General features: G+C 56.3%; 658 protein-coding genes, 24 tRNA genes, 12 rRNA genes, 2 other RNA genes, 25 pseudogenes and 4 riboswitches. Of the genes and pseudogenes, 299 read left to right on the top strand and 422 right to left on the bottom strand.

The genetic code is table 11. The features are described from left to right. The 3 genes from ACLHDD_RS18070 to rbsK (ACLHDD_RS18060) form a co-directional block, all read right to left on the bottom strand. Positions 1-832, bottom strand: an 832-nt coding sequence (locus tag ACLHDD_RS18070) for a DUF4432 domain-containing protein (RefSeq protein WP_427105143.1), incomplete at its 3' end; no start/stop codon positions are given. Continuing rightward, positions 829-2,154 carry an L-fucose:H+ symporter permease gene (gene fucP, locus ACLHDD_RS18065; protein ID WP_427105142.1) on the bottom strand — a complete coding sequence of 442 codons (1,326 nt, stop codon included), beginning with the start codon at positions 2,152-2,154 and terminating at the stop codon, positions 829-831. The genes fucP and ACLHDD_RS18070, both read right to left, overlap by 4 nt. 9 nt (positions 2,155-2,163) lie before the next feature. Continuing rightward, the gene (gene rbsK, locus ACLHDD_RS18060; RefSeq protein WP_427105141.1) at positions 2,164-3,081 is read right to left on the bottom strand and encodes a ribokinase; all 918 of its coding nucleotides are present in this window, start codon (positions 3,079-3,081) and stop codon (positions 2,164-2,166) included. 391 nt (positions 3,082-3,472) lie between these two features. Here rbsK (ACLHDD_RS18060) and deoR point away from each other — a divergent pair, with 391 nt between their 5' ends. From deoR to ACLHDD_RS18040, 4 genes are all read left to right on the top strand, one after another. Continuing rightward, positions 3,473-4,237 carry a DNA-binding transcriptional repressor DeoR gene (deoR, locus tag ACLHDD_RS18055; RefSeq protein WP_427105236.1) on the top strand — a complete coding sequence of 255 codons (765 nt, stop codon included), beginning with the start codon at positions 3,473-3,475 and terminating at the stop codon, positions 4,235-4,237. Positions 4,238-4,415: 178 nt separating this feature from the next. Further along, positions 4,416-6,083, top strand: a complete 1,668-nt coding sequence (ettA, locus tag ACLHDD_RS18050) for an energy-dependent translational throttle protein EttA (RefSeq protein WP_293774673.1) — start codon at positions 4,416-4,418, stop codon at positions 6,081-6,083. A 70-nt stretch (positions 6,084-6,153) separates the two neighbouring features. Continuing rightward, entirely contained in the window at positions 6,154-6,318 is a 165-nt protein-coding gene (locus ACLHDD_RS18045; RefSeq protein WP_427105140.1) for a YhfG family protein, read from the top strand. A 12-nt stretch (positions 6,319-6,330) separates the two neighbouring features. Continuing rightward, positions 6,331-6,933, top strand: a complete 603-nt coding sequence (locus tag ACLHDD_RS18040; RefSeq protein WP_427105139.1) for a Fic/DOC family protein — start codon at positions 6,331-6,333, stop codon at positions 6,931-6,933. Here ACLHDD_RS18040 and ACLHDD_RS18035 read toward each other — a convergent pair. Continuing rightward, positions 6,914-7,810 (bottom strand): LysR family transcriptional regulator, encoded by an 897-nt coding sequence (locus ACLHDD_RS18035; protein ID WP_427105138.1) that lies wholly within the window; start codon positions 7,808-7,810, stop codon positions 6,914-6,916. The genes ACLHDD_RS18040 and ACLHDD_RS18035 overlap by 20 nt on opposite strands. Before the next feature lie 202 nt (positions 7,811-8,012). On the opposite strand from ACLHDD_RS18035, the gene ACLHDD_RS18030 reads away from it, so the two are divergent. After that, positions 8,013-9,014 (top strand): zinc-binding alcohol dehydrogenase family protein, encoded by a 1,002-nt coding sequence (locus ACLHDD_RS18030; protein ID WP_427105137.1) that lies wholly within the window; start codon positions 8,013-8,015, stop codon positions 9,012-9,014. A 45-nt stretch (positions 9,015-9,059) separates the two neighbouring features. On the opposite strand, the gene nadR is transcribed toward ACLHDD_RS18030, so the two are convergent. The 3 genes and pseudogenes from nadR to serB form a co-directional block, all read right to left on the bottom strand. Further along, positions 9,060-10,301, bottom strand: a complete 1,242-nt coding sequence (gene nadR / locus ACLHDD_RS18025; RefSeq protein WP_293774668.1) for a multifunctional transcriptional regulator/nicotinamide-nucleotide adenylyltransferase/ribosylnicotinamide kinase NadR — start codon at positions 10,299-10,301, stop codon at positions 9,060-9,062. Between the two features lie 76 nt (positions 10,302-10,377). Next, the gene (gene radA / locus ACLHDD_RS18020; protein WP_427105136.1) at positions 10,378-11,760 is read right to left on the bottom strand and encodes a DNA repair protein RadA; all 1,383 of its coding nucleotides are present in this window, start codon (positions 11,758-11,760) and stop codon (positions 10,378-10,380) included. A 13-nt stretch (positions 11,761-11,773) separates the two neighbouring features. Continuing rightward, positions 11,774-12,750 (bottom strand): annotated as a pseudogene (serB, locus tag ACLHDD_RS18015) (phosphoserine phosphatase). Between the two features lie 107 nt (positions 12,751-12,857). Between serB and ACLHDD_RS18010 the strand changes: the two are divergent. Then, complete coding sequence (locus tag ACLHDD_RS18010) at positions 12,858-13,505, top strand: YtjB family periplasmic protein (protein WP_427105135.1); 648 nt, start codon at positions 12,858-12,860, stop codon at positions 13,503-13,505. Between the two features lie 79 nt (positions 13,506-13,584). Here ACLHDD_RS18010 and yjjG read toward each other — a convergent pair whose 3' ends face one another. Genes yjjG through ACLHDD_RS17995 form a run of 3 tightly spaced genes read right to left on the bottom strand, consistent with a single transcriptional unit; the run spans position 13,585 to position 15,106 of the window. Beyond that, a complete protein-coding gene (yjjG, locus tag ACLHDD_RS18005) occupies positions 13,585-14,265 on the bottom strand; it encodes a pyrimidine 5'-nucleotidase (RefSeq protein ID WP_427105134.1) in 681 nt (226 codons plus the stop codon). Between the two features lie 18 nt (positions 14,266-14,283). After that, on the bottom strand, positions 14,284-14,724 hold the full coding sequence (gene rimI, locus ACLHDD_RS18000; protein ID WP_427105133.1) for a ribosomal protein S18-alanine N-acetyltransferase: 441 nt from the start codon (positions 14,722-14,724) through the stop codon (positions 14,284-14,286). After that, positions 14,696-15,106: a DNA polymerase III subunit psi gene (locus ACLHDD_RS17995; protein WP_427105132.1), complete on the bottom strand. Its 411-nt coding sequence runs from the start codon at positions 15,104-15,106 to the stop codon at positions 14,696-14,698. The genes rimI and ACLHDD_RS17995 overlap by 29 nt, the downstream gene beginning before the upstream one ends. 106 nt (positions 15,107-15,212) lie before the next feature. On the opposite strand from ACLHDD_RS17995, the gene rsmC reads away from it, so the two are divergent. The 4 genes from rsmC (at position 15,213) to ACLHDD_RS17975 (ending at position 16,715) form a co-directional block, all read left to right on the top strand. Beyond that, a complete protein-coding gene (rsmC, locus tag ACLHDD_RS17990) occupies positions 15,213-16,244 on the top strand; it encodes a 16S rRNA (guanine(1207)-N(2))-methyltransferase RsmC (RefSeq protein WP_427105131.1) in 1,032 nt (343 codons plus the stop codon). A gap of 152 nt (positions 16,245-16,396) precedes the next feature. Beyond that, a tRNA-Leu gene (locus ACLHDD_RS17985) sits at positions 16,397-16,483 on the top strand. A gap of 30 nt (positions 16,484-16,513) precedes the next feature. Continuing rightward, a tRNA-Leu gene (locus ACLHDD_RS17980) sits at positions 16,514-16,600 on the top strand. A gap of 28 nt (positions 16,601-16,628) precedes the next feature. Beyond that, a tRNA-Leu gene (locus tag ACLHDD_RS17975) sits at positions 16,629-16,715 on the top strand. Between the two features lie 122 nt (positions 16,716-16,837). On the opposite strand, the gene ACLHDD_RS17970 is transcribed toward ACLHDD_RS17975, so the two are convergent. Continuing rightward, the gene (locus tag ACLHDD_RS17970) at positions 16,838-17,122 is read right to left on the bottom strand and encodes a DUF1435 domain-containing protein (RefSeq protein WP_313652986.1); all 285 of its coding nucleotides are present in this window, start codon (positions 17,120-17,122) and stop codon (positions 16,838-16,840) included. 220 nt (positions 17,123-17,342) lie between these two features. On the opposite strand from ACLHDD_RS17970, the gene ACLHDD_RS17965 reads away from it, so the two are divergent. From ACLHDD_RS17965 to ACLHDD_RS17955, 3 genes are all read left to right on the top strand, one after another. Then, the gene (locus ACLHDD_RS17965; protein WP_427105130.1) at positions 17,343-18,440 is read left to right on the top strand and encodes a GGDEF domain-containing protein; all 1,098 of its coding nucleotides are present in this window, start codon (positions 17,343-17,345) and stop codon (positions 18,438-18,440) included. Between the two features lie 181 nt (positions 18,441-18,621). Further along, on the top strand, positions 18,622-19,416 hold the full coding sequence (gene fhuF / locus ACLHDD_RS17960; RefSeq protein WP_427105129.1) for a siderophore-iron reductase FhuF: 795 nt from the start codon (positions 18,622-18,624) through the stop codon (positions 19,414-19,416). 94 nt (positions 19,417-19,510) lie between these two features. Continuing rightward, positions 19,511-19,975, top strand: coding sequence for a YbaK/EbsC family protein (locus ACLHDD_RS17955; protein WP_313652982.1), 465 nt, complete (start codon positions 19,511-19,513; stop codon positions 19,973-19,975). A 140-nt stretch (positions 19,976-20,115) separates the two neighbouring features. On the opposite strand, the gene ACLHDD_RS17950 is transcribed toward ACLHDD_RS17955, so the two are convergent. The 3 genes from ACLHDD_RS17950 to ACLHDD_RS17940 form a co-directional block, all read right to left on the bottom strand. Beyond that, positions 20,116-21,102: a nucleoside hydrolase gene (locus ACLHDD_RS17950; protein ID WP_427105128.1), complete on the bottom strand. Its 987-nt coding sequence runs from the start codon at positions 21,100-21,102 to the stop codon at positions 20,116-20,118. 11 nt (positions 21,103-21,113) lie between these two features. Next, positions 21,114-22,136: a LacI family DNA-binding transcriptional regulator gene (locus ACLHDD_RS17945; protein ID WP_427105127.1), complete on the bottom strand. Its 1,023-nt coding sequence runs from the start codon at positions 22,134-22,136 to the stop codon at positions 21,114-21,116. Between the two features lie 86 nt (positions 22,137-22,222). Next, positions 22,223-23,611 carry an MFS transporter gene (locus ACLHDD_RS17940; RefSeq protein WP_427105126.1) on the bottom strand — a complete coding sequence of 463 codons (1,389 nt, stop codon included), beginning with the start codon at positions 23,609-23,611 and terminating at the stop codon, positions 22,223-22,225. Positions 23,612-24,195: 584 nt separating this feature from the next. On the opposite strand from ACLHDD_RS17940, the gene ACLHDD_RS17935 reads away from it, so the two are divergent. Continuing rightward, a complete protein-coding gene (locus ACLHDD_RS17935; protein WP_427105125.1) occupies positions 24,196-24,750 on the top strand; it encodes a histidine phosphatase family protein in 555 nt (184 codons plus the stop codon). On the opposite strand, the gene ACLHDD_RS17930 is transcribed toward ACLHDD_RS17935, so the two are convergent. After that, positions 24,732-25,697 (bottom strand): WD40 repeat domain-containing protein, encoded by a 966-nt coding sequence (locus ACLHDD_RS17930; RefSeq protein ID WP_427105124.1) that lies wholly within the window; start codon positions 25,695-25,697, stop codon positions 24,732-24,734. The genes ACLHDD_RS17935 and ACLHDD_RS17930 overlap by 19 nt on opposite strands. A gap of 504 nt (positions 25,698-26,201) precedes the next feature. On the opposite strand from ACLHDD_RS17930, the gene ACLHDD_RS17925 reads away from it, so the two are divergent. Next, positions 26,202-27,215 (top strand): glycosyltransferase family 32 protein, encoded by a 1,014-nt coding sequence (locus ACLHDD_RS17925; protein ID WP_427105123.1) that lies wholly within the window; start codon positions 26,202-26,204, stop codon positions 27,213-27,215. On the opposite strand, the gene ACLHDD_RS17920 is transcribed toward ACLHDD_RS17925, so the two are convergent. Then, the gene (locus tag ACLHDD_RS17920) at positions 27,192-28,109 is read right to left on the bottom strand and encodes a LysR substrate-binding domain-containing protein (RefSeq protein WP_427105122.1); all 918 of its coding nucleotides are present in this window, start codon (positions 28,107-28,109) and stop codon (positions 27,192-27,194) included. The two genes, ACLHDD_RS17925 and ACLHDD_RS17920, sit on opposite strands and share 24 nt — an antisense overlap. A gap of 99 nt (positions 28,110-28,208) precedes the next feature. On the opposite strand from ACLHDD_RS17920, the gene ACLHDD_RS17915 reads away from it, so the two are divergent. Together ACLHDD_RS17915 and opgB are read left to right on the top strand one after the other, a co-directional pair. Further along, positions 28,209-28,598, top strand: a complete 390-nt coding sequence (locus ACLHDD_RS17915; protein WP_427105121.1) for a tautomerase family protein — start codon at positions 28,209-28,211, stop codon at positions 28,596-28,598. A 222-nt stretch (positions 28,599-28,820) separates the two neighbouring features. After that, complete coding sequence (gene opgB, locus ACLHDD_RS17910) at positions 28,821-31,112, top strand: phosphatidylglycerol--membrane-oligosaccharide glycerophosphotransferase (protein ID WP_427105120.1); 2,292 nt, start codon at positions 28,821-28,823, stop codon at positions 31,110-31,112. A 178-nt stretch (positions 31,113-31,290) separates the two neighbouring features. Here the strand turns inward: opgB and ACLHDD_RS17905 are convergent, their stop codons facing one another. Continuing rightward, a complete protein-coding gene (locus tag ACLHDD_RS17905; RefSeq protein WP_427105119.1) occupies positions 31,291-32,004 on the bottom strand; it encodes a GNAT family N-acetyltransferase in 714 nt (237 codons plus the stop codon). A 100-nt stretch (positions 32,005-32,104) separates the two neighbouring features. Between ACLHDD_RS17905 and ACLHDD_RS17900 the strand changes: the two genes are divergently transcribed. Further along, a complete protein-coding gene (locus ACLHDD_RS17900; protein WP_427105118.1) occupies positions 32,105-33,553 on the top strand; it encodes a PLP-dependent aminotransferase family protein in 1,449 nt (482 codons plus the stop codon). A 114-nt stretch (positions 33,554-33,667) separates the two neighbouring features. On the opposite strand, the gene ACLHDD_RS17895 is transcribed toward ACLHDD_RS17900, so the two are convergent. Further along, positions 33,668-34,165, bottom strand: a complete 498-nt coding sequence (locus ACLHDD_RS17895) for an RcnB family protein (protein ID WP_427105117.1) — start codon at positions 34,163-34,165, stop codon at positions 33,668-33,670. A 131-nt stretch (positions 34,166-34,296) separates the two neighbouring features. Then, positions 34,297-35,550 carry a serine hydrolase domain-containing protein gene (locus tag ACLHDD_RS17890; RefSeq protein ID WP_427105116.1) on the bottom strand — a complete coding sequence of 418 codons (1,254 nt, stop codon included), beginning with the start codon at positions 35,548-35,550 and terminating at the stop codon, positions 34,297-34,299. Positions 35,551-35,789: 239 nt separating this feature from the next. Between ACLHDD_RS17890 and ACLHDD_RS17885 the strand changes: the two genes are divergently transcribed. After that, positions 35,790-36,458 (top strand): YecA family protein, encoded by a 669-nt coding sequence (locus tag ACLHDD_RS17885; protein ID WP_427105115.1) that lies wholly within the window; start codon positions 35,790-35,792, stop codon positions 36,456-36,458. Between the two features lie 299 nt (positions 36,459-36,757). Further along, complete coding sequence (locus tag ACLHDD_RS17880; RefSeq protein WP_427105114.1) at positions 36,758-36,886, top strand: hypothetical protein; 129 nt, start codon at positions 36,758-36,760, stop codon at positions 36,884-36,886. A 10-nt stretch (positions 36,887-36,896) separates the two neighbouring features. Here the strand turns inward: ACLHDD_RS17880 and ACLHDD_RS17875 are convergent, their stop codons facing one another. Genes ACLHDD_RS17875 through ACLHDD_RS17865 form a run of 3 tightly spaced genes read right to left on the bottom strand, consistent with a single transcriptional unit; the run spans position 36,897 to position 38,817 of the window. Further along, entirely contained in the window at positions 36,897-37,676 is a 780-nt protein-coding gene (locus tag ACLHDD_RS17875) for a CDP-diacylglycerol diphosphatase (protein WP_427105113.1), read from the bottom strand. 17 nt (positions 37,677-37,693) lie between these two features. Beyond that, the gene (locus ACLHDD_RS17870; RefSeq protein WP_427105112.1) at positions 37,694-38,119 is read right to left on the bottom strand and encodes a hypothetical protein; all 426 of its coding nucleotides are present in this window, start codon (positions 38,117-38,119) and stop codon (positions 37,694-37,696) included. Continuing rightward, the gene (locus ACLHDD_RS17865) at positions 38,116-38,817 is read right to left on the bottom strand and encodes a hypothetical protein (RefSeq protein WP_427105111.1); all 702 of its coding nucleotides are present in this window, start codon (positions 38,815-38,817) and stop codon (positions 38,116-38,118) included. Before ACLHDD_RS17865 ends, ACLHDD_RS17870 begins: the two co-directional genes overlap by 4 nt. A 252-nt stretch (positions 38,818-39,069) precedes the next feature. On the opposite strand from ACLHDD_RS17865, the gene ACLHDD_RS17860 reads away from it, so the two are divergent. Further along, positions 39,070-39,942: a phosphorothioated DNA-binding restriction endonuclease gene (locus ACLHDD_RS17860; RefSeq protein WP_427105235.1), complete on the top strand. Its 873-nt coding sequence runs from the start codon at positions 39,070-39,072 to the stop codon at positions 39,940-39,942. A gap of 190 nt (positions 39,943-40,132) precedes the next feature. Here the strand turns inward: ACLHDD_RS17860 and symE are convergent, their stop codons facing one another. Then, positions 40,133-40,462: an endoribonuclease SymE gene (gene symE, locus ACLHDD_RS17855; protein WP_427105110.1), complete on the bottom strand. Its 330-nt coding sequence runs from the start codon at positions 40,460-40,462 to the stop codon at positions 40,133-40,135. A gap of 241 nt (positions 40,463-40,703) precedes the next feature. Beyond that, positions 40,704-40,880, bottom strand: a pseudogene (locus ACLHDD_RS17850) (restriction endonuclease subunit S); the annotation flags it as partial. Positions 40,881-40,943: 63 nt separating this feature from the next. Here ACLHDD_RS17850 and ACLHDD_RS17845 point away from each other — a divergent pair. From ACLHDD_RS17845 to ACLHDD_RS17830, 4 genes are all read left to right on the top strand, one after another. Then, a protein-coding gene (locus ACLHDD_RS17845) for an IS3 family transposase (RefSeq protein WP_427105109.1) occupies positions 40,944-42,064 on the top strand; the annotation gives its coding sequence in 2 pieces (ribosomal slippage) (positions 40,944-41,202 and positions 41,202-42,064; 1,122 coding nt in all). Positions 42,065-42,152: 88 nt separating this feature from the next. Further along, positions 42,153-42,389 carry a hypothetical protein gene (locus ACLHDD_RS17840; RefSeq protein ID WP_427105108.1) on the top strand — a complete coding sequence of 79 codons (237 nt, stop codon included), beginning with the start codon at positions 42,153-42,155 and terminating at the stop codon, positions 42,387-42,389. A gap of 419 nt (positions 42,390-42,808) precedes the next feature. Continuing rightward, positions 42,809-44,884: an McrB family protein gene (locus ACLHDD_RS17835; RefSeq protein ID WP_427105107.1), complete on the top strand. Its 2,076-nt coding sequence runs from the start codon at positions 42,809-42,811 to the stop codon at positions 44,882-44,884. Then, positions 44,877-46,163 carry an McrC family protein gene (locus ACLHDD_RS17830; protein WP_165061407.1) on the top strand — a complete coding sequence of 429 codons (1,287 nt, stop codon included), beginning with the start codon at positions 44,877-44,879 and terminating at the stop codon, positions 46,161-46,163. The genes ACLHDD_RS17835 and ACLHDD_RS17830 overlap by 8 nt, the downstream gene beginning before the upstream one ends. Before the next feature lie 139 nt (positions 46,164-46,302). Here the strand turns inward: ACLHDD_RS17830 and ACLHDD_RS17825 are convergent, their stop codons facing one another. From ACLHDD_RS17825 to ACLHDD_RS17810, 4 genes are read right to left on the bottom strand one after another with little or no spacing between them, the layout of a single operon-like run. Beyond that, on the bottom strand, positions 46,303-49,590 hold the full coding sequence (locus tag ACLHDD_RS17825) for a type I restriction endonuclease subunit R (RefSeq protein WP_427105234.1): 3,288 nt from the start codon (positions 49,588-49,590) through the stop codon (positions 46,303-46,305). After that, positions 49,583-50,263, bottom strand: coding sequence for an abortive infection family protein (locus ACLHDD_RS17820; RefSeq protein ID WP_020885372.1), 681 nt, complete (start codon positions 50,261-50,263; stop codon positions 49,583-49,585). The genes ACLHDD_RS17825 and ACLHDD_RS17820 overlap by 8 nt, the downstream gene beginning before the upstream one ends. Then, positions 50,260-51,669 carry a restriction endonuclease subunit S gene (locus ACLHDD_RS17815; protein WP_427105106.1) on the bottom strand — a complete coding sequence of 470 codons (1,410 nt, stop codon included), beginning with the start codon at positions 51,667-51,669 and terminating at the stop codon, positions 50,260-50,262. The genes ACLHDD_RS17820 and ACLHDD_RS17815 overlap by 4 nt, the downstream gene beginning before the upstream one ends. After that, entirely contained in the window at positions 51,659-53,263 is a 1,605-nt protein-coding gene (locus tag ACLHDD_RS17810; RefSeq protein WP_427105105.1) for a type I restriction-modification system subunit M, read from the bottom strand. The genes ACLHDD_RS17815 and ACLHDD_RS17810 overlap by 11 nt, the downstream gene beginning before the upstream one ends. Positions 53,264-53,886: 623 nt before the next feature. Between ACLHDD_RS17810 and ACLHDD_RS17805 the strand changes: the two genes are divergently transcribed. Genes ACLHDD_RS17805 through ACLHDD_RS17795 form a run of 3 tightly spaced genes read left to right on the top strand, consistent with a single transcriptional unit; the run spans position 53,887 to position 57,183 of the window. Continuing rightward, on the top strand, positions 53,887-55,149 hold the full coding sequence (locus tag ACLHDD_RS17805; RefSeq protein ID WP_427105104.1) for an SIR2 family NAD-dependent protein deacylase: 1,263 nt from the start codon (positions 53,887-53,889) through the stop codon (positions 55,147-55,149). Continuing rightward, a complete protein-coding gene (locus tag ACLHDD_RS17800; protein WP_020885376.1) occupies positions 55,139-56,971 on the top strand; it encodes an ATP-binding protein in 1,833 nt (610 codons plus the stop codon). The genes ACLHDD_RS17805 and ACLHDD_RS17800 overlap by 11 nt, the downstream gene beginning before the upstream one ends. Before the next feature lie 2 nt (positions 56,972-56,973). Next, positions 56,974-57,183 (top strand): KTSC domain-containing protein, encoded by a 210-nt coding sequence (locus ACLHDD_RS17795; RefSeq protein ID WP_020885377.1) that lies wholly within the window; start codon positions 56,974-56,976, stop codon positions 57,181-57,183. Between the two features lie 180 nt (positions 57,184-57,363). On the opposite strand, the gene ACLHDD_RS17790 is transcribed toward ACLHDD_RS17795, so the two are convergent. The 3 genes from ACLHDD_RS17790 to ACLHDD_RS17780 form a co-directional block, all read right to left on the bottom strand. Further along, on the bottom strand, positions 57,364-58,482 hold the full coding sequence (locus tag ACLHDD_RS17790) for a hypothetical protein (RefSeq protein ID WP_020885378.1): 1,119 nt from the start codon (positions 58,480-58,482) through the stop codon (positions 57,364-57,366). A gap of 187 nt (positions 58,483-58,669) precedes the next feature. Then, positions 58,670-59,929 carry a tyrosine-type recombinase/integrase gene (locus tag ACLHDD_RS17785; RefSeq protein ID WP_427105103.1) on the bottom strand — a complete coding sequence of 420 codons (1,260 nt, stop codon included), beginning with the start codon at positions 59,927-59,929 and terminating at the stop codon, positions 58,670-58,672. A gap of 197 nt (positions 59,930-60,126) precedes the next feature. Beyond that, positions 60,127-60,211, bottom strand: a tRNA-Leu gene (locus ACLHDD_RS17780). Between the two features lie 23 nt (positions 60,212-60,234). Between ACLHDD_RS17780 and ACLHDD_RS17775 the strand changes: the two genes are divergently transcribed. Next, positions 60,235-60,375 (top strand): hypothetical protein, encoded by a 141-nt coding sequence (locus tag ACLHDD_RS17775; RefSeq protein WP_427105102.1) that lies wholly within the window; start codon positions 60,235-60,237, stop codon positions 60,373-60,375. A gap of 118 nt (positions 60,376-60,493) precedes the next feature. On the opposite strand, the gene ACLHDD_RS17770 is transcribed toward ACLHDD_RS17775, so the two are convergent. Then, entirely contained in the window at positions 60,494-61,525 is a 1,032-nt protein-coding gene (locus ACLHDD_RS17770; protein WP_427105233.1) for a DUF1176 domain-containing protein, read from the bottom strand. Between the two features lie 236 nt (positions 61,526-61,761). On the opposite strand from ACLHDD_RS17770, the gene ACLHDD_RS17765 reads away from it, so the two are divergent. Further along, complete coding sequence (locus tag ACLHDD_RS17765; protein ID WP_427105101.1) at positions 61,762-62,403, top strand: hypothetical protein; 642 nt, start codon at positions 61,762-61,764, stop codon at positions 62,401-62,403. Continuing rightward, positions 62,384-62,593 (top strand): hypothetical protein, encoded by a 210-nt coding sequence (locus ACLHDD_RS17760; RefSeq protein ID WP_427105100.1) that lies wholly within the window; start codon positions 62,384-62,386, stop codon positions 62,591-62,593. The genes ACLHDD_RS17765 and ACLHDD_RS17760 overlap by 20 nt, the downstream gene beginning before the upstream one ends. 911 nt (positions 62,594-63,504) lie before the next feature. Here ACLHDD_RS17760 and ACLHDD_RS17755 read toward each other — a convergent pair. The 3 genes and pseudogenes from ACLHDD_RS17755 to ACLHDD_RS17745 all read right to left on the bottom strand — a co-directional run. Beyond that, positions 63,505-63,825: pseudogene (locus tag ACLHDD_RS17755) on the bottom strand (DNA polymerase beta superfamily protein); the annotation flags it as partial. 305 nt (positions 63,826-64,130) lie between these two features. Next, positions 64,131-65,126 carry a YsnF/AvaK domain-containing protein gene (locus ACLHDD_RS17750; RefSeq protein WP_427105099.1) on the bottom strand — a complete coding sequence of 332 codons (996 nt, stop codon included), beginning with the start codon at positions 65,124-65,126 and terminating at the stop codon, positions 64,131-64,133. A 16-nt stretch (positions 65,127-65,142) separates the two neighbouring features. Continuing rightward, positions 65,143-65,544 (bottom strand): DUF2382 domain-containing protein, encoded by a 402-nt coding sequence (locus ACLHDD_RS17745; RefSeq protein ID WP_427105098.1) that lies wholly within the window; start codon positions 65,542-65,544, stop codon positions 65,143-65,145. Between the two features lie 532 nt (positions 65,545-66,076). On the opposite strand from ACLHDD_RS17745, the gene ACLHDD_RS17740 reads away from it, so the two are divergent. The 3 genes from ACLHDD_RS17740 to ACLHDD_RS17730 all read left to right on the top strand — a co-directional run bounded on the left by ACLHDD_RS17740 (position 66,077) and on the right by ACLHDD_RS17730 (position 68,038). Further along, complete coding sequence (locus ACLHDD_RS17740; RefSeq protein WP_427105097.1) at positions 66,077-66,589, top strand: DUF2501 domain-containing protein; 513 nt, start codon at positions 66,077-66,079, stop codon at positions 66,587-66,589. 129 nt (positions 66,590-66,718) lie between these two features. Further along, the gene (locus ACLHDD_RS17735; protein ID WP_313652941.1) at positions 66,719-67,354 is read left to right on the top strand and encodes a hypothetical protein; all 636 of its coding nucleotides are present in this window, start codon (positions 66,719-66,721) and stop codon (positions 67,352-67,354) included. A gap of 15 nt (positions 67,355-67,369) precedes the next feature. Then, a complete protein-coding gene (locus ACLHDD_RS17730; RefSeq protein WP_313652940.1) occupies positions 67,370-68,038 on the top strand; it encodes a MarC family NAAT transporter in 669 nt (222 codons plus the stop codon). A gap of 42 nt (positions 68,039-68,080) precedes the next feature. Here ACLHDD_RS17730 and ACLHDD_RS17725 read toward each other — a convergent pair whose 3' ends face one another. From ACLHDD_RS17725 to ACLHDD_RS17715, 3 genes are read right to left on the bottom strand one after another with little or no spacing between them, the layout of a single operon-like run. After that, complete coding sequence (locus ACLHDD_RS17725; protein ID WP_427105096.1) at positions 68,081-69,343, bottom strand: c-type cytochrome; 1,263 nt, start codon at positions 69,341-69,343, stop codon at positions 68,081-68,083. Between the two features lie 4 nt (positions 69,344-69,347). Continuing rightward, positions 69,348-71,117 carry a GMC family oxidoreductase gene (locus ACLHDD_RS17720; RefSeq protein ID WP_427105095.1) on the bottom strand — a complete coding sequence of 590 codons (1,770 nt, stop codon included), beginning with the start codon at positions 71,115-71,117 and terminating at the stop codon, positions 69,348-69,350. A 31-nt stretch (positions 71,118-71,148) separates the two neighbouring features. Further along, complete coding sequence (locus ACLHDD_RS17715; RefSeq protein WP_427105094.1) at positions 71,149-71,877, bottom strand: gluconate 2-dehydrogenase subunit 3 family protein; 729 nt, start codon at positions 71,875-71,877, stop codon at positions 71,149-71,151. Positions 71,878-72,562: 685 nt separating this feature from the next. Here ACLHDD_RS17715 and ACLHDD_RS17710 point away from each other — a divergent pair. From ACLHDD_RS17710 to ACLHDD_RS17700, 3 genes are all read left to right on the top strand, one after another. Further along, a complete protein-coding gene (locus ACLHDD_RS17710; protein ID WP_427105093.1) occupies positions 72,563-74,134 on the top strand; it encodes an ABC transporter substrate-binding protein in 1,572 nt (523 codons plus the stop codon). A 117-nt stretch (positions 74,135-74,251) separates the two neighbouring features. Then, the gene (locus ACLHDD_RS17705) at positions 74,252-75,754 is read left to right on the top strand and encodes a helicase HerA-like C-terminal domain-containing protein (protein WP_427105092.1); all 1,503 of its coding nucleotides are present in this window, start codon (positions 74,252-74,254) and stop codon (positions 75,752-75,754) included. 26 nt (positions 75,755-75,780) lie between these two features. Next, positions 75,781-77,079 (top strand): DUF445 domain-containing protein, encoded by a 1,299-nt coding sequence (locus tag ACLHDD_RS17700; RefSeq protein WP_427105091.1) that lies wholly within the window; start codon positions 75,781-75,783, stop codon positions 77,077-77,079. Positions 77,080-77,448: 369 nt separating this feature from the next. Here ACLHDD_RS17700 and lptG read toward each other — a convergent pair whose 3' ends face one another. Together lptG and lptF are read right to left on the bottom strand one after the other, a co-directional pair. Then, positions 77,449-78,525 carry an LPS export ABC transporter permease LptG gene (lptG, locus tag ACLHDD_RS17695; RefSeq protein ID WP_313652929.1) on the bottom strand — a complete coding sequence of 359 codons (1,077 nt, stop codon included), beginning with the start codon at positions 78,523-78,525 and terminating at the stop codon, positions 77,449-77,451. Beyond that, positions 78,525-79,625, bottom strand: a complete 1,101-nt coding sequence (gene lptF, locus ACLHDD_RS17690; protein WP_427105090.1) for an LPS export ABC transporter permease LptF — start codon at positions 79,623-79,625, stop codon at positions 78,525-78,527. The genes lptG and lptF overlap by 1 nt, the downstream gene beginning before the upstream one ends. Positions 79,626-79,893: 268 nt before the next feature. Between lptF and pepA the strand changes: the two genes are divergently transcribed. From pepA to ACLHDD_RS17670, 4 genes are all read left to right on the top strand, one after another. Beyond that, positions 79,894-81,405, top strand: a complete 1,512-nt coding sequence (gene pepA / locus ACLHDD_RS17685) for a leucyl aminopeptidase (RefSeq protein ID WP_427105089.1) — start codon at positions 79,894-79,896, stop codon at positions 81,403-81,405. 65 nt (positions 81,406-81,470) lie between these two features. Next, positions 81,471-81,929, top strand: coding sequence for a DNA polymerase III subunit chi (locus tag ACLHDD_RS17680; protein WP_427105088.1), 459 nt, complete (start codon positions 81,471-81,473; stop codon positions 81,927-81,929). A gap of 5 nt (positions 81,930-81,934) precedes the next feature. Next, a complete protein-coding gene (locus ACLHDD_RS17675; RefSeq protein WP_427105087.1) occupies positions 81,935-84,790 on the top strand; it encodes a valine--tRNA ligase in 2,856 nt (951 codons plus the stop codon). A 79-nt stretch (positions 84,791-84,869) separates the two neighbouring features. Beyond that, positions 84,870-85,379 (top strand): GNAT family N-acetyltransferase, encoded by a 510-nt coding sequence (locus ACLHDD_RS17670; protein ID WP_427105232.1) that lies wholly within the window; start codon positions 84,870-84,872, stop codon positions 85,377-85,379. Positions 85,380-85,392: 13 nt separating this feature from the next. On the opposite strand, the gene miaE (ACLHDD_RS17665) is transcribed toward ACLHDD_RS17670, so the two are convergent. Beyond that, complete coding sequence (miaE, locus tag ACLHDD_RS17665) at positions 85,393-85,677, bottom strand: tRNA isopentenyl-2-thiomethyl-A-37 hydroxylase MiaE (protein WP_427105231.1); 285 nt, start codon at positions 85,675-85,677, stop codon at positions 85,393-85,395. A gap of 961 nt (positions 85,678-86,638) precedes the next feature. Between miaE (ACLHDD_RS17665) and ACLHDD_RS17660 the strand changes: the two genes are divergently transcribed. After that, positions 86,639-87,793, top strand: coding sequence for a hypothetical protein (locus tag ACLHDD_RS17660; protein ID WP_427105086.1), 1,155 nt, complete (start codon positions 86,639-86,641; stop codon positions 87,791-87,793). Between the two features lie 20 nt (positions 87,794-87,813). Here ACLHDD_RS17660 and ACLHDD_RS17655 read toward each other — a convergent pair whose 3' ends face one another. The 3 genes and pseudogenes from ACLHDD_RS17655 to rraB all read right to left on the bottom strand — a co-directional run bounded on the left by ACLHDD_RS17655 (position 87,814) and on the right by rraB (position 90,567). Beyond that, on the bottom strand, positions 87,814-89,412 hold the full coding sequence (locus ACLHDD_RS17655; protein ID WP_427105085.1) for a DNA methyltransferase: 1,599 nt from the start codon (positions 89,410-89,412) through the stop codon (positions 87,814-87,816). A 540-nt stretch (positions 89,413-89,952) separates the two neighbouring features. After that, a pseudogene (gene miaE, locus ACLHDD_RS17650) lies at positions 89,953-90,090 on the bottom strand (tRNA isopentenyl-2-thiomethyl-A-37 hydroxylase MiaE); the annotation flags it as partial. Positions 90,091-90,144: 54 nt separating this feature from the next. Next, positions 90,145-90,567, bottom strand: coding sequence for a ribonuclease E inhibitor RraB (gene rraB / locus ACLHDD_RS17645; protein ID WP_111138543.1), 423 nt, complete (start codon positions 90,565-90,567; stop codon positions 90,145-90,147). Positions 90,568-90,727: 160 nt separating this feature from the next. On the opposite strand from rraB, the gene argF reads away from it, so the two are divergent. The 4 genes from argF (at position 90,728) to ridA (ending at position 93,913) form a co-directional block, all read left to right on the top strand. Further along, a complete protein-coding gene (gene argF, locus ACLHDD_RS17640; protein WP_427105084.1) occupies positions 90,728-91,735 on the top strand; it encodes an ornithine carbamoyltransferase in 1,008 nt (335 codons plus the stop codon). Between the two features lie 307 nt (positions 91,736-92,042). Further along, on the top strand, positions 92,043-92,978 hold the full coding sequence (gene pyrB / locus ACLHDD_RS17635; protein WP_427105083.1) for an aspartate carbamoyltransferase: 936 nt from the start codon (positions 92,043-92,045) through the stop codon (positions 92,976-92,978). An 11-nt stretch (positions 92,979-92,989) separates the two neighbouring features. Then, positions 92,990-93,454 (top strand): aspartate carbamoyltransferase regulatory subunit, encoded by a 465-nt coding sequence (gene pyrI, locus ACLHDD_RS17630; RefSeq protein ID WP_010251684.1) that lies wholly within the window; start codon positions 92,990-92,992, stop codon positions 93,452-93,454. 72 nt (positions 93,455-93,526) lie between these two features. Continuing rightward, complete coding sequence (gene ridA, locus ACLHDD_RS17625; protein WP_427105082.1) at positions 93,527-93,913, top strand: 2-iminobutanoate/2-iminopropanoate deaminase; 387 nt, start codon at positions 93,527-93,529, stop codon at positions 93,911-93,913. Between the two features lie 50 nt (positions 93,914-93,963). Here the strand turns inward: ridA and lplT are convergent, their stop codons facing one another. The 4 genes from lplT to ACLHDD_RS17605 form a co-directional block, all read right to left on the bottom strand. Next, the gene (gene lplT, locus ACLHDD_RS17620; protein ID WP_427105081.1) at positions 93,964-95,154 is read right to left on the bottom strand and encodes a lysophospholipid transporter LplT; all 1,191 of its coding nucleotides are present in this window, start codon (positions 95,152-95,154) and stop codon (positions 93,964-93,966) included. Then, positions 95,151-97,301 carry a bifunctional acyl-ACP--phospholipid O-acyltransferase/long-chain-fatty-acid--ACP ligase gene (aas, locus tag ACLHDD_RS17615; protein WP_427105080.1) on the bottom strand — a complete coding sequence of 717 codons (2,151 nt, stop codon included), beginning with the start codon at positions 97,299-97,301 and terminating at the stop codon, positions 95,151-95,153. The genes lplT and aas overlap by 4 nt, the downstream gene beginning before the upstream one ends. Positions 97,302-97,782: 481 nt before the next feature. Then, on the bottom strand, positions 97,783-99,522 hold the full coding sequence (locus tag ACLHDD_RS17610; protein WP_427105079.1) for a penicillin-binding transpeptidase domain-containing protein: 1,740 nt from the start codon (positions 99,520-99,522) through the stop codon (positions 97,783-97,785). Between the two features lie 278 nt (positions 99,523-99,800). Then, positions 99,801-102,074, bottom strand: a complete 2,274-nt coding sequence (locus tag ACLHDD_RS17605; RefSeq protein WP_427105078.1) for a molybdopterin guanine dinucleotide-containing S/N-oxide reductase — start codon at positions 102,072-102,074, stop codon at positions 99,801-99,803. A 190-nt stretch (positions 102,075-102,264) separates the two neighbouring features. Between ACLHDD_RS17605 and galR the strand changes: the two genes are divergently transcribed. From galR to nrdG, 3 genes are all read left to right on the top strand, one after another. Continuing rightward, positions 102,265-103,266, top strand: coding sequence for an HTH-type transcriptional regulator GalR (gene galR / locus ACLHDD_RS17600; RefSeq protein ID WP_111138561.1), 1,002 nt, complete (start codon positions 102,265-102,267; stop codon positions 103,264-103,266). A 255-nt stretch (positions 103,267-103,521) separates the two neighbouring features. Next, positions 103,522-105,660, top strand: coding sequence for an anaerobic ribonucleoside-triphosphate reductase (gene nrdD / locus ACLHDD_RS17595; protein ID WP_427105077.1), 2,139 nt, complete (start codon positions 103,522-103,524; stop codon positions 105,658-105,660). Beyond that, positions 105,657-106,124: an anaerobic ribonucleoside-triphosphate reductase-activating protein gene (nrdG, locus tag ACLHDD_RS17590; RefSeq protein WP_427105076.1), complete on the top strand. Its 468-nt coding sequence runs from the start codon at positions 105,657-105,659 to the stop codon at positions 106,122-106,124. The genes nrdD and nrdG overlap by 4 nt, the downstream gene beginning before the upstream one ends. On the opposite strand, the gene ACLHDD_RS17585 is transcribed toward nrdG, so the two are convergent. Beyond that, complete coding sequence (locus tag ACLHDD_RS17585; RefSeq protein ID WP_427105075.1) at positions 106,116-106,751, bottom strand: NAD-dependent epimerase/dehydratase family protein; 636 nt, start codon at positions 106,749-106,751, stop codon at positions 106,116-106,118. The two genes, nrdG and ACLHDD_RS17585, sit on opposite strands and share 9 nt — an antisense overlap. Positions 106,752-106,895: 144 nt before the next feature. On the opposite strand from ACLHDD_RS17585, the gene ACLHDD_RS17580 reads away from it, so the two are divergent. Further along, positions 106,896-107,417 (top strand): type 1 glutamine amidotransferase domain-containing protein, encoded by a 522-nt coding sequence (locus ACLHDD_RS17580; RefSeq protein WP_111139567.1) that lies wholly within the window; start codon positions 106,896-106,898, stop codon positions 107,415-107,417. 34 nt (positions 107,418-107,451) lie between these two features. Here the strand turns inward: ACLHDD_RS17580 and ACLHDD_RS17575 are convergent, their stop codons facing one another. Next, the gene (locus tag ACLHDD_RS17575; RefSeq protein ID WP_427105074.1) at positions 107,452-107,880 is read right to left on the bottom strand and encodes a YhbP family protein; all 429 of its coding nucleotides are present in this window, start codon (positions 107,878-107,880) and stop codon (positions 107,452-107,454) included. Positions 107,881-107,954: 74 nt separating this feature from the next. Here ACLHDD_RS17575 and ACLHDD_RS17570 point away from each other — a divergent pair, with 74 nt between their 5' ends. Further along, positions 107,955-108,248 carry a GIY-YIG nuclease family protein gene (locus ACLHDD_RS17570; RefSeq protein WP_427105073.1) on the top strand — a complete coding sequence of 98 codons (294 nt, stop codon included), beginning with the start codon at positions 107,955-107,957 and terminating at the stop codon, positions 108,246-108,248. Here ACLHDD_RS17570 and ACLHDD_RS17565 read toward each other — a convergent pair. Both ACLHDD_RS17565 and ubiT read right to left on the bottom strand, forming a co-directional pair. Further along, positions 108,232-108,738, bottom strand: a complete 507-nt coding sequence (locus ACLHDD_RS17565; RefSeq protein ID WP_427105072.1) for a GNAT family N-acetyltransferase — start codon at positions 108,736-108,738, stop codon at positions 108,232-108,234. The two genes, ACLHDD_RS17570 and ACLHDD_RS17565, sit on opposite strands and share 17 nt — an antisense overlap. Then, positions 108,732-109,256 (bottom strand): ubiquinone anaerobic biosynthesis accessory factor UbiT, encoded by a 525-nt coding sequence (ubiT, locus tag ACLHDD_RS17560; protein ID WP_427105230.1) that lies wholly within the window; start codon positions 109,254-109,256, stop codon positions 108,732-108,734. Before ubiT ends, ACLHDD_RS17565 begins: the two co-directional genes overlap by 7 nt. 204 nt (positions 109,257-109,460) lie before the next feature. On the opposite strand from ubiT, the gene ubiU reads away from it, so the two are divergent. The 3 genes from ubiU to ACLHDD_RS17545 all read left to right on the top strand — a co-directional run bounded on the left by ubiU (position 109,461) and on the right by ACLHDD_RS17545 (position 112,471). Further along, complete coding sequence (ubiU, locus tag ACLHDD_RS17555) at positions 109,461-110,456, top strand: ubiquinone anaerobic biosynthesis protein UbiU (RefSeq protein WP_427105071.1); 996 nt, start codon at positions 109,461-109,463, stop codon at positions 110,454-110,456. Positions 110,457-110,465: 9 nt separating this feature from the next. Continuing rightward, positions 110,466-111,344 carry a U32 family peptidase gene (locus ACLHDD_RS17550; RefSeq protein ID WP_427105070.1) on the top strand — a complete coding sequence of 293 codons (879 nt, stop codon included), beginning with the start codon at positions 110,466-110,468 and terminating at the stop codon, positions 111,342-111,344. A gap of 116 nt (positions 111,345-111,460) precedes the next feature. Beyond that, positions 111,461-112,471 carry a luciferase-like monooxygenase gene (locus ACLHDD_RS17545; protein WP_427105069.1) on the top strand — a complete coding sequence of 337 codons (1,011 nt, stop codon included), beginning with the start codon at positions 111,461-111,463 and terminating at the stop codon, positions 112,469-112,471. Here the strand turns inward: ACLHDD_RS17545 and ACLHDD_RS17540 are convergent, their stop codons facing one another. Continuing rightward, positions 112,472-113,392, bottom strand: a complete 921-nt coding sequence (locus ACLHDD_RS17540) for an AraC family transcriptional regulator N-terminal domain-containing protein (protein ID WP_427105068.1) — start codon at positions 113,390-113,392, stop codon at positions 112,472-112,474. 174 nt (positions 113,393-113,566) lie between these two features. Here ACLHDD_RS17540 and ACLHDD_RS17535 point away from each other — a divergent pair, with 174 nt between their 5' ends. Next, positions 113,567-114,313 carry an SDR family NAD(P)-dependent oxidoreductase gene (locus ACLHDD_RS17535; protein WP_427105067.1) on the top strand — a complete coding sequence of 249 codons (747 nt, stop codon included), beginning with the start codon at positions 113,567-113,569 and terminating at the stop codon, positions 114,311-114,313. A gap of 54 nt (positions 114,314-114,367) precedes the next feature. On the opposite strand, the gene ACLHDD_RS17530 is transcribed toward ACLHDD_RS17535, so the two are convergent. The 17 genes from ACLHDD_RS17530 to rlmE form a co-directional block, all read right to left on the bottom strand. After that, positions 114,368-116,257, bottom strand: a complete 1,890-nt coding sequence (locus tag ACLHDD_RS17530) for a DEAD/DEAH family ATP-dependent RNA helicase (protein WP_427105066.1) — start codon at positions 116,255-116,257, stop codon at positions 114,368-114,370. Positions 116,258-116,273: 16 nt separating this feature from the next. Next, on the bottom strand, positions 116,274-116,330 hold the full coding sequence (gene yrbN, locus ACLHDD_RS17525) for a protein YrbN (RefSeq protein ID WP_098053093.1): 57 nt from the start codon (positions 116,328-116,330) through the stop codon (positions 116,274-116,276). Positions 116,331-116,435: 105 nt separating this feature from the next. Continuing rightward, a complete protein-coding gene (gene nlpI, locus ACLHDD_RS17520; protein WP_427105065.1) occupies positions 116,436-117,320 on the bottom strand; it encodes a lipoprotein NlpI in 885 nt (294 codons plus the stop codon). Between the two features lie 129 nt (positions 117,321-117,449). Continuing rightward, positions 117,450-119,585 carry a polyribonucleotide nucleotidyltransferase gene (gene pnp, locus ACLHDD_RS17515; RefSeq protein WP_427105064.1) on the bottom strand — a complete coding sequence of 712 codons (2,136 nt, stop codon included), beginning with the start codon at positions 119,583-119,585 and terminating at the stop codon, positions 117,450-117,452. A 311-nt stretch (positions 119,586-119,896) separates the two neighbouring features. Further along, positions 119,897-120,166, bottom strand: coding sequence for a 30S ribosomal protein S15 (rpsO, locus tag ACLHDD_RS17510; protein ID WP_003851063.1), 270 nt, complete (start codon positions 120,164-120,166; stop codon positions 119,897-119,899). Positions 120,167-120,297: 131 nt separating this feature from the next. Beyond that, complete coding sequence (gene truB, locus ACLHDD_RS17505) at positions 120,298-121,242, bottom strand: tRNA pseudouridine(55) synthase TruB (RefSeq protein WP_427105063.1); 945 nt, start codon at positions 121,240-121,242, stop codon at positions 120,298-120,300. Continuing rightward, positions 121,242-121,649, bottom strand: coding sequence for a 30S ribosome-binding factor RbfA (gene rbfA / locus ACLHDD_RS17500; protein WP_313653199.1), 408 nt, complete (start codon positions 121,647-121,649; stop codon positions 121,242-121,244). Before rbfA ends, truB begins: the two co-directional genes overlap by 1 nt. A gap of 65 nt (positions 121,650-121,714) precedes the next feature. Next, the gene (gene infB / locus ACLHDD_RS17495) at positions 121,715-124,408 is read right to left on the bottom strand and encodes a translation initiation factor IF-2 (RefSeq protein WP_427105062.1); all 2,694 of its coding nucleotides are present in this window, start codon (positions 124,406-124,408) and stop codon (positions 121,715-121,717) included. 17 nt (positions 124,409-124,425) lie between these two features. After that, on the bottom strand, positions 124,426-125,913 hold the full coding sequence (nusA, locus tag ACLHDD_RS17490; protein WP_313652890.1) for a transcription termination factor NusA: 1,488 nt from the start codon (positions 125,911-125,913) through the stop codon (positions 124,426-124,428). A gap of 24 nt (positions 125,914-125,937) precedes the next feature. Further along, on the bottom strand, positions 125,938-126,390 hold the full coding sequence (rimP, locus tag ACLHDD_RS17485) for a ribosome maturation factor RimP (protein WP_139805862.1): 453 nt from the start codon (positions 126,388-126,390) through the stop codon (positions 125,938-125,940). Between the two features lie 211 nt (positions 126,391-126,601). Next, positions 126,602-126,678, bottom strand: a tRNA-Met gene (locus tag ACLHDD_RS17480). A gap of 59 nt (positions 126,679-126,737) precedes the next feature. Continuing rightward, positions 126,738-126,824 (bottom strand) — tRNA-Leu (locus tag ACLHDD_RS17475). A gap of 37 nt (positions 126,825-126,861) precedes the next feature. Beyond that, on the bottom strand, positions 126,862-127,200 hold the full coding sequence (gene secG / locus ACLHDD_RS17470; RefSeq protein WP_111139583.1) for a preprotein translocase subunit SecG: 339 nt from the start codon (positions 127,198-127,200) through the stop codon (positions 126,862-126,864). 217 nt (positions 127,201-127,417) lie between these two features. Continuing rightward, a complete protein-coding gene (gene glmM / locus ACLHDD_RS17465) occupies positions 127,418-128,752 on the bottom strand; it encodes a phosphoglucosamine mutase (protein WP_427105061.1) in 1,335 nt (444 codons plus the stop codon). Positions 128,753-128,754: 2 nt separating this feature from the next. Then, positions 128,755-129,588, bottom strand: a complete 834-nt coding sequence (folP, locus tag ACLHDD_RS17460) for a dihydropteroate synthase (protein WP_427105060.1) — start codon at positions 129,586-129,588, stop codon at positions 128,755-128,757. Between the two features lie 79 nt (positions 129,589-129,667). Beyond that, positions 129,668-131,593, bottom strand: coding sequence for an ATP-dependent zinc metalloprotease FtsH (ftsH, locus tag ACLHDD_RS17455; RefSeq protein WP_427105059.1), 1,926 nt, complete (start codon positions 131,591-131,593; stop codon positions 129,668-129,670). A gap of 113 nt (positions 131,594-131,706) precedes the next feature. Beyond that, complete coding sequence (gene rlmE, locus ACLHDD_RS17450; RefSeq protein WP_128084012.1) at positions 131,707-132,336, bottom strand: 23S rRNA (uridine(2552)-2'-O)-methyltransferase RlmE; 630 nt, start codon at positions 132,334-132,336, stop codon at positions 131,707-131,709. Positions 132,337-132,463: 127 nt separating this feature from the next. On the opposite strand from rlmE, the gene yhbY reads away from it, so the two are divergent. Then, positions 132,464-132,757 carry a ribosome assembly RNA-binding protein YhbY gene (yhbY, locus tag ACLHDD_RS17445; protein WP_010251809.1) on the top strand — a complete coding sequence of 98 codons (294 nt, stop codon included), beginning with the start codon at positions 132,464-132,466 and terminating at the stop codon, positions 132,755-132,757. Between the two features lie 106 nt (positions 132,758-132,863). On the opposite strand, the gene greA is transcribed toward yhbY, so the two are convergent. Next, positions 132,864-133,340: a transcription elongation factor GreA gene (greA, locus tag ACLHDD_RS17440; protein WP_111139587.1), complete on the bottom strand. Its 477-nt coding sequence runs from the start codon at positions 133,338-133,340 to the stop codon at positions 132,864-132,866. A 247-nt stretch (positions 133,341-133,587) separates the two neighbouring features. Between greA and dacB the strand changes: the two genes are divergently transcribed. After that, on the top strand, positions 133,588-135,021 hold the full coding sequence (gene dacB / locus ACLHDD_RS17435) for a serine-type D-Ala-D-Ala carboxypeptidase (protein ID WP_427105058.1): 1,434 nt from the start codon (positions 133,588-133,590) through the stop codon (positions 135,019-135,021). 163 nt (positions 135,022-135,184) lie between these two features. On the opposite strand, the gene cgtA is transcribed toward dacB, so the two are convergent. The 3 genes from cgtA to rplU form a co-directional block, all read right to left on the bottom strand. Next, entirely contained in the window at positions 135,185-136,357 is a 1,173-nt protein-coding gene (gene cgtA, locus ACLHDD_RS17430) for an Obg family GTPase CgtA (protein ID WP_427105057.1), read from the bottom strand. 241 nt (positions 136,358-136,598) lie between these two features. Beyond that, positions 136,599-136,856 carry a 50S ribosomal protein L27 gene (gene rpmA, locus ACLHDD_RS17425; protein WP_063878150.1) on the bottom strand — a complete coding sequence of 86 codons (258 nt, stop codon included), beginning with the start codon at positions 136,854-136,856 and terminating at the stop codon, positions 136,599-136,601. A gap of 15 nt (positions 136,857-136,871) precedes the next feature. Then, positions 136,872-137,183, bottom strand: a complete 312-nt coding sequence (gene rplU, locus ACLHDD_RS17420; RefSeq protein ID WP_008925416.1) for a 50S ribosomal protein L21 — start codon at positions 137,181-137,183, stop codon at positions 136,872-136,874. Between the two features lie 258 nt (positions 137,184-137,441). On the opposite strand from rplU, the gene ispB reads away from it, so the two are divergent. Next, positions 137,442-138,413: an octaprenyl diphosphate synthase gene (gene ispB, locus ACLHDD_RS17415; RefSeq protein WP_427105056.1), complete on the top strand. Its 972-nt coding sequence runs from the start codon at positions 137,442-137,444 to the stop codon at positions 138,411-138,413. Positions 138,414-138,646: 233 nt separating this feature from the next. Further along, complete coding sequence (locus tag ACLHDD_RS17410; RefSeq protein WP_427105055.1) at positions 138,647-138,931, top strand: helix-turn-helix domain-containing protein; 285 nt, start codon at positions 138,647-138,649, stop codon at positions 138,929-138,931. 66 nt (positions 138,932-138,997) lie between these two features. Here the strand turns inward: ACLHDD_RS17410 and murA are convergent, their stop codons facing one another. From murA to mlaF, 7 genes are all read right to left on the bottom strand, one after another. Next, positions 138,998-140,257: a UDP-N-acetylglucosamine 1-carboxyvinyltransferase gene (gene murA / locus ACLHDD_RS17405; protein WP_427105054.1), complete on the bottom strand. Its 1,260-nt coding sequence runs from the start codon at positions 140,255-140,257 to the stop codon at positions 138,998-139,000. A gap of 66 nt (positions 140,258-140,323) precedes the next feature. Next, positions 140,324-140,581, bottom strand: a complete 258-nt coding sequence (gene ibaG, locus ACLHDD_RS17400; protein ID WP_003851098.1) for a BolA family iron metabolism protein IbaG — start codon at positions 140,579-140,581, stop codon at positions 140,324-140,326. Between the two features lie 113 nt (positions 140,582-140,694). Then, positions 140,695-141,000 carry a lipid asymmetry maintenance protein MlaB gene (gene mlaB / locus ACLHDD_RS17395; RefSeq protein ID WP_427105053.1) on the bottom strand — a complete coding sequence of 102 codons (306 nt, stop codon included), beginning with the start codon at positions 140,998-141,000 and terminating at the stop codon, positions 140,695-140,697. Then, positions 141,000-141,635 (bottom strand): phospholipid-binding protein MlaC, encoded by a 636-nt coding sequence (mlaC, locus tag ACLHDD_RS17390; RefSeq protein ID WP_313652875.1) that lies wholly within the window; start codon positions 141,633-141,635, stop codon positions 141,000-141,002. Before mlaC ends, mlaB begins: the two co-directional genes overlap by 1 nt. A gap of 15 nt (positions 141,636-141,650) precedes the next feature. Further along, the gene (gene mlaD, locus ACLHDD_RS17385) at positions 141,651-142,196 is read right to left on the bottom strand and encodes an outer membrane lipid asymmetry maintenance protein MlaD (RefSeq protein ID WP_427105052.1); all 546 of its coding nucleotides are present in this window, start codon (positions 142,194-142,196) and stop codon (positions 141,651-141,653) included. A gap of 4 nt (positions 142,197-142,200) precedes the next feature. Beyond that, positions 142,201-142,983 carry a lipid asymmetry maintenance ABC transporter permease subunit MlaE gene (gene mlaE, locus ACLHDD_RS17380; RefSeq protein WP_427105051.1) on the bottom strand — a complete coding sequence of 261 codons (783 nt, stop codon included), beginning with the start codon at positions 142,981-142,983 and terminating at the stop codon, positions 142,201-142,203. Between the two features lie 4 nt (positions 142,984-142,987). Beyond that, positions 142,988-143,803: a phospholipid ABC transporter ATP-binding protein MlaF gene (gene mlaF, locus ACLHDD_RS17375; RefSeq protein WP_427105050.1), complete on the bottom strand. Its 816-nt coding sequence runs from the start codon at positions 143,801-143,803 to the stop codon at positions 142,988-142,990. A 227-nt stretch (positions 143,804-144,030) separates the two neighbouring features. Here mlaF and ACLHDD_RS17370 point away from each other — a divergent pair, with 227 nt between their 5' ends. The 11 genes from ACLHDD_RS17370 (at position 144,031) to npr (ending at position 152,013) form a co-directional block, all read left to right on the top strand. Next, positions 144,031-145,011, top strand: coding sequence for a calcium/sodium antiporter (locus tag ACLHDD_RS17370; protein ID WP_427105049.1), 981 nt, complete (start codon positions 144,031-144,033; stop codon positions 145,009-145,011). 16 nt (positions 145,012-145,027) lie between these two features. Then, complete coding sequence (gene kdsD, locus ACLHDD_RS17365) at positions 145,028-146,011, top strand: arabinose-5-phosphate isomerase KdsD (protein WP_427105048.1); 984 nt, start codon at positions 145,028-145,030, stop codon at positions 146,009-146,011. A 13-nt stretch (positions 146,012-146,024) separates the two neighbouring features. Then, complete coding sequence (gene kdsC / locus ACLHDD_RS17360) at positions 146,025-146,591, top strand: 3-deoxy-manno-octulosonate-8-phosphatase KdsC (protein WP_427105047.1); 567 nt, start codon at positions 146,025-146,027, stop codon at positions 146,589-146,591. Then, the gene (gene lptC, locus ACLHDD_RS17355) at positions 146,588-147,160 is read left to right on the top strand and encodes an LPS export ABC transporter periplasmic protein LptC (protein WP_427105046.1); all 573 of its coding nucleotides are present in this window, start codon (positions 146,588-146,590) and stop codon (positions 147,158-147,160) included. Before kdsC ends, lptC begins: the two co-directional genes overlap by 4 nt. After that, positions 147,135-147,686 carry a lipopolysaccharide ABC transporter substrate-binding protein LptA gene (gene lptA / locus ACLHDD_RS17350; protein ID WP_427105045.1) on the top strand — a complete coding sequence of 184 codons (552 nt, stop codon included), beginning with the start codon at positions 147,135-147,137 and terminating at the stop codon, positions 147,684-147,686. Before lptC ends, lptA begins: the two co-directional genes overlap by 26 nt. A 5-nt stretch (positions 147,687-147,691) precedes the next feature. Next, a complete protein-coding gene (lptB, locus tag ACLHDD_RS17345; RefSeq protein ID WP_009092467.1) occupies positions 147,692-148,417 on the top strand; it encodes an LPS export ABC transporter ATP-binding protein in 726 nt (241 codons plus the stop codon). Positions 148,418-148,465: 48 nt separating this feature from the next. Then, positions 148,466-149,899 carry an RNA polymerase factor sigma-54 gene (rpoN, locus tag ACLHDD_RS17340; RefSeq protein WP_427105044.1) on the top strand — a complete coding sequence of 478 codons (1,434 nt, stop codon included), beginning with the start codon at positions 148,466-148,468 and terminating at the stop codon, positions 149,897-149,899. Between the two features lie 21 nt (positions 149,900-149,920). Then, a complete protein-coding gene (gene hpf, locus ACLHDD_RS17335) occupies positions 149,921-150,208 on the top strand; it encodes a ribosome hibernation promoting factor (protein ID WP_313652864.1) in 288 nt (95 codons plus the stop codon). Positions 150,209-150,362: 154 nt separating this feature from the next. Continuing rightward, a complete protein-coding gene (gene ptsN / locus ACLHDD_RS17330) occupies positions 150,363-150,842 on the top strand; it encodes a PTS IIA-like nitrogen regulatory protein PtsN (RefSeq protein WP_008925405.1) in 480 nt (159 codons plus the stop codon). A 47-nt stretch (positions 150,843-150,889) separates the two neighbouring features. Continuing rightward, positions 150,890-151,744, top strand: coding sequence for an RNase adapter RapZ (gene rapZ, locus ACLHDD_RS17325; RefSeq protein ID WP_003851114.1), 855 nt, complete (start codon positions 150,890-150,892; stop codon positions 151,742-151,744). Next, positions 151,741-152,013, top strand: coding sequence for a PTS phosphocarrier protein NPr (npr, locus tag ACLHDD_RS17320; RefSeq protein WP_003851116.1), 273 nt, complete (start codon positions 151,741-151,743; stop codon positions 152,011-152,013). The genes rapZ and npr overlap by 4 nt, the downstream gene beginning before the upstream one ends. A gap of 3 nt (positions 152,014-152,016) precedes the next feature. Here the strand turns inward: npr and mtgA are convergent, their stop codons facing one another. Together mtgA and arcB are read right to left on the bottom strand one after the other, a co-directional pair. Further along, positions 152,017-152,736, bottom strand: coding sequence for a monofunctional biosynthetic peptidoglycan transglycosylase (mtgA, locus tag ACLHDD_RS17315; protein WP_427105043.1), 720 nt, complete (start codon positions 152,734-152,736; stop codon positions 152,017-152,019). An 887-nt stretch (positions 152,737-153,623) separates the two neighbouring features. Further along, positions 153,624-155,957: an aerobic respiration two-component sensor histidine kinase ArcB gene (arcB, locus tag ACLHDD_RS17310; RefSeq protein ID WP_427105042.1), complete on the bottom strand. Its 2,334-nt coding sequence runs from the start codon at positions 155,955-155,957 to the stop codon at positions 153,624-153,626. An 889-nt stretch (positions 155,958-156,846) separates the two neighbouring features. Between arcB and ACLHDD_RS17305 the strand changes: the two genes are divergently transcribed. Continuing rightward, positions 156,847-162,378, top strand: a complete 5,532-nt coding sequence (locus tag ACLHDD_RS17305; protein WP_427105041.1) for a glutamate synthase-related protein — start codon at positions 156,847-156,849, stop codon at positions 162,376-162,378. A 174-nt stretch (positions 162,379-162,552) separates the two neighbouring features. Beyond that, positions 162,553-164,310, top strand: a complete 1,758-nt coding sequence (locus ACLHDD_RS17300; RefSeq protein ID WP_427105040.1) for a sulfite reductase subunit alpha — start codon at positions 162,553-162,555, stop codon at positions 164,308-164,310. Between the two features lie 111 nt (positions 164,311-164,421). Here the strand turns inward: ACLHDD_RS17300 and sspB are convergent, their stop codons facing one another. The 5 genes from sspB to zapE form a co-directional block, all read right to left on the bottom strand. Further along, positions 164,422-164,907 carry a ClpXP protease specificity-enhancing factor gene (gene sspB, locus ACLHDD_RS17295; RefSeq protein WP_313652857.1) on the bottom strand — a complete coding sequence of 162 codons (486 nt, stop codon included), beginning with the start codon at positions 164,905-164,907 and terminating at the stop codon, positions 164,422-164,424. A 3-nt stretch (positions 164,908-164,910) separates the two neighbouring features. After that, entirely contained in the window at positions 164,911-165,552 is a 642-nt protein-coding gene (gene sspA / locus ACLHDD_RS17290) for a stringent starvation protein SspA (protein ID WP_313652856.1), read from the bottom strand. A gap of 331 nt (positions 165,553-165,883) precedes the next feature. Next, positions 165,884-166,276 (bottom strand): 30S ribosomal protein S9, encoded by a 393-nt coding sequence (gene rpsI / locus ACLHDD_RS17285; RefSeq protein WP_008925401.1) that lies wholly within the window; start codon positions 166,274-166,276, stop codon positions 165,884-165,886. Between the two features lie 15 nt (positions 166,277-166,291). Beyond that, entirely contained in the window at positions 166,292-166,720 is a 429-nt protein-coding gene (rplM, locus tag ACLHDD_RS17280) for a 50S ribosomal protein L13 (protein ID WP_111142167.1), read from the bottom strand. Between the two features lie 227 nt (positions 166,721-166,947). Next, a complete protein-coding gene (zapE, locus tag ACLHDD_RS17275; RefSeq protein WP_427105039.1) occupies positions 166,948-168,075 on the bottom strand; it encodes a cell division protein ZapE in 1,128 nt (375 codons plus the stop codon). 178 nt (positions 168,076-168,253) lie between these two features. On the opposite strand from zapE, the gene zapG reads away from it, so the two are divergent. The 3 genes and pseudogenes from zapG to degS all read left to right on the top strand — a co-directional run bounded on the left by zapG (position 168,254) and on the right by degS (position 171,289). Further along, entirely contained in the window at positions 168,254-168,655 is a 402-nt protein-coding gene (zapG, locus tag ACLHDD_RS17270) for a Z-ring associated protein ZapG (RefSeq protein ID WP_128083975.1), read from the top strand. A 110-nt stretch (positions 168,656-168,765) separates the two neighbouring features. Continuing rightward, on the top strand, positions 168,766-170,139 hold the full coding sequence (gene degQ / locus ACLHDD_RS17265) for a serine endoprotease DegQ (RefSeq protein WP_427105038.1): 1,374 nt from the start codon (positions 168,766-168,768) through the stop codon (positions 170,137-170,139). A gap of 89 nt (positions 170,140-170,228) precedes the next feature. Next, positions 170,229-171,289: pseudogene (gene degS / locus ACLHDD_RS17260) on the top strand (outer membrane-stress sensor serine endopeptidase DegS). A 152-nt stretch (positions 171,290-171,441) separates the two neighbouring features. Here degS and epmA read toward each other — a convergent pair. Then, positions 171,442-172,419: an elongation factor P--(R)-beta-lysine ligase gene (gene epmA, locus ACLHDD_RS17255; RefSeq protein WP_427105037.1), complete on the bottom strand. Its 978-nt coding sequence runs from the start codon at positions 172,417-172,419 to the stop codon at positions 171,442-171,444. A 135-nt stretch (positions 172,420-172,554) separates the two neighbouring features. Between epmA and ACLHDD_RS17250 the strand changes: the two genes are divergently transcribed. Further along, positions 172,555-173,091: a lipocalin family protein gene (locus ACLHDD_RS17250; protein ID WP_427105036.1), complete on the top strand. Its 537-nt coding sequence runs from the start codon at positions 172,555-172,557 to the stop codon at positions 173,089-173,091. Positions 173,092-173,134: 43 nt separating this feature from the next. Here ACLHDD_RS17250 and ACLHDD_RS17245 read toward each other — a convergent pair whose 3' ends face one another. The 3 genes from ACLHDD_RS17245 to efp all read right to left on the bottom strand — a co-directional run bounded on the left by ACLHDD_RS17245 (position 173,135) and on the right by efp (position 174,120). Further along, on the bottom strand, positions 173,135-173,269 hold the full coding sequence (locus ACLHDD_RS17245) for an entericidin A/B family lipoprotein (RefSeq protein ID WP_003848302.1): 135 nt from the start codon (positions 173,267-173,269) through the stop codon (positions 173,135-173,137). A gap of 102 nt (positions 173,270-173,371) precedes the next feature. Then, complete coding sequence (locus ACLHDD_RS17240; protein WP_111142262.1) at positions 173,372-173,503, bottom strand: entericidin A/B family lipoprotein; 132 nt, start codon at positions 173,501-173,503, stop codon at positions 173,372-173,374. 50 nt (positions 173,504-173,553) lie between these two features. Beyond that, positions 173,554-174,120 carry an elongation factor P gene (gene efp / locus ACLHDD_RS17235; protein WP_111142263.1) on the bottom strand — a complete coding sequence of 189 codons (567 nt, stop codon included), beginning with the start codon at positions 174,118-174,120 and terminating at the stop codon, positions 173,554-173,556. 43 nt (positions 174,121-174,163) lie between these two features. Between efp and epmB the strand changes: the two genes are divergently transcribed. After that, on the top strand, positions 174,164-175,192 hold the full coding sequence (gene epmB / locus ACLHDD_RS17230) for an EF-P beta-lysylation protein EpmB (RefSeq protein ID WP_427105035.1): 1,029 nt from the start codon (positions 174,164-174,166) through the stop codon (positions 175,190-175,192). A 48-nt stretch (positions 175,193-175,240) separates the two neighbouring features. Here the strand turns inward: epmB and ACLHDD_RS17225 are convergent, their stop codons facing one another. The 5 genes from ACLHDD_RS17225 to ACLHDD_RS17205 all read right to left on the bottom strand — a co-directional run bounded on the left by ACLHDD_RS17225 (position 175,241) and on the right by ACLHDD_RS17205 (position 178,945). Beyond that, positions 175,241-175,588, bottom strand: coding sequence for a DUF4156 domain-containing protein (locus tag ACLHDD_RS17225; protein WP_128083969.1), 348 nt, complete (start codon positions 175,586-175,588; stop codon positions 175,241-175,243). A gap of 314 nt (positions 175,589-175,902) precedes the next feature. Beyond that, positions 175,903-176,058 carry a YegP family protein gene (locus ACLHDD_RS17220; RefSeq protein WP_128083968.1) on the bottom strand — a complete coding sequence of 52 codons (156 nt, stop codon included), beginning with the start codon at positions 176,056-176,058 and terminating at the stop codon, positions 175,903-175,905. 204 nt (positions 176,059-176,262) lie between these two features. Then, positions 176,263-177,912, bottom strand: coding sequence for a chaperonin GroEL (gene groL / locus ACLHDD_RS17215; RefSeq protein ID WP_427105034.1), 1,650 nt, complete (start codon positions 177,910-177,912; stop codon positions 176,263-176,265). Between the two features lie 48 nt (positions 177,913-177,960). Further along, on the bottom strand, positions 177,961-178,254 hold the full coding sequence (locus ACLHDD_RS17210; protein ID WP_003848316.1) for a co-chaperone GroES: 294 nt from the start codon (positions 178,252-178,254) through the stop codon (positions 177,961-177,963). A 229-nt stretch (positions 178,255-178,483) separates the two neighbouring features. Then, positions 178,484-178,945 carry an FxsA family protein gene (locus tag ACLHDD_RS17205; RefSeq protein WP_427105033.1) on the bottom strand — a complete coding sequence of 154 codons (462 nt, stop codon included), beginning with the start codon at positions 178,943-178,945 and terminating at the stop codon, positions 178,484-178,486. 328 nt (positions 178,946-179,273) lie between these two features. Between ACLHDD_RS17205 and aspA the strand changes: the two genes are divergently transcribed. From aspA to ACLHDD_RS17150, 11 genes are all read left to right on the top strand, one after another. Beyond that, a complete protein-coding gene (aspA, locus tag ACLHDD_RS17200) occupies positions 179,274-180,710 on the top strand; it encodes an aspartate ammonia-lyase (RefSeq protein WP_427105032.1) in 1,437 nt (478 codons plus the stop codon). Positions 180,711-180,819: 109 nt separating this feature from the next. Then, positions 180,820-182,121: an anaerobic C4-dicarboxylate transporter gene (locus tag ACLHDD_RS17195; RefSeq protein ID WP_427105031.1), complete on the top strand. Its 1,302-nt coding sequence runs from the start codon at positions 180,820-180,822 to the stop codon at positions 182,119-182,121. Positions 182,122-182,184: 63 nt separating this feature from the next. Continuing rightward, positions 182,185-182,499, top strand: coding sequence for a divalent cation tolerance protein CutA (gene cutA / locus ACLHDD_RS17190; protein WP_427105030.1), 315 nt, complete (start codon positions 182,185-182,187; stop codon positions 182,497-182,499). Further along, positions 182,475-184,196 (top strand): protein-disulfide reductase DsbD, encoded by a 1,722-nt coding sequence (locus tag ACLHDD_RS17185; protein WP_427105029.1) that lies wholly within the window; start codon positions 182,475-182,477, stop codon positions 184,194-184,196. Before cutA ends, ACLHDD_RS17185 begins: the two co-directional genes overlap by 25 nt. Positions 184,197-184,260: 64 nt before the next feature. Further along, the gene (gene dicD / locus ACLHDD_RS17180) at positions 184,261-184,836 is read left to right on the top strand and encodes a division control transcriptional repressor DicD (RefSeq protein ID WP_427105028.1); all 576 of its coding nucleotides are present in this window, start codon (positions 184,261-184,263) and stop codon (positions 184,834-184,836) included. Positions 184,837-184,943: 107 nt separating this feature from the next. Next, positions 184,944-185,019, top strand: a tRNA-Phe gene (locus tag ACLHDD_RS17175). Positions 185,020-186,120: 1,101 nt separating this feature from the next. After that, on the top strand, positions 186,121-186,699 hold the full coding sequence (locus ACLHDD_RS17170; protein WP_427105229.1) for a fimbrial protein: 579 nt from the start codon (positions 186,121-186,123) through the stop codon (positions 186,697-186,699). A gap of 51 nt (positions 186,700-186,750) precedes the next feature. Next, positions 186,751-187,440 carry a fimbrial biogenesis chaperone gene (locus ACLHDD_RS17165; RefSeq protein WP_427105027.1) on the top strand — a complete coding sequence of 230 codons (690 nt, stop codon included), beginning with the start codon at positions 186,751-186,753 and terminating at the stop codon, positions 187,438-187,440. Between the two features lie 11 nt (positions 187,441-187,451). Continuing rightward, on the top strand, positions 187,452-189,980 hold the full coding sequence (locus ACLHDD_RS17160; RefSeq protein WP_427105026.1) for a fimbria/pilus outer membrane usher protein: 2,529 nt from the start codon (positions 187,452-187,454) through the stop codon (positions 189,978-189,980). Beyond that, entirely contained in the window at positions 189,971-190,486 is a 516-nt protein-coding gene (locus ACLHDD_RS17155) for a fimbrial protein (RefSeq protein ID WP_427105025.1), read from the top strand. Before ACLHDD_RS17160 ends, ACLHDD_RS17155 begins: the two co-directional genes overlap by 10 nt. Next, entirely contained in the window at positions 190,483-191,502 is a 1,020-nt protein-coding gene (locus tag ACLHDD_RS17150; protein WP_427105024.1) for a fimbrial protein, read from the top strand. Before ACLHDD_RS17155 ends, ACLHDD_RS17150 begins: the two co-directional genes overlap by 4 nt. 126 nt (positions 191,503-191,628) lie before the next feature. Here ACLHDD_RS17150 and ACLHDD_RS17145 read toward each other — a convergent pair. The 3 genes and pseudogenes from ACLHDD_RS17145 to ACLHDD_RS17135 form a co-directional block, all read right to left on the bottom strand. Next, positions 191,629-192,797 (bottom strand): annotated as a pseudogene (locus ACLHDD_RS17145) (Gfo/Idh/MocA family protein). Between the two features lie 10 nt (positions 192,798-192,807). Beyond that, positions 192,808-193,725, bottom strand: coding sequence for a TIM barrel protein (locus tag ACLHDD_RS17140; protein ID WP_427105023.1), 918 nt, complete (start codon positions 193,723-193,725; stop codon positions 192,808-192,810). A gap of 150 nt (positions 193,726-193,875) precedes the next feature. Continuing rightward, positions 193,876-194,901 (bottom strand): LacI family DNA-binding transcriptional regulator, encoded by a 1,026-nt coding sequence (locus tag ACLHDD_RS17135; RefSeq protein ID WP_427105022.1) that lies wholly within the window; start codon positions 194,899-194,901, stop codon positions 193,876-193,878. A gap of 260 nt (positions 194,902-195,161) precedes the next feature. Here ACLHDD_RS17135 and ACLHDD_RS17130 point away from each other — a divergent pair, with 260 nt between their 5' ends. The 3 genes from ACLHDD_RS17130 to ACLHDD_RS17120 all read left to right on the top strand — a co-directional run bounded on the left by ACLHDD_RS17130 (position 195,162) and on the right by ACLHDD_RS17120 (position 197,427). Further along, positions 195,162-196,040 (top strand): sugar phosphate isomerase/epimerase family protein, encoded by an 879-nt coding sequence (locus ACLHDD_RS17130; RefSeq protein ID WP_427105021.1) that lies wholly within the window; start codon positions 195,162-195,164, stop codon positions 196,038-196,040. 219 nt (positions 196,041-196,259) lie between these two features. Further along, complete coding sequence (yghU, locus tag ACLHDD_RS17125) at positions 196,260-197,123, top strand: glutathione-dependent disulfide-bond oxidoreductase (protein WP_427105020.1); 864 nt, start codon at positions 196,260-196,262, stop codon at positions 197,121-197,123. Positions 197,124-197,133: 10 nt separating this feature from the next. Next, positions 197,134-197,427 carry a DUF1330 domain-containing protein gene (locus tag ACLHDD_RS17120; RefSeq protein WP_427105019.1) on the top strand — a complete coding sequence of 98 codons (294 nt, stop codon included), beginning with the start codon at positions 197,134-197,136 and terminating at the stop codon, positions 197,425-197,427. Between the two features lie 37 nt (positions 197,428-197,464). On the opposite strand, the gene ACLHDD_RS17115 is transcribed toward ACLHDD_RS17120, so the two are convergent. Next, on the bottom strand, positions 197,465-198,550 hold the full coding sequence (locus ACLHDD_RS17115; protein WP_427105018.1) for a YncE family protein: 1,086 nt from the start codon (positions 198,548-198,550) through the stop codon (positions 197,465-197,467). Positions 198,551-198,740: 190 nt separating this feature from the next. Beyond that, positions 198,741-199,679: a LysR family transcriptional regulator gene (locus ACLHDD_RS17110; RefSeq protein ID WP_427105017.1), complete on the bottom strand. Its 939-nt coding sequence runs from the start codon at positions 199,677-199,679 to the stop codon at positions 198,741-198,743. A 64-nt stretch (positions 199,680-199,743) separates the two neighbouring features. Between ACLHDD_RS17110 and ACLHDD_RS17105 the strand changes: the two genes are divergently transcribed. Beyond that, on the top strand, positions 199,744-200,814 hold the full coding sequence (locus ACLHDD_RS17105; protein WP_427105016.1) for a tartrate dehydrogenase: 1,071 nt from the start codon (positions 199,744-199,746) through the stop codon (positions 200,812-200,814). 1 nt (position 200,815) lies between these two features. Here ACLHDD_RS17105 and ACLHDD_RS17100 read toward each other — a convergent pair whose 3' ends face one another. The 4 genes from ACLHDD_RS17100 to ACLHDD_RS17085 all read right to left on the bottom strand — a co-directional run bounded on the left by ACLHDD_RS17100 (position 200,816) and on the right by ACLHDD_RS17085 (position 205,323). Next, complete coding sequence (locus tag ACLHDD_RS17100; RefSeq protein WP_427105228.1) at positions 200,816-202,147, bottom strand: glycoside hydrolase family 28 protein; 1,332 nt, start codon at positions 202,145-202,147, stop codon at positions 200,816-200,818. A 99-nt stretch (positions 202,148-202,246) separates the two neighbouring features. Next, on the bottom strand, positions 202,247-203,062 hold the full coding sequence (locus ACLHDD_RS17095; protein WP_427105015.1) for a carbohydrate ABC transporter permease: 816 nt from the start codon (positions 203,060-203,062) through the stop codon (positions 202,247-202,249). Then, positions 203,062-203,934: a carbohydrate ABC transporter permease gene (locus ACLHDD_RS17090; protein ID WP_427105014.1), complete on the bottom strand. Its 873-nt coding sequence runs from the start codon at positions 203,932-203,934 to the stop codon at positions 203,062-203,064. The genes ACLHDD_RS17095 and ACLHDD_RS17090 overlap by 1 nt, the downstream gene beginning before the upstream one ends. A 57-nt stretch (positions 203,935-203,991) precedes the next feature. Continuing rightward, a complete protein-coding gene (locus ACLHDD_RS17085; protein ID WP_427105013.1) occupies positions 203,992-205,323 on the bottom strand; it encodes an extracellular solute-binding protein in 1,332 nt (443 codons plus the stop codon). A 550-nt stretch (positions 205,324-205,873) separates the two neighbouring features. On the opposite strand from ACLHDD_RS17085, the gene ACLHDD_RS17080 reads away from it, so the two are divergent. Then, positions 205,874-206,473 (top strand): N-acetyltransferase family protein, encoded by a 600-nt coding sequence (locus tag ACLHDD_RS17080; protein ID WP_427105012.1) that lies wholly within the window; start codon positions 205,874-205,876, stop codon positions 206,471-206,473. A gap of 12 nt (positions 206,474-206,485) precedes the next feature. Continuing rightward, the gene (locus ACLHDD_RS17075; protein WP_427105011.1) at positions 206,486-207,577 is read left to right on the top strand and encodes an ABC transporter ATP-binding protein; all 1,092 of its coding nucleotides are present in this window, start codon (positions 206,486-206,488) and stop codon (positions 207,575-207,577) included. 59 nt (positions 207,578-207,636) lie between these two features. Here ACLHDD_RS17075 and ACLHDD_RS17070 read toward each other — a convergent pair whose 3' ends face one another. Together ACLHDD_RS17070 and ACLHDD_RS17065 are read right to left on the bottom strand one after the other, a co-directional pair. Then, positions 207,637-208,755 carry an ROK family transcriptional regulator gene (locus tag ACLHDD_RS17070; protein ID WP_427105010.1) on the bottom strand — a complete coding sequence of 373 codons (1,119 nt, stop codon included), beginning with the start codon at positions 208,753-208,755 and terminating at the stop codon, positions 207,637-207,639. 40 nt (positions 208,756-208,795) lie between these two features. Then, positions 208,796-209,680: a BadF/BadG/BcrA/BcrD ATPase family protein gene (locus ACLHDD_RS17065; protein ID WP_427105009.1), complete on the bottom strand. Its 885-nt coding sequence runs from the start codon at positions 209,678-209,680 to the stop codon at positions 208,796-208,798. Between the two features lie 270 nt (positions 209,681-209,950). Here ACLHDD_RS17065 and ACLHDD_RS17060 point away from each other — a divergent pair, with 270 nt between their 5' ends. Next, positions 209,951-211,108, top strand: a complete 1,158-nt coding sequence (locus tag ACLHDD_RS17060) for a Gfo/Idh/MocA family protein (RefSeq protein ID WP_427105008.1) — start codon at positions 209,951-209,953, stop codon at positions 211,106-211,108. A 173-nt stretch (positions 211,109-211,281) separates the two neighbouring features. Here the strand turns inward: ACLHDD_RS17060 and ACLHDD_RS17055 are convergent, their stop codons facing one another. Then, positions 211,282-212,523, bottom strand: coding sequence for an MFS transporter (locus ACLHDD_RS17055; RefSeq protein ID WP_427105007.1), 1,242 nt, complete (start codon positions 212,521-212,523; stop codon positions 211,282-211,284). A 399-nt stretch (positions 212,524-212,922) separates the two neighbouring features. Between ACLHDD_RS17055 and ACLHDD_RS17050 the strand changes: the two genes are divergently transcribed. Next, complete coding sequence (locus ACLHDD_RS17050) at positions 212,923-213,522, top strand: hypothetical protein (RefSeq protein ID WP_427105006.1); 600 nt, start codon at positions 212,923-212,925, stop codon at positions 213,520-213,522. Between the two features lie 276 nt (positions 213,523-213,798). Beyond that, positions 213,799-216,189: a glucose/quinate/shikimate family membrane-bound PQQ-dependent dehydrogenase gene (locus tag ACLHDD_RS17045; RefSeq protein WP_427105005.1), complete on the top strand. Its 2,391-nt coding sequence runs from the start codon at positions 213,799-213,801 to the stop codon at positions 216,187-216,189. Between the two features lie 55 nt (positions 216,190-216,244). Here ACLHDD_RS17045 and ACLHDD_RS17040 read toward each other — a convergent pair whose 3' ends face one another. From ACLHDD_RS17040 to ACLHDD_RS17030, 3 genes are all read right to left on the bottom strand, one after another. Then, positions 216,245-217,450, bottom strand: a complete 1,206-nt coding sequence (locus ACLHDD_RS17040) for an MFS transporter (RefSeq protein ID WP_427105004.1) — start codon at positions 217,448-217,450, stop codon at positions 216,245-216,247. Positions 217,451-217,560: 110 nt separating this feature from the next. Next, positions 217,561-218,457 (bottom strand): LysR family transcriptional regulator, encoded by an 897-nt coding sequence (locus tag ACLHDD_RS17035; RefSeq protein WP_427105003.1) that lies wholly within the window; start codon positions 218,455-218,457, stop codon positions 217,561-217,563. Between the two features lie 158 nt (positions 218,458-218,615). After that, positions 218,616-218,984, bottom strand: coding sequence for a helix-turn-helix domain-containing protein (locus ACLHDD_RS17030; RefSeq protein WP_427105002.1), 369 nt, complete (start codon positions 218,982-218,984; stop codon positions 218,616-218,618). Positions 218,985-219,253: 269 nt separating this feature from the next. Between ACLHDD_RS17030 and ACLHDD_RS17025 the strand changes: the two genes are divergently transcribed. The 3 genes from ACLHDD_RS17025 (at position 219,254) to ACLHDD_RS17015 (ending at position 222,407) form a co-directional block, all read left to right on the top strand. Next, on the top strand, positions 219,254-219,913 hold the full coding sequence (locus ACLHDD_RS17025; RefSeq protein WP_427105001.1) for a response regulator: 660 nt from the start codon (positions 219,254-219,256) through the stop codon (positions 219,911-219,913). Further along, positions 219,910-221,265, top strand: a complete 1,356-nt coding sequence (locus tag ACLHDD_RS17020; RefSeq protein WP_427105000.1) for a sensor histidine kinase — start codon at positions 219,910-219,912, stop codon at positions 221,263-221,265. The genes ACLHDD_RS17025 and ACLHDD_RS17020 overlap by 4 nt, the downstream gene beginning before the upstream one ends. Before the next feature lie 275 nt (positions 221,266-221,540). Further along, positions 221,541-222,407, top strand: coding sequence for a nucleoside-specific channel-forming protein Tsx (locus ACLHDD_RS17015; protein ID WP_427104999.1), 867 nt, complete (start codon positions 221,541-221,543; stop codon positions 222,405-222,407). 118 nt (positions 222,408-222,525) lie between these two features. On the opposite strand, the gene yjdN is transcribed toward ACLHDD_RS17015, so the two are convergent. Continuing rightward, positions 222,526-222,963, bottom strand: coding sequence for a VOC family metalloprotein YjdN (gene yjdN / locus ACLHDD_RS17010; protein WP_427104998.1), 438 nt, complete (start codon positions 222,961-222,963; stop codon positions 222,526-222,528). Positions 222,964-223,035: 72 nt separating this feature from the next. After that, positions 223,036-223,932, bottom strand: coding sequence for a LysR family transcriptional regulator (locus ACLHDD_RS17005; protein WP_427104997.1), 897 nt, complete (start codon positions 223,930-223,932; stop codon positions 223,036-223,038). A gap of 114 nt (positions 223,933-224,046) precedes the next feature. Here ACLHDD_RS17005 and ACLHDD_RS17000 point away from each other — a divergent pair, with 114 nt between their 5' ends. The 4 genes from ACLHDD_RS17000 to ACLHDD_RS16985 all read left to right on the top strand — a co-directional run bounded on the left by ACLHDD_RS17000 (position 224,047) and on the right by ACLHDD_RS16985 (position 230,068). Further along, positions 224,047-225,360, top strand: a complete 1,314-nt coding sequence (locus tag ACLHDD_RS17000) for an amidohydrolase (protein WP_427104996.1) — start codon at positions 224,047-224,049, stop codon at positions 225,358-225,360. Next, the gene (locus tag ACLHDD_RS16995; RefSeq protein ID WP_427104995.1) at positions 225,357-226,799 is read left to right on the top strand and encodes a M20 family metallopeptidase; all 1,443 of its coding nucleotides are present in this window, start codon (positions 225,357-225,359) and stop codon (positions 226,797-226,799) included. The genes ACLHDD_RS17000 and ACLHDD_RS16995 overlap by 4 nt, the downstream gene beginning before the upstream one ends. A gap of 159 nt (positions 226,800-226,958) precedes the next feature. Further along, positions 226,959-228,476 (top strand): p-aminobenzoyl-glutamate transporter, encoded by a 1,518-nt coding sequence (gene abgT / locus ACLHDD_RS16990; protein ID WP_427104994.1) that lies wholly within the window; start codon positions 226,959-226,961, stop codon positions 228,474-228,476. A 182-nt stretch (positions 228,477-228,658) separates the two neighbouring features. Then, positions 228,659-230,068 (top strand): MFS transporter, encoded by a 1,410-nt coding sequence (locus ACLHDD_RS16985; protein ID WP_427104993.1) that lies wholly within the window; start codon positions 228,659-228,661, stop codon positions 230,066-230,068. Between the two features lie 45 nt (positions 230,069-230,113). Here ACLHDD_RS16985 and ACLHDD_RS16980 read toward each other — a convergent pair whose 3' ends face one another. Genes ACLHDD_RS16980 through ACLHDD_RS16970 form a run of 3 tightly spaced genes read right to left on the bottom strand, consistent with a single transcriptional unit; the run spans position 230,114 to position 233,956 of the window. Further along, on the bottom strand, positions 230,114-231,424 hold the full coding sequence (locus tag ACLHDD_RS16980; RefSeq protein ID WP_427104992.1) for a c-type cytochrome: 1,311 nt from the start codon (positions 231,422-231,424) through the stop codon (positions 230,114-230,116). Between the two features lie 10 nt (positions 231,425-231,434). Beyond that, positions 231,435-233,219: a GMC family oxidoreductase gene (locus ACLHDD_RS16975; protein WP_427104991.1), complete on the bottom strand. Its 1,785-nt coding sequence runs from the start codon at positions 233,217-233,219 to the stop codon at positions 231,435-231,437. Positions 233,220-233,221: 2 nt separating this feature from the next. Next, positions 233,222-233,956, bottom strand: a complete 735-nt coding sequence (locus tag ACLHDD_RS16970) for a gluconate 2-dehydrogenase subunit 3 family protein (RefSeq protein WP_427104990.1) — start codon at positions 233,954-233,956, stop codon at positions 233,222-233,224. Between the two features lie 277 nt (positions 233,957-234,233). Here ACLHDD_RS16970 and sbmA point away from each other — a divergent pair, with 277 nt between their 5' ends. Further along, positions 234,234-235,475 carry a peptide antibiotic transporter SbmA gene (gene sbmA, locus ACLHDD_RS16965; RefSeq protein ID WP_427104989.1) on the top strand — a complete coding sequence of 414 codons (1,242 nt, stop codon included), beginning with the start codon at positions 234,234-234,236 and terminating at the stop codon, positions 235,473-235,475. 352 nt (positions 235,476-235,827) lie between these two features. Here the strand turns inward: sbmA and ACLHDD_RS16960 are convergent, their stop codons facing one another. Then, positions 235,828-236,037, bottom strand: coding sequence for a DUF1471 domain-containing protein (locus tag ACLHDD_RS16960; protein ID WP_003855705.1), 210 nt, complete (start codon positions 236,035-236,037; stop codon positions 235,828-235,830). Between the two features lie 212 nt (positions 236,038-236,249). Continuing rightward, complete coding sequence (locus ACLHDD_RS16955) at positions 236,250-237,437, bottom strand: MFS transporter (RefSeq protein WP_427104988.1); 1,188 nt, start codon at positions 237,435-237,437, stop codon at positions 236,250-236,252. Positions 237,438-237,541: 104 nt separating this feature from the next. On the opposite strand from ACLHDD_RS16955, the gene ACLHDD_RS16950 reads away from it, so the two are divergent. After that, positions 237,542-238,507, top strand: coding sequence for a cupin domain-containing protein (locus ACLHDD_RS16950; RefSeq protein WP_427104987.1), 966 nt, complete (start codon positions 237,542-237,544; stop codon positions 238,505-238,507). A gap of 15 nt (positions 238,508-238,522) precedes the next feature. Here the strand turns inward: ACLHDD_RS16950 and ACLHDD_RS16945 are convergent, their stop codons facing one another. The 3 genes from ACLHDD_RS16945 to murQ form a co-directional block, all read right to left on the bottom strand. Further along, entirely contained in the window at positions 238,523-240,067 is a 1,545-nt protein-coding gene (locus ACLHDD_RS16945; RefSeq protein WP_427104986.1) for a methyl-accepting chemotaxis protein, read from the bottom strand. A 226-nt stretch (positions 240,068-240,293) separates the two neighbouring features. Beyond that, entirely contained in the window at positions 240,294-241,748 is a 1,455-nt protein-coding gene (murP, locus tag ACLHDD_RS16940) for a PTS N-acetylmuramic acid transporter subunit IIBC (RefSeq protein ID WP_427104985.1), read from the bottom strand. Further along, a complete protein-coding gene (gene murQ, locus ACLHDD_RS16935) occupies positions 241,748-242,659 on the bottom strand; it encodes an N-acetylmuramic acid 6-phosphate etherase (RefSeq protein WP_427104984.1) in 912 nt (303 codons plus the stop codon). The genes murP and murQ overlap by 1 nt, the downstream gene beginning before the upstream one ends. A gap of 400 nt (positions 242,660-243,059) precedes the next feature. On the opposite strand from murQ, the gene ACLHDD_RS16930 reads away from it, so the two are divergent. Both ACLHDD_RS16930 and ACLHDD_RS16925 read left to right on the top strand, forming a co-directional pair. Next, positions 243,060-243,764 carry a hypothetical protein gene (locus ACLHDD_RS16930; RefSeq protein ID WP_427104983.1) on the top strand — a complete coding sequence of 235 codons (705 nt, stop codon included), beginning with the start codon at positions 243,060-243,062 and terminating at the stop codon, positions 243,762-243,764. Next, the gene (locus ACLHDD_RS16925; RefSeq protein ID WP_427104982.1) at positions 243,761-244,183 is read left to right on the top strand and encodes a hypothetical protein; all 423 of its coding nucleotides are present in this window, start codon (positions 243,761-243,763) and stop codon (positions 244,181-244,183) included. Before ACLHDD_RS16930 ends, ACLHDD_RS16925 begins: the two co-directional genes overlap by 4 nt. Positions 244,184-244,281: 98 nt before the next feature. On the opposite strand, the gene gltP is transcribed toward ACLHDD_RS16925, so the two are convergent. Further along, positions 244,282-245,583 (bottom strand): glutamate/aspartate:proton symporter GltP, encoded by a 1,302-nt coding sequence (gltP, locus tag ACLHDD_RS16920; RefSeq protein ID WP_427104981.1) that lies wholly within the window; start codon positions 245,581-245,583, stop codon positions 244,282-244,284. A gap of 584 nt (positions 245,584-246,167) precedes the next feature. On the opposite strand from gltP, the pseudogene acs reads away from it, so the two are divergent. The 3 genes and pseudogenes from acs (at position 246,168) to ACLHDD_RS16905 (ending at position 250,244) form a co-directional block, all read left to right on the top strand. After that, a pseudogene (gene acs / locus ACLHDD_RS16915) lies at positions 246,168-248,122 on the top strand (acetate--CoA ligase). 140 nt (positions 248,123-248,262) lie between these two features. Beyond that, positions 248,263-248,592, top strand: coding sequence for a DUF485 domain-containing protein (locus ACLHDD_RS16910; RefSeq protein ID WP_111140226.1), 330 nt, complete (start codon positions 248,263-248,265; stop codon positions 248,590-248,592). Then, a complete protein-coding gene (locus ACLHDD_RS16905) occupies positions 248,589-250,244 on the top strand; it encodes a cation acetate symporter (RefSeq protein WP_427104980.1) in 1,656 nt (551 codons plus the stop codon). The genes ACLHDD_RS16910 and ACLHDD_RS16905 overlap by 4 nt, the downstream gene beginning before the upstream one ends. Before the next feature lie 66 nt (positions 250,245-250,310). On the opposite strand, the gene ACLHDD_RS16900 is transcribed toward ACLHDD_RS16905, so the two are convergent. The 3 genes from ACLHDD_RS16900 to ACLHDD_RS16890 all read right to left on the bottom strand — a co-directional run bounded on the left by ACLHDD_RS16900 (position 250,311) and on the right by ACLHDD_RS16890 (position 252,103). Beyond that, positions 250,311-250,856, bottom strand: coding sequence for a YfaZ family outer membrane protein (locus ACLHDD_RS16900; protein WP_427104979.1), 546 nt, complete (start codon positions 250,854-250,856; stop codon positions 250,311-250,313). 133 nt (positions 250,857-250,989) lie between these two features. Next, positions 250,990-251,685 carry an LrgB family protein gene (locus ACLHDD_RS16895; RefSeq protein ID WP_427104978.1) on the bottom strand — a complete coding sequence of 232 codons (696 nt, stop codon included), beginning with the start codon at positions 251,683-251,685 and terminating at the stop codon, positions 250,990-250,992. Next, complete coding sequence (locus ACLHDD_RS16890) at positions 251,678-252,103, bottom strand: CidA/LrgA family protein (protein WP_427104977.1); 426 nt, start codon at positions 252,101-252,103, stop codon at positions 251,678-251,680. The genes ACLHDD_RS16895 and ACLHDD_RS16890 overlap by 8 nt, the downstream gene beginning before the upstream one ends. Before the next feature lie 104 nt (positions 252,104-252,207). Here ACLHDD_RS16890 and ACLHDD_RS16885 point away from each other — a divergent pair, with 104 nt between their 5' ends. After that, complete coding sequence (locus tag ACLHDD_RS16885; protein ID WP_427104976.1) at positions 252,208-253,110, top strand: LysR family transcriptional regulator; 903 nt, start codon at positions 252,208-252,210, stop codon at positions 253,108-253,110. A 42-nt stretch (positions 253,111-253,152) separates the two neighbouring features. Here ACLHDD_RS16885 and ACLHDD_RS16880 read toward each other — a convergent pair whose 3' ends face one another. The 4 genes and pseudogenes from ACLHDD_RS16880 to soxR all read right to left on the bottom strand — a co-directional run bounded on the left by ACLHDD_RS16880 (position 253,153) and on the right by soxR (position 257,823). Then, positions 253,153-254,802: a Na+/H+ antiporter gene (locus ACLHDD_RS16880; protein ID WP_427104975.1), complete on the bottom strand. Its 1,650-nt coding sequence runs from the start codon at positions 254,800-254,802 to the stop codon at positions 253,153-253,155. 145 nt (positions 254,803-254,947) lie between these two features. Further along, positions 254,948-256,296: pseudogene (locus ACLHDD_RS16875) on the bottom strand (NCS2 family permease). Between the two features lie 336 nt (positions 256,297-256,632). Next, positions 256,633-257,298 (bottom strand): glutathione S-transferase family protein, encoded by a 666-nt coding sequence (locus ACLHDD_RS16870; RefSeq protein ID WP_427104974.1) that lies wholly within the window; start codon positions 257,296-257,298, stop codon positions 256,633-256,635. A 39-nt stretch (positions 257,299-257,337) separates the two neighbouring features. After that, positions 257,338-257,823, bottom strand: coding sequence for a redox-sensitive transcriptional activator SoxR (gene soxR / locus ACLHDD_RS16865; protein ID WP_427104973.1), 486 nt, complete (start codon positions 257,821-257,823; stop codon positions 257,338-257,340). A 101-nt stretch (positions 257,824-257,924) separates the two neighbouring features. Here soxR and soxS point away from each other — a divergent pair, with 101 nt between their 5' ends. Further along, positions 257,925-258,350, top strand: coding sequence for a superoxide response transcriptional regulator SoxS (gene soxS / locus ACLHDD_RS16860; protein ID WP_427105227.1), 426 nt, complete (start codon positions 257,925-257,927; stop codon positions 258,348-258,350). A gap of 242 nt (positions 258,351-258,592) precedes the next feature. Next, positions 258,593-258,874, top strand: coding sequence for a YjcB family protein (locus ACLHDD_RS16855; RefSeq protein WP_111140215.1), 282 nt, complete (start codon positions 258,593-258,595; stop codon positions 258,872-258,874). A gap of 54 nt (positions 258,875-258,928) precedes the next feature. Here the strand turns inward: ACLHDD_RS16855 and ACLHDD_RS16850 are convergent, their stop codons facing one another. Both ACLHDD_RS16850 and ACLHDD_RS16845 read right to left on the bottom strand, forming a co-directional pair. Beyond that, the gene (locus tag ACLHDD_RS16850) at positions 258,929-259,879 is read right to left on the bottom strand and encodes an ATP-grasp fold amidoligase family protein (protein ID WP_427104972.1); all 951 of its coding nucleotides are present in this window, start codon (positions 259,877-259,879) and stop codon (positions 258,929-258,931) included. 8 nt (positions 259,880-259,887) lie between these two features. Beyond that, positions 259,888-261,144, bottom strand: coding sequence for an oligosaccharide flippase family protein (locus tag ACLHDD_RS16845; RefSeq protein WP_427104971.1), 1,257 nt, complete (start codon positions 261,142-261,144; stop codon positions 259,888-259,890). 525 nt (positions 261,145-261,669) lie between these two features. Between ACLHDD_RS16845 and ACLHDD_RS16840 the strand changes: the two genes are divergently transcribed. Next, entirely contained in the window at positions 261,670-262,065 is a 396-nt protein-coding gene (locus ACLHDD_RS16840) for a transposase (RefSeq protein WP_427104970.1), read from the top strand. 923 nt (positions 262,066-262,988) lie between these two features. On the opposite strand, the gene ACLHDD_RS16835 is transcribed toward ACLHDD_RS16840, so the two are convergent. Further along, positions 262,989-263,948 (bottom strand): DMT family transporter, encoded by a 960-nt coding sequence (locus tag ACLHDD_RS16835; protein WP_427104969.1) that lies wholly within the window; start codon positions 263,946-263,948, stop codon positions 262,989-262,991. Positions 263,949-264,024: 76 nt separating this feature from the next. After that, entirely contained in the window at positions 264,025-264,852 is an 828-nt protein-coding gene (locus ACLHDD_RS16830) for an AraC family ligand binding domain-containing protein (RefSeq protein ID WP_427104968.1), read from the bottom strand. 121 nt (positions 264,853-264,973) lie between these two features. Here ACLHDD_RS16830 and ACLHDD_RS16825 point away from each other — a divergent pair. Beyond that, positions 264,974-265,520: pseudogene (locus ACLHDD_RS16825) on the top strand (isochorismatase family protein). A gap of 44 nt (positions 265,521-265,564) precedes the next feature. Here the strand turns inward: ACLHDD_RS16825 and ACLHDD_RS16820 are convergent. Further along, positions 265,565-266,110 carry a single-stranded DNA-binding protein gene (locus ACLHDD_RS16820; RefSeq protein WP_427104967.1) on the bottom strand — a complete coding sequence of 182 codons (546 nt, stop codon included), beginning with the start codon at positions 266,108-266,110 and terminating at the stop codon, positions 265,565-265,567. Positions 266,111-266,333: 223 nt separating this feature from the next. Here ACLHDD_RS16820 and uvrA point away from each other — a divergent pair, with 223 nt between their 5' ends. After that, complete coding sequence (gene uvrA / locus ACLHDD_RS16815) at positions 266,334-269,162, top strand: excinuclease ABC subunit UvrA (protein ID WP_427104966.1); 2,829 nt, start codon at positions 266,334-266,336, stop codon at positions 269,160-269,162. 232 nt (positions 269,163-269,394) lie between these two features. Continuing rightward, positions 269,395-270,459, top strand: a complete 1,065-nt coding sequence (locus tag ACLHDD_RS16810) for an NAD(P)-dependent alcohol dehydrogenase (RefSeq protein ID WP_427104965.1) — start codon at positions 269,395-269,397, stop codon at positions 270,457-270,459. A 48-nt stretch (positions 270,460-270,507) separates the two neighbouring features. On the opposite strand, the gene ACLHDD_RS16805 is transcribed toward ACLHDD_RS16810, so the two are convergent. The 6 genes from ACLHDD_RS16805 to dnaB all read right to left on the bottom strand — a co-directional run bounded on the left by ACLHDD_RS16805 (position 270,508) and on the right by dnaB (position 275,476). Next, positions 270,508-270,831, bottom strand: a complete 324-nt coding sequence (locus ACLHDD_RS16805) for an MmcQ/YjbR family DNA-binding protein (RefSeq protein ID WP_427104964.1) — start codon at positions 270,829-270,831, stop codon at positions 270,508-270,510. Next, positions 270,831-271,250 (bottom strand): secondary thiamine-phosphate synthase enzyme YjbQ, encoded by a 420-nt coding sequence (locus ACLHDD_RS16800; RefSeq protein WP_427104963.1) that lies wholly within the window; start codon positions 271,248-271,250, stop codon positions 270,831-270,833. The genes ACLHDD_RS16805 and ACLHDD_RS16800 overlap by 1 nt, the downstream gene beginning before the upstream one ends. A 120-nt stretch (positions 271,251-271,370) precedes the next feature. Next, positions 271,371-272,564 carry an aromatic amino acid transaminase gene (locus ACLHDD_RS16795; RefSeq protein ID WP_427105226.1) on the bottom strand — a complete coding sequence of 398 codons (1,194 nt, stop codon included), beginning with the start codon at positions 272,562-272,564 and terminating at the stop codon, positions 271,371-271,373. A 40-nt stretch (positions 272,565-272,604) separates the two neighbouring features. After that, entirely contained in the window at positions 272,605-273,219 is a 615-nt protein-coding gene (locus ACLHDD_RS16790; protein WP_111140204.1) for a YitT family protein, read from the bottom strand. Positions 273,220-273,460: 241 nt separating this feature from the next. Continuing rightward, the gene (locus tag ACLHDD_RS16785; protein ID WP_128084961.1) at positions 273,461-273,940 is read right to left on the bottom strand and encodes an Lrp/AsnC family transcriptional regulator; all 480 of its coding nucleotides are present in this window, start codon (positions 273,938-273,940) and stop codon (positions 273,461-273,463) included. 129 nt (positions 273,941-274,069) lie between these two features. Next, a complete protein-coding gene (gene dnaB / locus ACLHDD_RS16780; protein WP_427104962.1) occupies positions 274,070-275,476 on the bottom strand; it encodes a replicative DNA helicase in 1,407 nt (468 codons plus the stop codon). Between the two features lie 96 nt (positions 275,477-275,572). On the opposite strand from dnaB, the gene ACLHDD_RS16775 reads away from it, so the two are divergent. Next, a complete protein-coding gene (locus ACLHDD_RS16775; protein WP_427104961.1) occupies positions 275,573-276,556 on the top strand; it encodes a quinone oxidoreductase in 984 nt (327 codons plus the stop codon). Positions 276,557-276,765: 209 nt separating this feature from the next. Here the strand turns inward: ACLHDD_RS16775 and pspG are convergent, their stop codons facing one another. The 3 genes from pspG to ACLHDD_RS16760 form a co-directional block, all read right to left on the bottom strand. Next, on the bottom strand, positions 276,766-277,032 hold the full coding sequence (gene pspG, locus ACLHDD_RS16770; protein WP_427104960.1) for an envelope stress response protein PspG: 267 nt from the start codon (positions 277,030-277,032) through the stop codon (positions 276,766-276,768). Positions 277,033-277,211: 179 nt separating this feature from the next. Beyond that, positions 277,212-278,204 carry a tRNA dihydrouridine(20/20a) synthase DusA gene (dusA, locus tag ACLHDD_RS16765; RefSeq protein WP_427104959.1) on the bottom strand — a complete coding sequence of 331 codons (993 nt, stop codon included), beginning with the start codon at positions 278,202-278,204 and terminating at the stop codon, positions 277,212-277,214. A gap of 105 nt (positions 278,205-278,309) precedes the next feature. After that, complete coding sequence (locus ACLHDD_RS16760; RefSeq protein WP_427104958.1) at positions 278,310-279,560, bottom strand: conjugal transfer protein TraF; 1,251 nt, start codon at positions 279,558-279,560, stop codon at positions 278,310-278,312. Between the two features lie 448 nt (positions 279,561-280,008). On the opposite strand from ACLHDD_RS16760, the gene zur reads away from it, so the two are divergent. Further along, the gene (zur, locus tag ACLHDD_RS16755) at positions 280,009-280,530 is read left to right on the top strand and encodes a zinc uptake transcriptional repressor Zur (protein WP_427104957.1); all 522 of its coding nucleotides are present in this window, start codon (positions 280,009-280,011) and stop codon (positions 280,528-280,530) included. Positions 280,531-280,583: 53 nt separating this feature from the next. Here the strand turns inward: zur and ACLHDD_RS16750 are convergent, their stop codons facing one another. The 4 genes from ACLHDD_RS16750 to ACLHDD_RS16735 all read right to left on the bottom strand — a co-directional run bounded on the left by ACLHDD_RS16750 (position 280,584) and on the right by ACLHDD_RS16735 (position 283,468). After that, positions 280,584-280,796 carry a CsbD family protein gene (locus ACLHDD_RS16750; RefSeq protein ID WP_427104956.1) on the bottom strand — a complete coding sequence of 71 codons (213 nt, stop codon included), beginning with the start codon at positions 280,794-280,796 and terminating at the stop codon, positions 280,584-280,586. 160 nt (positions 280,797-280,956) lie between these two features. After that, positions 280,957-282,279: an MATE family efflux transporter DinF gene (dinF, locus tag ACLHDD_RS16745; protein WP_427104955.1), complete on the bottom strand. Its 1,323-nt coding sequence runs from the start codon at positions 282,277-282,279 to the stop codon at positions 280,957-280,959. Positions 282,280-282,379: 100 nt separating this feature from the next. Continuing rightward, on the bottom strand, positions 282,380-282,994 hold the full coding sequence (gene lexA, locus ACLHDD_RS16740) for a transcriptional repressor LexA (protein WP_111140194.1): 615 nt from the start codon (positions 282,992-282,994) through the stop codon (positions 282,380-282,382). Positions 282,995-283,099: 105 nt separating this feature from the next. Beyond that, complete coding sequence (locus ACLHDD_RS16735; RefSeq protein ID WP_427104954.1) at positions 283,100-283,468, bottom strand: diacylglycerol kinase; 369 nt, start codon at positions 283,466-283,468, stop codon at positions 283,100-283,102. A gap of 128 nt (positions 283,469-283,596) precedes the next feature. On the opposite strand from ACLHDD_RS16735, the gene plsB reads away from it, so the two are divergent. Next, on the top strand, positions 283,597-286,020 hold the full coding sequence (gene plsB, locus ACLHDD_RS16730) for a glycerol-3-phosphate 1-O-acyltransferase PlsB (protein ID WP_427105225.1): 2,424 nt from the start codon (positions 283,597-283,599) through the stop codon (positions 286,018-286,020). A gap of 254 nt (positions 286,021-286,274) precedes the next feature. Here plsB and ubiA read toward each other — a convergent pair whose 3' ends face one another. The 4 genes from ubiA to ACLHDD_RS16710 all read right to left on the bottom strand — a co-directional run bounded on the left by ubiA (position 286,275) and on the right by ACLHDD_RS16710 (position 288,955). Then, positions 286,275-287,156 (bottom strand): 4-hydroxybenzoate octaprenyltransferase, encoded by an 882-nt coding sequence (ubiA, locus tag ACLHDD_RS16725; RefSeq protein ID WP_427104953.1) that lies wholly within the window; start codon positions 287,154-287,156, stop codon positions 286,275-286,277. A gap of 10 nt (positions 287,157-287,166) precedes the next feature. Continuing rightward, entirely contained in the window at positions 287,167-287,679 is a 513-nt protein-coding gene (ubiC, locus tag ACLHDD_RS16720; RefSeq protein ID WP_427104952.1) for a chorismate lyase, read from the bottom strand. A gap of 86 nt (positions 287,680-287,765) precedes the next feature. Next, positions 287,766-288,176 (bottom strand): phosphate-starvation-inducible protein PsiE, encoded by a 411-nt coding sequence (psiE, locus tag ACLHDD_RS16715; RefSeq protein WP_427104951.1) that lies wholly within the window; start codon positions 288,174-288,176, stop codon positions 287,766-287,768. Between the two features lie 71 nt (positions 288,177-288,247). After that, the gene (locus ACLHDD_RS16710) at positions 288,248-288,955 is read right to left on the bottom strand and encodes a UTRA domain-containing protein (RefSeq protein WP_427104950.1); all 708 of its coding nucleotides are present in this window, start codon (positions 288,953-288,955) and stop codon (positions 288,248-288,250) included. A 206-nt stretch (positions 288,956-289,161) separates the two neighbouring features. Between ACLHDD_RS16710 and ACLHDD_RS16705 the strand changes: the two genes are divergently transcribed. From ACLHDD_RS16705 to ACLHDD_RS16680, 6 genes are all read left to right on the top strand, one after another. Continuing rightward, positions 289,162-290,223: an ABC transporter substrate-binding protein gene (locus ACLHDD_RS16705; protein WP_427104949.1), complete on the top strand. Its 1,062-nt coding sequence runs from the start codon at positions 289,162-289,164 to the stop codon at positions 290,221-290,223. Between the two features lie 20 nt (positions 290,224-290,243). Further along, a complete protein-coding gene (locus ACLHDD_RS16700) occupies positions 290,244-291,056 on the top strand; it encodes an alkaline phosphatase family protein (RefSeq protein WP_427104948.1) in 813 nt (270 codons plus the stop codon). Further along, entirely contained in the window at positions 291,053-291,898 is an 846-nt protein-coding gene (locus ACLHDD_RS16695) for an ABC transporter permease (RefSeq protein ID WP_427104947.1), read from the top strand. Before ACLHDD_RS16700 ends, ACLHDD_RS16695 begins: the two co-directional genes overlap by 4 nt. Positions 291,899-291,909: 11 nt before the next feature. Further along, positions 291,910-292,695: an ABC transporter permease gene (locus tag ACLHDD_RS16690; protein WP_427104946.1), complete on the top strand. Its 786-nt coding sequence runs from the start codon at positions 291,910-291,912 to the stop codon at positions 292,693-292,695. 2 nt (positions 292,696-292,697) lie between these two features. After that, on the top strand, positions 292,698-293,690 hold the full coding sequence (locus tag ACLHDD_RS16685) for an ABC transporter ATP-binding protein (RefSeq protein WP_427104945.1): 993 nt from the start codon (positions 292,698-292,700) through the stop codon (positions 293,688-293,690). Positions 293,691-293,797: 107 nt separating this feature from the next. Further along, complete coding sequence (locus ACLHDD_RS16680) at positions 293,798-295,423, top strand: Na/Pi cotransporter family protein (RefSeq protein ID WP_427104944.1); 1,626 nt, start codon at positions 293,798-293,800, stop codon at positions 295,421-295,423. A 63-nt stretch (positions 295,424-295,486) separates the two neighbouring features. On the opposite strand, the gene panS is transcribed toward ACLHDD_RS16680, so the two are convergent. Next, on the bottom strand, positions 295,487-296,410 hold the full coding sequence (gene panS / locus ACLHDD_RS16675; RefSeq protein WP_427104943.1) for a ketopantoate/pantoate/pantothenate transporter PanS: 924 nt from the start codon (positions 296,408-296,410) through the stop codon (positions 295,487-295,489). Positions 296,411-296,961: 551 nt separating this feature from the next. Next, positions 296,962-298,314 (bottom strand): lysine-sensitive aspartokinase 3, encoded by a 1,353-nt coding sequence (lysC, locus tag ACLHDD_RS16670; RefSeq protein ID WP_427104942.1) that lies wholly within the window; start codon positions 298,312-298,314, stop codon positions 296,962-296,964. Positions 298,315-298,427: 113 nt separating this feature from the next. After that, positions 298,428-298,620: riboswitch (Lysine riboswitch) on the bottom strand. A 392-nt stretch (positions 298,621-299,012) separates the two neighbouring features. Here lysC and pgi point away from each other — a divergent pair. The 5 genes from pgi (at position 299,013) to ACLHDD_RS16645 (ending at position 305,147) form a co-directional block, all read left to right on the top strand. Further along, positions 299,013-300,659, top strand: a complete 1,647-nt coding sequence (gene pgi / locus ACLHDD_RS16665; protein ID WP_427104941.1) for a glucose-6-phosphate isomerase — start codon at positions 299,013-299,015, stop codon at positions 300,657-300,659. Between the two features lie 565 nt (positions 300,660-301,224). Further along, on the top strand, positions 301,225-301,482 hold the full coding sequence (yjbE, locus tag ACLHDD_RS16660; protein ID WP_427104940.1) for an exopolysaccharide production protein YjbE: 258 nt from the start codon (positions 301,225-301,227) through the stop codon (positions 301,480-301,482). A 187-nt stretch (positions 301,483-301,669) separates the two neighbouring features. Continuing rightward, on the top strand, positions 301,670-302,317 hold the full coding sequence (locus tag ACLHDD_RS16655) for a YjbF family lipoprotein (RefSeq protein ID WP_427104939.1): 648 nt from the start codon (positions 301,670-301,672) through the stop codon (positions 302,315-302,317). Continuing rightward, positions 302,314-303,057 carry a capsule biosynthesis GfcC family protein gene (locus ACLHDD_RS16650; RefSeq protein ID WP_427104938.1) on the top strand — a complete coding sequence of 248 codons (744 nt, stop codon included), beginning with the start codon at positions 302,314-302,316 and terminating at the stop codon, positions 303,055-303,057. Before ACLHDD_RS16655 ends, ACLHDD_RS16650 begins: the two co-directional genes overlap by 4 nt. Next, the gene (locus tag ACLHDD_RS16645) at positions 303,057-305,147 is read left to right on the top strand and encodes a YjbH domain-containing protein (RefSeq protein ID WP_427104937.1); all 2,091 of its coding nucleotides are present in this window, start codon (positions 303,057-303,059) and stop codon (positions 305,145-305,147) included. The genes ACLHDD_RS16650 and ACLHDD_RS16645 overlap by 1 nt, the downstream gene beginning before the upstream one ends. Before the next feature lie 134 nt (positions 305,148-305,281). On the opposite strand, the gene metH is transcribed toward ACLHDD_RS16645, so the two are convergent. Then, the gene (gene metH / locus ACLHDD_RS16640; RefSeq protein WP_427104936.1) at positions 305,282-308,965 is read right to left on the bottom strand and encodes a methionine synthase; all 3,684 of its coding nucleotides are present in this window, start codon (positions 308,963-308,965) and stop codon (positions 305,282-305,284) included. Positions 308,966-309,155: 190 nt separating this feature from the next. On the opposite strand from metH, the gene iclR reads away from it, so the two are divergent. Next, positions 309,156-309,983, top strand: coding sequence for a glyoxylate bypass operon transcriptional repressor IclR (gene iclR / locus ACLHDD_RS16635; RefSeq protein WP_427104935.1), 828 nt, complete (start codon positions 309,156-309,158; stop codon positions 309,981-309,983). Here the strand turns inward: iclR and aceK are convergent. The 9 genes from aceK to ACLHDD_RS16590 form a co-directional block, all read right to left on the bottom strand. Then, complete coding sequence (gene aceK, locus ACLHDD_RS16630) at positions 309,958-311,706, bottom strand: bifunctional isocitrate dehydrogenase kinase/phosphatase (RefSeq protein ID WP_427104934.1); 1,749 nt, start codon at positions 311,704-311,706, stop codon at positions 309,958-309,960. The genes iclR and aceK overlap by 26 nt on opposite strands. 61 nt (positions 311,707-311,767) lie before the next feature. Continuing rightward, on the bottom strand, positions 311,768-313,069 hold the full coding sequence (gene aceA / locus ACLHDD_RS16625; protein ID WP_427104933.1) for an isocitrate lyase: 1,302 nt from the start codon (positions 313,067-313,069) through the stop codon (positions 311,768-311,770). Positions 313,070-313,085: 16 nt separating this feature from the next. Then, positions 313,086-314,684: a malate synthase A gene (gene aceB / locus ACLHDD_RS16620; protein WP_427104932.1), complete on the bottom strand. Its 1,599-nt coding sequence runs from the start codon at positions 314,682-314,684 to the stop codon at positions 313,086-313,088. A 262-nt stretch (positions 314,685-314,946) separates the two neighbouring features. Further along, on the bottom strand, positions 314,947-315,876 hold the full coding sequence (metA, locus tag ACLHDD_RS16615) for a homoserine O-succinyltransferase MetA (RefSeq protein ID WP_427104931.1): 930 nt from the start codon (positions 315,874-315,876) through the stop codon (positions 314,947-314,949). Between the two features lie 180 nt (positions 315,877-316,056). After that, a 5S ribosomal RNA gene (gene rrf / locus ACLHDD_RS16610) occupies positions 316,057-316,172 on the bottom strand. Between the two features lie 89 nt (positions 316,173-316,261). Next, a 23S ribosomal RNA gene (locus tag ACLHDD_RS16605) occupies positions 316,262-319,165 on the bottom strand. Positions 319,166-319,373: 208 nt separating this feature from the next. Continuing rightward, positions 319,374-319,449 (bottom strand) — tRNA-Ala (locus tag ACLHDD_RS16600). Between the two features lie 138 nt (positions 319,450-319,587). After that, positions 319,588-319,664, bottom strand: a tRNA-Ile gene (locus ACLHDD_RS16595). Between the two features lie 73 nt (positions 319,665-319,737). Further along, positions 319,738-321,279 (bottom strand): 16S ribosomal RNA (locus tag ACLHDD_RS16590). Positions 321,280-321,911: 632 nt separating this feature from the next. Between ACLHDD_RS16590 and purH the strand changes: the two genes are divergently transcribed. Then, positions 321,912-323,501: a bifunctional phosphoribosylaminoimidazolecarboxamide formyltransferase/IMP cyclohydrolase gene (gene purH / locus ACLHDD_RS16585; RefSeq protein ID WP_427104930.1), complete on the top strand. Its 1,590-nt coding sequence runs from the start codon at positions 321,912-321,914 to the stop codon at positions 323,499-323,501. Between the two features lie 19 nt (positions 323,502-323,520). After that, entirely contained in the window at positions 323,521-324,801 is a 1,281-nt protein-coding gene (purD, locus tag ACLHDD_RS16580) for a phosphoribosylamine--glycine ligase (protein WP_427104929.1), read from the top strand. A gap of 32 nt (positions 324,802-324,833) precedes the next feature. On the opposite strand, the gene ACLHDD_RS16575 is transcribed toward purD, so the two are convergent. From ACLHDD_RS16575 to nudC, 6 genes are all read right to left on the bottom strand, one after another. After that, the gene (locus ACLHDD_RS16575) at positions 324,834-325,496 is read right to left on the bottom strand and encodes a DUF1481 domain-containing protein (RefSeq protein ID WP_427104928.1); all 663 of its coding nucleotides are present in this window, start codon (positions 325,494-325,496) and stop codon (positions 324,834-324,836) included. A 69-nt stretch (positions 325,497-325,565) separates the two neighbouring features. Then, entirely contained in the window at positions 325,566-325,838 is a 273-nt protein-coding gene (gene hupA, locus ACLHDD_RS16570) for a nucleoid-associated protein HU-alpha (protein WP_003850136.1), read from the bottom strand. Positions 325,839-326,026: 188 nt separating this feature from the next. Then, entirely contained in the window at positions 326,027-326,617 is a 591-nt protein-coding gene (locus tag ACLHDD_RS16565) for a YjaG family protein (protein WP_111141241.1), read from the bottom strand. A 63-nt stretch (positions 326,618-326,680) separates the two neighbouring features. After that, on the bottom strand, positions 326,681-327,349 hold the full coding sequence (gene nfi, locus ACLHDD_RS16560; protein ID WP_427104927.1) for a deoxyribonuclease V: 669 nt from the start codon (positions 327,347-327,349) through the stop codon (positions 326,681-326,683). 2 nt (positions 327,350-327,351) lie between these two features. Next, complete coding sequence (hemE, locus tag ACLHDD_RS16555; protein WP_427104926.1) at positions 327,352-328,419, bottom strand: uroporphyrinogen decarboxylase; 1,068 nt, start codon at positions 328,417-328,419, stop codon at positions 327,352-327,354. Between the two features lie 40 nt (positions 328,420-328,459). After that, complete coding sequence (gene nudC / locus ACLHDD_RS16550) at positions 328,460-329,230, bottom strand: NAD(+) diphosphatase (RefSeq protein ID WP_427104925.1); 771 nt, start codon at positions 329,228-329,230, stop codon at positions 328,460-328,462. An 89-nt stretch (positions 329,231-329,319) separates the two neighbouring features. Here nudC and rsd point away from each other — a divergent pair, with 89 nt between their 5' ends. The 3 genes from rsd to thiE all read left to right on the top strand — a co-directional run bounded on the left by rsd (position 329,320) and on the right by thiE (position 332,716). Continuing rightward, complete coding sequence (rsd, locus tag ACLHDD_RS16545) at positions 329,320-329,826, top strand: sigma D regulator (RefSeq protein ID WP_427104924.1); 507 nt, start codon at positions 329,320-329,322, stop codon at positions 329,824-329,826. 150 nt (positions 329,827-329,976) lie between these two features. Further along, positions 329,977-330,077: riboswitch (TPP riboswitch) on the top strand. 87 nt (positions 330,078-330,164) lie between these two features. After that, positions 330,165-332,087: a phosphomethylpyrimidine synthase ThiC gene (gene thiC, locus ACLHDD_RS16540; protein ID WP_427104923.1), complete on the top strand. Its 1,923-nt coding sequence runs from the start codon at positions 330,165-330,167 to the stop codon at positions 332,085-332,087. Positions 332,088-332,089: 2 nt separating this feature from the next. Beyond that, positions 332,090-332,716, top strand: a complete 627-nt coding sequence (thiE, locus tag ACLHDD_RS16535) for a thiamine phosphate synthase (protein WP_427104922.1) — start codon at positions 332,090-332,092, stop codon at positions 332,714-332,716. 189 nt (positions 332,717-332,905) lie between these two features. Here the strand turns inward: thiE and ACLHDD_RS16530 are convergent, their stop codons facing one another. Beyond that, the gene (locus tag ACLHDD_RS16530; protein WP_427104921.1) at positions 332,906-334,363 is read right to left on the bottom strand and encodes a PLP-dependent aminotransferase family protein; all 1,458 of its coding nucleotides are present in this window, start codon (positions 334,361-334,363) and stop codon (positions 332,906-332,908) included. A 171-nt stretch (positions 334,364-334,534) separates the two neighbouring features. On the opposite strand from ACLHDD_RS16530, the gene ACLHDD_RS16525 reads away from it, so the two are divergent. Beyond that, on the top strand, positions 334,535-334,717 hold the full coding sequence (locus tag ACLHDD_RS16525; protein ID WP_427104920.1) for a DUF1127 domain-containing protein: 183 nt from the start codon (positions 334,535-334,537) through the stop codon (positions 334,715-334,717). A 54-nt stretch (positions 334,718-334,771) separates the two neighbouring features. Here the strand turns inward: ACLHDD_RS16525 and rpoC are convergent, their stop codons facing one another. The 13 genes from rpoC to ACLHDD_RS16460 all read right to left on the bottom strand — a co-directional run bounded on the left by rpoC (position 334,772) and on the right by ACLHDD_RS16460 (position 349,027). Then, positions 334,772-338,995, bottom strand: coding sequence for a DNA-directed RNA polymerase subunit beta' (gene rpoC / locus ACLHDD_RS16520; RefSeq protein ID WP_128085723.1), 4,224 nt, complete (start codon positions 338,993-338,995; stop codon positions 334,772-334,774). A gap of 129 nt (positions 338,996-339,124) precedes the next feature. After that, a complete protein-coding gene (rpoB, locus tag ACLHDD_RS16515) occupies positions 339,125-343,153 on the bottom strand; it encodes a DNA-directed RNA polymerase subunit beta (RefSeq protein ID WP_313656388.1) in 4,029 nt (1,342 codons plus the stop codon). Between the two features lie 329 nt (positions 343,154-343,482). Next, on the bottom strand, positions 343,483-343,845 hold the full coding sequence (gene rplL / locus ACLHDD_RS16510; protein WP_009092660.1) for a 50S ribosomal protein L7/L12: 363 nt from the start codon (positions 343,843-343,845) through the stop codon (positions 343,483-343,485). Between the two features lie 66 nt (positions 343,846-343,911). Next, positions 343,912-344,409 (bottom strand): 50S ribosomal protein L10, encoded by a 498-nt coding sequence (gene rplJ / locus ACLHDD_RS16505; RefSeq protein WP_003848098.1) that lies wholly within the window; start codon positions 344,407-344,409, stop codon positions 343,912-343,914. A 364-nt stretch (positions 344,410-344,773) separates the two neighbouring features. Next, complete coding sequence (rplA, locus tag ACLHDD_RS16500; protein ID WP_313656387.1) at positions 344,774-345,478, bottom strand: 50S ribosomal protein L1; 705 nt, start codon at positions 345,476-345,478, stop codon at positions 344,774-344,776. A gap of 3 nt (positions 345,479-345,481) precedes the next feature. Then, positions 345,482-345,910, bottom strand: coding sequence for a 50S ribosomal protein L11 (rplK, locus tag ACLHDD_RS16495; RefSeq protein WP_006121495.1), 429 nt, complete (start codon positions 345,908-345,910; stop codon positions 345,482-345,484). Between the two features lie 148 nt (positions 345,911-346,058). After that, positions 346,059-346,604, bottom strand: coding sequence for a transcription termination/antitermination protein NusG (nusG, locus tag ACLHDD_RS16490; RefSeq protein ID WP_003848088.1), 546 nt, complete (start codon positions 346,602-346,604; stop codon positions 346,059-346,061). Position 346,605: 1 nt separating this feature from the next. Further along, the gene (gene secE, locus ACLHDD_RS16485; protein WP_111142233.1) at positions 346,606-346,989 is read right to left on the bottom strand and encodes a preprotein translocase subunit SecE; all 384 of its coding nucleotides are present in this window, start codon (positions 346,987-346,989) and stop codon (positions 346,606-346,608) included. A gap of 231 nt (positions 346,990-347,220) precedes the next feature. Then, positions 347,221-348,405: an elongation factor Tu gene (gene tuf, locus ACLHDD_RS16480; RefSeq protein ID WP_167429651.1), complete on the bottom strand. Its 1,185-nt coding sequence runs from the start codon at positions 348,403-348,405 to the stop codon at positions 347,221-347,223. A gap of 108 nt (positions 348,406-348,513) precedes the next feature. Continuing rightward, positions 348,514-348,589: transfer RNA gene (locus ACLHDD_RS16475), tRNA-Thr, on the bottom strand. Between the two features lie 5 nt (positions 348,590-348,594). Next, positions 348,595-348,669: transfer RNA gene (locus ACLHDD_RS16470), tRNA-Gly, on the bottom strand. A gap of 190 nt (positions 348,670-348,859) precedes the next feature. Continuing rightward, a tRNA-Tyr gene (locus ACLHDD_RS16465) sits at positions 348,860-348,944 on the bottom strand. 7 nt (positions 348,945-348,951) lie between these two features. Further along, positions 348,952-349,027, bottom strand: a tRNA-Thr gene (locus tag ACLHDD_RS16460). Between the two features lie 767 nt (positions 349,028-349,794). Between ACLHDD_RS16460 and coaA the strand changes: the two genes are divergently transcribed. Further along, the gene (coaA, locus tag ACLHDD_RS16455) at positions 349,795-350,742 is read left to right on the top strand and encodes a type I pantothenate kinase (RefSeq protein ID WP_427104919.1); all 948 of its coding nucleotides are present in this window, start codon (positions 349,795-349,797) and stop codon (positions 350,740-350,742) included. Positions 350,743-350,784: 42 nt separating this feature from the next. Here the strand turns inward: coaA and birA are convergent, their stop codons facing one another. The 10 genes from birA to pepQ all read right to left on the bottom strand — a co-directional run bounded on the left by birA (position 350,785) and on the right by pepQ (position 362,347). Then, positions 350,785-351,744: a bifunctional biotin--[acetyl-CoA-carboxylase] ligase/biotin operon repressor BirA gene (gene birA, locus ACLHDD_RS16450; RefSeq protein ID WP_427104918.1), complete on the bottom strand. Its 960-nt coding sequence runs from the start codon at positions 351,742-351,744 to the stop codon at positions 350,785-350,787. Next, positions 351,741-352,778 (bottom strand): UDP-N-acetylmuramate dehydrogenase, encoded by a 1,038-nt coding sequence (gene murB, locus ACLHDD_RS16445; protein ID WP_427104917.1) that lies wholly within the window; start codon positions 352,776-352,778, stop codon positions 351,741-351,743. The genes birA and murB overlap by 4 nt, the downstream gene beginning before the upstream one ends. A 150-nt stretch (positions 352,779-352,928) precedes the next feature. Then, positions 352,929-353,044 (bottom strand): 5S ribosomal RNA (gene rrf / locus ACLHDD_RS16440). Positions 353,045-353,133: 89 nt separating this feature from the next. After that, positions 353,134-356,037 (bottom strand): 23S ribosomal RNA (locus ACLHDD_RS16435). Positions 356,038-356,247: 210 nt separating this feature from the next. After that, positions 356,248-356,323 (bottom strand) — tRNA-Glu (locus ACLHDD_RS16430). 86 nt (positions 356,324-356,409) lie between these two features. Then, positions 356,410-357,951: ribosomal RNA gene (locus ACLHDD_RS16425) — 16S ribosomal RNA — on the bottom strand. Between the two features lie 410 nt (positions 357,952-358,361). After that, positions 358,362-358,895 carry a menaquinone-dependent protoporphyrinogen IX dehydrogenase gene (gene hemG, locus ACLHDD_RS16420; RefSeq protein WP_427104916.1) on the bottom strand — a complete coding sequence of 178 codons (534 nt, stop codon included), beginning with the start codon at positions 358,893-358,895 and terminating at the stop codon, positions 358,362-358,364. A gap of 17 nt (positions 358,896-358,912) precedes the next feature. After that, positions 358,913-360,364 (bottom strand): Trk system potassium transporter TrkH, encoded by a 1,452-nt coding sequence (gene trkH, locus ACLHDD_RS16415; RefSeq protein ID WP_427104915.1) that lies wholly within the window; start codon positions 360,362-360,364, stop codon positions 358,913-358,915. A gap of 32 nt (positions 360,365-360,396) precedes the next feature. Beyond that, positions 360,397-361,014 (bottom strand): IMPACT family protein, encoded by a 618-nt coding sequence (locus ACLHDD_RS16410; protein WP_427104914.1) that lies wholly within the window; start codon positions 361,012-361,014, stop codon positions 360,397-360,399. A gap of 1 nt (position 361,015) precedes the next feature. Continuing rightward, entirely contained in the window at positions 361,016-362,347 is a 1,332-nt protein-coding gene (gene pepQ, locus ACLHDD_RS16405) for a Xaa-Pro dipeptidase (protein WP_427104913.1), read from the bottom strand. Positions 362,348-362,533: 186 nt separating this feature from the next. On the opposite strand from pepQ, the gene fadB reads away from it, so the two are divergent. Both fadB and fadA read left to right on the top strand, forming a co-directional pair. Then, positions 362,534-364,717, top strand: coding sequence for a fatty acid oxidation complex subunit alpha FadB (gene fadB, locus ACLHDD_RS16400; protein WP_427104912.1), 2,184 nt, complete (start codon positions 362,534-362,536; stop codon positions 364,715-364,717). Positions 364,718-364,727: 10 nt separating this feature from the next. Beyond that, positions 364,728-365,891: an acetyl-CoA C-acyltransferase FadA gene (fadA, locus tag ACLHDD_RS16395; protein WP_427104911.1), complete on the top strand. Its 1,164-nt coding sequence runs from the start codon at positions 364,728-364,730 to the stop codon at positions 365,889-365,891. Between the two features lie 79 nt (positions 365,892-365,970). Here the strand turns inward: fadA and fre are convergent, their stop codons facing one another. Next, positions 365,971-366,672 carry an NAD(P)H-flavin reductase gene (gene fre, locus ACLHDD_RS16390; protein ID WP_427104910.1) on the bottom strand — a complete coding sequence of 234 codons (702 nt, stop codon included), beginning with the start codon at positions 366,670-366,672 and terminating at the stop codon, positions 365,971-365,973. Positions 366,673-366,713: 41 nt separating this feature from the next. Next, the gene (ubiD, locus tag ACLHDD_RS16385) at positions 366,714-368,198 is read right to left on the bottom strand and encodes a 4-hydroxy-3-polyprenylbenzoate decarboxylase (protein ID WP_427104909.1); all 1,485 of its coding nucleotides are present in this window, start codon (positions 368,196-368,198) and stop codon (positions 366,714-366,716) included. Between the two features lie 269 nt (positions 368,199-368,467). Here ubiD and rfaH point away from each other — a divergent pair, with 269 nt between their 5' ends. Continuing rightward, a complete protein-coding gene (gene rfaH, locus ACLHDD_RS16380; protein WP_427104908.1) occupies positions 368,468-368,956 on the top strand; it encodes a transcription/translation regulatory transformer protein RfaH in 489 nt (162 codons plus the stop codon). On the opposite strand, the gene tatD is transcribed toward rfaH, so the two are convergent. The 10 genes and pseudogenes from tatD to udp form a co-directional block, all read right to left on the bottom strand. After that, the gene (gene tatD / locus ACLHDD_RS16375) at positions 368,953-369,735 is read right to left on the bottom strand and encodes a 3'-5' ssDNA/RNA exonuclease TatD (RefSeq protein WP_427104907.1); all 783 of its coding nucleotides are present in this window, start codon (positions 369,733-369,735) and stop codon (positions 368,953-368,955) included. The genes rfaH and tatD overlap by 4 nt on opposite strands. Positions 369,736-369,825: 90 nt before the next feature. Beyond that, positions 369,826-370,584 carry a Sec-independent protein translocase subunit TatC gene (gene tatC / locus ACLHDD_RS16370; protein WP_427104906.1) on the bottom strand — a complete coding sequence of 253 codons (759 nt, stop codon included), beginning with the start codon at positions 370,582-370,584 and terminating at the stop codon, positions 369,826-369,828. A 299-nt stretch (positions 370,585-370,883) separates the two neighbouring features. Further along, positions 370,884-371,378, bottom strand: a pseudogene (gene tatB, locus ACLHDD_RS16365) (Sec-independent protein translocase protein TatB); the annotation flags it as partial. Between the two features lie 3 nt (positions 371,379-371,381). Further along, positions 371,382-371,636: a twin-arginine translocase TatA/TatE family subunit gene (gene tatA / locus ACLHDD_RS16360; RefSeq protein ID WP_427104905.1), complete on the bottom strand. Its 255-nt coding sequence runs from the start codon at positions 371,634-371,636 to the stop codon at positions 371,382-371,384. Between the two features lie 109 nt (positions 371,637-371,745). Beyond that, positions 371,746-373,383 (bottom strand): ubiquinone biosynthesis regulatory protein kinase UbiB, encoded by a 1,638-nt coding sequence (gene ubiB / locus ACLHDD_RS16355; RefSeq protein WP_427104904.1) that lies wholly within the window; start codon positions 373,381-373,383, stop codon positions 371,746-371,748. Further along, positions 373,380-373,985: a ubiquinone biosynthesis protein UbiJ gene (gene ubiJ, locus ACLHDD_RS16350; protein ID WP_427104903.1), complete on the bottom strand. Its 606-nt coding sequence runs from the start codon at positions 373,983-373,985 to the stop codon at positions 373,380-373,382. The genes ubiB and ubiJ overlap by 4 nt, the downstream gene beginning before the upstream one ends. An 11-nt stretch (positions 373,986-373,996) precedes the next feature. Then, entirely contained in the window at positions 373,997-374,755 is a 759-nt protein-coding gene (gene ubiE / locus ACLHDD_RS16345) for a bifunctional demethylmenaquinone methyltransferase/2-methoxy-6-polyprenyl-1,4-benzoquinol methylase UbiE (protein ID WP_008926452.1), read from the bottom strand. A gap of 75 nt (positions 374,756-374,830) precedes the next feature. Continuing rightward, positions 374,831-376,330, bottom strand: a complete 1,500-nt coding sequence (rmuC, locus tag ACLHDD_RS16340; protein WP_427104902.1) for a DNA recombination protein RmuC — start codon at positions 376,328-376,330, stop codon at positions 374,831-374,833. An 84-nt stretch (positions 376,331-376,414) separates the two neighbouring features. After that, entirely contained in the window at positions 376,415-377,683 is a 1,269-nt protein-coding gene (locus ACLHDD_RS16335; RefSeq protein ID WP_427104901.1) for a tetratricopeptide repeat protein, read from the bottom strand. Positions 377,684-377,773: 90 nt separating this feature from the next. After that, positions 377,774-378,535, bottom strand: coding sequence for a uridine phosphorylase (udp, locus tag ACLHDD_RS16330; RefSeq protein WP_313655935.1), 762 nt, complete (start codon positions 378,533-378,535; stop codon positions 377,774-377,776). 302 nt (positions 378,536-378,837) lie between these two features. On the opposite strand from udp, the gene ACLHDD_RS16325 reads away from it, so the two are divergent. Continuing rightward, complete coding sequence (locus ACLHDD_RS16325; protein WP_427104900.1) at positions 378,838-379,671, top strand: dienelactone hydrolase family protein; 834 nt, start codon at positions 378,838-378,840, stop codon at positions 379,669-379,671. A gap of 49 nt (positions 379,672-379,720) precedes the next feature. Here ACLHDD_RS16325 and metE read toward each other — a convergent pair whose 3' ends face one another. Continuing rightward, complete coding sequence (metE, locus tag ACLHDD_RS16320) at positions 379,721-381,991, bottom strand: 5-methyltetrahydropteroyltriglutamate--homocysteine S-methyltransferase (RefSeq protein WP_427104899.1); 2,271 nt, start codon at positions 381,989-381,991, stop codon at positions 379,721-379,723. Between the two features lie 144 nt (positions 381,992-382,135). Between metE and metR the strand changes: the two genes are divergently transcribed. Both metR and ACLHDD_RS16310 read left to right on the top strand, forming a co-directional pair. Next, the gene (gene metR / locus ACLHDD_RS16315) at positions 382,136-383,062 is read left to right on the top strand and encodes an HTH-type transcriptional regulator MetR (protein ID WP_427104898.1); all 927 of its coding nucleotides are present in this window, start codon (positions 382,136-382,138) and stop codon (positions 383,060-383,062) included. Between the two features lie 83 nt (positions 383,063-383,145). Continuing rightward, the gene (locus ACLHDD_RS16310) at positions 383,146-383,625 is read left to right on the top strand and encodes a DUF1456 family protein (protein ID WP_427104897.1); all 480 of its coding nucleotides are present in this window, start codon (positions 383,146-383,148) and stop codon (positions 383,623-383,625) included. Between the two features lie 220 nt (positions 383,626-383,845). Here ACLHDD_RS16310 and ACLHDD_RS16305 read toward each other — a convergent pair whose 3' ends face one another. After that, complete coding sequence (locus ACLHDD_RS16305) at positions 383,846-384,709, bottom strand: carboxylate/amino acid/amine transporter (protein ID WP_427104896.1); 864 nt, start codon at positions 384,707-384,709, stop codon at positions 383,846-383,848. 374 nt (positions 384,710-385,083) lie between these two features. Here ACLHDD_RS16305 and glpT point away from each other — a divergent pair, with 374 nt between their 5' ends. Next, complete coding sequence (glpT, locus tag ACLHDD_RS16300; protein ID WP_427104895.1) at positions 385,084-386,424, top strand: glycerol-3-phosphate transporter; 1,341 nt, start codon at positions 385,084-385,086, stop codon at positions 386,422-386,424. 48 nt (positions 386,425-386,472) lie between these two features. On the opposite strand, the gene yigL is transcribed toward glpT, so the two are convergent. Together yigL and pldB are read right to left on the bottom strand one after the other, a co-directional pair. Beyond that, the gene (gene yigL / locus ACLHDD_RS16295) at positions 386,473-387,273 is read right to left on the bottom strand and encodes a sugar/pyridoxal phosphate phosphatase YigL (RefSeq protein ID WP_427104894.1); all 801 of its coding nucleotides are present in this window, start codon (positions 387,271-387,273) and stop codon (positions 386,473-386,475) included. Positions 387,274-387,325: 52 nt separating this feature from the next. Next, entirely contained in the window at positions 387,326-388,318 is a 993-nt protein-coding gene (gene pldB / locus ACLHDD_RS16290; RefSeq protein WP_427104893.1) for a lysophospholipase L2, read from the bottom strand. 112 nt (positions 388,319-388,430) lie between these two features. Here pldB and rhtB point away from each other — a divergent pair, with 112 nt between their 5' ends. Further along, on the top strand, positions 388,431-389,054 hold the full coding sequence (rhtB, locus tag ACLHDD_RS16285; RefSeq protein ID WP_111139759.1) for a homoserine/homoserine lactone efflux protein: 624 nt from the start codon (positions 388,431-388,433) through the stop codon (positions 389,052-389,054). Positions 389,055-389,111: 57 nt separating this feature from the next. Here the strand turns inward: rhtB and ACLHDD_RS16280 are convergent, their stop codons facing one another. The 4 genes from ACLHDD_RS16280 to pldA all read right to left on the bottom strand — a co-directional run bounded on the left by ACLHDD_RS16280 (position 389,112) and on the right by pldA (position 393,482). Then, positions 389,112-389,918: a DUF1460 domain-containing protein gene (locus ACLHDD_RS16280; RefSeq protein ID WP_427105224.1), complete on the bottom strand. Its 807-nt coding sequence runs from the start codon at positions 389,916-389,918 to the stop codon at positions 389,112-389,114. A 198-nt stretch (positions 389,919-390,116) separates the two neighbouring features. After that, entirely contained in the window at positions 390,117-390,740 is a 624-nt protein-coding gene (gene rhtC / locus ACLHDD_RS16275) for a threonine export protein RhtC (protein ID WP_111139761.1), read from the bottom strand. 12 nt (positions 390,741-390,752) lie between these two features. Continuing rightward, positions 390,753-392,579 (bottom strand): ATP-dependent DNA helicase RecQ, encoded by a 1,827-nt coding sequence (gene recQ / locus ACLHDD_RS16270; protein ID WP_427104892.1) that lies wholly within the window; start codon positions 392,577-392,579, stop codon positions 390,753-390,755. 24 nt (positions 392,580-392,603) lie between these two features. Continuing rightward, positions 392,604-393,482: a phospholipase A gene (gene pldA / locus ACLHDD_RS16265; protein ID WP_427104891.1), complete on the bottom strand. Its 879-nt coding sequence runs from the start codon at positions 393,480-393,482 to the stop codon at positions 392,604-392,606. Positions 393,483-393,675: 193 nt separating this feature from the next. Here pldA and ACLHDD_RS16260 point away from each other — a divergent pair, with 193 nt between their 5' ends. Next, entirely contained in the window at positions 393,676-394,146 is a 471-nt protein-coding gene (locus tag ACLHDD_RS16260; RefSeq protein WP_427104890.1) for a thioesterase family protein, read from the top strand. Positions 394,147-394,163: 17 nt separating this feature from the next. Then, entirely contained in the window at positions 394,164-395,063 is a 900-nt protein-coding gene (rarD, locus tag ACLHDD_RS16255; RefSeq protein ID WP_427104889.1) for an EamA family transporter RarD, read from the top strand. On the opposite strand, the gene ACLHDD_RS16250 is transcribed toward rarD, so the two are convergent. The 10 genes from ACLHDD_RS16250 to ACLHDD_RS16205 form a co-directional block, all read right to left on the bottom strand. Next, a complete protein-coding gene (locus ACLHDD_RS16250) occupies positions 395,034-396,086 on the bottom strand; it encodes an AbrB family transcriptional regulator (RefSeq protein ID WP_427104888.1) in 1,053 nt (350 codons plus the stop codon). The genes rarD and ACLHDD_RS16250 overlap by 30 nt on opposite strands. 97 nt (positions 396,087-396,183) lie before the next feature. Continuing rightward, positions 396,184-397,137: a magnesium/cobalt transporter CorA gene (gene corA, locus ACLHDD_RS16245; protein WP_427104887.1), complete on the bottom strand. Its 954-nt coding sequence runs from the start codon at positions 397,135-397,137 to the stop codon at positions 396,184-396,186. A 176-nt stretch (positions 397,138-397,313) separates the two neighbouring features. Beyond that, a complete protein-coding gene (gene ysgD / locus ACLHDD_RS16240; RefSeq protein WP_353887304.1) occupies positions 397,314-397,370 on the bottom strand; it encodes a YsgD/CorL family protein in 57 nt (18 codons plus the stop codon). Between the two features lie 67 nt (positions 397,371-397,437). Then, positions 397,438-399,600, bottom strand: a complete 2,163-nt coding sequence (gene uvrD, locus ACLHDD_RS16235) for a DNA helicase II (protein ID WP_313655918.1) — start codon at positions 399,598-399,600, stop codon at positions 397,438-397,440. A 152-nt stretch (positions 399,601-399,752) separates the two neighbouring features. Next, positions 399,753-400,469: a 5-amino-6-(5-phospho-D-ribitylamino)uracil phosphatase YigB gene (gene yigB / locus ACLHDD_RS16230; protein WP_427104886.1), complete on the bottom strand. Its 717-nt coding sequence runs from the start codon at positions 400,467-400,469 to the stop codon at positions 399,753-399,755. Next, positions 400,466-401,371, bottom strand: a complete 906-nt coding sequence (gene xerC, locus ACLHDD_RS16225) for a tyrosine recombinase XerC (protein ID WP_427104885.1) — start codon at positions 401,369-401,371, stop codon at positions 400,466-400,468. The genes yigB and xerC overlap by 4 nt, the downstream gene beginning before the upstream one ends. Beyond that, positions 401,368-402,072 (bottom strand): DUF484 domain-containing protein, encoded by a 705-nt coding sequence (locus ACLHDD_RS16220; protein WP_427104884.1) that lies wholly within the window; start codon positions 402,070-402,072, stop codon positions 401,368-401,370. Before ACLHDD_RS16220 ends, xerC begins: the two co-directional genes overlap by 4 nt. Beyond that, positions 402,069-402,893, bottom strand: a complete 825-nt coding sequence (gene dapF, locus ACLHDD_RS16215; protein WP_427104883.1) for a diaminopimelate epimerase — start codon at positions 402,891-402,893, stop codon at positions 402,069-402,071. The genes ACLHDD_RS16220 and dapF overlap by 4 nt, the downstream gene beginning before the upstream one ends. A gap of 28 nt (positions 402,894-402,921) precedes the next feature. Next, positions 402,922-403,122 carry an LPS translocon maturation chaperone LptM gene (lptM, locus tag ACLHDD_RS16210; protein ID WP_427104882.1) on the bottom strand — a complete coding sequence of 67 codons (201 nt, stop codon included), beginning with the start codon at positions 403,120-403,122 and terminating at the stop codon, positions 402,922-402,924. 147 nt (positions 403,123-403,269) lie between these two features. Continuing rightward, positions 403,270-405,828 (bottom strand): class I adenylate cyclase, encoded by a 2,559-nt coding sequence (locus ACLHDD_RS16205; protein ID WP_427104881.1) that lies wholly within the window; start codon positions 405,826-405,828, stop codon positions 403,270-403,272. A gap of 317 nt (positions 405,829-406,145) precedes the next feature. Between ACLHDD_RS16205 and hemC the strand changes: the two genes are divergently transcribed. Genes hemC through hemY form a run of 4 tightly spaced genes read left to right on the top strand, consistent with a single transcriptional unit; the run spans position 406,146 to position 410,170 of the window. After that, entirely contained in the window at positions 406,146-407,087 is a 942-nt protein-coding gene (hemC, locus tag ACLHDD_RS16200; RefSeq protein WP_427104880.1) for a hydroxymethylbilane synthase, read from the top strand. Further along, complete coding sequence (hemD, locus tag ACLHDD_RS16195) at positions 407,084-407,812, top strand: uroporphyrinogen-III synthase (protein WP_427104879.1); 729 nt, start codon at positions 407,084-407,086, stop codon at positions 407,810-407,812. The genes hemC and hemD overlap by 4 nt, the downstream gene beginning before the upstream one ends. 25 nt (positions 407,813-407,837) lie before the next feature. Further along, complete coding sequence (gene hemX, locus ACLHDD_RS16190) at positions 407,838-408,971, top strand: uroporphyrinogen-III C-methyltransferase (RefSeq protein WP_427104878.1); 1,134 nt, start codon at positions 407,838-407,840, stop codon at positions 408,969-408,971. 2 nt (positions 408,972-408,973) lie between these two features. After that, positions 408,974-410,170: a protoheme IX biogenesis protein HemY gene (hemY, locus tag ACLHDD_RS16185; protein ID WP_427104877.1), complete on the top strand. Its 1,197-nt coding sequence runs from the start codon at positions 408,974-408,976 to the stop codon at positions 410,168-410,170. Positions 410,171-411,203: 1,033 nt separating this feature from the next. Here the strand turns inward: hemY and ACLHDD_RS16180 are convergent. The 18 genes and pseudogenes from ACLHDD_RS16180 to trxA all read right to left on the bottom strand — a co-directional run bounded on the left by ACLHDD_RS16180 (position 411,204) and on the right by trxA (position 425,173). Beyond that, positions 411,204-411,319: non-coding RNA, RtT sRNA (locus ACLHDD_RS16180), on the bottom strand. Positions 411,320-411,351: 32 nt separating this feature from the next. Then, a tRNA-Pro gene (locus ACLHDD_RS16175) sits at positions 411,352-411,428 on the bottom strand. A 20-nt stretch (positions 411,429-411,448) separates the two neighbouring features. Next, positions 411,449-411,535: transfer RNA gene (locus tag ACLHDD_RS16170), tRNA-Leu, on the bottom strand. A gap of 16 nt (positions 411,536-411,551) precedes the next feature. Beyond that, positions 411,552-411,627, bottom strand: a tRNA-His gene (locus ACLHDD_RS16165). A gap of 98 nt (positions 411,628-411,725) precedes the next feature. Further along, positions 411,726-411,802, bottom strand: a tRNA-Arg gene (locus tag ACLHDD_RS16160). A 158-nt stretch (positions 411,803-411,960) separates the two neighbouring features. Continuing rightward, positions 411,961-412,701: a lipopolysaccharide N-acetylmannosaminouronosyltransferase gene (wecG, locus tag ACLHDD_RS16155; protein WP_427104876.1), complete on the bottom strand. Its 741-nt coding sequence runs from the start codon at positions 412,699-412,701 to the stop codon at positions 411,961-411,963. A 25-nt stretch (positions 412,702-412,726) separates the two neighbouring features. After that, positions 412,727-414,070 carry an ECA oligosaccharide polymerase gene (gene wzyE, locus ACLHDD_RS16150; protein ID WP_427104875.1) on the bottom strand — a complete coding sequence of 448 codons (1,344 nt, stop codon included), beginning with the start codon at positions 414,068-414,070 and terminating at the stop codon, positions 412,727-412,729. Then, the gene (locus ACLHDD_RS16145; protein ID WP_427104874.1) at positions 414,067-415,134 is read right to left on the bottom strand and encodes a TDP-N-acetylfucosamine:lipid II N-acetylfucosaminyltransferase; all 1,068 of its coding nucleotides are present in this window, start codon (positions 415,132-415,134) and stop codon (positions 414,067-414,069) included. The genes wzyE and ACLHDD_RS16145 overlap by 4 nt, the downstream gene beginning before the upstream one ends. Next, complete coding sequence (gene wzxE / locus ACLHDD_RS16140; RefSeq protein ID WP_427104873.1) at positions 415,131-416,381, bottom strand: lipid III flippase WzxE; 1,251 nt, start codon at positions 416,379-416,381, stop codon at positions 415,131-415,133. Before wzxE ends, ACLHDD_RS16145 begins: the two co-directional genes overlap by 4 nt. Then, the gene (gene rffA / locus ACLHDD_RS16135; protein ID WP_427104872.1) at positions 416,381-417,511 is read right to left on the bottom strand and encodes a dTDP-4-amino-4,6-dideoxygalactose transaminase; all 1,131 of its coding nucleotides are present in this window, start codon (positions 417,509-417,511) and stop codon (positions 416,381-416,383) included. The genes wzxE and rffA overlap by 1 nt, the downstream gene beginning before the upstream one ends. Continuing rightward, the gene (gene rffC / locus ACLHDD_RS16130; protein WP_427104871.1) at positions 417,498-418,205 is read right to left on the bottom strand and encodes a dTDP-4-amino-4,6-dideoxy-D-galactose acyltransferase; all 708 of its coding nucleotides are present in this window, start codon (positions 418,203-418,205) and stop codon (positions 417,498-417,500) included. The genes rffA and rffC overlap by 14 nt, the downstream gene beginning before the upstream one ends. Further along, positions 418,174-418,314 (bottom strand): annotated as a pseudogene (locus ACLHDD_RS16125) (glucose-1-phosphate thymidylyltransferase); the annotation flags it as partial. The pseudogene ACLHDD_RS16125 and the gene rffC, both read right to left, overlap by 32 nt. 72 nt (positions 418,315-418,386) lie before the next feature. After that, positions 418,387-419,646, bottom strand: a complete 1,260-nt coding sequence (wecC, locus tag ACLHDD_RS16120; RefSeq protein WP_427104870.1) for a UDP-N-acetyl-D-mannosamine dehydrogenase — start codon at positions 419,644-419,646, stop codon at positions 418,387-418,389. Beyond that, positions 419,643-420,773, bottom strand: a complete 1,131-nt coding sequence (gene wecB, locus ACLHDD_RS16115; RefSeq protein WP_427104869.1) for a non-hydrolyzing UDP-N-acetylglucosamine 2-epimerase — start codon at positions 420,771-420,773, stop codon at positions 419,643-419,645. Before wecB ends, wecC begins: the two co-directional genes overlap by 4 nt. Before the next feature lie 10 nt (positions 420,774-420,783). Next, the gene (gene wzzE, locus ACLHDD_RS16110; RefSeq protein ID WP_427104868.1) at positions 420,784-421,839 is read right to left on the bottom strand and encodes an ECA polysaccharide chain length modulation protein; all 1,056 of its coding nucleotides are present in this window, start codon (positions 421,837-421,839) and stop codon (positions 420,784-420,786) included. A 29-nt stretch (positions 421,840-421,868) separates the two neighbouring features. Further along, positions 421,869-422,948, bottom strand: coding sequence for a UDP-N-acetylglucosamine--undecaprenyl-phosphate N-acetylglucosaminephosphotransferase (gene wecA / locus ACLHDD_RS16105; RefSeq protein WP_427104867.1), 1,080 nt, complete (start codon positions 422,946-422,948; stop codon positions 421,869-421,871). A gap of 280 nt (positions 422,949-423,228) precedes the next feature. Continuing rightward, positions 423,229-424,488 carry a transcription termination factor Rho gene (gene rho, locus ACLHDD_RS16100; RefSeq protein WP_003851960.1) on the bottom strand — a complete coding sequence of 420 codons (1,260 nt, stop codon included), beginning with the start codon at positions 424,486-424,488 and terminating at the stop codon, positions 423,229-423,231. A 352-nt stretch (positions 424,489-424,840) separates the two neighbouring features. Further along, a complete protein-coding gene (gene trxA, locus ACLHDD_RS16095) occupies positions 424,841-425,173 on the bottom strand; it encodes a thioredoxin TrxA (protein ID WP_003851963.1) in 333 nt (110 codons plus the stop codon). Between the two features lie 117 nt (positions 425,174-425,290). Between trxA and rhlB the strand changes: the two genes are divergently transcribed. Both rhlB and ppx read left to right on the top strand, forming a co-directional pair. Beyond that, the gene (rhlB, locus tag ACLHDD_RS16090; RefSeq protein ID WP_313655887.1) at positions 425,291-426,583 is read left to right on the top strand and encodes an ATP-dependent RNA helicase RhlB; all 1,293 of its coding nucleotides are present in this window, start codon (positions 425,291-425,293) and stop codon (positions 426,581-426,583) included. A gap of 6 nt (positions 426,584-426,589) precedes the next feature. After that, the gene (ppx, locus tag ACLHDD_RS16085) at positions 426,590-428,074 is read left to right on the top strand and encodes an exopolyphosphatase (RefSeq protein ID WP_427104866.1); all 1,485 of its coding nucleotides are present in this window, start codon (positions 426,590-426,592) and stop codon (positions 428,072-428,074) included. A gap of 47 nt (positions 428,075-428,121) precedes the next feature. Here ppx and rep read toward each other — a convergent pair whose 3' ends face one another. After that, the gene (gene rep, locus ACLHDD_RS16080) at positions 428,122-430,143 is read right to left on the bottom strand and encodes a DNA helicase Rep (protein WP_427104865.1); all 2,022 of its coding nucleotides are present in this window, start codon (positions 430,141-430,143) and stop codon (positions 428,122-428,124) included. 75 nt (positions 430,144-430,218) lie between these two features. On the opposite strand from rep, the gene ppiC reads away from it, so the two are divergent. Continuing rightward, a complete protein-coding gene (ppiC, locus tag ACLHDD_RS16075) occupies positions 430,219-430,500 on the top strand; it encodes a peptidylprolyl isomerase PpiC (protein ID WP_111139451.1) in 282 nt (93 codons plus the stop codon). Here the strand turns inward: ppiC and ACLHDD_RS16070 are convergent, their stop codons facing one another. Both ACLHDD_RS16070 and pdeH read right to left on the bottom strand, forming a co-directional pair. Next, positions 430,501-432,561 carry an AsmA family protein gene (locus ACLHDD_RS16070; protein WP_427104864.1) on the bottom strand — a complete coding sequence of 687 codons (2,061 nt, stop codon included), beginning with the start codon at positions 432,559-432,561 and terminating at the stop codon, positions 430,501-430,503. It abuts the gene before it with no gap. A 63-nt stretch (positions 432,562-432,624) separates the two neighbouring features. Further along, positions 432,625-433,398 (bottom strand): cyclic-guanylate-specific phosphodiesterase, encoded by a 774-nt coding sequence (gene pdeH / locus ACLHDD_RS16065; RefSeq protein WP_427104863.1) that lies wholly within the window; start codon positions 433,396-433,398, stop codon positions 432,625-432,627. Positions 433,399-433,680: 282 nt separating this feature from the next. On the opposite strand from pdeH, the gene ACLHDD_RS16060 reads away from it, so the two are divergent. Continuing rightward, the gene (locus ACLHDD_RS16060) at positions 433,681-434,613 is read left to right on the top strand and encodes a sugar kinase (RefSeq protein ID WP_427104862.1); all 933 of its coding nucleotides are present in this window, start codon (positions 433,681-433,683) and stop codon (positions 434,611-434,613) included. 628 nt (positions 434,614-435,241) lie between these two features. Next, a complete protein-coding gene (locus tag ACLHDD_RS16055) occupies positions 435,242-436,114 on the top strand; it encodes an alpha/beta hydrolase (RefSeq protein ID WP_111139446.1) in 873 nt (290 codons plus the stop codon). Positions 436,115-436,116: 2 nt separating this feature from the next. Here ACLHDD_RS16055 and ACLHDD_RS16050 read toward each other — a convergent pair whose 3' ends face one another. The 8 genes and pseudogenes from ACLHDD_RS16050 to bcsR all read right to left on the bottom strand — a co-directional run bounded on the left by ACLHDD_RS16050 (position 436,117) and on the right by bcsR (position 450,775). Next, a complete protein-coding gene (locus ACLHDD_RS16050; protein ID WP_427104861.1) occupies positions 436,117-437,616 on the bottom strand; it encodes a M16 family metallopeptidase in 1,500 nt (499 codons plus the stop codon). Positions 437,617-437,861: 245 nt separating this feature from the next. Beyond that, positions 437,862-439,151: a dicarboxylate/amino acid:cation symporter gene (locus ACLHDD_RS16045; protein WP_427104860.1), complete on the bottom strand. Its 1,290-nt coding sequence runs from the start codon at positions 439,149-439,151 to the stop codon at positions 437,862-437,864. Positions 439,152-439,376: 225 nt separating this feature from the next. Next, entirely contained in the window at positions 439,377-441,383 is a 2,007-nt protein-coding gene (hmsP, locus tag ACLHDD_RS16040; protein WP_427104859.1) for a biofilm formation regulator HmsP, read from the bottom strand. Positions 441,384-441,498: 115 nt separating this feature from the next. Then, a pseudogene (gene bcsC, locus ACLHDD_RS16035) lies at positions 441,499-444,971 on the bottom strand (cellulose synthase complex outer membrane protein BcsC). Further along, positions 444,964-447,255 carry a cellulose biosynthesis cyclic di-GMP-binding regulatory protein BcsB gene (bcsB, locus tag ACLHDD_RS16030; protein WP_427104858.1) on the bottom strand — a complete coding sequence of 764 codons (2,292 nt, stop codon included), beginning with the start codon at positions 447,253-447,255 and terminating at the stop codon, positions 444,964-444,966. The pseudogene bcsC and the gene bcsB (ACLHDD_RS16030) overlap by 8 nt, the downstream one beginning before the upstream one ends. A gap of 24 nt (positions 447,256-447,279) precedes the next feature. Continuing rightward, on the bottom strand, positions 447,280-449,862 hold the full coding sequence (bcsA, locus tag ACLHDD_RS16025) for a UDP-forming cellulose synthase catalytic subunit (protein ID WP_427104857.1): 2,583 nt from the start codon (positions 449,860-449,862) through the stop codon (positions 447,280-447,282). Next, positions 449,859-450,578: a cellulose biosynthesis protein BcsQ gene (gene bcsQ, locus ACLHDD_RS16020; protein ID WP_427104856.1), complete on the bottom strand. Its 720-nt coding sequence runs from the start codon at positions 450,576-450,578 to the stop codon at positions 449,859-449,861. Before bcsQ (ACLHDD_RS16020) ends, bcsA (ACLHDD_RS16025) begins: the two co-directional genes overlap by 4 nt. Then, on the bottom strand, positions 450,578-450,775 hold the full coding sequence (gene bcsR / locus ACLHDD_RS16015; RefSeq protein WP_427104855.1) for a cellulose biosynthesis protein BcsR: 198 nt from the start codon (positions 450,773-450,775) through the stop codon (positions 450,578-450,580). The genes bcsQ (ACLHDD_RS16020) and bcsR overlap by 1 nt, the downstream gene beginning before the upstream one ends. A 192-nt stretch (positions 450,776-450,967) precedes the next feature. Between bcsR and bcsE the strand changes: the two genes are divergently transcribed. Genes bcsE through bcsG form a run of 3 tightly spaced genes read left to right on the top strand, consistent with a single transcriptional unit; the run spans position 450,968 to position 454,351 of the window. Continuing rightward, complete coding sequence (bcsE, locus tag ACLHDD_RS16010) at positions 450,968-452,503, top strand: cellulose biosynthesis protein BcsE (RefSeq protein ID WP_427104854.1); 1,536 nt, start codon at positions 450,968-450,970, stop codon at positions 452,501-452,503. After that, on the top strand, positions 452,503-452,700 hold the full coding sequence (locus tag ACLHDD_RS16005; RefSeq protein ID WP_427104853.1) for a cellulose biosynthesis protein BcsF: 198 nt from the start codon (positions 452,503-452,505) through the stop codon (positions 452,698-452,700). The genes bcsE and ACLHDD_RS16005 overlap by 1 nt, the downstream gene beginning before the upstream one ends. Continuing rightward, positions 452,690-454,351, top strand: a complete 1,662-nt coding sequence (gene bcsG, locus ACLHDD_RS16000; RefSeq protein WP_427104852.1) for a cellulose biosynthesis protein BcsG — start codon at positions 452,690-452,692, stop codon at positions 454,349-454,351. The genes ACLHDD_RS16005 and bcsG overlap by 11 nt, the downstream gene beginning before the upstream one ends. A 47-nt stretch (positions 454,352-454,398) precedes the next feature. On the opposite strand, the gene ACLHDD_RS15995 is transcribed toward bcsG, so the two are convergent. The 17 genes and pseudogenes from ACLHDD_RS15995 to ACLHDD_RS15915 form a co-directional block, all read right to left on the bottom strand. Next, positions 454,399-455,406 (bottom strand): glycosyl hydrolase family 8, encoded by a 1,008-nt coding sequence (locus ACLHDD_RS15995; protein WP_427104851.1) that lies wholly within the window; start codon positions 455,404-455,406, stop codon positions 454,399-454,401. Between the two features lie 8 nt (positions 455,407-455,414). Beyond that, positions 455,415-455,858, bottom strand: a complete 444-nt coding sequence (bcsD, locus tag ACLHDD_RS15990) for a cellulose biosynthesis protein BcsD (protein WP_128086872.1) — start codon at positions 455,856-455,858, stop codon at positions 455,415-455,417. Next, positions 455,858-459,660 (bottom strand): annotated as a pseudogene (locus ACLHDD_RS15985) (cellulose synthase subunit BcsC-related outer membrane protein). The gene bcsD and the pseudogene ACLHDD_RS15985 overlap by 1 nt, the downstream one beginning before the upstream one ends. 11 nt (positions 459,661-459,671) lie before the next feature. Further along, positions 459,672-462,662, bottom strand: a complete 2,991-nt coding sequence (bcsB, locus tag ACLHDD_RS15980) for a cellulose biosynthesis cyclic di-GMP-binding regulatory protein BcsB (protein ID WP_427104850.1) — start codon at positions 462,660-462,662, stop codon at positions 459,672-459,674. Then, complete coding sequence (gene bcsA / locus ACLHDD_RS15975; RefSeq protein WP_427104849.1) at positions 462,659-464,770, bottom strand: UDP-forming cellulose synthase catalytic subunit; 2,112 nt, start codon at positions 464,768-464,770, stop codon at positions 462,659-462,661. The genes bcsB (ACLHDD_RS15980) and bcsA (ACLHDD_RS15975) overlap by 4 nt, the downstream gene beginning before the upstream one ends. 49 nt (positions 464,771-464,819) lie before the next feature. Continuing rightward, a complete protein-coding gene (gene bcsQ, locus ACLHDD_RS15970; protein ID WP_427104848.1) occupies positions 464,820-465,623 on the bottom strand; it encodes a cellulose biosynthesis protein BcsQ in 804 nt (267 codons plus the stop codon). Then, positions 465,614-466,195 (bottom strand): cellulose biosynthesis protein BcsO, encoded by a 582-nt coding sequence (gene bcsO, locus ACLHDD_RS15965; RefSeq protein WP_427104847.1) that lies wholly within the window; start codon positions 466,193-466,195, stop codon positions 465,614-465,616. The genes bcsQ (ACLHDD_RS15970) and bcsO overlap by 10 nt, the downstream gene beginning before the upstream one ends. A gap of 578 nt (positions 466,196-466,773) precedes the next feature. Then, a complete protein-coding gene (gene dppF, locus ACLHDD_RS15960; protein WP_111142069.1) occupies positions 466,774-467,796 on the bottom strand; it encodes a dipeptide ABC transporter ATP-binding subunit DppF in 1,023 nt (340 codons plus the stop codon). After that, positions 467,786-468,772: a dipeptide ABC transporter ATP-binding protein gene (gene dppD / locus ACLHDD_RS15955; RefSeq protein ID WP_111142070.1), complete on the bottom strand. Its 987-nt coding sequence runs from the start codon at positions 468,770-468,772 to the stop codon at positions 467,786-467,788. The genes dppF and dppD overlap by 11 nt, the downstream gene beginning before the upstream one ends. A 12-nt stretch (positions 468,773-468,784) precedes the next feature. Then, entirely contained in the window at positions 468,785-469,687 is a 903-nt protein-coding gene (gene dppC, locus ACLHDD_RS15950; RefSeq protein ID WP_128085905.1) for a dipeptide ABC transporter permease DppC, read from the bottom strand. A gap of 9 nt (positions 469,688-469,696) precedes the next feature. Continuing rightward, on the bottom strand, positions 469,697-470,716 hold the full coding sequence (dppB, locus tag ACLHDD_RS15945; RefSeq protein WP_427104846.1) for a dipeptide ABC transporter permease DppB: 1,020 nt from the start codon (positions 470,714-470,716) through the stop codon (positions 469,697-469,699). A 170-nt stretch (positions 470,717-470,886) separates the two neighbouring features. Next, complete coding sequence (gene dppA, locus ACLHDD_RS15940) at positions 470,887-472,497, bottom strand: dipeptide ABC transporter periplasmic-binding protein DppA (protein WP_128085906.1); 1,611 nt, start codon at positions 472,495-472,497, stop codon at positions 470,887-470,889. Positions 472,498-473,492: 995 nt separating this feature from the next. Then, a non-coding RNA gene (locus ACLHDD_RS15935) (RtT sRNA) lies at positions 473,493-473,620 on the bottom strand. A 33-nt stretch (positions 473,621-473,653) separates the two neighbouring features. Then, a tRNA-Pro gene (locus tag ACLHDD_RS15930) sits at positions 473,654-473,730 on the bottom strand. Between the two features lie 125 nt (positions 473,731-473,855). Continuing rightward, positions 473,856-475,547, bottom strand: coding sequence for a kdo(2)-lipid A phosphoethanolamine 7''-transferase (eptB, locus tag ACLHDD_RS15925; RefSeq protein ID WP_427104845.1), 1,692 nt, complete (start codon positions 475,545-475,547; stop codon positions 473,856-473,858). A gap of 296 nt (positions 475,548-475,843) precedes the next feature. After that, positions 475,844-476,272 carry an organic hydroperoxide resistance protein gene (locus tag ACLHDD_RS15920; RefSeq protein WP_427104844.1) on the bottom strand — a complete coding sequence of 143 codons (429 nt, stop codon included), beginning with the start codon at positions 476,270-476,272 and terminating at the stop codon, positions 475,844-475,846. Between the two features lie 95 nt (positions 476,273-476,367). Beyond that, positions 476,368-476,832, bottom strand: coding sequence for a MarR family winged helix-turn-helix transcriptional regulator (locus ACLHDD_RS15915; RefSeq protein WP_427104843.1), 465 nt, complete (start codon positions 476,830-476,832; stop codon positions 476,368-476,370). 63 nt (positions 476,833-476,895) lie between these two features. Between ACLHDD_RS15915 and ACLHDD_RS15910 the strand changes: the two genes are divergently transcribed. Beyond that, positions 476,896-477,483, top strand: coding sequence for an HD domain-containing protein (locus ACLHDD_RS15910; RefSeq protein ID WP_288477216.1), 588 nt, complete (start codon positions 476,896-476,898; stop codon positions 477,481-477,483). Between the two features lie 47 nt (positions 477,484-477,530). Here the strand turns inward: ACLHDD_RS15910 and ACLHDD_RS15905 are convergent, their stop codons facing one another. After that, positions 477,531-477,827, bottom strand: coding sequence for an HTH-type transcriptional regulator (locus tag ACLHDD_RS15905; protein WP_427104842.1), 297 nt, complete (start codon positions 477,825-477,827; stop codon positions 477,531-477,533). Positions 477,828-478,556: 729 nt separating this feature from the next. Here ACLHDD_RS15905 and ACLHDD_RS15900 point away from each other — a divergent pair. The 6 genes and pseudogenes from ACLHDD_RS15900 (at position 478,557) to ACLHDD_RS15875 (ending at position 485,771) form a co-directional block, all read left to right on the top strand. Further along, positions 478,557-480,155 (top strand): gamma-glutamyltransferase family protein, encoded by a 1,599-nt coding sequence (locus tag ACLHDD_RS15900; protein ID WP_427104841.1) that lies wholly within the window; start codon positions 478,557-478,559, stop codon positions 480,153-480,155. Positions 480,156-480,367: 212 nt separating this feature from the next. Next, positions 480,368-481,087 (top strand): DUF3053 domain-containing protein, encoded by a 720-nt coding sequence (locus tag ACLHDD_RS15895; protein WP_427104840.1) that lies wholly within the window; start codon positions 480,368-480,370, stop codon positions 481,085-481,087. Positions 481,088-481,518: 431 nt separating this feature from the next. Next, positions 481,519-483,453 (top strand): PTS mannitol transporter subunit IICBA, encoded by a 1,935-nt coding sequence (locus tag ACLHDD_RS15890; RefSeq protein ID WP_427104839.1) that lies wholly within the window; start codon positions 481,519-481,521, stop codon positions 483,451-483,453. Between the two features lie 93 nt (positions 483,454-483,546). Beyond that, entirely contained in the window at positions 483,547-484,695 is a 1,149-nt protein-coding gene (mtlD, locus tag ACLHDD_RS15885) for a mannitol-1-phosphate 5-dehydrogenase (RefSeq protein WP_427104838.1), read from the top strand. 64 nt (positions 484,696-484,759) lie between these two features. Then, the gene (mtlR, locus tag ACLHDD_RS15880) at positions 484,760-485,305 is read left to right on the top strand and encodes a mannitol operon repressor MtlR (RefSeq protein ID WP_427105223.1); all 546 of its coding nucleotides are present in this window, start codon (positions 484,760-484,762) and stop codon (positions 485,303-485,305) included. A 104-nt stretch (positions 485,306-485,409) separates the two neighbouring features. After that, a pseudogene (locus tag ACLHDD_RS15875) lies at positions 485,410-485,771 on the top strand (YibL family ribosome-associated protein). Positions 485,772-485,779: 8 nt separating this feature from the next. Here ACLHDD_RS15875 and ACLHDD_RS15870 read toward each other — a convergent pair. From ACLHDD_RS15870 to ACLHDD_RS15860, 3 genes are all read right to left on the bottom strand, one after another. After that, positions 485,780-486,748 carry a VirK/YbjX family protein gene (locus tag ACLHDD_RS15870; protein ID WP_427104837.1) on the bottom strand — a complete coding sequence of 323 codons (969 nt, stop codon included), beginning with the start codon at positions 486,746-486,748 and terminating at the stop codon, positions 485,780-485,782. A 194-nt stretch (positions 486,749-486,942) separates the two neighbouring features. After that, positions 486,943-487,560, bottom strand: a complete 618-nt coding sequence (gene sodA / locus ACLHDD_RS15865) for a superoxide dismutase [Mn] (RefSeq protein ID WP_111141313.1) — start codon at positions 487,558-487,560, stop codon at positions 486,943-486,945. 260 nt (positions 487,561-487,820) lie between these two features. Next, positions 487,821-489,161 (bottom strand): aspartate aminotransferase family protein, encoded by a 1,341-nt coding sequence (locus tag ACLHDD_RS15860; protein WP_427104836.1) that lies wholly within the window; start codon positions 489,159-489,161, stop codon positions 487,821-487,823. 206 nt (positions 489,162-489,367) lie between these two features. On the opposite strand from ACLHDD_RS15860, the gene ACLHDD_RS15855 reads away from it, so the two are divergent. Continuing rightward, complete coding sequence (locus ACLHDD_RS15855) at positions 489,368-490,144, top strand: DeoR/GlpR family DNA-binding transcription regulator (RefSeq protein ID WP_427104835.1); 777 nt, start codon at positions 489,368-489,370, stop codon at positions 490,142-490,144. Here the strand turns inward: ACLHDD_RS15855 and fdhD are convergent. Together fdhD and ACLHDD_RS15845 are read right to left on the bottom strand one after the other, a co-directional pair. Next, a complete protein-coding gene (gene fdhD, locus ACLHDD_RS15850) occupies positions 490,141-490,965 on the bottom strand; it encodes a formate dehydrogenase accessory sulfurtransferase FdhD (RefSeq protein WP_427104834.1) in 825 nt (274 codons plus the stop codon). The genes ACLHDD_RS15855 and fdhD overlap by 4 nt on opposite strands. Next, positions 490,962-491,159, bottom strand: a complete 198-nt coding sequence (locus tag ACLHDD_RS15845; RefSeq protein ID WP_427104833.1) for a hypothetical protein — start codon at positions 491,157-491,159, stop codon at positions 490,962-490,964. Before ACLHDD_RS15845 ends, fdhD begins: the two co-directional genes overlap by 4 nt. 187 nt (positions 491,160-491,346) lie before the next feature. Between ACLHDD_RS15845 and fdnG the strand changes: the two genes are divergently transcribed. From fdnG to ACLHDD_RS15820, 5 genes are read left to right on the top strand one after another with little or no spacing between them, the layout of a single operon-like run. Beyond that, on the top strand, positions 491,347-494,397 hold the full coding sequence (gene fdnG, locus ACLHDD_RS15840) for a formate dehydrogenase-N subunit alpha (RefSeq protein ID WP_427104832.1): 3,051 nt from the start codon (positions 491,347-491,349) through the stop codon (positions 494,395-494,397). A 12-nt stretch (positions 494,398-494,409) separates the two neighbouring features. Then, a complete protein-coding gene (fdxH, locus tag ACLHDD_RS15835) occupies positions 494,410-495,306 on the top strand; it encodes a formate dehydrogenase subunit beta (RefSeq protein ID WP_427104831.1) in 897 nt (298 codons plus the stop codon). Then, the gene (fdoI, locus tag ACLHDD_RS15830) at positions 495,306-495,947 is read left to right on the top strand and encodes a formate dehydrogenase cytochrome b556 subunit (protein ID WP_427104830.1); all 642 of its coding nucleotides are present in this window, start codon (positions 495,306-495,308) and stop codon (positions 495,945-495,947) included. Before fdxH ends, fdoI begins: the two co-directional genes overlap by 1 nt. After that, positions 495,947-496,870: a formate dehydrogenase accessory protein FdhE gene (fdhE, locus tag ACLHDD_RS15825; RefSeq protein ID WP_427104829.1), complete on the top strand. Its 924-nt coding sequence runs from the start codon at positions 495,947-495,949 to the stop codon at positions 496,868-496,870. Before fdoI ends, fdhE begins: the two co-directional genes overlap by 1 nt. A gap of 21 nt (positions 496,871-496,891) precedes the next feature. Beyond that, a complete protein-coding gene (locus ACLHDD_RS15820) occupies positions 496,892-497,503 on the top strand; it encodes a glutathione S-transferase (RefSeq protein ID WP_313656380.1) in 612 nt (203 codons plus the stop codon). A gap of 155 nt (positions 497,504-497,658) precedes the next feature. Here the strand turns inward: ACLHDD_RS15820 and glyS are convergent, their stop codons facing one another. Together glyS and glyQ are read right to left on the bottom strand one after the other, a co-directional pair. After that, positions 497,659-499,728 carry a glycine--tRNA ligase subunit beta gene (gene glyS / locus ACLHDD_RS15815; protein ID WP_427104828.1) on the bottom strand — a complete coding sequence of 690 codons (2,070 nt, stop codon included), beginning with the start codon at positions 499,726-499,728 and terminating at the stop codon, positions 497,659-497,661. 9 nt (positions 499,729-499,737) lie between these two features. Beyond that, positions 499,738-500,570 (bottom strand): annotated as a pseudogene (glyQ, locus tag ACLHDD_RS15810) (glycine--tRNA ligase subunit alpha). Positions 500,571-500,866: 296 nt separating this feature from the next. Here glyQ and ACLHDD_RS15805 point away from each other — a divergent pair. Further along, entirely contained in the window at positions 500,867-501,862 is a 996-nt protein-coding gene (locus ACLHDD_RS15805) for an acyltransferase (protein WP_427105222.1), read from the top strand. Between the two features lie 44 nt (positions 501,863-501,906). Here ACLHDD_RS15805 and yieH read toward each other — a convergent pair whose 3' ends face one another. After that, the gene (gene yieH / locus ACLHDD_RS15800; protein ID WP_427104827.1) at positions 501,907-502,566 is read right to left on the bottom strand and encodes a 6-phosphogluconate phosphatase; all 660 of its coding nucleotides are present in this window, start codon (positions 502,564-502,566) and stop codon (positions 501,907-501,909) included. 152 nt (positions 502,567-502,718) lie between these two features. Between yieH and ACLHDD_RS15795 the strand changes: the two genes are divergently transcribed. Continuing rightward, a complete protein-coding gene (locus ACLHDD_RS15795; protein ID WP_427104826.1) occupies positions 502,719-504,032 on the top strand; it encodes an NCS2 family permease in 1,314 nt (437 codons plus the stop codon). A 37-nt stretch (positions 504,033-504,069) separates the two neighbouring features. Here ACLHDD_RS15795 and ACLHDD_RS15790 read toward each other — a convergent pair. Further along, positions 504,070-504,818: pseudogene (locus tag ACLHDD_RS15790) on the bottom strand (4'-phosphopantetheinyl transferase family protein). Between the two features lie 310 nt (positions 504,819-505,128). On the opposite strand from ACLHDD_RS15790, the pseudogene ACLHDD_RS15785 reads away from it, so the two are divergent. Then, positions 505,129-505,596: pseudogene (locus ACLHDD_RS15785) on the top strand (helix-turn-helix domain-containing protein). Between the two features lie 60 nt (positions 505,597-505,656). Here ACLHDD_RS15785 and ACLHDD_RS15780 read toward each other — a convergent pair. The 6 genes from ACLHDD_RS15780 to rpmH form a co-directional block, all read right to left on the bottom strand. Continuing rightward, entirely contained in the window at positions 505,657-506,247 is a 591-nt protein-coding gene (locus ACLHDD_RS15780; RefSeq protein WP_427104825.1) for a malonic semialdehyde reductase, read from the bottom strand. Between the two features lie 241 nt (positions 506,248-506,488). Further along, positions 506,489-507,853, bottom strand: a complete 1,365-nt coding sequence (gene mnmE, locus ACLHDD_RS15775; RefSeq protein WP_427104824.1) for a tRNA uridine-5-carboxymethylaminomethyl(34) synthesis GTPase MnmE — start codon at positions 507,851-507,853, stop codon at positions 506,489-506,491. A gap of 88 nt (positions 507,854-507,941) precedes the next feature. Then, a complete protein-coding gene (gene yidC, locus ACLHDD_RS15770) occupies positions 507,942-509,588 on the bottom strand; it encodes a membrane protein insertase YidC (RefSeq protein ID WP_427104823.1) in 1,647 nt (548 codons plus the stop codon). Positions 509,589-509,590: 2 nt separating this feature from the next. After that, positions 509,591-509,848, bottom strand: coding sequence for a membrane protein insertion efficiency factor YidD (gene yidD, locus ACLHDD_RS15765; RefSeq protein WP_008926397.1), 258 nt, complete (start codon positions 509,846-509,848; stop codon positions 509,591-509,593). Continuing rightward, entirely contained in the window at positions 509,812-510,171 is a 360-nt protein-coding gene (gene rnpA / locus ACLHDD_RS15760) for a ribonuclease P protein component (protein WP_008926396.1), read from the bottom strand. Before rnpA ends, yidD begins: the two co-directional genes overlap by 37 nt. A 14-nt stretch (positions 510,172-510,185) precedes the next feature. Beyond that, positions 510,186-510,326: a 50S ribosomal protein L34 gene (gene rpmH / locus ACLHDD_RS15755; protein ID WP_003849659.1), complete on the bottom strand. Its 141-nt coding sequence runs from the start codon at positions 510,324-510,326 to the stop codon at positions 510,186-510,188. Positions 510,327-510,923: 597 nt separating this feature from the next. Here rpmH and dnaA point away from each other — a divergent pair. From dnaA to ACLHDD_RS15720, 7 genes are all read left to right on the top strand, one after another. Next, positions 510,924-512,339, top strand: a complete 1,416-nt coding sequence (dnaA, locus tag ACLHDD_RS15750; RefSeq protein ID WP_313656133.1) for a chromosomal replication initiator protein DnaA — start codon at positions 510,924-510,926, stop codon at positions 512,337-512,339. Positions 512,340-512,343: 4 nt separating this feature from the next. Next, on the top strand, positions 512,344-513,444 hold the full coding sequence (gene dnaN / locus ACLHDD_RS15745) for a DNA polymerase III subunit beta (RefSeq protein ID WP_313656132.1): 1,101 nt from the start codon (positions 512,344-512,346) through the stop codon (positions 513,442-513,444). Between the two features lie 232 nt (positions 513,445-513,676). Further along, a complete protein-coding gene (gene recF / locus ACLHDD_RS15740; protein ID WP_427104822.1) occupies positions 513,677-514,762 on the top strand; it encodes a DNA replication/repair protein RecF in 1,086 nt (361 codons plus the stop codon). An 18-nt stretch (positions 514,763-514,780) separates the two neighbouring features. After that, positions 514,781-517,189, top strand: coding sequence for a DNA topoisomerase (ATP-hydrolyzing) subunit B (gyrB, locus tag ACLHDD_RS15735; RefSeq protein ID WP_427104821.1), 2,409 nt, complete (start codon positions 514,781-514,783; stop codon positions 517,187-517,189). Between the two features lie 192 nt (positions 517,190-517,381). After that, on the top strand, positions 517,382-517,861 hold the full coding sequence (locus ACLHDD_RS15730) for a YhcH/YjgK/YiaL family protein (protein ID WP_427104820.1): 480 nt from the start codon (positions 517,382-517,384) through the stop codon (positions 517,859-517,861). 99 nt (positions 517,862-517,960) lie between these two features. Further along, the gene (gene yidA, locus ACLHDD_RS15725) at positions 517,961-518,770 is read left to right on the top strand and encodes a sugar-phosphatase (protein ID WP_367395952.1); all 810 of its coding nucleotides are present in this window, start codon (positions 517,961-517,963) and stop codon (positions 518,768-518,770) included. A gap of 116 nt (positions 518,771-518,886) precedes the next feature. Continuing rightward, positions 518,887-520,146, top strand: a complete 1,260-nt coding sequence (locus ACLHDD_RS15720; RefSeq protein WP_427104819.1) for a DUF3748 domain-containing protein — start codon at positions 518,887-518,889, stop codon at positions 520,144-520,146. Here ACLHDD_RS15720 and ACLHDD_RS15715 read toward each other — a convergent pair. Then, on the bottom strand, positions 520,121-520,489 hold the full coding sequence (locus ACLHDD_RS15715; RefSeq protein WP_427104818.1) for a YceK/YidQ family lipoprotein: 369 nt from the start codon (positions 520,487-520,489) through the stop codon (positions 520,121-520,123). The genes ACLHDD_RS15720 and ACLHDD_RS15715 overlap by 26 nt on opposite strands. Before the next feature lie 290 nt (positions 520,490-520,779). Between ACLHDD_RS15715 and ibpA the strand changes: the two genes are divergently transcribed. After that, complete coding sequence (ibpA, locus tag ACLHDD_RS15710) at positions 520,780-521,196, top strand: small heat shock chaperone IbpA (RefSeq protein ID WP_009088277.1); 417 nt, start codon at positions 520,780-520,782, stop codon at positions 521,194-521,196. Between the two features lie 121 nt (positions 521,197-521,317). Here the strand turns inward: ibpA and ACLHDD_RS15705 are convergent, their stop codons facing one another. From ACLHDD_RS15705 to ACLHDD_RS15680, 6 genes are read right to left on the bottom strand one after another with little or no spacing between them, the layout of a single operon-like run. Further along, positions 521,318-522,226 carry an EamA family transporter gene (locus tag ACLHDD_RS15705; RefSeq protein WP_427104817.1) on the bottom strand — a complete coding sequence of 303 codons (909 nt, stop codon included), beginning with the start codon at positions 522,224-522,226 and terminating at the stop codon, positions 521,318-521,320. Between the two features lie 21 nt (positions 522,227-522,247). Continuing rightward, on the bottom strand, positions 522,248-522,748 hold the full coding sequence (locus ACLHDD_RS15700; RefSeq protein ID WP_427104816.1) for a YbaK/EbsC family protein: 501 nt from the start codon (positions 522,746-522,748) through the stop codon (positions 522,248-522,250). Between the two features lie 29 nt (positions 522,749-522,777). Beyond that, positions 522,778-523,578, bottom strand: coding sequence for a hypothetical protein (locus ACLHDD_RS15695; RefSeq protein ID WP_427104815.1), 801 nt, complete (start codon positions 523,576-523,578; stop codon positions 522,778-522,780). A 5-nt stretch (positions 523,579-523,583) separates the two neighbouring features. Continuing rightward, positions 523,584-524,291, bottom strand: coding sequence for a class II glutamine amidotransferase (locus ACLHDD_RS15690; protein WP_427104814.1), 708 nt, complete (start codon positions 524,289-524,291; stop codon positions 523,584-523,586). Next, positions 524,279-525,553: an ATP-grasp domain-containing protein gene (locus ACLHDD_RS15685; protein WP_427104813.1), complete on the bottom strand. Its 1,275-nt coding sequence runs from the start codon at positions 525,551-525,553 to the stop codon at positions 524,279-524,281. The genes ACLHDD_RS15690 and ACLHDD_RS15685 overlap by 13 nt, the downstream gene beginning before the upstream one ends. Before the next feature lie 17 nt (positions 525,554-525,570). After that, on the bottom strand, positions 525,571-527,037 hold the full coding sequence (locus tag ACLHDD_RS15680) for a hypothetical protein (protein ID WP_427104812.1): 1,467 nt from the start codon (positions 527,035-527,037) through the stop codon (positions 525,571-525,573). 167 nt (positions 527,038-527,204) lie between these two features. On the opposite strand from ACLHDD_RS15680, the gene ACLHDD_RS15675 reads away from it, so the two are divergent. Continuing rightward, on the top strand, positions 527,205-528,656 hold the full coding sequence (locus ACLHDD_RS15675; protein ID WP_427104811.1) for a PLP-dependent aminotransferase family protein: 1,452 nt from the start codon (positions 527,205-527,207) through the stop codon (positions 528,654-528,656). On the opposite strand, the gene ACLHDD_RS15670 is transcribed toward ACLHDD_RS15675, so the two are convergent. The 8 genes from ACLHDD_RS15670 to ACLHDD_RS15635 all read right to left on the bottom strand — a co-directional run bounded on the left by ACLHDD_RS15670 (position 528,653) and on the right by ACLHDD_RS15635 (position 536,972). Beyond that, positions 528,653-529,903: a valine--pyruvate transaminase gene (locus ACLHDD_RS15670; protein WP_427104810.1), complete on the bottom strand. Its 1,251-nt coding sequence runs from the start codon at positions 529,901-529,903 to the stop codon at positions 528,653-528,655. The two genes, ACLHDD_RS15675 and ACLHDD_RS15670, sit on opposite strands and share 4 nt — an antisense overlap. Before the next feature lie 81 nt (positions 529,904-529,984). After that, the gene (ghrB, locus tag ACLHDD_RS15665) at positions 529,985-530,959 is read right to left on the bottom strand and encodes a glyoxylate/hydroxypyruvate reductase GhrB (RefSeq protein ID WP_427104809.1); all 975 of its coding nucleotides are present in this window, start codon (positions 530,957-530,959) and stop codon (positions 529,985-529,987) included. A gap of 113 nt (positions 530,960-531,072) precedes the next feature. Then, positions 531,073-532,353: an MFS transporter gene (locus ACLHDD_RS15660; protein ID WP_427104808.1), complete on the bottom strand. Its 1,281-nt coding sequence runs from the start codon at positions 532,351-532,353 to the stop codon at positions 531,073-531,075. Positions 532,354-532,385: 32 nt separating this feature from the next. After that, positions 532,386-533,351, bottom strand: coding sequence for a sugar kinase (locus ACLHDD_RS15655; RefSeq protein WP_427104807.1), 966 nt, complete (start codon positions 533,349-533,351; stop codon positions 532,386-532,388). A 9-nt stretch (positions 533,352-533,360) separates the two neighbouring features. After that, positions 533,361-534,110, bottom strand: coding sequence for a sugar phosphate isomerase/epimerase (locus ACLHDD_RS15650; RefSeq protein ID WP_427104806.1), 750 nt, complete (start codon positions 534,108-534,110; stop codon positions 533,361-533,363). A gap of 139 nt (positions 534,111-534,249) precedes the next feature. Beyond that, complete coding sequence (locus tag ACLHDD_RS15645) at positions 534,250-535,275, bottom strand: LacI family DNA-binding transcriptional regulator (protein WP_427104805.1); 1,026 nt, start codon at positions 535,273-535,275, stop codon at positions 534,250-534,252. 357 nt (positions 535,276-535,632) lie between these two features. After that, positions 535,633-536,295, bottom strand: coding sequence for an OmpA family lipoprotein (locus ACLHDD_RS15640; RefSeq protein ID WP_427104804.1), 663 nt, complete (start codon positions 536,293-536,295; stop codon positions 535,633-535,635). 110 nt (positions 536,296-536,405) lie between these two features. Continuing rightward, the gene (locus tag ACLHDD_RS15635) at positions 536,406-536,972 is read right to left on the bottom strand and encodes a DNA-3-methyladenine glycosylase I (RefSeq protein ID WP_427104803.1); all 567 of its coding nucleotides are present in this window, start codon (positions 536,970-536,972) and stop codon (positions 536,406-536,408) included. Between the two features lie 156 nt (positions 536,973-537,128). On the opposite strand from ACLHDD_RS15635, the gene ACLHDD_RS15630 reads away from it, so the two are divergent. From ACLHDD_RS15630 to dnaC, 4 genes are all read left to right on the top strand, one after another. Next, positions 537,129-537,812 (top strand): autotransporter, encoded by a 684-nt coding sequence (locus ACLHDD_RS15630; RefSeq protein WP_427104802.1) that lies wholly within the window; start codon positions 537,129-537,131, stop codon positions 537,810-537,812. Between the two features lie 75 nt (positions 537,813-537,887). Beyond that, entirely contained in the window at positions 537,888-538,568 is a 681-nt protein-coding gene (locus ACLHDD_RS15625) for a hypothetical protein (RefSeq protein WP_128084238.1), read from the top strand. A gap of 107 nt (positions 538,569-538,675) precedes the next feature. After that, positions 538,676-539,212 (top strand): primosomal protein DnaT, encoded by a 537-nt coding sequence (gene dnaT / locus ACLHDD_RS15620; RefSeq protein WP_313656102.1) that lies wholly within the window; start codon positions 538,676-538,678, stop codon positions 539,210-539,212. Continuing rightward, positions 539,212-539,952: a DNA replication protein DnaC gene (gene dnaC / locus ACLHDD_RS15615; RefSeq protein WP_427104801.1), complete on the top strand. Its 741-nt coding sequence runs from the start codon at positions 539,212-539,214 to the stop codon at positions 539,950-539,952. Before dnaT ends, dnaC begins: the two co-directional genes overlap by 1 nt. A 24-nt stretch (positions 539,953-539,976) precedes the next feature. On the opposite strand, the gene ACLHDD_RS15610 is transcribed toward dnaC, so the two are convergent. After that, positions 539,977-540,114, bottom strand: a complete 138-nt coding sequence (locus ACLHDD_RS15610; RefSeq protein ID WP_427104800.1) for a hypothetical protein — start codon at positions 540,112-540,114, stop codon at positions 539,977-539,979. A 112-nt stretch (positions 540,115-540,226) separates the two neighbouring features. Here ACLHDD_RS15610 and ACLHDD_RS15605 point away from each other — a divergent pair, with 112 nt between their 5' ends. Continuing rightward, positions 540,227-541,360, top strand: coding sequence for an ROK family protein (locus ACLHDD_RS15605; protein WP_427105221.1), 1,134 nt, complete (start codon positions 540,227-540,229; stop codon positions 541,358-541,360). Between the two features lie 36 nt (positions 541,361-541,396). Here the strand turns inward: ACLHDD_RS15605 and xylR are convergent, their stop codons facing one another. From xylR to xylF, 4 genes are all read right to left on the bottom strand, one after another. Further along, complete coding sequence (gene xylR / locus ACLHDD_RS15600) at positions 541,397-542,575, bottom strand: D-xylose utilization transcriptional activator XylR (RefSeq protein WP_427104799.1); 1,179 nt, start codon at positions 542,573-542,575, stop codon at positions 541,397-541,399. Positions 542,576-542,668: 93 nt separating this feature from the next. Next, complete coding sequence (gene xylH, locus ACLHDD_RS15595; protein ID WP_427104798.1) at positions 542,669-543,853, bottom strand: xylose ABC transporter permease XylH; 1,185 nt, start codon at positions 543,851-543,853, stop codon at positions 542,669-542,671. Beyond that, the gene (locus ACLHDD_RS15590; protein ID WP_427104797.1) at positions 543,846-545,366 is read right to left on the bottom strand and encodes a xylose ABC transporter ATP-binding protein; all 1,521 of its coding nucleotides are present in this window, start codon (positions 545,364-545,366) and stop codon (positions 543,846-543,848) included. The genes xylH and ACLHDD_RS15590 overlap by 8 nt, the downstream gene beginning before the upstream one ends. Before the next feature lie 28 nt (positions 545,367-545,394). Beyond that, on the bottom strand, positions 545,395-546,387 hold the full coding sequence (gene xylF / locus ACLHDD_RS15585) for a D-xylose ABC transporter substrate-binding protein (RefSeq protein ID WP_427104796.1): 993 nt from the start codon (positions 546,385-546,387) through the stop codon (positions 545,395-545,397). A gap of 334 nt (positions 546,388-546,721) precedes the next feature. Here xylF and xylA point away from each other — a divergent pair, with 334 nt between their 5' ends. Both xylA and xylB read left to right on the top strand, forming a co-directional pair. Next, on the top strand, positions 546,722-548,044 hold the full coding sequence (gene xylA / locus ACLHDD_RS15580) for a xylose isomerase (protein ID WP_427104795.1): 1,323 nt from the start codon (positions 546,722-546,724) through the stop codon (positions 548,042-548,044). Between the two features lie 17 nt (positions 548,045-548,061). Further along, the gene (gene xylB / locus ACLHDD_RS15575; RefSeq protein ID WP_427104794.1) at positions 548,062-549,504 is read left to right on the top strand and encodes a xylulokinase; all 1,443 of its coding nucleotides are present in this window, start codon (positions 548,062-548,064) and stop codon (positions 549,502-549,504) included. A gap of 94 nt (positions 549,505-549,598) precedes the next feature. Here the strand turns inward: xylB and ACLHDD_RS15570 are convergent, their stop codons facing one another. The 24 genes and pseudogenes from ACLHDD_RS15570 to ravA form a co-directional block, all read right to left on the bottom strand. Next, entirely contained in the window at positions 549,599-550,840 is a 1,242-nt protein-coding gene (locus tag ACLHDD_RS15570) for an MFS transporter (RefSeq protein WP_427104793.1), read from the bottom strand. A 104-nt stretch (positions 550,841-550,944) separates the two neighbouring features. Next, complete coding sequence (phoU, locus tag ACLHDD_RS15565; RefSeq protein ID WP_009088225.1) at positions 550,945-551,679, bottom strand: phosphate signaling complex protein PhoU; 735 nt, start codon at positions 551,677-551,679, stop codon at positions 550,945-550,947. 17 nt (positions 551,680-551,696) lie between these two features. Continuing rightward, the gene (gene pstB, locus ACLHDD_RS15560) at positions 551,697-552,470 is read right to left on the bottom strand and encodes a phosphate ABC transporter ATP-binding protein PstB (protein WP_313656090.1); all 774 of its coding nucleotides are present in this window, start codon (positions 552,468-552,470) and stop codon (positions 551,697-551,699) included. 44 nt (positions 552,471-552,514) lie between these two features. Then, the gene (gene pstA / locus ACLHDD_RS15555; protein WP_427104792.1) at positions 552,515-553,405 is read right to left on the bottom strand and encodes a phosphate ABC transporter permease PstA; all 891 of its coding nucleotides are present in this window, start codon (positions 553,403-553,405) and stop codon (positions 552,515-552,517) included. Further along, a complete protein-coding gene (pstC, locus tag ACLHDD_RS15550) occupies positions 553,402-554,364 on the bottom strand; it encodes a phosphate ABC transporter permease PstC (RefSeq protein WP_427104791.1) in 963 nt (320 codons plus the stop codon). The genes pstA and pstC overlap by 4 nt, the downstream gene beginning before the upstream one ends. A gap of 86 nt (positions 554,365-554,450) precedes the next feature. Further along, positions 554,451-555,494: a phosphate ABC transporter substrate-binding protein PstS gene (pstS, locus tag ACLHDD_RS15545; protein ID WP_427104790.1), complete on the bottom strand. Its 1,044-nt coding sequence runs from the start codon at positions 555,492-555,494 to the stop codon at positions 554,451-554,453. A 165-nt stretch (positions 555,495-555,659) separates the two neighbouring features. Then, complete coding sequence (gene glmS, locus ACLHDD_RS15540; RefSeq protein WP_427104789.1) at positions 555,660-557,489, bottom strand: glutamine--fructose-6-phosphate transaminase (isomerizing); 1,830 nt, start codon at positions 557,487-557,489, stop codon at positions 555,660-555,662. 153 nt (positions 557,490-557,642) lie between these two features. After that, a complete protein-coding gene (gene glmU / locus ACLHDD_RS15535) occupies positions 557,643-559,013 on the bottom strand; it encodes a bifunctional UDP-N-acetylglucosamine diphosphorylase/glucosamine-1-phosphate N-acetyltransferase GlmU (protein ID WP_427104788.1) in 1,371 nt (456 codons plus the stop codon). 160 nt (positions 559,014-559,173) lie between these two features. Continuing rightward, complete coding sequence (locus ACLHDD_RS15530; RefSeq protein WP_008926374.1) at positions 559,174-559,593, bottom strand: F0F1 ATP synthase subunit epsilon; 420 nt, start codon at positions 559,591-559,593, stop codon at positions 559,174-559,176. Positions 559,594-559,617: 24 nt separating this feature from the next. After that, positions 559,618-561,015, bottom strand: a complete 1,398-nt coding sequence (atpD, locus tag ACLHDD_RS15525; RefSeq protein WP_111141395.1) for a F0F1 ATP synthase subunit beta — start codon at positions 561,013-561,015, stop codon at positions 559,618-559,620. A 30-nt stretch (positions 561,016-561,045) separates the two neighbouring features. Continuing rightward, a complete protein-coding gene (atpG, locus tag ACLHDD_RS15520; protein ID WP_128084224.1) occupies positions 561,046-561,912 on the bottom strand; it encodes a F0F1 ATP synthase subunit gamma in 867 nt (288 codons plus the stop codon). Positions 561,913-561,964: 52 nt separating this feature from the next. Next, the gene (atpA, locus tag ACLHDD_RS15515) at positions 561,965-563,506 is read right to left on the bottom strand and encodes a F0F1 ATP synthase subunit alpha (RefSeq protein WP_003849532.1); all 1,542 of its coding nucleotides are present in this window, start codon (positions 563,504-563,506) and stop codon (positions 561,965-561,967) included. A gap of 14 nt (positions 563,507-563,520) precedes the next feature. Next, positions 563,521-564,054, bottom strand: coding sequence for a F0F1 ATP synthase subunit delta (gene atpH, locus ACLHDD_RS15510; protein WP_111140951.1), 534 nt, complete (start codon positions 564,052-564,054; stop codon positions 563,521-563,523). Positions 564,055-564,068: 14 nt separating this feature from the next. Continuing rightward, on the bottom strand, positions 564,069-564,539 hold the full coding sequence (atpF, locus tag ACLHDD_RS15505) for a F0F1 ATP synthase subunit B (protein WP_111140950.1): 471 nt from the start codon (positions 564,537-564,539) through the stop codon (positions 564,069-564,071). Positions 564,540-564,647: 108 nt separating this feature from the next. Then, positions 564,648-564,887: a F0F1 ATP synthase subunit C gene (atpE, locus tag ACLHDD_RS15500; RefSeq protein ID WP_003849523.1), complete on the bottom strand. Its 240-nt coding sequence runs from the start codon at positions 564,885-564,887 to the stop codon at positions 564,648-564,650. 105 nt (positions 564,888-564,992) lie between these two features. Next, positions 564,993-565,811, bottom strand: coding sequence for a F0F1 ATP synthase subunit A (gene atpB, locus ACLHDD_RS15495; protein WP_111140949.1), 819 nt, complete (start codon positions 565,809-565,811; stop codon positions 564,993-564,995). Between the two features lie 8 nt (positions 565,812-565,819). Next, positions 565,820-566,200, bottom strand: coding sequence for a F0F1 ATP synthase subunit I (gene atpI / locus ACLHDD_RS15490; protein ID WP_427104787.1), 381 nt, complete (start codon positions 566,198-566,200; stop codon positions 565,820-565,822). Positions 566,201-566,909: 709 nt separating this feature from the next. Continuing rightward, positions 566,910-567,527, bottom strand: coding sequence for a 16S rRNA (guanine(527)-N(7))-methyltransferase RsmG (rsmG, locus tag ACLHDD_RS15485; protein WP_427104786.1), 618 nt, complete (start codon positions 567,525-567,527; stop codon positions 566,910-566,912). A gap of 47 nt (positions 567,528-567,574) precedes the next feature. Then, positions 567,575-569,465 (bottom strand): annotated as a pseudogene (gene mnmG / locus ACLHDD_RS15480) (tRNA uridine-5-carboxymethylaminomethyl(34) synthesis enzyme MnmG). 432 nt (positions 569,466-569,897) lie between these two features. After that, a complete protein-coding gene (gene mioC / locus ACLHDD_RS15475; protein ID WP_427104785.1) occupies positions 569,898-570,338 on the bottom strand; it encodes an FMN-binding protein MioC in 441 nt (146 codons plus the stop codon). A 153-nt stretch (positions 570,339-570,491) separates the two neighbouring features. Further along, on the bottom strand, positions 570,492-570,953 hold the full coding sequence (gene asnC / locus ACLHDD_RS15470; protein WP_313656080.1) for a transcriptional regulator AsnC: 462 nt from the start codon (positions 570,951-570,953) through the stop codon (positions 570,492-570,494). Positions 570,954-571,056: 103 nt separating this feature from the next. After that, positions 571,057-573,195, bottom strand: a complete 2,139-nt coding sequence (gene ovoA, locus ACLHDD_RS15465) for a 5-histidylcysteine sulfoxide synthase (protein ID WP_427104784.1) — start codon at positions 573,193-573,195, stop codon at positions 571,057-571,059. Between the two features lie 280 nt (positions 573,196-573,475). After that, entirely contained in the window at positions 573,476-574,936 is a 1,461-nt protein-coding gene (gene viaA / locus ACLHDD_RS15460) for an ATPase RavA stimulator ViaA (protein WP_427104783.1), read from the bottom strand. Further along, complete coding sequence (gene ravA / locus ACLHDD_RS15455; protein WP_427104782.1) at positions 574,933-576,429, bottom strand: ATPase RavA; 1,497 nt, start codon at positions 576,427-576,429, stop codon at positions 574,933-574,935. The genes viaA and ravA overlap by 4 nt, the downstream gene beginning before the upstream one ends. Before the next feature lie 289 nt (positions 576,430-576,718). On the opposite strand from ravA, the gene kup reads away from it, so the two are divergent. Continuing rightward, complete coding sequence (kup, locus tag ACLHDD_RS15450) at positions 576,719-578,587, top strand: low affinity potassium transporter Kup (RefSeq protein ID WP_427104781.1); 1,869 nt, start codon at positions 576,719-576,721, stop codon at positions 578,585-578,587. 30 nt (positions 578,588-578,617) lie between these two features. Here the strand turns inward: kup and qseC are convergent, their stop codons facing one another. Continuing rightward, positions 578,618-579,958 carry a quorum sensing histidine kinase QseC gene (gene qseC, locus ACLHDD_RS15445; RefSeq protein ID WP_427104780.1) on the bottom strand — a complete coding sequence of 447 codons (1,341 nt, stop codon included), beginning with the start codon at positions 579,956-579,958 and terminating at the stop codon, positions 578,618-578,620. Continuing rightward, a complete protein-coding gene (qseB, locus tag ACLHDD_RS15440; protein WP_427104779.1) occupies positions 579,946-580,617 on the bottom strand; it encodes a quorum sensing response regulator transcription factor QseB in 672 nt (223 codons plus the stop codon). The genes qseC and qseB overlap by 13 nt, the downstream gene beginning before the upstream one ends. A 162-nt stretch (positions 580,618-580,779) precedes the next feature. Between qseB and ACLHDD_RS15435 the strand changes: the two genes are divergently transcribed. The 7 genes from ACLHDD_RS15435 (at position 580,780) to rbsR (ending at position 587,205) form a co-directional block, all read left to right on the top strand. Beyond that, positions 580,780-581,187, top strand: coding sequence for a YgiW/YdeI family stress tolerance OB fold protein (locus ACLHDD_RS15435; RefSeq protein ID WP_427104778.1), 408 nt, complete (start codon positions 580,780-580,782; stop codon positions 581,185-581,187). Positions 581,188-581,412: 225 nt separating this feature from the next. Next, positions 581,413-581,832, top strand: coding sequence for a D-ribose pyranase (gene rbsD / locus ACLHDD_RS15430; protein WP_427104777.1), 420 nt, complete (start codon positions 581,413-581,415; stop codon positions 581,830-581,832). A 7-nt stretch (positions 581,833-581,839) separates the two neighbouring features. Beyond that, positions 581,840-583,348, top strand: a complete 1,509-nt coding sequence (rbsA, locus tag ACLHDD_RS15425) for a ribose ABC transporter ATP-binding protein RbsA (RefSeq protein WP_427104776.1) — start codon at positions 581,840-581,842, stop codon at positions 583,346-583,348. Beyond that, positions 583,345-584,316, top strand: a complete 972-nt coding sequence (gene rbsC / locus ACLHDD_RS15420; RefSeq protein ID WP_128084213.1) for a ribose ABC transporter permease — start codon at positions 583,345-583,347, stop codon at positions 584,314-584,316. Before rbsA ends, rbsC begins: the two co-directional genes overlap by 4 nt. A gap of 25 nt (positions 584,317-584,341) precedes the next feature. Continuing rightward, positions 584,342-585,217, top strand: a complete 876-nt coding sequence (rbsB, locus tag ACLHDD_RS15415; RefSeq protein WP_427104775.1) for a ribose ABC transporter substrate-binding protein RbsB — start codon at positions 584,342-584,344, stop codon at positions 585,215-585,217. Between the two features lie 61 nt (positions 585,218-585,278). Then, positions 585,279-586,208 (top strand): ribokinase, encoded by a 930-nt coding sequence (rbsK, locus tag ACLHDD_RS15410; RefSeq protein ID WP_427104774.1) that lies wholly within the window; start codon positions 585,279-585,281, stop codon positions 586,206-586,208. A 13-nt stretch (positions 586,209-586,221) separates the two neighbouring features. Continuing rightward, complete coding sequence (gene rbsR / locus ACLHDD_RS15405; RefSeq protein WP_427105220.1) at positions 586,222-587,205, top strand: ribose operon transcriptional repressor RbsR; 984 nt, start codon at positions 586,222-586,224, stop codon at positions 587,203-587,205. Here the strand turns inward: rbsR and mdtD are convergent. Beyond that, positions 587,202-588,602 (bottom strand): multidrug transporter subunit MdtD, encoded by a 1,401-nt coding sequence (gene mdtD / locus ACLHDD_RS15400; protein WP_427104773.1) that lies wholly within the window; start codon positions 588,600-588,602, stop codon positions 587,202-587,204. The two genes, rbsR and mdtD, sit on opposite strands and share 4 nt — an antisense overlap. Before the next feature lie 532 nt (positions 588,603-589,134). On the opposite strand from mdtD, the gene ACLHDD_RS15395 reads away from it, so the two are divergent. The 4 genes from ACLHDD_RS15395 to rrf (ACLHDD_RS15380) all read left to right on the top strand — a co-directional run bounded on the left by ACLHDD_RS15395 (position 589,135) and on the right by rrf (ACLHDD_RS15380) (position 594,173). Beyond that, positions 589,135-590,676, top strand: a 16S ribosomal RNA gene (locus tag ACLHDD_RS15395). Between the two features lie 88 nt (positions 590,677-590,764). Beyond that, a tRNA-Glu gene (locus ACLHDD_RS15390) sits at positions 590,765-590,839 on the top strand. 226 nt (positions 590,840-591,065) lie between these two features. Next, positions 591,066-593,968 (top strand): 23S ribosomal RNA (locus ACLHDD_RS15385). An 89-nt stretch (positions 593,969-594,057) separates the two neighbouring features. After that, positions 594,058-594,173 (top strand): 5S ribosomal RNA (rrf, locus tag ACLHDD_RS15380). A gap of 85 nt (positions 594,174-594,258) precedes the next feature. Here rrf (ACLHDD_RS15380) and mobB read toward each other — a convergent pair. Continuing rightward, entirely contained in the window at positions 594,259-594,765 is a 507-nt protein-coding gene (mobB, locus tag ACLHDD_RS15375) for a molybdopterin-guanine dinucleotide biosynthesis protein MobB (protein ID WP_427104772.1), read from the bottom strand. Position 594,766: 1 nt separating this feature from the next. Next, positions 594,767-595,333 carry a molybdenum cofactor guanylyltransferase MobA gene (gene mobA, locus ACLHDD_RS15370; protein WP_427104771.1) on the bottom strand — a complete coding sequence of 189 codons (567 nt, stop codon included), beginning with the start codon at positions 595,331-595,333 and terminating at the stop codon, positions 594,767-594,769. Positions 595,334-595,377: 44 nt separating this feature from the next. Between mobA and ACLHDD_RS15365 the strand changes: the two genes are divergently transcribed. From ACLHDD_RS15365 to polA, 4 genes and pseudogenes are all read left to right on the top strand, one after another. After that, entirely contained in the window at positions 595,378-595,653 is a 276-nt protein-coding gene (locus ACLHDD_RS15365) for a YihD family protein (RefSeq protein ID WP_427104770.1), read from the top strand. A 45-nt stretch (positions 595,654-595,698) separates the two neighbouring features. Continuing rightward, complete coding sequence (locus tag ACLHDD_RS15360) at positions 595,699-596,685, top strand: serine/threonine protein kinase (RefSeq protein ID WP_427104769.1); 987 nt, start codon at positions 595,699-595,701, stop codon at positions 596,683-596,685. Positions 596,686-596,711: 26 nt separating this feature from the next. Continuing rightward, entirely contained in the window at positions 596,712-597,341 is a 630-nt protein-coding gene (gene dsbA, locus ACLHDD_RS15355; RefSeq protein ID WP_427104768.1) for a thiol:disulfide interchange protein DsbA, read from the top strand. 378 nt (positions 597,342-597,719) lie between these two features. After that, positions 597,720-600,505, top strand: a pseudogene (gene polA / locus ACLHDD_RS15350) (DNA polymerase I). A 413-nt stretch (positions 600,506-600,918) separates the two neighbouring features. On the opposite strand, the gene yihA reads toward polA, so the two are convergent. After that, positions 600,919-601,554 (bottom strand): ribosome biogenesis GTP-binding protein YihA/YsxC, encoded by a 636-nt coding sequence (gene yihA, locus ACLHDD_RS15345; RefSeq protein ID WP_427104767.1) that lies wholly within the window; start codon positions 601,552-601,554, stop codon positions 600,919-600,921. Positions 601,555-602,104: 550 nt separating this feature from the next. Here yihA and yihI point away from each other — a divergent pair. Both yihI and hemN read left to right on the top strand, forming a co-directional pair. Further along, positions 602,105-602,626 carry a Der GTPase-activating protein YihI gene (yihI, locus tag ACLHDD_RS15340; protein ID WP_427104766.1) on the top strand — a complete coding sequence of 174 codons (522 nt, stop codon included), beginning with the start codon at positions 602,105-602,107 and terminating at the stop codon, positions 602,624-602,626. 233 nt (positions 602,627-602,859) lie between these two features. Continuing rightward, positions 602,860-604,233 carry an oxygen-independent coproporphyrinogen III oxidase gene (gene hemN / locus ACLHDD_RS15335; protein WP_427104765.1) on the top strand — a complete coding sequence of 458 codons (1,374 nt, stop codon included), beginning with the start codon at positions 602,860-602,862 and terminating at the stop codon, positions 604,231-604,233. A 40-nt stretch (positions 604,234-604,273) separates the two neighbouring features. Here hemN and glnG read toward each other — a convergent pair whose 3' ends face one another. From glnG to glnA, 3 genes are all read right to left on the bottom strand, one after another. Continuing rightward, complete coding sequence (gene glnG, locus ACLHDD_RS15330) at positions 604,274-605,683, bottom strand: nitrogen regulation protein NR(I) (RefSeq protein ID WP_128085010.1); 1,410 nt, start codon at positions 605,681-605,683, stop codon at positions 604,274-604,276. A gap of 7 nt (positions 605,684-605,690) precedes the next feature. Further along, complete coding sequence (gene glnL / locus ACLHDD_RS15325; protein ID WP_111142116.1) at positions 605,691-606,740, bottom strand: nitrogen regulation protein NR(II); 1,050 nt, start codon at positions 606,738-606,740, stop codon at positions 605,691-605,693. A 138-nt stretch (positions 606,741-606,878) separates the two neighbouring features. Next, a complete protein-coding gene (gene glnA, locus ACLHDD_RS15320) occupies positions 606,879-608,288 on the bottom strand; it encodes a glutamate--ammonia ligase (RefSeq protein WP_009088151.1) in 1,410 nt (469 codons plus the stop codon). Positions 608,289-608,725: 437 nt separating this feature from the next. Between glnA and typA the strand changes: the two genes are divergently transcribed. From typA to fabY, 5 genes and pseudogenes are all read left to right on the top strand, one after another. Beyond that, positions 608,726-610,549 carry a ribosome-dependent GTPase TypA gene (gene typA, locus ACLHDD_RS15315; protein WP_128085009.1) on the top strand — a complete coding sequence of 608 codons (1,824 nt, stop codon included), beginning with the start codon at positions 608,726-608,728 and terminating at the stop codon, positions 610,547-610,549. 208 nt (positions 610,550-610,757) lie between these two features. Then, a complete protein-coding gene (gene yihX, locus ACLHDD_RS15310) occupies positions 610,758-611,348 on the top strand; it encodes a glucose-1-phosphatase (protein ID WP_427104764.1) in 591 nt (196 codons plus the stop codon). A 9-nt stretch (positions 611,349-611,357) separates the two neighbouring features. Further along, positions 611,358-612,227, top strand: coding sequence for a virulence factor BrkB family protein (locus ACLHDD_RS15305; protein WP_427104763.1), 870 nt, complete (start codon positions 611,358-611,360; stop codon positions 612,225-612,227). Next, positions 612,224-612,660 (top strand): annotated as a pseudogene (gene dtd / locus ACLHDD_RS15300) (D-aminoacyl-tRNA deacylase). Before ACLHDD_RS15305 ends, dtd begins: the two are co-directional and overlap by 4 nt. A gap of 59 nt (positions 612,661-612,719) precedes the next feature. Then, the gene (gene fabY, locus ACLHDD_RS15295) at positions 612,720-613,667 is read left to right on the top strand and encodes a fatty acid biosynthesis protein FabY (RefSeq protein ID WP_427104762.1); all 948 of its coding nucleotides are present in this window, start codon (positions 612,720-612,722) and stop codon (positions 613,665-613,667) included. A gap of 31 nt (positions 613,668-613,698) precedes the next feature. Here the strand turns inward: fabY and ACLHDD_RS15290 are convergent, their stop codons facing one another. The 7 genes from ACLHDD_RS15290 to gmk form a co-directional block, all read right to left on the bottom strand. After that, positions 613,699-615,378 (bottom strand): AsmA family protein, encoded by a 1,680-nt coding sequence (locus ACLHDD_RS15290; RefSeq protein ID WP_427104761.1) that lies wholly within the window; start codon positions 615,376-615,378, stop codon positions 613,699-613,701. Positions 615,379-615,496: 118 nt separating this feature from the next. Then, positions 615,497-616,870, bottom strand: coding sequence for a nucleobase:cation symporter-2 family protein (locus tag ACLHDD_RS15285; protein ID WP_427104760.1), 1,374 nt, complete (start codon positions 616,868-616,870; stop codon positions 615,497-615,499). 103 nt (positions 616,871-616,973) lie between these two features. Then, positions 616,974-619,052, bottom strand: coding sequence for an ATP-dependent DNA helicase RecG (gene recG, locus ACLHDD_RS15280; RefSeq protein WP_427104759.1), 2,079 nt, complete (start codon positions 619,050-619,052; stop codon positions 616,974-616,976). Next, positions 619,049-619,747: a tRNA (guanosine(18)-2'-O)-methyltransferase TrmH gene (gene trmH / locus ACLHDD_RS15275; RefSeq protein WP_427104758.1), complete on the bottom strand. Its 699-nt coding sequence runs from the start codon at positions 619,745-619,747 to the stop codon at positions 619,049-619,051. The genes recG and trmH overlap by 4 nt, the downstream gene beginning before the upstream one ends. Before the next feature lie 3 nt (positions 619,748-619,750). After that, entirely contained in the window at positions 619,751-621,856 is a 2,106-nt protein-coding gene (spoT, locus tag ACLHDD_RS15270; RefSeq protein WP_427104757.1) for a bifunctional GTP diphosphokinase/guanosine-3',5'-bis pyrophosphate 3'-pyrophosphohydrolase, read from the bottom strand. Positions 621,857-621,876: 20 nt separating this feature from the next. Further along, positions 621,877-622,152 (bottom strand): DNA-directed RNA polymerase subunit omega, encoded by a 276-nt coding sequence (gene rpoZ / locus ACLHDD_RS15265; RefSeq protein WP_003851346.1) that lies wholly within the window; start codon positions 622,150-622,152, stop codon positions 621,877-621,879. A 54-nt stretch (positions 622,153-622,206) separates the two neighbouring features. Continuing rightward, positions 622,207-622,830, bottom strand: coding sequence for a guanylate kinase (gmk, locus tag ACLHDD_RS15260; RefSeq protein ID WP_111141262.1), 624 nt, complete (start codon positions 622,828-622,830; stop codon positions 622,207-622,209). 239 nt (positions 622,831-623,069) lie between these two features. Between gmk and ligB the strand changes: the two genes are divergently transcribed. Continuing rightward, positions 623,070-624,821: an NAD-dependent DNA ligase LigB gene (gene ligB, locus ACLHDD_RS15255; protein WP_427104756.1), complete on the top strand. Its 1,752-nt coding sequence runs from the start codon at positions 623,070-623,072 to the stop codon at positions 624,819-624,821. Here the strand turns inward: ligB and ACLHDD_RS15250 are convergent. The 10 genes from ACLHDD_RS15250 to ACLHDD_RS15205 all read right to left on the bottom strand — a co-directional run bounded on the left by ACLHDD_RS15250 (position 624,759) and on the right by ACLHDD_RS15205 (position 634,501). Continuing rightward, complete coding sequence (locus tag ACLHDD_RS15250) at positions 624,759-625,376, bottom strand: trimeric intracellular cation channel family protein (RefSeq protein ID WP_313655822.1); 618 nt, start codon at positions 625,374-625,376, stop codon at positions 624,759-624,761. The two genes, ligB and ACLHDD_RS15250, sit on opposite strands and share 63 nt — an antisense overlap. Before the next feature lie 420 nt (positions 625,377-625,796). Next, positions 625,797-626,441 carry an oligosaccharide flippase family protein gene (locus tag ACLHDD_RS15245; RefSeq protein ID WP_427104755.1) on the bottom strand — a complete coding sequence of 215 codons (645 nt, stop codon included), beginning with the start codon at positions 626,439-626,441 and terminating at the stop codon, positions 625,797-625,799. Positions 626,442-627,213: 772 nt separating this feature from the next. After that, entirely contained in the window at positions 627,214-627,609 is a 396-nt protein-coding gene (locus tag ACLHDD_RS15240; protein WP_427104754.1) for a polyketide cyclase, read from the bottom strand. Positions 627,610-627,746: 137 nt separating this feature from the next. Continuing rightward, complete coding sequence (locus ACLHDD_RS15235) at positions 627,747-628,889, bottom strand: alanine racemase (protein WP_427104753.1); 1,143 nt, start codon at positions 628,887-628,889, stop codon at positions 627,747-627,749. Positions 628,890-629,078: 189 nt separating this feature from the next. Then, positions 629,079-630,002, bottom strand: a complete 924-nt coding sequence (gene lpxP / locus ACLHDD_RS15230; RefSeq protein WP_427104752.1) for a kdo(2)-lipid IV(A) palmitoleoyltransferase — start codon at positions 630,000-630,002, stop codon at positions 629,079-629,081. A 663-nt stretch (positions 630,003-630,665) separates the two neighbouring features. Further along, complete coding sequence (locus ACLHDD_RS15225) at positions 630,666-631,097, bottom strand: DUF3289 family protein (protein WP_427104751.1); 432 nt, start codon at positions 631,095-631,097, stop codon at positions 630,666-630,668. A gap of 143 nt (positions 631,098-631,240) precedes the next feature. Further along, positions 631,241-631,705, bottom strand: coding sequence for a DUF943 family protein (locus ACLHDD_RS15220; protein ID WP_427104750.1), 465 nt, complete (start codon positions 631,703-631,705; stop codon positions 631,241-631,243). Then, on the bottom strand, positions 631,695-632,540 hold the full coding sequence (locus ACLHDD_RS15215) for a YPO3983 family protein (RefSeq protein WP_427104749.1): 846 nt from the start codon (positions 632,538-632,540) through the stop codon (positions 631,695-631,697). Before ACLHDD_RS15215 ends, ACLHDD_RS15220 begins: the two co-directional genes overlap by 11 nt. Before the next feature lie 660 nt (positions 632,541-633,200). Then, positions 633,201-633,689 (bottom strand): DUF943 family protein, encoded by a 489-nt coding sequence (locus ACLHDD_RS15210; protein WP_427104748.1) that lies wholly within the window; start codon positions 633,687-633,689, stop codon positions 633,201-633,203. Between the two features lie 20 nt (positions 633,690-633,709). Next, positions 633,710-634,501 carry a DUF3289 family protein gene (locus ACLHDD_RS15205; RefSeq protein WP_427104747.1) on the bottom strand — a complete coding sequence of 264 codons (792 nt, stop codon included), beginning with the start codon at positions 634,499-634,501 and terminating at the stop codon, positions 633,710-633,712. 367 nt (positions 634,502-634,868) lie between these two features. Between ACLHDD_RS15205 and ACLHDD_RS15200 the strand changes: the two are divergent. Further along, positions 634,869-634,979 (top strand): annotated as a pseudogene (locus ACLHDD_RS15200) (transcriptional regulator); the annotation flags it as partial. A gap of 82 nt (positions 634,980-635,061) precedes the next feature. On the opposite strand, the gene ACLHDD_RS15195 reads toward ACLHDD_RS15200, so the two are convergent. Then, positions 635,062-635,925, bottom strand: coding sequence for a YicC/YloC family endoribonuclease (locus tag ACLHDD_RS15195; RefSeq protein ID WP_427104746.1), 864 nt, complete (start codon positions 635,923-635,925; stop codon positions 635,062-635,064). Between the two features lie 155 nt (positions 635,926-636,080). On the opposite strand from ACLHDD_RS15195, the gene ACLHDD_RS15190 reads away from it, so the two are divergent. Continuing rightward, positions 636,081-636,509 (top strand): DUF3574 domain-containing protein, encoded by a 429-nt coding sequence (locus ACLHDD_RS15190; RefSeq protein ID WP_427104745.1) that lies wholly within the window; start codon positions 636,081-636,083, stop codon positions 636,507-636,509. Positions 636,510-636,546: 37 nt separating this feature from the next. Here the strand turns inward: ACLHDD_RS15190 and ACLHDD_RS15185 are convergent, their stop codons facing one another. Beyond that, positions 636,547-637,731 carry a NupC/NupG family nucleoside CNT transporter gene (locus ACLHDD_RS15185; protein ID WP_427104744.1) on the bottom strand — a complete coding sequence of 395 codons (1,185 nt, stop codon included), beginning with the start codon at positions 637,729-637,731 and terminating at the stop codon, positions 636,547-636,549. A gap of 150 nt (positions 637,732-637,881) precedes the next feature. Here ACLHDD_RS15185 and rph point away from each other — a divergent pair, with 150 nt between their 5' ends. Both rph and pyrE read left to right on the top strand, forming a co-directional pair. Beyond that, the gene (gene rph, locus ACLHDD_RS15180; protein ID WP_427104743.1) at positions 637,882-638,598 is read left to right on the top strand and encodes a ribonuclease PH; all 717 of its coding nucleotides are present in this window, start codon (positions 637,882-637,884) and stop codon (positions 638,596-638,598) included. 49 nt (positions 638,599-638,647) lie between these two features. Then, a complete protein-coding gene (gene pyrE / locus ACLHDD_RS15175) occupies positions 638,648-639,289 on the top strand; it encodes an orotate phosphoribosyltransferase (RefSeq protein WP_111141473.1) in 642 nt (213 codons plus the stop codon). 34 nt (positions 639,290-639,323) lie between these two features. Here pyrE and slmA read toward each other — a convergent pair whose 3' ends face one another. From slmA to coaBC, 3 genes are all read right to left on the bottom strand, one after another. Beyond that, complete coding sequence (gene slmA / locus ACLHDD_RS15170) at positions 639,324-639,920, bottom strand: nucleoid occlusion factor SlmA (protein WP_128084994.1); 597 nt, start codon at positions 639,918-639,920, stop codon at positions 639,324-639,326. 119 nt (positions 639,921-640,039) lie between these two features. Beyond that, a complete protein-coding gene (gene dut, locus ACLHDD_RS15165) occupies positions 640,040-640,498 on the bottom strand; it encodes a dUTP diphosphatase (RefSeq protein ID WP_427104742.1) in 459 nt (152 codons plus the stop codon). Beyond that, positions 640,476-641,696 (bottom strand): bifunctional phosphopantothenoylcysteine decarboxylase/phosphopantothenate--cysteine ligase CoaBC, encoded by a 1,221-nt coding sequence (gene coaBC, locus ACLHDD_RS15160; protein WP_427104741.1) that lies wholly within the window; start codon positions 641,694-641,696, stop codon positions 640,476-640,478. Before coaBC ends, dut begins: the two co-directional genes overlap by 23 nt. Positions 641,697-641,876: 180 nt before the next feature. Between coaBC and radC the strand changes: the two genes are divergently transcribed. The 4 genes from radC to mutM all read left to right on the top strand — a co-directional run bounded on the left by radC (position 641,877) and on the right by mutM (position 644,068). Continuing rightward, a complete protein-coding gene (gene radC / locus ACLHDD_RS15155) occupies positions 641,877-642,533 on the top strand; it encodes a RadC family protein (protein WP_427104740.1) in 657 nt (218 codons plus the stop codon). Positions 642,534-642,773: 240 nt separating this feature from the next. After that, positions 642,774-643,010, top strand: coding sequence for a 50S ribosomal protein L28 (gene rpmB / locus ACLHDD_RS15150; RefSeq protein ID WP_111141478.1), 237 nt, complete (start codon positions 642,774-642,776; stop codon positions 643,008-643,010). An 11-nt stretch (positions 643,011-643,021) separates the two neighbouring features. Further along, the gene (gene rpmG, locus ACLHDD_RS15145; protein ID WP_001051798.1) at positions 643,022-643,189 is read left to right on the top strand and encodes a 50S ribosomal protein L33; all 168 of its coding nucleotides are present in this window, start codon (positions 643,022-643,024) and stop codon (positions 643,187-643,189) included. Between the two features lie 69 nt (positions 643,190-643,258). Beyond that, positions 643,259-644,068, top strand: a complete 810-nt coding sequence (gene mutM / locus ACLHDD_RS15140) for a bifunctional DNA-formamidopyrimidine glycosylase/DNA-(apurinic or apyrimidinic site) lyase (RefSeq protein WP_427104739.1) — start codon at positions 643,259-643,261, stop codon at positions 644,066-644,068. Here mutM and coaD read toward each other — a convergent pair. From coaD to rfaD, 12 genes and pseudogenes are all read right to left on the bottom strand, one after another. Beyond that, on the bottom strand, positions 644,065-644,544 hold the full coding sequence (gene coaD, locus ACLHDD_RS15135) for a pantetheine-phosphate adenylyltransferase (protein ID WP_111142159.1): 480 nt from the start codon (positions 644,542-644,544) through the stop codon (positions 644,065-644,067). The genes mutM and coaD overlap by 4 nt on opposite strands. Continuing rightward, positions 644,541-645,317, bottom strand: a complete 777-nt coding sequence (locus ACLHDD_RS15130; protein ID WP_427104738.1) for a glycosyltransferase family 2 protein — start codon at positions 645,315-645,317, stop codon at positions 644,541-644,543. The genes coaD and ACLHDD_RS15130 overlap by 4 nt, the downstream gene beginning before the upstream one ends. Beyond that, a complete protein-coding gene (gene waaA, locus ACLHDD_RS15125; RefSeq protein WP_427104737.1) occupies positions 645,317-646,591 on the bottom strand; it encodes a lipid IV(A) 3-deoxy-D-manno-octulosonic acid transferase in 1,275 nt (424 codons plus the stop codon). The genes ACLHDD_RS15130 and waaA overlap by 1 nt, the downstream gene beginning before the upstream one ends. A 92-nt stretch (positions 646,592-646,683) precedes the next feature. After that, entirely contained in the window at positions 646,684-647,817 is a 1,134-nt protein-coding gene (locus ACLHDD_RS15120) for a glycosyltransferase family 4 protein (protein WP_427104736.1), read from the bottom strand. Continuing rightward, positions 647,810-648,886, bottom strand: a complete 1,077-nt coding sequence (gene rfaQ, locus ACLHDD_RS15115; RefSeq protein ID WP_427104735.1) for a putative lipopolysaccharide heptosyltransferase III — start codon at positions 648,884-648,886, stop codon at positions 647,810-647,812. The genes ACLHDD_RS15120 and rfaQ overlap by 8 nt, the downstream gene beginning before the upstream one ends. 73 nt (positions 648,887-648,959) lie before the next feature. Beyond that, positions 648,960-649,946 carry a glycosyltransferase gene (locus ACLHDD_RS15110; protein ID WP_427104734.1) on the bottom strand — a complete coding sequence of 329 codons (987 nt, stop codon included), beginning with the start codon at positions 649,944-649,946 and terminating at the stop codon, positions 648,960-648,962. Between the two features lie 241 nt (positions 649,947-650,187). Beyond that, positions 650,188-650,409 carry a glycosyltransferase family 8 C-terminal domain-containing protein gene (locus ACLHDD_RS15105; RefSeq protein WP_427104733.1) on the bottom strand — a complete coding sequence of 74 codons (222 nt, stop codon included), beginning with the start codon at positions 650,407-650,409 and terminating at the stop codon, positions 650,188-650,190. Between the two features lie 38 nt (positions 650,410-650,447). After that, positions 650,448-651,125, bottom strand: a pseudogene (locus ACLHDD_RS15100) (glycosyltransferase family 8 protein); the annotation flags it as partial. Between the two features lie 75 nt (positions 651,126-651,200). Beyond that, on the bottom strand, positions 651,201-652,277 hold the full coding sequence (locus ACLHDD_RS15095) for a glycosyltransferase family 9 protein (RefSeq protein ID WP_427104732.1): 1,077 nt from the start codon (positions 652,275-652,277) through the stop codon (positions 651,201-651,203). Next, positions 652,274-653,251, bottom strand: coding sequence for a lipopolysaccharide heptosyltransferase RfaC (gene rfaC / locus ACLHDD_RS15090; protein ID WP_427104731.1), 978 nt, complete (start codon positions 653,249-653,251; stop codon positions 652,274-652,276). The genes ACLHDD_RS15095 and rfaC overlap by 4 nt, the downstream gene beginning before the upstream one ends. After that, on the bottom strand, positions 653,239-654,294 hold the full coding sequence (rfaF, locus tag ACLHDD_RS15085; RefSeq protein WP_427104730.1) for an ADP-heptose--LPS heptosyltransferase RfaF: 1,056 nt from the start codon (positions 654,292-654,294) through the stop codon (positions 653,239-653,241). The genes rfaC and rfaF overlap by 13 nt, the downstream gene beginning before the upstream one ends. A gap of 17 nt (positions 654,295-654,311) precedes the next feature. Continuing rightward, the gene (rfaD, locus tag ACLHDD_RS15080; protein ID WP_427104729.1) at positions 654,312-655,244 is read right to left on the bottom strand and encodes an ADP-glyceromanno-heptose 6-epimerase; all 933 of its coding nucleotides are present in this window, start codon (positions 655,242-655,244) and stop codon (positions 654,312-654,314) included. 230 nt (positions 655,245-655,474) lie between these two features. Here rfaD and ACLHDD_RS15075 point away from each other — a divergent pair, with 230 nt between their 5' ends. Together ACLHDD_RS15075 and tdh are read left to right on the top strand one after the other, a co-directional pair. Then, positions 655,475-656,671, top strand: coding sequence for a glycine C-acetyltransferase (locus tag ACLHDD_RS15075; protein WP_427104728.1), 1,197 nt, complete (start codon positions 655,475-655,477; stop codon positions 656,669-656,671). Between the two features lie 10 nt (positions 656,672-656,681). After that, positions 656,682-657,710, top strand: a complete 1,029-nt coding sequence (tdh, locus tag ACLHDD_RS15070; protein ID WP_427104727.1) for an L-threonine 3-dehydrogenase — start codon at positions 656,682-656,684, stop codon at positions 657,708-657,710. A gap of 28 nt (positions 657,711-657,738) precedes the next feature. On the opposite strand, the gene ACLHDD_RS15065 is transcribed toward tdh, so the two are convergent. The 4 genes from ACLHDD_RS15065 to envC all read right to left on the bottom strand — a co-directional run bounded on the left by ACLHDD_RS15065 (position 657,739) and on the right by envC (position 662,184). Further along, the gene (locus ACLHDD_RS15065) at positions 657,739-658,650 is read right to left on the bottom strand and encodes a hypothetical protein (RefSeq protein WP_427104726.1); all 912 of its coding nucleotides are present in this window, start codon (positions 658,648-658,650) and stop codon (positions 657,739-657,741) included. Further along, positions 658,643-659,872, bottom strand: a complete 1,230-nt coding sequence (locus ACLHDD_RS15060; RefSeq protein WP_427104725.1) for a glycosyltransferase — start codon at positions 659,870-659,872, stop codon at positions 658,643-658,645. The genes ACLHDD_RS15065 and ACLHDD_RS15060 overlap by 8 nt, the downstream gene beginning before the upstream one ends. Positions 659,873-659,976: 104 nt before the next feature. Beyond that, the gene (locus ACLHDD_RS15055) at positions 659,977-660,879 is read right to left on the bottom strand and encodes a divergent polysaccharide deacetylase family protein (protein WP_427104724.1); all 903 of its coding nucleotides are present in this window, start codon (positions 660,877-660,879) and stop codon (positions 659,977-659,979) included. A 3-nt stretch (positions 660,880-660,882) separates the two neighbouring features. Then, positions 660,883-662,184: a murein hydrolase activator EnvC gene (gene envC / locus ACLHDD_RS15050; protein ID WP_427104723.1), complete on the bottom strand. Its 1,302-nt coding sequence runs from the start codon at positions 662,182-662,184 to the stop codon at positions 660,883-660,885. 252 nt (positions 662,185-662,436) lie between these two features. On the opposite strand from envC, the gene ACLHDD_RS15045 reads away from it, so the two are divergent. The 5 genes from ACLHDD_RS15045 to cysE all read left to right on the top strand — a co-directional run bounded on the left by ACLHDD_RS15045 (position 662,437) and on the right by cysE (position 665,556). Next, the gene (locus tag ACLHDD_RS15045) at positions 662,437-662,868 is read left to right on the top strand and encodes a rhodanese-like domain-containing protein (protein ID WP_111140716.1); all 432 of its coding nucleotides are present in this window, start codon (positions 662,437-662,439) and stop codon (positions 662,866-662,868) included. A gap of 19 nt (positions 662,869-662,887) precedes the next feature. Then, positions 662,888-663,142: a glutaredoxin 3 gene (grxC, locus tag ACLHDD_RS15040; protein ID WP_313655782.1), complete on the top strand. Its 255-nt coding sequence runs from the start codon at positions 662,888-662,890 to the stop codon at positions 663,140-663,142. Positions 663,143-663,180: 38 nt separating this feature from the next. Next, positions 663,181-663,651, top strand: a complete 471-nt coding sequence (gene secB, locus ACLHDD_RS15035; RefSeq protein ID WP_427104722.1) for a protein-export chaperone SecB — start codon at positions 663,181-663,183, stop codon at positions 663,649-663,651. Beyond that, positions 663,651-664,667 carry an NAD(P)H-dependent glycerol-3-phosphate dehydrogenase gene (gene gpsA / locus ACLHDD_RS15030; protein WP_427104721.1) on the top strand — a complete coding sequence of 339 codons (1,017 nt, stop codon included), beginning with the start codon at positions 663,651-663,653 and terminating at the stop codon, positions 664,665-664,667. Before secB ends, gpsA begins: the two co-directional genes overlap by 1 nt. 67 nt (positions 664,668-664,734) lie before the next feature. Next, complete coding sequence (gene cysE / locus ACLHDD_RS15025; protein WP_427104720.1) at positions 664,735-665,556, top strand: serine O-acetyltransferase; 822 nt, start codon at positions 664,735-664,737, stop codon at positions 665,554-665,556. Here the strand turns inward: cysE and trmL are convergent. From trmL to cpxR, 3 genes are read right to left on the bottom strand one after another with little or no spacing between them, the layout of a single operon-like run. Then, positions 665,553-666,026, bottom strand: a complete 474-nt coding sequence (gene trmL / locus ACLHDD_RS15020; RefSeq protein ID WP_427104719.1) for a tRNA (uridine(34)/cytosine(34)/5-carboxymethylaminomethyluridine(34)-2'-O)-methyltransferase TrmL — start codon at positions 666,024-666,026, stop codon at positions 665,553-665,555. The two genes, cysE and trmL, sit on opposite strands and share 4 nt — an antisense overlap. Positions 666,027-666,061: 35 nt before the next feature. Next, complete coding sequence (gene cpxA, locus ACLHDD_RS15015) at positions 666,062-667,441, bottom strand: envelope stress sensor histidine kinase CpxA (protein ID WP_427104718.1); 1,380 nt, start codon at positions 667,439-667,441, stop codon at positions 666,062-666,064. Then, positions 667,438-668,136, bottom strand: coding sequence for an envelope stress response regulator transcription factor CpxR (cpxR, locus tag ACLHDD_RS15010; RefSeq protein ID WP_128084476.1), 699 nt, complete (start codon positions 668,134-668,136; stop codon positions 667,438-667,440). The genes cpxA and cpxR overlap by 4 nt, the downstream gene beginning before the upstream one ends. A 148-nt stretch (positions 668,137-668,284) precedes the next feature. Between cpxR and cpxP the strand changes: the two genes are divergently transcribed. The 6 genes from cpxP to ACLHDD_RS14980 all read left to right on the top strand — a co-directional run bounded on the left by cpxP (position 668,285) and on the right by ACLHDD_RS14980 (position 673,785). Continuing rightward, a complete protein-coding gene (gene cpxP / locus ACLHDD_RS15005) occupies positions 668,285-668,794 on the top strand; it encodes a cell-envelope stress modulator CpxP (protein ID WP_427104717.1) in 510 nt (169 codons plus the stop codon). A gap of 462 nt (positions 668,795-669,256) precedes the next feature. Then, complete coding sequence (locus ACLHDD_RS15000; RefSeq protein ID WP_427104716.1) at positions 669,257-669,412, top strand: general stress protein; 156 nt, start codon at positions 669,257-669,259, stop codon at positions 669,410-669,412. Positions 669,413-669,645: 233 nt separating this feature from the next. Next, positions 669,646-670,548, top strand: coding sequence for a CDF family cation-efflux transporter FieF (gene fieF, locus ACLHDD_RS14995; protein WP_427104715.1), 903 nt, complete (start codon positions 669,646-669,648; stop codon positions 670,546-670,548). A 206-nt stretch (positions 670,549-670,754) separates the two neighbouring features. Further along, the gene (pfkA, locus tag ACLHDD_RS14990) at positions 670,755-671,717 is read left to right on the top strand and encodes a 6-phosphofructokinase (protein ID WP_111140706.1); all 963 of its coding nucleotides are present in this window, start codon (positions 670,755-670,757) and stop codon (positions 671,715-671,717) included. Positions 671,718-671,860: 143 nt separating this feature from the next. Beyond that, on the top strand, positions 671,861-672,850 hold the full coding sequence (locus ACLHDD_RS14985; RefSeq protein ID WP_427104714.1) for a sulfate ABC transporter substrate-binding protein: 990 nt from the start codon (positions 671,861-671,863) through the stop codon (positions 672,848-672,850). Positions 672,851-673,011: 161 nt separating this feature from the next. Beyond that, complete coding sequence (locus ACLHDD_RS14980) at positions 673,012-673,785, top strand: CDP-diacylglycerol diphosphatase (RefSeq protein WP_427104713.1); 774 nt, start codon at positions 673,012-673,014, stop codon at positions 673,783-673,785. A 26-nt stretch (positions 673,786-673,811) separates the two neighbouring features. Here ACLHDD_RS14980 and tpiA read toward each other — a convergent pair whose 3' ends face one another. Then, complete coding sequence (tpiA, locus tag ACLHDD_RS14975; protein ID WP_427104712.1) at positions 673,812-674,579, bottom strand: triose-phosphate isomerase; 768 nt, start codon at positions 674,577-674,579, stop codon at positions 673,812-673,814. A gap of 120 nt (positions 674,580-674,699) precedes the next feature. Then, positions 674,700-675,289, bottom strand: a pseudogene (locus ACLHDD_RS14970) (DUF1454 family protein). Between the two features lie 96 nt (positions 675,290-675,385). Here ACLHDD_RS14970 and ACLHDD_RS14965 point away from each other — a divergent pair. After that, positions 675,386-675,820, top strand: coding sequence for a DUF805 domain-containing protein (locus ACLHDD_RS14965; protein ID WP_427104711.1), 435 nt, complete (start codon positions 675,386-675,388; stop codon positions 675,818-675,820). Here the strand turns inward: ACLHDD_RS14965 and fpr are convergent. Further along, the gene (fpr, locus tag ACLHDD_RS14960; protein WP_427104710.1) at positions 675,811-676,557 is read right to left on the bottom strand and encodes a ferredoxin--NADP(+) reductase; all 747 of its coding nucleotides are present in this window, start codon (positions 676,555-676,557) and stop codon (positions 675,811-675,813) included. The two genes, ACLHDD_RS14965 and fpr, sit on opposite strands and share 10 nt — an antisense overlap. Positions 676,558-676,830: 273 nt before the next feature. Between fpr and emrD the strand changes: the two genes are divergently transcribed. Beyond that, positions 676,831-678,024 (top strand): multidrug efflux MFS transporter EmrD, encoded by a 1,194-nt coding sequence (gene emrD / locus ACLHDD_RS14955; RefSeq protein ID WP_427104709.1) that lies wholly within the window; start codon positions 676,831-676,833, stop codon positions 678,022-678,024. Here emrD and glpX read toward each other — a convergent pair. From glpX to ACLHDD_RS14940, 3 genes are all read right to left on the bottom strand, one after another. Continuing rightward, positions 678,014-679,024: a class II fructose-bisphosphatase gene (glpX, locus tag ACLHDD_RS14950; protein WP_427104708.1), complete on the bottom strand. Its 1,011-nt coding sequence runs from the start codon at positions 679,022-679,024 to the stop codon at positions 678,014-678,016. The two genes, emrD and glpX, sit on opposite strands and share 11 nt — an antisense overlap. Before the next feature lie 95 nt (positions 679,025-679,119). Then, a complete protein-coding gene (gene glpK, locus ACLHDD_RS14945; RefSeq protein ID WP_313655761.1) occupies positions 679,120-680,634 on the bottom strand; it encodes a glycerol kinase GlpK in 1,515 nt (504 codons plus the stop codon). A gap of 30 nt (positions 680,635-680,664) precedes the next feature. Next, positions 680,665-681,516 (bottom strand): MIP/aquaporin family protein, encoded by an 852-nt coding sequence (locus ACLHDD_RS14940; protein WP_427104707.1) that lies wholly within the window; start codon positions 681,514-681,516, stop codon positions 680,665-680,667. 405 nt (positions 681,517-681,921) lie between these two features. On the opposite strand from ACLHDD_RS14940, the gene zapB reads away from it, so the two are divergent. After that, positions 681,922-682,161: a cell division protein ZapB gene (gene zapB, locus ACLHDD_RS14935; RefSeq protein ID WP_003851242.1), complete on the top strand. Its 240-nt coding sequence runs from the start codon at positions 681,922-681,924 to the stop codon at positions 682,159-682,161. Positions 682,162-682,214: 53 nt separating this feature from the next. Here zapB and rraA read toward each other — a convergent pair whose 3' ends face one another. The 6 genes from rraA to priA all read right to left on the bottom strand — a co-directional run bounded on the left by rraA (position 682,215) and on the right by priA (position 689,373). Further along, positions 682,215-682,700 carry a ribonuclease E activity regulator RraA gene (gene rraA / locus ACLHDD_RS14930; RefSeq protein WP_128084487.1) on the bottom strand — a complete coding sequence of 162 codons (486 nt, stop codon included), beginning with the start codon at positions 682,698-682,700 and terminating at the stop codon, positions 682,215-682,217. A 157-nt stretch (positions 682,701-682,857) separates the two neighbouring features. After that, the gene (gene hslU, locus ACLHDD_RS14925) at positions 682,858-684,195 is read right to left on the bottom strand and encodes an HslU--HslV peptidase ATPase subunit (RefSeq protein ID WP_111140415.1); all 1,338 of its coding nucleotides are present in this window, start codon (positions 684,193-684,195) and stop codon (positions 682,858-682,860) included. 10 nt (positions 684,196-684,205) lie between these two features. Continuing rightward, positions 684,206-684,736, bottom strand: coding sequence for an ATP-dependent protease subunit HslV (hslV, locus tag ACLHDD_RS14920; RefSeq protein WP_111140416.1), 531 nt, complete (start codon positions 684,734-684,736; stop codon positions 684,206-684,208). A gap of 88 nt (positions 684,737-684,824) precedes the next feature. Continuing rightward, positions 684,825-685,823, bottom strand: a complete 999-nt coding sequence (ftsN, locus tag ACLHDD_RS14915; protein ID WP_427104706.1) for a cell division protein FtsN — start codon at positions 685,821-685,823, stop codon at positions 684,825-684,827. A gap of 152 nt (positions 685,824-685,975) precedes the next feature. After that, positions 685,976-687,013 (bottom strand): DNA-binding transcriptional regulator CytR, encoded by a 1,038-nt coding sequence (cytR, locus tag ACLHDD_RS14910; protein ID WP_427104705.1) that lies wholly within the window; start codon positions 687,011-687,013, stop codon positions 685,976-685,978. A 164-nt stretch (positions 687,014-687,177) separates the two neighbouring features. Then, the gene (priA, locus tag ACLHDD_RS14905; protein WP_427104704.1) at positions 687,178-689,373 is read right to left on the bottom strand and encodes a primosomal protein N'; all 2,196 of its coding nucleotides are present in this window, start codon (positions 689,371-689,373) and stop codon (positions 687,178-687,180) included. A 226-nt stretch (positions 689,374-689,599) separates the two neighbouring features. Here priA and rpmE point away from each other — a divergent pair, with 226 nt between their 5' ends. Further along, the gene (gene rpmE / locus ACLHDD_RS14900; protein WP_313655743.1) at positions 689,600-689,815 is read left to right on the top strand and encodes a 50S ribosomal protein L31; all 216 of its coding nucleotides are present in this window, start codon (positions 689,600-689,602) and stop codon (positions 689,813-689,815) included. Between the two features lie 272 nt (positions 689,816-690,087). Here the strand turns inward: rpmE and metJ are convergent, their stop codons facing one another. Beyond that, the gene (gene metJ / locus ACLHDD_RS14895; RefSeq protein WP_009088019.1) at positions 690,088-690,405 is read right to left on the bottom strand and encodes a met regulon transcriptional regulator MetJ; all 318 of its coding nucleotides are present in this window, start codon (positions 690,403-690,405) and stop codon (positions 690,088-690,090) included. A 274-nt stretch (positions 690,406-690,679) separates the two neighbouring features. Here metJ and metB point away from each other — a divergent pair, with 274 nt between their 5' ends. From metB to metF, 3 genes are all read left to right on the top strand, one after another. After that, positions 690,680-691,840 carry a cystathionine gamma-synthase gene (gene metB / locus ACLHDD_RS14890; protein ID WP_427104703.1) on the top strand — a complete coding sequence of 387 codons (1,161 nt, stop codon included), beginning with the start codon at positions 690,680-690,682 and terminating at the stop codon, positions 691,838-691,840. A 2-nt stretch (positions 691,841-691,842) separates the two neighbouring features. Next, positions 691,843-694,278 (top strand): bifunctional aspartate kinase/homoserine dehydrogenase II, encoded by a 2,436-nt coding sequence (locus ACLHDD_RS14885; RefSeq protein WP_427104702.1) that lies wholly within the window; start codon positions 691,843-691,845, stop codon positions 694,276-694,278. A 199-nt stretch (positions 694,279-694,477) separates the two neighbouring features. Beyond that, positions 694,478-695,377, top strand: a complete 900-nt coding sequence (metF, locus tag ACLHDD_RS14880) for a methylenetetrahydrofolate reductase (RefSeq protein WP_427104701.1) — start codon at positions 694,478-694,480, stop codon at positions 695,375-695,377. A gap of 81 nt (positions 695,378-695,458) precedes the next feature. Here the strand turns inward: metF and ppc are convergent, their stop codons facing one another. Then, a complete protein-coding gene (ppc, locus tag ACLHDD_RS14875; RefSeq protein ID WP_427104700.1) occupies positions 695,459-698,110 on the bottom strand; it encodes a phosphoenolpyruvate carboxylase in 2,652 nt (883 codons plus the stop codon). A 353-nt stretch (positions 698,111-698,463) separates the two neighbouring features. Then, positions 698,464-699,612: an acetylornithine deacetylase gene (gene argE / locus ACLHDD_RS14870; RefSeq protein ID WP_427104699.1), complete on the bottom strand. Its 1,149-nt coding sequence runs from the start codon at positions 699,610-699,612 to the stop codon at positions 698,464-698,466. A 167-nt stretch (positions 699,613-699,779) separates the two neighbouring features. Here argE and argC point away from each other — a divergent pair, with 167 nt between their 5' ends. The 4 genes from argC (at position 699,780) to argH (ending at position 704,281) form a co-directional block, all read left to right on the top strand. Next, positions 699,780-700,784 carry an N-acetyl-gamma-glutamyl-phosphate reductase gene (argC, locus tag ACLHDD_RS14865; RefSeq protein ID WP_427104698.1) on the top strand — a complete coding sequence of 335 codons (1,005 nt, stop codon included), beginning with the start codon at positions 699,780-699,782 and terminating at the stop codon, positions 700,782-700,784. Positions 700,785-700,798: 14 nt separating this feature from the next. After that, positions 700,799-701,575, top strand: a complete 777-nt coding sequence (argB, locus tag ACLHDD_RS14860) for an acetylglutamate kinase (RefSeq protein WP_427104697.1) — start codon at positions 700,799-700,801, stop codon at positions 701,573-701,575. A gap of 24 nt (positions 701,576-701,599) precedes the next feature. Next, positions 701,600-702,817, top strand: coding sequence for an argininosuccinate synthase (locus ACLHDD_RS14855; RefSeq protein ID WP_427104696.1), 1,218 nt, complete (start codon positions 701,600-701,602; stop codon positions 702,815-702,817). 90 nt (positions 702,818-702,907) lie between these two features. After that, positions 702,908-704,281 (top strand): argininosuccinate lyase, encoded by a 1,374-nt coding sequence (gene argH / locus ACLHDD_RS14850; RefSeq protein ID WP_427104695.1) that lies wholly within the window; start codon positions 702,908-702,910, stop codon positions 704,279-704,281. Positions 704,282-704,399: 118 nt separating this feature from the next. Here the strand turns inward: argH and ACLHDD_RS14845 are convergent, their stop codons facing one another. Next, positions 704,400-705,134, bottom strand: a complete 735-nt coding sequence (locus ACLHDD_RS14845; RefSeq protein WP_427104694.1) for a glutathione peroxidase — start codon at positions 705,132-705,134, stop codon at positions 704,400-704,402. Between the two features lie 124 nt (positions 705,135-705,258). Between ACLHDD_RS14845 and oxyR the strand changes: the two genes are divergently transcribed. After that, complete coding sequence (gene oxyR / locus ACLHDD_RS14840; protein ID WP_128086089.1) at positions 705,259-706,176, top strand: DNA-binding transcriptional regulator OxyR; 918 nt, start codon at positions 705,259-705,261, stop codon at positions 706,174-706,176. On the opposite strand, the gene sthA is transcribed toward oxyR, so the two are convergent. Continuing rightward, entirely contained in the window at positions 706,159-707,559 is a 1,401-nt protein-coding gene (gene sthA, locus ACLHDD_RS14835; protein ID WP_013359450.1) for a Si-specific NAD(P)(+) transhydrogenase, read from the bottom strand. The two genes, oxyR and sthA, sit on opposite strands and share 18 nt — an antisense overlap. A 192-nt stretch (positions 707,560-707,751) precedes the next feature. Here sthA and fabR point away from each other — a divergent pair, with 192 nt between their 5' ends. Further along, positions 707,752-708,399 (top strand): HTH-type transcriptional repressor FabR, encoded by a 648-nt coding sequence (gene fabR, locus ACLHDD_RS14830; RefSeq protein ID WP_111140431.1) that lies wholly within the window; start codon positions 707,752-707,754, stop codon positions 708,397-708,399. A gap of 14 nt (positions 708,400-708,413) precedes the next feature. Further along, positions 708,414-708,764 carry a YijD family membrane protein gene (locus ACLHDD_RS14825; RefSeq protein WP_313655727.1) on the top strand — a complete coding sequence of 117 codons (351 nt, stop codon included), beginning with the start codon at positions 708,414-708,416 and terminating at the stop codon, positions 708,762-708,764. A 42-nt stretch (positions 708,765-708,806) separates the two neighbouring features. On the opposite strand, the gene trmA is transcribed toward ACLHDD_RS14825, so the two are convergent. Beyond that, positions 708,807-709,910, bottom strand: a complete 1,104-nt coding sequence (trmA, locus tag ACLHDD_RS14820; protein ID WP_427104693.1) for a tRNA (uridine(54)-C5)-methyltransferase TrmA — start codon at positions 709,908-709,910, stop codon at positions 708,807-708,809. A 110-nt stretch (positions 709,911-710,020) separates the two neighbouring features. After that, positions 710,021-710,203, top strand: a riboswitch (cobalamin riboswitch). A 70-nt stretch (positions 710,204-710,273) separates the two neighbouring features. Between trmA and btuB the strand changes: the two genes are divergently transcribed. From btuB to ACLHDD_RS14775, 9 genes are all read left to right on the top strand, one after another. Further along, positions 710,274-712,154 carry a TonB-dependent vitamin B12 receptor BtuB gene (gene btuB, locus ACLHDD_RS14815; protein ID WP_427104692.1) on the top strand — a complete coding sequence of 627 codons (1,881 nt, stop codon included), beginning with the start codon at positions 710,274-710,276 and terminating at the stop codon, positions 712,152-712,154. Continuing rightward, positions 712,099-712,950, top strand: coding sequence for a glutamate racemase (gene murI, locus ACLHDD_RS14810; protein ID WP_427104691.1), 852 nt, complete (start codon positions 712,099-712,101; stop codon positions 712,948-712,950). Before btuB ends, murI begins: the two co-directional genes overlap by 56 nt. Before the next feature lie 394 nt (positions 712,951-713,344). Then, a 16S ribosomal RNA gene (locus tag ACLHDD_RS14805) occupies positions 713,345-714,884 on the top strand. Positions 714,885-714,957: 73 nt separating this feature from the next. Continuing rightward, positions 714,958-715,034: transfer RNA gene (locus tag ACLHDD_RS14800), tRNA-Ile, on the top strand. Between the two features lie 138 nt (positions 715,035-715,172). Further along, a tRNA-Ala gene (locus ACLHDD_RS14795) sits at positions 715,173-715,248 on the top strand. Between the two features lie 208 nt (positions 715,249-715,456). Next, positions 715,457-718,360 (top strand): 23S ribosomal RNA (locus tag ACLHDD_RS14790). Positions 718,361-718,560: 200 nt separating this feature from the next. Beyond that, positions 718,561-718,676 (top strand): 5S ribosomal RNA (gene rrf / locus ACLHDD_RS14785). An 89-nt stretch (positions 718,677-718,765) separates the two neighbouring features. After that, positions 718,766-718,842, top strand: a tRNA-Asp gene (locus ACLHDD_RS14780). 7 nt (positions 718,843-718,849) lie between these two features. Continuing rightward, positions 718,850-718,925: transfer RNA gene (locus ACLHDD_RS14775), tRNA-Trp, on the top strand. 109 nt (positions 718,926-719,034) lie between these two features. Here ACLHDD_RS14775 and hdfR read toward each other — a convergent pair. After that, the gene (hdfR, locus tag ACLHDD_RS14770) at positions 719,035-719,868 is read right to left on the bottom strand and encodes an HTH-type transcriptional regulator HdfR (protein ID WP_427104690.1); all 834 of its coding nucleotides are present in this window, start codon (positions 719,866-719,868) and stop codon (positions 719,035-719,037) included. A gap of 120 nt (positions 719,869-719,988) precedes the next feature. Here hdfR and ACLHDD_RS14765 point away from each other — a divergent pair, with 120 nt between their 5' ends. Further along, on the top strand, positions 719,989-720,327 hold the full coding sequence (locus tag ACLHDD_RS14765) for a DUF413 domain-containing protein (RefSeq protein ID WP_111141094.1): 339 nt from the start codon (positions 719,989-719,991) through the stop codon (positions 720,325-720,327). Between the two features lie 25 nt (positions 720,328-720,352). On the opposite strand, the gene ACLHDD_RS14760 is transcribed toward ACLHDD_RS14765, so the two are convergent. After that, positions 720,353-721,873, bottom strand: coding sequence for a YifB family Mg chelatase-like AAA ATPase (locus ACLHDD_RS14760; RefSeq protein ID WP_427104689.1), 1,521 nt, complete (start codon positions 721,871-721,873; stop codon positions 720,353-720,355). 329 nt (positions 721,874-722,202) lie between these two features. Here ACLHDD_RS14760 and ilvL point away from each other — a divergent pair, with 329 nt between their 5' ends. The 6 genes from ilvL to ilvA all read left to right on the top strand — a co-directional run bounded on the left by ilvL (position 722,203) and on the right by ilvA (position 728,759). Next, positions 722,203-722,301 carry an ilv operon leader peptide gene (ilvL, locus tag ACLHDD_RS14755; protein ID WP_072101316.1) on the top strand — a complete coding sequence of 33 codons (99 nt, stop codon included), beginning with the start codon at positions 722,203-722,205 and terminating at the stop codon, positions 722,299-722,301. A gap of 148 nt (positions 722,302-722,449) precedes the next feature. Further along, a complete protein-coding gene (gene ilvG / locus ACLHDD_RS14750; RefSeq protein ID WP_427104688.1) occupies positions 722,450-724,096 on the top strand; it encodes an acetolactate synthase 2 catalytic subunit in 1,647 nt (548 codons plus the stop codon). Then, entirely contained in the window at positions 724,093-724,350 is a 258-nt protein-coding gene (ilvM, locus tag ACLHDD_RS14745; protein ID WP_313654905.1) for an acetolactate synthase 2 small subunit, read from the top strand. Before ilvG ends, ilvM begins: the two co-directional genes overlap by 4 nt. An 18-nt stretch (positions 724,351-724,368) precedes the next feature. Then, positions 724,369-725,298 carry a branched-chain amino acid transaminase gene (locus tag ACLHDD_RS14740; RefSeq protein ID WP_111141100.1) on the top strand — a complete coding sequence of 310 codons (930 nt, stop codon included), beginning with the start codon at positions 724,369-724,371 and terminating at the stop codon, positions 725,296-725,298. A gap of 60 nt (positions 725,299-725,358) precedes the next feature. Further along, entirely contained in the window at positions 725,359-727,209 is a 1,851-nt protein-coding gene (gene ilvD, locus ACLHDD_RS14735) for a dihydroxy-acid dehydratase (protein WP_427104687.1), read from the top strand. A 2-nt stretch (positions 727,210-727,211) separates the two neighbouring features. Then, on the top strand, positions 727,212-728,759 hold the full coding sequence (ilvA, locus tag ACLHDD_RS14730; protein ID WP_427104686.1) for a threonine ammonia-lyase, biosynthetic: 1,548 nt from the start codon (positions 727,212-727,214) through the stop codon (positions 728,757-728,759). On the opposite strand, the gene ilvY is transcribed toward ilvA, so the two are convergent. Then, positions 728,760-729,641 carry an HTH-type transcriptional activator IlvY gene (gene ilvY / locus ACLHDD_RS14725; protein WP_427104685.1) on the bottom strand — a complete coding sequence of 294 codons (882 nt, stop codon included), beginning with the start codon at positions 729,639-729,641 and terminating at the stop codon, positions 728,760-728,762. A 162-nt stretch (positions 729,642-729,803) separates the two neighbouring features. Here ilvY and ilvC point away from each other — a divergent pair, with 162 nt between their 5' ends. After that, positions 729,804-731,279 (top strand): ketol-acid reductoisomerase, encoded by a 1,476-nt coding sequence (gene ilvC, locus ACLHDD_RS14720; RefSeq protein WP_427104684.1) that lies wholly within the window; start codon positions 729,804-729,806, stop codon positions 731,277-731,279. Between the two features lie 585 nt (positions 731,280-731,864). On the opposite strand, the gene ACLHDD_RS14715 is transcribed toward ilvC, so the two are convergent. From ACLHDD_RS14715 to ACLHDD_RS14705, 3 genes are all read right to left on the bottom strand, one after another. After that, positions 731,865-733,196 carry an MFS transporter gene (locus ACLHDD_RS14715; protein WP_427104683.1) on the bottom strand — a complete coding sequence of 444 codons (1,332 nt, stop codon included), beginning with the start codon at positions 733,194-733,196 and terminating at the stop codon, positions 731,865-731,867. A gap of 272 nt (positions 733,197-733,468) precedes the next feature. Continuing rightward, positions 733,469-734,482, bottom strand: coding sequence for an inner membrane protein YhjD (gene yhjD / locus ACLHDD_RS14710; protein WP_427104682.1), 1,014 nt, complete (start codon positions 734,480-734,482; stop codon positions 733,469-733,471). Positions 734,483-734,527: 45 nt separating this feature from the next. Beyond that, a complete protein-coding gene (locus tag ACLHDD_RS14705; RefSeq protein WP_427104681.1) occupies positions 734,528-735,427 on the bottom strand; it encodes a LysR family transcriptional regulator in 900 nt (299 codons plus the stop codon). Positions 735,428-735,542: 115 nt separating this feature from the next. Between ACLHDD_RS14705 and ACLHDD_RS14700 the strand changes: the two genes are divergently transcribed. Next, entirely contained in the window at positions 735,543-736,301 is a 759-nt protein-coding gene (locus tag ACLHDD_RS14700) for an SDR family NAD(P)-dependent oxidoreductase (protein ID WP_427104680.1), read from the top strand. 45 nt (positions 736,302-736,346) lie between these two features. Here the strand turns inward: ACLHDD_RS14700 and ACLHDD_RS14695 are convergent, their stop codons facing one another. After that, positions 736,347-737,195 carry a PhzF family phenazine biosynthesis protein gene (locus ACLHDD_RS14695; RefSeq protein WP_427104679.1) on the bottom strand — a complete coding sequence of 283 codons (849 nt, stop codon included), beginning with the start codon at positions 737,193-737,195 and terminating at the stop codon, positions 736,347-736,349. A 106-nt stretch (positions 737,196-737,301) separates the two neighbouring features. Between ACLHDD_RS14695 and ACLHDD_RS14690 the strand changes: the two genes are divergently transcribed. Further along, positions 737,302-737,925, top strand: a complete 624-nt coding sequence (locus tag ACLHDD_RS14690; RefSeq protein WP_427104678.1) for a glutathione S-transferase family protein — start codon at positions 737,302-737,304, stop codon at positions 737,923-737,925. On the opposite strand, the gene ACLHDD_RS14685 is transcribed toward ACLHDD_RS14690, so the two are convergent. Then, complete coding sequence (locus ACLHDD_RS14685) at positions 737,892-739,379, bottom strand: PLP-dependent aminotransferase family protein (protein ID WP_427104677.1); 1,488 nt, start codon at positions 739,377-739,379, stop codon at positions 737,892-737,894. The genes ACLHDD_RS14690 and ACLHDD_RS14685 overlap by 34 nt on opposite strands. A gap of 135 nt (positions 739,380-739,514) precedes the next feature. On the opposite strand from ACLHDD_RS14685, the gene ACLHDD_RS14680 reads away from it, so the two are divergent. Beyond that, positions 739,515-740,102: a LysE family translocator gene (locus tag ACLHDD_RS14680; protein ID WP_427104676.1), complete on the top strand. Its 588-nt coding sequence runs from the start codon at positions 739,515-739,517 to the stop codon at positions 740,100-740,102. On the opposite strand, the gene ACLHDD_RS14675 is transcribed toward ACLHDD_RS14680, so the two are convergent. From ACLHDD_RS14675 to ACLHDD_RS14665, 3 genes are all read right to left on the bottom strand, one after another. Then, positions 740,099-742,483 (bottom strand): phosphoketolase family protein, encoded by a 2,385-nt coding sequence (locus tag ACLHDD_RS14675; RefSeq protein ID WP_427104675.1) that lies wholly within the window; start codon positions 742,481-742,483, stop codon positions 740,099-740,101. The two genes, ACLHDD_RS14680 and ACLHDD_RS14675, sit on opposite strands and share 4 nt — an antisense overlap. Before the next feature lie 126 nt (positions 742,484-742,609). Then, positions 742,610-744,223, bottom strand: coding sequence for a malate dehydrogenase (quinone) (mqo, locus tag ACLHDD_RS14670; protein ID WP_427104674.1), 1,614 nt, complete (start codon positions 744,221-744,223; stop codon positions 742,610-742,612). 510 nt (positions 744,224-744,733) lie between these two features. Then, positions 744,734-745,189, bottom strand: coding sequence for a carboxymuconolactone decarboxylase family protein (locus tag ACLHDD_RS14665; protein WP_427104673.1), 456 nt, complete (start codon positions 745,187-745,189; stop codon positions 744,734-744,736). A 59-nt stretch (positions 745,190-745,248) separates the two neighbouring features. Here ACLHDD_RS14665 and ACLHDD_RS14660 point away from each other — a divergent pair, with 59 nt between their 5' ends. Then, positions 745,249-746,694 carry a PLP-dependent aminotransferase family protein gene (locus tag ACLHDD_RS14660; RefSeq protein ID WP_427104672.1) on the top strand — a complete coding sequence of 482 codons (1,446 nt, stop codon included), beginning with the start codon at positions 745,249-745,251 and terminating at the stop codon, positions 746,692-746,694. On the opposite strand, the gene ACLHDD_RS14655 is transcribed toward ACLHDD_RS14660, so the two are convergent. After that, the gene (locus ACLHDD_RS14655; RefSeq protein WP_427104671.1) at positions 746,684-746,926 is read right to left on the bottom strand and encodes a DUF1158 domain-containing protein; all 243 of its coding nucleotides are present in this window, start codon (positions 746,924-746,926) and stop codon (positions 746,684-746,686) included. The two genes, ACLHDD_RS14660 and ACLHDD_RS14655, sit on opposite strands and share 11 nt — an antisense overlap. A 315-nt stretch (positions 746,927-747,241) precedes the next feature. Between ACLHDD_RS14655 and mntP the strand changes: the two genes are divergently transcribed. The 5 genes from mntP (at position 747,242) to ACLHDD_RS14630 (ending at position 752,711) form a co-directional block, all read left to right on the top strand. Then, positions 747,242-747,817 (top strand): manganese efflux pump MntP, encoded by a 576-nt coding sequence (mntP, locus tag ACLHDD_RS14650; protein WP_427104670.1) that lies wholly within the window; start codon positions 747,242-747,244, stop codon positions 747,815-747,817. A 115-nt stretch (positions 747,818-747,932) separates the two neighbouring features. Further along, positions 747,933-748,010 (top strand): stress response protein AzuC, encoded by a 78-nt coding sequence (gene azuC, locus ACLHDD_RS14645; RefSeq protein ID WP_367396309.1) that lies wholly within the window; start codon positions 747,933-747,935, stop codon positions 748,008-748,010. 461 nt (positions 748,011-748,471) lie between these two features. After that, the gene (locus ACLHDD_RS14640; protein WP_427104669.1) at positions 748,472-750,121 is read left to right on the top strand and encodes a methyl-accepting chemotaxis protein; all 1,650 of its coding nucleotides are present in this window, start codon (positions 748,472-748,474) and stop codon (positions 750,119-750,121) included. Between the two features lie 294 nt (positions 750,122-750,415). Then, on the top strand, positions 750,416-751,327 hold the full coding sequence (locus ACLHDD_RS14635) for an alpha/beta fold hydrolase (protein ID WP_427104668.1): 912 nt from the start codon (positions 750,416-750,418) through the stop codon (positions 751,325-751,327). Then, on the top strand, positions 751,320-752,711 hold the full coding sequence (locus ACLHDD_RS14630; RefSeq protein WP_427104667.1) for a hypothetical protein: 1,392 nt from the start codon (positions 751,320-751,322) through the stop codon (positions 752,709-752,711). Before ACLHDD_RS14635 ends, ACLHDD_RS14630 begins: the two co-directional genes overlap by 8 nt. Positions 752,712-752,732: 21 nt before the next feature. Here the strand turns inward: ACLHDD_RS14630 and ACLHDD_RS14625 are convergent, their stop codons facing one another. Together ACLHDD_RS14625 and ACLHDD_RS14620 are read right to left on the bottom strand one after the other, a co-directional pair. After that, a complete protein-coding gene (locus tag ACLHDD_RS14625; RefSeq protein WP_427104666.1) occupies positions 752,733-754,085 on the bottom strand; it encodes an MFS transporter in 1,353 nt (450 codons plus the stop codon). A 170-nt stretch (positions 754,086-754,255) separates the two neighbouring features. Next, positions 754,256-755,158 (bottom strand): FCD domain-containing protein, encoded by a 903-nt coding sequence (locus ACLHDD_RS14620; RefSeq protein WP_427104665.1) that lies wholly within the window; start codon positions 755,156-755,158, stop codon positions 754,256-754,258. Positions 755,159-755,295: 137 nt separating this feature from the next. On the opposite strand from ACLHDD_RS14620, the gene ACLHDD_RS14615 reads away from it, so the two are divergent. Then, entirely contained in the window at positions 755,296-756,324 is a 1,029-nt protein-coding gene (locus ACLHDD_RS14615) for a zinc-binding alcohol dehydrogenase family protein (RefSeq protein ID WP_427104664.1), read from the top strand. 6 nt (positions 756,325-756,330) lie between these two features. On the opposite strand, the gene ACLHDD_RS14610 is transcribed toward ACLHDD_RS14615, so the two are convergent. Next, positions 756,331-757,254 carry a nucleoside hydrolase gene (locus tag ACLHDD_RS14610; RefSeq protein ID WP_427104663.1) on the bottom strand — a complete coding sequence of 308 codons (924 nt, stop codon included), beginning with the start codon at positions 757,252-757,254 and terminating at the stop codon, positions 756,331-756,333. Between the two features lie 117 nt (positions 757,255-757,371). After that, positions 757,372-757,447, top strand: a riboswitch (Fluoride riboswitch). An 88-nt stretch (positions 757,448-757,535) separates the two neighbouring features. On the opposite strand from ACLHDD_RS14610, the gene crcB reads away from it, so the two are divergent. After that, entirely contained in the window at positions 757,536-757,913 is a 378-nt protein-coding gene (gene crcB / locus ACLHDD_RS14605) for a fluoride efflux transporter CrcB (protein ID WP_111142119.1), read from the top strand. A 108-nt stretch (positions 757,914-758,021) separates the two neighbouring features. Continuing rightward, positions 758,022-758,837 carry a sugar phosphate isomerase/epimerase family protein gene (locus tag ACLHDD_RS14600; protein ID WP_427104662.1) on the top strand — a complete coding sequence of 272 codons (816 nt, stop codon included), beginning with the start codon at positions 758,022-758,024 and terminating at the stop codon, positions 758,835-758,837. Here the strand turns inward: ACLHDD_RS14600 and ACLHDD_RS14595 are convergent. The 3 genes from ACLHDD_RS14595 to ACLHDD_RS14585 all read right to left on the bottom strand — a co-directional run bounded on the left by ACLHDD_RS14595 (position 758,834) and on the right by ACLHDD_RS14585 (position 761,395). Further along, the gene (locus tag ACLHDD_RS14595) at positions 758,834-759,439 is read right to left on the bottom strand and encodes an alpha/beta hydrolase (protein WP_427104661.1); all 606 of its coding nucleotides are present in this window, start codon (positions 759,437-759,439) and stop codon (positions 758,834-758,836) included. The genes ACLHDD_RS14600 and ACLHDD_RS14595 overlap by 4 nt on opposite strands. A 10-nt stretch (positions 759,440-759,449) precedes the next feature. Then, positions 759,450-760,391: a glutathione S-transferase family protein gene (locus tag ACLHDD_RS14590; RefSeq protein WP_427104660.1), complete on the bottom strand. Its 942-nt coding sequence runs from the start codon at positions 760,389-760,391 to the stop codon at positions 759,450-759,452. 98 nt (positions 760,392-760,489) lie between these two features. Continuing rightward, a complete protein-coding gene (locus ACLHDD_RS14585) occupies positions 760,490-761,395 on the bottom strand; it encodes a LysR family transcriptional regulator (protein ID WP_427104659.1) in 906 nt (301 codons plus the stop codon). A gap of 141 nt (positions 761,396-761,536) precedes the next feature. On the opposite strand from ACLHDD_RS14585, the gene ACLHDD_RS14580 reads away from it, so the two are divergent. After that, complete coding sequence (locus ACLHDD_RS14580; protein WP_427104658.1) at positions 761,537-762,661, top strand: GNAT family N-acetyltransferase; 1,125 nt, start codon at positions 761,537-761,539, stop codon at positions 762,659-762,661. Here the strand turns inward: ACLHDD_RS14580 and ACLHDD_RS14575 are convergent. Continuing rightward, on the bottom strand, positions 762,658-764,490 hold the full coding sequence (locus ACLHDD_RS14575) for an ABC transporter ATP-binding protein (RefSeq protein WP_427104657.1): 1,833 nt from the start codon (positions 764,488-764,490) through the stop codon (positions 762,658-762,660). The two genes, ACLHDD_RS14580 and ACLHDD_RS14575, sit on opposite strands and share 4 nt — an antisense overlap. A gap of 72 nt (positions 764,491-764,562) precedes the next feature. Here ACLHDD_RS14575 and ACLHDD_RS14570 point away from each other — a divergent pair, with 72 nt between their 5' ends. Next, a complete protein-coding gene (locus tag ACLHDD_RS14570) occupies positions 764,563-765,063 on the top strand; it encodes a GNAT family N-acetyltransferase (RefSeq protein WP_427104656.1) in 501 nt (166 codons plus the stop codon). A gap of 35 nt (positions 765,064-765,098) precedes the next feature. Here the strand turns inward: ACLHDD_RS14570 and ACLHDD_RS14565 are convergent, their stop codons facing one another. Next, on the bottom strand, positions 765,099-766,016 hold the full coding sequence (locus ACLHDD_RS14565; RefSeq protein ID WP_427104655.1) for a sugar ABC transporter substrate-binding protein: 918 nt from the start codon (positions 766,014-766,016) through the stop codon (positions 765,099-765,101). A gap of 417 nt (positions 766,017-766,433) precedes the next feature. Between ACLHDD_RS14565 and ACLHDD_RS14560 the strand changes: the two genes are divergently transcribed. The 8 genes and pseudogenes from ACLHDD_RS14560 to ACLHDD_RS14525 all read left to right on the top strand — a co-directional run bounded on the left by ACLHDD_RS14560 (position 766,434) and on the right by ACLHDD_RS14525 (position 777,006). Further along, a complete protein-coding gene (locus tag ACLHDD_RS14560) occupies positions 766,434-767,825 on the top strand; it encodes an MFS transporter (RefSeq protein ID WP_427104654.1) in 1,392 nt (463 codons plus the stop codon). Positions 767,826-768,089: 264 nt separating this feature from the next. Beyond that, positions 768,090-769,256, top strand: a complete 1,167-nt coding sequence (locus ACLHDD_RS14555) for an HD-GYP domain-containing protein (RefSeq protein ID WP_427104653.1) — start codon at positions 768,090-768,092, stop codon at positions 769,254-769,256. Positions 769,257-769,364: 108 nt separating this feature from the next. Further along, on the top strand, positions 769,365-769,454 hold the full coding sequence (gene kdpF / locus ACLHDD_RS14550) for a K(+)-transporting ATPase subunit F (RefSeq protein WP_010253443.1): 90 nt from the start codon (positions 769,365-769,367) through the stop codon (positions 769,452-769,454). Then, positions 769,454-771,142, top strand: a complete 1,689-nt coding sequence (gene kdpA / locus ACLHDD_RS14545; protein WP_427104652.1) for a potassium-transporting ATPase subunit KdpA — start codon at positions 769,454-769,456, stop codon at positions 771,140-771,142. Before kdpF ends, kdpA begins: the two co-directional genes overlap by 1 nt. Further along, on the top strand, positions 771,139-773,187 hold the full coding sequence (kdpB, locus tag ACLHDD_RS14540) for a potassium-transporting ATPase subunit KdpB (RefSeq protein ID WP_427104651.1): 2,049 nt from the start codon (positions 771,139-771,141) through the stop codon (positions 773,185-773,187). The genes kdpA and kdpB overlap by 4 nt, the downstream gene beginning before the upstream one ends. 10 nt (positions 773,188-773,197) lie before the next feature. Then, the gene (gene kdpC / locus ACLHDD_RS14535) at positions 773,198-773,764 is read left to right on the top strand and encodes a potassium-transporting ATPase subunit KdpC (RefSeq protein ID WP_427104650.1); all 567 of its coding nucleotides are present in this window, start codon (positions 773,198-773,200) and stop codon (positions 773,762-773,764) included. Positions 773,765-773,780: 16 nt separating this feature from the next. Next, a pseudogene (gene kdpD, locus ACLHDD_RS14530) lies at positions 773,781-776,454 on the top strand (two-component system sensor histidine kinase KdpD). Positions 776,455-776,508: 54 nt separating this feature from the next. Beyond that, complete coding sequence (locus ACLHDD_RS14525) at positions 776,509-777,006, top strand: TIGR00645 family protein (protein WP_427104649.1); 498 nt, start codon at positions 776,509-776,511, stop codon at positions 777,004-777,006. Between the two features lie 61 nt (positions 777,007-777,067). Here the strand turns inward: ACLHDD_RS14525 and ACLHDD_RS14520 are convergent. After that, a pseudogene (locus tag ACLHDD_RS14520) lies at positions 777,068-778,017 on the bottom strand (LysR family transcriptional regulator). Between the two features lie 94 nt (positions 778,018-778,111). Between ACLHDD_RS14520 and ACLHDD_RS14515 the strand changes: the two are divergent. From ACLHDD_RS14515 to ACLHDD_RS14500, 4 genes are all read left to right on the top strand, one after another. After that, positions 778,112-779,314, top strand: a complete 1,203-nt coding sequence (locus ACLHDD_RS14515) for an MFS transporter (protein ID WP_427104648.1) — start codon at positions 778,112-778,114, stop codon at positions 779,312-779,314. Positions 779,315-779,376: 62 nt separating this feature from the next. Beyond that, positions 779,377-780,723 (top strand): cation:proton antiporter, encoded by a 1,347-nt coding sequence (locus ACLHDD_RS14510; RefSeq protein ID WP_427104647.1) that lies wholly within the window; start codon positions 779,377-779,379, stop codon positions 780,721-780,723. A gap of 24 nt (positions 780,724-780,747) precedes the next feature. Continuing rightward, positions 780,748-781,092, top strand: coding sequence for a hypothetical protein (locus ACLHDD_RS14505; protein ID WP_427104646.1), 345 nt, complete (start codon positions 780,748-780,750; stop codon positions 781,090-781,092). A gap of 170 nt (positions 781,093-781,262) precedes the next feature. Beyond that, positions 781,263-782,159, top strand: a complete 897-nt coding sequence (locus tag ACLHDD_RS14500) for an alpha/beta hydrolase (RefSeq protein ID WP_427104645.1) — start codon at positions 781,263-781,265, stop codon at positions 782,157-782,159. 109 nt (positions 782,160-782,268) lie between these two features. Here ACLHDD_RS14500 and gorA read toward each other — a convergent pair whose 3' ends face one another. Then, a complete protein-coding gene (gene gorA / locus ACLHDD_RS14495; RefSeq protein WP_427104644.1) occupies positions 782,269-783,621 on the bottom strand; it encodes a glutathione-disulfide reductase in 1,353 nt (450 codons plus the stop codon). Between the two features lie 127 nt (positions 783,622-783,748). Here gorA and rnz point away from each other — a divergent pair, with 127 nt between their 5' ends. Further along, positions 783,749-784,660: a ribonuclease Z gene (gene rnz, locus ACLHDD_RS14490; RefSeq protein WP_427104643.1), complete on the top strand. Its 912-nt coding sequence runs from the start codon at positions 783,749-783,751 to the stop codon at positions 784,658-784,660. Here the strand turns inward: rnz and ACLHDD_RS14485 are convergent. Together ACLHDD_RS14485 and ACLHDD_RS14480 are read right to left on the bottom strand one after the other, a co-directional pair. Next, the gene (locus ACLHDD_RS14485; protein ID WP_427104642.1) at positions 784,657-785,475 is read right to left on the bottom strand and encodes a CPBP family intramembrane glutamic endopeptidase; all 819 of its coding nucleotides are present in this window, start codon (positions 785,473-785,475) and stop codon (positions 784,657-784,659) included. The two genes, rnz and ACLHDD_RS14485, sit on opposite strands and share 4 nt — an antisense overlap. Before the next feature lie 7 nt (positions 785,476-785,482). Beyond that, on the bottom strand, positions 785,483-786,325 hold the full coding sequence (locus tag ACLHDD_RS14480; protein WP_427104641.1) for a 23S rRNA (adenine(2030)-N(6))-methyltransferase RlmJ: 843 nt from the start codon (positions 786,323-786,325) through the stop codon (positions 785,483-785,485). A 431-nt stretch (positions 786,326-786,756) separates the two neighbouring features. Between ACLHDD_RS14480 and prlC the strand changes: the two genes are divergently transcribed. Continuing rightward, the gene (gene prlC, locus ACLHDD_RS14475) at positions 786,757-788,799 is read left to right on the top strand and encodes an oligopeptidase A (RefSeq protein ID WP_427104640.1); all 2,043 of its coding nucleotides are present in this window, start codon (positions 786,757-786,759) and stop codon (positions 788,797-788,799) included. An 8-nt stretch (positions 788,800-788,807) separates the two neighbouring features. After that, a complete protein-coding gene (gene rsmJ, locus ACLHDD_RS14470) occupies positions 788,808-789,578 on the top strand; it encodes a 16S rRNA (guanine(1516)-N(2))-methyltransferase RsmJ (RefSeq protein ID WP_427104639.1) in 771 nt (256 codons plus the stop codon). The last annotated feature ends 251 nt before the right edge of the window (positions 789,579-789,829 follow it).

Genomic DNA, 789,829 nt, shown 5'->3' with positions numbered 1-789,829 from the left:
TGGAGAAGCGCGTCATCAGCGCATAGCCCTGCGGCGCGTGTAGCTCAAACTGCACCTCATCACCATACTGCGGCAGATCGTCCGCGAAAAAGACGATCTCCGGATCGCAGAGCTGCGGCTGATCAAGTTGCTGCAGAGCCAGTGGATCGCGAGCCAGCCGATCCGTGTAGTCGCGCCAGGCGGGCGTCGGCCGCAAATGGGCCGGGATCGACTGCCGCAGCTGAAAGGCGCGGTCGGGGATCGACTGCCGGAACCGTCCCTGATCGATCCACGCGCTGTTGATATGACACATGTACTGCAACGGCATCGGCGCACCGGCCAGATTGGTGACCGTCATCTCAATCGTCAGCCGCGGGCGATCGGCCTGAAGACGGACGGCCGGTGCTGCCAGGTAGTGATGACCAAAGCCTTTGACATAGTCATACTCCCCTTCCAGCGACAGCGTCTGATCCTCCAGTACCAGCCAGGCGCTGTCCATACGGGCGCAGGCCATCTCGCCGTGCAGCGGATGATCGTCCTCTGGCGCAGGACAGCCGTTAGCCAGCAGTCCCGAGTGAAACGCGAAACAGCCATAGGTATCAATGATCGAACGGGCTGGCAGCGGTTGTCTGAAACTGTGGCCCATCGTCAGGTTATGGTCGTCGAACTGCACCTCCCAGATCATCTGCCCGAGAAATGGCAGCACGGTTACGCTGCCGCGACGGTTATGGAGGCGCACTGCCTCAATGCCTGACGGGTAGCGAAACAGCTCAACCCGGAACGCCTCACTCTCCAGCAGCATCGACGGCGTGGAGTGAAACTGGTCACGCGCCAGGGGTAAACGGGTTTTCATGGCAACTCCTCCACCAGACGGCCGCTCGCAACCGGCTGCTTTTTATGACGCAGCTCGCCATAGAAATAGAAGCCGACCCAGGCGAAGCAGAGCAGCGAAACGCCAAACGCCAGCTGCATCGATCCCAGGGTGTCCGAAACCAGCCCCTGCAGTGCCGGAACGAAGGCGGCGCCGACAATCGCCATCACGATAAACGCGCCCGCGACTTCGGTATATTTATTGTCTACCGTCGCCAGCGTGCCTGCGTAGATGGTGGCCCAGCAGGGGCCAAACAGCACGCTGACAAATACGGCGGCGTACACGGCGGTGAAGTCCGGCACCAGCATCACATAGGCCAGCGTCAGCACGCCCAGCACAGAGTAGGCGATCAGTACCTTCTCGGCCCGGAAGCGGGTCATCAGGAAGTTCGCCACAAACTTGCCAATAAAGAAGCAGATAAAACTGTAGATCATAAAGTTAGAGGCGTGACGTTCATTGGCCGCGCCCAGCGTCAGCGCCAGACGAATCGTAAATGACCAGACCGCCACCTGCATGCCGACATACAGGAACTGCGTCACGATTCCGCGTTTGAAATGGCGGTTGGTGGCCAGATAGCGGAAGGTTTCACCCAGTGACGGCCACGATGTCGCATGGCTCTCCGGTTTACAGCGTGGATAGCGGGTGAACATAAACAGCAGCATCACGACCACCAGCACCATCACCAGATATTTGTAGGGCTCCAGCGTGTGTTCCAGCATGGTCAGACGGAAAGCATGCACCTGCTCCGCCGTCATGCCCGCCATCTGGCTCTCCAGGCTGCCCCCGTCCTGAAACACCAGATATTTACCCAGCACAATCCCCATCAGCGCCCCAATCGGGTAGAAAGTCTGGCTGACGTTGAGGCGCAGCGTGGCGTGGTCACGATGGCCAATCATCGAACTGTAGGTATTGGCCGCGGTTTCCAGAAAACTCAGGCCAATGGCAATGGCAAAAATCGCCGCCAGGAACATGGTGTAGGTTGCCATGTGCGATGCCGGATAAAAGGCAATACAGCCCGCGATGTAGAGTGCCAGACCGATCATGATTGCCATCTTGTAGCTGGTTCTGCGAATCACCAGTGAGGCCGGGATCGCAATCAGAAAATAGCCGCCATAGAAGGCGCTCTGTACCAGTGCGCTGGCGAAGTCGCTGAGGGCAAAGACGCTTTTAAACTGGGTGATCAGAATATCGTTGAGACTCGCCGCACAGCCCCATAGCGGAAAGAGGCATGACAGCAGAATGAACTGAAACAGCGGCGTTTTATTCAGATAGCCATCAGATTGCTGAACTATTTTCTGTTGCATAGCAGAACCTCAGTTACGGTTGAGAAAACGCTGAAAAGCCGCTGCGTCGGGGTATGCACGCTGGGTGCCGCGCCCGGTGACGCTGCAGGCAGCATAAGCAGATGCCTGCGTCATGGCGGCGGCCACATCGCCGGTTTCGGTCAGCAGGTAAGCAAAGCAGCCGATAAAGGCATCGCCCGCGCCGCTGGTGTCTACCGCCTGCACCGGCGTGGCGGCCACACGATGTACACGATCGCCGCTCATCCAGACCGATCCCCGGCTGCCCAGAGTAATAATCAGATTTTTAAGGCCGCGCGCCAGCAACGACTGGCCGGCAAGTATCACCTCTTCATCGCTGCTGACCGGCAGACCAGTGAGGATCTCCAGCTCGGTTTCATTGGGCATAAAGAAGTCACATTTGCAGGCATAGTCGATGTTCAGCGTGGCGACGGCCGGGGCCGGATTGAGGATCACCCGGATCTGATGCTGGCGGGCAAAATCAATGGCGTAATAGACCGTTTCCAGCGGGATCTCCAACTGCAGGATGATCAGTTTGCAGGCTTTCAGGGCTTCTGCCGCGTCGTCAATGTCCGCCGGCTTCAGCTGCTGGTTAGCCCCTTTGATAATCAGAATGCGGTTCTGCGACTGGTCATCGACAAAAATCGGTGCCACGCCACTGGAGGTGCCCGCGGCGGTGGTGACAAAGCGCGTGTCGACCCCCTGCTGTTGCAGATTCGCCACGGTGTTGGGCGCGAAGAGATCGTCCCCGACCTTGCTGACCATCATCACATGGCCCCCCATTTTCGCCGCCGCCACCGCCTGGTTTGCGCCTTTGCCGCCGCAGCCGATGGCAAAGTCGGGGGCTTCGAGGGTTTCGCCCGCTTTCGGCAGGCTGTTGGTATAAGTAATCAGATCGACCATGTTTGAGCCGATCACCGCGATTGTCATAACGGTTTCTCCCGGGTGTGGTACCAGTTTAAATGTTAATAAATTAACAATAACCTTTCTTTAAGGTTAAATATGTGACAAAAACCACATCCTGAAGCGGCGGGCGTTGCGTAAGAGCGGTGATGAACGGGGATAGGAGTGTTACTATTATAACAAGATAACATCACCCACCACGCGTAAGACGCAGGCCTCCTTGCCCGCCTGCCGGGCCAGTATGACGCGGCGCAGACTGCGCAGCGGAGGTTTGCGGCCCTTACGGATTGCGGGTAAGATTGATTGCCAGCCTGGCCGATGAGACGCAACTCATTAAAATCTGTGAGGTTTGTCGCGTATTGATGCCGGTTCCGGCGTCCTTGTTCCGCACTGAAGGATAGGTAACAGAGAGATGACCATGGAAACCCGGCGCGACGAACGCATTCACAAGCTGACGCAGGCGCTGAAACGCACCGATAAACTGCATCTGAAAGATGCCGCTCAACTGCTGGGCGTCTCAGAGATGACGGTGCGTCGCGACTTATCCGAACCCGCTTCCAGCATCGTTCTGCTGGGCGGCTACATCGTCAGCGATCCCAAAAGCCACGCCAGCCACTATTTTGTCAGCGATCAGCATGGGCAGAATGCCGCCCGAAAACAGCGACTGGCCCAGGCCGCAGCCAGCCTGATCGCAGAAAACGATACGGTTTTTTTTGACTGTGGCACCACCCTGCCCTATATCGTGGATGCGATCCCGGATACGCTGGCGTTTACTGCCATCTGCTGCGCCATGAACACCTTTCTGACGCTGAAAGAGAAACCCGCCTGCAACGTGATACTGAGCGGCGGTGAATTTCACGCTGACAATGCCCTGTTTACCCCGATCGGCGTGCACACTCTCCTGGACGATCTCTGTCCGACGCTGGCCTTTATCTCTGCCGCCGGCATCGATAAAGATCAGGGTGCGACCTGCTACAACACCAATGAGCTGATGATGAAACATCATGCTATGCTGCGCGCCCGAAAGTCGGTGCTGGTGGCCGACAGCAGCAAATATGGCAAAGTGCTGCCCGCCCGTATCGCTGAGCTGCAGCGTTTTGATCTGCTGGTCAGTGACAGCGCGCCCGATCAGGCGTTGCAACAGTGGCTGGCCCAGCAGGGGATACCGCTGCGCCTGCCCTGATCCCCGCTTTTGCCGCCTGGCCGCCAGGCGACGATCAAATCAGACGCTGACGCGCTGCGCCGTCTGCTATTCCCCGTCCCGGGTAATATTCGCCGCCCCCCGGCTGGGATTAGACGGTGAAAAAGGCTAAACTTCGACATCATTCAAACGACCAACAGACCCAGAGGCTCAAACCAACGTGGCTCAATTCGTCTATAGCATGCATCGCGTCGGCAAAGTGGTTCCGCCGAAGCGACATATCCTGAAAAACATCTCGCTCAGCTTCTTCCCGGGCGCAAAAATCGGCGTACTCGGTCTGAACGGCGCGGGTAAATCAACCCTGCTGCGCATCATGGCCGGCATCGATAAAGATATCGAAGGGGAAGCGCGTCCACAGCCCGGCATCAAGATTGGCTACCTGCCGCAGGAGCCGCAGCTGAACCTTGAACACACCGTGCGTGAATCGGTTGAAGAGGCGATGTCCGAAGTGGTTGGCGCCCTGAAACGTCTCGACGAAGTGTACGCCCTGTACGCCGAAGAGGATGCAGACTTCGACAAGCTGGCTGCTGAACAGGGTCGTCTGGAAGAGATTATCCAGGCGCACGACGGTCACAACCTGAATACGCAGCTGGAACGTGCGGCCGATGCGCTGCGCCTGCCAGACTGGGATGCAAAAATCGCGAACCTGTCCGGTGGTGAACGCCGCCGCGTCGCCCTCTGTCGCCTGCTGCTGGAAAAACCAGACATGCTGCTGCTGGACGAACCAACCAACCACCTGGACGCCGAATCTGTCGCCTGGCTGGAGCGTTTCCTGCATGACTTCGAAGGCACCGTCGTGGCGATTACGCACGACCGTTACTTCCTGGATAACGTGGCAGGCTGGATTCTGGAGCTGGACCGCGGTGAAGGCATTCCGTGGGAAGGTAACTACTCCTCCTGGCTGGAGCAGAAAGATGCGCGTCTGGCACAGGAAGCCTCTACCGAAGCCGCTCGTCGTAAGTCGATCGAGAAAGAGCTGGAGTGGGTGCGTCAGGGTACCAAAGGCCGTCAGTCCAAAGGCAAAGCCCGTCTGGCACGCTTTGAAGAGCTGAACAACACGGACTACCAGAAGCGCAACGAAACCAACGAACTGTTCATTCCGCCAGGTGCCCGTCTGGGTGACAAAGTGCTGGAAGTCAGCAACCTGCGCAAATCGTACGGCGATCGTGTACTGATTGATGACCTCTCCTTCTCTGTGCCGAAGGGTGCGATTGTCGGGATCATCGGTCCGAACGGCGCGGGTAAATCGACGCTGTTCCGCATGATGTCCGGTCAGGAACAGCCGGATTCCGGCAGCATCGTGCTGGGTGAAACCGTGAAGCTGGCCTCCGTCGATCAGTTCCGTGACAGCATGGATAATTCCAAAACCGTCTGGGAAGAAGTTTCCGGCGGCCAGGACATCATGCGTATCGGTAACACCGAGATGCCAAGCCGCGCCTATGTCGGCCGCTTTAACTTCAAAGGCGTCGATCAGGGTAAACGCGTTGGCGAACTGTCGGGCGGTGAACGCGGTCGTCTGCATCTGGCGAAGCTGCTGCAGGTTGGCGGCAACATGCTGCTGCTCGATGAGCCTACCAACGACCTGGACATCGAAACCCTTCGCGCGCTGGAAAACGCCCTGCTGGAGTTCCCGGGCTGTGCCATGGTCATCTCGCATGACCGCTGGTTCCTGGACCGTATCGCCACCCACATTCTGGATTATCAGGACGAAGGCAAAATCGAATTCTTCGAAGGTAACTTTACCGAATATGAAGAGTACAAGAAGCGTACCCTCGGCGCAGATGCGCTGGAGCCGAAGCGCATCAAGTACAAGCGTATGACTAAGTAAGCGTATCAGGGGGAGACTCCGGTCTCCTTCTTCCGCTTTTCATTCAGTTCGCTACAGAGGTCTGAATCTGATGAAAAAAACAGCCAGGGCATCACCATCGAAAAAAGCAGAAGCGATTTTTGAGGCGACGAAAGTGGCTAACTTTGTCGCCAGTTCGCGCCTCGAGGGAATCTATATCTCTGCTGACAGCAAATTATTAACGCTGGAAGAGATCCGACGCCGCTATAAACAGTAACAGGGGACGAAGGTGAATCGTTATCAGGTCTGGCGGGATCACTACTGTTACCCCGATTCAGATGTGCTGATCAATCGTTATAATATCCGCGATCAGATCCTGCTTGATCAGGCTGAACGTGATATCACCGCACTAACTATTCATACGATTACGCTTTCACATCCTCCCTTTTCCCTCCGGACCTTGTGCCATATTCATTATTGCCTGTTTAACGAACTTTATAGCTGGGCAGGAAAAATACGCGATATCTCCATCAGCAAAGGCCAGACGCGATTTTGCCAGCCCGCTTTTATTGCGCGGGAAGCAGACCGTTTATTTACGAAAATGGCGCATGAGAAATGCTTCTCCCAGCCTGATCATGCGGCTTTCTGTTTTCAGGTTGCCTGGTACTATTGCGAGTTAAATATTCTGCATCCCTTTCGCGAAGGTAATGGCCGTGCACTGCGCATCCTGTTCGAACATATTATTTTGCATGCAGGCTATCAGGTCAGCTGGGAAGGTCTGAGCGCCAGCGACTGGTTAGCCGCTAATATTGCCGGTTATCAATCCGGCCCTGAAAAAATGGCAGCCTTATTTCTCCGGCATATCCAGCCGCTCAGCGATAAAACGCCCTGAATACCTCTGACTGCAGCGCGAACTCAATAAAACGCGCCAGCGCAGGCGACTGCAGTTTGCGGCCCGGATAGACCAGCCACAGCTCATTGCCTTCGACCTCCCATTCCGGTAACACCGGCACCAGCCGGGGATCGGCCATCGGCCCGTCGATCAGGAAGTGCGGCAGCAGCGTGATGCCCGCATCGCCCAGCGCCGATTCGCGCGCGTAGAGCAGATTGTCCGTGAGATGGCCTGGCGGCAGCAGCCAGCGATAGAACTCTTCATCGCGCTGCAGCACCCATTCATTCCAGGCGCGGTGCGCAATACAGCGATGGGCCGACAGCTGCTGGGGATGGACCAGCGGGGGATGCTCGTCGAGATAGTGCTGCGAAGCGACCAGCCGTCGCGGGCAGTTGCCTATCCGGCGACCAATCAGCGACGACTCCTGCGGCTGACCGGTGCGCAGCGCCACATCAAACCCCTCCTGCACCAGGTCGCGCATCTCATCCGATATCGACACATCCAGCGTTACATCCGGGTAAAGGCGTAAAAACGCCGCGTTGCAGCGCGCCAGCAGCGTGGCGCCGATGCCCGCCGGACTGGTGATGCGCAGGCGGCCACTGGGGTTGTCACGCAGGCTGGCAATCGCCTGATCGGCGCGTTCACTGGCCTGCATCATCTCCTGGCAGTGCAGCAGATAGCGCTCACCGGCAAAGGTCAGATTGAGCTGGCGGGTGGTGCGATTCAGCAGCCGGATCCCCAGCCGCTGCTCCAGCTGGCTGATGCGCTGGCTGACGCTTGATTTCGGCAGCCCGGCCCGTTCTGCCGCAGCGGTAAAGCTGCCGCACTCTGCCACTAGCGCGAAAAGCGCCATATCCTGCCACTGCCGAAAGGCCATTGTTCACCTCAGACGAACACTCTATGAAAGATTGTCCATCTTATCACCGCTAAAACCAGGTTCTACACTTAAAGCCGGTTCTGAAAGAGTCGCCATTCGGCCATGTGAAGCGTGGCGCAGCCCGACAGCGGGTTTGCCGCGCCACGGTCAGCATGGCAGAGACACGTTCCAGGCTGAGAGCCTGATTAAACAGGAAAATGCTATGTCTATTCGCGCTATCGCAGTTAATCCGGAAAGTCCTGAAAACTTCACTGAGATTTTCCCTGAATCCCTGACGCCCGGTGAGTATGACCTGCGTGTCGAAGTGAAAGCGGCGTCGGTCAACCCGGTCGACACCAAAGTACACAAAGGGGCGATGAAAAATGGCCTTGAGCAGCCGCGCATTCTCGGCTGGGACGCCAGCGGCGTGGTGCTGGAAGTCGGCAGCAAAGTCAGCAACTTTAAGCCTGGCGACGAAGTCTTCTATGCCGGCGACCTGACCCGTCCGGGCAGCAACAGCACCGAGCAGCTGGTGGATTCACGTATCACCGGCCACAAGCCGGAGAGCCTGGACTGGGCGCAGTCGGCAGCGATCCCGCTGACCGCCCTGACCGCCTGGGAAGGATTGTTTGAGCGACTGAACCTGGAGCACGCCACGGCCGATCAGACGCTGCTGATCGTCGGCGGCGCGGGCGGCGTCGGATCGCTGGCGATCCCGCTAGCAAAGCTGCGCAGCAAGGTGCAGGTCATCGCGACCGCCTCGCGTGAAGATTCCGCGCAGTGGTGCCGCGATCGCGGAGCCGATCGGGTGATCAACTATAAAGATATGGTTGGCGAGCTGGAGAAACAGGGGATTAAGCAGGTTGATTACATCTTCTGCCTGAATGACACCGACGGTCACTGGGAAACCATGGCTAAACTGATCGCCCCGCAGGGCCATATCTGCACCATCGTCGAAAACGAACATCCGCTGTCGATGGATCAGCTGAAACTGAAGAGCGCCGCGCTGCACTTCGAGCTGATGTATACCCGCAGCATGTTCAACACGCCGGACATGGCGCGCCAGGGCGAGATTCTGGATGCGGTGTCGGCGCTGCTGGATGAGGGGAAACTGCAGACGACGCTGAGCGAGACGCTGCACGGCCTGAGCGTAGAGACGCTGAAAGCCGCTCATCAGCGGGTGCTGGAAGGCCACATGCGCGGTAAAGTGGTGATGGTCTATTAATGACCCGATCCGGCTGCCAGGCGGCAGACCGGATCGTCGCAGGCGTTATGGCTGGGCGTTTTTCTCGCCCAGCATCGCCTTCACCAGCTCAATGCAGCGCAGGAAGCGAGTATCATAATCATCTTCCTGAACGTGCAGAAAATCGATGTTATTTTCCCGCAGCATCGTCACCAGCATCGACTGAAACTCCCGACGATCGACCGAACTGCCCAGACTGCGCAATCCATCGGCAACCCAGGGCACGTTGTTTTCCAGCAGGATCACCAGATCAAAACGATATTCGTCGATCAGCGCCTGCACAAAGGGATGTTCACGCCCCTCATACTTCAGACAGAACGCCTGCGTGGTCACGAAATCGGTGTCGATAAACGCCACTTTATTGGCATATTTTACGGCGAAATCGATGTACTGCGCCTGCCCCAGCGCGATCTTGTCGTAATCGGAATATTGCAGCGCCATCTCGTCGCCGCCCAGATGGGAGAAGACGTAGTCGCGGCCATACTCCCAGGCGCTGGTAGTGTTGAAGATGTTGGCGAGTTTGTTGACCAGCGTCGATTTGCCGCTGGATTCTCCGCCGAGGATCGCCACGGTGCGGACAAAGAACGGTTTTACTTCGGTGGGAATGTAGTCCCAGAAGCGGAACGGATCCTGACGGATCTGCGCGCCGCTGATGCTCATAAAAGATCGGCTGGGATCGACCAGTACGGTCTGAATTCCCAGATGCTGCTGATACATCTCGGCATCGGGCGCTTCGCTGGTGTAGATACAGTCCGCCGTAATCCCCTGTTCGCTGAGGAACGCACTGACGCCGCGGCTCCAGACGTCCCAGCCGTGCGGATAGGGTTCAATGCCCTCTTCATTGAAGGCGTGGATGCGAATATTTTTCTGATACTTAAAGGTCTGCAGCAGCCAGCGCAGACGATCGCTGACCGTCGGCTGCTGAGACATCGCGCTATTCTCAAACAGTTCGCGGTCGCGCGGCTCGTCGTAGCCCATGATGATATGCAGCTCATCCACCTGGCTGCAGGCGCGCTGAATCAGATAGATATGGCCGGTGTGCAGCGGATAGAACTTACCAAATATGACCCCTATCCGTTTATCGCGGCGCGGAAACTCCAGGCCCAGAAAGCGGTGCAGTGCCTCCAGCTTCTGGGCGCTGGGGCTTTTGATTTTGGCATTGAGCAACTGGCTCAGATAACCTTTCGTCATGCCGCTGGCATCAGCGACCTGTTGCAGCGTATGACCCTGCTGGCGGATGGCCGTTTTAAGATATTCAAACGACGACATGTCGTGCCTCCTGCATCAGTGCGGTTAAGGTGGGATCGGGCCTGTCACGTCTACAGCGTGACAGGCCGCAGGCGCATTACAGATCGTCCAGAATAGCCAGCGCATCGGCCAGCTTCTTCACGCTAAATACCTGCATTCCGGCAATCGGTTTTTTCGGTGCGTTACCGGCGGGCACAATGGCGCGTCTGAAGCCATGCTTCGCCGCTTCGGAGATACGTTCCTGACCGCTGGGCACCGGGCGGATTTCACCAGCCAGCCCGACTTCGCCGAAGATCACCAGATCCTGCGGCAGCGGACGGTCGCGCAGACTCGATACCATCGACAGCATCAGCGCCAGGTCCGCACCGGTTTCAGTGACTTTGACGCCGCCGACGACGTTGACGAACACATCCTGGTCCGCCATCTGCAGTCCACCGTGTCGATGCAGCACCGCCAGCAGAATCGCCAGCCGGTTCTGTTCCAGCCCCACCGCCACACGGCGTGGATTGCCCATCATCGAGTGATCGACGAGCGCCTGAATCTCCACCAGCAGCGGCCGCGTTCCCTCCCACAGCACCATTACGGAGCTGCCGGAAGTCACCTCTTCGCCGCGCGACAGAAAGATCGCGGACGGGTTGCTGACTTCACGCATACCCTGTTCAGTCATGGCAAACACGCCCAGTTCGTTGACTGCGCCAAAACGGTTTTTATGACTGCGCAGGGTGCGGAAGCGGGAATCGGCATCGCCATCCAGCAGAACCGAACAGTCGATGCAGTGCTCCAGCACTTTCGGGCCTGCCAGCGAGCCATCTTTAGTGACATGGCCGACCATGATGATGGCGACACCGCGCGTTTTGGCAAAGCGCGTCAGATAGGCGGCGGTTTCACGCACCTGGGCGACGCTGCCGGGTGACGACTGGATCTCCGCCATGTGCATCACCTGGATCGAGTCGATCACCATCAGTTGCGGCTGCTCCTGCTCGGCGATCAGGCAGATCTGCTCAATGCTGGTTTCCGACAGCATATTCACGTTTTCGGTGGGCAATCCCAGACGATGGGCGCGCATCGCCACCTGTTGCAGTGACTCTTCACCGGTCACATAGAGGGTTTTCATTCCCTCCGACAACCGGCACATCACCTGCAGCAGCAGCGTCGATTTCCCGGCGCCAGGGTTGCCGCCAATCAGGATGGCGCTGCCCGGTACCACCCCGCCGCCCAGCACCCGGTCAAACTCTTTAAAGGTGGAGGAGAAACGCGGCAGCGCCTCCAGGCTGATTTCAGAGAGTTTCTGCACCCGACTGGTGCCGGCGCTGCCAGCGTAACCGCTCAGGCGCTCGTTGCGCGCAGCCGCAGGTGAGGCGGCGATGCGCACCTCGGTGATGGTGTTCCAGGCGTGACAGGCGCTGCATTGCCCCTGCCAGCGTGGGTAATCTGCGCCACATTCGTTACAGACAAATGCGCGTTTTGCCGCTTTGGCCAAATCAATACCTCAGTTAACGCTCTTCGTGGATCAGGCTGCCGGTCAGGATGCAGAACACCCCCATAAGATCGGCATGGCGAATGGTGACCGCAGTCTGCTCATTCACCTTAGGTTTAGCATGGAACGCAATACCCAGTGCGGCGGCTTTGATCATCAGCAGGTCATTGGCCCCATCGCCGATCGCCACCGTCTGTTCCGGCGCGATGTTAAAACGCTGCGCCAGCTTCTTCAGGGTATCGGCTTTATATTGTGCGTCGACAATCGGCCCCAGCACCTTGCCGGTCAGCTTGCCGTCGCGAATCTCAAGCTCATTAGCCGCCACCGCCGACAGATGCAGCCTGTCACGCAGATAGTCAGCGTAGTAAGTAAAACCACCGGATGCGATGGCGACCTGCCAGCCCAGTGCCTGCAGTTTCTGCGTCAGGGTTGTCAGTCCCGGCATCAGCGGCAGGGTATCACGCACCTGCTTCAGAATATTGGCGTCTGCGCCCTGCAGGGCTGCGACACGCTGTCGCAGGCTGGCGGCGAAGTCGAGTTCCCCGCGCATCGCGCGCTCCGTGACCTCCGCCACCTGCTCGCCGCAGCCCGCCAGTTTAGCGATCTCGTCGATGCACTCGATTTGAATCGCAGTAGAGTCCATATCCATTACCAGCAGGCCCGGCGCTTTGAGCCATGGGATTTTACCCAGCGGTGCCACGTCCAGCCCGGCATCGTGCGCCAGCTTGCTGGCAAACGGCGTCAGCGATCCCGCCAGGCGAATGACCTGATACTCATCGACGTTCCAGGCGCTGACGATCACCATCGCGGCACCCAGCTGATGCTGATAATCGGTCAGACGCTGCTTATCCAGCCCGCGGCCATACAGCAGCCAGCCGGTGCGGCCAGCGCGATAATCCAGCGGCATCACTTCATCACCGCTAAGAGAGAGGGCAAACCCGGCCAGAGAGAGACATCGGCGGGAAGATCGCACCAGGTTAAACGATTTGGCATCACAGCTCCTGTAGGGACAACAAAACCACGCAAGAGGCTACCTTGTCTGCGCCGCTTCTGGCAACATAATCTCCAGGCTTTCTGTTGTGATATGACCCGGATGATTAATGGCTAAAACCGCACTGAAATTTCGCTTGCATCGAACCGTGATCGTGCTCATCTCAATGGCGCTGCTGGTCGTCCTGATGCAGGGCGCCTCCTGGTTCAGTCTGGGTCATCAGATGGCGCGGTCTGAACAGGTCGAGGAGCTGGCGCATACCCTCACCAGTCAGGTAGCGTTCAGCCTTAAGCCGTTGATGGACAACAGCGAAAATAACCGTAATCAGATCGAAGCGATCCTGAACCAGATGACGGCGAACAGCCGTATTCTGGATGCGTCGGTCTATGACGGTGACGGCAGCCTGGTGGCGCACAGCGGCGAGAATATCAACGTCCGCGACCGGCTGGCGCTTGACGGTCAGCGCGCGGGCAGCTATTTCAATCATCAGATTGTGCAGCCGCTGGCCGGAAACGAGGGTCCACTGGGCTTTCTGCGCGTGACGCTCGATACCCATGTGCTGGTCACCGATTCACATCAGGTCGATAACACCACCAATATTCTGCGCCTGATGATGCTGCTGGCGCTGGCCATTGGCATTATCCTCTCCCGTACCCTGCTGCGCCATCGCCGTACCCGCTGGCAGCAGTCGCCGTTTCTGCTGACCGCCAGCACGCCGGTGAAAGAGGATCGTGACGACGACGAGAAGAAAGCGTAGCGCGCTGGCGCGGTGATCACGATAAATAAAAAGGCCCGCTCTGCGGGCCTTTTTGATCGCAATGCGCGGGCGGCGTCGGTCAGCCGATCAGCAACGCTTCCAGCTCCGCCAGCGATTTCACCTGCCAGGTCGGTTTAATCTGTTCCGGCAGCGGCCGGGTGCCATGATCGAGCCAGCAGGTTTTCAGTCCCGCATTCATGCCACCCAGAATGTCCGATTCCGGCGTATCGCCCACCATCAGCACCCGCTGACGATCCGGATTACCCATCTGTTCCAGCGCGTAATCAAAAATCGCTGCCGCCGGTTTGGGCACCCCGACCTGCTCAGAGATCACCAGCGCCGAGAAGTAATCGCGGAAGCCGGTGCGCTCCAGCCGGGTCTGCTGCAGCGCGGTGAAACCATTAGTGATAATGCCCATTTTCACCCGCCCGTGCAGCTGGTTCATCAGGCTGACGGCGCCCGGCAGCGGCGTGCAGATCTCGCCCATTGCGCTGAGGAAGCCGCTGTTGAGGATCTCGGGGGCGACGCTGAGCTTTTCACTCCAGTGATTAAAACGTTGCGTCTGCAACTGTAACGCCGAAATGATACCGTTCTGATAATCGACCCAGAGCGGCTTGTTTATCGCCTGATAATCGCTGTAATCCTGGTCGGTGAACTGCACATCGTAACCCGCGAACAGGCGCTGCAGACCGGCAAACGCATCGAAATGAAAAAGGGTATCGTCTGCATCAAACAGGATGCAATCCCAGTGTTCTGACATGAAAACTCCTTTATGCGGCTACAGCGTCAGCGCCATCAGAATGGCATCTTCACGGCCGCTGGCAGTGGGATAATAGTTGGGACGACGACTCACCTGATTGAAGCCAAGCTGCTCATAGAGCGCAATAGCGGGCAGGTTTGAGGCCCGCACTTCCAGCCACAGCGTCAGCACATTACGTTCGGCCAACGCCTCAATCAGATGCTGCAACAGCTGGCGGCCTAAGCCCCGACGCTGAAAGGCAGGATCGACCGCAATATTGAACAGGGAGGCTTCGTCGAGGACGACCTGGGCAATGGCGAAGGCGGCCATTTTATCGCCAACATCAAGTCGCAGATTGAGGAAACGTTCGCCCTGATTGCTGGCAAAGGTCTGCTCACGCCAGGGAAATGCGTGGCTGCGGCACTCAATGGCATAGGCTTGCGCCAGATCGTCAGGGGTGAGGAAAGAGATGGCTGTCATGTTTACACATCTGTTGCCAGAGCGCGCGTCTGGCGACGCCGCTGCTGATCAGTTCATTAAAAGAGGCGCTGCTCAGTGCCACGCCATTGAAGGTCTGTTCGCTTTCAACACCCAGCAGCCAGCCCGCACAGTTCAGCGTTTCCGGCAGCATCTGCAGCTGATCCGGCGTGACGGTCATGACCTCGGCAGGCTGCAGATGGAGGGCATGCAGCACGTCGCGCATCAGCGGCTCTTCCAGAACCGGTGGCACCTCAGCGACAATGATTAACTGTGTGCCCGGAGTGAGCGTGACGGCAATTTCGCCCTGAAGCACGCGCGGGCGGCGCAGTTGATACTGCGTAATTCCCATTTGCTGTAAAAGCCAGTCGCGCCTGGACGTCATGGAGTTACCTGTTCTGCTGCCTGATTGCGACGCTATGCTAGCAAACCCATCGAACATGCGCCAACAAAGCACTATAATCCCCGCTCAGATCTTACAGGAGCCCTACATGTCTGCTTTTTCCCCGGCCAGCGAAGTTATTCTGCGCCACAGTGATGAATTTACCGCCCGCCATGTCTTATTTGCTGGCGATCTGCAGGATGACCTGCCCGCTCAGCTGGAAACCGCCTCATCGCGCGTGCACACCCAGCAGTATCATCACTGGCAAAACCTGAGCCGCCGTATGGGCGAGCAGGCCCGTTACGGCATGGTGGCGCAGGCGGAAGATGTGCAGGGCTGCGATACGCTGATCTACTTCTGGACAAAAAATAAGCCAGAAGTGCAGTTCCAGCTCCAGAACCTGCTGTCACTGCTGCCGGTGGGCTGCGATGTGTTCGTGGTCGGTGAAAACCGCAGTGGCGTGCGCAGTGCCGAAGGCATGGTAGCATCGTGGGTGAAACTGGAGAAAATCGACAGCGCGCGTCGCTGTGGTCTCTATCATGGTCGCCTCGACAAACAGCCTGAGTTTGATGCCAGCAGCTTTGGTCATCAGTATCAGCTGGATGATCTGACGATTCATACCCTGCCTGGCGTTTTCAGCCGTGACGGCCTGGACAGCGGCAGTGCCCTGCTGCTCTCGACCTTTGCCCCGCACACCAAAGGCAAGGTGCTGGATATGGGCTGTGGCGCGGGCGTGATGGCCGCTTCACTGTCTGCCGTTTCGCCGAAAGTCCGTCTGTGGTTGTGCGACGTGCACGCGGCAGCGATTGAAGCGAGTAAAGCGACACTGGCGGCCAACGGCATTGAGGGCGAGGTTTTTGCCAGCAACGTTTTCTCTGATGTCACCGGTCGTTTCGACATGATTATCTCGAATCCGCCTTTCCATGAAGGGACACAGACCAGCCTCGATGCGGCGCAGGCGCTGATCCGGGGTGCAGTCAAACATCTGAATACCGGTGGTGAACTGCGTATCGTGGCCAATACCTTCCTGCCCTATCCTCAGGTGCTGGATGAAACCTTTGGCAGCCACGAAGTCATCGCCCAGACCGGTCGCTTCAAAGTCTATCGTGCCGTCTATGGACGTGGCGCGAAGGCGCGCTAAGCGCGTTTTTTCGCCATTCACCGCACGGCTGGGCTGAAAACGTTGTTTTTTGCAGCGATCGTTTCAGCCCGATGAAATAGTTGTTGACGCAAAGAGTAAAATCTCTAGAATGCGCCTCCGTGGTTGTAACATTCTCAGGGTGTTACGGGTATGCGAAGGTGGCGGAATTGGTAGACGCGCTAGCTTCAGGTGTTAGTGTCTTAACGGACGTGAGGGTTCAAGTCCCTCTCTTCGCACCAAAATCACATATTTCATATCGCGAGCACTGCGCGAAGGTGGCGGAATTGGTAGACGCGCTAGCTTCAGGTGTTAGTGTCTTAACGGACGTGAGGGTTCAAGTCCCTCTCTTCGCACCAATGCGGTGATATGAAAAGACAACCCGATGCGAAGGTGGCGGAATTGGTAGACGCGCTAGCTTCAGGTGTTAGTGTCTTAACGGACGTGAGGGTTCAAGTCCCTCTCTTCGCACCAGCGTTGTCATCCTCAGGTCGTTTCTGGCCGCACTTCTCTTCCCCTGCTGTTCCGTTTTACTCTTTTACTCCACTTCGTTTTTAATTTATCGCCCGGTTCCGTTCTGCAGCTGCTCTGCAGTGCTAGTTGAGCTGAAAGTTCACAGAGACGGCCGCCAGTCCGCCCGCTAACGCCAGACATGATGGCAACAGCAGGTAATGGCGCAGACGATGATTAAACAGCATGACGACGGTCAGCAGCAGCGCCACGGTCATCACCATCCGCCACTGACTGAAGCTCGGTTCCCATAAGGCGAACAGCGGCAGCGCGATGCAGGGCAGCAGGACGCCCCAGGCACTGTCCAGTTTCTTCCCCAGCATCCAGCTGACACCCCACAGGCCGCAGGCCGCAACAATCGCAATTCCCATGACAGAAACCCCAAATGATAAGCATTCCCATTATCATATAGTAGTTTTGCGCAGGCTGCAGCGTGTTTTTGTCAGTCCTGGCACCAAAGATGACAGACCAGTTGGAAAATGCTAGATTGCGGCCGATAAGACTTTTAATAACAGCAATAATTATCTGACTGGCAGAAGCTATTCTGCCGGCTTGCGCTTTGGTATTTCAGGGTCGCCGCGAGTATTTACAATGAAATTACAATCTTATGAAGAGCTTAAACAGAGCAAATACCGGCTGTCGGTGATGCTTTTTCTTTTTCTTAATATCGCTATTTCACTCTTTTTTCTTCTGCCAATAATTAACGTTGAAAAGAGTGATACTACCCTGCCGCTCGTAAGTATCATGGCCTTTAGCGGTATCGTATTAATAACCTATTTAATCTGGCCTAAAGCAAGACTTCCCCTGTTAAATCCCGTGGCGCTGCTGCTCGGTATGCTCTGGGCATGGCACATTAATTATCGCTTTCATCAGATATTCTATTTTGATGGAGGCTTTCTTATTATCAGCTTAATCAGTCTGTTATTTGTCAGTGCGATCGCCCTCAGCGATTATCTGGCGGCTTTCTGGCTGCATGTGACACCCCCGGTACTGACCGTGGTGCTGCTCGATAATGCACAGCATCTGCCGCTGATTCTGCTGACCATTGCCCTGCCGCTCATAGGCTTTTCGCTTCAGCATCTCATGCGCCGACGCGCCGACAATTTTACGCTGCGCCTGATGCATCAGCTTTATGAAGAGAAAGAGAGTTTCAGCGATCTCAGCATGCTCGACCCACTGACCGGGCTTTATAACCGCCGTGGCCTGAAGAACCGACTCGACAATATTCTGAAAAACCACGCGGGCAGCCATTATGTGCTGCTGCTGGATATCGATCACTTCAAAGCCTACAACGATAACTACGGCCATGCGATGGGCGACCAGGCGCTGGCGCGCGTCTCTGTTGCCATTCGTGACGCGGTGCGTTCACGTGATGTCGTTACCCGCTATGGTGGCGAAGAGTTTCTGGTGCTGATGACGAATGTGAACAGCTCAATTGCTCTGAAACTGGCTGAACGCATCCGTCAGTATGTGGTGGATTTAGAAATCCCCCACCTTTTTAACGAAACCGTGTCGACCCACGTCACCATCAGCGCCGGCATCGCGCCTATTTATGATGACGAGTTTGATCAGGCTATCGCCAATGCTGACAGTGCCCTCTATGTAGCCAAAAATCAGGGAAGGAACACGATCCTTGCCTGGGAAGATCTGCCACGGAAACCGCAACAGACCGCCAGCGAACCGACCTGAATAATCACATTCTGCCCGTTATCAGGAAATTCAGTCGTGACAGGCCCTGCCCTGTCTGCGCTGATTTCCCCGGTTATCGCCTGCGCATCCCCCTGCCAGCAGAAGATTTTTTGCGCGACTTGTAGAGTTAATCAATAACGATTATCATTTGCTTTCTTATCTACACTTTTCGCGAGTCGTCATGGCAACCGCTTCAGTTCAGGAACAGCGTTTTAGCGCTCAGTCGATGATCTTCCGGCAGAACGACCGCCCGCTGGCGGAAAGTCTGCATGAGCAACTGCAGCAACAGCGCAGCTATCTGCTTGAATCAACAAAGTTCAGTCAGCCTGCGCCCCATGACACGCAGACACTCGCTGCATGGTCACAGGCCGGCAACTTTACGCCGCTTATTCAGCGCTACAGCGATTATCTCTACCGCGACCATCCTGATGCCGTTCGGGAAGCGAAGCCGGTGCTCTCACTCTGGGCGCAATGGTATTTTGGCCTGCTGCTGCCGCCACTGATCATGGCTTTGCTGCAGGAGTCGCGCGCGCTGGACTGCTCGCCTGAGCATATCCGCGTCGGCTTTCATCAGCATGGTCATCCGGCGACGTTCTGGATCGAGGTGCAGGAGGATGAGGAGGCGCGCTATCTGAATCCCCGGCAGCGTATTGATCGTCTGATTCAGCAGCATCTTATTCCGGTCGTGAACGGTATTACGCAGCATGGTGATATCAACGCCCGCCTGATCTGGAACAACATGGGCTACTCATTCCAGTGGTTTCTGGGCGAGCTGAAAAGCCAGATTGATGAGGCACAGGTGCTGCAACTGGAACAGGCACTGTTCTTCAGCCAGCGGCTGCTGGATGGCAGCGAAAATCCGTTTTACCGCACCATGATCCCACGCAACGGCGAACTGGTCCGTCGCAGCTGTTGCCAGCGTTATCGCATCCCGGATGTAGAACAATGCGGCAACTGCACCCTGAGCGGCAGCTGAACAGGGTTAATTCCCGCGAATTCTCCGTTTATCTCGTTTACAGGCACTGAGGCTTGTGGCAATTTTTACGCCTTCGATCAGCCTGGAGAGAAAGATGAGTCTGGAGTCCGTGCGCCAGTTCTTCGCCGAACACGCCCCTGAAATTGAAATTATTGAACTGGCCGGGAGTACCGCAACGGTCGCCATGGCGGCCCGCGCCCACGGCGTGACGCCGGGAGAGATTGCGAAAACGCTGTCACTGAAAGTAAAAAACGATGTGGTGCTGATTGTGACACGCGGTGATGCCCGACTGGATAACCGCAAACTGAAAGCGGCACTCGGTGCGAAGGCGCGGATGCTCAGCGTCGATGAAGTGATTAACTGGACCGGCCATCCGGTGGGTGGCGTCTGTCCTTTTGGTCTGGAAAATCCGCTGACCGTTTACTGTGATGTTTCCCTGCGCAGTTTTGACGAAGTCCTGCCTGCTGCGGGTGCAATCCACAGCGCCGTTCGCATTTCGCCACAGCAGATGGCTGAACTGACAAACGCCCGCTGGATCGACGTCTGTGAGGCGATCTGAACAGGGCCTTCCCTGCCCTTTCTGCCTGCACAGCCACGCCGCTGATCGCCAGATCTCTGGCTCAGACATACGGAGCCGCGCGGTGGGCTGAAGCCCGATTCGGCACAGCCCGCTATCAGGTTTATATGCCCGGCGAGGCGTTACATTTTCAGGCGCTTAAACGCCTCTTCGATGATCGACAGCAGCAGTGCGTTATCAACCTGATGCAGCACATGGACCGATGCGCCGCACGCTTCGGGTACGCCTACCGTCAGCCGGAGCGGCCGCCGGTAACGCCAGCTTTTGCCGCGCGTTGCACCCGGTCGTAATTCGATATCCACCTGGTAATCAATGCCTGATGCAACCCGCTGATTCAGCAGCCAGGCGACCACCAGCGCATCATGGATCCAGCATCCTGTAAGCTGCCGGGTCGCGACTGAATAGTCGATCCAGGGCCGCAGCGTATCACGCACAAACGTGGTCAGCGGATGGTTCACTGCGGTCAGGCGGGTCAAATCCTGCTGAGTGAGCAGCGTCTGCGTCGTCACATCCATTGGCACCAGCGTGACGGCGGCTCCGCTGTGCAACACCTGATGCGCCGCCTCCGGGTCCAGGCCGAAGTTGGTATCTTTGATGTAATCGTCCAGCGCAAACACGCCGCCCATAATCACAATCTCGGCGACCGATTCGGCCATCGCAGGATAACGCTGCATTGCCAGCGCCACGTTAGTCAGCGGACCAATCGCGACCAGGGTAATCTCCCCCGGATTATCGCAAATCAGTCTGCCGATAGCGTCGGCGGCATCAAAGGCATCGGCTGTGAGCGCCGCTGGCGATGGCACATCCTGCCAGAGTGAATCGAGCGCAAGCTGACTGACCCGGTTATCCAGCGTTTCGCGCCATGGCGCCGGATCCTCCTGAAGCGCCCGCGTCTCGCCCTGAACGACCGGGATGGTTAATCCCAGCCGGACAATCAGATCTTTCGCAACGCGCGCACCCACGTCGCTGGGGGTATTACCGGCTACGGTGGTGATTAATTCCAGTGACAGTCCGGGTGAAGCTAAGGCCAGCGCAATCGCCAGCCCATCGTCGGTGTTGGCACCTGCGATCCCATTACCGGGATCGCAATCAATAATGATTCTTTTCATGTTCTTATAATCTAACTCTGGCTTTGCGGCTGACAGCCGCAGGATTCACCGATTTCAAGATAGTGTGGAAACTCCTTCAGCTGGGCTTCACTCTGCCCCTCTTTGAGCATTTGAATGGCGGAGCGGGCCATCTCACGCAGTGGCTGGCGCACGGTCGTTAATGTCGGAACGTGAAATGACGAGTGATTGGTGCCGTTGAAACAGACCAGCGCCACATCCTGAGGCACCCGGATCTGATGTTCGGAAAAGGCGCGCAGCGCACCAATCGCCTGTCCCTCATTGCTGGCAAACAGCGCACGGGGCACGCAGCGACGGGCAATCATGGCCTGAGCCGCGGCATATCCGCCCTGCGGGGTATAGCTGGCCGGAAACATCAGCGACTCATCAATCGGCAGACTGCGCTCCTGCATGGCATCGCGCCAGCCCTGAATACGATCCTGCGCGTTGAGCATCTCCAGCGGGCCACTGATGATGCCGACCTGCTGATAGCCATGGCTCAACAGATGCGCCGTCACCTGCCAGGCCGCCTGACGCTCATTGACCCGCAGCATATTCACACCAGGTTGCGGTTCAACCCGCTCCAGCATGACCAGTGGCGTTCCGCTGGCTTTAATCAGATCGATATAAGGATGGCGGTCCACGCTATTGTAAAACAGGCCGTCGACCTGCCGGTTCAGCAGTCCCTGAATCAATTCCAGCTCACGCCTGCGATCGTCCCCTGCATCACCCAGCAGCATGACGTGACCGTGGTTCATGGACTCCTGTAACAGCACGTGAGCCATGGAGGCCACAAAAGGATTACCGATGTTAGGTACCACCAGCCCAAAGGTTTTCGTGTTGCCGGAGGCCAGCGCGCGGGCAGCCGCATTAGGCCGGTAGCCGGTTGCTTTTATCGCTTCCAGTACGCGCTGACGGGTCGCTTCGGCCACCGGACGCGGCCCGTTATTAATGACATAACTGACGACTGCCACTGACGTGCCTGCCGCTTTCGCCACTTCACTGCGGGTCACTTTTCCCGTTAACGACTTAGGCACATCGTGTTCCTCCATAAAAAAACAGGCCGCGTTACACGGCCTGCTGCTTTTCATCCAATCCTGACAGATAGCCTGCACAGACGAATTTAAATGGCATCTTCAGGCAAATTGAGATTTCGCCCTCGTGTCTCGGGCGCAACAAAGGTGGTGAAGAATCCAATCGCGGCCATCCCCGAAAAATAGACCGCGATAGGCCACCAGTGGCCGGTATAAGAGAGCATAGCAGCGGCAATCAGCGGCGCTGTTCCGCCGGATAAAATTGAGCCCAGCTCCTTGGCCACTGCCATTTTGGTATAGCGATGATGCACGCCGAACATCTCGACGCCCCATGCCGCCTGCACACCAAAAATGCCCAGCGACGCCAGCGCCATGCCGGCCACAATGACCGGGATCACCAGCATCGGCTCACGCGTGTCCAGCAGCGTAAAGGCGGGCCAGGCGTAGATCATCAGTAACAGACAGAACACCCGATAGACCACCCGGCGACCAAAACGATCCGACAGCCAGCCTGCAAAAGGAATGATCAGAAAACCGAGCAGGGACGCCAGAAACACCGCTGTGGTCGGCACAGATTTGTCGACCAGCAGCACCTTCGCGACGTAACCCACCATAAAGCCCTGAGCCAGATAAGAGGGGCCATTTTCACCAATACGCAGGCCCACCATGGTCCAGAATGCCCGGGTGCGCTGAAAGAAAGGCCGCTCATCGGTCAGCGGCGCGGCCAGTACGTCCGCCCGTTCTGCTTCCATCTCCGCTTTTCTGCGTTCAAATACCGGCGTTTCGCGCAGGTGGCGCCGAATCCACAGCGCAGCCAGCGCAATCAGGGCACTGCTGAGGAAAGGAATACGCCAGCCCCACGCCAGCAGACTCTGCTGGTCCATCTGTACCACCAGCAGCCAGACCAGTGAGGCCAGCAGCGTGCCGCTGTTGGAGCCCAGCGCAATCACGGAAGAGACCAGCCCGCGACGCGCGGTCGGGGCATACTCGCCCAGCATCACCGTACCGCCCGAGAGCTCTGCGCCCGCGCCAAATCCCTGCGTAAAACGCAGCAGTACCAGACAGGCAGGTGCCCAGACGCCGATGGTGGCATAGGCCGGGATCAAACCGATAAAGGTGGTGGAGGCTCCCATCAGAATAATGGTGGTGATCATCACCACCCTGCGGCCCTTGCGGTCGCCGAGCCAGCCGAAAAAGAGCGCGCCAATGGGCCGGGCGATAAAGCCCACTGACCAGGTGGCAAAGCTCGAGAGCAGCGCCATCGCGGGTGTCGATTCCGGAAAGAAAACATCGCCAAAGATGATACCGGCAGCCAGACCATAGAGCGCGAAATCCGCGTACTCCATTGCTGTGCCCAGCCAGCATGAGAAGGTGGCGCGCCAGAAATCTTTGCGGCCAGAAGAGGTATTAAACCGCTCATCGGCGGCTGAAGTTGAAGAAAGTGATGCCTGCTGCTTAACGGAGTTGTGTGCCGTCATAATCCTGTCCCTGAATGCTTGTGCAGATCGATAAACGCCCCTCCATGGGTCGATTCCCTAATCAAAGCGGAATTCCCACAATGATGACGTTCAGTTGACTAACCATGATGAAAGGTTAAAGGATTCCCTGGTGTTGGAATCATATTCATCGCCCCGTCTCGCCGATGTTTTTTTCATCGGTCGCTTAAACTGAACAAATGTAACTTAACCATCAATGGAGCCGACTGTGCATCAGGCACCGTGAGCAATCACTGGGGACTTAGTGTATCTACGCGCGTAGATAAATCAAGAGATCCTGACGAAAATTGTTAGGAAAACTTCACTATCACTCTACATCATCACACATTTTTAGCGCAAATTCAGGCAGTTAACTGCTTTTTGTCGCGCAAAAAAAGATCACCCATGAGAGTAAATTACCATTTTCTCTAATCATTAAGCGGAAGAAGACTGGGCTATGTCCCTTTCATCACAGCCGGTTATCGCACAGCGCCGTGACCGTCTGATGACATACCCTGTTCATGCTGAAAAATGGCTGCGAGAAGAGACAATGCGTTACTCTGGGCAAAAAGCCGGACAGAGATGCGATGACAATTATTCTGATGCGACACGGTAAACCTGACCACCGGGCTACGGGCCGCCACAACGTGCAGACGCTGGCAGAGTGGTGTGAAGCCTATGATCAGTCACAGGCCAATGACGGTCCGCCACCACGCAGCGTGGCGATTGCACGCCAGGCAACGGTGGTGGTCTGTAGTCCTCTGCCCCGCGCGCAGTCTTCCCTGAGCCAGCTCGGTCTGCAGCCGCATGAGATTGATGCGCTGTTCAGCGAAGTCGCTGTGCCCCTGCTGCGGCGCGGCGTGATAGAGCTGCCCACCGTGTGCTGGCTGGCCCTGCTGCGCCTGTTATGGTTCTGCGGATATGCGGGTGAAACGGAGTCACTGCACCATGCCCGCAGCCGTGCTTCGGCAGCGGCGGAAAAGCTGATCGCGCACTCAGAACACGGCACGGTACTGCTGCTCGGGCATGGCATTATGAACAAAATGATTGCGCGCGAATTACGCAAGCGCGGCTGGCAGGCGGAAAAGCATGCCAGCAGTCGTCACTGGAGCTCCGCTATCTATCACCGGCCATTTATCTGATCGCGTGGAAAATAGCCCAGGACCTCACAACCCGTGCCGACATGCGGCGTGGCAATGACTTTTCGCTGTGTCAGGTCAATCACACTCAGTGTGCCGTCACCCTGATTGGCAATCAGCAGTTGTTGCCTGTCGGGTGTGAAGCACCCGTCCATCGGCATCCGGCCTGTGCCGATATCACCGAGCGGATTCAGCAGATCGTCAAACAGCGTGACCAGCGGCTCCTGGTTACCTATTGCCACCAGTTGTTCCCCGTCTGCGCTGAAACGCACCACCTGACAGGGCTGCTGATGGCCCGGCAGCGTCAGGCGCTGACGGATACGGTGGCTCTGTCGATCGATTACATAGAGCAGCGGTGCATCGGCGGCGCTGGCGACCAGATAAGGGTGTTTTGGCGAGGCGGCAATACCCGCGATAGAGCCGGGCAGCAGGATCGTATCGATGACCCGCCCTTCTGCCTCACAGAGGTCTACCACGGTAATGGTCGCATCTTCTTCGTTATCGGTGAACAGTTTGCGCCCGCTGGGTGACAGCGTCAGACGATGAGCATTATGCGAAGGGATCGGAATCACTTTTTCCACGCTGTCGGTCAGCGGATCGATCACTGCGACGGCGGCACTCTGCTCACAGCAGAGATAGACCTTGCCATCCCGCCCCAGCTGCCCGCTGTGCGGGGCCCGCAGCGGCGACAGATCGATAAAGCCGCTGATCGCCCGACGCTGTAAATCGATAATCGCGACTTTGTGACCCGGATGCGGATTATCACCGTGAACGCCGTCCCCATAGATCGGTACGTACGCTTTTCCCCACGGCGCCAGCATCAGAAGTTCATGCGGGCGCGGCGGAAAGGCGTTCAGTTCCCGCTCGACGGCGAACGTCTCCGGATTCAGGAAAAGGACGCGATTGCCCTGCTTATCAACCGCCAGTAAACCATAGGATTCACTCTGCATGCGTGCTCCTTTCTCAGTAAGTTCTTCTTAAGCGTAGACAATGCTCTCTGATGCTGTCCGGTTCTGCGCACTGATGAGCCATGCTTACGCCACATTTTAAGGCCAACGGTAACCTGAGACACGCGCCTGCCCGCCATTCATCCCACTCGCTTCAGATTATCTTCAGATATTCCTTAAACCAGGCGGTTGCCGCATTTAAATAAATGATTAACGCTGTCGGCATTATTATTCTCAGAAGGTGACCGGATTATTTCCGTATTATCCTAAAGTCAAAAAAAGAGATAGCTAATGCGTAAATAATGTTTTATTAAAAAGATGCAGTGCAATTAATCCGCCGTGAGGAAACTATCGCGCACTTTCGCACTGCGTCGCCATCAGGGAAAACTCTTCAACACGTCCCGTAATCATGGGCTTGCAGCCGGTCTGCAACCCCGCACGTTTACGCCTCTGGCGGAACGGACAGAGCCTGCACGATAACGGGAAAATAAAAATAACAGGTGTACCATGACTTCACTTCGTCAGCGTCCGGCACATAAAATCTGGCGCAACTGGAAAAGAATCTCGTTCAGTAGCCAGATGTTATGGAATAAAAAACAGCAGAGCCGTCTTCAGGCGCCGGAATATGATCCGGGGCAGGAAAGTAACGTGGTTTTAGTCGCACAACAGAAAGCATTACCGGCTATTCCCAAAATTGTCTGGATGGTATGGCATCACGACCGCCTGCCCGCCTCAATGGCACTGAACATCCGTAATATCCGGCGGGATAACCCGGACCACCAGGTCTATCTGGTGACTCAGCGCACGCTGCCGCAATGGCTGCCCGACTTCAGCCTGACCTCTTCCGATCTGACACTGGCCCATAAAAGTGAGATCATCCGGCTTGAGCTGATTCATCGCTACGGCGGCATCGGTATTGATTGCAGCACCCTGCTGTTTGAAAATCTCGCGTGGGTACATCGCGCACATGAAGCGCGTCCGATGGATCTGATTGGCTATTACCGTGAGCAAGCCACGATGAACCTGCTGGCACCCGTTATCGAGAGCTGGTTTATTGCCGCACCCGCGCAAAACCCGTTTATTCGTGAATGGCTGAAGCAGCTGGCACCGGTTAAAAACCTCGGTATCCGCAACTATTTCCACGAGCTGAAGAAACGCGACGATTTTCCACTGATTGTGCAGAGTATGGAGAATCCCTCCCGCCATCTGCTGGCGATAGCGCAGCAGGTCGCGATGCGGGAATACCGGCGGGCCAACCTCTATCTGCGAAAAGGTGAAGCCAGCGCCTGGTATTATCAGCGTCTCCATGCCGACAGCAGCAGCGCCTTTGCGCAGTCGGTGATGTTTCACCAGCGGCCGCAGACGCCGCCACCCATTATCAAATTAACCGGCAACGAGCGGCTGCATCTCGACTTCAATCTGCGGCTCGGCCTCTATAATCGCAGCAGCCTGATTGGGGCGATGATGCACACTGCGCCTTCTGCGCTGGCCCTGCCCTCAATGGCCAAAGCGCGCGCGTAGCCAGTGTGTAAAGGTGGTGACTGCACGCGGCACCTGGGCCGCCCAGGGTCGCACGATCCACAGGCGGGTCGCGAAAGCCTCCACCGGCTGCCACTCGGGCAGCACCCGCCGCAATGTCCCCGCCGCCAGCGCCTCACGGGCGCTGAAATCGGGCAGCATGGCGATTCCCAGCCCCTGAAGAGCCGCATCGCGGATCGACTCGCTGTTATTGGTGGCGAAGCTGCCCGCAATCTGTACCTGCATTGATTCACTCTCTGCAGGCGTGACAAAGCGCCAGCGCGGTGACTCCACGCCACGCGGATAGTAAAGGCAGTTATGCTGCGCCAGATCCTGCGGGCACTGCGGAACGCCCTGCGCCCTGAGATAAGCGGGGGAGGCGACCAGCAACGTCTGCGTTTCACACAGCGGCAGCGCCACATGTGTTTCCGGCAGCGTGTCGCTGTGCCGGATCGCCAGGTCATAGCCCTCATGACTCAGCGAGACAAGACGATCGGTGACATCCAGCTGCAGACGAACCTGAGGATAGTCACGCAAAAACTCCCCAATCAGCGGCACCAGTTGCTGACGGGCAAAGGCCACTGGCGCAGTGATGCGCACCAGACCACGTACCGGCCCTGCCCTGTCGCGCACGCTGAAAAAGCTCTGTTCGATGCGGGTAAAGGGATCGCGCAGCTCTTCCACCAGCTTTTCGCCCGCCGAGGTTAGCCGGACGCTGCGCGTGGTGCGCTGCACCAGCAGCACACCAGCCTGCGCCTCCAGCTCTTTAATTTTCTGGCTCATTGCTGCTTTACTGACGCCGAGCCGCTCAGCCGCACGGGTAAAGCTGCCCTGATCGGCCAGCACGGTCAGCCAGTGCAGATGCTCCCACAGCGTATCGGTTTTCATCTCTGCCATCATTGTTCACTATAATGAATAATCAATTCAGGCTACGCGCTTTTTCCCGCCGGATAAAGTGGTCACCATAGGGTGCTTACCCCCAATGAGGACTCTGCTATGCCGCTGCTGCAATTTGATGTGATTGAAGGCCGTTCAGAATCAGAAGTGCGTACTCTGCTGGATGCGGCGCACCGTGCCGTGCTTACCGCCTTTAAGGTGCCGGAACGCGACCGCTACCAGATTGTTCAGGAAAACAAGCGTTATCAGATGGTCTTCCAGGATACCGGGCTGGGATTCAGCCGCAGTGACAATCTGGTGATGGTCCGGGTCTATACCAGCCCGCGCAGCACTGAGCAGAAACAGCATTTTATGGCCGAACTGGCGCGGGAGCTGCGTGAGCATTGTGGCGTTCAGGGCAATGACCTGATGATCAGCTTTATTACTAACGATAAAGGTGACTGGAGCTTTGCCGATGGCGAAGCGCAGTATCTCACCGGCAAACTCTGAAAAGCGGCCTGATCCCTGCGCGATTGACGGTGCGCGTCAGCCACCGTCACGCCTGATAACCTCTCTTCTTAAATGACCCTCAGCCAATCTGTTCATCACTGCACAAATCGGACCGGATATGTTGCAGCCTGATGACAGCCCATATAGATTGTCGAAAAACCATCCCACGAAGGTGGCCGGTTGCGCGACGCCTCGCGTAGCCTGTAGAGAGAGGATTTTCCGTTGTCCGAATTGGTGTCCGTCGCGTTATTTCTGGCCGCTATTGCAATCTATTCCTGTAAAGCCGGGCGTAATAAATTCTGGTTCATACTTGTTCTTCTTCTGCTGGTGCTATTCGTTGTTCTGAATGCCACCCTGTATGCCAGCAACTATTTTACCGGTGACGGCATTAATGATGCGGTGCTTTATACCCTCACCAACAGTCTGACCGGCGCGGGCGTCAGTAAATATGTGGTGCCGGCGATTGGCCTGATTATCGTGCTGTTTTTGCTGTTCTGTCTGCTGTCGTGGATCCTGCGGCGGCGTAAGCGTCCGCATCATCTGGGCTGGTCGCTGCTGGCAGCGGTCTGTGCGCTGGGTTCGGTTCAGACGACACCCGCCTTTCGGCAGGTCGCCACACTGGTGGTGTCACACACCCAGCTGGCCGATTCTGACTTCGATAACTTTTATAAAGTGCCGCGCAACCACATTGAGAAGCCGCACCTCAACGTGGTTTACATTTATGGTGAGAGCCTGGAGCGCACCTATTTCGACGCCACCGCTTTCCCGGGTTTAGCGCCGGAACTGAACCGTCAGAAAGCGCAGAGCATTGACTTCAGCCAGACCGAACAGCTGCCGGGCACCGATTACACCATTGCGGGCATGGTCGCCTCACAATGCGGTATTCCGCTCTTTGCGCCGTTTGACGGCAATGCATCGGCCTCGCTCTCCAGCTTCTATCCGCAGAATGTCTGTCTGGGCGACATCCTGAAAAACTCAGGTTACGAAAACTGGTTTATTCAGGGTGCCGATCTGCGCTTTGCCGGTAAGGATATTTTCCTGAAATCCCACGGTTTTGATCCCAAAAACCTCTATGGCTCGCAGGAGCTGAAAAGCCGTGTCGCCGATCCGGCGTACCGCAATAACTGGGGCTATTACGACGATACGGTACTGGACGAAGTCTTTGAGAAGTATCAGGAACTCTCAAAAGCCGGTAAGCCCTTTGCGCTGTTTACGCTGACCGTTGATACCCATCATCCCGACGGATTTATTTCGCGCAGCTGTGCGCGCAGAAGCTACAGCATGGAGGGCAAACCCAATCAGTCCTTTAGCGCCGTCGCCTGTTCGCAGGAGCACGTTGCGCGTCTGATTGATCGTATCAAAGCATCGCCGTGGTTCCGGAACACCGTGATTGTGGTGAGTTCGGATCATCTGGCCATGAACAATACGGCGCACCCCTGGCTGATTAAGCAGCCACGCCGCAATCTGTTCATGGTAATCCGGGGTGACAAGCCGCAGGCGGAACTGATGGAGGCAAAGCGCAGCACGCTGGATAACGGCGCTACCCTGCTGGATATTCTGGGCGGCGACAATGCGATTGGCCTGGGCCGCAGCAGCCTCTCCTCGCTTTCGCTCTCGACCCAGTTCGACGATATGAAGAGCAAGGTGTCGAGCTGGAAGCCCGATATTATTCAGCTGTGGAACTTCCCGAAGAAGATGGACACCTTCACGATAGATAAGGCAAAGAATACCTTCAGCTTCTCCGGCACCACCTTTAAGCTGCCGATCCTGTTCCGCATCAGCGACAAACATGTTGAGCCGATGCCAGAGGGCGAATACTCCGCCCCGCTGCGTTATCAGCTCGCCGATTTTGCCCTCGATGATAAATTCGTCTGGGTGGATCGCTGCTTTAAAATGGCGCGACTCTGGCAGCCTTCACTGGCGCTCTCCGGCGATCTCTGTGTGGCGATGGGGCAGCCCGGCGGCACGCCATCGGTTACGCTTGTCGATAAACCGCAGTGGAAAGGAAAAGTGCAGTTCCCGGAAGGCCCCGTCACAGAAGCGCGCTACCAGCAGAATCTGGCGCTAATCCGGGTGGAAGATAACAACATTCGTTACAGCGCCGACAGCTTCAGGCTCGACGTGCCGGGCGCACCGGAGAGCGTGAAAAGCTTCAGCGGCATCTCCCGGCCTGAGAGCTGGGGACGCTGGTCCAACGCCAATCTCGCGCCCGAGGTACGGATCGACTATGTCGATGCGCTGCCGGCGAAGTTTGATCTGGTGATCACCGCACGCGCCTACGGCGCTAACGCACACCGGGCGATTCCGGTCCGGGTTGGCGATCAGGAGCAACTGCTGTCGCTGGGCGAGGAGCTATCCACCCATACCCTGCATTTTGACAATCCCGGTGCCAGTCATCAGCTGGTGATTGCCCCGCCTGAACCGCAACTGAGCAACACCGGCAATATTACGGGTCAGGATCCCCGCAGACTCGGCATTGGCATGGTGGAAATTAAAATCGTACCGCAGTCTTAACGCCTTTTCCGTCTCACGCCCCTGCGGACGATCGCAGAGGCGTGAGGCCCTGCCTGCCACAAACCATTGCGACGCGCACCGCACGCCGCTGCGCATTACCGGTTGTCATCGATATTTTTCAGCAAGGCGCGCCCCCCCATCCTATTGGCAGCTGTCCTGACAGATAGCCTGCGGCCGATCAGCCCCGATTGCGCAGCGCCTCCAGCTTTTCGCGCTGCTGACCGTCAGCCGTAAAGTTATCTTCCGCCAGCCAGCGCTGCAGTCCCCTTTTCACCTGCGGCCATTCACTGTCGATAATGGAGAACCAGCTGGTGTCACGCGAACGCCCTTTATAAACAATGGTCTGACGGAAATCCCCTTCATAGCGGAAACCGAGACGTGTTGCCGCTTTGCGGGAGGGGGCATTGCAGCTGTCACATTTCCACTCATAGCGCCGGTAGCCCAGCGTCTCAAATGCATAACGCATCAGCAGAAAGTGGGCTTCCGTTGCCATCCGGGTCTGTTTCAGCCTCGGTGAAAAGGCGACATGGCCGACCTCCATCACGCCATGTTCAGGCTGAATGCGCATTAATGACAGCGTGCCAATCGCCTGCTCCGTAGCCAGATCGATAACGGCGAAATGCAGCGGATCGCGGCTGGTTTCGAGCTGACGCGCATACTCCAGCCACGCCTGTTGATCGTTAAACGGCCCCATAAACATATATGTCCAGTCGCGGCCATCTTCCGCCAGGGACCAGCATGCAAACAGTTCGTCGCCATGCCGTGCCAGACTGAACGGTTCCAGCCGGCAGCTCTCGCCGGTAAAAACCTGATGTTCCGGTACAGGACGAGGTTGCCAGTCAGGTAAAGACGCCCCCACTGGCTGTCCATATTCATTGATCTGCTGTGACATATCGCCTCCCGGCTGCGGATGATGTCAGCAGATTGCCACTACCCTGGCAGGTTAAAAAGTACCACAATCAGTAGAATTCATAGATCCACGTGAGCAGACCATGACGTCAGAGATCTCCACCCTGCTGCTGGCGCCCTTAACGACGGCGGCCGGAACGACGCTGCAGCAGCAGCTTTATCAGCGCATAAAACAGGCTGTTTTACAGGGACAGCTGGCGGCCGGTTCACGGTTGCCAGCCACCCGGCAGCTGGCCCTGGAGCTGGGTGTGTCGCGCAATACCGTGCTTAACGTCTGGACACAGTTGCAGGCAGAGGGCTATCTCACCAGCGACAGACAGGGCAGCCGCGTCAGCCCGCTGGCGCTGCCTGTCAGAGAGGCGGAGGAGACGATGCCCGACAGCTGGCCCCTGGCAAACCGGATTGACGCCTTTCAACACAGTCCATGGATCGACAGCGGCGCACTGCCTCTGCGACCTGGCATCCCGGCCCTTAACCACTTTCCGATGGCGGCCTGGCGACGGGCGATGAGTCAGGTCATGAGCCAGACGTCACCGCAGCGGCTCGGTTATGGCGATCCGTCCGGCGAGCCCGAACTGCGGGCCGTGCTGGCGCAGCAGCTGCGTATCACACGCGGGGTGCGTTGTGATGCCGCACAGATTGTCATTACCGAAGGAACGCAGCAGGCGCTGATGCTGTGCGTCGCCCTGCTGACCAATCCGGGCGACTATGGCTGGCTCGAAGAGCCAGGCTATCGGGGTGCCAGAGCGGCGTTCCGGACGGGTGAACTGAACATGGTGCCGATTCCGACCGATCATCAGGGTATGGCCCCCCGGCCAGCCGACTGGGCGCTGACGCCACCCCGTCTCATCTACACCACGCCCACGCACCAGTACCCTACCGGTGCAGTCATGAGCGCCGCCCGACGTCTGGCACTGATTGCGGCGGCGCGCCAGCAGCAGGCCTGGATTATTGAAGATGATTACGATGGTGACTTCCATTATCACGGTGAACCCATCACGGCGATGCAGGGCATGAGCGGCAATGCACCGGTTATCTATCTCGGCTCTTTCAGTAAGACACTGTTTCCTGCGCTGCGGATTGGTTTCATGGTGCTGCCCACGTCACTCGTCAGCCGTCTGCGTCCGGCACTCAATCAGCTGCTGCGGGGCGGAAACCGGCTGGAACAGCTGGCGCTGACACGCTTTATTCTGAATGGGGATTATCGCCGTCACCTCAGCAAGATGCGTCGTCTCTACCGTCAGCGTCAGACATGGCTGCGCAGTGAACTGCAGCGTGCGGCGGGGCGGGCCGTGCCGTTGCTGGGCGGTGAAAGCGGTATGCATCTGGTGCTGCCGCTCGATTCGCAGCGGGATGACGAGGCCATCGCCCGCAGACTGCTTCAGTCGGGTTTCGCGCCTTCGGCACTCTCGGCCTTTTATCTGTCTGAACCGGCGCGAACCGGGCTGGTGATGGGCTATGGCAACAGCAGCGACACGCAAATCACGGCGGCCACGCGCCTGCTGGGCCGGTTACTGGACTGGCCGGGTTAACCCGATGTGGAATCTGCGGCGTGGATTAACAGGTATAGCACAGCCCGCCGGGTGACGCCGCAAAACCAGAGGGTGGCGCTAAAAAAAGCCGGTCATCACGACCGGCTTTTTCACTCAGCCACGGAAGAAGATATCACCTGATTTACCCATGACGATCTTGCCGGTGTCATTGGTAATCAGAATGTAGTTGGCGTTGATGTACGCCCAGTGGGTATTTTCCTGTGGCGCAGGCAGGTTACGCTTCTGCCACTCACCGATGGTGTAGGTTTTGCCGGTGTACTTCTCTGGCACGGTATCACCGATTTTATACTCTTTGTAATCGATGATGATGGTGCTCAGTTCGTAATTCGGACGCGCGCCGTTAGACGGTGCAGGTGTGGTTGGCGTGATGCCATCATTGGATTGTGAGCTGGCTGGCGCCTGGCTTTGCGCAGCACCGGCATCCGGCTGAGCGGTGCCCGCAGCAGGCTGTGTGCCCGGATTCGCGGGCTGAACCTGTGGCGGTGGCGGAACGTTATCCGTTGCTTCGCCAGCGGCCTGAACCGCGGGGATCAGGCTCAGCGAGCCAACCAGTAATCCCATTGATAAAAGTACACGTTGAGTCCTGCGCATAATGATTTCCACGTTAAATTTTGACAGTCAGGCTAAAGACAATTTTTATCGCACTTCAGTTCCGGTGCGCTGACGCACTTTGCAGAGAAAACAGCGCGGCTCACTTCACTGCACACAGGCCAGCTGACCGGTTACTGCGAGACCACTTTATCCTGAGTTGCCAGATCGACCAACAGCGCAATGCCCAAATAGTTGCTCCAGTTAAAACCGTTCTGCAGTACCAATATCGCATTACCGTTTTGTTTATCGTAGCCGATAAAGCTGGCGTAACCGCCGATATAACCTACCTGATAGGTGATCTGCTGCCCGCCGACCCTGTCAGTCACCCAGGCAATATTCTGCGTCTGCGAGCCCTGCTGATACCACGCCTGCCCGACTGCGGCGAACGCACGATCCCGCGACCTGTCGCCGGTCGCACGCAGATGCGCGCGCAGATAGGTACTTAAGTCGCGCGCATTACTGTAGAGGCTGGCTGCGGCCACCATGTTACCGTGAAAATGCCAGTCGGGCGTCAGCGCACCGCGACGGATAAATTTCGGCTGATCGCCGGCATGCCCCAGCGCGCGCAGCGGGTAGCCCGCGAGCGTTTCCGGCACAAAACTGCTCTGATTCATCTTCAGCGGCGCGAAGATCAGCGCTGATGCCTGCGTCTGGATGTCCTGATGAAAACGGGTGCGCAGGATATAACCGAGCAGCGCATAGCCCAGGTTTGAGTAGTGCGGCACGCGCACGGCGGGCGCGGTGAAATCGGCCAGATAACTCAGCAGCGTGTCGCTGTCGAGATTGCCATAGAAGTTCTCGCCCGTACCCAGATAACCGATAAACTGCGCCAGCATCGGCAGATCCATATCCTGACGCGGCAGACCGGAGGTATGGGTCACCAGCTGCAGCAAGGTGATGCGCCGCGCATCCGCGCTCAGCGTGACCTTTTCAGGCAACAAATCGGCCAGGGTATCGCTCCAGCGCAGCCTGCCCTGCTCCACCAGCTGGATAATCACCTCTGCCGTTACGCCTTTACTCAGCGATCCCAGCGCAAACAGGGTATCCGGCGTGATCGGATGGCGATGCACGCGGTCGGTGACGCCAAAGGGATAAAAGCGGGTCGGCCCATTATGATGGATGACCGCAATACTGATGCCGGGAACCTGCTTCTGCTGCATGTAATGCTGCACGATGTCATCGACGTTTTCGTCAAAGGTGGCATGCGTAAGATAAACACGATCGCTTACCGGCGCGGAGGTCTGCGACAGGGTGCCGCAGCCTGCCAGCAGGAAAAGGATAACTGGCGTGAACAGCCTGAGCACTCTGCTGGCCCACGGGTGAAGAGAGACAGACCTCACGCGTAACCCGGCATCCGCCTGGCAGAGAGTAAGTCCATTTTTCATTTTTTAATCATTAACTTAACGCTTTAAAGCATGTATCAGGCGGGCGGTAGCGCAAAAATGTACCATAAAGTGCAGCCCGCTATCGCCTGCTTAACGACCGGAAACAGCGGCTAAATGCAGTTTAACCGCCCGCGACGCCGCAACGGGGTTAGCTGTCTTGTGGCCCGCAAGGGTGTACACTGCTGCGGTTTTAAGGCTTAACGCCACGCTGAAATCTGATACGCCCGGGAGGCAACCGCATGAAAGAAGGCCCACTGTCTGAAAAAGAGCTGCAATGGCTGGAAGATATGCTGGAAAAATATGGCAGCGAAGCGTCAATTATTGATGTCTCCGAGCTGGATGGTCTGCTGACTGCCGTGCTCTCTGGCCCCGTGACCATCGAACCCAGCCAGTGGCTGGTCGCGCTGTGGGGTGGCGAGAAGCATATTCCCAAATGGAGCAATGAGCGCGAAATGACCCGCTTTATGTCGCTGTGCTTCCAGCACATGAATGACGTGGCTGACCGCTTATCGGAATTCCCGGAGCAGTTCGAACCGCTGTTTGGCATCCGCGAGATGGAAGGTCTGGAGTTTACCGTGGTGGAAGAGTGGTGCTTTGGCTACATGCGCGGTGTCTCGCTGAGCGACTGGTCTGGTCTGCCGCCAGAGCTGCAGCCTGCGCTGGACGCCATCGCCCTGCACGGCACGGAAGAGAACCTCGACAAAATCGACGCCCTGACACCGGAAGAGATGGAAGCCAGCATTGAGGCGATTCGTCCGGCGGCCCTGGCGCTGCACGACCACTGGATTTCTCAGCCTGAAGCCATTCCGGTTCCGCAGAAGCCCGTGTCGGCAGAGAAAATGCCAGGCCGCAACGATCCCTGCCCGTGCGGCAGCGGTAAAAAATATAAGCAGTGCTGCCTGCACTGATTGTTTTAAGGGCTGCGATAAGCAGCCCTTTGATTTGCAATCCAGCCCCTTGTCAATGCAAAGGATCTGTTCAGGTGAGGATGTTTATGAAGGGTGTGGCCTGTCCACATTGCTGAAGATCCAGTACGCCGGGCAAGGCTGTCTGATTTCCCGATTCATAAAGGCCAGGATGATGTCCGGGCTATCCGGCGTGAGCTTAGCCCATGCGTTACAGAGGCACATCCCCCAAAAGAAGCTGACGCGGGTCTGTACCTGTGATGCGGTAGGCTCTTTCGTGGCGATCTCCTGAAGGACTGGCCTTGCGTTACGGCATGTGCCATGTGCTGATCTTTTCTGCGCTGGCGATCGTTATTGTCACTCTCGCCATCAGCCTGATTCCGGCGATCAGAGGATTGGGTGAGGGTCAGCCTGCTGAAAGTTCGGGGTAATGGTGTCTGGCTAATCGCTGGCTGAAACCTCTGCTGGCGGCGTTGACAGGATCGCGCAGCGCTTATCCAGTAGCGACTCAACGGAGGCCCGATTGCCCTTATCCAGACCGCGTCGGGTAGCCAGCAGAATAAACCCTTTTTCGCCTGAGAACGTCGCCGGGATGAGCGCTACACCCCATTCCGCCAGCTGCGGCGGCGACAGCCGGAGATGACGCGCCACAGAGCTGACAGGATAGATCCCCATCGCCGTCGGCTGCATAACGCGACGGGCATAGTAAGTATGTTTCAGCAGGCGGTCAGGCAAGGGTCGCCACTCATCCTGAATGTAAGGACGCTCGGCCTGAAGCTGCCGATAAACATCCGTCCGCAGACAGGTCAGATGAATATGTAGCTGATTCTGGCTACGGCCATAAGCGGAATTCAGCGCCATGCCGAGTCGATCCTCTGGCACCCTGGCCCCATAGGCCGCCATCAGCTGATAACGCATAAGCCAGGCGTAACCAAAATAGTCGGGACGTCCGGGGCGCGATAGCGTGATGCTCTCAATGCCAGAGATCGCTATATTGGGGACCAGAAGAAAATGCAGCCTGTAACGAGGATTCTGGATGATGCTGAAGCCCTGGCTACTGTCCTGCGGCTGGTAGACCTGCTGGCAGGGAGCCGGATCGCGCCGGTAGTGATAGTTAGTCATGCAGAGGTCATGCGTGACCGTCCACAGCGCGTCAGAGCGGGCGCATCCTGTCAGCAGCAGCGCGATGACCAGCGGCAGCGAGCGGCATAGCCTTAACAATCTCGGGTTCAGGCGACTCAATTGTTCATAACCTTAGTAAGCTCAACCTGATGGGTTATGAGATCAAGATACAGAAAGAACAGATCCCCATCTGACTTATCAGGCTTTGCCCATATCTCCTTCTCACCCAGACTGCGCGTTTGCTTCACGTATCCCAGCTTTTCGAGATAAGCGCGCAGCGGTGCCGTCTCTGTTGCCCCCTTAAATACGATGCTATTTGAAGGAGAATAACCGTCGCCAGGGTGCGATTCGAAGTAGTAGTTGTCCGTTATACGCGGGGCATTTTCAATATCGGGGTCTGTCAGTATATGGTATTTAAAAAAATCGCGTTGTGTGTAAACGATAACGTCATTCGAACCTGACGCGATAAACCCGGTAAACAGACCGCCACAGGTCAGCACGGTGGCAGCCAGAGCCACACACCACTTAATCAGGTTCTTCATTGCGTATTGCCCATTAATGAGAGGGATGTCCCATCATGGGTAACGACTCTAACGGTTCCGGATGTGAAATCGTTCCATGGCCTGAGCCAGGTCATAAAATGTGGAAGAGTGGCGAGATATGGCTGGTGCCGCACGCATGGTTCATCCGGGTCAGGAAAAAGGATCGGACGGAATCCATGGTTTTTATGGGAACCGATAGCACCGTAGTAATCCCAGCGGCGAATCGCTGAACCATCGCTGACTGGCCTGAGCTGATAGCCATACCGGCCAGGTATGATAGCCCGATAAAACCCGAACAGATCAGACACCAAATCTTCACCACTAAAACCACTATCGGTATACCATGAGAATGACCGCAAGCTTTGCAGGCCTTCGAATCTGGACGCGGTGTTCATCATCATCGCCAGCATCATTCTGTTGATCTCATCGCTACTCCGGCCTCGCTTTATCTCCCATCGAGAGAATTTGCCGACCCCAAACCGCGATTTGAACTTCAGTATGCCCATATCCTGCCGGTACATGACTGAATACGATGGCTGGCCGCTACGCTCGCCTTCCGCGAACTGACGCCTCAGCGCAGCGACATCATTGCCACGGGCATGGCCCATATCAATCCAGCCCAGAACCTCGGTATACACCAGGCCTCTGTCGAGTACGTCAAAGAGTGCCCCATCCTTAATTTCCCTTCTGGTGCTCATATTTGCATCTCCCTATGCAGTTTGCCCGGGAATGTTATCGATTATTTTTCAGGCGATCGAGGCTGGAGGGCAGTTTCTTAGGTTTGCTTTGCATGGATCAATTTTTTGAGTGTGCCGTACACCCTTTCGGATAACAGAGACTCTGGAGTCGGGGAACGGAAGCAGCTCGCCATGTGCCATTAAAAGCATGCATTGAATCTCAGTATTTTTAAGAGCATGATCGCAAAAGTTATTCATTATTCAGACCCGATCATGACTCCAGCCGAATCACTAAAGACTGCCATTTCTGATGTCACGATCTGGCGCCAGGGCGATCAATGTGCCCCTCATAAACCTCTTCTGCTGCTGTATGTATTATCTCAGTACAAAAAAGGACACTTGCGGCTGTTTAATTATGGAAACGAGATTGACGAACCGCTGACCAGGCTGCTGACAGAGTTTGGTCCGAAGCGGCGAGAGTACTATCCGAATATGCCGTTCTGGCGATTGAGGACCGATGGGTTCTGGATGCTGGAAAACACAGAGAATTGCCGACCTCGCAAAGGCAACACTCAGCCTACTAAGCGCGAGCTGATTGAAAACCAGGTTCGTGGCGGATTTGATGAAGAGAGTTATCAGACTCTGCAAAAAAATTCAGAGCTGATCGACAGACTGGCGCAGCAGATTCTGACTGAGCGCTTTCCGGAAAGTCTCCAGATAAAGCTGGCCGAACTGCTGGACTTCGATTTTGTTGCGCTGATGAGAGCCCGCGACCCTCGTTTTCGCGACATGATTTTACGGGCTTATCACTCACAGTGCGCTATCTGCGGATATGACCTGCGACTCGATGGCGCGCTGGTGGGACTTGAGGCCGCGCATATCCGCTGGAAGCAATATGGTGGCCCCTGTGAAGTCAGTAACGGACTGGCCCTCTGTTCCGTACACCATTCTGCTTTCGACAGGGGCGCTATCGGCGTTGATGAAGATTTCAGGATTCAGATATCAGGTGGAATCAATCGCAGTCCGATTGTGGACCAGCTTTTCTGGGCATTTGAAGGACACAGGCTTCATCTGCCAAAAGATAAAATGCTGTGGCCTGCTGAGCGGTTTGTTGAGTGGCATCAGACGCAGGTATTTAAAGCCTGAAGTCTGTAAAGGCATACTCTTTATTTATTCGACTGAAAATTGTCAGCAGCGGCTGAATATTCGTTTTTATCCGCGATGGCATACGGGCGCATTGATATTGTATGAAAGGAATGCAACGGATGTGCTGTCGAAAGTAATTGCGTCCTGACAGTTAACCGCTCCCGATATAATATCGGGAGCGGCTGCTTATTCAGGCTACTTTCTGTTTACCGGATATCACCTGAATAAATTCCTGCACCTGCTTTTGTTTCCGCGCCGACAGTTTGCAGACCTGGCGCAGCGACTGCATTAGTTCGCTCTCCTGCCGGGCCGTGAGAACAATACAACCTTCAATGACCTTTACCTCTACTTTTGTGCCTGTGGCAAAACCGGCAGCTTCCAGCCATTGTCCTTTCAAAGTAATAGCAGGTATCCGGCTATAATCCGGATAACGACTCGCGTAGCTGACCGTTAACTGGCGGTTATTTGAAGACGAGACTTCTGGTTCAGAGCGTTGTGCAATAGAATGGGCGTCAGTCATGATTACTATTCCTTCTAAATAGTGATTGTGATTAGCGGCGCGGGTGTGTTGCAGCACATCCGCGCCGCGCCAAATACCTGTATATATCATCAGGAAAGAGAACTAAAGTCCAGCCTGGAACAGCGTGAAATACGCTATTTATAAAATCATTTGAATATAAATATTAAGGTTTAGCTGGTAAATAAAATAATAAAAATCGCACCAGAAAGAAAGGTGCGAAAAAAAAATAAGAATCAGGATCTTTGCGTATGGCTTTTTTACCTGTACTGGCTGCACGTTCGGCTTTGATTTTTTCCAGCAATGCTGCGGCGCTGTTTTCTTCACTGATTAATTCCGGGTTTTCTGCACACCACGGAGCAATGAGTTCACCCCGGAAGGCTTTTGCCGGGTTCGGCTGCGTCAGGTTGTTGTGACCTGCTCCCCGTTGATTAACACACCCCGATGTTAGTAATGTCTTCATAAGCCACATGAGGACATCCCCATGAAGAAGCGTTTTTCCGACGAACAGATCATCAGTATTCTTCGCGAAGCGGAAGCCGGGGTTTCTGTCCGTGAGCTCTGCCGTAAGCACGCCATTTCCGATGCCACTTTCTACACCTGGCGCAAGAAGTTTGGTGGCATGGAAGTCCCTGAGGTGAAGCGGCTTAAATCTCTTGAAGAGGAGAACGCCCGCCTCAAGAAGCTACTTGCCGAAGCCATGCTGGATAAGGAGGCGCTTCAGGTGGCTCTGGGGCGAAAGTACTGACGACAGGCCAGAAGCGGGAAGCCGTTGAGTTTATGTGTGATGCGACCGGTCTGTCGCAACGTCGTGCCTGCAGGCTTACAGGTTTGTCCCTGTCGACCTGCCGTTATGACGCTCAGTGTCCATCTGCTGATGCACATTTATCAGGGCGTATCACTGAACTGGCGCTTGAACGCAGACGTTTTGGTTACCGGCGCATCTGGCAGCTACTGCGTCGGGAGGGCCTTCACGTCAATCACAAGCGGGTATACCGTATTTACCACCTTAATGGACTGAGCGTAAAACGCAGACGACGCCGTAAAGGGCTGGCGACCGAACGGTTTCCGCTTCTACGTCCGGATGCGCCGAACCTGACATGGTCGATGGATTTCGTTATGGACGCACTGGCCAACGGTCGCAGGCTCAAGTGCCTGACCTGTGTTAATGATTTCACGAAGGAGTGTCTGACGATCACCGCTGCTTTCGGTATTTCAGGCGTTCAGGTCACGCGTATTCTGGACAGTATCGCGTTGTTTCGCGGTTATCCGGCTACGATAAGAACCGATCAGGGCCCGGAATTTACCTGCCGCGCGCTCGATCAATGGGCTTTTGAGCATGGTGTGGAACTACGGCTTATCCAGCCGGGCAAGCCGACACAGAACGGATTTATTGAGAGCTTTAACGGCCAATTCAGAGATGAATGCCTGAACGAGCACTGGTTCAGCGATATCGTTCACGCCAGGAAAATCATTAACGACTGGCGGCAGGATTATAACGAGTGCCGTCCACATTCATCGCTGGATTACCAGACGCCAGCTGAATTTGCAGCGGACTGGCGAAACGGGAAATATGAAGAAAAACCAACCGACATTACTAACTGAAGGTTGTATCTAATCTTGGGGGCAGGTCAAGACCTCTATCACACACCGACCGGATTACTATGATGTTCGTGCTATAAGCTATGTTGAAGTGATCGCGGAAATCATCCAGTTAGCGGAACAAAACAAAAAAATAAAGGTATTTTTGTACCGGCATGCGCTGGTGGAGGCTCGTCACTTTTTGGGGCTTTACCGCAATCGTGTTGGGGATAAATCGGGCATGAAGGACTACTTCAAAGCGAACATATTCGCAGCCCATTTATTCAGAGGTATCAGCAGTTTTAGCGATGTATTTTTCTTTATTAAGCTGCTGGGCAAGCTATTCTGATAAGTTGTGCGTTGCTACACGACACCTGCGCACAGCGTAATTTCACGCTTTCTGACTAAATTGTTCAGGCCTTTTCTTAGGTGCGAACACAACTCCCCGTACTTTCCTCTTCCAACTCAAAATCATCGCACCTTGCTGACCCAAGAAGGGAGCATGTCCTGCATTAGTATCCGCACAGCTCATACTCTATTGATACCAACAGCGCTTCAGCACAACAAAGTAACTTGATAATCGCGACTTAAGGTGAAGATGCCAAAAACTCGTTTGAGAGCAATCAATTCAATGACATGTCAAAACTGTACTTTCCATTGAAAATCTTACTCATGGCACTTGGCTGCAAACTCATGCTTGGTAAGATAGATCATAAAACAGCTCATTGGCTACCTTGTAAGAAATGTGGCATCAAAGGAAAAACTACGATGGATCTTGTTGATAGTATTGAAGCAGGCAAGCTGACGATCAGTGAATTGATTGATGTCCTGGCGAAAGATAAAAATTACTCAGCTTCCAAGTGGGATCAGCGATACCGTGAATTTACGACCTTGCTACAACAAACCTCAACTTTTTCTGCGCCTGAAACGGATGATTTAGTCAAGAGGCTCTGGTATGAACGCGATAACGGTATTGCCAGTATTCGTCAGGGCGTTCCATCATTAGCAGAATATCAGCAAAGCCTCCCATTGCTTAGAGAACTCACCGAACGGATTCGTCAGCAACCGAATGAAGCAACCTACCAATACGTAGGCAATGCGCTACAGCAGGCTAAAGAGACCGGACAGCTTAAGCGCATGTATTGGAGTTTAAGAAATCGTGTCTTTGCCGCGTTCTCGCCAGATAACTTCACCAGTACTGTGGATGAGAATGCTTTTAATAAAGCAGCAGAATTCCTAAATCAACACTTCCATCTCGGTTTGGTACTGACCGGAAATTGGTTACGGAAAAACTATGATTTGAAACAAGCCATACACGCCAAATCTCCTAACAAAGATCCTTATTACGTGAATATGGCCATCTGGCATCTCTATGAATTGCTCCGTGAACGCGATAATGAACAAAAGCAGGAGAAAGTAGCTAGCACGACATCCATAACCAGCAGTGAGCCCGTCGAGAACAAGACCATTCCACATTCACCAACTAACGTGATCTTCTTTGGCCCCCCAGGCACTGGCAAGACTTTCAGGTTGCAGCAAAAAATGAAAGAGTACACTTCTCATGCTGTCCCCGCTGATCGTGATGCATGGCTGGATTCTCACCTTGAATCGTTGAATTGGATGCAGGTTATAACGCTGGTGCTGCTCGATCTTGGGAAACGAGCCAAAGTTCGCCAAATTATTGAACATATGTGGTTTCAACGTAAGGCATTATTAAACGGTCGTAATGGCAATCTATCGAATACTGCCTGGGCGGCTTTGCAAGCCTATACAGTTCCGGAGTCGCTAACTGTTGATTATAAGAATCGGCGTGAGCCTGCCGTATTTAACAAAACAGATAACAGCGAATGGTTGCTAGTTGATTCACAGCTCGAGCAAGTGGAGGATTTGGTAGAGCTCTACGCCGAACTTAAACGCGGTCCTAAATCTGCCGAAGCCATCCAGCGTTTTGCAGTGGTTACGTTCCACCAATCTTACGGCTATGAAGAATTTATTGAGGGTATCCGCGCTCGCTCTGACGAAAGTGGCAACATCTCTTACCCTATTGAGCCGGGTATCTTTATGCGGCTGTGTCAGCGTGCCAATGCCGATCCAGCACATCGCTACGCCATTTTCATTGATGAGATCAATCGCGGAAACATATCCAAGATCTTTGGTGAACTAATCTCACTCATTGAAGTAGACAAGCGTACGGGTATGTCCAATGCAATGAGCCTGCAACTGTCTTATAGCGGTGATCACTTCAGCGTACCCGCCAATGTCGACATCATCGGAGCCATGAATACCGCAGACCGTTCTTTAGCTCTGATGGACACGGCTTTACGCCGCCGCTTTGACTTTGTCGAAATGATGCCAGATCTCTCTTTACTGAGTGGAGCTAAGGTGAAAGGCATAGAGCTCGAACCGTTGTTAGAGAAACTCAATAGCCGCATAGAAGCGCTTTACGATCGTGAGCATACTCTGGGACATGCGTTCTTTATGCCAGTAAAAAATGCACTCGATGCCGGTGATGAAGAAGCTGCGTTTAAACAATTGAAGATCGCATTCCAGAAAAAGATCATTCCGCTTTTACAGGAATACTTTTTCGATGACTGGAACAAGATCAGGTTGGTGCTGGCTGACAACCAAAAGCAAGACGACAGCCTGCAATTCGTGATTGAGAAAACAGACGATTTCGATACGCTTTTTGGTAATAACCATGGTTTACAACGCCATAAGCAGCAATCGACAGCTTACGAGCTCGAAGATTTCGATCAAGAGATCTGGAATATGCCACAGGCTTATCGTTCAATTTATCAGCCCCAGCAGGCCCCCCTCGATGAGCAGGCTGTAAATCATGGGTGAAGTTATCTCAGTTTTTGAATATGACCTGCTAGGGAGTGGAAAAGCGGCTTCCGTTGGCGTGAAGCTGGTGCCTCAACATGTCTTCAATTATTTAGAAGCACTTAGCCTGGCAAGCATTCAAGGAAGCCAGTTTCTCAAACTCACCTCTCGCTCAGGCTTCAAATTGCTTCAGGTGCAAAACTACGCGGGGATGCTTTCAACACCTCACGGTTTCCAGCTTGAGATACTGCCCAAGGTTGGTAAAAACCTCACAGCTGCGAATGCACGTGCAACATTGCTGACAATGCTAAGCCATCTGCCTGGGTTTCGACATATTCAAACCCAACAGGCCACTCTTCAGGCTCAGCGTATGCCTTTGCTTGAGATTTTTATCAGTCAGTTCTTGCTTAGCGTCAGCCAATTGCTTAAACAAGGTTTACGCTCCGACTATGTGAGTGAGCAAGGTAATCTGGCTTTTATGAAGGGCAAGCTGATGCTTTCTGCACAGCTGAGACATAACTCGGTGAATCGCCATAAGTTTTGTGTCAATTATGATGACTATATGCCTGATTGTGCAGCCAATCGTCTCTTACACTCTGCACTGGATAAGTTACTTAGTCTGCAGCTGTCATCAGAGAATCAACGCTGGCTTTACGAACTGCGCTTTGCGTTTGACGGTATTCCACTTAGCCGGGATATTGACGGTGATATAAACAGCTTACGCCTCGATCGTGGTATGTCTCATTACAACGAGCCAATGGCGTGGGCGCAATTGATCCTGAGAGGAATGAGCCCAAGTGCCTTGCAGGGAAATACTAATGCGATATCGCTCTTGTTCCCTATGGAAGCGGTGTTTGAGTCTTTTGTTGCACAAACCCTCCCCCACGAGCTTCCCCCTCACTTTAAAGTTCAACCACAGGTTTCCACTTATTCTCTTGTGAAACATGGATTTCACGACTGCTTTAAGCTTCGCCCAGACTTGTTAATTCAATCACGCCTACCAGTTCAAACCAAAATGGTGATGGATACGAAATGGAAGCTGGTGAATGGCAGCAAGCACACAAAATCACTATATGGACTGGCACAAGCTGACTTCTATCAAATGTTTGCCTACGGCCAAAAATATCTTGATGGGAGTGGCGAAATGTATCTGATTTACCCTGCGCATGATGACTTTAGCCAACCGATACCGCAGCACTTTGCTTTTTCTAACACCTTAAAATTATGGGTTGTGCCATACCAAATAACAGGAAAGCCCGGGGAGAGGATGATGTGGGTAAGTGATATACCTAGCGTATAGGTACCTTTCCAACTGTTTTAACCATTGGGGTTGGACACTTTTAAAATGACTCTAAAGTACCTATAAAATGAGAGTCAGTTCAGCTTGAGGTGGCAATCAGTTACACATGAAACGTCATGCCAAACCTCAATCTGATAAATCAGCTATGAAGATACTTCTTAAAGTTTTCCGCCTGCTCCAGAACGCTCCTGTAGACTTCATCATTGGCAACCGGAGGGAAGCCATAGCGGTGTAGCAGCAGGATAAGGTCTACCTTGAGTTTGGCCTTAATGTCATCGCGGTTGCTCCAGTCGGGGTACTGGGCACTGTCATCGACAATCACCTTCATATCCTTGGCTAATTCCAACATCTTATCTTTGTCATAGGTGAAATCGTACTTCTCGCACATATGCGCGAGGATATCGAGAAAGGCCTTCTCTTCCATGTCGATGCCGATATCAGCAAACGACATCATCTCGGACTTAATATCGTAGATCATGTCGGCCATCTGCTGAGTGAACGTGTCGAACTCTTCACCGTTTAGCACGTCGTTCTCTTTGCGCTGGTTGTACTGTTCAACCAATGCCTGGAAACGCTTGGAGAAATTAATGCCTTGCAGCTGGTTCACCTTTTGAAAATCGCTGATGGCTTTTGCCAACATTTTTTGCAGTAGTTGCATCCGGGTGTTGGGCAACTTGATCTTGCCGATACGAGCCATGTACTCGTCATCAAATATGTCGATAGTCTCGGCTTTATCTTCGCCTAAGGTGAAGATCTCTTCTACCCCTTCAGCCTTGAGCGCCTCGGCAATCATCTCACGCACTTTCTGATTCATCTGCGCGGTGTCTGGCGCATCGCCCTTAGTAAGCTTGTAGACGATAGAGCGTACGGCCAGATAGAAATGAATTCGCTCACGCTCGTCCTGAGTGATCTCTTCACTACCCACGCAAACGTCATAGGCGGCTTTCAGGCGTTTCACCAATCCCATAAAGCGCAGCTCAATCTTCTTGGTCTGCAAAGCAAACTCGGCGGCCCGGTTAAGGCATTCCAGCTGTAGCGCCGGTGTGCCTGAGAAGTAACCGCGGCTATCGAAATTATGAAACACCTGAGCAAGAAGGTGTAGGTGATTACGCACCTCAATCAGCGACTGTTGGATATCTTCAAAGTTGGATTTATCAGCCTTCGAGTACATCGCTAACGCCATATTCATTCGACTTTTGATGCCAATGTAATCGACTACCAAGCCCTTCTCTTTGCCCTCAAAGCGGCGGTTTACTCGCGAGATAGTTTGGATCAAATTGTGCTTTTGCAGCGGCTTATCGATGTAAATGGTATCAAGTTCGGGCACGTCAAAACCGGTTAGCCACATGTCCACCACGATGGCAATTTTGAAGTTGGACTTAGGGTTCTTGAACTGTTTGTCTAGCTCACGGCGGTACTCCTTAGTACCGAGCAAGTTATACATGGCCTCATCATCATCTTGGCCTCGGGTCATGACCATGTTGACCAGAGGAAGACTCATCAATTCTTTCTTCTCTTGCTCGGTAAGAGTGGCACCATCGATAGCCTGTTTCGCCTCGAACCAATCGGGGCGCTGTAGCTTCAGACTCTTATAGAAATCGTAGGCAATCTCGCGGCTGGCACAGACAAACATCGCCTTGCCTTTAATAGTCGAACCTTCCGTCACCCGTTTTTCGTAATGCTGGGCGAAATCCTTAGCCAATGCCTCGATGCGATCAGGATCGCCCAGGATGGAATTCATATTGGCCGTGGTTTTCTTGCTCTCTTCAATCTGGTGTTCACTGGCACCCAGTTTTTCGCATTCTTGATAATACTGCTCGATCTCTTCCAGCTTACTGTTATCAAGCACCACTTTGGCTGCTCGCCCTTCGTAGACAATCCGGACCGTGATTTCATCGTTAACCGACTCGGTCATGGTGTAACTGTCGATGGTAGGGCCGAACACATCCAGTGTGGCGTCGATAGGGGTGCCGGTAAAGCCAACATAGGTAGCGTTAGGCAGCGAGTCATGTAGATACTTAGCAAAGCCGTAGGTCTTTTTGACCGTTCCGCTTTCAGCATCGATGCTGATCTTTAGGTCGAGGTTGATCTGGCTTCGGTGGGCTTCGTCTGAAATACAGATGATATTGCTGCGATTGGAGAGCAGTTGAATATCTTCAGTAAACTTGTGAATGGTGGTCAGGAAAACCCCGCCGCTAGCACATCCGGCCAGCTTGTCCCGCAGATCCTGACGGCTGGCGACCGGTTCTATCACCGCATCGCCGATAAAAGCGGTAGCATTGCAGAATTGCTTTGCGAGCTGTTCATCGAGATCGGTGCGGTCGGTTATGAGAACAATGGTCGGGCTGGCAAAATCGATGCTCTTCATCAGTAGCCTGGCAAGAAACTGCATGGTATAGCTCTTGCCGCAGCCCGTAGCACCAAAGTAGGTTCCCCCTTTACCGGTGCCACCGATATTCTCGCCGTTAGCCGTTATCTGCTTGCGCTCTTTTTTAATGTTGTAGTAAAGCTTGCGAGCGGCGTAATACTGCGGGTAGCGGCAGCAAATCTTCACCTCATGTTTGCTGGTGTCTGGAAAAAAGACGAAGTTCTTCAGCACGTCCAGCAGACGGACCGGATGAAATAGCCCTTGGATCAGAGTGTAAAGACCATTGATGCCATCTTGCTCGGTGGACTCGTTACCGTTCACCTTGCGCCAAGCGTAGTAGAACTCGTAAGGGGCAAACAGGTTTCCCAGCTTATTGTTCACCCCGTCGCTCAGAATACAAAGCGCGTTATAGACAAACAGCTTAGGAATATCACGCTTGTAACGCACACAAAGTTGGCGCCATGCGTCATAGGTGGTGGCCTCTTCTTCACGTACCGCCGATTTAAACTCGAAGACTACCAGCGGCAAGCCGTTCACATACAAGATGCCATCGGGGATGCGCAGTTGCAGCCCGCCGTCACGGGTCTGGCCTTCTATCTCCAGTTGATTAACTAACCGATAGATATTATTGCCCACCTCAACCATCTCTTCGCCATGCCCTGTAAATAAGCTGGCTAACTGCTCTGACAAGGTGCTGGTATCCATCAGCTCGATATAGAGGTCTTTCTTATCACGATCTTCACGTTTAAGTAAAAAGCCGTTGCTGAGCCAGTGGCAGAAGGTTTTATTGCTCTGGTAGAGATCGCTGGCAGGCAGCGTCTGCAACTGGTGGAGGATATGAGAAATCTCCCCTTCCGTGATCCCCTCAACCTGATATTGGTTGGCCAGATACTGGCGCAGGTCATCGGTAATCAGCACCTCACTTTTCTCTTTGCGCGGCACATTGCTACCGACAAAATGAGGGTAACAGGGTTGGCCTTCCGTATTGGAGTGCTGCCCCAGTAGGGAGATAATGGACTGTTCCAGCTTTGATTCTGTGAAGTATAAGGGACTAGTCATCTTCATCCTCCGATTCTTCTGTAGAGGTATATTGAAGTAACATCTCCCTATAAGTGGCAGGATCTTGCTCAAATAGCATTTGACTTGCGAGGTATTCTATAGCTATTTTCTCGGATAAACGCATTGAAAAACCATCAAATTGACCGTCAAGCCAGTCATTGAAATCAGGGTAATCCTCATATCGAATACGATAATGGTTATCAGGCTCAAGTGTTTCACGATGTTTTTTATAAAGAAATGCTGCCAGGCCATCAACTGAAGAAGCTATAAATTCCACATCGCCCATGCGCAGAGCGCTTTGGTGATAACCATCACTTCCATGGGAAGCTGCCCCATGTCTATTACGTAGCTCATTAGTTACACTTACGATTGATCCTGCGAGCCGAGAAATTTTTTCAGCAATATCCTCATCGTCACTGAATGGCAACCGATCCTTTACATCCCTAAAAAGAGGAAAAAATTCTTTACGTAAGTCTGGTTCTTCCAATCGGTCTGAAATTATGGTTTTAAAAATTGACTCAAGGAAAGCCTTTGACAGGTCGATCGACAGAGCAGAATCTTGAGCTTGGATAGCTGCCTCTAATCTCTCTTTCTGCTCAATAAGATGAATAGCAGAATCTGTCCCCGCTATCGCTTTTGTACTCAGGCTGAGGCGAAATGCATTTTGTGTCATGAATTCACCTCGAATTCGCCATTAATTAACTTTGGCAATAAATAATCTCTGAGGTCTTCTAACGTGCTGCATTCTTCAGAATTTTTAGTGATTTTGGATAAGTACGAACCGACTATCGTCGAAAAAAAACTTACAACATCAATTTTTGGAATGACTAGTTGTATTCCACGAAACGTCTTTTTGCTAATCTCTGCAAAAGTGGTACCTCCGGACATGCTTTTAATTATGTCCATGTTTGAATCAAGCCAATACAACGTAAACTCCGGCGACAGGAATTTTGTATCAGTTATTGCGATATAACCCTGATTTATTGCTGTAGGAATTTTGGTCAAAGCTAGGTAGCCGACAGGTGCGCGAGAGGACATTAGTACCGTTTCCGTAGGTAATAATCCTGATGAGATTTTCTGCAATCCTGCTGAAGTGATTTTACGCTCAGTTGTCAGCAAGATTTTGTCGTTATTACCCGAGAGGTCTTTGGGTGAGGTCCAGTGGATGTCACCCCCCTCCCAAAAATCAGGGTTTGTAGTGCTCGGCGTAGAGCCGCCTTTCACAATAAATACATCACCAACTGTAGTTACTGCCCATGTCTGGGGCACCCACCCCCTCAATCCCAGGGAAGGTTCAGAGCATAACTCAAAGGCTGCAGGGAATAGTTGGCGGATATCCTCCGGTAAGGGTTTGAAGTCGGCATTTTCGCGCGCAGCTTTACGGGCCTCAGCACGGCGCAGCAAGTCATCAGGGAACTCTAAACCCTGATCAAAAAAGCCCGCATCCAGCGCATTATCGATCACGGGATCAAAGTCCACAAACCATGATTTAAATAGTGCTTGCGCCATCTGTTCTAGGGTCTGGTTGATTTGGCGATTGAGCATAATTTTGTTGTCGAGGCTATTGTGTAATAGTAATATTTTTTTTTGTATATTTATATCAGGAAGGTTAACTATAAGTTTCTTTAAATCTCTTACTGGCAACTGTGGTTGAGCAGAACCTGATTTCAACATTTCAATTTGTTTTTTTCCATCCGTTGAGTTGAGTAACAGATACAAATACTCAGGAATAAGTCGCTCATCTTTTACACGAATAATAAGAAGTTGAGCATTTATTAGCGGCTGGCTCCAGCTATGGTCACTGTAGAATGCAACTTTACCTAATTGGCTCCCTCTGGTTGAGATGATGATATCATTCGGATTTACTCTTCCTTTTTTAATTTCAGAAAATTTCTGATCCGATAGAAAGTTAATTTCACTTAAATCCAACCTTCCATCAACAATATTTTTTGTGTTTAAAAATGGATGATTACCATACTCTAAGAATTCATTCGCTTTAGGGTAACGACTAGATCTATCTCCATCTTCAAAAGTAATATCCAGCTCATAAAGAGCCCAACTAGACCACTTACTCCCCATAACCCAATGCCTCCATATTCGCACGAATCGCCTGATCCAGCGTTGCCGCTTCATCCAACTGTTGATAAAGAGTTTGGGTCAGCTCCTGCATCTTAGTTTCAAAAGCAATCCCATCATCCTCAATATCAGCAGCCCCGACATAGCGTCCAGGAGTGAGAACAAAGTCGTTCGCTTTGATCTCATCAAGAGTCGCGACTTTACAGAAACCCGCCTGATCCTGATATTGCTCGACACCGATCTCGTTGGATTCGATACGACGCTTGAGTTCACTCTCGCTACTGCGCCAGGCGTGGAAGGTATCAGCGATGGTGGCGATATCCTCTTTAGTCAGCTCTTTTTGGGTACGGCTCACCATAGTGCCAAGATTGCGGGCGTCGATAAAAAGAGTCTCTTCGCGACGGCCGCGGTAACCATATTGAGGATTGGCTTGTTTGTTTTTACTGATAAACCACAGACAAACCGGGATCTGGGTGGTGAAGAACAGCTGCCCCGGCAGGGCAATCATGCATTCGATACGGTCATCTTCAATCAGCTTTTGGCGGATCTCTCCCTCACCGCTGGTATTCGAGCTCATGGAGCCATTAGCCAGCACAAAGCCTGCAGTACCGTCTTCACTCAGCTTGGAGAGCATGTGCAGGATCCAAGCATAGTTAGCATTGCCGGTAGGAGGAGTGCGAAAACCTGCAAAACGTGGATCGTTGGTGAGCTCCGCTTCGTTGCGCCAGTCCTTCAAGTTAAACGGTGGATTGGCCATGATAAAATCGGCCTTGAGGTCCGGGTGCTGATCGGCAAAAAAGGTATCAGCCGGACGCTCTCCCAGATTACCGGAGAGGCCGCGCACTGCCAGGTTCATCTTGGCCAGCTTGTAGGTGGTACTGGTCAATTCCTGGCCGTAGATGGCTATATCCTTGCTTTTACCCTGATGACTTTCAACAAATTTTAGGGACTGCACGAACATACCGCCTGAGCCACAACAGGGATCATAGATCTTACCTTGATAGGGTTCGAGCATTTCAGCAAGCAAAGTCACCACTGCTTTAGGGGTATAGAACTCTCCACCACCTTTACCTTCGCTGGCAGCAAACTTGCCAAGGAAATACTCGTAGACGCGGCCCACGAGATCCTCTTCGGTCAGATCGCATTCGTTGGCGAGGGTGTCTATGTTCTCAATGGTATCAATGAGAGAAGCGAGCCTTTTCACCTCCAACCCCTGACGAGAGAAGTAGTTATCAGGTAAGGCACCCGTCAGCGACGCATTGCGTTTCTCTATAGTAGAAAGGGCCGTATCGATAATCACCGCGATGTCATCTTGCTTCGCTCGGGCTTTGACATAAGACCAACGGGCTTCTGGCGGTAGGAAGAAGACGTTATCCTGCTGATAGAAAACATCCATATCGACAAAGGCTTCCTGTCCGTTATCAATTAACTGCTTACGCTTGGCTTCGAATTTGTCACTGATAAATTTCAGGAATACCAAGCTCAACACTACGTGCTTGTACTCGGAGGATTCCACGCTGCCACGCAGTTGATTGGCAGTATCCCAAAGAGTCTCTTCGAAGCCTTTGCTAGCTTTCTTGGTTGGTAATTTGGCCATGTAATGCATTCTCTTTTTCTTATGAAAAACAATCTAAGTCCATCGCCTTAATGGCCAGGACTGACAAGTGGAAACCCCATAATAGTTAGTCTTTAAGCGGGCATCCGACACTGTATGCAAAGTCACATTGACCAAGATTATCTCATAAATTCAGCCTGATTTAATTACACTTTGCCAAAACGGGTACAAGTTTGATGCAACTACCGTAGAGCAAGGAAGCAGACGAAGCTCAACCAGAGTTTTCATAAACAAAAAATGGCAGTTTTCCCAAAGTCGGGCATGAAACGTTCTTGCCACAAGGTTGTGGAACTAAACAGCATCTATCCACTTCATCTAAATTAGATTCAATCGTAACTAAGCGGCTTCAATGTGTGACCTCCATCACGCCAATATTGACAACCATGAAGCAAGTCAAATAAATCCAAGATGAACATATTGTCCGAAGTGCTTAATCTGCTACTAATACTCTCTCAACGGTTAAGAAAATTTTTCTGGTCCCAAGAATGTTAAAGTTTAGAATTTTGGATTAGATAGATTGTTGGGGTAACTGCTATGCAGGAGGCTATCAACTTTTAGGGCTACACGGAGTGCGTTCGTTAGCCACATCTAGTAAGGGGAGAACCATGGAAACGTTCCACAATCCAGATCGGTTTATGTCTGATCTGCGACAGGTACTGTCGCAGGGTAGGAAGCGTATTGGGATTCTTGTCGGTGCAGGAGCACCACTCGCAATCCGCGTAAACGATAACAATGAAATTGACTCGGATGGTAAATCGCTTATTCCGGGCGTAGAAGAACTGACACTCCAAGCAACCTCCGGGTTAACTGAGATTCAAACGAAAGCGGTCGAAGCAATAAAAACAAATTTAGGAAGTACCGCTAATATTGAGTCAGTTCTTTCACGTATCCGTTTATTAGAACAAGCGTTGGGGAAAACAAAAGTAGAGGGACTAGACTCTGAGGAGTATAAACAACTAGGCAAAAATATTTGTAAAAAAATTTCTGAAATAGTCGGTGTTTATTTACCAAAAGAACGTAATGCATATTCTGATTTAGTCGCATGGATTACTGGTACCGTTCGTTCTAATTCTGTAGAAATATTCACCACGAACTATGATTTTCTTTTCGAAGAAGCATTTGAAAGAGTTCGTTCTCCTTATTTTGACGGATTTTCTGGAGGGAGTAAGCCTTTCTTTGACCCTGTCTCAGTAGCAGGCGACGACTTACCAGCTCGATGGACAAAGCTGTGGAAGATGCATGGTTCTCTAGGTTGGGCCTTGGAAGACGGAGCTGTTGTCCGAGGGCATGGGAGAGAGGCCGCCGAATTAGTATATCCAGACCATTTAAAATATGACCTAACTCAAAAACAACCTTATTCGGCTCTCTTTGAGAGACTTAAAAGGTTTTTACTTACCCCCGACTCTTTGTTGCTCACGGTTGGATTTTCATTTAGGGATGCACATATTTGTGCCGTTCTTGATGAAAGTTTGGCTATGAACGCCAATACGGCAGTATTAGCGTTTCAATATCAAGATCTTGCAAAGGAAGAGCCTGCAGTAAAATTAGCAAGTGACAGACCTAATCTGAGCGTCTACGCAGCAGATGGGGCCGTCATCGGGGGAGTTCCAGGAAAATGGCGTCCAGGGGAATTACCTAAAAACTGGGGAAGTATTCGTGAAAGTTTCTGGGCAGCACGATGGCCGAAAGAGCCAAATCAATTTTTGTTAGGGGACTTTGCAGCTTTTGCTCGCTTCTGTGCATTAGCTCAAGCAAATGACTTGATAGCACAATCTTTGAAAAGGGATGAACCAGATAGATCTGAGGATGAAACTAATGGAAGCGGCAGAAATGCGGTTAAGCTAGAGGAAGGCCCAAATGAGTGGTAATGATCCGACATATTTAGGTGTCGTTAGTGCTGTTTCAGGTGCCACCCTCACTATAAAACTTGCAGAGTCCTTAGACTCTGGTTTTGCCGTCATTAAAGGACATACATATCGAGTTGGCCAAGTAGGCAGTTTTGTCAGAATTCCTCAAGGCTATCAGGACCTATTTGGTATCGTTTCTGAGATCGGAGCCACTGCCGCACCATCACAATCTGATATTTCTGAAATCGACTCAGGTAGATGGATGACAGTCCAGCTTGCCGGTGAAACAGTCGGTGGTCAATTTGAAAGAGGCTTAAGCCAGCATCCTAATATAAATGACTCAGTACACTTGGTTACTGAAGCTGATCTAAGAAGAATTTACGGTTCAATCGGTGACGACCAAGTGAGCATAGGGCATCTTGCGAGCGCGGAAAACATTGACGTACGTCTTTCCTTAGATGCTCTTGTAACACGCCATTCAGCAATACTAGGGTCAACTGGGGCAGGTAAATCCACAACTGTCGCTAGCCTCCTGAGATCAATTATTCGGAAAGATGAAATCCAGGGATCACCTGGCGCTCGTATCCTTATGCTCGACATCCATGGCGAGTACACTAAAGCTTTGGAAGACGTATCGACTGTTTTCAGTGCAACCCCTAACCAGGATCAAAAACCGTTATTTGTTCCCTTTTGGGCTTTAGAGGCTGGTGAACTTTTAGATTTCATAACTGGAGGGCTTTCTGAAGCTCACGAAATTGCCTTTACTGATAAAATTGTAGAGTTAAAGGACAAGGGCATTAAAATAAATCCAAGAGCAGGCATTGATTCCAGAACTCTTACTGTAGATAGCCCGGTACCGTTTAGCTTAAAACAACTTTGGTATGAATTAGTTGATTTTGAAACAACCACCTATATCGGTGCAAATCGGGATGAGCCTGCACTTGAAGAATCTGGGGATGCAGAAAACTTGGTCGCACCAAAGTATCAACCTCATGCAATGGGCGCCAAAGGGCCATTCACCAACACAGCTGCTAGAGGTATTCGAAGACCATTAAATTTACTTCGTTCTCGCCTACTAGATCGCCGCTATGATTTTCTTCTTCACCCTGGCGATTGGGAGCCAGACCTAAAGGGGACAGTTAAATCAGATCTCGACAAACTGTTAGAAGGTTGGCTCGGCCATGATAAACAAATCACTATATTGGATTTGTCCGGAGTTCCTAGCGGAGTTTTGACTCGACTCATCGGTTCTATTTTACGTATTGTTTATGAAGCACTTTTTTGGAGTCGGGAAAAATCAGAGGGAGGTGTAGAGCGTCCTCTTTTAGTGGTCATGGAAGAGGCTCACCGTTATCTAGGACCTGATGCTGGAACAGTCGCCTCTGAAGTGGTAAAACGCATAGCAAAAGAAGGCCGTAAATATGGTGTAGGTGCTATGATTGTATCCCAGCGACCAGCAGAAGTAGATGAGACCGTTTTATCTCAATGTGGCACGATCATCGCGCTTCGGTTATCAAATCCTGTAGATCGTGCGCGCGTGAAAGGAACTTTGCCGGATAACTTAGCCGGGCTGATGGACCTTTTGCCCGTGTTGAGAACCGGTGAAGCAATCATCACCGGTGAAGCTGCTCGACTCCCTGTCCGCTGTCGCATTACCTTGCCCTGCCAAAAGCACTTACCCCGTAGTAACGATCCCAAGGTCACCCAAGCTTGGGCTAGCAGGCGTTCAGCCGAAGGCTATGACCGTGTGGTTGCCTCTTGGCGTAGTCAGCAGACTAACGCAGTTGTCCAAAAACTTGAAATCACCCGTTCACCAATCGAAGATGAACCTGAGGAGAGCTAAATATGCACCGCGACGCCGTATCATCGTCAAACATTATGTCTGCTGGTTATGATTCCGCCAGTGAAACCATGGAAATCGAATTTAAGGATGGAGCTGTTTACCAATACTATAATGTTAATGAACATCTTTACGAGCAATTCAAATCAGCCCCTTCTAAGGGACAATTTTTTAATATGTATATAAAGCATGCTGTTCCATTTTCGAGAGTTTAATCTATTCAATCGGGTTGTTTCACATACAACCCGTTCTCTTCTATAATTATTGTCATCTGGTTAGATGCATCTTATGCAATTATATACCAAGCCTAACAAATATAATATTTTATTAGATCCTTCTATAAAAAAACTTCTTGATAACGCAGGGCCTCACCTTTGGATTCAGTTTGAATTAGCTTAAGTACCGAATGGAATCTCACTATTATCCATGAATATAGTTCCATGCAAAAATGTATTTCTTTCACATGTGCTTGTTAAAGGAAATGAGGCACAATGACTATGGCTCTGGATATACAACTCGGATTGCCATTGTTTACGTATGTCTGCATCCTTAATATTTTTCCCTTCTAAAGCATCAGGTGTATACAAATCCGCGAGATTCTTTGGTATAGCATGTTCGGTTCCAATTCTAGAACGAATATTTGCACTACCAATCTCTATTATCAGACCGGTAATACCACTGTTCAAAAGGCGGTTAAGGATTTTCATGCGTGATCTTGATGCAAAATCAGAATGCTTGATCAAAACGTTATATTCGGGTTTAAAATAGTTTATTAATCCCGCCTCAGCTAAAGAAACTATATCAGCACGAGTCAATTTAACACTACTTAGTCTGTTGAAATGAAGAGAATCTTCTGCTATTGAAGAAAGCGGCTCTACATTCATATTGCCACCATTGCTTATAATGGTTCGTCCATGCTCAAACCGATAAAGTAGCAGCAATACTTCGGATGCTGGGAAATGAGTACTCATTTCTGCAAGAATACGTTGTAAAGTTGAATGAGCTCGCAATCTGTCAACAGCAGTACGCGTCCCCTTCCGCCCAATACCCTGGCCAACATACATAACTTTTAAATCAGTATCGGTGGGAAGCAAATTTGAACGGGCTTCTGCGATCAAGTTACTAACAGATACAATCTGTTTGATATTGGCAGTTATTACAACAAGTTTGGTTCCGTTTAAATCAACCGCAATATCAATGATTCTATCTTCTTCTGGCACCATTTCTTTAGAGATGTAATACTCAAACGGTACCTCAGTGAATCCAGTCACTCTGTTAACAAGAAATGAGCCAATAACAGTTCTACCATTCAGTGAAAAGTTTTCAGGCTTTATAAATATGCGTTCACGGCAAGTAATAAGATAAATATTACAGCCCTCTAATGCCTTCAGATAGGCAGGGTTGCGATTGACTTGGTAAAGATCAGCCGTAGTCAGTAAGGCAGGTTCGCTTGAATACAGATGCGTTGCGCCTTCCATAGTGTATAAACGTGTTACATCGGAGTAGTCGTTCATTATACCATCCTAAGATGTTGATCATTAGTCTGTTAAGTATTCATTTTTACATAATACAGCTTTATTGTATCAACCTAAATGTTTAGGCATTTTCTCATGGATACTCAAAAATACATATTTGAAATTTATATTCTCAAATATCCACACCCTTGGTATACGGTATTGTCCAATGGGTACTTAGAAACATTTAGATCTTGAAATGCTTCCCAAAATCGAACGGGTTTACCCCCCTCTCCCGATTAGCATCCAGAAAATCAGCCCACCACTGCAACATCAACCTTCTCTCTCCTAAATGCTCCGCCTTATGGATGTAAGCCGCCCTTACAGAGCTGCATTCCTGATGGCTCATTTGCCTCTCTACAGCATCTCTCGACCACAAGCCCGATTCAATCAGTGAGCTACAAGCCATTGTCCTGAAACCATGCCCACATACTTCCGTTTTTGTATCATAACCCATCACTCGCAGAGCCTTGTTCACCGTGTTCTCACTCATTGGTTTACGTGGATCATGATCGCCCACAAAAACCAGCTCTCGATTCCCATTCAAGCTTTTGATCTTTTCCAGAATGGTTAAGGCTTGCCGCGATAAAGGAACAAGATGAGGTGTCCGCATCTTTGAACCACGCTGAGAATGTTTAACACCTTCCAGCGACTCACGCTCTCCTGGAATTGTCCACATGGCATTTTCAAAATCTACTTCTGACCAGCGGGCAAAACGAAGTTCGCTTGAACGAATGAAAACTAACAAGGTGAGTTCAATCGCTAGGCGGGTTAACGGCCTGCCGGAGTAGTGATCAATGCGATGAAGTAATTCAGGAATACGGTTAAGTTCCAGAGCAGCACGGTGCTGTCTTTTCGCCGTGGCAACCGCACCGGCAATCTCTTGCGCGGGGTTATAGTCGATTAAACCACTCTGCACAGCAAAGCGCATGATCGCGGTAGTACGCTGCTGTAAACGGGCGGCAACTTCGAGCCGCCCGGATGACTCGACGGCTTTGATGGGTACAAGCAGATCCCGTGTCTTCAATTCAGCAATGTTCCGCTTACCAATGGCAGCAAAGAGATTATCTTCGAGGCTTTTCAATACACGAGCGCTATGCGATGTCGACCATTTCTGATTACTGGCGTGCCAGTCTCTGGCAACCACTTCAAACGTTATCGCCTCTTGTTCCTGCTCTACTTTAACGGCTTTCTTGTTCTCACTTGGATCGACACCATTAGCTAACAGCTTACGGGCTTCATCCCGGCGTGCCCGGGCATCCGCCAACGACACTTCAGGGTATTTCCCCAGCGCTAGCATCTTCTCTTTACCTCCGAAGCGATAACGAAGACGCCAATATTTGAAACCGTTAGGGTGAACCAGCAAACCCATGCCGTCACCATCCGTCAGCTTATAGGCTTTTGCTTCAGGCTTAGCCGAATGAACCTTCACATCACTCAGAGCCATGATGAGTGTCCTTTCAAGGCTTCTGTGTGGGTACAAACATTATCGAACCAGGATATACCAGCAGTTGTGCCCGCATCAGTAAGTTGATGTAGATTGAATCAGGTTGACTTAGGTTGAGTGAAAAAGCGAGGAAAGCCTTGCGGATACTGGATTTCAGGCACAAAAAAGACGTCCGTTGACGTCTATTGATGTTCCGATGGTGCCGAAGGCCGGACTCGAACCGGCACACCTTTCGATGGTTGATTTTGAATCAACTGCGTCTACCGATTTCGCCACTTCGGCACTGAAGGGATGCGGAAAACGTTGTGGATTATACCGTTGCCCCCTGTTTCCGCAACCCTTATCCGCAGACGCCGATGCAACTGCTGAAAAAAACGTCTGCCGGGTTCTCATCCACGCCGCGTGGCCTCTCTGGCTGGAATCCTGCCATTCCCTGCCCGCGCTGAACAGTCACGTCAGCATGCCGGTTTCACCGGCACAGTGTGACGAAACAGCCTGTGCGCAGTGAAACGGATAACCTTACAGCCGTTCAGGCAAACGTCATGATCGCCTTAACCAGCCGATCTACTCCGCAACAGGCTTCACGTCCGTGACCAGCGTCGGCAGATCCCAGGTGCCGCCCGCATGGATATAGCGGCACATGCCGGTTCCACCGACATAACTTTTACGGAAAGCCTGACCATCCCAGACCCAGCTTTCCTGGCTCATGCAGTCCCCGATGCCCCGGCCTTTCTGCACACTGGTAATCTCGCCCTTGTCGTAATCTGATCCGGAAACGGTCACCAGTATCGGCGTACCTTTGAGCTGCTTATCGATGACCCAGTAGCCATAGCCTTCGTTATAAGCAGCTCGCCAGCAGAGCGCAGACAGCAAAGCGTGGTTGTCATCCAGCGGCGTCAGAGAGAGTCCATCCGTCTCCGGATCGCTGTTCTCTGCCGGTGAAAACAGGCTGTCGCAGGTGTCATCGTCATTATGATTAACTGAGGCCAGTAACCGGTTTTTCAGCGCATCGGCTTCTTGTGCGGTCAGCAAGCGAGGTTCGCCGCTAAGCGTTTTTGCTGCCTGAATGACCGGTGCGGGCACGGCCTTAACCACGCTGCTTTCGGGTTTATTGCCCTTTCTGGTGAGCGCGCCTGGCGTACCGATACGGCCCTGCACGTCGTCAGCTTTCAGCAGCACAGCAGATGCACCTTCGCCGGAAAGCTGGAACGGCTTTGAGCCGCCCTTAAATTCGACCTTACCATTGCCTTTGACGGCGCTGATTATCGCAGCGGTCTGGCTGGCCGACAGCCGCCAGTTGTCATCGGCCGCCGTCAGATCGCCCGCTGACTTGCCGTCGATCCACAGCGTCAGCTTCTCCGCGGGTTCGCTGTCATCTTCGGTGTCACCCAGCGTGACTTCTCCCACCGTCTCCGTTGCGGGGCCAGCGGCACGGGTGAGCAGGATGGAGCCAGAGGGATCCTCTTCTTTGCCATAACCGGCCATGCGGCAGGTCAGCGTATTATCACAGACGACTTCCCAGTCTTTATGCTGAAGCGTTGTTCCGCTCTGGGCGGCCTGAGCCGACAGAGAGAACGCCGCCAGCACGAAAAGCATCGGTTTACAGTTCACTTTATTCCCTCAGGTTTTATGTCTGCCTGGTTAGCGCGGATATTTTGTGATTATATCGAAGAAAATGTGCCACTGTTACCCGTTGTAACTTTGCGGAATTTTTTACATAAAATCTTTAACAGGTGTCATTCTGGTGCGACCTGGATCGTCAAAAGATTGCCACAACAGTTACGATATTTTAATGTTAAGTCATCAAAGGATGCGACTTTCGGGAAAAAGCAATGGACGCAACAATGCTCGCCAGTTCAGTCTTATCGGGCGTGGTTTCAGTACCGATGGATTTTTATCTGGGGCTGGAGCGAACCTTTCAGGATTTAAATTTTTCTGATGGCGGCAGACGCATCCAGTCACGTAATATGCATGACGACGTGCGTGTTGGACGGGCTGTCTATCAGGCCTTCAGGGATAGAAATAAGATAGCGAAAATCGTTAATATCATCATTTATGATTCGCTGCAGTACCTTCCCGAACCTGCATTGCGTAAGGTTTATGACAAGCTGACAGGCAACGCAACGTCAATGACCAGCCGGACGGCTACGCAACTAACATTGTCTTCTTACCTGGGATCAAAGGTCGTCAGTGGAGTCATGCTGTCATTCATTTCACGCATAGCCCTCAGGGGGCTGACTGGTGGCCTGACTGGCGGCATCATCGCTCAGGGCGTGATTTCCCGCGCCTGTGAAGCCTCCAGACGACTTCAGATGCAAAACCCTCAACTGTGGCGAAAACTGCGGATTAACGACTATGACATGCTCTATTTCATGTTCGAGGCCCCCCTGCAGAACTTCATCAAAATGGGTGAAATGTTACGTAAAAATCCCTCAGCCTCCAGAGAATTTATTAATGCTATCGAAACTTATTAGACTTCTTCGTAAGCTCATCGCTGAAGTGTCCGGTGGTCTGGTATTAATGGCTATGGTGGTGGGTATTTTTTTGGCAGCCACGCTGAATGAGGGTGCCATGCGCATCATTGCTCCGCTGCTCATTCTTGTTGTGGGGCTGGTTATTTACGGCCTGACCTGGCTGATAGCTGAAAAGCCAGACCGCCGTTAACCCTGCGCTGACTCAAGCCCGGACAACAAATGTAAGTCGTCATGCGTTCAGACCAGATATCTGACGAACACGCTGTACCTGACTCCTGCGAAATATAGCAGGCAGGACATAAATACGGCGACTTTCGACAAGGCGGGATAATAAAAATCCTTCAATCTAAGTTTAATTATGGCATTAAATTCATCGCACCAGTAATTGCCGAGAATATAAAAGAAAAAAGACAACCTGGTAAATATAACCTCAAAGATAACTATTACCTAACCCGATCACTCTTTTATAAAATTCGCCACAAGCAAAGTTGAAAATTTAATTTAACTCACCCCCCTTATAAAACCAGCAAGGATATTAAATGATATTTAAGCGAAAGGTGCTCATTATTAATTCCATGAAATTACTTCAAAGCATATTAACCCCCGCAACCCTCTGAATATTTAAACTTTTATTGCAGGAGATTCCCAAATCGCTGTTTAATAAAGTCAGGAATTTTCTGCTCCTCACCCTTCTTCGGGAAACTGAATAAGCACATACCGTGGCTGAGATGAAACAGGCACAACGCAGTACGTGGGGATGGGGACTGGCGGCGCTTCTGGTGGCAGGCAATGCATTAGCGGCAAGCTGGCAGGAGCAGCTGAGCATCGCAGCTCAGTCAGCAAAGTAACAGCAGCACTGTCACCACGCAGCAGGTTGGCGGCATCTCGCTCTCTTCTATTACCAGCATGCAGCCCGGCCTCGATCAGCGCAGGCTACTCTGGTAAAGCACGGATATTCCCGCACAGCGCTATCAACCGTTCATTCTCCGACTCGCTGGCAAACGCTTCTTCGCGCGCCAGCCTGTCGTGCGCTTTGACAGCGCCAGCCACGCCAGCGCAGACTCCTCCGGCGGCAGGATAGCCCGCTTCGCCTGCACGCTACTTGCGCGCAAGCAGCTGTTCGATTTCGGCCAGCAGAGAGGGATCCGTTACCGTCCCTGCCAGCAGATCTTCAAAACGCATAGGCGGCACACCTTTTCCGGCCTCTGTCCACTGCACTGCCAGCAGTGGGCGCAAAACGCAGAAGTACTTTTTCAGCTGCACGCTGTCGCCCTGCAAATATCCCCGAAAGTTCTTTTTCGCCATTGAGAGATAGTGCCAGCGCGCCCGTAATGGTGAAAACCAGTCCGGTATTCTTTCCCGTAAATCAGCGACGATAGCCGCTTCCTGCTGATAGACCACAGGCGAATCCAGCCATTCGACCGCCTGAGTCTGGCACGGTTCGGGCTGAACTGGGAAGAGGTTAAGGGATAAGGCACCCACTGGCCTTCGAAGTTGTAATACTGAATCGGCAACGCGGGTCATTGATTTCAGTGTCGCATCAGGACTTTGTAGCCATTTCTGTTATGTCCCAATCAATAGCCTTATCCAAATCTTGCTGGCAACGCGACGTTTCCGGTAGCCACAACGCAAAAGAGCCAGCCTCACGGCTGGCTCTTTCTGCATGTCGCATCTTCAGCATCGGCTATCAGTGATACCCGTCAGCACCGGTTGTCAGGATCGGTGCCTCAGTGCGAATGGTTATACTCACGGTGATGCAGTTTGTTCTCCACCTTATCCTTCACTTCGCTGGCTTTCTCGCTCACCTTCTCCGTCATACTCTCTTTATGGTCACGGTTATGCGTCGCGGGTGACGGTGAACCTGTGGCGGGTTTCGCTGCGGCCGTCGTTCCGGGCAATTCGCGCTCCAGTCCGCTGCCCGGCTGGTCGATATCCACTTCCTGACGACGCACCGTGTCGTTAATGGTTTCAGTACGGTCGCTGCCGTCTGTGCGCACCACCACTTCTTCTTTCACCTGCGCCGTTTTGTTAATCACAGGCTGTTCATGGGTCTCAGCGACCTCGACGGTTTTCTCCGACCAGTCGACTTCTCCGGCCAGCGCAGGTTCATTCACCGGACGACGGAAGATGTCAGCATGCTGCTCATGCAGCGAAATATCTTCAGAAACGGTATCGGTCACGGTATAGCGTCGTACGCGGGTGGAGCCTTCGCTGACCAGACGTTTACCCACTTCTACGTGTTCTTCGGCCAGACGCAGAATATCGGCTTCTCTCTCGTCACCGGTCAGCGAAGTGCGTCGTGGCTCAATCTGAAGGTCATTGGTTTCGCCAGCAAACTGTTTGCCCGCCGTCGGATTGATGCCCGGCGCGCTTGTGCCGCTATCCAGGGTGCTCTGTATCCGTGACGGCACATCTACCGAGTCATGTGAATGGAGAATCGTCATAGCGCGTGCCAGCTTCTCCTCTTCGGTCCGCAGCGCCAGAACCACGCCGCCTTTATCCATCGCCCGGGTATAGACAACCGCCTGATCTTTATCAACGGTATGGCCAAACAGACGCTGCCAGAGGCTCGGATGGCGAACTGACTGCCCTTCCTGCTCTAAACGCTCTCCACTGATAAGACTGATGTCCCGATCGGAAAAGCCTGCTTTCACGAGATTTCTTTTCGCGGCCTCTGCCTGATGTGCAGAATCGAACAGTGTTACGATTTTTTCCTGTGCCATGATAGGTTCCTCTCTGTTAGCGGTTTTGATCGTCATCTCTCTCAATCTCTACCTGCTGCTCACGTCGGGTCACCACTTCCTGAAAAGGAACATTTTCCTGCACTTTTCGGATGTGGATCTCCTCTTTAAGCACCAGTTTTCTGACAATCCGGATTTCTTCTTCAACTACCGGGACAATCAGCACACCGTTCTCTTCCCTGATGTCGGGCATCGTCTCTACGGGTTGTGATTTTGCTACATGCTCAACCTCAACCTTATCCCGGTTAAGCAGTGTACTGATGACCTCGTCATGCTCGGTTGTGGAACGGGTGACCCGGACATATCCATCCACAATCTTTTGCTTCGTCAGGGCTATTTCCTCTTCAGCGAGTTTAAGCGCGACCTCTGCAGAATTATTGTGTTCTGGCTGCCCAGCCATATTGATTCTCCCGTTAAGATTAAATACCTGCCACAACTGTCTGACACAGTGATTAAGCATGAACACTCTCGCTGATTTCGCAAGCCGGAATAATAAAAAACCCCTGCGGATAAAATGTATATTTAGCCCTTAATTCACATCAGGAAAAATAAAAACACCAGTTATTACCGTTGAGGAAATAAATTAAAACCGCATAAAAACAATAGCATAAATATAACTGATTTCACTGCTGAATAGTTACATTCCGGTACGCAGCGTTATGCACCCTGCCGATAAAAACGTCAAAAAATTAGCATTAACCAGGAATATTCCTGTCATAGCGAGCGAGAATATTAAATAATATTTCAGCGACAGATTTTTATTTACACAGCCATCCCGCTGCGCAGAGAAATAAACAATATTGCGCGGAACTTCATTATTCATCACTATTTTTACAGAAGAGTCTTAAAAGGAAATAAACTAAAAAAGTTCAGGAACTTTCTGCGCCTTTGCTTCTCTTAGGAAAACTGAATAAGCAGATACTGAGGTAAAGATGAAACAGGTACAGCGCAGTGCATGGGCATGGGGCGTGGCGGCGCTTCTGGTGGCAGGCAGTGCTTCGGCGGCAAGCTGGCAGGATCAGCTAAGCAGTGCGGCGTCGCAGCTCAGTCAGCAGAACAATGCTAACACCACCAGCAGCGCCACCCAGCAGAACGGCGGACTGTCGCTCTCTTCGATTACCAGCCTGCTGGGCGGCGGCGACAAAGCGGTCAGCGCCAACAGCATGACCAACGCCGCTGGTGTAATGCAGTACTGCGTCGAACACAACGTAGTGAAAAACAATGTGCAGTCGGTGAAAGATCAGGTACTGAGCAAACTCGGCCTGAACACCACTACCGCGCAGGAGCAGAAAACCGATTACACCCAGGGCGTGGCAGGCCTGCTGAATACCGGCAACGGCCAGCAGCTTAACCTGCAGAGCCTGAGCAACTCGCCAATGGGTGAGAAGCTGAAAACCAAAGCCTGTGACGTCGTCCTGAAGCAGGGCAAAAACTTCATCTCCTGATCCCCTTCTCTCTGCTCCTCTCTCTGCCGCGAGGGGAGTATCAAACGCCCCGATGCTGTGACGCCTGACATTCCCTTAACCTGGGGTTGGGCGCTATAGTGTTGTTTTGGTTTCTACAGGACAGCACGCATGAAAGGCATCAACATCGCACTTTACTTCGACCCCGATCAGATTCAGGCCTGCGTTCACCAACAGGATGGCAGCTATCTCAGTAAAAAATTCGAGTATGACGATGGCGTGATTGAAGAAATCTACCAGTGGCTGGAACAGTACGAACCCAACCGTACTCATATCTGCCTGATTGAGAACGAAACCGCCGAGCTGCTGGCCGACGAACTGGTCGACAGCGGATATCGCGTCCATCAGGTCACTATGCACCAGCTACTGAGCTGGTTCGCCGCAGAGCCGCCGTCGACGCCCGATGGCACGCCCATGCGTGCGATGCTGCGCTTCCTGGAAGATGAACATCCGCGTGAATATGAGTCGCGTACCCCGCAGACCGAAGCGCTGATGGAGATGTTCGACGAACTCGATGCGCTGGAGATGGTGGAAGATGACACCGATGAAGACACGCTGTCTGCCGATCTGCTGCGCGCCATGAAGAAGCACCGGATCACCGCCAGCGCCGCCGCCCAGCGTCTGCTGCCGGAGGTAAACGAACGTATCCGCGAACATCTGATGCAGTACCCCGAACTGATGACGCCTGAAATCCTGCAGGACTTCTTCCCGGAACTGCTAGAGGCGCTGGAGCGGCCGAAACACTAACCGGGGAGATCGCTGATGCTGGAACTGATTAAAGCGGTCAGTCTGGGGCTGGTCGTTATCCTGCCGCTGGCTAACCCGCTCACCACCGTAGCCCTGTTTTTAGGGCTGGCGGGCGAGATGAACTTCCAGGAACGAAACCGCCAGGCGCGCCAGGCGTCCCTCTATGTCTTCGCCATCATGATGGTGGCCTGGTACGCAGGCAACGCGGTGCTGCATACCTTTGGCATTTCCATTCCGGGCCTGCGCATTGCGGGCGGCCTGATCGTCGCCTTTATCGGTTTCCGGATGCTGTTCCCGGCGAAGCCGGCGGGACATTCGGTGGAGGCGAAGCAGAAGCTGGATGAGCTGGATGAGGCCAAAGAGCCGGTAAATATTGCGTTTGTGCCGCTGGCGATGCCGAGCACCGCCGGGCCGGGTACGATCGCGATGATCATCTCTTCTGCCTCTACGGTCAAAAGCGGCGTCGATTTTCCCGCCTGGGTGATCAGCGTTGCGCCGGTGCTGACCTTCCTGCTGGTCAGCCTGATCCTCTGGATATCGCTGCGCAGTTCAGGGGCCATCATGAAGCTGGTCGGGAAAAGCGGCATTGAGGCTATCTCGCGCCTGATGGGATTTTTGCTGGTCTGTATGGGCGTGCAGTTTGTCATTAATGGCGTGCTGGAAGTGGCGCACACCTTTCACTGAGAGACAGCCCCCTCTCACCTTAACAGAGGGGGCCATCTGACCTTACTTCAGCGTTTTACGCACGTCTGCAACCTGATCGCGACTCACCGCAGGCGCGGTGTTACTCCAGCCCTGACGAATAAAGGTCGCCAGCTGTGCGACTTCATCATCACTCAGCCGTCCGGCAAAGCCCGGCATCGCCAGTTTTGACGGGGCTTTCTCCGTCGAGGGCTGCTGCGCCCCGGCCAGAATGGTGTGGATCAGCCCGGTGGGATCCTTAGCGTTCACGATGGTCGCCTGATCCAGCTCCGGGAAGACGCCAGGCGCGCCTTTGCCGGTGACGAAGTGACAGGCACCACAGTTATCCAGATAGAGACGCTCGCCTTCGCTGAGGTTCTTCGCGGCAGTGAGTTTCGCTTCCGTCGCCTGCTGCGCCTGCACGTTGACTGCCTGTAGCGGCGGGTTACCGCCCAGGAACTTCAGGTACGCCGCAATGGCGTTGAGATCGGCGTCGGTCATGTGTGAGCTGCTGTGCTCCACCACCGAGGTCATCTCTCCGCCAACCGCCGCTTTATCGTTGCGCCCGGTCTGCAGGTAATCCACCACCTCCTGCTGGCTCCAGTGCGGTATCCCGCGCAGTGACGGCACTTCCCAGTGGTTCAGGCTGCCGCCTGCCAGGAATTGATCGTCACCGCTGTCCGGTGCTTTCTCGTTCATGCCCAGCCCGCGCGGCGTATGGCAACTGCCGCAGTGACCCAGGCTCTCAACGATATAGGCGCCGCGATTAATCTCGGCGGACGCGCCGCCAATCGGCTGGAACGGCTTATCGGAAGTGAACGCCCAGTTCCAGAACCGCATCCCCCAGCGCTGACTGAACGGGAAACTCAGATCGGTTTCCGGCGGCTGCGCCGCGCTCGGCTGCACGCCTTTCATAAAGTAGACATAGAGCGCGTGGATATCGGCATCGCTGATTTTCGCGTAGTCCGGGTACGGCATCGCCGGATAGAGGCGTGAGCCGTCCGGCAGGATACCTTTGCGCACCGCATCAGAGAACTGCTGCTCGCTGTAGTTACCGATGCCGTGCTGTTTATCCGGTGTGATGTTGGTCGAGAAGATGGTGCCGAGGTTCGACTCAATCGCCAGTCCACCGGAATAGGCAGGCTTGCCGGGCAGCGAGTGGCACGCCATGCAGTCACCCAGCCGGGAGAGATATTCGCCCTGCCTGATCAGTTGCGCCTCATCTTCGGCGTGAGCCGGCAGCGCAAAACCGCTGGCCAGCAGCACCGCGTTGGCGAACATAATAGATTTCAGTTTCAGCTTATTCATGCGCTTATGCCTGTACCAGTGGACCGGGATTTTTCAGGTAGTGATCTTTGATTGCCTGTGCCGCCATCAGGGTAATCGCACCGATGGTATCGGTCGGGTTCGCCTGGAAGTTCTGCGGGAAGGCGTTGCCGCCCGGCACAAAGACGTTATGCACATCCCAGCTCTGCAGGTACTTGTTGAGCGCCGAGGTTTTCGGGTTATCGCCCATCACCGCGCCGCCCACGTTGTGGGTGGAGACATATTTGGTGATATCGAAATCTGCGCCCATCGGCAGGAAGCTCATGCTCATGCTGTCCGGGTTCAGCTCTTTGGCGATGTTGCCGACGATACCCTTCAGATGCTGCTGCAGCTTCAGCTCATTCTCTTTCCAGTTAAAGGTCATGCGCAGCAGCGGCAGTCCGCGGTGATCGTTGTAGTTCGGATCGAGATCCAGATAGATATCGCGGTAAGACTGGCAGGTGGTGGTGATGCTGATCTTCATCGAATGCCCATACCACTCCTCCAGCCCCTCTTTGTAGCCCATGCCCCAGGATGGCGTGCCTTTTGGCAGCGCGGTACTGATCGGCGTTCCGGTCGCCTGCGAACTGTGGATCTTCGCGCCGCCGAGGAAGCCCAGCGACGGACCGTCAAAATTGCCTGGCGAGATATCGTTAAACATCTGGCCGGTCGCGCCCGCGGTGGCATAAGGATTGAAGTGCTTATCTTTGAAGAACAGGGTCGCGCCGCCGTTCGACAGGAACGCATAGTTGCGGCCGACCACGCCCTCTTCGGTGATCGGGTTATAAGGCTTACCGATACCGGAGAGCAGCATCAGCCGCACGTTGTAGAGCTGGAAGCTGCTCAGCACCACAATTTTCGCGGGCTGGAAGCACTCGTTGCCCTGCGCATCAATATAGATCACCCCTTTCGCGGTTTTCTTATCACCGTTCAGCACGACCTTGATCACTTCCGCGTTCACTTCATAGGAGAAGTTCGGCATACGCTTCAGCGAATCCATCACCGCAGTCTGCGGCGAGGCTTTGGAGTAGTTCAGGCAGGGGTATTTGCTGCAGTAGCCGCAGTAGTTACACGGGGCGATCTGGTTGCCGTAGGGGTTTTTCCACGCGCGCGACACACAGGCCGACGGGTTCGGGAACGGATGATAACCCAGCTTCGTGGCCGCCTCTTTAAACATCACGTTGTTCAGCGTGTCATCCAGCGCAGGCAGCGGATAAGGCTCAGAACGCGGACCTTCAAAGGGATCGCCGCCTTCCAGAATTTTGCCGCGCAGGTTGCCGGTGTTGCCCGACTGACCGCAGATCAGTTCGAATTTATAGTAGTAAGGCTCAATCTCTTCCCAGCTGAACGGGAAGTCCATCACCCGCATATCTTCCTGCAGGATGCCCGGCTTGTATGCCTGATCCACGTAGGTCTTGAGTTTGATATCGGTCGGGGTCGGACGGATCAAAACCGCCGTCCAGTGCATCCCGGCGCCGCCCACGCCCGTGCCCGGCGCAAACGCGCCCCACTTACGGGTTGGCAGGGCCGTCTGGCTGCTGTTGTAGCGCACGGTGACCGCCACTTCGGCGGGGGTCGCAAACACCTTGTTGCGCACCGCATAAGCATATTCATCCGCCGGTTTCGGGTAGGCGAATTCGTCATAATCGCGATCGCCGCCGCGCTCCAGCGCGCGCACTTCCAGACCTGCCAGCGCCAGCTCGATGCTCATCAGTGAGCCTGCCCAGCCGAGGCCGCAGACCACGACGTCGACTTCTTTCTTAGTAACCTGTGCCATGATAATCCTGTTTACCTGATGTGGAAGCGCCTTATGCGCGTTCGCCCCTGATGCTGACCGGGCCCAGCGGATAAGGCACGTTGTGCTGTTTCACCCATTCGGTGAAGCTGGCACGCGCGCCAGGGAAGCCGATGGCGATCCAGGCTTTCATGCCTTTATTACCGCCGTACATCGGGTCGGCCAGGTAGCCATGTTTGGTATCGGAGAGCAGCTGGCTGAAGAAGTGAGCCGGTTTGAGATCGGCCTCGCCCAGCGCGGCAAAATCAATCTGGTTTTTGTTCACCTGGGTCAGCACCGCATCTTTCTCCTCCAGCGTCAGCGCATGGAACGCTTTCTGGTGGGTGTTCTGCGACCACTGATCGATCAGCCGGATCCCGGTCTTGTAGATCTGCTGAGGACGAAACGGGATCTGATAGCCCAGCGTCGCCGGTGCCTGGGTATTGAATGGACCCTGCAGATAGATTTCGCTGCCAAAGGCTTCGCTGTGCAGCTGCTGGTCGATGAAGATCGGCACGTTGGTTTCCAGCGCGCCTGGCGCTTTGCCTTTGCCGCCCGCCGGAATCAGACGGTCGGTTGCGGCCAGAATAAACTGCCACTCATCGGCACTGAAAAAGATCGGTTTGTAATCGGCTAACTCGGGAGCGGCCATCTCCGCAGCCTGCGCCGCGGTAAGGCCTTTGAAGACCAGTTCACTGAGCGGCAGCGCCAGCAGTGAACCGAGCAAAAATTTACGCCTGGTGGTGGGTTTTTCTAACAGCATATCCGCACGACTCTCATCTGCTGAATACCTGGCTTATCTGTTCCGGCGCGAAAAAAATGCGTGCAGGCGGAAAATGCTCCGCAGAGATGAACACACAAGACAGACGACGGCAGAACAGGGAAAGGCAGGTAAAATTATGGTTCGGTGACTAACGGAACATATCGGTTAATAACCTGGCAATCTTAGGGATATAACTATTTCTGAATGTAAAAATTGAATTTAAAATATTTCAGAGTGAAAGTTTATCATGCTGTTGCGGAGGGGTAACAAAGAGGAAAGAGAGTTACAGCGGGAAAATTACTGATAAATCCATATAAAAATCGGGTATTTAGCCATTTCAACGCAGAAATAAGGGTTATTATTTTACCGCTGTTATCATCACGCTAAATAACCAGTAAATAAATATCATATTTTCCTGCAGGCTTATCTTCTCAGACGCTTATCCTGACGTAATAATCGTGGCGAGGCTATCAGACAATGCGCAATCTGTGATGGTTTGCGGTCACTCTTTTTATTTTTTCTGTTCTTTTCGCTGCGAGATAATAACGCAAAGATACTATTCTGTTTTCTCTTTTTGCAGATCCCTCGACGCAAAATATTGTGCAAAGCATAGAACAAACCGGCATTTTGAGATTATCCGCCGCCCGGTAGTGTAGAGCACATCGACGACTCAGGATCCTTTCCGATGCGCAAAACGCTCTTATCACTCTTTACCGCTCTGGCGCTGTCTCACGCCGCCCACGCCGCGACGCCTGCCGATACGCTGGTGGTCGCCGTTCCGCTGGATGGCATTATCAGTTTTGACCCGGCCGAAAGTTTTGAAACGATTAGCAACAGCAGCCTGCGCAATATCTATCAGATGCTGCTGGCGCCGGATCATCAAAATCCGCAGCAGCTATCACCGCTGGCGGCCACGCGCTGGCAGCCGGGAAAAACGCCTCACAGCCTGGTGTTTGACCTTAACCCGCAGGCCCGCTTCGCCAGCGGCAATCCGCTGACCGCGCAGGATGTGGTCTTCTCCTTAACCCGTGCGGTAAAGCTCAACAAGGCACCTTCTTTTATCCTGGGCGAGTTTGGCTGGACGCCGGAAAACATCGACCAGCAGTTCACAGTACTAAATGACCACCAGCTTGAGCTGCGCTGGCCTGCGGAGATCGGCAGCGATCTGGCGCTGCGCCTGCTGACCGCGCCGGTCGCCTCAATTGTCGACAGCAAAGTGGCGCAGGCACACGGCAGCAATAATGACTACGGCAACGGCTGGCTGAAGACGCACTCCGCTGGCAGCGCCGCGTATGCCATCAGACAGTTTGTGCCGCTGCAGGCACTGGTGCTCGAGGCGAACCCCCACAGCACGCAGAAGCCGCACCTGAAACGAGTGCTGCTGAAAGGGGTCGCCGATCCCGGCAGCCGCCGCCTGCTGCTTCAGCAGGGCGACGTGGATGTCGCCTATCAGCTTGGCCCGGACCAGATTGCGGCACTGAAAAGCGTGCCGGATGTGCGCGTCGACGCCTTCCCGTCCAGCCTGATCTACTACGTCGGCTTTAACACCCAAAGCCCGCAGCAACCGGCACTGGGCAATCCGGCCCTGTGGCAGGCGGCCCGCTGGCTGGTCGACTATGACAGCCTGGCAAACCAGCTGCTGAAAGGTCAGTACCGCATTCATCAGAGTTTCCTGCCGGACGGATTCGACGGCGCGCTGAACGGTACGCCGTTTCACTACGATCTGAAAAAGGCGCAGGCGATCCTGCAGAAAGGCGGCATTAAACCGGGCACCCGCATCGCGCTGACGGTGGTGAACCAGCCCCCTTACATTGATGTAGCGCAGGCGCTGCAGGCGAGCTTTGCCAAAGCGGATGTGCAGCTCGATCTCCAGCCGGTGGCGGAATCAGAGCTGTGGAGCAAAATGCGCAGCCGTGACTTCCAGGCGATCTTCACTTACTGGGGCGCGGACTACATCGATCCCAATACCAACGCCAGCACCTTTGCCTTTAACGTGCCGGGCGGCGGCAAAACCCTGGCGTGGCGTGTCGGCTGGTCCATCCCGGAATTAAGCGCGCAGACCCGCGCCGCCGCCGGAGAAAGCGACGCAGTGAAGCGCCGCAGCCTCTACACCGGGCTGCAGACCCGCATCCAGCAGGATTCGCCGTTTGTCGTGCTGTTACAGGGCGCGGTTCAGGTGGCGGTGCGCAGTAATCTCAGCCATCTGCAGCAGGGCATCGGCGTCAGCCTGCTTAACTTCGAAGAGGTACAGAAGTAAACCCGCTTCAGGCCGCTGCGTGGCAGGCAGCGGCGCCTTTTCTGGCAGATTGTTCTCCCCCTGCCGACGTCCGGCTTGCTATCCTTCAGGCATACCCTTTAGCCAGGAGTGAAAAGCATGACTGCCCCGCTACTGATTGCGCGTACCCCCGAAACCGAACTTCACCTGTTACCGCAGATGGCCAACCGTCACGGCCTGATCACGGGTGCGACCGGCACCGGTAAAACCGTCACGCTGCAGAAGCTGGCCGAAGCGTTCTCCGCCAGCGGCGTGCCGGTCTTTATGGCCGACGTGAAAGGCGATCTGACCGGCGTGGCAATGGCGGGTCAGTCCGGTGAAAAGCTGCAGGCGCGACTGGCAAAAATCGGCGTGACCGACTGGCAGCCGCAGAGCAATCCGGTGGTGCTGTGGGATATCTTCGGCGAGAAAGGCCATCCGGTGCGCGCCACCGTCTCCGATCTCGGGCCGCTGCTGCTGGCGCGCCTGCTGAACCTCAATGAGGTGCAGAGTGGCGTGCTGCAGATTATTTTCCGCATCGCTGATGACCAGGGCCTGTTGCTGCTGGACTTCAAAGATCTGCGGGCCATGACGCAGTACATCGGTGACAACGCGAAAAGCTTTCAGAGTCACTACGGCAACATTAACAGCGCCTCTGTCGGTGCCATTCAGCGCGGACTGCTGACGCTGGAGCAGCAGGGTGCGGAACACTTCTTTGGTGAACCGATGCTGGATATCGCCGACTGGATGCGCGTCGACAGCAACGGCAAAGGAGTCATCAACATCCTCGCTGCTGAAAAGCTCTGCCAGATGCCAAAACTCTACGCCACCAGTCTGCTGTGGCTGCTGTCGGAACTGTATGAACACCTGCCGGAAACGGGCGATCTGGATAAGCCAAAGCTGGTCTTCTTCTTTGATGAGGCGCATCTGCTGTTCACCGACGCGCCGCCGGTGCTGCTGGAAAAGATTGAACAGGTGATGCGGCTGATCCGCTCGAAAGGTGTCGGCGTCTGGTTTGTCACGCAGAATCCGGCCGACATCCCCGATCGGGTGCTGGGCCAGCTCGGCAACCGCGTCCAGCACGCCCTGCGCGCCTTTACGCCGCGGGATCAGAAAGCGGTCAGAACCGCGGCCGAGACCCTGCGCACCAATCCGGCCTTTGACAGCGTGGAAGCGATTCAGGCGCTGGGCACCGGCGAAGCGCTAATCTCCTTCCTGGATGAGAAAGGCAGCCCGTCAGTCGTGGAGCGCGCGATGGTAATTGCGCCCGGTTCGCGCATGGGGCCGGTCACCGGTGATGAACGCAACGGTCTGATCAATCACTCCCCGCTGTATGGTAAATATGATACTGAAGTCGACCGCGAATCGGCGTTTGAAAAGCTGCAGCAGGGGGTTCAGGCCGCCAGCGATAAGGCCAGCGCGCCGCCGGCCAAAGGCGGCGATGTTGCCGTCGACAACGGCATCCTCGGCGGACTGAAAGATATTCTTTTTGGTCATACCGGCCCGCGCGGCGGCAGGCATGATGGGGTAGTGCAGACGATGGCGAAAAGCGCCACCCGCCAGATCACCAGTCAGATCATCCGTGGCGTACTCGGCAGCCTGCTGGGTGGCCGTCGTCGGTAAACCCGGCTCTCTGCTAAGATCAGGTTATGGATAAACAACACGAACTGAAACGGATGAAGCACCTGGCCCTGCTGCTGTTGCTGCTGGCCGCCGCCACCTTTATTGTCACCCTTTTTCTGCCACCCGGCTTCTGGGTCAGCGGGGTTAAAGCGATTGCCGAAGCCGCGATGGTCGGTGCACTGGCGGACTGGTTCGCCGTTGTGGCGCTGTTTCGGCGGGTGCCGGTGCCCTTTGTCTCACGCCACACCGCGATTATTCCGCGCAACAAAGATCGCATCGGTGAAAACCTGGGGCGCTTCGTCCAGGAGAAGTTTCTGGATACCGATTCGCTGCTCAGTCTGATCCGCCGTCACGATCCCTCCCGGCTGCTGGCACAGTGGCTGAATACGCCTGGAAATGCCGACCGTATCGGTCGTCATCTGCTGCAGGTGATGCGCGGCTTCCTGGATCTCACCGACGACGCGCGCATCCAGACCTTTATGCGCCGCGCCGTGCATCGCGCTATCGACAAGGTGGATCTCAGCCAGACCAGCGCCATGGTGCTGGAAAGCCTGACCCGGAATAACCGCCATCAGGCGCTGCTGGACGCGGCCATCGATCAGCTGCTGAAGCTGCTGCACAAACCCGCGACCCGCGAGTTTATCGCCCTGCAGCTGGTGCGCTGGCTGAAGCGCGAACATCCGATCAAAGCCAAAATGTTGCCGACCGAATGGCTGGGTGAACACAGCGCCGAACTGGTTGCGAATGCGGTCGACTCCCTGCTGGATGATGTGGCAATGGATCAGGGGCATGAGCTGCGCCTCGGTTTTAACCGGGCGGTAGAGAAACTGATTGTCAGACTGCAGAACGACCCTGAAATGGCCGCGCGCGCCGAAGAGATCAAAGGCTGGCTGAAAGAGGATGCCACCTTCAATCGCTACATCGGTGAGCTGTGGAATGATATGCGCAACTGGCTCAAGGCCGATCTGAGCAGCGAGGATTCGCGGGTGCAGGAGAAAGTGCGTGGTGCCGCCCTGTGGCTGGGAGAAATGCTGGCGGCCGATCCGGCGCTGCGCGACTCTATGAACCAGCATCTGGAGCAGGCGGCGCGCAGCGTGGCGCCGGAGTTCGCCAGCTTCCTGACGCGTCACATCAGCGACACCGTAAAGAGCTGGGACGCGCGCGACATGTCGCAGCAGATTGAACTCAATATCGGCAAAGACCTGCAGTTTATCCGTATCAACGGCACGCTGGTGGGCGGCACCATCGGCCTGATCCTCTATCTGCTGTCGCAGCTGCCCGCGGCGCTGCCGGTGGTCTCAGGCTGGATAAGCCGCATCGCCTGAAACCACTTACCGCCGCTGTCACCCTTACGCCCGGATGACTGCCAGACATCAAGCGAGAGATACAGACCTGCAGCCCCCTGGCGGGCCACGGATGGCCAGGCGTTCAGCCGCAGTAAGCATGACGCCCCGATGGCACCCGGACGTAAAGCGAGGAAAACCTGCACCTGCTGCACAGCATCGCGAGCCAGAGGTTTTGTGTCCTGGCGGAAGACCAGGCGCCCCGAGCCTGCTTCCCCGTCACAAACCGGCCGTCCGTGAAGACGAAAGCCGCTGAGTCTGTCATGCTCAGACTTAAAATTGCGGGAGCCTGCAGGCCAGTCACAAAAAAGGCCGCTGTCGCGGCCTTTTCTTTTACTGCGTTTACTGCGCTTAGCGCCGCTTAATCAGCATAAACATACTGATTGCGAAGAACGCGAAACTGGGCAGAATCGCCCCCAGAACCGGCGGCAGACCATAAACCAGGCTCAGCGGGCCAAAAATCTGATCCAGCACGTAGAACAGGAAGCCAAAACTGATACCGGTGACCACCCGCACGCCCATCGACACGCTACGCAGCGGACCAAAGATAAACGACAGCGCCATCAGCATCATCACCGCCACCGACAGTGGCTGGAAAATCTTGCTCCACATATTGAGCTGATAACGTCCCGCTTCCTGACCGCTCTGCTTCAGATACTTGCTGTAGCTGTGCAGGCCGCGAATCGACAACGCATCCGGATCCAGCGCCACCACACCCAGCTTGTCTGGCGTCAGGTTGGTTTTCCATTCGCCGCTCAGGCTTTGGGAGCCGGTGATCTGCTTTGGATCGGTCAGGTCTGACTCATCCACCTGCGACAGCAGCCAGCGCTTCTTAGCCGCATCCCATGTTGCTGTCGCCGCGTAACGTACGCTCTGCAGACGACGCTGATCGTTGAAGTTATAGATGCTGACGCCATCAATCTGATTGTCGCCTTTAATGCGCTCAATGTAGATGAAGTTGTTACCATCTTTAGCCCACAGACCGTTCTGCGTCGAAACCAGTGCGCCGCCGTAAAGCTGCTGAGCCCGGTAGTTACGCGCCATCTGCTCGCCCGACGGTGCCACAAACTCACCAATCGCCATTGTCAGCAGCACCAGCGGAATCGCTGTTTTCATTACGGAGAGCGCCACCTGCATGCGGGTAAAGCCCGCCGCCTGCATTACCACCAGCTCGCTGCGCTGCGCCAGCGCGCCCAGTCCCAGCAGCGCACCCAGCAGGGCTGCCATCGGGAAGAATATCTCAATATCTTTGGGCACGCTGAGCAGAGTGTAATAGCCGGCGCTCAGGGCGCTGTAGCTGCCCTGGCCGGTCTTGCGCAGCTGATCGACGAACTTGATGATGCCGGAGAGCGACACCAGCATGAACAGCGTCAACATGATGGTATTAAAGATGGTTTTACCGATATAGCGGTCAAGAACGCGAAACATCAGACTGACCCTCCGCGGGTGAAGCGGGCGCGAATCCGACGCATCGGCACCGTATCCCACAGGTTAAGAAGCACCGCCAGCACCAGATAGCTGATGTTCACCACCCACATCCAGATGCCCGGATCCAGTCGCCCTTTCGCCCCGCTCGACTTCAGGGAGCTTTGCAGCAGGAAGAAGATCAGATAGAGCAGCATAGCAGGCAGCATCGACAGCACGCGGCCCTGGCGCGGGTTCACCACGCTGAGCGGCACCACCATCAGCGCCATCACCAGCACCGAGAAGACCAGCGTCAGGCGCCAGTGCAGTTCGGCCCTGAAATCAGGCGTTTTATTCGCGAACAGGTCGGTCATACTCGCCTGCTCGGAATCGTTGGGATCGAGCGTCGCCGCTTTATACCCAATCACCGCCTGATAATCGTGGAAGTCGGTGATGCGGAAATCGCGCAGCAGCGCCGTGCCCTCAAAGCGCGTGCCTTTATCCAGCGTCACGACCTGAGAACCGTCTTTGTGTTGCTCCAGATGACCGCTGTCGGCCAGCACCACGGAAGGCCGCGCATTGCCTTTTGGCCGCAGCTGCGCCAGGAAGACGTTACCAAACTGGTTACCCTTCACATCCTCGACAAACAGCACGGCGCTGCCGTCGCTGGAGGTCTGGAACTGTCCGGCAGCCATCGCCGCCGCGCCCGGATTCGCCTTGGCGTTCTGCGTCACCTCATCCTGATAGCGGGATGACCAGGGTCCCAGCCAGATAACGTTGACGGCCGCCACCAGGGAGGTAAACAGCATCAGCACCATCGCAGCTTTGACCAGCACGGCCTTGCTCAGGCCGCAGGCGTGCATCACGGTAATTTCACTTTCCGTGTAGAGTCGTCCCAGCGTCATCAGAATCGCCAGAAACAGACTTAAGGGCAGTATAAGTTGTGCCATTTGAGGCACACCCAGTCCTAACAAGGTCAGAACGAGATTTGTCGGCACTTCGCCATCCACCGCGGCACCCAGGATCCTGACTAACTTCTGACAAAAGAAGATGAGCAGCAGGATAAACAGGATAGCCAGCTGGCTTTTGAGCGTTTCCCGAACCAGATATCTAATGATGATCACGCTTAGTACGCCTGTGAAAACTTGTCTTTTTGCAGGAAAATCGCTAGTTTCAACGCTTATCAGCCATTTTTCTTCATCAATGGCCGTCGTCGTAGCTAAAATTGTATGAAAAACGCGTCCGGGTGGTGAAAAAACAACATCTTGTCACCCTGATTCATTATGACCTCCAGCGGCAGAATGTCATGCTGCGACAATGAATAAATGGGTCATGAGCGCGCTACATTCTAGCGGCAGCAGCGGCCGTTGTCTTTAAGATTCAGGAGAGTGCATGGAGTTCAGTGTAAAAAGCGGAAGCCCGGAAAAACAGCGCAGTGCCTGCATTGTCGTTGGCGTTTTCGAACCGCGTCGTCTGTCACCGATTGCCGAGCAGCTGGATAAAATCAGCGACGGCTATATCAGCGCCCTGCTGCGCCGTGGCGAGCTGGAAGGAAAAGTGGGCCAGACACTGCTGCTGCATCATGTGCCAAATATCCTGTCTGAGCGTATTCTGCTGATTGGCTGCGGTAAAGAGCGTGAGCTGGATGAGCGTCAGTACAAGCAGGTGATTCAGAAAACTATTAATACGCTCAACGACACCGGTTCAATGGAAGCGGTCTGCTTCCTGACCGAGCTGCACGTCAAAGGCCGTAATACGTACTGGAAAGTGCGTCAGGCGGTGGAGACCTCAAAAGAGGCGCTCTACAATTTTGATCAGCTTAAGAGTAATAAAGCAGAGCCGCGTCGTCCGCTGCGCAAGCTGGTCTTTAACGTGCCAACCCGCCGTGAACTCACCAGCGGCGAACGGGCGATTCAGCACGGCTTAGCCGTTGCAGCCGGTACGAAAGCCGCGAAAGATCTGGGCAACATGCCGCCTAATATCTGCAACGCGGCTTATCTGGCGTCGCAGGCGCGTCAGCTGGCCGATGCCTTCAGCAAAAATGTCACGACCCGGGTGATTGGCGAACAGCAGATGAAAGAGCTGGGCATGAACGCTTACCTTGCCGTCGGTGCCGGTTCGCAAAACGAATCGCTGATGTCAGTGATCGAATACAAAGGCAATCCGGATGCCGATGCGCGTCCGATTGTGCTGGTGGGTAAAGGGCTGACCTTTGACTCCGGCGGCATCTCCATCAAGCCAGCCGACAGCATGGACGAAATGAAGTATGACATGTGCGGCGCAGCGGCCGTCTATGGCGTGATGCGGATGGTGGCGGAGCTGAACCTGCCGCTGAACGTGGTGGGCGTGCTGGCCGGATGTGAAAACATGCCGGATGGCCGCTCAATGCGTCCGGGCGATGTCCTGACCACCATGTCGGGCCAGACGGTTGAAGTGCTGAACACCGATGCCGAAGGTCGTCTGGTGCTGTGTGACGCGCTGACCTATGTCGAACGTTTCGATCCGGACGTGGTGATCGACGTGGCAACGCTGACCGGTGCCTGCGTGATCGCACTGGGCCACCACATCAGCGGCCTGCTGTCGAACCACAATCCGCTGGCGCATGAGCTGATCAGCGCCTCAGAGCAGTCGGGCGACCGCGCCTGGCGTCTGCCGATGGCGGATGAGTTCCAGGAGCAGCTGGAGTCCAACTTTGCCGATATGGGTAACATTGGCGGCCGTCCTGGCGGCGCGATTACCGCAGCCTGCTTCCTGGCCCGCTTTGCCCGCAAATATAACTGGGCGCACCTGGATATCGCCGGCACCGCCTGGCGATCCGGCAAGGCTAAAGGCGCGACCGGACGCCCGGTTCCGATGCTGTCGCAGTTCCTGTTGAATCGGGCAGGATTGAACGGCGACGACTAAGCGCCCTCTTTTCTGGCAGCTGGGGCGGATCTGATTCCGCCCCTGATCTTCTGATGAGCTAACCGATGAAAAACGCAACCTTCTACGTGCTGGAAACCGATGTCCCCAGTGATGGCCTGAGCGCCGTTGAAGCGCTGGTGTGCGATCTGGCAGAAACACGCTGGCGGGCCGGGAAGCGGGTGTTGATCGCCTGTGAAGATGAACAGCAGGCCATTCGTCTGGATGAAGCGCTGTGGCAACGACCGGCGAACGCCTTTGTGCCACACAATCTGGCGGGTGAAGGCCCGCGCTATGGTGCGCCCGTCGAGCTGGCATGGCCACAGCGTCGCGGCAGTTCACCGCGTGACCTGCTGATTAGCCTGCTGCCCCACTTCGCAGATTTTGCTACTGCTTTCCATGAAGTGATAGACTTCGTTCCTCACGAGGACGCTCTCAAACAACTGGCGCGCGACCGCTATAAAGCGTATCGCAGCGTTGGATTCCAATTGAATACGGCAGCGCCACCACAGCCGCAAACGACATAGCAGAAATGGAAAAGACATATAACCCGCAAGATATCGAGCAGCCGCTTTACGAGCATTGGGAAAAGCAGGGCTACTTCAAACCGAATGGCGATACCCGCCAGGAAAGCTTTTGCATCATGATTCCGCCGCCGAATGTCACCGGTAGCTTGCACATGGGTCACGCCTTCCAGCAAACCATCATGGACACCATGATCCGTTACCAGCGCATGCAGGGAAAAAACACCCTGTGGCAGGCGGGTACCGACCACGCGGGCATCGCCACGCAGATGGTGGTTGAGCGCAAAATTGCGGCTGAAGAGGGCAAAACGCGCCAGGATTATGGCCGCGACGCCTTCATCGACAAAATCTGGCAGTGGAAGGCCGAGTCTGGCGGCACCATCACCCGTCAGATGCGCCGTCTGGGTAACTCCGTCGACTGGGAGCGCGAACGCTTCACGATGGACGAAGGGCTCTCCAACGCCGTTAAAGAGGTGTTTGTTCGTCTCTATAAAGAGAACCTGATCTACCGTGGCAAACGCCTGGTGAACTGGGACCCGAAACTGCGCACCGCGATCTCCGATCTGGAAGTGGAAAACCGCGAGAGCAAAGGCTCGATGTGGCACATCCGCTATCCGCTGGCTGAAGGCGCAAAAACGGCCGACGGCAAAGATTATCTGGTGGTAGCGACCACCCGTCCGGAAACCCTGCTGGGCGATACCGGCGTGGCCGTTAACCCGGAAGATCCGCGCTACAAGGATCTGATCGGCAAATTTGTGATGCTGCCGCTGGTGGGCCGTCTGATCCCAATCGTCGGTGATGAACACGCCGACATGGAAAAAGGCACCGGCTGCGTCAAGATCACCCCGGCGCATGACTTCAACGACTACGAAGTCGGTCGCCGTCATCGGTTACCGATGATCAACATCCTGACCTTTGACGGTGATATCCGCGAACGCGCGCAGGTTTACGACACCAACGGTGAAGCGAGCGACGCCTGCTCAGACGAGATCCCGGCCGCTTTCCAGAAAATGGAACGCTTCGCTGCGCGTAAAGCGATTGTCGCCGCCGTCGATGCGCTGGGTCTGCTGGATGAGATCAAACCTCACGACCTGACCGTGCCTTACGGCGACCGTGGCGGTGTGGTCATCGAACCGATGCTGACCGACCAGTGGTACGTGCGTACGGCTCCGCTGGCGAAAGTCGCGGTTGAAGCGGTGGAGAACGGCGACATTCAGTTCGTGCCGAAGCAGTATGAAAACATGTACTTCTCCTGGATGCGTGATATTCAGGACTGGTGTATTTCCCGTCAGCTCTGGTGGGGTCACCGCATCCCGGCGTGGTATGACGAGAACGGCAACGTCTATGTTGGCCGCACCGAAGACGAGGTACGCGCAGAGAACAACCTGGCCGCCGATGTGGCGCTGCGTCAGGATGATGACGTGCTGGATACCTGGTTCTCCTCGGGCCTGTGGACCTTCTCTACCCTGGGCTGGCCGGAAAACACCGAAGCGCTGCGCACCTTCCACCCGACCAGCGTGCTGGTCAGCGGCTTCGACATCATCTTCTTCTGGATTGCCCGCATGATCATGCTGACCATGCACTTCATCAAAGATGAAAACGGCAAACCGCAGGTGCCGTTTAAAACCGTCTACATGACCGGCCTGATCCGTGATGAAGAGGGTCAGAAGATGTCGAAATCCAAGGGCAACGTGATTGACCCGCTGGATATGGTCGACGGCATCTCGCTGGAGGCGCTGCTGGAAAAACGTACCGGCAACATGATGCAGCCGCAGCTGGCAGAGAAGATCCGCAAACGTACCGAGAAGCAGTTCCCGGACGGCATCGAGCCATCAGGCACCGATGCGCTGCGTTTCACCCTGGCGGCGCTGGCCTCTACCGGCCGCGACATCAACTGGGACATGAAGCGCCTGGAAGGGTATCGCAACTTCTGTAACAAGCTGTGGAACGCCAGCCGCTTTGTGCTGATGAACACCGAAGATCAGGATTGCGGACAGAACGGCGGCGACATGACGCTGTCGCTTGCCGATCGCTGGATCCTGACCGAGTTCAACAACACGGTGAAAGCGTACCGCGAAGCGCTGGACAGCTATCGCTTCGATATCGCCGCCAACATCCTGTATGACTTCACCTGGAACCAGTTCTGTGACTGGTATCTGGAGCTGACTAAGCCGGTGATGAACAGCGGCAGCGAAGCGGAACTGCGTGGCACCCGTCATACGCTGGTGCATGTGCTGGAAGCGCTGCTGCGCCTGGCGCACCCGATCATTCCGTTTATTACCGAAACCATCTGGCAGCGTGTGAAAGTGCTGAAAAACATCAGCGACGACACCATCATGCTGCAGCCGTTCCCGCAGTACGATGCGGCGAAAGAAGATGCCGAAGCGAAAGCGGACATTGAGTGGATGAAACAGGCGATCGTGGCGGTGCGTAATATCCGTGCCGAAATGAACATCGCTCTGAGTAAGCCGCTGGATGTGCTGCTGCGTGACTGCTCCCCTGCCGCGCTGCGTCGCGTCGAGGCGAACCGCAACTTCCTGTCGCGCCTGGCGCGTCTGGAAAGCCTGACCATTCTGCCTGCGGGCGAGAAAGGCCCGGTATCGGTAACCAAGCTGGTTGAAGGCGCAGAGCTGCTGATCCCGATGGCGGATCTGGTGGATAAAACCGCCGAGCTGGAGCGTCTGGCGAAAGAGCTGGTTAAGCTGGATGTGGAGATCGAGAAGATCGAAACCAAGCTGGCGAACGAAGGCTTCGTTTCGCGCGCCCCGGAAGCGGTGGTGGCGAAAGAGCGCGAGCGCGTCGCTGAACTGCAACAGTCAAAAGCAAAACTGATTGAACAGCAGGCGGTCATTGCGGCATTGTAAGCGTCTTAGCTGACAGCTTATTCTTAAAGCCGGGCTTGCCCGGCTTTTTTATTGACCTCGTACAAATCCGGAAGAGATGATGACGACCAGCGCCAACCCGCGTTCTGACCTCCAGGTGCGGCCGATTACTGCCGCCGATAATCCACATATTGCCCAGGTGATCCGCGATGTCTCCGCCGAGTTCGGCCTGACCGCGGATAAAGGTTATACCGTTTCCGATCCCCAGCTCGACCAGCTGTTTGAGCTCTACAGTGCTGAACAGAGTGCCTACTGGATCATTGAGTATCAGGGTAAGGTCGTCGGCGGAGGCGGTGTCGCCCCCCTCGCCTGCAGCGCACCCGATATCTGCGAACTGCAGAAGATGTATTTCCTGCCAGCTATACGCGGTCAGGGGCTGGCACGCGAGCTGGCGCTACGGGCGATGGAACATGCACGCCGTCACGGCTTCCGCCGCTGCTATCTGGAAACCACCGCCAGCCTGACGCGGGCGATCAAACTGTACGAATCGCTGGGCTTTGCACATATCGACGGCGCGATGGGCTGCACCGGCCATGTCGACTGCGAAGTGCGGATGCTGAAAGCGCTGTAACAGCGGGTCAGGTTCAGAACGCCGGTACGCCGCTGTGAAAACGGAGTTCGGTGTCCGGCTCGCTGATTAACCGCCCTTCTGTAACGCCAATCGCCTGCACCCGTGGCGTGATATCTTTCGCCGCAATCTGCGCCGCCAGGGTCAGATAGTCCTGATAGTGCCGCGCCTCGGAGCGCAACAGCGACAGATAGAACTTCGCCAGCTCATCATCAAGATAAGGTGCCAGACTGGCGAACCGTTCGCATGAGCGCGCCTCGATGTACGCGCCACAAAAAGTACTCCAGGTTAATTTCGAAATTCAGATAATTTAGCTCTTGTGAATATTGCGCTCTGAACTGGTATAATGCTTTTATTATGATTGAACAAAAAATCTCACTGACCTGAGCATAGGCTTGTTGGTTTTTCTTTTATTGCCAATGCTGCTAAAAACTGCCAAGCTTAAGTGAAAATTATTTCGATGATTGGTTAAAAAAGTAACTATCCGTTACAGTTAAACCATTATACTCGGATCATTTCATTTGATATGGTCTATTACAATATATTGCCCGCGAAAACCCGCTGACACATGGCAGTCAAACCAATTTCTGTCCAGCCAGCCAATTCTGTAAAAATGATCATAAATCTGGTAGCGCAGGGAAAAGCGTTTCGCTCCAAAAGCAGAATATTAGCACAAAAGCGGAACGACTGAAGCAGGAGAAAATAATTAAGAAATCCATCCGTTTCTTCAGTCAGAGGGGGAAAGATTGAGATGCAATATCCTTTGACAAAAAATGAACATAGCTGTACTGTTTCCACCTGTGCGCCAGAAAAAAAGCATATTAGATTACCTCCTGACTTAAAACCTCTTTTCAAAAATGAGCTAAACCACGTAAAAAACCAGATACCCGATATAAAAATTTATACCGCACCATAAATTCCGCGTTAAATGGAAAATAATTAAATTTAATCTATCCAACAAAAACATTATAAGCACCGCCCTGCTCACTTCGACATTAAATTATTATTAGTGTAATATTTCGCGCAAGATTGATTTTCGAAATCCTTAATGTTTTTTATTTTCATCTTTCAGGCTAACTTTCAGAAAATTTTCAATTAGATAATACAGGATAATATTGCACCAACGGAGAGATGTAAACCTCAACACCGGTTACTTCAGGGCCTCGCCAACAGTATAAGTTGACCGGCTTAACAAAGAGGCTTCAGTTTATTTAAAGCATCATATTAGTTTTTGTGGTTTAACTTTAAGAAGGCAAGATACTATGCAATTCAATGAAATACATAAACTTTTTGGAAAAAATGATACGGATTTATACGTACTCCAAAAGGAAGAAAACTTTAGCAGATATTTGCTCGTACGTTCTTTAGATAGCCATCATTTAATGGAGCTACTGGAAAAAAACAGCATTCAGAATTCAGGAAGTAATAAAATCGATTTTTTATATGAAAGGCTTTTCAATTCCGATATTTCCGAAGAAGACTTAATAGATTATATCAAGTGTAAATATCCTGAAGTTCGTGACGAAAGGCTTGAGCAAGAGGTTCATCTTCCAGGTATCATCAAGGAATATGGTGAAGTTAAATGTGGGGTCAGAAATGACAATCTTAATGACACAGCTAAACAGCTTGTTCGCGATAAAAGTATTAAAACCAAGGAAGACCTGGAGATTAAAGTAGAGAAATTACTCCAGGGGACTATCAAAGGATATATTCTTTGGCAGTACTATAATCAGGTGACAAATGATCTGGTAGAACATATATTCAACAACCATGCCAATGTAATCCCTACACTCCGTAAGATAAAATACGTAGATTTTATGGTAAAAATTGATGACAAAATCATTCCTTTTGATCTGAAAATCACTCATATATCGGATGACTTTTTTGACTTATTTACAAAAGGAATTACAGAAACCTCTGATGGTGACGACTCATTCGCAATCGGTGAAAACCCCTCAGAAATAGAGGAAATAAAAAACCATTACAAAAAATATAAGAAATCATATAGCCTACCAAACTTTGGAGGACTTAAAAAAGATGAACTCATTGAAATATTAATGGAAAGATCGCCCGATGTTAGCAAGGATTTCATCAACGATTTCTTTAAAAAAAGACGGGATTTAGTTAATAAATTATCTGGACATTTAAAAAAAATTGAATGGTGGAATTACAAATTCCAGGGTGAGCGTCTTTTCAAAAATAATAATAGATTTTTTGTGTTTTTGGCTTATAAGGATTCACTCGAAGATGCAAGGCCACTGAAAGGTAATTTAGAAGAAATTTCCAAACGTGTTACTGAAAAATTAAATGATATCTCCAGTGGCAATTTAAATGAAATAAAATACTATTATACTAAAGACAAAGGGCTTGAAGGCGCCTATATAGTCAATTCGGTATCGGTGCTGGTAACAGATTAATGCGAAAAATGACAGTGGCTTTACGCCGCTGTCATTTTTGATGCCCACAATCCATGTTCAGAAATAGCAAAATTATCTAAAAGTATTGACATAAAATTAACATTGTGGAAAAGAATGTGATTACTAAAGATATGGACGAGAAGATGTACAAAAATTTCATTAGTTGTTGCGGGCCGCTTTTCTAAAAGCTCCTGTGTTTTCCACTTTACTAATTTTATCGTTTCATCAAAACCTAACTCAGTAAGAGTCGGCCTTTTTTTGGTTTTTTGAAACGTAATTAAAATATCGCCTTTGATAGTCATTTTTCTGTTCAACTGACGCGGTGAAAACGTTTTTTGTGTCAAGAGCTTTAGCTCATGCAAAGTGAAACCAGCCTCAAGACAAGCACGGGTTACAGCATACCATTCACCACCTGATATAGAGTGAAATGTAATGCTGAAATATTTTTCAGGGTTAAGAACCCGATATATTTCTTTTATGCACTTATTAATATCATCGGTAAATTCTTCGATTCTCTTATTTCTTACTTTAGCGTCAGTCACAACAACTTCATTACTGTAATCAACTTCCTTTTGCAGCCAGGTGTTCCATATTACACTTTGTTCAAAATAAGGGACGGAGTCTCCGTATGGCGGATCTGTAAATATATAATCGATTGAATTATCCTGAAACGGTAGTTTTTTTGTATCACTTTGAGTAATCAAATAACCACGAGTAGTATTTTTAAATTTTTTTGTATCAGCAACTTTTCCTAAATCTGTTATACAGCTTACATGGTTATTTTTTTGGTAAAAATCAAGCTTACCAGCTATCGCCTTTGCAACTCTGTTTTTAAAGTAGTGGAATACATTGTTTTCAAGATAAGTATTGCCAATATAGAACCCCGTCATCCAGGCTCCCGGAGCCATAGGCCCACGTGAATTTATTGGCGGTACAAGTTTAGAGCAGTTAGCTAAATTAGAGGTAAAAACAAGCATCGCAAAGTCACGGACTAATTTGTTCTCAATACTATTTATTCTATCGAATAATGAAATGTGGCAAATCAGCGTTCTCTTAGTGAATAATGAATCAGTTGTCATATTATCTAACGCGCTAATCCGGCCATTCCGGATGAGTTCTGTACACGGATGAGGTGGCATCACAATATTATCTTCTGACTCTTTTAGTTTTAAGACCTCACTCTTTTCGAGTTTGTACTCAATCGCCGCTTTTGAACAAGTGCAACTAACTTTGTTCATTAGCGGTGAATCGTCTTTTCCTCTAAGCGTAGCTATAACATCAGCTTTTTTCCCACATGATGGGCAAATCCCAGTGAACCATTGCTCATTTAAATAATTTAGATCTTTAATTATTTCATTAATTTCATTTTTGAATTTATCAATATCGATGTTTTTTTCAAGCAATTGCTCTTGTATAAAGACTGACGCAGGGTTCAGATCATTACCTATAGCATTACGTCCATTTATGTATGCTTCGCACACAAAAACACCATAACCAGCAAAGGGATCAAAAACTAAATCACCTTTATTTGAGTATTTTTCGATTAAATGTAGCAAATCACCTGAAGGTTTTTTTCCCCAATATTTATGCATCTCATAACGTGCAAATTTTTGCTTCATTAAGTACCTCGTAAGGAATTTTATTATTATCAGGTATACTGCAGATAGATCTGTTAGCTAACACTACCGTATACGTTAAACGAATACAAGGCATGATGCAGAATTCCAATCTTATTTTGTAACCTGCTGTTATTTTCGGATCAATTCTTTATGCCTTAAGGTTAAAGAGGGGGCTCATTCAGAGAGCAATGGCTAAAATTTTGAAATAACTCAGGCCACTGGTCAAGAATAGAAGACGGCCATGCTGTACCTAATCTAAATAAAATAATTACAAACTGTCTATGTCTGGATTTTGAACTCGTTTTTGTTATACAACTATATTCTGATTTAGCCTTCGGCTGGCGCAAAATGGCATTATTATTGATACAACAGCTAATATAGCGGATTGCAATGATACTAAAATCTTGGTCAGGGAAATCATCTGCGTTCTTATAATTTAACGAAAATTTAAAGCGTCATTAACCAGCCTTAGTTTTAAAGCATTATTCAAAGAATAAATTATTCCGGAATACTATTATCTGCGTTAAATACTCCCATCGTTGCTTTCAGCTCGCAGACCAGATGGTCGGTTAACAGCAGGGTCAGATTTTCCGGCTTGCGTGCCTCACCAATCCAGGCCTGGGGCGTGCGGCAGTGCAGAAACTGATAAATCGGTTCAAGTAAAGGTGCGTAGTTCATGATGTCAAAGGGCGTGGCGAGGGTGACAGGCGGAGAGCTCTCCGCCCCGGCTACTTAGTGGCGAACACCATTATCGTCTTCATCTTCAATGGCGTCGTCTTCGTCATCTTCATCTTCGGCGTCGGGATCTTCGAAATAGGTGCCCCAGCCGTCGTAATCAACGTTGTACTTACCGATGAGATTCACCAGCTGCTCAACCTGCGCATCGATCAGCTCCGGATTCAGCGCGGATTCACTGATGATGTCGACGCACATCACCGTGGTGCCATCTTCCAGCTCCAGCTCTTCCGGTTCGGTCACTTCATAACCCAGCTTGAACGCGTCAACAGCGGCTTTTTCCAGTGAGTCAAAGTTATTGCAGGAGAGATGGTGCTCGATGGTATAGAGCGCATCAGGATCGCTGCCATCCTCCAGCAGCTCTTCGATGATCTGCCGTGTCTCTTCCTGCTGCTCTTCCAGTAATGCTTCATATGCCATAACGATGTCCTCTCTGAGTTCGGCAATAAACAATTATTTTCCCACACTGCCTGTCGCGCCACTACACAAAACCGAAAGTTTATTCGTCCCAGACTTGAAAATGAATATTCATACGGTTAGATTGAATTTTAATTCACTTTAATGCTTACCGGAGCGTTGTATGAGTCAGTTGTATCAGCGTCATTTTCTCAGACTTCTGGATTTTACCCCCGCCGAAATCGATTACCTGCTCTCCCTTTCCGCTGAATTAAAAAAGGCGAAAAAAAGCGCCAGCGAAGTGCAGTATCTGAAAGGCAAAAACATCGCGCTCATCTTCGAAAAAGACTCGACCCGTACCCGATGCTCTTTCGAAGTTGCCGCTTACGATCAGGGTGCAAACGTCACTTATCTCGGCCCGAGTGGCAGTCAGATCGGCCATAAAGAGTCAATGCGCGACACCGCGCGCGTGCTGGGCCGCATGTACGATGGCATTCAGTATCGCGGTTACGGTCAGGAGCTGGTGGAGACGCTGGCAGAACATGCCGGTGTGCCGGTGTGGAACGGCCTGACTACCGAGTTTCATCCGACCCAGTTGCTGGCCGACCTGCTGACGATGCAGGAACATCTGCCAGATAAAAAACTCAGCGAGATGACGCTGGTCTATGTCGGTGATGCGCGCAACAACATGGGCAACACCATGCTGGAAGCCGCCGCCCAGGTCGGTCTGGATCTGCGTCTGGTGGCGCCGAAGAGCTGCTGGCCGGAGGACGAACTGGTCGCGCAGTGCCGCGAAGTGGCACAGCAGACTGGCGGAAAGATTACCCTCACCGAGGATATTGCCAGTGGTGTGAAAGATGCGGATTTCATCTACACCGATGTTTGGGTGTCGATGGGCGAAGCCAAAGCGGTCTGGGCCGAGCGTATTGCCCTGCTGCGTGACTATCAGGTCAACCGGGCGATGCTGGATCTGACCGGCAACCCGCAGGTGAAATTCCTGCACTGCCTGCCCGCTTTCCATGACGATCAGACCACGCTGGGCCAGCAGATGGCGGAACAGTACAATCTGCCCAACGGCATGGAAGTCAGCGATGAGGTCTTTGAGTCGCCGCACAGCATCGTTTTCGATCAGGCCGAGAACCGTATGCACACCATCAAAGCGGTTATGGTGGCGACGCTGGGCCAGCGCTGAGAGGCCGCGGCCACCGGACGCGGTTCTCATCCGACAGCGTCCGCCGCAGTTGCCCTGTTTCGCTGCCGGGCGCGCACCGGCGGCCGGCCCGCAAACGTTTTCCTCTTGCTGCTCTGCGGCGAACGGGTATAATGCGGCCCAATTTGCCGGAGGAAACATGCGACAGCACAGCGGACAATTTGATGCTCAATCACGCCTGACCGCAGGCGGTGCTGCTGTTTCTTTCGGTCATCGACCCGATCTTAAAAAAGCCCCTTAAGCAGGGGCTTTTTTTTGCCCGCAATCCGGCCGCGCAGAGGAGAAAGCTATGGCTAACCCGCTATATCGCAAGCACATTATTTCAATCAACGACCTCAGTCGCGAAGAGCTGGAACTGACGCTGCAGACCGCGGCACAGCTTAAAGCCAACCCGCAGCCGGAACTGCTGAAGCACAAGGTCATCGCCAGCTGCTTCTTTGAGGCGTCAACCCGAACGCGCCTGTCGTTTGAAACCGCGATCCATCGTCTGGGCGCGTCAGCGGTCGGCTTTGCTGACGGCAGCAATACCTCGCTGGGCAAGAAGGGAGAAACCCTGGCCGACACCATTTCAGTTATCAGCACCTATGTTGATGCGATTGTGATGCGTCATCCGCAGGAAGGCGCGGCCCGGCTGGCGACCGAGTTCTCCAATGGCATCCCGATCCTCAACGCGGGTGATGGGGCAAACCAGCATCCGACCCAGACGCTGCTGGACCTCTTCACCATTCAGGAAACCCAGGGTCGTCTGAATCAGCTGAATGTGGCGATGGTCGGTGACCTGAAGTATGGCCGCACCGTCCACTCGCTGACCCAGGCGCTGGCGAAGTTTGAAGGCAACCGCTTCTACTTTATTGCGCCCGATGCGCTGGCGATGCCCGCCTACATCACCGATATGCTGGATGAGAAGCAGATCCCCTGGTCACGACACGACAGCTTCGAGGCGGTGATGCCGCAGCTCGATATTCTCTACATGACACGGGTCCAGAAAGAGCGGCTCGACCCGTCCGAGTATGCCAACGTCAAAGCGCAGTTCATTCTGCGCGCGGCCGATCTCGGTACAGCGCGCGACAACATGAAAGTGCTGCACCCGCTGCCGCGTATCGATGAAATCACTACCGATGTCGACAAGACCCCGTACGCCTGGTATTTCCAGCAGGCGGGTAACGGCATCTATGCGCGCCAGGCTCTGCTGGCACTGGTTTTAAACAGCGAACTCGCCCTGTAAGGAGAAACCTCATGACACAGGACAACAAATTGCAGGTCGAAGCGATTAAACGCGGCACGGTTATCGACCATATTCCGGCGCAGATTGGCTTTAAACTGCTCTCTCTGTTTCGGCTGACCGAAACCGACCAGCGCATTACCATCGGCCTGAACCTGCCATCCGGTGAGATGGGCCGCAAGGATCTGATCAAGATTGAGAACACCTTTCTCACTGACGATCAGGTGAATCAGCTGGCGGTCTATGCGCCTCACGCTACGGTCAACCGCATCGATGACTACGAAGTGGTGGCCAAGATCGCCCCGACGCTGCCGGACCACGTTGAGCGGGTACTGACCTGCCCTAACAGCAACTGCATCAGCCGCAGCGAGCCGGTCTTCTCCAGCTTTGCCGTCAAGCAGCGCGCCGATGATGTGCACCTGAAGTGCAAATATTGCGAGAAAGAGTTCGCCCGCCATGTGGTGCTGGGTCACTGGTAATCGCTCTGCCCGACCTTATAATGGGCCTGAGCGGCGGCATCGCCGCCTGACGACATAATCAAAGGAGCCAGGATGTCTCGTGAAATCAGTACTGAAAAAGCCCCTGCCGCTATCGGTCCCTATGTTCAGGGCGTCGATCTGGGCAGCATGATCATGACCTCAGGTCAGATCCCGGTAGATCCGGCGACCGGCCAGGTAGCCGATGACATCGCCGCCCAGGCGCGCCAGTCGCTGGAAAACGTGAAGGCGATTGTAGAAGCGGCGGGTCTGAAGGTGGGCGATATCGTGAAGACCACGGTGTTCGTCAAAGATTTAAATGACTTTGCTACGGTCAATGCGACCTATGAAGCGTTTTTCACCGAACATCAGGCTCACTTCCCGGCGCGTTCCTGCGTCGAAGTGGCGCGTCTGCCAAAAGATGTGAAGATCGAAATCGAAGCGATTGCCATCCGTCGCTAAGATTGTACGCCGCCGCCTGCTGTGAACGCTGGCAGGCGGCGGCGCCGTGTTTACCGCTTAGCCGGTCGCCACAGCCACAGCAGCGCTATCGCCAGCGCAAACAGCACACCGAAGCCGATGCCCGTCGCCACCGCAGGCGCCCCCGCTCTGATCGCCAGCGTATAGAGTCCCAGCATGATCAGCATGGCGCTGTTCTCACCCAGATTCTGCACCGCAATGGCATTACCGGAGCCGACGCTCTCTTTGCCGCGTGCCTGCAGCAGCGCATTCAGCGGCACCACAAAGAATCCGCCCAGCGCGCCAGTCAGCATCAGGATCAGATAAGCATTCAGCAGCGAGTGCTGCAGCGAGAAGACCACAACCATGACGCCAATCAGCACCCCGGCTGGCATACAGCGACGCACGGTTTCCAGCGTCACCAGCTTCGCCGCCGCCGCCGCACCAATCACAATCCCGACCGCCACCATCGCATTCAGGGTTGTTGGCGTTGTGTTGTCATTGATGCCCAGCGCCACCGGCACCCAGAGCACCAGCAGAAAACGCAGCGTCACGCCTGCGCCCCAGAACAGGCTGGTCCCCAGCAGCGAGAAGCGCGTCTCTGCACCCCGCCACAGCAGCATAACGGCACCCGAGAAGCGGCGCACCATCATGCCCGGCTGCCAGCTCTGACCAGGACGTGCCGCCGCAAGCTTCGGGATAAACAGGTTGGCAATGACAGCAATGCCGTAGGTCAGCGCACAGATCCCCAGCGCCGCCAGAATATGCCAGTCGGCCAGCATCCCGCCCGCCACTGAGCCGAGCAGGATGGCGGCGATGGTTGACGCCTCCATCAGCCCGTTGGCTTTCACCAGTTTGTCGCCGTGCGTGATCTCCCCCAGGATGCCATATTTGGCCGGTGAGTAGGCCGCCGCCCCCGCGCCCACCAGGGTATAGCCGACGAAGGGATTGAAGCCGAAGCAGATCACCAGCGCACCCAGCAGCTTCAGGCTGTTGGCGAGCATCATCACCCGCCCTTTTGCCATACTGTCCGCCACCTGGCCGACAAACGGCGCCAGCAGAATGTAGGCGGCGACAAACAGCATCTGCAATACCGGCTGGCTCCAGTCGGGATAGAACTGGCTTTTCAGCACCGCCAGGGTGGCAAACAGCAGCGCGTTGTCGCCAAAGGCGGAAAAGAACTGGGCGATAATCACGGCGATCATACCGCGCGACATCAGCGGCGCATGACGATCCAGACTCATCCTTTCTCCTCTTCTGCCATTTTCTTCAGCGTTACATAATCGGGTTTGCCGCTGCCGAGCACCGGCAGCTGTTTCACCACCCGGATATCGCGTGGCAACGCCAGCTCCGGCGCGCCCAGTTCGCGGGCCGCTTTCTGCAGGCTGTCGCGCGCCAGCTCAGCATCAGTAGTAAACAGCACCAGTGCCTCGCCGCGCTGGCCATCCGGACGCAGCGAGGCGGCATGCTGCCTGTCTGGCGACGCTTTCAGGGCGATCTGTTCAACAATCTCCAGCGACACCATCTCCCCGGCGATCTTGGCAAAGCGTTTAGCCCGCCCCTGAATCTGGCAGAAACCGCCCTCGTCAAAGCTGACGATATCGCCGGTGTCATACCAGCCCGCTTCCATATTGCCTTCGCCATCGTCAGCGACCGGCGTTTCCAGCACGCCCGGATTTTCAACCCGCAGATAGCCCTTCATCACGTTCGGGCCGCGCAGTTGCAGCCGTCCGCCCTGCTCAATGCCGGGCACCGACATCAGTCGGGAATCCATGCCCGGCAGAATCCGTCCCACGGTCTGCGCCTTTGTGGCCATCGGCACGTTGATCGCTACCACGGGCGCGCACTCGGTGACGCCGTAGCCTTCAAGGATGCGGATACCATACTTCTCCATGTAAGTCTGGCGGGTCTGCTCCTGCAGTTTCTCCGCCCCCGCAACCACGTAGCGCAGACGGGCAAAATCATAAGGCGCGGCAAAGCGTGCATAGTTACCCAGGAAGGTAGAGGTGCCAAACAGCACGGTACAGTTACGGTCATAGACCAGCTCCGGCACGATGCGATAATGCAGCGGGCTGGGATAGAGGAAGACCTGCGCACCGGTCATCAGCGGCGTGAACAGCCCGACCGTCAGGCCAAACGCATGGAACAGCGGCAGCGCCGACATAAAACGGTCACGCGGGGTGAAGTCTGCCACCGTGCGAATTTGCTCGACGTTGGCCAGCAGGCTTTTATGCGAGTGCACCACCCCTTTGGGATTGCCTTCCGAGCCGGAGGTGAAGAGTACCATGGCCGCATCTTCCGGCTGCTGAGGCAGCTGCGCACGACGCGGCATCAGCAGATGAGCGAGGATCCACAGCTTGTCCCGGCCGGTAACGGTCTCTTTCAGATCTTCCAGATAGATCCACTGCACCTCGCCTAGTCCCTGCGGCAGGTGCCACAGGTTGCCCTTCTCAAGAAACTGGCGCGAGGTGAAGACCGTCTTGATCTGCGCGGCGGTCAGCGCCGCCCGCATGCCGTTAACGCCCGCAGTGTAATTGAGCATCGCCGGTACACGCCCGCGCAGCGTGGCACCGAAAATCGCGGCTGCCGTGACGGTGGTATTGGGCAACAGCAGCCCCACGACTTCACGCGGCTGGCTGTAGCGTTCCAGAATACGGCCCACGCCCAGTGACTTCTTCAGCAGGCCGTTATAGCTGTCGGGTGTGAAATTCACATCTTCGATGCAGGGCTTAAACGCGCCATAACGTGTTCGCGCCGCCAGAAACGCCTCAAACAGGGTTTCACGCGGACGCACCGCCATGCGCGCTTCCATCATTATATGGTGCAGGTGCTCACCGGCCAGCACGCGCCGATCGCGCGCCCGTTTCGCCTCCGGCATCGGAATGCGGGTGGCGGGCAGAATGCTCAGGGTGATACGCGGGAACAGACGACGTTTAAACACGCCCGCCAGACGACCAAACGGCGTGAACTCTGCGCCTTCAATGCGCACCGGCACCACACTGGCACCGGAACGCGCGGCGACAAAACCTGCGCCGCTGTAAATCTTCATCAGCGATCCGGTAACCGTAATCCGTCCTTCCGGGAAAATCACCACCGGACGGCCACTGTCAATCAGCCGGACCAGTTGCTTCAGCGCCATCGGGCGGGTTGGATCCAGCGGGACAAAGTCGATAAAAGGTTTCACCAGACGCATAAACCAGCCTTCGCTGATGGTCGTATAGATGGCGAAGACCGGTTTGATCGGCAAAAATAGCGCCAGCAATATGCCGTCGAGAAACGACACATGGTTCGGCGTGATCAATACCTTCTGTTTATTCAGTTCGGTGACATCGCCACGCAGTTCGACCCGCCACAACAGGCGAAATATCAGGCGCAAAAGTGTGAAAACCATGCCGGCTCCTTAGCATCATGAAAATAGCTCCTCACGATGCAGGATTTAACACGGTTCGACAACAGAATTATCGGCGATCAGAGGCCTCCTCAGGGGGCCTGCCCGTCAGCGCAATCGGGGGCCCTCCCCCCGCAGCAAATGCTCTCCAGCACCGGCCATCGCGACGAGGCGGGAATTCAAAACCTGAAGAGACAGGATGACGTAATGGCAGTAAAAGTGCAGCGGGGATGTGATCCCAGCGCGACAAAGGTATGGCGTTCAGCCTGCTGACAGGCAAAAAAAACCCACGCTTCTGCGTGGGTTGGTGTAATAACAGGGTTCTCACTGCCGAAGCGGTGTTGTTTTCACACCCATCAATACCTCTGGGACCTCTATCCTCGCACTGATTGACCGCGTGGAGACAGCAGGAAAACGCAACCGAATTCGGGTAAGTGCAACGAGGTGTGTATATCTCTCACACCTTGCTTACACTCTGATTTAACTAGGATTTATCTGAAGGGCTAGCCGCCGGTCGTGTATAGATAGCGTCCGGCGCAATGTTCATGTGTTTCAGTACCGGCCCCATGATATTGCCGAATACCGGGGCGGCAACCGAACCACCAAAGTGGTCGCCTGCGGTCGGATGGTTAATCATGACCACCAGCGCCACTTCCGGGTGGCTGGCTGGCGCAAGACCCGCGGTGTAGTTGACGTAGCCGCCATCATATTTGCCGCTGGCGCCCATCTTTTCGGCCGTACCGGTTTTGGTCGCCAGACGATAGCCCGGCACGGCGGCTTTCAGCCCGGTTCCGCCTGGCAGGACGTCGCTCTCCAGCATGTGCACCACCTCTTTTACCGTTTCCGGGTTAGCGACCTGCTTGCCCAGCACCGGTGGCGTCACGCGGGTGATCGATAGCGGACGGTAGATGCCGTAGGAACCGAGCGTGGCATATTCGCGGGCAATCTGCAGCGGCGTGACGCGCAGACCATAGCCAAACGAGAAGGTCGCCCGTTCGATATCCGCCCAGCGGGCGCGATGCAGCGGAAAGTAACCGACGCTTTCACCGGTCAATCCCAGGCCGGTCGGCTTGCCCAGCCCGAAGGCGTGATAGGTATTCACCAGCGCTTCAGCCGGCATCGCCAGTGCCATGTGTGAAACACCGATGTCACTCGATTTCTGCAGAATGCCGGTCATGGTCAGGCGCGGCCAGTGGCCGACGTCGCGGATCAGGTGGCCATTGACGCTATAGGGCGTGGTGTCGATCACCGAATCCGGCCGCACCAGATGACGCTCCAGCGCCTCCATGACCACCAGCGGCTTAACGGTCGAACCCGGTTCATAGCTGTCGTTGATAGCGGCGTTACGCATCTGCGCCGGGGTCGCACCTTCATAGTTGTTGGGGTTGAACGATGGATAGGAGGCCATTGCCAGAATTTCACCGGTGTCGATTTTCACCAGCACCGCGGCACCGGAGTCCGCCTTGTTGAGCAGCACGCCGTCGCGCAGTTTGCTGTAGAGCGTGTACTGGTCATATTTATCGATGCTGAGCTGGACAGTCGGCGGCTGCGTCGGCGGCTGATAGTTGATCATCGCGATGATGTTGCCTGCCGCATCCTGACGGTAAACCTCCTTGCCCGGCTCACCCTGCAGCACTTTATCGAACCCTTTTTCCAGTCCGTTCAGACCCACGTTATCTGCGCCAACAATCCCGATCAGCGGCGCAGAGGCTTCGCTCATCGGATAGAAACGGCTGTCGTCATAAACTTCGCTGATGCCTTTGAGCTTCAGCTCTTTAATATCTTTGGCGATGCCCAGTTCGACTTTGCGTCCCAGATAGAGAAAGCGCCGCTTCGGGTTAGCCGTGATCTGTGCCGCCAGCTCTTCGGGACGGGTGTTGAGCGCAGCAGCCAGATAGGCCCATTTGGCACTGGTAAAGTCGGGATTGCTCTCCAGTACGCGCTGCGGATCGGCGATGACATCGCGCGATGGCACGCTGAGCGCCAGCGCTTCGCCATTGCGATCCAGCAGAGTGCCGCGGCTGGTAGGCAGCGTTACGGTTCGCAGCGAACGCTGATCCGCCTCATGCTCCAGCATCGGCTGATTCAGAAACTGCAGGTCCGCAACGCGCGCCAGTAGCACGACCAGACAGGTCGTGACGCCGAGACAGATCAGCCGAAAACGAAAAGGGTTGAATGGCGCTTTTATCTGGTCTTTTCCCAGTAGTTTTTTAATCCGGGGCATGGCATTCCGCTGCGCAAAATAAAGAGAAAGGGGCTGGTGCCAGCAGTTATAAAGAAAGCGCTGGCCGTATAACAGGAAAACTGTGTATCAGTTCGTTATCGACCGCAGATGGCGGGCAAAAAAAACCTGCGCATCTGCGCAGGTTGGTGTAATCAAGAAAATCTATTGATGTTCACCCATCAATACCTCTGGGACCCTGAATGTAGCAAGGGGGATTGATCGGCTGCCATCACTCAAACGCAACAGTTACCCGCAAAATGTAACCAGCCATGAGATCCTTACGCTAATCTGCAATCCTGATGTTTTTTGATTTCCACCAGGCAGCTCATGGCATTGGGACCCTGCGTCAGCGACGAGGTGCCGATGTCGAGCGTCAGCACGTTCGGGTTACCCGCGCGATCCCAGGGCTGCCAGGCTTTGCCAAATCCCGGATCGAACCAGGCCCCGGTGGCAATGATCACCACGCCCTGCGTCACGCCGTCGGTGATCCGCACACCTGCCAGCATCACGCCACGGGCGTTACTCACCTCAATCTCATCGCCGTCTGCCAGCCCGCGCGCCGCTGCATCCTGTGGATGCATATAAAGCGTTTCGTGCCCGGCGGTTTTGTTGCCCTGCACGGTGTCGGTGGCATCCAGCTGGCTGTGCAGCCGGTCGGCGGGCTGAATCGAAATCATGTGCAGCGGATAGTCGCGGCTGACCGGCGAACCCAGCCACTCCTGCGGCTCACGCCACTCCGGATGCCCGGCAAAGTCGTCAAGCTGATAGTCCGCGATGGTCTGGCTGAACAGCTCAATTTTACCGCTGGCGGTTTTGATCGGATGCGCCTGGGGATCGGCCCGGAACGCTTCCATAAACTGATAAGGTTTACCGCCCTCCGGAATTTCCACAAAGCCGCGCTGCCAGAACGCATCAAACTCAGGGAAATCGATGCCCTTGCGCTGATGCGCGGTGGCACACTGCTGATAGAGATGTTCAATCCACTGCATCTCGTTGCGCCCTTCTGTGAAGGTGTCGCGATAGCCGAGGCGTTCGGCCAGATCGGCAAAAATATCGAAGTCGTTGCGCGCCTGATGCTGCGGTTTGATCGCCTGATGCATCGCCAGCACAAAGCGATCCCGGGAGGAGCCGCCGATATCGTTGCGCTCCAGCGTGGTCGTGGCTGGCAGCACAATGTCAGCCATCTGCGCGGCAGGTGTCCAGACGATATCCTGCACTACCACCGTGTCGGGCCGCTGCCAGCCCTCCACCAGCCGGTTCAGCTGCTGGTGATGATGGAACGGATTGCCGCCTGCCCAGTGGACCAGATGAATGTCGGGATAGTGCAGCGTTTCGCCCTGGAAGCGGTAAGGCTGGCCGGGATTGAGCAGCATGTCGCTGATGCGCGCGACCGGAATCGACAATCCACAGGGATTCGGGCCGGTGCTCATCATCGGCGCAGGCCCTTCCTGACGCGGGTTGCCGACGCTGTTCATCGAGCCGTGCCCAAAGGAGAATCCCGCACCTGGCAGGCCAGGCTGACCGAGCATTGACGACAGCGCGATCATCATCCAGTAAGGCTGTTCGCCGCGATGGGCACGCTGAACCGAATAGGAGCAGGTGATAAAGCTGCGCTTGCCGGTCAGCTGCTGCGCCAGCCGGACAATGCGGTCAGCCGGAATGCCGGTGATGCGGCTGGCCCAGCCTGCGGTTTTTGCTACGCCATCGGTTTCACCCAGCAGATAGGCGCGCAGCTGCGGCCAGCCGGTGCAGTGGCTGGCGAGAAACGCCTCGTCCACCGCGCCGCGCTGGGTGATCTCATGCCCCAGCGCCAGCATCAGCGCCACATCGGTATTCGGGCGAATCGGGATCCACTCGGCGTTAACAAATTCCGGGCAGTCATCGCGCATCGGGCTGATGTTGATCACCGGCGTGCCTTTGGCGGCCAGCTGCATCAGCGCCGGTTTCAGGCTGTGCTGCCCGGCGCCACCCGACGCAACCTGGGCATTTTTCAGCGCCAGCCCGCCAAAGGCGACAAATATTTCGGCATGCTCCACCACCTGCGGCCATTCGGTGACGCGCCCGGTCAGCGGCATATAGGTGCCGATCACATAGGGCAGGAAGAACTGCGCGGCACCCCAGCTGTAGTTACCCTGCTGGTCAACGCCGCCGCCGCCCTGGAAGTAGAAGCGACGCACCAGGGTACGGGCGTGGTTGACGCGACCGGCCGACGACCAGCCGTAGGAGCCGTTGAAGATGCCCGATGCGCCGTAGCGATCGCGCACGCGGCGATTCTCGTCCGCCACCAGATCCAGCGCGGTTTCCCAGTCAACGGCGACAAAATCTTCCCGGCCACGCAGCGTGCGGTCACTCTTCTCGCGTGACTTCAGCCACGAGCGCCGCACCATCGGCTGGCGGATACGGCGGTCGGAATAGACCAGTTCAGGAATGGTGTGGATCATCGGTGACGGGTCGGCATCAGCGAAGAAAGGTTCGCAGCCCGTCAGGCGATCGTTTTCAGTGACGGCGGTAAACGCCCCCCAGTGCGCCAGGTGTGGCACTTTGGTTTTCATTGTGATTTTTCACGGTTGCCAGGTGAGAGATTGAGCATAACATGGCGCGGCGCCTCAACAGAAGATGCGCGGACGCGGCCGTTTTTACCCCTTTTTGCGACGACGCTGGCATTCTGTCGGGTTGATGTGTCCGCCCTTTTCCGTAACACTGATGCGATGTGTAAACGTTTTCCCCAAAGCAGGTCAACGCATGGCTACCATAAAGGATGTTGCGCGACTGGCTGGCGTTTCTGTCGCCACAGTCTCCCGTGTAATCAATAACTCTCCCAAAGCCAGCGACAGCTCCCGACAGGCCGTAGGTGAGGCGATGGAGCAGCTTCAGTACCACCCGAATGCCAACGCACGCGCGCTGGCGCAGCAATCGACCGAAACACTCGGCCTGATTGTCGGTGACGTTTCCGATCCCTTTTTTGGCGCCATGGTGAAAGCGGTCGATGAGGTTGCCGGCGACACCGGTAATTTTTTACTGATTGGTAACGGTTACCATAATGAGCAAAAAGAGCGGCAGGCGATTGAACAGCTGATGCGGCATCGCTGCGCGGCGCTGGTGGTTCACGCTAAGAAAATTCCCGACGCCGAACTGGAAGTGCTGATGAAGCAGGTGCCCGGTATGGTGCTGCTGAACCGGCTGATCAAAGGCTTCGAGAAACGCTGCATTGCACTCGACGACCGCTACGGTGCCTGGCTGGCGACCCGCCACCTGATCCAGCTCGGCCATCAGAATATCGCCTTTATCTGCTCGACCCACACTATCTCCGATGCCGAAGATCGTCTGCAGGGCTATTACGACGCGCTGAAAGAGCACGGTCTGCCGTGCAGCGATCGACTGGTCACCTGGGGTGAACCGGATGAAGTGGGCGGTGAGCAGGCGATGACCGAGCTGCTGGGGCGCGGCAGGAATTTTACCGCCGTCGCCTGTTACAACGACTCAATGGCAGCGGGTGCGCTGGCGGTACTGAGTGATAACGGCGTCCGTGTACCGGAAGAGATGTCGCTGATCGGTTTCGATGATGTGCTGGTCTCCCGCTATGTACGACCACGCCTGACCACCGTCCGCTACCCTATCGTCACGATGGCGCAGCAGGCGGCGCAGCTGGCACTGGCGCTTGCCAACGACCTGCCGCTGCCGGAAGTGACCCACATGTTCAGCCCGACACTGGTGCGCCGCCACTCCGTCAGCGGGCCAGCCTGACGCCGCCGTGGCCGGTTCCGCCGGCCGCCGCGTGAGCCTGTCTTCCCCTTTTCTTTGCGGCCGCCTCACCTGTCGCTGGCATCTATCGGCCGCCCACCACCAGAACCGGAGGCCGGTTCTGTCCTCGTCCGCCCTTTTTCTGCCGGGTTGCGGCTTCCTTGCTTCAGGTCAAACCAGCGCGTATTAATTCGCAGAAATCACTACATATAGATAATAGAATCCATCCCAGCCCTACATATAGTTAAAGGAGAGGACATGGCAACGGTGGTAATCAAACGGGATGGATGCCGGACGGCCTTTGATGCGCAGCGTATCGAGCAGGCCGTCGCGGCTGCGGCGCGGGCAGCAGACATCAGGGACAAAGCCTGGTGCGCGCAGGTCGCGGAGCAGGTGGCCGGACAGCTGGCCGACCGTCCGGAAGTGGCCATTCATGAGATTCAGTGCGCGGTCGAAGAGACACTGATGGCAGGCCCGTATCCGCAGCTGGCCCGCGCCTACATTGAATACCGCCACGATCGCGATGTCGCCCGCGATCGTCAGAGCCGGTTGCATCACGCTATTCGCGGCCTGGTCGATCAGACCAACGCTGCGCTGCTTAATGAGAATGCCAACAAAGACAGCAAAGTCATCCCGACCCAGCGCGATCTGCTGGCCGGGATCGTCGCGAAGCACTACGCGCAGCAGCAGATGCTGCCCCGCGACGTGGTGCTGGCGCACGAGCGCGGCGAAATCCACTATCACGATCTCGACTACGCTCCCTTCTTCCCGATGTTCAACTGCATGTTGATCGATCTGAAAGGCATGCTGACCCACGGTTTTAAAATGGGCAACGCCGGGATCGAGCCGCCGAAATCAATCGCCACCGCCACCGCCGTGACGGCGCAGATCATCGCCCAGGTCGCCAGCCACATTTATGGCGGCACCACTATCAACCGCATTGATGAGGTGCTGGCACCGTTTGTTGAGCTGAGCTATGCCCGCCATCTGGCGATCGCCGAAGAGTGGCAGATCCCGCAGGCTGAACAATATGCGCGCCAGCGGACAGAGAAAGAGTGCTACGACGCTTTTCAGTCGCTGGAGTACGAGGTGAATACCCTGCACACCGCCAACGGGCAGACGCCGTTTGTCACCTTTGGGTTCGGCCTGGGCACCCGCTGGGCCGCCCGGCTGATTCAGCAGTCCATTCTGCGTAACCGGCTGGCAGGCCTGGGCAGAAATCATAAAACCGCCGTGTTCCCGAAACTGGTGTTCACGATTCGTGAAGGCGTTAACCGCCGGGCCGGTGACGTGAATTACGACATCAAGCAGCTGGCACTGGCGTGCGCCAGCAAGCGGATGTATCCCGACATCCTCAATTACGATCAGGTCGTGAAAGTTACCGGCTCCTTTAAAACGCCGATGGGCTGCCGCAGCTTCCTGGGCGTCTATGAGGAGAACGGCGAGCAGATTCATGAGGGCCGCAACAATATTGGCGTGATCAGCGTGAACCTGCCGCGTATCGCGCTGGAAGCGGGCGGTGATGAAGCGCGCTTCCGGACACTGCTCGATGCGCGACTGCTGCTGGCTAAACGGGCGCTGATGGCGCGGGTGGCGCGGCTGGAGAAAACGAAAGCACGTGTCGCACCCATCCTCTATATCGAGGGTGCCTGTGGCGTCCGGCTGAACGCCGATGATGAGGTCGGTCCGATCTTCCGCAATGGCCGCGCATCGCTGTCGCTGGGCTTTATTGGCCTGCATGAAACCCTGAATGCGCTTAGCGGCGGTCAGCGGCATCCTTACGATGACGCGGCTTTGCGTGCCAAAGGAGTGGAAATCATTGCCCGTATGCGCGAAGCGACCGACCGCTGGAAAGCGGAGACCGGCTACGGCTTCAGCCTCTACAGTACGCCGAGCGAAAACCTGTGCGACCGTTTCTGCCGCCTTGATGCCGCGCAGTTCGGTGTGGTGCCGGGCGTTACCGACAAAGGCTACTATACCAACAGCTTTCATCTCGACGTTGAAAAGAAGGTCAATCCGTACGACAAAATTGACTTTGAAGCGCCCTATCCGCCGCTGGCGAACGGCGGGTTCATCTGTTACGGCGAATACCCGAACGTGCAGCATAACCTCAGGGCGCTGGAGGATGTCTGGGATTACAGTTACGACCGGGTGCCCTACTACGGCACCAATACGCCCATTGATGAGTGCTACGACTGCGGCTTCAGCGGCGAATTCACCTGTACCAGCCGTGGCTTTAGCTGTCCGAACTGTGGCAATCACGATCCGGCGCGCGCCTCTGTTACACGGCGGGTCTGCGGCTATCTGGGCAGTCCCGATGCGCGACCTTTCAATGCCGGTAAGCAGCAGGAAGTGCAGCGCCGCGTTAAGCATCTGGCTCAGGGACCGCTGGGATGATGCATATTCATCGTTACTACGATGTGGATATCGTGAATGGTCCCGGCACCCGCTGCACGCTGTTTGTTGCCGGTTGCGAACATCAGTGTCGCGGCTGCTACAACCAGAGCACCTGGCGTATTGATTCCGGCGTACCCTTTACGCTGGCGATGGAGGAGCAGCTGCTGGCCGACCTGCAGGACACGCGCATTCCGCGCCAGGGTCTGTCACTGAGCGGGGGCGATCCGCTGCATCCGCAGAACGTGCCGCACATTCGCCGCCTGGTGAAACGGGTGCGACAGGCCTGTCCGGGTAAAGATATCTGGCTCTGGAGCGGCTATCGGCTGCAGGAGCTGAATGCGGCTCAGCGTGCCGTGCTGGACTATCTCGATGTGCTGATCGATGGCCGCTTTGTCGAAGAGGAGAAGGATGCCACGCTGCAATGGCGCGGCAGCCGTAATCAGGTTATCTGGCAGCTACGCTGAATGGCGCGGGATCGCGCCCGATTCAACGATCGTGACCCGCTCGCCGCCTGGCGTGAAAGCCTGCTGATGAAGACAGCGTGCCACGTCACGCGCCTGTACCGCTCGCCAGTTGCCCGGCAGCAGTGAAAAGATCGGTGCCATCAGGCTCTCCCCTCCGCGCTTCTGTGCGCGATCGCCCAGCAGCAGAGAGGGCCGTATCAGCGTCAGTCGCGGCCAGCCCTGATGACGCAACGCATTCTCCATCTCGCCTTTGACGCGATTATATAAAAACGGTGAGTGGCGGTTAGCGCCGTGTGCGCTGACCACCAGCATCTGCTTCGCCCCCAGACGTATGCCACTCAAGCCGGTGTCCACCACCAGCGTGTAATCGACGTGAATAAAAGCCTGTCTGCTGCCCGCCGCTTTGCGGGTGGTGCCGAGACAGCAGAACACGGTATCCAGCGCACCCTGCAGCGGCCCCAGCACATCGGTAAGATCAGCCTCAACCAGATTCACCACTTTGCGCATCGCGGGCAGTGGCCGGCAGGTGGGGGCAATGATCTCGTCAACACGCGGGTCCTCAATCAGTAAGCGCAGCAGGTGCGACCCGACCAGACCGGTCGCCCCAGTCAGTAAGACGCGATTCATCTCAGATTCATCCTTATTTCGCTGCTGACAGGTTAAAAGATAGCTGATCTTAACGGGCTGGCTTGCGTTCTCACGCTTAGCGACCAGGCTTAGAGCGTTAACGGAAAGCGCGCCCTGCGCTCTGCATGTCTTAGGAGGAAAAAAATGAGCAAGAAAGTTGCGGTTTTGATTACCGATGAATTTGAAGACTCAGAGTTTACCTCACCCGCTGAGGTCTACAAACGCGCGGGTTTCGACGTGGTCACCATTGAGAAACAAGCCGGTAATGTGGTTAAGGGCAAAAAAGGCGAAGCGGAAGTGACTATCGATCGCAGCATTGATGATGTCAGCCCGGCTGAATTTGACGCCCTGTTACTGCCTGGTGGACACTCGCCTGATGCCCTGCGCGGTGACGATCGTTTCGTCGCCTTTACCAAAGAGTTTGTCGCCAGCGGCAAGCCTATCTTTGCCATCTGCCACGGCCCGCAGCTGCTGATCAGCGCCAACGGTGTACGTGGTCGCAAGATGACGACGGTTAAAGCCGTGGCTATCGACCTGATCAACGCGGGCGCTGACTTCCACGACAAAGAAGTGGTCGTCGACGGCGATAAGCTGGTCACCAGCCGTACTCCGGCCGATCTGCCAGCCTTTAACCGCGAATCTCTGCGGATCCTCGAAGCGCTGTAAATCTGCGACGCCCTTTTCCGCTGAAAAGGGCGTGTTACGCTTCTCTCTGCCAGCCGATCTTACTGCCAAAACCCAGCGCATTATCCGTCATCTTCACCTCATCCAGCGAAATCTCCCATAGCGGCGCCGACACTTTCCGCGAAACCGGAAAACGTTTCTGGTATGCGGCTCGGGCAGCGTATTCTGTCTCCTCTTCCAGCCTTCTGATGTGACCACGATACTGCACACCTTTGATGAGCAGCACGCTTCGGGGCTGGCCGTTGACAGTGCCTGCAACCTGCGGATTCTGCGCTATTAACGCACCGTGGCGGGTATCAGGTTCGGTCATGATCCAGAAGACCATGCGTGTTTCATCAAAGACGTAGTAGCAGTTCGCGCACCATAGCTGATCATCGGCGGTGCAGCAGAGCGACAGCACATGCTGCTTTTTGAGGTAGCGAACCAGATGGGCATGATCGGACAAGGTGAACTCCTGGCTGGGCACGGCAGCGTGAAGCGCGTTACACTGGCGGCCTCTTTTCTGGGAACATAAATGCGATGAATCAGCGGTGGCAACTCTACATCGTCCGGACGGCGAAAGGGAGTCTCTATACCGGCATCACCACCGATGTCGCGCGTCGGGTTGCTCAGCATCAGAGCGGGCGCGGCGCCCGTGCGCTGCGCGGCAAAGGTCCGCTGGAGCTGATGTTTCACTGCGAAGCGGGCGATCGCGCCAGCGCCTCCAGGCTGGAATATCAGGTTAAGCAGCTGACCCGGCAGCAGAAATTACTGCTGCTTGCGGGTCAGCCTGTCCACCTGGCGCGCTGGCTGGGGATTACTTCAGACGAGTAAAAGGGTCGGCGTAGTCGATCCGCCCTTCGGCCCCATCAAAGGCGTTATCTGCCAGACGGTAAACCTGGAACGTCGTCTCCGAGCCTGGCCAGCGGCTTTGCAGACCGTGACGGGCCGCCGCGTCAAAGCCAAAACGGCCGAACAGCGCCGGGTCGCCCAGCACCACGACGGCGCTGTAGCCAAACTCATTCAGCGTATCCAGTCCCTCATAAATGAGCTTACTGGCGATACCCTGGCCGCGCAGCGTCTCATCGACGGCCAGCGGAGCCAGTCCGACCCAGCCGCGATCTTCACCCTGAACGCTGACCGGGCTGAATGCGGCGTAGCCCAGTACCTGCCCTTCATCATCCGTGGCGACCACGCCCAGGGTCAGCAGGCCATCTTCGCGCAGCGCCTGCGTCAGTTCCGCCTCCGCGGAAGTGGGAAAGCAGCGCTTCAGCAACGCATCGATACCCGCCGCATCAACACCAATTTCGCTACGGATCAACATGCGGCACCTGCGCGTGCCTGTACGGCCTTCGCGTCCTGTTTCATTCCGGCTTCGACAAACGCAGCCATCTGCTGAATGGCCGTGCGCAACGCGGCGGGCATAGCCTCGGGTTCAATAGCATCCATTACGTTTTTCACCTCAAGTCCCAGTTCAGTGTCCCCTTCAATCACCAGCCGGCGTTGAAAGAACAGCATGTCGGGATCTGCTTTACGTGCTGCCACAAGCAACAGATCATTGGCATTGCCCCGAAACCAGACATCCGCTTCGGACTGTTGCAATACCGCCAGTCGGCCATCCTCCAGCGTGGTTATCCATTGCAGATTAAGATCGGCAATCCCGATACCCAGCCGGCGACCGTTCAGAAAGTCTAACTCACCTTCGGCTAAAGCATGACGAAATTGCCAGTTTAAGAGTTGTTGCAGAAGCTGCTTCCTGAGCGGGAACGGGGTAATCGCTGCGGGTAACCGTAGGATTTCAGGAGCTTTTTTCACAAAATGGGCATGTAACCGCTTTAACACTTTCATTACTCCCTTCAGAAAATTTTACGTATATTGCCATATCCTTTTTGGCGCGACGCATCCGGGATCAATAAAAACCGCCGTCACAGGCGGAAAAAAATGCCACCCGCGCAGAGGAACTGGCATTTCACTGCCCCAAATCAACATACCCGTCGGACCAGATGCCTAGACTCGATGCCCGTCTGCAAGTTGAGAGGAAAATCTATGGAACTGCTCTGTCCGGCAGGAAACTTACCCGCAGTGCGCTCCGCCACAGAGAATGGGGCGGATGCAGTGTATGTGGGGCTGAAAGATGACACCAACGCCCGCCATTTTGCGGGCCTGAATTTTACCGACAAAAAGCTGGCAGAAGCGGCGCGCTATCTGCATCAGCATCGCCGCAAACTGCACGTTGCAATTAACACGTTTGCCCATCCGGAGGGTATGGGACGCTGGCAGCGGGCGATTGATGTCGCCGCGCAGAATGGGGCCGATGCGCTGATCCTGGCGGATATCGCCACGCTGGAGTACGCCGCGACGCACTATCCGCAGGTTGAACGCCATCTGTCAGTGCAGGCGTCCGCCACCAATCCGGAGGCAATCCGCTTTTATCATCGCCACTTTAATCTGCAGCGCGTGGTGCTGCCGCGCGTACTGTCGATTCATCAGGTCAGACAGCTGGCGCGCAGTACGCCGGTGCCGCTGGAAGTGTTCGCCTTCGGCAGCCTGTGCATTATGGCGGAAGGCCGCTGCTACCTCTCCTCCTGGCTCACCGGCGAATCCCCTAATAGCGCAGGCGCCTGCTCGCCAGCGAAGTTTGTGCGCTGGCAGCAGACCCCGCAGGGTATGGAATCGCGTCTGAATGAGGTCTTAATTGACCGCTACGCCCCGGATGAAAGCGCCGGATATCCGACGCTGTGCAAAGGACGATATGAGGTTAACGATCAGTGCTATCACGTGCTGGAGGAGCCCACCAGCCTGAACACCCTGGCGCTGCTGCCGGCGCTGCTGCAGGCGGGCATTGCTTCAGTGAAAATTGAAGGCCGCCAGCGCAGCCCCGCCTACGTTGCTGATGTGGCGCGCGTCTGGCGTCAGGCTATCGATCGCTGCAAGGCGCAGCCGGAACAGTTTACGATCGCGCCGCAGTGGCGGCAGACGCTGGGCGATCTCGCCGAAGGCACGCAAACCACGCTGGGTGCTTATCACCGTGAATGGCAATAAGGAATGATGATGCAATATGCTCTTGGGCCGGTGCTCTGGTACTGGCCAACCGATACGCTGGACGATTTTTACCAGCAGGCCGCCCGCAGCAGCGCGGATATTATCTATCTCGGCGAAGCGGTGTGCAGTAAACGCCGCGCCACGCCTTATGCACGCTGGCTGGAACTGGCCCGCGCGGTCGCGGCCAGCGGAAAACAGGTGGTGCTGAGCACGCTGGCGCTGCTGCAGTCGCCTTCTGAACTGAAAGAGCTGCAACGTTACGTCGACAACGGTGAGTTTCTGATCGAGGCCAATGATATCGGCACGGTCAACATGGCCGCTGAACGCCATCTGCCATTTGTCGCGGGGCCGACGCTGAATGTCTATAACGCCGATACGCTGCAACTGCTGCTCAAAGAGGGAATGACGCGCTGGTGCATGCCGGTTGAAATGTCGCGTGACTGGCTGCTGCAACTGCTGTCGCAGTGCGAGGCGCGGGGGATTCGCCAGCAGTTTGACGTCGAGGTGCTGGGCTACGGTCATCTGCCTCTGGCACTTTCCGCGCGCTGCTTCACCGCCCGCTCGGAAAACCGCGCCAAAGATGATTGCGAAACCTGCTGCATCCACTATCCCACGGGTCGTCGCGTCAACTCTCAGGAGGGACAGCAGGTGTTTGTCCTCAACGGTATCCAGACCATGAGTGGCTACTGCTATAACCTGGGCAACGACCTGACCGGTATGCGCAACCATGTCGATTGCGTGCGGCTCTCTCCGCAGTCTGCGTCGACGCTGGCCGAAATCGATCGTTTCCGCGCCAACGAAAACGGCGAGGCACCGCTAATGGTCGCGAAAGGCAGCGATTGTAACGGTTACTGGCGTAAACTGGCTGGTATGACGCTGGTATCCTGAATAAAAGCACATACCGGCTATATTCCTGCTGAGGTTAGCAGTTTTAATATAAGACATGATGCGTAATACTAAATGGTGCAGGTTTTTTACGCCTGTGCCATCCAACGGGAGTAGTCATGTCTGATAAAAAACCTCTTCGCCTGTCCGTGCTGGACCTTGCGCCAATTCCTCAGGGCGCGACCGCACGTGATGCGTTCCACAATTCGCTGGCGCTGGCGCGTCAGGCCGAAAAACTGGGCTACCAACGCTACTGGCTGGCTGAACATCACAACATGACGGGGATTGCCAGCGCCGCAACGGCGGTGCTGATTGGCTATCTGGCGGCCAACACCAAGACGCTGAAGCTCGGGTCGGGCGGCATCATGCTGCCTAACCACGCACCGCTGGTGATCGCCGAACAGTTTGGCACGCTGGCTTCGCTCTATCCTGGCCGTATTGATCTCGGTCTGGGCAGAGCGCCAGGCTCCGACCAGCGTACGATGATGGCGCTGCGTCGTCATCAGGCTAATCTGCACGCCGACACTTTTCCCGACGATGTCGCTGAACTGATCAGCTGGTTTGATGCCGGGACGGATGCGCAGCTCCCCGTTCAGCCGGTGCCCGGTCTGGGTCTGAAGATCCCGGTCTGGCTGCTCGGCTCCAGCCTCTACAGCGCGCAGCTATCGGCAAAAATGGGCCTGCCGTTTGCGTTTGCCTCCCACTTTGCGCCCGACCAGCTGTTCCAGGCTCTGCACGTCTACCGCGAGAATTTCCAGCCTTCGGCGCGCCTCGACAAGCCTTATGCGACCGTCTGCATCAACGTGATCGCGGCTGACAGTGAGCATGATGCGCGCTTCCTGTTTACCTCGCAGCAGCAGCAATTTATTAACCTGCGCCGTGGCAAACCGGGTCCGCTACCGGCTCCTGTGGAAAATATGGATAACCTCTGGTCGCCGTCAGAACAGTATGGCGTGCAGCAGGCGCTGAGCATGTCGCTGGTCGGTGATATCGACAAGGTGCGTCACGGTCTGGCTTCGCTGATGCGCGAAACCCAGGCGGATGAAATTATGATTAATGGCCAGATTTTTGACTCTGAAGCCCGCCTGCGCTCCTTTGCGATTGCGATGGAAGCGGCGAACAGCCTGTAACTAGTTTTGTGGTGAGTGCAGGTTATCCTGACTCATCACCCGCTGACGGCTGTCTCTGGCCGGGGATTGCCCATACAGGCGGCGATACTCCCGGCTGAACTGTGACGCGCTCTGATACCCCACCCGATACCCTGCCGTACCCGCATCCAGCTTTTCCACCAGCATCAGACGCCGCGCCTCATTCAGCCGCAGCTGTTTCTGATATTGCATGGGCGTCATCGCCGTGACCGCTTTGAAGTGATGATGCAGCGAAGAGATACTCATGCCGACGCTGCTGGCGAGCCGGTCGATTTTCAGCGGCTGATGAAAATTTTCCCGCAGCCAGCGCGCCGCCTGCGCCACCCGGTTGCCGGGCCTTTCGGCCAGCGCCATGTTCAGTATCCGCGATCCTTCCGGTCCGGTCAGCAGCCGGTAAAAGATCTCCTGCTCGATAAGCGGGGCCAGCGCCCTGATATCACCGGGCTGATCCAGCAGGCGGACCAGCCTGATAACCGCATCAACCAGTAAAGATGACACTTTATGCACGGTGATACCTCGCTCGTTGTCTGTGGTCGCCAGCGGCAGCGTCGGCGGAAACTGTTCGAGGTAGCGCATCAGCCGCGACTCATTAATCGCGATGCCAATCCCCAGATTCGGCTTTTCCGGCGTGGCCTGAGTGACGCAGGCGCGCACCGGCATATCCAGCGTCACCAGCAGCAGATCCCCCGGACCATAGTGCAGCACCTCGTCCCCGATATGCAGTGCCTTGCGGCCCTGTGCCACCAGTGCAAAACTGGCCCATTGGGCAAAGTGCATCGGTTGCGTCGGTGCGGAAACCCGGCCAAAAAACAGGCAGTCTATCGCACTGCCGTGCCGCCCATCTTCCGGTGCATGACGGGCGATTAGCTCTGCCAGCACCTGCCATTTGTCACTCTCGCTCATTCTGCTCTCTCCTGCTGTGTCCTCCGCTGATAGTACCTGACGTAAAGCGCAATGCCTGTTCTGTTGCCTCAGATTTGCAGGATCGTGCAAAAAGCTTGCAGGATTGCACTACCCGCTTTTCTGCGCCAGCACGCATAGTCTGTCGACGCAATCATTACGGTGGAGAACAACATAATGAAGGCACTGCAGAATAAAGTGGCACTGGTGACCGGTGCATCGAAAGGCATTGGTGCCGCAATTGCTATCGCCTTTGCCACAGCGGGGGCCCGGGTCGTGGTGAACTTTCGTCAGGATGAGGTGGGTGCCGCCGATGTGGTCAGCGATATCATTGAACTGGGTAGTGACGCAGTGGCAGTTCAGGCGGATGTCGCGTCGCATCAGGAGGTTGAACGGCTCTTCGCCAGGACACTCTCCTGTTTTGGTGCACCTGATATTGTGGTGAATAATGCGGGTAGCTTTCACCATGGCGAGTTTGAGACGCTGACGCCGGAGGAGATGCAGCAGCAGATTAACGTTAACCTGTCAGGCACGCTGCTGGTCTGCCAGCAGGCGATCCGTCATTTTCCTGCCCATGGCGGCAGCATTATTAACCTCAGTGCCCTGAACAGCCAGAACAGCACGCCCGGATCCGTCCTCTGGGCCGCGACAAAAGGTGCGATAGACAGCCTGACCCAGGGGCTGGCGCGCGAACTGGGCCCAAAGCATATCCGGGTTAACGCGCTGGCACCGGGCATGATTCTGACAGAGGGGCTACTGGCTGCGAAGAGAATGAGTCCGCAGCTCAGGGCACAGCTGCTGGCGGCAACGCCGCTGGGGCGATTTGGTCTGCCGGAGGATGTGGCGCAGGTTGCGCTATTTCTGGCGTCAGAAGAGTCCGCCTGGGTCAGCGGCGAGCGCGTAATCATCAGCGGCGGCGCCTGAAAGACATAAAAAAAGGGAAGCCATGGCTTCCCTTTTTATTACGACATGATGTCGTTAAGCATCACGACGACGTGGAGCGGCTGCGCCATCTTCACGACGTGGACCGCGACCACCTTCACGGTTGAAGCTGCGTCCGCCTTCGCGACCGCCTTCACGGCGATCGGAGAAGCGACGGCCACCTTCACGGTTGCCCGCACCAGGACCGTTGCGACGATCACCGCCCGCAGGACGGCGATCACCACGACCTTCGTGTGGCTGTGCATCACCCAGCAGCTGCATATTCATCGGCTTGTTCAGAATACGTGTACGGGTGAAGTGCTGCAGCACATCGCCTGGCATGCCTTTTGGCAGCTCGATAGTCGAGTGGTTGCCGAACAGCTTGATGTTACCGATGTAACGGCTGCTGATGTCGCCTTCGTTAGCGATAGCGCCAACGATATGACGAACTTCAACACCATCATCACGACCCACTTCGATGCGGTAGAGCTGCATTTCACCAACGTCACGACGTTCGCGACGTGGACGGTCGCCATCACGGCTGTCACGTGGGCCACGCGCGTCACGGCTGTCACGACGGCCATCACGGTCGTCACGATCGCGGTATTCGCGACGTGGCGGACGTGGTGCTTCTGGTGGCAGAATCAGAGGACGTTCGCCTTGTGCCATCTTCAGCAGTGCGGCTGCCAGCGTTTCCAGATCCAGCTCATCTTCTGGCTGCATCTTGGACAGCAGAGCACGGTACTGATCCAGATCGCTGCTCTCCAGCTGCTGCTGGACTTTAGCGGCGAACTTGGCCAGACGACGCTGACCCAGCAGTTCTGCGTTAGGCAGTTCTACTTCAGGGATTGTCAGCTTCATCGTACGTTCGATGTTGCGCAGCAGACGACGCTCGCGGTTCTCAACGAACAGCAGCGCACGACCGGCACGACCGGCACGGCCGGTACGGCCGATACGGTGAACGTAAGACTCCGCATCCATCGGGATGTCGTAGTTCACAACCAGGCTGATGCGCTCAACGTCCAGGCCACGGGCCGCAACGTCGGTTGCAATCAGGATGTCCAGACGACCATCTTTCAGGCGCTCCAGCGTCTGCTCACGCAGTGCCTGGTTCATGTCACCGTTCAGTGCCGCGCTGTTGTAACCGCTACGCTCCAGGGCTTCAGCCACTTCCAGCGTGGCGTTTTTAGTGCGCACAAAGATGATGGCAGCATCGAAATCTTCCGCTTCCAGGAAGCGAACCAGTGCATCCGTTTTACGACCGTAAGCGGTCCAGTAGCTCTGGCTGATGTCAGGACGCGTGGTCAGGCTTGACTGAATACGCACTTCCTGTGGATCTTTCATGAAGCGTTTGGTGATGCGACGAATCGCTTCCGGCATAGTTGCAGAGAACAGTGCAGTCTGATGACCTTCCGGAATCTGCGCCATGATGGTTTCAACGTCTTCGATGAAGCCCATACGCAGCATCTCATCTGCTTCATCCAGCACCAGGCCGCGCAGGTTAGAGAGATCTAACGTGCCGCGTTTCAGGTGATCAAGCAGACGGCCAGGGGTACCCACAACAACCTGTGGTCCCTGACGCAGTGCGCGCAACTGCACGTCATAACGCTGGCCGCCATACAGGGCAACTACGTTCAGGCCGCGCATGTGTTTAGAGAATTCAGTCACTGCTTCAGCAACCTGTACCGCCAGTTCGCGGGTCGGTGCCAGCACCAGAATCTGAGGTGCTTTAACAGCAGGGTCAATGTTGTTTAACAGCGGCAGTGAGAACGCCGCAGTTTTACCACTCCCGGTCTGCGCCATGCCCAACACGTCACGGCCCGCCAGCAGGTGAGGAATACACTCAGCCTGGATCGGGGAAGGCTTTACGTAGCCCATGCCATTCAGTGATTCAAGGATGTCGGCGTTCAGGCCAAGGTCAGCAAAAGTGGTTTGAATATCAGTCATGTAGTACACGTGCCTCTTAGATTGCGGCGGCCAGTCTACATAACTCGTCGTGAAAACTTTCAGTCATTTTCATCAAAAAGTGTGAACCGGCTCAAATTAGAAGTTTTGACGAACAGAAAAGCCCTCATCTTAGTAGATGATGACTTTACAGGTGTTACAGGCAAATTAAGTTCGTCAGCTATTGCTGGTCAGATTCTGATAAATCGTCTTGTGCCTGGCCGAGTTGCGCCAGTTCCAACAATGCGTATCGGTGTTCAACAAAATTGTTAACATTGTTAGACACCGCCAGTTTGAACAACGCTTTCGCGTCGTCCTTCTCCCCCAGACTTAGGTAGTACTTACCTAAATAGAAGTTGGTTTCACTGAGATGTTCAGCGAGCGAGGTGTTATCCGTTGCGTCCGCCTTGAGACTCTCCATCAGCGCTTTCTCGCTGATATCTCCAAGGTAGAACCCGACAATATTCCATCCCCATTGATCTCTGACCGCTTTATCGTGGCGCTGTTGAAGCGCAACTTTTGCCTTGTCGGCATCCATCTCTCGTTCAACGAGGTAGAGCCACAGACTGCGGAAAGGATCGTTAGGATCGTCTTGATAAAACGCCAGCAGATCATCTTGCGCTAACTTGTATCGACCACCGTAATAGAGGGCGATACCACGATTTAAATGCGCATAGTTGTAAGTTGGTTCAAGCTCAAGTACAGAATCGAACGCTTCATAGGCGGCATCAAAGTTGCCCGCCTGCGTTAAATATATGCCTAAGTAGTTAAACACTTCAGGCATATCTGGTCTTATAGACAGCGCTTGCGAAAAATCGTTCCGCGCTAATGCCCGCAGACCTAAACTATCATACAACACTCCGCGCTCATATAACAGCTGTGCGCGTTCATCATCGGTGAGGGCGCGACTGGCAAGTATTTGTTCCATGCGCGCCAGTATCACTTCCTGTTGCAGTGTGGGCTGTAAAGGCACTGCAAGAACTTCGTTCTTACGCCAATTGGAGTTGCTGCATCCTGCCAGCGTCAGAGCTGTCGCAACAAAACACCAGCGCAGAAAAGGCTTCATTTCCCACTCCCGAATACAAACATTGGGACAACCATCCTGTCATCCGCATGCCCTGCACAAGGATTCCCGCCCTCGCGATGATACAAATGCCCTTCTCCGCCAGGCAAAGAAGGGCAAATCAGCAACGATTTATTCCGCGTCAGGCGTAGTCACCGCTGCAGCTTCTTCAGTCTGCGGCTTAGATTCTGTCGCTTCTTTGATGCTCAGACGTACGCGGCCCTGACGGTCAACTTCCATCACCTTAACCGGTACTTCCTGACCCATCTGCAGATAGTCAGTCACTTTCTCAACGCGCTTATCTGCGATTTGTGAGATATGAACCAGACCTTCTTTACCGCCGCCGATAGCCACGAAGGCGCCGAAGTCAACGATACGGGTTACTTTACCACTGTAAATGCGGCCAACTTCGATCTCAGCAGTAATCTCTTCGATACGACGAATCGCTTCTTTCGCCTTCAGACCGTCGGTCGCAGCGATCTTCACGGTACCGTCATCTTCGATTTCGATCGTTGTGCCGGTTTCTTCGGTCAGCGCACGAATCACTGAGCCGCCTTTACCAATCACATCTTTGATCTTGTCGGAGCTGATCTTAATGGTATAGATGCGAGGCGCAAATTCAGAAATCTCAGTACGTGGCGTGCTGATAGCCTGCTCCATCACACCCAGAATGTGCAGACGCGCACCCTTGGCCTGGTTCAGCGCTTCCTGCATGATCTCACGCGTAATGCCTTCGATTTTGATGTCCATCTGCAGCGCGGTGATACCTTCACGGCTACCGGCTACTTTGAAGTCCATATCACCCAGGTGGTCTTCGTCGCCCAGAATGTCAGACAGAACAACAAACTTCTCATCTTCTTTCACCAGGCCCATTGCGATACCTGCAACGGCGGCTTTAATTGGTACACCCGCATCCATCAGTGCCAGAGAAGCACCACAGACTGAGGCCATTGAAGAAGAGCCGTTAGATTCGGTGATTTCAGATACGACACGCACGGTGTAAGGGAACTCTTCCACTTTAGGCATAACGGCTAACACGCCGCGCTTCGCCAGACGACCGTGACCAATTTCACGACGCTTCGGCGAGCCTACCATGCCGGTTTCGCCGACAGAGTAAGGAGGGAAGTTGTAATGGAACAGGAAGCTGTCGGTACGTTCGCCCATCAGCTCATCCAGGTTCTGTGCATCGCGGGTTGTACCCAGCGTTGCCGTAACCAGTGCCTGCGTTTCACCACGGGTAAACAGTGATGAACCATGAGTACGTGGCAGCACGCCAGTGCGAACGTCCAGACCGCGGATCATATCTTTTTCGCGGCCATCAATACGTGGCTCGCCATTCAGGATACGGGTACGAACGACGTTTTTCTCAAGGCTGTGTACGATATCGCCAATCTCAGCGCTATCCAGCGTTTCGTCTTCAGCCAGCAGCGCCGCAATGGTTTCGTCTTTAATGACGCCAACCTGGGTGTAACGCTCCTGCTTATCCGTGATGCGATAAGCATCGCTGATGCGCGCTTCAGCCAGTGCGGCAACACGCGAGATCAGTGGCGTGTTAGCAGCTTCCGGCTGCCAGTCCCAGCGTGGTTTGCCCGCTTCTGCGACCAGCGCGTTGATGTTTTCAATAACAATCTGCTGCTGCTCGTGACCAAAGACCACGGCGCCCAGCATCTGCTCTTCTGACAGGATCTCTGCTTCAGATTCCACCATCAGAACGGCATTCTGCGTACCCGCAACAACCAGATCCAGACGGGACTGTTTCAGCTCATCGGCCGTCGGGTTCAGAACGTACTGGTCGTTGATGTAACCCACGCGTGCAGAACCGATTGGGCCGTTGAATGGCAGGCCCGACAGAGACAGCGCAGCGGAAGCACCGATCATGGCAACGATGTCCGGATGAACCTGTGGGTTTACAGACACAACGGTCGCAATGATCTGGACTTCGTTGATGAAACCTTCCGGGAACAGCGGGCGAATCGGGCGGTCAATCAGACGCGCAATCAACGTTTCGCCTTCGCTTGGGCGGCCTTCGCGACGGAAGAAGCTACCCGGGATACGACCAGCCGCGTAGGTACGCTCCTGATAGTTGACAGTCAGTGGGAAGAAATCCTGACCTGGTTTGGTTTTTTTCTGGCCAACTACAGTGACGAACACAGCAGTATCGTCCATGCTCACCATGACTGCGGCAGTCGCCTGGCGAGCCATCATGCCGGTTTCCAGCGTGACAGTATGTTGACCATATTGGAATTTGCGTACGATCGGATTCAGCAAAATCAAAGTCCTTAACTTCGGGGCAAGGCTATCTGTAGCCCGCCATTGATTACCAATCTTCAGTTGCATCCTCGCGACTAATGACAACCCTCGACCGCCCCTGCGGTAAAGCCTCTCATTAGCCGCGCGAAATTCTGCAAACTCAAGATCACACAAAGCAACAATACATCAGTTTGGCCCGGATTGCTGCCGCTTGCTCGAAAAAAGGGGCCATAAAGGCCCCCTCTTCACGAAACTCGCACAAATCTGATCGTAAGCTGCACACCGTGCAAATGCCCGCGTGACACCCCTGACGACCAGATTTTTCAGACTTAGCGACGCAGACCGAGGCTCTCGATCAGGCTGCTGTAGCGTGCAACGTCTTTACGCTTCAGGTAGTCCAGCAGCTTACGACGCTGAGATACCATGCGCAGCAGGCCGCGGCGGCTGTGGTGGTCTTTTTTGTGCTCAGAGAAGTGCCCCTGCAGATGGGTGATCTGCGCGGTCAGCAGGGCAACCTGTACTTCGGTTGAACCGCTGTCGTTAGCACCACGACCATATTTAGCAACGATCTCTGCTTTAGCTTCTACGCTTAGAGACATAATAAACTCCGGTAATAAATGAATGTATGGGTGCCGATCTCTAATTCAGCATCCCGCTTTAAAGCCGCGCTATTCTACTCTGCGCCTGATAGCAACGCAAATGCCCTATCAGCGAAAAGCGAAGGCGCCGCTTAATCCTGATATTCGACCACTAAACGACGGGGTGCCAGCCGGCCATCGGCTGCAATTTCAGCCATGCCGATAAACTTGCGTGCTTCGCCTTCTGATACCCTGACCAGCCCTTGCGCAGGCGCGTGACTGGCCTGCACCGGCTGCCCCATACGGAAGAAGTCTGCTACCGCTGGCGGAATATTCACTTCCGGGAAATCAGATGCAGGACTGTCCATCGGCAGCAGCAACGGATCAAGCTGCGTCTCCAGCGGGATACCGGCTTCGGTGGCTTCTGTCAGCAGCGCATTGAGCTGCTCCAGCGTCACCATCCGTTCAAAGGGGTAACGCGCAACCTGTACGCGACGCAGCATAATCACGTGTGCGCCACATCCCAGCTTTTCACCCAGGTCATCGATGATGGTACGAATATAGGTGCCTTTGGAGCAGTGAATCTCCAGCTCCAGCTCATTATCCTGCCAGCGAATAAACTGCAACTCGTAGACCGTAATCGGACGGGGCTCACGCGTAATTTCAATGCCCTGACGCGCATATTCATACAGCGGACGCCCCTGATGCTTCAGTGCCGAAAACATGGAAGGTATCTGCAGCGTGTCGCCGCGGAAGCTCTCCAGTGCGCTGTCCAGATCGGCCTGCGTAAAGCTGACCGGACGCGTCTGCACAATATTGCCATCGGCATCGGAGGTGTCGGTCCGCTCACCCAGTCGGGCGATCACACGGTAGCGTTTGTCGGAGTCCAGCAGGTACTGCGAAAACTTGGTCGCTTCACCCAGGCAAATCGGCAGCATGCCGGTCGCCAGCGGATCCAGCGCGCCGGTATGTCCTGCGCGATTCGCATTGAAGATGCGCTTTACTTTCTGCAGGACATCATTCGACGAGACGCCTTGTGGCTTATCCAGCAACAACACGCCATGGACGTCGCGGCCGCGACGACGCGGACGACTCATTACGCCTCCTCGTCATCGCCAGTGGCATCCGGGCCACGACGCTCTGCATCGTTTTTCACAACGCTGGTCACGAGATTGGACATGCGCATCCCTTCGACCAATGAGTTGTCGTAGAAGAACGTCAGTTCAGGCACGATACGCAGACGCATCGCTTTGCCCAGCAGAATGCGGATATAGCCGGACGCCTCTTTCAGGGCTTTCAGACCCTGCTTAACCGCGTCTTCATCCTGATCGTTGAGGAAAGTGACAAAGACTTTTGCATAGGCGAGGTCGCGTGACACTTCTACGCCTGACACGGTGACCATCATGCCCAGACGGGGATCTTTGATCTCACGCTGCAGGATTATCGCAATCTCTTTCTGCAGCTCTTGTGACACGCGCTGCGGGCGACCAAATTCTTTCGCCATCATTATTTCTCCCAAATAATTCGGGAGGCCAGAGGCCTCCCAAATTGCAACACATCAGCAGTCTATTACTCGATGGTGCGTTTAATTTCGATGATTTCAAACACTTCGATCATATCGCCAACGCGAACGTCGTTGTAGTTCTTCACGCCGATACCGCACTCCATGCCGTTACGCACTTCGTTGACGTCATCTTTAAAGCGACGCAGAGATTCCAGCTCGCCTTCGTAAATTACAACGTTGTCACGCAGAACGCGGATTGGATTGTTACGCTTGATGTTACCTTCCGTCACCATACAACCCGCAATGGCGCCAAACTTCGGAGATTTGAACACGTCGCGCACCGCAGCCAGACCGATAATCTGCTGTTTGTACTCAGGTGCCAGCATACCGCTCATTGCCGCTTTCACTTCATCAATCAGGTTATAGATGATGGAGTAGTAGCGCAGATCCAGGCTTTCTGAGTCAATGACGCGACGCGCAGAGGCATCGGCACGAACGTTGAAGCCAATCAGGATAGCGTTGGATGCCGCTGCCAGAGTCGCGTCGGTTTCGGTGATCCCGCCCACGCCTGAACCCACAATCTTTACCTTCACTTCGTCGGTAGAGAGTTTCAGCAGGGAGTCAGAGATCGCTTCCACAGAGCCCTGAACGTCCGCTTTCAGGACGATGTTCAGTTCAGACACTTCGCCTTCGGTCATGTTAGCAAACATGTTCTCAAGCTTCGATTTCTGCTGGCGAGCCAGTTTCACTTCACGGAATTTGCCCTGACGATAGAGTGCCACTTCACGCGCTTTCTTCTCGTCGCGGACTACCGTTGCTTCATCACCCGCAGCCGGCACGCCGGACAGGCCAAGAATCTCAACCGGAATAGACGGACCCGCTTCCATGACTTCGCGACCCAGTTCGTCACGCATTGCACGAACGCGGCCATATTCAAAGCCACAAAGAACGATGTCGCCTTTGTTCAGTGTACCTTCGCGTACCAGTACGGTAGCAACCGGACCACGACCTTTGTCGAGGAACGATTCGATAACCACACCGCTCGCCATACCTGCACGAATAGCGGTCAGTTCCAGAACTTCCGCCTGCAGCAGGATAGCATTCAACAGGTCATCAATACCGGTACCTGCTTTCGCAGAGACGTTGACGAACATGTTTTCGCCGCCCCACTCTTCCGGAATGATGCCGTACTGAGTCAGTTCGTTCTTAACACGATCCGGATCCGCTTCTGGCTTGTCGCACTTGTTCACCGCAACCACAACCGGCACTTTAGCCGCTTTAGCGTGCTGAATAGCTTCGATGGTCTGTGGCATCACGCCATCATCCGCAGCAACCACCAGAATAACGATATCCGTCGCCTGTGCACCACGTGCACGCATCGCGGTAAACGCGGCGTGACCCGGGGTATCCAGGAAGGTGACCATGCCGTTGTCGGTTTCAACGTGGTAAGCACCGATGTGCTGTGTAATGCCGCCCGCTTCGCCAGAGGCGATTTTGGTGGAGCGGATATAGTCCAGCAGAGACGTTTTACCATGGTCGACGTGGCCCATAATGGTCACCACTGGCGCGCGTGATTCCTGCGCTGCATCAGTGTCACGATCGTCCATTACCGCCTCTTCCAGCTCGTTTTCACGGCGCAGGGTCACTTTGTGGCCCATCTCTTCGGCGACGAGCTGTGCGGTTTCCTGATCGATGACCTGGTTGATGGTCGCCATTGCGCCCATCTTCATCATCGCTTTAATGACCAGAGAACCTTTCACGGCCATTTTGTTTGCCAGTTCAGCAACGGTGATGGTTTCGCCAATCACCACATCGCGGTTCACGGCCTGCGCTGGCTTGTTAAAGCCCTGCTGCAGTGCGCTTGGTTTGCGATGCTTGCCGCCTTTACCGCCACGAACCTGCGCACGCGCTTCTTCACGGTCAGTTTTGGCTTCAGAATGCTTGTTGCCTTTTTTTGCCGGACGCGTGGCTTTAGCGGTCGTGCGCGCACGTGCGCGGCCCGCTTCTACCTGACGATCGTTTTCATCTTCTGCCTGACGGGCGTGAGTCGAGGTAGTGACGTGATAGTCGCCTTTATCCTCTTCTTCCGGTTTTTCCCACTCTGCTGATTTCTCTTCAGCCAGACGGCGGGCTTCTTCTGCTACAAGGCGGGCAGCCTCTTCGAGCTTACGGCGGGCTTCTTCTTCAGCTTTACGCTTCAGTTCAGCGGCTTCAGCTTCGCGACGGGCTTTATCTGACTGCGCAGCCCTGGTCACTTCGTCGGTAGGTTGATTTGTCACTTTGTCATTTTCCGCTGCTGCACGTTTGGCCTTATCAGCGGCTTCGCGCCTGGCTTTGTCTTCGGCTTCACGTTGCGCTTTCTGTTCAGCTTCGCGACGGGCTTTTTCTTCAGCCTCGCGTTGCGCCTGCTCTTCCGCTTCACGCTGCGCCTCGGCTTCAGCTTCTGCCTGAGCTTGCTCAGCCTCTGCATCACCCTTCACATAGGTACGCTTTTTGCGGACTTCGATTTGCACCGACTTACTTTTACCCCCGGTGCCTGGAATATTCAAGGTGCTGCGCGTTTTACGCTGCAGCGTCAGCTTAGCTGAACCGACCTGACCGTGTTCACGGTTCAGGTGAGATAGTAAGGTTTCTTTCTCTTGCTGGGTCACGGCGTCATTTTCAGACTTCGGAATCCCCGCATCAGCAAATTGCTGTACCAGGCGATCGACCGGAGTCTGAATTTCTGCGGCCAGCGATTTTACGGTTACATCTGTCATGCTGTTCCTTCCTGTTATTACGCGTCATCGCCGAACCAGCAGATATTACGCGCGGCCATAATCAGCGCGCCGGCTTGTTCATCAGACAGGCCTTCAATATCCGTCAGATCGTCAACACCTTGCTCAGCGAGATCTTCCAGCGTGCAGACGCCTTTTGACGCCAGGCGGAACGCCAGTGCACGATCGAGGCCTTCAAGATTCAGAAGATCCGGAGCGGGCTCCTGATTTCCAAAACTCTCTTCTTTCGCCAGTGCCAGGGTGGTTAACGCATTTTTTGCTCGTTCACGCAGGGCTTCAATGGTCTCTTCGTCGAGGCCGTCAACTTCCAGCAGCTCGTTGATTGGCACGTATGCCAGCTCTTCAAGCGAGGAGAAGCCCTCTTCCACCAGAACGGTGGCGAACTCTTCATCGATGTCGAGATGTTTAGTAAACATATCGATCGCCGCATGCGCTTCAGCCTGATGCTTCGCCTGCAGATCATCGACGGTCATCACGTTCAGCTCCCAGCCGCTGAGCTGCGAAGCGAGACGCACGTTTTGGCCGTTACGGCCGATCGCCTGAGCCAGATTGCCAGCTTCGACGGCGATATCCATCGTGTGATTATCTTCATCAACCACGATTGACGCCACATCAGCCGGCGCCATGGCATTAATAACAAACTGCGCCGGGTTATCGTCCCACAGCACGATATCGATACGCTCACCGCCCAGTTCGCTGGAAACAGCCTGAACGCGTGCACCGCGCATGCCCACACAGGCACCCACCGGATCGATACGTTTGTCATTGGTTTTGACTGCAATTTTAGCGCGCGAACCTGGATCACGGGCAGCGGCTTTAATTTCAATCAGTTCTTCACCGATTTCCGGCACCTCAATGCGGAACAGTTCAACCAGCATTTCGGGTTTAGAGCGCGTCACAAACAGCTGTGCGCCACGGGCTTCCGGGCGGACAGAGTAAAGAACGCCGCGAATGCGGTCACCCGGGCGGAAGTTTTCGCGCGGCAGCATATCTTCGCGCAGAATGACCGCTTCAGCGTTATTGCCTAAGTCGAGGGAAATGTTGTCGCGGTTAACTTTCTTCACTACGCCCGTGATAATTTCGCCTTCCTGTTCACGGAACTGGTCAACCACCATCGCGCGCTCGGCTTCGCGCACCTTCTGCACGATAACCTGCTTAGCGGTCTGAGTCGTGATACGGTCAAAGGTGACCGATTCAATCTGATCTTCAACAAAGTCGCCCAGATTGAATGCTTCATCTTCGAAGCGGGCCGCATCCAGCGTGATCTCGCGCGTCGGCTGAGTTACCTCTTCAACGATTTCCCAGCGGCGGAAAGTATCGAAGTCGCCACTGCGGCGATCAATGCTGACGCGTACTTCAATTTCCTGCTCGTACTTTTTCTTGGTCGCAGTCGCCAGCGCGCTCTCCAGCGCTTCGAAGATTTTCTCACGCGGCAGGGCTTTTTCGTTAGAAACGGCTTCTACAACAGCTAAGATCTCTTTGTTCATCCTGGTTAGCCTCAATCCGGACTTTTAAAAGTGGGGGACCAGGTTCGCTTTCTGAATATTACTCAGCGCGAACACTTCATCGTTACCCTCTACGTGCACCGTGATCATCTCGCCATCAACTGACTTAATGATCCCCTGCCATTTACGGCGGTTCTGAACGGCCATACGCAACACCAGGCTCACTTCATCACCCATAAAACGGGTGTAGTGTTCTGCGGTGAACAGAGGACGATCGAGTCCCGGTGAAGAGACTTCAAGGTTGTAAGGCACAGTAATAGGATCTTCTACATCCATTACCGCGCTTACCTGGTGGCTGACATCGGCGCAATCATCGACATTGATGCCATCTTCACTATCAATATAGATGCGCAGGATAGATGTGCGACTACGAACGAATTCAATTCCAACCAGTTCGTAACCCAGCGCTTCTACGGGAGCCGATACCAACTCTGTCAATTTTTGCTCTAATGTGGACAAGCCCACCCCCAAGACATAAAAAAAGGGCCTATAGCCCAGTATTACGATTCGCTAATAACAAAAAACCCCGAATAGTCGGGGCTTTTAATCACTGGACCCTGTATGCCGCTAAGCGGCCCGGACTCCATCCAAAGAATTTTCTTTCAAAAAATAGCCGTGAATGCGTCCGTCGATGCATACAGTATATTTGAAAAAGAACTCAAAGGGAAAGTGGTTGCGGGGGCCGGATTTGAACCGACGACCTTCGGGTTATGAGCCCGACGAGCTACCAGGCTGCTCCACCCCGCGTCCGAAAACGTGGCGAATAATACGCCAGACCTGCATAAAATGCAAGGGATACTACGATTTGGTACCGAGGACGGGACTTGAACCCGTAAGCCCAATCGGGCACTACCACCTCAAGGTAGCGTGTCTACCAATTCCACCACCACGGCACTGCACTGACCACAACGATACGTTGTGCTGACGACTTTACTTAGGAATATCGCTGCCCGGTGTTGCCGGTTGAGCTGGCTTTTCAGTCTGTTGAGAAGACTGTGCCGGCGCAGAAAGATTTTCCCACTCGCTTCCTTTCGAAGACTTATTACTGTTCAGATTACCGAGAACCAGGCTGATGATGAAGAACAGTGCCGCTAAAATGCCGGTCGTACGTGTCAGGAAATTACCTGAACCCGAAGAACCAAACACTGTACCGGATGCGCCTGCACCAAATGAGGCTCCCATATCAGCGCCTTTGCCTTGCTGCAGCATGATCATAGCCACGAGGGCAATCGCTACAATAAGGAAAACAACTAAAAGAGCTTCGTACATATTCAACCTGTTCCTTGCACGATAATCGTACAGTTAAAGCTTCAACCAGTATTGATGGGGAGTCTCGTCATCACCCATCAGAAGCGGGTGTGAATACTAACCAAAGGCGCATATCTCTGCAAGTGCAATTTTCACCGCCCGAACTGATTGCAGAAAAAAGCGCCATCACGGTGATTTTACAGGCAGTTCTGTGCGATCAGAACTGCCCGTTACCGTATTAAACCGCTTTAACCTGATCGGCGATACGGTTGGCCAGTTCAGTCACCAGCGCCTCATTTTCGCCCTCTACCATCACGCGAATCAACGGTTCCGTACCCGATTTGCGCAGCAAGACGCGTCCGCGTCCCGCCAGCACTTTTTCGACGTCGGCAGTGACACTTTTTACGGCCTCACTCTGCAGGGGATCATGTTCACCAGCAAAGCGGACATTGACCAGCACCTGAGGCAGCATCTTCATACCGCTGCAGAGGTCGTGCAGACTCATGTGGTTACGGACCATGGCGGTCAGCACCTGCAGACTTGCAACGATGCCGTCACCCGTGGTGGTTTTATCCAGCAGGATGACATGGCCGGAGTTCTCGGCACCGAGACGCCAGCCCTTCTCCTGCATCTTCTCCAGCACATAGCGATCGCCCACTTTGGCGCGGGTGAACGGAATGCCGAGCTGTTTCAGCGCGAGCTCCAGACCCATGTTGCTCATCAGCGTCCCGACCACTCCGCCACGTAGCTGCCCCTGACGCAGAGCCTCGCGAGCAATGATGTAAAGGATCTGGTCGCCATCCACTTTTTCGCCCAGATGGTCAATCATCATGATACGGTCGCCGTCGCCATCATAGGCCAGCCCGATATCGGCCTTCTCCGCCAGAACACGCTGCTGAAGCAGTTCCAGATCGGTGGCACCGCACGCCTTATTGATGTTCATACCGTCCGGTTGAACGCCGATAGCAATCACGGTGGCACCCAGTTCACGCAGGACATTCGGGGCGATGTGATAAGTGGCGCCATTGGCGCAGTCGACCACAATCTTCAGACCATTCAGGCTCAGTTCGCTGGGGAAAGTGCCTTTGCAGAATTCAATATAGCGTCCCGCGGCATCCACGATGCGGCTGGCACGACCAAGCTGCGCAGATTCAACGCAGGTAATCGGCTTCTCCATCTCCAGCTCAATCGCTTCTTCGACGTCATCGGGCAGTTTCGTTCCCTCGGATGAGAAGAACTTAATACCATTATCATCGAACGGGTTGTGCGAGGCTGAGATGACAATTCCCGCCTCTGCGCGGAAAGTGCGGGTCAGATAGGCGATGGCGGGCGTCGGCATCGGGCCGGTAAACGCGGCCGTCAGGCCAGCGGCGGCGAGACCCGCTTCCAGCGCAGACTCCAGCATATAACCAGAGATGCGTGTATCTTTGCCGATGATGATCTTTTTCGAACCGTGACGCGCCAGTACCTTACCGGCGGCCCAGCCCAGCTTCAGGACGAAATCGGGTGTGATCGGCGCTTCACCGACCTTGCCGCGGATGCCGTCTGTACCAAAATATTTACGATTACTCATATTTATCCTTTTGCTCTTCGGGTCGCTTCGACCACGCGCATTGCTTCGGCTGTCTCTTTTACATCATGCACGCGAATAATCTGCGCGCCCTGCATGGCAGCGATCACCGCGCAACTCAGGCTACCGGTTAAACGCTGCGACGGACCGACATTTAACAGCTGGCCAATCATTGATTTACGCGACATTCCCACCAGAAGTGGCAGGCCGAAGTGATGAAAATTACTGAGATGCGCCAGCAGTTCATAGTTGTGGCTGAGATTTTTACCGAAACCGAAGCCCGGGTCGAGTATCAGTCGCGCTTTTTTAATCCCTGCCGCCTCGCAGCGCGCGATCTGCTGAGAGAAGTAAGTGTCCACTTCGCTCAGGATATTTTCATAGTGGGGAGCCTGCTGCATGGTGCGCGGTTCACCCTGCATGTGCATCAGACAGACAGGCAGGTCGGTTGCAGCTGCGGCTTCCAGCGCACCCGGTTCAGACAGCGACCGGACGTCATTAATGATGTGAGCGCCCACTCGCGCCGCTTCCCGGATCACCGCCGCCTTAGAGGTGTCGACTGAAATCCAGACTTCAAAACGCTGGGCGATGGCCTCGATCACCGGGATGACCCGCTCCAGCTCCTCTTCCTCGCTTACCTCATCTGCACCAGGACGAGTCGATTCACCGCCCACGTCGATAATCGTCGCGCCGGCATTGACCATCTCGTTGGTATGCGTCAGTGCATCGACCAGCGCGTTATGCCTGCCGCCATCTGAGAAGGAGTCCGGCGTGACATTCAGAATGCCCATCACATGCGGAAACGATAAATCGAGATGGGAATCACGGGCGAACAACTTCATGGCAAAAACTCCTTACTGGTCACTATCCGGATGTAAAAAACCCCGGACCAGCCGGGGTTTTGTCTGACGAGGTTTCGTCTTATTTGTTGTACTGCTCAGACATGGTGTTGCCTGGATTCGGCGTACGCGGTTCATCAACCGGACGTGGTGCCTTAGGCGTGCCGTTGTTGTCTGAGTTGCTGCCTGGGTCTTCCCAGCCTGCTGGCGGACGCACTTCGCGGCGGGCCATCAGGTCATCGATCTGCGGAGCATCGATGGTTTCATACTTCATCAGCGCGTCTTTCATCGCGTGAAGGATGTCCATGTTCTCTCCCAGAATGCGACGTGCGCGCTGGTAGTTGCTGTCGATCAAGTGTTTCACTTCCTGGTCGATGATGCGAGCCGTTTCATCAGACATGTGCTTCGCTTTCGCAACGGAACGGCCAAGGAAGACTTCGCCATCTTCTTCTGCATACAGTAACGGACCCAGCTTTTCAGAGAAGCCCCACTGCGTCACCATGTTACGCGCCAGGTTTGTCGCAACTTTAATGTCGTTCGACGCACCGGTTGAAACGTGTTCGACACCGTAGATAATTTCTTCGGCCAGACGACCGCCGTAAAGCGTAGAGATCTGGCTTTCCAGCTTCTGACGGCTGGCGCTGATCGCGTCGCCTTCAGGCAGGAAGAAAGTCACACCCAGTGCACGACCGCGCGGAATAATAGTCACTTTATGCACCGGATCATGCTCGGGTACCAGACGACCAATGATGGCGTGGCCTGCTTCATGATAGGCGGTTGACTCTTTCTGCGACTCCGTCATCACCATGGAGCGACGTTCCGCACCCATCATGATTTTGTCTTTCGCTTTCTCAAACTCCACCATAGAAACCACACGCTTGTTGGAGCGGGCGGCAAACAGTGCAGCTTCGTTGACCAGGTTAGCCAGGTCAGCACCGGAGAAGCCAGGCGTACCGCGTGCAATGATAGCAGCATCGATATCGGTGGCCAGTGGCACACGGCGCATGTGGACTTTCAGGATCTGCTCACGACCGCGGACATCTGGCAGGCCAACCACGACCTGACGGTCAAAACGGCCTGGACGCAGCAGCGCAGGGTCCAGCACGTCAGGACGGTTTGTTGCGGCGATAACGATGATACCTTCGTTACCTTCGAAACCATCCATCTCAACCAGCATCTGGTTCAGGGTCTGCTCACGCTCATCGTGGCCACCGCCTAAACCGGCACCACGCTGACGACCGACGGCGTCGATCTCGTCGATAAAGATGATGCAGGGCGCAGCTTTTTTGGCCTGTTCGAACATGTCGCGCACACGGGATGCACCGACACCGACAAACATTTCCACGAAGTCAGAACCGGAGATGGTGAAGAACGGCACCTTCGCTTCACCGGCAATCGCTTTTGCCAGCAGGGTTTTACCGGTACCCGGTGGCCCCACCATCAGCACGCCTTTTGGAATCTTGCCACCCAGCTTCTGGAAACGGCTTGGCTCACGAAGATATTCGACCAGCTCACCCACTTCTTCTTTCGCTTCATCACAGCCCGCGACGTCAGCAAACGTGGTTTTGATCTGATCTTCCGTCAGCATGCGGGCTTTGCTCTTGCCGAAGGACATCGCGCCCTTTCCGCCGCCGCCCTGCATCTGACGCATAAAGAAGATCCACACGCCGATCAGCAGCAGCATCGGGAACCACGAAATGAAGATGGAGGCCAGCAGGCTTGGCTCTTCAGGCGGTTCGCCCACCACTTTGACGTTTTTGGTCAAGAGGTTATCGAGCAACTTAGGATCGTTGACAGGAATATAGGTCGTGTATTTATTGCTGTCTTTTTTAATAACGTTAATTTCACGCCCGTTAATACGTGCCTCGCGGACCTGATCCTGGTTCACTTCCGACAGGAAGGTTGAATAATCAACCCGACGGCCATTCGACTCGCTGGGCCCAAAGCTCTGGAATACTGACATCAGCACGACCGCGATGACTAACCAGAGAATCAGGTTTTTCGCCATGTCACTCAAGGGATTAACCTCATATTACAACGGTGTTAACAGATAGCGTAGGGTACTATAGATCCTGCATACATGGAATCGCAGCAACGCTGCGGACCTCTCCAGCAATTTGGTTATAGTTTGCGCCCAGTCGCCACAATGTACACTTCACGTGAACGTGAACGTGAAGCGTCCGGCTTACGAATTTTCACTTTCGTAAACAGGGAGCGAATTTCCCGCAGGTATTCATCGAAGCCATCTCCCTGAAACACTTTCACTACAAAACTGCCGCCAGGTGCCAGAATATCCCGACACATTTCCAGCGCCAGTTCAACTAAATACATCGACCGGGGAATATCTACGGCAGGTGTACCACTCATGTTCGGCGCCATATCAGACATGACGACCTGAACCTGTTGATCACCAACACGCTCAAGCAGCGCATTGATCACCGATTCTTCACGAAAATCGCCCTGAAGGAAATCGACACCGACAATCGGATCCATTGGCAGGATATCGCAGGCAATGACTCGCCCTTTATTTCCGATTTGCTGCACCACATATTGCGACCAGCCACCCGGTGCAGCCCCCAGATCTACCACGGTCATACCGGGTTTGAAAAGCTTGTCACCCTGTTGTATTTCATCAAGTTTAAACCAGGCGCGCGAACGCAACCCTTTTTTCTGCGCCTGAAGCACATATTTATCGCTAAAGTGTTCCTGAAGCCAGCGGCTGGAGCTGGCCGAACGCTTTTTACCCGTCATAATATTTCCAACTAAATCGTCATCGTAGCGATAAACCTGCACGCAATGGGTTGCGTCGATTTGGTGATATACCCGAGATGGCGGTAGAATGAACCGTTTTCAATCCCTGAGTAAGTAAAAAACTACGATGAATCTAAGTACCAAACAAAAACAGCACCTCAAGGGCCTCGCCCATCCGCTCAAACCTGTCGTTATGCTGGGCGGTAATGGCCTGACTGAAGGCGTGCTGGCCGAAATCGAGCAGGCTCTGTCACATCACGAACTGATCAAGGTAAAAATCGCCTCAGAAGATCGTGAAACGAAGCAGCTGATCGTTGAGGCTATCGTGCGTGAGACCGGTGCCAGCAACGTACAGGTGATCGGCAAAACGCTGGTGCTGTATCGCCCGTCTAAAGAGAGCAAGATTTCTCTGCCACGCTAGGCGGGCAAAGAAAGTGACATGCTCTTACCTCAGATAAAAGGCCGCAATGCGGCCTTTTTCCTTTCTTTACATTGTGCTTTAACGCTTTTCAAAGCGTAGCAACATCTTAAATGTATTCCACCTTCAGGATCTCATACTCTACATCGCCACCCGGGGTTTTTACGACGGTCACATCATCGACCTCTTTGCCCACCAGGCCTCGCGCCATTGGCGAATTGACCGAAATCAGATTTTGCTTAAAGTCCGCTTCGTCATCGCCCACAATGCGGTAGGTTGCTTCTTCGTCGGTTTCAACGTTTAGTACGGTCACGGTGGCACCAAAGATCACCCGGCCAGTTTTCGGCATCTGCGTTACGTCAATGACCTGCGCATTGGAGAGTTTGGCTTCAATCTCCTGAATACGGCCTTCACAGAAGCCCTGCTCTTCACGCGCTGCGTGATACTCCGCATTCTCTTTCAAATCGCCATGTTCGCGTGCTTCAGCGATAGAGGCGATAATGCGCGGACGCTTCACGGTTTTCAGCTCGTTCAGCTCTTCGCGCAATCTTTCAGCGCCTCTTAACGTCATCGGAATCTGATTCATTTAAGCTCCTCGCCATCTTTCCTGTTTTACGATGTCATCCTGACCGGTGGCTACAGAAAAAGCTTTCTGCAGCGCATTAGCCCGTTTTGCAAATAAAAGAAACCTGACCCGGAGATGCTTCCAGGCCAGAAAAGAGTTTTGCAATTTGATACGTATTTTACCCCAGAGTTCCCTGCGGGTCATCGTTTACTTTGACCCATCCAGCGACGTAGTATTGACGCCCTCACCTGCCAGTTACCGCGAGATTATGCGATTTTCACGACTTGTTACCGGATTAAGCTGCGCATTTATGCTGCAGGCGCACGCAGCGCCAGTTGATGAATACATGCAGTACCTGCCAGACGGCGCCAATCTGGCGTTAATGGTGCAGAAAGTGGGGGCGTCTGCCCCGATCATTGATTACCACGGAAAACAGATGGCCCTGCCCGCCAGTACCATGAAAGTGGTGACAGCACTGGCGGCGCTGCTGGAACTGGGTGGCGATTACCGTTTTCAGACCACGTTTGAAACCCGCGGTGCCATTATAGATGGCACCCTGAATGGTGACCTGGTGGCGCGTTTCGGCGGCGATCCCACCTTAAGCCGTCAGGATCTGCGCAACATGGTGGCTGCACTGAAAAAACAGGGCATCAGCCATATCAAAGGCAATCTGGTTATCGATACCTCGGTCTTTGCCAGTCACGACATGGCGCCGGGCTGGCCGTGGAACGACATGACTCAATGCTTCAGCGCCCCGCCAGGCGCGGCTATCGTGGATAAGAACTGCTTCTCGGTGTCGCTCTACAGTGCGAATACCCCGGGTGAGAACGCCTTCGTGCGCATCGCCTCCTATTATCCGGCCCACATGTACAGCCAGGTGCGCACTATCGGGCGCAACAGCGGCGAAGGACAATATTGTGAGTTGGATGTTGTGCCAGGCGAGCTGAACCGCTACACCCTGACTGGCTGTATGCGCCAGCGTGCCGAACCGCTGCCGCTGGCCTTTGCTGTGCAGGATGGCGCCGCCTGGGCGGGGGAGATACTCAAAGCGGAACTGCGCGCATCTGAGATCGATTACAGCGGCCACCTGGTGCGCCAGACTCAGGTGACTGAACCGGGTACCGTACTGGCCTCGACGCAGTCCGCACCGCTGCATACGCTGCTGCATACCATGCTGAAGAAGTCAGACAACATGATTGCCGACACCGTGTTTCGCACCATCGGCCATCACTACTTTAATGTACCTGGCACATTTCGCGCCGGACAGGATGCTGTTCGTCGCATCCTGAAAACTAAAGCCGGTATCGACATGGGCAACAGCATTCAGGTAGATGGATCCGGGCTGTCACGTCACGATCTGATTTCGCCACAGACCATGATGCAGGTTTTGCAGTTTATTGCGAAAAATGACAATACGCTGGATTACATTTCGATGCTGCCGCTGGCGGGCTATGATGGCACGCTGCAGTATCGTGGCGGACTGCATGAGGCGGGACTCGATGGCAAGGTCTCGGCAAAAACCGGTTCGCTGCAGGGCGTCTACAACCTGGCGGGGTTCATTACGACCTCCAGTGGAGCCCGGGTCGCCTTTGTCCAGTTCCTCTCCGGCTATGCGGTTCCGCCGGAAGATCAACGAACCCGTCGCATTCCGCTGGTACGATTTGAAAGCCGGCTCTATCGCGATATCAATCAGAACAACTGATTGGTAACGCTGATGCATGCAGCAGGCCACTGCCCTGCTGCGTTTTTTCGCGCACTCTGGCCGCTGATGAACCTGTACGTGGCGGTGACGGGCTCCGAAAACAACGATGCCCCCTTTCAGGCTGAAAGGGGGCATCGGATATCACGTTATCGCCGGGGTCAGATTAACGCTGATAGATGATTTCAACGCCTTCGTCGTCTTCATCGTCCCACTCGTCGTCCCACTCGTCGTCTTCGGCTTCCACCGCATTTTCAAGGGTTTCCTTGTGGTAATCATCCCACATGAATTCCACTTTCTCCGGCTGCTTCTCTTCAGGCTCCGCTTCTTTCGGGTTAGCGTTGATGAAGCTCATCACGTCCCAGCAGAGTTCTTTGACGCCGATCTGACTTGCGGCAGAGATCAGGTAATACTTATCTTCCCAGCCCAGTGCTTCCGCTACCGCCTTCGCCCGCGCCTGCGCCTCTTCTTCACCGATCAGGTCCACCTTATTGAAGACCAGCCAGCGTGGCTTGTTGAACAGCTTATCGCTGTACTTTTCCAGCTCACTCAGAATGATGCGCGCATTTTCAACCGGATCGCTTTCATCGATAGGATCGATGTCAATCAGGTGCAGTAGCACACGGCAGCGTTCAAGGTGCTTCAGGAAGCGAATACCCAGGCCCGCCCCCTCGGCCGCGCCTTCGATCAGACCCGGGATATCCGCCACAACAAAGCTCTGCTCGCTGTCCATACGCACCACACCGAGGCTGGGCACCAGCGTTGTAAACGGATAATCCGCCACTTTGGGTTTAGCGGCTGAGACGGCACGGATAAAGGTCGATTTACCGGCATTTGGCAGACCCAGCATACCGACGTCCGCCAGCAGCATCAGCTCCAGCTGCAGATCGCGTTTCTCGCCCGGCGTACCCATGGTCTTCTGACGCGGGCTGCGGTTTACCGACGATTTGAAACGGGTGTTGCCCAGGCCATGCCAGCCGCCTTTGCCGACCATCAGTTTCTGGCCGTGACGCGTCATGTCGCCCAGTGTCTCGCCGGTTCCCTGGTCGATAACACGGGTGCCGACCGGCACTTTGATTTCGATATCTTTACCGCGTTTGCCGGTACAGTCGCGGCTCTGGCCGTTCTGTCCACGCTCGGCGCGGAAAGATTTTTCGAAACGATAATCGATAAGGGTATTGAGGTTTTCGTCGGCGATCAGATAAACGTCACCGCCGTCCCCGCCATCACCCCCGTCAGGGCCGCCTTTCGGAATATATTTTTCGCGGCGGAAGCTGACGCAACCATTACCGCCATCACCGGCGACGACCAGAATTGTCGCTTCATCAACAAACTTCATTTTAACTCTCCGTCACACAATCGCCTGCAGCACTCTGCAGACGGGTCCGCCAGGGTCTTCTGCGCTGACCAGCGGCGGATAAATCAGAACTGGCTTTCGCCACTGCGTACATAAAGTGTACAGCAATCTTTTGTGATGCGTTGCGTAACCGCAACAGAGCGCAGAATGTAAAAAGCCCCGCAGGAGCTGCGGGGCCTTCAATTCGTGCGTTCAGACGTTAACCGTCTGCGTCACGACAACCTTACTCAGCAACGATGCTGATGTATTTACGGTTGTTCGGACCTTTAACTTCGAATTTAACTTTGCCGTCTGTGGTAGCAAACAGAGTGTGGTCACGACCACAACCTACGTTGTTACCTGCGTGGAATTTGGTGCCACGCTGACGAACGATGATGCTACCTGCCAGAACAGATTCGCCACCGAAACGCTTAACACCCAGACGTTTTGCATTGGAGTCACGACCATTTCGAGTCGAACCACCAGCCTTTTTATGTGCCATTTGTCAGATCTCCTCTTAAGCCGTGATGCCAGTGATTTTCACATCAGTGAACCACTGGCGATGGCCAGCTTGCTTACGGTAGTGCTTACGGCGACGAAACTTAACGATCTTAATTTTCTCGCCACGACCGTGAGCAACAACTTCTGCCTTGATCATACCGCCTGAAACCAGTGGCGCGCCGATTTTCACGTCTTCGCCATTAGCAATCATCAGAACCTGGTCGAACTCGATGGTTTCACCGGTTGCGATGTCCAGCTTTTCCAGGCGAACGGTCTGACCTTCGCTTACTCGGTGTTGTTTACCACCACTTTGGAAAACCGCGTACATATAAAACTCCGCTTCTGCGCTTGCCTTTTTTAGTTCATCAGGCGGCGCGCTAAATATTCACAATAGGGCGCGAATTCTACGCAAAACTCCAGAAGAAGACAAGAGCACTTTGCACACTCTTGCAGAAAAAAAACACAGGGCAAATGCAACCGTTTCTCAGCCACAAAATTCAAGTACAATCAGTAACAGATTACCTGAACGCTGGCTGGGTAAACCACTTACCATGGCAGAGATAACGAGTCATAGCTGAAAAGACGAATGAACTTAGAACAGATTAATGAATTAACCGCACAGGATATGGCTGCCGTTAACCAGACCATCCTCGACCAGCTGAATTCAGATGTCTCGCTCATCAACCAGTTGGGCTACTACATCATCAGCGGTGGAGGTAAGCGTATCCGTCCCATGATTGCCGTGCTTTCCGCACGCGCCATGGGCTACAAGGGCGATCTGCACGTGACCAATGCGGCGCTGATCGAATTTATCCACACCGCCACGCTGCTGCATGACGATGTCGTGGATGAATCCGATATGCGTCGTGGCAAAGCGACCGCGAACGCGGCGTTCGGCAATGCGGCAAGCGTGCTGGTCGGTGACTTTATTTATACCCGCGCCTTTCAGATGATGACCAGCATGGGCTCGCTGCGTATCCTGGCGCTGATGTCAGAAGCGGTAAACGTGATCGCGGAGGGCGAAGTCCTTCAGCTGATGAACGTGAACGACCCCGACATTACTGAAGAGAGCTATATGCGCGTCATCTACAGCAAGACGGCGCGCCTGTTTGAAGCCGCTTCCCAGGCCTCTGCGATACTGGCTGATGCCACCCAGGCAGAAGAAAAAGCACTGCAGGATTATGGGCGCTATCTGGGTACGGCTTTCCAGTTAATTGACGATTTACTGGATTACAGCGCAGACGGTGAAACGCTGGGTAAAAATACCGGCGATGACCTGAGCGAAGGCAAACCGACACTGCCTCTGCTGCACGCGATGCAGCACGGTACGCCAGAGCAGGCGAAGATGATTCGGGAAGCCATTGAACAGGGCAACGGTCGTCATCTGCTGGAGCCGGTCCTGGAAGCAATGCATCAGTGCGGTTCGCTGGAATGGACGCGCAGCCGCGCGGAACAGGAAGCGGATAAAGCGATTGAGGCGTTGCGCATTCTGCCTGAATCCCCCTGGCGCAGCGCGCTGGAGTCGCTGGCGCACATGTCCGTTCAGCGCGATTTCTGATCCCTCACGGAGCCACCCGGCTCCGTTCTTACATTCTTCCTCTCACTTCTTTTTGTTACCGCCGTGCGGTTGCATCGCTTTTGCGTTCTGTCACACGGAGCGGACATCAGAGACAAATTTTACTGGAAATTACCGGAAACTATTTGCTATAAAAAGTCACCTTTTCAGGTAATAAAAAAGGGAACCCGGCGTTTTGCTGGATGGTGCAACAACAAGGAAAAGGAGAACAGGTTATGCATGAAAAGAGGGAAGACTGGCACACAGCTGACATTATCGCTGCCCTGCATAAGCGCGGTATGACGCTGGCGGCGCTTTCGCGTGCGGCTGGTCTGAGTTCGTCTACGCTGGCCAACGCACTGACCCGTCCATGGCCTAAAGGAGAATGGTTGATCGCGGATGCACTCAAGGTTCATCCCTGTGAAATCTGGCCCAGTCGCTATTTTGATCCTGAAACCCACTGCCTGCTGGAGCGTAAAACCCGTATCCGTGCACCAGCCGATCATTCCGGTAAAGCCTGAGATCACGCACGCTCTCCAGACGAAAAAAACCAGCCCCGGGGGCTGGCTATTGGCGTTCCGGCGGGATTACTCTTCGCTGACACGCTCAATGTTCGCGCCCATCGCTTTCAGTTTATCTTCGATGTGCTCATAGCCACGATCGATATGATAAATTCGGTCAACGAACGTCGTGCCTTCTGCAATACAGCCTGCCAGAACCAGGCTGGCTGACGCACGCAGATCGGTCGCCATCACCTGCGCGCCCGAAAGGGTTTCAACGCCATGACAGATAGCCGTGTTGCTTTCGATCTCAGCATGACCGCCCATACGAATCAGTTCCGGAATATGCATGAAACGGTTTTCGAAGATGGTTTCGGTAATCACGCCTGTGCCTTCCGCCACCATGTTCAGCAGCGTGAACTGCGCCTGCATATCGGTCGGGAACCCCGGGTGCGGAGCAGTACGCACGTTGACCGCTTTTGGCCGCTTACCGTGCATATCCAGGCTGATCCAGTCTTCACCGGTTTCAATGTCGGCACCTGCATCACGCAGCTTAGCCAGTACCGCATCCAGCGTATCAGGCTGGGTGTTGCGACACATTACTTTGCCACCCGAGATGGCCGCCGCAATCAGGAAGGTGCCGGTTTCGATACGGTCGGGCAGTACGCGATAGACACCGCCACCCAGACGATCTACGCCTTCAATAGTGATTTTGTCGCTGCCTGCACCGCTGATTTTAGCACCCAGGGTATTCAGGAAGTTCGCGGTATCGACAATTTCTGGCTCGCGCGCTGCGTTCTCAATAACCGTCGTGCCGGTTGCCAGTGTTGCCGCACTCATAATTGTGACAGTTGCACCCACACTGATTTTATCCATGACAATCAGCGCGCCTTTCAGACGACCATTGACAGAGGCTTTAACGTAACCCTCTTCCAGTTTGATCTCTGCACCCAGTTGTTCAAGACCGGTAATGTGCAGGTCAACCGGACGCGCGCCGATAGCGCAGCCACCCGGCAGGGAAACCTGACCCTGACCAAAACGTGCCACCAGCGGCCCCAGCGCCCAGATAGAAGCACGCATTGTTTTAACCAGGTCGTAAGGCGCACAGAAAACGTCTACTGCGCTGGCATCAACGTGCACTGAACCGTTGCGTTCCACCTTCGCACCCAGCTGGCTCAGCAGCTTCATCGTGGTATCGATATCACGCAGTTTTGGCACATTCTGTATCTCTACCGGCTCTTCGGCCAGCAGGGCCGCAAACAGAATAGGCAGCGCGGCGTTCTTCGCCCCGGAAATGGTCACTTCACCACTTAAGCGGGTGGGGCCTTGCACACGAAATTTGTCCATTAACACGGCTCTCAATTAACTAGCTAAAAATTGGACTCGCTCACGGCGAGTTCACCACGCCGGGGATCAGAAACCGTTGAGTTTACGGTCACGCGCCCATTCAGCGGGAGTGTAGGTTTTGATAGAGACAGCATGCATGCGGTTGTCTGCAATGAACTCCATCAGCGGCGCATAGACAGCCTGCTGCTTTTTCACACGGCTCAGCTCACCAAACAGTTCGCCAACGGCGATAACCTGAAAGTGGCTGCCGTCATTGCTCATGACATGCACTTCGTCCAAAGGCAGTGCTGCCATCAGCACGGCCTGAATTTCACTGTTTTCCATTGGTCTTAACTTCGCTTAATAATAATAAGGCTGACATAGTAGAGGAAAGCGGCTGACTCTTAAATACGCAAAAGCCCCTGTCAAAAACAGGGGCTTAGCGTAACAGAAAGAAATCAGGCGCTTTTATCCGCAGAAACAATAATCTGTTGCAGATTGTAAAGCGTAATCAGCGACTGCAGTTTGTTGCTGATGCCTGTAAAGCGTGGGGTATTCCCCTGTGCACGCGCAATTTCCCGCAGGTGCACCAGCAGAGCAAGCCCGGAAGAGTCAACACGCTCCAGCGCCGCGACATCGATGGTGTCGACATCCCGGATAACCGTCTCACGTTGCTGCCAGAGACTCATCAGCGTATCGCGATCCAGTTCGCCTTTCAGCAGTAGCGTGCTGGCTTGCCGCTCCCAGCGTAACGATTCATGCATTATTGTTGTTTATCCAGCGTGATGGGCTGAGCGGCTGAGGATTTCAGCTGCGCTGTCAGGCCATCGATACCTTTGGTGCGTAATAGGTCGCTCCACTCATTCTGCTTGGTCGTAATCATGCTGACACCTTCAGCGATCATGTCATAAGCCTGCCAGTTACCGCTCTGGCTATTTTTACGCCACTGGAAGTCGAGACGAACCGGCGGACGGCCATTAGGATCAATAATAGAAACACGAATGGCAACAATGTTGGCATCGCCCAACGGCTGTTCAGGCTGCACCTGATAGCTCTGCCCATTGTAAAGCGCCAGGGCCTGACCATAAGCCTGCGCCAGATAGTCAGCGAAGGCGCTGAAGTAGGCTTCACGCTGAGCAGGTGTTGAATCGCGATAGTAGCGGCCCAGCACTAACGCACCGGCATATTTGATCTGTACATAGGGCAGCAGTTCCTGACGCACAATCTCACGCAGATAGTTAGGATTCTGCTTAATTTTTGGCTGCTCATTTTTCAGACGGGTAAAAGTTTTCTCCGCCGCCTGATTCATCAGTTTGTAAGGATTGCTCTGATCGGCGGCCGTTGCTGTCAGCGGCACGGTCACGGCCAGCATGGCAATCATCAGTAAACGTTTAAACATGGTATACCCTCTTCTTTAAGGTTGAGCCGGTGCCGCAGGCGCAGCACTGCTGCCGTCCTGCGCATCCTTGTTGTCGCTGTTCTGCTTGCTGTCGCCGCTTTTATAAAGGAACTGGCCGATCAGATCTTCAAGCACCATGGCTGATTTCGTATCGCGCAGCGTATCGCCATCTTTCAGCATCGCTGAACCCAGTTCAGGATCGTCAAATCCTAAGTTAAGTGACAGGAACTGCTCACCCAGCAGGCCCTGCGTGCGGATCGCCAGCGAACTGGTATCCGAAATCTTATCAGCATAGCGATCGCTGATATCCATCGTCACCCGTGGCAGCAGCGTTTTCGGCTCGAGTTCGATGTCCGTCACCCGGCCAATGACGACGCCACCGATTTTAACCGGCGAACTGATTTTCAGACCGCCGATATTGTCGAAGGTGGCGTAGAGTTTCCACGTCGGCTCGGTGCCCATCGATTTGAGATCGGCGACGCGAAGACAGAGAAAGAGTGCGGCGAGCAACGCCATGATCATAAAAATGCCAACCCAGATTTCGCTTTTTTTGCTTTGCATTGCATCAATTCCCAAACATCAGTGCTGTCAGCACAAAATCCAACCCGAGCACCGCCAGTGAAGCATGTACTACGGTACGCGTCGTCGCGCGACTGATCCCTTCAGAAGTGGGAATCGCGTCATAGCCATTAAAGAGAGCAATCCAGGTCACCGTGACGGCAAATACGGCGCTTTTAATAATGCAGTTAACCACATCAGCCCGAAAATCGACCGCGTTCTGCATGGCTGACCAGAAGAAGCCAGGATCAATCCCCTTCCAGCTCACGCCAACCAGCGCGCCACCCGCGATGCCGACGGCGGTAAAGATCAGTGCCAGCAGCGGCATGCTGATAAATCCCGCCCAGAAACGTGGCGAAACCACGCGGCGTAGCGGATCCACTGCCATCATTTCCATACTGGAGAGCTGTTCAGTGGCTTTCATCAGGCCGATTTCGGCGGTCAGTGCCGATCCCGCCCGTCCGGCAAACAGCAGCGCAGTTACCACCGGCCCCAGTTCACGCAGCAGCGACAGCGCCACCAGCATACCCAGACTGGTTTCAGCCCCGTAAGTGGTCAGTACCAGATACCCCTGCAGGCCCAGCACCATGCCAATAAACAGGCCCGACACGACAATAATCAGTAACGACAACACGCCCACGCTATAAAGCTGTTTAACCAGCAGCGGCGCATGTTTGCGGAACGCCGGTTTTCCCACCAGCGCATGAAACAGCATTAAGCCCGCGCGTCCAAAACTGGCACACGTTTCAATTCCCTGACGACCAAACGACGCCAGCGCCTTCAAGACCATCTGATTAATTACTCCCTGAGCCGGTTAAATCTGCGAGATAGTCGCCAGCAGGAAAACGGAAGGGAACCGGACCATCCGCATCACCATCAATAAACTGGCGAACACGCGGGTCGTTATTCTCTCGCAGTCCGGGCGTGGTGCCCTGTGCAATAATTTTTTGTCCGGCCACGATATAGGCGTAGTCCGCAATACTCAGTACTTCCGGTACGTCGTGCGAAACCACAATGCAGGTCAGCCCCAGCGCATGGTTCAGTTCGTCGATGAGCTTCACCAGTACCCCCATGGTGATGGGATCCTGACCCACAAACGGCTCGTCGAACATGATCAGTTCCGGTTCAAGCGCGATAGCACGCGCCAGAGCCACACGACGCGCCATGCCGCCCGACAGCTCAGCGGGTTTCAGCTGCGCGGCGCCACGCAGACCCACCGCCTCCAGCTTCATCAGCACGGTGCTATGCAGCAGCGGCGCAGGCAGCTGTGTATGCTCACGCAGTGGCCAGGCCACATTTTCATAGACCGTTAAGTCAGTGAAGAGTGCGCCGGACTGGAACAGCATGCTCATTTTTTTACGTGCTTCATACAATTTAGCGCGGGATAATGACGGAATGTTTTCGCCACGAAACAGAATTTCACCCCGGGTCGGCTGAAGCTGTCCCCCAATCAAGCGTAGCAGAGTGGTTTTTCCTATCCCCGAGGGGCCCATTATCGCCGTCACTTTGCCTTTCGGCACGGTCAGCGAAATGTCATCGAAGATTGTGCGATCTCCGCGCGAAAAACTCACGCCACGAACCTCAACCAGATTCGTTTGCTGCTGGATCATTGTCACCTCTTGTCAGGATCGGGCGTAAACATGGGATACGATGGTAGCCTGTCCGGTCGTGATTCACGATAGCTTTACAGAAACTTACCGCTAAGATTTGCCGAAAATGGTCATTAAATTTACTTTTGCCGCTCAGACGGTCAAAATCAGCGCCTGTCTCGCCAAACAGAACGTTAAACCGGTCGGGAAAAGCATTGCCGGCCCGGTTTTTTATGCAAGGATTCTTCATGTTTGTAGCTTCTGCACTGCTGATTATCGGTTTGCTTTTACTGGCTTATGGTGCCGATCGTCTGGTGTTTAGCGCCTCTATATTGTGTCGTTCACTGGGCATTCCGCCATTAATTATCGGCATGACCGTTGTCAGCATTGGCACCTCGCTGCCAGAAATGATCCTCTCTTTTTCTGCGGCGCAGCATGGCCAGATGGATCTGGCCGTCGGCACCGCGCTTGGCTCGAACATTACCAACATTCTACTGATTCTGGGTGCCGCTGCGCTAATACATCCGCTGACTGTTCATTCCAATCTGATACGCCGTGAGCTGCCATTGATGTTACTGGTTACGCTGCTCAGCGGTTGTATGCTGTTTGACAATCAGCTTAGCCGACTTGATGGAATTGGCCTGATTACGATAGCCGCTATTTATCTGATGGTGGTCATTCGCATCGCGCGTAAAGCGGAACAGGATAACAACGACACCCTGACACGCGAGCAGCTGGCTGAACTGCCGCGTGAAGAAAGCGGAAACACCGTGGCCTTTCTCTGGCTGGCCGTCGCGCTGATTATTCTGCCCATGTCGACACGCATGGTGATCGACAATGCCACCGCCTTTGCCGACTATTTTGGCGTCAGCGAGCTGGTGATGGGCCTGACGCTGATTGCTGTAGGCACCAGCCTGCCTGAGCTGGCAACGGTACTTGCTGGCGCGCTGAAAGGCGAAGATGATATTGCGATTGGCAATCTGATTGGTGCCAACATTTATAATATTGCCATCGTGCTGGGACTTCCGGCACTGATTCATCCGGGCAGCGTCGATTATCATGCCTTTGCCCGTGATTACTGGGTCATGCTGGGCGTCAGCGTGCTGTTTGCCCTGCTCTGCCTGCTTCGTCGCCGACGTGTTGGCCGTACGGCGGGCCTGATTTTACTCTGTGGTTTCTTCGTCTGGGTAATGCTGCTGTGGATACAGCCGGCATTCATGAACGGTTAACAAGGACAGACGCACTATGTCATATCAGCAACCAACTGCCTTTGATTTCCAGCAAGCGGGCAAGACCGTGCTCCGCATTGAGCGTGAAGGACTGGAACAGCTCGATCAATATATCAACGACGACTTCGCCCGCGCCTGCGCCCTGATTTATGGCTGTCAGGGTAAAGTGGTGGTGATGGGCATGGGCAAGTCCGGACATATCGGTAAAAAAATGGCGGCGACTTTCGCCAGCACCGGTACGCCCGCCTTCTTTGTTCATCCGGCTGAAGCCAGTCATGGCGACCTGGGCATGGTGAGCAGAAATGACGTGGTGATCGCCATCTCCAACAGCGGAGAATCAAACGAGATCCTTGCGCTGATTCCGGTGTTGAAACGTCAGCACATTGCGCTGATCTGCATAACCGGACGGCCGGAAAGCGCCATGGGTCGGGTAGCGGATGTGCATCTGTGCGTTCACGTCCCGCAGGAAGCCTGTCCGCTGGGTCTGGCACCGACCACCAGCACCACCGCGACCCTGGTCATGGGTGACGCGCTGGCGGTTTCACTGCTGGAAGCGCGGGGATTTACAGCAGAGGATTTCGCCCTCTCCCACCCCGGCGGTGCGCTGGGCCGCAAGCTGCTGCTGCATGTGGCGGATATCATGCACAGCGGCGATGAACTGCCACACGTCACCCGTGACGCCTCGCTGCGTGATGCGCTGCTGGAGATCACCCGTAAGAATCTGGGATTGACGGTTATCGTCGACGACCTGATGAAAATAGAGGGGATCTTTACTGATGGTGACCTGCGCCGCATCTTTGACATGGGCATCGATTTTCAGCGTGCCACGATCGGCGAAGTAATGACGCGGGGCGGCATCCGCGTCCGGCCGAATATGCTGGCGGTTGAAGCCCTGAATCTGATGCAGACGAAAAACATTACCTCGATTCTGGTGGCCGATGACGACCATCTGCTGGGCGTGGTACATATGCATGACATGCTGCGCGCTGGCGTAGTCTGAACAGGAAAAGAAAATGCAACAGGCAACTCCCCCGATCGACACCTGCTACGGCCCGGTCAGCGTCGACATTATGGCGCGCGCCAGCCGGATCCGTCTGCTGATCTGCGACGTCGATGGCGTGATGTCCGATGGCGTGATCTACATGGGGAACAATGGCGAAGAGCTCAAGGCATTCAACGTGCGGGATGGCTACGGTATCCGCTGCCTGCTGACCTCTGATGTGGAAGTGGCTATCATTACCGGCCGCAATGCGCGACTGATGGAAGATCGCTGCAAAACGCTCGGCATCCGCCATCTTTATCAGGGACAATCAGATAAGCTTTTGGCCTATCGTGAACTTCTGGATAAACTGTCTCTTTCCGACGACCAGGTCGCCTATATCGGTGACGATTTGATCGACTGGCCGGTAATGGCGAAAGTCGGATTAAGCGTGGCGGTGGCGGATGCACATCCGATTCTTCTGCCGCGCACGCACTATGTCACGCGGATTGCCGGCGGACGCGGCGCGGTACGTGAAGTGTGTGATCTGATCTTAATGGCGCAGAACAAATTTGAGGATGCCAAAGGGCAATCAGTATGAGTAAAAGCAGGCGTTGGATAACGCTGATTCTGACCTTGATTGCACTGGTTTTGATCGGCTGGAATCTTACTAACCAGGATGATGATGGCTCGCCAGTCGTCAATGGCGCGCAGTCGCCGACCTATACCAGTGCCGATTCACACACTGTGGTTTATAACCCGCAGGGCGCGCTGTCCTATAAACTGACTTCTGACAAAGTGACCTACTTCTCTGACGACGAAATCAGCTGGTTCGACAATCCGGTGATGACCACTTTTGATGAGAATAAAATTCCGACCTGGTCGCTAAAGGCAGATAAAGCAAAGCTCACCAAAGATCGTATGCTTTATCTTTATGGCCATGTTGAGCTGAATACCCTGACGCAGGATTCTCAACTTGAGCGCATCAAAACAGATAATGCGCAAATCAATCTTGTCACTCAGGACGTTACCTCTGATGATCAGGTGACATTGTATGGCCGCAGCTTTAACTCCACTGGCATGAAAATGCGCGGCAATTTACGGACGAAAAACGCCGAGTTAATCGAGAAGGTCAAAACCTCTTATGAAATTCAAAATGAACAAAAATAGCCTGAAGCTCCTGCTGGCCTCGATTCTGCTGGCAACCAGTGTTCCTGCGCTGGCCCTGACCGGTGACTCGGACAAGCCCGTAAATATTGACTCACAGAATCAGGCGCTGGACCTGCAGGGCAACGTTGCGACCTTTACCGGCAATGTCATCGTGACCCAGGGCTCAATCAAAATTACGGCTGATAAAGTCGTGGTAACCCGTCCGGGCGGCGACAGTAAGAAAACCATCGTCGACGCCTACGGCAATCCTGCCACCTTCTATCAGATGCAGGACAGCGGTAAGCCGGTAAAGGGTCATGCCGCAAAACTGCATTACGAACTGGCGAATGACTTCGTTGAACTGACCGGCAATGCGTTTATTGAGCAGCAGGACAGCAACATCAAAGGCGACCGGATAACCTATCTGGTGAAAGAGCAGAAAATGCAGGCTTACAGTCAGGGCCAGAACAAGCGCGTCACCACCGTCCTGGTACCATCGCAACTTCAGGACAAAGGTTCGTCCACCAGCGGAAAAAAGAGTAACTGATAGCTATGGCCACATTAATCGCAGAAAACCTGGCGAAGGCGTATAAAGGCCGTCGCGTGGTAGAAGATGTCAGTCTGCAGGTAAAGTCCGGCGAGATTGTCGGCCTGCTGGGCCCGAACGGTGCCGGTAAGACCACCACGTTTTATATGGTGGTCGGTATCGTGCCCCGCGATGCGGGTCGCATTGTCATCGATGATGAAGATATCAGCATCCTGCCGCTGCATGCACGCGCGCGTCGCGGTATCGGCTATCTGCCGCAGGAAGCGTCTATTTTCCGTCGCCTGAGCGTCTACGATAACCTGATGGCAGTATTGCAGATCCGCGACGATCTGACGGAAGAGCAGCGCCAGGATCGTGCCCGCGAACTGATGGAAGAGTTCCATATTGAGCACCTGCGTGACAGTATGGGCCAGGCGCTGTCAGGCGGGGAACGCCGTCGCGTCGAGATCGCGCGTGCGCTGGCAGCAAATCCTAAATTTATCCTGCTGGATGAGCCCTTTGCCGGTGTTGACCCTATCTCTGTTATCGACATCAAAAAGATTATCGAGCATCTGCGTGACAGTGGCCTGGGCGTGCTGATTACCGACCACAACGTGCGTGAAACCTTAGCGGTCTGTGAGCGCGCTTATATCGTCAGCCAGGGTCACCTTATCGCGCACGGCACTCCGAACGAGATCCTGGCCGATGAGCAAGTGAAGCGGGTTTATTTGGGTGAAGAGTTCAGACTCTGATAAGGTGTCGTTAATACTGATGTTTACCTGGGAACTACCATCCTGTCTATGAAGCAAGGTTTACAACTCAGGTTTAGCCAACAGCTGGCAATGACGCCACAACTGCAGCAGGCCATACGTCTGCTGCAACTCTCTACGCTTGAACTCCAGCAGGAGTTACAGCTTGCACTGGAAAGCAACCCGCTGCTTGAGCAGACCGAACTGCACGAAGAGATTGACGCCCGGGAATCGTCTGAGGCCGAGGCGCTGGATACGCGTGAAGCCCTTGAGCAGAAAGAGATGCCCGATGAACTGCCGCTGGATGCGACCTGGGATGAGATTTACACAGCGGGTACGCCGTCAGGCACCGGTACCGATTATCAGGATGATGAGTTACCAGTTTATCAGGGCGAAACCACCCAGTCTCTGCAGGATTATCTGATGTGGCAGGTCGGGCTGACGCCGTTCAGTGACACCGATCGCGCGATTGCGACCTCTATTGTCGACGCTATTGATAACACCGGGTATCTTACCGTTTCGCTTGATGAGATCCTTGACAGCATTGGCAACGATGAGCTGGAAGTGGATGAAGTGGAAGCGGTGCTGAAACGCATCCAGCGTTTTGATCCGATCGGCGTCGGCGCACGCGATCTGCGTGACTGCCTGCTGGTACAGCTTTCGCAGTATGCGCCTGAAACGCCGATGCTGTCAGAAGCGCGCCTGATTGTCAGTGAACATCTGGATTTGCTGGCTAACCACGATTTTCGCAGTCTGATGCGGGTCACGCGCCTTAAAGAAGAGGTGCTGAAAGAGGCGATGCTGCTGATACAGTCGCTGGACCCGCGTCCGGGTCAGTCGATTAACACCAGTGAACCGGAATATGTCATTCCCGATGTGCTGGTACGCAAGGCGGGCAGCCGCTGGACGGTTGAACTTAATGCCGACAGCGTGCCGCGCCTCAAAATCAATCAGCACTATGCCGCAATGGGTGGCGCTACGCGAAATGAAAGCGACAATCAGTTCATTCGCAGTAATCTGCAGGAAGCGCGCTGGCTGATTAAGAGTCTGGAAAGCCGTAACGATACGCTGCTGAAAGTGACACGCTGTATTGTTGAACAGCAGCAGGCCTTTTTCGAGCAGGGCGAAGAGTTTATGCGCCCGATGGTGCTGGCCGATATCGCCCAGGCCGTTGAGATGCATGAGTCGACCATTTCCCGTGTGACGACGCAGAAGTACCTGCACAGCCCGCGGGGCATTTTCGAACTGAAGTACTTTTTCTCCAGCCACGTCAATACAGAGGGCGGCGGTGAAGCGTCTTCCACAGCGATTCGTGCACTGGTGAAAAAATTAATTTCGGCGGAAAATCCAGCCAAACCCTTGAGCGACAGTAAGCTGACCTCCATGTTATCTGATCAGGGCATTATGGTGGCACGGCGAACCGTCGCCAAATATCGCGAGTCTTTATCCATCCCGCCATCGAACCAGCGTAAACAGCTGGTTTGACAGAAATGAGAAGGAAGACCTATGCAGCTGAACCTGACCGGGCAACACGTTGAAATCACGGAACCATTGCGTGAATTTGTCAGCGGTAAATTTGCCAAACTGGAACACTATTTTGAACATATCAATCAGGTCTATATTGTCCTGAAAGTTGAAAAAGTCACGCAGGTGGCTGACGCAACACTTCACGTGAATGGTGGCGAGCTGCACGCCACATCGGAAGCGGAAGATATGTATGCGGCCGTTGACGGACTGATCGATAAGCTCGCCCGTCAGCTGACCAAACACAAAGACAAACTGAAAAAACACTAACCTTTACGCCAGCTACGTGCGCCTGCCGCGCAGAGCCGACTGGATGGGGCGGGTAATCCGCCCCGTTTTGTCATCTGAGGAGAGGCGCCATTTGTCTCCCGCGTCATGTCGCGCTGGCGGTGAAGGGTCTGGTGAACTCGCAAGTGAAACGATGATGAACAACGATCTTACACTGGAATTGAGCACGGTGCTTTCGCCAGACTGCACCCGCAGCGGCGTACACTGCCAGAGCAAAAAACGTGCGCTGGAAATTATCAGCGAACTGGCCGCTAAGCAGCTCAACCTGCCGCACCAGACGCTTTTCGAAGCGATTCTGACCCGTGAACGTATGGGCAGTACCGGTATCGGCAACGGCATTGCCATTCCTCACGGCAAACTGGAAGAGGATACGCTGCGGGCGGTCGGGGTTTTTATCAGCCTTGAACAGCCCATTGCGTTCGATGCCGTCGACAATCAGCCGGTCGATCTGCTGTTTGCCTTGCTGGTGCCGGCTGACCAGTGCAAAACGCATCTGCATACCCTTTCACTGGTGGCAAAACGTCTGGCAGACAAAACGGTATGCCGCCGTCTGCGTGCAGCGCAGAGTGATGAAGAGCTCTATGCCATTATTACGGAAATCCAGACAGAGCAGTAACGCGTCTTTACTGGCCGGGTGCCGGTTTTAAAACGGGAGAAAAGGTCATGGTGCTGATGATCGTCAGCGGTCGTTCAGGCTCGGGAAAGTCGGTGGCGCTCCGTGCGCTGGAAGATATGGGATTCTACTGCGTCGACAACCTGCCGGTCGTGTTGCTGCCTGAGTTAGCGAATTCGCTGGCTGAGCGCAATATTTCCGCGGCAGTCAGTATTGATGTCCGGAACATGCCCGAATCGCCTGAAATCTTTGAGACCGCGCTGAATAACCTGCCTGACTCCTTTTCACCGCAGCTGCTTTTTCTGGATGCGGACCGCAATACTCTGATTCGGCGTTACAGTGATACGCGCCGTCTGCACCCTCTCTCCAGCAAAAATCTGTCGCTTGAGAGCGCAATTGATGAAGAAAGCGATCTGCTGGAACCGCTGCGCTCCCGCGCCGACCTGATCATCGACACCTCTGAGATGTCGGTGCATGAGCTGGCCGAGATGCTGCGTACCCGCCTGCTGGGCAAGCGGGAGCGGGAACTGACCATGGTGTTTGAATCTTTCGGCTTCAAACATGGCATCCCTATTGATGCGGACTATGTGTTTGACGTGCGCTTTCTGCCCAATCCACACTGGGATCCCAAGCTGCGACCAATGACAGGTCTTGATCGTCCGGTAGCGGCCTTCCTTGATCGTCACACTGAAGTGCATAATTTTATCTACCAGACGCGCAGCTATTTAGAACTCTGGCTGCCGATGCTGGAGACCAACAACCGCAGCTATCTTACCGTAGCGATTGGCTGTACGGGCGGTAAACATCGCTCAGTCTATATCGCCGAACAACTGGCCGATTACTTTCGTTCGCGCGGCAAGAATGTACAGTCACGCCATCGTACGCTGGAAAAGCGCAAATCATGACCGTCAGACAAACTGTAGAAATCAAAAATAAGCTGGGCATGCATGCCCGCCCGGCAATGAAGCTCTTTGAGCTGGTGCAGAGCTTTGACGCTGAAGTGCTGCTGCGCAACGAAGCGGGCACTGAAGCCGAAGCCAGCAGCGTGATCGCGCTGCTGATGCTCGATTCGGCAAAAGGCGGACACATCGAGATTGAAGCCAGCGGCCCGGAAGAAGTGCCGGCGCTGGCAGCGGTCATCGAATTGTTCGAAGCGGGCTTCGATGAGGACTAAGGTCTAGTCGAGCTGATTACGCTGTAAAAAGCCTTCTCCGCCCAGCTGGCGCATCTGGCGCAGGATCCACTGCTGCCGCTCTCTGACATAGCCGGAGGGCGCCGCCGCACGATAGCGAATCGGATTAGGCAGCACGGCCGCCAGCAACGCCGCGTCTGCGGCCGTCAGCCGGCTGGCAGGTTTGTGGAAATAGCGCTGTGACGCCGCCTCTGCGCCGAAGACCCCTGGCCCGAACTCGGCAATATTGAGATAGACGGTCAGAATGCGTCTTTTCGTCCAGACCGTTTCCATTCCTACCGTCAGGCCCGCTTCCAGACCTTTCCGTAACCAGCTGCGTCCGTCCCAGAGAAAGAGATTTTTCGCCGTCTGTTGTGACAGCGTGGAGGCGCCACGCATCTGGCTATCCCTCTTATCCAGTACCGACTCAATCGCCGCCACATCAAAACCCCAGTGGGTGGGAAACTTCTGGTCTTCTGAGGCGATGACCGCCAGCCCCATCCAGGGTGAAATCTCGTCATGCCCGACCCAGTCTGAATGAGCAACATAGCCAAAATCGCCCCGCAGCCAGGCTCCAATCTGTCGTTCCGCCATCACTGCGGAGAACGGAACCGGCAGGAAAGAGAAAAGTAAAATGCCCGCCAGCCAGAGTCCCAGCCATACCAGCACAATACGGCCTGCCATCCGTCTGATACGCTGCCCCACGCTTCCTTTATGCTTGTTCATGCAATCTTCCCATACCTGTTTCAGACGTTAATCAATCACACATGTAATCACTGCCCGAAAAGCAGGCGTTTTTCAATTTTCGATGAAATTCAATCGACAGTTTCCAGACTTTATTCAAACATTTTGCATCAACATGCCGCAACAGTTCGAAATAGTTCAAGGACTTCCGGCAAAAAGGAATCGGTTCCATTCATTATGGCCCCCTGCCTTCTTTCCAGATAAACACTTAATAATGGATAATAAGCGCTGGATAAAAACATTCACATTACTAAAGATTAACTTTTTTCTGATTCTTTCGCTGTCTATATATTAATCAGAATTATCGTTATAACGTTTAAATAATCAGCAGATGTTAACGTCAGTCATCCCTGTGCTGGCCCTGTTTTTGCTCAGCAAATGTACTTACGCCATCGGACTGAAAAGAGAAAGCGTCAGATTCATTTTTATCATTCCGGATCGTTTTGGATTATTCGTGTCATTTTGGGGTGCTTGCTTGCAATATCAGCGTCTTAGCGATGCGGCTGACACTGATGTTAACCGCAGCGTCACTCGCTTCCTCTGCGCCTCGTTCTCCTTCCACTGCCGCGTTAAAACTACACGAAAAAGGGCAAATCTGGCTAAATTTACAGCAATGCAGCACGTAAATTGATTCCTTACTTGACTGTGTTGCCAAATTAATGTTTTCTGTATTTAAACGCTGCTCAATATCACAATTTTTAATGAATCTTGTCGCATGTGAAGATGGATTTGCTAAGGTGATGACAGTGTTAACCAATACCCTGCGGCTGCATTAATTATTCAGATCATAGCGGCCGCAATGTTTTCCCTGGTGTTGGCGCAGTATTCGCGCACCCCGGCTTCGGCTGGGGTCATTTTTTTCTGGCGTATCAGGTTTTCTGTTCTGCTACCCAGTCGCGTAATACCTGCACATCATGTCGCCATTCGTGCTTCAGTTCATCGATCCACTCTGTCACGTTGTCCCACCATGCCGGCAGCTCCGGACTCTGGATCTGTTTCGCCAGCATCTGTAAACGCTGTAAACCGACTGACCCCGCCGCGCCTTTGATCTTATGACCCTCTTCAGCAATCCCCTTTTGATCGCGCGCCATCAGGTTTGATTCCAGCACGGCCAGATAATCCGGCATCATTTTTTCAAACATTGTCAGGCTTTGGGTGATCAGGCCGGGTCCAACCAGCTCGATGTACTGTTCAAGCATAGCGACATCCAGCAGCATCAGGTTTTTGTCGTCGCGCGCGGCGGGTGCCTCTTCTGCCGGTTCAGACTGATAATCCCAGTACTTTTTGATCATCGCCGTCAGTGCCGGTACCGCCAGAGGCTTGCTGAGAACATCATCCATTCCCGCGTCGAAATACTCTTTTTTGTCTTTGAGGACATTGGCGGTGAGCGCCACCAGCGGCGGGAGATCGGAACCCTGATACTGCTGGCGGATGGCGCGTGAGACATCCAGCCCGGTCATATCCGGCAGCTGAATATCCAGCAGCACCAGATCAAACTCCAGCGGGTCAAACATCGCCAGCGCCTCATGGCCGGTCATGGCAACCTCTACGCTGCAGCCCAGCTTTTCCAGAACCGAGCGCGCCACGATCACATTCAGCTCAATATCTTCAACCAGTAATACGTGCAGAGCGGGCAGAGGCAGACTGTCTTCCACGCCTTCGTTTTCCACCTCTTCCGCAATGCGTGGCGCATGGACCTCAACGGTAAAGCAGGAGCCCTGACCTGGCGCACTGTGAACGCGGATATCGCCGCCCATCGCCTGCGCCAGACGGCGTGACACCGCCAGGCCGATACCGGTACCGGTCGCCGGCTTACCGCCGTGCTGATCTTTGACCTGATAGTACATCGCAAAGATCTTATCCTGCTCATCCTGCGGGATCCCCATGCCGGAGTCCTGCACTTCGAAGCGCAGCGTCTCTTCCTGCTCATAGGTCACCCGCACCAGGATTTCCCCCTGCTGCGTAAACTTCACCGCGTTGCCAATCAGGTTCCACAGAATCTGACGCAGACGCGTGCCATCGGTGGAGATCATGTGTGGCAGTGGCAGCTGCGGCGCGAGCACAAACTTCAGCCCTTTAGGCTGTGCCAGCAGACCGGAGAGATTTTCTAAATCGGCGAGGAAGCCAGTAAAGTCGAGCGGCTGATTATCGAGCTGTACTTTACGGCGCTCGATCTTGTCCACCTCAATCACATCGTTAAAGATGTTGCCCAGTGTGATGGCCGAGACGTGGATAGTTTTCAGATATTTCAGCTGTTCCTGATTCAGATCGGTATCCAGCAGAATCCGGCTCAGGCCGACAATGCCATTAAGCGGCGTACGCAGCTCGTGGCTGATCGTTGAGATAAAGGTGGTCTTTTCCCGGCTGGCGTTCTCTAACGCGTCCTGATAGCGCTTACGCTCGGTTATATCGCGGCCGAAGCCCATCAGTCCGCTACGCTTTCCGACGCGATCGTAGTAAGGCACTTTACGGATCTCAAAACAGGCTTTCCGACCGTCGGGGTATTGCAGCCACTGTTCATAGGTCAGCGAGACATTATGGCGGAACACCTTCTCATCCGTTTCCAGCACCTTGGTCGCCGCTTCATCATCGTAAATATCGCGTGGTGTCAGGCCAATCAGCTGTTTTTCGCTTTTGCCGGTCAGCAGCTCCATCGCCCGGTTGCAGCCGGAAAACTGTTTGTCGATATTGCGGTAGAACACCAGATCAGGTGAGGCATCCAGGAAGGAGCGCAGGAAAGAGGATTGCTGTTCCAGCTCGATCTGCGCCTGTTCGCGGCGCGTCACCTCTTCACGCAGCTTATCCATCACCTGTTCGCGCGCCAGTTCCGCCTTTTTACGGTCGCTGATCTCCTGATTCAGCTGCGTGATGGTCTCTTTCATCTGCTGGTTAAGTTCCAGATCGCGGGTGCGCATCTCCTCCAGTTTATCCACCAGCCGGGCCAGCCGCTGCCGCGACTCCTCCAGCTGATCGACCACCACCGAGAGGAAATAGACCGCCCAGGGCGTGATCAGCAGCCCGAAGAAGACCGAACGTACCACGTCGATACTCTCAACGTGACCCCGCAGTACCATCGTGACCGCCATCTGGACGATCATCGCCAGTACCACCAGCGCCGACGCCAGCAACAGCGAGAACCGCACCAGTCCCAGCTTGACCATTAAATCAACGTAGTACTGCGCCAGCAGACGAATTTGCTTCATACCCACTCCCTGAAAGAGAAACCGCCCCACTATAACGCAGATAGCCCTGTGACGTCGCAGCGCGTCACGCGAAGATCCGGACGCAGATGCGCTATTATGGTGCATCCGCGCAGCCGTTCGGCGACGTTAAGGACAAAACGGTTAAAACCCTTGACTGATTGTGCCAAATGAATAATCTGTAAGGCCGCCAGTGAATCTCAGATTTCTCTGTATGGCCTTTTTTCAATATCCTGGCAGCGTTCAGTTGCGCAGGCTCATCCCGTTTATATGAATATCCATTCATCTTTAGTGATGTTTTAAGCACGCCTGTGCCGATTAATTTTTCTTATAACCACGCCTGATTTCATTCAAAAAACCGGACATAAGAAAAACAGATACATACGATGTATCATCTGTGCCTGACAGCATTTAATGCTGTTTATCCCCTTCCCGCCAGCATGGTGCAGAGATCCGATGCCTGCCCTACAGTGAGTCAGTTCACATTTATCAGCCGATCGCCGGGCGCCAGAGCGGGACATTTTAAAGCTTAATATCGTTATTAATCATTTGCTTAAACCAATAAAACGTCAGATTACCTTGCCTGACCGCCCTATTTGACCTGATTACGCTTTCCCGATAAGTTGGAAATCCGCTGAAAGCTTTCCAGACGGGTCATTGTCTCGGCATATCTATGCAACAAGAAGACTCCCGCGTGGTTTAAGTCATCTCCTTTATGAGACCGGAAATCAGAGCAGCTCAATAAAAGACGTTTTACCGATGTCTGGAGAGAAATGCTCAGGGCTATGACGCGTGCCCGACAAATCATGGCGGGAAAATGAAGCTGCGCCCTGGTTGCGCTCAGACCCTGAAACAGTGCAGGTAATGTCAAAGCAGTTTAAGGAGACCCTCAATGTCCACTAAAAAACCTCAATCCTATGGCTTGTATGATCCGACAGCAGGCAGTGATAGCTGTGGTGTAGGTTTCATTACGCGTAAGGACGGCGAGCAGACCCACGAGATTCTGCAGATGGCGCACAGCGCCCTGTGTACGGTCCCTCACCGCGGCGGTATGTCAGCAGAAGGCGTGGGTGACGGCGCAGGGGTCAACGTCGACCTGTCGCTGCACTTCTTCCGCAAGGTTACCGGCGAGCCGCTGGAAGCGGGTCGCTTTGGCGTCGGCAACTTCTTTGTGCCGAAAGATGCAGAGCTGCGGGCAAACGCCGAGCGCCTGGTGGATGAGACACTGAGCAGCTTTGGTCTGCCAGTCATCATGAAGCGTGATATGCCGCTGGACAGCAGCGTAACACGCCCGGCCGCCGTGCAGTTCCAGTTACCCATTCTGCAGTGGATTTTCACTGCCCCGCAGGACGTGGTCGATCAAAACGACTTCGAAAAACGCATCTATCGCGCCCTGTTAACGATTGAAGCCCATGCGTTTACCGACAGCGAATTTGGCGGGCTCTATCCGCTGTCGCTCTCTTCGCGTACGCAGGTGTTTAAAGCCCGCCTGAACTCCAATGAAGTCATCCCTTACTTCAAAGATCTGACCGATCCCGATCATCAGGTGCGCGGGCTGTTTTTCCATACCCGCTTCTCAACCAACACCGATCCTCATACCACAATGGCGCAGCCGTTCCGGCTGATGGCGCACAACGGCGAGCTGAACACGGACCGTAAAAACCGCATCGCGGAAGCCGCACTGGCACTGGCTCGTGGCAAAAAAATTGTGCGGCCCAAAGGCCAGTCCGACAGCTCGCGGCTGGATCAAAGCATCCACAGCCGCCTGATGGAGGACAACCTCGATCTGATTACCGCCGTGGTTTCCATGATGCCGCCTGCCTGGGAAAATGACAGCGAGCTGTCGCCAGAGGTGCGCGCCATGCTGGAATATTTCTCTCTGTACGAAGAGAAGAACGACGGCCCTGCCGCGTTAATCTTCGGCAACGGTGAAGTGATCGGTGCGCGTCTTGACCGCCTTGGCCTGCGCCCGCTGCGTTCCGTCGAAACCGCGGAATATATCGGTGCGATGTCGGAAGCGGGCCAGATCGCCTTCCCACCGGAAAGCGTGCTGCGTCGTGGCCGAATTGAAGCGGGCGGGATGCTCTATTTTGATCATCGTGAAAAACGCAGCTACACCACGCTGCAGGCGCTGGAAAAACTGGCTGCGGAGAAAGATTATCTGGCGCTGTTGCGTGAAGCCCGCGTCGGCCTGGATGATTTGCCTGAAATCCCGGCAGAACAGCAGGGTTCACCGCTGCGCTATCGTGGCGATCTGAAAACCTATCAGCGCTTTGTTGCCTACTACTACAACCAGGAAAGCTTCAAGTTCATGATGGACCCGATGCTGAATACCGGCGCAGAGAAGATCTCTGCGATGGGTTACGGCAACGCCATCAATGGCTTATCCGATCACGAAGGCGGCATGGCGCACTACTTCTCTCAGCGCTTTGCACAGGTCACAAACCCGCCGCTGGACTCCATTCGTGAAGCGGATGGCATGACCCTGCGGGTGGCGCTGGGTGCGAAACCGCATCTGGGTCGCAGCAAAGGCCGCCAGATTGTGGTGCCTACGCCAATCCTCAGCCACCTGGATATGTTGCGTTTACGCGAGCAGACCATTGCGCCTTATGCCCGCTTTGAAATGCTCTATGAGCCGGTGGTCGGCAAAGATCTGCTGAGCATGACGGCAAACGCCAATGCGCTGGAAAAAGCCATTGATGACCTGGCGCAGCAGGTGGTGGATTTTGCCCGCTCTCAGGGCGGCATCGCCGTACTGACCGATCGCCACATCTCCTCGAAACACGCCGCGATTCCGATGCTGCTGGTGGTTTCTGCCATCAACCAGCGCCTGGTTCAGGAAGGGCTACGTCTGGATGTCTCGCTGGTAGTGGAAAGCGGCCAGAGCATCTCTTCGCACCACATCGCCGCGACCCTTGGCTTCGGGGCCTCCGCGATTTATCCGCTGGGCGTTCAGATGCGCGCAGAGGAGAAATATGGCGAAGGCGAAGAAGGCAATAAAGCCTTTAAGCGCTATGCCAAAGCCGCTGAAAAAGCCCTGATGAAAACCATGGGCAAAGTGGGCCTCTGCACCGTGGAAAGCTATAGCTGTGGCGAATTCTTTGAGCCTAACTTCCTCAACACCGATGACCCGGTGCTGAAAAAGTATTTCCCGAACATTAAAACACCGGTGGGCGGCGCAGGCTTCGCCACCATCGCCCAGATGGCCGTTGACTGGCACCAGAGCGCGCTCAGAATTCAGGGTGAATCTGACGTGCCGCTGCTGGGCCTGTTTAAAGAGCGCGCGGAAGGGGCCGGTCACTCCTACGGCACCATCGCCGTGCGCACCTTTATCGACATGACCGAAGAGCCGATTCGCTTTGCCGACAAAGCCCGCGAAGAGGATAACTTCATCCGTCTGATGACGCTGGCCAAACTTGATAACGCTTTCGGCATCAAGCCAGAAACATTTAAAGACAGCAGCTTCGAGCGCATCCCGGATGAGGTCATTAACAATTTTGCCATCACGGCCGACTACCGTCAGTTCTCAAGCCTGATGTATGAAGAGCGCAAACGTCGTCCGGCGGCGCTGCGCGACATCCTGACTTTCCCGGCTGACCTGACCCACATTGACAGCGAAGCGGAGTTCCGTCGCAAGCTGGGCCGCTACTCACTGACTAATAACGGCTTTGCCATTCGTGGCATGGTGTGTGAGGCGGTGGACGGTAGCCTGAACCACTTTATGCTGCGCCTGACCGATGCGATTGAAGGGCTGAAGCCTGAAAGCGAACGCCTGCAGAACCTCTCCCGCGCCCTGGCCTCGCGCTTCGGCGACGACATCGAGAGCAGCGAAGTGGTCACGGGTGGCCTGAAGGTGACCGCATACGGCAAAGCGGCAGATTATCTGTCCCGTATTTTCACAACCCTGCCTTCACTGCCGTTGAGTGAAGTGCAGCCAGCCTGTGAAATAACCCGTACCTTTGCCTCCGGGGCGATGAGCCACGGTGCGCTGGTCGCGCCCGCCCATGAAGCGGTAGCCCACGGCACCAATATGGTTGGCGGCATGAGTAACTGCGGTGAAGGCGGCGAACACTATTCGCGTCACGGCACCATCCGCGCCTCACGGATTAAGCAGCTGGCATCAGGCCGCTTCGGCGTCTGGGCCGCTTACCTGGCCGATCCGATGCTGGAAGAGCTGGAGATTAAAATTGGCCAGGGCGCGAAGCCCGGCGAAGGTGGTCAGTTACCGGCCGCCAAAGTCACCGTCGAGATTGCGGCGGCGCGTGGCGGTACGCCTGGCGTCGAGCTGGTTTCGCCACCACCGCATCACGATACTTATTCAATCGAAGATCTGGCGCAGCTGATCCATGATTGTAAAGCCGCGCGGGTACGCGTGATTGTTAAGCTGGTTTCGTCAGAAGGGATCGGCACCATTGCGGTCGGCGTGGCGAAAGCGGGTGCTGACGTGATCAACGTCGCGGGTAACACCGGCGGCACCGGGGCAGCCTCGGTGACCAGCCTGAAATATACCGGGCGCGTGGCGGAGATCGGCATCGCCGAAGTTCACCAGGCGCTCTGCGCGAACGGCCTGCGCGAGAAAGTGCAGTTGCGCTGCTCAGGCGCGCAACAGACCGGCAGCGACGTAGTGAAATCGGCATTGCTGGGCGGTGACAGCTTTGAATTCGGCACCACGGCGCTGATGATGCTGAAATGCGTAATGGCAAAGAACTGTAACGTGAAGTGCCCGGCCGGGCTAACCACCAATGCCGAAGCCTTTGATGGCGATCCACGTCAGCTGGCGCAATATTTCCTCAACGTCGCGCATGAAGTGCGTGAGATTCTGGCACGTATGGGTCTGCATTCTCTGCGCGAAGCACGCGGCCGCGCTGACCTGCTGCACCTGATGGATCACCCGCTGGAAGTGGGCAAACTCGACTTACGCGCCATGCTCACCGTGGTGCCAGAGCTGAAAATCGATAAACCGGTCTATCTGGAAAAAGATTTTGAGCTGGATGATGGCTGGGTTGAGCAGCTGAAGCTGTCGCTGGTGGATCAGGGGAGTTCTGACGTCACCCTGGGCGACCACATCGTGCTGAATAACCGCCATAAAAGCGTTGGCGGCCAGCTGGCGATCGACATCGAGCGCATGCTTAACCATCAGCTGACGGCGGAGCAGTTGCAGGCGATGCCTGCCGTACTGACCGACGATCGCGGCCGCCGCTATCTGGCACCGGAAAGCGTGAAGATCGCCACCACCGGATCCGCCGGGCAGTCATTTGGTGCATTCTGCAATGACGGTATGCAGTTGACCCACTACGGCACCTGCAACGATGGTGTTGGCAAAGGCCAGTGCGGCGGTGAACTGATCGTGATGTCGCCTGGCGGCGGCGCGCAGGATAGCGATGGCAACGTGCTGATCGGTAACTTTGCACTGTTCGGCGCAACCGGCGGACGGCTGTTCGTACAGGGTCAGGCGGGCGATCGTTTCGCGGTGCGTAACTCTGGCGCAACGGCAGTCGTTGAGGGCGTCGGTGACTTCTGCTGCGAATATATGACCAACGGTGCCATTCTCAACCTGGGAACCTTTGGTAAAGGCTTTGGCAATGGCATGAGCGGTGGCTTTGCCTATCAGTACGACCCGTACGGCGCACTGGCCAGCCATGCAGCTGGTGATTCCGTGCGGTTCGGCTCGATTGCCGATCAGGACGAAATGGCGCAGGTGCATAAACAGGCGGTGCTGACCATGCTGCACTGGCATCTGGCAGCGACACAGTCGCCACGCGCCGCATGGCTGCTGGAAAACTGGGAAACTGAGTGTCACCACTTTGTTTACGTGATGCCACGTTCGTTGCTGCTTTACCAGGATGGCGGCGAGATCCTGAAAGCCAAAAGCCGTAAAGACCTGCTCGAAGAGCTGTCGACGGCGCTGGCGGCGCATCAGGTTGCGAAATTTAAAGCGGCCTGGCGTCAGGGTAAAACCATCGCCAACGGCGCGGTTCCGGCTTATGGTGCAACCGACACGCTGGAGATGTTCGTCCTGCTGAACAACTACACCGTGCTGAGCTTTGCCCAGCAGCTGGCTCTGGCAAAACTGCCAAAAGGCACGCCGGTCGAAGATCCGGCGGTGGAAAAAGCCGTTCGTAATCTGCTGATGACTGAAGATTTTGCGCTGGTCAGCAAACTGCAACGCCATGCCCGCTCCGCCATCGAAAGTTACAGTGATGATGAGCTGGCCAGTCTGATCGGCTCCAAACGCATGTCAGATTACAAAGCAGCCCTGACGCAGCGTAATATCCGCTCAATGGACAGCCTGGCAACCTATGGCTGGATCATGTATCAGGATGCCTGTAACCGGGAGGTGCTGGGCCACCTGCCAGACTTTGAAGAGCTGTTTGCACGTGCGGCACTGCCGGAAATCGCAGCGGCAGTGGGTAAACTCTCCTGACCGTGATACGGGCCAGGCGGAACTGAATATTATTAATGATCATTGCCCGGGTTAAGCGTTGTACCGGACAGAAGCCGAACCGCTCTCCCCCGCTGCACACGGGAAAGCGGAACCGCTTTCACACCGGACAACGCCACTGATGCCGGGCGAGAACGGGATTGAGTAAAAGTACCCATGAAAATTCCATATATTCCAGAAGATGCACCTTTTAACGGCGATCAAAAGTACTGGCTGGCGGGCTTTCTTGCCGGTCTTCACTCCCGACTGCTGGTGTTAGAAGACAAACAGCAACCTGCCGCAGGCACCGGCGCTGCCGCCACCACACAGCTGCATATCCTTTACGGTTCACAGACCGGTAACGCTGAGGCACTGGCGCAGACCGCAGCGAAATCTGCCCGTGCGAAAGGTCTGGTGCCGGTGGTTCAGGCAATGGGCGATGTCGATCTCGATGTGTTTGCCACCATGCGTCATGTGCTCATCGTTACCTCGACCTATGGTGAAGGCGAAATGCCGGACAACGCGCAGCTGTTCTGGGATGCCATCTCGGCCAGCACCGCTCCGCGTCTTGAGCAGATGCACTTCGCCGTACTGGCGATTGGTGATACCGGCTACGACGGCTTCTGTCAGGCGGGTAAATTTATTGATATGCGTCTGGAGCAGTTGGGTGCAAAACGCGTGGTGGATCGTATTGATTGCGATATCGATTTTGAGGAGCCTTCCAGTGAGTGGCTGAGCAGCTCCATGCCACAGTTTGCCGCCAGCGCAGGCAGCAGTGGCACCGTGCTGGAGAGCGCGCCAGAAGCGCCGGTGATCCCGGGCAGCAATAAATCTAATCCGTACGCCGCCGCGCTGATCACCAACAAACGCCTCTCAGGTGACCAGTCGGCCAAAGATATTCGTCATTTCGAGTTTGATCTCGCTGGCAGCGGTCTGAAATATGAAGCGGGCGATGCGCTGGGTGTCATCCCGGTCAACGAGCCATCGCTGGTCAGCCTGCTGCTGACTCAGCTCAACGCGGACTACCAGACGCCAGTACCGGGCTTTGACCGCAGTCTGGGCGACCTGCTGACCTACCAGTTCGAGATCTCCGAGCCATCGCGCAAGTTAATCGAATGGGTCGGTCAGAACACGACTAACCAGGAGCTGCGTCATGTGTTGCAGCATGACGATAAAGATGCGCTGGGCGTCTGGCTGTGGGGAAAAGATACCCTCGACCTGCTGCAGCTCGAGCTGACACGCTCGCTGGCGGTGCCTGAATTTGTTGCCCTGCTGCGTCCGCTACAGCATCGCGCCTACTCAATTTCCTCCAGCTCGAAAGCGCATCCGGACCAGGTTCATCTGACCGTGGCGTCGGTACGATACCACAGCGGTGGCCGCAATCGCGGTGGTGTCTGTTCGACCTATCTGGCCGAGCGCGTACGTCGCGGCGAGAAGCCCGCTATTTTTATCTCACCTAACAAGGCGTTCCGTGTACCGGCTAACAATAGCGCGCCACTGATCATGGTGGGACCGGGCACCGGCATCGCGCCATTCCGTGCCTTCCTGCAGGAGCGCCAGGCAACCGGCGCACAGGGTAAAAACTGGCTGTTCTTCGGCGATCAGCATCAGGAACATGACTTTATCTATCAGGATGAGTTGCTGACCTGGCGCGATAGCGGCCTCCTGACCCGTCTGGATCTGGCGTTCTCACGCGATCAGGAAAAGAAAATCTACGTGCAGAGCCGGATGCTTGAGCAGGGTGCCGAACTCTACGCCTGGCTGCAGGAAGGGGCTTACTTCTATGTCTGTGGCGATGCCTCGCGCATGGCGAAGGATGTGGATAACGCGCTGTATGAAGTCGTCCGGCAGTTTGGCGGGCTCTCTACCGAGCGCGCGGCAGACTACATCGACCAGCTGAAAAAGGAAAAACGCTACCTGCGCGACGTCTATTGATCGCGACGGTCTGCTGAGAAAATCCGGCTTGCGCAGGCAGCCGGATTTTTTTCTGGCTGACAGGCAAAAAAATACCCGCCGGTCAGACGGGTATTTACGATGAGATGACGACTATTTCACTACGCGCAGTGAAGGTCGTCCGCCACGCGGCGGCGGATCGTCGTCAGGGGGTGTCTCGTCATCGCTGGCATCGTCAGGACGATCGCCATCAATCACGGACATCATGGTCTCTTCCTGCCCTTCTGACATCTCCTGCGTACCCAGCTCGTAAGCCGGTTCCGGTTCGAACATCGTTCCGGCACCGTTTTCACGCGCATAAATAGCCAGAATCGCCGCCATCGGCACATTCACCTGGCGTGGCACGCCGCCAAAGCGGGCATTAAACGACACCTGATCGTTGGCCAGATCCAGATTGCCTACGGCGCGTGGCGCGATGTTCAGAACGATCTGCCCATCACGCGCATACTCCAGCGGCACCTGCACACCTGGCAGATTAATATCGACCACCAGATGCGGCGTCAGCTGGTTATCGAGCAACCAGTCATAAAAGGCGCGCAGCAGATAGGGACGACGTGCAGTCAGTTGCGACATTTCCATACGTTAAGCCCGGGCTTGCAGGCGCATTTCACGTTCAGCTTCAGTCAATGAAGCAAGGAAAGAGTCACGCTCAAATACGCGGTTCATATAACCTTTCAGCTCTTTTGAACCAGAGCCAATCAGATCGATGCCCATAGAAGGCAGACGCCATAACAATGGTGCCAGGTAGCAATCCACCAGGCTGAACTCTTCGCTCATGAAGTAAGGCGTACGACTAAACAGGGGGGCGATGGCCAGCAGCTCTTCACGCAGTTGCTTGCGCGCAGCTTCCGCTTCCTGACCGCTGCTGTTCTCGACTTTACGCATCAGGCTGTACCAGTCCTGCTCGATGCGGTGCATCATCAGACGACTGTCACCGCGGGCAACCGGATAAACCGGCATCAGAGGTGGATGCGGGAAACGCTCATCAAGATATTCCATAATGATGCGTGATTCATACAGCGTCAGCTCACGATCTACCAGCGTCGGTACCGTGCGATACGGATTGAGGTCAATCAGATCCTGCGGCAGGTTATCCATTTCGACCTGCTCGATCTCTACGCTGACACCCTTTTCCGCCAGGACGATACGAACCTGGTGGCTGAAAATGTCAGTAGGACCAGAAAACAGCGTCATTACCGAACGTTTGTTGGCAGCGACAGCCATGAAAACCTCCAAGTTTGTTCACAAAAAGATACTGCGAATGGCCAACCACACGGCGACTCACTTGCTCATCGAACTCGCACGCAACCTGGTTAGCTGCCCCACAGATACTGACGCCCCGACAGTGGGGAGGCGCACAACGCACCGGCCTGCGGGCGCAAAGTGACACAGAGTTTACCAGATTTTAGGCTGCTTGTGGGCGTGGAATGTATCTTTGCAGTTAAATTGAGCGCGTAGTTGCGATTTTTGCGCGGCATCCGGCGGAAAGCAGAAAATAAAAAACCCGCCGAAGCGGGTTTTTTGTGCCAACTGATGCAGCCGGAGCTGCAAACAATTAACGCTTGGAGAACTGAGGACGACGACGTGCTTTACGCAGGCCGACTTTCTTACGTTCAACCTGACGCGCATCACGCGTTACGAAGCCAGCTTTACGCAGCTCGCCACGCAGTGATTCGTCGTATTCCATCAGAGCGCGGGTGATACCGTGACGGATCGCACCAGCCTGACCAGAAATACCGCCACCTTTAACAGTGACATACAGATCGAATTTACCAACCAGGTCCAGCAGTTCAAGCGGCTGACGAACGACCATGCGGGCAGTTTCGCGACCGAAGTACTGTTCCAGAGAACGTTGGTTAATTACGATGTTACCGCTACCCGGCTTAATGAATACGCGAGCGGTAGAGCTTTTGCGGCGACCAGTGCCGTAGTTTTGAGTTTCAGCCATTGCCTTTAATCCCGATTAAATGTCAAGAACTTGCGGTTGCTGTGCCGCATGGTTGTGCTCGTTGCCTGCGTAAACTTTCAGTTTACGGTACATAGCACGACCCAGCGGGCCCTTCGGCAGCATGCCTTTAACCGCGATCTCAATCACACGCTCAGGACGGCGAGCAATCATCTCTTCAAAGGTCGCCTGTTTGATACCACCGATGTGGCCGGTGTGGTGATAGTAGATCTTGTCAGTACGCTTGTTGCCGGTAACAGCAACTTTGTCTGCGTTCAGGACGATGATGTAATCACCGGTATCAACATGCGGAGTGTATTCCGCTTTATGCTTACCACGCAGACGGCGCGCCAGTTCAGTCGCCAGGCGACCCAAAGTTTTGCCTGTTGCGTCAACTACAAACCAGTCACGTTGGACGGTTTCTGGTTTAGCTGTAAAAGTTTTCATCGAAAAGCTTACCCAAATTAAGTTACACGTTGGTGAAATCCCAAACGCTTAAGTAAACGAATGAGGCTCACACGACCATTTTGACCAGCAAGCCACCCCTTCGGATAGAGTTACTGGAACACAGAGGATTTGGGAAAAAAATCCTTTGCTGTAACGTGGGGTCGCAAGATTATAGAGAAGTCGATAACAAAAATCGAACCCTATTTCGGTATTTATCCTGATTATTCTCACGGCAGGTGCGGTAAACGCAGATACTCTTCGCTCTGCATCTCCTGAAGCCGGGATAAGCAGCGCTGATACTCAAACTTCAGCCGCGTACCCTGATAGATCTCGGTCAGGGAGGTTTCTGCGGCCACGACCAGCTTCACATGGCGCTCATAGAATTCATCAACCAGCGCCAGAAAACGGCGCGCCTGATCCTCTGTTTTGTAAATCATCACCGGAACATCATAGAGCAGCACGCTGTGAAAACGGCGTGACAGCGCAATGTAGTCATGCTGGCTGCGCCCCTCTCCGCACAGTGTGGTGAAATTAATGGCCAGCACGCCATCGCTGACGCCCAGGGTTGCCATCTGGCGATGATTAATTTCCAGCACTGGCGCCGCGTCAGGCTTACTGCCGGACAGCGCACTGAACATCCGTGTCATTTCAGCATGGGTTTCGCTGTTCAGCGGATAGTTCCAGAGGTGCGCGGAGGTCAGCGTACGCAGCCGGTAGTCAATTCCGGCATCGACATTCATGACATCGCAGTGACGTTTGATCTGTTCAATCGCTGGCAGGAAGCGCGCGCGCTGCAGACCATTGCGATAGAGATCGTCCGGCGGAATGTTCGACGTCGCGACCAGGGCAATACCCCGCTCGAACAGGGCTTCCATCAGCGTACCAAGCAGCATCGCATCGGTAATGTCCGAGACAAAAAACTCATCAAAACAGAGAATGTCCGTTTCGGCTTTAAACCTGTCCGCGATGATCAGTAACGGGTCACTCTGCCCCTGAAGCTGCGTCAGCTCCTCATGCACCCGCAGCATAAAGCGGTGGAAGTGCAGACGCAGTTTGCGATCGCCAGGAATCGACTGAAAAAAGAGATCCATGACCCAGGTTTTTCCGCGGCCGACCCCGCCCCACATATAGAGCCCACGCACCGGCTCTGGTGTCGCATTTTTCTCTTTGCCAATCAATTTTGACAGGCGCCCCAGCAGGCCAGAGGCAGCTGGCATAGCAGATTGCTGTCGGGCGATCAGCGCCTGTTGCAGCGCGTCTAAACGGGTAATGGCTTCGCGTTGTACGTCATCGGGCCTGAATTCGCCCTGCGACAGCGCCTGCTCATAGCGTGCAAGCGGAGTTGAGGTTTGCATTGTTGTTTCAAAGTCCCTGAATGGTGTCAGATTCATACCACGGTTGCTGAAAAAAAGGCCGTTCTACACTAAGCCATGCTGCTCCGGAGTTCCACAACCATAAGATTAACGGGTATAGTGACTATTATTGAAATGGTGCAATGCCCTACGGAACAATGGAAATAACACGGGAGTCATTATGACCTGGGAATACGGGCTAATTGGTTTAGTGGTAGGTATTATTGTCGGCGCAGTCGCCATGCGTTTTGGCAACAGAAAGCTGCGCGAGCAGCGCAGCATGCAGTATGAGCTGGAAAAATCGAAGGCGGAGCTGGCCGATTATCGCGAAGAGCTGACCAACCACTTTGCGCAGAGCGCAGAGCTGCTGGATAACATGGCGCGCGACTATCGTCAGCTTTATCAGCACATGGCAAAAGGCTCGAATGATCTGCTGCCAAATCTGCCTGGCCAGAAAAATCCGTTTGCCTATCAGCTGACTGAGGCCGAAGCAGACAACGATCAGGCACCGGTGCAGATGCCGCGTGACTATTCTGAAGGCGCGTCCGGTTTACTGCGTGGCGAACGCCCTGCCCGCGACTAATCTTTTTGGGGCGCAGCCTGTCTGCGCCCGCTGTTTTTGCGAACCCTGACCACAAACGACTGTCACACTCATTACTTCCTCCCACATTTTGCAGCGAGAGCGTTGTAGCAATGAAAAAACAAACACGCCTGTTTAGCGCATTAGCCTTGAGTATCGGGATGAGCCTTGCCGCCGCACCAGGCGCGATGGCCACGCTGCCTGCACAGGTTGCGGATCAGCCGCTGCCGAGTCTGGCCCCGATGCTGGAAAAAGTGTTACCTGCCGTGGTCAGTGTTCATGTTGAAGGCACCGATACCAATGCGCAGGCGCAGGATATTCCTGAGCCGCTGAAACGCTTTTTCGGTCAGATGCCTGGCGGAAACAGCCAGCCGCAGCCTTTCGAGGGGCTGGGTTCTGGCGTGATTATTGATGCCGCCAAAGGCTATGTGCTGACCAATAATCATGTGGTCAATGGCGCAGACAAAATTAATGTTCAGCTGGGCGACGGCAGCGAATATGAAGCCAGACTGATCGGCCATGATGAGCAGACCGATATCGCGCTGATCCAGATTCAGGGCGCGAAAAACCTCACACAGGTTAAAGTCGCGGACTCTGACCAGCTGAAAGTGGGTGATTTCGCGGTGGCGATCGGTAACCCGTTTGGTCTGGGTCAGACGGCGACCTCAGGGATTATCTCAGCACTGGGTCGCAGTGGCCTGAACCTGGAAGGGCTGGAAAACTTTATCCAGACCGATGCCGCGATTAACCGCGGTAACTCAGGCGGTGCGCTGGTGAACCTCAACGGTGAAATGATCGGCATCAACACGGCCATTCTCGCCTCCAGCGGCGGCAATATCGGCATCGGCTTTGCTATTCCGAGCGATATGGCAATGAACCTCGCGCAGCAGCTGATCAAATTTGGTGAAGTGAAGCGTGGTCAGCTGGGCATTAAAGGCACTGAAATGACGGCGGACATGGCTAAAGCCTTCAATGTCGATGCACAGCGTGGCGCATTCGTTTCAGAAGTGTTACCGCAGTCTGCCGCACAGAAAGCGGGCGTGAAGTCTGGCGATATCATTACGTCAATTAACGATAAGCCAATTACCAGCTTTGCTGAGCTGCGCGTAAAAGTCGGCACCACACCGCCAGGCGAACAGGTTAAGCTCGGTCTGCTACGTGACGGCAAGCCGTTAACCGTAACCGTGACGCTGGAGCAAAGCGCACAGTCCACCGCCAGCGCACAGCTGATGTCACCCGCCCTTCAGGGTGCCACACTGAGTGACGGACAGACGAAAACCGGCGACAAAGGCGTGAAGGTCGACACCATCGAAAAAGGCACGCCAGCTGAACAGGTTGGTCTGCAGAAAGATGATGTAATTATCGGCGTTAACCGCAACCGGGTTCAGACCCTTGCAGAAATGCGCAAAATTCTGGAAGGCAAACCGCCGGTTCTGGCACTGAATGTGGTGCGCGGCGATGAAAGTATCTATCTGTTGTTGAGATAAGCCTCGCATTACGGCGGACACAAGCGCGTGTGTGTCCGCCGCTCTCATGCTATTCTCCCCTGCGATCTCCCCTGGCGTGATTTAACACCATGTTTCTTAAACTTTTGCGTTCCGTGGTGCTGGGCCTGATTGTAGCGGGTATTTTACTCGCAGCACTGCCTGCACTGCGTATGGGCAGCGACGCCCTCTATAACCACGAAGACAGCAACGACGAAACGCCCTTTAGCTTCAATCAGGGGGTGCGCCGCGCCGTGCCCGCCGTTGTTAACGTGTACAATCGCAGCGCCCACGGCAACAACAATCGCGGCATCACCACTCTGGGTTCCGGGGTGATCATGAATGCAAAAGGCTACATCCTGACCAATAAGCACGTCATCAATAATGCCGACCAGATTATTGTGGCGCTGCAGGATGGCCGCTTCTTTGAGGCAACGCTGGTGGGGTCCGACGGCATGACCGATCTGGCGGTGCTGAAGATCACGGCTTCCGGTCTGCCCGTGATTCCGATCAATCCAAACCGTCAGGCGCATATCGGCGATGTGGTCATGGCGATTGGCAATCCCTACAACCTGGGTCAGACGGTGACGCAGGGTATTATCAGTGCAACAGGCCGGGTGGGGCTGAGCTCTTCAGGCCGGCAGAACTTCCTGCAGACGGATGCGTCAATCAATCAGGGTAACTCCGGCGGTGCGCTGATCAACTCGCTGGGTGAACTGATGGGCATCAATACCCTGACCTTCGATAAAAGTAATGACGGCGAAACGCCGGAAGGAATCGGTTTCGCCATTCCTACCGTTCTTGCCTCGAAAATTATGGATAAGCTGATTCGCGATGGCCGGGTCATCCGTGGCTATATCGGTATTACCGGGCGTGAAATCCCCCCCTGCATGGCCAGGGCAGCAATCTGGATCGGGTTCAGGGCATTATTGTCAGTGGGATTACGCCAGACGGACCTGCGGATAAAGCCGGGATTCAGACCAATGACGTTCTGCTTAGCGTGAACGGCAAACCGGCCATCTCCGCGCAGGAGACGATGGATCAGGTGGCGGAGATTCGTCCGGGTTCAGTGATTGATGTACAGGTGCTGCGCAACGATCAGACGCTGACGCTGCCGGTGACCATTCAGGAGTTTCCGGACAGCAGCAGCTAACTGAACATCCGTGCAAGGTCAGGGATGGCCCGGCTAATCGCAAAGAAAGCCGCCATCCCTGGCAATCGGCCTCGCTATCCTGGCTCGGACGCTTTGCTCTTCAGCCGGGCCATCCCTTCCGCCGTAATCCGTCATCGTTTGCAGATAACTGATTAGCAACGATCCACCGGAAACGCGATCACCTCACTCAATGACTCCGCTTTCAGCGCCAGCATAATCAGGCGGTCAACGCCCAGTGCCACGCCAGAACAGGCAGGCATTCCATGCGCCAGCGCATCCAGCAGATAGGTATCAATAGGATGGACGGGCAGACCCCGCGCCGCACGGCGACGGTTATCCTGCTCAAAGCGCTGCCGCTGCTCACGGCTATCGGTCAGTTCACGGAATCCGTTGGCCAGCTCGATGCCTTTGTAATAGACCTCAAAGCGTTCAGCCACGCGGTGATCCTCAGTGCTGATCTCTGCCAGAGCAGCCTGACTGGCCGGGAAATGGTACACAAAGCAGGGCTTGTCCTGACCAATCTTCGGTTCGACACCCAGCATAAACAGCAGCATCAGCAGCGTATCGCGATCGTCTTCAGCTCGCGCCAGCTCACCTTCACCCAGCTTCTCTGCCGCTTCGCGCAACTGCGCTTTATCCGCAGAAAGCGGATCCAGTTCCAGATGACGGATAAAGGCCTGCTGATAGGAAAGCGACTCTGCGCTGTCGCACTCCAGCACCTGCTGCAGCAGATCGTCGACTTCATTCATCAGACGGTACATATCGTAGTGCGGCCGATACCACTCCAGCATGGTGAATTCCGGATTATGATGTCGTCCCGCCTCTTCATTACGGAAGCTGCGCCCCATCTGATAGATTGGGCCACTGCCCGCCGCCAGCAGCCGCTTCATGTGGTATTCCGGGCTGGTCATCAGCCAGAGATCGCGTCCCTGCGCCGCGCCAGGGCCGACAAATCGCGTCTGGAAAGGCACCAGATGGATATCGGTAATAGTGGCCTGGCTCATCGCCGGCGTATCCACTTCCAGCACGCCGCGATCGGCAAAGAAACGACGCACTTCTGCTAAAATAGCGGCGCGTTTTAACAAATTGGCGATGGATGCGCTTGGTTGCCAGCTTGCCGTTTCGCTCATGGTGATGACTCCTGATGCAAATGAGGGGAGGCAGTCTACCTGCAATGTCTGTGGCAAACAATCTCGCGCCTGCGCCGCCAAAAAACGCGTTTCGGCTTCTATACTTAAGCGGTTAAATCACAAAGGAATCCTGCTATGTCTCCATGGAAAACCGTTATTGCCAGCCTGAGTGCTTTTCTCTCTGTCGCCTGTAGCACCACGCCACCCAAAAACGTTACGGTCGTGGAAAACTTTGACAGCCAGCGTTACCTCGGTCAGTGGTATGAGATTGCCCGCCTCAATCACCCCTTTGAGCGCGGCCTGGAACAGGTCACGGCAAACTACAGCCCGCGCGAGGATGGCGGCCTGAAAGTGATCAATCGCGGCTATAACGCCAAAAAGCAGCGCTGGCAGGAGAGCGTCGGTAAAGCGTACTTTACTGGTGATCCACAGCGCGCCTCGCTGAAAGTCTCTTTCTTCGGCCCCTTCTACGGCGGCTACAACGTTATCGCCCTCGATCCCGACTACCGCTATGCAATGGTGTGTGGCCCGAATCGTCACTATCTCTGGATACTGTCACGCACACCCCAACTGGAACCGGGCGTAAAAGAGAAGCTGATTGAGCAGGCGCGTCGGGATGGCTTCCCGGTGGAAGAGTTAATCTGGGTAAAACAGAAAGAGGCGGCGGGCTGACAAGCCGGTACGAAAAGCCTTTCGTACCGGTTGGGATAACAGGTTACTTCGTGCTGTTCTGAATTGCCTGGCCACCCGCTTCGACATCTTCACCGACGCCACGTGTGGTGTTACACGCCGTCAGCAGAGAAGAGAGCACCAGTACAGAGAAGATCGCGGCAATACTTTTCTTTAACATGACAATGTCCTTTTTGATGGATGTAAAGTACAGCGTTATAAGCATAGCCGGATTTCTGCCGGTTGCTGTCGTCAGAACAGTAAAAAGGACTATCCGTTAAGGTCATTTTGCCGCGCGCGAAATGGCACCGCCCAGGTGGGAGACATCTTCGCCAAATCCGTGGAATGTGTTGCAGGCACTTAATGCAGAGGAGACCAGCAACGCGAACGCGATTAATTTTGCCAGCTTGAACATTTTTTCTCTCAGACAAGAAAAAGGCGCATCCGAAGATGCGCCTGCGAAACTTATTTTACGCGTGACACGTATTCGCCAGAGCGGGTGTCAACTTTCACCACTTCGCCCTCTTGTACGAACAGTGGCACTTTCACTACCGCGCCGGTAGAGAGTTTAGCGGGCTTGCCACCAGTACCTGCGGTGTCGCCTTTCAGGCCTGGATCGGTTTCAACGACTTCAGCTTCGATAAAGTTCGGCGGCTGAACAGCGATTGGACGACCGTTCCACAGCGTAACGATACACTCCGCATTATCCTGCAGCCATTTTGCTGCATCGCTCACGGTCTTCTCTTCAACCGGGAACTGCTCAAAGCTTTCCGGATGCATGAAGTGGTAGAACTCACCGTCGTTGTACAGGTAGTTCAGGTTGGTATCAACCACGTCTGCGCCTTCGGCAGAGTCGGTCGATTTAAAGGTTTTCTCAACGCGAGAACCTGTCAGCAGGCGACGCATTTTAACGCGTGCGAAGGCCTGGCCTTTACCCGGTTTAACGAACTCACTGGATTCGATGGCATAAGGTTCGCCTTCGAACATGATTTTAAGACCGGGACGGAAATCGTTGCTAGAATAAGTCGCCATGAAGGCCCTCTACGAAAATTGACACTGGTACTAAGCCAAAAAAATGGCACACATTGTAACCCTAAAAACACCTTCCAGAGAAGATTGGTTGCAGCAACTTGCAGATGTTGTCACCGAACCTGATGAATTACTGCGAATTTTAGCCCTTGATCAGCACACAGAGCTGGCTGAAGGTGCAGATGCGCGACGTCTTTTCGCCCTGCGTGTTCCGCATGCCTTCATCCGCCGGATGAAAAAGGGCGATGCGCACGACCCGCTGCTGCTTCAGGTGTTAACCCGTCGCCAGGAATTCATCGATGCGCCCGGTTATAGCACCGATCCGCTCGATGAACAAAGCAACGTTGTGCCCGGACTGCTACATAAATACCGGAACCGGGCGCTGTTGCTGGTAAAAGGCGGCTGCGCCGTCAACTGCCGCTACTGCTTCCGCCGTCATTTCCCCTATCAGGATAACCCCGGCAATAAGCGCAGCTGGCAGGCGGCGCTGGACTATATTGCCGCCCATCCGGAGCTGGATGAGATCATCTTTTCCGGTGGCGATCCGCTGATGGCAAAAGATCATGAGCTGGCCTGGCTGATCGCCGCGCTGGCGCAGATCCCGCATCTGAAACGGCTGCGTATACACAGCCGCCTGCCGGTGGTGATACCAGCGCGCATCACCGACCCGCTTTGTCAGATGCTTAGCGAGACGCGTCTTCAGGTTGTGATGGTGACGCACATCAACCACGCACAGGAAATCGATGAGGAATTGCGTGCGGCGATGCGCAGCCTGAAACGGGCCGGTGTGACGCTGCTGAATCAGAGCGTGTTGCTGCGCGGCATCAACGATAATGCGCAGACGCTGGCCACCCTTAGCAACGCTCTGTTTGATGCCGGCATTCTGCCCTACTATCTGCACGTACTGGATAAGGTGCAGGGCGCCGCGCACTTTTTTGTTTCTGATGACGAGGCTCGTCAGCTGGTGCGGACACTTCTGGCTCAGGTTTCCGGCTATCTGGTGCCGAAGCTGGCGCGTGAGATTGGCGGCGAGCCCAGCAAAACGCCGTTAGATCTGCAGCTACGGCAGGAATAAAAACGGCCAGCAACTGGCTGGCCGATGGGACAGAATGCCTGCTTCAGATTACGGGCACTTATAGACCTGACCGCTCATTTTGCTGTCGAGTGGCGCAAACGCGGACAGCAGATTCTGCGTCGGGCTGGTCGCACCATAAATCACGTTGCCGCCCATTTCCGCTGCGCGGTTACGCAGGTCATTGGCCGCACCGCGCAGTGCGCTGGTTTCGCCGCCCGCACCGCTCAGCCAGTTGCTCTGTGAGCCGGTGATGTTACCCAGAAGCTGACAGGTGCTGGCAGGCTGCTGATCGGTAAAAGTCACGCGCTGTCCGGCTGAAGAGAGTTGCGTAGAGCTGCTGCAGCCCGCCAGCAATACCGCGCCAGCGATCAGGCCGGGCAAGAGGTTAATCCGCATTGTAATCCCCATTTATTATCATCAGAGTCGGGTGGCAGCGTAGCAGAAAAATTTCGTTTTTTTCTGAACATTCATTGCCTTAATCCCGTTATATCGCCTTAATATTTCATACTGTGTTCAGACTGGCAGGTTTGCGCGTGCCGATGAACTTACCGCAGCAGGTCATCCGGTGAGGCGGCAACAGCCAGCGTGCAGACAGCGGGAGATATCAAGAGAAAAGACGAACGATTGCGCCACTACTTATACTATTTTCCTGCCCAAAAGAAAAACCCCCGACCGTTTCCGACCGGGGGCGGGATTACCAGATCAGGCGATCAGCCCGTGTAGCCATTACGTCGTGCATTGTCGATGCAGTCAGCCTTGTTGACATAGCCCTGGCTGGATGCCCCGGTAATATTGCCGTTAGAGGCAGTTCTTCTCCAGCGCCACTTACCGGCTTCATCTTTGTAAAACGTCCATTTATCGTTCATTTTTCAGTTTCCCTTTGTCTTTGATTTGTCCGTTCCAGAGGGAGGTGTCAGTCACCTCAGGGCAACGTTATGCCATCCCGGCGGCTTCAGACCATGATGCAGAACATAAATGAATGGTTTTGGTAAGTGACGGGGGTAACAGAAGAAAAAACCCCCGACCGTTTCCGGTCGGGGGCTCTGAGCTGACTAAGGCGTCAACGGCGATTACATCATGCCGCCCATACCGCCCATGCCACCCATGCCGCCAGCGCCTGCGCCTAAATCAGGTGCGTCGCTTTTTGGCAGGTCAGTGACCATACATTCGGTGGTGATCATCAGACCGGCAACAGAGGCCGCGTACTGCAGTGCAGAACGGGTCACTTTGGTTGGGTCCAGGATACCGAAGTCGATCATGTTGCCGTACTCTTCAGTCTGTGCGTTGTAACCGTAGTTACCGTCGCCCGCTTTCACGTTGTTAGCAACAACAGATGGCTCTTCACCGGCGTTAGAGACGATCTGACGCAGTGGTGCTTCCATTGCGCGCAGCGCAACTTTGATACCCACGTTCTGATCTTCGTTCTGACCACGCAGTTCAGACAGCTGAGCGGCAACGCGAACCAGCGCCACACCACCACCGGCAACCACGCCTTCTTCGACAGCAGCACGGGTTGCGTGCAGCGCATCTTCAACGCGGGCTTTCTTCTCTTTCATTTCAACTTCAGTTGCTGCGCCCACTTTCAGAACGGCCACGCCGCCTGCCAGTTTCGCTACGCGCTCCTGCAGTTTTTCTTTGTCGTAATCAGAGGTGGCTTCTTCGATCTGCTGACGAATCTGGGTCACACGGCCCTGAATTGTCGCCTCTTCACCCACACCGTCGATGATGGTGGTGGTGTCTTTGTTGATGACAACGCGTTTTGCCTGGCCCAGATCTTCCAGCGCGGCTTTTTCCAGCTCCATACCGATCTCTTCAGAGATCACGGTACCACCGGTCAGGATAGCGATATCCTGCAGCATCGCTTTACGACGGTCGCCGAAGCCTGGTGCTTTAACCGCAGCCACTTTGACGATGCCGCGCATGGTGTTAACGACCAGCGTCGCCAGCGCTTCGCCTTCCACATCTTCGGCAATGATCAGCAGTGGTTTGCCTGCTTTCGCAACGGCTTCCAGCACTGGCAGCATTTCGCGGATGTTAGAGATTTTCTTGTCAGCCAGCAGGATGAACGGCGATTCCAGTTCAACGGCGCCAGTTTCTGGCTTGTTGATGAAGTAAGGTGACAGGTAACCGCGATCGAACTGCATACCTTCAACCACATCCAGCTCGTCCTGCAGGCCGGTGCCTTCTTCAACGGTGATCACGCCTTCTTTGCCCACTTTCTCCATCGCCTGAGCAATCAGCTGGCCCACGGTTTCGTCGGAGTTAGCAGAGATAGTCCCCACCTGCGCGATCGCTTTAGAGTCTGAGCATGGCACAGACAGCGCTTTCAGTTTCTCAACTGCAGAAAGAACGGCCTGGTCGATACCGCGCTTCAGGTCCATCGGGTTCATACCCGCTGCAACCGCTTTCAGGCCTTCGGTGATGATAGATTGTGCCAGGACAGTTGCAGTGGTAGTACCGTCGCCTGCTGCATCATTCGCTTTAGAGGCCACTTCTTTAACCATCTGCGCGCCCATGTTCTCGAACTTGTCTTCCAGTTCGATTTCACGTGCGACTGAAACACCATCTTTAGTGATGGTCGGTGCACCAAAAGATTTATCCAGAACCACATTACGGCCTTTCGGGCCCAGGGTAACTTTTACTGCATCTGCCAGTACGTTCACGCCACGCAGCATTTTTACGCGTGCGTCATTACCGAATTTTACGTCTTTAGCTGCCATTTTAAATATCCCTTAAATTCGTTTCGTTCAGTGAATTACGCGAAAAAATTACGCTTCAACAACCGCCAGAATGTCGCTCTCAGAGATGATCAGCACCTCTTCGTTATCGATTTTCTCGGTTTTCGCGCCGTAACCTTCGTTGAAGATCACAACATCGCCAACCTTTACGTCCAGCGGCTTAACGTCACCACTCTCAAGGATGCGGCCGTTGCCAACAGCCAGTACTTCACCACGGGTGGATTTACCGGCTGCGGAACCGGTCAGCACGATGCCGCCAGCTGATTTAGCTTCAACTTCTTTACGCTTGACGATAACGCGATCGTGCAATGGACGAATTTTCATTTGATAGCTCTCCTTTGAGAAGTCCAATCATTCAGTTTTGGGGTTGAACACCGGGCTGCATGGCTTCCGGCCTCGTGACCTGAGAGATAGGGCCACACCCATCCACTTTCAAGGGGGCGGACAACAAATTTTTTTATCCGGACAGGACAGGTGGCGCTTTTTCAAACAGCCAGTGGGGCAAATAAAAACGCAACCCGAAGGTTGCGCTTTTCACAGGCCGGAATGGTCGTTAACGATCCTGCTGATCGTCGTGGTGCTCAAGGCGATCGCTGTTTTTACGTTCGAACTCACCATCTACCGTATAACCACTGTCCGGACCGGCCCCCGGGCCGCGCCACACCCGCAGATGCGGCATCAGTTTCAGCGTCAGATGCTTCTGAACCGGCGGCAGCAGCAACAGCAGGCCGAGCAGGTCGGTAAAAAAGCCCGGCAGCAGCAGCAGGAAACCGGCGATGATCAGCGACACGCTTTTGATCATCTCACTGGCCGGGCTTTCGTTACGCGCCAGCTTCTCCTGCATCAGCATAAAGTTTTTCATGCCCTGGTTTTTCACCAGCGACACCCCGATGCAGGAGGTGAAGATCACCAGCAGCATGGTCAGCAGCACGCCCATGACGTGTGCCACCTGAATGAAGAGGGAAATCTCAATCCAGGCCAGAACAAAAAAGACGACTAACGGTATCCAGCGCACCGAACTCTCCTGTATTTAGGGGCTGAACGGCAGCATGCCGGTCAGCAGAAAGCGTTCATCCCACAGATGATAAGAAAAGAGATGGGCACCCGCGCCGACATTTTCAACCGATTCTGTCAAATTTATCCTGCGGGGTTAATTTTGTAACCCACTTCACATATCGTTAACCAGGCTGCAGCATTAAGTGATCTGCATGCATGATTTTCACTGGTATCAGAATATGATCGCTCACGCCTCTGTGAAGATGGATAATATGTCGGCACGGGTGCACCACGACAAAATAAACACATCCTCTGTGATGGTTAGCGGCAACAACAAGAAGGTTATCATGGCGAACAACATTCGTATCGAAGAAGACCTGTTAGGCATGCGCGAAGTTCCGGCCGATGCCTATTATGGCGTTCATACTCTGCGTGCGATTGAGAATTTCTATATCAGCAACAGTAAAATCAGCGACATACCTGAGTTTGTCCGCGGTATGGTGATGGTGAAAAAAGCGGCTGCGATGGCCAACAAAGAGCTGCAGACCATCCCGCGCAACATTGCCGATACCATTATTAAGGCCTGCGATGAAGTGCTGAACAACGGCCGCTGTATGGACCAGTTCCCCGTCGATGTCTATCAGGGCGGAGCGGGAACCTCTGTCAACATGAACACTAATGAGGTGCTGGCGAATATTGGCCTGGAACTGATGGGCCACCAGAAAGGGGAGTATCAGTATCTTAATCCCAACGATCATGTGAACAAATGCCAGTCGACCAACGACGCCTACCCGACTGGTTTCCGCATCGCGGTCTACAGCTCACTGCTGAAACTGCTGGATGGCATCAGCCAGCTCTCTGAAGGCTTCCAGCATAAAGCCGATGAGTTCCAGACCATCCTGAAAATGGGCCGTACCCAGCTGCAGGATGCGGTGCCGATGACGCTTGGCCAGGAATTTCATGCCTTCAGCGTGCTGCTGAATGAAGAGACGAAAAGCATTCTGCGCACCGCGGAACTGCTGCTGGAAGTCAACCTGGGCGCGACCGCTATCGGTACCCGTCTTAATACACCCGATGGCTATCAGCATCTGGCAGTTCAGCGTCTGGCGGAAGTCAGTAACCTGCCGGTGGTGCCTGCGGAAGATCTGATTGAAGCGACTTCTGACTGCGGCGCCTATGTCATGGTTCACTCTTCGCTGAAACGCCTGGCGGTGAAGCTCTCCAAAATCTGTAACGATCTGCGCCTCCTCTCTTCCGGTCCGCGCGCGGGTCTGAACGAAATCAACCTGCCAGAACTGCAGGCAGGTTCTTCCATCATGCCTGCCAAGGTGAACCCGGTGGTGCCGGAGGTGGTTAACCAGGTCTGCTTCAAGGTGATCGGCAATGACACTACAGTCACCATGGCGTCTGAAGCCGGTCAGTTGCAGCTTAACGTAATGGAGCCGGTCATTGGCCAGGCACTGTTTGAGTCAATCAGCATTCTCACCAACGCCTGCTACAACCTGCTGGAGAAGTGCGTCAACGGCATTACTGCCAACCGCGCAGTGTGCGAAGCCTACGTCTTCAATTCCATTGGTATCGTAACGTACCTTAACCCCTACATCGGCCATCACAACGGCGACATCGTCGGCAAAATCTGTGCTGAAACCGGCAAAAGCGTACGCGAGGTGGTGCTGGAGCGCGGCCTGCTGACGGAAAGTGAACTGGACGATATCTTCTCGGTGCAGAACCTGATGTATCCCGTCTATAAAGCGAAACGTTATACCGATGAAAACGAGCAGTAAGGTCTGACCTGCGCTGGTTAACAAAAGGCACACCGCGATCAACACGGTGTGCCTTTTTTTTGATACACAACGCCTCAGAAATTACCGGTTTACTTTTCAGGAGTGATTCATGTTTGTGGTTGAGCTGCTGGTCGTCCTGATGGCGATCTGGTTAGGGGCCCGCCTTGGCGGTATAGGCATCGGATTTGCTGGCGGCATGGGTGTGCTGGTCCTGACGCTGGGCTTTGGCATGACACCCGGTGCAATTCCCTTTGATGTGATCGAAATTATCATGGCGGTCATTGCGGCAATAGCAGCGATGCAGGTGGCGGGTGGGATGGATTATCTGGTCAGTCTGGCGGAACGCCTGCTGCGTCGCCATCCGCGTCACGTTACCCTGCTGGCCCCGCTGGTCACCTATCTGATGACGCTGCTGGCCGGCACCGGACATACCGCATTTTCGACGTTGCCGGTGATTGCTGAAGTGGCAAAAGAGCAAGGGGTACGCCCCTCCCGGCCGCTGTCGATTGCAGTCGTAGCGTCACAGATTGCGATTACCGCCTCACCGATTTCGGCGGCAGTGGTCTTCTTCGCGACGCTGCTTGAACCGCGCGGCGTCAGCTACATCACCCTGCTGGCGATTACTATCCCCGCCACGATGGTGGGTCTGTTCCTGGCGGCGCTGGTGACAAACTTCCTCGGCAAAGAGTTAAAAGATGATGAGGTCTATCAGGCCCGGCTTGCCAAAGGGGAAACCACCCTGCGTGGTGCCACACGCTACCAGGCAAAACCGGGTGCAAAGCGCTCGGTGCTGCTGTTCCTGACGGGCATTGTGGCCGTGGTGCTCTATGCCACCGCGACCAGCGCCAGCGTCGGCCTGATCGTCAATCCGCCCCTGCCGCGCAATGAAGCTATCGTGGTGTTTATGCTGACCATTGCCACGCTGATCAGCCTGACCTGCCGACTCGACACCAGCGAAATTCTCAGCGCGAGTACCTTTAAGTCAGGCATGAGCGCCTGTATCTGCGTGATGGGCGTCGCCTGGCTGGGCGATACCTTTGTGAAGGCGCATCTGGCCGATATTCAGACCCTGGCGGGCGACACGCTGAAAACCTACCCATGGATGCTGGCGCTGATTCTGTTTTTCGCCTCCATGCTGCTCTACTCCCAGGCCGCCACCACCAAAGCGTTAATGCCCGCCGCCCTGCTGCTGGGCGTCAGCCCGCTGACGGCGATTGCCTCTTTCGCGGCGGTGTCGGCACTTTTTGTCCTGCCCACCTATCCGACCCTGCTGGCCGCGGTAGAGATGGATGACACTGGCTCCACCCGGATTGGCAGGTTTGTCTTTAACCACGCCTTTATCATTCCGGGCGTGATCGCTATTGCGCTGACGGTGCTGGCGGGCTTTCTATTCGGCGGGCTGCTACTGTAGCGCCGCATCGTGTTACCGGAGGAGCGTGCTATCATCGGCGCTCTTTCCAACAGGAGTTTTCGGATGAACGCTGTCGTTATTCTCTGTACGACGCCCGATCAGGCTACGGCGCAGCGGCTCGCGACGCTGGCGCTGGATGCCAGACTGGCGGCCTGCGTGACCCTGCTGCCAGGGGCGATCTCCTGGTATCGCTGGCAGGGAAAGATTGAGCAGAGCAGCGAGATTCAGATGCTGCTGAAATGCGATAGCGATCATCAGCAGGCTTTGTGTGACCTGCTCAAAGCGGCTCATCCTTACGACGTACCCGAACTGCTGGCTCTGCCAGTTCAATATGGAGACAGGGAATACTTGTCATGGCTGCACGCATCTCTCGCTTAATTATGCTCCTGCTGGCGCTGTTTATCTGCCTGCAGGCGCACGCTTCCCTCTTCTCTGACCCGTCGACCCGCCGTTTCGTGCCGGTTGACCAGGCGTTTACGTTTGACTTTGACCAGCAGGGCGCGCAACTCAACCTGCACTGGAAGGTCAAATCAGGGTATTACCTCTATCGCCAGCAGATCCACATCACGCCGCAGAACGCGACGATTACGCCGCCGATGCTGCCCGCCGGTCAGCCGCATGAAGATGAGTTCTTTGGCAAAAGCGAGATCTATCCTGCGGATCTGACGCTGCCGGTGACGCTGCAGCAGGCCGCCAGCGGCGCCTCGCTCAGCGTCACCTATCAGGGCTGTGCTGCTGCCGGGTTCTGCTATCCGCCGGAAACCCGCACCGTTCCGCTGAACGCGGTGGCTGCCAGTAGCGCGCCCGCACAGGCGGCGACGGCCATCGATAAACCTGATGCTCAACCCTCGCCCGCCAGCCCGCTGCCCTTTTCCCCGCTCTGGGCGCTGCTGATTGGCATCGGTGTGGCGTTTACGCCCTGCGTGCTGCCAATGTATCCGCTAATCTCCGGCATTATTCTTGGCGGACAGCGCCACTATTCGCTGGGCCGGCTGTTTGCACTGGCAATGATATATGTGCAGGGGATGGCGCTGACCTACACGCTGCTGGGGCTGATCGTGGCGGCCGCCGGTCTGCGTTTCCAGGCCGCGCTGCAACACCCTTATGTGCTGGTGACGCTCTCCGTGCTGTTTATCGTGCTGGCCCTGTCGATGTTTGGCCTGTTTACGCTGCAGCTGCCCGCCAGCCTGCAAACCCGCCTGACCCTGTGGAGTAATCGCCAGCAGGGAGGATCGCTGCCCGGCGTCTTCCTGATGGGGGCGCTGGCCGGATTGATCTGCTCGCCCTGCACCACGGCCCCGCTCAGCGCCATCCTGCTTTATATCGCGCAGAGCGGCAATCTGTGGGCCGGTGCCGGTACGCTGTGGCTTTATGCGCTCGGGATGGGGTTACCCCTGATCGCCGTGACCCTCTTTGGTAACCGCCTGCTGCCGAAAAGCGGCCCATGGATGCAGACCGTCAAAGAAGGGTTTGGGTTTGTCATCCTGGCGCTGCCGGTATTTTTGCTGGAGCGGATACTCGGCGATATCTGGGGATTACGCCTCTGGAGCCTGCTGGGCGTGGCCTTCTTCGGCTGGGCGTTCAGCGTCAGCCTGCATATCCGCAGCCGTGGCTGGCGGGTGGTACAAATCGTCATGCTGGCCGCCGCACTCATCAGTGCCCGCCCGCTACAGGACTGGGCCTTTGGCAATTCTGCCGCGCAGCCAGTCGCAGTCGCGCTGCCATTTCAGCCTGTTCAGACGACGCATCAGCTCGACAGCGCGCTGCAAAAGGCCGGGGGCCGTCTCACCATGGTCGATCTCTATGCTGACTGGTGTGTGGCCTGCAAAGAGTTCGAGAAATATACCTTCAGCGATAGCGCCGTACGCGCCAGCCTGAGTCAGGTTCAGTTGCTGCAGGCGAATGTTACGGCCAACAGCGCCAGCGACAATGCACTATTGCAGCATCTTCAGGTGCTGGGATTACCGACCATTTTGTTCTTTGATGCGCAGGGCCGCGAAATCCCCGGATCGCGTCTCACCGGGTTTCTCAATGCCGCCGACTTCCGGGCGCATTTGCAGAAACTTACCCCATAAACAACACTGGAGTCAGATGATTGCCCGGTAATATAGCCGGGCCAGCAGACCAGAGGAGAGCCACTTGCAGCGTGAACAGATACTCGAGCATGCCTTAAATGTGCTTGAACAGAACGGCCTCGCCGCCACCCTCTCACTGGAGACCCTGGCGGGTTCCGGATTACCCTCAGAACAGCTGCAGCTCTTCTGGCCCGACCGTGATGCTCTGCTCTACGATGCGCTGCGCTATCACGGGCAACAGATTGAGACCTGGCGACGGCAGATCCTGCTGGATGCGTCGCTGACGGCGGAGCAGAAGCTGATGGCACGCTATAAAGTCCTGGCTGAGCAGGTCAGCAAAGGCCGTTTCCCGGGCTGCCTGTTTATCGCCGCCTGCAGCTTCTATCCGCAACCCGACCAGCCCATTCATCAACTGGCCGAACAGCAGAAGCGTGGTTCCTGGCAGTTTACGCATGACATCCTTCTGGATCAGGCGCTGGATAATCCTGCCATGGTGGCCGATCAGATGGAGTTAATTCTGGAAGGCTGCCTGAGCAAGTTGCTGGTAAAGCGTAATGTCCAGGATGTCGCCACCGCCCAGCGCCTGGCGGAAGATGTTTACAGCATCGCGCTATGCCGTAAACAGGGCGCGCTGGCCTGAAGTTTTATCGGTCCTGACTGAAAATCAGGCAATCAGTCACGTTTTCAGGGGTTTTTTCGTGAAAGCCGTTGACGACCTGCGGCCTTTACGGTTTAATGCGCCCCGTTGCCCGAATAGCTCAGTCGGTAGAGCAGGGGATTGAAAATCCCCGTGTCCCTGGTTCGATTCCGGGTTCGGGCACCAAAATTTGAAACCCTCGCCTCGGCGGGGGTTTTTTCATTTTGGGATAAGGCCGTCATCAACGATTCGATATCACATCCCCTATTTACCTTCCTGATCGCGCTGACGCACGGTGCAAACAGGAACCCGGCATTTTCAGGTCCGGCCTCCGGAAGGTGAAAACCCGCTTCGCTGAGAAGTTTTACTTTTCTGCCGCCACGCCTTTTTAAACCGTCCGGCAGATGCGCCCAGTGACATCACACAATACGTTACTGCATGATACAGCGTGCTCTTTCTGACAAGCCGGACTGACGGCATCCGGGAACAGGTTTTCCAGAGATTTATTTGCAGTCTTGCCGTTCCTCCGTTCCCGGCAGCGCTATGCCACTCCTCTTTTCAGCCCCCTATTCAGTCCGCCCTGGCCGGTCAGCCTGCCTGTCAGGCATAACAATCGTTTGATCCCTGGCGTTTCATTTCGCTTTCTCTCTTTTCATTTTTCCTCTTCCCTCTGTCAGCATCCCTTGCTGCACAAATCCGGTGATAATGCACTCCGTTATAAAAAAGGATTCTGCTGTTTGCGCGCACTGTGGTCCGGACCTTTTATCCACAAATTCTGAAGGTTACGCAGAGACAATTAAAATGATAATTCCTGATCATTATCAGAACAGGTTTGCAAGGCGACAGATAATCTTCTTCTTTTCGGTAGGAAATTAACAAGAAACTAAAACCCTTCAGAGAGACCACAGAGTTCCAATTTGATAATTGATATTAATAAAATGCTTATTTATCTACGCCCCGCCATTAAAAAAATAAATACTTTTTAACACTGAATTCAAATATAGAATAATTATTTACTCCCACCCTGAATACATAATTAATCCTGCGGGTGATTTTTTTATTAAATAAATTATAATACCTCCACCTTGTTCATTAACAGGAGAGCGCTAATCTGCACACATCATCCCTTAATGTTCGACAAGACAAAATAATCACTGTCAAAAAGAAATACACGCATATTTCAGCTTCGCTATCTCACGTATTTAGAGTAAAAATAACCTCTCTGTTTGCTGTCAATTGCCGTTTAAAAAATAAAGCAAACCCAACAATAAAGGTAATCTCATGAAAATGAAGTTTAATAAAAAACACCTCCTGGCATTAGGTATTTCAGCGCTTCTTCCAATGGGCTCAGCCCTGGCGGCAACCACCAGCGGTGGTTCTGTTAATTTTAACGGAAGCGTCGTGACATCAGCCTGTGCCATCAGTGCTAACAGCGCAAACATTGATGTTGATATGGGTGAAGTCCGCACGGCTACGCTGGCCGCTGCAGGCAGTGAAGCAAAGGTTGGTAAAACATTCTCTATCGCGCTTGAAGATTGCGCCATTGCTGATACGTCAACTTCTACCAGCACAAATCCTGTTGCCGCGACAACAGTTGCAGTGACCTTCTCAGGAACACCAGACAGCCACGACTCCAACAGCCTGGCAGCCGGGGTAAACGGCAGCGCAACATCCGCGCAGAACGTGGCAATTCGTCTTTATGATGAGCAGGGCAATGTCGTAAAACTGGGTGAAACAGCGACTGCAATCCCTCTGCGAAAAGGCTCTAACACACTGAACTTTAGCGCTAAATACTACTCACCAACCGGTGGTGCAACAGCCGGTAATGCCAGTGCTGTTGCCACTTATACCGTAACCTACTCGTAATCGTTATGCCCGGCTTAACAACCGGGCATAAACAGAACCTCCGGAGAAAAAATGCGTTCTTTTATCTGGTTTTTTCTGACTGCCACACTGTTTTCATCAGCGGCACAGGCGGGTGGCGTAGGATTAGGTGCGACACGAATGGTCTACGCCTCGGATTCAAAGCAATCCACCCTCCAGGTCAGAAATACCCATACGACCGCCTCATTTTTAATTCAGTCCTGGATGGAAACAGCCAGCGGTGCGCGTACACAGGATTTTGTTATTACCCCTCCGCTTTATGTTCTGAAGCCCTCCACTGAAAGCGTAGTAAAAATTATTTTCAACGGTAAGTCTCTGCCGCAGGATCGTGAATCTCTCTACTGGATGACGGTTAAAGCGATTCCGCAACAAATGGAAAATAGTGCAGGGAATTCTTTGCAATTCGCCTCTGCAAATCGCATTAAAGTATTTTATCGTCCGGCTTCATTGCGAGGAGATGCTAACGAAGCATGGAAAAAAGTCACTGGCGAATACAGGGCAGGAAATATCGCCCTCCGCAATCCAACGCCCTATTTCATCACCACTATAAATATAAAAGTGGATGGCAAGGCAGTTAAACCTGTGATGTTGCCGCCAGAATCCACGCTCACGCTGGCGGAAAAATTCAGCCAGCCTGCCTCACTGACCTTTCAGACCATTAATGACTACGGTGCATGGACACCTGAAACCCGCGCGCCATTGAACCATAACCAGACTCATTAAGGGAGAAATGCGTGAAAATGAAAATCGTTTGTGCGGTGGTGGCTTGTCATGCCATCGGATATACCGCCGCCGCGGAGAGCGATTTGCACTTTAATCCCGCCTTTCTTAATGGCGAGAATGCTTCAGCGGCTGACTTATCCTGGGTCAACACAGGCAGCGATTTACCGCCAGGCAAATATAACATCAACGTTTACATCAATAAGAATTATGCCTTCACTGGTAACGTCACTTTTGCAGTGGATAAATTCAATGGGGAAGAGGTTACGGCTCCCTGTCTGACAGCCAGCCAGCTTGATGCACTGGGTGTAGATATGTCACAAGCAAAGGGGGTCACTCTGCCGCTGGCTAAGCAGTGCTATTTCCTTAAGACACTGTTTCCTGACAGCAGCGCAGACTACAGGACGCAAACACTTACCCTTGATATCACTCTGCCTCAGAGCAGGATGCATAATCTGCCACGCGGCTATGTCAGCCCGGAGAGCTGGGAATATGGCATTCGCGCCGGATGGCTGAACTATGTCATCAATGGCTCAGATAACACTTTCAGAGGCAAGACTGAAACCCGCGATCAGCAGCTGTTTGCCAGCCTGAACAGCGGTATCAATCTTGGCGCATGGCGGCTGCGCGATTACACCACATGGACCAAAGATACGCATAAACTTAACCATGTTCAGACCTGGCTGCAGCGCGATGTTCCGGCGCTGGGCGCGCAGTTTTATGCCGGGGAAACCTATACTTCATCACAGGTGTTTGATCCTGTAGGGGTTCGCGGACTGGCACTGAAAACTGATGACAATATGCTGCCTGCCAGTCTGAGCGGTTACGCACCGGAAGTCCGGGGAATTGCGCGTAGCAGTGCCGTCGTCACCGTACGGCAGAATGGCAATGTTATCTATCAGACCAGCGTGTCACCTGGCCCCTTTGTTCTCAGTGACCTCTATCCCACCTCTTCAGGTGGCGATCTCTCGGTTACAGTCAAAGAGAGTGACGGCTACGAAAGCCGGTTTACCGTACCCTTCGCCAGCGTTCCGAATCTGATCCGAACCGGTCAGACCAAATATGCCCTCAGTGCCGGAAAATTCCAGCCGGTGAATAATCAGGACGCGCCGGCCTTTGCCCAGGGTGAACTGTTTTATGGCTGGAAATATGGACTCACCTTTTATGGTGGTGCGCAGTTATCTGAACGCTATCGCGGTGTTGCAGCGGGTATCGGTCAGAACCTGGGGCATCTGGGGGCCTATTCGCTGGATGTGACCCATGCCCTGAGTCAGCTTGCTGATGCGAGACGCTATAGCGGGGACTCTCTGCGTCTGCGCTACAGCAAATTGCTCAATGATATCGGAACACGCATTAACTTCTATTCGCTGCGTTACTCCACCCAGGGTTTCTATAGCCTCAGCGATACGGCATATAAAAGAATGTATGGCGGCAGACCCGAGCAGGTCGTGGCAGCGGATGGTACGATCACGACCCGCTATGAAAAAGTCTATGACCTCCGGCTGTCACGCAAAACCAGAAATCAGCTACAGCTCACCCAGCCGATGGATGAATATGGCTCGCTGTCTCTGTCGTGGAATCAGCAAACCTACTGGCGCACCCCGCAAACAACCCAGAGCATCCAGTTCGCATGGAATACAACTTTCCGCATGGCTTCGCTGGGCGTCAGTTTCCAGCGCAGTACCACGCTGTATGATGACCATAAAGATAACATTGTGGCGTTGTCGCTCTCGATACCTTTTGGTGATACCAGAAATTCGACACGTGCGCATTTTTCTACCACGCAGGGAAAATCAGCAGGCACCACCTACAGCGGTGGCGTCAGCGGCTATGTGCCCGGCACTGATGAGCTCTACTACAGCGTCAGTCAGCGCTACAACGCACAGCAACGGTATGGCGGCGATGCTGCATTGCAATATAAAAACCAGCGCGGCCAGTACAATCTGGGATACAGCTATGGACGTGACGCCCGTAACCTGAGTTACGGCATCAGCGGAGGGGCAGTACTGCACGAAGATGGCCTGACGCTGAGCCAGCCGCTGGGCAACACCAATATTCTGATCAAAGCACCAGGCGCCAGCGACGTTTCAGTTCTCAACCATCGAAGTATTAAAACCGACAGCAGAGGTTATGCCGTGATTCCTTACGCTACAGCCTATCGCATGAACCGGGTCGGACTCGATGCCACAACCGCAGGCAGTGATGTGGAACTTGATAACGCCATGATCAGCACCACGCCAACTGACGGCGCTCTGGTCAGAGCGACTATCGCCACTCAGCGCGGTGCAAAAGCGATGTTTATCCTGCGACAGCATGGTATCGATTTACCGTTTGGTAGCGTCGTTGCATTAGCGGACAGCGAGATTAGCAGCATTGTGGGTGATGGCGGCAGCGTCTATTTATCGGGTCTGCCCTTGAAAGGCACCCTTAACGCGGTCTGGGGTAAAGATAACGCAGCACGTTGTACTGTGCACTATCAGCTCGATAAGCAGGATTTTAATGCCCGTACAGGCCTCTATACCCTGGAGGGAACATGTCAGTAATCCGCCTTGTGTGCCTTATCCTGCTGTTGGCCTGCACAATGCCGGTCCGGGGCTACGATGTGTTGGTTTCCGTTACAGGCAATCTGATCGCCAATACCTGTGTGGTCGCTGCGGATTCGCTGGAGAAAAATGTTCCGCTTGGCGCTATCGGTACCAGACAGTTAAGCAAAGCGGGCGCGGTAAGCAACATTAAGACACCTTTTACCCTGACGCTGGAAGCGTGCGGGCCGACGTTTTCCGGGGTGAAGATCCGCTTCAGCGGCACACCGGATGATATCGATCCGCGACTGCTTAAAACGGCAAAGGGCGGCGCGACCGGCGTGGCCGTGCAAATTCTGAATAAAGAGGGGGCACTTGTCCCGCTGGGCACACAGACGACAACGTATGGTGCCGCAGGGAGTGACAGCGTCCAGCTAAATTTCTATGCCCGACTCGCCGCTACAGGCCCGGACGTTACCGCTGGCGATGTTTCTGCTATCGCCACCTGGACCACGGAGTATCAATGATGCGTGTTTTACTGCTGCTTGCCTGCTTTTTCATTTCAGCCAGTGTGATGGCGCTGGAGTTGAAATCAGATATCACCCTCTCCCCCAGACCCATGCAGTATTCCGGGCCAGCAGACTCCGTAATACCGGGTGAGATCATTGGCTCGGCCTGGAGCGCGTCAGCCGATGTTAATCAGGTTTTCTGGTGCGGATATTTATGGCAGGCCTGCTCAAAGGGAACGCTTGAGCCTTCTCCATCGGCAATCATGAGCGGCGCGACGGTGGTTGTCGATGGCGTTAACTACACCATTTTTGAAACAGGTGTACCCGGCGTAGGCTACATTATTGGCCTGAAAGATTTTAATGGCTCGAAATATGTGCCATTGCAATCGGGCATCACCCAGAGTTATCCCGTGCAGGGAGGAACGGGCGTTACGCAGGATCTGGGCTGGTCAGCAAAAATAACCTTCATTAAAACGGGAACGGCGCTGAAATCAGGTGTGTATACCACACCGACCATCCATGCCGCCGTTCTGACCGCTTACAGTAATGAAACCAAAACGGCACAGGTAATTATTAATCCTGCCACTATTACGGTGGCTGCCAGCGGTTGTACGGTCAATACCAAAAGTGCCAATGTCAATCTGGGTACGCTCGACATTCGCACACTGTCCACGGTGGGCAGCACCTCACCTTCCGGGGCATTCAATGTCACACTGACCTGTGACCAGCAGATTGCAGTCAGTGCGGTGATGACCGATCAGACGACGCCCGCTAACCGTTCATCGGTGGTCACACTGACGGGTGACTCAACGGCCTCAGGCGTGGGGGTCCGGTTCTTCTACAACGGTATCGGCCCGCTGAACATGGGCCCCGATAGCTCGGCTATGGGTACGCTTAACCAGTTCTTTATTCAGACCACGTCGTCAGCAAAACAGGTATTATCACTGCCTTTCCAGACGCAGTATATCCGCACGGGCGACCTGATTCCTGGCACCGCAAATGCTCTGGCGAGCATTACTTTTTCCTATCAGTAAAGAGAGTCGACTGACCGGACACTGCGGGCTTCTGAAACTGAAGCCCGCACTTTCATGACGGATCATGGGTAAACGCCGGGGTCCTGCCCGGCAGGCATACTACTCTCCACGCTGGCTTAAGCGGCTTCAGCATGCGACCCACGTCGCGCCGGCATCCGCCGATTTCACACATTGGGCGACCCAGCGCACGCCCATTAACCCTGCATGAACATCGGGATACCAGAAATCCTGCAGAAAAGCGATGTCGCGTCGATCGGTGGCGTCCATTGCCAGCGCGAAACGGCGATAGAGATTCGACCAGGCTTCAAACAAACTTCAGCATGTCCGCCGCCGATACGATCCTCTGCCAGCGCATTCGGACTGAGATAGGGCATACCGCGTTCCAGAATCCGCACCGGCTCGCCCTGCACTTCATAACGCAGCTGATTAGGCTGCTCATCCCACCACTCCAGACTGGCTTTCGCGCCAACGACGCGAATCTTCTGCCCGTGCATGGAACCGGCATTGACCGCCGATGCCCAGAGCGTGCCGACCGCACCGTTGTCATACTCCATCATCACAAAAGCGTTATCCTCCAGCGGCGCGCGCGAGGCAACAAAGCTCTGGCGCGCGCAGAGCAGCCTCGTCATCTTCAGCTGCGGCAGCATGGTTTCGGCGATAAACAGCGGATGCGTGGCCAGATCGCCTAATACATAGCTCGGCCCGACAAAACGCGGGTCTACCCGCCAGCGGGTACTTTCACTCTGCAGCTCCACCGCCTCATTATGGAAACCGTGAGCAAACTGCATGTTCACAATGCGAATCTCGCCCAGCGCCCCTGCGGCGATCATCTCTCTGGCCTGATGGATCAGCTGATGTCCGGCGTAGCCGTAGGTGACGCCCACGATCTTCTGCTTCTCCCGGCTGAGCTGCTCCAGCTCATCGGCCTCTTCGAGCGTAAAACAGAGCGGCTTCTCGCATACCACATGCAATCCGGCATTAAGCGCCGCCCGGCAGATGGCAAAATGTGTATTGTTCGGCGTGGCGATCGAAACCGCCTCGACCCCATCATCGCGTAGGGCTTCTCCGGCGAACAGGCTGGCATAATCGGGGTAACAGCGTTCAGGTTCCACACCCAGCGCCTGACCAAACTCACGTCCGCGCCTGGCATCAATATCAAAGGCACCCGCCAGCAGCGTGAAGTTACCGTCACGCTGCGCCGCCGAACGGTGGATGTAGCCTATCTGACTGGTACCGCCGCCGCCGATCATTCCCCAGCGCAGTGAGCGATTAGCCGCTTTTTTTCCGTTAATCATGCTGTTGCCCTCAGAATCCAGTTGTTCGGAGATAGTCCAGGCTGGCTTTCACATCGCGCAGGCTGGTGTCGGCAAGGCGCGGATCGCGCTCCTGTTCAATGGTGATCCAGCCCCGGTAATGGCGTTCTGTCAGCAGCGCGTGCACGGCCGGATAGTCGATTGCGCCCTGGCCCAGCGGGCACATGACGCCCTCCGCGCAGGCGGTGAAGAAGTCGACTCCGCGCGTGATGGCGTCCTGCCAGACCCGCAGATTCACATCTTTGAAATGGAGATAGTCGATGCGCGTCCAGTACTTTTTCAGCGCCGCCACCGGGTCTATCCCGGCGTAACAGAGGTGGCCGGTATCCAGGCACAGCCCTGCGACCTGATGCGGAATATCCCTGACCAGCTGCGCCAGTTCGTCGGCAAACTCAATACAGCCTCCCGCATGCGGATGGATCACCGGCCGCACGCCATACTCCCGCCAGGCGATCTCGCTCAGCTGGGTGATGTGCCGCATCATGCGCTGCCACGCATCCGCGGAAAGCCGGGGCGCATTACCGGACTGACCGGCATATTTCGCCCGTTCCGGATTGCCGAAGTCGATAATCACCAGACAGGGCGCGCTGGCCCCGGGCGTTTTCGCCGCCGTCGGGACAGAGGCGAGGGTGCGACAAAGGTTGTGGGTCAGCGTCACCAGCGAGGGAAAATGGGCCTCACTGACCAGATCGTCAAAGATCGTACCCGCCACCAGCGAAAGCTGATGCGCATCGAGCTGCCGGGTCAGCTCAGCCGGATCGGTGGGCAGGTAGCCCCACGGCCCCAGTTCGATGGCCGGATAGCCCGCCTGCGCGGCCTCGGTCAGGACCTTCTGCCAGGGTGGCAGCCAGGGATTGGCGGGATCGTCCACGCCCCAGCTACAGGGCGCATTAGCAATGTGAAAGGTCATCGTGTCTGCCTCTGCAGTAAGAACTGCCGGCAGTATCAAACAAAAATTTCATCTCAGACAACGATGAAAGTTTCACTTTTTGATAGAGATCGCTTTTAAAAGCTGCATTAAATGATAGATTCCTATCATTAAAAGGCTAACACCTTCTTTCTACAGGTTTTCCCGCGTCACAATTTCAAAGGGCACAATAACCTGTGCAAAGCGATCCCGCGGCCCCATCCGCCCGTTCAGACAGGTTGCGACCACCGCTTCGGCCATCGCCTCAATACGGTGGCGCAGCATCAGCGTGATGGTACCGTCAATCAACGCCAGTTCGTCGCCAGGTAGCGGGCCGTGGCACACCAGGTCGATCTGCGTGCGTCCGCTCTCACGCAGCGCCTGTACCACGCCCTCAATGCCGCCACAGGGGGCATAAATCATGACCAGATCGTCATGGCTCTCCAGCAGCGCCCGGGTGGCCTGGTAACCCCCTTCTGCCGTCTCGTTCGTTTTCAGTGGCTCCAGCACGCGCTGGCTGATGCCCGACTCACGCAGGGAGGAACGAAAACTGATTTCGCTGCTCTCCTGGCAGGTAAAGCGATGGTCGCCGATCAGCACGCCGACGCACCCTGGCTGGCGCAGCAGGTGGCGGGCCATCCAGGCGGCAGTGCGTCCCGCTTTCTGACTGTCAATGCCGATAAACCCCGCATGTTCACAGGCCGAAAAGTCGGAGAACAGGGCGTAAACCCGCACACCGAGCCGCGAAACATCCTGAATCGCGTGACGAATCAGCGGATGATCCAGCGCCACCAGCGCGATCGCGTCGCAGCACTGCGCCAGCTGCCGCACTGAACGGGCTACCGCCTCCACGTCATGAATATCATGCCAGCAGAAGACCGGTTCACTGCCTGCAGGCTGCTGCTGTTTCGCCTGCTGTTTCAGCGCCTCGCCCAGTTGCTGATAGAGCGAATAGCGCGAGGGCAACAGGATAAAGCCAAAGCGTAACGCCTGCGCGGCGGGCGGCGCGACATGCTGGCTGTGTGCCTGTGTCAGCTGATAGCCCAGCGATCTGGCGGCCGCCATCACCTTCTGCTCTGTGGCGCTGCGCACCGGTGCGCGACGGTTCAGCACCCGATCCACCGTAGCCACTCCCACGCCCGCCGCCTGCGCAACGGCGGCCATCGTTATTTTTGGCATATCCCTTCTCCCTCTTTACGCTCTGTTATAGTGGGTGGCGATAACACTTTATCGCGGCACGACCTTTTTCTCTCATTTATTTGATAGAAAATATCACATAAAGTTGATCGCTTTTGCAAAAATGAAACATAAATTTCTTTCTGCATTCTCTTTAAAACAGTCATTTGCTAAAACCGGTGAAAGATCCCTGCAAAAGTGGCACCCAGACAGGCGTCCTCTTCAGTCAGGAACCGTTCCTTCAACCTTGCCGGAGCAGACAGATGAAAATCGCTTTTGATGTGGATGTGATTAAAGATTTGGGCATCACCCGAATGGTTCATCAGGTCGCGGAGTGGGGATACAGCTATATCGAACAGTCACCGCATCCGCAGATCAACCCCTTTTATAAGCACCCCAAAGCCAGCCGTGAAATCATCACCGAGTACAAAAATGCCCTGCGTGCCACCGGCCTGGCGATCTCCTCATTTATCGTCGTCTATCGCTGGTCCGGCCCGGATGAGCTGCGTCGTCAGGCGGCGGTGAAAAACTGGAAGCGGATGATTGAGATCGCGGTTGAGATGGGGGTGCCAGTGATCAACACCGAACTCTCCGGCACGCCAAACGAGCCGGAAATCTGCGAAGAGATGTTCTATCGCTCAATGGAGGAGCTGCTGCCGCTCCTCGAACGTGAAGGGATTCGCGTCGAAAGTCAGGCGCATCCATGGGATTTCTGCGAAGATAGTAACGAAACTGTGGATATTGTGAAGTCGTTCCGCAGCGACAACGTGAAGTATATCTACAGTGCGCCACACACTTTTTTCTATGACAAAGGCAAAGGCGATGTGAAACCGATGCTGGAGTATGCCGGAGACGACCTGTCCCACGTCCTGATCGCCGACACCATGAATCACACCAGACACTGTCGCTACATCGTTAACCCGCCGGGAGTGGATGCCACCATTCATCAGCACGTTGGCGTCGGCGAAGGCGAAGTAGATTTCGACACCCTCTTTAAAACGCTGCGCGACACCGATTTTGCCACCCGCACACATAAAGTGGGCGGTGAATCGATTATCGCCACCTCTCTGTTTGGCTACCCGGAAAAAATGAAGGTACAGGCTATCGAAACCCGTGAACGGATTGAGCGGGAACTGCTGTAAACCTGCCTGCCGTGCAGTAGTCGCCTGCTGCACGGTATCGCCTGATCAGAACCCTCACCCCTCCGCCTGACACACTTTTATGCACTTTTCTCCGACGCCGCAGCCCGCCTGACCTCCACGCGGGGCAGCACGCCTTCACGCAGCCAGCAGAGTTAAACCGTCTTCGCAGCACCTGCTACACTCCAGACCAACCCTCACATCACAAGGCGAACTTTCATTATGTCGGAAAATGCATATCAGCCCGCAAAAGTCTGGACCTGGGATCCTGAAGCTAAAGGCAACGGTGCGAAGACGAATCGTCCGTTCGCAGGGCCTACCCATGAAAAAGCGTTGCCGGTCGGTAAACATCCCCTGCAGCTCTATTCACTGGGCACGCCAAACGGCCAGAAAGTGACTATCCTGCTGGAAGAGCTGCTGGCGCTGAACGTTAACGATGCAGAATATGATGCCTGGCTGATTCGTATCGGCGACGGCGATCAGTTCTCCAGTGGTTTTGTCGACGTAAACCCGAACTCAAAAATCCCGGCGCTGAGCGACCACTCGGCTACGCCGCCTATCCGGGTATTTGAGTCGGGCAATATCCTGCTTTATCTGGCAGAAAAATATGGCTACTTCCTGCCAAAAGATACCGCCTCCCGTACCGAAACCCTGAACTGGCTGTTCTGGCTACAGGGCTCCGCACCTTATCTGGGCGGTGGTTTCGGTCATTTCTATCATTACGCGCCGGAAAAAATTGAGTACGCCATCAATCGCTTCACGCTGGAAGCGAAGCGTCAACTTGACGTACTGGATCGTCAGCTGGCAGACAACCGCTATCTGGCCGGTGAGGATTACACCATCGCCGACATCGCCACCTGGCCGTGGTACGGCAACATGGTGCTCAACGATCAATATGGCGCTGCCGAATTCCTGGATGTGCAGTCCTATAAAAATGTGGTGCGCTGGGCGAATGAGATCGCGCAGCGCCCTGCCGTAATACGTGGCCGCAAGGTCAACCGTGTGATGGGTGATCCGGCCGATCAGCTGCATGAGCGTCATGATGCCGCCGACTTTGATACCCAGACTCAGGATAAAAAAGCCTAAGGAGAAACCTGTGAGTGCATACGTTGTTTTTATTCGTGATAACACCCTGAACCAGGATGAAATGGCGATCTACGCTGAAAAAGCGGGCCAGGCACGGGGCGATCATCAGATCAATCCACTCGCTTTTTATGGCGAGCTGGAAACACTGGAAGGTCAGGAAGCGGAAGGTGTGGTCATTCTGGAGTTTGCGAGCCGCGAAGCGGCTCACGCCTGGTACGACAGCCCGGAATATCAGGCGGCCAAAGCGCATCGTCTGAAAGGTGCCAACTACCGCGTCGTGCTGGTTGAGGGTGTCAATAAGTAGGTAACAGCTAACAGGGCGGCCGTCGCGCCGCCTTTCTTTACTGCAGATTAATTCGCACCACGCCATCCTGCGCCTGGCCGCCATTATCCTCATTTATCGCCTGTTTCAGGGTGACAAAGAGCGTCTGCCCATCCGGTGCGACCAGCAGATTTTCAGGATGCCCCTCGAAGGACCAGCTGTTTTTAATCTCATAAGTCGTACCATCCAGCTGCAGCACCTTTTTCGACGCACGCTGGCTGATGTAGATTTCATTGCGCTTGCCGTTAAATTTAATCCCCCATGCATTGCCCGGTATCAGACTCTGGATCACCCGGCCACTCCGCTCATCAAACACCCGCGCCTGTCCGGCCGGAGAATGCGCCGTGACAAACAGCCGGCCCGTTGCCGGATCTTCCGCCATGTTAAGGAACGGATCGGCCTGTCCGTCACCCGCCGTCAGACGCTGCTCAATCCTGTGATTACGCGGATTGATAATCAGGATTTCTCCGCTGCCATTCGTCGCGTAAATCCGGTCGCTGACCGGGGAAAACAGGAGGCCGCCGATTGCGCTTCCGGCTGCGGTAATCCGGGCTTTCAGCTTCAGGGTTTTCGCCTGAACGACCCAGATCACCCCCGAATCACCCACATAGAGCAGGCCGTCATGCAGTAAAATTTCATGTGGATGGCAGGGCTGACCATCCTGAGCTTTCTCATTCAGAATCAGGCGTTTCAGCACCCTGCCGTTTGCCGGATCGATCGCGGTGATCGCGCCATCAACGGCGTTGGTGGCATAAAGCGCACTGCCGTCCGGTTCACCGATCAGACCCACATTTTTCAGATCGAAGTGCCCTGCTCCGCGACTCTGCAGCGTGGTCGCATCAAGCTGATGGATCATACCGCCGCTAATCGTCTCTGCCGCCTGCGCGCTGGCGATGTAAAGCGTATTGGTTGCGGGCAGATAGACGATCTGCTGCACGCCCTCTTCCAGCTCACGCTGGATCAGATTGTCCGGGCTGGAGGGCTGCATCACCACCGCGCCGCTGCCATCCACTTTTTTCGTTGTGGTCTGACATCCGGTCAGGCTAAAGACGCTGACCACCGCCAGGGTAAGGGCCAGCTTATGCGGGCTGAACAACGCTTTCATGCTTAACTCCTCTGTCGAACTGCTGCTCCGGGCGGGACCCAGCAGACCCGGCAGGCTGGAATAAAAAGAATGAGAATCATACGCATCAGCGAAAATTGTGTAAACGCATCAGCCTGCCCGAACGCGCAAATCAGCATTATGCGGTATATAACGTGCTCAGCACCGCTGAAAGAGGAGCAGGCATAACTGACTACGCAATTGATTGAAGATGCTGTTGCAGAAAGGCGACAAAGGCGGAAATCCGTGCCGGAAGCTGACGCTGCGCCTGCCAGACAGCAAAAATATCCCCATCCGGCGCCTGCCAGTCGGGTAACACCGGCAGCAGTTCGCCCGATGCCAGACTGTGCTGCGCATCCCACCAGGAACGCAGCAGAATGCCATGTCCGTCCATCGCCAGGCGCATCGCTACTTCGCCATCGTTAGTGATCAGGCTACCGCGCACTTTCTGCGTGATGCTCTGATCGCCGCAGTTCAGCCGCCACAGGGTAAAATCGCTGTCGTGCTGGCGCAGTAAAATGCAGTTGTGCTGCGCAAGATCGCGCACGGTGGCAGGCAGACCGTGCCGGGCAGCATAGGCAGGCGAGCAGCAGAGAATACGCGGATTGGTTCGCAGTCTGCGCGCCACCAGCCGTGAATCGGGCGGTTCGCCGACGCGAATATCAATATCCATATTCGCATCCGGAAAGTTCAGTGACTGACTGCTGAGCTGCAGTGACAGCGAGAGCTGCGGATGCAGTGCGGCAAAAGCCGATACACAGGGCGCAATATGGCGACGGCCAAAGCCGAATGAGGCGTTGATGTTCAGTGTGCCGCGTAACTGAGCGGTTTCTCCGCTGACGGCTTCCTCCAGCGCAGCCAGCTGCTCCAGCAGCGGTCGGGCGCCCGCCAGATAACGGCGGCCTTCCGCCGTCAGTTCCAGCCGTCGCGTGGTGCGGCGCAGCAGCTGCACGCCGAGGCGCTGCTCCAGCTGGCTCAGACGTTTACTGACCGCCGCCAGCGACAGGCCCAGTTCGTGCGCCGCCGCCGTCAGACTATCCAGCGCGGCCAGCCGGACAAAGAAGGCGAGATCATCTGACGAGGTGCGGGATTCTCTACTTTTATTCAACACTGGGTTGCGTTCCAGACTCATTATCTCCCCGGAAGCAACAGTTATACTGCGTACACAATTCGAACATCAACCGGAAAGGTGCCCTGTGACTGACAAAATACACCGTATTGCCGTAATCCCTGGCGACGGCATCGGCAAAGAGGTGATGCCGGAAGGCGTGCGCGTGATGAATGCGGCAGCAGAAAAATTTAACATCCCTCTGCGCTGGGAGTGGTTCGATTATGCCAGCGCCGACTACTGGCAGCAGCACGGTAAAATGCTGCCTGACGACTGGTTTCCGCAGCTAAAAGCCTTTGATGCGATCTATTTTGGTGCCGTCGGCTGGCCTGAGGTGGTGCCCGATCATGTGTCGCTGTGGGGTTCGTTGCTGCAGTTCAGGCGTGAGTTTGATCAGTATGTCAATCTGCGTCCGGTCCGGCTGATGCCTGGCGTAAAAGCCCCCCTGGCGAACCGCCAGCCTGGCGATATTGACTTCTACGTGGTGCGCGAAAATACCGAAGGCGAATACTCCAGTGTCGGCGGGACGATGTTCCCTGGTACCGATCGTGAAGTGGTTATTCAGGAGACGGTCATGACGCGCACCGGCGTCGACCGCATCCTGAAGTTTGCTTATCAGCTGGCGCAGAGTCGGCCAAAAAAGCACCTGACCTCCGCCACCAAGTCCAACGGTATCGCCATCACCATGCCTTACTGGGACAGCCGCGTTGAGGCGATGGCCAGCCAGTTCCCGGCGGTGCGCGTCGATAAGTATCACATCGATATTCTTACCGCTAACTTCGTGCTGCACCCGGACTGGTTCGATGTGGTGGTCGCCAGCAACCTGTTCGGCGATATCCTCTCCGATCTCGGCCCGGCCTGCACCGGCACTATCGGCATCGCGCCTTCGGCCAATATCAACCCGGAAGGTCTGTTCCCCAGCCTGTTTGAACCCGTGCACGGTTCCGCGCCCGACATCGCCGGAAAAGGTATCGCCAATCCTGTCGGGCAGATCTGGTGCGGGGCGATGATGCTGGAACACCTTGGTTACAAAGCGGCGGGCGATGCCGTGCTGAACGCGATTGAACGCACGCTGGCGGCAGGTCAGCATCTCACACGCGATCTCGGTGGCAGCGCCACCACAGAAGCGCTGGGGGCCGCCATCGCCGCGGCACTGTGAGTCACACGGGGAGCTGCACGACCGAATCAGGATGCCAGCCAGCCGGTAACGGCGCGGGTCGGTGGATTGTCAGGTGGTGCAGTTGCAGATTCACCACGCCACGCGCGAACAGACCGGGCAACCCGCCGGGATAGGGCTCCACACCGAAGGCTTCGCCGGTTGTCGGATCCAGTTTGTAGGCGTTGTCCAGGCCCATGCCGGTCGGGGCGTCCGGATTACAGGGCGGCCGAATGTCATACTGGCCCTGGGCCATCGGCGACAGCGTCTGCCGCATCTGAAGCTGGCTGATCGCCACATCGCGTATCCAGCCCGGCTTTGCCGCATGCAGATTAATTGCGCCTTCCGCCACGCCGGTCAGGTTACTGAACTGCACCAGCTCGACGATGCCGGGCGGGATTGCCGGATCGCGGCTGCGAACAGAAATGTGCAGCGGATCGGCTTTGCCCCAGTGACAGGGCGGTGCATGGTGGCAGGTAAAGGTCAGATTGCTGAACTGCAGACGCCGTATCGCTCCGCCGTCGCGTGACAGGATGCCGATTCCACGGTTGGAATCGAACAGCGTGCAGCCGGTCACCGTGACATCTTCGATATCGTTCCAGGTCTCCGTGCCGATTTTAAACGCGCAGCTGTAGCTGCGCAGCAGGCAGTTAGTGATCATAATCTGCCGGGCCGGACGCCGCAGTGCCGTGGGCTTGCAGGTGGTTTTAATACAAATCGCATCATCGGCGGCGCTGAAGTAGCTGTTACTCACAAACACCGCTTCACAGCTGTCGATATCCAGCGCATCGGTGTTGGGCATCGTCATGCTGTTGTCGATCGTGAGATGGTCGATATGCACATGGCGACAGCTCACCAGATGCACCGTCCACATCGGCGCCTGTACGAGGGTAAACGCCTTTAGTGTCACCTGTTCGCAATCTTCAAACACAATCATTCGGGGCCGATCGACGCGCGGCAGGCGGTAGCCCTGCTCATCACGCTCAGCGGCAAACCAGGCTTCACCCTTGCCATCAATGCGCCCGCTGCCGCTGATGGTGATATTGCGCTGGCCCAGCGCATAGAGCAGGACGTTATGCGACTTCTCCGCACAGCTCAGCGTCTGCACGGCCTGATAGTCCGTCAGCCGGTGACTGGCGATCAGCTCCGCGCCTGCTTCCAGGTGCAGCTCAAAATCAGAGGGCAGGGTCAGGCAGCCAGAGCAATAGCGCCCGGCTGGCAGGGTCAGACGCCCGCCTCCCGCCGCAGCAATCTGATCCAGAGCGCGTTGCAGCACCCCGGTATCGGCGGTTTCGCCATCGGCGACTGGATGAAAATCAGCAAGGGAAAGGTGCATCATGCGTCTCCCACAGGTTGAGGAGGAATAACAGCACGCTGCGGCGCGGCAAACCTTCGTCTGGCCGCCAGTGCGCCGTTTTGTGCGGGCTATCGACGATTACTTCACGGCACCTTCGGTGACACCGCTGATAAATTTGCGCTGGAAAATCAGGAACACCACGATCAGCGGCATAATCACAATCATTGCACCGGCCATCAGCACCGGAATGTCGATGGTGTTTTTGTTCTGGAAAAACATCATGCCAATTGGCAGCGTGCGCAGTTCATCTTTGTTGACCAGAATCAGCGGGATCAGGAACTCGTTCCAGGTCCAGATAAACAGCAGCAGCCCGAGTGTCGACAGGGTCGGCCAGATGGCTGGCACCAGAATGCCCCACAGGATTCTGACCCGCGACGCCCCATCCATAACGGCCGCTTCCACCAGCTCTTTGGGCACCTGCTGAAATGCACTGGCGATCATCAGCGTGGTAAAGGGCAGTGACAGCGCAATCTGCGGCAGAATCAGCGCCAGATAGGTGTTGGTCAGCCCCATCCAGCGCAGTTCGTGATAGAGCGGAATGATAAAGGCTTCACTCGGCAGCACCATGCCCAGCGCCAGCATGGCGGCAATCACTTTTTTGCCCGGAATCTTCAGCCAGGCAAAACCAAATCCGGCCAGGATCCCCAGCAGCACGCTGAACAGCACCACCGGGATCACCACCAGCACCGAGTTAAGAAAGTAAACGTTGAAATGTCCCTGCTGCCATGCGGTCAGATAGTTTTTAAAATTCAGCGAGGCGGGCAGCGTGAAGACTCCCTGAAACAGCTCCATCTGGGTTTTGAACGAGGTCATCAGCGCCATCAGAAACGGCAGAATCGTCATCAGCGCCACAATCCAGATCAGCGCGCGTGAAATGACCGGCGTGCTTCGCATCAGTAACGCTCCTTTAAGGCCAGATGGATCAGATAGTTAATGCCTAAAACAATGACCATGCTGAATACTGCTACCGACGAGGCGTAGCCAAAATAGTGCAGGTCAAAACCCTGCTTGTACATAAAGATGTTGGTCACCATGGTCGAGGTGCCTGGCCCACCCTGCGTCATCACATAGACCAGATCGAAGGCTTTCAGGCTGGCGATCACCGTCAGCAGCAGCGCAATCCTCAGCTCAGGCCGCAGGCCGGGCAGCGTAATCCGCATAAACTTCTGGCGACGCGATGAGCCATCCAGGTCGGCGGCTTCCAGCAGCGAGGGATCCATGCGCTGCAGGCCCGCCATAAACAACACCAGACAGAAGCCGAAGAAGTACCAGGTGGCGACCAGACCCACGGCAGGCAGTGCCCAGGTAAAATCTCCCAGCCAGGAGAGCGCCAGCTGCGGCAGCCCTATCGCGCGGAGGATCTGATCGATCGGCCCAAACGCCGGGTTGTAGAGCCAGCGCCATACCACGCCCAGCACCGCCATTGGCATGATGTAGGGCAGGAAAAAAAGAATGCGCAGTACGCTGCGTTCGCTGTTGTTACGCGTTTCATACAGAAAGCTGCAGAGCAGCAGGCCAACGCCAATCGGCAGCAGGGTATAAAACAGCATCAGGATGGCGTTGTTACCCAGTGCGATCCAGAATACCGGGTCGCTGAACATCCGCAGATAGTTGCTGATGCCGCTGAACACCGGCAGCGAGGTGCCATCCCACTCGGTGAAACTGATGCCGAGCGACGCCAGCAGCGGGAACAGCAGAAACACCGCATAAACCAGCACCGCAGGCAGAACATAGAGAAAATTACGCCAGCCGCTTAAATTCAACATAACCTTACCCGTGGTTCAGAACGATGCTCAGGCCCGGCGGTTCGCCGGGCCACCGGCTTAGTGCTTCAGGGTTTTGAGGTAACGCTGATAGTTGTTATCAAAGTTGACCACCATCTGATCGGCGGTCTGACGGCCCGCCAGCAGCAGCTGGACGTTCTGGTTCAGTTCGGCGTTCATGGTCGGCGTCGCCCAGTCGACGTAGTGGCCCAGACCGTCGTAGTCGTTGAGCGTCAGCCAGACCTGATAGGCCTCCGCCAGCAGCGGGTTATCCGCTGGCATTTTAGCCGCTTTGTTGGTGCTGGCCGGCAGGAAGCCCACTTTCAGCCAGCGATCCGCCATCGCATCGGAAACCATATAGTTGATGAACTTCGCCGCGCCATCCTGCTGATCTTTGCCTTTAGCGGTGCTGGTGATGGAGAACGCCAGATCGGTTCCGCCCACCATCAGTGGCTGTTTCACGCCCTCACCGGCAGGCATCGCGGCGAAGTGAATATCTTTATTGTCTTTAAACTGGCCGAGATACCAGGTGCCACTGACCAGGAAGGCCGCCTGGCCGTTCTGGAACAGGGTCGCTGCATCGTCATGCCCGATGCCCTGGAAACCCGGGAAGAAATAACCTTTGTCGGTCCAGCTCTTCATCATGGTTGCCGCATTCACCAGCTTGCTGTCTTTGAAGGTGCCGCCCACATCGTAAATCAGGTTATCCAGCATCTTGCGGTCGTGGCTCTCAATCTGCGCCTGCCACAGCGTACTGAGCAGCTGCTGGCCCATATTGCCATCCAGCAGCCCCAGCATCATCGGGGCAGTGCCCTGCTGTTTCAGCTTCGCCATCGCGCTCTCCAGCTCGGCCAGCGTTTTCGGCACCGCGATACCCGCCTTGTCCAGCAATGCTTTGTTGTAATAGAGCCCCACCATTTCGCCCAGACTGGCGATGCCGTAGAGCTTACCGCTGCCGAACTCGCCGCTGTCTGACCAGCGGTTTCGTTTCAGAATCGAGTCCGGGAAGCGGGTGGTCCAGCCGTTGCTGGTGGCGTAACTGTCGAGCGGCAGCAGCAGCTTATCTTTTACCAGCGAGCCCATATCGCCACCGCCCTGGTTCACCTGGGCGATCTGCGGGCCATCACCGGCGGTCAGCGCCAGCTTGAGCGGAATGCGGGTATCTTCGAAGGAGTGTACCGAGCGGTTAATCACGATGCCGGGATTCTGCTGCGAAAATTCTTTAATCCCTTCATCTACCGCGGCCGTCTGCTGCGGATAGTTATAGATATCCCACTCATTCAGGGTGACTGCGGCGTGGGCAACATGCGAGACGCTGCCCGCCAGCAGGCTTGCGGCCAGCAGCCGACCCACATTGCGAATTCGGAACGAACGAACGGAGGAAACAGACATTATGCTCACCTTCTTCAGACCAGGGTCGGCATCCCTTCATCTCACCGCCTGACATCCTGCAGGCTGCAGCCGCACACAAACGCACTCACTCATACTTACTTTAATGAAAAAATAAAGTCAAACAGCCCGCCCGGGGAATTGCAACGCTGTGAGCACGCGCAAATAAACAACAAAAGCCTGGAAAATTCAGCAGGGTGCACTGCGTCTGCGCCCATCACCTGGCGCAGCGTCCCGCCTGCTTCCGGTTATCCGGCAGAAGATACGTGGACGATAATCGCAAAATAACGTTCTGATAAAACATACGAAAATCCTATCACGCTCACACTTTTCTCTTTTCTCTGGTCGTGCAACTGCTGCCAGCCGCCCTGTAGCGGGCGTGCTGACGATCACAGTTGTGCATCCCGCTGCCGGTAAATATTGCCGAACCGGCCGGGTTAGTGCGATAAGGTAATTATTCTATCTTGAAAACTAAGTCCGCTTTTATTAACGTAACTTTCATCTGCGAAGCGGTTGACGCGCTGACCGGTTCACTCACTCACGAGAATTCACCATGGCGAATCAAGGTGTCATCCGTCCGGCCACACCAGCGGACTTTCCGGCGCTCTACCGCATCTGCCTGGAAACAGCCGATGCGGGCGGCGATGCCCGTGCGCTCTACTCCGATCCCGATTATCCCGGCCAGCGTTTTGCCGTGCCCTACGCGCGATTTGCGCCGGATTTTGCCTTTGTGCTGGAGCAGGAGGGCGAGGTGCAGGGCTATGTGGTCGCGGCACCCGATACCCGCGCATTTGAAGCGCGGCTGGCGACCGAATGGTGGCCTGAGCTGCAGACAAAATATCGCGACCGCGACGCCAGCGCCCCGCTCGACAGCAAAATTCTCGATGCCATCCGCCATCCCGACCAGGCCGCAGAAAACCTGGTCACGCAGTGGCCCGCGCATCTGCATATCAACCTGCTGCCCGCGGCCCAGAAAGGGGGCTGGGGGCGACGGATGATTGAGCATGAGCTGGCGGCCCTGCGTGCTGCCGGCGTAACCGGTGTTCATCTGGGGGTCAGCCTGCAGAATGAGCAGGTCTGTGCCTTTTATCAGCGCATGGGGTTTACCCCAATCCTGCGCAGCAATGCCATCTACATGGGCCAGTTACTCTGAGTGAGGTAGCCGATGACCAGCCTGCGCCTGCAGAATGTGAAGAAATCCTATGAACATGTGAACGTCATTCATGGCATCGATCTGACGATAAACAGCGGTGAATTTGTGGTGTTTGTCGGGCCATCCGGCTGTGGCAAATCCACGCTGCTGCGGATGATCGCCGGGCTGGAGGAGATCAGCAGCGGTCAGTTACTGATTGATGAACAGGATATGACGCAGCAGCCCGCCACTGAACGCGGTATTGCCATGGTGTTTCAGTCGTATGCGCTCTACCCCAACATGACGGTGCGCGGTAATCTGGCTTACCCGCTGGAGGTCATGAAAAAGTCAAAAGCTGAAATTAACCAGGCGATTGCACAGACAGCCGCCCGCCTGCACCTCACTGAACTGCTTGACCGCCTGCCGCGCGCGCTGTCAGGCGGACAGCGACAGCGTGTCGCCATTGGCCGGGCGATTATCCGTCATCCCCGGATTTTCCTGTTCGATGAGCCGCTCTCTAACCTGGATGCTGAACTGCGTTTGCAGATGCGGATTGAGATCGCCCGCCTGCACGCCTCGCTCGGCAACACCATGATTTATGTGACTCACGATCAGCTGGAAGCTATGACGCTGGCTGACCGGATTGTGGTGCTGCGTCAGGGCCGCATTGAGCAGGCTGGCGCGCCGCTGACGCTCTATCACGATCCGGATAATCTGTTTGTTGCCGGTTTTATCGGCTCGCCTAAGATGAACTTTCTGCAGGCGGAAATCAGCGCCACGGGCGCGGGTAAGGTGCAGCTGCGGGTGCCGGCGCTGAAGATCGAGGCACTGACCCTGAATATCGCCGCTGACTGTCGCGAAGGACAGACCGTGACGCTGGGCATTCGTCCCGAGCACTTCCAGCCTGCCGCCCGGACGCCGGACACCGTGCATTTTAGTGGTGAGCTGGCCTATGGTGAGATGCTGGGCCACACCAACTATCTCTACCTGGATATCGGACGTGAGCAGATGCTGGTGGTAGAGGAGCGTGACGCGACACCGCGCGATCTGGGCACGCAGGTTGAACTGGGCTTTTCCGCCGCGCATTGTCTGCTGTTTGATGAGCAGGGCATGCGTCTGCGCTAAAGGAAGCGCAGAAACAAAAAAACGGGCGCCGCGGCGCCCGTTTTTTATTGCGGGGTTACTCAGGTAACCGGTTCTTCATCGGCCTGCGCCGCCAGCAGATCCAGCAGCCGGTTAACCGCAAAGCCAGCCGCGCCCAGCGCCCACATCCGGTTCGATTCTGTCAGGAACTGCAACGGCGTCATGTGCGGTGTCAGTTTCAGCCGGTAGGCCTGGAAACTCTGGGTAATGTGGTCGAGCAGGATGCGCGACGCCATGTGCGGCTCCATCGCCAGATATACGACATCCGGATCGTAGGCCACCGACAGGTTCGCCAGCGAAATACCCAGCTCGCGACCGGCCTCTTCCAGCACCGCCAGCACGTCGGGTGTGGGCCGCTGATCCAGCGCCTGTAGCGTGACGCCCTCATCCGGCTCCGGCTCCGCCAGCCGTTGCAGAATGGCGCGCGATGAGGCGACATCCTCCAGCAGCCGCAGCGAACCGTCTGCCACCCGCCCATTGCCAATCTCGCCGGCCTTGCCGTGACGCCCGCGGTAGAGCTGACGGTTAAGAATGATCCCTGCCCCGATCCCTTTACCGTAGGTGGCGATCACCGCTGACTGCGCATTACCGAGCTGACCAAAAACCATCGCCGCCATCGCCATCGCATTGGCATCATTTTCAATAAACACCGGCAGAGAAAAACGCGTTTCCAGCAGCTGCGCAATCGGCACGTTGTCCCAGTCGAGCACCTTGGAACGGATGCAGTAGCCATTTTCGGCATCGACCAGACCCGACAGGGCAAGGCCGATCGCACCGACCCGCTTTTCCTCCACACCGCGCAGGAACTTTGCCAGCGCATCGCCGAGCTGACGCGGCGTCAGTGGGCCTTTTGGCATCTGCTGCTCGCCAAGCAGGTTGCCGCTGAGATCGGTCATTACGATCAGGTTGCGTTCGGCATTGAGCTGAATGCCAATCACACTGGCGCGATCGGCATTCAGTCCCAGCAGCGTTTTTGGTCGTCCCATTGAGACGCGGCGCAACCCCAGCTCCTGTACAATCTCCTGTGCCAGCAGGCGATTCGTTGCCTGTGACACGGTGGACATGCTCAGCCCGCTGCGAACTTTCAGGTCCGACTGGCTAATCGGCGCATTTTCAACAATCAACCGCAGTATGCGTGCGGTTACGTTGGGAGCGGTCATAAATTCCTCGGGTTAGCGGGCTGAAAGTGATGAGCCAGCGTCAGATCGGTAATCGGACAGGCGTCAGCTGCCGGGCCAGTATCAGCGCGCCACTCAGGGCATCACCCTGCGGCGTCACCAGCTGCGCCTGAGTCGCCTCATCCAGCCAGGGCTGGATCGGGGTGGCGATTCCGCCCATCAGTGCCACCGGTCCGCTGCTCAGGGCAGTCAGACGGCGGACCATCAGGCCGATATCGGCGGCGGTCTGCCGCAGCAGATCCTGTGCATGACGATCGCCCGCGTTGGCTGCTGCAAAGATCTGCGGCACCACGCGGGCCCAGTCCGCTGGGGTGGCGGAGCGCGTCCAGAGCAGCATGGTTTCCGGGCTGTCGCTGAACTGCGCCATCAGCTGACGGGTGAGTGGGCCGGGCGGAATGATCGACTCATGCGCCAGCAGTGCCATACGCAATGCACGACGGCCCAGCTCTGCCCCTGCCCCCTGATCCGACAGGGCAAACCCCCAGCCGCCAAGCAGCGTAAAGCGTTCGCCATCCCAGGCGGCACCCTGACTGCCAGTGCCGATGATAAAGACGGCACCAGGCGCGCCCGCGTGGGCACCCGCACAGGCAATCTCCACATCGCTGACCACCTGTAACGCTGCGCAGGCGGGCTGCCAGCTGACAAGCCGTTTTTGCACTGAGGCGACGTTGGCACCGGCTAAGCCAGCGACCAGCGCGGTCTGTGCCAGCGCGCCTGGGGTCAATCCTGCCTGTAAAAAAACGAGGCCGATCAGCTGGTCGACGCTGGCCAGGGCTGCGTCATAGGCTGACCAGACGTTGGCAGGACCGCCCGTGGCTTCGGCCAGCAGATGCCCCTGCAGATCGGTTAACCGCGCGCGACACTGTGTACCGCCGCCATCAATGCCAAGAAGATAGTGTGGTTGCACGCGATTCCTTCCCTGAGTAAGGGTTATAGCCATAATGAGCGAACGATAGGATAAAAAAACTTAAATCGCAATCACAAATAAATATGGCAAAAATATATTGTGACATTTGCCTTATCTTACATATATTTAACAAAAAAGCCCTTCACAAAATGCACAGCATGTTATTGACATTAGTTTTTCCGCCGTAATAAGTTGATGGTCAGATTATCAACAGCCACGCCGTTTACTGGCAGGCCAGGTATCATCCGATTTCAGAAGCAGGGGTTTAACATGAAAGTAGGCATTATCGGTCTCGGCTTTCGTCTGTCCCACGTGATTAAAGAGTTCAGCAAGGCCGACGACACCTTTTCGGTTGTGGGCTATTACGATCCGGCCCCCGCCGGACTGCCTAATCTGCACAGTTTTGGCATTGCACCGGGTCAGGCCTTTGACTCCATCAATGCCCTGCTGGAACAGGGTGGAATGGATGTGGTGCTGGTGGGTTCACCCAACTTTCTGCATCTGGAGCATGTCGGTCAGGCGCTGGCAGCCGGTTATACGGTTTTTACCGAAAAGCCGGTGGTGATCAATGAAGAGCAGACCATGGCGATGGCGAAGCTGGTGCGCGAGTATGGTGAGGCACGTATCCTGGTCGGTCTGGTGCTGCGCTATTCACCGCTTTATCACGATCTGCTGGCGGCACGCGACGCCGGACAGCTGGGCGAGATCACCTCTATTGAGGCAACAGAGCACATCAAGCCTTATCACGGTGCTTTCTTCCAGCGCGACTGGCGACGGCTGGAAAAGTATGCCGGCCCCTATATTCTGGAAAAGTGCTGTCACGACATCGATCTTTATCAGGGCCTGCTGCAGCAGCGCCCGAGCCGTGTCGCCAGCTTCGGTGGCCGCAAATCCTTCACACCCGCGCATGCTCCTCAGGGCGCTGTCACGCCTGATTCCGCCATCTATCATGAGAAACCCAGCGGCTGGTCCAGTACTGATGCGGTGTTCAACAGCGATGCCGATATTGTGGATTACCAGACCGCTCTGATCGAATACGAAGGCGGCGCGACGCTCGCCTTCCACGCCAACCTGAACGTGCCGGATGAGTTCCGCCGTTTCTGCGTGATGGGCACCGATGGCATGGCGGAGGGCGATTTCGTTCGCAACTACTTCCGCGTACACAATGCCCGTAGCGGCGCAAAAGAGGTCGATACGGCTTACAGCGGCAACGCCTATGATGGCCATTACGGCGCAGATGCGCTGATGGCCGCAGAAATTGTTAAACATATTAAACAGGGAACACCGCTGAAAGTGTCAGTGGTGGACGCGCTGGAAGCGGGCCTCACTGCCATCAAAATCGATGAAGCCCGTAAAACCCGCAGCGTAGTGGATATGCGTGAAAGCTGGCAGACATTTGACGCCAACCTGGGAAAAACCGGGGCCTGATGGCCCCTGCTTGTGGGTCAGACTCCCCTCTGACCCCGGCATGAACTGGCAGTATCACTGGCTCTCTGCTCAACTGGTCTCCGGACCAGTTACTTTTGTGCTGTACGCCCCGGAACCTGCGCCTGTACCGGGTCAGCACTCGTATTGATCCCTGCCAGCCCCCACCTGCCCTGCTAAACCTGCTCCGCCTCATTCTCCAGCGTCTGACGCCGCCGCAGATGGGGAAATAGCTTCATCCAGAGCACCACCACAATCAGTGTTCCGATGCCGCCCAGCGCCGCCGCCGGGGCCGCCCCCATCCAGGCCGCCAGCAAGCCTGATTCGAACTCACCCAGCTGATTCGACGTATTGATGAAGATGGCGTTAACCGCATTGACCCGTCCGCGCATCGTATCCGGCGTATCCAGCTGCACCAGCGCCCCCCGGATCACCATACTCACCATATCAAACCCGCCCAGCGCACAGAGCGCCAGCAGCGATAACCACAGCTGTGTGGAGAGCGCGAACACCAGCGTGGCAAGACCAAACCCCGCCACCGATCCGAACATGATCATCCCGACATGCTTTTCCAGCTTATGGCGGCTCAGCCAGATGCCGACCAGCAGCGCGCCTACCGATGGCGCGCCGCGTAACATCCCCAGCCCCCACGGTCCGGTATGCAGTATATCTTTGGCAAAAATCGGCAGCAGCGCCGTCGCGCCACCCAGTAATACCGCAAACAGATCGAGCGAAATGACCCCGAGCACATCTTTGCGCTCACGGATGAAGTGAATCCCGGCGAACAGGTTCTTCATATTCATCGGCAGGCGACTCTGCGCCGGGCGCTCGTAACGCAACAGACTCACCAGAATCAGTGAAATCAGATAAAACAGTCCGGAAACGCCATAGACCACCTGGGGTCCGGCGACGTAGAGCAAACCGCCAATCGTCGGTCCGACGATGACCGCAGCCTGCCCGCCCACGGAATTCATCGCCATCGCACGCGCCAGAATCGAAGGCGGCACCAGCGACGGCAGCATTGAAGACATCGCAGGCCACTCCAGCGCCTTTGCCACCGCGATCATAAATACCAGTCCCCATAAGGCGGTTCTGTCAGCGGTCTGGAATAAGGTAAGCAACACTAATGCCAGCAGTGCAGCAAATTCCACCAGTTGTCCCAGCAGGACGATACGACGACGGTCATACTGGTCTGCCAGATGGCCTGCAGGCAACGCCAGCAACACGGACGGCAGAAACTGCATTAAACCAATCATCCCCAGCGCCATCGCACTGTTGGTCAGCGCATAGATCTGCCAGCTGATGGCGACTGAAAACATCTGGAATCCAAAGGAGGAGCAGGTTCGTGCTATCCAGAAAGCGACAAATGCCCGATGTTGCCACAGCGACTCTTCCGTCGCCGATGCCATAAATTTCATCTCTCATTCCAAATCAGGTGAGTAAAGCCGCCATCTCATGCGGTATTACGGGCGTGGTAAGTGAGGGCGGTAATCTCAGACACACTGCAGCCAGCGGGCACGCCCTGACCGCGTGAGCCTGCGGCGCCATCAGCGGCGCCGTTCACGAAGCAGACTATTCAGCCCGCCGCTGATTATTATCAGCCTACTGGTCCCGAACCATGAATATATTCCAGCACATCATCAGATGCCAAAGGAATAATCGTTACCGGATTAATGAATTAATTCAGATTTTCACGCAATAAGGAGGTGATTTGGTTTAAGGAGTTGATCTATATTTATTCACGCGCTTAAAACAGTGCGACTTTTTTAAAAGATTGATTATTAACACCCCTTTTTTTATTGCATTTCATAGAGATAATGAGAAACAGTTTATATAACCCTTATGTTACTGAACCTATTCACCATGTTAAGCGTAATGTCACCGGCATTTGCTATAGCGTGCCTTATCTTCAGCATAACCAGGACAGCCGTAATATACTTAATACAAGCAACATTATTTCACTGCACAATCAAATTGCCACTGAAGCAGCCTTAATGATTATTCCGGTCGACGATTTTCGGCTGCGGGGAATTATTGCGGTGCCGGATGCCTGGTCACATTTACAGAACCCGCGCGTCCGTATTGGCATTAATTATTCCAGCTTAGTCGCACACAGTGCGTCACTGCTTGAATTAACTGATGAATTTGATTTCTGGCTTTATGATTTCGCGCCGCCAGGCGCAGACTGGCGACTGCTGGAATCCTTTCCTTTTTCAGGGATTGTTTTAACCGAAGCGTTCTTTAAAGACAATTATGAAAAATTTACCTTTCCCTTTTTCATGGCGACATTCCGGGATAAAGGTGCAGACGTCATTGTGCGCAGCCAGACGCCTCCATTAACGGCTGAGCAGTTTACTGAGATAAATATCAGCGGCTGGCAACAGCAACGTTCGGATGGCGATCTTATTAGCAGCTGATTCACAAATTCTGCCTTCCGGCGTTAAGGGCACACGGCGGTGCGCTTAACGTCCTTCAATCCCTCATAAAATGTCGTATTACTTCATTTGTTAAGCGCTTTGAGCTAAAAAAATCAAACCTCGATCTGATTTTGCTATAACATTTAACACAAAGGGATCAGTTGTCTTAACGGAAGAGACACTCAAGAACACCTTTAATCATTTGTACTTGATAACTGAAAACAGCCTATCTGGTTGTTTTCGCGTGTTTTATGGCAACAAAACGAGGTCGATATTATGGGGACAAACTCCTCATCTTTTGGCGTAGTGCGTTTCCTGACCGTACTGTTCGCAGTGCTGACAGGTGCGTTTATGCTGATTGGCGGTGGCTGGTTAGCCGCCATTGGTGGTTCCTGGTATTACGTTTTCGGCGGTGTGGTTATGCTTATCACCGCTTATCTGCTTTCCCGTCGTAAAAGTACCGCACTGGTTCTCTATGCGCTGCTGCTGATCGGTACCCTGATCTGGGGTGTCTGGGAAGTGGGAACTGACTTCTGGGCACTGGCACCGCGCACCGATGTGCTGGTGATCTTCGGTATCTGGCTGATCCTGCCGTTTGTTTACCGCAGCTTTAACGCTGGCAGCAAAGCCGCACTGGGCACCATGGCCGTCGCGCTGATTGCCAGCGTCCTTGTCCTGGCTTATGCCGTCTTCAACGATCCACAGGTCATTAATGGTTCCGTGCCGGAAACGGCCGATAATGCCCCGCAGGCTGCGCCACTGAGCACCATTCCGGATGCTGACTGGCCTGCTTATGCGCGTGACCAGCAGGGAACCCGTTTCTCGCCGCTGAAGCAGATTAATCACGAGAATGTGAAAGAGTTGCAGGTTGCCTGGCAGTTCCAGACCGGCGACCTGAAAACCCCTAACGACCCGGGTGAAATCACCGACGAAGTGACGCCGATTAAAATCCGCGACACACTTTACCTCTGCTCGCCACACCAGATCCTGTTTGCTCTGGATGCGGCAACGGGTAAACAGAAGTGGAAATTCGATCCCGGCATGAAGGTTAACCCTACCTTCCAGCACGTGACCTGCCGTGGTGTCTCTTATCACGAAGTGCCGGCTGCCGCTGATGCTGCAAACAGCCAGCCTGCGCTCTGCTCGCGTCGTATTTACCTGCCTGTCAACGATGGCCGTCTGTTTGCGCTGGACGCAGAAACCGGCGAACGCTGCCCGGCATTTGGTGTCAATGGCGAGCTGGATCTGCAGCACAAACAGCCTGTGACCACTGCCGGTATGTATGAACCGACCTCACCGCCGGTGATTACCAACACCACTATCGTGATGGCGGGTGCAGTTACCGATAACTTCTCAACCCGCGAGCCGTCAGGCGTCATCCGTGGCTTTGACGTGAACACCGGTAAACTGCTGTGGGTGTTTGATCCGGGTGCGAAAGATCCAAACGCGATTCCGGCGGATGAACATACCTTCACCATGAATTCCCCGAACTCATGGGCGCCAGCGGTTTACGATCCGAAACTGGATACCGTTTATCTGCCAATGGGCGTGACCACACCGGATATCTGGGGCGGTAACCGTACACCAGAGCAGGAGCGTTATGCGAGCAGCGTGCTGGCACTCAACGCTACTACCGGCAAGCTGGTCTGGTCTTATCAGACCGTCCATCACGACCTGTGGGATATGGACCTGCCGTCGCAGCCGACCCTGGCCGATATTACAGACAAAGATGGCAACACCGTGCCGGTGGTTTATGCTCCTGCGAAAACCGGTAACATCTTCGTTCTGGACCGTCGTACCGGTAAGCCGGTTGTCCCTGCGCCAGAAACGCCAGTACCACAGGGTGCTGCGAAAGGCGATCACGTTGCCGCCACTCAGCCCTACTCTGAGCTGACCTTCCGTCCGAAACAGAACCTGACGGACAAGGATATGTGGGGCGCAACGATGTTTGACCAGCTGGTGTGCCGCGTGATCTTCAAGCGCCTGCGCTATGAAGGTCCGTTCACCCCACCTTCTGAGCAGGGCACCCTGGTCTTCCCGGGTAACCTTGGTATGTTCGAATGGGGCGGCATCGCTGTCGATCCTAATCGTCAGATCGCAATTGCTAACCCGATGGCGCTGCCGTTTGTCTCTAAACTGGTGCCACGCGGTCCGGGCAACCCGATTGAGCCGCCGAAAGGCGCGGAAGGCGGTTCAGGCACTGAAACCGGTATTCAGCCGCAGTATGGCGTGCCTTATGGCGTCGAGCTGAATCCGTTCCTGTCTCCGTTTGGTCTGCCGTGTAAACAGCCTTCGTGGGGTTACATCTCTGCGGTGGATTTGAAGACCAACGACGTGGTGTGGAAACAGCGTATTGGTACCGTTCGCGACAGCGCACCGGTTCCGCTGCCGTTCAAAATGGGGATGCCAATGCTGGGTGGTCCTATCACCACGGCAGGTAAGGTCTTCTTCATCGGTGCCACCGCGGATAACTACCTGCGTGCGTTCAGCACCGATACCGGCGAACTGTTATGGCAGGCACGTCTGCCAGCAGGCGGCCAGGCGACACCAATGACCTATGAAGCGAATGGCAAGCAGTACGTTGTTATCGCAGCAGGCGGCCACGGTTCGTTCGGCACGAAGCTGGGCGACTATGTGATTGCCTACGCCCTGCCAGACCAGAAGTAATTCACATCATTGTGATGACATTCAGGCGGACTCCGGTCCGCCTTTTTTGATCGCGCTAGCGACGCATTGCGCGCCAGTTGAGCCAGCCACAGAACAGCATCACCACGCAGGTGGCCAGAAACACTGGCCGCATCCCGAATGCCCCGCCCACCAGCCCGCCGAACAGCGGACCGCTGACCTGACCGATATACTGCGCCGATGTTGAATAGCCCAGCATTCGTCCGACCTGCGAAGCCGGCACGTTGTGACGGATGATCGCGGTGATGCAGGGCATCAGCCCGCCCAGCGCCATCCCCATCAGAAAACGCAGCAGTACCAGTTGCCAGGCCGCAGTAATAAACGCCTGCGGAATCAGCAGCAGTCCGCTCACCAGCAGCCCGCCAGTCAGCACCTGCCAGTGGCCCACGCGATCGGCCAGCCGTCCCAGCCGGGGAGCCGCCAGCACCGTACCCAGCGCCGCAGCGGACATCACCAGTCCGGCGGTCAGCGTAATCTGATGGTCACCCTGAACGAATTCACCCACGTAGAGTGTAATGATCGGCTCAATCGACATGCTGGCAAAGATCAGTAACATACCGGAGAGCCACATCAGCCGGACCAGCTGACGATTTACCGGCAGCGCATCGGGCGATTCTGGCTTATCGGCGTGCGCAGCCGCAGCAGACCGTGGCAGCTCTTTAAGTAAAAAAGTGGTGGCGAGGAAAGCCAGAAAAATCACTGCACCGGTCAGCCAGAACGTCTGACGGATACCGACCAGCGGCGGTAATACGCCACCCAGCAGCGGCCCGACCACGTTGCCAGCCATAATGCCGGAGGCGAGTATCCCCAGCGCCCAGCCGGTATGTGCTTTTGGCGTCTGTGCCGCCACCAGAATGGTCGATCCCGACGCGTAGCCACCCAGTAATCCTGCCAGCAGGCGCAGCGCCACCAGCTGCCACGGCGCCGTCGCCATACCTATCAGCGACATGGCAATCGCCATGCCGAGACTGGCCCGTATCAGCATCAGCTTACGCCCATAACGATCGGCCAGCCTGCCCCACAGCGGCGCAGTCAGAGCCGCGCTGAAAAAGGTTGCACCGTAGGCCAGACCGGACCAGCGGGCGATGGCGGCAGGCTGCTCCACCCCCAGTTGCTGCACATAGAGCGGCAGAAAAGGCAGCAGCAGCGTCATCGCTACGATGGTGGTAAAGGAGCCGGCGACGCAGACCGCGAGGTTACGTCTCCAGTGCTGAAATTCAGCCGTATCGGGTAACTGTTGCATAGTAATATCCGTTGAATGATCAGGGAGACAGGCTAACCAAGCGCAACGGATAACAACAGTCCTGGCGCGATAGTTACTCTCTGGCGCTGATTGTTGTCAGCATGCAACAATCAGCGCGGATTCAGCGCCGCAACCAGGGCATCGCAGAGCAGCGTGACCGGCGATGCCGGTTCATAAGCGTCGTGCAGCAGCAGATAGCTCTGCAGCCGGTCCATCTGCCACTCCGGCAGCAGTTGCTGGATCTCTCCATGCGTGACCGCCTCCTGCGCCATGTAGGAAGGCAGATAGGCGATACCGCTGCCTGCCAGCGCCGCATTCAGCAGCGCCATGCTGTTGTTGGCGCGAAACCGGCTACGCACATCCAGCGCCAGCCGCTGCTTATCGCGGCGGAACGGCAACGCGGCGGTGTGCGCCGGGCCATGGAACAGCAGCAGATCGTGGCGCGGCAGCATGTCCGGATGTGTGATGGCGGGTCGCTGCGACAGGTACGCAGGCGCCGCATAGAGTCCCCACTCGATCTCACTCAATATCCTGAAATGGCCCTGCTGCGGCGATCGGGATCGGATCACAATCGCCAGATCGGTCTGATCGTCGAGCCGATCGTGATTGCGATCGGTCAGATCGAGATCAACGTTAATATGCAGATGCCGTTGCAGAAAACGATTCAGCACCGGGACCACACACTGACAGCCGAACGTAACGGGTGCCTGCAGCCGGAGATGACCCGCAGGCTGCTGATGCAGCTGCTGTACAAACGCCTCGGCGCGCTGAGCTTCAGCCAGCATTCGCACACAGTAGGGATAGTACGCCTGGCCCAGCTCGGTCAGCGCCAGCCGACGGGTCGTGCGCTGCAGCAGCCGGATACCGAGCCGTAGTTCCAGCCGGGCAATCTCCCGGCTGACATGAGATTTGGACCAGCCCAGCGCGCGGGCCGCTTCACTGAAACTCTGTAATTCCACAACACGCGCAAAGACCAGCATGGCGGTTAAATTCGCGCCGTTTTCCATGTTTCCTGACTCCAGGCAGAAAGAGAGGCTGGCAACACGCTAACACGTCCGGAGGGTGTCACGGTGGATCAAAGGTAAAAAATGGCAGGACGAAGAGGCGGAGGTACGTGGGTCGGCCTTCCCGTCTGCAAGGGGTGACGGGAAGGTCTGAATGAACTTCAACTGGCCATCGCCGGGGGGAACAACAGCCGGTCTGGTTCAACGCGGCGCTGACGGCGCAACTGACCTGGTGTCATCATAAAGTAATTTTTAAAGGTGCGGGTGTAGGCCTGTTGCGTATCAAAGCCGTAGTTCATCGCCACCTGCAGTATCGCTTCATTGCTGCTCAGCAGCGTGAGCGCAGACTCCGTCAGACGGCGCTGACGAATATATTCTGCCAGTGAAAAGCCGGTATGCTGCCGAAACAGGCGTTGCAGATGCCAGCGCGAATAGCCTGAGCGGCGCGCCACCTCATCAAGATGCAGATCGTGTCCTAAGTTATTCTCAATCCAGTCCAGCAGACTTCGGATAAACTCGCGCTGATTCATGGTTCCTCCCGTTGATACTGATATGCAGTGGAATCACTTTACCCCCTTAAATTTATCCCTTAATTAGCGGAAAATTAGCGCAGAATTAGCAACGAGGACATTCGCAGCGGCCAGGCAGGACGGGAAACAGTCGGCAGGATGATAAGACACACAGGGACAGATAATCAGAAAGCGACCCACGCCACCGCAGCGCGAAGCAGGACGGCAGATAATTCTGACCTAACAATTGATGAGTACACTCTTTCTCATCTTTGCAGAGGAGATCAGCCATGCGCGTGTTACTGGTTGAAGATGATGAAATGATCGGCGCGAACCTTCAGCAGGCGCTGGAGGGCGCGGGCTGGTCGGTGGACTGGGTTCGCGATGGCGTCTATGCCCGGAATGCCTGGAGTGAAGGCGGCTACAGCTGTGTCCTGCTGGATCTTGGCTTGCCCCGCGATGATGGTTTGCAGGTACTGCGCCGGGCGCGCGAGCGCGGCGATGCCACGCCGGTGCTGATTCTGACCGCACGCGACACGGTGGCGCAGCGCATACAGGGGCTCGACAGCGGCGCAGATGACTATCTGCTTAAGCCCTTTGATTTACAGGAAGTCATGGCCCGGATGCGCGCCATCACCCGACGCAGCCACGGTGCAGCAGACTCGGTGCTGGGCAGCGGCGATGTCCAGCTGGATATGATGACCCGCGAAGTGCTCTATAAAGGTCAGCGCGAACAGCTCACCGCGCGGGAATATGCCCTGCTCTACGCGCTGCTGGAACGGCCTGGCGCGATTCTGTCGCGAGAGCAGCTGGAAAACCGTATCTACGGCTGGGGCGATGAGGTCAGCAGCAACGCCGTGGATGTGCTGATCCACGGCATGCGGCGCAAGCTCGACAACGATGTAATTCGTAACGTGCGTGGGCTGGGCTGGCGGGTGCCGGCAATATGAAACCCTTCACGTTTATGCGCTCATTACGCAATAAATTACTCTCTACGCTGCTGATTATTCATCTGCTGATGATTGGCGGCGTGACATGGTATTTCTTCAGCTGCTACGGCGACATGGTCGGCACCATGAAGGACGATCAGCTGGCGAAAATCGCCGATGCCTGGTCCACCAATAAACAGATGCCCGCCCTGATGCCAATGCTTATCGCGCCGGATAAGGCGAAAAGCGCCTTCGTGGTGCAGCTATGGGACGAAAAGGACCAGCTGCGGGCCAGCTCATGGCCGGAACTGGCGGCGCCGCTGCAAAACCAGCGCGGCTATCGTGATGTCTATGTGGGACACTGCGGCGACTGCGAATGGCGTATTTATACCCGGCCGGGCATGCCTGGCAGTGAAATTAAGACCATTCAGGTCATGCACAATCTCAGCTATATGAAAGCCTCAATGGTCAAGCGGGCGCTGTCGGCGATCGTCCCGATGATCCTGATGATGCCGCTTTCGCTGCTGGTGATCTGGCTGGTGGTCCGGAAGATCACGCGGGATCTGCAGGTCGCGTCGCGGCAGATTGCGGCGCAGGAAACCCATCATCCGCATATCGTCTCACCGGAAGGGTTACCGGATGAGATCCTGCCGCTGGTGGCGGCTTATAACTCGCTGCTGAGCAAGCTGCGTGAGGCCTGGTCATCCCAGCGTCAGTTCCTGGAGGATGCCGCCCATGAGCTGCGTACACCCGTGACCGCCGTAACGCTACAGCTGGAAAACCTGCGCCAGCATATTCAGCCCGGTGAGGCGAGCCGGCAGTTCAGCCAGCTGGAAGCGGGCGTCACGCGCACCCGTCATCTGGTTACACAGTTGCTCAACGTCTCGCGCCAGGATGACCAGAGTGTGGTCGCCAGCGTTGAGCATATTGAACTGGAAGATCTGCTGAAGGAGAGCATCGAGCAGCTGATGGTGGTGGCAGATAAACGCGGCATCGATATCGGCTTTAACGGCACCACGCAGTACCGCCTGCAGGCCAGCCGCTCTGAACTGCGTAGCCTGTTCGACAACCTGATTGGCAACGCCATGCTGCACACGCCGGAAGGCAGCCTGGTAGATGTTCTGCTGCATCGGGTTGCGGGCAGGACAGTGGTCGATATTGTTGATAACGGCACGGGCATGCCGGACGCTTTCATTGACCGCGCATTCGATCGTTTTACCCGTTCGCCCGACGCCAAAGCGCAGGGCAGCGGCCTCGGATTATCGATCGTGCGCAACGTCGCACAGAAATATCAGATGCAGGTCGCCCTTTCCAACTGCCTGACGCCACAGGGTTCCGTTTGTGGTTTGCAGGTTCGCGTCACTCTTCCCTGATCCCGCCCGTTTGATCACGAACCAGACAACGTAAACGGTTGCCTGGTTCCGTTCGATCCTGGTCATTATTGTGAAGCAAATCACAATTTCGCTGAATTGTAATGCAACACTTTTTGACAAACGTGAGCAAAATCTATTTTCTATCGGACTGTTACAGGCACGCTACGCGGGCTGAAAACGGCTGTTTTTGCTGAACCTCTTATTCCCCTCCAGGGGACCGATATCTCTCTGACTGCCTCTGCTGGGTGGCGGTCAAAAGCATGTGGCTGATGATAATGAAATATAAAACGTTGATAGCAGGTGCCGCGCTGGCATGTTCACTGACCGGTGCTGCGCAGGCCGCAGAAAGCGATCCGCAGTATGTTTCAGACTGGTGGCATCAGAGCGTTAACGTGGTAGGCAGTTACCACACCCGCTTCGGACCGCAGTTCAATAACGACGTTTATCTGGAATATGAAGCGTTTGCGAAGAAAGAGTGGTTCGATTTTTACGGCTACCTCGACGTGCCTAACTTCTTTGGCGTGGGCAACAGCAACGCTAACGGCGTGTTCGATCACGGTTCACCGATGTTCATGGAAATTGAGCCGCGCTTTTCCATCGATAAGCTGACCGGCACCAGCCTGGCCTTTGGTCCGTTCAAAGAGTGGTACTTCGCGAACAACTACATCTACGACATGGGCCGTAACAGCGGCAATCGCCAGAATACCTGGTATATGGGTCTGGGCACCGATATCGATACGCATAGCGATGTCGGGCTGTCGCTGAACGTTTATGCGAAATACCAGTGGGAAAACTACGGTGCGGCGAACGAAAACAGCTGGGATGGCTATCGCTTCAAGGTGAAATACTTCGTGCCCATCACCACGCTCTGGGGCGGTAATCTGGGCTATGTCGGCTTCACCAACTTCGACTGGGGTTCCGATCTCCGCGATAAAGCCGGCCCATCACGCACCAGCAACTCCATCGCCTCCAGCCACATTCTGTCACTGGGTTACGATCACTGGCATATCTCTGCGGTGGCACGTTATTTCCACAACGGCGGCCAGTGGGCAGATGGTGAGGACGTGAACTTCGGCACAGGACCATTTGAGTTGAAATCAACCGGCTGGGGTTACTACCTGGTGGCGGGTTATAACTTCTGATAACAACAGGCGGCGCAGCGTGCCGCCTGTTGTGCTGCCGCGCTGGCAGGAAATCAACCTTCCTGGCCAGCGCATCTGTTTACAGACCTTGCAGTTAAGCACGACCCGTTCACGGCAATCACTCCTGCGACTTCTCAACGTTGATACGCCATGGAATGTTGAATTTATCGATAAACATCGCAAAGCCATTTGACCAGAAGGTCTCCTGCCACGGCGTCGTCACCTTGCCGCCTGCTGACAGTTTTTCAAACCAGGCTTTACCCTCTTCGACATCATTGGTGGAAAGGCTGACCGCATAACCGGCATGCTCAGACGCTGGCGGCTTCGCGGTATCGCCATCGCTCAGCATCAGTTCGCCATCACCAATGCGCAGCTGCGCATGCATGATCTTTTCTGGCGGCTGCGGCGCGGCAGACTGGTCACCAACCTGCTCACCCTGATCCGGCATATCGCCGAACGTCATTTTGCCGAGCAGCTCGCCCCCGGTTGCCTGCAGGTAAAAGTCGATAGCCTCTTCACAACGGCCATAGAGAAACAGATAAGGACTGACTTGCATCTTCACCTCTATTTGTCGGTTGGATTTTTACAGTACCTTAAGAGTGTAGACGATCGCTTTTACGCACTGATTTTACTGACAATACCGGCGGAAGAGTTGAGCCATATAACGGCTCATCGGAGTCAGCGTCGTCTCTTTCCGCTGAATCAGATAGAAAGTCGCTTTCGGCAAAGGATCATCGAGCGTCAGCGCCACCAGCGACTTGCCCAGAATCGGATCGTCGATGACGTCGACCGAGAGAATGCTGATGAAATCGCTCTGCGCGACCAGGCTGGTGCAGGCCATAAAGGTTTCGCAGGTCACCACGATTTTGGGTGCCATGCCGCGCTCGCCGAACAGGTCGTGCAGCAGGCGGTAATAACTGCCTTTCGGGGTTGGCATCGTCCAGTCCGCCTGCTGTAACGCCGCCAGTGAACGGGCCTTTTCCAGCGGATGACCTTTGCGGACCACCACTTTGTATTCGCGTTCCATCATCCGCTCATACGTCAGTTCCTGGTCGAGATGGCTCTGATCATAAGTATTAATCGTGAAATCAAGCGCGCCCTGACGCAGTTCATGCACCATCGACACCAGCTGGCCTTCAACGATGCGCACCTTCACCAGCGGATACTCACGATGAAACTGGTTTATCACCTGCGGCATAATGGTGCGGGCCACGCTGCCGCCGACACCGATATTCACCTGTCCGCCACCCAGCCCCAGCCGCTGCTGAATATCCTCTTCGGCGACCCGCAGCTCTGCCAGTACCAGGCTGGCATGACGAAAAAAGTTATCACCGATATCGGTTAACACGACGCCCTGCTGGCGCCGGTTAAACAGCTTTGCCCCCAGCTCTCGCTCCAGTTCCTGAATCGCTTTGGTTAACGCCGGTTGCGACAGCCCGGAAAGACGGCTCGCGGCCCGGATACTGCCCTGTCGCGCCACGTCAACGAAGGCGCGCAGCTGATGAAGTTTGAGATTGGCAGACATAGTTTCTCGATAACCATTGTTTATCAGTCACAAGATATTCGCATCTTATGCCCGCCCGCACCATTGTGTAGATTCGACGCAGTGCATAAAAAACCAACAGCGAGGAAAAAGCCCATGAAACCCCTTTCAGAGCACGTCAGCGCCCTGCTGCCGAGGCTGCAACAGTGGCGACGCGACTTCCATCACTATGCCGAATCAGGCTGGCTGGAGTTCCGCACGGCCAGCTTAGTGGCGGAAGAGCTGCATAAGCTCGGTTATCAGCTGAAGCTGGGGCGTGATGTCATCGACGCCGATGCGCGAATGGGCTTGCCCGACGACGCGGTGCTGAAACAGCAGGAAGCACGCGCGTTGCAGCAGGGCGCGCTGCCCCAGTGGATCAGTCACTTTTCCGGCGGATTCTGCGGCATTGTGGCGACGCTGGACACCGGTCGTCCCGGCCCGGTGATGGGTTTCCGCGTCGATATGGACGCACTGGATCTCAATGAAAGCCAGGCCGGTGATCACCTGCCGCAGCGCGAAGGGTTCGCCTCCTGCAACGCCGGCATGATGCACGCCTGCGCGCATGACGGCCACACCACCATCGGACTGGGGCTCGCCACGGTGCTGATGGCGATGAAAGATCAGCTTAGCGGCACGATTAAACTGATCTTCCAGCCTGCTGAAGAGGGGGTGCGCGGGGCAAAAGCGATGGTAGCAGCGGGCGTGGTCGATGACGTTGAGCGCTTTACGGCGATTCACATCGGCACCGGCGTGCCGGCAGGCGAACTGGTGTGCGGCAGCGACAGCTTCCTCGCCACCACCAAGCTGGATGTCCACTTTACCGGCGTCGGTGCGCATGCTGGCGGCCGCCCTGAAGAGGGTCGCAATGCCCTGCTGGCCGCGGCTCAGGCGACGCTGGCGCTGCACGGTTTAACCCAGCACAGCGGCGGCGTGGCACGGGTTAACGTGGGCGTGCTGCAGGCGGGAACCGGTCGTAACGTGGTGGCCGACTGCGCCCTGCTGAAAGTTGAAACCCGCGGTGTCACTAATCAGGTCAACGACGATGTTTATCAGCAGGCGCTGCGGGTGATTGCCGGTGCAGCGGCAATGTATGGCGTTGAACAACAGGTTTCGCTGGTGGGGGCGGCACGCAGCTGTACCCCGACCCAGCCGTGGGTCGATTTCATCCACCAGCAGGCGGAGGCACTCGGTCTCTTCGACTCGGTGGTCGACCGTAAAGCGCAGGCGGCGGGCTCAGAAGATGCGACTTATATGATGGAGCGTGTCATAGCGCACGGCGGCCAGGCCTCTTATGTTATTTTCGGCTGTGCGCTGGCGGCGGGTCACCATAATGCGAAATTCGACTTTGACGAGCGGGTGATGCCAGATGCCATCACGCTGCTGGCCACCCTCGTCCTGAATCAGACCCTGTTCGGGGAGGCGCGATGATGGAAGCCTTTGTTGCCGACTATATCGATCGCCATCAGCTCCGCTTCAGCACGCTCAGCGACGCGATCTGGGACACGCCTGAAACCCGCTTTGCCGAAACCCGCTCTTCCGCGCTGCTGGCCGATGCACTGGAAAAAGAGGGGTTTGCTGTGGAACGGGGCGTGGGCGGTATCGACACCGCCTTTATTGCCAGTGCGGGCAGCGGCAAGCCGGTGATTGCCATTCTGGGCGAATTCGATGCGCTGGCCGGGCTTAGCCAGCAGTCGGGCTGCGCCCGGCCACAGCCGCTGGAGGCGAACGGAAACGGACATGGCTGCGGTCACAACCTGCTCGGCACGGCGGGTGTCGCGGCGGCCTGCGCCGTCAAAGCGTGGATGGCGCAGCATCACTCCGGCGGCACGGTACGCTTTTATGGCTGCCCCGGCGAAGAAGGGGGATCGGGTAAAACCTTTATGGTGCGTGAAGGGCTGTTTGATGACGTGGATGCCGCCGTCACCTGGCATCCCGAAGGGTTCAGCGGCATGTTAAATCTGCGCACCCTGGCCAATATTCAGGCGGCGTTCAGCTTCAAAGGCGTTGCCGCCCATGCCGCCAACTCCCCCCATCTGGGCCGCAGCGCACTGGATGCCGTCACGCTGATGAACACCGGTGCCAACTTTCTGCGCGAGCACATCGTTCAGGAGGCGCGTGTGCACTATGCCATCACCAACAGCGGCGGCGTGTCACCGAATGTCGTGCAGGCCGATGCGGAAGTGCTCTATCTGATCCGCGCCCCGGAACTGCCGCAGGCCCAGGCGATTTACGAACGGGTGATCAATATCGCCAGAGGTGCCGCACTGATGACGGACACCACCCTGACGGTGCGCTTCGACAAAGCCTGTTCAGACTACGTGCCTAATCGTGCGCTTGAAGCCGTCATGGAGCGCTATTTGCATGCGTTTGGTTTGCCCGACTACAGCGACGAAGAGCGCGCGTTTGCGGCCGAACTGCGTGCCACTCTGACCGATGACGATCTGCGCAATGCGCGGCTCAACGCTGCCCGTACTGGCGGTGAAGCCGGTTACGCCTGGGCTGAACAACTGGGCGATAAGCTGTTTATGGACGAGGTGGCGCCTTATAGGGTCACGCGTGAGCTGCTTTATGGCTCCACCGATGTCGGCGATGTCAGCTGGGTGACACCTACCGCACAGTGCTTTGCACCCTGCTTTACATTCGGCACGCCGCTGCACACCTGGCAACTGGTGGCGCAGGGGCGCACCACTATCGGGCACAAAGGGATGTTTCTGGCAGGCAAAGTGATGGCGGCCACGGTGCTGACCCTGCTGACCGATCCGCAGGCGCTGGCTGCGTGCCGGGCCGAATTTGAGCGTATACGCGCCGCGCAGCCTTATCAGTGTCCAATCCCGGCAGGCATTACTCCAACAAAACTGGCCGGATGAGCCGATAGCCGTGTCTCTGACGCGGCACACAATAAAAATATTGCAAACACTTCCCTGACTCAGCGAAGCCGTTTCTGAACTCACCGCCTGTCGCGAACCCGGACCGGCGCCAGAGCGGGCCTTTGCGGACAAAGGGAACACAAGACGAGAATCAATACCATGGAAGCAACCTCCAGGAACCGCAGTCCAGGCCGCCTCTTCAACTGTATAGAGCGTATAGGTAACAAAGTTCCCAACCCGTTTTTACTGTTTGTCTATCTGATCGGGGTGCTGATGGTCGCCACTGCCATCATCAGCGCGCTGGGCCTGGCGGTAAAGAATCCCGCTAATGGCGAAATCGTGCGGGTAAACAATCTGCTGAGCGTGGCAGGTATCCAGTGGATTCTGCCCAACATCATTAAGAACTTCAGCAGCTTTACCCCGCTGGGATCGATTCTGGCATTGGTGATTGGCGCGGGACTGGCAGAAAAAGTCGGTCTGCTGCAGTCGCTGATGGTGAAAATGGCGTCACGCGTCAGTCGTCGTTATGCCAGCTATATGGTGCTGTTTATCGCCTTTTTCAGCCATATCTCTTCGGATGCCGCACTGGTCGTCATGCCCCCGCTGGGCGCGCTGATTTTCCTGGCGGTGGGGCGGCATCCGGTGGCTGGCCTGCTGGCTGCGATTGCCGGTGTCGCCTCAGGCTTCACCGCTAACCTGCTGATTGTCACCACCGATGTGCTGCTCTCTGGCATCAGCACCGAAGCGGCTAAAGCGGTCAGCGATACCGTACACGTCAGCGTCATCGATAACTGGTTTTTTATGGCCACGTCGGTGATTGTACTGACGATTGTTGGTGCGCTGCTGACCGACAAATTTGTCGAGCCGCGCCTGCCAGCGTGGCAGGGCAACGGTGAGAAGCTGGCAGCCCTGACGCCGCTGGAGAACCGCGGTCTGCGCGCTGCCGGCATCGCCGCCCTGCTGTTTATCGCCGTGATGGCGCTGCTGGTCGTGCCGGAACATGCACCGCTTCGCAATCCCGCCACCGGAGCCATCATTCCCTCACCTTTTATTCAGGGTATCGTGCCGATCATCATCCTGTTCTTCTTTGTCGTCGCGATTGCTTACGGCGTCGTCACCCGGCAGATCTGTCGGCCGGATGATATCCCGCAGCTGCTGGTTGATCCCATGAAAGGCATGGCGGGGTTTATTGTGATGGTGTTTCCGCTGTCGCAGTTCGTGGCGTTCTTTAACTGGAGCAACATGGGCAAATTCATGGCGATCGGGCTGACCGACATACTGGAAAGTGCAGGCGTCAGTGGCGCGCCCGCCTTTCTCGGACTGATGTTCCTGTCCGCGTTTCTCTGCATGTTTATCGCCAGCGGCTCCGCGATCTGGTCGATTCTGGCCCCGGTCTTCGTGCCCATGTTTATGCTGCTCGGCTTTCATCCCGCCTTTGCCCAGATGATTTTCCGTATCGCTGACTCGGCCGTCCTGCCCCTGGCCCCGATGTCGCCTTTCCTGCCGCTGTTCCTGGCCTTTTTACAGCGTTACCAGAAGGATGCGCAGCTCGGCACCTACTACGTGCTGATCTTCCCCTATCCGCTGGTGTTCTTTATCAGCTGGATAGCCCTGCTACTGGTGTGGTATCTGCTGGGTCTGCCGATCGGACCGGGCGTCTGGCCACATCTGCCGTAATGCACAGTGCCATGGATGGCAGAACCTGCAACGTACATTGCTAAATCGTCAGCAACGTCCCGCTCGGCAACCGTAGCCGAATTGATTATTCTGCTATTTCTTCGCTTGCTAACGGTTAACTCTTTTAATCAACCTCTGACCCGCTGCAAGTCATATCCACACTGCCTGAGGTTCACGCTGATATGACCACGCTTTCAACCAGGATATCGCCTGAGCATGTTTCACCGGCGCCCCGTAACCGCTTAGCGGCGCGCATCGATGCGCTGCCCTCCTCCGCCGGGTTATGGCGTTTTATAACCCTGCTGTCACTGGGCGGCTTTTTTGAGCTTTATGACCTCTTCGAAACCGGCTATATCAGTACCGGATTACTGTCGGCGGGCGTGTTTCACACCGGCAATGCAGGCGTGCTCGGCTTCTCCGATCAGGCGGCTTTCGCGTCGGCGACCTTTCTCGGTCTGTTTTTCGGGGCCAGTCTGCTTGCCCCCTGGGCTGACCGCTTTGGTCGCCGCCTGACCTTTATGTGCGCCCTGCTGTGGTATGGACTGTTTTCGCTGCTGATGGCCTTTCAGCAGAGTGCAGAGATGATTATCCTGTTTCGCTTCCTGGTCGGTATCGGGCTGGGCGTCGAGCTGGTAACGATTGATACTTACCTGTCCGAATGGGTGCCAAGTCATCTGCGCAGTCGCGCCTTTGCCTTCGCCTTTTTCGTGCAGTTTTTGTCCGTGCCTGCGGTTGCCCTGATGTCGTGGTGGCTAATCCCGCAGACGCTGTTCAGCCTGGAGGGCTGGCGCTGGGTGGTCATTGCGGGCGCGGTCTGCTCACTGGTGATCTGGCTGGTGCGCCGGAACCTGCCGGAATCGGCGCGCTGGCTGGCGCAGCAGGGACGTCATCAGGCGGCACATGAGGTGCTGTGCACAATGGAGCAGCGCTGTGGTATCCCGGCCGGTCCTGCGTTTCTGCCCGACGATGCCGTTGCACACCTCCCGGCACGGGGCCGTTTCCGCGAGATCTGGTCACCGGCCTGGCGCCAGCGCACGCTGATGCTGGTCGTCATGAACTTTTTCCAGGCGATCGGCTTTTTCGGTTTTGGTAACTGGCTGCCTGCGCTGCTGTCGGGCCGCGGCGCCACAGTTACGCACAGCCTGCTGTACGCCGTTTTCATCACGCTAGCCTATCCGCTGGGCTCGCTAATCTGCAGCCGCTACGCCGACAGGCTGGAGAATAAGTGGCAGATCGTTCTGTCCTCGCTGATGACGGTCGTGTTCGGGACGCTGTTCGCCTTTCAGACGCAGCCGGTGCTGCTGATCCTCTGCGGCTTCCTGATCACCTGGTCCAACGCCTGGCTGACCTTCAGCTTCCATGCCTATCAGACAGAGATTTTCCCGACCCACATCCGGGCGCGGGCAGTCGGCTTCTGCTACTCCTTCAGCCGCCTGTCGACGGTTTTCAGCAGTATTCTGATCGGGGTGATATTGCAGTACGCCGGCACGCCGGGCGTGATCACGTTTATCGTGCTGAGCATGGTGATGGTGATGCTGTCGGTGGGGATTTACGGGCCGAAGACGCGGGGACGCGATCTGGAAAGCATCTGAAAAAAAGGCCGTCACCCTGAGGGTGACGGCCTTAAACATGGCCGTTTACTTACCTTCCAGCACCCGGATATCGGCACTGCCCAGCCGGTCTTTCTCATCTTTCCGCAGCGCGGCTACCTGCTTCGCGCTGACGGGCTCAGACGCCGTATTGCCCCAGCTGTTGCGCACGAAGTTCACCACGTCCGCCACCTGCTGGTCGTTAAGACGCCAGCCAAATGCCGGCATGGTGATGGTCGACGGGGCGCCATTGACGCCAGGCAACTGACCGCCCACCAGCACGATATGGATCAGCGAGGTCGGATCGTCCGCCAGCACCACCGGATTGCCACGCAGCGCCGGATAGAAGCGCTTATAGCCGCTGCCGTCGGTTTTGTGACAGGCGGCGCAGCTATCGACATAGGTTGCGGCCCCTGTCTGGCTGTCGTTGCCCTTCCACAGCGCTTTTGCGGTCGCATCATCCACGCTGAACGCCGCCTGATGCGGATCTTTCGCGCCCAGGGATTTCAGGTAGCGCGCAATTGCCGTGATATCCTCGTCGCTCAGGTGCTGCAGGCTGTGCTCCACCACATCGGTCATGCCACCGAATGCGGCGGTCTGATCGTTGCGGCCGTAACGCAGGAACTGACGCAGATCCTCTTCGCTCCAGCGTCCCAGTCCGTCACGGTTGTCGCCGCGCAGATTGCTGGCAGTCCAGCCATCAATGGGTGCGCTGCTGCCTGACAGGTAGTCGCTTCCCTCTTCGTTGGTCAGCGCCTTCTCCTGCATGGTGATGCTGCGGGGCGTGTGGCAGGCGCCGCAGTGGCCCAGCCCTTCAACCAGATAGCGACCACGCGCCAGCACCGGATCTTCCTGCGGCGCTGGCTGGAAGGCTTTCACATCGGGCGCAAAGATTCCGCGCCAGATCGCCAGCGGCCAGCGCATCGACAGCGGCCACGGAATATCGCTTTCCCGATTCGCCTGCTTAACCGGGGCGACGCCCTGCATAAACCAGGCGTAAAGTGCTTTCATATCCTCGTCACTGACCACTGCGTAAGAGGGGAAAGGCATCGCCGGATAGAGCGTGTCGCCATTTTTTGCCACGCCGTGACGCACGGCTTTCTGGAAGTCGTCATAGCTGTAGTCACCGATACCGGTTTCGGGATCGGGCGTAATGTTAGTGGAGTAGATAGTGCCAATCGGCGTAGCCATCGGCAGCCCACCGGCAAAGGGTGCGCCGCCTTTACTGGTGTGGCAGGCCACGCAGTCGCCAGCACGCGCCAGATACTCACCCCGTTTCAGCAGATCGTCCTGACTGCTTTCCGCCAGTGCTGCGAACGACAGCGCGCCCAGAATCAGCGCCAGAATGCCATTTTTCATCGCCATCTCCTTATGCCTGAACCAGCGGGCCGGGGTTTTTCAGGTACTGTTCACGAATTGCTTTGGCTGACCAGTAGGTCAGCGCCGCTACCATGCCGGTCGGGTTATAGCCCAGACCCTGCGGGAAGGCGGACGCGCCCGGTACAAATACATTCGGGACATCCCAGCTCTGCAGATAACGGTTAACCGCGCTGGTTTTCGGATCGTCGCCCATGATCGCCCCGCCACTGATGTGGGTGGTCTGATAGACCGTGGAGTCAAAATGCGCGCCTGGCTTTTTCGCCCCACCGATAATCATCTTCGGATTCATCGCTTCCGCGATTTTGTGCATCTTACCGACCATGAACTGCGCCATTTTGATGTCGTTCTCCTGCCAGTCAAAGGTCATACGCAGCAGAGGCTGTCCATAGGCATCTTTGTAGTTGGGGTCGAGATCGAGATAGTTAGCCCGGTAAGACTGATGCGCACCGTGCGCGTCCATCGACAGATGGTGGGTGTAAGTATCCGCGACCGCCGCTTTCCATTTGCTGCCCCAGTTGGGCGTGCCCGCCGGCACCGGCAGGCCGGAGATCGGTTTGGTACCCGCCTGGTTGACCCAGAATGGTGAACCGCCGACAAAGCCCAGCGGACCGTGGTCAAAGTTATCCGCGTTGAAATCATCCACGCCAACGCCTGCACCACCCGCCCCGATAAACGGGTTAGTGGTGGTGTTTTTGTCGAACAGCGCTTTCAGCGTCGAGAGGTTCTGGTAGGCGAAGTTGCGCCCGACCGTACCTTCATTGGTGATAGGGTTGTAAGGCTTACCGATGCCGGACAGCAGCATCAGATGGACGTTGTGGAACTGGAAAGCGGAGAGGATCACCAGATCGGCGGGCTGAACCTGCTCACGTCCCTGGCCATCCACATAGGTCACGCCGGTCGCGCGTTTTTTATCATCGCTGAGATTCACCCGCAGCACATAAGCGTTATTACGCAGCTCAAACTTCGGCTCCTGACGCAGGGCGGGCAGGATATTGACGTTTGGCGAAGCCTTGGAATACATATAGCAGGCATAGCCGCTGCAGTAGCCACAGAAGTTACACGGCCCCATCTGCGCGCCATAGGTATTCGTATAGGGCCCCGAGGTGTTGGCAGAGGGCAGATCGTAAGGGTGATAGCCGACTGATTCGGCAGCCTGGGCAAAAAGCTGCGCCGAATAGGTGCGCTTCTGCGCAGGCAGCGGGAAGTTATCTGAACGATCGGGCGCAAACGGGTTGCCGCCCTTCTCTTTGCCGACCACTTTGCCTTTGATGCTCCAGGCGCTGCCGGAGGTGCCAAAAACTTTTTCCGCCTTGTCGAAGAATGGCTCCAGCTCATCATAGGTCACGCCGAAGTCCTGAATCGTCATGCCTTCCGGGATGAAGTGCTTGCCGTAGCGCTCTTCATAATGGCTGCGCATCCGCAGCTCAATCGGATCGACGCGGAAATGAACGCCAGACCAGTGCAGGCCCGCACCACCGGTGCCGGTGCCGGGTAAAAAGGCGGCCAGCTGGCGATAAGGCACCGCCGTCTGTGATGCATCGTGACGAATAGTGACGGTGCTTTTGGAGAGATCCTGGAACAGTTTTTTGCGGACGTTGTAGGTCAGCTCATCAATCGACTGCGGATAGGCCCCATCAGGATAAGTATCGCGGTGCGGGCCACGTTCCAGCGCCACAACGTTCAGGCCCGCTTCGGTCAGCTCTTTCGCCATAATGGCGCCCGCCCAGCCAAAACCGACAATGACCGCATCCACTTTTTTCATTTCGTTTGCCATGCTTAGCTTCTCTCTCCACGAATCGACACTGACGGGAACGGATAATGTTCGCCGCGCTCTACCCAGTCCATAAAGTCGGCGCGTGCGCCAGGGAAGTTAATGAGCCGCCAGCCCACCATGCCCTGATTCCCGCCGTGGATGGGATCGCTGAAGAAGCCTTCGCGGGTATTCTGCAGCAGGAAACTAAAGAAGACTTTTGCCGGCAACTGGCTGAATTCAGCGCTGCCGCTCTCCATCGCCTGCAGTAAGGCATCCTGCTGCTCGCCGCTGAGCTGCGCGAATACCTTACCGTGCTGTTGTTTGCTGAAGCGATCGGCGTCGGCCAGACCCAGACGGTAGATCTGCTGCGGCACCAGCGGTAGCTGGTAACCCAGCTCTTTCGGCAGGTCAGGATTAAACGGCCCCTGCATATACCAGTTCGATCCCGTAGCGTATGGCGTGTTCATCTGACGATCGATAAATTCAGGCACTCCCGCTTCCAGCGCACCAGGGCCACGTTCGTCGCTGGGAATAAGCCGTGCGACGGCGGCGGTGATAAAGGCATATTCTTCCGCTGTAAACCAGGCTGGCTGGTAATCACGCGCCTGCTGGGGTGCTGCAGGCGTCTCTGCCGCCTGTGCGGCCAGCGGCAGGGAGAGTGCCCCCATCGCGGTGGATCCTACCGCCATTGCTGGCGCCAGGGTAATTGTCTTCAGCAAAAAATCCCTGCGTGAATGACCCTTTTTTTGTTCTGACATGACATTGCCTCATTCCCGCGCTGACTGGCGGTATGAAAAAAGTGGTGGTTGCGTTGTAATGATTTTAATCTGCAGATACTGGCCCGAAGTCGGGCTGTTACCGGTAACAAAGGCGCCATATTGTAACACTTACATTCACAAAGATTTAGTTCCAGGAAACAAAATCGCACAATTTCATTAACATCTTTCTCCGGCCTGTCATGAGCAGAAACAACAGACTACAGACAGCGACAGGTTAAAAACGTTATAACAGGCAACACACAACAGCGGAGTGCCTATGTTTAAATCTTTTTTTCCGCGGCCAGCGCTGTTTTTCAGCTCTGCGGCTGTCTGGAGCTTACTGGCGATTTTTGCCTGGTTTGGTTTTGCCAGCGATTTGCCGGGTATCTGGCCCACATTTGAAGCCGCGATCAAAGCGCCGCTGCCCACCACGGCCGCACGTTTTATCGCCGCCAGCCAGCTCTGGTTCTATCTCTATTACTGGATCATGGTCACGCTATTCGCCGTGGCCTGGCGGATTATCGATTCCCACCCGTGGCAGCGCTGGTCAGTGTGGGGTTCCGCGCTGATTATCTTTGTCACCTGGTTTGGTGTGCAGGTGGGTGTCGCGATTAACGCCTGGTATGGTCCGTTCTACGATTTAATTCAGAAGGCGCTGACCAAAGCGGGATCGGTGGAGATTGCGGCGTTTTACCGTGAAATTTTCGCCTTTCTTGGCATCGCATTAATTGCGGTGGTCATTGGCGTACTCAACTCCTTCTTTATCAGTCACTGGGTTTTCCGCTGGCGTAGCGCCATGAACAGCTACTACATGCACAACTGGCAGCGTCTGCGTCATGTGGAAGGGGCCGCGCAGCGTGTGCAGGAAGACACCATGCGGTTTGCGACCACGCTGGAAAACTGGGGTGTCAGTTTTATCCAGGCGATTATGACGCTGGTAGCATTTTTACCGGTGCTGGTGGCGCTTTCTCATCACGTTAAAGATATTCCGGTTCTGGGCAACATTCCTTATGCGCTGGTGATTGCGGCGGTGCTCTGGTCAGTGTTTGGCACCGGGTTGCTGGCGCTGGTCGGGATCAAGCTGCCGGGACTGGAGTTCCGCAATCAGCGAGTGGAAGCAGCTTATCGTAAAGAGCTGGTCTACGGCGAAGATCATGCCGATCGTGCCAGGCCGCAGACGGTACAGGAGCTGTTCAGTCAGGTACGGGTAAATTATTTCCGCCTCTACTTCCACTACCTCTATTTCAACATTACCCGCATTCTCTATCTGCAGGTTGATAACATATTTGGCCTGTTCCTGCTGTTCCCGTCGATTGTGGCCGGCACCATCACGCTGGGCCTGCTCAACCAGATCATCAACGTGTTTGATCAGGTTCGCGGCGCGTTCCAGTATCTGATCACATCCTGGTCGACGCTGATTGAACTGATGTCGATCTACAAGCGTCTGCGCAGCTTTGAGCAGATCCTGGATGATGTACCGCATGATGAGATGATGCGCGAAGTCTCGAAAGAGGTGTAGCCACGGAAAGAAGATGGCCGGGTCGCTGTCTGTTGTGCCCCGTCCTGATGCAGGACAGTTTCAATGCCGATCATTCCGGCAGAAAAACCGCGATATTCAGGCCCGCGAAAGCGGGCTTTTTTGTTGCCAGCGGCCAGGAGCACGGTCGTTGTCTGCCCTGAGCTTACCGGCTGCAGCTGATAATCTTTTGCACCGGGTGTAAAAGAGGCAGGAAAAAGAAGAAATAAATGACAATGCCGGATGAATGAATGACGGGCCATTCACCTGCGCATCAGGTGCGTGAAGAGAGATCTACAGAAACGCAGCCAGGACGCCCGGAGGCGTCCTGTCAGCATAGCGGGTTAAGCGCAACTTATTTCAGCAGCTCAGCGGTCATGTGAACGCCGTTGTTGGTGTAAGCTTCGGTAATTTTATATGAAGCACCAGCATCCTGAGCCTGGGCAGCGATTTTCGCTTCTGCACCGTCCAGTGTAGAGTCGACGGCGGTCACAGATTGTGCAAAGCTGGCGAATGGCAGAACAGAGAGCGCGATAACAGCTGCAAAAGTTTTGATAGATTTCATGGTTAATTCCTCGGTTGATTTTTATCAGGTAAGGCGTACTGCCTTGTTGAAAGATATATTAGCCCCGAAGAAGGTCAGTAAAAAGCGGAGTGATTTGCTTAACTCATTCAGTAAAATTGAACGTTAAAAGCACATTTCGCACAGTTTTCGCTCAAAAGGTTAATAATCCAGACGCAATAAAAAAGGCAGCATATCACGCTGCCTCTTTGCAATTAGCCGTGGTGTCTGACCCGGCTGAAGATGGTCAGCGCGGCCAGCAGCATCAGCACCCCGCTGGCGACAAAAACGCCGCCCGCACCGCGCAGGTCGAACATCCAGCCGCCCGCTGCCGCTCCCACGGTAATCGCCAGCTGAATAGTGGCGACCAGCAACCCGCCGCCCGATTCCGCATCATCCGGCACCGCACGCGAAATCCAGGTTGACCAGCCGGTCGGCATCGAACCAAACGCCATTCCCCAGATCGCCACGCCCGCGCCGACCATCCAGCCGACACCGCCAGACGTGACCAGCAGCAGCGCAGTGACACTCATCAGCAGCGCCATCCCGCTCAGCGTCAGCGACACGCTGCGGGTGACCAGGAAACCGGCCAGCGAGGTGCCAAAGAAATTCGCCACGCCAAAGGCCAGCAGCGCCAGCGACAGCTGATTGAGGCTGAACTGCGCAACCCCTTCAAGGAAGGGACGCAGATAGGTAAAGAAGGCGAAGTGACCGGTAAACATCATGATGACCGCCAGCATACCCCAGCGCATGACGCCTGTCCGAAGCAGCGCCAGCACCCCGCCGTTACGATCTTTATTTTCTGCAGGCATGTCGGGCAGCGTAAAGAACTGCCACAGCAGCGCCACGCTGCCCAGGCCGGCGGTCAGCATAAAGATGTTGCGCCAGCCCACCAGCCCGCCCAGATAGCTGCCCAGCGGCGTGGCGATAATCGTCGCCAGCGAGATACCGCTAAAAACAATCGAAAGCGCACGTGGCACCTGGTCGGTGGGCACCAGACGCATGGTGATGGCGGTAGAGAGCGTCCAGAATCCCCCGATGGCCATCCCCAGCAGCACGCGCGCCAGCAGGATTACCGTCAGGTCAGCCGCAAAGGCCACCATCAGCGCCGAGGCGATCAGCAGCAGCGAGAAGGCCAGCATCACGATGCGGCGATCGATACGCCGTGTGACGCTGCCGGTGACCAGGCTGGTAAACAGTGCCACCAGCGCAGTGACGGTCACTGTCTGTCCCGCCTGCCCTTCTGAGACGCCCAGGCTCTGGGCCATCGGCGTCAGCAGGCTGACGGGTAAAAATTCGGCGGTAATCAGGCTGAACACCCCAAACGCCATAGCAAAGACCGCGCCCCACGCGGGACGGGCGGGCGAGGAAACCTCATCAGCCACGTCGGTTGTCAGACTCATGCTGCTTCTCCGGAAGATAAAAAAGTGAGTGTGAGCATAGAGTGTCGCATCAGGACGATCTATGATGCTTACACCTTCATTTTTGATAATTCGTCTGGAATGCTATGAGCCACTATGGAGATCTGACCAGCGAGCTGCTGATGGGCATGCGCCTGTATGGCGTCAACTACCAGCGTATCGCGGTAAGTGCGCCGTTCGGGCTGCATTACGACTCTGCGCCAGGCCGGGCGCAGTTTCACTTTGTCGGACGCGGCTCGCTGCTGGTGCGCAGTGCCTCCGGCGAACTGATTCAGCTCAACAGTGGCGATGCGCTGCTGGTGCCGCACGGTAAGCCGCACAGCCTGATTTCAGGCGAAGAGGCCGCCTGCCAGTGTATTAAAAACATGGCGAGCAAGCCGCTCTGCGACAGCGTATGCACCATCGCCGCGCCGGAAGGTGCCTGCGATGACGAGCACAGCGTGCTGCTGTTCAGCGCCTGCATGGCGTTTGAGCTGGGCGGAATGCAGCCGCTAATAAACACCATGCCGGATGTGATGCTGGTGAGCACTCTGCTGTCGCAGTATCCGGAAATACAGCCGATTCTGGCGGCGATGGAGCGGGAGTCCCGCACCCGTCAGGCCGGATTCGCCGGTATTCTGTCGCGTCTGGCCGATGTCGTCGCCGCCCTGATCGTGCGCGGCTGGGTGGAGAACGGTTGCGGAGAGTCCAGCGGGCTGGTGCAGGCGATGCGCGATCCCCGGCTCAGCCAGGCGATAGCCGCCATGCATCGCGATCCGGGTGAAAACTGGACGGTTGCGCGACTGGCCAGCGTGGCGGGCTGTTCGCGCTCGGTGTTTGCCGGACGGTTTCTCAATGCCACCGGCATGACGCCGTTACGTTATCTGACGGAATTGCGGATGCGGCTGGCGGTCCAGCGAATTGTGAACCAGGGTGAAGCCATGGAGGCCGTCGCGTTTCATCTCGGCTACGGCTCCATTGCGGCGTTCAGCCGCGCCTTTAAGCGGATTGTCGGCCAGTCACCAGGGGCGCTGCGGGCCGGACGCGAAGGCCCGCAGGCGCTGGCGTCTTAACCCGGCAGCTTAAGGTTACCGGAAGACGCTGATCGCCTCCACCAGACGGTTAGCCTGATGCGTCATACGATCGGACGCCTCGGCGCTTTCGGTGACGCGGGCGGCGTTCTGATGAGTAATGTCATCCAGATCTTCCACCGCGGTGCTGACCTCGCTGAGCGCCGTCGCCTGTTCCGCTGTCGCGGCGCTGATCTGGGCGATCAGCGCGGTCACGTTCTGCACCTGCGAGACAATGTCCTGCATCGTCACGCCCGCCGCACTGGCGTGATCATTGCCCGACTGAACGCGGCTGGCGCTGGTTTCCACCAGCGTTTTAATTTCGCTGGCGGCTTTGGCGCTGCGCTGCGCAAGGCTGCGTACTTCTCCCGCCACGACAGCAAAACCTTTGCCCTGCTCGCCTGCGCGCGCTGCCTCCACGGCGGCGTTTAGCGCCAGAATATTGGTCTGGAAAGCAATACCGTCGATCACGCTGGTAATATTGGCGATCCGCTTTGAACTGTCGGCAATTTCGCCCATGATGCCCATCATCTCATGCATTACGTTACCGCCTTTAATGGCCGCGTTACTGGTGTCAGCTGAGAGCAGATTCACTTCGCTGGCCGTTTCGGTATTGCTCTTTACCGTGGCGGTCATTTCATTCATGGTGGCGGCCGTCTGCTGCACATTGGCGGCGGCCTGCTCGGTCCGGCGACTCAGCTCGCTGTTGCTGCGGGCGATGGCGTCGCTGGCGCTTAACACAGTAATCGCCTGGCCGCTGACATCATCCACCAGCCAGCGGAACATCAGGCCGAGCTGACCGATTGCCCGCAACGTGACACCAATCTCGTCCACCCGATCCATCTGTTCGACTTTGTGATTCGCCCCGGTCGCGACGCCTAGCGCCTGCTGGCACATCCGTTCGACGGGGCGAGAAATCTGCTGCTCCAGCCACAGGCTGCTGAGCAGAAGCAGGCCCGCCATGCCCGCGCTGAACCCGGCCAGCGCCGCGGGCGTCATCCCCAGTGCCCAGACGCCAGCGATGGAGAGTGGCAGCAGCATCAGCAGGGTGCTGCGGATTCGCCAGCGCAGGGGCAGCGTCTTCAGAATGGAGAAGGGACGACGCCAGCCGCTGCGGATCAACAGGCCTTTGTGAAAACACCGCCCTCTGACACGTCCCTCGCGGAAATCCTGATAGAGCGCTTCGCTCTGCCGCACCTCTTCTGCCGTCGGTTTGGTTCGCACCGACATATAGCCCTGTACTTTGCCGTTACGTACTACCGGGATGGCGTTTGCTCTTACCCAGTAGTGATCGCCGTTCTTACGGCGGTTTTTGACCAGCGCCGTCCAGGGTTCGCCCTGCTTCAGCGTGGCCCACATGTCAGCAAAGGCTTCTGGCGGCATATCGGGATGACGAACAATGTTATGCGGCTGGCCATTAATCTCGTCGGCAGTAAATCCACTCACCTCAATAAAGGCATCATTCGCATAGGTGATATGGCTGTTGAGATCGGTGGTCGACATCAGGGTCGCATGATCGTCGAACAGATACTCATGCTGGGAGACAGGTTGATTGTTACGCATTACGGGTCCTTAAAAACCCGGCTTTTGCACGCGATAGCCGGAGAGCCTGCGTGTAAACGGCGGGCTGAGAGATAACGATTACCATTTTTTATGTTTTCGGCATCATTTGGGGCTCTCTTTAGTGTATTTGTTAAATTTCTGCCGCGAAAAAAGCCACTCTGCAGCGGCTTTCACATTTTTGCCGATATGTTATCTGTTAGCCCGGCTGGAGGATTCGGGCCGTCCGTCAGCGCAGATCGACTCCCCTGGTGCCAAACCACCAGGTCAGCAGAAATCCGCCTGTCCACGCTACGATCAGTCCGGCCAGGTAAACCGCCATACCGGCGAAGATCCCCTGGCCGGAGGTCATCAGCGGCAGCGTGACCAGCCCGGACGGCCCGAAGACGGTGTTCATTCCCACCGGCAGGCCCAGCCACGCCACCAGACCGATGAAGAAACCGCCCAGCGCCCCGCCGCCACAGGCAGTGATAAAGGGTTTGAGGCGCGGCAGCGTCACCCCATAAATCAGCGGTTCACCCACGCCGAGCAGACCCGGCACAATCGCCCCTTTAATCTGCGCCCGCAGCAGCGCGCCCTTTTCGGCTTTGCACCACAGGGCCAGCGAGGCGCCGACCTGCCCTGCGCCAGCCATCGCCAGAATCGGGAACAGTGAGTTAAAGCCCTGCGTCTCCATCAGCGCAAAGTAGACCGGAATAAAGCCCTGATGGATACCGAACATCACCGCGATCAGGAACAGCCCGGCCAGCACTGCACAGCCAAAGGGATTGTTGTTGAGATGGATAAACAGCCACGACATCCCTTTAAACAGTTCGCCGCCCAGCGGCATGATCAGCAGATAAGTGATGGCCCCTGTGATCAGCAGGGTAAACAGCGAGGTAAGGATCATATCGAGGTTGTCAGGAATGATCCTGCGCAACTGTCTCTCAATGCCTGCACCGATTATCGCCGCTATCAGCACGCCGATAATGTTGCCGCGCGGGTCAATCGCCAGGCCGAAAAAGCTCTCCATACCGCTGTAGTAGCCGGTTGTTGCGGTCGGTACATAACCAAGCACAAACAGCGAGGCGATAATGGCACCGTTGACGCCACTGCCGCCAAACGCTTTCTGTGCATTGTAGCCAATCAGGATACTGAGAAAGGTGAACAGCCCTTTGCCAAAGACTTTCATGTAGGCCACGGTGTGCAGCAGCCAGGGCGCATGGTCGCCGGGCGCATTGAGGTGGAGACTTTGTTCAATCAGCGTGGCAAAACCCAGCAGCAGCCCGGCACCAATAAAGCCGGGGATCAGCGGCGTAAAGATGGTCGCAAAGCGCGACAGAAACTGATGTACACCGCCGGTCTGTTTTGCCTTCAGTTGCTGTTTTTTCTGTGCCGCCAGCTGGCTGAGTGCCATTGTGCCATCCTGTGGTAGCCGGGCAGTATCATCCTGTACCAGCAGACGCTGCATCCCTTCAGCGGCGGTCTGCGCTTTACCGGGGCCGACAACGATCTGTACCTGGGCATCGCTGTCGATAACGCCCAGCACGCCGGGCAGGCTCTTTAACCGCTTCACATCCGCCTGTTCCGGCTGATTGAGTGTGAGCCGGAGCCGTGTCATGCAGTGACCACAGGCCATGATATTCTGCGCGCCGCCGACCGCCTGCAGGATCTCACGCAACAGTGCTTCGGTGATGCTGGCCATCAGCGTGCCCCCGCCGCCTGCAGCGCCTGGCGGATAAAGCCCTGGTGCTGGCTCAGCAGCGTTTTCGCAGTATCGGCGTCCAGCCCGGCCAGCACCATCAGGATGGCGGTTTTGCAGTGACCGCCGCAGGCAGAGAGCGCGGCGCGGGCGGTGGTGTCATCGCAGTCCGTCGCCTGCATGACGATGTTAACCTGCCGCTGTACCAGTTTCTGGTTGGTCGCCTCCACATCCACCATCAGGTTGCCATACACTTTGCCGCTGCGGATCATCGATCCGGTGGTGAGCATATTGAGCACCAGTTTCTGCGCCGTGCCTGCTTTCATACGTGAAGAGCCGGTGACCACTTCCGGGCCGACCACCGGCGTTAGCGCAATCGCGGCAACCTGTGACATCGCGCTGCCCGGATTGCAGGTGAGCGCCACGGTCGTTGCGCCAATTTCGTTCGCGTATGCCAGCGCCCCCAGTACATAAGGGGTACGGCCGCTGGCGGCGATCCCCACCAGCACATCGTGGCGGCTAAAATGAATCGCTTGCAGATCCTGCGCGCCCTGCTCCGGGTTATCCTCGGCATTTTCGACCGCCTGCAGGATGGCGGTGTGGCCGCCCGCAATCAGACCGACCACCTGCTCGCGCGGAGTGCCAAAGGTGGGCGGGCATTCGCTGGCATCCAGTATGCCCAGTCGTCCGGAGGTGCCCGCACCGGCGTAGATCAGTCGTCCCCCGGCCTGAAACGCCGCGCAGATGGCGTCAACGGCTTCCGCGATCTGCGGCACAATCGCCTCAACCGCCAGCGCCACTTTTTTGTCTTCGTCATTAATGACGCGCAGCATCGCTTCTGTAGAGAGTTCATCAATGTTCTGGCTGGCCGGGTTGCGGCCTTCGGTGATCATCTGGCTGAGATCAAGTTTCATGGCGGGCTCCGCTAAGGAATAAATTATTCAATCAAAAAACCATCATAACGAATGATTAATTCACTGGGTGAGATCTTTTTTTAATGGGTGTGGAGTAAGTCATGTTGTGGATCAAGGCGGGTGGCTTTAACCCCCTGCAAAGTGAATGGTCTTTAAGGCTCTGCAACCCGGTATTACAACAGGTGCCAAAGGCGCTTTACTCTTCGGGTGAACTTTTCCTTTTTGAAATTTTTTAGTGCTGTCTGAGTTGAGCTTGCCGTTTCAGAAAAAAGCGTGAAGACCAGATAAACAGAGTAAAGGAGAAGAGGCGTGTCAGTGTGCAGTCTGACGCGGCCTGAAAGGGTAATGATGAAAATAAGGACATAGTCACTCTACACAGGACGAAACAGGAATATTCGGTATGAGTAAGCGAAAGGAGATTATCGATGGCAGAGATGCCAGCTCAGCGAAGTTCGGACTGGTTTACACGGAAGTGCTCGGTTGGGTGGACCTGGGACACGCTCAGGGGACAGATATTCGGGCGCTTTTGAGATTAATGGCTCAGGGTGAATCATCAGGTAAAGAATTTTATGATGTCAGATATTCACAGGGCATGACATCACCCTTTGGATTACTCCGCTCAGGTAAGATGATGACCTGGCGAATCCGGCGCGGGCGGCCTTATTGGGAGCAGAAAAGTATTGCCCTGGCGATGATGATGGACATGGCTCACAGGTTCGAGGCATTTCAGGGCTCATTTCCCAACAACCTGATGACTGACAGCGGTTTTAGTGGTGAAGATTTGGTTTCAGACCTATTGGGCTTTTACCGCGCAGTATTGGTTCAGAACGCCTTCGGGATGCTCCGCCCGGTAAGTAAAGAAGAAGCACTGAAACGCTGGGACTATTACGGTAAAATTGGCAACTGGAAGAATAAGACGTTTCAGCCTCTGCTCTTTCCCGACCCGGAAAGATTTCCGCACTTACGACTCCACAAAGGTTCATTACCGCAGTTCATGCGGACGGTCTTTCCCTATAATGATTTTCTTTCCGGAAACGTTATCCTGCCGAAGCATAATAAGACTTTTGTGGTAGTTGGTACCCGCAACGCCAGGAAGGAATTATGAGGAAAACAGTCTTCGTTCTGACGGGTATCGCTTTTATCGCGGCTCTTGCACGAGAACCTGGCTGGCCATATTTGAGAATGGCGTTTGCCAGCAGCGCCTGTTATACCGAACATGATAAGCAGTCGTATGACTATTACACGCCTGAGCTGTTAAAAAAAACACCAAGAATATCAGAACACTATCATTTTGAATTTGGCAGAATAACAGGCACGGAGGCTGAAGTATTTACCGTAAAATTTTATGGTGTTGCCGAAACCCAGCGTATCAGGAATTACCTGAAATCACAGGGCTATGAATCCCAGACCTCCTGCGATGTTGAAGCCGAGTGCTGGGAAAGCCTGGCGTCTGACGATAAAGTCACGGTAGGAAACATTCATTCTCAAAAAGGCGTATTTGTGCAGATATATCGGCCTTTATAAATCGCAGAGTCTGCTTTCCCTGTTATGACTGGCCGCATTGCAGCCCGAAAAAAAAGGGCCCAACGTTCGTTGAGCCCTTTTTTGCGCAAAAACAGCGGTTAGCCTGCGGTCTGTGTCCGCAGCTGCAGCTCATACTGTTTTGCCTGTTCGGCGTCGAACTGGTTTTCCCAGCGGGCAATCACCAGCACCGCCAGCGCGTTACCAATCACGTTCAGCGCCGTACGCGCCATATCCATGATACGGTCAACACCTGCGATAAACGCCAGACCTTCCAGCGGAATGCCGACGCTGCCCAGCGTAGCCAGCAGCACCACGAACGAGACGCCCGGCACACCCGCGATCCCTTTTGAGGTCACCATCAGTGTCAGTACCAGCACGATTTCATCGGTCAGCGACAGGTCGATGCCATAGAGCTGCGCGATAAAGATCGCCGCGATACTCTGATAGAGTGTCGACCCATCCAGATTGAACGAATAACCGGTCGGCACCACAAAGCTGGTAATCGCTTTTGGCGCACCGTAGGCTTCCATCTTCTCCATGATACGCGGCAGCACGGTTTCTGAGCTGGACGTTGAATATGCGAGGATAAGCTCATCTTTGAGAATACGCATCAGCGTGGTGATTCGCAGTTTACAGAAGCGCGCAACCCCGCCCAGCACCACAAAGGCGAAGAAGAGGATCGCCGCGTAAACCAGCAGCACCAGCTTTGCCAGCGGCCACAGCGAGGCGAAGCCGAAGTTCGCAATGGTCACCGCAATCAGCGCAAATACCCCTACCGGCGCGTAACGCATGATCATGTGGGTCACTTTAAACATCGCTTCAGAAACGCCACGGAACAGATTCACCAGCGGATCGCGCTGCGCTGACGGCAGTGACGACAGGCCTAAGCCAAACAGCACCGAGAAAAAGATAATCGGCAGCATGTCGCCCTTCGCCATAGAGGCGAAGATGTTCTGCGGGATCAGCGACAGAATCGTGGTCACCAGGCTGTGCGGGCCACCCTGGACTTCTGCCGTTGTCGCTTCATATTTAGAGATGTCCACCGTTGCCAGCGTTGACATATCGATGCCGGTGCCGGGTTGAAATACATTGGCCAGCGTAATACCGACCACAATGGCAATGGTGGTGATCACTTCAAAGTAGAGAATCGTTTTGACGCCGATGCGTCCCAGCTTCTTTGCATCACCGACGCCAGCGATGCCGACAATCAGGGATGAAATCACAATCGGTACCACAATCATCTTGATAAGATGAATAAAGATATCGCCTGCAGGACTGAGAATGTTGGTGACTAACCATTCACGATTGTCTGGCTGATTATGCAACACAGCGCCGACGATGATGCCAAGCACCAGAGCTGTCAGAATCTGCCAGGCCAGGCTGATTTTAAAACCTTTCATAACGCGTAATTTCCTCAGTCAAAACCCGTTTTTCTCTACTGCGAAGGTGCAGAAGACAATACACACAGGGAGTGAGCAAAAAGCCCGGTAAATTAGAGGGTGTCTTGAAACAGCGCCCCGTATGAAAATCTGATGATTCTCATACCCATATTCAGACGCTGTCTGAGTTGATACCTGCAGAACAGGGGCGAGATAAGTACCATTTTCACTGTGGTAAATGCAACCCCTGGCGGATCCGATTAAAAGTTAGCCATCTGAGTAGCATAAAGTGCTGCCTGAAGTAAAAATCCCTAACCTGCTGTTATGAAAAGTAATACTTAGATGAATTTACGCATAGCTATGCAGGGTTGGTTAAAAACGCGGCCAACGCGTTTGCCTGCTTTTTATCCAGCTCACGCCCGTCTGACACCCTTTATTTATTCCCGCTCAACGCCAGAGCGTAAACCGAAATATCAGAATGGCTTCACACTTCCCGGCGAGCGGTTTATCCCGTGATCTGTGGCGCAAAAAAGAAACAAAGCTTATGGGCAGGCTTTAATTAACCATTGATTGACATATCATTAACATCTTCAAGGAGATCCGCCATGAGCCAAAATCACATTCATCCCGTTCCAGAGAACATTGCAGCAAACACCCTGATTACCGCAGATCAGTATCAGGCGATGTATCAGCAATCTGTCGACGATCCAGAAAGTTTCTGGGGGAACAGGGAAAAATCCTCGACTGGATTAAGCCCTATAGCAAAGTCAAAAATTGCTCGTTTGCACCCGGAAACATTGCTATTCGCTGGTACGAAGATGGCACGCTCAACCTGGCGGCAAACTGCCTTGACCGTCATCTCGCGACACGCGGCGATCACCCGGCCATTATCTGGGAAGGTGACGATGCCAGTGAAAGCAAGACTTTGACTTTCCGCCAGTTACATGCCGAAGTCTGTCGCTTTGCCAATGTGCTGGAGTTGCTGGAGGTGAAAAAAGGCGATGTCGTGGCGATCTACATGCCAATGGTACCCGAAGCCGCTGTGGCCATGCTGGCCTGTGCGCGTATCGGTGCCGTTCACTCTGTGATCTTTGGCGGCTTTTCACCTGAAGCGGTCGCCGGGCGGATTGTCGACTCCAGCGCGTCGCTGGTCATCACTGCCGACGAAGGGATCCGCGCCGGTCGCCCCATTCCACTGAAGAAAAATGTCGATGACGCCTTAAAGAATCCTCACGTGACCAGCGTGAAAAACGTGGTGGTATTTCAGCGCACCGGTAAAGACATCGGCTGGGTGGAAGGCCGCGATCGCTGGTGGCACGACCTGATGCAGGACGCCAGCACCAACCATTCCGCCGCCGAAGTCGGTGCGGAAGATCCGCTGTTTATCCTTTATACCTCAGGTTCTACCGGCAAGCCTAAAGGGGTGCTGCACACTACGGGTGGCTACCTGGTCTACGCCGCGACTACGTTTAAATTCGTCTTTGACTACCATCAGGATGATATCTACTGGTGTACTGCCGACGTCGGCTGGGTCACGGGTCACAGCTATCTGGTCTATGGACCGCTGGCCTGCGGGGCGACCACGCTGATGTTTGAAGGGGTGCCGAACTGGCCAGCGCCGAGCCGCATGGCGGAGGTAGTCGATAAGCATAAAGTCACCCTGCTCTACACCGCACCGACGGCTATCCGTGCGCTAATGGCGGAGGGCGATAAGGCGATTGAAGGCACCGACCGCAGTAGTCTGCGCATTATGGGGTCGGTCGGTGAGCCGATTAACCCGGAAGCCTGGGAGTGGTACTACAAAAAAATCGGTAACAGCCGCTGCCCGATTGTCGATACGTGGTGGCAGACCGAAACCGGCGGCTTCATGATCACGCCGCTGCCGGGGGCGACGGCGCTGAAAGCCGGTTCCGCTACCCGTCCTTTCTTTGGTGTTCAACCGGCGCTGGTGGACAACGAAGGTCAGCCGCAGGAAGGAGCCTGCGAAGGCAACCTGGTCATCACGGAGTCCTGGCCCGGTCAGGCGCGTACGCTGTATGGCGACCACGACCGCTTCGAGCAGACCTACTTCTCCACCTTTAAAAATGTCTACTTCAGTGGTGACGGTGCCCGTCGCGATGAAGATGGCTACTACTGGATCACCGGCCGCGTTGATGACGTGCTCAACGTCTCGGGTCACCGTCTTGGCACCGCCGAGATCGAATCGGCGCTGGTTTCACACCCGAAAATTGCCGAAGCCGCAGTAGTTGGCATCCCGCACAGCATCAAAGGCCAGGCGATTTATGCCTATATAACCCTGAACCACGGTGAAGAGCCGTCGCCGGAGCTGTACAGCGAAGTGCGGCAGTGGGTCCGCAAAGAGATCGGCCCCATCGCCACACCGGACGTGCTGCACTGGACTGACTCTCTGCCGAAAACCCGCTCGGGCAAAATCATGCGCCGCATTCTGCGCAAGATCGCCACCGGCGATACCAGTAATCTGGGTGATACCTCTACCCTTGCCGATCCTGGCGTGGTGGAAAAACTGCTTGAGGAGAAGCAGTCGATCAAAATGCCTTAAGCGCACACAATCCGGCGGGAAGATCGCTTCCCGCCACCCCCGCCCTACGCAGTCTGTTTCGCGAGTCACAACTATTAAAACCAGCTGAATCCGCGCCCTGACGCGAGGTTCTCGCCTGCAAGCCCTCTGGAGAAAATGTGATGAATGACGCCCTTTCAAATCAGGATGCCATCAATCAGCAGATTGAACGCAATCCCCGTTTTCATGAATTAGTCCGTAAACGTCAGGCGTTTGCCACGCTGCTGTCACTGATTATGCTGGTGCTGTATGTCGGCTTTATTCTGCTGATTGCGTTCGCACCCGGCTGGCTGGGTACGCCGCTGCACGCTGGCACCAGTGTCACGCGCGGTATACCGATTGGCGTCGGCCTGATTGTGATGTCGTTTGTGCTGACCGGCGTCTATGTCTGGCGCGCCAACGGTGAGTTTGACCGTTTAACCAAAGCCATTCTTAGCGAGGTGAAATCATGACCCGTCTCACCTTATGGCTGCTGGCCATGCTGCTGCCGTTTTCTGCCCTGGCAGCTGATGCGATTACCGGCGCCGTGCAGCGCCAGGCGACCAACTATCAGGCGATCATCATGTTTATGATTTTCGTCGGTGCCACGCTGGGGATTACTTACTGGGCCTCCCGGCGCACCCGATCGCGTAACGATTACTACACCGCAGGCGGCAATATCACCGGCTTTCAGAACGGCCTGGCGATGGCGGGTGACTTTATGTCCGCCGCCTCGTTCCTGGGCATTTCGGCGCTGGTATACACCTCCGGTTATGATGGTCTTATCTACTCGCTCGGCTTCCTGGTCGGCTGGCCAATGATTCTGTTTTTAATCGCCGAGCGGCTGCGCAACCTGGGTCGCTACACCTTTGCCGACGTCGCTTCCTACCGTCTGAAGCAGATGCCGATCCGTATTCTGTCGGCCTGCGGCTCGCTGGTGGTGGTGGCGCTCTACCTGATTGCGCAGATGGTCGGCGCCGGTAAACTCATCCAGCTGCTGTTTGGTCTTAACTACCATGTGGCGGTGGTGCTGGTCGGCATCCTGATGGTGATGTATGTGCTGTTTGGCGGCATGCTCGCCACCACCTGGGTGCAGATCATCAAGGCAGTGCTGCTGCTGTTTGGTGCCACCTTTATGGCGGTGATGGTGATGAAAGCGACCGGTTTCAGCTTCAATACACTGTTTACCGAGGCGATGGCAGTTCATCCCAAAGGCAGCGCCATTATGCAGCCGGGTGGGCTGGTGAAAGATCCTGTCTCGGCGCTGTCGCTGGGGCTGGGGCTGATGTTCGGTACGGCCGGATTGCCGCATATCCTGATGCGGTTCTTCACCGTGGCGGATGCCAAAGAGGCGCGTAAAAGTGTCTTCTGGGCCACCGGCTTTATGGGCTATTTCTACTTTCTCACCTTTATCATCGGCTTTGGCGCCATTCTGCTGGTCGGCGCGAATCCGATCTTTAAAGATGCCAGCGGTGCGCTGATTGGCGGCACCAATATGGCGGCAGTCCACCTGGCTAATGCCGTAGGGGGCAGCACCTTCCTGGGCTTTATCTCTGCGGTCGCCTTTGCCACGATCCTGGCGGTGGTGGCGGGCTTAACCCTGGCAGGCGCCTCGGCGGTGTCGCACGATCTCTATGCCAGCGTCTATCGCAAAGGCCAGGCCAGCGAGAAAGATGAGCTACGGGTCTCCAAAATCACTGTACTGGCGCTGGGCGTGGTTGCGATTGCACTGGGCATCCTGTTTGAGAAGCAGAACATCGCCTTTATGGTCGGGCTGGCTTTCTCAATTGCGGCCAGCTGTAACTTCCCGATCATTCTGCTGTCGATGTACTGGTCAAAACTCACGACGCGCGGTGCGATGGTGGGCGGCTGGCTCGGTCTGCTGACGGCGGTGATCCTGATGATCCTCGGTCCGACCGTGTGGGTGCAGGTACTGGGTCACGCATCGCCGATTTTCCCGTATGAGTATCCGGCGCTGTTTTCTATGGTCGTAGCCTTTATCGGCATCTGGATCTTCTCTATTACCGACCATACGCCGCAGGGCGCAGAGGAGCGTTCCCGCTTCCGGGCGCAGTTTATTCGTTCACAGACCGGCACCGGTATTCAGCAGGGCAAAGCGCACTGATTTTTCGGTGCAGCAAAAAAGGGCGGCTGATAACAGCCGCCCTTTTCTTTTCAGCATGCAACAGAATCAGAAACGCAGCGAGGCACCTACGTACGGGCCATCGACCAGCACGTTATCTTTACGTCCACCTTTGTTGTTCAGTTCGATGTACTGATAACCCACGCGCAGGTTCAGCAGGGAAACCGGCGTGAAGCTCAGGCCGCCAGCGGCTTCCTGATAGCTGTCGAGATGATCGGTGAGCGACTCCGGCGCGTAATAATATTCGCCATATACGCCCCACATGCTGTTGAAGCTGTAGTTCGCTGCTCCACCCAGCGCCACCGCAAATCCATCTTTTCCATCTTCAGGATGGGTGAAGATCGCTTTTGCGGTCGGCGCCAGACGCAGAGGCCCGAAGTCAACGTTGTAGCCCAGACCGGCGCCGTAGGTGCTGCCGTCGTGATCGCTACGCAGCCAGTTCCCCTTCAGAAACAGGCCTGGGGTGGTGGTGCCCAGACCCAGATTCAGATTGGTATTGTGCTCGCTGACATCCACACTGCCTTCAATCGCCTGAGCGGTACCGCTCAGTAAAACCAGCCCGAGGGCGCTCCCGGCAAAAAGTTGCTTAAACATGATTCCACTCCATGACAATTAATCCGGCCGCAAGGGTAACAGCCTGAAAGGGGGTGACAACAAAATAGCGAAAACTTTACGTAAAAAACCGTGTCCCTTTCTGCCCGTCGTCTCCCGTGCAACGCAGTGTAGACTATATTGTCCACATCAGGTGGCCAATCAGGGGTGCCATCACGACGGTAACCACACCCGACAGCATCATCACCAGGCTGGCGACGACGCCCTCCTGCTGCCCCAGCTGATACGCTCGTGCGGTTCCGGCTCCGTGCGAGGCCGCGCCGAATCCGGCACCTTTCGCGACGCCCTGTTTTATTGCGATTCGCAGAAACAGCACATCGCCCACTGCCATGCCAAACACACCCGTAATCACCACAAACAGCGCCACCAGATCGGGCTGACCGCCAATCGGTCCTGCCGCCGCCAGCGCAAAGGGCGTCGTAATAGAGCGCACGGCCAGACTGCGTTGAATCGACTCCGGCAACGTCAGCAGCCGCGCCAGCCAGACCGAACTGCAGACGGCGACCAGCGTGGCGGTGATCACGCCCGCGCTCAGCGACAGCCAGTGGCGTCTGATGATCGCCACGTTCTCATAGACCGGCACCGCAAAGGCCAGCGTGGCCGGGCCCAGCAGCCAGAGCAACCAGTGATTTTCGGCGATGTAATCCTGCCAGCTGATGTGCGTCAGCAGCAGCAGCGCCACCAGCACCAGTGGCGTCATTACCAGGGGCATCAGCAACAGCGTCCGCCAGCGACGGTAAAGCCGTTTATTCAGCGCATAAATCAGCAGCGTGACTGCCACGCACAGCAGGCTGAGCAGGAAATCACGCATGGGGCGCCTGCTTACGCGCAGCACGCGCCACTTCATACTGATAAAGACGATCCACCACCCAGGCCGTCGAGGCCAGCACCAGCAGCGTACTGACCCCTATGACCACGCAAATGCGCCAGCCATCCATCCGCAACAGATCGCCATAGTTCACTACAGCCACCACCGCCGGGATAAAGAACAGCAACATTTCCGCCAGCAGCCAGCGCGATCCCGCTTTGACCCAGTTCAGTGGCACAATTCGCGTCACGATTAACGCCAGCATCAGCAGCATTCCGACGATATTGGCAGGCAGCGGCAGATGGAGCCAGCTCACCAGCCGGTCGCAGGCCATATAGAGGCCGATATAGAACCCCAGCTGCAGCGGCAGGCTGAACCACTGCGCGGCACGGTAACTGCGTGAAACCGGCACTGACGCCATCTTTCTCTCTCCCCCGATTAAATTGACCGCACCAGTATAAATCGGCCACAGAGGGTGAAAAAAATGAATTAAAATTATCGCAATCATGCCTGAAAGGAATAGTGATGGATGTTCGTGCCCTGCGTTACTTTACTGAGGTAGTCCGCCAGCAGAGCTTTACCCGGGCGGCGCAAAAGCTGTTTGTCACTCAGCCAACTATCAGCAAAATGCTGCGTCAGCTGGAGGAGGAGCTGGGCTGTACGCTCATCCTGCGCGATGGCCGGCGTCTGCACCTGACCGACAGCGGCGAGGCGGTTTATCAGCGTGGTCTGGCGATCCTGCAGGAGTTTCATCAGCTGGAGGCGGAGATTGGTGACATCAATCAGCTCAAAACCGGCGAATTACGGCTCGGCATTCCGCCAATGGTCGGTATGCAGATAGCCGGTTCGATTTCCGCTTTTCGCCGCCGCTATCCCGGCGTGAAGCTGAAGATCTCTGAGTTTGGCGGCCTGACGGTACAGCAGGCAGTGCTGGCGGGCAGCCTCGATATTGCCCTGACCGCCCTGCCGGTAGACGCCGGGCTACCGCTGAATACTCTGCCGCTGATGCATCATCCGCTCTGTGTGCTGCTGCCGCGCCATCCCGAATGGCTCGACCGCCAGCAGATGAGCCTGACCGAACTCGCGCAGCATCCGCTGCTGATTTTCAATGAGGAGTTCTCGCTGAATCGTCAGCTGATGCAGGCCTTTCAGCGGCTTAGCCTGACCCCGACGGTGGCGGTGCGCAGCGGGCAGTGGGATTTTCTGGCGGCGATGGTGCAGGCCGGAATGGGGCTGGCGATTCTGCCGGAACCGATTTGTCAGCGCCTGGACAGGCAGTCTCTGCTGTGGCTGCCACTGGAATCGGAACTGAAGTGGAGTCTGGGATTAATCTGGCGGGAGGGCAGCTATCTGTCGCGCAGTGCGCAGGCGTGGATAGCCTGTTGTCGCGAGCACTGGCCGGACGAACCGCCGCGTCTGTCAGTGTGAAACGCTGGCACGCTGCATGAGCGCAGGCGTGCCAGCCTGGATTTACTCTTCTTTCTCGATCAGCAGAATTTCCAGCAGGTCCAGATCATGCAGTAACTTCTGCATGGTCTCGTTGGAGATCTGCTGAGTGGCACGCAGATGGTAGACCTCGGCGCGCTCGGCGCGCAGTCCGGTCAGACGGAAGCGACGCTCCAGGTTCTCTGCGTACAGCGCATGCTCCAGGTCATTCTTCCCTTCGGCGCGGCGACGCAGATTGCCGATCACGCGCAGGCTTACCTCTTTCAACAGCTCCGGATCGATATTCTCTTCCGACGTCTTTTCCAGCCGCTCTTCCATCTTGTGCAGGCTTTCAATCGCCGCCCCGGCCATGACCGCACGGGCGCTCTGCAGTTCGCGACGATGAGCGCCTTTGTCGATGCTGTCGATGCCGCGCAGCAGCACCGGCAGAATCACCACGCCCACCAGCAGCGAGAAGAGGATTACGCCAGTGGCGATGAAGACCAGCTCATAGCGCGCCGGGAAAGGATCGCCATTGCTCAGGAACAGGGGAATCGACAGCACACCTGCCAGGGTAATCGCACCGCGCACGCCAGCAAAGGAGGCGATCAGCAGTTCACGCAGTGAGTAGTTCGAAAACTCCAGCGGCTTTTTCTTCAGCAGGCGTGTACTGAATCGCTGCATAATCCACAGCCAGCCAAAACGCACCACCATCAGCGCCAGATAAACCAGCCCGATGTCGGCAAACAGCATCCAGAGTTCGACATTGGGATCGGCCTGCGCCTGGTCGACAGAGGTCTGCAGGATGTCCGGCAGCTGCAGGCCCAGCATCAGGAAGACCATGCCGTTAAACACGAACTCCAGCATCTGCCAGACGCTGTTAGCACGCAGCCGCATCGCCAGCGGCGCCTGACGGATGATGCCGGAACGGGTAATGGTCATCCCGGCCGCCACGGCCGCCAGAATGCCCGACACGCCCAGATGCTCGGCAATCAGGTAAGAGGCAAACGGCAGCAGCAGCAGCAGGACGGTCTGGGTAGCCGGATCGTCACCGCTCCAGCGGCTGAGCAGACGCAGCGATTTTCCGTAGAGCCAGCAGACCGCCACACCTGCCACCAGACCGCCGATGGCGACTTTCAGGAACTCGATGCTCGCGCCGCCCCAGGTAAATACCATCGTGCCCATCGCCACGGCGACGGCAAACTTTAAGGAAACCAGACCCGATGCGTCATTCATCAGGGCTTCACCCTGCACAATCGACATAATTTTCTTGGGAATGCGGCCTTCCCCGACGATACCGGAGAGCGCTACAGCATCGGTCGGCGACAGCACCGCGGCCAGCGCAAAGGCCGGGATCAGCGGAATGCCAGGCACCATCCAGTAGATCAGATAGCCGATACCAATCACGGTAATCAGCACCAGCGCCAGCGCTAAGCCGATGATCTCACGACCATGATGCAGAAACTCGCTAATCGGCGTCTTCCAGCCATCCGCGAACAGCAGCGGCGGGATGAACAGCACCAGAAACAGCTCCGGATCGAAGTCGACATGCAGACCAAACGTGGGCCAGGCCAGCAGCGCACCGGCAGCGATCTGAACCAGCGGCAACGGAATCTGAAAAGGGAGAATGCGGGCCGCGACGCCAGAGAGCGACACGACCAGCGTCATGATGAGAATAGTAAAAAAGATTTCCATGCTTTCCTTAGGCGTCGTTTCTTTCAGTCATTGGTTAAGCGCTAAAGTGTAAAACAAACTGCGGTGAAGGTTGTCAGCTACGCGTGCGACGAAGGGGAAAACAGTGAAAAATTCCGGACGCGCAGTCGCACGTCCGGTTGTACAGTCAGATCGCCCAGCCTCCGGCGTAAAAGGCCACCAGCGCCACAGCGATGATGACGGTGCCGACATTGAGCTTCCGCCACTCACCGGCGAAGAGACGGCCCACCACCAGACTGGCAAAGCCGATCATGATGCCGGTCACGATGTTACAGGTCAGGACGATAATCACCGCCGTGAGCAGGCCCGACATCGCGTCGACAAAATCACTGAAGTCGATTTTCGAGACGTTGCTGAGCATCAGCAGGCCGACATACATCAGGGCGGGTGCGGTGGCGTAGGCAGGTACCAGATACGCCAGCGGTGACATAAACAGGATCACCAGGAACAGCAGGCCGACCACAATCGCGGTAAGGCCGGTTTTGCCCCCGCTGCCGTACCGGCCGCCGACTCAATGTAGACCGCCGCGGGAGATGCCCCTACCAGCCCGGCAAACAGGCTGCTGACGGAATCGGAGGTCAGCGCCCGGCCACCGTTGATGATCTGCCCCTGCTTATCCAGCAGACCGGCCTGGCCTGCCACCGCGCGGATGGTGCCGGTGGCATCAAACACAGCCGTCATCACCAGTGCCAGGACGCTGGGCAGCACCACAGGCTGCATCGCGCCCATAATGTCCAGGCTGAACAGCAGCGACTGACCACTGGCGTCGCGCAGGGCGGGCAGCGCAAACAGTCCCTGATAGCTTACCGCCGGGTCGAATATCAGCCCCAGTAGCGAAATCGCAACGATCGTCAGCAGAATGCCGCCCGGCACCCGACGCTTCTCCAGGCCAATAATGGCGGACAGGCCCAGCAGCGTCATCATCACCGGAAAGGTGGTGAAGTGGCCCAGCGTCACCGGCAGACCCGGTGCCGGGTTTTTCATCACCAGGCCCACGCCGTCAGCCGCAATCAACAGCAGAAACAGGCCGATTCCGATACCGGTGCCATGTGCAACACCCATTGGCAGATTGCGCAGGATCCATGCCCGAATGCCTGTAACGGAAATCAGGGTAAACAGGAGGCCCATCAGGAACACGGCACCCAGTGCGACCGGCACGCTGATATGCTGACCCAGCACCAGGCTGAAGGCAGTAAAGGCCGTCAGAGAGATGGCGCAACCCACCACCATCGGCATATTGGCCCATAGCCCCATAACGATGGAGCCAAAGCTGGCGACCAGACAGGTGGCAACGAACACCGCAGAAGGAGAAAAACCGGCTTTTCCCAGCATGCCCGGCACCACAATGACGGAGTACACCATCGCCAGGAAGGTGGTGAGTCCGGCCAGAATTTCCTGACGCACGCTGCTGCCGCGTGCGGAGATCGAGAACCAGGCGTCCAGTTTTCCACTGGCCGGGCGTGATTCAGTTGACATAATTGAGCCTCAAAAATTTTTGTTGTGTGGATCGCTCTGCGACCATCGCTGTCCCTGGAATAAGCGGGTAGACGGCGTCACTGCCCGGTGTAAGCCAACAGGCAAACGTTTACCTTGCCGCAGATAGTGGCCCGTCAGGCGGGGCCAGATAAAAAAGGCAGGCGATTATCCGGCGTTTAACGGCCCATTTTCAACTGTCAGAGGGAGATTCTTCAGGATCGCGGAGCACGGGCGGACGCAGAGAGGATGGTGGACAACCCGCCACAGCCGGGATTTCAGGGGGATACGGACCGCCGCCGCCGGGGCAGATCCCGACCCGGCGGCCAGAAAGCGCAGTTAGCCCGGCAGTGAAAGCTCGCCGCCCAGGGCGATGGCACGCTGCCATGCTGCACGCTGCTGCACGGTATCCAGCCACTTTTGCGTGGCGGGCATCTGATCGAGTCCGGCGCGCTGCGCCAGTGCCAGGAGCGGAAAGCTCATCTGAATATCCGCAATCGTAAGATGCGGGCCGGCAAACCAGGGCTGCGTCGCCAGATGCTGTTCAATCATTGCCATGTGCGGCTTAAGCTGTTTATCCAGAAACGCCTTCTGCACCCCTTTGCCAAAAGCCGCGCCTACCGGCCGCAGCAGCCAGGGCACCGGCTTTTTTCCCATCTGCCCGAAGATCAGTTTCATCACCAGCAGTGGCATCAGTGACCCTTCGGCATAGTGCAGCCAGTAACGGCATTGCAACCGCGACGCCTCATCATTCGCTTTCAGACGGAACGCCTGGTCATATTTCTCTTCGAGGTATTCGAGAATGGCCCCGGACTCGGCGACCACCTGGTTGCCATCGGTAATGACCGGCGATTTTCCCAGCGGATGCACTTTTTTCAGCGCCGCCGGGGCCAGCATGGTTGGCTCACGCTGATAGCGTTTGATCTGATAAGGCACTTCGAGCTCTTCCAGCAGCCACAGCACCCGATGCGAGCGCGATTTCTCAAGATGGTGAACGGTGATCATCGTGATTCCCTGTGTATTGACCTTCCCTGAGTATAGACGTCACTCACTTTCCGGCTGTCTGTCATCCTGTTCAGGATCGAGCAGTACCGCACCGGAACCCTGCTGGCCCAGCCGGTCACCCGGATTGCGCAGCGGACAGTCGCGCATCGACAGACAGCCGCAGCCGATGCAGCCATCCAGGTCATTGCGCAGTCGGGTCAGGGTTTCAATCCGCTTGTCCAGCTCTTCACGCCAGTGCTGCGTCAGCGCATCCCACTCCGGCGTCGACATGCGTTTGTTCGCCGGGATGTGATCCAGACTCTCGCTGACCGTCGCCAGCGGGATACCGATGCGCTGCGCAATTTTGATAATCGCAACGCGGCGCAGGACGTCACGGCTGTATCGCCGCTGATTGCCGCTGTTACGGGTGCTGAAGATTAATCCTTTCGATTCATAAAAGTGCAGCGCGGAAACCGCGACGCCGCTGCGACGCGCCACTTCGCCCGGTGTTAAAACCGGTTTTGGATAGTTGCGTTCTTTTTTCATCTCAGCCTTTACCTCAAGTTAACTTGAGGAATTATACTTCTTTTCCATTACACCGACTAAACTGCTGTTACCGCTTTATTACACACCAGAAGGATGAGGCCATCATGCAAGAAGAGATCATTCATTCCCTGACGCACTGGATTGATCAGAACCTCGATAAGAGCCTGTCGATCGACGAAGTAGCTGCGAAGTCAGGTTATTCGAAATGGCACCTGCAGCGTATGTTCCGTTCCGTAACGAAACAGACGCTGGGTGGCTATATTCGTGAACGTCGCCTGACGCTGGCCGCAGAAGCCCTGTCGCAGACGCAGCGCCCGGTTTTTGATATCGCAATGCAATATGGTTATGACTCGCAGCAGACTTTCTCCCGGGTGTTTCGCCGTCAGTTTTCGCAGACGCCGACGGCTTACCGTCACACCATGCGTCGTCAGTCCCTTCAGCGTCCTCGCCTGCTGAGCTTTGGCTGCAACGACACGCTGAACAGTTTTACGCAGCGCACCACAGGCGAGTGCTGCCCGGTCCGCTGATTTCCGGATGCGCCTGCCCGGGCGCATCCCTCTGATTTCCCGCTATTTGCTCCGCCTCTGTACATTTCCTGCCCGCGCAATGAGTCAAATTTTGTTCAAAATTTAAAATCGGGTGATATAATGTGATCCAAGTCACACTTTGAACCTGGTTTGACGGCGCAAAAGTCTTCCTGACACGCTTTTCCGCCGCCGGTGATGTCCGCAGATTGTCAGGGATACTTACTGATATTGAGGTCCGGCCGATGGCTACGTTAACCGCCAGTTTTCTTGTTATGCGTTGGGAGTTGCTGAGCGCAGTCATGATGTTTTTTGCCAGCACACTGAAAACTAAACTCCGTCAGGACAGCCGTCATGTGATGGCCTTTATGTGTGGCGGGATTGGTTTAGGCATGACCTGCTGGTTTGTGACCGGACTGATGGGCATTACGCTGAGCATGGACAATGTGCATAACTTCCTGGCCATCTCAAAGCATGCCTTTATTGAGGCAATGAGTCAGGCGCCAGCTGACTGGCCGATGCCCTGATTTCTGCGCATAAAAAACCCCGCGAAGCGGGGTTTTTTATATTGCTGTGTGTGCTTAAATTTTCTTCAACATGGCAGGGATATTCACATCCTGCACTGTCACGCCCGGCCTCTGCGTTCCGCGACGGTCCTGAATCCACATATCTCCCATCATCTGATTTAAACCGCGATCTAATCCGGTCACCAGTCCTGCACCTGGAGTGAAGGTCAGTTCGCCAAAGTAGATCTGTTCGTCGTGGATATACCAGTCCACACGCACATAGTCGAAATCGCTGGCCAGTTTCTTGCTCAGCTCCAGCGCCTGCTCCAGCGAAGGCATGATCGGCGAGACATCCAGACCGGTATCACGAATCTTGTGATACGCCTCGCTGAGGTTGTTCACATAGAAATTCATCGACAGCAGCGGCTGGCAGCGGTTGTAGATCACCTGCAGCACATATTCGAACTTGCCATCACGCTTGTTGAACATGTGAAACTTGTAATCAATTGGCGCGCTTTTGCCATCACCAATGTACTTCTCCACCAGAATGCGTGGCTTGATGTAGCGATAGTGGATCTCACGCGCTTCGTTGGCGAAGTCGGTCTTCAGCCAGCGATAACAGTCATGAATGATCTGCTGCTTGCGCAGGGCATCCGGCTCTTCCAGCAAAATCTCCACCATGTTGGAGGCGTGGTTCGGCTTGATCACCGTGCCTTTCCAGCAGGGTAAGCTGTTCAGTGTGGTCGGGTCAGTGGTTTCATGAACCAGCGGAATCAGGTATTCATTACCGATTTTTTCAGCGATGAATTCACGCACCGAGTATTTATCTGACAGGCGGCCATAGTTCTGGTAATCGCCGAAGATAAACTTACGGTACAGAACCTTCTCATTGAACACTTTTGGCTGACGCAGATTGGGCAGCTTTCTGAACTTGTGGAAGTAATAGATGCGGTCCTGATAAGCCCAGGGCATCTTCTTGATAAAGTACTGCACACTTCTTCTGAGTTCTTCTTTCAACTTGAGCATATCTGACCTCATTTGTAGGTTTTGTAGTTGAGTGAGGAAACCTGAATCTTTTGAATGACGCCGTTTTTAAAGAAATAATTCATGATGGTCAGGGACAACAGCTCTGAAAGGAACACGCTCCACGCGGCCCCCATGATGCCGTGCCCCTGAATCAACCACCAGGAGAGCGGCAGACTAATGACCATCAGACAGATGATCTTCCTCAGCAGATAGTTGAATCCACCCTCTTTAACCATGTAGCGATACGCTACCGTCCCCATTGCTGAAAAGCTGGTCGCTATCGACAGCAAGGTAATGAGACTGCCTGACTGTGTGTATTCCGGCCCGTACAGCGCAATGATGATTCGCTCGCCATAAAGCGAAATCACCAGCAGCATCAGCAAAGAGACGGCCATAACGTAGCCATTAAGCCGTGCAGCCAGCTTAATAGCGACCTCACCGCGCTCCCTGAAAATTTCAGTGAAGCAGGAGGTGATGAGCGCCACCGGGATAAAAATCCAGGAAGCGGAAATGGTATTGGCCGCTGCAAACAGGCCCAGGTCACGCGCGGGCGCGGTGCCAGCCAGAAACATCTGGGCGGCTTTAACCTGCACCGAAATAAAGATGCTGGAGATGGCCAGCGGCAGACCGGCGTACATCAGATAACGCAGATAAGCGGTGCGCTTTTCGCGCGGCGGCATCTGATCCTGATGATCCTGATAGAAATTGCGGCGTTTGATCAGGTAAGGCACCAGCGTCACAGCCACAATGGACAGCGTCAGCCAGAGCGGATTAAGACGCAGCCAGGCGACAGTGAAGCTGATGGCAAAGCTCAGCAGCATTCCTGTTGCATTGGCAATCGTGTTAAGCCGTGAGGCAAGCCGGGCGTTGTTATAGACGCTGAAAGTGTCCTGAGTGACAAACACTGAGGCCACAAATGAGGCCAGCGCAAATGCCAGGAAGTTTTCCTGCATGTTGTACCAGACCCAGATTAAGACTGGCACCGAGGTTGCCAGCAGCAGCACCATCCGCAGCGTGCGTGCAATCGTCATCAGACGCAGACCTTTGGCCGCGTTTTTGCTGACGCGTTTGAACAGAATGGTTTCGGTGCCAAAGATTGCAATGGTCTGCACCATTGCAAATAGTGAAGTAGAAAACGCCATCTGGCCGAACACTGTCGGACCAAAGGACTTCGCCACGTAAGACGTCACAAAAATGACGCCAAAGACGGAGATGATCTTTTCAGACATCATCCAGGCGGCATTAGACATTACGCTCAATTTCATCGACTCTTCCTTAGTATTACTCAACTACAACCGCTTCGGTACAACATCCCTGTAACGAATTAATAAGCGCGCAGTGGGCCTGGCGAAAATGTAAGACTTCAGACCAAACTGGTCCGAAAAAGTGAGAAGCAGATCATATTCCGAAGAGTGAATTCAGGATAATTCTTATTATAAATGGCGCGAATCACTTCAAATGGAAACGATTTCAGGCTAAAAGCAGAACAACCTTAAAGAGCCTTATCAGCAAATTAATCCTGTCCGACAGACTTAATATCCAGTGTACGTAGATTTTTTTCGTAATTTGGATGCGATGAATTTATAACAAAAACCCGCCTCCAGGAAGGTACGCCCGGTCGATAAGAATAAAATAAGATTTATCCCATGATGATATTTATTTCAAATATCTTAATTTAGGCTTCGCAATTCAACTCGCGCACTTTAATACTGCCTTAATAGAATCTTACAGTGCCAGAAATTATTAAAGTCATTCTCATCCATTAATCGATAAGAAAGGTAAGAGCATTTATGAGAAAGTCACGATACAGCGAAGATCAAATCACAAATGCCATTAAAGCTTCTGAATCGGGCGTGAAAGTCAGGGAAATCTGTCAGGAGTTAGGTATCTCTGAAGCCACTTTCTACAGCTGGAAGAAGAAGTTTTCTGGGTTGTCTTCGGAAGAAGGCAGGAAAATCAAGGATCTGGAAGATAAACTGCAGAACATCACGCGCGAACTGCAGACCCTCAACGCTGACAAAGAGATGCTGCAGAGCGTGCTGAAGCACTTCTTTACGACGAATGAAAAACGTCAGGCTGTGGATTTCCTGCAGAATACTTTTGACATCGGCACCCGCCGCAGCTGCCGCTTATTAGATATCAGCCGCAGCGTATACCACTATCCGTCAGGCACGGAGAATCGCTGAGCCCAATGCTACCGCGCTTTTTAGACTTAACGCTGAGATTTGTTCTTACCAGAAGAGATGAAGATCATTTAACAGGACAATTGCGGCACCCTTTTCCGCTCCATTTATAACTAATGAATGGCTTCACGGCTAAGCTTCTTTTTTTGCGGTAAAATTGATTCACAACAGCAAAAGTCTCGCATTCCACGCCTTTTCTTCCTCTCCCGGCCCCGTTAACACGGGACCGGGCCCTCTCTTTTTCTGATAAGCCCTGCTAATCGTCGGAACTGAATCCGCCAGACAGAATTAAGCCGCTTTAAACATCGGGCAAAAAAGCACCATCTCTTTTTTAAGTTAACAGTGGATCTGATAACTTTTTCCGGCTTCGCTTTAATTGCTGTCCGGGTAGTTTATTGCATTAAGCATCACCAGGAATAATCCATGATAAATAGTTTATTCTTCCTTAACACTATCGTTATCTTCCTTAAGCATGGTTTTCTGCGTTGCGCATCATTGATGCCAGAGATTAATGCTTAAATATTAACGCAGCGGCGGAATTGTCTTACTTCCTTATCAAGGAATGAAGTTAATCGTGGTTTTTGACCTGCTTTTCTCAGGGCCAGACCACAATAAAAAGCGGTAGATAAAAGCGTAACGTTCCCCATGTTGCGTCTTTTTTCCTGATTAATGACCGATATCTGAACAGTGAAACCCTTTTTGCTGTGAAAAAGCGGGGGCCGGGGACAGCGGAAGGGCTGCTTTTTTAGCGGCTGACGCGCGACAGAGAGGACAACAGTGAGGGGTGACGCATGTCCGCGACGCAATGAAAACGATTTCGCGGCATAAATCTGCCGGTGAGTATGCAAATCGGCATAGGACTTAATCTTAAAATGCCGCGCAGAGCCGTCTCTGCGCGGCAATGACCTTCTGCTTTGCGTGAGGGTTTAGTCGTTCACCGACACCACCTGCGGCTGCGGTTTAATGCGCATGGCCCAGATTACGCCCGCCATCAGACAGACAATCCCCGTGACGGTGAGCAGCGGCGGCCAGCGTTGATACCAGAGAAACGTCCATAACAGGCCGAAGAGGATTTCGAAAACGATCAGCGGCCCCATCAGCACGGTGGGCAGCCGCTGGCTGGCTGCGTTCCAGCACAGGGTGCCGAGCCAGGAACAGAGCAGGCCAATCGCCAGCATCAGGGTGATAAACACCCCGGGCCGCGGGCCAAAAGGCAGTGAAAAAGCGGGCTGTTGCCAGCCGATCTGCACACTGACCAGCACATACATCACCAGCGCCATCGGCAGTGTCACCAGCCCCTGCGCGGTTGCCCAGGTCGAGGGCCGCAACCCGGGATGCGTCCGCAGCCAGCGGGCGTTGCGCAGCGGATACCATGTCCAGCAAATCACGGCCAGCAGCGCCAGCACAATGCCGGTCAGGTAACGGCTGAGATCCAGCGTCGCGCCCTGATTCTGTAACTCCGCTGCGTTCACGCAGAGCAGCCCGGTGGCCATCATAATCAGTGCCGGGAACAGCCGCCGCCATGACAGTCGTCCTTCAAGATGGCCGTAACAGAGATTGGCCGTTACAGCGATCACCACCGGCAGCGTGCCGATGATCATGGTGGAAACCGGTCCGCCGGTCCGCTGAATGGCGTTTGCCAGGAAAGCATAATAGAAGAGGTTTCCCACCAGCGAGAGCTTAATCGCTTCGCGCCAGTCCGCCTGCACCAGCTGACGCAGGCGGCGACGATCGTGCCAGGCCAGTGGCAGGGCAATCAGGCCAAATGCCACATAACGGCCTGCCGATTGCAGTGCGCCAGGGTAATCAGGCACCAGTAGCGGCCCGACAAAGATCAGCCCCCACATCAGCCCGGCGGTTATAGCAAAGATGACGCCAGCAAACATGATTTTTTCCTGTATGACATTTTTGTGCAGTGTGGCGGGTTCGGGCGCGTATTGCTTGTAGCAGGTTGCGATTGTCTCAGGGCTGGAAGACCTGTTTCTGATAACGTCCCGGCGTGATGCCATAACGGCTGGCAAAGGCGCGGGTCAGATGCGCCTGATCGGTTAAGCCCACTGCCGCCGCGACGCTGGCGGCCGGTTCACCCCGGGCCAGCCGCTGTTTAGCTTCATAAAGCCGGAACGCCATCAGCATCTGATGCGGGGTAACGTGATAGTGCTGGCGAAAGGCGCGTAAGAAGTGCCACGGCGACAGCGAAGCCAGCGCCGCCAGCTCATCCAGCCGTACCGGCCCGGCGAGGTTGGCGCGCAGATAGTCACGCACCTGGTCAAAGCGATGGCCGGTTCCGGCCCGGCCCGGCGAGGCCATGCGAGCCAGCGGACGGATCTGCAGCAGCAGTTCCGCGAGCAGGCTATGACGTGCCAGGTCAGACTCCGCCTGCCAGAGTGCGGCCAGCGTGCGGGAAAGCGGCTGCGCCACCCGCGGATCGGTCAGCAGCGCCTCATTAAACCACCAGTCACGGTCACCGGTCAGTTCATCCATCCGCTGCGGCTGAATATAGATCATCTGATAACGCCACCCCTCATCGCATGCAGACTCGCCCGTATGAAGTTCATCCGGGTTCATCGTGATCAGCGAGTTGACCGGCGCCGTATACCGGGTACCGCGATAACGAAAGTGCTGCGCACCCGCCTCAATGGTGCCAATACCAAAGGCTTCGTGGGTATGGGGTTCAAAAGCGTAACGGGAGATGTGGGCCTGATAGAGTTCCACGCCGGGCAATGAGGCCGGTTGCTGAAACTGCGCACGGTCTTTTTCACAGGGAAAAACAGCCGGAACACCTTCCACTTCTCTCTCCTTATTTGACGCCTGTCGGATTAGCATGCCTGCAACCGGGAAGGAAATGCAAAAGATTGCTATCCGCCGCGCCAGTGGTAACACTGTTTTTTCTCATTCAGAGGAAGTCAGCATGGCACAGCGGGTCGTCATCATCATTGATATGCAGAACGGCGTATTCAGCACACCACGTTTTGATCAGGCAGGCCGGATAGTCCGGATTAACCGGCTGATTGAACACGCCGATACCGTCCTGTTTATTCAGCATCGCGAAGGCACAATGTGTGAAGGGGACCCCGGTTTCGAGCTGTTGCCGGCGCTGGTTCAGCCTGCAGGCGCGTTTTATGTGACAAAAAACCGCCTGCGACAGCTTCTGGCAGACGGCGCTGGCCGCGCTGCTAAAGCGTCTGGAGATAAACGCGTTTATGGTATGCGGATGTGCGACTGACTACTGCCTGGATACCACAATTAAGGCAGGCGCCAGTGCGGGCTATGCGATTACCGTGGCAGCAGATGCGCACACCACCGCCGATCGGCGCTGGGTCGGGGCCGAAGCGCTGACTAATCAGCACAATGATGTGTGGGCCTCACTGCTCATCCCCGGCAACGTGCCGCGCGTGATGAGTACCGATGCCGTGCTGGCAGAATGGTCGTCGCCAGTCAGCCGGAACGGTGCATAAAAAAGCCCGCTAAGCGGGCTTTTTAAACGCGTCAAACCATAAAATCAGAACGGAATATCGTCGTCGAAATCCATTGGCGGTTCATTGTTATTGCTGGCCGGTGCGCTCTGAGGCTGCTGCTGTGGACGGGACTGCGCGCCGCCGCTGAACTGGTTATTATTGCCCTGCGGCTGCTGTGGCTGACCCCAGCCGTTGTTGTTGCCACCACCCTGTGCGCCTGCTCCGCCGTTACCGCCCTGCTGACGGCCACCCAGCATCTGCATGGTGCCACCGACGTTCACGACCACTTCTGTCGTGTAACGCTCCTGGCCCCCCTGATCCTGCCATTTACGGGTGCGCAGCTGGCCTTCGATGTAGACCTGCGACCCTTTTTTCAGGTATTCGCCTGCGACTTCAGCCAGTTTGCCAAACAGCACTACGCGATGCCATTCGGTGATCTCTTTGTTTTCACCGGTCTGCTTGTCACGCCAGCTCTCAGACGTCGCCAGCGTAATGTTCGCAACCGCGCCGCCATTGGGCATATAACGTACTTCCGGATCCTGACCCAGATTCCCGACAAGAATCACTTTGTTAACGCCACGACTGGCCATGTTGCTGTCTCCCGATGAGTTAATGCATACAGTCTAATCCATCAATTCTAACACGTCCTGCGCACTGTTTCCCACTTTCGAGCCGCGTTCCGGTTTTAATCTGCCCGCCGCCCGGACCACAGAGTACTGGATATTTATTCAGTCTATTTTTTGTGCCATAATGACACGTTTATTCTGGCCGTGTCGGCAAGGCGCGGTGAGTGCTGCTAACCGGGAAAGGTGAATGGATAAGATCGAAGTTCGTGGTGCCCGCACCCATAATTTGAAAAACATTAACCTGACCATCCCTCGCGACAAACTCATTGTGGTGACCGGCCTGTCAGGCTCCGGTAAATCCTCACTGGCGTTTGATACGCTGTATGCGGAAGGTCAGCGCCGCTACGTAGAATCGCTCTCTGCGTATGCGCGCCAGTTTCTTTCGTTAATGGAGAAGCCGGACGTCGATCACATCGAAGGTCTATCGCCCGCCATTTCTATCGAACAGAAATCCACGTCGCACAACCCGCGTTCGACGGTGGGAACCATCACCGAGATCCATGATTACCTGCGTCTGCTGTTTGCCCGCGTGGGCGAACCGCGCTGCCCGGATCATAATGTGCCGCTGGCGGCGCAGACTGTCAGCCAGATGGTTGATCAGGTACTCTCTCAGCCGGAAGGCCGTCGCCTGATGCTGCTGGCGCCAGTGATTAAAGATCGCAAAGGCGAACACACCAAAACGCTGGAGAATCTGGCGGCGCAGGGCTATATCCGTGCGCGTATCGATGGTGAAGTGTGTGACCTCTCCGATCCGCCTAAGCTGGAGCTGCAGAAAAAGCACACCATCGAAGTGGTGATTGATCGCTTTAAAGTGCGTGACGACCTGTCGACCCGCCTGGCGGAATCGTTTGAAACCACGCTGGAGCTTTCCGGCGGCACGGCGATTGTTGCGGATATGGATGACACAGAAGCCGAAGAGCTGCTCTTCTCGGCTAACTTCGCCTGTCCGATCTGTGGTTACAGCATGAGCGAACTGGAGCCGCGCCTCTTCTCGTTCAACAACCCGGCTGGAGCCTGCCCGACCTGTGACGGCCTGGGCGTGCAGCAATATTTCGATCCCGATCGTGTGGTGCAGAATCCGGACCTCTCTCTGGCAGGCGGCGCGATCCGCGGCTGGGATCGCCGTAACTTCTACTACTTCCAGATGCTGCGTTCGCTGGCAGACCACCTCAACTTTGATATTGAAGCCCCGTTCGGCAGCCTGCCCGACAATGTACAGAAGGTGATTCTGTACGGGTCTGGCAAAGAGAACATCGAATTTAAGTACATCAACGATCGTGGTGACACCTCGGTACGCCGTCATCCGTTTGAGGGCGTGCTTAATAACATGGAACGCCGCTACAAAGAGACCGAATCTTCTGCCGTGCGCGAAGAGCTGGCGAAGTTCATCAGCAACCGCGCCTGTGCCAGTTGCGAAGGCACCCGTCTGCGTCGCGAAGCACGTCATGTTTATGTCGAGAACACCACGCTGCCGACCATCTCTGAGATGAGCATCGGTCATGCGATGTCCTTCTTTGAAAATCTGAAGCTCAGCGGCCAGCGAGCGCAGATCGCTGAAAAAGTCCTGAAAGAGATTGGCGACCGCCTGAGCTTCCTGGTGAATGTCGGTCTGAACTATCTCTCTATGTCGCGTTCTGCGGAGACGCTTTCCGGCGGTGAAGCGCAGCGTATCCGTCTGGCCAGCCAGATCGGTGCGGGGCTGGTCGGCGTCATGTATGTCCTGGATGAGCCCTCTATCGGCCTGCACCAGCGCGACAATGAGCGTCTGCTCGGTACGCTGATTCACCTGCGTGATCTCGGTAACACAGTGATCGTGGTTGAGCATGATGAAGATGCGATTCGTGCCGCAGATCATGTGATCGATATCGGTCCGGGTGCCGGTGTGCATGGTGGTCAGGTGGTTGCTGAAGGTACTGTTGATGAGATCATGGCGCAGGAAGCGTCACTGACCGGGCAGTTCCTGAGCGGTAAGCGTGAAATAGCGGTGCCGGAAGCGCGCGTTAAAGGCGATCCTTCTAAAGTGCTGAAAATTACCGGGGCGCGTGGCAATAACCTCAAGGATGTCACACTGACGCTGCCGGTCGGACTCTTTACCTGCATTACCGGCGTGTCCGGCTCGGGCAAATCGACGCTGATTAACGATACGCTGTTCCCGATTGCGCAGCGGGCGCTGAACGGGGCGACCATCGCCGAACCGGCTCCTTATCGCGACGTGGCGGGTCTGGAGCACTTCGATAAAGTGATCGACATTGACCAGAGCCCGATCGGTCGTACTCCGCGCTCTAACCCAGCCACCTACACCGGCATCTTTACGCCGGTGCGTGAACTCTTTGCCGGCGTGCCTGAAGCGCGTTCGCGTGGCTATAATCCGGGCCGCTTCAGCTTTAACGTGCGCGGCGGACGCTGTGAAGCCTGTCAGGGCGACGGCGTACTGAAAGTCGAGATGCACTTCCTGCCGGACATCTATGTGCCGTGCGACCAGTGCAAAGGCAAACGCTATAACCGCGAAACGCTGGAAGTGAAGTACAAAGGCAAGAGCATCCACGAAGTGCTGGAGATGACCATCGAAGAAGCCCGTGAGTTCTTCGATGCGGTGCCGGCGCTGGCGCGTAAGCTGCAGACGCTGATGGATGTGGGGCTCTCCTACATCCGGCTCGGGCAGTCGGCCACCACGCTCTCCGGCGGTGAGGCACAGCGTGTGAAACTGGCGCGTGAGCTTTCCAAACGCGGCACTGGCCAGACGCTCTACATTCTGGATGAGCCGACCACGGGTCTGCACTTTGCCGATATCCAGCAGCTGCTGGAAGTGCTGCATCAGCTGCGCGACCAGGGCAACACCATTGTGGTGATTGAACACAACCTCGACGTGGTGAAAACCGCCGACTGGATTGTCGATCTTGGCCCGGAAGGGGGCAGCGGCGGCGGTGAAATCCTGGTGGCGGGCACGCCAGAAACCGTTGCGGAGTGTGAGAAATCCCATACGGCCCGCTTCCTGAAGCCGCTGCTACAGAAGTAACTCTCCAGGGCCCGCCGCGTGCGGGCCTTTTTTATTACTCCTGCCGATTCAGCCAGAAAAATGCAGGATCAGGCAAGATTCAGACATGTATAGGCATATACGCTTTTTACCACGCTGACTATCCTTAAGCGGTTCCTCTTTGGCACGCCCTGCGTCGCCCTGTTTTTTGCAGCCCGTTCAGACGGCTGCACTTCATCAGAAAAACTCACGACATATCGAAACTGGAGACACCATGAATATTACGCATGCGTATGCTGCTCAGGATGCAAAATCCAAACTGGCACCGTTCGATTTTAAGCCGCGTGAGCTGCGCGCCCATGACGTCCAGCTTGACGTGCTGTTCTGTGGCGTTTGCCATTCAGATCTGCATCAGGCCCGTAATGAGTGGAAAAACACGATTTTCCCTGTCGTGCCGGGTCATGAAATTGTCGGTCGCGTGACCGCCGTTGGTCCGCAGACGCAGAAATATAAAGTCGGCGATCTGGTAGGCGTAGGCTGTATGGTCGACTCCTGCCGCAGCTGTCCGAGCTGTCAGCAGGGACTTGAGCAGTATTGCGAAAACGGATTTGTGGGTACCTACAACGGCGAAGATCGCGAAACCGGCGCGATTACCTACGGCGGCTACTCCACGTCCATGGTGGTGGATGAGAGCTTTGTGCTGCGCATTCCCGAAAATCTGGAGCTGGCGGGCGTCGCGCCGCTGCTGTGCGCCGGGATTACCACCTACTCTCCGCTGCGCCACTGGAATGTCGGACCGGGCAAAAAAGTGGGCATTGTCGGTTTAGGCGGTCTGGGCCACATGGGCGTGAAGATTGCCCATGCAATGGGCGCGCATGTCGTGCTGTTCACCACCTCAGCCTCTAAGATTGAGGATGGCAAGCGTCTGGGTGCCGATGAGGTTGTTATCTCTAAAGATCCGGCGCAGATGGCGCAGCACGCGAACAGCTTCGACTTTATTCTCAACACCGTGGCAGCGCAGCACGATCTTAACCCGTTCATCTCCCTGCTGAAGCTGGATGGCAACATGACGCTGGTCGGTGCGCCGGAGCATGATCACCCGGCTCCTCAGGTGTTTAACCTGATCTTTAAACGCCGCAGCATTGCCGGTTCACTGATCGGCGGTATCGCGGAAACGCAGGAGATGCTCGACTTCTGTGGTAAACACAACATCACCTCAGATATTGAACTGATTGCGATGGATCAGATTAACGACGCCTACGAACGTATGCTGAAAAGCGATGTGAAGTACCGCTTTGTTATCGACATCAACACGCTGCGCGAACAGCCTGCCGCGTAACCCTCGTGTGTCGGACCCTCTTGCTCAGGCAAGAGGGTTTCTGGCCGTTTACCGGCCCGCTGCCACCTGCTGCCAGGAGGCGTCGATCAGATAATAGATCTGCGAATCTTTCAGCGAGCCGTCAAGAAACAGCGTGCTCCAGTGGGACTTATTCAGGTGCTCGCTGGGGATAATGTCGCTGTGCTCTTCGCGCAGTAGTTCAGCCAGCGCCGGCGTTGATTTCAGCGATATCGCAGGCCGCCCTTTGGCCTCGTGCACCATCGCAAACAGCACGCCGTTGCTCTTAATTTGTGTCGCTTTCCAGTCATTGTGGACGCTCTGCTCCGCGCCCGGTTTGCTCATGCAATAGGTCAGTAAGTCTGAGTGATTCATTATGATTCCCCCTGTAACGTCGCGACAATTCGCCTGGCACCGCCCTCAATGCGATGCTCACCCAGCCAGATCCCCTGCCAGGTGCCCAGCACCAGGCGTCCCCGCTGAACCGGCAGGAGTAACGACACGCCCAGGGTTGAGGATTTGATGTGGGCGGGCATATCATCGCGTCCTTCATAATCGTGCTGATAAGGTGCATTTTCCGGCACGTGCCGCATGAAATGCTGCTCCATGTCGCTGCGTACCGTCGGATCACAGTTCTCATTTAAGGTTAACGACGCCGACGTATGCTGTAACAGCAGATGCAGCAGGCCGGTTTTGATATCCCGCAGGCCGGAGAGCGATGCGACAATTTCATCGGTGACGAGATGAAAGCCGCGCGGCTTCGCGCTCAGCGTGAGGGTTTGTTGATGCCACATAACGGTTTCCTTGAACGATTCTCCCGTTTAAGTGTGCAGCATGTCGCCCAAAGGTAAACCCTGCCCCATAAAAAAACCGCCGGAGCGAACCCGGCGGTTTTTTCACAGCGTGGCGCATCGTTACATGACGGCGGCGAAAGCCTCTGCCACCTGATGCACGTTTTTGCTGTTCAGACCGGCGACGCACATCCGGCCACTGCCCACCAGGTAGATGCCAAATTCGTTGCGCAGGCGATCGACCTGCTGCGCGCTCAGTCCGGTGTAGCTGAACATGCCGCGCTGCTTCAGCAGGTAGTCAAAGTTTTTGCCCGGCAGCGCGGTGCGCAGCACCTCGACTAAGGACTCACGCATCGCGAGGATACGCAGGCGCATCGCTTCCACTTCTGCCAGCCAGCTCGCTTTCAGCGCTTCATCGTTGAGAACACGCGCCACCACCTGCGCACCAAAGTTCGGCGGGCTGGAGTAGTTACGACGAACGGTCGCTTTGAGCTGACCCAGCACGCGTGCTGATTCGTCGGCGCTGTCGCAGACGACAGAGAGACCGCCCACGCGCTCACCGTAGAGTGAGAAGATCTTCGAGAACGAGTTACTCACCAGCGCAGGCAGACCGGCCGCCGCGACGGCGCGCAGCGCATAAGCATCCTGTTGCATGCCGGCACCAAAGCCCTGATAGGCGATATCCAGGAAAGGAATCAGCTGCTGCGCTTTCAGCACCTCAATGGTTTGATCCCACTGCGCGTCCGTCAGGTCGGCGCCGGTCGGGTTATGGCAGCAGGGATGCAGCAGGACGATGCTGCGGGCTGGCAGGGTTTTCAGGGTGCTGATAAAGGCATCAAAGCGCACTCCGTGGGTTTCTGCGTCATACCAGGGGTAAGTGTTCACCTCAAAACCGGCACCGTTGAAGATCGCGATGTGATTTTCCCAGGTCGGATCGCTGACCCAGACGGCAGACTGTGGGAAATAACGCTTCAGGAAGTCTGCGCCCACTTTCAGCGCCCCCGAGCCGCCCAGCGTCTGAATGGAGGCAATGCGACCTGCCTGCAACATCGGATGATCGGCCCCAAACAGCAGCGGTGCAATCGCGTTCCGGTAGCTGTTCAGCCCTTCCATTGGCAGGTAGAGCGATGCCTGATGCGGCTCAGCATAGATCTGCTCTTCGGCAGCCGCCACGGCTTTCAGCTGCGGAATGATGTTCTGTTCGTCGTAATAGAGCCCGATACTCAGGTTAACTTTGTGTTCGCGCGGGTCTTGTTTGAAGGCTTCCATCAGCGACAGAATCGGATCGCCAGCATAGGCATCAACGTTTTGAAACACGGTATAGGTCTCCAAGAGTGGTCCAGAGGTAAAAAACGGGTTAAACCCGATAGCGTCCCGGACGGTGGTTCATTGCAATAATCAGATTCAGGATCACCGCCCCTGCAATCGAGGCGAGCAGGATGGGGCCACTCACCACGAACAGAGACGCCAGCACGACGCAGGTATCCACCGCCATCTGCAGTTTACCCGCGCGGATCCCAAAGCGGTCCTGAAGCCACAGCGCCAGAATGTTGATGCCGCCCAGGCTCGCTTTATGACGAAACAACACTATAAACCCGATTCCCATGATGACGTTACCGAACAGTGTCGCATAGAAGGGATTGAGGTCGGAAAAGTGGACGAACAACGGATGCAGCTGGGTAAACAGCGACACCAGACCGACGGCGCAGAAGGTTTTCAGGGTGAATTCCCAGCCCATGCGTTTTACCGCCAGCCAGTAAAAAGGGATGTTGATCAGAAAGAAGGCGCCGCCAAACGACAGCGGCGACAGGTAACTGATCAGAAAGGCGATGCCTGCGGTGCTACCGGTCAGCGCGCCGGCCTGTTTCAGCATAATGACGCCGAACGAGACCATCAGGGTGCCGAGCACCATCGCCAGCGCATCTTCGATGCGCGAATGCGGGACGCGGGCGGGTTCTGCGATGTTATCCATGGGGGTTTTCTCAGTGCAAATGATGCGGTTCCAATGCAAAAAACGCACCAGCGTCACTGCCATCACCGGCGGTTACGCGGCTATGCACGATATCCCATTGATATCTGAGACACTTCAGAACAAAACTTTTTGCATGAATACGATTCATCGCCGTCATTTCATGCACTTTATCTCGTTAAGATGCGCGTTGTTTGCATGCTTTGCCGCCAGTGTGCACCAAAAGCGCACAGCATGCACCTTTTTAGCGCGTTCTGCTCTCCGGCATCATCATCAGCCCATTCTCTTTCATGCGGCCCAGCACCACCGACGTTTTCACATGGGAAACGCTCTGATGACCTGCCACTAACTGACTGATCAGGGCGCTCAGGGCGTTGAGATCGGCCACGGCGACTTTAAGCAGATAGTCCGCATCGCCGGTCGTTTTATAGGCATCGACGATCGCCTGCTCCTGCTCCACCATGCGGTGAAAACTTTCCACATATTCTGCCGTATGGTTAATCAGGCGCACCTCAATCAGTCCCACCATGCCCAGCCCGATCGCATCGGGAGACAGCCGGGCGTGATAGCCCAGGATCAGGTTAGCCTGTTCCAGATTAATGCGGCGGCGGGAGCATTGTGAGGCCGAGAGGCCGACCAGATCGCTCAGTTCCTGATTAGTCAGACGGCCGTTAGATTGTAATAAAGTGAGGATTTTAAGGTCGTAATCGTCTACGTGAGTCATTCCGTTTCCACAGCGTAATAGTCGTCGCTTTGTTACAGATAACCCGATAACCCGAGAGGTTGTCCAACACTATTTTCTGATGATGGGAGCTGCCATGCACAGATCGTGCATGACAGCCTGATGCGGAGATTATTCGTCGTCGTACTGCGGGCCTGCATAGTTATCAAAGCGCGACCACTGACCGTTAAAGGTCAGGCGCACCGTGCCGATCGGGCCGTTACGCTGTTTACCCAGGATGATCTCGGCGATCCCTTTGAGATCGCTGTTTTCGTGATAGACCTCATCGCGATAGATAAACATGATCAAATCCGCATCCTGCTCGATCGATCCCGATTCACGCAGATCCGAGTTCACCGGACGCTTATCGGCGCGCTGTTCCAGCGAGCGGTTAAGCTGCGACAGCGCCACCACCGGCACGTTGAGCTCTTTCGCCAGCGCCTTCAGCGAGCGTGAGATCTCCGCAATTTCCAGTGTACGGTTATCTGACAGCGACGGCACGCGCATCAGCTGAAGATAGTCGATCATAATGAGGCTTAATCCACCGTTTTCACGGTAGATGCGCCTGGCGCGGGAGCGCACTTCGGTGGGCGTCAGGCCGGAAGAGTCATCGATATACATGTTCTTCTTCTCCAGCAGGATACCCATGGTGCCGGAGATCCGCGCCCAGTCCTCATCATCGAGCTGGCCGGTTCGGATGCGAGTCTGGTCGACGCGGGAAAGTGACGCCAGCATACGCATCATAATCTGCTCACTGGGCATCTCCAGGCTGAAGATCAGCACCGGCTTCTCCTGCAGCATGGCGGCGTTTTCGCACAGGTTCATCGCAAAGGTGGTTTTACCCATCGAAGGACGGGCAGCGACAATAATCAGGTCAGAACCCTGCAGACCCGCCGTCTTTTTATTCAGATCCTGATAACCCGTATCGACGCCGGTGACGCCGTCATGCGGGGTCTGATAGAGCGATTCGATTCGGGAAACGGTTGATTCCAGGATCTGCTCGATATTTTTCGGGCCCGCATCTTTATCTGCGCGCGCTTCCGCAATCTTGAAGACGTTCGACTCCGCAAAGTCGAGCAGCTCCTCACTGTTGCGCCCCTGCGGATCGTACCCGGCATCGGCAATCTGATTAGCGACAGCAATCATCTCACGCACTACTGCACGTTCGCGAACGATATCTGCATACGCGCCGATGTTCGCCGCACTTGGGGTATTTTTTGCCAGCTCAGCCAGATAGGCGAAGCCACCCGCCATCTCCAGTTCGCCGCGTGTTTCCAGCGATTCAGAGAGCGTAATCAGGTCGATGGGCTTGCTGTTTTCGAGCAGCCGCTGCATCTCTGAAAAAATCAGCCGATGCGAGCGGTTGAAAAAATCATTCGCGACAACGCGCTCAGAGACGTTATCCCAGCGCTCGTTATCCAGCATCAACCCACCCAGCACAGACTGCTCCGCTTCCAGCGAATGCGGGGGCATTTTCACGCCTGCGAGCTGGCGATCCTGCGTTTCGTTCGATTTGTTGGTGGGTTTATTTCCTGCCATAGTGAATGCATTACCGATCTTCTGTGGGGACGCGCAAGTATACCTTAGTTGAGGGGCGTGCCTCACCCTCATGATGAAACAATCACAGGAGTCAGAATGGCAAAGCGTATTCAGTTCAGTGCGCACGGCGGACCGGACGTTTTAGAGTGGACAGATTTTGAACCTGCTGAGCCTGCGGAATACGACGTTCAGGTAGAGCATCGCGCTATCGGCATCAACTATATCGATACCTATGTTCGCAGCGGCCTCTATCCGGTGGCCACTTTTCCTTCCGGCCTGGGGACGGAAGCCGCGGGCGTGGTGTCACGGGTTGGCCGGGGCGTCACCCTGTTTAAGCCCGGCGACCGCGTGGTCTACTGCCTGGCGTCCATGGGTGCCTACAGCGAAGTGCACAACGTGGCCGAAGATCGCCTGATGCATCTGCCGGAGGCAATCAGTTTTGAACAGGCTGCAGCCAGCTATCTGAAAGGGCTGACCACGCAGTATCTGCTGCGCCAGACCCATAAAATCAGCGCCGGCGAAACCTTCCTGTTTCACGCGGCGGCAGGTGGTGTCGGCCTGATCGCCTGTCAGTGGGCAAAGGCGCTGGGCGCGCACCTGATCGGCACAGTCGGTTCAGCGGAGAAAGCCACGCTGGCGGAACAGGCAGGTGCCTGGGCAACCATCAACTACCGTGAAGAAGATATTGCCCAGCGCGTCAGCGAACTGACCGACGGTAAAAAAGTGGCCGTAGTCTATGACTCCGTCGGCAGGGATACCTGGGAAGCCTCGCTGGACTCGCTGCGTCGTCATGGCCTGCTGGTGAGTTTTGGCAACGCCTCCGGGCCAGTGACCGGTGTTGATCTCAGCATCCTGAATAAGAAAGGGTCGCTGTTTGTGACGCGCCCTTCGCTGTTTGGCTACATCACCAACCGTCAGGAGCTGGAAACTGCCAGCGCAGAACTGTTCTCGCTGCTGGCCAGCGGTGCGATTCGGGTGGACGTCCCTGCGCAGCAGATGTTTGCGCTTAAAGAGGCCAGCAGGGCACACCAGATGCTGGAAAGCCGCGCCACACAGGGCTCCTGCCTGTTAATTCCGTAAGCGTCAACAACAAAAAGGGCTTCCCGCAGGAAGCCCTCTTCTTTTTTTATTTTTGTTCGCGCTGGTGTAGGGACAGCGGCGATGAATTTATGTCGGTTCGATGGCACATCGAATTGACGACACCCATCCTGCCAGAAAACATAAGTAAAAAATATGTTTAATTGCAGATCCGCATTAAACAATCTCTCACTCTGTGATCGTCACCGCATTTAACGCCAGCTTTTTCGGTCTAACCTGTTGATCTTACGACACAGTCTGCAGCGGGCTCGTGCGTCGTTGTCGCCAGAAAAAGCCCGATGCAGCCAGACGGCGATCACCGCCAGGACCAGCCACGGTAACACTTTGATAACAAGAGCGAAGAGTCCTCCGACGAACATCACGATGGTTGCCACTACCAGTGCCGCCAGCACGCCCAGCAGTGAAACGCCGGTCAGCAGTAGCATCAGAAAAAAACCCACTACGAATAAAATTTCCACGTCAGCGCTCCATTTTTATAACAGTTGTTATAGTTGTTACAAAAAGCATGCCAACAGATAACCTGCTGTTTTTAAAAAACTAAAAGAGAACGACGCGTCTCTTGCCTGGTGAGAAAAACCAGATTTTGGTGTAAAAAAAACCAGCCTGAAGGCTGGTTTTCAATGTTCCGGAGGTGGGATCAGGCTTCCTGCGGAATTCTGTCAGCGACCAGCGACAGTGCCGCGTCCAGCACGCGCACATCTGCGCCCGGCTTGTGGGCATTTTCGCTCAGGTGGCGACGCCACTGGCGCGCGCCAGGAATGCCCTGGAACAGCCCCAGCATGTGGCGGGTAATGTGACCGAGATAGGTGCCCTTTGCCAGCTCCGCTTCGATATAAGGGTACATGGCGCGCACCACCTCAACCGGGTTTACCGCCGGATGCTGACGGCCAAATAAGGTCTGGTCGACCTGCGCCAGAATACCGGGGTTCTGATAGGCTTCACGGCCCATCATCACGCCATCAAGGTGCTGCAGATGGTTCTGCGCCTCTTCCAGCGTTTTCACGCCGCCATTCAGGGCAATAGTCAGATGCGGGAAATCGCGTTTCAGCTGCCAGACGCGCGGGTAATCCAGCGGTGGGATCTCGCGGTTCTCTTTAGGGCTGAGGCCGGAGAGCCAGGCTTTACGCGCATGAATAATAAAGGTGTCGCACTCGCCGCGCCCCGCGACCGTGCCAATGAAATCGGTCAGGAACGCATAGCTGTCCAGCTCATCAATACCAATCCGGGTTTTGACGGTGACCGGGATCGATACCACATCGCGCATCGCTTTGACCGCATCGGCGACCAGAGTCGCCTCGGCCATCAGACAGGCACCGAAACGGCCATTCTGTACCCGGTCAGAAGGACACCCAACGTTCAGGTTCACTTGATCGTAGCCGCGCTGTTCGGCCAGCTTCGCACAGTGCGTCAGCGCCGCCGGATCGCTGCCGCCCAGCTGCAATGCGACCGGATGCTCGGCCTCGCTATAAGCCAGGTAATCCCCTTTGCCATGAATGATGGCGCCGGTGGTGACCATTTCGGTGTAGAGCAGCGTATCCGCCGTCAGCTGACGGTGAAAATAGCGACAGTGGCGATCGGTCCAGTCGAGCATAGGCGCGACAGAGAAGCGTTGCGAAGAAAATTCAGGCATGAAGTACAGGCAATCCGGTAATTAAGGGTGATGGAATTCTGTGCAAGGATAACACAAGGCGGGCCGATAGTGCATCGCCCCGCCCGGACTGCCTGAATAACGTGCTTAGAAGTTGAAGCCCAGCTGCGCCATTGCGCCCCAGGTGTTGTTCGCGCCCACCGAACCCGCCAGATCCAGATGGACGGCGTTGTTAAACGGCGAGAGACCAAAACCGGCGGTCGCGACATTCTCGTCGTTGGACCGCATGTCCGCACGATAACCGGCACGCAGCTGCAGCCAGTCGAGTACGCGATATTCTGCGCCTGCAGCCACATACTGGCTGTTTCCCTGACTTTTGAAGCGTCTGGTCTCCGTCAGATCCACATCGCCCGTCACGGTGAACGGACCTTTATCCCAGGCCAGGCCGGTAGTGACCAGCGGGCGAATCTGATAGGTATCGCGATACCCATTGACTTCGCGGGTCTGCAGATCGCGCGACACCAGGTTCTGACCGGTGACGCCCAGCGTCCAGTTCTCCGCAAAGGTCGTCGCCAGACCGGCATCGACGTTAAACCCGGTATCCGTGCTGCGATACTGACTGTTGTTGATGTCGTTCTTGTCGTAGTCATAGATGCTGGCGGTGTAGTTGTAGAGCCAGGTTTTCTGCACTTTCGGCGTAACGCCCACCGACACCGGCTGACCGGCGATGGTGAACTCATGCGCGACCGCCACGCCATAATCGGTGACGAGGGCCGCTAAGCCATTGGCGCTGGAGCGAAGGTTGTTCTGGTCACCCGGACGCGGCAGTATCGTGCCGTTGGCCACGCCGCGCAGATAGTCGATATCACCCTGCACCACGTTAGCGCGAACGTGCGCGGTTCCGTAGGCTTTGGTAATAAAGGCGAAAGGTAGCGTCTCATTCGGAACCGTCACGGCAACGGCGACACCCGCCGAACCGTTGGCCTTATCGCCGCGCAAATCGCTCAGCCTGTTGGCCACATCGCCCGAGGCCGCGCGCAGTTCAGGATAGCCCCGTAAATAGTCTGCGGGCGTAAAGTTACCCAGCACTGAGCGGTAACGATCTACTGTCGCGGTAATATCATCGACCTTGTTAATCAGGTCATCCTTGTCAGTGACCTGAATACCGGCTGACGGAAAAATAATGCTGACGTTATCGTCGGGTCTGGCACGCGTCATCAGTGCCGGGTTAGCCAGCACGGCGGAGCCATAGAGAGAAGAAGCGACGCCGGTGCCACCCATGGCGTCATTACGTGCATCGTACCAGGTCCCTGCCGCCATGGCGGAAGAAGAAAGGAAAAGCGCGGTCGCCGCAGCGGAGTACTTTAGCGCCGGACGTTGAGCGGATTTTTTCACCATTTGCCTGCCATCACCTGAAAATTGTCATTAATACATTCAATGACTGAATAATTTGTTAGCCGTATTGTGAATGCTGGCTAACGCGTCGTTGCTGTGAATTCAAAGGAAACAGTGCCTTAATTCAAGGGATTGGACATTTTCCAACCAAAAACATGTTGTGATTGTTCAAACTAAGTCGGGGGGTTTCAAAAAATACCAGACATTGCTTAAGTCTTTCTGAACATTACTTCTTAACTCCGTGAGATGCAAAGCAAAATGCCAATAAAATTCTCTTCCGGTTGATTCAGAATGGATCTGATTTATCGTCAGTAAGGTTAAAAACGTGGGCTGAAACGCTGAACATGCTGTTTTAACAGGCAATTAATGCTGTTTTTGCAGGCAGAAGGCACTTCAGCACCTCGCCGCCAATTGTGATAAAATAACATCACTTATCCAGCGGAGAACTTTCATGACAACCATGACGACGCAGCAAATTTTGACTCAGGCCGAAAAAATGTGCCTGCAGCGTGGTGTGCGTCTGACCTCGCAGCGTGCTGAAGTGCTGCGACTAATGGCCGAACAGCCCGGCTCCATCAGTGCCTACGACCTGCTGGACCAGCTGCGGGTCAGTGAACCTCAGGCCAAACCGCCTACGGTTTATCGTGCGCTCGATTTCCTGCTGGAGCAGGGCTTTATCCACCGGGTGGAGTCCAACAATAGCTACGTAATGTGTCACCATTTTGAAGCACCGGCGCATACCTCGGTGATGCTGGTCTGCGACCGCTGTGCCGCCGTCACAGAAAAACAGGCGCAGGGCGTGGAAACTATTATCGCGACGCTGGCGGGCGAAGCGCAGTTTGCTCTGCGCCATAGCGTGATCGAAGCACATGGATTGTGCGAAAACTGTGCGGAAGTGGCAGCCTGTACGCATCATGAAAGCTGCGAACATGACCATCAGGATGAGGGAAAAAAGCGGGGAAAACGGGGATAGGCGTCAGGGCCTGAAGAGAGTTCCGGTGAGGGCTCACCGGAACAGAGGTTCGGTTACCAGCGGTAATCTTTATTGTGCGTTTCCCAGGCCGTTACTTCACGCTCTGCTTCATCTTTCGCATAGCCGTAACGCTCCTGAATTTTACCTACCAGCTGGTCGCGTTTACCTTCGATCACCTGCATATCGTCGTCGGTCAGCTTGCCCCATTTCTCTTTCATCTTGCCTTTGAACTGCTTCCAGTTGCCGCTCGCTTCATCTTTGTTCATGGCAGACCTCCAATCCTCGGGGTTTAATTATCTGGCTACTCATCATAACCTCGATACAAAGCGCTACTTAACTGCGCCCTGTAAAGTTAATTGTAGTCGCTTTATCCCATAAGACAGAACAATACAGAATAATCTGTATCCACCTGCGAGCCCGGCGGAATCAGGCCTCAAACCAGCTGTTGTGACGCCAGTGCCGCCGCCAGATGAGCCAGAGCGTCAGGCCGCGCAGCGCCAGAAAAACGGTTACCGCCAGCCATAGCCCATGGTTGCCCAGCAGCGGTACGCTCAGCAGCGTCAGGAAATAGCCTACGGCAGCCATCACCATGCTGTTGCGCATCTCGCGACCACGGGTTGCGCCAATAAACATGCCATCCAGCAGGTAACACCAGACGCCCGCCAGCGGCATGATGACCTGCCAGACCAGATAGCGGTCGGCGGTCTGTTGCAGCGACGTCAGCGAGGTCAGCAGCGTCACGATCTGCGGGCCAGCGATCGCATAGACCAGCGAGAAGAACAGCGCGACGGCCACCGCCTGACGACAGGCGGAATGCCAGACACGCAGCAGTTTACTGCCATCTTTTGCGCCATGCGCCTCACCGGCAAACGCCTCTACCGCATAGGCGAAACCATCCAGTGCGTAAGCGGTGAAGGTAATGAACATCAGTAAAACGGCGTTAACCGCGACCACGTCGGGGCCGAGTCGTGCGCCCAGCACGGTCAGCGACGCGAAACAGAGCTGCAGCATCAGGGAGCGCAGCATGATATCCCGGTTGAGGCGCAGCAGCCGGGCACTGTCACCGCGCCAGCTCTGTTTCAGCAGGGCTGGCGTGATGCCGTGCAGTTTCAGTACCCGCCAGACCATGATGCTGCCAACGCCCAGCGTAATATATTCGGCCAGCGCCGTGGCGGTGGCCGCACCCGCAACACCCCAGTGCAGCCCCATGACCAGCCAGAGATCGAGCACGATATTGACCAGATTCCCTACCACCAGCAGGATCACCGGCGCGCGTGCATACTGCACGCCCAGCAGCCAGCCCAGAATCACCAGGTTTGCCAGCGTAGCTGGCGCACTGAGCCAGCGGATCTGAATAAACCGTGCCGCCTGCGCCAGGACGTCGGGACTGCCGCCGACCAGCTGTGTCGCCAGCTGGATAACCGGATAGCGTAAGGCGATAAACAGCACCCCTGCCAGCAGCGCAATAATCAGTGGCTGGACCAGCGCCCGCGCCAGCGCCGTTTTGTCGCCCGCACCCAGCGCCTGGGCCGTAAGGCCCGTGGTGCTCATCCGCAGAAAAAGCAGCAGCATAAAGAGAAAACTGGTGACAGTGGTCCCGACCGCGACCCCACCAAGATAGACAGGGCTGTCGAGATGACCAATAACAGCGGTATCGACCACACCCAGTAAGGGTACGGTGATATTTGACAGGATCATCGGCAGCGCAAGCCGCCAGAGATTTTTATCGGTTGACGTAATAAAGCGCATTCGCCGTTCCGTGCTCAGTGTCGCTGCGCAAACAGGGCCGCGACAAAATTAGGGCAGACAGAATAGCATCAGAGAGGGCGAATGCACGCGGGCAGAAAAATCAGAGCCACTCGCCGTTGCGAACGACACCCACTGCCAGACCTTCAATAGTCAGCGACTGCGCACGGGTATCAACCACAATCGGGTCAAACTCACTGTTTTCAGGCAGCAGATGGACAATAGCCCCCTGCTTTTTCCAGCGTTTCACTGTGACTTCATCATCAATGCGCGCCACCACGACCTGTCCGTTACGCACATCCTGGGTTTTATGCACGGCGAGCAGATCGCCATCCATAATCCCGATATCTTTCATCGACATTCCGCTGACGCGCAGCAGGAAGTCAGCCGACGGCTTAAACAGGCCCGGATCCACCTTGTAGTGGGTTTCGATATGTTCCTGCGCCATGATTGGCTCACCGGCAGCGACCCGGCCAATCAGCGGTAAGCCTTCAGAGGCTTCTTCTTCCATCAGCAGACGGATGCCGCGCGAGGCACCGGACACGATCTCGATGACGCCTTTACGCGCCAGCGCTTTCAGATGCTCTTCTGCCGCGTTCGGCGAACGGAATCCCAGCTGCGCGGCAATCTCGGCACGCGTAGGCGGCATGCCTGTTGAAGTAATATGGTCGCGAATCAGGTCATAGACCTGCTGCTGCCTGCTGGTTAATGCTTTCATCCCGCCCCCTGGTTGTTTATACAGTCGCTGTGAGTATATACAGGTATTGGCGAAATGGAAACCGATTGTCCCGCAAAACGCGGCTTCCGACGCGATATGGAACGCTTATCGCAAATGTGACCAGAGCAGCGCGATCCAGACAAACAGAGCCAGCAGAATGGTGATTAGCACCGCGGCCGATCCCATATCTTTCGCCCGACCAGCCAGGGGATGATGCTCCTGACCAATGCGATCCACCACGGATTCAATCGCGCTGTTAAGGATTTCAACAATCACTACCAGCACCACCGATCCAATCATAAGGATACGGGAAACCACATCCACATCCAGCCAGCAGGCGATGACGATGGCAACCAGCGCGGCCAGCGCTTCCTGACGAAATGCCGCTTCATGCTGCCAGGCGGCACGCAGCCCCTGCCATGAGTAACCTGCGGCTTTAACTATTCTGATAAGTCCGGTGGCATTATTTGCCATGATGGGGGAACCCTTTCATCGTATTGACGTCAATGTCTGGGCTGCGTGCAATTAGCACCACCACAGATCTTCGCTGCGCTTTCTGGTATGCTTGCGGCGCTTTGCTAACAAGAGGCTTCATGTTGTCTATGTCAGGTTGGCGTAAACTTTATTACAAACTGCTTAATTTACCACTGTCGTTTTTGGTAAAAAGTAAGGCCATTCCGGCCGATCCCGTTTCAGAACATGGCCTGGATCCGACCCGGCCTATTATGTATGTTTTGCCTTACGATTCGAAGGCCGACTTACTCACTTTGCGCGCCCAGTGTCTGCGACACCATCTGCCCGATCCGCTCTCTCCGCTGGAGATTGACGGTTCGCTGCTGCCGCGTCACGTCTTTATTCACGATGGCCCGCGCGTCTTCCCCTATTTTGTGCCCAGCGTCGAATCCGTGAAAATCTTTCACGACTATCTCGATCTGCATCGAAACAATCCCACGCTGGATATTCAGATGCTGCCGGTCACCGTGATGTTTGGCCGCGCACCAGGGCGTGAAGTTCAGGGAGAAGCGACACCACATCTGCGGGTCCTGAACGGAGTACAGAAATTCTTTGCCGTCATCTGGCACGGGCGCGACAGCTTTGTCCGCTTCTCGCCCACCGTCTCGCTGCGCCGCATGGCAACCGAACACGGAACGGACAAGTCGATCGCCCAGAAGCTGGCCCGCGTGGCCCGCATTCATTTTGCCCGCCAGCGGCTGGCCGCGATTGGCCCGCGTTTACCGGCGCGTCAGGATCTGTTTAATCGTCTGCTGCAGTCCAAAGCGATTGAGAAAGCGGTAGAAGATGAAGCGCGCAGCAAAAAGATCTCTCATGAGAAAGCGCAGCAGAATGCCATCGAGATGATGGAAGAGATTGCGGCCAACTTTTCCTACGAAGCGATTCGCGTGACAGACCGGGTAATGGGCTGGCTCTGGAGCCGTCTCTATCAGGGCATCAACGTCAACGGCGGCGAAAAAGTGCGTCAGCTGGCGCAGGATGGCCATGAAATCGTCTATGTGCCCTGCCACCGCAGCCACATGGATTATCTGCTGCTTTCCTATGTGCTCTACCATCAGGGACTGGTGCCGCCGCATATCGCAGCCGGAATCAACCTCAACTTCTGGCCGGCAGGCCCGATTTTCCGTCGTCTGGGTGCATTCTTTATCCGCCGAACCTTTAAAGGCAACAAGCTCTACGCCACGGTGTTCCGCGAATACCTGGGCGAGCTGTTTACCCGCGGCTATTCGGTTGAGTACTTTGTCGAAGGCGGCCGTTCACGCACCGGTCGCCTGCTGGACCCGAAAACCGGCACCCTGGCGATGACGCTGCAGGCGATGCTGCGCGGTGGAAATCGCCCGATCACGCTGGTGCCGATCTACATCGGCTATGAGCATGTGATGGAAGTGGGCACTTACGCCAAAGAGCTGCGCGGCGCGGCAAAAGAAAAAGAGGGCTTCATGCAGATGGTGCGTGGCTTACGCAAGCTGCGCAATCTCGGCCAGGGCTATGTTAACTTTGGCGAGCCGATGCCGCTGGTCAACTATCTTAACAAGCGCGTGCCGGAATGGCGCGATGCCATTGATCCCATTGAGCCGCAGCGCCCGAGCTGGTTAACGCCGACCGTCAATGATATCGCGGCCAGCCTGATGGTGCGGATCAATGAAGCGGGCGCAGCCAATGCCATGAACCTCTGCGTCACGGCCCTGCTTGCGTCACGTCAGCGCTCACTAACCCGTGAACAGCTGATTGAACAACTGGCGTGCTACACCCAGCTGCTGCGCAATGTGCCCTATTCACCCAATGCAACGGTGCCCGATCTCACTTCGGAAGCGCTGCTGGATCACGCAATGGGCATGAACAAGTTTGAGAGTGAAAAGGACAGCATTGGCGACATCATTATTCTGCCGCGTGAGCAGGCAGTGCTGATGACCTACTATCGCAACAACATTCATCACATGCTGGTAATGCCGTCGCTGATTGCCGCCATTGTTCAGCAGCATCAGACGCTGAGTGAAGCAGAACTGCTGCGTCAGGTGAGCCTGATCTATCCGATGCTGAAGAGTGAGCTGTTCCTGCGCTGGCAGACCGATGAACTGCCACAGCTGCTGACCGATCTGTGTCAGGAACTGGCGCGTCAGGGCCTGATTACGCGCGAAGACGGTGAGCTGCGCTTTACTGCGGCACGCTATCGCACGCTGCAGCTGCTGGCCGCCGGGGTACGTGAAACGCTGCAGCGTTACGCCATTACCTTCTCAATTCTCAGCGCCAAGCCGACGATTAACCGCGGTACGCTGGAAAAAGAGAGCCGGACGCTGGCACAGCGACTGTCGGTGCTGCACGGCATCAACGCACCGGAGTTCTTCGACAAAGCCGTTTTCACCTCGCTGGTGCTGACGCTGCGCGACGAAGGATATATCAGTGACAGTGGCGATGCCGATGTCGCACAGACGCAGGCCACCTGGCACATCCTGGCGGATCTGGTAACCAGTGACGTTCGCATGACGATTGAAACCGCCGTCGCGCACGACTGACGCCTGCGTACAGGTAAAAGGCGACCTCATGAGGTCGCCTTTTTCTGCCCAAAACTTCGGAGCAAAAGAGATCCGGAAGCAACAAACAGGCTCAACACGCTGGGTACACGATCAGAAGAGGAAAGCGGCCCGCGCCACAGATGGCGCGGGCCGGGCATGCCAGGGATGGCGGCTTTTGCGTCTTTCCGATCTGACCGTGTTTCCTGCACACGCTCGATCTCGCCGCTAAATGAGCCTTTTTGCGCCCAAAACTTTCAGAACAGCTGGCTGAACGGCGGCGTATTCATCAGCACGCCCAGAAACAGTACCATCCCGACATAGTTGTTATTCAGGAATGCCTGGAAACAGGGCTGCCGTTCACGTCCGGCGATCAGCTTCTGCTGATACACAAACAGCGCCGCCGCCAGCAGCAGCGTCCAGTAGAAAGCGCCATTCAGATGCAGCAGCATCCCCACCAGCGCCATCAGCACCAGGGTTGCCAGCTGCAGCAAACCGATGGCCAGCTTGTCGAAACGGCCAAACAGAATCGCGGTCGACTTGACGCCAATCTTCAAATCGTCATCCCTGTCCACCATCGCATATTGCGTATCGTAGGCCACCGTCCAGCAGACATTGGCAATAAAAACCAGCCAGCAGACGAGGGGTAAGGACTCACTAACTGCAGACCACGCCATGGGAATCGCCCAGCCAAAAGCGGCACCCAGTACCACCTGCGGCAGATGGGTATAACGTTTCATAAAGGGGTAAACCCAGGCCAGCGCCAGCCCCACGACAGAGAGCATAATCGTCATCAGGTTCATGGTCAGCACCAGCGCAAAGGCCACCAGCGCCAGGATCACAAACAGCAGCTTCGCCTCTCTGGCGCTTACCGCCCCGCTGGCCAGAGGCCGATGCTTCGTGCGCTCAACATGACCGTCCACCTTACGGTCGGCGTAGTCGTTAATCACACAACCCGCCGCGCGCATCACAAACACCCCGGCAACAAAAACCGCCAGCACCGGCAGCGGGGGCACGGCCCTATCCGCCAGCCATAACGCCCAGAGCGTGGGCCACATCAGCAGCAGCGTCCCGATCGGTTTGTCGATACGCATCAGGCGGGCATACGCCCGCCATTTCATCGTCATACTATTTTGCACTCCAGATCCCTCAGTCCCGATCGCCATAGAATGGCGATGCGGGTAAAAACAGTTCAGTCAGCAGCAGCGGTTTACCGGAGAGACGCAGGCGTGAACGCCGCCCCCATAATGCCCCCACCTGCCCCGGCTCGATAAAATCGCGGGTCAGGGTCGATGAGGAGAAAAGATAGCGGCCCAGAGGACGGGTGCCGAGCTGTTGCAGCATGGCTTCCGGGCCGTTGAGGGTGCTTTCCGGCACCAGCGTGCGGCCAGCCAGCCAGGGCTGATCGTCGCCGAACAGCAGCACTTCACGCAGCCAGAAGCGTTCATCGTCCGGCAACAGCGCTTTTTCCTCGCCCAGTTCGCGGGCGTCGATAAAGCCTTCACGCAGCGGCTGCACCGTGACCCGCTGACAATGCTGTTCAAAACGGCGCGTCATCGAGTCCTCCTCCATCAGCCAGTCGAGCAGAGCGGGCGCAGGCGCTGCCTGCGACGGAGAAAGCCAGTTGAGCGCACGTAATAAGCTGAGCGCGTCTTGCGACATAGCACCACTCCCAGTAATTTTCAGGTCGGTAGTTTAGCGCAGAGACGCGATGCGAACACCTGCCGTCGTGTCCGACGGCAGAGAGATTACTCGCGTTTCAGCCGGTTGCTGTTTGCCAGCCACAGCGTGACCACCAGAATCAGTATCGCGGCCGAGTAGCAGAGCGTGTCGAAGGGATTTTTATGGTCGACGATGATCAGACGGATAATGGCCGTGATCCCGATATAGACAAAGTAGCGCAGCGGAAAGTGATAGCCCGACTGAAAGTACTTCACAATCAGCGCAATAAACTCGAAATAGAGGAAATAGATGACGATCCCCTCAATCAGCAGATAGGAAGAGGCCTGCTCGCCGGTATTAAACAGCACGTTTGCCAGGTGGGTCGTCTCTTTGCCCAGGAAGACGATAAGGATAATCGCCAGACTCAGCAGACCCAGATTCAGCACCCACTGCAGCAGCGTGGCAAGGTGGCGGGCAAACGGATTTTTGTCACTCATGTTGCGCCTTAAAAAAGAGGTTATCAGCGTGCGCTATCATGCGCGAGTGTGACGCAAATCACAATATTGACTCAGGCCTCCATATCCACGCAGAGCGCATCGTAACGCCAGTATTCGCAGTCGCAATCAATCACTTCCCGATGCTGATTGCGATTGATACGGGTGATCAGCAGGCCGGGGCTGCCGGTTGCCACATTCAGCGTCGGTGCGGCGATTTCCGGCAACGGGCCGGGCAGGATCGTGAAGCGCGCGCCGCCATAACGGATGCCGTAACGCTGGTCATAGAGATCGGTCAGTGAACGTGTCAGGTCCTCGCCAAGTAAACCCGGGAAAAACCGGGGATTGAGGTAGTGTTCGACGTAAAGCACCGCACGTCCATCAATGCGCCGCAGGCGGCGGATGCAGTAAACCGCTGAACCCGGCGTCAGCTGTAAGGCGGTCGCTACGCTGTCGTGCGCCGCGACCTCTTCGGCAGCGATCACCTCGGTCGTCGCCTGCCGTCCCTGGGCGCACGCCATGGCATGAAAATGGCTGTGATGCAGCGGGTTATAGATCAGCCGCGGTGGCGCAATAAACCAGCCGCGTCGCAGTTCCCGGTAGATCATCCCCTGCGCTTCGAGCTTGCCCAGCGCTTCCCGCAATGTGATGCGGGTCGTGCTGAACGCCTCGCTCAGGGCACGCTCGGCGGGCAGGCGTCCGCTGCTGAACTCGCCAGACTGGATGCGCATCAGCAGGATGCTGGCGATAGTCTCCGCCGATTTAAGTGCTGGTGACGCCACAACATTAGCCTCATTTTAGTGCGACTCTGCACTCTTACTGTTCAGGTAACGGCGTCAGCGATCGGCTGACGGGCCGCCGTTTTCTTTACCTGTCCCCCGTCCCGCGCCGCGCTGTCATAAATCGTTCATAGTCAGGGGCTACATTGGCTCGGTTCTTGCTGGACTAGACCAGACAGGCCCATCAACTTACACCCGGAGCAACTGAGATGAAAGCGTTTATCGCCTCTGTAGTAGCCAGTGCTGTTGTGCTTACCCTGCCCGTCGCGCAGGCCGCTGATAATGACCTTACCGCGCTGGAAAAAGCCGCGCGCAGCGAAGGTCAGGTCAACAGCGTCGGGATGCCGGACAGCTGGGCCAACTGGAAAGATACCTGGCGTGACATCAGCAGCAAATATGGCCTGAAGCACAGCGACACGGATATGTCATCGGCCCAGGAGCTGGCAAAATTCGAGGCGGAGAAAGAGAACGCCAGTGCTGATATCGGTGATGTCGGTGCCGCCTTTGGCCCCATCGCCGTGGCTAAAGGCGTGACTCAGCCCTATAAACCGACCCACTGGGATCAAATCCCGGACTGGGCGAAAGATAAAGAGGGACACTGGGCGCTGGCCTATACCGGCACCATTGCCTTTCTGATCGACAAGCAGCAGGTAAAAGATATTCCCCACAGCTGGGCCGATCTGAAGAAAGGTAAGTATGTGGTTACTATCGGCGACGTCGGCGTGGCAGCTCAGGCGGCTAACGGCGTACTGGCAGCAAACTACGCGCTGGGCGGCGATGAGAAGAACCTGAAACCGGCGCTGGCGTTCTTTGCCGACCTGGCAAAACAGGGGCGTCTTGGCGTGACCGATCCGGTGATTGCTAATATCGAAAAGGGCGAAGTGCAGATGGCGGTTGTGTGGGACTTTAACGCCCTTAACTACCGCGATCAGATCGACAAAACGCGCTACGAGGTCGTAATCCCTTCTGACGGCTCCGTGACCTCCGGCTACACCACCCTCATTAACAAATACGCGAAACACCCTGCGGCAGCGAAACTGACCCGCGAATATATCTTCTCCGATCAGGGACAGATCAATCTGGCGAAAGGCTATGCCCGCCCAATCCGTGCTGAGCATCTGACGCTGCCGGCGGACGTTCAGGCTCGCCTGCTGCCACAGTCGGAATATAAACATGCCCGTCCGGTTAAGGACCAGGCTGCGTGGGATAAATCGTCAAAAATGCTGCCGCGCCTGTGGCAGGAAAACGTCATCATCAACATGCAGCAGTAGTGTCTGGCGGGGAGAACGGAATGAAAACGATCCTGGTGGTGCTGGACGGTCTGAGCAATCAGGTCGCGCAACATGCAATGGGTTACCTGCACGCCGAATGTTCGCAGGGCAACGGCTTCTATTACCGTATGACCTGTGAGCTGCCGTCCCTGTCGCGCCCGCTTTATGAGTGCATCCTGACCGGTGTTCCGCCGGTCAGAAGCGGCATTATTCATAACGGCGTCAGCCGGTTGAGTCGCGAACGCAGCGTGTTTCACTTTGCGCGGGCCGCCGGACTGACAACGGCGGCCGCTGCCTACCACTGGGTGAGTGAGCTGTATAACCGGACACCGTTCGTTCCGGCGCGCGACCGTCATACTGACGCGCCGGACCTGCCCATTCAGTATGGCCATTTTTACTCTGACGACAGCTATCCCGACTCGCATCTGTTTGAAGATGCAGAGAGCCTGCGGCTGCGTCACGATCCTGATTTTCTGTTGATTCACCCAATGAACATCGACGATGCCGGGCATAAGTCAGGGCTCTGCTCACCACAGTATCGCAACCGGGCGCGCATCGCCGATGGCCTGCTCTCGCAATGGATGCCGCAATGGCTGGCGGAGGGTTACCAGGTAATGGTCACGGCTGACCATGGCATGAACGACGATCGCTCCCACGGCGGCATTCTGCCGGAGGAGACCACCGTGCCGCTGTTTGTTTTTGGCCGCGCATTCTCGCTGCAGCCGGACCTTGCACCGCAGCAGACCGATCTCTGCGGCACCCTGTGTGAGCTGCTGGCGGTCGCGCATGATAAGCCGGTCTGTCGCGGACTGCTGGCGGAGCGGTCACAATGAAAGGTAAAGGGATTGCGCTATTGCTGCTACTGCCTTTTACCCTGTTCTGGGTCGCTTTTCAGCTGGCACCGCTATTGTGGATCGCCATCAACAGCTTCTGGAGTGAGATGAACAGCCGGTGGGGCTGGGATAACTATCAGGATATCCTGACCTCGCCTTTCTATCAGCAGGCGTTCCGCTTTTCGCTGGATATTTCCCTCTGGTCAAGTCTGTATGGATTACTGATTGCGCTGGTGACCGGCTATTCACTGCATCAGATCGGCGGCGGACGGCTGCAGCGCTTTCTGCTCTCCTTTACTAACATGACCAGCAACTTTGCCGGTGTGCCGCTGGCCTTTGCCTTTGTAATACTGCTGGGGCTGAACGGCTGTCTGACGCTGCTGCTGCGCCACTATGGTGTGGTCGAGAGCTTCCGGCTCTTCTCGCGCAACGGCATGGTGCTGGTCTACACCTGGTTCCAGATCCCGCTTGGCGTGCTGCTGCTCTATCCGGCGTTCGACGGGCTGAAGAAAGAGTGGCAGGAATCGGCGGCGCTGCTGGGTGCCAGCCGCTGGCGCTACGGGTGGCACATCGGCCTGCCGATTCTCTTTCCGGCGCTAATCGGAACCTTTGTCATCCTGCTGGCGAATGCGCTGGGCGCTTACGCCACGATTTACGCCCTGACGACCGGCAACTTCAACGTGGTGCCGGTGCGCATTGCCGCGCTGGTTTCCGGCGATATTTCGCTGGACCCAAACACCGGCAGTGCACTGGCCATGCTGCTGGTGGCGATCATGGCGCTGATCACCCTGGTGCAGCAGTATCTGGTGCGCCGCAGCTATCTCAATGCAAAGCAGCCATGAAAGGAGCCGCCATGTCACGCGCCGAACATCTCTATCACCGCATCATGGTCGGGCTGCTTTTTACCCTGCTGGCGTTGCCGCTGCTGGCCACGCTGCTCTATGCGCTCTCATCCGACTGGAGCAACACCATTCTGCCGCAGGGCTATAGCCTGAAGTGGTTTATCCAGCTCTGGAGCGATCCGCGCTTTCTGACGGCGCTGGGGCACTCTCTGCTGATCTGTTTCGGCGCACTGCTCTTCTCACTGGTGCTGGTGCTGCCTGCCATGTTTGTGATCGCTTACTACTATCCCCGGCTGGATGCGGTGATGAACGTGCTGATCCTGATGCCGTTCGCCGTGCCGCCTGTGGTTTCCTCGGTAGGCCTGCTGCAACTTTATTCTGCCTCCCCGCTGATGCTGACCGGTACACCCTGGATTTTAATCGGCTGCTATTTCACTATCGCGCTGCCCTTTATCTATCGGGCGCTGGCAAACAATATGCAGGCCATCAACCTCAAAGAGCTGATTGATGCCGCACAGATGCTCGGTGCCAGCACCCGGCAGGCGGCGCTGTGGGTCGTGCTGCCCAACCTGCGCAAAGGAATGCTGATTGCCGTACTGCTCTCGTTCTCCTTTCTGATTGGTGAATTTGTCTTCGCCAATCTGCTGGTCGGCAACCGCTACGAAACCCTGCAGGTCTACCTCTTCAACATGCGCAACGGCAGCGGTCACTTCACCAGCGCACTGGTGATCTCCTATTTTGTCGTCGTGCTGCTGGTCACCTGGCTGGCTAACGCCCTGAATCCTGAACGAGGCTGAATATGAGTTATCTGGAAGTCAGAGAGCTGAACAAGTCCTATGGGCCCACACCCATTTTTGAGCAGATCGATTTCAGCGCCGCAGAAGGGGAATTTGTCACCCTGCTGGGCCCCAGCGGCTGCGGCAAATCGACGCTGCTGCGCTGTCTGGCGGGATTAACCGGCGTCGACAGCGGTGAAATCCGGCTGGCGGGCAAAGATATTGTGCCGCTGACCCCGCAGAAGCGGGCAATCGGCATGGTGTTTCAGAGCTATGCGCTGTTTCCTAACATGACGGTAGAGAAGAACGTCGCGTTTGGCCTGAAAATGCAGAAGCTGCCCGAGGCAGAGATCCGTCAGCGGGTTATGGAGGGGCTGGAGCTGGTGGAACTGAGTGACTATGCACGCCGTTATCCGCATCAGCTCTCGGGCGGGCAGTGTCAGCGTGTGGCGCTGGCGCGTTCACTGGTGACACGCCCGCGTCTGCTGCTGCTGGATGAACCACTGTCGGCGCTGGATGCGCGCATTCGTCGCCATCTGCGCGATCAGATCCGACGCATCCAGCGCGAGCTGAATCTGACCACGCTCTTTGTCACTCACGATCAGGAGGAGGCGCTGACGCTCTCAGACCGTATCGTGCTGATGAATCGCGGGAAAATCGTGCAGAACGGCGATGCGGAGGCGCTTTATACGCAGCCGGTCGACCTTTTTGCCGCCGGGTTTATTGGCAACTACAACCTGCTGAGCGCCGGAGAGGCAACGCGGCTGACCGGCCAGTCTTTCACCAGCCAGGTCGCTATTCGCCCTGAATCGATGCGGTTTACCACGCCAGGCCAGGGGATTCCGGCTGAAATTCTCAGCCACAGCCTGCTGGGCAATGTCATCCGCTACCGTATCCGGGCAAACGAGGTTGAACTTTCGGTGGATGTGCTTAACCGGTCGGCGGCTGATTTGCACCCCGCTGGCAGTCAGATTGGTCTACAATTGGAGATGTCGACTTTGCGCCAGGTGGCTTAAAACACAGGAAAAAATCACGCACAGCGCGGCAATCCCCTTTGCAGATTGCGCTTCCCGTCAGGCTGGCAGTCTGTGCTTTGCGCCTGACGAACGAGGAGCGACGCCCCGTGTTAACTCTGCTTAATCTGCTCTCTGCTGTGGCCCTGCTGGTCTGGGGCACCCACATCGTGCGAACCGGTATCATGCGGGTCTACGGCGCGGATCTGCGGCGGGTTCTGAGCCGCAGCATCGAAAAAAAACCCATGGCCTTTCTGGCGGGCATTGGCGTCACCACGCTGGTGCAGAGCAGTAATGCAACGACCCTGCTGGTTACCTCTTTCGTGGCGCAGAACCTGGTCAGCCTGACACCCGCGCTGGTGGTGATCCTGGGGGCCGATGTCGGCACGGCAATCATGGCGCGTATTCTGACATTTGATCTCTCGTGGCTCTCCCCGCTGTTTATCTTCTTTGGCGTGGTGTTTTTTCTCGGCCGCAAGCAGACGCGCGCCGGTCAGCTGGGCCGCGCCAGCATCGGCCTGGGTCTGATCCTGCTCGCGCTGCAGCTGATCGTCACCGCAGCGCGCCCGATAACCCAGGCCGCCGGTGTGCAGGTACTCTTCTCCAGCCTGACCGGTGACGTAATGCTTGATGCGCTGCTGGGCGCGCTCTTTGCCATCATCAGTTACTCCAGCCTGGCCGCCGTGCTGATCACCGCCACGCTGACCGCCACAGGTGTGATCTCGTTCAAGGTGGCGCTCTGCCTGGTGATCGGGGCCAATCTTGGCAGTGGCCTGCTGGCGATGATCAACGCCAGCGGCTCGAATGCAGCGGGCAAGCGCGTGGCGCTGGGCAGCCTGTTGTTCAAATTGATCGGCTGTATCCTGGTTCTGCCCTTTGTCGATACGGTGGCGAGCTGGCTTGATAAGCTGCCGGTTAATGACGAAGAGTTGGTGATTTTCTTCCATGTGTTTTACAACCTGATCCGCTGTGTGCTGATGGTGCCTCTGACTGACCAGATGGCGCGTCTCTGTCGTCGGCTGATTGCCGACGATGTGGATACCGCGCTGCACCTCAAACCGAAGCATCTCGATCGCAGCGCGCTGGATACCCCTGCCCTGGCCCTGGTTAATGCGGCCCGCGAAGCACTGCGTATCGGGGATGTGCTGGAGCAGATGCTGGAGGCCTTCGGCAGAGTGGTGCATGGCGAATCCCGCGAGGCGCGCACGGTCAGGCGGCTGGATGACGATGTGGATGTCCTCTACACCGCCATCAAGCTCTATCTGGCACGGATGCCGAAAGAGGATCTGCCTGAAGAGGATTCGCGTCGCTGGGGAGAGATCATCGAGATGTCGCTGAATCTGGAGCAGGCCGGGGACATCATCGAGCGGATGAGTGGTGATGTCGCGGATAAGTCACTGGCGGCAGGCCGCACCTTTTCTGCGGAGGGATTGAAAGAGCTGGAGACCCTGCAGGAGCTGCTGCTCGCCAACCTCCGGATGAGTCTGTCCGTGTTTTTGTCGCACGATGTCACCAGCGCCAGACGTCTGCGTCGTGCGAAACATCGCTTCCGCCTGATCATTCGTCGCTATTCACACACGCACGTTGACCGTCTGCACCAGCAGAACGTGCAGAGCATCGAAACCAGTTCACTGCATCTCGGTCTGCTCGGGGATATGAAACGTCTGAACTCTCTGTTCTGCAGCGTGGCCTATACCGTGCTGGAACAGCCTGACGATGAGCGTGATTATGAATAGGTCCTGAATCGCCGATTGCGCCGGAGGGTGACGCAACCGGGATCATCCCACTATCCTGTGACGTTACGGGGCCTGCTTTTTGATCGGTTTGCCTGACCAGTAGCCCGCCAGCAGTGAGCCGGAGAGGTTATGCCACACCGAGAACAGCGCGCCTGGCAGAGCTGCCAGCGGCGAGAAGTAGAGTTTGCCCAGCGTCGCCGCCAGACCGGAGTTTTGCATGCCCACCTCCAGCGCCAGGGTGCGGCAGGTTGACTCATCAAAGCCAAACAGCTTACCGCCCCAGTAACCGCCCAGCAGGCCGATCGCGTTATGCAGGATCACCGCCGCTATCACCATCAGACCCACCGAGCCGATAAAGCCCTGGCTGCCCGCCACAACCGCACTGATGATCAGCAGAATGCAGATCATCGAAAATGCAGGCAGCCACGGCTCCACGCGGCGAACCACGCTGTTCATGCTGTGATGAATGATCAGTCCCAGGGTAATCGGGATTACGACGATCTTCACGATGCTCAGTAGCATGCCTGCCACATCCACCTGAATGTGGGTATCGACGTAGAACCGGGTCAGCAGCGGCGTCGCGAAAACACCCACCAGAGCGGAAACCGAGGAGATGGTCACTGACAGCGCCACATCGCCTTTTGCCAGATAGATCATGACGTTGCTGGCGGTTCCGCTGGCTACGCTGCCGACCAGAATCATGCCGGCGGCCAGATCGGGCGGCATATTGAACAGTTTTGCCAGTCCCCACGCCGCGAGCGGCATAACCAGATAGTGCAGAAAGGTACCGGCGATGACCGGCGCAGGCCGGATGAGTACCCGTTTAAAATCATCAATATTCAGTGTCACCCCCATGCCGAACATAATCAGCATCAGCAGATAAGTGACCCAGGGTCCGATGCCGAGAAAGGTGCCAGGCGAGAAATACGCAGCGGCAGATAACAACACGGCCCAGAGCGGGAACAGGCGGGTCAGGGTGGCGAGCATAGCCAGACTTCCTTATAAGAATGTTATGTTTTATGCAGAGTTGCCTTAGCGATACGTCATGCAGGAACGACTGCCGTGACGAGGGCGGAATCATAACATCTCATGATCGGGACGTAAGGCGAAGAGAGAAGAAGGCGGTAAAATAGGGATCGACTGCTGCCGATCCACAGAATATTGACGAAATTACGCTGCTTTTACCGATTAACCGTGGAAGATCGCACCACCAGCAACGGATATTCACCAGAGCATCCACAGCTGAGCGTGTGCCCCATCCGCGAAGCTGATGTCCCGCTCCCGAAAAGCTGTGAGCAGAAAGCTACGCCTGCAACCGCCCGCCGCCCCGGGTTATCTGATATTCACTGTCGTGAAATAAATCAGTTCAGTGACGGGTGCGACGCAGATGCACGAATGCGAGCATTGCCCTCTGATGAGGAAAAGATACAGTAACGATCGATTACATGCGCAGGACACCTAACGCTAAATGCCCGTCCAGAAGCGGCCCGTTCAGTCAGGTTCTCAGGCCGCGTGAAGGCGGCCTGAGAACAAAGGACTTACTCGAACAGATTGTGATGCAGCGTCCGTACCACGCTTTCAGCGTCGTTGCCGGGCACCAGGAAGCAGAGGTTGTAGCTGCTGGCACCGTAGCAGATCATCCGCAGATTGAAGGGGTCGAGCACCCCAAACACCTCTTTGCCGACGCCGCAGGCTTTTGACAGCTGGTTACCGATAATCGCCACCAGCGCCAGATCTTCTTCCACTTCAACCCGGCACAGCGACGAGAGTTCAGTCAGCAGCGCCTGGGTCAGCAGGCTGCCACTGGTCGAGGTGGATCCGGTGGTATCCAGGGTCAGCGCCACGCTCACTTCGGAGGTGGTGATGAGATCAACAGAGACGTTGTGACGCGCCAGAATCGCGAAGAGTTCGGCGAGGAAGCCAAACGTGTGCAGCATATTCAGGCTGTGCAGCGTGAGCAGCGTCTGCTTGCGGCGCAGCGCCAGTGCCCGGAACAGCGGCGGGTTGCGGGTTTCATTGCAGACGCGGGTGCCGCCCGCTGCCGGGTCCTTGCTGGAACCGACAAAGACCGGAATGCCGCGACGTACGGCGGGCAGCAGCGTTGCCGGATGCAGCACTTTCGCCCCGAAGGTCGCCATTTCGGCCGCTTCTTCGAACGTGATCTCATCGATGCGTTTTGCCGTCGGCACCACGCGCGGATCGGTTGTATAAATCCCCGGCACATCGGTCCAGATATCCACCCGCGCCGCGTTGAGGGCTTCACCCAGCAGCGCCGCTGTGTAATCACTGCCGCCACGTCCTAAGGTCGTGGTGCGCCCTTCACTTTCGCTGCCGATAAAGCCCTGTGTCACGACCAGCGCCTCTGTGATGCGAGGCTGCAACTGTGCCGTCGCCTGCTCCGCCAGCACCGCGACATCCGGCGCGGCGCGGCCAAAGTGGTCATCTGTTCGCATCACTTTGCGGACATCAAACCACTCGGCGTTCACCTGACGTTCACGCAGAATTTCCACAAACAGCAGCGTAGACATCAGCTCGCCGTGGCTGACCAGTTCATCGGTCAGGGCATGTGAGTTAGCCAGCGAAGCGGCTTCGGAAAGCATGCTGATATTGTCGATCATCCGGTCGATTTCATCACGGATGACAGCCGGACGCTGCAGACGGTCGACGATGGCGTACTGGATGCGGCGGATATCCTCAAGGAGCACCGCGCGCTGGGCAGCTGGCTGCCCTTCCGCCAGCGCCACCAGCAGATTGGTAATGCCCGCGGAGGCGGAAAGCACGACCAGACGCGTATTCGCATCCTGCAGGACGACATCGGCACTGCGGTTCATCGCTTCAAAATCGGCCACGCTGGTGCCGCCGAATTTTGCCACAATCAGAGTTTGAGACATGTAGGACCTCGTGTCAGGTTATCTTGTTCTCGCCGCAGAAAGGGTCGAGAAACATTCTTTCAGCCAGGCACAAGGAAAGAGCAGAAACGGGCAGACCAGATCGGATAGACGAGTCACCCAGAAGCGCCCCACCTTGCGAAACGTCGACTGCAGACGTTTCTGGTGACAACCCAGAGGATTCAGCCCCTGTAGCCGACAGACAACACACCGCGTGTTGAACCACCTCGGCGTCGCTCCCCATCATGTGTTTTCACCGGATACGGTTCCTCCAACACACTGCCTGGGCGACGCGCCTCTTCTGGCTTGCGCACAGGTGCGCAAGTAGGCGCATAGATCTAGCCTTTTCTGGCCCTGCTGTCAATGTCAGTAAGGCCCGATTGCCGCATCAGAAAACAAATCAGCCTGTGGCGCAGCGGCTACAGTGCTTAATGGGTTCAGCCTGTGCAGCAATCCCTGATAACGCACAACGTTTTTCACCGGCTTCTGCGGCACACTTTGCCGCGAGATGAATCGGCGCCGCACGGGTGCTTCGCGCCACGCAATGCTGGCGATAAGCAGCCGGTGTGGCGTGCACCAGCCCGCCGGGCACTGACAAAATTTTTCCCTTTCAGTTACAACTGTGGTCATACTGAAACGCTAAACGGGCAGGATCTGCCCCCGATGGAATGACGGTTCTTAATATCAACAAGAGTGTTGCCATGAAAAATATCAATCCGACACAAACCGCAGCCTGGACAGCGCTGCAACAGCATTTTGAGCAGATGAAATCGGTGGAAATTGCCGACCTGTTTGCCCAGGATGCCGATCGTTTTGCCAAATTCTCTGCCACCTTTGATGATCAGATGCTGGTGGATTTCTCCAAAAACCGCATCACCCAGGAAACCCTCGATAAGCTACAGGCGCTGGCCAGAGAGACCGATCTGAGCAGTGCCATTCACGCGATGTTTTCGGGCGAGAAAATTAACCGCACCGAAGATCGTGCGGTGCTGCACGTCGCCCTGCGCAACCGGAGCAACACGCCGATTCTGGTGGATGGCAAGGATGTGATGCCAGAAGTCAATGCGGTGCTGGAGAAGATGAAAGCCTTCTCTGAACGCATCATCAGCGGCGAGTGGAAAGGCTATACCGGCAAGCCAATCACCGACGTGGTGAATATCGGTATCGGCGGCTCCGATCTGGGACCGTTTATGGTGACGGAAGCGCTGCGCCCGTACAAAAACCATCTGAACATGCATTTTGTCTCCAACGTTGACGGCACCCACATCGCCGAAACGCTGAAAGATCTCAGCCCGGAAACCACGCTGTTCCTGGTGGCCTCAAAGACCTTCACCACGCAGGAAACCATGACCAACGCCCACAGCGCGCGCGACTGGTTCCTGAAGACAGCCGGTGATCAGCAGCACGTTGCGAAACACTTCGCGGCTTTGTCGACCAACGCCAAAGCGGTGGGTGAATTTGGTATCGACACTAACAATATGTTTGAATTCTGGGACTGGGTCGGCGGCCGCTATTCACTCTGGTCAGCCATCGGTTTGTCGATCATCCTGTCCATCGGTTTCGACAACTTCGAGCAGTTGCTGAGCGGCGCACACGCCATGGACCAGCACTTCGCCTCTGCCCCGGCGGAACAGAACCTGCCGATCCTGCTGGCACTGATTGGCATCTGGTACAACAACTTCTTCGGTGCCGAAACCGAAGCCATTCTGCCTTACGACCAGTACATGCATCGCTTTGCTGCCTATTTCCAGCAGGGCAATATGGAGTCGAATGGCAAGTATGTGGATCGCGACGGCCATCCGGTGGATTATCAGACCGGCCCTATCATCTGGGGCGAACCGGGCACCAACGGTCAGCATGCTTTCTATCAGCTGATCCATCAGGGCACCAAGCTGATTCCGTGTGACTTCATTGCGCCAGCCATTACCCACAATGCGCTTGCGGATCACCATCCGAAACTGCTCTCAAACTTCTTTGCCCAGACTGAGGCGCTGGCGTTTGGTAAGTCACGCGACGTGGTAGAAAAAGAGTTTACCGATGCCGGTAAGTCTGCTGAATCTGTGGCCCATATCGTGCCGTTCAAGGTATTTGAGGGTAACCGTCCGACCAACTCCATTCTGCTGCGTGAGATTACGCCTTACAGCCTGGGCGCACTGATTGCCCTGTATGAGCACAAAATCTTCACTCAGGGCGCTATCCTGAATATCTTTACCTTCGATCAGTGGGGTGTGGAATTAGGTAAGCAGCTGGCAAACCGCATTCTGCCGGAACTGGAAAACGACGACGACATTACCTCGCACGACAGCTCCACCAATGCCTTAATTAACCGCTATAAGTCCTGGCGTTAACTGGCGACAAATAAACAGGGCAGCGACTGTGCTGCCCTTTTTTTTCTGTTTTTACCGCGTAACGAGCCAGTTATTCTTTTACCGGTGAGAAAGAAGACGGGAAAAGTCTTAAAACAGCCTGAGGTAATTCTGATCCTGAAGCGATAAACCTGCCAGTTATTCAGTTTAAACTGGCCCTGAAATTACCCCACTCCGCATATTACCTTTTGATTATTAAGCGGATTTAATTTCAGCTATTTTGAGTAAATTCTGATTATTCTTATTCCGTACCAGATATAAATAAAAAAGAAGATTACGCTTTGCAACAGCGTAGCAGGCAGCGGAATATCGGGTATCCTTCTGAACCCGTCCTATATAAAGAGCAGTTATCGCCAATACAGCTCATTAAATCACGTCATCATGCCGCTTTTTGCCCTGGTTTTTATGGCACTGAACTCTGATATTTTGTTGCCCTATAATGAACGCGCCCGCAATGGGCCTGTCCGTCACACGAAGAGCAGATTATCTGCATCATTCGTGTTGCCGGTCAGCAATCCTTCATTCACTCAATGCAGGAAACGTTGTTATGAAAAAAACTCTGGTTGCCGGTGCAGCCCTGATCCTCGTTGCTGTCTCCTCCGGCGCTTATGCTGCGCCGCAGGAAGCGGTTGAAGCGGGTACTGCAGCAGGCGCGCAGGCGGGAGCAATCTCGTCCGGCACGTCCACCGCTGTGGGTATCGGCGCACTGGGCGCGCTGGTCGGGCTCGGCATTGCCGCTTCTGGCGGTGGTGACGGTGCGAATACCGGTACAACAACCACAACCACGACGAGCACCACTCGTTGATGGCTGACCGGCAGATGTCTGATGGCAGTCCGGTGACCCACGAGCAAGGCTGAACACCCACCGGTAGTTCAGCGGCGCAACGTAGTCTTCCGTACTGTTGTCAGCGCTGACGGGCAGAGCACTTTTAAACATAACCACACATCTGTGTGGTTATTTTTACTTTGGCATGACTTATCAGGGACACACAGTGCGCCAACTTCCTCTGCTGCTCGCTTGCCTGCTGCTGCAGGCCTGTACACAAACGCAAAAAGGTCTTGAACAGACGTTGCTGCTGGCGGTTAACGGTCCGGACGACGTCACCGTCACCGATCAACAGGTCAGTCATCTCCCCTATGCCAGTCTTTACGCTCGTCTGAACAACGGCCCGCGCATTTTTGTGGTGCTGGGTTACAACGAGCAGGGTCAACAGAAATGGGTAACGCAGGATCAGGCGATGCTGGTGACACAGCATGGCCGTCTGGTGAAAACCCTGGGCCTGACCGATAACCTGCTGAGCGTCAGCAATCTGCAACAGGATCCGCTGGCAGACGCACTGCACTTCAGCAATGGCGCAGGCTGGACCCGCATCGTGCAATGGACTGAACAGGGCAAGGTTCGCGGCGCGACCGTGCGTTCAACCTTCCAGCGCGGCACCGACGAGGTGCTGACGGTCGCGGGCAACCGTATTCCCTGCCGTGTCTGGCATGAGCAGGTGAGCATCGACAGCCTGCATCGCGAGTGGGAAAACACATTCTGGATCGATAACAGCAGCGGCGATGTGGTGCAGGCCCATCAGATGCTGGCGGCCGATGCCTTCCCTGTTGAAACCACCATTCTGAAGCCGGCGAAATCATGAAAAAAATCACTTTTTTGCTGGCCGGGCTGAGCCTGTTCAGCACTGCAGGCGCGCAGGCCGCTGCGCAGGTTACTGTCCATGCACCACACAATGGGGGTCAGGCTGAACTGAGTCAGGTCGCCGATCTCTCACAGCTGGTGACACTGCCACCGCTGCAGGCGAATACGGACTGGCGCAGCACGTTTATTGCCGAGCGCGGTGCCACCGCCGTTGCACAACAGCACTATCAGCAGACGCTGGGCGCATTACGTGCCTGGCGCAGTGACAGCAGTGGCGAGCGGGCCGCGACCCTCGATGAGGTGATCCGCCAGCTCAGCGCCATCAGGGTCACAGGGCGTCAGTTCACCTCGCTCGATCCGGACTGGATCCGTCTGCATCCGGCAGACAATCGCCGGCTCGAAGGCAGCTACGACCTCTGGCTGCAGGCCCCGTCCGACACCGTGCTGCTGCTCGGCGCACTGCGTGGCGCAGGCAAAGTGAGCTGGCAGCCGGGCAAGTCGGTACGCGACTATCTGGAGGGGCATGACGCCCTGTCCGGCGCAGAACGCAATTTTGTTACGGTGATTGCGCCGTCAGGGGCCACACAGCAGGTGCCCGTCGCGTACTGGAATCATCGTCATGCGGAAGTGGAACCCGGCAGCGTGATCTGGCTCGGCTTCTCCTCATGGAGCCTGCCAGGCAGCAGCGACGATCTTAATGACCGCATCCTCTCCGTACTGACTCACCGGATACCAGACTGATGAAAAAACGTTATCTCTTCAGCCTGTTGGCTGTTTCTGTGGCGGCGGCCTGTCAGGCGCAGGCGGACACCTGGCCCGCACCGGTGGGCCCGTCACAATCTGATTTTGGCGGCGTGGGCCTGATGCAGGTGCCGACGGCCCGCATGGCCAGAGAGGGCGAGTTCAGCCTCAATGCGCGCGACAATGACCAGTATCGTTACTACTCCGCCTCGCTGCAGCTCTTCCCGTGGCTGGAGACGACCGTGCGGTATACCGATGTGCGGACCCGCCAGTACAGTGCGGTATCAGAGTTCAGCGGCACCCAGAGCTATAAAGATAAAGCGTTCGACCTGAAACTCCGCCTGTGGCAGGAAGGGTTCTGGCTGCCGGAAGTGGCGGTGGGCACCCGCGATCTCGGCGGCACCGGCCTGTTCGACAGCGAATATCTGGTGGCGACCAAAGCCTGGGGGCCATTCGACTTTACCCTGGGCCTGGGCTGGGGCTATCTCGGCAACAGCGGTACGGTGAAAAACCCCTTCTGTTCCTACAGCGACAGCTACTGCCAGCGGCCACGGGTGGGTGAAGCCGGCTCGATCAACGGTTCGCAGATGTTCCACGGTCCAGCGGCCTTTTTTGGCGGCGTGGAGTATCAGACGCCGTGGCAGCCACTGCGCCTTAAAATGGAATATGAGGGCAACGACTACCAGAATGACTTCGCGGGCCGGCTGGATCAGCGGAGTAAGCTCAACGTCGGAGCGATTTATCGCGTAACCGACTGGGCGGACATCAACGCCAGCTACGAACGCGGTAACACCTTTATGTTCGGTGTGACGTTCCGCACGAACTTTAACGATTTGCGTCAGTCGCACATCGACAGCGCGAAGCCTGCCTATCAGCCGCAGCCCCAACCGGCCCTGCTGGAACCGACAGTAGTGGGCGATCAGCTGGTTGCGCTGAAAGAGAATGCCGGACTGGATGGCCCGCGCATTCAGACCCAGGGCCATACGCTCTATGTGTCAGGCGAGCAGACGAAGTATCGTGATACCCGCGAAGGCGTTGATCGCGCTAACCGCATCATCATGAACCACCTGCCTGAGGGTATCGACACCATCAATGTCACTGAGTCGCGCTTTAACATGCCGCAGGTGACGACGGAAACGCAGGTCGCCAGCCTGCGTAAAGAGCTGGAAGGTTATCCGCTGGGTCATGAGCAGCCGCTGCAGCAGGTTCGCAAAGAGCCGGTCGATCCGGGTAACACGGAACAGGGAATGTTCATCCGGAAAGATCGCCTGAACTACAGCCTGTCACCGGTGCTGAATCAGTCGGTGGGCGGACCGGAAAGCTTCTATATGTATCAGGTCGGCGTCATGGGCAACGTCGATTACTGGCTGACGGATCACCTGCTGGTGGGCGGTAGTCTGTTTGGCAACCTCGCCAACAACTATGACAAGTTCAACTACAACGGTGCTCCGGCTGACTCCTCGCTGCCTCGCGTGCGCACCCATATCCGCGACTACGTTGAGAACAACGTTTACGTCAACGATCTGCAGGCAAACTACATGGGCCACCTCGGTAACGGCTTCTATGGTCAGGTCTACGGCGGGTATCTGGAGACGATGTACGGCGGCGTGGGCGGTGAGCTGCTCTACCGTCCGGTCGATGCTAACTGGGCGGTGGGTGTGGATGCCAACTACGTCCGTCAGCGTGACTGGGACAACATGATGCAGTTCAACCGCTATAAAGCGGCCACCGGCAACCTGACCGCTTACTGGCGTCCATGGTTCATGCAGGATGTACTGGTGAAGACCAGCGTCGGTCAGTATCTGGCGAAAGATAAAGGCGTGACGGTCGATGTGTCGAAGCGCTTCGACAGCGGCGTGATGGTCGGCGTGTATGCCACCAAAACCAATGTGTCGTCTGAAGAGTATGGTGAAGGTGACTTCACCAAAGGCTTCTATATCTCTATCCCGATGGACCTCTTCACCGTCACGCCGACGCGTGGACGTGCGCAGGTGAACTGGGTGCCGCTGACGCGTGATGGCGGTCAGATGCTGGGTCGTAAGTACCAGCTCTATGACCTGACCTCCGATCGCGACGCGCGCTTTAACTAAGTCAGGGGCGGCTTTCGGGCCGCTTCATGCTCCGGAGAGGACCAGGGCTCAGGATGAACCTGCCTCACACCTGAGCTTAATGCGCAGGGAACAGCGTCAGAAGAGAAAAGCGGCCCGCTGGCCGCTTTTTTTATTCACTCCGCATCGTAGCCGAGTTGGGGTGCCAGCCAGCGCTCCACCTCACTTACCGGCATCCCTTTGCGGGCCGCATAATCCTCGACCTGGTCACGCTGAATCTGCGCGACAGCGAAATAGCGACTCTCGGGATGACTGAAATACCAGCCTGATACGGACGCGCCGGGCCACATCGCAAAAGATTCGGTGAGCCTCATGCCGGTCTGCTGCTCCACCGCCAGCAGACGCCAGATAGCGGCCTTTTCAGTATGCTCCGGGCAGGCCGGATAGCCGGGTGCCGGACGTATTCCCTGATAATTTTCCCGGATCAACGCTTCATTGCTGAGATTTTCGTTTGGCGCAAAGCCCCAGATCACCTTTCGCACCCGCTCATGCAGATATTCGGCAAAGGCTTCGGCCAGACGGTCCGCCAGCGCCTTCACCATGATCTTGTTGTAATCATCATGCTGGCGGTCATAGGCCTCCGCCAGCGCATCCTCTTCCAGTCCGCCTGTCACCGCGAACGCCCCCAGATAGTCTGCCTTTCCTGAGGATTTCGGTGCCACAAAATCGGCCAGGCAGTAGTTTGCAAAGTCCGTTTTCTCTGTCTGCTGACGTAAGTGATGACTTACACACAAAAGCTCCTCGCGCCGCTCATCCCGGTAGATATGGATGTCATCGCCGACCCGGTTTGCCGGGAAAATACCCATCACGCCACGCGGCGTAAGCAGAGACTGTTCGCTCAGTCTGTCGAGCATTGCCTGGGCATCAGCAAACAGACGCTGCGCCTCTTCGCCCACGACCTCATCCTCCAGGATGCGGGGATATTTGCCTGCCAGCGACCAGGTCATAAAAAAGGGCGTCCAGTCGATGTAGTTGCGCAGCGTCTCAATGCTCACCTCCACCTGACTGACGCCTGGCCGATGCGGTACCGGCGGCGTATAGCGCTGCCAGTCGATGACGGTGGCGTTATCGCGCGCCGCCTGCAGCGGGATCGGCGGCGTGCGGGGCTTCTTACGCGCGTGCTGGATGCGCACGGTTTCATACTCCCTGCGGGTCCGCGCGATGAATTCCTCTCTCAGGGTCGGGGAGAGCAGCGACGACACCACGCCCACGGTGCGTGAGGCGTTCTGCACGTAGACGGTCGGGCCGCTGTAGTGCTGCTCAATTTTGACGGCGGTGTGCGCCTTCGAGGTGGTCGCGCCGCCAATCAGCAGCGGCAGCGTAAAGCCCTGCCGCTCCATCTCTTTTGCCATATTGACCATCTCATCCAGCGACGGCGTGATCAGGCCCGATAAGCCGATAATATCGGCATTCACTTCCCGCGCGGTTTTGAGGATCTTCTCGCCCGGCACCATCACGCCGAGATCCACAATCTCGTAGTTATTGCACTGCAGCACCACGCCAACAATATTCTTGCCGATGTCATGCACATCGCCTTTCACCGTAGCCAGTACGATTTTACCATTGCTGCGCCCTGCCTCTTTACTGGCTTCAATAAAGGGTTCCAGATACGCCACCGCCTGCTTCATGACGCGCGCTGACTTCACGACCTGCGGCAGAAACATTTTGCCTTCGCCGAACAGATCGCCCACCACGTTCATGCCCGCCATCAGGGGGCCTTCGATGACCTCAATCGGACGGGGCATCTGCTGGCGCGCCTCTTCGGTATCCTGTTCGATAAAGGTCGTGATCCCTTTGACCAGCGCATACTCCAGCCGCTTCGCGACCGCCCAGCTGCGCCACTCCGCCAGCTGCTGGTCCTGTGCCTCATCGCCTTTACCACCGCGATATTTCTCCGCCAGCGCCAGCAGCCGCTCGGTGCCATCATCGCACCGGTTCAGAATCACATCCTCCACGGCGTCACGCAGTTCCGCTGGCAGATCGTCATAGATGGCCAGCTGACCGGCGTTGACGATGCCCATGTCCATGCCGTTGCGGATGGCGTAATAGAGAAAGACCGCATGTATCGCTTCACGCACCGGATCATTGCCACGGAAGGAAAACGACACGTTGGAGACGCCGCCGGAGATCAGCGCATGGGGCAGCTCGCGCCGGATATCTTCACAGGCGCCGATGAAATCCGCAGCGTAGTTATTGTGCTCATCAATGCCGGTGGCGACTGCAAAGATATTGGGGTCGAAGATAATATCTTCCGGCGGGAAACCGACCTCCTCCGTCAGGATCCGGTAGGCCCGGCGACAGATCTCAATTTTACGGGCACGGGTGTCCGCCTGGCCCACCTCATCAAACGCCATTACCACCATCGCCGCGCCGTAACGCCGCACCTGGCGCGCCTGATAAATAAAGGCCGCTTCGCCCTCTTTCATCGACACCGAGTTCACAATCCCTTTGCCCTGAATGCACTGCAGCCCCTTTTCAATCACCGCCCATTTCGAGGAGTCGATCATAATCGGCACGCGGGCGATGTCGGGTTCCCCCGCGATCAGATTCAGAAAGCGCACCATCGCCGCTTCGGCGTCGAGCATCCCCTCATCCATGTTGATATCGATGATCTGCGCGCCGTTCTGTACCTGCTGCAGCGCCACCTCCAGCGCCTCGCTATATTTCTCCTCTTTGATCAACCGCCTGAATTTAGCTGAGCCGGTGACGTTAGTGCGCTCACCGACGTTCACAAACAGCGACTCAGCGGTGATGTTCAGCGGCTCCAGGCCGGAAAGACGACAGGCCACCGGAAGGGTCGGCAGTGGACGCGGTGCGACCCCATCCACCACGCGGGCCATGGCCGCGATATGCTCCGGCGTGGTGCCGCAGCAGCCGCCGATAATATTCAGGAATCCCGCCCTCGCCCACTCGCCAATCTGCTCTGCCATCCGCGCGGCATCCAGATCGTACTCCCCGAACGCATTGGGCAGGCCCGCGTTGGGATGCGCGGATACATAGCCTTCCGCGATCCGCGACAGCTCCGCCACATACTGGCGCAGCTCATCCGGCCCCAGCGCACAGTTCAGTCCAAAGGAGAGGGGTTCCGCGTGGCGCAGGGCGTTGTAAAAAGCTTCTGTCGTCTGGCCGGAGAGCGTGCGGCCGGAGGCATCGGTAATGGTGCCGGAGATCATCAGCGGCAGTGCGACCCCCAGCGCCTCCATCTCTGTCTGTACCGCATAGACCGCCGCTTTGGCATTCAGCGTATCGAATATGGTTTCGATCATAATGATGTCCGCCCCGCCTGCCACCAGCGCGCGGGTCGATTCGCGATACGCCGCCACCAGCTGGGTGAAGGTAATGTTGCGGAAGGCGGGATCGTTGACATCCGGCGAGATCGAGCAGGTGCGGTTAGTCGGACCGAGCACCCCCGCCACATAACGCGGTCGATCCGGCGTTTTGGCCGTCCACGCGTCGGCGCAGGCGCGTGCCAGTCGGGCGGCTTCAAAATTGATCTCCGCCGCCAGGCTCTCCATCTGGTAGTCCGCCATCGCGATCGACGTGGCGTTAAAGGTGTTGGTTTCGAGAATATCCGCGCCTGCAGCCAGGTAGGCGTCATGGATCTCGCGGATCACCTGCGGCTGACTCAACACCAGCAGATCGTTATTGCCTTTCAGATCGCAGGGCCAGCCAGCAAAGCGGCTGCCGCGAAACGCCTTTTCTTCCAGCCCGTAGCGCTGGATCATGGTGCCCATGCCGCCATCCAGCACCATAATGCGTTGTGCGAGCTGCTGATGTAACGCGTCGATTTTTTTGCTCACTGTTGCCCCATTCACGTCAGTCTGCTGGCGAAAACCCCGATTTTTATTCTGGCATAAGCTGGTCAGGCGAAAAAGTAACCGCAGACAAGACATTTTCAGCACGACGCTACAGGTCTGACCAGAAAACCAGCGTTTGCAAACCGCCCGATTAAAACGAAAATGATTTCCACAATGAAAAAGGAGAGACACGATGGCAACGCCGGTTCCCGTTAAGCGTGGCAAGAAACCCCGAAGCTCACCTGCCGTCGCGCCAGCGGGGGGACAGGTACAGTCGCTGACCCGTGGCCTGACGCTGCTGGAGCTGATTGCCGATTCACATGGCAGCGTCGCCCTGACCGAACTGGCGCAGCAGGCGGGTCTGCCGAACTCCACCACACATCGCCTGCTCAGCACCATGCAGCAGCAGGGCTTTGTCCGCCAGGTCGGCGATCTCGGACTCTGGACGATGGGTGCCCACGCCTTTGTGGTCGGCAGCAGTTTCCTGCAGAGCCGTAATCTGCTGGCGCTGGTTCACCCCGTGCTGCGCAGCCTGATGGAGCAGTCCGGCGAAACGGTCAATCTGGCGGTGCTGGATCTCAGCGATCATCAGGCGGTGATTATCGATCAGGTGCAGTGCACCCAGCTCATGCGGATGTCAGCGCCGATTGGCGGCAAGCTGCCGATGCACGCGTCAGGCGCAGGCAAAGCGTTTCTGGCGCATCTGAGCGAGGATCAGGTCACGGCCCTGCTGCATCAGAAAGGACTGCACTACTACACGCCGAAAACCCTGATGTCACCGCAGAGCCTGAAAGAGAATCTGGCGCAGGTGCGCAAAGCGGGCTTTTCGCTGGATGATGAGGAGCATGCGCTGGGGCTACGCTGCGTGGCCGCGCCTATCTATGATGAACATGGCGAGGCGTTTGCGGCGCTCTCCATTTCCGGCCCTATTGCCCGCATGACAGACGACCGCATTACTGAACTGGGCGCGCTGGTCATCCGGGAAGCACGTCAGGTCACGCTGGCGTACAGCGGTCGCTAATCGCTTCAGCGGCGTAGCAGACGCTGAAACGCTGCGTCTGCCGCCAGGCGATCACCTCTTCCACATGGCCCTGGGCGATGCGCTGCTGCTGTGCGCGCCACCAGCCAGCATCGAATAGCTCCGGATGCAGCGCCAGCAGCAACGTGCCGGTTTCGGCTTCGCTGCATAACGCGTAGCGGAAGGTTTCCGGAAAGACATCGTCCGGCCCGACGCTGTACCACGGCTCGGCGCTGAGCTCATCCTCTTCATAGCGCGCCGCAGGCACTTCACGAAAGTTGAGATCCTGCATCGGGCGAATTTCATCGTAGTCGTAGAAGATCACCCGACCGTGACGGGTGATGCCGAAGTTTTTAAACAGCATGTCGCCCGGAAAGATATTCGCCGCCGCAAGCTGTTTGATGGCATTGCCATACTCGTCGATGGCATGCTCACGCCCGGCGGCGCTGGCCTGCGCCAGATAGAGATTAAGCGGTTGCATACGCCGTTCCAGCCACAGATGACGGATGATCAAACGATCGCCCTCGACATGCAGTTTCTCCGCCACACAGGCGTAAAGCTCCGCCAGCAGCGCCGGTGAAAGGCGCGCCAGCGGCAGCGCAAATTGTTCGAATTCCTGGGTATCCGCCATCCGCCCCACGCGGTCATGCTCTTTGACCTGCTGATAACAGGCGCGGACCTGCGCTTCCGTCACCTCTTTTTGCGGTGCAAAGCGATCCCGGATGACCTTAAACACCCAGTCAAAGCCTGGCAGCGTAAAGACCAGCATCACCATGCCACGCACGCCGGGCGCGATCTCAAACGCCGCCATGTTCTCAGCCAGCGCCTGAAGATATTCACGATAACATTCGGTTTTACCGTGCTTCTGGCAGCCGATTGCCATGTAGCGCTCCGCCAGCGTCTTGCCGGGCAGAATCGGCTGCAGCCAGGCAACCAGCGCCGCCGGCACCGGGGCATAGACCATGAAATAGGCGCGGGCAAAACCGAAAACGATGCTGGCGTCGTTCACATCGGTCAGACAGGTGTCGATCCACAGTTCGCCCGCGTCACTGCGCTGAACGGGCAGCAGGCAGGGAAAGATTCCCTCCGGCAGATGCAGACGTGCCACCAGCCAGGCAGTTTTATTGCGGTAAAAAAGCTCGCTGCTGACCTCAAGCCAGCCTTGGTTCAGTCGGGAAAAGTGCGACTGCAGATGGCGGACAATCCAGCCGACATCGCGTGCACGATGCTGCCACGGCAGCGTTAGAGGCAGATCGTCCAGCACCTCATCCACCAGTGCCAGCCAGCCCCGCTGCGGCAGATACGTACGCGACAGCGGACGCAAGGGCGTGACGGGCACGGTACGGGACTGAGAAGTAAAGATAAACAGCCGATCCGGCTGCAGATCGGCATGGCCGTGTAACCGGCAGTAGACGGAATTGAAAAAGCTTTCGGCAATTTCATGCCGGGGATAGCCGGGCAGCAGGCTTTGATAGTGATCCTTGACCCGCAGCCAGAACCTGACATCCCAGTCTGCTGCGCCGTTCAGCACCCGCAGCTGGTCAGCGACCAGGCTGACATGGTGATCATAGAGATGAATACGGGCTTTCATGGCGTGCTGCACCGCCTGCCATTCCGCCTGTTCAAAGCGCTGCTGCGCGCCAGCCGTAATGTCGAGGAAGCGGCCATACTGCGCATCAAATCCCTGCAGAATGGTGTGGGCGATCAGCGATTCGCGTGGCGGCATAATCGGCTCCGGTCAGTGCCCGCCTGCACGTGGCGGGCGGGGAGTCAGTCAGCAGACAAGATCAGAACTGGTGCTCTTCGGTGGAGCCAGTCAGTGCCGTCACCGATGATTTACCACCCTGAATGATGTTGGTCACCTGATCGAAATAGCCGGTGCCCACCTCCTGCTGGTGCGAGGAAAAGCTGTAACCGCGATCGCGGGCGGCGAACTCCGGCTGCTGAACCTTCTCAACGTAGTGGCGCATGCCTTCACCCTGTGCATAGGCATGAGCCAGATCGAACATGTTGAACCACATGCTGTGGATGCCCGCCAGCGTGATGAACTGGAAGCGATAGCCCATGTCGCTGAGCGACTGCTGGAACGTCGCGATGGTGCGATCGTCGAGGTTCTTTTTCCAGTTGAACGATGGCGAACAGTTATAGGCCAGCAGCTTGCCCGGAAAGCGTTCATGAATGGCGTCGGCAAAGCGCTGCGCCATCGCCAGATCAGGCGTGGAGGTTTCGCACCACAGGATGTCAGCGTAAGGCGCATAGGCCAGCCCGCGGCTGATTGCCTGCTCAATTCCGGCGTGCGTGCGGAAGAAGCCTTCTGCCGTACGATCTCCGCGGATAAAGGGCCGATCATATTCATCGCAGTCGGAGGTCAGCAGATCCGCGGCATCGGCATCAGTCCGGGCCAGCAGCAGGGTTGGTACCCCCATCACATCCGCAGCCAGCCGTGCCGCAACCAGCTTCTGAATTGCTTCCTGCGTCGGCACCAGTACTTTGCCGCCCATGTGACCACATTTTTTGACGGCCGCCAGCTGGTCTTCGAAGTGAACGGCCGCCGCGCCCGCCTGAATCATCGCCTTCATCAGCTCAAACGCATTCAGCACACCGCCAAATCCCGCTTCCGCGTCCGCCACGATCGGCAGAAAGAAATCAGTGTGGCGGCTGTCGCTGGCTTCGATACCGCTTGCCCACTGAATCTGATCGGCGCGCTGAAAGGTCTGATTAATACGTGTCACCACCTCCGGCACCGAGTTCACCGGATAGAGCGACTGATCCGGATACATCTGCCCCGCCACGTTGGCATCCGCCGCCACCTGCCAGCCGGAGAGGTAGATCGCCTCAATGCCCGCTTTCGCCTGCTGCAGTGCCTGCCCGCCCGTCAGCGCTCCCAGGCTGTTGACATACCCTTTCTTCGCTCCGCCGTTCAGCAGCGACCAGAGCTTTTCCGCGCCGCGCGTAGCCAGCGTACAGGCGGGCAGAACCGATCCACGCAGATTCACCACCTCTGCCGCGCTGTAGGGACGGGTAATTCCCTGCCAGCGTGCGGTCTGCCAGAGATGTTCGAGTTGTTCGATCTGTTGAGTACGTGTCATGGCAATGCTCCTCTGTCTAAGGGATCAGGCGATAGCCTGGCAGGGTAAGAAAGGAAACCAGCTCGCGCTCCGTGGTGATCTGCGCCATTAGCTGCGCCGCATCGCTATAGCGACCGGCGCTGAAATGCGTTTCGCCCAGCGCGTTCTGCAGCAGGTGCAGCTCTTCATTCAGCCAGCGCAGAAACAGCCCGGCGGTGACCGGCTGGCCGTTACTGAGGTGCTGCTGATGACGAATCCATTGCCAGATAGAGGTGCGCGCAATCTCTGCGGTCGCTGCATCTTCCATCAGCCCGTCAATCGGCACGCAGCCATTACCGCTGATCCAGGCCTCCAGATAGTGCAGCGCGACACGGATGTTGGCGCGCATGCCAGCTTCGGTTCGCTCACCCTGACAGGGTGCGAGCAATTGCTCTGCGGTGACAGGCGCATCCTCTTCACGCAGGACATGCAGCTGATTTAGCCGGTCGCCCAGCGCGGCGTCGAAAACCGCCATGGCGGTATCGGCCAGGCCAGGATGTGCAATCCAGGTGCCGTCGTGTCCGTTACTGGCTTCACGTTGCTTGTCTTCTTTTACGCGCTGCAGTACCCAGGCGTTGCGTGAGGGATCTTTCGCAGGAATCAGCGCCGACATGCCGCCCATCGCAAACGCGCCCCGCCGATGGCAGGTTTTGATCAGCAGGCGCGAATAGGCATTCAGGAACGGCTGATCCATCGTGACGGACTGGCGATCGGGCAGCACGCGATCGGCATGCTGTTTCAGAGTTTTGATGTAGCTAAAGATGTAATCCCAGCGACCGCAGTTGAGGCCGGTGATGTGATCGCGCAGATTCCACAGGATCTCATCCATCTGAAAAACGGCGGGTAAGGTTTCGATCAGGACTGTGGCCTTGATCGTTCCGCGAGGAAGATCGAAGTGATCCTCACTGAAACTGAAGATCTCACGCCACCAGGCGATTTCCTGCCAGCTTTCGGTTTTTGGCAGATAGAAGTATGGCCCGCTGCCTTTAGCCAGCAGCGGACGCACGTTATGGAAGAAGTAGAGCGCGAAGTCGAACAGCCCGCCCGGAATCGCCTCTCCCTGCCAGCTGACATGCTTTTCTGCCAGATGCAGGCCGCGCACCCGGCACATCAGGACCGCAGGAGTGGCACTTAACTGATAGATTTTGCCGTTGTCGCTGGTATACCTCAGTGTGCCCTGCACCGCCTCCTGCAGTGTCAGCTGCCCTTCAATCAGTTTTTTCCATTCCGGCGACAGCGAATCCTCAAAGTCGGCCATAAAGACATTTACGTTAGCATTCAGTGCATTAATCACCATTTTGCGATCGGGCGGACCGGTAATCTCGACCCGGCGGTCGGTCAAATCTGCCGGAATGGATTGAATGCGCCACTCACTTTCTCTTATGGAAGCAGTTTCCATATCGAAGTCTGGCAGATAACCCTGATCGTAGCGAAGCTGGCGCTGCTGACGAGCCGATAACAGGGCCTCACGCTGTGGTGCAAAGCGTGCGACCAGTCTTTCAAGAAACACGATCGCTTCAGGGGTTAACACCTGTTGTTCGGCATGGCTAAAGGGCTGGCTGAAAATCAGGGAATGGCTGATCACTGAGTCTGTCATGCTGGCGCTCTCCTGTATTCAAAGGATCGAATGCAGCGGATCCACGGGGTGCTGGTTTTATGCGCTACAGGATCAGAGCATAAGCATTTATTTTCTTAAATCAAAAACTATTTCCATTTTAAGTAAATAGTTAGACTATCTCGTTGAATTTAATAACATTAAAGCCTTAACCGGTAAAAGAAGCCTTTTCAGCCGTGACGTACAGGCGAAAAAAAACCGTGCTGCCAGCGGCTAACACGGTTCAGTTGATCCCGGAGCGGGCCTATTCCAGCGTCGGGTTCATGTGACGCAGATCGAATGGCGTAATCTGGTAAACGTAGTAGTTGAGCCAGTTAGAGAACAGCAGGTTGCCATGACTACGCCATGTCGCACGCGGTGGCAGGGCCGGATTATCCTGTGGGAAGTAGTTATGGGGAACGTCCGGATTTACGCCCGCTTCATAATCACGATGATACTCACCCGATAACGTCAGGGCGTCATACTCCGGATGGCCGGTAACAAATACCAGACGTTTGTCCCTGCTCGCCATCAGATAAGCACCCGTCTGTTCTGATTCAGCAAACAGCTCGAGATCGGTGTAATCCCTGATCAGCTGGGAAGGAAAATCCGCATAACGTGAATGGGGTGCCAGGAAATTATCATCAAACCCCCGCGTCAGTAAGGCATGAGGATGCAGTATCTGATGCTCATAGACGCCCGACAGTTTGTTATGCCGGGTTTGCTTAGGAATCCCATACAGAATATTGAGTGCGGCCTGCACCGCCCAGCAGACAAACAGGGTGGAGGTGACATGCTCGTTTGCCCAGTGCAGTACGCGCTGGATCTGTGGCCAGTAGGCGACATCATTGAAATCGACCAGCCCGAGTGGCGCACCTGTAACGATTAAGCCGTCGTAGTTGTCATGCTGGATATCTTCAAAATTGCAGTAGAAGTTATTAAGGTGTTCAGAGGGCGTATTACGTGACTCGCGGCTATCGATACGCAGCAGCTGTATATCGATTTGGAGTGGCGAGTTGGACAGCAGACGCAGAAACTGATTTTCGGTTTCGATCTTTTTCGGCATCAGATTCAGTATGAGCACTTTAAGCGGGCGAATCTCCTGAACACTGGCGCGCGACGAGGTCATCACAAAGACGTTTTCATCGCGTAAAAAATTCACTGCCGGTAATTCGTCGGGGATCCTGATTGGCATAGCCTGCGCACCTCTTGCAACCATATAAACGTTTAGACATCTGGATGCCCAACATTAGCCTGATCGGTCGGGATTGTCGAGGTTTGATGCAGAAAATGAAAATGTTTCAGTTTTAAACGGGCAGACTACAGACGTAAAAAAGCCCCGCACTCGCGTGCGGGGCTTCTTCACTTATACAATGCCTGGCAGTTCCCTACTCTCGCATGGGGAGGCCCCACACTACCATCGGCGCTACGGCGTTTCACTTCTGAGTTCGGCATGGGGTCAGGTGGGACCACCGCGCTAAAGCCGCCAGGCAGATTCTGTCTTCCGCGCCGCCCTGGGGCCGCGCAGACTTATCCGGTTCAGGCTGAAAATCGTCTCTCAAAAACGCCTCTGGCGTTGTAAGGTTAAGCCTCACGGGTCATTAGTACCGGTTAGCTCAACGCATCGCTGCGCTTACACACCCGGCCTATCAACGTCGTCGTCTTCAACGTCCCTTCAGGACCCTCAAAGGGTCAGGGAGAACTCATCTCGGGGCAAGTTTCGTGCTTAGATGCTTTCAGCACTTATCTTTTCCGCACTTAGCTACCGGGCAGTGCCATTGGCATGACAACCCGAACACCAGCGGTGCGTTCACTCCGGTCCTCTCGTACTAGGAGCAACCCCCCTCAATTCTCCAGCGCCCACGGCAGATAGGGACCGAACTGTCTCACGACGTTCTAAACCCAGCTCGCGTACCACTTTAAACGGCGAACAGCCGTACCCTTGGGACCTACTTCAGCCCCAGGATGTGATGAGCCGACATCGAGGTGCCAAACACCGCCGTCGATATGAACTCTTGGGCGGTATCAGCCTGTTATCCCCGGAGTACCTTTTATCCGTTGAGCGATGGCCCTTCCATTCAGAACCACCGGATCACTATGACCTGCTTTCGCACCTGCTCGAGCCGTCACTCTCGCAGTCAAGCCAGCTTATGCCATTGCACTAACCTCACGATGTCCGACCGTGATTAGCTGACCTTCGTGCTCCTCCGTTACTCTTTGGGAGGAGACCGCCCCAGTCAAACTACCCACCAGACACTGTCCGCACCCCGGATCACGGGGCCACGTTAGAACATCAAACATTAAAGGGTGGTATTTCAAGGATGGCTCCACGCAGACTGGCGTCCGCGCTTCAAAGCCTCCCACCTATCCTACACATCAAGGCTCAATGTTCAGTGTCAAGCTGTAGTAAAGGTTCACGGGGTCTTTCCGTCTTGCCGCGGGTACACTGCATCTTCACAGCGAGTTCAATTTCACTGAGTCTCGGGTGGAGACAGCCTGGCCATCATTACGCCATTCGTGCAGGTCGGAACTTACCCGACAAGGAATTTCGCTACCTTAGGACCGTTATAGTTACGGCCGCCGTTTACCGGGGCTTCGATCAGGAGCTTCTCCTTACGGATAACCCCATCAATTAACCTTCCGGCACCGGGCAGGCGTCACACCGTATACGTCCACTTTCGTGTTTGCACAGTGCTGTGTTTTTAATAAACAGTTGCAGCCAGCTGGTATCTTCGACTGGCTTCAGCTCCGGGAGCAAGTCCCTTCACCTACGCGCCAGCGTGCCTTCTCCCGAAGTTACGGCACCATTTTGCCTAGTTCCTTCACCCGAGTTCTCTCAAGCGCCTTGGTATTCTCTACCTGACCACCTGTGTCGGTTTGGGGTACGATTCTGTGTTACCTGATGCTTAGAGGCTTTTCCTGGAAGCAGGGCATTTATCACTTCAGCACCGTAGTGCCTCGTCGTCACGCCTCAGTGTAAAGTGAACCGGATTTGCCTGGAACACACACCTACACGCTTAAACCGGGACAACCGTCGCCCGGCTGATATAGCCTTCTCCGTCCCCCCTTCGCAGTAACACCGAGTACAGGAATATTAACCTGTTTCCCATCGACTACGCCTTTCGGCCTCGCCTTAGGGGTCGACTCACCCTGCTCCGATTAACGTTGAACAGGAACCCTTGGTCTTCCGGCGAGCGGGCTTTTCACCCGCTTTATCGTTACTTATGTCAGCATTCGCACTTCTGATACCTCCAGCATGCCTCACAGCACACCTTCGACGGCTTACAGAACGCTCCCCTACCCAACAGTATTGCTACTGCTGCCGCAGCTTCGGTGCATGGTTTAGCCCCGTTACATCTTCCGCGCAGGCCGACTCGACCAGTGAGCTATTACGCTTTCTTTAAATGATGGCTGCTTCTAAGCCAACATCCTGGCTGTCTGTGCCTTCCCACATCGTTTCCCACTTAACCATGACTTTGGGACCTTAGCTGGCGGTCTGGGTTGTTTCCCTCTTCACGACGGACGTTAGCACCCGCCGTGTGTCTCCCGTGATAACATTCTCCGGTATTCGCAGTTTGCATCGGGTTGGTAAGCCGGGATGGCCCCCTAGCCGAAACAGTGCTCTACCCCCGGAGATGAGTTCACGAGGCGCTACCTAAATAGCTTTCGGGGAGAACCAGCTATCTCCCGGTTTGATTGGCCTTTCACCCCCAGCCACAGGTCATCCGCTAATTTTTCAACATTAGTCGGTTCGGTCCTCCAGTTAGTGTTACCCAACCTTCAACCTGCCCATGGCTAGATCACCGGGTTTCGGGTCTATACCCTGCAACTTAACGCCCAGTTAAGACTCGGTTTCCCTGCGGCTCCCCTATACGGTTAACCTTGCTACAGAATATAAGTCGCTGACCCATTATACAAAAGGTACGCAGTCACCCCATAAAAGAGGCTCCCACTGCTTGTACGTACACGGTTTCAGGTTCTTTTTCACTCCCCTCGCCGGGGTTCTTTTCGCCTTTCCCTCACGGTACTGGTTCACTATCGGTCAGTCAGGAGTATTTAGCCTTGGAGGATGGTCCCCCCATATTCAGACAGGATACCACGTGTCCCGCCTTACTCATCGAGCTCACAGCGTGTGTGCTTTTGTGTACGGGAGTATCACCCTGTACCCTGCGACTTTCCAGACGCTTCCACTAACACACAGGCTGATTCAGGCTCTGGGCTGCTCCCCGTTCGCTCGCCGCTACTGGGGGAATCTCGGTTGATTTCTTTTCCTCGGGGTACTTAGATGTTTCAGTTCCCCCGGTTCGCCTTGCAGCACTATGTATTCATGCTGCAATGATGCACAGAGTGCACCGGGTTTCCCCATTCGGACATCGACGGCTGTAGCGGTTCATATCACCTTACCGTCGCTTTACGCAGATTAGCACGTCCTTCATCGCCTCTGACTGCCTGGGCATCCACCGTGTACGCTTAGTCGCTTAACCTCACAACCCACAGGCGTTTTTCACGCTGCGGACTGCAAGCATTTGAGAGACTCGTACGCATCGCCTTTTTCATTCTTATTACGGAGAATGAAAGCGACGCGTCGTTTCAATTTTCAGCTTGTTCCGGATTGTTAAAGAGCATAATACGTCACAGCACACCGTTGCCGGTACGCTCTGAGGTATTTCAGAAAAAACAGTTAAAACGGTATGGTGGAGCTAAGCGGGATCGAACCGCTGACCTCCTGCGTGCAAGGCAGGCGCTCTCCCAGCTGAGCTATAGCCCCATACAGTTACTGCAGAGACCACTACGTTCAACCGAGTACACTTCGTGAGAAGTGCAATTCGTGCTCAGGCAAGGCATGTCTTCGCGAAGCATAGTGAACTATGCGAGCCGGAGACATAACGCAGCGTGAGTGCGAATTTGGTAGGCCTGAGTGGACTTGAACCACCGACCTCACCCTTATCAGGGGTGCGCTCTAACCACCTGAGCTACAAGCCTGTAGAGGTTTTTTCTGCTCGTTACTTTTTATCAGACAATCTGTGTGAGCACTGCGCGGGACTGTATCTTAAGGTAAGGAGGTGATCCAACCGCAGGTTCCCCTACGGTTACCTTGTTACGACTTCACCCCAGTCATGAATCACAAAGTGGTAAGCGCCCTCCCGAAGGTTAAGCTACCTACTTCTTTTGCAACCCACTCCCATGGTGTGACGGGCGGTGTGTACAAGGCCCGGGAACGTATTCACCGTGGCATTCTGATCCACGATTACTAGCGATTCCGACTTCACGGAGTCGAGTTGCAGACTCCGATCCGGACTACGACGCACTTTGTGAGGTCCGCTTGCTCTCGCGAGGTCGCTTCTCTTTGTATGCGCCATTGTAGCACGTGTGTAGCCCTACTCGTAAGGGCCATGATGACTTGACGTCATCCCCACCTTCCTCCGGTTTATCACCGGCAGTCTCCTTTGAGTTCCCGACCGAATCGCTGGCAACAAAGGATAAGGGTTGCGCTCGTTGCGGGACTTAACCCAACATTTCACAACACGAGCTGACGACAGCCATGCAGCACCTGTCTCAGCGTTCCCGAAGGCACCAATCCATCTCTGGAAAGTTCGCTGGATGTCAAGAGTAGGTAAGGTTCTTCGCGTTGCATCGAATTAAACCACATGCTCCACCGCTTGTGCGGGCCCCCGTCAATTCATTTGAGTTTTAACCTTGCGGCCGTACTCCCCAGGCGGTCGACTTAACGCGTTAGCTCCGGAAGCCACGCCTCAAGGGCACAGCCTCCAAGTCGACATCGTTTACGGCGTGGACTACCAGGGTATCTAATCCTGTTTGCTCCCCACGCTTTCGCACCTGAGCGTCAGTCTTCGTCCAGGGGGCCGCCTTCGCCACCGGTATTCCTCCAGATCTCTACGCATTTCACCGCTACACCTGGAATTCTACCCCCCTCTACGAGACTCAAGCCTGCCAGTTTCAAATGCAGTTCCCAGGTTAAGCCCGGGGATTTCACATCTGACTTAACAGACCGCCTGCGTGCGCTTTACGCCCAGTAATTCCGATTAACGCTTGCACCCTCCGTATTACCGCGGCTGCTGGCACGGAGTTAGCCGGTGCTTCTTCTGCGGGTAACGTCAATCGGCGCGGTTATTAACCGCACCGCCTTCCTCCCCGCTGAAAGTACTTTACAACCCGAAGGCCTTCTTCATACACGCGGCATGGCTGCATCAGGCTTGCGCCCATTGTGCAATATTCCCCACTGCTGCCTCCCGTAGGAGTCTGGACCGTGTCTCAGTTCCAGTGTGGCTGGTCATCCTCTCAGACCAGCTAGGGATCGTCGCCTAGGTGGGCCATTACCCCGCCTACTAGCTAATCCCATCTGGGTTCATCCGATAGTGAGAGGCCCGAAGGTCCCCCTCTTTGGTCTTGCGACGTTATGCGGTATTAGCCACCGTTTCCAGTGGTTATCCCCCTCTATCGGGCAGATCCCCAGACATTACTCACCCGTCCGCCACTCGTCACCCAAGGAGCAAGCTCCTCTGTGCTACCGTCCGACTTGCATGTGTTAGGCCTGCCGCCAGCGTTCAATCTGAGCCATGATCAAACTCTTCAATTTAAAGTTTGATTTGCTGCAACCAGTGCAGCGATGCTCATCTGTAAAACGTCATAATGAATGTCATTATGTGTTCACTCGTGAGACTTGATATTTTTTTGCGTCCGGAGACGCTGATATCAATCCTGCGAGTGCCCACACAGATTGTCTGATAAATTGTTAAAGAGCAGCGCGAACAGTGCGTTAGCGTCCTGTCGCGAGGTGGCGTATATTACGCTTTCCTCCTTCAGAGTCAACCTCTTTTTCAGAAGTTTTTCTCCGGCGGGTCAGTCTCCTGAACCTCTCAGCACGCTTCCCGTTGCCGGTGTGCCGTGTCGATGGATGCGCATTATAGGGAGTTGTTCCGGCGGCGCAACCCATAAATTGCATAAAAAAGCGTGTTCGCTGCATTCCACAGCAAAAGCCGCTGTTATACGCAGTTACACACAATGTTATCCACACTCACCGGCGTAATAAATTTAGACGAGCATCACGCAAACGTTTTCGCTACAATGCCGGGCATCGTTACGGATACCCCTTTTCGGGGCGTTACCTGAGGTTTTTAATTTTTTACTTCTTATAGAGAAGCGAAAAACATGCTAAAGCCTGATGTAACGCTCTTATATACGCGAAACAAAGCCAAGGGATAAACCACCATGCAACAACCTCGTCCTGTACGCCGCGCCTTGCTCAGTGTTTCTGATAAAGCCGGTATCCTCGAATTTGCTCAGGCGCTCTCCCACCGCGGTGTCGAACTGCTCTCTACAGGTGGCACCGCTCGCCTGCTGGCGGAAGCGGGTCTGGCTGTCACAGAAGTCTCTGACTACACCGGCTTCCCGGAAATGATGGATGGACGCGTTAAAACCCTGCATCCGAAAGTGCATGGCGGCATTTTAGGTCGTCGCGGCCAGGATGATGCCATCATGGCGCAGCATGACATCAGCCCAATCGACATGGTGGTCGTTAACCTTTATCCCTTTGCACAGACGGTTGCCCGTGAAGGTTGCTCACTGGAAGATGCCGTAGAGAATATCGATATCGGTGGCCCGACGATGGTGCGCTCGGCTGCCAAGAACCATAAGGATGTGGCTATCGTGGTCAGCAGTGGCGACTACGAGGCGATCATCGCTGAGATGGATGCCCACGAAAATGGCCTGACGCTTGAGACCCGTTTTGACCTGGCGATTAAGGCGTTTGAACATACCGCCTCGTACGACAGTATGATCGCTAACTACTTCGGCAGCCTGGTGCCCGCCTATCACGGCGAACGTCATCAGCCCGCCGGTCGCTTCCCCCGTACTCTGAATCTGAACTTCATCAAGAAGCAGGATATGCGCTACGGCGAAAACAGCCATCAGGATGCCGCCTTCTATATAGAAGAGAACATTGCTGAAGCGTCGGTAGCGACGGCGCAGCAGGTTCAGGGCAAGGCGCTCTCCTATAATAATATTGCTGACACAGACGCGGCGCTGGAGTGTGTGAAAGAGTTCAGCGAGCCTGCCTGCGTTATCGTCAAGCATGCCAACCCCTGCGGCGTGGCAACCGGTGACAGTCTGCTGTCAGCTTATGATCGCGCTTACCAGACCGACCCGACCTCCGCATTCGGTGGCATCATCGCCTTTAACCGTGAGCTGGATGAAGCCACAGCGCAGGCGATTATCAGTCGCCAGTTCGTCGAGGTGATCATCGCACCGGCCGTTTCCGAGGCAGCGCTGAAAATCACTGCCGCCAAGCAGAACGTCCGTGTGCTGATCTGCGGTCAGTGGCAGAACCGCACGGCTGCGCTGGATTTCAAACGCGTAAATGGCGGCCTGCTGGTTCAGGATCGCGATCTTGGTATGGTCGACGCCAGCCAGCTGCGCGTGGTGAGCAAGCGTCAGCCGTCAGAGCAGGAGCTGCGTGATGCTTTGTTCTGCTGGAAGGTCGCCAAGTTTGTGAAATCGAATGCCATCGTTTATGCACGTGACGGCATGACTATCGGTATCGGCGCCGGGCAGATGAGTCGCGTCTACTCGGCTAAGATTGCGGGTATCAAAGCCGGTGATGAAGGTCTGGAAGTCAAAGGCTCGGCGATGGCTTCGGATGCGTTCTTCCCCTTCCGCGACGGTATTGATGCTGCAGCCGCCGTCGGTGTGAGCTGTGTGATCCAGCCTGGCGGCTCTATCCGCGATGAAGAAGTGATTGCCGCCGCAGATGAGCATGGCATTGCCATGATCTTCACCGACATGCGTCATTTCCGCCATTAATCACTCCGGAGAGTAACAGATGAGAATTTTAGTAATCGGCAATGGCGGACGTGAACATGCGCTGGCCTGGAAAGCCGCTCAGTCGCCGCTGGCGGAAACCGTGTTCGTTGCACCGGGTAACGCCGGAACGGCACTGGAGCCGGCACTGCAGAATGTCGCCATCAGTGCGACCGATATCCCTGCCCTGCTTGAGTTTGCACAGCGCGAAAAGATCGATCTGACAATCGTCGGGCCGGAAGCGCCGCTGGTGATTGGCGTGGTCGATGCCTTCCGTGAGGCCGGACTCAATATCTTTGGCCCTACCCAGGCCGCAGCACAGCTGGAAGGTTCGAAAGCCTTTACCAAGGACTTCCTGGCGCGTCATCAGATCCCCAGCGCCGCTTACCAGAATTTCACTGAAGTCGAGCCGGCGCTGGCCTGGCTGCGCGAGAAAGGCGCACCCATCGTCATTAAGGCTGACGGCCTGGCCGCGGGTAAAGGCGTGATTGTGGCGATGACGCTGCAGGAAGCTGAAGAGGCGGTGCAGGATATGCTGGCCGGTAACGCCTTTGGCGATGCCGGACACCGTATCGTGATCGAAGAGTTCCTTGAAGGCGAAGAAGCCAGCTTTATCGTGATGGTCGATGGCGAGCATGTGCTGCCGATGGCTACCAGCCAGGACCATAAACGTGTGGGCGATGGCGACACCGGACCGAATACCGGCGGAATGGGCGCTTACTCACCGGCTCCGGTAGTGACGGATGAGATCCACCAGCGCGTCATGGATCAGGTTATCTGGCCGACCGTGCGTGGCATGGCCGCTGAAGGCAACGTCTACACCGGTTTTCTCTATGCCGGCCTGATGATCGATCACACCGGCCAGCCGAAAGTGATCGAATTCAACTGTCGCTTTGGCGATCCGGAAACACAGCCGATCATGCTGCGCCTGCAGTCGGATCTGGTCGATCTTTGCCTGGCCGCCTGCGAAGGGACGCTGGATCAAAAAACGTCGGACTGGGATCCCCGCCCTGCGCTGGGCGTGGTGCTGGCGGCAGGGGGTTATCCGGGCGACTACGCACAGGGCGATCAGATCCATGGTCTGCCGCTGGAAGAGGTTACGGATGGCAAAGTCTTCCACGCCGGCACCCGTCTGGAAGAGGACCGGGTGCTGACGAACGGCGGCCGCGTGCTCTGTGTCACCGCGCTGGGTGAGGATGTGGCAGCTGCTCAACAGCGTGCCTATGAACTGACGAAGCCTATCTCCTGGCAGGGCAGTTTCTGCCGTCGCGATATCGGCTACCGCGCCATTAATCGCAAATAAGTTCAGGGGGCACCCGGTGCCCCCCTTTCCCTTCACATATCGTCTTCTGTCGGCTGCTGTGAGCACGCATCCTGCTGGCTCATCCGCAACAGCTGAACGCCTTCTGGCGCTTCAAGCCATGACACCATCAGCGGTGTCCGGGCATGACTCTGCTGCTGTGTCAGCCTCTGCAGCGCATCAGCGTCAAACGCCGGTCTGACCCGCTGACCTTCACAACGTGTCACTATCCCGTTTCCCTGCCAGTGTCCCTGCCTGAGGAACACCCGGCCGCTCAGCAGGGCATCGCTGAGGTTACGCATTCGCTGCGCATCAAACTTATAGAGCTCAACCGCATCGGGGCTGACCGCTTCACGGCGGCCTGCAAGCTGACGCTGCATAAAGGTAAGGCCACCGGTTTGGTCAAAGCGCAGAGTCACATCGTCAGGTGCATTTCCCTTTACCTGACGCTGAATGCTGGTCAGAGCATCTTCCAGCCAGACATAGTCCGTTACCTCGCCCTCACCGCCGCTGAACGGCGTATAGAGGGTGCGGATATGCACCGACTGATGATCGTTATTTTTACGCCAGATACGCACGACGCCGCGATCGGCAAGATAGCCGCTGGCAGAAAAGGGAGGAATATCCGGAGTGGCGCTACAGCCAAAAAGAAACAGGGAGAGAGACAGAACAGATAAACGCTGAAACAGCGGGGTCATGATGGCAGGCCTCTTAAACAAAAGGGGCGAAACGCCCCCTGTTTTAAAGCTTAACCGCAGTGCGACGTCTTACTTAACGGCGTCTTTCAGCGCTTTACCAGACACGAATGCCGGTACGTTTGCTGCAGCGATTTTGATCTCTTTGCCAGTCTGCGGGTTACGACCGGTACGCTCAGCGCGGTGGTTCACTTTAAAAGTACCAAAACCAACCAGTTGTACAGCATCACCATCTTTCAGAGACTCAGTAATCGCAGCCAGAGTTGATTCCAGCGCTGCCTTAGCCTGGGTTTTAGACAGGTCAGCTTTTTCTGCGATCACATCAATCAGTTGAGTCTTGTTCATAAGTTATCCTTAAAGTGTATTTATCGCTTGCTAAGCAACGAGTGCGAGGGAAAAGCCATATTCTGGCACTCTTCTGCCTGCACGCACCGATAGCCACAATTTTCAGCCCCCCAAATGTAGACCAGAGAGGGGGCCGATGTGAAGCCTCCAGGCGCGCTAATTCGGGCCTGAAGTCACGTTTTATCGCCTTACTGCTGGAAATTTATACCGATGTTGCTAATTCCCGCTTCACGCAGGTCAGATCGCAGACCCTTAATCAATTCCAGGTCGCGCTCTTCGCACTCCGCCAGCAGGCGGAAAATCTCCCACTGAAGGTCCCACTCATCAATGACAGCCGGGTTTTCACGCAGCTCTTCGTCGGTCATTTCGCGTCCGGCCTGAGTCATTTCCAGCATGGCCACCGTGGTAATTGAGGTCCTGCTGACTTCAATAGCATGCTCAAGCGTTTCCCCGCTCAGCTGCGCATGAACGACCTCACTCAATGCCACGCAGGCATCGATAGCCGGATAGACGCCGTAAACCTCAAACGCATCACCATCAGGAATGGCGGCTTCAAGTTTTTCCAGCTGGCTGTCGAAGTTAATCTTCGCATCTTTGACCGTCAGGCTTTCCCAGATCAGATCAAGAATACGACGATAGAGCGCCGGTTCGGCAAACTCAGTCTGCTCGCAGAACGCATGATAATTGGGATACATGCGTTCGCACAGGCAGGCCATAAAGGTCAGGTGCTGCCAGCTTTGCAGCTTTGCCAGACGCAGATGAACGGGGTTCTGTAACATAAAGGTGGCTCTTATTCGTTTCGCTGGCCGCAGTGTAACTGCAAAAGCGCAGCACAAACAGTGTTAAAGCGCGTTTTGCCAGCGCTGGAAAGCGGTTCGGTTAGAGGCGACCGCATCCGCCCAGCGTGTCGGTTCCGGCAGACGGTAACCGCGCGTACAGTTTTCGACCCACTGCAGCGCAGTATCCAGGCTGACCCGATGACCGGTGGCGACAAACAGCGGATTGCAGCGTTGCTTGCTGCGCCAGACCCAGCCTATCTGTTCGCCTTTGTCGATCAGCGGCTGACGACTGCCGGGCTGCGCGTCCGGCTCCTCAAAACGGCCACACAGGCGGCGCTTGGCCACCCCAATCGTCGGCACATCCACCAGCAGGCCAAAATGTGAGGCGACGCCGAGCCGTCTGGGATGGGAGATGCCGTGCCCGTCCACAAACAGCAGGTCCGGCTTCTGATCCAGCATCTGCCACGCCGCCATCAGCGCCGGATATTCCCGGAACGAGAGGAAGCCCGGAATGTAGGGCATCGTGGTTTCGATACGGGCGATGCGATGTTCCACCAGCTTCAGTGAGGGATATTCCAGCACGACCATTGCCGCCCGCGTGATCGCGCCTTCCTGCTCGAATCCCACGTCCGCCCCGCCAATAAAGCGGGGCGGCAGCACGTCGAAGTCATCCTCACGCACCACGTCAGCGGCGCGTTGAAGCTGCTCAGCGCGAAGTGCGGCAATATCCATGATTACTCCTGATGCCAGGGACGTGACAGACGGTGTACCGCCTCCACAAAGACGCCGGCATTTTCAGGCGGGACATCCTGATGAATACCGTGCCCCAGATTAAAGACGTGGCCGGTGCCCGCGCCAAAGCGCTCAAGGATACCCGCCACTTCCTGTTCGATACGCTCAGGGGCCGCATAGAGCATTGAGGGGTCCATGTTACCCTGCAGCGCCACTTTGTCGCCTACGCGACGGCGCGCATCATCGATATCGGTGGTCCAGTCGAGACCCAGCGCATCGCAGCCGGTGGCCGCCATCGCTTCCAGCCACTGTCCGCCTCCTTTGGTGAACAGCGTCACCGGCACACGGCGGCCGTCGTTTTCACGCAGCAGGCCATCGACAATTTTGTGCATGTAGTGGAGTGAGAACGCTCGGTAGTCACGACCGGTCAGTACGCCGCCCCAGGTATCAAACACCATGACGGACTGCGCACCAGCGCGGATCTGCGCGTTGAGATAGAGGATGACGCTGTCGGCCAGCTTGTCCAGCATCGCGTGCAGCGTGGCGGGCTCGGCATACATCATCTTCTTGATGCGGGTAAAGGCCTTGCTGCTGCCGCCTTCGACCATATAGGTCGCCAGCGTCCAGGGACTGCCTGAGAAGCCAATCAGCGGCAGGTCGCCGTTGAGATTTTTACGGATGGTGCGAACGGCATTCATCACATAGCCCAGTTCCATTTCCGGATCGGGCACCGGTAAACGCTCAACGTCCGCGCGGCAGGTCACAGGGTTTGCGAAACGCGGGCCTTCACCCGCTTCGAAATAGAGTCCCAGTCCCATCGCATCCGGAATAGTCAGGATGTCACTGAAGAGGATGGCGGCATCCAGCGGATAACGGCGCAGCGGCTGCAGGGTGACTTCACAGGCCAGCTCGGCGTTTTTGCACAGCGACATAAAATCGCCCGCCTGGGCGCGCGTCGCTTTGTACTCCGGCAAATAGCGCCCGGCTTGTCGCATCATCCATACCGGCGTGACATCGACCGGCTGACGTAACAGGGCACGCAAATAACGATCGTTCTTCAGTTCACTCATCTCAACACTCTCTCAATAACAGGCGTGTAGTGTAGCACTTTCACGCTTCCGCGCGGCACAGGGCGACGGTATCTTCAATCAGGCGGCGCGCCACGGTGCCCGGCGGAGGCAGCAGCGGCAAATCGTCGAAACGGAACCAGGCCGCATCCAGCAGCTCTTTACCGTCGTGCTGCAGATCGCCACTCTCATATTCCGCCACAAACGCGGTCATCAGCGATTGCGGGAAGGGCCACGGCTGAGAGGTGACGTAACGAACGTTTTTGATGCGGATATTGCTCTCTTCCATTACCTCACGGGCGACGGCCTGCTCCAGCGTTTCGCCGACTTCGACAAATCCTGCCAGTACGGTATAAACCTTATTGCGATGCCGGGCATGATTCGCCAGCAGAATTTCATCACCGCGACGAATGGCCACAATGATGCAGGGCGCGATCTGCGGATAGTAGCGTTCGCGGCAGTGACTGCACAGACAGGCAAACTCATGTTTGCTGTGATGCATTTCATGCCCGCAGTAGCCGCACCAGCGATGAGAGCGGTAGAACTCTGCCAGCTGCACGCCGCGCCCGGCCAGCTGAAACAGTTCCACATCCTGATCGATCAGCTGCCGCACCGAAAACATATCTGCTGAACGCGGCTCACAAATCAGCCAGACTTTTTCCCCCTGCCACTCGCCGATCGTCCGGGCTTTACTGCCCGTTAAACCAAACTTTTCAGCGTTTCCGTGGGGTAAATCACCTTGTGGCAACCAAAGTTTCTGTTCATGGCTGACAATCCACCATCCAGCGTCTACGCTTGAGATTTCGCATTGCATTTATTTCGTCATCCTTAGCGTCAAATCGCACGCTGAAGCCCTGATGTTAAGTGTGTAGATAAACAACTATAACTCACATGGAGTTAGATATGCTTAACCAGTTAGAAGTCCTGGCTGAACGCGTAGGTGGCAGTAATGAACTGGTCGACTCATGGCTTGAAGCGCGTCGGCAGCTGCTGGTGACCTATTATCACCTCGTCGGTCTTAAACCCAACAAAGAAGCGCTGACGCGTCTGGATGAGCAGGCGCTGGACAACTTCTGTCACGGTCTGGTCGACTACCTTTCTGCAGGTCACTTCAGTATTTATGAGCGCGTCATTAATGAAATGAGTGGTGACAGCCCGATGATTGCTGCCGCGCAGATCTATCCGCCGCTGGAAGCGAATACGGAACGTCTGATGCAGCTGTATGATGGTCACCTGCAGCAGGCAATTGATGATGAGAACTGCATGACTTTCCAGCAGGCGCTGTCTGAAGTGGGTGAAGTGCTGGAAGCCCGCTTTACGCTGGAAGATAAGCTGATTCAGCTCGCGTGGGATAATCAGCTGGCTACGCCGTCAGTGGCCAACGACAGCCAGATCGCCCGTCCGGCATAAGGCCGATTCACATCAGGGGTATTGAGATTATCCGGTAGCCCTTTTATGCTGAACAGGTTCTGAGGCAAAGACGCCAAAGAACTTTTTTATTTGTGCATTGAAATATCACGTTTTTACCGCTGAGGCCGCGCTAAGCGCCCGCGTAAAAACCGCTTCTTGTCGGAGTGCCCAGTCGGGCTGAGACCGTTAATTCGGGATCCGCGGAACCTGATCAGGTTAGAACCTGCGAAGGGAACAAGAGTAATCAGTCACTGTCTGCCAGCCGTTGTACGCTGTCTGTACGCTTACTCCTTCCGAACTCCGGACAAGCATCATTTCCCTTTAACAGGAAGATTGCTATGTCTGATCCTAAAATGACCCGTCGTGAACAACGTGCCCAGGCGCAGGAATTTATCCATTCCCTGCGGGGTGGCAGTGCGTTTCCCCGCTCCCGCCGTATCTGGATAACCGGCAGCCGGGAAGATATTCGCGTTCCGATGCGGGAAATCGCGCTGACGCCGACCCATACCGGCGGCAGCAAAGAAGCGCCACTCTATGAGCAGAATGAAGCCGTACCGGTTTATGACACGGCAGGGCCGTATGGCGATTCCGCCGCACAGATTGACGTGCATCGTGGCCTGGCGAAGCTGCGCGCTGGCTGGATTACTGAACGCGATGACAGTGAACCGCTGAGTCAGAACAGCTCCGGCTATACTCAGCAGCGGCTCGCTGATGAGGGGCTGGACCACCTGCGCTTCGACCAGTTGCCAACGCCGCGACGCGCCCGTGCAGGCCGCCGCGTCACGCAACTGCACTACGCCCGCCGGGGAATCGTCACCCCGGAGATGGAGTTCATCGCCCTGCGGGAAAATATGGGCCGGGATCGCATCCGCGGAGAAGTGCTGCGACAGCAGCATCCGGGCCACAGTTTTGGCGCGCACCTGCCCGCGGCTATCACGCCCGAATTTGTGCGTCAGGAGGTGGCGGCCGGTCGCGCCATTATCCCGGCCAATATCAACCATCCTGAATCGGAACCGATGATCATCGGCCGTAACTTTCTGGTTAAGGTCAACGCCAACATCGGTAATTCCGCCGTGACCTCTTCCATCGAGGAAGAAGTAGAGAAGCTGGTCTGGTCCACCCGCTGGGGGGCCGATACGGTGATGGATCTCTCTACCGGCCGCTATATCCATGAAACGCGCGAATGGATCCTGCGCAACAGCCCGGTGCCCATCGGTACTGTCCCGATTTATCAGGCGCTGGAAAAAGTGAATGGCGTGGCTGAATCACTGAACTGGGCAATCTTCCGGGACACGCTGCTTGAACAGGCGGAACAGGGCGTGGATTACTTCACCATCCATGCGGGCGTTTTGCTGCGCTATGTGCCGATGACGGCAAAGCGGCTGACTGGCATCGTGTCACGCGGCGGATCGATCATGGCGAAATGGTGTCTGTCGCACCATCAGGAGAACTTCCTCTATCAGCATTTCCGGGAAATCTGTGAAATCTGTGCCGCTTATGACGTCTCCCTGTCGCTGGGTGACGGTTTACGTCCGGGTTCAATTCAGGATGCCAATGACGAGGCGCAGTTTGCCGAGCTGCGCACCCTGGGCGAGCTGACCCGCATCGCCTGGGAATATGACGTTCAGGTGATGATTGAAGGACCGGGCCATGTGCCGATGCACATGATCCGCCGCAACATGACTGAACAGCTCGACCTGTGCGATGAAGCCCCCTTCTACACGCTAGGCCCGCTGACCACCGATATCGCGCCCGGCTATGACCATTTCACCTCCGGAATCGGCGCCGCCATGATTGGCTGGTTTGGCTGCGCCATGCTCTGTTACGTCACTCCCAAAGAGCATCTGGGCCTGCCGAACAAGGAGGATGTGAAACAGGGATTGATCACCTATAAAATCGCAGCCCATGCCGCCGATCTGGCGAAAGGGCATCCGGGCGCTCAGATCCGTGATAACGCCATGTCCAAAGCGCGCTTTGAGTTCCGCTGGGAAGACCAGTTCAATCTGGCTCTCGATCCTCAGACCGCCCGGGCGATGCATGATGAAACCCTGCCACAGGAGTCAGGCAAGGTAGCGCACTTCTGCTCGATGTGTGGCCCGAAGTTCTGCTCGATGAAAATTTCCCAGGAGGTGCGCGCATTCGCCGCCCGTCAGGATGCACGCGCCGAGCCTGTCGACGTCGGCATGGCGCAGATGTCAGACCGTTTTCGCCGCCACGGCGGTGAACGCTATCACCCCACCGATGCCCTGAAGGAGGATTAACGATGCCTGCATTTCCTGCTACCGCCCCGCGCCTGGGGCTCTATCCGGTGGTTGACAGCCCCGACTGGATCGCACGCCTGCTGGAGGCGGGCGTCCGCACCATCCAGCTGCGTATAAAAGACCAGCCCGATGCTATCGCTGAGCCCGCCATTGCGCAGGCAATTGCGCTGGGTAAACGCTACGATGCACGCCTGTTTATCAACGATTACTGGGCGCTGGCGATAAAGCATCAGGCCTATGGCGTCCATCTGGGTCAGGAGGATCTGGATGTCGCCGATCTTACGCGCATTCAACAGGCGGGCCTGCGGCTGGGGATCTCGACCCATGATGATGCTGAACTGGATCGTGCTCTGGCGATCCAGCCCTCTTACATCGCGCTGGGCCATGTTTTTCCGACGCAGACCAAAGCGATGCCGTCTGCGCCGCAGGGCATTGCGCAGCTGAAACAGCATCTGGCCCGCCTGACCGACACCCCTGCCGTGGCGATTGGCGGGATCTCGATAGCCCGAGCGCCCGAGGTGCTGGCCACCGGCGTGGGCAGCATTGCGGTGGTAAGCGCGATTACCCATGCGGAGGACTGGCGTGCCGCTACCGCGACGCTGCTGGCGCTGGCGGAAGGTGATGAATAGGCATTTATGGAATCTGTCCTGCAGCGCGACGGCAAAACGGGTAACCCCTGTATGTCTGGCGGGAAACCTGCCGCAGAAGCGACTATTGTCGCTGGCGCATTGTGGTGCAGGATCTTAACGTAGCTGCCGTCAGGTTAAGGTTATCTGACCAGGGCCGGTCCCCTCCTCTTGCCGGCCCTGCTTCTCTGTTCACGATGTCAGCGCGGAGGCAGGGCCTGGCGTCTCATGCTGGCAGGCGATCATCGCGCGCTCAACGGCCGCCCCCACCTGCGCCAGTGCCTGTTCAGTCTGTTCAGTAATGGGCAGGCCGTAGTTCAGACGCAGGCAGTTACGGTATTTACCTGACGCGGAAAACAGTGAACCTACGGCGATCTGTATTTTCGACTGGCGCAGTTCACGGTTGAGCCGGACCGCATCGAAGGCGTCCGGAAGTTCAATCCACATCAGAAAGCCGCCCTGAGGACGCGACACGCAGATCCCGCAGGGAAAATAGTGTCTTACCCAGCAGCCGAAGCGTTCATAGTTGCGCTGATAGAGCTGCCGCATCCGGCGCAGATGCGGCTGATAATGTCCCTGACGGATAAATTCGGAAACCGCATGCTGAGGCTGCGTAGCGGTGGAACCGGTGACAATATATTTCATGTGCAGCACGCGATCGCGATAGCGGCCGGGTACCACCCAGCCTACACGCAGACCCGGTGCCAGTGTTTTTGAAAAGGAGCTGCACAGCAGAACCCGGCCATCCAGATCAAATGCTTTGATCGCAGGTGGACGCGGATAGTCCCAGGCTAACTCACCATAAACATCGTCTTCGATAATTGCGGCATCGAACCGTTGCGCCAGTGCCAGCAACGCCCGTTTACGCGACTCCGGCATGATAAAACCCAGCGGATTATTACAGTTCGGCACGACCACAACGGCTTTGATCGGCCATTGATCAAAGGCCAGTTCCAGCGCCTCCAGACTGATGCCCGTCGCTGCATCGGTCGGGATCTCGATGGCGCGAATGCCAAAGCCACGCAGCGTCTGCATGATGCCGTGAAACGAAGGTGACTCAACGGCAATAATGTCACCCGGCTCGCAGACTGCCCGGACGGCGACGGATAGCGCCTCGTGGCAGCCGGTGGTGATCACAATGTCATCGGCCGTAAGCTGGCAGCCGCTATCGACCGCCAGCCGGGCAATCTGTTGGCGCAGCGCAAGTACACCATAAAGGTTGTCATAGTTGAGCAGCGCGGTTTCCTGCTTCTGTGCCTGGCGACTGAACGCTTTCCAGAGCGGCTTGAGCGTCGGCTGCGTCAGATCGGGCATGCCGCTGCCCAGCTGCAGGACATCCTCTTCCAGACGACCGTTAATCAGCTCCAGCACCGCATCCCACTGCGTGACCTCGACAGGCCGCTGTACGGGGCGCGTCAGCGCCGGAATCGGCGGTGCCGCTTTGCAGGAAGCCACAAAGTAGCCAGAGCGTGACTGTGGTGTAATCATCTGCTTCTCTTCCAGCAGATGATAAGCCTGCTGCACGGTACTGATACTGACGCCATGTTCAGCACTGAGGGTTCGTACCGAAGGCAGGCGTTCACCACTACGGTATAAGCCCTGTTCAATGCGCTGAGCCAGCAGCGAAGCCAGATGTTCATAACGGGTCATTGTATTTCCTTCAGCTCCATTGGTGAGCAGTAACCAGTACAGTTGAGCCCTGTTTTTACCATTCAGATCGCATTTACCGCAATCTGTATGTTAAAAAAAGGTGATTTCTGAATCTGTATCATGCAGGCCGCTTTGCGGAAAATAGCCTCTCACATCACTGAGGGCACTATCATGGGATACGATGAGAATCGCGCAGCTAAACCGTTCGCCGGCACGCCTTACCACCTGGTGCGTTTTCTGTGGCGCTGTTTTAAACGCTGGCAGCTGCGGCGGGAAACCGCTGCCATTCTGTCGAAGCTGAGTGACCAGCAGCTCAGGGATATTGGCATCCGCCGCAATGAGTGGAAGGCCTGAAAAAAGCGAAAAAAAACCCTGCCGGAGCAGGGTTTTTTATCAGACAAAGGACGATTAATCGTCTTTGTTGCCGCCGAGACCGGCGTTCAGCAGTTCAGCCAGGCTGGCTGATGCTTCATCCGCAGTCACCTGCGGTACAACTGGCACTTCGCCTGCCGCTCTGCGACGCATACGATCCTGATGGTACGCATAACCGGTACCGGCCGGGATCAGACGACCCACGATCACGTTCTCTTTCAGGCCGCGCAGTTCGTCGCGCTTGCCTGCTACTGCGGCTTCGGTCAGGACACGGGTCGTTTCCTGGAACGATGCGGCAGAGATGAACGATTCGGTAGCGAGTGACGCTTTGGTAATACCCAGCAGATCACGCACGTAGGTTGCGCCCACTTTTCCGTTCGCTTCCAGATCACGGTTAGAGATCTTGATGCGAGAGTACTCAGCCTGCTCACCTTCCAGGAAGTCTGCACCGCCTGCGCTCACGATGGTTGCTTTACGCAGCATCTGACGAACGATGACTTCGATGTGCTTATCGTTAATCTTAACGCCCTGCAGGCGGTAAACTTCCTGCACTTCGTTAGTGATGTAACGGGTCACCGCATGCACGCCACGCAGACGCAGGATGTCATGTGGAGACTCAGGACCATCGGAAACCACGTCACCGCGCTCAACACGTTCACCTTCGAACACGTTCAGCTGACGCCATTTCGGAATCATCTCTTCGTATGGCTCGCTTCCATCCAGCGGCGTGATCACCAGACGACGTTTACCTTTGGTCTCTTTACCGAAGGAGATGATGCCGCTGATCTCCGCCAGAATAGCTGGCTCTTTCGGACGACGCGCTTCGAACAGGTCAGCAACGCGTGGCAGACCACCGGTAATATCTTTGGTACCGCCAGATTCCTGCGGCACACGCGCCAGGGTATCACCGGCACTGATTTTCACGCCATCTTCCAGCTGAACAATCGCTTTACCTGGCAGGAAGTACTGAGCCGGCATGTCGGTGCCCGGGATCAGAACATCGTTGCCGCTGGCATCAACAATTTTCAGCGCAGGACGCAGATCTTTACCGCCTGACGTACGCTCAGCACTGTCCAGAACCACCAGCGAAGAAAGACCGGTTAAGTCATCTGTCTGACGGGTAATGGTCTGGCCATCGATCATGTCCGTGAAGCGAATGAAACCGCCCACTTCGGTGATAACTGGCATGGTATGCGGATCCCAGTTTGCAACGGTCTCGCCCGCAGCAACCTGCTCACCATCACCTTTCGCCATGGTAGAACCGTAAGGAACTTTATAGCTCTCTTTGGTACGACCAAATTCATCGATCATTTTCAGTTCGACGTTACGCGAGGTGATCACCAGCTTACCGGCCGAGTTCGTTACCGACTTGGCGTTGGTCAGCTTGATGGTACCTTTGTTCTTCACCTGAATGCTGGATTCAGCAGCCGCACGCGATGCCGCACCACCGATGTGGAACGTACGCATCGTCAGCTGTGTACCCGGCTCACCGATGGACTGTGCCGCGATAACACCGATCGCTTCACCTTTGTTGATGATGTGACCACGTGCCAGGTCGCGACCGTAGCAATGCGCACACACACCAAAGTCGGTTTCACAACCTACAACAGAGCGGACTTTCAGGCTGTCGACAGAGTTCAGTTCCAGCACGTCACACCAGTGCTCATCGAGCAGCGTGTTGCGTGGGACCAGAATGTCCGCAGTACCTGGCTTCAGAACGTCTTCAGCGGTCACACGACCCAGTACACGTTCACGCAGCGGCTCTTTTACGTCGCCACCTTCGATGACTGGCGTCATCATGATGCCTTCGTGTGTACCACAGTCATCTTCAGTGACAACCAGGTCCTGAGCAACGTCAACCAGACGACGCGTCAGATAACCGGAGTTTGCTGTTTTCAGTGCGGTATCCGCAAGACCTTTACGCGCACCGTGGGTTGAGATGAAGTACTGCAGTACGTTCAGCCCTTCACGGAAGTTCGCCGTAATAGGTGTTTCAATGATCGAGCCATCCGGCTTCGCCATCAGACCACGCATACCGGCCAGCTGACGAATCTGTGCAGCAGAACCACGCGCACCGGAGTCGGCCATCATAAAGATGCTGTTAAAGGAAACCTGTTTCTCTTCTTCGCCGTCACGGTTAATCACGGTTTCGGTTGAGAGGTTTTCCATCATCGCCTTGGCAACACGTTCGTTGGCCGCGGCCCAGATATCGATGACTTTGTTGTAACGTTCGCCAGCGGTAACCAGACCAGACTGGAACTGCTCCTGGATCTCAGCCACTTCCGCTTCCGCTTCGGTGATGATTTCCACTTTCTTCTCTGGAATCACCATGTCGTCGATGCCGACTGACGCGCCTGAACGGGCAGCGTAGGCGAAACCGGTGTACATGGTCTGGTCAGCAAAGATAACGGTCGGCTTCAGGCCCAGAATACGGTAACAGGTGTTCAGCATTTTGGAGATAGCTTTCTTACCCAGCGCCTGGTTAACGATGGAGTAAGGCAGACCTTTTGGCACGATCATCCACAGGATGGCGCGACCGATAGTCGTGTCGATCAGGCTGGTTTTGGCTACCCACTCATCCTGCTCATTTTTCTCGTGTTCGGTGATACGCACCTTCACGCGAGCATGCAGAGACGCGAGGCCGGCGCGATAAATACGCTCAGCTTCTTTCGGGCCAGTCAGCACCATGCCTTCGCCTTTGGCGTTAACACAGTCACGGGTCATGTAGTACAGACCCAGTACAACGTCCTGAGAAGGAACGATGATTGGCTCGCCGTTCGCAGGTGACAGGATGTTGTTAGTCGACATCATCAGCGCACGCGCTTCCAGCTGAGCTTCCAGCGTCAGCGGTACGTGGACAGCCATCTGGTCACCATCGAAGTCGGCGTTATAAGCCGCACAAACCAGCGGGTGAAGCTGGATCGCTTTACCTTCGATCAGAACCGGTTCAAAAGCCTGAATACCCAGACGGTGCAGCGTAGGCGCACGGTTCAGCAGAACCGGGTGCTCACGGATCACTTCGTCGAGGATATCCCAGACAACCGCTTCTTCGCGCTCAACCATTTTCTTCGCGGCTTTGATGGTGGTGGCCAGGCCACGCAGTTCCAGCTTGCCGTAAATGAACGGTTTGAACAGCTCGAGTGCCATTTTCTTCGGCAGACCGCACTGATGCAGACGCAGATATGGACCAACGGTGATAACCGAACGACCAGAGTAGTCGACACGTTTACCCAGCAGGTTCTGACGGAAACGACCCTGCTTACCTTTGATCATGTCTGCCAGCGATTTCAGCGGACGCTTGTTGGAACCGGTGATCGCACGACCGCGACGACCGTTATCCAGCAGGGCATCTACCGCTTCCTGCAGCATACGCTTTTCGTTGCGCACGATGATGTCTGGCGCAGCCAGATCCAGCAGGCGCTTCAGACGGTTGTTACGGTTGATCACGCGACGATAGAGATCGTTCAGATCCGACGTTGCGAAACGGCCACCATCCAGCGGAACCAGCGGACGCAGATCCGGTGGCAGAACAGGCAGCACGGTCAGGATCATCCACTCTGGCTTGTTACCAGACTGTACGAACGCTTCCAGCAGCTTGATACGCTTGGTCAGTTTTTTACGTTTGGTTTCGGAGTTAGTTTCGTTCAGCTCTTCACGCAGCTGATCGCACTCCTGCTCCAGGTCCATGTTTTTCAACAGGGCCTGGATCGCTTCGGCACCCATTTTGGCGTCGAACTCGTCACCGAACTCTTCCAGTGCGTCAAGGTACTGCTCTTCTGTCAGGATCTGACGCTTCTCGAGGTTGGTCATGCCACCTTCGATGACTACGTAAGATTCAAAGTAGAGCACTCGCTCGATGTCACGCAGCGGCATATCCAGCAGTAAGCCGATACGCGATGGCAGTGACTTCAGGAACCAGATGTGCGCAGTCGGCGACGCCAGTTCGATGTGGCCCATACGCTCACGGCGTACTTTAGTCTGGGTCACTTCAACGCCGCACTTCTCACAAATCACACCACGGTGTTTCAGACGCTTGTACTTACCGCACAGGCACTCATAGTCTTTAACCGGCCCGAAGATACGGGCACAGAACAGACCATCGCGCTCTGGCTTGAAAGTACGGTAGTTAATGGTTTCTGGCTTTTTCACTTCACCAAAAGACCAGGAACGGATCATGTCTGGCGAAGCCAGCGCAATTTTGATCGCATCAAACTCTTCGGTCTTAGTTTGCGCTTTCAGAAACTTAAGTAAGTCTTTCACGGATTAGCTCCCGTCGGAGTGAGACTCAGGGGGCGTCCAATCGAAATTGAACGCCCCGTAACCAGTACAATTGCGAGCGCTTTAAACCCAGCGCTTTCAGGCAACGGCGAACCGCCGCCTGAAATGGGGTTACTCGTCTTCCAGCTCGATGTTGATACCCAGCGAGCGAATCTCTTTCAACAGTACGTTGAAGGATTCCGGCATGCCCGGTTCCATCTGATGGTTGCCGTCAACGATGTTTTTATACATCTTGGTACGGCCGTTGACGTCATCAGACTTAACGGTAAGCATTTCCTGCAGGGTATACGCGGCACCGTAAGCTTCCAGTGCCCATACTTCCATCTCACCAAAGCGCTGACCACCGAACTGCGCTTTACCACCCAGCGGCTGCTGAGTAACCAGGCTGTAAGAACCGGTAGAACGTGCATGCATCTTGTCATCAACCAGGTGGTTCAGTTTCAGCATGTACATGTAGCCAACGGTAACCTGACGTTCGAACTGCTCGCCGGTACGGCCGTCAAACAGGGTAATCTGACCGGAAGAAGGCAGTCCGCCGAGCTGTAACAGCTCTTTGATTTCGCTTTCTTTCGCGCCATCAAACACTGGCGTGGCGATTGGCATACCTTTCTTCAGGTTCTCAGCCAGACGCAGAACTTCGTCATCGGAGAAGGTGTTCAGGTCAACACGCTGACGCAGATCGGTACCCAGGTCATAGGCGCGCTGGATGAATTCGCGCAGTTTCGCGACTTCTTCCTGTTTCTTCAGCATGGCGTTGATCTTCTCGCCAATGCCTTTCGCCGCCATACCCAGGTGGGTTTCCAGAATCTGACCGATGTTCATACGCGATGGTACGCCCAGCGGGTTCAGAACGATGTCTACCGGCGTGCCGTTTTCATCGTAAGGCATATCTTCGATCGGGTTGATCTTGGAGATAACACCTTTGTTACCGTGACGACCCGCCATCTTATCACCCGGCTGAATCTGACGCTTAACGGCCAGATAAACCTTAACGATTTTCAGCACGCCTGGTGCCAGATCATCGCCCTGGGTGATCTTACGACGCTTACCTTCGAGCTTCTTCTCAAACTCGTGCTTCAGTTCGTCGTACTGCTCAGCCAGCTGTTCCAGCTGGTTTTGCTTAGCTTCGTCGTTCAGACCCAGTTCCAGCCAGCGCTCACGCGGCAGCTTGTCCAGTTTGTCTGCTTCAACGCCACCAGAGATCAGGACGTTCTGAATACGGCTGAACAGGCCCGCTTCCAGAATCTGCAGCTCTTCAGACAGGTCTTTCTTCGCCTGCTTCAGCTGCATCTCTTCGATTTCCAGCGCACGTTTGTCTTTTTCCACGCCATCGCGGGTAAAGACCTGAACGTCGATCACGGTGCCTGACACGCCATTCGGTACGCGCAGTGACGAATCTTTCACGTCAGAGGCTTTTTCACCGAAGATCGCGCGCAGCAGTTTCTCTTCTGGCGTCAGCTGGGTTTCACCTTTCGGCGTAACCTTACCAACCAGAATGTCACCACCGGTCACTTCAGCACCGATGTAGACGATGCCTGACTCATCCAGTTTAGAGAGTGCAGCTTCACCCACGTTCGGGATATCAGCGGTGATCTCTTCCGGCCCCAGTTTGGTATCACGCGACACGCAAGCCAGTTCCTGGATGTGGATGGTAGTAAAGCGATCTTCCTGCACCACGCGCTCGGAGACCAGGATGGAGTCTTCGAAGTTGTAACCGTTCCACGGCATGAACGCGACGCGCATGTTCTGACCCAGCGCCAGTTCACCCAGATCGGTGGACGGGCCATCAGCCAGCACATCACCACGTTCAACCGGCTCACCCAGCGAGACACATGGCATCTGGTTGATACAGGTGTTCTGGTTAGAACGGGTGTATTTGGTCAGGTTGTAGATGTCGATACCGGCTTCACCAGCATACATTTCATCTTCATTCACTTTGATCACGATACGTGATGCGTCGACGTACTGTACGGTACCGCCACGTTTGGCCACGGCGGTTACACCGGAGTCAACGGCAACAGCACGTTCCATACCGGTACCTACCAGCGGCTTATCAGCACGCAGAGTCGGAACGGCCTGACGTTGCATGTTCGCACCCATCAGAGCACGGTTGGCGTCATCGTGTTCCAGGAACGGGATCAGGGATGCACCGACAGAAACCACCTGCTGGGTGGAAACGTCCATGTAGTCAACCTGATCGCGGCTGAACAGGCTCGATTCGCCTTTGCTACGGCAGGTGACCAGGTCATCCACAAACGCGCCGTTGTCATCAAGAGGGGCGTTCGCCTGAGCGATAACGTAGTTACCCTCTTCGATAGCAGAGAGGTAGTGAATCTCGTCAGAAACCAGACCATCGATCACACGGCGATACGGGGTTTCAAGGAAACCGTACTCATTGGTCTGCGCGTAGACAGACAAGGAGTTGATCAGACCGATGTTCGGACCTTCAGGAGTCTCGATTGGGCAGACACGACCGTAGTGCGTTGGGTGTACGTCACGCACTTCGAAGCCGGCGCGCTCACGGGTCAGACCGCCCGGGCCGAGAGCAGAAATACGACGTTTGTGCGTAATCTCTGACAGCGGGTTGTTCTGGTCCATGAACTGAGACAGCTGGCTTGAACCAAAGAACTCTTTTACCGCAGCCGAAATCGGCTTGGCATTGATCATGTCCTGTGGCATCAGGGTATCCAGATCGCCCAGTGACAGACGCTCTTTAACCGCACGCTCAACACGTACCAGACCCACACGGAACTGGTTCTCTGCCATTTCGCCGACTGAACGAATACGACGGTTGCCGAGGTGGTCGATATCGTCCACTTCGCCTTTACCGTTACGGATGTCGATCAGCTTCTTCATCACGTCGATGATGTCTTCTTTGCTCAGGATGCCTGAACCTTCGATTTCATCACGCAGTAATGAGCGGTTGAATTTCATGCGGCCGACAGCAGACAGGTCGTAACGATCTTCAGAGAAGAAGAGGTTTTCGAACAGGTTCTCTGCGGCTTCACGCGTTGGCGGCTCACCAGGACGCATCATGCGGTAGATCTCAACCAGGGCGCTCAGGCGATCGCTGGTTGGGTCAACACGCAGGGTCTCGGACATATATGGACCGTGGTCCAGATCGTTGGTGAACAGCGTTTCGATGCGCTTGTGACCGGACTGGCTCAGTTTAGCCAGCAGATCCAGCGACAGCTCCATGTTCGCTGCAACAATCAGCTCACCGGTGCTTTCATCGATGTAATCTTTAGCAACCACTTTGCCCGCGATATATTCAACCGGGACTTCGATGTGCTGAATGCCATCTTTTTCCAGCTGACGAATATGGCGCGCAGTGATGCGGCGACCTTTTTCGACGTAAACGGTGCCGTTTGCTTCGATATCGAAGGTAGCGGTTTCACCGCGCAGGCGCTCTGGCACCAGCTCCATCTGCAGCTTGTTGTCACGGATTTCAAAGACCACTTTCTCAAAGAAGAGATCAAGGATCTGAGGTGTCGTGAACTGTAACGCACGCAGGATGATAGTGGCCGGCAGCTTACGACGACGGTCAATACGGACAAACAGGTTATCTTTCGGGTCGAACTCGAAGTCGAGCCATGAACCGCGGTAAGGGATGATGCGTGCGTTATAAAGCACTTTACCCGAAGAGTGGGTTTTACCCTTATCGCTATCAAAGAACACGCCAGGACTACGGTGCAGCTGAGAAACGATAACGCGCTCGGTACCATTGATAACAAAGGTACCGTTGTCGGTCATGAGCGGAATTTCGCCCATGTAGACTTCTTGTTCTTTAATATCTTTTACGGTGCCTTCTGGCGCTTCGCGCTCATAGATCACCAGACGCAGTTTCACGCGCAGCGGTGCCGAATAGGTCACGCCACGGATCTGACACTCTTTCACGTCAAAGACAGGTTCGCCCAGGCGATAGCTGACATACTGCAACTCAGAGTTGCCGCTGTAGCTCGCAATAGGGAATACAGAGCGGAATGCAGCTTCCAGCCCGTACTGACCTTCTGGATCTTGCTCGATAAACTTCTGGAACGAGTCGAGCTGGATGGAAAGGAGATAAGGTATGTCCAGTACTTGTGGACGTTTACCAAAATCCTTACGAATACGTTTTTTCTCGGTATAGGAGTAAACCATAGGGTTCCTCAGCTAGCTGACAAGTCGACCCACGCTGTCCGTCCTGACAGGACAGTTCATGCAACACGATTTTGTTTGATTCACTGGCTGCGGGGCAGCAGTGCAATACCTCTTTCTATCACGCTTAAATCATTTCATCGCTTTTGCGAAGGCAGGGAACCCGCACAGGAAAGCGGTATATTAAGTCGTCGATAGAGAAAGATATTGAAGAGTAGCAATGGACAAACAGTGTGAAACCCCATTGAAACCCTGTAGCGCAAAAAGGCTGGTGACCAAAAAGTCACCAGCCATCAGTCTGAAACTACTCAGACTGCAACCCGAAGGTTGTCTTACTTAACTTCAACTTCAGCGCCAGCTTCTTTCAGAGCAGCTTCAAGTGCAGCTGCGTCGTCTTTGCTGATACCTTCTTTGATCACGCCAGTTGCTTCAACCAGATCTTTGGCTTCTTTCAGGCCCAGACCAGTTGCAGTACGTACGGCTTTGATGACTGCTACTTTGTTCGCGCCAACAGCTTTCAGTACGACGTCGAATTCAGTTTTTTCTTCAACAGCTTCAGCCGGGCCCGCAGCAACAGCTACAGCAGCAGCAGCAGAAACGCCGAATTTTTCTTCCATAGCAGAAACCAGCTCAACTACTTCCATTACGGACATAGCTGCAACAGCTTCCAGAATTTGGTCTTTAGTGATAGACATAACAATTGTTCCTAAGAATCAGAAAAAGTTTATACGTTAGCAAACACGAAGAAAAAGAGTCTGGCCTTAAGCCGCTTCTTTTGCGTCGCGTACAGCAGCCAGAGTGCGGACCAGTTTGCCAGCAGCGGCTTCTTTCATGGTCGACATCAGACGTGCCAGTGCTTCTTCGTAGGTCGGCAGCGTTGCCAGACGGTCAATATTGGCCGCCGTGATCAGCTCACCTTCAAAGGCTGCAGCTTTGACCTCAAATTTTGCATTCGCTTTCGCGAAATCTTTGAACAGACGAGCAGCAGCGCCCGGGTGTTCCATAGAATATGCAATCAGGGTCGGACCAACAAACGTGTCTTTCAGGCACTCGAACTGAGTACCTTCAACGACGCGGCGCAGCAGGGTGTTACGAACAACACGCATGTAAACGCCAGCTTCACGACCTGCTTTACGCAGTTCGGTCATTTTATCAACGGTAACGCCACGGGAATCCGCAACTACCGCTGAAAGCGCACCTTTGGCTACTTCGCTGACTTCAGCAACAATCGCTTGTTTGTCTTGAAGATTTAATGCCATTAGCTTTTGCTCCTGGATTTGACCGGGAAAGGATTTCCCCGGAACTCACTTCACTTAGTTCACCCGAAGGGAAATAAGCGCTCGAACACGGTGAGCAGAATCCAGCTAAGAAAAAATTCTTTTGGTTCTGTCACCGTCTACGCAGGATATTAAGCAGTTTATCCGGAGATAAGCCGCTCCTGCGGTCTTGGACGGAGGCCAGGATAAGGCCTGGCTCCAACCTAAATTCTGTGTGACGCAGCAGAGTCAGAGGGAAAAGCGATAACGCCCCGTTCCGTTCCCACTCTCTGGTGTCCTGTTCTGCTAATAACAGAACAACGGGCGTAAGATTCTAGGTGAATTTTTCGCCCGTTTCAAGCAGCAATTAGTTTGCTGTTGCGTTCAGACCAGCATGGTCAATGGCAACGCCAGCGCCCATGGTGGTTGAAAGGCTGACTTTCTTGATGTACACGCCTTTCGCCTGCGATGGTTTCGCTTTTTTCAGCGCAATCAGCAGAGATTCCAGGTTTTCTTTCAGTTTATCAGCGTCAAAGTCCACTTTACCGATGGTAGTGTGGATGATGCCGTTTTTGTCGTTACGATAACGAACCTGACCTGCTTTAGCATTCTTAACGGCTTCAGCAACGTTAGGGGTTACAGTACCAACTTTCGGGTTTGGCATCAGGCCACGTGGACCCAGAATCTGGCCCAGCTGGCCAACAACGCGCATTGCATCCGGAGAAGCAATAACAACGTCAAAATTCATTTCGCCTTTCTTGATCTGCTCAGCCAGGTCTTCCATACCAACCAGCTCAGCGCCTGCTGCTTTAGCAGCTTCAGCGTTAGCACCCTGGGTGAAGACAGCTACACGTACTGAACGACCAGTACCGTGTGGCAGAACGGTCGCGCCGCGTACGTTCTGATCAGATTTACGTGCATCGATGCCGAGGTTGACAGCAACGTCAACGCTTTCAACGAACTTGGCAGTAGCCAGTTCTTTCAGCAGAGCAACAGCTTCAGCAATGTCATACTGCTTGGTCGCGTCAACTTTGTCGCGAATTACGGTCATGCGCTTGGTCAGCTTAGCCATTTCTTAGTCCTCTACTACCAGGCCCATGGAACGAGCAGTACCTTCGATTGAGCGAGTCATCGCTTCAACGTCAGAACCAGTCATGTCCGCAGCTTTGGTTTCTGCGATTTCACGTACCTGAGCACGAGTCACTTTACCGACTTTATCTTTGTTCGGCTTACCAGAACCAGACTTGATGCCCGCTGCTTTTTTCAGCAGTACGGCAGCCGGAGGCGTTTTGGTAATGAACGTGAAAGAACGGTCGCTGTATACGGTGATAACAACAGGAGTCGGCAGACCTTTTTCCAGAGATTCGGTCTTCGCGTTGAACGCTTTACAGAATTCCATGATGTTAACACCCTGCTGACCCAGAGCTGGACCAACCGGTGGACTTGGGTTCGCCATACCAGCTGCAACCTGCAGCTTGACATAGGCTTGGACTTTCTTAGCCATGATATTTCCTCAATTGGGTTATAGCGCCTGTTAAAGGCTCCCCGTGATAACGATTTACACGCTGTTGCCAGCGCATAAAAACAAAAGGCGCGAAATTGTAGTTAAATTTCGCGCCTGCTGCAATAGCTAATTTGTGAGCAAAAAAAGGTTAACCTTTCTCCACCTGACCGAAGTCGAGTTCAACCGGCGTTGCACGTCCGAAGATAGAAACGGAAACCGTCAGGCGGCTCTTCTCGTAATCCACGTCTTCAACAACACCGTTAAAGTCAGCAAAGGGACCATCGTTAACGCGAACCATTTCACCTGGCTCAAACAGCGTTTTCGGACGGGGCTTGTCACCGACCTGCTGCAGACGGTTCATGATCGCATCGACTTCTTTGTCGCTGATCGGAGCCGGACGGTCAGATGTTCCGCCGATGAAACCCATCACGCGAGGGACACTGCGCACCAGGTGCCAGCTGGCGTCATTCATCACCATCTGAACCAGTACATATCCCGGGAAAAACTTGCGCTCGCTCTTACGACGCTGGCCACCACGAATCTCAACGACTTCTTCAGTCGGAACCATGACGTCGCCAAACAGCTCTTCCATGTTGTGCAATTTGATATGCTCGCGCAGCGATTGGGCTACGCGGCCTTCAAAACCGGAAAACGCCTGTACGACGTACCAGCGTTTCTTTGGAGCTTCAGACATCTCAGAACCTCAGGCCAGTGATAAACGATACCAGACGGACCAGAATACCATCCAGCCCCCACAAAATCAGTGACATCACGGCAGTCACCGCGGCAACGATTAACGTGGTGTGCAGCGTTTCCTGGCGGGTTGGCCAGATAACCTTACGCATTTCTGTTCTTGCTTCACGAGCAAAAGCCACGGTCGCTTTGCCTTTGGTCGTTAAAAGCGCAATGCCGCCAGCCGCTGCAATCAGTACAACTACGGCTAACGCGCGCAGTGGCAGTGATACATCACGATAGAGGTAGTTACCTACAATCGCCGCAAGCAGCAGTACCACGACTGCTACCCACTTTACCGCTTCCAGGCCACGCCCGCTCCCTTGAGCTTCGGTATTCGCACTCATAAACCAACCTGCCACAATAATTCAGAAACTATTCTGCCCCGCAGTGCGAGGCGTCCAAACCGAATGAGCTTTTGAGGCGTAACTCGGTATCTAACGCCGCATGACAGAGCCTGTCTCAGCAATGATTATGATCGAAAAAATCACTGATGAGCCAGGTTCTATAAAACAGCGTGCAAAAAGGGCATCAAATGATGCCCTTTCCGTGTGCATTGCGTCAAACGTTATCGGTAATTATGCGATAACTTTAGCAACAACACCCGCGCCAACGGTACGGCCACCTTCGCGGATTGCGAAGCGCAGACCTTCGTCCATTGCGATTGGGTGGATCAGGGTAACAACCATTTTGATGTTGTCGCCTGGCATGACCATTTCAACGCCTTCTGGCAGCTCTACTGAACCGGTCACGTCAGTGGTACGGAAGTAGAACTGTGGACGATAGCCCTTGAAGAACGGAGTATGGCGGCCACCTTCGTCTTTAGACAGAACGTAAACTTCTGACTCGAACTGGGTGTGTGGCTTAATGGTGCCTGGCTTAGCCAGAACCTGACCACGCTGGATGTCTTCACGCTTGATACCGCGCAGCAGAACACCACAGTTTTCGCCTGCCTGACCCTGGTCCAGCAGCTTACGGAACATCTCAACACCGGTACAGGTTGATTTCGCAGTATCTTTGATACCCACGATTTCAACTTCGTCGCCGACTTTAACGATGCCGCGCTCAACACGACCGGTAACAACGGTACCACGGCCAGAGATTGAGAATACGTCTTCGATTGGCAGCAGGAACGGCATGTCGATCGCACGGACTGGATCCGGGATGTAGTTGTCCAGGTGTTCAGCCAGCTCGATGATTTTCGCTTCCCACTCTGCTTCGCCTTCCAGCGCTTTCAGCGCAGAACCACGAACGATTGGTGTGTCGTCGCCTGGGAAGTCGTACTGTGACAGCAGGTCACGTACTTCCATCTCAACCAGCTCCAGCAGCTCTTCATCATCAACCATGTCACACTTGTTCAGGAACACGATGATGTAAGGAACGCCAACCTGACGACCCAGCAGGATGTGCTCACGGGTCTGTGGCATCGGGCCATCAGTCGCAGCAACAACCAGGATCGCGCCGTCCATCTGCGCAGCACCGGTGATCATGTTTTTCACATAGTCGGCGTGGCCTGGGCAGTCAACGTGAGCGTAGTGACGTGAAGCCGTCTCATACTCAACGTGTGCGGTGTTGATGGTGATACCGCGGGCTTTTTCTTCAGGGGTGCTGTCGATCTGGTCGAATGCACGCGCCTGGCCGCCGTTGGTTTTAGCCAGTACGGTAGTGATAGCTGCAGTCAGGGTGGTTTTACCGTGGTCAACGTGACCGATGGTGCCCACGTTTACGTGCAGTTTGTTACGTTGAAATTGCTCTTTAGCCATCGCTAGTCCCTCTAAGACACGGATATATCAATGATATCATCACATTAACCAGGCAATGCCTGACTGCAAGGAAGTTACAGAGAAAATCAGGAGGGAGATTAAAGGAAGTGGTGCTGATACCCAGAGTCGAACTGGGGACCTCACCCTTACCAAGGGTGCGCTCTACCAACTGAGCCATATCAGCACATCTGGAGCGGGCAGCGGGAATCGAACCCGCATCATCAGCTTGGAAGGCTGAGGTAATAGCCATTATACGATGCCCGCATCCTGGAACTCGGCTACCTGTTCTTTCTGTAGCTTGCAGAAAACAGAGAGTGACTCTCTGTTATCTACTGCCTGCCAGCGTAGCTGACCGGCTTTGACTTTGCTAACGCTCAGTCTGAATTCAGGGTGATAGATGACTCACCTGACAGATAAACAGGCTGTCTATCTGTACTCAACCGTGAGGCTGAGATGGTGGTGGGAGAAGGATTCGAACCTTCGAAGTCTGTGACGGCAGATTTACAGTCTGCTCCCTTTGGCCGCTCGGGAATCCCACCTACTTGATGGTGCCGGCTACCGGAATCGAACTGGTGACCTACTGATTACAAGTCAGTTGCTCTACCAACTGAGCTAAGCCGGCATCAAGTGGTGCGCATTCTAGGAAGGTCGGACGCTGGATGCAACTAAAAAATCGCATATTTTTTTCTATCGCTTACTATTTGTGCAAATCATCGCATTTTCGCGATTTCCTGCAGAATATTTGTGCAATCCGGCCCTGTTTTTGACCACTTCAGCCGGTCATGCGCAACGCTTCACTCTGCGCGGAAGCACCCTTTCAGGCAGATAAAAGAACTTCAGTACGCGCATTTATTTTACCTTAATGAACTGAGTGATGTTTTTTTGAACGGCTCTGCGACATTTTTTTTATTCACTGCCACGCCGCGGTACAAAATGGAGCCGTTTTATGATTAAAGAGAACCTCTTTTTTAGCTTCACCGTGGAGCGCGCGCTGGAAAGGCGGAAGAGTTTGCCAGGGATTGGGTCCGGCATCGCGATTTTTCTTTCACTCGTTCTTCTGTGCCCCTCTGTCCGGCGTTTATGTCCTTATGTGAGGCAAGACGTCAGATAAAAGAGATTAACGCCATGCTGTCGCTGTGAGGCACTGTCATAGAGTTCACACCCCCCGGCCCCGTGAAAATGGAGACTATCGTAACGTTTTGTGGGGATGCCGACGAAAGCGAGATCGCCTCTATCTTTTTACTTCTGTTGAAAGCCATACTGGTGATACCCTCCAGCCCATTGTTCTCACTGATAAACCAGCGATTCGTGATTCAATTCACCTGTGCTGTCCTGCTTATCGGATAACGCGCGGTTGATTGCATTGAATTTGTGGTCAGATGCATGCTTATGGATAAAACGATACCCCTGACAACGCCTTATCTGGAGTTCACTCGCGAGCAGTGGGCTGCATTACGTGATTCTGTTCCTATGACGCTGTCAGAAGATGAGATCGCGCAGCTGAAAGGTATTAACGAGGATCTCTCACTGGAAGAGGTTGCAGAAATTTATCTGCCACTTTCCCGTCTGCTTAATTTCTATATCAGTTCAAATGTTCGTCGGCAGGCGGTACTGGAACAGTTCCTTGGTACAAATGGCCAGAAGATTCCCTATATCATCAGCATTGCGGGCAGCGTAGCCGTCGGGAAAAGTACCACGGCGCGTGTATTACAGGCCTTGCTGAGCCGCTGGCCTGAACATCGTAAGGTAGAATTGATTACCACGGATGGCTTCCTTCATCCTAATGCCGTGCTGAAAGAGCGTGGCCTGATGAAGAAGAAAGGGTTTCCGCAATCCTATGATATGCACCGGCTGGTTAATTTCGTCTCTGACCTGAAGTCGGGTGCCAGCCAGGTGACGGCACCGGTCTATTCGCATCTGATTTATGATGTCATTCCTGACGGGGATAAAATCATAGAGCAGCCTGATATTCTCATCCTTGAAGGCCTGAATGTCTTACAGAGCGGCATGGATTATCCCCATGATCCTCACCATGTCTTTGTGTCAGACTTCGTCGATTTCTCTATCTATGTCGATGCGGAGGAAGATCTTCTGCAGAACTGGTATATCAATCGATTCCTGAAATTCCGTCAGGGCGCCTTTACCGATCCCGACTCCTACTTTCACCACTATGCCCGGCTATCAGAAGCGGAAGCGATTGAAGTTGCCGGAAATTTATGGAAAGAAATTAACTGGCTTAATCTGCAGGAAAATATCCTGCCGACACGTGAACGTGCCAGCCTGATTATGACTAAAAGTGGCGATCATGCAGTCGACAGGGTCCGCCTGCGTAAATAACCGTTACCGTCTCCGAGCCTGCATCAATGCAGGCTCGCTAACTCAGACCGGCCGCAGCGATATTTCACCGCCAATCCAGGATTTGATTTCACCCGCCTGTTCCAGCAGCAGGCCACCCTGACTGTCGACGCCACGCGCAATCCCGAGCACTTCCCGTTCACCAATCAGCAGCTTAACCGGTCGGTTGATAAAATTGTCCAGTGCAGCCCAGCGCTCAATAAAGGGTGTCAATCCTTCCTGTTCGAAGAGCGGCAGAGCGTCGCGAAGACGGTTGATCAGGCGCGCCGCCAGCTCATTGCGATTCACCCTGACCCCGGCTTCCTGCAGGTTGATCCAGCCCTGATCGATCTGGGATGTGTCAGCTGAACGCATCGCCAGATTGATTCCGGCGCCCAGCACAATATGAGCAGCATCGCCTGTTTTACCTGTCATTTCAACCAGGATCCCTGCCAGTTTGCGATCGTTCAGATATATATCATTAGGCCATTTAACGCGGACTTCATCGGCACCTGATGAACGCAGTGCCTCCGCCATGACAATCCCAATGACCAGGCTCAGCCCCATAGCCGCTGCTGGCCCCTGCTCCAGACGCCAGTACATCGACATGTAGAGATTCGCCCCAAAAGGAGAAAACCACTGACGACCACGACGACCACGACCGGCCTGCTGATATTCAGCAATGCAGGCAGCACCAGACGTAAGTCCATGCATCTTCTCCATCAGATATTGATTCGTCGAGTCTATTACCGGGATCACCGAGACGTTACCCTGCCTGACCTGTGAAAGGATCAGCTGCTCATCCAGCAACTCAATCGGCGCAGAGAGGCTATACCCTTTTCCGGTAACGGTAAAAACATCGAGTCCCCAGCTTTTCAGCGTCTGGATGTGCTTGTTAATGGCCGCACGACTCATCCCCAGCATTTCGCCAAGTTGCTCGCCGGAATGAAACTCTCCATCAGATAAAATATCGACCAGCTTTAGCGGGACACTGTAGTCTTTCATGCTATCACTCCGACTGCATTACACTCACCCTGCGCCGCTATAAAGCGGACTTCAGGCTCAAGCCAGACATTAAATTTTTCCCCTACCCGGGCGCGCACGGCTTTTGCCAGCGCCAAAATATCCTCAGACGTGGCGTTACTGGCGTTGATCAGTACCAGTGCCTGTTGCTCATGAACAGCCGCGCCGCCGATGCGATAGCCTTTCAGCTGGCACTGATCGATAAGCCACCCAGCGGCCAGCTTGGTTTCGCCATCTGGCATTGGATAGTGCGGCATTGCCGGGCATTGCGCCAGCAGTGATCGGCACTGCTCTGCGGAGATCACCGGATTTTTGAAAAAACTGCCGACGTTGCCGATGACTCTGGGGTCAGGCAACTTGCTCTGGCGCATCTGGCACACCGCATGATAGACATCCCAGGCACTGGCAGTCAGCGGATTTAGCGTCTTCAAATCGCCGTAGGTCAGTACTGGCTGCCACTGCTTAGGCAAGATGAACCCTACCGCGACGATTACGTAGCCTGACTGATAGCGATGTTTGAAAATGCTGTCGCGATAGCCAAACTCACAGGCCTCGCAATCGAGACGTTCTGCCTGGCCACTGTGCAGATTCAGGACGTCCACATATTCGCAGACATCTTTCAGTTCGACCCCGTAAGCGCCGATATTCTGTATAGGTGCGGAGCCCGTCATTCCCGGGATCAGTGCCAGGTTTTCCAGGCCGGGAATCCCCTTTTCCAGCGTACTTTTGACCAGCTGGTGCCAGTTTTCACCGGCGCCGACATGCAGGCGCCAGTGTTCATCGTCATCCTGAATGCGAATGCCCTGAATACGGTTTAACACGACGGTTCCGGCAAAATCTTCCATGAAGAGAACATTGCTACCTTCGCCCAGCACTAGGAAGGGTGTCTGATCCTGCTGGCTGGCCTGCCAGGCCGCCAGAATGGCCGCTGGTGTCTCAGCGACGATGCGTTTTTGTGTGTGTACTTCAAGCCCGAGCGTATTGTCGGCTTTTAAGGAAGGAGACTGGCTGGACATTTGACGGCCTTTACTGAGTTATCTGGCCGTAGTTTACCGTATCAGAGAGGGGTTCTCAGGCTGTTTTCGGGGATCGGGATGAGGTTTTTCACGATCGGCAGACGCAAAAAAGCCCCGCACTCGCGTGCGGGGCTTCTTCACTTATACAATGCCTGGCAGTTCCCTACTCTCGCATGGGGAGGCCCCACACTACCATCGGCGCTACGGCGTTTCACTTCTGAGTTCGGCATGGGGTCAGGTGGGACCACCGCGCTAAAGCCGCCAGGCAGATTCTGTCTTCCGCGCCGCCCTGGGGCCGCGCAGACTTATCCGGTTCAGGCTGAAAATCGTCTCTCAAAAACGCCTCTGGCGTTGTAAGGTTAAGCCTCACGGGTCATTAGTACCGGTTAGCTCAACGCATCGCTGCGCTTACACACCCGGCCTATCAACGTCGTCGTCTTCAACGTCCCTTCAGGACCCTCAAGGGGTCAGGGAGAACTCATCTCGGGGCAAGTTTCGTGCTTAGATGCTTTCAGCACTTATCTTTTCCGCACTTAGCTACCGGGCAGTGCCATTGGCATGACAACCCGAACACCAGCGGTGCGTTCACTCCGGTCCTCTCGTACTAGGAGCAACCCCCCTCAATTCTCCAGCGCCCACGGCAGATAGGGACCGAACTGTCTCACGACGTTCTAAACCCAGCTCGCGTACCACTTTAAACGGCGAACAGCCGTACCCTTGGGACCTACTTCAGCCCCAGGATGTGATGAGCCGACATCGAGGTGCCAAACACCGCCGTCGATATGAACTCTTGGGCGGTATCAGCCTGTTATCCCCGGAGTACCTTTTATCCGTTGAGCGATGGCCCTTCCATTCAGAACCACCGGATCACTATGACCTGCTTTCGCACCTGCTCGAGCCGTCACTCTCGCAGTCAAGCCAGCTTATGCCATTGCACTAACCTCACGATGTCCGACCGTGATTAGCTGACCTTCGTGCTCCTCCGTTACTCTTTGGGAGGAGACCGCCCCAGTCAAACTACCCACCAGACACTGTCCGCACCCCGGATCACGGGGCCACGTTAGAACATCAAACATTAAAGGGTGGTATTTCAAGGATGGCTCCACGCAGACTGGCGTCCGCGCTTCAAAGCCTCCCACCTATCCTACACATCAAGGCTCAATGTTCAGTGTCAAGCTGTAGTAAAGGTTCACGGGGTCTTTCCGTCTTGCCGCGGGTACACTGCATCTTCACAGCGAGTTCAATTTCACTGAGTCTCGGGTGGAGACAGCCTGGCCATCATTACGCCATTCGTGCAGGTCGGAACTTACCCGACAAGGAATTTCGCTACCTTAGGACCGTTATAGTTACGGCCGCCGTTTACCGGGGCTTCGATCAGGAGCTTCTCCTTACGGATAACCCCATCAATTAACCTTCCGGCACCGGGCAGGCGTCACACCGTATACGTCCACTTTCGTGTTTGCACAGTGCTGTGTTTTTAATAAACAGTTGCAGCCAGCTGGTATCTTCGACTGGCTTCAGCTCCGGGAGCAAGTCCCTTCACCTACGCGCCAGCGTGCCTTCTCCCGAAGTTACGGCACCATTTTGCCTAGTTCCTTCACCCGAGTTCTCTCAAGCGCCTTGGTATTCTCTACCTGACCACCTGTGTCGGTTTGGGGTACGATTCTGTGTTACCTGATGCTTAGAGGCTTTTCCTGGAAGCAGGGCATTTATCACTTCAGCACCGTAGTGCCTCGTCGTCACGCCTCAGTGTAAAGTGAACCGGATTTGCCTGGAACACACACCTACACGCTTAAACCGGGACAACCGTCGCCCGGCTGATATAGCCTTCTCCGTCCCCCCTTCGCAGTAACACCGAGTACAGGAATATTAACCTGTTTCCCATCGACTACGCCTTTCGGCCTCGCCTTAGGGGTCGACTCACCCTGCTCCGATTAACGTTGAACAGGAACCCTTGGTCTTCCGGCGAGCGGGCTTTTCACCCGCTTTATCGTTACTTATGTCAGCATTCGCACTTCTGATACCTCCAGCATGCCTCACAGCACACCTTCGACGGCTTACAGAACGCTCCCCTACCCAACAGTATTGCTACTGCTGCCGCAGCTTCGGTGCATGGTTTAGCCCCGTTACATCTTCCGCGCAGGCCGACTCGACCAGTGAGCTATTACGCTTTCTTTAAATGATGGCTGCTTCTAAGCCAACATCCTGGCTGTCTGTGCCTTCCCACATCGTTTCCCACTTAACCATGACTTTGGGACCTTAGCTGGCGGTCTGGGTTGTTTCCCTCTTCACGACGGACGTTAGCACCCGCCGTGTGTCTCCCGTGATAACATTCTCCGGTATTCGCAGTTTGCATCGGGTTGGTAAGCCGGGATGGCCCCCTAGCCGAAACAGTGCTCTACCCCCGGAGATGAGTTCACGAGGCGCTACCTAAATAGCTTTCGGGGAGAACCAGCTATCTCCCGGTTTGATTGGCCTTTCACCCCCAGCCACAGGTCATCCGCTAATTTTTCAACATTAGTCGGTTCGGTCCTCCAGTTAGTGTTACCCAACCTTCAACCTGCCCATGGCTAGATCACCGGGTTTCGGGTCTATACCCTGCAACTTAACGCCCAGTTAAGACTCGGTTTCCCTGCGGCTCCCCTATACGGTTAACCTTGCTACAGAATATAAGTCGCTGACCCATTATACAAAAGGTACGCAGTCACCCCATAAAAGAGGCTCCCACTGCTTGTACGTACACGGTTTCAGGTTCTTTTTCACTCCCCTCGCCGGGGTTCTTTTCGCCTTTCCCTCACGGTACTGGTTCACTATCGGTCAGTCAGGAGTATTTAGCCTTGGAGGATGGTCCCCCCATATTCAGACAGGATACCACGTGTCCCGCCTTACTCATCGAGCTCACAGCGTGTGTGCTTTTGTGTACGGGAGTATCACCCTGTACCCTGCGACTTTCCAGACGCTTCCACTAACACACAGGCTGATTCAGGCTCTGGGCTGCTCCCCGTTCGCTCGCCGCTACTGGGGGAATCTCGGTTGATTTCTTTTCCTCGGGGTACTTAGATGTTTCAGTTCCCCCGGTTCGCCTTGCAGCACTATGTATTCATGCTGCAATGATGCACAGAGTGCACCGGGTTTCCCCATTCGGACATCGACGGCTGTAGCGGTTCATATCACCTTACCGTCGCTTTACGCAGATTAGCACGTCCTTCATCGCCTCTGACTGCCTGGGCATCCACCGTGTACGCTTAGTCACTTAACCTCACAACCCACAGGCGTTTTCACGCTGCGGACTGCAAGCATTTGAGAGACTCGTACGCATCGCCTTTTTCATTCTTATTTACGGAGAATGAAAGCGACGCGTCGTTTCAATTTTCAGCTTGTTCCGGATTGTTAAAGAGCAATATCTTAAACATGACTCGTAAGTCATCTTTAAGATATGGGGGCAACACCTTTCACCTGTCACCAAGCATGGCGTCCCCTAGGGGATTCGAACCCCTGTTACCGCCGTGAAAGGGCGGTGTCCTGGGCCTCTAGACGAAGGGGACATTTAAGTCTGTCTTCGCAAGACACTTTGCTCATTACTTTTTATCAGACAATCTGTGTGAGCACTGCGCGGGACCGTATCTTAAGGTAAGGAGGTGATCCAACCGCAGGTTCCCCTACGGTTACCTTGTTACGACTTCACCCCAGTCATGAATCACAAAGTGGTAAGCGCCCTCCCGAAGGTTAAGCTACCTACTTCTTTTGCAACCCACTCCCATGGTGTGACGGGCGGTGTGTACAAGGCCCGGGAACGTATTCACCGTGGCATTCTGATCCACGATTACTAGCGATTCCGACTTCACGGAGTCGAGTTGCAGACTCCGATCCGGACTACGACGCACTTTGTGAGGTCCGCTTGCTCTCGCGAGGTCGCTTCTCTTTGTATGCGCCATTGTAGCACGTGTGTAGCCCTACTCGTAAGGGCCATGATGACTTGACGTCATCCCCACCTTCCTCCGGTTTATCACCGGCAGTCTCCTTTGAGTTCCCGACCGAATCGCTGGCAACAAAGGATAAGGGTTGCGCTCGTTGCGGGACTTAACCCAACATTTCACAACACGAGCTGACGACAGCCATGCAGCACCTGTCTCAGCGTTCCCGAAGGCACCAATCCATCTCTGGAAAGTTCGCTGGATGTCAAGAGTAGGTAAGGTTCTTCGCGTTGCATCGAATTAAACCACATGCTCCACCGCTTGTGCGGGCCCCCGTCAATTCATTTGAGTTTTAACCTTGCGGCCGTACTCCCCAGGCGGTCGACTTAACGCGTTAGCTCCGGAAGCCACGCCTCAAGGGCACAGCCTCCAAGTCGACATCGTTTACGGCGTGGACTACCAGGGTATCTAATCCTGTTTGCTCCCCACGCTTTCGCACCTGAGCGTCAGTCTTCGTCCAGGGGGCCGCCTTCGCCACCGGTATTCCTCCAGATCTCTACGCATTTCACCGCTACACCTGGAATTCTACCCCCCTCTACGAGACTCAAGCCTGCCAGTTTCAAATGCAGTTCCCAGGTTAAGCCCGGGGATTTCACATCTGACTTAACAGACCGCCTGCGTGCGCTTTACGCCCAGTAATTCCGATTAACGCTTGCACCCTCCGTATTACCGCGGCTGCTGGCACGGAGTTAGCCGGTGCTTCTTCTGCGGGTAACGTCAATCGGCGCGGTTATTAACCGCACCGCCTTCCTCCCCGCTGAAAGTACTTTACAACCCGAAGGCCTTCTTCATACACGCGGCATGGCTGCATCAGGCTTGCGCCCATTGTGCAATATTCCCCACTGCTGCCTCCCGTAGGAGTCTGGACCGTGTCTCAGTTCCAGTGTGGCTGGTCATCCTCTCAGACCAGCTAGGGATCGTCGCCTAGGTGGGCCATTACCCCGCCTACTAGCTAATCCCATCTGGGTTCATCCGATAGTGAGAGGCCCGAAGGTCCCCCTCTTTGGTCTTGCGACGTTATGCGGTATTAGCCACCGTTTCCAGTGGTTATCCCCCTCTATCGGGCAGATCCCCAGACATTACTCACCCGTCCGCCACTCGTCACCCAAGGAGCAAGCTCCTCTGTGCTACCGTCCGACTTGCATGTGTTAGGCCTGCCGCCAGCGTTCAATCTGAGCCATGATCAAACTCTTCAATTTAAAGTTTGATTTGCTGAAACCAGTCCAGCGATGCTCATCTGTAAAACGTCATAATGAATGTCATTATGTGTTCACTCGTGAGACTTGATATTTTTTTGCGTCCAAAGACGCTGATATCAATCCTGCGAGTGCCCACACAGATTGTCTGATAAATTGTTAAAGAGCAGCGCGAACAGTGCGTTAGCGTCCTGTCGCGAGGTGGCGTATATTACGCTTTCCTCCTTCAGAGTCAACCTCTTTTTCAGAAGTTTTTCTCCGGCGGGTCAGCTTCCTGAACCTCTCAGCACGCTTCCCGTTGCCGGTGTGCCGTGTTGATGGAGGCGCATTATAGGGAGTTCGCGCGGCCTGACAAGCGTTTATTGCAAAAAGATTACCGTTCGAAGTAATTTTCATCAAATCGCGTTATTTCGCTACGATTTGCCTGGTAACTGTGCAAATTCCTGAGCAAAAGCACGGACCTGCGCCCAGTCTGTGTACTCGACTTCTTTCGTCGAATCAGTTTCTCCACCCGTCATTCGCATAATCAGCTGAATCATGACCCGGTCAAACCAGCGATAGCGCGGATAGTAGAGCGCTCCGGCAAATACGGCGCAGCAATCAGGCTGCCACGGTGACGACGCCAGGAACTTCCGGGTATAAGCATTCGTCTCAGGAGAACGCTTCTCCGGTTTACGTGCCGTCAGGTTCACCGAGAAGAATCCGCCGGTACGCTGCTGTAGCGCCTGAAGATGTTGCTTCACAAAGGTTTCAACGACCGGCTGAAAATGACCGTAGCGGATAGAGGCGCCGATCAGCACGCGATCGTAGTCTGCCCAAACAGGCTGCGGCGCATCCTTAATGTTCATCAGGTCACAGGGTTGGTGCTGACGGATTACTTCAGCAAGCGAAGAGGCAATCTTCCGGGTTTGTCCGTCACGGGTCGAATAGAGAATCAGTGCTTTCATTTCAGCATCCTTATTAATTATTCACGCCAGAAGGTCGGCGTGAACAGCACCAGCAAGGTGAATACCTCAAGGCGTCCGAATAACATAGTTGAGATCAGTATCCATTTCGCTACGTCATTCATCGAAGTGAAGTTATCAGCGACTACCCCTAAGCCTGGCCCGAGGTTGTTCAGGGTAGCGGCGACGGCGGCAAAAGCCGAGAAGTCGTCGACGCCCGTAGCAATGATCGCCAGCATACTGACCAGAAACACCAGCGCATACGCCGAGAAAAATCCCCATACGGCTTCGAGGATACGCTCCGGCAGCGCACGGTTGCCCAGCTTAATGGTGTAGACCGCATTCGGGTGAACCAGACGTTTAAGTTCACGGTTGCCCTGCTTGCACAGCAGCAGGATGCGGATCACCTTCAGGCCACCGCCGGTTGAACCGGCACATCCGCCGATAAAGGCAGAGCACAACAGCAGAACCGGCAGGAACAGCGGCCAGCGCGCGATACTGTCGGTGGTGAATCCCGCCGTCGTAGCCATCGACACCACCTGGAAAAAAGCCTGGTTCAGCGTTTGCCAGCCATCTGAGTACACATTATGAAACCAGAGCACCAGCGTGCAGATCAGCACCAGCGTCAATTGCACACCGATAAACATGCGGAACTCCGGGTCGCGCCAGTAAACACGAGGATTACGTCCGCTGAGCATGGCAAAGTGCAGGCCGTAGTTACAGCCGGAGATCAGCAGAAAGACCGCCACAATCGTGTTGATCGTGCCACTGTTAAAATAGCCGATGCTGGCATCGTGGGTTGAGAAGCCGCCGATAGCGATGGTTGAGAAACTGTGACCGATGGCATCGAACGCCGGCATACCCGCCAGCCACAACGCCAGTGCACAGGCGATCGTCAGCAGAACGTAGATCAGCCAGAGTGTTTTAGCCGTCTCAGCAATACGCGGCCGCATCTTATTATCTTTTAGCGGTCCCGGCATCTCAGCACGATAGAGCTGCATGCCCCCGACGCCCAGAATCGGCAGAATCGCCACCGCTAACACGATGATCCCCATTCCGCCCAGCCACTGCAGCATCTGCCGATAGAAGAGAATGGCTTTCGGCAGCGAGTCCAGCCCCACCAGCGTGGTGGCACCGGTCGTCGTCAGGCCCGAAAATGATTCAAAGAAGGCGTCCGTTACGGAAAGATGTGGCTGCTCGGCAAAGATAAAGGGCATGGCCCCCACGCTGCCCAGCACTGTCCAGAAGAGCACGACGATCAGAAACCCTTCCCGCGGCTTAAGCTCAGTTTTCTTTTTGCGGTTCGGCCACCACAGCAGTGAGCCGATCACCAGCGCCATCATAAAGGTCTGGCTGAACGCCCGCCCAGCGCCATCGCGATAAATCAATGCAACCAGGCCAGGCAAAATCATCGTCACGGAAAAGAGGATGACCAGCAGACCGACGATGCGGGTAATGGCGCGAAAGTGCATTCAGCCGTTCCTTTAAATAAAAGAGATGAAGTTCAGGGTGTGAGCGGGATAAGCGATAACGCTCCCCGGCTAAAGTCTGACAGATTTTGTTTGAAACCGTCGATTTGCCCGTAAGGCACGGCCAGTGTCAACGCAATACGATCCTGATAGTCACTCTCCGTCACCTTCGCGTCGAAACGCTGCACCAGTCGTTCGATGTCACTCAGCTGCGGATAGTCACATTGCAGAGTGAAGTATTTCATCGGTACTTTGCGCTGCCGGGGCAACTGCCTGAGGCCCTGCTGGACGCCGCCGCCATAGGCTTTCACTAAGCCACCGGTTCCCAGCATGATGCCGCCGTAATAACGCACGACCACAGCAGTAATCTCGCCAATACCGGCGCCCATAAGCTGCGCCAGCATCGGCTTCCCTGCCGTGCCCGACGGCTCGCCATCATCAGAGAAGCCGAGCTGCTGAGAGTCATCCGGCGCGCCCGCGACCCAGGCCCAGCAGTGATGCCGGGCGGTGGGATGCGCGTTTTTCACATGCTGAACAAAAGCACGCGCCGCCTCTGCGCCCTCAGTGTGCGCCAGCAGCGTAATGAAGCGACTCTTCTTAATGGTCTCTTCACTGCTGCTCACTGGCACAGCGGGAATATCAAAGGCCTCCATATCAGGCCAGATGCAGATCGCGGGTCATGTTCTCAACGCGATGCGCATGGATCACCACGTTATCCTCGATACGAATGCCACCATAAGGCCGGAGCGCATCGATCGCCTGCCAGTTGAAGTGCTGACTGAAGCGCCCTTCGCGTAGCGGTGCCAGCAGTGAGTCAATAATATAGAAGCCCGGCTCGATGGTTAACACCATGCCTGGTTGCAGTACGCGCGTGCAGCGAAGGTAAGGATACTGCGCAGGCGCAGCCAGATGGGTGCCCTGATCATCCTGCATGAAACCGGCCACATCGTGCACCTGCAGACCCAGAGGATGCCCCAGACCGTGCGGCATAAACGGCCCGGTCAGATCTTCAGCCACCAGCGCCTCTTCACTGATTCCACGAACCAGCTCGAACTTCAGCAACATTTTCGCGATACGATGGTGCATCTGGAGGTGATAATCGGTGTAACGCACGCCCGGTTTCAGCGTAGCGACCAGCGCCAGCTCTTCAGCATTCATCGCCTCCACCATTCTGGCATAGAGGGAACTGTTCTGCGCGGCATAGCTGCGGGTCAGATCGGCGGCATAGCCCAGATACTCGGCCCCGGCGTCAATCAGGAAGCTGTGACGCTTCGCGGGCGGCTGATGGTCCAGACGAGTGTAGTGCAGCACTGCGGCGTGTTCATTCAGCGCAATGATATTGCCGTACGGCACATCGGTGTCGCGGTGTCCGGTCGCGGTCAGGTAGGCCTGATTGATGTCGAACTCGCTTAAACCCGCCGAAAAGGCCTCTTTCGCTGCCCGATGGCCCGCAACGGCCAGCTTCTGCGCCTGGCGCATACAGGCCAGCTCATAATCTGTTTTGATGCTGCGGTGGAAGTGCAGGAAGTCGATAACCGCTTTAGGGTTGATATTGCCCGAGGCGATGCCAAGCTGGGTGGCGCGCCCGCTGACCGGGCCGATATAGGCGACGTTATCACGCTGAGCAGGCAGCAACTGCCCGATCTCATCCGCATTTTTCAGGCCCACAACCTCAACATCTTTCGTCCAGAAGCTCTCCGGCAGCGGCTCTACGTTATGCCAGTAATCCACCGGCGAGTAGAACCACAGTTTCGGTTTGTTCACCCCGTCGATCCATAACCAGCAGTTTGGAACCTGCGTCACCGGAACCCAGGCTTTAAACTGGGGATTCACCTTAAAGGGATAGGTGTGATCGTCCAGAAACACCGTCAACAGCTCACCGGAATGGATCAACATCGCATCCAGTTTATTGCGTGCCAGCACCTGCTGCGCCCGTTGTTGCAACGTGGCGATATGCGCGTGATACAAGGTCTTCAGTGAATCCATTGACGTCTCTCCAGTGTCGCGAAATGGCCGCAGTTTAGCACACCCCTTGCACAGATGACGAAGCGGGCGCAGCTGTGATCTTGTTAGCAAATAAGCAAAGACCCGTTTGCAAAAAATTAACATCACTACCACACTCACGATCATCTGGTATGACCAGATCACCTTTCGCGGTTTCAGGAGACGCACATGCTCTACCAAGGCGCTAACCTTACTCTTCACTGGCTGGACGATGGCATCGCCGAGCTGGTTTTTGACGCTACCGGCTCGGTCAATAAGCTTGATACGCAGACTGTCGCCAGTCTGGGCGAGGCGATCGCCGTGCTGGAAAAGCAGTCCGATCTGCGCGGCGTGCTGCTGAGCTCCGCTAAACCCGCCTTTATTGTCGGCGCGGACATCACCGAGTTTCTCTCGCTGTTTGATGCCCCGACTGAAAAGCTGAGCCAGTGGCTGAGCTACGCCAACAGCATCTTCAACCGGCTGGAAGATCTGCCGGTGCCGACCCTGTGCGCCATCGACGGCTATGCGCTGGGCGGGGGATGTGAATGCGTACTGGCAACCGATCTGCGTATCGCTACTGCGGACGCCCGCATCGGTCTGCCGGAGACAAAACTCGGCATCATGCCGGGCTTTGGTGGCAGCGTCAGGTTGCCACGCCTGCTGGGCGCCGACAGCGCGCTGGAGATCATTGCCGCAGGCAAGGATGTCGACGGTGCCGCAGCCCTTAAACTCGGTCTGGTCGACGCGGTCGTTGCCCGCGACAAACTGCGCGAGGCGGGCATCACCATGCTCAAAGCCGCGGCCAGCGATGGGAGCTGGCATGCACGCCGCGCGCCTAAACTGGCTCCGTTGAAACTCAGCCCGATCGAAGCGGCCATGAGTTTTACGATCGCTAAAGCCATGGTGATACAGACCGCCGGTAAACACTACCCTGCTCCGCTGATGGCCGTAAAAACCATCGAAGCAGCAGCCACGCTGGGTCGTGACGACGCACTGAAACTCGAAACCGCCGCGTTTGTGCCACTGGCGCAGTCTGATGAAGCGCGTGCCCTGGTTGGCATCTTCCTCAACGATCAATATGTTAAAAGTCTGGCGAAAAAGCGTGCCGCCGAAAGCGGCGCACCCTTTCAGGCCGCGGTACTGGGCGCAGGTATTATGGGCGGCGGCATCAGCTACCAGTCTGCGTGGAAAGGCGTACCGGTCAGAATGAAAGACATTAATCCGCAGGCGTTAACGCTGGGGATGAATGAAGCCAGCAAGCTGCTCAATAAGCTGCTGGCGCGCGGCAAAATCGACGGTAACGAACTCGCCAGCGTGATTGCGACTATCCAGCCGACCCTGGACTATGCCGGTTTTGAACAGGCTGATGTCGTGGTTGAGGCGGTGGTAGAGAACCCGCAGGTCAAAGCCAGCGTGCTGGCCGAAACCGAACAGCATCTGCGTGAGGATGCGATTCTCGCCTCTAATACGTCGACAATCCCGATCAGCCAGCTGGCTCAGGTGCTGCAGCGCCCGGAAAACTTCTGTGGCATGCATTTCTTTAATCCCGTGCCACGTATGCCACTGGTTGAAGTCGTACGCGGCGAGAAAACCAGCGAAGCGACCCTGAGTAAAGTGGTGGCCTGGGCCAGTAAGATGGGAAAAACCCCGATTCTGGTTAATGACTGCCCCGGCTTCTTCGTTAACCGGGTTCTGTTCCCCTACTTCGCCGCATTCAGTCTGCTGCTGCGCGACGGCGCCGACTTCCGTCAGATCGATAAAGTCATGGAAAAACAGTTCGGCTGGCCGATGGGACCGTCCTGGCTGCTGGATGTCGTCGGCATTGATACGGCACACCACGCACAAAGCGTAATGGCGGACGGTTTTCCGGATCGTATGAAGCATGACTACCGCGATGCGATCGACCTGCTGTTTGAAGCCGGGCGCTTTGGTCAGAAAAATGGCAAAGGCTTCTGGCGCTGGGAAGAGGATAAAAAGGGCAAGCTGAAGAAAGTGCCGGATGCAGAGGTGGATACGCTGCTGCGGCAGGTCTGCCAGCCCGCCCGGGTTTTCAGCGATGAAGAGATTCTGAACCGTATGCTGCTGCCGATGCTGAATGAGGTCGTGCGCTGTCTGGAAGAGAAAATTATTGCTTCGCCTGCGGAAGCTGATATGGCGCTGGTTTACGGTCTCGGCTTCCCGCCTTTCCGTGGCGGGGCTTTCCGCTACCTCGATACGCTGGGCAACAGCAATGTCGTCGATCAGGCCCGGCGCTACAGTGCGCTCGGTGGCCTGTATACCCTGCCCGCGCTCCTGGTACAGAAAGCCCATCAGCATGAAAGCTGGTATCCCGCCGCCAAACCGATTGACGAAGCCGCGCTGAAAAGCGCCTGAGGGCATAAAAATGGAAAATGTGGTGATTGTTGATGCGGTGCGTACGCCGATGGGCCGCTCAAAAGGCGGCGCCTTTCGTCATGTGCGTGCTGAAGATCTCTCCGCGCATCTGATGCGCGAAATCCTGAGCCGCAACCCGGCGGTGGACCCGGCATCGCTGGACGATATCGTCTGGGGTTGCGTTCAGCAGACGCTGGAACAGGGGTTTAATATCGCGCGTAACGCCGCGCTGCTGGCCGAAATACCGCATTCGGTGCCCGCCACGACTGTTAACCGGTTGTGTGGATCTTCCATGCAGGCTCTGCACGACGCGGCCCGCGCCATTATGGTCGGTGATGCGCAATGCTGCCTGATTGGGGGGGTGGAGCACATGGGGCATGTGCCGATGAATCACGGCGTCGACTTCCATCCCGGCCTGGGTCGTACCGTGGCGAAAGCAGCGGGCATGATGGGCCTCACCGCCGAAATGCTGGCGCGCATGCATCATATCAGCCGGGAGCAGCAGGATGCGTTTGCCCTGCGCTCGCATCAGCGCGCCTGGCAGGCGACGCAGCGCGGCGACTTTACGAACGAGATTGTCGCCACCTATGGTCATGACAGCGACGGCATTCTTAAACGCTACACGTTCGATGAAGTGATCCGCGAGGAAACCAGCGCCGAAGGTCTCGCCGCCCTGAAGCCGGCATTCGATCCGGTGAATGGCACCGTGACGGCCGGCACCTCGTCAGCGCTGTCAGATGGGGCAGCCGCGATGCTGGTGATAAGCGAATCACGTGCCCGTGAACTGGGGCTGGCACCTCGCGCCCGCATCCGCAGCATGGCGGTGACAGGCTGTGATCCGTCGATCATGGGCTATGGACCGGTGCCGGCAAGCCGACTGGCTCTGAAACGGGCGGGACTGAGCGTCAGCGATATTGATGTCTTTGAGCTGAACGAAGCCTTTGCCGCGCAGACACTGCCCTGCATCAAAGATCTGGGTCTGATGGATATAATGGATGATAAGGTCAATCTGAACGGCGGTGCGATCGCCCTGGGTCACCCGCTCGGCTGTTCAGGCGCACGCATCAGTACGACGCTGCTGAACATTATGGAACGACGGGATGCCCGTTTTGGTCTGGCTACTATGTGTATCGGACTGGGCCAGGGGATCGCCACCGTGTTCGAACGTCTGTAATACGTTGAGTCTTACTTTGTCAGATTTACCCGCCGTTACCGGCGGGTTTTTTCTGTCTGCGGCTGGCTGCTACCGGGCATCAGATAAAGGCAAACGCATCGCCATACATCTGTGATTCTACGGCGCCACGTTCGGCACAGAAGCGATCGCGGGCAATCTTCGCCATTTCAAAACGACCGGCGATGTAGATCTCATGCTCGCTCAGCGTGCTGAAATCCTGCATCACTGCCGTCAGAACCGTACCTGAACGGCCCTGCCAGCCCGCTTCAGGCTGCTCGACTACCGGAATGACCTTCAGATTCGGATGCTTCACGGCCAGCGCGTTCAGCTCATCCAGATCGTACAGGTGCTTGAGTTCACGTCCGCCCCAGTAAATGGCGATATCGCGTTCAGGCTGTTCCGCCAGCGCGGTCAGCAGAATCGAACGGGCATAGGAGAAGCCGGTACCGCCTGCGATCAGAATCAGCGGCTTGCGGCTCTCTTCACGCAGCCAGGCGTCGCCGTGCGGGATATCTACCGTAATCTGACGATCGTTGCGGATCCGATCCATCACGGCCATGGCATAGAGGTTCAGATCGGAGGCACCGATGTGCAGCTCAATGATCTCTTTTTCCATTGGCGTGGAGGCCAGTGAGAAGGGACGCTTGTCACGCTCATCCATCACTACCATCAGATACTGTCCCGCGCGAAAGGTGAATTCCGCTTCCGGGATCAGGCGAACGCGATAGACCGTGTCGGTAATCGCCTCAACCGAAGTTACTTTACAGCTTAACGTTGTCATGCGTTCCCTCTGTCGGGTCGTCTTTATGGTTGTGCTCGCCATCAACGCTGTGGCGGCTGATCAAAAATACCTAGCTCATCCCAGATAGCATCAATGCGCGCGGTGACTGCAGGATCCTTGACGATGGGGGTGCCCCATTCACGCTGCGTTTCACCCGGCCACTTATTGGTTGCGTCCATCCCCATCTTCGACCCCAATCCGGAGACGGGCGAAGCAAAATCGAGATAATCGATCGGGGTATTTTCCACTAATACCGTATCACGGGCCGGATCCATTCGCGTCGTGATCGCCCAGATCACATCGTTCCAGTCACGCGCATTAACATCATCGTCACACACAATAACAAATTTGGTGTACATGAACTGCCGTAAAAACGACCAGACGCCAAACATGACACGTTTAGCGTGTCCTGCGTACTGCTTTTTGATAGTGACGACCGCCAGCCGGTATGAGCATCCTTCCGGCGGCAGATAGAAGTCCACGATCTCCGGGAACTGCTTCACCAGAATCGGCACCAGCACTTCGTTCAGCGCCACACCCAGCACAGCGGGTTCATCCGGTGGACGGCCGGTGTAGGTGGAGTGATAGATAGCCTGACGACGCTGCGTAATATGTGTAACGGTGAAGACCGGGAAGCTATCCACTTCATTGTAGTAGCCGGTATGGTCGCCGTAAGGGCCTTCGGGCGCCATATCCCCCGCTTCGATATACCCTTCCAGCACAATTTCCGCGCTGGCGGGTACGTCGAGATTGTTCGACAGACACTTCACCACTTCGGTTTTATTACCACGCAGCAGGCCGGCAAAGGCATATTCTGACAGAGTATCCGGCACCGGCGTCACAGCGCCGAGAATAGTAGCGGGATCGGCACCCAGCGCCACAGACACCGGAAAACGCTCGCCCGGATGCGCCTTCGTCCACTCCAGATAATCAAGCGCGCCGCCACGATGCGACAGCCAGCGCATAATCAGCCGGTTTTTGCCGATCACCTGCTGGCGATAGATGCCGAGGTTCTGCCGCTCTTTGTGCGGTCCGCGCGTGACCGTCAGGCCCCAGGTAATCAGTGGGGCCGCGTCGCCTGGCCAGCACCGCATCACCGGAATGCGCGTCAGGTCAACCTCATCGCCGCTGAACACCACCTCCTGACAGGGTGCATTACGCAGCCGTTTGGTCGGCATATTCAGCACCTGCTTAAACTGCGGCATCTTGTCGAACAGATCGCGGAAGCCTCTTGGTGGCTCCGGTTCTTTCAGGAAAGCCAGCAATTTACCCACTTCGCGCAGGGCGCTGACATCTTCCTGTCCCATGCCCATAGCCACGCGCTTTGGCGTACCAAACAGATTACACAGCACCGGCATGTCATACCCTTTCGGGTTCTCAAACAGCAGAGCGGGGCCACCGGCACGCAGAGTGCGATCGGCAATTTCGGTCATCTCCAGTTCGGGATCGATCGACTGGGTAATGCGCTTTAGCTCTCCGCGCTGTTCGAGCAGCGCGAGAAAGTCTCTTAAATCGTGATATTTCATGCGGCTTCAACTTTCCGGCCAGAGTGAATCGGCCATTATAGGTCTGATTAGGCGGAGATGCTGAGGTTTATACGACAGCCGCCGTGATGGTTACCGAGTCTGATACAGAGCGATGGCAGACGTCAATTTTCCGTAGCCATTTCTGCCGCGATCCGGCAGGTTAAGAAAAGTCTCAGTTTATTTTCGTCCGGGCGCGCTTTACGCTGCCCCTGCGCTATAACTCTGGCAGCAGGTTTGCTATTCTTAGCGTCCATTCGATGGGAGCAGTTATGGAATCCTGGTACTTACTCTATTGCAAACGTGGGCAGCTATTACGCGCGAAGGAGCATCTGGAGCGGCAGGAAGTGCATTGCCTCAGCCCGATGATCGCTCTGGAAAAGATCGTGCGCGGTAAACGCACCACGGTGAGTGAGCCCCTCTTTCCTAATTACCTGTTTATCGAGTTTGATCCGGAAGCGATTCACACGACGACGATTAGCAGCACCCGTGGTGTCAGCCACTTTGTGCGCTTCGGCACTGCGCCCGCTACGGTGCCGTCGGCCGTGATCGAAGCGCTGGAAACCGACGTCCCGCAAATCCTGCTGGATCCGGAAACCCCTCAAAGCGGCGATGAAGTGGTAATCACCGAAGGCACGTTTGAGGGGCTGCGCGCCATCTTTGCCGAACCGGATGGTGAAACGCGCTCTATTTTGTTGCTCAATCTGCTGAACAAGCAGGTGATGCGCAGCGTCGATAACAAGCAGTTCCGCAAGGTTTAAGCCAGTCTGAACAGCGTCCGCGCATTCTGATCGATGCGGGCAGCCAGCGTCTCAGCACTCTCGCCACGCCACGTCGCCACCTGATTCACAATATGCGGTAAAAAGCAGGGCTCGTTACGGCGCGAGGTCGGACGCGGGCGCATATCGCGCGGCAGCAGATAGGGAGCATCCGTCTCCAGCAGCAGACGATCAGCCGGAATCAGCGGCAGCAGCTCGCGCAGTTCCAGCCCCCGTCGTTCATCACATACCCAGCCCGTAATTCCTACCGATAAGCCCATCGCCAGGCAGGCTTCCAGCTCATCGCGTGTGCCGGTAAAGCAGTGGATCACCGCCCCCGGCAGTTCTGGCAGCCAGGGTGTCAGGACCGCAGCAAAACGCGCATGGGCTTCGCGGCAGTGCAGAAACACCGGCATATTGAGTTCTGCCGCCAGCGCCAGCTGCGCGTCAAAGGCATACTCCTGCTGCTCATGAGCGGAGAGGTTGCGGTTGAAATCGAGTCCGCACTCACCGATAGCCACTACTTCCGGTTTTTCAGCCAGACGACGCAGGGTACTGGCAACCTCCGTGGACCACTCACTGGCGTGATGCGGGTGAACGCCCGCAGTAGACCAGCAGAAGCCCGGTTGATCCTCAGCCAGTCGCTGCGCCTGATGGCTCTCCAGCGCATTGGTGCCGGTAATCAGCATGCCGGTGACGCCCGCATCACGCGCGCGTTTAACCACCTTTTGCCGATCGGCGGCGAATTGCGTGCTGGTCAGGTTTACACCGATATCAAACATAATTTTTCCCACAGTTTTTAAAACAAAAAACCGCCCATCAGGGCGGTTTGGAGCGTTCGCTTCCCGCCGGGGCGGGTAAGACTGTCTGCGTCAGGAGTCGGTGTTCTCTTCCTCATCCTGCAGACGGCGGCCTTTACCCACGTAGTAACGGGAAAAGAATACGCCGACTTCAAACAGGCAGTACATCGGAATAGCGAGCAAAGTTTGGGAAAAAACATCCGGCGGTGTGAGCAACATCCCAACCACAAACGCGCCCACCAGAATATAGGGACGTTTCTTTTTCAGATCGTCCGGGCTGGTAATACCGGTCCAGCAGAGCAGTACGATTGCCACCGGCACCTCAAACGCCACACCAAAGGCCATAAACAGCGTCATGACAAAATCGAGGTACTTAGCGATGTCTGTCGCCACGGTGACGCCAATTGGCGCGGTCTTGGTGAAAAAGCCAAATGCCAGTGGGAAGACCACAAAATAGGCAAAGGCCACGCCAAAGTAGAACAGGAAGGTGCTGGAAAACAGCAGTGGCATGACCAGCCTGCGTTCATGCCGGTAGAGCGCTGGCGCGACAAAAGCCCAGACCTGATAAAGAATCACCGGTACGGCAAGAAATACCGACACAATGATGGTCAGCTTAATCGGGGTGAAAAAAGGCGAAGCCACATCGGTCGCGATCATGCTGGAACCAACCGGCATCTGGCTGATTAACGGGGCCGCAATCAGCTGGTAGATGTCGTTGGCGAAGAAAACCAGCACCAGAAAAATAGCTAAGACGGCGATGATGCAGTTCAGTAATCGCTTACGCAGCTCAATCAGATGACTGATGAGCGGTTGGGTATCTTCAACGGCCATTATCGTTCATCACTTGCAGAAGAGGAGGATGCGGCATGACGCCCGGTGTCAGCTGTTCTGGTCACATCGCTTGCGGGAGCCTGGGCAGGTGCGCTGGCCATACCAGAAGAACCTGCAGCGGCGTGCACAGCTGGCGTGGAAGACGCCGCAGCGGGTGTCTGCGCGGGGGCGCTGGCCGCACCGGAAGAGACAGCAGCGGCAGGTGCAGGCGAAGCAGAGGACGTCGCAGCCGGTGTCTGTGCGGGTGCGCTGGCCACACCGGAATAATTAGCGGAGGTATGCTCAGCCTGCGCAGGGGCGCTGGCCGCACCGGAAGAGACAGCAGTGGCGGGCGCAGTCGAAGCAGAGGACGCCGCAGCCGGTGTCTGCGCGGGTGCACTGGCCTGCTGTTCTGCCGTCGCCGGCGTCGCCGCGGGCTCAGAAGCGGGCTGTTGGGCGGTGTTATGCCGGGCTGAATGGATGGTGTTAGCCTCGTCTTCCTCTTTTTCAATGTCGATGCTCTGACTGACCGAGCGTTTCATTGAATCAGCAGTTTTACGCAGCTCTTCCATCGACTCTTTCAGCTCGGGAGAGAGTGTACCGCGGCTCGCCTCTTCCACTTTTTTCAGGCTGTCCTGCAGCTCCTGCAGTTTCAGTTCCTGCGCCAGTTCATGTTGTACATTGGCTGCCAGCGAACGAATCGCCCGGATCCAGCCGACCACGGTTTTCACCGCAACCGGTAATCGTTGCGGGCCGAGAACAATCAGCCCGATAACGAACACCAAAACCAGTTCACTAAAGCCAATATCGAACACGGTTTACACCTGCTTGTCGTTCTTGGTTTCTTCTTTGTTAGCCGACGCAGGCTGTTTGTCCGCCAGCGTTTTAGCCGCAAAATCCGCGTCCTGATCTTTCGGCAGGTCCTTTTTGTCATCCTCATCACTCATGGCTTTTTTGAAACCACGAATTGACGAACCTAAATCTGACCCCAGATTACGTAACTTGTTAGTGCCGAACAGAAGTACAACAATCACGGCAATAATTAACAATTGCCAGATACTGATACCGCCCATGAGATAGCCTCTGATGTTCTGTGAAAATGATGAGGTAATGCACCACAGCGAGCCCTTTTCAACCGGGCCTGAATCAGCGACATTACCCTTTTTTAGCCGGATGTGACAATCAGTTTGTCTTACGCCAGCCGATGACCCAGGAGACGATTCCTGCCGCCATCAGCACCGCCGGAAAGAAGTCCCAGTCAGGCCTGGCCAGCAGCACCGCCGTTCCGCTTAACAGCAATGTGGCTCCGACGCCAAACAGATAACGCGCCTGATGATGACGGGCGCGCTGCACATTCAGATCGCCCACTAATTTATCAACGCTGTGGCGCAGAAGTTTGTGCTGACGCATGCTGTCGTAAAAGAGCTCGGGCAGCTCGGGTAACTTTTCAGCCCAGAAAGGCGCTTTCTCTTTAACTGCACGAACAAGTGCAGAAAGCCCGACCTGATCCTTGATCCACTCCTCCAGGAACGGCTTCGCCGTCTTCCAGAGATCAAGCTGTGGATAGAGCTGACGGCCGATTCCTTCCACGTAGAGCAGCGTTTTCTGCAGCAGCACCAGCTGCGGCTGCACTTCCATGTTGAAGCGGCGGGCCGTATTAAACAGGTTCAGGAGCACATGCCCGAAGGAGATTTCAGCCAGCGGCTTTTCAAAGATCGGTTCACAGACGGTGCGAATCGCAAATTCGAAATCTTCCACGTTGGTATCGGGCGGCACCCAGCCGGAATCCACATGCAGCTCGGCGACTTTGCGGTAGTCGCGGTTGAAGAAGGCGATAAAGTTTTCCGCCAGATAACGCTTATCTTCTTTATTCAGCGACCCCACAATCCCGCAGTCGATACCGATATATTGCGGATCTTCGGGATGTTCATAGCTGACAAAGATATTGCCCGGATGCATGTCGGCATGGAAAAAACTGTCACGGAAGACCTGGGTGAAGAAAACCTGCACGCCACGTTCCGCCAGCAGTTTCATGTTCACGCCATGCCGCTCAAGCGTCGCCACATCGGAAATCGGGATCCCGTAGATGCGCTCCATGACCATCATGGTTTCGCTGCAGTAGTCGGAATAGACTTCCGGTACATAGAGCATGCGGCTGTCTTCGAAATTCCGGCGCAGCTGAATCGCGTTGGCGGCTTCACGCAGCAGGTTCAGCTCATCCAGCAGGGTTTTCTCATAGTCGCGCACCACCTCGACCGGACGCAGACGGCGGCCATCCGGCAGCAGACGCGGCACCCAGCGAGCCAGACGATAGATCAGTTTCATGTCCGCTTTGATCACCGGCAGAATGTCGGGGCGGATCACTTTGATCACCACAGCCTTGCCGTTCGATTTCAGCGTGGCGGTGTGCACCTGTGCAATAGAGGCCGACGCCAGGGGCTTGATATCAAAATCGTCAAACCAGGTTTCAATCGGCGCGCCCATCGAGGCTTCAATCTGGGCTTTCGCTTTGACGCCATCAAAGGGTGCGACGCGGTCCTGCAGGATGGCGAGCTGATCGGCGATGAGCGGCGGGAAGAGATCACGACGGGTCGACAGCATCTGGCCAAACTTGATCCAGACCGGCCCCAGCTGCTCCATCGCCATGCGCATGCGGGCACCAACCGGTTCATGCTGATGCAGGTTCGGGATCCAGAAAACAGCGCGACGCCACAGGCGGAACAGGAAAGTGAGACGTGTCTGCGGAATCAGTTCATCAAGGCCATAAGTCAGAAACACCTTCATGATCAGATATAAGCGGCGGATCTCTCCAAAACTCATTTTGCCTCCAGCTGCGCCAGGCGCGCATCAAGCGCCTTAAGCGAACGTTCCATCGCGTCGACCTCCTCAGAGAACCAGGCTAATTCCAGCGAGCCAGGCGCAACACGCCACTCTTCCGTGATGGCCTGTCCGAGATAATCCTGGCGACGCTGCACTTCACCTTTGAAAAAGCGTAAAGCCTGTTGTGTGCGCTGACTGATACCCTGCGCAGCAATATCGCCGAGCCAGGGCGCCAGATATTCTGCCGGGTCCAGCTCAGCCAGATCCATCAGCGCAGAAAACTGTTGCACGACCTGCAGATCGCCGTCGACCTGAAGCTCACCGCTGCGGATTAGCGGCGTCAGCTGCTGACGATCGCGCAGCTTTGGCAGGGTTTTCAGCGACGTGATGACCGTACAGTCACTGCGGTCCTGCCAGTCAGCCAGCACATCAAGCTGCTGTTCACTGAACACCAGCACCAGCGGATGAGAGAACTCGTTCAGGCGCAGCATCAGCACGCGGCCATTCAGGCGCTGCCGCGCTGACTTCAGGCCGCGATCGCGATAAAGAATACGATTGAGCGCCGTTTCCAGACCTGCGGTAATCAAGGGCGTCAGGTTCATTACCATCTCACTCAGAACTTAAATCCACGATGTAGCGCCACAATGCCGCCGGTCATATTGGAGTAAGTGGTATTTTCAAAGCCGACATCGTTCATCATCGCTTTCAGGGTTTCCTGATCGGGATGCATACGGATCGATTCGGCCAGATAGCGATAGCTCTCTGCATCCTGCGCCACCAGCTGCCCGATACGCGGCAGAATATGGAACGAGTAGGCATCATACGCCTTGCTCAGCGGGTCCAGCACCGGCTTAGAAAACTCCAGCACCAGCAGACGTCCGCCTGGCTTAAGGACACGGAACATCGAGGCCAGCGCCTTCTCTTTTTCCGTGACGTTGCGCAGGCCAAAGGAGATGGTGATGCAGTCGAAATAATTATCGGGGAAAGGCAGCGCTTCGGCGTTGGCCTGCACGTAACTCACGTTGCCAACCACGCCCTGATTGCGCAGCTTTTCGCGGCCCATCTTCAGCATAGAGCTGTTGATATCGGCCAGAACAACCTGACCTGTTTCGCCGACCAGACGCGAGAATTTCGCCGTCAGATCGCCGGTTCCGCCCGCCAGGTCCAGTACGCGCTGACCGCGACGAACGCCGCTGCTGTCAATGGTAAAACGCTTCCAGATGCGATGGACGCCAAACGACATCAAATCGTTCATCAGGTCATATTTTGCGGCTACGGAGTGAAAGACGTCCGCGACTTTGTCCGCTTTTTCGCTTTTGGCGACCGTCTGAAAGCCAAAATGGGTGGTTTCCTGCTGTGATTCATCTGCCATCGGTTTTACCTGCTCCACAAACAATACTTCCCGAAGTGTATCAGAGTCACGGAAGTCAGGCACGTTGCGCCCATACTATTCGTGGAGGCGCCTCACACGCGACTCACTCTCCTCCCCTTCCCTCTCCTCGTCGGCCTCCTCTTCCAGCCGGTTTTCCGGCATGGCGCATTCGGCCAGCTGTGGGTTGATGGGTCGCTTGATCTCCACGCCCAGCGCCCGGAATCCCTCGCTCTGCGCGATCAGGTTACCGCGCCCTTCTGCCAGCTTTTTCATCGCCTCGCGATAACTGTTCTGGGCCTTATCCAGGTTATGGCCAATGCCGCTCATATCATCCACAAACAGCCGCATCTTGTCGTAGAGCCGTGCCGCCCGGTCGGCAATACGCTGGGCATTGCGGCTCTGGTGTTCATAGCGCCACAGATTATTGATCGTGCGTAGTGCCACCAGCAGTGTGGTAGGGCTGACCAGCATAATGTTCTGCTGAAGCGCCTCGCTGATCAGCTCAGGCTGACGGTCTATCGCCAGCAGAAAGGCGGGTTCGACCGGAATAAACATCAGCACATAATCCAGCGATCGCAAGCCGGGCAGTTGCTGATAATCTTTCCGGCTCAGCAGACGGATGTGCGCGCGCATGGCGCTGACATGTTCCTGGATCGCCTGCTCACGCGCGATCTCATCCTCTGCGTTGAAATAACGCTCATAGGCCACCAGCGTCATCTTGGCGTCCACGACCACATCTTTGCCCTGCGGCAGACGCACAATCACATCCGGCTGCATCCGACCCTGCTGCTCTGACTGAATGCTGACCTGTGTTTCATATTCGTAGCCTTCCCGCAGCCCCGAGGCTTCCAGCACCCGGCTCAATACCACTTCACCCCAGTTTCCCTGAATTTTATTATCGCCTTTCAGCGCTTTGGTCAGGTTAAGCGCCTCCTGCGCCATCTGCGCATTCAGCTGCTGCAGCTGGCGGATTTCATGAGTCAGGGTATGCCGTTCACGCGCCTCTGCGCCAAAGCTTTCATGCACCTGCCGGCGGAAGCCATCCAGCTGCTCACGCAGCGGGCCGATCAGCCCGTTCAGACTCTGACGGTTCTGTTCATCAACACGACGGCCGCTGTTTTCGAAAATACGGTTGGCGAGGTTTTCAAACTGGGCGCTGAGACGCTGTTCGCTGTTGGTCAGCAGGCGCTGTTTCTCTTCTGCGGCGTAGCGGGTCTCTTCCAGACGAATAGTCACTTCGCGCAGCTCCGCTTCCTGCGCACTGTTCACCTCCAGCTGATTGCGCAGTTCGCGATTAAGCTGCTCGCTTTCATTACGCCAGTAATCGAGCTGCTGCAACCGTTCCGTAGCACCGCTCAGCGCGCCGTGAAGCTGACGCAGCTCCTGCTCGCGCTGCTGTGCCTGCTGCTGAAGCTGATCGATCTGCTGCTGCTGACGCAGTTGCGCCTCTTCCAGCAGACGGCGTTCGGTCTGAAAACGGGCGACCAGATGACCGGCACGTAGCTGTGCCAGCATCCAGCCGATCCCTGCTCCGGCAAGCGCCAGACAGGCGCTGATGATGATATGCTGATCCATAATTTCCCCCGACTCAGGCTGCTGAGGGAAAAGGTAGAGTCGCACTGTATGAATGTCCAGATAATTTTGCCGGAATTCAGCGCCTTAGAGAGCCGCTACCGACAGCCTGCCCGCCTGCCACTCTTCAATCAGAAAAAAGGGCATGGGCAGCTGCCACTCACCCTTGCTGACCGGTGCCAGATAGTGCCAGGTCGACTCGCCGGCAGTGATCGCAACGCGCTGGCGGCTGCCCTCCGCCGCTGCCGATTTGCCGGTCAGACTGGCAAATCCGGCATTGCTGCCCACATGAAAATGGGGCGTCTGCCAGCGCACGGGCGCATGGTCAGGCCAGGGGCGGGCCTGATGAAAATGGAAGAGGTCATCGTGGCTCAGGAGACTTTCCCGCACCGTCGGCCATAACGCCACCTTCAGGAAATACTGGTCGGTGAAACGCTGGCTTCCCTGATACTGCGCAATGAAACTGCGCATCGCCTGCTCTGTGTGGCGAAAGACACCGTGACAGCCGCCCCACATGCCCGCCAGCAGCAGCTCGGTATGGGAAAAGTAGTCACGCATGTGGTGGAACCAGTAAGGCGAGGCGAGCCAGGCGTTAACCGCGGCCGCTTCGCGCTCCGAGAGCAGTGAGTCGGCATCGCGCACGATAAAGCGCTTCACCTGCGGATCGTCGAGCACCAGAAAACGCCACAGGGTCGGATAGAGCGTTTTCTCGTGCGACATATCGATCAGCCTGACGTGCGGCTGATCCAGACGCTGCCTGACATGCTGCGGCACGCTGTCATCAAGATAGATACGGCAGGACCAGCCGGGGTAGAGCGCCGGTGCCACTTCCACGTTTTTAATCAGGGTTTCACAGTAGCGAGGCTGATCGCCATACAGACAGAAGGCGATAACGTTCTGCGCTGGCTGACTGAGATCGGCGGGTTCGGGCTGCGGAGCCGGAAATGCCGCGCGCTGCCCCTGACTGAAACGCGCATCAGCACGCATCAGCGAGGCCAGCCCATACTGCGCCACCTCCTCACGTCTGTTGAGCCAGCCACACACCTCGGTTAAGCCATCCAGCCAGGTCTCGGAGGCGGTGGCCTGCACCGCAGGCGGTGAATGAAGGATTTTCTGATAGGTTTTGTACGCTTTCGTGTGCTGGCCCAGACGCAGCAGGCAAAGGGCATAGTCGCTCAGCACCTGCATCTGATTCGGCATTGACCGCAGGACTTCTTCACAGCAGCGGGCAGCCAGCGCATAGTCACCCTGCTGCATGGCGGCGCGGAAACGTTCGGCGCTGCGTTCCAGCCGCGCGTTGAGTGCGGCCGGATTAACGCCAGGAGCAGGACGTCGGACAGGAAAGGTATGGCGCATAAACATCCTCAGGTCTGACTGATGTTACGCGCCGTTAATAACCAGCAGCAGATTTCTGAGCCCGGAAAAACCAGCTGCCTGACGCGATCGTTACAGCAAGCGACGCGCCGCTTCGACCACAATCTTCACGGCGTCGCTTTCTGTCTGCTTCATGGTGACCGCATCCGGGATCTCTTTCTGAGTACGGTTCACAATCACACCGGCCACCATACCGGCCCGCAGGCCCTGGCTGGCGCACATGGTTAACAGTGTAGCGGATTCCATCTCATAGTTAAGGACGCCCATCTCCTGCCACTCTTTCATCGAACCTTTGAAGCGACTGACCACGCGTCCTGACACGGTGTCATAGCGTTCCTGGCCTGGATAAAAGGTGTCTGATGAGGCGGTGATGCCGATGTGTGTCTTCGCGCCACAGGCTTCTGCGGCGGCGACCAGCGCCGTGGTGCAGCTGAAATCCGCCACTGCCGGGAACTCCATCGGTGCAAAATGCAGGCTGGCGCCATCCAGGCGAACCGACGCTGTTGTCACCAGCACATCACCAACGTTGATGTGGGGCTGGATTGCGCCCGTAGTGCCGACGCGCAGGAAGGTCCGTACGCCAAGCTGCGCCAGCTCTTCAACCGCGATTGAGGTGGAAGGGCCACCAATACCGGTAGAGCAGACGACAACGGGCTTCCCATCCAGTTTTGCCAGCCAGGAGGTAAATTCACGGTGCGAGGCGAGATGGGTGGCCTCTTCCATCAGTCCGGCAATTTTCTTCACGCGCTCCGGATCGCCTGGCACAATCGCCAGGGTAGCGCCCTGCAGGTCGGCTTTGGTCAGGCCCAGATGGAAAACGTCAGACTGTGTCATTTCAGACTCCTGTTAAGGGAAAGTATCGCGCCACTTTACGTCAGCACGCCGGATAAATATGTGACAACACTCACCTAAGAAAATGAAAGTTACATTTTACGGAACATGAATTGAGACTAATGTCACATAAATACATCTTCTTTAGCGGGACTGTGTTCAGCAAGGCTGTGCCGGCGTTAGCGCAATGTTAAAGAGTGGGAAGATTTTATTCGCGGCTGATCCTGTGGCCCGGGACCTGGCGCGCGCAGTTTACAGCCAGGCTATAGTTACCTGATTGCGTAAATGCTTGCACGGAGAGACTCATGAAACCCAGTGATAATATGGCACAAAAACCGGCGACGGACGGCTTTGCCCCTGCCGTGCAGCCCACCGCCGCCACCACCATCATGACCGACAGTCCGGCCATTCATGCGGGTGAAACCTCAGTGCCCAGCCAGGGCGAAAACATGCCAGCTTATTTCGCCAGGCCGCAGGGCGCAGACGGCCCGCTGCCTGTGGTGCTGGTGGTACAGGAGATCTTTGGTGTGCATGAACATATCCGGGACATCTGTCGTCGCCTGGCGCTGGAGGGCTATCTGGCTATCGCGCCTGAGCTCTATTTCCGTGAGGGCGACCCGACGGAGTATCACGATATTCCGACGCTGTTCAGCGAACTGGTCAGCAAAGTGCCGGACACCCAGGTACTCTCCGATCTCGATCATGCCGCCAACTGGGCAGCACGTAATGGCGGAGATATTCGCCGTATGGGCATCACCGGATTCTGCTGGGGCGGCCGCATCAGCTGGCTTTATGCTGCACACAATCCCCAGCTGCGCGCTGCGGTGGCCTGGTATGGACGACTGACCGGAGAACGCACCCTGAAGCAGCAGAAGCACCCGATTGATATTGCTGTCGATCTTAATGCGCCAGTGCTGGGTCTGTATGGCGGTCAGGATGAGGGGATCCCACTGGAGAGCGTCGAGCAGATGCGTCAGGCGCTGCATGCCGCCAATGCCACCGCCGAGATCATCGTTTATCCCGAAGCAGGACACGCGTTTAACGCCGACTACCGCCCGAGCTACCATGCGGAATCCGCCCAGGATGGCTGGCAGCGGATGCTGACCTGGTTCAGGCAGTATGGCGTTGCCTCACGATAAATAAAAAAGGGGCGCTTCTGCGCCCCTTTTTCGACCCGCAGATCGTTAACTACGCCGCCTCCCCGCGCAGTTTTTTCGCCGCCCGTACCATATTCGCCAGCGCCTGGCGCGTTTCCGCCCAGCCGCGCGTTTTCAGACCACAGTCCGGGTTCACCCACAGACGCGTCTCCGGTATACGCTTCGCCGCTTTCAGCAGCAACGCTTCAATCCCCTCCACGCTGGGTACATTGGGCGAGTGAATGTCATAGACGCCGGGGCCGATCTCATTCGGATAGTCGAAGTGCTCAAACGACGCCAGCAGATCCATATCAGACCGTGCGGTTTCAATGGTAATCACATCCGCATCCAGTGCGGCAATCGCCGCCATGATGTCACTGAACTCGCAGTAGCACATGTGGGTGTGAATCTGCGTTTCATCCCGCGCCGCGCCGGCCGTCAGCCGGAAGGCCTCCACCGCCCAGTTCAGGTAACCGGCCCAGGCAGAGTGATGCAGCGGTAGCCCTTCACGCAGGGCGGGCTCATCAATCTGGATTATACCGATATCCGCCTCCTGCAGATCCGCCACCTCATCCCGCAACGCCAGCGCGATCTGTTTCGCGATGATTTCCCGTGGCACATCTTCTCGCGGAAATGACCAGCAAAGGATCGTGACCGGGCCGGTCAGCATGCCTTTAACCGGTTTGTCTGTCAGCGACTGCGCATAGCGGGCCCATTCGACGGTGATCGGCCCCGGGCGACTGATATCGCCGATAATCACGGGCGGTTTTACACAGCGCGACCCGTAGCTCTGAACCCAGCCATTTCGGGTAAAAATAAATCCCTCCAGATGCTCGCCAAAATACTCCACCATATCGTTACGTTCCGCTTCACCGTGGACCAGCACATCCAGCTCCAGCCGCTCCTGTTCACGGATTGCCTGCCTGATATGTTCGGCGATGCCAGTGCGATAATGGCTGCTGTCGAGCCGTCCCTGCTTAAAGTCGAGGCGCAGGCTGCGAATTTCCGTAGTCTGCGGAAAAGAGCCGATGGTGGTGGTGGGCCAGGCGGGCAGGGCCAGTCGCTGATGCTGCAGTCGGCTTCGCACCGGCCAGGCGCTCTGGCGTGCGCTCTGCTCTGGCGTGATGGCCTGCAGACGCTGCGCCACCGCCGCATTATGCACACGGCTGGAGTGCGCACGGGCACGAACCGGCGCGCTCCAGGCGTCCAGCGACGCCGCATCGTCGCGGTTCAGCGCCTGACTCAGCAGCGAGAGTTCAGCACACTTCTGCTGCGCGAAGGCCAGCCAGCTTCTGACCTCATCATCCAGCTGTGTTTCCGTGTTCAGGTCAATCGGACTGTGCAGCAGAGAGCAGGAGGAGCCGATCCAGAGCAACTGGCGCCGGGCGACCAGCGGTTGCAGGCGATGAAACCAGTGACTCAGATCGGTGCGCCAGACATTACGCCCATTGATCACGCCAAGCGACAGCAGCCAGCTGGCGGGCAGGTGCTGATGCAGCTGCTCAATATCATCATTGCCATGGACCAGATCAACATGCAGGCCCTGCACCGGCAGCGTACGGATTACCTCAAGGTTATGACCGATGCTGTCAAAATAGGTGGTCAGCAGCACTCTGCAGTGCCCCTGCAGGGCGTCATACGCCGGCTGAAAGGCGTCGCGCCACGCCTGGGGCAGCTCAAGGGCCAGCGCAGGCTCATCAATCTGGACCCACTCAATACCCCGTTTTGCCAGTTCCGCCAGCACCTGCTGATAGACCGGGAGGATTGCCGTCAGCAGCGACAGACGCTCAAACGGCTCGCCTTTGACTTTGCCCAGCCACAGATAGGTCACCGGACCCAGCAGTACCGGCTTGATGTGATGCCCCAGTGCCAGCGCCTCATCCACCTCGTCCAGCAGCTGCGTCCAGCTCAGTTTAAAAGTCTGATCCCGGCTAAATTCCGGCACCATATAGTGATAGTTGGTGTTAAACCATTTGGTCATTTCGGCCGCCGCCGCAGGTTGGCCGGAGGGTGCGCGGCCCCGGCCCAGGCGGAACAGCGTGTCGAGGTCAACCGTGCCCGCCGGGTTCTGATGACGTTCCGGCACATTGCCCAGCATCAGGCTGGTGCTCAGCACATGATCATACCAGGCGAAATCCCCCACCGGCAGCAGATCGACGCCCGCCTCTTTCTGTTGCTGCCAGTGACGTGCGCGCAGTTCACGTCCCGTCGCCAGAAGCGCCGCCTGCGTGCTGTCGCCCGCCCAGTAACGCTCCAGTGCTTTTTTCAGTTCACGATGCAGGCCAATGCGGGGAAAACCGAGGGTATGATTGAGGATAGTCATGTGCCAGTCTCCAGATAAAGGGGCAGTTTGCGTCAACCGGGCAGTCTGCGATGTTTAGCCGTCCAGATGTTTACACTGCTATAATCTGCGGGTACTGTATGTAGCTCAAGCGCAACATGTTCATTTTCGATGTGAAGGACACTCATGATCGAACTCAAGCACCTGCGGACGCTTCAGGCTCTGCGCAATACGGGATCGCTGGCTGCGGCAGCGGCCCAGCTTCATCAGACCCAGTCGGCGTTGTCTCATCAGTTCAGCGATCTGGAACAGCGTCTGGGATTCCGCCTGTTTGTGCGTAAGAGTCAGCCACTGCGTTTTACTCCCCAGGGCGATATTCTGCTGCAGCTGGCGGAGCAGGTGCTGCCGCAGATCCAGCAGGCACTGCAGGCCTGCGACGAGCCGCATCAGACCACGCTGCGGGTCGCCATCGAGTGCCACAGCTGCATTCAGTGGCTGACCCCCGCGCTGGATAAATTCCGTCAGAGCTGGCCGCAGGTGGTAATGGATTTCAAATCAGGCGTCACCTTTGATCCTCAGCCCGCGCTGCAACAGGGTGAGCTGGATGTGGTGCTGACCTCCGATATTCTGGCGCGCTCAGGGCTGTTCTACTCGCCGATGTTTGATTTTGAGGTACGGCTGGTGCTGGCAACAGACCATCCGCTGGCGCAGGTGGCGCATATCTCGCCGGAAGATCTGGCCGATGAAGTACTGATGATCTATCCGGTACAACGTCAGCGTCTGGATATCTGGCGTCACTTCCTGCAGCCCGCCGGGGTCAGTCCGGCGCTGAAAAATGTGGATAACACGCTGCTGATGATTCAGATGGTTTCCGCACGTATGGGCATTGCTGCACTGCCGCACTGGGTGGTCGAGAGTTTTGAAAAGCAGGGGCTGGTCGTGACCCGGACACTGGGCGATGGCCTCTGGAGCCGCCTGTATGCCGCCGTACGCGACGGCGAACAGCGTCAGCCGGTGCTGGAAGCTTTCATCCGCTTTGCCCGCCAGCACGCCTGTGAGCATCTGCCTTTTGTGCGCGATGCCGCGCGACCGGGTGCTGTGCTGCAGCGTTAACCGGATCGGCACAAACCTGCGCGAACGCGGGCAAAATCCCCTATAATGCGCAGCCTGTTGACCGACCATAAGAAGATCTCACCATGACTAACAACGATATTCTGCGCAGCGTGCGCTACATGCTTAACCTGAGCGATGCGAAAATGGTGGAGATTTTTGCGCTGGCAGAGTGTGACGTCCCTCTGACAGATATCCAGGCATGGCTGAAAAAAGAGGATGACGCTGCGTTTCGTCCCTGCCCCGACGTGCTGATGGGTTATTTTCTGAATGGCCTGATTTTCTACCGTCGCGGTAAAAATGAGGACGCCCCTGTGCCCTCCATTGAGCGCAAAATGACCAACAACATCTTCATGAAGAAGCTGCGTATCGCGTTCGATCTGAAAACGACCGACATCCCTGAGGTGCTGAAGCGGGCGAACTTTACGGTTTCGCAGGCGGAAGTGGGCGCGATTTTCCGCAAACCTGACCATAAAAACTACCGCGAGTGTGGCGACCAGATTCTGCGTAACTTCCTGAAAGGTCTGGCGATGATTCAGCGCCCTGCGAGCGGGAAACCCGCTTGAGGTCTGTTGTCGTTCACACGGGTTCATTGCACGGTCAGATACCGGGCTTAAATCGCAAAGAAAACCGGCCCCGGGCTGTACGGCCCGGCCCTCTCAGGCCCGGCCGATGCACAGGACGATAAGATTCCGTCGCGATCAGATGTGCCAGCCGCGGCGGCCGTTCCCTCCGTCGCCGCTCTCAACGCTGGCTTATCCTCTGTTTCAGCGCGCCCCTTTCGGCTTATGTCCGATCATTCCGCCCGACCACCCAGCGCCTGTGCACCCATAGCGAGGCGACGATCACCAGTGCCCCCGCAATAAAGCTCGGCCAGTGCGGTTTCTCCTGCCAGATAGCCAGATTGACCAGCAGTCCGGCGGGAACGTGCATATTGTTCATGATGCCCAGCGTGCCGGCATCAACCTGCGTCGCCCCGTAGTTCCACATAAAGTAGCCAAGACCGGACGCGGCTACGCCCAGCCAGACCAGAATGCCCCACTGCAGTGAAGTGGTTGGCAGTTTCTGCGGATTACCCCAGGCGGACCAGGCGATCACCGCGATCGCGACCGCGCCCAGATAAAACCAGGAGAAGGCGGTGTGCTGCGGCATAGGACGGGTCTCCTGCAGACGCTTATACCCTACCATTCCCGCCGCGAAGCAGATGTTGGCGAGCTGCACGAGCAGCAGACCCAACCAGAAATGATCGCTGACTTTGTCATAACGGATAATCGCGGCCCCGGCCACGGCCAGCAGCGCACTGAAGAGGTAGCCAATGCGCAGGCGGCGACGACTGATCAGGTCATAAATCAGCGTCACATAGAGGGGCGTCATCACCGTAAACAGCAGGAACTCCGACACGCTGAGGTAGAGATAGGCTTCGAAACTCAGCAGGTACATGACCCCCAGCTGCAGCATCCCCACCAGCATGTAAAGCAGCAGCGTTGACGGACGATAGCCGCGCCAGCGCAGAAAGGGTAAAAACACCAGCGCAGCCAGCGCCAGTCGCATCAGCACAGAGAACCAGCTATCCACCTGACCGGCGAGATATTCACCAATCAGGCTGAACGAGAAGGCCCACAGAATAGTGGTAATAATCAGTAAGAACACGGTAACAACCCCGAAATTAACAGGCCGCCAGTGTAAACAATGTGCCGCCGCGAGACTGTAAAATCTGGTTGACATCCGGTCACAAACCAGGCGACTGGATTGCCTGCTTCGGTGGCCATTTACACGTCCTGACATAACTGTCGATGGAATCGGTTTTCAGCCAGATAAAATGCGCGAAATAATCCATGCCGTGATTACTTTCGCTCTCAACTGTAATAAAACTGTAACAAATGTGTCATTCATCACAGTAACGTGGTGCAACTAACACTATTCTTTGCGCGAAATGGAACATCTTTTGTCCATTTCGTTTTATCCACGTCCTGCCCCAACCTGCTGGGAATTAAAACCATAATGTGCCCTGGAGGGCCTCACTGATGCTGAGTATTTTTAAACCTGCACCACGCCAGCCGCAGGTGGCAGAGGATCGCATTGATCCTCTCTACCGTCGTCTGCGCTGGCAAATTTTCATCGGGATCTTTTTTGGTTATGCGGCCTACTATCTGGTCAGAAAAAACTTTGCCCTCGCCATGCCCTATCTGGTCGAGCAGGGTTTTTCACGCGGTGACCTGGGCTTTGCCTTGTCGGGCATTTCTATTGCCTATGGCTTTTCCAAGTTCATCATGGGATCTGTCTCTGATCGCTCCAACCCGCGCGTCTTTTTACCTGCCGGGCTGATTCTGGCCGCCGCGGTCATGCTGATCATGGGGTTCGTTCCCTGGGCGACCTCCAGCATCATGGTGATGTTCGTGCTGCTGTTTATCTGCGGCTGGTTCCAGGGCATGGGCTGGCCGCCCTGCGGACGCACCATGGTGCACTGGTGGTCACAGAAGGAGCGCGGCAGGATTGTCTCGGTCTGGAACTGTGCGCATAACGTGGGTGGCGGTATTCCGCCGCTGCTGTTTCTGCTCGGGATGGCATGGTTTAACGACTGGAAGGCGGCACTCTATATGCCCGCTTTCGGTGCCATTGCGATTGCGATTCTGGCCTTTGCGCTGATGCGTGATACACCCCAGTCCTGTGGTCTGCCACCGATTGAAGCGTACAAAAACGACTACCCGCCCGACTATGACGCCAGCCATGAAGAGGAGCTGACGGCAAAACAGATCTTCATGAAATATGTGCTGCCGAATAAGCTGCTATGGTACATCGCGCTGGCCAACGTGTTTGTCTATCTGCTGCGTTACGGCATTCTAGACTGGTCGCCGACCTACCTGCGCGAAGTGAAACACTTTACGCTGGATAAGTCTTCGTGGGCTTACTTCCTGTATGAATATGCGGGAATTCCGGGAACGCTGCTGTGCGGCTGGATGTCGGACAAAGTCTTCCGCGGCAACCGTGGCGCGACCGGCGTCTTCTTTATGACGCTGGTGACTATCGCCACCGTGGTCTACTGGCTCAATCCGGCAGGCAATCCCGGGGTTGATATGACCTGCATGATTGTCATTGGCTTCCTGATCTACGGTCCGGTGATGCTGATTGGTCTGCACGCACTGGAGCTGGCACCGAAAAAAGCGGCGGGGACGGCAGCAGGCTTCACCGGCCTGTTCGGCTACCTGGGGGGCTCTGTCGCCGCCAGCGCCATTGTCGGTTATACCGTTGATTACTTCGGCTGGGATGGTGGCTTCATGGTGATGATTGCCGGCTGCGTGCTGGCGGTTATCCTGCTGCTGCTGACCATGGTCAGTGAAAACAGGCACAAAAAGAACATTGCCTGAAAGCAATAAAAAAGGGCCGGATATCCGGCCCTTTTTTATCCAGGAGGCTTAAGCCAGATAGAGCGTGCGCAGCAGCTGCGGCACCGCGTCATCGGCATTGGAACCAATTACATCCAGCTCTGGCAACGTCTCTTTCAGCCGCTGATGCGCGTTCTGCATGATATAGCCCTTTCCGGCCATGCTCAGCATCTCCACGTCATTCATGCCATCGCCAAAGGCGATACAATTTTCCAGCGAGTGGCCCAGCTGTTTTGCGACCGCTTCCAGCGCATGGCCTTTAGATACGCCCCCCGCCATCACTTCCAGACAGGTTGGCAGCGAGAAGCTGACGTTCACCCGGTCCCCCCAGCGCGCCTCAATGGCCTGCTCCATCGGGATCAGATGCTCAGGATTTTCGCAGGTGAAAAAGACCTTGCTGATGTTATTGGTCGGCAGCAGACCTGGCTCATAGACCTGGTAGTTAAACACCGACTCACGGAAATAGTCCTGCTCAGCCGGGCTGGAACGGCTGACAAACCACTCATCGTCACGGTAAACGTGCGTCAGGATATCGCTGTGATGATATTGCAGGCCGAACAGATCGCTGGCGATATCTTCGTCCAGATTGTGGCTGAACACCAGCTCACCGCGGGCGTTGTGCACGCGCGCGCCGTTCGAGGTGATCATATAAGCCGGAATCGCCAGGCTGTCGCGCATCTGGCCCACATCGATATGGTGACGACCAGTGGCGAAAATAAAATGAATCTCTTTCGCGACCAGTTGCTGCAGCGTTTCGCGCGCAAAAGGGGTCAGGCGATGTTCGGGGGAGAGCAGCGTGCCATCCAGATCGGATGCAACGATGTGATACATGAAAACCTCGGATAGCTGGTTCAGCCGGTGTTAACCGGTCGGATAAATAACGTCAGTGATGCGATGAAAAAAAGTCGACCACTGCATTGAGTGCTTCGGCACGCATCTCATCTTTTTCAAACAGGATCTCGTGACGCGCACCGTCGATCACCTGTGGCGTGTTGCCTTCACATGGATGGCCGGCCGCCGCCATCGCGGCACAGAAAAGATCCTGCGAGCGGTTATCGACCACCCGATCGTCGCTGGCCTGTAACAGCAGCAGCGGCGTGGTGATCTTATCAACCTGACTGAGGATATTGCGGCCTGCATGGATGCCTTCACGTACCCAGTGGTAGGTTGGCCCGCCTACGCGAATGGCCGGATCGTCCGCATAAAAACGCAGATTGCGCCGGTAACGCTCGGCACTGTGTGTCAGCCGGTTAATGCCAAACGGGTGGGCGCGCCAGCGTCCGGTACCCAGCGCATAGCCATCGCGCACGGCCGGTCGCTTCTCCGCCCAGTCCAGAATCCGGTGAGCCAGAAAAGAGGGCAACGGTAGCGCAATGCCAAACATCGGTGCCACCAGGACCGCCGCATGAAACGCCTGCGGCTGACGCGCCAGAAACAGCGTTAAGATGGCTCCCCCCATTGAGTGCGCCAGCGCGTAACGCTGCTGGTAGTGACCGCTGACGATCTCTTTCAGATAGAGCGTTTCCAGATCGTCGACGTAGTGGGTAAATTCCGCCACATGGCCGCGATGGGAATCTTCCAGCAGGCGATCGGATCGTCCCTGGCCGCGATGATCCAGGATGATCACGTCAAAGCCGCAGTGAAACAGATCGTAGGCCAGTTCAGGGTATTTGATGTAGCTCTCAATGCGTCCCGGCACAATCAGGATCACACGCTGATGTTGCGGTGATGTGAAACGCACATAGCGCAGCGTCAGATTGCCGACGCCGGTAAATTCACACTCTTCGCGGCGGTGCCAGAAGTCGAGCAGCGGCCCGGTGGCGAAGGCCGCAAAGGCTTTTTCCCGTCTCAGCCAGCTGGCTTTATGTTGATCCATTCGCCCTCCTGTTGAGCGGATACCGCGTCCTGAATGCTCTGCGCAGGCCGTAGCGCCGCGCTTAATTCTGGCGTATTGTGTCACAATTCCGTGACTAAAGAGAGCCTGACCCATGACCATCGAATGGTGGCTGACCTATCTGCTTACCACAACCATTCTCAGCCTGTCGCCGGGCTCCGGTGCCATTAACACCATGAGTACCGGGATCAGCCACGGCTACCGCGGCACGGTGGCGTCGATCTCGGGTTTGCAGGTCGGACTGGCGCTGCATATCGTGCTGGTGGGTATCGGACTGGGCGCACTCTTTTCTCAGTCGCTGCTGGCGTTTGAAATCCTGAAGTGGGCCGGTGCGGCCTATCTGGTCTGGCTGGGTATTCAGCAGTGGCGCTCCGCAGGCGGGATCGATCTGGATGCCGTCGCCAGAGCGATGCCGCGTCGTCGTCTCTTCAAACGCGCCGTGCTGGTTAATCTGACCAACCCGAAAAGCATCGTCTTTCTTGCCGCGCTGTTTCCCCAGTTTATCCAGCCGCATCAGCCGCTCTTTATGCAATATCTGGTACTGGGCGTGACGACCGTGGTGGTGGATATCATCGTCATGATTGGTTATGCCACGCTGGCGACGCGCATTGCTGGCTGGATTAAAGGCCCCCGCCAGATGAAGCTGATGAATCGTATCTTTGGCGGACTGTTTATGGCGGTGGGCGCCCTGCTCGCCAGTGCCAGAAAGATCGCCTGAGTCCTGCGCGCCGACCCGCTCCGGTCGGCGCCTCTCTTCCCCCTTCCTGCCTCGCCGTTAAGGCGCACTGACCGGTAGCGCACGCAGGACAATAATCCCCGGCTTAGACTGCATATATTCCCGGAAAGGCATATCGACCACTTTACGCGTCGTGCCCAGCGAAGAAGCATTTCTGAACCATAACCGGCCATCATGACGCACAGCGATACCGGCATGCGTGACATCCAGCGCCGGTTCAGTGGCGTAGACGCCGACATAATCGCCGGTGTGGATCTGCGCCAGCACCTGGGGCGTGATGGCCCGGCCAGGCAGATAGGTGATGCGGCGGGAGATTACCCCGAGACCCGGCACCTGCGATTTTCCACGCGTTTCACGATTCAGCGGTTTCACGATCGTCACCGTTTCCGGGCTGAGGCTGTGTGTCACATCATCGGCATTACGTGGGTTTTCTGCGAACCAGTCAGAGAAAAAGTGGCGGCGATTCAGGTAGCCCACTTTGCCGCCCGCATAGCGGGTGCGAATCAGGTTTGCCTCAAAACTGTCGCGGTCGCGGCTGTAGCTCAGTGCCTGGACATAATCCAGCAGCGTGAAGCAGTCCACACCGTGAAAATTCACCACCAGCGTTTCGGGTATGTCCGGCGAACCTGTCAGCGTGTGCGCCTGATAGGGGGTCCCAAGAAAGGCGGCAGAAATCCCGGCGATTCTCTCGCCCTGCGGCGCTGACAGCGGCGGCGCCTGCGCCAGGATCGCCGACACCTTATCTTTTCTGACCGGTTCCGGCACCGGGGGAGCAACGGACGCCGGTGCGGCACAGGCGCTGAGCGCGGCCGCGATGAGCAGCAGTAACAGGGGTTTGATTCGGATTATCCTCTTCGCAACAAAGGGCCTTCAGCGTGACTCTACCGGAGGCCAGCATTTCACTGTTTAACAAAGGATGACGATTTGTCTGCGGCAGCGGCAGAAAAAGCACAGAATCGTGGACGGCAAATCAGAAGGCGGCAGAGGGTGAGACGTCTGCCGGTCGCGCCACTGGCGTGCCGGCAGAACAGACGGGACCCGGGCTTAACGCGAGATAATAAGGTGGATACCAAAACCGGCAAACAGCACACCGGCCATGCCATCAACCCATTTCGCCAGACGCTGATACTTCGCACGCATCCACGGCAGCGCAAAGATAGCGGCTACCAGCGCAAACCAGGCAAAAGTTTCGCCGATAATCAACAGGAACAGGCCCCAGCGCTCTGCCGCACCGACATCATCGCCGACAAACAGTGAGAAGACGCTGCCGAAATAGATGATGGCCTTCGGGTTCGACAGATTAGTCAGCAGCCCCTTGAGAAAACTCATGCCGCGTTTTGGCAGTTCCACTACCGGCTCATCCTGCTGCGGCTGCTTGTGACGCTGGCGGGCTGAGCACATCAGTTGCCAGCCCATCCACAGCAGATAGAGTCCGCCACCGACCATGATGATCTGATGCAGCCACGCCATTTTTTCCAGGATCAGATGAAGGCCCATCAGTGCCACACCCGCCCAGACGACTATCCCCAGTGTGATGCCGAGCACCCCCATCATCGCCTCTTTGCGGGAGCGACTGGCGGCGGTTTGCGAAACGAAAAAGAAGTCGGGGCCGGGGCTCATCAGCGCCACCAGATGCACCAGCGCGACTGTTGCAAATAACATCAGCATAATCAGTGTCCTTTACTCTTCATCGAGATGCTCTTTGATCATCACCAGGAAAGGTTTGCCAAAGCGCTCCAGTTTGCGATGTCCGACGCCGTTCACGCTCAGCATTTCTGAGGCGCTGACCGGCATCTGTTCTGCCATCTCTATCAGCGTGGCGTCATTGAACACCACATAAGGCGGAATGTTCTCTTCATCCGCAATCGCTTTACGGAGCTTACGCAGCTTGGCGAACAGTTTGCGATCGTAGTTGCCACCGTGAAACTTCGTCGGGCTGCTGCTTTTGCTTTTCGCGGTAATCAGACGCGGCACCGCCAGCATCAGCGGCACTTCGCCCCGCAGCACCGGACGCGCCGCCTCAGTAAGCTGCAGAGCAGAATGCATGGCGATGTTCTGCGTCACTAACCCCAGATGAATAAGCTGGCGCAACACGCTGACCCAGTGTTCGTGGCTCTGATCTTTACCCAGCCCGTAAACCGGCAGCTTGTCGTGGCCCTGTTCGCGGATACGCTGGTTGTTCGATCCGCGCAGCACTTCCACGATGTAGCCCATGCCGAAGCGCTGCCCGACGCGATAGATGCCGGAAAGCGCTTTCTGCGCCTCAACCAGACCGTCGTAACGCTTAGGCGGATCGAGACAGATATCGCAGTTGTCGCACGGCTGCTGGCGACCCTCGCCGAAATAGTTCAGCAGCACCAGGCGACGACAGGTCTGCGCCTCAGCAAACGCGCCCATGGCATTCAGCTTGTGGCGTTCAATATCCTGCAGCGGCCCGGGCACTTTCTCTTCCAGACATTTACGCAGCCAGGCCATATCCGCCGGATCGTAGAGCATCATCGCTTCTGCGGGCAGGCCATCACGTCCGGCACGCCCGGTTTCCTGATAATAGGACTCGATGTTGCGTGGGATGTCGAAGTGCACCACGAAACGGACGTTAGGCTTGTTGATGCCCATCCCAAAGGCGACCGTCGCCACCACAATCTGCAGGTCATCACGCTGAAAGGCTTCCTGCACCCGACTGCGCTGTTCGCTGTCGATTCCGGCATGATATGCGCCGACGCTGAATCCCCGGCTTTGCAGACGCGCGGCGGTGTCCTCCACTTTTGCCCGGCTGTTGCAGTAGATAATGCCGCATTTGCCCCGCTGATCCTGCACGTAGCGCAGCAGCTGATCGGTGGGCTTGAACTTCTCCACCAGCGTATAGCGGATGTTGGGACGGTCAAAACTGCTGATCTGAATCAGCGGATCCTGCATGTGCAGCAGGTTAACGATGTCGTTGCGGGTGGTTTCATCCGCCGTGGCGGTCAGCGCCATCACCGGTAACGCCGGGAAGCGCTGACGCATTCTGCCGAGAGCACCATATTCCGGCCGGAAGTCGTGGCCCCACTGCGAAATGCAGTGCGCTTCATCCACCGCCAGCATCGCAGGTTGCCAGTGCGCCAGATTCTCCAGGAAGTTATCCATCATCAGGCGTTCAGGGGCGATATAGAGCAGTTTCACCCGACCCGTGCGGCAGTCCGCCATCACGGCCTGCTGCTGCTCGCGCGTCATGGTCGAATTGAGACAGGCGGCCGCCACGCCATTCGCCAGCAGCTGATCGACCTGATCTTTCATCAGTGAGATCAGCGGGGAAACCACCAGCGTCAATCCCTCACGCACCAGCGCCGGGATCTGATAACAGAGCGATTTACCGCCGCCGGTGGGCATAATCACCAGACAATCGCGCCCGTTCAGCGCCTCATTGATGATCGTCTGCTGACCGGGACGAAACTGCTGGTAGCCGAAGGTATCATGTAATACCTGCTGCGCCAGCGCTTCCTGATTGAGAACTGCCGAGGTTGCCACGCGATTCCTGTCTTACGTTAGGGATTAGAACAAGTCGTTGAGCGTTACACCCATACCCAGACGCGTCTGGCGATGGTTGTAATCGATCAGTGATTCACCGTAGCCGCTGAATACCTGAGTATAGAAGCGAACGTGCTCGCTGATGGGGTAGCTCCAGCCCAGGGTGGCGCCGCCATAACCGCTGTTCCAGTTATAGTTGCCCTCTACGCTGAAGATGTTGTCGCCCAGTTTATAGCCCAGACGGGTGCGGTAATAGCCCATATATTTGGTGATATCGGGATTGTCATCGTTGTTGGCCCCGTCAGGGATACGATACCAGGGCTTGATCTCCGCCAGGAAGTTCCCGTTTTCGGCCATCAGACGCGCATAAACGCGATTCCAGCTTCGAGAGGTCGGATCGCTGCGTCCATTGGATTCATGATTCAGACCCACTTCCACATCGCGCAGCGTCCAGCCGGCCAGTGAATAGTCCGTGGCCCAGCCCAGGAAAATCTGCGGCTCATAGTTGGTTTCACGGAAAGGCGATGACTCACCGCGATTTGACAGCTGCCACCACGAGCGCTGGGTATAGGAGGCGGCCAGCACCGAGTTATCGCCCAGAATACCGCGCCACAGTGGAAACGCCAGGCTGAGCTGGAATTTCACTTCATCTTTGCGGGCATTTTTTCCCCAGTTATAGGAGGAAATCGCCTCTTTATTCATGTCGCTGGTATAGGTGTAAAGCAGATAGTTGTTCTCATACGGATAGAGAACAAACGGGTTATCGTGCTTCTCCAGCAGGTTAGCAATAATGCTTCCCTGAACCGCTGGCGCGTCATGAACCTCTTTAATCTGGGCTTCATCCGCCTGCGCCAGCGCAGGGAAGATCAACATTGCCGCCAGCAAGGCGCGATGCTTACGCATAAAATTCTCCGGTGAGCGCTGCGTATCAAAATAACTGAAAGGGTGTCGTAAAAAGGAGGCCATTCTACACGCAAATGGCAGTGAGCATGAGTGCTGATTTCTTAAACTGGAAACACCCCCGCAGGCGGCATAGAATACACAACTCATTAATGTTCCGCGCCCCTCTGGCCCGATTTTTTCAGGACACATCATCATGTCATCACCCGTGCTGACACCGCAGGACGCTCGCCAGCTGGTCGGCGAAATTTTCGTTTATCACATGCCGTTTAATCAGGCCCTGGGCCTGGAGCTGATGCGCCTTGACGCCGACTATGCCGAGATCAGCTTCAATAACAAAAGCATGCTGGTGGGCAATCAGGTGCAGCAGATCCTCCACGGTGGCGTGATCGCAGCTGTCCTGGACGTGGCGGCGGGCATGGTCTGCGTCAGCAATGCCTTAACCCGTCATGAGAGCATCAGCGAAGCGGATCTGCGCCACCGGCTGTCGCGCATGGGCACTATCGATATGCGCGTCGACTATCTGCGGCCCGGACGCGGCGAGCGTTTTACCGCCACCAGCACGCTGCTGCGTGCCGGTAACAAAGTCGCCGTGGCGCGCGTTGAACTGCACAACCAGCAGGACGACTATATCGCCACCGCGACCGCCACTTATCTGATCGGCTAATCACTTCTGGATTTCACATGGATACGCAACAGACCCGCCAGGGCATCGGTTTTGCCCTGGGCGCTTACTTTATCTGGGGCATCGCGCCCGCCTATTTCAAGCTGGTAAAACAGGTTCCGGCGACGGAGATCATGACACACCGGGTAATCTGGTCTGCACTTTTTATGCTGCTGCTGATTACCGCAAGCCGAAGCTGGCCGGTGGTGCGCGCAGTCATGCGTCAACCCAGAAAAGTGCTGCTGCTGGCGATAACTGCGCTGACGATTGGTGGCAACTGGCTGCTGTTTATCTGGGCGGTCAACAATCAGCACATGCTGGAAGCCAGCCTGGGTTACTTTATTAATCCCCTGATCAATGTCGTGTTCGGCATGCTGTTCCTGCGCGAGCGTTTTCGTCGCCTGCAATGGCTGGCGGTTCTGCTGGCTGCCGTCGGTGTGCTGGTGCAGCTGTGGCAGTTTGGTTCGCTGCCGATCATTGCGCTTGGTCTGGCGCTGAGTTTTGCCATGTACGGGCTGATGCGGAAGAAAATTCAGGTCGATGCGCAGAGCGGTATGCTGATTGAAACCCTCTGGCTGTTTCCGCTGGCGGCGCTCTGGCTGTTTGGCTTTGCCGACAGCAGCACCAGCCATCTCTCCGCGAATCCGCTTAGTCTCAACCTGATGCTGATTGCCGCAGGCGTCGTGACCACGATTCCGCTGATGCTGTTTGCCGCAGCCTGCACCCGGCTGCGGCTCTCGACCGTCGGCTTCTTTCAGTATCTCGGTCCGACGCTGATGTTTATCCTGGCCGTCGCGTTTTACGGCGAAACGATCACCCCGGATAAGATGGTCACCTTCGGCTTTATCTGGCTGGCGCTGCTGGTGTTTATCTGCGACGCGGTGGCCTTTTCACTCCGTTCCCGTGCGCGCATAGCGTGAAATAAAACGGGCTAACGCCGGCCCGGTCAGCAGGATGGTAAAGAGACGCAGCGTCTGTAACGCCATCACAAACGCCATGTTGACCTGGGTGCCCGCGGCAATAATCGCCACCGTGTCCAGTCCGCCCGGGCTGGTGGCGAGATAGGCCGTCATCAGATCGATATCCAGCATCTGCGTCAGCATCCAGGCCAGCCCGCCGCACAACAGCATCAGGCCGAAGATCGAGGCCAGCATCTGCGGCAGCGTGCGCAGCGCCAGCAGAAATATTGGTCGGGTAAACCGCAGTCCCACACTCCAGCCGATCAGCGCATAAGCCACCGCCAGCAGCCATTCCGGCACCTGCAGCACCACAAGATTGCTGCCGTTGAGCAGCGCGCCAGCCAGCGCGGGCAGCAGCAGTGCGCCAGACGGAATGCGCAGTCGGGTGCCCAGCCACGCGCCCGTCAGCATTACTAGCAGAGTCAGTGCAAAGCCGTGATTCAGGGCGGGAAACCAGACTAACGAAACACTGTGCGCCTGATCGCCCAGCCCGATGCGCGCCACCAGTGCCGCCGCCGACGCGACAAACAGCACCCGCAGATACTGCATAAATGCCACCAGCCGCACGTCCGCGCCAAAGTCCCCCGCCATTGCGACCATCGCCGACGCCCCACCCGGCGACGATCCCCAGGCGCCGGTCGGACCGGGCAGATGACTGAAGCGCACCAGCAGAAAGCCTGACAGACCGCTGGCCGCCAGCGTCAGCAGCAGCACCATCAATATAATCGGCCACTCCTGAATCAGCGGTGTCAGGATTGACGGCGACAGGCTCTGGGCAATCATGCAGCCCAGCACGGCCTGAGCCAGCAGAAACAGCCGTTTATCAATCCGCAGCGTGGCACCCGACAGCCCCATCACCACACCAACAATCATCGGCCCCAGCAACAGCGCGGCGGGCACATGGAAAGCGTGCAGCACTGCGCCGAGCAGTACCGAGATCAGCAGCAGCAGCGTCCACTGCATACGCAACGACAGAGCATCCATAAGAAGTTAATTATTTGTAAAAACAGAAGGGTGAGATTACGCAGAAATGGGGACAGGAGCCAGTAAAATGGGCCATCTCAGATGGCCCACCCGTGTTTTACAGCCAGTTTTTGCGCTTAAAGTAGAGATAGGGCGCAAGCCCGGCCAGAATCATCAGGCTAATCGCTCCGGGATAGCCAAAGCTCCACTTCAGTTCCGGCATAAACTCAAAGTTCATCCCGTAGCTGGAGGCCACCAGAGTTGGCGGCAGGAAGACCACAGAAACCACCGAGAAGATCTTGATGATGCGGTTCTGTTCGATGTTGATAAAGCCCATCGCCGCCTGCATCAGGAAGTTCACCTTCTGGAACAGTGATTCGTTATGCGGCAGCAGCGATTCGATGTCGCGCAGGATTTCCCGCGCCTGCTCCAGCTGGTTACCCGGCAACCGCGCTTTACGCACCAGGAAGTTCAGGGCGCGCTGGGTATCCATCAGACAGAGACGCACCTTCCAGCCGATATCTTCCAGCTCAGCCAGCCGCGACAGCGCCTGGTCGTACTCTTCGCCCTGCTGGCCTTCCATGATCACCCGGCTGAGTTTCTCCAGCGCGCTATAGATGTTCTCAATCTCATCCGCCAGCTGCTCGATTTTGGTCTCAAACAGGTCGAGCAGCAGCTCAAAGGCATTGCCGTCGATCAGGGTCTGATTACGGGCGCGCATGCGGTAGAGACGAAACGCGGGCAGTTCACGTTCGCGCAGCGTATAGAGTCGATCTTCACGGATGGTGAAGGCCACGGTGGAGTTACCGGCGTGATCGTCAGCATCTTCATAAAAGAAGAAGGAGTGGATATGCAGACCATCTTCATCTTCGAAGAAACGCGCCGAGGCCTCGATATCTTCCAGCTCTGGCCGTGTCGCCAGGCTCTGACCCAGCTCGGACTGCACCCGTTCACGTTCACCCTCTTCCGGTTCGATCAGATCGACCCAGACGGAGGTGGTCAGTTTGTCGTTTTCGTCTTCCAGCTCCAGTCGCGTCAGGCGGCTGCGATCCAGTTTAAATGCGCTCAGCATAGCAATACTCCCCATTGCAGACTAAATGGGACAAGGCTGTCCGCCGTTCCTCACAGGAACCGGCAACCTGAACACGGAAACAGAGTTTCAAAGGTAAATCAGTGCTGACTCGTGCGACGGAATCAAAAAGGGAGGTCGCTGATAACCGCTAAGGCTACCCGCGTAAAGAGGTAGCCTTAGATGTTATGCCTGCTAAACAGGTCATTGAGCCAGCATCGACTGGGCGTGTCCAAGGCATTGTCCTCTCATGATAATAGTGGGCGCATGTTACGCTGAGACGAAAAAGCCGTCAACCGCACGCTAAAGCGTTTCCAGCTTCGCGTAGGCCGCCACCAGCCACTTGATTCCCTGCCCCTGAAACGCCACCTGCAGACGGCTGTGCTCACCGCTGCCCTCCAGGTTGATGATGGTGCCTTCACCAAATTTAGCGTGGTGAACACGCTGGCCCAGCGCGAACCCGCTGTCATTTTTGGTTACTGGTGCGCCCATCCGCTGATGGTTCACCGGACGGCTGACGCTGGCGCGCAGACGCACCTCTTCGATGCACGTTTCCGGCAGCTCGCCGATAAAACGGGATGGCCGGTGATACACTTCCTTACCATAGAGTCGGCGGGTTTCGGCGTAGGTCAGCGTCAGTTTGAGCATGGCACGGGTCACGCCGACATAAGCCAGACGCCGTTCCTCTTCCAGCCGGCCACCTTCGTCCAGCGACATCTGGCTCGGGAACATGCCCTCCTCCATGCCGACGATAAACACCTGACTGAACTCCAGCCCTTTCGCCGAGTGCAGGGTCATCAGCTGAACCGCATCCTGCCATTTGTCGGCCTGACCTTCGCCCGCTTCCAGCGCCGCATGGGATAAGAAGGCCTGCAGCGGCATCAGATCCTCATCTTCATCCTGATAGCTGAACTGACGCGTCGCGGTCACCAGCTCCTCAAGGTTTTCGATACGTGCCTGGCCTTTCTCGCCTTTCTCCTGCTCATACATCAGCCACAGTCCGGAGTCTTTAATCACCCGGTCAGTCTGAACATGCAGCGGCAGTTCGGCGGTTTCGGTGGCCAGTGAATCGACCAGCTCACAGAAACGCTGCAGGGCCGACGCGGCCCGCCCTGCCAGCGCGCGGCTCTGCAGCAGTTCGCGGGTGGCCTGCCACAGCGTCATCTGACGCTCACGGGCCGTCTGTCGCACCACATCCAGCGTGCGGTCGCCCACGCCGCGTGTCGGAGTATTCACCACACGTTCAAAGGCCGCATCATCGTTACGGTTCGCCATCAGGCGCAGATAGGAGAGTGCATCTTTGATCTCCTGACGTTCGAAGAAGCGCATACCGCCATAAATACGGTACGGCAGGCTGCTCTGCAGCAGCGCCTCTTCCAGCACACGCGACTGGGCATTGCTGCGATAGAGAATCGCGCAGTCGTTGAGTGCGCCGCCGTTCTCCATCCAGACCTTGATGCGATTCACTACAAAACGCGCTTCATCCAGCTCATTAAAGGCGCAATAGATAGAGATCGGTTCGCCGTCGCTGCCTTCGGTCCACAGCTCTTTACCCAGACGACCATTGTTGTTGGCGATCAGGGCGTTAGCAGCTTTGAGGATATTGTTGGTCGAGCGATAGTTCTGCTCCAGCCGGATTGTTTCTGCAGCCGGAAAATCCTGCAGGAAGCGCTGGATATTCTCGACCTGCGCGCCGCGCCAGCCGTAGATCGACTGGTCATCGTCGCCCACGATGATCACCCGGCCGCTGTCGCCCGCCAGCATCCGAATCCAGGCGTACTGAATGTTGTTGGTATCCTGAAACTCATCCACCAGCACGTTGGTAAAGCGTTCGCGATAGTGATTAAGAATATGCGGCTTGTTAAGCCACAGCTCGTGTGCGCGCAACAGCAGCTCGGCAAAATCCACTAACCCGGCGCGATCGCACGCTTCCTGATAGGCCTGATAGATACGCAGCCAGGTCTGCTCAATCGGGTTGCCGTAACTTTCGATATGCTTTGGCCGCAGGCCTTCATCTTTTTTGCCATTGATGTACCACATGCCCTGACGCGCAGGCCACTGCTTCTCATCGAGATTCATTGATTTAATCAGGCGCTTGAGCAGGCGCAGCTGGTCTTCACTGTCGAGGATCTGAAAATCCTGCGGCAGACCAGCATCAAGGTGGTGGGCGCGCAGCAGGCGATGCGCCAGGCCATGAAACGTCCCGATCCACATGCCGCCCTGGCTGGTGCCAATCAGCTGCTCGATACGGTGACGCATTTCCGCCGCCGCTTTGTTGGTAAAGGTCACCGCCATAATTGAGTAAGGCGAGCAGTTCTCGACTGACATCAGCCAGGCAATGCGATGCACCAGCACCCGCGTTTTGCCACTGCCCGCGCCTGCCAGCACCAGCAGGTTACTGCGCGGCGCCGCAACGGCAGCGCGCTGATTGTCATTTAAACCATCGAGCAGTTCAGAAACGTCCATAAGCACCGTTTACCAGAGAAGAAACGCCGTCGTCGCGCTGTTGCGTTCGCCTGCCGTTGGGGTGCCGACGCAGAAAAGCGGCGACACAGACACCAGTTCAGAGGCGGCAACAGCGCAGAAAAAAGGATGACGACTGGATAAATTTACAGCCATTATAGCAGTGAGGTGAGTGATGCCAACCGCGAAATTTCGACATGCGGTAACAGGCGCGCATCCGGGATGTGCATCAGATTGCCCTGCCGCAGATTAATCCAGCACGCCTGCAACCCGCCGCGCAGGGCACCCGCCACGTCGGTAGTGAGGTCGTCGCCCACATGCAGAATGTGCTGTGGCGCGATAGCCAGCCGCTGTGCGGCAAGCTGATACATATCCTGCCACGGCTTGGCACGTCCGTCCGGTCCGGCGCGCAGGGTAAACCGGAAGTAGGCCGCGATGCCCATTTTTTCCGGGCTGGCATTACCGTTGGTGATCGCCACCAGCGGCACTTTTTCCGCCAGCGCTTTCAGCGTCTGGTGCGTTTCCTCCGGCATCTCGACCTGGCTGCGCCAGTGGTGGAACACCTCCATCACCTCTGCCGCACCCGCGGTGGCCTCGGCGGCAGAGAGACCGGCATTCAGCATTGCCAGCTCAACCGAGCGGCGTCGCCACTCCGACACATCGTGATAGATCTCCGGCTCACGCAGCAGCAGGTCGTCGCGCAGACGCTGATAATCCTGTGGCGTGACGCTACGCAGCGCCGGATGATACGCCTGCAGCGCGGCGTGCGACGCCTGGGCGGTGCGGCGGATCACCGGATGGTTATCGTAGAGCGTGTCATCAAGGTCGAAAGTCAGGGCCTTAATGGCCGACAGCGGACGATAAAACTTCATTCGTTCTTTCCTCGTTTGGCGCGGGGATGCGCAGCGTCATACACCGATGCCAGATGCTGGAAGTCGAGATGGGTATAGATCTGGGTGGTCGACAGGTTCGCATGTCCCAGCAGCTCCTGCACGGCACGCAGATCGCCGCTGGACTCCAGCAGGTGCGTGGCAAAAGAGTGGCGCAGCTTATGGGGATGAATATGGCTGGCAACCCCCTGCCGGATGCCCCACTCTGCAAAACGTTTTTGCACGTTGCGGGGCGAGATGCGGTTGCCGCGCGTCGAAAGAAACAGCGCATCATCCTGACCGCCAAAGGTGTCGCGCAGCGGCAGCCAGTGCTGGATCCAGGTAACCGCAGTGCGGCCAATCGGCACCCGACGCTCTTTGCTGCCTTTTCCCACCACCCACACTTCGCCGGAGTCGAGGTCGACGTGGCGGCAATCCATGTTCACCAGCTCAGAAAGACGCAGCCCGCCGCCATACATCACTTCGAGCATCGCCCGGTCGCGCACAGCCAGCGGATCGCTGAGGTCGATCTCCAGCAGCTGATTCACCTCATCGACATCGATGTTCTTTGGCAGATGACGTGCCTTACGCGGGGTCATCACGCCTTTGGCCGGGTTAGCGGTAAGCAGCCCCTGGCTCACCTGCCAGTCGAGAAAACTGCGCAGGGCCGAGAGACGCAGCGCGAGGCTGCTGGCTGAAAGCCCGGCGCGACGGCTGCGTGCCGCCATGCTGCGCACCTGCGCCGGTTCCAGCGCGGCCCAGCTGCTGAGCTTCATCTCACCGGCAATGGCCACCAGCGCGGCAAGCTGTCGCGCATAGCTGCTCTGCGTCAGGGGACTGAGCTGGCGTTCCACCTTCAGGTAGCGCAGAAATCCGTCGATGGCCTCCTGCAGCACCTGACTCATGCGCGCTCAACCCAGCGGGCCAGCAGGCCCGGCATCATCTGTGACAGATGCTGCAACAGCAGCGTGCCCATGCCCGATTGATAGTGCTGGCTGTCCCGGCTGCTGAACACCAGCACGCCGAGATCGCCCTCTTCGCCCATCAGCGACATAGCCACCGATCCAATCGCTTTGGCCTGCGGCAACAGCAGCAGCAGTTCCGGCCCGTTGAGGCTGCCGAGGTAGTGATGCTGATTGCCGAAGCGCTGAATGCGCAGCGGCGCAAATGCCTGACGCGACAGGCTCAGCTGGAAGAAATCGGACGGTGCGCCCAGCAGCCATTTATCGCTGAACAGCCGCACGCTGGCGCCCGCCAGACCAAGCTCACGTGCCCAGCGATGCAGACGATTGAGCATGTCCTGCAGAGAGTCCGCCGCAGCCAGATGGCTTTCCAGCGACAGCAGACGGTCAAAGAGTTCGTGGTTCGCGCTGGCCTGTTCCATCAGCAGCGTGATCTCTTCTTCCAGCCTCTGGATATGATTACGTTGCCGTGCCATGTGCCACTCGACCAGCGACACGCTGCCGCGCACCGGATGTGGCACGGTCATCTGTTCGACTTCGCGGGCATTGCGGATAAAGAATTCGGGATTCTGCCGCAGGTAATCACTGACGGCCTGATCGTCCAGCAGAACCGTACTGTCAGCCTGCTCTTCGATATTTTTCATAGATGAATAAACCCATCATAGACATGTGTGGCAGGCCCGGTCATATAGAGCGGCTGACCGGCCCCTTTCCAGCTGATATGCAGCGTGCCGCCGGGCAGATCAACACGAACTTTAGGCGCCAGAATCCCCTGCTGAATGCCGCACGCCACGGCAGCACAGGCACCGCTACCGCATGCCTGCGTTTCACCCGCGCCGCGTTCATAAACGCGCAGACGGATATGTTCGGGACTCACGATCTCCATAAACCCGACATTGACGCGTTCCGGGAAGCGTTCATGACTCTCCAGAATCGGCCCCAGTAACTCAACCTGGGCGGTTTTAACACTTTCAACCTGAATAACGCAGTGCGGATTGCCCATCGACACCGCACCCAGCATTACAGTCTGCTCTGCCACGCGCAGCAGATAGAGATTTTCCACTTTATTGGCGCGGAAAGGCACCTGCTGCGGCTCAAAGTTGGGCTCACCCATGTTCACCCGTACCTGCTCATCCGGCGTGACGGACAGGACCATGCGGCCATTCTGCGTACTGACCCGGATGTCGCTTTTGTTGGTCAGCCCTTTCAGCTGAACAAAGCGGGCAAAGCAGCGCGCACCGTTGCCACACTGCGCCACTTCACTGCCGTCGGCGTTGAAAATGCGGTAGTGGAAATCGAGATCGGGGTCATAAGGCGGTTCAACAATCAGTAGCTGATCAAAACCAATACCCAGATGACGGTCGGCCAGCCGGCGGATCAACTCCGGCGAAAAAAAGATATTTTGTGTCACGGCATCCACAACCATAAAATCGTTGCCGAGACCGTGCATTTTGGAGAACTGCATTTTTTGCTCCGCCGGATAAGCCATCAGATTAGTTCGCTTTTACGCCTGCATTGCCGGTCATCAGCCCGCCCACATCGGCTTTCGTAGCGTCTGCTTTCTGGCGTTCGGTTGGCGCCGTCTGTTTCTTCGGCTGATCTTTCGGCGGGAAGTAGAGCGGACCTTTCAGACCACAGCCTGCAAGGCTGATTACGGCCAGTGTCATGGCTAACAGGCTTGTTACTTTCTTCATTCTTTATGCTCTTCATGTCCTTTACCTGGATGCTTATCATCGCAGTTGAAGGTGGAAAAGCAACAGGAAATCCCCGCAAATAGCGTGAACCGGGTGACAGACCAGAAAGAGCGCGGCCACCTGCGGAGCGCAGGCAGCCTGTCAGCATCAATGCACCTGATAGCGCGGCTGATAGTCGCTGTTGTCGTTGTCAGGCTGCGACGTGCAAAGCTGCGTCAGCGTCTGACTGCGGAACGGAATGACCTGGAATCGCTCACCGGTATTCACGATCTGATAAAACTGCGGCAGGTTGAAATTGATAAAGCTCGATCCATAGGTAAAGCGATCGTGCGACGAGGAGTAGAACCGGCTGACGTCGCGCACCAGTTCCTCTTTACTGCCTTCACAGTGATGATAGACCTCAACCCGATTGGTCTCATCGAGGATATAGATGTTGAAGCCACGCTCGTCGGTGGTGTTCTCAAAGAAGAACTGAATGATGCCTTCGCTGGCGTACCCGTTTACCACCGGCGGCAGCGGCGTCTGATGGGTTTCGACTTTGATCGACAGGCCATGCAGCTTGTTGTTGGAGATCGCGCCATAAAATTCCACCGCGTTTTCCAGCTTCTGCACCGAGACACTCATGCGTTCAAAGAAAAGTCCCCACGTCTGGCCCGCCATGCGCAGGGCTTTGAAGCGGCCCGGTTCCTGACGTGTGCTGGAAAGACGCAGCTCAATACATTCTGACACCAGCTGCTGCACGCGTGTACGAATCAGCCCACGCAGATGCTGGCTGTAGCAGAAGACTTCCACCGTGTCAGGCGGCGACGCATCCTGATGCATCTTGCCCAGAATGGTTTTCAGCCCTTCGATCATCGCCTGTTCGCCGCTGAAGTGCAGCGTACGCACCTCATTCCAGGAGTTGCGATAGAGCAGATCGATACTGCCGATCAGGCACTGCTGCTGCTGACCAAAGCTGAAGACATCCAGCTTACGGAAGTCAAAGTGCACCACCTGGTTGCGAAACGCTGCCGTCGGATCGTGCTCAAGGTTGACGATAATCGCGAGGTGGCGGATTTCGCACGGGCTGTAGAGCGCTTTTGGTGTCGGCGCAGGCAGACGCAGCGGGAAGTGGCTGGAGACATCATTCACCAGCTCCTGCAGCCGCGCCAGATCGCAAATTTCGTTGCCTTTAATATGCAGCCGGGTTTTGCGGGTCAGCAGACCATTGAACCATGCCCACGCCACCAGCTTGTTCAGGTAGCGGTTATACTCCAGAGGCTGATGGCTGATGATCGAATCCATATCCGGCGCCTGGTTATAGAGATACCAGCCTGGACGGTTGGCGCGACCGGGCGGCACATGAATAAAGGTCAGATTGGGCTCAGAAAGATCGGGCGAGATCTGCGGGTTAACCAGGGTAACCTTCCCCGGCAGCGCCTCGAAAGCCGCATAGAGTTTACGGGTCAGCACGCCGATATCCTGCGGACTGGCGCTGACGCTTAAATTATTGCGGCGGGCAAAGCGGATCAGGTTGCGATAGCTCTGCATCATCGCATCCAGCAGTTCGTTATGGGCTTCACGTACCCGCTCAATTTTCCACTCTGCACGGTTGTCCAGAATAGCAATCTTCTCGTCGTTCCAGCCCCAGGCTTTGACCAGCTTCGATAAAATTTCGCGGCGCCAGCCGGTGCGATGGTGATGATCGTCGGTACTGAGTTTTTCGCACACTTTCAGATAGAAGCAACGACGCACCAGATCAAGACGCGGCTGATCGTCGATGCTGGTCAGATAATCTGTGACCCGTTCCAGCATCATGCAGTAGGGATCGAGCCCGAAACAGATAATTTCGCCATCGTGCAACCGCTGTTTGATATCCATCGCCAGCAGCTGCGTATTCGGATATTCCCAGCTGTAGGCTTCCAGCAGCAGCGTTTTCAGGACGGCTTTATAGGGCGAGTCAATGCTTTTATAGAGCTGCCACAGGCTGGCGCCAAAATACTCTTCAGCCGACAGCGTACCCAGGCCACCCAGATCGAGCCACTCGTTCGGCGTCAGTACGCCTTTGGCGTACAGCGACATCACATAGTCGTCGTAATGGTGCTCTTCTTCGCCCGGCACCATGTTCCACAGGATGCGTTTACCAGCCATGCGAACCGCCGTACGGTAGAACTCATCCAGCAGTAAAATGTGTTGGGTAGAACCGCAATCTTCTCCGCCCAGATTGCCGCTTTCGTTATGACGGAAACGGTTCTCATCAATCAGGAAGAAACTGACTTCCACGCCCATAGAGACGCACCACTTCTGCAGCAGCGTACATTTGCGCTGCAGGTTCAGGCGCTCTTCATTATCCAGCCACGATTGATGGCAGACCCAGATATCGAGATCCGAAACGCTGTTCTGGCCGACAGAGGAGGTGCTGCCCATGGAGTAGATGGCCGTAATTGGCCGTTCGCCTTTCGGCGTATCGGCATGGCGCAGATCATTATCGCCAGTCAGGTCGGTCAGCAGCTGACGTTGGTTTTCATCAGGCGTGAAAAAGCTGATGCCATGTGGAACGTTACCTTCAAGGTAACCCGGCATCTGCGGATGTTGATAATGTAATAAGGTTGGCAGCAGACTGTAGACGCGCTGAAAAGCGGGTCCCATGGCAGCCAGCGCACGATCAACGCGCAGCTGGTTGATTGCATCCAGTCTCTGTTTCAGTGTCTCAATATAGAGGTACAAGACGTTTCGCCTGATTGTCCCAGTGTTTAAGCACCCTGTTTCCCCGCTCTGCCTCTGATAGCGTAAAAAAAGTGGGCAGATAATTGCTGGAAACGTGATCAATCTAACACCAGGCAGATTGACCGTAAAGAAAGTTGCGCTACTTAACAGTTTAGCACGTTCTGACCCGCTTCCTGCATTTTCAGCACCGGATCGCACGCGACGGCTTGAGAAACCGGGCCGTAAACCGCGCGCCGACCCTTTTCAATCCGTTGAAACTGACAGTATTCGCCCAGAGATGATAGGATATTCAGTGAACGATAAAAATGGTTAACAGCATGTTAGACAAAATTTTCAGAATTGCTACAAGACAAAGTCCGCTCGCACTGTGGCAGGCACATTATGTTCAGCAACGCCTCATGAGCGCCCATCCGGGCCTGCGCGTTGAGCTGGTGCCTATGGTCACCAAAGGTGACATTATCCTCGACACGCCGCTGGCTAAAGTCGGTGGCAAAGGGCTGTTTGTCAAAGAGCTTGAGCTGGCGATGCTGGAAGGCCGGGCTGATATGGCGGTGCATTCCATGAAGGATGTGCCGGTCAGTTTTCCCGACGGGCTCGGCCTGGTGACCATCTGTGAGCGCGACGATCCGCGCGATGCGTTCGTTTCTCATCATTATGATTCTATCGACGCGCTGCCTCAGGGTGCCATTGTGGGTACGTCGAGTCTGCGCCGTCAGTGCCAGATCAGCGCACGCCGTCCGGATCTGGTTATCCGCTCACTGCGTGGCAACGTTGGCACCCGCCTCGGTAAGCTTGATGCCGGTGAATATGATGCCATTATTCTGGCCGTCGCCGGGCTGAAGCGGCTGGGACTGGAAGATCGCATTCGTCAGGCGCTGCCTGCGGACGTGTCACTGCCCGCCGTGGGCCAGGGCGCGGTCGGCATTGAATGCCGTCTCGATGACAGTACCTTAATTGGTCTGCTGCAGGCGCTGAACCATGCCGACACCGAAGTCTGTGTCAGAGCGGAGCGCGCCATGAACACCCGTCTTGAGGGGGGCTGCCAGGTGCCGATTGGCAGCTTCGCGGTGCTGGAAGGCGACGATCTCTGGCTGCGCGGCATGGTCGGCGCACCGGATGGCCGGGTCATGGTCAGCGGTGAACGCCGTGGCTCGCGCGCGCAGGCGGAACAGATGGGCATTTCCCTTGCCGACGAACTGCTGAACGGCGGCGCGCGTGAAATCCTGCAAGAGGTCTATCAGGGGCAGCCGCCAGCATGACCATCCTGGTGACGCGCCCGGAACCCGCAGCGGCAGAGCTGGTATCACGCCTGCATGCCATCGGTAAACAGGCGTGGAGCCTGCCGCTGATCGAGTTTGCGCCGGGCGCTGACCTCCCCTCTCTGCCTCGGACGCTCGCTGGCCTGCGCGCCGGTGACCTCGTTTTTATCCTTTCACAGCAGGTTATTCACTACGCACAGCACCGGATCAAGGCGTGGCCCCCTGAGCTGGGCTATTATGCAATTGGTCGCAGCACCGCACTGGCGTTTCATACTGTCAGCGGTCAGCAGGTGACCTGGCCTCATGCACAGGAAACCAGCGAAGAGTTGATCCGGCTGAATACGCTTCAGCAGGTGGCCGGTAAACGTGCGCTGATCCTGCGTGGCGACCCCGGACGCGAACTGCTGGCAGAGACGTTAACCCGGCGCGGTGCTGAGGTGACGTTTGCTGCCTGCTATCAGCGCTGTCAGAAGCACTACGATGGTCCGGTTGAGGGGCGTCGCTGGCGCGATCGCGGTGTCTCTGTGCTGGTGGTGACCAGCGGTGAAATGTTACAACAGCTTTTTTCGCTGTTCCCCGCAGTTGATCGCGAGGAATGGCTACTCAACTGCCGACTGATCGTCGTCAGTGAACGTTTGGCTACCCTGGCCGCACGATTGGGTTGGCAGGATATTCAGGTAGCCGATGGTGCCGATAACGATGCGCTGCTGCGCGCGTTACGCTGAACTTTAATAATGGGATGTGCCACATATGACGGAACAAAAAGACTCCTCCGCCATGGTTGAAGAAACCACCCCAGCGGTCGACCGCTCTCCTTCCAGCAACAGCACACCACCGCGTCAGGCGAAAAATGGTGGCATGGTGCTGGGAGCTGTGGCGATTGTCATCGCGCTGGCAATAGGTGCGGGTTTATACCTTAACGGGAAACATCAGGCCGATTTGCAGGCACAAACCAATCAGAAGCTGAGCGATCAGTTAAGCGCGTTGCAGCAGCAGGCCAGTAGCGATAAACAGCAGCTGACACAGCAACTGAGTGGCGCAGAAAGCGCGCTCCAGACAGCGCAGGCCCAGCAGACCGCCTCTGCAAAAGAGCTGGAAACGCTGCGTGAAAAAATGGCCGTCATTTCCGGCAACGATGTGCGTAGCTGGCTGCTGGCGCAGGCGGACTATCTGGTGAAGCTGGCTGGCCGTAAACTCTGGAGCGATCAGGATGTCACCACCGCTGCGGCACTGCTGAAAAGCGCCGATGCCAGCCTGGCCGACATGAACGATCCCAGCGTCATGAACGTGCGTCGTGCCCTGACGCAGGATATCAGTCACCTCTCTGCCGTAACCCAGGTTGACTACGACGGGGTGATCCTCAAGCTGAATCAGCTGTCGAACAACGTTGATAATCTGCGTCTGGCGGATAACGACAGTGATGATGCACCCATGGACAGCGACGGTGGCGAGCTGTCAGGTTCCGTACGCGAATGGCGGCAAAACCTGGTGAAAAGCTGGCATAATTTTATGGATGATTTTATTACCATCCGTCGCCGCGACAATACCGCCCAGCCACTGCTGGCCCCTAATCAGGACGTTTACCTGCGCGAGAACATCCGATCACGTCTGCTGATTGCGGCGCAGGCTGTACCACGTCATCAGGATGAGATCTACAGGCAGTCTATCGATACCGTTTCGGCCTGGGTTCGCGCCTGGTACGACACCAACGATGCTGCCACCAAAGCGTTTCTTGCCCAGCTGGATGAGCTGAGCCAGCAGAACATCAATATGGATCTGCCGGATAGCCTGGAAAGTCAGCCGCTGCTGGAGCAGCTGATGCAGACCCGCGTGCGGAACCTGTTAGCGCAACCTTCTGCCGCTGCCAGCCAGCAGGGAGGCTAAGGATGCTTAAGGTATTTATCCTCTTTATCCTGCTGATTGCGGGCGTGGTGCTGGGACCGATGATTGCTGGTCATCAGGGCTATGTACTGATTCAGACCGATAACTGGAATATTGAAACCAGCGTCACCGGCCTGGCCATTATCCTTATCATCAGCCTGCTGGTGATTCTGGCCGTGGAGTGGTTACTGCGCCGCGTGCTGCGCACCGGGGCACGTACCCGTGGCTGGTTTACCGGACGCAAGCGCCGTCGCGCCCAGCGTCATACTCAGTCGGCGCTGATGAAACTGGCCGAGGGCGACCATCGTCAGGCAGAAAAACTGCTCTCCAAAGATGCCGACCACGCCGATGTGCCGGTCGCGAACTACCTGCTAGCCGCAGAAGCCGCTCAGCAGCGTGGCGACGAAGTCCGTGCTAATCAGCATCTGGAACGGGCTGCGGAGCTGTCTGAAAGCAATACCATTCCGGTTGAGATTGCCCGCACACGAATTCAGCTGGCACGTAACGAAGATCATGCGGCGCGCCACAGCATCGATCGTCTGCTGGAAGTGGCACCGCGTCATCCGGAAGTGCTGCGTCTGGCTGAACAGGCTTATATCCGAACCGGTGCCTGGAGCGCCCTGCTGGATATCCTGCCCGCCATGCAGAAGGCGCAGGTCGGTGATGATTTGCATCGCGAGGCCTTGCAGCAGCAGGCCTGGCTGGGCTTAATGAATCAGGCGATGGCCGACCAGGGCAGCGACGGACTGAAGCGCTGGTGGAACACGCTGAGCCGCAAAACCCGTCAGGATACGACGCTGCAGGTGGCGATGGCGGATCATCTGATTGAATGTAACGATCACGACACCGCGCAGTCGATCGTGCTGGAGGGCCTCAAGCGCCATTACGACGATCGTCTGGTGCTGCTGATGCCTCGTATTAAAAGCGGTAATCCGGAAGCACTGGAAAAAGCGCTGTGCCAGCAGATTAAGCAGCATGGTGCTACGCCGCTACTGCACAGTACGCTGGGACAGTTACTGATGCGCCACGGCGAATGGCAGCAGGCGGCTGAAGCCCTGCAGCAGGCGCTGGAGCAGCGTCCGGATGCCTTCGATTATGCGTGGCTGGCGGATGTTTATGATCGTCTGCATCGCCCTGAAGAGGCAGCGAAAATGCGCCGTGAAGGCCTGCTGCTGACGCTGAAGAATAATCCCAACGGCTGATGCCGTGTAGCGAATAAAAAGCCGGGCTTGCCCGGCTTTTTTGTGCCTCTTTTCTCTCATCCCACCCTGCCCCAGGCAAAAAAAAACACCTGCCACTGGCAGGTGCAAGATCAGGTCGGTAAGACAACCGGGAGATACCTGACTCAACGTAGTGTCTGTTAACCCTGTAAGGCTTACGCGATACAGGCAGGCAGACAACAGGTATCTGAAATTGGCTCTGCATCATTCCCAGGTTTATGTAGCATCAGCAGACATAAGAGGTGGAATGAGCATCTACAGCAGAAGTATTGCACAAGCCATGCCAGGTTAAGTTTTATTTTTCAATTCTTTATTAATCAATAACTTAAGAAGATGATCCAGCCTTTCATGAACGAGGTCTGGCAGGAAGTGTCGGGAGCAAGCGACAGTCGTAAATTTTGCTGTCTCTGAATGGAGACGGCGAGGTAACTATTAAGGTTATCACAGCAAAAACAATGGCTTATTTGTATGCAATTCACGACATTGCTCAGACGGTTAGCCAGATAAAAGCAGAGTACCTCTGGTTGCCACTAAGCTCAGACGCACCGCCCGCTCTCACCACCCTGTGGGCTTCAGGGAGCATACGCCTTTAGCAGAGACGCAAAAGACGCCATCTCTGGCGAGCTCAGCGCGAGCCGTTCATGGCACGCTATGCTTTGCTACAGGCGGCTCTCTTCGCTTCATGTATGGCAGACGCATCTGATACTTACATGAATGCTTCAGACCATTGGCGGATCTGAGTCTGGATGCATCTGACCACAGCGCATAAGCTCAACGCGCAGGAAACACGGGCAGAGGAGGAAACACGGGCAGAGGAGGAAAGCGTCCCACGCCAGGGATAGCGTGGGACGAGAAGCCATGAATGGCTTAAGCGACGTTTCGATCTGCCTGTGTTCCCTTCAAAGCTCGGTTTCACAGCAAACTTATTTCGCTGTACTCCCTTAATCATCTTCAAACATCAATACCCATTTTCTGCAGACGAAAAAAACTGTCTTTTCAGACAGGTTTCTGAAAATGGTCGGCGAGAGAGGATGATTTTGCCCTGCGGGCCGTTGCAGCCGCAACGTTATCTCGCTACACCCGGCGCAAACCTCGTCTGTCGGTTATCATCCTCTTTTCTGCAGACGAAAAAAAACCTGTCTTTTCAGACAGGTTTCTAAAAATGGTCGGCGAGAGAGGATTCGAACCTCCGACCCACTGGTCCCAAACCAGTTGCGCTACCAAGCTGCGCTACTCGCCGATTTTTTTAACTGTTTTGCCTGGTGCGAAGAGAGGGACTTGAACCCTCACGTCCGTTAAGACACTAACACCTGAAGCTAGCGCGTCTACCAATTCCGCCACCTTCGCGTATCCCAGCAAAATCTGGGGTGGCTAATGGGACTCGAACCCACGACAACTGGAATCACAATCCAGGGCTCTACCAACTGAGCTATAGCCACCACAATTCTTCATGATACAGATTACAAACCTGCAGCATTTAAATCTTTACTGCCAACCGCGGTAAATCAACCACCGAAGCTCATGCGCACAAACGATATGGCGCGCCCGACAGGATTCGAACCTGAGACCTCTGCCTCCGGAGGGCAGCGCTCTATCCAGCTGAGCTACGGGCGCGTAGCGCCGTTGCGGATGTGCATACTAGAGATAAGCGCCCATCGTGTCTAGTGCTTTTTGAATAAAAAGGCGCGTTTGATTACGCTTTGTGCATTTTGTCGAGAAATAGCACATTCATGTATGCGCGGAGGCTAAAAAACCGGCATTTATCAGCAATATCAGAGGTCGCCTCGCCAGTGATAGCGCAAATATTTCAGCAGTTTTAGCTGGCGGCGCAGGCGAGAGGGCTGACGAATCAGGCGATAAAGCCACTCCAGCCCCAGCCGCTGCCAGATTTCAGGCGCGCGCTTCACATGACCGGTGAAAACATCATAGGTGCCGCCAACGCCCATATAGAGCGCATCAGGCCAGCGCGCACGACACGCCAGCATCAGCAGTTCCTGACGCGGCGATCCCAATGCCACGGTCACCAGCTTTGCGCCGCTGGCTGCAATCCGGGCAAACAACGCGTCCTGTTCGGCTGGCGCAAAATAGCCATCCTGCGACCCGACAATATTTACGTTCCACTGACGACGCAGCTTAGCGCAGGTTTCTTCCAGCACCTGCTGACGACCGCCAATCAGAAATACCGGTGTCCCTTCCCGCCCGGCACGCTCCATCAGCGCTTCCCACAAATCCGCACCCGCAATGCGCTGCACCCGTGCCTGGGGATACTTCTTACGAATTGAGCGCACAATGCTGATGCCATCCGCGTAGGCATATTCCGCCTGGGTCAGCAGCGTGCGTAATCCCTCATCCCGCTCAGCGGTCAGGATCTTCTCCGCATTAATGGCCACTAAAATGCCGCTGCGTACCTGCTGCGGCGGCATCAGAAAACTCACCGCCGACGGCATGTTCTCGAAGCCATACAGCTCAACGCCGCGAATCCGGTACTGCGGCGTTTCCGTTAACTTTGTCATATCTTCTGTTAATCCCAGAGGTTAATCAGAGCGGGCTGTGGACTACCCGCCTGCTGCGGTCGCGAATTAAACCTGCGCGATCCAGTAACCAGAAAAGTAATTTAGCCATGCCCAGGCAGGCAGCAAAAATGATGCAGAAAAACACCACGCGAGAGCCAAACGCATCGAGACCTTCGCGTGCCAGCACGATCATGTTGAAAACTGCCCCAAAACAGAAGCTTTGCAGGATGGCACCGCTATAGCGATTGGTTTCAAGACAGCCACGCTGATAGATCGCATCAAAGGCTTTAATAATCATCCCGACTGCAACGGCACCGAGCGGAATCGCCCAGACGCCGCCCATCACCACCAGCGAGCCTATCAGCGTAGGTGAAATCGCCAGGCCAGAGTGGTTGTTCAGCACTTCCCAGGTAAAGTAGTTAGCGCTGTTGAGCACCGCCAGCGGTCGATCCGGCCAGAGCCAGGTCGGAATAAATACGTAAAAATCGCGCCACAGCGGAGCCAGTCCCTGAAACTCGATTCTGGCGTAGTTATCCAGCAGCAGGGCGAGGTTTTCCCACGGCGAAAACGTATCACGCGTCAGATAGAGGAAGGTATAGAACGCTTCATCGCCCATGACGTCCAGGTTGTAGCGGCGTAGTGCCAGCCAGAACATCCCGGCAATCGCCATTACCCCAGCCGTTGCCAGCATCCACAGCGTGATCCAGCCGCGGGTAATGCCGATAAACAGGAAAAGGGCAAACGCGATAATGATGTTAGCGCGCGTGCCCCCGACCAGCGCATAGGTCAGTAAACCAAAGGCTACGGTGACCACCAGGAACAGCAACCAGTTGCGACGTGTCGGGCGTAAAAAGTAGGGGATGAGCATCGCCGGAAGAAAGAAATAGAAAAATCGCTTAAGCGCCACACCCGAGACTTCACTGGAGAAGATCTGGTTGTAGGCGGTGAGGCGGAACAGCAGAAAGCCGTTATGAATAAAAAACACTGTAACGGTGCCCAGCGCCACCAGTGCCAGAATCACGCAGGTCAGATGCGTCTCGACACGATTCATCTGCAGCCAGGGTTTCGCCGGCGTGGCGCTGGCGGGCTTCAGCCGTATTTTATAGCTGACGTAATAGATAGCATAAAACGCCGTGGCCGACAGCAGCGCCTCCAGCAGATTTTCAACCGGCACGACATCGACATTAAAACGGAACACCAGTACCGAGGTCAGCGGAAAACCGAAATAAAAAGTCAGCAGAAACAGCAGGGTAAAGAAGAGATGGAAGTTAAAACGGACACGCTTAAACTCCCGCCAGGTCAGGGTCAGAATAAAAGTCAGCGACAGCAGATAGACCACCAACAGGCCGCCAAACTGCATAAGACTCATGACAACGCTCCTTCGCTGAGCTGTAACGCCGCCCGCCAGCCGGCCAGATAGCCCGGCGCAAAAAAGGCGATCGCCTGCTTATCGCAGCTCGCCAGCTGACGCCGCGCCTCAGCAATCACCGCAGGCGACAGCGCATCGTCGCTGAACAGGACCGGCAACTGCTGCTCAGCCACATCACGCCAGAACGGATTTTTGCGGGTCAGAACAAAAGGGACACCGGCCTGAATCAGCAGGCAGAGCGTGCCTACCCCCTGCTGACGTTCAGACATAAAATAGCCAACATGGCAGCGCGCCAGCAGGGCCAGATAGTGCTCAAATGGCAGATTTTCGCGGATCAGATTGACCTGTCCGTCCGGGAAAAGCGTCTCTGCGACGCTCTGAATCTGGCTGATATAAGCCTCGTTGCCCGGCGGATAGCCCAGCGGAACATTGATACGCACCCGCTCGCCAAACTGCGCGCGAATCGCCTTCAGGCCTTCGATATGCCGGTTACTCGGATCGCCGGAGTTACCCAGCAGCAGCGTAAACGGTTCTGAAGGCGCAGACTCAACCGCAATGGCAGGCATGCGGGTCGGAAAATAGAGCAGTGAACCGGGCACGCGTCGATGGCGCTGCTGATAGTGATGCAGGTCGCCACGGGTCGCAAAAACCTGAGCAACGCGGCCCTGGGCAATCCGGCGAATGTGATCGAACAGACGGAACTTCAGGCTGCGCGAATCCTCATAGAGATCGGCCCCCCAGACGTGCCAGAAGATCTGCGAGCGGCGCACTTTTCCGCTGAGCAGAGCCAGCCAGATCCACGGGTTAAACTGCCCGTGACAGAAAAACCGCTGCTGACGATCGCTGGCCCGTGCCACGACCGCCTGCGCCAGCGCTTTCTTGCTGGCAAAGCATTCGATCTGTAACGCGCTGAAGGGGGCCAGGCTTTCAGGCTTTTGCGTCACCACCATAAAATGGCGTGGCGAAGCCACGGGCTGTTCAACGCTGAGGACGTCGTTGAAAAAGCGCAGCACCGTCTGGTTGTGGTGGGGAATGTCCGATCCCAAAACGTGAATTAAAGTCATTTTATCCGGCAGTAAACAATAAAAGCGCCACAACACAGGGCAAAGTAAAGCATATAGGTCAGCATATAAGCCTGAGCCGCTCCCGTCGCGCCATAGAGCGGGATCAGCCAGCGCGATAACAGGGTCAGCAGCAGAAACTGGCTGATCTCAGTCAGAACATAAAAGCGCAGCGAAGCCTTGGCGATCACCAGATATCCGAAAACATAGGCGCCAACTTTAAAAACATCGCCGCACAGCTGCCAGACAAAGAGATCGCGCATGCCGCGAAACGCCTCAGAGAACAGCAGGCTGATGGCGAAATCGCGCAGCACCCAGACGCCAAAGCTGGCAACCGCGACGGCGGGCAGGACAAAGCGCAGCGCACGGCCAATCTCACGCGCGATGTCGCGTTTATTGTCGAGCCGCGCCAGCGTCGGCAGCAGCCAGACGCTGAAGGTGGCGGTGATAAACTGCAGATAAGCATCGGAAATGCTGGTCACGCCCTGCCATAATCCGACCTGTGCCCAGCCCTGCTGCTGCGCCAGCAGATTACGCATAAGCATCCAGGCGACAGGCAGGGTGACGGTCGTGATCAGCGCCATCAGCGTATATTTTGCCAGATTCCCCGCCAGCTCAGGATGCCATTGGGGACGCAGCCAGCTCAGCGGCAGCGGCACACGGCGTTTCAGCATGATCAGCGCCGGCAGCAGCAGTAAGGCCGGAACCAGCGCCAGCCCGATCAGTGCGCCCTGATAGCCGCCAGACCACCAGCAGACCAGATAGCCTGCCACACCGATCAGACTGCCGAAGATCAGCGCCAGCGCATTACCGCGCGCATCGCGATATCCCTTCAGCAGCGCCAGGGTAAAGTTGGCCCAGGCAATGCCGAGCTGCAGAAAGGCCACCACCCGGATAACCCCCTGATAACGATCGTGGCCAAACAGCGCGGTACTGATGGGGCCCGCCGCCAGCAGAAACAGCAGCGCCAGCACCCCGGAAAAGCCCATCACCAGGGTCGATGCCGTTCCCACCATCGCCCGCAGCCGATCGGGCTGCTGCTGATACTGCGCGACATAGGTGGTGACACCGTTGAAGATACCCGCGCCCGCCAGTACGCCCAGTACAGTAATCAGCTGACGGAAGTTCCCCGCCTGGCCAACGCCCTCCGGTCCGAAGCTGACCGCCAGCAGTTTGACGACCAGCAGACCGGCCACAATTTTTACCAGTGTGGACGACGCGGTCCACACTGAGGCTCTGGCGAGTGACATCAGGAGAAGAAGCTCAGCAGTGAGCTGATGACGGTGCTCTGGTTGTTATCAGACAGGTTATAGAACAGCGGCAGGCGCAGCAGGCGTTCGCTTTCGCGGGTGGTAAAACGATCGTCACCGGCAAAGTGCGAGAATCGCTCACCGGCAGGCGAACTGTGCAGCGGAATATAGTGGAACACCGTCAGAATCTCGGCCTCTTTCATCCAGTTGATCAGCGCCTGGCGATCGTCCTGATCGCGCAGTTTGATATAGAACATGTGCGCATTGTGTTCGCAGCTGGCCGGGATGACAGGCAGGCTGATGCGGCCCTGAGCCGCCAGCGGCTGGAGGGCGTCATAATAGCGCTGCCAGATGCGTAACCGCTGCTGATTGATACGCTCCGCAGCTTCCAGCTGCGCCCAGAGATAGGCCGCCTGCAGATCGGCCATCAGATAGCTCGATCCCATATCGCGCCAGGTGTATTTATCCACCTGCCCGCGGAAAAACTGGCTACGGTTGGTGCCTTTCTCGCGCACGATTTCGGCGCGCTCGACCAGGCTGGCGTCGTTAATCAGCGTCGCCCCACCTTCGCCGCCTGCGGTGTAGTTTTTCGTTTCGTGAAAGCTGAAGCAGCCGATATGGCCGATGGTGCCCAGCGCGCGACCTTTGTAGCGTGACATTACGCCCTGCGCCGCATCTTCAATCACAAACAGATTATGTTTTGCCGCCAGCGCCATGATGGTGTCCATCTCACAGGCCACGCCCGCATAATGCACCGGCACGATAGCGCGGGTTTTTTCCGTGATGGCCGCTTCGATCAACGTTTCATCAATGTTCATGGTGTCCGGGCGTACGTCGACAAACACAATCCGTGCGCCGCGCAGCACAAACGCATTGGCGGTAGAGACGAAAGTGTAACTTGGCATGATCACTTCATCGCCAGGCTGCAGATCGATCAACAGCGCCGCCATCTCCAGCGACGCTGTGCAGGAAGGCGTCAGCAGCACTTTTTTGCTGCCGAAACGCTGCTCCATCCACTGCTGGCAGCGACGAGTAAAGCCGCCGTCGCCGCAGAGCTTGCCGCTGTTCATTGCCGACTGCATATACTCGATTTCGGTGCCCACAACCGGAGGCGCATTAAATGGAATCATGACCTTTCCTGTAAAACCAGTAGGCGGTGCTGTCGAGCCGGGCACCGCTGCGTAAATAGAGGCGCATTGCCGTAAGATTGCTGAGCTGAGTGGCAATTCGCAGCTGGTTCAGTTGCCGTACCCGTGCCCAGTCAGCCGCCGCCAGTAGCAGTCGCTGACCCAGTCCCTGGCCCTGCGCGTGAGGCAGCACACCCAGCAGGCCTACGCGCGCATCGCCATCGACTGCGCGGAGCGAAACAAAGCCCTGAAGCTGCCCGGCGGTATCATTCGCCACCAGGCACTGGTCGTCAAACGAACCGCGCACTGCATTTTCAATCCACTGCGCGTAAAAGCGGCCGCTGGCATCCGGCGCATACCAGGGCGCACGGAAACGGCTCTGGCTGAACAATGCAGACGCCGCATCGCGCAACGGCACGATCTGCGATTCGCGGGCAATGCGAATTCCCGCCTGCCGTTCCGTCTGCGCCACTGCCAGCGTCAGATCGGCCTCACCTTCTGCCAGCTGAAACTGATGCTGCTGCAGCGTATCAATCAGCGCAGTCTCGCTGGCCGCCACTTTTATCTGCATCAGCGCACAGGGATGACGCAGCGCCTGGTCCAGTGGGGTGTCACCTTCTGCTTCCAGCCGCACGGTCTCAACACCGAAGAACGCGCTCTCCCAGCTAAGGGGATGAATATTGACGTGGAGAGACATGTAATAAATCCAGCAGATAGTGGCCGTAGCCGGTTTTTGTCAGTGTTTCGCCCGCGGTGCGCAGCTGGTCGTCACTCAGCCAGTGATTACGCCAGATAGCCATCTGTAGCCGCCTTGCAAACAGAGAAACGCACCAGCGCCGAACCGATAAAACCGGCACCGCCGGTGATCAGAAAGCACGTCATCGCCAGACACCTTTGGTGTCGACAATCCAGTTCTGCTGCACGCGCGCGGCGTCGATGGCGCGGAAGGCGCGATGATCGACCAGCATCACCAGAATATCGGCCTGCGCCAGCGCCTGCTCAGCCGACACCAGTTGCGCATGGTCGGCGAGCGCGTCCGTCAGCTGCGCGATATGGGGTTCAACCACCCAGGTTGTGCCACTGTGCCACTCGGCGATGTTCCGGGCCACGCCAATGGCCGGGCTTTCGCGCAGGTCATCAATATTGGGTTTAAAGGCCAGGCCAAAACAGGCGATGGTGATATCGCTGGCGCGCTTGCCGGTCTGAGTCAGGCAGTCTGCCAGCGCCGTTTTCACCTGATCCAGCACCCACTGCGGCTTGGCGTCATTGACCTCACGTGCAGTGCGGATCAGGCGAGCCAGGTCAGGATTCTGCGCCACGATGAACCAGGGATCGACCGCGATACAGTGGCCACCAACACCCGGCCCAGGCTGCAGGATATTGACGCGCGGATGGCGATTCGCCAGCGCAATCAGCTCCCAGACGTTAATGCCCTGGTCGGCGCAAATCAGCGACAGCTCATTGGCAAAGGCGATGTTCACATCACGAAAGCTGTTTTCAGTCAGTTTGCACATCTCGGCGGTGCGGGCATTCGTCTCCACGCATTCGCCTTTTAAAAACAGTCGATAGAGTTCGCTGGCACGGGCAGAACAGGCGGGCGTCATGCCGCCAATGACCCGATCGTTGTTAATCAGCTCAACCATGACCTGACCCGGCAGCACCCGCTCCGGGCAGTAGGCAATAAACACGTCAGGCGCTTCACTCTGCTGAGGAAAGCGCAGATCGGGCCGGGCCGCAGCCAGCCAGTCGGCCATCTGTTCGGTGCTGCCTACCGGCGATGTCGACTCCAGAATCACCAGATCGCCTTTTTTCAGCACTGGCGCAATCGACTCCGCCGCGGCTCTCACAAAGCGCAGGTCGGGCTGATGCCCATCTTTGAACGGTGTTGGAACGGCAATCAGAAAAGCGTCGGCGGCTTCCGGCTGCAGAGTGGCACGCAGATCGCCTCGCGTCACGGCAGCATGGACAACCTGGTCCAGGTCGGGCTCCACAATGTGGATTGCACCACGATTGATGGTTTCTACGGCGCGGGCATTGATATCCACCCCCACCACTTTTTTTCCCTGTGAGGCAAAAACGGCGGCCGTTGGCAGCCCAATGTATCCCAGTCCAATCACGGAGATGGTTTCAAAACTCATAATTCGGCTCGGTTATCTTTTAAGGCTTGTAAAATGCGACCACAGGCTTTGCCATCGCCATAGGGATTATGGGCGTGGCTCATTGCCTGCCAGGCCTCGTCGTCGCTCAGTAATTCACCGACACTCGCAACAATTCTGGCGATATCGGTGCCCACCAGTCTGACGGTGCCGGCGTCGACCGCTTCGGGGCGTTCGGTAGTATCACGCATCACCAGGACCGGTTTACCCAGCGAAGGTGCCTCCTCCTGGATACCGCCGGAGTCCGTGAGGATCAGCCAGGCACGATTCATCAGCCAGACAAACGGCAGATACTCCTGAGGTTCGATCAGGATGATATTCTCAATGCCACTGAGGATGCGGTTCACCGGCTCACTGACATTGGGATTGAGATGCACCGGATAGACAATCTGCGCGTCCGGATGCTGGCGGGCGATCTGCGCCAGCGCGCTGCAGATGCGCTCAAAACCGCCGCCAAAACTCTCACGCCGATGGCCCGTGACCAGCACCAGTTTTTTAGCGGGATCGAGGAACGGATAGCGTGCCGCCAGTTCTGCATTCAGGCTGGTGTCATCCAGCACCCGGTCGCGAACCCATAGCAGCGCATCGATGACCGTGTTACCAGTCACGATAATACGTGCATCCGGCAGATTCTCCTGCAGCAGATTCTGGCGCGATCGGGCAGTAGGCGTGAAGTGCAGACGGGCAAGATGGCCGGTGAGTTTGCGGTTTCCCTCTTCCGGCCACGGTGAGGCGAGATCGCCGGTTCGCAGACCTGCCTCCACATGGCCGACGGGGATCTGCTGATAAAATGCGGCCAGACTCGCTGCCAGCGTGGTGGTCGTGTCACCATGCACCAGCACGATGTCCGGCTTAAAGTCGAGCAGGACGTTTTTCATCCCCTCAAGAATACGGCAGGTGATTTCGGTCAGTCCCTGTTCGGGACGCATGATATTGAGATCATAGTCCGGCTGCAGCCGGAAAAGACGCAGCACCTGGTCGAGCATTTCGCGATGCTGAGCTGTGACGCAGAGTCGCGACTCAAACGCAGGATCCTGCGTCAGCGCCTGAACCAGCGGGGCCATTTTGATGGCCTCCGGACGAGTACCAAATACGGTCAGAACTTTCACACTGTTTCTCTCAATCATGCATGTCTGACATCGGACGCGGACGCGGACGCCGTGCCAGCGCCACACCTGCGCCGGTTAATGCACCAACTGCACCCCACAGAATCATCATGAACAGGCGTCGCGGGCTGTCACGGGATACCGGCTCTTCCGGGGTACGCAGATAACGGTAGGTCTGGAACTGGCTGTTCAGTTGTGGCCCGGCCTGCAGCGTCGTCAGCATTGCCCTGTTCTGATCATAGCTGATATCAAACGCCGGACCGGTGGCGCGCAGGGTTTCCAGCTGTCCCTGCAAAACCGGCTGGCCCAGCAGGAAGAGATCGCTGTCTGCCAGGTTTTCGCTCATCTCGCGTGTCTGTTTCTGACTGATCCCCTGCTGACTGGCGAGCTTCAGCGCCTGCTCAAGCCGGTGCTGCTGGCGCTGGAAGACCGCATTCGCCACATCTTCCTGACGTTTTACCTGCGCCTGCAACTGGTTTGTGCGTGCCTGCCAGGCACCTTTCAGCTCATCGTTAAGATGCCGCGCCGCGCGCTCACTGGCGTAAGCAATATACTGACGCAGCAGATTGTTGGCGTCGCCCGCCGTTTCCGCTTTAAGTCTGATGTTATCGGGCAGGTTATGCGCTGCGTCGGCGGGCGTGAACAGAATATTGCCGATCATATCGTCGAGCAGGGCGGCATCGTTATGCGCGTTGCCTGTTTTGCGACTTTTGTAATAGTCAGTCTGCTGCCAGAATTCGCGACGCGTATCCCAGGAGGCGAGTTGCATCGTGAACTCCTGATAGACCGCATCCATCACGGTCGGTGACGGCGCTGCCAGGGTTAAGGCGTTATTGCGCGTATCCAGGTTGGTCAGAAATTGCTGTTGCGCATAGTAGGATCCAAGCATGTTGACCGTGGGTCGATCGGTGATCGCCGTGGTACTCCAGACCTGTTTCATCAGCAGCGTAGCTATCCAGGCGACCAGCGCAAACAGCAGCGCCAGCCCGATAATCCAGTGCTTACCGCGCCATAAACGGCAGCCAAAGCTGCGTATATCCAGTTCGTTGTCCACAACGTCAGAAGACATGCCAGCGTTATCCTTTATCAGCATCGGGTTCATTTATTTTTGGCTTCACGATAATGGTGCAGGCGACGCTTGATGCGCCGGACACGGCGCGCCACACGCCACGCATGCTTCAGGCAGTAGCCGTAAACCATAAAAGCACCCAGGAACAGCAGCAGCATTACCCACTCCGGGATGAAAGCCAGATACTCACCCAGCACACCGATACCGGCCAGAATTGCCGCTGCAACAGTAATCAGTACAAACGCCTGACGTGAACTGAAACCGGCTCGCATAATCAGATGATGAATGTGCTGGCGGTCAGCAGAAAACGGACTCATGCCTTTACGCAGGCGACGATACATGATTGCCACCATGTCCATCAGCGGAATGGCGATCAGCCACAGCGCGGTTACCGGGGTAATGGGATGGCTCAGACCCTGGGTCGTTTCCAGCAGAATCCAGATAATGGTGAAACCAATCATGGTACTGCCGGCATCGCCCATAAAGACTTTAAAACGACGTCCCAGGAAGCCGAGGTTAAGCAGGATATAGGGCAGTGTGGCGGCGATCATCGCAAAGCACCACATCGCGAGGCTGGTCTGGCCGTCGAAATAGAGGATGATTCCCATCGCGGCAAAAGTCACTGAGGAGAGGCCACCCAACAGACCGTCGATGCCATCCACCATATTGAAGGCGTTAATGGCGGCCCAGACAGCAAACAGCGTCAGCACATAGCCGAAAGGTCCCACGACCAGCTCAATCGGCCCCACGATGAACCCCAGGCTGAGCAGGTAAAGTTTGGCACCAAACATCATCACAAAGGCGACAATGGCCTGCACGACCGCACGAATTTTAACGCTGATGTCAAAACGGTCATCCAGTGCCCCGACCAGCACCAGCACACCCGCGCAGCCCAGATAGAGCAGCGCGTGAGGCAGATAGTAGTTGGTGATAGCGAACGTAAAGCAGATACCTGCGAACACGGAAATGCCGCCAACCAATGGAATCGCGCCATGATGGCGTTTACGTGAGTTAGGCTTATCTACTAAACCAATTTTTTTAGCTGCTTTTCGCGCAAAAAAGAGGAAAGCCAAAGAAAAGAGAAAAATTAATCCAAGCTCAGTACTCATAGTGAGTAAATTCACGTTAAACGCTCTCAGCTAACATCCCGCACAACAATACGCGAAAAAACTCGCCTGTCGCCGTGTCGGATTCCGAATTCTGCATAAAGAGAAAGGCGAACGATTAAATCTTCGCCATCGCTACCACAGTCATTATTCATGCTCCTGCCAGTCTTCAATCCTATAGCTCATAAATGAAAAACGCCACGTTGAGACGTGGCGTCAGGTCGATTTTCTGCGCATCCGGACTAAAAAAGCTGAATCAGGGATTCGGCCTGGCCGTTTCGGATTAGGAACGCTTCATCATATCGAAGAACTCATCGTTCGTTTTGGTCATCGCCAGCTTGTTAATGAGGAACTCCATTGCGTCGATTTCGCCCATCGGGTGAATAATCTTGCGCAGGATCCACATTTTCTGCAGCTCTTCCTGAGAAGTGAGCAGCTCTTCTTTACGGGTACCGGAACGGTTGTAGTCGATGGCCGGGAAAACACGTTTTTCAGCAATTTTACGCGCGAGGTGCAGTTCCATGTTACCTGTACCTTTAAACTCTTCGTAAATCACTTCATCCATCTTCGAACCGGTATCAACCAGCGCCGTCGCGATGATGGTCAGGCTGCCGCCCTCTTCCACGTTACGTGCCGCACCAAAGAAGCGCTTTGGACGATGCAGGGCGTTGGCATCCACACCCCCTGTCAGGACCTTACCAGAAGCAGGTACGACGGTATTGTAGGCACGCGCCAGACGAGTGATGGAGTCGAGCAGGATGATAACGTCCTTCTTGTGTTCAACCAGGCGTTTAGCCTTTTCGATCACCATTTCAGCGACCTGAACGTGGCGTGAAGCTGGCTCATCGAAGGTTGACGCAATCACTTCGCCTTTAACCAGACGCTGCATCTCGGTCACTTCTTCCGGACGCTCGTCGATCAGCAGCACCATCAGCACACAATCCGGGTAGTTGTAGGCCAGGCTCTGCGCGATGTTCTGCAGCAGCATGGTTTTACCCGCTTTTGGCGGTGCCACGATCAGACCACGCTGACCACGACCGATCGGCGAAGCCAGATCCAGTACGCGGGCAGTTAAATCTTCCGTTGAGCCATTACCCCGTTCCATACGCAGACGTTTGTTCGCGTGCAGCGGTGTGAGGTTTTCGAACAGAATCTTATTACGCGCATTCTCTGGCTTGTCATAGTTAACTTCGTTAACTTTCAGCAGTGCAAAATAACGCTCACCTTCTTTTGGTGGACGGATTTTACCAGAGATGGTGTCACCAGTGCGGAGGTTAAAGCGGCGGATTTGGCTGGGGGAAACGTAGATGTCATCAGGGCCGGCGAGGTAGGAGCTGTCTCCTGAACGGAGGAATCCAAATCCATCCTGAAGGATCTCCAGCACGCCATCACCAAAGATGTCTTCGCCGCTTTTCGCATGCTGCTTCAGGATTGAAAAGATAATGTCCTGCTTGCGCATGCGAGCCTGATTTTCCAGCCCCATATTTTCGCCGAGAGTAATCAGCTCAGCAACCGGCGTATTCTTTAATTCGGTAAGATTCATAGTGATGGGTTCTTAAACTCGGGGTATTACTCGGAATGTTTGTCGTGAGTGGTATGGCAATTAATCCATGCCGTTAATGGCTCTTTTCGGCGCTTTCCGACGATCATCGTATGAAATGGCGATCGGTATGCAGAAAGATGTCCGAATGTGATGCCAGAGTTGGAGCTAACCATAAGATTGCTGACCCATTTTCTCTTTAAAAGGTACAGTTCGACGGGATTCAGCAAGGGAAAACTTTTAGATGCTAACTACAAGGTAAGTGCGTAATGCAGTATAGGTAACTTAGCACGCCTGAAAGCGAACGTCCAGCAGCAGGAGATAAATTCACCACTGCCAGACATTCAGCCCTGAATTACGCCAGATTAGCGTTCAGGAACTCTTTCAGCTGGCCTTTAGACAGCGCGCCCACTTTAGTCGCAGCGACTTCACCATTTTTAAACAGCAGCAGCGTCGGGATACCACGAATGCCATACTTTGGTGCCGTGCCTGGGTTATCGTCAATATTCAGCTTAGCGATGGTCAGCTTGCCATCATACTCTTCTGCAACTTCATCAAGGATTGGCGCGATCATTTTGCAAGGACCACACCATTCAGCCCAGAAATCTACCAGTGTAACGCCGTCGGCTTTCAGCACGTCGGTGTCGAAACTGTCATCGGTCAGATGAACGATTTTATCGCTGCTCATGTTTTACTCCACAAGATTATGCCTGGCGAATTGGCGTAATATATACCAATGTAGGTTGACTTTATTTCATCGGATACGCTTTCGTAAAGCGATAGTAAGCTGATATTCTACCACACTATGAGCAAAACACACTTAACTGAACAGAAGTTTTCCGACTTCGCCCTGCACCCGAAAGTGGTGGAAGCCCTTGATAGTAAAGGCTTTCAATACTGCACGCCGATTCAGGCGTTAGCTCTGCCTTTTACGCTTTCAGGGCGTGATGTTGCAGGCCAGGCGCAAACCGGTACCGGCAAAACGATGGCGTTTCTGACGTCAACGTTTCATCATCTTCTTTCTCATCCTGCGGCCGAAGGTCGGCAGGTAAACCAGCCACGGGCATTAATTCTTGCGCCGACGCGTGAACTTGCTGTGCAGATTCATGCGGATGCCGAACCCCTCACCGCCTCAACCGGCCTGAAACTGGGTCTCGCCTATGGCGGAGACGGTTATGACAAACAGCTGAAAGTGCTGGAACAGGGCGTTGATATTCTGGTCGCGACCACGGGTCGGCTGATCGACTACGCGAAGCAGAATCACGTTAATCTGAGTGCTATTCAGGTCATGGTGCTGGATGAAGCCGATCGCATGTTCGATCTCGGCTTTATTAAAGATATCCGCTGGCTGTTCCGTCGCATGCCGCCAGCAACACAGCGTCTGAGCATGCTGTTCTCGGCTACCCTCTCCTACCGCGTTCGTGAACTGGCGTTTGAGCACATGAACAGTGCGGAATATGTGGAAGTGGAACCGGAGCAAAAAACCGGTCATCGTATTCAGGAAGAGCTTTTCTATCCGTCTAACGAAGAGAAAATGCGCCTGTTGCAGACCCTACTCGAAGAAGAGTGGCCCGACCGCGCCATTGTCTTTGCTAACACCAAACACCGCTGTGAAGATATCTGGGGCCACCTGGCCGCCGATGGACACCGTGTCGGGCTGTTGACCGGCGACGTGGCACAGAAGAAGCGCCTGCGCATTCTGGATGACTTCACCAAAGGGGATGTCGATATTCTGGTCGCCACCGACGTTGCTGCCCGTGGTCTGCATATTCCGGCGGTCACGCACGTCTTTAACTACGACCTGCCTGACGACTGCGAAGATTACGTTCACCGTATTGGCCGTACCGGTCGTGCCGGTGCCAGCGGACACTCGATCAGCCTGGCCTGTGAAGAGTATGCGCTGAACCTGCCGTCGATTGAGGAGTATATCGGTCACAGCATTCCGGTCAGCAAGTACAGCAGTGAAGCGCTGTTAACTGATTTACCGCCGCCTAAACGCCTGCAGCGCAGCCGTTCCGGAAATGGCCCGCGTCGTGGGGGCAACAACGCCAGTCGTCGCGGTGCGCCACGCAATAACAACCGTAAACGTTCAGGTTAGGCCATCATGCTCAGCGCGTCGTCACTCTATGCAGCGATTGATTTAGGGTCTAACAGCTTTCATATGTTGGTGGTGCGCGAGGTCTCTGGCAGTATTCAGACCGTTGCGAAAATTAAGCGTAAGGTTCGCCTTGCGGCCGGACTGGATAAACAAAACCTGTTGTCAGCCGAGGCGATGTCGCGCGGCTGGCAATGCCTCAGACTCTTCTCAGAACAACTGCAGGATATTCCCCTCGATCAGATTCGTGTGGTGGCAACCGCCACGCTGCGTCTGGCATCCAATGCGCAGACGTTCCTCGACACGGCTCAGCAGATCCTCGGCTGTCCCATTAATGTCATCAGCGGGGAGGAAGAGGCGCGCCTGATTTATCAGGGCGTGGCACACACTACCGGTGGTTCCGACCAGCGTTTAGTGGTCGATATCGGCGGCGGCAGCACCGAGCTGGCGACCGGCGACGGCTCCCACGCCTCCGTGCTGTTCAGTCTGCCGATGGGCTGCGTCACCTGGCTGGAACGTTTCTTCAGCGACCGCCATCTGGCAAAAGAGAACTTTGACCAGGCGGAGCGCGCTGCGCGGGCGATGATCCAGCCGGTTGCCGCGCAACTGCGTGAGCAGGGCTGGCAGGCGTGCGTCGGTGCCTCCGGCACGGTGCAGGCGCTGCAGGAGATTATGGTGGCACAGGGCATGGATGAGCGCATCACGCTGAATAAACTTCAGCAACTGAAGCAGCGTGCCATTCAGTGCGGCAAACTGGAAGAGCTGGAAATCGAAGGGCTGACGCTGGAGCGGGCACTGGTGTTCCCCAGTGGCCTGTCGATTCTGATTGCCATCTTTCAGGAGCTGAGCATCGACAGCATGACGCTGGCGGGCGGTGCCCTGCGTGAAGGACTGGTCTACGGCATGCTGCATCTGCCCGTCGACCGCGATATCCGGACCCGCACGCTACATAACATCCAGCGCCGTTTCAGCATTGATGTCGAGCAGGCCGACCGCGTGCGTCAGCTGGCAGAGAGCTTTTTCCGCCAGGTTTCCACGCCATGGAAGCTGGATCAACGCTGCCGTGAGCTGCTGCTCAGCGCCTGTGCGATCCATGAAATCGGCCTGAGCGTTGATTTCCGTCATGCGCCACAGCATGCAGCGTACCTGGTACGTCATCTTGACCTGCCTGGCTTTACTCCGGCGCAGAAGAAGCTGCTGGCCTGCCTGCTGCAGAACCAGAGCGGCAGCATCGACCTGGCGCTGCTGACCCAGCAGAACGCCCTGCCGCCGCGTCTGGCGGAACGGATGTGTCGTCTGCTGCGGCTGGCAATCATCTTCTCCACCCGTCGTCGCGATGACACGCTGCCTGCGGTCCGGCTTCAGGCGGACGATGATGCTCTGCATCTGACCCTGCCCGCGGGCTGGCTGGAGGCGCATCCGCTGCGCAGTGAACTGCTTGAGCAGGAAAGCCATTATCAGTCTTACGTCCACTGGCTGTTAACGCTGTCGTAAGTCCGACCCGGTGAAGCGAATACCCTTCGCCTCACCGTTTTCCCGCCTTAACCTTTCTTGGCCTTATCCAGCATCGCTCTCAGTCCGGCGACCCGGCTCTGACCGGTTTTCATCCGCTCCTCGGCGCTGACGACCTTGCGCTCGGTCTCCCACTGCAGATCGTCCTGCGGCAGTTCCAGCAGAAAACGACTCGGTTCAGGCCGGACCAGCTCGCCATATTGCCGGCGTTCACGACACAGGGTAAAGGTCAGCTCTTTCTGCGCCCGGGTGATGCCCACGTAAGCCAGACGGCGCTCCTCTTCGATGTTATTCTCATCGATGCTGCTCTGATGCGGCAGCAGCCCCTCTTCCATCCCGACGAGGAACACATAGGGGAACTCCAGCCCTTTTGAGGCGTGCAGCGTCATCAGCTGCACCTGATCCAGCTCCTCATCGCTTTCACCGCGCTCCATCATGTCGCGCAGGGTAAAGCGGGTGACGACCTGCGCCAGCGTCATCGGCTCGTCGATATCGCTGCCTTCCAGCATTTCGGTCATCCACTGAAACAGCGTATTAACGTTCTTCATCCGCATCTCGGCGGCTTTCGGACTGCCGGAGGTTTCGAACAGCCAGCTCTCGTAGTCGATGCCGCGGATCAGATCGCGGACGGCGTTGACCGGTTCGCGTTCGGCCAGCTGGATAATCTCATTCAGCCAGTGGGTAAACCGCTGCAGATGTTCCAGACCGCGTCCGGTAAGAGTCTGCCCCAGCCCGACGTCAAAGCTGGCGTTAAACAGGCTTTTACTGCGCAGGTTGGCCCACTCGCCGAGTTTCTGCAGTGTGGCCGGGCCAATCTCGCGGCGCGGCGTATTAACGATCCGCAGAAATGCGCTGTCATCCTCGGGATTGGTCAGCACGCGCAGGTAGGCGAGCAGATCTTTGATCTCCGGTCGTGAGAAGAACGAGGTGCCGCCCGAGATGCGATAGGGGATGCGGTTCTGCATCAGAAACTTTTCAAAGGTTCGCGACTGGTGGTTACCCCGGTAAAGGATCGCGTAATCTTTGTACTGCGTACGGTTGATAAAGTGATGCGCGATCAGTTCGCCGGTCACCCGTTCGGCTTCATGCTCCTCGCTGTTGGCGGTCAGCACCTTAAGTTCGCTGCCCTGCCCCAGCTCCGAAAAGAGCCGCTTTTCAAAAACGTGCGGATTGTTGGCGATCAGGATATTTGCCGCTTTCAGGATGCGCTGCGATGAGCGGTAGTTCTGCTCCAGCTTGACCACCTCCAGCGCCGGGAAATCCTGGTTCAGCAGCACCAGATTCTGCGGCCGTGCGCCGCGCCAGGAGTAGATCGACTGGTCATCGTCGCCCACCACCGTGAAGCGCGCGCGCGCGCCGACCAGCAGCTTTACCAGCTCATATTGGCTGGTGTTGGTATCCTGATACTCATCCACCAGCAGGTAGCGGATACGCTGCTGCCAGCGTTCGCGCACCTCCAGATTCCGCTGCAGCAGCAGCGTCGGCAGCAGGATCAGATCGTCAAAGTCCAGCACGTTGCACGATTTGAGATGCTGGCTGTAAAGGGCGTAGCAGTGGGCAAAGATATGATCCTGCTGCGATCGCGCCTGCGCGGTGGCGGTTGGCGGATCGACCAGATCATTCTTCCAGTTTGAGATGGTGGAGATGAGCTGCTGCAACAGCGTCTTATCCTCTTCCAGCCACTCTTTCGTCAGCTCTTTCAGCAGCGCGAACTGATCCTGATCGTCGAACAGCGAGAAGTTAGACTTCATGCCCAACGCCGCCGTTTCGCGCTTAATGATCTCAAGGCCCAGCGTATGGAATGTTGAGATCAGCAGGCCGCGCGCCTCTTTACGGCCCAGGGTCTGCGCCACACGCTCTTTCATTTCGCGCGAAGCCTTGTTGGTAAAGGTTACTGCCGCGATATGGCGGGCCTGATAGCCGCATTCACGAATCAGATGGGCAATTTTGTTGGTAATCACGCGGGTTTTACCTGACCCCGCGCCCGCCAGCACCAGACAGGGACCGGTAACAAATTCGACGGCACGTTGCTGGCTGGGGTTTAAACGCATAGAAGAAATCGCCTGATTGAATCAAAAGAAAGGGGTTTATACTGGGCGGCAATTATACACAACCGAGATACCAACATGGCGAAAACTGCGGCGGCTTTACACATCCTGGTCAAAGAGGAAGCGCTGGCAAAAGAGATTCTGGCGAAACTGGCGAAAGGCGGCAATTTCCAGCAACTGGCAAAGAAACACTCAACCTGTCCTTCCGGCCGCAAAGGGGGCGATCTGGGGGAGTTTCGTCAGGGACAGATGGTACCGGCCTTTGATAAAGCGGTCTTTACCTGCCCGCTGCTGACGCCTTACGGGCCGGTAAAAACCAGCTTTGGTTATCACATTATCAAAGTGCTCTACCGCAACTGATCACTTTTTCTGTTTCATCTGCTGCAGTACGGTGCTGCACTGATTATCTTCGTTGTCGCTGGGGGAGATCAGTGCCAGCAGCGCGGCGGCCGGACCGACCACCGCGCCCAGCGCCACGGCTGCGGCACCGCGCGCCAGCAGCGGCCCCGTCTTAACGCCCGCGTCAGGATTTTTAAACGTGCCGCGCACATAGAGCGGCGAACGCAGCGTCACGATACGAATGCCTTTACTCTCAGGATTGACCGAGAGATCAAGCCGCTCACTGGCAAAGTTCGCGTTGCCTGACACGTTGATGATCGCGTTCTCGGTATCGAATACAAACAGGTTAGGCGTCGCCAGACCGTTCTGCAGCCGGATATCTGTGGCGGCGCAGTTGATACGCACCTGATCATCGCCAAACAGTTTGCCCACCAGATAGTTACCGACGTTCAGGCCGGCAATCTCCATCAGGCTGCGGCTGATCAGGCCATCGTTCATCAGCAGCTTAAGCTGGCCGTTGCTGGTCGCCAGCAGGTCGGCCACCGAGTTCCCTGTTCCGGTGAAGCTGGCATCGCCGTTAAGCTGGCCGAGGCTGTTCTGCATCGCCTGCACATCCGGGAACATCTGACGCAGGCGTAGCTTACGCGCATGCAAATCCACACGCCCGCGCATCGGTGAGCGACTGCCTTCAAGGCGGATAGTGCTGTTCAGGTTGCCGCCTGCGACACCAAAGCGCAGCGGATCCAGCAGCAGGTCACCGTTTTTCATCTGCAGGTGAGTATAGAGATCGCTTAGTGGCAGCGAATTGCTGTGTTCGATACGTTTGCCACTGAACTTCACGTCGGCATCCATGACGTCCCAGCTTTTGGTTTCAAACTTATCGTGTGGCAGCACGCGGTCAGCAGGCTGAGTCGATTTCTCACCGCGCCGGGCTTTCGCCTGTGCCGTTTTCTCGCTGCCTTTGCCGGAATCCACACCAATCAGCGGTCCCAGATCGGCCATCCGCAGCTGCTCAGAGGTCAGTTCGCCAGTGAGGGTCGGGCGGGGTTTACCCTGACTGTAGACCAGCGTTCCGTGAATATCGCTGTCACCAATATGACCGTTGAATTTTTCATAGCGGTAGACCGCGCCCTTTTTACCGCTGAATTTTGCGATCAGATGACCGTCCGTTTCATACGGCGGGGTGTCCGGCAGCAGGACGCCGGTCAGACCATACAGGTTCGCCAGCGTATCGCCAGAGAAACGCAGCCGCACGTTAAGTCCGCCAAGGTTCATCGGGTCCTGCAGGCCCCCCGTCACCTGAACGCGGGTAGTACCATTACGGACATCGGCCTGAATCGGGAACGGGGTATTCTGACTGCGCAGCGACAGCATGCCACCGATCTTTCCCTCGCCACTCAACTCTTCGTTGTTGTAGCGGCCATTAGCCTTCCAGCCGAAGACGAAGTCGCCTGCGCCCTTCTGCTGGTCATCGCCGCCGGCAATCTGCGCATAGGGCACCGGTTTTCCCAGCGGATTGATCTGAACCGTGACGTCCGCGCGGTTAACCGCGTCGCGATAGCGGATTTGGCCCTGATCAAACAGAATATTATCCAGGCGGAATGACCAGGCGGATGGCGTATTCGCCTTCTCATCGCTGTCACTGCTGGCGAGATCAAACGTCCAGTTGTTCTTCTTATCGGCCGTCTGGATCAGCCGGGCATCAGGCCGCTGCAGTTTAATCCAGGGGATAAACAGCTCTTTATGCAGCAGCGACAGCGGGGCCAGCGTCGCATCAGCCCGCTGCAGATGCACCATGGTCACGTCAGAAATGCCAGGCGGGTTGCCCAGCATGATATCTTCCGCATGCAGCTGCGGCCACGGCACCCAGCGCCGCCAGCCTGATTCGTCACGATGACGCACCCAGTCGACACCCAGGTCTCCCCGAATCGCAAAGGGCCGGTTTAACTCGGTCGAGACTTTCTGATTAATGGTGGGTTTCAGGCGGTTCCAGTCAAAGGTTGCGATGATGACGATGATCACCACAATCAACAGCACCAGAATTCCCGCGACCCAGCTGACTATTTTCCCGGTACGCGACATTACGCTTTCTCCTTGCACATTCACGGTCTGGGTTAAAGATAGTCGAGACCACGGATAACGGCATCAGGGAAGCTGGAGAGTGAGGTGATCCAGTTCGGAAAATGGAACCGGACGCGAAAAGAAGTAGCCCTGCGCTGCAATCGCTGACGAGGCTTTGACCTGCTGCCACTGTGCGTCGGTTTCCACGCCTTCTACGATCACGCCGTTGCAGTAGCGATTGATCAGTGCCAGCAGTGTCGGAAACAGGCCGCGTCCTTCATCGCTGCTGTTCAGCAGCATAAAGAGGTCGCGTGATAGCTTAATGTAGTCATATTGCAGTTCAGTCAGCGCCGAAAAGTTCGCCATTCCCGAGCCAAAATCATCCAGCCACAGCGGACCCAGCTCGGCTATTTTTGCCACTTTCTCCGGCTGTGGCAGCGCCTGATGCTCGGTAAGTTCAAAGCGCAGCCAGGGCAGACGGGCGATAAGATGTCGCATTGCGGGTCGGTGCTGAATGGCGAGCAGAGAAGCGCCGTCAATGTTGACCGACGCCATCACTTCATGGCGCTCAAAAAAGGATGACCACTGCATGAGGAGCGCCAGCTGCTCATGGACCACGTTCAGGCGCTGTGCAATATCGAGCCCGGCAAACCAGGCTTCGGGCGAAAGCGGCTGATCCGGTGCACCGGGATGAGAAACGGCAGTCAGCAGTTCGATAGCAAGCAACCGACCGGTTACCCGATAGATCGGCTGGAAGCGATAGTGCCGCTGACATTGTTGCCAGAAGAGCGGGCTTTCCGTACAGGGATGGGGGTCAGTTAAAGACGGCAGCCTTTGAAGAATACTCTCCATTACCATGTTTTTTTCCTGGTGAGTAACGGGTCTCCAGCATGGGAGACGCTGCCGCGATAATCGGGATTGCCTGGGATAATAAGATGAAGAACCCGGCCACATAAAACCGGGAGTTTATCAGCCGCTTCGCTAAGATAATCGGCAAAACAGGCTGAAATTAGCCGCTTTTATCGGCCAGACCAGCCCTTTTCAGCACCTTAAGCTAAATTAAAACACCGTTTTAAAAATGTTGACGTCTGCCATACCAGACGCGAGACTGGAGCGATATTTCACTGGGGGTGCAGAGTCATGACGCAAAAGAAAATCGCCATCATTGGCGAATGCATGATTGAGTTGTCTGAAAAGGGTGAGAACATTAAACGGGGTTTTGGCGGCGATACGCTCAACACTGCGGTCTACCTCGCCCGCCAGGTTGATGAACAGCAGCTGCGGGTCGATTATGTCACTGCGCTGGGAACCGATTCGTTCAGCGACCAGATGATCGCCGCCTGGCAGCAGGAGCAGATCAACACCGGCCTGATTCAGCGTCTCAACAATAAAATGCCGGGCCTCTACGTCATTGAAACCGATGATACGGGTGAACGTACATTCTGGTACTGGCGCAGCGATGCGGCGGCGCGTTACTGGCTCGACAGCCCACAGTCGGCAGCCATCGCCGAACAGCTCACGCACTATGATTACCTCTATCTCAGCGGCATCAGCCTGGCGATTCTGCCATCCGCGAGTCGTGACAGGTTGATGGCGCTGCTGGCTCGCTGTCGGGCGAATGGCGGCCAGATCATTTTTGATAACAACTACCGTCCGCGACTCTGGGCCGACCGGGCCTGCGCACAGGCCGCCTACCGCGCGATGCTCAGCCATACCGATATCGCCTTCCTGACGCTGGATGATGAGCATCTGCTGTGGGGCGAACAGCCGCTGGATGAGGTTATCGCCCGCACCCGCCAGGCGGGTGCCCGCGAGATCGTGATTAAACGGGGCGCAGACGCCTGCCTGGTGGCGCTTGATGATGCGCCGCTGATCGAGGTTCCAGCGGTCCGTCTGGCGAAGGAGAAGGTGATTGATACCACTGCAGCCGGGGATTCGTTCAGCGCCGGTTATCTGGCGCGCCGCCTGACCGGTGCCGCCGCAGACGCCGCCGCGCAGCGCGGACACCAGCTTGCCAGCACCGTGATTCAGCATCGCGGTGCCATTATTCCGGCAGAGGCGATGCCTGACTGATCGCACGTTACATAGTGAATGGGTACGGCTGACACAACAGCTTCTCTCTTTGCATGGAACAGAGACGTTACTGAAAGGCAGTCAGAATCATTAAGGTATGAAGCGCACTGAGTGCGGCAGAACGCCCCCGGATGTATGAGCAGAGCGGTCAGGGCCTCTCACCCTGAATGTCTGCCAGCATGGCCTTACAGGCCGTCTGAGCAGCAGCAGAGACGCTTTTCTGTTGCTGCAGCTGTCAATGAAGCGGGTACGTTAGCCGCAGCAGCCGATCGGGCTGACGCTATCGCCAGAATCATTATTCCGCCTTAAGCGCTGGCAGTGTGATATCCGGTTAATTTCGGCTAACAAAGTGGCCTCTGCCAGCTATTTAGATTAGGCAGAAAAATTGCGGCTTAAATCCACGTCCCGGCATCATCTCACCTTAAACACCTCTTATAATTTATCTATCAATATTAATCAGTTAAGCCAATAAATCGGCCACCAGGCATAGTCCGAATCTGGAGCGTTTTACCCTTTTCGGATGGACGACCGCCTGAAAAAAGACCATCTTTTAATCAAAAGACAGCAGGACGCTGTTCTCTCCGGCCGCGAACAAAAATTAAAAGACTCTTCGCATCAGGATCTACTTATGCACACAGAAATTATTAATATCTGGCCACACGGTGATGCACCTGGCGCCAGCGATTCACGCGCACAGCCGCAGATTGTCGACATGGCAAAAGAGTATGAACCTTACGATCGCGCGGCGACGGGCGTGCGCTGTCCGGAGATCGCGCTCTGGCACCCGGTCGAATCGAACGGTATCACCCTGCTGGTCGCACCGGGCGGGGGTTATCAGCGGGTGATGATCGATCGTGAAGGCAGCGCGCTGGCGACCTTCTTCACCTCGATGGGTTACACCCTCGCAGTGATGACCTATCGCCTGCCCTATGATGGTCATCATGAAGGTCCCGACGCGCCGCTGGCGGATGCGCAGCGTGCCGTACGCGTCCTGCGTGAACGGGCGCAGCGCGGTCTTAATGGCAAATACATCGTGATGATGGGCTTTTCGGCGGGTGGCCATGTGGCAGCCAGTCTGGGCACGCGCTTTGCGGAGAAACTCTATCCGGTGCAGGATGGCGCAGAAAATTTCTCGCCGCGTCCGGATGCGATGATTCTGGTCTATCCGGTGATCAGCATGCGTGACGGCATCGCGCATGAAGGTGCGCGAACCCGTCTGCTGGGGGCGTGGCCCGATCAGAAAACGATTGAGGCCTACTCACTGGAAACCCGTGTTCATCCACTGGTGCCGCCAACGCTGCTCATCCACGCCGCTGACGACGAAGCCGTCTCGGTGAACCACAGCATGGCGTTTTTTGGCGCACTGCGTGAACACAAGGTTCCGGCAGAGGTGCATTTTTATCAGAAAGGCGGACACGGATTTGGTATCCGTGGCGTGGCCGACCTGCCCCTCGCCAGCTGGCCGATGTTAGTGACCGAGTGGCTCAGGGCAAAGACCTGATATCAGGCGGCGGGCGGAATGTCTTTGTTGACGTTGCTCTCCGGCGCACCGGCTTCACTGCCGGTCGCCGGTGCTGCTGACGACGGGGCCATCACTTTATCCCAGCTGTTCTGCAGGCTCTTCACGTTCGTTTCCGCCTCGCCTTCCGGCTGAATCAGTACCATCATCAGTTCCTGCGTCAGCTGCTGACGCAGTTCCTGATTTAACTGCTCGCGAGTCAGACCGGCCAGGAACGTCTGACGCAGTTTCTGGTACTGTTCAGGCGCGATATCTACCACGGCGTTCTGCTGAGAGCGCAGGCGCTGACTCATCAGCACATCGGTGTCAGTGCGGGCGTAAGTGGTAAACAGCTTGTTCAGCTCCAGCAGCTTCTGCGCCATCAGCGCATCAAATTCCTCCTGCGGTAAGCCCTTGTCACGTACGTTTGCCAGCTCACGCGCCACCAGACTCATATTCTGCGCCAGGCTGTCGTTGCGGCCGTCCATATTGATGGAACACTGTGCACGCTGATAAAGCACACGACAATCGAAGCCGACCTGAATGCCCTGGGCTTTGCTGTCACTCAGAGCACGCTGAACATGCCAGAACAGCGCTTCGCGGGCCAGATCGCCCTGCCAGTAACGCTGCAGATTCTGCGAGTCACGAATCGGCTGCCACGGCGTGTCCCACACCAGCGAGAGGCGATCCTGCGTCATGTTGCCGCTGACCAGATTCACCGGTTCATGCGGCAGCGGTGACAGAGTAGGCAGAGGTGCAGGCGTTTCCCGTTTGCCGGTTAACGCCGAGAAGGTTTTGTTGATCTGTTCAGAGAGGTTGCGGCTGTCGACATTGCCGACGACATAGAGCGTCATCGCATCCGGGGTATACCACTGATGATAAAAATCATTGAGCTGCGTTAAATCCACCGGCGCACGTGGCTGTGCTGCAGGGTCGTGAGCCAGCAGCGCAGAACCTTTCAGGCGATAACGCCACCAGACATCCTGAGGATCTTTTGGCCAGGTGACAACCGGATCGGAGGCACTGAGGGCGGTATTAACGACCGCGTCGGTAATGGCCATACTGCCCGCTGTCGCGGCCAGCCAGCTGAGGGCCTCTTTCAGCAGCTCGGGACGGTTGTTGGGCAGGCTCAGATTATACTGGGTGTAATCATAAGAGGCGATCGCGGGCGGTAGCGGATGCTGAGGATCCATTGCCTGTTGCCACAGCGCGCGCTGCTGCTGCGTATCCAGCGCGGTGCTGTGTACCATCGCCAGACGCGGCAGCAGATGGCTGAAACCGGTCTGTTGCGCACTTTCCACCAGCGATCCGGTGTTAACCACCAGCCGCAGTTCAATGCGATCGCTGGGGCGTTGTGGTGTCGCCAGTAACTGCCAGTTGAATCCATTATCCAGCTTGCCTTCCTGCCAGGCCGGATCCGGTTGCAGCGTTTCTGCCTGGAGACCATAGCTGGTCGCAGCCAGCACTAATCCACCAACCAAAAGCCGAATTCTGGTGCCCTGCATGTGAACCCCTACTCAAATAATTCAAATATTGTTATCACTGGCGCGTAGAGCCGCTGTTATTGACGAATCGGCGGGCGCCGATTCGCGCTGTTATCCAACAACATTGTGTTTGACCACAGGAAGTTCAGGATGTCGCGCAGCGAAGTGAAAAACGTCAAAAAAACAAGTGGGGTTCATTATGCAAATGCCCGCTGTCAGGGCAAGCGACAGCGGGCATTTGTGGAGATTTAAGTGAAATTCAATGATTAAACTGAAGATTCAGACGCTTTATTCACCTTATTCCGGCCTGCCAGGGTGTCGTCGAGCTGTTTGTGGTCCAGCTGATCGACCCACTTCGCGACCACTACGGTCGCCACACCGTTGCCGATCAGATTCGTCAGGGCACGCGCTTCAGACATAAAGCGATCGATCCCGAGAATCAGCGCCAGACCCGCTACCGGCAGATGACCCACCGCAGAGAGCGTCGCGGCCAGGACGATAAAGCCGCTTCCGGTTACCCCGGCCGCCCCTTTCGAGGAGAGCAGCAGTACCACCAGCAGCGTAATCTGATGGAAGATGTCCATGTGCGCATTGGTTGCCTGCGCAATAAACACGGCGGCCATGGTCAGGTAGATTGAGGTGCCATCGAGGTTAAAAGAGTAACCCGTAGGAATGACCAGCCCCACTACCGACTTCTTACAGCCCAGTCTTTCCATCTTGTCCAGCATGCGCGGCAACGCAGACTCCGAAGAGGAGGTACCGAGGACAATCAGCAGCTCTTCTTTGATATAGGCGATGAATTTAAAAATACTGAAGCCGGCAAACAGGCGGGCAATCAGCCCCAGCACGATCACGACAAACAGCACACAGGTGATATAGAAGCAGATAATCAGCTGGCCGAGCTGCACCAGCGAACCCACGCCATATTTACCGATGGTGAACGCCATCGCGCCAAATGCCCCTATCGGTGCCAGACGCATGATCATGTTAATGATGCCGAAGATCACCTTAGAGAAGCTTTCAATCACGTTGAAAATCAGCGTGCCGGTATTTCCCAGACGATGCAGGGCAAAACCAAACAGAATGGCAAACAGCAATACCTGCAGGATGTTACCGCTGGCAAAGGCACCAATCACGCTGTTGGGGATCACATCCAGCAGGAAGGCGACGATGCCCTGCTGTTCGGCCTGCTGCGCATAAACCGCCACGGCTTTGGCATCCAGGGTGGCCGGATCGACGTTCATCCCGGCACCCGGCTGCACCACGTTCACCACTATCAGGCCGATAATCAGCGCAATGGTACTGACGATTTCAAAATAGAGCAGCGCAACGGCACCGGTCCGGCCGACCGCTTTCATGCTTTCCATGCCCGCGATGCCGGTCACCACGGTACAGAAAATAACCGGGGCGATAATCATCTTGATCAATTTAACAAAGCCATCTCCCAGCGGCTTCATCTGGGTCCCTAACTCGGGGTAGAAATGGCCTAACAATACGCCGATGCCAATAGCCATCAGCACCTGGAAATAAAGGCTTTTAAAAAGTGAAGTTTTCATAAACAGATGTCCACTAACGCCATGAGGTGATGTTGTCGGATTTGTTATTGTGACTGACGGGCAACGGCGGCGGCGCCTGACAGTAACCCGAAAATAACACTCTGTTTACGTGATTAATACAGGGTGGCAAAGCCCCGGGAAACCCTGGGGCCGTATTTCTGAACTGAAACGCTTCAGCAAGGGGTTTTGTAACTAAAATTCTCGCAAAATCAATGAATCAGGTAACTATTCCGCCGGTGAGGATTTTTCAATCCAGCACGTATTAAAGCGGCTTACCGGCAGGGCTTCCGCGTAGAAATAGCCCTGACCAATAGCGATACCCCGTGCCAGCAGCCAGTCACGCTGTTCGGCAGTCTCTACGCCTTCGGCGATCACCTCAAGGTGCATAATCTCAGCGATAGCCGCGACAATGCAGACCATGGTGTCATCATCCGGCAACGCCGCCACAAAGCTGCGGTCCATCTTCAGCTTGTTAACGGGCAACGCTTTCAGCTGATGCAGATAGTTGAGGTTGGAGTAGCCCATACCGAAATCGTCCAGGGCTACCGCCACGCCGGTCTGCTGGAGCATACGCAGCATCGACATCGACTGCTGTGCATCTTCAAGCTGCGCCGTTTCTGTCACTTCCAGCACCAGCGTGCCGGGGGCAATACGGTGGCGCGTCAGCAGTGATTGCAGATGAGAAACCACACTGGTATCCCGCAGCTGGACTGCAGAAATGTTGACACTCAGCGGCAGCATGATGCCCTGCCGCTGCCAGCCCGCCAGAATGCGGCACGCCTCTTCAAACACCCAGCGGCCAATTGCGCTGATCACCCCAATCTCTTCGGCGCTGGCGATAAACTCTTCACTCAGACCATAGCTGCCGTCCGGCTGGCGCATCCGCAGCAGTGCTTCCGCGCCGGTTAAGATGCCGGTGCGCATATCAACCTGAGGCTGCAGATAGAGCGCAAACTGCTCATCGTGCAGTCCCTGCAGAATGTCATGCTCCTGCGTCAGACGCTTCTGCGCGCGCTCCGTCAGCGCAGCGTCAAAAAACAGGATCTGATTTTTGCCCTGATGACGGGCGGACATCATTGCCGAGGTAGCACGGTCAAGCAGCTCGTTCGCGCTCAGTGGCTGGTCGTCGCGCAGTGCCAGGCCGATGCTGACGTTAGGACGCAGCTGCAGCTGATGCAGATTAACCGGCTGATTCAGGCGAATCATCAGATTGCGAGCCAGACGCAGCGCGCGGAAAGGATTGCTGGCGCGCTTCATCAGCAGGACAAAATCGCTGACGCCGGTCTGCGCCAGCAGCGTGTGGTCATCCAGCGTGTGGCGGATCTTCTCCACCAGCGTCAGCATCAGCGTATCGCGCTGTTCGTCGCTCAGTACGCCGTTGGCTTCCTGCAGCGTTTCGATGCGGATCACCATCAGGCCCAGCGCGCGTTCAGGACTGCACATATACTGCTCGACCAGCGCCAGAAACAGCGTGCGGTTTGGCAGGTCAGTGACAGCAAAGTGGGTGGTCAGCCGGCTCATTTCATCGTGTATCGACTCCAGCACCTGCTGATTGCGGTTGTAACTTCGGATCAGCATGCCGATTTCGTCATCGCGATGGCTCTGCGGCAGGGCGAGTTTGTGCGTCAGAATCGACTGCGGCGGCAGCTCCTGCAGCTCACGCGCGAGGCTGCGCAGCGGATGCACCACCAGCCGGTTGATACACCAGCTGATCGACACGGACAGGATCAGCGCCAGCAGCAGATAGGTGATAATCATGGTCGACAGTGTGCTGAGGATAAACTGGTAGACGCGCGTCGAGTTCGCCTGCAGCACCAGATAAGCCAGCGGCTTTGGCATGCCGGTATTCTCGACCGAATAGAGCGGCAGGGTGATCTGCACTGGCAGCTCAAACAGCCGGGCCACCAGACGCGGCACCGGTTTTTCCGTTTCGAAGTCGGCGTGCAGTGCCTGAAACGCATTCGGCAGCACCACATCGGCGCGCGATAAAATCCCGGCCGGTTTCAGAGAGTGAAGAATGCGTTCGGCCTGTGAAATGTCTGCGCGCAGCACTGCTTCCGACAGCGGCTGACGGACGGTGTGGGCGATGTTTTCCATCTGCTGGGCATAGTCAATCCTGCGCTGCTGCACAAAATGAAACAGTTGGATGACGATAAAAATACTGATGGCGATAACTGCAACCAGCGAAACTGTCGCCATCTGCTTTATCGTAAGTGACCGGCTTACGCGCAAAAATTCTCTCCCGAGGATGAAAAAGCCCAGATAGCAGACAGGTGAATGCGGGTCAGTATATCTCATAAACTGACTTTTTTACCGTCTGAAAAGTCCGGCTTTTCCCCGCCCGGGATTATTTAAAATCTGCGTAAGGACTCAGCGGCTGTGGCGGCATATCAGCATCGCCTTCCCAGCCTCCGGCCGCGTAGCGTACATAGAGCAGACCATGGCTCGGCGTATAATCTTTCGCCTGCTGGATATCGACACCTGCGCCGATAAACCAGTCTGACGTCAGCCGTCGTTCCACCACCGCCTGCAGCGTGTAGCCCACTCCGCCGCCGGTACTGCTGGCGGAAGAGGGGTTGCTGGCAAGCGCGAAGCCGGGATTGACCGGATAACGCTGCTGCGCATGGGTAACAGAATGCGACCAGGAAAGTGACCCGCCGAGATCAAACGACCAGTTCTCTGTTCGCTGCCGCCAGGTCACCGGCACAGAAAAGGAGAGATACTGCTGCGGACTGTAGTAGCCACCCTGACCAAACGTGTAGTCGCTGAGATCCTTCTGATAATGCCAGAGCATACTGTTCAGCCCGACGGTGGCGCGGCGGTTATCGCTGTTGATCAGCTTGTAGTAGTAGCCCCCCATCAGGCGCTCGCGGCTGTTGTCAGCAACGTTTTTACCGGTGATCTGATGCGCACTGATATCGCCCCAGACGCCGTGCGCGCCACCCTGATCGTAACTCAGCCCGATGCTGCCGCCGGTGGCCACCACACCGCCCCAGCTTTTCCCCCGCTGGCGGCCGGATCGCGTGTGCCCGCGTAGGCCAGCAGCGAACTGGTGATGGGCCGGCGTGAGGCGGTCAGCGTCACACCGAGATCGCGGATATCCGTTTTCCAGCTCAGGCCGCCGGTCCAGTTTGTTACCTCGAAACCCAGCGGCGTGGTGCCCAGGTCGGCTGACCAGACCCCGTTATGCCAGCCTGCGCCCAGCGCTGTGCCGCTGTCACGCTGATGAGTCTGACCCCGGCATCCGCCCGAATTGGCGTCATCACAGCTGCCAAAGCGTTCATCAATGCTGCCGTTGCGGGTCGCAAACGTGCCGGCAGAAAGGTTCACCTGATCCACGCGGAAAAAGCCGCGTCCGTCAGCAAACGGATGTTCCGCCTGCAGCATCGTAGTGTGTGCCGTAAAATCAGAGATGCCGCCGGTGCCACGGTTACGTGAGTAGTCCTGCTGCAGCGTCAGTGTGGTTTGCTGCTGACGGTAAAGATCGGCGGTGTCGCTGCGAAGGCTGCGCTTCAGCCAGTCATCCTGGGGATCGTTACGTGTGGCACGACTGATGTTGCCACTGCTTTCGATACCGCTGGCCGTCAGCGCCTGGCGATAATCTGCCAGCGCCTGTTCAGGCTGCTGCTGAATGCGCTCCAGCCGGGCCGCATCCCGGAACAGCAGCGCCTTAGCCTGTGACGGCGGCAGCGATGCGGCGCGCTGTTTCTGTTCAGCGAACAGTGCGGCGGCCCGCGCGGTTTCCCCCACAGCCTGCCAGGCCAGCGCAACGCGGCGCACCGTATTCAGCCCCGGCTGCGACGGCGGCTGCGGCAGTTGCGCCAGCGCCTGCCGTGCCTCATCGTTGCGTTGCAGGGCTATCAGCGCCTCAATGCGTCCCAGTGTCGCATCACCGTCGTCCGGCTGTCCCGACAGCACTTGCTGATAGCCTGTCAGCGCCTGTTGTGCGTTACCGCGCGCCAGTGCCCAGTCGGCCAGCGTCAGATCGCGCCGCCCGGAAACCGGCTGCTGCTCAAGCAGTGCGATGGCTGTCTGCTCCTGGCCTGCTTCACGCAGCCTGTCGGCCCGGGCAAAGATCTGATTCTGCTTCAGGCGTTCAGCGAGCTGACGCATGTCACTGCTCCATTGCCCCTCAGGCAGACGCTGCAGCGTAGCCAGTGCCGATCGGTCGTCATCGTTGCCCGAAAACCAGAGTGCGGTAGCATAAAGGGCCGCAGGATCCTGCGGATGCTGCTGCGCCACGGCACGCATGACCGCATTTGCCTGCTGGCTGTCGCCATGATTGCGCAGTGCGCCCGCCAGCCGGTAGCTGAGCCAGACATCATCCGGTGCCAGCGTCAGCGCCTGGCGATATTTGTCTGCAGCCTGCGGCCAGCGAGCCTGCTGCGCCAGGGCGTCGGCTTCCGCACGCAGGCTGTCACTGCGCAGTGCGCGCAGCGTGTCAGCCAGGGCATGCTGCTGTGCGGCCGGTAATGAATTGATGAACGCCATTTCGCGGGCGGGCGAAATCGTCTGATAGAGCGCCGCCAGCCGCCGTACTGCAGTGATATTGGATCCGTCAAGCTGGCGCGCACGCTGCCAGCGCTGTTCAGCCGCGGCGCTGTTTTTACGCGCCATCGCCACATCGCCCAGCCCAATCAGCGCATAACTGTCGCTGCTGTCAAACGTTTGTGCCGTCCGGTAGTACCGTTCAGCACCGTCAATATCATGCTGCGCCAGCGCCTTATCACCCTGCTCTATCGCCAGCCAGTAGCGGCTGGTCTGCAGCAGTGACTGCCATTTGCCAACCAGTGTGCTCTGCTGACCTGCTTTGATAGCACGTTCCAGCCAGAGAATGGCGGTGTCGCGATGGCCCGCCCGGGCCTGGGTCTGCCCCATAGCGCCCATCAGTTCAGCATCATCAGGCCTGGCCTTCAGTGCCCGGTTCAACGCACTCGTTGCCTGGTTCACATTGCCCGCCTCCACCAGCGCCAGCGCCCGCATCCGTGCGCGATAGGCGGGATCGGCCAGGGTCTTCTGCTGTCTGTTCAGCGCCTCTACACCCTGCTGATGGGGCTCGCCATCGGTAAACACAGCCAGATACGCGTTAAGCTGCGCCAGGCTGCTGTCACTGATGGTCTGATCGTTGATGTGCTGCAGCCAGAGATCAGCCGCCGCATCGCGGCCGCCGCTGCTCTCCGCCAGCCGCTTCAGTTGTGCGGTAGCCTGATCCGGCTGCTGCCGATCGAACGCCATGCGGGCAATCTGCAGTCCCACTCCGACGTTACCGGGATAACGCTGCTCCAGCATCTGGAGCTGCTGCCAGACCCGATCCTGCTGGCCAGGGAGGCGCGCCAGCAGCCGCCAGTACTCCAGTGCGATGTCCGGATTGGGAAATACCCCACCGAACAGTGCGTCATAGGTGTTTTTCGCCTCTGCCAGACGGCCCGAGGTGGCCAGCAGGCGCGCCTGCTGCAGCTGCTGCCGCCCGTCAGGAGACATCATGCGCAGACCCGCCGCCGACTCACGCGCCGCCGCCGAGCCGGGAGCCTGCCGGTTGAGTTGATCCAGCAGCGTCTGCGCCGCCGCGATATCGCCCTGATGGAGCGCCAGCCGCAAGCGCGCTGCCAGAACCTGGGGATTATCCGGGTCTATCTTCTCCAGCCGGTAGAGCGACTGCTGCACCAGCTCATATTTATTGGTCGATTCACCGATGCGAACCTGAGTCAGCAGCCAGTCGACCGGTGAAACCTGCGGCCCATCGACTGGCGCAGCCTGCCCCGGCAGCGCACTCAGCACACCGATCAGGACGCCAGCCCGCAGCAGAGGCGCCTTATTCATCTTCATCATCAAGCAGACGGCGGTGTGCCACCAGACGCATCAGACGCCAGACCAGCAGCGCAAACAGCACGACAACCAGCACAGCACACAGCGCCAGCCAGAACGGATGGGGCGCAATCGAGGCCCAGAGCCGTTCCCACCATGGAAGATGACCCACGAAGTAGGTTTCTCCGACGCGAAGGCTGTTGACACCCGACTCGCGGATAATGGCGGTGGAGCCGGAGATCGCGCTGCGCTTGCCACTGTCCTGCAGAGCGTCATCAAGCAACTGCCAGCTTCGCGGACTGCCATCGGCCAGCAACGCCACAACACTGCGCTGATCGTTAAAGGGTGACTGGAAACCAATCACGGTTGCCAGCGGCCCCCGGGAGCCAATCGCGGTACGACTTTCTGCCGTCCGTTCAGCCGGGCTCAGTGGCTGTGTCTGCTGAACGGTCTGACGCGCCGGTTTTTTCAGCCAGCTTGCAGTGGCTTCCACCAGCGCACTGATCCGCTGGTCATCCTGCAGATCGGCTGGGATACCGCCGATCATCAGCAGATCCGCATCCTGTTTTTTCGCGCTGCCCCAGTCATCGGTCAGCTGCACGCGCAGCGCCGGATAGCCGGTCTGTGCGCCAATATTACCCAGCGCGTTCAGCATCGTACTGACCTGCTGTACATCCGGATTGGGCTGAACCAGCACCAGCGTCTGAGAAAGATCGGCCAGGCGGCTGAAGGGGAAGCCTGCGTTTGCCCAGGTCTGCAGTGAGGGCATTTCGATATAGTGACGATAGCCAGAGAAGTCGATGCTGGAACTCTCATCCAGTACCACATGATGGCCGACCGGGGTCACGGTTTCGCAGCGGCCGTCAGCTGTGCCGCCGATAAAGGTATTGGCATAGTCAAAATCGAAACGCAGCTGGTTGACGACACCCAGGCGCAACGCCGGAATGCGCAGTTCATGATTCTTATCCTGCATGCCCTGAATCAGCGGAATATGCAGCAGCTGCTGCCCGGCGGTATTTTTGGGCATCAGCGGATAGTCCTGAATAAACTGATTATTCAGGTTAACGGCCAGCCGCGAGCCATCCTCCTGAAGCGGCGAGGTGTAGCGATAGCTCAGATCCATATCAATACCCCGCGCGCGCACCAGGAAGAGATCGGGCGGCAGATTCAGCGTCAGGCTGACCGGGTTGGGCTGCAGTCCGTCAGACTGTAGCTGGTTCTCATACTGCGACAGCTCCGCAAAGGTGGTGCGGCGATCGGTGCGTACCCAGTTGGGCGCATCATAAGGCTGACGCGGCACCAGCTGCGTGACGTGATCAATGGTCGCGGTGTCGCCGCGTAGCAGCAACTCACCCTGTGCAATCCCCTGCACCGCCGTCAGCAGATCGTCATCATTGCGACCCAGGATCAGCAGCATCTTTTCATAAGGATTGTCAGGCTGGCTGACCATCGCGACGGTCGGCTTCATCACCGGAGGCAGATCGTTCAGGAACGCCGGACGGGCATCGTTGGTGGCAAAGACAACCGCATGCTGCTCCCGGGGCAGCTGATTGTAGAGCACCGGAAAACGCTGTCCGCGCCAGGCGGCTTTGCTGCCAAACCACGAGGCGAGGATGGCGGCGGCGCGCTGCTGTTTAATGTCCGGCCCGGCGGCAAACACGATCGGCAGCGTCAGCGGCCGCTTATCACGGGCGTCAAAGAAGGGCTCCGGGAAGTGAGAGAGGTCGTTTTTCAGCGGCAGTTTCTGCAGCGTCAGATCCATCCCGCTCTCTTTCCCGATATCAAGCCAGATGGTGCTGTTGGCCGGATTTTCGCAGATGTTTGCATAGTGTCCCACCAGCTCAAAGCGCAGGCGGTTAAAGTCGCTGATAAACCGGGGGTCGATCGCCAGCTGCATCTGATTTTCTTTACCCATCTGCTCCGGCGTCAGGGTAATCAGGCTCACCAGCTCATCATTGAGGTAGATTTTCAGCTGCGACAGCGTGGGCAGCAGCGCGGGCGAGGGGCGAAAGCTGAGATTAAGCAGCGCACGCGTCACCACCTCATCACTGCGTACACCGAACTCGATCTGGCCAGTGCTGCGCGTTCCGCTGAGCATCATGCTGCCCGGCGGCGGTGCCAGCGTCAGAAAATTCAGCTGACTGCTACGCAGCGGCGCACCCGCCTCCGGCGTTACCGCCTGTAATGCGGGTTTCGCGGCGGTAGCCACCGGCGCCGTCTCCTGCGCCAGCGCGCAGCTTAGTGTTGCGGAGCCCAGCAGCAGCGCAGCGACCCACCTGTTTACTTTCGTTGTCGTCATATCATCAACTCAATGCAGATTTTTTTAAGCAGGCGCGCGACCGATGCCCTGCGGCAACAGCGAAGCCAGCCAGCTTACCCCAGTGGTAAGCAGGTTAAACAACCGACGTAACTGTGGCGGACCATATTCCGCCAGACGCAGATACCCTTTGAAGCCGAGGATTGTGATATCGGCCAGGCTCTGCACCGGTTTATCTTCAGGAAAACCGTCCTGCCACAGCGCCCAGGTATCGGCACGGGCGAAGGTACACTGAATAAAATCGATGTGCTGTCGGGTGGTCAGCGCGTCGAGACGCACGCCCGCCCGCAGGCCAAAGACGCGCTGTACCCGGCAGGGGAAACTGAACTCCTGCTGCCCGCGACGAAGCAACAGCCAGACCTTCTCACCCTCCCGCAGCGCATCAGGCTCGCGCAGTTCCAGACCGACACCGCCATCCGAATAGTCACGCAGCGTACAGGGCAGCATGTGTCCGTTTTCGCGCGAAATTGCCGCTGGCATCGCAATTTCAACCCGATGCGCTTCGCGGATCTGACGGGCCTCGACCGACACCGCCACCGCACCACCGAGAATCACCATGTTGTAGAGCACCCAGACCAGGCTGACCCAGACTGTTAATACTTCATTGGCCGGGCCGTGCTGCATTCGCCAGAATGCCATCACCACGCCCGCCAGATTGAGCAGAACCAGCATCATATAAGGTCGGGTAATTACCCAGTCCAGGTGCCGCTTCTCGACCAGTCCGCCCTTGGCGGTCACGTTGAACTTGCCTTTATGCGGATTGACCAGCGCGACCGTCGTCGGCAGCGCGATATACCAGGCCAGCACGGTCTCGTAGACTTCACTCCAGAACGAGTGTCGCCAGCGCCCCTGAATGCGTGAGTTGGTCAGACTGGTGTGCAGCATGTGCGGCAGCACATAGACGGCAATCGCCAGGGCGGGCGCATAGATGATGTAGGCATGACAGAGCAGAAACGCCAGCGGCGCCAGCAGGAACACCAGCCGTGGGATCCCGGAGAGAAAGTGGAGCATGGCGTTGGCATAACAGAGCCGCTGCACCCATCTCAGCCCCTTGCCAAACAGCGGATTATCGAGACGGAAAATCTGCACCATGCCACGCGCCCAGCGGATGCGCTGACCAATGTGCGCTGACAGACTTTCTGTCGCCAGTCCGGCTGCCTGAGGAATGCGGATGTAGGCGGAGGTATAGCCAAGGCGATGCAGACGCAGCGAGGTATGCGCATCCTCTGTCACGGTTTCAACCGCGATACCGCCAATCTGCTCCAGCGCGTCGCGTCGCAGAATGGCGCAGGAGCCACAGAAAAAGGTGGCATCCCAGGTGTCATTACCATCCTGAACCAGCCCGTAAAACAGCGACCCCTCGTTAGGCGTGCGGCGAAAACGCCCCAGATTGCGTTCAAACGGATCGGGGGAGAAAAAGTGATGCGGCGTCTGCAGCATGGCCAGCCGGGGATCTTTGATAAACCAGCCCATTGTCATCTGCAGAAAAGCGCGCGTCGGCACATGGTCGCAGTCAAAGATCGACACAAAGTCGCTGCGGCAGTGCGTTTTCAGCGCATGATTGATGTTGCCTGCTTTGGCGTGTGCATTGTCCGGCCGGACCACATAGTGAATGCCAATGCTGGCGGCAAACTCGCGAAATTCCGGGCGCTTTCCGTCATCCAGCAGATAGATGTTCAGGCGATCTTTTGGCCAGTCAACCCCCAGTGCGGCGTAGAGTGTCGGCCGGACTACGCTCAGCGGTTCGTTGTAGGTTGGCACCAGCAGATCCACTGATGGCCACGTCGAGCGGTCGTCTGGCATCGACACCGGCTGCCGGTTAAGCGGCCACAGCGTCTGAAAATAGCCCAGCACCAGCACCACCCAGGCGTAGGTTTCGGCGGCAATCAGCAGCAGACCCAGTACCAGGCTCACAGGATCGTCCCAGTTCAGCGTCGAGGTATAGCGCCACCAGAGATAACGACAGGATACGGTCAGCGACAGCACAATCAGCATCATTGTGGGTAAACGGCCCGGCACCCGCCGTATGCCCATTGCCAGTGCCCAGAGCAGCAGCACAAAGATAAACTGCGTCGTCAGATCGAAGGGCTGACTGATGCAGAGCAGCGCCAGCAGCGAGGCGAACAGCCCCATACCGATAAAAAGGGTATAGCGCAGCAGCGGCGGCAGACGCTTCAGTCGCCGTTCGGCCCGTGCGCCCAGCTGGTTCGTCTCTGCCCGTTTTGCGCGTCGCTCCAGCCAGCGATAGGCCTGCTGCCGCCAGCGAATCAGCGCAGCGAAGCCGTTCGCGCGGCGGCGGGGCTCCTCCGCTGGCAGGACAATAACCAGCCACAGGGTCTGCGTCAGATAGCGCAGAAAATCGAGCGGTCGGGGGCGCTCCGGCGAAATGTGCGGATAGAGGCGGCGGCGCTGCCGGAGAATACGCTGCCAGCCGGGTGTTTCGACACGAAACAGTACAACCACCAGTCCGTACCAGAACAGGTTAAACGCGCTGGCGAAGCGGGAAGCACCATGACGACGTGCGTCGGCATAACGTCGTTCTGTTCCCAGCCAGGCCGGGGCGGTCAGCAGCCAGCGTAGCGGGTTCATGAGCGATCCTCTTTCAGATGTAGCTGCAGCCAGTTCGCCAGGGTGGTGATCTCTTCACTGACCAGCGCGTGTGGCCGGTATTCCCCGACCGGCTGCTTCATCATCAGGGCTTCTGCCAGCGCCTCATCGCGGTGGATCAGCAAGGGGATCAGCGGATGCAGCGTCGCCATCCAGAACTGATGCAGATCCTGTTGCAGGCGGCTGTTAGCATTAAACTGATTAATCAGAAACCGGGTTACCGCAGGAAATGGCCGCTGACTCAGGCGCAGATGGCAGTTGGCATCCGGGGTGGCGATGCACAGCAGGCTATCGAGCAGCGGAAGCAGCCTCTCATGCCACGGTGCGCTTTCGGCGGGCAGATCGAAAAGAATCCAGGTATAGCGCCTGCGCAGGGCCGGGAGCGTGTCGAGCAGCGGCGTGGCGACAGCCACATCCTGCGCCGGCAAAAGGGAGGAAAGCAGACCATAAGGCAGCAGGTCGGGCCCCTGTGGATAGCGCTGCGCATGTTGCTGCCAGTCACCGCCTTCGCACAGCGCCTGCATCCAGCCCTGTGCCGCCTGAACGGGCAGATTAAAGTGTGCACCCAGCTGACTGACTGGCGAACCATCGATCAGCAGGACCCGTTCACCCAGCCTGGTCAGCGCCCAGCCGAGTGCTGCGCAGAGCGATGTCGTCCCGACGCCGCCCCGTATGCCCTGAAGCGCAATCTGCGGCATCAGTGAGCTGGCTCCGGCAGCGCAGACAGAGTTTCCGATAACAGCGGCCAGCAGGCCACTATTTCGTTCAGCCGATCTTCACGCGCAATATCAACATACCGGAACGCCTGCAAAGAAAAGGCGTCACGCAGCGCACTGATATCATCCTGAGGCTCACGCTGAGCGGAGACCGGCGTATAAACATCGTGGTTTTTCATTATTTCTCGCCACTAATAAAATATCGGCACCAGAACAGTGTCATTTACCTGTGATCTGGAAAATGGTTTCCAGAATGCGTACGATGCCAGAGAAAGGCAAACATCGGCCAGTCAGTTATTTTTAATTCGTCAGGTTACAACCTATGCTGTCTATAATAAACTAGCCTGGGCTGGAAAAATAACGAATTCAATATGAAAAATTCTTTTTCGTTGGGGCTGCAACAGGTTCAGCCTGAAGTAAGCACTTTACAGAATCCTGGCTGTTACTGGGTAAGCTGCACACGTCAGCCGGATGCCCATGCTTTCATTCGTCAGGTAATTTCACATCAGCAGGCTGTGACGCTTATCAGCGCCGGCCAGCCGCCTCAGGCGCTGCTGACACCGGATCCCGCCGGTGGCCCCGACCGCATCCCGCTGTTTTCATTGCCCGAAAATAAAAAAAGTCTGCTGCACCTTGAGCGTGATTTCGCCCGCACGCTCGGCCATAAAAATGGACTGGTGATTTTTAGCAGCGCGGCCACGCAGTGGGATAAATTAAGTGATGCAGAATTAAGCGACTGGATAACGCGCATGCGCAGGCTGCTGCATAAAAAGAAAATGACGCTTCTCATTGTCACTGCGGGTATCACACAATTAAATCAGCGTAATAATCTTCAGCGTTATTTTCGTCAGATGGACGGGCTGGCTTATTTAACCTTTCAGCAGGGCGGCTGGCAGTATCAAATAAGCTGGTGGTATGCCGGTGAACGATTGCTGGCCGATCGTACGCTGCGTCTGGGCTGTGAAGATGAACATTTCTTTGCTTTAAAAGAAACGCAGGAACCGCTGAGCCTGAATGACGAACAACATTATCTGGCTGATAAAAGCGTGCTGGAAGGTGCACCGCCGCTTTCACGTCAGTGGCAGCTGTTTGAGGATAATCAGCAGGTCTGGGAAAGCGCACAGCAGGCCAATGCCGCCACCGTGATTTTCAGCCTGACGCACAGCGAACAGATCCGCGAGCTGGCAAAAATGGTACACAGTCTGCGTCGCAGCCGGGGCAACGGGCTGAAGATCGTCGTGCGTGAGATGGGCGTCAGCCTGCGTTACAGCGATGAGCGTCTGCTGCAGGCGTGCGGCGTGAACAGCATTGTCCCCACCACGGCCGCCATGTCGAAATTCCTTACCCTGCTGGAAGGGATTCAGGGACAGCGGTTCAGTCGACTGGTTCCCGCCAGTCTGGACACCCTGATCGCCTCAGTGCAGCCGCTGCACGAAAAGGGGTATATGCCTCCTGAGACGTTTTGTCAGGCTGTCAGCCAGCTTATCAGTAATCCCCTGCTGCCGGAAAATGACAAAGGCCTGCTGGTTGCCCTGCGTCCGGTGCCACAACTTACGCCACAGCAGATTCTGACGCTCTGCAAGCCACGTCGCTTTGGCGATCTGGTCACGGTACTGGAGGATCGGGTCATTCTTTTTCTCTCCTCCTGCCGCTATAACGACCTGGATAAGGCGCTGAAATTTATCTTTTCTCTGCCGCATGACGAACTGTTTGCCAACCGGATTATCTGGTTTGAAGATAACCAGATTCAGGCCGAGATCGGCAATATCAAAAAAATGCGACCGGTGGCGCTGCAGGCGGTGGCTGCGGTGCCCGAACCGGCGCGCGCTGTTCCTCGCCGACCTGCAGACATCCCTCAACGCGCGACGCCGCAGCCCATCTCTTTACTGCCAGAGGATGAATCCTGATGAACCTGATGGACTGGGTACAGATTGCACTGCTGGTAATCGCGGTCGCGTTGATTCTGAAGCCGGTGTGGCAGCAGTGGCTGCCGCGTCGCTGGCACGGCCTGCTGAATCGCCTGCTACCGGCACGTGCGCTGAAATCTGAAGGGCACTGGCAGCGTCAATCCTCAAAAACGGATGCAAACATTAATGAAAAATGATCAACCCGCTGCGGGTCACGCCTCCCGTCTGTGGTCCCGCTGGCGTGGGCTGGGCGGCTGGAATTTCTACTTTTTAGTCAAGTTCGCCCTGTTGTGGTACGGCTATCTCAATTTTCACGCCCTGAGCAATCTGGTGTTCCTCGCCTGGCTGCTTTTTCCCCTGCCGTCGGCGCGTCTGCATCGTCTGCGCCACTGGGTTTCAATCCCTGTCGGTTTCGGGCTGTTCTGGCATGATACCTGGCTGCCAGGCTTCAACAGCATCCTCAGTCAGGGTGACCAGCTGGCGGGCTTCTCGGTCAGTTACCTGCTTGACCTGGCTGACCGTTTTATTAACTGGCAGATGCTGGGCGCGCTGTTTGTGCTGCTGGTGCTCTATCTGTTTATCTCTCCCTGGATTCGCCTCACCGTGCTGGTATCGCTGATGCTAATCTGGCTCAATGTGCTGACTATTGCGGGTCCGGCCATGTCGCTGCTGCCGACGCGGGCCGCTACGCCACAGGTCGTCCTGAATCAGACGCCTGCGACGAACCCGGCCGCGGCCGTGCCGGATGGACTCGATCAGTCGGCCGCGCCCACCAGCGCCAGCCTGACCGCCTGGCTCAGCCGTTTTTATGAAAGTGAGCGCAAGCGCGTGACCCACTTCCCGGATAGCCTGCCAGCGGATTCGCAGCCATTCGACATTCTGGTGATCAACATCTGTTCGCTCGCCTGGTCCGATATGGATGCGGCCCAGTTGCGCAGTCATCCGCTGTGGCAGCACTTTGACATTATGCTGACCAACTATAACTCGGCTACCAGCTACAGCGGCCCGGCGGGCATTCGCCTGCTGCGTGCCAGCTGCGGTCAGACGTCGCACAGTGACCTCTACAAACCGGCCGATGCACGCTGCTATCTGTTCGACAATCTGGCGAAGCTCGGCTTTAAAGAGCAGCTGATGATGGACCACACCGGCGTATTTGGTAACTATCTTAAAGAGCTGCGTGAGTCGGGCGACATTCAGGCTCCGCTGATGTCGCAGGCGGGCATTGCGCCGGAGCTCTCCTCCTTCGACAGCTCACCGGTGTTCAACGATGCTCAGCTGATGCAGCGGTGGCTCGACGATCGTAACAAAAGCAGCGATGCACGCAGTGCCACCTTCTACAACCTGATTCCACTGCACGACGGCACCCGCGACCTCGGCAGCACCAAAACCGCGCCGTGGAAACCACGGGCGCAGCTGCTGTTCGATCAGATTGATACCTTCCTCACCCAGCTGGAGAAGTCTGGTCGTCGCGTGATGGTTCTGGTCGTTCCGGAGCATGGCGCAGCACTGGCGGGGGATAAGATGCAGATGTCAGGCCTGCGCGATATTCCCAGCCCTGCCATTACGCATGTGCCGGTGGGGATTAAGTTCGTCGGCATGAAGGCACCGCATCAGGGGCAGCCGCTCAATATTGATGCGCCGACCAGCCTGCTGGCGATCTCAGAACTGGTGTCGCGCGTGGTAGATGGACAGGTCTTTAATGCGCCGAACGTGAATATGTCGGTGCTGGCTGACAAGCTGCCTCAGACGCCCGTCGTGTCAGAAAACGACAATGCAGTGGTGATGATGTATCAGGGTAAGCCGTGGATCAGGCTTAATGGCGGCGACTGGGTGCCCTATCCGGAGTAGGCCGCAAGCGGCGGGTCAGGGCTGTTCAGCCCTGGCCCGCGCCGCGATCAGCGTTTCTCCTGAAACGCCTGCCAGGTCAGCAGCTGCAGACTGGCCGAAAAGTAGTTCTGATCTGCCGCCAGCCGATCGCTGAGATAGCCGGTTTCATTCAGGGTCAGATCGCGTACCGCCAGCAGTCCCCCCTCAAGGTGATAAGGCGCCGGGGTATTGGCCAGCACGTCGAACCAGGCGGGGGTCAGCATCCGGCTGTAACCCTGCCAGACGCGTTGAAACGGCACCAGGGCCAGACTGTGTGGATCGTACCACCAGATATTCAGCGGCACGCGAATGGCGTCATAACTGAAGCGATTCGAATAGCCGACCGCCGGTGCCACCGAGCCATCAGCATTCAGCGCGACCCAGTCCAGCGGCAGACCCGTTTTGCCAAAGCTCAGCTTACCCAGCAGATCGAAGCCGTCATTAATCAGTGAGTCCCAGACCTGAAGATGGCTGCGCTCGCCAAACTCCCGCCAGGCCTGAAACAGGAAATAGGAGGGATTGAGCACCACATAGCTGGTTTTATTAAAGCCCTGGGCGCCCGGCATCAGCACGGTATGGCCGCCAAAGCGGATAACATCCAGTTTGATGATGGCGCGCTGGATGCGGTCAGACGCCTGCTGATAGTCGGGCGCCTGCCATTTCTGTGCAGCACGCTGCAGCGCCCAGGCCAACAGCACATCGCCATCTGCGGCGTTATTTTTATCGGCAACCGGATCGTTGCTGCCAGGCACATAGCGCCAGTAGAACAGTTCAGTCTGCGGATTACGCAGCTGGCTGCGTGTCCACTGCCAGAGCCGATCAAAGGTGGCCCGATCGTTGTTGGCGACCGCCAGCAGCATGCCATAGCCCTGACCTTCGGTGTGACTGACGTTATTATTGGCGGTGTCAATGACCCGCCCTTCCGCAGTCACAAAGCGACTCTTGAATGTCTCCCAGCCGCTGGCCGCTGCCTGAGCGCTGCAGGCCAGCAGTACGACAGTGCAAATCCAGCCCAGCCAGAATGGCTTACGTTTCATGTTCCGTCCTATTGATATCGATAGTGCAGCGTCGTGCCGTCGTTGAGTTCAGGCGTTACCGGCACCCGGTGACTGCCGCCCTGCCCCTGCAACCAGCCTGACAGAAGTCCGGCCATCACCGCCCCAAAGGCGGCCTGCCAGTCCGCCGGTGAATGGAGGCTGTCGCCCGCCGGCAGGGCGTGATACGCAATCCGCAGCGCCGTCTCTTCGGGCTGAAACTGCACAAAGCCCCAGTTAAACCGTGCCAGCTGCAGATTACACTCGCGCTCCAGATCCTGCACGGTGCGCGCCTGTGGCAAAGGATAGCGGGTCGCCAGCGATTCTCCCATCTGATAGAGAAAGGCTTCCGCCTCCTGCTGACCGGCGTTGGCGATCATCCCGTCGATCAGCACGCTGACCAGGTCGAACCAGCCCGGCTGATAAGGGTGCGATACCCCTGCATGTTCACTCATTACTTCTCTCCGAACAGATAGCGGACATAGAGCTGCGCGCTGCTTTCGTTGTAGTCACCGAAGGTGTCATAGCCCAGCTGGCCGCCAATCGTCACATCTTTATTGAGCTTATAGTCCGCCCCGGCGTGCAGGTTATAACCGATGCCGTTTTTGCTGCCGCCGGAATAGTACGCGTCTTTCACGCTGCCACTGGCGGCAAGCGATTCCAGTTCCGACTGCAGGCGCCCATCGGCCGGGAAGTAAGCACTCTTATCCTGACTGTAGGACTGATAACCGGCGGCCCCGCCGATGTTCACTTTAAGATCGTCAAATTTGCGTGAGAACTCTATCGGGAAAGAAACTGACGCGTAGTTCTGCGGGCTGAAGTAGCCCCCTGTCCGTAGCTGAAGTAGCTGAGGTTTTTTGAGAAGTCCATCCACGACAAACTCATCCCCACTTTCAGCTCGCGGTCGTCGGAGTGGAACGGGCGGACATAGGCCCCGGCCGTCGCCTGCAGGTTATTGTTGCTGGCGACATTCTCACCCAGGTAACTGTAAGCGCCCGCACCGGCATAGAACCCGGCATCGCCATTGTCGTAGCTCAGCAGCGCGTTCGCCCCGTTCTTCGTCACGCGTCCCCAGCGTTTGCCGCTGGCTTTATCTTCTGCACCCACATACGAGAGCAGGCTGTCGGTGATCGCGCGGCGCTCACCGGTCAGGATCAGCGTCAGGAAATCGGTGAGTTTCGGTGACCACTGTACGCCGCCCACCAGGGTGCTGAGATCCTGGCCCAGCGGCGTACTGCCGAGATCCACTTTGTAGCTGTCGCCCTTCAGCGCCAGGTTCAGTTCGACGCCAGAGGCGGTCTGCGAATCGGTGCTGGCGTTCGGCAGGTCATTCACCGTCGCACCGCCTGCGGCCACCACTCTGCCCTGAGTCAGCGCATTGGTGCCGAAACGACGCCAGGCATCCGCCGCGCCGCTGCCCGCCGTCAGGGAAACCGGCGTGGCGGTGAAGTCCAGACGGGACTTTTCAAACGGCACGGTCGAGAAGGTCAGCGGGGCTTTAGCTTCGGTAAGCTTGCTCAGGCCCGACTCGCCATCACGTCCGCGTACCTGCACCATGCCCTGGCTCCAGGTGGCGGTTTTTTCCTGCAGCGCGTCCATCATGGTGTCGACATCGTGCAGGATCTGCGTGCGCTGTGCGACGATTTCGCCGCCTGCGACCGGTTCGCCGTCAGGCGCCGCCTCCGCTGGTGCTGCCTGCCACGGCAGAACGGTGCCATAAGCCGAAGGTGAACGTCCCACCGGCGAGGTGTGACGGTCAATAAACGGATTGTCCGCCAGCGCCAGTCCGCCGACCGTCGGCACGCTGTCGGGCTGCGCGCCCTGCAGGCCAATCAGCTGGCCGCGCGCCGAACGCAGATACGCCATCGCCTGCGAATGTTCACCGTTGGCTTCCGCCACCCGCGCCAGCAGCAGCAGGCGATCCGGCGACCGGGTCGTGTTGTTCAGTCCACGAGTCAGCGCATTGGCACGCGGCACGTTGTTCTGCGCCAGCGCGACGTTAATGGCCCCGACGCGCGCATCCTGGGTCGGCGTATCCTGCGTCATCAGGTAGTCATACACCACGCCCGCATCACGGTTCATTTTGCCGTCCTGATAAAGCCGGGCCATGGCAAACATCAGGTCACGATTCTGCGGATCCTGCTGCAGCGCGCCGATCAGCTTGTCGTAGGCCGCCGCGTATTGCCGCTGCTGCCGCAGGCGATCGACCTCGTTGATCAGATAGCCGTTGCGGATACCCGCCAGCTGCGTCGGCGTACTGCGCGCCTGCAGCGCCGGATTGCTGAGGAAGCGCTGCGCTTCGCTGCCGAGTCCGGCCTGATTCAGCACCGCCATCTGCGCAGCATAGTCGCCCGCATTGCCCTGCACGCCACGCTGCAGGTTGGTGCGTACCACCGAGACGGCGCTGGTGAGATCGCCCGCCTGCGCCAGTTTCTGCGCCAGATTACCGGCATCCACCGGATTGGCGGGTGGCGTGGTCGTCAGCGCTTTCAGGGTATTGGCCGCCGCTGCCGTAGCGCCCTGCGCCAGGTACTGATCGGCGGTGCTCATCTGCAGATTGAAATTCACCCGCTGCGCCAGCTCGCGCATCGCCGCTGTCTGCGACGACGCAGGGATCCGCGCCAGCAGCGCGCTGGCCTGCTGCCAGCCGCCGCTTTCACTGGCGTTCAGTGCGCCTGCATACAGTTCGCTGGTGCTGGCCCCGCTGCGCATCACAGGCTGCATGACATTGGCCGCCAGCAACGTGTCGCCCTGCTGACGGTAGAGCCGTGCCAGATCGAGCCGCAGCCAGCCATCGGAGGGATAGCGCTGAACGCCCTGCTGCAGCGTCGTGATCGCCGCCGTGCTGTTACCGTCCGCCAGCTGACGCTTCGCCTGCTGACGCAGCGCATCGGCTTCACTGGCGCGCGGTGTGACGCTCTGACGGACGCTCTCCGGCAGGGCACCCAGCAGGGTATTGGCCTCTGCCGTGCGGTTCTGCTGACGCAGCACGTAGAACAGCCCCTCTTTCGCACTGCGGTTATCCGCATCGCTTTGCAGAATGGTGCGATAGAGCTCCTCCGCCTGCGCAGGCTGACTGGCGCGTCGCAGCACGTCAGCGCGGAACAGCCTGGCGGCTACGCCCTTTTCGCCTTCCGCCTGAATCAGCGGTTCGCTTAACGTCAGCGCCCGGGCGCTGTCGCCGCTTTTCAGCGCCTGCTGAGCACTCGCCAGCTGCGCATAGAAGCGGGCATCATCAGCCTGCTGCTGACGCGACGAACCCTGCTCACCGCCGAGCTGTGCCGCGCGCTGCAGATAGTCCGCCGCCTCCTGATAGCGTCCGGCGCGCTGAGCGACATAGCCCATGCCCGCTAACGCATCCGCATCCTCGGGGTTGGCCCCCAGCACTTTTTCAAAACTGGCCTGCGCTCCACCGACATCACCGCTGTTCAGCGCGCTGAAGCCCGCGCCTTTCTCGGCGCCGCCAACGTTTTTACGGTAGTAGTCAATAACGGCAGAATCCTGCGGATGACGCTGCTGCCAGGTCTGGTAGAGCGCCGCATCGGACGGCTGCGGGCCGAGCCACAGCAGCGCCTGCCGCAGCGAGCGGTCGGCATCCTGATTGCCGCTCGCCAGCGAACTCAGCACCTCAATGCCCTGGCGGCGGGTCGACTCCTGATAGGTCAGCGCCTTACCCAGTGCCAGCTGCGCCCCGGTATCCTGCGGATGCTGAGCCGCAAACTGTCGCAGCGCCTCAACCGCCTGCGGCAGCAGTGTACGGTCACCCGCCATGGTCAGATAATATTCTGCCGCCACGCTGGCGGGCGGCTCATTGCCGCTGAAGGTGTTGCGCCAGGTCTGCAACGCTGCCGGGATGTTGCCGCTGCGTGCCTGCTGCCGCGCCAGCGAAAGCTGCGCCTGTGGAATGGTCTGCAGCTGGCGCGCGTTATCCAGCTCGCTGAGATGCGGATCACTGGGGGAAACCTGGCTCAGACGGGCGCGATACTGTGCCGCTGCCGCATTGTCGCCGCCCTGCTGTGAGTAGAGCGCCAGCAGATAGAGCGCCTGCGTGTTGCCCGGCTCCACCATCAGTACTTTCTGCAGCGAGGCCTTCGCCAGATCGTCGTGTGCTTTCTGATGCCAGTAAGACGCCTGATCAAACAGCGCCTGCAAGGCCGGATTGGTGCTTTCCGCCGCCAGCAGCGGCGGAGACAGGGCCAGCGTGCTGCCCAGCAGCAGCGCATGGCGAATACCGGCACTTAACAGATTATTTTTCATTGTTATTATCCTTACTTCCTGCCGGAATCACGGTTCTGGCCGGGGTTCAGACGCCGCCACGCATGTCGCTTCAGCATCACCCAGGCGGCACTGCCCACCAGGGCAGAAACCAGCATCGCCGCCAGTGCCAGCAGCACAGAGTGCTGGTTGGCATACCACACCACCATCATGTACCAGGGCATCTCGCCGCTAGGGAACTGCGCGCCGACACGGAAACTGCGAATGCCGTTTTCATCGGTGATGATCGCCGTATCGCCACGCACCGCGGCGTTGATCTGCGCGGAACTCAAATCGTTATGCAGACGCAGCAGCTGTTCGTCGCTGGTCGCTACCGTCATCACCACCAGCCGGTCGCGATTCCACGGTGAGCGGTAGCTGAGGAAGCCGCGCCACGCTTCATTGGAGGAGAAGTAACGGTCAGCATCCAGCTGCTGACGACTCCAGTCGCCGGTCAGCCAGCCACGCACTTTTTCCAGTGCGTCAGGCTCTTTCACGCCGAAAGTGTTGCCCGTGGCGTCGTAAGGTGACGCCGCCAGCATCGCCTGATTAAAGGCACTGTTGCCGGTGGTGCTGACCGCCAGCAGATCGCTCTGCGCCAGGCGCGCCAGATGGGTACCGCCAGCGGGCAGACCAAACAGCACCTGATTCTGCGTCAGTGCGACGCCGGTAGCGTTGCCCGCCCGCGCGGCCAGGTCCAGCAGGGTGGACAGCTCCGCATCACTGGGCGTTTCCGGCAGCAGCAGCGTGGTCTGGCCAAAGTCGGCCAGCCGCGAGAACGGGAACGACGCCCCCACAAAGTAGGAGAGGTTTGGCAGCATGCTGAAGTGACGCGTATGGCTCAGATCGATCCATGAATCCTCTTCAATCCGGCTCTTGATGTTGTTATTCAGCAGCACGCCGCAGGGCGCATCAGCCCGCGGTTTAATATTGAAGTAGAGCGCCAGCTGGTTGTCGCCATAGATCAGATAGGGTTCGAGATTGAGCTGATACTGCTCCTGACGCGCATCCCCGCCCAGCCGATGCCAGGCGCTCTCCAGCAGGCCGACCTTGTTCACCGTCAGGTTGCGCAGGAAGGTGCCGTTCAGCATGACGTTCAGGAACGAATTATCCTCGTCGATCCAGCTTTCAGAGGGGAAACGGTAGTGCAGATTAACCGGCACCGTGTTGCCATCCCACAGGAACAGGTCCGGCGCGGCGCGGAAGTTCACGCGCAGCGCATCATGCCAGATGCCGCTGCTGGTCAGGTTCTGATCTTTGCGCAGCAGCTCGCTCAGGCGCACCGGGCGGTCGGTATTGATCCAGCGCGGCGCATCGTACGGCTTACGGTTTGCGAGGGTTTGCGGGGAAACCTGCAGCTGGCTCTCATCGGTGTTGAGCGGCTGTGTCGTCAGCCGGTTGGCCGCCTGACGTAGCTGATCGTCGTTGTTGCCCACAACCAGCAAGAGCTTGTAAACCGGATTGTTGGGGTTATCGACCAGCTGCAGCATCGGGCCGTTACTGGCCGGAAGCGTCAGGGTGCCGATACGATCGCCAGGGTGACCAAACAGGATGCCGTTGTTGTCCGGCAGTTCGCCGCGCACCACCGGGAAACGGATGCCGCGATAGTCACTCTGAATGCCGAGCCAGGAGGCGACCAGAGCCGCTGCGCTGACCGCGTCCGGTGAAACCTGACGGGCGAACCCCATCGTCACCACGGAGGCCGTCATCCGCTGCGGATCCAGGAAGGGACGCGGGAAATTGCGCAGGCTGGTGCCGATATTTAGCTGCTGCCCCTCAAGGTGCAGCGCGGTCTTTGGCAGAATCGTGACCTGATACTGCCGGGCACTCTCTTTTTCGCACAGCAGCTTGTCCGCATCGTTGATTTTGAAATTGAGGTTATTAGCCGACACCACCATCGCCGCCGGAATATCCAGCTCATAGTCGCTGACGTCGCTGTCCGTAGCGCCCAGTGGCAGCGTGCCCAGCGGCTGACCATTCAGCATCAGCTGCAGCGACGTATTGCGGGCGGCCAGCGCGGCGGACACGCGCAGCGTCAGATTCAGCCGCGCATTGGTAATGACTTCGTCGCTGGGCAGGGTAAAGGTGATACCCGACTGTAGCTGACCGCCGGTCAGGGTGATGCCGCGCGTCTGGCCCATCTGGGCCACCGAGATGGTGCTGCTGATGGGCTGATTGATCGCCGCCGCGATAACCGGCTGCGGCACGGCCACGGGTGCGGTGGTCTGGCCTGGCGCATAAGGCACCGCGCTGGCGGCGGCCGCAAGCGCCGGATCGGCACCGCTCAGTCCCTGCGGCGGCGGCACGTCGGACAGCGCACTGCTGTCCTGGGTGACCGATCCGCTGTTCTTCTCTGGCACAGCGGCCGAAACCGCCGCCTCTCCGCTGGTCTGTGGCGCGGATGTCGCCTCACCTGCCGGGGCATAGGCTGGATTTGCCGGTGCGGGCGTGGTCTCCGCCGCCACATTCTGCGGCCCTGAAGCCGGGACAGATTCCGTAGCCTGTGCAGCCTGGGCTGCTGAAGAGAGTGATGATGCGGCCGTCTCGCCACTGCTGACCGGCGGCGCGGCCTGCGCTGAATCCGCAGCCGGTGTGGCCTCCGTGTTAACCGGCGTCACCGCAGGCGATGCAGACGCCGCGCCGCTGGCTGGGGCCGGATTTTCTGCGGGCGCGCTGACAGCGGCATCCGCAGCCGGTGTGGCCGCACTGTTAACCGGCGTTACCGCGGGCGATGCAGACGCCGCGCCGCTGGCTGCAGCCGGATTTTCTGCGGGCGCGCTGACAGCGGCCCCGGATGGCAGCGGTGCTGCACTGTTGACCGGCACGCTGGCGGTCGCACTGTCAGCATGCGCTGCGGACGCGCTGTCCGCGACCGTCGGGGCCGGGCTGTTTACCGGTGCGGCGCTGCTGCTCTCACCGGCAACCGGCGTCTCCGCGACCGCAGGCGTCAGCCATAACGCGGCGCTTAGCGAACTGGCCAGCAACGTTTGCGTCAGGATCTTCATGCCGCGCCATCCTCTTTCGCCGCCGCGGCAACCGGGTCGACTTTTTTACGTTTATCGTGGCGGCCCTTCCAGGTCAGCCAGAACAGCTCAAATACGGTACGAATAATTGTGCCCAGCGAAATCAGCGGGTTATCCTGCTTATACTCCGGCTGGATCCAGGCATCGGCGCGCGCCAGCACGACCCGCACCAGCTCGCGACGGCGCGCCAGCGGCATCGCCTCGAAGCGCAGGCGGATGCTCTCGCGATCGCCGGAAATCTTGCTGACCGGAATGGTGATCGCACCGGATTTCAGCAGCAGATCGATCTCTTCAATCTCGTCCGACGCGTGGCGGCCGTCCGGCGCATCAAGCTGCGCCCCCCCCATCGACAGGTTACTGGTCTGGGTGCGTGATGAGATGCCGCTGGCGTAGTGGATAATCGCTGGGATCTGCACCTCCACACGGATGGTTTTGCGCACCTGCCTGGTTTCGCGGGCGACGGCAATGGCCGCCATAAGAATAATCAGGCTGAAGATCGCCCAGCCAACGTTGAGCGCAATAACGTAAGGATCGACGCCAAAATAGTCATGCATCGTGGCACGAACGATGCCCGCCACGATCCCGATACCCAGCAGCAGCGCCACAATCACGTGCGGACGCACGATGTGGAAGTCAAAGAAGCCCTGGTCCAGCACGCCGCCTTTATCGGTCACGTTGAACTTGCCATGCTTCGGCGACAGCAGGGTCAGCAGGGTCGGGATCACCAGATGGAAGCACATCACCGTCTCATAAATCTCACCCCAGAAGGTGTAACGGAAACGGCCATTCATGCGGGAGTTTACGTAGAGCGACATGACCAGGTGCGGCAGCACATAGGCAAAGATCAGCGACGCCGAAGAGTGAATAATGTTCAGGTTAAACAGCAGGTAAGCCAGCGGCGCCGTCAGGAAGGCCACGCGTGGCAGGCCGAACTGGAAGTGCAGCATGGCGTTGAGATAGCAGAGACGCTGCTGCCACTTCAGGCCACGGCCAAACAGCGGATTATCGACACGGAAAATCTGCGTCATGCCGCGCGCCCAGCGGGTACGCTGGATGATATGCAGGCCGAGGCGCTCGGTCGCCAGACCGGCCGCCAGCGGGATCGATAAAAAGGCGGAGCCCCAGCCCAGTCGCTGCATTTTCAGCGCGGTGTGAGCATCTTCGGTAACGGTTTCGACCGCAAAGCCACCAATCTCTTCCAGCGCCGAACGGCGGATAACCGCACAGGAGCCGCAGAAGAAGGTCGCGTTCCAGTTGTCATTCCCCTGCTGCACCGGGCCATAAAAGAGTGCACCCTCATTCGGAATGCTGCGCGCCGCGCGCAGATTGCGCTCAAAGGGATCGGGTGAATAGAAGTAGTGCGGTGTCTGCAGCAGCGCCAGCTTTGGATCTTTCAGGAATGGCCCGACCGTCGCCTGAAGGAAGGTACGGGTCGCGACGTGGTCGCAGTCAAAGATGCAGATCAGCTCACCTTTGGTGATCGTCATCGCATGGTTGAGGTTACCGGCTTTGGCGTGTTTATTGTCGTCGCGGGTGATATAGCCGACGCCGACATCCGCCGCGAAGCGGGCAAATTCGCTGCGCTTGCCATCATCCAGCAGATACACTTTCAGTTTGTCACGCGGATAATCAATACACTGCGCCGCCAGCACGGTGTCGCGCACCACATCCAGACTTTCATTATAGGAGGGGACATAAATATCGACCGTCGGCCACAGCGTGGTGTCATCGGGTAAAGGTTCGATGGTGCGTTTTAATGGCCAGGTGGTCTGCAGGAAGCCAAGAATTAAGATCAGCCAGACATAAAGTTCCGCCAGATATAAGCCGATCCCGAGAAGTGCTTCAATCTCGGAATTAAAATGCAGCGTCTCCGTCGTGCGCCACCAGATATAACGGCTGGACATTAAGGCAGAAAGAATGACCATCACCACCGTTATTTTGCGGCTTTTGCTGAACCCTAATAAAAACATCATGCCGATACTAATCAGGCCAAAAATATACTGTTTCTGACTGTCCATTGGCGTAATGATGATCACCGCAGCAACGGGTGCAAGCACCAGCAGCAGCAGGTAAAACCCGATTTTACTCATAATTCACCCTGAGAAGAGCTGTATAAGTCAGTCACCTGGCCGAAGCTGGTTAATAGTGGTTTGTGCGGATGGAAGCCTGCACTTCGCCATTACCTACGGTAATGTTCAGAATGTTGCTGACACGTTTAGCGATCAGTTCAATATCAAATGCGGCTGCCGACGCAGGGCTGAAATCATAAACTGACTGCTGGGACGCATTGGCCTCACCCACACTTTCATCACGGTGAACCACGCCCAGTAAATTATCGCCCAGACGCTGTTGCATAAAGGCGGTCACATCGCGATTAATATTCCTGCGATTATCGCACTGGTTAAGAATAAAGTGGTGCCCATGCTTATTATTAAGCGGTTTACCAATCATTCGGTTCTCTTCAATCTGCGGTAATAACGACACAGAGGCGGTATCCGCTAACATCACCACTAAATGTATATCGGCCAGCGCCGTCATCGCTTTAAGGGCGGGACCCGGGCCGGGAGGAAAATCGGCCACAATCACCAGGCCCGGATAGTTCAGTAACGTGTCCAGACCGCGCCTGATGAAGTGAGGGTCTTTCATCAGGTTCTCTTCGAACCGTTCACGCTGAGGCTCCGTGACATCGCCATAAGGCAGGACAAAGATATTGCCGCCCGTGGTGAGGATCGACTGACTCCAGTCTGCCTGCTCTTCTGAGCGCGCCACAAAGCCGCGACCATCGTTAAGCGGCACACCAAAGTGAAGACGCAGTGCATTCTGCACATCAAAATCGATGGCCAGCACTTTGCTACCGGATCGTGCCAGACTCCAGGCCAGATTCGCCGCCAGCGTCGTTTTTCCCACGCCTCCCTTTGGCGAACACACACAAACTAACGGCATAGCGCAATCTTCTCCAGTAACGGTTTGAGTAAAGTTTCTTTTGGCAATTGCGTCTCGCGCGGGCGGAACAGCGCACCAAAGCGTCCGGGTTCAGAGGTAGATGCAGCCGGTGAGATTGCAGGCTGAGGCTCCGCGACCGTAGCAGTCTGTACCGGCGCGACAGGCGGTGCCGCCTGCGGCTGGGTCAGCGGTTGTGGCGGCGGCGGCGGAAAGAGCGACGCCGTGTGATTCTCTGCTCTGGCGGGCGCGGGCATTGTGCTGCCTGAAAGGCTATCCAGGATCGACGTACCCGCCCCCAGGGCCGGTTGCGCGCTGAGCGTGGCATGGCGAGGCGGTGCCTCGGGCGGCGGCGCCGTAAACTCATCACCGCGCAGCGGCTGAGGTTGTGGCAGGTCAATACGCTGGCCACCACTAAAAGGCGTCTGATTTTCCTCTTTTGCCAGCTGGCGGATTAGCGCCCATTTGCTGTGTTCTGCCGCTTCCTGCGCCTGACCAGACATATCTTTAAAGTCGATGTCGAGCGTTTGCGTTTTCTCTTTAAAACGCTGCAAATCATCGTAATCATTCTTCATTCGTCATGGCCTGCAACAGGAGGGAAATTTTCCGGAATATAGCATATCCATTTAATTATCGTCAGAAAAATCTGATTACAAAAAAGCCAAAATCAATAAAACAGATTAACCATAAAGATTCTTATTTAGCCGAATAACGCCATCCTCACCACATTAAAGCTGATAATTAATAATTATTTCTTAAGTTAAATCTGGCTGTGCAATTTTAATAATTTTTAAGGATTAACCACGTTGATGACCGCCGGCAGAGTCAGGCTGACTGGGGTAAATTCCCCCGATAATGCAAACAAACCTGCGGCGCGGAGAAATGAAAGCGAAATGCGGCGCTGAGGGATTGAAAGTCCTTATCTTTTTTTGCACAGAGCCTCTGCCATAAAAAATCAGGTGAGCAGTATTAAAGAAAAAATGAAAGGTATCGCCGCTGCGTCATCGCTGACCCGCCCGGGATAAGGTCTGAGGCTGAGTTGAGATAAAAAAAGGCTCCAGAAAGGAGCCTCATACCGGGGGAATCGCGTCAGGACGTCAGAACCGGTGGTGGCCTGTGCGCTCAGCGCGGCTGGCGCGCAAGCCGTACATCTTCAGCTGACCTTCTCTGCCACACCCACCGGCTGATTTTCATCCTGGTCCACAGCGAAGCAGGCAATCTCCTGTCCACCGTAGTTTTTCAGCTTCGGCTGCAGCTGCACACAGGTGCCAAAACGACGATGACAGCGCGCATTAAAGGCACAACCCGGCGGCGGATTAAGCGGGCTGGGCAGCTCGCCGGTCAGCTTAATACGTTCGCGGCGGTCGTCAGGATTCAGACGCGGCGTCGCGGACAGCAGAGCCTGAGTATAGGGATGACGCGGATTCGAGAAAATGGCCTCTTTGCTCCCCTTCTCGACGCAACGGCCCAGATACATCACCATCACCTCATCGGCAATGTGTTCCACCACCGACAGATCGTGCGAGATAAAGACGTAAGAGAGCCCCATATCCTGTTGCAGATCCATCATCAGGTTAAGTACCTGGGCACGCACCGACACATCAAGCGCAGAAACCGGCTCATCGGCAATCAGGACATCCGGATCGAGCATCAGCCCGCGTGCGATTGCAATACGCTGACGCTGACCGCCGGAGAACATGTGCGGATAGCGGTCGTAATGCTCGGTCTTCAGGCCCACTTTCGCCATCATCTCCAGCGTCTTCTCGCGGCGTTCTGCTTTGGTCAGTTGCGTATTGATGACCAGCGGCTCTTCCAGAATCTGGCTCACTTTTTTACGCGGATTGAGCGAGCCATACGGGTTCTGGAACACGATCTGAATTTTCTGACGGCGCAGCTTCTGCGCCTGAGGATCGTGCTTCAGCAGATCCTGACCGTGCCAGTAGAGCTGGCCTTCGGTCGGCGTTTCAATCATGGTCAGCAGGCGGCCGAGGGTGGATTTCCCACAGCCGGACTCCCCGACCACCGCCAGGGTTTTACCCCGCTCCAGATTAAAAGAGACGCCATCCAGCGCTTTGACCAGGCGCTCCTGACCAAACAGTCCCTTCTTCACCGGATAGTGCTTCTTGAGATCGATGGCCTGCAGCAGGAACTGATCTTTATTGGTTTCATGACTCATAGGTTGGTCTCCCGGCATCGTCCAGCGGATAGTGACACTTGGACTGGCGTCCTGGAATGGTGCGCAGTTCAGGTTCTTCCTGACGACAGCGGTCAGTTGCATACGGGCAGCGTGGATTCAGCAGACAGCCAATCGGGCGGTCATACTTGCCCGGCACCACGCCCGGCAGCGAGGCCAGACGCGCTTTGTCTGCTGCAAACTCCGGCAGCGCGCGCAGCAGCGCCTGCGTATAGGGATGGCGTGGCGCTTTGAAGATATCGCCAGCTTTGCCGCTCTCCACCACCTGACCGGCATACATCACGATAATGTGGTGCGCGGCTTCGGCCACCAGCGCCAGATCGTGCGTAATCAGGATCAGCGCCATGTTCTCCTGACGCTGCAGCTCCAGCAGCAGCTCAATGATCTGCGCCTGGATGGTCACGTCGAGCGCCGTGGTCGGCTCATCGGCGATTAACAGCTTAGGCCGACAGGCGATCGCCATGGCAATCATTACACGCTGACTCATCCCGCCCGACAGCTGATGCGGATAGACATCGAGTCGTGAGGCGGGATCCGGAATACCAACCTGATTGAGCAGGTCGATTGCCCGCTGACGACGGGTGCGTTTGTTGCCGCCCTGATGCACCTTGATCGCTTCCATAATCTGGTAGCCCACGGTGTAGCAGGGGTTGAGGCTGGTCATCGGGTCCTGGAAAATCATCGCCACTTCTGCGCCCACCAGCTGGCGACGCTCTTTTTCGGAGATGCGTTTCAGGTCGCGCTGGTTGAACTCCAGCTTCTCCGCCATCACTTTGCCAGGGAAATCGATCAGGCCCATGATCGCCAGTGAGCTGACCGATTTGCCGGAGCCGGACTCGCCCACAATGCCCACGACCTGGCCCTGCTCAACCTGATAACTGATGCGGTCAACCGCGCGGAACGGTGCTTTCTCGTCGCCGAAATGCACCGACAGTTTGTCTACATTTAATAACGCCATCTCGGTGCCTCTTTACTGCTTGAGTTTCGGGTCGAGTGCATCACGCAAACCATCGCCCATCAGGTTAAATGCCAGCACGGTCAGCAGAATGACCAGTCCGGGGAAGGTCACCACCCACCAGGCACTTTGCGCATACTGCAGGACGTCGGAGAGCATGGTGCCCCACTCCGGCGTTGGCGGTTGCGCACCCATACCGAGAAAGCCCAACGCCGCCATATCGAGAATGGCGTTGGAGAAACCTAATGAAGCCTGCACGATCAGCGGTGCCAGGCAGTTAGGCAGAATATTCACGAACATCTGGCGCAGCATACCGGCACCCGCGACGCCGGAGGCGGTCACGTAATCGCGATTGACTTCCACCAGCACCGCCGCGCGCGTCAGACGAATATAGTGCGGCAGCGCCACAAAGGTCAGCGCGATGGAGGCGTTAACGATGGAGGGGCCAAAAATGGCAACCAGCACCAGGGCCAGCAGCAGGCTGGGCAGCGCCAGCATGATGTCGACCAGACGCATGATGGTGGCATCGACCACGCCGCCGAGATACCCCGCCAGCAGACCGAATATCACGCCGAAAATCAGCGACAGCACCACCACCAGACAGCCCACCAGCAGCGACAGGCGGGCACCAAACATCAGGCGCGACAGCACATCGCGGCCCACGTCATCGGTGCCCAGAATGTAGCTCCAGCTCCCGCCATCCTGCCAGACCGGCGGATGCAGCAGCGCATCACGGAACTGCTCAGCCGGTGAATGCGGGGCCAGCACATCGGCGAAGATGGCGCACAGCAGCACAATGATGATGTAGACCAGGCCAATTACCGCGCCTTTGTTACGCTTAAAATAGTGCCAGAATTCCTGAAACGGGGTCATCGGCTTGGGTGCAACGTTAACGCTGCCGGGTTCAACAACAGACATGATGCCCCCTTATTTCTTGTGACGTATGCGCGGATTCACCACGCCATACAGCAGATCAACCAGCAGGTTGACCAGAATAATCAAGACGGCGGTCAGCAGCACACCGCCCTGCACCACCGGATAGTCGCGGCGCTGCAACGCTTCAATCAGCCAGCGACCCAGACCCGGCCAGGAGAAGATGGTTTCGGTCAGAATCGCCCCGGCCAGCAGTGTGCCGACCTGCAGACCAATCACCGTTACCACCGGCAGCATGGCGTTGCGCAGCGCATGCACCACGATCACGCGCATCCGGGTTAAGCCCTTGGCGCGCGCCGTACGGATGTAATCTTCACCCAGGACTTCGAGCATGGCCGAGCGCGTCATACGCACAATCACCGCCAGCGGAATGGTGCCGAGCACGATGGCAGGCAGGATCATGTGCATCACCGCATCGTGGAAATCACCCGGCTCGCCATAGAAGAAGGTATCGATCAGCATAAAGCCGGTCAGCGGCAGCGTATCGTCCAGGAAAACGCTGTCGCCCACCCGCCCGGACACCGGCGTCAGGTTAAACTGCACCGACACCAGCATGATCAGCATGATGCCCCACCAGAAAATCGGCATGGAGTAACCGGTCAGTGAGATGCCTACCGCCGTATGATCGAAAATCGAGCCACGTTTTACGGCCGCCAGGACACCCACCGGGATGCCGATAGCGACGGCGAAGATCATGGCGCAGATGCCGAGTTCCAGTGTCGCTTTGAAGCGCGGCACGAACTCATCCCAGACCGGGATGCGGCTCTTCAGTGAAATGCCGAGGTCGCCATGCAACACGCCGTTGATGTAGTTCAGATACTGTTTCCATAGCGGCTGATCCAGACCCAGCAGCGCCATTAACTGTGCATGACGCTCAGGTGAAATACCGCGCTCACCCGCCATGATCAGGACCGGATCGCCGGGGATCATGTGAACAAACGCGAAGGTAAGTAATGTAATGCCGATAAACGTTGGGATGACAAGGCCCAGACGTCGGAGTATGAACTGCAGCATAATCCGGTTTCTCTCTTGTCCGCGCGACCGTCGCCGCGAGGGGGGTTATTGCTTACATCTGACGATCGGGTAGACCCGACCGCGACGCAGACAGGCTGCGCCTCTACCGTTTCCAGTAAAACAGGGAGATAGAGCCGGGGCGACGTGCTGCCGCCCCGGAAATGCGACAATTATTCGTTAATGTCTACCTGGGCAAAGTAGTGTCCGCCCAGCGGATCGACTTTGTACCCGGTGACTTTCTTGCTGACCGGTTCATAGACCGTAGAGTGCGCGATCATCAGCGCCGGTGCCTGGTCATGCATTACAACCTGAGCCTGCTTGTAGTACTCGATGCGCTTCGCCTGATCGGCGGTGGCGCGGGCTGGCTGGATCTGATCCTCGAAGGACTTATCACACCAGCGCGAGTAGTTAGAGCCATCTTTGGCTGCAGAACAGCTGAACAGCGTCGCCAGGAAGTTATCCGGGTCACCGTTGTCGCCGGTCCAGCCCATCATGACGGTCTGGTGCTCGCCCGCTTTAGCACGCTTCAGATATTCGCCCCACTCGTAGGTGACGATTTTGGCTTTCACGCCAATCTTTGCCCAGTCGCTCTGGATCATCTCCGCCATACGGCGTGCGTTCGGGTTGTAAGGACGCTGAACCGGCATCGCCCACAGGTCGATGGAGAAACCGTCCGCCATGCCCGCTTCTTTCAGCAGCGCTTTGGCTTTCTCAGGATCGTAAGCGTAATCTTTCACTGCGTCGTTATAGCCCCACATGGTTGGTGGGATCAGGTTCTTAGCCGGCTGGCCTGCACCCTGATAAACGGCGTCGATGATCGCCTTTTTGTTGACCGCCATGGTCAGTGCCTGACGCACTTTCAGGTTATCCAGCGGTTTTTTCTCAACGTTGTACGACAGATAACCGACGTTCAGGCCAGCCTGCTCATACAGGTTGATGTTCTTATCCTGCTTCATACGGGCGATGTCAGCCGGGTTCGGGTACGGCATCACCTGGCATTCGCCTTTCTGCAGCTTGGCGTAACGCACGGACGCATCTGGCGTGATGGAGAAGACCAGGCGATCGATTTTCGGCTTGGTCCCCCAGTAATCCGGGTTCGCTTTGTACAGGATGCGGGAATCTTTCTGGTACTGCAGCAGCTGGAACGGCCCGGTACCCACCGGATTCAGGTCGACGTTCTGCGGGGTGCCCGCTTTCAGCATGTTGTCGGCATACTCTTTCGACAGAATCGAGGCAAAGTCCATACCGAGGTCAGCCAGGAATGGCGCTTCAGGACGTGTCAGCACGAAACGCACGGTGTGGTCGTCCACTTTTTCGACTTTGCTGATCAGCTTCGGCATATCCATGCCTTCGAAATATTCGTAGCTGCCGCCGGAAACGCCGTGGTAGGCGTTATTTTTGTCCAGCTGGCGCTCGAAGGTGAACACCACATCATCCGCGTTAAATTCGCGCGTCGGTTTGAAATCTTTGGTGGTCTGCCACTTCACGCCTTTGCGCAGGTGGAAGGTGTAGGTTTTACCGTCTTCGCTGACATCCCATTTCTCTGCCAGCGCCGCGTGCAGTTCAGTGGTGCCAATGGTGAACTCAACCAGTCGGTTGTAGATCTGACGTGAGCTGGCATCGTAGGTCGTGCCCGAGGTGAACAGCTGCGGGTTAAAGCCTTCCGGCGAACCTTCAGAACAGTATACGAGGGTTTTTGCCTGAACACCGGCGGCGACAGTCATAGCAATCAGGCTCAGACCGACCTTCAGCATCCCGGATTTAGCCAGGGAGTTGATCATGCTTTTGCTCCATTGTGATGTGATGTTGTGTATTGCCCGACCTCTGATTTTTTTATGCGGTTCAGGCAAACCACCGAACGGGTGGTGTAAACGCACGATGCCGTTTGTTTTTCTCATGCTGATTAGGCATTCAGAAAATTCCGTAACTGCACGTTATTGACGCATCAATTTGTCAACAGTTGCAAAGAACGTCAATACAACGGTTACTTATTTACACAGAGTGTGAGGAATAGCATGCAACGGTAATAAAAACCGTTTTGCGCTGAAAGCCCTACAATACACAGCACATAAGACCTGACTTCCGTGCATTGTGCTGGACGGCTGCTCTGTCGCTAGTGATTCTCACCGCTAAAAAACTTAAAACTTTTACCGGCAAATGCTGAATAACTGAACGATTCACCGTGCGTTATGACGTTCATCCAGCGGAATATGCTGGTTAAGAAGCATAAGAAATCAGCATGTTGATGCTTTCAGTCATAAGAAGAACGTGTCGCGAATTATGCTGGCAGCTCTGATAAGGCAAGGGCTGCCAGCACGAAAGCGCTATTAACAGCGGTTAACCCGCGAAACAGATGACGAAGGGGGTTTACTGGAACTTTTCGGAAAAGCCAGAAGCTTCGTGGGGTTGACATCTGACACCTGATATCGCACAGGAAACCGGAGCCGTTCACTCTGCGGGGCTTGCTGGCGCTGGTAAGCCGGCCAGAATGATTCGGTTCGGGCTTTTGCACTGCCAGAAATCTCCGCCGGACGCAACGCGAAGGGGCGTTCAGGGCGGTCAGATCGGGAGTGCGCCGGAAACAGGGTCAGACCGGAAAGGCGCTTAAACCTTCCCCGGACGTTCGGCCCACGCCCTCCCTGGCGTGGGACGCTTTCCTCTTCTGTCCCGGTTCCCTGCGCCTTGAGATTTTGCGTGGCGGTAAGGGGCGACCAGATTCTCATCCTCTTTTCTGCAGACGAAAAAAACCTGTCTTTTCAGACAGGTTTCTTAAACAGGGTCGGCGAGAGAGGATTACGCTGCTTTGCGCAGCGCCCTTCGGGCCGTTGCTGACGCAACGTTGTCTCGCTTCGCTCGGCGCAAACCTCCTCTGTCGGTTCTCATCCTCTTTTCTGCAGACGAAAAAAAACCTGTCTTTTCAGACAGGTTTCTTAAATATGGTCGGCGAGAGAGGATTCGAACCTCCGACCCACTGGTCCCAAACCAGTTGCGCTACCAAGCTGCGCTACTCGCCGATGGGGGCGCATGTTACTGCTCCCCCCGAACAGCGTCAACCGCTTTTTGAGCTTTTGCCGCCAATCGCCTGGAAAGCACGCGGTTAACGGGTTCCAGCGGTCTGCCACTGCCTTTTCATGCTCTGCTACAGCGACTTAGCCTGACTCGTCGCCGTGGCCTGACACCAGTTATTAGCCGGGTTAATGCCGCCATCTGGCGAGGTATATCCCAGGCAACCCAGGATAGTATCGAACAGCTCAACATGGCGATGGGTACGCCCTACACGCTGCTGCGCCTGCAGACGCTCAAAGTTGCTGCGGTTCTGGCTGTCTTCCAGATACTTATCGGACGCCCAGACCATCATCGGCACCCGGAACTGCTCAGGCGGCGCCATCTCACGCGGTGTGCCGTGCAGATGCATATTCTCGCTGATCGACTCACCGTGATCGGCTGCATAGAAGACGATCGCTTTTTTGTCGCGCAGCTGATCCAGTACGCTATCCAGCATGCTGTCGACATACAGCACCGAATTATCATAAGCATTAATCAACTGCGCTTTACTGCAGGTTTCATCCACGCCCATGCATTCCGGCTGATATTTCGCGAAGCTGCGCGGGTAACGCTGCGAATAGAGATAGTGCGATCCTTTGGTGTGAAGCACCACCAGATGCTTGCCTTTGGGAAAACGATCCAGTGACGCTTTCATCTCCGGCACCAGCAGCATGTCATCGACCGCTTTACCCTGATTACGCTTCTCTGAACCAATCTGCTCGCGGAAGGCAAAGTTGTTGGCATTCACGTTATCGTAGAACCAGACCTCGCTCTGCATCGCAAACAGTTCCGAGGTGAAGCCCAGCTCTTTCATCACCGCAAACACGTTCTGCTCTTTCAGCGTACGCCCCGGATTATCCATGGTGCCGCCTTCACGCACGAACATGCAGCGCAGCGACAGTTTGGTCGCGGTATCACAGGACTCCCCCCGGAAGGCCACCAGGTTCTTCTCTTTTGACAGTTTAGGCGTGGTGTCACGCTCATAGCCCAGCATTCCCATGTGATCCCAGCGCGTAGTTTCGCCAATCACAAACACCACATAGGTATCGTCCAGTCCGGCAGGCGCAACATACGTAAATTTTTTCGCCGGATCGAGCAGCTCTTCGCTTTTCAGGGACTCATCCATGCGGGTCCACGCAAACAGCCCGACCGCCGCCAGCCAGTTTGAGGGAAGATAAGAGTGCGCCACGACTCCGCCGTAGCTCGGCAGATCGATATTGGTGATCTCTTCATTGTGCTTCTGCAGCTTGTCGAAAAACCGGATCGGCAGCCAGACCAGCGCGACACAGAGCAGCATAATCAGCATCGGTTTCAGGCGCTGCCCCGGCGTCCGCAACTGTTCATTCAGGGTCATGCTCAACCGGTTGCGCCAGATCATCAGCAGTGGCAACGCGCTGACCAGCACCATCCACAGAATGAAATGGTAGCCCACGACCTCTTTAGAGAGATCGGTGTCGGTGGTCATTACCGACGCGACGATACCGTAACCAATCACGACGTTAAAAAACGCCATGTAATAGGCAGCGGCAACAGAAATCAGCACAATCAGCGTGGCCAGCACGCGATAAAACCACTTTCCTCCCAGCGACAGCAGGCGCATCAGGAAGAACGTCAGCAGCACAATGGCCACCACCTCGGTGACGGCAGTGAGCCAGTTCGTTATCGTAGAGTGCCTGAGAAAGCCATCAAAACGGCGATAAAAAATCGGTAAATTCAGTAAGATACCGAGGTAAAGCGCCAGCAGCAGCGATAACTTTTGCTGGGACAGGGTTTTAATATAATTCATGAAAAAAGGTGTTTCTCCGGAGTGAAGCGCTTGACCAAATCTTGTTATGTGACTACCGAAACGCGACAGAGTTCGCCGAATAAGCGGACCGGACAAAGATGAAGGAAAATTCTGAACGGGCTAACAGGCTGTAACGCGAGGTGGCTCAGTAAAGCATGGCCGCCTTCATCAGGCCAGAAAATAATCACCGATGACCCGATTAGCGCCTTTTTTATACAACGAGGGGGGCGGGCGACGAAATTGCCGCGGCGCGCAGCAGAAAAGAAGCGGGCCTGTATATCAGGCCCGCAGCACGCTTAGCAGATGATATTCAGCGTGACGTCAATGTTGTTGCGGGTCGCGTTTGAGTAAGGGCAGACGATGTGTGCCGCATCCACCAGCTTCTGCGCTTCGGCTTCATCCATGCCAGGCAGATGAATGTTCAGGGTCGCTTCGATGCCAAAACCGTTGGGAATAGGACCGATACCGACTTCACCTTCGATCCACGCCTCTTTCGGCATGGTGATTTTGTCGCGGCCGGCGACAAATTTCATCGCACCGATGAAGCAGGCGGAGTAACCTGCCGCAAACAGCTGCTCAGGGTTAGTCACTTCGCCGCCGGCACCGCCCATCTCTTTTGGCACACCCAGTTTCACATCCAGCACACCATCAGAAGAGGTTGCACGACCATCACGACCACCGGTTGCTTTGGCTTTGGCGCGGTAAACCACTTGTTCTAAAGACATGACATTTCTCCGTTGCACTATTTAATCGCCCGCTACTTATTTAGTCGTGAACGGGCGGTGAGGTTCAGTGGGTGCGGCGCACCCAACAGCAATTTCTATCGGGACTGATTCAGGTTATCGCGCAACCCGTCCAGTTGTAGTTTCAGGGCCAGCAGGGCCTCATCTTCACAGGCCGTGGCACATTTTATGGCGTCAGGAATCGTCTCGGCCCTGGCGCGCAACGCCCGGCCAGCCTCGGTCAGGGTTACTGCAACCTGCCGCTCATCCTGACGGGTGCGCTGCCGGTTAATCAGCCCTGCGCTTTCCAGCCGCTTCAGCAAAGGCGTTAATGTGGCCGAGTCTAAAAAGAGCTGCTCGCCAATCTCCGAGACCGTGATGTCATCTTTCTGCCACAGCACCAGCATCACCAGATATTGCGGATAGGTAATATCGAGCTGGCTCAGCAGCTGGCGGTAAACTTTACTCATCGCCAGGTTGGCAGAATAAAGCGCAAAGCAGAGCTGCTGGTCGACCAACAGTGGCATCGGTTTCACTTTTTTGTCATCTTGATCACTGTTCATAATCATGAATATAGATAGCGCGCTAGATAATTGCAAGCAAACTTTTTGCCAGGGGGTAAAAGCATGCAGGATTCACTGGAAGAACAGGCTCGTCGCTTTGCCACCGAGGCACATGCCGGAGCCGGTCAGCGCCGCAAATATACTGATGAGCCATACATCGTTCATCCGGCTGCGGTCGCAGAGCTGGTGCGCAGCGTCAGTCACGACGAGGCGCTCTTAGCGGCGGCCTGGCTGCACGACACGGTGGAGGATACCGCCACGACGCAACAGGATATCGAAGCGCATTTTGGTCAGCGTGTGGCCAGCCTGGTGGAAATGCTGACCGACAGCGCCCCCGCCAACGCAAAGAACCGCGCCGCCCGCAAAGTGGCACACTTCCGCCACACGGCCAGCGCCAGTCCGGAGGCACAGACCATTAAACTGGCGGACATCATCGATAACACCCGCGCGATTGTCCGTTTCGATCCCGATTTTGCGCGGATTTACCTGGTAGAAAAACAGATTCAGATCGCCTTACTGAAACAGGGTGATGCGCAGCTATGGCAGCAGGCTTCGACGATTATCGAAAGCGGGCTGGCCCAGCTGCGGGAGCCGCCCTACAGCGTGCCGGAGAGCTGGTTTACCCGACAGGCGGCGAAATACAGCGCCTGACGCCCATAAAAAAACCCGCCAGCGGCGGGTTTATTCCTGATATCTGATCAGTCAAGCAACTGCCGTCCCAGATAAGGATTGGCATGTAACAATTTCATCAGTTTCTGCGCCGTCGCCGAAGGACGGGTACGGCGGGCTTCCCAGCTCTTCACGGAAGAAACGCTCACGCCCATTACTTTTGCAAATTCATCAACCTGCATGCCGGTCATTTCACGCAGACGCTGCGGTTCTGGCTGGGCGGGTTGCTGGCGCTGAATGAGTAACTCGGCGGCGCGATCATCACGTGTCAAAACAATCTGCTCAAGGCTGCTGAGCAATTCAAACATCGGGTCTTTTAATTCCATAGAGAACTCCTTAAAACTCACTATGAAGCACGTGAAAGTAGAGAGGTACGAGCCTGAAGTCAGGACTCTGAAACCGGGCCTGTTCCAGGCTGGATCCCGCAAGGGTTTGTTTTTGTTATGAGAGAAACCATTACGGGACACAGCCTGCGGTGCATTTCTAAAAGTTGTCAGGTCAATGCAACAAATGCCGGGAGACTAAGTATGGATAGAGACCTGACGATTTGCTGCGCAATTTATAATTATTTTTTTAACTAAGGTTTGCTGGAAAAATCCCAGCGCCTCTAACCTGCTGAGGCAGCTGATTTTTTCACCCTCATAGCGGGCAAAAAAATCAATGTGTGTTTGCGATTTATGCGGATGCCCTCAAATTTTTTACCGGCATCTTCTCATTTCTGTGAGGTGCTGCACCTCTGCAGGTAGTGAGTGCAAAATATACGCCAGCGGCTTACTTCCTGAACACTTATATTCATCATTCTAATTAAAATAAGAATAATCCTGGCAGGAGCTTCAGCGTTGCCGCGCGTCGGCTCACGGTGCAGTGCGGGAAAATCCGTTATTCTGAGTGCTGTTTTTTCAGCAGATTATTGAGCAGCAACCTTTAAGAAACGGCAGATGCCTCATTCCGGTGCGTTGATACCGTCCACGCCTGGCGTTATGCGCGACAAAAGTGCACACCCTGACTGTTGTGCAGACGGCAGGCCACACAACCAATCCCGGCAAGGAATAGCGATGCGTGAAACAGATTTTAATGTCGCCTACCCTTCTCATCGCGTCCCGATGATGGGACGCAATGCGGTGGCGACATCACAGCCGCTGGCGGCGCAGGCAGGCTTGCGTATGCTGCAACAGGGGGGCAATGCGGTGGATGCGGCGATCGCCACGGCTATCGCCCTCACCGTCCTGGAGCCGACCGGAAACGGCATCGGCAGCGATGCGTTTGCTATCGTCTGGGATGGCAGTGAGCTGCATGGGCTTAATGCGTCAGGCCGTGCCCCGGCCGCCTGGCATCCCGGCCGCTTCGCCGCGTTTGACACCATGCCGGAAACCGGCTGGGAGTCTGTCACCGTACCCGGCGCGGTGTCGGCATGGGTTTCACTGGCGCAGCGCTTCGGCACTCTGCCGCTGACCACGCTGGCGCAACCGGCGATCGATTATGCGCGCAATGGATTCCCGGTTTCGCCACTGATTAGCCAGCTGTGGCAGCGTGGCTACGATAAACTGCGGGATCAGCCGGGCTTCAGTGACTGCTTTGCGCCACACGGCCGCCCGCCCCGGGCTGGGGAGCTGTTTCGCAATCCGGCTCAGGCTGCCACTCTGCAGGAGATTGCCGAAACGCAGGGCGAAAGCTTCTACCGCGGCGCACTGGCAGAGAAGATGGCGGCCTTTGCCCGCGAGCATGGTGCTGCCCTGACGCTAGAGGATTTAAAAAACCATCGTGCCGACTGGGTTACTTTGCTGTCGCATCCGTTTGCTGGCGGCTCGGTACAGGAGTTGCCGCCTAACGGTCAGGGCATCGCCACCCTGATCGCGCTGGGCATTCTGGAAGCGTGGGAGATCAATCGCTATATACCTGATTCACCCCAGTGGCTGCACCTCTCCATTGAGGCGATGAAACTGGCGCTGGTCGATCTCGAACGCTATGTCACCGATGAAGACCACCTGGAATTTCCGGCAGCACTGTTGCTGAGCCAGGACTATCTGCGCCAGCGGGCCGCTTTAATCGATCCTGACAAAGCAGGCGATTTCCGCTTTGGTTCACCGCAGCAAAGCGGCACCGTCTACGTGGCCGCCGGTGACAGCAAGGGCATGATGGTGTCGTTTATTCAGTCCAACTATATGGGCTTTGGCTCCGGCGTGGTCGTTCCCGGTACCGGCATCAGTCTGCAGAATCGTGGTGCAGGTTTCTCATGCGATCCGGCCCATCCCAACGTGGTAGCTGGCGGTAAACGTCCCTTCCATACCATTATTCCTGCCTTTGCGCAGGATCAGCAGGGCCAGCCGCTAATGGCATTTGGCGTGATGGGCGGCCCGATGCAGGCCCAGGGGCATGTTCAGCTGGCGCTGCGAATTATGCTGCATGGGCAGAATCCCCAGGCTGCGATTGATGCGCCGCGCTGGCGGGTGGTGCAGGGGCGCGAGGTAGTCTTTGAATCCACCCTCGATCGCAATACCCTCAGTACCCTGCGCCGTATGGGCCATAACGTGGTTCTGGAAGATCCGCTGAGTAACTACAACTTTGGCGGCGCGCAGGCGATAGTGCGCGATCCCCAGGGGTTCTACATCGCGGCCAGTGAAAGCCGGAAAGATGGCCAGGCTGTGGTATTTTAGGGCCGCCGTCATGAAAACATCGCCCTGAGATCGGTACGCCAGCAGGCAACGCAGGGCGCGCCGTCACGCAGCGGAACGGGTTCTGCCACTCCTCTTTCAGAAAGCACCTGTTTTACCGGTGGTTTCACATTGTGCCGTGGCGCAGGTTTGTTCTATTCTTTAGGCCATTCCTACCTGGACATCAGACAGTATCACCGACAGGAGTTGACCCTATGGCTTCAGGATTTACACGCCTTATGGCACGCGGCGGCATTATGCTCGCTGGCGCGCTGATCGTACTGCAGCTCACCGCATGTGGTGACAAAGAAGGCGACCAGCGTAAAGCATTTATCGACTTTCTCCAGAATACCGTGATGCGCAGCGGCGAACATCTTCCCAGCCTGAGCGAAAGCCAGAAACAGAGTTTTGGCAACTTCGCCAGCGATTACGCCATTATGTATGGCTTTTCACAGCAGGCGAATAAAGCGGTGGAACAGGGAATGCGCCCGGTGGTCGATGAGCTTTCTGCGATTCGCGTTCCGCAGGATTACCTCAGCCGTCGCGACTCACTGCGTCAGGCCAACAGCGCCCTGGTCATTGTTACCCAGCAGATTGAAAGCGCCAAAATGCAGGCAGACAGCAGCAAAGCGGCACTGAAGCAGTCGGATGACCTGAAAAAAGTCTACGATACCGCCTACAACAAAGTGGTGACGGTGCCCGCCAATCAGTTGATCCCACTGCTGCCCCAACTGCAGGCGCTGAGCCAGGGTGCGGTGCAGACCGGCGACTTCCTGCAGCAGCAGGGCTCCCGTGTCAGCTTCAACGATGGCGGCGTGCAGTTCCCGACCCAGGATCAGGCCACGCAGTATAACGCGCTTATGAGCACGCTTTCTGCCAACGCTCAGGCACTGCCGCAGGCCCAGGCGGCTGTTCAGGGTGGCATTCAGCAGTAAATCCGCTTTACGGGCAGAGGTCCTCCTGCTGCCCGTTTCCTCACCCTTTCTCTTCCCCATTCTGGCCCACTGAATGAAGTGTGATCTGGCGCATTTTTGACCAAAAATATTTTGTGATAAACATCACACATCTGTAATAAACCACACCCCGCAGGATGTGACACACATCACAGATAATCTGTCTTTCTGATTAAAAATACGGCAACACAGCGGTGGTGCGTCAATAAAATGTGATCATAGTCACGCAAAATCCCCCTGAAGACACCCTCATTCAGTGATATAGATCACACTAATTCCATGCCCTACGCAGTGCCAGATTCGCGTGATAGAGTCCGCGTGCATACAGTAATACCACCGGCTTCGGCTCGGGGTGGCTAAACAAAAACAAACGCGCTCTCCTATTGCAGCGCGTCTCAATAAGGGGTGGGTTTATGTCCTCATCAGTGAAGGTCAAAGTACAGAGCTTTGGTCGCTTTCTGAGTAATATGGTGATGCCAAACATCGGGGCGTTTATCGCCTGGGGTATCATCACCGCACTGTTTATTCCAACTGGCTGGCTCCCTAACGAAACGCTGGCCAAACTGGTCGGCCCGATGATCACTTACCTGCTGCCGCTGCTGATCGGTTTCACCGGCGGACGTCTGGTAGGCGGCGATCGCGGTGGCGTGGTCGGCGCTATCACCACCATGGGTGTGATTGTCGGTGCAGATATGCCGATGTTCCTGGGTGCGATGATTGCCGGTCCGCTGGGTGGCTGGGCGATTAAGTCATTTGACCGGGCAATTGACGGCAAAATCAAAAGCGGCTTCGAGATGCTGGTTAACAACTTCTCGGCCGGTATTATCGGGATGGTGCTGGCCCTGCTGGCATTCCTGGCCATTGGTCCGCTGGTAGAAGGTCTGTCGCACATTCTCGCGGCGGGCGTAAACCTGATGGTGCAGAACAACCTGCTGCCGCTGACCTCCATCTTCGTGGAACCGGCGAAAATCCTGTTCCTGAACAACGCCATTAACCACGGTATCTTCTCTCCTCTGGGCATCCAGCAGGCGAGTGAAGCGGGTAAATCGATCTTCTTCCTGATCGAAGCAAACCCGGGTCCGGGGATGGGCGTGCTGATGGCCTACATGTTCTTTGGCCGCGGTAGTGCGAAACAGTCTGCGGGCGGTGCAGCCATTATCCACTTCCTGGGCGGTATCCATGAGATCTACTTCCCTTATGTACTGATGGCACCTCGTCTGCTGCTGGCCGTGATCCTGGGTGGAATGACTGGCGTCTTCACGCTGACCGTCCTGAACGGCGGCCTGGTCTCGCCTGCTTCACCGGGTTCTATCCTGGCGGTGCTGGCGATGACGCCAAAAGGCGCTTACTTCGCTAACGTCGCCGCTATCGCGGCCGCCTTTGCTGTCTCTTTCGTGGTTTCCGCTATCCTGCTGAAAACCAGCAAAGTGAAGGAAGATGATGATATCGAAGCCGCGACTCAGCGCATGCATGAGATGAAAGCGCAGTCCAAAGGCCAGAGCGCACCCGGTGCCGCCATCGCCAGCGACGCCATGAGTGTGGATCTGCATCACGTGCGTAAAATCATCGTCGCCTGTGATGCCGGTATGGGCTCCAGCGCCATGGGCGCAGGCGTACTGCGGAAGAAAGTGCAGGATGCCGGTCTGAGCAATGTCTCGGTGACCAATACCGCGATTAACGCCCTGCCGGGTGATGTCGATCTGGTTATTACGCATCGTGACCTGACTGAACGCGCAATCCGCCAGGCACCACACGCCCAGCATATCTCGCTGAATAACTTCCTCGACAGCGCGCTCTACAGCACCCTGACCGAACGTCTGGTGGCAGCTAATCGCAGTGACGCGCATCGCGAAACGGTGAAGACGACGCTGGCCGACAGCTACGATGACGGTAACGCACACCTGTTTAAGCTGGGCGCGGATAACGTCTTCCTCGGCCTGACCGCCAGCAACAAAGAGCAGGCGATTCGTTTTGCCGGTGAACAGCTGGTGAAAGGCGGCTACGTTGAGCCAGAGTATGTTGAAGCGATGCTGGCGCGTGAAAAACTGACGCCGACCTATCTCGGTGAGTCGATCGCGGTGCCGCACGGCACGGTGGAAGCCAAAGATCGCGTGCTGAAAACCGGTGTGGTGTTCTGTCAGTATCCGGCAGGCGTTCTGTTCGGCGAAGAGCCGGAGGATGTGGCGCGTCTGGTAATTGGCATTGCGGCCCGCAACAACGAGCACATCCAGGTCATTACCAGCCTCACCAATGCGCTGGATGATGACAGTGTGATCGAGAAGCTGGCGAGCACCCGCAGCGTGCAGGAAGTGCTGGATCTGCTGTCAGGCAAGCCTGCCATCGCATAATGTCGTGATATTTTCCCTGGGGCGGTCATGCCCGTCCCTATTTTCCGGGGCGGGTTTGCCCGCCCCATCGTCATTTGATATGGGTCAAAAATTATGAAAGCGTTACATTTCGGAGCAGGCAACATCGGTCGCGGCTTTATCGGCAAATTACTGGCTGATGCCGGTATCGAACTGGTTTTTGCTGATGTGAATCAGACAGTGCTGGATGCACTGAACGCGCGTCATGAGTATCCCGTTCATGTGGTTGGCGAACAGACCAGAACAGAAATCGTGACCGGTGTCAGCGCCGTCAACAGTACCAGCGAAGCGATCGTCACCCTGGTGTCTGAGGTCGACCTGGTGACCACCGCCGTTGGCCCACAGATCCTGGAGCGCATTGCGGGTAGCGTGGCGAAAGGGCTGATTAAACGCAGCGATGATGGCACGACCCGTCCACTGAATATTATCGCCTGTGAAAATATGGTGCGCGGCACCAGCCAGCTGAAACAGCATGTGCTGAAGGTGCTGCCGGAGCAGTATCACGCCTGGCTGGAGCAGCACGTCGGTTTTGTTGATTCCGCGGTTGATCGCATCGTGCCACCGACGGAAGCCGGTAGCAGCGATCCGCTGGAAGTGACCGTTGAAACCTTCAGCGAATGGATCGTCGACAAAACGCAGTTTAAAGGCGACCTGCCGGCCATTCCTGGTATGGAGCTGACCGATAATCTGATGGCCTTTGTTGAGCGCAAGCTCTTTACCCTGAACACCGGTCACGCCATTACCGCCTATCTTGGCCAGCTGGCTGGCCATCAGACCATTCGTGACGCCATTATGGATGAAAAAATCCGGGCCGTTGTGAAAGGCGCGATGGAAGAGAGCGGCGCGGTGCTGATCCAGCGTTACGGTTTCGACGCAGAGAAACATGCTGCCTACATTCAGAAAATCCTGGGCCGTTTCGAAAACCCTTACCTGAAAGATGATGTTGAGCGCGTTGGCCGTCAGCCGCTGCGTAAACTGAGTGCGGGCGATCGCCTGATCAAACCCACCCTCGGAACGCTGGAGTATGGTCTGCCACATGCCCATCTGGTACAGGGTATTGCCGCCGCGATGCACTACCACAGCGATCAGGACCCGCAGGCGCAGGAGCTGGCTGCACTGCTGGCAGAAAAAGGCCCACAGGCGACCCTGGCTGAGATTTCTGGTCTGGCTGCCGATAGCGAAGTGGTGGCTTCAGTGGTGAGCGCCTGGCACGCTATGGCATAATGCGCGCGTGTTAGTGACGCAAGCCGGGCGCAGCCTGTCTGCGCCCAACGGCGGTATTGAACCCATGCAGGCAATAATGGAAGAGAAGCAAGCTTTTGAGAACCGGGTGCTTGAGCGCCTGAACGCCGGTCGTTCGGTGAGAAGCTTTCTTATCGCCGCCGTTGAGCTATTGGCTGAAGCGGTCAATCTGCTGGTGCTGCAGGTGTTCCGCAAAGATGACTATGCGGTGAAATATGCCGTGGAACCGCTGCTGCTGGGCGATGGTCCACTGGGTGAACTCTCGGTTCGCCTGAAGCTGATTTATGGCCTGGGCGTCATCAGCCGTCATGAATATGAAGATGGTGAACTGCTGCTGGCGCTGCGCGAAGAGCTGAACCACGATAGCGCCGACTACCGCTTTACCGACGATGAAATCCTTGGCCCATTTGGTGAGCTGCACTGCGTCACTGCCTGGCCGCCTGCGCCAGTGTTTCACACCGACGATGCGGAGCTGCGCAGTATGCAGCAGCAGCGCTATCTGCAGATGGTGCGATCCACCATGGTGCTGTCGCTTACCGAACTGATTGCCCGCATCAGCACTAAGCAGGCGTTTAAAAAGTCCGGCAGCTAGCCCCGTCAGGCGCCCTTTCCGGCGCCTTTTTTGTCTTACGCTGAGCGGGAACCTGCACCCGATTTGGTGTATCCTTAGCCTGTTTTCCTCAACGAGTTGTTGTCATGAAAGAGCAAGAAAAGAACGAAATCAAACTTCTCAGCGATAAGCTGGACGCACTGAACCGCAAAGAGCCGCAGTTACTGGAGTCAGGTGACACCGAGAAACTGGGCGCGTTGCTGAAAGAGAAAGAAACGCTGGTGACGGAGATTGAGCGTCTGCGCAATCAGCGGGTTGAAAAGCTGAGTGTTGAAGCGCAGAAGCTACAGAAAATGGGTTTCAGCCGCGAAATTACCAAAAAAGAGCAGGCTAATCTGGGCGCGCTGAAAAAAGCGTGCGCGGCCTGGTGGTGGTGCATCCAATGACCGCGCTGGGACGTGAAATGGGCCTGAAAGTGATGACCGGCTTCGCCAGAACCGCTTTCTGAAGCGTTGATCAGGCTGCGGCCTGATCAGCATCGGCCTTGCGTTCGCCAGCGGCGGCACAGACCTGTTCCGCCAGCGCATCCAGCAGTTCATAGCGACGGCGATACTCTGCGCGCTTCTTGCTGGCGATCTCCTCCAGCGTTTTACGCGGCAGGTTCAGCGGCAGCATAAACATCCCATCACTGCGCGCCTCCCCACTCAGCGACAGCCAGAATTCACTGTAGCTGGCAAAGAACTTATCCCCTTTACTGTGGCGATAGCGGAGGCTGCGGAATACGTGCGTCTCATCGCCCACTGCCAGAATCCTCTCCACACCGCACTGTTTCGCAAGAATAAACACTGCTTCCATTAACAGGCGTTTCGGGAAGAGGCCCTGGGCGGCTTTTGTCGCCTCACGGATAACCTCATTATTGATATGTTTCCGCGGCCCCTGTAATCCGCCAATTAATAAGGTGCGCTGGTTATTCTCATTAACAATAGAAAATGAAAGCGACGCGATAACGTCGTCGTTATAACGCAACACCAGCGTCACTTCGCCTTCACGGTCAAAATAACCTGAACTGCAGGAGAGTAAAAAGGCTTCGCCGTTTTTACCGGTCAGCGCAGCCAGCGGGTTATCGGCGGCGCTCTGCAGCAGCTGACGCAGCGCTGGATTTTCCAGGTTATTCATCAGGGTATAATGGTCGAGAATCGCCTGCGCGCGCGCAGCAATGCTCAGGCCTGAACGCAGATAGGGCCGGTGCAGCTTGGCGGGCAGCAGACCCTGGGTGCTCATTAACAGAGGCAGCTGTGGCAGACGCGACAGGGCATCCAGATAATGCAGCGTCGTCAGTGGCGATATCAGCGTCCTTAAGACAAATTTCAGCCGGAACCGTTTACTTATCCAGAGTTTATCCGGGACGCATTTTCCACTAATTAGCTGAAAAAAAAGCGAAGCAGAGGAATCTGCTGTAGTTTCGTGAGTAGTTATAATTGACATAATCAGCGACACGCAGTGGGTTAAGCAGGAATGTCACTGAAAATATCATAACTAATATCAACGGCAGGTTAATGCGGAATAACATTAAAACTGACGGATGACGATTTCTGGTTCCATCCAGGAACGCATAATATAAAGATAAAAAAAACCGGTGAAATAAATTTCACCGGTTTAACAGGTAACGCCATATTAACTTACTGTGCAGCAGCGAAGCGGGCGGCTGCTTCGTCCCAGTTAACCACGTTCCAGAACGCTTTGATGTAGTCAGGACGCTTGTTCTGATACTTCAGATAGTAAGCGTGTTCCCACACATCCAGACCGATGATCGGGAAGCCAGAGACGCCGGCAACCGCTTCGCCCATCAGCGGGTTATCCTGGTTTGCGGTAGAAACCACAGCCAGCTTGTCGCCTTTCTTAACCAGCCACGCCCAGCCTGAACCGAAACGGGTTGCAGCGGCTTTCTCAAACTCTTCCTGGAATTTTTCCACGCTGCCGAAATCTTTCTCGATAGCCGCTTTCAGGTCGCCCTGCAGGGTGGTGCCGGTTTTCAGGCCTTTCCAGAACAGGCTGTGGTTCGCGTGACCGCCTGCGTTGTTGCGCAGTGGGCCTTTTTTGTCTGCTGGCAGCTGATCCAGCTTAGTGATCAGCTCATCGACCGGCAGATCGGCAAATTCAGTGCCTTCCAGCGCCGCGTTGGCGTTGTTCACATAGGTCTGGTGATGTTTAGTGTGATGGATTTCCATCGTCTGCTTGTCAAAATGCGGTTCCAGTGCGTCGTAGGCATAAGGCAGGGATGGCAGTGAATAACTCATGTTCTTCCTCTCCATTTAATATGAGCAGCACGACGAATTCGGGACGTGCCGCGTAAGCAGTCGAATCATTATAGTTAAATTCATGTAGCGTAAAAGCGTAATCAATGCCCTGATAACGATAAGGATTTGCGAACCCCGGCAAAAGCAACCTGTTGTTTTTACAGCGCGCGGCTGCCCACACTGCCTTTACAGAGCCGCCTGCCCCATAGGTTTACAGGCGCACCATCAGCCCGGATGCCGCGCCTGTCATGCTCTGCGGCTTACCGGCCCAGCGCGCGCAGCGCGCTGTCGAGTGCCCCGACCAGCCAGTCGATGTCGCTTTCCTGAAAAGCCAGAGGCGGACGCAGTTTCAGTACATTCCCATACGGGCCAGCGACCGAAGTCAGCACGCGATGTTCACGCAGCTTCTCAATCAGATCCAGCGCCAGCGTCTTATCCGGCGTTTTACTGTGACGATCGGTGACCAGTTCGAAGCCGATAAACAGTCCGGCACCGCGCACATCCCCCACGCACTCAAAGCGATCCATCAGCGTCCGCAGCTCAGCCAGCAGCTTCGCACCGACCACACGGCTGTGTTCCTGTAAGCCCTCTTCGGTAATCACCTTCAGCACCGCCTGCGCCGCCGCCATTGCGACCGGATTGCCGCCAAAAGTATTGAAGTAAGGAATCGAGTCGCTGAAAGCGGCCAGCACCTCGCTTTTTGCCAGCAGTCCGGATACCGGGATGCCGTTGCCCATCGGCTTGCCGGTGGTGATCAGATCGGGCACGACATCGTGGCGGCCAAAGCCCCAGAACGCATCGCCGGTCCGGCCGAACCCGGGCTGGACTTCATCGGCAATAAAAATGCCGCCGTTAGCATGCACCACTTCGACCGCTTTTTTCAGGAAACCGCGCGGGTCGGGCAGAACGCCGTCTGAAGAGAAGATAGAATCGGCCAGGAATCCGGCAAACTTAATACCGTGCGCGGCCATATCATCAATCTGCTGCTGAATCTGGCCGGCAAACCAGTCACCCAGATCCGGTGCATCCACGCGATAGGCATCCGGCGGCATCACCAGCCGGGTGGTTGGTGCCAGCGGCTGCCCGCTGCCCAGCGCCGGAGAGGCACCGGAGGTCAGCTCACTGGTGCCGTGGTAGGCCTCTTTACTGACAATAATTCCGGTGCCGCCGCTGAAGGCGCGCGCCACGCGGATCGCCAGATCGTTGGCTTCCGATCCGGTACACATATACATCGCGCGATCGATTGCCGCAGGCGTGGTCGCCAGCAGTGCTTCGCTGTAGTCAAGGATATTTTCGTGCAGGTAACGGGTGTGGGTGTTCAGCATTTTCATCTGCTGCGTTACCGCCTCAATCACGGCCGGATGACAGTGACCAATGCTTGCCACGTTGTTGTAAACGTCGAGATACTTATCGCCCGCCGCGTCCCAAAGATACTGCCCCTCTCCGCGCACCAGATGAACCGGCTTGCGATAGAACAGGCGATAGGATTCGCCGAGCACCTGACTGCGTTTATCGGTCAGTTTGCGCGTCTCGCTGTCCAGCGCAGCGGCATGTTCAGCGCGAAAACTGTTGGTATCCATAATGGTGGAACGCGTGGCCATAATTGACTCCGGTTTCAGGGATAAAGGGGAAGCGCGATGACCCTTATCATGCCTGCCTGCGTCAAAAATGCAACAAAATACACAAATGCAATAAAATACACATGACGTTCGTGATGCGTCGCGTTAAGCTGGCCCCCGATTCAGACGGACGCCAGCGCCGGACTGGCGTATTATCCAGGCTCTTCGCGCTTTACAAGGAAACCATTATGCTGCAGGAAATGCGCCTTCATCGCATCCGTGCCTTACTGACCCGGCTCAACCAGGTGAGCACCGAGCGCATTATCAAAGAGCTGGGGGTATCACGCGAAACCGCGCGTCGGGATATGATTGAGCTGGATGCGCTGGGGCTGGCGCGACGGGTGCATGGCGGGCTGGTGGCGCTGGAAACGCCCGCCGAACCGCCGCTGACCGAACGCCGCAGCCAGCAGACCCGGGAGAAGCGCGCAATCGCCCGTGCCGCTGTGCAATTGCTGCAGCCCGGACAGACGCTGTTCCTGGACGCGGGCAGCACCACTACATTTCTGGCAGAGGAGCTGTGTGCCCTTTCCGGCCTGACGATCCTTACCAACAGCCTGCAGGCGGCGCTGGCCCTGAGCGCCGGGGAAGAAGATCAGACGCTGAATAATCAGATTATTTTGCTGGGCGGGAACATGTCAGCGGGCGCACAGCAGACACGCGGTGAAATCACCGTCGGCGAGATCGTCCGCTACCGTGCCGATATCGCGCTGCTGTCACCGGTGGGCGTTGAGGCAGCGTGCGGGGCCACCAGCTTTCATCCGCACGAAGCGGCCATAGCCCGTGCGATGGTGCAGCAGTCTGCATCCTGCTATCTGCTGGCCGACCACAGCAAGCTGGGGGTGGTCAGCCGTACGGTCTATGCGCCACCTCAGACAATCTCTATGCTGATTACCGACGGCGGGGGCGGCGACAGTGCCGCCCTTGCGGCGCTGCAGCAGCGACTGCCTGAAGTGAGGGTCGTTTAACGCAGCCGCTGAGGGTGGCTGTAGATGGTGGCGCGGCCGGGTTTGCTGAAGCCGACCAGTGTCAGGTTACAGCGTTCAGCCACCTCCACCGCCAGGCGGGTCGCCGCCGACACCGCAAACAGGATTTCCACGCCGCACATGGCAGACTTCTGCACCATTTCATAACTGGCGCGACTGGAGACCAGCACCGCCCCTGGCCCCCAGTCGGCCTGGCTGCGATACCCCAGCAGCTTATCCAGCGCCACATGGCGACCCACATCTTCGCAGCCTCCGGCCAGCTGACCGTCGGGCTGGATCCATGCGGCCGCATGCGTGCAGCCGGTGAGCTGGCCGACCGGCTGATACGCCTTAAGCTCACCCAGCGCCTGATCCAGCCTCTCCAGCGCAAACGTCTGGGTAAAAGGCAGCGGCGAGAGCGGCTTGCCGATCTGTTCCAGCTGCTCAACGCCGCAGACGCCGCAGCCCGTCCGGCCTGCCAGCGCGCGACGCTGCGCTTTCAGCGCCATAAAACGGCGGCTGGAAAGCTCTATCTGCACCTCGATACCGTCACAGCCCGGCACGATATCCATGCCGAAAATGTCACCCGGCGCATCGATAATGCCTTCAGAGAGCGAAAATCCCAGCGCAAACGCCTCCAGATCTTTTGGCGTGGTCATCATCACGACGTGAGAGATGCCGTTATAGACCAGTGCCACCGGCACTTCGTCCGCCAGCCAGTCTGAGCGGGCGGTCGTCAGATCGTCACGCTGCCACACCTGCGTCAGGCTGACGCCAGCCTGAGTTGTTAAACCTTCGCCTGATTCAGGCTGGATAGCTTTCAAAAAATATGACCTGTTGTTAATAAATGATGAAATTCAGCGCGGCGTTCCGCCGCGTCCTGATTCTGCCTCCTGGCCCGGAATTGAGCAAATAAACCGCGAGGCAATTCATGCGGTTTTGCCATCGCAGCAGGCGGCCAGGCCCGCCGGCGCAGAGAATGAAAACCCGATATTTTATCCATAACATCGATAGGCATTTGATAATAGTAATCCAGGGCTGCCCGGGAAAATCTGCTTGCAACGTAAATCTGCCGTCGAGGATTTTTAACAAAATGCAGGAAATAAATTACTAATGACTAACCTGTTGACCCTGGTCAACTTAGACGCAGATAAGGCTGTTATTTTGCAGAGCTTCGCAATGAAGCCGATACAGAAGAACGAAAAATGCAAATCAACAGACGAAGTTTTTTTAAAATCTGTGCAGGCGGCCTGGCGGGCACCAGTGCTGCATTACTCGGTTTTGCCCCCCTCTCAGCCTTAGCCAGCGTCAGAGAATTCAAACTTATCCGCGCCAGAGAAACCCGCAACAACTGTACCTACTGCTCAGTCGGCTGCGGCATGCTGATTTACAGTCTGGGCGATGGGGCGAAGAATGCCAGCGCCTCGATTTATCATATCGAAGGTGACCCTGACCATCCGGTCAGCCGGGGATCGCTGTGTCCGAAAGGGGCTGGCGTACTCGACTTTATTCACAGCGAGCAGCGACTGAAATATCCGGAATATCGCGCCCCCGGTTCCGATAAATGGCAGCGTATCAGCTGGGAAGAAGCCTTTGACCGCATCGCCCGGCTGATGAAGCAGGACCGCGATGCGCATTTCCAGACCACTAACGCGGCGGGTGTCACGGTGAACCGCTGGCCCACCACCTCCATGCTCTGCTCCTCCGCCGCCAGCAATGAAACCGGCCTGCTCGACCAGAAATTTGCCCGCGCGCTGGGGATTCTGGCACTGGAAAACCAGGCACGCCTCTGTCACGGGCCGACCGTCGCCGCCCTTGCACCGAGTTTTGGCCGCGGTGCAATGACGAACAACTGGAACGATATTAAGAACGCCAACGTCGTGATGATTATGGGCGGCAACCCCGCCGAAGCGCATCCGGTAGGGTTTAAGTGGGTCATTGAAGCCAAGATTCATAACAATGCTCAGGTTATCGTGGTCGATCCGCGCTTTAACCGTTCGGCAGCGGTAGCCGACTACTATGCGCCACTCCGGGCGGGCAGCGACGTGGTTTTCCTGATGGGCATCGTCAACTATCTGCTGCAACACAATCAGATCCAGCAGGAGTATGTGTGTGCGTTCACCAACGCCGCTCTGATCGTCAAAGAGGGCTTCAGCTTCAGCGACGGTCTGTTCAGTGGTTACGATGCCGCGACCCGGCAGTACGACCGCCAGAGCTGGCACTATGAGCTGGATGACGACGGCTTTGCCCGCCGCGATGAGAGCCTCGCGCATCCGCGCTGCGTCCTGAACCTGCTGAAAACGCATGCCAGCCGCTACACGCCGGACATGGTCACGCGCCTGTGCGGAACCTCGCAGGAAGCCTTTTTAACGGTGTGTAAGCAGCTTGCCTCCACTTCGGTTCCCAATCGCACGGCGACAATTCTGTATGCGCTGGGCTGGACTCATCACACCAACGGTTCGCAGATTATCCGTACGGCGGCGATGATTCAGCTGCTGCTGGGCAACATTGGTATGCCAGGCGGCGGGATCAATGCGCTGCGCGGACATTCCAACGTCCAGGGCTATACCGACCTTGGTCTGCTGACGCAGAGCCTGCCGGGCTATCTGCCGCTGCCCTCAGAGAAGATGACTACCCTGGCGGCCTATCTGCAGCAGGTCACACCGGTCGCGCCCCTGCCGGATCAGGTCAACTACTGGCAGAACACCGACAAATTCTTCGTCAGCCTGATGAAGAGCTTCTACGGCGATAAGGCCACAGCGGAGAATCAGTGGGGCTACGACTGGCTGCCGAAGTGGGATAAAAGCTACGACTGCATGGCGCAGGCAGAGATGATGGAGCAGGGGGCGCTGAATGGCTGTCTGATTCAGGGCTTCAACATGCTGGCGGCCTTCCCGGATAAAAACAAGGCGGTCCGGGCACTTTCACGCCTGAAATATATGGTGGTGATCGATCCGCTGCGCACGGAGACGGCCAGCTTCTGGCAGCATCACGATGCGTTTAACGATGTCGACCCGTCGACGATCCAGACCGAAGTGTTCCGCCTGCCCTCTTCCTGCTTCGCGGAAGAGTCCGGATCGGTAGCAAACTCGTCGCGCTGGCTGCAGTGGCACTGGGCGGCGGCCGCGCCACCTGCAGAGGCGCTGCACGACGGTAAAATCCTCGGTAACCTCTTTATGCGTCTGCGCGCGCTCTATCACCTTGAAGGCGGAGCCGCGCCGGAACCACTGATGGCGATGCGCTGGGACTACCGCGATCCGTACAATCCTGAGCCGGAAGAGGTTGCGCAGGAGAGTAACGGCCAGGCGCTGAGCGATATTTATGACGCCACCGGCAGGCTGCTGCTGAAAAAAGGCCAGCAGCTGAACGGATTCGCTGAGCTGCGTAATGACGGCACTACCGCCAGCGCCTGCTGGATCTACAGCGGCAGCTGGACGCCGGAGGGGAACCAGATGGCCCGGCGTGACAATGCCGATCCGTCAGGGTTGGGGGCGGTTTCCGGCTGGGCCTGGGCCTGGCCTGCTAACCGCCGCATTCTCTACAACCGCGCCTCCGCGGATGCACAGGGTAAAGCCTGGGATCCCGCACGGCGTCTTATCGAGTGGGATGGCGCACGCTGGCAGGGTATCGACGTACCGGATTATCCGGTCACCCTGTCGCCGCAGAAGCAGGCCGGTCCGTTTATCATGCAGCCCGATGGCCTGGGTCATCTGTTTGCACTTGATAAAATGGCCGACGGCCCGTTCCCCGAACATTACGAGCCAATGGAAAGCCCGATCGCCGATAACCCTCTGCATCCCCGGCAGTCTCACAGTCCGGTTGTCCGGCTGTTCAGCAGCGACGCCGCCCGGCTGGGTAAGGCCGCTGACTACCCCTGTGTCGCCACCACCTACTCCATCACCGAACTTTTCCGCCACTGGACGAAACATGCCCTGCTGAATGCGATTGCGCAGCCGGAGCAGTTTGTCGAGATCGGCATCGAGCTGGCAGAGGAGAAAGGCATTCGTCCAGGTGACAGCGTTAAAGTCTCGTCACAGCGTGGCTATATCAACGCGAAAGCAGTGGTCACCCGTCGTCTGCAGCGCCTGACGATTGATGGCAGGCCGATAGATACCGTGGGCATTCCCTGTCACTGGGGCTTTGAAGGCACCACGCGTAAGGGCTTCCTGGCTAATACGCTGACGCCGTCGGTCGGCGATGCTAACTCGCAGACCCCGGAGTACAAGGGATTCTTAGTAAACGTCGAAAAAGCGTAACGGTGAATGACAATGGCTTATCAATCACAGGATATTATCCGTCGCTCGGTGACCAATGGCTTCACTCCACCGCCGCAGGCGCGCGATCACCAGCGTCAGGTGGCAAAACTCATCGACGTCACCACCTGTATCGGCTGCAAAGGCTGTCAGGTCGCCTGCTCTGAGTGGAACGACATCCGCGATAAGGTCGGGCATAACATCGGGGTCTATGACAACCCCACCGATCTCAGCGCCAAATCCTGGACGGTGATGCGCTTCTCGGAAGTGGAAGAGGATGGCCGGCTGGCCTGGCTGATCCGCAAAGATGGCTGCATGCACTGCGCCGATCCCGGCTGTCTCAAAGCCTGCCCGTCAGCAGGGGCCATCATTCAGTACGCCAACGGCATCGTCGACTTCCAGTCTGAGCAGTGCATCGGCTGCGGCTACTGCATCGCAGGCTGTCCGTTCAACGTGCCACGGCTGAACAAAGAGGATAACCGTGCCTATAAGTGCACCCTGTGCGTGGATCGCGTCAGCGTCGGCCAGGAACCCGCCTGCGTGAAGACCTGTCCGACCGGCGCGATTCACTTCGGCAGCAAAAGCGACATGCTGACGCTGGCGGAGGAACGCGTGGCGGAGCTGAAGTCGCGCGGGTTTGCACAGGCTGGCCTCTACAACCCGGCAGGCGTGGGCGGCACCCACGTCATGTATGTGCTGCATCATGCTGACAGGCCTCAGCTCTATCACGGGCTGCCGGCGAATCCGGGCATCAGCCCGACGGTGACCTTCTGGAAAGGGATCTGGAAACCGCTGGCGGCGGTGGGGTTTGCCGCGACGTTTGCCGCCGCGATCTTCCACTATGTTGGCGTGGGCCCGAATCGCGTCACGCAGCATGACGACAGCAGCGATCAGCCTGAGGAGCATCAATAATGAAAAAGCCCGATCATCTGGTGCGTTACCGCGCACCCGAACGTATTAATCACTGGATCGTCGCAATCTGCTTTGTCATGGCCGCGCTAAGCGGATTAGGGTTTTTCTTTCCCTCTTTTAACTGGCTGATGCAGATATTTGGCACACCACAACTGGCGCGTATTCTGCATCCTTTCACTGGCGTGGTGATGTTTGCGGCGTTTATGCTGATGTTTTTGCGTTACTGGAAACATAACCTGGTCACCCGCGATGACCTTTACTGGGCCAGAAACATTCATCGGATTGCGCTGAATGAAGAGGTGGGCGATACCGGTAAATATAACTTTGGTCAGAAGTGTGTCTTCTGGGCTGCTATCATCAGCTTAGTGTTGCTGCTTGTAAGCGGTATTGTGATCTGGCGGCCTTACTTTGCGGATGCCTTTGCCATTTCCCTGATTCGTCTGGCGCTGATTGTGCATTCGGTCTCTGCGGTGGCGCTGATCATCGTCATTATGGTGCACATTTATGCTGCATTGTGGGTCAAAGGTACCCTGACCGCGATGGTGGAAGGCTGGGTCAGCGCCGAATGGGCCAGACAGCATCATCCTCGCTGGTACCGTGAGCAGCGTAACCAGCCAACAAAACAGGATAAACGCCCCTGATGAGTATTCGCATAATCCCGCAGGACCAGCTGGAGAAAAGCGAAAAAACAACGGCGGAGATGATTCCGCCGTTACTTTTTCCACGGCTGAAAAATTTATACAGCCGCCGTGCCGCGCGACTGCGCGACCTGGCGGCGAAAAATCCACTCGGCGACTATCTGCGTTTCGCGGCGACGATCGCGGAAGCACAGGAGATTGTGCTGTATGACCATCCGCTGCAGATGGATCTCCATGCCCGGCTGACGCAGAGCGCCCGCGAGGGCAAGCCGCCGCTGAACATTCACACCCTGCCGCGCGATCCGCACTGGCAGCGGCTGCTGCATTCGCTGATTGCCGAGCTGAAGCCGGAGATGAGCGGCCAGGCACTGGCGGTGCTGGAGAATCTGGAAAAAGCCCCCGCCACGGAGCTGGAGACGCTGGCCAGCGCTCTGTTTACCCGCGAGTATGCGCAGGTCAGCAGCGATAAAGCGCCTTTTATCTGGGCGGCGCTCTCGCTCTACTGGGCGCAGATGGCGGCGCTGATCCCCGGCAAAGCGCGGGCGGAGATGGGCGAGCAGCGTCAGTTCTGTCCGGTCTGCGCCAGCATGCCGGTCGCCAGCGTGGTGCATATCGGCAGTCATGAAGGCGCGCGCTATCTGCACTGTAATCTGTGCGAGAGCGAATGGCACGTGGTGCGCAGCAAATGCACCCAGTGCGAACAGTCCCGGGATCTGCACTACTGGTCGCTTGAAAGCGAACAGGCGGCCGTGAAAGCAGAGAGCTGCGGCGACTGTGGCACCTATCTGAAGATGCTTTATCAGGAGAAAGATCCGGCTATTGAACCGGTGGCCGATGACCTGGCGTCGCTGATACTGGATGCCAGAATGGAGCAGGAAGGCTTCGCGCGCAGCAGTCTCAATCCCTTTATGTTTCCTGGCGAATAGTCACTGACTCCGGAGAACCCGATGAAACTTATTGGCAGCTACACCAGTCCGTTTGTGCGAAAGATTTCAGTCATCATGCTGGAAAAAGGTATCACGTTTGAATTCGTTAACGCATCGCCTTACAGCGATGACAGCCATGTGCCGCACTACAATCCGCTGGGTAAAGTTCCGGCGCTGGTCGCTGACGATAAACAAATCTGGTTTGATTCCGGCATCATCGCGGAATTTCTGGAGCAGCGTGGTGCAGAGCCAGCTCTGCTGCCTGCCGATCCGCTGGCGTCACTTAATATCCGTCAGCTGGAGAAGCTGGCGGATGGCATCAGCGATGCCGCGCTGGTGATCGTCCGCGAGCAGCTGCGGCCGGGGGATTTGCAGTCAGAAGAGGTGTTGCTGCGTCATCGGGAAAAGATCCAGCGCAGTCTGGACATGCTGGAAGCGAAAGTAGCAGAGGGAAAATGGCTCAACAACGGCCAGCTCAATCTGGCAGATATCGCCACCGGCTGCATGATCGGCTATCTCAATTTCCGCCGCGTGGCGCCGAACTGGTGTGTCGGGCGACCGGCGCTGGTAAAGCTGGCGGAAACGCTGTTTCAGCGCGAGAGCTTTGCACGGACGACGCCGCCTGCGGCGTGAGGGAAAGATTTTTCGCCTGAGGTAACAGGGGGACTCTTCATCCCGTCACAAGAGCATCACGACAGGCTTTTTGAGTAAAGACTCTGTCGCACAGCCATGTACAACCCATAAAAAAAGGGACGATTTCTCGTCCCTTTTTCACATCGCTAATCACATTACTGCAGCAGCGAGATATCCGCGACCTGCAGGAACAGCTCACGCAGTTTAGACAGCAGCGTCAGGCGATTGACACGCACCGCCTGATCGTCGGCGTTGACCATCACTTTATCGAAGAAGTTGTCTACCGCCGTGCGCAGCTGGGCCAGTTCGACCAGCGCATCCTGGTAGCGGCCTTCCGCGAAGTAAGGCTGCAGCTTGCTGCTCAGCGCGGTGACAAAGGTCGCCAGCTGGATCTCTTCGTTCTCTTTCAGCAGCGACGCCTGCACGCTGTCGTTCAGCGTTTCGGTCGATTTCGCCAGAATGTTAGAGACGCGCTTGTTCGCGGCTGCCAGTGCGGCCGCAGCCTCCAGGGTACGGAAGTGTGACACCGCTTTCATGCGGGCATCAAAGTCTGCCGGACGGGTCGGACGACGTGCCAGCACGGCCTGTAGCGTATCGATGCTGTGGCCTTCTTCCTGATACCAGGCGCGGAAGCGGCCCAGCATAAAGTCGATCACATCGTCGACAACGCGGGCGTTGCTCAGCTTGCTGCCATACAGACGCACCGCTTCTTCGGTGAGCGTCTGCAGATCGAGCGGCAGGTTCTTCTCAACGATGATGCGCAAAACGCCCAGCGCCGCACGACGCAGTGCAAACGGATCTTTGTCGCCTTTTGGATGCTGGCCGATGCCAAAAATACCGGCGAGCGTATCCATTTTATCGGCAATCGCCAGCGCGCAGGCGACCGGGCTGGAAGGCAGATCGTCACCCGCAAAGCGCGGCTGATACTGCTCGTTCAGTGCCACCGCCACATCTTCGGCTTCGCCGTCGTGACGTGCATAGTGCATGCCCATCACACCCTGGGTGTCGGTGAACTCGAAGACCATGTTGGTCATCAGGTCACACTTAGACAGCAGGCCTGCGCGGGTAGCGTGGTTCACATCTGCGCCGATCTCACCGGCAATCCAGCCCGCCAGCGCCTGAATGCGATCGGTTTTATCGCGCAGCGTGCCCAGCTCTTTCTGGAACAGCACCGTCTCCAGGCGAGGCAGATGATCTTCCAGACGCTTTTTGCGGTCGGTATTAAAGAAGAACTCGGCATCGGCCAGGCGGGGACGCACAACTTTTTCGTTGCCGGAAATAATCTGGCGCGGGTCGCTGGACTCGATGTTGGTGACGAAAATGAAGTTCGGCAGCAGGTTGCCGTCATTGTCATATACCGGGAAATATTTCTGGTCGCCTTTCATGGTGTAGACCAGTGCTTCCGCAGGCACCTTGAGGAATTTCTCTTCAAAGGTCGCGGTCAGGACAACCGGCCACTCCACCAGCGAGGTGACCTCTTCCAGCAGGCTGTCGCTGATGTCGGCATTGCCCCCCAGGCGACGCGCCGCGGCTTCGGCATCGGCTTTGATCATCGCTTTGCGGGTCTGATAATCGGCGATTACCTTACCGCGTTTTTCCAGCACGTCAGGGTAGTGATCGGCACTTTCGAGGATGATGTCGTTTTCGCCCATAAAGCGGTGACCGCGAATGTGACGGCCGGACTCAATGCCCAGAATGGTGCCTGGAATCAGCTCGTCACCCAGCAGCATCACGACGGTATGTACCGGACGGACAAACTGCACATCGCTGTCGCCCCAGCGCATCAGTTTTGGCACCGGCAGCTTGCTGAGTGCGGTCGCGATCATGGCAGGCAGCAGCGCCTGGGCTGCTTCGCCTTTAACCTGGGCACGATAAACCAGCCACTCACCTTTATCGGTGGCGAGGCGTTCGGCCTGGTCAACAGTGATGCCGTTTCCGCGCGCCCAGCCTTCGGCCGCTTTGGTGGCGTTGCCGTCGGCGTCAAAGGCCGCCGCGACGGCCGGGCCGCGCTTCTCCACTTCCCGATCGGGTTGTGCGGCGCTCAGGTTTGCAACTTTCAGCGCCAGACGACGCGGCGCAGCAAACCAGCTGACCTCGCCGTGGCTCAGGTTGGCTGCATCCAGTTCAGCGGTCACCTGTGCGGCAAAGGCTTCTGCCAGGCTGCGCAGGGCTTTTGGTGGCAGCTCTTCGGTGCCGATCTCCACCAGGAAGGTTTGTTCAGTCATGGCTGCCTCTTACTTTTTGTTATTGCACATCGGGAAGCCCATCGCCTCGCGAGAGGCGTAGTAAGCTTCAGCCACGGCTTTAGTCAGGGTACGAATGCGCAGGATGTAACGCTGACGCTCCGTTACCGAGATCGCTTTACGGGCATCCAGCAGGTTAAAGCTGTGCGCCGCTTTCAGAATGCGTTCATAGGCAGGCAGCGGCAGCGGTTTTTCCAGCGCCAGCAGGTGCTGCGCCTCTTTTCGTACTGCTCGAAGCAGGTAAAGAGGAAATCGACGTCGGCGTATTCGAAGTTGTAGGTGGACTGCTCCACTTCGTTCTGATGGAACACGTCGCCGTAGGTGGTTTTACCCAGCGGGCCGTCGCTCCAGACCAGATCGTACACGCTGTCGACGCCCTGGATGTACATCGCCAGGCGCTCCAGACCGTAGGTGATCTCGCCGGTCACCGGCTTACACTCCAGGCCACCCACCTGCTGGAAGTAGGTGAACTGCGTCACTTCCATGCCGTTGAGCCAGACTTCCCAGCCGAGTCCCCAGGCACCCAGCGTCGGGTTTTCCCAGTTATCTTCCACGAAACGGATGTCATGCACCGTCGGATCCATACCCAGCTCTTTCAGCGAGCCCAGGTAGAGCTCCTGAATGTTGTCCGGTGAGGGTTTGATAATCACCTGGAACTGGTAATAGTGCTGTAAACGGTTCGGGTTTTCACCGTAGCGGCCATCGGTCGGACGGCGTGATGGCTGCACGTAAGCGGCGGCGATCGGCTCCGGGCCGAGTGCGCGCAGGCAGGTCATAGGATGTGAAGTGCCAGCGCCCACTTCCATGTCCAGCGGTTGGACAATGGTGCAGCCCTGACGCGCCCAGTAATCCTGCAAGGTCAGGATCAGCCCCTGAAAGGTTTTGGTATCAAACTTTTGCATGTTGAGTGTGCACGCGCTTCGGTTAGATTAAAAAAAGAGGCCGACAGTATACCCTTTGACCGCGCGATGTGCAGCCGTAAATCCCAGCCGCTGCCGGGTCGTTCAGGCAGGGTTGTGCGCGGGTATACAGAGGGCTCCGAATCATGCTGACAGCAGTTGTTGGCCGGGTCGCATTTGACTACCCTTTTCCGCACGGACGCTATGCGCAAGAGGATGCCATGCCGCAGAAGATATACTGGATCGACAATTTACGCGCGGTTGCCTGCCTGATGGTGATCGTGATTCACACCACCACCTGGTATATCACCGGGCCGATGGCGGTGACCGGCACGACCTGGGATGTGGCGAATCTGCTGAATTCTGCCTCACGCGTCTGTGTGCCGCTGTTCTTTATGATCTCAGGCTACCTGTTCTTCGGCGAACGCAGCGCCCAGCCGCGCCATTTACTGCGGCTGGTACTCTGCCTGCTCTTTTACAGTGCTGTCAGCCTGGCTTATATCACCTGGCTGACGCCCATCAGCGAGGGGCGATCGATTCTGAAGATGCTGCAGAAGCCGGTTTTTTATCATCTGTGGTTTTTCTTTGCGCTGATCGGCATCTATCTGCTTTCGCCGCTGATTCAGGTCAAAAACGTGCAGGCGCGTTACGTGGCGCTGCTGGTGCTGGTGCTGGCGGTGCTCGCCAACCCCAATACGGTCAGCCAGTCGCTGGGGCCATTCCATTTTCTGCCGGTAAACCTCTATGTCAGCGGCGATACGATTTACTACCTGCTCTATGCGCTGCTGGGACGGGCTATCGGCAGCATGGAAACCCAGCGGCGCGGCCTGACGCCGCTGGCGGCCGGGCTGTTTATCGCCTGTGTAGCAGGCATTACGCTGGGTACGAAAAAGGCGCTGATCGTGAATGGGGCCTTTAACGATACATGGTATCTCTACTGCGGCCCGCTGGTGTTTATCGCCGCGCTCAGCCTGCTGGTCGTGTTCAAAAACAGCCTGAATCAGCGTACGCTGCCCGGATTTACCGTGATTGCGCGCTATTCACTGCCGATCTACGGCTTTCATGCCCTGTTCATTCACTATCTGCGCACAAATCATTACGATGATATGTCGCGGCCATGGCTCGACCTGCCGTGGGTATTCGGGCTGACGCTGGGCGGCAGCCTGCTGCTGGGCATGGCGCTGAAACGTCTTGATACCCGCCACCTGGTCAGCTGACCGCGTCGTGTTAACCGCCGCGGCTGTCGGCGGGCAGTGCCCTGTTACACCAGATCCCAGCCGTGGGCCCGCCACAGCGCAGGTAGCTGCGCCATGTCGTCGAAGCGTGTGATCAGCGGATGGTCCAGCTCGGGATTGTGCGGATCGGCACAGTAGTAATAGACCGGAATTCCGGCGGCGATACCGGCGCGGGCACCCGCTTCGGAGTCATCCACCAGGATGCAGCGCTCAATCGGCACCTGCATCTGCTCCGCGGCGTGGTACATCAGTTCCGGATCGGGTTTCCAGTGCAGAATGTCATAGCCGCTATAAAGGTGATCCTCAAACAGTGACAGCATGCCGGTTAAGCCCAGCGAGTGCTGCATCTTTTTGACGGTTCCATTTGAGACTACGCACACTGGCACCTTAATTTGCTCCACCAGCGCTTTCGCGCCCGCAATGGGTTGCAGATGCTGATCAAAGAGTCGCGCCACTTCCGCCCGGTAGGCAGTTTCCACCCTCTCCATCGGCAGCGTGACCTGATGCGCGTCGCCCACGTCACGAATGATGTCGTAGAGTTTGACACCTTTATACTTTTCAAACATCTGCTGCAGCGACAGCGTCAGGCCGTAACGGGCAAAGGTGTTAACGTAGGCCTGGGTGCAGAGCAACTCACTGTCTACCAGTGTGCCATCACAATCGAAAAAGACGCATTCTACAGACATCAGACTCTGTCCTTTGATTCAGGGGTATGCTCCACACTCTACCGTACTCAGCGCAGATTGCGAGACTGGCAACCGGTTGCGAAAAATCATTGTATTGCCCTGGTAAAATCGCCAGGATACGCGCCGATGATTTTTTCTTCTGGATGGACGGCATGAGCAAGCAAGGCGTTTTGCAGCGCATTTTCAGGCTGCAGGAACATGGCACCACGGTGCGTACCGAAGTGATTGCAGGTATCACCACCTTTCTGACGATGGTCTATATCGTCTTTGTCAATCCGCAGATCCTTGGCGTTGCCGGCATGGATACGCAGGCGGTATTTGTCACCACCTGTCTGATTGCCGCCTTCGGCAGCATTCTGATGGGACTGTTTGCCAATCTGCCTGTGGCACTCGCCCCCGCAATGGGGCTGAACGCCTTTTTTGCTTTTGTCGTGGTTGGGGCGATGGGCTATTCGTGGCAGGTCGGTATGGGCGCGATCTTCTGGGGTGCAGTTGGCCTGCTGATCCTGACGCTGCTGCGCGTCCGCTACTGGATGATAGCCAACATCCCGCTGAGTCTGCGCGTCGGCATTACTGCCGGTATTGGCCTGTTTATCGCCATGATGGGGCTGAAGAATGCCGGTATTATCGTGCCAAACCCCGATACCCTGGTGGCAGTAGGAAATCTGACCTCACACAGCGTGCTGCTGGGGGCGCTGGGCTTCTTTATTATCGCCATTCTGGCGTCACGCAATATCCACGCGGCGGTGCTGATCTCGATGGTGATTACCACCGCAATGGGCTGGATGGTGGGCGACGTGAAGTTCGTCGGCCTCTTCTCTGCGCCGCCCTCTGTCTCCTCCGTTGTCGGGCAGGTGGATATCAAAGGCGCGTTTAACATCGGTATGGCGGGCGTCATCTTCTCCTTTATGCTGGTTAATCTGTTCGACTCCTCCGGCACGCTGATTGGCGTAACGGACAAAGCCGGCCTGACCAACGAAAGCGGCACGTTTCCCCGAATGCAGCAGGCGCTTTATGTCGACAGCATCAGCTCGGTGAGTGGCGCGCTGGCAGGCACCTCCTCTGTAACGGCCTACATTGAGAGCTCTTCGGGTGTGGCGATTGGGGGACGCACCGGCCTGATGGCGGTTGTGACCGGCCTGCTGTTTTTACTGGTGACCTTCCTGTCGCCGCTGGCCGCGATGGTGCCTGGCTACGCGGCGGCGGGTGCGCTGATTTACGTTGGAGTATTGATGACGGCCAGCCTGTCACGCGTGCGCTGGGATGACTTAACGGAAGCCGTTCCGGCCTTTGTGACCGCCGCCATGATGCCGTTCAGTTTTTCGATCACCGAAGGCATCGCGCTGGGGTTCATCGCGTACTGCGTCATGAAGGCCGGCACCGGGCGCTGGCGTGAAATCAGCCCCTGCGTGGTGATCGTCGCCCTGCTGTTTGTGCTGAAGATTGTCTTTATCGACGCGCACTAATCCCGTTGATGGCCGCCACCTGCGGGTGGCGGCCTGCTCACGTTTCAGAATACAGCCTGCGTTCGCCAGGCAGGCTGGTCAGCCGCAGGGCATGCGGTCCGATATCAGGTTTCCCCATCTCAATTTCGCGTAGTGCGCGCCACTGAAAGTCACTGTCCATCTCCCACAGATGCAGGCGCTGGGTCGCCGATGACAGGGCACAGGACCAGACCAGCATGGGTTCTGCATCACACACGACCTGAATATCGGGATAGAGCGACGATCGCAGCCGCCCCGCTCCCGGCAACAGGCGCAGCGAATCAAGACCCTGCGCGACCTCACCCGTCAGCTTGAGAATGCTCTGGCGTAGTGTCCAGATCTGGGTCACCGCTTCCATAACATCCTGCTGGGCATTGATCCAGGCAAGCTCACCGGAGGTTAATGCCTGAATCAGCTGCGCCTGCGTCTGCCGGCTGCGTGCATGCACAATCTCCATATCCAGACCGGCCCGCCCCCCTCTTCTGCCAGCAGCACGCCCACCGTATTGCCGGTATAGGCAATGCTGAAATCGGGCAGGTCGCTGTCGGCAAACGCGGGTCGTCCGTTGTTCCGGATGACCAGGGGCGGCAGTTCCTGAATGCCATATATTCTCTGCATGAGCTGTGCCAGCAGAGTACGTGCGGCCAGAAACCGCCCACGCCGCCGGTCAGCAAATTGCTGAGCCGTATCCGTAATCACCTGGGGAATGCGTAAATCATGAGCCGGAAAGCCAGGATCGCCCGTCCAGCGTACAAAATGACCAGCCATCTGTCGCTCCGTGAAAATGGTCAGATAATCATCAGGCGCATTGTAAGAATTTTCTTAACTTAATGCATCCGGCAATACAAAGAAGAGGCCAGATTCGGAATAGGACGAGCGGGACAGAAAGGGGAGAAGGGGCGTACATTTATTCACGCCCGCCACAGAATCGGGGTTGCTGTCTCTGCCAGACTGACCCGCCCGGCCGCCAGCGGGCCTGCTGTCATGCGGCTGTCAGGTCGCTGTCGGGTGCGGATCGTGTTGCTGCCAGACGCTTTACCGCACACTTTCCACCTGTCTGTTATTACGGAGAACGCGCATGAGCAACATTAACAGATTTAAAGCATATCGTCTGGCCCGGGCATGGTCACAGGAACAGCTGGCAGAAATGGCGGGGCTGAGCACCCGCACCGTCCAGTGAATAGAGAATGGCGAAAAGCCAGGTCTGGAAACCCTGAGTGCGCTGGCTGCCGTCTTTGAAGTGAGCGTAGGGGATCTGACCGGGCCGCAGAACGGCGAGGATCAGGCACTGGATCAGCGGATTCATGAAGCACGTAGCAGGATAGCCGGTGAAGCACGTTTTTACCGTTCGCTGATCGCGGCGGTAGTGGTGTGCGGGCTGCTGTTCGTGCTTAACCGGATGACGGCACCGGCAACGCACTGGTCACTCTGGGTGGCGGCAATCTGTGGCGCACTGCTGGTCGTCCGGGCGATGCGGACCTTTGTTTTTCATGGGGCAATGCAGCGCTGGCAGCAAAAACGCCTGCAGAAGATGCTGCGCCGCTAAGCACAGGGACCAATGAAGGCCGGCCATTCGCGTCGCGACTGAATCGCGACGCGGGCGGCATCAGGCAAAGCGGCTTGCCTGTTCGAAGCTCAGGCGCGGCAGGCGCGGATGCAGTTTCGACGCCTCACCATAGCCGAGGTTGATCAGCAGGTTAACCTGATACTGGCCGTCCGGGAAAAAGGCCTCGTTGACTTTGTCCGGGTTAAAACCAGACATCGGACCGGCATCCAGACCCAGCGAACGGGCCGCGAGGATCAGATACCCCGCCTGCAGGCTGCTGTTACGGAAAGCCGTCTCTTTCGCGGCTTCCGGGCTGCCGGTAAACCAGCTGCGCGCATCCGCATGCGGGAAGAGCGCAGGCAGCTGCTCATAGAATTCTCTATCCCAGGCCACAATCACCGTCACAGGTGCACTCAGGGTTTTGTCCAGATTGCCGGACGAGAGGGCTGGTTTCAGCTTCTCTTTACCCTCCGCCGAGGTGACGAAAACAAAACGCGCGGGCAGGCAGTTTGCCGAGGTCGGGCCCAGCACGGTCAGATCATAAAGCTGTTCCAGCAGGGCGCGATCAACCGGCTTGTCCTGCCAGTAACTGTGGGTGCGGGCGTCGTTGAACAGGGTATCCAGTGCGGCCTTGTCGAGCGGTGTACTCATGCAACTCTCCTTTGTTCTGGCAAACGGTTCGGCCAGGAATGTTCACGTAGTGGGTCTGCTTCCGACCGGATGCGGAACGGGACAACGCGCGGCACGCGCTGGCCGCCCGCAGATCGGCGCATCTACCGTTATACGACAACGCGGAGCCGCCGCAAAATAACATATCAGCAAGAATCGGGGCAGAAGCGGGAATAACCGGAAAAGCAACGGGCCTGACAGCGGACGCCGTCAGGCCAGGGAATTATTTACCGATACAGAAGCTGGAGAAGATGCGGCCCAGCAGATCGTCTGAGGTGAACTCGCCGGTAATCTCGCTCAGCGCCTGCTGCGCCACGCGCAGCTCCTCCGCCAGCAGTTCACCGGCCCGGGCACCGAGCAGCTGCGCTCTGCCCTGCTCCAGATGCGTTGCCGCCAGCTCCAGCGCCTGCAGATGACGACGGCGTGCCAGGAAGCCCCCCTCCATGTTGCCGGCGAAGCCCATGCTCGCTTTGAGGTGATCGCGCAGCGCCTCAACGCCGTCGCTGGTGCGTGCCGACAGGCGAATCAGCGTGTGGCCGTTGATCTCGGTCAGACCGAGAGGCTCACCGGTGACATCCGCCTTGTTACGTACCACGGTCACCGGCAGTGCCGGCGGCAGACGGGAGATGAAATCGGGCCAGATAGCCGCCGCCTCGGTGGCGTCGGTCGTCGTGCCGTCCACCATAAACAGCACACGGTCAGCCTGTTCGATCTCCTGCCAGGCACGCTCAATCCCGATGCGCTCGACTTCGTCACTGGCCTCGCGCAGCCCGGCGGTGTCGATGATGTGCAGTGGCATGCCGTCGATATGAATATGCTCACGCAGGACGTCACGGGTGGTGCCTGCAATGTCTGTGACAATCGCGGCGTCACGGCCTGCCAGCGCGTTCAGCAGACTCGATTTGCCCGCGTTAGGCCGACCCGCTATTACCACCTTCATCCCTTCACGCAGCAGGCTGCCCTGACGCGCCTCGGCACGGACTGCGTCCAGGTCGCCAATCACGCTGTTCAGCTGCGCTTCGATTTTTCCGTCAGAGAGGAAGTCGATCTCCTCATCCGGAAAATCGATCGCGGCTTCAACATAGATCCGCAGGTGAGTCAGCGCCTCCACAAGCGCGTTAACCCGCGTGGAGAACACGCCCTGCAGCGAGTTCACCGCCGAACGGGCCGCCTGTTCAGAACTGGCATCAATCAGGTCGGCAATCGCTTCCGCCTGCGCGAGGTCGAGCTTGTCATTCAGAAACGCACGCTCTGAAAACTCACCCGGCTGGGCGATACGCACGCCTGGCAGTGCCACGATGCGCTTCAGCAGCAAATCGAGGATCACCGGGCCGCCGTGGCCCTGCAGCTCCAGCACATCTTCGCCGGTAAAGGAGTTCGGCCCCGGGAACCACAGCGCGATGCCCTGATCCAGCACGCTGCCGTCGCTGTCAGTGAAGGGCAGATAGTCGGCATATCGCGGCTTCGGCAGCTTGCCCAGCAGCTGACGGGCGACCTCTGCCGCCTGCGCGCCGGAGATACGCAGAATGCCGACACCGCCACGGCCGGGCGGCGTTGCCTGGGCAACAATAGTATCGCTGTGGCTCATAAATTTTCTCTCGCTACAAAAAACACAGGCGGTCGCTTTGACCGCCTGAGATTAGACTTTTTCCGCGCGGGACAGTGCCCGCGAGGGCTTACGCTTTCTTCTTGTCGCGGCTATGCAGACCACGTTTTTCCAGGCCGCGATAGATCAGCTGCTGCTGAAGAATGGTGACCAGGTTGCTGACGATGTAGTACAGCACCAGACCTGACGGGAACCACAGGAAGAAGACGGTGAAGATCACAGGCATATAGGTCATGATCTTCTGCTGCATCGGATCGGTCACGGTGGTCGGTGACATCTTCTGAATGAAGAACATGGTGATGCCCATCAGAATCGGCAGGATGTAGTACGGGTCCTGCGCTGACAGGTCATGGATCCAGAGTACAAATGGCGCATGACGCAGTTCAACCGAGCCTGACAGCATATAGTAGAGCGCCAGGAAGATTGGCATCTGAATCACCAGTGGCAGACAGCCACCCAGCGGATTCACTTTCTCTGCTTTATACAGGGCCATCATTTCCTGGCTCTGCTTCTGCTTGTCATCACCCAGGCGCTCACGCATCGCCTGAATTTTTGGCTGCAGCATGCGCATCTTGGCCATCGAGGTGTACTGCGCTTTAGTCAGCGGGTACATGATGCCGCGCACGATGAAGGTGATGACGATAATGGAGAAGCCCCAGTTACCGATAAAGCTGTGGATGAATTTCAGCAGCTTGAACAGCGGCTGAGAGATAAACCACAACCAGCCGTAATCGACGGTCAGATCAAGGTGCGGCGCAATCGCAGCCATCTTGTCCTGAATTTCCGGACCGACCCACAGCGTTGCACCCAGGTTCTGCTGTGCGCCTGCGGCAATGGTGACCGGTGCAGATTTGTAGCCAATTGCCGCCACGCCATTACCCAGATTGCTGGTGTAAAGGGTGTTGGTGCCGTCGGTACGCGGAACCCAGGCAGTTGCAAAGTACTGCTGCAGCATAGCTACCCAGCCGTTGCTGGTCGTCGTGCTCAGGTTCTCGTTATCCGCGATGGTGTCGAATTTATACTTCTCATATTTCGAATCGCTGGTGGAGTAAGCCGCGCCACGGAAGGTATGCAGAGCAAAGTTGTTGCTGCCGGTATCGCGATGCTTAGGCAGGTCAATAGTCTGCTTCAGCTGGCCAAACAGGGACACTTCCAGCGGCTGCTGGGTGGTGTTGTTGACATGATAATCGACATTAACGGCATATTCGCCACGCTTGAAGATGAAGGTTTTGGTGTAAACCACCCCATTTTCAGCAGTAAAGGTCATTGGCACACGCAGTTCGGACTGGCCATCGGCCATCTCGAAGTGATCCTGCGCGGCAGTGAACAGCGGACGCGCGCCGTTGTTCGGGTTATCCGGGCCGTTACGACCGGTTAATCCGCTCTGAGCCTGATAAACAAACGCTGGCGTCGTTTCAAGCAGCTGGAACGGCTGATCAGAACCCAGTTTGTCCGGGAAAGTCAGCAGCTGAGCCTGCTCAACATCACCGCCGCGGGTGTTGATATTCAATGACAGGACATCAGTCTTAACGGTGATCGTCTGGCCCTGACCGCTGGCCGGTACACCCTGACTGGCGGTATCACCCGCTACGCTGTTGGTGCCTTGTGTGGTCTGCGTCTGCTGAGGCTGCGGAGCGTGGTCCGTCTGCCAGGCTTGCCAGATCATAAAGGACACGAACAGAAAAGCGATGAGAAAGAGATTGCGTTGCGAATCCATCGTTAATGTTCTCTGGTATCAAAGGTTTTTGGCGGCACAGGATCGTCACCACCCGGGTTCAAGGGGTGGCATTTTAATACGCGTTTTAATGTCAACCAACTGCCTTTTATCAGGCCAAACCTGCGTAACGCCTCAATTCCATAATGAGAGCAGGTAGGATGAAACCGACAGTGTGGTCCCAGTAATGGACTGATACCGCGTTGATAGACGCGTATCAGGACGATCAGGAGCCGCGCGCCAGGCGACAGTGACGACGCCATAATTTCTCCAACGCTTCCGCCAGCATACGGTTGTCCAGGTCGGCAACCCCCTTCTTCGCGACAACCACGAAGTCCATCGACGGCAGTTCATGCTGACGCAGGCGAAAGCTTTCGCGGGTCAATCGCTTGATCCGGTTGCGTTCATGCGCACGTTTAACATGTTTTTTAGCGACGGTAAGACCGATGCGGGGATGCCCCAGCGCATTAAGGCGGCCGAGAATAGTGATTTGCGGCGTGCCAGCCCGTTGTGGCTGCTGGAAGACGAAAGTGAAATGAGTGGGAGTTAACAAACGTAACTCCCTGGGAAATGCGAGCTTACCCATCAGGGCTTGCTTTATTACTTAGAAACGGTCAGACGAGAGCGGCCTTTAGCACGACGACGTGCCAGAACCTGACGACCATTTTTTGTTGCCATACGAGCACGGAAACCGTGTGAACGGTTGCGCTTCAGTACGGACGGTTGAAAAGTGCGTTTCATGGCGGTTTCTACCTAAACTTGAAAATTTTCACTGGGTGACGCGTTTCGGGCCAGTAAATCGACCGACGCCTCAATGTGTCTTTAATAAAGAGGCGGGATTGTAATAATTGTACAGTCCCGAGTCAATTTACTTCGCGTGTAACGGTACCTGAAAACCCGCATACAGCCCGCTGAGTTCCGACATTTCGCCTCCGGGCATAATGTCGGGTGGAGAATTATACGGGCTCCGCACTAAAGCGCAAGGATCGCCCGGGATCTTATTGCGATCGTCAGCGGGGATCCTGGGGATAAAATGAGATACCGCCCGAAATTTTGACGGATTACGCCAGATCCCTGGGGGTTTTTCCCGCAACTGGCGTAAACTTTGTTGCGCACTTCCGGCCTGTGGATAAAAACGATCAAAACTGTGTAGAAAGGGAAGATCTCTGCCTCGCTTTGCGCTATGATCCGCCCTTCCGCTGACGATCCTCCCGGGATTGCAGGATGGAAAACCGCTGATAGCGGTCGCAGGCGCTTTCTTAGTGTCTGTGTCAAAAATGAACGTTTCTTAGAGTAACGCCTACTATTCTTTTCGAATTTGTACGAGTGGAGTCCGCCGTGTCACTTACGCTTTGGCAACAGTGTCTTGCCCGTTTGCAGGATGAGCTTCCTGCCACCGAATTCAGCATGTGGATCCGTCCACTGCAGGCTGAGTTAAACGACAATACGCTTGCCTTGTATGCTCCAAATCGCTTCGTACTCGACTGGGTTCGGGACAAATATCTCAACAGCATTAATGCCCTGCTGAATGAATTCTGCGGGCCGAATGTGCCGGCGCTGCGTTTTGAAGTCGGTACGCGTCCGGTTCAGCAGCCTGCGGCCGCGGTGAGCCAGCCGGTTATGGCGAGCGTCAGCGCGCCCGTAATGCCGGTGCAGAGCCACGTGAGTCCGGCACCAGCGCAGATCGTACGTCCCAGCTGGGATAACGTTCCGGCACCTGCCGACGTCACGTATCGCTCGAATGTGAATAACCGTCATAACTTCGATAACTTCGTCGAGGGTAAATCCAACCAGCTGGCGCGCGCGGCGGCACGCCAGGTGGCGGATAATCCTGGCGGTGCTTATAACCCGCTGTTCCTTTATGGCGGCACCGGTCTCGGTAAAACGCACCTGTTGCACGCGGTGGGCAACGGCATTATTGCCCGTAAACCCAACGCCAAAGTGGTGTATATGCACTCCGAGCGTTTTGTGCAGGATATGGTCAAAGCCCTGCAGAACAATGCGATCGAAGAGTTTAAACGCTACTACCGCTCTGTGGATGCGCTGCTGATCGATGACATCCAGTTCTTTGCGAATAAAGAGCGTTCACAGGAAGAGTTTTTCCACACCTTTAATGCCTTGTTAGAGGGTAATCAGCAGATCATCCTGACGTCGGATCGCTACCCGAAAGAGATTAACGGTGTCGAAGATCGTCTTAAATCGCGTTTCGGCTGGGGATTAACGGTGGCCATTGAGCCTCCTGAGCTGGAAACCCGTGTTGCGATCCTGATGAAAAAAGCGGACGAAAATGACATCCGTCTGCCAGGTGAAGTCGCCTTCTTTATTGCCAAGCGTTTACGTTCCAACGTGCGTGAACTGGAAGGGGCGCTGAATCGCGTAATCGCGAATGCTAACTTCACCGGCCGGGCGATCACCATCGACTTCGTCCGTGAAGCGCTGCGCGATCTGCTGGCGCTGCAGGAAAAGCTGGTCACCATTGATAATATTCAGAAGACCGTCGCGGAGTACTACAAAATCAAGGTTGCGGATCTGCTCTCCAAGCGCCGTTCGCGCTCGGTAGCGCGTCCGCGCCAGATGGCGATGGCGATGGCGAAAGAGTTGACGAACCACAGCCTGCCAGAAATTGGTGATGCTTTTGGGGGTCGCGACCATACTACGGTGCTTCATGCCTGCCGCAAGATTGAGCAGCTGCGTGAAGAGAGCCACGATATCAAAGAAGATTTCTCTAATCTCATCAGAACATTATCTTCCTGACGCTATGAAATTTATTGTTGAACGTGAGCAGCTGCTGAAGCCGCTGCAACAAGTAAGTGGCCCACTGGGTGGTCGTCCGACGCTGCCAATCCTCGGAAACCTGCTGCTGCAGGTGACGGAAGGTTCGCTGTTGCTGACCGGTACCGATCTGGAAATGGAGATGGTCGCGCGCGTGGCGCTGACGCAGGCGCACGAACCGGGTGCCACCACCGTTCCGGCCCGGAAATTTCTCGATATCTGTCGCGGATTGCCGGAGGGTGCAGAAATTACGCTGTCGCTGGAAGGTGATCGTATGCTGGTGCGCTCTGGCCGCAGCCGCTTTTCACTGTCGACGCTGCCCGCCAGCGACTTCCCGAATCTGGACGACTGGCAGAGTGAAGTGGAATTTACCCTGCCGCAGGCGACGCTGAAACGGCTGATCGAAGCGACCCAGTTCTCGATGGCGCATCAGGACGTGCGTTACTACCTCAACGGCATGATGTTTGAAACCGAAGGGGAAGAGCTGCGCACCGTCGCGACCGATGGTCACCGTCTGGCTGTCTGCTCAATGCCGATCGGTCAGGCGCTGCCGAGCCACTCTGTCATTGTGCCACGTAAAGGCGTGATTGAGCTGCTGCGACTGTTGGATGGCGGTGAGACGCCGCTGCAGGTGCAGATTGGTGGCAGCAATATCCGGGCACACGTGGGCGACTATATCTTTACTTCCAAGCTGGTGGATGGCCGTTTTCCCGATTATCGCCGCGTACTGCCAAAAAATCCGGACAAGGCGCTGGAAGCGGGCTGCGACCTGCTTAAACAGGCTTTTGCGCGTGCTGCGATCCTCTCGAATGAGAAGTTCCGGGGTGTTCGCCTCTACATCACCGAAAATCAGCTGAAGATCACCGCGAATAACCCTGAACAGGAAGAAGCGGAAGAGATGCTGGATGTCAGCTACAACGGCACCGAGCTGGAAATCGGCTTTAACGTCAGTTACGTGCTGGATGTGCTGAATGCGCTGAAATGTGAGAACGTCCGTCTGCTACTGACTGACTCGGTGTCGAGCGTGCAGATTGAGGATGTGGCGAGTCCTGCCGCGGCCTATGTCGTGATGCCCATGCGCCTGTAGAATATATCGGCCTGGCTTACTTGCCAGTCTGATTCCGGGCAGTGCTCGTCCCTGGTCACATACTTCAGTATGCTCCCAGGGCCTGTACGCTGGCCGTCATCAGACTGGCGGCGACGCCGACGGCCTGGTGACGCAGATACCGGGTAAACCCTGTCCCGGCATTAACGTTCTGGATCGCGAAAAGGCAAAACCCATTTCATCCCGATCACTGCCCTTCACGCTGGATTGATTCATGGCTTTAACCCGCCTTCTTATCAAAGATTTTCGTAATATCGAGCAGGCTGACCTGCAGCTGGCGCCAGGCTTTAACTTTCTGGTTGGGGTCAACGGCAGCGGCAAAACCAGCGTGTTAGAGGCCATTCATACGCTGGGGCATGGCCGGTCGTTTCGCAGCCTGCAGGCGGGGCGCGTCATTCGTCACGACGAGGCAGCCTTCGTGCTGCACGGACGGCTGGAAAGCAAAGAGCGGGAGATTTCGGTCGGGCTGACCAAAAACCGCGCCGGTGACAGCAAGGTTCGCATTGACGGCAGCGATGGTCACAAGGTCGCGGAGCTGGCGCAGCTGCTGCCGATGCAGCTGATTACGCCGGAAGGCTTCAGTCTGCTCAACGGCGGCCCCAAATACCGCAGAGCCTATGTCGACTGGGGCTGTTTTCACAATACGCCCGGTTTTTTTAACGCATGGAACAATCTGCGTCGCCTGCTTAAGCAGCGAAACGCCGCGCTGCGCCAGGTTTCACGTTACAGTCAGATTCGCCCCTGGGATCAGGAGCTGGTCCCGCTGGCAGAACAAATCAGTCAATGGCGCGCGGAATACAGCGCGGCGATTTCTGCAGAGATCACCGCTACCTGCAGCCAGTTCCTGCCGGAATTTGAGCTGCGCTTCTCTTTCCAGCGCGGCTGGGACAGGGAGAGCGACTATGGCGAGCTGCTGGAGCGTAATTTTGAACGCGATCGTGCGCTGACCTATACCGCCAGTGGCCCGCACAAAGCCGATTTCCGTATTCGGGCTGAAGGGACGCCGGTAGAAGATTTACTCTCACGCGGGCAGTTAAAACTGCTGATGTGTGCATTGCGTCTGGCACAGGGCGAGTTCCTGACAAGCCAGAGCGGACGCCGCTGTATTTACCTCATTGATGACTTTGCTTCTGAGCTGGATGAAAGCCGCCGTCGCCTGCTGGCGGAGCGGTTAAAAGCCACCCGGGCTCAGGTATTTGTCAGCGCCATTTCGGCCGGACATGTAATCGACATGAGCGACGAAAAGGGCAAGATGTTCCGCGTGGAACAGGGTAAAATAGCGGTTCAACCTGAAGATTAAAATGAGCGAGAAACGTTGATGTCGAATTCTTATGACTCCTCAAGTATTAAAGTCCTGAAAGGGCTTGATGCGGTACGCAAACGCCCGGGCATGTATATCGGCGATACCGATGACGGTACCGGTCTGCATCACATGGTATTCGAGGTCGTGGATAACGCAATCGACGAAGCGCTCGCTGGTCACTGTAGTGACATCGTGGTTACCATCCACGCGGATAACTCCGTTTCGGTGCAGGATGATGGACGCGGCATTCCTACCGGCATTCACGAAGAAGAGGGCGTTTCCGCCGCTGAAGTGATCATGACCGTGCTGCATGCGGGCGGTAAGTTCGATGACAACTCCTATAAAGTTTCCGGCGGTCTGCACGGCGTGGGTGTTTCTGTCGTTAACGCCCTGTCGCAGAAGCTGGAGCTGACCATCCGTCGCGAAGGCAAAGTGCACCAGCAGATCTACGTCCACGGCGTCCCTGAGTCACCGCTGGCGATCACCGGTGATACTGATTTAACCGGTACCCGCGTGCGTTTCTGGCCGAGCTATGAAACCTTTACTAACGTTCGCGATTTCGAGTATGACATTCTGGCAAAACGCCTGCGTGAACTCTCGTTCCTGAACTCGGGCGTTTCAATCCGTCTGGAAGATAAGCGGGATGGCAAAAGCGATCACTTCCATTACGAAGGCGGCATCAAAGCGTTTGTTGAGTATCTCAACAAGAACAAAACCCCGATCCACCCGACCGTGTTCTACTTCTCTAACGAGAAAGATGGCATCGGTGTGGAAGTGGCGCTGCAGTGGAACGACGGCTTCCAGGAAAATATTTACTGCTTCACCAATAATATTCCACAGCGCGACGGCGGTACGCACCTGGCCGGTTTCCGTGCGGCAATGACCCGTACCCTGAATGCCTATATGGATAAAGAAGGGTACAGCAAGAAAGCCAAAGTCAGCGCCACCGGTGACGACGCCCGTGAAGGCCTGATCGCCGTAGTATCGGTGAAAGTGCCGGACCCGAAATTCTCCTCACAGACCAAAGATAAGCTGGTTTCTTCCGAGGTGAAATCGGCCGTTGAACAGCAGATGAACGAACTGCTGGCCGAATACCTGCTGGAAAACCCGGCAGACGCCAAAATCGTGGTTGGCAAAATCATTGACGCCGCCCGTGCCCGTGAAGCGGCACGTCGCGCCCGTGAAATGACCCGTCGTAAAGGCGCGCTGGATCTGGCGGGTCTGCCGGGCAAACTGGCGGATTGCCAGGAGCGCGACCCGGCGCTTTCTGAAATCTACCTGGTGGAGGGTGACTCCGCAGGCGGCTCGGCTAAACAGGGCCGTAACCGTAAGAATCAGGCGATTCTGCCGCTGAAAGGTAAGATCCTGAACGTCGAGAAAGCGCGTTTTGACAAGATGCTCGCGTCGCAGGAAGTCGCGACGCTGATTACCGCACTGGGTTGCGGCATTGGTCGCGATGAGTACAACCCGGACAAGCTGCGCTATCACAGCATCATCATCATGACCGATGCCGACGTCGATGGTTCACACATCCGTACCCTGCTGCTGACCTTCTTCTATCGTCAGATGCCGGAGATCATTGAGCGTGGCCACGTCTATATCGCTCAGCCGCCGCTCTACAAAGTGAAGAAAGGCAAGCAGGAGCAGTACATCAAAGATGATGAGGCGATGGATCAGTATCAGATCGCTATCGCGCTGGATGGGGCAACGCTGCACACCAATGCCAGCGCGCCAGCCCTGGGCGGTGAGCCGCTGGAATCACTGGTATCTGAATTCAACAGCACCCAGAAGATGATCAAGCGGATGGAACGCCGTTATCCGGTTGCCATGCTGCGTGCGCTGATTTATCACGACACGCTGAGCGATCTGGGCAACGAAGCGGACGTTACCGCCTGGCTGAACGGTCTGGTGAGCTATCTGACCGAGCGCGAAGCCCACGGCAGCACCTGGCTGGCCCAGGTGCGTGAAAACCGCGAGCAGAACCTGTTCGAGCCGGTGCTGCGCGTGCGGACTCACGGTGTGGATACTGACTATCCGCTGGACGCCGAGTTCATCCAGGGCCCTGAATACCGCAAAATCTGCGCACTGGGCAGCAAGCTGCGCGGTCTGCTGGAAGAAGATGCGTACATCGAGCGTGGCGAACGTCGTCAGCCGGTGGCGAGCTTCGAACAGGCGATCGAGTGGCTGGTTAAAGAGTCGCGTCGCGGCCTCTCTGTCCAGCGCTATAAAGGACTGGGCGAGATGAACCCGGATCAGCTGTGGGAAACCACCATGGATCCGGACAGCCGTCGTATGCTGCGCGTCACCATTAAAGATGCAATTGGTGCCGATCAGCTTTTCACGACGCTGATGGGTGATGCGGTCGAACCGCGCCGCGCCTTCATCGAAGAGAATGCGCTGAAAGCGGCCAACATCGACATTTAACCGACAGCCCCTGTCGCGCAGGCCATCACCCCGGTGATGGCCTTTTTTTGTACCGTACGGGCGGAAACCCGGACGCGCCCGCCCTGCGGCCCGTGCGCTGCGATCCCGATCACGTTTTAACCTGGCCAGCTCCCTTACTCTTGCCTCGCTTTGCGCTATTCCGGCGCATACGTCATAAAAGGGAGTTACACCATGATTGTTTGCGATCGTCACGACTGGGAAAGAGAACGTCACGCCTTTCATCCGGTCGTTGATCAGGCGATAAGCTGGATTGCCGGCACGGATTTCAGCCAGCTGGATACCGGGAAATATGCGATTCTGCCCGACGACAAAATGTTCTGTCTGGTGCAGGAGATGATGACCGAACCCGCCAGCGCGCGCCGTGCGGAGTCGCACGTTAACTACGTTGATATTCAGTATCTGCTGGCAGGCACCGAGAACATCGGCGTAGCCCGCGCCCACCCCGATCAGACGATCACCGAAGATTTTGCTCAGCAGCGCGACGTGGTGTTTTATCAGGAGACGCTGAACGAGTCGGTGATTACGCTGATACCCGGTATGTTTGCCCTCTTCTTCCCGCACGACATTCACCGCCCCTGCTGCGCGCCAGGCGAACCGGCAACTATCCGAAAAGCGGTGATTAAAATCCATCGCGATTGCTTTACCGCCTGACCCTGACGAGCAGAGTGCCGTTTCCACCTGCCATGAAACTGGTCAATGTGCGCTGAATCGCGCTAGCATTGAGTAAAACCCAAGCGCAACGAGGACTCTATGGCTATTAAATTGATCGCTATCGATATGGATGGCACCCTGCTCAATCCTCAACATGAGATCACGCCAGGGGTAAAATCTGCCCTGGATCGTGCCCGCGAGAAAGGGGTAGCGATTGTGCTGACCACGGGCCGTCCGTTCGTCGGCATCCAGCGCTATCTGATGGAGCTGGATATGCAGGTGCCCGGCCAGTACGCGATCAGCAACAACGGTGCGCTGGTTCATCAGGCTGAAAATGGCGACTGCGTGGCGGAAGTGACGCTGACCTTTGACGACTACCTCTATGTTGAGAAGCTGGCGCGTGAGCTTGGCGTCCATTTTCAGGCGTTCGATAAATCCCATCTCTACACTCCCAACAAAGACATCAGTGAATTCACTATTCACGAGGCGAGCCTGACCGGTATTCCGGTGCGCTACCGCGCCGTCGAAGAGATGGATCGCGCCATGCGTTTTCCGAAACTGATGATGATTGATCGACCCGCCCTGCTTGATGCAGCGATTGCCCGCCTGCCTGAACAGGCTAAGCAGACCTACACCATTCTGAAGAGCGCCCCCTATTATCTCGAAATTCTCGATCGTCGCGTGAACAAAGGCCAGGGCGTCAGAATGCTGGCAGAGAAACTCGGCCTGAAGCAGGAAGAGGTCATGGCGATTGGCGACCAGGAGAATGACCTGGCGATGATCGAGTACGCTGGCACGGGCGTTGCGATGGGCAATGCCATCGATTCGGTGAAACAAATCGCCCAGTTCATTACCAGAACCAATATGGAAGATGGCGTAGCCCATGCCATTGAAGAGCTGGTGCTGTAACCTGCCTGTTCTCCGCCGGGCCGTATGGGCCCGGCTTTCTGAGCCTGGCAAAAAAGCTGCACCGCGCAACAGAATCGCGTAATTTGTCCGGCAACGCTTTCTCCGCAGGTTTTATCATGTCAGAAAAACAGATCACTTTTGCTGCCCGTCATCATCAGCTCACCAATATCAATGTCTGGACCGCCGACAGCCAGTGGCTGGCCTTTGACGTGCGTCCCGCTGGTGCCTCATTTACCAGCCAGACCATCGAGCGTGTCAATGTGATGACCGGTGAGGTGGAGGTGCTCTACCGGGCACAGCATGGGGCCCACGTTGGGGTGGTCACCGTCAGCCCGGATCTGCCGCCGCGCTACGTCTGCATTCACGGCCCCGAACATCCCGATGCCGGCTGGCAGTATGACTTCCACCACCGACGCGGCGTCATTGTGCAGAACGGGGCGGCGGTCAACCTGGATGCCTGCGATATCACCCCCCCCTTCACGCCCGGCGCCTTGCGCGGTGGCTCGCATGTTCACGTCTTCAGCCCGGATGGTTCGCGTCTGAGCTTTACCTACAATGACCATGTGATGCATGAGCGGGACAGCCGTCTCGATCTGCGTAACGTTGGCATTGCCGTACCGCTGCGCGCGGTAAAGCCCGAAAAGCAGCATCCGCGCGAATATGACGGTAGCTATTTTTGCCTGCTGATAAGCCAGACACAGGCGGACCCGGAGCCCGGCAGCGATCAGATAAACCGGGCCTATGAGGAGTGCTGGGTCGGTGAGCGGGGCTATCAGAAAGCGGACGGCAGCTGGCAGCGCTGGGCCATCGCCTTTATCGGTGACACGCTGACGGCGCAGGGTGAGAAACGCCCTGAACTCTTTATTGTTGACCTGCCCGAGGCGCTGGAGGATTACGCCCGTCCCGGAAAGCGGCCGCTGGAAGGCAGTAGCCAGCAGCTCCCTGCGCCACCCGCCGGCGTGCAGCAGCGTCGCCTGACGCACAGCAGAGGCGTCGCCTTGCAGCCCCGCCACTGGCTGCGCGCCACGCCCGATGGTCGCCAGATTGCATTTCTGATGGCCGATGCCGGACAGATCGTTCAGCTCTGGACGGTGTCCCCGCAGGGTGGTGAACCGCGACAGATCACCCGGCTCAGCCACAGCATCCAGTCCGCTTTCAGCTGGCATCCGGACGGAGAGGCGGTCGCCTTTATCTGTGATAACAGTGTGATGCGATGTGACGCAGAGAGCGGCGCCTGTCAGCGGCTGACGCCGCGCACCGACGATGCGCCGTCGGGCGACGCGGTAGTCTGGTCACCGGACGGCAGGCAGATTGCCTATATGCGTGAGGTTGCGGGCTGGCGGCAGCTCTTTACGGTTGCGGCTGAGATGCCATAGCAGGCATGGGCTGCGCCTGCGCCAGGCTTTCCTGCGTATGCGCCAGCCTTTCTCTCTGCAGAATGCGCTCCCGCGGTGAGTCGAGGGATTTATCTTTGTCGCTGCGATAGTAGTCCCACGGCAGCAGCAGCGTATCCAGCACGGCAGAGAAAGGAAGATCGATGAGCGCCAGCGGCTTGAGCGCCCAGCTGGTCTGATCGTCGGTCAGCATATCGGCGCTGGCACGGGTACCCGGATAGTAGCCCTGACTGGCACCGGTGTGAGACATCATGCTGGAGCAGCCCGTTGTCGCCATTGTGCAGCAAATCATTCCAGCCAGAGGTAAAAGCTTCAACAATTTCATTATCATCATCCCTTCAGCCATGGCAGACGCCTGGCTGAGTTGGCCTGCCAGACAACGTCAACACTCTGGGGCGAAGTCCGCTCGGGTCTGGCAAAAGTAATCCTGAGTGTATGTCATTTCTTCAGATTGGCGAAAAAAATTGCGTTTTGCCCTCTTGAAAATTCGCATCTGGCACCCATTTTTAGTGTACGGACGCACTCATCGTTGCCGTAAGGGAGGATGAGGTGCCGTAATCAGCCTGTCCAGTCGTGGAAGGTTGCCAAAACTTGCTGAATTTCAGGAGTCTTAATATGCGTAATTTTGATCTCACCCCACTTTATCGCTCTGCCATCGGTTTTGACCGCCTGTTTAACCTGCTCGAATCAAACCAGAATCAGAGCAACGGCGGCTATCCTCCCTACAATGTCGAACTGGTCGATGAAAATCACTATCGCATCACGATTGCGGTAGCCGGTTTTTCTCAGAGCGAACTGGATATCACGGCGCACGATAACGTGCTGACTGTGCGGGGTGCCCATCCGGAAGAGCAGGCCGAGCGTAAATACCTGTATCAGGGCATTGCCGAACGCAACTTTGAGCGCAAATTCCAGCTCGCCGACCACATCGTGGTACGCGACGCCCGTCTCGAAAATGGTCTGCTGAGCATCGACCTTGAACGTCTGGTGCCCGAAGAGGCGAAACCACGCCGTATTGAGATTCTGAAGTAATCGAGAGCTTCAGAAATCACGTTGAAAAACGCCGCGTTAGCGGCGTTTTTTTATATTCCCGGCAGCGCAGGCCCTGTACGTCGTGCGCCAGAAAGCTGACTCAGCGGCGATAGTTAACTGACTACTGCGTTCGCGTCGCCAGACGCTGACCCAGTACACCACCAAAGACATTGACCAGCAGCCCAAGAATAATCACCACTGCCCCCAGCATCTGCTGACCGGAAAGATGCTCATCCAGCACCAGCGCCGCGGTAATAATTCCCACCACCGGCACCAGCAACGACAGCGGCGCAACGCGCCAGGTTTCGTAGCGGCTTAGTAAGTTACCCCAGATGGCATAGCCTACCAGCGTCGCGATAAACGCCAGATAGCAGAGCGCCAGCACGGTCTGCAGGTCGATATGCAGCAGGCTCTCCACGATCGCAGCCTGACCATCAAACAGCAGTGAACAGGCAAAGAAAGGCAGGATCGGCACCAGCGCGCTCCAGACCACCAGCGACATGATCGGCACGCTGCGGTTCCGCATAATGATCTTATTGGTGATATTGCCCAGCCCCCAGGAGAGCGCCGCCGACAGCGTCAGCATCATGGTGGTCAGCGTAATCCCGGCGCTGACCTGCCCGGCCATTCCTGATGTCGCCAGCATAAACATTCCCAGCGTGGCAATGATAATGCCGGTGATGTGATTCCAGCGCAGCTTCTCCGCCAGCAGCAGCGCCCCCAGCAGCAGCGTAAAGAAAGCCTGCGCCTGCAGCACCAGCGAGGCCAGCCCGGCGGGCATGCCGAGCTGAATCGCCAGGAACAGAAAGGCAAACTGACCAAAACTGATGGTCATCCCGTAAACCACCAGCCAGCGCAGCGGGATGGGGGGACGGCGCACAAAGAAAATGGCGGGAAACGCGACCAGGGTGAAACGTAAACCGGCCAGCAGGAAAGGTGGCATGCCCTGCAGCCCCAGCTTAATCACCACAAAATTTACGCCCCACGCGACTACCACGCACAGCGCTAACAACATATCTTTCACTGACATCAGACACTCCTTGTTTCGCCGTCAGGCGGTAATCGCGATCGGGGTGGCGATATCAGCGCAGCACGCGTCCCCCACGATGCGAAAATAGTCATCCACCGCCAGCGCGATCGACCTCTCCAGCTCGCCCGCGTTAAACCACAGCGTGCCGGCCTGCTGCAGGCGCGTGTCGACCCGCAACGCCAGCCGGTCATCAAAACTAAAGGGCGGTACTGCCCCCATCACACAGCCGGTCAGCGCCTGGGCCTCTGCCGGATCGGCAAAAGAGGATTTTTTGCCGCCGATGGCGCGCGCCGCGCTTTTAAAATTGATCCGGCAGTCGCCCGGTACAATCGCCAGCAGCGGACGCGACGGCGCACCGTCAGGCATCGCGACCGCCAGCACCATCGCCTTGGCCGCCTGGCTCAGCGCATTACCGCGTATCTCGCTGATCTGGTCGGTCTGCCCGACCGCCGCATGTTCCACCACCCGGTAGCTGGCCTGATGCTGATCCAGCAGCGCAGTAATTTTTTCAAACGTCGTCATCCCCTTCTCCTCTTCTGGCACAGCCCGGCTTAGCTCCAGGCGATAGCGTGTTTCATCTTTTTGTCGGTCAGCCCGAAAAAGAACCCCATCGTGATGCGGGTGGCCCCTTCGACCCGGTCAATCTCATGATAAAAAGCGGGATTAAACAGATAAATATCGCCACTACGCGGCGAAAACTCACAAATCTCACTGTTTTCGATCACCCCGCGGCGATACCCCAGCTCACCGGCCGTTTTGAACTGCTCATCCTCCGGGGCCCACTTTTTATTGAAGATGCGCAGCGCCCCGCCCGCACTGCACTCCTGCAGGCAGACCACGCAGCTGAGCTGATGCAGGATCTCCGTCACCACCAGTGAGGTGGCGGCAGCATCGCGCACGATATTGTCGTTATGCAGCGGGTTAGCGACGCCATCGGCGTGAAAACGGACGATAGAACCCGCGTAGTCCCCTTTCCCTGGCTCATGGGCGACGCGCAGGCTTTCCAGCCGCAGCGCATGCTCAACCCAGCGATAGATCTGCTCACGCAGCGTCGCCAGCGAGGCGGGCTGTGACGGCTGGATATCGCGCAGCTCGGTAAAGTAGTTATCGGGGGCGGCGGTGTGGCGCGCCAGATAGGGGCCAAGCGTGGTCAGCGCGCCGTTGGGATAGTGAGAAACCCGGATCTTTTCCCGGCACTGCTGCAGGTCAGCCACCACCGCCTCCCGCACCGCAGGGGTCAGATAATTGCGCAGCACCAGCAGCGGCACCCGGGCAGTAACAATGTCATCCAGCCAGGTCGATTCCACAAACATGTTGGGATTAATCACGCGGAACTGATTGAAAATTGCCATCTTTATCACTCCCTAAACGGTATCTCATAGAGTTCATGATTGTTCATTCGTCGCCAGTTACCGGCGCGGCCAGGTATCGCTACGGGTTCAGAGGCGATTAGCGTGCAATCCGCCTGCTGCTGAAAATGCATCGTAAAATAGTCGGGCCAGGGCGTGTCGTGCGGATACCACTGCCACGCCCAGGCTTTATCGCGGGTCACGAAAATGGCATTCCCCGCGCTGCCGCCCGGCTCAACCTGCGCCATCTTTGTGCGCAGATAGTCGCGGGTAAAATCGGCGGGCGTAATCGGGTCCACCAGATAATGCAGATACTCTTCCGAATCGAAGCGCGACGCCGTCAGTCCAAGGTGGCGATAGATCGTCGGCAGAAAACCGTTATGCATCATGTACCACTGATGTCCGCCGCTGTTGCGCCACAGCGGATGAGAAAACGCCAGCCCCTGGTTTTTACTGAGCGTGGCGTGGCGGACATGCACCGCCAGAAACCGGCTGCGCAGGCGATCCACATCAATGCCCGGCAGCGCGTCGGCGAACGGGCCGGTGCCATGCAGCGTGCGGATCTCCCCCGCTTCGAGCCACAGGCAGCCCCAGCCGTTGGGATGCGATTTTATCGGGCCATCATGATCGGCACTTTCGCCGCAGCTCATGGCACGCGCCGCCTCCAGAATCTGCGCGCTGTCGAACCGGCCGTGCGCCATAATCATCCTGCACATACTTTGTCTCTCCCTGCGCTGACGGGCCGGGCGTCAGCGATCTGCTGAAACGTGGTCATAATGGGTTCCCGTGCGGTCGCGGTGAGGCTGAACGTGGCCAGAATGCCCGCATGGCGGGTCAGATCGGCATAGAGCGATGAGCGGGGTGAAACCTGCAATGCCGGTAATCTGAGGGCGGGCAGCAGCGCGCCCTGCTGATGGCGGTCGATCCAGCGTTCAGCCGCCTGAAGCTGCGCCGGTTGCCGTAACCGCAACTGACCGATCGCGCCAGTGGCGGTAAACGCCAGGTCGGCCAGCGCATCGCCCGCCTCCAGCCGGAAAGTCATCTCCGCCCAGTTGATACCTGTCACCGCCTGCACCAGCGCGGCCACCCCCATGCCGGAGAGCCGGAAGCCCATCTCCAGAAAATGCGGCACCCCGCTAACCACGATAAAATCGATGTGAAACGCGCCCTGACGGTAGCCAAAGGTTTCACAACAGAAGCGCATCAGAGTGCTGAATGAGGCAGGCAGGGCAGTAGCCGCCATCGCCACATGTCCTGACTCATAAAAGCTGATGCAGCCCTCCGCATCCCGATGCTGCTCAACCACTTTCTGACAGCAGGTCAGCGCCTGAGGCGTCCCCTGATGTACCACGCCCTGCAGCGAAAACTCCGTACCCGTCAGTGCGCTTTCCACAAGAAAACCACTGAAGCCGCGCCCGCCGTAGTTCATAGTCTGCATCAGCTTCTGCACCACACTGTTCAACTGGCCCGCGTGCTCAATCAGCCAGATTCCCAGCCCGCCCCCTCCATCTACCGGTTTGACGACGCAGGGATAGATGAGCGCCTGCCTGGCATCCAGAATGCTGAGCGGCGAGGCGAAAAAGCGGAATTCCGGCTGCGGGAAGCGCGCCCAGGCTTTTTTCAGCGCCATGCGCTGCGCATATTTATCCAGCGGGATAAAGGCGGCAGGGGCGTCCGGTCCGGCCAGCATCTCGCGCAGCCGTCCGGCGCTGGCGTTGTAGGTTTCAAAGCCCGCCAGCACTACCGTCGGATGTGTCAGCAGACCGGCGTGCAGATAGGCCTGCATGACCTGCCACGGATTTTCCGGGCGGTCGAGGCGGATGATCAGATCAAAGGGCTGCGCCAGGCTGATCGACTGATAATCGACAAAGTCGCCCATCTCCGCCAGCACGGTAAAGTAACCGTCGCGCTTCGCCACCACACACCAGGGATTGAGTCCATCGCGGGTGGCGCCAATTTGCAGGAAAATCTTTTTCATCGCCTTGCCTTACCGGGTTAACGCCCGGAAATAATTTCCGTCACGATGTCGTTCAGCACACCGTTACTGACCTGGATCACCGCCTTGTGAGGATCAAAGCGCAGGACGCGCGACAGCGGATCGTCACTTTTTCCCTCCAGCAGCGAGCTGACTGGCCTGCTCTGCCAGCAGTGCCGCATCTGTGTCAGCGTCATGCCGGAGAGCTGCGTTAACTGCTGTGCCAGTGCCCGATCTTCGCTGCGCTGATCAAGCAGGTCGCGGATTGCCGCTTCATCGAGCAGAATCTGCTGCTGCACCAGCCACTGTCCAAGTTGCATTCCCTGCCCGAGAAAGGGGGAGTAAATCAAGCAGATCAGCTGCTCTTCGCGCAGACCAAATGCCGCCAGCGCAAAGTCTGCCGCGCGCTGCCGCTGCTGCTCGATAGCGGCCTCATCCTGATAGCGCGCCGCCATCTCGTCGATGAGCGCGGGCGGAAAATCTTTCTTCACCATCAGCGCCAGCGCAAAACGGACATATTCACGGATCCCTTCGGCATAGCTGCGCTGCAGCAGCGTCTCTGCCCGCAGACCGCGCAGGTGCGCCATCAGCGTCGGGTTACCGCAGTCGGACTCGGAAAAACTGAACATCAGCGCATCAAACCGGAATCCCATAAATTCGCTGAGCAGCGCCCAGTGCGCGCCCGCCTCATAGGCGGTGTCCTGATAGATATTGAAAAACAGCGGATTGCGCGCCAGCTGATGGGTGATGCGGTGCGCGGGCGTCAGCTGATCGGCGCCATACACGTCACTGAAATAGCGTCCGGCAACGCCGTCCAGCGTCTGCAGAAACCCGCTGAAACCCCGGCTTTTGTCCGCCACCGGGGCATCAAACAGGCGTGAGAGATGGCGCGCCCAGGCTACATAGGCAGCCTGCTCCTGCGGTGAGTCGCCGGTAATAATCAGATCCACGCCGCCGTTGTAGTCCGCCGCCAGGCCAAAGGAGTTCATCATGCTGAGATTGCAGGCGTTGCAGAAGGTCGAACGGGCATCCGCACGAAACCGGTGGCCATTCATCAGCACATCGTTGCGATTCTGCTGTCGCACGCTCTCCGGCATCGGCAGGTCGCGGGCAAAAGGCCGGATCAGCAGGCCATCCACCACCAGACACTCCACCCGTTCATCGTCGTGCATGGCCAGCGCCTGATAAACGCGGTCGATATTCTCCATCACGCTCTGGTTCATCCCCGCATGACGATTGGTGCTGACACGCAGCGAGAAGGTACTGCCCTGCTGCTGCCAGATCAGCCCCTGGATGTAGCGCACCCAAGCCACCATGTAGCTGCTGTCTTTTCCTCCGCCATAGGCGAGCAGCACGCGGTTCTCCTCAGGCTGTTGCGTCCGGGGTAACACCGCCAGCAGGCGGGCCGCACAGCGCTGCGCCGACGCAATCATGGCGGGTGACAGCCAGGCCTCAATCTCCTTCATCATGATGGGCAGATTATTCATTTCTCACATTTCCCTCAGGTAAACGGCACCATGCGGTGGCCTGAGCCCGGCGGCGGGCGGCGTCACCGGACTGGTTAGCGTCATGAATAATTAAGAGATGCAGCCTAAAGTACTTTGAATGTACTCTGTTGAATATGCACAGATCAGCGCGATATGGGGTGGAACAGATGGCCGATGTTGTCGGGGAACAGGAGAGTCAGCGCAGTCGTTACCGCCAGATAGCCGAACAGATTAAACAGGCCATTCATGCCGGTTCGCTGGCGCCCGACAGTCGTCTGCCGTCGGTGCGTACGCTGGCAACGCAGTACAATGTCAGCCTGACCACCGCGCTGAAAACCCTGCGCACGCTGGAAGATGAGCGTTACGCCGTCGCCCGTCCTAAATCGGGCTTCTTCGTGGCCCCGGAGCGACCCCTGGCGCGTCAGCTGCCCGCCGTCAGCGAACAGCCTCACGCTATCGCTCCGCTCGATGAGCAGACCGAACTGCATCTGGCGATGCTCGGCTCAGACTGCCGGGTGCGGCTCGATCTGGCTAACGGCGACAGCGCACTTTATCCGGTCAGGCGTATCGGCCTGCTGATGCGTCAGATGGGCTACAGCAAACCGGCCCTGCTCGGCAATACGGTCAAGGGCACCGGTTATGCCCCGCTGAAAATGGAAATTGCCCGCCGCGCGGTCGATTACGGCTGCAATATCAGCGCCGACGATATTCTGATCACTAATGGCTGCATCGAGGCGATCTCACTGTCGCTGCGGGCGACCACTCAGCCGGGCGATGTCGTAGCGGTAGAGTCTCCCTGCTATTTTGTGCTGCTGCAGATGCTGCATAACCTCAATCTGCGGGTGATCGAAGTAGAAGCCGGACCGGAGGGATACATCAATGTCGCGAAGCTGACCGGGCTGTTTCAGCGCCGGGCGGTGCGGATCTTTCTCACCCTCTGCAACGTCAACAACCCGCTGGGAAAGAGCATTCCCAACGAGCAAAAAGCCTATATTGCCCGTCAGGCCGATGAAAATGATGTGGTGATCATTGAGGATGATATCTTTGGTGATACCGCCTTTGGCGAGCGCCGTCCCTTTCCCATGCGCGCGTTCAGCCCCAACGCGATTCTCTGCAGCGGCTTCTCGAAAACCGTGGCGCCCGGTATCCGTATCGGCTGGGTTCACAGCGTCAACTACATGCGAAAAATCGCCTCGCTGAAATACACCTCAACCATGGGCACCTCGGTGCTGTCGCAGGCGGCGGTGGCGGAGCTGCTGCGCAGCGGCGGCTATGACGCTCACCTGCGCAAGCTGCGGCGCGAACTGGCGCGGCAAATCCATGAGATGCGGCAGTCGGTGCTGCGGGAGTTTCCGGCGGGAACACGGGTATCCGATCCGGAGGGAGGATACGTGCTGTGGGTTGAGATGCCCCGGCAGGCCCTGAACGTTCGTGAGCTGTTTCTGAAAGCGCGCAATGCGGGGATCGGCATTGCGCCGGGACACATTTTCGCCACCGATGCGCGTTACGACCACTGCTTCCGGCTCAATGCCGGTTTCGGCTGGAACCGGGAGGTGGAACAGGCGATTCAGCAGCTGGCACAGTGGTGCCAGCTGTCGTTACGCGAGCCGCAGGATTAGCTGTCGCGCCAGGCGATGTCGACCTCTTCCGCCAGAATCTGCACTGCCCGCTCGATGTTCTCCGCGTCCGGCACATAATTCATCCGCATACACTGATGGGTGTGCGGCCACGCCTGCTCCAGCCCCGGGAAGAAAAAGTGGCCCGGCACCATCAGCACACCACGCGCTTTAAGGCGCTGATAGAGGGTTTCGGTTGTGATCGGCAGATCGCGGAACCAGAGCCAGAGGAAAATCGCCCCTTCCGGCTTGTGGATCAGGCAGCGGTCTTCCGGCAGATAGCGTCGCAGGATCGCAAGGGTCTGCTGTACCTTCTGCTGATAGAACGGCTTAATCACCTCTTCTGAAAAACGTAACAGATCGCCACGACCGATCATCTCGTGAGCGATGGCAGGACCGATACTGCCTGGTGCCAGGCTGATGATGCCGTTCATGTTACTCAGTGCAGAAATGGTCTTTTCGTCAGCGATGATGATGCCGCAGCGCGCGCCCGGCAGGCCGAGTTTCGACAGGCTCATGCAGAGGATAATGTTGGGATTCCACAGCGGACGAACCTCGCTGAAGATAATACCGGGGAACGGCACACCATAGGCGTTGTCGATCAGCAGCGGCACAGCATGCTGCTGTGCCAGCGCATCCAGCTGCATCAGCTCATCGTCGGTGATCACGTTGCCAGTGGGGTTGGTCGGACGCGAGACGCAGATCAGCCCGACCTCGTCGTTCATCGGCAGATGTTCGAAATCGACATGATATTTAAACTGACCTTCCGGCAGCAGCTCAATATTCGGCTTCGCCGAGACAAACAGTCCCTCTTCCAGACCGGCATCTGCATAGCCCAGGTATTCCGGTGCCAGCGGAAACAGTACCCGCTTTTTGCTGCCATCCGCCCGGCGACCGGCAAACAGGTTAAACAGATAGAAGAAGGCGCTCTGGCTGCCGTTGGTCAGCGCGATATTCTGCGCGGTGATCGGCCAGCCAAGCTGCTCGCTCAGCAGTTCTGCCAGCGATGCCAGTAGCGTCGCCTTGCCACGCGGACCATCATAGTTACACAGCGCCTCGCTGAGTTTGCCTTCCTCATGCATCTGCTGCAGCAGCTGCTGAAAGTAGTCGTTCATCGCCGGGATCTGCGCCGGATTCCCGCCGCCCAGCATGATGGTGCCAGGCGTACGCAGGCCCGCGCCCATATCTTCCATCAGACGTGAGATGCCGGAATGTTGGGTAAATTTGTCGCCGAACTGAGAAAAGGACATAGCGGTTAAATATTTGTGATAGCGAATCGGGGGTCCACCATAACGCCCGCCATCGGCGGGCGCAATGGAAAGGCGTGAGGATTACTTCAGTGCCTGCGGGTTAACACAGTTTTTTTCAACGCTTCCGCCGAGCGCGGCAATGAGATTTTCCACCGCATCCTGCATCATGCCGTAGCGGGTTTCGTGCGTAGCAGAACCGATGTGCGGCAGGGTCACTACGTTGGGCAGCGACAGCAGTGGCGAGTCAGCAGAAACCGGCTCCTGTTCAAACACATCCAGTCCGGCGGCATGCAACTTACCCGCCTGCAGCGCGGCAATCAGCGCCTGCTCATCCACCACCGGCCCGCGACCCGCGTTAATCAACACCGCATCCGGCTTCATCAGCGCCAGTTCGTCGGCGCCAATCAGATGGTGCGTTTCGCGGGTCAGCGGCAGGCTGATGCAGACGAAATCACTCTCCTTCAGCAGCGCCTCCAGCTCACAGCGCCGCGCACCAAAGCGCGTCTGCGCCTCTTCATGTTCACGGCGGGCGTTATAGAGAATGTTCATGCCGAAGCCAAAGTGAGCCCGCTGTGCCAGCGCCATGCCGATACGGCCCATGCCGAGAATACCCAGCGTTTTATGATGCACATCGATGCCGAACTGCGACGGCCCGATGCTCTTCTGCCAGTGACCCGCTTTGACCCACGCATCCAGCTCCGGCACGCGGCGCGCCGTACTCAGCACCAGGGCCATCATGGTATCCGCAACGGTTTCGGTCAGAACGGTCGGCGTATGCATCAGCACCACGTTACGCTGGTTCAGCGCCTCAACGTCAAAATTGTCATAGCCGACCGAGACGCTGGAGCAGACGCGCAGATTCGGCATTTTTGCCAGCAGGTCACCGTTCACTTTACCGCCCGATCCCAGCAGCCCTTCAGCCTGCCGGAACGCCTTCGCATGTTGCTGCTGGTTTTCCGGCGACAGATCGCTGATTTCCGTCACGTCACACTGTTCGGCCAGACGGGCATAGAGATCATCAGGCAGTTTTTTATAGAGAATTACAGCGGGTTTCATACGGTTGCTCCCGATCAATAAGTTGCGGGCGGCTTGCAGGCCGCCCGGAGAAACTGAGACTGACGTTTACGCCAGTGTGCAGACTGCACTCACACACGTTAGCGTTTACGCTTTCAGGCCGGTTTTGCGCTCTGCAGCGGCGGCGCTTTATTCTGCGCCGGCTTCACAATCAGCGTCAGCCACACCGCTACCAGCAGAGCCGATCCCATAAAAATGTAGGAGGCCGCCGGGCTGCCGGTCGCACCATTAAGATAGCCGACAATCCATGAACCGATAAATGACCCCAGCGCCCCCATACTGTTGATCAGCGCCATCGCGCCACCCGAGACGTTGCGCGGCAACATCTCAGGAATAATGGCGAAGAACGGACCGTAAGGCGCATACATCGCGGCACCGGCGATCACTAACAGGGTGTAAGAGAACCAGAAATTGTTTGATCCCACCAGATACGAGCCAAGGAACGCCAGCGCACCCACCAGCAGCAGCGGCCAGACGAACAGCTTACGGTTCTGGGTTTTGTCTGACGCCCAGGAAACGACCACCATCGCAATGGTTGCCGCCAGATAAGGCACCGCTGAGAGCCAGCCTGCTTCCACCATGCCCATCTGCGTACCGTTACGCAGAATCGACGGCAGCCACAGTACAAAGCCATACACGCCGATGCTCCAGGCAAAATATTGCATGCAGAGGATAATGACGTTGCGGTTACGGAACGCTTCGCCGTAGTTGCGCACCGCTTTAATATTTTCCTGCTCTTTCTGCAGTTCAGCCTGCAATGCCGCTTTCTCTGCATCGCTCATCCAGCGCGCCTGCGCGGGTTTATCCTGCACCAGGAACCACCAGGCAATCGCCCAGATCACCGCCGGAAAACCTTCGATGATAAACATCTCACGCCAGCCAAAAGATTCAATCAGATAGCCTGACACCACCGACATCCACAGCACCGTGACCGGATTTCCCAGAATCAGGAAGGTATTGGCGCGAGAACGTTCCGATTTGGTAAACCAGTTGCTGATGTAAATCAGCATCGCGGGCATAACCGCGGCTTCCACTACGCCCAGCACAAAACGGATGGCCGCCAGCATCGGAATATTGCTGACAACACCGGTCAGCGAGGCGCAGCCGCCCCACAGAATCAGGCACCCGAAAATCAGTTTTTTAACGCTGCGGCGTTCGGCGTAAATCGCCCCCGGGATCTGGAAGAAGAAGTAGCCCAGGAAGAACAGCGCCCCCAGCAGCGAGGACATCCCTTTGGTAATGCCGAGATCGTCATTAATCCCGGCCGCCGAAGCGAAGCTAAAGTTTGCACGATCAAGATAGGCCAGGCTGTAGGTGATAAACACGATGGGCATGATGAACCACCAGCGTTTTGGCGCGATTGTCTGCTTTTTCATCGGAAACTCCTGTGTCTGTAGAGGGGCGCGGACTACACATCGCCCAGTTGCTGACGCGTCGGCAGACCTTCGCTGTCACCAATAACCTGAATCGCCATCGAACCAATTTTGTTGCCGCGACGAATCGCCTGCGGCAGCGCCTGACCTTCCAGCAGGGCACTGATCACCCCGACGGCAAAGCCATCGCCTGCCCCAACGGTGTCCACCACGTTCTCCACCCTGACCGCCGCCACCTGACCCTGTTCACCCTGGGCCGTTTTGTACCAGGCGCCGTCACAGCCGGTTTTTATCACGACGGCTTTCACGCCCTTATCGAGATAGAAATCCGCGATCGCTTCCGGCTGACGATAGCCGGTCAGGATCAGTCCCTCTTTTTCGCCTGGCAGCACCCAGTCGGCGTACTCTGCCAGCAGATTGAGCTGCTTGCGCATCTCCTCTTCGCTGCGCCACAGCACCGGCCGCAGGTTAGGATCAAAGGAGATGGTTTTGCCACGCGCGCGCATCTCTTTCGCGGTGTACTTCAGCAACTCCAGCGAACTCTCTGACAGCGCCGCCGCGACGCCGCTCAGGTGCAGGTGTCGCGCCGCGCCAAAATAGTCTGCGTCGAAATCCTCCACCGACAGATGGCTGGCGGCGGAGCCTTTACGGAAATACTCCACCAGCGGATCGGAGCCATCATCAACTTTGGATTTGAGCTGAAAACCGGTGGGATAGCGCTTATCCACCGTCACCCGGCCATGATCGATTCCCTCTTTTTCCAGCTGCTGGCAGATAAACCGGCCAAAGGCGTCATCGCCGATGCGGCTGACCCAGCCGACTTTCAGGCCAAGACGGGCCAGGCCGGTTGCGACATTCAGCTCCGCGCCTGCGGCACGTTTCACAAAGGTTTCTGCTGCAGCCAGGTCACCGGTTTCACAGGCGACGAACATCGCCATCGCCTCACCGATCGTGACAACATCAAGCGGGCCGTTGTGATGCATAGTGTGATGCGTCGTCATCTTCACTCCTTACACGTTACGCAGCAGCGACACGTAATGACGTGTCACCGCAGTCAGATCGTCGCCTTCAAGCGGAAACTCGATGCCGCGCGGTGCGGCAGCCGGTAGCTGTTGCAACAGGGCACGCCAGTGATCGTCAGCCTCATCCAGCGCAATTGCCCGGAAGCTTTTCTGATGTGGCACTGCGGCTTTAACATGCACATAGCCCACCTGCGCGGCCAGCAATGCCGCTGCCTGGCTGGCATCCGCGCCGGTCCAGCACCAGTTTCCCATATCGAAGGTCATATTAATGGCCAGCCCGGCCTCTCTGACCGCCGTAAAAAACGCCACCGTCGGGGCCAGCTGGCCCTGTTCGGTCTGGTCGTTTTCTATCGTCAGCTGACACGGCAGCGAGACCAGCAATGCCTGCAGGGTGTCGCGGGGCAGCGCGCCGGTGAAGTCGCCCAGCGCCAGTTTCAGGCGTTGCGCCTTTAACTGGCGTGCTTCTTCAACGTAGTGAGTTATGCGCGGATTGATCACGCCGCCGTCACAAAACAGGGTATCGGGTACCGAATAGCTGGTGTGCAGCTGATGCTCAGCTATTGCGCTGGCCAGCGATGGCAGCGTCGACAGTGCCGCATCATCCAGCAGCTCGCGGCGAATTTCGACGCCGTCCGCGCCCGCCTCCCGGATAATCGGCAGTAGCGCACGCTGGCCGCCGAGCGCGGCGATCTGTGTATGACCATAAGCGGCGGTCACCACAATGATGTCAGGTTTCATGTTCTGCTCCACGGCAGGATTCTGCCCATAACGAATAGAACAATCCTGGATGGAACCGGTTCCAAAGCAAAGGAGCAAACGGCGAAATTATGATCGTGCTCACGAAGCGAGCACGTAAGGGGGGCGTTAAATCTGAATTTCAGACAAGTGGCTGGCTGGAGCCGCGAACAATCAGTTCGCCAGAGAAAACCTGTTCGGCAATTGGTAAATCGCTGCCCTCTATGCGCGCAATCAGCCGTTCCAGCGCACTGAAGCCAATCTGCCAGGTTGGCTGCTTCAGCGTGGTAATGCCGACACCTGCCAGGGCCGCCCACTCCAGTTCGTCAAACCCAAGCAGACCGATATCGTGGCCCCAGTGCAGATTGAGGCGTTGCAGCGAGCGCGCCACCTGCAGCGTCAGTGCGCCGTTGGCGACCATCACCGCACAGCGTTTGCCGGCATGACGCTGCCGGAATGTCAGCAGCACATCGTCCAGCGCGGCGGGCTGATGCAGCCGAACCTCCGCATTTTCATGTACAACCTGCGGATGCGATCCCAGCAGCTGGCGAAAAGCCTGCAGGCGCTCGCGGCGGGTATTGACGCTGCCCAGCGGCTCGCTGAGAAACAGCAGCGCCTCATAGCCATTCGCGACCAGATGCCGCGTGGCTGTTTCGGCAGCTTCGGCGTTATTCAGACCCACCACATCGCAGGGAAAATCGGGGATTTTTCGGTCAATCAGGACCATCGGCAGCAGCGACTGTTGCAGATGGTTCAGCACCTCTTCGCGCATCCCAACCGCGTTAACCACAATACCTTCAACCTGATAGCTGCTCAGCAATTGCAGATAGTGCTGTTCCAGATCCACTTCATTGTTGGTATTACACATCAGCAGGGTAAAGCCCTGCTCGCGGCAGGCGGCTTCAATGCCACTCATCACATCCACGGAATAGGGGTTGGTGATATCAGCAATAATCAGTCCAATCAGTCGGGTACGACCGCGCTTCAGGCCGCGTGCCATCTGGCTCGGGCGATAGCTGAGATCGGCAATAGCCTGTTCAATCCGCGCTTTTAAATCCGCTGACAACAGGTGCAGTTCACCATTGAGGTAGCGTGAAACGCTGGTCTTTCCGGTTCGTGCCGCGTGAGCAACATCGCTGATGGTGGCGCGAGGCGGCCTGATTTTCATGAGATATCCTGCAAAATAAGAAACCAGGCAGAGACTAGCACAAGCCTGGCCCGGCGCAAAAAGTGCTGCACCGGAAATGGCAGGCCGCAACATTCTTCTTTTCGGCACTATGCAGTCCATCAGCCGGATAACCTTTTCCGGCCCCTGTTCAGCCGGACAGAAGAACACAAGAGCAGCAGGTCGTGCGCCGGGCGACGGTTTCCGAAGATAGAAAGTGGCGAAAAGCAGGAAACCGGGGGACGTCGTTCAGAGCCGATCAGACTCCTGTTTCAGCTGGTCCTGCTGAACAGAAAGGCGACGACGTCTGACGGCAGGTTCAGCAGAACAGCGAGCGCCCCCGGGCGGGGGCGACCGCAATCAGCTCAGCGGGCTGAGGGTGATCTCAACGCGACGGTTTTGCGCTTTACCGGCTTCGGTGCTGTTGGTGGCAACCGGGTTGTCCGGGCCTGCGCCCTGAGTGCGCAGGCGATCGCTGGCCACGCCCTGCGTGATCAGTGCACTGGCCACGCTTTCAGCACGCTGCTGCGACAGGCGCATGTTCAGTGCCCGGCTGCCCGTGCTGTCGGTATAACCCACAACATTCACCGCAGTTTTTGGATACTCTTTCAGCACTAATGCCACGCCGGTCAGCGTGTTTGCGCCGGCCGGTTTCAGGTTGCTGCTGCTGGAGTCGAACGTCACATTATTTGGCATATTCAGGACGATGTTATCGCCGTTACGGGTCACGCTGACGCCGGTACCACGCATTTTGTCGCGCAGTTTGGCTTCCTGCACATCCATGTAGTAACCGATGCCACCGCCCAGCGCGGCGCCACCTGCGGCACCAATCAGCGCTCCTTTTTTACGATCTTTCTTCGAGGAGGAGAGTACACCGACACCCGCCCCCACTAACGCGCCCAGACCTGCGCCCATGCCTGACTTACCCGCCTGAGATTCGCCAGTATAAGGATTGGTAGTACAGCCAGGCAGGGCCAGACTGCCGCTTAATAACAAGGTGATGGCAATTAATTTCTTCTGCATTTTTGTTCCCTTACATTCGAGACACACAGGAAAACCTTTCCCATAAGTGGCACGATTATGCCGCCTGTCGCCAGGCAATGTAGTGCGGAAAATTCCTGATTTATCCGGAATCAGCCCTTCTGGTTGTCAGGATGGCAGAAACAGTTGCTTTGATGGTCGTTTACCAGCCCGCAGGCCTGCATAAAGGCGTAGCAAATTGTCGGGCCGATGAATTTGAAACCGCGCTGCTTCAGTGCCTTTGAGAGCGCAATAGCCTGCTCTGACATCGTGGGCGCCAGCTGGTAGTCCGGATGATGATGAACGATTTGCACGTTATCGACAAATTGCCATACGAAGTGGCTGAAATCTTCACCTTTCGCTTCCATCTCAAGAAACGCCCTGGCATTGGCAATAATGGCCGCAATTTTACCCGGATGACGGATAATGCCGCTGTTTTGCATCAGCGTATCGATTGCAGCCGCATCCATCTGCGCGATGGCCTGCGGATCGAACTGATGAAACGCCCTCCGGTAGTTTTCGCGCTTTTTCAGCACCGTGATCCAGGATAATCCTGCCTGCTGACCTTCCAGACAGAGCATTTCAAACAGTGCACGTTTGTCTCTCTGCGCCACGCCCCACTCCCTGTCGTGATAAGCCAGATAGAGGGGATCCTGCGTTACCCAACCACATCGTTGCATCGCTTTGTTCCTTTATGACGAGAATATTTTAGCGGTCCGCTTGATCTTAAAATTAATCGGTTGATAGTTAAACGAACACCGGGTAAATAACAGAGATGGCTCGGATTTTAATCAGAACGTTGGACAATCACTTCAGCTCTGCCTGGAGAATAGAGGGTGCCAGTAAACGGTGGAAAAGGTCTGCGGACCTGCTGTGCTGTAGGGCTATTAATCTTATCGCAACCGACGTTTGCCCGCGGCGGCTCTTCTGCGCCCCGACATACCGATCTGCTGCCCGACTACGACACCATACTGGCTGAGAAAATCGCCCTGACGCCTCCTGCTTTCAGCGATGACAGCCGCGCCCTGTTTGAGGCTGCAATCAACTCCCCCACCGCGTCGCCGATCATGCTGCACAGTGAAACCGGCAGCGCAGGCAGCACGCCGCTGGGAAAACGCTATCGGGCTGGCATTGACCTGCCTCTTTCCGCCTCTGTCACCACCGGGCCGGTGGCGCAGTATGCGGTTGATCCGCAGCAGGCGACCTGTCTGCAGTGCGACTACAGTGACCCGCAGAGCCGCGAGCAGAGCGCCAGCGTCGGCTGGCGCATCGATTCCCGGCAGGGATGGATAGCGCCCTGGGCGCAGCTGAGTTATCACTATTTCCTTGCGGATGCATCGCAGAGCGGTGCACGTGATGCCGCCACCGGCTCCGATCAGGCCAATGGTCTTGATCTGAGCATCGGTGCGCAGCTGCCTTTGAATGATAATCTGGCGGCTTTTGCCGCCTTTTCACAGAGCGAAGCGCTGAATAATGAAGAGCAGCAACTTTACAGCGTTGGCTTCAGTGCCAGCTTCTGACCGGGGCATAAAAAGAGAAAGGCGACCGGTCGTTTAAAATATAATGAGGCCGCTAATCATTATACCGGTAACATTATGCGCAACGATTTGACAATTATTGGCCGCGAAATCGTGGTCTTCCTGCTGGCCGCTCTGGTTCTTGCCCTGACAATCGTACCTGTCTACGTTGATGTCGCCTGGATGAACGACGCCCTGCACGAAACCTCTTTTACGGAAACCACCCAGGAACTGATGCTGGCGATCATCGCCGCGCTGTTTTTCATTGCGGCCCGTCGCCGCGCCGGTCAGCGTGGCGCGCTGACCTTAGTCGCGGGTTTCTACAGCTGCATGCTGATCCGCGAGCTTGATTTCGCGTTTGATGCGATTCAGCACGGCAGCTGGGTCTGGTTTGCGCTGGCCGTGACGGCAGGCTCACTGGCCGTGGCGCTGCGCACACCGAAACAGACCGTAAAGGGGCTGGCGGCGCTGGTGCAGCATCGCAGCTGGCCGGTGATGGCCTCCGGCTTTTTGGTAGTCCTGGTCTTCTCACGGCTGTTTGGAATTCATGCGCTGTGGCAGCACCTGATGCTGGGCGATTATAACCGCGTGGTAAAAAACATGGCCGAAGAGGGCACCGAACTGCTGGGATACAGCCTCTGCTGGCTCGCTTCGGTTCGCTATTTATGGCAAACCCGTCCGGCCGCCGCCGCCATCCGCCTGCGGGCCGCGGAATCCGCACCGGCCCGCCATGCCGCCTCTCCGGCCGCCTCACACTGATCGCGGCCCTTTTTAAGCGATCCCCCGCGTTAAAAAAGGTACAATAACCCCTTCTGCGCCGGCGACCGTTTCCCGGCGCAAGGTGTTTGTTAACCTCAGGTCTTTTCATGTCAGCTAAAATCTTAACTTCAACGCTCATTGGCCTGGATGCCTTCCGACAGGATCCGCTGACTGCCCTGCAGCAGGCGGAAAAGGGCACGCTGGCGGTGTTAGATAACTACGCGCCGGTGATGTATGCCATCACCCCGGCGCGTCTGGCCGAGCTGCTGGCGCTGGAAGCCGCCGCCCGGCAGCCGAACGATGTGGCGCTGGATGACAGCCTGTATGACGATACGCCCGCCCCGATTCACACACCGGCCGGGAAGTTCGCCATGTATCCGGGCTGGCAGCCGGATGCCGACTTTACGCGCCAGGCCGCGATCTGGGGCGTGGCGCTGAGTGAACCGGTGACGCCCGGCGAGCTGGCGGCCTTTGTCGCCTATTGGCAGGCAGAAGGCCGGATGTTCCACCATGTGCAGTGGCAGCAGAAGCTGGCGCGCAGCATCCAGATGAATCGCGTCGCCAGCGGCGGGCAGCCGAAGCGTGATATCACGCAGTTGCCCGATCCTGACCGTACTATTCCCGATGGTTTCCGAGGTGAATAATGAAAACGCCCGACGATCTCTTTAACCGTCTGAAAAAAATGATGCCCGCCGGTACCCGGCCAAAATTCGCCAATGGTGAAGAGCTGCTGGCGTGGAACCAGGAGCAGGGTCGCCTGCGTTCAGAGGCGATTGTGCGTGAGAACCGCGCCATGAAAATGCAGCGCGTGATGGGCCGTTCCGGCATTCGCGAACTGCATATCAACTGCTCGTTTGACAATTACCGGGTCGAAAACGAAGGGCAGCGTAAAGCGCTGGAGCTGGCGCGTCAGTACGCCGCTGAATTCGAGGGCAGCATCGCCAGCTTCGTCTTCTCGGGCCGTCCTGGCACCGGTAAAAACCATCTGGCCGCCGCGATCGGCAATGACCTGATCCTGCGGGGTAAAAGCGTCCTGATCGTGACGGTCGCCGACCTGATGTCGAGCATGAAAGGCACCTTCAGCGGCAGCAGCGGCATCACTGAAGAGCGGCTGATTCAGGACCTCAGCAGTGTTGACCTGCTGGTGATCGATGAAATCGGTATGCAGAGCGAATCGCGCTACGAGAAGGTGATTATCAACCAGATCGTTGACCGCCGCTCCTCGTCGAAACGCCCGACCGGCATGCTCTCCAACCTTGATCATGCGGGTATGAATGCCCTGCTGGGTGAACGCGTGATGGACCGTATGCGTCTGGGCAATAGCCTGTGGGTCCGCTTTGACTGGGAAAGCTATCGCAGCCGGGTGCGCGGCGACGAATATTAATCCCAGCCGGCGTTATGGCAGGTTTCAGCCGGGGCGCAGCGCGTTGCGCGCTATTGCCTGCCGATAACGCTTCGCTTTGCCGGATAACGCGGCTTTATCGCGGTGACCGGGAGCCGCATCTGCCGGATGCCCCAGACTGACCGGCGATCCGATCGCGGTCACGCTCCCGACAAGGCGCACGCGTGTTGTGTGAAACAGCCCGCAAAAGTGTAGGGTGAAGAACGCGCAGGGGCTGATAAACTCAATGTTTACTCCTCTGTTGGGTGAATCCGTGATGAAAACGAACGGCAAAGGCCCTGCACTGCTGCGACTGAATAATCAGAAACGCGTAATGGCCCGGTTGCGTAAACAGCGAGTCACGTCGCGTCAGGAGCTGGCGGAGGCGCTGGCGCTCAGTAAGAATACCGTTTCGTTAATCATTGATGATCTGCTGGAGCAGGCGCTGATAGAGGAGCTGGGGCCGGTCAGCGTGGCGGCTGCCGGACGGCCCAAGATCGGTATCAGGCTGCGGCCGGAAAAGTTGCAGAGCGCAGGTGTGATGGTGGAACGCAACGTCATCCACTGGCGGGTGTGCGACTACTTTTCTCAGGTGCTGGCTGAACAGACGCTGCGAACCGATACCAGCAATCCGACCCGACTGCTGGCCGAGCTGGCCACGCTCTGCCGCCAGCTCACCGAACGTTATCCCCACCTGCTTGGCATTGGCCTGGGCTTTCCCGGCATCGTCGATCCCCGACGCGGCTGGATGCATATCTCTTTGCCGCTGGAATGGCAGGATGTTGACCTGCTGACCTCGCTGCGCCGGCAGATCCAGCTGCCGATTCGCATTATGAATAATGTTAAAGCGGCAGCGCTGCTGGCGGTGGAACAGTGTGGATTACCGACAGAGAGCGGCCACTTTTATCTGCGCATTTCTGAGGGAATTGGCGGTGCACTGATCCAGCACGGCGACGTGTTTACCGGGCATAGCTGGACGGCGGGAGAGGCAGGACATCTGATCGTCCAGCCTGGCGGGCCGCGTTGCAGCTGCGGCCGCCGCGGCTGTCTTGAAGCGCTGATCAGCAAGCCTGCCGTCAACCAGCAGCTGGCGCAGCGCCAGCCTGGCCTGAGCTGGCAGAGCCGCGACAGTGCGGTTCGCGTGGTGGATGAGGTGATGACGCAGGCTGGCGGTTTTCTCGGTGCCGCGCTGAGTCAGATCATGCTGCTGCTCAACCCGGCGACCATCATCATCGATTGCCCGTGGAACGTCAGTGAGACGTTCTGCAAGGCGGTGCACAAAACGGCCCAGAGCAACACGCTGGCTTTTACTGCGGCACACACGCAGCTGCACTTTCCTGAGAGCCGCATTGATCCGGCCAACGGCCTGGCGCTGGCAGTGATTGAGGCGAGTGAGCAGCGGCTGCTCTAGTGGCGCAGACCGCACGGATTTATCCGGCTTCGCCTTCTACAGCACATTCTCCCCGTAATGCTGGCGATACTCTTTCGGCGTGGTGTCGTAGCTTTTGCGGAACACCGAGTAGAAGTACTGCAGCGAAGGATAGCCGCACATCTGCGAGATCTCATTGATATTGAGCGAGGAAGAAGCCAGCAGTTCGCGCGCTTTTTCCAGTTTTTCGCGGTGGATCATCGCATGAATGGTGTCGCCGGTTTCATCCCGGAAACGTTTCTCCAGATTGGAACGCGACAGTCCGACGGCATCCAGCACCTGCTCCACCTTGATCCCCTTGCAGGCGTTGAAGCGGATATAGTGCATTGCCTGAATCACCGCCGGATCGCGTAGCGAGCGAAAGTCAGTTGAGCGCCGGGCGATGACCTTCACCGGCGGCACCAGAATACGCTGAAGTGGCAGAGACTGCTTATCCAGCAGCCGGTGCAGCAGTTTGGCCGCCTGATAGCCCATCTGCCGCGAGCCCTGGGCTACCGAAGAGAGCGCCACCCGCGACAGATAGCGGGTCAGCTCCTCATTATCAATCCCGATCACCGTAAGCTTCTCCGGCACCGGAATCTTCAGGTGCTCACAGGCCTGGAGCAGGTGGCGTGCCCGCGCATCCGTGACGGCGATGATGCCGGTCTGCGGGGGCAGCGTCTGCAGCCAGTCCGCCAGCCGGTTCTGGGCGTGCTGCCAGTTATCCGGCGCGGTTTCCATTCCCTGATAAACCACACCCTGATAACGCTCACGTCCCACCAGCTGGCGGAACGCCTGTTCCCGCTCCTGCGCCCATCGCTTGCCGCTGGAGATCGGCAAGCCGTAGAAGGCGAAGCGGTTAATGCCCTTCTCTTTCAGATGCAGAAAGGCTTTCTCAACCAGCGCGGCGTTATCCGTGGCGATGTAGTGCACCGGCGGATAATCTTCCTGCCGATGGTAAGATCCGCCGACGCCAACAATGGGAACGGAGACGCTGGACAGCAGGGTTTCGATAGAGCGGTCGTCATAATCGGCAATCACCCCGTCGCCCAGCCATTCCCGGATATTGTCGATACGGCAGCGAAAATCTTCTTCGATGAAGATATCCCAGTCAGTCTGGGACGCCTGCAGATACTCTCCGACGCCCTCGACAACCTGACGGTCATACACCTTGTTGGCATTAAATAGCAGCGTAATGCGGTAACGTTTATCATGCATGGTGGCGCGTTCCCTTAAATCCTCAGCGCATTGCATAACACGCCTGAAAGGGGCAAAAAAATTGTTTGCGCCACAATGTGATCGCCCGCGCGATTACACCCGACGCCGCGTTGCCGTATCCATCCAGACCGCCAGCAGCAGGATCGCGCCTTTGACGATGTACTGCCAGAAAGTCGGCACATCCATCATGCTCATGCCGTTGTCGAGCGAAGCCATGATGAAAGCACCCATGACGGCGCCCGCCACCGATCCCACTCCGCCCGCCAGACTGGTTCCGCCAATGACGCAGGCGGCAATAGCATCCAGTTCGGCGATGTTACCCGCCGACGGTGAGCCTGCGCCCAGGCGTGAACTGAGGATCAGACCGGCGATCGCCACCATCACGCCGTTGATGGCAAATACCGCCAGCTTGGTACGTGCGACATTGATGCCTGACAGCCGTGCGGCGTCAATGTTGCCGCCGATGGCGTAGATGCGACGGCCAAATGCAGTGCGGGTCGCCATAAACATGCCCGCCAGCAGCAGCACGGCCAGCAGTAACACTGGCGTAGGGACGCCGCGATAGTCATTGAGCAGCCAGATGGCACCCAGTACCAGAATGGCGGTGATCGCCTGACGTCCCACGGCGCCGCTGGCTGCGCCCTGTGGCAGCCCAAGCTGTTGACGACGCAGCCGCAGCCGCCATTGCCAGAGCATAAACAGCGCCAGACCGGCGATGCCAAAGCCAAAACCGACACCGTCCGGCAGATAGCTCTGGCCAATCTGCGACATGCCCGGCGTGATGGGCGCAACGGTCGTGCCATCAGTGATGCCGACCAGCACACCACGGAAGGCCAGCATTCCCGCCAGGGTCACGATAAACGAGGGCACTTTACGGTAGGCCACCCACCAGCCATTCCAGGTGCCCAGCAGCAGCCCCATGACCAGCGTCACTACGATGGTCAGGGGCAGCGGCCAGCCGAGCCAGACGTCAAAAATAGCGGCCGCCCCGCCCAGCAGCCCCATCATCGATCCCACAGAGAGGTCGATTTCGGCCGAAATAATCACAAAGACCATGCCGACCGCCAGAATGCCGGTGATGGCAGTCTGGCGCAGCAGGTTAGAAACGTTGCGCGCACTGAGCCAGGCGCCGTCGGTGGTCCAGGTAAAGAACAGCGCAATCAGCACGATCGCGCCCAGCATCACCAGAACCTGCAGGTTAGGCAGCGTGACGCTGCCCGGTGACGGCTTGCCCGGCGTGCCGGAAAGGCGACCCGGGGTACTTTCACTTTTAAGCATAATGTTCACTCCGCAGGGCGGCTTCCATCACCTGCTCCTGAGTCAGATTGTCGTTAATCAGATCGGCTTTGATCTGCCCTTCATGCATCACCAGAATCCGGTCGCTCAGACCCAACACTTCCGGCAGCTCAGAGGAAATTACGATCACCGCAATACCCTGCTGAACCAGGGTATTAATCAGCAGATAGATCTCCTGGCGCGCACCCACGTCAATGCCGCGTGTAGGCTCATCGAGGATCAGGATTTGCGGATTCAGCAGCAGGCACTTCGCCAGAATCGCTTTCTGCTGATTGCCTCCGCTTAACCGGCCAATCGGCAGTTCTGATGAAGAGGTTTTTACCCGCAGCCGGCTGATGGCATCGTTAATCGCCTGCTGCTCCTGCGCTTCATCCAGGGTAGAGAGCCGATGACTGAACTGGTCCAGCGCGGCCAGGGTGATGTTTTTGCCTACCGCCATCAGCGGCACGATGCCATCTTTTTTACGGTCTTCCGGCACCATGGCGATGCCGTGCGCAATGGCGGCGCGACAATCGGGGATGCTCACCTGTTGGCCATTAATCCAGATATCGCCCTGCCAGCGCCCTGGCCAGACGCCAGACAGACACTGCACCGTTTCGGTCCTGCCTGCGCCCATCAGCCCGGCAATGCCAAGGATTTCACCGCGCCTGAGCGTGAACGAGACATTGCTGACGCGACGGATATGGCGATTGATCGGATGCCACGCGGTGAGGTTTTCGACCTTCAGTATCTCTTCGCCAATCTGATGCGGCGCATGAGGATAGAGCGCGGTCAGCTCACGGCCGACCATCATGGTGATGATGTCATCTTCGCTCAGGCCTGCGGCTGGTCGGGTGGCGATATGCTGGCCGTCGCGGATGACGCAGATAACGTCGGAGATCGCCCGTACTTCATTCAGCTTGTGCGAGATGTAGATGCAGGCGATGCCATGTTCACGCAGGTTACGGATGATGCCGAGCAGCACCCCGGTTTCCTGCTCCGTCAGAGACGAGGTCGGCTCATCCAGGATCAGCAGCCGGACCTGCTTGTTCAGCGCGCGGGCGATTTCCACCAGCTGCTGCTGGCCCAGGCCTAACTCACCGACCCGGGTAGCGGGCGAGACGTTCAGTCCGACCCGCGCCAGCAGCTGCTGGCAACGCAGGGTCATGGTTTCATCATCCACCATGCCGAAACGACTGAGTTCGGCACCGAGAAAGATGTTCTCCATCACCGTCAGCTGCCGCACCAGCGCCAGCTCCTGATGAATAATCACGATGCCTTTGCGCTCGGTATCGCGAATGGTCTGCGCCTGAATGTCGTCGCCAGCGAAGTGGATCTGCCCCTCAAAATCGCCATGCGGATAGAGTCCGCACAGGATTTTCATCAGCGTCGATTTTCCTGAACCATTCTCCCCGCACAGCGACATCACTTCACCCGCGTCCAGCTGCAGGCTGACATCATTCAGTGCCTTCACGGCACCGAAACGCTTGGTGATGTTTCTCATTTCCAGCAGCATAGATGGTCCTCCCTCACGCTGTGCGCGGTCAGAGTTCGCTCTGTTTGTGGAAACCGTCTTTCACCACGGTGCTTTCAATATTGTCTTTATTGACCGGAATGGGCTTCAGCAGCCGTGACGGCACCTCTTTAAGCCCATTATTCAGTTTGCTGTTGCTGGCGGGGGTTTTACCGTCGCCCAGCTCGACCGCGATTTTCGCCGCTTCCGTCGCCAGCTCGGTGATCGGTTTGTACACCGTCATGGTCTGGGTGCCCGCGTTGATGCGCTTAATCGCAGCCAGATCCGCATCCTGGCCGGAAATCGCGACTTTTCCTGCCAGCCCCTGCGCACTCAGCGCCTGAATCGCACCGCCCGCGGTGGCATCATTAGAGGCCACCACCGCATCGATATGATTACTGTTCGCCGTCAGGGCGTTTTCCATAATTTTCAGGGCATTTTCCGGCAGCCAGGCATCGACCCACTGATCGCCAACAATTTTAATCGCGCCACTATCGATATAAGGTTTTAACACTTTCATCTGCCCGGCACGGAACAGGTGGGCGTTATTATCCACTGGTGAACCGCCCATTAAAAAATAGTTGCCCTTAGGCACCTGTTTCACAATGCTTTCGGCCTGCAGCTCGCCTACTTTTTCATTATCGAAAGAGATATAGAAATCAATATCGGCATTATTTATCATGCGGTCATACGCCAGTACTTTAATGCCTTCACGTTTCGCTTCAGCGACAACATTACTCAATACCTGACCGTTATAGGGAATAATGACCAGCACATCGACACCGCGGTTGATCATATTTTCAATCTGCGACATCTGCGTTTCTTCATTGCCGTTGGCTGACTGGACAAACACTTTAGCGCCCAGCGTTTCAGCCTGTTTCACAAAAATATCGCGGTCTTTCTGCCAGCGTTCCAGTCGCAAGTCATCAATCGCCATACCGATTTTCACTTCTTTTGCCACGCTGGTCTGGCTGAACAGCGCCAGCGCCGCGCAGACAGCGAACAGTGCATGTTTCATCTTCATTATGGTTATCCTGTAGGTTGAGGCTATTGTCATTTCAGGCCGATAAACCAGGCGAATGAATTGTTGCCCTTCTTTTCCGGTTACAGCAATTACTGATTTTTATCCGGCTATTACGTTTTTTGGTTTATTTCTTTTTTTATGAGCGCGATCGAGGTTTCATCTTTTTCGGACAACAGAAAACCCCGACTGTAATGAGTTTTATTTTGCGACTCAGCGCACAAATAATAATTATCTGAAAGCCGGAGTGAAATATCGTAATTGAGCCGTCGCCGCCGCCTCTGTCAAATAGGGCTTCAACGCAGACCATTCGGGTACTGATGCTAAGGAGCAAACCATGCACGCTTATTTCGATCAGATCGATCGGGTTCGTTATGAAGGCACCCGGTCGACGCATCCTCTTGCGTTTCGCCACTACAATCCCGACGAGGTGATCCTCGGTAAAACCATGGCGGAGCACCTGCGCTTTGCCGCCTGTTACTGGCACACCTTCTGCTGGAACGGCGCGGATATGTTTGGTGTCGGTGCCTTTGACCGTCCCTGGCAGAAAAGCGGTGATGCACTGCAACAGGCAAAGTTCAAAGCCGATGTCGCCTTTGAGTTTTTTTATAAGCTGAATGTTCCCTGGTACTGCTTCCACGATGTCGACGTGTCGCCGGAGGGTGATTCGCTGCGCAGCTACAAAGAAAATTTCGCCGCCATGACGGATACGCTGCTGGAAAAACAGCAGGAGACGGGGGTGAAACTGTTGTGGGGCACGGCGAACTGCTTTACGCATCCGCGCTACGGCGCCGGCGCCGCCACCAATCCCGATCCGGACGTCTTTGCCTGGGCCGCGACGCAGGTCTGCAGCGCCATGCAGGCGACGAAAACGCTGAGCGGCGAAAACTATGTGTTGTGGGGCGGCCGTGAAGGGTATGAAACCCTGCTGAATACCGATCTGCGTCAGGAGCGTGAGCAGATTGGCCGCTTTATGCAGATGGTAGTGGAGCACAAACATAAAATCGGCTTCCAGGGCACGCTGCTGATTGAGCCAAAACCGCAGGAGCCAACCAAACATCAGTATGACTATGATGTCGCTACGGTTTATGGCTTCCTGAAGCAGTTCGGGCTGGAGAAAGAGATCAAGGTTAACGTGGAGGCGAACCACGCCACCCTGGCCGGTCACGCTTTCCATCATGAAATTGCGACCGCGATTGCGCTGGGTATTTTCGGTTCGGTGGATGCCAACCGTGGCGACGCGCAGTGCGGCTGGGACACCGATCAGTTCCCGGTCAGCGTGGAAGAGAATGCGCTGGTAATGTATGAAATCCTGAAAGCAGGCGGCTTTACCACCGGCGGCTTAAACTTTGATGCCAAAGTGCGTCGTCAGAGTACTGACAAATATGACCTCTTCCACGGTCATATTGGCGCAATGGATACCATGGCGCTGGCGCTGAAGGTGGCGGCCCGCATGATCAGCGACGGCGAGCTGGATAAACGTGTGGCGCAGCGCTACAGCGGCTGGAATGGTGAGTTCGGCCAGCAAATTCTGAAAGGGGAGTTTTCACTGGCGGCGCTGGCAGCGCATGCTCAGCAGCAGCAGCTTAATCCGCAGCATCAGAGCGGACGCCAGGAGCAGCTGGAAAATCTGGTGAATCATTACCTTTTTGATTTTTAACGCTTCAGGAGCAGAGCATGTTTATCGGGATCGATTTAGGCACCTCCGGCGTCAAAGTGGTGCTGATGGATGCACAGGGCAACGTGGTGGCCACGGAAACGGCATCACTGCAGGTTTCGCGTCCGCAGCCTTTGTGGAGCGAACAGGATCCCGAAAGCTGGTGGCAGGCGCTGGATGCGGCTATGCAGGCGCTGAGTGCGCAGCAGAATCTGCAGGCCGTGCAGGCCATCGGGCTGAGCGGGCAGATGCACGGGGCGACGCTGCTCGACAGCGCTGACCGGGTTTTGCGGCCGGCCATGCTCTGGAATGATGGACGCAGCGAGGCGCAGTGCCGTGAGCTGGAGCAGAGGGTGCCGGATTCGCGGGCGATCACCGGTAATCTGATGATGCCCGGCTTTACGGCACCCAAGCTGCTGTGGGTACAGCAGAACGAACCGGCGATCTTCAGTCAGATCGCACATGTCCTGCTGCCTAAAGATTATCTGCGCTGGCGAATGAGCGGTGATTTCGCCACCGATATGTCCGATGCCGCAGGCACGATGTGGCTGGATGTGGCAGAGCGGGACTGGAGCGACGTGATGCTGCGCGCCTGTGGCCTCAGCCGCGATCAGATGCCGACGCTTTATGAAGGTAATGAACAGACCGGTTGGCTGCACGCGGAACTGGCGACCCGCTGGAAGATGAAGGCGGTGCCGCTGGCGGCTGGCGGCGGCGACAATGCGGCGGGTGCGGTGGGCGTTGGCATGACGGAGCCGGGTCAGGCGATGCTGTCGCTGGGCACGTCGGGCGTCTATTTTGTCGTGAGTGATGGCTACCTGAGTAATCCGCAGCGCGCGGTCCACAGCTTCTGCCATGCCTTACCGCAGCGCTGGCATCTGATGTCGGTGATGCTCAGTGCAGCCTCCTGCCTCGACTGGGCAGCCACGCTGACCGGCTGCCGGGATGTGCCTGAGCTGCTGGCTGAAGCTGAGCGCGCACGTGATGACGTGCCCGCACTGTGGTTTCTGCCCTATCTTTCCGGCGAACGCACGCCGCACAATAATCCTCATGCCCGGGGCGCTTTCTTCGGTTTCACCCACCAGCATGGGCGTCCGGAACTGGCGCGATCGGTACTGGAAGGGGTCGGGTTTGCCCTGGCGCAGGGAATTGACGTGGTGCACGAGTGCGGCATCAGGCCCGGGAGCATTATGCTAATCGGCGGCGGCGCGCGCAGTGCGCTGTGGCGTCAGATGCTGGCGGATATCAGCGGTCAGACGCTGGATTACTGCCATGGCGGGGATGTTGGCCCTGCGCTGGGTGCGGCACGGCTGGCGCAGCAGGCACTGGATCCTGGCGTGACCTTACCGACACCGGCGCGGGTGCAGCGCCATCAGCCCGATCCGGCCAGGATGACCGGCTACGCATCGCGCCGGGCGACCTTTGCCACGCTCTATCAGCAGCTCCTGCCGCTGATGCATTGACCTCTTAAGGCGGCCTGGCCGCCTGCTCTCTCTAAACCTCTCACTGAATAGACCGCGCCGGAATGCGGTTTCCCGGCGCGTTATCAGGACAGCATCAGCCAATGGCGCCCAGCGTATCGTCCTGTCCCTGCTTCTTCGGCAACAGAAACAGCGTCGCCACAATATCCAGCAGGTAGATCAGCGCCAGCAGGGTGATGGCCGCCGTGAATGAGAACTGACTCGCCAGCAGACCGATTACCACCGGGCCAAATCCGCCGACGCCGCGTCCCAGATTAAACAGCACGTTTTGCGCGGTGGCGCGCACCTGAGGCGGGAAAGTATCGGAAATCAGTGCACCGTAGCCGCCAATCATGCCGTTAACGAACATCCCCATGATGGCACCTGTAAACAGCATCACATTCGGGTCGTGGAGCTGCGCATAAATCACCACCATCGCCACCGCGCCGAACTGATAGAGCAGGAAAATTTTCCAGCGTGCAAAGCGATCGGCCAGCACGCCAAACAGCCAGATGCCGAAGGTCATGCCGACGACGGTCACGGCGGTCCAGAGACCCGACTTTGTCAGGCTGAAGCCAAAGCTGGAAGAGAGGTAGCTCGGCATCCAGATCATCAGCCCGTAGTAGCCAAAGTTCTGGACGGAGCAGAGGATAAAAATGCCGAGGCTGGCTTTGGCGGTGGCGCGGTCGCGCACCAGCAGCTTCAGGCGCGCCGGAAATGAGAGCGACGGCACATGCTTAACCTGCTTCTGATACGCCTCCGGTTCACCCATACCACGGCGGATGGCAAACGACACCAGCGCAGGCAATACACCAACCAGGAACATGCCGCGCCAGCCAATCATGGCCAGCAGCGGCGGTGTGATAAAGGCGGCCATCAGTACCCCCAGCTGCCAGCCTATGCCGACCCATGCAGAGGCGCGATTGCGTTTCTCCACAGGCCAGGCTTCGGCAATCAGCGCCATGCCGATACCAAATTCGCCGCCCAGGCCGACACCTGCCAGCGTCCGCCAGGCAAGCAGATCCCAGTAGCCCTGCGCCACCGCGCACAGGCCGGTAAAGATTGAGAAGACCAGGATGGTGACGGTCAGCATACGGATGCGACCAAAACGATCGCTGAGATGACCAAAGACGATGCCACCGATAACCGCGCCAATCAGCGTCCAGGTCACCAGCGATCCCGCCTGTGAGGAATTGAGCGCCAGCGAAACGCTGATCGCCGGCAGCATAAAGCCGAGTATCAGCAGGTCAAATCCATCCATGGCATAACCACTGACCGCAGCCAGCATCGCTTTGCCGGGGGACACGCCCGGCGCAGATTGGGGAGAACGGGAGTTCATTGCGCACCTCTGAAAGAAAAGTGCCGCAATTATAAAGAGAGTTCAGGATGTGACCAATTGAAAAGGCTTATCCCTGCGCCGGACAGGCGCAGGGATCGCTGTTATCAGGACGGTCGGTTGCTGCCATCGTCACCTGAGAGCAACTCGTCGAGACGGTCGCCGCCGACATGCCGGAAATCCTGACCTTTAACAAAATAGAAGATGATTTCGCAGATGTTCTGACAGCGATCGCCGATACGCTCAATGGCGCGGGCACAGAACAGGGCCGTCAGCACGCTGGGAATGGTTCGCGGATCTTCCATCATATAGGTCATCAGCTGACGCACAATGCCTTCATACTCTTTATCCACCTTCTTATCTTCGCGGTAGATGGTAATGGCTTCGTTGAGATCCATGCGCGCAAAGGCATCCAGCACATCGTGCAGCATCTGCACGGTGTGACGCCCCAGCGACTCCAGACTCACCAGCAGCGGCAGGTGCTGCTGACCAAATTTTTCCAGCGCCGTGCGGCTGATCTTTTCCGCCACGTCACCGATACGCTCCAGCTCGGAGATGGTTTTGATGATCGCCATCACCAGACGCAAATCAATCGCGGTAGGCTGACGCTTGGCGATGATGCGCACGCACGCCTCATCAATCTCGACCTCCATCATATTGACCTTCTGGTCACCGTCGATCACCCGCTGCGCCAGTTCGCCGTCCAGGTTATGCATCGCGGTAATGGCATCGGTCAGCTGCTGCTCGACCATGCCGCCCATGATCATCACCTGGGTACGGATATGCTCCAGCTCGGCATTAAACTGACCGGAGATGTGTTTATTCAGATTCAGATTATCCATGTCGATCTCCTGTCAGATCAGCCGTAGCGGCCAGTAATGTAATCTTCGGTTTGCTTTTGTGCGGGCTTAGTAAACAGCGTATCGGTGTCGCTGAACTCGATCAGTTCGCCCAGATACATGAAAGCCGTATGGTCAGAGCAGCGGGCCGCCTGCTGCATGTTGTGCGTCACGATCACCACGGTGTAATCCTGTTTCAGCTCGGTGATCAGCTCCTCGATACGGCCTGTAGAGATAGGGTCCAGCGCAGAGCAGGGCTCATCCAGCAGCAACACTTCCGGGCGAATCGCGATGCCGCGGGCGATGCAGAGACGCTGCTGCTGGCCGCCGGAAAGACTGTAACCGCTCTGGTGCAGCTTGTCTTTGGTTTCATTCCACAATGCCGCCTTGGTCAGCGCCCACTGCACGCGCTCATCCATATCGGCACGCGAGAGTTTTTCAAACAGGCGGACACCAAAGGCGATGTTGTCATAGATCGACATCGGGAACGGCGTCGGTTTCTGGAAGACCATGCCGACGCGGGCGCGCAGCAGCGCGATATCCTGCTGGGTTGCCAGAATATTTTCGCCATCCAGCAGAATGTCCCCTTCTGCCCGCTGCTCAGGATAGAGTGAGTACATTTTATTAAAGGTACGCAGCAGGGTCGACTTACCGCAGCCCGATGGCCCGATAAACGCGGTGACCTGATTCTTAGCAATATCCAGATTGATGTTCTTCAGCGCATGAAACTTGCCGTAATAGAAGTTCAGATTACGCACCTGGATTTTACCGGCTGAGGCTGTCGCGATACTCATAATTCATCTCTCTTATACGGCGCCGCTCAGGGCCGCGCCGGAAGTTAACCGTGTTTACCTTTGGCGAAAATGACCCGCGCCAGAATATTCAGCAGCAGCACGCAGAAGGTAATAATCAGCACGCCTGCCCAGGCCAGGCTCTGCCATTCGGCGAAGGGGCTCATAGCGAACTTAAAAATGGTGACCGGCAGGTTCGCCAGCGGCTGCATCATGTCGGTGCTCCAGAACTGGTTCGACAGCGCCGTGAACAGCAGCGGGGCGGTTTCACCCGCAATGCGGGCGATAGCCAGCAGCACGCCGGTGATAATCCCGGAGACCGACGCTTTCAGGGTGATGGCCGAAATCATTTTCCACTTCGGCGTACCAAGCGCATAGGCGGCTTCACGCATGCTGTCCGGCACCAGACGCAGCATGTTTTCGGTCGTGCGGATCACAATCGGCACCTGCAGCAGCGCCAGCGCAATCACCCCGGCCCAGCCGGAAAAATGCTGCATCTGCGACACGACAAGGGTATAGACGAACAGGCCGACCACAATCGAAGGTGCTGACAGCAGAATATCGTTAATAAAACGGATGACCTCTGACAGAGCGGATTTGCGCCCATACTCCGCCAGATAGATCCCGGCCATGATGCCCAGCGGCGTCCCGAAAAAGGTCGACCAGAAAATCAGTAAGCCACTGCCCGCCAGGGCATTCGCCAGACCGCCGCCTGCCGTGTTCGGTGGTGGGGTCGATTCGGTGAACAGCGACAGGGAGAGGCCATCCACGCCACGCGTCACGGTGGTGAACAGGATCCAGACCAGCCAGAACAGCCCGAAGGCCATCGTCAGCATCGACAGCGTCAGGGCAATTTTATTTTTGGTGCTGCGCCAGGCCTGCATTTTGCGGCGTGACGCGTCCAGTTCGGCACGCGCCTGAATTTCAATCGTGGTCATGAGCGCGCTCCTTCACTTTTCGCCAGACGCATAATCATCAGTTTTGAAATCGCCAGCACGATAAAGGTAATCACAAACAGGATCAGGCCCAGCTCCATCAGCGCCGCGACGTGGACGCCCGACTCCGCTTCCGCGAACTCGTTGGCCAGCGCCGAGGTGATACTGTTGCCCGGCATAAACAGCGACGGGCTGTCGAGCTGGTAGGTGTTGCCGATGATAAAGGTCACCGCCATCGTCTCACCCAGCGCACGACCCAGCCCCAGCATCACCCCGCCAATCACGCCGTTTTTGGTAAACGGCAGAACGATGCGCCAGATCACTTCCCAGGTGGTGCAGCCAATACCGTAGGCGGATTCTTTCATCATTACCGGGGTCTGCTCGAAGACGTCGCGCATGACCGAAGCGATGTAAGGAATGATCATGATCGCCAGAATGACGCCTGCGGCGAGGATCCCGATGCCGAACGCGGGGCCGGAGAAGAGCTCGCCCACAATCGGAATGCCCGACATCACGTCGTTGACCGGCGTCTGAAAATATTCGGCAAACAGCGGCGCAAAGATAAACAGGCCCCACATGCCGTAAACAATACTCGGAATCGCCGCCAGCAGTTCGATGGCGGTGCCCAGCGGGCGACGCAGCCAGCCTGGCGCGAGTTCAGTCAGGAACAGCGCGATACCAAAGCTCACCGGCACGGCGATGATCAGCGCGATAATCGAGGTCACAAGGGTGCCGTAGATCGGTACCAGTGCGCCAAACTGTTCGTTGGGCGCATCCCAGGTTTTGGTCCACAAAAAGGCGAAACCAAATTTCTGGATGCTGGGCCACGAGGAGATGATCAGGGAGACGATAATGCCGCCCATCAGTAACAGGACAATCAGCGCCGCTAGCCTGACCAGCGCGCCAAAAATTCTGTCACCCTGTTTGCCTGGGGCTTTGAATGCCGGCTTCGTTGCAGCCATAAAAGTCTCGGTCTTCAGAAGTTATCAGGGCGGCATCACGCCGCCCGCAGGATTGACCGGCGCAGTGTCCGGTCAGGGTCGGTCCATTACTGATACAGCGCTTTACCAGAACTGTCTTTGATGTTGGCTTTCCAGGCGGCGCGAATCTGTTCGGTCACGCTATCCGGCAGCGCAGCGTAATCCAGCGCGGTGGCCGTTTTGCTGCCGCTTTTGTACGCCCAGTCAAAGAACTTCAGCACTTCGGCGCCCTTGGCCGCATTCGCCTGATCTTTGTAGATCAGGATGAAGGTGGTTGAGGAGATAGGCCAGGCATCCGTTCCCTTCTGGAAGGTCAGATCCTGTGCGAACGATTTGCTCCAGTCAGCGCCTTTCGCCGCATTGCTGAAGCTGGTTTCGCTCGGCGCGACCGCTTTGCCATCGGCATCCATCAGTCTGGTGTAGGTCAGGTTGTTCTGTTTGGCGTAGGCGTATTCCACATAGCCGATGGAACCCGGCAGACGCTGAACGAAGGCGGCGACGCCGTCATTGCCTTTACCGCCCAGACCGACCGGCCAGTTAACGGTGTTGCCTTTACCAATTTTGCTGTTCCACTCTTCGTTCACTTTCGCCAGATAGCTGGTGAAGACGAAGGAGGTGCCTGAACCGTCAGCGCGGCGTACCACGTTGATGTTGGTTTCCGGCAGTTTCACACCCGGGTTGAGTTTCGCAATCGCCGGGTCGTTCCACTTTTTGATGGTGCCGAGGTAGATATCACCCACGGTTTTGCCATCCAGCGTCAGCTGACCTGACTTGATGCCCGGCAGGTTAACCGCCAGCACCACGCCACCGATTACGGTCGGGAACTGGAACAGGCCATTTTTCTGCAGGTCTTCCTCTTTCATCGGTGCATCTGACGCACCGAAATCCACGGTTTTGGCGATGATCTGTTTCACGCCGCCAGATGAACCGATACCCTGGTAGTTAATTTTGCTACCGGTGGCTTGCTGATATTCTGCTGCCCACTTGGCATAAACCGGCGCCGGGAACGTCCCGCCTGCGCCAGTGAGATCGGTTGCCGCAAAAGCAGAGACCGCGCTTACAGCGAAAGTGGTGGCGAGGAGTCGGGCTACGGTGCTACGCATCAGTGTCATGTTCCCTCCAGGGGAGAAAAGTCAGGCTCGGGGCCGTTTTAGTAAGAGTCAGTGATTGCTGCAGGAGGGAAAATAGGACAGTTTGATGACAGTGAAATGTACGAAATATGACAGTTATATGACAGTGCGCTGAAATGAAGCGGGCCCACGACGGGGCCCACTTTTTTATTCCACGGTAACCGATTTAGCCAGGTTACGTGGCTGGTCGACGTCGGTGCCTTTAATCAGGGCGACGTGATAGGAGAGTAACTGCAACGGCACGGTGTAGAAGATTGGCGCAATCACCTCTTCCACATGTGGCAGCGGGATAATCTTCATCCCGTCGCTGTCGCTGAAGCCCGCATCCTGGTCCGCAAAGACGTAGAGCAGACCACCACGCGCGCGCACCTCTTCGATGTTGGACTTGAGCTTTTCCAGCAGTTCGTTGTTAGGGGCTACCACGATCACCGGCATATCGGCATCGATCAGTGCCAGCGGGCCATGTTTCAGCTCGCCTGCAGCGTAGGCCTCTGCATGAATGTAGGAGATCTCCTTGAGCTTCAGCGCCCCTTCCATCGCGATCGGATACTGATCGCCACGGCCCAGGAACAGCGCGTGATGCTTGTCGGAGAAGCCTTCGGCCAGATTCTCAATCAGCTTATCCTGCGCCAGCATCTGCTCAATGCGGCTCGGCAGCGCCTGCAGCGCATGCACGATCTCATGCTCGGTGTCGGCAGACATCCCTTTCAACCGGCCCAGTTTCGCCACCAGCATCAGCAGCACTGCGAGCTGCGTGGTAAAAGCTTTGGTGGAGGCGACGCCGATTTCGGTGCCCGCTTTGGTCATCAGCGCCAGGTCAGACTCGCGCACCAGGGATGAACCCGCCACGTTGCAGACCGCCAGCGATCCCAGGTAGCCCAGCTCTTTCGAGAGACGCAGCGCCGCCAGCGTATCAGCCGTTTCGCCGGACTGCGACAGGGTAATCAGCAGGCTGTTTTTGCGTACCGCGGATTTGCGATAGCGGAATTCCGAGGCGATTTCCACATCGCAGGGAATGTTGGCCAGCGACTCAAACCAGTAGCGTGACACCATGCCGGAATTATAGGAGGTGCCACAGGCGATAATCTGGATATGCTCGACCTGGCTCAGCAGCGCCTCTGCGCCCGCGCCCAGTTCGCTGAGATCAACCTGTCCCTGGCTGAACCGGCCGCTCAGGGTGCTTTTCAGCGCCATCGGCTGTTCGTAGATCTCTTTCTGCATATAGTGGCGGTAGATGCCCTTGTCACCGGCATCATATTGCAGATTTGATTCGATCTCCGCGCGCGTCACCGTGTTGCCTTCACGATCAACGATCGTGACATCACGACGGCTGATCTCAGCAATATCACCCTCTTCCAGATAGATAAACCGGCGGGTGACCGGCAGCAGAGCGAGCTGATCGGAGGCAATAAAGTTTTCACCGACGCCGCGACCGATAACCAGCGGACTGCCGGAGCGGGCGGCCACCAGCAGTGACGGATCGCGGCTGTCCATGATCACCATGCCATAGGCACCCCGCAGTTGTGGGATGACCCGCAGCACAACTTCGCGCAGCGAACCGCCCTGCTTCTGCTCCCAGTGAACCAGATGTGCCACCACTTCGGTGTCGGTTTCAGAGGCAAAGACGTAGCCACGTTCGATCAGCTCCGCGCGAAGCGGCTCATGGTTCTCAATGATGCCGTTGTGTACGATGATGATGTGCTCTGAGACATGCGGATGCGCGTTCGCCTCCGAAGGCTCACCATGGGTGGCCCAGCGCGTATGCGCGATACCGGTGCCCCCAATCAGCGGCTGCTGTTCGGCCGCTTCCGCCAGTTTCTGCACTTTTCCCAAACGACGCAGGCGCGTAACGTGCCCCTGACGATCGACCACGGCCAGACCGGCCGAATCATATCCGCGATATTCAAGACGACGCAGACCTTCCAGCAGGATCTCTGCAATATCGCGTTGTGCTACTGCACCAACAATTCCACACATAATGATGTTTTCCTGACTACATGGCTTTTCGCCACTTCTGTTGTCATGCGACCTGATATCCGGCGTTGCCGGTTCCCCGAGCCTTGTAGAGAGTGGGGATTATAGTTCTGGCACTGCACTGCATCGGCCCGCGTAAAGCGGGCCGTTAAAATTTTATTTTTTCTTTACCGGACGCTGCCAGTCCGCTTTGTGATTCTGCGCTTTGCCGTTGTAGACCAGACCTGCCTCAGTCACATCCTTCATGATGGTGGTGCCTGCTGCAATGGTGGTGCCTGCCGCCACGCTGACCGGCGCCACCAGCTGGGTGTCCGATCCTACAAAGACATCATCGCCGATCACGGTTTTCGATTTATTGGCGCCATCATAGTTACAGGTAATGGTGCCCGCGCCGATGTTTACGTTATTGCCAATCTCGGCGTCACCGAGATAGGAGAGGTGACCGGCTTTTGATCCCTTGCCCAGGCGTGCTTTTTTCATTTCAACGAAGTTGCCTACGTGGGCGGCCTCCGCCAGCTCGCTGCCAGGACGCAGACGGGCAAAGGGACCGACGGTACAGGCGGTCGCCAGATTTGCATCCTCGATCACCGTATAGGGGCTGATTTCGCAGTCGTCGCCAATCACGCTGTTTCTGATCACGCAGCCCGTGCCGATTTTCACGCGCGCCCCCAGCGTGACATCGCCTTCAATAATGACGTTAGTATCGATTTCCACATCCCGGCCATGCGTCAGCGTGCCGCGCAGGTCGAACCGCGCCGGATCGCGCAGCATCACGCCCGCCAGCAGCAGTTTTTCTGCCTGCTCAGCCTGGAAGGTGCGCTCCAAGGTTGCCAGCTGCAGCCGGTTATTCACGCCATCGGTTTCACTGATGCGTGCTGGATGGACCGCCTTAATCATCCGCCCCTCCAGATGCGCCAGCGCGATGATGTCGGTAATGTAATATTCACCCTGCGCGTTGTTATTGGTGAGCTGCGCCAGCCAGCGTTTCAGATCGCCGCCGTTGGCAATCAGGATGCCGGTATTGATCTCATTGATGCGGAGCTCTGCCGGACTGGCATCTTTCTGCTCGACAATGCCGGTGATGATGCCGTTTTCACGCACAATACGGCCGTAGCCAGTGGGATCGTCCAGCACGACGGTGAGTAAACCGATGCCGCCCTCGGGTTTTGCATCACGCAGACGCTGCAGCGTGGCCCCGGCGATCAGCGGCACGTCGCCGTAGAGCATCATAATGTCTTCATCGTCAGCAAATGCCGGCGCCGCCTGCTGCATCGCATGGCCGGTGCCGAGCTGCTCCGCCTGCAGCACCCAGTTAAGTGTGCTGTCGGTCAGCGTCGCTTTGAGACGGTCGCCGCCGTGGCCATAAACCAGATGCACCTGCTGCGCACCCAGCCCTTTAGCGGCATCAATCACATGCTGAACCATCGGTTTGCCTGCCAGCGTGTGCAGCACTTTAGGCAGATCGGAATACATACGGGTGCCCTTGCCAGCGGCCAGGATCACCACACTCATTGCACTGTTAGACATAACCATCCTGAGTGAATTTTTACGGGTGAAAGTAAAGCGGTTTGGGGTTGAGATTACTACATTTTTCTCAGGCCGAAATTAGGCGAACAGGCAGATCGGGCTGGTCAGACAAAAAAAATGCCAGCCCGAGGGCTGGCATTTCGTGACGCATAAAGCTGGATTACATCGCTTTTTTGGTCAGTTCGATCACGCGCAGTTTAGCAATGGCTTTCGCCAGCTCGGCAGAGGCCTGAGCATAGTCCACGTCGCCGTGGCTGCTGTTCATGTGCTCTTCTGCTTTGCGTTTTGCTTCCAGAGCACGCGCTTCATCCAGGTCGGTACCGCGAATCGCGGTATCGGCCAGGACAGTGCTGCTGCCCGGTTGCACTTCCAGCACGCCGCCAGAGAGGTAAATATACTCCTCTTCACCGTGCTGTTTCACGATACGGATCATTCCAGGCTTAATGGCAGTCAGCAGCGGCGCATGGCCAGGGAAAATCCCCAGTTCACCTTCGCTACCTGACACCTGAATTTTCTGTACCAGACCAGAGAACAGCTGTTCTTCTGCGCTGACCACATCCAGGTGATAAGTCATAGCCATAATCTTCCTCCCGGGAAACCGTTATTACAGTTTCTTCGCTTTTTCCACGGCTTCTTCGATGGCACCAACCATGTAGAAGGCCTGCTCTGGCAGGTGGTCAAACTCACCTTCCATGATGCCTTTAAAGCCACGGATAGTGTCTTTCAGCGTAACGTATTTGCCCGGTGAACCGGTGAATACTTCCGCTACGAAGAATGGCTGAGACAGGAAGCGCTGAATCTTACGCGCACGTGCCACCAGCAGTTTGTCTTCTTCAGACAGCTCATCCATACCGAGGATGGCGATGATGTCTTTCAGCTCCTGATAACGCTGCAGCAGTGACTGAACGCCACGCGCAACATCATAGTGCTCCTGACCCACAACCAGCGGATCCAGCTGACGGCTGGTGGAATCCAGCGGGTCAACGGCCGGGTAGATACCCAGAGAGGCGATCTGACGGCTCAGCGTAACGGTTGAGTCTAAGTGCGCAAAGGTGGTCGCTGGTGACGGGTCAGTCAGGTCATCCGCAGGGACGTAAACGGCCTGTACGGAGGTGATTGAACCGGTTTTGGTGGAGGTAATACGCTCCTGCAACACACCCATCTCTTCGGCCAGCGTTGGCTGGTAACCTACTGCAGATGGCATACGACCCAGCAGTGCAGACACTTCTGTACCGGCCAGGGTGTAACGGTAGATGTTATCGATGAACAGCAGAACGTCGCGGCCTTCATCACGGAATTTTTCCGCCATGGTCAGACCGGTCAGTGCCACGCGCAGACGGTTACCCGGCGGCTCGTTCATCTGGCCATAGACCAGGGCAACTTTATCGATAACGTTTGAGTCGGTCATTTCGTGGTAGAAGTCGTTACCCTCACGAGTACGCTCACCCACACCGGCAAACACAGAGTAACCTGAGTGTTCAGCCGCGATGTTACGGATCAGTTCCATCATGTTGACGGTTTTACCTACACCCGCACCACCGAACAGACCCACTTTACCGCCTTTAGCAAACGGGCACATCAGGTCGATAACCTTGATGCCGGTTTCCAGCAGTTCCTGCGAGTTAGACTGTTCTTCATAAGAAGGCGCTGCACGGTGAATAGAGGCGATCTCTACTGCGCTGCCATCTTCTTCTTTCAGGTCGCCTTTCATATCGATTGGCTCGCCGAGAACGTTCATGATACGGCCCAGGGTCGCTTTACCGACGGGTACCTGAATCGGTTTCTGCAGGTCGTTGACACTCAGACCACGCTTCAGGCCATCAGACGTACCCATTGCAATGGTACGTACTACGCCGCCGCCCAGCTGCTGCTGAACTTCCAGCACCAGACGCGCATCACCATTCATCACCTCAAGGGCGCTGTACACTTGCGGTACCGCGTCCTGAGGGAATTCGACGTCAACAACGGCGCCGATAATCTGGACAATCTTTCCAGTTGCCATCTTGAATCCTCTACCTAATTCCAAACCTGGTTAAACCGCGGAGGCCCCCGAGACGATCTCGGTAAGTTCCTGGGTGATGCTGGCCTGACGAGCTTTGTTGTAAATCAACTGCAGCTCTTTGATCAGATTTCCGCCGTTGTCGGTTGCAGCTTTCATTGCCACCATACGTGCGGCCTGCTCACTGGCCAGATTTTCCACCACACCCTGATAAACCTGCGATTCGACATAACGACGCAGCAGGGTATCCAGCAGCGCTTTCGGATCGGGTTCGTACAGGTAATCCCAGGTCTTCGCCTTCATCTCTTCTTCACCTTCCGCTGGCGCTAACGGCAGCAGTTGGGTGATGGTCGGAGTCTGAGACATGGTGTTATTGAACTTGTTACTGACGATCATCAGCTTGTCGATGCGGCCTTCATCATAAGCCTGCAACATCACTTTTACCGGGCCGATCAGATCGGACAGGGCAGGTTTATCGCCCATGCCGCTAACCTGCGCCACGATGTTGCCACCCACAGCACTGAAGAATGACGCCCCTTTAGAGCCGATAATCGACAGATCGCTCTGCACGCCTTTATCGGACCAGGACTTCATATCCGCCAGTAATTTTTTGAACAGGTTAATGTTCAAACCACCACAAAGCCCGCGGTCTGTTGAAACGACCAGGTAGCCGACGCGCTTCACGTCGCGCTCTTCCAGGTAAGGGTGCTTGTATTCCAGATTACCCAACGCAAGGTGACCAATCACTTTGCGCATGGTGTCTGCATACGGACGGCTGGCCGCCATGCGTTCCTGCGTTTTACGCATTTTGGAGGCGGCGACCATTTCCATCGCTTTGGTGATCTTCTGCGTGTTTTTCACGCTTCCGATCTTGCTTCGTATCTCTTTTGCGCCGGCCATTAGCTTCTCCTCAAAGCCTTGCGGCCTGTCTTTTCAGACAAGCCGCCAGACATTACCAGGACTGGGTTGCTTTAAACGTATCGATCAGGCCTTTCAGCTTCGCTTCGATATCGTTGTTAAAGTTGCCAGACTGGTTGATTTCAGCCATCAGCTCAGCGTGGTCGCGATCGGCGAAAGCCAGCAGCGCAGCTTCGAAGCTGCCAATTTTTGCCAGTTCAACGTCGTTCAGGTAGCCACGCTCTGCAGCGAACAGAACCAGACCCTGCTGCGCGACAGACATCGGCGCATACTGTTTCTGCTTCAGCAGCTCGGTCACTTTCTGACCGTGGCTCAGCTGTTTGCGGGTTGCATCATCCAGATCGGAAGCGAACTGCGAGAACGCCGCCAGTTCACGATACTGTGCCAGCGCGGTACGGATACCACCGGACAGTTTTTTGATGATCTTGGTCTGAGCAGCACCACCTACACGGGATACCGAAATACCTGGGTTAACCGCCGGACGAATACCGGAGTTGAACAGGTTCGATTCCAGGAAGATCTGACCATCAGTAATCGAGATTACGTTGGTCGGAACGAACGCAGAAACGTCGCCCGCCTGGGTTTCGATGATCGGCAGCGCGGTCAGTGAACCGGTTTTACCTGTCACTGCGCCATTGGTGAAACGTTCTACATAATCAGCGCTTACGCGTGATGCACGTTCCAGCAGACGGGAGTGGAGATAGAACACGTCGCCAGGGAACGCTTCACGACCTGGTGGACGACGCAGCAGCAGCGAAATCTGACGGTAAGCGATAGCCTGCTTGGAGAGGTCATCATAAACAATCAGTGCATCTTCACCGCGGTCACGGAAGTATTCACCCATCGCACAGCCTGCGTATGGAGAGAGATACTGCAGTGCAGCAGATTCAGACGCAGACGCCACAACAACGATGGTGTTCTGCAGTGCGCCATGCTCTTCCAGCTTACGAACCACGTTAGAGATGGTTGAGGCTTTCTGACCAATCGCAACGTAGACACACTTGATGCCTGAATCGCGCTGGTTGATGATCGCATCGATCGCCATCGCGGTTTTACCGGTCTGACGGTCACCGATGATCAGCTCACGCTGGCCACGGCCGATTGGAATCATCGCATCGACAGACTTATAACCGGTCTGAACCGGCTGGTCGACTGACTGACGATCGATAACGCCAGGCGCAATCACTTCGACCGGTGAGAAACCGTCGTTGTCGATAGCACCTTTACCGTCGATAGGCGCACCCAGGGTGTTCACGACGCGGCCCAGCAGGCCACGGCCTACCGGTACTTCAAGAATACGGCCAGTACACTTAACCTTCATGCCTTCGGCGAGGTCAGCGTAAGGGCCCATCACCACTGCACCAACCGAGTCACGCTCGAGGTTCAGGGCGATAGCGTAACGGTTACCCGGCAGGGCAATCATCTCACCCTGCATCACATCGGCCAGGCCGTGTACGCGGATGATACCGTCACTTACAGAAACAATCGTACCTTCGTTGTGAGCTTCACTCACGACATTGAACTGAGCAATGCGCTGCTTGATCAGTTCGCTGATTTCGGTGGAATTCAGTTGCATATGCTCCAGTCCCCTTAAGACTGCAAGACGTCAGCCAGACGGTCAAGACGGCCGCGTACGCTGCCATCAATAACCAGATCACCCGCACGGATGATCACGCCTGCCATCACAGACTTATCAATTTTGCAATTCAGCTTAACTTTGCGTGACAGACGTTTTTCCATCGCGGCGCTGATTTTATTCAGCTGGTCGTCACTCAGCGTACTGGCGGAGATAACATCGACTTCAGCGGTAGCTTCGTGAGCGTCACGCAGTTCGATGTAAAGTGCCAGTACAGCCGGAAGCGCTGTCAAACGTCCGTTTTCCGCCATCACCTTAATCAGGTTCTGCGCGGGTTCATCCAGTTGATCACCACAGACTGCGTTAAACGACGCTGCCAACGCTTCGGGTGCTAAGGCACCTGAAAGAAGATCAGCCATCTGTTCATTGCGAGCCACTTCTGCGGCAAACGCCAGCATCTGTTGCCAGCGTTCTATACTTTGATGCTCAACAGCAAAGTCAAAAGCTGCTTTGGCGTAGGGGCGAGCTACAGTAATCAGATCAGACATCAGCCCCTCCCTCCTTACAGTTCAGCGACCAGTTTATCAACGATGTCGCTGTTAGCAGCTTCATCCACGGAACGTTCGATGATCTTCTCGGCACCAGCCATCGCCAGCAACGCAACCTGCTTACGCAGCTCTTCACGCGCACGTTTGCGTTCGGCGTCAATTTCAGCCTGCGCTTGTGTCACGATGCGATTACGTTCGTTTTCAGCTTCGGTTTTGGCTTCGTCCAGAATCTGCGCGCGACGCTTGTTCGCTTGCTCGATAATGACCTGAGCGTCTTCTTTGGCTTTTTTCAGCTGGTCGGTCGCATTAGCCTGCGCGAGATCCAAATCTTTCTTTGCACGTTCAGCAGAAGCAAGGCCTTCAGCAATTTCTTTCTGGCGCTTTTCGATGGCAGCCATAATCGGCGGCCATACGTACTTCATGCAGAACGCGACAAACAGGATGAACGCGATAGCCTGGCCGAGGATTGTTGCATTAATGTTCACAGCACAATGCCTCTAGATTGAGTATTTAACTTTTCTGCCGTTATCGTTGTGATAAGCGGCAGAATCCGTTCACCCCTGCACATTGTGCGTTGAGTGAACACAGGGGCTTTAGGCGACAGCAAACATCACGTACAGACCCAGACCAACAGCGATCATCGGGATTGCATCCACCAGACCCATTACAACAAAGAACTGCGTACGCAGCAGAGGAATCAGGTCAGGCTGACGAGCAGCGCCTTCCAGGAATTTTCCTCCGAGGATGCCGATACCGATCGCAGCACCGATTGCCGCCAGGCCCATCATCACAGCGGCAGCCATGTACAGCAGATCCATATTCAGGTTTTCCATGACAGTCTCCAGTTTGTTTCAGTTAAATGCTCCCTTCATCTTCCGGGCTTCAGCGGCGTGCGCTGCCACCCGGAATCAGGAGGGAAAGTAGTGTTGAGAAAAAAATCAATGCTCTTCAGATGCCATCGACAGATAGACGATCGTGAGGACCATGAAAATGAAAGCCTGTAGCGAAATGATCAGGATGTGGAAAATGGCCCACGGCACATTCAGCACCCACTGCGACCACCACGGCAACAGACCGGCAATAAGGATAAAGATCAGTTCACCCGCATACATGTTACCGAACAGTCGTAAACCCAGTGACACAGGCTTAGACAGCAGGCTGACCCCTTCCAGAATCAGGTTGATCGGGATGAAGATCGGGTGGTTAAAAGGCTGCAGCGTCAGCTCTTTCGTGAAGCCGCCAATGCCTTTCATTTTGATGCTGTAGAACAGAATCAAAATAAATACGCCCAACGCCATAGACAGCGTGATGTTCACGTCTGCAGATGGTACGACGCGCAGCGCCGGTAACCCCAACAGATGCTCACCAATATATGGCAGCAGGTCGATTGGCAGCAGATCCATGAAGTTCATCAGGAAGACCCAGACAAAAATTGTCAGAGCCAGCGGGGCGATAAGTTTGCTCTTACCGTGATACATGTCGCGCACGTTACTATCAACGAAACCGACAACCAGTTCGATAGCCGCCTGCATTTTCCCTGGCACACCGCTGGTGACAGATTTCGCCACGCTACGGAACAACACCAGGAAGATAACTCCCAGCACCAGAGAGAAAAACATGGAATCGATATTTAATACCCAGAACGTCGCGGGAGCGTCGTGCGGATTCACTAACTCGAAGGTACGCAGGTCCAACTGAAGATGTGTCAGGTGGTGACCAATGTACTCTTGCGGAGTAGAGATTTCTCCTGCAGCCATGATGCCTCTTACCCTTTGTTGTTAATTACCGCCGGTGCCAGCATTTGTACCACCAGCACCGATAACCAGGTTACTCCGACCGGCCAGAAAGCCGCTCCGAATAGACCCAACGCCACAATGAGCAAAATGATGGTCGCAAACACTTTGGCTATTTCACCCAAAGCGAAGCTCCACGCGACTCGCCCCGAAGCGGGGGGTTGCCCCTGCAGGCGCCAGGCTAAAAACAAAAACAATACGTTTGGCAGCCAGGCTGCCGCACCGCCAGCCAGAGCAGAGACACCCCAGATGACATCTTTCACAGCAAAGAGTGCACCGATGATGACTATCGTCACCAGCTGAATCATCAGCACCGTTCGGGCGAATTTTACACTGTAAAGAGACACTGACATGACGCTGATACTCTCCTGCCCCGTTAGGGGTATGTCGCGTGTCGTATAAGACTGCCTTTGCGCAGTTGAGTCAAGCAGCAAAAGCCGTGCAAATTATACGGGCCGCACCTGCGATTTCAATCGGTAAGTAGCGAAAAGGTGAACAATTATTTAAATTTCTTTCCGGAAGGCTATTTTTCTAAAGATCGCCCTGCGGAGATTCACCCAAATCTGACCAAAAAATCTCGTGCATCGGGCTTTTAAAGCGTGCTTTAGATCACATAATAAGCAAACCTGCCAGCCTGAGTTTTATCTTCGCGCTATTTAAGAACAATCCGTAACAAATATTAGCCTTTTAAAATCATAGGGTTAAGATTTTATAGCAGCCTTTCCAAAACTATTTTTATCGAAAACACGCTATTGACAGCCAACAGTGTCCGATAAACGTGAAATTGATATTACGTACGCAAAGTTATTACCACGATATATTTTCAGCCGTGACTACTTCTATTCCGTTACTCCGCTATACAGGTGATATTTCTGATAACTGAATGTGAATTATTCGTTAAATGTAACAGAGCTTTTCGGATAATTTCCGTCGCCCTTTTTAACCTTCACATCGCTTAGGCTGAATCAGAAACTTTTTTTGATTCTGTATCGTCTGCGCATTTTTCCCGCACCCCGCCTGGAGCGGGGGCTGAAAAGTATGCAACTCCTGCCCGGCATGCCCCTACTGGCGACGAAGGATCACCAGATGGCGGTCGCCTTCCAGCTGCGGAACCTGCAACCTGATGACCGCCTCAGAGACGTAGCCAGCCGGTAATTCAGCCAGTTCATCATCCGGACGCACGCCTTTGAGCGCGAAAAAGCGCCCTTCCCTGCCCGGCAGATGATGACACCAGTTCACCATATCGGTGAGCGATGCAAAGGCCCGGCTGATGACGCCATCAAAAGGGGGTTCAGCCGAAAACGCCTCAACCCGGCTCTGAACCGGAGTAATGTTAGTGAGTCCTAACTCATGCTGAACCTGGCGCAGAAAACGGACCCGTTTGCCCAGACTGTCGAGCAGCGTAAAGTGAGCATCCGGCATCACGATAGCCAGCGGAATCCCTGGCAGGCCGGGACCGGTGCCGACATCGATAAAGCGTGAACCGCAAAGGTGCGGCGCTACAACAATGCTGTCGAGGATATGGCGAACCAGCATCTGCTGCGGGTCGCGCACCGAGGTCAGGTTGTAGGCTTTGTTCCACTTGTCCAGCAGGCCGACATAGGCAATCAGCTGCTGTTTTTGTTGTTCGGAGAGGGAAATACCGGCTGCTTTCAGCAGCGATGTGAGTGTGTTGATCACAGCATAAGTCCATTCAGCGGGGGCGAGTCGCCTCGCCCCGTTTCAGATCAGGCGCTTTTGCGCAGCAGACCCTGTTTTTTCAGATAGATCAGCAGAATTGAGATGGCCGCCGGGGTAATCCCCGAAATGCGGGTCGCCTGACCAATCGACGTCGGCTTGTGATCGTTCAGCTTGGCGATCACCTCGTTAGAGAGGCCACTGACCTGACGATAGTCGAGTTCCACCGGCAGCAGCGTATTCTCGTTCCGCAGCTGGCGATCGATCTCTTCCTGCTGACGCGCGATATAACCTTCATATTTGACCTGGATTTCAACCTGCTCTGCAGCCTGCTCATCCGCCAGCGCCGGACCATAACTCTCGAGCGACATCAGCTTCAGATAGGTCATCTCAGGACGGCGCAGCAGATCTTCCCCGCTGGCTTCTTTGGTCAGCGGCGCACTGAGTACCGTATTCACCTCTGTCACATGTGCGGACTTCGGATGAACCCAGATATCACGCAGACGCTGACGCTCCTGTTCGATTGCTTCCAGCTTCTGATTGAAACGCGCCCAGCGCGCATCATCGACCAGGCCCAGCTCACGGCCCGTTTCGGTCAGACGCAGGTCAGCATTATCTTCGCGCAGCATCAGACGATATTCAGCACGCGAGGTAAACATGCGGTACGGCTCTTTAGTACCGAGTGTGCACAGATCGTCAACCAGCACGCCCAGATAAGCCTGATCACGACGCGGTGCCCAGCCCTCTTTATCTGCAGACTGACGGGCCGCGTTCAGACCGGCCAGCATGCCCTGCGCCGCCGCTTCTTCATAGCCGGTGGTGCCATTAATCTGACCGGCAAAGAACAGGCCGTGAATAAATTTGCTCTCAAGTGTCGGTTTCAGATCGCGCGGATCGAAGAAGTCATACTCGATGGCATAGCCAGGACGTACGATCTTCGCGTTCTGCATGCCCTGCATCGAGCGAACGATCTCAATCTGTACATCAAACGGCAGACTGGTAGAGATACCGTTTGGGTAGATCTCGTTGCTGGTCAGCCCTTCAGGCTCCAGGAAGATCTGATGCGAGTTGCGATCGGCAAAGCGCATCACCTTATCTTCGATCGATGGGCAATAACGCGGGCCGATCCCTTCGATGATCCCGGCATACATCGGGCTGCGATCCAGGTTACTGCGGATCACGTCATGGGTTTTCTCGTTGGTATGGGTGATCCAGCACGGCACCTGCTGCGGATGCTCAGAAACATTGCCCATGAACGAGAAGACCGGCATCGGGTTGTCACCGTGCTGTGGCGTCAGCACCGAAAAATCGATGGAGCGCGCATCAATGCGCGGCGGTGTGCCGGTCTTAAGACGATTCACCCGCAGCGGCAGTGCACGCAGGCGTTTTGCCAGGGGGATCAGACGGGGGATCACCTGCGCGACCACCACTGTAGTTGTCCAGACCAATATGAATTTTGCCATCGAGGAACGTGCCGACGGTCAGAACTACGGTTTTTGCGCGGAACTTCAGGCCCATCTGTGTGACCGCGCCGACGACGCGATCGTTTTCCACGATAAGATCGTCAACTGCCTGCTGGAAGATCATCAGGTTGGGCTGATTCTCCAGAGCGGTGCGCACGGCCTGCCGATAGAGCACACGATCCGCCTGCGCGCGGGTTGCCCGAACCGCGGGTCCTTTGCTCGCGTTTAGTATCCTGAACTGAATACCTGCCTGGTCGATTGCTCGGGCCATCAGACCCCCTAAGGCATCCACTTCCTTCACCAGATGTCCTTTGCCAATGCCACCGATCGCCGGGTTACAGGACATTTGTCCAAGCGTATCAATGTTATGGGTGAGTAAAAGGGTTTGCTGACCCATTCGGGCGGCCGCCATTGCGGCTTCGGTGCCCGCATGACCACCACCGATTACGATGACGTCAAAAGGATCCTGATAAAACATGAAGTGGTACCTCGGTTAATTAACGTGCAGGATCGTCGTCCTGGGGCGTGGATTCTACTCAAATTCCGGCTGGGGTGAAAGTCGCGGGATCGTCAGGTTTTAAAAGAAAGGATCTTAGATCTGTATATGATCTTTCTGTTAGATCTCTTATTAGGATCCCGGTCGCCTGTGGATATCTGCCAGAAGCGGCGGATAAACAACAGGATAGCGAGGATCGTTAGCTGTGAATGATCGGTGATCCTGATCCGTATAAGCTGGGATCAAAAAGCCCTTTTATCCACAGCTCAAAAAACGTTCTCGGGTTGTTCTTTGGATAACTACCGGTTATACGCACGATTAAGGGGTAGTTATCCACAAAACAAAAAAGCGGAAAAGGATAAAATCAGCATCTTTCACTGGGGATCGTGACTATTTCGCGATCCCCGACCGCTTTCAGATCGCAGTTTTCCAACTTTCCAGCCAGGCCTCAGCCGGATCTTCGGGAATTTCATGCTCCAGCACGTCAATCTCCAGACGATCGCCGATCCGGTGCGCACCCCGCTCGATCAACAGGGCTTCAATCTGGCGGATCGCGCCACAAAAGAGATCGTATTCATGATTGCCGAGTCCGACGGCACCGAACCGCACCTGAGAGAGGTCGGGCTGGGTGTCACGGATGGTTTCAAAGAGCGGCAGCAGATTGTCAGGAATATCGCCCGCGCCATGGGTAGAGCTGACCACCAGCCAGATCCCCGCGGCCGGCAGTTCATCCAGTGCCGGGCCATGCAGCATCTGCGTCGAAAAGCCTGCATCCTGTAATTTTTCTTCGAGATGTTCAGCCACGTACTCTGCACTACCCAGGGTACTGCCACTGATTAAGGTTATATCGGCCATCTTGCTCTCCCGGACATTAAGGCGAGCATTGTACGCTGTGATCAAGCCGTGATCCACCTGTGGACAACAGGGTTAATAGATCAGGAGAAGCGAACGCAGCCGTTGTCAGCCGTCTCATTCGTCAGGGATAAGATTATGCACAGGCGAGAAAGATCAGGGCCTGATGGTGCGCATGATTGGGTTTTGCAGCGAGATCAGAGTTTCTGTGGACTGGATTTCATCAATGGTCTGGATCTTGTTGATCAATACCTGTTGCAGAGCATCGATCGAGCGGCACATTACCTTAATAAAGATGCTGTAGTGGCCGGTGGTGTACCAGGCTTCAACCACCTCATCCAGCGCATTCAGTTTGCTCAGCGCCGCCGGATAGTCGCGGGCGCTTTTCAGGATGATGCCAATAAAGCAGCAGACATCGAATCCCAGCTGACGGGGATCGATATCCACGCGGGTGCCCAGAATAATGCCCGCCTGTTTCATCTTCTCCACACGCACATGAATGGTGCCGGGGCTGACGTTAAACTGTTTTGCCAGCTCGGCATAAGCGGTGCGCGCATTTTCCAGCAGGGCATTCAGAATGCCGCGATCCAGATTATCGAGCTGCAGGTGTTCGGCCATGGCCATCCTCGTTATAGGTCTGCTTGAGTCAACAGGGGTGAATGTGCAGCAAAATAGCGGTTCAGGCAACTCCCGGCAGCGACGGGCGCCGCTGCCGGTTCACTTAACGTTTACGCCAGAGCGTGACCTGCGCCAGCGTGTGCTGGAACTTGCGGGCCGTCTCGCGGATCACAAAGGGAACATCCTGCGGTTCGCCAATCTGCTCAAAGTCGGTCGCCAGCAGACGTTGCAGCGCCTGCAGCGTCGTCAGTGCTTCTCCGTTTTCGCGTACGCCGCCCAGCCAGTTCTCTTTCGGTGTGAACGCCTCCAGCCAGGTATAGGGCGATGAAAGCAGCAGAATACCACCCTGACGCAGCATTGGCGTTACGTCGTGCAGGAAACGCGCAGGCTGTCGCAGACGATCGATCAGGTTAGAGGCGAGCACCAGATCGTAACGTTCGGGCTGCGGTTTAAGGTTGCAGGCGTCGCCCTGTACAAACTGGATCCGCTGCGCCAGTTCGCTCTCTGGTGCAAAATCTTTCAGGCGCACCTGACGATACTCGACCAGATCGCCCTCCTGAGGCAGCAGATAACGGAAGTCTTCGCCGCTGGCCAGCTGCAGCGCCACATCGATAAAGCGTGCCGAATAATCCATGCCGGTTACCCGATCAAAATGGCGGGCCAGTTCAAAGCTGGCGCGTCCGGTGGCACAACCAATATCCAGCGCCTCGCCACGTGCGCGGGTATGCTCAAGCGCCAGTCTGACCAGGGTTTCAGCGTAGTTATCGACACCGAAGTAGCGTGGGCCATACTGGAAGTCGAGATACTGCGACACCATGGCATCCGACTCATAGGGATTCAGCGCCATGGTTTCCTGATGGGTGGAGACCACATAACGGAAACCGGCATGCTGGAAGAAGTGGCGGCGGAATGCATAACGGGCCGATTTCAGCGCTTCGTTGCCGGTCGAGATCCAGCTGCCGCCTTTAATTAACGAATGTTTGCCATCAAAGGTCGGAGTAGAGAAATCGTCGTACAGCGGATGGACTTTAAAACCTTCGAAGCCGTTGGTCGGTGTGGTGGTCCACTGCCAGACGTTACCGACAATATCGAAGAACTCGCCCTGTGCGAACAGATCAACCGGCGAAGAGGAAGCCCAGTACGCCAGGTTGATGTTGCCCGGCGCCCGCTCCCAGTCCGGCTGATCGCCGGCCACCTGTTCACGCAGCTGCGCCCACTCCGCTTCGCAGGGTAGCTGGATGGTCATGCCGGTCTGCGCTGCTTTCCAGCGGCAGAATGCGGCTGCCTCCAGCTGATTGACCTCCGCAGGCCAGTCCCACGGCATCGCAACCTCTTCGCACATCAGGCGCAGTTTCAGCTGATCGGGCATCGCAGGCGTGCCCACCCAGAAGGTTGGCATCACCGCGTTAGCAAACTGACACCAGCCCCACCCTTCGTCATCCCACCAGCGACGATCCTGATAGCCACCGGCTTCAACAAACGCAAAATATTCCGCGTTGCTGACCAGCATTTTGCTCGCCTGGAACGGCTGCAGCGTAATCTGCTGGCGGCCATATTCATTATCCCAGCCGTAGGTATCGTCGGTTTTTCCCAGGGTGACCGTGCCGCCGGGCATCGGCAGCAGGCTGTTGGCGGGCACGGCCTGGCGCTGGTGGCGCGCCATCGGGCAGACCGGCCAGGCGATCTGCGGCCTGACCCACTCAAGCGGTAGCTGGCGTATCAATACGCTGGAGGTTTCCAGATGAATACGTTCATGTTCGATACCCATCAGGATCACCCAGGCCGGACTCTCCCAGGTGATCGGCAGCGTAATGGGCATGGTCTGAATCAGATCGCTGACCAGCGCCTTAACGCGTCCGCGGTATTCACGCACGGCGTCAATGGTCGGCCAGTCATAGTGACTGTCGTTAAGATCGTCCCAGCTCATTTCATCCACCCCGATCGCCATCATCGCTTCGATACGATCGTCCAGGCGGGTGTCAATCAGGCGTCCGGCCATCAGCTTATTAATGTAGAAGGTCGCGGTATGACCAAAATAGAAGATCAACGGATGGCGCAGCGGGATAGCTTTATTGAACCAGGCCCTGGAATCGGTCAGGCAGGTGAACAGGCTTTCATACTGTTCCCAGGTCTGAAGAAAATAAGCCAGCAATTCGGCACGTTTTTGTTCAATGTTCTGACCGGAGAGCAATAACGTGCGCGTCGGGGCGGGCAAATCATGGTGGGGTTGAGCAGGCGTCACAGGAAGCTCCAGATTGCTGAGTAAGTAAAACGGTAATTTACTATAGCAAAGAAGCTTTTCTGCCAGATGACTCAGGGCCTGCCCGTCAGGCTATTTTATTTGCCACTCTGAACCTGGGCAGTGCTCACACAGGCTGCTTTAGCAACCTGAACGCCCGTCAGGGCGGCCCTGAAGGGGCGAGCACAGCGAGTAATCCTCACGTACTCCGTGTTCGCTCCGGTTGTTCCGCGCTGTCCCTGTCCAGACGGTCTGCAACAATTACCCTTGTCGGGACAGGCTCTTAACGGCGCCAGTGCCGCAGCAGACGGCTTTTCATGCCGGTATCGAAGCGCCAGATATGGTCGAAAATGCGCAGAACGCCGGGTTTTCCATGGGCCGACATCGCCACGGCATGAAAACGTTGCTGATTATGTCGCTGGCGTTTTTTAATCGCGCCGATCACTTCTTCCGGCAGGCGCTGAGCGATAAAATCGGAGACGATAACCGCATCGGCCTCCTGCCACGCAACACCCTCCATCCGGGTTACCACCGAGGAGAGGCAGGCGGCCAGATCGGTGCCGCCGCGAAAACGCTGGCTCAGGAAGCGAATCGCCTGTTCCAGCCCATCATCACCGGTCAGTTCATAGCCAATCACCTCATGGGCGAACAGCATAATGTAGCAGCGGCGGCGATCGGCCAGCGCGACTTTCAGCAGCGCCAGGCAAAAGGCTTTGGCGCAGCGCTCATTGAAGCCCCCCATTGAACCGGAGGTATCCACGCAGACGATGAAAGGGCCGCGTGGCTGCTCCTCATGCTGTTGATGACTGGCCGGACGCATCGTCACCTTTTCATGCCAGGCGTCGCCCTGCAGCCTGTAGGTCAGCAGCCGTTTCTCGACCAGCCGCCGGTAAAACTCCAGCTCCAGTTCGCTGATGCTCAGCGCCGCGAGTTCCGGCGGCAACAGACGCAGCACATCGTCGCTCTGATGAATACCGCTCACTTCTTCCGGAACGGCATCCGGCTCCTGTACCAGCTGGTGGAAAGCTTCCATGGATGCCTCCTGAGACGGCACCGATTTGGCCTCACGGCTACGCCCCAGCTGCTGGGCCAGTTTCATCAGCTCCGGTTGTTGCGCCAGAAAATCACCATACTGCAGCATCAGCTGATAGTCGCCAGGCTGCAGTGACGCCTTGCTCATGTCCCACAACCGGCCAGCGGCCGCTTCATCATTGTCACCAAGAACCGGTGCCAGCTGGCCGCTCAGCGCCATACGCTGCTGCAGTTCCGCCATCAGGCGTTCGCGCTGCTGCTCCAGCACATCCTGATTCAGTGTCAGGGTCTGTAAGGTCAGGCTCAGCCGCCAGCGCTGCAAAAAAAGCTGGTGCTGCGCGCTGCTGAGCTGGCGGGTCTCCGTATGCTGAAGCAGCCGGTGCGCCTCATCAAGAAAGGGAGATGGCAGGCTTTCAAGCGCTTTGAGGGTGGTATCCAGCTGGTGGCTGAATTCCCGATCGCTGAGCAGCTGTATTTGCTGGAACAGCTTAAACTCTTCCGCCAGCGCTGCCGGAACGGGCGTGGCTTTGAGTTCCGCATTGATCTCTGCACGCCAGCGCGGCACGTCGTGCAACAGCGCTTTTTTCAGACCGGGAAATTTTTCAAAAAACAGGGCCAGCTGGGGAGACGCCAGCAGAGCAATAATCAGCTCTTCAATCAGTTCTGTCTCACCCACCGAGAGCAGGGTGCTGAGCGTCTCAACAGAGATCATTTACGCGCCTGTTTAAGCTGTTCCGCCACATCCTGCAGGCTGGTTTCAATCCGTGCCAGCCAGTCATCGCTGATAAACAGGCAGCGCTGATGCTGACTGAACAGGTGGCGCTGAGAACGCAGTTCACTCTCCAGCGCATCCAGCGCGTCGCTGATCTCACCGGGCAGTGGCTCGTGAGTGCTGACGCCTGGCAGGGTCAGACGCGACGACTGCAGGCTGACATCCCGGACCGCCAGGCAGTGCTGCGCATCTACCTGCATATCCAGACTCTGGGCAAAGCCAATACCGTTAAGCTTGCCGCGCACCTCGCCCCCTTTCTGCAGCCACTGATTCAGTGCATCACGGGCGATCACCAGGTGCGTTACCTGCATATCGTGCAGCGTCAGCGGCTTCTGCAGCATCAGCGTCAGCTGTTCATCGATAAGGCTTTCCGGCATATCGTAATGGGATTTGCGGCTGAACATGCCGCTGTGTTTTTCAAGGGTGATCGCCTGGGCGATGCTCTGCTGCTGCTGCAGTGCCAGACGGCGCGCCTTGATCTGCTGCAGCTTAAGCAGCATTGGCTGCTGCTGCCAGGCATGCAGCGTCATCAGCTGATCGATTTCACGCTCCAGCAGCTGCATGGAGGCAACGTCATGCCAGAGACAATCTTTAAGCAGGATCAGATCGATAGGCGCAATGGCGCTACGCCCACTGTAAAAGGCACTCGCCTGCAGCAGGTGAATAGCTTTTTTCCAGCGACGGTCGGAAATATAGGGCGCGGCAGGCTGGTTCTCCAGCTGCTGACGCAGCTGATAAATCAGCTCAAATACCGCATCAGGCAGCGTGACCTGGCTGATGCTGAGCTGCCACTGCGCATACTCCTCATCGCTGATGCGTAGCGATTCCGCGACCGGATTCGTGTGCTCATCCTGCTGGTGAGTCAGCATGCTGCGGAAGTTCTGTTTCTCATGCACGTTATCCAGCCACAGACGAATCAGCATCCGGTCATAGAGTGCTTCAAGACCGCTGTCGGCTTCCGGCAACTCGTTAGAGGCAGTGACCAGCAGCCGCATCGGGATTTTCTCTTCGCTGTCGCCGTTGCGGAAGCGGCGTTCGTTAATGGCGGTCAGCAGGGTATTCAGGATTGCCGGACCGGCTTTCCAGATCTCATCCAGAAAGACAATCTCCGCGTCGGGCAGATAGCCTCGGGTCAGACGCTGATAGCGCCCTTCATCTTTGAGCGCCTGAATGGAGAGCGGGCCAAACACCTCTTCCGGGGTGGAAAAACGGGTCATGAGATATTCAAAGGCACGGGCGTGCTGAAAGGCATATTTAAGGCGGCGGGCAATCAGACTCTTGGCGATACCGGGCGGTCCCAGCAGGAACACACTCTCACCGCTCAGTGCCGCCAGCAGGCAGAGGCGAATGGCATGATGCCGCTCATATAATCCTTTTTCTAACGCATTGCTAAGGCGAGAAATTCTTTCTGCCAAAAGGTGGGGTTGAGCCATAATCACATCAATATCCTTACGAACGTCGGGCCGCCGCGCTTAAGCAAGCGCCTTACTCTATAGATCATCATGCGTGAAAGCGTTGATAGCTGTCAGCTTTTTTGTTTCAGAAGGTTTGCCCCGTCAAACACCGTGTTGAAAGCGGCGTTTACGCCTTGACCAGCCTTGTGACCCGGGCTGAGCAGTGAAGTGGGTATAGGAATTTTTGGTAAACCGTGCATACTGTGCGCTTTTTGATGGCCTGAGCGAGGGGTATTGCGCCTCTTCGACTCCAACAAAAGATAACTCTATGAGCTCGGATAATAAGCAGTCACTTCGTGGATTAACGCTGGCCGCGATTGGTGTTGTTTACGGGGATATCGGCACCAGTCCGCTCTATACCCTGCGTGAATGTCTCTCCGGACAGTTTGGCTTCGGTGTTGAACGGGAAGCGGTATTTGGCTTTCTGTCGCTGATTTTCTGGCTGCTGGTGCTGGTGGTCTCACTGAAATATATCAGTTATGTGATGCGCGCCGACAACGCGGGTGAGGGCGGCATTCTGACGCTGATGTCGCTGGCGGGCCGGCATACCGGGGGGCGTGCCACGGCAATACTGGTGATTATGGGCCTGATTGGCGGCAGCTTCTTCTATGGCGAAGTGGTGATCACACCGGCTATTTCGGTGATGTCAGCCATCGAAGGGCTGGAAATTGCCGCGCCATCGCTGGATCCCTTCATTGTGCCGATGTCGATTGCGGTCCTGACCCTGCTGTTCGTGATTCAGAAACATGGCACCGGCATGGTGGGAAAACTCTTTGCCCCGGTGATGCTGCTGTGGTTCCTGGTGCTGGCTGTGCTTGGCGGACTCGGCATTATGAAGAATCCGGAGGTGCTGCATGCGCTGAATCCCGCCTATGCCGTCGAGTTCTTCCTGCACTATAAATCGGTCTCCTTTTTCGCTCTGGGCGCGGTGGTACTGGCGATTACCGGGGTTGAAGCACTCTATGCCGATATGGGGCACTTCGGCAAAGTGCCAATCCGGCTGGCATGGTTCTCTGTGGTGCTGCCTTCGCTGGTGCTGAACTATTTTGGTCAGGGGGCGCTGTTACTCAGCGATCCTAAAGCGATTAAAAACCCCTTCTTTCTGCTGGCGCCGGACTGGGCGCTGATCCCGATGTTGATCCTGGCGACGCTGGCGACGGTGATTGCGTCACAGGCGGTGATCTCCGGGGTCTTCTCGCTGACCCGTCAGGCGGTCCGTCTGGGTTATCTGCCCGGCATGCGCATCATTCATACCTCTGAGCGCGAATCGGGCCAGATTTATATTCCGGTTATCAACTGGGTCCTCTATTTTGCCGTATTGATTGTGATTATCAGCTTCGAGCACTCCAGTAACCTGGCCGCGGCCTATGGTATCGCCGTGACCGGCACCATGGTGCTGACATCCATCCTTTCCTGCACCGTCGCGGTTAAAAACTGGCACTGGCACAAGCTGGCGGTCGGCCTTATCCTGGCGCTGTTGCTCTGTATCGACGTGCCGCTGTTTACGGCAAACCTGGTAAAAATCTTCTCGGGTGGCTGGCTGCCGCTCTGCCTTGGTCTGGTGATGTTCATCATCATGACGACGTGGAAAAGCGAACGTTTCCGCCTGCTGCGCCGCCTGCATGAGCACGGCAACTCTCTGGAGGCGATGATCGCCTCCCTGGAAAAATCACCGCCCGTTCGTGTGCCTGGCACAGCGGTCTATATGTCGCGGGCCCTGAATGTGATCCCGTTTGCGATGCTGCATAACCTTAAGCACAACAAAGTATTGCATGAGCGGGTTGTGCTGCTGACGTTGCGGACAGAAGATGCCCCTTACGTTCATAACGTGCGGCGCGTCACCATTGAGCAGCTGTCGCCCACCTTCTGGCGGGTGGTGGCAAGCTACGGCTGGCGCGAAACGCCTAACGTTGAGGAGATTTTCCATCGCTGCGGGCTGGAAGGGCTGAACTGTCGCATGATGGAAACCTCTTTCTTTATGTCGCACGAATCGCTGATCATCGGCAAACGTCCGTGGTATCTGCGCCTGCGCGGCAAACTCTTCCTGGCACTGCAGCGTAATGCGCTCCGTGCGCCGGACCAGTTTGAGATCCCACCAAACCGGGTGATCGAACTGGGCACTCAGGTCGAGATTTGATTGACCGTGCCCGCCTGACGGGGCGGGCGCTTACCAGCGCAGCGTGACGCAGAGCCCGCTGCCGGGTCGCTGGCTGAAGGTGATATGCATTCCGTGCAGCTGCGCGATTCGACTGACGATTGATAGTCCCAGTCCGCTGCCACTTTTCTCCTGACCTGGCGGCCGCCAGAAACGCTCACCGAGCCGTTGCCGATCGGCGTCACTCAGACCCTCGCCATTATCCTCGACCGACAGGCTGTTCGCCGTTAACCGCACATCGACTTCACTGCCTACCGGTGTATAACGAATAGCGTTATCCAGCAGATTGCGCACCAGCAGCGACAGCAGCAGCGGATTGCCCTGAAGCAGCGGATCGGCCTCCGCATGCAGTCGCAGGGTGACGCCCGTTTTATCCGCCAGCGGCAGCTGGGCCGCCAGCGTCTCCTGGACCGTGCGTTTCAGCGCTACCGGCTCAAAGGCGCTGCGGGCATCCTCCGCGTCCACCCGCGAGAGCGTCAGCAGCTGATCCACCAGCCGGGTCGCGCGGCTGATGCCGGTTTCCAGCTGCTGCAGCGCATGGGTACGCATTACTTCATCATCTGCCGTCAGCTGGATCACCTCGCTTTGCACCTGCAGCGCCGCCAGCGGGCTGCGCAACTCATGCGCAGCATCAGAGGTAAAACGCCGTTCACGCTGCACCATGGCGCTGATGCGAGTGAACAGCCCGTTAAGCGCGATCATCAGCGGCTGAACCTCTTTCGGCACGCGGTCAGCCTGCAGCGGCGTGTCGTCATCCGGCGCGCGCTGCGCCAGCTGCCGCGCCAGCGTCTTCAGTGGCCGCAGTTCAGACCAGACCAGCGCGATCAGTAACAGCAGCATAAACGGCAGCGCGATAAGCCACGGCAGGACGCTGGCGCGCATCAGATCCTGCGTCATATCGTCACGGTACTCTACCTCCTGACCCACCACCACACGGAACTGCCTGTCGGGGGTGGTCAGCCAGACGAACCGCCAGCGATCGTCATCGTTGGTGAGCTGACCCTCATGAAATCCCTGATACTCCGCCTCAAAAGGCAGATAGCGGCCATTATCACCATCGTTCAGTACCTGCCTGCCGTCACGCGTGAAGACCGCAAACGCCAGGGCGTCGTCATCCTGATCGCCGCGATGGTGGCGCAGCATCGCTTTAGTAGTGGGCAGCGTAACCTTGTCGAGCGAGGCGAAATCCAGTGTCAGCAGGCGCTTGGCCAGCAGCATCTGCTGGGTATCGAAAAGCTCATCCAGGGTTTCGCGGGTCTGATACCAGGCGCTGAGGCTGGCACTGACCCAGCAGATACCCAGCAGCAGTACAAAGCCGAGGCCGAGCCGCAGAAACAGGCTCATTGATCGCATCCGGCGGCTCCCAGAGTGTAACCAACGCCGTGCAGCGTACGGATGAAGTGACTGCCCAGCTTCTTACGCAGATGATGGATATGCACTTCCACTGCGTTGCTGGAGACATCGGCATCCCAGCTGTAGAGCTTCTCTTCCAGCTGGCTGCGCGTCAGCACCCGGCCAGGATTACGCATAAAGAGTTCAAGCAGCGCCAGCTCGCGGCTTTTCAGCGCAACCGACTCACCATTGCACATCACACTGTGGCTGCCCGGGACCAGCACCACATTGCCATGACGAAGTTCAGGCTGCAGCTGGCCGTGACGGCGGCGGATCAGCGCCTGTAAGCGAGCGGCCACTTCGGTCAGGGCGAAGGGTTTGCACAGATAGTCGTCGGCGCCCTGCTGCAGTCCTTCGATCCGCTGGTCGAGCGCATCGCGGGCGGTCAGGATCAGTACGGGCACATCGTTGCCCTGCTGGCGCCACTGCCGCAGAATATCGAGCCCGTCACGCTCAGGCAGTGAAAGATCCAGGATCACCGCATCCCAGGGCGCCGCCGCCAGGGCGTTAAAGCCCGCTTCACCCGAAGTAAACCAGTCCACGCTGAAGCCCAGCTTACTCAGCCCCGCCTTAATGCCGTCGCCAATCAGGCGATCGTCCTCAATCAGTAAAATACGCATCCCGTCTCCCCGTGCTGATAGCGTTTTATACGAAGCCCCTCCCGGCTTGTACAGCGGATTCCGGCTCTGAACGCTTATTTTTACCGCTTAAGAAGCTGTTAAGAACCCCGTGGTCTACTGGGCTGATTCACACCGGCAACATAACTCAAAAAGGGGTACTCCATGAAAAAGCACGCTGCAATTCTGGCCGTTGTCATGCTGGCTTCCGCACCGGTTTTTGCTGCTCAGCAGGGCGGATTTGTTGATCCCAGCGCACCCGCTGCTCAGACGCAGACCACAAACGCTCAGGGCGGATTCAAAGCTGACCACACCAGCGTTGTGACCGTAAAGCAGGCGGAAGAGATGAAGGATGACAGCTGGGTCACCGTGCGCGGTAAGCTGGAAAAGCAGATCGGCCATGAAGATTATCTGTTCCGTGACCAGACCGGCACGATGAAGGTGGAGATCGATCACAAGCACTGGAACGGACAGACTGTTTCACCCCAGGACAACGTTGAGCTGACGGGTGAACTGGATAAAGATTTCAACAGCGTTGAGCTGGATGTGAAGCAGGTTAAGAAGCTGCCTTAACCCTCCCGATGCTGGTTCCTATCAGGGACCGCATCCGGCAATTTTCGCCCTGCCGGGCCGCCTCTGCGGCCCCCCTTTCCCGGCACCTGCCTGCCTTAACGCAAATTTTCTGCGGCGTAAGCGAAACGTTTCGATAACGATCACAGATTTCAGATCTGCCGATTGAGTTGCTGACGGCTTTTCATACACTCCTGTAAGCGAAACGTTTCGCTGTGGAGTGAAAAGATGAAAAAAGGTCGCCTGTTAAACGCTGAACTCTCCAGTGTGATTGCCCGCCTGGGACACACGGATACGCTGACGATTGCCGATGCTGGCTTGCCGATTCCGGCAGGTCCGCAGCGCATTGATTTAGCGCTTACGCCGGGTACGCCCGATTTTATGCAGGTGGTTAACGCCGTTGCACTGGAGATGCAGGTCGAGGGCGCGCTGATCGCCGAGGAGATTAAGCAGCACAATCCGTCACTCCATGGCGCGCTGATCGCCGTGCTCGAAGCCTTGCAACAGCACCAGGGAAATACCATCACCATCCGCTACATCAGTCATGAGACATTCAAACAACAAACGCAGCGTAGTCAGGCGGTCATTCGCAGCGGAGAGTGTTCTCCGTTTGCGAATGTCATCCTCAGCGCCGGTGTGACCTTCTGAGGCGGCTATGCAACCTTTACTGCAACTCGACGGCATTGAAAAATCCTTTCCGGGCGTGAAAGCCCTGAAAGGCGCGTCGCTGAATGTCCGGGCCGGACGCGTCATGGCGCTGGTGGGCGAGAACGGCGCAGGCAAGTCCACCATGATGAAAGTGCTGACCGGCATCTATCAGTACGATGCCGGTACGCTGCGCTGGCTGGGCCAGGAAACCCGTTTCAGCGGGCCCAAAGCCTCGCAGGAAGCGGGTATTGGCATTATTCATCAGGAGCTGAACCTGATCCCGCAGTTAACCGTGGCGGAGAATATTTTCCTCGGCCGCGAATATGTCACGGCCTTTGGCCGTATCCAGTGGTCACGGATGTATGCCGAAGCCGATGCGCTGCTGAAACGCCTCAATCTGCGTTTCAGCAGCCATAAGCTGGTGGGCGATTTGTCGATTGGCGATCAGCAAATGGTCGAGATCGCCAAAGTGCTGAGCTTCGAGTCAAAAGTGATCATCATGGATGAGCCGACCGATGCACTCACCGACACCGAAACGCTGTCGCTTTTTCGGGTAATCAACGAACTGAAAGCGCAGGGCTGCGGCATCGTCTATATCTCGCATCGCATGAAAGAGATTTTTGAAATCTGCGATGACGTTACGGTATTCCGCGATGGTCAGTTTATCGCTGAACGTCCGGTCAGTGCGCTGACCGAGGAGAGCCTGATAGAGATGATGGTTGGCCGCAAGCTGGAAGATCAATATCCCCATATCGACCAGACACCCGGCGAGGTGCGTCTCAAAGTGGAGAATGTCAGCGGGCCGGGCGTGGATGACGTCAGTTTCAGCCTGCGCAAAGGTGAAATCCTGGGCATCTCCGGGCTGATGGGCGCGGGCCGGACCGAGCTGATGAAAGTCCTCTATGGCGCGCTGCCGCGCCGGACCGGATCCCTGTGGCTCAATGGCCGGGAAGTGGTGACGCGTTCACCGCAGGATGGGCTGGCTAACGGCATCGTCTACATCTCTGAAGATCGTAAGCGTGATGGCCTGGTGCTGGGCATGTCGGTAAAAGAGAACATGTCGCTGACGGCGCTTCGCTACTTCAGTCACGGCGGCGGCACCCTGAAACATGCGGCAGAGCAGCTGGCGGTAGGTGACTTTATCCGGCTGTTCAACGTCAAAACCCCCTCTATGGAGCAGCCGATTGGCCTGCTGTCGGGAGGAAATCAGCAAAAAGTAGCGATCGCCCGCGGCCTGATGACTCGTCCGGATGTTCTTATTCTGGATGAGCCAACACGCGGTGTGGATGTGGGCGCGAAGAAAGAGATCTATCAACTGATTAACCAGTTCAAAGCCGAAGGGCTGAGCATCATTCTGGTCTCCTCAGAAATGCCGGAAGTGCTGGGCATGAGCGATCGGATACTGGTCATGCACGAAGGCCGTATCAGCGGCGAATTTACCCGTGAAGAGGCCACTCAGGAGAGCCTGATGGCCGCCGCCGTAGGCAAGCAACACAGCGAGGATTTAGTGGTATGACGACCCAAACTTTACCTGCCAGCCGTCGCTGGTTTAGCAAAAGCTGGCTGCTGGAGCAGAAGTCGCTGATAGCACTGCTGGTGCTGATCGCCGTGGTGGCCAGCCAGAGCCCGAACTTCTTTACCGTAGCGAACCTGTTCAACATCCTCCAGCAGACGTCGGTTAACGCCATTATGGCGGTCGGCATGACGCTGGTGATCCTGACCTCCGGTATCGATCTTTCTGTCGGATCACTGCTGGCCCTGACCGGGGCGGTGGGCGCCTCGCTGGTCGGCATGGAAGTAAATGCCCTCGTCGCAGTGGCGGCTTCGCTGGCGCTGGGGGCGGCCATCGGCGGCGTGACCGGCACTATTGTGGCGCGCGGCAAGGTACAGGCGTTTATCGCCACGCTGGTGATGATGCTCTTGCTGCGTGGTGTCACCATGGTCTACACCGACGGCAGCCCGATTAACACCGGTTTCAGCGCCAATGCCGATCTGCTGGGCTGGTTTGGGATCGGTCGTCCGCTGGGCGTGCCTGCGCCGGTCTGGCTGATGGCGGTGGTCTTCATCGCCGCCTGGTATATGCTGCAGCATACCCGCCTGGGTCGCTACATCTATGCCCTGGGCGGAAACGAGGCGGCCACGCGTCTTTCCGGCATCAACGTCAATCGCGTCAAAATTATCGTCTATTCACTGAGTGGCATGCTGGCGGCGCTGGCGGGCACGATTGAAGTGGCGCGTCTCTCCTCGGCACAGCCGACGGCGGGCACCGGCTATGAGCTGGATGCAATTGCGGCCGTGGTGCTGGGCGGCACCAGCCTGGCGGGCGGTAAAGGGCGTATTTTCGGCACCCTGATTGGCGCGCTGATCCTTGGCTTCCTGAATAACGGCCTGAACCTGATGGGCGTGTCTTCGTACTACCAGATGATCGTTAAAGCGGTAGTCATCCTGCTGGCGGTGCTGGTGGATAATAAAAGCAGTAAATAACTCTGACCTTACACAGGATAATAAGATGAAAAAGTTAACCATACTGGCTGCGATTCTTGGCGCAACGCTCAGTACCGGTGCAATGGCAAAAGATACCATCGCACTGGTCGTTTCAACCCTGAACAACCCGTTCTTTGTTTCGCTGAAAGAGGGAGCGCAGAAAGAGGCGGACAAGCTGGGCTACAACCTGGTGGTCCTGGACTCCCAGAATAACCCGGCGAAAGAGCTGGCGAACGTGCAGGATCTGACGGTTCGCGGCACCAAACTGCTGCTGATCAACCCAACCGATTCTGATGCCGTGGGCAATGCCGTGAAGATGGCGAACCAGGCGAAAATCCCGGTGATTACGCTGGACCGCGTGGCCGCACAGGGTACTGTAGTCAGCCATGTCGCCTCAGATAACCGTTTCGGCGGTAAAATGGCGGGTGACTACATCGCGAAGAAAGTGGGCGAAAACGCAAAAATTATTGAGCTGCAGGGCATTGCCGGAACGTCTGCCGCCCGTGAACGTGGCGAAGGCTTTAAGCAGGCCGCAGACGCACACAAATTCCAGATCCTCGCCAGCCAGCCGGCTGATTTTGATCGCACCAAGGGTCTGAACGTTATGCAGAACCTGCTGCAGGCCCATCCGGATGTGCAGGCGGTCTTCGCTCAGAACGATGAAATGGCGCTGGGTGCACTGCGTGCGCTGCAGACCGCCGGTAAAACCGGTGTGATCGTGGTAGGTTTTGACGGCACCGCTGATGGCGTCAAAGCCGTTGAAAGTGGCAAACTGTCTGCGACCGTGGCACAGATGCCAGACAAAATTGGCATGATCGGCGTGGATACCGCTGATAAAGTGCTGAAGGGTGAAAAAGTGAAGGCGATCAACCCGGTTGACCTGAAGCTGGTCACTCAATAACTCAAAGAAAAGCAGGGCACCGCGCCACCCTCCCGGTGGCGCACTTATTCCGGACTCTCCTATGAGCAAAAACGCAAAACTGGCCGTTCTTGGCAGCATTAACGCTGACCACATCCTTAATCTTGCGCACTTCCCTCGTCCCGGTGAAACGGTGATCGGGCAGAAGTATCAGATTGCGTTTGGCGGTAAAGGTGCCAATCAGGCCGTCGCAGCTGGCCGTGCGGGTGCTGATATCGCCTTTATCGCCTGTGTGGGCGCTGACGACACTGGCGAACGCATCCGCCAGCAGCTGGCACAGGATAACATTGATACCACGCCGGTCGGGGTCGTTGAGGGTGAGTCGACAGGCGTGGCGATGATCTTCGTCAACGGCGAAGGTGAGAACACTATCGGTATCTACTCCGGCGCGAATGCGGCGCTGACGCCCGCGTATGTGACGCGTCATCAGCAGGTGATCGCCGGGGCCGATGCGCTATTAATGCAGCTGGAGTCCCCGCTGGAAAGCATCCTTGCGGCTGCCCGGCTCGCCCGACAGCATCAGACTCAGGTGATCCTGAACCCGGCACCCGCCACCCCGCTCTCCGATGAGCTGCTGGCGTTGATCGATATCATTACTCCGAATGAAACCGAGGCGGAAAGTCTGACCGGTATTGCGGTCAGCAACGACGACGATGCGGCTCGCGCGGCGGCCGTGCTGCATGCCAAAGGCATCGGCACGGTGCTGATTACCCTTGGACGGCGCGGGGTCTGGCTGAGCGAAAAGGGCAAAGGTCAGCGCATTGCCGGCTTCAGCGTGAAGGCCATTGATACCATTGCGGCGGGCGATACCTTTAACGGTGCCTTTATTACCGCGCGGCTGGAGCAGAAACCCATCAATGACGCGGTGCGATTTGCTCATGCCGCCGCCGCGATCGCCGTTACCCGACCGGGTGCGCAGCCCTCCGTGCCGTGGCGCGCGGAGATCGATGAATTTTTGCAGCAGCAGGGCTAAGCGCTTGAGCACGATGAAAGATGTCGCCCGGCTGGCGGGCGTATCCACTTCCACCGTCTCGCACGTCATCAACAATAATCGCTTTGTGAGCGACGGCGTGCGGGAAAAGGTTGAGCAGGCGATACGCCATCTTAATTACGCCCCTTCCGCCCTGGCGCGCAGTCTGAAAATCAATCAGACGCACACGATCGGGATGCTGCTGACAACCAGCAGCAACCCGTTTTATGCCGAAGTGGTACGGGGCGTGGAGGAGAGCTGCTACCAGCGCGGCTACAGCCTGATCCTTTGCAACACGGCGGGCGACGAGGAGCGGATGAACCGCAGCCTGGAAACGCTGATGCAGAAGCGCGTGGATGGTTTACTGATCATGTGTACCGAAAGTCATCTGCCGTCGGCCGACATCCTGAACCGCTATCCCGCGATTCCGGCCGTCATGATGGACTGGGCACCCTTTGAAGGGCGGGGCGATATCATTCAGGATAACGCGCTGCTGGGTGGCGAGCTGGCGACGCAGCATCTTATCGACAGCGGCTACACCCGCATTGCCTGTATTGCCGGTCCGCAGGATAAAACACCGGCGCGTATGCGGCTGGAAGGTTATCGCAATGCCATGACAAAGTGTGGCCTGGAGATATTACCTGGCTATGTGGTGAATGGGGACTTTGAGTTTCAGGGTGGCTATAACGGCATGGTCGAACTGCTGTCGCTGGAAACGCCGCCGCAGGCGGTGTTCACCAGCAACGATGCTATGGCGGTTGGCGTTTATCATGCGCTTTATCAGGCTGGCATACAGGTTCCGCAGCAGATGGCGGTCATGGGCTATGACGATATCGAACTGGCCCGTTATCTCACTCCGCCACTCAGTACCATTCATCAGCCTAAAGATGCGCTGGGCGAACTGGCCATTGATACCCTGCTTCATCGGCTCAGCGATCCCGACGCCAGCCAGCAGACGCTGGTGCTGACGCCGGAACTGGTCATGCGCGGCTCCGTTTAGCGTTTTCTCTTTTTATCGCGATCGCTGATCAGATTCCGTCCATCGCCATTTTTCAGCAGCATAAAGGTCAGCGCCGACAGTACCGTCACTACCCCCATCGTCAGGAACGTGGCGTGAAACTGGGAAATGGTGCTCGTTTCAAACTCCTGATAGAAACGGAGCACGGCCGCGCTGACCGCCACACCAAAACTGATGGCCAGCTGCTGCGTCACGGCCAGCACGCTGTTGCCGCCACTGGCATTATCATCATCCAGATCGGCCAGCGTAATGGTATTCATGGCGGTGAACTGCGTTGACATGGCCATGCCGAGAATAAACAGCGGAAGTAACAGCACAATGATGCTCTCTGCCGGAGACTGGAGAGAGAAGCTGGCGATCAAAATACCAATAATCGTTGTGATGCCGACCAGCAGGCGACGATAGCCCAGCCAGCGCAGCAGCTGAGTCACCGTCGACTTCGCCAGTATGGATCCGATGGCGACAGGGGCCATCATGCAGCCGGCAATAATCGCAGAGTAGCCAAAACCGACCTGCAACATGAGCGGCATTAAAAAGGGCACACAGCCGGTTCCGAGACGTGATGCAATGTTGCCGCCGATACCGACCGAGAAGGTGCGGGTTTTAAACATCGGCAGATTGATCAGCGGTGAAGGGTGACGCCGGGCGTGCACTATATAAAGAAGCAACAGCACAATCCCGCTGAGTAATATTCCGCCCGCCAGCCATGCAGAAACCACACGCTCGCCAAACAGCTCAATCCCGATCGAGATCATCACCAGTCCGGCCCCGAACAACAGAAAGCCGATAAAGTCGAAGCGGCGTTTAGGGGTGGTGAAGTCCGGCATATATTTACGGGCATAGACAATGCCCAGAATGCCTATCGGAATATTAATCAGGAAGATCCAGTGCCACGTCGCATAGGTTACCAGCACGCCGCCCAGCAGCGGACCCAGTATCGGGCCGACTAATCCTGGCATCGTCACAAAGTTGAGCACCGGCAGCAGTTCACTGCGCGGGTAGGCGCGCAACAGCGCAAGTCGCGCGACCGGCATCATCATAGCGCCCCCTATGCCCTGCACGACGCGCGAAATGACCAGCACCTGGAGTGTCGGCGACAGTGCACAGGCCAGCGAGCCGAGGGTAAAAAGGGAAACCGCAATAATAAACACACGGCGGGTGCCGAAGCGATCGGCAAGCCAGCCGCTGACCGGGATCAGCATCGCGACAGTCAGGGTGTAGCTGATAACAGCAGATTGCATGGCAAGGGGAGAACGGTCGAGGCTGGTAGCGATAGCGGGCAGGGCAGTATTGAGTATAGTGGCATCGAGCGACTGCATGAAAAAGGCCATCGCCGCTATCCATGGCAAACCGGCCATGCTGCGCGCAGATCTAATCATTAAGTATCCTTCCTGGGGTTTCCTGCGAGAAGAAGCAAAATAATAGCACCAGCATTCAGCCACATCAGGTCTCTTTACAACGTTTCGTGGCGATATTTGTGCGCTATTCAGTCAGTAAACGTCTCTTTTTAAGCCGTTCGTTTAAAAAAGAGACGCTCAGTAAATTAATTTAAAGAAATACTTGTCAGCCCGACGAAACTCCCTATAATGCGCCTCCATCAACACGGCACACCGGCAACGGGAAGCGTGCTGAGAGGTTCAGGAGACTGACCCGCCGGAGAAAAACTTCTGAAAAAGAGGTTGACTCTGAAGGAGGAAAGCGTAATATACGCCACCTCGCGACAGGACGCTAACGCACTGTTCGCGCTGCTCTTTAACAATTTATCAGACAATCTGTGTGGGCACTCGCAGGATTGATATCAGCGTCTCCGGACGCAAAAAATATCAAGTCTCACGAGTGAACACATAATGACATTCATTATGACGTTTTACAGATGAGCATCGCTGCACTGGTTGCAGCAAATCAAACTTTAAATTGAAGAGTTTGATCATGGCTCAGATTGAACGCTGGCGGCAGGCCTAACACATGCAAGTCGGACGGTAGCACAGAGGAGCTTGCTCCTTGGGTGACGAGTGGCGGACGGGTGAGTAATGTCTGGGGATCTGCCCGATAGAGGGGGATAACCACTGGAAACGGTGGCTAATACCGCATAACGTCGCAAGACCAAAGAGGGGGACCTTCGGGCCTCTCACTATCGGATGAACCCAGATGGGATTAGCTAGTAGGCGGGGTAATGGCCCACCTAGGCGACGATCCCTAGCTGGTCTGAGAGGATGACCAGCCACACTGGAACTGAGACACGGTCCAGACTCCTACGGGAGGCAGCAGTGGGGAATATTGCACAATGGGCGCAAGCCTGATGCAGCCATGCCGCGTGTATGAAGAAGGCCTTCGGGTTGTAAAGTACTTTCAGCGGGGAGGAAGGCGGTGCGGTTAATAACCGCGCCGATTGACGTTACCCGCAGAAGAAGCACCGGCTAACTCCGTGCCAGCAGCCGCGGTAATACGGAGGGTGCAAGCGTTAATCGGAATTACTGGGCGTAAAGCGCACGCAGGCGGTCTGTTAAGTCAGATGTGAAATCCCCGGGCTTAACCTGGGAACTGCATTTGAAACTGGCAGGCTTGAGTCTCGTAGAGGGGGGTAGAATTCCAGGTGTAGCGGTGAAATGCGTAGAGATCTGGAGGAATACCGGTGGCGAAGGCGGCCCCCTGGACGAAGACTGACGCTCAGGTGCGAAAGCGTGGGGAGCAAACAGGATTAGATACCCTGGTAGTCCACGCCGTAAACGATGTCGACTTGGAGGCTGTGCCCTTGAGGCGTGGCTTCCGGAGCTAACGCGTTAAGTCGACCGCCTGGGGAGTACGGCCGCAAGGTTAAAACTCAAATGAATTGACGGGGGCCCGCACAAGCGGTGGAGCATGTGGTTTAATTCGATGCAACGCGAAGAACCTTACCTACTCTTGACATCCAGCGAACTTTCCAGAGATGGATTGGTGCCTTCGGGAACGCTGAGACAGGTGCTGCATGGCTGTCGTCAGCTCGTGTTGTGAAATGTTGGGTTAAGTCCCGCAACGAGCGCAACCCTTATCCTTTGTTGCCAGCGATTCGGTCGGGAACTCAAAGGAGACTGCCGGTGATAAACCGGAGGAAGGTGGGGATGACGTCAAGTCATCATGGCCCTTACGAGTAGGGCTACACACGTGCTACAATGGCGCATACAAAGAGAAGCGACCTCGCGAGAGCAAGCGGACCTCACAAAGTGCGTCGTAGTCCGGATCGGAGTCTGCAACTCGACTCCGTGAAGTCGGAATCGCTAGTAATCGTGGATCAGAATGCCACGGTGAATACGTTCCCGGGCCTTGTACACACCGCCCGTCACACCATGGGAGTGGGTTGCAAAAGAAGTAGGTAGCTTAACCTCCGGGAGGGCGCTTACCACTTTGTGATTCATGACTGGGGTGAAGTCGTAACAAGGTAACCGTAGGGGAACCTGCGGTTGGATCACCTCCTTACCTTAAGATACGGTCCCGCGCAGTGCTCACACAGATTGTCTGATAAAAAGTAATGAGCAGGACGGCTGCGAAGTCGTGACACTATCGTGTCCCCTTCGTCTAGCGGTTAGGACTCCGCCCTTTCACGGCGGCAACAGGGGTTCGAATCCCCTAGGGGACGCCACCTGCTTGGTGACAGGTGAAAGGTGTCTCCACAGTATCTCAAAACCGTTTCCGCTGCGCGAGCAGGGAGACGCGTCTGAGATATTTGCTCTTTAACAATCCGGAACAAGCTGAAAATTGAAACGACGCGTCGCTTTCATTCTCCGTAAATAAGAATGAAAAAGGCGATGCGTACGAGTCTCTCAAATCCCTGCAGTCCGCAGCGTGAAAACGCCTGTGGGTTGTGAGGTTAAGTGACTAAGCGTACACGGTGGATGCCCAGGCAGTCAGAGGCGATGAAGGACGTGCTAATCTGCGTAAAGCGACGGTAAGGTGATATGAACCGCTACAGCCGTCGATGTCCGAATGGGGAAACCCGGTGCACTCTGTGCATCATTGCAGCATGAATACATAGTGCTGCAAGGCGAACCGGGGGAACTGAAACATCTAAGTACCCCGAGGAAAAGAAATCAACCGAGATTCCCCCAGTAGCGGCGAGCGAACGGGGAGCAGCCCAGAGCCTGAATCAGCCTGTGTGTTAGTGGAAGCGTCTGGAAAGTCGCAGGGTACAGGGTGATACTCCCGTACACAAAAGCACACATGCTGTGAGCTCGATGAGTAAGGCGGGACACGTGGTATCCTGTCTGAATATGGGGGGACCATCCTCCAAGGCTAAATACTCCTGACTGACCGATAGTGAACCAGTACCGTGAGGGAAAGGCGAAAAGAACCCCGGCGAGGGGAGTGAAACAGAACCTGAAACCGTGTACGTACAAGCAGTGGGAGCCTCTTTATGGGGTGACTGCGTACCTTTTGTATAATGGGTCAGCGACTTATATTCTGTAGCAAGGTTAACCGTATAGGGGAGCCGCAGGGAAACCGAGTCTTAACTGGGCGTTAAGTTGCAGGGTATAGACCCGAAACCCGGTGATCTAGCCATGGGCAGGTTGAAGGTTGGGTAACACTAACTGGAGGACCGAACCGACTAATGTTGAAAAATTAGCGGATGACCTGTGGCTGGGGGTGAAAGGCCAATCAAACCGGGAGATAGCTGGTTCTCCCCGAAAGCTATTTAGGTAGCGCCTCGTGAACTCATCTCCGGGGGTAGAGCACTGTTTCGGCTAGGGGGCCATCCCGGCTTACCAACCCGATGCAAACTGCGAATACCGGAGAATGTTATCACGGGAGACACACGGCGGGTGCTAACGTCCGTCGTGAAGAGGGAAACAACCCAGACCGCCAGCTAAGGTCCCAAAGTCATGGTTAAGTGGGAAACGATGTGGGAAGGCACAGACAGCCAGGATGTTGGCTTAGAAGCAGCCATCATTTAAAGAAAGCGTAATAGCTCACTGGTCGAGTCGGCCTGCGCGGAAGATGTAACGGGGCTAAACCATGCACCGAAGCTGCGGCAGCAGTAGCAATACTGTTGGGTAGGGGAGCGTTCTGTAAGCCGTCGAAGGTGTGCTGTGAGGCATGCTGGAGGTATCAGAAGTGCGAATGCTGACATAAGTAACGATAAAGCGGGTGAAAAGCCCGCTCGCCGGAAGACCAAGGGTTCCTGTTCAACGTTAATCGGAGCAGGGTGAGTCGACCCCTAAGGCGAGGCCGAAAGGCGTAGTCGATGGGAAACAGGTTAATATTCCTGTACTCGGTGTTACTGCGAAGGGGGGACGGAGAAGGCTATATCAGCCGGGCGACGGTTGTCCCGGTTTAAGCGTGTAGGTGTGTGTTCCAGGCAAATCCGGTTCACTTTACACTGAGGCGTGACGACGAGGCACTACGGTGCTGAAGTGATAAATGCCCTGCTTCCAGGAAAAGCCTCTAAGCATCAGGTAACACAGAATCGTACCCCAAACCGACACAGGTGGTCAGGTAGAGAATACCAAGGCGCTTGAGAGAACTCGGGTGAAGGAACTAGGCAAAATGGTGCCGTAACTTCGGGAGAAGGCACGCTGGCGCGTAGGTGAAGGGACTTGCTCCCGGAGCTGAAGCCAGTCGAAGATACCAGCTGGCTGCAACTGTTTATTAAAAACACAGCACTGTGCAAACACGAAAGTGGACGTATACGGTGTGACGCCTGCCCGGTGCCGGAAGGTTAATTGATGGGGTTATCCGTAAGGAGAAGCTCCTGATCGAAGCCCCGGTAAACGGCGGCCGTAACTATAACGGTCCTAAGGTAGCGAAATTCCTTGTCGGGTAAGTTCCGACCTGCACGAATGGCGTAATGATGGCCAGGCTGTCTCCACCCGAGACTCAGTGAAATTGAACTCGCTGTGAAGATGCAGTGTACCCGCGGCAAGACGGAAAGACCCCGTGAACCTTTACTACAGCTTGACACTGAACATTGAGCCTTGATGTGTAGGATAGGTGGGAGGCTTTGAAGCGCGGACGCCAGTCTGCGTGGAGCCATCCTTGAAATACCACCCTTTAATGTTTGATGTTCTAACGTGGCCCCGTGATCCGGGGTGCGGACAGTGTCTGGTGGGTAGTTTGACTGGGGCGGTCTCCTCCCAAAGAGTAACGGAGGAGCACGAAGGTCAGCTAATCACGGTCGGACATCGTGAGGTTAGTGCAATGGCATAAGCTGGCTTGACTGCGAGAGTGACGGCTCGAGCAGGTGCGAAAGCAGGTCATAGTGATCCGGTGGTTCTGAATGGAAGGGCCATCGCTCAACGGATAAAAGGTACTCCGGGGATAACAGGCTGATACCGCCCAAGAGTTCATATCGACGGCGGTGTTTGGCACCTCGATGTCGGCTCATCACATCCTGGGGCTGAAGTAGGTCCCAAGGGTACGGCTGTTCGCCGTTTAAAGTGGTACGCGAGCTGGGTTTAGAACGTCGTGAGACAGTTCGGTCCCTATCTGCCGTGGGCGCTGGAGAATTGAGGGGGGTTGCTCCTAGTACGAGAGGACCGGAGTGAACGCACCGCTGGTGTTCGGGTTGTCATGCCAATGGCACTGCCCGGTAGCTAAGTGCGGAAAAGATAAGTGCTGAAAGCATCTAAGCACGAAACTTGCCCCGAGATGAGTTCTCCCTGACCCCTTGAGGGTCCTGAAGGGACGTTGAAGACGACGACGTTGATAGGCCGGGTGTGTAAGCGCAGCGATGCGTTGAGCTAACCGGTACTAATGACCCGTGAGGCTTAACCTTACAACGCCAGAGGCGTTTTTGAGAGACAATTTTCAGCCTGAACCGGATAAGTCTGCGCGGCCCCAGGGCGGCGCGGAAGACAGAATCTGCCTGGCGGCTTTAGCGCGGTGGTCCCACCTGACCCCATGCCGAACTCAGAAGTGAAACGCCGTAGCGCCGATGGTAGTGTGGGGCCTCCCCATGCGAGAGTAGGGAACTGCCAGGCATTGTATAAGTGAAGAAGCCCCGCACGCGAGTGCGGGGCTTTTTTACGTCTGCCGATCGTGAAAAATGCATCACCAGCGCCCGTTTCAGCTAACTTTCAGCCACTCAGCAATGAAATCTGCCACCTTTTCAGGGCTGTTCAGATCCAGAACAGGCAGCGCCAGATCCAGTTCCTGAACGCTGGCCACCGCGATGACATGCGCATCAATCAACTCGCTGACGCCTCCTTTTATCCCGGCACGCCAGAGCACAATCTTGGGCACGGGTTCATCTTTAAAGCCTTCAACCAGCACGATCTCCAGCACAGAGGGGTCCATGCGGCTCATCAGATAAGGCAGATTGATTGACGGTTCTTCAGGCGTCTCACACATCAATGCCCATCGCTCCGCACTTGCCACGATGACCTGACGGGCGCCCGCTTTTCTGAGCAGATAGCTATCTTTACCCGGTGTATCAATGTCCATCTGATGATGGGTATGTTTAATCAGCCCGGCGCGTATTCCTTTACTGGCCAGGATGGGAATGACCTGCTGTAACAGTGTCGTTTTTCCGGTTCCGCTCCAGCCTGTAATAGCAAGCAGGGGTAATGCCATCTCAGCGTTTCTCCTTCAGATCCTCGGGTGTATTAATATTGCGGAAAGCCGATTCATCATCGTCCAGCTCAACAGCATGGCCGCCATGGTCACGCAGGAAGTGCATAAGACGCCGTTCTCCGGCCATCAGATAGTCCTGAAGCGGTGCCGCCAGTTTCCGGTGAACCAGGGCCAGCGTCGGGTGATCGCGTGATGCGGAGCGGACCCAGACCGCCGGTGCCGTTCCCCGGTGTTTGACCAGCTTTTCCACAAAGTTAAGCGGAATAGCCGGTGTATCGCAGGAACAGAATGCCGCCCATTCATCGTCGATAGCGCGCAACGCACTATAGATCCCAGCCAGTGGGCCAGGGTAGCCCCCGACAAGATCCTGAATCACCCGACACCCGCTTAACTGATAGCGATCAATATTACGGTTAGCGTTAATCATGACAATATTGACCTGTGGCCTGAACCGTTCAAGGACATGCTGATAAAGCGGCCTGCCATTAAGCTGCACTAATCCCTTGTCCTGACCCCCCATACGGCGGCCCTGACCACCGGCCAGAATGATGCCGGTTACTGTTGTCATGCGTCTGCCCTCGCTGATAAGTCGTTGTGAAAGGAGAAACCGGAATGAAATGTCATCGTTTAAACGAGCTGCTTGCGCTACTGCAACCCGCCTGGCAAAAAGAGCCCGACCTCAATCTGGTCACATTTTTGCAGAAACTGGCGCAGGAATCTGGTTTCCGTGGCCCGTTAAGTGAATTAACGGACGATGTATTAATTTACCATCTCAAAATGCGTGACTCCGCCTGTGATGATGCGATCCCGGGCCTGAAAAAAGATTATGAAGTGGATTTCAAAACAGCCCTGCTGCGTGCACGGGGGGTCATTAAACCGGACGAATAATGTTATCCTTGGCAGCTAAATGCAAGGGCAACTACAGGTAACATCATGAGCGACGCTGCTTTTAACTTCCAGACCCTGAATCCCGATGTGTTGCTGGATGCATTATGGGAGACAGGGATCCGCGTCGAATCAGGTCTGACAGCCCTGAACAGTTATGAAAACAGGGTTTACCAGTTCAGCGATGATGAAAGACGCCGCTATGTCGCAAAGTTTTACCGTCCGCAGCGCTGGCATGCGGAACAGATAGCGGAAGAGCATCAGTTTGCTCTTGATCTGCTGGCTGATGAAGTGCCGGTTGCCGCGCCGCTGCGTTTGCAGGACGAGACATTGCACAGTCACGCAGGCTTCTTTTTTGCCGTCTTCCCCAGCCTCGGCGGACGACAGTATGAGACAGACAACGAAGACCAGATGGAGTGGGTTGGCCGCTTTCTGGGACGCATTCATCAGACCGGACGCAAAGCGCTGTTCAGCCATCGGCCTGCTACAGGACTGGATGAGTATCTGCATGAACCCCGTCAGGTACTGGAGCACGCTCAGATTGTGCCGGGGTCGCTTAAAGATGCACTGCTGCAGGCTGTTGATAAACTGGGCAACACGCTGCAGCAACAGTGGCATACGGTGTGGCAGCCGCTACGATTACATGGTGACTGCCATCCGGGAAATATTCTGTGGCGTGACGGACCGCTGTTCGTCGATCTGGATGATGCCCGTAACGGCCCGGCCGTGCAGGATCTCTGGATGCTGGTTAATGGCGACCGGCAGGAACAGCGCATCCAGTGGGATATCCTGCTGGAGGCTTACAGCGAATTCAGTGACTTCGATATTAATGAATTGTCACTGATTGAGCCTTTACGCGCCATGCGCATGGTTTATTATCTGGCCTGGGTTCTCCGACGCTGGGAAGATCCCGCTTTTCCACGCGCGTTTCCCTGGATGACAGATGAAGATTTCTGGCGCAGGCAGATTTCACTCTTTACCGAGCAGGAGAAGCTGTTGCAGGAACCTCCTCTGCAGCTGACACCGCAATATTAATGACGTAGTCAGGAGATTTTTTCACGATGAAGAAAATTTGGTTTGCACTGATGGGGTTAGTGCTGGCATTCAGCGCCTCTGCTGCCCAGTTCACCGAAGGTAAACAATATGTGAGTCTGCAGAAACCGGTGGCTGGTGAACCTCAGGTCATGGAGTTCTTCTCCTTCTTCTGCCCGCACTGCTATCAGTTTGAACGCATTTATCACGTCAATGACGCGGTGAAAAAGAATCTGCCTGCTGACGTTAAGCTGGTGAAATACCATGTCGATTTCCTCGGCGGTGATCTGGGGCCGATCGTAACCCAGGCCTGGGCTGTTGCGATGGCGCTGGGTGTGGAAGATAAAGTCACAGTACCTATTTTTGATGGAATTCAGAAAACGCAGACCATTACCGATCCAGCCAGCCTGAAAGCGGCCTTTGTCCAGGCGGCAGGAATCTCTGCGGCTGACTATGATGCGGCCTGGAACAGCTTTGCGGTTAAAGCGCTGGTTGCGCAGCAGCAGAAAGCCGCTGCGGATGTGGATCTTCGTGGTGTGCCTGCCATGTTCGTTAATGGCAAATACATGGTGAATAACGGCGGACTGGATACCAGCTCTATGGATAATTTCGTCGCCGACTATGCAAACGTGGTTAAATTCCTCGCAAGCCAGAAGTAATCAGCTTTACGCCGTAACTGAACGCCAGCTCTGCTGGCGTTTTTTTCAGGCTTCTGAACATCAGGATGCTTTTTGTCCATCACCAGGGCATAAATTTAATATCCACACAAGGGATCGTGCTGTTAAAAATAGCGATCGGGTCACGGAAATTAAATAAGTAACTGAAAAATTTATTTTTTATCAGGGCTTGTATTATCATTTTTCCTGAAAAAAAATTCGATATGATTTTTACGCACAAAGTTATCCACAGAACGATCGTTGTGATCCTGTTTCCGGAAGCGTGAAAAAATCCTGCGGCAGTACGCCTTAGTTCACCATTTCTGCCAGGTTGTGGCATCCTTATAACCCAACTCATCGCAACGAAGACGACACAGACTTATGGCGCAAATTGCAGAAAATCCCCTGATTCTGGTTGATGGCTCATCCTATCTTTATCGCGCGTATCACGCGTTTCCGCCGCTGACCAATAGTGCAGGTGAACCCACTGGCGCCATGTACGGCGTGCTCAACATGCTGAAAAGCCTGCTGGCGCAATACAATCCGAGTCACGTTGCTGTGGTGTTCGATGCCAAAGGCAAAACCTTCCGGGACGAGCTATTTGAGCATTACAAATCTCATCGTCCCCCGATGCCTGACGATCTGCGGGCGCAGATCGAACCGCTGCATGAGATGGTGCGAGCAATGGGACTGCCGCTGCTGGCAGTGAGCGGTGTTGAAGCCGATGATGTGATCGGTACACTGGCGCTGGAGGCAGAGAAAAAAGGTCTGTCCGTGCTAATCAGTACGGGTGACAAAGATATGGCTCAGCTGGTTACGCCAGACATTACGCTGATCAACACCATGACAAACACCATCCTCGGACCGGAAGAGGTAGAGAACAAATATGGTGTTCCTCCCGCGCTGATCATCGATTTCCTCGCCATGATGGGCGACAGTTCGGACAACATTCCTGGCGTGCCGGGCGTGGGTGAGAAAACCGCGCAGGCGCTGTTGCAGGGTCTGGGCAGCATGAAAACGATCTATGAGAATCTGGATAAAGTCGCCGATCTCTCGTTCCGTGGTGCGAAAACCATGGCAGCAAAACTTGAGCAGAATCGCGAGGTCGCGTTTCTCTCCTACCAGCTGGCGACCATTAAGACGGATGTTGAGCTGGAGCAGCCCTGCGAAGCCCTTACGGTTACCGAACCCGACGTTGAGGCACTCCAGACCCTGTTCAGCCGTTATGAGTTCAAACGCTGGCTGAGCGATCTGCAGGAGGGCAAATGGCTGCAGGGCAAAAAGAGCAATACCCAGGCGCAGAAAGCCCTGGCCGATGAGCCGGTCCCTGCGGTCGAAACCCGCAGCGTCCTGTCATCAGAAGGGTATGTCACTATTCTGGACCAGGCGCTGTTTGAAACCTGGCTGGAGAAGCTGAAAAACAGCGACGTTTTTGCCTTTGATCTGGAAACCGATGCGCTGGACACCCTGAGTGCCAGCATCGTTGGTATCAGTTTCGCCGTCGCCCCCGGGGAAGCCGCCTATCTGCCGGTTGCTCATGACTATCTCGATGCACCTGATCAACTGGATCGCGCGACCGTGCTGGCGCAGCTTAAACCTCTGCTGGAAGATGACAGCGTCTGGAAAGTGGGTCAGAACCTGAAGTATGACCGCGGCGTGCTGAAGAACTACGATATCGAACTGGCGGGCATCAGATTCGACACCATGCTTGAGTCCTATATTCTCAACAGTGTGGTGGGTAAGCATGACATGGACAGCCTGGCCGCCCGCTGGCTTCACCATAAGACGGTCACCTTCCAGGAGATTGCTGGCAAAGGTAAAAATCAGCTGACCTTCAACCAGATTGCACTGGAACAGGCTTCGCACTATGCGGCCGAAGATGCCGATGTCACTCTGCAGCTGCATCTGAAGATGTGGCCAGAGCTGGAGAAGAAGCGGGTCCAAAAAACGTTTTTGAACAGATTGAGATGCCGTTACTGACCGTGATCTCCCGCATAGAGCGTAATGGCGTATTAATCGATCAGGGTATTCTGGCACAACACTCGAAAGAGCTGACGGCACGCCTGGCGGAGCTGGAGCTAAAAGCGCATGAACTGGCGGGAGAACCTTTCAATCTCTCCTCCACCAAGCAGCTTCAGGTGATCCTGTTTGAAAAACAGGGCATCAAACCGACTAAGAAAACCCCAGGCGGCGCCCCTTCCACCAGTGAAGAGGTGCTGGCTGAGCTGGCACTCGATTATCCGCTGCCCAAAGTGATCCTGGAGCATCGCGGCTTATCCAAGCTGAAATCGACTTATACCGATAAACTACCGCAGATGATAAACCCGATCAGCGGGCGCGTGCACACCTCGTATCATCAGGCGGTGACCGCGACCGGACGTCTCTCTTCAGCCGATCCTAATCTTCAGAACATCCCGGTTCGTAATGATGAAGGACGGCGGATCCGCCAGGCCTTTGTGGCTGCGAAAGGTTACCGCATCGTGGCGGCGGACTATTCGCAGATCGAACTGCGTATCATGGCGCACCTCTCTCAGGATAAAGGGCTACTGGATGCCTTTGCTCAGGGCGAAGATATTCACCGCGCCACAGCATCGGAAGTGTTCGGGGTACCGCTGGAGAAGGTCAGCGGTGACCAGCGTCGCAGTGCCAAGGCGATCAACTTTGGTCTGATTTATGGTATGAGCGCCTTTGGTCTGTCACGTCAGCTGAACATCGGGGCGGGCGAAGCGAAGAAGTATATGGATCTTTACTTCGAACGTTACCCTGGCGTACTGCGCTATATGGAGAACACCCGTCAGCTCGCGGCGAATAAAGGCTATGTTGAGACGCTGGAAGGCCGTCGGCTGTGGCTGCCCGATATTAAATCGAGCAACGCCATTCGTCGTAAAGCCGCCGAACGTGCCGCGATCAATGCGCCGATGCAGGGAACGGCAGCGGACATTATCAAGCGGGCGATGATTGCCGTCGATGCGTGGCTGGAACAGCAAAATGATGACGCCGTCAGAATGATCATGCAGGTTCACGATGAACTGGTGTTCGAGGTCAAAGCGGAAGCGGTTGAAGAGGCCAGCCAGAAAATTCAGGCACTCATGGAAGGCAGCGTGAAGCTCGATGTACCGCTGCTGGTGGAAGTCGGTGTCGGTGATAACTGGGACGAAGCCCATTGATAGCCTGCTGCGGGTCGGTTCAGGTGGCGGGAATCGATCCGGATTCAGGTATAAGAAAATCGTGGAGTTAACCGGTTTAGCTGAGCGGGCGGCGGGTCGGCAGAAGTGTGGTTTTCTAACTGCTTATCGGCTAAACATTTTTTTCGTCATTTAACTACATCGCAACGCTAATTCTGTGACGGACATGGTAAAAAAAGTCCTTTTTGATGTAAGTAAGCAACAAAAAAGCCTTTGTCACGCACAGAAAATCAGGTAAAGTTCGTCGCGTAGGGTACAGAGGTAAGATGTTCTATCTTTCAGACCTTTTACTTCACGTAATCGGATTTGGCTGAATTTAGCCGCCCCAGTCATTCTGTGACTGGGGCGTTTTTTATTGGGCTTTTCCTGTCGTTTCAGCGGTGCAGGGCTGCCCCTTACGCTTCGGCGTCCTGATCCTCATAAGCCGGTTCAAGCGTGCTGAACCAGCTGTCAAGCTTCTGACGTACCTTATCCACGCCCATTTTCTTCAGCGATGAGAAAAGCTCGACCTGTACATCACCGGCAAAACCGAGCGCTGCTTCACGCACGACATTCAGCTGGGCTTTACGGGCGCCCGACGCGAGCTTATCGGCCTTGGTGAGCAGCAATAGCACCGGTATGCCACTTTCCACAGACCACTGAATCATCTGCCGATCGAGATCCTTAAGTGGATGGCGGATATCCATCAGCACGACCAGCCCTTTCAGTGCCTGACGTTTTTGCAGGTATTCCCCCAGCGCACGTTGCCACTTCAGCTTCATCTCTTCCGGGACTTCGGCGTAGCCGTAGCCAGGCAGGTCGACCAGACGCTTGCCCTCTTTGACTTCAAACAGGTTAATCAGCTGCGTACGTCCTGGCGTTTTACTGGTACGCGCCAGACCTTTCTGATTGGTTAACGTATTCAGCGCACTTGATTTTCCCGCGTTCGAGCGGCCAGCAAAAGCCACTTCAATTCCGGTATCGGCAGGCAGATGACGGATATCCGGCGCGCTCATGACAAAGTGGGTAACGTGGTAATTCAGTTCAGACAAGGTGACACTCCAAAAAACGCATTAAGGCAATGTCAGCGATTATACGCGTTATGGCGCGAAAGTGCTCAATCACATCTCTTTAACAAACGGCGTAAGAGATTTGCCATTACCGCTGCGGGTTATTTCGCTTTTTACTTTAATTACTAAAAATAAAAAATCATTAAATTCATGTGGTTAACTTTATTTGTTTCTTTTTTGAACGAACTATTTTCGATGCCGACTTGAGGGTTTTATCAGTTGGTCTACATTAGTGTGCAGTGCACGGCAGCACCCATCAGGAAGATGCGTTCAGGGATGTCAGGATGGCAATGAGCGAGTGGAATGGAAGCGGTCAGAGGAGTTGACCAGACAGGGACAAGGAAAAGCTCAGGAGTTGAGCAGGCGCGGGATTGACCGGGACGTTACGAGCCAAAAAGGATTTAAAACATGATTCCTTCTTCTGAAGGTATGAAATAAGGCGACAGCTTGGGCTGTCGCCTTTTTCTTTGTCTGGTTTCTGCTAGATTTCGCCGGAATTCTATACTGAATAAAAAAGCCGGGACCGAACACTATGAAGCAACCTGCACGAGCGGCGCACGGCAAACCTGCCGTCAAAGCCAAACGCAAATCGCGTGACGAAATCAACAACGAAGCACGCGATCGCAAACGTGATAAAAAGCATCGCGGGCATGCATCCGGCAGCCGTGCGAATCCTGCGGCACCTGCCAGCAGCAATGGACGTCAGGCAGAGAGCGCAAAAGATCCGCGTATCGGCAGTAAAAAACCGGTAGCCCTGATTGCAGACGGCAAGACCGCAGCCGTTAAGCCAAAGAAAAGCGTGGAAAAGCCAGCCGCGAAAAAAGTCCGCCTGACGCCTGAGGAAGAACTGGCGAAGCTGGAAAATGACGAGCGTCTGGATGCGCTGCTGGACCGGCTGGAAAATGGCGAAACGCTGTCCGCTGAAGATCAGGGCTGGCTTGATGCCTCGCTGGACCGCATCGACGAACTGATGGAGCAGCTGGGCATCGTGATGGACGATGACGAAGATGACAAGGCAGAAGAAGATATGTATCGCCTGCTGAAGGGCAATTAAGTCATATTGATCGGCATGTGGTTTCCACATGCCGCACTTCTCAGGTAAACGACAATGTTTTGGCCTGGATCAATTTTCGCGCTGCTGGCGACATGTTATCTGCTGTGGTTATTGTTTAAACTACGACGCCTGTCGCGTCTGAAGCAACGTTTACGTCGGGTTTCAACCCGCTCACCTTTCATTCCCTCTTCTTCGCGACCTTCTCTCAGACGACGTCACCGGAAGGAGTGAGCATGCCATCGCTGCAGACTGACCGGGATCGGGCGCTAATTGAAAAGTACAATTATGCCGGTCCGCGCTACACCTCTTATCCCACTGCGCTGGAGTTCAGCGAACAGTTCGCGGAAGCCGATTTCCGACGCGCCGTGGCACGCTATCCGGATCGCCCGCTGTCGCTCTACGTTCATATCCCTTTCTGCCACCGTCTCTGCTATTTCTGCGGCTGCAACAAACTCGTGACGCGTCAGCGCCATAAGGCGGACCGCTATCTGGATGCGCTGGAGCAGGAAATTATTCAGCGCGCGCCCCTGTTCCATCAGCGGCAGGTTACGCAGCTTCACTGGGGCGGAGGCACGCCCACCTTTCTCGACCAGGCTCAGGTTTCACGGCTGGTGGCGCTGCTGAAACAGCACTTCAGGGTAGCCGCCGACGCTGAGATGTCGATCGAAGTCGATCCCCGGGAAATTGAGCTGGATATGATCGATCACCTGCGATCGCTGGGATTCAATCGTCTGAGCATGGGCGTACAGGATTTTAATAAATCGGTGCAGGAGCGCGTCAACCGGGTACAGGATGAAGCGGTGATTTTTGGCCTGATGGCGCGGGCCCGCGAGCAGGGCTTCAGCTCGACCAGCATTGACCTGATCTATGGTCTTCCCCTGCAGACGCCCGCCAGTTTCGCCTGGACACTGGAGCGGGTGCTGGCGCTGAGCCCGGATCGCCTGAGCGTATTTAACTATGCGCATCTGCCAGCGATGTTCGCGGCGCAGCGCAAAATCAAAGAGGATGAACTGCCATCCGCCCAGCAGAAACTGGATATTCTGCAGCAGACCATCGCGACCCTGACGCAGCAGGGCTACCAGTTTATCGGCATGGACCACTTTGCAAAGCCGCAGGATGAACTGGCCATCGCGCAGCGCAGCGGGCAGCTGCACCGCAATTTTCAGGGCTACACCACCCAGGGCGACAGCGACCTGCTCGGGCTGGGCGTCTCCGCTATCAGCATGATGGGCGACAGTTATGCGCAGAATCAGAAAGACCTTAATACCTGGTACGATCGTGTGGAACGGCAGGGACATGGCCTGTGGCGCGGTCTTACCTTAAGCGAGGATGATTGTCTGCGGCGGGATGTGATTAAAACGCTGATTTGCCACTTCTCGCTGGATTTTGCTGCCACAGAAGCGCAATGGGGAATCTGCTTCAGAGACTACTTTGCTGAAGATCTGGCGCTGCTGAAACCGCTGATTGCTGACGGGCTGGTGGAATCTGACGCAACAGGGCTGAAGGTGACAGAGATTGGCCGGTTACTGATTCGTAATATCTGCATGTGCTTCGATCGCTATCTGCGTCAGAAAGCGCGTCAGCAGCAGTTCTCCCGCGTGATCTGAAAAAACGGGCCGGCAGTCGCGCCAGCCCGTTCTGAACCGCTTACTCCATGCCCAGCTCTTTCAGCTTGCGCGTCAGGGTGTTGCGTCCCCAGCCCAGTAAACGGGCGGCTTCCTGCTTGTGACCCTGCGTATGACGCAGGGCGGTGGTCAGCAGCGTACGCTCCATCTCTGGCTGGGCTTCTGACAGCAGATTCTGATGACCGGAACGCAGGGCGCGGTCGGCCCACTGCGCCAGCAGCGTGGCCCAGCTGTCCGGTAGTGACTGCACCGGATTCTCCGGCGTGCTCGACTCGAACAGCTCGCCGGGCAGATCCTGAATCAGCACTTCCTGACCGGCTGCCATCACCGTCAGCCAGCGACAGGTGTTCTCCAGCTGGCGCACGTTACCCGACCAGTGCAGCCGGGTCAGGGCGGTTTCCGTTTCCGGATGCAGAATCTTCGCTTCCACACCCAGCTCACGGGCGGCGACCTGCAGGAAATAGCGCGCCAGACGCGGAATATCCTCACGACGTTCACGCAAAGGAGGCAGATGCACGCGAATCACGTTAAGACGATGGAACAGATCTTCGCGGAACTTGCCTTCCTGCACGCGCAGCTCCAGGTTCTGGTGGGTCGCAGCGATAATCCGCACGTCCACTTTAACCGGCGCATAGCCTCCGACGCGATAAAACTGACCATCCGCCAGCACACGCAGCAGGCGGGTCTGGACATCCAGCGGCATATCACCGATTTCATCCAGGAACAGCGTGCCGCCATCGGCCTGTTCAAAACGGCCCTGACGGATCTGATTTGCGCCGGTAAAGGCACCTTTCTCATGACCAAACAGCTCCGATTCGATCAGATCTTTGGGGATGGCCGCCATATTCAGCGCGATAAAGGGGGCTTTGGCGCGCGGGCTATGGCGATGCAGCGCATGCGCCACCAGCTCTTTACCGGTTCCCGATTCACCATTAATCAGGACGCTGATCGACGAGCGGGACAACCGTCCGATAATGCGGAAGACATCCTGCATTGCCGGGGCTTCACCGATGATATCGGTCGTCGGTCCGCTGACTGGCTGATTACGCGGCTGCTGCTGCTCCTGATAATGGCTGATGGCACGCTCTACGAGCGCCACGGCTTCATCGATATCAAAAGGTTTAGGCAGATAATCAAACGCCCCCTGCTGATAGGCGCTGACGGCGGCATCTAAATCCGAATGCGCCGTCATAATGATGACCGGAAGCATCGGATGACGCTGTTTAATCTGTTTCAGCAGCGCCAGGCCATCCATGCCCGGCATGCGAATATCTGACAGTAAAACGTCCGGGGTTTTGGTCGAGAGGGCATCCAGCACCTCGCCTGCGCTGTCAAAGGTCGCACAGCTCAAACCGGCTCCAGTGAGCGCGCGTTCAAGCACCCAGCGGATGGAGCTATCGTCATCGACGATCCAGACTATCCCTCGTTGCATAGAAACCTCACTGGCGAATAGGCAGGTAAACCGAAAACTCGGTGTGTCCTGGCCAACTGTTAAATTCTATTTTTCCTGAATGCTGATCAATCAGGCTACGGGCAATAGAGAGGCCTAAACCGGTGCCGCCTTCACGTCCGCTGACCATTGGATAAAACAGCGTATCCTGCAGCTGGGCCGGAATGCCGGGGCCATCATCTTCAATATCAATACGTGCTACCAGGCGATAACGGGTGCCGTGCAGCGTCAGCTGGAAAGCCGTACGGGTGCGGATAATAATCGTGCCACCCTCATCGCCCAGCGCCTGCAGTGCATTGCGAACCACGTTAAGCAGCACCTGCTCGATCTGGTCGGGGTCGTGCGGCAGTTCAGGCAGGCTGGGATCGTAATCCCGCACCAGTGAGACATTTTCCGGCAGCTCCATCGACACCAGATTGACCACGCGTTCGGCCACCTGATGAATGCTCTGGGTAATGTGCATGCCCGGCTGCTGTGGCCCTAACAGACGATCAACCAGATTTCGCAGCCGATCCGCCTGTTCAATAATCACTTTGGTATATTCGTTCAGCGAGGGATCGGGCAGGGCACGGGATAAGAGCTGTGCCGCGCCGCGCAATCCACCCAGCGGATTTTTAATCTCATGGGCCAGACCGCGAACCAGATCGCGGGCAGCCACCTGCTGGGCGTGCTGTAACTGCTCCTGACTGAGACGACGCTGATTATCCATCGGCGCCATTTCCATCAGAATTAAACCGTCAGGTAACCGCTGGGCGGTCAGTGACATAATGTGCGCCCGACCATCCACCACCAGCGTCACTTCACTGTCCGTAAACCCCTGGCCAGCCTCAAGACTCTCTCGCATCACTTCAATATTCAGCGAGAAGTAGCCGGTGAGTTCCGGTAACGGCGTGCCGAACAGTTTGCGTGAGCTTTGCGCCAGTAACTGTTGTGCCGCCGGGTTGGCGTAATGAATAACTAAATCGTTATCCACCAGCAGAATACTGTTGATTAACGCGTTGAGAATCTGCCCTGCATCGGGCAGAGAGCCAGTTGCCATACCACGTTCCTCTGCACTAAATAGGTGCATTTTACTCTTTAAACCGGAAAGGACGCGAATGAGCGGTGAATTCGCGGAGAAAAAAGCCCATCCGAAGATGGGCTAAAAGTTTCCACGGCAACAAAAACGTCTGACCAGTTAAACGCTGTAGTAAAGCTCAAACTCAACCGGGTGTGGCGTCATGCGAACGCGGTCCATCTCTGTTTTACGCAGTTCGATGTAAGCGTCGATTGATTCGTCAGTGAACACACCGCCACGGGTCAGGAACTCGCGGTCTTCGTTCAGTGCATTCAGCGCTTCTTCCAGAGAGCCTGCAACTTTTGGAATCTCAGCTTCTTCTTCCGGTGGCAGGTCATACAGGTTTTTATCCATCGCATCGCCAGGATGGATCTTGTTGATGATGCCATCCAGGCCAGCCATCAGCAGCGCGGTGAACGCCAGGTATGGGTTAGCTGCTGGATCCGGGAAGCGCGCTTCGATACGACGGGCTTTCGGGCTGGCAACAACCGGAATACGGATAGAGGCGGAACGGTTACGGGCTGAGTAAGCCAGCATGACCGGTGCTTCGTAACCCGGAACCAGACGCTTGTAAGAGTTGGTAGTCGGGTTCGCCAGGGCGTTGATCGCTTTAGCGTGTTTGATGATACCGCCGATATAGAACAGCGCCATTTCAGACAGGCCGCCGTACTTATCACCGGCAAACAGGTTCTGGCCACCTTTAGAAAGGGACATGTGGCAGTGCATGCCTGAACCGTTGTCGCCAAACATTGGCTTCGGCATAAAGGTCGCGGTTTTGCCGTAAGCGTGTGCGACGTTGTGAACGACATATTTGTAGATCTGAATTTCGTCTGCTTTCTTGGTCATGGTGTTGAAGCGGGTTGCCACTTCGTTCTGACCCGCGGTTGCCACTTCGTGGTGATGCGCTTCAACGACCAGGCCCATCTGCTCCATGGTCAGACACATGGCAGAACGGATGTCCTGTGATGAGTCAACTGGTGGCACCGGGAAGTAGCCGCCTTTCAGACCCGGACGGTGGCCTTTGTTACCGCCTTCGTACTCTTTACCGGTGTTCCATGCGGCTTCGATATCGTCGATAGCGACATGTGAACCCGAGGTTGATGAACCGAAACGGATGTCATCAAACAGGAAGAATTCAGGTTCGGGTCCAAACAGCACGGTATCCGCAATGCCGGAAGAGCGCAGGAAATCTTCCGCACGCTTGGCGATGGAACGTGGATCGCGGTCATAGCCCTGCATGGTGCCTGGCTCGAGAATGTCACAACGGATGATCAGGGTAGAATCTTCGAAGAAAGGATCCATGACCGCGGTGGTTGCGTCAGGCATCAGCACCATGTCTGATTCGTTGATGCCTTTCCAGCCGCCGATAGAGGAACCATCGAACATTTTGCCTTCTTCGAAGAAGTCAGCATTAACCTGGTGAGCAGGGATCGTAACATGCTGTTCTTTACCTTTGGTATCGGTAAAACGCAGGTCAACAAACTTAACTTCATGCTCGTTCATCATCGAGAGAACGTGTTCAGCGGACATACTCAACTCTCCTGGAAATGGTCTTTCATTATCTACATGGCGAGGAAACGTCGTTTCCGGAATGTGTAGCGGGAAACTGCTTCCTGCTCTATCGCTTCCGGCACGCTCTTCAACCGACATCTGACTGGCGTTTACGCTTAAACAGACTAAAGCGAATTCTGTGCCAACTTTTTTGATGTTGCTTAAATCGCCTTGTGCTGCACCTTTTTGTCATAAAGCAACTGCACCACGATGGTTTAGGCGCACCAAAATAGTGCTATTGAGTGCGCTTTGAGCACCATTTTGGTGCGTAGGACCAACTTAGTGCATTTTCTGCACCGGGAACAGTGCGAATTTGCGCCAATGCAATAAACTTTCAGTGAAAAGTGTGATCGTGTTCAGTCTTCCGCTTAATCCGTGTACAATAGCGCGCTATTTCTAATGCCTGAGGCAAAGCTGTGATCGAAAATTTGCGTAACATCGCCATCATCGCGCACGTTGACCATGGAAAGACCACCCTGGTTGACAAACTGCTGCAACAATCCGGTACTTTTGATGCCCGTACCGAAGCAACCGAGCGCGTGATGGACTCCAATGATTTGGAGAAAGAGCGTGGGATTACCATCCTCGCAAAAAACACCGCCATTAAGTGGAATGACTACCGTATCAATATCGTTGATACCCCAGGACACGCCGATTTCGGTGGTGAAGTTGAGCGCGTCATGTCCATGGTGGACTCGGTGCTGCTGGTTGTAGATGCGATGGATGGCCCTATGCCGCAAACCCGCTTCGTGACCAAAAAAGCGTTTGCGCATGGTCTGAAGCCGATTGTGGTAATCAACAAAGTAGACCGCCCTGGTGCGCGTCCGGACTGGGTTGTGGATCAGGTCTTCGACCTGTTCGTTAACCTGGATGCGACTGATGAGCAGCTCGACTTCCCTATCATTTTCGCCTCTGCGCTGAATGGTATTGCGGGTCTGGAGCACACCGACATGGCTGACGACATGACCCCGCTGTATCAGGCGATCGTCGACCACGTTTCTCCGCCTCAGGTTGAGGTTGAAGCGCCACTGCAGATGCAAATCTCTCAGCTGGACTACAACAACTACCTGGGCGTGATCGGTATCGGCCGTATCAAACGCGGTAAAGTGAAGCCTAACCAGCAGGTCACTATCATCGATAGCGAAGGCAAAACCCGTAACGGTAAAGTCGGCAAAGTCCTGACGCACCTGGGTCTTGAGCGTATCGACAGCGATCTGGCCGAAGCGGGCGATATCATCGCTATCACCGGTCTGGGCGAACTGAACATCTCCGACACCATCTGTGATCCGCAGAACGTGCAGGCACTGCCAGCACTGAGCGTCGATGAGCCAACCGTAACCATGTTCTTCAACGTCAACACCTCACCATTCTGCGGTAAAGAAGGTAAGTACGTGACGTCACGTCAGATCCTTGAGCGTCTGAACAAAGAACTGGTTCACAACGTGGCACTGCGCGTGGAAGAAACCGAAGATGCTGACGCGTTCCGCGTATCAGGCCGTGGTGAGCTTCACCTCTCTGTTCTGATTGAAAACATGCGTCGCGAAGGTTTCGAACTGGCGGTATCCCGTCCGAAAGTTATCTTCCGCGAATTCGAAGGCCGCAAGCAGGAGCCATTCGAAAACGTCACGCTGGATATCGAAGAGACGCATCAGGGTTCCGTTATGCAAGCCATGGGTGAGCGTAAAGGCGACCTGAAAAACATGGATCCGGATGGCAAAGGCCGCGTACGTCTTGACTACGTGATTCCAAGCCGTGGTCTGATTGGCTTCCGTAACGAATTCATGACCATGACGTCAGGCACCGGTCTGCTTTACTCGACCTTCAGCCACTACGATGACATCCGTCAGGGCGAAGTCGGCCAGCGTCAGAACGGCGTGCTGATCTCTAACGGTCAGGGTAAAGCTGTTGCGTTTGCGCTGTTCGGTCTGCAGGATCGCGGTAAGCTGTTCCTGGGTCACGGTGCAGAAGTTTATGAAGGCCAGATCATCGGTATTCACAGCCGTTCTAACGACCTGACCGTTAACTGTCTGACCGGTAAGAAGCTGACTAACATGCGTGCTTCCGGTACGGATGAAGCCACGACGCTGGTTCCACCGCAGAAAATGACGCTGGAACAGGCTATCGAGTTCATCGATGATGACGAACTGGTAGAAGTGACGCCGCTGTCAGTGCGTATCCGTAAACGTCACCTGACAGAAAACGACCGTAAACGTGCTTCACGTGGTCCTAAAGACGCATAATTGCGTCTTTAACTGAGAAAAGCTCCGCAATGCGGGGCTTTTTTTTGTCTGAAACCCCGCTTTTTTCAGCCAGACCTGCACGGTTCATCTGTACTCCCGCGCGTTTTTCCCACCTTCCGGCGTTTACGCTTTTCTCTCCGCGGATGCCTGTTCAGCCTGCGCTTTTGCCGCTAGAGTGAATAGTCCAGGGAACCAGGGGAGAGACACCATGCTGTATATCTTTGATTTGGGCAATGTGATTATCGATATCGACTTTAACCGCGTGCTGGGTGTCTGGAGTGATCTGAGTCGGGTGCCGCTGGCGTCGCTGCAAAGCCATTTCCGCATGGATGAGGCGTTTGAACAGCATGAGCGAGGCGAAATCAGTGATGAAGATTTCGCAGTGGCGCTGTGTGAAAAACTGGAAATCGCGCTGAGCTATGAGCAGTTTGCGGCGGGCTGGCAGGCACTCTTCGTGGATGTGCGTCCGGAAGTCCTGGCGCTGATGAACCGGCTGCGGCTGGAGGGGCATCGGGTGGTGATCCTCTCAAACACCAACAGACTGCATTGCGAATTCTGGCCGACGCAGTATCCGGATGTACAGCAGGCCGCTGATAAGCTCTATCTGTCTCAGGATCTGGGCATGCGTAAACCGGAAGCCCGGATTTACCAGCATGTTCTGGCGGCAGAAGGCGTAACGGCCGATCAGGCCGTCTTCTTTGATGATAATCCCGATAATACAGAGGCGGCCCGCGCCCTGGGGATTGAAAGTGTACTGGTGACTGACAGTTCGACAGTCCCCAACTGGTTTGCAGGTTAACAGTGACTCATGATGTTACGTAAATTTCGTCCCGGGCTGCACGCCTTCTGGCTGTGGCTCCGGCTGCTGTGGAAGCGCATCGATGAAGACGGCATGACGACCCAGGCGGGTAATCTGGCGTATGTCTCGCTGCTGGCGCTGGTGCCACTGATTGCCGTGGTGTTTGCCCTGTTTGCCGCGTTTCCGGTCTTCTCTGATATCAGCGTGCAGCTGAAGCAGTTTGTTTTTAACAATCTGATGCCTGCTGCTGGCAACACACTGCAGCGCTATCTTGAGCAGTTTGTTGCCAACGTAAACCGGATGACGGCGGTCGGGGCGATCGGCCTGATCGTGACCGCTCTGCTGTTGATGCATTCGGTGGATACCGCGTTAAACACCATCTGGCGCAGCAACAAGAAGCGGCCGATGGTTTACTCCTTTGCGGTCTACTGGATGATCCTGACCCTCGGCCCGCTGCTGGCTGGCGCCAGCCTGGCAATCAGCTCTTATCTGCTGTCGCTGCGCTGGATTAACGCCACCGGCGTAACCAGCCTGGTCGATCAGATGCTGCGTATTTTTCCGCTGCTGCTGTCGTGGTTCGCTTTCTGGTTGCTCTACAGCATTGTTCCGACCCAGCGGGTACCGCCGCGCGATGCGCTGATTGGTGCGCTGGTGGCGGGTGCGCTGTTTGAGCTGGGGAAAAAGGGCTTCGCGCTCTATGTTACGATGTTCCCCTCTTATCAGTTGATCTACGGCGTACTGGCCGTGATACCTATTCTGTTTCTCTGGGTCTACTGGACCTGGTGTATTGTATTGCTGGGCGCGGAGATAACCGTCACGTTAGCCGACTACCGGCAGCTGAAACAGCAGCAAAAAGAACAACAACGCGAGGAAACATGATTGCATTGATTCAGCGCGTGCAGCGAGCCAGCGTCAGCGTCGACCAGGATGTGGTCGGCGAAATTGGTGCCGGACTACTGGTTTTGCTGGGCGTGGAAAAGGGTGATGACAACGCGCGTGCGGAACGTCTCGCAGAACGTGTACTGGGCTATCGCATCTTCAGTGACGAACAGGGCAAAATGAACCTGAGCCTTCGCCAGACGGGCGGAAGCGTGCTGGTGGTATCGCAGTTCACGCTGGCTGCCGACACGCAAAAAGGGACGCGTCCCTCTTTTTCGGGGGGGCGGAGCCAGCTGAAGCAGAGCGTCTGTATGATTACTTCAGCCACTGCTGTCGCCAGCAGGGCGTTACCACAGCGAACGGTCGTTTTGCCGCAGATATGCAGGTTTCGCTGGTGAACGATGGTCCTGTGACGTTCTGGTTACAGGTGTGAGATCCTCAGCTGAGCGGCATGGATCTGGCCACGTAAGCTCCGGACGGGAGAAACATTATATGTATCACCTTCGTGTGCCACAGACGGCAGAAGAGCTGGATATCTATTATCAGTTCCGATGGGAGATGTTACGTAAACCTCTGCGCCAGCCGCAGGGGTCGGAACGTGACGCGTGGGATGCCCTGGCACATCATCAGATGGTCGTGGATGAACAGGGAAACCCGGTCGCCATTGGTCGTCTCTATATCAACGCCGACAACGAGGCCGCGATCCGTTTTATGGCTGTCCATCCCTCGGTGCAGGGAAAAGGGCTGGGCACGCTGGTAGCGATGACGCTGGAGTCCGTGGCGCGGCAGGAGGGAGCCAAGCGGGTAACCTGTAGCGCCCGCGAGGATGCCGTCGCCTTCTTCGCGAAACTTGGCTATATCAATCAGGGCGAAATTACTGCGCCGCAGACCACCCCGGTACGCCACTTCCTGATGATCAAACCGGTCATCACTCTCGATGATATTCTGCATCGTGCTGACTGGTGTGGTCAGCTGCAACAGGCCTGGTACGATCATATTCCGCTCAGCGAGAAAATGGGTGTGCGTATCCTGCAGTTTACCGGGCAGAAATTTATTACCACCATGCCGGAGGCGGGCAACCAGAATCCTCATCACACCCTGTTCGCTGGCAGCCTCTTCTCACTGGCTACGCTGACCGGCTGGGGACTCATCTGGCTACTGCTGCGCGAGCGTCATCTTGGCGGCACCATTATTCTGGCAGATGCACACATTCGCTACAGCCAGCCCATCAGCGGACGCCCTGGCGCTATTGCCGATCTGGGCTCCCTAAGCGGCGATCTCGACCGCCTGGCGCGTGGACGTAAAGCGCGCGTGCAGCTTGAAGTTGAGCTGTTTGGCGACGATGAGCGTGGCGCGGTGTTTGAAGGGGTTTATATCGTTCTGCCCGCCGATCCGGACGGACCGCTGGAGGAGGGAGGGTCTGGCGCGCGAATTAACTGAGGAGCGGGGCCGCGATACGGCCCCGCTGGGATTAACGAACCTCGCCTGCCTGCATCGCCTGCTGCACCTGCTGGCTGTCAGTAACCACAGATAACGTGCCATTTACCGATGGGCGCAGCGGCTGACCTGCGGCAAGTGCCGCGCGCAGCTGCAGCTGCATATTGCTGTCACCGGTTAACGGCAACGCTGGCCATCCCCAGTTCTGCAACACATTGACCGGCACGGCACGACCCGTCAGCTGCAGCGTCAGCGGCCGGGCAGGCTGCTGGCCTACGGTGGCTGTTCCTTCCAGCAGACCTTTATTACTGAATGCACTCAGCTCCGTCACCTGAATCTGCTGCGCATCGGCACTCAGCGTAATTGACGGATGACGCAGGTCGGTGCGGTTAAAGGTCGACTCGGCCGCATTCAGGCTGAGCTTACCTGACCATATCCCCCACTGATGCTGCTGCGCCAGCCGCAGGTTTTCGCCAGTGCCATCCAGCGAGGTCAGCTGGAAAGGAAACGCTGGGTTAATATCGATGATCAGGTTACGGTTCGAGGTGAAGCGCGTCACGTCGACACTCTCCAGCCAGGCGGGCAGCGTCGCCTGCCAGCGATCGCGCCAGTCCTGCGGCAGGGTATATTCCAGTCCGGCCACCGCCAGATTTTTCAGCGTCAGACGCTTATCGCTGCGTGACCACTCACCGTCAGCCCGGATCACCCCGTTCGCCCAGCGCGAACTGAACTGGCTCAGCGCCACACCCTGCGGGGAGAAATCCAGATTGACAATCGGATCGTTCAGTTCAAACCCGCCGTTGATAAAGTTGCTGGCATTCAGCGCCAGCGAACCATCATTACTCTGCCAGTCATCATTCTGCCAGTTCACGTTTCTCAGCGTCAGATCAAGATCCGTTACCGCCCAGTCCGGCCCCTGCAGGCGGGCATCGGTCAGATCCAGCCGGGTAATGGCAAGGGAGGGCACCACCTGTAACCTGCGCAGGAAATCTTTCAGGCTGCTGGCGGTCTGCAGACGAATGTCGTTCAGACGCAGCTGATTCACTTTCCAGTTGCCCCGGGCATCGCGTTCACCATTACCGGTCATGGAACCCCGCGCCAGGTCGGCACCCATGTTGTCGATGCGCATCCGGCCCTGGGAAACGCTGCCCTGAATCAGGACGTTTTCAGCCGGCACGTCATTCAGCGTCATGCTGCCTGCGCTCATCTGGAAGCGGGCATCGAGGCCCAGCATATCCAGGGCAACAGGCTTCCACGGTATGATGCCGCCATTCACCTGGCGGGCAAACAGCGGCAGCGCGGTATTGGGGCTGTCGACCCGCATATTATTGAGTTGCAGACGATCGGCCTGAATCGGCAGTGCGCTGCCTGCTGTCAGATTGGCCAGATTCACCTCGCCATCGCGCAGTTCGAGGCTACTGAAGTGTAGCGGATCGCTGAACTGAATCAGCGCCAGGCCCAGATCGACCCGTTTAGCGACCAGCACCGCAGGCTGTCCATCGTGACCAAAACTGAAGTTATCCAGAATGATATGAGAGGGAGAGGAGAAATTGTGTTCAATTTTACTCAGGGAGAGATGCCATTCGGTTTTGTCGCTCACCCAACGGCTGAACCAGCCTGCACCCCATTGTGTCTGCAGCAGAACATAGATCACCACCAGGGTGAACAGCAGCAGTAAAAGCAGGGTGAGAAAAAACTTTCCAAGAAATTTCATTGCATCCTTCCCGAGTTGAATCCGGTGAGAGGTTGTTATGCCTGAATTCCCGTTACAGCTCAACAGCCTGGATGTAAATCCGACTAATTAGCAGGCAGGCCGAAGCCTGCCCGTGGCCTTAATTCTCCTGCGGGAAAATCAGGTTAAGAACGATCGCGGTAATACCGCCCGCCGCGATGCCGGAAGAGAGCAGAGTTTTCAGCCAGTCAGGCGCAAACTGCAGGATCAGTGGCTGCTGAGAAACGCCCAGGCCCACTGCCAGCGACAGCGCAATAATCATGATGGCGCGACGGTTAAGCGGCTCGCGCGACACGATGCGCACCCCTGACGCGGCGATGGTACCGAACATCACGATGGTAGCACCGCCGAGCACCGGTTCAGGGATCATCTGCACCAGCCCGCTAACTGCCGGGAACAGCCCCAGCACAATCAGCATCAGCGCCACCACAAAGCCCACGTAGCGGCTGGCCACGCCGGTCAGCTGAATCACGCCATTATTCTGTCCGAAGCAGGAGTTCGGGAAAGTATTAAACAGCGCGGAAACAAAGGAGTTAAGACCGTTCGCCAGCACGCCGCCTTTCAGGCGTTTCATATAGAGCGGACCGCTGACCGGCTGCTCAGAGACATCGGAGGTCGCGGTGATATCGCCGATGGTTTCCAGTGAGGTCACCATAAACACCAGCATCAGCGGGATAAGCAGATTCCAGTCAAAACCCAGACCATAGTAAAGCGGGGCTGGCACCACAATCAGCGGCTGATTAGCCGGCACACCCGCAGCAGGCAGCATGTTCATCGCCCAAGCCAGCAGATAACCCACCGCCATTGCAATCACCAGTGAGGCTACACGCAGGTAGGGATTTTTCTGCCGGTTAAGCAGCACAATCACCAGCAGCACGGCACCCGCCAGCATCAGATTTTTTGGTGCGCCGAAGGTGTGGTCGTTCATGGCAGCAAAGCCGCCACCGATTGAGGTCAATCCCACCTGAATCAACGACAGGCCAATAATCATCACGACAATACCGGAAACCAGTGGCGTGATAATCCGGCGCGCCAGATGCAACACGCGCGACAACACCATTTCGGTACAGGAGGCGACCATCAGCGTGCCAAACAGGGCAGCCATCATGGCGGGCACGTCAGCTCCGCCATTTTTCAGCGCCATTCCGCCCATGATCAGCGGCGTTACGAAGTTAAAGCTGGTGCCCTGAATTGACAGCAGGCCCGAGCCGACCGGTCCCCAGGTTTTGATTTGCAGCAGTGAGGCGACGCCCGAGGCAAACAGCGACATGCTGATTACGTGCCGGGTATCCTCTGCAGGCAAACCCAGCGCCTGACAAATCAGAATGGCGGGGGTAATCACCGCAACGAACATCGCCAGCAGATGCTGACCGGCGGCAAACAGCGTCTGCGGCAGCGGTGGACGATCTTCGAGACGGTAAATCAGTTCGCTGTGCTGGGCGGAGGGCTGGTCTGGCTGCGGAGTGATGGACATCTTCTGTTCTTCCCGAAAAAGTGTGTGGCGATTGTAATCATCCGCAGGCTAAAAGCAATCGTTTGCCCGTGGGGATAAACCGGCCGCAACAGCGGGATCTGACTCAGACGTTGGTGTAACGGGTGTTCTCTGGCAGCCAGCGTTCAATCAGGGCGCTGGCCTGTTCGGGATAGTGTTGATGGATATGGCGCGCCACGCGCTGCACTTCCGGCACCATCGCCTGATCGCGCAGCAGGTCAGCCACTTTAAATTCAGCGTTCCCGGTCTGGCGTGTGCCCAGCAGCTCACCGGGGCCGCGGATCTCCAGGTCGAACTGGGCAATCACAAAGCCATCATTGCTGTCGCGCAGCACCTGCAGACGCTTCTGCGCCGTCTTGCTCAGGGGCGCTTTATAGAGCAGCACGCAGTGGGAAGCGACGGCACCACGACCAACACGCCCCCGTAGCTGATGCAGCTGCGCCAGCCCTAACCGCTCCGGATTTTCGATGATCATCAGGCTGGCGTTAGGCACATCCACGCCCACTTCTATGACGGTTGTTGCGACCAGAAGCTGCAGCTCATTGGCCTTGAACGCCTGCATGACCGCCTGTTTCTCTGCGGGTTTCATCCGGCCATGCACCAGCCCGATGTTTAAGCCAGGCAGCGCCGTTTTCAGCGATTCCCAGCTCGCTTCCGCTGCCTGGGCTTCCAGCAGGTCTGACTCTTCAATCAGGGTGCAGACCCAGTAGGCCTGACGTCCTTCGCGACAGGCGTGCTCAACCCGCGCCACGATCTCATCACGTCTGGAGTCGGGGATCGCCACCGTGGTCACCGGCGTACGTCCCGGCGGTAGCTCGTCGATAGTGGAAGTATCCAGATCGGCATAGGCGGTCATCGCCAGGGTGCGCGGGATCGGGGTGGCGGTCATGATCAGCTGATGCGGATGAAAACCCTGCTCTTCGCCCTTTTCCCACAATGCCAGTCGCTGGTGGACGCCAAACCGGTGCTGCTCATCAATAATGACCAGCGCCAGCCCGCTGAACCGGACCTGCTCCTGGAACAGCGCATGGGTGCCGACCACCATCGCTACCTGACCGCTGGCTATCGCCTCCTGCTGCGCCTGGCGGGCCTTGCCCTTCTGTTTACCGGCCAGCCAGCCGACTTCAATACCCAGCGGCGCAAACCACTGACGGAAGTTACTGGCGTGCTGTTCAGCCAGCAGCTCGGTCGGCGCCATCAGCGCAACCTGCCTGCCGTGCGCAATCACATTCAGCGCCGCGAGTGCGGCGACCAGAGTCTTGCCGGAGCCGACGTCGCCCTGCACCAGCCGCATCATCGGAAAATCGTTGGCCAAATCCGTCTCTATCTCCGCTACCACGCGCGCCTGGGCGCGCGTGGGTGAGAAGGGCAGCGCGGCCAGCAGCTGGTCGCTGAGCGTGTGCTGCGGCGGCATCGGTAATGCGTAATAGCGCTGAGCACCGGCGCGCACCGCCAGCATGCTGAGATTGTGGGCCAGCAGCTCTTCCAGAATCAACCGGCGCTGTGCCGGATGACGGCCACTTTCCAGCTCGCTGAGCCTGAGGTCGGGCGGTGGACGATGCAGCGTGCGGAGCGCATCAGGCAGGCTTATCAGCCCGCTGCTCAGCGCCTGCGGCAGCAGTTCGGCAATCGGGCAGCTCTCCAGCAGCGTCAGCGCCTGATCGGTGAGATTACGCAGCGTGGCCTGCCGAATGCCTTCAGTGGTGGGATAGACCGGCGTCAGGGTCTCTTCCAGCGTTACATTGCTCTGTTCACCCTGAATGCGGTATTCGGGGTGAATGATCTCCGCGCCACGCTGACCGCGTTTAATTTCGCCATAGGCGGTGACGCGACGGCCCGGCGAGAGCGCGTTCTTCATTCCTGCATTGAAATTAAAGAAGCGCATCGTCAGAACGCCGCTGCCATCGCTGATCTGACAGACCATCATCCGGCGACGGCCGAAGGTGATGTCGGTGTGCAGCACTTCGCCCTCTACCGTGGCCCAGATGCCGGGCAGCAGATCGTCAATCGCATAAAGTTGGGTACGATCTTCGTAACGCAGCGGGAGGTGAAGCAGAAGGTCCTGAATGGTGTGCAGGCCAATTCTGGCCAGTTTTGCTGCCTGGCTGGCACCGACGCCGGTCAGGGTACTGAGCGGGATGGCATCCAGCAGACGGCCTTTCATCTTTTTTTACCGGTTGACTGCATGGTCGCCCACCAGCTGGGATCGGCGTCGATTTCGCCCTGCGCATTGATGCGCGGATAAGGCAGGCCTTTCTGTTTTGCGACCCGCGCCAGTACCGGGAAGCCGCCTTCGAACAGCAGACGCTGTTGTTCAGCGTCATCCAGCAGGCTGTGGTCGCGCAGGTAAAGTCCCGCATTCTGCCGCTGCCGCTGTGCTTCATAGAGGATAAGCGCGCAGGCGACCGAGACATTCAGTGACTGCACCATGCCCACCATCGGAATCACGATCTGTCTGTCGGCCAGCGCCAGGGCTTCCTCAGTGATACCGGTTTTTTCCTGTCCCATCAGGATGCAGGTCGGCAGGGTATAGTCGATTTCGCGAAAATCCACGGCATCCGCAGAGAGGTGGGTAGCTAACACCTGCATTTTCTGCTGCCGGAGCTGATTAACGGCATCGCCAATGGTGGGGTGGGTCACGACGTTTACCCAGCTGTTGCTGCCGGCAGACGCGGAAGCCTGGGTGCGCATCCGCTCACTCGGCCAGACCGCATGCACTTCATGGATGCCGACAGCATCGGCGGTGCGGATTACGGCTGAAACGTTGTGGGGCTTATGCACCTTTTCCATACAGACCGTAAGATCGTGCTGGCGCAGGGCCAGCATCGTCTGTATCCGGGCAAAACGTTGATCGTTCATGCACTAATTACGGTTACGGTGAACTTTAATCACATCCGGCATCACGCGAATTTTGCGCATGATATTCGCCAGATGGACGCGGTCGCGTGCGGTCAGGCGGATAAAGGCGCTGTAAACGCGGCCATCACGCTCTTCAGTACTCAGGCTCTGAATATTGGAGCCTGCCGTATTGATCGCTGCTGTCAGGTTTGCCAGCGCGCCCTGATGGTTAAACATGTCGACTTTGATTTCCGCCACGAACTCCTGCTCGGTGACTTTATCCCATTCAACCGGCATGAATTTCTCAGGCTCTTTCTGGTAGCCGCGAATGTTCCGGCACGACTCATGATGCACGACCAGCCCTTTACCGGGGCTGACATGGGCGACAATCGGGTCACCAGGAATGGGTCGACAGCATTTGGCAAAGGTAATCAATACGCCATCTGCACCTTTAATCGGCAGCTTTCCGCGCTTGCTGCTGCTGATAGCCTTACTGTCAGCCTGTAGCAGGTTCTTCGCTACCACCACACTCATCGCATTGCCCAGACCAATTTCTGCCAGCAGATCGTCAAGCGAGGTCAGCTTCATGCGATCCAGCTCCTGCCGGATATTTTCAGCCGGAATCTCTGCCAGTTTACGGCTGCCGCCCAGCGCGTGGCTGAGCAGGCGACGACCCAGATTCACTGAGTCTTCGCGCTTGAGGTTTTTCAGCAGCTGGCGAATTTTAGCGCGGGCTTTGGAACTGACGACAAAGTTAAGCCAGGCGGCGTTAGGACGGGCCCCCGGCGCAGTGATGATCTCAATCGTCTGACCGCTGGTCAGGGGTTGCGACAGCGGGTAGGGCTGGCGGTCAACGCGTGCGCCAACACAAGCATGGCCAATATCGGTGTGAACCGCATAGGCGAAGTCCACCGGCGTCGCACCGGTTGGCAACTCTACAATGCGGCCTTCTGGCGTGAAGACATAGATCTCATCCGGGAAGAGATCGGACTTCACGCTCTCGATGAATTCAAACGAACTGCCCGCACTTTGCTGCAGCTCCAGCAGGCTCTGCAGCCAGCGCTGGGCACGGATCTGTGCGGTGGTGCCACTTTCGCCCGCCTGTTTATATGCCCAGTGCGCAGCGACCCCCATTTCCGCCATCTGATCCATATCCTCGGTGCGAATCTGCACTTCAACCGGCACGCCATGCGGGCCGATCATGGAGGTATGGAGGGATTGATAGCCGTTGGCTTTAGGAATAGCGATGTAATCTTTGACGCGGCCCGGGCGTGGCTTATAGAGACTGTGCATCTGGCCCAGAACGCGATAGCAGGTATCCAGGTCTTTCACGATGACGCGAAAGGCATAGATATCCATGATCGAATGAAAACGCTGCTCTTTCAGCGTCATTTTGCGGTAGATCGAGTAAAGATGCTTCTCACGACCGCTGACGCGGCAGGGGATGCCCGCTTCCTGCAAACGGCCATCAATCTCAGAAAGAATCTTCTGGATCATCTCTTTACGGTTACCGCGTGCGGCTTTCACCACCTCTTTAATCACCCGATACCGATTGGGATAGAGGGCCTCGAAACCGAGCTCTTCCAGCTCCGTTTTAAGATGGTGAATACCCAGGCGATGCGCCAGCGGACTGTAAATCTCTAACGTCTCCAGCGCGATACGGCGACGTTTGTCCGGGCGTAACGAACCCAGGGTGCGCATGTTATGGGTGCGGTCAGCCAGCTTGATGAGAATGACGCGGATATCCTGCACCATCGCCATAATCATCTTGCGGAAGTTCTCTGCCTGCGCCTCTTTCTTGTCGCGGAATTTCAGCTTATCCAGCTTGGAAACGCCTTCGACCAGCTCCGCCACGCTTTTACCGAACAGCTGTTCCATGTCCTGATACGTGGCGGGAGTGTCTTCAATCACGTCGTGCAGCAGCGCGGCCATGAGGGTTTCATGGTCGAGCTTCATTTCTGCCAGAATACAGGCCACGGCAACCGGATGAGTGATATAAGGCTCACCGCTGGAGCGTGTCTGTCCCTCGTGGGCATCACGTGCGACAAGGTAGGCTTGCTGGAGGCGCTTGATCTGCTCCTCTGGCAAGTATTTTTCAATCAGCTGATTGAGACTTTCAAACAGATACAAGGGCGACCTGCAGGTAGCTGTTAACGACGACCTTCAGCGATAGCGGTAACGGCCTGTAACTCCGCGGCTTCCTGCTCTTGCTGTTCCTGACGATCACGCACATCTAAAATCTGATTGGTGACCAGACCTTCTTCGATTTCGCGCAGGGCGATAACGGTCGGCTTGTCGTTCTCTTCCGGAACCAGCGGATCTTTGCCGCCAACCTGCATCTGACGTGCACGACGTGCAGCGACCAACACCAGGTCAAAACGATTACCAACTTTTTCTACTGCGTCCTGAACGGTTACGCGTGCCATAGGTGTGCTACTCCACAGATGAAGAAATGACTGCGCATCATACTGAAACTGTATTCAGACTGCCAACAGTTTGCTGATTAAAGCATCGTGACGCGCCTTCTGGCGCGCCATACGCAGACGTTCGGCGCGAATAATGGTTTTCAGATCGGAGAGCGCCAGATCAAAATCATCATTCACAATTAAATAGTCATATTCGGCGTAGTGGCTCATTTCCGCTACCGCCTGGGCCATACGACGCGTGATAACTTCCTCGCTGTCCTGACCACGACCACGCAGACGGCGGTCGAGCTCTTCTTTCGACGGCGGCAAAACGAAGATACTGCGTGCGCCAGGCATTCTGGCGCGAATCTGCTGTGCGCCCTGCCAGTCAATATCAAGAAAAACATCAACGCCGGTTGCCAGCACCTGCTCAATCGCATGGCGCGAGGTACCGTAATAGTTGTCGAAAACCCGGGCATGTTCGAGGAAGGCATCTTCCGCGATCATCTGCTCAAATTCATGCTTCTCAACAAAAAAGTAATGTTCGCCATGGACTTCACCCGGACGCATACCGCGCGTCGTGTGCGAAACAGAGACCTGCGTGTCATACAACGGCTGGGTCTTTAACAGTGCCTGAATCAGGCTGGATTTACCTGCGCCGCTGGGGGCAGAAACAATGTAGAGCGTGCCTTGAGCCATGGTTTTCTTGAATTGATTAAAAGCGGAGTCGATTTCCTGCCCAGTATACACGGCTTCCCGATGGCACGCAGCGTTTGCGCAGCGGTAAAAGCCAACTTTTGCGCATCTTCGCGCAATCCGCTGTCGTCACGCTGTAAATCTTCCCGAATTACGTGGGGTTTTCTCGCGGAACCGTATATCACCGCTGGCGGCTCCGGGGGTAGGGGTATGAAATGCTCGCAAACCTCAGGAGAGCGAGCATGAGAAGCGTTGGCAGGCCGCTGTTTGCGGCACTTTTGTGGATCGCTGCCGGGCCTGGGCTATGCGCCCTGTGTCCTGTCTGGCCACCCATGCGGGCGACAGAGGAGATGCGCCGTCTGCAGCAACAACTGCAACACTGGGATGATGCCTACTATCGGCAGGGCCAGAGTCCGGTAGCAGACGAGGATTATGATGCATTGCAGCAGCGGTTAAATCAGTGGCAGCTCTGCTTTAGTCCTCAACAGCCCGCTTATGCGCCGCAGTTACCGATCCAGGGCGAACATCTGCATCCGGTTGCCCATACGGGGGTAAAAAAGCTACGCAGCAGGCTGGCTCTGGCTTACTGGATGCAGGATCGCCACGATCTCTGGGTGCAGCCGAAAGTCGACGGCATTGCGGTTTCACTGGTTTATCGCCACGGCAGACTGGTTTCGCTGCTGAGTCGCGGCGATGGATTGCGCGGCGAGGAGTGGCTGCCTAAAGCCGCCGGTATCCCGGCTGTTCCTCTGCACATCGACACCGATCTTGAGGATGTGGTGCTGCAGGGTGAGCTCTTTCTGACGATGACCGATCATCACCAGGCACAGGCGGGGGGCAGGAATGCACGCGCACAGGTTGCAGGTGCCATGATGAGTCAGCAGCAGGTCCCTTTACTGAAATCGCTCGGCATTTTTATCTGGGCCTGGCCGGATGGTCCCGAAACGATGGCGGAACGCCTTGAGCAGCTCAGCCGCTGGGGATTTGGTCTGGCGTCCCAGTGGAGTCACCGCGTGAACGATGAAGAAGAGGTTGCCGCCTGGCGGGAACGCTGGTTCCATGCTGGACTTCCCTTTGTCACGGATGGGGTTGTTGTACATCAGAGCCAGCGTCCTGCGGGACAACGCTGGCTGCCAGATGAAGGAACCTGGGCCGTTGCCTGGAAGTATCAGCCGCCTGAAGTCAGTACAGAAGTGCTCTCCATCGATTTCCCTGTAGGCCGGACCGGAAAAATCGCCGCAGTGCTGAATCTGCTGCCAGTGCAGCTGGATGACAAAACGGTCAGGCGGGTAAACATCGGATCGCTACGGCGCTGGCAGGAAAGCGATATTGTCGCAGGCGATGTGGTCACGCTGAGTCTGGCGGGTCAGGGCATTCCCCGCCTGGAGCGGGTAATCTGGCGCGTGGCAGAGCGACACTATCCTCAGCCGCCTGATGCAGCGCGTTATACGCCAATGAGTTGCTTTACCTTCAGCGCCGCGTGTCAGAAGCAGCTTCTGGCAAAGCTTCGCTGGCTCAGCCAGAAAACCGTACTGAATATTCCGGGCGTTGAGCGCGGGACCTGGCTGCGTCTGCTGGAAAGCGGCAGCATGACGCATCTGTTCGGCTGGCTGGTATTAACCCCGCAGCAGATTGCTGCGGCAACCGGATTCTCTCCGGAGCGCGCCGGACAACTCTGGCACCGTTTTAATCTCACCCGTCAGCAGCCATTTCGTCGCTGGGTGGCGGCATCAGGCGTTTCACTGCCGCGTAAGGCCCTGAATGCCCTGCCTGACCCGCACTGGGAAAGCCTGATGCAGCGTGATGTTATGGCCTGGCAGACATTACCGGGTGTCGGGGCGGCGCTGGCAAAGCGACTGGTGGAACAGTTTCACGATGCCCGGCTGCAGGCGCTGATAACATTTCTTCAGCAGCAGGGCATTCCCGACACCTCAGTGCTCGGGATGGGGGTAGTTGAAAATCGGCAGACCGAGACGGAAGCGCAGCGCCAGTAAGCGGGCAAAAAAGCCGAACAGCAGGGTAATGATGATGACCACTTCATGCGCCAGCGAGGTTTTCAGCAGCAGGATATAGATCCAGCCTGAGGCAAATGCGATACCCGCGTAGATTTCCTTCTGAAACACCAGCGGGATGCGGTTACAGAACATATCCCGCAGCACGCCGCCAAAGACGCCGGTAATGACTGCGCTTATGGCGGCGATGATCATGGCGTGTCCTGAATCCAGCGCAACCTGCGCGCCGATAATGGAAAAGACCACCAGACCCAGCGCATCCAGCACCAGAAAGACTTTACGCAGATGCGTCATCAGCGGTGCCAGAAAGGTAGTCACAACGGCCGCAGCCGCCACAATCATGATGTATTCGGGATGTTTCACCCAGCCCAGCGGATAGTGCCCGAGCAGGATATCGCGCACCGAACCGCCACCAATGGCGGTGACTGACGCAATGATAATGACGCCAAACAGATCCATTTTGCGACGACCTGCGGCCAGCGCACCGGTCATGGCCTCGGCGGTAATACCAATGATGTAGAGAACGGTCAGTAACATAGCAGACTCCGGTAAAACGGTGGCAATGCAATGGCATTGCCCGGGATACGGTGACGGGGACGTGCTGGCATCTGCCGTCCGGGATGAGCGAAGTGTATACCAGCCAGCCCCGACGGCCGCATAGAAAGAGTTTTGCAGAACATCTGCGACAGAGACAGAGGAGAAGGGTGAGGGGCTCAGGTTTCGGGCAGACGCTTATTTCTGATGTTTCAGCGACGGGGGCAGCAGGACGCAGTGAGAATGGCCGTTCGCCTTTGGCAGGCATTCATTCGGACAACAGAGGAAAAAGGCGTGACGCGGATAATAATCAGAATCGAAAAGAGGGGTTATGCAGCCGATAAAAAAGAAAAGGCGTGCTGGTTACCAGCACGCCAACGCATCGTTTCGGATGCTCAGAGCCCACCATACAGACTTATTTTATTATTTGTTTCGTGCACGAATTTTAAAAAAGGCATTCAGACTGAACTGGTATTCTGGCTGGAACCAGGAACGACCATAGTAGCAGTAAATCAGCATCCGTATAGACGCCATCGCCAGGTAGCCCCAGATGGCACATAATACAGAAGGTGTCAGCCAGACGGTAAATAATGTCACCGCCAGCCCGGCTAATACCGAAGAGGTTTCAGCAAAAGCAATACGGGTATATTGTTTCTCGCGCTGCAGTATCGCACGATAATGCTGGCCCTGGGGAATAATAATAAACACCACGGAAACCATCTGCAGCATTAAGGCCAGTTCTGGCTGATTAAATAGCGCGGTCAGCAGATGACTGCCGGTAAATAAGAGTCCAAAAACCGCAACTCCCATCAACATATTTCCCCAGTAGAGTGTGGAGAGGTCGTTAATTGAGAGCATACAGCGGCGGATGAGCTTATTGCAGAAGCCCCGATCGGCCAGCGCATCCACAGCCAGCAAGGCTATGACGGCGATCGCCAGCAGGTTCAGTTCATTCGCCTGCAGAATCTGCGCCAGCAAGGAGAGTTGCAGAACGCCGATGCCAATAATTTTTATTGAAGAGAGCAGAGACCATTTTGCGCTATTAAGACTGCTTTCACGTATTGCCATCATATACTCGATAGAGCCCAGCGACTCTGTGAGAATTAAATCGTTGTGTTACGGCAAGCAGAAGTTGCTGTGACACCGTTCTTTTGTGCAATTTCCGGCCTGTGTGCTGAAAATTATTTCAGACCTGCCATGTTATTATCGGTTTAAAAAGTACATCCGGATAAAATTTTCCCCGGTTAAGCGCCTGTTTCGTGTCATGGCGGCGTTCTCTTTTACGGATGAGATCGCCGCCAGATCACGAATAAATCCTTTTTTTAGTTTTATATTCTCCTGCCCGCATCCTTGCGGCATTCTCAGTATTTTCTTCTTCAGACACAGAAGAAAAGCTGAGCGATCCATGACGTTTTCGTGCTTTATCATTATGGGTATTGCTGTGTGTGGAATGATTTATACATTGTTTTATTTAATTTAACACCATAAGAAAAGTCTGATTACGCAACCGCAGAAATAAATGGTTTCACTTTATGCATGATAAATATTAAATCCTCAGCGCAGTGGAAATAAACGACGATTAATGATTAATGAATGTGCAACAGGCGCAAAGCAGGCGCGGCAGGTTAAGATGCCTGAAATCACAGGGCATCAGCCCTGCTGACAGAGGGGATTACCAGGAGTTTTCCTGGCAGCAATGCTTAAGCTTCAGCGGTGTACAATGCTCAGGAGGGAACAACAACCAGATACGGGCGTAATGCTTTATCTGCCGAAATTTTTCTGTTTTTTTCATAAACGACCAGCGATAAATACAGAAGAAATCCCGGCCTAAGTGATTGATTTATTGCGTCAGCAGCTGGTTGAGTTTTTCGAGATCGTTACTAACCCATTCAATATCCTGCTTAAATTTATCATCGGACGTAAATGGCTGACGATAAATCGTTACCAGCACCTCAGCACCCTGTTCGTTAGCGATTACGCGCATCGGCACGTAGATCTCTTTTCCTGAACCGCCATCAATCCAGTGATCCATTACACCAAATGGATTGTGAGGCGAGAACCGCAGCTTTACATTGCCGAGCGGCCCCTTAGCACGCCAGCGATTTCCCTCCGGCTCCAGAGCGCTCTGCGTCAGCCCTGACGCCCACCTGGGGAAAAATTCCGGCTTCCAGATAGTTTCGTACAGATCTAACCAGTGACGGGGGATTGTCAGACTCAGCGTACGTGAGGAGAGCATAGAACCTCCGGAGGATAAGCGAAAAAGGCATTAAAGCATGGCGGCAGGTTTGCTAAAACGGTGTAACAGCAGAACTGTGGAGTCAGCAGAGTTATGCGCAAACGGCAGACAGCAGGTCCAGGCTGGCTGCCGCTGATTCAGATAAAATTGCCGCGCGCAGAAACCGGCTGCGTTTCGCTCTGGCCGTCAGAATGACGCAGAACAAAGCTGTCCGACTGCGCCATCACGGCGCAACTGTGATTGGGAAAGATGCGCAGCAACGAGCCGACGTCCGGACGGCGGTCCTGATAAAGCAGAAAACCGTGTTCCTCTGATAGCTTTGTCAGCTCATACGTGTGGCCGGCTTCATCCACGGCAATACCAAACCCGCTGGCATTGGTGCCGTGCGGGCCTTTGTCGGAACTCAGCATTTTCGATCCCGCATCCACAATCGCGAAATGGTCGTTCACCGCCACGACGCGTGTGATGACGCTCATGGCCAGCTGGTCGACGCGGCTTAAACCGAGACGGCAGGCGGTCAGATCCAGGAGTGCGTAGTTGCCGGGCCGGATTTCATCCAGACAGGGCGCAATCTCTGCCGCCAGCGTGGTCGGTGTGGCGCCAACGGAGAGAGGGCAGTCGGTAAATCCTGCCGCCTGCAGTTTTGCCTGAAGCCGCTGCATCAGGTGGGCCTCCTCGCGGGCGATATCCGCAATCGCCGTGGCATGACCGGCACCGTAAGCGTGACCGGCATGGGAGACGAGTCCGGCAAAGCGTAATCCGTTATCCTTCAGCGCCTGCGCGATCACTATCGCCTCATCGGTAGCCGGGTTAACGCCAATCCGATGCAGCCCGACATCTACTTTAATCGCGACCGCCAGATCGCACGCCGGTTGCTGCTGGCAGGCCTCAGCAATCGCCGCCACGCCTTCTGCTCTGTCTGCAATCAGGGTGAGTCTGACCTGATGCTGCTCTGCCTTACGCAGCAAGTCGGCCACGCTCTGCGGATGCACAATCGGGTAGGCCAGCAGCAGGTCGCGCACGCCACCCAGAATAAATGTTATTCCTTCGCTGGGCTTGGAAACCGTAATGCCGCGGGCTCCCAGCGCAAGCTGGCGCTGAGCAATCCGGATGCTTTTATGCGTTTTGATATGCGGCCGCAACGCCACACCCGCCTCATTCGCTTTTTGCTGCATAAGCTGCAGGTTCTGATCCAGCCGCACACTGTCTACTTCAATATAAGGCGTAAGGCGATCATCAATCAGCGGGCGCTGCCACTGCTCTTTATTGTTGATATCCATCAGAGGGTCCGGCAATGACGAGGTAAGAGGGGTCATCATTCCCTAATTTGCGAGCTGATACCAGCGGCGTAATGGACAGAAGAGCGACACGTTCGGGCGTGGCGATAACATCAGAGAAAACAGGATGGCAGGGGGACGACGGCGGATAAAAACAAAAAAGCAGGTGCGGGGCCTGCTTTATGCGTGTACTCAGACATAGAGCGACTGTTCACCGGGTGGCCGCGTTTTGAAACGGCGATGCAGCCAGAGATACTGTTCGGGCGCGCGCAGAATCTGATTTTCAATCACCTTATTCATGTAAGCCGCCGCCGCCGCTTCATCTGTATGAGGATAGTTTTCCAGCATCGCTTCGATGATCAGGTGATAGCCATGATTGTCCGGATTGCGGATAAGCATAATCGGCACCATCGCCGGCTTGGCCAGACGCGACAGAACAAAAGTGCCGTTGGTGGTGGCGGCTTTTTCCACCGCAAACAGCGGCGCAAAGGTACTGCCTTTCGGGCCATAATCCTGGTCCGGCGCAAACCAGACCGACTCGCCCTGCTTCAGCGCATGAACCATGCCACGCAGGTCGCGACGGTCGATCATCGCTTTGTTCGACCGCATCCGGCCTTTGGTCTGCACGTACTCCATCGCCTGATTGTTGTGCGGACGATACATGGCCATCATAGGCTGGCAGAGACCGCTGATACGCCCGCCCAGTTCCAGCGACATAAAATGCACGCCAATCAGCATCACACCGCGTTTTTCGTTCTGCGCCGCATGAAGATTATCCATACCGGTGACGTTAAACAGACGTCTGACCGCACGGTCAGACCAGAACCAGGCAATACCGGTTTCAGCCAGTGCCATGCCCAGTGACGCAAAGTTACCGGCGATCATCGCTTCCGTTTTCTCTTCGCTGATACCAGGAAAACAGAGTTCAATATTGCGACGGGTAATACGTTCGCGGCGCTGCATAAAATGACGGGAGATCTTACCCGCCCCGGCACCGAGACGCATAAGAACAGGATAGGGAAGCTGGACCAGAAGCCAGAGCATGCTCAGGCCAAACCAGGTAAACCAGTAACGCGGATGCAGCAGCGAACGGCTAAATTTTCCGGTGTTTTTCATTAACTACCTTCATAAGACAAATGGACGTAACGCATAAAGATCACTTCCATAAGTCTCCAGGCGGTACAGCTGTATTGAATTCGACCGGCACTTTATCAAAAAGTGCCTTCAAAGAAAGGGAAACTCTGGAATCCACAGGATTGACCAGTTTCATGGATCCCTGTCCCCAGAAGGTGCGATAAGGCATTAGCGCAGGAAAATCAGAGAGAATTCAGGCGATTGAATCAGAAACATCAAAAAGATAAAGCGTGTCAGATGAGGTGCCAGGAAGAGTCCGGAAATGATTATTTATCTATCTTTACGTAAAAATGCACCCAGCCAGGTGACGAGGGGCGGCAATTGGCGAATGGAGGGTATAAGCCGATGCGGAGGAGGTGAACGAAGCGTCATTGCTGACGCTTCGTTCAGGATGTGAGGCAAGGCAGTACTCGATATTAATCGTCTGACTATCCACTCAAAAATTAATCATGATTCATCATCAGCTTAAAGAGCAGTTCACCGCTGTCTACGGTTCTATCCACCACTCAGCTGAATGAACACTTTTTTGACTTCCGGATTTAATGGTGGGCATTAATCTCTCCACTTTGATGAGCTCACCAGAAGGTTTCCGATAGTAAGACTTGCCATTAAGGCGGTGGGGCATTGCCGCTTTCTCTCTGTCGGCTAGCCTCTCAGGAATTTTACTGCAGTAAGGGCAAGGTTATACTCGTGATTTGATTCATTTCTTACTATTGCGCTGTTTCTCTCCAAAATATCTCTGACTATCTGCTCTTTCAAAGCCCTGTCCAGAAACATATCCCGGAAAGGCGTACCGTTGCCGTTCTGCATGTGGGTGATCATCTTTACGATCAGGTTGCTGTAGAGGCCGTAAAGGGAAAATTTGCGGGATAAGGAGCGGAGCTCATCGAACAAGATTTCGGCACATTGCGAGCGGGTAATTTTCTCCCCGACTCCACGCAGATTGCAGCAGAACATGGACTGAGGGCGCTCCATTAAGGAACGCCGGGTCAGCGTCCAGGGATCAACCTGGTCCGAAATATAGTCCAGCCGGTATTGAGATTTTAACTGTGCTTCGGTCAGGTTGCCGCAGCGCAAATCTTTAGCGCCGTAGTCGTCCCATTCAGTGTTGGGTTTTGAACAGGGTGCAGGGGAACCGTAACGCGGTCATCGTAAAACATTTCTTGTGTAATCGCGAGAGCGGATGATTTTATTGCTATCCCACGCGAGGGAGAGAATTTCTATTCGTCTTTAAGTTGTGTTATTTTACCGTTTTTTTCCATACGGTATCTGCCATCATAGACTGTAAATAGAGTTTCTTTTTTTCTATTATTTTCAACGGAAAAAACGGCATTCTTATCTATGCAATTTTTAACAGTGTTCATGTCATCAAAGCAGCGGCGGTCATACTTACCTTTTTCTTTGTATCCCTCTCTGAAATCCCAAAAATTCACATAAAAATTACCAGAGGCTGAAGGGGCAGGGATATTATATTTCATTTTCAATAAGTCTTTATTTTCCAGCCACCAATTTATTTTTTCTTTATCGGTGAGTGGAAAGCTTTTCACTAAAACCTCGCTAAAATTACCCTCCTGATGGATCGCGATAATTTCTACCGGTCGTGAAGGCAACAACCAAAAGTAGCCTGGCAACGCGCAACTGGTTATAGCAAGAGCCAACATGATTTTTTTAAGATTAGCTTTCATCTCGGCTCCCGGAAATTTCTACGGTGGCTTCCATGTTGGTCAGGAATGGCTTAAAGCCAAACTGGTTATACCGCTGGAGAACAAACCAGATACGGAAGAAATGAAACTGGCTGAATTTTGTTTTGAGTATGTCGTCGCTGTCGAGGCCAAAGTGATCCTGCACCTTATAACGCACCACTGCCCGGTATCGATTATTGTCGATATGCAGTGATTTTATAATGATGTTTGTTGCCCATGTATCATGAACAGTTATCCCCAAACCGTTATAATTATCCTGTAGCCTGTCAAATTTAGGTAGCTTACTATCGAGTATTATTTTTGTTATCTCATCTTTCATTTCATAAGGGTAAAATTCATTATCCCAGGATGTATTCTTACTGATAATCCGTTTAATTCTTACCAAAGTGCTGTTGTCTGTCCTGTCGTTAAGAATCTGCTCTTTCAGTGCCCTGTCCAGCGATATATCCCGAAACGGCGTACCGTTACCGTTCTGCATGTGGGTGATCATCTTTTCGGTCAGGTGGCGGTAGGGGCCGTAAAGGGAAAATTTGCGGGATAATGAGCGGAATTCGTCAAACAACATTGCAGCACACTGCTGGCGGGTGATCTTTTCACCCCGGCTGCGCAGATTGCAGCAGAACATGGACTGAGGACGATCCATTGAGGAACGCCGGGTCAGCGTCCAGGGATCAACCCGATCAGAAATATAATCCAGCCGGTACCGGGATTTTAACTGTGCTTCGGTCAGATCGCCGCAGCGCATATCTTTAGCGCCGTAGTCGTCCATCCGATTTTTAGTTTTAAAAATTGTCCAGGGAAATTGTAGTGCGACCATTATGACACCTTCCTTGTGTTATCGTCCTTTGCGTTCTTAGCAGGGAATAATACGTGATGAAAGGCCAGAGTGTAAATATCGTTCAGCTCCTGCCCGCTGCCTGTAACTGCAGTTGAACGCCATACGTCATATCCTGCGATAGTGGTACTGGTGAACAGGTTTTGCTTCATCGCGAGCGCATTCTGCAAGACTGTTACTTCCCCGACGTCTGGAGGAATTTATTCAGTTCGGAGGGGGCTGCGCCTGTCGCCCGATTTTACTGGCCATACCGGAGAAATAACCTGCCACATCAGTCACTTCAAAAGCGCCAGTGGGGTCAATCTCCAGCATGTACAACCTGATACCCTGGTCGAACAGGCGGCGCGTCCCAAACTGGAGCGTGTAAATAAGCCTGGATAGACGTTTGTGTGCACTCTTTACTGGCGATAATGTGCAGGTATGAGCGACAGCATGAATATTAAAAATTCCGCATTTAGCGGGCTTTATGGATTTTATACATACTGCGTGCGAAAGTATGCAACGTTCCTCAATATTTTGAATCTGAATATTGATTGGATTTATATTGATTATAATAAACATGTAGTTAATTTTATTTTTCAGGCGTTTTTAGATTTGCTCCCCAATCCACTCCCTGCTCAGTGAAGTGAAGTGACCATTTGGTCAGCTTACTGGCGTTATGGTTGTCGTAAATCGCTCGCCGTTGAGCAGTTCACCAGAAGGTTTCCGATAGTAAGACTCGCCATCAAGTCGGTAGTAAGTGTACCCATCTTTTGTTTTAGCGATGTCCATAATCCAGTCAGACTTTTCTATACAACCTTCATCTGATTTCATGTCATCAAAGCACAGTAAGTAGTCAGTGTCATGGTCTGGAAAAGCACCAGAGTTTTTAGGCGCGAGCTTTTGATACTTACCGTTAAAATTCCATACTGAGACGTTATAATTTTCACGATAAAAAATGGTTTTGACGCCATTGTTATCCCACCACTTTATTTTATCTCTGTCAGAGAAAGGAATGTTTTTAACTAAAAGATATTTTCTGGTATCAGAATAATGAATTGCAAGAACTTCTGGAGAACTAAATAAGCTAACATAAAATAATGCTAATGTTGCCAGTGTCACAATGAAAACTACAATCTTTTTGAACCTCATTAAGTTCTCCGGCTATTTATTTAAAACTCTGCTTTCATATTGGTTAAAAAAGGCTTAAAAGAAAATGTTTCCCATCTTTGAAGAACAAACCAAATACGGAAGGCTCTGATAAAATTAAATTTAGGGTTCATGATATCAGTTTTATCGAGTCCGAAGTGGTCTTGTCCTGTAAATTTTATTTTTGCTGCATAACCATTGTCAGTTATATCGAGTTGATATATCTGTATTTTTGTAGTACGAATATCATGTATCGACATTCCTAATCCATTGAAAATATCAGCCCATCTATTAAACTTAGGAAGGGTTGAGCTTCTTATATCCTGGGTTATTAAATCTATATCTGGATCTGATAAAGTTTTTTTGCCGGTAAATAAGATCTTATCTAACGAAGACTTAATTACTGTAAGTGGTGATAGTGGAGATGTTTTACCACTAATAATCAAATCCTTATATGCCCTGTCAAGAAAGGGGCTGGAATAACTTTTTCCATTCCCGTGATAGAGATGCTTTACGAGATTTTTGAATATCTGATGCTGTCCAAAATAATAAGCAGGCATAGAAACACGAAGAAGCTCATTGAAAAGAAGTTCAGCCATTTTTGTTCTGGATTGAGGGCGGGTATTGCGGAATAAATTGAATATAGAGACTTTCTTACCAGTCCATGGGTCAACTACATCAGAAACATCATCCAGACCTAAATCGCTTCTGAGTTGCTTTTCAGTGAGATCTCCATATTTCATATCATCAGTGCTGTAATCATTGAACCTGTGCTGTGTCTGATAAACGATGAAGGGGAACGTCAATACTGACATAATCATTTCCTTATGATGTTAATCATTCAGACTGAAATCAATGCTTATAGATTTTTTATAGATGATATCATTAAAGATAATAATGATATCGGCGCCATGCAATCATAAAATGAGTGATGAAAAAAGTGAAGGAAAAGAAAGGTGTTTTATTTAAAATAAATGAGTTATATGGTGAGGTGACAAGGTGAAACTGTAAAAATTCAGGAATGTTTGTTAATTAAGTGAACGTCAGGGATTAAGAATTATGTCTTATTTATATGATGATTAGATATTAGCTGAACTTGTAGTTAAAAATGTTACTGTCTGGTATGAAAAATATGCTTTTTAAGCACAGGAATAATTAATCATAAGTTAATCCACAAAAAACCTGAACAACATACGCACACTTCGGGCACAAACGCGTGAAACCTCACTTGATTTACCTGAAAACATGCTTGCGAAACCCGACACAGTTGTAGAAGAACTCCGCAATGAGAAAGATTACGTTCATGAATGAAAACTCCTTGCATAAAAAAGCCCATTTACCATGGGCTTATGAATTTTGTGGAGAGCGGTAGAGATTATTCGATGTTCTGAATCTGCTCACGCATCTGCTCAATCAGCACTTTCAGTTCGATCGCTGAGGCGGTGATGTCGGCGTTGATCGATTTTGAGGCCAGGGTATTCGACTCGCGATTGAACTCCTGCATCATGAAATCAAGACGACGGCCAACGGCCTCTTTCTTTTTCAGGATGTTGTAGGTTTCTTTCACATGCGCGTCCAGACGATCCAGCTCCTCGGCGACGTCAACACGCTGCGCCATCATCACCAGTTCCTGCTCGAGACGGTTGTTTTCCAGCTGAACTTCAGCCTCTTCCAGTCTGGTGACCAGGCGCTCACGCTGCCATTTGATCACGTCAGGCATCTGCGCACGCACTTTACTGACTTCCTGCGATACGCCTTCCAGACGTTGCTCGATCATCGCTTTCAGTGCGCTGCCTTCGCTTTCGCGCGCCGCAATGAAATCCTCTAGCGCGTTATCCAGCGCCTGCAGCAACTGCGTATTGATGGCATCCAGATCCTGCTCCTGTGCGGACATCACACCCGGCCAGCGCAGAATATCCATCGGATTGATGGCACCTTCGTCACTCTGCATTTTCACCCAGTTGGCCGCCTGCACCAGCTGTTTAGCCAGGGTTTCGTTCAGCATCAGTTCGCCCTGCGCGCTGGGATCGGCGTCATAACGCAGATTGCACTCAATTTTACCGCGCGTCAGACGCTGACGGATGCGCTCACGGATAACCGGTTCCAGCCCGCGAAACTGTTCCGGCAGACGAATATAGGTTTCCAGATAACGCTGGTTAACAGAACGCAGCTCCCAGGCGGCGCTGCCCCATTCGCCTTTAGCTTCGCTACGGGCATAAGCAGTCATACTGCGGATCATAAGCGGTACTCATTTGCGGAAAGATGGGTGAAGTATAGCGAGGTGAGCCGCGGCATAACAGGCATAAGCGCCTCACAGGAAAATAACGAACCATTTCCGCTTTCTGCGGCGGCCACTTATGATGATCGCTGGCCCCTTGTGAGGATAACTGATCTATGTCTCGCGTTATTGCCCTTCCTGTTGTGATGGCCCTGTTGCTGGCGGGCTGCCAGACGCGCCATGACTCACCGCCCACAAAACCGCAACCCATCTGTGCGGGAGGCGACATGATGATGCAGACCACGCTGTGGTTTGGACTGAGTAAACCGGATGGCGGGAAGGTAAGTTCGCTCGACTGGATGAACTTTGTCGATAACGAGGTTACGCCGCGCTTTAAATCGGGGCTGTCGGTTTATGACGCCAGAGGGCAGTGGCTGGGCGAGAACGGTCAGCTGGCGCGCGAAAACAGCAAAGCGTTAATGCTTATCCACGGGATCGATCCCGCCACCAGCCAGCAGATTGAGGCACTACGCAGCCTCTATAAGAAACGCTTTGGTCAGGAGTCGGTGATGCGGGTCGATGCGCCCGTCTGTGTCAGTTTCTGATGGGAAAAGGGCGGCAGAGGCGCCGCCCGTAGCGTTGTCAGATAAACAGACCGGCAAAAGCGGCAGAGAGCAGGCTGACCAGCGTAGAGCCATACACCAGCTTCCAGCCAAAACGGGACACCACATTGCCCTGTTTCTCATTCAGGCCTTTGATGGCGCCCGCGACGATGCCGATGGAGGCAAAGTTAGCGAAGGAGACCAGGAAGACTGACAGGATACCCAGTCCGCGCGCGCTCATGCCCGCCGCAACTTTCTGAAGCTCAATCATCGCCACAAACTCATTGGCCACCAGCTTGGTAGCCATAATGCTGGCCGCCTGCAGTGCATCAGCTTTCGGGATCCCCACCAGCCAGGCCAGTGGATAGAACAGGTAGCCGAGCAGCTGCTGGAAACTGTAGCCGAACAGGGCGGCAGACAGCGCGTTCACGGCGGCGATCAGGGCAATAAAACCAATCAGCATAGCCAGAATGATCATCGCCACTTTGAAGCCGGCAAGGATGTACTCACCCAGCATCTCAAAGAAGCTCTGGTCTTCATGAAGTTTTTCCAGCGCGATAGGTTGCTCTTCCTGGCTGCTCATCGGGTTGATGATCGACAGGATAATAAAGGTGCTGAACATGTTAAGCAGCAGTGCCGCAACCACATACTTCGGTTCAATCATCGACATATACGCACCGACAATCGACAGCGACACGGTCGACATCGCCGTTGCCGCCATGGTGTAGAGGCGGCGGGGCGGGATGTCGCCCAGAATCCCTTTGTAGGCGATAAAGTTTTCTGACTGACCCAGAATCAGCGTGCTGACAGCGTTAAACGACTCCAGCTTACCCATGCCGTTAATCTTCGACAGCAGCGTTCCGAAAAGACGGATCAGCAGCGGCAGGATGCGCCAGTGCTGCAGAATACCGATCAGCGCCGAAATAAAGACAATCGGACAGAGCACGCCGAGGAAAATAAAGGCCAGCCCCTGTTTGCTCATGCCGCCAAACACAAACTCTGTGCCCTGCGCAGCAAAACCCAGCAGCGTTTCAAAGAAACCGGCGAAGGTGCCGATCAGCGCCAGACCACTGGCGGAGTGAAGGAAGAACCAGCCCAGTGCGGCTTCCACCACAATCAGCTGGATAATAAAGCGCAGGCGAATCTGTTTACGGTCATGACTGACCAGCAACGCAAGGGCGAAAATCACCACCAGCGCCAGCAGAAAATGAAGAATGGTGGCCATATAGGTTTTTTATCAGAGAAAATGGAACGCGCATTTAGCCACAGCTGGCGGGGAATTTCATCTGATGCCTGCCTCAGACCGGCGTAAGAGACAGCGGGCAAGGAAGTCCGTATAATGCGCAGCCAATCATTAGCAAGCCGGAGATTACCCATGCGTCCAGCAGGCCGTAGCGCACAACAGGTGCGTCCAGTCACATTGACCCGCAATTACACCAAACACGCAGAGGGTTCCGTTCTGGTGGAGTTCGGCGAAACGAAAGTGCTTTGCACTGCCTCCGTAGACGAAGGGGTTCCGCGTTTCCTGAAAGGCCAGGGCCAGGGTTGGGTTACGGCCGAATATGGCATGCTGCCGCGCTCGACTCACAGCCGCATGGCGCGTGAAGCGGCAAAAGGCAAACAGGGTGGCCGCACGCTGGAGATCCAGCGTCTTATCGCCCGTTCACTGCGCGCCGCCGTGGATCTGAAAGCGCTGGGTGAGTTCACCATTACGCTCGACTGCGATGTCATTCAGGCCGATGGTGGTACCCGCACCGCCTCCATTACCGGCGCCTGTGTGGCGCTGGCCGATGCGCTGAATAAACTGGTTGCCAGCGGCAAGCTGAAAGCGAACCCGATGAAGGGAATGGTCGCAGCGATTTCCGTGGGCATCGTTAAGGGCGAAGCCCTGTGTGATCTGGAATACGTTGAAGATTCCGCCGCCGAAACCGACATGAACGTCGTGATGATGGAAGATGGCCGGATGATCGAGGTGCAGGGCACCGCAGAAGGCGAACCCTTCAGCCACGACGAACTGCTGACGCTGCTGGCACTGGCGCGTGGCGGCATTGAAGAATTGATTCAGGCGCAGAAAGCGGCGCTGGAAAATTGATGTAACAGGCGACCACAGAGTCGCCTTTTCTTTATTTGAGGAGTGAGAAATGAAAGCCTGGCAGCGTCAGTTTATTGAATTCGCCCTGAACAAACAGGTGCTGAAGTTCGGTGAGTTCACTTTGAAGTCCGGGCGCAAAAGCCCCTATTTCTTTAATGCCGGCCTGTTTAACAGCGGACGGGATTTAGCGCTGCTGGGACGCTTCTACGCGCAGGCGCTGGTTGATGGCGCGGTTGATTTTGATCTGCTGTTCGGTCCGGCTTACAAAGGCATTCCGATTGCGACCACCACGGCGGTGGCGCTGGCGGATCATCATGACCGTGACGTGCCTTACTGCTTTAACCGTAAAGAAGCCAAAGATCACGGCGAAGGCGGCCTGCTGGTGGGCAGCCCTCTTCAGGGCAAAGTCATGCTGGTGGATGACGTCATTACCGCCGGTACGGCGATTCGTGAGTCGATGGACATTATCGGCGCGCACAACGCTACGCTGGCCGGTGTGCTGGTGTCGCTGGATCGTCAGGAGCGCGGACGCGGAGAGATGTCGGCGATTCAGGAAGTGGAACGCGATTACGGCTGTAAAGTGACCGCGATTATTACCCTGGCCGATCTGATTACCTGGCTGGAAGAGAAGCCAGAGATGGCCGACCACCTGGCGCAGGTACGCGCCTATCAGAAAGCATACGGGATTTAATCGAGGCGGGCGTGATGCCCGCCTTTTTTATCCGTCAGGCCAGCTGAACGGCGATCAGCGGCCAGCGTGCCTCAAAATCTGCGGTGGGGCTGAAGCGAAACTCAGAACGGACATAGCGCGACAGTAAACCTTCACAGAACGCCAGCAGCTGACTGGCCAGTAGCGCCTCATCAGCCTGAAAGGCTTCCCCTTCGCGCATCCTGCGTTCACGCATAACCTGTCGCAGCTGCACTTCAATTCGCTCAAACAGCTGATTGATACGGCCCTGCAGGCGATCCTGCTCAAACATCAGTGCATGGCCGGTCAGAATTCGGGTCAGTCCCGGATTACGCTCACCAAATCCCAGAATCAATTGGACGATCAGACGCAGACGCGTCATGGTCTCTTTTTCATCCTTGAGGATCAGATTGATGCGGGTAATCAGACTGTCTTCAATAAACTCAATCAGGCTATCGAACATCCGGGTCTTGCTGGGGAAGTGACGATAGAGTGCCGCTTCGGATACGCCTACCGTGGCCGCCAGTTTAGCGGTGGTAATGCGCTGACTGCCATCACCTGACTCCAGCATCTGCGCCAGCGCCTGCAAAATCTCTTCGCGACGATTCCGTTTCGCGACTTTTTTTTCTGCCATGACCTTAAAAACCCCTGAAATTTACCTATAAACAGGCAACACCTACGCATCTGCCACAGGCACGCGTCCCATGACGATGAGGAAAAATAACGGGCGTAAGTGAAAGTCGGTATTGCGGGTTACTGGCGACCTGAGTGGCCAAAGCCGCCTTCACCGCGCAGGCTGGCGTCAAAATCGTCTACCAGGTTAAATTCCGCCTGCACCACGGGCACGAAGACCAGTTGTGCCATGCGGTCGCCAGGCTGCAGCGAGAAACTCTCCTGACCGCGATTCCAGACTGAAACCATCAGTTGTCCCTGATAATCGGAGTCGATAAGACCCACCAGATTGCCCAGCACAATCCCATGTTTGTGGCCCAGACCCGATCGCGGCAGGATAACCGCAGCCAGTGTGGGATCGGCAATATGAATCGCCAGGCCGGTCGGCACCAGCGTCGTGGTGCCTGGCGCGATCTCGAGAACATCATCAATGCATGCGCGTAAATCTAACCCGGCAGAACCTGCGGTCGCGTAGGTCGGCAGGGGAAACTCGTTGCCGACACGCGGATCCAGGATTTTAACGTCTATTTTTTTCATCATAACGGCTGACAATCTCGTCTATTAACTGTTGGCCAAGGAGCGACTTATCGCTGAGCGGTAAGCGTTTTTCTCCATCCTGCCAAAAAAGGTGAAGCGCATTGGTATCGCTATTAAACCCCTGTCCGGTTTTAGCGACGTCGTTCGCGCAGATCAGATCCAGATTCTTGCGCACCCGTTTTTGCCGGGCGTATTCTTCCACATTCTGTGTTTCAGCCGCAAATCCGACGACGAATGGCCGGTTTTCCTGCAGGGCGGCGACGCCGGCAACAATATCGGGATTCTTTATCAGGTTCAGCGTGACGGTATCATCGCCGCCCTGTTTCTTTATTTTATCGGCCGCAACAGTGGCTGCCCGGTAGTCTGCCACGGCTGCACTTGCAATGAAAATATGTTGTTTGTCTATCTCGCCCATCACAGCGGCCTGCATCTCCAGCGCGCTGGTGACATCGATGCGGCGCACACCTGCAGGCGCAGCCAGGGCAACCGGGCCGCTGACCAGCGTCACCTGCGCGCCGCGTCTGGCGGCCGCGGCGGCTATCGCAAAGCCCATTTTGCCTGAGCTGTGATTGCTGATGTAGCGCACCGGATCCAGAGCCTCCCGGGTCGGACCAGCAGTTATCATAATGCTGAGATGTTGCAGATCGTTGACGGGTGCGGCCCACTGCACCGCATGGTCAACAATCGCCAGCGGATCGAGCATCCGGCCCGGGCCGATGTCGCCGCAGGCCTGGCTGCCGCTGTCCGGTCCCCAGATAAGCACGCCTCGCGCCGCCAGATTCTGCAGATTCTGCTGCGTGACCGCCGCACGATACATCTGCTGATTCATCGCGGGCACCACCGCAACGGGCGAGGCCGTCGCTAATACGGCGGTCGTAACCAGATCGTTTGCCATACCGGCGGTGATTCGGGCAATCAGGTCGGCAGTGGCCGGTGCCAGCACAATCAGGTCGGCCCATTTTGCCAGTTCGATATGGCCCATCGCCGCTTCCGCAGCGGGATCAAGCAGGTCGTCAAAGACCGGATAGCCGGACACGGCCTGCAGGCTGAGCGGGGTAATAAAAGCCTTCGCGCCTTCTGTCATCATCACGCGGACATCCGCGCCGCGGTCGCGCAGGCGACGCACCAGTTCAGGTGCTTTGTAAGCAGCGATACCGCCGCTGACGCCCAGAAGAATTTTTTTGCCGGCTAATCCCATCATGATGTTGGCCTCACTAAGCTCTCAGCCGCGCGTGGCGGCAAATGCACGGACTTTATCACAAAAGCGCGGATACGCCTTTTCCCAGGCTGCGTTTGCGAGCCGCCTCGTAAATTGTGTCGCCATGCATAGCGGCTCGTCTCCTGACAGGTCATGATGCTGTGCATCTCAGGGAGAGCAGATATGAAAATAAGCGGACCACGGGAAAAACTGCAGAAGCTGGGTGCGCATGCGCTCAGCGATACCGAACTGTTGGCGATTTTTCTCCGTACCGGATCGCCAGGGCAGAACGTTATTGCGCTGGCTGACCAGATGTTGCAGGAATTTGGCTCGCTTTATCAGCTTATGACCTCAGGCAAAACGGCCTTTAGCGGCATCAAAGGCGTCGGCGATGCCAAACTGTCGCAGCTGCATGCGATTGCCGAACTGGCGAAACGCTTCTTCGCCAGTAAACTGGCCCGCGAAAGCGTGATGGAAAACCCGCAGATTACGCGCCAGTATCTGCAAAGTTTGTTAGCCGGTCAGGAACGCGAGATCTTTATGGCGCTGTTTCTGGATAATCAGCACCGGGTGCTGCGGGCACAGAATATGTTTTCGGGCTCCATCAACAGCGTCGAGGTTCACCCGCGCGAAATCGTCCGGGAAGCGCTGAAGCTCAACGCCGCCGCCCTGATCCTGGCGCATAATCATCCCTCCGGGGTGGCCGAACCAAGCCGGGCAGACCGTGCCGTCACCCATAAAGTCAGTGAAGCCTGCCAGCTTCTCGACATCCGTCTGCTGGATCATCTGGTGATAGGTCATGGCGAATATGTCTCTTTCGCCGAGCGCGGATGGCTCTGATAGCGGGAATTTTCGCGCCAGGTGGCGGCTTTTTGCCCGATCATTCGGGATCTTTATCTGTTCGGGACTTGAGCACTTGGGCTGAGCGGCGTATACTACGCCACCTTTGAGAATCTCGGGTTTGGCGGTTAGGCCAGCTTAGCGGGTTCCATGGAACTCGCCTGGCGGGCTGCAAGCCTGACGAGGCGGCCAAAACCTAATTTTTAAAGCTCGAGCTGATTTGATTTTTGGAGAATAGACATGTCACGAGTCTGCCAGGTAACTGGAAAGCGTCCGGTGACCGGTAACAACCGTTCCCACGCAATGAACGCGACGAAACGCCGTTTCCTTCCGAACCTGCACTCACACCGTTTTTGGGTTGAGAGCGAGAAGCGCTTCGTTAGTCTGCGTGTATCTGTTAAAGGTATGCGTATTATTGATAAAAAGGGCATTGATACGGTATTAGCCGACATGCGTGCCCGTGGTGAGAAGTACTAAGGAACTGAATCATGGCTAAAGGTATTCGTGAGAAGATCAAGCTGGTTTCCTCTGCTGGTACAGGTCACTTCTATACCACCACGAAGAACAAGCGTACTAAACCAGAGAAGCTGGAACTGAAAAAGTTCGATCCGGTTGTACGTCAGCATGTGATCTACAAAGAAGCTAAAATTAAGTAATTTTAGTGTTCTGCTAAAAACCCGGCTCCGGCCGGGTTTTTTGTTTGCATAAAACGCTGAGGAGAGGGTATGCCAGAGTTGCCAGAGGTTGAAACCAGCCGTCGCGGTATTGAGCCGCATTTGGTCGGTGAAACTATCCTTCACGCCGTGGTGCGTAATTCACGTCTGCGCTGGCCTGTTTCGCAGGAAATTCTGGCGCTGAGCGACCAGCCGGTGCTCAGCGTGCAGCGTCGCGCAAAATATCTGCTGCTGGAGCTGCCACATGGCTGGATCATCATCCACCTTGGCATGTCGGGCAGCCTGCGCGTGCTGTCTGAAGAGCTGCCTGCCGCAAAGCATGACCATGTCGATCTGGTTATGAGCAACGGCAAAGTGCTGCGCTATACCGATCCTCGCCGCTTCGGGGCCTGGCTCTGGAGCAGCGATCTGGCGAGCAGCAGCGTGCTGGCACATCTCGGCCCTGAGCCGCTGAGCAGCCAGTTTGACGGGGATTACCTGTTTGAGAAGTCACGCGGCAAGCGAACGCTGATTAAGCCATGGCTGATGGATAATAAAGTGGTGGTGGGCGTGGGCAACATTTACGCCAGCGAGTCGCTGTTTACCGCCGGGATCCTTCCCGATCGTGCCGCCGGCAGCCTGTCACAGGCTGAAGCAGAACTGCTGGTCAGCACCATTAAAGCGGTGCTGTTACGCTCTATCGAACAGGGCGGCACCACGCTGCGTGACTTCTTACAGAGCGATGGCAAGCCAGGCTACTTTGCCCAGCAGCTGCAGGTCTATGATCGGGCCGGTGAACCCTGCCGCGTCTGTGGCACGCCGATTATCAGCGGCAGACATGGGCAGCGCAGCACCTACTGGTGCCCCCGCTGTCAGCACTAAGCCAGTTTAGCCAGCAAGGCCTGATGGACGGAGGCGGGCAGGAAGGCGGTGACATCGCCGCCGTGACGTGCCACCTCTTTAACCAGCGACGATGAGACAAACGAGAAACCTTCGGACGGCATCAGGAAAACACTCTCCAGCGTCGGCAGCAGATGACGATTCATCTGCGCCAGCTGCATTTCATATTCGAAGTCGGACACCGCACGCAGCCCCCGAACCAGCACATTCGCCTGCTGCTCACGGGCAAAATTCGCCATCAGATCGCTGAAGCCGACGACGTTGACGTTGGGCAGATGGCGCACGACCTCGCTGGCCAGCGCCACGCGCTCATCCAGGCTGAACATCGGTTTTTTACCGGGACTGGCAGCAACGGCCAGGATCACCTGATCAAACATCAGTGCGGCGCGCGTCACGATATCGAGGTGCCCGAGCGTAACGGGATCAAAGGTGCCGGGATAGATAGCTTTCGTGGTCATACTCGCCCTTTTGCCGAAGCGTGATTCAGCGCCCAGAGGGCTGAATATTTATTGAAGGTATACTGTGCGTTGACCACTGCCAGAATCCAGCCCTGCTTTCCATCGAGAAAACCCGCACGCAGCACCAGCGTTTTCACAAAGGCGCCCAGCGTATGGCTGAACACCGAAAAGAGGCTGCATCTTTTACCGCGCTGATGGCGTTCCGTTGCCCAGGCTTCGGCATAGGCCAGCTGCTTGCGCTGGAAAGCGATTAAATCGCGGCAGGTCAGATGCTGCAGATCACCGGGCAACGCCACAACCGGCGCGCCTTCGCTTTGCAACGATTCATGCACCAGATTGTCATTGTAGCGGAAGGTACGTGGATAGAGCCGCATCACGCGATCAGGATACCAGCCGCTGTGCCGCATAAAGCGACCGAGAAACAGATTGCTGCGGCCCAGGCTGTAAATCGTCCGGCTGGGTGGCGCAATCAGCACCTGCTCAATCGCGGCGCGCAGTGCCGGTGAGACGCGCTCATCCGCATCGATCATCAGAATCATATCGCCGGTGGCATAGTGCTGCGCGCGCTGGCGCTGGATGCCGTAGCCCTGCCAGTCATCATTCCGGTAGACCTGCGCGCCTGCCCGGGTCGCGATGTCAGCCGTGTCGTCATCACTGCCGGAGTCCAGCACGATAATTTCATCGGCCCAGCTGACTGAGGCCAGGCACTCAGGCAGTAGTCCGGCTTCGTTTTTGGTGATCATCACCACGGAAAGGCGCTGGCGTACGGACATTAGTGGGCTCGCGGTGGCAGATGGGGTTCGAGTAACTGTAGCAGGCGCTGCAGTGCGCCCTGATTCTGATGCAGCACCTCTACCGCGTGACGTCCGTAATAGCGGCGATAGTCATCATCCTGCAACAGATTAGTGACCTCTTTTTCCAGTGACACCACGTCGGTAACGGTAATCAGCCCCTGACCTTCCTGCAGCTTGCCGCAGATATCTTTGAAGTTCCAGGTGTGCGGGCCCATCAGCACCGGAAGGGCGTGCGCGGCCGGTTCCAGCGGGTTATGGCCGCCCCGTTCCACCAGGCTGCCGCCGACAAAAGCCAGATCCGCAATGCCGTAGAGCAGCATCAGTTCACCCATCGAGTCGCCGATAACCACCTGGGTTGCGCCTGACGGGATCTCGCCGCTGCTGCGCAGGATAAAGCTGAAGCCGCGTTCCTGCGTCAGTTCGCGGGCATCGTTAAAGCGTTCGGGATGACGGGGGACCAGAATCAGCAGCAGTTCCGGGAACGTCTGCAGCAGGCGGCGATGCGCATCCAGCACAATAGCCTCTTCGCCTTCGTGCGTGCTGGTGGCAATCCAGACCGGACGGCGCGGCGCCCACTGGCGACGCAGCGTTACAGCGCGGGCGGCCAGTTCTGGCGTAACGGAAATATCAAACTTAAGGCTGCCGGTAATCGCCAGCTGGGACCGTTTCAGCCCCAGCCCCAGGAAGCGGTCGCCATCCTCTGCATTCTGCGCGGCAATCAGCGTGATGCTCTGCAGCAGACGGCGCATGAATTTACCCAGCTTGTGATAGCCTTTGGCCGAACGGGCGGAGAGGCGGGCATTGGCAATCACCAGCGGAATATTACGCTGGTGCAGAATGCGGATTATGTTCGGCCACAATTCGGTTTCCATGATGATCACCAGCCTGGGGTTGACCGTATCCAGAAAACGATTGATCGATCCCGGCAGATCGTAAGGCAGATAGACATGATGAACATCTTTGCCAAACGCGGATTGTGCCCGTTCCGAGCCGGTCGGTGTCATGGTGGTGACGGTAATCGGCAGGGTCGGATAACGATGACGCAGCGCGCGCACCAGCGGGATCGCGGCCAGGGTTTCGCCGACAGAAACCGAGTGCAGTACGATGCCGTCGGGTGCGACTTTGCCGGCACAATAGCCATAGCGTTCTGCCCAGCGTTTGCGATAGGCTGGCGCTTTACGACCGCGCAACCACAGGCGCAGCCAGATCAGTGGCTGAATGAAGTAGAGCAGTGCGGTGTAAATGGTCGTCATAGTTACCGTTACAGCAGGTTCGCGTCTGAAAAAAGATTAAAATCGGATGGCGGCATGTTATCAGAAACCCTGCATGCACTCATCCCGGATTGTCAGTTGCTGCTCAGTACCTGCTGATAAAGCGATGTCAGCGCCTGCGCCAGTCGCGACGGGCCGTAGGGTTCAATTTTGCGCCGCGCGGCGTCGCCCATGCGTGAATCGCGGGAAAGTGCCGGTAGCGCGTTCACTGCCTGATTTAACCCGCTGATATCCAGCGCATCACAGACGAAGCCCTCCTGACCTGCAGTAATAAATTCTGCGCCACCGCAGCCAGTGCTGGTAATCACCGGTAAGCCGCAGGCCATCGCCTCAAGCACCACATTCGGGAAGGGATCGTAGAGCGTGGGCAGCAGCAGGCCATCCGCCGCGTGATAAAACGGCTGCACATCCTGCTGGACGCCGACAAAGCGCAGACGCTCCAGGCAGTTCAGCTGCCTGGCCAGCTGCTGATAGCGTGACAGTTGCTTATCCTGACCCACCACGATCAGATAGCGATCGCTGGCGGCCAGCGCCTGGATCGCCGCTTTCAGCCCTTTACGTTCAAAGCCGGAGCCGACATAAATCAGTACGGTGGCGTCAGCGGGCAGCGCCAGCTGCTGGCGAATGGCATAACGCGCCGCGTCTGTCGCGGGCTTGAAACGGCTGGCGTCAATGGCGTTGTGAATGACATGGATTCTGCTGGCATCAAGCGAGAAACAGCGCAGGATATCGCGCTTTACCATCTCTGAATTGCAGATCACCGCTTTCAGCGTCGGCGAGTTAAACATTTCCGCTTCCGCCTGCAGAACGTAGCGGTGATAAGGACTGAGGGCTGCACTCAGTCGCTGCCAGGGCGAGACAATGCGAGCGCGCTGTTCCAGCCAGACGCGATGAACACCATCCCCCGCGCGGAAAATGTCACAGCCTGCGATGCGCTCATGGCTCTGCACAATATCGAACTGCTCCCGCTCCCAGCAGGCGCGGGCAGCGCGGGCAAAACCGCGCTCGCGCGAGATACGGCCCAGCTTTGCCGGATTACAGATATGCAGATGCCAGTCAGGGTCTGGCGTGCCCTGCCAGCTGCGGGTAATGATGTTGAGGTCGAGCTGTTCGCTACCCAGCGCCTCCAGAGCGCGTGAGATAAACCGCTCGGCGCCGCCATCCGGGCGGTATTTCTGCCGGACGATCGCCAGCCGTAACTTACTCATTCAGGTAACTCCTCGCGGCCGCGACCACATCCTCTACCGGGATCGCCGACAGATAGCGCTGGTCAGTGCGGGTGTCGATAGAATCGGGGGAGGGCAGCGGGCCATAATCGCCCGCCCAGATGACGTGGTTGTTGTCACCCCAGGGCCGCCAGTGCTGCAGTTTGGTCGGACCAAACAGCGCAATACAGGGCGTTTTCAGCGCAGCGGCCATGTGCATCGGGGCGGAATCGACACCAATAAACAGCCGGGCGTGCTCTATCAACGCGGCCAGCTGCGGCAGCGTGAACTGACCCGCCAGCGACACCACGTCCGGCGACGCACAGAGCGCCCGGATGCGGTTAATCATGGCCAGCTCCTGCTTATCCGGTCCGGCGGTCAGTACGACCTTCAGGCCTGGCTGGGCCAGTTGTTCGATTGTGGCGGCCACTTTCTCCTCTTCCCAGCATTTAAAGCCCCAGCGAGAGGTCGGCTGCACCACAATACAGGGGCCGGTTACCCGGTGCTCCGCCAGACGGGCCTGCACGATCTGCCGGTCTGCATCGCTGTAATGCATCGACACGCGCGCGCCGTCGCTGCTGATGCCCAGTGGCGCCAGCGCCGACATATTCTGCTCAACGGTGTGCAGCTTGCCGTGATTATGCGTGGGAACCAGGCGGTTATGACACCATCGCCACAGGGCATTATCCCGTTTTTTAAAGGCGAACCCGATGCGAACGGGCGCCCCGGAGAAGCGGGTAATCAGCGCCGCGCGCCACTGGTCGGCCAGATTGATCACCAGGTCATACCGCGCATCACGGATGGCGCGGATCAGATCTCGCTCATGGCCCAGCTTGCGCCAGGTGCCTTCCTGCTTCCATTTACGATCGATAACGTGCAGATGGCGGATAGCCGGATGGGCTTCCAGCATCGGACGCGTTTCCTGATAGAGCAGCACGTCGATACTGGCCTGCGGATACCGCGCCCGCAGCGCATTGATAGCTGGCGTGGTGAGCAGCATGTCACCATGATGGCGCAGCTTAATCAGTAAGATATTTTTTGGCGAGATGTTTGCTGGAGTCAGGCTGGCCATAAACAAGAGTTCTCAGAATTCAGTGAACCGATTGTAGGGCAAACGCTTTTTAGGATAAAGCCAGCCTCAGCGGTTATTTAATCCGCCAGCGATAGAGCCTGCCCAGCCACAACAGTAACTGATACCACTGTTTGATGCCCCGGGCATTACGCAGCATGCGCAGATGCGTCTTACTGGTGAAAAGATCCGCGATGATGGCCTGGCGGGCCTGTTCGTCAGGCTCCCGTCTCACACTGTGACACACGCTGAGTGCCTCATGGGTCACCTGATAGTGAAATGACGGGTAGATCCTCACGCGGTCGCGATAGCGGGTATTGAGCTCTTCCAGCAGCCGGGCGATTTTCAGGTAGTGACGCTGATATTCCACGTTGCGCGCGCCTGTCCGTTTGCGGTTGCTGATCGAGGCATCATGCATGTAGTAGCGATAGAGCACTGCGTCGGTATAACGCACGCGATTGGCCAGCAGCATAAATTCGGTGGTCCAGGGAATATCCTGATGATGCAGGCCGGGCTCAAACTGCAACTGATGCTGCTCAATCAGCGCCCGGCGATAGATGCCCAGCCAGACCACATGCATATAGCGATGGGTTTTCAGTGCGGTATTGAGCCAGTCGGGACCGCTCAGCACCGGTGTGCTGCGCAGGCGGTCCAGCGGAATCAGGGGTTTTACCCGCTGGCTGTGTTTGAAAAACCACTCGGCGTTGCACTGCGCCGCATCCAGATTGTCCGCCTCGGCCATCGACACCAGCGTCTGATACATCTCTGGCTGCTGGGTATCATCGGCGTCCGGGAAAGTGACATATTTTCCGCGCGCAATCGCCAGTCCGGCATTGCGCGCCCGCGACACGCCACCGTTTTCCTGATGAATGACACGAATGTGAGCGTGCTGCTGTGCATAGTGGTCGGCGCGTTCGCCTGAGCCGTCGGTGGAACCATCGTCGACGATAATAATTTCCAGCGAATTCAGCGTCTGCGCCAGCAGTGACTGCATGAACTCATCAAACATGCTGCCCGCGTTATACATCGGAGTAATGATACTCAGCAGAGGAGATGTACTCATGACACTCTCTGCGCCTGCGTGGTATTCACTGCGAAAGGGCGTTGCCTCGTCATAAATCATGTCCAGATCAGCAGAATGAAAACAGGAATGTCGCGATTATAGAACGGGCTGGCCTGCCTGCTTTATTAAAAAGCCACGCACGGCCTTCAGCGTGTGTTACATGCGTTTTTTTTACGCAGTCGGATGGCGCAGGCCGGCCGCGCATTACGCCAGCAGCCTGCCTGTCCCGGCGTTGCAGGCGTTATGGCTGACGCGGATTAAAAAACTTAAGCCTGACATATTTCATCATCCAGCTCATGCTTTCGGCATACTGTCTCTGATGCCACTTTATGCGGGCAAATCGTTTTATCTCTTTGTAATGCCGGGGGGCATCAAGCGGCTCTGTGGCCCACGGCGAACGCTGGTAGTAACTGAAGTAGAGCCGGGAAAGATCGCTGCCCCCCAGGCATGCCAGGGTTTGCATTTGCCGGTGTAATGAATCATCACGGTGTCGTCGGGTACGCCGGAGTGGTCCCAGACTTTGTTGGCAATGATGTCATAGATATGGTTATAGCGATCGGGCAGGATCAGCGTCTCTTCCTCCAGCACGATATTCAGCGCATCCTGGTCGGGGAAACCAAATCCGGCTCCCCGCGTCACCAGCACGTCAGTAATGCGCGTGGTGGTCTGCCTGTCGAGCCAGCGTGGAATATTAATCAGCATAAAGCCGGAGTTGAAATAGTGATGATGCGTCAGCCCCAGCCGTGCGCACTGGTTCTGCCGCGCCCGCGGCGTGTCATTGCAGGCCGCCAGCGTGTAGTCGGTGATATCCAGCGTAAACAGCGGCGAATAATCCCCGACAACCAGCGTGTCGGCATCAATATAAATCACCCGATCGCTGTAGCGCGCCACGGTTTCCGGAATCAGGAAGCGGTAGTGAATGCTTTTGGGATAGCGTCCCACCGCAGGCAGTTGATCAACCCATGCGCTATTGAAGATATGCAGCGTAATCGCCAGGCGATGACCGCTCGCCAGCTCGCGCAGCTTTTCCACATCCTCTTCGCGCAGCGAATCGGAAAAAACGTGGGCGTGGAAAGCGGTATCGGGATGATGGCAAAGAAGTGAAAACAGCGTAATGCCCAGACCACGCGCGTAAGCATGGTTGATGCCAAACGCAACATGAACCGGATTATCATCCATGTCAGCAAGCGTGTTCACCAGCAGCTGACTTTGCTGAACGGCATCAGCAAGAGGGGTAATGGCCATTACGCTTCACTATTCCAGATTATGAGTAATAAACGTTTGTATTCTAGTCAGTTTCTCGCCATCCAGCCCGAATAATTTTTCAGCCGGCTGATCAAACTTAAAACGCGTGGCAAAAACGAACGTCGAGGCTGCAATATTATCGGGTCCGATGAACAACACATTGTTAACCGGACGCTGTTCTCTGATTTCACACGGACCGTAAAGCATGATCACCGGAACCTGCTGCGCATCGGCAATATACGCATTGCCAGAGTCCGAGGAGATATAGAAATCCATCTGTGCGATAGCCCACGGCACCGCTTCCAGCCTGAGCTCTCCAATCAGGCTGACAATATTTTCTCTCGGCCCGGTCAGGTTCAGTAATTCATCCAGCCACGGCTGCTCAGCAGGCGGGCCAAAGACATAAAAGGTGCAGGGCAGATCAGACAGCGAATCCATCAGCTGCTGCCAGACGGCAGCCGGAATGGTTTTAGCCCGGTTACCGGCAGAAATGCTGATGCCGATTTTAATGCCGCTGCGTGGGTTCAGTAATACGGTGGGCGGTGCAGGCGGCTGCCAGAGCGGCGAGGTCGCATGCTTGGGAAAATCGGTATGGCGATAGTCGCGGTTGATAAGCTTCAGGTAACTGTCGAGTGTTAAATCTGTTTTCGTGTGTTCGACAATGCCGCTGGCCCGGCGATAGAAAGTCGAATGGTAGGATTTGCGCACATAGGTACGCAGAAACTGCCGGTTGGGCGCATTACATAACGCGGCAAAAAACAGGTTCACGCTGTTTGGCTGCACCAGATAAACGTTGTCATAGCGGTTCATCAGGGTGAACGCCAGCTTCAGTTTGGCAAAAAAGCTGCGCTTCGCCTCCTCCATCAGAAAATAGCGGCTGACCGTGTCGTCATGACGCACCAGCGGCTCCACCGCTTTGCTGATCAGCAGCTCAGACTGACCCAGCGCGCGCAGCATCGGGGTGATATTAATAAAGTCCCCAATCTTCGCCGTCTGGATAATTAAGCTGCGTCCGGTCGGGCGATAAAACAGCCGCATCAGCGCCCGAAAAGGTACCAGTAACAGATAGATCAGCACATAGTTCATGGCATGTTTTCCGTGATAACGGCCTGCAGTCTCTCTGCGACCGTGTCGGCCATCAGCTCTGCCAGATTATGGTTCGGGGCGCTCAGAGCCTGCTGATTCTGCCCGTAACCGCCAATCAGTCCGGGGTCGGTCGGGCCATATAGCGTGAGGTTGGGGCGATCCAGCGCCGCGGTCAGATGGCTCAGGCCGGTATCGACAGAGACCACCGCCCGGGCGCCTGCCAGCTGCCGGGCAACTGCCTCCAGCGTCAGTTTTGGCAACACATCGACATGCGCAAATCCGTCCGCCAGGCGCAGCGCACGCTGATGCTCATGCTCGGCCCCCCAGGGCAGCTTCACCCGCAGCCCGCTGGGCTGCATCAGGGCAATCAGCTGTCGCCAGTGTGATTCCGGCCAGTGCTTATTATCCCGCGTCGTGGCATGCAAAAAGACCAGGTAATGGTGCGCATCGGCGGGCAGATCATGCAGGAAGTGCCCGGCGATCGCATAGTCGCCCTGCTGCTGCGGCTTTTCATAGCCAAGGCTTTTGGCGAAGAGTTCGCGCGTCCGCTCTACCGCGTGCTGCCGCTTGCTCACCTCATGGCGGACGTCATACCACCAGCTGGCAAAGGGCTCACGCGCGCTGCGGCTGTCCTGGCCATGCTTTACCCCTCTGGATAAGCGGGTCACCAGCGCGGCGCTTTTAATCAGCCCCTGCGCATCGATCACGATATCGTACTGCCGTGACTGTAACGCACGCTTAAACAGCACGCGCTCTTCACGCTGCTGGCTGCCAAACCAGTGTTTGCGCCAGCGCCGGATGGCGACCGGCAGTACCCTGTCGACGGCGGGATGCCAGCCAGGGATCTGGGCAAAATTCTCTTCCACCACCCAGTCTAAGCGGATGCCGGGAAGGGCATGCATCGCATCGGTCAGCGCCGGGAGAGAGTGCAGCACATCGCCCATGGACGACGTTTTTACGATCAGGACGTGCATGGCACCTCCTGAGGCGCGAGCAGCTCGCTTAGTGTCTGGTGGACGCGCTCTGGCTGGATGTCGATCAGGCTCTGATGATAACCCTGTTCGGCATCGCCTTTACGCACTTTGTGGTAGCCGGTGATCAGGCGGATAATGCGCGCCCGACGCGCCAGCGGCGGCGTAAAGTCAGGGCTACTGGGGCCATAGAGCGCCACCAGTGGGCGATCCAGCGCGGCGGCAATGTGCATCAGGCCGGAGTCATTACTGACCACGGCGCGACAGCACGCCAGCAGAATGACCGCCTGCTCCAGCTGGGTTTCACCCGCCAGATTACGACAGTGGCTGCGTGCCTCTTCAGGCAGCGCCGCGATAATCTCTTCGCCGGTCGGGCGATCTTTGCCTGAGCCAAACAGCACAATCTGGAAGCTTTCCGCAATCAGCTGACGGGCCAGCGCAGCGTAGTGATAGTGCGGCCAGCGTTTGGCCGGGCCAAATTCAGCTCCCGGGCAAAAGCCGATGATCGGGCGGGTCGCGGCGAGCCGGAACTGCGCGGCCGTTTCACGCATCTCCTGCTCACCGACCTGCAGTTTTGGCCACAGCAGCGGCTGTGGCAGTTGCGCCGCCGAGGCAACAGGTGTGTCGTAGCCCAGCGCAACATAGCGCTCAACCATCAGCGGAAAAGCCGCCTTGTCAAGCACCCGCACATCGTTCAGCAGGCCGTAGCGCATCTCACCACGCCAGCCGACACGGCGTCTGATGCCGGCAAAAAAGGGCACCAGCGCCGATTTGAAGGAGTTAGGCAGCACATAGGCCCGGTCGTAATGGCTGGCGCGCAGCATTTTTCCCAGCCGGCGACGCTCGCCAATTTCCAGCGCGCCATGACCGAGTGGCATGGCCAGCGCCTGATTGACCTCCGGCATGCGTGACAGTAGCGGACGGCACCAGGCCGGTGCCATCACATCGATCACCGCATCGGGATGTTCGGCTTTGAGGGTGCGATAGAGACTTTGCGACATCATCATATCGCCGACCCACGACGGGCCGATTACCAGAATTTTCATCGCCGGAGCAGCTTCCTTTATGCGTTGCGGTTCAGCCAGACCATATATTCAGCGACGCCCTGCGCCACCGTTTTAAAGGGTTTGTCATAGCCGGCAGCACGCAATTTCGTGAGATCGGCCTGGGTATAGGCCTGATAACGGCCTTTGAGTTTTTCCGGGAACGGGATGTACTCAATCTGACCTTTCTGATGGAAATTCAGCACCGCGTCAGCCACTTCCTGGAAGGACTCAGCGCGGCCTGTACCACAGTTATAGATACCGGAGATGTTATTTTCCCAGCACCACAGATTCACTTCGGCCACATCGTCGACGTGGATAAAGTCGCGCTTAAAGCCCTCGCTGCCTTCGAACAGTTTTGGGTTTTCACCGCTGCTGATCTGCGTGTTCAGATGGAAAGCCACGCTGGCCATGCTGCCTTTATGGCCTTCGCGTGGGCCATAGACGTTGAAATAGCGGAAGCCGCATACCGGCGAGTTCGCTTCCGGCAGCATCTGACGGACATAGTGGTCGAACAGCATTTTGGAGTAGCCGTAAACATTCAGCGGCTGCTCATACTGACGCGCTTCGATGAAATGGTCGTTGCGTCCACCGTAGGTCGCCGCAGAAGAGGCGTAGAGGAAAGGGATCTCGCGCTCAAGGCAGAAGTGCAGCAGCTCTTTGGAGTACTGATAGTTGTTTTCCATCATGTACTTGCCATCCCACTCGGTGGTGGCGGAGCAGGCGCCTTCGTGGAACACTGCTTCGATCGGGCCTAAATCGTCGCCCGCCATCACGCTAATCAGAAACTCTTCTTTATCCATGTAATCGACGATATCAAGGTCGACTAAATTGGCAAACTTGGTGCCATCCTTCAGATTATCCACGACCAGAATGTCGGTGTGACCGCGTTTGTTCAGCGCTTTGACGATGTTGCTGCCAATCATGCCCGCGCCGCCAGTTACGATAATCATGTTGTTACCTTCAATGTTGTAGGGTGAAACAGGAGGTTTCACGCACGAATACCTCACATCATAACATTTCATCCGGGTGCAGGCAGCCAGATGACTCTGTAACGCTTTGTATATCTCTCCTCGCGGCGTGAACTATGCTGCAAAAATGACATTCTGTTGGGCGATTTGTCGTGAAGATGCAGTCTGTTCAGTAAGATATGCCAGATTTTTGCCATCTCAGGAGAGCAATGATGTCTGCGCAATTTTATCAACAACTTCGTCAGCAGCTTGATGATGCACGTCAGGAAGGATTGTTTAAGCAGGAGCGGATCATCACCTCTGCCCAGCAGACGGCGATCGCGGTGGGCGACGACCCGGCAGTGATTAACTTCTGCGCCAATAACTATTTAGGGCTGGCAAACCATCCGGCGCTGATTCAGGCGGCGAAAGAGGGGATGGATTCGCACGGTTTTGGCATGGCGTCGGTGCGCTTTATCTGCGGCACGCAGGACAGTCATAAGCAGCTGGAGAAGCGGCTGGCTGAATTTCTCGGCATGGAGGATGCGATTCTCTACTCCTCCTGTTTCGACGCCAATGGCGGGCTGTTTGAAACGCTGCTGGATGCGCAGGATGCGGTGATCTCTGATGCGCTCAATCACGCTTCTATCATCGATGGCGTCCGGCTGTGCAAAGCGCAGCGCTACCGCTACGCCAATAACGATATGACCGGGCTGCGGGCGGCGCTGCAGACGGCGCGCGACAACGGCGCACGCCATATTCTGATTGCTACTGATGGCGTCTTCTCCATGGATGGCGTGATCGCTAATCTGCCCGCCATCTGCGATCTGGCTGATGAGTTTTCTGCGTTGGTCATGGTCGATGACTCTCATGCGGTGGGCTTTGTCGGGAGTAGCGGACGCGGCACCCATGAATATTGCGATGTCATGGGCCGGGTCGACATCATTACCGGAACGCTGGGCAAGGCGCTGGGTGGCGCGTCCGGCGGTTATACGGCCGCGAAAGCCGAAGTGGTGGAGTGGCTGCGCCAGCGCTCCCGTCCCTATCTGTTCTCCAATTCGCTGGCACCTGCCATCGTTGCCGCCTCGCTGCGGGTGCTGGATCTGCTCAGCGAAGGCGACGGGCTGCGTCAGCGCCTGTGGGATAATGCACGCTTCTTTCGCGAGCAGATGACGGCGGCAGGCTTTACCCTGGCTGGCGCCGATCACGCGATTATCCCGGTGATGCTGGGAGAGGCGCAAGTCGCTCAGGAATTTGCCCGCCTGCTGCAACAGGAGGGGATCTACGTGACCGGGTTCTTCTATCCGGTGGTGCCGAAAGGTCAGGCACGCATTCGCACCCAAATCTCGGCGGCGCACACTCAGCAGCAGCTGGAACGTGCGGTCGCGGCCTTTACCCGCATCGGCAAACAACTGGGCGTCATTGCCTGAGGAGTCGGTTATGAAAGCACTCGCCAAACTGAAGAAGGAAGCGGGCATCTGGATGGTGAACGATGCGCCGGTGCCTGAGCCAGGGCACAACGATCTGCTGATCAGGATCCGTAAGACCGCTATATGCGGAACCGACGTACACATCTATAACTGGGATGACTGGTCGCGTAAAACCATTCCGGTGCCCATGATTGTGGGTCATGAATATGTCGGTGAGGTGGTCGCTGTCGGGCAGGAGGTAAACGGCTTCACTGTGGGTGATCGGGTGTCGGGCGAGGGACACATCACCTGCGGACATTGCCGCAACTGCCGTGCCGGACGCACGCATCTGTGCCGTAACAGTGTCGGGGTCGGCGTAAATCGCCAGGGCTGCTTCGCGGAATATCTGGTTATCCCGGCGTTTAACGCATTTAAAATTCCCGACAACATTTCCGACGAGCTGGCGGCCATTTTCGATCCGTTCGGCAACGCGGTGCATACGGCTCTTTCCTTCGATCTGGTCGGTGAGGATGTGCTGATCTCCGGTGCAGGGCCAATCGGGATCATGGCCGCCGCCATCTGTCGCCACGTCGGCGCACGCAACGTGGTGATCACGGATATCAACGAATACCGTCTGGAGCTGGCGAGAAAAATGGGGGTCACCCGCGCGGTCAATGTGGCGCATGAAGATCTGCATGATGTGATGCACGCGCTGGGCATGACCGAAGGGTTTGATGTCGGGCTGGAGATGTCCGGCGCGCCGCCTGCTTTCCGTGCGCTGCTGGAGGTGATGAATCACGGTGGACGGATTGCCCTGCTTGGCATCCCGCCGGGTGAAATGGCGATCGACTGGAATCAGGTAATCTTCAAGGGACTCTTTATCAAAGGGATTTATGGCCGGGAGATGTTTGAAACCTGGTACAAAATGGCGGCGCTGATTCAGTCCGGCCTCGATTTAACCCCGATCATTACCCATCGTTTCGGGATTGATGATTTCCAGCAGGGTTTTGACGAGATGCGTTCAGGGCGTTCGGGAAAAGTGATACTGAACTGGGACTAACGCAGCGGCCGCCGGGGCGGCCGCCTGCTCAGCGCTGCTTCTTCTCTTCGTCGGTCAGGTAACGCACTTTGCGTGTGTAGTCCTGACCTTTGAAGTTCAGCGGCTGTCGCGGGTCGGCAAGGTATTTCTGCCACTCCGACAGCGGGAAGCCGCCATGCGCGCCCACCACGTCAAGCGGGATCACCGCCGACTGGCCGCCAATTTTTTTCGAGACCGGCCAGTTAGCCCATTCGCCCAGATTAACGGTTTTGATATCCAGCATGTCCAGCAGCACCGCGAGCGGCAGCTGGTCAGTGGGTGGCTGGCTGTCGTTCATCAGATTCCAGGTGTCATTAAACAGCGTCAGCCACAGCGGTGAAATGCGCTGCCAGACGTCGCGGGTGGCCGCCAGGTAAGCCCCGTTAACGTGATCCACCAGATAAGGCCGGATGCTGTGCGGATAGTAGGCGGGGATCGCCTCTGCCGGTGCCTCCGCCAGTTTGGCAATCATTTTTCCCTGACGGAAACTGGAGTAGAGATGGCCCGGCTTCATCATGATCTCCGGCATCTTAAGCAGATTAAGGTCAGAATCGATCATCAGAATGCCGTCACCCTCTGCCTGCAGAGGAGCCTGCAGCTTGATTAACCGGCTGCGGTAGATCTGTTTGTAGCGATAGGACGCTTCCCGGTGCGGAACATCCAGCGTTACCACACGGGTTTTCGCCGGCAGGCTGCCAAATGCGTGAGCGGGCTGATCGCTGACAATCACAATCTCGTTGGCCTGGGTCGCAAAGCGCACTGCAAAATCGGCGCTGAGCAGCGCTTCTTCGATATAGTCCGCGCCGGTACAGGGGATGACGACAGAGGTGACCGGCACCGTACCCTGCACTTCCTGATTTGAATAGGACAGGTTATGGCGCGCTCTGATATGGCGATAACGGGGATTTAAAAAATTAAGCATGAGGTTTCTTTCTGGTGACGCTCTGTAAGATATTCTCGACACCGCTGATATAGGTTTCAATGGCGTACTGTTCACGGATGCGTTTTGCTGCCGCATTGATCAGGCGTTGACGCAAATCCGCATCCTGCCACAGCGCGGTAAGCTGCTGGGTCAGCTGCACCACGTTGCCATAGTCAAACAGCAACCCGGTTTCGTCATGACTGATCAATTCGGCAGTGCCGACGACCCGTGAGCCGACAACGGCGGTATTCACCAGCATCGCTTCCAGTACCACGCGGGGTAATCCCTCACTGCGTGAGGCAAGAATAAACGTATCGAAGGCGGTGAGGTAATCCAGCGCATTGTTCTGAAAACCCGTAAAAACCACATGATGCTGAATATTCTCGGCGGTCGCCAGTTGCAGCAGATGCTGCAGTTCCGGACCCGCGCCGACAATCACCATTTTCCAGTCTGCCTGAGGATTGGCGCGTTTAAAACGGCCCAGCGCCTGCAGAATGTGGTGGTTAGATTTACGCAGTATCAGAGAGCCGATGGAGCCAAAGACAAACGTTGACGGTGACAGTTTTAAGCGCTGGCGTACCTCAGAACGATCAGGTAGCGGCTGGTGGATATCGATAGCGTTGCTGACGGTAAAACAGCGTTCCGCATCAACACCGTGGCTGCGAAGCGTCTTACTGACGCCCTGAGAAACGGCGATCACCGCCTGACAGCGCTGATTCACCATGCTGACCAGTCGTGGCTCCAGTACTGGGTCGATACGGCAGTGCTGCACTACCGCGACGTCCAGACTGCGCGCCGCCAGATACCCCTCTACATTGGTGCTGGGCTGATTATTCATATAGAGCGTGTCAAACGTTCCCAGCTGCAACAATGAATGGATTTTGCTGGCATTGGGGATAATCCGCCAGCGCGTATCGATTTCATCAATGGCGCGCTTTTTAAATTTTTTATTGAAAAACAGCAGAGCGCGTGCGACTTCTTTAACAAGTTTTGCCCAGCGGGGCTGTCTGATTTGCGGAATGAAAAACACCGGAATAGCCAGGGCATTAAGCGCAGACTCGATGGTTTCGTCGTTACCACGGCTGTAGTTATGATAAAAACAGCAGGTGATATCAAACTTTTCACGATCGATACGTTTCAGCAGCTCCAGCATACTGTTGGTGCCGCCGCCCCACTCTCTGCCGTTATCCAGCAGCAGGATTTTTTGTTTATTAATCGTCATCCCAATCACTGTTCCAGCACAGCCCGTTATCGCCCGACCCGGGATTATAGTAATTTCTGCGTATAAATGAACGCTAAGCCTGAGACTTAGCATTCATAGTACATTCAGAACAAATTTTTCAGCGTTTTGAATAACGGGCTGTTGTTCACGCTTTCGCCGATCACCGTTAAGGCACGGGTCGCCGGAACCGGTGCCAGTGGCTGCCCCGGCTTACACAATACCGCAGGCCGGAAGCGTGGCGTCACGGGGCGGGCCGATGCCAGCGGCGTCTTTGACGCCGCGTTAAGGGATTCATTCAGCAGCTGGCTGGGGCGAACCAGCGTGATGTCAGCCGGCAGGCTGGGCAGCATCTGCTGCAGGACCCGCACAGTGGCAGGGTGGGGATGACCAATAGCAATCGCATATCCGTCGCGCTGGGCCAGCTTCACCGCCCGGCTGAACTGCTGGCGGATAGCATTGCTGTCCTGGCTGTCATCAAGAAACACCCGACGTTTTAATACTCTGACCTGAGTTCCCTGCGCAGCCGGTATAGCCTGACTGTTGGCAATGGTCATGCTGTCGAGAAAGTAGAGATTGTAGTGGCTCAGCGCCTGCATCACCTTCTGCATACCAGGCAGGCTTGACGTCATCCTGCTGCCCATGTGGTTGTTCAGACCCACCGCATAGGGCACGTTGTTCACCGCATTACGCATGATACGCGCCACCTCGTCACTACTCATTTCCGGCGTCAGCGTATCTTTTTCCAGCGGCTGTTTACTCAGCGGTGCCATCGGCAGATGGATCAGTACCTCATGCCCGCCCTGATGCGCGCGGGTGGCCATCTCATGGGCATGCGGTGCGTTGGGTAACACCGCTACCGAAATGGCCTGCGGCATCTGCAGGACTTTATTCTCTTCGGCAGGGCGATAGCCAAAATCATCAATGACAATGGCCAGTTTACCTGCCTGCGCAACGCAGCTAAACAGCAGCACACTTAACAGAACGGAGATTTTTTGACGTTGTAGCAAAACCTATTTTCCTAACCACGGCAGTGGATTGACGGCCTGTCCCTGACGTCGGATTTCAAAATAGAGCGATGGCGTACCGCGGCCACCACTGGTGCCAACCAGGGCAATAGGCTGTCCTGCCTTCACCTGCGTGCCCACGCTCACCAGCGCACTCTGGTTATAACCATACAGACTCATATCGCCTTTACCGTGCTCCAGCACCACGACCAGGCCATAGCCCTGCAGCCAGTCAGCCATCAGCACACGACCGTCGGCGATCGCTTTGACCTCGGTGCCTTCGCGTGCATCGATCACCAGACCTTTCCAGCGTAATTCACCCTGTAGCTGTTCACCGAAGCGATGTTCGATACGTCCGCGCACTGGCCACATCGCCTGTCCGCCAGCGCGGCCTAATCCACCGGTACGGGCCACCAGTTCGCGTTCACTCTGGGTCGGCTGATAACGGGAACCTTTGGCTTTCGCCTGCGCCTGACGCTGACGCACTTTTTCCGCCTCACGCGCTTCACGCGCTGCGCGTTCGCGAGCCTCGCGTTCCGCCCGGGCAATCTTATCCTGCAGGCGGCTTTCGTTTTGCCGCATCTCGACCAGATCGGCCTGATCTTTCTCAAGCGCGCTTTCCAGCGACGTCAGGGTTTTTTTACGGGCGTCGCTCGCCTGCTGCAGCTTCTGCTGCTGACCCTGCTGCTGCGCAAGTAAGGTTTTCTGCTGCTGTTGCTTCTGCTCCAGCGCCACGCGTTGCTGATCCAGGTCCTGCCGCGTCTTTTGCAGCGATTCGATACTTTTCTGCCGGGCAGCGTTGAGATAGCCGAAATAAGCCAGAATGCGTTCGCTGCGCTGGCTCTCTTCCCCGCCCAGTAAAAGCTGAACGCCGCTATGCTGACCCTGACGGAAAGCTGCATCAAGCTGTGCTGAAAGCAGACTTTCCTGCTGACTTTGCTGTTTCTCAAGGCGGGCGATTGAGGTAGTGAGCTGCTTTATCTCGGTATTGAGTGCGGAGAGGCTATTGCGGGTATCACGTAACTGGCGGCTCGCCTGTGCAATGATTTTTTCCTGGCTCTGAAGCTGGTCCAGCAATTTGCTGCGCTGCACCTTTTGCGCTTTAACGCTTTTCTCTTTCTCAGCAATGTTTTGCTGGATTGATTGCAGCTGAGATTTGCTGTCTTCCGCACTCCAGGCCACGGCAGGCAATAACAGTGCGCCCGCACAAAGCAGACCAAGGGAGAGGCTGGACAGCTGGTTGAACAACGGCAGGTTATCGCCGCTGGAACGGGTCCTTGTGTGTAAAACGGTTGTTTTTCCCTTCATAGGCCAATGATTATTCCACGATGAACTGTCGCTTACCAGTGCTCCCCACTGGCATTTGCTTTTCCAGTTATGTCCGCTTTCACAATGACATGGATTAAGCCTTATGCCATTTTTGCTATTCAGCCACTTTTTTTGGAAAATGGAGCACAAATCGATACTCTGGCCGCATAGCATCTGTACATGCGAAGTGGCGCAGGTATACTCAGAACCCTTGTTTTAGCTTATTAGCCCGGTCTGGAGTCGTTACCCCTCATGCAAGAAATTATGCAGTTTGCAAGCAATCACCCCATCCTGAGTCTCGCATGGGTCGTTTTACTCGTTATGGTGATTGTGACTACCGTTAAAGGAATGTTCTCTAAGGTAAAAACGATTAGCCGGGGTGAAGCCACCCGCCTGATTAACAAAGAGGACGCGGTAGTAGTAGACGTGCGTTCGCGCGACGACTTCCGCAGAGGGCATATTTCAGGTGCGCAGAATATCGCTGCAGCTGAGATTAAAAAAGGTAACCTGGGCGAACTGGAAAAGCATAAAGCACAGCCCATAATTGTTGTGTGTGCAACCGGACAGAGCGCAGCCGATCCCGCTGCCCACCTGAGCGCGGCGGGCTTCACGCAGGTTTCAGTGCTGAAAGATGGTATCAGCGGCTGGAGCGGCGAGAATCTGCCACTGGTTCGCGGTAAATAACCTTACAGAGGTGCTGAGCATGGCAAATGTAGAAATGTATACCAAGGCCACCTGTCCTTACTGCCATCGGGCAAAGGCGCTGCTGACGCAAAAAGGCGTCGCATTCCAGGAGATCGCCATCGATGGTGACATGGCGAAACGCGAAGAGATGATTAAGCGTAGCGGTCGCACTACCGTGCCTCAGATTTTCATTGATGCGCAGCACATTGGCGGCTGCGATGACTTATTCGCACTTGATAATCGCGAAGGTTTAGATCCCTTACTGCAGGCGTAATTTTACGCCGGACATTCTCATACATAGGATTTGGTCACATGTCAGAACATAACACGAACGAAATGCAATTCCAGATTCAGCGTGTCTTTACCAAAGATATCTCTTTTGAAGCGCCTAATGCCCCGCAGGTCTTCCAGAAAGAGTGGGAACCGGACGTTAAACTGGATCTGGACACTGCATCTTCTCAGCTGGCTGACGAAGTGTACGAAGTCGTCCTTCGTGTGACTGTAACCGCTAACGTAGGCGAAGAGACCGCTTTCCTGTGTGAAGTACAGCAGGCGGGTATTTTCACTATCAGCGGTATCGAAGGAACGCAGATGGCTCATTGCCTGGGTGCTTACTGCCCGAACATCCTGTTCCCTTATGCCCGCGAATGCATTACCAGCCTGGTATCACGTGGCACCTTCCCACAGCTGAACCTGGCACCGGTCAACTTTGATGCGCTGTTCATGAACTACCTGCAGCAGCAGCAAAGTGAAGAAGGTGCTGAACACCATCAGGATGCCTGATGACCACACACGCTTCGATTAGCGTCATCGGTGCCGGATCTTACGGCACCGCTTTGGCGATTACCCTGGCCCGTAACGGCAATCCGGTGCTGTTGTGGGGACATAATCCGGCGCATCTTGCGCAACTTCAGACAGACCGCTGCAACACGACTTTTTTGCCCGATGTCCCGTTTCCCGACAATCTCTCCCCTGAACCCGATCTGACCCAGGCCATTGCCGCCAGTCGCGACCTGTTGATCGTGGTGCCGAGTCATGTATTTGGTGATGTACTGCAGCAGATTAAACCGCATCTGCGGCCGGATTCCCGTATCGTCTGGGCGACCAAAGGGCTGGAAAAAGAGACCGGCCGTCTGCTACAGGATGTGGCGCGCGAAATTGTAGGTGATGCCATCCCGCTGGCCGTGATCTCCGGCCCGACGTTTGCTAAAGAGCTGGCTGCAGGCTTACCAACGGCGATTGCGCTGGCAGCAACGGATGCGCAGTTTGCTGATGACCTGCAACAGAAGCTGCACTGCGGGAAGAGTTTCCGCGTCTACAATAATCCTGACTTCATCGGCGTGCAGCTGGGCGGTGCGGTAAAAAACGTCATTGCCATCGGCGCTGGTATGTCCGACGGGATAGGTTTTGGCGCGAATGCGCGCACCGCACTGATTACCCGTGGGCTGGCTGAAATGAGCCGTCTGGGTGCCGCGTTAGGTGCCGATCCTACGACCTTTATGGGCATGGCAGGGCTGGGCGATCTGGTGCTGACCTGCACCGATAATCAGTCGCGCAACCGTCGTTTTGGCATGATGCTGGGCCAGGGCGAGGATGTCGATAGCGCGCAACGCATTATCGGACAAGTTGTAGAAGGCTACAGAAACACTAAAGAAGTCAAAGCGTTGGCTGCAAGGCTGGGTGTTGAAATGCCGATTACCGAGCAGATTTATCAGGTGCTGTATTGCGAAAAACCGGCGAGAGATGCAGCATTGAGCCTGCTGGGACGAACAAGGAAAGACGAAAACAGCACTGGCTAACGCAGGACGCGTAGCATCATCACCTGCAGCGCCATTCAGGCGCTTTTTTTATCGGGAGAATACAGCAATGTCGTCTGATGAGTTAGAACTGGTCTGGAACAATATCAAAGCAGAAGCACGCGCCCTGGCTGATTGTGAGCCGATGCTGGCCAGCTTCTTTCACGCGACATTGCTTAAGCACGAAAATCTCGGCAGTGCACTGAGTTATATGCTGGCCAATAAGCTGGCGAACCCGATTATGCCCGCTATCGCCATCCGTGAGATTGTTGAAGAGGCCTATCGTGAAGATCCGTCGATGATACTGTCAGCGGCATACGATATTCAGGCCGTACGTCAGCGCGATCCGGCAGTCGATAAATACTCTACGCCATTGCTCTACCTTAAAGGCTTTCACGCCCTGCAGGCCTTCCGCATTGGTCACTGGTTATGGAATGAGGGTCGCCGTGCCCTGGCGGTTTACCTGCAGAATGAAATCTCCGTCTCTTTTGCTGTCGATATCCATCCTGCAGCCAGCATTGGTCACGGTATCATGCTCGACCATGCTACTGGCATCGTGATCGGTGAAACGGCCGTAGTGGAAAATGACGTTTCAATCCTGCAATCGGTGACGCTCGGCGGAACCGGCAAAACCAGTGGCGATCGTCATCCCAAGATCCGTGAAGGCGTGATGATTGGGGCCGGTGCAAAGGTCCTCGGAAATATCGAAGTGGGCAGGGGGGCAAAAATTGGTGCCGGTTCAGTGGTGTTACAGCCTGTGCCGCCGCACACCACGGCAGCAGGCGTGCCCGCACGTATTGTCGGTAAGCCAGGCAGCGACAAGCCATCGATGGATATGGATCAGCACTTTAACGGTAGCCTGGCAGGTTTCCAGTTTGGCGACGGCATCTAGTCTTTAATCAGCGCGCCCGCATAATCCAGCTGGCGCCACGCTTCATACACCACCACTGAAACGGCGTTCGACAGGTTCATACTGCGGCTTTCGGCTCGCATCGGGATCCGGATTTTCTGCTCTGCCGGTAACGCCGCCAGGATTTCCGCCGGAAGCCCGCGACTTTCTGGTCCAAACAGCAGGTAATCCCCCGCCTGATATGCTATAGCGCTGTGTGCAGGTGTCCCTTTAGTCGTCAGCGCGAACAGGCGTTGCGGTGTTTCAGAGGCGATAAAGGCCGGATAGTCTGCGTGAAATTTAATGGCGGTGAATTCGTGGTAATCCAGCCCCGCCCGACGCAGGCGTTTGTCATCCCAGGCGAAGCCAAGCGGCTGGATCAGATGAAGCTGGAAGCCGGTATTGGCGCAAAGGCGAATGATGTTGCCGGTATTCGGCGGAATTTCTGGTTCAAACAAGACGATGTTAAGCATAAGGCCCCCGATGACAGGGGCCGAAGCATAGCAAATTATTGACGGCTGGAGGAGTAGAGCGGCAGCCAGAGGGTAAGTCGCAGGCCACCCAGCGGGCTGTCATCGGCTTTCACCCAGCCCCGATGCTGCTGTACTGCCGTGTCGACAATGGCCAGACCGAGTCCGGTGCCGCCCGATTCGCGATCGCGCGCTTCATCGGTCCGGTAGAAAGGCCGAAAAATCTGTTCACGATCTTCCGGACTTACGCCAGGGCCGTCATCATCCACATGCACCGTGATGCCGGAAATATCGACGGAGAAGCTGACGCTGATGTGTGAGTGGGAATAACGCAGCGCATTGCGCACGATATTCTCCAGCGCACTTTCCAGCGCATGCGGGTTGCCATAAAGCGGCCATGGGCCAGGCGGATAGGGGATATCCATCTTTTTACCCATCTGCTCAGCTTCAAAGCGGGCATCTTCCAGTACCCCATTCCACAACTGGTTCGCCTTCATCGCTTCGCTGACCAGTGCATTTTTATGCTGGGTGCGCGACAGCACCAGCAGATCGTTGATCATGCCATCGAGACGCTGCGCTTCCATTTCGATGCGGCCCAGCTCTTTACTTTCGCCCTGACGCCGGCGCAGTAGCGCAGTAGCCAGTTGCAGGCGGGTGAGCGGGGTACGAAGTTCGTGGCTGATGTCAGATAACAGGCGTTGCTGACCGGTCATCATCCGCTCCAGCGCGCTGACCATCTGATTAAAGCTTGACCCTGCAGCCAGAAACTCCTGAGGCCCCGATTCCAGTTCGGGGTGCTGGCGCAGATTCCCGCTTGCCACCTCATCAGCCGCATATTTTAACTTACGTGCCGGGCGCGCCAGGCTCCAGGCCAGCCACAGCAGCAGCGGCGAGCTAATCAGCATGGTAACAATCAGCAGCAACAGGGGACGGTCAAAGAGCAGATTGACGAAATCGAGCTGGGAGCTGTTGGCGGGGCGAATCATGTAAAGCTGGTAGTTATCTTCGCCATCCCGGACAGCGAAAGGTCCCACCAGCTCAACACGGCCATATTTCTTTTTTTGCGGATGGTCGGCGTTATCAGACTGGCCAATAAAATTACGGATAACCTGCATTTCATTATGCTGCGCGCCAATCACCCGTCCTTCGCTGGTCACTAAAAGCAGCCGCTGACCCGGCGGTGCCCACTTTTCCACAGCCCGAAACAGACGACGCCACCACATCAGATCGTTGGGAGGATCCTGTGACAGCTCAGCTTCGACGTGTTGCTCGATCATGATGCCCTGCCGCTGTTCGCTCTCCAGCAGCGAGGTCATCTGACGTGAATCGAGCTTGGGCACCATGAGCACCAGCATCAGCACCAGCGCCAGGGTCAACCAGAAGATGGCGAAGATACGGGTGGTCAGACTTCCAATCATGACGCTGAAACCATCAGATAGCCGCGGCCCCGTAGCGTTTTAAACCAGGGATGGCCGTCGTGGCGCTCAGGCAGCTTGCGACGCAGATTGGAGATGTGCATATCAATGGCGCGGTCAAAAGGGGTCAGGCGCTTGCCCAGCACTTCCTGACTCAGATGCTCCCGGGACACGACCTGGCCAAGATGCTGCGCCAGCAGATAGAGCAGGGTGAACTCTGTGCCGGTAAGATCCAGCGTGACATCGTTAAAGCTCGCCTCCTGGCGACCCGGATTGAGGCGCAGGCAGTCAACTTCCAGCGTAGGAGAGCTGTTATCGTGCTGCTGTTGCTGTTCACTCCAGTTTGAGCGGCGCAGAATAGCGCGAATACGCGCGACCAGCTCGCGATCGTTAAACGGTTTGGGCAGATAGTCATCTGCGCCCAGTTCGAGACCCAGTACGCGGTCCAGCTCGCTGCCGCGTGCGGTTAGCATGATGACGGGGGTCTGATGTTGCTGACGCAGTTCTTTCAGGGTATCGATACCATTTTTCTTCGGCATCATGACATCCAGTAAAAGCAGGTCAATAGAGTTATCGAGCAGATTCAGCGCCTGTTCACCATCGCTGGCGACCACCACTTCAAACCCTTCCATTTCCAACAATTCTTTTAAAAGCGAAGTTAATTCGCGGTCGTCATCTACCAACAGGATTTTATTCATTTTTGTAGCCCTCCGAAGGCAAAATACCGTGTTCCTGGCCCACCTGGTCATCGCTTTACGTAGTTTTACACCCCCTGACGGATGTTTGCAGCTGCCGCCGTACACTGGCTCTCGTTGAATGGCAAAACGGAACGAACTGGAGTACACGATGCGCAAATTGACCGCCGTCGTCCTTGCCTCAGCGATGGCCCTGAGTGTCGCCAGCGCAGGTGCCCGGGAGGCGACGACGATTGACGAAATGCATCATGGCGGATTGCCGACAGGCAGTATGACGCAAAATCCGCAAAGCCACATGTTCGATGGCATCGAGTTGACTGAAGAGCAGCGTCAACAGATGCGTGACCTGATGCAGCAAGCCCGGCATCAGCGCCCGATGGTTGATATTAATGATATCGCAGCACTGCACACGTTAGTGACTGCGGACCAGTTTAACGAAGCGGCCATTCGTGAAAAGGCAGAAGTTATTGCCCGGGTTCAGATTGAACAGCAGGTTGAGCTGGCCCGGGTGCAGAATCAAATGTTCCAGCTGCTGACGCCAGCCCAGCAGGCCAGAGTACAGCAGAATTATCAGCAGCGGCTTAACGAGCTGCGACACATTTCGAAATTGCAGCCAGCTTCATCGCTGCAGGCAGTGAGTCGTACCAGCAGTAACCCGTAATACCAGTAACATAGTATCCCTGTTTTCCTTGCCATAGACACATCCCTGTCTTCCCCCGCCATGATGGTGGGGGTTTTTTTTATCTTTTGTTCACCTTTTTTTACTCTGACAGGAATCATCGCGGTGTAACAAAAGCCGGTTTTTATTGCTGCCTGTCTAACGTTTGTTTGCAGAATCTGTCGATTTATAACTTTTCAGTTCCTTCTTTCACGTTAACTCTATCGCTAACTATTTACGACAGATCAAAAAATTAACCTGCTGAAATTAAATAAGTTACAGTTATGGTTATTGATATTTTCCATTTTATTCAATGGGTTGTTTATTTCCCGCTGCGCTTGCCGATTCAGGCATACCCTCTACACTTAGCTCTGTCACTGCAGGGAAATTCAGTGTCTTTGCGAAGTCTCAGGGAGCAGCAACCACATTATGTAGTCCTGAATGAATCTATTAACGGAGTAAGTTATGGCAGAGCATCGTGGTGGTTCAGGTAATTTCGCAGATAATCCGAAAAAAGCGTCTGAAGCCGGTAAAAAAGGCGGCCAGAACAGCGGCGGCGGAAATTTTAAAAACGACCGTGAAAAAGCATCAGAAGCCGGGAAAAAAGGCGGCAAAAAGTAACCGCCTTATTTCATAGCGCAGGCCCGCATCTGAGTATCGCCTGACACTGATGTATATGACACTACGCCCCGTCCTCTCTGAGGCCGGGGCTTGTTTTTATTCGTTTCCGGCGTTGTCCGCAGAAACTGAGCGGCAAGGCGGCCTGATGGGCAGGTTCTGCTTCCCGATGTTAAACTGCAGCCATTCTTTCATCTGAGTGCGCATCGTGACTGATGCCGTACAGGGAAACTGGCATGCAACTCTCTTATGGCCGACTGGTAAAGCGCGCTGCGCTTGCCGCTACCATTCTTGCTTCTGTGCTGCTACTCGTGAAAATCTTTGCCTGGTGGTACACCGGGTCGGTGAGTCTGCTGGCCTCTCTGGTGGACTCACTGGTCGATATCGCCGCCTCGCTCACCAATCTGCTGGTCGTGCGCTATGCCCTGCAGCCAGCTGATGAAAATCACACCTTCGGGCATGGCAAAGCGGAGTCGCTGGCTGCACTGGCTCAGAGTATGTTTATTTCCGGTTCTGCTCTCTTCCTCTTTCTGACCGGCCTGCAGCATCTTGCCTCGCCCAATGTGCTGCGCGCACCGGATGTCGGGATTGCGGTGACCGTGGTCGCGCTGAGCTCGACGCTGATCCTGGTCGCTTTTCAGCGCTGGGTAGTGCGTAAAACCCGCAGTCAGGCGATTCGGGCCGATATGCTGCACTACCAGTCGGACGTCATCATGAACGGTGCCATTCTGATTGCCCTGGTGCTGAGCAGTTACGGCTTTGCGCGCGCAGACGCCCTGTTTGCCCTGGGGATTGGCCTGTTTATTCTCTATAGCGCACTCCGTATGGGCTACGAGGCGGTACAGTCACTGCTGGACCGCGCGCTGCCAGAAGAGGAGCGGCAGCAGATCCTGACTCTTGCCACCACCTGGCCGCAGGTACAGGGCGTGCACGATTTGCGAACCCGCCAGTCCGGGCCGACAAAATTCATTCAGCTTCATCTGGAGCTGGAAGACCAGCTGCCACTGGTGCAGGCGCATCGGATCGCCGATCAGGTTGAGAAGGCGTTACGTAAAGAATTTCCCGGATCGGACGTAATTATCCATCAGGATCCCTGTTCTGTGGTACCGTTCGAGAAAGCGGATTCTGCCGGTTTTTAACCTAAACGAATCAATTTGATACGTAAGGTATGACCTGGCGTTAACATTGCTGCAAAAATTAGTGAAAAGTTGTCTGACCTGAATCAATTCAGCAGCAAGCCTTTGATATACTATCTGCCATCACGTGTCGCGCGAGTCATCAATGGCCGTTTGCCGCGATCGACAGGCAGGATTAACCCTTAGTTTTGAACAATCCAGAGGTTGTCATGATCAAGAAAATTGGTGTATTAACCAGCGGCGGTGACGCCCCAGGCATGAACGCAGCTATTCGCGGAGTGGTACGTTCCGCGCTGAGTGAAGGACTGGAAGTTTTTGGGATCTATGACGGCTATCTGGGACTGTATGAAGATCGCATGATCAACCTTGATCGCTACAGCGTCTCCGACATGATCAATCGCGGCGGCACTTTCCTTGGCTCTGCACGTTTTCCTGAGTTCCGTAACGAAGATATCCGCCAGGTTGCTATTGAGAATATGAAAAAGCGCGGCATCGATGCGCTGGTAGTGATTGGCGGTGATGGTTCTTACATGGGCGCCAAGCGTCTGACGGAGATGGGTTTCCCCTGCATCGGTCTGCCCGGCACCATTGATAATGACGTCGCCGGCACAGATTACACCATCGGTTACTTCACGGCGCTGGAAACGGTGGTGGAAGCGATCGACCGCCTGCGTGATACCTCTTCTTCCCACCAGCGCATCTCTATCGTTGAAGTGATGGGCCGCTACTGTGGCGATCTGACGCTGGCGGCGGCAATTGCCGGTGGTTGTGAGTTTATCGTGTTGCCGGAGTTCCCCTATACCCGCGAAGAGCTGGTAGCGGAAATCAAAGCGGGCATCGCCAAAGGTAAGAAACATGCCATCGTGGCGATTACCGAGCACATCTGCGATATCGACGATCTGGCGCGTTATATCGAAACTGAAACCAAACGTGAAACCCGCTCAACCGTACTGGGTCACATCCAGCGTGGCGGTGCGCCCTGTGCCTATGACCGCATTCTGGCGTCGCGGATGGGTGCCTACTCCATTGAACTGCTGATGCAGGGTTATGGCGGCCGCTGCGTCGGTATCCAGAATGAGAAGATGGTCCATCACGACATCATCGACGCGATTGAAAACATGAAGCGTCCATTCAAGCGTGACTGGCTCGACACCGCGAAAAAACTTTACTGATCCTGTGGCGGAGCGTGCTGCACAGCGCGCTCCGGCAGCCCGTCGCTATATTCCTCGCAGTTATAACCGCTCATTTTTAATTCTTTAATCTCCGAATTGGTTTATGTCACGCTTAGCCCATAACGACATTGGGAGAGTGCGTAATGAACAAGTGGAGTATTGGCGTTACCCTGTTGCTGGCCTCGACCAGCGTTCTGGCGAAAGACATTCAGCTGTTAAACGTTTCTTACGACCCAACGCGTGAGCTGTACGAACAGTACAACAAGGCGTTCAGTGCGCACTACAAACAGGAAACAGGCGACAATGTGGTAGTGCGTCAATCACACGGCGGCTCCGGTAAGCAGGCGACCTCCGTCATCAACGGCATTCGTGCCGATGTGGTCACGCTGGCCTTACAGTCTGATGTCGATGCCATCGCCGGGCGGGGACGTATCGATAAAAACTGGCAGCAGCGTCTGCCGGACAACTCTGCACCTTACACCTCGACCATTGTCTTCCTGGTGCGCAAAGGGAACCCGAAAGGGATTCATGACTGGAGCGACCTGACGAAACCAGGCGTCTCCGTGATTACCCCGAACCCGAAAACCTCCGGCGGCGCACGCTGGAACTACCTGGCGGCCTGGGGCTGGGCGCTGGACCACAACAATGGCGATCAGGCGAAAGCCCTGGCGTATGTCAGAGCGCTGTTTAAAAACGTTGAGGTGCAGGATTCCGGGGCACGCGGCGCAACCAATACCTTCGTTGAGCGCGGAATTGGTGATGTGCTGATCGCCTGGGAAAACGAAGCCTACCTGGCGGTGAACAAACTGGGCAAAGATAAGTTTGAGATTGTCACCCCGAGTGAATCCATTCTGGCGGAACCGACGGTGTCGGTGGTCGATAAAGTGGTGGATGAAAAGGGCACGCGCAACGTTGCCGATGCCTACCTGAAGTATCTCTACTCGCCGGAAGGTCAGACGATTGCCGCACAGAACTACTATCGTCCGCGTGATGCCGAAATCGCGAAGAAATTCTCCAGCACCTTTGCGCCGGTGAAGCTGTTTACCGTTCAGGATAAGTTTGGTGGCTGGGCTCAGGCACAGAAAGCGCACTTTGCCGATGGCGGCAGCTATGATCAGGTCATGAAACCCTGATCTCTATCTCTGGCGGTCAGCGCCGATCTGCGCTGACCGCAGTTCTCTGTCGTCCCCTTATTTCTTCCAGTCCGACAATGGGATCCTCTGCCCCGAATTCCCCGTGACATTCTTTTCCCGCCAGGCGAGGATGCAGGCTGCTTAGCCATTCAGGAAGCGTCATGATGACAACACGTCGTGCAGCCCGTCTGGCTGCCGTTCTGCTGATGCTGGTTATTGCGGGGATGCTGGCGGCCGCCCTGCATGTCAAAAAAAACAGTGATGCGCTGTGGCAGATTGTCAGCGAGCAGTGTCTGCCGGGTCAGCAACATCATGGTGATCCCGCACCCTGTCAGCACGTCGATCTCAGCCAGCGCTATGCGATGCTGAAAGACCGCAACGGGCCATTGCAGTATCTGCTGATCCCGACCGACAGGATCAGCGGCATCGAAAGCCCGGTACTCCTGCATCCCGACACGCCCAATTATTTCGCCCTTGCCTGGCATGAACGCGCCCTGCTGGCCCAGCGGCACGGTTCGCCTGTCGATGACCGGGTGCTGTCACTGGCGATAAATGCCCACTATGGGCGCACGCAGAATCAGCTGCATATTCATCTCTCCTGTCTGCGACCCGATGTGCGCGAGCAGCTCGACCGGCTGACGCCGCCGCGCAGCGGGCAGTGGCAGCGCGTCACGCTGCGCAGTCATCGCTACTGGCTGCGCACCCTGACGCCGGAGGCGCTGGCGCAGCAGAGTGCGTTTATCCGGCTGGCAGACGAACAGCCTGCGGCACGGGCAGAGATGGGAAAATATGGGCTGGCTCTGGCGGAACTACAGGATGGGCGACTGGTACTGATGGCTGTTGAGCAGAACTGGCTGCTGCTGAACAGGGGATCGGCGGAGGAGTTACAGGACCATAGTTGTCAGCTGATTGCGCCGACAAAAAAGGCGGCCTGAGCCGCCTCGGATTCAGCACGTCAGAATCAGGCGTTTTTGGCCGCCGCTGCCGCTTTCACGATGACAGCGAAAGCATCTGCTTTCAGTGACGCACCGCCAACCAGCGCGCCATCAATGTCAGGCTGGGTGAAGAGCTCAGCCGCATTTTTATCGTTTACCGAGCCGCCATACTGAATGATGACCTGTTCTGCGATGGCCGCATCTTTCTTCGCGATATGATCACGAATGAATTTGTGGACAGCCTGTGCCTGTGCCGGGGTGGCAGATTTGCCGGTGCCGATGGCCCAGACCGGCTCATACGCGATGACCGCATCTTTAAAGGCTTCTGCGCCCTGTGATTCCAGCACGGCATCCAGCTGACGCGCGCAGACTTCTTCGGTTTTACCCGCTTCATTTTCCGCTTCGGTTTCGCCGATGCACAGCACCGGGGTCAGACCCGCAGACTTCAGTACGGCGAATTTCTTCGCGATGAACTCGTCGCTCTCTTTGTGGTAAGTGCGGCGTTCTGAGTGACCGATGATGATATATTGCGCACCGATATCTTTCAGCATCTCTGCGGAGACTTCACCGGTGAAGGCGCCAGACAGGTTAACATCCACATTCTGCGCGCCCAGAGCGATATGGCTGCCGGAGATAGCGTGTTTTGCCTGCTCGAGATAGAGCGCGGGTGGTGCAATCGCGACGCCACAACCTTCAACGCCAGAGAGTTCCTTGCGCAGACCGGCGATCAGTTCAGCTGTCATCTGCTTGCTGCCATTCAACTTCCAGTTACCCATAACCAGTGGATGTCGCATTCTATCCTCCGCATAACGCGATACATGAAAAATCGCTGCCAGCTGGCAGCGTTGTCTGCCAGACAGTATAGAGATCAAATGTTGCGATGGCTTTGCTTTTCGTCATTTTCAGCCACTTCCTCAGGGGCTGGCGAGCGCCAGTTTGACTGGCTCAATAGCGAAGGTCACGCCTTTGTCACCATGGTCCGCGACGACAAAACGAAGCGCGCCTTCGACCTGGGCAAAATAGGGAGATCTTTCCCCTCCCTGAGCAGCGCCTCCAGCTTTTTGCGGCCTTCATCAGCACTCAAGCCCGGCACAAAGAAGCGCAGCATGGCGGTCATGTAGGCCAGCGCCTTTTGCTGCGAGGCATTCTGGTCCGGACCAGGCAGGGGGAGCCAGGTAATCTGCAGCGTCTTGATTTTGCCGGTGCCTGGTTCCAGTGCCGTCGAGGCGTACAGGGTTTCATTGATTTTGCTGGCGGCACGCGTCAGATTGCTTTTGTCACCGCGATTATCGATGGCACGATATTCCGGCAGCATCAGTGTCCCATTGGTCAGATTATACTTTTCGCGAAACTGGCCGATAGTCATATCAAAGGTAGGCGCACCCGCCAGCAGATAAGGCGCCGCTGGCAGCGCACTGGCCTGTTCCTGCGGTGGCGGATCGGCGGCAAATACCGGAACCGTCAGCGCAAATGATAACAGCAGTGCGCCAGGCAAATTCTTCATTTTGTCGATCCTAACCCGTAAACTCAGGCGCAAATTAAAACGGTTTTTATCCGCAAGGTCAAAAGCGCGGCGGTTCTCTTCTCGGGATAATAATGCATGACGTTACAACAAGGGTATTTTTCCTGGCGTGGCCGGCTGGGCCGCCGGGATTTCTGGATCGGGCAGGCGGTCTGGTTGTTGATGACTACGCTTCTGTTTGTCCTGGCCGCTAACGACTGGCTTGATACTCAGATGGCGGCCTTTGGCGTGGTCTGCCTGCTGTGGCCGGCCAGCGCAGTCATTGTCAAACGACTGCACGACCGTAACCGCCGCGGTTACTGGGGGCTCCTGGTGATTGTGGCCTGGCTGCTGGCTGCGGGGAACTGGAGCATGCTGCCCGGTGTTCTGCCCTGGCTGCTGGGCCGCGCCATTCCGTTTATCTTACTGGCGGGTCTGCTGCTCGATCTCGGGGTCTTTCGCGGTACCCCCGGCGCCAACCGGTTTGGTGCCGCAACCCAGCCGGTGCGATACCGGCCAGCACCTCACCAGTAATGTTCGCTGGTGATGTGACCCGGCTTGCGCTTCAGGTGTTTGCGCATCCCGCGCGTCTCTTTCAGTAATTGCTGGGTATCACGCACCATCTGCGGATTGCCGCACAGCATCACATGGCTGCTGTCAGCATCCAGTTTTAATCCGGTTGCCTTTTCCAGTTCACCGTTTTCGATGAGTGCCGGCACCCGGCCCGTCAGCGAGCCGGCGACGGCTTCGCGGCTCACCACCGTCTGAATATGCAGCTGGCCAGGATAACGCTGCTGCAGTTGCTGCATCAGCGGCAAAAAGCTCAGGTCGGCGGCGTAGCGCGCGGCATGGATCAGCACGATGTTTTCAAAGCGATCTAAGCCCTCGCCCTGCTGCAGCATCGACAGGTAGGGGCCAATCGCGGTGCCGGTTGCCAGCATCCACAAGGTTTTGCAGTCCGGCACTTCATCCAGCACGAAGAAGCCCGCCGCGTCTTTGGTGACCATCACCTGATCGCCCGGCTGAAGCGCCTGCAGATGCGGGCTCAGCTTGCCTTCCGGCACGGTGACCAGATAGAACTCCAGCAGATCATCTTTGGGGGCGTTGACGTAGGAGTAGGCGCGCTGAACCCGCTCACCGTCGATTTCCAGGGCGAGCTTGGCAAACTGCCCGGCGATAAAGGGATCGACAGGCGCTTTGACCCGCAGACTGAACAGCGCATCCGTCCAGTTTTTCACTTCCTTTACTTCCGCATTAACCCATTCAGCCATCATCACTCCCGGGTTGTTGGTTATTCAGGCAGGTCACTATTTTCACGACTGCCTGCTGAGAATGCCAGTCTGCCGGCCGGCAAAGGCTCTAATCGTCAAACTGTTCCCTTGTCTTTACAGGCTGGCGCATAAACTTGACAGCCGCAAGTCCGGCGCTTTTTGCCCGCCTCTCGCTTTGTCACGCAATCCTGATATTTTGCCCGCCATAATCCGGTGACCAGCGGGTGAACCGCTGTTTTAACCTCCTTTCACAGAAAGATATTTTGCAGAATCATGATTAGTAAACTGGAAAATCGCCCGCTGCTGGTGATGCTCATTGTGCTGGTGGCGGTCGGGCAGATGGCTCAGACGATCTATGTCCCGGCGATGTCGGTGATGGCGGATGCCCTGAATGTGCGGGATGGCGCGCTGCAGCGTGTAATGGCCGCCTATCTGATGACCTACGGTGGATCTCAGCTGATCTACGGTCCGCTGTCGGACAGTGTAGGGCGGCGCCCGGTGATCCTGACGGGCATGACGATCTTTATGATCGGCGCAATCACCGCGCTGATGGCGACTTCGCTGGATATGCTGGTGTTCGGCAGCGCGATACAGGGGCTGGGAACGGGTGTGGCGGGCGTAATGGCGCGTACGATGCCACGTGATCTCTATGAGGGCCATGCGCTGCGCCGCGCCAACAGCCTGCTGAATATGGGCATTCTGGTCAGCCCGCTGCTGGCACCGGTTATTGGCGCGCTGCTGACCCAGCTCTTTGGCTGGCACGCCTGTTTTGCTTTCCTGTTGCTGCTCTGTCTGACCGTCACCAGCGCGATGGCACGCTGGCTACCGGAAACCCGGCCACAGAGTGGAGAAGTCACGCCTTTCTTCAGGCGCTACGCTCGCCTGCTCAGCGACGTCAATTTCGTCCGTTATATCGTGCTGCTGATCGGCGCACTGGCCGGTATCGCTGTCTTCGAGTCAAGCTGTGGCGTACTGCTGGGCGGTGTGCTCGGCCTACCCAGCCTGACCGTCAGCATCCTGTTTATTCTGCCGATTCCGGCGGCGTTCTTTGGTGCCTGGTTCGCCGGGCGCGAGCAGGGCTCCTGGCACAGCCTGATGTGGTGGGGCGTGAACAGCTGCCTGCTGGCGGGCATCCTGATGTGGATCCCGGCATGGTTCGGCATCATGAATATCTGGACGCTGCTGGTGCCTGCCGCGCTGTTCTTCTTCGGTGCCGGAATGCTGTTCCCGCTGGCGACCTCCGGTGCGATGGAGCCTTATGCCTGGCTGGCAGGGAGTGCAGGTGCGCTGATTGGCGGGATGCAGAACCTGGGATCGGGCCTCGTGGCCTGGCTCTCTGCTCTGATGCCACAGCGCGATCAGTTCAGCCTTGGGATGCTGATGTTCTTCACCGCGCTGGTGATGCTGCTCTGTTGGTTGCCGCTCTCTCGTCAGCCGGAGCGCGGCAACCAGCCGGTTACAGGATAAACGGATGGAGCGCCGGATCTTTACGGTCGAGGTAGTGAATCGACTGGATGCGGCGGATGGTGCGTGATTTACCGCGAATCAGCAGGGTTTCGCTGGTGGCGATATTGCCCTGACGTGTGATGCCTTTCAGCAGTTCGCCACTGGTGATGCCGGTGGCGGCAAACACCACATTGTCGTTTCGCGCCATCTCACTCAGTGTCAGTTTTTTGCCCGCTTCGATACCCATCTCTGCACAACGTTGCAGCTCCTGCTCACCGAGCAGGCGGTTTTCGGCGCTGTCGCCCTTTACGTAATGCCGCGCCAGCAACCGGCCCTGCATATCGCCATCCAGCGCGCGGATCACCGCCGCAGAGACCACACCTTCCGGCGCGCCGCCGATGCCATACATGACATCCACTTCGCTGTCCGGCATGCAGGTCAGAATCGAGGCAGCGACATCGCCATCCGGGAAAGTGAACACCCGCACGCCCAGCTGCTGTAGCTGGCCGATCACCGCGTCATGGCGGGGCTTCGCCAGGATCGAGACGGTGAGCTGCGACAGCGGCTTGTTCATCGCGATGGCAATATTGCGCAGGTTGGTTTCCAGAGGCTGGTTGAGGTCAATCGCGCCGCGCGCCGCCGGGCCGACAATCAGTTTTTCCATGTACATATCGGGGGCGTGCAGGAAGCTTCCCTTGTCGCCCACGGCCATCACGGCCAGTGCATTCGCCTGACCCAGTGCCGTCATGCGGGTGCCTTCGATCGGATCGACCGCGATATCGACCGCGTCGCCGTGGCCCGTACCGACTTTTTCACCGATATAGAGCATCGGCGCGTCGTCGATCTCGCCTTCACCGATTACAATCTGACCGTCGATTTCAATGGAGTTCAGGACATGACGCATGGCATGGACAGCCGCGCCATCGGCCGCATTTTTGTCGCCGCGTCCTAACCAGTGATAGCCTGCCAGGGCGGCAGCTTCGGTTACGCGGGAAAATTCAATGGCAAGTTCTCGTTTCATGGCATCTACCTGACAAAAAACAGGCAGGCAGTGTAACACAGTGGGGTAGTGGGACGGGGAAAGGCCCGCGACGATCGCCGCCGCGGGCCGTGATATTACTCCTGCTCTTCCCAGGCCTGAGCGCGGGCAACCGCTTTTTTCCAGCCGGCATAACGGAAGTTACGCTCGGTGGTTTCCAGGCTTGGACGGAACTCACGCTCGATAACGGCTTTCGCGCGCACTTCATCCAGATCCTGCCAGAAGCCTACGGCCAGACCGGCCAGATAAGCAGAACCCAGTGCGGTGACTTCGCGGACTTCCGGGCGCTCAACGCGGGTGCCAAGAATGTCAGCCTGGAACTGCATCAGGAAGTTGTTGGAGACCGCACCGCCATCCACACGCAGCGCCTGCAGGCGGGTGTTGGCATCGTTCTGCATCGCTTCCAGCACGTCACGCGTCTGATAAGCGATGGACTCCAGCGTCGCACGAATGATGTGGTTGGAGTTAGCACCACGGGTCAGACCGAAGATTGCGCCACGGGCATACGGGTCCCAGTAAGGTGCGCCCAGACCGGTAAACGCTGGCACCATGTAGACACCGTTGGTGTCTTTAACCTTCATCGCGAAATATTCAGAGTCAGCGGCTTCGCTGATCAGCTTCATCTCATCGCGCAGCCACTGAATAGAGGCACCGCCGATGAATACTGCCCCTTCCAGCGCATAGTTCACTTCACCGCGCGGGCCACAGGCAATGGTTGTCAGCAGACCGTGTGTGGAGGTCACCGCTTCAGTTCCGGTGTTCATCAGCATAAAGCAGCCGGTGCCGTAGGTGTTTTTCGCCATGCCAGGCTGGACGCAGAGCTGGCCATACAGTGCAGCCTGCTGGTCACCGGCAATACCGGCGATAGGAATACGGGTACCGCCTTTACCGCCGATGTTGGTCTGACCGTAAACTTCTGAAGAGGACTTCACTTCCGGCAACATTTCACGCGGGATATCCAGGATTTCCAGCATACGCTGATCCCACTCCAGCTTGTGAATGTTGAACATCATGGTACGGGAGGCGTTGGTGTAGTCGGTGATATGTACACGGCCCTGCGTCATTTTCCAGACCAGCCAGGTATCCACGGTGCCGAACAGCAGCTCGCCGCGTTTTGCACGTTCGCGCGCGCCCTCAACGTGATCCAGAATCCACTTCACTTTGGTGCCGGAGAAGTAGGGGTTAATCACCAGGCCAGTGGTGTGCTGGATATACTCTTCCAGGCCTTCTTTCTTCAGTTTGTTACAGTAGTCTGCGGTGCGCGGATCCTGCCAGACGATAGCGTTATAGATCGGCTTACCGGTCTCTTTTTCCCAGACAATCGCGGTTTCACGCTGGTTTGTGATGCCGATGGCGGCAATCTCATCGGAGCGGATGTCGGCATGTGCCAGCACTTCTACCAGCGTCGAACTTTGCGACGCCCAGATATCCATCGGGTCATGCTCAACCCAGCCCGCTTTCGGGTAGATCTGGGTGAATTCGCGCTGCGATACCGCGACGATATTGGAGTCGTGATCGAGGATCACGGCGCGTGAACTGGTCGTGCCCTGATCGAGCGCGACAATATACTTTTTATCTGTTGTGGTAGTCATAAATTCAGTCCTGATGATAAAAGGTGAAACTTACGCTTTACGCTGCTGAGCACGTGCAACGGGTTTTTCTGCCGGGGCGTTTGCAGGTGCTGCAGCACCTGGCAGGTAGCGACCAATCAGCGTGCGATATCCCACTGCTCCCAGGCAGGCTCCGACCAGCGGGCCAAAAACAGGGACCAGGAAGTAAGGAATATCTTTACCACCGGTGAAAGCCACGTTACCCCAGCCTGCGATGAAGGCGAACAGCTTTGGTCCGAAATCACGAGCCGGGTTCAGGGCGAAGCCGGTCAGTGGACCCATTGAGCCGCCGATAACAGCAACCAGCAGACCAATCAGCAGCGGCGCCATCGGGCCACGCGGAACGCCGTTACCATCGTCGGTCAGCGCCATAATCACCGCCATCAGTACAGCGGTGATGACTATTTCGACCAGGAACGCCTGACCGACGCTGATGTGTGGATTAGGATAGGTAGAGAAGATGCCCGCCAGATCCAGACTCTGAACGGTGCCGCGCACCATCTGATGACTCTGCTCGTAATCGAAAAAGAGGCTGTAGTAAAGACCATAAACCAGCGCGGCCGCGCAGAATGCACCCGCGACCTGCGCCAGAATGTAGGGCAGAACTTTACGGCCGTCGAAGCTGGCGAACAGGCAGAGCGCGATGGTTACAGCAGGGTTCAGGTGCGCGCCCGACACGCCTGCAGTAAGATACACAGCCATTGAGACGGCTAAGCCCCAGATAATGCAGATTTCCCACTGACCGAAAGCGGCACCGGCGAGTTTCAGAGCAGCTACACAGCCTGCGCCAAAGAAGATTATCAAGCCGGTCCCCAGAAATTCGGCAATACACTGACCTTTGAGCGTGTTAGTTGTCTGACTCATAATAGTGGTTCCTGAAGCGAGGTTAAATTTTATCAGTTTTTGTTCTCAGTCCATGAGTCACCCAGCTTTGATGTAGGGCTGATGTGAATTTATCGTTAACGAACATAAACGAGAAATAGCGAAATCATTTTTTGTGTACTGTGTCATAAAAATGCGCGATTTCGCGTATTCCGGCTTTCTTTAACCACAATTCGCGCCTTGTAGCGGCTTGATCGGGCCTCAGTCAGCAGGCCACCACCACAAGCGCCACCCGGATTCAGGGATTGACTGAAAAGTGTTACAGACTGCGCTCACGGTGGCCACGTTGCTGGACTTGCGGGGTGAGGCTACATACAATCGGGACAACGTTGCTGGCTTAAGCTGGCATCATCAACGCCTTGCAGGAATTTAGGAGAGGTCAGAACGATGTCATTTGAAGTGTTTGAGAAACTGGAAGCGAAAGTACAGCAGGCGATTGATACCATCACCCTGTTGCAGATGGAAATCGAAGAGCTGAAAGAGCAGAACAACTCACTGCGTAACGATGCGCAACAGGTCGCGGGCAACCACGATGCGCTGATGCGTGAAAATCAGCACCTGAAAGAAGAACAGCATGTGTGGCAGGAACGTCTGCGTGCCCTGCTGGGAAAAATGGAAGAGGTTTGAAGCCTCAGCTGACGTGAAAAACGGGTGCTCTGGCACCCGTTTTCATTGGCGCGCTATTCGATATCCAGCGCATCTTCTGACAGAATGATACCGGTATTGTCAGCATAGAGATGGTCGCCGGAGAAGAAAGTGACGCCGCCGAAATTGACGCGCACGTCGCTTTCGCCAATCCCTTCACCCGCTGCGCCAGCCGGGATCGCCGCTATAGCCTGAATGCCAATTTCCAGCTCTTCCAGTTCATCAACCTGGCGCACTGAACCGTACACGACCAGGCCTTCCCACTCGTTGGTCGCCGCCAGCTGCGCCAGTTGCGCATCCACCAGCGCCCGACGGACGGAGCCGCCGCCATCGATAACCAGTACCCGACCCCGGCCATTTTCTTCCAGCAGATCGTAAAGTAAGCCGTTGTCTTCAAAGCATTTCACTGTGGTAATCTGACCACCGAATGAAGTGCGCCCACCGAAATTTGAAAAAAGCGGTTCAACAACATTCACTTCTTCATGGTAGATATCGCAGAGTTCAGATGTATCGTATTTCATAAGGGTTTCGTCTGTTTGCCACAGGAAAGGTAAGTATATCGCTATATGCAGATTGTTGGCAAAATCATCAGTGTGAAAAAAGCATCGTTCGATCAAGAACATGCATAAAAAAGCCCAGCCGGGTGGGCTGGGCTTCTGAAAAGCGCGAATTGGTAAATCAGAGAATAAAGCGGCTCAGGTCTTCGTCAGCCACCAGGACATCCAGATGCTTGCCGACATACTCCGCATCGATGGTGACGGACTCGCCGGACCGATCGCTGGCGTCATAAGAAATATCTTCCATCAGACGCTCCAGCACAGTATGCAAACGGCGCGCACCAATGTTTTCGGTGGTTTCATTGACCTGCCAGGCGGCTTCCGCGATACGACGAATCCCCTCTTCGGTGAACTCAATGTTCACGCCTTCAGTGTTCATTAGCGCCTTATACTGCACGGTAATCGACGCATTCGGCTCGGTCAGAATACGCTGGAAATCGTTAACGGTCAGCGCCTGCAGCTCAACGCGAATCGGCAGACGACCCTGCAGTTCCGGGATCAGATCGGAAGGGCTGGCCACCTGGAACGCACCGGAGGCGATAAACAGGATGTGGTCCGTTTTCACCATGCCGTGCTTGGTAGAAACGGTGCAGCCTTCAACCAGAGGCAGCAGGTCGCGCTGCACACCTTCGCGTGAAACATCCGGACCGCCTGAATTCTGGCCGCCGCGCTTACAGATTTTGTCGATCTCATCGATAAACACGATACCGTGCTGCTCGACGGCATCAATAGCGTCCTGTTTAAGCTCATCCGGATTAACCAGTTTTGCCGCTTCTTCTTCAATCAGCAGCTTCATTGCTTCTTTGATCTTCAGCTTACGCGCTTTCTGCTTCTGGCCACCCAGGTTCTGGAACATTGACTGCAGCTGGCTGGTCATCTCTTCCATGCCCGGAGGGGCCATAATTTCGACACCCGGCCCGCTGGCCGCCAGGTCGATCTCAATCTCTTTGTCATCCAGCTGGCCTTCGCGCAGCTTCTTACGGAATGACTGACGCGCCGCAGAGGGCTCTGCGCTCTGTTCTGACTGGCCCCAGTTGTTTTTAGCGGGCGGAATCAGCACATCCAGAATACGCTCTTCGGCCATCTCTTCAGCGCGGTATTTGTTCTTCTCAATCGCCTGACTGCGTACCATCTTAATGGCCGAATCGGTCAGATCACGAATGATGGAGTCGACTTCCTTACCGACATAACCCACTTCGGTAAACTTGGTCGCCTCAACCTTGATGAATGGCGCATTGGCCAGCTTCGCCAGACGACGGGCAATTTCGGTTTTACCGACACCGGTCGGGCCGATCATCAGGATATTTTTAGGGGTCACTTCGTGACGCAGCTCTTCATCAAGCTGCATGCGGCGCCAGCGGTTACGCAGTGCAATAGCCACAGCGCGCTTGGCGCTGTCCTGGCCGATGATAAAACGGTTCAGTTCGCTGACGATTTCGCGTGGAGTCATCTCAGACATATTTATACCCTTACGCCTTAGACGTTAATTCTTCGAAATTAACGTTGTGGTTTGTGTAGATGCAGATATCACCCGCGATGTTCAGCGACTTCTCAACGATGTCGCGCGCGCCCAGTTCGGTATTCTCCAGCAGCGCACGTGCCGCTGCCTGAGCGAAAGGCCCACCGGAGCCGATGGCGATCAGGTCGTTTTCAGGCTGGATAACGTCACCGTTACCGCTGATGATCAGCGATGCGGACTCATCCGCAACGGCCAGCAAGGCCTCCAGACGACGCAGCATACGGTCGGTGCGCCAGTCTTTGGCCAGTTCCACCGCCGCTTTGACCAGATGACCCTGATGCATTTCCAGCTTACGTTCGAACAGTTCAAACAGGGTGAAGGCGTCTGCGGTGCCGCCAGCAAAACCGGCAATCACCTTATCGTTGTATAAACGACGCACTTTTTTGACGTTGCCTTTCATCACGGTATTGCCGAGCGTAGCCTGGCCATCACCGCCAATCACTACCTGGCCGTTGCGTCGTACACTTACTATTGTTGTCACGGGCAGACCCCTTGTTGCAGTCGGAAAAGGACTCCGCGCACCGGGCGCGGAGTATCATGCAACAGATATGGGGCGGGTTTGACGGGTTTCAACCCCCGATGGCGAGTGGAATGCAGCCGCTATGTCCGGAACTGCGGAGGCGCTTAAGGGTACTGTCGGCCGAGGCGCGATCTTTATAAGGACCGATGACCACCCGATTCCAACCGCCACCGGTAGTAATCCGGCTTTCAAAGCCTTCAAAGGCTAAGCCAGCCCGCACTGATTCAGCCTGGTCGGTGCCTTTAAACGAACCACACTGCACCATCCAGCGCTGCGAAGCGACTTTTTCAGCGGACTTCGCTTTCGCAGTTTCCTGCGGTTTTGACTGCACCTCTGGTTCACGCGTGATCGGCGCGGCCTGCTGCGTCTGGCGCTGTACGTTTTGCTGCTGCTGCTGCTGACGTTGCTGTTGCTGTTGCTGTTGCTGGCGCAGTTGTTGTTGTTGCAACTGCTGCTGACGCTGCTGCTGTTGCTGAGCCTGCAACTGCTGACGTTGCTGCTGCTGAGCCTGCTGCTGCTGGCGTTGCTGTTGTTGCTGAACCTGTTGCTGCTGGCGTTGCAGTTGCTGCAGCTGCTGCTGATGCTGCAGCGTCTGCTGGCGTTGTGCCGGTGTCTGTTCGTTCCACGGCACTTCGTTAAGCTGGGTCGGCTGCTGACGCATATCCGCCTGCATCTGCTCCAGCAGCTGGCGCTGCTCGTCGGTCAGCTGTGTCTGTGATTTGACTTCACCACCCGAAGAGGGCTCGATAGGCGTGGGTACGCTAATCTGACGATTTTCCAGCTCTTTAATGTATTTCCAGCGCTCTTCTGGCTTCGGTGGCAGGCCATTACCGTTGGCTTTATGATCCGTAATGACCGGCACGTCCTCTTTCTTATGGTGTGCCAGGAACCATAAACCACCGGCAAAGGTCACAAGCACTGCGACTGCCAGTACAATCATCAGCTTAGAGATGCCCGAACCGCCTTTACTCTTCTTGCCACGGCTGGGGCTTTTTTTGCGACGCGTCCCTGTTGAACGCCCGCGGCCTACATAATCTTTTTGTGCCACTCTCGTTCTTATACCCTTCAAAAATAGTGCCTGATGGGCGAAATAGTGATACTTACGCGCCCGGCAAGGAGTCCGTCATGTTACTTAAGGGGCAGAACTTTGACCAGCAGTGTTCGCCTTAAGAATCTACTGAAAAAATCAGACAAATACGCTTATTTTTCACGCTTTTTTACACGTGCCGTACTGCCCCGAATGGCTAAACCGGCATCCAGCAGCCTTGAGCCGCCCATCACCCGTTTGCCATTCAGCTCATCCAGCAGCAGACGCATCGCTTCCCGGCCAATCTGGTAGCGCGGCTGCGTGACCGTCGTGAGCGGCGGCTCGCAATAACGGGAGAGTTCAATATCATCAAATCCAACCACAGAGAGATCTTCCGGTATCCGCAGCCCGTAGCGTCTGGCCTGCGTCATCGCGCCAAGCGCCATAATATCGCTGTGGCAGAATAGCGCACGCGGAGGTTGTGGCAGCGTCATCAGCTGATTCATGGCGGCCACACCCGCTTCGAACGTAAAATCACCACGAACAATATAGGTAGGATCGACGGTCAGCCCGCTGCGACGCATCGCCTGCACGTAGCCCTGTAAACGATACTGGCAGAGCGGCATCTCCTGTGGTCCGGCAATGCAGGCGATCTGCGTGTGGCCCAACTGTAGCAGATGATTCACTGCTTCGAAGGCGGCGGTCAGGTTATCGATATGAACCGTAGGCAGAGACATCTCTGGCGCGAACTCGTTCGCCATCACCATAGGCGGCAGATTGCGCTGCTCATCGATGCTGGCGTCAAACGGCAGCTGTGAACCGAGCAGCACCATGCCATCGATCTGACGCGTAACCATCAGATTGAGAAAGGTTCTCTCCTGCTGATTCTGATGCGCGCAGTCGCCAATCAGTACCAGATAGCCCTCTTCGGCTGCGGCGACTTCCACGCCACGGATAATTTCGCTGAAAAAAGGATCGCAGATGTCAGGGACAATGACCAGGATAGTGCGCGTTTCATTACGCCGTGCGTTGCGTGCAGGGCCGGGCGCTGAATAGCCGACGGCAGCCACTGCCTGCTCGACCTTCTGGCGGGTAGCCGCAGAGACCTTCTCCGGGTTCATCAGCGCACGCGATACGGTGGCGGTTGAGACACCCGCATGTTCCGCGACATCCTTCATCGTGGCGGCGGGCGGTTGTTGATTCTGCTCCAACACATGCTCCTGGCGCGTTATGGCGCGTTCGATTCTGTTTTTGCCTGACATAAAAGCAAGCCGGGCAACATTGTTAACGATTGCCCGGCCGGTTGTTACTTAATTTGCATAAAAATTGTGACTTAAGCGACAATTTTCGATCCCACTCGCAGTGTCAGAAAAAATCAGCTCTCCGTTGGGTCAATATCCAGCGTCCATTTCACTTTACGGGCGGCGGGCAGTGTTGATACCAGCGGTAATGAACTGCTCAGTAGCTGCTGCAGGCGCTGGCGGGAGGGGTGCTGTAAAAGGAGCTGCCAGCGCCAGCGCCCGCTACGTTTGGGCTGTAGCGCGGGAAGAGGGCCCATAAACCACATCGACTTATCATTCAGCGGGCTTGCCTCAAGCAGGTTACGAAGCTGCTGCAGAAACTCTGCTGCCTGCTGATTGTCCATGTCTTCGGCGCGGAACAGCGCATGGCGGCTCCAGGGCGGCAGATGAACGGCCTGCCGCTCCAGTAATGCCTGCCGGGCAAAGGCCGCATAGCCCTGATGCAGCAGCGTCTGCAGTAACGGATGCTCCGGATGGTGCGTCTGCAGCAACACTTCCCCCTGTTTACCCGCCCGGCCCGCCCGGCCGGCGACCTGCGTATAGAGCTGGGCAAAGCGTTCCGCTGCCCGAAAGTCGGCGGAGAACAGCGCACCGTCGACATCCAGCAGCGACACCAGTGTGACATCGGGGAAGTGGTGGCCCTTAGCCAGCATCTGGGTGCCGACCAGGATACGTGCTCCCCCCCGGTGGACGTCAGCCAGATGCTGCTCCAGCGCCCCTTTGCGGCTGGTGGTATCGCGATCGATACGCGACACCGGCACGCCGGGAAAGAGCGAGCCAAGCTGCTGCTCCAGCTGCTCTGTGCCTACCCCGACCGGCAGCAAGTGGGTCGAACCGCACTGCGGGCATTGATTGGGCAGCGGACGCTGACTATCGCAATGGTGACAGCGCAGCTGGCGATGATGCTGATGCAGCGTGTAGTAGCGGTCACAGCGGGCACACTCAGCAATCCAGCCACAGTCGTGACAGAGCAGGGCGGGCGAAAAGCCCCGGCGGTTGAGAAACAGCAGCACCTGGTTATCGGCCTGCAGGTGCTGACGCATTTTGGCGATCAGGCCCGGCGCCAGGCCGCCGACCAGCTGTACGCCCTTTAAATCGATTAGCTGTTGCAGTGCAGGTCGGGCGTTGCCGGCACGTTTGGTCAGGTCAAGCTGGCGGTACTTGCCGCTGCGGACGTTATGCAACGTTTCAAGCGCTGGCGTCGCGGAGCCCATCACAATCGGGATGTTCTCTTCATGTGCGCGGAAGACGGCCAGATCGCGCGCCTGATAGCGCCAGCCCTCCTGCTGTTTGTAAGAGCTGTCATGCTCTTCATCAATGATAATGACGCCGGGACGCGCCAGCGGGGTAAACAGCGCCGAGCGGGTGCCAATCACAATCGCTGTTTCGCCACGTCGCGCACGCAACCACACGGCCAGCCGTTCACTGTCATTCAGGGCGGAATGCAGCACATCAATGGGGGCATCGAAGCGTTCGCGAAAACGGGCGATAGTCTGTGGCGTCAGACCAATTTCAGGCACCAGCACCAGCGCCTGTTTACCGCGCGCCAGCACATTCTCCAGAACGCTGAGGTAAACCTCGGTTTTACCGGAACCGGTAATTCCTGCCAGCAGCCAGGCCGCATAGTTTTCATCATCGGCCCGAATGGCGCCCACGGCCATCGCCTGATCGGTGTTCAGGCGAAGACGCTCGCCTTTGACGGCATAGGTCGACCGCCAGTCGTGCTGTTCCGGCTGATGCTCATGCAGCTCGCACAACCCTTTGGCGCGAAGTGCCTGCAGGGTCGCATCGTTAAGATCGTGATCGCTAATCTGATGACGATAGAGGGGTTGCTGACGCAGTGCCGCCAGTGCCTGCTGCTGTTTGGGTGCCCGCCTCAGGCTCTCTGGCGCGGTCGCCCGGCCCAGCTCGGTGATTTCCCAGCGCCATAACGGTATATCCTGCGCCGCTTTCCCCTGACGCAGCAGCACCGGAATCGCATGGCTCAGGACTTCGCCCTGCGGCGAGTGATAGTAGCTGGCAGCCCAGTTCAGGATGCGCCATAGCGAAGGTGGAAAGAGTGACTCGCTATCCAGCACCTCAACGACCTGCTTTAACTGTGCGTCCGGCAGATCGCTGCTGTCGCGGAAGGCGACCACGATGCCGATCATTTTACGATTGCCAAAGGGCACACTCACGCGACCGCCGATGACCGGCTGCGCACCCTGCGGCGGCAGATAATCAAACAGGCGGGGTAAGGGGACGGGCAGGGCAACCTGAACGACGGGCATAACTCTCTCTTTCCGGCTCAATCATCGGGGAAGCTAGTGTACACGCTGTACCCTGCTGGCGGGTATCTCAGCATAGATTTGCAGCAATCAAAACTTATCTGTATAATATGCGGCCTTCGGTGAGAAAGTTCTGGCCGGAGCATACACTTTTACGTTCAACCGCGTGTGGTGCTGTGCAGGTTAACACCTGGCACGGAGAGCGACACGGCCTTTTATGAGGTTTCCCATGAAACAAGGTATTCACCCGAAATACGAAGCAGTTACTATCAAATGTACCTGCGGCAACGAGATTCACACCCGTTCTACTCTGAATCACGAACTGAACCTGGACGTTTGTGGCAAATGCCACCCGTTCTATACCGGTAAGCAGCGTGAAGTGGCAACTGGTGGCCGTGTTGACCGCTTTAACAAGCGTTTCAGCGTGCCAGGCGCTAAAAAATAAGATTAAAAGGCACCTGAACCTTCGGGTTCGGCGGCAGAAAAACCCAGCTTCGGCTGGGTTTTTTTATGTCTGTATTACGGCGATAACTTCATCCCGGCCACCACAATGAGCTGACCATCACCAGACCGGCGGTCAGTGTGCTTTTCTGACTCTTTTTTAACTTTTAAACAGAACGAACCAGGCGGCTGAGCCGTGATGAGCAGAACAGGAAAGCGGCTCCCTGCGCGGAGCCTGCTTCTCTGAAAGGCGTGACGCGAGAAACGCCCGGCGAATTAATACTCCCAGGTATCCGGGTCGACGCCCATCTGGCGCATAATCGCTTTTGCCTCTTCAGGAATTTCATCGCTGCGCTCTTTACGCAGGTCAACATCATCCGGCAGCGGCTGACCCGTGAAAGCATGTAAAAACGCTTCGCAAAGCAGTTCGCTATTGGTCGCGTGACGCAGGTTGTTCACCTGACGACGGGTACGCTCATCCGTTAAAATCTTCAGTACGCTCAACGGGATAGAAACCGTTATCTTCTTGACCTGCTCGCTTTTCTTACCGTGCTCAGCGTACGGGCTGATATATTCGCCGTTCCATTCAGCCATGGGTTACCTTAATTAATAAACGTTAATTGTGAGGAAATCAGCAGATTATGCCTGATTTTTTCCTGCCTGACCCCTGATATGGCGGGTTTTCTTCGCTCACAACCTCCGCTGCACAGAGGGGGAACGCCAGGCGATGACGCATAATTTTAGCGGTTATTGCGTTTCTGCTCAATCTATACGCAAAGACATTTAGATGTCCAGATGTATTGACGTCTAATTAGGGGGTGATATCCTGTACGCTACATTTTCATTACTCTTCAGGAACAATTCGCTCATGACGCGTAAACCGGCAACCATCGCAGTACGCAGCGGTTTGAATGATGACGAGCAATATGGCTGCGTTGTCCCGCCCATCCACCTTTCGACGACCTATAACTTCCTGGATTTTAACGAGCCGCGCGCGCATGACTATTCTCGTCGTGGTAACCCGACGCGTGATGTTGTGCAGCGTACGCTGGCAGAACTGGAAGGGGGGGCAGGTGCGGTATTAACCAATACCGGCATGTCGGCGATTCATCTGGTGAGTACCGTGTTCCTGAAGCCTGGCGATCTGCTGGTTGCGCCACATGACTGCTACGGCGGCAGCTATCGGCTGTTTGACAGCCTGAGTAAACGCGGCGCGTATCGGGTGAAGTTTGTCGATCAGGGCGACCCGGTGGCGCTGCAGGCGGCGCTGGACGAAAAACCCGCGCTGGTGCTGATTGAAAGCCCCAGTAACCCGCTACTGCGCGTGGTCGATATCAGCGGAATTTGCGCGGCGGCACGCGCGGCGGGTGCCATCAGCGTCGTGGACAATACCTTTATGAGTCCGGCCCTGCAGAACCCGCTGGCGCTGGGGGCTGACCTGGTCATTCACTCCTGCACCAAATACCTGAATGGTCACTCTGATGTGGTCGCCGGTGCGGTGATCGCCCGCGATCCTCAGCACGCGACCGATCTGGCCTGGTGGGCGAACAATATCGGCGTGACCGGCGCGGCGTTTGACAGTTATCTGCTGCTGCGCGGGATTCGTACTCTCGCGCCGCGCATTGCGGCGGCGCAACGAAATGCTCTCGCGATTGTGGCATACCTGCAGCAGCAGAAGCTGGTGAAAAAGTTATATCATCCTTCGTTACCGGAAAACGCGGGTCACGAATATGCCGTTCGTCAGCAGCGTGGCTTTGGCGCCATGCTGAGTTTTGAGGTCGAGGGTGATGAGGCGCTGTTGCGTCGCTTCCTGAAAGCGCTGAGGCTGTTTACACTGGCTGAATCGCTGGGTGGCGTAGAGAGCCTGATCTCCCATACCGCCACCATGACGCACGCAGGCATGTCAGCAGAAGCACGCGCAGCAGCAGGAATTTCCGATACGCTGCTACGGGTTTCTGTCGGCATCGAAGATCACGAAGATTTAATAGCCGATCTGGAGAATGCCTTCCGGATCGCAGCCGAGGGTTAAGCATGATGATTTCTGCAGGCGCGGGAACGCCAGATATCCGGCAGTTGCATAAGTTTGGTGGTAGCAGCCTGGCGGATGCACGCTGCTATCAGCGCGTTGCCAGCATAATGGCGGACTACAGCCAGCCGGGCGACCTGATGGTGGTTTCCGCAGCAGGCTCGACCACCAACCAGCTGATTAGCTGGCTGAAGCTGAGTCAGAGTGACAGGCTCTCTGCGCACCAGGTGCAACAGGCATTACGGCGCTACCAGAGCGAACTGATTAGTGCGCTTCTGCCTGCTGAGGTTGCAGAACCGTTGATCGGCGCGTTTGTTCGCGATCTGGAAAAGCTGGCCGCCCTGCTGGATGCGCCGATCACCGATGCGGTGTATGCCGAAGTGGTCGGGCATGGTGAAATCTGGTCAGCGCGACTGATGTCTGCGGTGCTGAGCCAGCGCGATCTGCAGGCCTGCTGGCTGGATGCGCGCGAGTTTCTGCGGGCTGAACGTGCTGCTCAGCCGCAGGTGGACGAGGGGAAATCCTGGCCACTGCTGCAGACATTGCTGGCGCAGCATCCGCACAAGCGCATTGTGGTCACCGGGTTTATCAGTCGCAACGACGCCGGTGAAACGGTACTGCTGGGCCGCAACGGTTCCGACTATTCCGCCACGCAGATTGGTGCGCTGGCGGGGGTTAGCCGTGTCACTATCTGGAGCGACGTGGCAGGCGTCTACAGCGCCGACCCTCGTAAAGTGTCGGATGCCTGCCTGCTGCCGCTGTTAAGGCTGGATGAAGCCAGTGAGCTGGCGCGTCTGGCCGCCCCGGTGCTGCACACCCGCACGCTGCAGCCGGTCTCCGGCAGCGATATCGACCTGCAGCTGCGCTGCAGTTATCAGCCGGAGCAGGGTTCAACCCGCATCGAACGCGTACTGGCCTCCGGGACGGGTGCGCGGATCGTGACCAGCCATGATGATGTCTGTCTGATCGAGATTCAGCTCCCGGAGCAGCATGACTTTGCCATTCTGCATAAAGAGATCGACCTGCTGCTGAAGCGCGCGCAGCTGCGTCCGCTGGCATTTGGTGTGCATCCGGATCGCCAGCTTCTGCAGCTCTGCTATACCGCCGAAGTGGTCAACAGCGCCTTTACACTGCTGCAGGACGCGGGATTACCAGGTCATCTGCAACTGCGTGACGGCCTGGCGCTGGTGGCGCTGGTTGGTGCAGGCGTTACCCGCAATCCGCTGCATACCCATCGTTTCTGGCAGCAGTTAAAAGATCAGCCAGTTGAGTTTATCTGGCAGTCAGAAGAGCACATCAGCGTGGTGGCGGTGCTGCGCGTCGGGCCAACCCAACATCTGATTCAGGGACTGCATCAGTCGCTGTTCCGTGCTGAAAAGCGCATCGGCCTGATGCTGTTTGGCAAAGGCAATATCGGTTCGCGCTGGCTGGAGCTGTTTGCCCGCGAGCAGGAGACGCTGTCAGCACGTACCGGCTTTGAGTTTTTGCTGGCGGGGGTGGCGGACAGCCGTCGCAGCCTGCTGAGCTATGAGGGGCTGGATGCCAGCCGGGCGCTCGCCTTCTTTGATGATGAGGCGGTGGAGCGCGATGAGGAGTCGCTGTTCCTCTGGATGCGCGCTCATCCGTTTGATGACCTGGTCGTGCTGGATGTCACCGCCAGCACCCCGCTGGCGCAGCAATATCTCGACTTCGCCAGCCACGGCTTCCATGTGATCAGCGCCAACAAGGTCGCGGGTGCCGCCGACAGTCAGACATGGCGACAGATCCGTGATGCCTTTACTAAAACCGGGCGTCACTGGCTCTATAACGCGACGGTGGGAGCAGGTCTGCCGATCAACTACACCGTGCGTGATCTGCGGGACAGCGGCGATACCATACTGGCGATTAGCGGGATCTTCTCCGGGACGCTCTCCTGGCTGTTCCTGCAATTTGATGGCACCGTCCCCTTTACCGAGCTTGTGGACCAGGCGTGGCAGCAGGGATTGACCGAGCCCGATCCGCGCGCCGATCTTTCGGGTCAGGATGTGATGCGCAAACTGGTGATTCTGGCGCGTGAGGCGGGCTACAACATTGAGCCGGATCAGGTGCGGGTAGAGTCGCTGGTCCCTGACAACTGCCAGCAGGGGTCGGTTGACTACTTCTTTGAAAACGGCGAAGAGCTGAATGAACAGATGCTGCAGCGGCTGGAAGCCGCGCAGGAGATGGATCTGGTGCTGCGTTACGTCGCCCGCTTTGATGCCAATGGCAAAGCGCGTGTGGGTATCGAAGCGGTTCGTCCGGAGCATCCGCTGGCGTCTCTGCTGCCGTGCGACAACGTTTTTGCGATTGAGAGCCGCTGGTATCGGGACAACCCGCTGGTGATCCGCGGGCCTGGCGCGGGCCGGGATGTCACCGCCGGCGCTATCCAGTCAGATATTAATCGCCTCGCCCAACTGCTGTAACTCCTCTTCAGGCGCTTCGGCGCCTGTTTTCAATGCGTTACCTCTGCCGCCAGCGGCCACCTCTTTGCTGGCTGAAAATTGCTCACGTCTGTTGATTATTTTTAAGTTGACGGCTCACACCGATTACGTCATTTTGAACTTCCGGACGTCTGAACGTGTAGATGTTCAAAGGTCGTTTATTAATCGATGAGGGTGCGGGATGAGTTTCTTTCATGCGAATCAGCGCGAAGCGCTAAACCAGAGCCTGGCAGAGCTGAACGGGCAAATTAATGTCTCTTTCGAGTTCTTTCCGCCGCGTACTCACGAAATGGAAGAGACGCTGTGGAGTTCCATCGATCGCCTGAGCAGCCTGAAGCCGAAATTCGTTTCGGTGACCTACGGCGCGAACTCCGGGGAACGCGACCGCACCCACAGCATTATCAAAGGCATTAAAGATCGGACCGGTCTGGAGGCGGCGCCCCATCTGACCTGTGTCGATGCCACGCGTGAAGCGCTGCGCGCCATCGCTCAGGATTACTGGAACAACGGCATCCGTCATATTGTGGCGCTGCGCGGCGATCTGCCGCCCGGCAGTGGCAAACCGGAGATGTATGGCAGCGATCTGGTGTCGCTGCTAAAACAGGTTGGAGAGTTTGATATCTCCGTTGCTGCTTACCCGGAAGTCCATCCTGAAGCAAAAAGCGCCCAGGCCGACCTGATTAACCTGAAGCGTAAAATTGATGCGGGCGCCAGCCGGGCGATTACCCAGTTCTTCTTCGATGTCGAAAGCTATTTACGTTTTCGCGATCGCTGTGTGGCGACCGGCATTGATGTGGAAATCGTGCCAGGCATCCTGCCGGTTTCCAATTTCCGGCAGCTGCAACGCTTTGCCACACTGACCAATGTGCGTGTACCGGGCTGGATGCATGCAATGTTTGCCGGGCTGGATAATGATCCGGAAACGCGCAAAATGGTGGGGGCCAATATCGCCATGGATATGGTGAAAATTCTGTCGCGCGAAGGGGTAAAAGATTTTCACTTCTACACGCTGAACCGGGCCGAAATGAGTTACGCCATCTGCCACACCCTGGGCGTCCGGCCTGCCGCTGCCGCAGCGTAATCGCCCTGCCCGCAGACAATAAAAAAGTCGGGCATGGCCCGACTTTTTTATCACACGTCGCCGACCTCTGTCAGCGCCGGGTTAACCGGTGTTACGCATCCCGGCGGCTACACCGGCGATGGTGACCATCAGTGCCTGCTCCACGCGGGCATCCGGCTCTTCGCCCCGCGCTTCCTGGGCACGTGAACGGTGCAGCAGTTCTGCCTGCAGGACGTTAAGCGGATCGGTATAGACGTTACGCAGCGCGATCGACTCGGCAATCCACGGCTGGTCAGCCATCAGATGTGAGTCGTTGGCGATGGTCAGCACCGCTTTAATATCCGCATCAAGCTGGTCACGCAGCTGTTTGCCCAGCGGCCAGAGTGATTTATCGACCAGGCGCTGGTCATAGTATTCCGCCAGCCACAGGTCCGCTTTCGAGAAGACCATCTCCAGCATTCCCAGACGGGTAGAGAAGAAAGGCCAGTCGCGGCACATCGCTTCCAGCTGATCCTGATGGCCTGCCGCCATCGCCTGCTGCAGGGCCGCACCGGCACCCAGCCACGCGGGCAGCATCAGGCGGTTCTGCGTCCAGGCAAAGATCCATGGAATAGCACGCAGCGACTCCACGCCACCGGTTGGCCGGCGTTTGGCCGGACGCGAGCCCAGCGGCAGTTTGCCCAGTTCCTGTTCCGGCGTAGCCGAACGGAAATAGGGTACGAAGTCAGCATTTTCACGCACGTAACCGCGATACATCGCACAGGAGTCAGCCGAGAGCTGATTCATGATGTCACGCCATTCGCGTTTTGGCTCGGGCGGCGGCATCAGGTTCGCTTCCAGAATCGCACCGGTGTAGAGCGACAGGCTGGCGATGGTCACTTCAGGCAAACCATATTTAAAGCGGATCATCTCGCCCTGTTCGGTCACGCGCAGACCGCCACGCAGGCTGCCCGGCGGTTGCGACAGCAGTGCCGCATGCGCAGGTGCACCGCCACGGCCAATGCTGCCGCCGCGTCCGTGGAACAGGGTCAGGGAGATCCCGGCTTTCTCGCAGGTTTTGATCAGGGCATCCTGCGCCTGATACTGGGCCCAGCTGGCAGCCATGACACCGGCGTCTTTCGCCGAGTCAGAGTAACCAATCATCACCATCTGTTTGCCCTGAATAAAGCCGCGATACCAGTCGATGCTCAGCAGCTGGCTCATGACATCGTTCGCGTTGTTCAGGTCATCCAGCGTTTCGAAAAGCGGGGCCACCGGCATCGCATAGCCGATACCGGCTTCTTTCAGCAGCAGATGAACGGCCAGCACGTCAGACGGGGTTTTCGCCATCGAAATCACGTAGGCGGCGATAGAGCCCTGTGGCGCTTCGGCCGCAACGCGACAGGTTTCCAGCACTTCGCGTGTCTCATCGCTGGGTTCCCAGTTGCGGGGCAGCAGTGGCCGTTTGGAGTTCAGTTCGCGGATCAGGAAGGCCTGCTTGTCCGCTTCGGACCAGCTCTCGTAGTCGCCCAGGCCCAGATAGCGGGTCGCTTCCGCAATCGCTTCGGTGTGACGGGTGCTCTCCTGGCGCAGATCGATACGCACCAGCGGCACGCCGAAACATTTCACGCGGCGCAGCGTATCAAGCAGCTGGCCGTTGGCGATGATGCCCATGCCGCACTTCTGCAGGGACTGATAGATGGCGAACAGCGGATCCCACAGCTGGTTGTTGGAGACCAGCAGATCGGCCGGACGCGGCAGACGTTCCCCTTTCAGGCGATGCTCCAGGAACGACTGGGTGCTCATCAGCTGGCTGCGCAGGCGTTTCAGGATCACACGATAGGGTTCCAGTGCTTCCGGATCGCCGCTGAGCTCGCGGATCTCGTCGCTGCACTCTGACATCGACAGCTCAGAGATCAGGACGCCGATGTCGCGCAGGAACAGGTCAGTGGCTTTCCAGCGGCTCAGTTGCATGACGTGACGGGTAATTGACGCCGTAACATTCGGGTTACCGTCGCGGTCACCGCCCATCCATGAGGTGAACTGCACCGGCACGAAATCGACCGGCAGCTTAATGTCGAAGGCCTCTTCGACCTGCTCGTTCAGCTCACGCAGGAAGGCGGGGACGCCTTCCCACAGACTGTTTTCCACTACGGCAAAGCCCCATTTCGCTTCGTCGATCGGGGTAGGACGATATTTCCGGATCTCATCGGTGTGCCATGCCTGGGCAACCAGCTGGCGCAGACGGCGCATAATCTGATTACGTTCGTAGTCGGAGACGTCGCTATGGTCGAGCTGTTTCAGGCAGCTGTTGACCTCAACCAGCTTATGGATCAGCGTACGGCGGGTGATTTCGGTCGGGTGGGCAGTCAGCACCAGCTCCAGTGACAGCGACTCAATCGCCGCCAGGATGTCGCTTTCGCGAATATCTTTCTGCTGCTTCAGGGTATCAAAGGTCTTTTTCAGCAGTTCAGGATGGTTTTCACCCTCGCCACTCTGCGAGATAGTCTGATACTGCTCGGCCACGTTGGTCAGATTAAGGAACTGGCTGAACGCGCGCGCCACTGGCAGAAGCTCTTCGTTGGAAAGGTTCTGCAGCGTATTGAGCAGTTCTTTACGATGAGTGTCATTGCCTGCGCGGGATGACTTGGAGAGCTTACGGATGGTTTCCACCTGGTCGAGGATGTTCTCGCCCAGTGCATCCTTAATCGTATCCCCGAGCAGTTTGCCGAGCATACTGACATTACTTCGCATTGCGGAATATTGTTCGTTCATTGGACCCTGACACCCTTATCGTCTTGAAAAACTTCTACACCCGACCTTTCAGGCAGCCGAAAATCAGCAACGTGGTGCTCCCGGTATGCTGAGGAGGAACCACCACCGTTGCCGCCTGTCCGCTTTCTGAAACGTTCTGGATAATCACCCGGTGGGCATAACATCGTCTTTCATCTAGCCACGTAATGTTGCATTCGTCAAATGAGATAAAGTGGGACGAAGTCGCGGCTAAATAACGGGAATCATTAGTATTTATCGGGCGTGAAGCGGGATAAGTTATACTTATTGTTAAATCCCGCAGAATGAAGGGGCATTTTGCTGTTATTGCAGTGAAATGCCCCATCTGATGTCAATCAGCGACAAAAATGCTGTACAACCTGACTGATAAGCGCCCGTGTCGGCTTAATAAATGCCGTATCGATAAACTCATCTGGCTGATGCGCCTGATTGATTGAACCTGGCCCCAGTACCAGCGTTGGACAGAGTTGCTGAATAAATGGCGCTTCGGTGCAGTAGTTGACGATTTCGGTAGGGGTACCCAGCAGTTTCTCGACCACACTGACCAGCTCATGATTTGCCGGACACTCATACCCCGGAATCGGTGGATGCAGCTCGGCCACGGTAACGCGACCTGGCCAGCGGGCGCTGACCGGGGCCAGCGCCTCATTCAGCAGTCCATCGAGATCGCCCAGCGACAGACCCGGTAGCGGACGAATATCCATGTGCAGCTCACAGCAGGCGCAGATACGGTTCGCCGCATCCCCGCCATGAATATGACCGAAATTCATGGTGGGGTAGGGAATCGCAAAGCCATCATGGTGATAGCGCTCCTGCAGCGTTGTGCGGAGCTGCATCAGGTGGGTGATCGACTCATGCATCAGCTCGATGGCATTAACGCCCCGGGCCGGGTCGCTGGAGTGGCCCGATTTGCCTTCGATACGGATCACGTTCGACAGATGGCCTTTGTGCGCGCGAACCGGCTTAAGTGAGGTCGGCTCGCCAATGATGGCGCAGTCAGGGCGCAGCTGCGTCGATTCAGAAAAATATTTGGCCCCGGCCATTGTCGTTTCTTCATCCGCCGTGGCGAGGATGTAGAGCGGCTTACTGAGGGTACTGACATCCACATCGCGCAGCGTATCGAGAATAAAGGCGAAAAACCCTTTCATATCGGCGGTGCCCAGACCATAGAGCTTGTTGTCGTGTTCGGTCAGGGTAAAGGGATCGCGTGTCCAGCGGCCATCATCAAAGGGCACAGTGTCAGTATGACCGGCCAGCAGCAGGCCGCCCGCGCCGCTACCGGTGCGCGCCAGCATGTTAAATTTATTGCGCGTTCCCGGCACCGGCTGCACTTCAACGCTGAAGCTCAGGTCGCGGAACCAGCCTGCCAGCAAATTGATTAAAGTTTCATTACTCTGATCCAGTGCGGCATCGGTTGCGCTGATCGACGGTGTGGCAATTAACTGGCTGTACAGTTCAATAAAAGGCGGTAATTTTGTCTTCACTGTTGGCGGTCCTTGGGTTAGGATGTATCCATATTCATGCAGTAATAGTGAATAAAAATACATTAACGTCCTCTGCAAGGGAACCTTAAATCGCTGCAGATGACAGGGTGGGTAACGGGGCAAGGCCGCGACCCGGAACGTGCGACTGTAAAAAGGGTTACAGCCTGATGTTGAATACGCTGATCGTTGGTGCCAGTGGTTACGCTGGTGTTGAGCTTGCCACCTTCCTGAATCGTCATCCACATATCAACATAACCGCTTTGGCGGTTTCCGCGCAAAGCCCTGATGCCGGTAAGCGCCTGTCCGACCTTCATCCGCAGCTGAAGGGCGTGGTGGATCTTCCACTGCAGCCGCTCGGCAGCGCGGCGGAGTGGGCTGACAAAGTGGATGTGGTATTCCTGGCGACCGCCCATGAAGTCAGCCACGATCTGGCCCCGGAATTTCTCAAGGCTGGTTGTGTGGTCTTTGACCTGTCGGGCGCGTTCCGCGTCAACGACGCTGATTTCTACACCCGCTTCTATGGCTTCACCCATCAGCATAGCGAGTGGCTGGATAAGGCCGTTTACGGTCTGGCGGAATATCAGCACGCGAAGATTCAGCAGGCGCAGCTGGTGGCCGTGCCTGGCTGCTACCCGACCGCCGCTCAGCTGGCGCTGAAGCCGCTGGTGGAAGCCGGGCTGTTAAACGATGCGCAGTGGCCGGTTATCAACGCCACCAGCGGCGTGAGCGGCGCCGGACGTAAAGCCAATGTCGGCACCAGCTTCTGCGAGGTCAGCCTGCAGCCTTACGGTCTGTTCAATCATCGTCATCATCCGGAAATTGTTGCACACCTCGGCACACCTGTGATCTTCACGCCGCATCTGGGGAGCTTCCCGCGCGGTATTCTGGCGACCATTACCTGCCGTCTGAAAGCGGGCGTCAGCCGTGACGATGTCGCCGCTGTTTTCCATCGCGCCTATGATGATAAACCGCTGGTGCGGCTCTATGAGCAGGGCGTACCGGCGCTGAAAGCCGTGGTGGGCCAGCCCTTCTGCGATATCGGTTTTGAGATGCAGGGCGAGCATCTGATTGTGGTGGCCGCCGAAGACAATCTGCTGAAAGGCGCGGCATCGCAGGCGGTACAGTGCCTGAACATCCGGTTCGGCTTCCCTGAAACGCAGTCACTGATTTAACGGATAACTAAACCATGACCAATCCATTGATTATCAAGCTGGGCGGTGTGCTGTTAGACAGCGAAGAAGCGCTGGCTCGCCTGTTTGACGCGCTGCTGACCTGGCGCAGCGCGCACCAGCGTCCGCTGATCATCGTCCACGGCGGCGGTTGCCTGGTGGACGAACTGATGAAAAAGCTGGCGCTGCCGGTGATGAAGAAAAACGGCCTGCGCGTGACGCCTGCCGACCAGATCGACATTATTACCGGTGCGCTGGCAGGAACCGCCAACAAAACGCTGCTGGCCTGGGCCAAAAAATCAGGCATCAACGCGGTTGGCCTCTGCCTGGGTGATTCGGGTATCGTCAATGTCACGCCGTTTGACGAAGAGCTTGGTCATGTCGGCCACGCGATGCCGGGCGATCCGGCCCTGCTGAACACCCTGCTGGCGGCCGGTTATCTGCCCGTAGTCAGCTCAATCGGTATTACAGACAGTGGTGAACTGATGAACGTCAATGCCGACCAGGCCGCGACCGCACTCGCCTCGACGCTGGGCGCAGATTTGGTACTGTTGTCTGACGTCAGTGGTATTCTCGACGGTAAAGGCCAGCGCATTGAAGAGATGACGGCCGATAAAGCTGAACAGCTGATTACCCAGGGCATTATCACCGATGGCATGATTGTGAAGGTGCACGCTGCGCTGGATGCGGCACGTACCCTGGGCCGCCCGGTGGATATTGCCAGCTGGCGTCACGCCGAGCGGCTGCCTGACCTGTTTAACGGCGTGTCGATTGGCACCCGGATTCTCGCTTAACGACTCTGATTCAAGGATTACGAAATGCAAACGCAAAACATCAAAAAAATCGTTCTGGCTTACTCCGGCGGTCTGGATACGTCAGCCATCATTCCATGGCTGAAAGAGAACTACGGTGGCTGTGAAGTGGTCGCTTTTGTCGCGGATATCGGTCAGGAGCGCAGCGATCTGGAAGGTGTAGAGAAGAAAGCCCTGCAGTCCGGCGCCTCGGAGTGCCACGTCGTTGACCTGCGTGAAGAGTTCATCAGCGACTATGTCTATCCAGTGCTGCAGACCGGTGCCCTGTACGAAGGCACCTACCTGCTGGGTACCTCAATGGCGCGTCCTATTATCGCGAAAGCGCAGGTTGAGCTGGCGCTGAAAGTGGGTGCCGATGCACTGTGCCACGGCGCAACCGGTAAAGGGAATGACCAGGTGCGTTTTGAAACCACCTACACCGCGCTGGCTCCGCAGCTGAAAGTGGTGGCACCGTGGCGTGAGTGGAACCTGCGTTCACGTGAAGCCCTGCTGGACTACCTGAAAGAGCGCAACATCCCGACGACTGCATCGCTGGAAAAAATCTACAGCCGTGACGAAAACGCGTGGCATATCTCCACCGAAGGCGGCGTGCTGGAAAGCCCGGCGAATGCACCGAACAAAGATTGCTGGGTCTGGACGGTCGATCCGCTGGAGGCACCCGATCAGCCTGAAGAGGTGACCGTGACCGTAGAGAAAGGCCGGGTTGTGGCTGTCAACGGCGAAAAAATGAGTCCGTTCCAGTGCCTGGAAAAACTCAATGCGCTCGGCGCGAAGCATGGCGTGGGCCGTATCGATATCGTGGAAAACCGTCTGGTCGGCATTAAATCGCGCGGCTGCTATGAAACGCCTGGCGGCACCATCATGATCAACGCCCTGCGTGCGGTAGAGCAGCTGGTTCTGGATCGCGACAGCTTCAAATGGCGTGAGCAGCTGGGTCACGAAATGTCCTACGTCGTCTATGACGGCCGCTGGTTCGCCCCGCTGCGTAAGTCGATTCAGGCGGCTGCCGAATCGCTGGCGGAAGAGGTAAACGGTGAAGTGGTGCTGCAGCTGTTCAAAGGCCATGCAACCGCGACGCAGAAGCGTTCTGCAAACAGCCTCTATTCAGAAGAGTTCGCGACCTTCGGCGAAGACGAAGTTTACGATCACCGTCATGCAGGCGGCTTCATCCGTCTGTTCTCACTCTCGTCGCGCATCCGTGCCCTGAACGAGCAGAAGAAGTAATTATCGGGCGGGATACGCCCCGCCTCACAGTTTCACTTCAGGGGCGGCATTTATGCCGCCTCTTGTTTAACGATTCAGAGGAGTTTTCACATGGCACTTTGGGGTGGACGGTTTACTCAGGCAGCGGATCAACGTTTCAAACAGTTCAACGACTCGCTGCGCTTCGATTACCGCCTGGCAGAGCAGGACATCATTGGCTCTGTTGCCTGGTCCAAAGCGCTGGTGACGGTGAATGTCCTGACTCAGGATGAGCAGCAGCAGCTGGAAGCAGCCCTGAATACGTTACTGCAGGATGTGCGTGAAAATCCTGAGCAGATCCTGCAGAGCGATGCCGAAGATATTCACAGCTGGGTGGAAGGGCAGCTGATCGACAAGGTCGGCGCACTGGGCAAAAAACTGCACACCGGCCGTAGCCGTAACGATCAGGTTGCCACCGATCTGAAGCTCTGGTGCAAGATGCAGATTGAGGCGCTGCTGGGTGCGACACGCGATCTGCAGCAGGCGCTGGTGGTGACGGCGGAAGCCAATCAGGATGCCGTAATGCCGGGCTACACCCACCTGCAGCGTGCTCAGCCGGTGACCTTTGCGCACTGGTGTCTCGCCTATGTTGAAATGCTGGCGCGCGATGAGAGCCGTCTGCAGGATACGCTGAAGCGGCTGGATGTCAGCCCGCTGGGCTGTGGCGCACTGGCCGGTACCGCTTACGAGATCGACCGTCAGCAGCTGGCAGGCTGGCTGGGCTTTGCTTCTGCCACGCGCAACAGTCTGGACACCGTTTCAGACCGGGACCACGTGCTGGAGCTGCTCTCCGATGCCGCGATCGGCATGGTGCATCTGTCGCGCTTTGCCGAAGATATGATTTTCTTCAATACCGGCGAAGCGGGCTTTATTGAGCTGTCAGACAAAGTGACCTCCGGCTCCTCACTGATGCCGCAGAAGAAAAATCCGGATGCGCTGGAGCTGATTCGCGGCAAGTGCGGCCGTGTGCAGGGCGCTCTGACCGGGATGATGATGACGCTGAAAGGCCTGCCGCTGGCGTACAACAAGGATATGCAGGAAGACAAAGAGGGCCTGTTCGACGCGCTCGATACCTGGCTCGACTGTCTGCACATGTCGGTACTGGTGCTGGATGGCCTGCAGGTTAAACGTCCGCGCTGCCAGGAAGCCGCCGAACAGGGTTACGCAAACTCTACCGAGCTGGCGGACTATCTGGTTGCCAAAGGCGTGCCGTTCCGTGAAGCGCACCATATTGTCGGCGAAGTGGTTGTGGCCGCCATTGGTGAGGGTGTGGCGCTGGAAGCACTGCCGCTGGCGACGCTGCAGCACTACAGCGCAGTGATTGGTGAGGATGTCTATCCGATCCTGGCGCTGCAATCCTGTCTGGATAAGCGTAACGCCCAGGGCGGTGTCTCTCCGCAGCAGGTCGCGCGTGCTATCGATGACGCAAAACAGCGTCTGGCGTAATCTGCAGATAAAAAAAGCGGGCATGTCAGATGCCCGCCAACCTCTAGCTTCAGAACGACTACTTTTTTTATAGGCACATCATCAGAGCGCCAGCTCTCCCGGCTGACCCTCAGATTTTTTACGCTGACAGCAAGTATTGCTGCAGATCCTCACTCCCGCCAATGTGACGACCACCGATGAAGATTTGCGGCACTGTTGCGCGACCGGTTACGGCACGCAGACTGACCGTTGTCGCATCCTGGCCCAGCACAATCTCTTCGTACTGAATTCCCTGATCGACCAGCATCTGTTTTGCCTGAATGCAGAAGGCGCAGCCAGGTTTGGTAAAAATAGCAACGGACTCCTGAGCTTTACAGGCCGGATCCAGGTAGCGCAGCATGGTGTCCGCATCAGACACTTCGAACGGGTCGCCAGGCTGATTCGGCTCCACAAACATTTTCTCTACCACACCGTTACGCACCAGCATGGAGTAGCGCCATGAGCGGGGGCCAAAGCCGAGGTCGGCTTTTTCCACCAGCATCTCCATTCCGCGGGTAAACTCACCGTTGCCATCAGGAATAAAGGTGATGTTGTCGGCGCGCTGTTCCGCTTTCCAGGCGTTCATCACAAAGGTGTCATTCACTGAAACGCAGAGGATGCTGTCCACGCCCAGGCGGGTAAACTGTCCCGCTAATTCGTTGTAACGCGGCAGATGGGTGGATGAGCAGGTGGGTGTAAACGCCCCCGGCAGTGAGAACACGATAACCGTTTTATCTTTAAACAGCGCGTCGGTGGTGACATCGACCCAGCGGTCGCCCTGGCGTGTGTGAAAAGTCACTGATGGGACAGCTTTACCTTCCTGACCTGCAAACATTTACGACTCCTGATCAACTACGTTCCATTTGATGCGCGCATTATTCCCAACCACTCTTGATAGGGCCAATCGTTCATTGCTATTCTATCTATCGCCACGGGCTATCGTGGTCTGGAGGGTAATAATGAATATCCGTGATCTTGAATATCTGGTTTCGCTTGCTGAACACCGTCACTTTCGTCGTGCTGCGGATGCCTGTCATGTCAGTCAGCCCACGCTAAGCGGGCAGATCCGTAAACTGGAAGATGAGCTGGGCGTGATGCTGCTGGAGCGCACCAGTCGTAAGGTGCTGTTCACTCAGGCGGGTCTGCTGCTGGTGGATCAGGCGCGCACGGTGCTACGGGAAGTGAAAGTGCTGAAAGAGATGGCCAGTCAGCAAGGCGAGGCGATGTCCGGCCCGCTGCATATCGGTCTGATCCCGACGACCGCGCCCTACCTGCTGCCCCAGATTATCCCGACGCTGCACCAGACGTTCCCGAAACTGGAGATGTATCTGCACGAAGCGCAGACGCTGCAGCTGCTGGCGCAACTCGACAGCGGCAAGCTGGACTGTGCCATTGTCGCGCTGGTCAAAGAGAGCGAGGCCTTTATCGAAGTGCCGCTGTTTGACGAGCCGATGAAGCTGGCCGTCTATGCCGATCACCCGTGGTGTGATCGCGACCGGGTGCCGATGTCCGATCTGGCCGGTGAAAAACTGCTGATGCTGGAAGACGGCCACTGCCTGCGCGATCAGGCGATGGGCTTCTGCTTTGAGGCAGGAGCAGATGAAGATACCCATTTCCGCGCAACCAGCCTTGAGACACTGCGTAACATGGTGGCGGCGGGCAGTGGCATCACGCTGTTACCGGCGCTGGCCGTTCCGCCGGAACGCATCCGGGATGGCGTCTGCTATCTTCCCTGCTACAAGCCGGTGCCCAAGCGGACGATCGCGCTGGTTTACCGTCCGGGTTCCCCTCTGCGCAGCCGTTATGAACAGCTGGCAGAGGCGATCAAAACCCACATGGAACACTATTTCGACGCGACCTTAAAACAGGCGGTTTAAGCCGTTTAACGCGGCGACGCGATAGGCTTCGGCCATAGTCGGATAGTTAAAGGTGGTATTCACGAAATACTCAATCGTGTTGCCACCATTTTTTTGCTCCATGATCGCCTGACCAATGTGAATAATCTCAGCGGCACGTTCGCCAAAACAGTGGATCCCCAGAATCTCTTTGGTTTCACGGTGGAAGAGAATCTTCAGGCTGCCGACGTTCATTCCCACGATCTGCGCGCGCGCCAGATGTTTAAACTGCGCGCGGCCCACTTCATACGGCACCTTCATCGCCGTCAGCTGCTGCTCGGTTTTCCCCACAGAGCTGATCTCAGGAATGGTATAAATCCCGGTCGGGATATCTTCGATCAGGTGCGCTGACGCTTCCCCTTTGATGATCGCCTGCGCGGCAATGCGTCCCTGGTCGTAGGCGGCAGACGCCAGGCTCGGGTAGCCAATTACGTCACCCACGGCGTAAATGTGCGGCTGCGCGGTCTGATACATGCTGTTCACTTTCAGCAGGCCACGGCCATCGGCTTCCAGACCCACGTTCTCCAGCGACAGCGAGTCGGTGTTGCCGGTACGGCCATTGGCGTACAGCAGGCAGTCCGCCTTCACTTTTTTGCCCGACTTCAGGTGCATAATCACGCCATCTTCCACGCCTTCGATCTTTTCGAACTCTTCGTTGTGACGAATGACCACACCGCTGTTCCAGAAGTGATACGAGAGCGAGTCAGACATCTCCTGATCCAGGAACGCCAGCAGGCGATCGCGGGTGTTGATCAGGTCAACCTTGACGTTCAGGCCACGGAAAATGGAGGCATATTCACAGCCAATCACCCCCGCGCCGTAAATAATGACGTGGCCGGGTTCATGGTGCAGATTAAGAATCGAGTCGGAGTCGTAAACGCGCGGATGGGTGAAGTCGACATCATCAGGATGATAAGGGCGCGAGCCACAGGCGATGACAAACTTCTCTGCCGTCAGCGTTTCGCGGGTGCCATCCGGCTGCTCAATCTCAATTGTATTGGCATCCACGAAATGCGCATCGCCCTGATAAAGCTCGCAGCGGTTGCGCTCATAGAAGCCCTGACGCATGGCTGTCTGCTGACTGATCACGTTTTCCGTGTGGTTGAGGATGTCAGCAAAGGAAGAGCGAAGCAGACGGGTGTGATCGCTATAGAGCGGATTCTGGTTAAATTCGATAATACGGCTGACGGCGTGGCGAAGGGCTTTGGAGGGGATGGTGCCCCAGTGCGTACAACCGCCACCGATATTGTGGTAGCGTTCGATCACGGCGATGCGCGCTCCCTGTTTTACCAGCCCCATCGCCGCACCTTCACCGCCGGGCCCTGAGCCAATCACAATGGCATCGTAATCGTAAGACTTTTGCATACCGACACGTCCTATTATTTATACATTTTTACAACGAGATTCTAACATCCCGTCGCGCACTTCTGAATTCTATCAGCGATTTTCATCACAGTTTGGCAAAGAGTGAGGTTCACAGGCAGTGACAAAGATTGCCACTCTGTACGCTGAAAATTTTGATATAGTGCCCCCTCAACACCGCTAAAGGCAGAGAGAATGGGCGTCAGAGCGCAACAAAAAGAACGTACACGACGTACACTGATTGAAGCAGCTTTCAGTCAGCTCAGCGCCGAACGCAGTTTTGCCAGCCTGAGTCTGCGGGAAGTTGCCCGCGAAGCCGGCATTGCACCCACCTCATTTTATCGTCATTTTAAAGATGTCGATGAACTTGGCCTGACGATGGTGGATGAAAGCGGGCTGATGCTGCGCCAGCTGATGCGCCAGGCGCGCCAGCGTATCGCCAAAGGCGGCAGTATCATCAAAACGTCAGTAGCGACTTTTATGGAGTTTATTGGCAATAACCCTAACGCTTTCCGTCTGTTGCTGCGCGAACGTTCCGGCACCTCTGCCGCATTTCGTGCCGCAGTGGCGCGTGAAATTCAGCACTTTATCGCTGAACTGGCGGATTATCTTGAGGTCGAAAATCGCATGCCGCGCAGTTTTACCGAAGCGCAGGCTGAAGCGATGGTGACGATAGTTTTCAGCGCCGGTGCAGAAGCACTCGACGTTGATACGGAGCAGCGACGTAAGCTTGAGGATCGGCTGGTGCTACAGCTGCGCATGATCGCCAAAGGCGCCTATTACTGGTACCGCCGTGAGCAGGAGCGGCTGGCGGTTACCCTGGAAAAACCCGAAGAACAATGAGTAAGGATCCGTCCATGACCCACCCAGGTATTCGCGATAAAAGTACGCTGGCCCTGGCTTTTATTACCGGCTTAGCGATTAACGGCTCGTTTTCGGTGCTGTTCAGCGCCTTTGTTCCCTTTTCGATTTTTCCGCTGATTTCACTGGGCCTGGCGGCGTGGTGTCTGCATCAGCGTTATCTCAACACCAATATGCCGGACGGTATGCCAGGTTTGGCGGCCGCCTTTTTCCTGCTGGGCATTCTGGTCTATAGCGCACTGGTACGGGCAGAGTATCCGGATATCGGGTCGAACTTCGTGCCGACCGTGCTGATGGTGGCGCTGGTGTTCTGGATTGCGGCGCGGTTTAAACGCAAGCGTCACTAAGCGTGATAACAAAAACGGGAACCGCAGGGTTCCCGTTTTTATTTACGCTTTTCGCGTCAGCAGCACGCCGCATTCCATGTGGTGGGTGTAAGGGAACTGATCGAACAGCGCCAGCCGGGCCACGTCATGTGTTTCTGCCAGCGTCTGCAGATTGTCGCTCAGGGTCTGGGGATTGCAGGAGATATAAAGGATGCGCGGGTACGCCTGCACCATCTTCACCGTCTCTTCGTCCAGTCCGCTGCGCGGCGGGTCAACGAAAATCGTTTCGCAGTCGTAGCTGCTCAGGTCAACGCCTTCCAGACGATTGAAGCTGCGCACGCCGTTCATCGCCTGTGTAAACTCTTCCGCCGCCATACGAATGATCTGCACATTATCGATCTGGTTGACCGCAATATTGTACTGAGCCGAAGCCACAGACGGCTTCGCGATCTCTGTGGCCAGAACGCGGCGGAAATTGCGTGCCAGCGCCAGCGAAAAGTTGCCATTGCCACAGTAGAGTTCCAGCAGGTCGCCCTGTGAATCCCGTGTCACGTCCAGCGCCCACTCCAGCATCTGAATATTCATCGCCGCATTGGGCTGGGTAAAACTGTTTTCGACCTGACGATAAATGATCTCGCGGCCTGCCACCGGCAGACACTCATCAACGTAATCGCGATCCAGACAGATTTTGGTTTTGGTCGCGCGACCAATCAGCTGCACATCCAGCCCTTCGGTGCGGAGCTGATCACGCAGCGCCGCGGCGGCCTGCTGCCACTCATCATCCAGCTTGCGGTGATAAAGCAGCGAAATCACAATCTGATTGCTCAGAGTGGAAAGATAGTCGATCTGAAACAGTTTATGACGCAGGATGCGGTTATCGCGGATCGCGGCGATCATCTTCGGCATCAGCTGATTGATTAGCTGGCTGGCCGCCGGGAACTGATCAACGCGGATCCGCTCGCGCGTCTGCTGATCAAAGATGATGTGATAGATGTCATCGCCGTCATGCCACAGGCGAAATTCGGCGCGCATCCGATAGTGGCTGACCGGTGAACGGAACACCTCCACGTCGGGCGCCGCAAATGGCGTCATCATCGTCTCTAAACGACTGACTTTTTCCGCCAGCTGGGCGTCATACTCTTCTATGGGGAGATGTTCGGGTGTCATGAGCAGTCCTGATTAATAACTTACCAGCGGGCGATTGTAGGCATTCACTTGCTGATGTCCAGTCCTGCAGCGAGAAGATATTGGGCTATCTGGACTTCCCTGTTCCCACTCCGTAGACTGCTGAAGCCGGCCTCATGCCTGAGTTAATAGGGAATCCAGTGTAAATCTGGAGCTGACGCGCAGCGGTAAGGAATGTCGTGATGTGTGCAATTGCAGACACTGTCCTGCGGGATGGGAAGTCATCATCACTTATGGTTCCCAGCCCGAAGACCTGCCGGTGTAACGTCGCTACTCGTACAATCATCGCGTGCTATTGATTGTCGGCCTGCGGCATCCTGCTGAGTCTTATGGATGCTTTCATAAATGATAAAAAAAACGCTTTCGCTGTGCGCTCTGAGCGCCACGGCGATTTCTCTCTGGGCGCAAAACGGTGATGCGCAGGCGAATGATGAAACGCAAATCGTCACCGCCAACCGCTTTGCAGAACCTGTTTCGGACGTGCTGGCGCCTGCAACCGTCGTCACGCGTGATGAGATCGATCGCTGGCAGGCCAAAAGCCTGACCGATGTCATGCGCCGCCTGCCGGGTGTGGATGTGGCGCAGAATGGCGGACTGGGTCAGCAGAGTTCCCTGTTTATCCGGGGCACTGAATCCCGACATGTGCTGATCCTGATTGATGGCATCCGGCTTAATCAGGCGGGCATCAGTGGTTCGTCTGACCTTAGTCAGATCCCCTTGTCGCTGGTTCAGCGCATCGAATATGTCCGCGGCGCACGTTCAGCGGTTTACGGTTCGGATGCCATTGGCGGCGTCGTCAATATCATCACCGGTCGCGCGCAGCCGGGCAGCACGCTGACGGCGGGCGCGGGCTCCCGGGGTTATCAATCTTACGATGGCTCTTCGCAGCAGGCGCTGGACGAGGCGACCACGCTGACGCTGGCAGGCAACTACACCTATACGCGAGGGTATGATGTAGTGGCGGGCTATCCGAATGACTATGGCCCGGCCCAGCACGATCGCGACGGCTTCATGAGCAAAACGCTGTATGGCAACCTGACGCATCAGTTCAGCGATGAGCTGAGCGGTTTTGTGCGCGGCTATGGGTTTGATAACCGCACCGCCTACGATGGTTCCTACAGTTACGATGAGAGCTTTACGAATATCGTCGGGCTGGCGGATACCCGGCAGCTCTACAGCCAGACCTGGGACACCGGGTTACGCTTTAACCGTGACATTTACTCAACCCAGCTTATCGCCAGTTATGGCCATACCAAAGACATCAACTACGACCCACGCAATGGCCGCTATGGCGCGGCATCCACGTTTGATGATGTGACCCAGTACAACCTGCAGTGGGGTAACACCGTACAGGTGGGGCAGGGGGCGATCAGCGCCGGTGTCGACTGGCAGAAAGAGACGACCGAGCCGGGCACTAACTATCTGTCCAGCGGTTATGCACAGCGCAACACCGGTCTCTACCTGACTGGCCAGCAGCAGGTGGGCAGTATTACGCTGGAAGGGGCGGTTCGCAATGACGACAACAACCAGTTCGGCTGGCATAACACCTGGCAGACCGCAGCGTCGTGGGAGTTTATCTCCGGCTACCGCCTCTTTGCGTCTTATGGCACCGCGTTTAAAGCACCCAACCTGTCGCAGGTTTACAGCCCGCTTTATGGCAATCGCGATCTCGATCCGGAAAAAAGTAAGCAGTGGGAAGGCGGTTTAGAAGGGCTGAGCGGGCCGGTGAACTGGCGCGTGTCTGGCTATCGCAACGACATTGATAACCTGATCGATAGCGATCCGCAAACCTTCCGCTACTACAACACTAAGCGGGCGCGCATTAAGGGTATTGAAGCCACTGCCGGATTCGACACCGGTCCGCTGACGCATCAGCTCTCGTACGATTATCTCGATGCGCGGGATGGCACTACTGACCAGCCACTCCTTCGTCGGGCTAAGCAGCAGGTGAAGTATCAGCTTGACTGGACGCTGTACACGTTTGACTGGTCCGTGACTTATCACTATCTGGGCGACCGGTATGACACTGACTTTAACAGCACGCCGAGCCGTCGCGTGAAATCAGGCGGCGTTAGCCTGTGGGATCTTGCGGTCTCATATCCTGTCACTTCACAGCTCACGGTTCGTGGTAGAATTGCCAACCTGTTCGATAAAGATTACGAGACAGCGTATGGCTATCAGACTCCAGGACGAGAGTATTACCTCAGCGGCAGCTACACCTTCTGATTTACGCCCCACGGTGCTGGTCTTTGATTCCGGCGTCGGCGGGCTTTCTGTCTATGATGAGGTCCGGCAGCTCCTGCCAGATCTTCATTATCTTTACGCCTTCGACAACGCTGGCTTCCCTTATGGAGAGAAAAGCGAAACGTTCATTGTCGAGCGGGTGGTGGCCATCGTTGAGGCGATTACTCAGCGCTATCCACTTTCACTCGTCATTATCGCCTGTAACACGGCCAGCACCGTTTCACTGCCCGCGCTGCGGGAACGCTTTGCGTTTCCTGTGGTAGGTGTGGTGCCCGCGATTAAACCGGCTGCGCGACTGACGCGAAATGGCGTAGTGGGATTGCTGGCAACGCGGGCGACGGTGCGCCGTCCTTATACCCATGAGCTGGTGGCGCAGTTTGCCGGTTCCTGTCACATCGAGATGCTGGGTTCGGCGGAGCTGGTGGAGCTGGCAGAAGCTAAGCTCCACGGTGCGCAGGTTGCACGGGAAGAAGTGCGACGTATCGTTCAGCCGTGGCTGCGGATGGCTGAGCCACCAGATACGGTTGTTTTAGGCTGTACGCACTTTCCTTTACTGCGCGAAGAGCTGCAGCAGGTCTTACCGGAAGGTACGCGTCTGATCGATTCCGGTGCAGCAATAGCCCGACGCACAGCCTGGCTGCTGGAGCATGAAGCGCCTGAGGTGCATTCAGCGCAGCAGAATGCCGCCTTTTGCACAGCGCTGGATAGCGAAGCTGTACAATTATCGCCCGTTTTACAGCGTTATGGCTTCCCGCTGCTGGAAAAACTGGCGCTTTAGCGGCTTTTCGCTGAAAAAAACAGCACTCAGAATTTTATTTGAAATTAGCACTTGTCAGCCTCCGAGAACTCCCTATAATGCGCCTCCACTGACACGGCACAACGGCTTACGAAGCGCCGGGTTGAGTAGGTTCGAAATCATACGAACCAGTGAGTTAAGCGAAAATAAATGCTTGACTGACAATGCGGAAAGCGTATCATACGCAGCCCGCGCCGCAGGAAATAGCGGCATGCTCTTTAACAATTTATCAGACAATCTGTGTGGGCACTCGCAGGATTGATATCAGCGTCTCCGGACGCAAAAAATATCAAGTCTCACGAGTGAACACATAATGACATTCATTATGACGTTTTACAGATGAGCATCGCTGAACTGGTTTCAGCAAATCAAACTTAAATTGAAGAGTTTGATCATGGCTCAGATTGAACGCTGGCGGCAGGCCTAACACATGCAAGTCGGACGGTAGCACAGAGAGCTTGCTCTTGGGTGACGAGTGGCGGACGGGTGAGTAATGTCTGGGGATCTGCCCGATAGAGGGGGATAACCACTGGAAACGGTGGCTAATACCGCATAACGTCGCAAGACCAAAGAGGGGGACCTTCGGGCCTCTCACTATCGGATGAACCCAGATGGGATTAGCTAGTAGGCGGGGTAATGGCCCACCTAGGCGACGATCCCTAGCTGGTCTGAGAGGATGACCAGCCACACTGGAACTGAGACACGGTCCAGACTCCTACGGGAGGCAGCAGTGGGGAATATTGCACAATGGGCGCAAGCCTGATGCAGCCATGCCGCGTGTATGAAGAAGGCCTTCGGGTTGTAAAGTACTTTCAGCGGGGAGGAAGGCGGTGCGGTTAATAACCGTGCCGATTGACGTTACCCGCAGAAGAAGCACCGGCTAACTCCGTGCCAGCAGCCGCGGTAATACGGAGGGTGCAAGCGTTAATCGGAATTACTGGGCGTAAAGCGCACGCAGGCGGTCTGTTAAGTCAGATGTGAAATCCCCGGGCTTAACCTGGGAACTGCATTTGAAACTGGCAGGCTTGAGTCTCGTAGAGGGGGGTAGAATTCCAGGTGTAGCGGTGAAATGCGTAGAGATCTGGAGGAATACCGGTGGCGAAGGCGGCCCCCTGGACGAAGACTGACGCTCAGGTGCGAAAGCGTGGGGAGCAAACAGGATTAGATACCCTGGTAGTCCACGCCGTAAACGATGTCGACTTGGAGGCTGTGCCCTTGAGGCGTGGCTTCCGGAGCTAACGCGTTAAGTCGACCGCCTGGGGAGTACGGCCGCAAGGTTAAAACTCAAATGAATTGACGGGGGCCCGCACAAGCGGTGGAGCATGTGGTTTAATTCGATGCAACGCGAAGAACCTTACCTACTCTTGACATCCAGCGAACTTTCCAGAGATGGATTGGTGCCTTCGGGAACGCTGAGACAGGTGCTGCATGGCTGTCGTCAGCTCGTGTTGTGAAATGTTGGGTTAAGTCCCGCAACGAGCGCAACCCTTATCCTTTGTTGCCAGCGATTCGGTCGGGAACTCAAAGGAGACTGCCGGTGATAAACCGGAGGAAGGTGGGGATGACGTCAAGTCATCATGGCCCTTACGAGTAGGGCTACACACGTGCTACAATGGCGCATACAAAGAGAAGCGACCTCGCGAGAGCAAGCGGACCTCACAAAGTGCGTCGTAGTCCGGATCGGAGTCTGCAACTCGACTCCGTGAAGTCGGAATCGCTAGTAATCGTGGATCAGAATGCCACGGTGAATACGTTCCCGGGCCTTGTACACACCGCCCGTCACACCATGGGAGTGGGTTGCAAAAGAAGTAGGTAGCTTAACCTTCGGGAGGGCGCTTACCACTTTGTGATTCATGACTGGGGTGAAGTCGTAACAAGGTAACCGTAGGGGAACCTGCGGTTGGATCACCTCCTTACCTTAAGATACCTTCCCGCGCAGTGCTCACACAGATTGTCTGATAAAAAGTAACGAGCAGAAAAAACCTCTACAGGCTTGTAGCTCAGGTGGTTAGAGCGCACCCCTGATAAGGGTGAGGTCGGTGGTTCAAGTCCACTCAGGCCTACCAAATTCGCACTCACGCTGCGTTATGTCTCCGGCTCGCATAGTTCACTATGCTTCGCGAAGACATGCCTTGCCTGAGCACGAATTGCACTTCTCACGAAGTGTACTCGGTTGAACGTAGTGGTCTCTGCAGTAACTGTATGGGGCTATAGCTCAGCTGGGAGAGCGCCTGCCTTGCACGCAGGAGGTCAGCGGTTCGATCCCGCTTAGCTCCACCATACCGTTTTAACTGTTTTTTCTGAAATACCTCAGAGCGTACCGGCAACGGTGTGCTGTGACGTATTATGCTCTTTAACAATCCGGAACAAGCTGAAAATTGAAACGACGTGTCGCTTTCATTCTCCGTAAATAAGAATGAAAAAGGCGATGCGTACGAGTCTCTCAAATGCTTGCAGTCCGCAGCGTGAAAACGCCTGTGGGTTGTGAGGTTAAGTGACTAAGCGTACACGGTGGATGCCCAGGCAGTCAGAGGCGATGAAGGACGTGCTAATCTGCGTAAAGCGACGGTAAGGTGATATGAACCGCTACAGCCGTCGATGTCCGAATGGGGAAACCCGGTGCACTCTGTGCATCATTGCAGCATGAATACATAGTGCTGCAAGGCGAACCGGGGGAACTGAAACATCTAAGTACCCCGAGGAAAAGAAATCAACCGAGATTCCCCCAGTAGCGGCGAGCGAACGGGGAGCAGCCCAGAGCCTGAATCAGCCTGTGTGTTAGTGGAAGCGTCTGGAAAGTCGCAGGGTACAGGGTGATACTCCCGTACACAAAAGCACACACGCTGTGAGCTCGATGAGTAAGGCGGGACACGTGGTATCCTGTCTGAATATGGGGGGACCATCCTCCAAGGCTAAATACTCCTGACTGACCGATAGTGAACCAGTACCGTGAGGGAAAGGCGAAAAGAACCCCGGCGAGGGGAGTGAAAAAGAACCTGAAACCGTGTACGTACAAGCAGTGGGAGCCTCTTTTATGGGGTGACTGCGTACCTTTTGTATAATGGGTCAGCGACTTATATTCTGTAGCAAGGTTAACCGTATAGGGGAGCCGCAGGGAAACCGAGTCTTAACTGGGCGTTAAGTTGCAGGGTATAGACCCGAAACCCGGTGATCTAGCCATGGGCAGGTTGAAGGTTGGGTAACACTAACTGGAGGACCGAACCGACTAATGTTGAAAAATTAGCGGATGACCTGTGGCTGGGGGTGAAAGGCCAATCAAACCGGGAGATAGCTGGTTCTCCCCGAAAGCTATTTAGGTAGCGCCTCGTGAACTCATCTCCGGGGGTAGAGCACTGTTTCGGCTAGGGGGCCATCCCGGCTTACCAACCCGATGCAAACTGCGAATACCGGAGAATGTTATCACGGGAGACACACGGCGGGTGCTAACGTCCGTCGTGAAGAGGGAAACAACCCAGACCGCCAGCTAAGGTCCCAAAGTCATGGTTAAGTGGGAAACGATGTGGGAAGGCACAGACAGCCAGGATGTTGGCTTAGAAGCAGCCATCATTTAAAGAAAGCGTAATAGCTCACTGGTCGAGTCGGCCTGCGCGGAAGATGTAACGGGGCTAAACCATGCACCGAAGCTGCGGCAGCAGTAGCAATACTGTTGGGTAGGGGAGCGTTCTGTAAGCCGTCGAAGGTGTGCTGTGAGGCATGCTGGAGGTATCAGAAGTGCGAATGCTGACATAAGTAACGATAAAGCGGGTGAAAAGCCCGCTCGCCGGAAGACCAAGGGTTCCTGTTCAACGTTAATCGGAGCAGGGTGAGTCGACCCCTAAGGCGAGGCCGAAAGGCGTAGTCGATGGGAAACAGGTTAATATTCCTGTACTCGGTGTTACTGCGAAGGGGGGACGGAGAAGGCTATATCAGCCGGGCGACGGTTGTCCCGGTTTAAGCGTGTAGGTGTGTGTTCCAGGCAAATCCGGTTCACTTTACACTGAGGCGTGACGACGAGGCACTACGGTGCTGAAGTGATAAATGCCCTGCTTCCAGGAAAAGCCTCTAAGCATCAGGTAACACAGAATCGTACCCCAAACCGACACAGGTGGTCAGGTAGAGAATACCAAGGCGCTTGAGAGAACTCGGGTGAAGGAACTAGGCAAAATGGTGCCGTAACTTCGGGAGAAGGCACGCTGGCGCGTAGGTGAGGGGACTTGCTCCCGGAGCTGAAGCCAGTCGAAGATACCAGCTGGCTGCAACTGTTTATTAAAAACACAGCACTGTGCAAACACGAAAGTGGACGTATACGGTGTGACGCCTGCCCGGTGCCGGAAGGTTAATTGATGGGGTTATCCGTAAGGAGAAGCTCCTGATCGAAGCCCCGGTAAACGGCGGCCGTAACTATAACGGTCCTAAGGTAGCGAAATTCCTTGTCGGGTAAGTTCCGACCTGCACGAATGGCGTAATGATGGCCAGGCTGTCTCCACCCGAGACTCAGTGAAATTGAACTCGCTGTGAAGATGCAGTGTACCCGCGGCAAGACGGAAAGACCCCGTGAACCTTTACTACAGCTTGACACTGAACATTGAGCCTTGATGTGTAGGATAGGTGGGAGGCTTTGAAGCGCGGACGCCAGTCTGCGTGGAGCCATCCTTGAAATACCACCCTTTAATGTTTGATGTTCTAACGTGGCCCCGTGATCCGGGGTGCGGACAGTGTCTGGTGGGTAGTTTGACTGGGGCGGTCTCCTCCCAAAGAGTAACGGAGGAGCACGAAGGTCAGCTAATCACGGTCGGACATCGTGAGGTTAGTGCAATGGCATAAGCTGGCTTGACTGCGAGAGTGACGGCTCGAGCAGGTGCGAAAGCAGGTCATAGTGATCCGGTGGTTCTGAATGGAAGGGCCATCGCTCAACGGATAAAAGGTACTCCGGGGATAACAGGCTGATACCGCCCAAGAGTTCATATCGACGGCGGTGTTTGGCACCTCGATGTCGGCTCATCACATCCTGGGGCTGAAGTAGGTCCCAAGGGTACGGCTGTTCGCCGTTTAAAGTGGTACGCGAGCTGGGTTTAGAACGTCGTGAGACAGTTCGGTCCCTATCTGCCGTGGGCGCTGGAGAATTGAGGGGGGTTGCTCCTAGTACGAGAGGACCGGAGTGAACGCACCGCTGGTGTTCGGGTTGTCATGCCAATGGCACTGCCCGGTAGCTAAGTGCGGAAAAGATAAGTGCTGAAAGCATCTAAGCACGAAACTTGCCCCGAGATGAGTTCTCCCTGACCCTTTAAGGGTCCTGAAGGGACGTTGAAGACGACGACGTTGATAGGCCGGGTGTGTAAGCGCAGCGATGCGTTGAGCTAACCGGTACTAATGACCCGTGAGGCTTAACCTTACAACGCCAGAGGCGTTTTTTGAGAGACGATTTTCAGCCCTGTTTTCCGGATAAGAATTTGCGGAAACGAAAGATTTTGCGGCGTGACAAGGCGCAGAGCGAAGACATCAGCGGGAGCATACTGACGTATGTGACCGGTGTGGCTGAGCGATGGCAACGCGGTCATGACGTAAAAGATTCGTTTCGTGCACCAAGATTTGCCTGGCGGCTTTAGCGCGGTGGTCCCACCTGACCCCATGCCGAACTCAGAAGTGAAACGCCGTAGCGCCGATGGTAGTGTGGGGCCTCCCCATGCGAGAGTAGGGAACTGCCAGGCATAAGATACGTTCCTTTTTCCTCTGACAGGGAAAAAAAGAAGGAACAGACAGGTATCAGCGAGGCGCTGATGGCTGTGAAAGAACCGGTGGAGCGGTAGTTCAGTTGGTTAGAATACCTGCCTGTCACGCAGGGGGTCGCGGGTTCGAGCCCCGTCCGTTCCGCCACCCTTTTAGGGGCGTAGTTCAATTGGTAGAGCACCGGTCTCCAAAACCGGGTGTTGGGGGTTCGAGTCCCTCCGCCCCTGCCAGAAAACGATCCTTTGCTTCGGCAAAGGATTTTTTTTTGCTTTTAAAAAATCAAAAAACCAGTTAATTCTAACTGGTTTCTTATTTCTCCCGCCCGCTTTTCCCTTAATTTCAGCTATTTTGCCTTACCAGAATCGGGAATTTCAGCAGCTGACGGATATGTGCCTGTTGATCGCTGTTCTGCAACCAGACCGCATAAAGTGGACGAACGGCCACCGGCGTATCCGGAATGATCATTAATTCGCTATAGAGACTCTGCCAGAAGTCGGGCAGAAACGCGCATGCGCCGGTGGTATGCAGCAGTTCACGGGTGACATGCGCTGAAGTTGTCGTCAGGACTGGCACATCGTCAGCGCCTGAAAGATAACTCTGATGCTGATGAAAGTCGGCTCCCCACTCCAGCTTGATGTAGTCGTAATGTTCGCGCTTTTCGCTCTGACGGGCGCAGAACAGCGCCAGCGAGACGTGCCCTATTTGCTGACTGGTTAACTCATCCATCTTAGGCGCTTCGGTCGTGATCAACAGGTCCAGCTGGCGCTCATGAAGCTGCTTTACCAGCAGATGCCGCTGCGCTACACGCGCTTCCAGATGCAGGCTCTCGCGGTTCTCATACAGCGTCTGTAGCCATGGCGTCAGATAAGCCTCCCATAGCGAAGCACTGGCCCCTATCGAGAGCTCATGGTGCTGCTGTGTATGGGACACCTCCTTTTTCGCCATCATCCAGGTGCTCATCAGGCTCTCTGCGTAAGGGAGTAATCGCTCGCCGGCTGCCGTCAGACGGATGTTGTTACGATGGCGGGTGAAAAGATTAACACCGAGCTGATTCTCTAACTGACGGATGCGAAAACTGACGGCAGATTGCGTGAGATAAAGTGCTTCTGCAGCACGCCCGAAATGGCGTGTTCTGCTCACTTCCAGGAAAGTTTTCAGTAATTCCGTATCCACAGCCTTCTCCCAAAAAATGTTTGTCGTATAGATTTAAATGTTTTGTTTTACACTCTGTCAAGCCTATCTAATACTCCGCGCCATTAACAGCACGGCATTAGAAAATCAGGAGCGTGTAACATGGCGGAAAGCTTCTCAACAGAGAATCGTTTCTTTGATAACAAACATTACCCGCGTGGTTTCTCGCGCCACGGTGACTTTACTATTAAAGAAGCCCAGCTTCTTGAACGCCACGGTTTCGCCTTTAATGAGCTGGATTTATCAAAGCGTGAGCCTGTAACCGAAGAAGAACGTTTGTTTATTGAAGTATGTCGTGGTGTGCGTGAACCGCAGACGGAAGCTGAACGTGTCTGGTCCAAATACATGACCCGCATTAAGCGTCCGAAGCGTTTCCATACGCTGTCTGGCGGTAAACCGCAGATGGATACCGTTGAAGACTTTAGCGACAGCGACGATTAACAGGAAAGGGGCGTAAGCCCCTTTTTTATTGCAGGCTGTTGTGCAGATGAATCATTAACCGATCAATTGTCCGATAACTGACGGCCTCCTGCAGATGAATTCGCGTAATCTCAGGCTCTCCGGCCAGATCGGCCACCGTACGCGCCACTTTCAGGATCCGCTGCCAGGCCCGTACAGATAAACCCAGTTTCTCCAGCACAGATTCCAGCCATACCGCATCCTCTTTAACCAGCTGACACCAGCGTACAATCTCCGCGTTATTCAGATGAGCATTTATCTTCCCGGCGCGAGCCAGCTGCACGTCACGCGCGGCGATGACCCGCTGACGAACCTGCTCCGAGGCTTCTGCAGCAGGACGCTGCCCACTGAGCATGCCTCCGGGAAGCAGCGGTATCTCCAGTGAAAGATCAAAACGATCCAGAAAAGGACCGGAAAGCTTGCTGAGATAACGCAGCACCTGCTGAGGCGAGCAGCGGTTATGCTGCCCCTGATAATGTCCTGTCGGGCTTGGATTCATCGCCGCAATCAGCTGAAAGCGTGCCGGATAGGTAACTTTCGCGCGGGCACGTGAAATCGCGATAGAGCCAGACTCAAGGGGCTCGCGCAGGGAATCGAGCACCCTGCGGTCAAATTCCGGCAGTTCATCCAGAAACAGCACACCGTTATGGGCCAGCGAGATCTCGCCAGGACGTGGCAGGGATCCGCCACCAATCAGGGCGTAGAGAGAGGCGCTGTGATGAGGCGACCTGAAGGGTCGGGTGCGCCACTGGCGGTGCAGAGTGCTGCTGTTGACCAGGCTTGCAATTGCCGCACACTCCAGAGCCTCCTGATCGCTTAGTGCAGGCATGATACCGGGGAGCCGGGTGGCCAGCATGGTCTTACCGGTACCAGGCGGCCCGACCAGCAGCAGGTTGTGCCCGCCTGCGGCTGTGATTTCCAGCGCTCTGCGCCCCTGTTCCTGACCAATCATATCGGCGAGATCTTCAGACGTGGTGTGCCCTGAATGCTCAGGGTAGCGGGCCATGGGCAAAGTGTGTGTATTGCGCAGAAAAGCGCATACCTCGCTGAGGTGTGAGGCGACGAGTGAGGCACCCTGACGGATTAAGCCTGCATCGTCCTGATTTTCCACAGAGAGTACCAGTTGCCGCCCGGCCTGAATCGCAACCATCGCTGCCGGAATTGCGCCCTGTACCCCACACAGCGCACCGTCAAGCGCCAGTTCACCCAGAAACTCATAATGCATCAGCTTATCGGCCGGAAGCTGTTCAGAGGCGACCAGAATAGCGATGGCCATAGGCAGGTCATACCGCCCGCCCTCTTTGGGCAGATCGGCTGGTGCAAGATTGATGGTGAGACGTTTTGCCGGGAAGGTAAATCCGCTGTTGATAATGGCGCTACGCACCCGTTCACGCGCTTCTTTCACGGTGGTTTCAGGCAGCCCTACCAGCGTTAAGGCGGGCAGACCGTTACTGATATGTGCCTCAATGGTGACCAGTGGGGCTTCCACACCCAACGCTGCACGAGTCAGAACTTTTGATAATGACATAGTCGCTCCTTATAGCCGTTATCCTGGTCACGGCATAGCAGGAAAGCGAGGACAGCATTTTCACGCTTCGGGGTGTCACACAACCTGTCGGCGCTATTTTCATGTGGGGTCAGAACATTGCGAAGCTGTACGCAAATCCACCAGAATATTATTACGTCACTAAAGTGATGAATAATTATCATCATGTAATTATTTCTTGTATTACAGATCGATAGGCGCAATCCCATTAGCAGACGCGAAAAAAAGCTGCAAAAAAAGTTGTGTCATAACCCCTGACTATGATAACTCTGTAGGCATTACTTCGAACACGTAAAAGAATTGAACAATACATGAAAGCCCTTCTACAAGTGATTAGCCTGGTCGTGATTAGCGTGGTGGTGGTTATTAACCTACCGTGCGGGGCAACGCTTGGAGAAAGAAAGGCTTAAAAATCAAGCCTCGAATTCGAAAAACCCCCGCACCGAAAGGTCCGGGGGTTTTTTTCGAGCCGGGGAAATATCAGCAAATCCACAAGGAACAAACAATGAACAGTAGCATAAAATTCTGTTGTTCCGGTCAGGACACAGGAGAATAGCGATGACAGGTGCACAGTGGGTAGTTCAGGCTTTACGCGCGCAGGGTGTAAATACCGTATTTGGTTACCCGGGCGGCGCGATCATGCCGGTATACGACGCGCTCTATGACGGCGGCGTGGAACACCTATTGTGTCGTCATGAGCAGGGCGCGGTGATGGCGGCGATCGGTCATGCGCGCTCCACAGGCAAAACCGGCGTCTGCATCGCGACATCCGGTCCTGGCGCGACAAACCTGATCACTGGCCTGGCGGATGCGATGATGGATTCCGTTCCGGTTGTGGCGATAACGGGACAGGTAAACTCTGCCTTTATCGGCACCGATGCATTTCAGGAGATCGACGTGCTGGGCCTGTCACTGGCCTGCACCAAACACAGTTTTCTGGTGGAGTCGCTGGATGAGCTGCCCGCCATCATGGCCGAGGCCTTTGCGCTGGCGCAGTCGGGTCGTCCGGGGCCGGTTCTGGTCGATATCCCGAAAGACATCCAGGTCGCGCAGGGTGAACCCGCGCCGCATCTGGTGTCGGTCGAAGAGGACAGCAGCCTGCCCCATCAGGCAATCCATGACGCACGCGCTCTGATGGCACAGGCCAGAAAACCGATGCTCTATGTCGGCGGCGGTGTCGGTCTGGCGCAGGCCGTGCCGGCACTGCGTGCGCTGGCAGAAGAGACCGGTATCCCGGCCGTCGCGACTTTAAAAGGGCTGGGCAGCGTGGATCCTCACAGCGAGGTTTACCTCGGTATGCTGGGGATGCACGGTACCAAAGCCGCTAACTTCGCCGTGCAGGCGTGCGACCTGCTGATTGCGGTCGGCGCCCGTTTCGATGACCGCGTGACCGGTAAGCTGGACACCTTTGCCCCGCACGCCAGCGTCATTCACCTCGATATCGACCCGGCAGAATTAAATAAGCTGCGTCGCGCGCATGTCTCGCTGCAGGGCGATCTCAATGCTTTGCTGCCCGCGCTGAGTCAGCCGCTGCAAATTGATGCCTGGCGTGATGAGGTGAAGGCGATGAAAGCCAGCCACGCCTGGCGCTATGATCATCCGGGCGAGGCGATCTATGCCCCGCTGCTGCTGAAGCAGCTCTCGGATCGCAAATCCGCCGATACTGTCGTAACCACCGACGTCGGTCAGCACCAGATGTGGACCGCGCAACACATGGCTTTCAGCGCACCTGAGAACTTCATCACCTCCAGCGGTTTAGGCACCATGGGCTTTGGCTTACCCGCCGCCATTGGCGCTCAGGTAGCCCGCCCGGAAGATACTGTAATCTGTGTTTCAGGTGACGGCTCCATCATGATGAACATTCAGGAGCTGGGCACCATCAAGCGGGGCAGGCTGCCCGTGAAGATCCTGCTGCTGGACAACCAGCGTCTGGGCATGGTGCGCCAGTGGCAGCAGCTCTTTTTTGACGGTCGCTATAGCGAAACGAATCTCTCTGACAACCCCGACTTCCTCACGCTGGCCAGTGCCTTTGACATTCCTGGCCAGAGTATTACCCGTAAAGATCAGGTCGACGCCGCCCTTGATGCTCTGCTGAACAGCGAAGGTCCTTACTTCCTGCATGTTGCAATTGATGAGCATGAAAACGTCTGGCCACTGGTACCGCCGGGTGCCAGCAATGCAAACATGATGGAGAAAACCGTATGAACCAGCATCAGTTGTCTATCGAAGCCCGATTCCGCCCTGAAATACTGGAGCGCATTCTGCGTGTTGTGCGTCACCGCGGTTTTCAGGTCTGTTCTATGAACATGGCCACCGTCGCTAATGCAGAAAATATTAATATTGAAATGACCGTTGCCAGCCAGCGCTCCGTCGATTTACTGTCTTCTCAGTTAAGCAAACTGATCGACGTCGCAGGCGTTCAGATTCAACAACAGACAACACAACAAATTCGCGCGTAGTCGCGAGAGGGAATAACAATGAGCACGAAGAAAGCAGACTTTATTTGGTTCAATGGCGAGATGGTTAAGTGGGAAGAGGCGAAGGTCAGCGTCATGTCCCACGCGTTGCACTACGGTACGTCGGTATTTGAAGGCGTGCGCTGCTACGACTCTCACAAAGGACCCGTTGTGTTCCGTCATCGTGAACACATGCAACGTCTGCACGACTCCGCCAAAATCTACCGTTTCCCGATTAAAAGCAGCGTTGATGAGCTGATGGAAGCGTGCCGCGAAGTCATCCGCGTTAACAAACTGAAAAGTGCTTATATCCGTCCGCTGGCCTTTGTGGGCGACGTCGGCCTGGGCGTGAATCCGCCAGATGGTTTCACCACTGATGTGATTATTGCCGCATTCCCGTGGGGCGCTTACCTGGGTGCTGAAGCATTAGAGAACGGTATCGATGCGATGGTCTCCTCATGGAACCGTGTTGCGCCGAATACCCTGCCGACCGCCGCGAAAGCGGGCGGAAACTACCTCTCCTCACTGCTGGTGGGTAGCGAAGCCCGCCGTCACGGCTATCAGGAAGGGATTGCGCTGGATACCAATGGTCTGATTTCAGAAGGCGCAGGCGAAAACCTGTTTGAAGTGAAAGATGGCGTGCTCTTTACTCCGCCATTTACCTCTTCGGCACTGCCGGGCATCACCCGCGATGCGATCATCACGCTGGCGCGTGATATGGGTATCGAAGTGCGCGAACAGACCCTGTCGCGTGAGTCTCTCTATCTGGCTGACGAAGTCTTTATGTCCGGTACCGCAGCAGAAATTACCCCTGTGCGCAGCGTAGACCGCATTCAGGTCGGCGAAGGCAAGTGTGGCCCGGTCACCAAACGCATTCAACAGGCGTTCTTTGGCCTGTTCACTGGCGAGACTGAAGACAAATGGGGCTGGCTGGACCCGGTTAACGCCTAACCAGACCTTGCGCGGATGTCGCCGGATGTCCGCGAACTTATTTTCACTGGAGTAAAGAGCATGCCTAAGTACCGTTCCGCTACCACCACCCACGGCCGCAACATGGCGGGTGCCCGTGCCCTCTGGCGCGCAACAGGAATGACCGATGACGATTTCGGCAAACCGATTATCGCCGTCGTGAACTCCTTCACCCAGTTTGTGCCGGGCCACGTCCATCTGCGCGATCTGGGTAAACTGGTTGCCGAGCAGATTGAAGCGGCAGGTGGCGTAGCCAAAGAGTTCAACACGATCGCGGTGGATGACGGTATTGCCATGGGCCATGGCGGCATGCTCTATTCCCTGCCTTCGCGTGAGCTGATCGCCGACTCCGTCGAGTACATGGTCAACGCGCACTGTGCCGACGCCATGGTTTGTATCTCGAACTGCGACAAGATCACGCCGGGGATGCTGATGGCGTCACTGCGCCTGAACATCCCGGTGATCTTCGTCTCTGGCGGCCCGATGGAGGCAGGTAAAACCAAACTGTCCGACCAGATCATCAAACTGGATCTGGTGGATGCGATGATTCAGGGGGCGAACCCCAACGTCAGCGATGCTGACAGCGAGCAGATCGAACGCTCTGCCTGTCCGACCTGCGGCTCCTGCTCCGGTATGTTCACTGCGAACTCCATGAACTGCCTGACCGAAGCCCTCGGCCTGTCGCAGCCGGGCAACGGCTCACTGCTGGCCACGCACGCTGACCGTAAAGAACTGTTCATCAACGCCGGTAAGCGTATTGTCAGCCTGACCAAACGTTACTATGAGCAGGATGACGCCAACGTCCTGCCGCGAAACATTGCTAACAAAGCGGCCTTCGAAAACGCGATGACGCTGGATATCGCGATGGGCGGCTCCACCAATACCGTGCTGCACCTGCTGGCGGCGGCGCAGGAAGGCGATATCGACTTCAACATCTCCGACATTGACCGTCTGTCACGCAAAGTGCCTCAGCTCTGTAAAGTGGCGCCCAGCACCCCGAAATATCACATGGAAGATGTGCACCGTGCAGGTGGCGTCTACGCGATTCTCGGCGAGCTGGATCGCGCAGGCCTGTTCGACAGCAGCGCCCGCAACATCCTGCAGCAGACCATGCGTGAAACGCTGGACCAGTACGACATCATGCTGACCCAGGATCAGGCGATAAAAGAGATGTTCCGCGCGGGTCCTGCCGGTATCCGTACCACTCAGGCGTTCTCGCAGAGCTGCCGCTGGGACACGCTGGATGACGACCGTGCTGAAGGCTGTATCCGTACCCGTGAAAACGCCTATTCGCAGGATGGCGGTCTGGCTGTACTTTACGGCAACATCGCAGAAGATGGCTGCATCGTTAAAACCGCAGGCGTAGACAAAGAGATCCTTACCTTTACCGGCCCGGCCAAAGTGTATGAAAGCCAGGATGACGCGGTAGAGGCGATTCTGGGTGGCAAAGTGGTGGCGGGCGACGTAGTCGTTATCCGCTACGAAGGGCCAAAAGGAGGACCGGGTATGCAGGAGATGCTCTATCCGACCACCTACCTGAAATCGATGGGCCTGGGCAAAAGCTGCGCCCTGATCACTGACGGTCGTTTCTCAGGCGGCACATCGGGCCTCTCAATCGGTCACGCCTCGCCGGAAGCGGCCAACGGCGGCACCATTGCGCTGGTTAAAGATGGCGACACCATCGAAATCGATATTCCTAATCGCGGCATCAAACTCGCCGTACCGGACAACGAACTGCACGCCCGCCGTGAAGAGCAGCAGGCACGTGGCGATGCGGCTTATACGCCGGTCAATCGTCAGCGTGAAGTCTCCTTCGCACTGCGTGCTTACGCATCACTCGCGACCAGCGCCGACAAAGGTGCAGTCCGCGATAAGAGCAAGCTGGGAGGCTAACCGTGGCCGAGTCTCAACCGCTACCCGACGCGCCTTGCGGCGCGGAGTATTTGCGCGCAGTGCTGCGTTCACCGGTGTATGAAGTGGCGCAGGTGACACCGCTGCAGGTTATGGAAAAAATTTCGTCGCGTCTCGGCAACACCATCCTGGTGAAGCGGGAAGATCGCCAGCCGGTGCACAGCTTCAAGCTGCGCGGGGCGTACGCGATGATCGCCGGCCTCAACGAAGAGCAGAAAGCGCGCGGCGTGGTTACGGCGTCAGCCGGAAATCACGCGCAGGGCGTGGCGCTCTCGGCGACGAAGCTAGGCATCAAGTCACTGATTGTGATGCCGCTGGCCACAGCAGACATCAAGGTTGATGCGGTGCGCGCATTTGGCGGTGAGGCTTTCCTGTTCGGGGCCAACTTTGACGAGGCGAAAGCCAAAGCGATTGAACTCTCTGAACAGCGCGGATACACCTTCGTCCCGCCGTTTGACCATCCGGCCGTTATTGCCGGACAGGGCACGCTGGGCATGGAGCTGCTGCAGCAGGATGCGCACCTTGACCGGGTTTTTGTGCCGGTGGGCGGCGGCGGCCTGGCAGCAGGCGTTGCGGTGCTGATCAAGCAGCTGATGCCGCAGATCAAAGTGATCGCGGTGGAGTCGGAAGACTCCGCCTGCCTGAAGGCGGCGCTGGAGGCCGGTCATCCCGTCGATCTGCCGCGTGTCGGGCTGTTTGCTGAAGGCGTTGCGGTTAAGCGGATTGGCAGCGAAACCTTCCGGCTCTGTCAGGCCTATATCGACGAGATCATCACCGTCGACAGCGATGCGATCTGTGCGGCCATGAAAGATCTGTTCGAGGATGTTCGCGCCGTGGCGGAGCCGTCGGGTGCGCTGGCGCTGGCGGGCATGAAAAAGTACATCCAGCAGCATGAGATTAAAGGTGAGCGGCTGGCGCATGTGCTGTCCGGGGCCAACGTCAATTTCCACGGCCTGCGTTACGTCTCTGAACGCTGTGAGCTGGGCGAACAGCGCGAAGCGCTGCTGGCCGTAACGATCCCGGAGCAGCAGGGCAGTTTCCTGCGCTTCTGCCAGACGCTGGGTGGGCGCTCCATCACCGAGTTCAACTATCGCTATGCCGATGCGGACAAAGCCTGCATTTTTGTGGGTGTGAGACTGACCCGTGGCATGGAAGAGCGTAGTGAAATCATCGGCGAGCTGACCCGGGGGGGTTATCAGGTGGTGGATCTCTCCGATGATGAGATGGCGAAACTGCACGTGCGCTACATGGTCGGTGGTCGTCCTTCTAAGCCGCTGCATGAACGGCTCTTCAGTTTTGAATTCCCGGAGGCACCGGGCGCGCTGCTGAAGTTTCTGCAGACGCTCGGCACGCACTGGAATATTTCGCTGTTCCATTACCGCAGCCACGGCACCGATTATGGCCGCGTGCTGGCCGCGTTTGAACTCGGCAGCGATGAGCCACGGTTCGAAGAGCATCTCACCGATCTGGGTTACGACTTTCATGACGAAAGCCAGAACCCGGCGTTCCGCTTCTTCCTGTCAGGCAGCTGATTACAGCTGGCTCCAGAACGCACTGATAAGCGGCTCACCGAGCCGCTTTTTTTGTACGCAGATGCCAAGCTCAAACGGTGCAACGGACTCTACATTCTCCAGCATCAGCACGCGGTTCCGCACCGGTTCCGGGCTGTTTTCCAGCACCACATCCGGCAGTAACGCAATACCGCAGCCCAGCGCCACCATCGAGACAATCGCCTCATGCCCCGACACGGTGGCGTAAATGAACGGATTAGGAATGCGATGACGGCGAAACCAGAGATCGATACGCCGCCGGGCCGGACCCTGCACCGGCAGAATGAAGGGAATTTTTGACCAGTCGGGCTGTGGCTGTGTGGCCTGGGTACGCACGGCGCAGGGCAGAGCAGGCGCAATCAGCACCAGTGGAATCAGCCCCAGCGGCATAAAATCGATGCTGGCGGGCAGGGTTTCAGGGCGACCGGCAATCGCTAAATCAGCCTCGCCGGAGTGCACTTTTTCCACTGCATCTGCGGCATCGCCGGTATCCAGTTTGATCTCAACCTGCGGATGTTCTGCGCGAAAGCGGTCGAGAATAGGCGGCAGATGGCTGTAGGCCGCCGTTACCGAGCAGAACAGGCGCAGCTCACCGCTCAGCGAGGGACCATTCAGATCCATCACATGGCGCAGTTGCTGATACTGCAGCAGCGTCTGCTGGGCAAACTGCCGCAGGCGCTCGCCCGCCTCCGTCAGCGTCACGGTGCGGTTATCGCGCAGGAACAGCGCGTGGCCGACATCCTCTTCCAGTCGCTGAATCTGGCGCGACAGCGTGGAAGGGCTGACATGCATCGCCCGTGCGCTGCGCCCGAAGTGGCAGCTTTCTGCCAGATGAAGAAACAGTTTCAGATCCCGTAAATCCATGCGCGCATCGCCTCTGTTTAGTGTTGCATTTATTGCAATATGACGTTGTTAATATATCAATTTAAGCAACAAAATTCCTGTCGTATGATGGGGTCATTCGCGGCGTTGCATGACACGCCGTTCCTGAACAAAAAAAGCAAACACAACCTTACCGGAGTTCCCATGGCTAACTATTTCAACACATTGAATCTGCGCAACCAGTTAGCGCAATTAGGCAAATGCCGCTTCATGGCACGTGATGAATTTGCGGACGGTGCCAGTTTCCTGAAAGGCAAAAAAGTCGTTATCGTTGGCTGTGGCGCACAGGGCCTGAACCAGGGTCTGAACATGCGCGATTCTGGTCTGGATGTTGCCTATGCACTGCGTGCTGAAGCGATTGCGGAAAAACGCCCTTCCTGGCGCAAAGCGACCGATAACGGTTTCAAAGTGGGCACCTACGAAGATCTGATCCCGCAGGCGGACCTGGTGGTTAACCTGACGCCGGACAAGCAGCACTCTGCTGTGGTACAGGCTGTTCAGCCACTAATGAAAGAGGGTGCTGCACTGGGCTACTCACACGGCTTCAACATCGTTGAAGTGGGCGAGAGCATCCGCAAAGATATCACCGTTGTCATGGTGGCACCGAAGTGCCCGGGCACGGAAGTGCGTGAAGAGTATAAGCGTGGCTTCGGTGTGCCGACCCTGATCGCGGTTCACCCGGAAAACGATCCAAAAGGCGAAGGCATGGCAATTGCCAAAGCCTGGGCCGCGGCAACCGGTGGCGACCGCGCGGGCGTACTGGAATCGTCGTTTGTCGCTGAAGTAAAATCTGACCTGATGGGTGAGCAGACCATCCTGTGCGGTATGTTACAGGCCGGTTCACTGCTCTGCTTCGACAAGCTGGTGGCTGAAGGCACCGATCCGGCTTATGCAGAGAAACTGATCCAGTTCGGCTGGGAAACCATCACCGAGTCACTGAAGTTTGGTGGCATCACCCTGATGATGGATCGCCTCTCTAACCCGGCGAAACTGCGCGCCTATGCGCTGTCAGAGCAGCTGAAAACCATCATGGCGCCGCTGTTCCAGAAGCACATGGATGACATTATCTCCGGCGAATTCTCCTCCGGCATGATGGCGGACTGGGCCAACGACGATAAAAAACTGCTGACCTGGCGTGAAGAGACTGGCCAGACCGCGTTCGAAACGGCCTCTCAGTACGAAGGCAAAATCGAAGAGCAGGAGTACTACGACAAAGGCGTGGTGATGGTTGCAATGGTAAAAGCGGGCGTTGAGCTGGCGTTTGAAACCATGGTTGACGCGGGCATCATCGAAGAGTCGGCTTACTATGAATCACTGCATGAGCTGCCGCTGATCGCGAATACCATCGCCCGTAAGCGTCTGTATGAGATGAACGTGGTGATCTCTGACACCGCAGAATATGGTAACTACCTGTTCTCCTTCGCGGCAGTGCCGTTGCTGAAAGAGTTCATGACCACCCTGCAGCCGGGCGATCTGGGCAAAGCGGTTGAAGGCACGCAGGTCGATAACGCGCAGCTGCGTGACGTCAACGAAGCCGTTCGTCAGCACCCGATTGAGACCGTGGGTCGTAAGCTGCGTGGCTACATGACCGACATGAAGCGTATCGCTGTTGCGGGTTAATCACCGGCAACACCGTTTTCAGCAAAACAGACCCCGGCTTGCCGGGGTTTTTTATTTGTGAACACTTGCCTGCACTGCCTGCTTCGCTGTGAGACCGGGCCTGCACAAGCAACACGGTCAGATCGGAAAGACGCAAATCCGCCATCTCTGGCATACCTGGTCCGTGCGATTACGCACCTCATCCCTGAGGTACGCCCGTTAACGGGCCAACGCTTTGCGTTGTTCAAAAACGCGCCCGGCGTTTTTGTCCATGGCGCGGGACGCTTTCCTCATCTGACCGTGTTGCCAGTGCCCTCAGACTTCTTAATTGCTGTAAGAATTACCTCGCCTCAGGTTGGTTACTTTAAGCACGATCAGGATCTTGTGACAGACAGCTGATCCAATGGGGGCATACGCCTGTAGCAAAGCATAGCGGGCCAGGGATGGCGGGTTTTGCGTCTTTGCGAAGGGCGTATGCTCCCTGAGCCTGGCGCCTGAACATAAGGCGATGCTTTTTTTAGCCTTTCTGAGCGGTTGTACTCCTTAAGCCTGCACCATAAAAAAACCCGGCATCTGCCGGGTTTGACTAACCTTCACCAGGGAAGATTACACGTCATACAATGTCTGATGACGCGTCTCTTTACAGGCGAGCAGCGCAATCAGCGTCAGCACCGCCATCGACGCCAGATAGAACCCTACAGCCTGCAGGCCATAATGCGCATTCAGCCAGGTCGCGATATAAGGCGCCACAGAGGCACCCAGGATCGAGGAGAGGTTGTAAGAGAACGAGGCGCCGGTATAACGAACTTCTGTCGGGAAGAGCTCCGGCAGCAGCGCGCCCATTGGGCCAAACGTCAGGCCCATAATGCTCAGGCCAAGCAGCAGAAACACCATCACCAGCGCCTGAGATCCGGAACCCAGCATCGCCGGGAACAGGAACGAGAACGCAATAATCATCAGCGTAATGGTGATCATGGTTTTGCGACGACCAAAACGGTCCGCCAGCAGACCGGCAATCGGCACCATGACCCCGAAACCAATCACCGCCAGCATCAGCATCCACAGCATACTGTTGCGCGGAATACCAAGACCGGCAGGCGCAGGCGTGGTCCCGTAACTCATCGAATAGACGGTCATGATGTAAAACAGCGTGTAAGTCGCCAGCATAATAAAAGTGCCGAGAATAGTGGCGGTCAGATGCTGGCTCAGCAGCGCGGCAATCGGCACCCGGACCTGCTTCTTCTCTTTCTGCACTTTGGCGAACACCGGACTCTCATGCAGCGACACGCGCACATAGAGGCCAATCAGCACCAGCACGGCGGAGAGAATAAAGGGTACGCGCCAGCCCCACTGCATAAACTGCTCGTCAGTCAGCAGCCAGGAGAGCAGCAGAAACGTCCCGTTTGCAAAGAAAAAGCCAATCGGCGCACCGAGCTGAGGGAAGGAGCCATAAAGCGCACGTTTCTTCGCTGGCGCATTCTCCGTCGCCAGCAGGGCCGCACCACCCCATTCACCGCCCAGCCCCAGCCCCTGACCGAAACGCGCCAGCGCCAGCAGCAGCGGTGCCAGCACGCCGATGGTTTCATAGCCCGGCAGCAGGCCTATCACCACGGTAGAGATCCCCATGGTCAGCAGCGAGGCAACCAGCGTGGCTTTGCGCCCTATGCGGTCACCAAAGTGTCCGAACACCGCAGAGCCAATCGGACGCGCCACAAAGGCGATAGCGAATGTGGCCAGTGACTGAAGCGTGGCGACCGTTGCATCCCCCTGTGGGAAGAAAATGTGCGGGAAAACAATGACCGCAGCCGTGGCGTAGATATAAAAGTCGAAGAATTCGATGGCCGTACCGACCAGCGACGCAATCACCACTTTACTGCGTGAGTTAACGGGTGTGGGGTCCTGCTGTTTGTCGAGTGTGTCTGTGAGGGAGGCTTGCATAACTGTTTCTTATTTGTAAATACAGACAAAGAATCTTACGCATCTGCCAGGGTGCATTCAATGATGAAAACCCGCGCCACGTCTGGCTTCAGCGGGTAAAAAGAGGATAATTTCTGTAGTGCGATGAATGCCGGGTGATACCGGGGTAAACCGGGGAATATCTGGCGGGATACTCTGAGAAAGGGCGAAATAAAAGTGACCCCTTAGCTATTCATCCTGTTATCTGATTAAAAAGTAGCTAAGGGGGGGCATTTTCCGCTGTTGTTAACCCGTTACGATGCTTTCTGTCTTGCGCCGCCCTGAGGCATTTGTGGATCGTCTTTATATTTAGCCGTGGCGATCCATGCGGCACAGAACAGCGTCAGACGGGCGAAAAAGTAGAAAAACGCCATCAGTCCCAGTACCGAACCAAAGGCCGCGCCTGACGGCGAGGTCGCCAGCTTTGGCAGCGTCAGCGTCATCACAAACTTAATCACCTCAAAGCCGATGGCGGCCAGCAGGGTGCCGCGAAACAGCGCCTTCCTGCGCGGCTTATGACGCGGCAGTATCCAGAAAATCCACAGGAACAGGAGATAGTTAGCCATCACAGAAATCGAGGTGGCGATAATGGTCAGAGCAGGCCGCAGCCAGTCGATGCCATCCAGCCCCAGAGCACTCACGATGGTCGCCTGCGCAGATCCGGCCACCGAGGTCAGCGACAGCGTAATCACCAGTGCCAGCATCAGGCCAGCCAGTGACAGAAAATCGCGGATATAGCGCTTCCAGATCTTCTCTTTGTCATCCGGTTGCCGCTCCCACACGTCGCGTGACTGCGCACGAATCGCTTCGCGCAGATTACCCATCCAGTTAAGGCCGGAATAGAGCGCCAGCAGTAAACCGGTAATCCCTACCGTAGCGCGCTGCTGAATGGCGGTGTTTACCGTATTCTTCAGCGTGGTAGCCAGTGTCGGATCGCTGATGCTGCTGACAATTTTGTTGATGATATCGGTCAGCAGACTCTGATTAGATGCCAGCACAAAACCCACTGCTGCAAACGACACCATCAGAATCGGGATCAGCGATAAAAACGAGAAATAGGTAATGGCTGCGCCAAACTGGCTGCCGAGCCGATCGTTAAAACGATCGAGCGCACGAATAAAATGCGCGACCGCCGGAATAGCCTGAAACCAGGTGGCGAAGCGCGACACGCGAACAATCGACTTATCTACGGTGTGATTACCGGTTTTAATATCGATAAGCGGTTTTTCTGGCTGCTTATCCTGTGGATTTTCCTGCTTGTCTGTCATAGACCTTCGCTGTCCTGTTTATCATTAAAATCAAAGTATAGCCGCTCAGGTGACGTACTCCTGTAGTACCTGACTCAGCCACTCCATAAATACCCTTACGCGACGTGCCACATTGCGCCGATGCGGATAGAGCAGATGGATCGGCATGGGGCGGGCGGGGAAGCGATGCAGCACTTCCACCAGCTCACCACGTTCAAGTAGTGACTGAATACCGGCCGCGGGCACCTGGATAATCCCCAGACCGGCCAGGCAGGCGGCGCGATAGGTCTCCGTACTGTTCACGGTCACGACGCCACCGGTGTGAACATAGTGGCACTGGCGACCATCAAAATATTCAAAACCGGGTGAGGCCTGGCCAAGCTGCTGGCTGTAGTGCACCATCGCATGCTGCGACAGTTCTTCCAGTCGGGTCGGCATGCCGAAACGCGAAAGGTAGCCAGGGCTCGCGCAGTTGATCAAGGTATGAGTACCAATTTTTCGCGCAATCAGCCCCGAGTCTTTAAGTTCACCGACCCGAATCACGCAGTCAAAGCCTTCCCGGATGACATCCACCTGGCGGTCGCTGCTGCTCAGTTCAAGCTCAATGCCGGGGTAGTGCTGCAAAAATTCCGGCAACCGCGGCAGGATAAAACTGGTCGCCATCGCCACCGACATATCCACCCGGAGCTTACCGCTGAGCGAGGCGGGTTCGTGCTGGAACAGGCTGTCCATATCATCAATCATCGACAACAGATCGAGACAGCGATCGTAATAGACCAGCCCATCCTGCGTGAGTTGCACCCGGCGTGTGGTGCGATGCAGCAAACGTGTTGCCATCTGATTCTCCAGCGCCTGAATCTGTCGCGATACGCTGCCTTTGGGTATGCCTAAACTTTCTGCTGCACGGGTAAAACTGCCCATTTCGGCCACCCGCACAAACACCTGCATTGCGTGAATTTTATCCATATTGTTCACCGATTGTTGTTTTTATTGAAACAGTGATGCGCGCTTAGCCCTGTTTATAGATCAGGAACCGGCGAATATCCTTAAAGCGTGTTCAATTTTTCAACAGGTGTGAGAGATGAATCATAAAATAGCGTTAATTACGGGTGCTAACCGTGGTTTAGGCCGCAATGGTGCATTAAAACTGGCTGCCAGAGGCACAGATGTCATTCTGACTTACCGCAGCCATGCCGATGAAGCGCAGGCCGTGGTGAAAGAAATTGAGGCGCTGGGCAGGCGTGCCGTCGCACTGGCTCTGGATGTAGGCGAAACCGGGCAGTTTGATCGCTTTGTCGGAGAGGTAAAGGCACTCCTTCAGCAACAGTGGCAGCGCGACACGTTTGACTATTTAGTGAACAACGCCGGACAGGGTCATTACAAGCCTTTTACCGACACCACTGAGGCGGAATTTGATGCGCTGATGAATGTGCACTTTAAGGGCCCTTATTTCCTGACGCAGAAACTCCTGCCGCTAATCGGTGACGGAGGCCGCATCCTGAATATCTCCAGCGGACTGACCCGGCTGATCTATCCTGGCTCTGCAACCTATGCGTCAATGAAAGGGGCGATGGAAGTGCTGACGCGCTATCAGGCCAAAGAACTGGGTGAACGGCGCATCCGGGTCAATGTCCTGGCGCCGGGGGCGATAGAGACCGACTTCGGCGGTGGCCGGGTGCGCGATACCCGTGAGATAAATGACCAGATCGCCGGGCTGACGGCGCTGGGTCGCGTCGGCCTGCCCGATGATATCGGTGATGCCATCAGCGCAATCCTCAGTGACGAAACCGGCTGGATCACCGCACAGCGTATCGAAGCGTCAGGCGGGCAGGGGATTTAACGGCAGGCGGCGTCGCGCAGACCCCTCTGCGGATGCCACCCTCTCCTACAGGGTGATCGTGCCGTCGATAACGGTCAGGGTATGACCCCCTATCCAGATCGTTTCACCGGCAAAGGTCACGCTTACCCGGCCGGCACGCTGCAGCATCGTGCCCTGACGAACGCGGTAAGGCGTCGTCTGGCCGGTCATCGCCAGATAACGAGCCAGACAGGCGTTGGCGCTGCCGGTCACCGGATCTTCGGTCAGGCTGCCATGCTCGACCAGCAGCCCCCGTACTTCATACTGCTCAGGCTCGCCAGCGGGCAACCGACCAAAGGGCATCACACCCGAGACGCCCGCCTGGAGGATCAGCTGCTGAAGATCGCTGACGCCGGGCTGCAGTGCCAGCACGGCTTCGGCGCTGATCATGGGCACCAGCAGCCAGCGAATGCCCATATCCACCACGGTCGGACTTTGCGTCAGATCGAACGCATCACTGTTTAGCGCTTTGCCCAGCAGCGCATCCTGCCAGGGCATCAGCGTCGCCGCCGGAGCTGCAAACGCCAGTTCGCCCGCCGCGTTACGCTTTACCGCGACGTTACCGACACCGCACTCCTGCACGATGATGTCCGGGTTGCAGGTCGGCCAGCCCGCCTCCAGCAGGGCGTGCGCGGTGCCCAGCGTCGGATGTCCGGCAAACGGCAGTTCGCCTTCCACGGTGAAAATACGCACCCGGTAATCGGCTTCTTCGTGCTGCGGCGGCAGGACAAAGGTGGTTTCTGACAGATTCGTCCAGCGGGCAATCGCGGCCATCTGGTCGTCGCTTAGCCCCTGCGCGTCCATAATCACTGCCAGCGGATTGCCGCTGAGGGCAGATGAGGTAAATACGTCGACTTGCTTAAACGCGACCTGCATGGTGACTCCTTGCTCTGGGTTGAGTGTGGCCTTTTCTCTGCCGGAAGATTGCTAATCACCGCCAACAGCGTTATCAATAAGTTAAAGGTTTTGTCGGAGACTGTGAATGCTAACGATCCTGGGACGCGCCTCCTCAATCAACGTGCGCAAACTGTTGTGGCTGTGTGACGAGCTGGATCTGGACTACGAGCGCGAAGAGTGGGGCGATGGTTTCCGCTCCACGCACCTGCCGGAATTTATGGCGCTGAACCCCAATGCGATGGTGCCGGTACTGAAGGATGATGAGTTCGTGATGTGGGAATCCAATGCCATCCTGCGCTATCTGGCCAATGCCTATGGCGGTGAATGGCTCTATTCTCTGCACCCCCAGACGCGCGCGCCTGTCGATCAGTGGATGGACTGGCAATCGACTGAACTCAACACCTCCTGGCGCTATGCCTTTATGTCGCTGGTGCGAAACTCGCCGGCGCATCAGGACCCGCGTCTGCTGGCTGCTGCCTGCAAAGGCTGGGCGCATACCATGAACATTCTTAACCAGCAGCTGGAAAAAACCGGGCGCTACGTGGCCGGACGCAATTTCACCCTGGCGGACATTCCGATTGGCCTGGCGGTCAACCGCTGGTTTGAGACCCCGCTCGATCATCCTGATTATCCGGCGGTGCGCACCTATTATGAACGCCTGACTGAACGGCGCGGCTACACGGTCTGGGGACGCAACGGCACGCCCTGATCCTCACCGGCTGGCAGCCCCGCCAGTTCACAGGCGATCTCGCCCGCGCGTTTAATCGCCTGGGTGTAACGCGTGTCAAACGGATAGCAGCAGGAGAGGCGCAGCGCATGGTTATAGCGCTCACTCAGGGAGTAAAGTGCGCCAGGCGTGACGCAGATTTTCTCCTGCAACAGGCGGTCAAACATTCCCGTGGTATTCACGCCGCCCGGCAGCTCAACCCAGAAAACGAAGCCGCCGCGCGGCAGCGTCGCACGGGTGCCTGCGGGGAAGTATCGGGCGATCAGCCCGCGGGCCTCATCCAGATTGGCGGCGTAGCGTCGGCGCAGGGTGCGCAGATGGTGGTCATAACCGCCGGACGCCAGAAACTCTGCCAGGGTCTCCGAGAGCAGGGCAGATTCGGCCATCGACGACACGGCTTTCAGGCGGGCGATCGCATCATGAAAGCGGCCTGCGGCGGTCCAGCCAATACGAAAATCGGGCGCGACGGTTTTGGTAAAACTGGTGCAGTAAATAATCCAGCCATCGCGATCAAAAGCTTTGACGGGCGGCGACAGCGGCCAGTCGAACTGCAGTTCGTCATACAATCCATCTTCTATCAGCGGAACATGGTAAGTGTTCACTAACTCCGCCAGCCGCTTCTTATTTTCCAGCGACATGCTGCAGCCCAGCGGATTCTGAACGCCAGGCATCGCTATCAGCGCCTGAATGCGCTGCTCCTGAAGCAGCATCTCCAGTGCATCCAGCGACAGCCCCCGCTGGGGATCGGTAGGGATTTCCAGCGCCCTGAGGCCCAGTGAGGCCAGCAGGGGAAACAGGAAGAAGTAGGTGGGTGACTCCAGTCCGACGCAATCACCCGGCTGGGTCACCGCCCGCAGTGCCAGCTGAAGTGCCTCCATGCAGCCGTGGGTCAGGGTAATCTCATCGGCTGTGAGGGTCTGTCCGGCGTGAAGTGCCCGTCGCGCAATCTCCTCCCGTAAGCGCTCACTACCAGGCGGAAGCGCATAACGTCCGATAATGCCGGGATGACGACGCAGCAATGAGGCGGTAATCCTGGCGATACGGGCGGCCGGAAACAGTTCGCTGTCCTGCGGGCAGGCCAGTGAGATATTGATATAGTCAGGATGGTTCTGGGCCGCAAAGACTTTATCGATGAGGTCGAGCTTGCTGCTGCCGGGATCGCGCACCCGGGTTTTATGCTCACCATGCCGGATTACAGCGGGTAAAACCCCGCGCACGTAATAGCCCGACTGCGGTCGCGCCTCAATCAGTCCGCGATCTTCCAGCATCTGCCAGGCATTCAGCACTGTATTGACGCTGACCTGATGAGACTGCGCCACGCGCCGGATTGCGGGCAGACGTTTGCCGGGTTTCAGCGTGCCCTGATGAATGGCCTCGGCGAAGCTCTCGGCCAGTTGCTGATAAAGGGGCTGCCCGGATGGGGAAACAAGGGACACAGTCGCCTCCTGACAGAATGGGTACAATTATAGATAAAAGGAACTGTAACCATAACAATAGTGATTTTGTGTCACTGTTACCATCTCTTTTGCCGCCGTAGCATAGCGTTCTGTCTGTTTTTCAGGAGCGCCATGATGCTTGATCCCTCTTTCTTCAGTTACGTCACCGTGATGTCTATTACGCCAGGCCCGAACAATCTGCTGCTGGCAACTTCCGGCGTTAATTTTGGCATGCGGCGCACCCTGCCGATGATGTTCGGCATTTTAATCGGCTGTGCGATACAGACGCTGATTGCCGGAATGGCTCTGGAGGTACTGCTGCACGGGATGGCAGCGGTTCGCCTGCCGCTGACGCTGGCAGGCTGCGCCTATCTGCTGTGGCTCTCCTGGAAAATTTTCCGCGCCGCTGCGCCCGAAGCGCGAAACCGGCCGCAGCCGATGACGCTGGTGGGCGGCGCCTGCTTCCAGGCGATTAACCCCAAGGCCTGGCTGATGGCAACCAACGTTGCATTGCTCTACAGCGCCAGCAGCGGGGTTCTGACGGTGATGACCGGCTTTATGCTGCTGAACCTGCCCTGCATCCTGATCTGGGCTGCGCTGGGCGATCGCCTGCGCAGCCATCTGCAGATTGCCTGGAAACGTCAGCTCTTTAACAGCCTGATGGCGCTGTCGCTGGTGGCGACCACCGTCTGGATGCTGACCGACGCGCTGCTGGTTGCTTAGTCGGGCGCACCCGGTGCGGTGGCCGACGGCCATTTCCAGTTCCGCACCTCGGGCAGATCTTCACCATGCTCACGCACATAACGATGATGTTCGGCCAGCCGCTGCTGTAAGTCCTCCAGCAGTTCCGGATGGGCATCGGCCAGCCCCGGCACGCGCAGAATTGCCTCCTGCGCCAGATGATAACGGTCAAGCTCGTTCAGCACGGTCATATCAAAGGGCGTGGTGGTGGTTCCCTCTTCGTTAAAGCCGCGCACATGGAAGTTGCGGTGATTGGCACGCGAATAGGTCAGACGATGTATCAGCGCCGGATAGCCGTGGAAAGCAAAAATCACTGGCTTATCCTGTGTAAACAGCGCGTCGAATGCCTCATCCGATTTGCCGTGCGGATGCTGGTCCTGCGGCTGCAGCGCCAGCAGATCGACCACGTTCACCACGCGGATGCGCAGTTCTGGCAGCATTCCGCGCAGCAGGTCGACTGCCGCCAGCGTCTCCATTGTCGGCACATCACCGGCACAGGCCATCACGACGTCCGGCGCTGCATTATCGGGCGTCGTGCCCGCCCAGCGCCATTCGCCCATACCCGCTTCGCAATGGGTTACCGCGCTGGTGATATCCAGCCACTGTGGCGAAGGCTGCTTGCCCGCCACGATCACGTTGATGCGGTTCCAGGTGCGCAGGCAGTGATCGCCCACCCACAGCAGCGTATTGGCATCGGGCGGCAGATAGATGCGCACGATGTCCGCTTTCTTGTTGGCGACGTGATCCATAAAGCCCGGATCCTGATGGCTGTAGCCGTTATGGTCCTGCCGCCAGACGTGGGAGGAGAGCAGATAGTTGAGCGATGAGATGGGCTTACGCCAGCCCAGCTTGCGCGACACCTTCAGCCATTTGGCATGCTGATTAAACATTGAATCGACGATGTGGATAAAGGCTTCGTAGCAGTTGAACAGCCCGTGGCGGCCGGTCAGCAGATAGCCCTCCAGCCAGCCCTGACACTGATGCTCACTGAGGATTTCCATGACCCGGCCATCGCGCGCCAGCTGCTCATCGTAGGGCTCGGTGCGTTCCAGCCAGGTGCGGCTGGTGACCTCGAAGACCGGCGTCAGACGGTTAGAGGCGGTTTCATCAGGCCCGAACAGGCGGAAATTATCGCGATTACGCAGGAACAGCGCGCTGAGATAACGCCCCAGATGTTCCGTGGCCTGCGCCACCTGCGTACCCGGTTCGCTGACCTCGCAGGCGAAGGCCGCAATCTCCGGCGTGTCCAGTTCGCGGCGCAGCAGGCCGCCGTTAGCATAAGGCGACGCGCCCATCCGCTTATCGCCCTCGGGTGCCAGCGCCTGCAGCTCCGGCTTCAGCCGGCCCTGCTCATCAAACAGATCGTCGGGCTGGTAGCTGCGCATCCAGTTCTCCAGGATCTGGCGATGTCCTTCATCTTCGCGGCAGGCCGCGACCGGCACCTGATGGGCCCGCCAGAAATCCTCCACCTTTTTGCCGTCGACCGTTTCGGGGCCGGTCCAGCCTTTGGGACTGCGCAGGATGATCATCGGCCAGCGCGGCACGTCGGCGCTGGCGTTGCCGCTGCGCGCCTCGCGCTGATAAGCGGCGATTTTCGCCAGCGCCCGCTCCAGAGTTTCCGTCATCAGCGGGTGCATGTTTTCCGGTTCATGTCCGCAGACAAACAGCGGCTCATAGCCGTAGCCGCTGAACAGCTGGTGCAGATCCTCGTCGCTGCTGCGCCCCAGCAGCGTCGGGTTGGCAATCTTGTAGCCGTTAAGGTGCAGAATCGGCAGCACCGCGCCGTCACGTTCAGGGTTGAGGAATTTAATACCGTGCCAGCTGGAGGCCAGCGGCCCGGTTTCCGCCTCGCCGTCACCAATTACGCACGGCACGATCAGGTCGGGGTGGTCGAAAACCGCCCCGAAAGCATGGGAGAGCGAATAGCCCAGCTCACCGCCTTCGTTGATCGAGCCCGGCGTTTCCGGTGCCGCATGGCTGGGAATGCCGCCGGGAAAAGAGAACTGTTTAAACAGGCGCTGCATGCCTGCCGCATCCTGTGAAATCTGCGGATAGATCTCGCTGTAGCTGCCCTCCAGCCAGGTGTTTGCCACCATGCCGGGGCCGCCGTGTCCGGGTCCGCAGAGGTAGATCATATTCAGGTCGTGCCTGCGGATCGCACGATTGAGGTGGGCATAAATAAAATTCAGCCCTGGCGTAGTGCCCCAGTGGCCCAGCAGACGCGGTTTGATGTGCTCTGGCTTCAGCGGCTCGCGTAACAGCGGGTTGTCCATCAGATAGATCTGTCCGACAGAGAGGTAGTTCGCCGCCCGCCAGTAGCGGTCAAGCAGCGTGAATTCCGATGAGCCGGGTGAGTAAGCCATGCCGTTTCCTCCTGAGCGATCAGCGAAAAGATGCCTTAACCCTAATAGAGAATAGTCAGGACGACCAGGCAATCGGCCAATAAAAAAGGCCCCGCCGTGCGGAGCCTTTCTCTGGATGGCGCTGAATTACTTGCCGACCACGAACGCGGTTTCACGTCCTTCGTCGTTGGCCGCCATCGGGGTGACCGGCGAATAGTCGAGCTGCAGAATACGGCTGGTTTCGGCTAACACTTTTTCTGTCAGCGCCACGTCGCCGTTCAGTTTCCGTCCCCAGGAGGGGATCACGGCACGAATTTTATTCTGCCATTCCGGCGTCTTCATCTGCTCAGGACAGACCTTATGCAGCAGCTCCAGCATAATCGGTGCTGCCGTAGAGGCGCCCGGTGACGCGCCCAGCAGGGCAGAAATCGTGCCATCCTGTGAGGCGACGACTTCGGTGCCCAGGCGCAAAACCGCGCCCTCTTTCTCATCTTTTTTGATGATCTGCACACGCTGACCGGCCGTAACAAGGCGCCAGTCCTCCTGCTTCGCCTGCGGAACATAGGCGCGCAGGGCATCCATACGGTCGCGGTCACTTTGCAACACCTGATCCATCAGGTATTTCACCAGGTCAAAGCTTTTCAGGCCCACTTTCACCATCGGCAGCATATTGCTGCTGTTCAGCGAGGTGAACATGTCCATCAGTGAACCCTGCTTCAGGAACTTGGTCGAGAAGGTCGCAAACGGGCCAAACAGCAAGACCTGCTTGCCATCCAGTACGCGGGTATCGACGTGCGGCACGGACATCGGTGGCGCACCGACGCTGGCTTTACCGTAGACCTTGGCCATGTGCTGTGCGACGACCTGCGGATTCTCGGTCACGAGGAAGGATCCTCCTACCGGGAAACCGGCGTAGCCGTGAGCTTCCGGAATACCGGCTTTCTGCAGCAGCGGCAACGCCGCGCCGCCTGCGCCGATAAAGATTTTGCCTGCGGTCAGCGTGCGACGTGTGCCGCTGTTCAGGCACTGCAGAGTGACCTGCCAGCGGCCGTCGGCGAGCTGTTTCAGCTCACGCACTTCCTGACGCAGACGCAGCCGGAAGTTCGCTTTCTTCTCTAAGGCAGCGATCAGCTGACGGGTGATTTCACCAAAGTTGACGTCGGTGCCCATCTCCGTCCAGGTCGCGGCCACTTTCTGGCTGCGATCGCGGCCATTCATCACCAGCGGGATCCAGCGGGCAATCTGCTGCGGATCCTCGGAGTAAGCCATGCCACGGAACAGGGTGCTTTTCTGCAGCGCCTTGTAACGCTTACGCAGGAAGTCGACGTTATCGTCGCCCCAGACAAAGCTCATGTGTGGCGTGCTGTGAATAAAGCTTTTCGGGTTGCGCAGGTTGCCTTTCTGAACCTGCCAGGCCCAGAATTGGCGGGAAATCTGGAACGATTCGTTAATCGTCACCGCTTTGGAGATCTCGATGCTGCCATCCGTCTGCTGGGGCGTGTAGTTCAGCTCGGCCAGCGCCGCATGACCGGTCCCGGCGTTATTCCAGCCGTTGGACGACTCTTCGGCCACGCTCTCCAGCCGCTCCACCATTTCGATGGACCAGTCCGGTTCTAACTCCTGCAGCCATGCGCCGAGGGTAGCGCTCATCACACCTGCGCCAATCAGCAGCACGTCAACGTCTTTGCGCTCCTGCGCGGTAGTGGTGTCCTTCGCCATGGCACTCATCGCGAGCGCAAGGTTTACAGCTGAATTGCACATGAGGCGACATCTCCTCTTCTGTTGACCTGAAGCCCAACAGTTTCGCAGGCGAAATAGTCACGCTTCTGATGAGCGCGTTGCGCTATTTCTCAAAGGTTAAGTCTCAGGTATAGGTTAAAGCGGTGATAACGCGTTAACTGCACGTTATGCTTTGTCCTCTGAATATAACATTCTCGCATCTGAATTAAACATTTGTTTATTTTTTAAATGCAGAAATGATTCAGCATAAGAATTAATCATCAGATGTTGTGGTGCATTAGCGATTTTTCATCGTTAAGTCAGTAAGTTAACGGGAAAATAATGTTGCAGGAAAGCGCCGTGATGGTGCAGTCGCTGAATGCGTGATAACGGTGAGGAATTGTTTAATTAGCTGAAATTTAGCGATTTATTATGCAAAAAGGAATAACCGGAATAGGGCCAGAAAACACTGATCGGCTGGATGTGTAAAAACAATGTTACATTTTTGTGAGTCTGAAAATGCGTGCGCAGCGGCGCACGCATCGGTTTCGCTTATGACGCATTCACACAGGCAGGCAGCTTTTTCAGACTTATCGCCATACGGTTGTAGGTGTTCATCAGGCCAATCGCTATGTTCAGATCGACAACCTCTTTCTCACAGAAGTGCTCCCTCAGCGCGGTATAATATGCGTCCGGCGCGCCGTTTTGTGCAATCAGCGTCAGGCACTCCGCCCACTGCAGGGCCGCCTTCTCTTTTTCACTGAACAGAGTGCCGGATTCGTGCCAGACCGGCGTCAGCACAATTTTATCCCAACTCATCCCGGCTTTGTTCAGCGCTTTTGTATGCATATCAATGCAGTAAGCACAGCCGTTGATCTGTGATATACGCAGGAAGAGCAGTTCCAGCAGCGTGAGCGGCATATCGGTTTGTGACAGATAGCCGTATACGCTGCTCAGTGCTTTCATGCCTGCCGGTGCTGCCTGGTGAAAATTGATACGTTCGCTCATCGTGTTGCCTCAGTCAGGGTTAATGAGGCGATTTTCGGCCTCTGGATGGAGCAATTAAAGTGCCAAAAAATGAGAGTCTGACTGGTCCATCGCCCCTGGCCTCGCTGATGCTGCAACGGGGTGCATCGCGTGGGCTTAGCGAACAGCTACGCCAGCTGATTGAGCAGGCGATTGGTGAGGGACGTTTACAGCCGGGGGCACGTCTGCCTTCCTGCCGCGATCTGGCCGCGCAGCCTGGTGTTGCCCGCGGTACTGTCCGTGCCAGTTATGACATGCTGGCTGATAGTCAGTTTCTGGAAACCCGTGGCGCGGCGGGCACCTTTGTCAGTGCATTGCCGCCCTTAAAACCGGCTCGCTCTGACGCCGGATACCTTCCGCCAGGTTCTGAAGCGAGCGAAACCTTTGACGTTCCGCCGTTGACCTTCCAGATGGGGACGCCCGCCAGCGATGCGTTTCCGGCCAAAGTCTGGCTGCGCATCCTGCAGCGGCAGGCACGAGTGGAGGTCAGCCGACCCGCCAGCTATCCCGACCCCCGTGGTAGCCTGGCACTGCGTCAGGCGCTGGTGGCCTATCTGACTGTGGCGCGCGGTCTGCGCTGTCAGGCAGATCAGATCATTATTACCAGTGGCTATGCAGGCGCGATGGGCCTGATGGGTCTGGCGATGGATTTTCAGGGCAAAACCGCCTGGCTGGAAGATCCCGGGTTCTGGCGGGCACGCGGCGCGGTGGAAGCACTGCGGGTCAGGCCGGTTGGGGTGCCAGTCGATGAGGAGGGGATGCAGGTCGACGTCGGGATGACGCGTGCCCCGGATGCCGTTTTTACGCTGGTGACGCCGGGCCAGCAGGCGCCGCTGGGTATGACGATGAGCCTGGCGCGCCGCCATGCTCTGCTTGACTGGGCCAGCCGCGAACAGCGATGGATTATTGAAGATGACTATCTGGGTGAGCTTCAGCCTGGTCATCGCGCCGCGCCTGCGCTGGCCGCCCTCGACCGTGAAGGGCGGGTTTTGCACATCGGCACATTCAGCAAGACGCTGACGCCGCAGCTGCGGCTCGGTTTTATCGTGGTACCGCCGGCACTGACCGCCCGGTTCGGTGAGGTGTGTGCGTTACTCGCGCCAGCATCGGCAGGATTGCTGCACAATGCGGTAGCGGCGTTTCTGCAGGAAGGTCACTTCATGCGGCACCTGTGGCGGATGAAGCGTGTATATCACGATCGGCTGGAAAAGATGGTTGCCGCGCTGGAGCCCTATTTTCCGGACCTGCAGCGTGCAGGGCTGGCGGTGATGGTTCGCCTGCCCGCCGGTTCCCCGGATCAGCTTATTGCGCAGCAGGCGGCAGAGTGGGGGATGGCGCCCTCGCCGCTGTCAGTCTGGTATCAGGATGCGGCTCAGCACTGTGCAGGGCTGTCACTGGGCGCGGCCCATCTGCCGCGTGAAGGCTATGCCCGCAGCGCCGGACAGTTAAAAGCGCGGGTGGACGCACATTGTGCCATCAGGCCCTGAACCAGCGACGCCAGACAAAACGGATCACAAAAAATTCCAGTGCGCCAAGTACCAAAAACCAGACGCAAAACACCACCGTGTAGAGCTGATTCAGATCCTGCAGATGAAATATCTGCAACAGATGCTGTGCCACCGCCAGGCTGAAAGCGGGTGCAGGCAGCAGCAATGCTGAAAGAAAGCCCAGTAGCAAAATGCCACCTGGCACGATCAACGTTTCAAAAGGGTTATTCATAACCGGTTTCCCCTGTTTATCAGCCCGGCATTTTCCGGCAATTGGCCGCACGGTTCAATGGCGGCGTAGCGGATCAGGGCACACAGGGGTCAGAACCGGCAGCGAAAGGACCAGAAAAGGCTTTACTGCCATCAACTTAGCGCCATATATAGCGAATGATAAGAGTTATAGCCTTTGCTATACTTAAATCCATGATTTTACTGTCTTTTTATCTTCCGGTTTGCATGGTAGACTGCGCCCACTTTTTTATAACTGAACACTTTGTGTGGTGAATTCAGCGTGAATTGCCGCTTTTTTGCCCCAGGTGAATAAATCATGACTTTTATTGCTACTCTGATTCTTGCGCTTGGCATGTCGATGGACGCGTTTGCTGCTGCTCTGGGCAAAGGCGCGACCCTGCATCGTCCCGGTTTTAAGGAAGCACTGCGAACCGGTCTGATTTTTGGCTCTATTGAAGCGCTGACCCCGTTGATTGGCTGGGCTCTTGGGCTGGCCGCCAGCCGCTACATTATGGCGTGGGATCACTGGGTAGCGTTTAGTCTGCTGGCGTTTCTGGGTGGCCGCATGATGATGGAAGGCTTGCGTCAGACCGCCGTTGCAGAGCCCTGTGAAGCGCCGCAGAGCCATGGCTTTATGGTGCTGGCGACTACCGCCGTGGCGACCAGCCTGGATGCCCTCGCCGTCGGCGTCGGCCTGGCGTTCTTACAGGTGAATATCGTGACCACCGCACTGACTATCGGCGCCGCGACCACCGTGATGGCAACGACCGGGGTGCTGGTCGGACGCTTCATTGGTCCGGTTCTGGGCAAATGGGCGGAAGTGTTGGGTGGTGTGGTGCTGATTGCGATTGGCTCTACCATCCTGTTAGAGCACCTCGGTTATATAGCTTAGGGCAGCCGACCAGAATCGGCAATTTTGTGATCTGGTTCAAATTTATTTGCTGTTAAAACGTTCAGCAGCTATACTTTTCCAGTATATCTTCAACTAAATTTGAACCAGGTGCTGCATGAAACGCATTTTCAAATACGTGTTCCGCGCTTATGTTGAGACGTTCAGACACGTACCGCCGGGTGCCATGAATTAAACACTCCGCAGAAAACCCTCGATAATCGCGGTCAGGGACAGACCAGTGATTATCACTTTCCGCTTTTGCTCCCTCTGATGTAATCTCGCGCGTCTGGTGCGACGAATCTGCTGTCACTCCTCATGTTATCCGCTTTCGGTCATCTCGCACTTTAAGAGGATAAAACGTTACAACAGACCCTTGCTGTTGGTTTTATAGGTGACCGTACTTTATTAAATGCTGACTACTGCGCTGGCAGCGAGATGGCTTTCTCTTTCTTTACCCGCTAGCGGGCAGCGTTTCAGGAAATTTGCCTTAAAAGAAATGAAAAATTCATCATTTTTCGGACATTAGCATTGCGCTAAACTGAGAGTCTTCTTTTTGCGTAATTAATTTTTATTTTTTGCCGATAAATAAGCTGGAAGTCTGGTTTATAGAAACCTTGTCATTAGATCAATGACTTATAACGGCAGGAAATAAAGATGACGATTACACAGCGATTACTGCTCACCTTTTCGCTCCTTTCGGCAGCACTGGTCACGATGGTCATCGTGGCAGTCGTCGTTACCGGAGGATTCCAGTCCCGCTTTCAGTACGTTCAGGAGAATACCGTTCCCTCATTGCTGGACATCGGCAAAATGGTCGACGGAAGTAACTCACTTATTATCTGGCTTTATCGCCATCAGAGCGCAACAGAGCCGCGGCGCCAGGCTGACGTTGAGAAGCAAATTAACACGACCATCCGAAACATTACTTCTCTGAACGAGTATTACCTGAAACACGACGTTTCTAATGAAAAGGATCGCCAGATGGCGGAGTCCGCGTTCACTACGCTGAAGCGGATTGAATCCACGCTTCCGGCATTCCTGGCTGGCTCACGGGCTCAGAATGATGCCGTAGCGCTGGGCGCACTTCAGGGGAGTGATGGCATTGGTGAAGCTGCGCGTCAGTTAATTGCGGATTATCAGAAGCAACTGAAATTCAATGTAGATATCAGCAACAGTCTGCGTAAAGAAAATGACAGAACCTATAAAACGACAGTATGGAGTCTGATCGGCGGTTCAGCACTGGCTATCATCACGCTGGCTTTCTTTGCACTCAGGACTATCTTTGGCATCCGGCGTCAGCTTAACGGTATGCGTGAAACGATGGAGAGTGCCAGCGAAAAGCTTGATCTGACACTCCGGGTTGACGCGTCTCGCCAGGATGAAATCGGCATGACAGCCCGGGCATTTAATCATCTGGTTGAAAATGTCTCCTTATCACTGTCAAAAGTTGAAGCGTCAGCCCAGTCCGTCAGCTCTGCGTCAGCACAGATATCCGCGGGTAACGAAGACCTCTCATCGCGCACCGAGGAACAGGCTGCCTCTCTGGAGCAGACTGCTGCAAGCATGTCTGAGCTGAGCGAGACGGTTCGCCAGACCGCTGAAAATACCCGCCTGGCCAGCCAGCTGGCGAAGAATGCACATGAAATCTCAGAAGACAGTGCCGGTCGCGTTCGCACATTGCTGTCTACAATGGGCGATATCAGAGGAAGCTCAGCGAAAATCACTGACATTATCGCACTGATTGAAGGAATTGCTTTTCAGACCAATATCCTGGCCCTGAACGCTGCGGTCGAAGCGGCCCGTGCCGGAGAGCAGGGCCGGGGTTTTGCCGTCGTGGCTGGTGAAGTCCGCAATCTTGCACAGCGATCATCATCTTCGGCACGCGAAATCAAGGAGCTGATTGAATCATCAATGGGCTTCGTTGAAGCCGGCTCCGCTCAGGCAGAAGGCGTAGGGGAAAACATATCAAGAATGAACGATGCCGTGCGCCAGGTTACCGATCTTGTGGATGAGATATCCGTGGCGGCCAGTGAGCAGTCTCAGGGGATAGGGCAGGTGCATCAGGCAGTCAATCAGATGGACGATGTGACGCAGCAGAATGCTGCACTCGTTGAAGAGGCCTCTGCGGCCTCACGCTCTCTGATGGAGCAGGCTGCCACACTTAATCAACTGGTCAACACCTTTACGCTCTCAGCTTCCCGGGTGGCAGCCCGCCCATCTAATCCTCCCGCACCGGTCGCCGCCGTCCTGCGTCCGGTTCCTGCCGTTGCCGTTGCGGGCAATGACAACTGGCAAAGTTTCTGAAATCAGCACTTAACGGTTTTTAATAAGTAAAGGGCCTGCAGAGGCCCTTTTTGCTGCGGTCCGGCCGGGAGAGGAAAGAGCGTTTTCCCGCCTGTTTCGGCTACAGGCAGGCAACCCACAGGGAAAATTGCGAACGTCCTCTCCCCCGCCCTTAGCGAACAAGCCTCTTTTCATACCGGAACTGAAGTCTCCTGCCAAAACGCATCGCCCTGACCCTGACGAACCCACCATAAACCCGCCGCCTGTTCGATCCCGGCCTACACTGAATTATTCTCCCCCAATCAGGAGCAGCGGATGATTCAGAAGCATCGACGAAAACAGGCAGCGATTGTGGCAGGCGTGGGATTGGGTGTAGCGGCGACGCTGTGGGGCATGAAACGCTGGCAGGCGCTGAAGCAGACGCCGCCGGTGTCGCCGCGCAGTCATCACGCCGGACTGGCCGGTTACTTTCAGCAGATCGGCGACTGGCGCATGTTTACCCGCGTCACGCCCAATAACGATCAGGGCCTGCCCGTGGTGCTGATCCATGGTCTGGTGATGTCGGGCCGGGCTATGGAGCCGCTGGCGCTGGCGCTGGGTCGTGATTACCACGTGCTGGTGCCGGATCTGCCGGGTTTCGGCGCCAGTGCGCTGCCAGCGTCAGCCCCCGTGATGTCTGTGGCGCAGCAGGCGGATGTGCTCTGGCTCTGGTTGCAGCATAACGGTTTTCAGCGTGCCATCTGGGTCGGAAATTCGTTCGGCTGCCAGATTCTGGCGGCGCTGGCGGTGAAACATCCGCAGGCAGTGGCGGGGCTGGTGCTGCAGGGGCCAACGGTTGATCGTCACGCCCGCAGCCTGCCGCGTCAGCTCTGGCGCAGCTGGCGCAATGGCCGGCTGGAAACGCGCCGGCCACCGGGGCCGCTGGCCCGCATTGATTACGCCAAGGCAGGGCTGTGGCGCGCGTTTGGCACAATGCGTGCCATGATGCGGGATCACATTGAGCATCGCCTTACCTACATCAGCGCCCCCACACTGCTGCTGCGCGGCTCGCGCGATCCGATCTGCCCGGCGCGCTGGCTGGATGAACTCGCCGCGCTGATGCCGCGTAGTGAACGTCTGACGCTGCGCGATGGCACTCATACGCTGCACTATGTCTATCCGTGGAGTTTCTGCAACGCCATCCGGCCTTTCCTGGCGCGTATTCAGCAGGAGAATCAGCATGAGTAAACCGCCCAAAGGCATTGCCCGTTTTGACTCTGCGGCGGCCATGCTGCTGGCACTGGCCAATGCGCTTCACGATCGTCCTTTTACCAGTCCCAGTCAGTCACCGACGCTGGATCGCCTGCTGCCCTCGCTGAACCGGCTGCCTACCGGGCTACGCGAGTGGGGCTATGCGCTGGGCGGTCTGGCGGAGGGGATCAGCCTGCGGCAGGCGGGCGAACTGGATGTGGAAGGGATCGCCGAGTGGATGGTGAGTGAATATCCTCAGCAGGCGTATCCGGCTGCCTTTATTGGCTCATCGAACGGCGCGCTGGTGCATCTGGCGTCGGCGATGAGCGTGCCCTGGCTGCCGCAGACGTTTCTCTGTCCGGTCCGGGCGTCCGGCAGCGATCCCGATGATGCGATGGCGAGCTTTGAGCAGGGTAAAGAGATTGCCGCTGCACTGCTGGCCGCCTGGCCGCGGCTGGCGGTTCACCACATGCATGACCCGAATCAGGATCGCCTGATGCTGGACCAGATGCGCTATTTCCGGCTGAAACTGCGTGACCTGCCGCTGGCCTTCAATGAATTTCTGATGGGCAGCCTGCCTGCCGGATCGACGCTGTTTATCAATCACTGTACCCGCCAGTGGCCGGTAACGCGCACCAGCGACCGCTCGTTCTTTCAGTTCGGCGCGCTCGGCGGTGCCACCGAAAAAGAGTATCTGCAGGGCGGGTCGAGAGTGGCGGAATACCTGGCGCGTTACGGCGTTGACCGGGAGCGCTGGACGCCCCCCGCTACCACCGATCACGTGCCGGAAGCGGAGTGGGGGCTGGATGGCTACCTCATCTCACCGCTGAAAAAACTGGCGGCAGCGCAGAACTGGACGCTGATGGAGATTCGTTACGACGATCCGGAGGCGATGAGTTATGTGGTGGCGGAGATCTACCGCGACTGGTATCTGGCGGCAGGCATTTTACCGACCCGGCTGACGGTGGACAGCTTCCTGCTGATGGATCCATGGTGTACGCAGCAACAGCAGGCGATTCCGTTCTGGCTGGTGTTCTGCACCGAACCTTCCGCCGCCGCGCTGCAACGCTTCCTCGAAAAACAGCCGCCGTTTCGCAATATTGACATGATGCTCTTTTCTCACGGCACGGAGAGCATCGGGCTGGCGGCGATTGATCGCTGGCGGGCGCTGCTCGCCCATGCCCGTGATGAAGGGGTCTTTATCGGGGTGGATGAAGAACGCTTCCCGCGTGATTTCGCGACCTTTTCCCGCTTCGACTCGGCGCTGCGTGAACGGGCCGCGCTGTTGCCACCGCCGCCGCCGCTCAGCACGGAGAAGGTCGTGGCGGGGATTAAGCGTTACGGGGCGAAATATGGCGTGACCCTGACGGCGCTGACGTAGCCGCCGCGCCGTCAGCGGCGACTAATCGCCGTCGGTAATCGGCTGGCGCACCAGCAGCAGGTAGGCGAGTGCGCCGATCAGCGTCACGCAGGCACAAATCATCAGCGCCAGGCTGAAGGACTTCGTGGTGTCGAGTACCCAGCCAGTGATCACGGGGGCAAACGAGGCGAAGATAAAGCTGGCGAAGTTCTGAATGCTGCCAACCGACGCGGTCATACGGGCAGTCACGTTGGCGTGGATCAGGCCCCAGCACGACGTGCCAGCGAAGTGGATGCAGAACAGCGCCATCCCAATCAGCGTTACGGCGCTGGTGGTGTCGGTGGCACGGGTTACTACGGCGGTGAATCCGGCTGAGAGCAGCATCCCGCTGACGATGCAGACTTTACGGGTTTTCACCGCGTTAAAGCCGCGACGCACCAGCGCGTCAACCACATAACCATTCAGCAGCATGCCCGCTGCACCAAACAGAAACGGAATCGCCGCCAGCAGACCGGTGCTTTTCAGATCGAGGTGATAGGTAGATTGCAGATAGCCCGGCAGCCAGGCGATATAGAGCCATGCGGTATAGTTGATGCCGCTGAAGCCAATCATCATGCCCCACATGGTGCGCTGCTTAAACAGACCGCGCCACTCTCTGAAGCTGATTGGCTCTTTACGTGACGCCACGCTGCCCGCCTGCAGATAGTGGATCTCTTCGGCACTCAGGGTGTTGTTGTCGCGGTCGCGGTAAATCATGTACCAGCCGATGGCGAGGAACATGCCAAGGATACCGATAGTAACAAACATGCCCCGCCAGCCCATCACCAGCATCATTGCCGCCAGAATCGGTGGTGCTACCGACAGCCCAATCATCGATGCCGCATTAAACATCCCCATCGGCATGCCGCGATCTTTGATGTTGAACCAGTCGTTAATCACTTTCACGCCACACGGATTCATCGGCGCTTCGCCAATGCCGAGGCCGATGCGGACCAGCACGAACTGCGTGAAGTTATGTACCAGGCCAGAGGCAGCCTGGAACAGCGACCAGATAAACATGCCGATGCCGAGCATAATGCGCGGCCCTTTGCGATCCAGCAGCGCACCGCACGGCAGCTGCGCCAGCCCATAGGCGAGCGAAAAGGCGGAGAGCAGCACGCCGATTTCGGTGGCGCTCAGCCCCATCTCATCGCGAATCGTCATGTTCGCCACGGACAGCGAGCTGCGATCCAGATAGTTGATGATGGCCGCGAACAGCAGCAGCAGCATCGCCGTAATCTGCACTTTGCGGATACGTGGGGAACGCACCACGTCGCTGCGCATCGGCACAAAATCCTGGTCTGGTGTCATCCCGCCGGATGCGTGGTCGCGGCCGGTTACTGAGGTCTTTTCCATTGCACTCTCCCGAAACTGGGTACTTATCGTTATGGTGAGAAGGGGTCTGCGCGCAGCGGCAAGCGGCCGCCGTGACGTTGCAGTCGAGACTAAAAGCAAAGAGATAAGGCTGTTGCAAAGATGTTTCTGAATCGTGCGGGAGCTAATGCTTTGCGGTTTTTAATCGGTTTTTAATTGTACTGACTGATCGAGCGCACCATCGAGGTTTTGGCGGTGGCCAGATGGCTATGTAAGGCACAAAGCGCGTCGATATCCTGACGGCCAATCAGCGCGGTCAGAATCGCCATGTGCTCCTCCAGTGCCACGATATTGCGCTGCTTCAAATCGCTTTCATCCCACTGATAATGCGAGTGAAAGATCACCGCGATAATCTCCAGTGACTGATTAAAAAACGGATTATTAGCCGCCGATAAAATCAGTGAGTGCATCTGCCGGTCGAGCGCGGCAAAGTGGCGATAGTCGCTGGCAATGGTGTCACGCATCGATCGATGACGATCCAGCAGATCCCGCGCCTGCACCCAGCGTTCATCGCTGGCGGGCAGATTCAGGAAACGGCTCAGGGCGTGGGTTTCCAGCATTTCGCGCAGCTCAAACAGGTTCTCTGCATAATCCTGGGTGAATTTTTTCATCCGCCACTGACCCCGCCGGACCGGTTCCAGCAGGTCATAGCGCATAAAACGCAGCAGAAACTCGCGAACGACCACCGGACTGACCCTGATCTGCTGCGCCAGTTGTAGCTCGCTAAAGGTGTCGCCGGGCACCAGTTGCCGCTGGTTAATCAGATTAAAAAACATCTGCTCGACGTGGCTGGCCTGCTGCTCAACCGGCGGCGTTAAGGCGCTGAAGCGGTCATCTTCGCGCGGTTCGCGTACGATGACATACGTCTGATTCACCTTGTCGAGCACGCCGCACTGATGCAGATAGTGCAGGGTATGACGCACCGTGGTCCGGCTGATATTAAACATCTCGGCCAGCGCCGCCTGCGGTGGCAGGGGAGAACGGATGTGATGCTGCGCAATGCTGTCGAGCATCTGGTTAATGACGTTCTGACGCAAATTCTGACTGCGGCTCATCGTGCTCTCCGGTTTTTTATGCATTAAAAACCATTCAAAGCCCAAAAAAATCGTCGTGCTTCACACTTCCCGCAGACCGGCGCTGCGCGGTGTGGCGGATTCGCCCTAACTGCCTGCAGGACAACCGGAGAATCACTATGACAACAATGAAAGCACTGCTCATTGCAGAACCCCGCAGAATGGTATGGGCCCGCCGCGACCTGCCGACACCCGCCGCAGGCGAGGCGCTGATTAAAATTCTGACCGCCGGGATTTGCGGCACAGATATCCACGCCTGGTCGGGCAACCAGCCGTTTTTCAGCTATCCGCGTGTACTGGGCCATGAAATCTGTGCTGAAGTGGTGGCGCTGGGCTGCGGCGCTGAGGGGGTTCAGCCGGGCCAGCGGGTGGCGCTGATGCCTTACATCGCCTGCCTGACGTGTGACGCCTGCCAGAGCGGCCGGACCAACTGCTGTGAGCAGATTTCCGTGATTGGCGTGCATCAGGATGGCGGCTTCAGCGATTACCTGAGCGTGCCGGTCAGTACGTTGCTGGCGGTGGATGAGGTCGCACCGGAGGCGGCTGCGCTGATTGAGCCGTTCGCCATCAGCGCCCATGCGGTGCGGCGTGCCGCAGTGGAGGCGGATGAGCAGGTGCTGGTGGTCGGTGCCGGGCCAATCGGGCTGGGCGTTGCTGCCATTGCAGCCGCCAGCGGCGCACAGGTCGTGGTCGCCGATACCAGTGAATTTCGTCGCCAGCATGTCGCCGATCGGCTTGGCCTGGCCGCACTCGATCCGGCTGATGCGACGTTTATCACGGCGCTGCGCGAACAGTTTGGTGGCCGGCTGGCGCTGAAGGTGATCGACGCCACGGGCAACCCGGCCGCGATGAACAATGCGGTTAACCTGATGCGGCACGGCGGCACTGTCGTTTATGTCGGCCTGCACAAAGGCGATCTGGTGATCCCGGATAGTGAATTTCACAAGAAAGAGACCACGCTGATGGGCAGCCGCAACGCCACCCGCGAGGATTTCGATCGGGTGTGTGCGCTGATGGCCAGCGGCCAGTTACGTGCCGACATGATGCTCAATCATCACCTGGCCTTCTCGACGCTGGATCAGACATTTGAAGCGCAGGTCATAAATAACCGTGAACTGATCAAAGGCGTGATTCATTTCGACCGCTAACGGGCGTCAGGGCGCGGCGGTCAGGGTTTCAAAGAAGTGCGCCCGCACCGCGTCTGCGTCCACGGCGAGCGCGACACGCTGGGCGGGCAGACCGGCAAACGGATCGGCGCGTGAGGCCAGCACGCTCACTCTGCGTACCGTCTGGCCGCAGGCGATTCCCTCGGTGATGACGCGCAGCGGGCTTTCTATGAGGGTAAAGGCCTGGGGCAGTGTCAGCCACGCTACTGCCAGGGTGTCGTGCAGCGCCATGCCGCTGAACCCCTCTTTCGCCAGGCTATAGGCCAGATAAGGGCGACAGATCGCACTCAGGACCGGCTGATTCAGGCGCTGCACTTCTTCGCCGCTGATTAACACCTTGTGCGTGACGTCCAGCGGGATCACCACCACCTTCAGCGCCGAGGCGAGCACCTGATCGGCGGCGTGCGGATCTTTCCAGATATTGAATTCACTGAAGGGCGTCACATTACCGCTGTGGCCATCGGTGCCAAACGCGCCGCCCATGATCACCAGCTCCTTCACCAGCGGAATAATATCCGGCGCCTGATTGATAGCCGTGGCGATATTGGTCAGCGGCCCTATCGCCACCAGCGTAATCTGATGCGGCTGTGCCCGTACGCTGTCGATAATAAACTGCACCGCGCCCGGTGCCCGATCGCTGTAGGCATTTTCAAAAGCATCACCCAGTCCGTCTTCACCGTGCAGTGCCGCGGGTGCAGAGGGGGCCAGCGCCAGCGGTCGTGAACAGCCCCGATATACCTCCGCCTCAATGGCCATTTTTTCGCAAAACAGCCGGGCATTTTTTACCGCCTGACCTACCGGCACATTGCCGAACACCGTGGTAATCCCCAGCAGGTGCTGCGTTCGCGCCGCATAGGCCAGCGCAAAGGCGTCATCCACGCCGATATCAGTGTCAAAAATCAGGGTACGCATAAGATCTCCGCAACAGGCTGTAAAGCATCAGCATTACCGTGCCAGCCGCGCCGCCGTCAAGCGTTTCAGCCTTTCCGGGCGTCTGCTTGCCAGCCGTAAACAGGCATCGTATTATCAGCGGCTCAAGGTGATGGCGTGCCACCTTTCCCAACCGCCGGTGGGCTTAACACCGGCTGATGACGCCTGATACTCAATCCTTTCGCGGGAGCTGAGATGTCAGGCGCTGTTTATCTTTGCCCTTCTCCCTCAGCCCGGCGTGAATCTGCAATCAGGAGCAGAATATGTTGAAACCTTTACTGGCTGTGATGATCGGCGGCTCGGCCGGCTGTGTGCTGCGCTGGTTCTTCTCGGTGCGCTTTAATGCGCTCTTTCCCAATCTGCCGCCCGGCACCCTGCTGGTGAATCTTATCGGCGGTCTGGTGATCGGCGGGGCGATGGCCTGGTTTGTCCGCCATCCCGACATCGACCCGGTGTGGAAACTGCTGATCGTCACCGGACTGTGCGGCGGGCTGACGACGTTCTCCTCGTTCACGGCAGAATTAATGGGCTTGCTACAATCAGGGAAGTATCTCTGGGCGATGGCCAGTGCGCTGGTGCATGTCATTGGCTCGCTGCTGATGGCGTTTGCCGGTTTTGCGCTGGTAACGCTGTTGAGCTGACTACTGGTCTGCGGGCCGCAACGCGCCAGAGATCGAGAGGGATTCAGGTAACGCGCAGCGTGCGCGGATCCTGAACTCGCCGATTATTCCGGACTAAGGAGCAGAGCCATGCCAACCCAACCGACTTTCCTTAACCTGGTGCTGTTGAGCGGTGAACCCTGTCAGAAGCTGCAGGCGGCGCGTGACGCCGGTTTTGATCAGGTGGAGATCTGGCGCGAAGATGTTGAGGCGCACAGCGGCGGCGCGGCGGCGCTGGCGGCGATCGCCGCCCGGCAGGGGCCGGGCTTTACCAATCTTCAGGTGCTGCGTGATTTCAGCGGCGCGCCGGCTGAACTGCGTGCGCAGAAGCGCGAAGAGCTGCGCCAGTTTATTCAGATGGCTCAGGCGCTGGGCTGCGACACCATTCAGGCACCGGCCACGACCCGCGAGGATTGCTGCGCCGATCAGATCGATGATGACCTGCGCTGGATGGCGTCGGAAGCTGCGCGTCACAATATGCGCATCATGTATGAACCCATGGCCTGGTGCAGCGTGGATAATACCCTGCCACTGGCGTGGCAGCGGCTGCAGCGGCTCGATCAGCCCAACATCGGGCTGGTAGTCGATCTGTTCCATATCTGCGCACGGGGCGGCGATGCCTCGCAGCTGGACGGCATTCCTGCCGACCGCATTTATGAAGTGCAGCTCTGCGATATGGCCGCTATGCCCGCACAGGATAAGCAGAGCCTGATGGCAATGGCGAAGCACCAGCGCCTGCTGCCCGGCGAAGGGATTATCGACGTCAGACGCTTTGTCGATAAACTAAAAAGTGCGGGCTATCAGGGGCCGGTGGGCATTGAAGTCTTCAATGATGCGCTGAAACGTCTGCCGCCCGACGTCGCGGCAGACAAGGCCTGGCAGGCGTTAACCCGCTGCTGGGGCTAATCCTGTAAGCACTGCGCGATAAACGCGGCAGCGTGCATCGCACCCTGCGCAGAAATAGTGTGAGCGGTAGCAGGTTCAAACTGCGTTGTAACCGGTACTTCGGCCGCCCGGAGTCGTGCGGCGGCAGATTCGCTCTCCTGCCACGGGATCACCTCATCGGCCTGACCGTGGATCAGCAGGGCAGGCACATGGGGCTGCGGCGTCAGTTCACCGTCAACTGCCAGACGGCCGGAAAAGGCGACTACGCCCGCCAGCGGATAACGGCCAGAGGCCAGCGCATCCAGCGCCATGATCGACCCCTGCGAGAAACCGACCAGCACCACATCCTGCCAGCGGTCAGCGAAGCCATGCTGCGCGATAATCCCGCTCAGCGTTGCGTCAAACGCCGCCCTTGCCGCTCTGACCCGGCCCGGGCGGTTCTCTGGCGTCACGTCCGTCAGGCTGAACCACTGATAACCCAGGCCGACGGGAAAAGGTTCCGGGGCATTGGGAGAGGCAAAAACCACCTCCGGCAACAGCGTCGCCCAGTGACGGCCAATCGGTGCCAGATCGTCGCCATTGCTGCCCACGCCATGCAGAAAAATCACCAGTGCCTTTGCCATCCTGACTCCTTTAAAAACCGTATTCACTCAGATCGGGGCCTGCCGGAACAATTCCGTTCGGATTCAGTGCCTTGATCGAATAGTAACCCTGTTTAATATGGTCGATATTGACCGTTTCGCGTATGCCAGAAACCGACAGCATGCTCTTAAGATAGCGATTCAGCAGCGTATAGTCGCGTATCCGGCGCAGGTTGCATTTGAACAGGCCATGATAGGCCGCGTCAAAGCGGATCAGGGTGACGAACAGCCGGATATCCGTTTCTGTCAGCCGCTCACCCAGCAGGAAAGTACGACCATCGCCCAGCAGGGCTTCCAGTTCATCAAGCTGGCTGAAGACATCACTGAAGGCCGCCTGATAGCTCACCGGGGTGGTGGCAAAGCCCGCACGGTAGACGCCATTGTTGAGACGCGGATAGAGACTCTCGTTCAGTGCATCAATCTCCGCACGCAGCGCCGCAGGGTAGAGGTCGATACGGTTGTCGGCCAGATCGCCAAAGCCGCTGTTAAACATGCGCACGATGTCCGCCGATTCGTTGCTGACGATGGTGCCGGTTTTCTTGTCCCACAGGACCGGCACGGTGGCGCGGCCCGTATAATCGGGCGCGACGCGGGTGTAGATCTCATGCAGATACTGCGCGTTGTTCAGCGGGTCGGGCTGCGCGCCAGGGTAGTTACCAAAGCGCCAGCCCTGCGCGCCGAGCTGTGGCTCGACGACGGTGACGCTAATCAGCGACGTCAGCCCTTTGAGTTTACGGGCAATCAGGGCGCGCGACGCCCACGGGCAGATCAGCGCCACATAGAGATGGTAGCGGTCGGGCTCGGCAGCAAACGCCGTGGAGCCATCGCTGCTGATAAAATGCCGGAAACCGGACGTCTGACGAACAAAACCACCCTGTTTATCGGTGGCCTGCACCGGATGCCAGTCACTACTCCATTTGCCTTCTACTAACATCGTGCGACTCCTCTGTGATTTGAGCCGCAGCATAACTTATGACTAAAAGACTGATAATACGGTCAAAAAGACAATAATTTATTCCATTATGGACGAAATCAAGCGGGCGGAGAGTGGGTGAAGTGGGTGACCAGAAAGTCGATAAGCAGGCGCGCCCGATGGGCTAGATGACGGGCAGGCGGATAGACGGCAAAAAGGCCCAGTGGCGGAGTGTCAAAATTTGCCAGAAGATGGACAACTTCTCCGCGCAGGAGTGCAGGGGCCGCGATAAAGCCGGGCAGGCGCGCAATTCCCAGTCCGGCTACCGCCGCCTGCAGGCAGGCTTCAGTATTGGCGAAGCGCAGACGGCCCCGGACCGGTACGGTAACGATCTCGCGGTTCTCATTGCCGTCGCTGAACGGCCAGTGCCAGGGATCGCGAAAATTGGTGTCGATAATGCACTGGTGCTGCGCCATGTCGCGCCAGTGCTGCGGGGTGCCGAACTGCTCAAGGTAAACCGGCGAGGCGGCGATGCGCACATGCACCTCGCCCAGCTTGCGGGCCACCAGACTGCTGTCACTGAGGTTGCCGATCCGGATCGCCATATCAAAGCCTTCATCGACAATATTGACCGCCCGATCGGAAAAGCTGACATCCAGTTCAATCAGCGGATAGCGCCGCGCAAAGGCGACCAGCACCTGAGAGAGCACCGCGGTACCAAATGAGCCGGGTGCGCTGATCTTCAGCCTGCCGGTGGGGGTGGTGGCGCTTTCGCGCACGCTGGCGTCCAGCGTTTCAAAGGCGTCCAGCAGGTGTTTTACCCGTTCATAGTAGCTGCGGCCGACGTCGGTCGGCGACAGGGCGCGCGTGCTGCGCTTGAACAGCTGCACACCGAGCTGTTGCTCCAGCTTTGACACCAGCTTGGAGGCCTGGCTGCTGCTGGTACCGAGGCGTAACGCCGCCGCCGAAAAGCTGCCGGTTTCCAGCACCGTGACAAACATCCGGTCACAATCGAGTCGATCCATGGCGAAGCCCTGTAGAGGTAAAGTCGCAGTATAGAGGCTGTGTGGAGGGGATGCAGCCTTCACTTTGTGTGCCCTGACTCTTTCGCCGCGGCGGAAAACCTGCTTGACTGATGCTCTGCCCGACGCTGTCTGGAGTATTTCATGTCGCTGATTCACCTGACGTCACTGGCAGCCATTCCGGCCGCCGAGTGGGATGCACTGTTGCCTGATGACCAGCCCTTTTTGCGCCATGCCTTTCTGCTCACGTTAGAAGAAAGTGGCAGCGTGCGGCCTGAGGCGGGCTGGCAGCCTGACCATCTGCTGTGGCAGGAAGAGGGCGTGACCCGTGCCGCGCTGCCGGGCTATCAGAAATATCATTCACAGGGCGAGTATGTCTTCGACCACGCCTGGGCGGATGCCAGCCAGCGCGCCGGTATCCGCTACTACCCGAAATGGCTGGGGGCGATTCCCTTCAGTCCGGTCAGCGGCGCACGTCTGCTGGGGGAGCCGGCCGCCGCCGCACAGCTGCTGTCGGCCCTGCCGGCGAGCCTGCAGCAGCGGGGCCTGAGCGGGGCGCATATCAACTTTACCGATGCAGCGGCTGACCCGCTGCTGGCCGCGCAGCCCGACTGGCTGTTGCGGCTCGGTTGTCAGTATCACTGGCACAATCGCGGCTACCGCGACTTTAAGGATTTCCTGGATACGCTGATGTCACGCAAGCGCAAACAGCTGCGAAAAGAGCGCGAACAGGTGGCGCAGAGCGGCTTTGTGTTTGACCGCTATTCGGGCGATCAGCTGCGCGAAGATCAGTGGGATTTTGTCTACACCTGCTACGCCAACACCTATGCGGTGCGCGGTCAGCGGCCCTATCTGACGCGCACCTTTTTCAGCCTGCTGGCGGAACGGATGCCGCAGAACATTGTGGTGGTGATCGCCCGCCTGCAGCAGCAGCCCGCGGCGATGGCCTTTTACCTGCGGGACAGCCAGACGCTCTATGGCCGCTACTGGGGCTGCCTGGCGGAGTTTGATCGGCTGCACTTCGAAACCTGTTTCTATCAGGGAATGGAACTGGCGATCGAGGCAGGGCTGACGCGGTTTGATGCGGGGGCACAGGGTGAACACAAGCTGGTGCGCGGCTTTGAGCCGCAGCTGACCCACTCCTGGCACTATCTGCTGCACCCCGGCCTGCGTGATGCCGTCGCTGATTTTCTGGTGCAGGAGCGGGAAGGCGTACGCGGCTGGGCGGAAGAAGCCCGCGACGCCTTGCCCTATCGACGCGGCGATTAATCGGCGCCGACAAATCCCCCGGTCTGATGCTGCCAGAGCCGGGCGTAGAGGCCGTTTTTTGCCAGCAGCTCGTGATGGCTGCCCATCTCAGCAATGCCGCCTTTGTCCAGCACCACCAGTCGATCCATTTTCGCGATGGTAGAGAGGCGGTGTGCAATGGCGATCACGGTTTTGCCCTGCATTAACGACTCCAGGCTCTCCTGAATGGCCGCCTCTACTTCGGAGTCGAGCGCCGAGGTTGCCTCATCCATGATCAGGATCGGCGCATCCTTCAGCAGCACACGGGCTATCGCCACGCGCTGACGCTGGCCGCCCGACAGCTTGACGCCGCGTTCGCCGACGTGTGCATCCAGCCCCATGCGGCCCTGCGCGTCGGAGAGCAGCGGAATGAACTCATCGGCGCGGGCGCGCTTCATCGCCAGCTGCAGCGCCGCGTCGCTGGCGTCAGGACGCCCGTAGAGCAGGTTTTCACGGATGGAGCGGTGCAGCAGCGACGTATCCTGGGTGATCATGCCAATCTGACTGCGCAGGCTCTCCTGCGTCACGGCGGCGATGTCCTGATCGTCGATCACAATCCGTCCGCTGTTCAGGTCATAAAGCCGCAGCAGCAGATTCACCAGCGTCGACTTACCGGCGCCTGACGGACCGATCAGACCAATCTTCTCGCCAGGTCTGATAGTAAGGTTAAACCTGTCGATCACCTGCCGGCCACCGCCGTAATCGAAACGCACATCCTCAAAGCGTATTTCACCGCGCGTGACGCGAAGCTGCGTCGCCTGTGGCGCATCCTGCACGCTCAGCGGCTGCGCAATGGTTTTCAGGCCATCCTGTACGGTACCAATATTCTCGAAGATCCCGTTCACCACCCACATGATCCAGCCGGACATATTGACCAGGCGGATCACCAGCCCGGTGGCCAGTGCAATTGCCCCGACGCTGATCAACGACTGGCTCCACAGCCACAGTGCCAGCCCGGAGGTCGAAACAATCAGCAGGCCATTGAGGGCCGACAGGGTCAGATCCATGCTGGTAACCATGCGCCCGGCGTGCTGGGTTTTCTCTGTCTGTTCCTGAATCGCCTCACGCGCATACTGACGTTCCAGGTCGCTATGGGCGAACAGTTTGAGAGTGGCAATATTGGTATAGCCATCCACAATGGTGCCCATCAGCTTCGAACGGGCTTCCGAGGAAACCACTGAACGTGTTTTAACGCGTGGCACAAAGAAGCGTAGTGAGGCGCTGTAGGCCACCATCCAGATAATCAGCGGGATCATCAGCCGCCAGTCGGCACCGGCAAACAGCACCAGCGAGGTGACGGCGTAGATCAGCACATGCCAGATAGCGTCCACCAGCTGCACCGCCGAGTCACGCAGTGAGCTGCCGGTCTGCATAATGCGCTGGGCGATGCGCCCGGCAAAGTCGCTCTGGAAAAAGTTGAGGCTCTGGCGCAGCACGTAGTTATGATGCTGCCAGCGGATCATGCTGGTCATGCCGGGGCTGATACTCTGATGCACCAGCATGTCATGCAGGCCGATAAACACCGGCCGCAGAATCAGCGCCACTGTCCCCATCCACAACAGCAGTGGCCAGTTATCCCGGAACAGCGTGGCGGGCGTGGAGTGATTGACCATATCAATGATGCGGCTCAGATAACTGAACAGCGACACCTCGATCAGCGCGGACGCCAGTCCCACCACCAGCAGGGCGGCAAAGCTCGGCCAGACCTGCCGCAGATAGAAGAAATAAAACGACCAGACCGTTGAAGGGGGCGAATCGGCAGGCGCGTCATGAAAAATATTGATAAAACGTTCAAAACGGCGATACAACATAGCGATATTCTTTCCATCCGGTTAAGAGCTACAGCTTAGTGCATGAACACAGTCAGGCTAAAAGGAGAAAATATGGAAATCACTATTCGGGCACGGGAACCGCAGGACGCAGCGGCCTATCAACGACTGTACAGCCATCCCGATGTCTACCCCTGGACGCTGCAACTGCCGTTTCCCAGCGTGGCCACGTGGGAGAAAAAATTCGCCAGAATGGATGCCGAGGGCTTCATCGCCTTTGTGGCGGAAATCGACGGCGTGCTGGCCGGTGAGCTGACGCTGTTTGTCGAAAACAAGCCGCGCACCCGCCACTGCATCAGCTTCGGACTGGGCGTGCATCCCGATTTTGCCGGACGTGGCGTGGGTGAGCGTCTGATCCGCACCGCGCTCGACTATGCCCGCAACTGGCTGGGCATTACCCGCATGGAGCTGGAAGTGTTTCACGACAACGACCGGGCGCTGCGACTCTATGAGCGGCTGGGCTTCGAGCGTGAGGGGATGAAGCGTCAGGCTGCCCTGCGCGACGGCCAGTTACGCGATGTGGTGATGATGGCGAAGTTGCTGCACGAAAAGTGAGAAACGGAGCGGCGGCAGAGCCGCTCCGCCGCGCCCTACGGATTCTTACTGCTGTAGTGCTGCATGTTCTGCGGTGTCACCAGCTCAAACGGGATCCACTGATGTGAGTCGACTTTCTGCCCTTTAATCAGCTGCTGCGCGACCTCAACGGATTTTCTGCCCTGACCCTGCGCGTCCTGGAATACCGTCACCGCCAGTCTGCCGCTCGCCAGCGCCTTCAGTCCATCCGGCGTGGCATCAATACCGCCCACCAGAATCGTTTTCTTCGGCTTCGCCTGCGCAATCGCCATCGTGGCACCAATCGCCATTTCGTCATTGTTGGCGGCCACAATGTCGATCGCTTCGCCGTTCGACAGCCAGCTGAGCATTAAATCCATTCCCTCGTTGCGCGCATAGTTAGCGGTCTGCTTCAGCACCACTTTCATCCCGGGATACTTTGCGACCACCTGTTCCACATCTCTGGTGCGCTGCAACGCACCCGCGTCGCTGAGGTTACCGATCATAATGGCAACGTTGCCGCGATAACCCGCCAGCTTCGCCAGCGCCTCCATCTGCAGCGTGCCCGATTCGCGTTCATCCGACCCCACAAACACCACGCCCGGCGGCAGGGTTTTATCACCCGGCGTGCGGTTAACGTAAACCAGCGGAATATGGGCCTGCTGCGCCAGCCTGGTCAGGGCAGGCGTGCTGGCGGAGTCGACCGGATCGACAATGATCGCGTCTACGCCAGCGCTGATAAAACTCTGCACCTGATCGGTCTGACGGCCCACATCGCCCCGGGCGTCTTCGAACTGTGCATCAAGCTTTTGCGCTCTGGCCTCTTTGTCGATCGCCTGACGAATAAGGGTGAGAAAGTTCTGGTCAAAATAGGCCATTGAAACACCGATTTTCTCCGCCAGCGCGGAGGAGGAAAGCGCGAACAGACAGAGCAGGGCCCAGGCACGTTTTTTCATAGCAGACTCCCGAGGTTAACCGGATGAAACGGATTTTTCGTTTTTATTCTTAATGGATAAAAATCATCATTGGCAGCTTATGAACAGGCATGAGGTTTGACAACCGGCCCTTTTCACTCTTGCTGGCGATGCCACACTTTGGCCTGAAATCAGTGCGCCATAGTGCGCCGTGCCTGCGAAATCCGCGACACGACGCACACTCTGCGGCAGTAAGCCGGGGCTTTTCACACTTTTGTGCAGCATCGCACTCAGGGTTGTGAAGGTTGTCAGAAAACCATTCAATCGGCCCGGATATTCTCAACATCCGCACAATGCTCCCGCGTCAGCCTCCTGCTTATATTTTCTGAAGCGGGAAATCTCAGCGTTATTCCTGAACCTCTTCGTGGCGTCACCTGTCCTTTTTAAGGAGTCCAGCTCATGCCTGCATATCAGACAACTCAACGCACCTCCCATGTCCGCATCGGGATCCTCTTTCTGATCCTGTTCCTGTCGGTCGTGGCCTATGCCGACCGCTCGATCCTCTCGATCTCCGGCTCGGCGATCAAAGAGGCATTTGGCCTGTCGGCAATTCAGCTGGGATTGATCCTTTCTGCTTTCAGCTGGGCCTATGTCATCGGGCAGATCCCGGGCGGGCTGCTCCTTGACCGTTTCGGCGCGAAAAAGGTGTACGGCGTGACGCTGGCGCTCTGGTCCCTCTCAACGCTGGCAATGGGGCTGACACGGGAGTTCTCCAGCGGCATGACCGGTGCGCTGGTGCTGATGTTCACTCTGCGCTTTCTGCTGGGACTGATTGAAGCGCCCAGCTTCCCGGCCAATGCGCGCGTCGTCATTATGTGGTTCCCCGGTTCAGAGCGGGGGCGTGCCTCATCGCTGTTCAGTTCGGCGCAATATTTTGCGGTGGCAATCTTCTCGCCGCTTTCCGGCTGGCTGGTTTCACGTTTTGGCTGGGAATGGCCATTCTTTGTGCTGGGGAGCATCGGCCTGCTGGCCGTGGTTGTCTGGGTCGCCTGGATGCGGGAGCCGCGCAAACATCCCGGCGTATCGGAAAGCGAACTGCGCCATATCATTGAGGGCGGCGGACTGGTGGATATCGACGCCGAGCAGACGCTGAAGGCACGGCCTCCGGTCAGTAAAGCGATGTTCAGAACGCTGCTGACCAATCGCATGCTCTGGTGCGCTTACCTGGGCCAGTACTGCATCATCGCGCTCAGCTATTTCTTTATCACCTGGTTTCCCATCTATCTGGTACAGGCTCGCGGTATGGACATTATGGAGGCGGGTTTCGCCACTATTGCCCCGGCGCTGGCGGGATTTCTGGGTGGGATTAGCGGCGGTTACCTGTCAGATAAGCTCATCGCCCGCGGGTGGAGTGTCTCCCGGGCGCGTAAAACGCCCTATATCGTGGGCATGCTGATGGCCTCCAGCCTGGTACTGGCGGCGATCATTCCCGGTAATACGGGTATTATCCTCATCATGTCTTTCGCCTTTTTTGGCAAAGGCGTAGCTGCAGGCGCCGGCACCTGGACCGTGATCAGCGACACCGCGCCCAAAGAGGCTGTGGGCCTGGCGGGCGCCATATTTAACGGCATCGGTAACATTGCTGGTTTCACTACACCGCTGCTGTTCGGCATTATCGTCGGGCTGACTGGCAACTACAGCATTGGGCTGGCATTTGTCGCGGCTCACTGTGTGGTCGCGGCTCTGCTGTTCCTGCTGGTAATGGGACCGATTGAACGGGTAGGTGAACAGACCCGTCATCCTGCAGCCCGCGACGGGCAGCAAAAACAGGCGGGCATCAGGGTCCTGTAGTGGGCTGAATAAAGAGGGGCGCTGTCGCCTCTCTGCAGAGTAACCCCTTCCTTACGGGACAGAGATGTGCATGCTCTCTGACTGCGTTGGGACAGACAGCATGCCTGGCGTTTTCACAGCCGCCCGCGATTCTCAGCACGGCGGGCGCGCTCCTCTGACCACACAAGCGGCCACGCGCTTCGCACAAAACAGCCTGAAGAAAATTTATCCAGCTGCCGATATCACCTATCACCTTACCACCCGCAGATATAAAGGAGTGATAGCGTGATAAAGCTGATTACTATCGATGAACTGCGCCCTGGTATGTTTATCCACAAGCTGGAAGTCTGGTGGGTAAAGGACCAGCGCATTCATAATCAGATGCTGATCGCCGATCCACGACAAATCGACCTGTTACGTAACGAAGGGATCCGCCAGCTCTGGATCGACCTCGATCGATCGGTTCAGGCACCGATCGCTTCCCCGATCGTAACAAAACCGATCGCCCGAACGCCCTTTTTTCAGGAGCTGGATCAGGCTCAGCAGATCTTTCAGCAGGGCAAAACGAAAGTGCTGGCGATGTTCAATGAGGTCAGGCTGGGCAACAGCCTGAAGCTGGACTATATGATGGGCCTGGTGGATGAGATCGCCGGGTCCATCACGCGTGAACCCTCGGCCATGCTCAGCGTGGCGCGGCTCAAGAATCATGATGACTATACCTATCTGCATTCGATGGCCGTCTGCGGACTCATGATTGCGCTGGGTAAAAAACTGGGTCTGGATGAGCACGGGTTGCGCCGGGTGGGTATGGGTGGTTTGCTGCATGACGTCGGTAAAGCCGCTGTGCCGCTGGCGATCCTGAATAAAGCCGGCAGCCTGGACGACGAGGAGCTGCGGGTGATGCGTGAGCATCCGGTGACAGGCGCACAAATCCTGATTGAGTGCGATGCGGATAGCGATCTGATCGACATCGCGCTGCATCATCATGAAAAATATGATGGCAGTGGCTATCCGCACAGGCTGAAAGGCGAGGAGATTTCGCTCTACGCGCGCATGTCGGCGGTATGTGATGTCTATGATGCCGTGACTTCGACCCGCGCCTACCGCAACGGCTGGACACCGGCAGAGGCGATGCATCAGATGATGAGCTGGCGTGGCCACTTTGATCCGGCCCTGCTGCACACCTTTATACGCACCATCGGCATCTATCCGGTGGGCTCGCTGGTGCGTCTGGCCTCCGGCCGGGTGGCCCTGGTGGTGAAAGCGGGCGAAAAATCGCTGATGCGTCCCTGTGTGCATGTCTTCTGGTCGCTGCACGCCCAGCGTGAAGTGAAACCGCAACAGCTCGATTTAGGCGACAGTTTCTGTACCGATAGCATCGTGGGCGCAGAAGACAGCTCCCGGTGGAACAGCGTCGATCTGAATCGTATCTGGGCGCTGGAAGTCGCCTGATATTTCGCCATTTTTACACAATTTTTACGCCTGCCCGCTGCATTTTAACCCCTTCTTTATACGTCTCCGCGCAAGCTAAACCCTGAATCCAAACCTCTGGAGGTTCCTGTGAGCGTGGGCGTAATAACCGGCATTGTGCTGGTGGTGTTGTTACTGGGCTATCTGATTTATGCCCTGTTAAATGCGGAGGCCTTCTGATGGCGGCTAATGCTTTTTTACTCATTGCATTTTATCTGGTGCTGCTGATGGTACTGGCGCAGCCGCTGGGACGGGGGCTGGCGTCATTAATCGCGGACAAACCCCTCTTTGCCCGTCTGGAGGCGCCATTATGGCGGCTGCTGGGCGCACAGCAGTCGGAGATGCGCTGGCCGCACTACCTGCTGGCGATTCTGCTGTTCAATGCGCTGGGCTTCGTGCTGCTGCTGGCGATTCTGCTGATGCAGGGCTCGCTGCCGCTGAATCCCCAGCAGCTGCCTGGCCTGAGCTGGCATCTGGCGCTGAATACCGCTGTGAGCTTTGTCACCAATACCAACTGGCAGTCCTACAGTGGCGAAAGCACCCTGAGCTATTTCAGTCAGATGGTGGGCCTGACGGTGCAGAACTTCCTCTCTGCCGCAACCGGCATCGCCGTGGCGTTTGCCCTGATCCGGGGGTTCGCGAATCGCAGCAGCGCGACGCTGGGTAACGCCTGGCGTGACCTGACGCGTATCACGCTCTACGTTTTACTGCCCATCAGCCTGCTGATGGCGCTGTTCTTTGTCAGTCAGGGCAGCATTCAGAACTTTTTGCCCTATCACAGCTTCACTACCCTGGAAGGCATGCAGCAGACGCTGCCGATGGGGCCGGTGGCGTCGCAGGAAGCGATCAAAATGCTGGGCACCAATGGGGGCGGTTTCTTCAACGCCAACTCCGCCCATCCGTTTGAGAACCCGACCGTGCTGACGAACCTGGTGCAGATGCTCAGCATTTTCCTGATCCCGGCGGCACTCTGCTTTGCATTCGGTGAAAGCGTGCGCGACCGCCGTCAGGGCCACATGCTGCTCTGGGCGATGACGCTGATGTTTGTTGCTGCCGTGGCGGTGGTGATGTGGGCCGAACTGCAGGGTAATCCGCACTTCCTGCAGCTGGGCGCAGACAGCGCCGTCAACATGGAAGGCAAAGAGACACGCTTTGGCATCCTCAACAGCAGCCTGTTTGCGGTGATTACCACAGCGGCTTCCTGCGGCGCGGTGAATGCAATGCACGACTCCTTTACCGCACTGGGCGGGATGGTGCCGATGTGGCTGATGCAGCTGGGCGAGGTGGTCTTTGGTGGTGTCGGCGCAGGCCTCTACGGCATGCTGCTGTTTGTGCTGCTGGCGGTGTTTATTGCCGGACTGATGATTGGCCGTACCCCGGAGTTCCTGGGTAAAAAAGTCGACGTGTGGGAGATGAAGATGACCGCGCTGGCGATTCTGGTCACGCCGGCGCTGGTGCTGATTGGCACAGCCCTGGCGATGATGACGGACGCCGGACGCAGCGCCATGGCCAACCCGGGCATTCACGGCTTCAGCGAAGTGCTCTATGCGGTCTCCTCGGCAGCCAATAACAACGGCAGCGCCTTTGCCGGACTGAGTGCTAACACCCCGTTCTGGAACCTGTTACTGGCTGTCTGCATGCTGCTGGGCCGTTTCGGCATCATCATTCCGGTCATGGCCATTGCCGGTGCGATGGCGGTGAAAAAAGTGCAGCCGGTGGGTAACGGTACGCTGCCAACGCATGGCCCGCTGTTTATTGCGCTGCTGATTGGCACCGTTCTGCTGGTGGGTGCACTGACCTTTATTCCTGCTCTGGCCCTGGGTCCGGTGGCTGAGCATCTGCAACTTGTTCAGGGACAATCCTCATGAGTCGTCAACAACAGGCATTATTCGACGCAGCCCTGCTGCGTACCTCGGCCTGGGATGCGGTGAAAAAGCTCGATCCGCGGGTGCAATTCCGTAATCCGGTGATGTTTGTCGTCTGGCTCGGCAGCGTTCTGACCTCGCTGCTGGCGCTGGCGATGCTGACTGGCCACATCAGCGGCAGTGCCAGCTTTACCGGCGCGATTGCGCTCTGGCTCTGGTTTACCGTGCTGTTCGCTAACCTGGCGGAGGCGCTGGCGGAAGGACGCAGTAAGGCGCAGGCCAGCAGTCTGAAAGGGGTAAAAAAGACCAGCTTTGCTAAAAAACTCGCGGCGGCGCGCTATGGTGCAGAGTGGCAGCAGGTGGCCGCCGATCAGCTGCGCAAAGGCGACGCGGTGCTGGTAGAGGCAGGTGACATCATTCCCTGCGACGGAGAAGTCGTGGAGGGCGGTGCCTCGGTGGATGAGAGTGCGATTACCGGTGAGTCTGCACCGGTGATCCGTGAATCGGGTGGGGACTTCGCCTCTGTTACCGGCGGGACCCGCATCCTTTCGGACTGGCTGGTGATCACCTGTAGCGCCAACCCGGGCGAAACCTTCCTTGACCGGATGATCGCCATGGTTGAGGGCGCGAAACGCCGTAAAACGCCGAATGAAATCGCACTGACCATCCTGCTGGTCTCACTGACGATCGTCTTTCTGCTGGCCACCGTGACGCTCTGGCCGTTCTCAGCCTGGGGCGGCACGCCGGTCAGCGTGACGGTGCTGGTGGCGCTGCTGGTCTGCCTGATCCCGACCACCATCGGGGGCTTGCTGTCGGCGATTGGTGTGGCCGGTATGAGCCGGATGCTGGGGGCCAACGTCATCGCGACCAGTGGTCGCGCAGTTGAGGCGGCGGGGGATGTAGACGTGCTGATGCTGGATAAAACCGGCACCATCACGCTCGGCAACCGTCAGGCAACCCAGTTCCTGCCCGCGCCGGGCGTGAGCGAAGAGCAGCTGGCCGATGCCGCGCAGCTCGCCTCACTGGCCGATGAGACGCCGGAAGGCCGCAGCATCGTGGTGCTGGCGAAACAGCAGTTTAATCTGCGCGAGCGCGATCTCAGCAGCATGGGGGCCAGCTTTATTCCCTTCTCTGCGCAGACCCGCATGAGCGGCGTCAACGTGCAGGATCGCCTGATCCGCAAGGGCGCTGTGGATGCGGTACGTCGCCACATTGAAGCGAATCAGGGCCGTTTTCCTGCCGAGGTCAACGCTCAGGTGGAAGAGGTCGCCCGCACGGGCGGAACGCCACTGGTGGTCGCCGAAGGGGCGAACGTGCTGGGCGTAGTGGCGCTGAAGGATATCGTGAAAGGCGGCATCAAAGAGCGTTTTGCCGAGCTGCGCAAGATGGGCATCAAAACGGTAATGATCACCGGCGACAACCCGCTGACGGCGGCGGCAATTGCCGCCGAAGCGGGCGTGGATGATTTTCTCTCTGAGGCGACGCCGGAAGCGAAGCTGGCACTGATTCGCCAGTATCAGGCGGAAGGGCGGTTAGTGGCGATGACCGGTGACGGCACCAACGATGCCCCTGCCCTGGCGCAGGCGGATGTGGCGGTGGCGATGAACTCCGGTACGCAGGCGGCAAAAGAGGCGGGCAACATGGTCGATCTCGACTCAAACCCGACCAAGCTGCTGGAGGTGGTACACATCGGCAAACAGATGCTGATGACGCGTGGTTCGCTCACCACCTTCAGCATCGCCAACGATGTCGCGAAATATTTCGCCATTATTCCGGCGGCGTTTGCGGCGACCTATCCGCAGCTCAACATGCTTAATGTAATGCAGCTGCACTCGCCCGCCAGCGCCATTCTGTCGGCAGTGATCTTTAACGCGCTGGTGATTATTTTCCTGATCCCGCTGGCGCTGAAAGGCGTTAGCTATCGCCCGCTCAGCGCGGCGGCCCTGCTGCGTCGCAACCTGCTGATTTACGGGCTGGGTGGTCTGCTGGTGCCGTTCGTCGGCATCAAAGCCATCGATCTGCTGTTAGTGTTATCAGGCATGGCCTGAGGAGAGAAAAATGAGTCAGTTACGTCCGGCCGTTTTACTGCTGTTGCTGCTTACGCTGGTTACCGGCGTGGTTTATCCTTTCCTTACCACCGGACTGGCGCAGGCGCTGTTTCCTTCTCAGTCCGGCGGCTCGCTGCTGGAAGAGGAGGGCGCTGCTCGCGGGTCAGCGCTGATTGGCCAGAACTTCACGCAGCCCGGTTATTTCTGGGGCCGCCCTTCCGCCACCAGTGATAAGCCCTATAACCCGCTCTCCTCCGGCGGCAGTAATCTGGCCGCCAGTAACCCGGCGCTGGACAAGGCGGTAGCGGAGCGCGTCGCGGCACTGCGCGCGGCTAATCCGCAGGCATCTGCCGCAGTGCCGGTTGAGCTGGTGGCCGCCTCCGCCAGCGGCCTGGACCCCGATATTTCGGCGCAGGCTGCCCTGTGGCAGGCGCCGCGTATTGCTGCCAGCCGCCATTTGCCGTTACCGCAGGTAGAGGCGCTGATTGAGAAGATGACGCACCGTCCGCTGATGCCTTTCCTGGGGACGCCGACTGTCAATGTGTTGCAGCTGAATATGGCGCTCAACGAACTGTAATGGTGTTAAGAAAGCGATGAACCACGAACCTCAGCGTCCCGACCCTGACGCGCTGCTGCAGGCGAACCGCGAAACGCATCGCGGGCGACTGAAAATTTACTTTGGTGCCTGTGCAGGCGTGGGCAAAACCTACGCCATGCTGCAGGAGGCACAGCGGCTGCGTGCGCAGGGGCTGGATGTCCTGATCGGCGTGGTTGAAACCCATGAGCGGCCGGAAACTGCCCAGCTGCTGACAGGCTTAACGCTGCTGCCGCGCCGCGCCACCGGTCGTTCACGCCATGCAGAGTTCGATCTGGATGCCGCACTGGCCCGCCATCCGGCCGTGATCCTGATGGATGAGCTGGCGCATACCAACGTTCAGGGATCGCGCCATCCCAAACGCTGGCAGGATATCGAGGAGCTGCTGGAAGCGGGCATCGACGTCCTCACCACCGTTAACGTGCAGCACCTGGAAAGCCTTAACGATGTGGTCGGGGGCGTGACCGGCATTCAGGTACGTGAAACCGTGCCCGATCCCTTCTTCGATAGCGCGGATGAGGTGGTGCTGGTCGATCTGCCCCTGACGATCTGCGTCAGCGGCTGAAAGAGGGCAAGGTTTACATTGGCGACCGCGCGGAACGCGCCATCGAAAACTTTTTCCGCAAAGGCAACCTCTTCGCCCTGCGTGAGCTGGCCCTGCGCCGCACGGCCGATCGGGTGGACGATCAGATGCGTGCCTGGCGTGATCAGCAGGGCCGGGATCGCGTCTGGCACACCCGTGACGCGATTCTGCTCTGCATTGGTGACGACAGCGGCAGTGAAAAGCTGGTGCGCACCGCCGCCCGGCTGGCCGCGCGGCTCGGCAGTGAGTGGCACGCGGTCTATGTTGAAACGCCCCGATTGCACCGGCTGCCGGAAGCCCGCCGACGGGCGATTCTGCGCACCTTACAGCTGGCGCAGGAGCTGGGGGCGGAAACCGCCACGCTCTCTGAACCGGATGAGGCGGAAGCGGTGCTGGGCTACGCCCGCGAGCATAATCTGGGCAAAATTGTGACCGGCCGTCGCCCGCTACGGCGCTGGCGGCGCGACAGTTTTGCCGAACGGCTGGGGCAGCTGGGGCCGGATCTCGATCTGCTGGTGGTGGCGCTGGATGAGCCGCTCAGGGATGCACCCCATCCGCTGCCGGATGGCCGTGTCAGCAGCGAAAAATGGCGGATGCAGCTGCGCGGCGTGATGATGGCGCTGGTGCTCTGCGTTGTCGTCACCGCCGCCGGGCAGTCCGTGCTGATCAACTTCGATCCCGCCAACTGCGTAATGATCTATCTGCTGGCCGTGGTGATCGTGGCGCTGCGCTATGGCCGCTGGCCCTCGGTGATCGCCACCGTGATGAATATCGTCGCCTTTGACCTCTTCTTTGTCGCGCCGACCGGCACCGTTGCGGTCTCCGACCTGCAATATCTGGTGACTTTCGGTGTAATGCTGGCGGTGGGCGTCATCGTCGGTAATCTGACGGCGGGCGTGCGCTATCAGGCACGAGTCGCCCGCTATCGTGAGCAGCGGGCGCGTCAGCTCTATGAGATGGCGAAATCGCTGGGGAGCGCGTTAACGCCGCAGGATATCGCCGCCACCAGCCAGCGGGTGCTTGACGTCACGCTACAGGCGCGCTGTCTGCTGCTGCTGCCGGACGAGCAGGGTGAGCTGCAGCCGGTCGGCGAGGCGCTTCCCACCAGCGAGCCGGATCGGGCGATTGCGAAATGGAGCTACAGCAAAGGCCAGCCGGCGGGCGCTGGCACCGACACCTTACCGGCGGTGCCTTATCAGATTCTGCCGCTGAAAAGTGGCGCGCACTGCCGCGGCCTGCTGGTGGTGGAGCCGCAGAACCTGCGTCAGCTGATGATCCCCAGCAGCAGCGGCTGGTGGAGACGTTTACCGTGCTGATTGCCAACGCCCTGGAGCGGATGGCGCTGTCGCACAGCGAGGCGGTGTCCCGGCTCGCGGCCGAGCGGGAACAGCTGCGCAATGCGCTGTTGTCGGCGCTGTCGCACGACCTGCGCACCCCGCTGACTGTGCTGTTTGGTCAGGCGGAGATGCTGATGCTCGACCTTGCGGGTGATAACTCAAAATATGTGCCGCAGGCGAGTCAGATCCGCGAACAGACGCTGAGCACTATCCGGCTGGTCAGCAACATGCTGGATATGGCGCGCATCCAGTCGGGCGGGCTGAATCTGCGGGAAGAGTGGCTGGCGCTGGAGGAGGTGATCGGCGGCGCGCTGAGCAGCATGGCACCGTCGCTGAAGGGGCATGAGGTTCAGCTCGACCTGCCGGCTGACATTGTGCTGATCAAGGGCGACAGCACGCTGCTGGAGCGGGTCTTCACCAATCTGATCGAGAACAGCCTGAAGTATGCCGGTAACTGTGCGCCGCGCGGTATCCGCGCCTGGTGCGCCGCTGACCGGCTGGAGATTTCAGTCTGGGATGGCGGGCCGGGCATTGCCGAAGCGGATCTCAGCCGGATATTTGATAAGTTCTCACGCGGCGATAAAGAGTCGTCGGTGCCGGGCGTGGGGCTGGGGCTGGCGATCTGTAAGACCATTATTGAGAGCCACGGCGGGCAGATCTGGGCTGAAAACCGGGCAGAAGGGGGCGCGGCTTTTCGTCTCTCACTGCCTCTGCCGCCCGCGCCTGAAATTTCTGAAGAAGGGCTGAAATAACTTCACAGTGAATCGGTTATACTCCCGGACCTGTCTGATTACGTGTGGGATTGTATGGAACGTTTTACCGAAAACCTGATGTATGCATCGCGCTGGCTGCTGGCTCCGGTTTACATTGGACTTTCGCTGGGATTGCTGGCGCTGACCATTAAATTTTTCCAGGAAATTTTTCACCTGCTGCCCAACATTTTCAGCATTGCGGAAAACGATCTGATCCTGTTGCTGCTGTCACTGGTGGATATGACGCTGGTCGGTGGCCTGCTGGTGATGGTGATGCTCTCAGGCTATGAGAACTTCATCTCTAAGCTTGATATCGACGAAGATAAAGAGAAGCTGAGCTGGCTGGGAAAAATGGACTCCGGCTCGCTGAAGAACAAAGTGGCCGCCTCTATCGTCGCCATCTCCTCGATTCACCTGCTGCGGGTGTTTATGGAAGCGCGCAATGTCGATAACGGCAAGCTGATGTGGTACGTGATTATCCACCTGACTTTTGTGCTTTCCGCCTTTGTGATGGGCTGGCTGGACAAGCTGTCGCGTAGTGAAAAAAAGTAACCTCTCTCTGGTAGCCCGCTGACGCGGGCGCCTGTTTTATCTGCTTCTCACTGTTTTTTGATTATCCTACGGGCTGAACGCGCGGCGAGGCCGGACGCGTGCCAGCCAGCTGCGGCATGACCTCTTTGATCATGGCAAAAAAGTGTTGCAGCCGGGCCGGATAGTAACTCGCCCAGGGGTAGGTCAGCCACACCGGCAGGGGGGAGCCTGCCAGGCGGGCACCAGCTGCACCAGGCTGCCCGCGGCCAGGTCCTCCTGTACCGCCCAGGAGGAGACAATCGCCGCACCCATGCCCGCCAGCGCCGCTTTCCGCACGGCATAGAGACTGTCACTGGCGAGCCGCGGTGTGATCGGCAGGTTCACCGGCTGACCGTCATCAATCTTCTGCAGCGCCACCTCATTACGGTAAAAACTGGTCAGCGCCAGCCAGGGTAGGTCGCGCAGCTGTCCGACCTGTTCAACCGGCGGCTGTCGGGCCAGCAGCGCCGGAGCCGCCACCACAATGCGCGGCACTTCGGCCAGCAGAACGGCGACGACAGAGGGATCGGTGGGTGCGCCGACCTGAATCGCGCAGTCAACGTTCTCCGCGATGAAATCAGGCGTCCGGTCATTCAGCATCCACTCAATATTGAGCCGGGGATAGCGGTTCAGATAGTCGACCAGCGGGGCGATGAGCTGATCCTGACCAAAGGCATGCGGGGCGCGCACCCGCAGCGTCCCCACCGGATCGGCACTGGCACCGGTCAGCGCATCCTCCAGCGCATGCCAGGTCGCCAGCAGCTCCCGGGCCTGCGCATAGCAGCGTTCGCCATCATCGGTGAGCTTCAGGGCATGGGTGGTGCGCAGAATGAGCTTCAGGCCGAGCCGCTGCTCCAGAGATTGCAGCCGACGGCTGACCGTCGGTTGGGTGGTGCCGAGCTGAACGGCGGCGGCGGATAAGCTGCCGCTCTCGACGATACGGATAAAAGTCTGCATCAGGTCAATACGATCGCTGCTGTTGGGGTTGTTCATACGTTCCACGCATAACGGTTTTGCCTGATATCAGTCTACCGCGTATAAACGCAATGCGCTGTAATGGCGGCACAAAACAGCGAGGAACAAAACCATGCCAGCAATACCGATCCACTCTCACAACGAACCGCTCGCCACGCCGCTGGTATTTACGCTGGCCGCCGGGGCCGGACTCAGCGTCGCGTCGATCTACTACAGCCAGCCGATGCTGGAGATTATCAGCCGGCAGTTTAATGCGGGCATCGGCGCAGTGGGCATGGTGCCGATGCTGACCCAGGCGGGCTATGCGCTGGGCATTCTGCTGCTGGCACCGCTGGGCGACCGCCATGACCGCCGGACCATCATCTTTATCAAGGGGTTACTGCTGGTGGCGGCGCTGCTGCTGTGTGGCTTCTCCGGTGGACTCAGCGCGCTGCTGATCGCCAGCTTTGTCACGGGCCTGACCGCCACCGTGGCGCAGGATATCGTGCCCGCGTCGGCGGCGCTGGCACCGGAACGCAGCCGGGGTAAAACGGTCGGCACGGTAATGACCGGGCTGCTGGTCGGGATCCTGCTGTCGCGGGTCGTCAGTGGAGTCGTGGCGGAATATTTCGGCTGGCGCACCCTTTATATGCTTGCCGCGCTATCGGTGCTGGTGATCACGCTGACGCTGTGGCGGGTGTTGCCACGCTTCGCGCCGGGCACGCAGGTGAGCTATCCGCGTCTGCTGCTGTCGCTGGTGCACCTCTGGCGTCACCATCAGACGCTGCGCCGGGCCGCGCTGGCGCAGGGACTGCTGTCCGTCGCCTTCAGCGCCTTCTGGTCGACGCTGGCGTTGATGCTCAGCGACCGTTTTCATCTCGACAGTGCCATCGCCGGGGCCTTTGGCCTGGCGGGTGCGGCGGGGGCGATGGCGGCACCACTGGCAGGCAGTTTCGCTGACCGTATCGGCCCGGCGCGGGTGACGCTGGTGGGCGCAGGGCTGGTAACGCTCTCTTTTGCGCTGATGTTTCTGCTGCCGCTGCTGCCGGTACCGGCCCAGCTGGCGCTGATCGTCCTGTCGGCTATCGGCTTTGATTTAGGGGTGCAGACCACGCTGGTGGCGCATCAGACGCTGGTTTATGGTCTGGCGCCCGAAGCACGCAGCCGCCTTAACGCACTGCTGTTTACCGTTGTGTTCATCGGGATGGCCAGCGGTGCCGCACTGGGCAGTCTGGCGCTGGCGCACTGGGGCTGGAATGGGGTGGTGATGCTTGCGACCCTGGCCGGTGCCGCCAGCCTGGCCGTGCGTTTCGCCAGCCGACACCTGAAAAACTGATTGTCTCGCCCGTCAAAAAATGTGCCAGGCTTATTCATAAACCCGAAATAATCTGGAGTGTTATGAACTTTTTAGCCTGGACAGCAGCGACGGGCGGCCTTCTGCTGCTGATGTCACTGGCTTCCGGTTGGATTCACCGGGGACCCGTGACCTCATTTGGCCTGTTTCTTATCGCCGGGATACTCTGCGGCCCGTGGGGCTTCGATCTTATCCATATCGATATCGTCACCCATTCTGAAGCCGTGGTGCACATCACCGAGATCACCATGGCCGCCTCACTGTTCATCACCGGCCTGAAGCTGCGCCTGCCGCTACAGAATCATTGCTGGCACACCGGGCTGAAGCTGGCGTTTCCCGCTATGTTGCTGACGGTGGCGGCGATGACCCTGCTGGCGCACTACATAGTGGGATTAACGTGGCCGGTTGCGCTGGCGTTTGGGGCGATTGTCGCGCCCACCGATCCGGTGCTGGCGAGCCTGATCTCGGTGAATGATGCGCAGGATGATGATTCGCTGCGGGTGGCGATCTCCAGCGAGGCGGGTATGAATGATGGCTCCGCGCTGCCGCTGCTGATGCTGGCTCTGCTGCTGTTTAATGGCGAGCATCTGAGCGGCGCGATGCTGGCGCACTGGGGCGCTGTTGAGGTGGTCTGGGCAATCGGTGGCGGGCTGATCATTGGCTTTGTGCTGGGACAGTTGATTGGGGTGCTGGCAACCCGCCTGCGCAATGCCAATGGTGACGTCGCGCCCAACGATTTTCTGGCGCTGGCGCTGATAGCACTCAGCTATTCGCTGGTGGAGTGGCTGGGCGCCTCGGGTTTCCTGGCCGCCTTTGCCGCCGGGCTGGGGCTGCGCCGGGCAGAGCTGGGCGTTTTCCGGCGTCATCAGCCCGACGATCTCTCTGACGACGAGCGGGTGCTCCCCGCTGAGGCGCTGGTCAATCCCAACATACGGCTGGCGAATCAGGGCAACAGCAATATGGTGAAATCGATTGGGTTTGTAGTAGGCGACGCCCTCTCTTTTGGCGATACTATTGAGCGTCTGCTGGCGGCTGGCATGATGGTAGTGCTCGGCGTCACGCTGGCGCAGCACTGGAATATCTACGGCGTGCTGCTCGGGCTGGCGCTGTTCGTGGTAGTGCGGCCGCTGGCTGTGTGGCTGGTGACGCTGCGCGCCGGACTGCCGCTGGGGCAGCGTCTGCTGGTTGGCTGGCTGGGCATCCGGGGGATAGGCAGTCTGAACTACATCGCCTACGCCTGGACGCACGGCATGGAAGGCTCCCAGATGGAAATCATGACGAACATGGCGTTAACACTGGTGGTCTGCAGCGTGGTTATCCACGGCACCACCGTCACGCCGCTGCTGAACTGGCGTCAGAAGCGTATTGAAGCCCGTCAGCACAAGGTTTAACCCGCAATAACAGGAGTTAAAAAAATGAAAGTGACTCAGATAGTGCTGCTGAGCATCCTTGCTTCCGGCAGCGCGCTGGCAGCAGACGACGCTGACACAGAACAGAATGTCTATGCCAGCCAGTTATGCCACCTCGTCAGCGGTGAAAAAAAGGTGGCGACGGCGGACCACTATGTCGAACAGATGAAGTCGGCTGTGGCCGGCAGTCAGTCGCCGTCGGCGATGAACCCGCCTGAATTTGATGAAGAATCCGCGCGGGAAGTCGCCAGCGCCTGGCTGCAGCTGGGTGATGACGAGCGCGCCAAACTGCGCGTCAATGAACAGCAGTGTGAACAGGCGGTCATGGCGCAGTTTCAGCAGGAAGATTAACCGCGCGGCATGAGATAAAAAAACGCGCCTGCCGGGCGCGTTTTTTTATGGCTTTTCAGAGGCCATTGCGTACATAATCGCCAGCCATGGCATCCGCCTTGCATCTGTTGATTCTCCTTCAGCCCGCCGCAACGGCTGGCTTATTACTCTGGCATCACTTAACAGGCATTATGATTACGCGTCGACGCTTTATTCTCGGCACGGGAGCGCTTGGGCTCTCCATGACCACCGGCAAACTGTTTGCCCGCGATGACATTATCCCCCTCTGGCCGGATGAACCGCCCGGCGGCGGTGGCCCATCGGGCCAGCTACGGATTAACAGCACCGGTTCATGGTCCAATATCGTCAGCCCGGCGATTCAGCGTTTCAAGCCTGAGAATCCCAATGGCGAAGCGGTGTTAATCGCCGCAGGCGGCGGCTATCGCTGGATCGGCATGGGGCGCGAAGCCTGGCCAGTGGCGCGCTGGCTCAACGCCAGTGGCTACACCGCCTATGTGCTCAGCTATCGCCTGCCGCATGAGAAGTGGCAGGCGGGCCGGCTGGCACCGCTGCAGGATGCGCAGCGCGCTATCCGGCTGGTGCGATCCTTCGAACGCAAGGTGCATGTGCTGGGCTTTTCGGCAGGCGGCCACCTGCTGGGGCTGGCGGCGGCGCGGCCGGACTTTGCATCTTACCCCGCCATCGACGCGCTGGATGAGGTCGTGCCTGGCGTCGACAGCGTCGGGCTGATCTATCCGGTGATTACCCTTGAAGCTCCTTATCAGCACACCAATACTCATCTGATGATGGTCGGCAAAAATGCCACACCGCAGGATGAGGCGAACTGGTCGGTACAGAACTTTGTGACCCGGCACTATCCGCCAACGTTTCTGGCCCAGGCCGAGGATGATCACACCTCCAATCCCTTTAATACCGAACTGATGCGCGACACCTGTCGCCGTAATCGCGTACCGGTTGAGCTGATTCAGATCAGTAAAGGCGGGCATGGATTTGGGCTGGGTAAAGCGGGAACGCCAGCGGCATTATGGGATCAGGCTTATGTCCGCTGGCTGGATCGGGTCGGCTGAGTTGCACTGATATGGCGCGTTGCCGCCCGGTCAGGGGGCCGTCCGGCTGCAGAGAGATAAAAAAACAGGCGACCGGGGTCGCCTGTTCTGCTGCTGAAGCCCGTGCGGCTTAGCGCATGGTGACAAACTCTTCCGCTGCGGTCGGGTGAATCGCCACGGTGTTGTCGAAGTCTTTCTTGGTCGCGCCCATCTTTAGCGCCACGGCGAAGCCCTGCAGCATCTCATCCATGCCGAAGCCGATACCGTGAATCCCGACAATCTTCTCATCGGCACCCACGCAGACCAGCTTCATGCGGCACGGCTGGCGATGCTGAGTCACTGCGCTGTACATCGCAGTGAACGACGACTTATAGATTTTGACCTGATCGTCGCCATACTGTTCGCGCGCCTGCGGCTCAGTCAGGCCCACGGTGCCAATCGGCGGATGGCTGAAGACCACGGTTGGCACATTGCTGTAGTCCAGATGTTCATCCGGCTTGTTGTTAAACAGGCGCTCAGAGAGACGACGGCCTGCGGCTACCGCCACCGGCGTCAGCTCGACCGCACCGGTGTTATCGCCCACCGCGTAGACGCCTGACACGTTGGTGTTCTGGAATTTATCCACGCGGATGTAGCCTTTTTCGTCCAGCGCCACGCCAGCGGCCTGAATATTAAGGTTGTCCGTTTCAGGCTCACGGCCAATCGCCCAGACCAGGCAATCCACGGTGTATTCGCTGCCGTTTTCCAGTCGCAGCGTCAGGCTGCCATCCGCGTTTTTCGTGACCGATTCCGGCACGGCTTCGGTGTGCAGCGCCGGGCCTTCGGTGTTCATCACTTCGACCAGCGTTTCGGAGAGCAGCGGATCGAAGCTGCGCAGCGGCGCATGTTTACGCACGAACAGATGGGTTTCCGAGCCCAGCGCGTTGACCACGCCCGCCAGTTCGACCGCAATGTAGCCCGCGCCGACCACCGCCGTACGCGCTGGCAGCGCATCCAGCTCGAAGAAGCCGTCGGAATCGATGCCATATTCTGCGCCCGGAATGGAGGGATGAACCGGCCGGCCGCCGGTAGCGATCAGAATGTGGTTAGCGGTGATAATCTCGCCGTTCACTTCCACGCTGTGCGCATCGACGAAGCGGGCAAAACCTTTAATCACTTCGACTTTATTTTTGCCCAGCACGTTGTCATAGGAATTGTGGATACGATCGATATAGGCACTGCGGTTTTTTACCAGCGTGGCCCAGTCGAAGCGGTTCACCGTCGTATCGAAGCCATAATCGGGGCCGTAGAGATGGATAGCCTCCGCGATTTGCGCGGCGTGCCACATGATCTTTTTCGGCACGCAACCTACGTTCACGCAGGTGCCGCCCAGCTCTTTCGCTTCAATCAGGGCGCATTTCTGGCCATACATAGCTGCACGGTTAATTGAGGCGATGCCGCCGCTGCCGCCGCCAATGGCGAGATAGTCGAAATGTCGGGTCATTGAAGTATCCATCCGGTTGCATAAAAAATTGGGGTTGAGTGTAACGCTGTGGGTCGAAATGACGCAAAGATTGCGCCTATGATTGTAATAGGGTTCTGTTTTTTCATCGCTGACAGGGAAGCATACCATGCACCTCACTTTTCTCGGCACCGGCGGCGGTGCTCCCAGCCTGCAACGTAACGTCACATCCATTGCTTTTACCCGCGCGCAGAGCGGTGAAACCTGGCTGTTCGACTGCGGGGAGGGGACGCAATTACAGTTTATGCGCTCCGGCCTGAAACCGGGCAAGCTGGACAGGATTTTTATTACTCACCTGCATGGCGACCATATTTTCGGGCTGCCGGGCCTGCTGACCAGCCGGTCAATGGCCGGGCTGACCACGCCGATGACGGTTTATGGGCCCAGAGGATTAAAAACCTTTGTGGAGACGGCGCTGTCGATCAGCGGATCCTACACCGACTATCCGCTGACCCTTATTGAGATTGAGGCGGGCTGGACCCTGGATGACGGGGAGTTCCGCATCAGCGCCTGGCCGCTGAACCATCCGGTGGAGTGCTATGGCTACCGTATTGAACAGCATGACAAACCGGGCCTGCTGGATGCGGAGCGGCTTAAGACTGAAGGGGTGCCGCGCGGGCCGTGGTTTCAGCAGCTCAAGCAGGGCGAGCGCGTCACGCTGGAGGATGGGCGGGTAATCAACGGCGCGGACTATCTGGGGCCCGCGACCCCCGGCAAAAAGCTGGCTATTTTTGGCGACACCGCCCCCACCGGGGTCGCGCTGCAACTGGCGGCGAATGTTGACCTGATGGTGCATGAAACCACGCTGGAGGCGACGATGGTGGAAAAGGCCAACGGACGCGGCCACTCCACGACCCTGCAGGCCGCCGAACTGGCTAAACGCGCCGGAGCAAAACGGCTGATCGCGACCCATTTCAGCTCCCGCTATCTGGCCAGAGACATGAGCCGCCTGCTGGCGGAGTGTCAGACGATTTTTCCCCATACTGAACTGGCTTCAGATCTGGCCGTCTTCACGGTTTAGTGATGCAGTGCCGGGTAGGTAAAGAAAAGCAGATGCGTGAGATTAAGCGCAAAGTGCAGGGCGGTCGACAGCCATAAACGGCCGCTCCAGTGCCACGCCAGGCTGTACAGCAGGCCCGCCAGCGTGGCGAAAACCACCAGCAGTATCCCGCCGGTGAAATGCACCAGCCCGAACAGCAGCGCGCTAATCGCAAGCGCCGGGAGGCCGCCCAGCGCCTCCCTGAGCCGCTGTTGCAGATAGCCGCGAAACAGCGCCTCTTCGGCCAGCGAGACAAAAAACAGATTCGCCAGCATAAAGGCGGGCAGCCACGACGGAAAGTGTGGCTCAAACGCCAGGCCGCCCAGTAGCACGGCGCAGCAGAGCAGAAGCGGTACGGCGGCGATAAGCGCCAGCGCCGCGACCCAGGGATAACGCGGCGGGCAGGCCCGGGCGCGAAACAGCGTCGGCAGGCAGGCCAGCAGCACAAAGGGGATCAGGGCTTTGTCGAAATTGAAGAAGAAACTGAACGGCAGACTTCGCGCGCCCACTTTGATGTCATCGACCTGCACAGGGTTGTTAAAGCCGGGAAAGAGATGAAGCAGTAATCCCAGCGAGATCAGCACCAGCAGCGCTTCGCTGAGAATCTGTTGCCATGAAGGCGTCGGGTCATAGCGGCGCAGCGCAACCAGCGCCGCGGTTCCGGCCAGCAGCGGCAAAACCGGCCACGTCAGCACCTGATAATAAAACCCCGCCAGCGTGGCGAGCGCGGCCAGCAGCAGCGCCAGCCGTCGGGCGGGTTGCAGTGCGGCCAGTGCGGCCGCCAGCATGATCCACATAATGACGTTATTCAGGGACGATCGGGTTAACGACGAAGTGCCCTGTGCCCGTCGGGACCAGTTTCTTATGCAGCCAGGGCAGCACGGTGTTCATCTGGTCGGCCAGCTTCCACGGTGGGTTGATCACAATCATACCGGAGGCGGTCATGCCGCGCTGATCGCTGTCTGGCCGGGCGGCCAGTTCGATCTGCAGAATATTGCGAATGCCGGTCGCTTCCAGGTCGCGCAGCATGTGTTTAATCTGCTGGCGTAACACCACCGGATACCACAGCGCAAAGATGCCGGTGCTGAAGCGTTTGTAGCCTTCCTGAATCCCTTTCACCACCGCCTGATAATCGCTTTTCATCTCATAGGGCGGATCGATCAACACCAGACCGCGACGTGACAGCGGGGGCAGCTTCGATTTTAACTGCTGATAACCGTCGGCACGATCGACGCGGGCGCGCTTATCTTTGCTGAATTCATTACGCAGCAGCGGATAGTCGCTGGAGTGCAGCTCGGTGAGTTGCAGTCTGTCGTCTTCACGCAGCAGATGACGGGCAATCAGCGGGGAGCCCGGGTAGTAACGCAACGCGGGTCCGCGATTCAGGGCACCGATCGCCTCAAAATAGGGTTGCAGCAGTGCGGGCGCATCGGGCTGTTGCCAGATCCGGGCAATGCCTTCCAGATATTCACCGGTACGCTCGGCGTGCTCGCCGCTGAGCTGATAGCGGCCTGCGCCCGCATGGGTATCCAGGTAGAAAAACGGTTTCTCTTTCTCTTTCAGCGCCGTGATGATCAGGCTCAGAACAGTGTGCTTCAGCACGTCGGCATGGTTGCCAGCATGGAAGCTATGGCGATAACTCAGCATTGTTTATCCTGTTGAAAATTATGTGGTTTTAATTGATGAAAAATCAATTTGTCCCAATTATTACCCCACGTATTACCCACAGAACGACGCACAGCAACCGACGCAGGAAAAGCATGAGAATCCGCGATTATATCAGGGATGACCTGCCGATGGGCGAAAGCGAAAGAACAAATCGGGCCAGTATGACACAGGCAGCAACAGGGGCCGCTTGTGCAGTGCTGTCCGCCTTGTCTCCGGCCGCAGAACCTGACGTGTGCTGCGGCCATCGCAGCCTGCAGCAGACAAAAAACCGTGCGCCTGCGGGCGACGCGTTCAACGTTTCTTTCCCGTCGCCCTCTGACCACCATTGATTTTCGCTACACTAAGCCGCATGTTACTTAGATTGCGTTGCGCGACCCGCTGCGCCCCATACATCCATAAAGGACTGCGCTATGACCAATCCACTACTGACATCTTTTACGCTTCCTCCTTTCTCTGCTATTCAGCCTGAACACGTCGTGCCTGCGATGACAGAAGTGCTCAGCCAGTGTCGCGCAGAAGTTGAAAAAGTCGTGGCACAGGGCGCGCCCTATACCTGGGATAATCTGGTTCAGCCACTGGCCGAAACCGACGATCGTCTGAGCCGTATTTTTTCCCCGGTCAGCCACCTCAATTCGGTGAAAAACAGCCCGGAGCTGCGCGAAGCCTATGAGCAGACACTGCCGCTGCTCTCTGAATACAGCACCTGGGTCGGTCAGCATGAAGGCCTTTATCAGGCCTATTGCAGCCTGAAAGCCAGTGACGAGTATGCCGCCCTGGATCTGGCGAAGAAGAAAGCAGTGGATAACGCCCTGCGTGATTTTGAACTCTCCGGTATCGGCTTGCCTGAAGAGAAGCAGCAGCGCTATGGCGAAATTGCCGCGCGCCTCTCCGAACTGGGTTCGGCTTACAGTAACAACGTGCTGGATGCCACGATGGGCTGGAGCAAGCTCATCACCGACGAAAACGAACTGGCTGGTATGCCGGAAAGTGCGCTGGCGGCGGCGAAAGCACAGGCCGAAGCCAAAGAGCAGGAGGGCTGGCTGCTGACGCTGGATATCCCAAGCTATCTGCCCGTGATGACCTACTGCGACAACGCTGCGCTGCGAGAAGAGATGTATCGCGCCTATGCCACGCGCGCCTCCGACCAGGGGCCAAACGCCGGTAAGTGGGATAACGGCCCTGTTATGGCGGAAGAGCTGGCGCTGCGTCATGAACTGGCACAGTTGCTGGGCTTTGACTCCTACGCCGATAAATCGCTGGCAACCAAAATGGCACAGAGCCCGTCTCAGGTCATCGACTTCCTCAACGATCTGGCTGAGCGCGCCCGTCCGCAGGGTGAAAAAGAGCTGGAACAGCTGCGCGCATTTGCGCAGAAAGAGCATGGCGTGACGCAGCTCAATCCGTGGGATCTCACCTATTACGGTGAAAAACAGAAGCAGCATCTCTATACCATCAGTGATGAGCAGCTGCGCCCTTACTTCCCGGAAGAGCGTGCCGTCGCTGGCCTGTTTGAGGTCGTAAAACGTATTTACGGCATCACGGCGAAGCAGCGTACCGACGTAGAGGTTTATCATCCGGACGTGAAGTTCTTTGATCTGTTTGATGAAACCGGCGAACTGCGTGGCAGCTTCTACCTTGACCTTTACGCGCGTGAGCACAAGCGCGGCGGGGCCTGGATGGATGACTGCGTAGGCCAGATGCGCAAAGCCGATGGCAGCCTGCAGAAACCGGTAGCCTACCTGACCTGCAACTTTAACCGCCCGGTAAAAGGCAAACCGGCGCTGTTTACGCATGACGAAGTGATTACGCTGTTCCATGAGTTTGGGCACGGTCTGCACCACATGCTGACCCGCATCGAAGCGGCAGGCGTTTCCGGCATCAACGGCGTACCGTGGGATGCGGTCGAGCTGCCAAGTCAGTTCATGGAAAACTGGTGCTGGGAACCTGACGCGCTGGCGTTTATCTCCGGTCACTATGAAACAGGCGAGCCGCTGCCAAAAGCATTGCTGGACAAAATGCTGGCGGCTAAAAACTACCAGGCGGCGCTGTTTATCCTGCGTCAGCTTGAGTTTGGTCTGTTCGATTTCCGCCTGCATACCGAGTTTGATCCGGCGAAAGGCGCGCAGATTCTGGAAACCCTGCGCGAAGTGAAAAGCCGTGTGGCGGTCGTCCCTGGTCCGGAGTGGGGCCGTTTCCCGCATGCCTTCAGCCATATCTTTGCAGGTGGCTATGCTGCCGGTTACTACAGCTATCTGTGGGCAGACGTACTGGCGGCGGATGCCTATTCCCGCTTCGAAGAAGAGGGCATCTTCAACCGCGAAACCGGCCAGTCGTTCCTGGATAACATCCTGACGCGCGGGGGATCCGAAGAGCCGATGGAGCTGTTTAAACGTTTCCGCGGGCGCGAGCCACAGCTTGATGCGATGCTGGAACATTACGGCATTCAGGGATAAGTCGGTTCGTGAAAATCTGTTTACTTGATGAAGCGGGCGCCGGAGACGGCGCCTTATCACATTTAGCGCAGCGCTGGCTGCTGGAACACGATGACGCCGCGCCGCTGGCCCTGGTACAGACGGCCACGCATCTGGAGCTGCGCAAGCGTGATGAGCCAAAACTGGGCGGCATTTTTGTCGATTTCGTGACCGGCGCGATGGCGCATCGCCGTCGCTTTGGTGGCGGACGCGGTGAGGCCGTGGCAAAAGCGGTCGGCATCAAAGGCAGCTACCTGCCGGATGTGGTCGACGCCACGGCCGGGCTGGGACGGGATGCGTTTGTGCTGGCGGCGCTGGGCTGCCGGGTGCGGATGCTGGAACGCCATCCGGTGGTGGCGGCACTGCTGGAAGATGGCCTGCAGCGCGGTTATCAGGATGCCGAAATCGGGCCCTGGCTGCGTGAAAGGCTGACGCTGATCCACGCCGCCAGCGCGCAGGCGCTGGGTGAGATTACGCCGCCGCCCGATGTGGTTTATCTTGACCCGATGTATCCCCATCGCCAGAAAAGTGCGCTGGTGAAAAAGGAGATGCGGGTATTCCAGTCGCTGGTCGGTCCCGACGAAGATGCAGATGCCTTGCTGGAGCCGGCCCGCCGGCTGGCGAAGAAGCGTATTGTGGTCAAACGGCCCGACTACGCCCCGCCGCTGGCGGGCGTAGAAACGCAGGCGGCGGTCGTGACCAAAAGCCATCGTTTTGATATCTATCCGCCTCTGACAGGGCTGGCTCACGCGGGGGCGTGACGGGGATGAATGGGGCCCGGCTCATCGGGCATACTTTTGTGCCTTATCAGTAAGGCCTGTTCTGGTGCGCGACGGAGAATAAGGGTGGCGTGATGACAGTCAGGTCTGATAAAGCGCGTCAGTGCGGCGCGTTAATCCTGTCAGGGCGTCATCCGGCGGCGGTGTTTACCCTTTGCTGTCCGGTATTCACCGGGCAAATAAGCGGCTTTTTCGGCATGAAAAAAGCCGGCGAGCGCCGGCTTCGTGAAAGG

It is taken from the genome of Pantoea sp. NSTU24, assembly GCF_050157905.1.
Lineage (GTDB): Bacteria > Pseudomonadota > Gammaproteobacteria > Enterobacterales > Enterobacteriaceae > Pantoea.
The sequence above is the reverse complement of the archived record's forward strand: the minus strand, read 5'-3'. Positions and strand labels throughout refer to the sequence as shown.

What these genes read in the sequence shown, in the direction of transcription:
- ACLHDD_RS15860 (WP_427104836.1), bottom strand. Translation starts at nt 489,161, where the DNA reads ATGGCCACGCGTTCCACCATTATGGATACCAACAGTTTTCGCGCTGAA.
- ACLHDD_RS17725 (WP_427105096.1), bottom strand. Translation starts at nt 69,343, where the DNA reads ATGAATAAGCTGAAACTGAAATCTATTATGTTCGCCAACGCGGTGCTG.
- argB (WP_427104697.1), top strand. Translation starts at nt 700,799, where the DNA reads ATGACCAATCCATTGATTATCAAGCTGGGCGGTGTGCTGTTAGACAGC.
- metB (WP_427104703.1), top strand. Translation starts at nt 690,680, where the DNA reads ATGACGCGTAAACCGGCAACCATCGCAGTACGCAGCGGTTTGAATGAT.
- hpf (WP_313652864.1), top strand. Translation starts at nt 149,921, where the DNA reads ATGCAGCTGAACCTGACCGGGCAACACGTTGAAATCACGGAACCATTG.
- metE (WP_427104899.1), bottom strand. Translation starts at nt 381,991, where the DNA reads ATGACTATCCTCAATCATACCCTCGGTTTTCCCCGCATTGGCCTGCAT.
- atpA (WP_003849532.1), bottom strand. Translation starts at nt 563,506, where the DNA reads ATGCAACTGAATTCCACCGAAATCAGCGAACTGATCAAGCAGCGCATT.
- ACLHDD_RS17935 (WP_427105125.1), top strand. Translation starts at nt 24,196, where the DNA reads ATGACAATTATTCTGATGCGACACGGTAAACCTGACCACCGGGCTACG.
- udp (WP_313655935.1), bottom strand. Translation starts at nt 378,535, where the DNA reads ATGACACAGTCTGACGTTTTCCATCTGGGCCTGACCAAAGCCGACCTG.
- fdoI (WP_427104830.1), top strand. Translation starts at nt 495,306, where the DNA reads ATGAAAAAGCCCGATCATCTGGTGCGTTACCGCGCACCCGAACGTATT.
- xylB (WP_427104794.1), top strand. Translation starts at nt 548,062, where the DNA reads ATGTTTATCGGGATCGATTTAGGCACCTCCGGCGTCAAAGTGGTGCTG.
- nusA (WP_313652890.1), bottom strand. Translation starts at nt 125,913, where the DNA reads ATGAACAAAGAGATCTTAGCTGTTGTAGAAGCCGTTTCTAACGAAAAA.
- rfaF (WP_427104730.1), bottom strand. Translation starts at nt 654,294, where the DNA reads ATGAAAATTCTGGTAATCGGCCCGTCGTGGGTCGGCGATATGATGATG.
- ACLHDD_RS17740 (WP_427105097.1), top strand. Translation starts at nt 66,077, where the DNA reads ATGAAACAGGTACAGCGCAGTGCATGGGCATGGGGCGTGGCGGCGCTT.
- fpr (WP_427104710.1), bottom strand. Translation starts at nt 676,557, where the DNA reads ATGGCTGAATGGGTTAATGCGGAAGTAAAGGAAGTGAAAAACTGGACG.
- ACLHDD_RS15780 (WP_427104825.1), bottom strand. Translation starts at nt 506,247, where the DNA reads ATGAGTACACCGCTCGACAAGGCCGCACTGGATACCCTGTTCAACGAC.
- pstA (WP_427104792.1), bottom strand. Translation starts at nt 553,405, where the DNA reads ATGACCACGATTGAAATTCAGGCGCGTGCCGAACTGGACGCGTCACGC.
- rbsA (WP_427104776.1), top strand. Translation starts at nt 581,840, where the DNA reads ATGCAACCTTTACTGCAACTCGACGGCATTGAAAAATCCTTTCCGGGC.
- ACLHDD_RS17245 (WP_003848302.1), bottom strand. Translation starts at nt 173,269, where the DNA reads ATGTTAAAGAAAAGTATTGCCGCGATCTTCTCTGTACTGGTGCTCTCT.
- glnA (WP_009088151.1), bottom strand. Translation starts at nt 608,288, where the DNA reads ATGTCCGCTGAACACGTTCTCTCGATGATGAACGAGCATGAAGTTAAG.
- ACLHDD_RS17805 (WP_427105104.1), top strand. Translation starts at nt 53,887, where the DNA reads ATGGAAACGTTCCACAATCCAGATCGGTTTATGTCTGATCTGCGACAG.
- ACLHDD_RS17135 (WP_427105022.1), bottom strand. Translation starts at nt 194,901, where the DNA reads ATGCCAAAAATAACGATGGCCGCCGTTGCGCAGGCGGCGGGCGTGGGA.
- murP (WP_427104985.1), bottom strand. Translation starts at nt 241,748, where the DNA reads ATGGCCAGCATCACCGAAGCACTGTTGCGTGAGATCCTGCAGGCGGTC.
- ACLHDD_RS15845 (WP_427104833.1), bottom strand. Translation starts at nt 491,159, where the DNA reads ATGCCTATCGATGTTATGGATAAAATATCGGGTTTTCATTCTCTGCGC.
- pyrI (WP_010251684.1), top strand. Translation starts at nt 92,990, where the DNA reads ATGACACAGGACAACAAATTGCAGGTCGAAGCGATTAAACGCGGCACG.
- qseC (WP_427104780.1), bottom strand. Translation starts at nt 579,958, where the DNA reads ATGCGATCAATGAGCCTGTTTCTGCGGCTCGGCCTCGGCTTTGTACTG.
- tatD (WP_427104907.1), bottom strand. Translation starts at nt 369,735, where the DNA reads ATGTTTGATATCGGTGTAAACCTGACCAGCACGCAATTCGCCGCCGAT.
- yhbY (WP_010251809.1), top strand. Translation starts at nt 132,464, where the DNA reads ATGAATCTAAGTACCAAACAAAAACAGCACCTCAAGGGCCTCGCCCAT.
- truB (WP_427105063.1), bottom strand. Translation starts at nt 121,242, where the DNA reads ATGAGTCGTCCGCGTCGTCGCGGCCGCGACGTCCATGGCGTGTTGTTG.
- ACLHDD_RS17760 (WP_427105100.1), top strand. Translation starts at nt 62,384, where the DNA reads ATGCTATCGAAACTTATTAGACTTCTTCGTAAGCTCATCGCTGAAGTG.
- glpX (WP_427104708.1), bottom strand. Translation starts at nt 679,024, where the DNA reads ATGAAACGAGAACTTGCCATTGAATTTTCCCGCGTAACCGAAGCTGCC.
- ACLHDD_RS16325 (WP_427104900.1), top strand. Translation starts at nt 378,838, where the DNA reads ATGAAACCCAGTGATAATATGGCACAAAAACCGGCGACGGACGGCTTT.
- ACLHDD_RS16975 (WP_427104991.1), bottom strand. Translation starts at nt 233,219, where the DNA reads ATGGCAAACGAAATGAAAAAAGTGGATGCGGTCATTGTCGGTTTTGGC.
- lptM (WP_427104882.1), bottom strand. Translation starts at nt 403,122, where the DNA reads ATGAAGAAAGTAACAAGCCTGTTAGCCATGACACTGGCCGTAATCAGC.
- glnG (WP_128085010.1), bottom strand. Translation starts at nt 605,683, where the DNA reads ATGCAACGAGGGATAGTCTGGATCGTCGATGACGATAGCTCCATCCGC.
- metJ (WP_009088019.1), bottom strand. Translation starts at nt 690,405, where the DNA reads ATGGCTGAATGGAACGGCGAATATATCAGCCCGTACGCTGAGCACGGT.
- ACLHDD_RS16840 (WP_427104970.1), top strand. Translation starts at nt 261,670, where the DNA reads ATGAGAAAGTCACGATACAGCGAAGATCAAATCACAAATGCCATTAAA.
- aceB (WP_427104932.1), bottom strand. Translation starts at nt 314,684, where the DNA reads ATGACAGACTCAGTGATCAGCCATTCCCTGATTTTCAGCCAGCCCTTT.
- ACLHDD_RS17170 (WP_427105229.1), top strand. Translation starts at nt 186,121, where the DNA reads ATGAAGTTTAATAAAAAACACCTCCTGGCATTAGGTATTTCAGCGCTT.
- gpsA (WP_427104721.1), top strand. Translation starts at nt 663,651, where the DNA reads ATGACCACACACGCTTCGATTAGCGTCATCGGTGCCGGATCTTACGGC.
- ACLHDD_RS14625 (WP_427104666.1), bottom strand. Translation starts at nt 754,085, where the DNA reads ATGGAAAAGACCTCAGTAACCGGCCGCGACCACGCATCCGGCGGGATG.
- ACLHDD_RS16310 (WP_427104897.1), top strand. Translation starts at nt 383,146, where the DNA reads ATGACTAACAACGATATTCTGCGCAGCGTGCGCTACATGCTTAACCTG.
- cgtA (WP_427105057.1), bottom strand. Translation starts at nt 136,357, where the DNA reads ATGAAGTTTGTTGATGAAGCGACAATTCTGGTCGTCGCCGGTGATGGC.
- ACLHDD_RS17025 (WP_427105001.1), top strand. Translation starts at nt 219,254, where the DNA reads ATGCGCGTGTTACTGGTTGAAGATGATGAAATGATCGGCGCGAACCTT.
- degQ (WP_427105038.1), top strand. Translation starts at nt 168,766, where the DNA reads ATGAAAAAACAAACACGCCTGTTTAGCGCATTAGCCTTGAGTATCGGG.
- sspB (WP_313652857.1), bottom strand. Translation starts at nt 164,907, where the DNA reads ATGGAAATGTCGCAACTGACTGCACGTCGTCCCTATCTGCTGCGCGCC.
- ilvC (WP_427104684.1), top strand. Translation starts at nt 729,804, where the DNA reads ATGGCTAACTATTTCAACACATTGAATCTGCGCAACCAGTTAGCGCAA.
- murA (WP_427105054.1), bottom strand. Translation starts at nt 140,257, where the DNA reads ATGGACAAATTTCGTGTGCAAGGCCCCACCCGCTTAAGTGGTGAAGTG.
- pldB (WP_427104893.1), bottom strand. Translation starts at nt 388,318, where the DNA reads ATGGATCAACATAAAGCCAGCTGGCTGAGACGGGAAAAAGCCTTTGCG.
- sthA (WP_013359450.1), bottom strand. Translation starts at nt 707,559, where the DNA reads ATGCAAAAGTCTTACGATTACGATGCCATTGTGATTGGCTCAGGGCCC.
- trkH (WP_427104915.1), bottom strand. Translation starts at nt 360,364, where the DNA reads ATGCACTTTCGCGCCATTACCCGCATCGTCGGTCTGCTGGTCATCCTC.
- ACLHDD_RS17000 (WP_427104996.1), top strand. Translation starts at nt 224,047, where the DNA reads ATGAAACCCCTTTCAGAGCACGTCAGCGCCCTGCTGCCGAGGCTGCAA.
- ftsH (WP_427105059.1), bottom strand. Translation starts at nt 131,593, where the DNA reads ATGGCGAAAAACCTGATTCTCTGGTTAGTCATCGCGGTCGTGCTGATG.
- cysE (WP_427104720.1), top strand. Translation starts at nt 664,735, where the DNA reads ATGTCGTCTGATGAGTTAGAACTGGTCTGGAACAATATCAAAGCAGAA.
- rimI (WP_427105133.1), bottom strand. Translation starts at nt 14,724, where the DNA reads ATGACAGCCATCTCTTTCCTCACCCCTGACGATCTGGCGCAAGCCTAT.
- ACLHDD_RS15290 (WP_427104761.1), bottom strand. Translation starts at nt 615,378, where the DNA reads ATGAAATTTCTTGGAAAGTTTTTTCTCACCCTGCTTTTACTGCTGCTG.
- rpmE (WP_313655743.1), top strand. Translation starts at nt 689,600, where the DNA reads ATGAAACAAGGTATTCACCCGAAATACGAAGCAGTTACTATCAAATGT.
- rhtC (WP_111139761.1), bottom strand. Translation starts at nt 390,740, where the DNA reads ATGCTGATGTTATTTGCAACAGTCGCGCTGGTGCATCTGGTGGCGCTG.
- ACLHDD_RS15435 (WP_427104778.1), top strand. Translation starts at nt 580,780, where the DNA reads ATGAAAAAGCACGCTGCAATTCTGGCCGTTGTCATGCTGGCTTCCGCA.
- ligB (WP_427104756.1), top strand. Translation starts at nt 623,070, where the DNA reads ATGAGAAGCGTTGGCAGGCCGCTGTTTGCGGCACTTTTGTGGATCGCT.
- bcsQ (WP_427104856.1), bottom strand. Translation starts at nt 450,578, where the DNA reads ATGCCGCAGATTGCGCTTCAGGGCATACGGGGCGGCGTCGGGACGACA.
- ACLHDD_RS16890 (WP_427104977.1), bottom strand. Translation starts at nt 252,103, where the DNA reads ATGGCGTCAGTGCCGGTTTCACGCAGTTACCGTGCCGCGCAGTGGTTC.
- dsbA (WP_427104768.1), top strand. Translation starts at nt 596,712, where the DNA reads ATGAAGAAAATTTGGTTTGCACTGATGGGGTTAGTGCTGGCATTCAGC.
- ACLHDD_RS15730 (WP_427104820.1), top strand. Translation starts at nt 517,382, where the DNA reads ATGATTGTTTGCGATCGTCACGACTGGGAAAGAGAACGTCACGCCTTT.
- gltP (WP_427104981.1), bottom strand. Translation starts at nt 245,583, where the DNA reads ATGAAAGGTTTTAAAATCAGCCTGGCCTGGCAGATTCTGACAGCTCTG.
- xylF (WP_427104796.1), bottom strand. Translation starts at nt 546,387, where the DNA reads ATGAAGATGAAACATGCACTGTTCGCTGTCTGCGCGGCGCTGGCGCTG.
- dppC (WP_128085905.1), bottom strand. Translation starts at nt 469,687, where the DNA reads ATGTCTGTTGTTGAACCCGGCAGCGTTAACGTTGCACCCAAGCCGATG.
- ACLHDD_RS15670 (WP_427104810.1), bottom strand. Translation starts at nt 529,903, where the DNA reads ATGTCCTTTTCTCAGTTCGGCGACAAATTTACCCAACATTCCGGCATC.
- ACLHDD_RS14700 (WP_427104680.1), top strand. Translation starts at nt 735,543, where the DNA reads ATGAATCATAAAATAGCGTTAATTACGGGTGCTAACCGTGGTTTAGGC.
- trmL (WP_427104719.1), bottom strand. Translation starts at nt 666,026, where the DNA reads ATGCTTAACATCGTCTTGTTTGAACCAGAAATTCCGCCGAATACCGGC.
- ACLHDD_RS14560 (WP_427104654.1), top strand. Translation starts at nt 766,434, where the DNA reads ATGCCTGCATATCAGACAACTCAACGCACCTCCCATGTCCGCATCGGG.
- ACLHDD_RS14695 (WP_427104679.1), bottom strand. Translation starts at nt 737,195, where the DNA reads ATGCAGGTCGCGTTTAAGCAAGTCGACGTATTTACCTCATCTGCCCTC.
- tpiA (WP_427104712.1), bottom strand. Translation starts at nt 674,579, where the DNA reads ATGCGACATCCACTGGTTATGGGTAACTGGAAGTTGAATGGCAGCAAG.
- ubiD (WP_427104909.1), bottom strand. Translation starts at nt 368,198, where the DNA reads ATGAAATATCACGATTTAAGAGACTTTCTCGCGCTGCTCGAACAGCGC.
- dacB (WP_427105058.1), top strand. Translation starts at nt 133,588, where the DNA reads ATGCGATTTTCACGACTTGTTACCGGATTAAGCTGCGCATTTATGCTG.
- xylR (WP_427104799.1), bottom strand. Translation starts at nt 542,575, where the DNA reads ATGCATGATAAACGTTACCGCATTACGCTGCTATTTAATGCCAACAAG.
- sspA (WP_313652856.1), bottom strand. Translation starts at nt 165,552, where the DNA reads ATGGCTGTCGCTGCCAACAAACGTTCGGTAATGACGCTGTTTTCTGGT.
- hemD (WP_427104879.1), top strand. Translation starts at nt 407,084, where the DNA reads ATGACCATCCTGGTGACGCGCCCGGAACCCGCAGCGGCAGAGCTGGTA.
- ACLHDD_RS17030 (WP_427105002.1), bottom strand. Translation starts at nt 218,984, where the DNA reads ATGAATCAGCGCGAGTTTATCCGAAGTCTGCTGGACTGGATTGAGAAT.
- yjdN (WP_427104998.1), bottom strand. Translation starts at nt 222,963, where the DNA reads ATGCAAGTCAGTCCTTATCTGTTTCTCTATGGCCGTTGTGAAGAGGCT.
- purH (WP_427104930.1), top strand. Translation starts at nt 321,912, where the DNA reads ATGCAACAACCTCGTCCTGTACGCCGCGCCTTGCTCAGTGTTTCTGAT.
- pdeH (WP_427104863.1), bottom strand. Translation starts at nt 433,398, where the DNA reads ATGGTAATGGAGAGTATTCTTCAAAGGCTGCCGTCTTTAACTGACCCC.
- ACLHDD_RS16055 (WP_111139446.1), top strand. Translation starts at nt 435,242, where the DNA reads ATGCACACAGAAATTATTAATATCTGGCCACACGGTGATGCACCTGGC.
- ACLHDD_RS16705 (WP_427104949.1), top strand. Translation starts at nt 289,162, where the DNA reads ATGAAAGCGTTTATCGCCTCTGTAGTAGCCAGTGCTGTTGTGCTTACC.
- ACLHDD_RS17720 (WP_427105095.1), bottom strand. Translation starts at nt 71,117, where the DNA reads ATGGCACAGGTTACTAAGAAAGAAGTCGACGTCGTGGTCTGCGGCCTC.
- ACLHDD_RS14985 (WP_427104714.1), top strand. Translation starts at nt 671,861, where the DNA reads ATGAACAAGTGGAGTATTGGCGTTACCCTGTTGCTGGCCTCGACCAGC.
- mtgA (WP_427105043.1), bottom strand. Translation starts at nt 152,736, where the DNA reads ATGAACAAGCATAAAGGAAGCGTGGGGCAGCGTATCAGACGGATGGCA.
- hemX (WP_427104878.1), top strand. Translation starts at nt 407,838, where the DNA reads ATGACGGAACAAAAAGACTCCTCCGCCATGGTTGAAGAAACCACCCCA.
- ACLHDD_RS15360 (WP_427104769.1), top strand. Translation starts at nt 595,699, where the DNA reads ATGAGCGACGCTGCTTTTAACTTCCAGACCCTGAATCCCGATGTGTTG.
- ACLHDD_RS16960 (WP_003855705.1), bottom strand. Translation starts at nt 236,037, where the DNA reads ATGAAATCTATCAAAACTTTTGCAGCTGTTATCGCGCTCTCTGTTCTG.
- ACLHDD_RS17930 (WP_427105124.1), bottom strand. Translation starts at nt 25,697, where the DNA reads ATGCAGAGTGAATCCTATGGTTTACTGGCGGTTGATAAGCAGGGCAAT.
- ACLHDD_RS17085 (WP_427105013.1), bottom strand. Translation starts at nt 205,323, where the DNA reads ATGTCTGTTTCCTCCGTTCGTTCGTTCCGAATTCGCAATGTGGGTCGG.
- ACLHDD_RS17115 (WP_427105018.1), bottom strand. Translation starts at nt 198,550, where the DNA reads ATGAAAGCGTTGTTCAGCCCGCATAAGCTGGCCCTTACCCTGGCGGTG.
- ACLHDD_RS15095 (WP_427104732.1), bottom strand. Translation starts at nt 652,277, where the DNA reads ATGAACTATGTGCTGATCTATCTGTTACTGGTACCTTTTCGGGCGCTG.
- lpxP (WP_427104752.1), bottom strand. Translation starts at nt 630,002, where the DNA reads ATGAAAAACACCGGAAAATTTAGCCGTTCGCTGCTGCATCCGCGTTAC.
- metR (WP_427104898.1), top strand. Translation starts at nt 382,136, where the DNA reads ATGATCGAACTCAAGCACCTGCGGACGCTTCAGGCTCTGCGCAATACG.
- ACLHDD_RS14690 (WP_427104678.1), top strand. Translation starts at nt 737,302, where the DNA reads ATGCTAACGATCCTGGGACGCGCCTCCTCAATCAACGTGCGCAAACTG.
- lplT (WP_427105081.1), bottom strand. Translation starts at nt 95,154, where the DNA reads ATGAGTCTGGATCGTCATGCGCCGCTGATGTCGCGCGGTATGATCGCC.
- aceA (WP_427104933.1), bottom strand. Translation starts at nt 313,069, where the DNA reads ATGACACGTACTCAACAGATCGAACAACTCGAACATCTCTGGCAGACC.
- ACLHDD_RS14590 (WP_427104660.1), bottom strand. Translation starts at nt 760,391, where the DNA reads ATGTTAGTAGAAGGCAAATGGAGTAGTGACTGGCATCCGGTGCAGGCC.
- ACLHDD_RS16910 (WP_111140226.1), top strand. Translation starts at nt 248,263, where the DNA reads ATGAATGACGCCCTTTCAAATCAGGATGCCATCAATCAGCAGATTGAA.
- wzxE (WP_427104873.1), bottom strand. Translation starts at nt 416,381, where the DNA reads ATGTCACTCGCCAGAGCCTCAGTGTGGACCGCGTCGTCCACACTGGTA.
- ACLHDD_RS16735 (WP_427104954.1), bottom strand. Translation starts at nt 283,468, where the DNA reads ATGGCAAATAATGCCACCGGACTTATCAGAATAGTTAAAGCCGCAGGT.
- ACLHDD_RS14510 (WP_427104647.1), top strand. Translation starts at nt 779,377, where the DNA reads ATGAACTTTTTAGCCTGGACAGCAGCGACGGGCGGCCTTCTGCTGCTG.
- symE (WP_427105110.1), bottom strand. Translation starts at nt 40,462, where the DNA reads ATGACTGACGCCCATTCTATTGCACAACGCTCTGAACCAGAAGTCTCG.
- mlaD (WP_427105052.1), bottom strand. Translation starts at nt 142,196, where the DNA reads ATGCAAAGCAAAAAAAGCGAAATCTGGGTTGGCATTTTTATGATCATG.
- wecA (WP_427104867.1), bottom strand. Translation starts at nt 422,948, where the DNA reads ATGAGTACTGAGCTTGGATTAATTTTTCTCTTTTCTTTGGCTTTCCTC.
- kdpC (WP_427104650.1), top strand. Translation starts at nt 773,198, where the DNA reads ATGAGTCAGTTACGTCCGGCCGTTTTACTGCTGTTGCTGCTTACGCTG.
- ACLHDD_RS17080 (WP_427105012.1), top strand. Translation starts at nt 205,874, where the DNA reads ATGGCGAATCAAGGTGTCATCCGTCCGGCCACACCAGCGGACTTTCCG.
- ACLHDD_RS17920 (WP_427105122.1), bottom strand. Translation starts at nt 28,109, where the DNA reads ATGGCAGAGATGAAAACCGATACGCTGTGGGAGCATCTGCACTGGCTG.
- bcsA (WP_427104857.1), bottom strand. Translation starts at nt 449,862, where the DNA reads ATGAACCCGCTACGCTGGCTGCTGACCGCCCCGGCCTGGCTGGGAACA.
- rbsD (WP_427104777.1), top strand. Translation starts at nt 581,413, where the DNA reads ATGAAAAAAGGTCGCCTGTTAAACGCTGAACTCTCCAGTGTGATTGCC.
- hemE (WP_427104926.1), bottom strand. Translation starts at nt 328,419, where the DNA reads ATGAGTGAACTGAAGAACGATCGTTATTTGCGTGCCCTGTTACGTCAG.
- uvrD (WP_313655918.1), bottom strand. Translation starts at nt 399,600, where the DNA reads ATGGACGTTTCTGAACTGCTCGATGGTTTAAATGACAATCAGCGCGCT.
- kup (WP_427104781.1), top strand. Translation starts at nt 576,719, where the DNA reads ATGAGCTCGGATAATAAGCAGTCACTTCGTGGATTAACGCTGGCCGCG.
- ACLHDD_RS14965 (WP_427104711.1), top strand. Translation starts at nt 675,386, where the DNA reads ATGACGTTACAACAAGGGTATTTTTCCTGGCGTGGCCGGCTGGGCCGC.
- rph (WP_427104743.1), top strand. Translation starts at nt 637,882, where the DNA reads ATGCGTCCAGCAGGCCGTAGCGCACAACAGGTGCGTCCAGTCACATTG.
- ubiJ (WP_427104903.1), bottom strand. Translation starts at nt 373,985, where the DNA reads ATGAACCTGACGCCCTTGATTACCGCAGGTCTGGAAACGGCGCTCAAT.
- ACLHDD_RS17540 (WP_427105068.1), bottom strand. Translation starts at nt 113,392, where the DNA reads ATGAGCGAGAGTGACAAATGGCAGGTGCTGGCAGAGCTAATCGCCCGT.
- fdxH (WP_427104831.1), top strand. Translation starts at nt 494,410, where the DNA reads ATGGCTTATCAATCACAGGATATTATCCGTCGCTCGGTGACCAATGGC.
- mnmE (WP_427104824.1), bottom strand. Translation starts at nt 507,853, where the DNA reads ATGAGCCACAGCGATACTATTGTTGCCCAGGCAACGCCGCCCGGCCGT.
- argF (WP_427105084.1), top strand. Translation starts at nt 90,728, where the DNA reads ATGAGTCAGTTGTATCAGCGTCATTTTCTCAGACTTCTGGATTTTACC.
- dppD (WP_111142070.1), bottom strand. Translation starts at nt 468,772, where the DNA reads ATGGCGTTATTAAATGTAGACAAACTGTCGGTGCATTTCGGCGACGAG.
- ubiE (WP_008926452.1), bottom strand. Translation starts at nt 374,755, where the DNA reads ATGGCAGATGAATCACAGCAGGAAACCACCCATTTTGGCTTTCAGACG.
- ACLHDD_RS16070 (WP_427104864.1), bottom strand. Translation starts at nt 432,561, where the DNA reads ATGTCGCGTACCGGGAAAATAGTCAGCTGGGTCGCGGGAATTCTGGTG.
- ACLHDD_RS15720 (WP_427104819.1), top strand. Translation starts at nt 518,887, where the DNA reads ATGTCAGAAAAACAGATCACTTTTGCTGCCCGTCATCATCAGCTCACC.
- rplU (WP_008925416.1), bottom strand. Translation starts at nt 137,183, where the DNA reads ATGTACGCGGTTTTCCAAAGTGGTGGTAAACAACACCGAGTAAGCGAA.
- ACLHDD_RS15640 (WP_427104804.1), bottom strand. Translation starts at nt 536,295, where the DNA reads ATGCAGAAGAAATTAATTGCCATCACCTTGTTATTAAGCGGCAGTCTG.
- ACLHDD_RS15000 (WP_427104716.1), top strand. Translation starts at nt 669,257, where the DNA reads ATGGCAGAGCATCGTGGTGGTTCAGGTAATTTCGCAGATAATCCGAAA.
- ilvL (WP_072101316.1), top strand. Translation starts at nt 722,203, where the DNA reads ATGAAAGCCCTTCTACAAGTGATTAGCCTGGTCGTGATTAGCGTGGTG.
- ACLHDD_RS18010 (WP_427105135.1), top strand. Translation starts at nt 12,858, where the DNA reads ATGGCTAAAACCGCACTGAAATTTCGCTTGCATCGAACCGTGATCGTG.
- rpsO (WP_003851063.1), bottom strand. Translation starts at nt 120,166, where the DNA reads ATGTCTCTAAGCGTAGAAGCTAAAGCAGAGATCGTTGCTAAATATGGT.
- ibpA (WP_009088277.1), top strand. Translation starts at nt 520,780, where the DNA reads ATGCGTAATTTTGATCTCACCCCACTTTATCGCTCTGCCATCGGTTTT.
- sodA (WP_111141313.1), bottom strand. Translation starts at nt 487,560, where the DNA reads ATGAGTTATTCACTGCCATCCCTGCCTTATGCCTACGACGCACTGGAA.
- ACLHDD_RS15915 (WP_427104843.1), bottom strand. Translation starts at nt 476,832, where the DNA reads ATGAACAGTGATCAAGATGACAAAAAAGTGAAACCGATGCCACTGTTG.
- wecG (WP_427104876.1), bottom strand. Translation starts at nt 412,701, where the DNA reads ATGACAAAGTTAACGGAAACGCCGCAGTACCGGATTCGCGGCGTTGAG.
- ACLHDD_RS17770 (WP_427105233.1), bottom strand. Translation starts at nt 61,525, where the DNA reads ATGCTTTTCGTGCTGGCGGCGTTCTCTCTGTCGGCTCAGGCCGCCCAG.
- aas (WP_427105080.1), bottom strand. Translation starts at nt 97,301, where the DNA reads ATGGTTTTCACACTTTTGCGCCTGATATTTCGCCTGTTGTGGCGGGTC.
- bcsA (WP_427104849.1), bottom strand. Translation starts at nt 464,770, where the DNA reads ATGAGTAAAATCGGGTTTTACCTGCTGCTGCTGGTGCTTGCACCCGTT.
- ACLHDD_RS17530 (WP_427105066.1), bottom strand. Translation starts at nt 116,257, where the DNA reads ATGACTGATATTCAAACCACTTTTGCTGACCTTGGCCTGAACGCCGAC.
- hslU (WP_111140415.1), bottom strand. Translation starts at nt 684,195, where the DNA reads ATGTCTGAGATGACTCCACGCGAAATCGTCAGCGAACTGAACCGTTTT.
- yihI (WP_427104766.1), top strand. Translation starts at nt 602,105, where the DNA reads ATGAAGCAACCTGCACGAGCGGCGCACGGCAAACCTGCCGTCAAAGCC.
- glmU (WP_427104788.1), bottom strand. Translation starts at nt 559,013, where the DNA reads ATGTCTAACAGTGCAATGAGTGTGGTGATCCTGGCCGCTGGCAAGGGC.
- ACLHDD_RS16995 (WP_427104995.1), top strand. Translation starts at nt 225,357, where the DNA reads ATGATGGAAGCCTTTGTTGCCGACTATATCGATCGCCATCAGCTCCGC.
- ACLHDD_RS15130 (WP_427104738.1), bottom strand. Translation starts at nt 645,317, where the DNA reads ATGTCCGTACGCCAGCGCCTTTCCGTGGTGATGATCACCAAAAACGAA.
- fdnG (WP_427104832.1), top strand. Translation starts at nt 491,347, where the DNA reads ATGCAAATCAACAGACGAAGTTTTTTTAAAATCTGTGCAGGCGGCCTG.
- epmB (WP_427105035.1), top strand. Translation starts at nt 174,164, where the DNA reads ATGGCACACATTGTAACCCTAAAAACACCTTCCAGAGAAGATTGGTTG.
- ACLHDD_RS17020 (WP_427105000.1), top strand. Translation starts at nt 219,910, where the DNA reads ATGAAACCCTTCACGTTTATGCGCTCATTACGCAATAAATTACTCTCT.
- ACLHDD_RS17225 (WP_128083969.1), bottom strand. Translation starts at nt 175,588, where the DNA reads ATGCGGATTAACCTCTTGCCCGGCCTGATCGCTGGCGCGGTATTGCTG.
- glpT (WP_427104895.1), top strand. Translation starts at nt 385,084, where the DNA reads ATGCTGAGTATTTTTAAACCTGCACCACGCCAGCCGCAGGTGGCAGAG.
- ACLHDD_RS16695 (WP_427104947.1), top strand. Translation starts at nt 291,053, where the DNA reads ATGAAAGGTAAAGGGATTGCGCTATTGCTGCTACTGCCTTTTACCCTG.
- thiC (WP_427104923.1), top strand. Translation starts at nt 330,165, where the DNA reads ATGTCTGATCCTAAAATGACCCGTCGTGAACAACGTGCCCAGGCGCAG.
- mlaE (WP_427105051.1), bottom strand. Translation starts at nt 142,983, where the DNA reads ATGGTCTTGAAGGCGCTGGCGTCGTTTGGTCGTCAGGGAATTGAAACG.
- ACLHDD_RS16855 (WP_111140215.1), top strand. Translation starts at nt 258,593, where the DNA reads ATGGCTACGTTAACCGCCAGTTTTCTTGTTATGCGTTGGGAGTTGCTG.
- ACLHDD_RS17240 (WP_111142262.1), bottom strand. Translation starts at nt 173,503, where the DNA reads ATGTTCAAGCTGGCAAAATTAATCGCGTTCGCGTTGCTGGTCTCCTCT.
- iclR (WP_427104935.1), top strand. Translation starts at nt 309,156, where the DNA reads ATGGCAACGCCGGTTCCCGTTAAGCGTGGCAAGAAACCCCGAAGCTCA.
- ACLHDD_RS16805 (WP_427104964.1), bottom strand. Translation starts at nt 270,831, where the DNA reads ATGAATCACTCAGACTTACTGACCTATTGCATGAGCAAACCGGGCGCG.
- ACLHDD_RS16045 (WP_427104860.1), bottom strand. Translation starts at nt 439,151, where the DNA reads ATGAAAACTTCACTTTTTAAAAGCCTTTATTTCCAGGTGCTGATGGCT.
- ACLHDD_RS18035 (WP_427105138.1), bottom strand. Translation starts at nt 7,810, where the DNA reads ATGGCCTTTCGGCAGTGGCAGGATATGGCGCTTTTCGCGCTAGTGGCA.
- yidC (WP_427104823.1), bottom strand. Translation starts at nt 509,588, where the DNA reads ATGGATTCGCAACGCAATCTCTTTCTCATCGCTTTTCTGTTCGTGTCC.
- mobB (WP_427104772.1), bottom strand. Translation starts at nt 594,765, where the DNA reads ATGGCATTACCCCTGCTTGCTATTACAGGCTGGAGCGGAACCGGAAAA.
- nrdG (WP_427105076.1), top strand. Translation starts at nt 105,657, where the DNA reads ATGATGCATATTCATCGTTACTACGATGTGGATATCGTGAATGGTCCC.
- pgi (WP_427104941.1), top strand. Translation starts at nt 299,013, where the DNA reads ATGAAAAATATCAATCCGACACAAACCGCAGCCTGGACAGCGCTGCAA.
- atpB (WP_111140949.1), bottom strand. Translation starts at nt 565,811, where the DNA reads ATGGCTGCAGGAGAAATCTCTACTCCGCAAGAGTACATTGGTCACCAC.
- groL (WP_427105034.1), bottom strand. Translation starts at nt 177,912, where the DNA reads ATGGCAGCTAAAGACGTAAAATTCGGTAATGACGCACGCGTAAAAATG.
- ppx (WP_427104866.1), top strand. Translation starts at nt 426,590, where the DNA reads ATGCTCAGCGCGTCGTCACTCTATGCAGCGATTGATTTAGGGTCTAAC.
- nrdD (WP_427105077.1), top strand. Translation starts at nt 103,522, where the DNA reads ATGGCAACGGTGGTAATCAAACGGGATGGATGCCGGACGGCCTTTGAT.
- ACLHDD_RS17035 (WP_427105003.1), bottom strand. Translation starts at nt 218,457, where the DNA reads ATGGAAAACGGCGCGAATTTAACCGCCATGCTGGTCTTTGCGCGTGTT.
- ACLHDD_RS17790 (WP_020885378.1), bottom strand. Translation starts at nt 58,482, where the DNA reads ATGAACGACTACTCCGATGTAACACGTTTATACACTATGGAAGGCGCA.
- atpD (WP_111141395.1), bottom strand. Translation starts at nt 561,015, where the DNA reads ATGGCAACTGGAAAGATTGTCCAGATTATCGGCGCCGTTGTTGACGTC.
- ACLHDD_RS17730 (WP_313652940.1), top strand. Translation starts at nt 67,370, where the DNA reads ATGCTGGAACTGATTAAAGCGGTCAGTCTGGGGCTGGTCGTTATCCTG.
- ACLHDD_RS14515 (WP_427104648.1), top strand. Translation starts at nt 778,112, where the DNA reads ATGCCAGCAATACCGATCCACTCTCACAACGAACCGCTCGCCACGCCG.
- ibaG (WP_003851098.1), bottom strand. Translation starts at nt 140,581, where the DNA reads ATGGAAAACAGTGAAATTCAGGCCGTGCTGATGGCAGCACTGCCTTTG.
- rpoZ (WP_003851346.1), bottom strand. Translation starts at nt 622,152, where the DNA reads ATGGCACGCGTAACCGTTCAGGACGCAGTAGAAAAAGTTGGTAATCGT.
- ACLHDD_RS17965 (WP_427105130.1), top strand. Translation starts at nt 17,343, where the DNA reads ATGAAATTACAATCTTATGAAGAGCTTAAACAGAGCAAATACCGGCTG.
- ACLHDD_RS17040 (WP_427105004.1), bottom strand. Translation starts at nt 217,450, where the DNA reads ATGCAACAGTTACCCGATACGGCTGAATTTCAGCACTGGAGACGTAAC.
- ACLHDD_RS17100 (WP_427105228.1), bottom strand. Translation starts at nt 202,147, where the DNA reads ATGCACCTTTCCCTTGCTGATTTTCATCCAGTCGCCGATGGCGAAACC.
- ACLHDD_RS17015 (WP_427104999.1), top strand. Translation starts at nt 221,541, where the DNA reads ATGAAATATAAAACGTTGATAGCAGGTGCCGCGCTGGCATGTTCACTG.
- ACLHDD_RS14980 (WP_427104713.1), top strand. Translation starts at nt 673,012, where the DNA reads ATGATGACAACACGTCGTGCAGCCCGTCTGGCTGCCGTTCTGCTGATG.
- ACLHDD_RS15890 (WP_427104839.1), top strand. Translation starts at nt 481,519, where the DNA reads ATGTCCTCATCAGTGAAGGTCAAAGTACAGAGCTTTGGTCGCTTTCTG.
- yieH (WP_427104827.1), bottom strand. Translation starts at nt 502,566, where the DNA reads ATGTCTGTAGAATGCGTCTTTTTCGATTGTGATGGCACACTGGTAGAC.
- galR (WP_111138561.1), top strand. Translation starts at nt 102,265, where the DNA reads ATGGCTACCATAAAGGATGTTGCGCGACTGGCTGGCGTTTCTGTCGCC.
- argH (WP_427104695.1), top strand. Translation starts at nt 702,908, where the DNA reads ATGGCACTTTGGGGTGGACGGTTTACTCAGGCAGCGGATCAACGTTTC.
- pldA (WP_427104891.1), bottom strand. Translation starts at nt 393,482, where the DNA reads ATGCGTAAGCATCGCGCCTTGCTGGCGGCAATGTTGATCTTCCCTGCG.
- murQ (WP_427104984.1), bottom strand. Translation starts at nt 242,659, where the DNA reads ATGAAACTTGATCTCAGCCAGATGATCACCGAAGGCCGCAACCCGGCC.
- wzyE (WP_427104875.1), bottom strand. Translation starts at nt 414,070, where the DNA reads ATGAGTCTTATGCAGTTTGGCGGCCTGTTGGTGGTCTATCTGCTGTCG.
- metF (WP_427104701.1), top strand. Translation starts at nt 694,478, where the DNA reads ATGAGTTTCTTTCATGCGAATCAGCGCGAAGCGCTAAACCAGAGCCTG.
- npr (WP_003851116.1), top strand. Translation starts at nt 151,741, where the DNA reads ATGACCGTCAGACAAACTGTAGAAATCAAAAATAAGCTGGGCATGCAT.
- arcB (WP_427105042.1), bottom strand. Translation starts at nt 155,957, where the DNA reads ATGAAGCAAATTCGTCTGCTGGCGCAGTACTACGTTGATTTAATGGTC.
- ACLHDD_RS17580 (WP_111139567.1), top strand. Translation starts at nt 106,896, where the DNA reads ATGAGCAAGAAAGTTGCGGTTTTGATTACCGATGAATTTGAAGACTCA.
- fucP (WP_427105142.1), bottom strand. Translation starts at nt 2,154, where the DNA reads ATGCAACAGAAAATAGTTCAGCAATCTGATGGCTATCTGAATAAAACG.
- ACLHDD_RS14655 (WP_427104671.1), bottom strand. Translation starts at nt 746,926, where the DNA reads ATGAATAACCCTTTTGAAACGTTGATCGTGCCAGGTGGCATTTTGCTA.
- ACLHDD_RS16260 (WP_427104890.1), top strand. Translation starts at nt 393,676, where the DNA reads ATGTCATCACCCGTGCTGACACCGCAGGACGCTCGCCAGCTGGTCGGC.
- yigL (WP_427104894.1), bottom strand. Translation starts at nt 387,273, where the DNA reads ATGTATCACATCGTTGCATCCGATCTGGATGGCACGCTGCTCTCCCCC.
- ACLHDD_RS14845 (WP_427104694.1), bottom strand. Translation starts at nt 705,134, where the DNA reads ATGTTTGCAGGTCAGGAAGGTAAAGCTGTCCCATCAGTGACTTTTCAC.
- ACLHDD_RS16525 (WP_427104920.1), top strand. Translation starts at nt 334,535, where the DNA reads ATGGGATACGATGAGAATCGCGCAGCTAAACCGTTCGCCGGCACGCCT.
- ACLHDD_RS17110 (WP_427105017.1), bottom strand. Translation starts at nt 199,679, where the DNA reads ATGAGTCTGGAACGCAACCCAGTGTTGAATAAAAGTAGAGAATCCCGC.
- ACLHDD_RS15685 (WP_427104813.1), bottom strand. Translation starts at nt 525,553, where the DNA reads ATGAAAAAGATTTTCCTGCAAATTGGCGCCACCCGCGATGGACTCAAT.
- ACLHDD_RS16970 (WP_427104990.1), bottom strand. Translation starts at nt 233,956, where the DNA reads ATGTCAGAACAAAAAAAGGGTCATTCACGCAGGGATTTTTTGCTGAAG.
- recG (WP_427104759.1), bottom strand. Translation starts at nt 619,052, where the DNA reads ATGAAAGGCCGTCTGCTGGATGCCATCCCGCTCAGTACCCTGACCGGC.
- ACLHDD_RS15655 (WP_427104807.1), bottom strand. Translation starts at nt 533,351, where the DNA reads ATGACGACGCATCACACTATGCATCACAACGGCCCGCTTGATGTTGTC.
- rraA (WP_128084487.1), bottom strand. Translation starts at nt 682,700, where the DNA reads ATGAAATACGATACATCTGAACTCTGCGATATCTACCATGAAGAAGTG.
- ACLHDD_RS15905 (WP_427104842.1), bottom strand. Translation starts at nt 477,827, where the DNA reads ATGGAATTAAAAGACCCGATGTTTGAATTGCTCAGCAGCCTTGAGCAG.
- ACLHDD_RS17970 (WP_313652986.1), bottom strand. Translation starts at nt 17,122, where the DNA reads ATGGGAATTGCGATTGTTGCGGCCTGCGGCCTGTGGGGTGTCAGCTGG.
- ACLHDD_RS17140 (WP_427105023.1), bottom strand. Translation starts at nt 193,725, where the DNA reads ATGACCTTTCACATTGCTAATGCGCCCTGTAGCTGGGGCGTGGACGAT.
- azuC (WP_367396309.1), top strand. Translation starts at nt 747,933, where the DNA reads ATGAAACGCATTTTCAAATACGTGTTCCGCGCTTATGTTGAGACGTTC.
- ACLHDD_RS17925 (WP_427105123.1), top strand. Translation starts at nt 26,202, where the DNA reads ATGACTTCACTTCGTCAGCGTCCGGCACATAAAATCTGGCGCAACTGG.
- ACLHDD_RS14640 (WP_427104669.1), top strand. Translation starts at nt 748,472, where the DNA reads ATGACGATTACACAGCGATTACTGCTCACCTTTTCGCTCCTTTCGGCA.
- ilvD (WP_427104687.1), top strand. Translation starts at nt 725,359, where the DNA reads ATGCCTAAGTACCGTTCCGCTACCACCACCCACGGCCGCAACATGGCG.
- ACLHDD_RS16955 (WP_427104988.1), bottom strand. Translation starts at nt 237,437, where the DNA reads ATGAGTCTGACAACCGACGTGGCTGATGAGGTTTCCTCGCCCGCCCGT.
- rhtB (WP_111139759.1), top strand. Translation starts at nt 388,431, where the DNA reads ATGACCATCGAATGGTGGCTGACCTATCTGCTTACCACAACCATTCTC.
- ACLHDD_RS15820 (WP_313656380.1), top strand. Translation starts at nt 496,892, where the DNA reads ATGAAACTTATTGGCAGCTACACCAGTCCGTTTGTGCGAAAGATTTCA.
- ACLHDD_RS17610 (WP_427105079.1), bottom strand. Translation starts at nt 99,522, where the DNA reads ATGCCCCGGATTAAAAAACTACTGGGAAAAGACCAGATAAAAGCGCCA.
- rapZ (WP_003851114.1), top strand. Translation starts at nt 150,890, where the DNA reads ATGGTGCTGATGATCGTCAGCGGTCGTTCAGGCTCGGGAAAGTCGGTG.
- ACLHDD_RS15065 (WP_427104726.1), bottom strand. Translation starts at nt 658,650, where the DNA reads ATGCTTAATTTTTTAAATCCCCGTTATCGCCATATCAGAGCGCGCCAT.
- ACLHDD_RS14575 (WP_427104657.1), bottom strand. Translation starts at nt 764,490, where the DNA reads ATGTTGTATCGCCGTTTTGAACGTTTTATCAATATTTTTCATGACGCG.
- ACLHDD_RS16900 (WP_427104979.1), bottom strand. Translation starts at nt 250,856, where the DNA reads ATGTTTAAGCAACTTTTTGCCGGGAGCGCCCTCGGGCTGGTTTTACTG.
- ACLHDD_RS17570 (WP_427105073.1), top strand. Translation starts at nt 107,955, where the DNA reads ATGAATCAGCGGTGGCAACTCTACATCGTCCGGACGGCGAAAGGGAGT.
- bcsR (WP_427104855.1), bottom strand. Translation starts at nt 450,775, where the DNA reads ATGAAAAACCACGATGTTTATACGCCGGTCTCCGCTCAGCGTGAGCCT.
- ACLHDD_RS15700 (WP_427104816.1), bottom strand. Translation starts at nt 522,748, where the DNA reads ATGACGACGTTTGAAAAAATTACTGCGCTGCTGGATCAGCATCAGGCC.
- ACLHDD_RS16810 (WP_427104965.1), top strand. Translation starts at nt 269,395, where the DNA reads ATGAATATTACGCATGCGTATGCTGCTCAGGATGCAAAATCCAAACTG.
- ACLHDD_RS17550 (WP_427105070.1), top strand. Translation starts at nt 110,466, where the DNA reads ATGCAATATGCTCTTGGGCCGGTGCTCTGGTACTGGCCAACCGATACG.
- mutM (WP_427104739.1), top strand. Translation starts at nt 643,259, where the DNA reads ATGCCAGAGTTGCCAGAGGTTGAAACCAGCCGTCGCGGTATTGAGCCG.
- ACLHDD_RS17800 (WP_020885376.1), top strand. Translation starts at nt 55,139, where the DNA reads ATGAGTGGTAATGATCCGACATATTTAGGTGTCGTTAGTGCTGTTTCA.
- lptA (WP_427105045.1), top strand. Translation starts at nt 147,135, where the DNA reads ATGAAATTCAAAATGAACAAAAATAGCCTGAAGCTCCTGCTGGCCTCG.
- ACLHDD_RS17060 (WP_427105008.1), top strand. Translation starts at nt 209,951, where the DNA reads ATGAAAGTAGGCATTATCGGTCTCGGCTTTCGTCTGTCCCACGTGATT.
- ACLHDD_RS17410 (WP_427105055.1), top strand. Translation starts at nt 138,647, where the DNA reads ATGCATGAAAAGAGGGAAGACTGGCACACAGCTGACATTATCGCTGCC.
- nlpI (WP_427105065.1), bottom strand. Translation starts at nt 117,320, where the DNA reads ATGAAGCCTTTTCTGCGCTGGTGTTTTGTTGCGACAGCTCTGACGCTG.
- ACLHDD_RS16650 (WP_427104938.1), top strand. Translation starts at nt 302,314, where the DNA reads ATGAAAAAAATCACTTTTTTGCTGGCCGGGCTGAGCCTGTTCAGCACT.
- nusG (WP_003848088.1), bottom strand. Translation starts at nt 346,604, where the DNA reads ATGTCTGAAGCTCCAAAGAAACGCTGGTACGTCGTACAGGCGTTTTCC.
- ACLHDD_RS15680 (WP_427104812.1), bottom strand. Translation starts at nt 527,037, where the DNA reads ATGAATAATCTGCCCATCATGATGAAGGAGATTGAGGCCTGGCTGTCA.
- tatA (WP_427104905.1), bottom strand. Translation starts at nt 371,636, where the DNA reads ATGGGCGGTATCAGTATCTGGCAATTGTTAATTATTGCCGTGATTGTT.
- ACLHDD_RS17705 (WP_427105092.1), top strand. Translation starts at nt 74,252, where the DNA reads ATGACTGCCCCGCTACTGATTGCGCGTACCCCCGAAACCGAACTTCAC.
- ACLHDD_RS17810 (WP_427105105.1), bottom strand. Translation starts at nt 53,263, where the DNA reads ATGGCCAAATTACCAACCAAGAAAGCTAGCAAAGGCTTCGAAGAGACT.
- bcsO (WP_427104847.1), bottom strand. Translation starts at nt 466,195, where the DNA reads ATGAAGAATGATTACGATGATTTGCAGCGTTTTAAAGAGAAAACGCAA.
- ACLHDD_RS14715 (WP_427104683.1), bottom strand. Translation starts at nt 733,196, where the DNA reads ATGCAAGCCTCCCTCACAGACACACTCGACAAACAGCAGGACCCCACA.
- rfaC (WP_427104731.1), bottom strand. Translation starts at nt 653,251, where the DNA reads ATGCACGTCCTGATCGTAAAAACGTCGTCCATGGGCGATGTGCTGCAC.
- mlaF (WP_427105050.1), bottom strand. Translation starts at nt 143,803, where the DNA reads ATGATCCAGCAGCAAACGAATCTGGTTGAGGTTCGTGGCGTGAGTTTT.
- nadR (WP_293774668.1), bottom strand. Translation starts at nt 10,301, where the DNA reads ATGTCGTCGTTTGAATATCTTAAAACGGCCATCCGCCAGCAGGGTCAT.
- ACLHDD_RS14610 (WP_427104663.1), bottom strand. Translation starts at nt 757,254, where the DNA reads ATGCGTACCCTGATTTTTGACACTGATATCGGCGTGGATGACGCCTTT.
- ACLHDD_RS16220 (WP_427104884.1), bottom strand. Translation starts at nt 402,072, where the DNA reads ATGAAAAATATCGAAGAGCAGGCTGACAGTACGGTTCTGCTGGACGAT.
- ACLHDD_RS17150 (WP_427105024.1), top strand. Translation starts at nt 190,483, where the DNA reads ATGATGCGTGTTTTACTGCTGCTTGCCTGCTTTTTCATTTCAGCCAGT.
- coaBC (WP_427104741.1), bottom strand. Translation starts at nt 641,696, where the DNA reads ATGATGGGATTAGCCGGCAAAAAAATTCTTCTGGGCGTCAGCGGCGGT.
- uvrA (WP_427104966.1), top strand. Translation starts at nt 266,334, where the DNA reads ATGGATAAGATCGAAGTTCGTGGTGCCCGCACCCATAATTTGAAAAAC.
- rpmA (WP_063878150.1), bottom strand. Translation starts at nt 136,856, where the DNA reads ATGGCACATAAAAAGGCTGGTGGTTCGACTCGAAATGGTCGTGACTCC.
- ACLHDD_RS14500 (WP_427104645.1), top strand. Translation starts at nt 781,263, where the DNA reads ATGATTACGCGTCGACGCTTTATTCTCGGCACGGGAGCGCTTGGGCTC.
- rpmG (WP_001051798.1), top strand. Translation starts at nt 643,022, where the DNA reads ATGGCTAAAGGTATTCGTGAGAAGATCAAGCTGGTTTCCTCTGCTGGT.
- ridA (WP_427105082.1), top strand. Translation starts at nt 93,527, where the DNA reads ATGTCTCGTGAAATCAGTACTGAAAAAGCCCCTGCCGCTATCGGTCCC.
- ACLHDD_RS14615 (WP_427104664.1), top strand. Translation starts at nt 755,296, where the DNA reads ATGACAACAATGAAAGCACTGCTCATTGCAGAACCCCGCAGAATGGTA.
- radC (WP_427104740.1), top strand. Translation starts at nt 641,877, where the DNA reads ATGAAAATAAGCGGACCACGGGAAAAACTGCAGAAGCTGGGTGCGCAT.
- ACLHDD_RS15645 (WP_427104805.1), bottom strand. Translation starts at nt 535,275, where the DNA reads ATGAAAATCAGGCCGCCTCGCGCCACCATCAGCGATGTTGCTCACGCG.
- glnL (WP_111142116.1), bottom strand. Translation starts at nt 606,740, where the DNA reads ATGGCAACTGGCTCTCTGCCCGATGCAGGGCAGATTCTCAACGCGTTA.
- ACLHDD_RS17210 (WP_003848316.1), bottom strand. Translation starts at nt 178,254, where the DNA reads ATGAAAATTCGTCCATTGCACGATCGCGTTATCGTCAAGCGTAAAGAA.
- rffC (WP_427104871.1), bottom strand. Translation starts at nt 418,205, where the DNA reads ATGTCTCTCCACGTCAATATTCATCCCCTTAGCTGGGAGAGCGCGTTC.
- hemC (WP_427104880.1), top strand. Translation starts at nt 406,146, where the DNA reads ATGTTAGACAAAATTTTCAGAATTGCTACAAGACAAAGTCCGCTCGCA.
- viaA (WP_427104783.1), bottom strand. Translation starts at nt 574,936, where the DNA reads ATGATCTCTGTTGAGACGCTCAGCACCCTGCTCTCGGTGGGTGAGACA.
- ACLHDD_RS14675 (WP_427104675.1), bottom strand. Translation starts at nt 742,483, where the DNA reads ATGGCTTACTCACCCGGCTCATCGGAATTCACGCTGCTTGACCGCTAC.
- ACLHDD_RS15185 (WP_427104744.1), bottom strand. Translation starts at nt 637,731, where the DNA reads ATGGCCACCATTCTTCATTTTCTGCTGGCGCTGGTGGTGATTTTCGCC.
- ACLHDD_RS15675 (WP_427104811.1), top strand. Translation starts at nt 527,205, where the DNA reads ATGGCCGATGTTGTCGGGGAACAGGAGAGTCAGCGCAGTCGTTACCGC.
- secE (WP_111142233.1), bottom strand. Translation starts at nt 346,989, where the DNA reads ATGAGTGCGAATACCGAAGCTCAAGGGAGCGGGCGTGGCCTGGAAGCG.
- pfkA (WP_111140706.1), top strand. Translation starts at nt 670,755, where the DNA reads ATGATCAAGAAAATTGGTGTATTAACCAGCGGCGGTGACGCCCCAGGC.
- prlC (WP_427104640.1), top strand. Translation starts at nt 786,757, where the DNA reads ATGACCAATCCACTACTGACATCTTTTACGCTTCCTCCTTTCTCTGCT.
- ACLHDD_RS16685 (WP_427104945.1), top strand. Translation starts at nt 292,698, where the DNA reads ATGAGTTATCTGGAAGTCAGAGAGCTGAACAAGTCCTATGGGCCCACA.
- grxC (WP_313655782.1), top strand. Translation starts at nt 662,888, where the DNA reads ATGGCAAATGTAGAAATGTATACCAAGGCCACCTGTCCTTACTGCCAT.
- greA (WP_111139587.1), bottom strand. Translation starts at nt 133,340, where the DNA reads ATGAATCAGATTCCGATGACGTTAAGAGGCGCTGAAAGATTGCGCGAA.
- ACLHDD_RS17830 (WP_165061407.1), top strand. Translation starts at nt 44,877, where the DNA reads ATGGGTGAAGTTATCTCAGTTTTTGAATATGACCTGCTAGGGAGTGGA.
- fhuF (WP_427105129.1), top strand. Translation starts at nt 18,622, where the DNA reads ATGGCAACCGCTTCAGTTCAGGAACAGCGTTTTAGCGCTCAGTCGATG.
- mtlD (WP_427104838.1), top strand. Translation starts at nt 483,547, where the DNA reads ATGAAAGCGTTACATTTCGGAGCAGGCAACATCGGTCGCGGCTTTATC.
- fabR (WP_111140431.1), top strand. Translation starts at nt 707,752, where the DNA reads ATGGGCGTCAGAGCGCAACAAAAAGAACGTACACGACGTACACTGATT.
- hemY (WP_427104877.1), top strand. Translation starts at nt 408,974, where the DNA reads ATGCTTAAGGTATTTATCCTCTTTATCCTGCTGATTGCGGGCGTGGTG.
- ACLHDD_RS17680 (WP_427105088.1), top strand. Translation starts at nt 81,471, where the DNA reads ATGAAAAACGCAACCTTCTACGTGCTGGAAACCGATGTCCCCAGTGAT.
- phoU (WP_009088225.1), bottom strand. Translation starts at nt 551,679, where the DNA reads ATGGATAATCTGAATCTGAATAAACACATCTCCGGTCAGTTTAATGCC.
- rarD (WP_427104889.1), top strand. Translation starts at nt 394,164, where the DNA reads ATGGATACGCAACAGACCCGCCAGGGCATCGGTTTTGCCCTGGGCGCT.
- ACLHDD_RS17155 (WP_427105025.1), top strand. Translation starts at nt 189,971, where the DNA reads ATGTCAGTAATCCGCCTTGTGTGCCTTATCCTGCTGTTGGCCTGCACA.
- ACLHDD_RS16575 (WP_427104928.1), bottom strand. Translation starts at nt 325,496, where the DNA reads ATGACCCCGCTGTTTCAGCGTTTATCTGTTCTGTCTCTCTCCCTGTTT.
- ACLHDD_RS15060 (WP_427104725.1), bottom strand. Translation starts at nt 659,872, where the DNA reads ATGACGATTAATAAACAAAAAATCCTGCTGCTGGATAACGGCAGAGAG.
- rnpA (WP_008926396.1), bottom strand. Translation starts at nt 510,171, where the DNA reads ATGGGTAAGCTCGCATTTCCCAGGGAGTTACGTTTGTTAACTCCCACT.
- ACLHDD_RS17095 (WP_427105015.1), bottom strand. Translation starts at nt 203,062, where the DNA reads ATGCGAAGCACGCCGGTCATTTCACGCGCGCTGATCTGGATTGTGGCG.
- qseB (WP_427104779.1), bottom strand. Translation starts at nt 580,617, where the DNA reads ATGCGTATTTTACTGATTGAGGACGATCGCCTGATTGGCGACGGCATT.
- atpH (WP_111140951.1), bottom strand. Translation starts at nt 564,054, where the DNA reads ATGTCTGATCTGATTACTGTAGCTCGCCCCTACGCCAAAGCAGCTTTT.
- ACLHDD_RS16050 (WP_427104861.1), bottom strand. Translation starts at nt 437,616, where the DNA reads ATGCAGGGCACCAGAATTCGGCTTTTGGTTGGTGGATTAGTGCTGGCT.
- mobA (WP_427104771.1), bottom strand. Translation starts at nt 595,333, where the DNA reads ATGACAACAGTAACCGGCATCATTCTGGCCGGTGGTCAGGGCCGCCGT.
- rplJ (WP_003848098.1), bottom strand. Translation starts at nt 344,409, where the DNA reads ATGGCATTAAATCTTCAAGACAAACAAGCGATTGTTGCTGAAGTCAGC.
- ACLHDD_RS15895 (WP_427104840.1), top strand. Translation starts at nt 480,368, where the DNA reads ATGGCTTCAGGATTTACACGCCTTATGGCACGCGGCGGCATTATGCTC.
- zur (WP_427104957.1), top strand. Translation starts at nt 280,009, where the DNA reads ATGACAACCATGACGACGCAGCAAATTTTGACTCAGGCCGAAAAAATG.
- rpmB (WP_111141478.1), top strand. Translation starts at nt 642,774, where the DNA reads ATGTCACGAGTCTGCCAGGTAACTGGAAAGCGTCCGGTGACCGGTAAC.
- dnaT (WP_313656102.1), top strand. Translation starts at nt 538,676, where the DNA reads ATGTCAGCTAAAATCTTAACTTCAACGCTCATTGGCCTGGATGCCTTC.
- ACLHDD_RS14680 (WP_427104676.1), top strand. Translation starts at nt 739,515, where the DNA reads ATGCTTGATCCCTCTTTCTTCAGTTACGTCACCGTGATGTCTATTACG.
- ACLHDD_RS16565 (WP_111141241.1), bottom strand. Translation starts at nt 326,617, where the DNA reads ATGTTACAGAACCCCGTTCATCTGCGTCTGGCAAAGCTGCAAAGCTGG.
- ACLHDD_RS16800 (WP_427104963.1), bottom strand. Translation starts at nt 271,250, where the DNA reads ATGTGGCATCAACAAACCCTCACGCTGAGCGCGAAGCCGCGCGGCTTT.
- bcsB (WP_427104850.1), bottom strand. Translation starts at nt 462,662, where the DNA reads ATGAAGATCCTGACGCAAACGTTGCTGGCCAGTTCGCTAAGCGCCGCG.
- atpE (WP_003849523.1), bottom strand. Translation starts at nt 564,887, where the DNA reads ATGGAAAACCTGAATATGGATCTGCTGTACATGGCTGCCGCTGTGATG.
- ACLHDD_RS15220 (WP_427104750.1), bottom strand. Translation starts at nt 631,705, where the DNA reads ATGAAAGCTAATCTTAAAAAAATCATGTTGGCTCTTGCTATAACCAGT.
- yidD (WP_008926397.1), bottom strand. Translation starts at nt 509,848, where the DNA reads ATGGCGTCGTCACTGTCGCCTGGCGCGCGGCTCCTGATCGTCCTGATA.
- rplM (WP_111142167.1), bottom strand. Translation starts at nt 166,720, where the DNA reads ATGAAAACTTTTACAGCTAAACCAGAAACCGTCCAACGTGACTGGTTT.
- ispB (WP_427105056.1), top strand. Translation starts at nt 137,442, where the DNA reads ATGAACTTAGAACAGATTAATGAATTAACCGCACAGGATATGGCTGCC.
- dppA (WP_128085906.1), bottom strand. Translation starts at nt 472,497, where the DNA reads ATGATCAACTCCCTGGCTAAATCCGGGATGCTGAAGGTCGGTCTGAGC.
- ACLHDD_RS17165 (WP_427105027.1), top strand. Translation starts at nt 186,751, where the DNA reads ATGCGTTCTTTTATCTGGTTTTTTCTGACTGCCACACTGTTTTCATCA.
- rnz (WP_427104643.1), top strand. Translation starts at nt 783,749, where the DNA reads ATGCACCTCACTTTTCTCGGCACCGGCGGCGGTGCTCCCAGCCTGCAA.
- ACLHDD_RS17655 (WP_427105085.1), bottom strand. Translation starts at nt 89,412, where the DNA reads ATGAAGCAAAAATTTGCACGTTATGAGATGCATAAATATTGGGGAAAA.
- ACLHDD_RS15715 (WP_427104818.1), bottom strand. Translation starts at nt 520,489, where the DNA reads ATGAAATTGTTGAAGCTTTTACCTCTGGCTGGAATGATTTGCTGCACA.
- ilvM (WP_313654905.1), top strand. Translation starts at nt 724,093, where the DNA reads ATGAACCAGCATCAGTTGTCTATCGAAGCCCGATTCCGCCCTGAAATA.
- ACLHDD_RS15215 (WP_427104749.1), bottom strand. Translation starts at nt 632,540, where the DNA reads ATGGTCGCACTACAATTTCCCTGGACAATTTTTAAAACTAAAAATCGG.
- ACLHDD_RS17750 (WP_427105099.1), bottom strand. Translation starts at nt 65,126, where the DNA reads ATGGCACAGGAAAAAATCGTAACACTGTTCGATTCTGCACATCAGGCA.
- tuf (WP_167429651.1), bottom strand. Translation starts at nt 348,405, where the DNA reads ATGGCTAAAGAGCAATTTCAACGTAACAAACTGCACGTAAACGTGGGC.
- bcsQ (WP_427104848.1), bottom strand. Translation starts at nt 465,623, where the DNA reads ATGCCGTTAGTTTGTGTGTGTTCGCCAAAGGGAGGCGTGGGAAAAACG.
- ACLHDD_RS16060 (WP_427104862.1), top strand. Translation starts at nt 433,681, where the DNA reads ATGACGCAAAAGAAAATCGCCATCATTGGCGAATGCATGATTGAGTTG.
- lptG (WP_313652929.1), bottom strand. Translation starts at nt 78,525, where the DNA reads ATGTTTCGCGTTCTTGACCGCTATATCGGTAAAACCATCTTTAATACC.
- ACLHDD_RS15190 (WP_427104745.1), top strand. Translation starts at nt 636,081, where the DNA reads ATGTCTCGCGTTATTGCCCTTCCTGTTGTGATGGCCCTGTTGCTGGCG.
- ACLHDD_RS18030 (WP_427105137.1), top strand. Translation starts at nt 8,013, where the DNA reads ATGTCTATTCGCGCTATCGCAGTTAATCCGGAAAGTCCTGAAAACTTC.
- ACLHDD_RS14525 (WP_427104649.1), top strand. Translation starts at nt 776,509, where the DNA reads ATGGAACGTTTTACCGAAAACCTGATGTATGCATCGCGCTGGCTGCTG.
- rfaH (WP_427104908.1), top strand. Translation starts at nt 368,468, where the DNA reads ATGGAATCCTGGTACTTACTCTATTGCAAACGTGGGCAGCTATTACGC.
- oxyR (WP_128086089.1), top strand. Translation starts at nt 705,259, where the DNA reads ATGAATATCCGTGATCTTGAATATCTGGTTTCGCTTGCTGAACACCGT.
- trmA (WP_427104693.1), bottom strand. Translation starts at nt 709,910, where the DNA reads ATGACACCCGAACATCTCCCCATAGAAGAGTATGACGCCCAGCTGGCG.
- secG (WP_111139583.1), bottom strand. Translation starts at nt 127,200, where the DNA reads ATGTACGAAGCTCTTTTAGTTGTTTTCCTTATTGTAGCGATTGCCCTC.
- rbsR (WP_427105220.1), top strand. Translation starts at nt 586,222, where the DNA reads ATGAAAGATGTCGCCCGGCTGGCGGGCGTATCCACTTCCACCGTCTCG.
- yihX (WP_427104764.1), top strand. Translation starts at nt 610,758, where the DNA reads ATGCTGTATATCTTTGATTTGGGCAATGTGATTATCGATATCGACTTT.
- ACLHDD_RS15650 (WP_427104806.1), bottom strand. Translation starts at nt 534,110, where the DNA reads ATGAAACCTGACATCATTGTGGTGACCGCCGCTTATGGTCATACACAG.
- ACLHDD_RS16985 (WP_427104993.1), top strand. Translation starts at nt 228,659, where the DNA reads ATGACCACGCTTTCAACCAGGATATCGCCTGAGCATGTTTCACCGGCG.
- ptsN (WP_008925405.1), top strand. Translation starts at nt 150,363, where the DNA reads ATGAACAACGATCTTACACTGGAATTGAGCACGGTGCTTTCGCCAGAC.
- mntP (WP_427104670.1), top strand. Translation starts at nt 747,242, where the DNA reads ATGACTTTTATTGCTACTCTGATTCTTGCGCTTGGCATGTCGATGGAC.
- tdh (WP_427104727.1), top strand. Translation starts at nt 656,682, where the DNA reads ATGAAAGCACTCGCCAAACTGAAGAAGGAAGCGGGCATCTGGATGGTG.
- coaA (WP_427104919.1), top strand. Translation starts at nt 349,795, where the DNA reads ATGGATAAAACGATACCCCTGACAACGCCTTATCTGGAGTTCACTCGC.
- fieF (WP_427104715.1), top strand. Translation starts at nt 669,646, where the DNA reads ATGCAACTCTCTTATGGCCGACTGGTAAAGCGCGCTGCGCTTGCCGCT.
- ACLHDD_RS17795 (WP_020885377.1), top strand. Translation starts at nt 56,974, where the DNA reads ATGCACCGCGACGCCGTATCATCGTCAAACATTATGTCTGCTGGTTAT.
- ACLHDD_RS15210 (WP_427104748.1), bottom strand. Translation starts at nt 633,689, where the DNA reads ATGAGGTTCAAAAAGATTGTAGTTTTCATTGTGACACTGGCAACATTA.
- rsmC (WP_427105131.1), top strand. Translation starts at nt 15,213, where the DNA reads ATGTCTGCTTTTTCCCCGGCCAGCGAAGTTATTCTGCGCCACAGTGAT.
- ACLHDD_RS16760 (WP_427104958.1), bottom strand. Translation starts at nt 279,560, where the DNA reads ATGGTGAAAAAATCCGCTCAACGTCCGGCGCTAAAGTACTCCGCTGCG.
- bcsG (WP_427104852.1), top strand. Translation starts at nt 452,690, where the DNA reads ATGAAAAATGATCAACCCGCTGCGGGTCACGCCTCCCGTCTGTGGTCC.
- pstB (WP_313656090.1), bottom strand. Translation starts at nt 552,470, where the DNA reads ATGAGTATCGCGACAGCCTCAGCCGGTAAAATCCAGGTGCGTAATCTG.
- yidA (WP_367395952.1), top strand. Translation starts at nt 517,961, where the DNA reads ATGGCTATTAAATTGATCGCTATCGATATGGATGGCACCCTGCTCAAT.
- ACLHDD_RS14595 (WP_427104661.1), bottom strand. Translation starts at nt 759,439, where the DNA reads ATGGCAAAGGCACTGGTGATTTTTCTGCATGGCGTGGGCAGCAATGGC.
- dnaN (WP_313656132.1), top strand. Translation starts at nt 512,344, where the DNA reads ATGAAATTTATTGTTGAACGTGAGCAGCTGCTGAAGCCGCTGCAACAA.
- ACLHDD_RS17305 (WP_427105041.1), top strand. Translation starts at nt 156,847, where the DNA reads ATGTCCACTAAAAAACCTCAATCCTATGGCTTGTATGATCCGACAGCA.
- panS (WP_427104943.1), bottom strand. Translation starts at nt 296,410, where the DNA reads ATGCTCGCCACCCTGACCCGCCTGTTCCCGCTCTGGGCCGTGTTGTTA.
- ACLHDD_RS14740 (WP_111141100.1), top strand. Translation starts at nt 724,369, where the DNA reads ATGAGCACGAAGAAAGCAGACTTTATTTGGTTCAATGGCGAGATGGTT.
- envC (WP_427104723.1), bottom strand. Translation starts at nt 662,184, where the DNA reads ATGAAGGGAAAAACAACCGTTTTACACACAAGGACCCGTTCCAGCGGC.
- asnC (WP_313656080.1), bottom strand. Translation starts at nt 570,953, where the DNA reads ATGGCCGAACACCTGCAGCTCGATAATCTGGATCGCGGCATTCTGAAT.
- ACLHDD_RS15195 (WP_427104746.1), bottom strand. Translation starts at nt 635,925, where the DNA reads ATGATCCGCAGTATGACTGCTTATGCCCGTAGCGAAGCTAAAGGCGAA.
- xylH (WP_427104798.1), bottom strand. Translation starts at nt 543,853, where the DNA reads ATGCTTAAAAGTGAAAGTACCCCGGGTCGCCTTTCCGGCACGCCGGGC.
- yhjD (WP_427104682.1), bottom strand. Translation starts at nt 734,482, where the DNA reads ATGACAGACAAGCAGGAAAATCCACAGGATAAGCAGCCAGAAAAACCG.
- emrD (WP_427104709.1), top strand. Translation starts at nt 676,831, where the DNA reads ATGATTAGTAAACTGGAAAATCGCCCGCTGCTGGTGATGCTCATTGTG.
- ACLHDD_RS15235 (WP_427104753.1), bottom strand. Translation starts at nt 628,889, where the DNA reads ATGGATATCAACAATAAAGAGCAGTGGCAGCGCCCGCTGATTGATGAT.
- ACLHDD_RS16820 (WP_427104967.1), bottom strand. Translation starts at nt 266,110, where the DNA reads ATGGCCAGTCGTGGCGTTAACAAAGTGATTCTTGTCGGGAATCTGGGT.
- ACLHDD_RS14765 (WP_111141094.1), top strand. Translation starts at nt 719,989, where the DNA reads ATGGCGGAAAGCTTCTCAACAGAGAATCGTTTCTTTGATAACAAACAT.
- wecC (WP_427104870.1), bottom strand. Translation starts at nt 419,646, where the DNA reads ATGAGTTTTGAAACCATCTCCGTGATTGGACTGGGATACATTGGGCTG.
- ilvY (WP_427104685.1), bottom strand. Translation starts at nt 729,641, where the DNA reads ATGGATTTACGGGATCTGAAACTGTTTCTTCATCTGGCAGAAAGCTGC.
- ACLHDD_RS17220 (WP_128083968.1), bottom strand. Translation starts at nt 176,058, where the DNA reads ATGAACGATAAATGGACGTTTTACAAAGATGAAGCCGGTAAGTGGCGC.
- priA (WP_427104704.1), bottom strand. Translation starts at nt 689,373, where the DNA reads ATGCCCGTCGTTCAGGTTGCCCTGCCCGTCCCCTTACCCCGCCTGTTT.
- rep (WP_427104865.1), bottom strand. Translation starts at nt 430,143, where the DNA reads ATGCGTTTAAACCCCAGCCAGCAACGTGCCGTCGAATTTGTTACCGGT.
- ACLHDD_RS17675 (WP_427105087.1), top strand. Translation starts at nt 81,935, where the DNA reads ATGGAAAAGACATATAACCCGCAAGATATCGAGCAGCCGCTTTACGAG.
- ACLHDD_RS14885 (WP_427104702.1), top strand. Translation starts at nt 691,843, where the DNA reads ATGATGATTTCTGCAGGCGCGGGAACGCCAGATATCCGGCAGTTGCAT.
- ACLHDD_RS16835 (WP_427104969.1), bottom strand. Translation starts at nt 263,948, where the DNA reads ATGTTTGCTGGCGTCATCTTTGCTATAACCGCCGGGCTGATGTGGGGG.
- ACLHDD_RS14760 (WP_427104689.1), bottom strand. Translation starts at nt 721,873, where the DNA reads ATGTCATTATCAAAAGTTCTGACTCGTGCAGCGTTGGGTGTGGAAGCC.
- ACLHDD_RS16930 (WP_427104983.1), top strand. Translation starts at nt 243,060, where the DNA reads ATGAGTAAGCGAAAGGAGATTATCGATGGCAGAGATGCCAGCTCAGCG.
- tatC (WP_427104906.1), bottom strand. Translation starts at nt 370,584, where the DNA reads ATGGCCGTTGAAGATACCCAACCGCTCATCAGTCATCTGATTGAGCTG.
- rfaQ (WP_427104735.1), bottom strand. Translation starts at nt 648,886, where the DNA reads ATGGCCAGCCTGACTCCAGCAAACATCTCGCCAAAAAATATCTTACTG.
- pyrE (WP_111141473.1), top strand. Translation starts at nt 638,648, where the DNA reads ATGAAAGCCTGGCAGCGTCAGTTTATTGAATTCGCCCTGAACAAACAG.
- secB (WP_427104722.1), top strand. Translation starts at nt 663,181, where the DNA reads ATGTCAGAACATAACACGAACGAAATGCAATTCCAGATTCAGCGTGTC.
- pstC (WP_427104791.1), bottom strand. Translation starts at nt 554,364, where the DNA reads ATGGCTGCAACGAAGCCGGCATTCAAAGCCCCAGGCAAACAGGGTGAC.
- trxA (WP_003851963.1), bottom strand. Translation starts at nt 425,173, where the DNA reads ATGAGCAGCGATAAAATCGTTCATCTGACCGATGACAGTTTCGACACC.
- lptB (WP_009092467.1), top strand. Translation starts at nt 147,692, where the DNA reads ATGGCCACATTAATCGCAGAAAACCTGGCGAAGGCGTATAAAGGCCGT.
- ACLHDD_RS15605 (WP_427105221.1), top strand. Translation starts at nt 540,227, where the DNA reads ATGAAAACGAACGGCAAAGGCCCTGCACTGCTGCGACTGAATAATCAG.
- kdpA (WP_427104652.1), top strand. Translation starts at nt 769,454, where the DNA reads ATGGCGGCTAATGCTTTTTTACTCATTGCATTTTATCTGGTGCTGCTG.
- rplA (WP_313656387.1), bottom strand. Translation starts at nt 345,478, where the DNA reads ATGGCTAAGCTGACCAAGCGCATGACCGTAATTCGCGACAAAGTTGAC.
- ACLHDD_RS17185 (WP_427105029.1), top strand. Translation starts at nt 182,475, where the DNA reads ATGGCTGCACGCATCTCTCGCTTAATTATGCTCCTGCTGGCGCTGTTT.
- mtlR (WP_427105223.1), top strand. Translation starts at nt 484,760, where the DNA reads ATGCAGGCAATAATGGAAGAGAAGCAAGCTTTTGAGAACCGGGTGCTT.
- ACLHDD_RS15705 (WP_427104817.1), bottom strand. Translation starts at nt 522,226, where the DNA reads ATGTCAGTGAAAGATATGTTGTTAGCGCTGTGCGTGGTAGTCGCGTGG.
- ACLHDD_RS16690 (WP_427104946.1), top strand. Translation starts at nt 291,910, where the DNA reads ATGTCACGCGCCGAACATCTCTATCACCGCATCATGGTCGGGCTGCTT.
- ravA (WP_427104782.1), bottom strand. Translation starts at nt 576,429, where the DNA reads ATGGCTCAACCCCACCTTTTGGCAGAAAGAATTTCTCGCCTTAGCAAT.
- ACLHDD_RS17005 (WP_427104997.1), bottom strand. Translation starts at nt 223,932, where the DNA reads ATGTCTGCCAATCTCAAACTTCATCAGCTGCGCGCCTTCGTTGACGTG.
- ACLHDD_RS15660 (WP_427104808.1), bottom strand. Translation starts at nt 532,353, where the DNA reads ATGAAAAAGCAGACAATCGCGCCAAAACGCTGGTGGTTCATCATGCCC.
- ACLHDD_RS15110 (WP_427104734.1), bottom strand. Translation starts at nt 649,946, where the DNA reads ATGAGTACATCTCCTCTGCTGAGTATCATTACTCCGATGTATAACGCG.
- ACLHDD_RS15105 (WP_427104733.1), bottom strand. Translation starts at nt 650,409, where the DNA reads ATGCAAACCCTGGCATGCCTGGGGGGCAGCGATCTTTCCCGGCTCTAC.
- ACLHDD_RS16750 (WP_427104956.1), bottom strand. Translation starts at nt 280,796, where the DNA reads ATGAACAAAGATGAAGCGAGCGGCAACTGGAAGCAGTTCAAAGGCAAG.
- ubiC (WP_427104952.1), bottom strand. Translation starts at nt 287,679, where the DNA reads ATGTCGCAAGACGCGCTCAGCTTATTACGTGCGCTCAACTGGCTTTCT.
- ACLHDD_RS17940 (WP_427105126.1), bottom strand. Translation starts at nt 23,611, where the DNA reads ATGACGGCACACAACTCCGTTAAGCAGCAGGCATCACTTTCTTCAACT.
- rho (WP_003851960.1), bottom strand. Translation starts at nt 424,488, where the DNA reads ATGAATCTTACCGAATTAAAGAATACGCCGGTTGCTGAGCTGATTACT.
- mlaB (WP_427105053.1), bottom strand. Translation starts at nt 141,000, where the DNA reads ATGCATGAATCGTTACGCTGGGAGCGGCAAGCCAGCACGCTACTGCTG.
- ACLHDD_RS14485 (WP_427104642.1), bottom strand. Translation starts at nt 785,475, where the DNA reads ATGTGGATCATGCTGGCGGCCGCACTGGCCGCACTGCAACCCGCCCGA.
- ubiU (WP_427105071.1), top strand. Translation starts at nt 109,461, where the DNA reads ATGGAACTGCTCTGTCCGGCAGGAAACTTACCCGCAGTGCGCTCCGCC.
- ACLHDD_RS15910 (WP_288477216.1), top strand. Translation starts at nt 476,896, where the DNA reads ATGCAGGATTCACTGGAAGAACAGGCTCGTCGCTTTGCCACCGAGGCA.
- kdpB (WP_427104651.1), top strand. Translation starts at nt 771,139, where the DNA reads ATGAGTCGTCAACAACAGGCATTATTCGACGCAGCCCTGCTGCGTACC.
- rplL (WP_009092660.1), bottom strand. Translation starts at nt 343,845, where the DNA reads ATGTCTATCACTAAAGACCAAATTCTGGAAGCTGTTGCAGCTATGTCC.
- ACLHDD_RS16790 (WP_111140204.1), bottom strand. Translation starts at nt 273,219, where the DNA reads ATGGATAACATCGCAGAACCCGCCCGCGTCCCGCATTCGCGCATCGAA.
- aspA (WP_427105032.1), top strand. Translation starts at nt 179,274, where the DNA reads ATGGCGAACAACATTCGTATCGAAGAAGACCTGTTAGGCATGCGCGAA.
- nfi (WP_427104927.1), bottom strand. Translation starts at nt 327,349, where the DNA reads ATGGATATTGCCGCACTTCGCGCTGAGCAGCTTCAACGCGCCGCTGAC.
- ACLHDD_RS15240 (WP_427104754.1), bottom strand. Translation starts at nt 627,609, where the DNA reads ATGCTCTCCTCACGTACGCTGAGTCTGACAATCCCCCGTCACTGGTTA.
- ACLHDD_RS16925 (WP_427104982.1), top strand. Translation starts at nt 243,761, where the DNA reads ATGAGGAAAACAGTCTTCGTTCTGACGGGTATCGCTTTTATCGCGGCT.
- ACLHDD_RS16530 (WP_427104921.1), bottom strand. Translation starts at nt 334,363, where the DNA reads ATGACCCGTTATGAACATCTGGCTTCGCTGCTGGCTCAGCGCATTGAA.
- ACLHDD_RS14635 (WP_427104668.1), top strand. Translation starts at nt 750,416, where the DNA reads ATGATTCAGAAGCATCGACGAAAACAGGCAGCGATTGTGGCAGGCGTG.
- ACLHDD_RS17045 (WP_427105005.1), top strand. Translation starts at nt 213,799, where the DNA reads ATGGGGACAAACTCCTCATCTTTTGGCGTAGTGCGTTTCCTGACCGTA.
- waaA (WP_427104737.1), bottom strand. Translation starts at nt 646,591, where the DNA reads ATGACGACCATTTACACCGCACTGCTCTACTTCATTCAGCCACTGATC.
- rbsK (WP_427105141.1), bottom strand. Translation starts at nt 3,081, where the DNA reads ATGACAATCGCGGTGATCGGCTCAAACATGGTCGATCTGATTACTTAT.
- mqo (WP_427104674.1), bottom strand. Translation starts at nt 744,223, where the DNA reads ATGTGCAATTCAGCTGTAAACCTTGCGCTCGCGATGAGTGCCATGGCG.
- yjjG (WP_427105134.1), bottom strand. Translation starts at nt 14,265, where the DNA reads ATGTCAGAACACTGGGATTGCATCCTGTTTGATGCAGACGATACCCTT.
- ACLHDD_RS17870 (WP_427105112.1), bottom strand. Translation starts at nt 38,119, where the DNA reads ATGAAGAACCTGATTAAGTGGTGTGTGGCTCTGGCTGCCACCGTGCTG.
- pepA (WP_427105089.1), top strand. Translation starts at nt 79,894, where the DNA reads ATGGAGTTCAGTGTAAAAAGCGGAAGCCCGGAAAAACAGCGCAGTGCC.
- rraB (WP_111138543.1), bottom strand. Translation starts at nt 90,567, where the DNA reads ATGGCATATGAAGCATTACTGGAAGAGCAGCAGGAAGAGACACGGCAG.
- metA (WP_427104931.1), bottom strand. Translation starts at nt 315,876, where the DNA reads ATGCCAATCAGGATCCCCGACGAATTACCGGCAGTGAATTTTTTACGC.
- hemN (WP_427104765.1), top strand. Translation starts at nt 602,860, where the DNA reads ATGCCATCGCTGCAGACTGACCGGGATCGGGCGCTAATTGAAAAGTAC.
- cpxR (WP_128084476.1), bottom strand. Translation starts at nt 668,136, where the DNA reads ATGAATAAAATCCTGTTGGTAGATGACGACCGCGAATTAACTTCGCTT.
- ACLHDD_RS16700 (WP_427104948.1), top strand. Translation starts at nt 290,244, where the DNA reads ATGAAAACGATCCTGGTGGTGCTGGACGGTCTGAGCAATCAGGTCGCG.
- wzzE (WP_427104868.1), bottom strand. Translation starts at nt 421,839, where the DNA reads ATGTCTTCTGACGTTGTGGACAACGAACTGGATATACGCAGCTTTGGC.
- ACLHDD_RS17835 (WP_427105107.1), top strand. Translation starts at nt 42,809, where the DNA reads ATGGATCTTGTTGATAGTATTGAAGCAGGCAAGCTGACGATCAGTGAA.
- ACLHDD_RS17905 (WP_427105119.1), bottom strand. Translation starts at nt 32,004, where the DNA reads ATGTCACAGCAGATCAATGAATATGGACAGCCAGTGGGGGCGTCTTTA.
- ACLHDD_RS14580 (WP_427104658.1), top strand. Translation starts at nt 761,537, where the DNA reads ATGTCGCTGATTCACCTGACGTCACTGGCAGCCATTCCGGCCGCCGAG.
- ACLHDD_RS15690 (WP_427104814.1), bottom strand. Translation starts at nt 524,291, where the DNA reads ATGTGCAGGATGATTATGGCGCACGGCCGGTTCGACAGCGCGCAGATT.
- mlaC (WP_313652875.1), bottom strand. Translation starts at nt 141,635, where the DNA reads ATGTTTAAACGTTTACTGATGATTGCCATGCTGGCCGTGACCGTGCCG.
- dppB (WP_427104846.1), bottom strand. Translation starts at nt 470,716, where the DNA reads ATGCTGCAGTTCATACTCCGACGTCTGGGCCTTGTCATCCCAACGTTT.
- infB (WP_427105062.1), bottom strand. Translation starts at nt 124,408, where the DNA reads ATGACAGATGTAACCGTAAAATCGCTGGCCGCAGAAATTCAGACTCCG.
- deoR (WP_427105236.1), top strand. Translation starts at nt 3,473, where the DNA reads ATGGAAACCCGGCGCGACGAACGCATTCACAAGCTGACGCAGGCGCTG.
- sbmA (WP_427104989.1), top strand. Translation starts at nt 234,234, where the DNA reads ATGTTTAAATCTTTTTTTCCGCGGCCAGCGCTGTTTTTCAGCTCTGCG.
- rhlB (WP_313655887.1), top strand. Translation starts at nt 425,291, where the DNA reads ATGAGCAAAACACACTTAACTGAACAGAAGTTTTCCGACTTCGCCCTG.
- gorA (WP_427104644.1), bottom strand. Translation starts at nt 783,621, where the DNA reads ATGACCCGACATTTCGACTATCTCGCCATTGGCGGCGGCAGCGGCGGC.
- murB (WP_427104917.1), bottom strand. Translation starts at nt 352,778, where the DNA reads ATGTCCAGCCAGTCTCCTTCCTTAAAAGCCGACAATACGCTCGGGCTT.
- ACLHDD_RS18045 (WP_427105140.1), top strand. Translation starts at nt 6,154, where the DNA reads ATGAAAAAAACAGCCAGGGCATCACCATCGAAAAAAGCAGAAGCGATT.
- plsB (WP_427105225.1), top strand. Translation starts at nt 283,597, where the DNA reads ATGTCAGGTTGGCGTAAACTTTATTACAAACTGCTTAATTTACCACTG.
- ACLHDD_RS16845 (WP_427104971.1), bottom strand. Translation starts at nt 261,144, where the DNA reads ATGAAATTGAGCGTAATGTCTAATGCCGCCTGGATGATGTCTGAAAAG.
- epmA (WP_427105037.1), bottom strand. Translation starts at nt 172,419, where the DNA reads ATGAGCGAAACGGCAAGCTGGCAACCAAGCGCATCCATCGCCAATTTG.
- atpI (WP_427104787.1), bottom strand. Translation starts at nt 566,200, where the DNA reads ATGTCAGTGTCTCTTTACAGTGTAAAATTCGCCCGAACGGTGCTGATG.
- hupA (WP_003850136.1), bottom strand. Translation starts at nt 325,838, where the DNA reads ATGAACAAGACTCAACTGATTGATGTGATCGCAGAAAAAGCTGACCTG.
- ACLHDD_RS16870 (WP_427104974.1), bottom strand. Translation starts at nt 257,298, where the DNA reads ATGATCACCGTTCACCATCTTGAGAAATCGCGCTCGCATCGGGTGCTG.
- ACLHDD_RS17815 (WP_427105106.1), bottom strand. Translation starts at nt 51,669, where the DNA reads ATGGGGAGTAAGTGGTCTAGTTGGGCTCTTTATGAGCTGGATATTACT.
- ACLHDD_RS17710 (WP_427105093.1), top strand. Translation starts at nt 72,563, where the DNA reads ATGCGCAAAACGCTCTTATCACTCTTTACCGCTCTGGCGCTGTCTCAC.
- ACLHDD_RS15920 (WP_427104844.1), bottom strand. Translation starts at nt 476,272, where the DNA reads ATGTCTTTAGAACAAGTGGTTTACCGCGCCAAAGCCAAAGCAACCGGT.
- ACLHDD_RS15530 (WP_008926374.1), bottom strand. Translation starts at nt 559,593, where the DNA reads ATGGCTATGACTTATCACCTGGATGTGGTCAGCGCAGAAGAACAGCTG.
- rlmE (WP_128084012.1), bottom strand. Translation starts at nt 132,336, where the DNA reads ATGACGGGTAAAAAGCGTTCGGCCAGCTCCAGCCGCTGGCTTCAGGAA.
- trmH (WP_427104758.1), bottom strand. Translation starts at nt 619,747, where the DNA reads ATGAACGATCAACGTTTTGCCCGGATACAGACGATGCTGGCCCTGCGC.
- dppF (WP_111142069.1), bottom strand. Translation starts at nt 467,796, where the DNA reads ATGAGTCATGAAACCAATAAAGATCAGTTCCTGCTGCAGGCCATCGAT.
- lysC (WP_427104942.1), bottom strand. Translation starts at nt 298,314, where the DNA reads ATGTCTCAAACTCTGATTGTGGCAAAATTCGGCGGCACCAGCGTGGCC.
- ilvG (WP_427104688.1), top strand. Translation starts at nt 722,450, where the DNA reads ATGACAGGTGCACAGTGGGTAGTTCAGGCTTTACGCGCGCAGGGTGTA.
- rpoN (WP_427105044.1), top strand. Translation starts at nt 148,466, where the DNA reads ATGAAGCAAGGTTTACAACTCAGGTTTAGCCAACAGCTGGCAATGACG.
- ACLHDD_RS17370 (WP_427105049.1), top strand. Translation starts at nt 144,031, where the DNA reads ATGTTTGTAGCTTCTGCACTGCTGATTATCGGTTTGCTTTTACTGGCT.
- ACLHDD_RS17250 (WP_427105036.1), top strand. Translation starts at nt 172,555, where the DNA reads ATGTCTCCATGGAAAACCGTTATTGCCAGCCTGAGTGCTTTTCTCTCT.
- ppiC (WP_111139451.1), top strand. Translation starts at nt 430,219, where the DNA reads ATGGCGAAAACTGCGGCGGCTTTACACATCCTGGTCAAAGAGGAAGCG.
- ACLHDD_RS17825 (WP_427105234.1), bottom strand. Translation starts at nt 49,590, where the DNA reads ATGACTAGTCCCTTATACTTCACAGAATCAAAGCTGGAACAGTCCATT.
- ACLHDD_RS14600 (WP_427104662.1), top strand. Translation starts at nt 758,022, where the DNA reads ATGCCAACCCAACCGACTTTCCTTAACCTGGTGCTGTTGAGCGGTGAA.
- dnaB (WP_427104962.1), bottom strand. Translation starts at nt 275,476, where the DNA reads ATGGCAGGAAATAAACCCACCAACAAATCGAACGAAACGCAGGATCGC.
- psiE (WP_427104951.1), bottom strand. Translation starts at nt 288,176, where the DNA reads ATGAGTGACAAAAATCCGTTTGCCCGCCACCTTGCCACGCTGCTGCAG.
- pepQ (WP_427104913.1), bottom strand. Translation starts at nt 362,347, where the DNA reads ATGGATTCACTGAAGACCTTGTATCACGCGCATATCGCCACGTTGCAA.
- cpxP (WP_427104717.1), top strand. Translation starts at nt 668,285, where the DNA reads ATGCGCAAATTGACCGCCGTCGTCCTTGCCTCAGCGATGGCCCTGAGT.
- ACLHDD_RS17585 (WP_427105075.1), bottom strand. Translation starts at nt 106,751, where the DNA reads ATGAATCGCGTCTTACTGACTGGGGCGACCGGTCTGGTCGGGTCGCAC.
- abgT (WP_427104994.1), top strand. Translation starts at nt 226,959, where the DNA reads ATGGAAGCAACCTCCAGGAACCGCAGTCCAGGCCGCCTCTTCAACTGT.
- ACLHDD_RS14630 (WP_427104667.1), top strand. Translation starts at nt 751,320, where the DNA reads ATGAGTAAACCGCCCAAAGGCATTGCCCGTTTTGACTCTGCGGCGGCC.
- birA (WP_427104918.1), bottom strand. Translation starts at nt 351,744, where the DNA reads ATGAAAGACTACAGTGTCCCGCTAAAGCTGGTCGATATTTTATCTGAT.
- murI (WP_427104691.1), top strand. Translation starts at nt 712,099, where the DNA reads ATGGCTATCAGACTCCAGGACGAGAGTATTACCTCAGCGGCAGCTACA.
- mdtD (WP_427104773.1), bottom strand. Translation starts at nt 588,602, where the DNA reads ATGATTAGATCTGCGCGCAGCATGGCCGGTTTGCCATGGATAGCGGCG.
- yigB (WP_427104886.1), bottom strand. Translation starts at nt 400,469, where the DNA reads ATGAAGTTTTATCGTCCGCTGTCGGCCATTAAGGCCCTGACTTTCGAC.
- ACLHDD_RS15590 (WP_427104797.1), bottom strand. Translation starts at nt 545,366, where the DNA reads ATGCTGCTGGAAATGAGAAACATCACCAAGCGTTTCGGTGCCGTGAAG.
- cutA (WP_427105030.1), top strand. Translation starts at nt 182,185, where the DNA reads ATGAACGCTGTCGTTATTCTCTGTACGACGCCCGATCAGGCTACGGCG.
- thiE (WP_427104922.1), top strand. Translation starts at nt 332,090, where the DNA reads ATGCCTGCATTTCCTGCTACCGCCCCGCGCCTGGGGCTCTATCCGGTG.
- bcsB (WP_427104858.1), bottom strand. Translation starts at nt 447,255, where the DNA reads ATGACGACAACGAAAGTAAACAGGTGGGTCGCTGCGCTGCTGCTGGGC.
- corA (WP_427104887.1), bottom strand. Translation starts at nt 397,137, where the DNA reads ATGCTGAGCGCATTTAAACTGGATCGCAGCCGCCTGACGCGACTGGAG.
- rpsI (WP_008925401.1), bottom strand. Translation starts at nt 166,276, where the DNA reads ATGGCTGAAACTCAAAACTACGGCACTGGTCGCCGCAAAAGCTCTACC.
- ACLHDD_RS15995 (WP_427104851.1), bottom strand. Translation starts at nt 455,406, where the DNA reads ATGAAACGTAAGCCATTCTGGCTGGGCTGGATTTGCACTGTCGTACTG.
- ACLHDD_RS15695 (WP_427104815.1), bottom strand. Translation starts at nt 523,578, where the DNA reads ATGGCAATTTTCAATCAGTTCCGCGTGATTAATCCCAACATGTTTGTG.
- ACLHDD_RS15305 (WP_427104763.1), top strand. Translation starts at nt 611,358, where the DNA reads ATGATGTTACGTAAATTTCGTCCCGGGCTGCACGCCTTCTGGCTGTGG.
- ACLHDD_RS17950 (WP_427105128.1), bottom strand. Translation starts at nt 21,102, where the DNA reads ATGAAAAGAATCATTATTGATTGCGATCCCGGTAATGGGATCGCAGGT.
- rsd (WP_427104924.1), top strand. Translation starts at nt 329,320, where the DNA reads ATGCTTAACCAGTTAGAAGTCCTGGCTGAACGCGTAGGTGGCAGTAAT.
- ACLHDD_RS15075 (WP_427104728.1), top strand. Translation starts at nt 655,475, where the DNA reads ATGTCTGCGCAATTTTATCAACAACTTCGTCAGCAGCTTGATGATGCA.
- ACLHDD_RS17130 (WP_427105021.1), top strand. Translation starts at nt 195,162, where the DNA reads ATGAAAATCGCTTTTGATGTGGATGTGATTAAAGATTTGGGCATCACC.
- ubiB (WP_427104904.1), bottom strand. Translation starts at nt 373,383, where the DNA reads ATGAGTTTTGGAGAGATCCGCCGCTTATATCTGATCATGAAGGTGTTT.
- dinF (WP_427104955.1), bottom strand. Translation starts at nt 282,279, where the DNA reads ATGCGCTTTATTACGTCAACCGATAAAAATCTCTGGCGGCTTGCGCTG.
- ACLHDD_RS15285 (WP_427104760.1), bottom strand. Translation starts at nt 616,870, where the DNA reads ATGTCCATCACTCCGCAGCCAGACCAGCCCTCCGCCCAGCACAGCGAA.
- ACLHDD_RS15120 (WP_427104736.1), bottom strand. Translation starts at nt 647,817, where the DNA reads ATGAGTAAGTTACGGCTGGCGATCGTCCGGCAGAAATACCGCCCGGAT.
- ACLHDD_RS17050 (WP_427105006.1), top strand. Translation starts at nt 212,923, where the DNA reads ATGAGAAACAGTTTATATAACCCTTATGTTACTGAACCTATTCACCAT.
- ACLHDD_RS14565 (WP_427104655.1), bottom strand. Translation starts at nt 766,016, where the DNA reads ATGAAAAAACGTGCCTGGGCCCTGCTCTGTCTGTTCGCGCTTTCCTCC.
- ACLHDD_RS15625 (WP_128084238.1), top strand. Translation starts at nt 537,888, where the DNA reads ATGCGCAACGATTTGACAATTATTGGCCGCGAAATCGTGGTCTTCCTG.
- ACLHDD_RS15250 (WP_313655822.1), bottom strand. Translation starts at nt 625,376, where the DNA reads ATGTTACTGACCGTTCTCTACATCATTGGTATTACCGCCGAGGCCATG.
- ACLHDD_RS17895 (WP_427105117.1), bottom strand. Translation starts at nt 34,165, where the DNA reads ATGCGCAGGACTCAACGTGTACTTTTATCAATGGGATTACTGGTTGGC.
- lexA (WP_111140194.1), bottom strand. Translation starts at nt 282,994, where the DNA reads ATGAAAGCATTAACCAGCAGGCAGCAGCAGGTCTATGACCTGATTCGC.
- ACLHDD_RS17865 (WP_427105111.1), bottom strand. Translation starts at nt 38,817, where the DNA reads ATGAGCACCAGAAGGGAAATTAAGGATGGGGCACTCTTTGACGTACTC.
- ACLHDD_RS17700 (WP_427105091.1), top strand. Translation starts at nt 75,781, where the DNA reads ATGGATAAACAACACGAACTGAAACGGATGAAGCACCTGGCCCTGCTG.
- ACLHDD_RS17955 (WP_313652982.1), top strand. Translation starts at nt 19,511, where the DNA reads ATGAGTCTGGAGTCCGTGCGCCAGTTCTTCGCCGAACACGCCCCTGAA.
- glmS (WP_427104789.1), bottom strand. Translation starts at nt 557,489, where the DNA reads ATGTGTGGAATTGTTGGTGCAGTAGCACAACGCGATATTGCAGAGATC.
- aceK (WP_427104934.1), bottom strand. Translation starts at nt 311,706, where the DNA reads ATGCCGCCACGCGAATCGCTGATCGCCCACACCATTCTGCAGGGATTT.
- ACLHDD_RS16145 (WP_427104874.1), bottom strand. Translation starts at nt 415,134, where the DNA reads ATGACTTTAATTCACGTTTTGGGATCGGACATTCCCCACCACAACCAG.
- ppc (WP_427104700.1), bottom strand. Translation starts at nt 698,110, where the DNA reads ATGAACGAACAATATTCCGCAATGCGAAGTAATGTCAGTATGCTCGGC.
- dut (WP_427104742.1), bottom strand. Translation starts at nt 640,498, where the DNA reads ATGATGAAAAAAATAGACGTTAAAATCCTGGATCCGCGTGTCGGCAAC.
- ACLHDD_RS17565 (WP_427105072.1), bottom strand. Translation starts at nt 108,738, where the DNA reads ATGTTGATCCGTAGCGAAATTGGTGTTGATGCGGCGGGTATCGATGCG.
- xerC (WP_427104885.1), bottom strand. Translation starts at nt 401,371, where the DNA reads ATGAGTCAGGTGCTGCAGGAGGCCATCGACGGATTTCTGCGCTACCTG.
- ACLHDD_RS17535 (WP_427105067.1), top strand. Translation starts at nt 113,567, where the DNA reads ATGAAGGCACTGCAGAATAAAGTGGCACTGGTGACCGGTGCATCGAAA.
- ACLHDD_RS17670 (WP_427105232.1), top strand. Translation starts at nt 84,870, where the DNA reads ATGACGACCAGCGCCAACCCGCGTTCTGACCTCCAGGTGCGGCCGATT.
- ACLHDD_RS15855 (WP_427104835.1), top strand. Translation starts at nt 489,368, where the DNA reads ATGCTGCAGGAAATGCGCCTTCATCGCATCCGTGCCTTACTGACCCGG.
- ACLHDD_RS16410 (WP_427104914.1), bottom strand. Translation starts at nt 361,014, where the DNA reads ATGGAGGCCTTTGATATTCCCGCTGTGCCAGTGAGCAGCAGTGAAGAG.
- ACLHDD_RS17915 (WP_427105121.1), top strand. Translation starts at nt 28,209, where the DNA reads ATGCCGCTGCTGCAATTTGATGTGATTGAAGGCCGTTCAGAATCAGAA.
- ACLHDD_RS17090 (WP_427105014.1), bottom strand. Translation starts at nt 203,934, where the DNA reads ATGTTGAATTTAAGCGGCTGGCGTAATTTTCTCTATGTTCTGCCTGCG.
- ACLHDD_RS14855 (WP_427104696.1), top strand. Translation starts at nt 701,600, where the DNA reads ATGCAAACGCAAAACATCAAAAAAATCGTTCTGGCTTACTCCGGCGGT.
- ACLHDD_RS16335 (WP_427104901.1), bottom strand. Translation starts at nt 377,683, where the DNA reads ATGCGCCATACCTTTCCTGTCCGACGTCCTGCTCCTGGCGTTAATCCG.
- gmk (WP_111141262.1), bottom strand. Translation starts at nt 622,830, where the DNA reads ATGGCTCAAGGCACGCTCTACATTGTTTCTGCCCCCAGCGGCGCAGGT.
- xylA (WP_427104795.1), top strand. Translation starts at nt 546,722, where the DNA reads ATGCACGCTTATTTCGATCAGATCGATCGGGTTCGTTATGAAGGCACC.
- ACLHDD_RS15900 (WP_427104841.1), top strand. Translation starts at nt 478,557, where the DNA reads ATGCGTGAAACAGATTTTAATGTCGCCTACCCTTCTCATCGCGTCCCG.
- ACLHDD_RS17545 (WP_427105069.1), top strand. Translation starts at nt 111,461, where the DNA reads ATGTCTGATAAAAAACCTCTTCGCCTGTCCGTGCTGGACCTTGCGCCA.
- ACLHDD_RS17785 (WP_427105103.1), bottom strand. Translation starts at nt 59,929, where the DNA reads ATGGCTCTGAGTGATGTGAAGGTTCATTCGGCTAAGCCTGAAGCAAAA.
- ACLHDD_RS17995 (WP_427105132.1), bottom strand. Translation starts at nt 15,106, where the DNA reads ATGACGTCCAGGCGCGACTGGCTTTTACAGCAAATGGGAATTACGCAG.
- bcsE (WP_427104854.1), top strand. Translation starts at nt 450,968, where the DNA reads ATGAAAAATTCTTTTTCGTTGGGGCTGCAACAGGTTCAGCCTGAAGTA.
- ACLHDD_RS15805 (WP_427105222.1), top strand. Translation starts at nt 500,867, where the DNA reads ATGCCGCAGAAGATATACTGGATCGACAATTTACGCGCGGTTGCCTGC.
- ACLHDD_RS17715 (WP_427105094.1), bottom strand. Translation starts at nt 71,877, where the DNA reads ATGCTGTTAGAAAAACCCACCACCAGGCGTAAATTTTTGCTCGGTTCA.
- ACLHDD_RS16980 (WP_427104992.1), bottom strand. Translation starts at nt 231,424, where the DNA reads ATGAAAAATGGCATTCTGGCGCTGATTCTGGGCGCGCTGTCGTTCGCA.
- ACLHDD_RS17735 (WP_313652941.1), top strand. Translation starts at nt 66,719, where the DNA reads ATGAAAGGCATCAACATCGCACTTTACTTCGACCCCGATCAGATTCAG.
- ACLHDD_RS16885 (WP_427104976.1), top strand. Translation starts at nt 252,208, where the DNA reads ATGGATGTTCGTGCCCTGCGTTACTTTACTGAGGTAGTCCGCCAGCAG.
- dapF (WP_427104883.1), bottom strand. Translation starts at nt 402,893, where the DNA reads ATGCAGTTCTCCAAAATGCACGGTCTCGGCAACGATTTTATGGTTGTG.
- ACLHDD_RS16645 (WP_427104937.1), top strand. Translation starts at nt 303,057, where the DNA reads ATGAAAAAACGTTATCTCTTCAGCCTGTTGGCTGTTTCTGTGGCGGCG.
- gyrB (WP_427104821.1), top strand. Translation starts at nt 514,781, where the DNA reads ATGTCGAATTCTTATGACTCCTCAAGTATTAAAGTCCTGAAAGGGCTT.
- ghrB (WP_427104809.1), bottom strand. Translation starts at nt 530,959, where the DNA reads ATGAAACCCGCTGTAATTCTCTATAAAAAACTGCCTGATGATCTCTAT.
- ACLHDD_RS15795 (WP_427104826.1), top strand. Translation starts at nt 502,719, where the DNA reads ATGAGCAAGCAAGGCGTTTTGCAGCGCATTTTCAGGCTGCAGGAACAT.
- eptB (WP_427104845.1), bottom strand. Translation starts at nt 475,547, where the DNA reads ATGAATTATATTAAAACCCTGTCCCAGCAAAAGTTATCGCTGCTGCTG.
- fabY (WP_427104762.1), top strand. Translation starts at nt 612,720, where the DNA reads ATGTATCACCTTCGTGTGCCACAGACGGCAGAAGAGCTGGATATCTAT.
- zapB (WP_003851242.1), top strand. Translation starts at nt 681,922, where the DNA reads ATGTCATTTGAAGTGTTTGAGAAACTGGAAGCGAAAGTACAGCAGGCG.
- ACLHDD_RS17300 (WP_427105040.1), top strand. Translation starts at nt 162,553, where the DNA reads ATGAAAATTCCATATATTCCAGAAGATGCACCTTTTAACGGCGATCAA.
- ACLHDD_RS15045 (WP_111140716.1), top strand. Translation starts at nt 662,437, where the DNA reads ATGCAAGAAATTATGCAGTTTGCAAGCAATCACCCCATCCTGAGTCTC.
- ACLHDD_RS16775 (WP_427104961.1), top strand. Translation starts at nt 275,573, where the DNA reads ATGGCAAAGCGTATTCAGTTCAGTGCGCACGGCGGACCGGACGTTTTA.
- ACLHDD_RS14665 (WP_427104673.1), bottom strand. Translation starts at nt 745,189, where the DNA reads ATGAGCGAACGTATCAATTTTCACCAGGCAGCACCGGCAGGCATGAAA.
- pstS (WP_427104790.1), bottom strand. Translation starts at nt 555,494, where the DNA reads ATGACACTGATGCGTAGCACCGTAGCCCGACTCCTCGCCACCACTTTC.
- ACLHDD_RS17660 (WP_427105086.1), top strand. Translation starts at nt 86,639, where the DNA reads ATGCAATTCAATGAAATACATAAACTTTTTGGAAAAAATGATACGGAT.
- ACLHDD_RS16850 (WP_427104972.1), bottom strand. Translation starts at nt 259,879, where the DNA reads ATGCTCAAGTTGAAAGAAGAACTCAGAAGAAGTGTGCAGTACTTTATC.
- ACLHDD_RS15570 (WP_427104793.1), bottom strand. Translation starts at nt 550,840, where the DNA reads ATGAACTCCCGTTCTCCCCAATCTGCGCCGGGCGTGTCCCCCGGCAAA.
- ACLHDD_RS15365 (WP_427104770.1), top strand. Translation starts at nt 595,378, where the DNA reads ATGAAATGTCATCGTTTAAACGAGCTGCTTGCGCTACTGCAACCCGCC.
- ACLHDD_RS14825 (WP_313655727.1), top strand. Translation starts at nt 708,414, where the DNA reads ATGACCCACCCAGGTATTCGCGATAAAAGTACGCTGGCCCTGGCTTTT.
- ACLHDD_RS17075 (WP_427105011.1), top strand. Translation starts at nt 206,486, where the DNA reads ATGACCAGCCTGCGCCTGCAGAATGTGAAGAAATCCTATGAACATGTG.
- ACLHDD_RS14585 (WP_427104659.1), bottom strand. Translation starts at nt 761,395, where the DNA reads ATGGATCGACTCGATTGTGACCGGATGTTTGTCACGGTGCTGGAAACC.
- ACLHDD_RS17765 (WP_427105101.1), top strand. Translation starts at nt 61,762, where the DNA reads ATGGACGCAACAATGCTCGCCAGTTCAGTCTTATCGGGCGTGGTTTCA.
- zapE (WP_427105039.1), bottom strand. Translation starts at nt 168,075, where the DNA reads ATGCAAACCTCAACTCCGCTTGCACGCTATGAGCAGGCGCTGTCGCAG.
- ACLHDD_RS15870 (WP_427104837.1), bottom strand. Translation starts at nt 486,748, where the DNA reads ATGTCAATTATAACTACTCACGAAACTACAGCAGATTCCTCTGCTTCG.
- glpK (WP_313655761.1), bottom strand. Translation starts at nt 680,634, where the DNA reads ATGACTACCACAACAGATAAAAAGTATATTGTCGCGCTCGATCAGGGC.
- ACLHDD_RS17745 (WP_427105098.1), bottom strand. Translation starts at nt 65,544, where the DNA reads ATGGCTGGGCAGCCAGAACACAATAATTCTGCAGAGGTCGCGCTTAAA.
- ACLHDD_RS14705 (WP_427104681.1), bottom strand. Translation starts at nt 735,427, where the DNA reads ATGGATAAAATTCACGCAATGCAGGTGTTTGTGCGGGTGGCCGAAATG.
- dusA (WP_427104959.1), bottom strand. Translation starts at nt 278,204, where the DNA reads ATGCCTGAATTTTCTTCGCAACGCTTCTCTGTCGCGCCTATGCTCGAC.
- ACLHDD_RS15245 (WP_427104755.1), bottom strand. Translation starts at nt 626,441, where the DNA reads ATGGCAATACGTGAAAGCAGTCTTAATAGCGCAAAATGGTCTCTGCTC.
- recF (WP_427104822.1), top strand. Translation starts at nt 513,677, where the DNA reads ATGGCTTTAACCCGCCTTCTTATCAAAGATTTTCGTAATATCGAGCAG.
- yghU (WP_427105020.1), top strand. Translation starts at nt 196,260, where the DNA reads ATGTCGGAAAATGCATATCAGCCCGCAAAAGTCTGGACCTGGGATCCT.
- fadB (WP_427104912.1), top strand. Translation starts at nt 362,534, where the DNA reads ATGCTCTACCAAGGCGCTAACCTTACTCTTCACTGGCTGGACGATGGC.
- ACLHDD_RS16895 (WP_427104978.1), bottom strand. Translation starts at nt 251,685, where the DNA reads ATGCGTGATTTCCTGCTCAGCCTGCTGTGCGTGGCAGTCACGCTGCTG.
- glyS (WP_427104828.1), bottom strand. Translation starts at nt 499,728, where the DNA reads ATGACTGAACAAACCTTCCTGGTGGAGATCGGCACCGAAGAGCTGCCA.
- ACLHDD_RS14620 (WP_427104665.1), bottom strand. Translation starts at nt 755,158, where the DNA reads ATGAGCCGCAGTCAGAATTTGCGTCAGAACGTCATTAACCAGATGCTC.
- zapG (WP_128083975.1), top strand. Translation starts at nt 168,254, where the DNA reads ATGACCTGGGAATACGGGCTAATTGGTTTAGTGGTAGGTATTATTGTC.
- ACLHDD_RS14480 (WP_427104641.1), bottom strand. Translation starts at nt 786,325, where the DNA reads ATGCTGAGTTATCGCCATAGCTTCCATGCTGGCAACCATGCCGACGTG.
- pyrB (WP_427105083.1), top strand. Translation starts at nt 92,043, where the DNA reads ATGGCTAACCCGCTATATCGCAAGCACATTATTTCAATCAACGACCTC.
- crcB (WP_111142119.1), top strand. Translation starts at nt 757,536, where the DNA reads ATGTTGAAACCTTTACTGGCTGTGATGATCGGCGGCTCGGCCGGCTGT.
- ACLHDD_RS17605 (WP_427105078.1), bottom strand. Translation starts at nt 102,074, where the DNA reads ATGAAAACCAAAGTGCCACACCTGGCGCACTGGGGGGCGTTTACCGCC.
- ACLHDD_RS14940 (WP_427104707.1), bottom strand. Translation starts at nt 681,516, where the DNA reads ATGAGTCAGACAACTAACACGCTCAAAGGTCAGTGTATTGCCGAATTT.
- rpmH (WP_003849659.1), bottom strand. Translation starts at nt 510,326, where the DNA reads ATGAAACGCACTTTTCAACCGTCCGTACTGAAGCGCAACCGTTCACAC.
- ACLHDD_RS16250 (WP_427104888.1), bottom strand. Translation starts at nt 396,086, where the DNA reads ATGGATGCTCTGTCGTTGCGTATGCAGTGGACGCTGCTGCTGCTGATC.
- argC (WP_427104698.1), top strand. Translation starts at nt 699,780, where the DNA reads ATGTTGAATACGCTGATCGTTGGTGCCAGTGGTTACGCTGGTGTTGAG.
- rbfA (WP_313653199.1), bottom strand. Translation starts at nt 121,649, where the DNA reads ATGGCGAAAGAATTTGGTCGCCCGCAGCGCGTGTCACAAGAGCTGCAG.
- folP (WP_427105060.1), bottom strand. Translation starts at nt 129,588, where the DNA reads ATGAAGTTGTTCGCCCGTGATTCCCATCTCGATTTATCGTTTCCGCAT.
- lptC (WP_427105046.1), top strand. Translation starts at nt 146,588, where the DNA reads ATGAGTAAAAGCAGGCGTTGGATAACGCTGATTCTGACCTTGATTGCA.
- rffA (WP_427104872.1), bottom strand. Translation starts at nt 417,511, where the DNA reads ATGATTCCATTTAATGCGCCTCCGGTTGTGGGCACCGAAATCGAGTAT.
- ACLHDD_RS14570 (WP_427104656.1), top strand. Translation starts at nt 764,563, where the DNA reads ATGGAAATCACTATTCGGGCACGGGAACCGCAGGACGCAGCGGCCTAT.
- efp (WP_111142263.1), bottom strand. Translation starts at nt 174,120, where the DNA reads ATGGCGACTTATTCTAGCAACGATTTCCGTCCCGGTCTTAAAATCATG.
- slmA (WP_128084994.1), bottom strand. Translation starts at nt 639,920, where the DNA reads ATGGCAGAAAAAAAAGTCGCGAAACGGAATCGTCGCGAAGAGATTTTG.
- hemG (WP_427104916.1), bottom strand. Translation starts at nt 358,895, where the DNA reads ATGAAAGCACTGATTCTCTATTCGACCCGTGACGGACAAACCCGGAAG.
- rmuC (WP_427104902.1), bottom strand. Translation starts at nt 376,330, where the DNA reads ATGGATCAGCATATCATCATCAGCGCCTGTCTGGCGCTTGCCGGAGCA.
- ACLHDD_RS14505 (WP_427104646.1), top strand. Translation starts at nt 780,748, where the DNA reads ATGAAAGTGACTCAGATAGTGCTGCTGAGCATCCTTGCTTCCGGCAGC.
- atpG (WP_128084224.1), bottom strand. Translation starts at nt 561,912, where the DNA reads ATGGCCGGCGCAAAAGAGATACGAAGCAAGATCGGAAGCGTGAAAAAC.
- coaD (WP_111142159.1), bottom strand. Translation starts at nt 644,544, where the DNA reads ATGACCACGAAAGCTATCTATCCCGGCACCTTTGATCCCGTTACGCTC.
- ACLHDD_RS17900 (WP_427105118.1), top strand. Translation starts at nt 32,105, where the DNA reads ATGACGTCAGAGATCTCCACCCTGCTGCTGGCGCCCTTAACGACGGCG.
- ACLHDD_RS17820 (WP_020885372.1), bottom strand. Translation starts at nt 50,263, where the DNA reads ATGACACAAAATGCATTTCGCCTCAGCCTGAGTACAAAAGCGATAGCG.
- ACLHDD_RS15635 (WP_427104803.1), bottom strand. Translation starts at nt 536,972, where the DNA reads ATGCAACGATGTGGTTGGGTAACGCAGGATCCCCTCTATCTGGCTTAT.
- ACLHDD_RS16945 (WP_427104986.1), bottom strand. Translation starts at nt 240,067, where the DNA reads ATGCGTAACAATCAACCTGTCTCCCAGCATGAGTATCTGTTCGACGAT.
- btuB (WP_427104692.1), top strand. Translation starts at nt 710,274, where the DNA reads ATGATAAAAAAAACGCTTTCGCTGTGCGCTCTGAGCGCCACGGCGATT.
- dnaC (WP_427104801.1), top strand. Translation starts at nt 539,212, where the DNA reads ATGAAAACGCCCGACGATCTCTTTAACCGTCTGAAAAAAATGATGCCC.
- cpxA (WP_427104718.1), bottom strand. Translation starts at nt 667,441, where the DNA reads ATGATTGGAAGTCTGACCACCCGTATCTTCGCCATCTTCTGGTTGACC.
- rbsC (WP_128084213.1), top strand. Translation starts at nt 583,345, where the DNA reads ATGACGACCCAAACTTTACCTGCCAGCCGTCGCTGGTTTAGCAAAAGC.
- bcsD (WP_128086872.1), bottom strand. Translation starts at nt 455,858, where the DNA reads ATGAGTGAACATGCAGGGGTATCGCACCCTTATCAGCCGGGCTGGTTC.
- ACLHDD_RS16905 (WP_427104980.1), top strand. Translation starts at nt 248,589, where the DNA reads ATGACCCGTCTCACCTTATGGCTGCTGGCCATGCTGCTGCCGTTTTCT.
- kdsD (WP_427105048.1), top strand. Translation starts at nt 145,028, where the DNA reads ATGTCATATCAGCAACCAACTGCCTTTGATTTCCAGCAAGCGGGCAAG.
- fre (WP_427104910.1), bottom strand. Translation starts at nt 366,672, where the DNA reads ATGACAACGTTAAGCTGTAAAGTAACTTCGGTTGAGGCGATTACCGAC.
- ACLHDD_RS16005 (WP_427104853.1), top strand. Translation starts at nt 452,503, where the DNA reads ATGAACCTGATGGACTGGGTACAGATTGCACTGCTGGTAATCGCGGTC.
- rplK (WP_006121495.1), bottom strand. Translation starts at nt 345,910, where the DNA reads ATGGCTAAGAAAGTCCAAGCCTATGTCAAGCTGCAGGTTGCAGCTGGT.
- glmM (WP_427105061.1), bottom strand. Translation starts at nt 128,752, where the DNA reads ATGAGTAATCGTAAATATTTTGGTACAGACGGCATCCGCGGCAAGGTC.
- fadA (WP_427104911.1), top strand. Translation starts at nt 364,728, where the DNA reads ATGGAAAATGTGGTGATTGTTGATGCGGTGCGTACGCCGATGGGCCGC.
- fdhE (WP_427104829.1), top strand. Translation starts at nt 495,947, where the DNA reads ATGAGTATTCGCATAATCCCGCAGGACCAGCTGGAGAAAAGCGAAAAA.
- ACLHDD_RS17070 (WP_427105010.1), bottom strand. Translation starts at nt 208,755, where the DNA reads ATGACCGCTCCCAACGTAACCGCACGCATACTGCGGTTGATTGTTGAA.
- ACLHDD_RS17860 (WP_427105235.1), top strand. Translation starts at nt 39,070, where the DNA reads ATGACTCCAGCCGAATCACTAAAGACTGCCATTTCTGATGTCACGATC.
- ACLHDD_RS17055 (WP_427105007.1), bottom strand. Translation starts at nt 212,523, where the DNA reads ATGAAATTTATGGCATCGGCGACGGAAGAGTCGCTGTGGCAACATCGG.
- ACLHDD_RS17890 (WP_427105116.1), bottom strand. Translation starts at nt 35,550, where the DNA reads ATGAAAAATGGACTTACTCTCTGCCAGGCGGATGCCGGGTTACGCGTG.
- soxR (WP_427104973.1), bottom strand. Translation starts at nt 257,823, where the DNA reads ATGAAAAAAGAACGCAACTATCCAAAACCGGTTTTAACACCGGGCGAA.
- kdsC (WP_427105047.1), top strand. Translation starts at nt 146,025, where the DNA reads ATGCAACAGGCAACTCCCCCGATCGACACCTGCTACGGCCCGGTCAGC.
- mioC (WP_427104785.1), bottom strand. Translation starts at nt 570,338, where the DNA reads ATGGCCGATATAACCTTAATCAGTGGCAGTACCCTGGGTAGTGCAGAG.
- ACLHDD_RS15205 (WP_427104747.1), bottom strand. Translation starts at nt 634,501, where the DNA reads ATGTCAGTATTGACGTTCCCCTTCATCGTTTATCAGACACAGCACAGG.
- ACLHDD_RS17195 (WP_427105031.1), top strand. Translation starts at nt 180,820, where the DNA reads ATGTTTGTGGTTGAGCTGCTGGTCGTCCTGATGGCGATCTGGTTAGGG.
- yjbE (WP_427104940.1), top strand. Translation starts at nt 301,225, where the DNA reads ATGAAAAAAACTCTGGTTGCCGGTGCAGCCCTGATCCTCGTTGCTGTC.
- ACLHDD_RS17885 (WP_427105115.1), top strand. Translation starts at nt 35,790, where the DNA reads ATGAAAGAAGGCCCACTGTCTGAAAAAGAGCTGCAATGGCTGGAAGAT.
- ACLHDD_RS16950 (WP_427104987.1), top strand. Translation starts at nt 237,542, where the DNA reads ATGAGCCACTATGGAGATCTGACCAGCGAGCTGCTGATGGGCATGCGC.
- nudC (WP_427104925.1), bottom strand. Translation starts at nt 329,230, where the DNA reads ATGCAATGCGAAATCTCAAGCGTAGACGCTGGATGGTGGATTGTCAGC.
- ACLHDD_RS16785 (WP_128084961.1), bottom strand. Translation starts at nt 273,940, where the DNA reads ATGACTCACGTAGACGATTACGACCTTAAAATCCTCACTTTATTACAA.
- rfaD (WP_427104729.1), bottom strand. Translation starts at nt 655,244, where the DNA reads ATGATTATCGTAACTGGCGGCGCGGGCATGATTGGCAGCAACATCGTC.
- ACLHDD_RS16880 (WP_427104975.1), bottom strand. Translation starts at nt 254,802, where the DNA reads ATGGAAATCTTTTTTACTATTCTCATCATGACGCTGGTCGTGTCGCTC.
- purD (WP_427104929.1), top strand. Translation starts at nt 323,521, where the DNA reads ATGAGAATTTTAGTAATCGGCAATGGCGGACGTGAACATGCGCTGGCC.
- rbsK (WP_427104774.1), top strand. Translation starts at nt 585,279, where the DNA reads ATGAGCAAAAACGCAAAACTGGCCGTTCTTGGCAGCATTAACGCTGAC.
- rbsB (WP_427104775.1), top strand. Translation starts at nt 584,342, where the DNA reads ATGAAAAAGTTAACCATACTGGCTGCGATTCTTGGCGCAACGCTCAGT.
- rpoB (WP_313656388.1), bottom strand. Translation starts at nt 343,153, where the DNA reads ATGGTTTACTCCTATACCGAGAAAAAACGTATTCGTAAGGATTTTGGT.